Genomic DNA, 905775 nt, shown 5'->3' with positions numbered 1-905775 from the left:
CCTCGCTCCAGCCGGAGCGCGCCATGGCCGCCGCGCTGGCCCGCGCCGGACGCAGGCCGGGGGCGTGGGGGAGGCCGCCCATGGAGGGACTGCCCGAGCTGCGCGAATGGTTCGCGCGTGCCGTCGGCGGACCCGTGACGGCGGCCGGGGTGCTGGTCACCGCGGGCGGACAGTCCGCCCTCACCACCGCCCTGCGCGCCCTCGCCCCGCCCGGCGCGCCCGTCCTCGTCGAGTCGCCCACCTACCCCGGCATGCTCGCCATCGCCCGCGCCGCCGGACTCCGCCCGGTGCCCGTCCCGGTCGACGCCGACGGCGTACGCCCGTCCCTGCTCGCCGACGCCTTCCGTGCGACCGGCGCCCGCGTCTTCGTCTGCCAGCCCCTCTTCCAGAACCCGACCGGCGCCGTCCTCGCCCCCGAGCGCCGCGCCGAGGTGCTGCGCATCGCCCGGCAGGCCGGCGCGTTCGTCGTCGAGGACGACTTCGTACGGCGGCTCGTGCACGAGGACGCGGGCCCGCTGCCCCGCCCGCTCGCCGCCGACGACCCCGACGGCGTGGTGGTGCACGTCAGCTCGCTGACCAAGGCCACCTCGCCCAGCTTCCGGGTGAGCGCCCTCGCCGCGCACGGCCCGGTGCTGGAGCGGCTGCGGGCCATCCAGATCGTCGACACCTTCTTCGTGCCGCGCCCGCTCCAGGAGGCCACCCTGGAACTCGTCGGCTCGTCCGCCTGGCCCCGCCACCTGCGCTCCATCGCCGCCGCCCTGCGCACCCGCCGCGACGCCATGACCGCCGCGCTCCGCCTCCAGCTGCCCGCCCTCGCCCTGCCGCACGTCCCCTCCGGCGGGTACCACCTGTGGCTGCGCCTCCCCGACGGCGTGTCCGAGTCCGCCCTGACCGCCGCCGCCCTGCGCGCGGGAGTCGCCGTCACCCCAGGACGCCCCTACTTCAGCGCCGAACCGCCCGCAGGACACCTGCGTCTGAGCTTCGCCGCCGTGGCCGGCACGGGCGAGATCACGGAGGGCGTGCACCGGCTGCGGACGGCCTGGTCCCAGGTGGTGGGATAAGGGGTCGACGCCCGCCGCGACCTGCTGCCAGCATCGGCGCATGACTGCCGACCCGCGCCTGCCCGAGGGCTACGAGATCTCCACCGACCCCGCCCGGACCGACGCCGCCACGGTGCACCGGTGGCTGTCCACCGACGCGTACTGGGCCCTCGGCCGCGCCCGCGAGACACAGGACAAGGCGATCGCCGGCTCGCTCAACTTCGGCGTGTACGACACGGTCACCGGCGCGCAGGTGGCGTACGCCCGTGTCGTCACCGACCGGGCCACCTTCGCCTGGCTGTGTGACGTGTACGTGGACCCCGCCGTCCGCGGCAAGGGACTCGGCACCGCGCTCGTCACCGCGGTACGGGACGAGGTGCGCGAGTACGGCGTACGGCGGGTGCTGCTCGCCACGCACGACGCGCACGAGGTGTACGCGCCCATCGGGTTCCGGCCACTGGAGCGGCCGGACCAGTGGATGGCGCTCATCTTCGAACAGGCCTGACGCCGGCTCCGGTGGCCGCGTAGGACCGGGTTGCGCCGTATGCCCTCGGCGGAGGGTGAGGGTAGCACCACCGAGCGTCACGACCGGCCGGCACCTCTTGACCCGCCGACCCTTGCGGCTGACCATCGCCGCATGGCACTTCGGGTCACGTTCGTCGCCGCAGCGGGGAGCTCCACGGTGCTGTCCGAGCGCTTCGAGGACTCCCGGCCTCTGGACCAGGCCGGATGGAGCGAGGTGCAACGCGTCGCGCACGAACTGCTTCCCCTGGCCGCGGCCGACCTGCGTTACTGCTCCCCGGCCCCGCGCAGCCGCGCGACCGGGGAAGGGCTCGGCTACGCGCCGCTCGTCCAGCTCGCCCTGCGCGACTGCGACATGGGGCGCTGGCGCGGACTGACCCTCGGCGAGGCGATGGCCCGTGAGCCGGAGGCGGTGGACGCCTGGCTGGCCGACCCGCGGTCCGCGAGCCACGGCGGGGAGTCCCTGCTGGACTTCATCGGACGCGTCGGCAACTGGCTCGACACCCGGCCCGCCGAGGACGGCTGCCGGGTGGTCGCGGTGGCCGAGCCGTCGGTGATCCGCGCGGCGCTCGTCTACGCGCTGAAGGCGCCGCCCGCCACCTACTGGAACATCGACGTCCGCTCCCTGTCGACGATCGGCGTCGCCGGACGGCCGGGCCGCTGGAGCCTGCGGCTGGAGAGCGTCTCGGCCCAGCCCCTGCGCGCCTAGTGACCTGAGTCAGAGACTCGCCGGCAGTAGGCGGCGAGTCTCTGACTCAGGTCACTAGGGCATGCTCACCCGCATGTGGTCCGTGACGAGTTCCAGGTCCTTCGCCGGGCCCCGCACTCGCCAGACCGTGCGCCAGTGGTCTGCGTCCCGGACGGTGAACTCGCCCCGGTAGAGGTCGGCCGAGCAGGGGTGGTCGGCGATGTGCCGGCCGGAGCCGAGGTCCAGGCCGTGGAAGAAGCGGCCGTCCGCGAACCGCACGTCCGCCGTGCCGTCCGGGCCGCGCAGCAAGCGGAGCGTGCGCTCGGCGGGCCGGGTGACGCCCCGCCAGGTGAAGTCGCCGGACTCCCGCTGGAGCAGGCCGTCGCCGTCCCCGAGCGGCTCGAACACCACGGTTCCGGTGAACCACCCCTCGTCCCCGCTCGCGAGGTCCCGCACGACCCGCTCGGCCCGCCAGGCGCCGCCCAGATACGCCAGTACGTCGGGTACCGGCCAGAACTCGCCCATGGCGTCCCGCTCTCCCGTGCTCTCTCGTACTCCGCCGTGCCGCACGCCCCATTGACGTGCTCCTGCCCCCTCCCTATCTTGCCGTTCGAAGTGCTGCACAGCGTCCGACATTGCGAACAGCCGCCCATCTCCCCCCAGAGCCGCGGAGTACTCATGTCACGCACCGCCCGGCACCGCACCCGCCGCAGAGCCGTCCTCACCGGCACCGCACTGCTGACGGCCGCCCTGCTGTTACCGGTCCCCGCCCACGCGGAGGCCGTCACCGACTACACGATCACCGTCGACGCCGGCGCCCACGGCCCGGCGATCGACGACACGATGTACGGCGTCTTCTTCGAGGACATCAACCGGGCCGCCGACGGCGGTCTGTACGCCGAACTCGTCCAGAACCGCTCCTTCGAGTACTCCACCGCCGACCACGCCTCCTACACGCCCCTGACCGCCTGGTCCGTGTCCGGCACGGCGGAGGCGGTGGACGACTCCGGGCGGCTCGACGAGCGCAACCGCACCTACCTGTCCCTCGGCGCCGGCTCCTCCGTCACGAACGCCGGCTACAACACCGGCATCCGGGTCGAGCAGGGCAAGCGGTACGACTTCTCGGTGTGGGCCCGCGCCGGGGCCGGCGCCACCCTCACCGTCACGCTCAAGGACGCGGCGGGCACCCTCGCCGAGAGCCGCGAGGTGGCCGTGCGCGGCGGCTGGACCCGGTACAAGGCCACGTTCACCGCGTCCCGCACCAGCAACCGCGGCCGGCTCACCGTCGCGACCTCCGCCGACACGGCCCTCGACATGGTGTCGCTGTTCCCGCGCGAGACGTACAAGAACCAGCCCAACGGGCTGCGCAAGGACCTCGCCGAGAAGATCGCCGCGCTGAAGCCCGGCTTCCTCCGTTTCCCCGGTGGCTGCCTCGTCAACACCGGCTCCATGGAGGACTACAGCGAGACCTCCGGCTGGCAGCGCCGGCGCGCCTACCAGTGGAAGGACACCGTCGGCCCGGTCGAGAAACGCGCCACCAACGCCAACTTCTGGGGGTACAACCAGAGTTACGGACTCGGGTACTACGAGTACTTCCGCTTCGCCGACGACATCGGCGCGATGCCGCTCCCGGTCGTCCCCGCGCTCGTCACCGGCTGCGGCCAGAACCGGGCCACCGACGACGAGGCGCTGCTGAAGCGGCACATCCAGGACACCCTGGACCTCATCGAGTTCGCCAACGGCCCGAGGACGTCGACGTGGGGCGGCCTGCGCGCCGAGATGGGGCCACCCCGAGCCCTTCGGTCTCACCCACATCGCCGTCGGCAACGAGGAGAACCTGCCCCACGAGTTCTTCGCCCGCTTCCAGCGCTTCCGCGCCGCCGTCGAAGCCGAGCACCCGGAGATCACGCTGATCTCCAACTCCGGCCCCGACGACGCGGGCACGGTCTTCGACACCGCCTGGCGGCTCAACCGCGAGGGCGGCGTCGACATGGTCGACGAGCACTACTACAACAGCCCGCAGTGGTTCCTCCGGAACAACGACCGCTACGACTCCTACGACCGGCAGGGCCCGAAGGTCTTCCTCGGCGAGTACGCCTCCCAGGGCAACGCCTGGAAGAACGCCCTGGCCGAGGCGGCGTACATGACCGGCCTCGAGCGCAACGCCGACGTCGTGAAACTCGCCTCGTACGCGCCGCTGCTGGCGAACGAGGACTACGTCCAGTGGCGGCCGGACATGATCTGGTTCAACAACCGCGCCTCGTGGGGGTCGGCGAACTACGAGGTCCAGAAGCTGTTCATGAACAACGTCGGCGACCGCGTCGTCCCCTCGCGGGCGAGCGGCACCCCCGACGTCAGCGGCCCCATCGCCGGAGCGGTCGGCCTCTCCACGTGGGCGACGAGCGCCGCGTACGACGACGTGGAGGTGACGGCGGCCGACGGCACCACGCTGCTCAGCGACGACTTCTCGGCCGGCGCCGGCCGCTGGCGTCACGTCGGCGGCGGCAGCTGGACCGTCCAGGACGGCGCCTACGTCCAGACCGACGAGGCCGCCGAGAACACCCTGGTCACCGCGGGCGACCCCGAGTGGCGTGACTACGACCTGCGGGTCGAGGCGGTGAAGCGGTCCGGCAAGGAGGGCTTCCTGATCGCCTTCGGCGTCAAGGACACCGGCACCTACTACTGGTGGAACCTGGGCGGCTGGGACAACACCCGGTCCGCGGTCGAGCAGGCCGTCGACGGCGGCAAGTCCACGCTGATCTCCAAGCCCGGCTCGATCGAGACGGGCCGCGCCTACGACATCCGGGTCGAGGTGCGCGGCCGCCAGGTCACCCTGTACCTCGACGGCGAGGAGTGGGGCAGCTTCACCGACGACAAGCCGGCCGAGCCGTTCCGCCAGGTCGTCACGGAGGACGCCCGCACCGGCGACCTGCTCCTCAAGGTCGTCAACGCCCAGCCGTCCGAGGCCCGCACTTCCGTCGACCTCGGCTCCGCCCGCGTCTCCTCCCGCGCCCAGGTCACCACCCTGGCCGCAGACCCGGACGAGGTGAACACCGAGACGGACGCCCCGGTCACCCCGGTGACCTCGACGTTCCGGGGCGTGGCGCCCACGTTCGCGTACACCTTCCCGCCGAACTCGGTGACGTTCATGAGGATCGACCGGAGGTGACCAAGCGGAACGCGTGACCCTCGGGGCCGGCCAGGACCGGTCCCGGGGGTCCGCCCCGCCCCGCGCCGACGGGGGTGGCGCCCAGGGCACGAAGGCGGGCGACCTCGGCGGCGGGATCGTCAGCCGGAAGGCAGAGGCAGAGGCAGAGGCAGAGGCAGAGGCGGTCCGGCTCCGTGTCGCTGTCCGGGGTGCGGAGGAACTCCGGGCAGGGGCCCGAGGCCGTGGAGGGGCGGAGTGGGGCGTACGCGTCGCTGACCTCGTGCACCGTCCGGTCGAGCTCCTCGCCCAGGCCGCCGCCATCGCGCGCGGGTCCGCGCAGTCGATCACCACGGCGGCCGGCGGGCCCGTGTCGCGGTGGATGCCGCGGGGTTCGAGCACGCGGATCGCGTAGCCCTCCGGGTCGGCGAGGACCGTCTGTGGAACGCCGTCCTGCCCCACGTCCAGGGGCAGCGCCGAAGCCCCTGACGCGTCGACCAGACCCGCCTGGTGGGCGACCACGAGGTGCAGTCGGTTTTTCGCCCGGGTCGGGAGCGAGGATGCGGGTACGCCTGAGAGGGCCACGGAGGCGGAGGCCGGAGGGGCCGGGGCGATGCGCCACGCCCCGCCGGTGCCGCGGGCGGACGCTCCGAGGCTCTGCGCCCATGCGGGCGAGCGCCCGCATGTCCCGCGCCTCGATGCCCACTCCGGCCGGCCGCGGTGCCATTGTGACCGAGACTTTTAGTTGGCACATCTCGGCCTGAGTCGTGCAGGTCAGGCTCGCTCGGAGAATTCTTGTTAGCACATCCCGAGCGCGATAGTTGGCACTCAAGGGTGCCGATGATCACTGTGCGTGATTGCTGACGGTGCTGATGAAGAGGATCTGTGAAATCGGTTCTGTCCGCACTTTCGTGAACGATTTCTCAGCACCCTCTCTGCTGGCCGGTCGGTACGATCGACGGGTGATGGACGAACCTGTGATGGAGCTGTCAGACGCTGAGGACCGCCGCGTCTGGGACCGCTTCTACGAGAAGTTCAGCTTCCAGCCGAGCACGAGTCCGTCCAAATGGCCAGCCATCAAAGAGCCCGGTGCGTCAGTTACATGGAGTCTGGCGACGCTTCCCGACGAACCTGACTACGAGCGTCCGGACCGCCTGGTCGCCATCGTCGAGCAGGGACTGTCCTCCTGCGTGGGCCCGTCAGGCAATCTGTTCGCCCTCGACTGGCAGCACCCGTCGTACCGCTTCGCACCGCAAGAGGTGGGCGGTCCTGGTCAACCGGCCTGGCCGTTGAGCCCGTATCCCGACGGTGACTACTACCTCTTCCTTACAGAGGACTTCCGCATAGGCAGCTTCGGACACCCTTGGGAAGAGTCTCTTTGCCTGTTCGGTGAGGCACTTCTCGACGTCGCGGCCACGGAGCTCGACAAGGTTCTTGGCTTGCCGATCCGCAGGTCAGGCAAGGCTGTAGGCCCGGCCTGAGACTGGACCGGGCTCAGTTGATGCCGATCTGCCCAGTTCCCGAGTCGATGTCCCGGGCAAGTCGCCGCGCGTAGGTGGCGAGGACTCGGCGGAGGTCCGCGTATTGGCAGTGGGTCGGGGCGGGAGAACTGGAACCATGTGGTGTTCCGCCGCGCGGCACTGTTGCTGGATCTCGGTGGGTTGTGCGGCTTCGAGTGGGCGGGGAGCGAAGAGGTCCTCGCCTCGCGTCACCAGCGTCCAGACGAATACCGAGGCGTTCTGGCGCTTGCGGTCATAAGTCCGGGTGCGGAACTGGACGAGCGTGGGCGGAAGTTCGCTGACCAGCGCATTCCATGCGTCGATGCCGAGTATCCACTCCTGGAGCGCTTCGCGCCCGCGCCGGTGGGAAACGAGTGTTGACGTGCTGATTGCAGTTCGGAGGCAAGAGCGCGGAGAGCCCTGTCGAATTCAAGAGGGTTGCAGCCTGTTCGCCCTGAGCGCCGGGTCTCGCGTGCCGAGAGTAGGTGAGTCTGGACGGGGGTGATCCCGAGGAGTCGCGCGGCCTTGTCATAGGTTCCGCCCATGGTCGCTGAACCCGTGACTCGGACCTGGTGATCGCCCTCTCGGACCGTGGGACCATCCCGGACGGGACCAAGGAGGAGTAGTGCAGCTGCGGAACGTCTCACTGGACGACGTCGATGCCTATATTCGGATGCGGTGCGACCCCGTGATGATGGCTGACCTGGGCGGGCCCCTTCCGCGTGAGGGGATGGCGGACAAGGTCCGCCGGGATGCCCGGCAGGCAGCAGACGACCTCGCATGGTTCAAGATGATCATTCCCGACGGGGCCACCCCAGAAGTCGTGGCCGGGACAGTGACTATCTGGTCCCACGACACCAGCGACGGACCGATGTCCGAGATCGGTTGGATGGTTTTGCCCGAATTTCAAGGACAGGGCTTCGGTAAACGCGCCGTCCGCGCCCTTCTGGAACAGGCCAGGGACCAGAACCGCTGGGGCCTGGTGCATGCCTTTCCGGCAACAGACAACGCGGCGTCGAACGGCATTTGCCGTTCCGTCGGGTTCCGCTTCCTCTCACAAGCCGAGGTGACCTTCGCAGGGCGAGTCCTCAAGACCAACCACTGGGCCGTAGACCCAGGGAAGGACTTGCGCTGAAGCCAGCACTCACCAGGTCTGTTCGATGCTCGGCCGAAGTTCAGCCCACTGGGCTTTGCTCGGCCAGGGCTTTGGTGTGAGCGAGGCGGTAGGACTCGGTGCCGGTCTGGATGATCGCGCCGTTGAAGGTGAGGCGATCGACGATGGCAGCGCAGCATGACGACAAGGCCCGATCTTCGGAACTGACCACAACTGTGACGTAGTGCTGCGATTTGGCCCCTGTGGTAACCCGAACGCTCAGCGGCGGGATCGAGGGCTCGGCCTCCGGGAGTCAGGTGCCGGCCAGGCCCCATGCATCGAGCCCGCCGTAGATATGGGCCCTCAGGCAGTGGGGGGCGCTGAATCCTGAGGCTTCGCCGCGGTAGATGGCGATGAGCGAGTCCTTGCCCCGCCACCAGGTGTCAGCGAGTCCCTGGACTTCGGGTACCGGCTCGAATCCGTCGAGGTTCAGGTCCTCGACGGCGCTGCCTTTGATCTTCGTGATGCTCTTGGCCCAGTAGCCCGCGTGGCTGGCAAGTGCCAGGGCTTCCACCCATCCCTCTGTGCTGGCGTGCAGTGGCGTCCAGTGGTCAGCGTCGATCCCGAACTCACCTCCTGGCCCGATCATGAACCCGTGGGCCATGGAGACGCGACAGCCACCGGCCGGGAACCGCCATCCGTTCGCGGCCGAGCCCTCCGGGGCATCGGCTTCCAGAACGCGCGGGCCGCCTTCGTATTCAGGGGCCGGGGGCAGGGCGAGACCGCCCCAGCGCTCCTGGAAGGCGATAGCCCGGTCGATCTCGGCATCCGGAATCCCTTGCCTGAGCCATGCCTCCCGGAAAAGCTTGAGGTCGCGGCTTGGAACACGCAGCCCGTGAACCTCGACGAAGTAACGAGCTCGCCGGCTCAAGCCTTCAGGCGCCTGAGGATTCAGCGGCACTCGGGGGTCTGTCGTCACAGTTGTTGCCTCTCGTACGGAGAGGTTGGTGCGGCCGGATGCGGCGGTGCCGACGGCTGCGGAGAGCTGGACCAACGGACGGGGTCGCCGCCGGGGCCGCCGGTGAGCCAGGAACCGTCGCCCAGGGGCACCAGCTCGTACGGGTTGCTCGCCTCAACGGTGAACTCGCCGCTAAGGGTGCCCGTGCGTACGTCGACCAGGTGGTGACGGAACCACTCCACCTCGTCCTCATTCTCACCGCCCACGGTGACGATGGCCGTGTGCTCGGTCAGGTAGCCGCCGCTCCATTCCACGAAGGACTCCTCCGGGTCGTACCCAAAGGCTTCGACGGGGAGGATGAAGAGCACGTCCCCGTTGGGGTGGCGGTGGAAGGCGACGTCCGCCTGCCCGTGGTCCACAGTCATGAACTGGTGCCCGGACGGAGCCAGGTCGATCAGGCAGCGGTCCTGCCACGGGTACGTCACGAACTCCGGCTCGCCGTCCGCCCCGACCGTGCCCAGGAGAATGACGGATCCGTCCTGGCCCTCACCGATGTCGAGGTAGATGCTGCCGTCCACGGGATGCACGTGGTGGAAGGCGCCGTGCCCGACCGTCTCCAACTCCCGGCGGGCCACAACCACCCCACTGTCGGCGTCGTGTACGACCCACTGGTCCCCGTCTCCGCGGCCCGCCATCGCGTCCGGCCGGTAGACCCACACCGTCCGGCCGTCCAGAGACAGCGCACAGCCAGGCCGGTGGCCATGGCGTACGTCAGAGCGCGGTTCGAAGTCCGAGGCCCACACGAGGTTGCCGGCGCGCGTAAGGCAGACGACTCCGTTCAGCGTCGTATACACGACCCGCTCCAAATCCTGCCGGACCACCGACGCTACGACCTCTTCGCCATCCCGGGGCTGGAAAACCGCTGCGGGCTCCAGCCTCCCGTAGGCACCGGCGCCCACGACGTAGGCGTGGATCCGACCATCGCGGAGACGAGTGATGACCTTCGGTGGCGGCTCAGGAATCATCCGCTGAGGCTAACGCCCAGCAGGAACCTCATTCGCCGGGGCGGTGGGCGCCCGAGTCGGGTAGTCGGGCCGAGCACGGTAGTTGACCCACTGGACAATTCCAATGCACGACCACAGACCGGTTGCTCAGAACAAGGAGTCCCAGAGGACCTCTTCCGGGTCAGGTTCTTCTGGGTGGAGCATGCAGCGTCTGCAGCGCAGGAGTCCTGGTTCGTTAGTGCCTGAGGCGGCGCTCATCCACGGCAGGGCCTCCATGGCGTGTGCGCGCTCGTCGTCGGCGAGGGTGTCGACGGTCCGGCGGAGCTCCTCTGGGGCGGATTGGTCGGTGAGGCAGAGCCAGCCGACCGCCGCCGACAGACGGGCTTCGGGGGCCTCTGCTCGGTCATGCCAACGTTCGCGCAGCCACCTCACAGTCGGCGGGTGCGGGTGGGCCCGGGTGATCTCGGCGGCGGCCAGGAGCAGGGCGGCGCGGACCATGGCGTCGCCTTCGGTGGCGAATCCGTTGGCCAAGGCAGTCCGGATGGTGTGGGCGGGGTCGGCGGCGGTCGCCAGGACGTAGGCGGCGTCGACGCGGATGGTGGGGTCGGAGTCTCCAAGAAGGGGCAGGATCGCGGTGGTGGCGGTGGTGATCGCGGCTCGGGCGGCGGCCACCGACCAGCCGGCCGGGTAGCCGGTCACCTCGTAGCCGTAGTCGTCGTGGGTATCGGGGGCGTGGCGCTGGGGATCGTTGCGGTGGAGGAGGAATTCCTCGCGAGAGGCGACGCCGTGGTGCCTGGCACGGGCGGGGCCGGAGAGGACTGCGAGGGCGGCGGTGCGGTGTGGGTGGTGGGCGTTGACGGCGAGGGGAATGAGGTACGGCACGGCAAGGGCAGCGGCGGCCCAGCTGTCGTCGGCGCACAGGCCCCACAGCACACCCGTCGCGTCCACGACCGGTTCGCTGCCAGCGCGCAGGAGGGAAACCGCCTCCCGGACGTCGTACCCATGGGGGAAGTTGCCCCACGGGACGGCATCCAAGTCCAAGGCCTGTCGAGGCTCGGGCAGGATGCTGGCCACCGCCGCCCGCACGTCGAACGGACCCCCCGAGAACGAGGCCAGGTCCGACCCGTCCGTCACTTTCCGACACATCTCGAACGTCGGATCGGTCCGCCAGTCCACGTCACACCCCAACCGTCGAATCCCCGGAACTGGATCGTGGCTGGCCCGGCGGTCCACCGGAAGCCTCTGGGCGGTGATCCAGCGGCTCGTACGGGGCCACCCATCATGCACAGGGGCCAACCGGAATGCTCAAGGGCCACCTACTGAGCTCAGTCGCAGGTAGGCACAGGCTGGCGGCAACGCTCAAGGGCCAACGAGAGCGCCAGGTCTCAACAACGCAGCGTTACCGAAGCAAGATCCGCCAACTACTGTGCTCGTCCGCCAAGTAAATATCTCGGCGCAGTCATGAGAAGGTGCACGGATGCATGGCGTTGCATAAACGTGCAGAGAAACGTATAGTCATGCCATCCAGGAGGAGGGTTTTCCATGGCGGTACGTGCGGCGGTGGCCGGAGCGAGCGGGTATGCGGGCGGTGAGCTGCTGCGGCTGCTCCTGACGCACCCCGGGGTCGAGATCGGCGCCCTGACCGGCAACACCAACGCCGGACAGCGCCTGGGCGCGCTCCAGCCGCACCTGCTGCCGCTGGCCGACCGGGTGCTCGAGCCGACCACCCCCGAAGCGCTCGCCGGGCACGACGTCGTCTTCCTCGCGCTGCCGCACAGCCAGTCCGCCGCAGTCGCCGAGCAGCTCGGCGACGAGGTGCTCGTGATCGACATGGGCGCCGACTTCCGCCTGAGGGACGCCGGCGACTGGGAGGCCTTCTACGGCTCCCCGCACGCCGGCACCTGGCCCTACGGCCTGCCCGAACTGCCGGGTGGCCGCGCCGCGCTGGAGGGGTCCAAGCGTGTCGCGGTGCCCGGTTGCTACCCCACCGCCGTCTCCCTCGCCCTGTTCCCGGCCTACGCCGCAGGACTCGCCGAGGCCGAGGCCGTGGTCGTCGCCGCGTCCGGCACCTCCGGCGCGGGCAAGTCGCCCAAGCCGCACCTGCTGGGCAGCGAGGTCATGGGCTCCATGTCGCCGTACGGCGTGGGCGGCGGGCACCGGCACACCCCCGAGATGATCCAGAACCTCAGCGCGGCGGCCGGCGAGCGCGTCACCGTCTCCTTCACGCCCACCCTGGCGCCGATGCCCCGCGGCATCCTCGCCACCTGCTCCGCGAAGGCGAAGCCCGGCGTCACCGCCGAGTCCGTGCGCGCCGCCTACGAGAAGGCGTACGCCGACGAACCGTTCGTGCGCCTCCTCCCCGAGGGGCAGTGGCCCGCCACCGCCTCCGTGTACGGCTCCAACGCGGTCCAGGTGCAGGTCGCCCACGACACGGCCGCCGGCCGGATCGTCGTGATCAGCGCCATCGACAACCTCACCAAGGGCACCGCGGGCGGTGCCGTCCAGAGCATGAACATCGCCCTGGGTCTCGACGAGACCACCGGGCTGACGACGATCGGAGTTGCGCCGTGAGTGTGACGGCAGCCAAGGGATTCACGGCGGCGGGCATCGCCGCGGGGATCAAGGAGAACGGCAACCCCGACCTGGCCCTCGTGGTCAACAACGGCCCCCGGCGCGCAGCCGCCGGCGTCTTCACCGCCAACCGTGTGAAGGCCGCCCCCGTGCTCTGGTCCGAGCAGGTCCTCAAGAGCGGGCAGCTCGCCGCCGTCGTCCTCAACTCCGGCGGCGCCAACGCCTGCACCGGCCCCAAGGGCTTCCAGGACACCCACGCCACCGCGGAGAAGGCCGCCGAGGTGCTGGGCGTCGGCGCCGGCGAGGTCGCCGTCTGCTCGACGGGTCTCATCGGCGTCCTGCTCCCCATGGACAAGCTGCTCCCCGGCGTCGGGACCGCAGCCGCCCAGCTCTCCGAGCACGGCGGCGAGAAGGCCGCCCTCGCCATCAAGACCACGGACACCGTCCACAAGACGTCTGTGGCGGGCAAGGACGGCTGGACCGTCGGCGGCATGGCCAAGGGCGCGGGCATGCTCGCCCCCGGCCTCGCCACCATGCTCGTCGTCCTCACCACCGACGCCGACCTCGACACCGAGACCCTGGACAAGGCGCTCCGCGCCGCCACCAAGGTCACCTTCGACCGCGTCGACTCCGACGGCTGCATGTCCACCAACGACACGGTGCTGCTGCTCGCCTCCGGCGCCTCCGGCGTCACCCCAACCTACGACGACTTCGCCGAGGCCGTACGGCAGGTGTGCGACGACCTCGGCCAGCAGCTCATCCGCGACGCCGAGGGCGCCAGCAAGGACATCAAGGTCGAGGTCGTGAACGCGGCCACCGAGGACGACGCCGTCGAGGTGGGCCGCTCCATCGCCCGGAACAACCTCCTCAAGTGCGCCATCCACGGCGAGGACCCCAACTGGGGCCGCGTCCTCTCCGCCATCGGCACCACCAAGGCCGCCTTCGAGCCCGACCGGCTCAACGTCGCCATCAACGGCGTCTGGGTGTGCAAGAACGGCGGCGTCGGTGAGGACCGCGACAAGGTCGACATGCGCTACCGCGAGGTGCACATCGTCGCCGACCTGTCCGCCGGCGACGCCACCGCCACCATCTGGACCAACGACCTCACCGCCGACTACGTCCACGAGAACAGCGCCTACTCCTCATGACCGTCACCCGTAAGCACACCGCGCTGCCCAAGGCGCAGATCCTCATCGAGGCGCTGCCCTGGCTGACCCGGCACCACGGCAAGACCGTCGTCATCAAGTTCGGCGGCAACGCCATGGTCGACGAGGACCTGAAGGCCGCCTTCGCCCAGGACGTCGTCTTCCTGCGGCACGCCGGACTGAAGCCCGTCGTCGTGCACGGCGGCGGCCCGCAGATCAGCCGCGCGTTGAAGACCCACGGCATCGTCAGCGAGTTCAAGGCCGGTCTGCGCGTCACCACCGAGGACGCCATGGACGTCGTCCGCATGGTGCTCGCCGGACAGGTCCAGCGCGAGCTGGTCGGCCTGCTCAACCGGCACGGACCGCTCGCCGTCGGCCTCACCGGCGAGGACGCGCACACCCTCACCGCCGTCAAGCACCAGCCCGAGATCGACGGAGAGCTCGTCGACATCGGGCGGGTCGGCGAGATCACCGAGATCGACACGGGCGCCATCGAGGCCCTGCTCGCCGACGGCCGTATCCCGGTCGTCTCGTCGATCGCCCGCTCCCAGGACGACCATCATGTCTACAACGTCAATGCTGATACGGCGGCTGCGGCACTCGCTGCTGCTCTGGGCGCCGAAACCCTCATGGTCCTCACGGACGTCGAGGGCCTCTACGAGGACTGGCCGAACAGCGACGAGGTGATCAGCCGTCTCACCGCGTCCGAGCTCGAGAAGCTGCTGCCGGAGCTGTCCTCCGGCATGGTGCCGAAGATGGAGGGCTGCCTGCACGCCGTGCGGGGCGGCGTGAACACCGCCCGCGTCATCGACGGCCGGGTCCAGCACTCGATCCTGCTGGAGATCTTCACGGACGAGGGCATCGGCACCATGGTCGTGCCCGACGAACAGGGGGAGTCATGAGCAACGCGGAACTGACCGCCCGGTGGCAGGGCGCGCTGATGAACAACTACGGCACGCCCCGCATCCCCCTCGCGCGCGGCGAGGGACAGCGGCTCTGGGACGCCGACGGCAAGGAGTACCTCGACTTCGTCGGCGGCATCGCCACCAACGCCCTCGGCCACGGCCACCCGGCGATCGTCGAGGCCGTCACCCGGCAGATCTCCTCCCTCGGCCACATCTCCAACCTCTTCCTCGCCGAGCCGACCGTCGCCCTCGCCGAGCGGCTGCTCCAGCTCTTCGGCCGGGACGGCAGGGTCTTCTTCTGCAACTCCGGCGCCGAGGCCAACGAGGCCGCCTTCAAGATCGGCCGGCTCACCGGACGCACCCACGTCGTCGCCACCGAGGGCGCCTTCCACGGGCGCACCATGGGGGCCCTCGCCCTCACCGGGCAGTCCGGCAAGCGGGAACCGTTCCTGCCGCTGCCCGGGGACGTCACCCACGTGCCGTTCGGCGATCCGCAGGCGCTGGACGCGGCCGTCACCGAGGACACGGCCCTCGTCGTCCTCGAACCCATCCAGGGCGAACTCGGCGTCGTCGTCCCGCCCACCGGCTACCTCAAGGCCGCCCGTGCCATCACGGCCGCCAAGGGAGCGCTGCTCGTGCTGGACGAGGTGCAGACCGGCGTCGGCCGGACCGGCGACTGGTTCGCCTACCAGGCACACGAGGGCGTCCTGCCGGACGTCGTCACCCTCGCCAAGCAGCTCGGCGGCGGACTGCCGCTCGGCGCCACCGTCGCCTTCGGCCGCGCGGCCCAGCTGCTCCAGCCCGGCCACCACGGCACGACCTTCGGCGGCAACCCGGTCGCCTGCGCCGCCGGACTCGCGGTGCTCGACACCATCGCCGGCGAGGGACTGCTGGAGAACGCCAAGCGGCAGGGCGAGAAGCTGCGCGAGGGGATCGAGGGCCTCGGGCACGCCTTGATCGACCACGTCCGGGGAGCGGGCCTGCTCCTGGGTATCGTGCTCACCGAGCCGCTCGCGCCCCAGGCGCAACAGACGGCTCAGGACGCCGGGTTCCTCGTGAACGCCGCCGCCCCCGACGTCGTACGGCTCATGCCGCCGCTGAACCTCGGGGACGACGCGGTGGCCGCGCTCCTCGGGGCGCTGCCCGGCATCCTGGACGCCGCCGGACGCGCGGGTGGGGAAGGACGATCCGGAGAATGAGACGACGATGAACCAGGAGCAGGACCAGGGGCGTACGGCGGATCTGGCCGGCCAGGGCGGGCAGGCCGGTCCCGCCGTGCCGCAGACCCGTACCGCGCGGCACCGCCGGATCGTGGACATCCTCAACCGGCAGCCGGTGCGGTCGCAGAGCCAGCTCGCGAAGCTGCTCGCCGACGACGGGCTGAGCGTCACCCAGGCGACGCTCTCCCGCGACCTCGACGAGCTGAACGCGGTGAAGATCCGCAACAACGACGGGGATCTGATCTACGCGGTGCCGAGCGAGGGCGGGTTCCGTACGCCGCGGGCGCCGCTGGGGGAGTCGGCGAAGGAGGAGCGGATGCGGCGGCTGTCGGCGGAGCTGTTGATCTCCGCGGAGGCCTCCGCGAATCTCGTTGTGCTCCGGACGCCTCCGGGGGCGGCGCAGTTCCTGGCGTCCGCCATTGATCAGGCCGAGTTGCACGACATTCTCGGCACCATCGCCGGGGATGACACGTTGTTGCTGATCAGCCGGGAGCCCACGGGCGGGCAGGCGCTGGCTGATCACCTGCTGCGGCTGGCTCAGAACGGGCATTGAGGGGGCTCGTTCGGTTCGTCGCCGGGGGCCCCGCCGTGGGGGCTGGTCGCGTGGTTTCCCGCGCCCCTGAGGGGGTGTTCCTCGGCCGAGCTGATCCGCGAGGTCCGCCGTTGGCCGGCATCGCGGGTGCGGGGCCGCGGGGGCTGGGCGCGCAGTTCCCCGCGCCCCTGCGGGCGTCGCGGTGGCCGTGTCTCCGGAGCGGCCGCGCCCCTGACGGTGTTGCCCTCAACCCAGCCACGTGGCGAGGTTCGCCGTGCAGCGGACCTCGTCTCCTGCTGTGATCAGGAGGGCCTCCGTGTCGGGAAGGGCCTCCAGCCAGCTCAGGCCCTCCCGGGAGCCCATCGCGAAGGCTGCCGTGGCCCAGCAGTCCGCCCAGGTCAGGCGAGGGGCGACCACCGTCACCGCGACCAGGTCGGTCACCGCCGAGCGGCCCGTGCGCGGGTCGACGATGTGGTCGCCGCGCTCCGCAGTGCCGGACGTGGCCACCGCCAGCTCTCCCGCCCCGGCGGCGGAGACCACCGCGGCGAGACCGCCGGGGCGCAGTGGGTCCGACACGCCGACCCGCCAGGGGCGCCCCGTGCCCGGTGAGCCGAGCAGTTGGACGTCGCCGCCCCCGTTGACGCTCACACCGGACGCCCCGGCCGCGAGAAGCCGGCGGGCCGCGCGCTCGGTGGCCCAGCCCTTGACGATGCCGGTCGGGTCGAGCCGGCCCCGGTAGCGCGTGCTGAACCAGCCGTCGCTGACCCGCTCGGCCTCCGCGGCCAGCTCCAGCACCTCGGCGACCTCGGGGTCGCACTGCCCGACGTCCAGCTCGCCGCGCGCGAGACGGGAGATCTGGGTGTCCTCGCGGTAGGTGCTGAACACCTCGTCGACCCGGCACAGTCCGACGGCGGCCTCCTCCAGCGCCGCGCGCACCGCGCCGGAGTTTCCGCCGCGGACGTCGAGGGAGAAGACGGTCCCCATCGTCTCCACCACACGACGCTCCGCGGCGGGCGCCTCAACGGGTTCCGCCACCGTGTCAGCCACCGGCCTTGTCCAACGCCGACTGGAGGGACTCCTTGTAGCCCGCGCTGGTGTAGGTGGCGCCCGAGACGGCGTCGATGTCCGCCGTGCCGGCCTGCACGGCCGCCTGGTTGAGTTTCGGTACGGCGTTGGAGGTGATCTGGTCGCTCTGGCCGCCCTTGGGCGCCTGGACGGCCTCGGCCTTGGTGATCTTGCCGTCGCTGACGGTGATCCGTACCTGGACCGGACCGTACTGGGTCTGCGCGGCCTCACCGGTGACCGTCTGCGCCTGGGCCGCGTCGCCGCCGCCCGTGTCGGCGGGTGCGGAGGCGCGCGCCTTGTCCAGGGCCGACTGGAGGGACTCCTTGTAGCCCGCGCTGGTGTAGGTGGCGCCGGACACCGCGTCGACGTCCGCGCTCTGCGCCTGCACGGCCGCCTGGTTGAGTCGCGGTACGGCGTTGGAGGTGATCTGGTCGCTCTGGCCGCCCTTGGGCGCCTGGACGGCCTCGGCCTTGGTGATCTTGCCGCCGCTGACGGTCAGCCGTACCTGCACCGCCCCGTACTGGGTCTGCGTCGCGTCCCCGGTGACCGTGCCGTCCCCGATGGGGCGGGCGCCGCCCTGCACGGACTCCGCCGCGGGCGGGGCGCCGCCCGCGGCCTCGGCCGACCCCGGGTCGGACCCGGGTTTCAGCGACAGCAGCAGCACGATCCCGGAGACGGTGGCGGCGGTCGCCAGAACGGCGCGCCGGACGGGGTGACTCTTCCTCATCGCTTCTCAAGCTCCTGATGGGTAACGGGCGACCGGGGCCGACGGCCCGCCGCTCACATCTCGAACGACTCGTGGTGGATACGGCGCGCGGGCACCCCGGCGTCCCGCAGGGCCGCGTACACCTGCTGGGCGAAGCCGGGCGGACCGCACATGAAGACGTCGTGGCGGTCGACGTCGGGGATCTTGCGGCGCAGGCTCTCCGCCGAGATGTCCGGGCGTTCTCCGTCGGGGCTGTTCACCGCGTACATCAGCCGGGCGCCGCGCTCGTCGGCGATCTTCGCCAGCTCGCCCCACAGCGCCAGGTCCTGCGTGCTGTTGGCCCGGTACAGCAGGGTGATGTCGCCGGAGGCGCCGGGCAGCGTCTCGAACAGGGCGCGCATCGGGGTGATACCGACGCCGCCAGCGACCAGCAGCACCTTGCCGCGGCTGCGGCGCTGGGCGGTGAGCGCCCCGTAGGGGCCCTCCGCCCACACCCGGGTGCCGGGCTCCATCTCGCGCAGCCGGGAGCTGTGGTCGCCGATCGCCTTGACGGTGATCCGCAGCATGTCCGGGCGGGGCGCCGCGGACAGCGAGTACGGGTGGGAGCTGAACCGCATCCCGGGCGCCAGGAAGCGCCAGCGGAAGAACTGCCCGGCCTCGGCGCCCATCCGGTGCAGCCGGTGCCCGCTGATCAGCACCGACACGACGCCGGGCGTCTCCTCGATGACGGCCTGGACTCGCATCCGGTGCCGCAGGTTGAGCCGGATCGGGGTGAGGATCCGGTACCACAGGACCAGCGCGGTCACGGCCCCGTAGAGGCCGTACCAGAAGGTCTTCGCGGACGGGGTGACGGCGAACTCGTTGCCGGTGGTGATCTGGTGCCAGAACGTCAGGAACACCGCCGCGTACGTCAGCAGGTGCACGTGGTACCAGCCGTCGTACGGCAGCCGGCGCCGGACCGGGCCGACCGACAGGAGCGCGATCACGAAGAGCAGACCGGTGCCGACGGCGGCCTTGCCCATGTCGGGCAGCGTGTTGATGGAGGTGATCGTCTGCGACACGATGTCGGCGAGGGTCCTGCCGGCCTGCCGGGCGTAGCCCCACATGATCAGGAAGACGTGGGCGATCACGAGGCTGACGGTGTAGCGGCCGCTCATCGCGTGCCAGCGGGCGACCCGGTCCGAGCCCACCCGCCGCTCCAGCGCGGGCACCCGTGCCATCTGCAGCACGACCAGGGCCATCAGGTATCCGGCGAGCAGACCGGTGATCCGGCCCGCGGCGATGATCTTCCCGGTGGTGTCCGCGATGGACGGCGTGCTCGTCCACCAGAGCCACAGCACGGCCGCCGCGCCGGCGCCCACGGCGAGCAGCAGCGGGACGGCGGGGGAGCGGCGCGGACGGATGCGGCGCATCGTCTGGCGGCGGGCGGCACGGCCGCCGGCGAGCGTGGTGGTCACGGTTCCTCCGTGGGACTCGGCCCTTGGCCCACACATACGTGCCGCCACGCCGGAGTGTTCAGCGGAAACCGTGGATTCGCCGCCCGCTTCAGTAGCGGGTGATCGCGGTGCGCCCGCCCGTGGTGCCGATCGCGAGGTGCGGGGCCCGGGCGGGGCTCGCCCAGCGCAGGATCTCGCGCATCGCGCTCTTCGGCACGGACACGCAACCCGCCGTCGCACCGCGGCCGTTGACGTGCAGGAAGATGCCGGCGCCCCGTCCGCGCACCGGACGGCGGTAGTTGAAGTCCACGACCAGGGCGTGCGCGTACTGCGTGCGGTAGGTGATCAGGTGCTCGGCCTGGCTCGCGCGGCAGTCGGCCGCGCGGGGTTCGGTCCAGCGGTTGTAGACGCGGGAGCCGTTGTCCTGGCACCACCAGGAGTTCTGCCGCACGCGGCGGTAGGGGGAGCGGGTGCCGGAGGGGGCCGCCTCGATGCCGAAGGCGTAGGGAAGGCCGTACAGTCCGGTGGGGGTGGTGTTCGTGCCCTGCTTGCGGGTCGTTCCCTCGGTGAGTCCGTTCGCGCCGAAACGGGCCTTGGCGGACCCGGCCGCCACCCAGCGTCCGCCCTTGCGGTCCCACCAGGTGACCGTGCCGGTGGTCGATCCGGTCCGCGCCGCCACCGCCGTGATGAGCTGCGTGCCGCCCCCGGTGTCCGCCATCCGCTCCGGCAGCGGCGACGCGGGGCGCTGCGCGGTGCCGAGCGAGAGCAGGGACAGGGACACGAGGACGGCGACGGAGACACGGCGTGGGCGCATGGCTCACATGCTGGACGGGGGCAGCGGCAACGGCAGCCCGGGAAGTCCGTCCAGGCTCGTCGCGACGTGCTCCTTCTTGGTGAAGTACGCGTCCAGGGAGGCGTCGTCCTCCCTGGCGAACCGCCTCTCGTGCAGGTCACGCTCACCCTCGTACGCCATGTAGGGCACGGCGTAGCCGCAGGTGTCCCGGATCAGCTCGGCACGGACGACCACGACCGCGCGCAGTCCGTGGTTCCACGGGTCGATGCCGGGGAAGTGGGCGAGCAGTTCCGTGAACCGCGGATCGTCGCGGAACACGGGCTCCCCCCGCCCGTGCACGCGCACGATGTTCGGCGGGCCCTGGAAGGCGCACCACATCAAGGTGATGCGGCCGTTCTCGCGGAGATGGGCGACGGTCTCGGCGTTGGAGCCCGCGAAGTCCAGGTAGGCGACGGTGAGGTCGTCCAGGACCGCGAAGGAACCCTTGAGCCCTTTGGGGGAGAGGTTGACCGTGCCGTCGGCGGACAGGGGAGCGGTGGCGGTGAAGAAGACCGGCTGCTCCTCGATGAAGGTGCGGAGCCGCCCGTCGATGCGCTCATGCGTTTTTCCCATGTCCACCGATTATTCGGGCGGATCATTCGCCTGTCTAAGCATTTGACGGCCCCGCCTCCGGGGGAGATGACCGTGGCCGCCCCGGCCGGCGCTTGAACGGGGCGGCCACAGCGCCTGTCACGTCACTTGGTGAGCGTGCAGGCGGCGAGGGAGTCCAGGCCGGCGGGGCGGTCGGCGGTGCGGCCGATGGCGGTGGCGATGCGGTTGACGGTGGCGACCCGCTTGTCCTCGAGGGGGCCGAGGATGGCGTTCTGGACGAAGTTGGGTCCGCCCTGGCCGACGGTGTCGACCAGGCGCTTGTTCGCCTCGGTGATCTGCTGGTCCAGCAGGGCCAGGTTGCGGTCGACCTCGGCCTGGGCGGAGGCGGGGATCGCGGGGAGCTGCGGGGCGACGTCCGGGCAGGAGACCGTGCCGGGCCCGGCCAGGGTCCTGGCGTCCGCGCCGCCGCCCTCGGACGACTCGCCCGCGAGCGCGGTGCCCGCGATCACGGCGCCGGTCAGCGCCACCGCGGCGGCGCCGCCGGCCAGGCCGACTCGGCGCTTGTTGTACTTCGGAAGAGCCCTGGACATGCGAATGCCTCACTCGGGGTCGGGGGTGTCTCGGGTGGAGCGACGCGGCGCCTGCGTCCGGCCAGTCATACGCGCAAGCGGTTTCCCGCGTTCAACTCCCGTGCCGCATCGTTCCGGTGCGGTCCCGGCAGGCATCCCCCGACCAGGGGAATTGACGAATCATGCGGACTCCTGCATACTCATGCATGTCAGCGAATGCACTGTGAGGAGAATCCCGTGACCGAGCGCGTCGTACTCGCCTACTCAGGCGGTCTGGACACCTCCGTCGCCATCGGCTGGATCGCCGAGGAGACGGGCGCCGAGGTCATCGCCGTTGCGGTCGACGTCGGCCAGGGCGGCGAGGACCTGGACGTCATCCGCAAGCGCGCGCTCGCCTGCGGTGCCGTCGAGGCCGAGGTCGCGGACGCCAAGGACGAGTTCGCCGAGGAGTACTGCCTCCCGGCGATCAAGGCCAACGCCCTCTACATGGACCGCTACCCGCTGGTCTCCGCGCTGTCCCGGCCGACGATCGTCAAGCACCTCGTCGCCGCCGCGCAGAAGCACGGCGCCACCACCGTCGCCCACGGCTGCACCGGCAAGGGCAACGACCAGGTCCGCTTCGAGGCCGGCATCGTCGCCCTCGCCCCCGACCTGAAGTGCATCGCCCCGGTCCGCGACTACGCGATGACCCGGGACAAGGCCATCGCCTTCTGCGAGGCCAAGGGCCTGCCGATCGCCACCACCAAGAAGTCCCCGTACTCCATCGACCAGAACGTCTTCGGGCGCGCCGTCGAGACCGGCTTCCTCGAGGACATCTGGAACGCGCCCATCGAGGACGTCTACGAGTACACCCAGAACCCGGCCGTGGCCCGGGAGCCCGACGAGGTCGTCATCACCTTCAAGGAGGGCGTCCCGGTCGCCATCGACGGCAAGCCCGTCACCGTCCTCCAGGCGATCCAGCAGCTCAACGAGCGCGCCGGCGCCCAGGGCATCGGCCGGATCGACATGGTCGAGGACCGTCTCGTCGGCATCAAGTCCCGCGAGGTCTACGAGGCCCCCGGCGCGATCGCCCTGATCACCGCCCACCAGGAGCTGGAGAACGTCACGGTCGAGCGCGAGCTGGCCCGCTACAAGCGGCAGGTCGAGCAGCGCTGGGGCGAGCTGGTCTACGACGGCCAGTGGTTCTCCCCGCTGAAGCGCGCCCTGGACGGCTTCATCGCCGAGGCCAACCAGCACGTCAACGGCGACATCCGGATGACCCTGCACGGCGGCCGCGCCGTCGTCACCGGCCGGCGCTCGGAGTCGTCCCTGTACGACTTCAACCTGGCCACCTACGACACGGGCGACACCTTCGACCAGGCCGCGGCCAAGGGCTTCATCGACATCTACAGCCTGTCGTCGAAGATCGCGGCCAAGCGCGACCTCGCCTGAGCCGAAACACCTGACGACCCCTCACACGCACTAGCCTGACAGCCGCCTCCTCACACGTCCGTGGGGAGGCGGCGGCACATCCGGAACCCTCGAGGAGCACGCAGTGAGCAGCAACAGCGGTGACGTCCGGCTCTGGGGCGGCCGTTTCGCCGACGGTCCCGCCGAGGCCCTGGAGAAGCTGTCCGCGTCCGTCCACTTCGACTGGCGGCTCGCCCCCTACGACATCGCCGGCTCCCGCGCCCACGCGCGCGTGCTCCACCAGGCGGGCCTGCTCACCGAGGACGAGCTGAGCCGCATGCTCGAAGGACTCGACCAGCTCGAGGCCGACGTCGCCTCCGGCGCCTTCACCGGCACCATCGCCGACGAGGACGTCCACACCGCCCTGGAGCGCGGGCTGCTGGAGCGGCTCGGCCCGGACCTCGGCGGCAAGCTCCGCGCCGGACGGTCCCGGAACGACCAGGTCGCGACCCTCTTCCGGATGTACCTGCGCGACCACGCCCGCGTCATCGGCGGTCTGATCGCCGACCTCCAGGACGCGCTGATCGGGCTCGCCGAGGCCCACCCGGACGTCGCGATGCCCGGCCGCACCCACCTCCAGCACGCCCAGCCGGTGCTCTTCGCCCACCACGTCCTCGCCCACGTGCAGGCCCTCTCCCGGGACGCCGAGCGGCTGCGCCAGTGGGACGAGCGGACCGCCGTCTCCCCGTACGGCTCCGGCGCACTCGCGGGCTCCTCCCTCGGCCTGGACCCGGAGGCGGTCGCCAAGGACCTCGGCTTCGAGCACGGCAGCGCCGGCAACTCCATCGACGGCACGGCCTCCCGTGACTTCGTCGCCGAGTTCGCCTTCATCACCGCGATGATCGGCGTGAACGTCTCCCGGATCGCCGAGGAGATCATCATCTGGAACACGAAGGAGTTCTCCTTCGTGACCCTGCACGACGCGTTCTCCACCGGGTCGTCGATCATGCCGCAGAAGAAGAACCCGGACATCGCCGAGCTGGCGCGCGGCAAGTCCGGCCGCCTCATCGGCAACCTCACCGGTCTGATGGCCACCCTCAAGGCCCTCCCGCTCGCGTACAACCGCGACCTCCAGGAGGACAAGGAGCCGGTCTTCGACTCCATCGACCAGCTGGAGATCCTGCTGCCGGCCTTCACCGGGATGACGGCCACGCTCACCGTGCACCGCGAGCGCATGGAGGAACTGGCCCCCGCCGGTTTCTCCCTCGCCACGGACATCGCCGAGTGGCTGGTCCGCCAGGGCGTGCCCTTCCGCGTGGCCCACGAGGTGGCCGGCGAGTGCGTGAAGGTCGCGGAGTCGGAGAGCAAGGAACTGGACGACCTCACGGACGAGCAGTTCGCGAAGATCTCCGCCCACCTCACTCCGGAGGTCCGCACGGTCCTCAACGTCCCCGGAGCCCTGGCCTCCCGCAACGGCAGGGGCGGCACGGCCCCGAGCGCGGTGGCGGTCCAGCTGGCGGAACTGAAGGAGAACGTGTCGCTCCAGCACGGGTGGTCGACTGCCAAGAAGCAGTAACGGAAACGCCCCCGAAGGGGCGCGGGGAACTGCGCGCTCAGCCCCGACGGCGCCGCACGGCACCGCGCCCCGGAGCGACCCACGCTCAGGGGCGCGGGGAACTGCGCGAACAGCCCCCACGAACCCGCACGGCACCGCGCCCCGGAGGACCCACCCACCCTCAGGGGCGCGGGGAACTGCGCGGACAACCCCCACGAACCCGCACGGCACCGAGCCCCGGAGGAACCACCCACCCTCAGGGGCGCGGGGAACTGCGCGAACAACCCCACGCCGCCGCACCCGCCCCCGCCTCGGCACGTCCCGAGCTCATAGTCGAGGCCGCAGCCACAACGCGGGTTACGTTGGCACAGCCGTACCGGAGCCAACCGACGGAGCCGACATGCCCTTCTCCCGCCTGGCCACCGCCACCACCCCCACCGCCCACCTGGGCCTGGGCCTCGCCGCGGTGGGCCGCCCCGGCTACATCACCCTCGACCGAGCCGCCGACCTCGGAGAAGGCGACGACCGCACGGTCGAGAACCTCCGCACCCGCACCCACGAGATCCTCGACGCCGCCTACGCCCAGGGCGTCCGTTACCTCGACGCGGCCCGCTCCTACGGCCGCAGCGAGGAGTTCCTCGCGGACTGGCTGAAGAGCCGCCCCGACGTCACCGACGTGGTCGTCGGCAGCAAGTGGGGCTACACCTACACCGCCGGCTGGACCACCGACGCGGAGCGTCACGAGGTCAAGGACCACTCCCTCGCCGCGTACGAACGCCAGCGCGCCGAGACGGAGGCGATCCTCGGCGACCGCCTGGACCTCTACCAGATCCACTCGGTCACCCCGGACAGCCCGGCCCTGACCGACAAGGACCTGCACGCCCGCCTCGCCGAAGCGGCGGCGCAGGGCGTGACCGTCGGTTTCTCCACCAGCGGCCCCCGCCAGGCGGACGCGATCCGAGCGGCCCTCGCGGTCACCGTCGACGGAGAACCCCTGTTCCGCACCGTGCAGTCCACCTACAACATCCTGGAGACGTCCGCCGGCCCCGCGCTGGCCGAGGCGCACGACGCCGGACTCACGGTGATCGTGAAGGAGGGCATGGCCAACGGCCGCCTGGCCGCACCGCACGCCCCCGAGCCGCTGCGCGCGGTCGCCGAGGAAACGGGCCTGGGCTGCGACGCGGTCGCCCTCGCCGTCATCCTGCGTGAGCCGTGGGCGGGCGTCGTCCTGTCGGGCGCGGCGACGGTCGTCCAGCTGACCTCGAACCTGCACGCGGCGGCCGTCGACCTCACCGACGACCAGCTCGCCCGCCTGGCCCCGCTGACGGAGACACCTGAGGCTTACTGGCAGCACCGAGGCGCGCTGCCCTGGCACTAGCACGCCGACCCGCGCACCCACCCATGAGACGTATACGTCATCAGTGAGACAAGTGTGTCTCATATGCGGTACCGTCGTCTCATGGCTGTCGACCGAGACCACGTGCTGCGCAGCGCCGCGGCTCTGCTGACCCGCAAATCCACCGCGACCATGGACGAGGTCGCCAAGGCCGCCGGGATCAGCCGCGCCACCCTGCACCGGCAGTTCGCCGGCCGGGACGCGCTGGTCCGCGCCCTCGAGGCGCTGGGCATCGCCGAGTGCGAGGCAGCCCTCGCCGCCGCCCGCACCGACGAGGGCCCCGCCACCGACGCCGTACGGCGCCTGGTCGCCGAGATCGAGCCGCACGCGGGCCTGCTCGCCTTCCTCTACTCCGAGAACCAGCTCTTCGAAGGCGAGGAGCAGAACGAGGGCTGGGCGAGGATCGACGAGAGCGTCGCCGCGCTGTTCCGGCGCGGCCAGTCGAGCGGCGAGTTCCGTATCGACCTCACCCCGGCCTGGCTCACCGAGGCCCTTTACGGCCTGCTCGCCTCCGCCGCCTGGGCGGTCGCCGAAGGCAGGGTCGCCCCCAAGGACTTCACCCACATGATCGTCGAGCTGCTGCTCGGCGGCGTACGACGCCCGGAAGAACCGGCGGCAAGGAAGGAATCATGACCAGCGCCATACGGACGGCAGGCCCGACCGAGGAGACGGCGCCCCGCCCCGGCCGCTGGCTCGCCCTGTCGGTCCTCGTGCTCGCCGTCCTGCTGGTGGCCGTCGACGCGACCGTCCTCGGCCTCGCCACCCCGTACATCAGCGAGGACCTCGCGCCCACCGGCTCCCAGCTGCTGTGGATCGGCGACGTGTACTCCTTCGTGCTCGCCGGACTGCTGGTGTCGATGGGCAGCCTCGGCGACCGCATCGGCCGCAAGCGGATCCTGCTGTACGGCGCCGCCGCGTTCGGCCTGATCTCCGTGCTGAACGCCTACGCGCACACGCCCGAAGTGATGATCGCGGCGCGCGCCCTGCTCGGCGTCGCCGGGGCCACGCTGATGCCGGCCACCCTCGCACTGATCCGCAACCTCTTCCACGACCCGCGCGAGCGGAGCCTCGCCATCGGCATCTGGGGCGCGACCGCCTCCGCGGGCACGGCGGTCGGACCGATCCTCGGCGGACTGCTCCTCGAACACTTCTGGTGGGGCTCGGTCTTCCTGATCAACCTGCCGGTCATGGCGGTCCTGGTGGTCGTCGGCATCAAGCTGCTTCCGGAGTCGCGCACCCCGGAGCCGGGCCCGTGGGACCTGCCCAGCGTGGCCCTGTCCCTCGCCGGCATGATCGGCGTGGTCTACGCGGTGAAGGAGACCGCGAGCCACGGTGCCGGCGCGCCCGCCCTCGCGGCGGGTCTGCTGGGCGCGACGGCCCTGTACCTGTTCGTCCGCCGTCAGCTGGCGCTCCCGAAGCCGCTGCTGGACATGCGGCTGTTCCGCAGCCGGGGCTTCAGCGGAGCGGTGCTCGCCGACCTCCTGACCGTGCTCGGCCTGTCGGGCCTGGTCTTCTTCCTCTCGCAGTACCTGCAACTGGTCCAGGGACGGCGTCCGTTCGAGGCGGGCCTCGCGGAACTTCCCGCCGCGATCGGCGCGGTGGTGGCCGGTCTGATCGCGGGCCGGACCGCCCGCCGCTTCTCGGTGCGCTCGGTCGTCGCCGGAGGCCTGGCCGCGATCGGCCTGGCCCTGGCCGCCCTCACCGTCATCGGCCAGTCCACCGGCTATCCCTTGCTGGGCACGGCCCTCCTGATGGTCGGTGCGGGCGCGGGCTTCTCGTTCACGGTGACGGCGGACGTGATCCTCTCGAGCGTCCCGAAGGAACAGGCGGGCGCGGCCTCAGCCGTCTCCGAAACGGCCTACGAACTGGGCGCGGCCCTGGGCATCGCGATCCTGGGCTCGATCGTCACGGGCGTCTACCGCGGCTTCCCCGCCCCGGAGGGCACGCCACCGTCCGCCCGCGAGTCCCTGGGCAGCGCGGTGGAAGCGGCAACGCACATGCCCACCGCCACCGCGGCCTCCATGCTCGACGCGGCCCGAGAGTCCTTCGTCAACGGCCTCACCCTGGCAGCGGGAACAGGAGCAGCGGTCCTCCTCGCGGCCTCGGCGGCAGCATGGTTCATGCTGAAGGACCAACGACTCGACAACGCCTGAAGGGCCGCAGGGAACGGCGCGCTCAGCCCCCACCCACCCGCAGGGAACGCACCACGGTGACGGGAGCGCGCCCAAGGGGGCGCGGGGAACTGCGCGAGAACCCCCACCCACCCGCAGGGAACGCACATCGGTGACGCGAGCGCACCGATGGGGGCGCGGGGAACTGCGCGACAAGCCCCCACTCACCCGCAGGTGTCCCACAACGCCGGCGGGCGCCGGCGGCGCAAGCTCCGCCGGCGCCCGCCAAGAAGATGGCGTCGGCCTGACTAGGCCGCCTCCTTCGCCTTGCTGGCATACATGTCCACGTACTCCTGCCCCGACAACCGCATGACCTCAGTCATCACCGAGTCGGTGACCGCCCGCAGCACGTACCGGTCGCGGTCCATCCCCTCGTAGCGGGAGAACTCCATCGCCTCACCGAACCGGACGGTGACCCGCCCGGGGCGGGGCAGCCCCGCCCCGCCCGGCTGGAGCTTGTCCGTGCCGATCATCGCGAACGGCACCACCGGCGCGCCGGTCATCAGCGTCAGCCGGGCGATGCCGGTGCGGCCGCGGTAGAGGCGGCCGTCGGGGGAGCGGGTGCCCTCCGGGTAGATCCCGAAGACGTTGCCCTCCTCCAGCACCCGTCGCCCGGTCATCAGCGCGGCCACACCGCCCCGCCCGCCGTCGCGGTCGACGGGGATCATGCCGACGCCGGTGAAGAACCACGCCATCAGCCGCCCCTTGAGGCCCTTGCCGGTGACGTACTCGTCCTTGCCGATGAAGAACACCTGCCGGTCGCAGACCAGCGGAAGGATCATCGAGTCGATGAACGTCAGATGGTTGCCGGCCAGGATCACCGGACCGTCGCCCGGGATGTGCTCCGCACCCTCCACCCGTGGGCGGAACATCAGGCGCATGATCGGACCGAGCACTGCCTTGATGAGCGCGAAGCGGGACAACGGGCCCTCCGGTGGGAAGCGGACGTCGACGAATGCCGTACGAGTCTGTGCAGGTGAGGACATTACTCGCGGTCCGGGGAGTCGCGCACATCGGGCTCGGGGCAGTTAACCGAGGTCTTACGGACTCTTGACCCGGGTTCACCTGCGCGGCCGCGCCCGCGGGCGGCGCGCAACACGGCCGTCACGCTGTGACGCAGCTCGCCCGGACCCGTGCCCCGCACGGGTACCCGCACCCGTCGGCACGAACCGGACGTGCCGTCACATCCACACCGGATACGACAGATGTACGTCATCCGTAGGAGCGGCGTACGTCATGCGACACCACCCGAGTGTTCGGCGCGCGGTCTCCCGTACGTCAACCGGGCGCACCTACGATCGGCCCGCACCGCACCAGCCGACACAGGAGGCGTTCATGGCGACACGGGAGTCGAACGAACAGGCGAGCGGGACCGGCCGACGGGCCCTGCTGGGCGCGGCGGTCCTCGGCGCGGGCGGCACCGTCCTCGGGCTCGCCGGCACGGCCCACGCGGCCCGGAACCCCGGACCGGGGCACGGACGCGGCCGGGGCCTGGACAGCCTGCCCGTGCCGACGATCATCGGTCACCGCGGCGCCAGCGGGTACCGGCCCGAGCACACCTTCGGCTCGTACCAGCTCGCCCTCGACATGGGCGCCGACATCGTGGAGGCCGGCGACCTCGTCCCCACCAAGGACGGCCACCTCGTCTGCCGCCACGAACCGGAGATCGGCGGCACCACCGACGTCGCCAGGCACCCCGAGTTCGCCGGCCGCCGCACCACCAAGACGCTGGACGGCACCGAGGTCACCGGCTGGTTCACCGAGGACTTCACGCTCGCCGAGCTCAAGCGGCTGCGCGCCGTGGAGCGCATCCCCGCCAACCGCCCGCACAACACCCTCTACAACGGCCGCTGGGAGATCCCCACCTTCGAGGAGGTGCTGCGCTGGCAGGACGAGCAGACCCGCAGGCGCGGCAAGCAGGTGTGGATCTACCCCGAGCTCAAGCACCCCACCTACTTCCGCAAGCTGGGCCTCGGCCTGGAGGAGCGGGTGGCGAAGATCCTGCGCCGCCACGGCAAGGACCGCAGGAACTCGCCGGTCATCCTCCAGTCGTTCGAGCCGACGGCCGTCCAGCGGATCGGCAAGCTGGTCGGCAACCCGCTCGTCGTCCTGCTCGACGCGGCGGGCACCCGCCCCTGGGACTTCACCGAGGCGGGCGACCCGCGCACCGTCGACGACCTGATCACGCCGAAGGGCCTGAAGGAGATCGCCTCCTACGCGCAGGGCATCGGCCCCACCCTGAACCTGATCATCCCGCGTGACTCCGCGGGCCGGCTCACCGAGCCCACCACCCTGGTCCGGGACGCCCACCGCGCGGGCCTGATCCTGCACCCCTACACGCTGCGCAACGAGAACCCGTTCCTGCCCGCGGAGTTCCGCAAGGGCTCCGACCCCGACGCCTACGGCGACGTCTTCGGCGCCTACCGCGCCTACTTCGCCACCGGCATCGACGGCGTCTTCACCGACCACCCGGACACCGGGCTGCTGGCCCGCGAGGAGTTCGTCAACCGCTGACCCGCCGCGCCCCCAAGGGGTGAGGTACGCGCGCCCCGGGCAACCCCGCCCGGGGCGCGCGGGTCGTTGCGCACGTGAGAACCCACGCGCTTCCCGCCGACGACCTGATCGCCCTGCTCGGTCCCCTCCTCGCCGCGGAGGCCGTCGCCGAGACCTCAGGCAGCGGCGCCGAACCGGGCGACCTGGAACAGGCGGTCTGGCTGCGCCTCCTCGAGCGGCTCCGCCGTGCCGGACCGCCCGCCGACCCGCCGCTCTGGCTGCGCCGCGCGATCCGCGCGGAGGCCCGTCGCATCCGCCGCACGGCCCGCCGCGAGATGGCGCTGACCTGCGAACCCGCCGACGCCGGCCGGCACGACCCGGAGCGGCTCGCGCTCGTCACCGCCCACCGCCGCGCCCTGCGTGACGCGGTGCGCCGGCTCCCCGGCCGCTGCCCCGGTCTGCTCGCCGCGCTGCTGTCCCCGCACGATCCGACATACCGGGAAATCGCAAGGGAGTTGGGTATCTCACAGGGCAGTCTCGGTCCGGAACGCTCCAGATGCCTGGGATGTCTGCGTCGTTTACTCGCGGCGGAGGTTGCGGCGGGCTGAGGACGGGGATAGGAGTGGGGGACAACAGGTGATCAGGTGAGCGGGAGGCGTGCGCACATGGGCATGAGCGTGACCATCTCTGCGGCGGCCGAGCAGGACGCGGAGCAGATCTTCAGGTTGCAGTACCTGTGCTTCCAGAGCGAAGCGGCCCTCTACGGCAACTACCGCATCGATCCCCTGATCCAGACCCTCGACTCGGTCCGCGAGGAGGTCGTCCGGGACTGCGTGTTCGTCGCGCGCCTCGGTGACGAGATCGTTGGCTCGGTGCACGGCAGGATCACCGAGGACGGCGCCGCCGCGATCGGCAAGCTCTGCGTCCACCCCCGCCTCCAGGGCCACGGCATCGGCGCCCGGCTCCTCAAGGCCGCCGAGGCCGCCCTCGCCGGCGAGCGCGGCGCCCGCACGTTCCGGCTGCACGCCGGTCACCGCAGCGAGAGCAACCTCAGCCTCTACAGCAAGGTCGGCTACCAGCGCGTGGGCACGTCCCGCGGCGCCGACGGCGTACCGATGATCGTGCTGGAGAAGAAGGCGGAGACGTACGCGACGACCGCCTGATCGTGACGGCGTGACAAGGAGCGGCCGCCCGGGCGGGCGGCCGGCCCGTCAGGTGGCCGGCTCCTGGGCGCGTGAACGGCGCAGCCAGTACACGGCGGTCAGCGGCAGCAGCACGGGGATGAAGAGGTAGCCCATCCCGTAGTCGGACCACACGGTGGCGTCGGGGAAGGCGGAGGGCTCCACCAGCGTCCAGGTGCCGACGGTCAGCACGCCCACCAGCTCGGCGGCGCAGCACACCAGCGCCGCCCTGCGGGCCTTCTCCCCGCCGCGCACCAGCGTGTACGTGATGAAGCCGTAGACCAGGCCGGCCAGCGCGGACAGCGTGTAGGCGAGCGGCGCCCGGTCGAACTCGGTGGCGATCTGGTAGGCCGAGCGCGACACGGCGCCCACCACCATCACCCCGTACAGCCAGACCAGCAGCAGTCCGGGGCCGCTCGCCAGCCGCGTCCGGTTCGGCCTCTCCTGCGTCGCGGTCACCTCAGCCTCCCCAGATGTCGAACAGCCGCACCTCGAGCACGGCCAGCACCACGCCGCTCGCGGCGACGGTCACCGAACCCCAGCGGGTGCGCTCGCCCAGCGACAGGAAGCCCGCCGCCGGGACGCAGGCGGCCGAGCCCAGCAGATACGCCACGAAGATCGTCGTGCCCTGCCCCGGCTTCTCGCCCCGGGCCAGCTGCACGATCCCGACCACCAGCTGCACCAGCGCCAGCAGTGTGACCACCGCCATGCCGATGAAATGCCAGTCCTTCGTCGGCTGGTCACGGTAGGCGGCCCAGCCGCACCAGGCGGCGAGCAGCAGCGCGGCGACAGCGGTCACCACGGTCAGGACATCCAGCATGGCAGGGAGCCTATTACGCCGGAAAAGCCGCGCTCACCCCGGCCCCGAGGCCGCCGTTCCCGGTCCGGGCCGACGGCCCCGTAGGGTCGATGGCATGACCATTCATGCGCGTGCCCTGCTGTTCGACAACGACGGGACCCTCGTGTCCTCACTGGACTCCGTCAACCGCTGCTGGACCCGGTGGGCGGTGGAGTACGGGCTGACGGCCGAGGACTTCGCGCGGATCGGGCTGCACGGCCGGCCGGCCGCCGAGATAGCCGCCGACCTGCTGCCCGCCCACGTCGTGCCGCAGGCCGTCGCGCGCATCGAGGACCTGGAGGTGGAGGACGTCGCCGACGGCGGGGTCGGCCTGCTGCCCGGGACCAAGGAGTTCCTCGCCGGGCTGCCCGCCGAGCGCTGGGCCGTGGTCACCTCCGCCACCCGGCGGCTCGCCGAGGCCCGGCTGGGCGCCGTCGGCATCCTGCCCAAGACGCTGGTCGCCGCCGACGACATCACCCGCGGCAAGCCCGACCCCGAGCCCTACCTGCTCGCCGCGCGCACGCTCGGCGTCGACCCCGCCGACTGCGTCGTCTTCGAGGACGCCCCCGCCGGACTCCAGGCCGGCCGCGCCGCCGGCATGACGACCGTGGCCTTGGCCACAACCCACCGCGCCGAGGAGCTGACCGCCGACCTGGTCGTGAAGGACCTGTCGGCCCTGTCCGCACTGGTCACGGAAGCCGGGATCGAGATCGCCGCGCGCCCCTGACGTGCGCGCACGGGTGTCCACGGCTGTCCACCATACGGACGGCCGGGTCGGTTCAGAAGTGGACGTCTGCTTTACTGACCGCATGACCACGACGAGCGACCGCACCCCTGCGACCGAGGCGACGATGACGCCCGGTGCTCGTTGTATGTGTCTCCTCCGAATGCGCGCCTTCTAGAGGGCCCCCGCACCGCCTGAGCCTCGCGCCCCGAAGCGAGAGCCGGCTCACGTCCGCTTCCGTGCCCCGCACGCGCGGCCGAGCCACGCCCCGCGCACGTCTCCCGGACCTGCTCATGTCCGGGAGATCCGTGCCGCCCTGCCGCCATTCCCTGCATGCCACGTGCCCGGCGCCCACGACGTGCCGCGCACTCGACAGTGACGGAAACCACGTGATCACCACCTCGGGCCTCACGAAGGTCTATCGGACTCACCGCTCCCGCGGCCGCGAGGTCACCGCCCTGGACGGCGTCGACCTGCACGTCCGCGAAGGCGAGGTCTACGGCGTCATCGGCCAGTCCGGCGCCGGCAAGTCCTCCCTCATCCGCTGCGTCAACCTGCTGGAGCGTCCCACCTCGGGCACCGTGACCGTGGCCGGTCAGGACCTCACCGCGCTCGCCGGCCGCGGCCCTCGCGCCGGCCGGGAACTCCGCCAGGCGCGCAGCCGCATCGGCATGGTCTTCCAGCACTTCAACCTGCTGTCCTCGCGCACCGTGCAGGACAACGTCGAACTTCCGCTGGAGATCCTCGGCACGTCAGGGAAGGAACGTTCCCGCAAGGCGCTGGAACTGCTCGACCTGGTCGGCCTCGCCGACAAGGCCAAGTCCTACCCGGCCCAGCTCTCCGGCGGCCAGAAGCAGCGCGTCGGCATCGCCCGCGCCCTCGCCGGCGACCCCAAGGTGCTGCTCTCCGACGAGGCCACCAGCGCCCTGGACCCGGAGACCACCCGCTCGATCCTCCAGCTGCTGCGGGACCTCAACCGCCAGCTCGGCCTCACCGTCCTGCTCATCACGCACGAGATGGACGTCGTGAAGTCGATCTGCGACTCGGCCGCCCTCATGGAGAAGGGCCGCATCGTCGAGTCCGGCACGGTCACCGACCTGCTGGCCACCCCCGGCTCGGAACTCGCCGCCGCGCTGTTCCCCGTCGGCGGCGAGGCGAGCGGCGACGACCGCACCGTCGTCGACGTGACCTTCCACGGCGAGAGCGCGACCCAGCCGGTCATCTCCCAGCTCTCGCGCACCTACAACATCGACATATCGATCCTCGGCGCCGCCATCGACACCGTCGGCGGGCTCCAGGTGGGCCGCATGCGCATCGAACTGCCCGGCCGCTACGAGGACAACGTCGTGCCCATCGGCTTCCTGCGCGAGCAGGGCCTGCAGATCGACGTCGTCGACCACGACGAGCCCACGCTGGTGAAGGAGGGCGCCAAGTGACCTGGTCCGAGATGCAGCCGCTGCTGGAACAGGCCTGTACCGAGACGCTGGTCATGGTCGGCTGGTCCACCCTGATCGCCGTCGTCGGCGGCCTCCCGCTCGGCATCCTGCTCGTCCTCACCGACAAGGGCGGACTGCTGCAGAACACCGTGGTGAACAAGGTCATCGGGCAGATCGTGAACGTCGGCCGCTCGCTGCCGTTCATCATCCTCATGGTCGCCCTGATGAACTTCACCCGCTGGGTCACCGGCACCACCATCGGCAGCGAGGCCGCGATCGTGCCGCTCGCCATCGGCGGCATCCCCTTCTTCGCGCGGCTCGTCGAGACCGCCGTGCGCGAGGTGGACCACGGGCTGGTGGAGGCCGTGCAGGCGATGGGCGGCAACACCTGGACCATCGTCCGCAAGGTCCTCGTCCCCGAGGCGCTGCCCTCGCTGATCGCCTCCACCACCACCACGGTCATCGCGCTCATCGGCTACTCCGCCATGGCCGGCACCGTCGGCGGCGGCGGGCTCGGCGACCTCGCCGTCCGCTACGGCTACCAGCGCTTCGAGACCGGCCTGATGTGGATCACCGTGGCGATCCTCGCCGTGGTCATCTCGCTGATCCAGTTCGCCGGCGACTTCGCCGCCCGCGCCCTGCACCGCCGCGGCGCCCGCTCCGGCCCCGGGCCCAGGCTGCGGCTTCTGAAGGGCGAGGAGCCCGCCACCGCCGAGGTCGGCAAGGTGGCCTGACCCGGCCGCACCCCCCCGACTCCCCGTGCACCAAGACGGGGTCGCACCACCCTAGGAAAGGCACTTTTCGTGCGTAACACCGCCAAGATCACCACCGCTGTCCTCGCCGCCGGAGCCCTCACCCTCGGGCTCTCCGCCTGCGGCTCGGACCAGGACGCCGCCTCCGACACCTCCGGCCCGCTGGTCGTCGCCGCGAGCCCCGTGCCGCACGCCGAGATCCTGAACTTCGTGAAGGACAACCTCGCGGAAGAGGCCGGGCTCGACCTCGAGGTCAAGGAGTTCACCGACTACGTCACCCCGAACACCGCGACGGAGGACGGCTCGGTCGGCGCCAACTACTTCCAGACCCAGCCGTACCTCGACGACTTCAACAAGAAGAACGGCACTCACATCGTGTCGGTCGTCGACGTGCACCTGGAGCCGCTCGGCCTCTACTCGCACAAGGTGAAGAAGGCCGACGAGCTGAAGAGCGGCGCGACGATCGCGATCCCCAACGACACCGTCAACGAGGGCCGGGCCCTGCAGCTGCTGGCCGCGGGCGGACTGCTCACCCTCAAGGACGGCGTCGGCACCTCGGCGACCCCCGCGGACATCACCGAGAACCCCAAGAAGCTCACCTTCAAGGAACTCGAGGCCGCCCAGACCCCGCGCTCCCTGGACGACGTCGACGCCGCCGTGGTCAACGGCAACTACGCCATCGAGGCCGACCTGAAGCCCGCCAAGGACGCCCTGGTCCTGGAAGAGGCGAAGGACAACCCGAACAGCAACCTCCTCGCCGTCAAGGAGGGCCAGGAGAACGACCCGCGCGTCAAGAAGCTCGCGAAGCTCCTCACCTCGCCCGAGGTGAAGAAGTTCATCGAGGACAAGTACGCCGGCTCGGTGCTCGCCTCCTTCTGATCCGGCCTCGCGCCGGCCACGGGGTCCACTCCGCCGCAAGGGGTGGACCCCGTGGTGCGTTCCGGTGCTTTCATGCTGCATGCTGGGCAGTTCAGCAGCACCCGACGGTCTCTCAGGTTACGGAGCGGCGCATGACGAGCACCTTCCCCGACATCTCCCTCAGCACGGAGCGGTTGGTGCTGCGTCCCCTCGACGCGGACGACGTCCCCGCCCTCGCCGCGATGATGAGCGACGAGCAGGTGGGCGCCTGGACCGGCGTCCCGCAGCCGTTCACCGAGGACACCGCCCGCACCTGGATCACCGAGTACGCCCCCGCCGAACGCGCCGCGGGACACGGCCTGGACCTTGCCGTCGCCGAGTTCCTCACCCAGCGCCTGGTCGGCCTCATCCGGCTCACCCGCACCAACTGGCACGTGCGGTCCACCGAGCTGTCGTACATCGTCGCGCCCTGGGCGCGCGGCGAGGGTTACGCCTCCGAGGCCGCCCTCGCCACCGCCAAGTGGCTGTTCCGCGACCAGAAGCTCCAGCGCGTGGAACTGCGCACCGCCGCCGACAACACCGCCGCCCAGCAGGTCGCCCAGAAGATCGGCTGCATCAGCGAGGGCGTGCTGCGCAACGCCTGCATAGCCAGGGTCCGCGGCGAGGACGGAGGCTGGAGCGAGGTCCGCACCGACTACATCGTGTGGAGCCTGCTGCCGGAGGACATCGAGGGCGCGGACGGACAACTGGCCGACAGCGGCGGCTTCCCCGGCTACACCGACTGGAACTGACGTCCGAGGGGTGTACGGCGGCCCGCACCGGCGCGGCGGCCCATGACCTCACCAGGTAATCTCAGCAGACCGCCTCCGGGCGGCACAGCCGACGACGACCTGCGCACACCTCAGGAGACTGACGACGATGGCCGACCGGGTCACGGTGATCGGCTGGGACGGCTCGCCGCTGACCGACGCGGCACGCGCCGCGCTCGGCGCCGCCACGCTGGTCGCCGGCGCAGCACACCACCTGGTGCTTCCCGAGGTGCCCGCCGCGGCCGAGCGGATCCGCCTCGGCTCCGTCTCCCTCGCCGCCCGCCGCATCGCCGCCCACCGCGGCACCGCGGTCGTGCTCGCCGACGGCGACCCCGGCTTCTTCGGCGTCGTACGCATCCTGCGCGCACCGGAGTTCGGCCTGGAGGTCGAGGTCGTGCCCGCGGTCTCCTCGGTCGCCGCCGCCTTCGCCCGGGCCGGGATGCCCTGGGACGACGCGGAAGTGGTCGTCGCCCACCCGCGCACCCTGCGTCGCGCGGTGAACGTGTGCCGGGCCCACACCAAAGTGGCGGTTCTCACCTCGCCCGGTGCCGGACCCGCCGAACTCGGCCTGCTGATGGAAGGCGTCCACCGCTCCTTCGTCATCTGCGAGGAACTCGGCACCGAGCACGAACAGGTCACCGTCGTCACCTCCGACAAGGCCGCCGACCACACCTGGCGCGACCCCAACGTGGTCATCGTCATCGGCGGCCCGGTGGCCTCCGGCGACTCCGCCGGCTGGATCGCCGGACGTAACCCCTCCGCGGGACCGCGCGGCTGGACCCTGCCCGCCGGGGAGTACGGCGGAGACCTCGGCGAGGGCGAGCGGGAACCCGTGCGAACCGGCCAACTCGCCCGTCTGGGGCCGGGCCTGGGCGACCTGGTCTGGGACATCGGCTGCGGCTCCGGCGCGTTCGCCACCGACGCGGCGCGGGCGGGGGCCGCCGTCATCGCCGTCGACCACGACCGCCACGCGTGCGCCCGCACCGACGCCGCGGCGCGCCGCCACGGCGTCCAGATGCAGATCGTCCACGGTGCCGCGCCGCAGATCCTGGAGAACCTCCCCGAGCCGGACGTGGTCAGGGTCGGAGGCGGGGGAGCGGCCGTGGTCTCCGCCGTGGCCGACCGCCGTCCGCAGCGCATCGTCACGCACGCCGCGACCCGCGACGCCGCCGAACTGGTCGGCCGGAACCTGACGGAGCACGGCTACCGCGTCGAGTGCGCCCTCCTCCAGTCCGTCGAACTCGACACCAGGGCCTGGACGGAGAAGGAACGGAGCGTCGCGTTCCTGCTCAGCGGGGTACTGCCCGCCCGCGGCCGTTGAGCCCCGTAGCCGTCCCCGTGATCGGTTTGTCGTACCGCGCGCGGTAGGCTGGCCGATCGTTGTACCGCACTGGTCACCCGACGCTTCGTCGGCCAATGTCCAAAAAGCGCGCCCGTTTTGGGGTGGGTCGTGGTACGGCAGAACCGGAGGACGCGCAACGTGGCGCAGTCCACAGCGGAACCGTCGCCGATCAAGCTGACGCGACGGCGGTGCGCCCGCGACAATGCCAGTGAATGGCTTTGTCGCCTTTTCGGGCGGGCCGTTCGTGCCGCTGGGGACGCACGCTCGTTCTTCAGTGGGGGGTGGTCGGCGCGCCGTTCCGGGTGAGCTGGTCGTAGGAGCACTAACCGATGGGCGAGGGGTACGCATGACCGACACCGGCCAGGTCCCGGGCGAGGGACTGCCGGAGAACGCAGGCAGGGTGGAGCAGCCGGGCGTCGCCACGCCGGACGCGTACGCCTACCTCTCCGACGGTCCCGCCGAGGACGAAGACCTGCTGCTGCCGGGCGCCCAGGGCGCCTGGGGCAACGAGATCGCGCCGCCCGCGCCCGCGCCGGTCGTCGAAACGGTCCACCAGCCGGGCCCGCACGAGACGGACGGCCGCGACAGCGGCTCCGTCGACCTCGGCGGCGTCCGTCCGCCCGAGCCGGAGCAGCCGGCGCCCGCGCCTTCACCGGCCCCCGCCGCGCCGCGCCGTCCGCTGCACCTCGGCCCGCCGCTGCCCGACCTGTCCGCGAGCCCGGTCCGCTCCCTCGCCGACCGCGGCCCCGCCGACCTGCCGGCCCGCCAGCCGGGCCCGCCGACCCTCGGCCCCGAGTACCTCGACGTCCCGCACGCGCGGGAGGCCGCGGCACCGCAGGCCGCGCCCTGGGTCGCCCAGGGCGCGGCGGCTCCGGCAGCCCAGGCCGTGGACGCGGCCCAGGCGGCCGTCGCCCGGGTCGCCACGCAGGCGGTCGGTACGCCGGCCGCCGCCGAGGGCGAGCAGACGCCTGCGGCGGCGTACGGCGAGCAGGGCACGCCGGTCGTGCCGGGACCGGGTGCGCCCGGTGACGCGACGGCCGGTGGCGACGCGGGTGCGCCGACGCCGACGGACGTGGCTCCCGGTGAGGCGACCGGGACCGCTCAGCAGGCCGGTGTCCCCGTGGCACCGGAAGCCGTCGCGGACGGAACCATGACGCCGGAGGCCGGCCAGACGCCGGGCGCTGCCGCGACCGGCCCGGGGGAGTCGCAGGACGCGTCTGCCGTGGAGACGGCGGACGCCGGCGCACCCGTGCCGTCGCTGGAGGATGCGGAGGCGGCCCAGGATCCGCAGGCCCCGCAGGCCGAGGCGTCGGTCGCCCCGGAGGCCGCGCAGGACACCGGCGGCACGGTGGTCGTGCCCGAGCAGGCCCAGGCCCCGGAGTCCGTCGTGGCGGACGGTCAGGACGACGCGGCCCAGGCCGCTGCCGCCGAGACGGCCGCGCCGCGGACGACGGAACCGCAGGCGCCCGACGCGCAGGTGGCCGACGCGCAGGTGGCCGCCGCGCAGGTGGCCGCCGACGAGACCGCCGGTGCGCCGGACGCCGGGGCGCAGGAAGCCCCCGCCGTCGCGGCGGGGACCACCGTGCCCGAGGCCGTCCCGGTCCCTGAGGCGCCCGAAGTGGCCCCGGTGCCGGACGCCGCCGCGGCGCAGGACGCGCGGACGCCCGGGGCCCCGGCGACGGAAGCCCCCGACCCCGCCGAACCGGCCACGGAGCCTCCGGTCACCCCCGCGTCCCCGGAGCCCGCGCCGGAGGCCGAGGCCGTGGTGGCGGAGCACGCCGCCGAGGCGGCCCCCGCCCCCGAAGCGCCGGTGACCTCCGAGCCCGCACCGGCCGCTGCGGGAACCGAGGCTGCGCCCGAGCCCCAGGCCGTGGCCGTTGCCGAGCCCCAGGCCGCTCCCGAGCCCCAGGCCGCCGGAGAGCCCGTGCCCGCCTCCGGCCCCGTGCAGGGCCCTCAGCAGACGCCCGCCCACGCGACCCCGCTCCCCGGCACCCTGCCGCTCGAGCCCGAGGCGGACCAGCCGCTGGGCCAGTTCGTCCCCGTGGACGGCACCGTGCCCTCCGCGCCGCATCTCGCCCCGACCCCGCCGCAGGGCGTGACGGTCCCCGAGGAAACAGCCCCCGAGGGCGCGCCCGCCGAGGTCCCCGCCGCCACGGCAGCCGCCGCGCCCGAGGCGGCCCCCGCCCCCGCCGGCGACCAGGTGCCCGCCGCCGTCGTGCCGCCGGCCCCCGCCGCCCCCGCCGAGGCCGAGGTCGCGCAGAACGCCGACGACCTGGACACCCAGGGCGCCGGTGTGGAGCCCGAGCCGGCGCCGCGGGCGGAGCCGGCCGGCCCCGCCGCCCCCGGGTACGCGGACGCCGAGCGCGAGGCCGTCCTCAAGGTGATGCGCGAGCGCCGGGACATCCGCAACGGCTTCCGCAGCGACCCCATCCCGCACGAGGTGCTGCTGCGCGTCCTGGAGGCCGCCCACACCGCGCCCTCCGTCGGTCACTCGCAGCCCTGGGACTTCGTCGTCATCCGCTCCGAGGAGACCCGCCGCCGGATGCACGAACTGGCGACGCGCCAGCGCGAGGCCTACGCCAAGACGCTGCCCAAGGGCCGGGCCAAGCAGTTCAAGGAACTCAAGATCGAGGCCATCCTCGACACCCCGGTGAACATCGTGGTCACCGCCGACCCCACGCGCGGCGGACGCCACACCCTCGGCCGGCACACCCAGCCGCAGATGGCGCCGTACTCCTCCGCGCTCGCCGTGGAGAACCTCTGGCTCGCCGCCCGAGCCGAGGGCCTCGGCGTCGGCTGGGTCAGCTTCTTCGACGAGCGCGAGATGGTCCGCGCCCTGGACCTGCCCGATCATCTGGAGGTCGTCGCCTACCTGTGCGTCGGCTACGTCGACGAGTTCCCGGACGAGCCCGAGCTGATGCAGGCCGGCTGGTCCAAGCGCCGCCCCCTTTCCTGGGTGGTGCACGAGGAGACGTACGGCCGCCGCGCCCTGCCCGGAGAGGACCCCCACGACCTGCTTGCCGAGACCGTCGCGCAGATCCGCCCGCTGGACGCCAAGGCGCTCGGCGAGGCGTGGGAGCGCCAGAAGCGCATGACCAAGCCGGCCGGAGCGCTCGGCATGCTGGAGATCATCTCCGCCCAGCTGTCGGGACTGTCCCGGCAGTGCCCGCCGCCGATCCCGGAGCCCGCGGCCGTCGCGATCTTCGCCGGCGACCACGGGGTGCACGCCCAGGGCGTCACGCCCTGGCCGCAGGAGGTCACCGCCCAGATGGTGGCCAACTTCCTCGGCGGGGGAGCGGTCTGCAACGCCTTCGCCGCCCAGGTCGGAGCCGAGGTCTGCGTGGTGGACGTGGGCGTCTCCTCCGACCTGCCGGCCACGCCCGGGCTGCTGCCGCGCAAGATCCGCGCCGGTACGTCCGACATGACCGCCGGACCCGCGATGACCCGCGAGGAGGCCAAGCAGGCCGTCGAGGTGGGCATCGAGACGGCCCGCGACCTGGTCGCGGCCGGCAACAAGGCGCTGCTCACGGGCGAGATGGGCATCGCCAACACCACGGCGTCCGCCGCCCTCATCTCCGTCTACACCGGCGCCGACCCGGCCGAGGTCACCGGCCGCGGCACCGGCATCAACGACGAGACGCTCGCCCGCAAGACCGACGTCGTGCGCCGCGCCCTGGAGCTGCACCAGCCGGACCCGTCCGACCCGCTCGGCGTGCTGGCCGCGGTCGGCGGTTTTGAACACGCCGCGATGGTCGGTCTGCTGCTCGGCGGCGCGTCCCTGCGGACGCCGGTCATCCTTGACGGCGTCAGCGCCGGCGCTGCCGCGCTGGTCGCCCGCGCCATCGCGCCGGAGGTCCTCGCGGCCTGCATCGCCGGCCACCGCAGCGCGGAGCCCGGCCACGTGGCAGCGCTCAACAAGCTGGGGCTGCGCCCGCTGGTCGACCTCGACCTGCGGCTCGGCGAGGGCACGGGCGCGCTGCTCGCACTCCCGCTGGTCCAGAGCACGGCCCGCGCCATGCACGAGGTCGCCACGTTCGACTCGGCGGGCGTGACGGAGAAGTAGGCGACGGACGTCCCCGCCCGCCCCTGTCGACACGGGGTGGGCGGGGACGCCGTGCGTGACGGCCCGCGAGCCCGCGCAGTGAGGGCGGGTGAGACCCGTCCCACTCCCCGGACCCTCCCCACCCCTGCCGCCCACGGGCATAAAATGCCACGTCAGGCCCGCTCCGACGCCGCAGCGTGCCCGCTGACCCATCGCTCGTCCGAGGAGCCCCAGCTGATGGCCGAACACCCGCCCTACCCCGTAGGCCTCCGCCTCACCGGACGCCGGGTCGTCGTCCTCGGCGGCGGCCAGGTCGCCCAGCGGCGTCTTCCCGCCCTGATCAAGGCGGGCGCCGACGTCCACCTCGTGTCACCGGAGGCCACCCCCTCCGTGGAGGCGATGGCGGACGCCGGTGAGATCACCTGGCACCGCCGCCCCTACGCCGAGGGCGACCTCGCCGACGCCTGGTACGCGCTGATCGCCACCAGCGACCCCGACGCCAACACCGCCGCCTCCGCCGAGGCGGAGGCGCACCGCGTCTGGTGCGTCCGCTCCGACGACGCCGACCGGGCCACCGCCTGGACACCGGCGACCGGCCACAGCGAGGGCGTCACCGTGGCCGTGCTCACCACCGACGCCCGCGGACGCGACCCCCGGCACACCGCGGCCGTCCGTGACGCCGTGGTCGAGGGCCTGCGCGACGGCACTCTCGTCGCCCCGCACTTCCGCACCCGCACCGCGGGCGTCGCCCTCGTCGGCGGCGGCCCCGGCGACCCGGACCTCATCACCGTGCGCGGGCGCCGTCTGCTCGCCGAGGCCGACGTCGTCATCGCCGACCGCCTCGGACCGCGCGACCTCCTCGCCGAACTCCCGCCGCACGTCGAGGTGATCGACGCGGCGAAGATCCCGTACGGCCGGTACATGGCCCAGGAGGCCATCAACAACGCGCTGATCGAGCACGCCAAGCAGGGCAGGTCCGTGGTCCGCCTCAAGGGCGGCGACCCGTACGTCTTCGGACGCGGCATGGAGGAACTGCACGCCCTCACCGAGGCCGGCATCCCCTGCACCGTCGTCCCCGGCATCTCCAGCTCCATCTCTGTGCCGGGTGCGGCGGGCATCCCCGTCACCCACCGCGGCGTGGCGCACGAGTTCACCGTGGTCAGCGGGCATGTCGCCCCCGACGACGAGCGGTCCCTGGTCGACTGGCCGTCGCTGGCGAAGCTGACCGGCACGCTGGTGATCCTCATGGGCGTCGACAAGATCGGCCGGATCGCCGAGACCCTCGTGGCGCACGGCAAGTCCCCGGACACCCCGGTCGCGCTGGTCCAGGAGGGCACGACCTCCTCCCAGCGGCGCGTGGACGCCACCCTCGCCACGGTCGCGGAGACGGTCGTCGCCGAGGACGTGAAGCCTCCGGCGGTCATCGTCGTCGGCGACGTGGTGGCCGTCGGCCCGGACGGGACGGCCGCCTGACATGGGCGAGATCATCACCGTCGACGACCCGGCCGACCCGCGCCTGCACGACTACACCGACCTCACGGACGTCGAGCTGCGCCGCCGCCGCGAACCGGCCGAGGGCCTGTTCATCGCCGAGGGCGAGAAGGTCATCCGGCGCGCCGGGGACGCGGGTTACGGCATGCGGTCCATGCTGCTCTCCCAGAAGTGGGTCGACGTCATGCGGGACGTCATCGACCGCTCCGACTCCCCGGTGTACGTCATCGAGCCCGCGCTCGCCGAACAGGTCACCGGCTACCACGTGCACCGCGGCGCGCTCGCCTCCATGGGGCGCCGGCCGCTGCCCGACCCCGCCGGCGTGCTCCGCACGGCCCGCCGTGTCGTCGTCCTGGAGTCGGTCAACGACCACACCAACATCGGCGCGATCTTCCGCTCGGCCGCCGCCCTCGGCATGGACGCGGTCCTGCTCTCCCCGGACTGCGCCGACCCGCTGTACCGCCGCAGCGTCAAGGTCTCCATGGGCGCCGTCTTCTCCGTCCCGTACGCCCGCCTGGAGATTTGGCCCAAGGACCTGACGACGGTCCAGGACCTGGGCTTCACCGTCCTCGCCCTCACCCCGGACGAACGCGCCCACACCCTCGACGAGACGGCCCCGCACCGCATGGACCGGGTGGCCCTGATGCTGGGCGCGGAAGGCACGGGCCTCTCGCCCCGCGCCCTGTCGGCCGCGGACACCTGGGTCCGCATCCCGATGTCCCACGGAGTCGACTCCCTCAACGTGGGCGCGGCGGCGGCGGTCGCCTTCTACGCGGTGACGGCGGGACGCCCGCAGGAGTAGGGCCGCCGCCCCAGGAAGGGCGGGGTGCTCCAGGCCTGCGGGACAGGCCGGCGGCTCCACCTCGCCGGGCGTGGACGGCCCGAACCTGCCGGGCGGCCCAGCGCTCGTGTCCCTCGGACGGACAGTGACACCTCCCGCTGCCGGGACGACGGTGTCGGCAGCGCGCGTGAAGGGCTCGGCCCGAGGCCGGAGCCACGGGCGCCGTACGACTGAGACTCCATGTCCCTCGGGCGGGCGAACCCGGGCTCAGTGACCGCCCCGCCGACCCGGTCGGCATCCCGCCCCGAGGGTGCCCCCTCAGGACGGCCCCTGGCACCCCTGGACCAGTGCGATCCCGAACGCCACCACCAGCGTCACCACCACGAACACGAACAGCCGCTGCCTCAGCAGCCGTGGGTTCGCCGGGCGCAGGCCCGAGCCCGTGCGGGAGGCCGGGCGGCGGGCGCCCGTGCCCGGGCGGGTGCCGCCTCGGGACGGGGTGCCGGTGCGCGGCCGGGGGCGGGCCGGTGTGCTCTGGCGGGGCGCCCCGTCGCGGCCGGAGCCGCCGCCCCGGGACGGGGGTACGCTGCGGCCGCCCCGCGAGGACGAGGGGCCGCCGGTCCGGGAGGCGGGGCCGCCGCGCGAGGGAGTGGCCCGGCCGCCCTGGCGGCGCGCGTCCCGGTCGGGGTAGGTGTCGGCGAGCCGGCCGCTCGCCCGCTCGGACTCGGGACTGCGCGGTGCCGGCGGACGCACGTCGGCGAGCCCTTGCGCCTCCCGCGCGGCGATCTCCTTGAGCCGCAGCGACAGTTGCAGCGTGCTCGGCCGCTCCTCGGGGTCCTTCGCCAGACAGGCCCGCACCAGCGGGGCCAGCGCGTCGGGGACCCCCTGCAGCTGGGCCTCCTCGTGCACCACGCGGTACAGCATCACCTCGGAACTGCCGTGCCCGAAGGGCGAGTCGCCCATCGACGCGTACGCGAGCGTGGCGCCCAGGGAGAACACGTCCGTCGCGGGCGTGACGGCCGCACCGCGCACCTGCTCGGGCGCGAGGAAGCCGGGCGAGCCGACGGCCGTGCCCACCTGCGTGAGCGTCGAGGCGCCGGTGGCCCAGGCGATGCCGAAGTCGATGATCCGCGGGCCCTTCGGGGACAGCAGAATGTTGGACGGCTTGAGGTCCCGGTGCACCACCCCCGCCTCGTGCACCGCGACCAGACCCTCGGAGAGTGCCGCGCCCACGGCGGCCACCTCGGCGGCGCCGAGCGGACCCTCGTCGGCGACCTTGTCGTGCAGCGACGGGCCGGGCACGTACTGGGTGGCGAACCAGGGGCGGTCCGCCTCCAGGTCGGCGGCGACCAGCCGGGCCGTGCAGCCGCCGCGGATGCGCCGGGCCGCCGAGACCTCGCGGGCGAACCGTGAGCGGAACTCCTGGTCCTCCGCCAGATCGGGGCGGATGACCTTCAGCGCGACCCGCTGCCCCTTCTTGTCGGAGCCCAGATAGACCACGCCCATCCCGCCCGCGCCGAGCCGTCGGTGAAGCCTGAAAGAGCCGACGACGCGCGGGTCCTCGCGCCTCAGGCGCATCATCGCCATGTTCATCCCCGCTGCCCGGTCCTGTGACGTGCCACAGCTTACGTTTCCACAGCCGTCCGCGCGCAGAGGCCGCGCCCTCTCCCTTCGACGGATTGTCAGTGGCCGGTGGGAGACTTGAAGAGTGGTCAGGGAGGGCGTGAGCGTGCCGGGTTCGCCCGGGTGCGGACCTGTCCGACCCCAACCACTCGACGCCGAAGGGGGATTGATCGCGTGAAGGGTGACAGGGTCGAGATCGTCGTGGACGCGGGGGACACGACGCGTACGTACGAGGTGGTGGCCTCGCGGGCGGGCCGCAGGGTCGAGACGGCGGTCCGACGAGGGGTGGTCGAAGTGAGCGAAGTCACCCGAACCGGGGCTGTGGTGCGGACCGCGCGTTTCATGGCGAACCGGGTGCTCGCCCTGGTGGAGCAGCCCGTCCCGCGCCAGGACACCTCGGAGGGAGCGGGCCGCGGCGTCCGTCCCCTCGGGGATGTCCCCGAGTCGTAGGACGCCGTCTCCACCCAGGGGAGTACGGCGCGGCGCCCCGCTCATCCTCGGGGAGGCCCACGGATCGGTACGAGGGCATGACGTGCCGTGAGCGGGAAACCCCTAGATTCGATGTCGAGCGGCGGGTGCAGCACTCGTCCCCCGAGGTCGGACGCCCGCCGCTGTCAAGGACAACAGAAACGGTCAGGAGAAGGGGCCATGGCGTACACGGCACCGCGGACACTGCTCCGCACGCGGGATCGCGGCGAGGGCCGCCGGCACCCGCTGGTGGCGACGCTCATGGCCCTGCCCCTGGCGGTCCTGCTCCTCCTCGTCTTCGACGGGTGGGAACTGGTGACCACACAGGCGTCGTCCGTGGGCGAGATGCTGGGGCGCTGATCTCAGCGACCTCCAGGCCCGGAAGAGCGGTCCGGGCGGGGACATCCACCCATGAAACCCCGTGGGGACGGGGGTGCGGCGGACGGCAAGATGCCGGCGCAGCTGGGGAGCTGCGCCGGCATTGCTTTTCCCGGTACTTCCCCACGGCCCCCGCCACGAGCCCAGCGGCCCCGCGTAGCCTCACCCCGTGACCGAGGACCTCCTCCCAGCCCTGACCGTCCGCGCCGCGGAGGCGGCCCACACCCGCGACCCCGCCTGCCCCTGCACCACGGCCACCCTCGCTGTCCGAGGGGACACCACCGTCGTCCGGCACGCCGTTGCCGTGGCCAAGGCGCACGCCCCGGACACGGACGTCGCCGCGCTGGCCGTGCGGACCGCCGTCGCCGCCCGCCTCCCCGGCATCCTGCTGCCCCCGCTCGCCGCGACCCCGGCCGAGCTGCACGGCCGCCCGGTCACGTACTGGCCGTACGGCACGCCCGTGGATCCGGACGACCCGGACGCCGCCCCCTGGGAGGAGGCCGGTGGCCTCCTCGCCCGCCTGCACCGGACGCCGCTCCCCGAGTCCGTCCCTCCCACGCGCGGGCCGGAGAAGGCCGCCCGAGCCGTGGCGCTCCTCAGGGATCTCACCCCGCGCCACCCGGCAGCCGCCCTCGTGCTGGACGCCTGGGCGGACCTCCCGCCGTGGGCCCGCGACGAGGCGCCCGCGCCGGGACCCGTACGCCTCTGCCACGGCGACTTCCACCTCGGCCAGCTGATACGCGACCCGGCGCCCGGCAGCCCGTGGCTGCTGATCGACGTGGACGACCTCGGCGCGGGCCCGCCGGTCTGGGACCTGGCCCGCCCCGCCGCCTGGTACGCCGTGGGGATGCTCGACCCCGACGCCTGGCATCGCTTCCTGACCGCCTACCGTGCCGCCGGCGGCCCCGCGGTTCCGCCCGACGGCGATCCCTGGCCCGCGCTGGACGCCCCCGCCCGCGCCCTCACCGCGCAGACCGCCGCCCGCGCCGTCACCAAGGCGGCCGCGGCGGGCCGGCCGCTGGACGAGGTGGAGGAGTGGCTGGTCGACGCCTGCGCCCGTATGCGGTACGTACCGGCCGCCGCCCCGGCGGACTGAGACGAATTTTCCCGACGTAGGGTGCAACCGGCCCGCGGCCGGACAGAGTCTGTCCAGCTGATACGCGAAGCAGGTACGACCGGCGAGGAGTTGACCAGAAGATGCAGTGTCCGAAGTGCCGTGCCCCCATGCACACGTACAACCGCAACGGTGTCCAGATCGAGCAGTGTAGCGGGTGCCGGGGGATCTTCCTCGACTACGGAGAGCTGGAGGCGCTGACCCGGCTCGAGTCCCAGTGGTCGCAGCCCGCCCCGCCCCCGCCGGCCGCGCCCCAGGCGTACCCGGCCGCGGCGCCGCAGGCCCCGGCGTGGGGAGCCCCGCACGGCGGCCACTACGGCGGTCACCGACGTCACAAGAGCTTCGGCCACATGCTCTTCTCCAGCTGACGGGCACACGAGGAAGCCCCCGGTCGCAGGACCGGGGGCTTCGAGCCGTGTGGACGATACTGGGATTGAACCAGTGACCTCTTCCGTGTCAGGGAAGCGCTCTCCCGCTGAGCTAATCGTCCTCGGGACCATGACCACTCCGCGAAGCGGATCATGGGCACTGCGTGCGCGATACTGGGATTGAACCAGTGACCTCTTCCGTGTCAGGGAAGCGCTCTCCCGCTGAGCTAATCGCGCGGGGTTCGGATCTTCGCAGATCCAGGATCCGGAGATCCAGTGGACGATACTGGGATTGAACCAGTGACCTCTTCCGTGTCAGGGAAGCGCTCTCCCGCTGAGCTAATCGTCCTTGGAGGTGGAGACGGGATTTGAACCCGTGTAGACGGCTTTGCAGGCCGTTGCCTCGCCTCTCGGCCACTCCACCAGGAGTGTAGGGGACCGGGAAGCCCCCTCTTCCTTCGAGCGGACGACGAGGCTCGAACTCGCGACCTCAACCTTGGCAAGGTTGCGCTCTACCAACTGAGCTACGTCCGCCTGTCGTTTCGGTCCGCTTCCGCGTCCCGGCGACGAAGTGAACTCTAGCGGATTCCGGGGCCAGCACAAAAACCCGTTTACGCAGCGTGCTGCGCTGCGCCTGCTCAGGGGCGTGGTCACGTCACCCGTGCGCCCCCGCCATAGACTCGAGGCGTGCTCGACCTGCCACCTCTCGCGCGCTTCGGTGACCGCGTCGCCACCGGCCTCGCCGACGTCACCGACGACCCGTCCGCCCTGGACTCCACGGGCTTCTGGGCCGTCGCCGCCGACTTCGAGGGGCGCCTGACCTGCGCCCGCTTCCGGGACGTACGCGCCGAGCCCGTCCCGCCCCCCGCCCCGGGCGCCTGGCGCGGACCGGCGGCCGACGACTGGACGTCCTCCCTCGACCGCGCCGCGTACACGGCCGGTGTCAGCCGCATCCGCGAGCACATAGCGGCAGGCGAGGTCTACCAGGCGAACCTCTGCCGCGTCCTGTCCGCGCCGGTGGCCCCGGACGCCGACGTGGACGCCCTCACCGCCCTGCTGGCCCGCGGCAACCCGGCACCCTACGCAGGAACGATTCGGCTGCCGCGGCACGGCGTGGAGATCGCCACCGCCTCGCCCGAGCTGTTCCTCCGCCGGGACGGCCGGGTCGTCGAGTCGGGCCCGATCAAGGGCACCGGCCGCACCGAGGCGGACCTGCTGGAGAAGGACTACGCCGAGAACGTCATGATCGTCGACCTGGTCCGCAACGACATCGGACAGGTCTGCGCCACCGGCACCGTCACCGTCCCCGACCTCTGCGCCGTCGAGAAGCACCCGGGCCTGGTCCACCTCGTCTCCACCGTCCGCGGCGAGCTGCGCGACGGCGAGGGATGGCCCGGGCTGCTGCGCGCCGCCTTCCCGCCCGGCTCCGTCACCGGGGCGCCCAAGTCCAGCGCGCTGCGGATCATCGACGCCCTGGAGACCGCTCCGCGCGGCCCCTACTGCGGCGGGATCGGCTGGGTCGACGCCGACCGCGGCACGGGCGTCCTCGCCGTCGGCATCCGGACCTTCTGGATCGACCGGGACGCGGGCGGTGCGGCCGTGCTGCGGTTCGGCACCGGCGCCGGCATCACCTGGGGTTCCGACCCCGAGGGGGAGTGGCGGGAGACCGAACTGAAGGCTTCCCGGCTGCTCGCGGTAGCGTCGGGGACGTACCAGGTGAGCGAAAGGATCCGGACGTGAAGATCTGGCTCGACGGCGCGCTGCGGGACTCCGAGTCCGCCCGCGTCTCCGTCTTCGACCACGGACTGACCGTGGGCGACGGCATCTTCGAGACCGTGAAGGCCGTGGCCGGCCGGCCGTTCGCCCTCACCCGGCATCTCGACCGGCTGACCCGCTCGGCCCGGGGCCTCGGCCTGCCCGACCCCGACCTCGACGAGGTCCGCCGCGCCTGTGCCGCCGTCCTCGAGGCCAACCCCGTGCCGCTCGGCCGGCTGCGCCTCACCTACACCGGCGGACACGGCCCGCTCGGCTCCGACCGGGGCGACAAGGGCCCGACCCTCGTCGTCGCCCTCGGCGAGACCGCCCGCCGCCCGGACACCACGGCCGTCGTCACCGTGCCCTGGACCCGCAACGAGCGCGGCGCGCTCACCGGCCTGAAGACCACCTCGTACGCCGAGAACGTCGTCGCCCTCGCCCGCGCGCACGAACACGGCGCCACCGAGGCGCTGTTCGGCAACACCGTAGGAGCGCTCTGCGAGGGCACCGGGTCGAACGTCTTCGTCGTCCTCGACGGTGAGATCCACACCCCGCCGCTCCACTCCGGCTGCCTCGCGGGCATCACCCGCCGGCTGGTCGCCGAGTGGGCCGGGGCCAAGGAGACCGACCTGCCGCTCGACGTCCTGCGCGAGGCCGACGAGATCTTCCTCACCTCCACCCTGCGTGACGTGCAGGCCGTGCACCGCGTCGACGACCGTGAACTGTCCGCCGCGCCCGGCCCGGTGACGGCCAAGGCCATGCGGATCTTCGACGAGCGGTCCGCGGCGGACATCGACCCGTGAGGGGCCGGAAAACCGGCTGAGGCCGGGGGCGCCGCGGGGTAGAACACCGGTGATGACCACCACCCTGCGGCCGACCGAGCCGCTCCAGCGGAACCCCGACGGGACGCGTTCGCGTCACTTCCACGTCTGCGTGAACAGCCGTCCCGTGGGGGAGGTGCGCCTCGGCACGGACCCGGTCTTCGGTGACGCCGTGGCCCGGATCGTCAGCCTGCGCATCGACGAACCCGACCGCCGGCGCGGCCGGGGCACGGTGGCCGCCCTCGCGGCGGAGGAGGTGGCCCGCGGCTGGGGCTGCCGCCGCATCGAGGTCACGGTCCCCGCCGAACCGGGCACCCCCCTCGCCCTCGCCACGGCGCTCGGCTACGTCGTGCGCAACCGGAACATGGAGAAGGCCCTCGGCGAGACCCCGCCCGCCCCGCGGGACGGCACCCGCGCACGGCCCATGACCGAGGACGAGTATGTCACCTGGCAGGCCGAGAGCTCCGCGGACTACGCGCGGGAGTGGGCGCGGCGCGGCGTGCCCGAGGCGGAGGCGCTGGCCAAGGCGGCAGCGGACCAGGCGGCGCTGCTGCCCGACGGCCTCGCCACGGAGGACATGGTCCTCAGCGTCCTCGAACACGAGGGCGCCGTCGTCGGCACCCTGTGGCTCGCCGTGCGGGGGGAGCGCGCGTACGTCTTCGACGTGGAGACCGTGCCCGCCCACCGGGGCCGGGGCCACGGGCGCAGCCTCATGCTGCTCGCCGAGGCCCAGGCCGCCGCCGCGGGCAACCGGACCATCGGCCTCAACGTGTTCGCGGGCAACACCCCGGCCGAGCGGCTCTACGACTCGCTCGGCTACACCACCACCCGGTACTCGCTGTACAAGCCGCTGGTGTAGCCGCCGGGGCGAAGGGGCGGGGTCAGGCGTCCTGCCCGGCCAGCAGCCGGTCCGTGATCTCCTCGATCCGCTCGCGCAGTCCCTCCTGGCTCTTGCCGCCGTCGAGCCGCTCCCCGCCGATGACGTACGTCGGCGTCCCGGTCACCCCGATCGCCTTGCCCTCGGCCTGGTCGGCGTCGACCACCAGGATGTGCCGTCCGTCGATCAGGGCGGTGTCGACCTCGTCGGCGTCGAGACCCAGCTCGCGGGCGACATCGACCAGGACCGCCTCGCCCCGGCGCTCCAGGTCCTCTACCCGGCCGAGCACGGCCTCCGCGTAGTCCCAGCCCCGGCCCTGCTCCCATGCCTCCTCGGCGGCCTGGGCCGCGGCGAAGGCGTGCTTGTGCTTCTCCAGCGGGAAGTGCCGCAGCCGGATCTCCAGCCGGTCGCCGTACCGGGCCCGCAGGGCGCGGAGGTCGTCCAGGGCGGTCCGGCAGTCGGAACACTGCAGCTCGCACCACACGTCGAGGACGGGGGCGGCGGGGCGGGCGGGGGAGGAGTCACTCATGGCCGACAGTCTTCCAGCCACGCCCCGGCGCCACCCAATCCGGCCCCTGATCGGCGCCCTCGGATCCTTCAGGTCTGCACCCACCGGCACCTGCGGAGGAGTCCGGACCCGGAGATGTCCCTGATGTCCGCCCCGGGCATGGCCGCTCGGGGTGCGGCGGGTGCAGGATGGAAGGGACGGAGTCGCACGCCGTCGTGACCGCACGCACGCTGCCCTGGAGGACCGGATGATTGCCGAGACCGTCTGCTCCGCCGTCGCCGCGGCAGGCCTGGGCATCGCGGTGGTCACGGCCTACCGCAAGCGCTACCTGACGGCGACCCGCATCGCCGCGTACGCGCTGGTGCCGCTCGGTCTGGTCATGACCGGCGTCGTCGAGTGGCTCGCGGACACCGCTTTCAGCCCGGTCGCCTGGGCGGGCTTCGGCGTGCTGGGCCTGTCCTGGCTGATGTTCGCCACGACCCGCACGGTGGAGCGCCGGCGCGGCGGCACCCGCAAGGAACGCAAGGCGGCAGCACGGGAGGCGTCCGCCCCCGCCGCCACGGCGCCCGGCGCCTCCGCGCCCGCCCTGGGACAGTCGTCCACCGGCGGGCAGAGCCCCGCGCCCCGGCAGAAGCCGGCCGCACAGGGGGACGACGACTTCAGCGACATCGAGGCCATCCTCAAGAAGCACGGCATCTGACCATCAGGGACCACATGCGTCACAGGGGGTCCCGGACCGCGCGGAAGTGATCACGCTCTGACCGGTAGACCGCGCTTTCCGCGTGCGCGGATGCTTTCCACGAGTGTTGATCGCGTCCGGCCCGTCCGATGCGTCATCATCGCGGCGAGATGCTGGACACGACACAGAGCGATGCCGCGCCGCAGCAGGACGAGCCGCGCGGATGCCTCTTCGCCCTATCCCAGCCACCGCTGATGATCTTCCTTGCGGTGATCGGGTGTCTGCTGCTCACGGCCGCCTTGCACGACCTGCTGTGGCTGTGATCCGTACCCGCGGTTCCCGGCGTCACCCGTCGGGACCGCGTCGGCGGCACCTCCCGTCACTCCCCGTGGCGGACGGGCGGATCAGCCCGCCGCCTCCTTGCGGCGCGCCCGGTAGGCGGCGACGTGCAGCCGGTTGCCGCAGGTGCGGCTGTCGCAGTAGCGGCGCGAGCGGTTGCGGGACAGGTCCACGAAGGCGTGCCGGCAGTCCGGGGCTTCGCAGCGGCGCAGACGCTCCTGCTCGCCGGCGACCACGAAGAAGGCCAGCGCCATCCCGCAGTCGGCGGCCAGGTGGTCGGCCACGGAGGCGCCGGGGGCGAAGTAGTGCACGTGCCAGTCGTAGCCGTCGTGGTCGGTGAGCCGGGGCGTGGTGCCGGCGGCCGCGATCAGCTCGTTGATCATCGTGGCGGCGCTGCGGGCGTCGGGAGCGGCGAACACCGCGGCGAACCGGGCGCGGATCTTGCGCACCGCGGCCAGGTCGAACTCGGTGAGCACCCCGACCTCGCTGACCTCGTGGTCGCGTACGAACGCCTCAAGGGCGGCGACGTCCGCCAGTCCGTCCGGAGTCGTGTCGTCCTCCGGTGCGGTGTTCACCAGATCCACCACGGTGTCCAGCGCGCACCGGGTGTCATGGGTGATCAGCACGATTCGCTCCCTGGCCTGGGGGTCGGGCGGGCGCCCGCCGATGCTGGCCGATGGTAGTGGCTCCACCCCACCCCGCACCTCCCCGCTCCGCACACGGCTTCGATTCCGACGCGGAAGGTACGACGCCCCGGAGGGGCGCGGGGAGCGGCGCGACCGGCCCCTGACGGCCCGCAGCCGCCGCCGAAGCCCGGCTTCCGGCCCACTGGGCGCCCAGGTGCGCATGCACACCCGAAGGGGCGCGGGGAGCGGCGCGACCGGCCCCTGACGGCCCGCGGCCGCCGCCGAAGCCCGGCTTCCGGCCCACTGGGCGCCCGGGTGGGCACGCACACCCGAAGGGGCGCGGGGAGCGGCGCGACCGGCCCCTGACGGCCCGCGGCCGCCGCCGAAGCCCGGCTTCCGGCCCACTGGGCGCCCAGGTGCGCATGCACACCCCAAGGGGCGCGCCGAACACCGGCCCACCCGCCCCCCAGGCGCGTCTGCCCACCCCCCACGCACACCGGCGCCGACCCACGGCAGAGAACCCGCGGCGTCGACGCCGATGCATCCAACTGATCCAGGCCCGCGCCGTCACCCCGAGTCGACGGCGCCGGGCGGCTTCGAGGCGGCGCGCTAGCTTTCCGCCAGGATGTGCGAGAGCTCCTGATCGAGATCGAAGTGCCGGTGCTCCGTGCCGGGCGGCACGGCGGCGTCTGTGCGCTTCAGGAAGGACTCCAGAGCCCGCGCCGGGGCCTCGAGCAGGGCCTCCCCCTCCGGAGAGCTCAGGGCGATGCACACGACGCCCTGACCATGACTGCGCGACGGCCAGACGCGGACGTCGCCGGTGCCCGTGGGGCGGTGAAGTCCCTCGGCGAGGAGGTCGCGGGCGAACACCCACTCGACGGTTTCCTCGGCTCCGGTGTGGAAGGTGGCGTGCACGGCGTAGGGGTCGGCCGTGTCGTACCGCAGGCCTGCGGGGACAGGCAGGGAGGACTCGCTCGACACAACGAGGCGCAGGTGCAGCTCGCAGCTGACCGTGGTGTTCATAAGCGCCAGGGCCTTTCGCTCAGTGTGCGCTCGGGGATTCGCACGTCGGCGAAATCGACATGCCACCTACGGTGCCGTTGTAAACCCCTCTGAGTGTTTTGCGTGGGATTACGTAACTCTTCCGGCCGAGAGATCGTTCACGCGCTGCGTCCATTCCGGTGATGTGTTTCGCTCCGGTAGTGTTGGGCCGCATGAACACGGGGAGTAACGAGGCCGGCGAGGTCGTGACCGCGGCCCACGGGGTGACGGTGGACGAGAGCGAGCGTCGGGACGAGCGGGGGCTCGGGTCGAGGGCGCCCGAGTTCGTGAAGGCACGGCGTGCGCTGCATCTGAGTTGGCAGGTGGGGGTCTTCGTCGTCGGTCTGGCCGTGGTGGTGGCCGGCGTGCTGATGCTGGTGCTGCCCGGCCCGGGATGGGTCGTGATCTTCGGCGGTATGGCGATCTGGGCGACCGAGTTCGTCTGGGCCCAGCTCGTGCTGCGCTGGACCAAGCGCAAGGTCACCGAGGCGGCCCAGCGGGCGCTCGACCCGCGGGTGCGCCGTCGCAACATCATCCTGACGTCGGTCGGCCTGGTGATCGTGGCCGCGCTGGCCGGCTTCTACCTGTGGAAGTTCGGTCTGCAGATGCCCTGGAAGATCAAGGACCAGTGACCCGGGCCGGGGGACGGGCGGCCTCCCGTCCCCCGTGGTCACCGTGGTCACGGGCACCCACTGACATGGGGTAATGTTCTTCCTGCGCCCGGGCGATTAGCTCAGTGGGAGAGCGCTTCGTTCACACCGAAGAGGTCACTGGTTCGAACCCAGTATCGCCCACCGGGATCAAGCGGCCCGGCTCACCAAGAGTGAGCCGGGCCGCTTCGTCGTTCCCGGGGCGGCCCGCCGGCGCCGCCCCCGCCCCGTTCCGCTTCGTCCGCGCGTCACCCAACCGTGACCTGCCGCGCGCCTCGCGGTTGCCGTCGCCGTTCCGTTCGGCCGGGTCGGCCGCGAGGCCAGGGACCTGCCGCTTTCCCTCCCGCCTCCGGTGAATGCCGGACGACTGCGCCGCCCGGCGCCGGCGAGGCCTCGCCGTCAATTCCTGTCCGAATCATTGACGCGCCCGTGGGCCCTCCGTACCTTGTGCCAGCAAGCGCTTACTTGAAACGATTCATGAGGCGGCCGGGTCCGTCGCGGGGAGGCTGGTATGCAGCAGGGCAAGGGTGTGGAGAGGCGGGCGGTCCTCAAAGCGGCGGGGGCCTCGCTCGCCGTCACGGGGCTCGGCGCGACGGCGACCGCGTGCGGCGGCGGAAGCGGTTCCGGGGACGGAACCGTGACGATCCGTTATGCGTGGTGGGGGGCCGAGGACCGGGCGCAGCGCATCAACAAGACCATCGATCTCTTCGAGAAGAAGTACCCGAAGATCAAGGTCAAGACCGACTTCCAGCCGTACACGGATTTCTGGAAGAAGTTCAACACGCAGGCCTCCGGCGGGAATCCTCCGGACGTCTTCCAGAATGCTGTCGGATTCCTCCGCAAATACGATGCGAAGAATGTGCTCCTGGACCTCCACGAGCAGGTGAAGGCCGGGCACCTCCGCATGGAGGGATTCCGGGCGGGCCTGGAGAAGTTCGGCGAGATCGACGGCAAACTCCTCGGCGTGCCCGTGGGGTCCAACTCGATGGCCCTCGTCATCGACAAGCCCGTCTACGCACGCGCCGGGATCAACCCCGAAATGGGCTGGACCTGGGACGACTTCGACGAGGCGATGGCCCGGGTGCGTGACCGCACGGGCCGCGCCGGCGACAGCGGCATGTACGGCGTCATGTACCTCTACGACCTGTACCTGCGTCAGAACGGCAAGGCGTTCTTCACCGAGGACGGTCTCGGTTTCACCGAGGGGGATCTGACCCGGTGGTGGACGAAGGCGGAGAAGGGCGTGAGGTCCGGCCTCTTCGCCGACCCCAAGAAGGTCGCCCAGATCAAGCCCAAGTCGGCGCTCTCCGCCGAACTCGCGGGCTCCGAGTTCACCTGGGACAACTTCACCGTCCGGTACACCTCCGAGGGCAGGAGCGAGTACGGTCTCGCGCCCATCCCCACCACGGACGGCAAGCGGACGGGACAGTACCTCGGCTCGCTGATGCTGAGCGCCTCCAAGCGCACCCAGCACCCCGTGGAGGTCGCGAAGTTCATCGACTTCATGGTGCACGACCCCGAGGTCGCGACGATCATGGGCTACGACCGGGGTGTCCCCGCCACTACGGCGCAGTACGAGGCGTACCGGCCCACCGACCCGGTGAACAAGGCGATCGCCGCCTACGAGGAGTCCCTCGTGAAGGCGGGCGTGCTGGAGCCCATCACCCCGCACCCGAACGGCGCCGACATCTGCGAGGCCGCGTTCCTGCGCATCGGCGAGGAGTTGGGGCTGGGCAAGCGGTCGGTGGGCGAGGCCGTCGAGCAGTTCTTCAACGAGTCGAAGACCGCCCTCAGCAGCTGATGGGAACCGCCGTGACACACGCCCCCGCGACGGAGGCCCGGGCGAAGGACCCCGAGCCGCGGCACGGTCCGGGCACACCCCCGCGCCCCGCCGACCTGAAGCGGCGGGGCCGCCGGGAGAACCTGGCCGGCTATCTCTTCATGTCCCCGTGGATCGCCGGGTTCCTGCTGCTGGCGGCGGGCCCGATGGCCGCCTCGCTCTACTTCGCGTTCACCGACTACAACCTGTTCGACGCCCCGCGCTGGATCGGACTGGACAACTTCTCCGAGATGCTCGGCGACCCGCGCTGGCGCCACTCGGTGCGGGTCACCCTCTGGTACGTCGCCGTCGGCACACCGGTCAAGCTGCTCGTGGCGCTCGGCGTGGCCCTGCTGCTCGCGCAGAAGCGGCGCGGGCAGGCCTTCTACCGGGCCGCCTTCTACGCGCCGTCGCTGATCGGGGCGAGCGTCTCCGTCGCCATCGTCTGGAAGGCCATCTTCTCGGACGACGCGATCGTCGACCGGACGCAGAAGGTCTTCGGCATCGACGCCGGCGGCTGGACCGGCGACCCGGACCTCATCATCTACAGCCTGGTCGCCCTGACCGTCTGGCAGTTCGGCGCGCCCATGGTCATCTTCCTGGCCGGGCTGAAGCAGGTGCCGCGGGAGCTGTACGAGGCGGCCGACGTCGACGGGGCCGGCAAGCTGCGGCAGTTCTGGAAGATCACCCTGCCGATGATCTCGCCGGTGCTGTTCTTCAACGTCCTGCTGGAGACGATCCACTCGTTCCAGATCTTCAGCTCCGCCTACATCGTCGGCGGCGGCGCGGGCGGCAACGCCTGCGGTCCGGCGGACGGCTCCATGGTCTACACCTGCTACCTGTACGTCCAGGGCTTCGAGAACAGCCGGATGGGCCTGGCCTCCGCCATGGCGTGGATGCTGCTGGTCGCGGTCGCCCTGGTCACGGCGGTGCTGTTCTGGTCCCAGAAGCGCTGGGTGCACTACGAGGAGGGCGGCCGATGACCGCACAGGCCGGCGACATCACCCGCACCCCGTCGGCGAAGGGCGCCCTGCGACGCCGGCTGCCCGGCTCGCTCGCCTGGCACATCGGGGCGCTGGCGCTCCTCGCGGTGATCCTCTACCCGGTGGTGTGGGTCGTCGGCGGGTCGTTCAAGGCGAGTGAGGACATCGTCGGCAGCCTGGACCTCTTCCCGGCCGACCCGATCGTGTCCAACTACACCGGCCTCGCCGACGGCATCGCCGACATCTCCGTCTCCACCTTCTTCTTCAACTCGCTGTTCCTCGCGGTGGGTTCGGTGATCGGCATCCTGATCTCCTGCTCGCTCACCGCGTACGCCTTCGCCAAGATCCGGTTCGCGGGCCGCAATCTGCTCTTCACGCTGATGATCGGCACACTGCTGCTGCCGTACCACGTGCTGCTGATCCCGCAGTACGTGCTGTTCCGCAACCTGGACATGATCAACACGTACACCCCGCTGCTCCTGGGGAAGTACCTGGCCACGGAGGCGTTCTTCGTCTTCCTGATGGTGCAGTTCATGCGGAATCTTCCCCGGGAGCTGGACGAGGCGGCCCGGCTCGACGGCTGCGGGCATCTACGCATCTACTGGTCGATCGTGCTGCCGCTGTGCCGGCCCGCGCTGATCACCAGCGCCATCTTCACCTTCATCAACTCCTGGAACGACTTCATGGGCCCGCTGATCTACCTCAACGAGCCGGGCAAGTACACGGTCTCCCTCGGGCTGAAGATGTTCGTCGACCAGGAGGGACTCGCCAACTACGGCGGCATGATCGCCATGTCGCTGGTCGCGCTGCTGCCCGTGCTGGCCTTCTTCCTCGCCTTCCAGCGCTATCTCATCGACGGCATGGCGACCTCCGGGCTGAAGGGCTGAGTGAGCTGACGATGTCCCTGGCACGCACCGATTCGAGGGCCTGGGGAAGGTTCGCGCTCTTCGCCGAGTGCCTGCTGACCGGCGTGTGGATCGCGCTGGCCGCGCTCCCGCTGGTCACCTACCCCGCCGCGCTGGCGGCGGGGACCCGGCACCTGCGCCGCCATCTGGTCCACGAGCCAGGGGGATGGAGGGAGTTCACGGCCGACTTCAAGGCCGCGGTGCGCGGCGGCTGGCTCGTCGGGCTCGCCGGATGGGCGGCCGTGGCTGTGGTGTGGACCGACCTGCGCGCCGTACGGGCCGGACTGCCGGGCGGTCCGCTGGTCGGGGCCGTCGGGGTGCTGGCTCTCGTCGGAGCCGCGGCCGCGCTGCTGCGGGCGGCGGCACTGTGGCGGCCCGGCGTGTCCTGGCGGCCGCTGATGGCGCGGGCCGGGCGGCACACCGTGCGCGACCCCGCCGGGTCCTTCCTGCTCGTCGGCGGACTGGCCGTCACGGTCTGCTCCGCCTGGTTCAGCACGCCCCTCGCGGTCCCCGTGCTGGGGACCGTCGCGGCGGCCGCCGTCGCCGTGGAGGAGCGTCACCGGCACCGCTGACGGGCGGTGCCCCGACGGGGTGGGCGCTCAGGCGCCGCACCTCCGCCTGTCATGTCCCTGACATAGAACGTGCACCTCGCAGCCACGGAAAGGACGGGCCATGTCCCCCATCCCGCGCAGAACCCTCATCAAGGCGGCCGCCGTCGCCGGAGCCGCCACCCAGGCCGGCCGGCCCCTCGGCGAGAGGGAAGCCGCCGCGCCGGCCGGCGCCGACCCGGTGACCCTGGACTGGCTGGAGGAGGGCGGCCTGGGCGCCGCCCCCGGCTCCACCGTCGGCGTCCCCTGGCCTCGCGGCGCCCACCCGCAGGACCGGACCTTCGCGGTGACCGACGCCGACGGCGACGACGTCCCCGTGCAGACCTGGCCGCTCGCCTACTGGCCCGACGGCTCGCTCAAGTGGACCGCGCACGCCGTCAGTTCCGGCACCGGCCGGCTCACCCTGAAGACAGGCACGCCCGCGGCGCCCGGCAAGAAGGTCACCGTCACCCGGCGCGGCGCCACCGTCACCGTGTCCACCGGCGTCATCACCGCCCGGATCGCCACCACCGGCGACACCCTCGTCCGCTCGGTCACCCGCGGCTCCACCGAGATCGCCCGCGACGGACGCCTCGTCGTGCTGCGCCAGCCCGAGATCGAGGACGGCGACCGCGCCACCGTCCGCACCGAGCGGTTCGACGGCACCGTCTCCGGCGTCACCGTCGAGCAGGACGGCCCCGTCCGCGCGGTCGTCCGCGTCGACGGCACCCACCGCAAGGGCCGCGACACCCTGCTGCCCTTCTCCGTGCGCCTCTACTTCTACGCGGGCGCCGAGTCCTTCCGCATGGTGCACACCATCACCTACGACGGCAAACAGGAACCCGGCCGCGACAGGGGCGACTTCCTGCGCGGCATCGGCGTCCGCTTCTCCGTCCCGCTGCGCGACGCGACGTACGACCGGCACATCCGGCTCGGCGGCGAGGGCGACGGGATGCTCCGGGAGGCCGTCAAGGGCATCACCGGGCTGCGCCGCGACCCCGGCATCGCCGTGCAGCAGGCCCAGTTCGAGGGCCGCAAGCTGCCCGACCCGACCACCTGGGACCAGCGCGTCACCAGCCGTCTGCAGTACATCCCCGAATGGGGCGACCACACGCTCTCCCAGCTCTCCGCCGACGGCTTCACCGTCCGCAAGCGCACCAAGAGGGGCCACGGCTGGATCGGCGCCGGCGGCGGACGACGCGCCTCCGGCTTCGGCTACGTCGGCGGCGTCAGCGGCGGCCTCTCCTTCGGGCTGCGCGACTTCTGGGAGAAGCACCCCGCCCAGCTCGACGTCCGCGACGCCCACACCGACACCGCCGAGGTCACCCTGTGGCTCTGGTCGCCCGAGGCCCAGCCCATGGACCTGCGCTTCTACCACGACGGCATGGGCCAGGACACCTTCCCCGAACAGCTCGAGGGCCTCGACATCACCTACGAGGACCACGAGCCGGGCTTCGGCACCCCCTACGGCATCGCCCGCACCTCCGAGCTGCTGTTCTGGGCCGAGGCCGCCACCCCTGACGCCGACCGGCTCGCCGCCCGCGCCCGCGCCGTACGCGTGCTGCCGCAGCTCGCCGCGCCGCCTTCGCAGCTGATCACCGCCGGCGTCTTCGGCAAGGGCCTGTTCGCCGAGCCCGACCGCTCCACCCCCGCCAAGGCGAAGATCGAGGACCACCTCGACTTCCTCTTCACCTACTACAAGGACCAGGTGGAGCAGCGCCGCTGGTACGGCTTCTGGGACTACGGCGACATCATGCACACCTACGACACCGTCCGGCACCAGTGGCGCTACGACGTCGGCGGCTACGCCTGGGACAACAGCGAACTCTCGCCCGACCTGTGGCTCTGGTACGCCTACCTGCGCTCCGGGCGCGCCGACATCTTCCGCTTCGCCGAGGCCATGACCCGCCACACCGGTGAGGTCGACGTCTACCACCTCGGCGCATGGGCCGGACTCGGCACCCGCCACGGTGTGCAGCACTACGCCGACAGCGCCAAGCAGCAGCGCATCGCCAACACCACCTACCGGCGTTTCCACTACTTCCTCACCGCCGACGAACGCACCGGCGACCTCATGCACGCCAACGTCGACTCCGACGAGACCTTCCTCGCCCTCGACCCGCTGCGCAAGATCCGCACCGAGCCGTACACCCCCGACCCGGGCGCCCTGTCCATCGGCTTCGGCACCGACTGGAGCGGTCTGGTCTCCGCCTGGCTCACCGAGTGGGAACGCAAGGGCCCCAAGTGGCAGAAGGCCCGGGCGCGCGTGCTCTCCACCATGGAGACCATCGCCGCCCAGCCCAACGGCTTCGTCCAGGGCAGCGGCCTGTACGACCTCGCCACCGGCCGGTTCGCCGTCGCCGGCACACCGAAGGTGGAGGTCTCCCACCTGTCCGCCGTCTTCGGCCTGAACGAACTGTGCGCCGAACTCGTCGACCTCGTCGACATGCCCGAGTTCGAGGAGGCGTACCTCGACTACTGCCGCTACTTCAACGCCACCAAGGCCGAGCAGACCGCCCGCTACGGCACCCACTTCGGCAGCCTGATCCTCTTCCAGGGCCACTCCCGCCTCGACGCCTACGCCGCCGTACGCACCGGCGACGAGGAGCTGGCGAAGCGGGCGTGGGCCAAGTTCTACGACTCCGACGGCTACAAGGAGTCCGCGCCCTGGGAGACCGAGAAGGTGAGCGGCCCCACCGCCCTGGTCGCCGGCAGCGAAGCCCCCTGGATCTCGACCAACGACACCGCCCTCTACGGACTCGCCGCCATCGAGAACCTCGCTCTCCTGGGGGACCGCATGCCGTGACGCACGAGGAGGGCGCGGGCGGGCACACTCCGTACATGGACCGGAACCATTACCGCTTCCGCACCGTGTGGACGCTGTCCGCGCCCGCCGCCACCGTGTACGGCGTGCTGGAGCGGATCGAGGAGTACCCCCGGTGGTGGCCGCAGGTGCGCGAGGTCGCCCGTCTCGACGACGCCACCGGCATCGTCACGATCCGCTCCGTCCTCCCGTACGACCTGACCTTCACCCTGCGGGAGGGGCGGCGGGACCGGGAGGACGGCGTGCTGGAGGCCGGGCTGTCCGGGGACATCGACGGCTGGGCGCGCTGGACCCTCACCGACCTGGGCGCCCACGGCTGCCTCGCCCACTACGAGCAGGAGGTCGACGTGCGGGCACGGCTGCTGCGGCTGCTCGCCGTACCCGGCAGGCCCCTCTTCCGCGCCAACCACGCGCTGATGCTGCGGGCCGGGCGGCGCGGACTGGCGGCGCACCTGCAAGCAGTTTGAACGAAGCGTCCCGACCCCTGTATTGTTCGGTGCGTTCCCGGGCGATTAGCTCAGTGGGAGAGCGCTTCGTTCACACCGAAGAGGTCACTGGTTCGAACCCAGTATCGCCCACGCTCGCGAGAGCGACGTGTGTCCGCCGGAAAGGCGGACCACGTCGCTCTCTTTGTGTGCTGCGCGGCTTCGCCGCGCGTGGTGGGGGCTCCGCCACCCACACCCCCGGTTCACGACGTCCTCGTGGGCCGGCGAGGTGAGGTCACGCCGCCGCCGGCAGGTCCGGGCGCAGCGGCCAGGCCGGGTCGACGATCTCCTCGGTGCCCGTGCGCGCGAACCACGCCTGCAGGCCCCGCGCCTGCGCCGCGTGCCACACCGCCTGCAACGTGTGCAGCTCGCCGGGGGACAGCCGCTCCAGCCGGGCCGCGAACCGGCGGCCCACCGCCCGCGTGACCTCAAGCGCGGCCACCGCGTCCGCCGCCGCGTCGTGCGCCTCCTCCAGCTCCACCTCGTACTGCGCGCACAGGTCGGCCAGCGTCCGGCGGCCCTTGCGGTAGCGGTCCAGATGCTTGTCCAGCACCCGCGGGTCCAGCACCAGCAGCGGCGACCGCTCGAACCAGCGGCTCAGCGAGGACGCCCGATGCCGGCGCAACTCGCGGTCCAGCAAGGTCAGATCGAACGGCGCGTTCATCACCACCACCGGCCGGCCCACCGCCGCCTGCTCCGCCAGCGCCTGCGCCACCTCGTACATCACCGGCGCCGGCCAGCGGCCGTTGCGCTGCAGATGCTCCTGCGTCAGCCCGTGCACCTCGGTCGCCGCGGCCGGCACCGGCACGCCCGGATTCACCAGCCAGCGGGTCACCCGCGGCCGGCTACCCGGCGCGTCCTGGACGACGAGCGCGGCCGACACGATCCGGTCGGTCTCGACGTCCACACCCGTGGTCTCCGTGTCGAAGGCGGCCAGCGGCCCCTCGTACCAGCACGTCATACCCACCAACCCTTCGCTCACCGCCAGCAGTTGACGTTCCGTCCACTGCTCGCAGCGGTGATACCCGCCCTGTTTGCGCACTACGCGGGGAGGAGACAACAGGAGTACGGGTCTTTGCAGTTCAGCGACCCGCGCATGGGATTCGACTGTTCTGGAAGGCTGTTGGTCATGGCCATCGCGCAGCCCGAACGGGGCGGGCTGCTGCCGGAGCGCACACCGGCCGCTCGCGGCACCCTCGCCACCACCGCCTGCATGGAGACCCTGCAGGTCGGCTACCTCCACGCCGTCGCCGCGGCGGCGGGCTGCTCGCTGTCCCAGCCCTTCCCGGACAACGGCATCGACTGGCACGTCAGCCACAGCTCGCCCGGACACCTCGTCGACGACGAGGTCACCGTCAAGGTGCAGCTCAAGGCCACGTCACAGATCGCCCCGCACCCCCGGGGACGCTCCTTCTCCTTCACCCTGGACAACGCCCACCTGGAGAAGCTCGCCCACACCCCGGTCTCCGTGCACAAGATCCTGGTCGTGATGATCCTGCCCCGCTCCCAGGACGACTGGCTGCGCGCCGGACACGACCGGCTCGACCTGCGCCACTGCTGCTACTGGGTCAACCTCGCCGGACACCCCGTCACCGGCCGCCGCCGCACCACCGTACGGATCCCCACCTCACGCATCTTCGACGACCGGGCGCTGTGCGAGATCATGACGCGGGTCGGCAGGGGAGGCAGACCGTGACCCACCGCCCCACCGGGGAGCCCGCCCGGCCCGTACGCCCGCACCCCGCCGACCCCTTCACCGACATGCGGCAGCCCGAGGTGCCCGGCGCCGACCCCGCCGTGCTCACCGCCCTGCTGCGCCGGCACGGCTGGCAGCGGCGCGGCGGCGCCCCCGGACGCTTCGGCCGCTGGGCCCCGCCCGGCCCGGGCACCGGCACCAGCCTGCTCGTCCCGGTCGGCCGGACCTTCCCGGACAGCGAGGACCTGCTCGCCGAGGCCCTGGACGCGCTGTCCCGCAGCGGCACGCCCTCCGCCCGCGAGATCCTGCTCGCCCTCGCCGTGCCCAGCGACGAGATCCGCTGGACCCGCGACCTGCCCGCCGGGCCCGGCGGCGCCGTCCCCTGGACCGCGGAGGAACAGCTGAGAACCGCCGCCCGCCGCACCCTCCTCGCCGCCGCGCTCGCCACCCGCGCCCGCGCCGGCTACCACGGCGCCCGCCACCGCCGTCCGGCCGCCGCCGCGCTGGACGGCGTGCTGGTGGGGCCCGCGCCGGACGGCCGGGGCCTCACCGCCTTCGTGCCCGCCGCCACCGGCCGCCCGCTCGCCGTGTGCCTGTTCCACGCCCTGCACGCCGCCCGCGAGGCCGTCGACCACAGTCGGGCCACCGGCTCCATGGACGCCTTCGCCACCGCCGTCGGCGCGGGCGTCAGCCACGAGCTCACCGAGGCTCTCGTCGCCCTGGTGCGGGGGGCCGAGGGCGCCCGCGTCGGCGTGGACTGGGCGCCGGCGGCCGGGGTGCCCGACGGGTGCGCGGCCACGGGGCCCCTGGAGTTCTCGCCCGGCGACCTGCCGGTGCTCCTCGAGGCCGGACGCCTCTACCGGCGCGCGGAGCCCTCCGTCACCGTCACGGTCACCGGGGCGGTCGTGCGGATGTACCGGGCACAGGCCGGGGGCGACGGCCTGGTGCGGCTGCGCGTGCTCGCGGGCGCCGACGCAGGGCACCTCCGGGTCACGCTCGGCGAGGAGGACTACCGGATCGCCGGTCACGCCCACCTCATGGGACTGCCGGTGCGGATGCGCGGGCGGCTGGCCGGACGCAGCGGGTTCCGTCGTCTCACCGAGGTCCGCGAGGTCGCGCCGGTCCAGGTCGACGAGGCCGAACGCGACCGGCTGCTCAAGGTGCTCCAGGAGAGCGCGGACGACTTCGGCGAGGCCTTCGGCCCGGCCCGCGACGGCTGATTTCGCCTGCACCGGTCCCGGGTCGGTACGATCGCACCCATGCGTGCGCTCCGGTATGGCGCCGCGACCACAGCCTTCAGTCAGGAGAGACCGGTGTCAGACGTCCGTGTGATCATCCAACGCGATTCCGAGCGGGAAGAACGCGTGGTGACGACGGGCACTACGGCCGCCGAGCTCTTCGCCGGCGAGCGCTCGGTCATCGCCGCGCGCGTGGCCGGCGAGCTCAAGGACCTCTCGTACCAGGTCCAGGACGGCGAGACCGTCGAGGGCGTCGAGATCTCCTCCGAGGACGGCCTGAACATCCTGCGCCACTCCACCGCGCACGTGATGGCCCAGGCCGTGCAGGAACTGTTTCCCGAGGCCAAGCTGGGCATCGGTCCCCCGGTCAGGGACGGCTTCTACTACGACTTCGACGTGGAGAAGCCCTTCACGCCCGAGGATCTCAAGGCCATCGAGAAGAAGATGCAGGAGATCCAGAAGCGTGGCCAGCGCTTCTCCCGCCGCGTGGTGACCGACGAGGCCGCCCGCGAGGAGCTCGCCGACGAGCCGTACAAGCTGGAGCTGATCGGCCTCAAGGGCTCCGCCTCGCACGACGACGGCGCGGACGTCGAGGTCGGCGCCGGTGAGCTGACGATCTACGACAACATCGACGCCAAGACCGGCGAGCTGTGCTGGAAGGACCTCTGCCGCGGTCCCCACCTGCCCACCACCCGGAACATCCCGGCGTTCAAGCTGATGCGCAACGCGGCCGCCTACTGGCGCGGCAGCGAGAAGAACCCGATGCTCCAGCGCATCTACGGCACCGCCTGGCCCTCCAAGGAGGAGCTGAAGGCGCACCTGGAGTTCCTCGCCGAGGCCGAGAAGCGCGATCACCGCAAGCTCGGCAGCGAGCTCGACCTCTTCTCCATCCCGGAGCAGATCGGCTCCGGCCTCGCCGTCTTCCACCCCAAGGGCGGCGTCATCCGCCGGGTCATGGAGGACTACTCGCGCCGCCGGCACGAGGAGGAGGGCTACGAGTTCGTCTACACCCCGCACGCCACCAAGGGGAAGCTCTTCGAGACCTCGGGCCACCTGGACTGGTACGCAGACGGCATGTACCCGCCCATGCAGCTCGACGAGGGCGTGGACTACTACCTCAAGCCCATGAACTGCCCGATGCACAACCTGATCTTCGACGCGCGCGGCCGCTCCTACCGCGAACTGCCGCTGCGCCTCTTCGAGTTCGGGACGGTGTACCGGTACGAGAAGTCGGGCGTCGTGCACGGCCTGACCCGCGCGCGCGGCTTCACCCAGGACGACGCGCACATCTACTGCACCCGCGAGCAGATGTCCGAGGAGCTCGACAAGACCCTCACCTTCGTCCTGAACCTGCTCCGCGACTACGGCCTCACGGACTTCTACCTGGAGCTCTCCACCAAGGACCCGGAGAAGTTCGTCGGCTCGGACGAGGCGTGGGAGGAGGCGACCGAGACGCTGCGCCAGGTCGCCGAGAAGCAGGGACTGCCGCTGGTCCCGGACCCGGGCGGCGCCGCCTTCTACGGGCCGAAGATCTCCGTGCAGACGAAGGACGCCATCGGCCGCACCTGGCAGATGTCGACCATCCAGCTCGACTTCAACCTGCCCGAGCGCTTCGACCTGGAGTACACGGCCGCGGACGGCACCAAGACCCGCCCGGTCATGATCCACCGCGCGCTGTTCGGCTCCATCGAGCGGTTCTTCGCGGTGCTCCTGGAGCACTACGCGGGCGCGTTCCCGGCGTGGCTCGCCCCGGTCCAGGCGATCGGCATCCCGATCGGCGACGCCCACGTCGACCACCTGGAGAAGTTCGCGGACGCGGCCCGCAAGCAGGGTCTGCGCGTCGAGGTGGACTCCTCCACCGACCGGATGCAGAAGAAGATCCGCAACGCCCAGAAGCAGAAGGTGCCCTTCATGGTCATCGCGGGCGACGAGGACATGGCGAACGGCGCGGTGTCCTTCCGCTACCGCGACGGCTCGCAGGAGAACGGCATCCCCGTCGACGAGGCCATCGGCAAGATCGCGAAGGTCGTCGAGGAGCGGGCGCAGGTCTGACCCGTGCACGCGAAAGCCCCCGGGAGCGGTCCCGGGGGCTTTCGCCGCGGTCCCGCGGTCACGCCATATGCTGCACGCATGACGAGTGAGCCGGAGCAGCAGTTGGGAGTGGGGACGCAGGACGCGTTCCAGCGTCTGTGGACGCCCCACCGGATGGCCTACATCCAGGGCGAGAACAAGCCGAGCGGCCCCGGCGCCGGTGACGGCTGCCCCTTCTGTTCCCTCCCGGACCGGTCCGACGAGGACGGGCTGATCCTGCGCCGCGGCCAACTGGTGTACGCGGTGCTCAACCTGTACCCGTACACCGGCGGCCATCTGATGACCGTGCCGTACCGGCACGTGGCCGACTACACCGAGCTCACGGCCGAGGAGACGGCGGAGCTCGCCGCGCTCACCCAGCAGGCGATGGCGGCGCTGCGTACGGCGTCGGGCGCGCACGGCTTCAACATCGGCATGAACCAGGGCACGGTCGCGGGCGCGGGCATCGCCGCCCACCTGCACCAGCACGTCGTCCCGCGCTGGGGCGGCGACACCAACTTCATGCCGGTCATCGGCCACACCAAGGTGCTGCCTCAGCTGCTGGCCGACACCCGCAAGATGCTCGCGGAGGCCTGGCCCGCGGCCTGAGCCTCACCGGGGGAGGCGGGGTCCGCGGTCGCGCACCCCGCCCGCCGTCTACGCGTCGTACAGGTCGGCCTTGCTCGGCGTCGCCTCCTGCACCGCCGTGGACAGGGACGACGAGCGGGAACCGAACTTCGTGGTGTCCACGCCGTTCTCCTCCAGCACCTTGATCGCCGCCGAGTGGACGACGCGCAGCACCGGTGTCGCCGCCCGCAGCGCGTCGTCGGCCATGAAGCGGTGGCGCCACGGCTTGTCCGCCCAGGCGTGCCGCAGCCCGAACGGCTCGGGCAGGGTCAGCTTGCCCCCGAGCCAGTACAGCAGCGGCGGGTACGTGGTCAGCGGTGCGCGGGCGGCCAGCCGTACCACCTCGTCCGAGTCGACCAGCGGGAGCTTGACCTTCCGGGTCTCCCAGAACTTGACCGACTTCTGGACCTCCTTCTCCTTCGCCGCCGGCTTGGTGGTGAAGAGGGAGTGCACCGGACCCAGGGCGTGCCCGGTGACCTCGATGCGCAGTGTCTCGTGCAGCACGGTCACGGTGATCAGCATCGTGATCACCAGCTGGCCGTCCCACAGGGTCCACTGCACGCCCAGGTAGTGCCGGTCGCCCGCGCCGAACTGCTGCTTGTTGCAGATCTCCTGCACGGCGTGCTGCTTCACCTGGTACGCCTCGACGTCGGTGCCCTCGGGCCGGGTGACTGCCGTGGCGTTCTCCCCGATGGGGGTGACGATCCAGTGGCGTATCGACGGCTTGGGGAAGCCGCCCGTGTTCAGCGGGCCGCGCTCCAGCATGCGCAGCCGGTCGTGGATGGCCTTGATGACGTCCCAGCTGCGGAACGGGTGGATCTCGCGGTCGGGGTCGGCCGGCGCCAGGTCCTCGGCGAGCTGCCAGCTGCCCCAGCGGGTTCCCATCCCGAGTATGCCCTTGGGACCGGCGTAGAAGACGGAGTTGGACTGCTGCTCGGCGCTCAGCCGGGCGAGCGACTGGCGCAGCTGCTCGGCCGCCGTCTCGCCGGGGCTGCTCGGCACCGCCTCGGGCACCTTGGCGCCGATGCTGCTGCCCGACAGCAGGCTGTCCCAGCGTCCCCGCAGGTCACGGGCGGTGCGCTCGCAGATCTGCTTGGCCCAGAACCAGCCCAGCACCGGGGCCACGACCGACGCGCGCGCGTACCAGGCCCAGAACCCGGTGAACGGCATGCGCAGCAGGAACAGCACGGCCAGGGCGCCGACGCCGACCAGCAGGGCGGTGGCGAGCGCGCCGGCCCGCTTGTCGTCGCGCTTCGCCATCGTCGTGCGGATCTGGAACACCAGCAGCCACACGAGCAGGCCGGGCAGGAACAGCAGCCCGCACAGCACCATCACCGCGGTCAGCCAGTTGTCGCGCTCGCGGCGGATGCGGTGGGCCGCCAGCGCGTGCTCCACCACGACCTGGGGCTGGGTGCCGAAGGACTGGATGAGCGGGGCGCGGCCGGAGCCCAGCATCCGGTCGATGACGGCCCGGGAGAACGCCTCGCCCAGATTGGGCCGGAACAGCTTGATCCGCGGCTTGCCGACCTCCGACTTGTGCCACTCGCTGTTGGCCTTGAGTATCTCGTCGGCCTCGTTGTCCCGGTAGGCCGCCGAGGCCAGCGCGAACGTGGGTGTCTGGCCCTCGTCGCCCGTGCGCGGCACCTGCGGACCGAAAAAATCCGCGTAACCGCTCTCAACGGTCATTCCCGCCCCCGATCGCCGCGACTGTCGTCTTGCGGCCTTCCCGACTTCCGTGCTGCGCACACCTGTTGATCAGGTGTTCAGCGTATAGGCAGCCACCGCCGTCCGCCGGGGGTCGTTCCAAGCCGTTCTCAGGTACGGGGAAGGTGTCGCGGAGTGAAGCGGAAGCGCGACCGCGCACACGGGCGCCCGCCGGAGCGACCGGCGGGCGCCCGGCGCGTCAGGAGGCCGCGTGCGCCTCCCCCTTGACCCGTTCCGCGACCTGCGGCGGCATCGGTTCGTGGCGGACGTAGCGGCGGCTGAAGCGTGCGGTGCCGTGCGACAGCGACCGCAGGTCGACGGCGTACCGGCCGATCTCGATCTCCGGCACCTCCGCCCGGATCAGCGTGCGCCCGCCGGGCGACTGCTCGGTGCCCAGGACCCGGCCGCGGCGTCCGGACAGATCGCTCATCACGGCGCCCACGTAGTCGTCGCCGACCAGCACGGACACCTCGGCCACCGGCTCCAGCAGATGGATCTTCGCCTCCGCGGCGGCCTCCCGCAGCGCCAGCGCGCCCGCCGTCTGGAACGCCGCGTCGGAGGAGTCCACCGAGTGGGCCTTGCCGTCCAGCAGCGTCACCCGCACGTCGACGAGCGGATGCCCCGCCGCAACTCCCTTCCGCGCCTGCGCCCTTACGCCCTTCTCCACCGACGGGACGAACTGCCGCGGCACGGCGCCGCCGACGACCTTGTCCACGAACTCGACGCCCGAGCCGTTCGGCAGCGGCTCCACCTCGATCTCGCAGATGGCGAACTGCCCGTGTCCGCCCGACTGCTTGACGTGCCGGCCGCGTCCCGACGCCCTGCCGCCGAACGTCTCCCGCAGCGACACCCGGTGCGGCACCACGTCGACCTGTACGCCGTAGCGGCTGCGCAGCCGCTCCAGCGCCACGTCCGCGTGCGCCTCGCCGAGACACCACAGCACCACCTGGTGGGTGTCCTGGTTCTGCTCGAGCCGCATCGTCGGGTCCTCGGCCACCAGTCGCGAGAGCCCCTGGGACAGCTTGTCCTCGTCGGCCTTGCTGTGCGCCTCGATGGCCAGCGGCAGCAGCGGGTCGGGCATCTCCCACGGTTCCATGACGAGCGGGTCGTCCTTCGCGGACAGGGTGTCCCCGGTCTCCGCGCGGGACAGCTTCGCCACGCACGCCAGGTCGCCCGCGATGACGTGCGACACGGGCCGCTGCACCTTGCCGAACGGCGTGGACAGCGCGCCGACCCGCTCGTCCACGTCGTGGTCCTCGTGGCCCCGGTCGGTCAGGCCGTGCCCGGAGACGTGCACGGTCTGGTCGGCGCGCAGCGTCCCGGAGAAGACCCTGACCAGCGACAGCCGGCCCACGTAGGGGTCGGACGACGTCTTCACGACCTCCGCGACCAGCGGGGCGTCCGGGTCGCACGGCTTCAGCTCGCGCGGCCTGCCGTCCAGCGTGGTCACCTGCGGGGTGCCGTGCTCCAGCGGGGTGGGGAAGCCGTTCGTGATCAGGTCGAGCAGTTCCACCGTGCCGAGTCCCTGGCGGGCTCCGGGGGCGGCGGGCGCGGCGGCCAGGACGGGGAAGAAGACGCCCCGCGCCACCGCGCGTTCCGCGTCGTCGATCAGCGTCTTGACGTCGACGTCCTCACCGCCGAGGTAGCGGTCCATGAGGGTCTCGTCCTCGCTCTCGGAGATGATCCCCTCGATCAGCCGGCCGCGCGCCTCCTCGATCAGCGGCACCTGGTCCCCGACCGGCTCGTGCGCCACGCGCTCGCCGCCGGCGTAGTCGAACAGCTTGCGCGTCAGCAGCCCGATCAGCCCGGTCACCGGCGCGTGCCCGTCAGGACCCTCGGGGCCGCGCAACGGCAGATACAGCGGCAGGACCGCGTCCGGGTCGTCCCCGCCGAAGGTCTCCGCGCAGATCCGGTTCATCTCCTCGAAGTCGGCGCGGGCCGCCTCCAGGTGCGTGACGACGATCGCGCGCGGCATGCCGACCGCCGCGCACTCGTCCCACACCATCCGGGTCGAGCCGTCCACGCCGTCCGCGGCCGAGACGACGAAAAGGGCCGCGTCCGCCGCTCGCAGACCGGCCCTGAGCTCCCCGACGAAGTCGGTGTAGCCGGGGGTGTCCAGAAGGTTGACCTTGATGCCGTTCCACTCCACCGGCACCAGGGAGAGCTGCACCGAACGCTGTTGCCGGTGCTCGATCTCGTCGTGGTCGGAGACGGTGCCGCCGTCCTCCACGCGGCCCGCCCGGTTCACCGCCCCCGCGGTCAGCGCGAGGGCCTCCACCAGCGTCGTCTTGCCCGATCCGGAGTGGCCGACCAGCACCACGTTCCGTACGGACGTGGGACGGTCGGCCGCCTGTGCCCTGCCGGCGGCTCCGGGGTGTGTGTGCGCCTTGTCGCCCATGATCCTGCCTCCCGTGCACGGTGAGGTCACTGTGGGCGCGGACCCGTGGAAGCCTTCCCCGGACCCCGTCCGGGGGCATCGCCTGCGGTGCGGCTCCGGCGGCGCCCGCGGTCCTTCGAGCTTTCCACTCCCGTCACGGCGCGTCCATACGAGGGACGTGATCCCCGCCGCGGCCCCGGGCCCCGGCGACGCTCCGCGCGCCCCGTGCGCGGCGGTGCGGGTGCCCCGCAGCCACGCCCGCGCGCGGTGACTACGATGGGCCCGCCGGTGGCCAGCAGGGGCCACACGGCCACACCGACCGTCGGGAAGGCCATGCTGAACAAGTACGCGCGTGCATTTTTCACGCGTGTCCTCACACCGTTCGCCGCGTTTCTCATCCGGCGGGGGGTCAGCCCCGACACGGTCACGCTCATCGGCACCGCGGGCGTGGTGGCCGGCGCGCTGGTGTTCTATCCGCGCGGCGAGTTCTTCTGGGGCACGGTCGTCATCACGCTGTTCGTGTTCTCCGACCTGGTCGACGGCAACATGGCCCGCCAGCTGGGCCGTTCCAGCCGCTGGGGCGCCTTCCTCGACTCCACCCTGGACCGGGTCGCCGACGGCGCGGTCTTCGGCGGTTTCGCCCTCTGGTACGCGGGCTCCGGCGACGACAACGTGCTGTGCGCGGTGTCGATCTTCTGCCTCGCCAGCGGCCAGGTGGTGTCGTACACCAAGGCGCGCGGCGAGTCGATCGGGCTGCCGGTCGCCGTCAACGGGCTGGTGGAGCGGGCCGAGCGGCTGGTGATCTCCCTTGTGGCCGCCGGACTCGCGGGCCTGCACGCGTTCGGGGTGCCCGGCATCCAGTACCTCCTGCCGATCGCCCTGTGGGCGGTCGCCGTCGGCAGCCTCGTCACGCTGATCCAGCGCGTGGTCACCGTGCGCCGCGAATCCGCCGAGGCGGAGGCCGCCGAGCAGCATGCGCAGGGGAGCGAGGCCGCCCAGTGAGCGCCCAGGAGCGGCTCACCGACGCCCTGTACGGCGCGGGCTGGGGCACCGTGAAGAAGCTGCCCGAGCCGGTCGCCGTGCGCCTCGGGAGGACCATCGCCGACGTGGCCTGGAAGCAGCGCGGCAAGGGCGTGCTGCGGCTGGAGAGCAACTACGCGCGCGTGGTGCCCGACGCGGGCCCCGAGCGGCTCGCCGAGCTGTCCCGCGCGGGGATGCGGTCCTACCTGCGGTACTGGATGGAGTCCTTCCGGCTGCCCGCCTGGAGCCCGGAGCGCATCGCCGACTCCTTCACCCCGAAGGACCTGCACCATCTCACCGAGGGCATGGCGGCCGGCAAGGGCGTGATCCTCGCGCTGCCGCACCTCGCCAACTGGGACCTCGCCGGCGCCTGGGTCACCACCCAGCTCGGCATGCCGTTCACCACTGTCGCCGAGCGCCTGAAGCCGGAGACGCTGTACGACCGGTTCGTCGCCTACCGCGAGGGCCTCGGCATGGAGGTCCTCCCGCACAGCGGCGGCTCCGCCTTCGGCACGCTCGCCCGGCGCCTGCGCGACGGCGGCCTGGTCTGCCTGGTCGCCGACCGTGACCTGTCCGCGTCCGGCCTCGAGGTGAGTTTCTTCGGCCACGCCGCCCGCATGCCCGCCGGGCCCGCCCTGCTGGCCCAGCACACCGGCGCGCGGCTGCTGCCCGTGACCCTCTGGTACGACAGGCCGCCCGTGATGCAGGGCCGGGTCCACCCCCCGGTGGAGGTTCCCGCGTCAGGTACGCGCGCCGAGAAGACGTCTGTGATGACACAGGCGCTGGCCGACGCCTTCGCCACGGGAATCGCCGAACATCCGGAGGACTGGCACATGCTGCAGCGCTTGTGGACCGAGGACCTCGACCCCGCGCACGCCCCCGGGCGCGACCGGGAGGGCACGGCGTGAGGATCGGCATCGTCTGCCCGTACTCCTGGGACGTCCCGGGCGGCGTCCAGTTCCACATCCGCGACCTGGCCGAGTACTTCATCCGCCAGGGGCACGAGGTGTCCGTCCTCGCCCCGGCCGACGACGACACCCCGCTGCCCCCGTACGTCGTCTCCGCGGGCCGCGCGGTGCCCGTGCCGTACAACGGCTCGGTGGCCCGGCTGAACTTCGGATTCCTGTCCGCCGCGCGGGTACGGCGCTGGCTGCACGACGGCTCCTTCGACGTGGTGCACATCCACGAGCCGTCCTCGCCCTCCCTGGGGCTGCTGACCTGCTGGGCGGCGCAGGGCCCGCTGGTGGCGACCTTCCACACCTCCAACCCGCGCTCCAAGGCGATGATCGCCGCGTACGCCATCCTCCAGGCCGCCCTGGAGAAGATCAGCGCGCGGATCGCCGTGAGCGAGTACGCCCGCCGCACCCTCGTCGAGCACCTCGGCGGCGACGCGGTGGTCATCCCCAACGGTGTCGACGTCGACTTCTTCGCCAAGGCCGAGCCCAGGCCCGAGTGGCAGGGCGACACCATCGGCTTCATCGGCCGCATCGACGAGCCCCGCAAGGGCCTGCCGGTGCTGATGCGGGCCCTGCCGAAGATCCTCGCCGCCCGCCCGCGGACCCGGCTGCTGGTGGCCGGGCGCGGCGACGAGGAGGAGGCGGTCGAGTCGCTGCCGGAGGAGCTGCGGTCCCGCGTGGAGTTCCTCGGCATGGTCAGCGACGAGGACAAGGCGCGGCTGCTGCGCAGCGTGGACCTGTACGTGGCGCCCAACACGGGCGGCGAGAGCTTCGGCATCATCCTGGTCGAGGCGATGTCGGCGGGGGCGCCGGTGCTGGCGTCCGACCTGGACGCCTTCGCCCAGGTTCTCGACCAGGGCGCGGCCGGCGAGCTGTTCGCCAACGAGGACGCGGACGCGCTCGCCGAGGCGGCGGTGCGGCTCCTGGGGGACCCCGGGCGCCGCGAGGAGCTCCGCGCGCGGGGCAGTGCGCACGTGCGCCGCTTCGACTGGTCCACGGTCGGCGCGGACATCCTCTCCGTCTACGAAACGGTCACCGCGGGCGCGGCGGCGGTCGCCACGGACGACAGGGCGACGGGCCTGAGGGCCCGGCTGGGCCTGGCGCGGGACTGAACGCCCTGAAGGGGCGCGGGGAACTGCGCGACCGGCCCCCGACGGGCTGCACCCGGCGTACGAGGATGCGAGGCACTCTCTAGGCCGCGGGTACGGCGCGGAACGCGAGGCCCGCTGGAGGGGTGCCGCCTGCGCCCGCCCGTGCCGCCCCGAGCGGCACGGCTGCCCGCAGGCGGCGGCGTCCCAAGGGGCGCGGGGAACTGCGCGCTCAGCCCCCGACGGGCTGCACCCGGCGTACGAGGATGCGTGGCACCCCGTTAGCCGCAGGTACAGCGCTGGACGCGAGGCCCGCTGGAGGGGTGCCGTCTGCGCCCACCCGTGCCGCCCCGAGCGGCACGGCTGCCCGCAGGCGGCGGCGTCCCAAGGGGCGCGGGGAACTGCGCGCTCAGCCCCCGACGGGCTGCACCCGGCGTACGAGGATGCGTGGCACCCCGTTAGCCGCAGGTACAGCGCTGGACGCGAGGCCCGCACGCGGCGGGGGTGCAGCCCCAGGGACAGCACCCGGCCGTGCCGGTACTAGCCTTGCCGCCCGTGACCCCAACCCTCATCTGGATCCTCGTCGTCCTCGTCGCCGTCGGGCTGTATCTGAGCTGGACGGCCGGGCGGCTGGACCGGCTGCACGCCCGGATCGACGCCGCCCGTGCCGCGCTCGACGCGCAACTGCTGCGCCGCGCCTCCGTGGCGCAGGAACTGGCCACCTCCGGAGTGCTCGACCCCGCCGCCTCGATCGTGCTGTACGAGGCCGCGCACGCGGCCCGGCAGGCCGTGGAGGAGCAGCGGGAGGTCGCCGAGAGCGAGCTGAGCCAGGCGCTGCGGGCGGTGTTCGCCGACGCCCAGCAGGTGGACGCGGTCCGGGAGGCGCCCGGGGGAGAGGAGGCCGCCCTCGAGCTCGCCGAGGCCGTCCGCAGGGTGCCGATGGCCCGCCGCTTCCACAACGACGCCGTGCGGGCCGCCCGCGCGCTTCGGCTGCACCGCAAGGTGCGCTGGTTCCGGCTGGCCGGACACGCCGCGTTCCCGATGGCGTTCGAGATGGACGACGAGCCGCCGGCGGCGCTGATCGAGCGGGCCGCCTGACAGCGGTTTCCGGCCACCCGGCACGCGGCCCCCGACCGAAAACGAGCCACCGGCTCGTCATTGGCCCTTGCTGTGGCCTGCTCCGGTCACGTTTCCTCAGTGCTGCAGAATCCCCCTCACCTCAGCGAGGTCATTCGTGTCCAGCACGCTCTCCGAAAACCAGGGTCCCGAGACCGGCACCGCGCGCGTGAAGCGCGGCATGGCCGAGCAGCTCAAGGGCGGCGTGATCATGGACGTCGTCACGCCGGAGCAGGCGAAGATCGCCGAGGACGCGGGCGCCGTCGCCGTCATGGCCCTGGAGCGCGTCCCGGCCGACATCCGCAAGGACGGCGGTGTGGCCCGTATGTCCGACCCGGACATGATCGAGGGCATCATCGACGCCGTGTCCATCCCGGTGATGGCGAAGTCCCGCATCGGCCACTTCGTCGAGGCCCAGGTTCTCCAGTCGCTCGGCGTCGACTACATCGACGAGTCCGAGGTCCTCACCCCGGCCGACGAGGTCAACCACTCCGACAAGTGGGCGTTCACCACCCCCTTCGTCTGCGGCGCCACCAACCTGGGCGAGGCCCTGCGCCGCATCGCCGAGGGCGCCGCGATGATCCGCTCCAAGGGTGAGGCCGGTACCGGCAACGTCGTCGAGGCCGTCCGCCACCTGCGCCAGATCAAGAACGAGATCGCCCGCCTGCGCGGCTACGACAACCACGAGCTGTACGCCGCCGCCAAGGAGCTGCGCGCCCCGTACGAGCTGGTCAAGGAGGTCGCCGAGCTGGGCAAGCTGCCCGTCGTGCTGTTCTCCGCCGGCGGTGTGGCCACCCCGGCCGACGCCGCGCTGATGCGCCAGCTGGGCGCCGAGGGCGTCTTCGTCGGCTCCGGCATCTTCAAGTCCGGCGACCCCGCCAAGCGCGCCGCGGCCATCGTGAAGGCGACCACCTTCTACGACGACCCGAAGATCATCGCGGACGCGTCCCGCAACCTCGGCGAGGCGATGGTCGGCATCAACTGCGACACCCTGCCCGAGACCGAGCGCTACGCCAACCGGGGCTGGTGATGACCGCTCCCGTGATCGGGGTGCTCGCACTCCAGGGCGACGTACGGGAGCATCTGACGGCCCTGGCCGCGGCGGACGCCGTGGCCAGGCCCGTCCGCCGCCCCGAGGAGCTCGCCGAGGTCGACGGCCTGGTGATCCCGGGCGGGGAGTCCACCACGATCTCCAAACTGGCCGTGCTCTTCGGCCTGATGGAGCTCCTGCGCGCCCGCGTGCGCGCCGGCATGCCCGTCTACGGCACCTGTGCCGGCATGATCATGCTCGCCGACAAGATCCTCGACCCGCGCTCCGGGCAGGAGACCGTCGGCGGCATCGACATGATCGTGCGCCGCAACGCCTTCGGACGGCAGAACGAGTCCTTCGAGGCCGCCGTCGAGGTCAAGGGAGTCTCCGGGGAACCCGTCGAAGGGGTCTTCATCCGCGCCCCGTGGGTGGAGTCCGTCGGCGCGTCCGCCGAGGTGCTCGCCGAGCACGGCGGACACATCGTCGCGGTCCGCCAGGGCAACGCGCTGGCCACCTCGTTCCACCCGGAACTGACCGGGGACCACCGGGTGCACCGGCTGTTCACCGACATGGTGCGGGCGTACCGGCGGGGCGAGTCCTTGTAGGATTCCTGCGTTCGTTGCAGAGATGGGTTACGCGAAGGAGACAGGCAGATGTCCGGCCACTCTAAATGGGCCACGACGAAGCACAAGAAGGCCGTGATCGACGCCAAGCGCGGCAAGCTCTTCGCGAAGCTCATCAAGAACATCGAGGTCGCGGCCCGGATGGGCGGAGCCGACCCCGAAGGCAACCCGACGCTGTACGACGCCATCCAGAAGGCGAAGAAGCAGTCGGTGCCCAACAAGAACATCGACTCCGCGGTCAAGCGCGGTGCGGGCCTCGAGGCCGGCGGCGCCGACTACGAGACGATCATGTACGAGGGCTACGGCCCCAACGGCGTCGCGGTGCTCATCGAGTGCCTCACCGACAACCGCAACCGCGCCGCCTCGGACGTGCGCGTCGCGATGACCCGCAACGGCGGCTCCATGGCCGACCCGGGTTCGGTGTCGTACCTGTTCAACCGCAAGGGTGTGGTGATCGTCCCCAAGGGCGAGCTGTCCGAGGACGACGTCCTCGCCGCCGTGCTCGACGCGGGTGCCGAGGAGGTCAACGACCTCGGTGAGTCCTTCGAGGTGCTCAGCGAGGCCACCGACCTGGTCGCCGTGCGCACCGCGCTGCAGGACGCCGGCATCGACTACGAGTCCGCCGACGCCAACTTCGTCCCGACCATGCAGGTCGAGCTGGACGAGGAGGGCGCCAAGAAGATCTTCAAGCTCATCGACGCGCTGGAGGACAGCGACGACGTGCAGAACGTCTTCGCCAACTTCGACGTCAGCGACGAGATCATGGAGAAGGTCGACGCCTGACGCGTCTCGGGGCGGCGGGCCGACGGGACACACCCCGTCGGCCCGCCGCTTTGTCGGCGGCACCCGATAGCCTGCACAAACAGGTGATCGAGCAAGGGGGCGACGCGTGCGCGTGCTGGGGGTGGACCCGGGGCTGACCCGGTGCGGTGTCGGCGTCGTCGAAGGGGTCGCGGGACGCCCCCTGACCATGCTCGGCGTGGGAGTCGTCCGCACGCCCGCCGACGCCGACCTCGGGCACCGTCTGGTCGCCGTCGAGCAGGGCCTGGAGCAGTGGCTCGACGAGCACCGTCCGGAGTTCGTCGCCGTGGAGCGCGTCTTCAGCCAGCACAACGTGCGCACGGTGATGGGCACCGCCCAGGCCAGCGCCGTCGCCATCCTCTGCGCCTCCCGCCGCGGCATCCCCGTCGCCCTGCACACGCCCAGCGAGGTCAAGGCCGCCGTCACCGGCTCGGGCCGCGCCGACAAGGCCCAGGTCGGGGCCATGGTGACCCGCCTGCTGCGGCTCGACGCGCCGCCCAAGCCGGCCGACGCCGCCGACGCCCTCGCGCTCGCCATCTGCCACATCTGGCGCGCCCCCGCCCAGAACCGCCTCCAGCAGGCCGTCGCCGCCCACGCGGCGCGGACCCCGCCGACCACCTCCCGGGCCCCCGCGGCCCGCCACGCATCGAAAGGCCGTACGGCATGATCGCCTTCGTCAGCGGCACGGTCGCCGCCCTCACCCCCGACACCGCGGTGGTCGAGGTCGGCGGCGTCGGCATGGCCGTCCGGTGCACGCCGGACACGCTGTCCACCCTCCGCGTCGGCCGGCCCGCGAAGCTCGCCACCTCCCTCGTCGTCCGCGAGGACTCCCTCACGCTGTACGGCTTCGCCGACGAGGACGGCCGCCAGGTCTTCGAGCTGCTCCAGACCGCCAGCGGCGTCGGCCCCCGGCTCGCCCAGGCCATGCTCGCCGTGCACAGCCCCGACGCCCTGCGCCGCGCGGTGGCCACCGGCGACGAGAAGGCAATGACCGCCGTCCCCGGCATCGGAAAGAAGGGCGCCCAGAAGCTCCTCCTCGAACTGAAGGACCGGCTCGGCGAGCCCACCGGCGCCCCCGCCGTCGGCGCGCCCGTCACCTCCGGGTGGCGCGACCAGCTGCACGCCGCCCTCATCGGACTGGGGTACGCGACCCGTGAGGCCGACGAGGCCGTGGCCGCGGTGACCCCGCAGGCGGAGGCCGCCGAGGGCGCCGTACCGGTGGGGCAGCTGCTCAAGGCGGCCCTCCAGACGCTGAACCGCGCCCGATAGACCGCAGACCGCGACCGCCGCCCGCCGGCCCGCGACCGCGCCCGAGTCCGTACGGAGAGCTGAGGCACACGCACATGAACTGGGACGACACGAACGACACCGCCGCCTCCGAGCGGCTGGTGGAATCGGTCGCCGACCGCGAGGACCAGGCCGTGGAGGCCGCGCTGCGCCCCAAGGACCTGGGCGAGTTCATCGGCCAGGAGAAGGTCCGCGAGCAGCTCGACCTGGTGCTGCGCGCCGCCCGCGCCCGCGGCGCCACCGCCGACCACGTGCTGCTCTCCGGTGCCCCCGGCCTCGGCAAGACCACCCTCTCCATGATCATCGCGGCCGAGATGGAAGCCCCCATCCGCATCACCTCGGGCCCCGCCATCCAGCACGCCGGCGATCTCGCGGCCATCCTCTCCTCCCTCCAGGAGGGCGAGGTCCTCTTCCTCGACGAGATCCACCGGATGTCGCGGCCCGCCGAGGAGATGCTGTACATGGCGATGGAGGACTTCCGCGTCGACGTGATCGTCGGCAAGGGCCCCGGCGCCACCGCCATCCCCCTGGAGCTGCCGCCCTTCACCCTGGTCGGCGCCACCACCCGGGCCGGCCTGCTGCCGCCCCCGCTGCGCGACCGCTTCGGCTTCACCGCGCACATGGAGTTCTACGAGCCGGGCGAGCTGGAGCGCGTCGTCCACCGCTCGGCGGCCCTGCTCGACGTGGAGATCGACGCCGAGGGCGCCGCCGAGATCGCCGGACGCTCCCGCGGCACGCCCCGCATCGCCAACCGCCTGCTGCGCCGGGTCCGGGACTACGCACAGGTCAAGGCGGACGGCCGGATCACCCAGGACGTCGCCGCCGCGGCCCTCGCGGTGTACGAGGTGGACGCCCGGGGCCTGGACCGGCTGGACCGGGCGGTGCTGGAGGCGCTGCTGAAGCTGTTCGGCGGCGGTCCGGTCGGCCTGTCCACGCTCGCCGTCGCGGTGGGGGAGGAGCGTGAGACCGTGGAGGAGGTGGCCGAGCCCTTCCTGGTGCGGGAGGGGCTGCTCGCCCGTACCCCGCGGGGACGGGTGGCGACGCCCGCGGCATGGTCGCACCTCGGCCTCACGCCGCCGCGCTCGCAGGCCGCCGGAAGCGGACAAGGGGACCTGTTCGGGGCGTGACGGCGAGCACGCTGGCCCGGGCAGGAACCCCGGTGCCATGCTGAGCGTTGTTCCCTTGGTGCGGACTCGCTTAGACTCCGCCGATGCCGCCCTTGTCGGCGGCAGCACATACCCCCAACCATCAGGCCGTTCACCATCGCGGTCGTGTGAAGGAAGTTCCGACCCGTGAGTCTCCTGACCCTCCTCCCGTTCATTGTGCTCATCGGGGCCATGTTCCTGATGACCCGGTCGGCCAAGAAGAAGCAGCAGCAGGCCATCGAGATGCGGAACCAGATGCAGCCCGGTTCCGGCGTCCGCACGATCGGGGGCATGTACGCCACGGTCAAGGAGGTCAGCGAGGACACCGTCCTCCTCGACGCCGGGCCGGGCGTGGAGCTGCTGTTCGCCAAGAACTCGATCGGTGCCGTCCTGACCGACGAGGAGTACAACCGGATCGTGCACGGCATCGAGCACGACCTGCAGTCCGACGCCGACGTCGTCCCCGACGACGCCTCCTCCCTCACCGAGGCCGACGACGTTTCCGACGCTGCCGCCGACTCCGACGACGCGCCTGTCGACCTCGGCAAGAAGGACGCGGACGACGAGCCCGCCGACGCCACGGCGGACACGCGCGCGAAGAAGTCCGACGGCGACTCCGACGCGAAGTAGCCGCGTTCCTGGGCGCGCGGGTGAGGCCCGCGCGCCCAGGATCATGCCCGGCTCGCACGGGATCATCCCGACACCATGTCATGGCCGCCGGCCTCCCGACCGGGGACGAGGCGGCCCGAGAGGGAGTTCGAGAAGGTGGCAGCACTCAAAAAGGGACGGAACGCGAGCGCCACAAGCAAGCCGTGGCGCTCGCTGGCTCTGATCCTGATCGCCATCGTGGCGCTCACCGGGGGGATGTTCGCCTCCGGTCACACCACTCCGCGTCTCGGTATCGACCTGGCCGGCGGAACGAGCATCACGCTGGCAGCGGTCCCCGAGGCGGGCCAGGAGTCCGCGATCAACAAGACCAACATGGACACCGCGGTCTCCATCATGGAGCGGCGTGTCAACGGTCTGGGCGTCTCCGAGGCCGAGGTCCAGACGCAGGGCGACCGCAACATCATCGTCAACATTCCCAAGGGCACGAATTCCAAGCAGGCCCGGGAACAGGTCGGCACCACCGCCAAGCTCTACTTCCGTCCCGTGATCGCCACCGAGCTGGCCGGGGGCGGCGCCGCCCCGCAGCCCAGCGGGACCGGCGAGCCCTCCGCCGATCCCTCCGGCGACAAGGCCGGCGACAAGGCGACGGACGGCGCGAGCCAGGAGGCCACCGACGGCTCCTCGGCGTCCGCCGACCCCTCGGCGAGCGCCACCACCCAGGGCCGCGCGGTCACGGACGCCCTGAAGGCCGACGAGAGCCCGGCCGCCACGGACGAGGCCGGCCCCTCCCCGTCCGCCACGGGCGGCGCCGCCGACCCCGACGCCAAGCTCCAGGAGGCGTACGCCAAGCTCGACTGCACCAAGGAGAGCGTCCGCGCCACGGCCGGTGACGGCGCCAAGGCCACCGACCCCACCGTCGCCTGCGGCCAGAACTCCCAGGGCCAGTGGCAGAAGTACATCCTCGGCCCGGCCGCCGTCGACGGCACCGACGTCGACGAGGCCGACGCCGTCCTGAACACCACCTCCGGCGCCGGCTGGACCGTGACCATGAAGTTCACGGGCGAGGGCTCCAAGAAGTTCGCCGACATCACCGGCCAGCTCGCGCAGAAGCAGTCCCCGCAGAACCAGTTCGCGATCGTTTTGGACGGCGAGGTCGTCTCCGACCCGTACGTCCGGCAGGCCCTGACCGGCGGCAACGCCGAGATCTCCGGCAACTTCACGCAGCAGTCGGCGCAGGACCTGGCCAACATGCTGTCCTACGGCGCCCTTCCGCTGACCTTCCGTGAGGACAGCGTCACCACCGTCACCGCCGCCCTCGGCGGCGAGCAGCTCCAGGCCGGTCTGATCGCCGGCGCCATCGGCCTCGCGCTGGTGATCCTGTACCTGCTCTTCTACTACCGCGGTCTGTCGTTCATCGCCATCGCGTCGCTGCTGGTCTCCGCGGCCCTCACCTACGTGATCATGTCGCTGCTCGGCCCGACCATCGGCTTCGCGCTGAACCTGCCGGCCGTCTGCGGCGCCATCGTCGCCATCGGCATCACGGCGGACTCGTTCATCGTCTACTTCGAACGGGTCCGGGACGAGATCCGTGAGGGCCGTTCCCTGCGCCCCTCCGTGGAGCGGGCCTGGCCGCGCGCCCGGCGCACCATCCTGGTCTCCGACTTCGTGTCCTTCCTCGCCGCCGCGGTGCTCTTCGTGGTCACCGTCGGCAAGGTGCAGGGCTTCGCGTTCACCCTGGGTCTGACCACTGTCCTCGACGTCGTGGTGGTGTTCCTCTTCACCAAGCCGCTGCTGACGCTGATGGCCCGCCGCAAGTTCTTCGCGAGCGGCCACAAGTGGTCCGGTCTCGACCCGAAGGCGCTGGGCGCGAAACCGCCGCTGCGCCGCACCCGTCGTCCCTCCGCCCCTGCCCAGACGAAGGAGGCGTGAGAGATGTCGAAGCTCGGCACCCTCGGCGCCCGACTCCACCACGGCGAGATCGGCTACGACTTCGTCAAGAACCGCAAGATCTGGTACGGCATCTCGATCCTCATCACCATCACGGCCATCGTCGGCCTGGCGGTGCGCGGCCTGCACATGGGCATCGAGTTCCAGGGCGGCGCGGTCTTCACCACCCCGAAGAACACGAGCGTCTCGGTGTCCACCGCCGAGGGCTACGCGGAGGACGCCTCCGGCCACGACGCCATCGTCCAGAAGCTCGGCGACGGCAGCATGCGCATCCAGGTCGCGGGCATCGACACCAAGACCTCGGACACCATCAAGGAGCGGCTCGCCGACGACCTCAAGGTCGACGCCGAGAAGATCAACGCCGAACTGGTCGGTCCCAGCTGGGGCGAGCAGATCGCCAACAAGGCCTGGCAGGGCCTGGGGATCTTCCTGATCCTGGTGGTGATCTATCTGGCGATCGCCTTCGAATGGCGGATGGCCCTCGCCGCGTTCGTCGCGCTGATCCACGACATCACCATCACGGTCGGGATCTACGCCCTCGTCGGCTTCGAGGTCACCCCCGGCACGGTGATCGGTCTGCTCACCATCCTCGGCTACTCGCTGTACGACACGGTGGTCGTCTTCGACAGCCTCAAGGAACAGACCAAGGACATCACCAAGCAGACCCGCTGGACGTACAGCGAGATCGCCAACCGGTCGATCAACAGCACCCTGGTGCGGTCGGTCAACACCACGGTGGTCGCGCTGCTTCCGGTGGCGGGCCTGCTGTTCATCGGCGGCGGCGTCCTCGGCGCCGGCATGCTGAACGACATCTCCCTGTCGCTGTTCGTCGGCCTCGCCGCCGGTGCGTACTCCTCGATCTTCATCGCCACCCCGCTCGTCGCCGATCTCAAGGAGCTCGAGCCGGCCATGAAGAGCCTGAAGAAGCGCGTACTGGCCAAGCGCGCCCACGGCGGCGACCCGGACGAGGGCCGGGACGCCCCGGGGAGCGACGACGAGTACGACGAGCCCGCCGGCGTCGCGGCGGCGGTCGTCGGGCCTCGTAACCAGCCCGCGTCCCGTACCCGTGGCCGCGGCCGACCCTCGGGGAAGCGCCGATGAGCGACCACGCCGACCTGTCCGGCCTGCTGCTGAGCCGCATCCGGGACGTGGCGGACTACCCGGAGCCGGGCGTGATGTTCAAGGACATCACCCCGCTCCTGGCCGACCCCAAGGCCTTCGACGCGCTCACCGGCGCCCTCGTGGACGTCGCCCACCGGGCGGGCGCCACCAAGGTCGTCGGCCTGGAGGCCCGCGGGTTCATCCTCGGCGCCCCGGTCGCGGTCCGCGCCGGCCTGGGCTTCATCCCCGTCCGCAAGGCGGGCAAGCTCCCCGGCGCCACCCTCAGCCAGTCGTACGACCTGGAGTACGGGTCGGCCGAGATCGAGGTCCACGCGGAGGACCTCGGCGCCGAGGACCGCGTCCTGGTCGTCGACGACGTCCTGGCCACCGGCGGCACCGCCGAGGCGTCCCTCCAGCTCATCCGCAGGGCGGGCGCCGAGGTCGCGGGCCTCGCCGTGCTGATGGAGCTCGGCTTCCTCGGCGGCCGTGCCCGGCTGGAGCCCGCCCTCGCCGGCGCCCCGCTGGAGGCGCTGCTCAGGGTCTGAGGACCCCGGGGCGCCCGAGACGGCCCCTGGAAACACCACGCAGGCGGACCCGGAGGAATCCGGCGTCCGCCTCGTGCGTTTCTCCTGTTGACCGTCCTCACACCGCTCCGGAGACGATCGGCGGGCCCGGGCTCGCTACCATGGGGTCTCCGGAGCCTGACCGGGGACCCGGATCGCGCACGAGGAGCCCTCTTGCCAGACGAGGCCCAGCACCTGACCGCCGCCAAGCCCGAGCCCGCCTCGGCCCCGGCGGCCAAGCCCGCGCCGGACACGCCCCAGGCGAAGAACGACACCCGCGGGCCGGTCCAGCGTGCCCAGGCGGCTCCCGTGGACAAGCCCGAGCAGCCGGGCCCCAAGCCGTCCCCTCCCGAGCGCTCCGCCGCGTCCCTGGCCCGTCCCAACACCGGCCAGCCCCGCTCCGGCTCCTCCAACCGCGTCCGTGCCCGCCTGGCCCGGCTCGGCGTCCAGCGGGCCAACCCGTACAACCCGGTGCTGGAACCGCTGCTGCGGATCGTGCGCGGCAACGACCCCAAGATCGAGAACGCCACGCTCCGTCAGATCGAGAAGGCGTACCAGGTCGCCGAGCGCTGGCACCGGGGCCAGAAGCGCAAGAGCGGCGACCCGTACATCACGCACCCGCTCGCGGTGACCACCATCCTCGCCGAGCTCGGCATGGACCCGGCCACGCTGATGGCCGGACTGCTGCACGACACGGTCGAGGACACCGAGTACGGCCTGGAGGACCTGCGCCGCGACTTCGGTGACGTGGTCGCGCTGCTCGTCGACGGCGTCACCAAGCTGGACAAGGTCAAGTTCGGCGAGGCCGCCCAGGCCGAGACCGTGCGCAAGATGGTCGTCGCCATGGCCAAGGACCCCCGCGTCCTGGTCATCAAGCTCGCCGACCGCCTGCACAACATGCGCACCATGCGCTACCTCAAGCGCGAGAAACAGGAGAAGAAGGCGCGCGAGACTCTCGAGATCTACGCGCCGCTCGCCCACCGCCTGGGCATGAACACCATCAAGTGGGAGCTGGAGGACCTCGCCTTCGCGATCCTCTACCCCAAGATGTACGACGAGATCGTCCGCCTGGTCGCCGAGCGCGCCCCCAAGCGCGACGAGTACCTCGCCATCGTCACCGACGAGGTGCAGCAGGACCTCAGGTCCGCCCGCATCAAGGCGACCGTCACCGGCCGCCCCAAGCACTACTACAGCGTCTACCAGAAGATGATCGTCCGCGGCCGTGACTTCGCGGAGATCTACGACCTGGTGGGCATCCGCGTCCTCGTGGACACCGTCCGCGACTGCTACGCGGCCCTCGGCACGGTGCACGCGCGATGGAACCCGGTCCCCGGCCGGTTCAAGGACTACATCGCGATGCCCAAGTTCAACATGTACCAGTCGCTGCACACGACGGTCATCGGGCCCGGCGGCAAGCCCGTCGAGCTGCAGATCCGCACGTTCGACATGCACCGCCGCGCCGAGTACGGCATCGCCGCGCACTGGAAGTACAAGCAGGAGGCCGTCGCCGGCGCCTCCAAGATCCGCACCGACGCGCCCAAGTCGTCCGGCAAGAGCAAGGACGACCATCTCAACGACATGGCGTGGCTGCGTCAGCTCCTCGACTGGCAGAAGGAGACCGAGGACCCGGGCGAGTTCCTGGAGTCGCTGCGCTTCGACCTGTCCCGCAACGAGGTCTTCGTCTTCACGCCCAAGGGTGACGTCATAGCGCTGCCCGCCGGCGCCACCCCCGTGGACTTCGCGTACGCGGTGCACACCGAGGTCGGCCACCGCACCATAGGCGCCCGGGTCAACGGCCGTCTGGTGCCGCTGGAGTCGACCCTCGACAACGGCGACCTGGTGGAGGTGTTCACCTCCAAGGCGGCCGGCGCGGGCCCCTCCCGCGACTGGCTCGGCTTCGTGAAGTCGCCCCGCGCCCGCAACAAGATCCGCGCCTGGTTCTCAAAGGAACGCCGCGACGAGGCCATCGAGCAGGGCAAGGACTCCATCGTCCGCGCCATGCGCAAGCAGAACCTGCCGATCCAGCGCATCCTCACCGGCGACTCCCTCGTCACGCTGGCGCACGAGATGCGCTACTCGGACATCTCCGCGCTGTACGCGGCGATCGGCGAGGGGCATGTCTCCGCGCAGAACATCGTGCAGAAGCTGGTGCAGGCCCTCGGCGGCGAGGAGGCGGCCACCGAGGAGATCGACGAGTCCGTCCCGCCGACCCGCAGCCGCCGCAAGCGCCGCTCGAGCGCCGATCCGGGCGTCGTCGTCAAGGGCGTCGAGGACGTGTGGGTCAAGCTGGCCCGCTGCTGCACGCCGGTGCCCGGCGACCCGATCATCGGCTTCGTCACCCGCGGCAGCGGCGTCTCGGTCCACCGCAGCGACTGTGTGAACGTCGACTCGCTGTCCCGTGAGCCGGAGCGGATCCTCGAGGTCGAGTGGGCGCCCACCCAGTCCTCGGTGTTCCTCGTCGCCATACAGGTCGAGGCGCTCGACCGCTCCCGGCTGCTGTCGGACGTCACGCGCGTGCTGTCCGACCAGCACGTCAACATCCTGTCCGCGGCCGTGCAGACGTCCCGCGACCGGGTCGCCACCTCCCGTTTCACCTTCGAGATGGGCGACCCCAAGCACCTGGGTCACGTCCTGAAGGCCGTACGCGGCGTGGAGGGCGTCTACGACGTCTACCGCGTCACCTCGGCCCGCAACCGCGGCTAGGCAGCGCGCGGAGCGCACGGAAGGGGCCGTCGTACCCGAGGTACGGCGGCCCCTCCGTCGTGTCCGTCGGCCGGCCTCAGCCGCCGAACTCCTGGAGACCCTTCAGGGCCTGGTCCAGCAGGGCCTGGCGGCCCTCCAGCTCGCGCTCCAGCTTCTCCGCCCTCGCGGAGTTGCCCTGCGCGCGGGCCTGCTCGATCTGGCCCTTCAGCTTGTCCACGGCGGCCTGCAGCTGACCGGTCAGACCCTCGGCCCGGGCACGGGCTTCCGGGTTGGTCCGGCGCCACTCGGCCTCCTCGGCCTCCTGGATCGCGCGCTCCACGGCGTGCATCCGGCCCTCGACCTTCGGGCGGGCGTCCCTCGGCACATGGCCGATGGCCTCCCAGCGCTCGTTGATCTGACGGAACGCGGCCCTGGCGGCCTTGAGATCCGCGATCGGCAGCAGCTTCTCCGCCTCGCCGGCCAGCTCCTCCTTGAGCTTCAGGTTCTCCGCCTGCTCGGCGTCACGCTCCGCGAACACCGAGGAACGGGCCGCGAAGAAGACGTCCTGGGCGCCGCGGAAGCGGTTCCACAGCTCTTCCTCGTGCTCGCGCTGGGCCCGTCCCGCGGCCTTCCACTGCGCCATCAGGTCGCGGTACCGGGCCGCGGTCGGGCCCCAGTCCGTCGACCCCGACAGCGCCTCGGCCTCGGCGACCAGCTGCTCCTTGATCCGGCGGGCCTCCTCGCGCTGCGCGTCCAGCTGCGCGAAGTGCTGCTTGCGCCGCTTGGAGAACGCCGACCGCGCGTGCGAGAACCGGTGCCACAGCTCGTCGTCGGACTTGCGGTCCAGCCGCGGCAGACCCTTCCAGGTGTCCACCAGGGCCCGCAGCCGCTCACCGGCCGCCCGCCACTGGTCGGACTGCGCCAGCTCCTCGGCCTCGGTGACCAGCGCCTCCTTGGCCTGCCGCGCCTCCTCGGACTGCCGGGCCCGCTGTGCCTTGCGCTCCTCGCGACGCTTGTCGACCAGCTCCACGAGCTTGTCCAGCCGGACCCTGAGGGCGTCCAGGTCGCCGACCGCGTGATGGGCGTCCACCTGCTCGCGCAGGTGGTCGATCGCGGCCATGGCGTCCTTGGACGACAGGTCGGTGGTCCTCACCCGCTTCTCGAGGAGGCCGATCTCGACAACCAGGCCCTCGTACTTGCGCTCGAAGTAGGCCAGCGCCTCGTCAGGGGAGCCGGCCTGCCAGGAACCGACGACCTTCTCGCCGTCGGCCGTACGCACGTACACGGTCCCCGTCTCGTCGACGCGGCCCCACGGGTCGCTGCTCACAGCGCCTCCTCCACATGATGCCGTCGAGGGGCCTGTGCGCTCCCCCGGGCATCGTCCACAGTTTCGTCACGGCCAACATAGGCGACCGACGGGACGCCTGTCCGCATCCCGCGCGACCGAAATTACGCAGTTGGGGCTCAGGATGCGGTGACGGTCGCCTTGTCGATCACGACCGTCGCGTTGGGCGCCCCGTCGCCCGCCCCGGTGCTCTCCCCGGCGTCGGCGATCTTCTTCAGGACCTTCAGGCCCGCGTCCGAGACGGTACCGAACGGTGTGTAGCTGGGCGGAAGCTGACTGTCCTCGTAGACCAGGAAGAACTGGCTGCCGCCACTGTCCTTCTGCCCGGTGTTGGCCATCGCCACCGTGCCCGCCGGGTAGGTGTTGTTCTTGAGGCTCGCGTCCTTCAGGTTCTCGTCCGGGATCGTGTAGCCGGGACCGCCGGTGCCCGTGCCCGTGGGGTCGCCGCACTGCAGGACGTAGATGCCGTTGGTGGTGAGCCGGTGGCACTTGGTGTGGTCGAAGTAGCCCTTGTTCGCGAGGAAGTTGAACGAGTTGACCGTGTGCGGGGCCGCCGACGCGTTCAGCGCCACGTCGATCGTCCCGCAGGTGGTCTCGAGCGTCATCGTGTACTTCGCCGACTCGTCGATCGACAGCGCCGGCTCCTTCTTCCACGTCTGCTTCTCGACCTCGCCCGCGGCCGGCTTCTCGCACGGGTCCGGGGCCTTGCCCGTCTCCTCGGCCTCCGGCGTGACCTCCGCGGCCGCGTTGGTCTTGTCGTCGTCCTGCTTGAGCACCCCCGTCGTGTACAGCGCGAGGCTGCCGATCAGGGTCACACCGAGCACCGACGCGATGACCGCGTTGCGGACCCGCGACTTGCGCCGCGCCTCGGTACGCCGCTGCTGCTGCCGCAAGAACTTCTCCCGGGCGAGCTGACGCCGCCGCTGCTCCTGGCTGACCACCGGGTTCTCTCCTCATGCGTCTCGTGTGCCGGCCGGTACGCGTGCGTGCGTGCGGTGAGCCGACCGCCTGCGTGTGCCCCGTACCGTATATGGGTTCGCTGAGGAATCGGCAGCGCCGGTAGGCTCTGACCACGGGCGCAGCCCGTCGCAAGCCTCCCGTACCGACACAAACGAAGGACGATCGTGCTCATTGCCGGGTTCCCCGCCGGAGCATGGGGGACGAACTGTTATCTCGTCGCCCCCGCCGCCGGTGAGGAGTGCGTGATCATCGACCCGGGCCACCAGGCCGCCGACGGTGTGGCGGAGGCGGTCCGCAAGCACCGGCTCAAGCCCGTCGCCGTCGTCCTCACCCACGGCCACATCGACCATGTCGCCTCGGTGGTCCCGGTCTGCGGCGCGCACGACGTGCCCGCCTGGATCCACCCCGACGACCGGTACATGATGAGCGACCCGGAGAAGGGCATAGGCCGGGCCATCGGCATGCCGCTCATGGGGGAGCTGACGGTGGGGGAGCCGGACGACGTCAAGGAGCTCACCGACGGCGCCGCGCTGAAGCTGGCGGGTCTGGAGTTCTCCGTCGCGCACGCCCCGGGCCATACCAAGGGGTCGGTGACCTTCAACCTCCCCGAGTCGGCCGACATCCCGCCGGTCATGTTCTCGGGCGACCTGTTGTTCGCCGGCTCCGTCGGACGCACCGACCTGCCCGGCGGTGACATGGCCGAGATGCTCGACTCGCTGGCCCGCGTGTGCCTGCCGCTCGACGACTCGACCGTGGTGCTGTCCGGACACGGCCCCCAGACCACCATCGGCCAGGAGCGCGCCACCAACCCGTATCTGCGGCAGGTGGCCGCCGGCCCGGGAGCCCCGACCGAGGCTCCCCGACGAGGAATGTGACGAGTACTTCCGTGAGCACCTTCAAGGCACCCAAGGGCACTTACGACCTGCTGCCGCCCGATTCCGCCAAGTACCTCGCCGTGCGCGAGGCGATCGCCGCCCCCTTGCGCGGCTCCGGCTACGGCTACATCGAGACGCCCGGCTTCGAGAGCGTCGAGCTGTTCGCGCGGGGCGTCGGCGAGTCCACCGACATCGTCACCAAGGAGATGTACGCCTTCGAGACCAAGGGCGGCGACCGGCTCGCCCTGCGCCCCGAGGGCACCGCCTCCGTGCTGCGCGCCGCCCTGGAGGCCAACCTGCACAAGGCGGGCAACCTCCCCGTCAAGCTCTGGTACTCCGGCTCGTACTACCGCTACGAGCGCCCCCAGAAGGGCCGCTACCGGCACTTCTCGCAGGTGGGCGCCGAGGCGATCGGCGCGGAGGACCCGGCGCTCGACGCCGAACTGATCATCCTGGCGGACCAGGCGTACCGCTCCCTGGGCCTGCAGAACTTCCGCATCCTGCTGAACAGCCTGGGCGACAAGGAGTGCCGTCCCGTCTACCGGGAGGCGCTGCAGACCTTCCTGCGCGGCCTGGACCTGGACGAGGACACCCTGCGCCGCGCGGAGATCAACCCCCTGCGCGTCCTGGACGACAAGCGGGAGTCGGTGCAGAAGCAGCTCACCGGCGCGCCCCTGCTGCGTGACTACCTCTGCGACGCCTGCAAGGCGTACCACGAGGAGGTGCGTGAGCTGGTCACGGCGGCGGGCGTGGTCTTCGAGGACGACCCCAAGCTCGTGCGCGGCCTGGACTACTACACCCGCACGACCTTCGAGTTCGTGCACGACGGCCTCGGCTCCCAGTCCGCGGTGGGCGGCGGCGGCCGCTACGACGGCCTGTCCGAGATGATCGGCGGCCCCGCGCTGCCGTCCGTCGGCTGGGCGCTCGGCGTCGACCGCACGGTGCTGGCCCTGGAGGCGGAGGGCGTCGAGCTCGAACTGCCCGCCACCACCAGCGTGTTCGCCGTGCCGCTCGGCGACGAGGCCCGCCGGGTGCTGTTCGCGAAGGTCACCGAGCTGCGCAAGAACGGCGTGGCCGCGGACTTCGCCTACGGGGGCAAGGGCCTCAAGGCCGCGATGAAGGCTGCCAACCGCTCGGGCGCGCGGTACGCGTTGATCCTCGGCGAGCGCGACATCGAGCAGGGCGTGGTCCAGCTCAAGGACCTGGAGTCCGGTGAGCAGAGCGCGGTCGGCATGAACGAGATCGTGGCGGAGCTCGAGTCAGGCCTCGGCTGAGACGTCCCGTCCCGGGCGCCGTGTCCCCTTCCGAGGGGGCCCGGCGCCCGCGTCGTCAACGGCACGGATCCTGGTCCCACCCCGGCGGGGGACCCCAGGTCGGACGCGTGTGCGGGACCCTGGGTGGACCGGCCGAAACCCTTACCCTGGGTCGAACACCCGTACGTCCTTATGCGGGTCCAACGGCGCGTTCACGGGGCCGTACGGCACAATGACCCTGCCCGAAGCAGGTCCAGACTCACCAGTGACGGAATCGGCGTATGAGCAGGACGACAGTCAGGGACGTCGACATGGAGCCAGAACCCTCCGCCTCGCAGCAGCGAGCCGCGGCCGCACCGCGCACCGAGGGCGCGAGCCGTGCCCTCGCGCTGCTCCTGGTGATCACCGGCGCGGCCGGCGTGCTGGCCGCCTGGGTGATCACGCTCGACAAGTTCAAACTGCTCGAGGCCAAGGTCGCGGGCGAGACGTTCGTCCCCGGCTGCAGCCTCAACCCCGTCGTCTCCTGCGGCAGCGTCATGGAGAGCGACCAGGCCTCCGTGTTCGGCTTCCCGAACCCGATGCTCGGCCTGGTGACCTACGGCATCGTGGTCTGCGTCGGCATGAGCCTGCTCGCCCGGGCCCGTTTCCCCCGCTGGTACTGGCTCACCTTCAACGCGGGCACCCTCTTCGGCGTCGGCTTCTGCGCCTGGCTGATGTTCCAGTCCCTGTACCGGATCAACGCCCTGTGCCTGTGGTGCTGCCTCGCCTGGGTCGCCACGATCGTCATGTTCTGGTACGTGACGTCCTTCAACATCCGTAAGGGCTTCCTGCCCGCGCCCTCCTGGCTCAAGAGCTTCTTCGGCGAGTTCACCTGGGTCCTGCCGGTGCTGCACATCGGGATCATCGGCATGCTGATCCTGACCCGCTGGTGGGACTTCTGGACCAGCTGACCGCCCGCGCCGGGCTGTCGGCGCGGTGCTTTAGGGTTTCAGCGTGGAGCCCGACCTGTTCACCGCAGCAGCAGAAGAACGCCAGGAGAAGGACCCGACCGGCAGCCCTCTGGCGGTCCGGATGCGCCCGCGCACCCTCGACGAGGTGGTGGGCCAGCAGCACCTGCTGAAGCCGGGCTCCCCCCTGCGCAGACTGGTCGGCGAAGGCTCGTCGGGCCCCGCGGGACCCTCCTCCGTGATCCTCTGGGGCCCGCCCGGCACGGGCAAGACCACCCTCGCCTACGTGGTCTCCAAGGCCACCAACAAGCGCTTCGTGGAGCTGTCAGCGATCACCGCGGGCGTCAAGGAGGTCCGCGCGGTCATCGACGGCGCGCGCCGTGCCTCCGGCGGGTACGGCCAGGAGACGGTCCTCTTCCTCGACGAGATCCACCGCTTCAGCAAGGCCCAGCAGGACTCCCTGCTCCCCGCCGTGGAGAACCGCTGGGTCACGCTCATCGCCGCGACCACCGAGAACCCCTACTTCTCGGTCATCTCCCCGCTGCTCTCCCGCTCCCTGCTGCTCACCCTCGAGCCGCTCACCGACGACGACGTCCGCTCCCTGCTGCGGCGCGCCCTCACCGAGGAGCGCGGCCTGGGAGGCGCCGTCACCCTCCCCGACGACACCGCGGAGCACCTGCTGCGCATCGCCGGCGGGGACGCCCGACGCGCGCTCACCGCCCTCGAGGCCGCGGCGGGCGCCGCGCTGGACAAGGGCGAGGCCGAGGTGAGCCTGGCGACCCTGGAGGAGACGGTCGACCGGGCCGCCGTGAAGTACGACCGCGACGGCGACCAGCACTACGACGTCGCCAGCGCCCTGATCAAGTCGATCCGCGGCTCGGACGTGGACGCGGCCCTGCACTACCTGGCCCGCATGATCGAGGCAGGGGAGGACCCCCGCTTCATCGCCCGCCGGCTGATGATCTCCGCCAGCGAGGACATCGGCCTCGCCGACCCGAACGCCCTGCAGATCGCGGTCGCCGCCGCCCAGGCCGTCGCCATGATCGGCTTCCCCGAGGCCGCGCTCACCCTCAGCCACGCCACCATCGCCCTCGCGCTCGCCCCCAAGTCCAACGCGGCCACCACCGCGATCGGCGCCGCCCTGGAGGACGTCCGCAAGGGACTGGCCGGCCCGGTCCCCTCCCATCTCCGCGACAGCCACTACAAGGGCGCCGGCAAGCTCGGCCACGGCAAGGGCTACACCTACCCGCACGACCTGCCCGAGGGCATCGCCGCCCAGCAGTACGCCCCGGACGCCCTGAAGGACCGCGAGTACTACGAGCCCACCCGGCACGGCGCCGAGGCGCGGTACGCGGACGCGGTGGAGTGGACAAGGAAGCACCTCGGTCGCAAGCGGTCCTGAGCGCCCTGTAGACTCACGCGAAGTGCTGTGTCCCGTGTCCGGCTCCGGTCGGCGCCTCAGGCGGGACGACCAGCCGGATCTTTCGATCCAGGAGCGTCGCGCACCGTCGTAGGTGTCGCGGGCAGCCCACCACCACCCGTAAGTCCCGGGAGGGGTCGGTGGGCCGTTCGTGTGCTGCACGTATGTGCCCAGACCAGGGGAGCGGCTGCCCGGCACGTCCCGTGCGGACCTGCTGGGATTCCCCGGCTGCGGATGCGACCTCCCGTAACCCTGAGGCAGCCGAAAAGGAAAAGGAAAAGAAGTGGCGAACCAGTCCCGCCCCAAGGTCAAGAAGTCGCGTGCCCTCGGTATCGCGCTGACCCCGAAGGCCGTCAAGTACTTCGAGGCCCGCCCCTACCCGCCGGGTGAGCACGGCCGTGGCCGCAAGCAGAACTCGGACTACAAGGTCCGTCTGCTGGAGAAGCAGCGTCTGCGCGCGCAGTACGACCTCTCCGAGCGGCAGCTCGTCCGTGCCTACGAGCGTGCCTCCAAGACCTCGATGAAGACCGGCGAGGCCCTGGTCATCGAGCTCGAGCGCCGTCTCGACGCGCTGGTCCTGCGTTCGGGCATCGCCCGCACGATCTACCAGGCCCGCCAGATGGTCACCCACGGCCACATCCAGGTGAACGGCAAGAAGGTCGACAAGCCCTCCTTCCGTGTCCGCCCGGACGACGTCGTGGAGGTCCGCGAGCGCAGCAAGGAGAAGACCCTCTTCACGATCGCTCGTGAGGGTGGCTTCGCCCCCGACGGTGAGATCCCGCGCTACCTCCAGGTGAACCTCAAGGCCCTGGCGTTCCGCCTGGACCGTGAGCCGAACCGCAAGGAGATCCCGGTGATCTGCGACGAGCAGCTCGTCGTCGAGTACTACGCCCGCTGAGCCGGCAGGCACGCGGTATCCCGAGCCCGTCGTCCCCCCGCCCTCCGGGGCGGGGAGGCGGCGGGCTCGTCCTCGCCCAGGCTGCTTTCGCCGCCTTCCGCCGGGACCGGCGCCGTGGCCGACGGTAATCCGGTACGGAGACCCGTCACCGGCGCGATAGGCTCGGTGACACGACTTTCTCGATGTTCAGGCGCGTTTCAAGGGAGCGGGTGCACACAGTGTCCGGTGGCGAGGTGGCCGGAATCCTGGTGGCCGTCTTCTGGGCGATCCTGGTCTCCTTCCTCGCCGTGGCACTGGCGAGGCTGGCCCAGACGCTCCGGGCGACCACCAAGCTGGTGGCGGACGTGACCGACCAGGCCGTCCCGCTGCTGGCGGACGCCTCCACGGCGGTCCGGTCCGCGCAGACCCAGATCGAACGGGTCGACGCGATCGCCTCCGACGTCCAGGAGGTCACCTCCAACGCCTCCGCGCTGTCCACCACCGTGGCGTCCACCTTCGGCGGCCCCCTGGTCAAGGTCGCCGCCTTCGGCTACGGCGTGCGCCGGGCCCTCGGCGGCCGCAAGGAGGACGCGCCGGAGCGGGCGCGGAGCAACGTGATCGTGGGCCGCACCGTCCCGGGAGCGCGGCGCGGCAAGCGGACCCGGGGAAAGAAGGACTGACCGGACGATGTTCCGCCGAACGTTTTGGTTCACCACCGGCGTCGCCGCCGGCGTGTGGGCCACCACCAAGGTCAACCGCAAGATCAAGCAGCTCACCCCCGAGCACCTCGCCGTCGCCGCGGCCAACAAGGCGATCGAGGCCGGCGGCCGGCTCAAGGACCGCGCGGTGGACTTCGCCCTCGAGGTCCGCGACAACATGGCGCAGCGCGAGGCCGAACTCGGCGACGCGCTCGGGCTGAACGCCCCCGTCGACCGTGAACTGCCCGCACCCCGCGGCTACGCCGTGATCGAGAACCGCAACAGCCCCCCGTACGTCGAGGGCCCGAAGAAGTCGACGTACCCGACGTACCCGTACAACCGGAATGAGGACCACTGATGGAGTCGGCCGAGATCCGCCGCCGCTGGCTGAGCTTCTTCGAGGAGCGCGGGCACACCGTCGTCCCGTCGGCGTCGCTCATCGCGGACGACCCGACTCTGCTCCTCGTCCCGGCCGGCATGGTGCCCTTCAAGCCCTACTTCCTCGGCGAGGTCAAGCCGCCCTTCGACCGCGCCACCAGCGTGCAGAAGTGCGTGCGCACCCCCGACATCGAAGAGGTCGGCAAGACCACCCGCCACGGCACGTTCTTCCAGATGTGCGGCAACTTCTCCTTCGGTGACTACTTCAAGGAGGGCGCCATCAAGCTCGCCTGGGAGCTGCTCACCAGCCCCCAGGACAAGGGCGGTTACGGGCTGGAGCCCGAGAAGCTCTGGATCACCGTCTACCAGGACGACGACGAGGCCGAGCAGATCTGGCACGAGGTCGTGGGCGTGCCCAAGGAGCGCATCCAGCGGCTGGGCAAGAAGGACAACTTCTGGTCCATGGGCGTCCCCGGCCCCTGCGGCCCCTGCTCCGAGATCAACTACGACCGCGGCCCCGAGTTCGGCGTCGAGGGCGGCCCCGCCGTCAACGACGAGCGGTACGTGGAGATCTGGAACCTCGTCTTCATGCAGTACGAGCGGGGCGAGGGCACCGGCAAGGACGACTTCGAGATCCTCGGCGAGCTGCCCAGCAAGAACATCGACACCGGCCTCGGCCTCGAGCGGCTCGCCATGATTCTGCAGGGCGTGCAGAACATGTACGAGATCGACACCTCCATGGCCGTCATCGAGAAGGCCACCGAGCTGACCGGCGTCCGCTACGGCGACGCCCAGAGCTCCGACGTCTCCCTGCGCGTGGTCACCGACCACATGCGCACCGCCACCATGCTCATCGGCGACGGCGTCACCCCCGGCAACGAGGGCCGCGGCTACGTGCTGCGCCGCATCATGCGCCGCGCCATCCGCAACATGCGCCTGCTCGGCGCCACCGGCCCGGTCGTCAAGGACCTCATCGACGTCGTCGTCGGCATGATGGGGCAGCAGTACCCGGAGCTGATCACCGACCGAGTGCGCATCGAGAAGGTCGCCCTCGCCGAGGAGAACGCCTTCCTCAAGACGCTGAAGGCCGGCACCAACATCCTCGACACCGCGGTGTCCGAGACCAAGGCCGCCGGCTCCGCCGTCCTGCCCGGCGACAAGGCCTTCCTGCTCCACGACACCTGGGGCTTCCCCATCGACCTCACCCTGGAGATGGCCGCCGAGCAGGGCCTCTCCGTGGACGAGGACGGCTTCCGCCGTCTGATGAAGGAGCAGCGGGAGCGCGCCAAGGCCGACGCCCAGTCCAAGAAGACCGGCCACGCCGACCTCGGCGCCTACCGCGAGATCGCCGACCGGGCCGGCGCCACCGACTTCATCGGCTACACGGACACCGAGGGCGAGTCCGCCGTCGTCGGCATCCTCGTCGACGGCGTCTCCTCGCCCGCCGCCACCGAGGGCGACGAGGTCGAGATCGTCCTGGACCGCACCCCCTTCTACGCCGAGGGCGGCGGCCAGATCGGCGACACCGGCCGGATCCGCACCGACTCCGGTGCCGTCATCGAGGTCCGCGACTGCCAGAAGCCGGTCCCCGGCGTCTACGTCCACAAGGGCGTCGTCCAGGTCGGCGAAGTGACCGTCGGCGCCCGCGCCCACGCCGCCATCGACGACCGCCGGCGCAAGGCCATCGCCCGCGCCCACTCGGCCACCCACCTCACCCACCAGGCCCTGCGCGACGCCCTCGGCCCGACGGCCGCCCAGGCCGGTTCGGAGAACCAGCCCGGCCGGTTCCGCTTCGACTTCGGCTCCCCGGCCGCCGTCCCGCAGACGGTCATGCTGGACGTCGAGCAGAAGATCAACGAGGTGCTCGCCCGCGACCTCGACGTGCGAGCCGACGTCATGGGCATCGACGAGGCCAAGAAGCAGGGCGCCATCGCCGAGTTCGGTGAGAAGTACGGCGACCGCGTGCGCGTGGTCACCATCGGCGACTTCTCCAAGGAGCTGTGCGGCGGCACCCACGTGCACAACACCGCCCAGCTGGGTCTGGTGAAGCTGCTCGGCGAGTCCTCCATCGGCTCCGGCGTGCGCCGCATCGAGGCCCTGGTCGGCGTGGACGCCTACAACTTCCTCGCCCGCGAGCACACGGTCGTCAACCAGCTCACCGAACTGCTCAAGGGCCGTTCCGAGGAACTGCCCGAGAAGGTCTCCGCCATGCTCGGCCGGCTGAAGGACGCCGAGAAGGAGATCGAGAAGTTCCGCGCCGAGAAGGTGCTCCAGGCCGCCGCCGGCCTCGCCGAGTCCGCCAAGGACATCAAGGGCGTCGCCGTCGTCACCGGTCAGGTCCCGGACGGCACCACCGCCGACGACCTGCGCAAGCTGGTGCTCGACGTGCGCGGCCGGATCCAGGGCGGCCGGGCGGCCGTCGTGGCCCTGTTCAGCACGGTGGGCGGCAAGCCGCTCACCGTCATCGCCACCAACGAGGCTGCCCGCGAGCGCGGACTCAAGGCCGGTGACCTGGTGCGCGCCGCCGCCAAGACCCTCGGCGGCGGCGGTGGCGGCAAGCCGGACGTCGCCCAGGGCGGCGGCCAGAACCCGGCCGCCGTCGGCGAGGCCGTGGACGCCGTGGAGCGTCTCGTGGCGGACACCGCCAAGTGAACGACGGTCCCACGCACCAGCAGGCGGACGGCCCGGCCATGCGCCGCGGCCGCCGGCTCGCGGTCGACGTCGGGGACGCCCGGATCGGGGTCGCCTCCTGCGACCCCGACGGAATCCTCGCCACCCCGGTCGAGACCGTCCCCGGCCGGGACGTCCCGGCCGCGCACCGCAGACTGAGGCAGCTCGTCGAGGAGTACGAGCCGATCGAGGTCGTCGTCGGTCTCCCTCGCTCCCTCAAGGGGGGCGAGGGCCCCGCCGCCGCCAAGGTCCGCGGGTTCGCCCAGGAGATGGCACGGGTGATCGCGCCGGTCCCGGTGAGGCTCGTGGACGAGCGCATGACCACGGTGACGGCCAGTCAGGGACTGCGAGCCTCGGGCGTGAAGTCCAAGAAGGGACGCTCCGTCATCGACCAGGCCGCCGCTGTGATCATCCTCCAGCAGGCACTGGAATCCGAACGGGTGTCAGGCAGACCACCCGGCGAGGGCGTCGAAGTGGTCATCTGATCGCGATACGGTAACGTTCCGCGCGATGCGGGCGGTGTTCGAACAGCCCCCGCACAGAGAGAGGCGGAACGGAAGCCGAGGTCTTCAGGTGGCCGGGCTGCCGCCGCCTCGCGGCTCTAGGGGATCGATGACTGAGTATGGCCGGGGCCAAGGCCCCGAACCGTGGCATCCGGACGACCCGCTGTACGGGGACGGCGGATGGGGAGGACAGCAGGCCGCCCAGCAGGCCCAGCAGTCCTACGGCGGCCAGCAGCAGCACTACCCGCAGCAGCCGCAGCAGCAGTACGGCGACTGGGACACGGGTGAGCAGCACGGGTACGGCGATCAGCCGTACCCGCAGTACGACCAGTACGGTCAGCAGTACGCGCCCCAGCAGCACCAGCAGCCGCAGCACCCTCAGCACCAGCAGCCGCAGCACCCTCAGCATCAGGCGCCGCAGCAGCACCAGCAGCAGTACGACCAGAACGGCTGGCCCACCGGCTCCTACCCCCAGGACCCGTACGCCGGCGGCCCTCAGGATCCGTACGCGCAGCAGCCCGCGTCCTACGGTGGCGAGCAGTCCGACCACTACAGCACCGCCGAGGCCTACCCGCCGCCCGAGCCCCCCGGTCGCCGGCGGCCCGAGCCTGAGCGGGAGCCCGAGCCGCAGACCGACTGGGATCCCGGACCCGACCAGGGCGAACACGCCTTCTTCGCGGGCGGCGACGACGAGGACGGCCGCGACGGCGAGCCGGACGACCGGCGCGGACGCGGCGAGCGCCGGGGCGGCGGGGACCGCAGGGGCGGCGGCAGGGAGAAGAAGCGGCGCAGCGGACTGGCCTGTCTCGTGGTCGTCGCCGTCCTCGGCGGAGGACTGGCCGGGGTGAGCTACTTCGGCTACCAGTTCTACCAGGATCGTTTCGGCAGCGCCCCGGACTTCGCGGGTTCCGGCAACGGCGAGCAGGTCACCGTCACCATCCCCAAGGGCTCCGGCGGTTACGCCATCGGCCAGGTGCTCAAGAAGATGGGCGTGGTCAAGAGCGTCGACGCGTTCGTCGCGGCCCAGGCGGCCAACCCGGACGGCAAGAACATCCAGGACGGCGTCTACACGCTCCAGAAGGAGATGTCGGCCGCGAGCGCGGTCGAACTGATGCTCAGCCCGGAGAGCCGTGACAACCTGATCATCGCCGAGGGCAAGCGCAACGCCGCCGTCTACGAGCTGATCGACGCGCGCCTCGAGGTCAAGAAGGGCACCACGGCCAAGGTCGCCGAGACCAAGTGGAAGACCCTCGGACTGCCCGACTGGGCCGTGAACCACCCTGACGTGAAGGACCCGCTCGAAGGGTTCCTCTTCCCCTCCAGCTACGCCGTCGCCAAGGGGCAGAAGCCGGAGGACGTGCTCAAGCAGATGGTGGCTCGTGCCACCGAGAAGTACGAGTCCCTGGACTTCGAGACCAAGGCGAAGAGCCTCGGCCTCGAGGGACCGTGGGAACTGGTGACGGTCGCCAGCCTGGTACAGGCGGAGGGCAAGACCCACGACGACTTCCGCAAGATGTCGGAGGTCATCTACAACCGGCTGAAGCCGACGAACACGGAGACGAACCAGAAGCTCCAGTTCGACTCGTCCTTCAACTACCTCAAGGGTCAGAGCGAGATCGACATCTCCGAGTCGGAGATCAACAGCAACACCGACCCCTACAACACGTACACCAACAAGGGACTGCCGCCCGGTCCGATCGGCAACCCTGGTGACGACGCCGTCAAGGCGGCGCTCGACCCCACCTCGGACGGCTGGATCTACTTCGTGGCCACGGACGGCATGGACAAGACCGAGTTCGCGAGGAACATCGAGGAGCACCAGAAGCTCGTCGACAAGTTCAACGCGTCGAGGAAGAACTGATGCCGGGGCCCCGCCGTGCCGCCGTGCTCGGCTCCCCGATCGCCCACTCCCTCTCGCCCGTGCTGCACCGCGCCGCCTACGCCGAGCTGGGCCTGGAGGGCTGGACCTACGACCGGTTCGAGGTCGACGAGGCGGCGCTCCCCGGCTTCTTCGAGACGCTCGGCCCCCAGTGGGCGGGGCTGTCGCTGACCATGCCGCTGAAACGGGCCGTGATCCCGCTGCTCGACGGGATCAGCGAGACGGCTGCGTCCGTCGACGCGGTCAACACGGTCGTCCTCACCGAGGACGGCCGCCGCACCGGCGACAACACCGACGTCCCCGGCATGGTCGCCGCCCTGCACGAGCACGGCATCGACAAGGTGGACACCGCCGCGATCCTCGGCGCCGGCGCCACCGCCTCCTCCGCGCTCGCCGCGCTGTCCCGCGTCTGCACCGGGGAGATCGTCGTCCACGTGCGCAGCGAGGCCCGCGCCGACGAGATGCGCCAGTGGGCGGAACGCCTGGGCGTCACCGTGCGGATCGCCGCCTGGGACGACGCCGAGGAGGCCCTGCACGCCCCGCTGGTCGTCAGCACCACCCCGGCCGGCGTCACCGACGCCCTCGCCCACGCCGTGCCCGAGCGCCCGGCGGCCCTGTTCGACGTGCTGTACGACCCGTGGCCGACGGTCCTCGCCGCCCGCTGGTCCGCGTACGGCGGGGACGTGGTCGGCGGCCTCGACCTGCTGGTGCACCAGGCGGTGCTCCAGGTGGAACAGATGACGGGCCGCTCCCCGGCCCCGCTGGAGGCCATGCGCCGTGCGGGCGAGGAGGCCCTCGCCGCCCGGTAGGATCCCTCCTCGTTCCGCAGGGGGCGGAACCTCGGGGGAGGGGACCTTTCTCATGTCCGCAGGCGTGCCGCTGGCGTCCTGGAAGACGCAGATGTTCGAGTCGCTGCTGGGCTTTCTGCCCGACTGGGTGCAGATCACCGTCCTGGCGCTGGTGGTGCTCGCCTTCCTGGCGGCCTGGGCGCTGAAGCTCAAGCGACGGATCGCCGCCCGCCGCGCCCCGCGCACGGGCGCGCCCGTCCCCGTACAGGCGAGCGGCGCCGACTTTCTCGGCCCGTACGCGCCGCGGAACCAGGGCGGCACAGCTGCCCGTTCGGGCGCCCGCGAGCCCAGTGGCGCCGACTTTCTCGGCCCGTATGCACCGCGGAGCCAGGGCGGCACAGCTGCCCGTTCGGGCGCCCGCGAGCCCAGTGGCGCCGACTTTCTCGGCGCCTACGCCCCGCGCCGTGAGGACGGCGGGCAGGGCTGAGCCTCATGGCCGGCTGGTGATCCGGGCCGTCCGTCAGGTGGACCGGCGGCCGGATGCCGCGCCCGACGTGGGAGGATCGAAGGACGGCGGACCGGGACCCGCGCACCCCGCCCCGCCGCGCGCGTACGCGAGCAGGAGCGTGCGCTGGGCAGTACCGGGGCGCGAACACGGAGGAGCACCGTTGAGCAGGTTGCGCTGGCTGACCGCGGGGGAGTCCCACGGTCCCGCACTCGTCGCGACGCTGGAGGGCCTTCCCGCCGGCGTGCCGATCACCACGGACATGGTGGCGGACCACCTGGCGAGGCGGCGGCTCGGCTACGGTCGCGGTGCCCGGATGAAGTTCGAGCGGGACGAGGTCACGTTCCTGGGCGGCGTCCGGCACGGACTGACGCTGGGGTCCCCGGTCGCGATCATGGTGGGCAACACCGAGTGGCCCAAGTGGGAGCAGGTCATGGCGGCCGACCCGGTCGACCCGGAGGTGCTGGCCGGCCTCGCGCGCAACGCGCCGCTGACCCGCCCGCGCCCCGGCCACGCCGACCTCGCCGGCATGCAGAAGTACGGCTTCGACGAGGCCCGCCCGATCCTGGAGCGCGCCTCCGCCCGTGAGACCGCCGCCCGCGTGGCGCTGGGCGCGGTGGCCCGGTCGTACCTCAAGGAGACGGCCGGCATCGAGATCGTCTCCCACGTCGTCGAGCTGTGCTCGGTGAAGGCGCCGCAGGGCGTCCTCCCCACGCCGGCCGACGTGGAGAAGCTGGACGCCGACCCGCTGCGCTGCCTCGACGCGGACACGTCGAAGGCGATGGTCGCCGAGGTCGACCAGGCGCACAAGGACGGCGACACCCTCGGCGGCGTCGTCGAGGTGCTGGCCTACGGCGTCCCCGTGGGCCTCGGCTCGCACGTGCACTGGGACCGCAAGCTGGACGCCCGGCTGGCCGGGGCTCTCATGGGCATCCAGGCCATCAAGGGCGTCGAGATCGGCGACGGCTTCGAGCTGGCCCGCGTGCCCGGCTCCAAGGCCCACGACGAGATCGTCAGCACGCCCGAGGGCATCAGGCGGGTCTCCGGCCGGGCCGGCGGCACCGAGGGCGGCCTGTCCACCGGCGAGCTGCTGCGCGTCCGCGCGGCGATGAAGCCGATCGCCACCGTGCCCCGGGCCCTGAAGACCGTGGACGTCACCACCGGTGAGGCCACGCAGGCCCACCACCAGCGCTCCGACGTCTCCGCCGTCCCGGCGGCCGGCATCGTCGCCGAGGCCATGGTCGCCCTGGTGCTGGCGGACGCGGTGGCGGAGAAGTTCGGCGGCGACAGCGTCACCGAGACCCGCCGCAACGTCACCTCGTACCTCGACAACCTGGCGATCCGGTGAGCCCGCGGCTCGTCCTGACCGGCCCGATGGGCGTCGGCAAGTCCACCGTCGGGCAGCTCCTCGCCGAGCGTCTCGGCGTCGGCTACCGGGACACCGACGACGACATCGTCGCCGCAGAGGGCCGCTCGATCTCCGACATCTTCGTCGAGGACGGCGAGCCCGCCTTCCGCGCCCTGGAGAAGGAGGCCGTGCGGCAGGCGCTCGCCTCGCACCACGGCGTCCTCGCCTTGGGCGGGGGCGCGATCCTCGACCCGGACACCCGCGCGCTGCTCTCCGGGGAGCGGGTCGTCCACCTGTCGATGGGCGTCGAGGAGGCGGTCCGCCGCACCGGCCTCGGCGCCGCCCGCCCGCTCCTCGCGGTCAACCCGCGCAAGCAGTGGCGCGAGCTGATGGAGGCCCGCCGCCACCTGTACGAGGAGACCGCGACGGCCGTCGTGCCGACCGACGGCCGCACGCCCGAAGAGGTCGCCGACGCGGTCCTGGACGCACTGGAGCTGAAGGAAGCATGAGCAACGAGGCAGTGACCCGCATCCACGTCGCGGGCACGGCGGGCACCGAGCCCTACGACGTCCTGGTGGGCCGGCAGCTGCTCGGCGAACTCCCGGGGCTGATCGGCGACAAGGCGCAGCGGGTCGCGGTCATCCACCCCGAGGCCCTCGCGGAGACCGGGGACGCGCTCCGCGCGGACCTCGCCGGGCAGGGCTACGAGGCCGTCGCCATCCAGGTGCCGAACGCCGAGGAGGCCAAGACCGCCGAGGTCGCCGCCTACTGCTGGAAGGCGCTCGGCCAGTCGAACTTCACCCGCACCGACGTCGTCGTGGGCGTCGGCGGCGGAGCCACCACGGACCTCGCCGGATTCGTCGCCGCGACCTGGCTGCGGGGCGTGCGCTGGATCGCCGTCCCCACCACCGTGCTGGCCATGGTCGACGCGGCCGTGGGCGGCAAGACGGGCATCAACACCGCCGAGGGCAAGAACCTCGTCGGCGCCTTCCACCCGCCGGCCGGCGTCCTCTGCGACCTCGCCGCCCTCGACTCCCTCCCGGTGCACGACTACGTCTCCGGGCTCGCCGAGGTCATCAAGGCCGGCTTCATCGCCGACCCGGTCATCCTCGACCTGATCGAGTCCGACCCCGAGGCCGCCCGCACCCCGGCCGGACCGCACACCGCCGAGCTGATCGAACGCTCGATCAAGGTGAAGGCCGACGTGGTCTCCAGCGACCTCAAGGAGTCCGGCCTCCGCGAGATCCTCAACTACGGCCACACCCTCGGCCACGCCATCGAGAAGAACGAGCGGTACAAGTGGCGCCACGGCGCCGCCGTCGCCGTCGGCATGCACTTCGCCGCCGAACTGGGCCGCCTCGCCGGCCGCCTGGACGACGCCACCGCCGACCGCCACCGTACGGTCCTCCAGGCCGTCGGGCTGCCGCTGCACTACCGCTACGACCAGTGGCCCAAGCTGGTGGAGAACATGAAGGTCGACAAGAAGTCCCGCGGCAACCTGCTGCGCTTCGTCGTCCTCGACGGGCTCGCCAAGCCCACCGTGCTGGAAGGCCCCGACCCGGCCGTCCTGCTCGCCGCCTACGGCGAGGTGGGGCAGTAGCCGCCTGACGGGCACTCATCACCGCCCCCGGCCGTTTCACACAACGACGGCAGGGGGCGGTACCGTTCGGTAACGCGGGGACGGCCCCCGCTGTCAGTGACCCATTGCCTGTACGAGACGGAGTGGCACCGGATGCAGCACGCAGTGGGTTCACCGCTGCCGCCGCCCCATCAGCCGGGGCACGGACCGGCCGCCGGCTGGTCACCGGCCGCGCACCATCCAGGTCAGCATCAGCAGCAGGGCCCCTCGGCCCCGCCGCACGCCCAGCCCCCCGGCTACCCGGCGCCCCCGCCCCCGGCGGGCCCCCAGCACGCCTCCATGCCCCCGCCGCCGGACACCACCGGCCATGTCACGCTGCCCCCCGGCGGCCCGGTCGGCATACCGAGCGCGCCGCAAGCCCCGGCGACCCCCGACCCGACCGTGACGACCCTCGCCGTTCTGCTCATCGGTCCCGCGGGCGCCGGCAAGACGAGCGTCGCCAAGTACTGGGCGGATCACCGCCGCGTGCCCACGGCGCACATCAGCCTGGACGACGTCCGCGAATGGGTGCGCTCCGGCTTCGCCGACCCGCAGACCGGCTGGAACGACAACTCCGAGGCGCAGTACCGGCTGGCCCGCCGCACCTGCGGCTTCGCCGCCCGTAACTTCCTGGCCAACGGCATCTCCTGCATCCTCGACGACGCGGTCTTCCCCGACCGCCCGGTCGTCGGCCTCGGCGGCTGGAAGCGGCACGTCGGTCCCGGCCTGCTGCCCGTCGTCCTCCTGCCCGGCCTGGACGTGGTCCTTGAGCGCAACGCGGAGCGCAGCGGCAACCGCCGCCTCAGCGACGAGGAGGTGGCCCGCATCCACGGCCGCATGGCCGGCTGGTACGGCTCGGGGCTGCCGATCGTCGACAACTCCCAGCTGGACGTACCGGAGACGGCCCGCATCCTCGACGACGTCCTCACCCGGGCGATCGCCAGCCCCCCTAAGTGGTGAGCCGCGACCTCCGGAGCCCCGGGCCCTCCGGCGCGCAGCGGCCGCGCTGCCCCCGGTCGGCCCCGCTCGACCGGCGACATCCCGCCGCCGCTCCTACGCTCGAACCATGTCTGAGGTCTACGCGGTCCGCCGGACGCGCCTCCGGGAACGCTGCAACGCGAGCGGCAGCACCGCCGCGCTGGTGTCCCGGCCCGCCAACGTCCGCTACCTGTCCGGCGCCGCCCCCGAGAACGCCGTGCTGCTGCTCGGCAGGACCGAGGACGTACTCGTGTGCGCGCAGCCGCCGGACGACCGCGTCCCGCACAACCGCCCCGACGAGGCGCTGCGCCTGCACGTCATGACCGGCATCGGCGGCGACCCGGCCGTGGAGGCCGCCGCCCTCGCGGTCGCCCAGGGCGTCGACGCCCTGGCCGTGGAGGAGCACCACCTCACCGTCACCCGGCACCGGGCGATCCGCGAGGCCGCCCCGCCCCTGCGCCTCACCGGCGTCGCCGGCGCGGTCGAACAGCTGCGCGTGGTCAAGGACGAGGAGGAGATCTCCTGTCTCCGCATCGGCGCGGAGATCGCCGACCAGGCCCTGGGCGAACTCCTGGAGTCCATCCTGGTCGGCCGCACCGAACGCCATCTCGCCCTGGAGCTGGAGCGCCGCCTGGTCGACCACGGCGCCGACGGCCCGGCCTTCCCCACCTCCGTCGCCACCGGACCCAACGCGGGACGCCCCGGTCACCGGCCCACCGACCGCCGGGTGGAGGAGGGCGACTTCCTCTCCGTCTGCCTCGGCGCCACCTACCGCGGCTACCGCTGCGAGATCGGCCGCACCTTCGTCATCGGCACGGCCCCGGCCGACTGGCAGATCGAGCTGTACGACCTGGTGTTCTCCGCGCAGCGCGCGGGACGCGAGTCCCTGGCGCCCGGCGCCGCATGCCGTGACGTGGACCGTGCGGCGCGCCAGGTGCTCGACTCGGCCGGGTACGCGGAGGCACTGCCGGTCCTCACTGGTCACGGCGTCGGACTGGAAATCGACGAGGACCCTCATTTGACCCCGGCGGCCATGGGTAAACTGGACGCTTGCGTGCCGGTCACCGTCGAGCCGGGGGTCCACCTCCCCGGCCGGGGCGGCGTCCGGATCGATGACACGCTCGTCGTGCGCCCCGAGGCGGACGGCGGACCCGAGCTACTCACCATCACGACCAAGGAGCTGCTCGCGCTCTAGCCTCGCGCAGTGCGCCTGCCCCCGCCCCGGCCGTCGTCCACGTCAGTCCAGTCCAGGAGATTCCGCAACCGTGGCTTCCACGAACGACCTCAAGAACGGCATGGTGCTCAAGCTCGAAGGCGGCCAGCTCTGGTCCGTCGTCGAGTTCCAGCACGTCAAGCCCGGCAAGGGCCCGGCCTTCGTGCGCACCAAGCTCAAGAACGTGCTCTCCGGCAAGGTCGTCGACAAGACCTTCAACGCCGGCGTCAAGGTCGAAACGGCCACCGTAGACAAGCGCGACATGCAGTTCTCCTACATGGACGGCGACTACTTCGTCTTCATGGACATGGAGACCTACGACCAGCTCATGGTCGACCGCAAGGCCGTCGGCGACGCCGCCAACTTCCTCGTCGAGGGCTTCACCGCCACCGTCGCCCAGCACGAGGGCGAGGTGCTCTTCGTGGAGCTGCCGGCCGCCGTCGAGCTGACCATCCAGGAGACCGAGCCCGGCGTCCAGGGCGACCGCTCCACCGGCGGCACCAAGCCCGCCACGCTGGAGACCGGCCACCAGATCCAGGTCCCGCTCTTCATCACCACCGGTGAGAAGATCAAGGTCGACACCCGCACGAGCGACTACCTCGGCCGGGTGAACAGCTAACCGTGGCTGCCCGCAACACGGCCCGCAAGCGCGCCTTCCAGATCATCTTCGAGGGCGACCAGCGCGGCACCGAGGTCCTCACGGTCCTCGCCGACTGGATCCGGCACTCCCGGTCCGACACCCGGCAGCCGCCGGTGAGCGAGTACACGATGCAGCTTGTCGAGGGCTACGCGGAGCACGCGAAGCGGATCGACGAGCTGATCGGCCAGTACTCGGTCGGCTGGACGCTCGACCGGATGCCCGTCGTGGACCGCAGCATCCTGCGGCTCGGCGCGTACGAGCTGATCTGGGTCGACGAGACCCCGGACGCGGTCGTGCTGGACGAGATGGTGCAGCTGGCGAAGGAGTTCTCCACGGACGAGTCCCCCTCGTTCGTCAACGGCCTTCTCGGACGCCTGAAGGAACTCAAGCCTTCCCTGCGCCGCGACCAGTAGGAACGCCCCGCCAGGGAGCGCCCCTCAGGGGCGTGGGGAACCGCGCGCTCAGCCCCACCCGGCCCGCGGCCGACACCGAACCGCAGCCGGCAGACGAAAAAACCGCCGGGGTGGCCGGACCTTCCAGGTCCGGCCACCCCGGCGGCACGTTTCTGCGCCCCCTCGGAGCGCCTACGCGTCCTCGTGGGACGCCACAGCACGGCGTGCGTCCGCGTCCAGCACGCCCCAGCTGATCAGCTGCTCGGTGAGGACCGAGGGGGACTGGTCGTAGATCACGGCGAGCGTGCGCAGGTCGTCCTGGCGGATCGACAGCACCTTGCCGTTGTAGTCACCGCGCTGCGACTGGATCGTCGCCGCGTAACGCTGGAGCGGGCCCGCCTTCTCGGCCGGCACCGTGGCCAGCCGCTCCAGGTCCAGGACCAGCTTCGGCGGCGGCTCGGCGGCGCCGCCCGGGGTCGTGCCCGGCAGCAGCTCCTGCACCGGCACGCCGTAGAAGTCCGCCAGCTCCGCAAGGCGCTGTACGGTCACGGCGCGGTCGCCGCGCTCGTACGAACCGACCACGACCGCCTTCCAGCGGCCCTGGGACTTCTCCTCGACACCGTGGAGGGAAAGGCCCTGCTGGGTGCGGATCGCCCGGAGCTTGGCCCCGAGCTGTTTGGCGTATTCGCTGGACATATAGCTCCCCGGCACTGTGTCGACGCGGATGGCTGGATTCCATGCCGCGCGGCTGGTAACTCACTGTGAGGTTACGCAGCGTTACTCTCGTGCGTCAAGCCGAATGGTCCACACCGACTCTTCCGTGGTAGCGAAGATCGGTTGCTCCATCCGGGTGAAAGGGGGTGTCGCTGCGGGCGCGCGGCCACCTGCTAGCCTGAGGGACGCAATCCGACGTCCTTTAAGGTCCGTCCCGTGAGGCGGAGAAGGAGGTCCGTTTCGTATGGACACGCACGACCCGCAATCGCCGGCCGCATCCCAGGCGGACGCACGGCCCGTTCTCGAGGCCCCCGACATCGCCCGGGTCATGACCCGCATCGCCCACGAGATCGTCGAACGCGCCAAGGGCGCCGACGACGTGGTGCTCCTCGGCATCCCGACCCGGGGCGTCTTCCTCGCCCGGCGGCTCGCCGACAAGCTCGAGCAGATCACCGAGCGCAAGGTCCCGGTCGGCTCGCTCGACATCACCATGTACCGCGACGACCTGCGCCTGCAGCCGCCGCGTGCGCTGGCCCGCACCGAGATCCCCGGTGACGGCATCGACGGCAAGCTGGTCGTCCTCGTCGACGACGTGCTCTTCTCCGGCCGCACCATCCGCGCCGCCCTCGACGCGCTGAACGACATCGGCCGCCCCCGCGCGGTGCAGCTGGCCGTGCTCGTCGACCGCGGCCACCGCGAACTGCCCATCCGCGCCGACTACGTCGGCAAGAACCTCCCCACGTCGCTGCGGGAGACGGTCAAGGTCCTGCTCGCCGAGGAGGACGGCCGCGACACCGTGCTGCTCGGCGCCAAGCAGGCCCCCCAGTAGCACCGCGAAGCGCACACCGGACAGGAGTGCGTCGGCGCGGCACGCCCACGCGCGTACCCGTCTGCCCCATTTCGCCTCATTGAACTGCCTTTACGGAGCCTGACAGATGCAGCGTCATCTCATCTCGGCCGCCGACCTCACCCGCGACGACGCCGTCCTCATCCTCGACACCGCCGAGGAGATGGCCCGGGTGGCCGACCGGCCGATCAAGAAACTCCCCACCCTGCGCGGCCGTACCGTCGTCAACCTCTTCTTCGAGGACTCCACCCGCACCCGGATCTCCTTCGAGGCCGCCGAGAAGCGGCTGTCCGCGGACGTCATCAACTTCTCCGCCAAGGGCTCCAGCGTCTCCAAGGGCGAGTCCCTCAAGGACACCGCCCAGACCCTGGAGGCCATGGGCGTCGACGCGGTCGTCATCCGGCACGGCGCCTCCGGCGCCCCCTACCGGCTCGCCACCTCCGGCTGGATCGACGCGCACGTCATCAACGCCGGCGACGGCACCCACCAGCACCCCACCCAGGCGCTGCTCGACGCGTTCACCATGCGCCGCCGCCTCGTCGGCCGGGACGCGGGGCTCGGCCAGGACCTGAACGGCCGCCGCATCACCCTCGTCGGCGACGTCCTGCACAGCCGGGTCGCCCGCTCCAACGTCGACCTGCTGCACACCCTCGGCGCCGAGGTCACGCTGGTCGCTCCGCCCACCCTGCTCCCGGTCGGCGTCGGGACCTGGCCCTGCGAGGTCTCCTACGACCTGGACTCCACGCTCCCCAAGTCCGACGCGGTGATGATGCTGCGCGTCCAGCGTGAGCGGATGAACGCCGCGTTCTTCCCCACCGAGCGTGAGTACTCCCGCCGCTACGGCCTCGACGGCGACCGCATGGCGCGGATGCCGGAGCACGCCATCGTCATGCACCCCGGCCCGATGGTCCGCGGCATGGAGATCACCGCCGAGGTCGCCGACTCCGACCGCTGCACCGTCGTCGAGCAGGTCGCCAACGGCGTCTCCATCCGCATGGCCGTGCTGTACCTGCTGCTCGGCGGAGCCGAGTTCCAGACCCCGAGCACGTCCGCCGCCCCCGCCCGTACCGCCGAGGAGAACTGACAACGATGAGCAAGACCCTGATCCGTGGTGCGAAGGTGCTCGGCGGCGAGCCCCAGGACGTCCTGATCGACGGCGAAACGATCACTCAGGTCGGCGCCGGCCTGTCCGCCGAGGGCGCGGAGGTCGTCGAGGCCGGCGGCAAGGTGCTGCTGCCGGGCCTGGTCGACCTGCACACCCACCTGCGCGAGCCCGGCCGCGAGGACTCCGAGACCGTCCTGACCGGCACCCGCGCGGCGGCGAGCGGCGGTTACACCAACGTCTTCGCCATGGCCAACACCTTCCCGGTCGCCGACACCGCCGGCGTCGTCGAGCAGGTCTGGCGGCTCGGCCAGGAATCCGGCTACTGCGACGTGCAGCCGATCGGCGCCGTCACCGTCGGCCTGGAGGGGCAGAAGCTCGCCGAGCTGGGCGCCATGCACGAGTCCGCGGCCGGTGTCACCGTCTTCTCCGACGACGGCAAGTGCGTCCACGACGCCGTGATCATGCGCCGGGCCCTGGAGTACGTGAAGGCCTTCGACGGCGTCGTCGCCCAGCACGCCCAGGAGCCCCGCCTGACCGAGGGCGCGCAGATGAACGAGGGCGTCGTCTCCGCCGAGCTGGGCCTCGGCGGCTGGCCGGCCGTCGCGGAGGAGTCGGTCATCGCCCGCGACGTGCTGCTCGCCGACCACGTCGGCTCCCGCGTCCACATCTGCCACCTGTCGACGGCCGGCTCCGTGGAGATCGTCCGCTGGGCCAAGTCCCGCGGCATCCGCGTCACCGCCGAGGTCACCCCGCACCACCTGCTCCTCACGGACGAGCTGGTGCGCTCCTACAACCCGGTCTACAAGGTCAACCCGCCGCTGCGCACCGAGCGTGATGTGCTGGCCCTGCGGGAGGCGCTCGCCGACGGCACCATCGACATCGTCGCCACCGACCACGCCCCGCACCCGCACGAGGACAAGGACTGCGAGTGGGCCGCCGCCGCCATGGGCATGGTCGGCCTGGAGACCGCGCTGTCGGTGGTCCAGGAGACGATGGTCGACACCGGTCTGCTGGACTGGGCCGGCGTCGCCGACCGCATGTCCTTCACCCCGGCGCGCATCGGCCGCGCCGAGGGCCACGGCCGCCCCGTCTCGGCAGGTGAGCCCGCCAACCTCACCCTCGTCGACACGGCATACCGTGGACCGGTGGACCCCGCGGGCTTCGCCTCGCGCAGCCGCAACACGCCCTACGAGGGCCGCGAGCTGCCGGGCCGTGTCACCCACACCTGGCTCCGGGGCAAGGCCACGCTCGTCGACGGGAAGCTCACGTGACATCTCTCATCCTGCTGGCCGCCGAGAGGGAATCGGCGGAAGTGACCGACTGGGCCGCCCGGATCGGCTGGGTCGTCGGCCTCGCCCTCTTCGTCGCGCTCGTCTACTGGCTGATGCGCGAGGGCTGGAAGTGGCGCGGCACGCTCCAGAGCGACCTGCCCGCGCTGCACAGCGCGCCGGACGACCCCGGCCCGGCGACACTGACCATGAGCGGCCGCTACCACGGCTCCACCACCGCGGGTCAGTGGCTGGACCGCATCGTGGCGCACGGCCTGGGCACCCGCAGCCGTGCCGAGCTGACGCTCGGCGACGCCGGTCTGGACGTCGCGCGCCCCGGGGCGGAGGACTTCTTCATCCCCGCGGACGCACTGCGCGAGGCCCGGCTCGACAAGGGCATCGCCGGCAAGGTCCTCACCGAGGGCGGCCTGCTGGTGATCACCTGGCAGCACGGCGACCGGCTCATCGACTCCGGTTTCCGCTCCGACCACGCGGCGGAGCACACCGAGTGGGTCGACGCCCTCACGAACATGATCAACAAGACGGAAGGCGCACGATGACAACCTCCACCAGGGGAGCCGACAAGGTTCCCGCCGTACTCGTCCTGGAGGACGGCCGGATCTTCCGCGGCCGGGCCTACGGGGCGGTGGGGGAGACCTTCGGCGAAGCGGTGTTCTCCACCGGCATGACCGGGTACCAGGAGACCCTCACCGACCCGTCGTACCACCGCCAGGTCGTGGTGATGACCGCCCCGCACGTCGGCAACACCGGCGTCAACGACGAGGACGCCGAGTCCAAGCGGATCTGGGTCTCCGGCTACGTCGTGCGCGACCCCGCGCGCGTGCCGTCCAACTGGCGCTCCCGCCGCACCCTCGACGAGGAGCTGGCCGCCCAGGGCGTCGTCGGCATCAGCGGCGTCGACACCCGCGCCCTCACCCGCCACCTGCGCGAACGCGGCGCCATGCGCGTCGGCATCTTCTCCGGCAACGCCCTGCCCGACGAGGGCACCATGCTCGCCGAGGTCCGCCAGGCCCCCGAGATGCAGGGCGCCGACCTCTCCGCCGAGGTGGCCACCAAGGAGGCGTACGTCGTCCCCGCGCAGGGCGAGAGGAAGTTCACCGTCGCCGCCGTCGACCTCGGCATCAAGGGCATGACCCCCTACCGGATGGCCGAGCGCGGCATCGAGGTGCACGTGCTGCCCGCCACCGCGACCGTCGACGACGTGTACGCCGTGAACCCGGACGGCGTGTTCTTCTCGAACGGCCCCGGCGACCCCGCCACCGCCGACCACGCCGTCTCCGTGATGCGGGGCGTTCTGGAGCGCGGCACACCGCTGTTCGGCATCTGCTTCGGCAACCAGATCCTCGGCCGCGCCCTCGGCTTCGGCACCTACAAGCTGAAGTACGGCCACCGCGGCATCAACCAGCCGGTGCAGGACCGTACGACCGGCAAGGTCGAGGTCACCGCGCACAACCACGGCTTCGCCGTGGACGCCCCGCTCGACAAGGTCTCCGACACCCCGTTCGGCCGTGCCGAGGTGTCCCACGTCTGCCTGAACGACAACGTGGTGGAGGGCCTCCAGCTGCTCGACAAGCCGGCCTTCAGCGTCCAGTACCACCCCGAAGCGGCCGCGGGCCCGCACGACGCCGCCTACCTGTTCGACCGCTTCGTCTCCCTGATGGAGGGCCAGCGTGCCTAAGCGCACCGATATCCAGTCCGTCCTGGTCATCGGCTCCGGTCCGATCGTCATCGGCCAGGCCGCGGAGTTCGACTACTCCGGCACCCAGGCCTGCCGCGTGCTCAAGGCCGAGGGCCTGCGCGTCATCCTGGTCAACTCCAACCCGGCGACGATCATGACCGACCCGGAGATCGCCGACGCCACCTACGTCGAGCCGATCACGCCCGAGTTCGTCGAGAAGATCATCGCCAAGGAGCAGCCGGACGCCCTGCTGCCCACCCTGGGCGGCCAGACGGCCCTCAACACGGCGATCTCCCTCCACGAGAACGGCGTCCTCGACAAGTACGGCGTCGAGCTGATCGGCGCCAACGTCGAGGCGATCCACAAGGGCGAGGACCGCGACCTGTTCAAGGAGGTCGTGGAGGAGGTCCGCAAGAAGATCGGACACGGTGAGTCCGCCCGGTCCTACATCTGCCACTCCATGGACGACGTCCTCAAGGGTGTCGAGGAGCTCGGCGGATACCCCGTCGTCGTCCGCCCGTCCTTCACCATGGGCGGCGCCGGCTCCGGCTTCGCGCACGACGAGGAGGAACTGCGCCGCATCGCCGGCCAGGGCCTCACCCTCTCGCCGACCACCGAGGTGCTCCTCGAGGAGTCCATCCTCGGCTGGAAGGAGTACGAGCTGGAGCTGATGCGCGACAAGAACGACAACGTCGTGGTCGTCTGCTCCATCGAGAACTTCGACCCCATGGGCGTGCACACCGGTGACTCCATCACCGTCGCCCCGGCGATGACGCTGACCGACCGCGAGTACCAGGTGCTGCGCGACGTCGGCATCGCGATCATCCGCGAGGTCGGCGTCGACACCGGCGGCTGCAACATCCAGTTCGCGGTCAACCCCGAGGACGGCCGGGTCATCGTCATCGAGATGAACCCGCGCGTCTCCCGGTCCTCCGCGCTCGCCTCCAAGGCGACCGGCTTCCCCATCGCCAAGATTGCGGCCAAGCTCGCCGTCGGCTACACCCTCGACGAGATCCCGAACGACATCACACGCGAGACGCCGGCCTCCTTCGAGCCGACCCTCGACTACGTGGTCGTGAAGGCCCCGCGGTTCGCCTTCGAGAAGTTCCCGAGCGCCGACTCCACCCTCACCACCACCATGAAGTCGGTCGGCGAGGCCATGGCCATCGGCCGCAACTTCACCGAGGCGTTCCAGAAGGCGCTGCGCTCGCTGGAGAAGAAGGGCAGCCAGTTCACCTTCGTGGGCGAGCCCGGCGACAAGGCCGAGCTGCTGCGCGAGGCGGTCCGCCCCACCGACGGCCGGATCAACGCCGTCATGCAGGCCGTCCGCGCGGGCGCCACGCCCGAGGAGGTCTTCGAGGCCACGAAGATCGACCCGTGGTTCGTCGACCAGCTCTTCCTCATCAAGGAGACCGCCGACGAGCTGGCCGCCGCCCCCGAGCTGACCCCCGGCCTGCTCGCCGAGGCCAAGCGGCACGGCTTCTCCGACCAGCAGATCGGCGAGATCCGCGGTCTGCGCGAGGACGTCGTCCGCGAGGTCCGGCACGCGCTCGGCATCCGCCCGGTCTACAAGACGGTCGACACCTGCGCCGCCGAGTTCGCAGCGAAGACCCCGTACTTCTACTCCTCCTACGACGAGGAGACCGAGGTCGCCCCCCGCGAGAAGCCCGCAGTGATCATCCTGGGCTCCGGCCCGAACCGCATCGGCCAGGGCATCGAGTTCGACTACTCCTGCGTCCACGCCTCCTTCGCCCTGAGCGACGCCGGGTACGAGACCGTGATGGTCAACTGCAACCCGGAGACCGTCTCCACCGACTACGACACCTCCGACCGGCTCTACTTCGAGCCGCTCACCCTGGAGGACGTCCTGGAGATCGTCCACGCCGAGCAGCAGGCGGGTCCGGTCGCGGGCGTCGTGGTCCAGCTCGGCGGCCAGACCCCGCTCGGGCTCTCCCAGGCGCTGAAGGACAACGGCGTGCCGATCGTCGGCACCTCCCCGGAGGCCATCCACGCCGCCGAGGACCGCGGCGCCTTCGGACAGGTCCTCAAGGAGGCCGGCCTGCCCGCCCCCAAGCACGGCACCGCCACCACCTTCGCCGAGGCCAAGGCCATCGCCGACGAGATCGGCTACCCGGTCCTCGTCCGCCCCTCCTACGTGCTCGGCGGACGCGGCATGGAGATCGTGTACGACGACAACCGGCTGGAGGCGTACATCGCCGAGTCGACGGAGATCAGCCCCTCCCGGCCGGTCCTGGTCGACCGCTTCCTCGACGACGCCATCGAGATCGACGTCGACGCCCTCTACGACGGCGAGGAGCTCTACCTCGGCGGCGTGATGGAGCACATCGAGGAGGCCGGCATCCACTCCGGCGACTCGGCGTGCGCCCTGCCCCCGATCACCCTCGGCGGCTTCGACATCAAGCGGCTGCGCGCCTCCACCGAGGCCATCGCGCGTGGCGTGGGCGTACGCGGCCTGATCAACATCCAGTTCGCCCTCGCCGGGGACATCCTCTACGTCCTGGAGGCCAACCCGCGCGCCTCCCGCACGGTGCCCTTCACCTCCAAGGCGACCGCGGTGCCGCTCGCCAAGGCCGCCGCGCGCATCTCGCTCGGCGCCACCGTCGCCGAACTGCGCACCGAGGGCCTGCTCCCGGCCACCGGAGACGGCGGCGAGCTTCCGCTGGACGCGCCGATCTCCGTCAAGGAGGCCGTGATGCCGTGGTCCCGCTTCCGGGACATCCACGGCCGCGGCGTCGACACGGTCCTCGGCCCGGAGATGCGCTCCACCGGCGAGGTCATGGGCATCGACAGCGTCTTCGGCACCGCCTACGCCAAGTCGCAGGCCGGCGCCTACGGCCCGCTGCCCACCAAGGGCCGCGCCTTCATCTCGGTCGCCAACCGGGACAAGCGCTCGATGATCTTCCCGGCGCGCGAGCTGGTGGCGCACGGCTTCGAGCTGCTCGCCACCTCCGGCACCGCCGAGGTCCTCAAGCGCAACGGCATCAAGGCCACCGTCGTGCGCAAGCAGTTCGAGGGCACCGGCCCCAACGGCGAGAAGACCATCGTCCAGCTCATCCATGACGGCGAGGTCGACCTCATCGTCAACACCCCGTACGGCACGGGCGGCCGGCTCGACGGCTACGAGATCCGCACCGCGGCCGTGGCCCGCTCGGTGCCCTGCCTCACCACGGTCCAGGCGCTCGCCGCCGCGGTCCAGGGCATCGACGCGCTCAACCGGGGCGACGTAGGAGTCCGCTCGCTCCAGGAACACGCGGAACATCTGACCGCGGCCCGCGAGGACCAGTAGCCCGAAGGGGGACACCGGAAACGGTGTCCCCCTCTCCATGAGGACACCATGTACAGGATTCTCTTCACCCTGCTCTTCTCACGGATGGACCCTGAGGAGGCCCACCACCTGGCCTTCCGCTGGATCCGCCGCGTCGCCCGCGTCCCGGTGCTGCGCACGTTCGTCGCCGCGGTGCTCGCCCCGCGCTACGAGGAACTGCGCACCGAGACCCTCGGCCGGCGCCTGCACAGCCCCTTCGGACTGGCCGCCGGCTTCGACAAGAACGCCGTCGGCATCGACGGCCTGGCGATGCTCGGCTTCGACCACGTCGAGATCGGCACCGTGACCGGCGAGCCGCAGCCCGGCAACCCCAAGAAGCGGCTGTTCCGCCTGGTCACCGACCGCGCGCTGATCAACCGCATGGGCTTCAACAACGACGGCTCGCTCGCCGTCGCCGCCCGCCTTGCCTCCCGCAGGCCGGTGTTCCGCACGGTCGTGGGCGTCAACATCGGCAAGACCAAGACCGTCCCGGAGTCCGAGGCCGCCGCCGACTACGTGAAGTCCGCCGAGCGGCTCGCGCCCCACGCCGACTACCTGGTCGTCAACGTCTCCAGCCCGAACACCCCGGGCCTGCGAAGCCTCCAGGCCGTGGACCAGCTCCGTCCGCTGCTCACCGCCGTACGCGAGGCCGCCGACCGCGCGGTCCCGGCCCGCCGGGTGCCGCTGCTGGTGAAGATCGCCCCCGACCTGGCTGACGAGGACATCGACGCCGTCGCCGACCTCGCCGTGGAGCTCGGCCTCGACGGCATCATCGCCACCAACACCACCGTCGCCCGCGAGGGCCTCGGCCTGACCTCCGGTCCGGACCTGGTCCAGGAGACCGGCGGACTGTCCGGCGCGCCCCTCAAGGCCCGCTCGCTGGAGGTGCTGCGCCGCCTCCACGCGCGCGTCGGCGACCGCATCACCCTGGTCGGCGTCGGCGGCATCGAGAACGCCGAGGACGCCTGGCAGCGCATCCTGGCGGGCGCCACGCTGGTCCAGGGGTACAGCGCGTTCATCTACCAGGGCCCCTTCTGGGCCCGTTCCATCCACAAGGGGCTCGCCGCGCGGCTGCGCACCAGCCCCTACGCCACGCTCGCCGACGCGGTGGGCGCCGACGTGAGGACCTCCGCATGACCGGACTCGAACCCTTCGGCGCGCGGCTGCGCCGCGTCATGGACGAGCGGGGCCCCCTGTGCGTGGGCATCGACCCGCACGCGTCCCTGCTGGCCGAGTGGGGCCTGGGCGACACCGTCGACGGCCTGGAGCGCTTCAGCCGCACCGTCGTCGAGGCGGTCGCCGACCGGGTCGCCGTGCTCAAGCCGCAGAGCGCCTTCTTCGAGCGGTTCGGCTCGCGCGGCGTCGCCGTGCTCGAGACCACCGTGCGGGAGGCCCGGGAGGCCGGGGCGCTGGTCGTCATGGACGCCAAGCGCGGCGACATCGGCTCGACGATGGCCGCCTACGCGGAGGCCTTCCTGCACAAGGACGCGCCGCTCTTCTCCGACGCGCTCACAGTCTCCCCGTACCTCGGCTACGGCTCGCTGAGCCCCGCCGTCGCGCTGGCACGGGAGTCCGGCGCCGGGCTGTTCGTGCTGGCGCTGACCTCCAACCCGGAGGGCGGCGAGGTGCAGCACGCGGTGCGCGCCGACGGGCGCACGGTCGGGGCGACGGTCCTCGGCCACCTCGCGCTGGAGAACGCGGGGGAGGAGCCGCTCGGCTCCTTCGGCGCGGTCGTCGGCGCCACCCTCGGCGACCTGTCCTCCTACGACCTCGACATGGGCGGGCCGATCCTGGCGCCCGGCATCGGGGCGCAGGGGGCGACGCCGGCGGACCTGCCTGCGGTGTTCGGGCGCGCCGTGCGCAACGTCGTGCCGAACGTCAGCCGTGGGGTGTTGCGCCACGGTCCCGACGCGGTCGCTCTGCGTGACGCCTCGGAGCGGTTCGCGGACGAGATCCGCGCCGCGCTGACGTCCGCCTGAGAGGGCTCACGAGGGATTCCGAGGTCGTCGCACTCTGGATACACCCTCAAATCCGATGAATTATGTCCCAAATGTCCGGCCTGACGGAGGCTGACCAGGACTTTTCCGCTGTTCTCGCTGACTCAGGGCCCGAGGGCCGCTAGTCTCCGACGGGTGGGGGTACCTCCCACGCCTTCAAGGCAGTGGGGGAGAACGGGCGGCACGTGTTGTCCGTGACTCCCCAGGTGTGGGGCGACTAGGTTCCTCACCGGTCCGTATCCGACAGTTCGACATCCGAGGTGACGTAGGCGTGGCTCTTCCGCCCCTTACCCCTGAACAGCGCGCAGCCGCGCTCGAAAAGGCCGCCGCGGCTCGCCGGGAGCGGGCCGAGGTCAAGAATCGACTCAAGCACTCCGGCGCCTCCCTGCACGAGGTCATCAAGCAGGGCCAGGAGAACGACGTCATCGGCAAGATGAAGGTCTCCGCCCTGCTCGAGTCCCTGCCGGGCGTGGGCAAGGTCCGCGCCAAGCAGATCATGGAGCGTCTGGGGATCTCCGAGAGCCGCCGCGTGCGGGGTCTCGGTTCGAACCAGATCGCCTCCCTGGAGCGCGAGTTCGGCAGCACCGGCTCCTGAGTCACGGGCGGTCCGGGACCGGCGTCCCGGACACCCCGCGATTGCTGGAATAATCGCCGCATGGCTGCAACACCCCGGGGGGCGACCCCCGTACCCCCGGACGAACGTCCGCGACTGACCGTGCTCTCCGGCCCTTCCGGGGTCGGCAAGAGCACGGTCGTCGCGCATATGCGCAAGGAACACCCTGCGGTCTGGCTCTCGGTGTCGGCGACGACCCGCCAGCCGCGCCCCGGTGAGCAGCACGGCGTCCACTACTTCTTCGTCACCGACGAGGAGATGGACAAGCTGATCGCCAACGGCGAGCTGCTGGAGTGGGCCGAGTTCGCGGGGAACCGCTACGGCACGCCCCGCGCGGCGGTGCTGGAGCACCTGGAGGCCGGGGTGCCCGTGCTCCTGGAGATCGACCTCCAGGGCGCGCGGCAGGTCCGCGAGTCCATGGCCGAGGCCCAGCTGGTGTTCCTGGCCCCGCCCTCCTGGGAGGAGCTCGTGCGCAGGCTCACCGGCCGGGGCACCGAGTCGCCCGAGGTCATCGAGCGCCGGCTGGAGGCCGCGCGGACCGAGCTCGCTGCCGAACCGGAGTTCGACACGACCCTGGTCAACACCTCCGTCGAGGAGGTAGCTCGCGAGCTGCTAGCCTTGATGAACGTCGTGTGACCGTGGACGACCGTCCGCAGGTCGGAACGACTGAATCTTTCCCATCCATCGGAAGGTAGAGCGTGTCCTCTTCCATCTCCGCGCCCGAGGGCATCATCAACCCGCCGATCGACGAGCTCCTCGAGGCCACGGACTCGAAGTACAGCCTCGTGATCTACGCGGCCAAGCGGGCCCGCCAGATCAACGCGTACTACTCGCAGCTCGGCGAAGGCCTGCTCGAGTACGTCGGTCCTCTCGTCGACACGCACGTCCACGAGAAGCCGCTGTCGATCGCGCTGCGCGAGATCAACGCGGGACTGCTGACCTCCGAGGCCGTCGACGGCCCCAACCAGTGATCGGTCAGTACGTCGTACCATCAGCTCGCAGCTGACTTTTCCACAGGCCCGGCAGACGTCTGCCGGGCCTGTGGTGTTCTCATGGGTGATGGCAGCAGGATTCCGAGGTGCGGGGAGAGACGGTGGACAAGCCGAAGGTCGTTCTGGGGGTCAGCGGCGGCATCGCCGCCTACAAGGCCTGTGAGCTGCTGAGGCGGCTCACCGAGTCGGGACACGACGTACGCGTCGTCCCCACCGCCTCCGCGCTGCACTTCGTCGGCGCCGCCACCTGGTCCGCCCTGTCCGGCAACCCGGTCTCCACCGAGGTCTGGGACCACGTCCACGAGGTGCCGCACGTCCGCATCGGACAGCACGCCGACCTGGTCGTCGTCGCGCCCGCCACGGCCGACATGCTCGCCAAGGCCGCCCACGGCCTCGCCGACGACCTCCTCACCAACACCCTGCTCACCGCGCGCTGCCCGGTGGTCTTCGCCCCCGCCATGCACACGGAGATGTGGGAGCACCCGGCCACCCAGGAGAACGTGGCCACGCTGCGCGCCCGCGGCGCCGTCGTCGTCGAGCCGGCCGTCGGCCGCCTCACCGGCGTCGACACCGGCAAGGGCCGGCTCCCCGACCCCGCCGAGATCTTCGAGGTCTGCCGCCGCGTCCTGGCCCGCGGCACCGCCGCTCCCGACCTCGCCGGACGGCACGTCGTCGTCAGCGCCGGAGGCACCCGCGAGCCCCTCGACCCGGTCCGCTTCCTCGGCAACCGCTCCTCCGGCAAGCAGGGCTACGCCCTCGCCCGCACCGCCGCCGCCCGCGGCGCCCGCGTCACCCTGGTCGCCGCCAACACCGCGCTGCCCGACCCGGCCGGCGTCGACATCGTCCGCGTCGGCACGGCCGTGGAGCTGCGCGAGGCCGTCCTCGCCGCCGCCCGCGACGCCGACGCGGTCGTCATGGCCGCCGCCGTCGCCGACTTCCGCCCCGCCGTCTACGCGGCCGGGAAGATCAAGAAGAAGGACGGCAAGGAGCCGGAGCCCATCACCCTGGTACGGAATCCGGACATTCTCGCGGAGGTCTCCGGCGACCGGGTGAGGTCCGGACAGGTGATCGTCGGCTTCGCCGCGGAGACCGACGACGTCCTCGCCAACGGCCGCGCCAAGCTGAAGCGCAAGGGGTGCGACCTCCTCGTGGTGAACGAGGTGGGCGAGGCCAAGACCTTCGGGTCCGAGACCAACGAGGCCGTCGTGCTGGGCGCCGACGGCAGCGAGACGCCCGTGCCCCACGGGCCGAAGGAGGCCCTCGCCGACACCGTCTGGGACCTCGTCGCCGAGCGCCTCGCATGAATGGCTCATCCGTTCCCCGGTCACCCGGAACGCCTCCGTCCGGGGTGTGGCGCCTCTGGCGAACCGCGCCCCGCCCGGAGAGAATGCCCGTGCCGCAGGTCACAGCGCTCTCGCGAGGCGAGACGGGGGGACCCGTGGCGACGCACGACCGATAAACTGTTCCACGGACGGCGTCGGGTGCAGCCCCCGCCGTTCGCCCATGATCAGCCAGCAGCCGCTGCAACCCCAGGGAGCATTGTGTCCCGTCGTCTGTTCACCTCGGAGTCCGTGACCGAGGGTCACCCCGACAAGATCGCTGACCAGATCAGCGACACCATTCTCGACGCGCTGCTCCGCGAGGACCCGACCTCCCGGGTCGCCGTCGAGACCCTGATCACCACCGGCCTCGTGCACGTGGCCGGCGAGGTCACCACCAAGACGTACGCGGACATCGCGACGCTGGTGCGCAGCAAGATCCTGGAGATCGGTTACGACTCCTCGAAGAAGGGCTTCGACGGCGCCTCCTGCGGCGTCTCCGTGTCGATCGGCGCGCAGTCCCCGGACATCGCCCAGGGCGTCGACACGGCCTACGAGACCCGGGTCGAGGGCGACGACGACGAGCTGGACCGGCAGGGCGCGGGCGACCAGGGCCTGATGTTCGGCTACGCGACGGACGAGACGCCGACGCTGATGCCGCTCCCGGTCTTCCTGGCGCACCGCCTGTCCAAGCGCCTGTCCGACGTCCGCAAGAACGGGACCATCCCCTACCTGCGCCCCGACGGCAAGACCCAGGTCACCATCGAGTACGACGGCGACAAGGCGGTCCGCCTGGACACCGTCGTCGTCTCCTCGCAGCACGCCTCCGACATCGACCTGGAGTCGCTGCTCGCCCCCGACATCCGCGAGTTCGTCGTGGAGCCGGAGCTCAAGGCGCTGCTCGAGGACGGCATCAAGCTGGACACCGAGAACTACCGCCTGCTGGTGAACCCGACCGGGCGCTTCGAGATCGGCGGCCCGATGGGCGACGCCGGTCTCACCGGCCGGAAGATCATCATCGACACCTACGGCGGCATGGCCCGCCACGGCGGCGGCGCGTTCTCCGGCAAGGACCCGTCCAAGGTGGACCGCTCCGCCGCGTACGCGATGCGCTGGGTCGCCAAGAACGTGGTCGCGGCCGGCCTGGCCGCCCGCTGCGAGGTGCAGGTCGCGTACGCGATCGGCAAGGCGGAGCCGGTGGGTCTGTTCGTGGAGACCTTCGGCACCGCCAAGGTCGACGTCGAGAAGATCGAGCGGGCGATCGACGAGGTCTTCGACCTCCGTCCCGCCGCGATCATCCGCGACCTGGACCTGCTGCGCCCGATCTACGCCCAGACGGCGGCGTACGGCCACTTCGGCCGTGAGCTGCCGGACTTCACGTGGGAGCGGACGGACCGCGTGGAGGAACTGCAGAAGGCCGCGGGACTGTAGCCTCGCGGGCTGTCTCGTCGCCCGGGCCCGGTGCGGCTCCCTACGGGGAGGGCACCGGGCCCAGGTGTGTCTACGCGGTTGCAGGCAGTCGTGCCGCAGGGCGACGAGGGGAGGGTGGGCGCGACGGCACCGCCGGCGGGGGGCCGTGTTGTCAGTCGCGTTTGCCAGAATGCAGGGGTGAGCAGCGAGGACGGACAGACCGCCGGGGACGCGCAAGGCGCGCCCCCGGAGCAGCTCGCCCTCATCCGGGAGACCGTCCGTCGGGCGAAAGCGCCCCGCGCGAAACCCCGCACCTGGCGCGGCGCCGCCCTCGCCAAGGAGCTGCCCGTCGCCCGCGTCCTCGTCGACAAGGGCGTCCTCCACCTCGACCGCTACTTCGACTACGCCGTCCCCGAGGAGCTGGACGCCGACGCCCAGCCGGGAGTGCGGGTGCGGGTGCGCTTCGGCGCCGGCCGGCACCGCGTGCGGGACGGACGGCGCGAGGGCGGCGGCCTGATCGACGGGTTCCTGATCGAGCGCCGCGCCGAGTCCGACTACTCCGGACCGCTGGCGGCACTGGCCCAGGTCGTCTCGCCCGAGCGGGTCCTGGACGAGGAGCTGCTCGGCCTCGCCCGCGCGGTCGCCGACCGGTACGCGGGCAGCCTCGCCGACGTCCTCCAGCTCGCGGTGCCGCCGCGCAACGCCCGCGCCGAGCAGCGACACTCACCCGGCCCGCCGCCCCCGCCTCCGGCTCCGGCGGCCGGGTCCTGGGAGCGGTACGAGCAGGGACCGGCCTTCCTCGAGTCCCTGGCCTCAGGCGGCAGCCCGCGCGCGGTGTGGAACGCTTTGCCCGGTCCGCTGTGGTGCGAGGAGATCGCCCGCGCGGTCGCGGCGACCCTGTCCTCGGGGCGCGGCGCGCTGGTCGTGCTGCCGGACGGGCGGGCCGTGGCCCGGCTCGACACCGCGCTCACCGAGCTGCTGGGGGAGGGGCGGCACGCGGTGCTCACCGCCGACGCCGGACCGGAGAAGCGGTACGCCCAGTGGCTCGCCGTGCGGCGCGGGTCGGTGCGGGCGGTGATCGGGACGCGGGCGGCGATGTTCGCCCCGGTGCGCGACCTCGGTCTGGTCGCGGTGTGGGACGACGGCGACGACAACCACAGCGAGCAGCACGCGCCGCAGCCGCATGCCCGTGAGGTGCTGCTGCTCCGGGCCGCGCAGGACCGGTGCGGCTTCCTGCTGGGCGGCTGGAGCTGCACGGTGGAGGCGGCGCAGCTCGTGGACACCGGCTGGGCGCGGCCGTTGCAGGCGGCTCGGGAGCGGGTGCGGGCGGCCGCACCGCTGGTGCGGACGGTCGGGGATCAGGATCTGGCGCGGGACGAGGCCGCCCGCGCCGCACGGCTGCCCACGCTCGCCTGGCAGGCCGTCAGGGAGGGACTGCGGCACGGGCCGGTGCTGGTCCAGGTGCCCCGGCGCGGTTACGTCCCGCGCATGGCGTGCGCGACCTGCCGGGCGCCGGCGCGGTGCCGCCACTGCTCGGGCCCGCTGGAGGCGCACGGCTCGGACGATCTGCGCTGCGGGTGGTGCGGGCGCACGGAGAGCGGCTGGCACTGTCCCGAGTGCGGTGGGTTCCGGCTGCGGGCGCAGGTGGTGGGGGCGCGGCGGACCGCCGAGGAACTGGGGCGGGCGTTCCCGGCGGTGCCGGTGCGTACCTCGGGGCGGGAGCATGTGCTGGACACGGTGCCGGGCGCGCCCGCCGTGGTCGTGAGCACACCGGGTGCGGAACCGGTCGCCGAGGGCGGGTACGCGGCGGCGCTGCTGCTGGACGGCTGGGCCATGCTGAGCCGCCCCGACCTGCGGGCCGGGGAGGATGCGCTGCGGCGCTGGATGGGCGCGGCGGCGCTGGTGCGCCCGCAGACGGCGGGCGGGACGGTGGTCGTGGTCGCCGAGCCGACGCTGCGGCCGGTGCAGGCGCTGGTGCGGTGGGACCCCGCGGGATTCGCGGTACGGGAACTGGCGGAGCGGGGTGAGCTGGGTTTCCCGCCGGTGTCACGGATGGCGGCGGTGGCCGGGCCCGGGGAGGCCGTGGCCGCATTCCTCGGGGCCGTGGAGCTGCCGCCCAGCGCGGAGGTGCTGGGGCCTGTGCCGATGCCGGTCACTCCGGCGGGGCGTCCCCGTCGGCCCGGGGCGCCTCCGCCGGGGGAGCAGTGGGATCGGGCGTTGATCCGCGTTCCCCCGGGTCACGGGGCTGCGCTGGCGAGCGCGCTGAAGGCTGCGCAGGCGGCGCGGATGGCGCGGGGCGGGAGCACACCCGTGTGGGTGCGAATCGATCCGCCGGACATCGGGTGACGCGTGTGCGGTCGGCCGGGGTGCTGTCTGCCCCCCCCGCTGCGGGGTGCCGTTGCGCCCACCCTCCCCCACTCTCGGCTTCGCTCGAGCGGGAGGCACCCCCATCGCCCCAGCGGCACGACTGCCCGCAACGGCGGGGAGCTTCAAGCAGCCCCCGCAGCGACGCCCTCAGGGGCGCGGGGAACTGCGCGACCAGCCACGGATGACCCGCACCCGCGGGCGCTACGAGGGCCCAATTGACGGGGGCGCGCCCCCAGAAAGAGGTGCGCGCCCTCCCGGGACGGCGGCGGGAGGGCGGGCGGGGGTCAGCCGTTGCGGGGGGTCGGGAAGACCGTGGGGCGGGGGTCCTCGCGGAGGGACGGGCTGCCCGCGGTGGGCTGCGTCGGCATCGCACGGGCCGCCGGCACGGTCGGCACCGTGGTCACGCCGGACCCGACGTTGACCGTCCGGGTGCCCGACGACTCCGGGGCCCGCTCGGTCTCGGCGGAGGCCGCCGCCTGGGCGGCGGCGCGCCGCGCACCGTACCGGCGGTGCACGGCCTGCTTGGTGACCCCGAGCGCGGAGCCCACCGCGTCCCACGAGAAGCCCAGGGAGCGGTCGAAGTCCACGGCGGCCGTGACCAGGGTCTCGACGCTGTCCCGCAGCTCCTGGGCGAGACGGACGGTCGGGGCGGGGGCTCGTCCGTAGACGACGAAGCCCGTGGAGGGACCGGAGCGGCGGGGGCGGTAGACGTTGCCGAGCTGGGCGGTGAGCGTGCGCAGTGCGTCCACCTGCCGGCGGACCCGCTCGATGTCCCGCACCAGCAAGTGCAGGCTGGCCCGAGCCTGGGCGTCGTGGGTTGCGTGGTCGGCCATGAACAAGCCTCTCGAACCGGCGTTGAAAGGAACGGACCCCGTCGGGGCCCTTGGTCAACTCTTCCTTGACCAACGCCGTTCCGGTCCCCGGGTCACGGGCTGGGGCGCGGCGGCATATGCGTACGCCCCTGACGGAACCGGCGCGCACGGGACCGTCCCCAGCTCGGAACGTTCCTGCACCGTGAGCCCCGCGGCCCGGACGCGGACCCGTCCCTGCGTCCCAGGGTGAATACCGCCCCATAGACTGGTGCGTCGCCCGAACCGTTCCCGCCCGAGAGGCCCTGCGCACCCCATGAAGCTCGTCTTCGCCGGTACCCCCGAGGTCGCCGTTCCCGCTCTGGACGCTCTTCTCGCCTCCGGGCGGCACGAGGTCGCCGCCGTGGTCACGCGGCCCGACGCGCCCGCCGGTCGCGGCCGCCGGCTGGTCGCCTCGCCGGTCGCCGAGCGGGCGGAGGAGGCCGGCATCGAGGTGCTCAAGCCGGTCAGGCCGAAGGACCCCGACTTCCTGGAGCGTCTGCGGGAGATCGCCCCCGACTGCTGCCCCGTCGTCGCCTACGGCGCCCTGCTGCCGCGCGTCGCCCTCGACATCCCCGCCCACGGCTGGGTCAACCTGCACTTCTCGCTGCTGCCCGCCTGGCGCGGCGCCGCACCCGTGCAGCACGCGATCATGGCCGGCGACGAGATCACCGGCGCCAGCACCTTCCTCATCGAGGAGGGGCTGGACTCCGGGCCCGTCTACGGCACCGTCACCGAGGAGATCCGCCCCACCGACACCAGCGGCGACCTGCTCACCCGGCTCGCCTTCGCCGGCGCGGGACTGCTCGCCGCGACGATGGACGGCATCGAGGACGGGACGCTGAAGGCCGTACCGCAGCCCGCGGAGGGCGTCAGCCTGGCGCCCAAGGTCAACGTCGAGGACGCCCGCGTCGACTGGGGCACCCCGGCGCTGCGCGTGGACCGGGTGGTGCGCGGCTGCACGCCCGCGCCCGGCGCCTGGACCACCTTCCGCGGCGAGCGGCTGAAGATCGTCCAGGCCAGGCCCGTACCGGAGCGGACGGACCTGACGCCCGGGCAGCTGTCCGCCGGGAAGAACAACGTGTACGCCGGGACCGGTTCGTACGCCGTGGAGCTGCTGTGGGTGCAGCCGCAGGGCAAGAAGCCGATGAGCGGCGCGGACTGGGCGCGCGGGGTGCGGATCGCGGCCGGGGAGACCCTCGGCGACTGACGGCCCCCGGCTCCTCCCGGCGTACGCCGTAGGCTGGAGCGCGCACGTCCACCCACATCCGGAGCACCTTTTTCGTGAGCGACCAGCCCCGTCGGCCCCGCAGGCCCGCCAAGCCCTACCGCCGGCCCAAGAAGGACCCCGTCCGCATCCTCGCCTTCGAGGCGCTGAGGGCCGTGGACGAGCGTGACGCGTACGCCAACCTCGTCCTGCCCCCGCTGCTGCGCAAGGCGCGGGAGAGCGAGGGACCCGAGAAGTTCGACGCGCGGGACGCGGCGCTGGCCACGGAGCTGGTGTACGGCACCCTGCGCCGCCAGGGCGCGTACGACGCCGTCATCGCGGCCTGCGTCGACCGGCCGCTGCGCGAGGTCGACCCGCCGGTGCTGGACGTGCTGAGCCTCGGCGCGCACCAGCTCCTCGGCACGCGGATCCCGACGCACGCCGCCGTGTCCGCCACCGTCGAGCTGGCCCGGGTGGTGCTCGGCGACGGGCGCGCCAAGTTCGTGAACGCCGTGCTGCGCAAGATCGCCCAGGACGACCTGGACGGCTGGCTGGAGCGGGTCGCGCCACCGTACGACGAGGACCCCGAGGATCATCTCGCCGTCGTGCACTCCCACCCGCGCTGGGTGGTCTCCGCGCTGTGGGACTCCCTCGGCGGCGGACGCGCCGGTGTGGAGGAACTGCTGCGCGCCGACAACGAGCGGCCCGAGGTGACGCTGGTCGCCCGTCCCGGGCGGGCCGTCCCCGACGAACTGCTCGCCGAGGAGGCCGCCGTCCCCGGCCGCTGGTCCCCGTACGCGGTGCGGCTCACCGAGGGCGGGGAGCCCGGTGCGGTCCCGGCGGTCGCCGAGGGGCGGGCCGGGGTCCAGGACGAGGGCAGCCAGCTGGTGGCGCTCGCGCTCGCCGCGGCCCCCGTGGAAGGGCCGGACCGGCGATGGCTGGACGCGTGCGCGGGTCCCGGCGGCAAGGCCGCGCTGCTCGGCGCGCTCGCGGCCGAACGCGGGGCCGTGCTGCTCGCCTCCGAGAAGCAGCCGCACCGGGCCGGGCTGGTCGCCAAGGCGCTGGCCGGGAACCCCGGCCCGTACCAGGTGGTCGCGGCCGACGGGACGCGTCCGCCGTGGCGGCCCGGCAGCTTCGACCGTGTCCTGGTCGACGTACCGTGCACCGGTCTGGGCGCCCTGCGCCGCCGGCCCGAGGCACGGTGGCGGCGTCGCCCGGAGGACCTGGACGGCTTCGCGCCGCTCCAGCGCGGGCTGCTGCGCGCCGCCCTGGAGTCCGTAAGGGTCGGCGGAGTCGTCGGCTACGCGACCTGCTCGCCGCACCTGGCGGAGACCCGGGCGGTGGTGGCGGACCTGCTCAAGCAGTTCCCGGACACCGAACTCGTCGACGCCCGCCCGCTCCTCCCGGACGTCCCGGACCTCGGCGAGGGCCCCGACATCCAGCTCTGGCCCCATCTCCACGGCACGGACGCGATGTATCTGGCGCTGTTGCGCCGTACCGCCTGACGCGGAGGGCGCGGGCCCTCCGCCTCCGCCCTCGACGGACGCACCGGTGCCGTCGGGGCACGCCTGAGCGGCGGCTCGACGGCACCACCCCGTGAGCGGCGGTCGGCCCGCGCGCCGGCGTCCGCCCTGTCGGCCTCCCGGCGGCCGACAGGCCACAGACCCCGTGCGCGCCCGGGCCGTCGCCGACTGGCTCGGGCGCCCAAGCCCGGGCTCACGAACCCGTCTGCCGCCCGCCGGGCGCGCCACCGCCCCGGACCCGGACCGGGCGGACTGGTCGACGGCGGGTGCCGGCACGGAAGATCCGTGCCGGCACCCGCCGTTGACCAGTCCCCGGACCGTTCCCACCGCCGCGCGGCACAGCGCATACGCTTGGGGCATGGCCCCGCAGATCAGTCCCAGCATCCTGTCCGCCGACTTCGCCCGGCTCGCCGAGGAGGCGAAGGCCGTCGAGGGAGCCGACTGGCTCCACGTCGACGTGATGGACAACCACTTCGTGCCGAACCTGACGCTCGGCGTGCCGGTCGTGGAGTCGCTCGCCAGGGCCACGGACACGCCGCTGGACTGCCATCTGATGATCGAGGCGCCCGACCGCTGGGCGCCGCAGTACGTGGAGGCGGGGGCCGGCTCGGTCACCTTCCACGTCGAGGCGGCCACCGCGCCCGTCCGGCTCGCCCGGGAGATCCGCGCCAAGGGCGCCCGAGCCTCCATGGCGCTGCGGCCCGCGACGCCGATCGAGCCGTACGAGGACCTGCTGCCCGAGCTGGACATGCTGCTGATCATGACGGTTGAACCCGGCTTCGGCGGGCAGGCGTTCCTCGACATCATGCTGCCGAAGATCCGCCGCACCCGTGAGCTGATCAGCAGGCACGGGCTGGAGCTGTGGCTCCAGGTCGACGGCGGCGTGTCGGCCTCGACCATCGAGCGATGCGCCGAGGCGGGCGCGGACGTCTTCGTCGCGGGATCCGCCGTGTACGGGGCGTCGGACCCGGCCGAGGCGGTCCGTGCCCTGCGCAAGCAGGCGGAGGCGTCGATGGCCAAGGCGTCGTGGTTGCACGACCACTGAGCGTCATATACGTGAACGGCGGTCAGCAGGGCTGATCGACAGCGCCGGATCTGCAAGGATGAACGGCGAGTCCAGAGTGTGAACAGCAGTGAGGAGATCGCCGTGTCGGGTATGTCGGCGGGCCGGTCAGCCATGCGGATGGGACCCGCTGAGCTGGTGCAGGCGGCGGCCATGGCCCGCCGCTTCTACCTCGAGGGCAAGTCCAAGATCCAGATCGCCGAGGAGTTCGGCGTCAGCCGCTTCAAGGTGGCCCGGGTCCTGGAGACCGCCCTCGAGCGGGATCTGGTACGCATCGAGATCCGCGTGCCCGCCGAGCTGGACGCCGAGCGCTCGGACGCGCTCCGCGCCCGCTACGGCCTGCGGCACGCCGTCGTGGTCGAGTCCCCGGCCGAGGCCGAGGAGACGCCCGACCCGGAGAACCTGGGAGAGGTGGCCGCCGACCTGCTCGGCGAGCTGGTCAACGAGGGGGACGTGCTGGGCCTCGCCTGGGGGCGTTCCACCATCCACATGGCGGCGGCCCTGGACCGGCTCCCGCCCTGCACGGTCGTCCAGCTGACCGGTGTGTACGACGCGGGCACGGCGGAGCGCGGCTCGGTCGAGGCCGTACGCCGCGCCGCACAGGTGTCGGGCGGCGACGCCCACCCCATCTACGCGCCGATGCTGCTGCCGGACGCCGCCACCGCGGAGGCGCTGCGCCACCAGACGGGCATCGCGCGGGCCTTCGAGTACTTCGACAAGGTCACCGTCGCCTGTGTGTCCATCGGCTCCTGGGAGCCGGGCATCTCCACGGTGCACGACATGCTCAGCGACGAGGAGCGCGCCCACTACGCCTCCCTCGGCGTCGCCGCGGAGATGTCCGCCCACCTCTTCGACGCCGAAGGGCGCCGGGTCGGCCGCGACCTGGGGGAGCGGTGCATCACGGTCAAGACCGACCAGTTGCGCAAGGTGCCCGAGGTGGTCGCCATCGCGGGCGGACAGCGCAAGGGACCGGCCATCGACGCGGTGCTGCGCTCCGGCCTCGTCACCAGCCTGGTGACCGACACCTCGGCCGCCGACTACCTGATGACCGCCGGACCCGCCCCGCGCTCCGCCCTGAACCGCGCGGACCCGGACGGCCCCTGACGGCGGGTGGGGCCGGGAGGGGGCCGGCAGCATCGGCCGCATGATGCCGCTACGGGCCCTCCTCCCGCGTCTCGCGGCCTGCCCGCTCCTCGCCGCCGGTCGGCTGCCCGTCCGGCGGCGACGACGGAGGCGGCCGCACCGGAATCCCGGCCTGGGCCGAGGGGATGCCCGTCACCGAGGTGTCCGAGCTGCCCGCCGAGGCCCGCCGCACCCTGCGACTCATCGACGAGGGCGGCCCGTTCCCCCATGAGCGGGACGGCTCCGTGTTCGGCGCCTTCGAAGGGCTGCTGCCCCGGCACGAAAACGGCTACTGCCGCGAGTGCACGGTGCCCACGCCCGGACCCGACGACCGGGGCGCCCGGCGCGTCGTCACCGGCCGGAACGGCGAGACGCACCGCACCGACGCCCCCTACGCATCGTTCACGGCGGTACCGAGATGACTTACGACCTCACCAACCGGCGCGTCGTCCCCCTCGACCTGGACGGGGTGACCGACAAGGCGGGCCTGATGGACCGCTGCGCCCGCGCGCTCGCCCTGCCCGACTGGTTCGGCCGCAACTGGGACGCCCTGGCCGACTCCCTCTCCGACCGCACCGTCTGGCCCGAGGGCGCGGACGGACGCGGCCTGCTGCTCGTCGTCCGCGGCTGGCGGGCCTACGCCGACGCCCGCCCCCAGGAGTGGGCGACCGCCCAGGAGGTGTTCGCCGAGGCCGCCGAACGCGACCCCGCGCTCACCGTGGCGCTCGCCGTTGGAGGATCCGCCGAGCACCTGACCGACCAGGCTGGACGATCCGACCGGGACTGACGTTCCTGTCGCCGTGGGAGAATGAAGTACGTGCTCTTCCCCCTGGCTGACCTGTCCGGGGGCCACCTCTGATCGACTGGGATGTGCAGCACGTGCGTTTCCTCAACGACATCCAGCCCCCGTACGACCTGACGTACGACGACGTCTTCATGGTGCCGAGCCGCTCCGCGGTCGGCTCGCGGCAGGGTGTGGACCTCAGCTCGCCCGACGGTACGGGCACCACGATCCCGCTCGTCGTCGCCAACATGACCGCGATCGCCGGCCGTCGCATGGCCGAGACGGTCGCCCGGCGCGGCGGACTGGTGGTCATACCGCAGGACATCCCGATCGAGGTCGTCGCCGAGGTCGTCTCCTGGGTGAAGTCCCGCCACCTGGTGCTGGACACCCCGATCGTGCTGGCCCCGCACCAGACCGTCGCCGACGCCCTGTCCCTGCTGCCCAAGCGGGCGCACAACGCGGGCGTGGTCGTCGACGAGGAGCGCCGTCCGGTCGGTGTGGTCACCGACGCCGACCTGACCGGCGTGGACCGCTTCACCCAGCTCGACGAGGTCATGTCCAAGGACCTGCTCCTCCTGGACGCCGGCATGGACCCGCGCGAGGCCTTCAACACCCTCGACGGCGCCAACCGCCGCTACGCGCCCGCCGTGGACGCCGAGGGCCGCCTGGCCGGCATCCTGACCCGCAAGGGCGCCCTGCGCGCCACCCTCTACACGCCCGCCACCGACGCGCAGGGACGGCTGCGCGTCGCCGCCGCCGTCGGGATCAACGGCGACGTGGCCGGCAAGGCCAAGCAGCTCCTCGAGGCGGGCGTCGACACCCTCGTCATCGACACCGCGCACGGCCACCAGGAGTCGATGATCAACGCCGTCCGGCTGGTGCGCGGGCTCGACCCGCAGGTGCCGGTGGTGGCCGGCAACATCGTCTCCGCCGAAGGCGTCCGCGACCTGATCGAGGCCGGCGCGGACATCGTCAAGGTCGGCGTCGGCCCCGGCGCCATGTGCACCACCCGCATGATGACCGGCGTCGGCCGGCCGCAGTTCTCCGCGGTGCTGGAGTGCGCCGCCGAGGCGAAGAAGTACGGCAAGCACGTGTGGGCCGACGGCGGTGTCCGACACCCCCGCGATGTGGCCATGGCCCTCGCGGCAGGCGCGTCCAACGTGATGATCGGCTCCTGGTTCGCCGGCACCTACGAGTCCCCGGGCGACCTCCAGCACGACGCGAACGGCCGCCCCTACAAGGAGTCCTTCGGCATGGCCTCCGCCCGCGCCGTGCGCAACCGCACCTCCGAGGAGTCCGCCTACGACCGCGCCCGCAAGGCGCTGTTCGAGGAGGGCATCTCCACCTCCCGCATGTTCCTCGACCCGGAGCGCCCGGGCGTCGAGGACCTGATCGACTCGGTTGTCGCGGGCGTCCGCTCCTCCTGCACCTACGCCGGCGCCGCCTCGCTGGAGGAGTTCGCCGAGAAGGCCGTCGTCGGCGTGCAGAGCGCGGCCGGCTACGCCGAGGGCAAGCCGCTGCACGCCAGCTGGAGCTGACCCCGTCCGGTGGGGCGGGTGTGGAACGGCGCACATGGCCGGCGCAACGAACACCTGCCCCACCCCGGGGAACGCAACGATCTTGCGGTGGTGCGCAAGGTTGCTGCATTTCAGCAGCAACGAAGAACCTCGTAGGGTTACGCGCTGTACGTGTGTGGCGGGGACCCCGCTCGACGGGTCCCGGCTGTCGCGGGGTGCCGTCCGGTCCCGGCCGCGGAAGCCCGGCAGCGATCAAGGAGTCAGCGCGTGCTCGACCATGGCGCACCCCCGCACAACGGCGGTCCCGCCGCCCCGCACTCCCCAGGCGTGGGTATGCGTCTGATGCGGCGCAAGCCCGTGGAGCGCCTGGTCGCCGAGGGTGGCCACGGTGAGGGCGGCACCCTGCGCCGCTCCCTCGGACTGTGGCAGCTGACCATGATCAGCATCGGTGCCACGCTCGGCACCGGCATCTTCGTCGTCCTCGGTGAGGCCGTCCCCAAGGCCGGTCCCGCCGTCACGCTGTCCTTCGTCATCGCCGGCCTGACGGCCCTCTTCTCCGCCCTCTCCTATGCCGAGCTGGCCGGCACGATCCCCGTTTCCGGCTCCTCCTACTCGTATGCGTACGCAACGATGGGCGAACTCATCGCCTGGGTCTGCGGCTGGTGTCTGATGCTGGAGTACGGCGTCTCGGTCGCCGCCGTCGCCGTCGGCTGGGGCGAGTACCTCAACGAACTCCTCGACGGCACCATCGGCGTCACCCTGCCCGCCGCGCTGTCCGCCCCGCCCGGCGACGGTGGCGTCTTCAACGCGCCGGCGCTGATCGTCGTCATGCTGGCCATGGCGTTCCTGCTCGGCGGCGCCCGCGAGTCCGCCCGGGCCAACACCGTCATGGTCCTCGTCAAGATCGGCGCGCTGGTGCTGTTCTGCGCCATCGGCGTCCAGGGCTTCCGGTCCGGCAACTACGAGAACTTCATGCCGCTCGGCATGGCCGGCGTCAGCGCCGCGGGAGCCACCCTGTTCTTCTCGTACATCGGCTTCGACGCCGCCTCCACCGCCGGTGAGGAGGCCAAGAACGCCCAGCGTGACCTGCCCCGCGCGATCCTGCTGTCCCTCGCGATCATCACCGCGCTGTACGTCCTGGTCGCCGCCGTCGCCGTGGGCGCCAAGCCGTGGCGGCAGTTCACCGACTCCGAGGCCACCCTCGCCCAGATCATGCGCGAGGTCACCGGCCAGAGCTTCTGGGGCACCCTGCTGGCGTTCTGCGCCGTCATCGCCATCGCGAGCGTCGTCCTCACCGTGCTCTACGGCCAGACCCGCATCCTGTTCGCCATGTCCCGCGACGGCCTGGTGCCCAAGGTGTTCGCCCGGGTCAGCCCGCGCACCGGCACACCCCGCGCCAACACCCTGATCGTCTCCCTGTTCTGCGGAGTCCTCGCCGCCGCCGTCCCGCTCGGCCAGCTCGCCGACGCCACCAGCATCGGCACCCTCTTCGCCTTCGCCCTGGTCAACGTCGCCGTCGTGGTGCTGCGCCGCAGCCGGCCCGACATGCCGCGCTCCTTCAGGGTCCCGCTGTCCCCGCTGCTGCCCGCCCTCGGCTTCGGCTTCTGCCTGTGGATGATGGGCAGCCTGTCGACCGTCACCTGGGTCGTCTTCGGGGTCTGGATGGCCGTCGGGCTCGTGTTCTACTTCCTCTACGGCTACCGCCGCTCCCGGCTCGCCGCCCCCGCCCCGTCAGAAGCGAAGTGAAACACCCGCAGTGCTGAACGATCTCGACGAACGCATCGTGCACGCCCTCGCCGAGGACGCCCGCCGTTCCTACGCGGACATCGGCCAGCTCGTCGGCCTCTCCGCGCCCGCCGTCAAACGGCGTGTGGACCGGCTGCGCGCCACCGGGGCCATCACCGGCTTCACCGTGCGGGTGGACCCCGCCGCCCTCGGCTGGGAGACGGAGGGGTTCGTCGAGATCTACTGCCGCAGCAACACCTCCCCGGAGACCATCCAGCGGGGGCTGGAGCGCTACCAGGAGGTCGTCGCCGCGTCCACCGTCACCGGGGACGCGGACGCGGTCGCCCAGGTCTTCGCCTCCGACATGCGGCACTTCGAACGGGTGCTGGAGCGGATCGCCGGCGAGCCGTTCGTCGAGCGGACCAAGTCCGTGCTGGTGCTGTCGCCGCTGCTGCGGCGGTTCTCGTCCGGCTCACCGACCTAGGCCGTCAGACCAGGGCTCCACGGGTACGACCCGCCCTTCCCGGCAGGCCACCCCCGCGTGAGGGTCACTGAATCGGCGTAATCTAGGGCATATGCGGCAGCCCTCCGATTCCGGTGCGGTGACCGGTGAGCCCGAAGGGCCGGATCCGGTTTTCGTCGACGCCTCCGGCCGGCGGGCCCGGCTGCTGCGGCGGGCCGGATACGGAGCCGCGGGACTGGCCGCCGGCTATCTGAGCGTGCTCGCGCTGAGCCTGATGGGGGCGACCCCGTTCGCCCCTGAGGCCCTGCTGCCGCCACTGCCCGGCGAGTCCGCACCGACCGCCCCGCTGCGCCAGGACGCCGAGGGGGACGCCCGGCCGCCCGAGGAGGCCGGGGCCGGGGTGGGGCCGGGCACGCCGCTCATCCCGCTCATCGCCGGGGAGGAACCGGCAGGCTCCCTGCTGCTGCCGCCGGGCGCCGATCCCGGAAGCGTCGCCGGGGTGCCGGTGCAGCCGCCGGACGCGGGCGGGGTCGAGGTCACGGACGGGCCGACGCCCCCCGAGGAGCCCGGCGAAGACGCCGAGGAGCCGGGTGCGCCCGAGGTGCCGCAGGAGCCGGGTGCCGGTGAGCCGTCCGCGCCCGGCGACGGCGGTGACTCCGAGGCGCCGCCGCCCGGCACCGACGAGCCGTCCGGACCCGGCACCGACGACCCGCCCGAGCCGCCCGGGACGCCGCAGCCCACGCCCGAGGCGCCGTCCGAGAACCCCGGCTCCCCGCCCGACGACCCGCCGGGTGCCGGGACTCCCTGATGCGGGGACGACCGCACCCCCCTGCCGGTCCACCGCCCGCGGCGCCGAGGTCACGGCGGCGCTGGTTCCGCATCGTGGTCCCGCTGGTCCTGCTGGCCTTCGTCGTCTCCGTCCTCGCCGTCGAGGGATACACCTCCCGCGGCTTCGCCGGGGACCATGAGGGCCGCGGGGAGCGGGCCGGACGGAGCGGGGCGGGCGTGCCCCAGGAGATCACGGAGGGAGGACCGGTCGTCGACGCGGGCCACGATCCGCCGCGCACCTACCGGGCCCCGGCCAGGACGGTCGTCCTGACCTTCGACGACGGCCCCGACCCCGCGTGGACGCCCCGGATCCGCGCGGTCCTCGACCGCCACGACGTGCCCGGCACCTTCTTCGTCACCGGACGGCAGACCGCCCGCCACCCCGACCTCGTACGGGATCTGATCCGCTCGGGACACGAGATCGGGGTGCACACCTTCTCCCACCCCGACCTGGCCACGCAGTCCGAGGACGCGGTCGACCGGGAGCTGGCGTTCACCCAGCTCGCCCTCGCCGGGGCCGCCGGCGTCCACAGCTCGCTCGTGCGGATGCCGTACTCCTCGACCACCGGCGCGCTGGACGGCCCCTCCTGGACCGTCGCCCGGCACCTCGGCGAGAAGGGGTACGTGCTGGCCTTCGTCGACCAGGACACCCGCGACTGGAGCCGCCCCGGAGCCCGGGCCATCGCCGACGCCGCCGTTCCGAAGGCGCCCGGCCGGGGGACGATCGTCCTGCTCCACGACTCCGGAGGCGACCGCTCGCAGACCGTGCGGGCGCTTCGGACGCTGGTGCCGCGGCTCAAGGCCGACGGCTACCGCTTCTCCACGGTCGCCGAGCTGGTGGGCGCCGAACGCCTCACGGGCGGCGCCGGCACGGCGGAGCGGTGGCAGGGGTGGGTGTTCGTGACCGCCGTGACCGTGTCGGGGACGACGGTGTCCGTGCTGGGCGCGCTGCTGCTGGTCGTCGGAGGGCTGGTGCTGGCGCGGTGCGTGCTGATGCTCGGGCTGGCCCACCGCCACGCGCGGCTCGCACGCCGGCGTCCGCGCGCCGGGCCGGGGCCGCCCGTCACCGGGCCGGTCAGCGTGGTCGTGCCCGCGTACAACGAGGTCGTGTGCATCGGCAAGACGCTGCGGTCGCTGGCCGCGAGCGACCACCCCGTGGAGATCGTCGTCGTGGACGACGGCTCCGACGACGGAACCGCCGACGCCGCCGAGGCGCTGGGGCTGCCCGGCGTGACCGTGGTGCGCACGCCCAACCGGGGCAAGGCCGCCGCGCTGAACACCGGAGTGCTGCGTGCCTCGCACGACATCGTCGTGATGCTCGACGCCGACACCGTCTTCGAGCCCTCGACCGTCCGCCGTCTCGTCGAGCCGTTCGCCGACCCGTCCGTCGGCGCCACCGCCGGCAACGCCAAGGTCGGCAACCGGCACGGCATGCTCGGCCGCTGGCAGCACATCGAGTACGTCATGGGCTTCAACCTCGACCGGCGCATGTACGACCTGTTGCGCTGCATGCCGACCGTGCCCGGCGCCGTCGGGGCCTTCCGCGTCACCGCCCTGCGCCGGGCCGGGATGCTCAGCGGGGACACGCTCGCCGAGGACACCGACCTCACCATGGCCCTGCACCGGGCAGGGTGGGAGGTGCGCTACGCCGAGCACGCCGTCGCCTGGACCGAGGCGCCGGGGTCGCTGCGGCAGCTGTGGCGCCAGCGGTACCGGTGGAGCTACGGCACGATGCAGGCCGCGTGGAAGCACCGGCACGCCCTTGTCGAGCGGGGGCACGCCGGGCGGTTCGGGCGGGTCGGGCTGCCGTTGCTCGCGGTGTTCCAGATCCTCACGCCGCTGCTCGCCCCGCTGATCGACCTGCTGACCCTGTACGGGCTGGTGTTCGGGAACGCGGCGCTCACGCTGCTGGCGTGGTGCGGGGTGCTGGCCGTGCAGGGGGTGTGCGCCGCGTACGCCTTCCGTCTCGACGGAGAGCCGCTGCGGCCGCTGTGGGCGCTGCCGCTGCAGCAGGTCGTGTACCGGCAGGTGATGTACCTGGTGCTGGTGCAGGCCTGCCTGACCGCGCTCAGCGGGTACCGGCTGCCCTGGCAGCGGCTCAAGCGGAAGGGGAACGTGGTGGTGCCGCCGAGGGGCGGAGGACTACCCTACGGAGTATGACCTGGCGACATTGATCCAGCCGTAGTGCCTCCCGAGGGCCGCCCCGGGCGCCGTTCGACCTCAGCGTCCGGTGTCCGAACCGCCCTTACGGGAAGGCCTCATGACTCTCACGCCCACGCGTGCCGTCGACGTGCGCGTGCGTCGGCTGACGACCACGCTGTACGGCTACTCGTTCCTCGAAGAATTCGTCCTGCTGTACCCGGTGTACGCGCTGCTGTTCAGCGACACCGGGCTGTCCGTGTGGCAGATCACGTCCCTGTTCGCCCTCTGGTCCGTCACCGCCGTGGTGCTGGAGGTCCCGTCCGGGGCGTGGGCCGACGCGGTGTCACGGCGGCTGTTGCTGGTCGTCGGCCCGCTGCTGACGGGCGCCGGGTTCGCGCTGTGGATCCTCCTGCCGTCGTACGCCGCCTTCGCCGTGGGGTTCGTGCTGTGGGGGACCGGAGGGGCGCTGTGCTCCGGTGCGCTGGAGGCCCTCGTCTACGACGAGCTGGAGCGGGACGGGGCCTCCGGCCGGTACGCGCGTGTGCTGGGGCGGGCACGCGCGGCCGGACTGGTCGCCGTGATGGCGGCGATGGGGCTGGCCGGACCCGTGCTGGCGTGGGGCGGCCACGCGGCCGTGGGGACGGCGAGCGTGCTGGTGTGCCTGCTGACCTCGGTGACCGCGCTGAGGTTTCCCGAGCACCGGGTGGCGCGGGCCGAGGAGCGTCAGGGCTGGGGCGTCGCTCTGCGGGCCGGTCTGGGTGAGGCCCGACGGGACCGGTCCGTGCGGGGCGCGTTGCTGCTGGTGCCGGCGGTGGCGGCGGTGTGGGGGGCGCTGGACGAGTACACGCCGTTGCTGGTGCGCGAGGCTGGGGTCGCCGATGTGGCCGTGCCGTGGGTGCTGCTGGTGATCTGGGGCGGGGCCACGGCCGGAAGCCTGCTGGCGGGGGAGGGGGAGCGGTTCGGCTCGGGCGGGCTCGCTCTCCTGCTGGGCGGGGGCGGCCTCGCCCTGGCGGTGGGCGCTGTCGCCGGCACGGTGACGGGACTGCTGCTGGTCGCGGTGGCGTTCGGCGCGTTCCAGGCGGCGACCGTGCTGGCGGAGGCACGCCTCCAGCACCGGATCGAGTCGACGGGGCGGGCGACGCTGACGTCGGTGGCGGGGCTGGGCACGGAGGTCGTGACGCTGACGGTGTTCGCGGGGTACGCGGTGATCGCGTCGGACCACGGGCACGGTGCGGCGTTCGCGGTGTCGGCGGTGCCGTACGTGGTGCTGGCCGTGGGCCTGGGCGCGGTCCGGTGGGGGCGGGCGGCGTAGCGCCGCCCGGTGCTCACCCGTGCGAGATCTCGGGCATGTCGACCGTGGTGAAGCCCTCGCGTCGCATCCGCTCGGCTCCCCAGGCGCCGAGCGGACCGAGCGCCTGGTTCAGGGCGCGTCCGGACTCGGTCAGGGAGTACTCCACCCGCGGCGGCACCTCGGCGTACACCTCCCGGTGCACCAGACCGTCCTCCTCCATCTCCCGCAGGTGCTGCGTCAGCATCTTCTCGCTCACCCCCGGCAGACCCCGGCGGAGCTCGGCGAAGCGGCGTACCCGGTGGGCGTCGAGCTCCCAGAGGATCAGGCCCTTCCATTTGCCGCTCACCACGTCGAGCGCGGCGTCGATGCCGCAGATGTACGGCCCCTTCCTCGGCGCCTTCGCCATCACCGATCCCCCTTACGAAAAGGTGAGTACCGCAGAAAAAAGTCGGTACTTCCGAGGGTAGCGACGCTGTCGAACCATGGAGGTGTGAACGAACGAGACAACAGCATCCGCAAGGACGACCGCTCCGTCACCGTGATCGGGCTCGGCCCGATGGGGCAGGCCATGACCCGTACGCTCCTCGCCGCCGGCCACCTGGTCACCGTCTGGAACCGCACCGCCGCCCGGGCCGACGGCGTCGTCGCCGACGGAGCGACTCCCGCGGCGACACCGAAGGAGGCGGCCGAGGCGAGTGACCTCGTGATCCTCAGCCTCACCGACTACCGTGCGATGTACGACATCCTCGGCGGAGCCACCTCCTCGCTCGCCGGCCGGACCCTGGTCAATCTGAGCTCCGACACTCCCGACCGCTCGCGGGAGGCGGCCGCCTGGGCGGAGGGTCACGGCGCCGCCTTCCTGACCGGAGGCGTCATGGTCCCCGCGCCGATGGTCGGCACGGAGGCGGCCTTCGTCTACTACAGCGGCCGGGAACGCGTGCTGGAGAGCCACCGGGCCGCGCTGGCGCCGCTGGGGACGCCGAAGTATCTGGGCGGGGACCCGGGTCTCGCCCAGATGATGTACCAGGCCCAGCTCGCGGTGTTCCTCACCACCCTGTCCGGGCTGATGCAGGCCACCGCGATGCTGGGCTCCGCGGGGATGACGGCCGGGGAAGCGCTGCCGGAGCTGCTCTCCTCCGCCGACTCCGTCGGCGACATCCTGCGGGCCGGTGAGGAGAACCCCGGCACCGCGCTCGACGACGGCGAGCATCCCGGCGATCTCAGCACGGTCACCATGATGGGCGCCACGTCCGACCACATCGTCGAGACCAGCAGGTCGCTCGGTCTCGACCTCGCGCTCCCCCTGGCCGTGCAGGGGCACTACCGGCGCGCGATCGAGAACGGGCACGGCGGTGACAACTGGACCCGCATCATCGACAGCATCCGGGGTCCGCGCTGATCCCGTGCAACGAATCGCCGCGACCGGCCCTCGACGCGCAACGATCGGCGCGCCGGTGCGCAACGGCTTCTTCTTGTCCGGCGCGGGCGGGCGACCGTACCTTCATGAGTGACCCCTGAACCCCCGCCTGTCCGGTGAGGATCACGCATGCGCACCGCCCTCTTCCAGAGCTCCGGCCACCCCGGCCACGTCGTCGAGAACCTCAAGGTCCTCGACGCCGCGGCCGCCCGCGCGGCCGCGGCGGGCGCGGACCTGCTGGTGACATCCGAGCTCTTCCTCACCGGCTACGCCATCGGCGACGACCTCGGCCGCCTCGCCGAGCCCGCCGACGGCGACGCGGCGGACGCGGTCGCGGAGACCGCCGCCCGGCACGGTCTCGCCGTCGCCTACGGCTACCCCGAGCGGGCCGGCGGCACGGTGTACAACTCCGTCCAGCTCGTCGCCCCCGACGGCGCCCGTCTCGCGAACTACCGCAAGACCCACCTCTACGGCTGCTTCGAGCACGACCACTTCACCCCGGCCGGGCACACCGTCGTGCAGGCCGAGCTGAACGGCCTCACCGTCGGCCTGATGATCTGCTACGACGTGGAGTTCCCGGAGAACGTCCGCGCCCACGCCCTCGCCGGCACCGACCTGCTGCTGGTGCCCACGGCCCAACTGCACCCGTACCAGTTCGTCGCCGAGTCCGTCGTTCCGGTGCGCGCCTTCGAGAGCCAGATGTACATCGCGTACGTCAACCGGGTCGGTCCGGAGGGCGAGTTCGAGTTCGTGGGGCTGTCCACGCTGGCCGGGCCCGACGGGGTCGCCCGCGCCCGCGCCGGCCGGGCCGAGGAACTGCTCCTCGCCGACGTCGACCCGGTGCTTCTCGCCGCGTCCCGCGAGGCCAACCCGTATCTGCGGGACCGCCGGCCGCCCCTCTACGGGTCCCTCGTCTGATCCTCCCCGGTTCCACCACTGCAAGGAGTCCCCACCCCATGACGTCCACGGTGCCCAACGCCGTCGAGCACGCCGACGAGCAGCAGCCGCCGATCACCATGTTCGGCCCTGACTTCCCGTACGCGTACGACGACTTCCTGGCCCACCCCGCCGGGATCGGGCAGGTGCCGGCCACCGAGCACGGCACCGAGGTCGCCGTCATCGGCGGTGGGCTGTCCGGGATCGTCGCCGCCTACGAGCTGATGAAGATGGGGCTCAAGCCGGTCGTGTACGAGGCCGACCGGATCGGCGGGCGGCTGCGGACCGTAGGGTTCGACGGGTGCGACCCGTCGCTGACGGCGGAGATGGGCGCCATGCGGTTCCCGCCGTCCTCCACGGCGCTCCAGCACTACATCGACCTGGTGGGACTGGAGACCCGGCCCTTCCCGAACCCGCTGGCCGAGACGACCCCTTCGACCGTCGTCGATCTGAAGGGCGAGTCGCACTACGCGGAGACGATGGCCGATCTGCCGCAGGTCTACCGCGACGTGGCCGACGCCTGGGCGCGGTGCCTGGAGGAGGGAGCCGATTTCTCCGACATGAACCGGGCCCTGCGCGAGCGGGACGTGCCGCGGATCCGCGAGATCTGGTCGCGGCTGGTGGAGAAGCTCGACAACCAGACCTTCTACGGGTTCCTGTGCGACTCGGAGGCCTTCAGGTCCTTCCGGCACCGGGAGATCTTCGGGCAGGTCGGGTTCGGGACCGGGGGATGGGACACCGACTTCCCGAACTCCATCCTGGAGATCCTGCGGGTCGTCTACACCGAGGCCGACGACCACCACCGCGGGATCGTCGGCGGGTCGCAGCAGCTCCCGCTCCGGCTGTGGGAGCGGGAGCCCGGGAAGATCGTCCACTGGCCGTACGGAACCTCGCTGAAGTCGCTGCACGTGAACGGGGAACCGCGGCCCGCCGTGACGCGGCTCGGCCGGACCGCCGGCAACGGGATCACCGTCACGGACGCGCGCGGTGACATCCGTACGTACCGGGCGGCCGTCTTCACCGCGCAGTCCTGGATGCTGCTGTCGAAGATCGACTGCGACGACTCGCTCTTCCCCATCGACCACTGGACCGCCATCGAGCGCACCCACTACATGGAGAGCTCCAAGCTCTTCGTGCCCGTGGACCGGCCGTTCTGGCTGGACAAGGCCGTCGACGACAGGGGGAATCCGACCGGGCGGGACGTCATGTCGATGACGCTCACCGACCGCATGACCCGCGGCACCTACCTGCTGGACAACGGCCCGGACAAGCCGGCGGTCATCTGCCTGTCCTACACCTGGTGCGACGACAGCCTGAAGTGGCTGCCGCTGTCCGCCAACGAGCGGATGGAGGTCATGCTGAAGTCGCTCGGCGAGATCTATCCGAAGGTCGACATCCGGAAGCACATCATCGGCAACCCGGTGACCGTCTCCTGGGAGAACGAGCCCTACTTCATGGGCGCGTTCAAGGCCAACCTGCCGGGCCACTACCGCTACCAGCGGCGGCTGTTCACCCACTTCATGCAGGACCGGCTGCCGGAGGACAAGCGTGGCATCTTCCTCGCCGGCGACGACATCTCGTGGACGGCGGGCTGGGCCGAGGGCGCCGTGCAGACCGCGCTCAACGCGGTGTGGGGCGTGATGCACCAGCTCGGAGGCGCCACCGACCCGACCAACCCGGGACCGGGCGACCTGTACGACGAGATCGCGCCCGTCGAACTCCCGGAGGACTGAGGTCAGTCGGGCAGCGGGGTGAGCAGCATGCGGCCCGCGAACCCCACCGCGGTGTCCAGCCGTTCGGTGAACTCCGCCGCCACGTCGGGCAGCCGGCGCAGCGCCCACAGGGCGCGCGCCGCCGTCCAGGCCGCGTCGCGGGCGCGGTCCAGGCTCCACGCGCCGAGCAGATGGGTCAGCGGGTCGGCGATCCTCAGGAACTCGGGGCCGGGCACCAGCTCGTCGCGGATGCGCTCCTCCAGCGACAGGAGGAGTTCACCCACGGCTTCGAACTCGTCCTCCAGGTCGGCGGGTTCGCAGCCGAGCGTACGGCAGGTGTCCACCACGGCCAGCGCGAGGTCGTGCCCGATGTGCGCGTTGATGCCCGCCAGCGCGAACTGCACCGGACGTACGCCGGGATGGCGGCGGAACTGGAACAGCGGACGCCAGCAGGCGGGGGGACGACGGCCGTCCGCCGCCGCGTCGACGGCCGCGAGGTAGTACTCCGCGAAGCGGACGTCCAGGGTGATCACCGCCCGGGTGTCGGGGAACAGACCGGTGTCGATGCGGCGGTCCACGGCCCGGGTCACGGCCAGGTAGACACGGTTGAAGACCGCGACCCCGTCCCGCGCCGGCAGGGCCGCGTCGAGGGCGCTCAGACGGGCGACGACCCCGTCGACCGGGGTGAGGACTTGTTCGCATTGCGCCATGAGCGCAGGGTGACACCTCTAGTCTGGCTCCCGTGGCGGCGGGCCCGGCGCTTCCCCGGAACGGGGGAACGCGCCCGCCGTGGGGGAGGGGGAAGCACAAGGTGGCAGGCTCGCGTGCCCGCAGACTCTCGGCGCGCCGTGCGGACCGCCGGCGCGCCGCACGGAGGGCCACGATGGTCGCGGCGGCCTCGATCGTGGTCGCGGCGGGCACCGTGTCCGGGGTGATCTCCGCGACGGGGGAGGGGCCGGACGCACCGGAGGCCAGGCCCGTGCCGTCCGCGTCGCCCCGTCCAGTTCCGCTGCCCGCTGTGCCCTCGGCCTCCCCTTCGGCCACTTCGGCCACCGTGTCCGCGTCGCCGTCCGTCAGGCCGAGGCGGTCGAGTGCGTCGGCTTCCGAGTCGCCGCAGGCGAAGAAGACCACGGTTTCCGCGCGGCTCTACCGTCACCCCGCCTCCCGCGTCATCGACTGGGTGCGGGCGCATCCCGGCGACCCGCGCCGCCCGGTCATCGAGTCACGCATCGCCGACCAGCCGGCGGCCGTGTGGTTCGCGGACTGGTCGCCGGACACCGTCACCGCGCGGGTGAGGGCGGTGACGTCCGGCGGGGCCGCCGAGGGGCGGGTGCCCGTCGTCGTGCCGTACGCGATCCCCGGGCGGGACTGCGGGGGTCACTCCGAGGGCGGCGCGCCGGACCTCGAGGCCTACGACGACTGGATCGACCGGTTCGCCGCCGGGCTGGGCAGCGGGGAGGTCGTGGTGATCCTGGAGCCCGACTCGGTCGCGCAGGCCGACTGCCTGTCCGCCGGGGAGCGGGCCGCGCGGTTCGCCTCGCTGGCCCGCGCCGGGCGGGTGTTCAAGGAGGCCGGCCCCCGCGCCCGCGTCTACTACGACGCCGGACACTCCGGCTGGCACTCGCCCGCCAAGCAGGCGGACCTGCTGCGCCGGGCGGGGGCCGCCTCGTCCGCGTCGTCGGACGGCGTCTTCAGCAACGTGTCCAACTTCCACGGCACGGCCGACGAGATCGCCTACGACCGTGCCGTGCTCGACGCCCTCGGCGGGACGCACCTCGGCGCGGTCATCGACACGAGCCGCAACGGCAACGGCGCCCCGGCCGACGGCGAATGGTGCGACCCCGCCGGCCGCACCCTGGGCCGGGCCCCGACGCTCAGCACCGGCGAGCCCCGGATCGACGCCTACCTCTGGGTGAAGCTGCCCGGCGAGTCCGACGGCTGCAAGGGCGCACCGGGGACGTTCAGCCCGTCGTACGCCTACGACTTGGCGCGCTGACCCTCCTCGGAGCCGCCCGGGTCGTAGGAGGACGTGCCCTCGTCGAGCAGCGGCTCCTGCGTCTTCAGATGGGCGGGCGCGAAGGCGCGCAGCGCGTGGTAGCCGGTGATGACGACGACCGTGCCGAGGGCGATGCCGCTGAGCGAGAAGGTGTCGGTGAACTCCATGGAGACGTTGCCGACGCCGATGATGATGCCCGCCGCGGCCGGCACCAGGTTCAGCGGATTGCGCAGGTCCACCTTGGCGTTGAGCCAGATCTGCGCGCCCAGCAGGCCGATCATGCCGTAGAGGATGACGGTGATGCCGCCCAGCACACCGCCGGGGACGGCGGCCACGACCGCGCCGAACTTGGGGCACAGGCCGAACAGCAGGGCGAAGCCGGCGGCGGCCCAGTAGGCGGCGGTGGAGTAGACGCGGGTCGCGGCCATCACGCCGATGTTCTCGGAGTAGGTGGTGTTGGGCGGGCCGCCGACCGCGGTGGACAGCATGGAGCCGACGCCGTCGGCGGAGATGGCCGTGCCGAGCTTGTCGTCCAGGTTGTCGCCGGTCATCTCGCCGACCGCCTTCACATGGCCCGCGTTCTCGGCGATCAGGGCGATGACCACCGGCAGGGCGACCAGGATCGCCGACCACTCGAAGGACGGCCCGTGGAAGTCGGGCAGGCCGATCCAGTCCGCCCGGCCCACGCCGGACAGGTCAAGACGCCAGTGGTCGGTCACCTTGCCGCTCGCGTCGGCCGAGTGGATCTGGCCGAAGATCCGGTCCTGCGCCCAGGACAGCACATAGCCGAAGATCAGGCCCAGGAAGATCGCGATGCGGGACCAGAAGCCCCGCAGACAGACCACGGACAGTCCGGTGAACAGCATCACGAACAGCGCGGTCCACTGGTCCTGCGGCCAGTACGTCGAGGCGGTCACCGGCGCCAGGTTGAAGCCGATCAGCATGACCACCGCGCCGGTCACCACGGGCGGCATCGCCGCGTGGATGATCCGCGCGCCGAACTTCCGCACCGCGAGGCCCACGAGGAACAGCGCGCCGCCCACCACGAACACCGCGCCCGTCACCGTGGCGCTGGAACCGCCGTCCGCCCGGATCACCGCGGCGACGCCGACGAAGGAGAGCGAGCAGCCCAGGTAGCTCGGCACCCGGCCGCGGGTGGCCAGCAGGAAGACCATGGTGGCGACGCCCGACATCATGATCGCTAGGTTGGGGTCGAGACCCATGAGCACGGGCGCCACGAAGGACGCGCCGAACATGGCGACCACGTGCTGGGCACCCAGGCCCGCCGTGCGCGGCCAGGAGAGGCGCTCGTCGGGACGGACCACCGCCCCGGGTGCCGGAGTGCGTCCGTCTCCGTGCAGTTTCCAGCGGACGCCGAGATCCATGGGTTGTCGCTTTCGTCGTGCGGCCAGCGTGTCCGCACCATTGTGCGGCCCGGAGAGGAGTGGTTCGCACAGGTGGGCGGGCACCCCGGCTCCTCTGAGCGTCCGCTTAGGATGAGGTCACGCCGTCGATCGATGCACACGGCACCGATCCCGTACGTCCCAGGAGCACCACCCGTGACCGCCGAAGCCCCGCCCGCGCCCGCCCTCTCCTACGGCCGGCTGATCCCCGTGACCGTCCACTTCGACGACCTCGACGCACTGGGGCTGCTGCACAACGCCCGCTACCCCCTGCTCGTCGAGCGCGCCTGGGCCGAGCTGTGGCAGGCCAACGGCATCACCTTCGACGGCGACTGGGCGGCCGCGGGCGACGCCTGCAACGCGGTCAAGGAGCTGCGCCTCACCTACGAGGCCCCGGTGACCCGGCCCGGCCCCTACGCCGTCCACCTGTGGCTGGACCGGCTCGGCACCACCGGGCTCACCTACGGCTTCCGGTTCTGCTCGGCGGACGGCGCGGTGACCTACGCCCGGGGCAGCCGGGTGCTGGTGCGGCTGGACGCCACGACCCTGCGCCCGGCGCCGTGGAGCGAGGGGTTCAGGGGCGCCGCTCGGGAACTGCTGCGTCCGGACGCGTGACCTTCACCCGGTCGCCCGCGCGCAGCACCCCGGCGAAGCCCGCGATACCGCACGTCAGCAGCGTCACCAGCATGAACGACACCACCAGGCTGGTCGCCTGGGCCAGCATGCCGATCGCGCTCGGGGCGATCAGCCCCGAGGTGTAGGTGATGGTCGCCACGCCCGCGATGGCCAGGCTCGGGTTGGAGCCGCTGCGGCCGGCGGCGGCGAAGCAGAGCGGGACGACCACCGCGATGCCCAGCCCCATCAGCGCGAACCCGGCCATCGCGACGGCCGGGTGGCCGGCGAACACGATGAGCAGGCCGCCGAGCAGGGCGACCACGCCGCTCGCGCGGACCGTGCGCACCGCGCCGTAGCGGTCCACCACCCGGTCGCCCGCGATGCGGGCGACCGCCATGGTGAGCGTGAAGCCGGTGGTGCAGGCGGCCGCGAGACCGGCGGAGGTCTCCAGCTGGTCGCGCAGATAGACCGCCGACCAGTCCAGGCTCGCCCCCTCGGCGAACACCGCGCAGAAGCCGATCGCGCCGATCAGCAGCGCCGAGCGGGGCGGCAGGGCGAACCGGGGCGGCGGTTCCTCGTCCTCGGTCGGCTGCAGGTCGAGCACCCACGCGCAGGCCACGAAGCCCACGGCCGTCAGCACGGCGGCGGCCAGAGCGTGGTGCAGCCGGGCGTCCGAGCCGAGGTGCGCGGCGAGTGTGCCGGCCGCCGAGCCGACGACCGCGCCGACGCTCCACATGCCGTGCAGGCCCGACATGATCGACCGGTCGAGCCGGTTCTCCACCTCGACGCCCAGGGCGTTCATCGCCACGTCCGACATGCCCGCCGTGGCGCCGTAGACGAACAGGGCCAGACAGAGGGTCAGCAGGTTCGGGGCGAGGGACGGCAGGATCAGCGCGAGCGTCCACAGGGCGAGCAGGCCGCGCAGCGCGTTGCGGGCGCCGAAGCGGTGCGAGATGCCGCCCGCGAGCGGCATCGCGAGGGACGCGCCCAGCGCGGGGAAGGCGAGCGCCAGGCCCAGCTGGCCCGCGCTGACCCCCGCGTGGTCCTGGATCCAGGGGACCCGGGTCGCGAACGAACCGGTGACCGCGCCGTGCACGGCGAACACCGCGGCCACGGCGTACCGTGCCCGCCTCACCTCGCGTGGTGTGTGAACCACTGCGCTCATCGACCCGCCCCTCCCTGATCCACCGCTGTCGTGTGCGCGTTACCCCTGTCGTGCGCGCCGCCGTAAACTATCAGGAACCCTGCCTGAAAGAAACGGGGCATCCCGGGACACGGCACCCGCCGGCCGGGCCCGCCGATCTGGGAGGATCCCGGCATGGCCGCATCCCCGAGCACCGCCCGAGCCATCAACGACCGGCTCGCCCTGCGTCTGCTCCAGCAGGAGGGCCCGCTGACCGCGGGGCAGCTGAAAGAGCTCACCGGGCTGTCCCGGCCCACGGTCGCCGACCTGGTCGAACGCCTCACCGCCGCCGGCCTGATCGAGGTCGCCGGCGAGGCCCGCGCCCAGCGGAGGGGCCCCAACGCCAAGCTCTACGGCATCGTCGCCGGCCGCGCGCACCTCGCCGCCCTGGACGTGCGTACCGAGGGCGTCGCCCTGGTCGTGTCCGACCTCGTCGGCGGGGTGCTGGCCGAGGCGTCCCTGCCCATCGCCGACGACACCGGCACCGGACCCGCGGTCGAGCAGGCCGTGTCCCTGGTCGAGCGGACGGCCAAGGAGGCGGGTGCCCACCGGCTGCACACGGTGGGCATCGGCGCGCCCGGCCTCATCGACCCCGCGACCGGTGAACTCCGCGACTCCACGAGCCTGCCCGAGTGGCACCGGCGCCTGGTCGCCGCCCTCCAGGAACGGCTGCCCGGGGCCCGGGTCAGCGTGGAGAACGAGACCAACCTCGCCGCGCTCGCCGAGCAGCGCGACGGGTCCGCCCGTGACCGGGACACCTTCGTGCTGCTGTGGCTGGGCCACGGCACGGGCGCCGCCGTGATCCTCGACGGCGCGTTGCGCCGGGGCGCCTCCGGCGGCACCGGCGAGATCGGCTTCCTCCCCGTCCCGGGCACCCGGGGCCTGCCCTCCGCGACCGACTGCGCGGGCGGCTTCCACTCCCTGGCCGGCGCGGCGGCGGTCGCGACGCTCGCGAGGGAGTACGGGGTCGTGCCGGCGTCCGGGTCCGACCCGGAGGCGGCGGGCGCGGTACGGGCGGCCGTCTCCGGGCCGGAGAGCGCGGCACACACGCGCTTCCTCGACACCCTGGCCGACCGGGTCGCGGTGGGCGTGGCCTCCGTGGTCGCGCTGCTGGACCCCGGGTGCGTGGTCCTGGGCGGCGAGATCGGCCAGGCGGGCGGCGAGGCACTGGCGTCCCGCGTCCACGACCGCCTGACCGCGATGTCCCCGCTCCCCGTCGAGGTCCGCCCCGGCGCCCTGGGCGGAGGGGCGGTCCTGCGCGGGGCGCTGCTGACGGCCCGCGACCACGCGCAGGACGAACTGTTCGGGGCGCCGGGGCACTGACGGGGCTCCAGGAGGGCGGTACCGCCTCGCCCGGCGTCTCCGGGTGTACGCCTAGCGTCGAGCCTCCCGCACCGCCGCGAACCGTTCCGCGAGGTGGTCCTCGAAAGTGCGGGTGCCCACCGCCCGGTCAGGGGCGAGATGGCCCCCCGCGCGGAACGCCTCGTACGCCGATCCGCGGAGCGGGACCTTCACCAGTGCGCGGCGGCGGCCCGCCGCGTCCAGGTACGAGCGAGCCAGGGAGTGCATCGTGCGGACCTCGGGGCCGCCCATGTCGTCCGTGCGGCCGGCGGGCGCGCCCTGCGCCAGCTCGGCCAGCCGGTGCGCGACCTCCCTGACCTCCACCGGCTGGTCCTTCACCCGGGCGGGCAGCGGCATCACCGGCGACTTCGACAGGCCCTGGAACAGCCGGAACAGCAGGTCGTGGAACTGGGTGGCGCGCAGCACCGTCCAGCCGGTCCCGCAGTCCTCGAACTGCCGCTCCACCGCCAGCTTGGTGCGGTAGTAGGGGAACGGCACCCGGTCCACGCCGACGATCGAGACGTAGACCAGATGCGCCACCCCGGCCCGCCGTGCCGCCGTGATCAGGTTCCGCGCCGCCCGCTCGTCACCGCCACGCGCCGAGGTGGCGCAGTGCACCACGGTGTCCGTGCCGTCCAGGGCGCTGTCCAGCCCGTTGTCGCCCTCGCGCAGGTCGACGGCGTAGGGCGCGGCGTGGCGGCTGAGCACCCGCACCTCGTGGCCGTCCGCCCGCAGCCGCGTGACGACATGCCGGCCGAGGGTTCCGGTACCGCCGGTCACCAGGATCGTGGTCATGCTGCTCAAGTCCCTCCGGACACGGGCGCCCTGGGATGTCGTGCGCGTGGCGCCGTACGGCATCCAGCTTCGCCGGGCCGGACGCCGGGCGCATCCGCGCGGGTGGTGAGGCCCGGCGGCGGGCAAGGGCCGTCGTCACCGCCGCCGGGCCGGCCGGGGAGGGGAGCGCGGCGGACCCCTGGTCCGGCCGGCGCTCCGAGGAGGTGGCTCGGACCCTAAGAGGACTAGACCACTTGGGTCAATAGGTCTGGACCATCCGTCGGAGGCGGAGGGGGCGCCAAGGGGGCGCACACCCGCGGCAGTTGTGCATCACGCGACCCTCGGTTGCCCTGACGTAGCTTGCTGTGAGCCACTCCACACACCTCGCCTGCGTGGCCGAGTCACGGCCGTGGCAGACTGGTGCTGTACCAGTAGCAGCGCACTCCGGGGTCGGTGAAAGTCCGAACCGGCGGTTACAGTCCGCGACCCGGTCGCCTCCAGCGGTCGGTTGACCAGGTGAAATTCCTGGACCGACGGTTAAAGTCCGGATGGGAGGCAGTGCGCGGCGGGCGGGCATCCATGCGCGCCGCCGTACCGGTTCGCCCTTCGGGTGATCCCTGTCCGGCGTCGCCCCCGGTGTCCTCACCCGTGATTCTGTCGTCATCGACAGCCCCGGAGTCCGTGCCCGAAGAGGCAGGAGGACCCGGGAAGTGTTCACCGGAATCGTCGAAGAGCTGGGCGAGGTCACCGCCGTCGAAACCCTCGACGACGCCTGTCGCTTCCGCCTGCGCGGCCCCGTGGTCACCCAGGGCGCGAAACACGGCGACTCCATCGCCGTCAACGGCGTGTGCCTCACCGTCGTCGACCACGAGGGCGACGAGTTCACCGCCGACGTCATGGCGGAGACACTGAACCGCTCCAGCCTCGGCGCCCTCGCCGTCGGCTCCCGCGTCAACCTCGAGCGGCCCACCGCCGTCGGCGACCGCCTCGGCGGCCACATCGTGCAGGGCCACGTCGACGGCACCGGCGAGATCCTCGGCCGTACCCCGTCGGAGCACTGGGAGATCGTCAAGATCTCCCTCCCCGCGGAGCTCAGCCGCTACGTCGTGGAGAAGGGCTCCATCACCATCGACGGCATCAGCCTCACCGTCGTCGACGCCGGGCGCGACCACTTCACCGTCAGTCTCATTCCCACCACCCTCGCCCTGACCACCCTCGGCATCAAGAAGCCCGGGGACCCGGTCAACCTCGAGGTGGACGTCATCGCCAAGTACGTCGAGCGCATGCTCGGCGACCGCGTCGCCGGCGAGGGGGTCACCCGGTGAACTGGCTCAACTCCGAGGCCTTCACCCTCTTCGGCCAGCACATCAAGTGGGCCGACATGATCGGCAACGTGATCGGGCTGATCGGCCTCGCCCTCGGCTGGCGCCGCTCCCTGTGGACCTGGCCCGCCCAGTTCGTCTCCGGGCTCATCCTCTTCACGGCCTTCGCCACCGCCCACCTCTCCGGCAGTGCGGGCAAGCAGGTCGTCGTGATGCTCGTCGCCGTCTGGGGCTTCCGGCAGTGGAACCGCGGCCGGCAGCAGGCCCAGGACGGCTCCGTCGCCGTACGGTTCGCCACCTGGCGCGAGCGGGGCGTGCTGCTCGCCGGGGCCGCCCTCGGCACCCTCGCCGTCGGGGGCCTCTTCACCGCCTATCCGTCCCTGTCCTGGGACCCCTGGCCGGACGCCTACATCTTCGTCGGCACGATCGTCGCGATGTACGCCCAGGCCCGCGGCATGGTCGAGTTCTGGTTCGCCTGGCTGCTCGTCGACCTCGTCGGCGTCCCGCTGAACTTCGCCAACGGCTTCGCCTTCTCCGGCTTCGTCTACGTCATCTACGGCGCACTCGTCCTGTGGGGCATGCGCGACTGGTGGCTGCGCTCCCGCGACGCGCGGCCCGCACTGGAAGGAGCGCCGGCATGACTGCGGCCCCCGTTCTGTACGACACCGAGGACCTCGACCTCCGGCTCGACCCCGTCGAGCAGGCGATCGCCGACATCGCCGCCGGCCGCCCCGTGGTGGTCGTCGACGACGAGAACCGGGAGAACGAGGGCGACCTGATCGTCGCCGCCGAGAAGGTGACCGAGGAGATCGTCGCCTTCATGATGACCGAGTGCCGCGGCATGATCTGCGCGCCCATGACGGGGGAGGAGCTCGACCGGCTCCGGATCCCGCAGATGGTCGAGCAGAACACCGAGTCCATGCGGACCGCGTTCACCGTCACCGTCGACGCCTCAGCCGCGCACGGCGTCACCACCGGCATCTCCGCCTCCGACCGGGCCACCACCCTTCAACTGCTGGCCTCCGGCACGTCCGGGCCGGACGACTTCGTCCGCCCCGGCCACATCTTCCCGCTGCGCGCCCGCCCCGGCGGCGTGCTCGAGCGCGACGGCCACACCGAGGCCGCCGTCGACCTGGCCCGCCTCGCCGGACTGCGCCCGGCGGGCGCCATCGTGGAGATCGCAGGCGAGGACGGCCGCATGCTGCGCCTGCCCGAGCTGGTCCCCTTCGCCCGCAAGCACGGCCTGTCGATCATCTCCATCGAGGACCTGATCGCCTACCGGCGCGGCAGCGAGCCCACCGTCCGCCGCGAGGCCGAGGTCCGGCTGCCCACCGCCCACGGCACCTTCACCGCGCACGGCTTCCGCTCCACCGTCGACGGCGTCGAGCACGTCGCCCTGGTGCACGGCGACCTCGGCGACGGCACGGACGTCCTCGTCCGCATGCATTCCGAATGCCTCACCGGCGACGTCTTCGGCTCCCAGCGCTGCGACTGCGGCCCCCAGCTCGACGCCTCCCTGGACCGCATCCAGGAGGAGGGCCGGGGCGTCGTCGTCTACCTGCGCGGCCACGAGGGACGCGGCATCGGCCTGATGTCCAAGCTCCGCGCCTACGAACTCCAGGAGCGCGGCCGCGACACCCTCGACGCCAACCTGGAACTCGGCCTGCCCGCCGACGCCCGGGACTACGCGGCCGGCGCGCAGATCCTCGCCGACCTCGGCGTCCGCAGCGTCCGCCTGATGACCAACAACCCTGACAAGTCCGACGCGCTCGCCCGCCACGGCATCGACGTCGTCCGGCGCGAGCCGATGCCCGTCACCGCGAGCGAGCACAACCTCCGTTACCTGCGCACCAAGCGGGACCGGATGGGCCACGACCTGCCCTGGCTGGACACGCCGACCGTGCCCGCCTGCGGCAACCAGTAACAAGAACCACGAGGAGAGACGTGAGCGGCAAGGGTGCACCGGAGCTGACGGTACGCAACGTGGGTGACCTGCGGGTCGCCGTCGTCGCGGCACAGTGGCACGAGAAGGTGATGGACGGACTGGTGGACGGCGCCCTGCGCGCCCTGCACGACCTGGGCATCGACGAGCCGACCCTGCTGAGGGTCCCCGGCAGCTGGGAACTGCCCGTCGTCGCCAAGGTCCTGGCCGGCCGGGGCTACGACGCCATCGTCGCCCTCGGCGTCGTCATCCGAGGCGGGACGCCCCACTTCGAGTACGTGTGCCAGGGCGTCACCCAGGGGCTCACCCAGGTGTCCGTCGACACCGGCGTCCCCGTCGGTTTCGGCCTCCTCACGTGCGACGACGAACAGCAGGCCCTCGACCGCGCCGGACTGCCCGGCTCCCGCGAGGACAAGGGGCACGAGGCGGTCACCGCGGCCGTCGCCACCGCCGCCTGCCTGCGCTCGGTGTCCGAACCCTGGCGGTGAGCAGTCCCCGTCACCGCGTAGGGTAAGGACCACCATGTCCAAGAAGACGTTCGAGGAGCTCTTCACCGAGCTCCAGCACAAGGCAGCCCACGGGGACCCCGCCACCTCCCGCACCGCCGAGCTGGTGGACAAGGGCGTCCATGCCATCGGCAAGAAGGTCGTCGAGGAGGCCGCCGAGGTCTGGATGGCCGCCGAGTACGAGGGCAAGGAGGCGGCCGCCGAGGAGATCTCGCAGCTGCTGTACCACGTCCAGGTGATGATGGTCGCCCGCGGCATCTCCCTCGACGACGTCTACGCCCACCTGTAAGCATCACCGCTCCACCCCACCCCTCCACGCAAAGGAAGCCGACCTCATGCTGCGCATCGCCGTCCCCAACAAGGGTTCCCTGTCAGGACCTGCGGCGGAGATGCTGCATGAGGCCGGCTACCAGCAGCGCAGGGAGTCCAAGGAGCTGCGGATCGTCGACCCGGTCAACGAGGTCGAGTTCTTCTACCTCCGCCCCCGCGACATCGCGATCTACGTCGCCTCCGGGCAGCTGGACATCGGGATCACCGGCCGTGACCTGCTGATCGACTCCGGCGCCGACGCCGAGGAGATCCTGCCCCTCGGCTTCGCCCGCTCCACCTTCCGGTACGCCGCCAAGCCCGGCACGATCACCGGTCCCGCCGACCTCACCGGCATGACCGTCGCCACCTCCTACGAGGGCATCGTCGCCGCGCACCTCGCGGAGCACGGCATCGACGCCTCCGTCGTCCACCTCGACGGGGCGGTCGAGACCGCCATCCAGCTCGGCGTCGCCCAGGTCATCGCGGACGTCGTCGAGACCGGCACCTCTCTGCGCAACGCCGGCCTGGAGGTCGTCGGCGAGCCGATCATGCAGTCCGAGGCCGTCGTCATCCGGCGTACCGGCACGGACGGCGAGGACCCCAAGGTGCAGCAGTTCCTGCGCCGCCTCCAGGGCGTCCTGGTCGCCCGCACGTACGTGATGATGGACTACGACTGCCGGGTCGAGCAGCTGGAGAAGGCCGTCGCGCTCACCCCCGGCCTGGAGTCCCCGACCGTGTCGCCCCTGCACAACGAAGGCTGGGTCGCCGTCCGGGCGATGGTCCCCTCCAAGGAGGCGCAGCGGATCATGGACGACCTGTACGACATCGGGGCCCGCGCCATCCTCACCACGGCCATCCACGCCTGCCGCCTCTGACCGGGCCGGGGAGGACCGCCATGTCCGACACACGGTTGCCCGAACTGCCCGTCACCTTCCGGCCGGGCGTCACCCGCGCGGTGCTGCTCACCGCGGGCGTCGCGCTGTTCGTCGTCGTCAGCGTGATCGGGCTGCTGCTGCCCGGGCTCGGCCCGGGGGAGCGGATCAGCTTCGTGTTCACCGCCGCCCTGCTGGCCGGTGCGCTGTTCCTGCTGGCCCGGCCGAAGGTCGTCGCCGACGAGACGGGCGTCACGGTCGTCAACATCGTGAACCGGCGCCGCCTGGCGTGGCCGGAGATCCTTCAGGTGAACCTCCGCTCGGGTGATCCCTGGGTCTTCCTCGACCTCAGCGACGGCACCAGCCTGCCCGTGCTCGGCATCCAGCCCGGCATGGCCCGGCAGCGGGCCATCGCCGACGCACGGGCCCTGCGGGCCCTCGCCGAGGCGCACTCCGCGCCCGAGGCAGAGGCGCCCCGCGACTGACCCGGACATGTCCGGCGCCGTCCCGCGGGGAGAAACGGACCTGCCGCAGTCCCCCCTGTCTTGATTAATCTGTTGGGCGGAGGCGCGCCGACAGCGCCTCCGCCCCTGTCGCCCCGCCCGGTGCGCCGAGGGGCCCCAGCTATCCGAGGAGTGACCCTCTCCGGCGATGGACGGATCGTCCTGCAGTACCTGCGCCGCCCCCTGCCGACATAGCGCCCACCGCCCGGTGGGCGCGCATGCGGAGGCGGCGGCATCATGAGCACCCCTGCGCTGCTTCTCGCAGCCGCCTTCCTGCTGATCCTCGCCAACGGCTTCTTCGTGGCCGCCGAGTTCGGCCTGGTCACCGTGGAGCGGGCCGACGCCGAGGAGGCCGCCGCGGCCGGCGACCGGCGCGCCGGCCGGGTCGTCGCGTCCCTGCGCGAACTGTCCTTCCAGCTCTCCGGCACCCAGCTCGGCATCACCCTCACCTCCCTGGTGGTGGGCATGCTCGCCCAACCGGCGCTCGCCCAGCTGCTGGACGGCCCGCTCACCGGCGCCGGCATACCCGAGGGCGCGGTCTCCGGCGTGTCCGTGGTGATCGGCATGCTGCTCGCGTCCGCCGTGCAGATGGTGATCGGCGAACTCGTGCCGAAGAACTGGGCGGTGTCCCGGCCGATGCAGGTCGCGCGCTTCGTCGCCGGCCCGCAGCACGCCTTCGCCCGCATGTTCCGCCCGGTCATCGCCGGACTGAACGCCGTGGCCAACCGGCTGGTGCGGGCCATGGGCATCGAGCCCGCAGCAGAACTGGCCTCCGCCCGCACCCCCGGCGAACTGGTCTCCCTGGCCCGGCACTCGGCCCGGGCGGGCGCCCTGGAGCAGGACACGGCGGATCTCTTCGTCCGCACCCTGTCCCTGGGCGAGCTGACCGCCCAGCACGTCATGACCCCGCGCGTGCGGGTCAGTGCCCTCCAGGCGTCCGCGACCGCGGAGGACGTGGTCAACCTGACCCGCGCCACCGGCCTGTCCCGCTTCCCCGTGTACCGGGAGCGGATCGACGAGATCGCCGGCATGGTCCATCTCAAGGACGCCCTGGCGGTCCCCGCGCACGAACGGCTGCGCACCCCGGTCGCCCGCATCGCCCGCCCGGCGCTGCTGGTCCCCGAGACCCTGCCGGTGCGCCCGCTGCTCACCAGGCTGCGCAGCGAGCAGCCCATCGCGGTCGTCGTCGACGAGTACGGCGGCACCGCCGGTGTCGTCACCCTCGAGGACATCGTCGAGGAGATCGTCGGCGAGGTGCGCGACGAGCACGACGGGCATGACGTGCCCGAACTAGCCCCCGCCCCGCCGGAGGACGGCAACCCGGCCTGGGACGTCGACGGCGGCGCCCGGGTCGACATCCTGCGCCGCATAGGACTGGAGGTCCCCGAAGGCCCCTACGAGACGGTGGCCGGCCTGGTCGCCGATCTCCTCGGCCGCATCCCGGCCGTGGGGGACCGCACGGAACTCCCGGGCTGGCGGCTGTCGGTGCGCCGCGTCGGCCACTACCGCGCGGAACGCGTCCGCCTGGTCCGCACGGCCCGGATCCCTCTCGCGGAGGCCGCCGGATGAGCGTCCTGCAACTGCTGTTCGCCGCACTGCTCGTGCTCGCCAACGGCTTCTTCGTCGGCGCCGAGTTCGCCCTGGTGTCGGTCCGCCGCAGCCAGATCGAACCGCTCGGCACCGCCCGCGCCCGCCAGGTGCTGTACGGCCTGGAGCATCTGCCGCAGATGATGGCGGCCGCCCAGTTCGGCATCACCGTCTGCTCGCTCACCCTCGGCGCGGTCGCGGAACCGACCGTCGCCCGGCTCCTGGAGCCGGTGTTCGCGTGGATGCACCTGCCGCACGGGGTGATCCACCCGCTCGGCTACGTCATCGCGCTCGCCGCCGTGGTCTTCTTCCACCTCGTCGTCGGCGAGATGGTCCCGAAGAACCTGGCGATGGCCGCGCCCGAGAGGGCGGCCCTGTGGCTCAGCCCCGGCCTGGTGTGGTTCGCCCGCCTGTGCAAGCCGGTCACCGTCGCCCTCGGCGCCTGCGCCCAGGGCGTCCTGCGGCTCTTCCGCGTGGAGCCCAAGGACGAGGTGGAGGCCGTCTTCACCAGCGAGCAGCTGAACCGGCTGGTGGAGGACGCCGGCCAGGCCGGGCTGCTCGACCCTGAGGAGGCGGAGCGGCTGGAGGACGCCCTGGGACTGGGCTCGCGCCCGGTGACGGACGTCCTGCTGCCCCGCGAGTCCCTGGTGACGGTCACCCCGGCGGTCACCCCGGGGCAGATCGTGGAGCTGACCGCCCGCACCGGCTACTCCCGCTTCCCGGTGGCGGCCGAGGGCGGCGCCTTCATGGGCTACCTGCACGTCAAGGACGTCCTGGACCTGGAGGACGCCGACCGGGCCGTCCCGCAGCACCTGTGGCGCCCGATGACCACGCTGAGGCCCGAACTCCCGCTGGACGACGCCCTCACGGTCATGCGCCGGGCGGCCACCCATCTGGCGCAGGTGGCGGACGCGTCCGGCAAGGTACTGGGCCTGGTCGCTCTGGAGGACGTGCTCGAGATGCTGGTCGGCGAGGTGCGGGACCCCGCCCACCGGGAGGTCACGCTCACCCCGCAGCGGGCGAGCGGGGCGCCGGAGGAGGCGATGGCCACCTGACCCCGGGTGGCCGTACGGCCACCCGCCCGTCGGGGTCCTAGGGCCCCGACGGGTCCGACGGACCCCGCCCCGACAGCACCTCCCCGTACGCCTGCATCAGGTCCGGCAGGCGCAGGGTCGCCAGGTCCTCCCGGGACAGCGGCCCCGGGTACACCGACAGCCGCAGGTCGCGGTAGGCGCAGCTCTTCTCGTACAGGGTGCGCAGGAACCGGCCGTTGCCCAGCTCGTCGATCCACCCCTGGTCCACCACGTGCCCGGCGATGGAGCGCAGCTCGTCCAGGGCCTCCTCGTCCCACACGTCGCCGTTCTCCGCCGCCAGCACCTCGCCGATCCTCGTCAGCTCCAGCGGCCGGTACGACGGGAAGTCCACGCGGGTGGTGAAACGGGACGACAGCCCGGGGTTCGCCGCCAGCAGCCGGTCCATGCCCTCCGGGTAGCCGGCCAGGATCACCACCAGGTGGTCGCGGTTGTCCTCCGCCCGCTTCAGCAGCACCTGCAGCGCCTCGTCGCCGTACGCGTCGCCCTTGCCGTACCCCGAGTTCGACAGGGAGTACGCCTCGTCGACGAAGAGCACCCCGCCGAGCGCGGAGTCGATCAGCTCGTTGGCCTTCACCGCGGTCTGCCCCAGGTACTCGCCCACGAGGTCCGCCCGCTGCGCCTCCACCAGGTGGTCGCCGCCGAGGAGCCCGAGGGCGTAGAAGACCCGGCCCAGGATTCGCGCGACCGTGGTCTTGCCCGTACCGGAAGGGCCGGAGAAGACGAAGTGCCGCTTCGGCGGCTGCACCGGAAGCCCCTGCCCGGCTCGCAGCCGCGCCATGTTCAACTGCGCGGACAGCGCCTTGACCTGGCGTTTCACCGGCTCAAGACCGACCATGCGCTCCAGCTCCGCGAGCGCCTCCTCCAAGAGTGCCGGATCGGTGGGCCCCGGGGGCAGGACCGGGCCGGAGCCGCCGGAGCGCTCGCGCACGCCGGGCCCGCCGAACGAGGGCATCGGAGGAGGGGTGGGGTCGGGGTCGGTCAGCCGCAGGTCGCGCCCCTCCGCGCCGAAGAGCGGGTCCAGGGTGTCGGGGCCGTCGACGCTGTCCTGCCCGGCGCCGGTCAGGGTGATCGCGGCGAGGTCCGCGGTGTCGTCGTAGCCGTCGCCCTCGGCGATCGCCGCGAGCCGGGCGGAGGTGTCCATGAAGGCCGGGTCGACCCGGTGCACGGCCCGGTACAGAGGGAGCGCGGCGGCGCTGCGGCCCGTGCCCTCGCGGGCGCGCGCCAGCCAGTAGCGCAGCTCCTTGCGCTGCGGCTGTTCGCTGCGGCACCGCATCAGCGCCGCCGCCAGCAGGGGCTCCGCCTGCCCGTACATCTCGAGGCGGACCCGGGCCATGCCGCCGAACAGGCCCGCCTCGATGCCCAGCAGCGGGTCGTCGATCAGCTGGTCGGTGTGCCGGACCAGCTGCTCCCAGTCCTTGACGAGATAGGCGCGGCAGGCATGCAGGAAGCGCACCTGCGGGTCGGTGTCCACCGGGGGGAGTCCGGCGAGCGCGCGGTCCAGCTCGGGGACGTGCCGGCCGTCCAGCCAGTGCGAGGCGTGGGCGAGCAGCAGGTCGCGCGGGGTCTCCAGTACGGGTTGCACCCACCAGCCCAGCCAATACCAGGAGTTGAGGGTGCGGTGGTGCCGGGTGCGCTGTTCGCCGAAGCGGTCGCGGTGGCGGAACATCCGCAGCAGCGCGGTCGTCGTGTCGATGCGCAGCGCGTGCAGTCCGAGCCAGCCGTCCGCCATTCCCGGGTCGATCCGTACGGCGGTCCGGAACTCCTCCTCCGCCTGCGGATAGGCGCCCATCGTGTAGGCGTCCACGCCTCGCAGCCAGGCGAGGTCGGCCGGGGCCTGCGGGCCCTGCGTGCCGAAGTCCATCACGTCCCCCACAAACCGTGCCCCCGTCGGTGTGCCGGCCGGCCCCTCGGCCGCCGGCGCCCTGTGGCCGAACCGCTGTGCCGCGGACCGGAGTTGCAAGGTGCGCGAAGCTTCGTCGTCGGTCGCACCGAGGGCATCGTACCTGCGGGGGCGCGGTGTCCGCAGGGTGCGGAGGAGGTGAAACGGAGAGGGGAAGGGGGCGCGTGGGAGGGGCGCGGAAGGTGATCCTCACCGAGGGTGATCGTCATATGCCGCTGTGCGCCCGGAAAGCGTGGAAAGGGCAGAACGAAGCCCCCGATCACGGGGGAACAACCGGGGGCTTCGCGTCTGCCGGCGGCTCCCGAAGGGCCGCACATTGAGAACGTAAGACCTGTACGGGCCCTCGGTCAAGCCGAGTTGGGCGTCTGCGGCAACTTGTCCGGACCGCTCTTCACAGGACCACCACATTGCCTACGACCCGTCACCGTCCGTGATCGAAAGCGGTGTTTCACCGGTCCCGTCAGGCCCGGGGACCACCTCGTACCCCTGCTGTCGCTGCCGTACCAGCAGGTGCGCGAAGGGGCGCGAGGGGTCGGCGGCGAAGTGCGCGCGCTCCGCCCGCTCCCAGCCGTCCCAGAACTCCCGTTGATCCTCGCCGTCCCGTGCCCGCCCCCGCGCCCAGGACTCCTCACACGGCACGTCCATCCAGAGCAGCAGCGCCAGGTGCGGCCGCAGCGCGGCGCGTCCGGCGCCGACGCCCTCGACCAGCACCACCGGCGCGGCGGGCAGCGGACGTGCCGGGCCGGGGCGGCGGGCACGCCAGTCGTAGGGGCGGTAGTGCGCGGTCGCGCCGCGGGAGAGCGGGAGGATCACCTCGTCGTGCAGCCGTGCCGTCCAGTCGAACAGCTCGTCGTGACGGGCGATGTCGTCGAGGTGCAGCACCGGGGCGCCGCCGAGCCGGTCGGCCAGCAGCCCGGCGAACGTCGACTTCCCGGACCCGGCGTGCCCGTCGACGGCGACGAGCCGCACCGGGCCGCACGAGGGAGGGAGCCGGCGGATGCGGGAGGCGAGCGGGTGAATGGCTGGTTCCCGGGGCGATGGGGGAAGTCGGACGGGAGCACTCTAGGCCCCGTCGCCCACCTGCGGTGCCACCGCCATTGGTCCACTCCCATGTTGGTCGACACCGCACGGCCCGGATGCTGGCAGGACCCGCCCGGCTGCGTTCATAGTGGGGCGCACACCCGCTCCATCCGGCGGACGCACACCGTCCGGCGGCCGTGCACCGGTCCCGTCCCGACTCCGAACCCCTGGGGGTCCCCCACCCATGAGCAGAGCCGAACTGCCGTCCCGCAGAACCCTTCTGGCCGCGGCGGTCGTCGCCGCCGTCGCCGGAAGCGCGGCGACGGCGTCCGCCGCCGTCCCGACCGCCGGCGCCACCCGGCCCGCGGCGCCCGGGCGGGCCGCCGCCCGCACCGTCGACAACCGCGCCTGGACCACGTACCCCGACTGGCGTTCCGGCACCGCCGCCGGCACCCGAGCCGTCGCCGGTCTCCGCCCCGGCCTGGTGATCGCCGAGGCGGCCGGCACCACGGACTACACCGACCCGCACACCGGCCGCACGGCCGCCTGGGAGTACGCGACCTGGACCTCTCCCGTCCACCGGCTCGCGGTCCCCTCCACCGAGGCGATCGCCTCCTGGAACGCGCACACCCCCGAGGGCACCTGGATCCAGGTCGAACTGAAGGGCACGTACTCCGACGGCACGGACACCCCCTGGTACGTGATGGGCCGCTGGGCGGCCGGCGACGCCGACATCCGGCGCACCTCCGTGGACGACCAGGAGGACGGGAAGAGCAGCGTGTGGACGGACACGCTCGCCGTCGACGACGCGGCCTCGGGGCTGCGCATCGCCTCCGTCCGGCTGCGCCTCACCCTGTACCGCCGCCCCGGCACCCGCCTCACCCCGACCGTGTGGCGCCTCGGCGTGATGGGCTCCGACGTCCCCGACCGGTTCACCGTTCCCGCGTCGACGCCCGGGCTCGCCAAGGAACTCCTCGTCCCGCGCTACTCGCAGGAGATCCACAAGGGCCAGTACCCGGAGTACGACAACGGCGGCGAGGCCTGGTGCAGCCCTACCTCCTCGCAGATGATCATCGAGTACTGGGGCGGCCGGCTCACCCAGGAGCAGCTCTCCTGGGTCGACCCGGCGTACGCCGACCCGCAGGTCTGCCACGCGGCCCGTCACACCTACGACCACCAGTACGCCGGGTGCGGCAACTGGCCGTTCAACGCGGCCTACGCGGCCACCTTCCCCGGCCTCCAGGGCGTGGTCACCCGGCTGCGGTCGCTGACCGACCTGGAGACGCTGATCGCGGCGGGCATCCCGGCCATCACCTCGCAGTCGTTCCTGAAGGAGGAGCTGACGGGGGCGGGCTACGGCACCTCCGGGCATCTGATGACGGTGATCGGCTTCACCGCCGACGGCGACGTGATCGCCAACGACCCCGCCTCGGACGACAACGAGGCCGTGCGCCGGATCTACAAGCGGCGTGAGTGGGAGAACATCTGGCTGCGGACCAAGCGGTACAACGCCTCCGGGAAGGTCGTCTCCGGCACCGGCGGCGTCTGCTACCTGTACTTCCCGGCCCGCCCGACCTCCCGCCAGCGCAAGGCGCTCGCGGCGGTGGGCGTGCGCTGAGCCGGCCTGCGCGGCGGGCCCCGGCCGCCACCGGGGCCCGCCGCGTGTGAGCAACCTCTCGGCGGCGCCCGCCGTTTCCGGTGGCAAGGTGGACGGCATCGCTTGGGGGGATCCACGCACCACCGGAGACCAGGTAGAAGTCATGAGCGCCAACGCAGCCACCGTCACCCGTGCCCGTACCGGCGGACCCCGTGAGGACGGTCCGAAGATCGTCGAGCACGTCCTGGGCTGGACCCTCGTCGTGGTGCTCGCGATGCTGGTGACGCAGCTGGGACTGCTGTAGCCCCGGGGGACGAGCGGCCCTGCCGCGGCGCGGGCCGACCTGCCATACTCCTGCGGGACCGCCCCGCCCCCCGCAGGAGACCTGGGCCGACATTGAACATCAGCCAGCAGTCCGCCGTGCCCTCCCCGACCCGCGGCACCCGGCGGGCGTCGGCCCGTCGCGCCGAACTGATCGCCATCGGACGCCGCCTGTTCGCCGACCGGTCCTACGACGCGCTGTCGATGGACGACATCGCACGCCAGGCGCGGGTCGCCAAGGGACTGATCTACTACTACTTCCACTCCAAGCGCGGCTACTACCTGGCCATCATCGAGGACTCGGTGACCGGTCTGGTCACGATGGCGGCGAGCGGCGACGAACTGCCGCCCGTGGAGCGGGTGCAGCGCACCATCGACAGCTATCTGCGGTACGCGGAGCACAACCAGGCCGCCTACCGCGCGATCGTGAGCGGCGGCGTCGGCTTCGACGCCGAGGTGCACGCCATCCGCGACGGGGTGCGCGAGGCGATCGTCGCCACCATCGCCGAGGGCGCCTACGGCCGCTCCGACATCGCCCCCGTGGCCCGGATGGCGTTGCTGGCCTGGGTGTGCAGCGTGGAGGGCGCGGTGCTGGCCTGGATCGACCGCCCCGACCTGTCCCGCGAGACCATGTGCGAGCTGCTGGTGAAGACGCTCGGCGGGGCGATGCGCGCCATCGAGGAACTGGACCCCAGCCACCCGGCCCCGGAGCCCGCGCGCCGCGACGGCTGACGCGGGGGCGGTCCGCCGGGGGGGACACGCGCGGGGCGGGAGTCCCCCCGTGGAACCCCCGCCCCGCGCGCGTCCGGCGTTCGCCGGCTACCGGATGGCCTTGATCAGCTCACCGTTCGCGGTGTCGCCGCTGAGCTCCCAGAAGAACGTGCCGCCCAGGCCCTCCTGGTTCTTCCACTCCGTCTTGGAGGCGACGGTCTGCGGGGTGTCGTAGCTCCACCACTGGTCGCCGCACTTGGCGTAGGCGGTGCCGCCGACCGTGCCGGTCGCGGGACACTTGTCCTTCAGGACCTTGTAGTCGTCGATGCCCGCCTCGTACGTGCCCGGCGCGGGACCGGTCGCGGTGCCGCCCGGCTCCGCCTGGGTGACGCCGGTCCAGCCGCGGCCGTAGAAGCCGATGCCGAGCAGCAGCTTGTCCGCGGGGATGCCCAGACCGGTCAGCCCGGCGATGGTGGCGGCGCTGTTGTACTCCGCCTTCGGGATGCCGTCGTACGAGGTCAGCGGCGAGTGCGGGGCGGTCGGCCCGGCGGTGTCCCAGGCGCCGAAGAAGTCGTACGTCATCGGGTTGTACCAGTCGACGTACTGGGCGGCGCCCGCGTAGTCGGCCGCGTCGATCTTGCCGCCGTCGGTGGCGTCCGCCGGGATCGCGGCGGTGACGAGACGGTCGGGGCCGAACGTGGAGCGCAACGCCGCCATCAGTTCGCGGTAGGCGTCACGGCCGCTGGTGTCACAGGTGGCGCCGCAGGCGTTCGGGTACTCCCAGTCGATGTCGATGCCGTCGAAGACGCCGGCCCAGCGCGGGTCCTCCACCAGGTCCAGGCAGGACTGCGCGAAGGCGGCCGGGTTCTTCGCGGCCTCGCCGAAGCCGCCGGACCAGGTCCAGCCGCCGAAGGACCAGATCACCTTGAGTCCGGGGTGCTTCTCCTTCAGCTTGCGCAACTGGTTGAAGGTGCCGCGCAGCGGCTGGTCCCAGGTGTCGGCGACCCCGTCGACGGACTCCTCGGCGGTGTAGGCGCGGTCGGTGGCCGCGTACGCGTCGCCGATGGCGCACTTGCCGCCGGTGACGTTGCCGAAGGCGTAGTTGATGTGGGTGAGCCGGTCCGCGGAGCCGGACGTCTCGATGTTCTTGACGTAGTACTTCCGGTCGTAGGTGCCCCATTCGGTGAAGTAGCCGACGACCTTCGATCCGGCGGCGGCCTCCTGAGCCGAGGTCGCCGCGGTGGCGGTCGAGGCGCCCGTGCCGGCGAGCAGCCCGGCGCCGAGCACGGCGGTACAGGCGGCGGACACGAGCGCCCGCAGGGTGCGGGGGCGGTGGGGGGATGGCATCCGGTGTCTCCTCGTGGGGGAGGGGAGAGCCGCGTTGTTCGGCATGAACGCGGTGACTTGGAGGTTGGAGCGAAACCCTAGGAGGACTAGACCAGTTGGTCAATGGTGCGGACCAATGTGATCGCGGGGAGGACGCCGTAAGGTGTCGCGAAGTAAGCGGTCGTTAACTGGTGACGGGATGCCGCCGATCGGGCATACTCACAGCGCACAGCCGCTGGTCAGCAGCTTCCGAGACCCGGGAGTGCGAGCATCGGCCCGGCACCGGAACGACCCCGGCGGAGCCGCCTCCACCCAAGGCGCACGCCGTGTGCCCCAACAGGGAGGAGAGCGACGCCATGCCCGACCGCGCCCCGCAGCCGGTGGACCGGCTACTGCCCACGGACGAGGCCCGGGACCTGCTCACGCTCGTCCGCGACATCGCGCAGCGCGAGGTCGCCCCCAGGGCCGCCGAGGAGGAGGAAGCCGGCCGCTTCCCGCGCGAGCTGTTCACCCTGTTGTCCGAGTCCGGCCTGCTCGGCCTGCCCTACGACTCCGAGTACGGCGGCGGCGACCAGCCCTACGAGGTCTACCTCCAGGTCCTGGAGGAGCTCGCCCGCGCCCGCCTCACCGTCGCCCTCGGCGTCAGCGTGCACACCCTCGCCACCTACCCGCTCGCCGCCTACGGCACCAAGGAGCAGCACGCGGAGCACCTGCCCGCCATGCTCGGCGGCGGACTGCTCGGCGGCTACTGCCTCTCCGAGCCCTCCTCCGGCTCCGACGCCGCTTCCTTGCGCACCCGCGCGGTCCGCGACGGCGACGACTGGGTCCTCGACGGCACCAAGGCGTGGATCACCCACGGCGGCGTCGCCGACTTCTACACGGTCATGGCGCGCACCGGCGGCGAGGGGGCGCGCGGCATCAGCGCGTTCCTGGTGCCCTCGGGCGCCGAGGGGCTCGGCGCCGCCGCACCGGAGAAGAAGATGGGCATGAAGGGCTCGCCCACCGCCCAGGTCCACTTCGACGGCGTCCGGGTGCCGGACGCGCGCCGCATCGGCGAGGAGGGGCAGGGGTTCGCCATCGCCCTGTCCGCGCTCGACGGCGGCCGGCTCGGCATCGCCGCGTGTGCCATCGGTGTGGCCCAGGCGGCGCTCGACGAGGCCGTCGGCTACGCCACCGAGCGGCGCCAGTTCGGCAGGCCGATCGCCGACTTCCAGGGGCTGCGCTTCATGCTCGCCGACATGGCCACCCAGATCGAGGCGGGACGCGCTCTCTACCTGACGGCGGCCCGGCTGCGCGACGCGGGCCGGCCGTTCGGACGGCAGGCCGCCATGGCGAAGCTGCACTGCACCGACACCGCGATGCGGGTCACCACCGACGCCGTGCAGATCCTCGGCGGCTACGGCTACACCGCCGACTTCCCCGCCGAGCGCTACATGCGCGAGGCGAAGGTGCTGCAGATCGTCGAGGGCACCAACCAGATCCAGCGCATGGTCATCGCCCGCCACCTCGCGGGGCCGGAGACACGCTGAACCGGCCGAAACCCCGCCAGGGCTCGGCCAGCCGCGCCCACTCCGGGTCGTGCCGCCCCGGCACGGTGCGGCCCCGGTCCGTCCACGTCCGCATCATCTCGCGGTAGATCGGCGGGTCCGGGAGCTGCGGCGGCGGGACGGTCACGGCCGCCTCGACGGGCGGCGGCACGAACACGTGGCGCTGACGCCCGGTCGTCGAGTACGTGGGGGTCGTCATGCCCGGCCAACGCGCGAACGGGCGGCCGGGTCACCGCCGTGCCGAATAGAGCGTGCGTTCAGCGGTGCCCCGTGCGGCGGACACCGGCGGGCGGGTGCCGAAGGGACGGGGCGGTGGACGGCGAGGGTGGCGGCGCTCCGCCACCCTCGGGCCGGCCCGCTCTCAGGCGGCGTCGCGCCGCATCACCGGGAACCGGATCGGACGCGAACCCGGTCCGCCGACGTGCGAGAAGGGCTGGGTCCGCCAGTCGAGCCCCTGGGGGAGCGTCAGCAGCAGCGCCGTGTCCTGCTCCTGGGGCGTGACGGTCTCGTCCGCGGGCCGGGCCTCGGACGCCCGGCGGCCCGTGCCGGGGCAGACCGTGAGCCCGAACGGGTTCCACGGCGAGGCGCACAGGGCGTGCTCCGGCAGGACCTCCTCGTCCGCCAGGAGGGCGATGGGCTGCGAGCAGTCCGGGCACACGACCCGGAACATCTCGAAGGTGTCGTACGCGTCGACGTCGTCGTCCGGGGTTCCGGGTTCGACGTACTCCGGCTCGGGCGCGACGACGGGCTGCTGCCGCTTGGACGTGGTACGACCAGGGCGCTTAAGACTCTGCATTGGGTTCTCCCCCTCGGGCTGGGCCGTTCAGGCACTGCGGCCTCGACCACAGCAAGCACTTCCCGCCACCCCAGGGGGGTAATCACGAGAACATCACGGAGACGGCGCAAGAGGTGTGGTCTTCGTCACATGTCGCTCGCGGGTGCCGTCCGTGGCCGTCGCGCACGGTCGTTCCGGTATCCGAGGCGATCAAGCGCCCTGTAGGTTCAGCGCCATGGAGGAGCTGGACCGACAGATCGTGCAGCTGCTCGTCAAGGACGGGCGGATGAGCTACACGGACCTGGGCAAGGCCACGGGCCTGTCCACGTCGGCCGTGCACCAGCGGGTGCGACGGCTGGAGCAGCGCGGCGTCATCCGCGGCTACGCGGCGGTGGTCGACCCGGAGGCGGTCGGCCTGCCCATGACCGCGTTCATCTCGGTCAAACCGTTCGACCCCAGCGCCCCCGACGACATCGCGGACCGCCTGGCGGGCGTCCCCGAGATCGAGGCGTGCCACAGCGTCGCGGGCGACGAGAACTACATCCTCAAGGTCCGCGTGGCGACCCCGCACGAACTGGAGGAACTCCTCGCGAGAGTGCGCTCCTTGGCGGGGGTCTCCACCCGCACGACGGTGGTCCTGTCGACACCGTACGAGGCGCGGCCTCCGCGCGTCTGAGGGGCGCGCGGTCGCGTGCCGCGCGTCCGGGACACCCCCGACGGGACCTGCGTGCCGGATCGTGTGCGCGGCGCGCGAGACTAAGGGCATGAGTGAACGTACCGCCCCGCCGCCCACCGTCCTGCTCCGCCGTGGAGAGGTGCACAGCCCCGCCGACCCCTTCGCCACCGCGATGGTCGTCGAGCGCGGCCAGGTCGCCTGGGTGGGTTCCGAGGGCGCGGCCGACGCCTTCGCGGACGGTGCCGACGAGGTGGTCGACCTCGACGGGGCGCTGGTCACCCCGGCGTTCACCGACGCGCACGTCCACACCACCGCCACCGGCCTCGCCCTCACCGGCCTGGACCTGTCCGCCGCCGCCTCCCTGGAGGACGCCCTCGCCCGGGTACGGGAGTTCGCCGCCGCCCGCCCCGACGACCGGGTGCTCCTCGGGCACGGCTGGGACGCCGCCCGCTGGCCCGGCGGCCGGCCCCCGACGCGCGCGGAGCTCGACGAGGCCACGTCAGGGCGCCCGCTCTACCTCAGCCGCATCGACGTGCACTCCGCCGTCGTCTCCACCGCGCTGCTCGACCTCGTCGCGGGCGGCGTGACCCGCGAGGACCGCCCCCTCACCGGCGACGGCCACCACGCGGTGCGCGCCGCCGCCCTGGGCGCCGTCACCCTCGCCCAGCGCACCGCCGCCCAGCGCGCCGCACTCGCCCACGCGGCGTCCCTCGGCATCGGCACCGTGCACGAGTGCGGCGGCCCCGAGATCTCCTCCGAGGACGACTTCACCGGCCTGCTGCGCCTCGCCCGCGAGGAGCCCGGCCCCCGCGTCGTCGGCTACTGGGCCGAGCAGGACGTCGCCAAGGCCCGCGAGCTGGGCGCGCTCGGCGCGGCGGGCGACCTCTTCGCCGACGGCGCCCTCGGCTCGCACACCGCCTGCCTGCACGATCCGTACGCCGACGCCGCCCACACCGGTACCGCGCACCTCGACGCGGACGCGGTCGCCGCCCATGTCGTCGCCTGCACCGAGGCGGGCCTCCAGGCGGGCTTCCACGCCATCGGCGACGCCGCCGTGAGCACCGTGGTCGACGGCGTCCGCGCCGCGGCGGACAAGCTCGGTCCCGCCCGCGTGCGCGCCGCCCGGCACCGCGTCGAGCACGCCGAGATGGTCACCCCGGAGACGATCGCCGCGTTCGCCGAGCTCGGCCTCACGGCCTCCGTCCAGCCCGCCTTCGACGCGCTGTGGGGCGGCGAGGACGGCATGTACGCCCAGCGCCTCGGCGTGGAGCGCGCCCGCACGCTCAACCCGTTCGCCGCGCTGCTGCGGGCCGGTGTGCCGCTCGCCTTCGGCTCCGACAGCCCGGTCACCCCGCTCGACCCCTGGGGCACCGTCCGGGCGGCGGCCTTCCACCGCACCCCCGAGCACCGCGTCTCCGTCCGCGCCGCCTTCACCGCCCACACCCGCGGCGGCTGGCGGGCGACCGGACGGGACGACGCGGGCGTCCTGGTGCCCGGCGCCCCCGCCGACTACGCCGTCTGGCGCACCGGCGAACTCGTCGTCCAGGCGCCCGACGACCGGGTGGCCCGCTGGTCCACCGACCCGAGGTCCGGAACCCCCGGCCTGCCCGACCTCACCCCCGGCCGTGACCTGCCCGTCTGCCTCCGCACGGTGGTCGGCGGCCGGACGGTCTTCGTACGGCCGGGCGAGTGATCTGCGCGGGCGGCGCGGTGGTCGATCATGCACCGTGCCCCCGTCGCGCGACCTGCGCATCCTCGCCTCTGACCAGGCATTTGAACCACACTGCGCAGGTCGGACGACTGTTGACAGGCGGCCGCAGAGGGCCGGTAGGTTCGGCCGGGTCCACCACCGGACGCCCGACCGGAGACCGTCCGGCCACTCGGGCCGGCGCCGCTGGGTCAGGGACGGTGTGCCGCACCGGGGCACCGTCGCTGGGAGCCAGGCTCAGCGCGGCGCGGGGCCGAGGGACGTGTCCGCCGGCCGGGGAGGTGCGACCCCGGGTGGGGCCCGGGCGCTCAGTAGACAACGGCTCCAGGTGATCCGCAGCCGGCGGGTCCCGGGCCGGCCCGAAGGGCGCCGGGCCCCCACCCGCCGTCCGCGCGCACCCGGTGGAAGAAGACGCGCCTACCCGATGATCGGGAAACGACACCACCATATGTACGTCCTGTCACGTCACGGCAGGCCGTGCACACTAAGGTGGGATCCTGCGCACAGGACATGAAGGGGCAGCAGTGAACGACGGCGGCGGGACCCTCGCGGCAGGATCCCAGGGGCGGAAATTCGGCCCGCTCGGTACGGCTTTGGTGATCATCCCCACGTACAACGAGGCGGAGAACATCAAGGCGATCGTCGGACGCGTGCGCAAGGCCGTTCCCGAGGCGCACGTCCTCGTGGCCGACGACAACAGCCCCGACGGCACCGGCAAGCTCGCCGACGAACTGGCCGCCGAGGACGACCACGTCCAGGTGCTGCACCGCAAGGGCAAGGAGGGCCTCGGCGCCGCCTACCTGGCGGGCTTCCGCTGGGGCATGGAGCACGGCTACGGCGTGCTGATCGAGATGGACGCCGACGGCTCCCACCAGCCCGAGGAGCTGCCCCGGCTGCTCACCGCCCTCAAGGGCGCCGACCTGGTGCTCGGCTCGCGCTGGGTGCCCGGCGGCCGGGTGGTCAACTGGCCCAAGTCCCGCGAGTTCATCTCCCGCGGCGGCAGCCTCTACTCGCGCATGGCGCTCGACCTGCCGCTGCGTGACATCACCGGCGGCTTCCGCGCGTTCCGCCGCGAGACGCTGGAGGGCCTCGGGCTCGACGAGGTCGCCTCCCAGGGCTACTGCTTCCAGGTCGACCTCGCCCGCCGCGCGGTGAAGGCCGGCTACCACGTCGTCGAGGTGCCCATCACCTTCGTGGAGCGCGAGCTCGGCGACTCCAAGATGAGCAAGGACATCCTCGTCGAGGCGCTGTGGAGGGTCACCGCCTGGGGCGTGGGGGAGAGGGTCGGCAAGGTCGTCGGCCGCGCCGACGACAACAAGCCCGGCCGGCCCCGCGCCGGGAAGGGCGTCCCGGTCAAGGAGACGACGGCGGACGCCGGGCGCTCCGAGCCGTAGACCCGGGCCCCGCGGGGACCCGGGCCCGCTTATCCCGTGCTGAGCCGGACCCAGGCACACTGGAAGTATGACGACTGGTGCTCAGAGCCCGTATCCCGCCCGGCCCCGGCGCTCCCGGCTGCGCACGCTGCTGCCGCTCGGCGTCGCAGCATGGCTCGTACTGGAGATCTGGCTGCTGACCGTCGTCGCCGGCGCGTCCAGCGGCCTGGTGGTCTTCCTGATCCTGCTGGCCGGCATCGTCCTCGGCTCGTACGTGATCAAGCGGGCGGGCCGCCGCGCCTTCAGGAACCTCACCGAGACCGTGCAACAGCAGCAGGGCGGCGGACCGGTGACCCCGGGCGCCCGGACCGACGGCGAGGGCAACGGGCTGACGATGCTGGGCGGTCTGCTGATCGTCCTGCCCGGTCTGATCTCGGACGCGCTGGGGCTGCTCCTGCTGGTGCCGCCGGTCCAGAAGGCCGTCAGCCGCTACGCGGAGCGCACCTTCGAGCGCAAGCTCCGCGAGGCCGCCGCGCAGAGCCCGCTGGGGGACGCCTTCGCCCAGGCCCGTATGCGCCACCCGGACGGCAAGGTGGTCCAGGGCGAGGTCATCAGGGACGAGCCCGGAAGTGGCGGCCCGGAGGGGCCGCGGCCCCCGTTGACCAAGTAGGGCGGGCCCCGGACGCGTCCGGGCACGCGGACAGGACCGAGGGCGCCGTACACGTACGGCGCCCTCGGTCCTGTCGCTGTCCGTCCGGGCGGGCTCCCGCGGGGATCAGGCCGACTTGCGGCTGTCCCGCGGATGCACCGCGATGTTCATCGCGCCGGAACGCAGAACGGCGAGACGCTCCTCGAGGACCTCTTCGAGCTCCTCACGGGTGCGCCGCTCCATCAGCATGTCCCAGTGCGTACGCGCAGGCTTGGCCTTCTTCTCCTCCGGACCGTCTCCGTCCACCAGGAGTGCCTGGGCACCGCAGACCTTGCACTCCCACTCCGGCGGGATCTCCGCCTCGACCGAGAAGGGCATCTCGAAGCGGTGCCCCTTCTCGCATGCGTACTCCACGGCCTGGCGCGGAGCCAGGTCGATGCCGCGGTCCGTCTCGTAGCTGGTCACCACGAGGCGCGTGCCGCGAAGAGCTCGCTCACTCATGAATCGTGCCTCCCGGGCTTGTCGCCCACAGGACAGGTGTCGCTGTCGTCGTCATCCGGTCAACGTCCGGTCGGCGGTAAAGATTCCCGATCGGAGATCCGTTCCGGGTCATGTGTCACCGTCGTGGCCGCAGCCTTTGTCAACCAGTGCAGTACCCACCGACGCCCGGTTTGTCACATCCGGTCACAAATGTCACACAGCGATTCGGCATCTTTGACGCGCAGTAACGGTACGCCTGGCAGGCCAAACGCGTACACTACCGCCCTTTCGCGTCGAACGCTAAATCCGCTGGGGCACCGGGTTGCCCGCGTCGGCGATGGCCCTGCGTACGGGTACCCGCGCGAGCAGGACGAATCCCAGGACGAAGAAGCCCACCAGGGAGAGGATCGCGTCCCGGTAGCTGCCGGTCAGCTGGTACGTCAGACCGAACAGCAGCGGCCCGAGCCAGCTCAGCCCCCGGTCGCTGATCTCGTAGGCCGAGAAGTACTCGGCCTCCTTGCCGGGCGGGACCAGATGGGAGAAGAGGGAGCGTGACAGCGCCTGGCTGCCGCCGAGGACCAGGCCGATCCCGGCGGCCAGCACGAAGAACCACACCGGCGCGCCGGCCGGCAGGAAGTACCCGGCGGCCAGCGTCAGCGTCCAGGCGACCAGCGAGCCGAGGATCGTGCGCTTGGCGCCGTACCGCCGGGCGAGCCGGCCCAGCAGCAGCGCGCCCGCCACCGCCAGCACCTGGACCAGCAGCACGGCCACGATCAGCGTCGACTGTCCGAGCCCCAGCTCCTTCGAGCCGTACACGGAGGCCTGGGAGATCACCGTCTGGATGCCGTCGTTGTAGACCAGGTAGGCCAGCAGGAAGGCGAGCGTCAGCGGGTGCCGGCGCATGTCGCGGACCGTCGCCGCCAGCTGCCGGAACCCCGGCAGGGCCGCCTCGCGCGCGGGCGTACGGCGGTCCCGCAGCCGGCGCAGGGGTATCAGGGCGAACGCGCCCCACCACAGCCCGGCCGACGCCAGGCAGATGCGCACCGCCATGCCCTCGGACACGCCGAAGCTGTCGTGCCCCGTGTAGAGGACGAGGTTGGCCACCAGCACCAGCGCGCCCGCCGCGTAGCCGAAGGCCCAGCCGCGCGAGGAGACGGCGTCGCGCTCCTCCGGCGGCGCGATCTGCGGCAGGTAGGAGTTGTAGAGCATCATCGCGACCGACTGCGCGGCGTTCGCCACCACCAGCAGCAGACCGCCCAGCAGATAGCGGTCGCCGTCGAGGAAGAACATCCCCGCGGTGGCGGCGGCACCGGTGTACGCGGCCGCCGCGAGCAGCGGCTTCTTGCGCCCGGTGCGGTCGGCGGCGGCCCCCACCAGCGGCATCACCAGCACTGCCACGACCACCGACAGGGACACGGCGTACGCGAAGAAGGAGCCCGCGCGCACCGGTACGCCCAGCGGGTGCACGAACCCGTCCGCGTCCGCCGCGGCCTCGGCGACCGTGGTCAGGTAGGGGCCGAGGAACACGGTGACGACGGTCGTGGAGTAGACCGAGCAGGCCCAGTCGTAGAAGTACCAGCCGCGCTGTTCGCGCCGCCGTCCGGCACTGTCGTCCGCCGCCGGTGACCGCACGGTGTCGGTGTCCACCCGTGCCCTCGCTTCCCCGTGAGCGCGCCGAGGCGACCGGGGCTGCGGGGGTCTCAGACCCAGGTGCCGCGGTCCTCCATGACCTTGCGCAGTGTGTCGATGTGATCGGTCATGATGCCATCCACTCCCAGGTCGAGGAGCCGGTGCATGCGTTGCGGTTCGTTCACGGTCCACACGTGGACCTGGAGCCCGCGCGCGTGGGCCGTCCGCACGAACCGCTCGTCGACCACGCGGACGCCCGACTGCTCCTCGGGCACCTGGGCGGCGACGGCCGACCGGCGCAGCGGGGCCGGCAGCCCCCAGGACCGCAGCCGCAGACCGAGCACGCCCCGGGTGCCGAACGACGTGGCGAGCCGGGGTCCGGCCAGCCGCTGGGCGCGCTCCACGCGCGCCTCCGAGAACGACCCGACGCAGATCCGGTCCCAGGCGCCGGTGCGCTCGGCCAGGTCCAGCAGGGGGAGCAGCGCCGGTTCGGCCTTCACGTCCACGTTCCAGCGGACCTCGGGGAAGGCTTCCAGCAGCTCCTCGAACAGCGGGACCGGCTCCTGCCCGGCCACCCGCGCCCGCGCCACCTCCGCCCACGGCAGGTCGGCGATCCGGCCCGCTCCGTCCGTCACCCGGTCCAGGGTGGAGTCGTGGAAGGCGACGAGCCGGCCGTCGCGCGTGGCGTGGACGTCGGTCTCGATGTAGCGGTAGCCCGCCTCGACGGCGCTCCGGAACTGCCGGACCGTGTTCTCGAGACCGTCCGCGGCCCCGCCCCGGTGGGCGAAGGCGAGCGGTCCGGGATGGTCGAGGTAGGGGTGGCGTATCCGAGGGGTCACGACCGCAGTATCGCCCTCCGGGGTGTCCGCCCCGCAACGACGGTGCTGCCCTCGCCCGGTGCGGGGACGGCGAAGACGCGCAGGAACAGCTGGGCGAGCGGTCCGATGGCCACCGCGTACAGCACGGTGCCGACGCCGACCGTGCCGCCCAGCACGAAGCCGGTGACCACCACGGTGATCTCGATGGCCGTGCGGACCAGGCGCACCGACACGCCTGTGCGCATGTGCAGGCCCGTCATCAGGCCGTCGCGCGGGCCCGGACCGAACCGGGCCGCGATGTAGAGCCCGGTCGCCGCGCCGTTCAGCGCGATCCCCGACGCCATCAGCGCCACGCGCACGGCCATGCCGTGCGCGTCCGGCACCACGGCCAGCGTGGCGTCCATCGCCACGCCGATCACCAGCACGTTGGAGACCGTGCCGAGCCCCGGCCGCTGCCGCAGCGGTATCCACAGCAGCAGGACCAGCGCGCCCACCGCGGTCAGCACCACGCCCATGGACAGGCCGGTGCGCTCGGACAGGCCCTGGTGCAGGACGTTCCACGGCTCGAGCCCGAGCCCGGACCGGACCAGCAGCGCCGAACTCGCCCCGTACAGGGCCAGGCCCGCGTAGAGCTGGAACAGCCGCCGCGCGACATGGCGCTCGCCGTGCGCGTTTCTGGCCAAGAGGTGCCCCCTGTGGTGGAAGTGGACCGGTGCGTGCCACCCTGGAGCCTGAATGGTCATGGCATCCATGGCCAATCCGGGGAAGGTGGACTGAATCATATGGCGCAGTGGACTTCCGCAGTGGGTGCCGCCCAGCTGGCCCGGCTGCTCGGCTCTCAGCAGGACCGCCCGGCGGGGCCCGGCACCCGGCGCCCGCCCGCCTACCGCGCCCTCGCCGACGGCATCCGGCTGCTGGTGCTCGAGGGGCGCGTGCCGGTCGCCGCGCGGCTGCCCGCCGAGCGGGAACTCGCCCTCGCCCTGTCCGTGAGCCGCACCACCGTCGCCGCCGCCTACGAGGCGCTGCGCGGCGAAGGCTTCCTCGAGTCACGGCGCGGCGCCGGCAGCTGGACCGCCGTCCCGGCCGGGAACCCCGTCCCGGCGCGGGGCCTGGAGCCGCTGCCGCCCGAGGCGCTGGGCTCCATGATCGACCTGGGCTGCGCCGCCCTGCCCGCCCCGGAGCCGTGGCTCACCCGCGCCGTCCAGGGCGCGCTGGAGGAACTGCCGCCGTACGCGCACACCCACGGCGACTACCCGGCGGGGCTGCCCGCGCTGCGCGCGATGATCGCCGACCGCTACACCCGGCGGGGCATCGCCACCATGCCCGAGCAGATCATGGTCACCACCGGTGCGATGGGCGCCATCGACGCGATCTGCCATCTCTTCGGCGGACGCGGCGAGCGCATCGCCGTCGAGTCGCCCTCGTACGCCAACATCCTCCAGCTGATGCGGGAAGCCGGCGCGCGGCTGGTCCCCGTCGCCATGGCGGAGGGCCTGACGGGATGGGACCTCGACCGCTGGCGTCAGGTGCTGCGCGAGGCCGCGCCGAGGATCGCCTACGTCGTCGCCGACTTCCACAACCCCACGGGGGCGCTCGCCGACGACGACCAGCGGCGCCGCCTCGTCGACGCGGCCCGCTCGGCGGGGACGGTGCTCGTCGCCGACGAGACGATGAGTGAGCTGTGGCTCGACGAGGACGTGGAGATGCCGCGTCCGGTATGCGCGTTCGACCCTGCCGGGTCGACGGTGATCACGGTCGGTTCGGCGAGCAAGGCGTTCTGGGCGGGGATGCGGATCGGGTGGGTGCGGGCCGCACCGGACGTGATCCGCAGCCTGGTCGCCGCGCGGGCGTACGCCGACCTGGGGACGCCGGTGCTGGAGCAGTTGGCCGTGAACTGGCTGTTCGGCACGGGCGGCTGGGAGGAGGCGGTCGAACTGCGCCGCGTACTGGCCCGGCAGAACCGGGACGAGCTGGTGAGCGCGGTACGGCGGGAACTGCCCGGCTGGGAGTTCGAGGTGCCCCGCGGGGGCCTCACCCTCTGGGTCCGCACGGGCGGCCTGTCCGGGTCCCGGCTCGCGGAGGCGGGGGAGCGGGTGGGGGTACGCGTCCCCTCCGGACCCCGCTTCGGGGTGGACGGCGCCTTCGAGGGCTACGTCCGGCTGCCGTTCACGGTGGGAGGCGCGGTCGCTGAGGAGGCGGCGGTGCGGCTGGCGGCGGCGGCGCGGATCGTGGAAACGGGCGGGACGACAGGCGGGGAGGCCCCGCGCACCTTCGTCGCGTAAGCGCGACCCCCCAGGGGGCGCGGGGAACTGCGCGCTCAGCCCTCGACGGGCGGCACCCGGCGTGCGGTGATGCGTGGCACTCCGTGAGCCGCAGGCGGGGTGCGGATGGCGGGCAGCTTGGGCTGTCGGCGGCGGGTGAACGCCCTGAAGGGGCGTGGGGAACTGCGCGCTCAGCCCTCGACGGGCCGCACCCGGCGTGCGGTGATGCGCGGCACCTCGTGAGCCGCAGGCGGGGTGCGGATGGTGGGAAGCTTGGGCAGTCGGCGGCGGGTGAACGCCCTGAAGGGGCGTGGGGAACTGCGCGCTCAGCCCTCGACGGGCCGCACCCGGCGTGCGGTGATGCGTGGCACTCCGTGAGCCGCAGGCGGGGCGCGGATGGCGGGAAGCTTGGGCAGTCGGCGGCGGGTGAACGCCCTGAAGGGGCGCGGGGAACGGCGCGCTCAGCCACGTGCGGGCCCGCACCGGGCGCCAACCCGCAGTGGGCGGCGGGTCAACGCCCACAGGGGCGCGGGGAACTGCGCGACCAGCCCGCCCCCCCCGCCTCAGGACGACGACTCCGCCACCGCCGCCCCCTCCGGAGCCGCCGGCTCCGTCACCTCCGCCTCCGTCGCCAGCGCAGCGGCCGCAGCCACCTTCTCCGTCGCCGCCTTGTCCAACCGCACAGCCTCCGGCACCGGCCCCGGCTCCTCGTCCGCCGGCGTCGTGCGGGGCGGGAGAAGGTCGAGGACCGCCTGGCGGTGCGCCTCGCTGGTCGCGTCGTCGTACGGGTCCGGCGTCGCCGGCACCTGGAGCCGGTGCACAGGCCCGGTGCCCAGCCGCGCGTACCCACGCCCGGGCGGCATCTGATCCACCGGCGTGGTGTGCGGCGGCGCGCCGAGCACAGCCTCCAGCTGCTCCGCCGTGGCGGGGCCGAGAACGACACGCGCGCGCGTGTGCTGCCGCACCGGCGCACCGAGCGCGTCGAGCCCGTCGAACTGCTCCGCGACCACCACGGTCACGTTCGCCGCACGTCCGTGCCGCAAGGGGGCCGTCAGCAGTGCCTGCGGATCCGTGCCGGCGTCGTCCGCCACCGCCAGGTGGGTGAAGACGCTCGGCCGGTCGAGCAGCAGCCACAGGGGCCGCCTGGTGTCCTCGGGCGGCGGGTCACCCGCCTGGTGCGCCTTGCTCGCCGCGGCCAGCCGCCGCTCCGTCTCGGCGGCCGCCCACTCCAGACTGGTCACCGCCCCCGACAGCGCGCACTCGACGGCGAGCACACCGTCCCGGCCGGTGAGGCAGGCGTACTCGCCGGTGCCGCCGCCGTCGACGATCACCACGTCGCCGTGGTGCAGCGCCTGCAGGGCGATCGACCTCAGCAGCGTCGAGGTGCCGCTTCCCGGCTGGCCGACGGCGAGCAGATGCGGCTCGGTGGAGCGCACGCCGGTGCGCCAGACGACCGGCGGGACATCGGTCCGCTCCTCGTCGTGCGCGCCGTGGGTGAGCGGCAGCGTCCGCTGCACGCGCGTGGGGTCGGTGAAGCCGAGCACCGTCTCGCCGGGGGCCGTGACGAACGGCTGGGCGGCGACGTCGGTGGGCAGCGGGGCGAGGACGCGGACGGCGAGCTGGTTGGCCTCCTCGTCCCACGAGAAGTGGTACTCCCGGCCGCGTCCGCACTTGGCGCCGAGCAGATGCTCGATCCGCGCACGGGACGCGGGCTCGGCGTCGGTGAAGTAGGCCGGGTAGGAGATCACCAGGTGCGCGAGACGGCCGTCGCCGTCGAACTCGTACTCGGAGAAGACCTTCCCCCAGTCGCCGCCGCGGGCGTACAGCGGCTCGGGGTCGTCGCTCGCCGAGAAGTACGGCACCAGGGCCTCGTACAGCGACTTCAGGCGCTGCAGCTGGCCGGGGGCGGGTCCGGCGGGGGCCGCGGGCGTGCGGTCCCGGCCGTGCCAGGCCGCCGCCGCCATCAGGGCGACGACGGCGAGCAACGGACCGTACGGCGCGAGCGCCACGGCCAGCAGCACCGACGCCACACCGAAGAGCAGCGCGCCGCGCCGGTCCTTGGGTGTGTCGACCCACCTGCGCCGTCCGGCCGAGGCCAGCCGGCGCAGCCCGCGCGTGATGGTGATCAGCGGGTGGAGGACGTCCGTGGCGCTGTCGGCCGCCGTCCTGGCCAGCTCCCGGCTCCGGGCGAGCTGGGCGCTGCCGTTGCTGAGGATGCGGGGGAGGGGACGCCGGGCCACTACTGTCTCCAGAGGGTGCGTACGGGCGGGCGGGGCGTGGTCGGCCGGGTCAGAACTTGAACCCGCCCAGGAGGCCGGCGAGGCTCTCGCCGCCCGCCTTGATGCTCGGCGCGATGGCCGTGCTGGCCAGATAGAAGCCGAACAGCATCGCCACCAGCGCGTGCGACAGCTTCAGTCCGTCCTTGCGGAAGAAGATGAAGACGACGACGCCGAGCAGCACCACGCATGAGATCGAGATGATCATGTGAGTTCTCCTGGTTCACGGGGACGGACACCATGAGTACTTCCCTGATCACAGAATGTATCTATACGATAAAAGGTGCAACTGGGTGGATATCCTCCCTGAACGCCGCGCGGTGTCCGCGGTGATCATTACCTCGGCCGTGTCGGCTCATGTGCCGCCCGAGCCAGTACCCTGGCGATTCACCCGTACGGCTGCCCCACGTGCAGACGTACGCCCTGTTCCCGATGCGTTACCCGTGCAGTGAGAGGCGGTCCGGCGATGAGTGAAGCCCCCGACCCCGAGGTCGTGGAGCTCGCGACCAAGATCTTCGACCTGGCCCGGCGCGGCCGCACCGAGGAACTCGTGGCCTACGTCGACGCGGGCGTCCCCGCCGACCTCACCAACGACCGCGGCGACTCCCTCGTGATGCTCGCCGCCTACCACGGCCACGCCGAGGCGGTGCGCGCCCTGCTCGCCCGCGGCGCCGAGGCCGACCGCGTCAACGACCGCGGTCAGACGCCACTCGCGGGAGCGGTCTTCAAGGGCGGGACCGACGTCGTCAAGGCCCTCCTCGAGGGCGGCGCCGACCCCTCCGCGGGCACCCCGTCGGCCGTCGACACGGCCAGGATGTTCGCCCGCACGGAGCTGCTCGAACTGTTCTTCAAGAGCTGAGCGGACTCCGCTCCGACCAGCGACGACACGGAAAACGGGGGAGGCGGTACAAGGCCGCCGAAATACGGTCGCGGTAGATGTGACCGCCGGGTCATCATGACGACGTGATTCACGGACGCGATGGCTGGGCAGGTGTTGCCGCACCGCGCGGGCCGTGACGCGGTCCGCATGGGCCACCGACGAGAGGCAGAGAGAGATGGTCTACAACAAGCAGGAAACGGCGGGCGCCCCGACGTGTTGTCACGCGGCCAGGTAATCCACACTCCCGGTTGCGTCGACGCTTGATGTGAGGCTGTTTCCCATGTTCGATCCGGTCATAGCGCCCAGCGGTACGCTGCTCGGCCTGCTCCAGCGGGGCCGCGGCGACGGCACACTGCACGCGCTCACCGCACCGCGCTCCGAGGCGCTCGCGGCGCTGAACCACTGCGTGCTGCGCGACCCGCGCCACGACTGGCAGGTGGAGAACCGCTCCCTGTACTACGCCCGCCTCCACCTCGACCTGCACGGCGGACTCGAGGCGATCGAGGCGCACCTCTTCGACCCCGAGGACGTCCTCGACACCGACGAGTCACGCACCGGGCTCGCCCTCGCCGTCCTGGGCCACCTCGCCTCCTACGGCAGGCAGGACGCCCTGCACCTGTTGCGCAGGTACGCCGCCCAGGGCAGCAACTGGGCCTGGGCCCTCGACGAACTCGCCCTGCGCGACGACGACGCCGGCCTGCGCTCCCTCGCCGCCCCGGTGCTCGCGCGCTTCTCCACCGACGCCGAGGGCGAGGCCGAACTGGCCGCCACCGTGCGGGACGCCTTCGAGCCCCGTCCCTGGCGGCTGTGGGCCGACGATCCGCGGCCCGCCGTCGCCACGCGCGTACGTGCCGCCCAGGAGGCCAGCTCCTTCGACCGCTGGCAGCGGCAGATGCGGCCCGCGGGGCCACGCCCCGGCTGGAGCGTCCAGGCCGTGTTCGACTGGGCCCAGCAGGGCATGGACCGCGGCGCCGCCCTTCATGTGCCGGCCGCCCGCTGCCTCTCCGCCGTGGCGGGGCCCGAGGACCGCCCGGAGATCGTCCGGGCCGCCCGGGACGGCTCCGACGGAGCCCGCTGTACGGCTCTGCGCCATCTCGCCGACACCGTCGATCCCGACGCCCTCGACCTGATCGAGGCCGCCGCGACCGACGGCTCGACGGCCGTCGTGGACGCCGCCGTCGACGCCTTCGAGCGCATGCGCAGTGTGGCTGCCGTGGACCGGGCGCGGCGCTGGGCCCGGCGGCCCGACGCGCTCGGCGAGGCCGCCGCCCGTGTCCTCGCCTGCCGGGGCGGCACACGCGACCGCGACCTGGTCCTCGGGGCCCTCCGTGAGGCCGTACGGGGTGAAGGCCCCGACGCGACGACCCTGTGGACCCTCGTCGACGGCGCCGGACGCCTCGGCATCGTCTGTGCCGCACCCGTCCTGCGGCACATCTACCGCGAGACCGCCTCCTCCCACCTCCGCGGCCGCGCCGCCCGCGCCCTCGCCGCCACCGACCCGTCCTTCCCCACGGGCTTCGCCGTCGAATGTCTCTGGGACTGTGAGGAGACCACCCGCGAGATCGCGGCCCGCCACGCCGAGACGGGCGACACGCGCGTGGTGGACCGCCTCCGCCGCCTGGCCGCCGATCCGGCGGAGGAGGCGGAGGTCCAGACAGCGGTCCGCAGCAGGATCGGCCCCGAAGGCACGGCCGTATGACCCGGGGCTCCGCCCCGGACCCCGCTCCTCAAGCGCCGGAAGGGCTGAATCGGCGCCTGGGAGGGCTGCGAGCAGCCCGTCCGGCGTCCGAGGACGAGGCCCGCCAGGGCCGACAGGGGGTCCGGGGCGCAGCCCCGGGAACGGGACGGGAAGGGACGGCGGGGGCGAGGAAACCTCAGAAACCCCCACGCCCCCGCGCCGCGACGAACCGCACGGCCGTGCCCGGCCGAGCCTGCGCCGCCGCAGGCAGATCATCCGCGTGCACCACGCCGATCACCGGATAGCCCCCGGTCGTCGGATGATCGGCAAGAAAGATCACCGGCGTCCCCGCCGGCGGCACCTGTACCGCCCCCAGCACCATCCCCTCACTCGGCAGCTCCTCCCCCCGCGCCCGCTCCAGCTCCGGCCCCGTCGTCCGCAACCCGATCCGATTGCTCGCCGGCGAGACACGGAACACCCCGGACAGGAACCGCCGCACCGCCCCGGCCGTGAACCAGTCGACCCGAGGACCGAGGAAGACCCGCAGCACCAGCTCGGACGGCGGCCCCGCCTGCGGAGCCACGTCCACGCGCGCCTGCACCCCCGCCGGCGCCCCGAGCGGCAGCACCGCCCCGTCCGTCAGCGGCGCCGGCCCCAGCCCGGACAACAGGTCCGTGGACCGGCTCCCGAGCACCGGTTCGACGGCCACCCCGCCGGACACGGCCACGTAGGCCCGTACCCCGAGCTCCGCGGGCCCGACGTCCAGCACGGCCCCCGCCCGCACCCGCACCGGCCCGCCCCACGCCGCAGGCCGGCCGTCCACCCTCACCCGGCACGGCGCCCCGGTCACCGCCACCGTCACGGCCGACCGCGGCCGCAGGGAACAGCCGTCGAGGGTGGTCTCCAGAACGGCCGCGTCCGGGCCGTTGCCCACCAGGCGGTTGGCGAGCGCGGCGGCGGGACCGTCCAGCGCGCCGGAGCGGGGGACGCCCAAGTGGGCGTGACCCGGCCGGCCACGGTCCTGCACGGTCGTCAGGGCGCCCGCCCGGACGACGGAGAGCGCGCGGTCCGTCATGTCGCCGGTCCCGTCGAGGCCACCGGGACGAACCGCACGCGCGTGCCGGGCGACAGCAGCGCCGCGGGCTCCCGGGTGTGGTCCCACAGCACGACGTCCGTGGTGCCGATGAGCTGCCACCCGCCGGGGGAGGAGCGCGGGTAGACGCCCGTGTACGGCCCGGCGAGGGCCACCGAGCCCGCCGGGACGGACGTACGCGGGGTGGAGCGCCGGGGGACCTCGCGGCCGGCGGGGAGGCCCGTGAGGTAGCCGAAGCCGGGAGCGAAGCCGCAGAAGGCCACGCGGAACTCGGCGTCCGCGTGGATCCGCGCCACCTCGGCCGCGCCGACACCCCAGTGCGCCGCCACGTCGGCCAGGTCCGGACCGTCGTACCGCACCGGGATCTCGACCGTCTCGGCCGCGCGGGGCGGCACGTGCGGCACCGGACGTGAAGCCAGTTCGGCGGCCAGGCGGGCGGGGTCGGGCAGGCCGTCGAGCAGCACCGTGCGCGCGGCCGGGACGATCTCACGGGCCGTCAGGGATCCTTCCGCGCGGCGGCGCAGCAGGGCCGCGTGGAGCGCCTGCGCCTCCTCGCCCGAGGCGACCTCGACGAGCAGCGCGTCCGCGCCGACGGGCAGCGTCCTCATACGAACGCCTCCACGCGGACCCCGGACGCCTCCAGCGCGTCCCGCACCTGCCGCGCCAGGTCCACCGCGCCCGGCGTGTCGCCGTGCAGGCACAGGGAGCGGGCCCTCATCTCGATGCGCCGCCCCGAGAGCGCCACGACCTCGCCGTTGCGGGCCAGGTCCACCGAACGCTCCAGGACCGCCCCCGGGTCGGTGACCAGGGCGCCCTCCTGACCGCGCGCCACCAGCGTGCCCTCATCGGTGTACGCGCGGTCCGCGAACGCCTCCTCGACCGCCGGGAGCCCCGCCTTCGCCGCGAGCTCCAGCAGCCGGGAGCCGGGCAGTCCGAGCACGGGCAGCGCGGGGCCGGCGAGAACCACCCCGTCGACCACCGCGCGCGCCTGCTCCTCGTCGCGCACCACCCGGTTGTAGAGCGCGCCGTGCGGCTTGACGTACGCGACGCGGGTCCCCGCCGCGCGGGCGAACACCTCGAGGGCGCCGATCTGGTACGCCACCTCGGCCGTCAGCTCGGCGGGCGGCACGTCCATCGCCCGCCGGCCGAACCCGGCCAGGTCCCGGTAGGAGACCTGGGCGCCGATCCGCACCCCGCGCGCGGCGGCGAGTTCGCACACCCGGCGCATGGTGGGGGCGTCCCCCGCGTGGAAGCCGCAGGCGACGTTGGCGCTGGTCACCACCGACAGCAGCCGCTCGTCATCGGTGAGCGTCCAGTGGCCGAAGCCCTCGCCGAGGTCGGCGTTCAGATCGATCGAGGTCATGGATCCTTCGTTTCTGTGCTGGTGAGGGCACCGGTCAGAGCACGCGGAACTGCTCGTCCCGGGCGTCGCCGACGAACATCCGGCCCGGTGCGTGGGTGAGGGCGAACGGCGGCCGGGACGCCATGACCGCGGCCTGCGGGGTCACCCCGCAGGCCCAGAACACCGGGATGTCGTCCGGTTCCGGCTCCACGCGGTCGCCGAAGTCGGGGCGGTCCAGGTCGTCGACGCCGAGCGCGGACGGGTCGCCGCAGTGCACCGGGGCGCCGTGCACGGCGGGCATCAGCCCGCTCTCCCGGATGGCGGCGTCGAGGTGCTCCGGCGGCACCGGGCGCATCGACACCACCATCGGGCCGCTCAGCCGCCCCGCCGGACGGCACTGCCACGTCGTCCGGTACATCGGGACGTTCCGGCCCTGCTCGACGTGGCGCAGCGGCACCCCGGCCGCCGCGAGCGCCCATTCGAAGGTGAAGCTGCAACCGATGAGGAACGACACCAGGTCGTCCCGCCAGTACGCCCGTACGTCCGTCGGCTCGTCCACCAGCTCGCCGTCCTCCCACACCCGGTAGCGCGGCAGATCGGTGCGCAGGTCGGCGTCGGAGGCGAGCACGGTGGACGTCGAACCGGCGTCGGTGACGTCGAGGAGGGGGCACGCGCGCGGATTGCGCTGGCAGAACAGCAGCATGTCGTACGCCCAGTCGGCGGGCACGGAGACCAGGTTGGCCTGGGCGTACCCGGCGGCCACGCCTGCCGTGGGGATCGCGAGGCCCTCCCGGAATCGGGCGCGGGCCGTCCGCGGGCTCCACGCGCGCGTGGTGTCGTCGGCGAGAACCACGGGGCGGTCGTCCACGGCGGTGCGGGCGCCGTCGTCGGAGGGGGTGGTCACTCCAGCTCCTTCCCGCGCGTCTCCGGCAGTCCGAGCAGCGCCAGCGCGGCCAGGCCGTAGCCGATCGCGCCGAAGACCAGGGCACCGCCGACGCCCCAGCTGTCGGCGAGGAAGCCGACGGTGGTGGGGAAGACGGCGCCGACGGCGCGGCCGGTGTTGTAGGTGAAGCCCTGCCCGGTGCCGCGCACGGCCGTCGGGTAGAGCTCGCTCAGGTAGGAGCCGAAGCCGCTGAAGATGGCCGACATGCAGAACCCGAGCGGGAAGCCGAGCACCAGGACCAGGGTGTTCGCGCCGCTGGGGATGTTCGTGTACGCGACGATGCACACCGCCGACAGCAGGGCGAACAGCCAGATGTTGCGCCGGCGGCCCAGCAGGTCGGTGAGATAACCGCCCGTCAGATAGCCGAGGAACGCGCCCGAGATGAGAAAGGTCAGATAGCCGCCGGTGCCCACGACCGACAGGTCGCGCTCGGACTTGAGGTACGTCGGCACCCAGGTGGCGAGGGTGTAGTAACCGCCCTGGACGCCGGTGGAGAGCAGCACCGCGAACAGGGTGGTGCGCAGCAGCCCGGGGGAGCCCGCACGGGACGGCCGGAAGATCGCCGCGAACGACCCCTTGCTCGCGCTCTCCTCGCGCGCGGCGGCCGCCTCCGGCGCGTCCTGCACACTGCGCCGCACCCACACGACGAGCAGCGCGGGCAGCGCGCCGGTCCAGAACATCACACGCCAGGCCAGGTCGCCGTCGACCAGTGAGAAGACCGCCGTGTAGACGATCACGGCCAGCCCCCAGCCGACGGCCCAGGCGCTCTGCACCGCGCCGAGGGTGCGGCCCCGGTGCTTGGCGCCGGCGTACTCGGCGACCAGGATCGCGCCGACCGCCCACTCGCCGCCGAAACCGAGGCCCTGGAGGGCGCGGAAAACGAGCAGCGTCTCGTAGTTGGGGGCGAAGCCGCAGGCCACGGTGAACACCCCGTAGGTGATCACGGTCAGGAGCAGCGCCTTGACCCGGCCGACGCGGTCCGCGAGGACGCCCGCGAGGGCGCCGCCGACCGCCGAGACGATCAGGGTCACGGTGGTCAGCAGCCCGGTCTGTCCACTGTTCAGGCCGAAGTAGGCGGACAGCGCCACCATCGTCAGCGGCAGCGTGAAGTAGTCGTACGAGTCCAGGCCATAGCCGCCGAAAGCGCCGCCGAAGGCGCGCTGGCCGCGCGGGCCGAGTGCGCGCAGCCAGCCGAACGCCCCGTCCTCGGAGGGGAGTTCGGGCTTGACGGGGCGTGGGGTTCCGGTCAGCGCGCTCGACGGTGGAGGGGTCGTGCTCATGGGCACCTCGCAGAAGGGGACGGCGGTGCAAGGAAGGAGTGAGCCGTGCCAGTGCCTCAGCAAGGTAGAGGATCGTTGAACGATCCTTCAATACCCATGTTGTCTCATCCTTCCGTGTGCGCTTGAATTCCGGCATGGCAGAGCGGATGAGCGGACTGGCCGACGACCGTGCCCTGTTGGGCAGGACCAGCACCGCCGAGCGTGTCGCGGACATCCTCAGGAGCCGCATCGCCGAGGGCTTCTTCCCACCCGGCACCCGGCTCTCGGAGGACAGCATCGGCGGCGCCCTCGGGGTCTCCCGCAACACGCTGCGCGAGGCGTTCCGGCTGCTCACGCACGAACGGCTGCTCGTCCACGAGCTCAACCGGGGCGTGTTCGTGCGGGTGCTGACCGTCGAGGACGTCGAGGACATCTACCGCACCCGCAGGCTCGTCGAGTGCGCCGTCGTGCGGGGGCTCGGTGAGCCGCCCTACGCCCTGGACGGGCTCGCCGGGGCGGTCGCGGAGGGGCGGCGGGCGGCCCGCGAAGGTGACTGGAAAGCGGTGGGCACGGCCAACATCCACTTCCACCAGGAACTGGTCGCCCTCGCCTCCGGCGAGCGCACCGCCGAGCTCATGCGCAGAGTCTTCGCCGAACTCCGGCTCGCCTTCCACGCGGTGGACGAGCCGCAGCGGCTGCACGAACCGTACATCGCGCGAAATGTCGAGATCCTCCAGGCTCTTGAGGCGGGTGACCGGGACACGGCCGAACGCCTGCTCGCCGCCTACCTCGACGTGTCGCTGGAACGGGTGGGGGAGGTCTACCGGCGCCGGGTCGGCGACGGGGACTAGGCCGTACGGAGACCGGTCCTCGACAGGGGTCCGCAGGTCACGGCGCCGGGGCGCAACTGCCTCGTTTGGGCCGTTGTCGGACCGAGGACCTAGTCTGTGCACCGTGACTTCGCCTGCATCGACGGACAGCGTTCCGCCCCAGCTCAGCGCGGGGCCGCGCCCCGCGCCGGGCCCGGCCGCCGACGAAGGGCTGGCGCGGCGGCTGCGCGCGCTCGCGTGCACCGCGCCGCTGCACGACCTGGACACCCGCAAGGCCAATCTCGCGGGCGAGTACTCGGTGTACGGCATGGCGGAGATCGCGCTCGCCGCCATCGACCTGGTCACGCTCAACATGGACTTCGACACCGGCGCCGACCACGAACAGATCGTCGCCCGGCTCCTCCCGCGCGTCGCGGCCCAGGCCCCCGGGCGTCCCGCCGCCGAGCACGAGCGGGTGGCCCGCTGGGTCCTGGAGAACCTGATCAACGTCGGCAGCGTCGACCGCGGCTTCCGCGCGGTGTACGGCGTCTTCGGCCCGGACGGCACCTACGTCCGCCGCGACTACGACTTCAAGCTGATCGAGGAGGTCCCGGGCCCCGGCGGCACGGTGTACCTGCGCACCACCGACGAAGCGGTCAACGTCCTGGTCGGCGCCCTCGACACCGACGTCACCAGCGCCCAGATCGCCGCCGAGGTCAAGCTCGAGGTGCTGATCAGCCGGGGCAGGCTCGCCGACGCCCAGATCGCCGCCGAGCAGGCCCGCTACCGCACGGTGCAGTACTCCGAGACCCTGCGCCGCGCCCTGGAGGCCACCCGGCGCAACGTCCGCGCGGTGGACTGGCTCGGCGCCGTACCCGACATGATCGCCGAGGCCCTCGACCACGTGGCCGACCGCTACCGCCACGAGAACGCCATCCTCACCAACATCCGCAAGGCCCGTGACGAGTCCGAGGACCCCGAGCACAAGCGCCGCGCCGCCGAGCTGGTGGACATCGTCAAGGACTGCATCCGGCGCCACACCCAGCTCCAGTCCCGGCTCCTGGAGGCAGGCCCGCTGTTCCGCGCCGAGCAGGACCGGCAGGCCTTCGCCACGCCCGCCGCGGCCGCCGGCACCGACCTCTACGGCCAGCTCCTCGCCCCGCTGCTGCCGCTCCCCGTGGAGCGGGCGTCCCGGGTCACCGACGCGTTCTTCGCCCACGGCACCGGGCTGCGCACGCCCGTCTCCGTCCGGGTCGCCGACCTCGTCGACATCCTGCTGACGCCGCCCGTGGAGCGCGAACACCTCGGCGCCGAGATGCCCGAGCCGGACCTCATCGCCACGCCCGACGACAGCCGCTTCAGCGAGGAGCAGCTCGCGGCCGCCACCGAACTGCTCGACCTACCGGCCGACGCGCCCCGCCGGCTGTCCGGGCTGCTCGCCGAGGCCCGCCGCAAGGACCCCGAGCTGCCCTACCTGGTGGCCCTGCTGGCCGTCCACGCCGCCAGCCCGCCCGTCGGCACGGCCTACCGCCAGGGCGAGCGGAAGCTGCTGTTCGCCGTGGACGACGGCGCCGAGCTCGACGACCCGGAGTTCGGCGGCGCCGACCTCATCGTGGGCACGGCCCTGCTGGACGCGGCGGGCATGGCGGCGGACCGCACGGAGGCGGCATGACCGCGACACCGGCACCTCGCGCCCGCGCCTCCCGCCTCCGCAGCCCCCACGGCCGCACCCCACGCACCGACCACGCCCGCACCGAGGAGCCCCGACCGTGACCGAGCACGCCGACTGGAGCGAGCCGGAGCCCGCGGCGACGCCGGCCAGCACCGCCGTCACGCCCGCCGACGCCGCCGACGCGGCCCGGCTCGTCGCCTTCGGCCTCCAGCCCAAGCTCCAGCCCGCCCGTGACCAGGAGTACGCCGACCTGCTGCGCCGCTACCGCGAGGACCCGCCGTTCGCGCGGCTCGCCGACGCCGTCGCCACCGGTCTCGGGCTGATCGTGCTTGAGGTCTCCCCGCGCGCAGGCATGGCCGTCACCGCCGCCGAGGACTCCGTGTTCGCCGTCCGCATGGGCGACTACGCCCGCCGCGCCTCCGCCGACGGCGGCGACCGCTTCCTGCACGGCCTCGCCCACCTCGCCGTCGCCGCCATGGCCTTCCCCCGTCCCGAGGACCTCGCCGACGACGGCTACATCGGACGCGTCACGGTCAACGGCGTCGACGCCTTCGTCCGCCAGGCCTGCCACCGCCTGGAGGCGCGGGCCGCCGAACAGGGCGAGAACACCGATCCGGCCACCGACGCCCCCGGACTCGAGGCCGCGTGGCGGATCTGGTCCCGGCGCAGCGCCACCGGCGCCACCAAGGACGCCCGCCGCCTGGCCGGATCCACCACCGGCATCGTCGCCAAGGCCGTCTCCTTCCTCACCGACTCCGGCTTCCTCCAGCGCACCGGCGACGACAACGGCGGCACCTACCGCACCACCGCCCGCTACCAGCTCCAGGTCCGCGACATGGCCGGCAGCGCCGCCATGGCCGAACTGCTCGAACTCGGCGTCGTCCCCGTCACCGACGGCACCCCCACCCTGCTGCCTCCCGAGGACGGCGACGACCTCGACCTGGTGGCCGACGCCGGCCTGCCCTTCCACTCCGCCTGACCCCCACCCCACGAAGCCTCACGAGAGTCCGCCATGTACGAGCTGTCCCGGGTCCGCCTCTACTCCATCGGACCGGCCGGCGCACGCTACGCCGACACCGTGCTCGACCTGCGCGGCGTCGGCGCCACCGTGCCCGACCCGGCGCCGACGCAGGCGGAGTTCTTCGCGGACGAGCCCGTCGGCCCGCCCCGCCGCCCCGCGCCCGCCGGCGTGCTCTTCCTGGAGAACGGCGGCGGCAAGTCCGTCCTGCTGAAGCTGATCTTCTCCGTGATGCTCCCGGGCCACCGGAACACCCTCGGCGGCGCCAGCTCCGGCGTGCTGCGCAAGTTCCTCCTCGCCGACGACTGCGGCCATGTGGCACTCGAATGGCAGCATGTGCAGACCGGCGAGTGCGTCGTCGTCGGCAAGGTCAGCGAGTGGCGCGGGCGCCAGGTCTCAGGCGACCCGCGGAAGTTCGCCGAGGCCTGGTACTCCTTCCGCCCGGGGCCGGGGCTCAGCCTGGACAATCTCCCCGTCGCCGAGGCCACCACCGTGCGCCCGCCGGTCGAGGGCCAGTCCGGCGCGCGCGGCCGGCGCCGCACCATGAAGGGCTTCCGTGACGCCCTCACCGAGGCGGGCAAGACCTACCCGCACCTGGAGGTGCACTGGGAGGAGATCCACGAGCGCTGGACCGAGCACCTCGGCGACCTCGGGCTCGACCCCGAACTCTTCCGCTACCAGCGGGAGATGAACGCCGACGAGGGTGAGGCGGCCGGTCTCTTCGCGGTGAAGAAGGACTCCGACTTCACCGACCTGCTGCTGCGCGCCGTCACCGACACCCGCGACACCGACGGCCTCGCCGACCTGGTCAGCGGCTTCGGCAACAAGCTCGGCCGGCGCGCCGAACTCATCGCCGAACGCGACTTCACCGCCGGGTCGGTGGACCTGCTCGGCCGGATCGTCGAGGCCACCGACACCCGCACTCGCGCCCGGGAGATCCACGCCTCCGCCGAACGCCGCACCCGTACCCTCGCCCGCCGGCTCTCCGCGCGCGGCGCCCAGGAGCGCGAGCGCGCGGTCGACCTCGCCCACCGCGTCACCGCCGCCGCCCACGCCGTCACCCGGGCCGAGTCCGCCCGCGCGCACAGTGCGTCCGTCTCTGCCGAACTCGCCTACCGGCACGCCTCGCTGGCGCTCGCCGCCGCCGAGAAGTCGGCCGCCGCCCAGAAGCGCGAACTGGCCGACGCGCGCACCCTGCACTCCGCCTGGCAGGCCGCCGAGTCCGTGCTGCGGCACCGCGCCGCCGCCGACCGGGTGGCCAGGGTGTCCGCCGCGATCCAGGAGGCCGAGCGGGACGCCGCCCCGGCCCTCGCCGCCCGCGCCAAGGCCGCCGTCGACCTGGTCCGCGCCCTGCACGCCGCCGCGCGGAACGCCGAGAACCTCGCCAACGAGGAGGAGGAGCGGTCCGCCGCCCTCCAGGAGGCCGGCGACGGCGCCTACCGCGACTCCACCGCCGCCGCCACCGAGGCACAGCGCGCCCGCAGCGAGATCGGCCACCTGCGCCAGCGGCTCGCCGAGGTCGAGCAGGAGACCGCCGAGGCCGTCCGCGCCGGCTGGCTCGACGACAGCGCCCCCGACGCCGACCCGGCCCGCGCCGCCCTCGCGGCCAGCGACGCCGAGAAGACCACCGTCGCCGCCTGGGATACCGCCCGCGAGACCGCCCGACGGGCCACCGAACACGCCCGCGAGGCGGCCGCCGCCGAGAGCCGCGCCGAGCTCACCGCCGCCCGCGCCGCCGACGCGGCCACCGCCGCCGAGCGCGCCCACGAGGGCGAGCGCCGCACCGCCGAGGGCCTCGCCGCCGAGCAGCGGTTCGCTGAGCTGCTCAGCCTGCCCGGCGTCTCCGGCAAGCGCCGGACCGCCGTACCCGGCCAGCGCACGGACTCCGACGGCGGGGCCGACGGCCCGCGCGAGGGCGGGCTGACCGCGGACGAACTCGACCGGTTCGCCGACGAGTTGCGCGAGCTGCTCGACGACGCCGTGTCCTCCGCCGAGCGCCAGCTGTTCGAGCTGCGCACCGCCGCCGCGGACGACGCCCGCATCCTCGGCGCCCTCGGCGACGGCGGACTGCTGCCGCCGGGCCCGGACGTGCTGGCCACCGTCGAGTTCCTCGGCGAGCACGGCATCCCCGCCCTCCCCGGGTGGCGCTACCTCGCCCAGGCCGTCGACCCCGCCGACCACGCGCGCGTGCTGGCCGCCCGCCCCGAGCTGGTCGACGGTGTCGTCATCACCGACCCCGACTCCCACGTCCGCGCCCGTGAGGCGCTGAGCGACGCCGCCCTGCTGCCCCGGTCCGCAGTCGCCGTCGGCACGGCCGCCGCGCTGCTCGCGCCCACGCCCGCGTCCGGCTCCGGCGACGTCTTCCTCGTACCGCCGAACCCGGCCATGCACGACGAGCACGCCGCCGACGAGGAGCGGCAGGCGCTGCGCGCCCGCGCCGCCGAGCGGGACGAGGAGATCCGCGCCCTCGCCGCCCGGCTCGGCAAGGACCGCGAACTCGCCGCTCGGCTCGCCTCCTGGCGCACCGGCTGCCCCGCCGGACGCCTCGCCGAACTGGCCGTGGCGGCCGAGCAGGCACGGGCGTTCGCCGAGGAGGCCGAGGCCGAGCTGGCCGAGGCGCGCAGCCTGCGGGCGGAGGCCGAGGAAGCGGCCGCCGAGGCGGTCCGGGTCCGGGACGAACGGCAGGAGGCCGCCCAGAGAGCCCGGCGCGCAGCCGACGCCCTCGCCGGACTCGCCTTCCGGCTGCGGGAACGCGCCGGCTGGCAGGCCAAGCTGCGCGAACTGGCCGACGACGCGGCCGAGGCGGAGGCCCGCGCCCAGTCCTGCCTGGAACGCGCCCGCGCCGCCGACGAGGACCGGCGCGCCGCCCAGCGCGCCGCCGACGACGCCCGGCGCACCGCCCGCACCCTGCGCGCCGAGCGCTCCGAGATCGCCGGCGCCCCCGACGACGTGCCCGAGGACGGCGACGGCGCCCCGCAGGCGTCCCTGCCCGCCCTGCGGGAGGCCTACCGCGCCGCGTCCCAGGTGTACGAGAAGGTCGGCGTCGGCGCCGACCTGCGTGCCGAGCAGGCCCGCGCGGAGAGCGACGAGAGCGCCGCCCGCGCCGAGCTGGACCGGCTCAGCAACAAGGTCCGCACCCGCGCCGAGCAGCTGCTCCAGTCGCCCGACGGCTCCGACGGACCCAGCCGGCAGGCGGCCGCCGCCCGCGCCGAGGAGCTGGTGCAGCTCCTGGAGACGCGTATGTCCGGCGCGAGCGAGCGGCTCGGCCGCCTCCGCGGCGAGGCCGAGCGCCTCGCCCCCGCCGACGGCGGGGCGCACACGGAGCTTCCCGAGGAGCTGGTCCCGCGCGACGCCGAGCACGCCCAGGCTCTCCTGCGCACGGCCACCGGCGAACTCGCCACCCGCGAGGAGGAGTTGAGTCAGGCCCGGGAGGCGCACGCCGAGCTGCTCGCCGCCCACCGGGCCGCCGAGGACGCGGCCGGAGGCTTCGACGAGATCGCCGCGATGCTCCGCGACCTGCTGCGCGAGCACGCCGCCGAGGAGGAGCAGGAGCGGCCCGGGGCGTACCCCGGCGACCTGGACGACGCACGGCGGTCCGCCGCCGAGGCGCGCCGCTCGCTGCGCGGCTGCGCCGCCGACCTGTCCGCCGCCGAGGCCGCCGTGCGCGAGGCGAGCGACGTGCTGGTGCGGCACGCCAACTCCACCCGCTACGAGCAGGTTCGCACGCCCGCCCGCCAGCAGATCCGCGAACTGCCCGCCTCCGCGCTGCCGGAGCACGCCAAGAAGTGGGCCGACGCCTTCGCCCCCCGGCTGCGGGTGCTCACCGACGAGCTGGAGCAGCTGGAGCGCAACCGCGACTCGATCGTGGACCGGCTGCGCGGTCTGGTCGAGTCCGCCCTCGCCACCCTGCGCTCCGCCCAGCGGCTGTCCCGGCTCCCCGAAGGGCTGGGGGAGTGGTCGGGACAGGAGTTCCTGCGCATCCGCTTCGAGGAGCCCGACCAGGCCACGCTTACCGAGCGCCTCGGCGAGGTCGTCGACGAGGCCACCCGCGCGGCCGTCAAGAAGAACTCCGACCTGCGGCGCGACGGCATGTCCCTGCTGCTGCGCGGCGTCGCCGCCGCACTGCGGCCCAAGGGCGTGGCGGTCGAGATCCTCAAGCCCGACGCGGTACTGCGCGCCGAGCGGGTGCCGGTCGGGCAGATGGGCGACGTGTTCTCCGGCGGCCAGCTGCTCACCGCGGCCATCGCCCTGTACTGCACGATGGCGGCGCTGCGCTCCAACGACCGGGGGCGCGACAAGCAACGGCACGCCGGCACGCTGTTCCTCGACAACCCCATCGGACGGGCGAACGCGACCTATCTGCTGGAGCTCCAGCGGGCGGTCGCCGACGCGCTCGGCGTCCAGCTGCTGTACACCACGGGACTGTTCGACACCACGGCTCTGGCGGAATTCCCGCTGGTCATCCGGCTCCGTAACGACGCCGACCTGCGGGCCGGCCTGAAGTACATCAGCGTGGAGGAGCACCTCCGCCCGGGCCTGCCCCAGCCGGATCCGGGCCAGGAAACGCACAGCGAGATCACGGCGACACGGATGTTCAAGCGACCTGCGGCGACGGCCTGAGGATGGCGTGGAACGCCCGGCGGCGCCTTGCCCGCCGGGCGTCCCGGCCACGGGGACGGACGCGCCACGCCCGCCCCGCGAAGGGAGCCGCGCCTCGAAGTCGAGGGCAGGCGCCGGAACCTGTGATCGTCCCGCGCGCGGTCGCGCGGGCGGCGCTGTGCGTGAGGCGGGCCCTGGCCCGCTGAGGCGTACCCGGCCCCGCCGGTTGCCGACCGGCCGTCGGCCTCGACGTCACGGCCCGGGACTCCGTCCCGACGCCCGTCGTTCGGCTCGCGGACTCCCCGCCCACGCCGGCGGGACTCGGTCCCGACGCCCCGTCGTCCGGCTCGGGGACGCCGTCACCCAGGCCGGTTCGCCCGGTCTGCCCTCCACGGGTGCCGGCCGCACGGGCTGCCCTCGTCGCCCGCGCCGCAGGCCCCCGCCTAGGACCCGTACCCCATCCTCCGCGACAGCTCGTCCGCCGCTGCGGCAGTCCTGGCCCCCAGCACGGGGACCTGGTCCGGGGTCATCCGGAACACCGGGCCCGAGACGCTGATCGCGGCGATCACCGCGCCGTCGTGCGCGCGGACCGGGGCCGCGACGGCGACAAGGCCCAGTTCCAGCTCCTCGCGCGTCGCCGCGTACCCCTGCTCGGGCACCCGCGCCAGCTCGGAACGCAGCATGGACGCGTCCGTGACGGTGTGTTCGGTGAACCGGCGCAGCGGGCGGGCCAGTTGCTCCTCGCGGCGCCCGGGCGTCATATGGGCGAGAAACACCTTGCCGCTGGAAGTCGCGTGCAGCGCCGTGCGCCGGCCCAGCCAGTCCTGTGCCGTCACCGCGGCCGTGCCGCGCGCCTGCATGATGTTGACGGCCGCGTCCTCGTCCAGTACCGCGGCGTTGACCGTCTCGCCCAGCCCGTCGGCGAGGTCCCGGCAGACGGGGACGGCCTCCTGCGAGACGTCCAGCCGCACGGCCGCCGCGCCCGCGAGGCGCAGCACACCGGCGCCGAGGTGGTACTTGCCGCGATCGCCGGCCTGCCCGACCAGGCCGCGGTTCTCCAGGACGCCCAGCAGCCGGAACGCGGTGGAGCGGTGCACGCCCATCTCGTCGGCGATCTCCGTGACGCCCGCCTCGCCGCGCCGGGCGAGGATCTCCAGCACCGTCACCGCCCGGTCCACGGACTGCACGGCGCCGCTCGCGCTCTTCCCCTGCTCCTCGCGGCGTCCCGCACGGGTCATGGCCGGCCCTCATTCATCCGTACACCCGGTGCACCGCGCCCGCCGGGCCGTGCGTCGTACGGGACGCCACCCTACCGACGGCGGGTGTTACGGGTGCGACAGCTGTCCGGCGCCGCCCCGCCGGCGTATGCGGGCCCGCTCGCGTCCGGCGGCGCGCTGCGCCCGGCGAGCCTGGCGCCGCTCCCGGCGCAGTGCCCGGGCCGTGCTGCTGGGCGTGGACACCACGCCGTGCCGCTGGTTCCACACCTGGCGGGTCACCCATACGTCGAGCACCGCCCAGGTGGCCGCGATCGTGCTGACGACGCTGCTGATGACCATCGGGAAGGCGAGCCAGGACCCGGCCAGCGTGCACAGCAGGGCCACCATGGCCTGGATCAGCGTCACCGCGATGATCAGCACCGCCCGCACCGCGGCCGTCCGTACCGGGTCGGGCAGCCTGCGCCGCCTGGCCGGCTCCTCCACCCACAGCGGCCGGTACGCCGCCCGGACCTCGGCCACCTCCAGGGCGGGTCCGCCGTCCGCCCGCCGCCCGGCCGCGTCCGACGTGCGCGTGGCCGGCGCGGCCTGCTGCCGCGTCGCCTCCCGCGCCGCCGTGCCGTCGCCGGCCGTCTCACGCCGTTCCGCCGTGCCCATCACCCGTGTCACTCCCCACCGCCGCCAGCCCGCTGCTGCTGTCCGAAGACCCGGCTCCCCATTGGCTGCCCGGGTTGCGCTGTTTTACGCCGCCCAGGTGCGGGACACGGCTCCTGTGGCCGATTCCGCCCCCATGTCCCGCAGGTAAGGACGCCTGGGGACTCGTGAAGATTCCCGGTCGGGAAAGATTCAGGCCAACCACCCTGTGAAACCCGGGAGAAAGGGCCGGGGAACCCGTCCCGGATTCGGGGAGGCAATCTCCCGCAATGGCCGGACAACTCCGCCTGAACCGACCGTGTGCCGGAATCGAACCCTCCGGCCGGGTCTTCGAGTTGCCCCCGGGGCGGTAGTAGGCTCGCGCCGTTTGTTGACGCACATGTGCCCCCGGTCGCCCGGGGGCCGAGCTGGGGGAGGCCATGCGCTTTCGCGGGAAGTCCATCCGCCGGAAGATCGTGGCGCTGCTCCTCGTGCCGCTGGTGTCCCTGACCACGCTCTGGGCCTTCACCACCGTGATCACGAGCCGTGAGGCAAGCCACCTGTTCGACGTGTCGTCGGTGATGGAGGAGGTCGGCTACCCCGTCGAGGACACCGTCCGCGTGCTCCAGCAGGAGCGGCGCCAGACCCTCGTCCATCTCGCCGACCCCCGCGCCTCCGACGGCCTCACGGCCCTCAAGGCGAGCCGTTCCGCCACGGACAGGGCCGTGGCCGCCGTCCGCAGGAGCGCGTCCGGCAGCGGCGTGCGCGAGGCCATGCACGGCAGTTCCGACAAACTCGACGCCGCCCTCGACTCGTTCGAGGGCATCGAGTCCCTCCGCCGCAGCGTCGACGACGGCACCGTCGACCGCCGCCAGGCGCTCGACCTCTACAACCGCCTCGTCGACCCCTGCTACGTGCTGCTGTCCGACCTGCACGTGGTCGAGGACGTCGGCCTCGACAAGCAGTACCGCGCCCTGGTGAACCTCTCCCGCGCCCGCGAACTGCTCTCCCGCGAGGACGCCCTGCTCGGCTCCGCCCTGATCGTCGGCAAGCTGGCCCCCACCGAGGTGCGGGACGTCTCCGACCTGATGGCCCAGCGCACCCTGCTGTACGGGACCGCCCTGCCGCAGCTCCCCGCGGACGAGCGCGACCGCTACGAGACCTTCTGGGGCAACGCCACGACCGCGCCTCTGCGGGTCGGCGAGCAGGCCGCCGTCTTCGCCGAGGACGGCGAGCCCCGCGGCGTCACCGCCAAGAGCTGGGACACCGCCGCCGGCAAGGTGCTCGACGAACTCGGCGCCCTCAACGACCAGGCGACCGACCGCTACCAGGAGCGCGTCCGGCCCGTCGCCATGGGCGTCATCACCAAGGCCGTCGCCGCCGGTGTGCTGGGGCTCGCCGCCCTGCTGTTCTCCCTGTACCTCTCCGTGCGCGTCGGCCGGAAACTCATCCGCGACCTCAGGCAGCTGCGCCTGGAGGCCCATGAGGCCTCCGGTGTGCGGCTGCCCAGCGTGATGCGCCGCCTCTCGGCCGGCGAACAGGTCGACGTCGAGACCGAGGTCCCGCGCCTCGAGTACGACAAGAACGAGATCGGCGAGGTCGGCCAGGCCCTCAACACCCTGCAGCGCGCCGCCGTCGAGGCCGCCGTCAAGCAGGCCGAACTGCGCTCGGGCGTCTCCGAGGTGTTCGTCAACCTCGCCCGCCGCAGCCAGGTGCTGCTGCACAAGCAGCTCACCCTGCTCGACGCGATGGAGCGCCGTACCGACGACACCGAGGAACTCGCGGACCTGTTCCGGCTGGACCACCTGACCACCCGTATGCGCCGGCACGCCGAGGGTCTGGTCATCCTCTCCGGCGCCGCCCCCTCCCGGCAGTGGCGCAAGCCCGTCCAGCTCATGGACGTCGTACGGGCCGCCGTCGCCGAGGTCGAGGACTACGAGCGCATCGAGGTCCGCCGGCTCCCCAGGGTCGCCGTCACCGGTCCCGCGGTCGCCGACCTCACCCACCTGGTGGCCGAACTGCTGGAGAACGCCACGGTGTTCTCCCCGCCGCACACCGCCGTCCAGGTCGTCGGCGAGCGCGTCGGCAACGGCTTCACCCTGGAGATCCACGACCGGGGCCTCGGCATGGCCGCCGACGCGCTGCTCGACGCCAACCTGCGGCTCGCGGAGACACCGGAGTTCGAGCTGTCCGACACCGACCGGCTCGGCCTGTTCGTCGTCAGCCGGCTCGCCCAGCGGCAGAACGTCCGCGTCTCCCTCCAGCCCTCCCCGTACGGCGGCACCACGGCCGTCGTCTTCATCCCGGACGCACTGCTCACCGACGACGTGCCCGACACCAACGGCGTCGGATTCCGCCTCGACCGCCCGCACCGTACGGAGAAGGAGCCGGCGGACGGCCGCCGCGCCGCGCTCTCCCAGATGCCCGTCGCCCTGCCGGGACTGCCCGCCTCCGTGCTGGACGGGCCGGTCGAACTCGAGGCGCCCGTCGACCTGGACGCCCTCGACGGCTTCCCCACCCTGGACGACGAGGACGGCGGCCTGTTCCGGCCCCGCCGCTCCCACCAGGACGACGAGCGGCCCGGCCGCGACACCGCACGGCACGAGACCGCCGGCGACGACCGGGACAAGGCCGGCGAGCGGGGAAGCGGACCTGTGCCGCTCACCCGCCGGTCGACCCCCAAGCTGGTCAGCTCCCACGGCCGCCCGGTCCGCGACCAGCGGGTCCGCGGCGGACGGACCGACGACGACACCGCCGCCCCGCACACCCGCCCCGGCTCGGACGAGCCCCCTCCGCTGCCGTCCCGGCGCCGCGGCGACACCGGCCGCCGGGCCATCGGCCGCGTCGGCGCCGAACCCGTGTCGGAGCTCCCCGCGCGCGACAAGGAGCAGCCGGCCGCGGAGACACCGCCGCCCCTGCCCAGCCGTCGCCGCACCACCGGACCCGCCCGCACCGCCGACGGCCCCGAGGAACCGAACACCGCCCCGGCGCCCGGCCCTCCGCCCGCGGGCCCGGCGTCCGGCTCCCCCGGCCGCCGCCCCGCTACCACGCCCGGCGGCCCCGACGACTCCTCTCCGGTCACCGACGACACGGACACCGGCACACCGCAGCCCGACGGCGCGGCACTGCCCCGGCGCGTGCGGCAGGCCAGCCTGGCCCCGCAGCTCAAGCGCGAGGCCGCGACCCGGAAGACCGACCGGGCCCGGCCCGCCGAACGGGACGCGGACGAAGTACGCAGCCGCATGGCCTCGCTCCAGCGCGGCTGGCAGCGCGGCCGGGAGGAGAACGCCGCGGGCGACGATGCCGGCAGCGGCACAGCACCACGACGAAGGACTAAGGGGGACGGTCGATGACCGAACCGAGCGCCACCGGCCACACGAACGACAAGGGGGAGCTGAACTGGCTCCTCGACGACCTGGTGGACCGCGTCGCCAGCATCCGCAAGGCGATCGTGCTCTCCGGCGACGGCCTGCCCACAGGGGCGTCCAAGGACCTCACCCGGGAGGACAGCGAGCACCTGGCCGCCGTCGCCTCCGGCTTCCACAGCCTCGCCAAGGGCGTGGGGCGCCACTTCGAGGCCGGTGAGGTCCGCCAGACCGTCGTCGAGCTCGACGAGGCGTTCCTGTTCGTCACCGCCGCCGGGGACGGCAGCTGCCTCGCGGTCCTCGCGGACGCCGACTCCGACGTCGGCCAGGTGGCCTACGAGATGACCCTCCTGGTGAAGCGGGTCGGCGTGCACCTGGGCGCCGCGCCACGCACCGATCTGCCCTCGGGTGGGTAGTGGACCGGCATGAGCGATCACGGTCAGGGTAGTAGCCGCTGGTTCGACGACGAGGCCGGACCGGTCGTCCGTCCGTACGCCATGACGCGGGGCCGCACCACCAGTGCGGCCCAGCACCGCCTCGACCTGATCGCCGTGGTCGTCGCGGAGCCGCACGCGGACGACGCCGAGGACGACCCCTCCCTCTCCCCGGAGCACGTCGACATCGTCGGGCTGTGCCGGGACACGCCCCAGTCGGTCGCCGAACTCGCCGCCGGCCTCGACCTGCCGGTGGGCGTGGTCCGTGTCCTCGTGGGTGATCTCGTGGACGCGGAATTCGTCCATGTGAACCGTCCGGTACCCCCGGCGGAGCTGCCGGACGAGAGTATTCTGCGCGACGTGATCAACGGCCTCCGGGCGCTGTGACCGGCGCGGAAGCGGGGTAGTGACGTGACAGGCTGGCAGTTCTGGGTCGACCGAGGCGGCACCTTCACCGACATCGTCGCGCGCCGCCCCGACGGCCGGCTGCTCACCCGTAAGGTCCTCTCCGACAACCCCGACCCGGACCGCTCCGGCCCGCCCGGCGCCGACGCGGCCGTGATCGGCGTCCGCGCGCTGCTGGACGGCTCCGGCGACCCCGTCGACGTCGTCCGCATGGGCACCACCGTCGCCACCAACGCCCTCCTCGAACGCAAGGGCGAGCGCACCCTGCTGGTCGTCACCCGGGGCTTCCGCGACGCCCTGCGGATCGCCTACCAGAACCGCCCCCACATCTTCGCGCGCCGCATCGACCTGCCCTTACCGCTCCACGAGCGGGTGGCCGAGGTGGACGAACGCGTCGCCGCCGACGGCACCGTGCTGCGCGCACCCGACCTCGACGCCCTCGAAGGCCCGCTCAGGCAGGCGTACGACGACGGGATCCGGGCCGTCGCCGTGGTCTGCCTGCACGGCGACCGCCACCCCGCCCACGAGCGGGCCGTCGGGGAACTCGCCGCCCGTATCGGCTTCCCGCAGATCTCCCTCTCCAGCGAGACCAGCCCGCTGATGAAGCTGGTGCCGCGCGGGGACACCGCCGTCGTCGACGCCTACCTCTCACCCGTGCTGCGCCGCTACGTGCGCCAGGTCGCCGGCGCGCTCGAAGGCGTACGGCTGATGTTCATGCAGTCCAACGGCGGGCTCACCGAGGCCCGGCAGTTCCGCGGCAAGGACGCCGTCCTGTCCGGACCGGCCGGCGGGATCGTCGGCATGGCCCGCATGTCGCGGCTCGCCGGCTTCGACCGGGTCATCGGCTTCGACATGGGTGGCACCTCCACCGACGTGTCCCACTTCGCCGGCGAGTACGAACGCGTCTTCACCACGCGGATCTCCGGGGTGCGGCTGCGCGCCCCGATGCTCGACATCCACACCGTCGCCGCCGGCGGGGGCTCCGTCCTGCACTTCGACGGCTCCCGCTACCGCGTCGGACCCGACTCGGCGGGCGCCGACCCCGGCCCCGCCTGTTACCGGCGCGGCGGCCCGCTCACCGTCACCGACGCCAACGTCATGCTGGGGCGCATCCAACCAGCCCACTTCCCGGCCGTGTTCGGCCCCGGCGGCGACCAGCCGCTCGACGCGGACGTGGTCCGCGGGCGCTTCACCGCACTCGCCCGCGAGATCCACGAGAGCACCGGCGACGACCGCAGCCCCGAACAGGTCGCCGAGGGCTATCTCCAGATCGCCGTCGCGAACATCGCGGCCGCGGTCAAGCGGATCTCCGTGCAGAAGGGTCACGACATCACCCGGTACGCCCTCACCACCTTCGGCGGGGCGGGCGGACAGCACGCCTGCATGGTCGCCGACTCCCTCGGCATCCGCACCGTCCTCGTACCGCCCATGGCGGGCGTGCTGTCCGCCCTCGGCATCGGCCTCGCCGACACCACCGCCATGCGCGAACGCTCCGTCGAGGCCCCGCTGGAACCCGCCGCCATGCCCCGCGTCCACGCGGTCGCCGACGAGCTGGAGGAGGCCGCCCGCGCCGAACTCCTCGCCGAGGACGTCCCCGAGGAGCGCGTCGAGGTCACCCGCCGCGCCCAGCTGCGCTACGACGGCACCGACACCACCCTCACCGTCGGGCTCACCGACCCGGACACCATGCGGCGCGCCTTCGAGGACCGGCACCGCGCCACCTACTCCTTCACCCTCGACCGCCCGGTCGTCGTCGAGGCCCTCTCCGTCGAGGCCACCGGCACCACCGAACCCCCCGATCTCTCCGCCCTCGCCACCTGGTCGGGACGGCCCGCCGCACCCGTCACCGTCCGCCTCCACACCGGCGGCGCCTGGCGCGACGTGCCCCTCCGCCGCCGCGAGGACCTCCCTCCCGGCGAGACCGTCACCGGCCCCGCGATCATCGCCGAGGACGGCTCCACGACCGTCGTCGACGACGGCTGGCGGGCCGCGACCACCCGCGACGGACACCTGGTCATGGAACGCGTCGCGGTCACGCGGGCCTCCGGCGTCGACACGGACGTCGACCCGGTCCTGCTGGAGATCTTCAACAACCTCTTCATGTCCATCGCGGAACAGATGGGCGCCCGCCTGGAGTCCACCGCCCAGTCCGTCAACATCAAGGAACGCCTGGACTTCTCCTGCGCCCTCTTCGACCCCGAGGGGAACCTGGTGGCCAACGCGCCCCACATCCCCGTCCACCTGGGCTCGATGGGCACCAGCGTCAAGGAGGTCATCCGGCGGCGCGGCACCTCCATGCGCCCCGGCGACACCTACGCCGTCAACGACCCGTACCACGGCGGCACCCACCTGCCCGACGTCACCGTCATCACCCCCGTCTTCGGCACCGCCGAGGACGGCACGGAACCCGAGGTCCTCTTCCACGTGGCCTCCCGCGGACACCACGCCGAGATCGGCGGCATCGCACCCGGCTCCATGCCCGCGAACAGCCGCACCATCGACGAGGAGGGCGTCCTCCTCGACAACTGGCTGCTCACCGAGAACGGCCGGTTCCGCGAGGAGGAGACCCTCCGCCTGCTCACCGAGGCGCCCCACCCCTCCCGCAACCCGTCGACCAACCTCGCCGACCTGCGCGCCCAGATCGCCGCCAACCACAAGGGCGTCGAAGAGGTCGGCCGCGTGATCGACACCTACGGCCTCGACGTCGTCCAGGCCTACATGCGGCACGTCCAGGACAACGCGGAGGAGGCGGTGCGCCGCGTCGTCGACGCCCTCGACGACGGCGCGTACGCCTACGAGACCGACTCCGGCGCGGTCATCCGCGTCAAGGTGGGCGTGGACCGCGCCGCACGCTCGGCGACCATCGACTTCACCGGCACCTCGCCGCAGCTCGCCACCAACTTCAACGCGCCCTTCTCCGTCGTCAACGCGGCCGTCCTGTACGTCTTCCGCACCCTGGTCGACGACGACATCCCGCTCAACGACGGCTGTCTGCGCCCGCTGCACATCGTCGTCCCGCCCGGCTCCCTGCTGGCGCCCGAACCCCCGGCCGCCGTCGTCGCGGGCAACGTGGAGACCTCACAGGCCGTCACCGGCGCCCTCTACGCGGCGCTCGGCGTCCAGGCCGAGGGGTCCGGCACCATGAACAACGTGACCTTCGGCAACGCCCGCCACCAGTACTACGAGACCGTGGCGTCCGGCTCCGGCGCCGGCGACGGTCACCCCGGCGCGTCCGTCGTCCAGACCCACATGACCAACTCCCGGCTCACCGACCCGGAGATCCTGGAGTGGCGGCTGCCGGTCCGGCTCGACGAGTTCGCCGTGCGCCGGGGCAGCGGCGGCGCCGGACGGTGGCGCGGCGGCGACGGAGCCGTGCGCCGCATCCGCTTCCTGGAGCCCATGACCGTCTCCACGCTGTCCCAGCACCGCAGGGTGCCGCCCTACGGCATGGCGGGCGGGCTCCCCGGAGCGACGGGCGCCAATCGGATCGAGCGGGCCGACGGCACCGTCACCCGGCTCGCCGGCAGCGACTCGGCGGACGTCGGCCCCGGCGACGTCCTCGTCATCGAAACCCCCGGCGGCGGGGGATACGGCCCGCCGCCCGACCACCATCGAGCAGGAGAAGAGACCGATGATCTTCGGGCGTTCTGAGCGCGGCAAGCCCCCGGTCGAGCCCGTCACGCTCAAGATCCTGGTGGCCGGCGGCTTCGGCGTGGGCAAGACCACGCTCGTCGGCGCGGTCAGCGAGATCAGGCCGCTGCGCACCGAGGAACTCCTCACGGAGGCCGGACGGCCCGTCGACGACACCAGCGGCGTCGAGGCGAAGAGCACCACCACCGTCGCCATGGACTTCGGGCGCATCACCCTGCGCGAGGACCTGGTGCTGTACCTGTTCGGCACGCCCGGCCAGGAGCGGTTCTGGTTCATGTGGGACGAGCTGTCCGAAGGCGCGCTCGGCGCGGTGGTCCTCGCCGACACCCGGCGCCTGGAGGACTGCTTCGCCGCCGTCGACTACTTCGAGCGGCGCGCCATACCGTTCGTGGTCGGCGTCAACTGCTTCGAGGGCTCGGCCCGTTACCCGGAGGACGCGGTACGCGGCGCCCTCGACCTCGACGACGACGTCCCGCTCGTGCTGTGCGACGCGCGTGACCGCGAGTCGGTCAAGGAGGTCCTGGTCGGCGTCGTCCAGCACGCCATGACGCAGGCGGCGCGGCGGCGCAGCGCGGTCACCACCTGACCGGGCCGGGAAGGCGCGGCCCGTGCTCCCGCCGACAGGAGCACGAGCCGCCGCACGACGGACGGGTCACCCCGCGCGCGTGGTTCAGTCCTCGCCCTCCTCGGCCCAGCCGAGGCTCTTCTCCACCGCCTTGCGCCAGTTGCGGTACTCACGGTCCCGCACGGACGAGGACATGGCGGGCGTCCACTCGGCGTCCTTCCGCCAGTGCGACTTCAGCTCGTCCAGGCCGTTCCACACGCCCGTGGCCAGTCCGGCCGCGTAGGCGGCGCCCAGGCAGGTCGTCTCCGACACCCGGGGCCTGATCACCGGCACGTCGAGCACGTCCGCCTGGTGCTGCATCAGCAGGCCGTTCTTCGTCATGCCGCCGTCCACCTTCAGGGTGGTGATGCGTACCCCCGAGTCCTGGTACATGGCGTCGACGACCTCGCGCGTCTGCCAGCTCGTCGCCTCCAGCACCGCCCGCGCCAGATGCCCCTTGGTGACGTAACGGGTCAGGCCCGTGACCACACCGCGGGCGTCGGAGCGCCAGTACGGGGCGAAGAGGCCGGAGAACGCGGGCACGATGTAGGCGCCGCCGTTGTCCCCCACGCTCGCGGCGAGCGGCTCGATCTCGTCCGCGGTGCGGATGATGCCGAGCTGGTCGCGGAACCACTGCACCAGCGCGCCCGTGATGGCGATCGACCCCTCCAGGCAGTAGACGGGCGCCTCGTCGCCGATCTTGTAGCCCATGGTGGTGAGCAGCCCGTGCTTCGACGGAACCGGCCGGTCACCGGTGTTGAGCAGCAGGAAACTCCCGGTGCCGTAAGTGTTCTTGGCGCTGCCGACGTCGTAGCAGGCCTGTCCGAAGACCGCGGCCTGCTGGTCGCCCAGCGCGGAGGCGACGGGCACCCCGGAGAGCTGGCCGACGGCGGTGCCGTAGACCTCGGCGGAGGACCTGATCTCCGGGAGTACCGCCTCCGGGACGTTCATCGCGGCGAGGACGGTCGGGTCCCACTGGAGGGTCTCCAGGTTCATCAGCATGGTCCGCCCGGCGTTGGTCACGTCGGTGACGTGCCGTCCCCCGTCGGCGCCGCCCGTGAGGTTCCAGATCAGCCAGGAGTCGATGGTGCCGAAGGCGATCTCGCCGTTCTCCGCGCGGGCCCGCAGCCCGGGCACGTTGTCGAGCAGCCAGGCCGCCTTCGGGCCGGAGAAATAGCTGGCCAGCGGGAGACCCGTACGGTCGCGGAACCGGTCCTGCCCGTCGGAGCCGCCGAGCTGCGCGCACAGCCCGGCGGTCCTGGTGTCCTGCCACACGATGGCGTTGTGCACGGGCTTGCCCGTGGACCGGTCCCACAGGACCGTCGTCTCACGCTGGTTGGTGATGCCCAGCGCACTGAGCTGGTCGGCGCGCAGGCCCGCCCTGGCGAGCGCGCCGGCCACCACCGCCTGCACCTTGGACCAGATCTCGGTGGCGTCGTGCTCCACCCAGCCCGGCTTCGGGAAGATCTGGCGGTGCTCGCGCCGGTCGACGGCGACGATGGCGCCGTTCTGGTCGAAGACGATGCAACGGCTGGAGGTGGTGCCCTGGTCGATCGCGGCGACGAACTTGTCCGTCATGACGTCCCCTTCGTCGGTGCTGCGGAGTCAGAACGCTGCGTTGAACACGAGCCCGGACAGCGCCCCGCCGATGAGCGGCCCCACGACGGGGACCCAGGCGTACCCCCAGTCCGAGGTGCCCTTGCGGGGGATCGGCAGCAGCGCGTGCACGATGCGCGGGCCGAGGTCACGGGCCGGGTTGATGGCGTATCCGGTGGGGCCGCCCAGCGACAGGCCGATGCCGACGACCAGGAACGACACGATGAGGATCGCGGTGCCCGACTCGCCGAGCCCTTCGGTGAGCCCGAACGCCAGGATCGGCAGGACCAGGCCCATGGTCGCGATGATCTCGGTGACGAAGTTGGCGACCGGGCGGCGGATCGCCGGGGTGGTGGAGAAGATGCCGAGCGTCGGCTGGGAGATGTCCTCCTCGGCGTTGGCCTCGAACTGCGCGTAGTACACCAGCCAGCACAGCAGGGCGCCCAGCACCGCGCCGACCATCTGACCGGCCACATAGATGTGGACGGTGTCCCACTCGCCGGTGTCGACGGCGATCCCGAGGGTGACCGCCGGGTTGAGGTGGCCTCCGGACAGCGGGGCCGCGGTGTACGCCCCGGCCATCACGCCGAAGCCCCAGCCGAACGCGATGACCACCCAGCCGGCGTCCTTCGCCTTCGAGTAGTTGAGGACGACGGCGGCGACCACGCCGGCGCCGAAGAGGATGAGGATGGCGGTGCCGATGACCTCGCCGACGAATATGTCTCCGTTGCTCATGGCGGCTCCTGGGCCGGGGCCCAGGACGGTCGGCCCCGGACCTCACGTGCAGGGTGCGTTTCCCGTGGCGACTTCAGCCGAAGGCAGGGAGGATCCGCGCCCCGCCCGGCGTCCGTGACGAGCGTGCCGTCGCAGCCGCATCGCCCGTGGGGAGTCCTGGCGTCGGTGGGACGCCTGCCGCGGCGCGCCGAAATGCGCCGAGTTGTACGGCGATGTCGACTGACACCGGAAGTGTTCACCGGCGGTCAGGAAGCGTCAAGGTCGGCGACAGAACGGGTCGGGGCGCCTGCTTCCGCGCGGCGGTCCCCGTCTGATAGATGCAGGGGGCATGACACGTTCTCCCCGCGCGGTACGCGCCCTGGTCACCACTCTCGCCGCCCTGCTCACCGCCACCGCGGCGGCCGCGCCCGCCCGGGCGACCCCTGAACCCAAGGCGCCCCGCGACTTCGTGGCCCTTCACAGCGTCGACCCGACGATCCTTCACGAGATCCGCTACGTCACCCCGCACAACTTCGTCGGCGAGCGCATCGACGGCTACCGGCAGCCGCTGTGCATCCTCACCCGCCCCGCCGCCGAGGCCCTCCGCACCGCCCAGCGCCGGCTGCTGCCGCAGGGCTACTCCCTCAAGGTGTACGACTGCTACCGCCCGCAGCGCGCCGTGGACCACTTCGTGCGCTGGGCCGAGGACCTCGACGACCAGACCATGAAGGCCGAGTTCTACCCGAACGTCGACAAGACCCGCCTGTTCGCCGACGGATACATCGCGGAGAAGTCCGGCCACAGCCGCGGCTCCACGGTCGACCTCACCCTCGTGAAGCTGCCCGCCCAGCCCACACGCCCCTACCACCCGGGCGAACCCCTCACCCCCTGTTTCGCGCCCCGGGACGAGCGGTTCCCCGACAACTCCCTGGACATGGGCACCGGTTACGACTGCTTCGACACCCTCAGCCACACCCTCGACCCGCGCATCACGGGCGAGCAGCGCGCCAACCGGACGCTGCTCAAGAACACCCTGGAGGACCTCGGCTTCGTGAACCTCGCCGAGGAGTGGTGGCACTACACCTTCAAGCCCGAGGCGTACCCGGACACCTACTTCGACTTCCCCGTGTCCCAAAGGTCCGTCGCCGGCCACCGCTAGACAGCCCTGCCGACTCACGCCCCTTCCGCCATCGGATACAGTCCCGCGCGTGTCCGATACTCACGTTCCCAACTCCGCGGCGGGCAGCCACTGTTCGTCCTGCGGCGCGCCCTACGGAGAGGGCGTCTCCGGCTGGCCGCGCACCTGCCCCGCCTGCGGCGCCGTCGCCTACCGCAACCCGCTCCCCGTCGCCGTGGCCCTCCAGCCCGTGTACGACACCCACGGCACCGCCCTGGTCGTCGTCACCCGGGCGATCCCGCCCGCCAAGGGCGGCACCGCCCTGCCCGGCGGCTACATCGACCACGGCGAGGACTGGCGCCAGGCCGTCGTCCGCGAACTCAAGGAGGAGACAGGCTTCGACGCGGAGAGCCGCGACGTCCGGCTCGTCGACGCCATGAGCGCCCCTGATGGCCACCTGCTGCTCTTCGGTCTGCTCCCCGAACGCCCGGCGGCCGACCTGCCCGCCTCCGCGCCCACCGACGAGACCGAGGGAACGCACCTGCTGCGCCGTCCCGAGGAACTCGCCTTCCCCCTGCACACCGTGGCGGTACGCGCCTTCTTCGAGGGCCGCTACATCTGAGCGCCCGTCCCGTCGAGCCCGCGGACGCGTACCGGCCGGGACGGCTCCTGAGCACCGTCCTCCGTCTCCCGCCGTACGACGACTCGCGGGCCCGAGCGGGTCACCGAGTACCGCTCGGCCTCCGGCCCGTCCCCGTCGTCGCCGCTCTCCGGCACCACCAGCCCGCCCCCGCTGCGGCCCGGGGCGGGCGCCCACACCTCCAGCTCGGTCCCGCCGTCCTCCGCGCGCACCGGCAGCACCGCACCCGCCCGCGCGAACACGGGTATCCGCTCCAGCGGGGCATCGACCAGCACCTTCGCCGGCCCCTCGTACGCCCGCCCCGTCACCGTGTCGTACCACCGCCCGCGCGGCAGCCGCACCTCCCGCCGGACCGCGCCCGGCTCCAGCACCGGCGCCACCAGCAGCGCGTCACCCAGCAGGAAGGCGTCCTCGCAGTCCCGCAACTCCCGTTCCTCCGGCGCCGGCCACCACACCGGCCGCACCATCGGCGCCCCGGTCCGCCGCGCGAGGTGCGCCAGCGTCACGAAGTACGGCAGCAGCCGCCGCCGCTCGCCCAGCGCCACGCGCGCATGCCCCAGCACCGCCGCGCCGTGCTCCCACGGCCCGCCGTCGGCCGGACCCACGGCGCCCGTGCGCAGCAACGGCAGATACGCGGCCAACTGAAGTCTGCGAACGTACAGTTCACAGCCGCCGTCCCGGCCGCCGCCCACGACGTCCGGCCCCGAGAACGGCACACCGCACAACCCGAGCCCCACCACCCGCGCGAGGGACGCCCGCAGCCCGGGCCAGCTCACGGCACCCTCGCCCGACCACACCCCGCCGTACCGCTGCGACCCCGGCCACCCGGACGGTGACAGCACCAACGGCCGCTCGTCGGCGGGCCCCTCGTCCCGCAGACCCTCGTGCGCAGCCCGGCCCAGGCACAAAGCGTCCACGCGCCCGAACGGGACGGAGCCGTCGACCGTGTGCCACACCCCCGCGAAGCCCCGCGCCGCCTGCCCCGCGTACCGCACGCGCGCGTCGGGGAGATCCGGGAACACCCCCTCGCCACGCCGGTCCTCCGCACGCACCGCCGCGGGCACCACCGACACCAGCCGTACCCCCTCCCGCCGCAGCTCGTCCGCCAGCACCGGCAGCTTCGGGAAGCGGTCCTGGTCGACCGTGAACGCCCGGCCGCCGTCCAGGTGACCGTCCCCCAGATGCACCGCGTCCAGCGGCAGCCCCCGCTCGAGGTGACCGGCGACCACCCGCCGCACCTCGTCCTCCCCGCCGGCGCCCTCCCGCACATGGTGATGGCCGAAGGCCCACGCGGGCGGCAGCGCCGGCGCCCCGGCCAGCGACGCCCACGTCAGAAGCACCCGCGCCGGCGTGCCCGCCATCACCCAGCCGCGCACCGGACCGCCCTCCATGCGCAGCTCGCTCGTGCCCACCCGGTCGTGCCCGGAACCGGCGCCCTCCGCGCCCTCCCGCAGCGTCAGCGTGCCGTCCCACGGGTTGTCGACGAACAGCAGATGCGTGCCTGCGTCGGCGACCACCAACTGCACGGGCATCGTCACCGGCGCCGCGCTCCCCGTCCCCGTGACGCCGTTCCGCAGCCGGTGGGCGCCGTCCCGCGGCCGCGGCCACTCCACCGGGCCGCCCGGGCCGAAGAAACGGGCGTCCGCCGGCACCTCCGACCGCTGCATCCACCGCGCCGGGCCGCCGTCCTCCGCCTCCCACCACCGTGGCGGCAGGTCCCGCCGCAACGTCACACCCCCGGGCGTGAGCACCTCCAGCGCACCGTGCCGCGACACCGCGACCGTCACCCGCTCGGCCACCACACGCCAGCCGCCGTCCGTGTCCGGCTCCAGCTCCGCCCGCGGATCCGGCTCGGGACACGCGCCGGCCAACGCGTACGACGGCTCCGGACCGGCTCCGTCCCACCCCCAGAACACGGCGCCGTTCACCGCGACGAGCACGCGCAGCTCCGAGCGGGCGAACCGGATCACACCCCCACCGGGACCGGGCTCCACCTTCCGCACCGCGCCCGGCACCCGCGCCCGCACCCGCGGCCCCGGCCCGGTGGCGTCCGCACCCCGCCTGCGCCACGCTGCTCGTACGGTACGGGGCCCCCGTGCCGCTCCCGCCACACCGACCGACCACCACGAACGCACCAGGTCACGACCGTTCATGTTGCTCACCCTGCCATCGACCGCGCCCCGCAAGTGTGGCGTTCAGCTTCCGTTAACCCGTGATCGGACCACATCTTCACGACAGGGACTATGTGGGGGGCACCCTGGTGCAGAAGTCGATCACGTGGCATCGTCCCTGTCAGCCGCGTCACGCGCACACCCCAGCCCGTGCGCGGAGGACGCACACGACGCGCACAGTCCGGGAGCCGCCCCATGTCGACCGTGAACCCTCAGCCGCTCTGGCAGCCGACAGCGGAACGTATCGCCGAGGCCCGCATCACCCGGTTCCAGGCCTGGGCCGCCGAACACCACGGCGCCCCCGCGGACGGCGGTTACGCGGCACTCCACCGGTGGTCCGTCGAGGAGCTGGAGACCTTCTGGAAAGCGGTCACCGAGTGGTTCGACGTCCGCTTCACCACGCCGTACGAGCGCGTCCTCGGCGATCCCTCCATGCCCGGCGCCCAGTGGTTCCCCGGAGCGACCCTCAACTACGCCGAGCACGCCCTGCGCGCCGCCGGCTCCCGCGCGGACCAGCCGGCCCTGCTCCACGTGGACGAGACCCACGACCCCCGGCCCGTCACCTGGGCCGACCTGCGCCGCCAGGTCGGCTCCCTCGCCGCCGAACTGCGCGCCCTCGGCGTACGCCCCGGCGACCGCGTCAGCGGCTACCTGCCCAACATCCCCGAGGCCGTCGTCGCCCTCCTCGCCACCGCGGCCGTCGGCGGCGTGTGGACCTCCTGCGCCCCCGATTTCGGCGCCCGCAGCGTCCTCGACCGCTTCCAGCAGGTCGAACCGGTCGTCCTGTTCACCGTCGACGGCTACCGCTACGGCGGCAAGGAACACGACCGCCGCGGGATCGTCGCCGAACTCCGACGCGAACTGCCCACCCTGCGCGCCGTCGTGCACATCCCGCTGCTCGGCACCGAAGCCCCCGACGGCGCTCTGGAGTGGTCCGCCCTCACCGCCGCGGACACCGCACCGGTCTTCGAGCAGGTGCCCTTCGACCACCCCCTGTGGGTGCTCTACTCCTCCGGCACCACCGGACTGCCCAAGGCCATCGTCCAGTCCCAGGGCGGCATCCTCGTCGAGCACCTCAAGCAGCTCGGCCTGCACTGCGACCTCGGCCCCGAGGACCGCTTCTTCTGGTACACCTCCACCGGCTGGATGATGTGGAACTTCCTCGTCTCCGGCCTCCTCACCGGCACCACCGTCGTCCTCTACGACGGCAGCCCCGGACACCCCGACACCGGCGCCCAGTGGCGCATCGCCGAACGCACCGGAGCCACCCTCTACGGCACCTCCGCCGCGTACGTCATGGCCTGCCGCAAGGCCGGCGTCCACCCCTCGCGCGACCACGACCTGTCCGCCGTGAAGTGCGTGGCCACCACCGGCTCCCCGCTGCCGCCCGACGGCTTCCGCTGGCTGCACGACGAGGTCCGCCACGACCTGTGGATCGCCTCCGTCAGCGGCGGCACCGACGTCTGTTCCTGCTTCGCCGGAGCCGTCCCCACCCTCCCCGTCCACGTCGGTGAGCTCCAGGCCCCCTGCCTCGGCACCGACCTGCAGTCCTGGGACCCCAGCGGCAAGCCCCTCACCGACGAGGTCGGCGAACTCGTGGTCACCAACCCCATGCCGTCCATGCCGATCCACTTCTGGAACGACCCCGACGGCAGCCGCTACCACGACAGCTACTTCGACACCTACCCCGGCGTCTGGCGCCACGGCGACTGGATCACCCTCACCTCGCGCGGCTCCGTCGTCATCCACGGCCGCTCCGACTCCACCCTCAACCGCCAGGGCGTCCGCATGGGCTCCGCCGACATCTACGAGGCCGTCGAACGACTCCCCGAGATCAAGGAGTCCCTGGTCGTCGGCATCGAACAGCCCGACGGCGGCTACTGGATGCCGCTCTTCGTCCACCTGGCGCCCGGCGCCACCCTCGACGACGACCTGACCGACCGCATCAGGAAGACCATCCGTACCCAGCTCTCACCCCGGCACGTCCCTGACGAGATCATCGAGGTGCCCGGCATCCCGCACACCCTCACCGGCAAGCGCATCGAGGTCCCGGTCAAGCGACTCCTCCAGGGCACCCCCCTCGAGAAGGCAGTCAACCCCGGTTCCATCGACAACCTCGACCTCCTCGCCCACTACCAGGAGCTGGCCCGCACCCGCCCCTGACCGGTCACCCCGTCTCCTCCTCCGCACCCGTTGTCAGTGCCGCCGATTACGGTGAGTGAGCATTGATCGACCGTGCAGAGGGGGAGACATGGCGTACACCGACCACCGCACCCTGCGACGCGTCCTGCGCCGCGAGATCGTGGGCACCATCGGAGTGCTCACCGACGAACACGACTTCCGCGCCATGCGGCGCTACGACAGCTTCGTCTTCGACGACCATCCCACCTACCTGAAACACGTCGAAGCCGTGCTGCGCACCCGCGCCCTCGAGGGCAGTCACACCACGGTGGCCCTCTTCGACCCCGAGGAGTACGCCGACTGGTGCACCCAGCACGGCCACGACCCCGACAGCCACCTCAGCCGCACCCGCTTCACCGCCGAGCGCGCCGTCACCGGACCCGCCGTCCCCTACGACGGCCGGCCCCTGTCCGACCTCATGACCACCCTCGTCGACGAGGCCGTGCGCCGCGCCACCTGGGAGTACGCCACGATGCTCCTCGCCCGGCTCGGCCCTTGCGCCTCCTGCGGCGAGGACCTCGGACACGCGGCCTTCACCCGCGCCTCCCGCCTCGTCTCCCGCATCCTCGACAGCGCGCCACCGGGCGACCGCCATCTCGTCTGCAGCGTCTCCGGGCCACCCGAATCCCTGGTCGCCGTGCTGCACGCCGACGACACCGACGACGGCGTCCGCATCGACGACACCGAAGCCCTGGAGTTCACCACCGTCCTGGCCGTCGGCCTCGCCACCGCCGGCCCCGGCGGCCTCGTGATGCGCACCAGCACCCCGGGCGCCCCCGACCGCATCCACGGCTGGCGCATCCGGGGCCACGGACTCGTCCCCCTCACCGCCGGAGAGGTCTTCGACGCCTACTGCACCGACACCGAGACCGGCGAGATCATCCCACCCGAGTCCGACGTCGACTACTGCGCGTCACCCGACCTCACGGACGCCGACCCCGGCCCCGACCACCGCCACTGACCCCGGACGGCGAGGGCGGACAGCACGAGGGGCGCCCCACCGAAGTGGAGCGCCCCTCGGCACACGGCCTCGCGGGGCCCGGCGAGGACTACTCGCCCGACAGCACCGCCTGCGCCGCGCTCCGCGCCTCGTCCGCGCTGTCCGCGGCCCGGGCGGCGGCGGCCGCCCGCTCGCACTGCGCCAGCGTGAACTTCGCCAGCTGCGCCCGCACATAAGGAATGGACGCCGCACCCATCGAGAGAGAGGTGACACCCAGTCCCGTCAGTACACACGCCAGCAGCGGGTCCGACGCGGCCTCACCGCACACACCGCAGCTCTTGCCCTCGGCCCGCGCCGCCTCGGCGGACAGCGCCACCAGGTCGAGCAGCGCCGGCTGCCACGGATCCTGCAGCCGGGACACCGCACCCACCTGACGGTCCGCGGCGAACGTGTACTGCGCGAGGTCGTTCGTGCCCAGCGACAGGAACTCCACCTCCCGCAGCACCGAGCGCGCCCGCAGCGCCGCCGACGGAATCTCCACCATCGCGCCGTACTTCGCCTGCAGCCCCGCCTCGCGGCACGCGTCCGCGAACGCCTTCGCGTCGGCCCGGTCCGCCACCATCGGGGCCATCACCTCGAGGTGGACCGGCAGCCCCTCCGCGGCCTTGGCCAGCGCTGTCAGCTGGGTGCGCAGCACCTCCGGGTGGTCGAGCAGGGTCCGCAGACCCCGCACGCCCAGCGCCGGGTTCGGCTCGTCGCCCGGGGTGAGGAACTCCAGCGGCTTGTCCGCACCCGCGTCCAGCACCCGCACCACGACACGCCCCTCGGGGAACGCCTCCAGCACCTGCCGGTACGCCTCGACCTGCTTCTCCTCGGACGGAGCGTTCTTGCTGTCGTCCAGGAACAGGAACTCGGTACGGAACAGACCGACGCCTTCGGCGCCCGCCTCGACCGCCGCCGGGACATCGGCGGGTCCGCCGACGTTCGCCAGCAGCGGCACCTTGTGCCCGTCGGCCGTCGCACCCGGACCGGTCGCCGCCGCCAAAGCGGCCTTCCGCTCGGCCGCCGCGGCCTCGAGAGCGGCCCGGCGCTCCTCGGTCGGGTTCACGAAGATCTCGCCCGAGCTGCCGTCGACCGCTATCAGCGTGCCCTCGGCGATCTCACCGGCTCCCGGCAGGGCCACGACCGCCGGCACGCCCAGGGCACGCGCAAGGATCGCGCTGTGACTGGTCGGCCCGCCTTCCTCGGTCACGAAACCGAGCACCAGGGTCGGGTCCAGCAGCGCGGTGTCCGCCGGCGCGAGGTCCCGCGCCACCAGCACGTACGGCTCGTCACTGTCCGGCACACCCGGCATCGGCACGCCGAGAAGCCGCGCCACGATGCGGTTGCGCACGTCGTCCAGGTCGGCCACCCGGCCCGCCAGGTACTCGCCGGCGTTCGCCAGCAGCTCGCGGTACGCGGCGAACGCGTCGTAGACCGCGCGCTCGGCGGAGCTGCCCACGGCGACGCGCCGGTCCACGTCGGCCATCAGCTCCGGGTCCTGCGCCATCAGGGCCTGCGCCTCGAGCACCGCCTGGGCCTCGCCGCCGGCGAGATTCCCGCGCGCGGTCAGATCGGCCGCGACCGCGTCCACGGCCTGACGGGCGCGCTGCTGCTCGCGCTCCGCCTCCTCCGCCGGGATCTGCTTGGCCGGCGGCTCCAGCACCGCCGTGCCCATGTGCCGTACCTCGCCGATGGCCACCCCGTGGCTCACGCCGACGCCTCGCAGCGTTGTCTCCATCTCACCCGTCTCCGGTAAAGCGGCGGGTCGCGCCGCAGCGTCCGATGTTCTGTGCCGTCGCCCGATGCCGTCGCGGCCTTCGCGGGGACGGCGTCACGTCACTTCCAGAGGAAGAGCGCGTCGCCTGCCTTCACGTCGCCCTCTTCACGGAGCTCGGAGAGGGCGTCCGCCGTGGCCTCCAGCGCCACGACCGGGCACACGGGGGACTTGCCGGCGGCCTCGACGGCGGCCGGGTTCCAGCGCACGATGCTCTGCCCCCGCGTGACGGTGTCCCCCTTGTTGACGAGCACCTCGAAGCCCTCGCCGTTGAGCTGGACGGTGTCGATGCCGAGGTGGGTGAGCACGCCGTGCCCGCTCTCGTCCACGACGACGAACGCGTGCGGGTGCAGAGAGACGATCACGCCGTCGACGGGGGAGACGGCCTCGGAAGGCTCCCGCACGGGGTCGATCGCGGTGCCCGGGCCGACCATGGCTCCGGAGAAGACCGGATCGGGCACGGACGCCAGTCCGATGGCGCGTCCTGCGAGCGGGGACGTCACGGTGGTCATGGGAGTCCTCCCAAGAGATGGAGATCTGTACGAGCGCCGTCACTGGCTGTCTCCGGCGTGCTGTTCAGCAGGGTATGTCATGAGACATACCGAATCCGGGGGACAAGTCCAGGTCCGTGGTCCAGACAAGAGGTCTAGACCACCCACTCTAATCGATTTGCACGCGGTCTGCGACCCCGTGTACAGTCTTAGACCTGCCTGGGGCTGAGGGATGCAGCCACGCATCCAGGACCCGGCAGCAATCCAACTCGTCAGATCCTAACTTCGGATCACTTTCCGCATGCCTGCGGGACGGTGGTCAGAAGGCCGGAAAATCCCTGATAGAGTCGGAAACATCGAAGGGAAGCGCCCGGAGGAAAGCCCGAGAGGGTGAGTACAAAGGAAGCGTCCGTTCCTTGAGAACTCAACAGCGTGCCAAAAGTCAACGCCAGATATGTTGATACCCCGTCCATCCAGTTTTCGGATGGTCGAGGTTCCTTTGAAAAAACACAGCGAGGACGCTGTGAACGTCGGGACTATTCCTCCCGATGTTCCGCTCTCGTGATGTGTGCACCCGCGCTTTTAATTAAGCACTGTCGGGTAAACATTCACGGAGAGTTTGATCCTGGCTCAGGACGAACGCTGGCGGCGTGCTTAACACATGCAAGTCGAACGATGAACCTCCTTCGGGAGGGGATTAGTGGCGAACGGGTGAGTAACACGTGGGCAATCTGCCCTGCACTCTGGGACAAGCCCTGGAAACGGGGTCTAATACCGGATACTGACCCGCTTGGGCATCCAAGCGGTTCGAAAGCTCCGGCGGTGCAGGATGAGCCCGCGGCCTATCAGCTTGTTGGTGAGGTAATGGCTCACCAAGGCGACGACGGGTAGCCGGCCTGAGAGGGCGACCGGCCACACTGGGACTGAGACACGGCCCAGACTCCTACGGGAGGCAGCAGTGGGGAATATTGCACAATGGGCGAAAGCCTGATGCAGCGACGCCGCGTGAGGGATGACGGCCTTCGGGTTGTAAACCTCTTTCAGCAGGGAAGAAGCGAAAGTGACGGTACCTGCAGAAGAAGCGCCGGCTAACTACGTGCCAGCAGCCGCGGTAATACGTAGGGCGCGAGCGTTGTCCGGAATTATTGGGCGTAAAGAGCTCGTAGGCGGCTTGTCACGTCGGTTGTGAAAGCCCGGGGCTTAACCCCGGGTCTGCAGTCGATACGGGCAGGCTAGAGTTCGGTAGGGGAGATCGGAATTCCTGGTGTAGCGGTGAAATGCGCAGATATCAGGAGGAACACCGGTGGCGAAGGCGGATCTCTGGGCCGATACTGACGCTGAGGAGCGAAAGCGTGGGGAGCGAACAGGATTAGATACCCTGGTAGTCCACGCCGTAAACGGTGGGCACTAGGTGTGGGCGACATTCCACGTCGTCCGTGCCGCAGCTAACGCATTAAGTGCCCCGCCTGGGGAGTACGGCCGCAAGGCTAAAACTCAAAGGAATTGACGGGGGCCCGCACAAGCGGCGGAGCATGTGGCTTAATTCGACGCAACGCGAAGAACCTTACCAAGGCTTGACATACACCGGAAAGCATCAGAGATGGTGCCCCCCTTGTGGTCGGTGTACAGGTGGTGCATGGCTGTCGTCAGCTCGTGTCGTGAGATGTTGGGTTAAGTCCCGCAACGAGCGCAACCCTTGTCCCGTGTTGCCAGCAGGCCCTTGTGGTGCTGGGGACTCACGGGAGACCGCCGGGGTCAACTCGGAGGAAGGTGGGGACGACGTCAAGTCATCATGCCCCTTATGTCTTGGGCTGCACACGTGCTACAATGGCCGGTACAATGAGCTGCGATACCGCGAGGTGGAGCGAATCTCAAAAAGCCGGTCTCAGTTCGGATTGGGGTCTGCAACTCGACCCCATGAAGTCGGAGTCGCTAGTAATCGCAGATCAGCATTGCTGCGGTGAATACGTTCCCGGGCCTTGTACACACCGCCCGTCACGTCACGAAAGTCGGTAACACCCGAAGCCGGTGGCCCAACCCCTTGTGGGAGGGAGCTGTCGAAGGTGGGACTGGCGATTGGGACGAAGTCGTAACAAGGTAGCCGTACCGGAAGGTGCGGCTGGATCACCTCCTTTCTAAGGAGCACTTCTCACCAACTCCGGTTGGTCAGAGGCCAGTTCATCAGCGAACGTCTGATGCTGGTTGCTCATGGGTGGAACGTTGACTACTCGGCGCACTTGATCGTCTTCTCCTTCCAGTACTGCTCTTCGGAGCGTGGAACGTTGAGGGAAGCGGGGAGTGTGTCGGGCACGCTGTTGGGTGTCTGAGGGTACGGCCGTGTGGTCGCCTTCAGTGCCGGCCCCAGTGCACTCCGGGTTTGTTCCGGGGGTGATGGGTGGTTGGTCGTTGTTTGAGAACTGCACAGTGGACGCGAGCATCTGTGGCCAAGTTTTTAAGGGCGCACGGTGGATGCCTTGGCACCAGGAACCGATGAAGGACGTGGGAGGCCGCGATAGGCCCCGGGGAGTCGTCAACCAGGCTTTGATCCGGGGGTGTCCGAATGGGGAAACCCGGCAGTCGTCATGGGCTGTCACCCTTGCCTGAACACATAGGGCAAGTGGAGGGAACGCGGGGAAGTGAAACATCTCAGTACCCGCAGGAAGAGAAAACAACCGTGATTCCGGGAGTAGTGGCGAGCGAAACCGGATGAGGCCAAACCGTATGCGTGTGAGACCCGGCAGGGGTTGCGCATTCGGGGTTGTGGGATCTCTCTTTCATGGTCTGCCGGCCATGAGGCGAGTCAGAAACCGTTGATGTAGGCGAAGGACATGCGAAAGGTCCGGCGTAGAGGGTAAGACCCCCGTAGTCGAAACGTCAGCGGCTCGTTTGAGAGACACCCAAGTAGCACGGGGCCCGAGAAATCCCGTGTGAATCTGGCGGGACCACCCGCTAAGCCTAAATATTCCCTGGTGACCGATAGCGGATAGTACCGTGAGGGAATGGTGAAAAGTACCGCGGGAGCGGAGTGAAATAGTACCTGAAACCGTGTGCCTACAAGCCGTGGGAGCGTCGCGTTGAGTGCTTGCACTCAACGTCGTGACTGCGTGCCTTTTGAAGAATGAGCCTGCGAGTTTGCGGTGTGTTGCGAGGTTAACCCGGGTGGGGAAGCCGTAGCGAAAGCGAGTCCGAACAGGGCGCTGTAGTAGCACGCTCAAGACCCGAAGCGGAGTGATCTAGCCATGGGCAGGTTGAAGCGGAGGTAAGACTTCGTGGAGGACCGAACCCACCAGGGTTGAAAACCTGGGGGATGACCTGTGGTTAGGGGTGAAAGGCCAATCAAACTCCGTGATAGCTGGTTCTCCCCGAAATGCATTTAGGTGCAGCGTCGTGTGTTTCTTGCCGGAGGTAGAGCACTGGATAGGCGATGGGCCCTACCGGGTTACTGACCTTAGCCAAACTCCGAATGCCGGTAAGTGAGAGCGCGGCAGTGAGACTGTGGGGGATAAGCTCCATGGTCGAGAGGGAAACAGCCCAGAGCATCGACTAAGGCCCCTAAGCGTACGCTAAGTGGGAAAGGATGTGGAGTCGCACAGACAACCAGGAGGTTGGCTTAGAAGCAGCCACCCTTGAAAGAGTGCGTAATAGCTCACTGGTCTAGTGATTCCGCGCCGACAATGTAGCGGGGCTCAAGCGTACCGCCGAAGTCGTGTCATTGCGATATGTACCCCCAACGGGGATCGTGATGGGTAGGGGAGCGTCGTCTGCCGGGTGAAGCAGCCGCGTAAGCGAGTTGTGGACGGTTGACGAGTGAGAATGCAGGCATGAGTAGCGATTCACACGTGAGAAACGTGTGCGCCGATTGACTAAGGGTTCCTGGGTCAAGCTGATCTGCCCAGGGTAAGTCGGGACCTAAGGCGAGGCCGACAGGCGTAGTCGATGGATAACCGGTTGATATTCCGGTACCCGCTGTGAAGCGTCAAACATCGAATCCAGTGATGCTAAGCCCGTGAAGCCGCCGGCTGAGTCTTCGGACGAGGTCGGAGTGGTGGAGCCGGTGACCCGAGCTGGTAGTAGGTGAGTGATGGGGTGACGCAGGAAGGTAGTCCATCCCGGGCGGTGGTTGTCCCGGGGTAAGGGTGTAGGACGTCAGGTAGGTAAATCCGCCTGGCATGTGTCTGAGACCTGATGCCGAGCCGATTGTGGTGAAGTGGATGATCCTATGCTGTCGAGAAAAGCCTCTAGCGAGTTTCATGGCGGCCCGTACCCTAAACCGACTCAGGTGGTCAGGTAGAGAATACCGAGGCGTTCGGGTGAACTATGGTTAAGGAACTCGGCAAAATGCCCCCGTAACTTCGGGAGAAGGGGGGCCACATCCGGTGATGAGCTTCGCGCTCTGAGCTGGGGGTGGCCGCAGAGACCAGCGAGAAGCGACTGTTTACTAAAAACACAGGTCCGTGCGAAGCCGTAAGGCGATGTATACGGACTGACGCCTGCCCGGTGCTGGAACGTTAAGGGGACCGGTTAGCTTGGATTCGTCCAGGCGAAGCTGAGAACTTAAGCGCCAGTAAACGGCGGTGGTAACTATAACCATCCTAAGGTAGCGAAATTCCTTGTCGGGTAAGTTCCGACCTGCACGAATGGCGTAACGACTTCTCGACTGTCTCAACCATAGGCCCGGTGAAATTGCACTACGAGTAAAGATGCTCGTTTCGCGCAGCAGGACGGAAAGACCCCGGGACCTTTACTACAGTTTGATATTGGTGTTCGGTTCGGCTTGTGTAGGATAGCTGGGAGACTTTGAGCATCGGACGCCAGTTCGGTGGGAGTCGTCGTTGAAATACCAGTCTGGTCGTGCTGGATGTCTAACCTGGGTCCGTGATCCGGATCAGGGACAGTGTCTGATGGGTAGTTTAACTGGGGCGGTTGCCTCCTAAAGGGTAACGGAGGCGCCCAAAGGTTCCCTCAGCCTGGTTGGTAATCAGGTGTTGAGTGTAAGTGCACAAGGGAGCTTGACTGTGAGACCGACGGGTCGAGCAGGGACGAAAGTCGGGACTAGTGATCCGGCGGTGGCTTGTGGAAGCGCCGTCGCTCAACGGATAAAAGGTACCCCGGGGATAACAGGCTGATCTTCCCCAAGAGTCCATATCGACGGGATGGTTTGGCACCTCGATGTCGGCTCGTCGCATCCTGGGGCTGGAGTCGGTCCCAAGGGTTGGGCTGTTCGCCCATTAAAGCGGTACGCGAGCTGGGTTTAGAACGTCGTGAGACAGTTCGGTCCCTATCCGCTGTGCGCGTAGGAGTCTTGAGAAGGGCTGTCCCTAGTACGAGAGGACCGGGACGGACGAACCTCTGGTGTGCCAGTTGTTCTGCCAAGGGCATGGCTGGTTGGCTACGTTCGGGAGGGATAACCGCTGAAAGCATCTAAGCGGGAAGCCTGCTTCGAGATGAGGACTCCCACCTCCTAGAGAGGGTAAGGCTCCCAGTAGACGACTGGGTTGATAGGCCGGATATGGAAGCACGGTAACGTGTGGAGTTGACCGGTACTAATAGGCCGAGGGCTTGTCCTCAGTTGCTCGCGTCCACTGTGTTGGTTCTGAAACCACGAACAACCCCATGCCATGGTCACGGCATGCCGGTGGTTGTCAGTTTCATAGTGTTTCGGTGGTCATAGCGTAGGGGAAACGCCCGGTTACATTCCGAACCCGGAAGCTAAGCCTTACAGCGCCGATGGTACTGCAGGGGGGACCCTGTGGGAGAGTAGGACGCCGCCGAACTCCTTTTACAGCTCCGGCTCTTGGGCTCCCCGCCCGAGAGCCGGAGCTTTTTCGCGTTGCGGTAGGGTCAGGGAGCATCGTAGAAACGCTTCCCACAGGAGGATCCCGGGTGGAGGTCCAGGAGACACGGGTCCAGACAGACCGTGTCCTCACCATCCCGAACGTGCTCAGCATGGCGCGGCTCGTCGGCGTACCCCTGTTTCTCTGGCTGATCCTGAGGCCGGAGTTCGGCGGGCCGAAGAGTGACGGCTGGGCGCTCCTGGTGCTGGCCTTCAGCGGCGTCAGCGACTACCTGGACGGAAAGCTCGCCCGTCGGTGGAACCAGATCAGCAGCCTCGGCCGGCTGCTCGATCCTGCGGCCGACCGGCTGTACATCCTCTCGACCCTGGTCGGACTCACCTGGCGCGAGATCCTGCCGCTCTGGCTGACCGCCGTCCTGCTGGCCCGGGAACTGGTCCTCCTGGTCATGGTGGGCATCCTGCGGCGCCACGGCTATCCGCCGCCGCAGGTGAACTTCCTGGGGAAGGCTGCGACCTTCAACTTGATGTACGCCTTCCCGTTGCTCCTGCTCAGTGACGGTAGTGGTTGGATCTCGTCACTCGCTGCAATTTTCGGCTGGGCGTTCGCAGGATGGGGTACAACCCTCTATTGGTGGGCAGGAGTGCTCTATGTGGTCCAAGTCCGCCGCCTGATCCGTGCGGACGCCATGGCCGATTGACTCGCTTCCTCACGCGCAACGTGGCGCGCGATGTCCACGCTGAATATGTGTGCGGCAATCCTGGCGGGTGAAGTCGGCCAGACCGTCGTCTCTTCGAGGAGGACGCTTCCGACATGAAGGCCGTCGTGATGGCCGGGGGCGAAGGCACCCGTCTTCGCCCCATGACCTCAAGCATGCCCAAGCCGCTCCTGCCGGTGGCCAACCGGCCGATCATGGAGCACGTTCTGCGGCTGCTCAAAAGGCACGGGCTCAACGAGACCGTGGTGACCGTCCAGTTCCTTGCCTCGCTGGTCAAGAACTACTTCGGTGACGGCGAGGAGCTCGGAATGGAGCTCACGTATGCGAATGAGGAGAAGCCACTCGGTACCGCCGGGAGCGTGAAGAACGCCGAGGAGGCATTGAAGGACGATGCCTTTCTCGTCATCTCCGGCGATGCCCTCACGGACTTCGACCTCACCGAGCTGATCAATTTCCACAAGGAAAAGGGCGCACTGGTCACGGTCTGCCTGACCCGTGTGCCCAACCCGCTGGAATTCGGCATCACCATCGTCGACGACGAGGGCAAGGTCGAACGCTTCCTGGAGAAGCCGACGTGGGGCCAGGTCTTCTCCGACACGGTGAACACCGGCATCTACGTGATGGAGCCCGAGGTGTTCGACTACGTCGAGCCCGACGTGCCCGTCGACTGGTCCGGCGATGTCTTCCCGCAGCTGATGAAGGAAGGCAAGCCGATCTACGGCTATGTCGCCGAGGGCTACTGGGAGGACGTCGGCACCCACGAGAGCTACGTCAAGGCGCAGGCCGACGTCCTCGAGGGCAAGGTCGACGTCGACATCGACGGGTTCGAGATGGCACCCGGTGTATGGGTCGCCGAGGGCGCCGAGGTGCACCCCGACGCGGTGCTCCGCGGCCCGCTGTACGTGGGCGACTACGCGAAGGTCGAGGCCGGCGCGGAGCTCCGCGAGCACACGGTCGTCGGCTCCAACGTCGTCGTCAAGAGCGGAGCCTTCCTGCACAAGGCCGTCGTGCACGACAACGTGTACGTCGGCCCGCACAGCAACCTGCGCGGCTGCGTCGTCGGCAAGAACACCGACATCATGCGCGCCGCGCGGATCGAGGACGGCGCCGTCATCGGCGACGAGTGCCTGGTCGGTGAAGAATCGATCGTCCAGGGCAATGTGCGGGTCTACCCGTTCAAGACCATCGAGGCCGGCGCCTTCGTCAACACCTCGGTCATCTGGGAGTCCCGCGGGCAGGCGCACCTCTTCGGCGCGCGCGGTGTCTCCGGCATCCTGAACGTCGAGATCACGCCCGAGCTCGCCGTCCGCCTCGCCGGCGCCTACGCGACGACCCTGAAGAAGGGCTCGACCGTCACCACGGCCCGCGACCACTCCCGAGGCGCCCGAGCCCTCAAGCGGGCGGTCATCTCCGCTCTCCAGGCCAGCGCCATCGACGTACGCGATCTGGAGAACGTGCCGCTGCCCGTGGCACGGCAGCAGACCGCGCGGGGCAGCGCCGGCGGCATCATGATCCGCACGACGCCGGGCGTGCCCGACTCCGTCGACATCATGTTCTTCGACGGGCAGGGCGCCGACCTGTCGCAGGGCAGCCAGCGCAAGCTGGACCGTGTGTTCGCGCGGCAGGAGTACCGGCGTGCCTTCCCCGGCGAGATCGGTGACCTGCGCTTCCCGGCGAGCGTCTTCGACTCCTACACCGGGTCGCTGCTGCGGAACGTCGACATCACCGGCATCGCCGAGGCCGGTCTGAAGGTCGTCGTCGACGCCTCCAACGGCAGCGCCGGACTGGTGCTGCCCAGCCTGCTCGGCAAGCTGGGCGTCGACTCCCTGACCATCAACCCCGGTCTGGACGAGTCCCGGCCCACCGAGACGGCCGACATGCGCCGCGCCGGCCTGGTGCGGCTCGGGGAGATCGTGGCGTCCTCCGGTGCCGCCTTCGGTGTCCGCTTCGACCCCGTCGGCGAGCGGCTGTCGCTGGTCGACGAGAAGGGGCGGATCGTCGAGGACGACCGGGCGCTGCTCGTCATGCTCGACCTGGTCGCCTCCGAGCGGCGCAGTGGCCGCGTCGCCCTGCCGGTGACCACCACCCGCATCGCCGAGCAGGTGGCGGCGTACCACGGCACGCAGGTCGAGTGGACGACCACCTCGCCCGACGACCTCACCCGCGTCGGCGGTGAGGAAGGGACGATCTTCGGCGGCGACGGCAAGGGCGGCTTCATCGTCCCCGAGTTCAGCAGCGTCTACGACGGCACCGCAGCGTTCGTCCGGCTCATCGGGCTGGTCGCGCGCACCCAGCTGACGCTGAGCCAGATCGACGCCCGTATCCCGCGGGCGCATGTCCTGAAGCGGGACCTGGCGACGCCGTGGGCCGTCAAGGGCCTGGTCATGCGGCGCGTCGTCGAGGCGGCCGGGGACCGCTCCGTGGACACCACCGACGGCGTGCGCGTGGTGGAGGCCGACGGGCGCTGGGTGATGGTGCTGCCCGACCCGGCCGAGGCCGTCACCCACCTGTGGGCCGAGGGCCCCGACGACGCCTCCGCGCAGGCGCTGCTCGACGAGTGGTCGGCGGTCGTGGACAGCGCCGGCAGGTGACCCTGCCGCAGTAGACACGACGACCGGCGGCGTGCCGGACGCGAGCCCCGGAAGGGGCCCGTCCGGCACGCCGCCGGGGTCGTTCGGAGGTCGGGGGCGCGGCGTGCGACGATGTGCGGCATGCCGCAGCAACCCCCCGTTCGGAGCACACCCGCGCGGCCCGCGCGCCCGGACGCGTCCATGTCGTTGATCACCAACGTGATGGACCACAGTCTCGACGACGGCTACGCGGAGGCCGCCGCCCGGAAGCGGAGCGAGGGGACCGCCGGCCTGCCGAGGACCCTGCGGGCGAAGCTCGGTCTGGCGGCGGGGCTCGTCCTCGCCGCGTGCGTGGTGACCGTCGGCGCGGCCCAGGCCCGGGTCGCCGCTCCGGTCGTCGCGAAGGAGCGCGAGGAGCTCATCGACCGTATCGACGAGGAGACCGCGGCCGCCGACCGGCTCGAGGAGAGCGTCGACGAACTGCGCGAGGAAGTCGGCGCGCGGCAGCGTGAGGCGCTGCGGGACAGCGGCGGCGACCGGTCGACGCTCCTTGGCATCCTCTCGGGTGCCACGCCCGTCCACGGACCGGGCGTACGGCTCGTGGTGAACGACGCCGAGGACAGCGCCGCCGGCGGCGACGGCGACGCGCGCTCCTCGTCCGGTTTCGCCGACACCGGCCGGGTCCGCGACCGTGATCTCCAGCGGGTGGTCAACGGGTTGTGGGAGTCCGGAGCGGAGGCCGTCTCGATCAACGGGCGGCGGTTGACCGCCCTGTCGGCGATCAGGGCCGCGGGAGACGCGATACTGGTCGACAACAAGCCGCTGGTGCCGCCGTACACGGTGCTGGCGGTGGGGGACGGAGAAGAGCTGGGGGACCGGTTCCAGGACAGCGCCGACGGGGTGTATCTGCACGTCCTGCAGGAGAACTACGGCATCCGGACGGCCCTGTCCGTGGAGGACGACGTCCGGCTGCCCGCCGCACCGAGCGTGACCGTACGAACCGCACAGCCGATAACCGAGAAGGGCACATCGTGATCGCCGTACTGGGCCTCATTGTGGGAGTGGTGGCCGGCCTGTTGGTCCGGCCCGAGGTGCCGGCGGTCGTCGAGCCCTACTTGCCGATCGCCGTCGTCGCCGCGCTGGACGCCGTGTTCGGCGGTCTGCGGGCCATGCTCGACGGGATCTTCGACGACAAGGTCTTCGTGGTGTCGTTCCTGTCGAACGTCGTCGTGGCCGCGCTGATCGTGTTCCTCGGCGACAAGCTCGGTGTCGGGGCGCAGCTGTCCACAGGTGTGGTGGTCGTCCTCGGCATCCGCATCTTCTCCAACGCCGCGGCGATCCGCCGCCATGTGTTCCGGGCGTGAGGCCGATGAACGAGCGCGAACAGCCCGAGACGACGCGCCCGGCGGTCACCCCGCCGCGGTCCGCCCCCGACACGCCCGCGTCCGCGCCTGACACGCCCGCGTCCCCGCCCGAGGCGGCGCCGCCGGCCGGGCTGCGCCGGGAGCTTCCCGCGGAGGTGCCTCCGGCCGTCCCCCAGGCCGGGTCCGGGAAGACCGGCGGGAGCGAGGCACACCGCCGTACGCCCCCGCCCCCCGTGTCTCGGCGACCCCAGGTGCCGCAGACGCCACAGGCCTCCGCTACGCCCGCCGCCGACGAACAGGGCGAGCCCGAGCTGACCGGACGGCGGCGGCTCGTCAACGGGCTGTGGCCGCCCCGCGTGACCCGCGCGCAACTCATCGTCGCCCTGCTGCTGTCCGGCCTCGGATTCGGCCTCGCCGTCCAGGTCGCCTCCACCAGCGACACCGACAGCGCGCTGCGCGGCGCGCGCCAGGAAGATCTTGTGCGCATCCTCGATGAACTCGACGACCGAACCGAGCGTCTTGAAGACGAGAAGCAGGGCCTCGAGAAGCAGCGGGAGGAGCTGGAGAACAGCTCCGACCAGGCCGAGGAGGCGCGCAGGCAGACGATCGAGAAGGAACGGCAACTCGGCGTCCTCGCGGGCACGGTGGCCGCGCAGGGGCCCGGCATCGAGATGACCGTCGAGGACGCGAAGGGGACGGTCGAGTCGGACATGCTGCTCGACGCCGTCCAGGAGCTGCGCGCCGCGGGCGCGGAGGCGATCCAGGTGAACGGGGTGCGGGTGGTGGCCGGCACGTATCTGTCGGACGCGGACGGCGGAGTCTCCGTGGACGGGAACAAGATCAAGTCCCCGTATCGTTTCAAGGTCATCGGCAAGCCGCAGGACCTGGAACCGGCGCTCAACATCCCCGGAGGCGTGGTGCAGACGCTCGAGAAGGAACAGGCCACCGTTACCGTGGAACGGTCGGACAAGATCGTTGTGGACGCCTTGCGAGCGCCGAAGCGGCCTGACTACGCTCGGTCGTCCTCCCAGTGAACCGGCGGTGCATGGGGGTTGTCCGGCCAGGGCATGAGGTTGCGGGGGGTCGGCGCACCGAATGGGTGGTGCGTGGTGGAAACTGTCTGGCGGAGGCGGACGTTGTGAAGATGTCCGGGTCGGCCAATGTGTTCAGTCAGGGTTCGTCCTGCCCCACGGGCGGGTCTGTTTCGGTCAAGGGGAATCGCCCGTGAAGTTGTTTGGGAAGTTGTTCGGCAAGAGCGCGCGGCGAGAGGACGGCGACAGCGCGACCGCTCGTCACCGCGCACAGCCCGGTGCGGAAGGCCAGCGTCCGCTGTTCCGGGACGAGACGGGCGGGGCCTCCGTTGACCCTGCGCAGTCGAGCGGCATAGGTTTTGGACAGCCGTCGAGCCCAGGTGCGGGCGGAGGTCACTCCGGTCCGTACGCGTCCCACGCCCCCGGCGGGCAGCCGCGGCAGGAGGATCCGTCCATGTCGGCCCTGGTGTGTTCGAGGTGCGGCAACCGCAACGCGGAGAACAGCCGCTTCTGTTCCCACTGCGGTGCGCCGCTGAAGCCGGGCGTCACCCCGGAGCGCCCCTCCGAGACGACGTCCACGATCTCCATCTCCGGCCTCGAGGCCTACGACTCCGAGGCCACCGGCCAGCATCAGGCGCCGGCGCTCTCCCCGGAGGCGCAGGCCGCCGTCGACGCGCTGCCGGTGGGCTCCGCCCTGCTGGTCGTGCGCCGCGGGCCGAACTCGGGCAGCCGCTTCCTGCTGGACGGCGACCTGACCACGGCCGGGCGTCACCCGCAGAGCGACATCTTCCTCGACGACGTGACGGTCTCCCGGCGCCATGTGGAGTTCCGCCGCAGCCCGGACGGCTCGTTCACGGTCGCCGACGTCGGCAGCCTCAACGGCACCTACGTCAACCGCGAGCGGATCGACCAGGTCGCCCTGTCCAACGGCGACGAGGTGCAGATCGGCAAGTACCGGCTGGTCTTCTACGCGAGCCAGCAGAACTACTGACGGCCCCCGGCCGCGGTCCGGGGGACTCCAGGAAGGGTCGATGGTGCAGACACCGAGCGGCGGCGCCGGCAACGGCGCCGCCGCCACGGACACCGGACTGCTGAGCATCGGTGCGGTGCTGAACGTGCTGCGCGCGGAGTTCCCCGAGGTCACCATCTCCAAGATCCGCTTCCTGGAGTCGGAAGGGCTCGTCGAGCCGCGCCGTACCCCGTCGGGGTACCGGAAGTTCAGCGCCGAGGACGTCGACCGCCTCGGCCATGTGCTGCGCATGCAGCGCGACCACTACCTGCCGCTCAAGGTGATCCGGGAGCACCTGGAGGCCATGGAGCGCGGCGAGGCCCTGCCCTTGCCGGCGCTGAGCCGTCCGGGTGACGGCGAGGACCCCGCCGACTGCGCCCCTGAGACACCCGCCGCCGCCCGCATCGGGCGCTGCCAGCTGCTCGCCGCCGCCGGCGTGGACGAGCAGCGGCTCGCCGAGTGGGAGTCCTACGGACTGCTCGCCCCGGTCGGGGACGGGGTGTACGACGCGGATGCGGTCACCGTCGCCGGGCTCCTCACGGAACTGGGGCGGTACGGGATCGAGCCCCGGCATCTGCGCGCCATGAAGGCGGCCGCCGAGCGCGAGGCCGGACTGGTGGAGCAGGTCGTCGCGCCGCTGCGCCGCCACCGCAATCCGCAGACCAGGGCGCACGCCGAGGACCGCACCAGGGAACTGGCCGGCCTCACCATGAAGCTGCACGCGGCGCTGGTGCGGTCGGCGCTCGGGGTGCGGCTGCCCTGAGGGCCACCGGACCTTCAGGGGAACAGCACGGGGCGGCAGGATCGGCCACCCGATCCCGGCCCGACTACCCAAACGTCCCGGGCACCGCCTAGGGTTGCTGTGTGAACGAGCTCGATGTCGTAGGTGTCCGGGTCGAAATGCCCTCCAACCAACCGATCGTGCTGTTGCGTGAAGTGGGCGGCGACCGCTACCTCCCCATCTGGATCGGCCCCGGGGAGGCGACGGCCATCGCCTTCGCCCAGCAGGGCATGGCGCCCGCACGGCCGCTGACCCACGACCTGTTCAAGGACGTGCTGGAGGCCGTGGGACAGGAGCTCACGGAAGTGCGCATCACCGACCTGCGGGAAGGCGTGTTCTACGCGGAGCTGGTCTTCGCCAGCGGTGTCGAGGTGAGCGCCCGTCCTTCCGACGCCATAGCACTCGCCCTGCGCACGGGAACGCCGATCTACGGAAGCGACACGGTGCTGGACGACGCCGGCATCGCGATTCCGGACGAGCAGGAGGACGAGGTGGAGAAGTTCCGCGAGTTCCTCGACCAGATCTCGCCCGAGGACTTCGGGACCAGCAACCAGTGAGCCGTTTCCCGGAGCCCCGGCGTCGGTCGCGGCCCGCGCCGAGGACATTCGGCTAGCCTTTCCCCGCGACCGGGCACGGGAAACCACTCTTAGGGTGATTATCACTCGGCGTGCCGAGTGTGGCGATCGTTGACGCACCCTTGGTGACTGCCTACCGTCGTGGAGGCAGGTCAAGGACGGAGGTCGGCGTGAGAAGCAGCGGCGACGGTACGGCTGGGGGTGCCCCCGGACGCGTTTTCGGGGCGGGCGGGCCGTATCCTCCCCAGAGCTCTCCGCTCCGCTCGGGCGGGGGCCATCCCGCGCGTGGCGGTGCGATCGATCCCGCTCCGCAGCGACCGACGGCAGTGCCGAGCGGCGGAGGGGCGGTGGCCATGGCGTCCGAGGAGGTCGGCTATCGAGGGCCCACGGCCTGCGCCGCGGCCGGCATCACCTACCGCCAGCTCGACTACTGGGCGCGTACGGGGCTGGTCGAGCCGAGCGTGCGCCCCGCCCACGGGTCCGGCACGCAGCGGCTGTACAGCTTCCGCGACGTCGTCGTGCTGAAGATCGTGAAGCGGTTCCTGGACACGGGCGTGTCCCTGCAGAACATCCGCACCGCCGTCCAGCACCTGCGCGAGCGGGGCTTCGACGACCTGGAGCGCATGACGCTGATGAGCGACGGCGCCACGGTCTACGAGTGCACGTCGCCCGACGAGGTCCACGCCCTGCTCCAGGGCGGCCAGGGCGTCTTCGGCATCGCCGTGGGCGTGGTGTGGCGGGACGTCGAGAGCGCCCTGTCGCAGCTGCACGGCGAGCGGGTCGACACGGGGGAGACCCTCATCGGCCACAACCCGATGGACGAGCTGGCCCGGCGCAGGAACCGCGCGGTCTGAGCCCCCGCACCGTGCGGGGCCCGGCCCGACGAGGACGATGTCAGTGGCGTAGGGCAGCATCGGAGAAGTGAGATCCGCTCCCACGATCCTCCATCTCGACATGGATGCCTTCTACGCCTCGGTGGAGCAGGCGTCCAAGCCGAGTCTGCGCGGCAAGGCCGTGATCGTGGGCGGACTCGGACCCCGCGGTGTGGTCGCCACCGCCTCCTACGAGGCGCGCGTCCATGGCGTCCACTCCGCGATGCCCATGTCGCAGGCCCGGCGGCTCGCGCCGAACGCCGCGTATCTGGTGCCCCGGTTCACCCTGTACCGCTCGATCAGCGACCAGGTGATGGCCCTGCTGCGCGCCCTGTCGCCCTTGGTGGAGCCGCTCAGCCTCGACGAAGCGTTCGTCGACCTTGAGGCCGGGGGCACGGCGTGGGACGAGCGGTCGGCGCGGCTGGTCGGCGCGAAGCTGCGCGCGGATATCCGCGCGGTCACCGGACTGACCGGCTCCGTGGGGCTCGCCGCCTCCAAGATGCTGGCGAAGATCGCGTCGGAGCAGGCGAAGCCGGACGGGCTGGTCGTCATCGAGCCCGGCACCGAGCGGGCGATGCTCGAACCGATGCCGGTGCGGACCCTCCCGGGCGTCGGACCCGCCACCGGCGACCATCTGCGGCGGGCCGGCATCCACACGGTCGGCGAGATCGCCGAGGCGGGCGAGGACGAGCTGGTGCGGCTGCTGGGCAAGGCCCACGGGCACGCGCTGTACGCGATGGCGCTGGCCCGCGACGACCGGCCCGTCGTCGCCGAGCGCGAGACCAAGTCGGTGTCCGTCGAGGACACGTACGACGTGGACATCCACGACCGGGTGCGGGTGGGCCTGGAGGTGCAGCGGCTCGCCGACCGCTGCGTGCGCCGACTGCGGGGCGCGGGACTGTCCGGCCGCACGATCGTGCTGAAGGTACGGCGGTACGACTTCTCCACGCTGACCCGGTCCGAGACGCTGCGCGGCCCCACCGACGACCCGGCCGTCGTCCGGGAGGCGGCGGCGCGGCTGCTGGACTCGGTGGACACCACGGGCGGCGTACGGCTGCTCGGCGTCGGCGTGAGCGGGCTGGCCGACTACACGCAGGAGGATCTGTTCGCCCAGGCGGCGGGCGGTGCGGGGGAGGAGGTAGCCGAGGCCGAGGAGTCGGAGTCCGCATCCGAGCCGCGCCCGGAGGTCCCGGTGGAGCGGCGCTGGTCCGCGGGCCACGACGTCCGGCACACCGAGTACGGGCACGGGTGGGTGCAGGGCAGCGGCCTCGGCCGGGTGACGGTCCGCTTCGAGACGCCCGGTTCGTCACCGGGCCGCGTGAAGACGTTCCGCGTCGACGATCCGGCGTTGGAGGCAGCGGATCCGCTGCCGCTCGTGGAGGCCCCACCGGACCTCCCCGAGCCGATGCGACCACCGGAGGAGCCTCCGCCTCGCCCCCTGGAGGGGTGACGGCGCGGGCGAGGGCCCGCGCCGTCGAACGCGTTGACGCCGAGCGGCGCCGGCGGGTGCGTCATCGAGTGGGACGGCAAGCCCGTGCAGATCAACAAGCGGCACGACGCCCAGAGCCTGGGCATCGCGACGGTGTTCCAGGACCTCGCGCTCTGCGGACGACATCGACGTCGTGCCCCGGCTCGCCGCGCGCGAGACGGATCACCGCGGGCTGGGCCCTGGCGGTCCACCGTGAGACACGGCCGCCTGACGGAGCCGCGCTTCTCCCGGCGATGCGCTGCGGGCCGGTCCTGGGCTTCCGCGTGACCGACGTGCCCCGGCGCGGGCGGTGGAGCCGAGGCTGCGGGCCGGACGCCGTCACCCGGACCGGGGCGCGGCCGGGGCGGGACGGTGGGGCGGAAGGTCGTGACGTACCACCGCCCTTGGCCGTGTCGGTTACTCCTGGCCCGCCAGCTTGCCGAAGTCGTGGTCCGGGAGCGGGGGAGGGGGGCCTACGTCCAGGCCGTAGTGGTGGTACAGCTGGAGCTCCTGCTCCGGGGACAGATGGCGGCCGACGCCGAAGTCCGGCGCGTCCTTGATGAGGGACCGTTCGAACGGCACGTGCAGGGCTCCGTCGATCAGCTCGCTGGGTTCCAGGGGCACGAAGGCGTCCCGGCTGAACAGGCCGGTGCGTATCGCCGCCCACTCCGGCACGCCGGTGGCGTCGTCGAGGTAGACCTCGTCGATCGTGCCGATGCGGGTGCCGTTGCGGTCGTACGCCTTGCGGCCGATGAGGTGACGCGGGTCGATGTCCGTCTGCACGGGCCCTCCACTCGTAGCAAACTCATCCGATGGCACTACAGAAAGGCACAATCGGCGGAACGGCCACTCGAAGGCCGGGGTCCGGACCTCGCTGGTACGCTGGCAACGGCCGCTGACCCCGTGCGGGAGAGTCCTCCAGGCACCACCGGAGGCGCCGAAGGAGCAAATCCTCCCCGGAATCTCTCAGGCACACGTACCGCACGGACGAGGTCACTCTGGAAAGCAGGGCGGGTGTCGACGGCTTCCGCTCTCACCGACGGTGAAAACCGGAGCGCCAGCGGCGTCCCGGTGAAACTCTCAGGTTGAGATGACAGAGGGGGAGGCCGTCCGGGCACCTGCGCCGTGGTGCCCCTCGAAGGTCGTCGGACCAGGAGGCCTCCTCAATGACTGCCCCCCGTACCCCGCTCTCCGAGCTCGAACAGGGAATCCCCTTCGAGCAGCGCCACATCGGCCCCGACCACGAGGCCCGGGCGAAGATGCTGGCCCAGGTGGGCTACGGCTCGCTCGACGAGCTGACCGCCGCCGCCGTGCCCGACGTCATCAAGAACGCCGACGCGCTGGACCTGCCCGGCGCCCGCAGCGAGGCCGAGGTCCTCACCGAGCTGCGCGGCCTCGCCGGCCGCAACCAGGTGCTCGGCTCCATGATCGGCCTGGGCTACTACGGCACCTTCACCCCGCCGGTCGTCCTGCGCAACGTCATGGAGAACCCCGCCTGGTACACGGCCTACACGCCGTACCAGCCGGAGATCTCGCAGGGCCGGCTCGAGGCGCTGCTGAACTTCCAGACGATGGTCGCCGACCTCACCGGCCTGCCGACCTCCGGCGCCTCCCTGCTCGACGAGGGCACCGCCGCGGCCGAGGCGATGGCGTTGTCCCGGCGCATGGGCAAGAACAAGAAGGGCCTCTTCCTGGTCGACGCGGACGCCCTGCCGCAGACCGTCGCCGTCATCCGGACCCGCGCCGAGCCGACCGGCGTGGAGATCGTCGTCGCCGACCTGAGCGACGGCATCCCGGCCGACCTCGACGGCCGTGAGATCAACGGCGTCCTGATCCAGTACCCGGGCGCGTCCGGCGCCGTCCGCGACATCAAGCCCGTCATCGACCAGGCGCACGAGCGCGGCGCGCTCGTCACCGTCGCCGCCGACCTGCTCGCCCTCACCCTGCTGAAGTCCCCCGGCGAGCTGGGCGCGGACATCGCGGTGGGCACCACGCAGCGCTTCGGCGTCCCCATGGGCTTCGGCGGACCGCACGCCGGCTACATGGCCGTCCAGGACAAGATGGCCCGGAGCCTGCCCGGCCGCCTCGTCGGCGTCTCCGTCGACGCCGACGGCCACAAGGCGTACCGCCTGGCGCTGCAGACCCGTGAGCAGCACATCCGCCGTGAGAAGGCCACCAGCAACATCTGCACCGCGCAGGTGCTGCTCGCCGTCATGGCCGGAATGTACGCCGTCTACCACGGCCCCGAGGGCCTGCGGACCATTGCCCGCCGCACCCACCGCTACGCCGCGATCCTCGCCGAGGGGCTGCGCTCCGGCGGAGCCGAGGTCGTCCACGGCTCCTACTTCGACACCCTCACCGTGCGGGCCGCCGGCCGGGCCGCCGAGATCGTCGCCGCGGCCCGCGACAACGGTGTGAACCTGCGCCTCGTCGACGCCGACACCGTCTCCGTCGCCTGCGACGAGACCACCACCCGCGACCAGCTCGCCGCCGTGTGGCGCGCCTTCGGCGTCGAGGCCGACGTCGAGTCCCTGGACGCGGCCGCGCGGGACGCCCTGCCGGACCCGCTGCTGCGCACCGACGACTACCTCACCCACCCGGTCTTCCACCAGCACCGCTCCGAGACGGCCATGCTGCGCTACCTGCGCCGCCTCGCCGACCGCGACTACGCGCTGGACCGCGGCATGATCCCGCTGGGCTCCTGCACCATGAAGCTCAACGCGACCACCGAGATGGAGCCGGTCACCTGGCCCGAGTTCGGCCAGCTGCACCCGTTCGTCCCGGCCGAGCAGGCCGAGGGCTACCTCACGCTCATCCGCGAGCTGGAGGAACGTCTCGCCGAGGTCACCGGCTACGACAAGGTGTCCCTCCAGCCCAACGCCGGTTCCCAGGGCGAGCTGGCCGGTCTGCTCGCCGTCCGCGGCTACCACCGCGCCAACGGCGACGAGCAGCGCACCGTCTGCCTCATCCCGTCCTCCGCGCACGGCACCAACGCCGCGTCCGCCGTGATGGCCGGCATGAAGGTCGTCGTCGTCAAGACCGCCGAGAACGGCGAGGTCGACGTGGAGGACCTGCGCGCCAAGATCGAGCAGCACCGCGACGAGCTGGCCGTGCTGATGATCACCTACCCGTCGACGCACGGCGTCTTCGAGGAGCACGTCGCCGACATCTGCGCGCAGGTGCACGAGGCGGGCGGTCAGGTGTACGTCGACGGCGCCAACCTCAACGCCCTGGTCGGCCTGGCCAAGCCCGGCCACTTCGGCGGCGACGTCTCGCACCTGAACCTGCACAAGACGTTCTGCATCCCGCACGGCGGCGGTGGCCCCGGCGTCGGCCCGGTCGGCGTCCGCGCCCACCTCGCCCCGTACCTGCCGAACCACCCGCTGCAGCCGGAGGCCGGACCGGAGACGGGCGTCGGACCCATCTCGGCCGCCCCGTGGGGCTCCGCGGGCATCCTGCCCATCTCCTGGGCGTACGTCCGCCTCATGGGCGGCGAGGGCCTGAAGCGGGCCACGCAGGTGGCCGTGCTCAGCGCCAACTACATCGCCAAGCGCCTCGAACCGCACTACCCGGTGCTCTACGCCGGCCCCGGCGGGCTGGTCGCGCACGAGTGCATCATCGACCTGCGCCCGCTCACCAAGGCGACCGGCGTGACCGTCGACGACGTGGCCAAGCGCCTCATCGACTACGGCTTCCACGCGCCGACGATGTCCTTCCCGGTGGCCGGCACGCTGATGATCGAGCCCACCGAGTCCGAGGACCTCCTCGAGCTCGACCGGTTCTGCGAGGCGATGATCGCCATCCGCGCCGAGATCGAGAAGGTCGGCTCCGGCGCGTGGCCCGCCGACGACAACCCGCTGCGCAACGCCCCGCACACGGCGTCCGTGCTCGGCGGGGAATGGGAGCACGCCTACACCCGGGAGGAGGCCGTGTTCCCCGGCGAGGTGAACGCCGCCGACAAGTACTGGCCGCCGGTGCGCCGCATCGACCAGGCCTACGGCGACCGCAACCTGGTCTGCTCCTGCCCGCCGCTGGACGCGTACGAGGACTGACCCACGCGGAAGTGAAGGGGCCCCGCCCGGGCGATCCGGGCGGGGCCCTCCACGTCACCAAGGGGGTGCGTCAGGCGGGGTAGGCGTGCGTCTGCGTGGCCTTCACCGCCGCCCAGACGGGTGCGCCCGTGTGCAGGCCCAGTTCGGCCACGGCGACGGCGGTGAGGTCGGCGGCGAGGGGCAGTTCACCGGTCAGCTCCACGCGGATCTGGTCGCCGTGGCTCTCCAGTCCCGCCACCTCGCAGCGCCACAGATTGCGCGCGCTGGAGCCGGTCGGCCGGTCCCGGTACAGGGTGACCGCGCCGGGCGGGAACGCGACGAACGCGGGCCCCGACAGGTTCTCCGTGGTGCTCACCTCCGGTCCCGCGTCGAGCCGTACGGTGTGTCCGTCCGCCCGGCCGCGGTACAGGTTCAGGCCGACGAGCTGGGCGATGTACTCGGTGCGCGGGTGGCGGGCGATGTCGGCGGGGGCGCCCTCCTGCACCACGCGGCCGTGCTCCACGACGACCAGCCGGTCGGCCAGCACCATCGCGTCCAGCGGGTCGTGCGTCACCAGGACCGCGACGGCCTCGAAGTCGGCGAGGTGGCGGCGCAGTTGTGCCCGGACCTCGAGGCGGGTGCGGGCGTCGAGGGCGGCGAGGGGCTCGTCCAGGAGCAGCAGGCGCGGGTCGGTGGCCAGGGCGCGGGCGAGCGCGACACGCTGGGCCTGGCCGCCGGAGAGCCGCTTGGGCTTGGCGCCCATGTGCGCGGCCAGCCCCATCCGCTCCAGCCACGCGGCGGCCCGTGTACGGGCCTCGCTCCTGTCGGCGCCGCGGCAGCGTGGGCCGAACGCCACGTTGTCGAGGGCGGTGAGGTGCGGGAAGAGCAGGTAGTCCTGGAAGACGACGCCCACCGGACGGGACTCGGGCGGGGTGCGGGCGAGATCCCTGCCGTCCAGGCGCAGACGGCCGTCGGTGAGGGGCGCGAGCCCTGCCAGGGCGCGCAGGGCCGTGGTCTTGCCCGCCCCGTTCGGGCCGAGCAGGGCGACCACGTCACCGGGGGCGGCCGTGAGCGTGATGTCGAGGCGGAAGGAGCCGCGTTCGACGACGAGGTGGGCGTCCAGGCCCTGGGGTGCCGGGTGTGTCGTCATGGGTCAGACGGCCCTCGTCCAGCGGTCGCGCAGCCCCGCCAGCACGGCCACGGACACCGCGAGCAGCACGAGGCTGAGGGCGATCGCGGCGGCCGGATCGTTCTGCAGGGCCAGGTAGACCGCGAGCGGCATCGTCTGGGTGCGGCCCGGGAAGTTCCCGGCGAAGGTGATCGTCGCGCCGAACTCGCCGAGCGCCCGGGCCCAGGCCAGCACGGCGCCCGCCGCGACGCCCGGAGCGATCAGCGGCAGGGTGACCCGGCGGAACGCGGTGAAGCGGGACGCGCCCAGGGTGGCCGCGGCCTCCTCGAACCGCGGGTCGGCGGCCCGCAGCGTGCCCTCGACGCTGATCACCAGGAACGGCAGCGCGACGAAGGTCTCCGCGAGGACGACACCGGCGGTGGTGAACGGCAGGGTGACGCCGAACCACTCGTCGAGCCAGCGGCCCACGACGCCGTTGCGGCCCAGCGCCAGCAGCAGGGCGACACCGCCGACCACCGGCGGCAGCACCAGCGGCAGGGTCACCAGGGCGCGCACCAGGCTCCGCCCGGGGAAGTCGGTGCGGGCCAGCAGCCAGGCCAGCGGCACCCCGACGACCAGGCTCAGCGCGGTCGCAGTGGTCGCGCAGACCAGCGACAGGCGCAGCGCGTCCCACACGGCGGGGCTGGTCAGCTGCTCGGGCAGGTCGCGCCAGGGCGCCCGTACGACGAGGGCGAGCAGCGGCACCAGGAGGAACGCCAGGCCGATCAGGGCGGGCGCGAGGAGGGCGAGCGGGACACCGCGGCCGGGGGCGCGGGAGCGGCGGGCCTTGCGGGGGGTGTCCTGGGCGGTGCTGGTCACGGCGCGAGGAAACCGGCCTTCCCGAGCACCTTCCGCCCCTCCGGTGACATCACGAACGCGATGAAGGCGTCCGCGGCCGGGGCGTTGGGAGCCTTTTCGAGCCGGGCGATCGGATAGTCGTTGACGGCCTGCGCGGCCTCCGGGAAGTCCACGCCGTCCACTGTGTCACCGGCCGCCCTCACATCCGTGCGGTACACGACGGCGGCGTCCGCCTCGTCGAGCCGCACCTTGGTCAGGGCGCTCTTCACGTCCTGCTCGTAGGAGGCGGGCGTGACGTCGGCCCCGGCCGCCGCGAGGGCCTTGCGGGCGGCGGCGCCGCAGGGCACGGTCTCGTCGCAGAGCACGACCTTCAGGCCGGGGGCGGCCAGGTCCTTCAGGGAGCCGATGCCGTGCGGGTTGCCGGGGGCGGTGGCGATGGCCAGGCGGTTGCGCGCGAAGGTGACCGGGGCGTCCGCCGTGAGCCTCTCGTCCGTCACGCGGGCCATCGTGGAGGGGCTGGCGGCGGCGAAGACGTCGGCGGGGGCGCCGCCCACGATGCCGGCGGCCAGGGAGTCGCTGCCGTTGAAGTTGAAGGTCACCCCGGTGCCCGGGTGTTCCTCCTCGAAGCGGTCGCCCAGCTCCGTGAAGCTCTCCTTCAGCGAGGCGGCGGCGAAGACGGTCACGGTGCCGCCGGGGCTGCCGTCGCCGCCGCCCGACGAGGAACAGGCGCCGAGTCCGAGGGAGACGAGGAGCACGAGGGCGGCCAGGCGGGCGGAACGGATCATCCGGTGCACTCCCTCGCGTCGGCGGGCGTCCGCGGGAGGCTCACCCCGCGGGTTGCTCCATCATGACGCATCTGCGAGGTGAAGAGCACCTGTCCCTTCGTATGAGCGAGGCAGTGGCAGGCCACAGGCTCGCATGTGCGACTCGACGAAGACCGTGCTCAGGTGCGGTCGATATGCACGTTTGTCGACTTCACCCGGGCCGTGGCCTCCATTCCGACCTCCAGGCCCAGTTCCTCGACCGCCTCCCGCGTGAGCAGCGAGACCAGCCGGTGGGCGCCTGCCTGGATCTCCACCTGGGCGGCGACGTCGCCGAGCTTGATCGCCGTGACGATGCCGGGGAACGCGTTCCGGGCCGAGGTGTACGGGGTGTCCTCATCGTCCGTGGCCGACTTGGCCAGCTCGACGGAGAACGCCGCCAGGTCGCGGCCGTCCACCACCCGGCGTCCGGCGTCGTCGCGGCGGGTGGTGAGGCGTCCCGCGTCCGCCCAGCGGCGCGCGGTGTCCGGGCTGACGCCGAGCAGCCGCGCTGCCTGGCCGATCGTGTAGGACTGCATGCCGGTCACGATAAGGCGCGGCTCCCGCCGTGGACGTGGCGGATACGACGCGGGCGGCGCGGTGCTCGCCCGCACGACCAGGCGGGTGCCGAGTTCCACGCGGGGCGGGTCCGGCTGTTCGCCGCGGGCGAGGCGGAGCACTGTGCGAGCGGCGCTGCGGCCGTCACCGTGCCCGTTCGCCGGGCCACGGTGGGTGAGGAGCCGTGCAGAGGCTTCGGGGCCGGGTCGCGGACGCGTCGCCTCGCGGTCCGGCCCCTGTGGTTCCCCGGGCGGCCCCGTCCCGCCCGGTCGTGCTCAGGCGGACGTCAGCGTGACGTCCAGGGACCGCTGCGGGGCGATGACGCTGCCGTCGGGCAGGAGTTCACCGGTGTCCTCGAAGAGCACGACACCGTTGCACAGCAGGCTCCAGCCCTGCTCCGGGTGGTGCGCCACGAGACGGGCGGATTCCCGGTCGGCGGAGTCGGCTGACGGGCACGGTGACTGGTGCTGGCACATGGGTGGGTTCTTTCGCTCTGTGATGGCCTGTGTGTGGGCTGTCGTGTCAGTTGCGCGGCGTGAATCGTCGTTCATGGCCGCCCCCCGTGGTGATGAAGTCGGTCGGGATCCAGTGTTGCCCCGCGGACGAGGATCCGCAGGCATTTCGCGGCACCGCTCCTCACAGGTTCATGACGCGTCACCCACGCGGACGGTTCACCCCAACTGCACTGTCCTTTCGGGTGGTTCGCAGTGGCCGGACGGGACTAGTCCGCACATGCGTACGCCCTGTCACCCGACATGCACGCACCCCGCCACCCGGGTGGGGCGACGGGGTGCGGAAGCGGGCGGGTCAGGCGGGTGAGCCGAGCAGCCGGGTGGGCGTCACGCGGTGGGTGAGCACCGGGAGCAGTTCGGTGACCCGGTGCGGCCGGTGGGCGGCGATGCCGGGCGGGGCGGGTGCGAGCGGCACCAGCAGGTCGGCGGCGGCCGGGCCGCCGGCGGCGCCGTCCGCCTCGGTGTCGCCGTGCAGCCAGAGCGCCAGCATGTAGAGGCCGGGCACCGACAGCAGACGGGGCTGGTACGGCTGCGTCATCGTCTCCGCCTGGCGCAGGGCCAGCTCGGTGGACGCGATGTACGGACCCTCGAAGAAGCGGGAGAAGGTCCAGCCGTCGGCGGTGAGCACGGTGTCGGCCGCGGCGACGGCGCGGTCGCCGGTGCGGATCAGGAAGCGCCATCCGGCGAGCGTCGTCGAGGTTTCGCCGTCGGCGGTGACCCGGTCGAGGACGTGCACGGGCAGCGGGAGTTCGGCCGAGGCGGGCCCTTGTGCGCGGAGCAGGGAGGGAGTTCGGGCGTCCCGCACGGCGGTCGGAGACGAGAGCGCGGTCAGGACGGAACGCAGTGCGGGCGCGGGAGCCGGAGGTACGTGCAGCGGCATGGTGGGTCGCCTCTCATTCGAAGGCACAGTGGCGCGAGGGCGGGGCGTGGCGGTGCGGACGGCGCTGTCAGCTCGCGAAGGTCAGAGAGGCGGGGGCCCGGAGGGTCTGAGCGGGAGACGGGGGTGAGGAGAGCCGCACGTCGTCTCACGGCTGGATCACTCGACCGTGGGCGCCAACCTGGTTCTGCCTTGTGAAGGGAGTTTATACGACACGGGTTGAGACTATGTTTCGTCTAGCTTCCCCCGGCGGTCCCGGCAAGGGTATTTCAGGTCGGCGATATGCGAAAAAGATGACGATTTCCCAAAGGGTTCACCGCACTGACCTCGGGCAAGGACCGCCGAGCGGTCGGCCCATTCCGGTCGGCGCTTTTCACGAGTTCGCAACCGTGCCGTGATACGCGTTCCCGCGTATTGCCTCGTGAATGTGCCACTGGACACCTCGACAAGAGTAGCGGGCGCCACACGGATCCGGGGCGTTATCGATCGCATCCGCGGGGCATCCTTGCTTGTGGACCGGGACCCCGGCGGCCGATCTTCGGTACGCCATCCGAGGAGGGACGCTTCGATGGGGGAAAAGGTCGTGGCGGGTCAGTTCGACCTGTCCGATCGCCAGCGCTACCGCGAGAAGCTCCGCAGGTGCCTGACAGGCCTGGAGCGACTCCTGACGGAGAAGCGGTTCGACCGCCCCAGGAACCTGATGGGGCTGGAGATCGAACTCAATCTCGCGGGCGCCGACGGCATGCCGAAAATGTTGAATGCGCAAGTCCTCGAACGCATCGCGAGCCGGGACTTCCAAACGGAACTCGCGATGTTCAACCTGGAAGTGAACATCGCACCCCACCGGCTGGGCGGGAGGGTTTTCGACCAGCTCGACGAGGAACTGCGCACCTCGCTCTCCTACGCCGACCGCAAGGCCCGGGAGGTGGACGCGGGCATCGTGATGATCGGCATCCTGCCGACCCTGGACCGCGACGACCTCGTCTCCTCCAACCTCTCCGCAGTCGACCGCTACGCGCTGCTCAACGATCAGATCGTGGCCGCGCGCGGCGAGGACTTCACCCTCGACATCGACGGCGTGGAGCACCTCAGGTGCACCTCGAAGTCGATCGCCCCGGAGGCCGCCTGCACCTCGGTGCAGCTGCACCTCCAGGTCACGCCGGAACGCTTCCCGGACGTGTGGAACGCCGCGCAGGCGGTCGCCGCCGCGCAGATCGCGGTCGGCGCCAACTCGCCGTTCCTGTTCGGCCGCGAGCTGTGGCGCGAATCGCGGCCGCCGCTGTTCCAGCAGTCCACCGACACCCGCCCGCCCGAGCTGCAGGCACAGGGCGTGCGGCCGCGCACCTGGTTCGGCGAGCGCTGGGTGACCTCGGCGTTCGACCTCTTCGAGGAGAACCTGCGCTACTTCCCGGCCCTCCTGCCCATCTGCGACGACGAGGACCCGCTGGAGGTGCTGGACGCCGGCGGCGTTCCCTCGCTCGCGGAACTCGTCCTGCACAACGGCACCGTCTACCGCTGGAACCGCCCCGTCTACGACGTCGCCGACGGCGTGCCCCACCTGCGGGTGGAGAACCGTGTGCTGCCCGCCGGGCCCACGGTGACCGACGTGCTCGCGAACGCGGCCTTCTACTACGGACTCGTCCGCGCCCTCGCCGAGGACAGCCGCCCGGTGTGGAGCCGGCTGCCGTTCGAGGCCGCCGCCGCCAACTTCGACGCCGCCTGCAAGGACGGCATCGACGCCCGCTTCACCTGGCCCCGGCGCGGACGCCTCGGCGGCCTGGGCGAGGTGGACGCGGTCACCCTCGTACGGGAGGAGCTGCTGCCGCTCGCCGAGGCCGGGCTGGACGCCTGGGGGATCGAGCCGGCCGACCGGGACCGGTACCTCGGGGTGATCGAGGAGCGCTGCCGGCGCCGGGTGAACGGCGCGTCCTGGCAGGCCGCGACCTTCCACCGGGCGCTGGACGCGGGACTCGGCCGGGAGGAGGCGCTGGCCGCCACCACCCGTCGCTACCGCGAGCTGACCAAGCGGGGCGAGCCCGTGCACACCTGGCCGGTCGGGCTGCCGGAACCGGTGCCGACGACGGCCTGACCGGAGCGCGAGAGGACTGATCGGCGCCCCGGACCCCCGGGCCCGCCCCACAGGTACTGCCTTCATACTGATCGGACCGATCGGTGATGTGGAGGCAGGTGTGCAGGCGGAGGCGGCGGGCCCGGGGGCCGATGCGTGTCCGGAGCGGACCCTTTCGCGGAGGACGCTGCGGGACGAGACACTGCTCGTCCTCGCGCTGTCGCTCGGCGCGAGCGGAGTGTCGGCGCTGATCAGCTTCATCGGCTCGGTCACGAGGCCGGGCGGACTGAAGGACCAGGCGGCCACCCTCAACGCCTCGGCCGCGCCGGGCCGCCCCTGGCTGGACCTGGCCTGGCAGCTGTTCGGTGTCACCACCGCCCTGGTGCCGGTGGCCCTGGTCGCGCACCTGCTGCTGCGCGAGGGCGCCGGACTGCGCACCCTCGGCTTCGACCGCACCCGCCCCTGGTCCGACCTCGGCCGCGGCGCCGCGGTCGCGGCGGTCATCGGCAGCAGCGGCATCGCCTTCTACCTCGCCGTGCGCGCGCTCGGCTTCAACCTCACCGTGGTGCCGGAGGCACTGCCCGAGGTGTGGTGGAAGTACCCCGTGCTGATCCTGTCGGCCGCGCAGAACTCGATCCTCGAAGAGGTCGTCGTCGTCGGCTACCTGCTGCGCAGGCTCGACCAGCTCGGCTGGTCGCCCACCGCCTCGATGGCGGGCAGCGCGGTGCTGCGCGGGTCGTACCACCTGTACCAGGGCATCGGCGGCTTCATCGGCAACATGGTCATGGGCGTGGTCTTCGTGTACCTGTACCGCCGCTGGGGACGCGTCGGGCCGCTGGTGGCCGCGCACACGCTGCTCGACATCGGCGCGTTCGTCGGCTACGCGCTGCTGGCGGGGAAGGTCGGCTGGCTGCCGACGGCATGAGACGGAAGAGGGGTGTCCGGTGATCCGCACGCCCCCCTTCGGTATGGCGGGGTTCACACCAGCAGCTCGCCCTCGACGACCGTCACCGCGCGCCCGCCCAGCAGGGTGCGGTCGCCGCGCACCTCGGTACGGACGAGCCCGGAGCGGGGCGAGGCCTGGAGGCCGGTGAGGACCACGCGGCCGAGGCGCTGCGACCAGTGCGGGGCCAGCGCGGTGTGCGCGCTGCCGGTGACCGCGTCCTCGTCGATGCCGACGTTCGGGAAGAAGCACCGCGAGACGAAGTCGTACCCGGCCGCGGGGTCCTCGGCACGGGCGGTGGCGATGACACCGCGCTCCGAGTGCGTCGTCAGGGCCTTGTGGTCGGGGCGCAGGGCGCGCACGGTCCGTTCGTCGGCCAGCTCGACCAACAGATCGCCGACGTAGGGGCCGGTGTCGAACGCCGCCAGGACCGGTGCGCCGAGTGCCTCCGCGACGCCCTCGGGCACGTCGACGGCGGTGAGCGGGGCCGTGGGGAAGTCCAGGGTGACGCTGCCGTCCTCCGCGCTCTCCGCGACCAGCACGCCGCTGCGGGTGGCGAACCGCACCGGGCCCTGGTGGGCGCCGGTGGTGTGCAGGACGTGCGCGGTGGCGAGTGTGGCGTGGCCGCACATGGCGACCTCGGTGACCGGCGTGAACCAGCGCAGCGCCCAGTCGGCCTCGCCGCCCTCGGGCAGCGGGTGGGCGAAGGCCGTCTCGGCGTGGTTGACCTCCAGGGCGACGTTCTGCAGCCAGGAGTCCTCCGGGAAGGCATCGAGCAGCATCACGCCGGCCGGGTTGCCGGCGAAGGGACGGTCGGTGAAGGCGTCGACGATTCGGATCCGCATGCCCCGACCGTAGAGGGCGGGCGGCCGCGAGGGCTCGGGCCACTTCGCAGCAGGCGGCCTTGTTCCGGGGGCGGGCGGGCCGCCGGGGAGGTGGTGCTCGGCCGGAGGGTCTTGTCGCGCGACCGGTTCCGATATATCGTTGAAGCATCGCAATAGATCAACGAGGGAATGGAGTGGTTGCGATGCGTGGCTACGGTCATGAGCACGGGCAGGGTCATGGGCACGGTGGTCCGCGAGGCGGCGGACGGGGCGACTTCGAGCGCCTGCGTGCCGCCTTCGGCCCCTTCGGCCCCGGTGGTCCGGGAGGACCCGGCGGTCCCTGGGGTCCCGGCTTCGGTCACGGCGGCCCCTGGGGCGGCCGAGGACGCGGCGGGCCCAGGGGGAGGGCGCGGCGCGGTGACGTCCGCGCGTCGATCCTGGCGCTGCTGAAGGACCGCCCGATGCACGGCTACGAGATGATCCAGGAGATCGCCGAACGCAGCGGCGGGGCGTGGAAGCCCAGCCCCGGCTCGGTCTACCCCACCCTCCAGCTGCTGGAGGACGAGGGCCTGATCGTCAGCGAGTCCGAGGGCGGCAAGAAGCTGTTCTCCCTCACCGAGGCCGGCCGCACGGCCGCCGAGGACGGACCCGAGGCCCCCTGGGAGGAGGCCTCGCGCGGGGTCGACTGGGAGGCGCTGACCGAGATCCGGCAGGCCGGGTTCGGCCTGATGGAGGCCTTCGGGCAGGTCTGGAAGACGGGAAGCAAGGAGCAGCGGGAGAAGGCCCTCGCGGTCATCAACGAAGCCCGTAAGAAGCTCTATCTGATTCTCGCGGACGAGCACTGAGCCGGCCGTCGGCAGTCGGTGGGGGCTGAGGGGCGTGCGCCTTGTGGCGTGCGCCCCTTGGGCGTGTGCGCCCTGATCTCGTTCCCAAGGAGGAGATTTCGCCACGCGATGTCCACTTCCGGCGGGACGCCAGGATGCGTCCCGACGCCGATGTGCCGGGCCGCCGGGACTGATGGGGTGGGAGACGTGCGATCCCGAATCCCCCGGCAGCAGGCGCAGTGGCCCCAGGCCCAGGCCGCCCGTGGCGCGGACGACGACGCCGGACTGGGCGCGGAACTCGCGGAGGTCGTGGCCTGCGCCCGGCGCAGGGTGGTCCGGGGCGGCGACCGGCACATCGACACCGCCCATCTGCTGCATTCCCTGCTGGAGTGCGACCCCGAAGTCCGGGCCGCGTTCGGTGAGGGGGCCACGGTGGCGCGGCTGCTCGGGTATCTGGTGCAGCGGAGCATCGGGTACGGGCTGAGGTGGCAGGGGCGTGTCGAGGACTCGGGCGGGCTGCCGGTCGTGGAGGGGGTGACCGGATTCTCGCCGCTGGCGGCGGTGTGCGTGGAGCGGGCTCGGGAGCGGGCCGTCCGTCGGGGGGACGGGGCGGTGCGGGGGACGGATCTGCTGGCGGCGCTTGTTGCGGAGCCGCAGGCTCGGGCTGTTGAGGTGGTGCGGCGGGCCGGGGTGGAGCCGCGGGAGGTCGTGCGGGGGGTGGATGCCGGAGCTGCGGGGTGAGCGGGGTGCGGCGGCAGGGTTTTCTTCGCCCCCTCCGCCCCTTCCCTTCCCGTCCCTCGGGGGCTTCGCCCCCAAGCCCCCTCTGTGCAGTTCCCCGCGCCCCTTAGGGGGTTTCCGTCAGGTGTCTTGAGGGGTGACGGTGCTGTCGGGGGGTGACATCATGTGGCGGTGTTCAAGACTCACCCCAAGGGCATCGGGCTCACCCTCGCGCTGGTGTCCGCCCTGGCCTTCGGCGGCTCCGGTGTGGCGGCCAAGCCGTTGATCGAGGCCGGGCTGGACCCGCTGCACGTCGTGTGGCTACGGGTGGCGGGCGCCGCGCTCGTCATGCTGCCGCTCGCCGTACGCCACCGCGCGCTGCTCGGACGACGGCCCGCGCTGCTCGCCGGGTTCGGACTCTTCGCCGTGGCCGGCGTGCAGGCCTGCTACTTCGCAGCCATCTCCCGCATCCCCGTCGGAGTCGCCCTGCTCGTCGAGTACCTGGCGCCCGCGCTCGTCCTCGGCTGGGTGCGGTTCGTGCAGCGGCGGCCTGTGACGCGTGCCGCCGCCGTCGGCGTGGTGCTCGCCGTGGGCGGCCTCGCCTGCGTCGTCGAGGTGTGGGCGGGGCTCGGCTTCGACGCCCTCGGACTCGCCCTCGCGCTCGGCGCCGCATGCTGCCAGGTCGGCTACTTCGTCCTGTCCGACCAGGGCAGCGACAGCGAGGAGTCCCCCGACCCGCTCGGCGTCATCGCGTACGGGCTGCTGATCGGCGCCGCCGTGCTCACCGTGGTCGCGCGGCCCTGGTCCATGGACTGGTCCGTGCTCACCGGCACCGCCACGATGGACGGCACGCCCGTCGCAGCCTTCCTGCTCCTGGGGTGGATCGTCCTCGTCGCCACGGTCGCCGCGTACGGCACCGGCGTGCTGTCGGTGCGCCGGCTCTCACCGCAGGTGGCGGGTGTCGTCGCCTGTCTGGAGGCGGTCATCGCCACCGTCCTCGCCTGGGTGCTGCTCGGCGAGCACCTGTCGGCGCCGCAGATCGTCGGCGGCGTGGTGGTCCTCGCCGGCGCCCTCATCGCCCAGTCCTCCGCCCCGGCGAAGACCCCCGAGGACCCCGTCGCGAGCGGCCGTCCCGAACGGGAGTTGTCCACCCCCGGAACCACCGCATAAGGTACCGATCATGTATACGCACGCACGTGTTCTTCCGCCGCCGGCCGCCTGAGGCGGGCCCTCCGGCGCATGCGCCCGGCAGCGTGCCGGGCGTCGCGGTGCTGCCCGCAGACGAAGTCCGCGAGCCCCGGTCCCTCGGCCCCGTCGAGGCCTGAGCCGGGCTCACTTCCGAACTTCCGCGCCCACGCCGACGCGTGGTGCGCGCCTCTGCGGAGAGAGAACACGTGTCGAACAATGTCTCCGGCCTGCCCGTCGGGCGTGGCCTGATCTACCTCGTCGTCGCCGGTGCCGCCTGGGGCACCGCGGGCGCCGCGGCCTCGCTGGTGTACCGCACCAGTGACATGGGCCCGGTCGCCCTGTCCTTCTGGCGGTGCGCCGCCGGACTGGCCGTGCTGTACGCGGCGCGCCTGCTGTTCGGGCGCTCCCGCGCCTTGGCCGCACCGGCACCGCTGCGCCGCCGGGTCGCGCGGGCGACGGCCACCGGCGTCGGACTCGCGGTGTTCCAGACGGCCTACTTCGCCGCCGTGTCGGCGACCGGGCTGGCCGTGGCCACCGTCGTCACCCTGGGCGCCGGTCCCGTGCTGATCGCAGTCGGGGCCCGGCTCACCATGGGCGAGCGACTGGGACGCGGCGGTCTCGCGTCCGTCGTGGGAGCGCTCACCGGACTCGTGGTGCTCGTCCTCGGCGGCGGGAACGCGACCGTGGACCCGGTGGGCGTCCTGCTCGCCCTGGTGTCCGCCGCCGGCTACTCGGCGATGACCCTGCTCACCCGGTGGTGGGGGCGCGACGGCGGCACCGACTCCTCCGGCGCGACCGTCGGGGCGTTCGCCGTCACCAGCCTGGTGCTCCTGCCGTTCGCCGCGGCGGAGGGGCTGACGCCGCACACCGACGCACCTGGCGCTCTGCTGCTCCTGCTCGCCTACGTCGCCACCGTGCCGACCGCGCTGGCCTACGGCCTCTACTTCGCGGGCGCCGCGGTCGTACGGTCGGCGACCGTGTCCGTGATCATGCTGCTCGAACCGGTCAGCGCGGCGGTGCTGGCCGTCGCCCTGCTCGGCGAACGCCTCACGGCGGCCACGCTGGTCGGCACCCTGCTGATGCTGGGCTCGGTGGCGGGCCTGGCGGCGGGAGAGGCCCGGGACGCGCGGGCCGCCCGCAGGGCGCGGGGGGAGGCCGTTCCGGCGTGAGGTGAGGGAGCTCCCCGCCGGTCGGCGGCGGAACCCCGGGGCACCGGTCGGCCGGTGAGGCAGGCGCGCCCGCGCCGACGGGTGCCGGGTCGCCGGGTGGGCCCGGGGCGGGCCCACGCACGGCCTTCCTGGTCCGGGCCGGGGCGGCCGTTCGTGAGGAAGGTCCGCTCTCACGGGGTCGTCGGCCCCACCCTCAGGACGTGCCCCCGGGCGGCCGCGTCCCGGGCTCGACCCCGGTCCTCCAGACCGGCCGCGATGCGGTCGCGGACCGCCTGGGATCGTTTGCCCGCGTACTTGAACTTCGCCCGGACCTCGGTCACTTCCAGGCGCAGGCCGCGGATGCCTGACAGCAGCCTGCCGTACGGGGCCTCGCCGGCCGCGGCACGTGCGGAGCCGCCCTCCGGCTGGAAGTGGCCGACCTGGCGGTTCAGCAGGACCGCCTTCTCCGTCGGGTCGTCCACGACGTGGGCGCGGCAGCGGAGCTGGACCGCTGCGTACAGGCTCGTGGGGACGCCGTGTCCGGGTGGGGTGCCCGGTTCCGCCTGCCAGGGGCCGGGGACGAACGCATAGTCGTCGACCACGCTCAGCAGGACGTCCGGGGCGGACTGGATCGCGGGCCAGAGCGGGTTGGGGCGGGCCAGGTGGGTGACCGCCTCGCATCGTTCGGCGTCGTAGGCGAAGTGCAGGGGCTGGACGAACGGCGGTTCGCCGGGCGGGCCGTTGACCGCGAGCTGTCCGAAGTCGTGGGTGGCGAGCCACTGTCGCCACGTGTCGTCGCGGGGCGTGTCCCAGGGGTGGATCAGCATCAGAGCGCTGTCAGGTAGCCGGGGACCTCCGTGCCGGGGGCCAGGTCCCGGGAGGGCTCGGGGGCCCCGTAGGCGGTCCGGACCGGGAGGACGCCCGCCCAGTGGGGCAGGGACAGGTCCTCGGGCTCGTCGTTGACGCCGCCCGTGCGCGCCTTGGCGGAGACCTCGTCCAGGCGGATGCGGAGTACGGCCGTGGCGGCCAGTTCCTTCTTGTCGGCCGGGCGGGAGTCGGCGGAGCGGCCCGGTACGACGTGGTCCACGAGCGCGTCGAGCGCCTGCCGCTTCTCCTCCGGGTCGGTCACGTCGTACGCCGTGCCGTGCACCACCACGGAGCGGTAGTTGACCGAGTGGTGGAAGGCGGAGCGGGCCAGCACCAGGCCGTCGACATGGGTGACCGTGAGGCACACCGGGAGCCCCTGGTCGGACCGTCCGGCCGTGCGCAGCGCACGGAACCGGTGGAACCGTGGACGTAGAGGACCTCGCCGACGCGGCCGTAGAGGGTGGGCAGGACGACCGGGGCGCCGTCCCGGACGAAGCCGAGGTGGCACACGTAGCCCTCGTCGAGTATCGCGTGCACCAGGTCCTTGTCGTACGACGCGCGCTGGGGGGCGCGGGTGGGGACGGTGCGCTCGGTGGGCGTGTAGGCGGTGTCGGGTCGCTGCTGCGGTCGCTGGGGCCCCTGCATGGCCAACTCCATTGTACTAGTGCATAATGTGGTTTGTGATAGGAGAGTATCGGATCAGTGGGCGGCGCGCAGCGGAGATTTCCGCGAGCATCGAGCGGGCGGTGGGGGAAGGCGCCCTGGAGCCGGGTGAACTCCTGCCGCCCATGCGGGAGTTGGCCGAGCGGCTCGGGGTGAATCCGAACACCGTGGCCGCCGCGTACCGGACCCTGCGCGAGCGCGGGGTCATCGAGACCGCGGGCCGGCGAGGCAGCCGGGTGCGGTCCAAGCCGGCCACCACCGCGCGCGAGATGATCCGCGTGGAGGTTCCGCCGGGCGTACGCGACCTGTCCGACGGCAACCCGGACCCCGCGCTGCTGCCCCCGCTGGCCGGGGCGTTCGCGGCGGCCGCGGCCCAGGGCGACAAGGAGCCCGTGCTGTACGGGCACGCGCCGGTGGACCCCGGGCTGGAGCGGCTCGCACGGGCCGGACTGGTCGCCGACGGGGTGCCCGACGGGCCGGTCGCCGTCACCTCGGGTGCCCTGGACGCGGTGGAGCGGGTGCTCGCCGCCCATCTGCGGCCGGGGGACGCGGTGGTGGTCGAGGATCCGGGATGGGGAAGCCTGCTGGACCTGGTGCCGGCGCTCGGTCTGCGGACCGTGCCGGTGGCCCTCGACGACGAAGGGCCCCTCCCCGACGACGTGCGCAGGGCGCTGCAGGGCGGGGCGCGGGCGCTGATCGTCACCGACCGCGCCCAGAACCCGACCGGCGCCGCGCTGACCGCCGCGCGGGCGGAGGCGCTGCGGGCGGTGCTCGCCGACCACCCCGAGACGCTCGTGATCGAGGACGACCACGGTCACCACATCGTCGACCTGCCGCTGCACCCCCTCGCGGGCGTCACCCACCGCTGGGCCTTCTCCCGCTCGGCCGCCAAGGCGTACGGGCCCGACCTGCGCCTCGCGGTCCTCACCGGCGACCCGCTCACCCTCGACCGGGTACGCGGCCGGCAGCGGCTCGGTCCCGGCTGGGTCAGCCTGACCCTCCAGCGCGCGGTGGCACGGCTGTGGGCCGACGGCGCGGTGGACCCGACGGGCGTGGCGACGCGGTACGGGGAGCGCCGGGACGCGCTGGCCGCGGCGCTGCGCCGGCGCGGGGTCGCGGCGCGGGGGCGCAGCGGCATGAACCTCTGGGTGCCGGTCCCCGACGAGACCGGGGCGGTCGCCCGGCTGCTGCACGCCGGCTGGGCGGTGGCTCCCGGAGCACGCTTCCGGCTGAACACGCCTCCGAGCATCCGTGTCACCGTCTCCACCCTCACGGACGCGGAGATCGACCCCCTGGCCGAGGCGATCGCGGCGGCCGTACGACCGGGGGAGGGGGACCGGCGGACGTACGCGTGAGGGGCGCTGCGCCGCGCGAGTCGGCGAGGGCGCTCGGCTGGCGATGCCTTGCCCTTGCGCCAAAGGTGCGGGGGCGCGCCTGTGCCTTGTCGGGAGGCGGCCGGGCCTGGAGGAGAGGCGGGCGTCCCTCGCGCCTGGTGACGGGCCGGCACCGGTTTGCCGGGCGGGCTGCGGCACCGGGTGGCGAAGGTCATGTGCCGTTGAGTGGCGGTCATGTGCGCCACGGACGGCGCGGGGGACGGGGCCGCGACCTCGGCTCCGTCCGGTGACGGCGTGCTGGACGCATCCCCGTCCCGGCCGCCCGGGCCGACGGACGTGGAGGGAGGCCGCTCGCCTCGCCGGACGCCTGGGTCCTGAGGCGCCGACAGGGCGCCCGAGGGGAGGGACCACGGGCCGGGCGCGCCCCGTGGTCGTCGGCGGAGTCCGGGACGGCCCGCCCCGGTCACCCCGTCCGCTTCGGCTTCACCTGTGTCAGTGCCGCCCCCGCCAGCACCACCGCCGCCCCGACCGGTGTCGACCACGTCAGTGTCTCGCCCAGCAGCAGGATGCCCGCCGCCGCGGCGATCACCGGGACGAAGTAGGTGACCATCTGGCCCGTCGTCGGGCCGACCTCGGCGACGATGCCGTACTGGACGAGGACCGCCAGGCCCGTGCCCAGCGTGCCCAGCGCGGCGATCGCGAGCAGCGGGCCGACCGCCAGGCTCGACGGCGCCGAGGTGAACAGCGGGGTCACCACAGCCAGTTGCACCGTCGCCAGCAGCAACTGCCCGCCCGTCAGCGACAGGTGCGACGCGCTGCTGCCGGCGAGGGTGCGGCGGACGTAGATCCAGCCGACGGGGTAGCTCAGCGAGGCGAGCAGGGCCAGTGCCGTACCGCGCGCGTCCAGGCCGTGGAAGCCCTGCCACGCCCCCAGCACGGTCAGCACCCCGAGGAAGCCGAGGCCCAGGCCCGCCACCCGCACCCGGGTCGGCCGGTCCTCGCGCAGTGCCACCAGGGACAGCGCCATGCCCCAAAGCGGGGAGGTGGCGTTGCAGATGCCGGCCAGGGTGGACGGGATGGTCAGCTCCGCGAAGGCGAACAGCGAGAACGGCAGCGCGTTGAGCAGGAAACCGGCGACCGCCAGGTGCATCCAGGTGCGGGCGCCGCGCGGCAGCCCCTCCCGCCGTACCGCCATGGCCACCGCCAGCACGGCCGTGCCGAACGCCAGGCGGCCCAGGGTGACCTGGAAGGGGGCGTAGCCCTGGGTGCCGACCTTGATGAGGAGGAAGCTGAAGCCCCAGATCAGCGACAGGGCGGCGAAGCGCAGCCGCCAGTCGAGGCGCGGTCGGGCGGGTACGGGCGTGGGCGCGGAGCCTTCGGGGCCGGGTGCGGTGACGGGGGCGGTGGACGCGGTGACGCTGCTCATGCCGGTAACGATGGAGCAGACCCACCTCGTAGCACAATCGAGAAATTGCACGTGGTATCTCGTAGCATCACTTACATGTTGAATCTGGAGCGCCTGCGCACCCTCGACGCCCTCGCCCGGCACGGCTCGGTCAGCGGTGCGGCGGAAGGGCTGCACATCACCACCTCGGCCGTCTCGCAGCAGATAGCCAAGCTGGAGCGCGAGGTGGGTCAGCGGCTCCTCGCCAAGCACGGGCGCGGGGTGCGGCTCACGGACGCGGGCCGGCTGCTCGCCGAGCACGCCGCGCGCATCCTGTCCCAGGTGGAGCTGGCCCAGGCCGACCTGGAGGCGCAGCGCGGGCAGGTCGCGGGCGAGCTGCGGATCTCCGCGTTCCCGACCGCCGCGCGCGGGCTGTTCCCCGCCGCGCTCGCCGACCTGAGGGAACGCCACCCGGCACTGCGGGTGCGGTCGCGGGAGATGGAGCCCGAGAACGGCATCCGGGGTGTGGTCCGCGGCGACCTCGACCTCGCGGTGGTGCTCGACTGGTACAACAAGCCGATGCCGCTGCCCGACGGGCTGGTCAAGGCGCTGCTGCTGGACGACCCGGCCGACGTCGCGCTCCCGGCCTTCCACCCGCTCGCCGGACGGGACGAGATCGACCTCGCCGAGCTGGCCGAGGACGAGTGGATCACCTGGGGCGAGGGCGAGTTCTGCCACGAGTGGCTGATGTTCACCCTGCGGTCCAAGGGCGTCGAGCCGATCGTGGCGCACCGCGCGGCCGAGAGTCACACCCAGCTCAATCTGGTGGCCGCGGGGCTCGGGGTGTGCGTCGCGCCGCTGCTGGGACGCGACCCGCTGCCCGGCGGGGTGGTGACCGTGCCGCTGCGTCAGCGCGTCCGGCGGCACGTGTTCGTCGTCTGGCGCGCCGACGCGGACCGCCGCCCGTCGATCCGGGCGGCGGTGCGGGCGCTGCGGGCGGCGGGGGAGCGGGTCGGGGGCGCACCGACGGGGGACGCCCCCGAGTCCGGGCCCGGGATTCCCCGGGAGGGCGTCAGGACAGCTGCGCCAGCTTCCTGAAGTCCCAGGACACGATCTTCTCCGGGGTCAGCCGCAGCCACGCGTGCCGTCCGTCGTGCGGCATCTCGTCAAGGCCGAAGTTCTTCCGGGCGAACAGCGTCTCCGGCACGTCCAGTTCCGCCCGGAGCTCACCGGTGCGCGGGATCTCGCCCACGAACTCCACCCGTCCGGACAGCTCCGCGCCGCGCAGCTCGTCGTACTCCTCGCCCGTGTCGACCACGACCGCCACCCGGGGATCGCGCCGCAGGTCCGCGAAGCGCCTGCTGCGCACCACCGAGTACAGCCACATCGAGACGCCGTCCCACACGAACCACAGGGTGCTCACGTGCGGCATGCCGTCGGCGGACACCGTGGCGACCCGGCAGGTGCGCTGTTCGGTGAGGAAGCCGTCCAGCTCCCCGGGCGTCATCATGATCTTGCGACCCCGGCGCTGCGTGGCGGTCATACGGCCCCTTCTGCTGTCGTACTGTGCGTGTGCGGTGCACGGACCAGCTCATCGTGCACGGGTTCGGCCGTTCAGGCGAGGGTGATGGAGTCACCGTCGACGGTGATCCGCACCTCCGGCAGCGGCTCGGTCGCCGGGCCGCTGCTCACACTGCCGTCGGTGACGGAGAAGTTGCTGTTGTGGCAGGGGCAGTTGATGAGCCCGTCGGAGACGCTCTTCACCGCGCAGCCCTGGTGGGTGCAGGTCGCGGAGTACGCCTTGAACTCGCCCGCCGACGGCTGCACGACCACCACCCTTTGGTCGGCGAACACCTTGCCGCCGCCCTCGGGGATGTCGGCGGTCGAGGCGAGCGGCGTGCCGCCGGCACTCCCGCCCGAGCCGCCGCCGTTCGCGGCGTCGTCCGCCGCGCCGCCGGACTCGGCGGGAGCGGCTGTCGCGCCGTCGTCGGAACCTCCGCACGCGGTCAGCGCCACGGCGAGGCCGGCCGCCCCCGCGGCCGCCACCACCGTGCGGCGGGCGGGTCCCGATGCGGGCTGGAACGATACGGTCATGCCGGTGTGTCCCTTCGGGGGATGAAGCGTGATCTGGAAACAGGTACGGTCGGCGGGCCCACGCCGTTCAGGCGGTGCGGAGAGCTTCGCCTGCGTGCGGTCGGAGGGGCGTAAGCCACAGCTGTCGGTTGCCTGTCGCTCACCGGCGGCGCACCACCGGGCCGCCTCCGACGTGCGGCGACACGCCAGTAGCCTGGGGCGATGCTCAAGGAAGTCATCGCGACCCGATTCATCGCGCCGCTGCGCGAGGGCGGCTCGCTCCCCGGACTGATCGAGGCGGACGACCTCGGCACCTACGCGCTGAAGTTCACCGGCGCCGGACAGGGCCGCAAGACGCTCGTCGCCGAGGTCGTCTGCGGGGAACTGGCCCGCCGGCTGGGACTGCGGGTGCCGCGCCTGGTCACCGTCGAGCTCGACCCGGTGCTCGGGCTCGGCGAACCCGACCCGGAGGTGCAGCAGTTGCTGAAGTCCAGCGGCGGCACCAACCTCGGGACGGACTTCCTCTCCGGCGCGCTCGGCTTCGACCCGCTCGCCTTCCAGGTGAGCCCCGAGGAGGCGGGCCGGATCGTGTGGTTCGACGCCCTGGTCAACAACGTCGACCGGTCCTGGCGCAACCCCAACATGCTGCTCCGGCGCGGGGAACTGTGGCTCATCGACCACGGCGCGACCATGATCTGGCACCACAACTGGCCCGGCGCCGAGGCTTCCGCCGCCCGCCCCTACGACGCCTCCGACCACGCCCTGCGGGGCGCAGCGCCGGACATCGCCACGGCGGCGGCGGACCTGGCCCCGCGCATCACCGAGGACCTGCTGGCCGAGGTCACCGCCCAGGTCCCCGACGTGTGGCTGGCCGGCGAGCCGGGCTTCGACAGCCCCGACGACCTCCGGCGCGCCTACGCCCGCCCGCTGCTCGCCCGCGCCGCGGGGATCCACGACCGCATCGAGGGCCTCGAGGGGGACCGGTGAGCGACCTGCACGTCTACGAGTACGCGCTGCTGCACGTCGTGCCACGCATCGAACGCGGCGAACGCATCAACGCGGGGGTGCTGGTGTACTGCCGGCCCCTCTCCTACGTCGGCGCCCGCACCCACCTCGACGAGGCCCGGCTGCTCGCCCTCGACCCCGCCGCCGACGTCCCCGGCGTACGGGCCGCGCTGCGCGCGGTCGAAGGCGTCTGCGCGGGCGGCGACGCGGCGGGCCAGGCGGCCCACGACGACCCCGGCCGCCGCTTCCGCTGGCTGATCGCCCCCCGCTCGACGATCGTCCAGCCGGGTCCGGTCCACACGGGCCTGACGGCGGACCCGGGGGCGGAAACGGAACGCTTGCTGGACCTGCTGGTCCGGTAGGCCGGGGGTCCGCCGACGCGGGGCGTGAGCGGGGCTGCCGTGTACCCGAAGGTGCCCGGGGCCGTGCTGCCCGGGCCGTGCTGCCCACCGGGCCCGGATGCATGCAGCTGCCCGTGGGCGGATGAGCCGGACGCCACGCGTCGGATCGCGGGTGCGGCGCGGAACCGTCCGCCGTCGCACCCGCGGCCGGGGACCGCGCGTTCGCGCCCTGCTCGGGCAGCCGGTGACTTCGTCGGCGGGCGAATCCGGCGGGGAGGCGCCACGGGCCGTTGTCCCGGCGGCCGGAGTTCGCGGGATCCCGGCGGCCTGGGGCGCAGTGGTCGCCGCGGCGGTACGGGTTGCCGCGGCGGTACGGGTTGCCGCGTCCCGCGCTGCCCGACGCCGTGCGTGTCAGGTGCGGCGGCGGATGACGTAGCCCGTGGCCAGGAGTGCGCCGCTGACGAATGTGGCGCCGATGCCGAGGTCCCAGGCCGTCGGGCCGTCGGCCGAGGTGCCGCCCAGGCCGCCCTGGACGCCGCGGGTCGGGGCGGGGGCCGCGGAGGTGCGCGTCGGGGACGCCGTCGCGGTGGGCGTGGGCGTGGGCGTGGGCGTCGGTGTCGCGGTCCGGGTCGGGGCGGCCGTGCGCGTCGGCGTGGGCGTGGGCCGGGTGGGAGAGGCCGTCGGCGTGCGGCTCGGGGTCGGCGTCGGCGGGCGGGAGGCCGGGGCCGGACGGAACGTGGAGGAGGTCAGGCCCCGGCGGGGGAGCGCCTCGCAGGCGATGCCGTCGTCCGGGCCGGGGTCCTCGTCCAGCCGGTGCGGGTCACTGCGGTCCATCTCGAAGAAGGTCTGCGCGTCCTCCTGGTAGGTGAAGTCGCTGCAGTCCAGGTCCTGGGCGTGGGCGATGTCGGCCATCGGCACGATCGCGGCGAGCGCGATCAGCGTGCCTATGGCACCGGTGCGACGGCGCATCGGGCGCCTCCTTTCCGGCCGCGGAAGCTCGCGCTTCGACGCTAGGTTCCGCCCGCCCCGACGGCGCGCAACGCTGGGCCGATCGGGTGCCGCGGGGGTGAACGGGACGCCGGAGGGGCCCGCCCGGCCGCGGGGAATGGATCACACACGCGCGGTGCGCCGTTGACACCGGGTGCCAGGGCTTCTAGCGTCACGTCTGCTGAAGGTACTAAGCGGTCGCTCACCGATTCGAGCCGGCCGCAGGAGCCGCATCCCAAGGGCGAGGAGAAGCAGCAATGTCCACCACTGAGCAGCGGGTCGCGGTCGTCACCGGCGCCGCACGCGGCATCGGCGCCGCCACCGCCGTACGACTGGCCGCCGAGGGTCGCGCGGTCGCCGTGCTGGACCTCGACGAGGCCGCCTGCAAGGACACCGTCGAGAAGATCACCGCCGCCGGTGGCAAGGCGATCGCGGTCGGCTGCGACGTCTCCGACGAGGCGCAGGTCGAGGCGGCCGTCGCCCGCGTCGCCGAGGAGCTCGGCGCGCCGACGATCCTGGTCAACAACGCGGGCGTCCTGCGCGACAACCTGCTGTTCAAGATGAGCGTCTCCGACTGGGACACCGTCATGAACGTGCACCTGCGCGGCGCCTTCCTGATGTCGAAGGCCTGCCAGAAGCACATGGTGGACGCCGGCTTCGGCCGCATCGTCAACCTGTCGTCCTCCTCCGCGCTCGGCAACCGCGGCCAGGTCAACTACTCGGCCGCCAAGGCCGGTCTGCAGGGCTTCACCAAGACCCTGGCCAAGGAGCTCGGCAAGTTCGGCGTCACCGCCAACGCCGTCGCCCCCGGCTTCATCGCCACCGAGATGACGAAGGCCACCGCCGACCGCGTCGGCATGGGCTTCGAGGACTTCAAGGCCGCCGCCGCCACCCAGATCCCCGTCGCCCGCGTCGGCGAGCCCGAGGACATCGCCAACGCCATCGCCTTCTTCACCGCGGACGCGGCAGGCTTCGTCTCCGGCCAGGTGCTGTACGTGGCCGGCGGACCGCTCGACTAAAGGACCCGGACATGACGACAGTGGAACCCACCGGCAAGGTCGCCCTGATCACGGGCGCCAGCCGCGGCATCGGCTACGGCGTCGCCGAGGCGCTGGTCGCGCGCGGCGACCGGGTCTGCATCACCGGACGCAACGAGGACGCCCTCAAGGAGGCCGTCGAGAAGCTCGGCGCCGACCGGGCCGTCCACGTGGCCGGCAAGGCGCACGACGAGGCGCACCAGGCACTCGCCGTCGAGCGCGTGATGGAGGCCTTCGGCCGGGTCGACTACCTGGTCAACAACGCGGGCACCAACCCCGTGTTCGGGCCGATCGCCGACCTCGACCTGAACGTGGCGCGCAAGGTCTTCGAGACCAACGTGATCTCGGCGCTGGGCTTCGCGCAGAAGACCTGGCACGCCTGGCAGAAGGACAACGGCGGCGCGATCGTGAACATCGCCTCCGTCGCGGGCATCGCCCCCTCGCCCTTCATCGCCGCGTACGGCGTCAGCAAGGCCGCGCTGATCAACCTCACCCAGCAGCTGGCACACGAGTTCGCGCCCAAGGTGCGGGTCAACGCCATCGCCCCGGCGGTGGTGAAGACCAAGTTCGCGCAGGCGCTGTACGAGGGCCGGGAGGAGGAGGCCGCCGCGTCCTACCCGCTGGGCCGGCTCGGCGTGCCGTCCGACATCGGCGGCGCGACCGCGTTCCTCACCTCGGACCAGTCCGACTGGGTCACCGGCCAGACCCTGGTCGTCGACGGCGGCATCTTCCTCAACGCCGGCGTCGGCTGATCCGTACCACGGCCGTACCACCGGTTCCGTGAGCCGGTTCCGTGAGCCGGTTCCGTGAGCCGGATCCGTGAGCCGGATCCGTGAGCCGGAACCCCGGGTCCGGATCCGCGTGCCGGCACCGCGCACCACGCGTGCGCACCGGTCACCACCGCCCCGTCCGACACGGACGCCGTTGACGAAAACGGCGTCCGTGTCGGCGTTCTGGACACGGAACGCACGTGACAACGTAGTCATCCGCCAGTTGATCTCAAGGGTCCTTCCGAGGAGGGTCAGCCGGTGTGTCACTGCGGTATCGTTCGCCGACCCTTGGTATGGCAGATCGAGGAGCGTGCGCGTGTTCAACCGGAATCGATGCCTGCGGCGGGTGGCGGCCATCGCGTCCATATCGTCCCTGGTGACCGGATGTGGCGTCCTGGCGTCCGACAGCCCGGAGGACGAGGGCCCCATCGTCGTGGGAACCACCAGCTCGCCGAGCACGCTGGATCCTGCCGCGTCCTGGGACAGCTCCTGGGAGCTGTTCCGCAACATCTACCAGACGCTGCTGAGTTACCCGATCGGTGCGACGACCCCCCAGCCGGACGCGGCGGAGAAGTGCGAGTTCTCCGACACCTCCAACCAGGTGTTCCGCTGCGAGCTGCGCGAGGGACTCACCTTCTCCGACGGCGGCAGACTGGACGCGAAGGCGGTCAAGCACTCGATCGACCGCATCCGCCAGATCAACGTCAACGGCGGCCCGGCCGGTCTGCTGGGCAGCCTCGAGCGGGTCCAGGCGCCGAACGAGCGCGAAGTGGTCTTCTACCTCAACAAGCCCGACACCACCTTCCCGTTCGTGCTCGCCACCCCCGCGATGTCGATCGTCGACCCCGACTCCTACCCCGCGGGGTCGCTCCGCGAGGAGAAGAGCGTCGTCGGATCGGGCCCGTACACCCTCCAGTCGTACGAGGAGGGCGAGGAGGCCCGGCTGGTCCGCAACGACAACTACAAGGGCTACGCCGACCGGAAGAACAACGCGGTCACCATCCGCTACTACCAGGACTCCGGCGAGATGGTCGGGGCGCTGCGCGACAAGCGCATCGACCTCACCTACCGAGGTCTGGCCGCGGGCGACATCGTCGAGCTTCAGGGCAGGACCTCCAAGGAGGAGGAGATCCAGCTCATCGAGGGCTCCGGCACCGACATCAACTACCTGGTGTTCAACCCGAAGGACCCGTGGGCCGGCAAGAAGGCCGTGCGCCAGGCCATCGCACAGCTCGTCGACCGCGCCGCGATCGCCCACAAGGTCTACAAGGACACCGTCGACCCGTTGTACTCGATGGTCCCCAAGGGCCTGACCGGACACACCACCGGCTTCTTCGACGACTTCGGCGAGCCCGACGCCGACAAGGCCCGCGAGATCCTCCGCGACGCCGGCATCACCGAGCGGGTGCCGCTCACCCTCTGGTACACCTCGGACCGCTACGGTTCCGAGACCGCCCTGGAGTTCAAGGAGCTGGAGCGGCAGCTGGAGGCGTCCGAGCTGTTCGACGTCACGCTGAAGAGCCGCCCCTGGAAGACCTACGTCGAGGGCTACCAGAAGGGCGAGTACCCGGTCTTCGGCCGTGGCTGGTTCCCGGACTTCCCGGACGCGGACAACTTCATCGCCCCGTTCGTCGGCGAACAGAACGCGCTCGGCACGCCGTACGAGGCCAAGAAGATCGTCAACGATCTGCTGCCCAGCTCCCGCCGCGAGAGCGACCGGGGCAACGTGGTGAAGCAGTTCGAGGAGGCCCAGCAGATCCTCGTGAACGACGCGCGGCTGCTCCCGCTGTGGCAGGGCCGGCAGTACGTGGCGGCGAGCCGGGAGATCTCCGGCGCCGAGCGCGCCCTGGACCCCTCCACGATCATGATGTTGTGGCAGCTCTCCCGGAAGACCAGCTGGTAGAACGCCCCGGCAGCCGGCCGCGAGGCCGGCTGTCAGTGGTCGCCGGTAGGTTCGGAGAATCGGAAACGACCACGTGAGCAAGGGAATCGACGTGACCGACATCGCCATGCTGCCCGAGTCCTGGCGCGGGGTTCTGGGCGACGAGCTGCAGCAGCCCTACTTCAAGGAGCTGACCGAGTTCGTCGAGGAGGAGCGGGCGCGCGGTCCCGTCTACCCGCCCCGCGAGGAGGTCTTCGCTGCGCTGGAGGCCACGCCGTACGACGAGGTGAAGGTCCTGGTGCTCGGCCAGGACCCGTACCACGGGGAGGGCCAGGGGCACGGGCTGTGCTTCTCGGTCCGGCCCGGGGTGAAGACCCCGCCGTCCCTGCGGAACATCTACAAGGAACTGCACGCCGACCTGGGCACGCCCGTCCCGGACAACGGCTATCTGATGCCGTGGGCCCGGCAGGGCGTGCTGCTGCTCAACGCGGTGCTCACCGTCCGCGCGGGCGAGGCCAACTCGCACAAGGGGCGCGGCTGGGAGCTGTTCACCGACGCGGTGATCCGCGCGGTGGCCGACCGGCCCGACCCGGTGGTCTTCGTGCTGTGGGGCAACTACGCGCAGAAGAAGCTGCCGCTGATCGACGAGAGCCGGCACGTGGTGGTGAAGGGGGCGCACCCCTCGCCGCTGTCCGCGAAGAAGTTCTTCGGCTCCCGGCCGTTCTCGCAGATCGACGAGGCGGTGGCGGCGCAGGGGCACCAGCCGATCGACTGGACCATCCCCGACCTGGGCTGATCCGCCCGCGTCTCCGCCAGGCCAGGTGCCGGACCGGTGCCGGGCCGTCCCGGCACCGGCACGTCGCGGGGCGGCATGTCCGGAATCGTCCCTGTCTGCGGCTAGCGTCGGGGCGACAACGGGCGACGGTGCGGAGGACGCGGTGACGGAGCGACAAGAGCAGGCGGCGCCGGACGCCCTGCTCACCCGGATCGGCCAGGTCGTGATGCTGCACCACGCGGGGGACCGGGAGGAGGCCCGGCACCGACTCCTCGGCCTGTGGGCGGAGATCGGCGAGGACGGCGACCCGCTGCACCGCTGTACCCTCGCCCACTACCTCGCCGACACCCAGGACGATCCCGGGGACGAGCTGGCCTGGGACCTGCGGGCGCTGACGGCTGCCGAGGAGGCCGGCGGTACCCCGGCGTACGACGGGGCCCCGGCGGTGCGCGGCCTGTACCCGTCGCTGCAGCTGAATCTGGCCGCCGACTACCTCCGCCTCGGCCGCCCCGACGCGGCCCGCGCCCACCTGGACCGGGCCCGGGGCGCCGCCCGTACCCTCGCCGACGACCGCTACGGCGAGGGTGTGCGGGCCGCCATCCGCCGGCTGGAGGCGCAGCTGGGGGAGGGCGGGACGCCGCCCGGGGGGCCGGGGCCGCCCCGGCAGAGGTGAGAGCGGGGCTCGCTCAACGGCCGTAGGTGTCCCGGCAGATGCGCGCCTGCGGGCTGTCCGCCGGCCAGCCGCCGTACTCCCGGCCCAGTGCGCAGATGTCCGAGCCGCCGGAGGTGCCCCCGGTCAGGGACCCGCCGCCGCCCGGGAGCTGGGCCGGCGGGCGTGGGGCGGGGGTGCGCCGGGTGGGCTGCGGCCGCTCGGGGTCGCGGGGCCGCTGAGTGCGCGGCGCCTGCCCGTTGCGCGCGTCGGAGGACGCGTCCCGCTCCGAGGACTCGGTCTTCGGGGTGGCCCGGTCCGACGGGGACGCCTCGGGGGAGTCGGCCGGGACCCGCCGCAGGGCCTCGCGCGCGGGCGCCTGCACGACCGGCGACGCGTCGCGCCCCGCCGCGTCGTGCCCGGCCCCCGGCGGCGGCGCGGTCGCCGGGCCCGGTGCGAGGGGACGCTGGACCGTCACACAGCCCGAGAGGGCGGCGACCGCCAGGGTCACCAGAAGCGTTGCTGTGGTCGTCGTTCGCTGCACCCCCGCCACTTTGCTGGCTCCGCCCGCCGGGTGGCGGGGGGACAGGCGCGGCGGTCCCCCGCACGGGTGATGTCCGCCCACCTTCGAGGGCCCCGTCGGCGTGGCGGGTGACGTCACTCGCCGGTGGCGCCGTCGATCGCCTCCCGGATCAGGTCCGCGTGGCCGTTGTGCCGGGCGTACTCCTCGATCATGTGCGTGTAGATCCAGCGCAGGGAGCACGGCTCGGGGTGCGAGTGGTGACGGCCCTGGGAGCGCTCGTCGAGGGAATGGCCTGCCGCGTTGCGCCGGGCGGCCTCGATCTCCGCCTGCCAGGTCTCGTACGCGTCCTTCCAGGTGTCCGCCTCGCCGGGGTGGAACTCCCCGTCCGGGTCGGCCTCCCCGAAGTAGATCGGCCCGGCGTCCTCACCGGCGAACACCCGCCGGAACCACGACCGCTCCACCTCCGCCATGTGCCGCACCAGCCCCATCAGCGACAACTCCGACGGCGCCACGGAAGCGGTCCGCAACTGCTCGTCGGTCAGCCCTTCGCACTTCCACGCGAGCGTCGCCCGGTGATAGTCGAGCCACCCTTCGAGCATGGTCCGTTCATCGGCGTTCTGGCCGGGTTCACTGCGCTGGGTCGTCATCCCGGCATCCTTTCCCGCTGACGGCGGGTCACGCCAGGCGTTTCCGTGTCACCGTCGTGCGGGGCGCCGAAACGCGCGTGCGCGAGCCGGTTCGCCCCGAGGACACTGCGCGCATGAGCCGTGTCATCCTCCGGGAATCACAGGAACGGGCCCTCGCGCATGTGGCCCGGCTGGCGTCCGGCGCGCCCATGGATCCGGACCTGCGGGTGACCCTCAACTTCCATCCCGATCGCATCTCCCGGGGCAGGCCGATCCTCCGCTCCCTCGCCGACAGCGGTGTGTACGTCTCGCAGTTCGTCACCGGGACCAGCAACGGCGGCCTGACCGCGTGCCCCGGCGGCGACCGGTGGCGGTGGGAGAGCCGGCTCTTCGGCGGTGCCTACGACCAGGCGCCCGCGGCCGAGCGGCCCGTCTACGGCGCACTCGACCACCGACACCGTCCGGTCGGCGCGGCCCCGCGGTTCGGCTCCTCCTACTTCCGGCTCACGGCGACGACCCTGGAGCGGACCACGTTCTGCTACCCGGACAGCTGCCTGGACCCCTCGGACTTCGGCACCGCCGGGCACATGGCGCTCGTCGAACTGGCGCTCGCCGACCGGCTGGACGCTCTCGACGACTGCGTCGAGGCGCATGTGCACGGCCCGGTCCGCCTTGACCGGGACGTCGAGGCCCTGGTCCTCGACCCCTGTTACCGGGGCACGGCCGTCGAGGAAGCCGCCCGTCGGCTGCCCTGCCCCGTGGAATGGCACCCCGGTTTCGAGCTGACTGTCGAGGAGTTGCGCAGGCGCCCCGGCTACCGTGGCCCGGAGATCGTCGAGCTGGGCACGGAGATCGCCGTCGCCGGCGTGCTCGACCCACGCCTGGTCGGAGAGGCGGCTGCGACGGGACGGCACGACCCCCAGGCGATCAAGAAGGTGTGGCACTGCCTGGCGCGTTTCGGGGCGCCGACCGCGTCCCCAGCATCCCCTCGATGATCTCCCCCAGGTCCGCCCGGATGTCCGGGATCGTCGGGGGCTCGGCGTGGTACGAGCCCGCCACGCAGGAGAGGAGGAGGCCGTCGGCCCAGGCGATCAGGGTGAGGGCGTGGCGGTCGGGGGAGGGGGAGCCGAGGGCTGTGACCAGGGCCGTGAGATGGGTGCGGAAGCGGGCGCCGGCCGTGTCGAAGTGGGCGCGGAGTTCCGGGCGGCGGGTGGCCTCCAGGGCGAGTTCGTAGCGGGCCAGGGTGAGGTCGCGGTTCTGGGTCAGCGCGCGGTGGACCGTCAGGGCCAGCGCGTCCAGGAGGGCGTCGGTGCCCTCGCGCGGGGCGGGGAGGTCCTGGAGGGCCAGGACCCGCTCCTCCCGGTCGGCGAGGCGGCGTACCGCCAGTTCCAGCAGTGCCTGCCTCGTGCGCGCCACGTTGGACGTGGAGCCCTGGGGGAGGCCGGCCGCGTCGTCCACCGCCCGGTGTGTCAGACCCCGCATGCCCCGCTCGGCGAGCAGGGCGAGTGCGGTGTCCGCGACGAGGCCGGCGCGGGCGGCGGGGGTGGTGGGGCGTTCGGACATGCGGCCAACCTACTCGGTCCACTACGGCTGTAGTACGGTGGAGGGGAGCTTCACTACAGATGTAGTCGATCAGCTTTCGGGAGGAAGCCATGGCAGCGGCCGAGCGGGTCATCGTGATCGGCGGGGGCATCGGCGGGCTGGCGGCGGCGGCCGCCCTGCGCATGCGCGGGGCGCGGGTCACCGTGCTGGAGCGCGCCCCCTCCCTGGAGCCGGTGGGTGCGGCGATCTCGCTGTCTCCCAACGCGCTCCGCGCCCTGGACGTCATCGGTCTCGGCGACGACATCCGCGCCCTGTCCGCCTGGCAGGGCGACGGCGGGCTGCGGGCGCCGAGCGGCCGGTGGCTGGCCCGTACCGAGGCGGCCGCCGCGGCCGAACGCTTCGGCGGCCCGCTCGTCCTCCTGCACCGCGCCACCCTCGTCGACCACCTGGCGGGGCGGCTCCCGTCCGACGCCGTCCGCACCGGCACCCCCGCCCGCCTGACCGACCCCGGCGTCCCGGGCGACCCCCGCAGGCCGGCCCGCGTGGAGACGCCCGACGGGGAACTGGAGTCCGACCTGGTGGTGGCCGCCGACGGCCTCCGTTCCGCCGTACGCGGCACCCTCTTCCCCGGCCATCCCGGCACCGTTCACAGCGGCTTCACCACCTGGCGCGTGGTCGTCCCGCTGCCCGGCGTCGCGTTCCCCTCGCACGAGACCTGGGGCCGGGGCGCCATCTGGGGCACCCATCCACTCAGGGACGGCCGGGTGTACGCCTACGCCGCCGCCGTCGCACCCGCGGGGGAGAAGGCCCCCGACGATGAACGGGCCGAACTGCTGCGCCGCTACGGCGACTGGCACAGCCCGATCCCCGAGGTGCTGGCCGCCGTCCGCACCGAGGACGTCCTGCGGCACGACGTCCACCACATCGCCGAGCCGCTGCCCGCCTTCCACCGGGGCCGCGTGGCCCTCGTCGGCGACGCCGCGCACGCCATGCCGCCGACCCTCGGCCAGGGCGGCAACCAGGCCGTCGAGGACGCGATCACCCTCGCCTTCCCCCGCCCGGGCATGCCCTCCTCCGCCGACGAGCCCGTCGCCGACACCCTCCCCGGCTACACCGCCGTGCGCCTCCCGCGGACCACGGCCGTCACGCGCCGCGCGGTGCGGGCGGCCCGCCTCAACGTGCTGACGACCGGCCGCGCCGGCACCGCCGTACGCAACTCCGCGCTGGCCGCGCTGTCCAAGGCGGCGCCGTCGCTCCTCCTGCGCGGGTTCGACGGGGTGGCGGACTGGCGGCCGCCGGGAGGGCCGTCCGGTGCGGACGGGGACGGCTCCGGGGCACCCCGTATGCTCGCAGCGGACCACGGCAGGCGAGGACCAGAGGAGAACACACCGTGAAGGTCGGCTGCATCGGGCTCGGCGACATCGCGCAGAAGGCCTATCTTCCGGTGCTCGCCGTCCAGCCCGGCGTGGAGCTCCATCTGCAGACCCGCACCCCCGCCACCCTGGAGCGCGTCGGCGACTCCCTCCACCTGCCGGCCGCGCAGCGGCACGCCGGCCTCGACGCGCTGATCGTCGCCGGCCTCGACGCGGCCTTCGTGCACGCCCCGACCGACGTCCACCCGCAGATCGTGACCCGGCTCCTCGAGGCGGGCGTGCCGACCTACGTCGACAAGCCGCTCGCGTACGAACTCGCCGACTCCGAGCGGCTGGTGGCGCTCGCCGAGGAGCGCGGCGTCAGCCTCGCCGTCGGCTTCAACCGGCGCCACGCCCCCGGCTACGCGCAGTGCGCCGACCACCCGCGCGAGCTGATCCTCATGCAGAAGAACCGGGTCGGGCTGCCCGAGGAGCCGCGCCGGATGATCCTCGACGACTTCATCCACGTCGTGGACACCCTGCGCTTCCTGGTGCCCGGCCAGGTGGACGACGTGACCGTCCGCGCCCGCGCCGAGGACGGGCTGCTGCACCACGTGGTGCTCCAGCTCGCAGGCGACGGCTTCACCGCCCTCGGCGTGATGAACCGGCTCAGCGGTTCGACGGAGGAGATCCTCGAGGTGTCGGGCCAGGACAGCAAGCGCCAGGTGCTCAACCTCGCCGAGGTGATCGACCACAAGGGCCAGCCGACCGTGCGGCGCCGCGGCGACTGGGTGCCGGTGTCCCGGCAGCGCGGCATCGAGCAGGCGGCGCTCGCCTTCCTGGACGCGGTGCGCGCCGGGAAGACGCTCAGCGCCCGTGACGCACTGGCGAGCCATGAGCTGTGCGAACGGGTGGTCCGAGCGGTCGACGAGCGCCTCGCCTAGACCGCACGAGACCCACCGCGCCGTACACCGCGAGCACGACGAGCGCCGCCTGCGGGGGCCAGTCGCCGAAGCGGACGTACAGCGTGGTGCCCCGGGTCAGCGGCACCTCGTAGACGTGCGCGGCTGAGGCGTCCGTGCCGAGCCACGGGCCGATCCGCGCGCCGTCCGCGCCGTACACGGCGGACACCCCGGTCAGCGTCGCGTGCACCATCGGGCGGCCGGTCTCGGCGGCGCGCAGCGCGGCGAGCGAGGCGTGCTGCTCGGGCGCCCAGCTCCGCTGGAAGGTCGACGTCGACGACTGCGCGAGCAGCACACCCGCGCCGTCCTGCACGAGATGGCGGCTCATGTCGGGGAACGCCGTCTCGAAGCACACCATCGGGCCGATCCGCAGACCGTCGCCCACGGCCATGACGACCTGCTCGGAGCCGCGCCTGCGGTCCTCCCCGGCCGCCTTCCCGACGGACGTCGCCCAGCCCAGCAGCGAGCGGGCCGGGACGTACTCCCCGAACGGCACCAGCCGCATCTTGTCGTACCGGTCGCCGGTGGGGCCGTCCGGGCCGATCAGCACCGAGCTCTTGTAGATGCCGGGCTTGTCCGAGCGCCGCGCGTCCACGTTGACCAGGATCTCCGCGTCCGTCTCGCGGGACAGTGCGGTCAGGCGCCGGGCCAGGTCGGGGCGGTCGCCGAGGTCGAAGCCGACGCTGCTCTCGCCCCAGACGACCAGATCGACGTCCTTCCCGGCCAGCTCACGGGTCAGCCGTTCCTCGCGGTCGAAGCGGCGGTCGGCGCTGTCCGGGCCGGCTACGACCCCCGGCTGGACGAGCGCGATCCGCGTCCGCTCCCCGGTCTGCTCGGGACGCGGCGCCCCCGCCCAGGCGGCCGACCCCGCGGCGGCCACGGCGACCAGCCCCGCCACGGCCGGCATTCGCGCCCGGCGCACCGCGACCAGCACGGCCACCGCGACGTTCAGTGCCACCACCAGGAAACTCGGCAGCCACACCCCGCCCACCGACGCCAGCCGCAGCGCCGCCTCCACCTGCCACTGGCTCGCGCCCAGCACGCCCCACGGCCCGCCGAGCCCCTGCCAGGAGCGGATCAGCTCGATCGTCAGCCACCCCGACGGCACCACCAGCAGCGCGGCCGCCACCCGGCGTCCGGACGGTGAGCCGCCCAGCGTCCGGCGCACCAGCCAGCCCCACGGCGCCCACAGCGCGCCCAGCAGCGCGGCGAGGACGAACGTGAACACGTGCAGGCTGGGCAGCAGCCAGTGGTGCATGACCAGCATGAACCCGAACCCGCCCCACCAGCCGTCGAACGCGGCCCGGCGCCCGGTCGGCGCGGTGCGGACCAGCAGCAGCCAGGGGACGAGGGCGACGTAGGCGATCCACCACAGGTTCGGGGCGGGGAAGGCCAGGACGGGCAGCGCGCCCGCGACCGCGGCGGCGGCCGAGCGGCGCCACGGGGAGGCGAGGTGGTGGCCGAGATTCCTCATGGGCGCCTCCCTACCCCGTGATGCCTCCAGTGTGCGTCCTCGACCCGGCCGGACGCGGGTTCAGTCGATCACACCGTCCGGCCGTCCGCCGGTCGGGCGCCGCCACGTCTCCCGCACGACGACCCGGCTCAGCCGCCAGCCGTCGGGGGTGCGCACCGCCGTGAACGCGCACCGTCCGCCGCTCAGCAGGTCGAGCACGGCGGCCCCGTCCCCGCCGCCCCGGCAGACGGGGCTGACGTAGTCGGTCCGCACCTCGGCCGTGTCCCCGGTGTCCCCCTCCCACGTGCGGAGCCGTACCCGGCGGTTGACGAACAGATGCTGCCGCACGGGGAACCCGGAGAACCGCTCCGCCAGCCAGGCGGCCACCGTCCCGGAGTCCCCCTCGATACCGCCCGCGCCGCGGTGGTCCGCCCGCCCGTCCGGGGTGAACAGCCGCCGGTACGCCGCCCAGTCGCCGTCGTCGAGGGCCACCGCGTAGTCGGTGACGAGTCCGTCCAGATCAAGCCGGTCCCGTACGGTCGCGAGCTCCACACGCTGCGTCATCGGCTCAGTGTTGACCATGTGGAGGGCGCAGCCAAGGGGCGTGCGCGGACATTCCCCCGGCCCGCGGGGCCGGGCGCGACGCGGGCGGGGGCGTCTGCGAGTCTGGGGATCTTCGTTCCGCGTTCTGCGCCTGGAGGTACTCATGAAGCGTCTGGTCACGGTGGTCACCGGGGGGAGCCGCGGCATCGGCGCCGCGACCTGCCGTCGGCTGGCGGCGGAGGGGCACGACGTGGCGGTGAACTACGTGCGGGACGCCGACGCCGCCGAGAAGGTGGCCGAGGATGTGCGGGCCGCGGGGGCGCGGGCGGTGACCGTGCGGGCGGACACGTCCGTCGAGGCCGACGTGGAGCGGCTGTTCGAGGTGGCGGAGCGCGAACTCGGTCCGCTGACGGGGCTGGTGAACAACGCGGCGGTGACCGGGCCGCTCGGGCCGTTCACCGAGGTGGGTACGGACACCCTGCGGCGGGTCGTCGACGTCAACGTCGTCGGCACGCTGCTGTGCTCGCGCCGGGCCGCCCAGTTGATGACGCCGCGCGGCGAGGGCGTGATCGTGAACATCTCGTCGGGCGCCGCGACCCTGGGCAGCCCCGGAGAGTACGTGCACTACGCGGCGACCAAGGCGGCCGTGGACGCGCTGACTCTGGGACTGTCCAAGGAACTCGGTCCGGCCGGGGTGCGCGTCAACGCGGTCGCCCCGGGTCTGATCGACACGGAGATGCACGCCGCGATGGGGGCGCCGGACCGGGTCCGGGAGATGGCCGGGACCATTCCGCTCCGGCGGGCGGGACAGGCGGAGGAGATCGCGGCGGCGGTCGCCTGGCTGATGTCGCCGGACGCCTCGTACACCACGGGTACGGTGCTGAGGGTCGCGGGCGGACGCTGAGAGCGGGGGCGCGGCGCGGGCGGGCGTCAGGCCGCCTCGACGACCCGTCCGCGGATCGCCGCCGCCCACTCGACGACCAGCATCTCGTACTCCTCACGCTCCTGGGCGGACAGGGAGCCGCCCGCCCGCAGCCACAGGGCGCGGATCTGCTCGTTCACCTCGGCGGCGGACCGCACGGAACCAGGGGGCGTTAAATCGGGGGACATGCGGACAAGCCTAGGGCCATGGACTGACAGTGCGCTACCGGACGGCTACGGGACCCGTATGGGTTCGGTCACGTGCCGCGGACACGGGCCGGGTGTACGTTCCACGGCAGAACCGTTTCCGCACCGCCCGGCGCGCGTCGCGCTGTCCGTATCGCGCCATACGGCCGGGCCGTGCGTCCCCACGCGTCACTACGTGGTGCCGGCCCGGGAGCGGCTGCCCAGGGCCCGTGGGCACATCGAGCAGGGCCAGTACTTCGTGTGCACGCGCCACGGCAGACCGGGAAGACGACGGTGCCGGCGGCGACGGCCCGGGAACCGACGGCCTCGGGCCGCGAGTCAGCTCCGCTGGAAGAACTCCACCTCTGCCAGGGCCAGATGACGGCCCGGGGCGAGTCCCACGGCGGAACGCAGCACCAGCCGTACCTTCTGCACGTCGCTGTACCCGGTGGCGATCGTCTGGTCGCCCGGCTTGTCGCTGAGGGTGAGTTCCTTCTTGTGCGTGGTGCCGTCCTGCGCCGTCACCTCCAGCTCCATCTGGAGCGCGCGCGCCTGGAGGGCGTACTTCTGCGGCTCCTTGGAAGCGCCGTTGGTGATGATCACGTCGACCAGCCGGAACGGCTTGCGGAAGGTGTACGTCACCGAGGCACCCGTCGCGGGCGCGCCCCAATAGCGGTTGCTCAGCCCGTCCGTGGTGTTCTTCGCCGGGTGCCCCGGCACCGATGCGCTCGCCTCGGTGCTCATCGGCGTCACGGACGTGGCCTCGCCCAGCTTGTCCCGGGTGTCCTCGATCAGGGCGCGTCCGGCCGGCATCAGCAGGAAGCCGCCCGCGCACAGCGCCAGCACCACGAGCAGGATCACCAGGAACCGCGTCACCCCACCCGAACTCGCCCGCACCCGGCGCCGGAACGGCCACACGGTCCGCCACCACGGCAGCGGCGCGGCCTTCGCCATGGGCTTCAACTCGGCCGCACAGCGCCGGCAGAACCGGCGCTCCGGCCGATTCGGCGTCCCGCACGCCGGACAGGGCACTCCCACCCCTTCGTCCGGCACCGCCACCGGCCGTACGACGGGCCGTGCCGCCACCGGCTTCGCGGGGCGGACGGGCACGATGGCGTCCGGGTCCGATGACTCGGAGGCGGTGGCGGTGCGCGGGCGGGGGATGTTCGGGGCGGGTGGAGCGGGTCGAGCGGGTGGGGCTGGAGGAACGGGTGGGGTTGTGGGGGTTGAGGGTGCGGCGGGTGTGGCCGGCGTGGTGGGGGGAGCGTCGCCGGTACGGCGGGGCTCATCGACGTCGGTCGTTTCGCCGGGGGAGCCGCCCGTCGGCTCGGCGCTGGAGTCAGCGGCCGTCCCGCTCGTGGCCGAGCCCTGTGCCGGGGCGGCGGACCCGGTGCGGGCGTCGGTCGGTCCGGACTGGGGTGGGGAGATCGTGGGCTCGTCCGGGCCAGGGCCGGCAGCGGGGGCCGTGTCGGCGCCGGAGCCGGTGTCCGCGGGCTCCGTCGTGCTCGGCCGCCTCGGCTCGCCGCGGCCGGTCAGCCGGGCGCGGAACGACGAGGGTCGGGGCGGTGCGGCGGACTCGGGCTCGTCCGCCGGGGGTGATGCGGGCGCGGGCGCCGGAGGCTCCGGGGGTTCGGCCGGCCCCGGGGGTGCGGTTGGCTCCGGTGGCGTCGGTGCGGGTGTGTTCGGGGTCGGAGCAGCCGGTTCCGACCAGCCCAGGTACGCGCCGCAGTTGCCGCAGAAGTCGTCCGCGGAGCCGTTGGACGCCCCGCACGCGGGACATGCGCGCATGGCGTCACCTCCCTTCGTCGCCGGGCGGGCCGGGGAGGACCTCCACCCGGAATGCCGCGTGCACCGGGCACATGGCCCGGACGATCTCGCGGACCCTGGCCGGGTCCACCCGCGTCTCGCGGCCCGGCCAGACCCGGACCAGGATCTCGGCGGCGGGCTGGGGTGGCAGTTCGGTGCCGGCGGTGTTCGACCACCACGAGCCGCCGTCGCCGGTCACATCGCAGTGCACGCCGAGCGCGAGGCGCAGGGCCTCGGCAAGGCCGCGTCTGGTGCCGCGCCACCGGTGCAGCTCCACCGCGCGGACGACCGCCTCGCGGCGCAGCTCCACGGGGCACTGGGGGTCGTCGGCGGCGCCCACCCACGACGCCAGCCAGGCCAGGAAGTCGACGGGGGTGACCCGGGGGTCGAGGTAGGCGGTCAGGTTGTCGAGGGTCGCGAACACCGGGGCGAGGACGGTGTCGAGGCCGGCGGTGAAGCGCTGCGCGAAGTCGTCGTCGGCGTACAGCGCGGGCAGTTGCTCACCGATGGGGAAGCGGCTCGGCAGGCCGGGTACGGCGGCGCGGCTCATCCCCGCCCCTCCCCATCCATCGCCGTCACGACCACCTGGTGCTGGTAGGAGAAGACGAGCGCGCCCGCGGCCACGTCGATGCGGTCTTCCGGGGCGCCGCGGCGGCCGGTGACGGGGTCGGCGGGAAACAGGCGGATCTCTTCGACGAGGGCGTTGCCGGTGGCGCGTTGGAGGATGCCGAAGATCTCGCCGTACTGGACGGGCCGGCCGAAGGGCCAGCCGGTGCCGTCCGGGCCGCCGCTGAGCGGGTTGAGGTGACGGAACAGGGCGTCGAGGGCGGCGTCGCGGACGCGGTCGGTGTCGGCGGCTGCCGTCGCGAGCCGGGCGACCACGGTGACGCCCTGGTAGACCGGCGGCTCGACGACCAGGCGGGTGCCGATGAGGCGTCGTTCGTCGAGGCTCGCGGTGATGGCCTCCAGTACCTGGTCGGAGGGGATCAGCTGCTCGAAACGGAGGCGGTCGTCGCCCTCGTCGGCCACGGCGTCCGGGACGACGAGGACCCGTACCGCGCCCGGTTCCTCCGCCGCGGGCAGACAGCGGACCCGGCGTACCGAGGGCGCGGCCTGGCGGCTGATGATCTCGTAGTCCTCGGCGGTCACCGCGCGCTCCTGCATACGCAGCACTTCCGGCGCCCGCAGCTTGGCGTTCTCCACCGTCTCGCCCGCGACGCCGCCGCGTGCCGCCTCCCGGTTGGTGACCTGGGCGATGTACGGAACGGAGCTGAGCAGCACGGAGATCGCGCCGCGGGCGACGTTGCCCGCGGGGCCGCCGCCGGTGCGGTACCGGGCCACGCGTATGTGGGCGCCCTTGGGCGGTACGGCGCCGCACTGCCGCAGCGTGCCGTCCGGTTCGCGCAGCACCGGCGGGAAGGCGAACTCACCGTTGGTGGCATCCACGCGGACGTGCCGGTCGGCGGGGTCGGAGCGGCCGAAGTGGTCGACCACGGCCCAGCGTTGCCAGCCCTCGGCCGAGGACACCTCCACCACCGGGGGCTCGCCGTCGAGGAGGACCGGCGGGCGGCCGAGCCGGAACGTCTGTCCCGCGACGCCCTCCGAGGTGCCGAGCGGAACGTCGGTCACGGTCTCGGCGTGCTCGACGGACATGGTGCCGCCGACGGTGAACACCTCCGCCTCGCGCACCGTCGGGGACTCCGAGTAGAACGGCTGGCCCGGCTCCGCCTCGGTGACCCGGCAGCGCAGCCAGCCGGCCCTGGTTCCGCCGATCACCGACGCGGTGTGCCTGGCCGGTACGTGCACGATGACCTCGCCGGGCCGGTTCAGACCGCCGGTGGTGTCCGTACCGGTCTCGCAGAGCTGCCAGCCACCGCCGTCCCACGCCTCCCACACCAGCGGGGGCTGGCGCGGGTCCACACCGACGCCCTCCACGCGGCTGTCCAGGCGCACCGCGACGATGCAGCGCGGCACCGCCGTCGGCAGGCCGAACAGCAGTGCGTCGCCCGGCTCCGGTGCCGCCTGGAAGCAGGGGATGTCGTGGCCGTCGGCGAGCGTACCGGTCATGTCGGTCTGCTCACCGGTCCGGGGCGCGGTCACCAGACGGGTCAACTCGCTGGGCACGATGCGTAGTTCGTCCGTGGTCGCGAACACCACGGGCTCGTCGCTCTCGCCGCCCGCGGTGGTCACCTCGGTGCCCGCGGACAGCGCGACGGTGTCGGGCTGCGGCGCCGACAGCCAGAAGTCGACGTCGGCGGAGGCCGCGGCGGGCGGGAACAGGCCGATGCTCAACAGGTCGAGGAAAGCTGTGTAGTTCTTGTCCGGGACCCGGTTCAGCCGGTACAGCAGCTGGTCCACCATGTAGGCGAACGTCTCGATCAAGGTGACGCCCGGGTCGGAGACGTTGTGGTCGGTCCACTCCGGCGTGCGCTGCTGCACATACCGCTTTGCCTCGTCGACGAGTTGCTGGAACCGTCGGTCGTCCAGGTTGGGGGAGGGCAGGGCCATCAGTCCGCGACCAATTCCTCGGCCCCCTCCTCGGAGGGGATCGTGTAGAAGGGGAAGACCAGGTTGCGCCGGTCGTTGGTGGAACGCAGGGTGTAGTGCACGTCGATGTAGAGGGTGCCGTCCTCGACGGCGTCGAAGGCGACGATCACGTCCTCCACCGCGACGCGCGGCTCCCACCGCTCCAGGGCCTCGCGCACCTGCTGGGCGATACGTCCGGCGGTGGCGCCGTCGCCGGGGGCGAAGACGTAGTCGTGGATGCCGCAGCCGAACTCGGGGCGCATGGGGCGCTCGCCCGGCGCGGTGCCGAGGATCAGGCGGATCGCCTCCTCGATCTCCCGCTCCCGCTCGACCATGGCGATCCCGCCGGTCGGCCCGACCCGCAGCGGAAACCCCCAGCCGCGTCCGACGAACCGCTCGCTCATCACACACCTCCGGCCGGGAAGCCGGGGGCACCGGGCACCATCACAGCGCCACACGCGGGATGCCCGCCCCGCAGCCGGAGCAGAGAGACGCGCCGAATGAACCGCGCGCTCACCACACGCCCCCGATCACGACGTCCAAGCTGCCAGGCACGGTCGGTGCGCCGCGCATCACACGCCTCCGATCAGGACGTTCGGGGCGCCCATCATGATCATCGCGCCGCACGTGGTCCGGTCCCGCATCCGGGCGGCCGGCAACCCGCCGATGAGGACGTGGCCCTTGGCGAGCGCGCTCGTGTCGGGCTTGATCACATTGGCCGGTCCCAGAGCGGCGTGCGGCGGTATCGGGCAGGTGATCACGCTGCCCACGCCGCCGACGGGGCTGGTGGCGACGGCGGCGGGTTTGCCGCCGATCAGCACGCGCATCACCGCCTGAGCGGCGGGGCCGGCCGGCAGGGCGATCGCCCCGCCGTGGTTGGTGGGGTCACCGGTACGGGCTGCGGGTGGCATGCGGTCCTCCTTGGGAAGGTGAGGTCGGGGGTCAGTTGATCCGGATGAGCTTGGCCTTGAGGACGCCGAGCAGACCGCCGTCGACGGTGACGCCCGTGCGGCCCTTGATGTTCACGTTCTGGCTGCTGTCGATGTCCACCGTGCGGCCGCCGATCTTCACCCCGACCCTGCCCTGGATCTCCACGTTCCGGCCGGACACGCTCACGTTGCCCCGCCGCGCGTCCAGGGTGATGCCCTTCTTGTCGAGCAGGACGGAGGTGAGGGGGCGGACGCCGCCTCTGCCGGCGTACACCGTCAGCTCGATCGTGCCCTTCCGTTGGTCGACCTTTATTTCGAGGCGCTCGTCGGCGGATGCGAGCCTGAGCCCGGACTGGCCCGGCGCCCTCGCGTCCAGCAGCTCCATCCGGTGCCCGGAACGCGACACGATGGAGCGGCGGTTGACCTTGCCGGTGGTCTCGTCGATCAGCTTGACCTTGTGGGGCGAGGGCTTGTCGACGCCGTTGTAGAGCCCGCCGATGACGTACGGGCTGTCCAGCAGGCCCTGTTCGAAGCCGACCAGGACTTCGTCGTTGACCTCGGGGCTGACGACGCCTCCGCCGCCCTTGCCGCCCCACTGCACGGTGCGCACCCAGTCGGTGGTGTAGGTGTCGTCCAGCCAGGGGAACTTCAGCTTCACGCCGCCGTTCTGAGCGAGGCCCGGCTCCCGTACGTCCGTCACCACGCCGATCGCCAGGCCCGGTATGCGCGGGCCACGGGCCGGTGCGTTGGCGCCGGTCACCAGGCCGGTCAGGGAGCGGTCGGGGCTGGCGCTGACCCAGACCGTCGTCCGGTAGCCGCCGTCCGGTTCGAGGATGTGCTGCACCGCGGTCGCCGTGTACTTGCCGGAGAACGCCTGCCCCACGTTGCCGAGCGTCACGGGCTTGCCGGCCCTCAGCAGGGGGTTGCCCTCGGCCACCACCTCCAGCTCCGCGAAGCCCGCGCTGACGTGAGCGGCCGTAGCCTCCGCGACCGCCTTCACTTCGGCCTGGGTCCGGTACGGCGTGTCGGTGACGGTCAGCTTCGACGACTTGCCGAACCGGGCGGCGAGCGCCGGGCTCAGGCCCGGCACCACCGTGTCACTGTCCACCGACGGCACAGGGGCGGACACCAGCGGCTTCTTCGTGGTGACGTTCCAGCCGCGCACCTCCACCTGCTGCGCGCCGTCGGCGGCCGACAGGGAGGCCCGTAGCGCCAGCAGATTGCGGCCGTACTCCAGCACCATCGGGTTCTTGGCCGCCGAGGTCGACGGCGCGGGCGCGCCGGACGCCTTCCTCGGCGTGGTGAACTGCAGCAGCCCCTTGTCGTCGACGCGCACCTGCGCGCCGCTCTCGGCGGCCAGGAACTGCAGGAAGTCCCAGTCGGACACGTTCGCCTGGGAGAGCTGCTTGTAGGTGACCGGCGCGGCCTGCACGGTGCCGCAGGTCAGCCCCGCCCCGGCGGCCACCTTGCGGACGATCGCCGACGCGGTCATGTTCCGGTACGCCACGACCTTCCGGCCCCGCTGCAGGCGGTGCGCCCTGGAATAGGCGCGCACCACCGTGAACGAGCCCGTGCGGTCCCGGTCCACCTCCAGAGCGGTCACCTCGCCGTTGAACAGCCGCTCACGGGCCTGCCCGGTCACGGTCATCACCGAGACCTTGAGCGGGGTGCCGATGGTGATGCCGGTCTTCTTCAGGAACTCGTGGTCGGGGTCGCGGAAGGTGAGCACCGCCGCGTCCGGCAGGCCCACGTTCTCGTCGACCACGCAGCTCACCAGCTGGGCGGCCCAGACCGGCGGAAGTTCACTCGGCGCCTCCACGACGGGGTCCGCCGCGAAGGACCGGCCGTCCCGTGCCCCGGTTGTCATCGTTCCTCCTCAGCGCCCGCGTCGCTCAGTGCCGGCACCACCAGTTCGGTGCCGGGTACGAGCGTCATCGGGTCGTCGATGTCGTTCGCCTCCGCGATGGCCCGCCAGGCCGTCGCGTCGCCGTATTCCTGCCAGGCCAGCAGCGCCAGGCTGTCGCCCGCCACGACGGTGTGCGTGCTGCGGGCGGTGCGCGCGCCGGACGTGGGGTTCTGGCCCGCCGGGCCGACGCTCGCCTCCTCGATCGACAGCCGGCAGGTGGCCCGTAGCGGCTTGCCGTCCACGTCGAACAACGTGTACGTCACGGACAGGCTGGAGAGCACTCCGTCGAACGAGGTCGTCCGCGCGGTGCCCCACTCGAACCGCACCCACGGGCTGGCCGGCTTCTTGCGGCCCAGGCTGGCCTTGGTCGGCACACAGGCCTTCATCAGCTTCTCCACCGCCTGCTCCACGGAGTTGTCGTGCTTGGCTGTGGCGTCCAGGAAGACCTCGAGGCTCAGCGTGCGCGGGCCGCTGCCGACGAACTCCGGCAGCGCCGACTCCGCCGCCATACGGGACGGGGTGCGCCGCCACTCGGTGGTCTTGCTCAGCTCCAGGGTGGAGGGGTTGAACTGGAGGTTGATCCGCGCGAGCGTCCCGCCGGGCTTCGCACCGACCGAGGCAGGGGGTTCCTTCAGGGTCAGCTGAGCCCTGGCCCGACTGGTGCGGGATGCTTCGGACACGCCGGGACTTCCTTTCCGGGACGATCACACGGGCGGCGGGCGGTTCATGAGGGCGGGTCAGGATGGGCTCAGCCCCTCGTGGGCGATCTCCAGCGTCTCCACCGCCGCCTCCGAGCTGCTGGGGTCGAAGGACGGGCCCTGCCAGCGCACCGGCACGATCCCGAACACCTGCCAGCTGATGATCCGGGTCAGGTCCGGTTTCAGCGCCACGATCTCGCCGTCCTTGGGCTCCACCCGCTTGAGCGTCTCGTCGAGCCAGCGGGCGATCTTCGCCGTGTCCTTGGTGACCGGCCGGGTGAGGGTGATGTTCGACCAGGTCACCCGCCCGGGCAGGTTGTGGGTGAAGCCGTTGTTGCCGCCCTCGGCATAGGTCTCGATCTCGATCTCGGCGCCCATGCCGGAGCAGGTGTGGAAGGCGCCCAGGTCGTTGCCGCCGATCACGAGCTTGAAGAACACGCTCGTCGCGAAGATGTTGTCCGTCATTCGTCCGTCATCCGTTCCGTGCCGGGCCCTCAGCGGCGTCCGTCGTAGGGGCGGCCTGTACGTTCCCGCCCACGCCGCAGCTCGGTACGCAGCAGCCGGGCCACCGGGTCGATCAGGCGGCGCGCCAGCTCGTCCAGGTCCATGCCGGGGTCCTGCGGTGTCTCGGCACGGTGTGCTGTGCGCTTGGCGGAGGCGGTCCCGCCGGCGGCGGAACCCGTGGAAACCGTTCCCGAACGGCCGCTCCTCTGCTGGGACTTGACTGTCTCGGCGAGGTCACCGGCCGCGGAGACCGGTTGCCGGCGGGGCGTCGGGAGCGCCTTGTCCATACCCCCCGGGAGTGCGGAGTCGTCCGCGCTGTGGGGCGCGCGCTGGACGGGGGTCGCCGCGCCGCGGGTCCCGCCGCCCGGGGCAGCGGCCCGGGGGCGGACCACGGGGACCGGCCCCGCCGATGCCGGGGCCGATCCCTGGGTGGGCGACGGACGGTCCGTGAGCGGCGGCGTCTGCGGGGCGGTCACCGGCAGGGACCGCCCGGGGGCGTGCGCGGCAGAGCTGGGCGCGCCGTGCGCCTCGCGGTGGGGCGGAGCAAGCTGTACGACGGGGACGCGCTGGACTGCGGCGGAGGAACTGGGCGTTGGCACAACGGAGTTCCGCGCTCCGGGGCCTGGGGCCGCGGACCGCTGCACGTGAGGCGTCGCCTGGGTCGCCACGGACGGGCCCGGCGACGGATGCGCGGGGGTCCCGGTGTCGCCCTGGCCGTGGGGGGCAGCCGGGTCGCCCGGCCAGTGCATCGGCACCACGGGACGGTTGCCGGAGCGGGCGGCGGTGGGCTGTGCGGCGCCTTCCGGGGCCCGGGTGCTCAGGGTGAGCGGGCGCGCGGGCAGCAGCTGGAGGGTGAGGGGAACCGCCGGGGCGGACGATGCCGCGGTGCCGGTGAGGGGGCGCGGGTCGGCTGCGCCAGAGGTCCGAGCGGTGCCTGTGGTGCCTTGAGTGCGGGGTGCCGCCTGGACGGAGGGCGCTGCGGAACCGGTCACCGGGAGAGGACCCGGGTCGGCTGCGCCGGAGGTCCGAGCGGCGCGGGGGGCCGCCGGGGCGGTGGGCTCATCGGTGGCCGGGGTCCGAGCGTCCGGAGTGCCTTCGGCCAGGGCGCGGGCCACCACGACCGGGTCCGGGGCGCCGGGAATCGAGGGCGTCTGCGCGCCGGGGCGTGGGGCGTTCCCGGCCGGGGCTGTCGCGCTCACGGGGCCTTCCGACGCGGTGGCCGCGGACAGGGCCACCAGGGGTGTGGCGGGTCCGCCTGCGCGGTCCGTCGGGTGGCCGGGTGACGTGGGGCCCCCAGGGGTGGAGGGGTTCGTGACGCGGCGCTGGACGTCGTCCGGCCCCAGCAGCGGCGCGTCCGCTCCGCCCTCTCCGCGCGCGGGCGGTGCGGTCTCGGTGGGCGTACGGTCGCGGTCCGGCGCGGTTGCGGAGCTGCGGTCGTCCTGGCGGGCCGGAGCGCGCTGGATGTCTGGGCCGGACGCGGGCGCCGGGCGAGAAGCGCGGGCACCGGACGAGGCGGAACCGGGCACATCGGCGCTCGGCGGCAGCGCGGGCAGCGGCGCGCCCAGACCGCCACGCGCACGCGCCCCGGACCGCCCCGCGTCGGACGCCCGGCGCGGCGCGGGGCCCTCCTGAGCCGTGCCCTGCACACCGCCCTCCGACGCGCCGCCGCCTTCTGTCTGTCGCTGAACGACGGGAAGCGCCGGACCGGGCGCGGGACGGGAGGTGGGGGTGCCTTCCGCCAACGGTGTCGCCGTGGACGGCAGTTCACTCAGCGGGGCACCGAGAGGGGCACGGCTGCCCGTGCGCGCGGCGGCACGCTGTACGGGCGCCGTCGTCCCGGCCGCCGATGCCGAGGAAGCGCCTGACGCGCCAGAGGCCGGGCGGTTGCCGGGCGCCGGAGGGGCGGCCGGCCGCAGCGCGCGAACGCGGCGCACGGGTCCGGCCTGGCGCCGGGCGACGGTCAGGCGAGGCCCCGCCGGGCGGAGCTGGACGGCCACTTGGGGCGCGACGGCACCGGAGGCAGGGGATACCTCCGACCGTGCCCCCGTCGCCGCGCGCCGGACGGCCGGCCCGGAAGGCGTACGACCCCACGAACCTCCCGGCGACCGGGATGCACTCCCGGAGTCCGAACCGGACACGCCGGTACGGCCCACCGCCGCGTCGGCGGTCGCACCCGGGACCACCGTGACCCGTCGTATCAACGGAATCTCGCGAGCGACAGCCGAACGGCCGGTGTCGGTGGGCGTCACGACCGGGGCCGTGACCGGCTCCACAGCCCGTTGAACAGCGGGAGCCGACGAGGACAGTACGGCGGGAGAATCCGCGGACGTGATGCCGCGGCTGCGCGGAGCACCTGCCGAGCGGGACGTCGCACCGGACGAACCCGGATCCGAGCCCGACGAACCGGATGCCGCAGAACCAGCCGCCGTCGACGGCCCCGCCCCCGGCCGCACCCGACGCGCGACCGGAGTCGCGCCGGCGCCCGAGGTGCCGGCGTTCCCGGCGTCCGACGCACCCCCCGACACCCCGTCCGCCCCCTCCGGCCGCACCGCCCGAAGCAGCAGCGGCCCCCCACCGGTCCGGGTCGGCCGTGGAGCGGCCGGGCGGGTGACCCCGCGGACCAGGCCGGTCGGAGCCGTCGGCAGCAAGGCGTGGCCGAGGCCGTTGTCGAAGGACGGGTTCTGCCAGGAGGCGAGGCCCGCGCGGAAGGTGAGGCCGTCGCTCACGCCGAGCGGGGCACGGGCCACGGTGAGGGGCGGCGGCGCGGTACGGCGCCAGCCGCCGTCCCAGTCGCCGGGCATGGAGGAGCCGGAGGCACCGGACGTGCCCCCGCCGTCACCCGCCGGACTCGGTGCAGACCCGGACGAACCGCCGGAACCGGACCGGCCGCCACCCCCGGCGCCGGAGCCCTCCGTACGCCGCGCGCGACCCGCGGCGTCCGCTCCGGCGGCCCGGCGGCGCAGCCTGTCCCGCCATGCCATGTGCTCAACCGCCTTCGTTCATGCGGGCGTTGATACGGGCGATCTCGGCCACCCACTGCTGGCGTTCACCGTGGGTCAGATCGAGGATCTCCTCGCGCTGCCAGTGGAAGTGATAGGCGATGTACGCGATCTCCTCCCGGAGCCGGGGAAGGGCGTACGTCACGATTCCCCCAGGCGCCCACCCGAGAGGTCGACCTCGAAGCCGCCCTCGCAGTGCGGACAGGTGACCGCGGCGCGGGTGTGGCCCTCGCTGTTGACGCGGCGGTAGAAGTCCTGGAGGAACGCCACGTCGGTGGCGTACATCCGCTCCACGATCCCGGCGTGCACATCGGTGATGTTGCCGAGCCGGGTGATCACCTGGCTCAGCAGCACCACGCTCAGGTACGCCGGGTTCTCCTTGACCCGCAGGTCGATCTGGGGCCGCAGTTCATCGCGGGCGGTGGCCAGACGCATCGAGCCGTGCCGGTGCACCGTGCCCTCGTCGTCGACGTACCCGCGCGGCAGTTCGAACTCGAACTCGGTGCGCAGCCCGTGGTCCTCCACGCGCGGCGGGGCGGCGGCCGGGGTGGCCGACGCCTGCTCCGACACCTGGGCGGGCGCCGTCACCTGGAGGATCTCGTCCAGGTTGCCCGCCGTGACCGTACGGCGCCTCATTCGACGACGATCTCCTCGAACACGATCGTGACGGACTCGGTGGCCGGGGAGGACTCGCCCGCCTTCAGGGACGGGCCCTCCCACTTGGAGGCCCAGCCCTGCATCAGCTGGATACGGCGGACCGTGTTGCCCTCGGTGTCCTTGATCTCGATGGTGAGGTTCTGCCGCGCCGAGTTCACCGCGCCGTTGTTCAGTGTCTCCTTGATCCACTTGGTGAACTCGCTGCTCTGGTCGAGTCCCCGGGTGATCGTGATCTCACCGGCCTGCCGGGCGCCGGGCTGCTTGCGGATGATCTGCTTGCCCTCGGCGCTGACCTGCTTGACCTCGACGACCTCCTCCTCGACGGTCAGCCCGCTGATCTCCTGGATCGACTCGACCAGGTAGCCACCGAGTTGCACGCCGAAGACGTGGGTGGAAAGAGCATCGCCCGTTGCCATGACTGTCTGTCACCTTTCCTTGAGGACCCGTCGGGTCACTCGTCGATGAGGCTGGTGGTGTCGGAGAACTGGGCCAGCCGGAACACCACGAACTCGGCGGGCCTGACCGGCGAGACTCCGATCTCGCAGACGACCCGGCCCTGGTCGATGGACTCCTGCGGGTTGTTGTCGCGGTCGCACTTGACGTAGAACGCCTCTTCGGCGGTGCGGCCGAAGAGCGCGCCCCGGCGCCATTCCTCCTGGAGGAACGCCGTGACGTTGCGGCGGATGCTCGCCCACAGCCGGTCGTCGTTCGGTTCGAAGACCACCCACTGGGTGCCCAGGAGGATGGACTCCTCCAGGTAGTTGAACAGGCGGCGCACGTTGAGGTAGCGCCAGGCCGGGTCGGAGGAGAGGGTGCGGGCACCCCAGATCCGGATACCGCGGCCGGGGAAGGCCCGTACGCAGTTCACGCCGATCGGGTTCAGCAGGTCCTGCTCGCCCTTGCTGAGCCGGATCTCCAGGTCGACCGCACCGCGGATGACCTCGTTGGCAGGCGCCTTGTGCACCCCGCGCTCGCCGTCGCTGCGCGCCCACACACCGGCGATGTGACCACTCGGCGGGACGGTGGTGTTGCGTCCGGCGGCCGGGTCGAAGACCCGCACCCACGGGTAGTAGAGGGTGGCGTAACGGGAGTCGTAGCCCGCCTCGTCGTTGCGCCAGGTGCGCACCTGCTGGGCGGAGAGCCCGGGCGGGCTGTCCAGGACGGCCACCCGGTCGCCCATCTGCTCGCAGTGCGAGATCACGGCGAGCTGCACGGTGCGGACGCCCTCGGCGTCGATGTCGCCGCGCTGATAGGCGCTCATCAGGTCCGGCACCGCGACCATGGTGATCTCGTCGATGGTCTCCAGGCCGCCGAACCCGGTGCGGGCCGCGGAGTCGCCGACGTACTCGGCGGGGTCGAGGCGGGCCACCTCGCCGGCGCCGTTCGTGGCGGGGGCGCCCGGGGCATCGGGGATCGCCAGGGTCTGCGTTGCGGGCTTGGTCTGGGCGGCGCCGCGCTGCTCGGTGACCTCGATCAGCTTGGAGGCGCGGGCTTGGTTGACCAGATAGCCCTTGACGTTCTTGCGGGTGGACGTCTCGTACGTCTCCACCACCTCGTCGCCCTTGCGGACCAGCAGCATGAAGCGGTCCTCCGGCGGGTTCTCACCGCCTGCGTCGGCGACCTCCACCGACACCCCGGTCACGCCCGGCTTGGCCGTGACCAGGAAGCCGCCCAGCTCCACGGCCTTGGCCTCCCGCTTCCCCCGGGCGCCGGTCACCGACGGGGCGGAGGTGTCCTCGGCGGAGCCGCCGATGCGCACCACGTACGCGGCGCCGCCGCCGTTGGAGAAGTACCCGTAGACCGAGTGGGCCAGGTAGGTGCCCTCGGTGAAGCCACCGAACTCCTGGGTGTACTGGTCCCAGCTGGTGACCAGCGTCGGCGTGTGGAAGGGTCCGCGCTCGGCGAACCCGACGAACGCGGCGACGGCGGTGCCGACCCCTTCGATCGGTCGGGCACCGGACTGCACCTCCTCCACGTACACGCCCGGGGTGAGGTACGTCGGCATGTTCGCTCCTTAGCGTCCTTGCTTGTCACCTGTGTCCAGGCCGAGTCTGCGGGGGCGGACGGGGCAGGTGACAGGGACCTGGGGACCTGGTCGGGGGCAGGCCCGCTGCCTTTCCGTACCTCCCGCACGGACCGTCCGGACATCACCCGCCGTTGCCCTCACGCTGCCCGTACGGACATGGACGCCCGCTCGGCGCGTGCTGTCCACTGGGTGCGCAGCAGGAGTGCGCCGACGAGGAGGCAGTAGATGCAGAGGGCCGGACGGCGCGTCGAGGGGACCGAAGCCGAGCAGCCGGTGCCCGGCACAGCCGCTGCCCGACGGGAGACGTCCTCGGCCGGCGCCGCCGTCCCGCCCCCGCTCACCGCCGACGTGCTGCGGGCGGCGCAGGGCAGCGCGGGCAACGCCGCGGTCACCGGCATGATCGCCCGCCGCGCCCGTCCCGCGCCCATGGCGGAGGCACGGATGGCCGAGGAACCGTGGCACGGCACCGGCCCGGACGAGCAGCCGGTGAAGCAGCCGGCGGTGCACGGCGTGCTGCGCTCGACCGGTCGGCCGCTGGACGGGCCGCTGCGCGCCGAGATGGAGGCTCGGCTCGGCACGGACTTCTCCGATGTCCGCGTGCACACGGACACCGAAGCACGGCGCTCGGCAGCGGAGGTCGGGGCACGGGCGTACACCTCCGGCAGCCATGTGGTCATCGGCGCGGGCGGCGGGGACAAGCACACGCTGGCGCATGAGTTGACGCATGTGATCCAGCAGCGCCAGGGCGCGGTGGCGGGAACCGACAACGGATCGGGCCTGAAGATCTCCGACCCGTCCGACCGCTTCGAGCGGGCGGCCGAGGCGAACGCCAAACAGGTGATGTCGGGCCCCGCCCCCGTTCAGCGGGAAGCCGAGCCTCCGCACCCGGCGCGCTCCGGCCACGTGGCCGCCGTCCAGCGCATGGAGACGGGCACCCCCGGTGGAGAGTCGCCCGGGGCGCAGCAGGAGTCCGCTGTCCCGGCGAGCGGCCGGCAGCAGTCCCAGGAAATCCCGGATGCCAAACGGGTGGGGCTCGAGATCGAGATCACCGTCGACATCCAGGAGATCTCCCAGGGCAGCAAGGGCAGCAGCTCCAAAGGCAAGGGCTCCTCCACACTCAAGAACGGCGACCTGCTGGCCGAATCCGAAGACAAAGAGCTAGGTATGCCCGTGATCAAGCTGGAGGTCGAAGGGGTGGACCGTGCGGCCGCGGATCCGAGCATCGAGGTGATCTACGGGCCGCTGCCGCGCGACGAGTACATGAAGGAATCCCATCAGACCGCCAGGCAGAAGCTCTTGGGCGCGTTCAGGAACGTGGCAGGGAAATCAGTCCCGCTCGTGGAAGTCATCACCGCGTACAACAGATCCCTCAAGGGAGAGGACGAGGGGCGATACACGCTAAATATGGCGGGAAAGGGCAGGCAGGTGAAAACGCTGCAGACGAAAGGTGTCAACCAGAACATGCAGACCAACATCTCCCTTCCCTACGCCAAGGTGGGCGCCGCCCCGCCACCGGCCGAGGAGCCGACGAATCGTGGCCGGGGTCGTGGCGTCGGGCGGGGCGGTGCCGGACGAGGTGCCGGACGGGGTGTCGGCCCGGCCGGGCGGGGCCGGGGCGGCCCTACTGGTCCCGCTTCCGCTTCGGCAAGCCGCGTCCGGGGAGACTTCGCCGGACTGTTCCATGAAAATGACCGTCAGAAAAGTATGTTCGAGGCCGCCCGCGCGGCGGCCAACACCATCGTCAGGGGCATCGACGACACCAGGGTGAATGGTCACCCCAATGTCGTCTCGTTGCTCACGCAGGTCCTTTTCCTGGAAGCGATGTATGTCCTGCACCGCATCACGAGAGGCGAGGAAAAGCCCAAGGACAAGCACCATTTCTATGTGATGTTGAAAGTGAGCCCTCAGGACGCCGTGATGACCATCCTCGACGAGGAGGAAGCGACGGGCCTGCGCGACTGGTTGGGCGGGGCCGCCGCGCAGCAGGAGTTGACCCGTGGGGCCTCCCAGGCCTTCGAGAAGGGCGGGTCAATGCCCAAGACCGTCAGGGTCGACGTCGCCGACCTGAGGACGGCCCTGGACACCCGGCTGAGGACGGACAGGCAGCAGCTGAGCAAGAAGGTCACGGAGAACAATTCCTCCCCGGTGTTCGACCAGCAGGACGCACCCGCCGGTGAGCTCCGGCACTTCCATCCGCGTCCCAGCAACCGCGAACCGGTCACCGTCCAGAACGGCGTCCACCACGTGGTGGTGGAGGAACGCTCCGCGAGCCACCCGCTCAACAACCCCGAGGGCCGCCCCGCCGACAAGATCAGGTTCATCAGGGATCTCCAGGAAGAGTGACACCCCATCGCCCATGGGACTCGAAGCGGACGAACAGTCAGCGGACGGGCTGCGCCTGCGGCAATGGTCCTGACCGGCGGAAGTTCGTGAAGGGGGCGGGCCATCGCCGGATGGCCGTTGTCACGCGGCCCTGCCTGTCGATGAGCGGGCGCAGGGCTGCGGTGGCCGATCGGTCCCGGCCCGGAAGGGCGGGCTCCAGTGGCCCGGGGCGGCCTGTGGATGCCCGCAGGTGCCCCGGCGCGGCCCCTGCGGCTCTTGAGCCGCAGCCGGGCAAGTTGAAGCCTGGCGCGCAGAGCGCACGGATAGGCGATAGCGGCACACGGGTCCGGGGCCGGGCGGTGTGACGAGTCGGAAGGAAACACGGATGTACGAACAGCGGCACGCCGACACCGAGCGGAGACGGCCGAGGACACCGGCGCGGGCCGTGCCCGCCCCGCGGGTCGCAGCGCCACCCGTCCGGGCGGACGGCCCGGGCCGGGTGAGCCCCGCCGAGGTGGCGGCGCTCCAGAGCGCGGCCGGCAACCAGGCGGCGACGGCGATCGTCCAGCGGACCCGGGACAGCGAGAGGGAAGCGGACGCCTCCGCGAGGGAGAGCGCGCTGCCGGCCGACGAGGCTGCCCTGCAGACCTCCCAGGACCCCGATGCGGTGATGGTCCGGCTCAGCGCGTCGATCGAGGCTCACACGCTCCAGAAGACACGGAAGTTCAACTTCTGGGAGCCGCACAAGAAGTGGCCGGAGGACTGGCTGCTGGAGGATACCCGGATGCGGTGGGTCCTGGAACGGCGGCTTGTCCTCGGGTTGGCCTTCCAGCAGGACGAACTCAGGGACATCGAGATCCTTTCGGCGAAGAGGCCGGGCTGGCTGAACACCGTGGGCATCGGCACCCTGGCAGAGGGCAGGCGGATCGCCGAGGGCAAGGACGCGAGCGGCAAGGACGAGGACAAGAGCGGCACGGGCAAGGGCAAGGCAGCGGAGCGGAAGCGCGCCGACTACTCGACCTGGCTGAAGCTCAGCCCGGGACGGCGTATCCTCGCCGCGACCCTCGCCTTCCAGACACAGGGGCCGGTCCCGGGAGCCTCCACGCCGACCAATCCGGCCTACACCCTGGGCCGGTTCATGCGGACCAACGGGCTGGCGCCCGACGATCCGGAACGGGTGAGGCTGGAGAACGAACGGAACGAGCAGATCCGGGAAACGGCCGTCGACACCCTGGTCCCGGACAGCCTGCGCGAGGAGCAGATGCACGAGTCCGCCGGCGAACACGCGACGGAGGAGATGAAAGGGCGGGACGACTTCGCCCGGAACATCCTCACCAACGTCCTGCTCATCCTGCGGCACGGTCTCCAGGTCGCGGGGAAGGACGGCAACTATGTCGACTACAGGGAGGGCGACGTCATCCGGGCGCTCGCCCACGGCGGACGCGTCAACATCCGCATCCCCGCCCTTCGCAAGGGGGAGAGCCCCCATCAGCTGCTCGATTTTCTCGGCGTCACCAAGGGAGGCACCCCGCACCAGCACACGATCAAGCGCGACTACGCCACGCACCGCTCATCCATCGGCAAGAACAAGGACGATGAGCCCGGCAGCTTCAAGGAGAAGGGCGGCGTCGGGGCGGCGCTGAAGAACAAGGTCTCGGAGTACACCCCCGGCATGACTGCCCCGGAGCTGCTGGGGGTCAACTTCTCGGGTGGCGGCTTCGGAACCAAGGACTGGAACGGCGACGTCGTCCTGCCGAACGGCTCCTACGGCCACATGCTCCTGGTGTTCACCGCGCCGACCGGTGACAAGGACGGCGCGCTGCTGGTCGGCATCGAGACGGTGGCGCCCGGCGCCCGCAGCCCGGTCGGCTATCACCACGGCATCAGGTCCACGGAGGCGACCGCCAACCCCGAGTCCGTGCTGCACGGCCACAAGCCGGACAAGATCGGTAACACGAGGGCGGAACTGGGGAAGATGGGTGGGCAGGACTGGCACGGCTTCCTCCAGACGATCAAGCGGGACTGGGCGGACAAGCTGGAGGCAGCCAAGGACGCCGCCCAGAAGCGGAAGCTGTACGAGGAACTGGTCGGCCCGCGGCCGTAGGAGTCCGCCTCTCAGGCGCCGACGGCGTCCGCCGTGTACGGCCCGAACTCGCTCTCCAGGACCAGTCGTCCGAGCTTGCGGTACTCCTGCGCGACCGCCGTCACCACCTGCCGCATGGTGAGCGGCCCGCCGGACTCCGCGGCGAGGTAGGCCGCGGTGACCGCGCAGGCCCTGATGGAGCCGCCGGCGAGTTCGAAGCGGTCCGCGCAGAAGGCGAGGTCCAGGTCGTCGGCGCGGGGCATCAGGTCGCCCAGGCAGCGGTCCCACAGGGCGAGGCGGTGGCCCGCGTCGGGCACGGGAAAGTCGGCCACGACGTCCAGGCGGCGGGTGAACGCCTCGTCCAGGTTGGCCCGCAGGTTGGTGGTGAGCACCGCGATGCCGTCGAACGACTCCATGCGCTGGAGCAGATACGCCGACTCGATGTTGGCGTGCCGGTCGTGGGCGTCCTTCACCTCCGACCGCTTGCCGAAGATCGCGTCGGCCTCGTCGAAGAGCAGCACCGCGTTGACCGCGGACGCCTCGGTGAAGATCCGCTCCAGGTTCTTCTCGGTCTCGCCGATGTACTTGTCCACGACTGTGGACAAGTCCACCACATACAGATCCATGCCCAGGTCCGCGGCGACGACCTCCGCGGACATGGTCTTGCCGGTGCCCGACTCGCCCGCGAACAGCGCGATCACACCGCGTCCCCGGCCTCCGCCGGGCCGCATCCCCCACTGCCCGAGCACCTGCTCGCGATGGCGGGCACGCAGCGCCAGCTCCCGCAGCCGCCGGTGGGTGGTGGGCGGCAGCACCAGGTCGTCCCACCCGACGCCCGGTTCCACCCGCCGGGCCAGCCGGTCCAGCCCCGCACCGTTCTGAGCGCGTACGGCGGCCCGCACATCGTCAGGACGAACCGGCCGTCCCGCGAGGACAGCCGTACGCACCGCCACGTCAGCAGCCCGACGCAACTGCCCCGCGTCCAGCCGATGCGCGGCAACAGCCAACGCCAACTCCTCGACGTCACCGGTCGCGACGCCGTCCCCGACGGCACGGGCAACCGCACCGGCCCCGCCGACCGTGACACCATTCCCACCGACTCCGCCAAGCACGTTGACATCGCTTGCCGCGGCATCTTCGCCACCTCCGGCAAGCGCGCCGGCATCGCCGACCGCGACACCCTCCCCGACGGCTCGAGCGAACGCGCCGGCGTCGCCCGTCACGGAACCGATACCGGCGGCCCGGGCCAGGCGGCCGGTCGTGGGACTGTCACCGTCGGTCCGCGGCAGGCGGCCGTCCGTGGAACCGTCACCGGCGGTGCGCGCGAGGTGGCCCGGCGTGGAATCGTCACCGGCGGTGCGAGTGGACCCAGCGACGCCGCCGGTTGCCGAGCCGTCACCCGCCGCCCGTTCAAGGGCGTGACGCCAGCGTGCGGCCTGGCGTTCGGGGGAGGGGGCCGGGACGGTGAGGGCGACGGGGGTATCGGCCGCCCACTCCGGGGCCCAGCCGCCGGTGCCGTGGGTGAAGAGGGGGATCCCGCGCAGCGCCGCGCACAGCGCCCAGAGCGTACGGGCCCGTTCGGCGGGTTCCGCGGGCAGTGCCTCCAGAGGGCCGAGGAGGACCCCGGCGCCGGTCAGCCGGGCTTCGCGGGCGACCACCCGGGCCAGCTCCGGCACCTCGGCCGGGCGCCGGGCGAGCGCCACGGCGTCCAGGGCGAGCGGGCGCAGCCCGGCCGTGTGCAGGGCGGCGGCGGCGAGTCCCTCGGCGTCACCGCCGCGGCTGCGCAGATGGACCAGACCGACGCCGGTCATGGCCGCGGCAGCCGCGAGGTGGACGTCCGCCTCCTGTGCCGTCGGGTCCTCTCGTGCCTCGCCGAGCACCCCGGCGAGCCGGTCGTCTGGCTGCGCGCTGCCCAGCAGGTGCCCGGTGACCCGGTCAGGGACCACCAGAACCCGGGACAGCGGCGGCCGTTCCGGCTCGGTGACCTGCACCAGTCCGCCCTCGATCAGTGGCGCTCCGGGGGCGAGCCGGAACCGGGCGGGTGCCGTGCCGGAGAGCCCGCACAGCTCCAGGGCGAGCCCGACCGTGGGCCGGCGGCGTGTCAGGTCGTCGTTGAGATAGCCGTAGAGCCGCTCGAACCGCGCGTCCAGATCCGGCGCCATCGCGACCAGGAGCAGGTCCAGATCCAGCTCGGACAGTCCGAACCGCCGTGCCAGTCCGTCGAGTACGGAACCGGCCGGCGGCTGCCAGGGCTCCTCCCCGGGTACGTCGAGACCGCCCTGCTCGTCCAGGATTCGCGCCGCCGCCTCGGGCGTGAGGTACTGCCCCCGGTACGGGTCCTCAGGATCCGGATCCTTGGCCTGCCGCGCCCCCACGGCCTGCCGCACCCGCTCCTCGACCGCCCGAAGTCGCGTCCACAGGGGGGCGATGGCGGCAGGGAGGGGGTCGTCGACGGCGAGGTGGGCCACGCCGTCCGGTTCTGCTGTGTACGTCACGGCCGGCGGTCCCCCCGGCGGCGTCGGGCCGGGGCCTCGCCCCGTTCGCGTGGGCCGGCGAAGCCGTCGTGGCCCGGGTCGCTGACCTCCTTGTAGCGCAGCCGGCGGCCCGGTGTCGCTTCCGCGCCCTCGCGTGCGGCGGCGGAGCGGACGACGAGGCCCTCGGTGACCATCGGAGCGGTGACCCTGCTGATCCCGGCGAGCGGTGCGCGCACGCGCAGGCCGAGCGAGGCCTTCAGTTCGCCGCCGAGCGCCGACCACACATCGGACGCGGCCGGTGCGTCGAGCGCGGCCCCGCCGGCGTCCAGCCCGACAGTGAGGCCGAGTTCGGCGAGCGTGCCGGTGAGCAGCCGCGCGGGCACCGTGTCCGTGGCCACCAGCGTGCCGAGCACCTGCGAGAGCAGCCGGTGCTCGTCCTGCGGTCGGCTCGTCCACGCCGTGACCATGTACGACAGCCAGAACCAGCGCGGCGGGGAGCGCCGCGCCACCAGGAACCCGTCCTCGTCGTACACCTCCCCGGCGCCGGTGCCGCGCCGGGCGGCGTCCTCACGGATGTCGTACAGGAAGACGCAGACCGTCGGGGCGCTGCGGCGCGCCGCCCAGTCCCGGGTGGGGGCGTCGAAGACCACCTCGACGCCCGATGCCTCCAGACCGGACTCGCCGAGCAGTCGCCGCAGCCCCTCGTCGACCTCGTGGATCACCGGCGGGTCACCTCGCCGGGCGGCTGCACGTTGCCGGCGACCACCAGGAAGTCGGTCTTCACCGGCGAGAACCCGGGACCGCCGGCGGTGATGGTGCGCGGTCCGGTCTGGTCCTTGGCGAGGATGAGCAGCTGGCCGATGAACGTGCCGTCCCGTTTCGGAATGGTCGGCGCCGCCGCCGCGGTGATCCCCGGGTTCCACTTGAACCGCACCGGCACGCCCGGCGGGAAGTCCTTGCCGCGCACCGAGGTGACGAAGCCGGGCTTGCCGATCTCCGGCACCGCGATGATGCGCGGCTGCAGGATCCGCAGCCGTTCCCGGGCGGTGTTGTCGTTCCTGTCGGCGTCCGTCCCGGTGGTGGTGAGGATGCCGACCGCCTGGCCCGTCGTCGCCTTCTTGGGGCTGAGGACCACCCGTACGACCGTGCTCGCGCCCGGCCTCAGGTCCGGCAGCGCACACACCCAGGAGGCGTCGCAGCCCGCCTGCGGCCCGCTGTTCGGTATGCCCCTGGGCAGGACGATCTGCAGCCGCAGCCCGGTCGCCAGCGCGTTGCGGCCGTTGCGCACGGTGTACGTCACCACGACGCGCCCGCCCACATGGCCGGGGTTCGGCTGGGCGTTGACACGCACGCCGGGTCCGGCCTTCGGCTCCTCCGGCTCCGGGGGCACGGTGGGCGGCGTGGTCGTGGGCGGCGCGCTGGTGGGCGGCGCCGGCGTCGGTGTCGGAGTGGGGCTCGGGCTCGGCGGGGGCGGCGTGTCCTCCTCGACCACCGGCACGACGGTCCGGCCCGTGTTGTCGGTGGGCTCCGGGTCCAGGACCGTACCGGTGACCGACCAGTCGATCGGCGCGTCGCCGGGCGTGACTCCGGTGAGAGTGACCTCCATGGGCTCGGTCGTGCCGGGCTCCACCACGCCGATGTCGCACTGGAGGGAGGCGGCGTCGCAGGTGCCCCCGGGATAGGTGATCCCGGTGATCTGCACGCCGGGCGGCGGGGCGATGGTCAGCGTCGTGCCGGGAGAGGCAGCGGGACCGTTGTTGACCACGTCGACGGTGACCGTGCCGGAGTCGCCGACGGCGACCTCCGGCGTGGTACCGGGCGCCTCGAGGGCGAGGTCCACGGACCGCTGGACGGCGGGTTCCTTCTGCCGGCCCGGGAAATCGGTGGTGAGCGGGGTGATCTCGCCCGACTCGACGTTCAGGACGCTCAGCTTCTCGGGGCTGTTGACCGCGCCCTCGGCGCGGGAGCTGAACACCAGGCTCTTGCCATCGGCCGTCCACGCGGCGTCGCGAGGCTGGAAGGGGCCGGTGGCCGAGGTGTCCGGCAGCTCCCGGCCGCAGGCGCCGGGGAGGTCGATGAGGGAGGCGGGCAGCAGCACCTGGCAGTTGTCGCCCGACAGGGACGACAGGAGCAGGCCGTTTCGTTCGCCGACCGCGCCGCCGCCGTTCTTGCGGTTGTAGGCGATGCTGAGTCCGTCCGGGGAGAATGCCGGGCTGTCGTCGATGACTTCGCAGTCGCCCGGACAGTTGGTGGCGCTCAGGTCGGTCTGCCGGCCCAGGTTGTTCACCGGCACGGTCCAGACGTGCTTGTTGCCGCCGCCCCCGTTGATCTCCATGTTGCGGGTGAAGGCCAGGGTGGTGCCGTCGGAGGACCAGGTGGGCTGGGCGTCCTGGCCCTGGAGCTGCCCGGCCGGCGGGGTGATCTCTCCGGTGATCGCACCGGTGGCGGCGTCGGCGAGGAGGATGCGGCTGGGTCCCGCGCCCTCACCGACGCCGCCCGGCGAAGTCCGGGTGAAGGCAAGGAACTTGCCGTCCGGGGAGTACGTCGGGTCGGTGTCCCAGTCCGTCGCGCCGCGTCCCGCGAGCGGCATGGGCGCCGCGTTGGCGCCGTCGGCGTCCACCATCCAGATCCGCTCGACGCGTTGGCCGTCGACGGTCTCGAAGCGGGTGACGACGATCCGGCGGCCGTCAGGCGTGTAGTTCTGCCGCTCGGTCCACGGGTCGAACCCGTCCCGGGGCTGGAACAGCGGGTCCTTGGCGGGATCGGTGTTGGTGTCGGCCTCCGGGTCCTCGTTGAGGATCGTGAGCCCGAGGTCACGGGGGTCGGACCCGTCCGCCCGGGCGTCCTGCAGCGTCACCACGTGCGCGCCGGAGAGCGCATCGGTACGGGTTCCGGGGTCTTGCGCGGTGGTGCGCTCCACCACCACGCCGCCTCCGTCGTTCGGGCCGAGCCAGGTGGGCGAGAGGACCTCCCGGTCCTCGTTGAGCACCAGCACCGGTTCCTGGTCGCTGTGTGCGGTCGAACTGAACACGTGGTCGTAGGTGCCCTCACAGGTGCAGGTGACCTCGGGGCTCAGGAACACCACCCCGTCCCCGTCGGGCTTCCACGCTGCCCCGTGGGCACGCCAGTCTGCGTACGTGGGCCCGAACAGCGGCTCGTCGGCCGTCCCGTTCGCTATCCGCAGCCGGGGCTGCGACTGCCCGTCGACGGTGGTGGTGGCGGTGTACGCGATCCAGTCCCGGTTGACGTCGTCGTTCACCGGGTTCCACGCCGGCTCGGTGGCGGCGCCGTTCGCGGGATCGGTGATCCGGGTTTCGGTGCCGCCCGCCAGGGGCCGTACGTAGATCTGCGCTCCGGCCGACGCGTCGCTGTCACTGGAGTACGCGATCCGCTGCCCGTCCGGGGAGACCGTCGGGTCCTCCTCGTTCGCGGGGGTGTCGGTGAGCTGCGTCAGGCCGGTGCCGTCGGTGCGTACCTGCCACAGGTCGCGCTGCGTCCCGCCGCCGACGCCGCTCGCCTCGGCGGAGTCGAACAGCACGGACCGGCCGTCCGGGGCCAGTTGGGGGTGCGCCGCGTCCATGCCGCTGGTGAGCTTGCGTACCGAACCGTCGGCTGCCCGCAGATAGATCTGCGGTTTCCTCTCGTCACGGCGGCTCGCGAAGACCATCCGGTCGCCGACGGCGGACGGCTGGGTGTCGTAGTGGGCCGGGCCCGCCCCGAACAGCGGTGCGCTGACGTTCTCCTTGGGGTCGGAGGTGGGGGAGGTGACCCTGCCGAGACTGCGGTGCCGGGTACCGGCGTACGCGACCCGGGCGTCCGCGGCGGCGGCCACCGCCTTCGCCTGCGGCTCGGCGCTGCCCGGTCCTGCGGCCGCCGTCACGCCGAGCAGCGGGACCAGCAGCAGCAGCGACACCCCGAGTCTCCCCAGGCGGTACCGCCCGCCGGGGCCAGCGGTTTCCATCACGGTCCCCTTCGCAGTCTGGTGCGGCATCTGGATGTGCCCCCGCCACTGTGCGCCGCCCCGGTGCGGGGCGGCAGGGCGGTGGGGACGTACCCGGGGGAAACGTGGGGTGCGCTTTCGGGCAGCGCCGGGTTCCCGGAGGTCGCCGGACAGAGTTCGCACGAACCCGTGTCAGCCGGTACGTCGGGTCCATTGGCCGTACCAACCAGTCGACCGCCCCGTCAGATCAGCCCGTTGCGCAGGGCGTAGCCCACCGCGTGGGCCCGGTTGCGCAGTTGCAGTCGCGTGATGATCTCATGCAGGACGTTCTTGACGGTCCGTTCCGAGTACGCGGTCTTGCGCGCGATCTCCGCCGTGTCCAGGCCCTCCGACACCAGGCGCAGCATGTCCGCCTCGCGGGTGGTCAGCGTGGACAGGGACAGGCCCCCGGGGTCGAGTACCGAGCGCTGGAGGTTGCCCACGTGGGAGAGCAGCTTGCCGAGCAGGTCGCCGGGCAGTACTCCCTCTCCGTTGGCTATCGCCAGTACCAGGCTCAGGAGCCGGTCCTGTTCGGCCTCGGCGCGCCGCAGCACCGCCGCCACTCCGCACTCGATGACGCGTTGCAGCGCGCCGGCTCCGAGCGTGCCTATCACCAGGCCGGTTCGGGTGGCGTTGTTGTGCCGCAGCCGGTGCAGCAGGGCGACCACGTCGTCGCCGACGTTGTCGACGACCACCAGCGACACCTCGGCCCGTTCCGCGTCGGCGTCGTCGACCAGGTCGACCTCGGGGCGCTGGCGTAACTGGTGGACGATGCCCACGCGCAGCACCGGATCGGCGGCGTAGACGGCGACGGTCACCCGGTCCGGACGGCCGGCTCGGGACGTCCGATGGGCGGCTTTCGCCTGGGCGGGCTCATGTGACGTGGTGTCGGACATGGCAGGGCTGGTCTCCTCTGCACCTGACATCGGTGGCTACCTGTTCCAGAGTTCGTGGGGGCAAGGGCGGTTCCAGGACGAGGCGACCACCGGTGGGCGGCGCGCGGGATCCGGCGCGCCGCATCAACGAGCCACCGGTACGAAGTGGTTGGCATCAGGATGCCGGGCAACGTCACTGCCCGGCTGTTGCCCTCGCGTTCCTCGTGGGACTCCGGGGCACACTTCTACCGTGGTGGCGTGACGCCTTCTGCAGCCTCTTCCGGTCCGGGTGCGCCCGGCCTCGACATTCCGGCCGTGACGGTGACGCCGGGCGAGATCGCCACGACCATTCTGACCGTCCGCAACGACAGTGACATCGTCGAGGCGTACAACCTGGAGGTCGTCGGGGACTGCGCCCCCTGGACCACCGTGGAACCGGCCCGGGTCTCGCTCTATCCCGGCACCTCCGAAACGGTGACGCTCCGTCTGGCACCGCCACGCTCCCCGGAGATCCGGGCCGGCGAAAGGCCCCTCGGCGTGCGGGTTCTGCCGACCGAGCACCCCGAGTCGGTACGCGTCCTCGAAACCACCGTGCACATCGAGGCGTTCCACGAACTGCAGACCGAGCTGGCCCCGCGCCGACGCCGCGGCTGGCTGCGCGGCCGCTACAAGCTGGTGGTGCGCAACCAGGGCAACACTCCGGTGCAGGTGGGCTTCACGCCCGGTCAGGCGGGCGAGGAACTCGGGTTCGCCTTCACCCCGGCGCAGCCGAAGCTGGAGCCCGGTGAGTCGACCGAGGTCGGGCTGCGGGTCCGTACGGCCAAGCCGGTGTGGTTCGGCGCCCCGGTGGTGTGGCCGTTCACGGTGGACACCGCCGAGACCGGTGACGAGGAGCAGTCCCGGTGGGACGAGCCCGCCGCCCGGCCGCCGCTGGAAGCGGAGTTCGTCCAGATCCCGATCTTCCCGCGATGGCTGCTGATTCTGCTGGCGGCGCTGCTCGCGCTGCTGCTCGCCTGGTTCGCACTGGTGCGTCCCGTGGTGAAGAGCGCCGCCAAGGAAGCCGCCGAGGAAGCGGTCCAGCAGGGTCCCACGCCCGCCGGGGCACAGCGTCCGGGCGCCGAGACCGGCGGCGGTTCGGACTCCGAGCCGGGCGGCAGGGAGTCGGGCGCACCGGCCGGATCGGGCGGTGGGCTCGATGGCGCCTCGGGCGAGGAGGGCGTCACGGGCACCAGCGGCCAGCACTCGGAGACCATCGACGTGCAGTTGGCCGCCGGGGAGACCAAGTCCCGTAGCTACAAGGTGCCGAAGGACAGTGTCTTCGGGGTCACGGACGCCGTCGTCGCCAACTTCCAGGGTGACGAAGGGGTGTTGACCTTCAGCTTCGGCGACCGCAAGATCACCACCATCGCGCTGGAGACCTTCCGTAACCAGGACTACCACTGGGTGACCCCCATCAAGATCGCCGAAAACGACACCGTGACGATCAGCGTGACCTGCGCCAAGCCTGGTACGCCCGCGACCGGTCGTCAGGCTCAGGGGTGCCACGAGGTCCTGAACGTGAGCGGAATTCTCAGCAGCACCAAGGAATGAACCGGACCCCCGATTCACTGACATTGTCGATCGCCCCTGGCGTTCCCTGTAAAGAGTTGGATCTCCCTCCGTCCGGAAATGACCAACCCGGGTCCGAAACTGGACCCGGGTTAATCCGTTCGGTCAGGTCACCCCGCGCTGGCGCCCGTTCTCGGCCCGTCCCGCTCCCAGGCGGGCCTCCTCTGCACGGAAGGGCCCGCACGGCAAGCCGTGCGGGCCCTTCCGTGTCATCCCTTGGTGGGAGATGATCACGGCGTGATGCTGCAATCAGGCGCTGGGAAATGCTGGACGGCGCTACATCTGTGGCCCGGGTTCAGCCGCCGGATTCGCCCGCGTGCGGGCTCAGGACACCCGTCGCCACCAGGGCGACGATGACAATGCCGAGCGCGATCCGGTACCAGACGAACGGCATGAAGCTTTTGGTCGAGATGAACTTCATGAACCACGCGATCACCGCGTACCCGGTGATGAACGCGATCACCGTGGCGAAGAGCGTCGGCCCCCAGGAGACGTGCCCGCCGTCCGCCGCGTCCTTCAGCTCGAACAGGCCGGAGGCGAGCACGGCGGGGATGGCGAGCAGGAACGAGTAACGGGCGGCGGCCTCGCGCCGGTAGCCCATGAACAGGCCGCCGCTGATGGTGGCCCCGGAGCGGGAGACGCCCGGGATCAGGGCCAGCGCCTGGCACACGCCGTAGATGAGGCCGTCACGGAACGTCAGGTCGGCCAGCTCCTTGCGGGGCGCCGCCACCCGGTGCCGGCCGCCGCTCTCGGCGCGCGCCGCGAGCCGGTCGGCGACGCCCAGGACGATGCCCATGCCGATCAGCATCGCCGCCGTCAGCCGCAGATCGCGGAACGGGCCCTCGATCTGGTCCTTGAGCGTCACCCCGAGCGCGCCGATCGGGATCGAGCCGACGACGACCAGCCAGCCCATGCGCGCGTCCTGGTCCCGGCGCATCTCCTTGTCGGTGAGCGAACGGGTCCACGCGGACAGGATGCGCCCGATGTCCTTGCGGAAGTAGATCAGCACAGCGGTCTCCGTGCCGATCTGTGTGATCGCGGTGAAGGCGGCGCCGGGGTCCTCCCAGCCGGAGAAGGCCGCGGTCAGCCGCAGATGCGCGCTGGAGGAGACGGGCAGGAACTCGGTCAGACCCTGGACGAGGCCGAGGATCAGGGATTCGAACCAAGACATGGGGCAGTGGGATCCAAGTGCCGATCGCGGAAAGGTCGAAGGGCACACCCCCACCGCCGGCTGCGGTGCTGTCGATCATCGGGCGCGCCGATGGCGAACTGTAGCGTCCGGAGATGAAGCCTCGGCGAAGGTCCGGTGGCCCGCCGCGTCCGTACGGGTGACGCTCAGGCGGCGGCGGGGCCGCGCACCGTCCAGCCGGGGGCCTGGGGGTGCGCGGTGAGGTCCTGGTGACGTGCCTCCTCGCCGCAGGCCCGGCAGGTGACGACCGGCACGAACTCGTCGCCGCAGTGGTGCTCGAGCTTCATCGGCGTGCCGCTGTCGGCCCGGAGATGCCGGTCGCCCCACTCCTTCAGCGTCCACAGCACGGGCTCCAGTTCGAGACCGGCCCGGGTGGGCCGGTACTCGAAGCGCTGCGGGCGCTCGCTGTACGGGCGCTTGGTGAGGATCCCGGCGTCGACCAGGCGCCGCAGCCGGGTGGCCAGGATGTCGCGCGGCGCGCCGATGTTGCGCACGAGCTGGTCGAAGCGGCCGTTGCCGAGGCACACCTCGCGCAGCACGAGCAGGGAGTACTTCTCGCCCACGAGTGCGAGCGCGTCGGCGACGGAGCAGGGGCGCGGGTCTTTGGAGGCGGCCATGGGGTCAGTTTACGGGCACCACCGATAAAGGTTTGATTTTCCAACCTGCCGCGTTATGGTGAGTTCGGATTTCCTACTCACCGGTAGCAGCGCCCCGGTGGCATCCCGTCCTGACCCGGTCCGGCCAAGGAGGCCCGCACCATGCGTGACGCAGTCATCGTGGAAGCCGTACGCACCCCCGTCGGGAAGGGCAAGCCCAACGGCGCCCTCGCCCACGTCCACCCCGTCGAACTGCTCGCCCACATCCTGCGCACCCTCGTCGCACGCTCCGGCGTGGACCCCGAGCTCATCGACGACGTCATCGGCGGCACCGTCGACCAGGTCGGCGAGCAGGCCATGAACACCACCCGCTACGCCGCCCTCTCCGCCGGACTGCCCGAGTCCGTGCCCGCCACCACCGTCGACCGCCAGTGCGGCTCCTCCCAGCAGGCCGTGCACTTCGCCGCCCAGGGCGTCATCTCCGGCGCGTACGACATCGCCGTCGCCTGCGGTGTGGAGTCGATGAGCCGGGTGCCGATGTGGTCCAACGTTCCCGAGGGCAAGGACCCGTTCGGCCCCGGGATCGCCGCGCGCCACCCGGAAGGGCTCGTCCCGCAGGGCATCAGCGCCGAACTCATCGCCGCCAAGTGGTCGATCACCCGCGAGCAGATGGACGCCTTCGCCGTGACCTCGCACCGCCGGGCCGCCACGGCCTGGGACGCCGGGCTGTTCGACGCCGAGGTGGCGCCCCTGGAGGGCGTCACCCGCGACGAGTGCGTACGGCCGGACACCAGCACCGAGGTCCTCGCCGGGCTCCGGCCCGCCTATCACGACCCGCATTTCGCCGAGCGCTTCCCGCAGATCGAGTGGAACGTCACCGCCGGCAACGCAAGCCCCGTCAACGACGGCGCGTCCGCCGTCCTCGTCATGGCGGGGGAGACGGCCGCCAGGCTCGGCCTGCGTCCTCTCGCCCGGCTGCACAGCTTCGCCGTCACCGGCTCCGACCCGCTGCTGATGCTCACCGGCGTCGTCCCGGCCACCGAGAAGGTGCTGCGCCGGGCCGGGCTCTCCCTCGACGACATCGACCTGTTCGAGGTCAACGAGGCGTTCTCCAGCGTGGTCCTCGCCTGGCAGCAGGAGACCGGCGCCGACCTCGGCAAGGTCAACGTGCACGGCGGTGCCATCGCCCTCGGCCATCCGCTCGGCGCGAGCGGTACCCGGCTGACGACCACCCTGGTCCACGCCATGCAGGAGCGCGGCGCGCGCTACGCCCTGCAGACCATGTGCGAGGCCGGCGGGCTCGCCAACGCGATGATCCTGGAGCGGACCTGACGGACCGCCCCCGCCGCTACCCGGCGCGCAGCCGGTGCCGCTTGCGCCACGCCACGACCGCGCCGGCGAGACCCGGCACGGCGATGCAGGCCAGCGCGATCAGGAAGGCCGGGGACGTCGGGGTGGAGGCACGGGCGCCCGCCACCACGTAGGCGGCGGTGTTCGGGATCGAGCCGAGCGCCGTCGCCAGCAGGAACGGCAGCAGGCCCATCCGGGAGACCGAGGCGCAGTAGTTGGCGGCGGCGAACGGGATGCCGGGGAACAGCCGCGCCGCCAGCATCGACCGGAAACCGTGCCGGCTCAGCTGGTGGTCCGCGGCCTTCAGCCAGCGCCCACGCAGCAGCGGACGCAGCGCCTCCTGGCCGAGCACCCGGCCCAGGCAGAACGCGAGACCCGCGCCCAGCACCGTCCCGCCCAGCGCCGCCACCAGCCCGAACTGGGAGCCGAACAACGCCCCCGCGGCCAGGTTCAGCAGCGGGCGCGGCACGAACGCCACCGTGCACGCCCCGTACGCCACCGCGTAGGCGACGACGCCCACGGCACCGCCGAGCTGGGCCGGCAGGCCCTCGGTCAGCAGCTGCTGCGGCTCCAGCACCACCATGACCACCGCCGCCGAGGCGAGCAGCACGACCAGCAGGGACAGCCGGGACCACGGTGACAGCAGGACTCTCGCGCACCGCCCGGCGAAACCGGGAGCGGGCGCGAGAACGGGAGCGGCCGTGGGGACGGCGACCGCGAGGTCGGACGAGCCGGCCCGGGGACGGGCCGTGGCGGTGCCCCCAGAGCGGTTGGTGGCATCGAGCATCCGGTGACACTAACCGACATGTGTGCGAGATCGCCGTAGTGTGCGTCTCATGCGCGTCACAGAAGACGGTCCGCCGCCGCCGCGGGTGCCGGACAGCACGCTGGCCGACACGGTGGTGGAGCGGCTCGTCGCAGCGTACGCGGCCGCCGCCGATCCCGTCGCGGCCGACGCCATGCGGGCCTACATGAAGGACGTCGCACCCTTCCTGGGACTGAAGACCCCGGTGCGCCGCGCCCTGTCCCGCACCGTCGAGGCCGGACTGCCCCGCCCGTCCGAGGCCGACTGCACCGCGGTCGCGCTGCGCTGCTGGAAGCTGCCCGCGCGGGAGTACCACTACTTCGCCGTCGACTACCTGCGCCGGCACGTGCGGCGGTGCTCCTCCGGCTTCCTGCCCGTGACCCGGCACCTCGTCACCGCCGTGCCCTGGTGGGACACCGTCGACCTGCTCGCCGCGCACGTCGTCGGGACGCTCGTCGCCGCCGACCCCGCGCTCACCGCCGAGATGGACCGGTGGAGCGCCGACGACGACAAGTGGCTCGTACGCACCGCGCTGCTGCACCAGCTCCGCTTCAAGGAACGCACCGACGCCGAGCGTCTCTTCGGCTACTGCCTGCGCCAGTCCGGCCACCCCGACTTCTTCGTCCGCAAGGCCATCGGCTGGGCCCTGCGCGAGTACGCCAAGACCGACCCGGACGCGGTACGCGACTTCGTCGCCCGCGAGGGCGGCCGGTTCGCGCCGCTGTCCGTGCGGGAGGCGCTGAGGAACATCGGGGCGTGAGCGGTGCGCGCCGCTGAAGTGCAGGGCGTACTTCCGCTTCGCGGAAAATGAGTCGACGCGCCACGCGGCGTCGGCGAGGATCGACGTCATGTTCCGGTACGCCTTCCTCCTCGCAGCATCCGCCGTCGCGGATGCCCCGAAGGCTGCCGTCACCGTTCTCCTCGCCGCAGTCGACGGCGCCCGAAGCTGACCCTCCCCGGATTGCCCGGCGGACCCCGCAGGGGGAGGGTCGGCCGGATTCCCGGGGTCCCCGTCCCGGCCGCGCGCCCTCCGCCGCGCCCGGGGCCTGACGCGTCATCACCTGAGAGGCTTCCAGGTACCGCCATGTCCAAGACGGCGTACATCCGCACCAAACCGCACCTCAACATCGGCACGATGGGCCACGTCGACCACGGCAAGACCACCCTGACCGCCGCCATCACCAAGGTCCTCGCCGAGCGGGGCGCCGGCACCTTCGTGCCGTTCGACCGCATCGACCGGGCCCCGGAGGAGGCCGCCCGCGGCATCACCATCAACATCGCGCACGTCGAGTACGAGACCGGCACCCGGCACTACGCGCACGTCGACATGCCCGGCCACGCCGACTACGTGAAGAACATGGTCACCGGCGCCGCCCAGCTCGACGGGGCGATCCTCGTCGTCTCCGCGCTGGACGGGATCATGCCGCAGACCGCCGAGCACGTGCTGCTCGCCCGCCAGGTCGGCGTCGACCACATCGTCGTCGCGCTCAACAAGGCCGACGCGGGCGACGAGGAGCTGACCGACCTGGTCGAACTGGAGGTACGCGAGCTGCTCACCGCGCACGGCTACGGCGGTGACGCGGCGCCCGTCGTCCGGGTGTCCGGGCTCAAGGCGCTGGAGGGCGACCCGCGGTGGACCGCGTCGATCGAGGCGCTGCTCGACGCGGTCGACACCTATGTGCCCGTGCCGGAGAGGTATCTGGACGCGCCGTTCCTGCTGCCGGTGGAGAACGTGCTCACCATCACCGGGCGCGGCACCGTCGTCACCGGCGCGGTGGAGCGCGGCACGGTCCGGGTCGGCGACAAGGTGCAGGTCCTCGGCGCGGACACCGAGACCGTCGTGACCGGTCTGGAGACCTTCGGCAAGCCCATGGAGGAGGCGCAGGCCGGGGACAACGTGGCGCTGCTGCTGCGCGGGGTGCCGCGCGACGCGGTGCGGCGCGGACACGTGGTGGCCGCGCCGGGCAGTGTGACGCCCAGCCGGCGGTTCACGGCGCGGCTGTACGTGCTGTCCTCCTGTGAGGGCGGCCGGACGACACCGCTGTCGACCGGGTACCGGCCGCAGTTCTACATCCGCACGGCGGACGTCGTCGGGATCGTCGACCTCGGCGAGGCGGCGATGGCGCGGCCCGGGGACACGGTGACCGTCACCGTGGAGCTCGGGCGCGACGTACCCCTCGAGCCGGGGCTCGGCTTCGCCGTCCGCGAGGGCGGGCGCACGGTCGGGGCCGGGACGGTGACGGAGGTCGTGTGAGCCCCTGACACGGTCCGGCGGTGGCGCGGCGGCGCGGCGGCACAATGGGACGGTGAACGAGCCCCTCCCCGTGTCCCGCGCCGTCGGCCACGGCACCGCCAAGCTGATGCCCGACGTCGACCGGGAACGGGCCTGGCTGCTGACGGTCGACGGCGCCCCGCAGTCCTACGTCGACCTGGACGAGCCGACGCACCTGGAGTTCGAGTACGCGCGGCGGCTGGGACACGTGCTCGACGTGGCCGGCGAGCCCGGGGCTCCGCTGGACGCGGTGCATCTCGGGGGCGGGGCGATGACGTTGCCCCGGTACCTGGCCGCCACCCGGCCGGGGTCACGTCAGGACGTGGTCGAGGCCGATGCGGGGCTGGCCGCGCTGGTCGCCGAGCATCTGCCGTTGCCGGCGGGGGTCGGTGTCGTCGTGCACACGGTCGACGCGCGTGCGTGGCTGGAGGCCGCCCCCGACGACAGCGCGGATGTCGTGGTCGCGGACGTCTTCGGGGGGTCGCAGGTGCCGGCGCACCTGACCACCGTCGGGTACGTCGACGAGGTCGCGCGGGTGTTGCGGGGCGGCGGGGTGTACCTCGCCAATCTGGCGGACGCGGCGCCGTTCGCGTTTCTGCGGTCGCAGGTGGCGACGGTCGCTGTGCGGTTCGCGGAGGTGGTGCTGGTCGCCGAGCCGGCGGTGCTGCGGGGGCGGCGGTTCGGGAACGTGGTCCTGGCGGCCTCCGACCGCGCGTTGGACGTGGAGGCGTTGACCCGGGCGGTCGCGGGGGACCCGTTTCCGGCGCGGGTGCGGCAGGGGGAGGCCTTGCGGCGTCTGATGGGGGACGCGGTGCCGGTGCAGGAGGCGACGGCGGTGCCGTCACCGCTGCCGCCCTCGGGGGCGTTCGCGATCGGTTAGGGATCGGCTGCGGCGCCGTGGTGGGCGTTCGCGCAGTTCCCCGCGCCCCTTGGGGGAGTGACGGTCGCTGGTCGGGTGCGGCGCCGTAGCGGGCGTTCGCGCAGTTCCCCGCGCCCCTTTCAGGGTGACGGAGGGGCCGCATCCTCAGGGGTGCGGGGAACTGTGCGCTCAGCCTCGGCCGGGCGGCAGTGACGTGGACTGCGGGTCCGTCGTGCTTGCTCGCGCAGTTCCCCGCGCCCCCTTTCGGGGCGACGGAGGGGCCGCATCCTCAGGGGTGCGGGGAACTGTGCGGTCCGCCCCCACCGGGCCGCGGCTACCCGACGGCCGTCCCGTCCCCGACCTGCTCCTGGGCGCCCTGCACGGCGCCCGCGACCTGCTTCGTGCGGCGGCGCAGATTGCGGACGTCCGGGACCGTCAGAACCGCTGCCGTCACGACGACGACCAGCGCCGCGCACCCCCACAACGCCTCCGGGCGGCCGAACGCCGTCTCCGCCGGCCCCGCTAGGGCCATCGCCGCCGGGACGAGCGCGACCGACCCGAACCAGTCGTACGCGGACACCCGGGACAGCTTCTCCTCCGGTATCTCCTGGTGCAGCGCCGTCATCCAGGAGACGCCGAAGACCTCCACCGACAGCCCCGTCAGGAACATCACCGCGCACAGCACCACCACCGGCACGGGCACCGCGAGCGCCGCGGACGGCAGGGCCAGCGGGAACACGCACAGGGTGCCCACCAGCAGCAGACGGCGCGGCTGCCAGCGCGTCATCAGCAGCGCGCCCGCCACCGTGCCACCGCCGAAGAACGCCAGCGCGACGCCCCAGGGGGCCGGCCCGCCCAGGTGGTCGCGGGCGACCAGCGGACCGTAGACCGCGTCCGCCGCGCCGACGACCGCGTTGGCTATGGAGAACTGCACGACGATGCCCCACAGCCACGGCCGGCCGGTGAACTCCCGCCAGCCGTCCCGCAGATCGGCGAGCATGCCGCCGCCCGGCTCGCGCGGCGGGATGTGCTTCACGTCGAGGAACGCCCGCAGCACCGCCGCGACCGCGAAGGCCGCCGCGTCCACCGCCAGCACCCAGCCGGGCCCGATCGCGGCGACCATCGCCCCGCCGAGCGCGGCGCCGCCCAGGGTCGCCCCGTGCATCGCCATACGGAACACGGCGAACGCGCGGCCGGCCTGTTCGCCGTCGACGGAGGACAGCAGCATGCCCTCGGCGGCGGGGTTGAAGAACGCCTGCCCGGCGCCGCCCAGTCCGCTGAGCAGCATCATCTGCCACAGCTGCGGCTCACCCACGAGGACCAGCGCGGCGAACGCGGCCTGCGAGGCGCAGTTCAGGACGTTGGCCGCGACCATCACCCGGTGCCGCGGCAGCCGGTCCGCGACGGCGCCGCCGACCAGCAGGAACAGCACGAGCGGCAGGGTGCGGGCGGCGGCCACCAGACCCACGTCCCCGCCGTCGCCGCCCGCGCCCAGCACGGCGAACGCGGCGGCGATCAGCGCGCCGTGGCTGCCCAGGTTGGTCACCACGGCGGAGGCGGTCAGCAGCGTGTAGTTGCGGCCGGCCCAGGCGGGGCGGCGGCGGACGGCGGAGGTCGGCACCCGGTGACTATCGCCGGGAGGGGGCCGACTTGCCAAATGGGTTCCGGGCCCGCACACGCGCGGGCCCGGCCCGTCACGACTCCGTCGGCGGTTCCTCGGTCAGCCGGACCGTGCTGAGGATCTTCTGCACGGTCGCCTCGGGGATCTCCTCCTTCACACCCGCCGCGCCGTACAGGTTCCAGGTGACGAAGTCGCCCGCGCCGTTCTTGAACCCGAACGTGATCGCCTTGCCCTCGCTGTCGCACTTGCCCTTCTGCGGCGTGCCCTCCGAGTGCGCCGTGGCCACGTGCCCGGTGATCCCGGACTTCGTGGTGTACGGCTTCGGGGCGTCGAACTTCACGCTCTTCTTGTCGGGCTGCGTGTAACCGCCGAAGATCCACCACGGCACGCGGGTCTCGGCGGCCTGCTTGGTGTCCTTCGCGCCGTTCTCACCACGGGTGCCGGCGGTGGCGAGCGCGGTGTCCTCGGTGCGGCCGTCCTTGTTCTCGTCCTCGGTGCACCACTTGGACTTCAGGTAGGCGGGGGCGGTGACGGTGGTGCGGCCCATCTCACCGTCCTTCTCCTCCCATTCGAAGCCCACGGAGGTGCCCGGCGACTCGATCTCCCAGTCGCCCGGGACGTCGAACTTGGTGCCGAAGCGGGTGTTCACGACGACCTGCCAGCCCGGGATCGTCGCCTTCTCGCCCTCGCCGCCGCGCGGGTTGCCCCCCGAGGCCGAGGGGGCCGGGTCGGCGGAGGCGTCCTCGGACGCGGTCGCGCTCGGCTTGGTGGGCTTCTTGCCGTCCGCCTCGTCGTCCTTGTCGCCGCCGAGCACCAGGAAACCGGTCACGCCGGCCGCCACGACCACCGCCGTCGCCGCGATGATCGCCACCAGCTTCGTGCGGTTCCCGCCACCGCCGCCGTCACCCGGCTGCGGCATGCCCACGGTGGACGGCTCGCCCCACTGCGGCTGCTGCTGGTACGGGTTCGGCTGCTGGTAGCCGGGTTGCTGGTACGGATTCGGCTGCTGGTACCCCGGCTGCTGGTACGGGTTGTTCGACTGCGGGTTCTGCTCGCCCCCGGGCGGCTGCTGTCCTGGCCACATGGGCAGCCACCCTAGCCGCGCCCTGACACGATTCGGTCACTGCCCTTTGACGGGGACGTAGCAAGCGCGGGGCCCACGGGTCGCGGGCCCGGACAGGAGGAAGGGGCTCACCGGTCCCACGGGCGACCGGTGAGCCCCCGACGGCATGGGCGGCCTCCCTCACCCGGCCACGCCGGCGCCGTACGGACCGAACAGGTCGAGCAGCCGGATCCGGGCCGAATGCAGCCGGTGGGCCACCACCTCGCCCACCCAGCGGGTCACCTCACGGCCCAGTTCCGCGTCCTCGTCGCACAGGGCGAGGACGGAAGCGGCGTCGAACTCGTACGCCCGCACCGGGGTGGCCGCCTCGGCGCCCAGGTGCCAGACGTGCGGACGGAACAGCCACGACCAGCCGACCAGCTCGTTGTGCCCGAGCCGCTCGATGGTGACGGGCCGGCGGCCCGGCACCCGCATGTCCAGCTCCACGGTGCCGGTCCGGATCACCCAGAACCGGTCCGCCCGGCCGCCCTCCTCGAACAGCCGGGTCCCTTGCGGGAAGGACACCTCGCGCGCGGCGGCCATGAGCCGCTCCCGGTGCTCTGCGGGCAGGGCACGCGGCAGGCTGGGGGACGGGGGAGCGAACATGGCGGGCCTCCCGGATGCGAGCTGTGGGCGTCGCCGGGGTCTCCACCGGCTGCTTCCAGAGTCCGCCCGTCCGCCGCCCGCGCGCATGGGCCGACCGGCCCGGGTGGCGCGGCATACGGCCCTTACCGGACGGCTCACCCCGACCCGGTAGGCTTCCCGACCGTGCCCCCGACGGGGCGGCACCCACGCGCACGGAACACGGCATCGGCGGACCGGAGGAAGAGGCGTTGCACGTCCAGGAATGGCTCGGGACCGTACCCGCGGTCGCCGTGTACGCGCTGGTGGGGACCGTCATCGGGCTGGAGAGCCTGGGCATCCCGCTGCCCGGCGAGATCATCCTGGTCTCCTCGGCGCTGCTGGCCTCCCAGCACGGCGACATCGACCCGGTGGTCCTCGGCGCGTGCGCCACCGCCGGCGCGATCATCGGCGACTCGATCGGCTACGCGATCGGCCGTAAGGGCGGGCGGCCGCTGCTGGGCTGGCTGGGCGGGAAGTTCCCCCGCCACTTCAGCGAGGCGCACATCGCGACCGCCGAGCGGTCCTTCCAGAAGTGGGGCATGTGGGCGGTCTTCTTCGGCCGCTTCGTCGCCCTGCTGCGGATCTTCGCGGGCCCGCTCGCGGGTGTGCTGCGCATGCCCTACTGGAAGTTCCTGACCGCCAACGTCCTCGGCGGCATCCTGTGGGCGGGCGGCACGACGGCGGTCATCTACTACGTGGGGATCGTCGCGGAGTCCTGGCTGAAGCGGTTCTCCTGGCTGGGGCTGGTGGCGGCCGTCCTGATCGGCGTGACGTCGATGCTGGTGCTGAGGCGCAAGGCGAACAACACGGCGTCCGCCGCGGAACCGACGCCCACTCCGGCGCCGGTGGGCGACTGACGTACGCCGTTGCGGTCGACCGCCGGGTGCGGGACCGTGTTTCAGCCCCCGTGCTGATCCCGGTGCGCCGTCGCAAGCTCCGCGTACATCGTGCCGTTGAGGGTCAGCCCCTCCCGTTCCTCCCGCGTCAGCTCCCGCCGCACCTTCGCCGGGACACCCGCGACCAGGGAGCCCGGCGGCACCCGCATCCCCTGCGGCACCAGCGCCTGCGCGGCGACCAACGAGCCCGCGCCGATCACCGCGCCGTTCAGCACCGTCGCGCCCATGCCGATCAGGCAGTCGTCCTCCACGGTCGCCCCGTGCACCACCGCGTTGTGGCCGACGGACACCCGCTCGCCCACGCTCACCGGGAACCCCGGGTCGGCGTGCAGCGTGCAGTTGTCCTGCACGTTGCTGCTCGCGCCCACGGTGATCGACTCCACGTCGCCGCGCAGCACCGCGCCGTACCAGACGCTCGCCCCGGCGTGCAGCGTCACGTCACCGATCACGCTCGCCGTGGGCGCCACGAACGCCCCCTCGTCGATCCGCGGCTCCCTGCCGCCGATGCCGGTGATCAGAGCCTGGTGCGTCATCGTCGCCTCCTAGTCGAACGTCGGGGGAACGGTACGCCACCCGGTGGGGTGAAGATCACAGGGGCGTCGGCCCGTACCCGTCGCGCCCGCGGACTACGGTGAGCGGGTGCCGAAGCGCAAGAACACGTTCTCGTCCTGGCCGCGCCGCCTCGCCCAGCGCGCGGTCCACGCGGGCTGGGCCTGGGCGCAGCGCACGGGCTCGGTGACCGCCGAGCACCCCGGCCGCTTCCGCTTCGGCGCGATGGGAACAGGTACCAGACTGGCCTTCCCGCTCGGCACCGTCTTCGGCGAACCCTGGATCCGCATCGGCTCCCACTGCATCGTCGGCGAGCAGGTCACCCTCACCGCGGGACTGATGCCCGGTCTCGACCTCGGCGCCGAGCCGATCCTGCGCATCGGCGACGGCGTCGTCCTCGGCCGCGGCAGCCACGTCATCGCCGACACCACCGTGACCATCGGCAGCGACTGCTATTTCGGGCCGTACGTCTACGTCACCTCCACCAACCACTCCTACGACGACCCGCACGAGCCCATCGGCAAGCAGTGGCCGCGGATGGAGCCGGTGGAGATCGGCCCCGGCTGCTGGATCGGCACCGGCGCGGTGATCCTGCCGGGCGCCCGCGTCGGGCGGAACGTGGTGGTGGCCGCGGGCGCGGTCGTCCGGGGCGAGGTGCCGGACCACTCCGTCGTCGCCGGCGCGCCCGCCCGGGTCGTACGCCGCTGGACGCCCGACGAGGGCTGGCAGCCGCCGCTGCGCACCCCGCCGCCCGTGCCGCTTCCCGACGACGTCACGCCCGACCAGCTGCGGGCGCTGTCGCGGCTCGACGAGGAGAGCGTGGCCCGCCTCGCGGAGCTGGACGAGGCCGAGCTGGACGCGCACGGCGCCGCGCGGCTGGCCGAGATGGAGCCCGGCGCCTGACGGCCGCGCCGTACCCGCACCGGCCTCGCAGTACAGTGCGGTGAACCACCGGGTGCATCATCCGGACAGTCGAAACGGACGGAACGTGGCGGACCTCGACCTGCTGACCCGGTCCCTGGCGCGCAACGTCAAGCGCTGGCGCACCGAGCGCGGCTTCACCCTGGACATGCTCGCGGCTCGTGCGGGCGTCAGCCGCGGCATGCTCATCCAGATCGAGCAGGCCCGCACCAACCCGAGCATCGGCACGATCGTCAAGATCGGCGACGCGCTCGGCGTCAGCGTGCCCACGCTGCTCGACTACGAGCGGGGCCCGAACGTCCGTATCGTCCCCGCCGACCGCACGGTCCGCCTGTGGCAGACCGAACGCGGCAGCTACAGCCGGCTGCTGACCGGCACCGAGGCGCTCGGCCCGCTGGAGATGTGGGAGTGGCGGCTGATGCCGGGGGAGAGCAGCGACTCCGACCCGCACCCCGAGGGCACGGTCGAACTCGTCCATGTCACGGCCGGGGAGCTGACCCTCACGGTCGACGGGGAGGAGCACCGGGTGCCGGCCGGCGCCAGCGCCTCCTTCGAGGCCAACGCGCCCCACGTGTACGGCAACGCGGGCGACGGGCCGGTCGAGATGATCATGACGGTGTCGGTGCCGCCCGCGCAGTGAGACGCGCTCCGGGCACCGACCCGCCCGCTGTTACCGTGCCGCCATGCGCGCACCCATCGGAGACTTCGACCAGGCCGTCCCCGCCCCCGACTGCCTCGACGAGCTGACCGCCCCCGTCGCGGAAGCGGTCCGCGGCTGGAGCGGCAGCGTCCCCGCCGGCCAGATCCTCTACGTCGAGACGGACCCGCGGTGGGCCGACACCGCCGTCTTCGTCGAGCACTACGGCAGCGACCTGCTGGAGCGGTCGGCGAACTGCGTGGTGGTGGCGGGCAAGCGCGGCGGCGGGTCCACGCTCGCGGCGTGCGTCGTGCTGTCCACCACGCGGGCCGACGTGAACGGGGTGGTGCGCCGCCACCTCGGCGTCCGCAAGGCGTCGTTCGCGCCGATGGACACGGCGACGGGGGAGACCGGCATGGAGTACGGCGGCATCACCCCCGTCGGGCTGCCCGAGTCCTGGCCCGTGCTGGTGGACGCGGCCGTCGTGGACCTGCCGTACGTGCTGGTCGGCAGCGGGCGGCGGCGCGGGAAGCTGCTGGTGCCGGGCAAGGCGTTCGCGGAACTGCCGGGCGCGGTCGTCCTGGAGGGGCTGGGCAGGCCCGCCGCCTGAACGGCCGGTGCGGGCCGCGCGGGTGTCAGTACCGCGCGGCCGTGCCCAGGTATCGCTCCGCGAAGGCCGCCGCCGTGGCGGGCGAGCTGAACAGACGGCGCAGCCGGGCGAGCGCGGTGCCCGCGCGGAAGGGGTCGCCCGTCGCACCGCCGTGGTACAGCTCGGACAGCCACTGGGAGAACTCCTGGTAGTCCCACACCTGCCGCAGTCGCGACTCCGAGTAGCCGGCCAGCCCGGCCTCGTCGCCCCTCAGCAGCCGTTCGACGAACGCGTCGCCCAGCGCGAACGCGTCGTGCAGCGCCAGGTTGAGACCCTTGGCGGCGATCGGCGCGACCAGGTGCGCCGCGTCCCCCGCCAAGTAGAGGCGCCCGAAGGCCATCGGCTCGGTGACGTAGTCGTGCATGTCCAGCACACGCTTCTCGATCAGTGCCCCCTCGGTCAGCGGCTCCGCGCCGGCCGCGGCCAGCCGGCGGTGCAGCTCCGCCCACACCCGTTCGTGCGGCCAGCTCTCCGGGTCGTCGCCGGGCGGGCACTGGAGGTAGTAGCGGGTCACCTCGGGACTGCGGGGCATCTGCCCGGCGAACCCGTCCGGATGGCACCCGAACAGCACGCGGTCGGCGGACGGCGGAGCCTGGGCGAGCAGGGCCAGCCAGCCGATGCCGTAGTCGTGCCGCGCCACCCGGGCCCGCCCGGCGACGGCCACCCGGGTCACCCCGCGCGCGCCGTCGCACCCCGCGACGAAGTCACACCCGACGACTTTCCGGTGGCCGCTCTCCGGGCAGAGGTACGACACCGACGGCCGGTCCCCGTCCAGGTCGTGCACCCGCACGTCCCGCACCCCGAACCGCACGGCCCCGCCGCGCACGTCCGCGTACTCCCGCACCAGGTCCGTGACCAGGAACTGCTGCGGATACACCCAGTGGTGGCCGCCCGTCAGCTCGTGGTACCCGAACGGGTGGCGCTCGCCGTCGAAGCGGAACTCGCAGGCGGTGTCCCGCCGGGCCCGCTCCAGCAGGTTCCCGGCGAGACCCCGCCGCTCCAGGCCGCGCACCACCGGTTCCTCGATCACCCCGGCCCGCGGCCGCTGCTCGACGGACTCCCGGGTCCCGGTCTCCAGCACCAGGCAGTCCACCCCGGCCGCCCGCAGCACGCACCCCACGGTGAGCCCGGCGGGTCCCGCGCCCACCACGACGACCGGAAACCGTTGCGGGGGACGGGAGTTGGAGGAGGCGGGCGTCTCGGTCATCGCGCCATTATGGCGTCACCCCGCCGTCCGGGACCGACGGGCGCGCCTCTCAGGCGAGCCGCGGGATCTCGATCGCGGGGCAGCGGTCCATCACCATGTCCACACCCGCCGCACGCGTACGCGCGTACGCCTCCTCGTCGACCACTCCGAGCTGGAACCACACGGCCTTGGCGCCCTTGGCCACGGCCTCGTCCGCGACCGCGCCGGCCAGGTCGCTGTTGACGAACACGTCCACCACGTCCACGTCGAAGGGGATGTCGGCGAGCGAGGCGTACCCCTGCTCCCCGTGCACCGTCTCCGCCTTGGGGTGCACCGGCACCACGCGCTTGCCGAACCGCTGGAGCACCTGCGCGACCCCGTACGCGGCGCGCTGCCGGTTCGAGGACAGGCCGACCACGGCCCAGGTGTCACCGGACTCGGTGAGGATCTTGCGGACCGTTGCGTCGTCGCCGTACACCGTCGGCCTCCCTGGATCTGAAGCGAGATTGAGCTGGCGTCCCCGTCAACCAGGCGCACGGCGCGGTGATTCCCGGCGCCGCGCGTCCGCCACGAGGAGTGTGGCGCCACAAAGCACGCCGTGCGTTCGCCACGAAGGGCGGCGTGCGTCCGTCACGAAGTCCGTCACGAAGGGCGCCGCGCGTCCGCCACGAGGAGTGTGGCGCGTCCGTCACAAAGGGCGCCGTGCGTTCGCCACGAAAGACGTGGCGCATCCGCCACGAAGGACGGCGTGCGCCTGCCCCGACGGGCGGCGCCGCGCAAGCGACAGCGCGAAAAGCGTGCGAGATACCTGCGTGCGCCCGCTCGCGCGCCTACGCTCGCCTCGTGCTGCGCATCACCGACGCCCGAACCGGCGAGCTCGTGGACGCCGCCCCCGCCCGCCGGGGCCTGACCCGGGTCGAGGCCCACCCACAGGGGCTCGACCCCACCGGCCTGCGCGTGCTGCTGGCCGCCGACCTGCTCCTGCGCGCCCTGGAACTCGGCGGCACCCCGGTGTGGGCGCTGCTCGTCGCCGAAGGTCGGCACGCGGAGCTGCGCGCGGCGGCCGACGCACTCGGGATCCGGCCTTTCGAGGACGGCGACGGCGCCGCCGGTCTGGGCGAGGCCCAGGTGCTGCACGTCGTCGACGAGGGCCGCACCGAACCCGACGGCGTCCGGGTCGCCGTCGCGCCCGTGACCTGGTCGGCCCCCGGCGCCCCCGAGGAGGCCGACCAGGCCGCCCTGCGTCTCGCGCTGCTCACCCACCCGAGGAACGCGCCCGCGGTGATCGACGCGGACGCGCTGGACCGGGCCGCCGACACCCTCCGCCGCTGGCGCGGCGCGGTCGCCGACTGGGCGCGGCGGCCCTCACGCCCCGTGCCCGACGAGGTGCGCGCCGAGCTGCGCGCCGCGTGGGAGGACGACCTGGACACCGCCGCCGTGCTCGGCGCGCTCCGCGCGGTGGAGGCCGACCCGGGCCTTCCGGACGGCGCCCGCTTCGAGACGTACGCCTACGCCGACCGGCTGCTCGGCCTCGACCTCGCCCGCGACCTCGGACACCCCGCATGATCGAGCGCGCGGCGGCCGGCCCCCTGCGCCGGCTGGTGGTGCTGCGGCACGCCAAGTCCGCCCGCCCCGAGGGCGTCGCCGACCACGAGCGTCCCCTCGCCGCGCGCGGCCGCCGGGACGCGCCCGCCGCCGGACGGGCCCTCGCCGACATGGACTGCCTGCCCGGACTCGCCCTGTGCTCCACCGCCGTCCGCGCCCGCAGCACCTGGGAGCTGGCCGCCTCGCAGTGGGGCACGCCCCCGCCGGTCCGGCTCGACCCGCGTCTCTACCACGCGGACGTCCCCGGCCTGCTGGACGTGATCCGTGAGACGCCCGCCGAGGTCGAGACGCTGCTGCTCGTCGGCCACAACCCGGGTCTCGAGGAGCTGGTGCTGACCCTCGCCGACGACGGCCTCGACGACCTCCTGAACCGGGTGCGCGCCAAGTTCCCGACCTCCGCGATCGCCGTGCTCGACTGGCGCGGCCCCGGCTGGCGCGGCCTGGTCCCCGGCGGCGCCCTGCTCACGTCGGTCGCCGTCCCGCGCGGCAAGCGCTGACGCCCGCCGCATAGGCTGGCCGGATGCAGGACGAGTACCGCACCGTGGCCCGCGCGGGTGTGCACGAGACCGAGATCAACCGCTCCCGCTTCCTGTGCGCCCTCGCCCCGGCGGCCACCGAGCAGGAGGCCCAGGATTTCATCGCCGCCGTCCGCAAGGAGCACGCCGACGCCACCCACAACTGCTGGGCGTACGTCATCGGCGCGGACGCCTCCGTCCAGAAGGCCGGCGACGACGGGGAGCCCGGCGGTACCGCGGGCGTCCCCATGCTGCAGATGCTGCTGCGCCGCGACATGCGCTACGTCGTCGCCGTCGTCACCCGCTACTTCGGTGGTGTGAAGCTCGGCGCGGGCGGCCTCATCCGCGCCTACGGCGGCGCGGTCGGCGAGGCCCTGGACACGCTCGGCACCCTCACCCGGCGCCGCTTCCGGCTGGCCACCGTGACCATCGACCACCAACGGGCCGGGAAGGTGCAGAACGACCTGCGCTCCACCGGCCGCGAGGTGCGCGACGTGCGCTACGGCGAGGAGGTCACCATCGAGATCGGCCTCCCCGACGCCGACGTGGACGCCTTCCGCGCCTGGCTCGCCGACGCCACCTCCGGCACCGCCCGCCTCGAACTGGGCGGGGAGGCCTACGGGGACGCCTGACACCCCACCCGTTTCACCCTCCCGGGGTGATAACGGGCGATATGGACCCGGGACGTGACGGGTGATACGGGAGCAACCGCCCGCGCTGTCGGAGGCGCCCGATACGCTGCCGGGACCATGAGATTCCTTCACACGTCCGACTGGCACCTCGGCCGGTCCTTCCACCGGGCCGGCATGCTCGGCGCCCAGGCCGAGTTCATCGGCCACCTCGTCTCCACCGTGCGCGAGCGCGAGGTGGACGCGGTGGTGGTGTCGGGGGACGTGTACGACCGGGCGGTGCCGCCGCTCTCCGCGGTCGAGCTGTTCGACGACGCGCTGCACCGGCTCGCCGGCCTCGGCGTGCCCACGGTGATGATCTCCGGGAACCACGACTCGGCCCGCCGCCTCGGCGTCGGCGCGGGACTCATGGGCCGCGCCGGCATCCACCTGCGCACCGAACCCTCCGCGTGCGGCACTCCCGTCCTGCTGCCCGACGCGCACGGCGACGTCGCCTTCTACGGCCTGCCCTACCTGGAGCCCGCCCTCGTACGGGACGAGTTCGGTGTGGAGCGGGCCGGGCACGAGACGGTGCTCGCAGCCGCCATGGAGCGGGTGCGCGCCGACCTCGCCGCCCGCCCGGCCGGCACCCGCTCCGTCGTCCTCGCCCATGCCTTCGTCACCGGCGGAGAACCGAGCGACAGCGAACGGGACATCGCGGTCGGCGGTGTCGCGTCCGTGCCCGCCGCCGTGTTCGAAGGCGTCGACTACGTGGCGCTCGGCCATCTGCACGGCTGCCAGACCCTCACCGACCGCGTCCGCTACTCCGGTTCCCCGCTGCCGTACTCCTTCTCCGAGGCCGGGCACCGCAAGTCCATGTGGCTGGTGGACCTGGCAGCCGACGGGAGCATCACCGCCGAGCGCGTCGACTGCCCCGTGCCGCGCCCCCTCGCCCGCATCCGCGGCACCCTCGAGGACCTGCTCGCCGATCCCGCGCTCGTACCGCACGAGGAGGCGTGGGTCGAGGCGACCCTCACCGATCCGGTCCGCCCCGCCGACCCCATGGCCCGGCTCGCCGAGCGCTTCCCGCACACCCTCGCCCTCGTCTTCGACCCGGACCGGCCGCCGGACGACCCCGACGTGTCCTACGCCCGCCGCCTCGCCGGCCGCGACGACCAGCAGATCGCCGAGGACTTCGTCGCCCATGTGCGCGGCGCCGGACCCGACGCGCACGAGCGCACCGTGCTGCGGGACGCCTTCGACGCCGTCCGCGCCGACGAGGCCGCACGGGAGGTGGCCCGATGAGGCTGCACCGCCTGGACATCACCGCCTTCGGGCCGTTCGGCACCACCCAGAGCGTCGACTTCGACGCCCTGTCCGCCGCCGGTCTCTTCCTGCTGCACGGCCCCACCGGCGCCGGCAAGACCTCCGTCCTGGACGCCGTCTGCTACGCCCTCTACGGCTCCGTCCCCGGCGCCCGCCAGGGCGGCCAGGGCACCACCCTGCGCAGCGACCACGCCGCGCCCGCCACCCGCACGTCCGTCACGCTCGAACTCACCGTCGCCGGACGCCGTCTGGAGGTCACCCGGCAGCCCCCGTGGGAGCGCCCCAAGAAGCGAGGCGCCGGCACCACCGTCGACAAGGCGCAGACCTGGCTGCGGGAGCGCGACGCCGCCACCGGCGCCTGGAAGGACCTCAGCCGCTCCCACCAGGAGATCGGCGAGGAGGTCACCCAGCTGCTCGGCATGAGCCGCGAGCAGTTCTGCCAGGTGGTGCTGCTGCCGCAGGGCGACTTCGCGCGTTTCCTGCGCGCCGACGCCGAGGCCCGCGGCAAGCTGCTGGGCCGCCTCTTCGACACCCACCGCTTCGCCGAGGTGGAGAAGCGCCTCGCCGACCGCCGCCGCGCCGCCGAGGCCCGCGTGCGCGAGGGCGACGACGAGCTGCTCGCCGACGCGCACCGCATGCAGCAGGCCGCAGGCGGCGCCATGGAGCTGCCCGAGCTGTCGCCGGGGGAGCCCGGACTCGCCGACGCCGTCCTCACCGCGGCGGCCGTCGCCCGCAGCACCGCCCGTGAACAGCTCACCGCCGCCCACTGCCGCCTCACCACCGCCGAGTCCGTCCGCGCCGGGGCGGGCCGCGCCCTGGACGAGGCGCGTGAGCGGCACCGGCTGCAACGGCGGTTCGCCGAGGCGCGGGAGCGGGCGGAGCGGCTGCGGGAGCGGTCCGGCGCCCACGAGGAGGACCAGGCCCGCATGCACCGGGCCCGCAAGGCCGAGACGGTCGCCCCCGCCCTGGGGCTGCGGGACTCCGCCGACGCCGAGCACCGCAGCGCGGCCGCCGCCGAGGAGCGCGCCCGCGCCCTCCTCCCCGCGTCCCTCGCGGACGCCGGACCGGACGGCCTGGCCGCGGCGGCCCGCCGCGCCGCCGAGGAACTGGGCGGCCTCGAGTCGGCCCGCCGCGCGGAGCGCCGCCTCGCCGAACTCCTCGACGAGCGGGCCGGACTGGACCGCCAGGAACGTGCCGACGAGGAGGTCCGGGAGGACGCCGAGGCATGGCTTGCCGACTGGGAGACCACCCGCACCGCCCTCCAGGACCGCATCGCGACCGCCCAGCAGGCCGCGACCCGCGCCGGGGAGCTCGCGGCGCGGCGCGACACCGCCCGCCACCGGCTGGAGGCCGCCCGCGCCCGCGACCGGCTCACCCGGGACGCCGAGGCCGCCGCCGAGCAGGCCGGCGCCGCCCGCGAACAGGCCCTCGCCGCCCGGCAGCACTGGCTGGACCTCAAGGAACAGCGGCTGAGCGGCATCGCCGCCGAACTCGCCGCCGGCCTCGCAGACGGCGCCCCTTGCGCGGTCTGCGGCGCCACCGAACACCCGGCCCCGGCCCGCAGGGTCGCCGGACACGTCGACCGCGAGACCGAGGAGCGCGCCCTCGCCGACCACCAGCACGCCGAGGACCGGCGCGCCGAGGCGGACCGCCGGCTCGCCGCCGTAAGGGAGGAGCTGGCCGCCGCCGGCGCGGGCGCCGGGGACGCCCCGGCCGAGCAGCTCGCCCGTGAACTCGACGAGGCCGAGCGGGAGTACGCCCGCGCACGCGAGGCGGCCTCCGCGCTGCACGCCGCCCAGGAGCAACTGCGCGCCGCCGAACGCGAACACGAGCTGCGCACCGCCGCCCAGCGCGACGCGGCCGTCCGCGCCGCCGCCCGCGTCGGCCACCGTGAACGCCTGGACCTCGAACGGGCATCGCTGGAGCAGGAGTTGGCGCAGGCGCGGGGAGACGCCCCCAGTGTCGCCGCGCGCGCCCGGCAGCTCGAACGCGAGGCGGCGCAGCTCACCGACGCCGCCGACGCCGCCCGCACCGCCGAGGAGGGCGCCCGGAGACTCAAGGACGCCGACGCACGCCTCGCCGACGCCGCTTTCCGCGCCGGCTTCGACACCCCGAGGGCCGCCGCCGAGGCCCTCCTCGACGACGACGCCCACCGGCAGTTGCAGCGCCGGCTGGACGCCTGGCACGACGAGGAGGCCGCCGTACGCGCCGTCCTCGCCGAACCCGGGACCGCGGCCGCCGCACAGCAGCCCGCCGCCGACCTCCCCGCCGCCCAGCAGGCCGCCGAGGCCGCCGACCGCGCCGTCCGCGAGGCGGCCTCCGCGCGTGACGCGGCCGCCCGCCGCTGCGCCGAGCTCGACCGGCTCTCCGCGCGGGCCGCCGCCTCCGTGCGCCGGCTCGGACCGCTGCGCGAGGAGTACGACCGGGTGGCCCGCATGGCCGCCCTCACCGCCGGCACCTCGGCGGAGAACGAACGCCGGATGCGCCTGGAGTCGTACGTGCTCGCCGCGCGACTGGAGCAGGTCGCCGCCGCCGCGACCGTCCGGCTGCGCCGCATGTCGTCCGGCCGCTACACCCTCGTCCACTCCGACGACCGCGCAGGCCGCGGCCGCAGCGGCCTCGGGCTGCACGTCGTGGACGCCTGGACCGGCCGGGAGCGCGACACCGCCACCCTCTCCGGCGGCGAGACCTTCTTCGCCTCCCTGGCCCTCGCGCTCGGCCTCGCCGACGTGGTGACCGACGAGGCGGGCGGCGTGCGGCTGGACACGCTCTTCATCGACGAGGGCTTCGGCAGCCTCGACGACCAGACCCTCGACGAGGTGCTCGACGTCCTCGACTCGCTGCGCGAACGCGACCGCAGCGTCGGCATCGTCAGCCACGTCCCCGACCTGCGCCGCCGCATACACGCCCAGCTGGAGGTCGAGAAGGACCGCTCCGGCTCCCGGCTACGGCAGCGCGGGACCTGACGGGGCCGTCCGGTCACCGCCCCACGGGACGGCGCGGCAGCGGCGAGGAGTACACCACGCTGGTGGTCACCGAACCGAGCGCGCCGATCCGCCCCGACACCTCCTCCAGGTGCCGCATCGACCGCGCGGCCACCTTCAGGACGAAGCAGTCGTCGCCCGTCACGTGGTGCGCCTCCAGGATCTCCGGCGTGGCCGCGACGAGATCGTGGAACGGCTTGTAGTTGCCGGTCGGGTAGCGCAGCCGGACGAACGCCAGCACCGGCAGCCCGATCCGCTCCGGGTCCACCACCGCCGCGTAGCCCTGGATGATCCCGGCCTCCTCCAGCCGGCGCACCCGCTCGGTGACCGCGCTCGCGGACATCGACACGGCGCGGGCGAGCTCGGCGTAACCGGCGCGTCCGTCCCGCTGGAGGAGGTCGAGGATGCGCCAGTCGGTGGCGTCCGGGGAATACTCGGTCATCGCCGAGAAATAGCAGGGGAATCCCCGGCGGAGCAAGACCCTCACCGGGATTCGTCCCTTCAGGCCCGGCGTCCGCGCCCGTAGTTTTCCTGCCATGACGACGACCACCGTGAACCCCGTCCTGCGGGTCGCCCCCGCCTCCCCTGCCGTGGCCGCCGCGCACTTCCGCGCGAGCCTCGCCCTGTACACCGACGTCTCCGACGTGGCCGCCGCGCTCGCGTCCGGCGACGGCCCCGGCTTCGTCCTGGCGGACTCCCGGTCGGCCGAGGCCTGGGACCAGGGCCATGTGCCCGGCGCCCTGCATCTGCCCACCGCGCGGATCACCGAGCGTGCCGCGGACCTCCTCGACCCGGCCGTCCCGGTCGTGACGTACTGCTGGGGACCCGGCTGCGACGGGGCCGCCCGCGCCGCGCTCGCCCTCGCCGAACTGGGGTACCGCGTCAAGGAGATGCTCGGCGGCTTCGAGTACTGGGTCCGCGAGGGCTTCGCGTACGGGACACCGCGGGGCGGTGAGCGCCGGGCCGCCGACCCGCTGACCGCCGTCCTGGACTCCGACGCGTGCGGATGCTGAACCCGGCGCTCCGGTAAGGGAGTCGAGCCGGTAGGTTTCTCCGCCATGGAGCGATACGCGGAGCCGGGCACGGTCGAGTGGGTGGAGTCGGGCGGCGGGCCGCTCGTCGCGGTGCCGGAGACGGTGCTGCCGTTCTGGACGGGAGCCGACGGCGAGGAGTTCGCCTCGGACTACGACCGGGCGTGCGAGGTCGACGGGCTCGTCGGGCTCCTCCCGGTCGGTGACGCCGCCGCCCTCGTCCTGGGCGACGAACCGGCCGCGACCGCCTTCCTCCCCGAGCACTCCCTGCTCGTCCGCTGGGTCGCCGGAGACGCCGAGGACGACCTGCTGGCGAGCGTCCCGGCCGCGCTCGCGACCGCGCAGTGGCAGCGGGAGACGCAGTGGAAGGTGCCCGGCCCGGTCGTCCTGTTCGACGCGGCCTGGCCCGGCACGCACGCCGCCGGTACCGACCACGCCCGCCTCGGCCTCGGCCCCGGCCGCTACGCCGTGCGCGCCGCGCGGGTCAGCCCCGGCCCGGAGACCTGGCTGGTCCTGGTGCAGCTCCGGCCGCTGCCCTGAGTCGTCCGACGCGCCCCGGCCCGCGCCGCCGTTGATCGCGTGCCCGGGCGGGGCCCGCGGGCCCATCATGGGGATCATGCCGAAGTTTCCCCCGCCCTCGCCCGTGGAACTCCGCCGTGATCCCCTGCCCCTGCGGGGCCGCACCGCCCTGGTCACCGGGGCCAGCAGGCGCGGCGGCATCGGCCACGCCGTGGCCCGCCGTCTCGCCGCGTACGGCGCGAGCGTCTACCTGCACCACCATGTGCCGCACGACGCCGCCATGCCCTGGGGCGCCGACCGGACCGAGGACGTCACCGCCTCCGTACGCGAGGCGCTCGGCGACCCGGACGCACGCGTGCTCGCCGGACCCGGCGACCTGAGCGACCCGGCGGAACCGGCGGCCCTGCACGCCCGCGCCGTCGAGGCGCTCGGCGGACGCCTCGACGTCCTCGTCGCCAACCACGCCCTCAGCGGCTCCGACGGCGACCTCGACACCGTCGACGCCGCCATGCTCGACGCGCACTGGGCCGTCGACGCCCGCTCCGTGCTGCTGCTCGTCCAGGCCCACGCCCGGCACCGCGCCGCCCTTCCGCCGGACACCCCGGGCGGACGCGTGCTGATGATGACCTCCGGGCAGGACATCGCCGGCGGCATGCCCGGCGAGATCGCCTACGCCCTCCAGAAGGGTGCGTTGGCCTCGGTCACCCGCTCCCTGGCGACCGCGCTGGCCGAGCACGGGGTCACCGTGAACACCGTCAACCCCGGCCCCGTCGACACCGACTACCTGACCGGCGAGGTCTACGACGCGATCGCCGCGCGCTTCCCCGCCGGGCGCTGGGGCATGCCCGACGACCCGGCCCGCCTCCTCGCGTGGCTGGCCACCGACGAGGCGGGCTGGATCACCGGTCAGGTCATCGACTCCGAGGGCGGCTTCCGGCGCTGAACCGGTCCTAGAGCGCGGCCAGTTCGTCCACCAGGTCGTCCAGGCCCAGCGAGCCCTGCGACAGTGCGGCCATGTGCCAGGCCTTGAGGTCGAAGGCGTCGCCGTGCCGCTCGCGGGCCTTCTCCCGGCCCAGCAGCCAGGCCCGCTCGCCCAGCTTGTAGCCGATGGCCTGGCCCGGGATCGTCAGGTACCGGGTCAGTTCGCTCTCCACGAAGTCCGCCGGGCGGCTGCTGTGCGCGCCGAAGAACTCCTGCGCCAGCTCCGGCGTCCACCGCTCGCCCGGGTGGAACGGCGAGTCGGCGGGGATCTCCAGCTCCAGGTGCATGCCGATGTCGACGATCACCCGGGTCGCGCGCATCATCTGCGCGTCCAGGTAGCCGAGCCGCTGCTCCGCGTCCGTGAGGAAGCCCAGTTCGTCCATCAGCCGCTCCGCGTACAGCGCCCAGCCTTCGCAGTTGGCGCTGACCATGCCGACGGTGGCCTGGTAGCGGGAGAGGTTCTCCGCCACGTGCACCCACTGCGCCAGCTGGAGGTGGTGGCCGGGGACGCCCTCGTGGTACCAGGTGGACACCAGGTCGTACACCGGGAAGCGGGTCAGACCCATCGTGGGCAGCCAGGTGCAGCCAGGCCGGGAGAAGTCCTCCGACGGCGGTGTGTAGTACGGCGCCGCCGCGCTGCCCGCCGGGGCGATCCGCGACTCCACCTTCCGCACCCGCTCGGCCAGGTCGAAGTGGGTGCCGTCCAGGGCGTCGATCGCCTGGTCCATCAGCTCCTGCAGCCAGTCGCGGACCTCGTCCACGCCCTCGATGTGACGGCCGTGCTCGTCGAGGTGGGCCAGCGCCACCCACGGGGTCTCGGCGCCCGGCAGGATCTTCTCGGCCTCCTTCCTCATCTCGCCCAGCAGCCTGAAGTATTCGGACCAGCCGTACGCGTACGCCTCGTCCAGGTCCAGGTCGGTGCCGTTGTAGTAGCGGGACCAGCGGGCGTAGCGCTCCCGGCCCACCGTGTTAGGCGCGCCCTCGACCGCCGGGGCGTACACGTCCCGCACCCAGTCCCGCAGCTCCGTCACGGCCACGGTCGCCGCGCGGGCGGCCTCGTCCAGCTCGGTCCGCAGCGCGTCCGGACCCGGGGCGGCGAAGTCCTCGAACCAGCCGCGGCCCTCACCGGTGTCCGCCCACTCGCCGAGCTGCCCGACGAACGTCTCCGTGGGGCGCGGCGCCGCGTACAGCTTGCGCTCCAGACCCAGCGCCAGCGACTCCCGGTACCCGGTCAGCGCGGCCGGCACCGCGCGCAGCCGCTCCGCGATCGCCCGCCAGTCCTCCTCGGTCTCCGCCGGGGTCACCGTGAACACCTCGCGCACCGCGTGCGCGACCGTGCCCAGGTTGCCGACCGCGCGCAGGTGCTCGTCGGCCTCGTGCACGGCCAGTTCGGCGGTCAGCCGCTCCCGCAGCAGCCGGGCGCAGCGCCGCTCCGCGTCGCTGTCCGCGCCGGGCAGCCGTTCGGCCTCGTCGAGCCGCGCGAGGGTCGCCCGGAGCAGGCCGGCGACCGCCTCCTGACCGGCGGGCGAGAGATCGGGCAGCCGGGAGGAACTCTCCTTGACGCCGAGATACGTCCCGGTGATCGGATCGAGGGCGATGAGCTCGTCGACGTAGGCGTCGGCGACCTGACGGGGAAGCGCGCTGTTGGTTGGTGACATGCGGACCATCCTGGTACGACGTCCGCCGCACGTCACCCGGATTGAGCCGAGGGCGAAGGCGGCAGTACCGGACCGCAGTCCCACCGCTGGAAGATCAGCCGGGTCTCCACCCGCGCCACCTCCCGCTGCGAGGTGAACTCGTCGAGCACCAGCCGCTGCAGATCGGTCATGTCGGCGACCGCGACATGTACCAGGTAGTCGTCGGGGCCGGTCAGATGGAACACGGTCAGCGACTCGGGCAGCGCCCGGATCCGCTCCACGAACGGCCCCACCAGCTCCCGCCGGTGCGGCCGCACCTGGACCGACAGCAGCGCCTGGAGACCCCGGCCGAGCTTCGCCGGGTCCAGCTCCAGCCGGTGCCCGAGGATCACGCCGGAGCGGCGCAGCCTGGCCACCCGGTCCAGGCAGGTCGACGGCGCGACCCCGACCTGCGCGGCGAGGTCCCGGTACGTCGTCCGGGCGTCGTTCTGCAGCAGCCGCAGCAGATGGAGGTCCACCGGATCCAGTACGACAGATTCGGCCACGGGCCGAACGTAGCACGGGATCCCGCCGCACAGAACCGTTCGGTGTTCACCCTGAGCGCCATGGACAACGGCATGGACACGCGACGCACCACCAGAGCACTCGCCACCGAGGCCGTGCACGCCGGCCGGGACGACCTCGCCGGACTCGGACTGCACGCCCCGCCGATCGACCTGTCCACCACCTACCCCTCCTACGACAGCCGGGCCGAGGCCGCCCGAATCGACGCCTTCGCCACCACCGGCGCCGAGCCCGAAGGACCGCCGGTCTACGGACGCCTCGGCAACCCCACCGTCGCCCGTTTCGAGACCGCCCTCGCCCGCCTGGAGGGCACCGAGGCGGCCGTCGCGTTCGCCAGCGGCATGGCCGCGCTCAGCGCCGTCCTGCTGGTGCGCGCCTCCATGGGCCTCCGGCACGTCGTCGCCGTACGCCCGCTGTACGGGTGCAGCGACCATCTGCTGACCGCCGGGCTGCTCGGCTCCGAGGTCACCTGGACCGACCCGGCCGGCGTCGCCGACGCGCTGCGCCCGGACACGGGCCTGGTGCTGGTGGAGTCGCCCGCCAATCCGACGCTCGCCGAGATCGACCTGCGGGCCGTCGCCCACGCCTGCGGCTCCGTGCCGCTGCTCGTCGACAACACCTTCGCCACACCGGTGCTCCAGCGTCCCGTCGAGCAGGGGGCGCGGCTGGTGCTGCACAGCGCCACCAAGTACCTCGGCGGGCACGGCGACGTGCTGGCCGGCGTGGTCGCCTGCGACGAGGAGTTCGCCGGGCGGCTGCGGCAGGTGCGGTTCGCCACCGGGGGCGTGCTGCACCCGCTGGCCGGGTATCTGCTGCTGCGCGGTCTGTCGACGCTGCCGGTCCGGGTACGGGCGGCCTCCGCGAACGCCGCCGAACTCGCGGCCCGGCTCGCCGCGGACCCGCGTGTGGCCCGGGTGCACTACCCGAGCATCGGCGGCGCGATGGTCGCCTTCGAGGTCCACGGCGATCCGCACGAGGTGATCGCGGGCGTCCGGCTGATCACCCCGGCGGTGAGCCTCGGCAGCGTGGACTCCCTCATCCAGCACCCGGCGTCCATCAGCCACCGCATCGTCGACGCCGGCGACCGCAGGGACGCGGGCGTCTCCGACCGCCTGCTCCGCCTCTCGGTCGGCCTGGAGGACGTCGAGGACCTGTGGTCCGACCTCGACGGGGCCCTGGGCACGCCGTCCACGCGCCCGGCCCGGTCGGAGGCCATGGCCCAGGGCTGAACGTTGCTGCCGCGAGGCTGTCGGGCAGGGTCCGGATGCCCGGTCGGCGGGCCGTCGCGCAGCGGCCCCAGGCGGGTCGGACCGCGACGCGCCGGTGCCGACGCCGGGTATGTGGGAAGGGCCGGGGGTTGATGGTGTGCGAAGGGGTAGCGGGCCCGCCCGGGGTTCGGCGCGGAGGTGCGCCGGCAGCCGGTACGAACGGGCGCGCTGCCCGAGCTCGCCCCGGCAGTGCGGGGGCACGGCCCGGGCGCGGCGGGCACAGTGCTCGGCGCGCCCGCGGGACACGAGGCCGGGCCCGACGGCCCAGGGACGGGGGGCGGCCCGGCACACCTCGGTGTGCCGGGCCGTTTCCCGTCGGCGGGTCAGTGGCGGGCGGCCCTCTCGCCTGCCTCCGGGGTGCGGGCCGACGGGGCGGGGGCCAGACGGGCGGTGATGACGAGCGTGCCCTCCTCGACCTGGTAGTCGAGGGGGAGGCCCAGACCGCGCATCGCGGCGACCATGGCCGTGTTGGACGCCTGCGTCACGGCGTACACATGGGCGCAGCCCGCCTCGACCGCCATGCCCACCAGCCGGGACAGCAGCTCCGCGCCGATGCCCCGCCGCTGCCACGCGTCCTCGACGATCAGCGCCACCTCGGTCTCGTCGCCGTCCCACAGCAGGTGGCCGAGGGCGACGATGTCGCCGGAGTCGGTCTGCGCGGCGAGCGTGCGGCCGAAGCGCGGGCTGAGCAGGTGGTTCAGGTAGCGGCTCGCGTCACCGACCGGCCCGTGGTACCGGCGGCGCAGCGTCTCGGCGGAGCACCGCTCGTGCATCGCCCGCGCGGCCTCCAGGTCGGCGGTGTCCGCGCGGCGCACGGAGACATGACCGCCCTCGGGCAGCGCCAGCACGTCGCGGCCGCCCGGCATCCGCGGACCGAGCCGGGCGTCCAGCTCCACCAGTGCCCGGGCACGGGCGAACTCCGTGGGGGTGAACGGCAGGTACGGCCGCTCGACCGTGAGGACACCGCCCTCCGGGTCGCGCAGCCGGATCACGGTGTCCTCCAGGACGCCCTCCGGAGGCACGGCCGCCGGCCCGGCGCCGAACGCCGTGGCGGGCTGGGAGCGGATCGTGCAGCGGCCGAGCAGCTGGCGCAGCACCAGCGGCAGTTCGGCCGCGTCGGTCGCGGTACGGGCGGCCAGCCCCAGCATCCGGGTCGGGCCGTCCACCAGGTCGTGCGCGTCGGCCCGCTCGGCCCAGGTGTCCGTGCCGCCGCCTGCCGCGACCGCCGCGGTGAGGTCCGTGCCGGCCGGGACGCGCAGCAGGAACTCGTCGACGGTGTGCGCGCCCAGCGGGTGCGTCTGCAGGCTCAGGATGTCGACCCGTCGCTCGGCCAGCGCGGTGCACAGGGCGGCCAGCGCGCCCGGCTCGTCCCGCACCGTGGTCCGCATCCGCCACAGCACGCTCTCGACCGCCGCCGGTTCGGGCGACGGCGGAGCGCCGCCGGTATCGTGCGCCGGCGGCGCGTGGCCGTGGCGGCGTGTCCGCCATGCGTGCAGCGCCTCGCCGCAGCGGGCGGCACGGGCGAGCGGGTTCCAGCGGCGGGGCGTGCGCCCTCCGTCACGGTCGTTCGTCACTTCAGACATGTCTCGACTCATACAGCCACTGTGAAGGAATCGTGTTGCGCGATCACGAACGTACTGTGACTGACGAGTAAAGCCCTCTTCTGTCCGAAATGCTGTGTTACTGACCGACGAGGCCCGGCTGCAGCGTCTTCCTGAACAGCACCGTGCCGTCCATCTCCCGCAGCCGCACGGTGAGTTCGCCGCTGCCACCGTCGATGTCCACCTCGCCGAAGAACTGGTACCCGCCGGCGGGGGAGACGTTCGCGGTGGCGGGCGCCTTCACGAACACCCGCTCAGGACCGAACGTCCCGTCCAGCTCCGAGGCCGGGAACGCGCCCGCGTTGAGCGGCCCGGAGACGAACTCCCAGAACGGCTCGAAATCGCCGAACGCGGCCCGCTCGGGCCGGTAGTGCTGCGCGGAGGTGTGGTGCACGTCGGCCGTCAGCCACACCGTCCCCGTGATCCTCCGGTGCTTGACGAACCGCAGCAGCTCCGCGATCTGCAGCTCCCGCCCCAGCGGCGCCCCCGGGTCGCCCTGTGCCACCGCCTCGACGTGCGGGCGCCCTTCGGTGGTGTCGGGCACGACCAGCCCGACCGGCATGTCGGCCGCGATCACCTTCCACACCGCCCGCGACCGCGCCAGCTCCCGCTTCAGCCACTCCAGTTGCTCCCGGCCGAGGATGCCCTGCGGGTCGACGGTCTGGTCGCCGGGCGAGTTGGCGTTCCGGTACGTCCGCATGTCCAGCACGAACACGTCGAGCAGCGGGCCCTGCCGCACAACCCGGTGAACACGCCCCTCCCGGGTTCCGGGCCTGGGCGTCGGCACGGGGAAGTACTCGCCGAACGCCCGCCGGGCGCGGGCCGCCAGCACGTCGACGCTCTTCTCGGTGTACCGGGTGTCGGTGTCGGCGATCCGCTGTCCCGGGTACCAGTTGTTGCGCACCTCGTGGTCGTCCCACTGGACGATCGACGGCACCCGGGCGTTGAACCGGCGCAGATGCTCGTCCAGCAGGTTGTAACGGAAGGCGCCGCGGAACTCCGCGAGGGTCTCCGCGACCTTGGACTTCTCCTCGGTGGTGATGTTCCGCCAGAGGCTGCCGTCCGGCAGTTCGGCGGTCGCGGCGATCGGGCCGTCGGCGTACACGGTGTCCCCGCTGAACAGGAAGAAGTCCGGGTCGAGCCGCGCCATCGCGTCGAAGATGCGGTAGCCGCCGAATGCCGGGTTGATGCCCCAGCCCTGCCCGGCCAGGTCGCCCGACCACACGAACCGCACCCCGTCCCGCCGCCGGTCCGCCACCGTACGGAAGGTTCCGGCGACGGGCGCGCTCGTACGGCGCGGATCGTCGGGGTCGGTGAGCAGCACCCGGTAGTGGATCTGCTCGCCCGGCGGCAGCCCGCGCAGCCGGGTGGTGCCGGTGAAGTCGCCACCGGGACCGGTCAACGGCCCCCGCACCCGGCGGACGTTGCGGAACGACTCCGTCGCCGAGGTCTCGACGATCATCCGCGCCGGCCGGTCCGAGCGCACCCACACCAGCGCGGAGTCACGGGTGACGTCGCCGGCCTGGACGCCCCACTCGGCGGAGGGCCGCCCCGACCGGGTGAACGCCGGCAGGGCCAGCCCCGCCGAGACGGCAAGGGACCCCTTCAGCAGCGAGCGACGGCCGGGCAGCGGACGGATTGCCATGAGTACGCCTCCGTGGGTGCGGCAGGTGTGCACACCCACACCTACGCCCGCTCGACGAACTCCGGATGAACAACACACCTCCAGGGGCGCGGGGAACTGCGCGAGAAGCCCCACCGGCCCGAAGCGGACGTACGACCTAGCGACTGCCGTCCAACAGAACCCGCGCCACCAACGCCGGATCGTCGTTCATCGGCACATGCCCGCACCCCGGCAACCGCACCAACCGCGCCCGCGGGATGATCTGCTTCGCCCGCACCCCCTGCCGGGGAACGAGCAACCGGTCCCGCGCACCCCACGCGACCGTCACCGGAACACCCCGCACGTCCTCCGTGAACTGCACGGATCCGCCCGCCCGCAACGTCCGCGCGAACCCGGTCGCCTCGGCCAGCGCCCGTGTCTCGGCGACCACCGCCTCCGGCGACCGCCGCCCGGGCCGGGCGTAGATCGTGCTGGTCAGCACGGTCCGTCCGACCGCCGACCGGGCCAGCCCCTCGACCACCCGCACGGGCATCCGCCCCGCGATCCCCCGCATCGCGGAGAGCACGGTGAACGCGTACCGCCGCTCGGCCTGCGTCCAGAACCCGGCGGGGGACAGCGCCGTCACCGACCGCACCAGCCGCGCCCTCCCCATCTCCAGGGCGAGCAGCCCGCCCAGGGAGTTGCCGGCGACGTGCGGCCGGTCCAGCTCCAGCGCCTCGCACAGGCCGCCCAGCGCGGCGGTCATGGCGGGCAGGTCGTGGTCGAGGCCGTCGGGCAGGGCGGGCGAGGCGCCGAAGCCGGGCAGATCCACGGCGATCACCTCGCGCTCGGTGGCCAGGATGTCCACCACCGGGTCCCAGGCCTGCCGGTGGTGCCCGATGCCGTGCAGCAGAAGCAGCGGTTCACCGCGCCCCACGCGCGCGTAGGACAGGGTCACGGACTGCGGGCCCCGCGGAGAGGGGACCTGGTAGGTGACGGTCGCGGACATGAGGTGCTCCTCGTTCGGACTCGCGGATGGGGGCCTCGCCCCAACGTCATGGACAGCTTGTCAGCGATTGCTACCGACGGGTAGCCCGTCACGCCTGGACACATCGAGACAAGTCCGCTGGGATGACCGGGTGACCGCCGACACCGCGACCGTCCTCTTCGAGGAAAACCGCCCCGTCCTCATGGGCATCGCCTACCGGATGCTGGGCCGCGCGGCCGACGCCGAGGACGTCGTCCAGGACGCCTGGATCCGCTGGTCGGCCGGCGACCGGACCGACGTCCGCGAACCACGCGGGTTCCTCGTGCGGATCACCACCCGCCTCGCCGTCGACCGGCTCCGGCAGATCAAGGCGCGCGGCGAGACCTACGTCGGCCCCTGGCTCCCGGAGCCCTACGTCACCGACTTCGGCGACACCGTGACGGACACCGCGGAGCGCGCCGTGCTCGCCGACTCCGTGTCCCTCGCGGTGCTCGTCGTCATGGAGACGCTCTCCCCGCTGGAGCGCGCGGTGTTCGTGCTGAGGGAGGCGTTCGGCTACCCGTACGCCGACATCGCGGCCATGCTCGACCGCGGCGAGGCGGCCGTACGCCAGCTCGGCGCCCGCGCCCGCCGCCATGTCGACGAGCGGCGCCCCCGCTACGACGTCGACCCCGCCCGCCGCCGCGACCTCACCGAACGCTTCCTGGACGCGGCCGCCGGAGGAGACCTGGCGGGCCTGATGGAGCTGCTCGCCCCGGACGTCCGGCTCGTCGGCGACAGCGGCGGCAAGGCACGCGCCCCGCTGCGGGTCCTGGACGGCGCCGACCATGTGGGCCGCTTCTTCGTCGGGGTGGCCGGCAAGGGGCTGCCGGATGTGTCCGTGCGCATGATCGAGCTCAACGGCGGTCCCGCCGTGCTCGTGCTGTCCGGCGGGAAGCCCGACACGGTCGTGCAGATCGACGCCGACGGCGACCGCATCCGCACGGTCTACGTGATCCGCAACCCCGACAAGCTGGCCCCCCTCACCGCGCTCCCGTAGGCCCCCTGAGCCCTCCCGGAGGAGCCCCCGGCGCACCGCGCGCCGGGGGCGATCCGGCGCGCCGCTGATTGGTATTGACCAAGTCCTGCGGCCGCCCTATGGTCGCAGAGAAGTGAAACAACCTTTAATAAACAAGGGCGCTAAAACGCCGCCGGACACGGCGATCGTGGAGGACAGGGTGGGGACCACGCAGCTGGAATCGGTGCCGGAACCGAAGTACTGGCATCTGAAGACCGTGCTCACCGAGGCGCTGGACTCGGAGTTCTCCGTGGGCGAGATCCTGCCCAACGAGCGCGACCTCGCCGCCCGCTTCGGCGTCGCGCGCGCCACGCTCCGGCAGGCCCTGGAACAGCTCGAGCTGGAAGGCCGGCTCCAGCGCCGCCGCGGCGTGGGCACCACCGTCGCCCCGCCGCGCATGGGCGTCTCCGTCGGCAGCGAGCAGCACGCCTGGCCCGGCGGCCCGGACGACGCGTGGCACGCCGTGGACTGCCGGCTCGAGGTGCCGCCCGCCGCGCTCGCCGAGCCCCTGGTGACCGGCAGCGAGGAGGCCGTGCACGTCGTGCGCCGCTCCCGCGTCTCGCGCGGCCAGCCCGTCGCGTCCGAGCTGCTGTACGTCCCGGCCGCCTCGGTGCCCGACCTCTCCGGCATCGACGCCCCGTCCGGTGCGGCGCGCGCCCGCGCGGTGCTGCGCGAACTGCAGCGCCTGGAGCTGGAGCGCCAGGAGAACGCGGTGGAGCTCGGCTCGGCCGGCGCGGCCGAGGCGAGGGAACTGGACCGCCTGCCCGGCGCCCCCGTCCTCGTCGTCACCACCCGCTACATCGCCCGCGGCCGTGCCGCCGCCCTCTCGGTGGCCACCTACCGCGCGGACACCTGCCGCCTGACCTTCGGCGACTCGGGCGGTGTCGAGATACACCACGGCCCCGAGCGCCAGGCGTCCTGAGTCATGGTGTCCTGACGGACCGTCGGCGCGCCGTGGGGTTCCGCCCCACGGCGCGCCCGCAGGTCAGCGCCGGGCCGTCACCGTGCCCTCCACGGCGAACAGCTGCTCCTCGACATGGTCGAGCGCCAGCCGCACCGCGCCCGTCGCCACCGCCGCCTCGCCCAGCAGGGACAGGGTGACCTCCGGCGGGCGCAGGCAGTAGCGGGCCAGTTCACGGCGCAGCGGCTCCAGCACCCCGTCAAGACCGGCCGCCCAGCCTCCGATCACGACCAGTTCCGGGTCGAGCGCCAGCACCAGCGCCGCCACGTCGTGCACCAGCCGCTGGATGAACCGGTCCATCGCCGCCAGCGCCCGCTGGTCACCCTGACGCGCCTGCGCGAACACCTGGGCCACGGCCTGCTCGTCCAGCGGGTGCAGCGGCTCGTCCGTGGTCGACAACAACGTCTCCGGTGTCGCCTCACGCCCCAGCAGATGCAGCGCCCCGATCTCGCCGGCCGCGCCGCCGTACCCCCGGTGCAGCCGCCCGCCGATCAGCGAACCGGCCCCCGGGCTCAGCCCCGCCAGCACGAACACCACGTCGTCGCGGCCCTTCGCCGAGCCCTTCCAGTGCTCCGCGACCACCGCCGCGTTGGCGTCGTTCTCCACCAGCACCGGGCACTCGAAGAACCGGCTCAGCCGCTCACCGAGGCCCAGCCCCGTCCAGCCGGGCAGCGCCGTGCCCAGCCGTACCGTGCCGTCCGCGCCGACGATCCCGGGGGTGCCCACGCCGACCGCCCGCAGCGAGCCGCGCGGTACGCCGGCCCGCCGCAGCAGCTCCGTGACGGCTGTACGCAGCCGGTCCAGACGCTCGTCGGCGTCGACCGTCTCGTCCACGTCCCGCACCTGCGCGCCGATCACCCGGCCGTCCAGGTCGGCCAGCAGCGCGGCCACCCGGTGCACGCCGATCTCCAGGCCCAGCAGATGCCCCGCCTCCGCGCGGAAGCGGAACCGCCGCGCCGGGCGGCCCTGACGGCGTGCGGCGCCCTCGTCGGCCGCCGCCTCCACGACCAGACCCGCCTCGATCAGACCTTCCACGACGCCCTCGACGGTCGGCCGGGACAGCCCCGTCACCCGGGTCACCTCGGTCAGCGTCGCGCAGTCCGTGGCCCGCAACGCGTGCAGGACCACCGCGGAGTTGATCCTCCGCAGCAGCGAGGGATCCCCGCCGGTCAGCCGACCCACCGTCCGTCCTCCCAGCTCGTGCGCGTGTTGGGCGGATCGTACTCGGCGCCGCGCACACCGGCGACCACCGGGCGGGCACCCCGGCACCCCGCCTTTCACACGGCCCGCTCAGCCCGGTGCCACGTACCCCGACTCGTACGCCGTGATCACCGCCTGCGTCCGGTCCCGCGCGCCCAGCTTCGCCAGCACGGCGCTCACATGCGACTTCACCGTCTCCGTGCCGACCACGAGACGCGCGGCGATCTCCGCGTTCGACAGCCCACGCGCCATCAGCCGGAGCACCTCGCCCTCCCGTCCGGTGAGCCGGGCCCGCTCCAGCGCGGCGCGGGCCGCACGGTTCCCGCCGCCCTCGCCGTACTCGGCCGCCAGCTGCCGTACCGAGGCGGGGAACAGCAGTGACTCGCCCTCGGCGATCAGCCGTACCGCGTGCACGATCTCCGCCGGCCGGGCCCGCTTCAGCAGGAACCCGTCCGCCCCGGCACGCAGCGCCTCGTACACGTACTCGTCGTTCTCGAACGTCGTCACCACGAGGATCTTCGGTGGCTCTGCCACCGTCCGCAGCAGCGCGCGCGTGGCCTCGATGCCGTCCAGCAACGGCATCCGTACGTCCATGGCGACCACGTCCGGCCGCAGCCGCCGCACCAGCGGGATCACCGCAGCACCGTCGGCCGCCTCCCCGGCGACCTCGATGTCCGGCTGTGCCTCCAGCACCGCCCGGAGCCCCGCGCGCACCAGGGGTTCGTCGTCGACGAGGAGCACTGTGACCGGCATCCGGCCAGCGTAGATCAGCCCAGGGGCAGTTCGACCCGCACCTGCCAGCAGCCGTCGCCGTCCGGGCCGGTGTGCGCCCTCCCGCCGAGCAGCGCCGTCCGCTCGCGTATCCCGCGCAGACCGCTGCCGCGGCCCGGGGCGGACCGGCCGTCCGGCAGCGGATTGCGCACCTCCAGCGTCAGCAGGCCGTCCCCGGTGGCCACCCGCACCCGGGCGGGCACCGCGCCCGCGTGCCGCAGCACGTTGGTCAGCGCCTCCTGCAGGATGCGGTAACCCTCGCGGGAGACGGGTCCCGGCAGGGTCTCCAGCGGCCCGGTGACCTCGGCGTCGACCGTCGCGCCCGACGCGCGCGCGGACTCCAGCAGCCGGTCGGCGTCGGTGAGCGTCGGCCGGGCACTCGCCGGCCGCTCCGACTCGCGGAGCACGCCGAGCACCCGCTCCAGGTCCTCCAGGGCGGCCCGGCCCGTCTCCTCGATGGCCGCGAGGGCGCGTTCGGTGAACTCCGGGCTGTTCGCCGCGCGGGCGGCCCCCGCCTGCACGACCGCCACGGTCAGCGCGTGCCCGATGGAGTCGTGCAGCTCGCGCGCGATCCGGGTGCGCTCGAGCAGCTGCTCGGTGCGCTCCTCGACGGCCGCGAGACGCTCGGCGACCGACGGGCCCAGCAGCCGTCGCGCCACGGCGGTGAGGACCGCGCCGCCACCGGCCACGAGCGCGTACAGCACGACGAGCGGCAGCGGGACGAGCAGGCCGAACCGCCAGTCCGGCGGGCCCGACACCTTCGGCAGGTCCTCGGTCTCGTGCCCCACCGTCCGCGCGGCCAGCGCGTACGCGATGACCGGCAGCCAGAGCGTGGCATAGGCGACGACCCCGCCGAGCAGCGTGCGGAACTCCAGCCACAGCACGGTCCGCCAGCGGTCCCGCCAGGCCGTGGCCGGACGCGTGGCGAAGTCCGGGTCCGCCTCGTCCGGGGTGAGCAGCAGCCTCGCCTGCATCACCTCGGCCTCGCGCACCCGCGGCAGCAGCCCCAGCGGCACCAGCACGAGCAGCGGCACCCACGGCAGCGCCGGCTGGATCCACAGCCACACGCTGACCCCGGCCATCGGCACCCACATGTGCAACAGCCGGGTGTACGTCCTCCCGCGGACCAGCGGGCGCAGCAGCCGAACCATTCCGTCATCCTGACACCCGGTGCCGACAGCGGGCTCCCCCGCACGGGGGAGACGATCTCCCTGTACGGGGGAGGCCCCGCATGGGGCCGGTCCACCACGCTGATGCCATGACCAGCATCGACGTCCGCCATCTCACCAAGGAGTACGGCGCCCGACGAGCCGTCGACGACCTCACCTTCACCGTGCCGCCCGGCCGCGTCACCGGCTTCCTCGGCCCCAACGGCGCCGGCAAGTCCACCACCATGCGCCTCGTGCTCGGCCTGGACCACCCCACCTCCGGCGCGGCCGCCCTCGGCGGCCGGCCGTACGCGTCCCTGCGCGAACCCCTGCGCACGGTCGGCGCGTTGCTGGACCCCGGCGCCGCGCTCGGCTCCCGCACCGGCCGCGACCATCTGCGCATCCTGGCGGCCACGCACCGCATCCCGGACCGCCGGGTGGCCGAGGTGCTGGAGGAGACCGGGCTGGCCCCGGCCGCCCGACGCCGGGTGCGGACGTATTCGCTCGGCATGCGGCAGCGGCTCGGCATCGCCGCCGCGCTGCTCGGCGACCCGGAGGTGGTGATGCTCGACGAGCCGTCCAACGGCCTCGACCCCGAGGGCATCGTGTGGATCCGCGGACTGCTGCGGCGGCTCGCGGACGAGGGGCGGACCGTGCTGGTGTCCAGTCATCTGATGAACGAGACCGCCTCGTTCGCCGACCATCTGGTCGTCCTCGGCCGGGGCCGGCTGCTGGCCGACACCTCCCTGCGGGAGTTCATCGACGCGCGCGTACGGCCCGCCGTCCGGGTCCGCACCTCCGACCCGGACGCGCTGGAGAACGTCCTGGCCCGGCACGGTCACCAGGCGGTGCGCCACCCCGACGGCCACTGGACCGTGCCCGACGCGCGCTTGGACGACATCGGGCGCCTCGCCTCGGCCGAAGGGGTTCCGCTCCTCGAACTCGCCGCCGCCGAGGGCACCCTGGAGCAGGCCTACCTGGACCTGACCGCCGCCGAGACCGAGTTCGTCACCCAGTCCCAGGAGGCCTGACCGTGCCGTTCGCCCCCCTGTTCCGCTCCGAGTGGCTGAAGATCCGCACCGTACGCTCGCTGCTCGCCACCCTGCTCGTGCTGTTCGCGGTGACCACCGCGTTCTCCGCGCTCGCCACCCTGGACCCCGAGGACCAGGGCGCCGACCCGCTGTTCGCGGCCCTGTCCGGCACCGCGCTCGGCCAGATCGCCGCCATCACCTTCGGTTCCCTGGCTGTGTCCGCCGAGTACCGCGAGGGCGCCGCCGTGCGGCTGTCGCTGACGGCGGTCCCGCGTCGCGGGCTGTGGTTCGCCGCCAAGGCGGCCGCGATCGCCGCCGTCGTGCTGGTGGTGGCCCTGGTGACGTCCCTTACTGCGCTCCTGGCGGGCCTGGCCGGACTCGGCGACGCGGCCGACGGCCTGACCACCGCCGACCAGGTGCGCGGTGTGGTCGGCGGAGCCCTCTACCTCACGCTCATGGCGCTGTTCGCGGCCGGACTCGCCACCCTGCTGCGCAGCGGGGTGGCCACCCTGTCGGTGCTGATCCCGTTCGTCCTCATCGTGTCGTTCGTGATCGGTGACGCGCTCGGGGCGGTCGCCGACTTCATGCCGGACCGCGCGGGGCAGACGGTGCTGCGCAGCGTGCCCGAGGGAACGCTGGGCCCGTGGACGGGACTTGGCGTCACCGCGTGCTGGACGGCCGCGGCCCTGCTGGCCGGTGCGTGGCGGCTGCGCCGTCAGGACGCCTGAAGGGTGGCCGGTTGACCCGCCGCCAACTGTCAGTGGCTGCGGGTTTACTGGAGCCATGAACCTCGCCCGGCACATCGCCCTCATCGACGAGCTGTGCTTCCGGCCCTTCCCGGCGGAGCACGGCCCGTCGGACGTCGGCTTCTCGGGACCGGGCCACCATGTCGCCGTGCTGGAGACCGGTGACCGCCCGGATCTCGACCCGGCGGGCCGGGCGGTGACGGTGGACCAGTTCGAGAAGGACCGCGACGCGGTGTACGAACTGCTCGCCTCCCGCTGGGGCGACACCGACCCGTACAACCTGCGGACGGTGCAGCTGCGCACGGAGCGGGAGGACATACCCGAGCCGTGGGGGTGGCTGAGTCACCACGCGGGCGTGGCCTGGCTGTGGGAGGTGCGGGGGACCGGCCGCTGGGTCGCGGTCGCGCTCGCCGACCAGGACCCGAGCGGCTCCGTGGAGCTTCTGGCCGTGGTCACGGAGACGGCGCCGCCCTAGGAGGCGCGGATCCTCAGGGACCCGTCACTCCCGCTCCGCCGCCTCCCGCAGCCGCGCGAACTCCTCGGCGAGCGTCGCCGGCGTCCAGTGCGCGTTCAGTCCGCTGGGATTGGGCAGCACCCACACCCGGGACTCGCCGATCGTCCGCACCTGCGGCCCGACCTTGGCGGTGCGGTCGTCGAACGCCGTGCGGTACGCGGTCACCCCGAGCACGGCCAGCCAGCGGGGGCGCAGCCGGCCCACCTTCACGGCGAGCTCCCGCCCGCCCTCCCGGTACTCCCCGGCGCTCAGCTCGTCGGCCCGCGCGGTCGCCCGCGCCACCACGTTCGTGATGCCCAGCCCGTACGACAGCAGCTCGTGCTGCTCCTCCGGCGGCAGCCGGCGCGGGGTGAAGCCGGAGCGGTGCAGGGCGGGCCAGAAGCGGTTGCCGGGGCGCGCGAAGTGGTGGCCGGTGGCGGCCGTCATCAGGCCCGGGTTGATGCCGCAGAACAGCACCCGCAGACCGTCCGCGACCACGTCAGGCACGAGGCGGTCGCGGGCGGCCTCCAGTTCCTCCTGGGTGAAGCGCCTCAGAGGATCGCCCCGGGGGTGTAGCCGGCGGCCTCCGGGTGCTGCTTCACGATCGCGTCGATCCGGGCGACCACGGTGGCGACCTGGTCGCTCGCGGCGCCGGTGAAGGACAGCTTGTCCGCCATCAGCGCCTCCAGCTCGGCGCGGTCCAGCGGCAGCCGCTCGTCGGTGGCGAGCTTGTCGAGCAGGTCGTTGCGCTCGGCGCCCTGCTCCCGCATGGCGAGCGCGGTGGCGACGGCGTTCTCCTTGATCGCCTCGTGGGCGACCTCACGGCCGACACCCGCGCGGACCGCGCCCATCAGCACCTTGGTCGTGGCGAGGAACGGCAGGTAGCGGTCCAGCTCCCGGGCCACGACGGCCGGGAAGGCGCCGAACTCGTCGAGCACGGTCAGGAACGTCTCCAGCAGCCCGTCGAGCGCGAAGAACGCGTCCGGAAGCGCGACCCGGCGCACCACGGAGCAGGACACGTCGCCCTCGTTCCACTGGTCGCCGGCCAGCTCGCCCGTCATCGAGGCGTAGCCGCGCAGGATGACCATCAGGCCGTTGACCCGCTCGCAGGAGCGCGTGTTCATCTTGTGCGGCATCGCGGACGAGCCGACCTGACCGGGCTTGAATCCCTCGGTGACCAGCTCGTGCCCGGCCATCAACCGGATCGTCTTCGCCAGCGAGGACGGCGCGGCGGCCAGCTGCACCAGCGCGGTGACGACCTCGTAGTCCAGGGAGCGCGGGTAGACCTGGCCGACGGACGTGAACGCCTGGGAGAAGCCGAGGTGGCCGGCGATCCGGTTCTCCAGCTCGGCCAGCTTGGCGGCATCCCCGCCGAGCAGGTCCAGCATGTCCTGCGCGGTGCCGACCGGGCCCTTGATGCCGCGCAGCGGGTAGCGGCCCAGCAGCTCCTCCAGCCGCCCGTAGGCCACCAGCAGTTCGTCGGCGGCGGTCGCGAAGCGCTTGCCGAGGGTGGTGGCCTGCGCGGCCACGTTGTGCGAGCGGCCGGCCATGACCAGCTCGCCGTACTCCCCGGCCAGCTTGCCGAGACGGGCCAGCACGGCCACGGAGCGGTCGCGCATCAGCTCCAGCGAGAGCCGGATCTGGAGCTGCTCGACATTCTCGGTGAGATCGCGGGAGGTCATGCCCTTGTGGACGTGCTCGTGCCCGGCGAGGTCGTTGAACTCCTCGATCCGCGCCTTCACGTCGTGGCGGGTGACCTTCTCGCGCTCGGCGATCGAGGCCAGGTCGACGGTGTCGAGGACCCGCTCGTAGTCGGCGATCGCCGTGTCGGGCACCTCGATCCCGAGGTCCTTCTGGGCCTTCAGCACGGCGAGCCAGAGCTGCCGCTCGAGCCTCACCTTCTGCTCGGGCGACCAGAGCGTGGCGAGCTCGGCGGAGGCGTAGCGTCCGGCGAGGACGTTCGGGATACGGGGCTTGGCGGGCGCAGCAGTCACGTACAGGGAGTCTACTGGCGATTCGTGCAGGCCCGCGCCACGGGGTGACCTGGAGGAACGTACGAAAGGACCGCTACGCCGTCTCGTAGGGCAGCAGCTCGGGGCGCTTGGGCGGCAGGCCGTCCCCGGAGGAGCGCCCGGTGAGCCGGCGGCCGATCCACGGCAGCAGGTGCCGGCGCGCGAACCGCGCGTCCTCGACCCGGCGCGCCACCCAGTGCGGCGGCAGCGTCGCGTCCGGGGGCAGGTGCCACTCCGGGTCCTCCGCCGGGTAACCGAGCGTCTGCCACACCGCCTCCGCGACCCTGCGGTGCCCCTCGCCGGTGAGGTGCAGCCGGTCCACGTCCCACAGCCGGGGGTCGCCGAGCGCCGGCGCACCGTACAGGTCGACCACCACCGCGTCGTGCCGGGCGGCGAGCTCGTCGACGACCGCGAACAGCGCCTCCATGCGGGGGCGGAAGCGCTCCAGCACCGGTCCCTGACGGCCCGGGCTGCGCATCAGCACGAGTTGCTCGCAGTGCGGGGCCAGCCGCTCCACGGCCTCGGTGAGCAGGTCCCGCACCTGGACCATGTCGCACTTGGGGCGCAGCGTGTCGTTGAGACCACCGACCAGGGTGATCACGTCGGCGCCCATGGCCGCCGCGCGGTCGACCTGCTCGTCGACGATCTGCTGGATCAGCTTGCCGCGCACCGCGAGGTTGGCGTACCGGAAGCCGGGCGTGACCGCGGCCATCCGGGCCGCGAGCAGGTCGGCCCAGCCGCGGTAGGTGCCGTCGGGCAGCAGGTCCGACATGCCCTCGGTGAAGGAGTCGCCCAGGGCCACGAGGCTGGCGTGGGCGGGGGAGCTGGGAGTGGGGTTCGTCTGCATGGCGACAGAAATGGTAGCCCCTGGCACATACCCGCCGGTCGGTCACCTTCCCTCCGGACGGCTGGAGCCGGTCAGGCGCGCTGCCCGAACAGCTCCCGCAGCACGTCCTCCATCGTCACCAGCCCCGCCATCCGCCCGTCCGCGCCGAGCACGGCCGCCAGATGCGTACGGCTGCGCCGCATCGCGGTGAGCACGTCGTCCAGCGGCGTGCTCTCCCGGACCCGCGCGATCGACCGCATGTCCCGCAGCCGGAACGGCATGTCCCGCGGCGAGGCGTCCAAAGCGTCCTTGACGTGCAGATAGCCGACGATCCGCCGCTGCTCGTCCACCACCGGGAACCGCGAGAAGCCGGACTCCGCCGACAGCCTCTCCAGCTCCTCCGGCGTGACGCCCACGCGCGCGTAGAGCACCCGCTCCAACGGCAGCACCACGTCCCGCACCGGACGCCGGCCCAGCTCCAGCGCGTCGTTCAGCCGCTCGCGGGCCCGGTCGTCGATCAGGCCCGCCTCACCGGAGTCCTTCACGATCTGCGCCAGTTCGGCGTCGGAGAAGGACGCGACCACCTCGTCCCGTGTCTCCACCCGCAACAGCTTCAGCAGCGTGTTCGCGAACGCGTTGACGGTGAAGATCACCGGGCGCAGCGCGCGGGACAGCGCCACCAGCGGCGGACCCAGCAGCAGCGCGCTGCGCACCGGCTCGGCGAGCGCGATGTTCTTCGGCACCATCTCGCCCAGCAGCATGTGCAGATACGTGGCCAGGCTCAGTGCGATCACGAACGACACCGCGTGGCCGGCGCCCTCCGGGACGCCCACCGCGTGGAACACCGGTTCCAGCAGATGCGCGATGGCCGGCTCGGCGACGATGCCGAGGACCAGGGTGCACAGCGTGATCCCCAGCTGCGCCGCCGCCAGCAGCGCGGACACGTGCTCGAGCCCCCACAGCACCCGCTTGGCGCGCCGGTCGCCCTCGTCGGCGTACGGCTCGATCTGGCTGCGGCGCACCGAGATCAGGGCGAACTCCGCGCCGACGAAGAAGGCGTTGGCGACCAGGGTGGCCAGGCCGATCAGCAGTTGCACGGCGGTCATCGGCGGGCCCCCGGGTCGTCATGGGTGTCGGCCGACGCGGTCGCGTGGCCGTCCGGCTTCTCGTCGTCGAGGGGCGCCCGCAGCAGCACGCGCGCCGCGCGGCGGCCCGAGGCGTCCGCGACCTCCAGACGCCAGCCGGCCACCTCGACGGCGTCCCCGGTCTCCGGTATCCGGCCCAGCTCTGCGGCCACCAGCCCGGCCAGCGTCTCGTACGGCCCCTCCGGGGCGCGCAGCCCCACCCGGGCCAGCTGGTCCAGGCGTGCGGAGCCGTCGGCGGAGAACAGCTCGCGGCCCGCCTCGTCGGTGCCGGCCCGCGCCAGGTCGGGCGTCTCGTGCGGGTCGTGCTCGTCGCGGACCTCGCCGACGACCTCCTCCACGATGTCCTCCAGGGTGGCCACGCCCGCCGTGCCGCCGTACTCGTCGATGACCACGGCCATGGTGCGGCGGCCGGACAGCCGGTCGAGCAGCCGGTCGACGGTGAGCGAGCCCGGCACCAGGAGCGGTTCGCGCATCAGCTCCGACACGGGCACCTCGGTACGGCGCTCGGCGGGCAGCGCGAGCACGTCCTTCACATGCGCCGTGCCGACGACCCGGTCCAGCGTCCCGCGGTACACGGGGAACCGGGACAGCCCGGTCGCGCGGGTCACGTTGGCCACGTCCTCGCAGGTCGCGCTCTCCTCCAGGGCGATGACCTGGACGCGGGGCGTCATCACGTTCTCCGCCGTGAGGTCGGCGAGGTTCAGCGTGCGGACGAACAGCTCGGCGGTGTCCGCCTCCAGGGCGCCTTCCTTGGCGGAGTGCCGGGCCAGCGCGGCCAGCTCCTGGGGGCTGCGCGCGGACTCCAGCTCCTCGGCCGGCTCCAGCCCGATCCGGCGCACCGTCCGGTTGGCCGAGTTGTTCAGATGGGTGATGAACGGGCGGAACGCGGCGCTGAACCAGCGCTGGGCGTTGCCCACCCGTTTCGCGACCGCGAGCGGCGAGGAGATCGCCCAGTTCTTCGGCACCAGCTCGCCGACCACCATCAGGAACACCGTCGACAGGCCGGTGCCGATCACCAGCGCCAGCGACCGGGCCACCGACTCCGAGGCGCCGAGGTCCCGCAGAGGGCCTCTGATCAGCGCGGCGATCGACGGCTCGGACAACATGCCGACCACCAGATTGGTGACGGTGATGCCGAGCTGGGCCCCGGAGAGCTGGAAGGTCAGGCTGCGGACGGCCTTGAGCGCGCCGGCGGCGCCTCGCTCGCCGCGCTCCACCGCCCGCTCCAGCTCGGCCCGCTCGACCGTGGTGAGGGAGAACTCGGCCGCCACGAACGCCCCGCACAGGAGCGACAGTCCAATCGCCGCCAGCAGGAGGAGCACTTCGGTCATCGGGTCACCTCCGTCCCATCGTCGGACAGGACGGGGTCGGACGCGCGGTGTCGGCGGCAACCGGTTGCGGGCCCACGGGCGGTGACACGACCTTTCACGGAGGGCCGGACGGCCCTCACCGGGGGAGGAGGGGCAGGGCGGCCGGCGGGCAGTGGATCACCCGGTGAGGGGCTTCACCCAGCGCCGCCAGCGTTCCTCCGGCGCATACCCCGCCGCGCCCCACGCATGATGGGCGGTCTCGTTGCGCTGCAGCACCATCGCGTCCGCGCGGCGCCCGCCGAGCGCCCTGAACCGCTCCTCCGCGGCGGCCAGCAGCGCCGTCGCGACGCCCTGGCGGCGGTGGTCCGGGTGCACCGCCAGCCGGTACAGATGGCACCGCCAGCCGTCGAAGCCCGAGATCACCGTGCCGACCAGCTCCCCCTCCCGTTCGGCGAGGATCAGCGCCTCGGGGTCGCGGGCGACCAGCCGCTCCACGCCGCTGCGGTCGTCGCTGATGCTGGTGCCCTCGGCGGCCGTCTTCCAGAAGGCCAGCACGGCGTCGAGGTCGTCGGGGCCGGCGGCCCGGATCCGCGGTGCGCTCGTGAGTTCACTCATGCGGCCGATCCCAGCACGGCCGCGGCGGAGTGATCACGGAATTCCATCATGCGGACCGGTGGTGGGGAGGCCGGCTCACTCGTGGGCGATGGCCTCCAGCACGTTCATCCTCGACGCCCGCAGAGCCGGCAGCAGCGCCGCCGCCACACCCACCACAGCCGATCCGACGACCACCGCCACGACCGTGCCCCAGGGCACCGCGAACGCGGTCATGCCCTCCAGCGCCAGCACCTGCTGGACGCACACGCCCCACACCAGCCCCAGCGCCAGGCCCAGCACCGCGCCGAACACCGCGATCACCACGGACTCCAGCCGGATCATGCGCCGCAGCTGCCGCCGGCCAAGACCGATCGCCCGCAGCAGCCCGATCTCCCGGGTGCGCTCCACCACCGACAGCGCGAGCGTGTTGACCACGCCCAGCACCGCGATCACGATCGCCAGCCCCAGCAGGGCGTACACCAGGTACAGCAGCACGGCGATCTGCTCGTGCACCAGCTCCTTGTAGTCGGCCTGGTCGCGCGCCCGCACCTGCGGATACGGGTCGAGCGTCGCCTCCAGCCGGTCACGCAGCTCGTCCGGGGAGCTGCCGGCCGCGGCGTTGACGTACAGCGCGGAGTCCTGGCCGCCCGGCACGTACTCCTCCACGGCCGCCATGCCGAAGAACAGCCCGCCGCGCATCCCGAAGCCCTCGCCGCCCTCCATGTCGGTCAGGGCGGCCACCGTGAACGCGGCGGTGCGGCCGCCGGGGAACTCCACCGGCACCCGGTCGCCCCGGCGCACCCCGTGCTCGGCCGCGAACCCCGCGTCCATGGCGATCCCGCCGTCGGCCAGCGCGGCCTGAGTGCCGCCCTCCGCGTACGTCACCCGGGCGACGTCGTCGACGCCGTCGTCGTACCCGGCGGCGGTGGTCTCGATCCGCTCGCCGTCCGGCAGCCGCACCGCCACCGGCGCGAACCGCTGCCGCACGACCAGGCCGACGCCCTCGGTGTCCCGCACCCGGTCGGTGACCTCCGGCGGGAAGGGCATGAAGTTGGCGTTCTGGATCACGAAGTCCGCGCCCAGTGTCTTGTCGATCTGCTCGTCGAAGGACCGGGACATCGACGCGCCGGCCACCGACAGACCTCCCACCAGGGCCAGCCCCACCATCAGCGCGGCGGCCGTGGCCCCGGTGCGGCGCGGGTTGCGCAGGGCGTTGCGCCGGCTCATCCGGCCGACCGCGCCGAACAGCGCGGGGAACGCCGCGCCCAGCACCCGGATCACAGGGCGCACCAGCAGCGGGCCCGCGACGACGGTGGCGACCAGGGTGAGCACGACTCCGAGCCCCAGCAGGGACGCCGCCGTCGCCGTGTCGGCCGACAGCACACAGCCCAGCAGCGCCGCCGCGCCGAGCGCGCCGACGACGCCTCCGGCCACCGCGCGGGCCCGCAGCGGCCGGCCCACCCCGGCGACCTCCGCGTCGGCCAGCGCGGCCATCGGGGAGACGGCCGCCGCGCGACGGGCCGGCAGGTACGCGGCGACGAAGGTGACGCCCACGCCCACCACGTACGCGGAGACGGGCGTGGCCCAGCCGACCACCATCTCCGTGGTCCTGAGGTTCATCCCGAAGGCGCTCATCAGCCGGATCAGCCCGAAGGCCAGCCCCACCCCGGCCGCCAGGCCGGCCGTCGAGCCGGCCAGTCCCAGCAGCACCGCCTCCGTCAGCACCGATCGCCGCACCTGCCGCCGGTCCGCGCCGAGCGCCCGCAGCAGGCCCAGCTCACGGGTGCGCTGGGCGATGAGCATGGAGAAGGTGTTGACGATCAGGAACACGCCCACGAGCACGGCGATCCCGGCGAAGCCGAGCATCGCGTACTTGATGACGTCGAGGAACGCGCCCAGTTCCTCGGAGGCCGTCTCGGCCAGTTCGTCCGCCGTCCTGATCTCGTAGGCGCCGGCGCCGAGTTCGGCGGTGATCCGCCGCTTCAGCTCCGCGTCCGGCACGCCCGGCACCGCCTCCACGGAGACGCTGGTGGCCCGGTCCGCGGCGCCCAGCAGACGGGTGGCCGCCACGTCCGGGTCCAGGAACACCAGGGCCGCGCCCGGGTTGGTGGTGGTGAAGGTGGCGATCCCGACCACCTCGACACGGAACGAACCCGGCTGCGCCTGCACGGTCAGCGCGTCGCCGATCTCCACGCCCTTGGCGTCCGCGGTGTCCGCGTCCAGCACGGCCTCGCCGTCCCCGCGCGGGGTGCGGCCGGAGGTCAGCTCCACCACGCTGCGCTCGGTGACGTGCCAGTCCACGGCGAGGGTCGGCGCGCCGGTGGTCGGGCCGACGGACTCGTTGCGGTCGTCGACGACGGTGACGTTCTCCACCTCGACGTCCGGGTGGGCCGACGCCACACCCTGGACGCCGCCCAGTTGCCGGGCCAGCCCGGCGGGCACCGTCGCCACGGCCCCGGTCGGCACCGCGGCCTCCAGGTACTCCCGCGGCTGCACCGTCACGTCGGCGGAACTGGAGGCGAACAGGCGGTCGAAGGTGCGGTTGACGGTGTCGGAGAAGATGAGACTGCCCGCGACGAACGCGACGGACAGCACGACGGCGAGGGCGGACAGCAGAAGCCGCCCCTTGTGCGCGAGGAAACTCCGCAGGGTCGCTTTCAGCACGCCGTCAGCCCTCCCCGGAGCCCTGCTCGCCGGGAGCGCTCTCGTCAGCCGGACCTCCGGCGGCGGACGAGGCGGGGCGCGTCCGCCCGACGCCCGCAGTACCGCCGCCAGGGGGCGTGGCCCCCGTCGTTCCGTCGCCCCGCGGCGGAACGCTCGGCTTCCCGCCGGCCGCGGGCGGAGTGCCCCGCCGGCTGCCGTCCGACGGTGAAGCGCCGGGAGCGGCGCCGGGCTCCGTCCCCTTCGGGGGCGTGGCGGTCGGCCTCGGGCCGTCCGGCTCTGTGCGGTGTGACGTCCCGCCGTCCGGCGGCGAGCCGTCGGGCCGCACGGCGTCCGCCTGCGTGGCGTCCGCCTGCGTGGCGTCCGCCTGTCCGGCGACCGAGGGCACGGCATCCGGCCGCCCCCTCCCGCCCGGCGGCACCGCGTCGCCGGGCGATACCGCACCGTCCGGGACCGTGGCGCCCCGCACGACGTCGAACCGCTTCATCCTCTCCAGGACCGACTCCGCCGTAGGGCGGTGCATCTCGTCCACGATGCGCCCGTCCGCCAGGAACAGGACCAGGTCCGCGTGGGCGGCGGCGCCGGGGTCGTGGGTGACCATGACCACCGTCTGGCCCAGCCGGTCCACCGCCTCCCGCAGGAAGCCGAGCACTTCGAGGCCGGCCCGGGAGTCGAGGTTGCCGGTCGGTTCGTCGGCGAAGATCAGCTCGGGCCGGGAGACCAGCGCCCGCGCGCAGGCGACCCGCTGCTGCTGGCCGCCCGACAGCTGTGCGGGCCGGTGTTTCAGGCGGTCCCGCAGGCCCAGCGTGTCGATGACCTGGTCCAGCCACGCCTCGTCGGGCTTCCGCCCGGCGATGTCCATGGGCAGGGTGACGTTCTCGCGTGCGTTCAGCGTGGGGATCAGGTTGAACGACTGGAACATGAACCCGACGCGGTCCCGCCGCAGCCGGGTCAGCTCGGTGTCCTTCAGCCCGGTGATCTCCGTGTCACCGAGCCACACCTGACCGGTCGAGACGGTGTCGAGCCCGGCCAGGCAGTGCATCAGCGTGGACTTCCCCGAGCCTGACGGCCCCATCACCGCGGTGAAGCGGCCCCGCGCGATGTCCACGTCCACCGAGTCCAGGGCGATCACCGCCGTCTCGCCCGAGCCGTACGCCTTGGTCAGTCCGCGGGCGCGGGCCGCGGTGCCGTCGGGCGACGCGAGGCCGGGGGCGTGCTCCTCAGCGGGTGTGGACAAGGCCGCCTCCTCCGGTGAACAGCCGGGCCGAGCATGTCGCGCCGAGGGTAAGGCGGCCTTGTCCGCGCGGAACATCCCCCGGGAGTGCCGGATCCGGACACCGATGTAAGGGGCACATAAGCTCGCGGCCCCGGTTCCTTGCCGTTGCTAGCTACCTGGCGCTAGCTTCGAGGTATGGCGAAGACTCAGCTGAACGTGCGCGTGGACGAGGGCACCGCCCGCGCGGCCAGGGAGCGTGCCCTGGCGCGGGGCATCAGCGTCAACCGCTACATCGAGGAACTCGTCCGCCAGGACACCGGCGAGGCCGGACGCGCCTTCGTCGAGGCCGCCGCCGACTTCATGAAGCAGTACGAGAGCGTCTTCGCCGAGGAGTTCGGCCGGGACCGCGAGGGCACGCGAGAAGGCCGCCGCTGACCCTTGGACCACGTACGCATCGACCTCGCCTGGCTGCTCATGCTCGCGGAGCAGCAGACCCCCGGAGACCCCCAGGTCACCGACTGGGGCGCCCTGATCGCCGCCGTCGCCCGGCACGACGCCGAGATATTCGACGTCCCCGTCTACGACACCCCGCACAGCCGCGCCGCGGCGCTGCTCCAGCTGCTGATCCACGTCCCCGCGCTGGAGCGCTCCAACGCGCTGTTCGCCTCCGCCGTCGCGTACGCCTATCTGGTCGCGAGCGGCCTGAAGGTCGTCACCTCGCCCGAGCAGGTGCGCGACCTGGCCCGCCTGGTCAAGACGGGCGACGCGGACATCGACGCCATCGCGGCCGAACTGCGCCGCTGGTGCGCCTGATCACCCGCCGCCGGCCCCCGTGTCCGAGAGCGGCCGCCACGCGGTGCCGATGACGCAGAACGACTGCGGCAGCGCGGGCCCGTTCTCGGGGATCGTCATGCGCCGGTAGGGGCCCAGCTCGAAGCCCGCCTCCCGCAGCGACGCGACCGTGTCCCGGGACAGATGACAGCCGCCCGCGAGCGGCGGCCACAGCGTCCGGTCCAGCGCCCGCTGGGTGGCGCGCATGACGCGCCCGCCGCCCGCGCCGTGCTCGAAGAACCGCACCTCGCCACCGGGCCGCAGCACCCGCCGCACCTCCGCCAGCGCCCGCCGCACGTCCCGCACGCTGCACAGCACCAGCGACAGGACCGCCGCGTCGAACGCCTCGCTCTTCACGGGCAGCGCCTCCGCCACCCCGGGCGCCACGTCCACCGGCATCTCCGCCCGCAGCGCCGCCTCCACGGCCAGCGCGCGCAGCGCACGCTCCGGCTCCATGGCGACGACCTCCGAGACCGTGCCCGGGTAGTGGGCGAAGTTCAGGCCGTTGCCCGCGCCCACCTCGATCACCCGCCCGGACAGACCGCCGAGCAGCCTGCGCCGTACGTCCGCCATCCCGCGGCTCTCGGCGGCGGCACTGCAACGGGCGTACCAGCGGGCGAAGACCGGGTGGTGCACGGGATCCCGCACCGTCCGGGCGGAGCGGGGCGACCGCACCTGCATGGGACCTCCCCGGGTCGGGCCTACGGCGATTCTCCCCGTCGGCCCGCCCGGCGAATCACCGTGCGCGGATACGCGCCTCGCGCATGTGGAACGCCTCCGCGTCCCAGGTGCCGTCGATCCGGGGCGCCAGCCAGTGCGGGGCGGCGGCGCGGAAGGCGGCCGGGGCCAGGCGTCCCGCGCCCTCGGGGACGGCGCCCAGCAGGGGGACGCCGGTGACGTCGGGCAGGTCCAGCAGGTTGCAGCGCTCCGCGAGCCCGGGGTCGGCGGGCCAGCTGCCGATCACCACCCCCACCGGGTCGAGGCCGCGCCCGCGCAGCTCCCGCACGGTCAGCTCCGTGGAGTTGAGGGTGCCGAGGCCCGCGGACGTCACCACCAGGACCGGCGCGCGCAGCAGGCCCGCCGCGTCCGCCAGCGTCCCGCCGGCCGCGTCGAACCGGACGAGCAGCCCGCCCGCGCCCTCCACCAGCACCAGGTCGTGCTCCGTGGCCAGCTTGGCGGCCCGTTCGGCGATCTCGTGCGGATGCACGGGCGTCCGCCCCGCCCTGCGGGCCGCGGTGGCCGGGGCCAGCGGCTCCGGGTAGCGGGCCAGTTCGGCCGCCGTGACCGCCCCGGCGAGCCGCGCGACCTCCGCCGCGTCTCCCGGCTCGTCCGGGCCGACCCCCGTCTGCGCGGCCTTCAGCACCGCCACCGAACGGCCGCCCGCCAGCGCGGCCGCGGCGACCGCGGCCGTCACCACCGTCTTGCCGACCTCGGTGTTCGTGCCCGTCACCACCAGCACCGGCATGTCATCCCTCCTTCGCCGCCGCGCACACAGCGCGGGTGATCCGCGCGACGTCCGCGTCGCCCGTGACGTACGGCGGCATCGTGTACACCAGGTCGCGGAAGGGACGCAGCCAGACCCCTTCCCGCGCCGCCGCCCGGGTGGCCGCGGCCATGTCCACGTCGTGGTCCAGCTGGACGACCCCGATCGCGCCCAGCACGCGCACGTCCCGCACCCCGGGCAGCGCGGCCGCCTCGGCCAGCCCCTCGCGCAGCCCCGACTCGATGCGCTTGACCTCCGCGCGCCAGTCCTGGCCGAGCAGCAGCTCCAGGGAGGCGCACGCCACGGCCGCCGCCAGGGGGTTGCCCATGAACGTCGGACCGTGCGCCAGCACCGGCACCTCGCCGCGCGAGATGCCCTCGGCCACCCGCGAGGAGCACAGCGTCGCCGCCATCGTGAGGTAACCGCCGGTCAGCGCCTTGCCGACGCACATCACGTCCGGTGACACCGCCGCGTGCTCCGCCGCGAACAGGGCACCCGTGCGCCCGAACCCGGTCGCGATCTCGTCGAAGACCAGCAGTACGTCGTGCGCGTCGCACGCCTCCCGCAGCACTCGCAGATACGCGGGGGAGTGGAACCGCATCCCGCCCGCGCCCTGCACCACCGGCTCCACGATCACGGCGGCCAGCTCGTGCGCGTGCCGCCCGATCAGCTCCCGCAGACGGTCGGCGTACTCCTCCTCGTACGGGCCGGGCGGGGCGTCGGCGAACACCTGGCGCGGCAGCACCCCGGACCACAGGTCGTGCATCCCGCCCTCGGGGTCGCACACCGACATCGGGTGCCAGGTGTCACCGTGGTAGCCGCCCCGCCAGGTCAGCAGCCGCCGCTTCTCCGGCCGGCCCAGCGAACGCCAGTACTGCAGGCACATCTTGACCGCGACCTCGACCGACACCGACCCCGAGTCGGCCAGGAACACATGCTCCAGACCGTCCGGCGACATGTCGACAAGGAGCTTCGCCAGGCGTACGGCGGGCTCGTGCGTGAGCCCGCCGAACATCACGTGACTCATCCGGCCCAGCTGGTCGCGCGCGGCCTCGTTGAGCACCGGGTGGTTGTAGCCGTGGATCGCCGACCACCAGGAGGACATGCCGTCGACCAGCTCGCCCGACCCGTCGGCGAGCGTCAGCCGGACCCCGCTCGCCGAGGCGACGACGAGCGGTTCCTGACGCCCCGGCATGGGCCCGTACGGATGCCATACGTGCCGCCGGTCGAGCTCCAGCAGGGCGGCGACGGACGCGTCGGGCTCAGGCATTGGGCGCGAGGTCCGTTCCGGCGCCCCGGCGGCGCACGGCCACCAGGCCGGGACGCGGCTCGTCGGCGGAGGCGGCGGGCGCGGGCGCGGAGGCGGGCGCCGTCCCGCAGACACCGCCGCCCTCGTGCGAACCGCAGCCGCCGCCTTCGTGTGACCCGCAGCCGGCCTCGGCGCCGTCGTGGGACCCGCACGCCCCGCCGCCCGCGTGACAGCTGCGGCCGCCACCCGCCCGGTGCTCGGGCAGCGTGACCTCCCCGGCGCCCTCCACCTCGAAGCCGGCGTCCGCGATCATCTCCAGGTCCGCCTTGCCCGCCTGTCCCTCGCTGGTGAGGTAGTCGCCCAGGAAGATGGAGTTGGCCAGGTGCAGCGCGAGCGGCTGCATGGTGCGCAGGTGCACCTCACGGCCGCCGGCGATCCGCACCTCGACGTCCGGGCAGACGAACCGTGCCATCGCCAGGATGCGCAGGCAGCGCTGCGGCGTCAGGTTCCACTCCTTGGCGAGCGGGGTGCCCTCGAACGGGATCAGGAAGTTGACCGGCACGGAGTCCGGATCCAGCTCACGCAGCGAGAACACCACGTCGACCAGATCCTCGTCGGTCTCGCCCATGCCCGCGATCAGCCCCGAACAGGCGGAAAGACCGGCCGCGTGCGCCTTGCGCACCGTGTCGACCCGGTCGGCGTAGGTGTGCGTGGTCGTGATCTCGCCGTACGTCGACTCGGACGTGTTGAGGTTGTGGTTGTAGGCGTCCGCGCCGGCCTCGCGCAGCCGCTCCGCCTGGCCGTCGGAGAGCAGGCCCAGACAGGCGCACACCTCGACGTCCTCGTTCTGCTCCTTGATGGCCTTGATGGTGTCCGACACCCGGTCCACGTCCCGGTCCGTGGGGCCGCGGCCGCTCGCCACCAGGCACACCCGCTTCGCGCCCCCGGCGAGCCCCGCGGCGGCGGCCCGGGACGCCTCGTCCGGCTTCAGCCAGGTGTACTTGAGGATGTCGGCCTTCGAGCCGAGCCGCTGGGAGCAGTAGGAGCAGTCCTCCGGGCACAGGCCGGACTTGAGGTTCACCAGATAGTTGAGTTTCACCCGGCGGCCGAACCAGTGCCTGCGCACCTTCCCGGCCGCCGCCACCACGTCGAGCAGCTCGTCGTCGGTCGTCGCGAGGACGGCCAGTGCCTCGGCCCGTGTCGGCGTCTCGCGCCGAAGCCCCTTGTCCACCAGCGTGTTCAGCAGGTCCATGGAAGCCGATCCTGTCCTACGGGACCCGTCCGGGCCAAGGAGACTTCGGACAACAGAGCCGTCCGGCGGTGTGGGTATCACCACACCGTGTGCCGGGCGGCCTGCCGCTAATGTCTGTGCACTGCCTACAAATTCCGCGGAGGACCGATGGCGTTCGGCTGGATCGACGAGCAGGCGGAGCTGCGCCGCAGGGCCGGGCTCGTCCGCACCCTGCGCCCCCGGCCCGCCGACACGCCGCTCCTCGACCTGGCGAGCAACGACTACCTGGGCCTCGCCCGCCACCCCGAGGTCGTCGAGGGGGCCGCTCGGGCGGCCCGCGCGTGGGGCGGCGGCGCGACCGGCTCCCGGCTGGTCACCGGCACCACCGAGCTGCACACCGCACTCGAACGGGAGCTGGCCGACTTCTGCGGCTTCGAGGCCGCCCTGGTCTTCTCCTCCGGCTACGCGGCCAACCTCGCCGCCGTCACCGCCCTCGCGCCGCACGGCTCGCTGCTCGTCTCCGACGCGGGCAACCACGCCTCGCTGATCGACGGCTGCCGGCTGGCCCGGGGCACGACCCAGGTGGTGGCGCACCGCGACCCGGACGCCGTGCGCAAGGCGCTGGACGGCCACGAGGGCCCCGCGGTGGCGGTGTCGGACACGGTGTTCTCGGTGGACGGCGACGCGGCCCCGCTGGCCGCGCTGGCCGAGGCGTGCCGGGAGCACGGCGCGGGTCTCGTGCTCGACGACGCGCACGGGCTCGGCGTGCTGGGCGACGGCGGCCGGGGCGCCCCGCACGCGGCGGGCATCGCGGGCGACGAGGACGTCGTGGTGACGGTGACGCTGTCCAAGTCGCTCGGCAGCCAGGGCGGTGCGGTGCTGGGCCCGGCGCGAGTGATCGGCCATCTGGTCAACACGGCGCGGACGTTCATCTTCGACACCGGTCTGGCCCCCGCGGCGGCGGGCGCGGCCCTGGCGGCGCTGCGGCTGCTGGAGCGCGAACCCGGGCGTGCGGCGCGCGCGGCCGAGGTCGCACGTGACCTGCACGCCCGGCTGACGGCCGCGGGTCTGGAAGCGGTGCGTCCGGACGCCGCGGTCGTCTCCGTGCGCGCTCCTTCCCCGGAGCAGGCCGTGCGCTGGGCGGCCGACTGCCGGACGGCCGGTCTGTCCGTGGGCTGCTTCCGTCCTCCTTCCGTGCCCGACGGCATCTCACGGCTCAGACTGACCGCCCGGGCGGACCTGTCCGGGGCGGAGATCGAACGCGCTGTACGGGTGATCGGCGAAACGCGGCCATGAGTCGGCGGGGCACGGCCGTGCGTCGCGCGAGGAACGGAGGGTCGGTGGGACGACGGGACTCGTCCCGTTCAGGGACCGTGACGCCGGATCAGTGGACCGCCGTCACGAAGCGGGCCCAGGCGTCGGGCGAGAAGAGCAGCGCGGGCCCGTCCGGGGCCTTGCTGTCGCGCACGGCGAGCAGTCCGGCCGCCGGCCGGGCCGCCTCCACGCAGTTGTTCGCCCCTGTGCTGTAGCTGCTGCGCAGCCACCGCACATCGCGCAGGGCGAGGCTGGACGGGATGGTCCGAGGCGGTGCAGGCATCGTGCCTCCTTACGCGCCGGCCGCTGCGCCGGCGATGAATTCCGACGATTCCTCGGGAGAGAGGGCGTGGCTCGCCAGGGCCTCGAAGGCCTCCGAGTACGCCCGGAGGTCTTCTTTCCGTTCCAGGTAGTGACTAGTCGTCAAGTGGTCGTGCACCACCACATCCAGGTCAGATGTGCGCGGAAATGAAAAGATGACGAAGGGACCCGTCACGCCGATGTGCGCGCCCGCGCTGAACGGCAGGACCTGCAACCGCACCTGTGGCAACCGGGACGCCTCGACCAGCCGGTCCAGCTGACGCTCCATCACCTCGGGACCGCCCACCTCCCGGCGCAGCACGGCCTCGTCCAGCACCGCCCACAGCTCCAGCGGGGGCTCGGCGCGCAGCACGTCCTGCCGGGCCAGCCGCACCTCCACGAGGGCGTCGAGCCGCTCCTCCGAGGCGCCTTCCAGGGCCGCCGCCGTCACCGCCCGCGCGTACTCGGGCGTCTGCAGCAGCCCCGGGACCACGGTGGTCTCCAAGGTGCGCATCGCGCTCGCCTGCGACTCCAGACTGATGAAATCCCGGTACGTCGGCGGCAGCACACCCCGGTACGCGTGCCACCAGTGGTGCCGCCCGTCGCCGTCGCCGGTGCCCGACAGCACCAGCAGCAACTCCCGCAACTGCGGGTCGTCCACGCCGTAGACGTCGAGGAGTAACCGTACGTCGTCCGGTTTCGTCCCGCTCGTGCCCGTCTCGATCCGGCTCACCTTCGACTGGTGCCAGCCCGCCAGCCGGGCCGCGTCGCCGCTCGTGAGCCCGGCCGCCGTGCGCAGCGCGCGCAGTTCGGCGCCCAGTTTCCTGCGGCGTACCGCGGGACCGTGCTGCATGGGCTTCTCCTTACTCCTTCCGGGCCGCCCGGATACGGTCTCCCGTCGCAGAGTTCACCGCTTTGAGCGACAGATATATGCATATCTTGGTGGATCGCCACGCGGCGCCCTGCGGTGATGGCACTCTGGCGACGAAGCACCAGTGCGGGACCGTACTCGAACCAACCGCTCCGTGTCGGACTGCGGTCCCGTGGGAAAGGGACGACGTCGCCATGGCAGACCATCTGGAAGCATCCGTCACTCTGCCGAGCGATCCCGCCTCGGTCTCCGCCGCGCGGGCCCATGTGGCCGGTGCGCTGGCGGAATGGGGGCTGCCACCGGACGCCGAACTCTGCGACACCGTCCGGTTGATCGTCTCCGAGCTGGCGACCAACGCGGTGCAGCACACCTTCGGGCAGTCGCCCACGTTCACGGTGGACGTCGTCCTGGTCCGCGACGAGCGGGTGCACATCGGGGTGACGGACAGCCACCCCCGGTTCCCCAAGCGGCTTCCCGCGGCGGTCCAGCAGGACAACGGGCGCGGCCTGGTCATCATCCGCTGGCTCACCGCGGAGTGCGGCGGCCGGCTGAGGATCCGGCCCACCCGCGACGGCGGCAAGACGGTCGCCGTCGAACTTCCATGGCCCGGCGCCGCCACCGTCCAGCCCACGGAGACGGTCATCGCGGTCGCGCAGCCGGAGCCGTGATGTCGCGTCACGATCCGTGCGGGCAGGTGGGGCCGACGGCCGCCGCCCGCGGCGCGGTGCCCCCCGGCGGCGTCGTCCGCCTCGTGCGTGGACCGTGACGGGCGGCATGCGGGGCCCGGGGCGGTCGTCGTCCTGAGGGCGACCCCGCCGGGCCCTGCGGGACGCCACGCGGGCGAGGGGCCCGCGTGGCCGGTCGCGGCCCGGCGACGGCGCTCCCGCGGGCGCCGCCGCCTCCGCCCGTCACTTCACGCGGCCGTACCAGACGCTGTTGGTCCAGATCTTCTGCAGCCGCACCACGTCCCCGGTCTTCGGGGCGTGCCAGATCTTGTTCTTACCGGCGTAGATACCGACGTGGTACACGTAGCTGCCCGAGTGGAAGAACACCAGGTCCCCGACCTTACGGCTGCTCTTGGAGATGTGGCGCGTCTTGTTGTACTGCTGGGCGGCCGTGCGGGGGAGCTTCTTCCCCGCCTTCTTGAACGAGTACAGCGTCAGGCCCGAGCAGTCGAACCGGCTCGGTCCGGTCGCCCCCCACTGGTACGGCGCCCCCTTCTTGGACGCCGCGACCTTCAGGGCCTTGCTGCCCACGGTCGCCGCGGCGGCCTCGCCGGCCGCTCCCGGTACCACGATCGATCCGCCGACGGCGGCGAGGGTGAGGGCCGAGGCCGTGCCGGCCCGGGCCATGAGAGACGGGACACGATTGAGCGCACTCATGCGCAACCCTTCGTCAGCCGCCTGTGAAGGATGACCTGTCGGATTCGGGCTGGCGAAGTAGCCCGGCCGCTGACGCGGCTTCACCCCAAGGGCTGCTCGGCACACGCACCGCGCGTATGCCGGCGACCCGTCGTGCTTGGGTCCTCCACTCCTGCCGATCCACTCCTGTCGACCGGTCATCCGGGCGGCGGCAGGACTCGGCGTCCGCCCGGATCGCCCCGCCGCGGTGGCGGGGTCTTGTCGTCAGTCAGGGATCTTGACCCATGGCGCGAGCGATTTCCCAACGGAACGGGGGGTTTGTGTTGTTACTCACCACTCACCCGTTCGGGTGGACAGCTGTCCGTTCGAGTCGCCGTCAAGAGGGCGTGTGAGGCCAGGACCAGGGGTGGAATGGTCGATTCCGTCCCTCGGCGGGGGCAGGTGCGCAAGTTCGACGGCCAGAAAAAAGGAGGTTCGTCTACGCCGGACGGGGGTACGCCGTTCGGTCCGTTTCAACTCGTCGCGCGGTGTGCCGTCGAGCAGGGCCCGTCGCTCCGGGCCCGCTCCCGTCAACGCCCCGTCCGCGGCGGCAGCGTGACCCTCGCCGTGCGCCGCTCGCCGTCCAGCACCCGCAGGGCGCGCGCCAGGGTCTCGGCGTGCAGCTCGGTCTCGCCCCGCCGGTGCATCACGGTCAGCGCGTCGCGCAGCGCGACCGCCTTGCCGACCAGCGCCTGGGCGGCGCGCAGGCTTCGGTAGGTGTCGCCGGGCCGAGCCGGGTTGACCCGGCCCAGCAGGTCGACGACCTCCAGGTATCGGTCGATCAGCTCGGCCTCCGCCCGGGTCAGCGCGGGCAGCGGCGGCAGTTCGGGCAGCATCCTCGGCTCACCTCGCGCCGGTCGCGGTACGGGCGCTGCGGTGGTGCGGCACGATCCGGTCGGCGAGGCCGTAGTCCACGGCGGCCTGCGCGTCCAGGACGAGGTCCCGCTCCAGGTCGGCCCGCACCCGGTCCGCGGGCCGGCCGGTGTGCCGGGCCAGCAACTGCTCCGTGCGGGCCCTGATCCGGGCCAGCTCGCCGGCCCGGATCGCCAGGTCGCTCGCGCTGCCCTCCACGGGCTCGGGGAGGGCGGGCTGACGGAGCACCAGCCGGGAGCCGGGCAGGACGTACCGCTTCCCCGGTGTGCCGGCGGCCAGCAGCAGCGCTGCCGTGCCCTCCGCCCGGCCCAGGCAGACCGTCTCGACGTCGCAGGTGACGTACGTCAGGGCGTCGTGCAGGGCGGACATGGCGTGGAAGGGGCCGCCGGGGGAGTTCACGTACACCGAGATGTCGCGGTCCGGGGCGCGGTGCTCGAGGTACATGAGCTGGGCCGTCACGTCGTTCACCGCGGTCTCGTCGATCCGCGTGCCCAGGACGACGATCCGCTCCTCCAGCAGCTGCGCGTACGGGTCGGAGGTCCGGTGCCCCGAGGGGGGGACGGGCGGTCGCGTCATGGTGCCCTCCTGTCTCGTTGTCTGTAAAAAATGTACAGGACGTACGTGACGTTATGATGGCCGTATGGCTTACGAGATTCCGGTGACCCAGGCCAGGGCCGAGCTCGCCGACCTGATCAACCGCGTGGTGTACGGCGGTGAGCGAGTCGTCGTGACCCGTCACGGGAAGCCGCTCGTCGCCCTCGTCTCCGCGGACGACCTGCGACGCCTGGAGGAAGCCGAGGGCGCGGCGGAGGAGCCGGTGATCAGCACGGTGGCGGGCCTGCACGAGGTCCCGTCCGCCCCACGCGAACACGGCCGCTTCGGCATCGCGGCGGAGCACCGGGGGTCGGCGGGCTCTTGACGCGGGCGGGGGCGCGTCCCGCGTCTGCGGCTAGAGCGATCCCGGGTCGCCGTTGGCGGCGAACTGTGTCAGGGATCGTTCCAACAGGCCGAGAAGCTCCCGCAGGTCATCAGCTACTCGGTCGAGCTCGGGTTCGTCCAGCGACGCCGTTCGCGTCCGGTAGATCACCCCGCTGGGGCCGACGGCATAGGACAGGCCGCCACCGTTCGAGCCGATGACCAGGCCCCTGTGCTTCTGGTCCGCGCCGAGATCGACAGTGCCGTACTGCTGGAACCCCAGGAGGACATCGGCTGCCGAGGCGACGAAGTAGCCATTGCCGACGTCTGCCCAGGTGACCTCGCCGATGCTCTCGTAGAAGGTGACCAGGTCGCCAGGGACCAGGCTGACCTGGGCGAGCGTCCGAGCCGCGGACAGGTCGGCGTGGTCGGCCGGCCGGACCTCGTTGACTCCCGGGGGAAAGCCGTGCCGACGCTCGAACTCGCGTGTCATTGCCAGCAGGGTCTCCGAGACCCTGCTGCTCCACGAGGCCAGCCAGGCGGGAGATAGCGAACGATCACTCATAAGGCGACACTTCCTCGCACTCGCCGGTATCGCCGCCACACTCATCCGCTGTCGGCGTCTGGCTGCACAGCCAGTTCATAGGAGTCCTAGGAACCCCGGGTCGGCGCCGTCGAACTGCAGGCACGAGTCGCGGCTCAGCCCCAGCAGTTGCGCCATGGGCACCGCACGGCGACTGGTCGCCGGCAGGTCCTGGCGAGCCTCGGCCGACCACAACGGCGGGAAGAACGCCAAGCCCTGCCGACCGGTCAGCGCGGACACCTCGCTGCGCCAGCCGTCCCACCGCAGGCTCCCGTAGAACTCCCGCAGCCCTCCGAAGAGCATCGAGGACAGCCAAGCGGAGTGCCCGGCGCCCAACCCCTCCCAGTCAAGGGAGTCGGGGGCGAAGTAGATGATCTCGCCCGGATCGCCGGGCCGGCCAGCCGCGCTCGGGTCGCCCCCGTTGAGCGCGAACACCCCGCCGAGCACATCGTGCGCAACGATGAGTCCCGCCCCTGGCCGCCAGGCCGGATCGAACGTCGAGGGCATCTTGTTGATCTCCCCCAGGCCCGGCAGCCTTTCGATGCCGGCGCTGCCCGGGCTTCCGAAGATCCGCAACCAGCCACTGTCCACCAGCAGACCGCCACTGTTCAGGACGATTGCTCCCAGGTGCGACCGGGCCGAGACCTGGAGCTGCAGCAGAGAAGTACGGCCTGTCCCGGCATCGCCGGGCAGCACCTCAACTGGTACGTCACTGCCGGACAACTCCTGGAGAAGGAGCGGCCAGGCTGGATCATCGACGTTCATCAACTCATCGACCTCGCGCATCTCGGCATCGTCGCACCAGTGCTGAAGGCGTCGTGTGTCGGGGCTTCTGCACTTCGATCCAGGGGCATTCCGCGATCCGGGCCGCGCCATGACTGCGGATGGGCGGCGGCGGTCATCGGGAGTCTGCGCAGTCGCACCGGCCCGGCGTCGTCCAGAGGGGCGTCAGCGAGCCAGTGCCGGTTCGCGTTCCGTCGCGTCGGCGGCGGGTGCCGTACGGCCGCGCACGGCGTGGCCCACCAGCACCGCGCCCAGTCCCAGCACCGCCCACCACGTCAGCGTGAGTGCGGGCCCCACCGCCGACGCCCCGTCGAAGAAGGCGACCGATCGCAGGAGCGACACCCCGGCCCCCGGCGGCAGCCACTGGCCGATCACGCCGGCCGGCTCGGGCAGCATCTCCGGGGCGGACGCCGCACCCGAGAAGGGGTTGCCGATCAGCATCATCAACAGCGCGCCCAGCCCGAGGCCGGGTCGTCCCAGCAGGGCCGCGAGACCCGCGACCGCGCCGCTCACCGCCAGCGTGGCCAGCGCGAACGTCCCCGCCACGGCCCACCAGTTGCCCGGCAGGGCGTCCAGCCAGCTGTGCGACAGAGTGGCGGCGACCGCGCCGACCAGTGCCGCCGACCCGGCCAGCGCGCCCACCGCGACAAGCCCCCGCAGCCCGAGCAGTGTCACCGCCACCCCCGCACCGATCCCGGCCAGCGCCAGCGGCAGCACGCTCGTGTTCAGCACCGCCCCACGAGGGTCGCTCGCCGCGGCCGGCACCACGTCCTCCGTGGGGACGGCCTGACCCGGGGCGCCCGCCTGATGCGCGACCGCCTGCTGGAGCAGCTGCGCCACCGCCGGGCTCGCCGCGGACGCGGTCAGCAGCTTCGGGCCCTGCGGGGTGACCACGACCGCCCCGTACACCTCCCGGTCCTCGATCGCGTCCCGCGCCTCGGCCTCGTCGGCGTACCGATGGAGGTCGAACGCGCCCTCGCGCTGCTCCAGCTGATGCGCGACCGGCGCCGTGGCGGCGGGCGGGCCGGCCACGCCGAGCGGCACGTCGCGCGGCGCCGTGCGCGCCGCGGGCCAGGCGAAGGCCCACAGGGCCAGCGCCACCAGGGTCGGGATCAGCACCAGGACGGCCGCGATCCGCCGGTGCGTCGGCAAGGACGTGGGAGACATGAGGAGCTCCTCTAAAAAGAAGGATCGTTCGTTTTGGCCTCGCCCACACCGTCCCGCCATCTCGTTCCCTTGTCAAGAAGGAATGTTCGTTTTAGGTTGGCGGCATGGCTCGCGTATCTCAGGAACACCTCGACGCCCGCCGCCGGCAGATCCTCGACGGCGCCGCGGTCTGCTTCGCCCGCAACGGCTTCCATGCCACGTCGATGCAGGACGTGCTGAAGGAGGTGGATCTCTCCGCCGGCGCCGTCTACCGGTACTTCAGCGGCAAGGAGGAGCTGATCGCGGCCATCGCCTCCGAGGTGCTCGAGACGGTGCGCGGCACCCTGGAGCAGGCGGCCCGGGAGAGCCCGCCGCCCACCCCCGACGTGCTGGTGCCGCGCGCCCTGGCGACGATGCGTGAGCTGCGGCCGACGACCCTGGACACGGGGGAGTGGCTGTTCCCGCGGCTGATGATCCAGGTGTGGACCGAGTCCACCCGCAATCCCGGACTGACGGCCGTGCTGGCCGACGGCTATGCCGAGATCCGCTCGGCGTGGGGCGGCATGGCGCAGAGCTACAAGGACGCCGGACTCCTGCCCGAGGACGCCGACGTGGACGCGATGGCCCGCGCGATGATCGCGCTCGTGCAGGGATTCGCCGCCCAGATGGCCCTGTTCGGCGACATCCCGCCGCAGGCGCTCGCCGACGGCACACGCGCCCTGATGGTCATCGGCCGCGCCACGTGAGGCGCCTGGGCCGGGCCGGCCGCGGCCGACACGGACGGCCGAGCCGGGCGCCGCGCGGTTAACGTCCTCGAAACGCCGCCCGGCTAGCCTCCGGGTCCACGCCACCGGGGATCCTTCCCGTGGCCGCGGCCACCGGGCCCCGCACGGCCCGGAGCGAGGACGGTGAGGTGGATGCCGTGCAACTGACCCCGCACGAGCAGGAGAGGCTGCTCATCCATGTGGCGGCCGACGTGGCGGCGAAGCGCCGCGACCGCGGTCTCAAGCTCAACCACCCGGAGGCGGTCGCCCTCATCACCTCGCACCTCCTCGAGGGCGCCCGCGACGGCCGGACCGTCGCCGAGCTGATGGCGTCCGGGCGGAAGGTGCTCACCAGGGACGACGTCATGGACGGCGTCCCCGAGATGATCCCCGACGTGCAGGTGGAGGCCACTTTCCCGGACGGCACCAAGCTCGTCACCGTCCACGACCCCATCGTCTGACGGGAGGAGCGCCGTGACACCCGGAGAGATCCTGTTCGCCGAGGGCCCGATCGTCTACAACGAGGGCCGCGGGACCACCCGCCTGACCGTCCTCAACGCGGCCGACCGGCCCGTGCAGGTCGGCTCGCACTACCACTTCGCCGAGGCCAACCCGGGCCTGGAGTTCGACCGTGCCGCGGCCCGCGGCAAGCGGCTCGACGTCCCCGCCGGCACCGCCGTACGGTTCGAGCCCGGCATCCCCGTCGAGGTCGATCTGGTGCCGCTGGCCGGGGCGCGGACCGTGCCCGGGCTGCGCGGCGAGACGGGGGGCGCGCTCGATGCCTGAGATCTCCCGCGAGGCGTACGCCGACCTGTTCGGGCCGACCACCGGCGACCGGATCCGGCTCGCCGACACCGATCTGCTGATCGAGATCGAGGAGGACCGCTCGGGCGGCCCCGGACGCGCCGGCGACGAGGCGGTGTTCGGCGGCGGCAAGGTCATCCGCGAGTCGATGGGCCAGGCCACCGTCACCCGCGCCGACGGTGCCCCCGACACGGTGATCACCGGCGCGGTCGTCGTCGACCACTGGGGTGTCGTCAAGGCCGACGTCGGCATCCGCGACGGCCGGATCACCGGCATCGGCAAGGCCGGCAACCCCGACACCATGGACGGGGTCCATCCCGACCTGGTGATCGGCCCCGAGACCGAGATCGTCGCCGGCAACGGGCGCATCCTGACCGCCGGGGCGATCGACGCGCACGTCCACTTCATCTGCCCGCAGATCGCCGACGAGGCGCTGGCCTCCGGCATCACCACGCTGGTCGGCGGCGGGACCGGACCCGCCGAGGGCTCCAAGGCGACCACCGTCACGCCCGGCCCCTGGCACCTGGCGCGGATGCTGGAGGCGATGGAGGCGTACCCGCTGAACATCGGGCTGCTAGGCAAGGGCAACACCGTGTCGCAGGAAGCCCTGCTGTCGCAGATCCGGGGCGGCGCCGTCGGACTGAAGCTGCACGAGGACTGGGGGTCCACCCCGGCCGTGATCGACGCCGCGCTCACCGCGGCCGACCGGACCGGCGTGCAGGTCGCCATCCACACCGACACCCTCAACGAGGCCGGTTTCGTGGGTGACACGCTCGCCGCGATCGCCGGGCGCGGCATCCACGCGTACCACACGGAGGGTGCGGGCGGCGGGCACGCGCCGGACATCATGACCGTCGTCTCCGAGCCGCACGTCCTGCCCAGCTCCACGAACCCGACGCGGCCGTTCACCGTCAACACCGTCGAGGAGCACCTCGACATGCTGATGGTGTGCCACCACCTCAACCCCGCCGTGCCGGAGGACCTCGCCTTCGCCGAGTCGCGGATCCGGCCGTCCACCATCGGCGCGGAGGACGTGCTGCACGACCTCGGCGCCATCTCCGTCATCTCCTCCGACTCCCAGGCGATGGGACGCGTCGGCGAGGTGGTCATGCGGACCTGGCAGACGGCCCACGTGATGAAGCGGAGGCGCGGCGCGCTGCCCGGCGACGGGCGCGCCGACAACCACCGGGTCCGTCGCTATGTCGCCAAATACACCATCAACCCGGCGGTGGCGCAGGGCATGGCCGGCGAGATCGGCTCCGTGGAGAGCGGCAAGCTGGCCGATCTCGTGCTGTGGGAACCGAAGTTCTTCGGGGTCAAGCCCCACCTCGTCCTCAAGGGCGGGCAGATCGCCTACGCGCAGATGGGGGACGCCAACGCGTCCATCCCGACGCCGCAGCCGGTGCTGCCCCGGCCCATGTTCGGCGCGACCGGACGTGCGCCCGCGGCCAACTCGGTCAACTTCGTCGCCCGGACCGCCCTCGACGCGGGGCTGCCGGACCGGCTCGGGCTGGGCAAACGGTGGGCGGTCATCGACTCCACGCGCGCGGTGACCAAGGCGGACATGCGGGAGAACGACGCCCTCCCGGACGTGCGGATCGACCCCGACAGCTTCGCCGTGCGCATCGACGGAGAACTGGTCGAGGCGACACCGGCCGAGGAACTTCCGCTCGCCCAGCGCTACTTCCTCTTCTGATGTCCAGGGCAGCGCTGCTCGTCCTGGCCGACGGACGGTTCCCCGCGGGCGGGCACGCCCACTCCGGCGGGGCGGAGGCCGCGGTTCGCGCCGGGCGGATCACCGGCGCGAAGAGCCTGGAGGACTTCTGCCGGGGACGGCTGCACACCACGGGTCTGGTGTCGGCCGCGGTCGCCGCGTCCGCCGCGCTGGGCGTGGACCCGGGGGAGTTGGACGCGGCCGCCGACGCCCGCACGCCCTCGCCCGCACTGCGCGCGGCGGCACGCAAGCTGGGCCGCCAGTTGCTGCGCGCCGCCCGTGCCACCTGGGCGAGTCCCGAACTGGACGTCCTGGCGCGGCGGTTCGCGAGGGGCGCGCACCAGCCGGTGGTGCTGGGGGTGGCCGCGCGGGCTGCCGGACTCGGCCCTCAGGACGCGGCACACTGCGCCCTGTACGAAAGCGTGGGCGGACCCGCGACCGCGACGGTACGGCTGCTCAGCCTCGACCCGTTCGACGCGACGGCGGTCCTCGCCCGCCTGGCGCCGGAGGCGGACCGCGTGGCGGAGACGGCGGTACGGGCGGCCCACCGGGTCGCCGAGGAAGGCGCCGACGCCCTCCCCGCGGCGTCGGCGCCCCTGCTGGAACTCTTCGCCGAAGCGCACGCGGCCCGCGCGGGACGCCTGTTCGCGTCATGACCGCCACCTGGGCCTCGGCCCGACTTCCACTCGGAGCGGCCGCGCCGGCGCCGGAAGCGCGCCGGCGGGGACGCCCGCCCGCCGCACGGACACCCCTCGGCCCGCCGGGCCTGCGCGTGCGGTTCCTCGCCGGATGGGGTCCGCTGGGGCTGCTCGCGCAGTTCCCCGCGCCCCTGAGGGGTCGGTGGGGGTGCGGCTCCGGAGGTGTCGCCGCCCCCGTGGACCCTCGGCCCAGCCGGCCCGCGAGGTTGGCTGTGCGGAGGCTCGCGGGCTCCCGCTCGCGGCGCCCGACCCCGGCACCGGCAGGCTGTCGGCGGGGAGGCCCGTTCCGCCCACCGGGGTCCGCCCCGGCGCCCGTTCCGCCCACCGGGGCCTGTCTCGGCTCCCGTCCGCCCACCGGGGCCTGTCTCGGTTCCCGTCCGCCCACCGGGGCCCGTCCCGGTCCCGTCCGCCACCGGCCCCGACCTCGCCCCGACCCGACAACCCCCGACGGTCCGTCCCCGTATCGCCCCGGACGTGCCGCGACTCCCGGAGGTGCCCCGCATGCATCGTGATCACATCGACCCCCACCCCGGGCCCGCCGTCATGGGCGCCGACGCCCGGCGGCCCGACGGAACGCGCCGTGCGCTGCGGATAGGGCTCGGCGGGCCCGTCGGATCAGGGAAGACCGCGACCGTCGCCGCGCTCTGCCGGGCGCTGCGGGACGAGGTGTCCCTGGCCGTCGTGACCAACGACATCTACACCCGCGAGGACGCCGAGTACCTGCGCAGGGAGGCCGTCCTGCCCCCCGAGCGGATCACCGCCGTGGAGACCGGCGCCTGCCCGCACACCGCGATCCGTGACGACATCTCCGCCAACCTCGAGGCGGTGGAGGACCTGGAGGACTCCGTCGGGCCACTGGACCTCGTCCTCGTCGAGTCCGGCGGGGACAACCTCACCGCGACCTTCTCCAAGGGGCTCGTCGACGCGCAGATCTTCGTGATCGACGTGGCCGGCGGGGACGACATCCCGCGTAAGGGCGGCCCCGGCGTGACCACCGCCGACCTGCTGGTCGTGAACAAGACCGACCTCGCCCCGTACGTCGGCTCGGACCTCGGCCGGATGGCGGTCGACGCCAAGGCGCAACGCGCCGACCTGCCCGTGGTGTTCCAGTCACTGCGCGAGGACGAGGGGGTCGCCGCGGTGGCGTCCTGGGTGCGGCAGCGGCTCGCCGCGTGGGCGGCGTGAACACTGCGGGCGTCCGGGCGGAGGCGGAGATCCGCGCCCGCGCGGACGGCCGGGGCGGTACCGCCCTGCCCGTGCTGGAGAGCCGGGGCCCGCTCGCCCTGCGGCGCACGCGGGGGAGCGGCGCCACCGCGCACGTCTCGGTCGTCGGAGCGATGAGCGGCCCGCACGGCGGGGATCACTTCACCGTCCGCGCCGACGTCGGCACGGGTGCCCGGCTGCGGGTCGGCTCGGCCGCCGCCACGCTCGCCCTGCCGGGCCAGCACGGGGGACGGGCGCGCCAGGACGTGCGGATCACCGTCGCCGCCGGGGGAGAACTGCACTGGCTGCCCGAGCCGTTGATCTCCGTCAGGGGCAGCGAGCTGGCCGTCCACACCCACGTCGACCTGGAGTCAGGTGCCCGGCTGGTTCTCCGCGAGGAGCTGGCGCTGGGGCGGACCGGGGAGGCTCCCGGACGGCTCACCTCCCGGCTGACCGTGCGCGTCGACGGGCGCCCCGTCCTCGACCAGGAACTCGACTGCGGCCCCGGCGCCCCGGGCGGCTGGGACGGCCCCGCCGTGCTGGGCGGCCACCGTGCCGCCGGTCAACTCGTCGTGGTCGATGCGGAGTTCACGGAGAAGCCGATCGCGCCCGGCGTGCCCGCCGACGGCCTCGCCGTCCTCCCGCTGTCCGGGCCCGCCGTCCTGGTCAGCGCCGTGGCGCCGGACGCCCTGAGGCTGCGCCGGCTGCTGGACCGGGCGCCCGCCTCCTTCACTCCCGCGTCCCCGGCGTCCGCATGACACCACCGTCATATCCGCTTTTCGGATTGGCAAGGAAGGCGTATCCCCTCTGTCGCCCGTGACCCCCGGGAGACGAGGACCAACCCCGTAGGCGTCGAAACCATGTACGGGGAGGCCCTCTTGAGGGACAGCAGAGCGAGAGGCGGGTGGTGGCGGTCGGTTCGGCCGGCGTGCTCGTCACCACCGCACTCATGGCCGGCGCCGTCGCGGCGCCCGGCGCGAGCGCGACGGCGGACACCTGTCGGCCGACACCTACCTGCTCACCGGGAAGCTCGACCGCTCCGACGTGACCTGCGTCCGGCACGCCACGCCGAAGCCGTACCGCACGGCAGTGAGGGGCGGCCGGAACACTCCGGCCGCCCCTCACCCGTGTCCGCGTGCTCACCGCAGCGGCATGCGTGGCGCCCGCCGCTTCTCCTCCGCCTTGCGCTTCTCCTCCGCGGCCTTCACGTCGGCCGCGTACCGGTCGACGTACTCCTGCTCGGAGAGGGAGAGGATGGCGTACATGATCTCGTCGGTGACGGCCCGCAGGACCGCCTTCTCCTTCTCCATGCCCTGGTAGCGAGAGAAGTCCAGGGGCTCGCCGAAGCGGATCACCACCGGGTGGATGCGGGGGATCTTCCGGCCGGGCGGCTGCGCCTCGAACGTCCCGATCATCGCGCAGGGCACCACCGGGACGCCCGCCTTGAGGGCCATCACCGCCACGCCGACCTTGCCCTTGTAGAGGCGGCCGTCGTGCGACCGGGTGCCCTCCGGGTAGATGCCGAGCAGTTCCCCCTTGCTCAGCACCCCGAGCCCCTCGCGGATCGCCGCCTGCCCGGCCTCCTTGCCGGAACGGTCGACGGGGATCTGGCCGGCGCTGTGGAAGAAGAACGCCGTCAGCCGCCCCTTGAGGCCCGGGCCGGTGAAGTACTCGGCCTTGGCGAGGAAGGTGATGCGGCGCTTCAGCACGGCCGGCATCAGGAAGTGGTCCGAGAACGACAGATGGTTCCCCGCCACGATCGCGGCGCCGGAGGACGGGACATGTGCCAGGCCCTCGATCCGGGGCCGGAAGACCAGTCTGAGCAGCGGGCCCAACAGCACGTATTTGAGCAGGTAGTAGAACAAATGCACGCTCCTCGACTCTGGGAAACGACGGGATCGCCGCGTTCCAGCAGGTCATCCGGCACGTCGTGAACGGCCAGTCTAGGACCGGGTGACGGGCCCGGGCACCAGGTTCGACGGGAACCGGAACCCGTCGCCCCGGACAGCCGCCCGCACACCGGGCGGCCGCCGCCCGCGCACCGGCCGGTACGCTCGACAGTATGCGGTTCTCCGTCTCCTCCGACATGGACGAACCGGTCGCCCGCGCCCTGGTCGACGCCCTGCGCGAGCGCGGCCACGAGGTGCGCGTCCACGGCGCCCTGAGCCCCGGCGACGACCCGCGGTGGGCCGTCTGCTCGGAGGCCGCCGCCCGCGACGTCGCCGACGGGAGGGCCGACCAGGCGGTGGTGTGCTGCTGGACCGGGACCGGTGCCTCGATCGCCGCGAACAAGGTGCCCGGCGTCCGGGCCGCCCTGTGCACCGACGCGTACACCGCAGACGGCGCCCGCCGCTGGAACGACGCCAACGTGCTGGCGATCGGCCTGCGGCTCACCTCGGTCCCGCTGCTCCAGGAGATCCTCGACGCCTGGTTCGCCGGGCGGCCCAGCGACGACCCCGAGGACCGGGCCAACGTGGAGCGCACCACCCGCCTCGACGGCGAGCGCACCGGCGCCTGACGGCGGGTGCCCGCCACCCGTCTCGGCGGTGTCCACACCGCGCCTGACGGCGGGTGCCCAGCACCCGTCTCGGCGGCGAGCACACCGGCGCCTGACGGCGGGTTCCGTCACAGCCGTACGACGACCAGCGCCGTGTCGTCCGTGGCGCCGCCCGGCGGCAGCAGTTCACGCAGCACCGTGTCCGCCAGCGGCTCCGGGTCCAGTGCCCGGTGGTGGCGCAGGGACTCCGCCAGCCGCCGCAGCCCGACGTCGATGTCCTCCCGCCGCCGCTCGATCAGCCCGTCGGTGTAGAGCACGAGGGTCGCCCCCGGCTCGAAGGCCGTGGACGCCTGCGGCCGCGGCTGCGGATCCGGACGGGCGTCCAGTGGCGGGTCCGTCGCCCGGTCGAGGAACTCCACCCGCCCGTCGTCGTGCAGCAGCACCGGAGGCGGATGGCCCGCGCTGCTGTAGGTCAGGACGTGCCGGTCGAAGTCGATGAACGTGGTCACGGCCGTCGCCGACTCGGCGCCGTCCACCACGTTCGCGTACCGGCCGAGCACGTTCAGCGCCTGGGCCGGCCCGTCCGCCACCCGGGACGCGGCGCTCAGCGCACTGCGCAGCTGGCCCATGACCCCGGCCGCCTCCAGGCCGTGCCCCACGACGTCGCCCACCGACACGCCGATGCGGTGGCCGCCCACCAGGTCGACCAGGTCGTACCAGTCCCCGCACACGTTGAGCGCGCCCACCGCAGGCCGGTAGCGCACCGCGGCCCTGCGATGGCCGACCTGCCGGTGCGCCGGCAGCATCGCCTTCTGCAGCACCAGGGCCACCTCACGCTCCCGGGCGTGCGCCTCGTGCAGCCGGTTGTTGAGCTCCTGAAGCTCCCGGGCGCGGGTGTACAGCTCGGCCTCCAGCACCCGTCCCGCCGTGTCGCCGTCGAGCCCCCGGGCCCGCACGAACTCGGTGACCTCCTCGACCCGGTGCACGATCAGCCGGACCCGGCCGTCCGGTCCGAGCACCGGGCTGTTCACCGGCGACCAGTAGTGCTCGTGCCAGTTCCCCGAGTGCTCGGGGGACTCGACGTCGTAGCGCTGCAAGGCCATCGCGTCCCGTTCGCCGGTGGCAAGTACCCGCAGCAGCGAGGCCCGCAGATGGTGCGAGTGGCTCGCGGCGGGGGAGTTCAGCGACTCCGGGAACACGTCGAACACGTGGCGGCCCAGCAGGGACGCGCGCGGACGTCCCGTGCCGCGCACGTACGCGTCGTTGACGTCGGCGAACACCAGGTCCGGGGTCAGCAGCGCCACCATGCCCGGGAGTGCCCGGTACACCGCCTCGAAGTCGATCGTCGTGTCCGCCATGGCCCCGCCTCACTCCGGGGACGTGGTCAGCGGCTGCTCCGCCCAGATGATCTTCCCGTCGGGCACGAACCGCGTACCCCACCGCTCCGCGAGCTGCGACACCAGCAGCAGCCCCCGGCCGCCCTCGTCCATCGCGCGCGGATGCCGCAGATGCGGGGCGCTCGCTCCGCCGTCGAGCACCTCGCACACCAGCGTCCGCTCCCGGATCAGCCGCAGCCGCACCCGTCCGGAGGCGTGCCGGATCGCGTTCGTCACCAGCTCGCTGACCAGCAGCTCCGTGGTGAACTTCAGCTCCGCGTCGAGACCCCAGCGGGAGAGCTGGTCCTGGGCGGTCCTGCGGGCGTCCGCCACCACCGCCGGGTCCGACGGCAGGTCCCACGCCGCGACCTGCTCCGGCGCGAGCCGCCTGGTCCGCGCCATCAACAGCGCCACGTCGTCCTCCGGACGGGCCGGGACAAGGGCGTCGACCACCGCCTGGCAGCGGGGCCGAAGCTCGCGTTCCGTGCCCTCCAGGGCCCGCCGCAGCCGCTCCCGTCCCGCCTCCTCCGCGCCGCCGTCGCCGTGCGCCAGCAGCCCGTCCGTGTGCAGCACCAGCGTGCTGCCCTCGTCCAGCGACAGCTCCACCGCCTCGAACGGCGGACCGCCCACCCCGAGGGCGGGCCCCTGCGGCAGATCCACGAAGCCGACCGTGCCGTCCGGCGCGACCACCGCCGGCGCCGGATGCCCAGCGGCGGCCATCGTGCACCGCCCGTCCGCCGGGTCGTACACCACGTACACGCACACGGAGCCGACCGAGCTGCCGTGCCCGACCGCGCCCTCCCCGTCGTCGTCCCCCTCCCCGTCCCCGTCGTCCCGGGCGGAGCGGAGAGCCAGGTCGTCCAGGTGCGCCAGCACCTCCTCGGGCGGCAGGTCGATCGCGGCGAGCGTGCGGACCGCCGTGCGCAGCCGTCCCATGGCCGCGGCGGCGTCGATGCCGTGCCCCGGCACCTCGCCGACCACCAGCGCGACCCGGGCGCCCGACAACGGGATCAGGTCGTACCAGTCGCCGCCCAGCCCGGTCAGCTCGTCGGCGGGCCGGTAGCAGGCGGCCACCTCGACGGCGTCCTGGTCGGGCAGCCGGCGCGGCAGCAGACTGCGCTGGAGCACCAGCGCGGCGTCCCGCTCGCGGGTGTAGCGGCGGGCGTTGTCCACGCAGACGGCGGCGCGCGAGACCAGGTCCTCGGCCAGGTGCAGGTCGTCCGCGTCGAAGGGGCTCTGACGGCGGCGGAAGAACGTGGTGAGGCCCAGGGTGACGCCGCGCGCCCGGATCGGGACGATCATCACGCTCTGCAGGCCCAGCTCCAGGAAGGTGGACTCCCGGCCGTCCGGCGCGCCCGCGGCCCATTCCACCGCCAGCGGGTCGAGCTGTTCCTGCCGCCAGGACCGCCCCGTGGCCAGGCACCGTACGGGCGGGGAGCCCGCCAGGTAGGAGACGACCGCGCCGCTGTCCACGGTCGTCCGCGGCAGATCCTCGTACAGGGACCGGTGGCCGGCGCGGCGCAGCGGCATCCGCTCGGACCCGGCGAGCGGCTCCGGGACCGGCTCGGCGCCCCGCAGCACCGTCTCCAGCAGGTCCACGGTGACGAAGTCGGCGAGGCCGGGCACGGCGACGTCCGCCAGCTCCTGCGCGGTGGTCATCACGTCGAGGGTGCGGCCGATGTACCGGCCGGCCCGGTCGAGCAGGGCGAGGCGCTCCCGGGCACGGTGCCGGTCGGTGACGTCCACGACGGTGTAGTACACACCCATCGGGTCGCCCCGGTCGTCCTCGAGGCGGGTGAACGACAGCATCTGCGCGGTCTCCCGCAGCGGCGCCGAGCGCACCCGGCCGACGTACTCGTAGTCGATCACCTGCTCGCCGGTCTCCAGCACGTGCCGCATCCGCTCCTCGACGGCCTCGCTGTCCATGCCCGGCTGGACGTCGGCGACCCGCAGCCCCACCCGGCTCCGGCCCGGACCGCCGCCCCACCGCTCCAGGGCCGCGTTGGACCACACGAAGCGCAGCTCGGTGTCCACGATGGCGATGCCGATGGGGTTGCCGGCGACGATCTGTTCCAGCACTCCGCGGCTCATGTCCCAGCCCCGCGCGCCGCCGCCCAGCTCCGACAGCAGCACCAGCACCGCCGGGCGGCCCTGCGGCGCCGTCGTCGGGGCGACCCGCACCGACACCGGCACCGGCTGCCCGTCCCGGTGGAGGGCCGTCATCAGCCCCGTCCAGTCGGCGCCGGTGCGGCACCGGGCGAGCAGGTCCTCCATCCGCTCGGCGTCCTCGGCCTCCAGCAGATCGGCGAACTTCCGGCCCACCGCCTCCGCCGCGCCGTGTCCCAGCAGCCGCTCCGCGTGCACCGTCCAGCCCGCCACCAGACCGTGCGGGTCCAGCAGCAGCGGCGCGGCGTCGGCCACGTCGAACCCCTGCCGGGCTCCTCCCTGCTCCTTCTGTCCGCCCACGGACGGCCTCTCTGTCGCTGAGAGTTTTATGTCGTCTTTGTCCCCGCTAGACCCCATCTTCACCCCGATGACCGGCCCAGGGCTTCCCAGAGGTGGGCCACTGGTGCACCGCACCCGTCGTCCGCCACGCCCCCGGACACGCCGACGCCCCCGCCGGAGACGGCCGGGGGCGTCGGGCAGAGGGTCAGACCTGGCGGCTGAGCACCTTCTCCAGCGTGCGCAGCGCCTCCCGCAGCTCGTCCGCGGTGACGGTCAGCGGCGGGGCCAGCCGGACGGTCGAGCCGTGCGTGTCCTTCACGAGAATCCCCTCGCGCATCAGACGCTCGCTGACCTCCCGGCCGGTGCCGAGAGCCGGGTCGACGTCCACGCCCGCCCACAGGCCCCGGCTGCGGAAGCCGGTGACGCCCTTGCCGACCAGCGCCTCAAGGCCCTCCCGCAGCACCACGCCCAGGTCGGCCGCGCGCCGCTGGAACTCGCCGGTCTCCAGCAGCTCCACCACGGCCGTGCCCACGGCGGCCGCCAGCGGGTTCCCGCCGAACGTCGACCCGTGTTCGCCCGGGTGGAGTACCTGGAGCACCTCACGCCGGGCCGCCACCGCCGACACCGGGACGATGCCGCCACCCAGCGCCTTGCCCAGCAGCACCACGTCCGGCACGACCGACTCGTGCTCCACGGCCAGCGTGCGCCCGGTGCGGCCGAGCCCCGACTGGATCTCGTCCGCGACGAACAGGCACCCGGCGCGCCGGGTGAGCTCCCGCACCCCGGAGAGATAGCCGTCGTCCGGGACGACCACGCCCGCCTCGCCCTGGACCGGCTCGATCAGCACCGCCGCCGTCGTCTCGTCGACCGCCTCCTCCAGAGCCCCGAGGTCGTTGTACGGCACTACCCGGAACCCCGGGGTGAAGGGGCCGAACCCGGAGCGGGCGGTCTCGTCCGTGGAGAAGCTGACGATGGTCGTCGTCCGACCGTGGAAGTTGTCCGCCGCCACCACGATCGTCGCCCGGTCGGCGGGGACGCCCTTCACGTCGTAGGCCCACTTGCGGGCCACCTTGATGCCGCTCTCCACCGCCTCCGCGCCGGTGTTCATGGGCAGCACCATGTCCAGGCCGGTCAGCGCGGCCAGCCGCTCCGCGAACTCCGCCAGCCGGTCGTTGTGGAAGGCGCGCGAGGTCAGCGTGAGCCGGTCCAGCTGGCGGTGTGCCGCCTCGATCAGCGCCGGATGCCGGTGGCCGAAGTTCAGCGCCGAGTAGCCGGCCAGCATGTCCAGGTACTTCCGGCCCTCCACGTCCTCCACCCAGGCGCCCTCCGCGCGGGCGACGACCACGGGCAGCGGATGGTAGTTGTGCGCGAGGACCGGCTCCTCCGCCGCGATCAGCTCGGCGGACGAACGCGTACGGGGGGCAGAGGTCATGAGCGGATCTCCTGAGTGCAGCACTTGATGCCCCCGCCCGCCTTGTGGAACTCGGACAGGCCGACGGGGACGGGGACGTAACCGCGGTCGGCGAGCCGGTCGGCGAGGGCCGTCGCCTCCGGCGAGATGAACACATGACGGCCGTCCGAGACGGAGTTCAGGCCGAACGCCATGGCGTCCTCCCGGGTGGCGAGGACCGCGTCCGGGTACAGCCGCTCCAGCACCTCACGGCTGCCCGGCGAGAACGCCTCCGGGCAGTACGCGACGTTCTCCTCGTCCAGCACGAACAGCGCCGTGTCCAGGTGATAGAAGTACGGGTCCACCAGTGTCAGGCCGATCACCGGCACGCCGAAGAACTCCTGGGCCTCACGGTGCGCCTCGGGCGCGGTGCGGAAGCCGGTCCCGGCGAGGATCCAGCGCCCGGCGGGCACCAGGTCGCCCTCGCCCTCGCACACGGACTCCGGATGCTGGACGTCGAACCCGTGCGCCTTGAACCAGGCCGCGTACGGCACCGACTCCGGGCGCCGCTCCGGCGCGTGGAACCGCGAGCCGAACACCCGCCCGTCCACGACGACCGCCGCGTTCGCGGCGAACACCATGTCGGGCAGACCGGGCAGCGGTTCCACGGTCTCCACGGTATGGCCGTGGCGGCGGTAGGCGTCGACCAGCGACAGCCACTGCCGCCGGGCGAGTGAGACGTCGACGGGTCGGTCCGGACGCATCCAGGGATTGATCGCGTACCGCACGGCGAAGAACCTGGGTTCGCAGACGAGATAGCGCCGTGGGCGCGCCACACGTGATTCGGGCACGAAGGGGTTCCTCCGCTTCACACGGTGTCGACTAGGGGTGACTCCACGGTAGGAACGCGGCCCAGCGGCCGACAAGCGACGGATCCTGCGTCTTCACGCAGGATCGCTGCGTCCTTCACGGCCTCGGCGCACGTCTGGTGCGCCGTCCGGGGCGGGCTGAGTCACTCCCGCCTCAGGACTGTCGGGCAGCAGGTGCGACAGCACCATCACGCTGATCGTCTTCCGGATGAACGGCTCCTGGCGGATCCGCTCCAGCACCTCCTCGAAGTGCTCCACGTCCCGCGCCCGCACGTGCAGCAGCGCGTCCGCGCCCCCGGTCACCGTCATCGCCGCGGCGATCTCCGGATGGTTGCGCACCACCTCCGCCAGCCGGCGCGGCGGCGCCGCCCCCTCGCAGTACACCTCCACGTAGGCCTCGGTGCGCCAGCCCAGCGCGGACGGCCGCACGGTCGCGGTGAACCCGGTGATCACCCCGGTCTCCCGCAGCCGGTCCACCCGGCGCTTGACGGCCGTCGCCGACAGCCCGACGGAGGCGCCGATCTCCGCGAAGGACGTCCTGGCGTTCGCCATCAGAGCGGTGACGATCTTCCGGTCGAGTTCGTCGAACGGCGTGGGCCTGCTGTTCATGCGGGCACTGTATCCACGGCGGCCCCGCGGTCACCCCGGGCGCGTCCCCCGGAGGAGGACCGGCGCCGAACCGGGTGAAACGCCCTTGTCCGGCACGTAGTCCGGACCCGGAGATCCCGCCTACACTCCACGTTCATGCTGCGCGCCCTCGCCGTCGACGACGAACGCCCCTCGCTGGAGGAGCTGCTGTACCTGCTGAACGCCGACCCGCGCATCGGGAGCGCGGAAGGCGCCGGCGACGCCACCGAGGCCCTGCGCCGCATCAACCGCGCCCTGGAGTCGGGACCCGACGGGCCCGACGCCATCGACGTCGTCTTCCTCGACATCCAGATGCCCGGCCTCGACGGACTCGACCTCGCCCGGCTGCTCACCGGCTTCGCCCGGCCGCCGCTCGTCGTGTTCGTCACCGCCCACGAGGACTTCGCCGTCCAGGCCTTCGACCTCAAGGCCGTCGACTACGTGCTCAAACCCGTCCGCAAGGAACGCCTCGCCGAGGCCGTGCGGCGGGCCGCCGCCCAGCGCGGCACCACCCCGCGCGAGGCAGCCCCGCGCATCCCCGTGCACGAACCCGACCCCGACCAGATAGCCGTCGAACTGGGCGGCGTCACCCGGTTCGTCGCCGTCGACGACATCACCCACGTCGAGGCCCAGGGCGACTACGCCCGCCTGCACACCGACCGCGGCAGCCACCTGGTGCGCATACCGCTGGTCACCCTGGAGGAGCGCTGGCGCTCCCGCGGCTTCGTCCGCATCCACCGCCGCCATCTGGTCGCCCTGCGCCACATCGGCGAACTGCGGCTCGACGCGGGCACGGTGAGCGTCCTGATCGGGTCCGAGGAACTCCAGGTCAGCAGGCGCCACGCCCGCGAGCTGCGCGATCTGCTGATGCGCCGGACCACGGGCTGACGGGGGAGAGGTCCGCATGCCGCAGGAACCCGCCGAGCGCAGGGTGGTCGTCACCGGCCCGCCCCGCCGCGCCCGCCGTACGTCCGGCTACTACCGCCCGCGCACCGAGATCGACGAGCAGACCACCCTGGGTCACACCTACGTCCGCTCCCTCATGCGCATCCAGCTGCGCACCGGACTCACCGTGTTCGCCGTCCTCGCCCTGCTCATCGGCCCGCTGCCGCTGGTCTTCGCCGCCGCCCCGGACGCCCGCCGGCTGGAATGGGCGGTCCTCGGCTTCGGGCTCTACCCCCCGCTGGTCCTGCTCGCCCGCTGGTACGTCCGCCGCGCCGAACGCAACGAACGCGACTTCGTCCGGCTCGTCGAGGACCGCTGAGACCCCGGGAACCGCACCACCGTGAACACCGCCTACGCCGTCACCGCCGTCGCGCTCGTCGCCGTCGCGACCGTCCTCGTCGGCGCCTTCGGCCTGCGCATATCCCGCACCACCTCCGACTTCTACGTCGCCTCCCGCACCGTCGGCCCCCGCCTCAACGCGGCCGCCATCAGCGGCGAGTACCTCTCCGCCGCCTCCTTCCTCGGCATCGCCGGACTCGTCCTGGTCCAGGGCCCCGACATGCTCTGGTACCCGGTCGGCTACACCGCCGGCTACCTGGTGCTGCTGCTCTTCGTCGCCGCGCCCCTGCGCCGCTCCGGCGCCTACACGCTGCCCGACTTCGCCGAGGCCCGGCTCTCCTCGCACGTGGTACGGCGGCTCGCCGGCACCCTCGTCGTCGGCGTCGGCTGGCTCTACCTGCTGCCCCAGCTCCAAGGCGCCGGACTCACCCTCACCGTGCTCACCGGCGCGCCCGACTGGCTCGGCGCGGTGATCGTCGCCGCCGTCGTCACGGTGATAGTGGCCGCCGGCGGCATGCGCAGCATCACCTTCGTCCAGGCGTTCCAGTACTGGCTCAAGCTCACCGCCCTGCTGGTGCCCGCCCTCTTCCTGGTGATCGCCTGGCAGAGCGACGGCGCGCCCAGCCACGCCTTCGACGAGCCCGCCGAATTCCGCGAACAGCGCGTGGTGCGCGTCGACGACACCGTCGACCTGCGCCTGACCGCACCGCTCACCGTCACCGTGGACGGCGCAGTCGACGGCCGGGAACACGAGGACGCGGAGGTCAGCCTCCCCGCCGGCACGCACCGCATCGACGGCGGCACCCGCCTCACCTTCGCCGAGGGCGCCGAGGTGCCCGCCACCGGCAACGGCGCCGACGACGCCCTGTCGCCCTCCCGCGCCGAGAGCCGCGCGGAACGCCCGCTGTACGCCACGTACGGGCTGATCCTCGCCACCTTCTTCGGCACCATGGGCCTGCCGCACGTGGTGGTGCGCTTCTACACCAGTCCGCACGGCGTGGCCGCCCGCCGCACCACCGTCGCCGTCCTCGGCCTGATCGGCGCCTTCTACCTGCTGCCGCCCGTCTACGGAGCCCTCGGCCGCCTCTACGCACCCGACCTCACCCTCACCGGGGACGCGGACGCCGCCGTGCTGCTGCTGCCCGGACGGATGATCGGAGGCACCGGCGGCGACCTGCTGGGGGCGCTGGTCGCCGGGGGAGCCTTCGCCGCGTTCCTGTCCACCGCCTCCGGACTCACCATGGCCGTGGCCGGGGTGCTCACCCAGGACGTGCTGCCCTCCCGCGGCGTGCGCCACTTCCGCCTCGGCACCGTGCTCGCCATGGCCGTCCCGCTGGCGGCGAGCATCCTGGTCGGCGGGCTGCCCGTGGCCGACGCCGTGGGCCTCGCCTTCGCCGTGTCCGCGTCCTCGTTCTGCCCGCTGCTGGTCCTCGGGATCTGGTGGCGGCGGCTCACCCCGCCGGGCGCGGCCGCCGGGATGCTCGTCGGCGGCGGCTCCGCGTTCCTCGCCGTGGCCGCCACCATGGCCGGTTACCCGGGCGCCGGACCGTGGCACGCGCTGCTCGCCTGGCCCGCCCTCTGGTCGGTGCCGCTCGGCTTCCTCACCATGGTGCTGGTCTCTCTCGCCACGCCCGGCCGGGTGCCGCCCGGCACGGCCGCGGTACTGGCCCGCTTCCACCTGCCGGAAGAGCTGCGTACGGAGGTGCCCGCATGAGCGGTTTCCTCGCCGGTCTGCTCGTCGCCGTGCTGCCCTTGCTGGCCGCCGGCTTCTGGCTGGGCCGGCGCACGGCACGGCCCGCGAGCCTCGCCGGGCTCGGCACCCCCGTCGAGCACGCCACCTTCGAGACCCTGCACACCGCCTCGCTGGCCACGCCCCCGCTGCGCGCCGGGCTCACCGAGGAGACCGCCCGCAAGGCGGCCCGCAAGCTGCGCTCGCTGCTCGGCACGGACGCCCTGTGCCTCTCCGACCGGGAGCAGGTCCTCGTCTGGGACGGCGTCGGCGCCCACCACCGCACCGAGATCATGGAGCGCCTCACCGGCCCCCTGGACACCGGCCGCGGCGAGGCCTTCCCGTTGACCTGCGACACCCCCGACTGCACCGTCCGCTGGGCGGTGGTCGCCCCGCTCACCGTCGACGACCGGGTGCACGGCGCGCTCGTCGCCTGCGCGCCCCGCGAGTCCGCGGTGCTGGTCAGGGCCGCGGGCGAGGTGGCCCGCTGGGTCTCCGTCCAGCTGGAGCTGGCCGACCTGGACCAGTCCCGCACCCGGCTGATCGAGGCGGAGATCCGCGCCCTGCGCGCGCAGATCTCCCCCCACTTCATCTTCAACTCGCTCGCCGTGATCGCGTCCTTCGTGCGCACCGACCCCGAGCGCGCCCGTGAGCTGCTGCTGGAGTTCGCCGACTTCACCCGCTACTCGTTCCGCCGGCACGGCGACTTCACCACCCTCGCCGACGAGCTGCACGCCATCGACCACTACCTGGCGCTGGTGCGGGCGCGCTTCGGCGACCGGCTCTCCGTCACCCTCCAGATCGCCCCAGAGGTGCTGCCGGTCGCGCTGCCCTTCCTGTGCCTCCAGCCGCTGGTGGAGAACGCCGTGAAGCACGGTCTGGAGGGCAAGGCCGACAAGTGCCACATCCAGATCACCGCGCAGGACGCGGGCGCCGAGGCGCTCGTGGTCATCGAGGACGACGGCGCCGGCATGGACCCCGCGCTGCTGCGCCGCATCCTCGCCCGCGAGGTCAGCCCCACCGGCGGCATCGGCCTGTCCAACGTCGACGACCGCCTCCGCCAGGTCTACGGCGACGACCACGGGCTGGTCATCGAGACGGCCGCGGGCGCGGGCATGAAGATCACCGTCCGGCTGCCGAAGTACCAGCCGGGCGTCCACCTGGCGCGGCGGCTCGCCCCGCGGTGAGCCGCGTGCGCGCGTGCCGGTCAGCCGTTGCTGGTCGCGACCATCCCCAGGGTGAGCAGGCCCAGGACGACCCAGATGAACCACAGCCAGCCGTTGCTGCCGAGCGCCACCGTGTACGCCGTCACGGCGACCAGGCCGCCGACGGTGAGCACGCCCATGGTCTTCGTCGAGGTGGAACCGTTCGTGGTACCGGGCATCGCGACACCTTCCTCAGGTCCGTTCCCTCCATGGTGCCCCGGTTTCCAGAAAGGAGGCGGGTTCGGGACGGGTCCTAGCTGCCGCGTGCGTTCAGGGAGGCCAGGTAGGCGTTGTACGCCTCCAGCTCCTTGTCGCCGTCCCGGTCGGCGGCGCGGTCCTGGCGGCGGGCCTGCCGCTGGTCCGAGGCGTACCACTGGAACAGCAGCGCGATCAGCACCAGCACCGACGGGACCTCGCTGAACGCCCAGGCGATGCCGCCGGCCGCGTTCTGGTCGGACAGGGCGTCGATGCCCAGCGACGCGGGCGGGTCCTGGAAGGTCGTGACCATGGGGGTGGAGGCCATCATCAGCGCGATGCCGAAGAACGCGTGGAACGGCATGCCCGCGAACAGCTCCAGCATCCGCATCAGGTGACCCGGCCGGTGCGGACCCGGGTCGACGCCCATGATCGGCCAGAAGAAGACCAGGCCCACGGCGAGGAAGTGCACCATCATCGCCGCGTGCCCGACCGCCGACCCCATCAGGAAGTCGAACAGCGGGGTGAAGTACAGGGCGTACAGGCTCGCGATGAACATCGGGATGGTGAACAGCGGGTGCGTCACGACCCGCATGTAGCGGCTGTGCAGCAGCATCAGCAGCAGCTCGCGCGGCCCCTTGGTGCCGCGCACGGACGCCGGGGGCAGCGCCCGCAGCGCCAGGGTGATCGGGGCGCCGAGCAGGATCAGGATCGGCGACACCATGCTGATGACCATGTGCTGCACCATGTGCACGCTGAACATCACCATGCCGTAGTCGTTCAGCGCGGTGCACATCACCAGCCCGATGCTCAGCACACCGGTGACGAACGCGACCGTCCGCCCCACCGGCCACTTGTCACCGCGCCGGAGCAGCCGGGCCACGCCCCAGCCGTACAGCGCGAGCGCCAGCAGGCAGGCGACGAGGAAGAACGGGTCCGCCGACCAGGCGAGCCCTCGGCCCAGCGTGAACGGCGGCAGATCCATGGTCATGCCGTGCCCGCTGTGATCCATCCGCCGGCTCCATTTTCGTCCAGGTTGTACGCAATCGGTCCGCACCAGACTAGAACCGCCCCCGGCGACGTCCGTCACCGGGGGCGGTCTGTGCGGCCGGTCCATGAGGACGGGCGGCGGCGGAGAGGTCAGAGCACGCACTCCGCCTCGGCGTACCGGTCCTCGGGCACCGTCTTCAGCGTCTCGACGGCCTCTGCCAGCGACACCGTCACGATGTCGGTGCCGCGCAGCGCCGTCATCCGCCCGAAGTCGCCGCGGTGCACGGCCTCCACCGCGTGCCAGCCGAACCGGGTGGCCAGCACCCGGTCGTACGCGGTGGGCGTGCCGCCGCGCTGCACGTGGCCGAGGATCACCGGGCGGGCCTCCTTGCCGAGCCGCTCCTCCAGCTCCAGGGAGAGCTGCCGGGCGATGCCCGCGAACCGCTCGTGCCCGTAGACGTCCTTGCCGCCCTCGTCGAAGTCCATGGTCCCGGCCTTCGGCTTGGCGCCCTCCGCCGCGACGACGATGGCGAACCGCTTCCCGGCCGAGAACCGCTCGCCGACCTTCGCGGTCAGCTCGTCGATGTCGAAGGGCCGCTCGGGCACCACGATGGCGTGTGCGCCGGCCGCCATGCCGGAATGCAGTGCGATCCATCCGGTGTGGCGGCCCATGACCTCCACGATCAGCACGCGCTGGTGCGACTCGGCGGTGGTCTTCAGCCGGTCCAGCGCCTCGGTGGCCACGCCGACGGCCGTGTCGAACCCGAAGGTGACGTCCGTGACGGCGATGTCGTTGTCGATGGTCTTCGGCACGCCGACTATCGGCAGACCGTTGTCGGACAGCAGCCGGGCCGCCTTGAGGGTGCCCTCACCGCCGATGGGGATGATCGCGTCGAGACCGAGCTCCTCGACATGGCCCCGGGCCCGCTCCACACCGTCCCGCAGATGCCCGGGACGCACCCGGGAGGAACCGAGGATGGTGCCGCCGCGGGCGAGGATGCCGCTCACCGCGTCGAGGTCGAGCTTGAGGTAGTCGCACTCCAGGAGGCCCTTCCACCCGTCGCGGAAGCCGATGACCTCGTCGCCGTGGTCGACGACGGCGCGGTGCACGACGGACCGGATGACGGCGTTCAGGCCGGGGCAGTCGCCGCCGGACGTGAGGACACCAATGCGCATAGCCCGAAACAACCTTCTCGAAGTGGGCCGGGACCGGACCGCGCTGTCCGGCTCGATCCCCGCCACCCTAGCCGTTTCGGGGGGAGATGCCGCATCCCGCGTCCGCCTGCTGGACGACGCCGCTCACCTGTGCGGAGGAGGCGTCAGACGGGCCGTGCCAGGCCCCTCCGACGCCTCCTCGGCGGTGTCGTCCCGGCGCTTACGCGGGCTGCTGGGCGGCGGCGATGCGCTCGTCGCGCAGGGCCTCGTACCAGCGGTCGTCGGTCGGCGGCAGTGCGTTGACGTCCAGCGCCAGCTTCAGCAGAAGGTCCGCGATCTGCGGGTTGCGCGCCAGCACCGGACCGTGCATGTACGTGCCGAACACGGTGTCGTTGTACGCGCCCTCGGTGCCGTCCCCGGTGCCGTTGCCGTTGCCGAAACGCACCTGTGCGAACGGGCGTGCCGTGGGGCCCAGGTGGGTGATGCCCTGGTGGTTCTCGAACCCGGTGAGCGGGGGCAGGCCCAGCTGCGGGTTGATGTCCGCGAGGACGTCGCCCACGCAGCGCGCGCCCTCGCCGCGCACCGACACCACGTCGAGCAGGCCGAGGCCGGGCTCGCGCTGGCCGAGGTCGTTGATGAACTCGTGGCCGAGGATCTGGTAGCCGGCGCAGACCGAGAAGACGATCGCGCCGTTCCCCACGGCCCGGTGCAGCCCGCCGTCGCGGCGCAGCCGCTCGGCGGCCAGCCGCTGCGGGCGGTCCTCGCCGCCGCCGATCAGGTAGATGTCGCCGGAGGTCGGGATCGGCTGGTCGCTGCGCACGTCGAGCCGCGCCACGTCCAGGCCGCGCTGCCGCGCCCGGCGCTCGACGACGAGGACGTTGCCCTGGTCGCCGTAGGTGCTGAGCAGGTCCGGGTAGATCCAGACGACCCGCAGCTGGTTGTCGCTCACTTCAAGTCCCCTGAGGTGTCGTGGTCAGTTGCCGACGCGGCGGCGCAGGTCCTGGAACGCGGTGTAGTTGGCGATGACCTCGATCCGGCCCGGCGGCGACATCTGGACCGCCTGGTCGAGGTTCTCGCACACCTGGAACTGCTGGTTGGCGACCTCGAGGCGTACCGCCAGGTCCAGCTTCCGGTCGCCGATGACGCAGATCGGGTGGCCGGTGAGCCGGGTGTAGTCGACGTCCCACAGCCAGGACGTGTCGGTCCCGTCGGCGGAGCGGGCGTTCACCGACAGGATCACCGGGGTCGGCGGCGGGTCGATCAGCGAGAACGTCTCCAGCCAGCCCGCGGGGTTCTTCGCGAGCAGCAGCCGCAGGTCACGGCCCTGGAACTGGACGACGTCGTAGCGGCCGGCCACGGCCTGCACCTGGTACATGCGCTCGAGGGCCACCTGGGGCGGCACCCCGAAGACGGCGGCGACGGCCGCGGAGGACGCGGCGTTGGCCTTGTTGGCGCGGCCCGGCAGCTGGAGGTGGATCGGCCAGGCGGAGCCGTGCGGGTCGAGCACGTGGTCGCCGGAGAGCGCCCAGCTCGGGGTGGGGCGGCGGAAGCCGCACTCGCCGCAGAACCAGTCGTCGCCGGGGCGCTGCATCACGCCGCCGCACGACGGACAGGACCAGGCGTCGTCCTTCCACATCTGGCCGGCGGCCACCCAGATCACGTTGGGGGAGGACGACGCGGCCCACACCACCAGCGGGTCGTCGGCGTTGGCCACGATCACGGCCTTGGAGCCGGCCAGGCCCTCGCGCCAGGCCTCCGCGAGCATGCGGGTCTCCGCGGCGCGGTCGAGCTGGTCGCGGGAGAGGTTGAGCAGGGCGATGCACTTGGGCTCGGTGGCCTGCGCGACGCCCACCAGGTACTTCTCGTCGACCTCGATGACGCCGTAGCGGGCGTCCTCGCCGGCCGCGAGGGCCGAGGTGATGCCGGCCGGCATGTTGGCGCCCAGCGCGTTGGAGACGACCGGGCCGGCCGCCTTGAGCGCCTCGGCGATGAGCCGGGTGGTGGTGGTCTTGCCGTTGGTCGCCGAGACGAGGGTCACGTCCAGGTGCGCGGCGAGCCGGTGGAGAAGCTCGGGGTCGAGTTTCAGGGCCACCCGGCCGCCGATCACCGAACCGCTGCCGCGCCCTGCGGCGCGGGATGCCGCTGCGACCGCCTTGCCCGCGGTCACGGCCAGCTTGGCCCGCGGCGTGAGCGGGTCCGAGTTGCCTGCCATCAGTTCTCGATCCTCCTTGCGTACGCGCCGCGTCTGTGCCTGACGGCCACGTGGTGTGGACTCAGCCTATCGAGATCCATTCGCCCTCCAGTACCGCGGCTCCGTCGTGAGACAGGGCGGGGATACAAGGACCGTACCCTTGCGGCCATGCGACACGGCTCTCTGCCCGGCGTCCACGGACGCGTACGGCCCCTCACCCTGCTCGGAGACCCCGTCCTGCACACGCCGTGCGGGGAGGTCGCCGACTTCGGTCCGGAACTGGCGGATCTGGTGGAGGACTTGTTCGCGACCATGTACGCGGCCGAGGGAGTGGGGCTGGCCGCGAACCAGATCGGCGTGCCGCTGCGGGTGTTCGTCTTCGACTGCCCCGACGACGAGGACGTACGGCACCTCGGGCACGTGGTGAACCCGCGGCCGGTGGTCACGGACGGGGTGGTGGTGCGCGGACCCGAGGGCTGTCTGTCGCTGCCCGGCCTGGAGGCGGGGACGGAGCGGTACGACCACGCGGTGGTCGAGGGCTTCACGGTGACCGGGGAGCCGGTCACCGTGCACGGCACCGGTTTCTTCGCCCGCTGCCTCCAGCACGAGAGCGACCACCTGGACGGCACGGTCTACGCCGACCGCCTCGACGGCCGCCGGCACCGCAAGCTGATGCGCCGGGTCGCGCGCGCCTCCTGGCGCCGCCCCGCCTGAGCCCGGCGCAGGTCCGGGGTCAGAAGCCCGGGCCGCCCACCTTGTCGCCGGCCGCGGCCAGCCGGCCCCACAGCAGGTCGGCCAGGCTGCGCACCAACTCGGCGCGGCCGCAGGGGCGTTCGCCGAGCCACCAGTCACCGGCGGCGTGCATCATGCCGACGATGCCGTGGCCCCACACCCGGGCCAGCTGGTGGCTGCCGGGGCCGAGGTCGAGGCGGTCCTCGATCACCTGGGCCAGCTCCTCGCCCATCCGGCGCAGCAGCGGCGCCGAGTGCTTGCCCACGTCGAAGCCCTGCTCGCTCGGCGAGCCCTCCGCCGGGTGCATCAGGAAGCGGTAGACCTGGGGTCGCGCCTCGATCGCCGCCAGGTAGGTGTCCAGCGTGGCCTCGACCCGCTCCCGCCGCTCCGCGGGAGCGTCCAGCGCGGCCCGCAGGGAGTCCAGCAGGGCGTCGGTGTGGCGCTGGGCGAGGGCGGCGTAGAGTCCTCCCTTGTCGCCGAAGTGCCGGTAGAGGATGGGTTTGGTGATGCCGGCCTCCGCGGCGATGGCGTTCATCGAGGCCCCGGGGCCGTCACGCAGCACCACTCGGTCGGCGGCCTCCAGCAGCTCGCGCCGGCGTCGGTCGGCGGACCGCTGCTGCTCGGTCCGCTGTGTGGTGTCCATGAGCTCTCCCCACCCGTGCTGAATCGGTGACGCCTGCGCAAACTAACACTGATCACGGCCCCGACATCGAACGGGATGCCGACCTGCCTGGGGAGTTGACTTTTCCTACTTGCCGGTAACAGACTGGGGTTACCGCAAGTAACACGCACGTGCGCCGCCGCTGGAGGGGTCATGGCCGAGTTCACCATGGAGCTCAACGACGAGCAGAAGGAGGTGCGGGACTGGCTGCACGGCTTCGCCGCCGACGTCATCCGCCCCGCCGCCGCCGAATGGGACGAGCGTGAGGAGACCCCCTGGCCGGTGATCCAGGAGGCGGCCAAGGTCGGCATCTACTCCCTGGACTTCTACGCCCAGCAGTACTTCGACGCAACCGGTCTCGGCATCCCCATGGCGATGGAGGAGCTGTTCTGGGGCGACGCGGGCATCGCGCTGTCGATCGTCGGCACCGGCCTCGCCGCCGTCGGCGTCCTCGCCAACGGCACCGAGGAGCAGATCGGCACCTGGATCCCCCAGATGTACGGCGACGTGAACGACGTGAAGGTCGCGGCCTTCTGCTCCTCCGAGCCCGACGCCGGCTCCGACGTGGCGTCGATGCGCACCCGCGCGGTGTACGACGAGGCCAAGGACGAGTGGGTCATCAACGGCACCAAGACCTGGGCGACCAACGGCGGCATCGCCAACGTCCACGTGGTGGTCGCGGTCGTCGACCCCGAGCTCGGCTCCAAGGGCCACGCGTCCTTCATCATCCCGCCGGACACCCCGGGCCTGTCCCAGGGCCAGAAGTTCCAGAAGCACGGCATCCGCGCCTCGCACACCGCCGAGGTCGTCCTCGACGACGTGCGCGTCCCCGGCTCCTGTCTGCTCGGCGGCAAGGAGAAGCTCGACGAGCGTCTCGCCCGCGCCCGTGAGAAGGCCAGGAAGGGCGGCGAGCGCGTGAAGAACGCCGCCATGGCCACCTTCGAGGCCTCCCGCCCGGCCGTCGGCGCCATGGCCGTGGGTACCGCCCGCGCCGCGTACGAGGTCGCCCTCGACTACGCCATGACGCGTGAGCAGTTCGGCCGTCCGATCATCGACAACCAGGGCGTCGCCTTCCAGCTCGCCGACATGCGCACCCAGATCGACGCCGCCCGCCTGCTGGTGTGGCGCGCCTCCTGGATGGGGGTCAACGGCAAGCCGTTCACGGCGGCCGAGGGCTCGATGTCGAAGCTGTTCGCCAGCGAGACCGCCAAGAAGGTCACCGCCCAGGCCATCCAGATCCTCGGCGGCAACGGCTACACCCGCGAGTACCCGGTCGAGCGGATGCACCGCGACGCCGCGATCTACACCATCTTCGAGGGCACCAGCGAGATCCAGCGCCTGGTGATCGCCCGCACCCTCTCGGGCATGCCCATCCGCTGACCCACCCGTGCGGGGGCGGTCCGGTGCGCCGGGTTGCCCCCGCACGGCGTCCGGGCCAACCTCGGGGTGACCGACGCCTCGGAGGACGCGATGACACGCACGGCCCGGGACCTGCTGCGGACGATCACCGCGGAGCTCGCCCCCGACCCGCGCTCCAACCCCCTGGTGCCGCTGATCGCCGCCGGCGAGGCGGACCGGGAGATCCTGGCCGTCCTGGCCCTGGAACAGCTGCGGGTCATCCCCGCGGACCGCCGCGCCTTCCTCCAGCTGGCCGTGCGGTCCTCGGCCGAACCGGAGGCCGACGCCTTCTTCACCGCCCTGGCCGAGGGCGAGGCGATCGCCCAGCAGCGGCTGCCGGCCTTCGCCGCGGCCTGCGGCGTCGAGGAGGCCCGCGCCGCCGCCTACACCCCGATGCCGGGCTGCCAGGCCTACCCGGCCTACGTCGCCTGGCTGGCCCTCAACGCCGCCCCGGCCGACGCCGTGCTCGCCGTCACCGCCAACTTCTCCGCCTGGGGCGGCTACTGCGCCACCATCGCCGCCGCGTTGCGCACCCACTACGGCTTCGACGACGAGGCCTGCGCCTTCTTCGACCTCTTCGCCGGACCGGCCGAGCACCTGGACCGCACCGCCGAGCGCGCCGTCCAGGCGGCCCTGGACGCCGGCCGCCTGGACGAGAGCCGCGCCCGCGCCTACGGACACCTGCTGCAGAGCTACGAAGCGCTGTTCTGGCGGACCCTCGAGCGGCCGGCCTGACGCCTCACGGCGTGGTGCCGCTGCTGTGCGCGATGCACGCCACGTCGATGCGGTCGGCGAGTTTCGCGAGTTCGATCGTCAGCGCGGCGACCGTGTCCTCGTCCAGCCCGCCCTCGCCGGACTCGACGAGCCGGACCCACCGGCCGCCGACCGTGCGCAGCAGCTTGCTGACGTCGGCGGCCGCCACCTGAAGGGTGCCGCGGTCGTCGACGATCAGAGGCAGTGTCACTTCGCGGTTCACAGTCGGGATCGTAGTCGTGCGGGCGTCACGCGCCGTGCCAAACCGTGGTGATGTTGCAGAACTCGCGGATTCCGTGCCCGGACAGCTCACGCCCGTAACCCGACCGCTTGACCCCGCCGAAGGGCAGCGCGGGATGGGACGCCGTCATGCCGTTGACGTACACGCCGCCCGCCTCGAGATCCCGGACGAACCGGTCGATCTCCGCCTCGTCACGCGTCCACACGTTCGAACTCAGTCCGAACAGGGTGTCGTTGGCGATGAGCACCGCCTCGTCCAGATCGTCCGCCCGGTACAGCGTGGCGACCGGGCCGAACGCCTCCTCCCGGTGGATGCGCATCTCCCGGTCGATCCCGGCCAGCACGGTCGGCGGGTAGAACCAGCCCGGCCCGTCGGGGCGTTCGCCACCGCACAGCACCGTGGCGCCGGCCCGTACGGCGTCGTCGACCAGCTCCTCCAGGTCCTGGCGGCCCTGTTCGCTGGAGAGCGGGCCGACGTCGGTGTCCTCGTCCATCGGATCGCCGACCTTCAGGGCCTTCATGCCGGCGACGAACCGCTCGGCGAAGGCGTCGTAGACGTCCGTGTGCACGATGAACCGCTTGGCGGCGATGCAGGACTGGCCCGCGTTCTGCACCCGGGCCGTCACCGCGACCTCGGCGGCCCGGTCCAGGTCGGCCGAAGGCATCACCACGAACGGGTCGCTGCCGCCCAGCTCCAGCACCGTCTTCTTGATCATCTCGCCGCACGTCGAGGCCACCGCCCGGCCGGCCGGCTCGCTGCCGGTGAGGGTGGCCGCCTTGATCCGCTCGTCCCGCAGCAGGTCGTCGACGGCGGCGGAGCCGATCAGCAGGGTCTGGAAGCAGCCCTCGGTGAAGCCCGCCCGGTGGAACAGGTCCTCCAGGTACAGGGCGGTCTGCGGCACGTTCGACGCGTGCTTGAGCAGCCCGACGTTGCCCGCCATCAGGGCGGGGGCGGCGAACCGCACCACCTGCCACAGCGGGAAGTTCCACGGCATCACCGCGAGCACCGGTCCCAGCGGCCGGTACCGCACCAGGGCCCGGGAGGCGCCGGAGTCCTTCACGTCGGACGCGGCGGGCTCCTCGTCGGCGAGCAGCTCGGCCGCGTGGTCGGCGTACCAGTGCATCGCCTTGGCGCACTTCGCGGCCTCCGCGCGGGCCTGCGTGACCGGCTTGCCCATCTCCGTGGTGATCACCTTGCCGATGGCGTCCCGGTCCTCGTCGAGGATCTCGGCGGCGTGGTGCAGCAGACGGGACCGCTCCTCGAAGGTCGTCGTCCGGTACGTGCGGAAGGTGGCCTCCGCGAGCTGGAGCCGGCGTTCCAGTTCGTCCTCGTCCATGGGGTGGTACGTCTTGACGGTCTCGCCGTTCGCCGGGTTCACCGTGGCGATGTGCATCACTGGCCTCCATGGGACGCGCTGTGCTCCGACGACCTTCCCGCGCTCCGACGGGCGCCGCAACGCGGGAGGGTCTCTCAGAGCGAGTGCTCCGTCAGGCGGTCCAGAAACGCGGCCTGCGCCGACACGATCAGCTCGCGGGCCCGCTCCAGCGGGAACCAGGCGACCCGGTCCAGCTCCGGGAACTCCCGCGTCCGCCCCGACCGGGGCGGCCACTCCATGGTGAACGTGCCGGGCACGACGGACGACGGGTCCAGGTCGCCCTCCACCGCCCACGCCGTGACCACCTTGCCGCCCGACTGGCGGACCTCCCCGAGCGGCACCGCCTCACCCTCCGGAGGAGGCAGCCCCAGCTCCTCCTCGAACTCGCGGCGCGCGGCGGCCCAGGCGGGCTCGTCGGGGTCGTACTCGCCCTTCGGCACGGTCCACGCCCCGGCGTCCCGGCGCGCGAAGAACGGGCCGCCCATGTGGCCCAGCAGCACCTCGACGCCCTCCCCGGTGCGCCGGAACAGCAGCAGGCCAGCGCTCCGGGCCGTCGTCACTGCCGTACCTCCGGGTGGGCGGCGAGCACGGTCTCGACCGTGTCCGCCTCCTCCGGCCGCTTGTCCTCGCGGTAGCGGACGACCCGGGCGAAGCGCAGGGTGACGCCCGCCGGGTAACGGCTGGAGCGCTGCAGGCCGTCGTAGGCGATCTCCACGACGAGTTCGGGGCGCACGGTCACCGTGTAGCCGCTCTCATCGAGGGCGATCTCCCGCAGCCGTCCGGTCTGCCATTCCAGCATCGCGTCGGTCATGCCCTTGAAGGTCTTGCCGAGCATCGCGAACCCGCCGTCGGCGGTGCGGGCGCCCAGGTGCAGGTTGGACAGCTTGCCGGTGCGCCGGCCGTGGCCCCACTCGGCGGCCAGCACCACCAGGTCCAGCGTGTGCACCGGCTTGACCTTCAGCCAGGACGCGCCGCGCCGCCCCGCGCTGTACGGGGCCTGAAGGCCCTTCACCACGACGCCCTCGTGGCCGCGCTCCAGCGTCTCGGCGAGGAACCGTTCCGCCGCCTCCAGGTCGTCGGGGCCTTTCACCAGCGCGCGCCGCACCCGCATCGGCTCCGGCACCAGCCGGGCCAGCTCGGCGTGCCGCTCGGCGAACGGCAGGTCCAGCAGGTCCCGGCCGTCCACCGACAGCGCGTCGAAGAACACGGGGGAGACCGGCGTCTCCCGGGCGGCCGTCGCCACGTCCACCCGTGACCCGACGCGCCCGGCCGTCTCCTGGAAGGACCGCGGGCGCCCCGTGCCGTCGAAGGAGATCACCTCGCCGTCGAGGATGAACCGCCGCACGTCCAGCCCCCGCGCCGCCTCGGTCACCTCGGGCAGCCGGTCCGTGATGTCGTCCAGGGTGCGGGTGTGGACCCGCACGGTGTCGCCGTCGCGGTGCACCTGGACGCGAATGCCGTCGAGCTTCTCCTCGACCGCGCAGACGCCCAGCTTCCCGACCGCCTCCGCCACCGAGGAGGCGCTGTGCGCGAGCATCGGCTGCACCGGACGCCCGACGGTCAGCCGGAACCGCTCCAGCGCCTGAGGCCCGTCCGCCAGCAGCGCCCCGGCGACCGGCTGGAGCGACCCGGCGAGCATCACCGCCCGCCGTACGTCCGCCGAGGCGGCGCCGGTCGCCTGGGCCAGTCCCTCCACCGCCACCGCGTCCAGGGCGCCCTGGCGCACCTCGCCGGTCAGCAGCCCCCGCAGGAAACGCTGCTCCGCCTCGGTGGACGCGCCGAGCAGCTCGCCGACCAGACGTGCCCGCTCGGCCTGCGAGCCCGGCCCGGACACCTTCGCGAGCCGGGTGAGCAGCGCGTCCACCTCGCGCACGGTGAGGGACGGCTCGGCGGCGGGCGTCACCGGATCGCCCAGCACCTTCCAGCCGACCCCGATCCGCCCCTGCGGCAGCCGGCCCGCCAGGTACGGGATGACGACCGGGACGTCGTCCGGCTCGGCCTCCCGGAACAGCTCGGCGAGCAGGGCGGTCTTCCGCGACCGCGCCGAGGTGGCGGCCACCTCCTGGGACACCTGGGCCAGCCGGGACAGCAACATGCAGTCATCGTGCTACGAAGGGGTGCCTTCTACACCTCCGGATGCGTTCCGGGCCGGTCCGGCCCGCCTTCTGGACCGGTCCGGCCCGCCTTCCGGGCCGGGTGGTCCCGCGCCGGGCCGGGTGATCAGGCGCCGAGCGCCGCGTCCAGGTCCGCCATCCGCAGGTCACCGACGATCGCCGTCGCCGCGCGGTAGCCGCCGCTCGCCGCGTGCACCACCTGCTCGGTGAACCCGATCGCGTTGCCCGCCGCCCACACGCCCGGCACGCTGGTCAGCCCGTTCGGGTCGACCACCGGGTACGTCCCGAACGGCGTCTCGTCCATCTCCGCGCCCAGCCGCTCCAGAAGTCCCGTCTGCGGCACCGGGCGCGGCGCGACGAACACCACCGACCGGGAGTGCACGGCCCCGTCGGCCATCCGTACGCCGGTCAGCCGGTCGTCCTCGACCACCAGACCGGCGACCTCGCCCGGCACCACGTCCACGCCCGCCGCGGCCAGCCGGCGCAGGTCCAGGTCGGACAGCTCCTCCTCGGCGACCCGGTGCAGGAAGAACGTGACGTCCTTCGACCACCGGGACACCATCAGCGCCTGGTGGACGCCCGCCGGGCTCGACGCCAGCACCCCGAAGGGTTCGTCGCGCACCTCCCAGCCGTGGCAGAACGGGCAGTGCAGCACGTCCCGCCCGAACCGCTCGGCGACCCCGGGGACGTCGGGCATCTCGTCCTTGAGCCCTGTCGCGACGACGATCCGCCGGGCGCGCACACCGCCGCCCCGCTCCAGCGCCACCGTGAAGTCCTCGCCCCTGGCCACGTCCGTCACCCGGTCCCGGACCAGCTCCACGCCGTAGCGCGCGATCTCCTCCCGGCCGAGCGCCAGGAACTCCGCCGGCGGCATCCCGTCCCGGCTCAGATAGCCCTGCATGTGCGCCGACGGCGCGTTGCGCGGCTCGCCCGCGTCGACCACCAGCGTGCGGTGCCGGGCCCGCCCCAGCACCAGCGCGGCGGACAGCCCCGCCGCTCCGCCGCCCACCACGACCACGTCGTAACGGCTGTCGGTCAGGTTCTGCTCGGTCATCGTGACCACCTCCACCGCCGACGGTCGCTCCGGCACCCGCACATTGACAAACAAGTTTGCCGAACCTGCAATTGTCCGCATGGTGACGGACGACGTTCTCGCGGAAGTGGGCCCCCGGCTGCGCCGGATCCGGAAGGACCGGGAGGTGACGCTCGCGGCGCTGGCGGAGGCGACCGGCATCTCGGTGAGCACCCTGTCCCGGCTGGAGTCCGGGCAGCGCAAACCCGGCCTGGACCTGCTGCTGCCCATCGCGCAGGCCCATCAGGTGTCGCTGGACGAGCTGGTCGGCGCGCCCCCGGTGGGTGACCCTCGGGTGCGCTCCCGGCCGATCGTGCACGGCGGGCGCACCCACTGGCCGCTCACCCGGCAGCCCGGCGGCCTCCAGGCGTACAAGGTGCTCGAACCGCAGCGGAGGCTGGAGCCGGAACCGCGCACGCACGAGGGTTACGAGTGGCTGTACATCCTCTCCGGGAAGCTGCGGCTGGTGCTGGGCGACCACGACGTGGTGCTGACGGCCGGCGAGGCGGCCGAGTTCGACACGCGCGTGCCCCACTGGTTCGGGTCGACGGGGGAGGGGCCGGTGGAGTTCCTCAGCCTCTTCGGGCCGCAAGGGGAGCGGATGCATGTGCGGGCGCGGCCGAAGAGCAAGGAGTGAGACGTTCCCCGCGTTTCACGGTGGAGGGCGCGGGACGGTTCCCTTGAGGCAAGCGACCGCTTAGTATGCGGAGACCCGGTCAGCGAAGACGACGTTCACCGTCCCGTGGAGGCCCCGCATGCAGGCATGGCAAGTGCACGAACTCGGCGAGCCGGGCGAGGTGATGCGTCTCGCGGACGTCGAGCGGCCGACCCCCGGCGAGGGGCAGGTGCTGCTCCGGGTGCGCGCCGCCGACATCAACTTCCCGGACGCCCTGATGTGCCGGGGCCAGTACCAGGTGCGGCCGCCGCTGCCGTTCACGCCGGGCGTGGAGATCTGCGGCGAGACCGAGGACGGCCGCCGCGTGATCGCCAACCCGGCCCTGCCGCACGGCGGTTTCGCCGAGTACGCCCTCGCGGACGCCGCGGCTCTGCTCCCCGCGCCGGACACGCTGGACGACGCCGAGGCCGCCGCCCTGCACATCGGCTACCAGACGGCCTGGTTCGCCCTGCACCGGCGGGCCCGACTGGAGGCGGGCGAGACCCTGCTCGTGCACGCCGCCGCGGGCGGGGTGGGCAGCGCCGCCGTGCAGCTCGGCAAGGCGGCCGGCGCCACCGTCATCGGCGTGGCGGGCGGCGCCGACAAGGCCGCCGTGGCCCGCGACCTGGGCTGTGACGTGGTGATCGACCGCCGCGAACAGGACGTCGTCGCCGCGGTCAAGGAGGCCACCGGCGGACGCGGCGCCGACGTGATCTTCGACCCGGTCGGCGGAGACGCGTACACCCAGTCCGCCAGGACCGTCGCCTTCGAGGGCCGCATCGTGATCGTGGGCTTCGCGAGCGGGACCATCCCGAGCCCGGGCCTCAACCACGCCCTGATCAAGAACTACGCGATCCTCGGCCTGCACTGGGGCCTCTACAACACCAGGAACCCCGAGCTGGTCAGGCACTGCCACGAACAGCTCACCGGCCTCGCCGCCAAGGGCGCGATCAAGCCACTGGTGAGCGAGCGCGTGCCGCTCGCAGGGGCCGCCGACGCCGTGCAGCGGGTCGCCGACGGCGTCACCACGGGCCGCGTCACCGTGCTGCCGTCCCTGGAGAACGGAGCCGCCGCATGACCGACGCCGACGAACTGCGCCGCCGCACCCGGGAGTTGCTGGCCGCGCACCCGCCCGCCGACACCGAGCGCCTCGACTTCCTGCGCGCCCGCTTCGACGCCGGACTCGCCTGGGTGCACTTCCCCGAAGGACTCGGCGGGCTCGGCCTGCCGCGCTCCCTCCAGGTCGTCGTCGACGCCGAACTGACGGTCGCGGGTGCCCCCGACAACGACCCGCGCCGCATCGGCATCGGCCTGGGCATGGCCGCCCCGACGATCCTCCAGTACGGCACCGAGGAGCAGAAGGCGCGCTTCCTGCGGCCGCTGTGGACCGGGGAGGAGGTCTGGTGCCAGCTCTTCAGCGAGCCCGGCGCCGGCTCCGACCTGGCGGCGCTCGGCACGCGCGCCGTCCGTGAGGGCGACGACTGGGTGGTCAACGGGCAGAAGGTGTGGACGTCCAGCGCCCACGTCGCCCGCTGGGCCATCCTCATCGCCCGCACCGACCCGGACGTGCCCAAGCACCGAGGCATCACCTACTTCGTGTGCGACATGACCGACCCCGGCGTCGAGGTGCGGCCGCTGCGTCAGATCACCGGCGAGGCCGAGTTCAACGAGGTGTTCCTCACGGACGTCCGCATCCCCGACAGCCGCCGCCTCGGCGAGGTCGGCGACGGCTGGCGGGTCGCCCAGACCACCCTGAACAACGAGCGCGTCGCCATCGGCGGCAGGCGGCTGCCCCGCGAGGGCGGCATGATCGGCCCGGTCGCCGGAACCTGGCGCGAACGCCCCGACCTGCGCACGCACGACCTGCACCAGCGGCTGATGAAGCTGTGGGTCGAGGCGGAGGTCGCCCGGCTCACCGGCGAACGCCTGAGCCAGCAGCTCGTCGCCGGACAGCCCGGACCCGAGGGCGCCGGCATGAAGCTCGCCTTCGCCCGCCTCAACCAGGAGATCAGCGGCCTGGAGGTGGAACTGCGCGGCGAGGAAGGGCTGTTGTACGACGACTGGACCATGCGCCGCCCGGAGCTGGTCGACTTCACCGGCCGTGACGCCGGCTACCGCTATCTGCGCTCCAAGGGCAACAGCATCGAGGGCGGGACCAGCGAGGTCCTGCTGAACATCGTCGCCGAGCGGGTCCTGGGCCTGCCCGCCGAGCCGCGCACCGACAAGGACGTCGCCTGGAAGGACCTCGCCCGATGAGCGATCTTCTGTACTCGGAGGAGGAAGAGGCGCTCCGCGCCGCCGTCCGGGACCTGCTCACCGACCACTGCGACACGACGTCCGTGCTCGCCCGCGCCGAGTCGGACGCCCCGCACGACCTGGCCGCCTGGAAGGCACTCGCCGACGGCATGGGCCTCGCCGGGCTGCTGGTCCCCGAGGCCCGGGGCGGACAGGGCGCGACGCACCGCGAGGCGGCCGTCGTCCTGGAGGAACTGGGGCGTGCGGTCGCCCCCGTGCCGTATCTGACCAGCGCCGTCGTCGCCACGGAGGCGCTGCTGAACTGCGCGGACGGCGAAGGCCCGCTCGCGGACCTGGCGTCCGGACGCGTGATCGGCGCGCTCGCCGTCGGCCTGCACACCGCCCCCGGCGCCGCGTACGCCACCGTCCGCGCGGACGGTGGCGCACTGCACGGCGAGCTGACCGGCATCGCGGACGCCGCCGTCGCCGACGTCCTGCTCGTGCCGGCGGACGACGGCGGGCTGTACGCGGTGACGCCCGACGAGGTCACCGTCACCCCGCAGACGTCCCTCGACCTCACCCGGCCCCTCGCCCGCGTCACCCTCGACGCCGCTCCGGGCCGCCGCGTCGGCGACGCGGAGCCCGCCGTACGCCGCGCCCTGCAGGCCGGGGCCGGGCTGCTCGCCTCGGAGCAACTCGGCGTCGCCGAGTGGGCGTTGACCGAAACCGTGCGGTATCTGAAGGACCGCAAGCAGTTCAACCGCCCCGTAGGCGGGTTCCAGGCGATCAAGCACCGGCTCGCGCAACTGTGGCTGGAGGTCGTCAACCTCCGCGCCGCCGCACGGGCCGCCGCCGACGCGCTCGCGACCGGCGAGGACACGGACGTGTCGGTCACCGTCGCCCAGGCCTACGCGGCCCCCGTCGCCGTCCGCGCCGCCGAGGAGGCCCTGCAACTGCACGCGGGCATCGGCATGACGTGGGAACACCCGGTACACCTGCGCCTCAAGCGAGCCAAGGCCGACTCGATCGCCTACGGCACGGCGGGCGCCCACCGGGAGGCGCTGGCGGAGCTGGTGGATCTGCGGGCGCCCTGACAGGTGTTCAGCAGGCGGCCCGTCCTCCCCCTCCCGGGGTGGACGGGCCGCAGTTCGTGGATGAACGGCCGACGGCGAACCGGCCAACTCCTCGCACGTCCCTGCTCTCCGCGTGCCACGGGACCCCATACTCGCGGGGACCCCGTACGGCACTTCAGGGAGGCAGAGCATGGCCCTCACCACCCGTCGCGGAGCCCTCACCGCCCTCGGCGTCGCCCTCGCGAGCCCTCTCGCCCTTCCCGCAGGGCAGGCCCTCGCCGGCCACCACCCGCACCGCCCCCGCCCGTTGTGGCGCGCACACGCCCACAACGACTACGAGCACCCCCGCCCGCTGTTCGACGCCCTCGACCACCGCTTCGGCAGCGTCGAGGCGGACATCTACCTCGTCGGCGGACAGCTCCTCGTCGCCCACGACCCCGAGGACCTCGACCCCGCCCGCACCCTGGAGTCGCTGTACCTGGACCCGCTCGCCGCCCGCGTCCGCGCCCACCGCGGCACGGTGTACCGCGGCGACCGCGGCTCGTTCCAGCTGCTGATCGACCTCAAGACCGAGGGCACGTCCACCTACGCGGAACTCGACCGCCGACTGCGCCGCTACAAGGGCCTGTTCACGACGTACTCCCACGGCAGGGTGTTCCCCGGACCGGTCACCGCCGTCGTCTCCGGCGACCGCGCCGCCCGCGCGCCCATGGAGGCCCAGCGCGTCCGTCACGCCTTCTACGACGGCCGCCTCACCGACCTCGGCGGCCCGGCGCCGGCCTCCTTCGCGCCGCTCATCAGCGACAACTGGACGCTCCACTTCACCTGGCGGGGCGTCGGCGCGTTCCCCGGGGCGGAACGCCAGAAACTGCGCACGCTGGTGGACGCCGCCCACGCCCGAGGACAGCGGGTACGGTTCTGGGCCACCCCGGACGTGCCCGGTCCCGCGCGGGACGCGCTGTGGGGCGAACTGGTCGCGGCGGACGTCGACCACGTCAACACCGACGACCTCGCGGGCCTGGAAGCGTTCCTCGACGCCCACCGGACTGTGTGACACCACACGTTCGGCGGACAGGTCAGCCGCCCGGACGAACCCTCCGCTACGCCACACTTGCGGCCGAACGCCGCGAAACAGGTGCGGCGGAGGAGGTTGACGATGGCCATTTCCATCTCTGTGGTGCTGCTGCTCTCGGTCCTGGCGGTGATCTTCCTGCGCAACGGCGGGCTGAAGATCTCCCACGCCCTGGTCTGCCTGCTGCTGGGCTTCTACCTGGCCAGTACGAGCATCGCCCCCACGATCCACAGCGGTCTGACGGCCACGGCGGACATCGTCAGCAGCCTGCGGCCGTGAGAGCGGGCACCCTCACGGCCGGGGTGGAGGTGGGCGGACGCGGTGCTTCCACCGACTCCGGTGTTGATGTGCGTCTGGCCCTCTGGCAGGGTGACGCTGCGAACCGGCCAGGGAGTTCGACCCCGAGCAGGGCCGACGACGCGGTGCCGGTCACGACGCGGCCGCAGGCTTCGAACGGAGTCGCTCATGCTGAAGCAGGTCGCCGAGGGCGTACTGATCCACCGGAGTGAGCTGCTCGAGAACAACACCGTCGTCGTGCACGGCAGGGACGGCGTGCTCCTCGTGGACGCCGGGATCACCGGTGCCGAGATGACCTGCCTGGCCGCCGACCTCCGTGAGCTGGGCCGGCCCGTGGTGGCGGGCTTCTCGACGCACCCCGACTGGGATCATGTGCTCTGGCATGCCGGACTCGGCGAAGCGCCCCGTTACGGCACGGCCCGCTGCGCGGCCTTCCTGCGGGACGTGTTGTCGGAACGGGACTGGAAGGCCCGCGTCGCCGAGGGGCTGCCGCCGGAGATCGCCGAGGACACACCCCTGGCCCTGTACGGCCTCGTCACCGGTCTGCCCGCCGGCACCACGCGGCTTCCCTGGGACGGCCCCGGGGTGCGGATCATCGAGCACACGGCGCATGCCCCGGGCCACGCGGCGCTGTTGATCGAGGAACGCCGAGTTCTCGTCGCCGGGGACATGCTCTCCGACGTGTTCGTCCCCATGCTCGACGACACCGGCGACCCGATCGAGGACTACCTCGCCGGGCTGGGAGCGCTCGAGGGCGTGGCGGACGACGTCGACGTACTCGTCCCCGGACACGGATCCGTCGCCCGGGGCGAGGAGGTACGCGCGAGGATCGGACTGGATCGCGCGTACGTGGAGGACCTACGGGACGGCCGGGAGTGCGGCGACCCCCGGGTCGTGTCGCCCAAGCCCGGCTGGGAGTGGGCGAGCGGCATTCACGAAGGGCAGGTGCGAAGCCTCGCCCGCGGGGACGCCTGACCGGCGATCCGCCTGACGAGGTCGCCCAGAGGCGACTCCGTCGGCCTCAGCCGCGTTCCGCCACCGCCGCCGGGTCGTCCAGGACGCCCCGGACCACCCAGTGGGCCGCGCCCAGGAGCGGTCCCTCAGGGCCCAGGGCGGAGACGGAGACCGGGCAGGACGGGCCCGCCGTGCGGCGGGCCAGTTCCGAGCGGAGCGACGGAAGCAGCCAGGGCGACAGTCCCGACAGCGCGCCGCCCAGCACCACGTTCTCGGGGTCCAGGAGGTTGACCGCCCCCGTCAGGGCGATGCCCAGCGCCGTGCCCGCGTCGTGCAGGGCGCGTCGCACCGCGGCGTCACCCTGTTCGGCGCGGCCCGCGAGCAGGCCGACCCGGTCCTCGCCGGGTTCGAGGCCGGCCGCGCGCAGCACCGCCTCCTCGCCCGCGTACTGCTCCAGGCAGCCCCAGCCGCCGCAGGCGCAGGACGGGCCGTCGGGCCACACCGGGACGTGGCCCAGTTCGCCCGCGAACCCACGGTTGCCGTGCAGCACCCGCCCGTCCACGACGACCGCCGCACCGATGCCGATCTCGGCCGAGACGTGCAGGAAGTCGCGTGGGGTGTCCTCGCCGAGCCACAGTTCGGCGAGCGCGCCGAAGTTGGCCTCGTTGGCCACCGTCAGCGGCAGCTTCCCGGGGAGCAGCGAGCCGAGGTCCGTGTCGAGCCAGCCCAGGTTCGGGGCGCGGACGACGGTGCGGGCGTCGCGGGCCACCAGACCGGGCACGGCGACCGCGAGCCCGGCCGGCCACAGCCCTTCGTCCTCGGCCTCGGCCACGACCCGGTGGATCAGTCCGGTGAGTTCCCCGAGCACGGGCTCGGGCGAGCGGTCCCGGTTCGCCACATGCCGTACCGCCCGCGCCCGTACCTCCCCGCGCAGGTCGACCGCGCACACCGCGAGGTGGTCGACGCCCACCTCCGCGCCGATCCCGGCCGGGCCCCGCCCGCTGACCGCGAGGGCGGAACCGGGCCGGCCGACCCGCCCGGGCCGCTCCGGGCCGAGCTCCTCCAGCAGTCCCGCGCGGATGAGTTCGTCGACCAGCGTGGACACCGCCGCGCGGGTCAGCCCGATGCGGGAGGCGACGGCGGCCCGGGACAGCGGCCCCTCGTCCCGGACGGTGTGCATCACCCGTGACAGGTTGCGGCGGCGCATGCCCTGCTGGGTGTCGGGCAGGACGCGGCCCTGACCTGCCGGGCGGGCCTTGTGCAGCGGTGCGCTCATTCCTCCGTCAATCCTCGGTCGGGGGCCGTCCGCGCCCGGCGGACGTCCACGGCGGCCTTCGCGGGGCCGCCGTGGGGCGACGCCCGCCGGGGCGTCGTCAGCCGTTGCCCGGGGCGCGCTCCAGCAGCGGGGCCGCGTCGGAGAGTACCCCGGCCAGCCGGGACAGGGTCTCCTCGTCCCGCTCGACCGCGTCCAGCACCGGCCCCTCCGCCGTGCCCCAGCGACGGGCCACCGCGGCCGGGTCCTCCCCGGTGAGCAGCCCGGCCGCCTGGGCCGCCGCGCCGAGCGCGACCAGCTCCTTCGCCTCGGGCACCTGCACCGGGCGCCCGGACAGCCGCCGTACGGTCTGCTGCCAGGCGCTGCCGCGCGCGCCGCCGCCGATCAGCAGCAGCGGCGTCGACGGGTCGGCGTCCTCGTCGAGGACCAGGTCGAGCGCGGCCAGCAGGGAGTAGACGGCGCCGTCGTAGGCGGCCTGGAGCAGCTGGCCGCCGGTGGTGTCGTGCCGCAGTCCGTGCAACAGCCCGGAGGAGTGGGGGAGGTTGGGGGTGCGCTCACCGTCCAGGAACGGCAGCAGTGTGACGCCCCGGCCCGGCTCGACGGCCTCGCGGTCCAGGCCCAGCAGGGTGGCGACCCGGTCCACGGCGAGCGTGCAGTTGAGGGTGCAGGCCAGCGGCAGCCAGTCCCCGCGCGCGTCGGCGAAGCCGGCCACGGTACCGGTCGGGTCGGCGGGCCGGTGCTCCGACACCGCGTACACGGTGCCCGAGGTGCCGAGGCTCATCACCGGCGTGCCGGGACGCACGCCGAGACCCAGCGCGGCGGCGGCGTTGTCACCCGTGCCGCACGCCACCAGCGTCCCCTTGGAGAACGGCAGGTCGTGTCCGTCGCGCACGGTGCCCGCCACCTCGCCCGAGCGCACCACGCGCGGCAGCAGCGCCGGGTCGAGCCCCACGTGCGCGAGGATCTCCTCGTCGTACGCCTCCGTCGCGGACGCCCACCAGCCGGTGCCCGAGGCGTCGCCGCGGTCGGTGGTGCCCTGGCCGGTGAGCCGCTCGGTCAGGTAGTCGTGGGGGAGCCGCACCGCCTTCGTGGCGCGCACCGCGTCCGGCTCGTGCTCCGCCAGCCAGGCCCACTTGGTGACCGTGAAGGACGCGGTGGGCAGGCTGCCGGTCCGGTCGGCCCACGCCTTCGCGCCGCCCAGCTCCTCCACCAGCCGGCTCGCCTGCGGGGCGGACCGCACGTCGTTCCACAGCAGCGCCGGGCGGACCGGCTCGCCGTGCTCGTCCAGCGTGACCAGACCGTGCTGCTGTCCGCCGATCGACACGGCCGCGGCCTCGTGCGCCGCCTCGCCGCACTGCCGCAGCGCCTCGGTCAGGGCGTCCCACCACTGACGCGGATCGCTCTCCCGTCCCGCGCCCGAGGTCACCGTGTGCGGCGCCTGGCCGCTCGCGACGACCCTGCCGGTCGCCACGTCGACGACCAGGGCCTTGGTGGACTGGGTGGATGTGTCCACGCCGACGACGAGCGGACCCTCGGCTGCTGACATCGGTCTCTCCCTCTTCCGCGCCCCGGCGGGGTGTGTCTCTTCCCAGAAATGTTCCTGCATACTAATTTGTAAACCGCCATGACGAAATAGTCTCAGCGAGCAAGGAGCCGCGGCATGAGCTACCAGCCCACCCCCGAGGACAAGTTCACGTTCGGCCTGTGGACCGTCGGCTGGCAGGGACGGGACCCCTTCGGCGACGCCACCCGCGGCGCCCTCGACCCGGCCGAGTCCGTCCGCCGCCTCGCCGAGCTCGGCGCCCACGGTGTGACGTTCCACGACGACGACCTCATCCCGTTCGGCGCGAGCGACAGCGAGCGCGCCGAGCACATCAAGCGGTTCCGCCAGGCGCTGGACGAGACCGGTATGAAGGTCCCGATGGCGACGACCAACCTGTTCACCCACCCGGTGTTCAAGGACGGCGGCTTCACCGCGAACGACCGTGACGTGCGCCGTTACGCGCTGCGCAAGACCATCCGCAACATCGACCTCGCGGTCGAGCTCGGCGCCCAGACCTATGTCGCCTGGGGCGGCCGCGAGGGTGCCGAGTCCGGCGCCGCCAAGGACGTCCGGGTCGCCCTCGACCGCATGAAGGAGGCCTTCGACCTCCTCGGCGAGTACGTCACCTCCCAGGGCTACGACATCCGCTTCGCCATCGAGCCGAAGCCGAACGAGCCCCGCGGCGACATCCTCCTCCCGACCATCGGCCACGCCCTCGCCTTCATCGAGCGCCTCGAGCGCCCGGAGCTGTACGGCGTCAACCCGGAGGTCGGCCACGAGCAGATGGCCGGGCTCAACTTCCCGCACGGCATCGCCCAGGCGCTGTGGGCGGGCAAGCTGTTCCACATCGACCTCAACGGCCAGTCCGGCATCAAGTACGACCAGGACCTCCGCTTCGGCGCGGGCGACCTGCGTGCCGCGTTCTGGCTGGTGGACCTGCTGGAGTCGGCCGGGTACGAGGGCCCGCGCCACTTCGACTTCAAGCCGCCGCGGACCGAGGACTTCGACGGCGTGTGGGCCTCGGCGGCCGGCTGCATGCGCAACTACCTGATCCTCAAGGAGCGCGCGGCCGCCTTCCGCGCGGACCCGGAGGTGCAGGAGGCGCTGCGCGCGGCCCGGCTGGACGAGCTCGCCCAGCCGACGGCGGGCGACGGCCTCCAGGCACTGCTCGCCGACCGCTCGGCCTTCGAGGACTTCGACCCCGACGCGGCGGCGGCCCGTGGCATGGCCTTCGAGCGGCTCGACCAGCTGGCGATGGACCACCTGCTGGGCGCGCGGGGCTGAGCCCCTTGGACGGGGCCCGCTTGCGCGAGGGCGGGCCCCGGCGATCACCCGGCGGGGCGTTCGCGTCGGGTGAACGTACCGTCCGCGGCGCGGTGAGGGCTGGGCGCGCAGCTCCCCGGGCCCCTTCGGGGCGCGTTCACCGAAGCGCCCTCAGGGGTGCGGGGATCTGCGCGAGCAACCCATGACACCCCCGCACCCGGCCTGGGGAGATCTGGGGCGCGGGGTGCCATGCGCGCCCGCGCGCCGGGTGTGCGCGGCGCGTGCTCTCCGCGCGGGGAGCACGGCGTTCCGGGGGAGGGTGCCACGACTGGCGGGCGGTTTCGCCGCCGTCTTCTCGCGCGGGCGCGGACCCGCGGCGACGATGTGTTCATGGCCACGCCACCCGTACCGCCCCAGCAGCCGCCCGGTCCGCGGGACGACGCGCCCCCGCCGCAGGGCGGAGGCTTCGGCCCGCCCTCCTCCGGCGACGACTCCTCCTCCGGCCCGCCCGACGACGGCGGAGGCGGGCAGGGAGGCGGCCCCGGACGGCGCCGCCGCGTGATCCTGCTGCTCGCCGTGATCGTCGCGGCCCTGGTCGTCACCATCGCCGTACTCGTCACGTCGGACGAGGACGGTCCGGACACCGAGCCCACGGAGACCGCCACCGGCGGCCCGTCACTGGATCTTCCGTCGGAGTTCCCGACCGGGCTGCTGCCCTCGGACTTCCCCACGGAACTTCCCTCCGGCTTCCCGACCGATCTGCCCTCCGGCTTCCCCACCGCGCTGCCCAGCGACTTCCCGACCGCGCTGCCCAGCGACTTCCCGAGCGGTCTGCCCACCGCGCTGCCCAGCGGACTGGAATCGCTGCTGCCAGGGCTGGAGGGCGTGGACGCTCCCTGACGTCCGACGCGTCCCGCGGGTACCCCTGCGCTGTGAGGTGCGTCACCATAGTGGGGAAGGAGACCGTCGGTCGCCGCGAGACCTTAGGGGGCGCATCTCAGGGACGTCTCAGGGTGGCGGCCAGGAACCGCCGCCGACGCGGGCCCGTTTTCATGTCAGAGAGCGGCAGTGGCCGCGAAGGAGGCGACGCACATGTCGAAGAACGCGAAGATCGCCGCGGGGGGTGTGGCGGCCGGACTCATCCTGCTCATCTGGCTGCCCTGGTGGGCCGCGCTCCTGATCATCCTGGGAGTCCCGGCAGCGGCCTACCTCGCCCTGGACCCGTCCCAGAAGCAGCGCCTGCGGCGGGCCACCCGCAAGGAGCTGGGCCGCTGAGGCGGTGGACGCACCGACCCGTCGGCGAAGGGCGCGCGCCCGGGACGCGGGACGCCAGTGGCGCGGGCGGGGGTGCGCGTCCCGCCGCGCGCCGTTGACACGGCCGTAGGGGGCGCTCGTCCCTGCCCCGCTGCCGCGCGCATCACGCCCGGGCGGTCGTACAGCCCCGACCGACCCGGGCCGCACAGGACCGCGTCCCGTACCCCGCCCCGCCGCGGGCGTCCTCGCCCCGCCCCCGGGTCACAACGGCCGTACGGCCATCTCGTCCAATGCCTTCAGCAGCCCCGGCAGTTCCGGCCCCCGTCCCACCGGAAGCACCTCGCCGGGTTCGTCGTCGAGCAGCACGAAGGCGATGTCGTCCGTCCGCGCGACCAGCGACCACCCGGGCCCGTCCGCGCGCAGCGTCCGCGCACCACCCGGTGCGAAGGACGACCGCACCCGCCCCAGCGGCGGCGGCGAGTCGACGTAGGCGCGGGCCTCGGCCAGCACCCGGCGGATCCCGCCGTGCCCGCCCGTCGCCGTCCCTTCGGTCTCGCCGGACTCACCGGCGTCCGACGCCGCCGAGTCCGGCGTCGGGAACGCCGAGTCGTCCACCTGCTCCCGCCACGTCGCCCACTGCGACGCGATCTCGTCGGCCCCCAGACGCCGCTGGGCCGGCCCCCACACCTCCGCGTCCGGCGGCGTCAGCGGCGGCATCTCCGCCACGTCGGGGGAGGGGTCGTGCGGCGCGGGCACGTTCGGAGCCGCCACTGCCACCGCGAGGGGCCAGCCGGGCAGGGCGGCGACAACCGTGCGCTCGTCCGGCGACAGGTCGTGCTCCATGCCGCAGTCCCAGGACGCGATCGCGACCGCGACCAGCGAGACGTCGTCGACGACCACGGTCCACCGGGCGCCTTCCCCGTCCTGGCCGAGCACCAGCCCGTAGCCGTCGGCCACGGGCGGGAGGCCGAGCGCCGCACACGCCTCGGGGTAGTCGTCGCCCAGCACGCTGGGGAACTTCGCGGGCGTCAGCAGCGCCGCCGTCAGCACATAGAGCGCGTCGTCGTCGGCGGCGACGGCTTCCTGGTCCGTCCCGGCCATCCCAGCCTCCCCATCGGTTCGTCCGTCGGCGCGCACCATATGCCCACCCCGCGCCCGTTGTCACGACCCCGCACCCACGCCCGGAGCTGCAGGTTTCCGGCCGGACGGGGCGAATCGACCCTGCGCGCGGGCTTGTTCGCGGACCTGCACGAAAGCCCCGCGGACGCGAAACTCGCCTCAGGCCTCCCGCACCGCCAGCACCAGGAACCGCGTGTCCTCGTCGGCGTACGACGTCATGCGCCAGCCCGCGCCGGTGAGCAGCGCCCGCAGGTTCGGTTCGGCGCGCAGGTCGTCCGGGGTGAGTGCGCGCCCCTGGCGAGCGGCGAGGGCGGCCCGTCCGATCGGGTGGAACAGGGCGAGCACCCCGCCGGGCCGCACCACGCGGCGGATCTCGCGCAGGTTCTCGGCAGGCCGCGGCAGATGCGCGATCAGCCCGGCCGCGAACACGGCGTCGAGGGAGGACGAGCGCAACGGCAGCGCCGCCACGTCCGTCAGCAGCAGCGCCCCCTCCCGGTCGCGGCCGGCCCGCGCGGCCTCCCGCAGCATCTCCGGCGTCAGATCCGCGCCCAGCACCACCCCGGACGGTCCCACCGCGGCGCGCAGCGCGGGCAGCGCCCGCCCGGTGCCGCAGCCCGCGTCCAGCACCCGGCCGCCCTCGCGCAGTCCGATCTCGGCGACCGCGGCGGCGTAGGCGGGGCCGTCGTCGGGGAACCGGAGGTCCCAGTCGGCGGCGCGGACGCCGAAGAACTCCTGCACGTGTGTGTGGTCGTCGCTCATGCACCGCATGATCTCTCACCGGAACCGGCGACATCGTGTGCGCACGTTCGAGCGTGATGCGGTCGCACCACGCCACCGGTGCGTCAACTTTGCGCCGCTTTCGAAACGCGCCCCCTCCATGCGCCTGCGCCCCCTAGCGTCCCCGGGTCATGGGACATCTGGACCACGCCGCCCTCGGGTGGCTCACCCCCGTGCTGTCGTACGTGATGGCCTGCACCGGCGCCGCCCTCGGGCTGCGCTGCACCGTCCGCGCGCTCGCCGCCGCCGGCCGCGTGCGGCGCAACTGGCTGCTCACCGCGGCCTCGGCGATCGCCACCGGCATCTGGACCATGCACTTCACGGCCATGCTGGGCTTCGGCGTGAGCGGCACCGACATCCGCTACGACGTGCCGCTCACGCTGCTGAGCCTGGTGGTCGCCATGCTGTTCGTCTGCGCGGGGGTGTTCGCCGTCGGCCGTCACCCCGGCCGACTCCAGGCCCTGCTGCTCGGCGGGCTCACCACCGGGTTCGGCGTCGCCGGCATGCACTACCTGGGCATGGCGGCGGTCCGGCTGCACGGCGAGGTGAGCTACGACCCGGTGCGGGTCGCGCTGTCCGTCCTCGTCGCCGTCGTCGCCGCCACGGCCGCGCTGTGGGCGGCCCTCGCCATCCGCTCCCCGGCCGCCGTCGCCGTCGCCTCCCTGATCATGGGCGCGGCCGTCAGCACCATGCACTACACGGGCATGTACGCGGTCAGCGTGCGGGTCGCACCGTCCGGTGACCCGCTGCCCGGGGCGAGCGCGATGTCGTTCGTCTTCCCGCTCGCCGTCGGCCTCGGCGCCTACCTCTTCATCACGTCCGCCTTCGTTGCGCTGTCCCCCGCGGCCGGGGAGCGCCCCGCGTCCGCCGCCGCCCGGCGGCCGGCCGGGCACCCCGCCCACTGACAGCCGCCGCCCGTCCGCACGCCGCCCCTACGAGCGAGGAGCCCATGCGCACACCCCGGAGGACGCCGAGCGCCCGCGCCCAGGCGCCGTCCCCGCCTCCCGTCCGCGGCCGGCGCGCCCACGCGGGAGCGCCTGCCGACGAGGGACCGATGCCCCCGGCGGGCCCGGCCCGGACGGGCGCACCGCGGCTGCGCGGCCCGTCAGGTCCCCGGACCGTCCGCGCCAAGATCATCTGCCTGCTGATGGTGCCGGTCGTCTCCCTGCTCGCCCTGTGGGGGTACGCCACCGTCACCACCGCCCAGGACGTCTCCCGGCTGCGTCAGGTGCAGCGGGCCGACGCCGCCGTCCGCACCCCGGTCGCCGAGGCCGTCACCGCTCTTCAGGCCGAGCGGGCGGCCGCCGTGCGCGGCGCGTCCGACACGGCGGCCGTCGGGGACGCGGAGTTCACCCGTCTCGCGCGGCGCACCGACACGGCCGTCGCCCGCCTGCGGCTAGGCGACGACCGCACCGTCGCCGACGGGCAGGCGCTGCCCCGCGCGGCGGCCGAGCGGCTCGACGCCTTCGTCACCGCCGCCGAACGGCTGCGTCCGCTGCGCACCGAGGTCCGCGAAGGCCGCGCGGGCTGGGCCCGGACGTACGAGCGGTACACCGCCGCCATCGACGGGGCCTTCCGCGTGGGCGGTGCCCTGACCGGCGTCCAGGACGCGGAACTCGGCGCCGACGCGCGCGTACTGCTCGAGTTCTCCCGCGCGGCTGAGGCCCTCGCCAGAGAGGACGCTATCCTCGCCGCGGCCAGGCTGCACGGCAGCCTCGGCGGGGAACGCCTGCGCCTGTTCACCGGGGCGGTCGAACTGCGCCGCGCCCTCACCGCCTCCGCCGCGCCCGACCTGACCGGAGCGGCCCGCACCGCCTGGGCCACACTCGCCGACAGCCGCACCTACGCCGTTCTCTACACGGCGGAGGACAAGATCCTCGCCGCCGATCCCGGGACACGGGCCGCCGAAGCCGTCCCCCGCGCCACCTGGGACGCCGCGCACACGCGCGTGAGGGACGAGTTGCGGACCGTCGAGCGGCACGCGGCGGCGTCGGTCGCCGGACGCGCCGACCCCGTGGAGCGGGGACTGTTCGGACCGGCCGGGGCCGCCGTGCTGTTCGGCTTCCTCGCCGCCGCGGCCTCACTCGTCATCTCGGTCCGCATCGGACGCGGCCTGGTGATCGAACTGGTCGCCCTGCGCGACGACGCCCTCGACATCGCCCACCGCAAACTCCCCGAGGCCATGCGGAAACTTCGCGGAGGCGGAGAGATCGACATCCGGGCGGAGGCCCCGCACGGACCGCCCGCCCAGGACGAGACCGGCCAGGTCGCCCAGGCCCTCGGCACCGTCCACCGGGCCGCCCTGCGCGCCGCCGTGGAACGCGCCGAACTGGCCGGCGGGATCAGCGGTGTCTTCGTCAACCTCGCCCGCCGCAGCCAGGTCCTGGTGCACCGCCAGCTCAGCCTGCTCGACAGCATGGAACGCCGCTCCGACGACCCGGACGAGCTGAGCGACCTCTTCCGCCTCGACCACCTCACCACCCGCATGCGCCGCCACGCCGAGAGCCTCATCATCCTGTCCGGCGCAGCCCCCGGCCGCGCCTGGCGCAAGCCCGTGCCGCTGACCGACGTGGTGCGGGCGGCCGTGTCCGAGGTGGAGGACTACGCGCGCGTGGAGGTGCGGCAGCTCGCCGAGACGTCCGTCGCGGGCGCGGCCGTCGCCGACCTCACCCACCTCCTCGCCGAGATCATCGAGAACGCGGCGCAGTTCTCCCCGCCCCACACCCGGGTGCGCGTCACCGGTGAACCCGTCGGCAACGGCTACGCCGTCGAGGTCGAGGACCGCGGCCTCGGCATGGGCAAGGAAGCCCTCGCCGAGGCGAACCGCCGCATCACCGAGTCCGAGGCGCTCGACCTGTTCGACAGCGACCGGCTGGGCCTCATCGTCGTCAGCCGGCTCGCCGCCCGGCACGCCGTCAAGGTGCACCTCAAGACCTCGCCCTACGGCGGCACCACCGCGGTCGTCCTCCTCCCCACCGCGCTGCTCGACGACCGCGCCGAGCAGGAACGTCCCGGCACACCGGCCGAAGCCCTCGCCGAGGAACACCCGGAACCGCGCGAACCCGCCCGCGCCCCGCACCCCGGGACCGCCCACGTCCCGCGGCCCAGGGCGGTCGCCGCCCCCGACACCCGGCGCGCCCTGGTGGCCCCCGTGGCCGACCCGCCGCCGGAACCCCGCTCCGTGGCGCCTCCCGCGCCGCGCGCCGACGGGGGCGCGCCGCCGCAACCCCGCGCGATGCCGCGCGCCGACGCGGGCGCCGAGCCCGGGAGACCCCAGGGAGCCGCCACCTTGCGCCTGCACCGCACGGAGGAGCCGGCCGGCTCCGACGGCCTGCCCCGCCGGGTACGCCAGGCGAGCCTGGCGCCCCAGCTCCGCGACGGCCGGCCGGGCCCGCCCGGGCCCACCCCGGGCAACGGCCGGGACGACGACCGCACCCCAGAACTCGTACGGGACCGCATGGCTGCCTACCGCGAAGGCTGGACACGCGGCGGCGGCCGGCCGCCCGGCGCCGCCCGCGGCACGGCGAGGCCCAGCACCGAAGGAGACCCCGCATGATCCAGGAACCTCGTACCGGCGCAGGCCGGCGCTCCGGCGAACTCGACTGGCTGCTCGACGACCTGGTGCTCCGCGTCACCGACGTACGGCACGCCGTGGTGCTGTCCGGCGACGGACTCGCCATGGGTGCCTCCGGAGGCCTCGGCCGCGAGGACGCCGAGCACCTCGCCGCCGTCGCCTCCGGGTTCCACAGCCTCGCCAAGGGCGCCGGACGGCACTTCGGAGCAGGCGGCGTACGCCAGACCATGGTCGAGATGGACGAGGGCTTCCTGTTCGTGGCCGCCGCCGGGGAGGGCTCCTGCCTCGCGGTGCTCACCTCCGTCACCGCCGACATCGGCCTCGTGGCCTACGAGATGGCACGGCTCGTCCGGCGCGTGGGCGAGCACCTGGTCACCGCGCCGCGCGTCGCCGCACGGCCGCCGGCCGGATGAGACGAGGAAGCGGTCCGAGCAGATGACCGACGACACGACCGGCGCCCCGCGCGAACCGGGCAGCCAGTGGTACGACCACGAGGCCGGCCCGCTGGTGCGGCCCTACGCCGTGACCGGCGGACGCACCGCACCCGGCCCCTCCGGCGTGCGCTTCGACCTGATCGCCCTGGTCACCCTGGACCCCGCCGCGCCCGCCGGCGACGACCCCGCGCTCGGCCCCGAGCACCGCGCGCTGGTCGACCTGTGCCGGCCCGAGACCCAGTCCGTCGCCGAACTCGCGGCAGGCTCCGACCTGCCCGTCGGCGTCGTCCGGGTCCTCCTCGGCGACCTGCTGGAACGGGGCCGGGTCACCGTCAGCAGGCCCGTACCGCCCGCCCAGCTGCCCGACGAGCGGGTGCTCCGCGAGGTCATCGCGGGGCTGCGGGCGCTGTAGCGGGTGCCCGTGCCGGCCGAGCAGCGCGTCGCCCCACCCTCACGAAAGAGCGTCTGGAACACCCTCACGAAAAGAGCGAACGATGGTCCCCGAACACCCCGACGCCCCCGCCGGCGAGACGACGGCTCTGGCGCTGAAGATCCTGGTCGCCGGCGGATTCGGCGTGGGGAAGACCACGCTGGTGGGCGCGGTCAGCGAGATCCGGCCCCTGCGTACCGAGGAGATGCTCAGCGAGGCCGGGCGGACGGTGGACGACACCGACGGCGTCGACCACAAGGTCACCACGACCGTCGCCATGGACTTCGGCCGCATCACCATCCGCTCCGGACTCTCCCTGTACCTGTTCGGCACCCCGGGACAGGACCGGTTCTGGTTCCTGTGGGACGAACTGGCTCAGGGCGCGCTCGGCGCCGTCGTGCTGGCGGACACCCGGCGGCTGGAGGACTGCTTCCCGGCGGTCGACTACTTCGAGCACCGGAAGATCCCCTTCGTCGTCGCCGTCAACTGCTTCTCCGGCGCCCGGCGGCACGACGCGCGCGACGTGTGCCGCGCGCTCGACCTCGACCCGGGGACGCCCGTGGTGCTGTGCGACGCCCGCGAGCGTGCCTCGGGCAAGGAGGTGCTCATCCAGCTCGTCGAGTACGCCGGGCGCATGCACACCGCCCGGCTGCTCGACTCGGTGGGATGACCGCGGCGGCATCCGCCGGTCCGGCGGGCGCCCCCCACGCCCCTGCCCGGTGTCAGTCCGCCACGCCCTTTTCGGCCAGCACCTTGTCGATCCGCACCCGGACCAGCAGCTCGCCCGGCACGCCGTTGCGGGCGCCGAACTCCTCCGCGCGGTCCTCGCCCATGTACCGCGCGCCGATCCGGGCCGCCCAGTGCCGCAGCTCCTCGAGGCCCTCCGAGAGACGCGCCCGGCCCTCCAGGATCACGTATGCGAAGGGCGGCCGGTCGTCGTCCACGCAGAGGGCGATCCGCCCGTCACGGGCCAGGTTGCGCCCCTTCACGGTCGCCGCGCCGGTGTTGAACACCACGTCGTCACCGTCGAGCACGAACCAGATCGGCGCGAGATGCGGACGCCCGTCGGCCCGGACGGTGGCCAGTTTCCCGGTGCGGGTGCCGTCCGAGACGAACGCCCGCCACTCTTCCTCGGTCATCTTCTGTCCCATGGCTCTCATCTTCCTTGCCCGCCGCCCGGTCGTGGGGAAGGCTGGCGCAGGGACCCTCCCGACCGGAGGGACGACACACGGGGCACACGGGGACAACAGGGGGGAACACACGACATGGGGCAGAACCAGGGACTCGACTGGCTGCTGGACGACCTGACCCAGCGCGTCGAACACGTACGGCACGCGCTGATCCTCTCGAACGACGGCCTGGTGACGGGGGCGAGCACCGGCCTGCGCCGCGAGGACGCCGAGCATCTGGCCGCCGTCTCGTCCGGGCTGCACAGCCTCGCCAAGGGCTCGGGGCGGCACTTCGGCGCGGGCGGGGTGCGGCAGACGATGGTGGAATTCGACGAGGCGGTGCTCTTCGTGACCGCCGCCGGCTCCGGGAGCTGTCTGTGCGTGCTCAGCGGCGCCGAGGCCGACATCGGGCACATCGCCTACGAGATGACGCTGCTCGTCAACCGGGTCGGCGAGCATCTGGACGTCGACACCCGACGCCCACCGGAGCCGGGCGCGGGCGTCTGACCTGCGAATTCGCCGTCCTAGTGGTGAGGGTGGCGGAGGTTTTCCACAGGGTGGACACGGAGTGTGACGGAACGGCTACCGTCTTTCCCGGAGCGGGCGCAACCGGCGCCGGCCCTCCATACGCACGGGGGAGACGAGCATGTCCGGACAGCGGACGACCACCACGCAGCGCACGGTCACGGCTTTCGACACGGGTGCCGGCCCGGTCGCGGCGGCCAAGGACGACTCCTGGGTCACGACCGGCCGCGCCGCCCGGGAGCTGGGCCTGCGACGCACCGAGTTCGACCTGGCCGTGCGACTCGGCCGCGTCCGCACGGACCCCGGGAGGGTGCCGGGGGAGCGGCGGGTCGCGCGGGCGGAGATCGAACGGCTGAGGGCCGGCCCTGACTTCCCCGAGGCGCTGCGCCGCAGCGTGCACGCCGTGGGGACCGCGGAAGGCGCCGAACTGCTGGGAGTGGCGAAGAGCCGCTTCACCCGGCTGGCGAGGCTCGGCCTGCTGGTCCCGGTGGCGTTCCACCTGAACCGCTACCGCGCCGTGGTCTGGCTCTATCTCGCGGACGAGCTACGGCTGTTCGGCGACGACGGGAAGCACGCGGCGCTGCTGACCGGGCGTACGCCCGAGGGGCTGCGCGGCCTGCTGGACTCCGGGATCGACCTGCGGCCCCGCAACTGGCGCGGCAGGCACCTCGGTTTCCTGCTCCGGGAGGCCGAGGACCCCTGGGCCCGTGCGGGTGCGGTCGCGTCCTTCCTCGACCCGCTGCACGTGGCGCGGGTGGTACGGGACCCCTACGACCGGTCTCATCTCAACACGTTCCGTCGCCGTCCGCCCGGTGGCGCGAACCCCGACTCGCCGGGGGCGCGGATCGCGGCGGACCTCACGACGGCCCGGGGACGACGACGAGATCGCCTGGCTGCGGGCCGACCTGGCCCGCCTGGTGGACGAGGCCCGGGCCCACCGTCCGGCGCCCCGGCCGTCCGCGTCGTGCCGCGCGACATCCGCGTCCGAGCCGCTCGCGTCCCGCCGACCGGTGCTCGCGCCCCCGCCGGCCCGGCCCGCCGCTTCGGCCCGCCCGGACACCCCGGCCGCCGCCGACAGCGCAAGACGCCGAGGCCTGCTCGCCCGCTGGCGTCACCGGACCGCCCGGACGGCGACGCGTCCGTGACGCCGGTCGGCCGGCGGCTCGGGGCGCCCGTGAACGGACGCGCCGGCGGCTCGCGATGCCGGACACAGCGGCGGCCGGAGCCGTCCGGCGCCCGTGCGGGACACCGGTGCCGCGGGTGCCCGAAAACCACCCCGAGCGTCCCCCGCCCCGCGCGCCGTCAGCGGACCTACAGCGCCCGGAAGAGCCCCTCCTGCACGACCGAGACCAGCATGCGGCCCTCCCGGTCGTAGATCCGGCCGCGGGCCAGTCCCCGGCCGCCCGTGGCGATGGGGGACTCCTGGTCGTACAGGAACCACTCGTCCGCGCGGAACGGCCGGTGGAACCACATCGCGTGGTCCAGCGACGCCATGTCGAACCCGCGCGGACCCCACAGCGGCTCCACCGGGATACGCACCGCGTCCAGCAGCGTCATGTCGCTGGCGTAGGTCAGAGCGCAGGTGTGCACCAGCGGGTCGTCGCCGAGCGGCCCGACCGCGCGCATCCACACCGCGCTGCGCGGCTCCGCGCCCTCGACCTCGTCCGGCTTCCAGCGCAGCCGGTCGACGTAGCGGATGTCGAAGGGCTGGCGGCGCGCCATCCGCTCCAACTGCTCCGGCAATGCGCCCAGATGCTCCCGGATCTCGTCCGCGACCGTCGGCAGCGACTCGGGGTCCGGCACCTCGCGGGCCGGCGGCAACTGGTGCTCGAAGCTCCCCTGTTCAGGCTTGTGGAAGGAGGCGGTGAGATTGAAGATCGTGCGGCCCTGCTGCACGGCGGTGACCCGGCGGGTCGTGAACGACCTGCCGTCCCGCACACGTTCCACCTGGTACACGATCGGCACCCCGGGCCGGCCCGGGCGCAGGAAGTACGCGTGCAGCGAGTGCACCGGGCGGTCACCCTCCGTGGTGCGGCCCGCGGCGACCAGCGCCTGGCCGGCGACCTGCCCGCCGAAGACCCGCTGCAGGGACTCCTGCGGGCTGCGGCCGCGGAAGATGTCGACCTCGATCTGCTCCAGGTCGAGCAGGTCGACGAGGCTCTCGGCCGGGTTCGTCATGGGTGCGTCTCTCCCGTGTTCACAGCTGGCCGACGTCGGTGACCCGCACGACGGCACGGCCCTCCGCGTCGGAGGCGGTCAGATCGACCTCGGCGCTGATGCCCCAGTCGTGGTCGTCGTTCGGGTCGTCGAAGATCTGGCGGACCCGCCACAGGCCGTTCTCCGGCTGCTCGTCGATGATGAGCAGCTTGGGGCCGCGGGCGTCGGGACCGGTGCCGAGTTCCTCGTACTCGTCCCAGTACCTGTCCATCGCCTCGCCCCACGCGTCGGCGTCCCAGCCGGACTCGCCGTCCAGCTCGCCCAGCGCGTCCACCTGGTCGAGGGCGGCGAGTTCCACGCGGCGGAACATGGCGTTGCGGACGAGCACGCGGAAGGCGCGGGCGTTGGCGGTGACCGGCTTGACCTGGTCGGCCTTCTCCTGAGCCTCCTCGGCGGTCATCTCCTCGGGGTTCGCCAGCTGCTCCCACTCGTCCAGCAGGCTGGAGTCGACCTGGCGCACCGTCTCGCCCAGCCAGGCGATCAGGTCCTCCAGGTCCTCCGACTTCAGGTCGTCGGGGATGGTGTGCTCCAGCGCCTTGTAGGCGCTCGCGAGATAGCGCAGCACGATGCCCTCGGTGCGGGCCAGCTCGTAGTGGGACACGAGCTCCGTGAAGGACAGCGCCCGCTCGTACATGTCCCGGACCACGGATTTCGGCGACAGCGGATGGTCGCCGACCCACGGGTGGGACTTGCGGTACGTGTTGTACGCGTGGAAGAGCAGCTCCTCCAGCGGCTTCGGGTAGGTGATGTCCTGGAGGCGCTCCATGCGCTCCTCGTACTCCACCCCGTCGGCCTTCATCGCGGCGACCGCCTCACCGCGCGCCTTGTTCTGCTGTGCGGCGAGGATCTGCCGCGGGTCGTCCAGCGTGGACTCCACCACGGACACCATGTCCAGCGCGTAGGAAGGCGATTCGGGGTCCAGCAGCTCGAACGCGGCCAGCGCGAACGTGGACAGCGGCTGGTTGAGCGCGAAGTCGTGCTGGAGGTCCACGGTGAGCCGCACGATGCGCCCTTCCGCGTCCGGCTCGTCGAGCTTCTCGACGATGCCGCCGTCCAGCAGCGACCGGTAGATGGCGATCGCCCGCCGGATGTGGCGGAGCTGCTGCTTGCGCGGCTCGTGGTTGTCCTCCAGCAGGCGGCGCATCGCCTCGAAGGCGTTGCCGGGCCGGGCGATGACCGACAGCAGCATGGTGTGGGTGACGCGGAAGCGGGAGGTCAGCGGCTCCGGCTCGGACCCGATGAGCTTCTCGAAGGTCTGCTCGCTCCACGCGACGAAGCCCTCGGGGGCCTTCTTGCGCACCACCTTGCGACGCTTCTTCGGGTCGTCGCCCGCCTTCGCCAGGGCCTTCTCGTTCTCGACGACGTGCTCCGGCGCCTGGGCCACCACGAAGCCCTCGGTGTCGAAGCCGGCCCGCCCGGCGCGCCCCGCGATCTGGTGGAACTCACGCGCCCGCAGCGTGCGCACCCGGCTGCCGTCGTACTTGGTGAGCGCGGTGAACAGCACCGTGCGAATGGGCACGTTGACGCCCACGCCGAGAGTGTCGGTGCCGCAGATGACCTTCAGCAGACCTGCCTGCGCCAGCTTCTCCACCAGACGCCGGTACTTGGGCAGCATGCCGGCGTGGTGCACGCCGATGCCGTGCCGCACGTAACGGGAGAGGTTGCGGCCGAACTTGGTGGTGAAGCGGAAGTTGCCGATCAGGTCGGCGATCTTGTCCTTCTCCTCGCGCGTGCACATGTTGATGCTCATCAGCGCCTGCGCCCGCTCCACGGCCTGCGCCTGCGTGAAGTGCACGATGTAGACCGGCGCCTGCCGGGCTTCGAGGAGATCGGTCAGGGTCTCGGTGAGCGGCGTGTACCGGTACTCGTACGACAGCGGCACCGGCCGCGTCGCCGAGCGGACCACTGCGGTGGGCCGGTCGGTGCGCCGGGTGAGGTCCTTCTCGAAGAAGGAGACGTCGCCGAGCGTCGCCGACATCAGCACGAACTGCGCCTGCGGCAGCTCGAGCAGCGGAATCTGCCAGGCCCAGCCGCGGTCCGGCTCAGCGTAGAAGTGGAACTCGTCCATCACGACCTGGCCGACGTCGGCGTCCTTGCCGTCGCGCAGCGCGATCGAGGCGAGCACCTCGGCGGTGCAGCAGATCACCGGGGCGTCGGCGTTCACGGAGGCGTCGCCGGTGAGCATGCCGACGTTCTCGGTGCCGAAGATCTTGCACAGTTCGAAGAACTTCTCCGAGACGAGCGCCTTGATGGGGGCCGTGTAGAAGGTGACCTCGTCCCGGGCCAGCGCCGCGAAGTGGGCACCCGCGGCGATCATGCTCTTGCCGGAGCCGGTGGGCGTCGAGACGATCACGTTCGCCCCCGACACCACCTCGATCAGCGCCTCCTCCTGGTGCGGATAGAGAGTGAGCCCGCGCTCCAGCGCCCACGCCTCGAAGGCTTCGTACAGGGCGTCGGGGTCGGCGGTCGGCGGCAGCTGATCGATGAGGGTCACCACCCCATCTTGCCTGCCCGGACACCCGATGCGGGAATCGGCTGTCGGCTCGAAGATCACTACCGCTACGCTGTGTCGCCGGCGCAGCGTCAGCGCCCCCGGTCAACCCGGCGGCGGCGAAAGAGGAATGGGGCGGGCACAGGCCATGATGGGACCAGCACACTCACTGTCGGGCGCCGCGGCCTGGCTCGGGGTCGGGGCGGCGACGGCCGCGGCCGGACGCCCGATGCCCTGGCCCGTGCTGCTGGCCGGTGCGCTGATCTGTGCCGGCGCCGCGCTCGCCCCGGACCTGGACCACAAGGCGGCCACCATCTCGAGGTCCTTCGGCCCGGTCTCCCGCTGGCTCTGCGAGATCGTCGACAAGCTGTCCTACGCGGTCTACAAAGCGACGAAGAAACCGGCCGACCCCCGTCGCTCGGGCGGTCACCGCACTCTCACCCACACCTGGCTGTGGGCGGTCCTCATCGGTGGCGGCACCTCGGTACTGGCGATCACAGGCGGCCGCTGGGCGGTCCTGTTCATCCTCTTCGTGCACATGGTGCTGGCCATCGAGGGCCTGCTGTGGCGGGCGACCCGCGGCTCCAGCAGCGAGGTGCTGGTGTGGCTGCTGGCGGCGACCAGCGCGTGGATCATCGCGGGCATCCTCGACGAGCCCGGCAACGGCGCCGGCTGGCTGTTCACCGAACCCGGTCAGGAGTACCTGTGGCTCGGCCTGCCCATCGTGCTCGGCGCGATCGTGCACGACATCGGGGACGCGCTGACCGTCTCCGGCTGCCCGATCCTGTGGCCCATACCCGTGGGGCGCAAGCGCTGGTACCCGATCGGGCCGCCGAAGGCCCTGCGGTTCCGCGCCGGCAGCTGGGTGGAGCTGAAGGTGCTGATGCCGGCGTTCATGCTGCTGGGCGGCGTGGGCTGCGCGGCGGCGCTCAACGTCATATAGCGCGCGACGTCACATGGCGCGCGACGTCATATGGCGCGCGACGTCGGACGGCGGGGTCAGCTGCCGCTCCCGCCGCCCTCACCACCTTCGCCGCCGTATCGGCGCTGGAAGCGGGCGACGCGGCCCTCGGTGTCCACGGTCCTGGCCTTGCCCGTGTAGAACGGGTGGCTCTCCGAGGAGATCTCCACGTCCACCACCGGGTAGGTCTCGCCGTCGTCCCACTCGATGGTCTGCGCGCTGGACGCGGTGGACCGGGTGAGGAAGGCGTAACCGGCGGCCCGGTCACGGAAGACGACCGGGTGGTAGTCGGGGTGCTTGTCCTTCTGCATGGATGCTCCTCGGGCGGCTGGGTTCCGCGAGCGCGGCCGGAAACGGCGGGGTCAGCCCGGCAGGCTGTCCTCGTCGACGATGTGCACGGCGGCCTCCTCGGCTGAGGCGGCGGCGCCGTCGATGCCCACGTCGTAGGCGACCAGCGCCTCCTCGTCGTCCTCGTGCGCCCCTTCGTCGGGGGCGACGAGGCGGCCGGAGCGTGCCGCACCGACCTCGTTGTCCAGGAGTTCCCCGTCGGTGCCGGTGGAATCACCGACGCCGTCGCCGTCCGGTACGGGCAGGTCGGGCAGCTCCTCGGCCAGCCGCTGCTCCAGGGTCTCGCCCTCGTGCTGCTCGGCGGCGGTCACACCGTAGTGCTCCACGGCCCAGGGCCGCTCGGGAGGGGACCAGCCCCGGTCGAGGGGGTCGGCGACACCGTCGGTCTCCAGCGTGTCCTCGGCGTCCAGCAGTCCGGCGTCGTCCTGGATCTCGGACGCGTCGGGCTGGTAGACGTCGTCTCCCCAACCGTCACCGCTGTTCACGGACACCTCCAGGGGGTGGGGCGGGCCGCGTCGCCCGCCGTGGCCCGCACCGGGCCGTCTCCACGGGCACCGGACCCGCCAGGACCCGATCACCGGGCCCGGACGCTCCCGTAGCCGATGCCTGCTTCCAGCCTTCCACCGGATCTCCCGTCCCCGCAACGCCACACGCGGTGACCGGCGCAGGCCGACCCGCTGTCCTCAGCGTCGGCGCCTCCGACGAGGGCACCACCCTGCGAGGCACACGGCGCCCGCGGGGCAGGGCTCGGGTGGCCCGTTCGCGAGCCATGCGCGGGTGTGGGCTCACCTGCCGACGGTGAGGCGCCGCACCGTCGGGCGACGGTGCGACGGGTCCGTCGGCTCAGGAAGGCGGAAGACACCTGTCGCCGGCCACCCGCCCCGAAGCGGCGGGCTGCGGGACACCCTCCCGCCCCCGGGGCACGCTCCCGCCCCCGGGACACCCTCCCGCTCCGAGGACACCGAGCCCTGGGGCTGCCACGCCCGCGGGGTCGCCCGCCCTGGGCCGCCCCGCCCCGAGGACCCGCCGACCTGTGACACCCCGCGAACCAACAGCCTCCGGAATCCGACAGCCTCCGGGATCCGACAGCCTCCGGGATCCGACAGCCTCCGGGATCCGACAGCCTCCGGGATCCAACAGCCTCCGGGATCCGACAGCCTCCGGGATCCGACAGCCTCCGGGATCCAACAGCCCCCGCGACCCAGGACAGCCCCGGGGCGCGAGCCCCGGTCACCCGTGCCAGCTGCGCCACAGTGCCGCGTACGCCCCGTCCGCCGCGACCAGTTCCTCGTGGCTGCCCAGTTCGCTGATGCGGCCGTTCTCGACGACGGCGATGACGTCCGCGTCATGGGCCGTGTGCAGGCGGTGGGCGATGGCGACGACGGTGCGGCCGTCGAGGACGCGGGCCAAGGACCGCTCCAGGTGACGTGCCGCGCGCGGGTCGAGCAGCGAGGTCGCCTCGTCGAGGACCAGCGTGTGCGGGTCAGCCAGCACCAGCCGGGCCAGCGCGATCTGCTGCGCCTGCGCCGGGGTGAGCGCGAACCCGCCCGAGCCGACCTCCGTGTCCAGCCCGTCCTCCAGCGCCCTCGCCCATCCGTCCGCGTCGACCGCGCCGAGCGCCGCCCACAGCTCGGCGTCCTGCGCGTCGGTGCGGGCGAGCCGCAGGTTGTCGCGGAGGGAGCCGACGAAGACGTGGTGCTCCTGGTTGACGAGGGCGACGTGGGAGCGGACCCGTTCCGCGGTCATGCGGGACAGTTCCGCGTCGCCGAGGGTGACGCGTCCCTCCCGCGGCGCGTAGATCCCCGCGAGCAGCCGGCCCAGCGTGGACTTGCCCGCGCCCGAGGGACCCACCAGGGCCATCCGGGTCCCCGGCGGCACCTCGAGGGACACCTTGCGCAGGACGTCCACGCCCTCCAGATAGCCGAAGTGCACGGTGTCCGCCCGCATCCGCCGCCCCTCGGGCGTCATGTCAGGGTCCCCGGCGTCGGGCTCGATGTCCCGCACGCCGACCAGCCGGGCCAGCGACACCTGCGCGACCTGCAGCTCGTCGTACCAGCGCAGGATCAGCCCGACCGGGTCGACCATCATCTGCGCGATCAGCGCGGCCGTCGTCAGCTGACCGACGCCGATCCAGCCCTGGAGCACGAACACCCCGCCGATCATCAGGACCGACCCGAGAACCGTGACATGGGTGATGTTGACGACGGGGAACAGCACCGAGCGCAGCCACAGCGTGTAGCGCTCCCAGGCCGTCCACTCCCGCACCCGCTGGTCCGTCAGCGCCACCCGGCGCGGGCCGAGGCGGTGCGCCTCCACCGTCCGCCCGGCGTCCACGGTCTCGGCGAGCGCGGCGGCCACCGCCGCGTACCCGGCCGCCTCCGAGCGGTACGCTCCCGGCGCCCGGCGGAAGTACCAGCGGCAGCCGGCCACCAGCAGCGGCACCGCGACCAGCACCGCGGGCGCCAGTTCCGGCGCGGTGACGACCAGGCCGCCGAGCAGCAGGGCCGCCCACACCACACCGATCGCCAGCTGGGGCACGGCCTCGCGCATGGCGTTGCCGAGCCGGTCGATGTCGGTGGTGATGCGCGACAGCAGATCGCCGGTGCCGGCGCGCTCCAGCACGCCCGGCGGCAGTCCGACCGACCGCACCAGGAAGTCCTCGCGCAGGTCGGCCAGCATCCGCTCGCCGAGCATCGCCCCGCGCAGCCGCACCTGCCGTACGAATCCCGCGTGCACCACGAGGGCGGTCACGAACACCGTTGCGGTGAGCCCCAGGTGCAGCTCCCGCGCGCCGGACGAGACCCGTTCCACGAGCCCGCCCAGCAGGTAGGGGCCGACCATCGAGGCGATCACCGCGACCGTGTTGACGGCGACCAGCAGCAGGAAGGCCCGCCGGTGCCGGCGCAGCAGCTCGGCCACGTACGCGCGTACGGTCGCGGGCGCGCCCACCGGCAGCGTGCTGGCCGTGGTCGGGGCCGCCGGGTCGTACGCCGGTGGCGCGACGCCGATCATGCCGTCTCCTCGATCTCTTCGAGCGTTTCCAGTTCCCGGAGGCCGTCCGGGACCTCGTCCGGGCGCCGCCCGCCGGCGTCGGCGCGGAGCGCGGCGGACGACGCCGTCTCCTCCTCCGTCTCGCGGGTCACCACGGCCCGGTAGCGGGGCTCGGTGCGTACCAGCTCCCGGTGGCCGCCCACCGCGACGACCGTGCCCTCGTGCAGGAACACCACCCGGTCGGCGCGGTCCAGCAGCAGCGGGGACGAGGTGAACACCACCGTGGTGCGCCCGGACCGCAGGCAGCGCACGCCTTGGGCGATGCGCGCCTCGGTGTGCGAGTCGACGGCCGAGGTCGGCTCGTCCAGCACCAGCACCTCCGGGTCGGTGACCAGCGACCGGGCGAGCGCGAGCCGCTGGCGCTGCCCGCCGGACAGCGACCGCCCGCGTTCGGTGATGCGGGCGTCCATCGGGTCCTCGGCGCCCAGCGAGCCCTGGACCAGCGCGGCCAGCACGTCCTGGCACTGCGCGGCGTCCAGCGCCGCCCCCGGGTCCACCGAGCCGGACGCCGGCACGTCGAGCAGCTCCCGCAGCGTGCCGGAGAGCAGTACCGGGTCCTTGTCCTGCACCAGCACGGCCGTACGAGCGCTGTCCAGCGGCAGTTCGTCGAGGGGCACCCCGCCGAGCAGCACCGAGGTGCCTTCCTGCGCGGCGTGCCCGCCGAGCCGTTCGGCCAGCCGTCCCGCAGCGTCCGGGTCCCCGCACACCACGGCGGTGAGCGACCCGGACGGGGCGCACAGCCCCGTCCGCGGGTCGTACAGGTCGCCCGCCGGGATCTCGGCGGCACGCGTGCCGGCGGTGTCCATGGCCCGCTCCAGCGACAGCACGCGCGCGGCCCGCCGGGCCGAGGGACGCGAGAAGGAGTACGCCATCGCGATCTCCTCGAAATGCCGCAGGGGATAGGTCAGGAGCATCACCGAGCTGTAGACGGTGACCAGTTCACCGACGTCGATCCGGCCGTCACGGGCCAGACGGACGCCGTACCAGACCACCGTGATCAGCAGCAGGCCCGGCAGCAGCACCTGGACGGCCGCGATCAGCGACCACATCCGCGCGCTGCGCACGGCGGCGTGGCGGACCTCCTGCGAGGCGCGCCGGTAGCGGTCCAGGAAGAGGTCCTCGCCGCCGATGCCGCGCAGCACCCGCAGTCCGGCGACGGTGTCCGATGCGAGCTCCGTGGCCCGTCCGGCCTTCTCGCGCTGGACGTCCGCGCGCCGGGTGGCCCGGGGCAGCAGCGGCAGCACCGCGAGCGCCAGCACGGGCAGTCCCACGGCGACGACGACACCCAGGGCGGGCTGGTAGACGAGGAGGCCGACGGTGACGACGACGATGGTGACGGCGGCGGCGGTGAACCGCGACAGGGCCTCCACGAACCAGCCGATCTTCTCCACGTCACCCGTGGAGACCGCGACGACCTCACCCGCGGCCACCCGCCGGGTCAGCACCGAGCCCAGCACGGCGGCCTTGCGGCCGAGGAGCTGCTGGACCCGGGCGGCGGCGGTGATCCAGTTGGTGACGGCGGAGCGGTGCAGGAAGGTGTCGCCGACGGCGTTGCCCACGCAGGCCAGCGCCATCAGCCCGCCCGCCAGCGCGAGCCGCCCGCCGGAGCGGTCGACCGCGGCCTGAACGGCGACGCCGACGCAGAACGGCAGCGAGGCCACGGACGCGAAGTGCAGCAGGCCCCAGGCCAGCGACTTCAGCTGTCCGTCCAACTGGTTGCGGAAGAGCCACCACAGGAATCGAGGGCCCGAGCGGGCGTCGGGCACGCCCGGATCGAGGTACGGAAGGTCATGAATCTGCATGGTGTCCCAGTGGCTCGGAGCAGGACCGCGGACGTCCTTGGGCGGCGGCAGCAAACCGTGACAGGTTGACTCCGCCACGCACACCTGGGCAACTGGTTTTTCCCGGCCACGGCCCGCGTGCGGGGCGCGTGGCGTCCGGGGCGGGCGTCAGCTGTCGCGGCCGCCCGGCCGCTGAGTGGTCCCCTCCTCACATGGCGGCCCCGGCGGACCGTCGACCAGGGTGTTCAACAGCTCCCCGAGCTGCTCCCGTTCCCGTTCGCCCAGGGGGGCGAGAATCTCCGAGGCCGCCGCCCGCCGCGCCGCGCGCAGTTCGCGGAGCGTCTCGCGGCCCTCGTCGGTCAGCTCGATGCGGATCACCCGCCGGTTGGCCGGATCCGGGACTCTGCGCACCTTGCCGTGCGCCTCGAGCCCGTCGACCAGCGTGGTCACCGCGCGGGGCACCACCTCCAGCCGCTCCGCGAGGTCGGCCATGCGGGGCGGCGAGCCGTAGTGCGCGAGGGTGCGCAGCAGGCGGGACTGGGCAGGAGTGATGCCGAGCTCGCGCCGCTCCAGATGGCGTTTCTGGATGCGATGCACCCGGCGGGTGAGCCGGAGCAGCTGCTCGGCCAGCAGGCCGTCGGGGTCGGGGGCGGTCATGCGGGAACATTATCAGGATGCCGTTCATTGTGAGTACAGGTAACAATGAATACCGTTCACCGAGAGCCCTGTCCCGAAGGAGACCATGCACCCCGATCACGCACCCGCATGGACGCCGCCCGCCGGAGCCGAGCAGGAGCCCCGGCAGGTGCGGCGCATCCTGCGCCTCTTCCGTCCCTACCGGGGCCACCTCGCGATCGTCGGACTGCTCGTCGGGGCGTCGTCGCTCGTGTCGGTCGCCTCGCCGTTCCTGCTGAAGGCGATCCTCGACGTCGCGCTCCCCGAGGGCCGCACAGGCCTGCTCAGCCTGCTGGCGCTCGGCATGATCCTCAGCGCCGTGCTCACCAGCGTCTTCGGCGTGCTGCAGACCCTGATCTCCACGACCGTGGGCCAGCGCGTCATGCACGATCTGCGCACCGCCGTCTACGGGCGTCTGCAGCGCATGTCGCTCGCCTTCTTCACCCGCACCCGCACCGGCGAGGTGCAGTCCCGCATCGCCAACGACATCGGCGGCATGCAGGCCACCGTCACCTCGACGGCGACCTCGCTGGTCTCCAACCTCACCAGCGTGGTCGCGACGATCGTGGCGATGCTCGCGCTCGACTGGCGCCTGACGATGGTGTCGCTGGCACTGCTGCCGGTCTTCGTCTGGATCAGCCGCCGCGTCGGCGACGAGCGCAAGAAGATCACCACCCGGCGCCAGAAGCAGATGGCCGCGATGGCGGCCACGGTCACCGAGTCGCTGTCGGTCAGCGGCATCCTGCTCGGCCGCACGATGGGCCGCTCCGACTCCCTGAGCGCGGCCTTCGCCGACGAGTCCGAGCGGCTGGTCGACCTGGAGGTGCGGTCGAACATGGCGGGCCGCTGGCGCATGGCGGTCATCACCGTCGTCATGGCCGCCATGCCCGCGGTCATCTACTGGACGGCCGGCCTCGCCATGCACTCGGGCGGCCCGGGGGTGTCGATCGGCACCATCGTCGCGTTCGTCTCCCTCCAGCAAGGCCTCTTCCGCCCGGCGGTCAGCCTGCTGTCCACCGGCGTGCAGATCCAGACCTCGCTCGCCCTCTTCCAGCGCATCTTCGAGTACCTCGATCTGCCGATCGACATCACCGAGCGCGAGGAACCGGTGCGCCTGGAGCGGGTGAAGGGCGAGGTCCGCTTCGAGGAGGTCTCGTTCGGCTACGACGGCAAGGGCGGCCCGGTCCTCGACGGCATCGACATCACGGTCCCGCCGGGCGGCAGCCTCGCCGTCGTCGGCCCGACCGGCGCCGGCAAGTCCACGCTCGGCCACCTGGTGCCGAGGCTCTACGACGTCACCGGCGGACGGGTCACCCTCGACGGGGTGGACGTGCGCGACCTCGACTTCGACACTCTGGCCCGCGCGGTCGGCGTCGTCTCCCAGGAGACGTACCTCTTCCACGCGTCGGTCGCCGACAACCTGCGCTTCGCCAAGCCCGACGCCACCGACGAGGAGCTGCACGCGGCGGCGAAGGCCGCCCAGATCCACGACCACATCGCGGCCCTGCCGGACGGCTACGACACCGTCGTCGGCGAACGCGGCCACCGCTTCTCCGGCGGCGAGAAACAGCGCCTGGCGATCGCCCGGACCATCCTGCGCGACCCTCCGGTGCTCGTCCTCGACGAGGCGACCAGTGCGCTGGACACCCGTACCGAGGCGGCGGTGCAGGCCGCGATCGAGGCCCTGTCGGCCGACCGGACCACCATCACCATCGCCCACCGGCTGTCCACCGTCCGCGGCGCCGACCAGATCGTCGTCCTGGATTCCGGCCGCGTGGTCGAGCGTGGGACCCACGAGGAGCTGCTGGAGCGCGAAGGGCGGTATGCGGCCCTCGTGCGACGGGACGCCCGACTGGAACCGACAAGCTGAAAATATGCCGGGTTTGTGACGATATGCGGGTTACCGTGCCCGCATGCAGACGAACACTCCGTCACGGAACTCGATCCGACTGACGCGCCGCGGCCGTTTCGCCCTGGCGACGCTCGGGGCCGTCGTGGCCGGCACCGCCGTGGCGGTGCCGCTGCTGATCATGGCCGACGAGGAGGAGCCCCGTCCCGAGGTCCTCGTCGTCCCCGCGGGATGGCGGGCCGGCCAGGTCTACGCCGCCATCGACAAGACCCTCGACCTGCCAGCGGGCACCACCAGGAAGTCCCTCGCCAAGGCCGACCTCGAGCTGCCGAACGAGGCCGAGGGCAACCCCGAGGGCTACCTCTTCCCGGACACGTATCCGCTCCCGGACAACGCCACCCCGCAGAAGCTGCTGGCCCGCATGGTCGACACGGCCAACAAGAAGTTCAACGGCGCCCCCGTCGCCGCCGGCGCGCAGCGCAACGCGATGAACGTCTACCAGGCGGTCACCGTCGCCAGCATCGTCCAGGCCGAGGCGCCCTCCAAGGCCGACATGGGCAAGGTGGCCCGCGTGATCTTCAACCGGCTGGAGCGCGGCATGCCGCTGCAGATGGACTCCACCGTGGACTACGCCCTCAACCGCGGCAAGGCGCGCGCCACCCCCGCCGACACCGAGGTCGACAGCCCGTACAACTCCTACCGGCGCATGGGACTGCCGCCGACCCCCATCGACAACCCCGGCGAGGACGCCGTGCGTGCCGCGATCAACCCCACCCCGGGCGACTGGCTGTACTTCGTCACAGTCCGGCAGGGGGAAACGCGCTTCACCGCGGACCTCGCGGAGCACCAGCGCAACCTGGCGGAGGCGGAGGCCGAACGGAAGAGGGCGGCGGAGAAGTCCGCGCAGCCGTCCTCCACGTGACCGCCGGTCAGGCCGCGGCGGGCTCCTCGGCCAGCAGCCGCCTGATGTCCCGCACGGCGGCCCGTCCGGCCCGGTTGGCGCCGATCGTGCTCGCCGAGGGACCGTAGCCGACCAGGTGGATCCGCGGGTCGGCGACCGCCCGGGTGCCCTCCACGCGGATCCCGCCGCCCGGCTCCCGCAGCCGCAGCGGCGCGAGATGGTCGATCACGGGCCGGAAGCCGGTGGCCCACAGGATGACGTCCGCGGCGACCCGGCGCCCGTCGTCCCACACCACCCCCTCGGGCCCGATCCGGTCGAACATCGGCAGGCGGTCGAGCACACCGTCCTCCAGCCCCCGCCGGATCGCGTCGTTGAGCGGCAGCCCCGTCACGGAGACCACGCTGCGCGGAGGGAGCCCCTGCCGCACCCGCTCCTCGACGAGGGCGACGGCCTCACGGCCCGCGTTCTCGTCGAAAGGCTCCTCCCGCCAGACGGGCGGCCGGCGGGTCACCCAGGTGGTGGCCGCCGCGTACGGCGCGATCTCCAGCAGATGCTGCGTGCCGGACGCCCCACCGCCCACCACGACCACCCGCAGCCCGGCGAACGCCTCGGGGCCCGGGTACTGGGCGGTGTGCAACTGCCGTCCGCGGAACGTCTCCTGGCCGGGGTAGCGGGGCCAGAACGGCCGGTCCCAGGTGCCGGTCGCGTTGATCAGCGCGCGCGTCGCCCAGGTGCCGTGCGAGGTCTCCACCAGCAGCCGTCCGCCGGGCCCCTCCCGCACCGCGTGCACGTCCACCGGACGGCGCACCCGCAGGTCGAACGTCCGCTCGTAGCGGTCGAAGTACGCGCCGATCACCTCGGAGGAGGGCGCCAGCGGATCGGCGTCCGTCAGCTCCATCCCGGGCAGCGCGTGCATCCCGTGCACCTTGCCGTATGTCAGCGAGGGCCAGCGGAACTGCCAGGCGCCGCCGGGGGCGGGGGAGTGGTCCAGCACCACGAAGTCGCGGTCCGGCTCGAAACCGGTCCGCCGCAGGTGATAGGCGCTCGACAGCCCGGCCTGCCCGGCGCCGACGACGACCACCTCGACCTCGCGCACATCGTTCACGCTTCCACCAACACCCCGGGTGCGGTGGATCTTCCCGGACGCGCAGGGCCGTGAGGCACGGGAAGCGCGCCTCGTGCGTCAGGATGGGCGTATGTCCGACGCCTTCACCACCCGAGTCCTGACCCTCACCACCGGCTCCACCGAGCGGGTCGTCGACATCACCGGCGACTGCGAAGCCTTCCTGCGGGAGGCGGCGGCCGGCCGGGACGGCCTGCTCAACGTCTTCGTGCCGCACGCCACCGCCGGCATCGCCGTCATCGAGACCGGCGCCGGCAGCGACGACGACCTGCTGTCCGCACTGCACACCCTGCTCCCCGCCGACGACCGCTGGCAGCACCGCCACGGCAGCCCCGGCCACGGCCGCGACCACGTCCTCCCCGCCTTCGTCCCGCCCCACGCGACGCTCCCCGTGATCAACGGCCGCCTGGAACTGGGCACCTGGCAGTCGGTCTGCCTGGTCGACACGAACGTGGACAACCACAGCCGTCAGGTGCGGTTGAGTTTCCTGGGCTGACCTGGGGCGGAATGCGATGCCGCTACGCTGACGCCACTTGCACACGTGACCGAAGGACGCACATGGCTCGCCCCTACGCCCGCGGACCGAAGCAGTTCGTCTTCACCGTCGGTGACGGCAACGACCAGCAGGTCTCCGTGGGCGATCCTCAGGAGGCCTACGTGGCGTTCTCCGCGTTCTTCCACGGCCGAGAGGCCGACACGTACACCATCACCGACGAACGGGCCGGGCAGAGTCTGGTCCTCATGCCCCGGCGAGGTCTGATCGCGCGGATCGAGGACACGGACCGGCCCCGGCCCGAGTACCTTCAGGTCGAGCGGGCCAACCGCCATCTCCCGGGCGCGATGCTGTTCTTCGAGAACGGATGCGCCGGCCTCGACCACTTCGGACAGTGGTTCTCCGACCTCGCCGACCTGGACCAGCCGCCGGAGACGCGCGGTGCCGCGCGCGCCGCCGCGATCACCACGCGTGCGGCGGCGCTGGACGAGGTCGCGCGGATCTGGGCGGACTCGGGCTACGTGGACCCGAGTGACCAGTACTACGTCTTCTTCGACTCGCAGGGTGTCGACGACGATCGAGCCGAACGAGCCGTGCTGCTCGAGCTGATCGAGTTCCTCGGCCTCGCACGGGCCGACGCCCCCTCCGAGGCGGCCGAAGGCGAGGTCTGGGTGCGCACCGACCCCCGCCTCGCCGACGCATGCGCACGGTGGTCGTGAGTCTCTGAGGGGAGGCCGCGCCGGAACGGTGTCCTCAGCTCAGCGCCCGCACCACCGTCACCGGACACTCCGCGTGGAGCAGCAGCGCCTGGCTGACCGAGCCGAGCAGCATCCCGGCGACCCCGCCGTGGCCGCGTGTGCCGGCCACCACCAGCTGCGCCTCGCGCGTCGCCTCGAGGAGCGTCTGGCGGACGCGGCCCCGTTCGAGGCGCGGCTGGACGGTGACGTCCGGGTGCGCGGCCATCCAGGGCCTCATCGCCTCCTCCAGCAGCCGCCGGTGCCGCTGTTCGAGCTGGTCGAGGTCCACCACCACGCTCAGCGGGTCGCCCGGGTCCTCGTACGGCGTGGGCTCGCTCCAGGTGTTCCACACGTGCATGGCCATCAGCGGCGCCCCGCGCAGGGCCGCCTCCGTGAACGCGAAGGACGCGGCGGCGTTCCCGGCGGGGGAGCCGTCCGCGGCCAGCAGGACGGGGCCCTGCGGGTCGGGCCGCCCGCGCAGGACCATCAGAGGGCCGTGCCCGTGCGCCGCAAGCTGCATGCTCGTGGAGCCCAGCAGCAGATCACCGAAGCGGCTCCGGCCCCGCCGCCCCAGCACGGTCAGCACCGCGTGCCGCGACTCGGTCCGCAGCACCGTCAGGGCGTCGCCGGACACCACGGTGCGCATGATCTCCAGTCCGGGGACGCGCTCGTGGAGCCGCTGCTCCGTCTCGGCCAGCACCCCGTGGATCATCGGATCCAGATCGGAGGCCCGGGCGAACGCGTGCACGATGCGCAGCCGCGCCCCGCGCAGCCTCGCCTCCTCGGCCGCCCTGTCGGCGGCGTCGAGGCTGGAGGAGGAGCCGTCCACTCCGACGATCACCGTGTCGTCCACCACACACTCCCGTCCCCGGAAGGTGCCACCGAGTACCCACACGGGCGGTCCGCTAAGCGCCCGATTCCCATGCTTTGTCCGGTGCGCCCCGCTGACCTGGGAGGACACGACTCCTCAAAGATCCTTGCGGCAGGCCCCGATGCTGTCCATCCGTGGCAGCACCCATGTTCCGGCCGAATGGCGGGATGGCACCATTACGCCAGTGGGGGCTGTCACCCGGTGCCGAGCGCCGGTCCGTTCAGCCCCGCACGCCGGACGACATGAGAAGAAGACGGGAAGGGGACGGGCTGTGCCTGCTCCACGGATGAGCGCGACACCGTTGCCGGGCATCGGTGTGAAATACGACCTCACCACGCGTGAGCACGAGCACCTCTCCGTCATCGCCCACCGCGACGGCGCCCGGACGGTGAACGTCTACCGCGCCGACGACCCGGACGCCTGCGCCCGCTCCCTGCGGCTCAGCGTCGCCGAGTCGGCCGCGCTCATCGACGCGCTGATGCCGGCTCACCACAGCCCCAGCCTGCTGCACACCACCGACCTGGGTCTGGTCGCCGAGCGCATCGAACTGTCCTCGGTCTCCTACTGGAACGGACGGCTGCTGGGCGAGACCCGCATGCGCACCGACACGGGAGCGTCGATCGTGGCCGTGCTGCGCCGGGCAGAGGCGATCCCGTCACCCGCCCCGGACTTCCGGCTCGCGGGCGGGGACACGCTGATCATGATCGGCACCCGCGAGGGCATCGACGCCGCCGCCGAGATCCTCGGGCGGGAGTGAGCGCGTGCACTCTTCCGCGGTCTTCCTCATCGAGTTCGGCGCGATCATCCTCGGCCTCGGGCTGCTCGGCCGCCTCGCCGGACGCCTCCAGTTCTCCCCCATCCCCCTCTACCTGCTGGCCGGCCTCGCGTTCGGCGAGGGCGGCCTGCTGCCGCTCGGCGCCAGTGAGGAGTTCGTCGCGATCGGCGCCGAGATCGGCGTCATCCTGCTGCTCCTCATGCTCGGCCTCGAGTACACGGCCAGCGACCTCGTCTCCAACCTCAAGACGCAGTACCCGGCCGGTCTCGTCGACATGACGCTCAACGCCCTGCCCGGCGCCGCCCTCGCCCTGCTCATGGGCTGGGGCCCGGTCGCCGCCGTGGTGCTCGCGGGCGTCACCTGGATCTCCTCCTCCGGCGTCATCGCCAAGGTCCTCGGCGATCTCGGCCGGCTCGGCAACAGAGAGACCCCGGTCATCCTCAGCATCCTCGTGCTCGAGGACCTGGCGATGGCCGTCTACCTGCCGATCATCACCGCCCTGCTGGCCGGCGTCAGCCTCGCCACGGGCAGCGTCACCCTCGCCATCGCCCTCGGCGCCGCCGGTCTCGTGCTCTTCCTCGCCGTCCGCTACGGCCGCGTGATCTCCCGCTTCGTCTCCAGCGACGACCCGGAGAAGCTGCTGCTCGTCGTGCTCGGTCTGACCCTGCTGGTGGCCGGCATCGCCCAGCAGCTCCAGGTCTCGGCGGCCGTCGGCGCGTTCCTCGTCGGCATCGCCCTGTCCGGCGAGGTCGCGGAGGGCGCGCACAACCTGCTCGCCCCGCTGCGCGACCTGTTCGCCGCGGTGTTCTTCGTCTTCTTCGGCCTGCACACCGACCCGCAGTCCATCCCGCCGGTCATCCTTCCGGCGCTGGGCCTGGCGATCGTCACCGCCCTGACGAAGATCGCCACCGGCTACTGGGCGGCCCGCCGGGCCGGCATCTCCGCCAAGGGCCGCTGGCGCGCGGGCGGCACCCTGGTGGCGCGCGGCGAGTTCTCCATCGTCATCGCCGGACTCGCCGTCACCGCCGGCATCGAACCCCAGCTCGGCCCGCTGGCCACCGCGTACGTCCTGGTCCTGGTGATCCTCGGTCCGCTCACCGCCCGCTACACCGAGCCGATCGCGATGCGGCTGGCCGGACGTCGCACGCCCCCGCCGGACACCGTGCTGGCCCAGCGCGGCACGCCCGCCGCGGAGATGCTGGAGCCGATGGAGGACAGCGGCCGCGACCGCTGACCCCCGCCGATCGTATGTACGGCCCGGACGGCCCCGCGAGGGAGTCGCCCGGGCCGTCGAGCGTCAAGGGACCTGGACCCCGCCTCAGTCGGACAGCCGCACCGGCATCAGCAGGGAGAACGTGTGCTCGTCGCCGGGCCTGCGGATCGCGAGCGGGGTCGTCGGGGCCCCGAACTCCAGGACGAGCCGGTCGTCGGCCGCCGCGGCCAGCGCGTCCAGCAGGAACGCCCGGTTCACCGCTACGAGGTCCGGGCCGTCGGCGCCTTCCGGCACCGGCGCGACCCGGCCGTCCTCCGACACCTCGAGCACCGTCAGCTCGGACTTCGTGCCGCCGTCCTCGTGCCGTCGCACCGGACCCGTGCGCACCGCCTCCGTGAACGCGGGCACGTCCACCTCGGCACGGCGTCCGGCGGGCAGCCGTACCAGGCGCCGGTAGTCCGGGAAGTCCTGCTCCATGCACCGGCCGCCCGTCTGCCGGTCACCGGCCTCCAGGGTCACGCGCCCGTCGTCCACGGCGAGGCTCACCTCGTCCTCGCCGTCCAGCAGCGCCCGCATCGCGTCGACGAGCGGCAGCGGCACGGTCGCCCGCACCCGGCCGCCTCCGTGCCCGCCGACCGCGGTGCGCGCCACCGCCATCCGGTAGCGGTCGGTAGCCACGGCGTGCAGCGCGTCGCCCTCGGCGTCGAGATGGACGCCGGCCAGCACCGGCAGATCCGGGTCGGTCCCGGCGGCGAAGCGGACCGCGTCCAGCGCGGCGGCCAGACCGGGACCGGACACGGACAGCCGGGCGGCGGAACGGGGTGAGGTCATGAGGGGGTTCTCCCTGTCGTCGAGAAGATCACGAAGCGCGGAGAACTCGACGCGCGCGGCCGACAGCCCCTCCTGAAGCCGGCGCAGATGCGCCTCCAGAAGCCGGCGTACGAGGTCGGTGTCGGCGGCCGTCCAGCCCGCCAGCACCAGCCGGACGTCCGCCAGCGGCATACCCGCACGGCGCAGCCGGGCCAGCACCCGGGCCTCACCGAGCTGCTCCGGCGCGTACCAGCGGTAGCCCGTGACCGGGTCGACCCGGTCGGGGACCAGAATCCCGGCACGGTCGTAGAACCGCAGGGCGCTGACGCCCAGCCCGCTCTCACGGGCCATCTCACCAATGCTGCGCATCTCGCTCTCCACACCTCGGACCCTGCCGCCTCGACCAGGTCGAGGGTCAAACCCCGCCTCCCCGACGCGTACGGCCGACCGGGTGACGATGTCACCCCAGCGGGCGGAGAAGGAGCCCACGGCGTACCACCGGCGCACGGAGGCGCGTTGCTCCGGCATGGACAGCACTGAGACGGCGCGGCGCCTTCTCGGGCACGGCGCCGCGAGCCGGCCGTACGCGCAACTGACCGGCGGCCATGTGGCGAACACGCCGATCTACGCGGAACTCGTCGCGGAGTGGCGGGCGAAGGGGCACGCCGTGCCGGGGCACCGGGAGGGGGTGTGGGCGTCCTTCGCGGTGATGACCGCGGGCGACCGCGGCCCGGCACCTGCCGTACCGTTCCGCGTCCCTGTCCCCTTGCTGGCGGCGGGGGCGTCGGACGGGGCGCCCGACGGGGCGGCGGAGGAGGTGTCCGAGCAGGCGCCTTCCCAGAAGCCGGCGGAGGAGACGTCCTCCGAGGTGACCAGTGAGGAGACGCCGGTGGCCGACGGGGCGTCCTCCCGCCGGACGCCCGGGGCGGCGGCGCCCCGGACGCCCGTACCGGAACAGGCGCAGGAGCCCGACAACGTCAGCAGTCAGGACTCGGCTCCGCGCTGACCGGTGCCAGCACCGCCAGCGTGCCCGTCGCCCGCCGCAGCGCCCGTTCCAGCGGCTCCGCCGCGTGCAGCGTGCCGGTGCCGTCCGGTGGGACCAGCCACTCCAGCCGACCGGAGGGCCGGTAGGGCGGCGGCACCGCGATCCACGCCCCGCGTCCCACATGTCGCACCCCGCAGCCCACCCACTCGCTGTCCGGGTCGGGCGGCAGGAAGAACCCCACCCGGCGTGCCGTGACGTCCACCAGCGTCGGCCCGGGCAGCTCCAGCGGATCGCTCCACAGCAGGTCCAGGGCCAGCAGCCCGAGGCGGTCGGGCACGCTCAGCACGTCCCAGTACCGCCCCGCCGCGAGCAGGGCCGTCCCCTGGCCGCGGTCCCACTGGCGTTTGCACTCCTGCGGGTCCGTGGCCGCCGCGGCCAGCCATTCGACGGCCTGCTTCCATCTGGTGTCGTGCATGTCCCACCCCGGGCGCGGTCGGCCGCGCCGCCACGGGCGCGTGCGATAGCGCCACATGGTGGTGCATATATCTGTTCTCCGGAAGGGGTGGACGGCGCCCGATTTCCCGGCATGCGGGGACACCGGAAGCGGATCACCCCCGGACCGGGAACCCGGCCGGGGGTGTCTGGGCGGTCGAAGGGGGGCCTCAGCCGCCGTTCTCGGCGGTCTCCGCGCTCTCGCGTTCACGCTGCTTCAGCCGGGCCGCCTCCTTGCGGACCTCGGCCTGGGTGGCGCGCTCCCGCTCCAGCCACTCGGGGCGCTCCTGCTTCAGCGCCTCGATCTGCTCGGTGGTGAGCGGCTCGGTCACGCCGGCACGGGCCAGACCGGAGATCGAGACGCCCAGCTTGGCCGCGACCACCGGGCGGGGGTGCGGGCCGTCGCGCCGCAGGTCCCGCAGCCACTGCGGGGGGTCGGCCTGGAGCGCGTTCAGTTCCGCGCGCGAGACCACGCCCTCCCGGAACTCGGCGGGGGTGGCCTCGAGGTACACACCCAGCTTCTTCGCCGCGGTCGCGGCCTTCATCGTCTGGGTGCTCTGGTGCTGCGTCATGGCGTCCAGGGTATCGAGCGTGTGCACGGCCGCCGACCACGGCCGGTAACCTGGCCAGGTGACCGGCCCGGAAGTGTCCCCCTCGTTCCGCCTCGTGTACGTCCCCGGTGTGATGCCCGACAAGTGGGTGCGCGTCTGGAACGAGCGGCAGCCCGACGTCCCGCTGACCCTCACCCAGGCGCCCGCGCAGCCGGCGCACGGGATGCTGCTGGACGGCGAGGCCGACGCGGGTCTCGTCCGGCTCCCCGTCGACCGGACGGTGCTGAGCGCCATCCCTCTCTACACCGAGCAGACCGTCGTCGTGATCCCCAAGGACCACCTGGTCACCGCCGCCGACTCGGTCACCGTCGAGGACCTCGCGGACGACATCGTGCTGCACCCCCTCGACGACGTGCTGGGCTGGGAGACCCTGCCCGGCCGGCCCGCGCTGGAACGCCCGGCCACCACCGCCGACGCGATCGAGCTGGTCGCCGCGGGCATCGGCGTGCTCGTGGTGCCCCTGTCGCTGGCCCGGCTGCACCACCGCAAGGACCTCACCCACCGCCCGCTGGAGGACGCGCCCGCCTCGAGCGTGGGACTGGCCTGGCCCGAGGCGGCGACCACGGACCTGGTCGAGGACTTCATCGGCATCGTGCGCGGCCGCACCGTCAACAGCACGCGCGGCCGCCGCCCGCAGCCCGCGCAGGAGAAGCAGGCGAAGCAGAAGAAGGACCGGTCGGCCCAGGGAGACGGCGGACGCCGCCGGCAGCCGTCCGCCGGGGCCGCGGGCCGTGCCAGGCGGGGAACCGGCGGAGGCGGCGGAACGGCGAAGAACCTGCGACGGGGCAAGCCCCGCCGCAGGTCCTGAACCGCGGGCCGGCGGACCCGTCAGCGCACCGTGCCGGACGGCGACGGCGCCGGTGAGACCGTGTTGAGGTCCTCCAGCTCCTTCGGGATCGGCAGGGCGATCACCGGCGCACCCGCCTGCGGCGCCGGCGGCGTCACCTGCTCCCGGGGCATCTTCGGCGGGCTGGTCTGCTGGAAGTTGACCTGCTCGTGATTGACCAGACCCGTCTTCTCCAGCACCGTGATGTGGTCGAGCACGGTGTCGTTGGCCTGGTCCGCGAGCTGCCGGATCAGCGTGTTGCGGGTGTTCGCCCGGATGTTGGCGATGGCCGGGAAGATCTGCCCGTGGGTCACCCGCATGATGTTCACCGCCGTGGAGTCGAACTCCTTGCCGCTCGTGGCCTTGACGGTCTCCACGAAGCCCTGCTGCTGCGGTGACGCCTGGTTCGGCAGCGTGATGCCGAGCTCCAGGGAGATTCTGCGGCAGCTGGCGTCCAGCCGGCCGTGGCCGACGACCAGATGCTCGCCCGCCTCCTTCATCTCGGGCGTCGTACCCCGCTCCATCGCCAGCAGCCCCAGGGGGTGCTCCCACAGCCCGGCCGCACGCACCTTCACCACGAAGTCGCGGTCCGCCTCGGTGAGCGGGCCGTAGTTGGTGTTGGCGACCACCCGGTCCGCCTTGGTGGAAGTGGTCTGTACGCCCAGCATGGTGGGATAGGCCAGCGCGGTGAGGGTGAGGATCATGGCCCCGCCCACGAACGCGGTTCCTGCCGTGCTGCGCGAGATGCGCATCGTGCCTCCTGGGTTAAGAACGGCCCAACACCAGGAAGTACGGACGCGGAGCGCGTAACAATCACCGTTGGGGAAAAAATTTTCGGCCGCTTCGGGAAGCGGGCCCGTGCACGCCGTCGGACGGCTCCCGAGCCGGTGCGGTCAGCTCCGGCGGGCCGTGCCGGCCTCGGTCCCGGTCAGCCACTCCCAGGCCGCCCGCGCCGTGAACTCCGACTGGCCGCCGCGCAGCAGCAGGCCCGCCGTGGCGAACTCCGGCGCGCCGGCCTGCGCGGCGACGTAGGGGACGGCGATGCAGCGCATCCCGGCCGCGTGCGCGGCGGCCGCGCCCGGCGCCGCGTCCTCGACCACCACACAGTCCGCCGGGTCCGAGCCCAGCCGCCGCGCCGCCTCCAGGAACACGTCCGGGGCCGGCTTGCCGTGGGCCACCTCGTCGGCCGACACGACGGTGCGCAGATGCGCGTCCAGGCCGGTGCCGGCCAGGATCACCGCGATCGCCTCGGCCGAGGATCCCGACGCCACGGCCATCGGGACGCCCTCGTCCGCCAGCCGCTCCACGAAGGCGCGCATCTCGGGGAACACCGTCGTCCTCGTCCGGGCCAGCTCCAGGTAGTGGCCGTTCTTCACCGCGACCAGTTCGTCCACCGACGCGGACAGGCCGTAACGGCGGCGCCAGTCGGCGATCGTCTCCCGGGTGCTGATCCCGACGTACCGCTCGTGCTCCGCCCAGGAGAAGTCCGGGACGCCGTACTCGACGAGTGTGCGGCGCCCCGCCTCGTAGTAGTTCGGCTCGCTGTCCACGAGTGTTCCGTCGAGATCGAAGACGACCGAGAGGGTGCCGAGTGCGCTCATGCGTCCAGGATGGCAGGGGCTAGGAGGCGCGCGCCGACCGGCCGATCGACTCCACCAGCGGCAGCAGCCGGTGCGGCACCCGCTCCCGCAGCGCCACCTCGGTACGGGTGCGGACCACGCCCGGCATCCCGATCAGCTTCTGGATCACGTCCTCCAGGTGGGCGTTGTCCCGGGCCACCACACGGGTCAGCAGGTCGCCGCCGCCCGTGATGGAGAACGCCTCCACGATCTCCGGCACCGCCGCCAGCGCGTCCCCCACCTCGTCGAGATGCCCCTGGGTGACCTCGACGTGCACGAAGGCCAGCACCGGGTGGCCCAGCGCGGCGGGGGAGAGGGCGGGGCCGATGCCGGTGATCACGCCCTCGCGCTCCATGCGGTCGAGGCGCGCCTGAAGCGTGCCGCGTGCCACGCCGAGGATCCGCGCGTACTCACGCACGGAGGTGCGCGGCTGTTCCAGCAGCAGCCGCAGGATGCGGGTGTCGAGTTCGTCCACCGCCACGAGGTCGTCGCTCCGGAATCGGCCATTGGCACGGCGATGGCCCGAGGGATGCCGATATGACTGTACCAATGGACCACTCTGGCGAGGCTCGGTTGAGCCACTGGTGGCAGAGATGCTGATATGGGTGCGTCGATGGCGCTGCGGGACCCGCGGCGCCTTTCTCATGCCACGACACATGTCGTACGAGATGCCAGGGGGCGGTAGGTGCTGAAGAAGGTGTTCATGGCTCCGGATCCAGGACGGATCCGGCTGCGGTTCGCGACGCGGGCCGTGCTCGGCATCGGGCTGGCCGTCGTCGCCTGCGGGCTCGCCGGGCACTCCCTCACCGGCGCGATCACCGGCGGACTCGCCGCGCTCCTCGCCCTGTTCACCGTCACCGACGCCACCGTCCGAGGGCAGGCCGTCACCACGGCCCTGCTGCCCGCCGCCGGCCTGCCCGTCCTGGCCGCCGCCGCGGCGCTCCAGGACCATGCCGTGGCCCGCGACGCCGCCTTCCTCGCCGTCGTCGGGCTCGGCGTGTACGCCAGACGCTGGGGGCCGCGCGGACACGCCCTCGGCATCTTCGCCTTCATGCTCTTCTTCGCGGCGCAGTTCCTGCACGCCCGCACCGGCCAGCTCGCCGAGCTGTCCGCCTCCGTGCTGCTGTCCGTCGCGACCGCGGGCGCGGTGCGCTTCGGCCTGTGGTGCTACGAGCGGCGGCTGCCCCCGGCGGCCGTGCCCGCACCGCCCGGCGGCACCGGGCTCGCCCGCATCACGACCCGCCAGGCAGTCCAGGCGACGGCCGGCGCGGGGTTCGCGCTGCTCGTGGGGCAGCTGATGTCCGGGGAACGCTGGTACTGGGCCGTCGGCGCGACGTGGTGGGCGTTCGTCAACACCACCTCGCGCGGCGAGACCCTGGTGCGCGGCTTCCGCCGCGTGCTGGGCACGGTCATCGGCGCCGGTCTCGCCCTGCTCGTCGCCGTCCCCGCGCACGGTGACGCGGTGCTCACCGTGCTGGTCGTCGCGGTCTCCGTCTTCGGCATCTTCTACACGGCGGCCCTCTCCTACACCTGGATGATGCTCTGGGTGACGGTGCTCGCCGCCATGCTGTACGGCCTGCTGGGCGTGCTCACCCCGTCCCTGCTGGCCCTGCGGATGGCGGAGACCGGCGTCGGCGCGCTCGGCGCGGCGCTGGCCGTGGTCTTCGTACTGCCCGTGTCCACGCACAGTGTCACGGACGCCTGGATCCAGCGGGCGCTGCGCTGTGTGCACGCCTGCACGGCGCAGACGGCGGCACGGCTGGCCGGCGATCCGGACGCGGACCCGGCGCCCACGGTCGGGGAACTGGAGCAGCTCCTCGCGCGGGTACGCCTCTCCGTGGCGCCCCTCGTCCATCCGCTGAACCCGATGCTCGGCCGCAAGCGGCGGGCCCGCCAGGTGCTCGCCCTGCTCGACGACTGCGCCCGGGAGATCCGCGGCCTGGTCGCCGTCGCCGCCGACCCGGAAGCCTCCCACGATGCCCGCCTGGCCGCGGCCTGCTGGCGCGTCGAGGCGGCGGTCGAGGCCCTCACGACGGGCCGCGACATCGAACCGCGTACGGCCCCCTCCACCACGGAACCGGCCCTGGCCCACCTCCACACCCTGGAACGCACCCTCGCGGAACTGTCGACCCCCCTGCGGACACCGTCAGGCTCGCCTTTGGTGGGCGCGTGAGGGGCGGGCTGCCGCCCGCCTGCTGAGCTTCCGGCCCCGTCCGTCCGCGGCCGGACGTCCGCCCCCCGCCACCGGCCCGGTGACCCTGCTCGGGCGGCTGTACCCCCCGCCACCGGTCGCTGGGATCGCGGCCGGGACGGCCGCATGAAGGGTGGGAACCGGTCGGCCGGGCGGTGGTGCGCCCGGCGTGGGCGTGTCGGGTGCGCCGCCCGCACCCACCGTCCGTGCCTCTCGGCCGGGTCCGGTACGCCATGCCGGGGCGCACGGTCGCCACTGGTCCGGCGGTGCCGCGAGCCAGGCCCCACGCGCCGGTGTCCACCGTGGTGCCCGCCGTTACGCCCGCAGGCGGCTCGCGCCCAGGACGGTGAGCCCGGCCGGAACGGCGTAGCCCCCATCAAGCCCGGCCGAATGGGCCCACCCACGCCAAAGGGCCCGCTCCGATGATCGGAGCGGGCCCTTCAGGCGTCCTGCGAGATAGCCGCCCGCGTCAGCGGGCCGGGGTGCTCTGGGGCTGCTGGGGAGCGATCCCCAGGGCCGTCGTGTACTTGGCCAGGGCCAGCTTGCCGATCGCCGGGTAGGGACCGAGCGGCTCGGACGCCGGGCAGTCCGCCTCCTTCGCCGCCTCCTCGACGAGCGAGGCGTCGATCTCCGGGCCGATCAGGTACGGCGCCAGCGCCAGCTGCTGCGAACCGGCGTTGCGCAGCTGCTCGGCCACCGACGAGATGGAGCCCTCCTGGTCGAGGGCCGCGGCCATCACCGGCACGGCGAGACGCGCGGCGAGCAGCATGCCGGTGATACCGGCCGCCTGCACCGCCTCGTCGCCGCCCACGGAGGCCAGGATGATGCCGTCCGCGGCGGTCGCCACGGTGAACAGACGGGCGCGGTCGGCGCGGGCCAGGCCGGCCTCGGAGAGCCGCACGTGCAGCGCCTCGGCCAGCAGCGGGTGCGGGCCGAGGACGTCGGTCAGCTCGGCGGCGACGCGGCTGTCCATGACGGCCTGGCGGACCTGGCGCAGCAGCGCGCTGTCCGGGCCGGCGAGCAGCGGCACGACGACGGCGACGGGGCCGTCGGGCTCCCTGACGTCGGAACCGGCGGCACGCGCCTGCTCGTAGCGGGCGGTGCGCTCCTCGGCCGCGTGCGCGAGGACGGAGGTCAGCGAGGGGAACTCCTCGTCGCCCCCGTCGAGGTGGCCGATCCGGGCGTCGAGACCGGGCAGCTCGGACCGTGCGATGCTCACGACCTCGTCGGCGAGCGAGCGGGTGGCACTACTGGGCGTACCCGGCACGGCGAGGACGAGCGCGGGCGCGTCCTCGGGAGCCACCAGGGGTTCGGGACGGCGGTGCCGTCCGGGCTGGCGGGGGCGCGGCATTCGTACGGGCAGGCCGGACGCGGGCCCAGTGGGGGTGCTCATGTTGCGGCATGTTAGTGGCTTCCGGAGGCCTCCTGTTCGGGGAGGGTGCAGGTGAGCGGTATCCGTCCGGTTTTGTCGGATGAGTTACGTACGGGTGTCGGCCGTGAGGGTGACGTCCGTTCCCCCCGCGCTCGTCACGCACAGCATCCTCTCGTCACTCGGAAGAGCGAGCGGACCAGCGGAAAGGTCTTCCGCGAGCCGCACCGCCCCGTCGAGCGGACCACCCTCGGCGGCCACCCGCCGCACGTCCGGCAGCAGCTCCGCCAGCCGCTCGTCCAGCGGCGCCAGCAGCACCTCGCCGAGCCCGAGAAGTCCGCCGGTGCAGCCGACCGCCGGCGCGCCCTCCGCCGGGCACACGGCGGCCGCCGAGTCGGCCATGTGCCGCGCCGCCTCCCGCACGATGTCCACGGCCACGGGGTCCCCGTCCTCCGCGCACGCGCCCACGCGCGGAGCGAACGAGGCGAGCACCGCCGCCCGGTCGGCACGCGGGTACACCTGCCCCGGCAGCCCGGTCACCGGACCGAACATCTCCTCCGCGTCCGCCAGCAGCCGCACGGAACCGCCGGCCCGCCCGTCGTGCGCGCGGAACGCGGCCTCCAGACCGGCCCGCCCGATCCACGCGCCGCCGCCGCAGTCGCCGAGCAGATACCCCCAGCCGTCCGCCCGCCGCCAGCCGGCCAGATCCGTGCCGATCGCGATGAGGCCCGTGCCCGCCGCGATCACCGCGCCGGGGCGCGGCCCGAGCGCGCCCACGTACGCCGTGACCGCGTCGGCCGCCAACACCGCACGTGTGACGCCCAGTTCCCGTGCGAGCCCGTCCGGCAGCTCCGCGCGCAGGGCGTCGCCCAGGCTGGCCATCCCCGCCGCGCCGATCGCGGCCGTCTCCAGCCGCTCCAGCCCCGCCTCGGCGCACATCGCCCGCGCCATGGGCACCAGTTGCTCCAGGAAGTGCCCCGGGTCGATCCCCCGCCCGCCCGTGCGCACCGGCACGTCCGAGGCGGCCCGGGCCAGCGGACCGAGCCCGGGCGACCCGACGACCGCCCGCAGCCCGGAGCCCCCGGAGTCCACGGCGAGGTAGCCGGCCCCGGTCACGGCAGGCGCCAGTCCACCGGCTGACCGCCCTGCCGGATCAACAGGTCGTTGGCCCGGCTGAACGGCCGCGAGCCGAAGAACCCGCGGTCCGCGGACATCGGCGACGGGTGCGCCGACTCCACGGCGGGCAGATCCCCCAGCATCGGGCGGCAGTTGCGGGCGTCCCGCCCCCACAGGACGGACACCAGCGGCTTCCCGCGGGCGGCCAGCGCGCGTATCGCCTGCTCGGTGACCTCCTCCCAGCCCTTGCCGCGGTGGGCGCCCGGCTTGCGCGGGGCGGTGGTCAGCGCCCTGTTGAGCAGCAGCACGCCCTGCTCGGTCCACGGGGTCAGGTCGCCGTTCGACGGCTGGGGCAGACCCAGGTCGCTGTTCAGCTCGCGGAAGATGTTGATCAGGCTGCCGGGCAGGGGGCGCACGTCGGGGGCGACGGAGAAGCTCAGGCCCACCGCGTGCCCCGGCGTGGGGTACGGGTCCTGCCCGACGATCAGGACGCGTACCTCGTCGAAGGGCTGCTGGAAGGCCCGCAGGACGTTCGCCCCCGCCGGGAGGTACGTGCGTCCCGCGGCGATCTCCGCGCGGAGGAAGTCCCCCATCGCGGCGATCCGCCCCGCCACCGGTTCGAGGGCCTGCGCCCAGCCCGCTTCGACGATTTCGTTCAAGGGTCGTGGTGCCACGGGCGTCACCCTACTGCCGCGCCGGCAGCGGCTATCAACCCGTGGCCCGAACCCGGCGGGATCCGCGCGGACCTCATCCGACGACCGCCGCCCGCACACACAGCACGTCCGGCAGGTGGGTGGCCAACTGCTCCCAGCTGTCCCCGTCGTTCGCGGACGCGTACACCTCGCCGTTGCGGTTGCCGAAGTAGACGCCCGCGGGGTCGGCGTCGTCGCTGCACATCGCGTCGCGCAGCACCGTGCCGTAGTGGTCCTCCTGCGGCAGCCCCGCCGACAAGGGCTCCCAACTGCGTCCCGCGTCCCCGGTCCGGTACACGCGGCAGCGCCGGTCCGCCGGGACCCGGTCGGAGTCGGCGTTGATCGGGAACACGTACGCCGTGTCTCCGCGGCGGGGGTGCGTCACCATCGCGAACCCGAAGGTCGAGGGCAGCCCCTCGCCGATGTCCGTCCAATGCGCGCCCGCGTCGTCGCTGCGGAAGACCCCCCAGTGGTTCTGCAGATACAGCCGGTCCGGGTCCGCCGCGTCCCGGGCGACCTTGTGCACGCACTGACCGAACTCCGGGTTCGGGTCCGGCAGGAACACCGCCGACACCCCCGAATTGGAGGGGGTCCAGCTCGCGCCGCCGTCCAGGGTGCGGAACACGCCTGCGGTGGAGACGGCCACCGTGACCGCCCGCGGGTCACGCGCGTCGGTCAGCACGGTGTGCAGGCCCTCACCGCCGCCGCCCGGCACCCACTTGGAGCGCGTGGGATGCTCCCACAGCGGCCTGACCAGCTCGAAGGACTCCCCCCGGTCCTCCGAGCGGTACAGCGCGGCCGGCTCCGTGCCGGCGTACACCACGTCCGGCTCGGCCGCGGCCGGGTGCAGCTGCCAGACCCGCTCCAGCGAGGCTCCGGTGTCGGGCGGGAACTTGACGGCAGGGCGGGCCGGTTCGGCCCAGGTGCGGCCCAGGTCGTCGGAGTGGAACACCGACGGCCCCCAGTGCGCGCTGTCCCCGCCGGCCAGCAGGCGAGGGCTCTGCCCCCGGGTGTCGATCGCGACCGAGTACACGGCCTGCGCGTTGAAGTAGGGAGACTCGTCGAACTCCCAGGAGCCGCCTCGCCGGCGTCCGATGAACAGACCCTTGCGGGTGCCCACGGCGAGCAGTACCTCGGTCATGCCGATCACCTCCGTGACGTCGCCTTCGACGTCCTCGATCAGGACACCGGTCAGTGTGCACCCCACCACTGACAGTCACGGTCGGGCGCGGCATGACCGCAGGTCACAGCGGTGCGGCGGGTCCGTGGCGGACGATCCGACACACGTCTGACGACCGTCCGCCCACTCGGCGGGAGCTCTCGTACTCAGTGGAAGCCACCCTCGCCCTCCGGTGGAAGCCCTCGCACTCAGTGGAAGCCCCGCCCCGCCTCACTCCCGCCCAGGCAGAGCCCGCTCCAGGATCGCGTCCAGCCCCGCCCCCGCCGGCAGCGTGCCGAACGCGTGTCCCCAGTCGCCGCCGAGCCGCGTCGTGCAGAACGCGTCGGCGACCGCGCCCGGCGCGTGTCGCACCAGCAGGGATGCCTGCAGCGTCAGCGCCATCCGCTCCACCAGCCGGCGGGCCGTCACCTGTGACCCCTCGGCCAGCTGGTCCTTGAGTCCGGCCACGGCGGCGTCCAGCCGGGCGTCAGCGCCGCGCGTCAGCGACAGTTCGTCGAACAGCGCCTGCCCGGTCGCCGGGTCGCGGCCGAGCGCCCGCAGCACGTCGAGGGCGTTGACGTTGCCCGAGCCCTCCCAGATGGAGAGCAGCGGGGCCTCCCGGTAGTGGCGGGGCATCCCCGAGTCCTCGACGTACCCGTTGCCGCCCAGGCACTCCAGCGCCTCGGCGGTGAAGGCCGGGCCCCGCTTGGTGACCCAGTACTTGCCGACGGCCGTCGCGATCCGCCGGAACGCGGCCTCCCCTGCGTCCCCGCGCACCGCGCGGTCCGCCGCACCCGCCAGCCGCAGCGTGAGCGTCGTGGCGGCCTCGGACTCCAGCGCGAGGTCGGCCAGCACGTTGCGCATCAGCGGCTGGTCCACCAGCCGCGCCCCGAAGGCGCTGCGGTGCCGCGCGTGGTGGCCCGCCTCGACGAGCGTCTTGCGCATCAGGGCCGCCGACATCATCACGCAGTCGAGGCGCGTGCAGTTGACCATCTCGATGATGGTCTTCACGCCCTGTCCCTCGGGCCCGACCAGCCAGGCCACGGTCCCGTCGAACTCCGGCTCGGAGGAGGCGTTGGAGCGGTTGCCCAGCTTCTCCTTGAGGCGCTGGATGCGGAAGGTGTTGCGGGTGCCGTCGGGCAGCACCCGCGGCACGAGGAAGCAGGACAGCCCGCCCGGCGTCTGCGCCAGCACCAGGAACACGTCACACATCGGCGCCGAGGTGAACCACTTGTGGCCGCGCAGGGTGTACACGCCGGGCTCGGCGGTCGGCGTCGCGGCGGTGGTGTTGGTGCGGACGTCGGAGCCGCCCTGCTTCTCGGTCATCCCCATGCCGGCCAGCAGCCCGCGCTTCTCCGTCGGCACGCGCAGCCCGGGGTCGTACTCACGGCTGGTCAGCAACGGCTCGTAGACCTTCGCCAGTTCGGGCTGCCTGCGGAGGGCGGGGATGGCCGCGTACGTCATGGATGTGGGGCAGCCGTGTCCGGCGTCGGTGTGGCCCCAGACGAGTCCGCCGGCGGTGCGGGCGACGTGCGCGCCCGGGCGGTCGTCCGCCCAGGGCGCGCCGGCCAGTCCCTCCGCGACGGCGGTGCGCATCAGGTGGTGCCAGCTCGGGTGGAAGCCGACCTCGTCGACGCGGTGTCCGTACCGGTCGTGGGTGCGCAGCTCGGGCTCGTGGCGGTTGGCCTGGTCGGCCCACTCCTGCGCCTCTTCACCGCCCGCCAGCCGTCCCAGCCGCCGCAGGTCCTCCTCCGCCCAGCCTGCGCCCTCCCGCCGCACCCCTTCGAGCAGTGCGACGTCGTCCGAGGCGTCGTAGGGGGCCGGGTGAGGGGGCTGGTTGGTGACGTCGTGGGTGGCGCCGCCGAGGGCGCCGAGTCCGAAGGAGGTCTGCTGCGGCTCGTCGGCGCGCGTGATGGTCATGGCAGAGTGTTGCACTGTCGCTGCGAGTGCAGCAATAGTGCAACACATTGATGTGCGTCCCCTCGGCCGTGCCGGTCGATCGGCCCCTTGGAGGTGCCGAAGGCGGGCTCGCGTGTGTGGTCGTCCGTGGTGAGCCCGAAGCGGTGGAACAGCCCCGGCCGCGAGCTGTCGGCGTCCCGCAGCGCGAAGTGCGTGCAACCGCTCAGCCGCGGCTCGTCCGCCAGTTCGGCGACGACCCCGACCACCGTGTCGCCCACCTCGGCCTGCCGTTGGGGACGTTCCTCGCCGGTGGGTCAGCCGTGCTCGGTGACGCGCGGCGGCAGATGCGCCGGCCCCGCGGGCGTCAGCTCGGCGTCACCGTGGTGACGCAGTGGCCCTTCGACAGCGGACGCGAGGTCGGCCGGGGCGGCATCACCTGGAAGGGGCCGGGCCGGGTCAAGGCCTAAAGTAACCGTTCATGCGGAGCAACGACCCGGCGGAGCCGGCGCCGGACGGGCCGCGGCTGCGTCCGCTGTCCGCGCGGTCGGTCGTCCTGAGTCTGCTGCTGGGCACGCATCCGCCGGAGCTGCCGGCGCGGGAGCTCGTACGGCTGGTGGAGAGCTTCGACCTCGGCGGGTCGACGCTGCGGGCCGCGCTGAGCCGGATGGTCGCCGCCGAGGACCTGCGCCGCACGGACACCGGCTACCGCCTCAGCGACCGGCTGCTGGAACGCCAGCGCCGCCAGGACGAGTCCGTGCGGCCGCGCACCCGCCCCTGGGGCGGTGATTGGGAGCTGGTCGTCGTCACCGCGACCGGGCGCGGCCCCGCCGAACGGGCGGAGCTGCGCACCCGGCTGGCCGGACTGCGCCTCGCCGAGCTGCGCGAGGGGGTGTGGCTGCGCCCCGCCAACCTTGACCGCCCGCTGCCCGCCGCTCTCGACGAGGTGGCCGAACGCGGCACGACCCGCCCCGCGCGGCCCGCAGCCGAACTGGCCGCGCGTCTCTGGCCGTTGGACGTCTGGGCGGACGAGGCCCGCGAGCTGCTCGGGCACGTGGGACGCACCGGGCGTCCGGCCGAGCGGCTCACCCTCTTCGCGGCCGTGGTGCGTCACCTGCTCGCGGACCCCGTGCTGCCGCCCTCCCTGCTCCCCGCCGGCTGGCCGGGCGACGGACTGCGGGCCGCGTACGCGGACTACCGGCGGGAGTTGGAAGGCCAGGTCCGCTCGCTGGTGGGCGGGAGCTGACCGTACGCGGGCGGACGCGAAGAAGGCCGGCGGCCGTGGGGGACGCAACTCGGGACGCCCCCCACGGCCGCTGCCCGTGGGGGGCTACCGGTAGGTGACGTCGGACGAGCTGTACTTGCAGTACGTGCCGTCGGGGCCGGAGCCGTTGCTGCTCGGCTCCTTGCCGGTGTTGTTGCCGATGTACTTCTGGCACGGCACGATCTTCCTGCTGCCGTCGCCGACGACCGTGATGTTCCGCAGGGTCGCGCTGTCGCCGTAGTTGGTGTTGATGCCGGCGATGCGGCCGCCCTTCCAGGTCACCTCGATGGAGTTGAGGTTGATCGTCCGTTTGTACTGGGTGGAGCAGTTGCCGCAGGAGCGGACGAACGTGCCGAAGTTCTGCACGGCGAAGTTCGACACGTTCAGCGTGCCCGCGCCGTTGAACTGGAAGACCTTGTCGCTCGCCTCCTTCGCGCCGCCGCCGCTCACGGTGTAGACCGCCCCGGACGACTTGCCCTTGAAGGTGGCCGCGTCCTCGCCGACGTCCTCCCACCAGACGTTCTGCAACGTGCAGGAGCCTTCGCAGTGGATGCCGTCGGCGGCCGGGGCGCCGAGGATCACGTTCTTGAGGACCGCGCCGTCGGCCAGCTTCAGGATCGGGCCCTGGTCCTCGTCCTGGCCGCCCGAGCCCAGATCGCCGGTGCCGTAGAGGCGCTTCATCCCGTAGTCCTTGGTGCCGGACACGGAGATGGTGGAGGAGACGCCCTGGCTGCCGTTGGGGGTCGGCCAGGTGGCGGCCTGCGCGGACGGAGCCGCGGTGGTCAGGACCATGCCAACCGAGAGGCCGAGGGTGGCGAGCGTGCCCGTCAGCGCGCGCCGTGGGGTGCGCGGTCGTGTCGCGGATGTCATGTCGTTCCTTCTGTGGTGATGTGGGGGTGTCGAGCATGTGGATGAACGACGTACATGTGTCTGTACGACGCGCGGGCCGAACGCGTTCAACGGTCACGGCCCGGTCACGTCGATGAACGGAACGTAGAGGGAAAGCGCTTTCTGGTCAACGTTTCGCGTGGTCCGGATCCGGCCAGGAAGCCCGGGAACGACAGACGCCGGCGGCCCGGAACCCTTCGTAGGGTTCCGGGCCGCCGGCGCGACAGGGGGAGCGGTGAGCAGGTCAGACGGAGCGGTGGTACTGGTCCGGCACGCTCACTTCCGCGTCCAGCTCGCGGGCGGCCTGGCGGGCCCAGGAGGGGTTGCGCAGCAGTTCACGGCCCAGCAGCACGGCGTCCGCCTCGCCGTTGGCGAGAATCTTCTCCGCCTGCCCGGCGTCCGTGATCAGACCTACGGCAGCGACCGGCATCGGCGTCTCCCGGCGCACCCGCGCGGCGAACGGCACCTGGTAACCGGGGCCGGTCGGGATGCGGACGCCCGGGGCGTTGCCGCCGGTGGAGACGTCGAGCAGGTCCACGCTCCGGGCGTGCAGGTCGGCGGCGAGGCGGACGGTGTCGTCCGGGGTCCAGCCGTCCGCGTCCAGCCAGTCCGTGGCGGAGACGCGGAAGAACAGCGGCTTGTCGTCCGGCCATTCCTCGCGCACGGCGTCCACCACCTCGAACGCGAACCGCGTGCGGTTGTCGTACGAACCGCCGTAGGCGTCGGTGCGGTGGTTGGAGTGCGGGGAGAGGAACTCGTTGATCAGGTAGCCGTGGGCGCCGTGGATCTCGGCGATCTCGAAACCGGCGGCGAGGGCGCGGCGGGCGGCGGCGCGGAACTGGCCGACGATCTCCCGGATCTCCTCCGTGCTCAGCTCGTCCGGCACCTGGTGATCCTCGGCGAACGGGACCGCGCTGGGTGCGACCGGCTGCCAGGCGCGCTCATCGGGGCCGAGCGGCGCCCCGCCCTTCCAAGGCTGGTCGGTCGCCGCCTTGCGTCCGGCGTGCGCGAGCTGGACGGCCGGCACGGTGCCCTGTGCGGCGAGGAAGCGGGTGATCCGGCGGAACGCCTCGACCTGGGTGTCGTTCCAGATGCCGAGGTCGTACGGCGAGATGCGGCCCGCCGGCGACACCGCCGTGGCCTCGACGACGATCAGTCCCGTGCCGCCGGTGGCGCGGGCGGCGTAGTGCGCGAAGTGCCAGTCGTTCGGCGCACCCGCCTCCGGGCCGTCCGGCGCGGCCGAGTACTGGCACATCGGCGCCATCCACACGCGGTTGGGGATCGTCAGGGCGCGCAGGGTGTACGGCTCGAAGAGCGTGCTCACGGTGGGCTCCGTTCGGAGGGGGCGGCGAGTGCGGGACTCGTACGATAGCCGTCGTAGTACGGGAGATGTCAAACTACGAAGGTTCTCGTACTATGGTGCTTCCCGGAGCACCATGGAGCCGCCGTGACGACCGCCCCGCCCAGCCCTCGCGTCCTCCCGCACCCCACGCGCGACGAGATCCGGCTGGACTCAGTGCTGCACGCGCTGTCCGACCCCGTCCGCCTACGCATCGTCAGCGAACTGGCGGGCGCCGAGGCCGCGTTGTCCTGCTCCCGCTTCGACCTCCCGGTCACCAAGTCCACCACCACGCACCACTTCCGCGTGCTGCGCGAGAGCGGCGTGATCCAGCAGGTCTACGAGGGCACCGCCAAGATGAACGGCCTGCGCCGTGAGGATCTGGACGCCCTGTTCCCGGGCCTCCTCGACGCCCTGCTCGTCGCGGCACGCCGCCAGGCGGCACGGGACGCGCATGCCTGACGGCTCGGTCCGCGCGGTCAGCCCTCCGCATCGGGGCCGGTGACACCGAGACGGGCCCAGAGTCCGGCCAGATGTGCGTGCAGCACGCCCTCGGCCTCCCTCGCGGTCACGTGGCCGATCAGGACATGGCCGGTCAGGCCGTCCGTCAGCGCGAGCAGCGTGCGCGCCTCGCACACGGCGTCGGGCCCGTCGGCCGCGCCGCTCGCGGCCGCCTCCGTGATCAGACGGACGAACAGCTCCTGCAGGGCCGCGTAACTGTTCCTCAACGGCTCGGCGAGTGACGCGCTGACGGCGGCCTGGGCGACGAATGCCAGCCAGATGCGTGCCTCGGCGCGGTGTTCCTCCCTCAGCAGCGCGACCTCGTCGGTCGCGTGGCCGAGCGCGGTGGCGGCCGACTGTGCCGGACCCGCGGCGATGCGCGCCCTGACCCGTGCCGTCACGCGCTCGCCGACGTGATCGACGGCGAACAGGAGCATCTCCTCCTTGGTGCGGAAGCACCGTTGCACGGCACCCAGCGAGACCTGCGCCCGAGTCGCCACGTCCCGCATGCTCACCCCCTCCGGCCCCTGCTCGTCGGCCAGGAGGCAGACGGCCTCGGCGATCCGGCGGCGTCTGCTCTCGTAGTCCACCTGCTTGGGCATGGTCGGTCGGCCTCCTTATTCCGATACGACTGTATCGCTTCCGTAGTACGGTCGGGAACGAGCACCGCACGACAGGGGAGCAGGAGCGCGATGGGCGGGCAGGACACGATGTGGGCCATGACGGCGGCCGACCAGGCGGCGGCGGTCCGCAGCGGCAGGATCTCGGCGGCCGATCTGGTCGACAGCCATCTGGAACGCATCGCCGAGGTCAACCCGCGGGTCAACGCGGTGACCCAGCTGATGGCCGGCCGGGCCCGCGAGGACGCGGCGCGCATGGACCGACGGCGGGCCGCGGGTGAGGAGCTGGGGCCGCTGGCGGGCGTGCCGTTCACGGTGAAGGAGACCACCCCGGTCGAGGGCGTGCCGACCACCTTCGGGCTGCCGCGCTTCCACGACCTCGTGGCGGCGGCCGACGCGCCCCCGGTGGCACGGCTGCGCGCGGCGGGCGCCGTGCCGATCGGTCACAGCAACATGCCCACGCTGGTCCTCGCCGGGATGCACACCCGCAGCGAGCTGTTCGGCCACACCGTCAACCCGTGGGACCCGAGCCGGACCCCGGGCGGCTCCAGCGGCGGCGACGGGGCGGCCGTCGCCACCGGCATGGCGGCCCTCGGTCTCGGCAACGACTCCGGCGGGTCGGTGCGGATCCCGGCCTCCTTCTGCGGTGTCGCGGGGCTGAAGCCGACCCCCGGGCGGTTCCCCGCCGACCACCGCGTGCTCGGCCCGGACGACCCCGGGCCGGCCGCGCAGATGCTGGTCACCGACGGACCCCTGGCCCGCACGGTCGCCGACCTGCGGCTGGCGTACGAGGCGCTGGCCGGGACCGATCCGCGGGATCCCCGGGCGGTGCCGGTGCCGCTCGACGGCCCACCGCTGCCGGGGCCGGTCAGGGTCGCGCTCGTCGCCGACCCCGGTGGCCGCGGCGTGCACCCTGCCGTCCGAGAGGCGCTCACCGCGGCGGCGGACGCGCTGAGCGACGCGGGCTACGACGTGACGGAGGTGGCCGACGTCCCCCGGCTCGACGAGGCGCTCGAGGCGTACGGCAGGATCACCCTGACCGAGTTCGCGCCGACCTGGCCGGCCGTGCGGCAGCTGCTCGGTGACGGCGGGGACCGCTACATCCAGCTGGCCCTGGAGAAGACGCCGCCCGCCGACGCCGCGGAACTCGTGCGGCTGATGGGTGCCTGGCTCGGCATCCGCCGCTCGTGGGCGGAGTTCCTCGACCGATTTCCGCTGTTGCTCGGGCCGGTGTTCACCGAGCCGCCCGTCGAGCCGGGACTGGAGTCGCGGGACGCGGCGGGGCGCGAGCGGGTCGCCGACGGGATGCGGCTGTGCACGGTGACCAGCTTCGTGGGCGTGCCCGCGGTGGCCGTGCCGGCCGGGATCCGCGACGGACTGCCGTGCGGGGTGCAGGTGGTGGGCCGTGCGTTCCGGGAGGACCTGTGTCTGGCGGCCGCCCAGGCGATCGAGGACCGCCTCGGGGTGCTGGCGCCGGTCGATCCCCGGCAGGCGGCAGCGGCGGAGACGCGGTAGCCGGGGTTACGGACGCGGCAGGGGGTGCGCTGTTGGACGGCCGGCAGCGCACCCCCTGCGGGCGTCTCCGTGCCGGAGCGACTGCGCCGACGCGCGTCCTTCGGGCGGTCGGCGCCGTCACGGCCGGGGATCGACGCCGTCCCCTCCCCGCGCCGCCGTCAGCAGTGACTCCCAGTCCGGAAGCTTCACGAGGCCCCGGCCGAGGGAGGCGCCCCAGCGGGACTCCGCGCGTTCGATGGACTCCCAGCCCTGCCAGGGAACGGGGTCCACGCCCTCGGCGCGGAGCGCCGGCAGGGGGTCGTCGGGGAGGGCGCGGGCGGTGAGGGACGGAGCGTCCTGGAGCAGGGACGTCACCGTCTCCTTCGCGCACGAGCGGTTGGTGCCGATGACGCCGGTCGGGCCCCGCTTGATCCAGCCCGCGACGTACTCGCCCGGGGCGACGGCGCCCCCGCGCAGCACCCGTCCTGCGAGGTGCGGCACCGTGCCCGTCGCCGCGTCGAACGGCAGCCCCTCCAGAGGCACCCCCCGGTACCCGACCGAGCGGAGCACCAGCTGCCCCTCGACGTCCTCGAAGCGGCCCGTCCCGGTGACCCCGCCCTCCCCGTCGGGCGCCGTCCGTTCGAAGCGCACGGCGCCCACCCGGCCGTCGACGGCGAGCAGTTCGACCGGGCGGAGAAAGAACCGCAGACGGATCAGGCGCCGGGCCTCCGGTCGCGGCGGCTCCGTCCAGCCGCGCAGCACCTCGACGTTGCGGCGCAGGGGCGGGGGCAGGCCGGACGGGTCGGTGAACGCCGGGTCGAGCGCCGCCTCGGCCGCGTCGACGTGGACGGCGGTGTCCGGCAGGGTGCCCAGTTCGCGCAGCTCCTTGGTGGTGAAGCGGGCCTGCGAGGGGCCGCGCCGGCCGACCATGTGGATCTCCGTGACCTCGCTCGCCTCGAGTGCGGTCAGCGCCGTGTGCGGCATGTCGGTCGGGCGCAGTTCCCCCGACCCGCGCGCCAGCATGCGCGTGACGTCCACGGCGACGTTCCCCACCCCGACCACGACCGCCGACCGCACCTCGCGCAGGAACCCGGTGTCGGCGGCGTCCGGGTGCGCGCTGTACCAGGACACGAACGCGGTCGCCGACCAGCTGCCCGGGAGGTCCTCGCCCGGGACATCCAGATGCCGGTCCGTGGCGGCGCCCACGCAGTACACCACCGCGTGGTACAGCTCCCGCAGCCGGGCCGCCGGCACCCCGCCCGGCCCGACAGGCACCGCGCCGAGGAACCGCACCCGCTCGTGCTCCAGCACCGTGCGCAGGCTGCCCTGCAGGGACTTGATCTTCTCGTGGTCCGGGGCCACGCCGTAGCGGACCAGGCCGTAGGGGCAGGGCAGGCGGTCGAGGACGTCGACCCGCGCCCCGGGATCGAGCTGGACGAGATGCTGGGCGGTGTAACACCCGCTGGGTCCGCTTCCGACGACGGCGACACGCAGCACGGGGAACTCCTCACCCCGAGGGGGGCACCGGCGGGGACCACCGGCGCCTCCCAGCATGACACCGCCCGCACTCCGCTGACAGGGTGCCGTCCGCCGTCCGGGGTGCGTGTTCTACGGAGGGAAACTGATCACGCCGTTACGTTGCCTGTGTGCTCGAGGCATCTTTTCTTCAACTTTCCGATCGCTCTCCGGCGGAGGGTGCGGTGGCCGTGTGGCCCGCGTGGGAGGTGCGGGAGGGCGAGCGCACCACCCGGTGGCTCCATGTGCGGCTGGCCTTCCGCGACGGGGCCACGATCGAGGCGCTGGCGTCCGTGGGCGAGGGCTGGGTCTGTGTGGAGGACGTCCAGGCCCGCCCCGCGCTCGCGCTGGAGGACCTGGCCGTGTTCGCGGACTGGATCGAGGGTCCGCTGGCGCGGGCCTGCGGCGCCGAGCCCGAGCCGGGGGAGGAGGAGACCGGCGGCACGCACCACCGGGAGGAGCCTCGAAGAGGGCGGACCCAGTGGCCGGTCGTGGCCCGGGCGTACCGGGCCGCTCAGGAGCGGGGCGCAGACCCGGTGCTCGCCGTGATGGACCAGACCGGCTACAGCCGGCGCGGGGCGCTCCGCCTCATCGGGCGGACGCGCGACGCGGGGCTGCTCTCCCCGCGCCACGCCCGCCGCTGACCGTCCCGCCCCTGACCGGACCGCCGCCCTGGCGGAACGTCACAGCAGGTCGCGCATCCGGTTGATCTCGCTGGTCTGCTGCGCGACGACGTCGTCCGCCATCTCCTCGATCCGGATGTTGTTCCCCTGGCCCTTCACGTCCGTGGCCATGGTGATCGCACCCTGGTGGTGCGTGATCATCAGCGTGAGGAACAACTGGTCGAACGCCTTGCCCTCGGCCGCCCGCAACTGCCTCAGCTGTGCCTCGGTCGCCATGCCGGGCATCGTCGCGTGGTCGTGCCCCCGGCCCGCGTCCGCCTCCGTCCTGCCGTGCGTGCGCAGCCACCCCTTCATCGCGCCGATCTCGGGCTTCTGCGAGGCGGCGATGCGCTCGGCCAGCTTGACCACCTTCGGTGACTCCGCACGCCCCGGCACCAGTTCGGTCATCTCCAGCGCCTGCGTGTGGTGCTGGATCATCATCTGCGCGTACGACACGTCCGCGGCGTTGGGGGAGTCGTCCTCCTTGCGCTCCTGCTCCGCCTCCTGGGCCGACAGGGTGCGGTTCTCCTCCCCGGGCGCGCCGGGCGCGATCACCGAAGGGCCGCTCGCGGGGGGCGACTTGGCGTCGTCGTCGCCGGAGTCGCAGCCCACGAGCCCGAGTACGGCCAGCGCGGTCAGCCCGGCGGCGACGGCGGACAGGCGTGGCACGCGGCGGTGGTGCACATGGACCTCCTGTGACTGGCGGTATTCCCGCTCGGCAGCGGTGCGGAACACCTCGTGAGTGTCGATGACCGTCCTAGCACGCTTCCGCGCAACTTCGATCAAAAAACTTTGTTGCGATGCTGTGGAGCCCCTGTTGGTATGTGCATGCCGAAGACGATACTGCCGGTGCCACACCGTTCCGACGTGAACGGAACCAGGGAGGAAAACAGTGATCCTGTTGAACGTTTCCCGAACCCGGCGCAGACGGCTGGGAGTTGCCGCGGCAGCGGGCGGCCTGCTGGCCGCGCTGCTCACGGCCGGGCCCGCCGCCGCGATCCCGGACCCGGGGGACTCGCCCGCCGCCCCGAAGGACGTGTCCCGCAGCGACCAGGCCGAGGCCCGCGCCGCCGTCAAGAGCGGTGACATACCCGGCCAGGACGAGATCGTCCACTCCGCCAACATCGAGCACGTGGCCAACATCCCCAAGGACGTGCTGTCCGGCACCAACTCGGACCTCGCCTTCCAGGGGAGGTACGCCTTCGCCGGCAACTACGACGGCTTCCGCATCTTCGACATCAGCAACCCGAAGAAGCCCAAGACGGTGGCTCAGGTGCTGTGTCCCGGATCGCAGAACGACATCTCCGTCTCCGGCAACCTGCTCTTCCTGTCCACGGACTCCTCGCGCAGCGACAGCAGCTGCAACAGCACCACGCAGCCGGCCACCGAGAAATCCTCCTGGGAGGGCATGAAGGTCTTCGACATCAGCGACAAGCGCAACCCGCGCTACGTCGCCGCCGTCGAGACCGCCTGCGGCTCGCACACCCACACGCTGGTGCCGGACCGCAAGAACGTCTACGTCTACGTCTCCTCGTACTCGCCGAACGCGGCCTACCCGGACTGCCGGCCGCCGCACGACGGCATCTCCGTGATCAAGGTGCCGCGCAAGGCCCCGCACAAGGCCGCCGTGGTCGGGTTCCCCGTGCTGTTCCCGGGTGAGGGCCCGGACGGCGGCGGCAACCCGGGCGCGCCCACCAACCCGGGCGTCTCCAAGACCACCGGCTGCCACGACATCACCGTGCTGCCCTCGAAGGACCTGGCCGCCGGCGCCTGCATGGGCGACGGCATCCTGTTCTCCATCAGGAACCCCGAGCGTCCGCGGGTGATCGACCGCGTCCAGGACAATGTGAACTTCGCGTTCTGGCACTCGGCGACGTTCAACCAGAGGGCCGACAAGGTCGTCTTCACCGACGAGCTGGGCGGCGGCGGCGCGGCCACCTGCAACGCGGAGATCGGTCCGAACCGCGGCGCGGACGGCATCTACGACATCGTCGGCAAGGGCGACCGCAGCAAGCTGGTGTTCCGCAGCTACTACAAGATCCCCCGCCACCAGGCGGACACCGAGAACTGCGTGGCCCACAACGGCTCGCTGATCCCGGTCCGCGGCCGTGACCTGATGGTCCAGGCCTGGTACCAGGGCGGCATCTCGGTGTGGGACTTCACCAACTCGGCCAAGCCGAAGGAGATCGCCTACTTCGAGCGCGGTCCGCTCTCCACGGACCAGCTGGTCACCGGCGGTTCGTGGTCGGCGTACTACTACAACGGCTACATCTACTCCAACGACATGGCCAAGGGCTTCGACGTCCTGAAGATCGACGACAAGCGCACGGACGCGGCCCGCTGGGTCCGTATGCAGGAGCTCAACGTGCAGACGCAGCCGGACTACTTCGACTGAGTCTCCGGCTCCGTCGCGAAGAACCGGGCCATGTCCGTCCGGTCCTTCTCCTTCGTCCCGCCGGTCCCCTCGGGGTCCGGCGGGACACCCATCTCCCAGTCCAGCCGGTAGCGCTTGAACAGCTCGGCGCGCAGCACCGGCACGGACATGGGCGCCCCCGGCATCACCGCCGCGTACACGGCGCCCATCAGCAGCGCCCGCAGCATCGGGTAGTCGGACTCGACGTCCCGCGAGCCGTGCCGGGCGACGGTGTCGCTCAGCAGCTCGGCCAGCCGCCGCTGCTCGGGACACGGCAGGAACCCCTCCGCCTGCAGCAGTCCCGCCATGTGCTGGCGCATCAGCACCGGCCGGTCCCGCGCCAGGCCGAGGATCGCGTCGATGGCCCGCGCCATCCGCTCCCTGCCGTCGTCCGTGCGCGGCTCCCGCTCCAGCGCCTCCTCCAGGGTGCGGTGCATCAGCCGGTGCACGGCGGACTGCACGAGCTGGCGCTTTCCCGGGAAGTAGTACGACACCAGACCCCGCGCCGAGCCCGCCCGGTCGGCTATGTCACCCAGCGTGGTCGCCTCGTACCCGCGCTCGTCGACCAGCTCGACGGCCGCGTGCAGCAGCCGCTCCTTGGAACGCCGACGCAACTCTTCATTGACCAGGGCGCTGCGCGGGGACATGCTGGACTCCTGCGTTGACTGGCTGCCAGCCAACTATACTCAGCGCACCTGGAAGGGCCCCGGCGGGCCCTCTTCGGGCTGCCGTTCACCTCGGGCGACGCGGGGGATCGTCCGAGGTGGACGGTTCGGGCGAGGGCGAGGGCGTACGCGTACCGCCGGACCGGCCGCGCGCCGTGCCTCGGGGCGTGGGACGCAGCCGCCGGTGCGCCGCGACCGCCGCGACCACCGTCAGCGCGCCGAACAGCCAGCCGCCCAGCACGTCCGTCGGCCAGTGCACGCCGAGCCAGATCCGGGTGAGGCCGACGCCGGCCACCGAGACCACCGCCACCGCCAGCGCCGTACGCCACACCACGAGGCCCACGCCGTGGCGGTGCAGCAGCCACAGCAGCAGCCCCAGCACGACCGTCGCGGTCATGGCGTGCCCCGAGGGGAAGGCGGCGTAGTGGGCGCTGTCCACCGGGTCGGACCACACCGGGCGCTCCCGCCCCAGCGCCGCCTTCAGCCCCTGCTGCGCGGCCGTGGCCAGCGCCACCACCACGACCAGCCACCCCGCGGTCCACCGGGCGGCCGGACGCCGGAGCAGCAGGATCACTGCCACCGCGCACAGCAGACGCATCGTCCAGGGGTCCCACACCCAGTCGGTCAGCACGCGGGCCGCCTGCGTCAGCCCGTCCTCCGCCACCGCCCAGCGGTGCGTGGTGCGGGAGATGCCGCCGTCCAGGTCCAGCAGGGGCCGCCACTCGAGGGCGACCAGCGTCAGCAGCAGCACGGAGGCCGCGCCGAGCAGGACCGCGGGCGTCAGAGCCGACCGGGCCGGCGTACGGGGGCCGGGGGGCGCGGGCGGTGCGGGGGCGTGGGGGGTGCGCATGGGGTGATCCTCGCCGACCGGGCGTGCCGGGGCCAGGACCCGGCACGCCCGGCCCTGCCTCGTCGGGGCCGTCGCTACCCCAGTGCCCGCGATCGGGGCAGAAACGCCACGGGGTTGGCGCGAGCGCCAAGACCAGTGACGCGGGGGCGGTCGGCCGTGACCGGCGGACCGGGGGCGGCCGGTCGCCGGGCGGCTGTGCCGGGAGGTGCGCCCGTCTCGGCGCGCCGGGCGGCGCGCCTGGGCGGGGACGGGGTTTACCCCAGTGCCCGCAAGCCCGGTAGGAACGCCACGAGGACGGGAAGCGCCGGTACCAGGGACGCGACGGCGGTCAGGCGTAGGCGGCGGCTCGGGGGGAGGCGGTCGCCCGGGGTGAGCAAGCGGTGCACCCGGGCCGGGACGTGCGCCTGGGCGGTGGGGCAGGGGCCGAAGACCCCGCGGTCCTCGTTCAGTTCGACCAGGGCCAGGGCCGTGGTGAGCCGGCCGAACCGGCGCGACGCCGTGTCGTCCGCGGCGAGTTCCACCAGCCGGTGCATCTCGTCCCGGAACGCGGAGAACACCGGCACCTGCGGGAAGCCGTCCGCCAGCGCGGACGAGCAGTGCAGCAGCCAGTCGTGCCGGGCGCGCGCGTGGCCGCGCTCGTGCGCCAGTACCGCGTCCAGCTGCCGTCCCTTCAGACGCTGCAACGCGGCTGTCGTCACCACCAGTTGGGGCGGGGAGCCGGGCAGGCACCAGGCGTCCGGACGGTCGCCCTCCAGCACCACGAGCCGGTCGGAGCCCGGCTCCTCACCCGGCAGCAGCGGGGCACGGCGCCGCAGTTCCGCCCGGCGCGCCCGGCGCCGGGCACGGGCCCGCGCGATCTCCCGGACCAGCATCGCCCCGCTCCACAGCCCGCCGCACGCCAGCACCACGGCGGTGACATGCGCCCACGCGCCCGCCGTGCCGAGGGTGTACGCCTCGACGACCGCGATCGGCGCGCCGGTGAACACATGCCCGCCGACCACCCGCCAGGCCGCTGCCGCGCTGAACGTCATCGACAGGGCGCAGCACAGCAGCACCGCCGCGATCACGCACTGCCAGGCCCACAGGGCCACCACCGGCTCACGGTCCGGCCAGTCCGCCCGGGCGAGCAGCCGGGGACCCACGACGGCGGTCAGCACACCGAGCAGCAGCAGGACCGTGGGGAGGATCATGGCAGCAGCCTAGAAGCGCCGACGCCCCTTGAACACGGGCCCGCGATCCGAAGTGACGCAGACAACGGTCCCGCGCCGCCGGCCGAACGGCCCCTGGCGCGCTTCCACATCGTCTCCTCGCGCGCCTCACATCATCAGCAGCATCGCCACCATCGCGATCCCCATCGACAGGCGGCAGGCTCGCGCCAGTTCCGGCCGGTCGCCCCACCTGGTGCCGGAACCTGCGCCCGGTCCCGTTCCCGGCCCGCCCGCCACGGCGGCCACCGGCACCAGCCGCGCGCCCGTCACCAGCACGTACGCCGTGAAGTAGAGCAGCAGGGCGGCGGTCAGCGCGGGTGTGCCCGCAGCGCCGTGATGCGCCCCCCGCGGGGCGGCCGCCATGACCACCGCCATGTAGACCATCGCGCCCGCGCCCACCACATGGTGCAGATGGCGCGCGGAGGCGCGGGCCGCCCACAGCGCGTGCAGCCCCGCCGCACCGAACACCACCGCCCACAGCGGCCACGCCCACGCCGGCGGCGTGAAGACCGCCGCAGGCACCGCCATGGCCGCCATCCCGAACCCCATCAGCGCCTCGCCGCCCGCCGCCCGGCGCTGCTCCTCCACGCCGCTGCGCATCCGCAGCAGGCAATAGGCGCCGGTCGCCGAGCAGAGCGCCACCAGCAGCCAGCCGGACGATCCCGGTCCGTGCACGCGAACCCCCCTCGAACCGCTCCACCGGACGGTCAGGGGATGCCCGTGCCCGACGGCGTGTACGCGAGCGCGAGGGGGTACGCGGGGGGCTCCCGGGGGCGCGAGCGGATCCCCGGTTAATTTTTTACGAGTAAAACACCTGTTAACCTTTCTCTTCATGAGCAGTGCCACCCCCACCTCCGCGCGCGTCCGGCGCCTCCCCGTCGTCGGCGCGCTGCGCCTCGGACGGCCCTCCGACGTCTGGTTCAAGCCCGCCCTCAGCGTGGTCGCCGCCGTCGCCCCGCCCAGCCTGCTCCTGATGACGCTCGGCCGGCTCGACCTCGCCCCGTACACGATGGCGGGATCGCTGTGCGCCCTGTACGCGCACAACCGCCCGTACGCCGCCCGCGCCAAGGTGCTCGCCTGGGTGATCCTCGGCATGCTCGGCGGGCTCGCCGTGGCCCTGGTCTCCGCGTCCCTGACCCGGAACGCCGTCGTCCTGGTCACCGTCGGCGCCCTGCTGGCCGCTGTGCAGAAGGCGGTGTGCGACGCCACCCGGGTCGGTCCGCCCGCGCACGTGATCCTCACCTTCGTCAGCTCCGCCGTGCTGTTCGTCCCGCAGACCCTCGGCCAGGCCCCCGGCCACCTCGCACTCGCCGCGGCGGCCGGGGTGTGGGCCTGGCTCGTGGGCATGGCCCCCGCCCCGCTCCGTCCGCACGGCCCCGAGCGGCGGGCCACCGCCCAGGCGCTGAACGCGGCCGCCGCCTACGCCGAGACCGCGCGCGGCGGCGAGGAGGGCGGCGCGGGTGCCCGGTCCGCCGCGTACGCCGCCGTGCACGCGGCCTGGCAGACCCTCCTCGCGGTCCGGAACCGCCCCTCCACGACCCGCCGTGCCCTCGAACGTCTCGTCATCCGTGCCGAGGTCGCCCTCGCGGCCCCGGCCGACGCCGACCCCGCCCGGCTGCGCTCCTGGGCCCGCGCGGTGCGGGGCACGGGCCGGATTCCCCGCACGGGGGATCCACGCCGGGAGGAGGACGGCCTGCGCCGGGAGGAGGACGGCCTGCGCCCGGACGGCGTCGGCTCGCGCCCGGACGGCGCCGGCCAGTGCCGGACGGAAGGCGGTGCGCGCCTCGACGACGACAGCCTGCGCCGGGACGGGGATCTGCTACGCGAGCGGGACGAGCTCGTCGGGGTGGCCGCCGAGCGGGCCGTCGCGCCGCGTCCGCTGCGGAGCCGGCTCGGGCCGCTCGCCCCCGTCGCCGTCCGCAGCGCCCTCGGCTGCGCCCTCGCCGGCTACGTCTCCCTCGCCCTCGGTGCCGAACGTCCCTACTGGGCGCTCGTCACCGCCGCCTCCCTCTACCAGGCCAACATCACCCTCACCTGGAGCAGGGCCGTGCAGCGCGTCGTCGGCAACCTCGTCGGCGTGCTGCTCTTCGCGGCCGTCGCCCCGGTCGCCCAGCTCGGCCCGCTCGCCCTCGTGCTGTGCATCCTCGCCTGCAACTTCGGCGCCGAGGCGCTCATCGGCCGCAACTACTGGCTCGGCAGCGTCTGCGTGACCCCGCTGGCGCTGCTCGTCACCGAGCTGCCCGGCTACCAGCCCACCGGCGAGCTGGTCACCGGCCGGGTCGTGGACACGCTGGTCGGCGCCCTGGTCGGCTTCGTCGCCGCCGTCGCCGTCACCAACCGGCGGGCCGGCCGGCGCGTCGAGCGGGCACTCACCACCGTCGACCGCGCCCGTGAGCACGCCGCCCGCGTGGCGGCCGACCCCTCGTCCTCGCCCGCCGCCCTGGTGGCAGCCCGCCGCGGACTCGCCGCCGCCGTGGTCGACCTGCGCGCGACCGCCGACGCCGCGGCCGGAGAATGGTGGCAGCGCGCACTGCCCCTGGAACGGGTGGTGCTCGCCGAGCAGGCGGCACACCGTACGCTCGCGGCGACGGTACGACGCCGGGGACTCCTCCCGGACCCCGGCACCACCAGCACGTATACGTACACGGAGGGCGCATCGCCATGACGGCGACCCAAGGGCCATCGGCCGGCGACGGCCTCAGCGGCACGCCGGACACCTCGAGCACCGCGGACACGCCCGTCTCCGGGCGCGACACCGTCGCCGAGGTCGTCCGGCAGTGGCGGGCGGTCCATCCCGACCTCGACACCGGGCCCATGGAGATCATCGGCCGCATCAACCGCTGCGCGGCCCTCTTCCAGCAGGCCGAGGACGCCCCGCTGCGGCGGGCAGGGCTCACCCGCCCCGAGTTCGACCTGCTCGGCGCGCTGCGCCGCACGGGGCACGAGCTGACACCCAGCGAGCTGGCCCGCGAGACGTTCTCCTCCGGCGCCGCCGTCACCAAGCGGTTGAAGACGCTCACGGAGCGGGAGCTGGTGGAGCGCCGTGGAGACACCCGGGACCGGCGGGTGGCCCATGTGCGGCTGACCGACGCGGGGCGTGAACTGGTCGACGGGATTCTGCCGTCGCAGTTGTCCTACGAGAACGCGGTGCTGTCCGGGCTCGGCTCCGGCGAACTCGGTGACCTGGCCGGTCTGCTCGGGGGGTTGCTGGCGCAGTTGGAGGGGCGCCTCGGTGTGTTGCGGGCGTAGGGGTGACCGTCCCGGAGGCTGCGCCCCCGGACCCCCTCGGCCCTGGCGGGCCTCGTCCTCGAACGCCGTACGGCTGAGGGTGGCTCCGGTGGGCAAGTCCCAGCAGGGGGGAATCTAGATCCCCGGCCGGTACCGCAGCGGGTGCTCCTCCGGGACCTGGACCAGGACGATCGGTGTTCCGTCCGGATCCTCGATCCACATCTCGATCAGGCCCCACGGCTCCCTCACCGGCGGGCGGACGATCTCCACGCCCCGGGCGTCGAGTTCCTCCCGCGCCGCCTCCGCGTCCGCCACCTGGAGCCACAGCCGCACGTCGGGCGAGCCCGCAGGGGAGACCTCCGCGCGACCCGAGAGTTCCAGGAAGCCGCCGCCGAGGAAGTAGACCGTGCCGCGCTCCGGGCCGGTGCCGAACTCGCGGTGGACGGCGAGGCCGAGGCGGCGCCCGTAGAAGTCGCGGGAGCGCTCGGGGTCGGAGGGGCGGAGCAGGACACGGCTGCTGAGTACATGCACCATGCGGCCGAGCGTAGAGGGACGGAGCAGGCACCGCCGTCCGGAGAGTGGACCGGCCCTCCGGGGGCCGGGAACCGCGCGTTAACCTCGGCCCGTCCCGGCCACGTCGAGAGAGCCGCACGAATCGAGGAACCGCGCCATGCGAACCGCCGCCGACACCGCACTGACCTTCCGTGATGCCACCGACGCCGACGTGGACGCCCTCGTCGAGCTGATCGAGTCGGCCTACCGGGGGGAGTCCAGCCGCACGGGGTGGACCACCGAGGCGGACATCCTGCACGGGCAGCGGACCGACCGCGAGGCTGTGCTGGAGGTCGTCGAGGCGCCGGACAGCCGGCTGCTCACGGTGGAGCGCGAGGGCCGGATCGTGGCCTGCTGTCAGCTCGAACACCGCGGTGAGCACGCCTACTTCGGCATGTTCGCGGTCAGCCCCGCGCTCCAGGGTGCCGGGCTCGGCCGGACCGTCATCGCGGAGGCGGAGCGGCAGGCCCGCGAGGGCTGGGACGTGACCGAGATGCACATGACGGTGATCACCGTGCGCGAGGACCTGATCGCCTGGTACGAGCGGCGCGGCTACCGCCGTACGGGGAAGACGGCGCCGTTCCCGTACGGCGACGAACGCTTCGGCGTCCCGCAGCGCGACGACCTGGAGTTCGAGCTGCTGGTCAAGGAGCTGGTCCGACCGTCGTACACCGTCCGGCCGCTCACGCAGTGAAGCGGCCGGTGCGCTTGATCTCCGGGTAGTCGGTGGTCGCCCCGTCCAGCTCGAGCGCCCGCACCAGCCGCAGATGGTCCTGGGTGTTGACCACCCAGCCGAACACCGACAGGTCCGCCTTGCGGGCGTGCTCCACGACCTCCAGGGTGATCCGGCGGATGTTGAGGCACAGCCGCGAGGCGCCGGCGGCCACCGCCCGGTCCACCACGTCCGTTCCGTAACGTCCCGCGACGAGAGCGGTGCGCACGCCGGGCACCAGGCGCCGGATCTCGGCGATCGCCTCGTCGTGGAAGGACGCGACCTCCACGCGGTCGGCCAGCCCCCGGTCGTTCATCACCTCGGCCAGCGCACGGGCGGCCCGGACGTCCTTGATCTCCGCCTGCAGCGGCGTCCGGACCGCGTCCAGCACCTCCGTGAACAGGGGAATGCGCTCGCCGCGCCCGGCGTCCAGGGCGCGCAGCTCGTCGAAGGTCTTCTCGGCGATGGCGCCCGTGCCGTCCGTGGTGCGGTCCACGCGCGCGTCGTGCATCACCACGAGCGCGCCGTCCTTGCTCAGATGCAGATCGAGTTCGATGACGTCGAGCCCGGCCTCCTGGGCGGCGACGAAGGACCGAAGGGTGTTCTCGGGCTCGACGCCCATGACTCCGCGGTGACCGATGGTGAGGAAGTTCAAGATCCGACCTGCTTCCGTCGACGGCGGCGGGGGGCCGCGTCCCTACGGCCCTCTGGGACCGTATCGCCTTTGCCCGCCGCGTCCAGAGGCTGAACTCGGAACGCATGGAGCGCCGCCGTTCGGGGTAGCGGACAGGAAAATATGCGGTTGCTCCCCAGGTAAGGCAGGATATTTTCCTGAGGTACCCCTTGCTGGGAGAAACGGCCTGTGTATACGGTCGGGTGTACGCAAGGTTCTCCTGTGAAGGATGGGACATGACGGAAATTCTTGTGCAGCAGGCTGCGGGGGAGCGGAATCCTTCGACGACCAGGGTGGTTGAGCACCCGGCATGGCCCGTGCTCAAGGATGCCGTGGAGCGGATCCGGCCCTGGCAGTCCAAGGACGGCTCCCTCGACCTCGGGGCCGAGGGCGCTCCGTCCCGGGCCGACGCGGAGCACGCCGTGCGCACGGTGATCGGCGCGGTCGACGAACTGTCCCCGCTGCTCCCGCACGACCGCGCGTACCACGAGGCGTTGATCAAGGACCTGGCCCGCTGGGCCGAGGGCGGCTTCGAGGTCCCCGACTTCCTCGACTCGCTGCTGGCCTTCCAGCCCGCCGCGCACCGCGAGGACGGCCTCCAGCATCTGGTCGTCTTCCCGATGTACACGCAGAACGGCAACCCGGACCGCAACCTCGAGGCGGTCGTGTTCCGCATGGTCTGGCCCGACTGGCTGGCCGAGCTGGAGCGCACCCGCTACGACAACCCGCTGTTCTGCGGCATCACTTTCGAGGACTTCACCGCGGGCTACGACACCAACTCCGCGGTCCTCTTCCCCGAGACCATCGCCGTGCGCGAGGCCCCCGAGCGCTTCACCTGGGGCGCCATCTTCTGCGACCGCGAGGCCGCCCGCTTCCGCCGGGTCACCGACGCCGCCGTCGACATCCTGGGCCTCGAGCTGCCCGAGGACGTCGCCGCCATGGTCCATGACCAGAAGCGCTGCGAAGAGGCCTTCGTGCTCTGGGACATGATCCACGACCGCACGCACAGCCACGGCGACCTGCCGTTCGACCCCTTCATGATCAAGCAGCGCCAGCCGTTCTGGATGTACGGCCTCGAGGAGCTGCGCTGCGACCTCACCGCCTTCAAGGAGGCCGTGAAGCTCGCAGGCGAGGGCGTGCCGCAGGCCCGCGACGTCCAGATCGCGGTCATCTTCGACCGCATGTTCCGCTTCCCGGTGACGGGCGAGCGCGTGCGCAACTACGACGGCCTCGGCGGCCAGCTGCTCTTCGCCTACCTGCACAAGCACGACGTCGTCCGCTGGACCGACAACAAGCTCTCCATCGACTGGGAGCGCGCCCCGCAGGTCACCAACGAGCTGTGCGCGGAGATCGAGAAGCTCTACCGCGACGGCATCGACCGCCCCAAACTCGTCCACTGGTTCGCCGGGTACGAGCTGGTCTCCCAGTACCTCTCCCCGCACCCCGGTTCCAAGTGGGCCAAGGGTCCCGAGGCCCTCGACCTCTCGCTGCCGCCGCGCAAGCTCGTCGATGACGTGCTTCCGGACGAGTTTCCGCTGAGCATGTTCTATGAGGCACTGTCCAAGAAGCTGAAGAAGGTGATCGCCTCCACCCGGGGCATCACGGCGGACGGTTCCGAGCGGGTCGCCGCGTGAGCGATCTCGTCCACAACACTGCTCAGGAGGCGAGAACCATGGGGAACGGGGCGCTCGAAGGCGCGGTGATCGCGGTGGCCGGCGCGGGCGGGCCCGCGGGACGCGCGGCGCTGCTCAGGCTCGCCGAGGCGGGAGCGGTCGTCGTCGGCTCGGACAACGATCCGGAGCGGCTGGCGACGGCCGTGGACGCGGCGCGCTACGCGCACGGCGGCGCCACCGTCACCGGGGAGTCCGTCGACCTGCTCGACCTGGAGTCCACCCGCGAATGGGCGGCCCGCACCGAGAAGGAGTTCGGCCGGGTCGACGGCCTGGTCCACCTCGTCGGCGGCTGGCGCGGCAGTGAGACGTTCACCAAGACCAGCCTGGACGACTGGGACTTCCTGGAGCTGCTGCTGGTGCGCACCGTGCAGCACACCACGCTCGCCTTCCACGAGGCGCTCCAGCGCAGCGACCGCGGCCGCTACGTCCTGATCAGCGCGGCCGGCGCGACGAAACCGACCGCCGGCAACGCCGCTTACGCGGCAGGCAAGGCAGCCGCCGAGGCGTGGACGCTGGCCATGGCCGACTACTTCCGCAAGGCCGGGGGTGAGCAGGGGCCGACCTCGGCTGCTGCCATCCTGGTGGTGAAGGCGTTGGTGCACGACGCGATGCGCGCGGACCGCCCCAACGCGAAGTTCGCGGGTTTCACGGACGTCAAGGACCTGGCCGAGGCCATCGTCGACGTCTGGGACGAGCCCGCCGCGGAAGTGAACGGAAAACGTCTGTGGCTGACCGAGAAGCCGTGAACCCGCCGCGGACCGACGCGCGTCGTCATCACGACCCGGAGGTCCGCGGTTTCGCCAGCGACAACTACGCGGGCGCCCACCCGGAGGTGCTCGCCGCCCTGGCCCTGGCCAACGGCGGGCACCAGGTCGCCTACGGCGAGGACGCGTACACCGAGAACCTCCAGCAGGTGATCCGCAGCCACTTCGGGCCCACCGCCGAGGCCTTCCCGGTCTTCAACGGCACCGGCGCCAACGTGGTGGCGCTCCAGGCGGTCACCGACCGCTGGGGCGCGGTGATCTGCGCGGAGAGCGCCCACATCAACGTGGACGAGGGCGGCGCCCCGGAGCGGGTCGGCGGCATCAAGCTGCTCACCGTGCCCACCCCGGACGGCAAGCTCACCCCGGAGCTCATCGACCGCGAGGCGTACGGCTGGGACGACGAGCACCGGGCCATGCCCCAGGTCGTCTCCATAGCCCAGGCGACCGAGCTGGGCACGGTGTACACCCCGGACGAGATCCGCGCGATCTGCGAGCACGCCCACGCGCACGGCATGAAGGTGCACGTCGACGGCTCCCGGCTGGCCAACGCGGCCGCCACGCTGGACGTACCGCTGCGCACCTTCACCAACGCGGTGGGCGTCGACCTGCTCTCGCTGGGCGGCACCAAGAACGGCGCGCTGTTCGGCGAGGCGGTCGTGGTGCTGGACCCGGACGGGATCAAGCACATGAAGCACCTGCGCAAGCTGTCCATGCAGCTCGCCTCCAAGATGCGCTTCGTGTCCGTGCAGTTGGAGGCCCTGCTCGCCCGCGACCTGTGGCTGCGCAACGCACGGCACGCCAACGAGATGGCCCAGCGCCTCGCCGAGGGCGTGCGCGCGGTGCACGGCGTGGAGATCCTCTACCCGGTCCAGGCCAACGCCGTGTTCGCGCGGCTCCCGCACGACGTGAGCGAGCGGCTGCAGAAGCGGTTCCGCTTCTACTTCTGGGACGAGGCCGCGGGCGACGTCCGCTGGATGTGCGCCTTCGACACCACCGAGGACGACGTGGACCGCTTCGTGGCCGCCCTCAAGGAGGAGACGGCCCGCTGACCCGCCGACCCCGACGTCATGCATAGGTATGCGACTGACCGAAAAGTAATTGACTCTCGGCCGGTCGCATACCTATGCTCCGGCGCCATGCAGCTGATCCAGGAAAACCCGGACCTCTCCGCCTACTTGGCCGCCGACGAGGCGATCGACCACCACCATCCGGTCGTCCGGGAGGTGTCCGCACGCCTGGCCGCCGACGTGCAGGACTCGTATGAGTATGCGTGGGCGGCCTTCGAGTACGTCCGCGACCGGATCACGCACTCCCAGGACGCCGACGACCCCCGCGTGACCTGGCGCGCCTCCGACGTGCTGGAGCAGGGCACCGGCATCTGCTACGCCAAGGCCCACGCCCTGGCCGCGCTGCTGCGCGCCGAGGACATCCCGACCGCGCTCTGCTATCAGTACCTCGGCGTGGTGCACGGACTGGTCGCCGTGCGCTTCCAGGGTTCATGGCACCGCCAGGACCCGCGCGGCAACAAGCCCGGTGTGGACGCGAGGTTCTCCCTCGCCGGCGAGCGCCTGGCCTTCACCCCCGACCCCTCGTCCAACGAGATGGACCATCCGGTCCTGTATGCTGCACCGCACCCGACGGTCCTGCGCGCCCTCCGGGACGCCCCCGACCGGTCGCACCTGTGGCGGACGCTCCCCGCCGTCCTTCCCTGAACACGAGGAACATAGGCGCTCATGACCTTCGCACCGACCGTGTCCGACGAAGTACGGGCCCTCGTGCCCGGCTTCACCCATGTCGCCGTCGAGGCGCACGACCTGGTCAACGGGCCCAGCAGCGAGGAGAGTTCCGCCCTGCTCGACGAGGCCGCACGCCGGCTCGCCGCCCGCCTCGACGGACGCGCCCCGCACGAGGACCCGCACATGACGGCCTGGCGCGCGGCCTACACCGCCTTCGGCTCCAAGCCCTCCCGCACCCGCAACTCCGCGGAGGCGCTGGCGAAGCGGGCCCTGTCGGACGCCGCTCTGCCCCGGATCAACCTCCTGGTAGACGTCTACAACGCCGTCAGCGTCGCCCGGCTGATCCCGGTGGGCGGCGAGGACGCCGACCGCATCCAGGGCACGATGCGCCTGGTGCGGGCCACCGGCGACGAGGACTTCGTGACCGTGGCCGGGGGCGAGGAGACCGTCGAGCACCCCGACCCCGGCGAGGTGGTGTGGCGTGACGACCTCGGCGTCACCTGCCGCCGCTGGAACTGGCGCCAGGGACCGCGCACCCGGCTCACCGAGGACACCACCTCGGGCTTCTTCCTGCTCGAGAGCCTCGAGCCGATGGCCGTGGCCGAGGTCGAGGAGGCCGCCGCCGAACTCGCCGCGCTGCTGGAGAGGTTCAGCCCCGGAGCGAAAGTCACCGTCCACCCGGCCGCATGAGGGCGAGGTCCTCGCCCCACGCGTGGAGGACCGCGCCGAAAAGCAGCAGGTCCCGGATCCGTGGCGCACACGGATCCGGGACCTGGAGCGGGACGTCAGCGGGCCTCCGCCTCGCGGACCTGCTCCGGGGTGGGGGCCGTGCCGCCGAGGTGGGCCGGCATCCACCAGGTGTCCTCCGGGTTCTTCGGCCGCACCGGGTACGCCCGCTGCGCCGCCTCCAGCAGCTCCTGCACCCGCTCGCGCAGCTGACGGGTGATCGCGCCCGCGTACTTGTCCTTGGACGCCTCGATGGCCTCACCCACGCGGATGGTGATCGGGGTGTGGCTGCGCTTGAAGTTGCGCGGGTGGCCCTTGGTCCACAGCCGCTGCGTGCCCCACACGGCCATCGGGATCAGCGGGACCCCCGCCTCCTGGGCCATGCGCGCGGCACCGGACTTGAAGCTCTTCAGGGTGAACGACTGGGAGATCGTCGCCTCGGGGAAGACGCCCACGATCTCACCGGACCGCAGCGAACGCAGCGCGTGCTCGTACGCGGCCTCGCCCTGCGCGCGGTCGACCGGGATGTGCTTCATGCCGCGCATCAGCGGGCCGGAGACGCGGTGCCGGAACACCGACTCCTTGGCCATGAAGCGGACGAGCCGCTTCTGCGGAAGCGCCGCCAGTCCGTTGAACACGAAGTCGAGATAGCTGATGTGGTTGCTCACCAGCACGGCGCCGCCCGAGCGCGGGATGTTCTCCGAACCCTGGCAATCGATCTTGAGGTCCCACGCCTTGAACAGGGTGCGGGCGAAGCCGATCACGGGTCGGTAGACAAGTTCTGCCATGGGCGGGTCGGAACCCTTCCTTCTCTGCCTGGGCAGGGACTCTCCCAGTCGAGGTTACGCAGCCGTAGGTTTACGGCCTGTCGCTGATGCTGCCCCAAGAACGGCCGGTGAACCAGCCCCGGTGCCGGTCCGTGGCGGAGATTCTCGTCACGTTCCCCCGGTCGACCTCGGGTTTCGTCGTGCGGACGGGAATGTTCGCGGCGCCCGGGACGCTGGAGACGGTCGGACGTGACATCCAGGGCGGGAGCGGCGAGTGCGAGGCAGTGACGACACCGGACGGTCCGACGGCGACGGCGGAGCGCGGTCCGGTCTCGCGGCCGAACTCGGCGCGGAGTTGGGCGAACGCGCCACGCTGGTGCAGTTCTCCAGCGCCTTCTGCGCGCCCTGCCGGGCCACCCGCCGGGTGCTGGACGAGGTCGCGGCCATGGTCCCGGGCGTGACCCACGTCGAGATCGACGCGGAGGCCCGCCTGGACCTCGTGCGGCGGCTGGGCGTCGAGCGCACCCCGACCGTGCTGGTGCTCGACGCGGACGGCCGGGTCGTGCGGCGCGCGGCCGGACAGCCGCGCAAGGCCGACGTGATCGCCGCCCTCGGCGCCGCGGTGTGACGGCCGTTGCGATCATGGTGAGACATCTCCCATCCGCGGGGGCCCGCTTGACGCTGCCTGCTCGTTGTCGTCAGCCTGACACCAAGTCGGCGGGATCGTCGGGACTCCTCGCCGCCGTCGGGTACCCGGCCCCCTCCCGGCCGACGCCCGCCTGCCGAGCGGGCCGCGGCCGGGCCGGTGAGCAGCCGCGCACCCGCTCGTGACCCCTCCCAGAAGGACTTCTTCATGACGGCAACGTCCGACCTCGGCGCCGCCCGGCCCGCCTCGCCCGACCTGCTGCGCTCCGTCTTCCGCCGGCACCCGGCGGGGGTCGCGGTGGTCACGGCGCGCGGCCGTTCCGGCCCGGTCGGCTTCACCGCCACCTCCCTCGCCTCCGTGTCCGCGGAGCCGCCGATGCTGTCGTTCGGCGTGTCCACGGGCGGTTCCAGCTGGCCCGCGATAGCGGAGACCGGCCATGTCGGCGTGCATCTGCTGGGCGAGCACCAGCAGGACCTCGCGGCCACCTTCGCGCGCCGGGGCGCCGACCGCTTCGGTCCGGGTACGGCATGGCGGGAGGGACCGGAGGGCGTGCCGGTGCTCGACGACGTGCCCGCGTGGATGGTGTGCCGGGTGGCGGCCCGGGTGCCCGCGGGGGAGCACCGGATCGTGGTGGCCGAGGTGCTGCTCGGGGACCCCACGGGGCGCGGCCGTCCCCTCGTCTACCACCAGGGACGCTTCGGCGGGCTGCCCGACTGAGACGCGTGAGACGCGGGGGACGCCGGTCGCGGGCCGGAGGAGTTCCGGTTACGCTGCGTTGCGAAGGTCACAGTTCAAAGCGCTTGCTTAGCGGGCAGGAACTGAGTGTACTGACGAGTAATATTTCGGTCGGAGCGTGGGTCGCCCCGACCGGGACCGCCCGCTTGAGGCGCCTATGCTGCCTGCAGGCAGGCAGCCAGAAATGACGATGCAGTAGGAGAGCCGGCGTGAGCTTGAGGATCGTTGTCACTGTGAAGTACGTGCCCGACGCCACTGGCGACCGGCACTTCGCCGATGACCTGACCGTCGACCGTGACGACGTGGACGGTCTGCTCTCCGAGCTGGACGAGTACGCGGTCGAGCAGGCGCTGCAGATCGCGGAGAACTCGGACGACGACGTGGAGGTCACCGTTCTGACCGTGGGTCCCGAGGACGCCAAGGACGCGCTGCGCAAGGCGCTGTCCATGGGCGCCGACAAGGCCATCCACGTCGAGGACGACGACCTGCACGGCACGGACGCCATCGGCACCTCCCTGGTGCTGGCCAAGGCCGTCGAGAAGGCGGGTTACGACCTGGTCGTCTCCGGCATGGCCTCCACCGACGGCACCATGGGCGTCGTCCCGGCGCTGCTCGCGGAGCGCCTCGGCGTGCCGCAGGTGACGCTCCTGTCCGAGGTGAACGTCGAGGACGGCAAGGTCACCGGCCGCCGCGACGGCGACGCCGCCTCCGAGCAGCTCGAGGCCTCCCTCCCCGCGGTCGTGTCGGTCACCGACCAGTCGGGCGAGGCCCGCTACCCGTCCTTCAAGGGCATCATGGCGGCCAAGAAGAAGCCGGTGGAGTCCTGGGACCTCTCCGACCTCGACATCGACGAGGACGAGGTCGGCCTGGAGAACGCCTACACCACGGTGGAGTCGGCGTCCGAGCGCCCGGCCCGTACCGCGGGCACGATCGTCAAGGACGAGGGCGAGGGCGGCAAGCAGCTCGCCGAGTTCCTCGCGAGCCAGAAGTTCATCTGAGCCGCAAGGCACGGCTCGCTTCCCGCCCCTCACACTTCGCAAGCAGGAGAGAAGAAGTCCCATGGCTGAAGTTCTCGTCTACGTCGACCACGTGGACGGCGCCGTCCGCAAGCCGACCCTGGAGCTGCTGACCCTCGCCCGCCGCATCGGCGAGCCGGTCGCCGTGGCGCTGGGCAACGGCGCCGGCGACACCGTCGCCACGCTCGCCGAGCACGGCGCGGTCAAGGTCCTCACCCACGAGGCCGCCGAGTACGCCGACTACCTGGTCGTGCCGAAGGTCGACGCCCTCCAGGCCGCCCACGAGGCCGTCTCCCCGGCCGCCGTGCTGGTCTCGTCCTCCGCCGAGGGCAAGGAGATCGCCGCCCGCCTGGCGCTGCGTCTGGGATCGGGCATCATCACCGACGCCGTCGACCTCGAGGCCGGCGACGAGGGCCCGGTGGCCACCCAGTCGGTGTTCGCCGCGAGCTACACCACCAAGTCCCGTGTCTCCAAGGGCACCCCGGTCATCACGGTCAAGCCGAACTCGGCCGCCGTGGAGGCCGCCCCGGCCGCCGGCGCGGTCGAGTCCCTGAGCGTCACGTTCTCCGAGCAGGCGACCGGCACCAAGGTCACCGGCCGTACGCCGCGTGAGTCGACCGGCCGCCCGGAGCTCACCGAGGCCGCGATCGTCGTCTCCGGCGGCCGTGGTGTCAACGGCGCGGAGAACTTCTCGATCATCGAGGCCCTCGCCGACTCGCTCGGCGCGGCCGTCGGCGCCTCGCGTGCCGCCGTCGACGCCGGCTGGTACCCGCACACCAACCAGGTCGGCCAGACCGGCAAGTCGGTCTCGCCGCAGCTGTACATCGCCAACGGCATCTCCGGCGCGATCCAGCACCGCGCGGGCATGCAGACCTCGAAGACCATCGTGGCCGTCAACAAGGACGCCGAGGCCCCGATCTTCGAGCTGGTCGACTTCGGCGTGGTGGGCGACCTGTTCGACGTCGTCCCGCAGCTGACCGAGGAGATCAAGACCCGCAAGGGCTGATCACCTCCGGAACCGTCCGAGGCCCCCGCGACCGCACCGGTCGCGGGGGCCTCGTCGTGCTCCGCCTGGACCGGTGGCGGAGCGGACCGGCCCGTAGGACGGTGTTGACCGGCACGCAGACCGGCGGATACCGTCCTTCAACGAATTGTTGAATTCGTGTCGCGGAAGCGCGGTGCCGGATTCCGGGTCGCGGACGTCTGGGAGGGTGGCATGGGCCAAGGGCAGCAGGAGCGGGTGCCGACGAGTCTCACGGGCGCAGTCGCCGAGGAGATCGGCGCCTGTCTGGCGCCGGTCGACGCCGCACTGGAGCGCCTGTACCCCGGCGACCCCGGCACGCGTCAGCCTGTCCACACCGTGTACGTCCCGGGCGACCGGTTCGCCGCGGACACCGTGCGCGCGTGGGGCGCCCAGGCCCTCGCGGCGCTGGACGAGCACGCCCCCGACGCGGACACGTTCGGCGCCGTCCTCGGGATGGACGGCGCCCTCGCCGAGGACGTGTACGCCCGGGTCCGCGCCAAGCTGGAGCGCGAACCGGTCGAGGACCTGCGCGTCGACTTCGAGGACGGCTACGGCCACCGCCCCGACGCCGAGGAGGACGAGACCGCCGCCCGCGCCGCCCGGCTGGTCACCGAGGCCGCCGCGCACGGCACGCCGGCCACCGCGGCCCCCTGGACCGGTATCCGCATGAAGTGCATGGAGGCGGCCGTCCGTGACCGCGGCATCCGCACCCTCGACATCTTCCTCACCGGCTTGATGCGGGGCGGCGGACTGCCCGACGGCCTCGTCCTCACCCTCCCGAAGGTCACCTACGCCGAGCAGGTCGCCGCCATGGCAAGGCTGCTCGACGCCTTCGAGAAGACCTGGGGGCTCGAACCCGGCCGCATCGGCTTCGAGATCCAGATCGAGACGAGCCAGTCCATCCTGGCCGCCGACGGCACCGCCACCGTCGCCCGCATGATCCAGGCCGCCGACGGCCGCGCCACCGGACTGCACTACGGCACCTTCGACTACAGCGCCTGCCTCGGCGTCTCGGCCGCCTGCCAGTCCTCCGACCACCCCGCCGCCGACCACGCCAAGGCCGTCATGCAGGTCGCCGCCGCCGGCACCGGCGTACGGCTCTCCGACGGCTCCACCAACGTGCTCCCGGTCGGCCCCACGGAGCAGGTCCACGACGCCTGGCGCCTCCACCACGGACTCGTCCGCCGCGCCCTCGCCCGCGCCTACTACCAGGGCTGGGACATGCACCCCGGCCACCTCCCCACCCGCTACGCCGCCGTCTTCGCCTTCTACCGGGAGGGCTTCGCGACGGCCGCCGCCCGTCTCCGGCGGTACGCCGAACGGTCCGGCGGCGACGTGATGGACGAGCCGGCCACGGCCAAGGCTCTGGCGGGGTACCTGCTGCGGGGGCTGGACTGCGGGGCCCTTGACGAGGCGGAGGTGACGGGGGAGAGCGGCCTGGCCCGCGACGGGCTGGAGGCTTTCGCCTCACCCCGGCGAGGAGGCCTGACGGTCTCGGCGCAGTGAAGGTCCGCCCGCCCGGAATTGCGCGGGCTATCGAAAATCGATAGATTCCCATCGTGCTTCGAGTGGAGGAGTGGCGATGGGACAGGTAACCGTGCTCGCGCTGCGCGCGGTGATCGCGGCGCTGCTGGCGGGCACCCTGGCGGTGCAGACGCTGATGGTGCCGCTGCTGGCGAGCGACCTGGACGGGCTGGACGAGCAGTACGCCCATGTGCGGACCCCGCTCCTGGCCGTCGTCGTGCTCATCGTGCTGGCCGCCCAGACCGTGCTGATCTGCGTCTGGCGGCTGGTGACGATGGCACGCCGCGGCACGGTCTTCTCCTATGCCGCCTTCCGCTACGTCCACATCGTGATCGGCGCGTTCGTCGCCGCGGCCCTGCTGGTCTTCACGCTCGGCGCGCTGCTGGCGCCCGGGGAGGCCGTCGCGCCCGGCGTCGTGCTCCTGGTCGGCGGGGTCGGCCTGGCGATCGTGGGCATCGCGCTCGTCGTGCTGGTCCTGCGGATGCTGCTCGCCCAAGCCGTGGCGCGGGAGCTGGAGGCGTCCCGGATGCGGGCCGAACTGGCCGAGGTGATCTGATGCCGATCGCCGTCGACATCGACGTGATGCTCGCCCGGCGCAAGATGTCCGTGGGCGAACTCGCCGAACGCGTCGGCATCACCCCGGCGAACCTGGCCGTCCTGAAGAACGGCCGGGCGAAGGCGGTCCGGTTCACGACGCTCGCCGCGCTGTGCGAGGTACTGGAGTGCCAGCCGGGGGATCTGCTGCGGTACGAACCCGATCACGCGCCCGCGGAACCGGCGACCAACTCGGCGTAGCCGTCCGGCTCCGCCGGTGCGGAAGGGCGGGCGCCGGGGCGGGCCTGCCCTTCCCCGGCCGGGGCCCCGCGCCTCCCTCCGGGGCGGTGGGTGACGCCTCGCCGCCTGTCCCAGGGGGCTTGTCCCTGCGGAGCATGACGCCCTGCCCAGCTGCCTGGGCAGCCGGCTGCGTCCTGTCCTTGACCGTGCGGACCCGCCGCCACGGCGACCGCTTCCCCGGAGTCATCCTCACCCACACCGCTGCCACCCGGGACGGCGTCGACACGCTCCTCACCGCCGCCGCGGCGCTGGCCGATGGACAGGTGACCGCCGCGGCCGATCGGCCCGAGCAGGGTGACTACGCCGGGCACTTCACCGATCCCGACGGCTGTCACTGGACGATCACCATGCGTGCGTGACCGTGATCGGCCCTCGAATATGCAAGGTCCCGAACACCGCACAACTCGGTTCCGAATGCGACCGAGAACAGCGCGCTTTATGCGCGTTAGCGGGGGGTTAAGGAATAGAGAATGCCGCATGTTTTCCGTGAAATAACCTAGGTGAACTCATCAATCACTTCGCCACTTATGCCATTCCCGTTACTCTGACGTAGCCGCCGTCCCGGGGGAGGGGCTTGGCGGCGGTTGTCCTGGGCGGGAGCGGCAGGTGGGAGCGACGGCCGCCGCGCCACGTCCGCTTTCACGAATGGTGGGGAACCAACTATGCGACGCGTGACCACTGTCCTTCTGTCCCTCAGCGCCCTGGCGGCCACCTCGGCGCTGGGCGCGCCCGCCGTGGGGGCCGCCCCGCAGGCCGCCCCGGCCGCGGTGTCGGCCGGCTGGGAGAAGATCGACGGCGCCGCCGAACTGGCGCGGATGACCGAGGAGTCGGGTGACGCGCAGACCGCGCGCGCAGCCGCCGCCCCGGAGCCCACCGCGCTGGCCGTGGAATCGGCCAGGAACAACAAGTTCGTCGCCACCGAGAAGACGTACGCCGCCCCGAACACCGCTGCCCTCCGCGCCCGTTCCGACGTCTACGGCGGCTCCTGGGAGGGTTTCACTTTCGAGTGGATCGGGGAGGAGAGCACCTTCGCCATGAAGTCCCGGGCCAACGGCCTCTACGTGGCTGTCGAGAAGAACTACACCGGCGCCTCGCAGAACCTGCTGCGTGCCCGTTCCACGAGCGCGGCCGGCTGGGAGCGGTTCGTCCTCTATTACAACGAGACACTGGACCGCTTCGCCATCCAGTCCGAGCTGAACGGCCTCTTCGTCGCCATGGAGAACAGCTACACCGGCGCGCTCCAGTACGCCCTGCGCGCCCGCTCGACCGATGTCTCCGGCTCGTGGGAAGAATTCAACCTCTACACGATCTGACTGGCCTGTAGGTCGCGGACGTCCCTGCCCGCCACGGCACCTGTTCCCAGGGCAGGGACGTCGTCATGTGGAAGCCGCTTCGCCGACCGCAACTTCCTCAGCAGCACCAGGTGCAGCTTCTCCCACACACCGGCCTCGTATCATGCGGCCGGACGCCGCCAGCGGGTCATCCCTGAACCGAAGCCCAGCTCCTGCGCAGGTACTCCCACCGGATCCCCGTGTGCAGCACGAACGGCATCCCGTACAACGCCTGCCGGTCCGGCACTCGTGGTCGGCCCGCCGTCAGCTTCGGCCCCGGCCCGGGCAGCAACGGCTGGACCAGCGACCACAGTTCTCCCGACACGATCCCCGGCCGCGACCGACGCTTCCCCACGCCCCGACCCCGCGTCCCGACCAGCGAGCGGACAAGCCGATGGTTACTTGGTCAGCAACTTCTGTCAGGACCTCCAGGTCCGGGGCGGGCCCGACGCGGCACCCTGTCCCTCGCCGCCGGCGCCGGAAGACGTCACGTACTGCTCCAACCCGCCGGTCGTCACCAGTCCCTCCTCGGCGAACAGCCGGGAGCCCTTCTCGCAGAGTTCGCGGTCCGCGCGGGCGCGGGCGGTGAACTCCTCCGGCGTCGTGCCGAACAGGTCCCGCAGGCGGGGGAGAGTCGCCAGGAGGTTGGTCAGCAGCGGGCGCTGGCCGGGGTGGGTCCGCGGGGTGCCGGTGCCGTCGTGGAGGACGCCCCGGCGGTTGACGTAGGCGTACGCGCCCGGGAGCGTGCTGCCGTCGGGGAGTTCGATGCGCACGCCCGGCGCGGGCAGCCACGCGCGGCGGAAGTTGCCGTGGGGCAGCGGAACGCCCTCGCTCGCGTCGATCACCGTGAGCTGCCGGGCGTCCAGCCAGAGCACGAACAGCTCGCTCACCCGGCCAGGCGTCGCCACGGGCGCGTTGGACACGTAGCCCGGGCGGCTCACATGGGCCGAGACGCCGATGCCGACGCCCGTCACCCGCGCCCGCACCATGGGTACGGGGCTGACGATCCCCGACTCGGCCATCTTGTGCCGCAGTTGCCCGGGGCAGGCGTTGGAGCCGATCGAGACCACCGGCGCCCGGTCCGCGAACGACCACCGGTCCAGCGGCAGCAGCCGGTCCCCGTCGAGCAGTCCCGATTCGCGTGGCCAGGCGCCCGGATAGGACAGCGGATTCTCGCGCGGCACCACGTCCAGCCCCAGCGCCCGCAGCGTACGGTCCTCCACCGTCACCGCCCCGCTCAGTCCGCCGGGGGCAGCTCGCCCGAGCCGCGGGTGATCAGGCGGGTCGGCAGTTCGATGCGCTCCGGAGCGATCAGCGTGCCGTCGAGCTGTCGGAACAGCCGCTCGGCGGCGGTCCGGCCGAGGGCGGCGGCGTCCTGCGCGACGACCGTGACCCCGGGCTGCAGCAGATCGGCCAGCTCGATGTCGTCGAAGCCGACGAGGGCGACCGGGCGGGCGTGCTCGGCCAGCACCCGGATCACCGTCACCGTCACCCGGTTGTTGCCGGTGAAGATCGCGGTGACCGGCTCCGGCCCGGAGAGCATCTCCCGCGCCGCCCGGCGCACCCGCCCGGGGTCCGTGACGCCCAGCGACATCCACGCGTCCGCCACCGGTATCCCCGCGTCCTCCATGGCGGTGCGGTAGCCGCGCAGCCGCTCGGCCGCCGTGTGGATGCGGGGCATGTCGCCGATGAAACCGATCCTGCGGTGCCCGTGCGTGATCAGGTGGCGCACGCCGTCGCGCGCGCCGCCGAAGTTGTCCGACACCACCACGTCCGCGTCGATGTGCCCCGCCGGACGGTCCACGAACACCGTGGCGACGCCGGCCTTGATCTCCGGCTCCAGATAGCGGTGGTCGTCGCCGGCCGGGATCACCACCAGGCCGTCCACCCGGCGCGCGCACAGCGCCAGCACCAGCTCCTGCTCGCGGTCGGCGTCCTCCGCGCTCGACCCGTTGATCAGCAGCGCGCCGTGGGCGCGGGCCACCTCCTCCACGGCCCGGCTCAGCGGGCCGTAGAACGGGTCCGCGAGGTCCTCCAGGACCAGGCCGATGCTGGCGGTGCGGCCCTTGCGCAGCACCCGCGCGCTGTCGTTGCGGCGGAAGCCGAGCGCCTCGATCGCCTCCTGCACCCGCCGCTCGGTCTCCGGCGTCACGCCCGGCTCGCCGTTCACCACGCGCGAGACCGTCTTCAGACCGACCCCCGCACGGGCGGCCACGTCCTTCATCGTCGGACGGTTGCCGTATCGGGTCCCTGGGAAGCGGTCGGTGCGGCGGGTCGTCTCCGGCACGATGCGGTGTCCTGTCCTGTCGGCCACGGGGATGCGTGAGTCCATGGGCTTGTATGAGGATGTGGCGTCGAGCATAGAGCCTGGACAACGTTGTCAGCGTCGGGAGACACTGTCCGACGCACACTCCGGCCCGCACCTCACCGCTCGACCGGGCCGTTGGCCGTGCTCCATGTGTTGCCTCCTGGTCGCGCATGGCCGTTTCCAGCGTGTTCTCTGATGGTTTCCGACGGTTGACGGGGAGATCCGACTCTGATGCACACCGACCTCGTGGCTGCGCTCGACATCGGCGGCACCAAGATCGCCGGCGCGCTGGTGGACCGTGAGGGCCGGATCCTGGCCCGCGCCCAGCGGCCGACCCCCGCGCGGGAGGACGGCGACACCGTCATGGCGGCCGTCGGGGCGGTCATCGGCGACCTCGCCGCGTCCCCCCTCTGGGAGCGCGCGGGCGCGGTCGGCATCGGCAGCGCGGGGCCCGTCGACGCCTCCGCCGGCACGGTGAGCCCCGTCAACGTGCCCGGGTGGCGCGACTACCCGCTGGTCGCCCAGGTGCGGGACGCGGCCGGCGGGCTGCCCGTCGCGCTGATCGGCGACGGGGTCGCCATCACGGCCGCCGAACACTGGCAGGGCGCCGCCCGCGGCCACGACAACGCGCTGTGCATGGTCGTCTCCACGGGGGTCGGCGGCGGCCTGGTGCTGGGCGGGCGGCTGCACCCGGGACCCACCGGCAACGCCGGACACATCGGCCACATCAGCGTGGACCTCGACGGCGACCCGTGCCCGTGCGGGGCGCGCGGCTGCGTGGAGCGGATCGCGAGCGGCCCCAACATCGCGCGACGCGCGCTGGAGAACGGCTGGCGCCCCGGCCCGGACGGCGACACCTCCGCCGCCGCGGTCGCCGCCGCCGCCCGCGCCGGCGACCCGGTCGCCGTGGCCTCCTTCGAACGGGCGGCCCGCGCCCTCGCGGCCGGCATCGCGGCGACGGCGACGCTCGTCGAGATCGACATCGCGGTGATCGGCGGAGGCGTGGGCAAGGCGGGCGAGGTGCTGTTCACTCCGCTGCGGAAGGCGCTGACCGAGTTCGCCACGCTGTCCTTCGTCCGGCGCCTCGCGGTGGTCCCGGCCCGGACCGGCACGGACGCGGGTCTGGTGGGGGCGGCAGCGGCGGCGCTCATGGGGCGGACGGACGCGGCGGTGGCGGGGGTCTGAGGGGGCGGCCGGCTTCGACCGTGCCCGGCAGGGGACCGTCCCGGGGGCCGTGTGGGAGGCGGGGCGTGACCGAACGGCCTGTTCCGCAGTTGAGCCGGGCATGAAGAAGCGCAGCATGCTCGCCATCGCCTCCCTCGCCACCGGTTTCGTCGTCGCGGCCGTCACCCCGTCGCACGCGCTCACCGAGACCCCCGCCCTCGGCGCGCTCGACGTCGAGGACACGCTCGGCTCCCTCGACCGCACGGTCGCGGAGAACAACACACTGGAGCTGGACGTCGACCGGGACGGCAACGCCTGACGGGCCCCACGCGGCGTCGACGGCGGCGCCGGCACCCCTCCACGGCGGGGCGCCGGCGCCGCCTTCACGTGTTCTCAACTCGATCTGGTTTCCGTGGCAGGGTGGAACGGGCAAGCCTCAGGGGGCCAACAGAAGAGGGGGAACCGTGATCGTCTGGATCAACGGGGCGTACGGTGCGGGGAAGACCTCCACCGCGCGCGAACTGATCGAGCTGATCCCGAACAGCACGCTCTTCGACCCCGAGGTCATCGGCGGAGCGCTGGACCGGCTGCTCCCGCCCAAGCACCTCGCCGAGGTCGGCGACTTCCAGGACCTCCCGATCTGGCGACGCCTCGTGATCGACACCGCGGCCGCGATGCTCGCCGAGTTCGGCGGGACCCTGGTGGTCCCCATGACCCTGCTGCGCCAGGAGTACCGTGACGAGATCTTCGGCGGCCTCGCCGCCCGGCGCATACCGGTCCGCCATGTCCTGCTCGCCCCGGCCGAAACGATCCTGCGGGAACGGATAGCCGGCCGGGAGGTCCCGGTGGACCTCCCCGACGGGGAGATACGGGTCCGCCAGTGGTCGTACGACCACATCGAACCGTTCAAGGCGGCGCTCGCCGCCTGGCTCACCGCCGACGCCTACCCGATCGACAGCGGCAGCCTGACCCCGCGCGACACCGCCCGCCGCATCGCCGAGGCGGTCGGCAGCGGCGAGGTGCCCGCCTGCGACATCGTGCAGACGCCCGAGCCGACGGCGGAGACCGTCGCCGCGGGGGTGCTGCTCTTCGACGAGCAGGACCGGGTGCTGCTCGTCGACCCGACCTACAAGGCCGGCTGGGAGTTCCCCGGCGGGGTCGTCGAACGCGGCGAGGCTCCCGCCCGGGCGGGCATGCGGGAGGTCGCCGAGGAGACCGGCATACGGCTCGACGACGTGCCGGCCCTCCTCGTCGTCGACTGGGAGCCGCCCGCGCCGCCCGCCTTCGGCGGACTCCGGCTGCTGTTCGACGGCGGCCGCCTCGACTCCGAGACCGCCGGCCACATGCGGCTGCCCGGCCCCGAACTCCGCGCCTGGCGCTTCGCCTCGGAGGCGGAGGCGGCACACCTGCTGCCCCCGGTCCGCTACGAACGCCTACGACGCGCGCTGCGGGCCCGCGAACGCGGCCGGGCGATGTACCTGGAGGGCGGAGTGCCGGTGGGGTGAGGGGAGTCACGGTCCCGGGGACCGCCTTCCCGGCGGAGCGCCCGATGTTCACGTGCTGCGTGTGCGTCGTCGTCGCGGTGGCCGAGCCGCGTTGCGCCTGCATGCGGAGACCCGCGGCCCGCCGACCGTCGCCGCCTACGGTGCGCCTCCGGGCCGCGTGCCCTGTGATCGATGTGGCCGAGCCGTGTCACCACCACGCGCATGCCCGCGCTCGGCGCCCGTAGGCCGGAGCGCCCCGCTCGCCCGAGCGGGACGCTCCGACCTCGACAGAGGGCGGCCGATCAGGCCGCCCCACCCGCGTAGTTCCGCAGGAACAGCGCCTCCGCCACCGACAGCCGCTCCAGCTCGTCCGGCGACACGCTCTCGTTCACCGCGTGGATCTGCGCCTCCGGCTCGCTCAGGCCGATCAGCAGGATCTCCGCCTTCGGGTAGAGGGCGGCGAGCGTGTTGCACAGCGGGATCGAGCCGCCCTGCCCCGCGTACTGCATCTCCTGACCGGGGTACGCGACGGCCATCGCGTCCGCCATGGCCTGGTACGCCGGGCTGGCCGGGTCGGCGCGGAACGCCTGACCCTGGCCGATCTGCTCGGTGGTGACGCGCGCGCCCCACGGCGTGTGCGACTCGATGTGCGCGCGCAGCAGTTCGGTCGCCTGCGCCGCGTCCACGCCCGGCGGCACCCGCAGGCTGACCAGCGCCCGCGCGCTCGCCTGCACGGACGGCGTGGCGCCGACCACCGGGGGGCAGTCGATGCCGAGCACGGTGACGGCGGGACGCGCCCAGATGCGGTCGGCGACCGTGCCGGAGCCGATCAACTCGACGCCGTCCAGCACCTTGGCGTCCTTCCGGAACTGCTCGTCCTCGTACTGGATGCCCTGCCAGGCGCTGTCGCCGTTCAGCCCGTCGACGGTCGTGCTGCCGTCCTCGGCGCGCAGCGAGTCCAGCACCCGCACCAGCGCGGCGAGCGCGTCGGGCGCGGCGCCGCCGAACTGCCCGGAGTGCAGGTTGCCCTCGAGCGTGTCGATGCGCACCCGCACCAGCGTCATGCCGCGCAGGGTGGTGGTGACGGTCGGCAGGCCGGCGCGGAAGTTGCCCGCGTCACCGATGACGACGGTGTCGGCGGTCAGCAGGTCCGGGTGCTCCTCGGCGTACCGTTCCAGGCCGCCGGTGCCCTGTTCCTCCGAGCCCTCCACGATGACCTTCACGTTGACCGGTACGCCGCCGTCGGCCTTGAGGGCGCGCAGCGCGAGCAGGTGCATGATGACCCCGCCCTTGCAGTCGGCGGCGCCTCGCCCGTACCAGCGGCCGTCACGCTCGGTCAGCTCGAACGGCGGTGTGGTCCAGCCCGCCTCGTCCAGCGGCGGCTGCACGTCGTAGTGCGCGTACAGCAGTACGGTCTTCGCGCCCTCGGGGCCGGGCAGGTAGCCGTAGACCGACTGGGTGCCGTCCGGGGTGTCGAGCAGGGCGACGTCCTGGAAGCCCTCGGCGGTGAGCGCGGCGGCGATCCAGCGGGCGGCGCCCTCGCTCTCCTCGCGGGCGAACTGGCCGAAGTCCGCCACCGACTTGAAGGCCACCAGTTCGGTGAGCTCCTCCTTCGCCCTGGGCATCAGTGAGGCGACGGTCACGGCGACCGGATTCGACGACATGGGCACGCTCCTTGTAGGTGCGACGTTGTGCAAGTGCGTACTTCTCGGTACGCGATGATCGTGTGGTGTGCGTGAGTGGCCCATGTAAGGGGCACTCACGTCGCCGATCCTCCCACAGCGGACCGTCACGACCGCCGCCGTAGGATGCGGGGGGACAGCAGCGGCAGGCGGCGTGATCGGAGCAGCGGACCATCGTGAGCAGCGAGAACTCTTCGGCGGACGACGTGCGGCAGGTGTGGGACGTCGTCGTGGTGGGCGCGGGACCCGCGGGGGCGTCTGCGGCGTACGCGGCGGCGGTCGCCGGGCGGCGCGTGCTGCTGCTGGAGAAGGCGGAGCTGCCCCGGTACAAGACCTGCGGCGGCGGCATCATCGGCCCCTCGCGCGACTCCCTGCCGCCCGGCTTCGAGCTGCCGTTCAAGGACCGGGTGCACGCGGTGACGTTCTCCAGCAACGGCCGCTTCGCCCGTACCCGCCGCTCCCGGCAGATGCTCTTCGGGCTCATCAACCGGCCCGAGTTCGACCAGCGACTCGTCGAGCACGCGCAGAAGGCCGGGGCCGAACTGCGCACGGGCGTCGCCGTGCAGCGCGTGGAGCAGCACGGCTCGGCCGTGCCGGACCGGCGCACGGTCGCCGTCGTCCTCCAGGGCGGCGAGACGGTGCTCGCGCGGGCCGTGATCGGCGCCGACGGCAGCGCCGGCCGCATAGGGGCGCACGTCGGGGTGAAGCTGGACCAGGTCGACCTGGGCCTGGAGGCGGAGATCCCGGTGCCGGAGACGGTCGCCGAGGACTGGAAGGGGCGGGTGCTCATCGACTGGGGCCCCATGCCCGGCAGTTACGGCTGGGTGTTCCCCAAGGGCGACACCCTCACCGTGGGCGTCATCTCGCGGCGCGGCGAAGGTGCCGCCACCAAGCGCTACTTGGAGGACTTCATCGCCCGCCTCGGCCTCGCGGGCTTCGAACCGTCCATTTCCTCAGGGCATCTGACCCGCTGCCGGGCCGACGACTCGCCGCTGTCCCGCGGCCGGGTGCTGGTCTGCGGCGACGCGGCCGGGCTGCTGGAGCCGTGGACCCGCGAGGGCATCTCCTTCGCCCTGCGCTCCGGCCGGCTGGCGGGGGAGTGGGCGGTGCGCATCGCCGAGGCGCACGACGCCGTGGACGCCCGCCGTCAGGCCCTCAACTACGCGTTCGCCGTGAAGGCGGGGCTGGGCGTCGAGATGAGCGTCGGCAAGCGGATGCTGGCGGCGTTCGAACAGCGCCCGGGCGTCTTCCACGCGGTGCTGACCGGCTTCCGCCCGGCGTGGAAGGCTTTCAAGGACATCACGCAGGGCTCGACGACGCTCGGCGAGCTGGTCCGCACCCATCCCATGGCCCACCGCGCCCTGATGGCACTGGACCGGCGTCCCGCGAGCGGCGGCGGGGAGGCCGGCGCCGGGCAGTGACCGGGGTCAGTCCCGCACGGTGATCCGGAAGACCGGGTGGTCGGGGGCCGCCGCCAGGATCTCCTCGTCGGAGGACTTGGCGGTGACCCCCTTGAAGTACTGGTTGACCTCCCAGCCCCACTTCTCCAGGTAGGTGCGCAGCAGCGGCAGCTTCTCGTCGTCGGGGATCTCCACGGCCGTGAAGGTGCGCACCTTGCGGCCGACGCGCAGCTCACCGCCGCCGGCGGCCCGCATGTTGCGCACCCACTGCGAATGCCCGCGCGCCGAGATCAGGTACTGCTGCCCCTCGAAGGTGTGCGGATTGACCGGGAGGCGCTGCATCTGCCCGCTCTTGCGGCCGCGGACGGACAGCTCTGCGCTGCCGGCCAGGCTGATGCCGTGCCGGGCGAGCCAGCCGACGACCCGGTTGAAGCGGGCGGCGACGGGGCCGGCGGTGAGGTAGTACGGCGTGGACGACGACATCAGGGCCTCCGGGAAGGAGTTGAGGGGGGGGGAGCGCCGCTCTGTCTTGTGAGCACTGCTCTCGCTTCGACTTCAGTGTGCCCGCTCGGGCGTGACAAAGCAAGAGCGGTGCTCTCGTTTGTGTGCGCCGCTCTGTTCTCGTGGAACACTGACGCCATGACGAGCACACCGCACGGCGCCCGCGCACGGGCGAGGATCGAGATCACCGCGGCCATCAAGGAGGAGGCGCGTCGGCGACTCGCCGAGCAGGGCGCCGCCGAGCTGTCCCTGCGGGCCGTGGCCAGAACGCTCGGCATGGCCTCCTCCGCGATCTACCGCTACTTCCCCAGCCGTGACGACCTGCTGACCGCTCTCATCATCGACGCCTACGACTCCCTCGGCGAGACGGCGGAAGCGGCCCTGAAGGCGTCCGTCGGCGCGCTCGCGGGGGAGCGGTGGACCGCCGTCTGCGAGGCCATCCGCGGCTGGGCGCTGGCGCACCCGCATGAGTACGCGCTGATCTACGGCTCCCCGGTGCCCGGGTACGCCGCGCCCGCGACCACCGTTCCGGCCGCCGCGCGCGTCGGCTTCGCCCTCATCGACGTCGTCCGCGACGCCCACCGGGCCGGGGAGCTGGACGTCGCGCCCGTTCCGGCGGACCTGGAGGCTGAGGCCGCGCGCATGGCGGCGGACTTCGTCCCCGACCTGCCGCCCGCGGTGGCACCGGCCTGCGTGGCCGTCTGGGCGCAGCTGCTCGGCCTGATCGGCTTCGAGGTGTTCGGCCAGTTCACCCGCATCGTCGAGGAGCGGGACGCGTTCTTCCGCCATGCGGTCGACGGTCTCGCCCGCACGGTGGGTCTCCGGCCCGCCGACGCCTCCTAGGCTCCCCGCCTCGGGGTCGGCCTGCGGCCCGGCACCTCCCGCGGCACCTCGCGGCCGGCCTGCGGCCCGGAGCCTCCGGGCTCCGCGCCTCGCGGTCGGCCTGCGGCCCGGGGCCCTCAGGCTTCGGCCCTCGACATCCGCCCGCCGGTCGAATGCCGCCCCGCGGCGCTCCCTGGGCTCCGCACCCCTCCCGGCCGTACTTCCCCGGGAGTACGTGTGATCACGCCGCCCGGCCGACGCCGTCGGGTGGGCGTGGCGTCTAGCGTGGCGGACATGGACGAACAGCGGGGGCCCGGCGCCGGCCCGCCGGAGCGGTGGCGCACCGGCGGGCCGCCCCGGTGGTGGCGGCAGGGTCCGCCCGGCTGGAGCCGCCGCGCCGACGGGCGGGAGGACGGCCTGGAGTCGGCCGGCCGTGTCCGGTGGCCATGGCCCTCCACGGTGCTGTTCACCGCCTTCGTACTGATCGGCTCCGGTTTCGCCGACCATGCCCAGGCGGGCGAACGGGTCGCCCTCGACCCGCTGGGCCGGGTGCTGCTGCTCCTGTCGGGCGCGGTGCTGCTGTGGCGGTGGCGGCATCCCGTCGCCGTGCTGTGGGGCACGGTCGCCGCGGTCCTGCTGTACCTCGGCGCCGGATATCCGTACGGACCGGTCCTCCTGACCGTGGTGGTGGCCTGTTTCGCCGCCGTCGCCTCGGGGCGGCGGTACGCAGCCTGGGCGGCGACGGGGACGCTGTGGGCCGGGCATCTGCTGACCGTCCACGTCCTGTACCGGTGGCTGCCGCCGTCGGGCGACGACGCGGCCCCGTGGACCGAGGAGATCGTCGTCGCCACCTGGGTCGTCGCGCTCCTCTCCGTGTCCGAACTGGCCCGCGTCCGCCGTGAGCAATGGGCGCGCGAGCGGGCCGAGCGGGCCCGCGCGGAGCGGCGGCGCGCCGACGAGGAGCGGCTGCGCATCGCCCGCGAGCTGCACGACGTGCTCGCGCACAGCATCTCCGTCATCAATGTCCAGGCGGGCGTCGGACTCGCCCTGCTGGACAGCGACCCCGAGCAGGCCCGCACCGCGCTCACCACCATCAAGGCGAAGAGCAAGGAGGCGCTGGGAGAGGTGCGTCAGGTCCTCGACACCCTGCGCGCCCCCGGAGCCGCCCCGCGCACCCCGGCACCCGGCCTGGACCGGCTGCCCGAGCTGGCGGAACAGGCCGCGAGCGCGGGTCTGGCCGTCACCGTCGAGGGCGAGCCGCCCCGGCTGCCGCCCGGCGCCGACCTGGCCGCCTTCCGCATCGTCCAGGAGGCCCTCACCAACGTCGTACGGCACTCCGGGTCCCGGGAGGCGCGCGTGCGCGTCGAACGGCGCGACGGGCGGCTGCGGCTGCTGGTCGACGACGACGGGCCCGCCACCGGCGCCGACGCGGGCGGCACCGGCAACGGGCTCGCCGGGATGCGGGAGAGGGCCGCCGCGCTCGGTGGCACCATCGAGGCGGGCACCCGCCCGGACGGAGGGTTCCGCCTGCTCGCCGTCCTGCCGATCGAGACCGAGGAGGACCGGTGATCCGTGTGCTGCTCGCCGACGACCAGTCACTGGTCAGGGCGGGGTTCCGGGCGCTGCTCGACGCGCAGCCGGACATCGGGGTGGCGGGGGAGGCGGCCGACGGGGAGGAGGCGCTGCGCCTGATCAGCGAGGTGCGGCCCGACGTCGTGCTGATGGACATCCGCATGCCCGGACTCGACGGCCTCGCCGCGACCCGCCGCGTCACCGGTGACCCGGACCTGGCCGACGTGAAGGTGGTCATGCTCACCACCTTCGAGCTGGACGAGTACGTCTTCGAGGCGATCCGCTCGGGCGCCTCCGGCTTCCTGGTGAAGGACACCGAGCCGGACGAACTGTTGCGCGCGGTAAGGGCCGTGGTCGACGGCGACGCCCTGCTCTCACCGGGTGTGACGCGCCGGCTGATCGCCGAGTTCGCCGCCCGCTCCAAGGAACCGGCCGCCGCCGGAGCCCTGTCGGAGCTGACCGAGCGGGAGCGGGAGGTGATGGCGCTGGTCGGACTGGGCCTGACGAACGAGGAGATCGCCCGCCGCCTGGTGGTGAGCCCGCTCACCGCCAAGACCCACGTCAGCCGGACCATGGTGAAGCTGGGCGCCCGCGACCGCGCCCAACTGGTCGTCCTCGCCTACGAGTCCGGGCTCGTGCGGCCGGGCTGGCTGGGCTGAGCCGCCCGCCGGAACCGCACCAGCACGGACACGGTACGGGCGGCGAACAACACCCCCGCGAGCACACCGCCCCCGCGCACCAGCACCGTCTCCACCGCCCCCGGCAGCGCGAACAGCAGCGCCGGACCCGCCACCGCGCCGAACACCACGGCCGCCGCGAAGGCGGCGCTGCACAGCGCGTACCCGATCTCCACGGTGATGGCGTCCCGCTCGGCCTGACCGCGCCGGCCGCCCGATCCCGTTCCTCCGTGTTCACGCATGCCGGGAGTGAAACAGGCGGGCGGCCGGCGGGCAAGCACCCCCGTCTCAGACGACCGCGGACGTCTTCCGCCACAGCTCCGCGAGCGCCTGGTCGCCCGTCACCTCGGGCACGGGGAGCCGGTTCCACAGCGACAAGTACAGCTCGGCGGCCGGACCGGACACCTCGCACTCCGCGTCCCCGGCGGCGTCCCGTGCGGTCACCGGCGGCTCCTGCGACAGCCGTACCGTCCACACCGCGTCCGCGTCCGTCGCGCGTATCCGGAGCACGCGCGGTTCGGGGGTGCGGACCCGGCTCCTGCGGCGGGCGTGGAAGCCGCGCAGCAGTTCGTCCACACCGTCCACCGCGAAGTCCGTGGCGACGGGTGTCGGGTCGCCGCCGCGCGCGGCCTGCGCGTCCCAGCGGTGCACGGCCGTCTCGTGGGCCTGGCGGCGGGCCCAGAAGCCGAGTCCCGACTCGGCGCCGGGCAGGAAGGTCCAGCACGCCACGTCCGGCTTCGCCTCGCGAAGCGTGTCGAGCAGCGCGCGGTGGCCGGCCCGGTACCAGGCGAGCAGCTCCGTACCGTCCAGGTCCGGGTGCTCCTCCATCGGGCGGGGCGTCGGACACGCGTCGGCGACGAAGCCCGCCGCCCACCGGTGCACCACGCCGGTGTGCCGCAGCAGGTCCCTCACCCGCCAGTCCGGGCAGGCGGGCACGGGGGCTCCGGGCCCCGCCTGCTCCGCCGCGTCGGCCAGCGACCGGCCCTCGTGCTCAAGGATCTCCAAGTACCAGGCAGTCTCCATGGCCGGGAGTCTGCCCCACGTAGGGCCCGTGCGGTCAGTGCTTTTCCCGGCGCCCTACGGCAGCGGCGTCCCGCCCGTCGCGTTGACGATCTCGGCGGTGATGTACGACGCCTCCTGCGAGGCGAGGAACACGTAGGCCGGGGCCATCTCGGCGGGCTGGGCCGGACGCCCGATCGGGGCCTGCTTGCCGAACTCCGCGGTGTCCGGCAACGTCGCCGGGATCAGCGGCGTCCACACCGGGCCCGGCGCCACGGCGTTGACCCGGATGCCCCGCTCGATCAGCATCTGCGCCAGCCCCTGCGTGAACGTGACGATGCCGCCCTTGGTGGTCGCGTAGTCCAGCAGATGCGGACTCGGCTTGTACGCCTGCACGGACGCCGAGTTGATGATGCTGCCGCCCTCCCGCATGTGCGGCACGGCCATCTTGCACAGCCAGAACATGCCGTAGAGGTTGGTCCGCAGCACCCGGTCGAACTGCTCGGTGGTGATCGCCTCGATGCCGTCCGGCTGCGACATCTGGTACGCGGCGTTGTTCACCAGGATGTCGATGCCGCCGAACTCGGAGACCGCCCGGTCGATCAGCGCACGGCAGTTCTCCTCCTCCCGGATGTCGCACGACACGGCCACGGCGCGCCGGCCGGCCTCCTCGACCCAGCGCGCGGTCTCGTCCGCCTCGTCCTTCTCGCTGTCCAGGTACGTGAAGAGCACGTCGGCGCCCTCGCGGGCGAACGCGAGGGCGACCGCGCGGCCGATGCCGGAGTCCCCGCCCGTGATCACTGCCTTGCGGCCGGTCAGGCGGCCGCTGCCCCGGTAGGAGCCCTCACCGTGGTCCGGCGGCGGGTCCATGGGGCCGGTCCAGCCCGGATGAGGCTGGTCCTGGGAGGGGAAGTCGGGGGTGGGCTGCTGGTCGACGGGGTTCTGCTGATCGCTCACGTTCTCTCCCGGATCCGCGGTGGTCGCTTGCGGAGTCCGCCGTGCGGAGGACCGGCGGACTCCGACGACCGGGTACCCCGGGACCGCCCGGCGATCCCCGCCGGGCACTCAGTCCGTCCGCACGTGCCGGGTGGTGAACCCGATGGCGGTGGCCACCGCCGCCAGCACCGCCACGCTGGTGAGAGCGGCCGGGAGGCTGTACCAGTCGGCCATGAAACCGATCGCGGGCGGGCCGAGCAGCATCCCGCCGTAACCCAGCGTGGAGGCGGTCGCCACCCCGCTCGGGCCCGCCAGCGCGCCCGCCCGCTCCACGGCGACCGGGAAGAGGTTGGCGAGCCCCAGCCCGGTGACGGCGTACCCCAGCAGCGCCGCCCACAGGTGAGGGGCCAGCGCGCCGAGCAGCATGCCGGCCGCGGCCGTGGAGCCGCCCACCAGGATCGTGCGGGTGCGGCCGAGCCGTTCCAGCAGCGTGGTGCCGCTCAGTCGGCCGATCGTCATGGCGAGCGCGAAGCACAGGTAGCCGACGGCCGCGGCCCCCGGCGAGGCGTCCAGGTCCTGCTCGAGATGGAGCGCCCCCCAGTCGGCCAGCGCGCCCTCGCCGTAGGCGGTGCACAGCGCGATCAGCCCGAAGACGATCACCAGGGCGCGGGTGCGCCGGTCGCGCCGGGGTGCGGAGCCCTCGGCGGGCCGTCCGCCGTCCGCCGGGGTCAGCGGCTCGCACCGCATCAGCGCCCGCCCCGCGACCGCCGTCACCAGGAGTGCGATCACGGCGAGCCCTGTGAGATGCCGGAGCGGCGACAGGGATCCCGCGACCAGGGCGCCCAGCCCCGCGCCGATCATGCCGCCCAGGCTGAACGCCGCGTGGAAGCTGGGCATGATGGGCCGTCGCAGCGCCGCCACCAGGTCGACGGCCGCGCTGTTGAAGGCGACGTTGATCCCGCCGTAGGCCGCGCCGAAGACCAGCAGCACGGCGCCCAGCGCGAGCGCGGAGTGGGTCAGCGGCGGCAGGGCCACGCTGACGCCGAGCAGGACCGCGCAGACCACGGTGACCAGGTGGCTGCCGTACCGGCGGCACAGCCGGCCGGTCAGCGTCATGGTGATCACGGCGCCCGCGGAGACGCCGAGCAGCGCGAGTCCCAGGGCGCTCGCGGACGACCCGGTCTGTTCCTTGATGGCGGGGATGCGTACGACCCAGCCGGCGAAGACGAAGCCGTCCAGGGCGAAGAAGGCGGTCAGGGCGAGTCGGAGCCGGACGAGGTCGGTACCCGGCACGGCACTGTGCGAACGGGTTTTGTTTATTAGCGGCACAAAGGCAGGCTAGGTGGCGTTCCGATGTCGCGGCAAGAGGCCACGGGGTGCGACGGAAGTGAGCCGGCGCACGGCCGGAGGGGTGGGGAGTTAACCCGTGTGATCGTCCCGGATGGTCAGGTCGCGCGAGATGGCTGAGCGTGGATCAGGCCGGAGCCCGGGAGAGTTGTGCTGACGCGGAGTCAGCTGCCCGGCCTCCAGCGGAAGGACTCTCAGATGCGCTCTGCCCGCATGATGCTCGCCGCCGCGACGGCCACGGCGGCCGTCGCCATCGCCGCCCCCGCGGCCTACGCCGACCACGACGGCGACAGCGGTCACGACAAGTCTTCCTACAGCAAGGAGTACGACAAGGAGAGCAAGCACGACAAGGAAGGCAAGCACGACAAGCCGCACGGCGGGGTCCACGCGGGCGGCGGCGCCCTGTCCGCGGTGACCGGCGACGACGACTGGGGCACCGCCAAGGACCCGAAGTACGACCCCGAGACCTACAAGGAGAAGGGCGACTCGGAGAGCGAGGAGTCCTGGAGCGGCAAGCAGGACAAGGAGTGGAAGCACGACAAGCCGCACGGCGGCGTGCACACCGGCGGCGGCGGTCTCGCCTCGCAGCCCGGTGTCACGGCGGGCGGCCTCGCCGCGCTCGCGGTCCTCGGTACCGGCGCCTACGCACTGCGCCGTAAGAAGGTCTCCGGGAACATGGCCTGAGCCGTGCCCGGGGTCATAGCGGCCGGGGCCGTCCCCGGCGCCCCGCGCGTCACGACGGCCCCGCTCGCCCCCTCTCGAGTCCTCCCTCCCTGACCTGCCCTCCGCCGTGCCCGAACGAGGTGGTTCCCCCGATGCCGGCCAGTGCCCCCACTCCCGTCGAACCCGACCAGGCGTCCCCGACGAGGCGCAGAGTGCGCTCCGTCATGACCGCGGTCTTCTGGGGCGGGGCCGGTCTGCTGCTGGCCACCACGCTGATGGGCGGCGGGGAGGACCCGCCCGACGACGCCCACGGGCCGCACGCCTCCCGCACGGTCTCCGCGGCGCCCTCGGCCGACGCGTCCACCGGGCCGGCCGAGGGCGGGTCCGCCGCATCGGCGTCCCCCGCCGAAGGGTCCCCCGGCAAGCACCTGCCGCGCTCCGCGCCGACGCGGCTGGTCATCCCCTCCATCGGCGTGAACGCCCCCTTCACGGCACTCGACGTCGACAGCAAGGGCCAGCTCGAAGCGCCCCCGCCGAACGACACCAACCTCGTCGGCTGGTACGCCAAGGGCGTCTCCCCGGGCGAGCTGGGCACGGCCATCATCGCCGGACACGTGGACACCAAGACCTCCGCGGCCGTCTTCGCGCGCCTCAGCGAACTGGAGAAGGGTGACCGCTTCCAGGTGCGGCGCGCCGACGGCACCCGTGCCACGTTCGTCGTTGACGAGGCGGAGTCCTTCGACAAGGACGCCTTCCCGAACGAGCGCGTGTACGCCGACACCCCCGACGCGCAGGTCCGGCTCATCACCTGCGCCGGCGCCTACGACCGCGCCGCCAAGGACTACACCGAGAATCTGGTGGTCTTCGCCCACCTGGTCTGAACCGAGGCCCACGACGAACGGCTGCCCGGAGGGGGGAGAGACCCTGCGGGCAGCCGCCTCCGTCAGGCCGCGGAGCACTCCGCGCCGTTCAGCAGGAACACCGCCGGGCTGCTGTTGGTCCCCGGCCGCGTCCCCGTGAAGCCCAGCGCCACCGAACCGGACGGCGGGATCGTCGCCGTGTACGGGACCGCCGCGACGCTCACCTCCGCACCGCTCTGCGTCACCGTCCCGCCCCACAGGCTGGTGATCCGCTGACTCGCCGGGAAGGTCCAGCGCAGCGTCCACCCGTCGACCGCCGTGCTCCCGGTGTTACGGACGACGACCTCGCCCTGGAAGCCGCCGGGCCACTCACCCGTCACCCGGTAGGCGACCGCGCACGACCCGGCCGCCGCACCCGACGCCGTGGTGACGGTCACCGTCGCGGAGCGCGCCGAACGGTTCCCGGCCGCGTCCCGCGCGTACAGGGCGAAGGTGTACGACGTGTCCGCCGCGAGACCGGACACCGTGGCCGTGGTGCCGGAGGCCGAGGCGACGACGGTCTCCTGACCGCCGGCGACCCGCACGACGTCGTAGCCGGTCACGCCGACCGCGTCGCCGGCCGCACCCCAGGTCAGGGTCACGGAGGAGGACGTCACCGCGGAGGCCGCGGGAGCACCCGGAACGGTCGGCGCCGTGGTGTCCTCGCCCGGGCCGCTCCGGTAGACCGCGGCCTCCTCGGACGTGGCGGCGATCCCGTCCGGACCGTCGAAGAGGCGCTTGCCCCAGCTGGTCGTCCGCTCGGGGTCGAAGTTCTCGACCATGTCCAGGTACTCGACCCCGCCGCCGTTGCCGCTCCACGACCAGCCCAGGTATCCGATGCCGAGCTGCCGGGTGACCGACAGGACGGCGTCCTCGTCCGGGTTGCCGTCGGAGTGGTCGTGCCCGAACTCGCCCACCACGACAGGCAGTTTCGCGGTGACGAACCGGTTCAGGTAGTCGCTCACCTCGGCGGCGGTGTCGAAGACGCCGTACATGTGGATGGAGAACACCGTGTTGGCGTCCGGGTCGGCCGCGAACACGGAGGCCGCGTTGTCGCGCATGGTGAACGCCCAGTCCTGGCCCCAGTTGGGGGCGTCGACCATCAGCGTGTGGTCGAACCCGGCGGCCCGCAGCTTCTGGATCGCCGCCTTGGTGTCGTCGGTCCAGCGCGAGTAGCCGGTGTTGCCGTGCGGCTCGTTGCCGATGTTGACGACGACGTGGTCCTCCTGGCCGACCAGCGCGTCGCGCACCTCGATCCAGTAGTCGGCGGCGCGGGACAGCGTCACCGCTCCGCTCTGCTCGCCGTAACCCGTGGTGTCGTGCACCTCCAGGACGCAGATCAGCCGGTTCCGCTTGCACTGCGTGACGACGTTCGCCACGTCCGCGGTGTCGTTGCGGGTCCACCGGTCGCCGCTGGACAGCACCACCCGGACGGTGTTGGCGCCCTTGGCCTTGATGTGGTCCAGCGAGTCGAGCCGGTCGGCGTACCAGGTGTGCGCGTGGTTGACGCCACGCATCACGAAGTCGTTCCCGGACGCCTCGAGGAGCCGTCCGTCCTGCACCCGGAACCCGGTGGGCGCCGCGTGGGCCGGGGTGCCCGGGACGGACGGCGTCAGGAGCAGGCCCGCGAGCGCCGCGAGGAGGGCGGCGGCCCAGGGGACGGTGCGACGGGTGGGTCTCATGGCGGCTCCAGGGGAGGGGTGGGTGAGGGGGTTCGCGTCTCGGTGGGTGCGGGGTGCGGGGTGCGGGGTGCCGGGTCAGGAGGCCGGTGTGGCCGCGCAGCCGGCGAAGGCGGCGGGGGCGGCCGCCCCCGTGGTGGTGGCGACGATCCCGAACGCCGTGCTCGCGCCGGGGGCGAGGGAGCTGTTCCAGCCCGCGTCGGAGACGGTGGCCGTGCCGTCGGCGGCGGTCGTCAGGGCGCCCTTCCACGCCTGGGGTCGCGGCCGGGGCGAGCAGGCCGAGCAGGAGAAGCGGAGCGGCGGCCGGCAGGCCGAACAACGAGCGGATCCGTGAGCCCGGTAAGCGCAGCGCGCGGGGGTCGCGCATGGTGTCCCCTTCCAGCAGGTGGGAGCGCTCCCATGCGGGACATGCAGCCACCGGTGTCGGTACGCGTCAAGGGGTGAGGCGTGGATCCGCGGGGTGACCAGCAGGGGTGGGAAGCGTCGGGCCGGGACACCGTGGGGCGTCCCGGCCCGACGCCGGGGAGTTCGACCGCCGTTCGACGGCTCGGGCGCCTCAGACGCCCCGGTCGGACGGCGTACGGGACTCGGACTCCCCGGCTGTCTCCGGCGTCCCGGCCGGCGTGGCGGTGCGGTGCGGCAGCGCCCTGCGGAGCAGCGGCCAGGCGAGCAGCAGCACCACCACCGCGTACACGGTCACCGAGAACGGAGTGTTCACCAGGCCGGTGACGCTGCCGTCGCTGATCTGGAGCGCGCGGCGCAGTTGCTGCTCGGCGGCCGGGCCGAGGATGACACCGATGACGGCGGGCAGCACAGGCAGTCCGTAACGCCGCATGCCGAACCCGATCAGGCCGATGACCAGCAGCAGCACCAGGTCGATCACCTCGCCGCCGACCGCGTACGCGCCCACCGCCGCGAAGAACATGATCCCGGCGTACAGATACGGCCGCGGGACGCGCAGCAGCTTCGCCCACAGGGGTGCGAGCGGCAGGTTCAGAGCGAGCAGCAGCACCATGCCGACGAACAGCGAGGCGATCAGGCCCCACACCAGGTCGGGCTCACGCTCGAACAGCAACGGGCCCGGCTGGATGCCGTACTGCTGGAAAGCGGCCAGCATCACCGCCGCGACCGCCGTGGTCGGCAGGCCCAGCGTCAGCATCGACACCAGCGTGCCCGCCGCCGAGGCGGACGCCGCCGACTCGGGGCCCGCCACACCCTCGATGGCGCCCTTGCCCCACTCGTCCTTGTGCTTCGACAGCCGCTTCTCCGTCACGTACGACAGGAACGTCGGTATCTCCGCGCCGCCCGCCGGGATCGCGCCGAACGGGAAGCCGATGAGCGGGCCGCGCGCCCAGGACTTCCAGGTGCGCCGCAGATCGGCGCGGCCCAGCCACGGCCGGCCCACCGGGATCGGCTCCGGCGGCCGGCGCCGCAGATGGGCGGCCACCCACAGCGCCTCGCCGATCGCGAACAGACCCACCGCGACGATGACGACGTCCACCCCGTCGGCGAGATGCAGCGAACCGAAGGTCAGCCGCTGCTGCCCGGTCATCTGGTCCAGGCCGATCAGACCGATGGTCAGGCCGATCAGCAGCGAGGCCAGGCCCCGGATCCGCGACGAGCCGAGGACGGACGTCACGGCGATGAACGCCAGCACCATGATGGCGAAGTAGTCCGGCGCGCCGATGTCCACCGCCAGGTCGGCGACCGTGGGCGCGAGCGCCACCAGCAGCAGGGTGCCCACCATGCCGCCCGCGAAGTGGCCGACGGCGGCGGCCGCGAGGGCCTGCGCGCCGCGCCCCGACTTCGCCATCGGGTTGCCCTCCATCGCGGCGACCACGGCGGCACTCTCACCGGGCGTGTTCAGCAGGATCGACGTCGTCGAACCGCCGAACATCGCGCCGTAGTAGATGCCGGCGAACATGATGAACGCGCCGGTCGGGTCGAGCCCGTACGTCACCGGCAGCAGCAGGGCCACCGCCATAGCCGGGCCGATGCCCGGCAGGACGCCGATCGCCGTGCCGAGCAGCACACCCACCGCGGCCCACAGGAGGTTGAGCGGGGTGAGGGCCGTACCGAAGCCGTCCAGCAGGGAGTTGAGGGCGTTCATGTCACAGCACTCCCATCAGCGGACCGCCGGGCAGCGGCACTCCGAGCAGCTTGTCGAACAGGGCGTAGGCGGCCAGCGAGAGCACCGCGGCGATCAGCGGGTCACGGTCCACCCGGCGGCTGCCGAGCGTGTACGCGGCACCCCAGAACAGCAGGGCGCCCGCGGCGGGAAAGCCGAGCGGCTCGATGAGGACGGCGGAGCCGAGGAACACGCCGGACAACAGCAGGACCGTGCGCCAGTCGGCCGGTTCGCCGAGGTCGACGTCCTCCCCGGCCTCCGCCTGGCCCCGGCCGCCGCGGAGCACGTCGACGGCGAGGAGGGTGGCGACGAGCAGCAGACCGATGCCGACCACGACGGGCACGGTCTTCGGCCCGACCGGGCCGCGCTGGGTGATGTCGACGTCCATCGTGAGGGCGTCCGTGAGGACGAGCACGCCGAGGGCGAGGAGGAGGGCGCCGACGCCCAGTTCGGAGTGGTCGCGGAGCCAGGAGCGGGCGGTGCGGGGGGTGGCCGGCGGCACCGGACCGGTCTGCTCGGGCGCCGGGGTGGAGGGAGTGGTCACAGGCCGAGCTCCTTCAGTACCGACACCACGCGCTCGTCCTCGGCGGCCAGGAACGCGCCGAACTCGTCGCCGGTCAGGAACGCGTCGTCCCAGCCGTTGCGTTTCATGGACTCCCGCCACTCCTTCGAGTCGTGCAGCGCCTCCACCAGCCGGACGAGCTTGCCGCGTTCGGCGTCGGTGATGCCGGGCGGGGCGACGACACCCCGCCAGTTCGTGAACTCCACGTCGTAGCCGGACTCCTTGAGCGTGGGCGCGTCGAGGCCCGGCACGCGCTCGGGGCCGGTCACCGCCAGCAGTCGCAGTTCGCCCGCCTCGATCTGGTCGCGGTACTCGCCGACCCCGGAGACGCCGAAGGCGACCTTGCTGCCGAGGATCGAGGCGAGCAGTTCGCCGCCGCCGTCGAACGGGATGTAGTTGACGTCCTTCGGGGCGATCCCGGCGGCCTGCGCCATCAGCATCGGCGCGAGGTGGTCGGGGCCGCCGGGGGAGGAGCCGCCGCCGACGGGGAGCCGGCCGGGGGCTGCCTTCCACGCGTCGATCAGCTCGCCGATCGTCCGGTACGGGGAGTCCTTGGCGACCACCACCACGTCCTGCTCCTCGGTGAGCCGGGCGATGGGCGTGGTGTCGGCGAGGGTGCGCGGCGCGTGGTTGGAGCGGACGGCGCCGACGACGCCGAGCCCCATCGACATCGCCAGTTTGCCGTTGCCGCGCTCGTTCACCAGGCGGGTGAGGCCGACCGTGCCGCCGGCGCCGGGCAGGTTGAACACCTCGACGGAGCGGGTGAGTCCGGCGTCCTCGGCGTTCTTCGCGGCCGTGCGGGCGGTGATGTCGTAGCCGCCGCCCGGCGTGTTGGGGACCATGAGGCGCAGGCCCGGGATGTGGGTGCCGGTCTCGGCGCCGCTGCCGGTCGTGAGCAGCGGGGGGCCCACGAGGACGAGCAGAGCGGCGCCGAGCAGGGCGAGGGGTGTGCGCAGGCGCACGGGTGCCACCACCTGTCGGTCGGGTTGTGCGGGGGTGCGGGATGTGTGGTTCCGGTGAGTTGTTCCGAGGCGCGTCACCCGTGGGGAGGACGGGTGACGCGGGCCACATGGTGCCGGGGCGGGGGCGGGCTGTCGCGGTTACGGAAGCAATGGAGGTTGTGGTCGTTGTGTCAGCGGGGCGGTTGCTCCCGGTGCAGGTCCGGCGCAGGGCGCTGTGCGGGGACGGGGGACGGGGTGATGATGGGGCGCATGTGGGGCGAGGAGGATGTGAGCGGGGTCGGCGGCACGGGCGAGGCCGGAGGGGTCGGCGGGACCATCGGGGTGCTGGTGGTGGACGACGACTTCCGGGTGGCGCGGGTGCACCGGGCGTACGTCGAACGCGTCGACCCCTTCCGGGTGGTCGGGGTCGCGGGCAGCGGTGAGCAGGCTTTGAGCGCCGTCGACGCGCTCCGTCCCGATCTCGTGCTGCTCGACCTGTATCTGCCCGACGTGTTCGGCCTCGATGTCATCCCCCGGCTGCGCACCGCGGGGCACGACTGCGACGTCATGGTCGTCAGCGCCGCGCGCGAGGCGGACGCGGTGCGCGGCGCCGTGCGGCACGGTGTCGTCGACTATCTGCTCAAGCCCTTCGACTTCGAGGACCTGCGGGGGAGGCTGGAGCGGTACGCGGCGCAGCGCGGGATGCTGCGGGACACCGTGGTGCGCGGGCAGGCGGACGTCGACCGGGTGCTGGCGGGGGCGGCGATGTCCGTGCTGACCGTGCCGTCCGGGCTGCGCCGGCTGCCCAAGGGCATGAGTGCGGAGACCGCCGGGCTGGTGGAGCGGACGCTGCGCGAGGCGGAGGGCAGCCTGTCGGCGAGCGAGTGCGCGCGGCTGACCGGTGTCTCGCGGGTCAGTGCGCGGCGGTATCTGGAGTACTTCCACGCCGTGGGGGCGGCCGAGGTGTCGCTGCGGTACGGGGCGACCGGGCGGCCCGAGCGGCGGTACCGGTCCGTGGGGGCGGGACGAGGGGTTGTCTCCGGGGGAGGGCGGGCCTAGGGTCGGGAGCGCGTGGGGAAAGCGCTTACTGCTCCAATGCGTCTGCGTCTTGCTCTCTGCGGTTGCCCCCGCTGACCGAATGGCCTGTTGCTCTCCGAGGAGCGCCGCATGACCTCGTCCTCCGGCCGCCGTCGTGCGGCTGTCGTCGGCACCGGCGCCATCGTCGGCGGCGGGCATCTGCCCGCGCTGCGGGCGCACGCCGACCGTGTCGAACTCGTCGCCGCGGTCGACGTGGACCCCGGCCGGCTGGACGCCTTCCGCGCGGAGGCCGGGGAGGGAGTGGCGGGTTTCTCCTCGACGGAGGCGATGCTCGACGCCGCGCGGCCCGACCTGGTGCTCATCGGCACGCCGCCGTCGCTGCACCGCGAGCAGACCGTCGCCGCGCTGAAGGCGGGGGCCTGGGTGCTGTGCGAGAAGCCGCTGTGTCTGTCGCTCGCCGAGTACGACGAAATCGCGGCGGCGGAGGCCGCGTCCGGGGCCTGTGCCACGGTGGTCTTCCAGCACCGGTACGGCAGTGGCGCCGTGCGCGCCCGGAAGTTGATCCGGGGCGGGGAGCTGGGCGCGCCGCTGGTCGCCCACTGCCAGACCACCTGGCACCGGGACGCCGGGTACTACTCCGTGCCCTGGCGCGGACGGTGGGCCACCGAAGGCGGCGGGCCGACGATGGGGCACGGGATCCACCAGTACGACCTGCTGCTGCACCTGCTCGGGGAGTGGGAGGATGTGCAGGCGATGGCGGCGCGGCTGGTGCACGACACGGAGAGCGAGGACGTGTCGACGGCGTTGGTGCGGTTCGGGAACGGCGCGTTGGCGACTGTCGTCAACAGTGTGCTGTCGCCCCACGAGGTGAGCCGGGTGCGGGTGGACTGCGCGGACGCGACCGTCGAAGTGACGCATCTGTACGGGCACGTGAACGACGACTGGGTGTACACGCCCGCGCCTCATGTGGCGGAGGAGCGGGTGGCCGCGTGGCGTGAGGCGGGGGAGGACGTGCCCAGTTCGCACACCGCGCAGTTGGGGTTCGTGCTGGACGCGTGGGACGCCGGGGTGCGGCCGCCGGGGAGCGGGCGGGAGGCGCGGAACACGCTGGAGTTCGCTGCCGCGTTGTACAAGGCGGCGTTCACGGGGCGGGCGGTCCGGGCCGGGGAGATCGGTCCGGGCGATTCGTTCTACGCGGCCATGCACGGGGGGTCCGGGACGACGTGGACCGGGAAGGGGCGGGCATGACGCTCCGGGTGGTGCACGCGCACGGGGACGCCGTGGGCGTGAGCGTGGGGGACGTCGAGATTCTGCGGTACGTGTACCGGCCCGACCCTGTGGAGTTCGAGTCGCGCAAACCGTACGCGCACCCGGTGCGGACACTCGGCGGGAGGGTGGTGACCGGGTACCGGCCGAACGACCACCGGTGGCACAAAGGGCTGCAGATGACGGCCAGCCATGTGTCCGGGCAGAACTTCTGGGGCGGCAACTCGTATGTGCACGGGCGGGGTTACCTGCCGTTGCCGGAGCGGATCGGACGAATGCGGCACGACGGGTTCTCGTCGTTCGAGGTGGACGAGGAGCGGTTCGCGTGCGTGGAGGAGCTCACCTGGGTGGAGAACGGGGGCGACGCATGGGCGCGCGAGGAACGGGGGTTGAGCGTTCACTCCGTGGACGTGGTGCGGGGCGCCTGGGTGCTGGACTGGTCGATACGGCTGACCAACGTGCGGGGCGAGGAGTTGAGGTTCGGGTCGCCGACCACGGCCGGGCGGGAGATGGCCGGGTACACGGGGCTGCAGTGGCGGGGGCCGCGGGACTTCACCGGAGGGACGGTGTTCGCGCCGGGGAGGGAGGAGGGTGGTCCCGGGGAGCGGTTCATGGGGACGCGGGGCCCGTGGCTGGGGTTCACGGCCGAGCGGGACGGCGTCGACGGGGCGTCGACGGTGGTGTTCGCGCATGCGCCGGAGAATCTGGATCCGGGGCGGGCCGTGCATCCGTCGCACTGGTTCGTGCGGTCGGAGCCGATTCCGTCGGTGGCGTTCTCGTGGGCGTTCTTCGAGGAGTTCGGGCTGCCGGCGGGGGAGTCGTTCGGGTACCGGTACCGGGTGGTGGTCGCGGACGGCGCGTGGGGGAGTGAGCGGGTGGACGAGTTCTTGGCGGGGGTGGAGTGGTGATGCCGTTGCCGGGGGCGGTGGGGCTTTCGCATCTGCGGGCGTACGAGTGGGAGGCCGCGGACGGGGTGTGCGGGGGGAGTCCGCATGTGCATCTGGCGTGTACGGAGGCGTACGTCGTCACCGCGGGGTCGGGGGCCGTGCAGACGTTGAGTGTGGAGGGTGGGTATCGGGAGGTCCCGTTGCGGAAGGGGGTCGTTACGTGGTTCGCGCCGGGGACCGTGCATCGGATGGTGCGGGGGGAGGGTGGTGACGGTGGTGCGTTGCGGGTGACGGTCCTGATGGAGAACAGCGGGTTGCCGGAGGCGGGGGACGCGGTGTTCACGTTCCCGGCGGAGGTGCTGGGGGACGTGGCGCGGTACGCGGAGGCGGCGGACGTGGGGGACGAGACTGCTGCGCGGGGGCGGAGGGATCTCGCGGTGGAGGGGTATCTCGGGCTGAGGGAGGCGTTGAGGGCGGGAGACGTGGAGCCCTACCGGGAGTTCCTGCGGGCGGCGGCGGGGTTGGTACGGGACCGGGTGCCGAAGTGGCGGGAGTTGTGGGAGGCGGGAGCGGTGGCTGCGGTGCGGCGCACGGGGGAGCGGCTGGAGGCGTTGGGGGTGGGGGACGTCAGGTATCTCGAGGGGGCGGGGGTGTGGGACGTCGAGCCGAGCCGGCGGGGCGGGCTGGGCATGTGCGGGTGGCGCGACGAGTACGGGCTGCCGGTGTGACGCCTGCGGCGCAGGATTGCGGTGGGGTGGGGGCGGGCGTAGCGCCCCCGGTGGGGTGGTGGTGCGGGGCCGCGGTGGGGGCGGTCGTCCTCGGTCCGGCGCGAGAGTGCGTCTCGAGAGGTCCAGGGCGCGGACGTGCCGGCCGCTGCGGGCGCCCACCCCCTCCCCGCCGCGGGCGGCCACGCCGACACCGGCGGTGGGCACCGGCCCCGCCACGTGCGTGCGCGCGGAGCTCGGCGGCCGCCGGTCCCGGGACGCCTCGGTGAGGGAAGGCGCTACTCCAGCCACATTCCGTCACGCATGATGACTCTGCCGCGCAGTTCCGGCTCGCCGCGCCAAGCGCGGACAGTCCTCGGGGTTACGCGTATGTACAGAAAGGCATCCGCTTCTTCGCGGGGGTCCCACCCGAACTTGTCGGCGAAGGCGTCCGCCGCGTCTCCGGTCACCTCCTGGTCCGGGAAACAGTCCGCCTCCCCCTGGAGGAGCACCACGTCGAAGGTGTCCGGCAGCGCCAGGCGCACGCGCGGCTCCTTGCCGACGTTCCGCGCAGTCACGGAAGAGGCGCTGGTGCACACCCACACTGCTCGTCCATCCCACAAGAACCAGAGTGGGACCTGGTGCGGCCCGTGATCAGGATGAGCCGTCGACACCCATACATCCCGCTCGGTGACGAGCCGCCCCAGAGCGTCGCGCACACGCTCCGCCGTGCGGCGGCGAACGATTCCCGTGGTCTCCATGCGGACCGACCCTAGCCAGCAGGCGCGAAGCGCGCCTGAGGCGCGGGACCTACTCCCAGCGACCGATGAGGCCGGCTGAAGTGCTCGGTCACGCTGCTCCGGCAGCGGCCGGCTTGTGATCGCGCCTGGTGGCGGCGTCGCCATGCGGACCAGCTGAGCCAGTGGTCCGGGCCGCCCGGCCCCCGCGTCGACGGCCGCGCGGTCGGCGCTCGGAAGGTCGTCGATGCAGGCCTTGGCAGGTCTCGGCGCCGTTCCTTCCGGCTACGAGGACGACCGTGCCCGCACGCGATCTGGCGCCGGGAGTGGAGCCGGTTCCGTCCCCGGCGTCCGTACTGCCTACTTCGGGCGCGGCCCTCGCGAGTACGACGCCGGGAGGCGCGCCGAGGTGACCGCCAGGGCCGTCGCCGCCGACGCCACCCCCAGCACCGCTCCCGCCGCCACGTCCCCCGGGTAGTGCACCCCCGTATGGATGCGGGAGTAGCCCACCGCCCCCGCCAACGCCCCCAGCGGCACCGACGCCGCGGGCAGCACCGTGCCCACCGCCGTGGCGAAGGCGACCGCCGACGCCGTGTGGCCGGACGGGAAGGACGCCGACATCGGCATCGGCACGTGCCGGTCCACCGTCACCCGTGCCGCCTCCCGGTCGGGACGGTCCCGGCGGACCAGCCGCTTGCCGAGCAGGTTGGCCGAGGCGGACGCCACCGCTATGGCGCCGACCCCGGCGAGCGCCGCCCTGCGCGGGCGGGAGCCGGCCAGGGCCAGCGCGCCGGCGATGGCGAACGAGATCTTGGAGTGGTCGGCCGCGTGGGAGAGTCTGCGCAGCGCCCGGTCGAGCGTCGGCGTGGGGGTCGCGGCGACCGCCGCGTACAACGCGCCGTCCACCGCTCTGAGGTCGCTCAGCACCTCGGAGGCGATCCTCCGCAGTCCGTCGGCGGGGGGTACGGGTCTGGTTCGCTCGCTCATCTGTCTCTCCCGCGGTGACATCGTCCAGGTGCCCACGGTACGCATGATCCACGCGGCGGGCCCGCCCGCCCCGTCGGTACCCCGTTCAGGCCGCCCGGAACGTCCGCAGCCGCAGGGAGTTGCCCACCACGAAGACCGAGGAGAACGCCAAGGCCGCCCCGCGATCACGGGGTTCGGCAGACCGGAAGCCGCGAGGGGCAGCGCGGCGACGTTGTAGGCGAACGCCCAGAACAGGTTGGACCTGATCGTGATCGTGCCCAGGGTGCGGCGGGCGGGCCGGACGGCGTCCGTCGCGGCCCTCAGGTCGCCGCGGATCAGCGTGAAGCCGCCCGCCTCGATCGCCGCGTCCGTGCCGGTGCCCATCCCCGGTCTCCTCGCCGCCGTCCGGGAGGAGGACCGTGACGTCCTTCGCGCCCAGCGCCAGCAGCGCGCGCAGGACGGCGCCGGCCCTGCGCTTGGCGCGGACCTCGAAGTAACGGCCGGCCAGGATGAACGTCTGACGCCCGCCGCCTCCAGGCAGAGGTTCCCGGCGCCGTCCGAGCGGGCCACCGTGAACTCGACGCTGACTCCTCTCGCATACGGGACGGGGGTATCGCCCCATGGCTCGGGTGTACCCCGGTGGGGTATACGCCGTAAACCGCTCGGTGGCTTGACTTAGTACCCCCTAGGGGTATCGTGAGCTGTATCGATCGGCTCGTGACAGGTTGCGGGCCGCTGTTTCCAGGGGAGAGACGGCCATGAAGACCGGACTGAGGATCACCGCGTTCGCCGCCGCGCTGGCCGGTGCTTTCGGCACCGCCTACGGCGTCGGTCAGGCCTTCGACCCGGTCGTCGCGGAACGTCCCCGGACGCACGAGGACCGGCATCCGTCAGGAGCGGCGGAGAGCGAACGCGGCGGGAGCGCCGCGCACGCGCCCGGCGGGCTGCAGATCTCCGAGGGCGGCTACACCCTCGACCTGGACACCCCGACGGTCACCGCCGGCGAGTCCGCCGAGCTGCGGTTCACCGTGCGGGACGCGGACGGACGGGCCGTCGGCGAGTACCGGCGGGAGCACGACAAGGAGCTGCACCTCATCGTGGCCTCCCGCGACCTGGTGACCTACCGCCACCTCCACCCCGAGCGCACCCCCGACGGCACCTGGAGCACGCCCGTCGACCTGCCCCGCGCCGGCGGCTACCGGGTGTTCGCCGACTTCACCCCGGACCGGCCGGGCGCGGAGAACCTCACCCTCGGCGCCGACCTGGCCGCATCCGGCCCCTACAGCCCCCGCGAGCTGCCGCGGTCCTCCGCCACGGCCCGCGTCGACGGCTACGACGTGAAGCTGACCGGGACGCTGACGCCCGGCCGGGCGAGCGAGCTGCGCCTGACCGTCTCCCGCGACGGCGAGCCCGTCACGGACCTCCAGCCCTACCTGGGCGCCTACGGCCACCTGGTCGCCCTGCGCGCCGGAGACCTCGCCTACCTGCACGTCCACCCCGAGGGCGAACCGGGCGATGGCACCACCCGGCCCGGCCCGCACGTCTCCTTCACCGCCACGGCCCCCAGCAGCGGCAGTTACCGTCTCTTCCTGGACTTCAAGCACGACGGCGTCGTCCGCACGGCCGCCTTCACCGTGGAGACCGGACAGGCCGTCGCGGAGGAGGCCGGCCCCACGTCACCGGAACCCGCCGAGTCGCCCGGCCACTCCGACGACGGCCACGGCCACTGACGGTCAGCCCAGCGCCCGGTCCAGGTTGTACGCCGCGCTGATCAGCGCGAGGTGGGTGAAGGCCTGCGGGAAGTTGCCCTGCTGGTGTCCGGTGTGGCCGATCTCCTCGGCGTAGAGGCCGAGATGGTTGCCGTACGTGAGCATCTTCTCGAAGGCCAGACGGGCCTCGTCCAGGCGGCCGGCGCGGGTGAGGGCCTCGACGTACCAGAACGAGCAGATGGAGAACGTGCCCTCCTCGCCGTGCAGGCCGTCGGGGCTCACGTGCGGGTCGTAGCGGTAGACCAGCGAGTCGGAGACCAGCTCACGGGTCAGACAGTCCAGCGTGGACAGCCACCGGGGGTCCTTCGGCGCGATGAACTTCGACATCGGCATCATCAGCAGCGCCGCGTCCAGCACCTCGCCGCCCTCGTGCTGGACGAACGCCCGCAGCTCGTCCGACCAGCAGTCGGTCATGATCCGCCGGTAGATCGTGTCCCGGCAGCTCATCCAGTGCGGCAGGTCCGCGGGCAGGCCGCGGCGGCGGGCCATGCGGACGCCGCGCTCGACCGCCACCCAGCACATCAGCCGCGAGTACAGGAAGTTCTTCCGCCCGCCCCGCGTCTCCCAGATGCCCTCGTCGGGCTGGTCCCAGTTCGCGCACACCCACTCGACCAGCGCCGTCACATGCTCCCACTGCTCACTGGAGATCGGCTCGGCCCACTTGTCGTACAGGTAGATCGAGTCGATCAGCGCGCCGTACACGTCCAGTTGAAGCTGGTCGGCCGCCGCGTTGCCGACCCGGACGGGATACGAGCCGTGGTGGCCCTCCAGGTGATCAAGCGTCCGCTCGGGCAGGTCGGTGCGGCCGTCGATGCCGTACATGATCTGAAGCGGACCGGACGGTTTGCCGTCGCCGGGGCTGATGTGCCGGGAGACGAACGCCATGAACGCCTCCGCCTCCTCGGTGAAGCCCAGCCGCAGCATGGCGTACACGCAGAACGCCGCGTCGCGCACCCACATGTACCGGTAGTCCCAGTTGCGTTCGCCGCCGAACTCCTCCGGCAGGCTCGTCGTGGGCGCGGCGACGATCGCCCCCGTGGGCGCGTACGTGAGCAGCTTCAGCGTGAGCGCCGAGCGGTGCACCATCTCCCGCCAGCGGCCCCGGTAATGCGACGCGGAGAGCCAGTCCCGCCAGTAGCGCACCGTCGCGGCGAACTCCCGCTCCGCCTCCTCGTGGGCGCAGTCGCGCGGCGCCAGCTCACCGCCGACCTGGTCCAGCGCGAACACCGCCGTCTCACCCTCGGCCAGCTTGAACTCGGACCGCACGTCGACCCCGTCGTGCTCCAGCGGGACCGTGGCGGTCAGGGCGAGGTCCAGCGCGTCCGACTCGAAGACGGCGACGTCCCCGGTGACGCGCAGCGTGTGCGGCAGCGCCGCGTAGCCGAAGCGCGGCGCCACCAGCGCGCGGAACGGCAGCGACCCGCGCACGCACAGGACCCGCCGGATCAGCCGGTGCCGGCCCTCCTCCGCCGACTCGCCGGACACCGGCATGAAGTCCTGGACCTCGCCGACGCCGTCCTCGGTGAAGTACCGGGTGATCAGCACGTTCGTGTCGGGGAAGTAGAACTGCTTGGTGCGCGCCGGCACGGCCGCCCCCAGCTCGAAACAGCCGCCCCGGTCGGCGTCCAGCAGCGCGGCGAACACGCTCGGAGCGTCGAAGCACGGCGCGCAGTACCAGTCGATGGTGCCGTCCGTCGCCACCAGCGCCACGCTGCGCAGGTCGCCGATCAGCCCGTGGTCGGCGATGGGCATGTACCGCCGGGAGCCGGATCCGTCGCCCGGCCGGTTCGTCGTCCCGTCCATCGCAGCCTCCTCGGCCGGCGCGTGTCCTCCTGCCAGCTTAGGCAGGAGGAGCGGGACCGGCCTTCCGGCGGACGGCGGACGTGCCGGGACCTACCGGCGTACGGCCCTGAGGACCACGAACTTCGGGTCCGACGCCACCACCTCGCTGTTGCCGAACAGACGGCGCAGCTTCACGTGGTGACCGAGGTGCCGGTTGCCGACCACCCACAGCTCGCCGCCCGGGCGCAGGGTGCGGCGGGCGCCGGTGAACATGCGCCAGGCCGTGGCGTCCGTGGTCGCCTGGTGGGAGTGGAAGGGCGGGTTGTTGAGGACCAGGTCGACGCTGCCGGACGGGACGCCCGTCAGACCGTCACCGACCCGGAACTCCGCGTGGCCGCTCACGTCGTTCGCCCGGTAGGTGTCCTGCGCCGACGCCACAGCCTGGAAGGACTCGTCGACGAACAGCACCTCGGCCTTCGGGTCGGCCAGCGCCATCGCCATCCCCACGACGCCGTTGCCGCAGCCCAGGTCCACCACCCGGCCGCCGCCTCCGGCCGGCAGATGGCGCAGGAAGAAGCGGGTGCCGATGTCGAGCCGGTCCGCGCAGAACACCCCGGCGTGGTTGACGACCGTACGGCCCGACACCGGACCGACGTCCCCGGGGAGCGTGTAGCGGTACGGCCACGGGTTCGGCGGACGGACCAGGGACGGGTCCGGTGTGCAGAGGATCAGCCGGGCCTTCTTCTCCGCCAGGGAGGTGCGCGTCGGACCGAGGATCCGCTCGAACAGCTTCAGCGTCGAGGTGTGGATCTCCTTCACCATGCCCGTGCCGACCACGACCGTGTCCGCGTGCACCGACGGCGCCAGCCGCAGCAGCTGGTCCTCCAGCAGCGCCAGGCTCTTCGGCACCCGCACCAGCAGCACGTCGGTCCGCTCCGGCGGGGCGTCCCGCGTGGTCAGCAGCCGGACCGTGCCCGGCTCGACGCCGTTGCGGGCGAGGTTGGCCCGGGTGGCCTCCTGGCCGAGCCAGGAGTCGGTGATCTGCGTCGGCCGGTGCGCGGCGAGCGCCGTGACCAGCGCCCCCCACCGGTCGCCGACCACCACGACCGCCCCGGACAACGGCGGCTGCCGCTCGGCGAGATGCCTGAGGAGATACTCGTCGGAGGCGTCCCAGGCGCGCAGCCTGTCCCGCGGGTCCTCGGGGAAGCGGGACAGCACCGGCTCGCCCCAGGGGGTCGTCATACGGTCGTTCATCGTGCAGCCAGGCTAGCCGAGCCGCGGACCGGCCCGGCGCGGCGCACGGGTGCGGACGTCCGGGGCACACACCCCGCACGCACCGCCGGAGCTTGGACGTGGGCGGCCTGTCGTCCGCGAGCATTGCGGATCATGGGAGACTCGCCCCCATGAGCGGGAACGCGGACCCCCGGCCGGCGGGGGAAGGGACCACCTCGAGGACGCGGCTCGACCGGGGGCGCGGGGCGCTCGGACCCGCGCTGGAGCTGGTGCACACCGGACGCGCCCCGACCCGCGCCGTGCTCACCGCGGAGCTCGGCGTCACCCGCGCCACGGCCGGCGCGGTGGCCGCCGAACTGGAGGCGCTCGGACTGATCCGCGTGGACGCCCGGCCCGGCGCGGCCGCCGGCTCCCAGGGACGTCCCTCGCACCGGCTGTCCGTCGCCGAGGACGGCCCCGTGGCGCTCGCCGCCCAGATCCACGCCGACGGCTTCCGCGCCGCCCTGGTGGGGCTCGGCGGCCGGATCGTCGCCACCGCGCCCGGCTGCGAGGTCGTCGACCCCGACCCGGCGAAGGTGCTCGGCTCCGTCGTGGCGGCCGGCGCGGAACTGCTGCGGGAGACCGGACGGCGCTGTGTCGGCGCCGGGCTCGCCGTGCCGTCGGCGGTCGCCGAACCGGAAGGGCTGGCGCTCAACCCGCTGCACCTGGCCTGGCCCGCCGGCGCCCCGGTGCGGGAGATCTTCGCCGAGCAGGTGCGCGCCGCCGGCCTCGACGGGCCCGCGTTCGCAGCCAACGACGTCAACCTCGCCGCGCTCGCCGAACACCGGCACGGCGCCGGGCGGGGCTCCCGCGACCTGCTGTGCGTGGCCACGGGTCACCGTGGCGTCGGCGGTGCGCTGGTCCTCGACGGCCGCCTGCACACAGGCAGTTCGGGTCTCGCCCTGGAGGTCGGGCACCTCGCGGTCAACCCCGACGGGCGGCCCTGCCACTGCGGCAGCCGGGGCTGTCTCGACGTCGAGGCGGACCCGCTGGCCCTGCTCACCGCGGCCGGCCGCGACCCGGGCCCCGAGATGTCCCTGCTGAGGCAGGCCGACGACCTGATCCGCGGCCAGTACGGCGACCCGCGGGTCCGCACCGCCACCGAACAGCTCATCGACCGGCTCGGCCTCGGACTGGCCGGGCTGGTCAACATCCTCAACCCCGACCGGATCATCCTCGGCGGCCTGCACCGCACCCTCCTGGAGGCCGACCCCGACCGGCTGCGGGCCGTCGTCGCCGACCGCAGCCTGTGGGGCCGCAGCGGCGGGGTGCCGATCCTCGCCTGCACGCTGGACCACAACAGTCTGGTCGGCGCGGCGGAGCTGGCCTGGCAGCCGGTGCTGGACGATCCTCTGGGGGCACTGGCGTAAGGACGACGACCCATCGACAGAAGGCCGACCGTATGACCGACACGCTCACCGTCAGCGTCCTGGGCACCGGCATCATGGGTGCCGCGATGGCCCGCAACCTCCTGAGGGCGGGACACACCGTCCGCGCGTGGAACCGCACCCGCGCCAAGGCCGACCCGCTCGCGGCCGACGGCGCCCACGTCGCCGGAACCCCCGCCGAGGCGGTCGAGTCCGCCGACGTCGTCCTCACCATGCTGTACGACGGCCCCGTCGCCCTGGAGACGATGCGCGCCGCCGCCCCGGCACTGCCGCGCGGAGCCGTCTGGGCGCAGTGCACCACCAGCGGCATCGAGGACGTCGCCGGGATGGCCGCCTTCGCCCGCGACCACGGCCTGCGCTTCTACGACTCGCCCGTGCTCGGCACCCGCAAGCCCGCCGAGGACGGGCAGCTCACGGTGCTCGCCGCCGGCCCCGCCGAGGGCCGGGACGCGGTGACCCCGGTGTTCGACGCGGTGGGCGCCCGCACCGTGTGGACCGGCGAGGACGGCGCGGAGGCGTCCGCCACCCGGCTGAAACTCGTCGCCAACAGCTGGGTCCTCGCGGCCACCGCCGCCGCGGGCGAGACGCTGGCCCTGGCCCGCGTCCTGGACGTCCGGCCGGACGACTTCTTCGCCCTCATCGCCGGCGGACCGCTCGACATGGGCTATCTGCACGCCAAGGCGCGGCTGATCCTCGACGGGCGGCTGTCCCCGGCCCAGTTCGCGGTGAGGACCGCCGCCAAGGACGCCGGGCTCATCGTGCGGGCCGGTGAGCGCCACGGCGCCCGCCTCGACGTGGCCGCCGCCGGCGCCCGCCGACTGGAGCGGGCCGCGGCCCAGGGGCACGGCGACGAGGACATGGCCGCCGCCTACCACGCGAGCTTCGACGACGACGGCCCCGCGTCCGCGACCTGACCACCGTCACCAACTCCCTCAACCCCCTACAGCGAGGAGTGCACGTGTCCAAGCCCCCACTGCCGCCGGAGGCCCAGGCGCTGCTGCGCAAGCCCAACCCCTGCGTGATGGCCACCCTCCGCTCCGACGGCTCGCCCGTCTCCACCCCCACCTGGTACCTGTGGGAGGACGACGGCCGTGTCCTGATCAACCTGGACGAGGGCCGGGTCCGCCTGCGCCATCTGCGCGACGACCCGCGCGTCACCCTCACCGTCCTCGACGCCGACAACTGGTACACCCACGTCACCCTGATCGGCCGCGTCGCCGAGATGCGCGACGACGAAGGTCTCGCCGACATCGACCGGCTCTCGCGCCACTACGGCGGCGACGCGTACCCCGACCGTGAGCGCCGCCGGGTCAGCGCCTGGGTCGAGGTCGACCGGTGGCACGGCTGGGGCGCGCTGAAGGACAGCGACCAGAGCGGCTGAGCGGGAGCCGTCGAAGCACACGCGTACCGCCCGCGTACTCCCCGGGCGGTACGCGAGGTGCCGCCGGCCGCACGACGACCGGACCCCCCTCCCGGAGCGAGTCTCGAAGTGTCGCCGCGGGGCGACGAGACACCGCACCCGAGGAGTTGAACGATCATGCAGACCCTGGCGCACTTCGGTGACGGCGGGCCCGGCCCGTGGATCCTGCTCTTCCCCCTGTTCTGGGCCCTGGTCGTGGGGCTCGGCATCACCCTGCTGCGCCGCACGGGGTGGCGCGGCCGCCGCGGCCCGCACGGACCCGCCGCCCGTGACGACTCGCCGCTCGCCGTCCTGGGCCGCCGCTTCGCCTCCGGCGACATCGACGAGGAGGAGTACTGGCGCCGGCTGTCCGTCCTGGAGGAGCAGTTCGGGCGCCGCGGCTGAGGGCCCTCCCCGAGGCGGCCCGCCCGCCAGGTGATCCACATCACCACCCCGCCGTGTGACGTACGGAGCGCGGTCGGCGCTGGAGAGGTGAGGCGTCGCACGAGGCGGACGAGTCCCGTGCGCCGGCCGTTGCTTCCGTCGGCCCGTCCGGGCCGCTTCTCAGGGTGGGGATCCTTTTGAGCCGTCACAGCCGGCGTCGTGCCGTGTCGCACGCGTACAGACCGTTGAGCATGAGACGCCGGGCGTGGCTGACGCTCGGCGCCGTGCTCATCGGGGGAGGGGGCGTCGTCACGTACGCCACGGCCAGCCCGTCGGATCCCGGTGCTCCCGGGCAGGAACGGCGGCCGGTCGAGGTCTACGGTCTGGCCCTGAAGGGCACCGCGGCCGGCGAGCGCAAGCTGCCCCGCACGGAGACCGAGCAGTTCTCGCTGGTCGGCGTCTCCTGGACCGGGGCGCTGAAGCCGCTGGAGGGCACCGCGCAGGTGCGCACCCGCGGCCTGGAGTCCGGCGAGTGGGGCGCCTGGCGGTCGCTGGAGCTGAACGCGGCCCCTCCGGAAGAGGTCGAGGCCGGCATGCGCGGCGCGTCCCAGCCGCTGTGGGTCGGGCCCTCCGACGGTGTCGAGGCCCGCGTCGTCCACGAGGACGGCACCACCGCCGCACTGCCCAAGGGCCTGGAGGTGAACCTCGTCGACCCGGGCGTGGTGACCGAGGCCGAGACGCGCGTCGACGCGCCCGAGCCGGCCGCGTTCGCCATGGACGAGTCGCCGTCGCCCTCCCCGTCGCCGGAGCCCACGGCGCCGCCGTCCACGGTGCCGCAGCCGCCCGTCACCTCGCGTGCCGACTGGGGCGCGGACGAGTCGAAGAGCCCCGATCCCTCGGAGTACAACGCCGAGGTGAAGGCGGTGTTCGTGCACCACACCGACGGCGCCAACGACTACGACTGCGCGGAGTCGCCGGCGATCGTACGGGGCATCTACGCGTACCACACCGAGGTCAACGGGTGGAACGACGTCGGCTACAACTTCCTCGTCGACAAGTGCGGCGCGGTCTTCGAGGGCCGCAAGGGCGGCATCGACCGGCCCGTGCTCGGCGCCCACACCTACGGCTTCAACCGTGAGTCGGCCGGTGTCGCCGTCCTGGGCGCGCACGGCACCGGCGCCGCCTCCTCCGCCGCCCTGGCGTCCGTGGCGCGGGTGACGGCCTGGAAACTCGGCCAGTACGGCGCGGACCCTGCCGGCACAGTGAAGCTCACCGCAGGCGCGACCCAGACCAACTACTTCGGGACCGCGTTCACCGCGGGCGAGGAGTACACCTTCAAGCGGGTGTCCGGGCACCGCGACGGCTTCAACACCGAGTGCCCGGGCAACGCCCTGTACGCCCAGCTGCCGACCGTCCGCACCTGGGCGGCGGGCCCCGTCGACGGGCTGCGGATCGTGTCCCTCACGGACGCGACCGCCAAGGGCTCGACGTACTACACCAAGGGCACGCCCGTGGTGCGCTGGTCGGCCACCACACCGGCCGCGCTGATCAAGAGGTACGACGTGCTCGTGGACGGCCGATCCGTCGCCGGGACCTCGGGCGCGGGCTACGCCAAGCGGATCACCCTCACCCCCGGCAGCCACACCGTGAGCGTGCGCGCCACGCACCAGTCCGGCGCCGTCTCGACCACGGACGCGCTGACCGTCGTGGCGGAGACGACCGCGCCGGTGTTCACCGCCGCGCCGACGCTCGGCCTGCGCGCCGGCACCGTCAACACCGGGTCCGCCCCGGTCACCCTTCGCTGGAAGGCGACCGACGACCAGGCCCTGCGCCAGGTGCGGCTGCTGACGCCGTCGACCGCCACGTTCAGCGCGGCCGCCTACCTCTCCAACCGCACTGCGAAGCCGGGCATCGCGTCCACCTGGTCGATGCGGGCGTACGACTACGCCGGCAACCACCGCGACACGGCGGCCACCTACACCCCGGTGATCCTCCGGGAGAGCGCGGCGGTCCGGACGGGCACCTGGAGCACGCGCAGCTCCACCAGCTACCTGGGCGGCAAGTCGTACTCCAGCGCCTCCAAGGGCGCGAGCCTGAGCTGGACGTTCACCGGCCGCTCGGCGGCCTGGGTGGTCAGCCGGGCGTCGAGTTCGGGACAGGCGTACGTGTACGTCGACGGGGTCAAGGCCGCCACGGTGGACCTGAGGTCGGCGGCCACGAGCTACCGGCAGGCGATCTGGACGAAGACCTGGACGGCCAACGCCAGGCACACCGTGAAGATCGTGGTCGTCGGCACCAGCGGCCGGCCCACCGTCACCACGGACGGCCTCGTCTACATCAGGTAGCCGACACCTCGGCTGTCACCCCGGCCGGCCGGGGTGAGCGCGGTGTCCCGCGGACACGAGGTCCGCGGGACACCGTGGCCGTCGGCGGCGCCCCGTTGTGTCACCGCCCGGTCAGCCCGGAACGGCGGACCGGGCGGGAGCGGGTTCGGGCCGGTGGACCTCGGCCACGTGGTCGACGAGCGCGACCTCCGTGAACCGTGGCCGGTCCGGTCCGGCGGCCGTGAGGTGCGGGCGCCGGTCCCAGGCCGCCGGTTCGGCGGCCGCGGACGTCGGCAGTGTGAACCACACGACCTTGCCCGCGTCGTCCGGCAGGACGCCCCAGCTCTCGCTCATGGCGGCCACCATCGCCAGTCCGCGGCCACAGGTGGCGAGCGGTCCGGCGTCCGCGACGACCGGCAGCCGCGGATCGTGGTCGTGCACCGACACCTTCAGCCGGTCGAGGAGCAGTTCGATCTCCACGGTGCACGTCTTGTCGGGACGGGCATGCCGGTGGACGTTGGACAACAGCTCCGTCACACCGAGCGAGGCCCGGTCTATCAGGGGATCCATGTGCCAGTAGCGCAACTGCGCAGATACGATTCTGCGGACCTGGCCGATCCGCGACGGCAGGGCTTGGAGCTCCACCGTGCAGTGCCTGCTTGGGTGACTGATCACGGCTGCGACTCCCCGACGTGAGGTCCGGAAGAACACGGAGTACGGATCCAGCAGGGCGCCTGCGTGACGCTGCCGCCTGCTGTCGTGGCCGGCGGGCTGGTTCGCAGCGTTATCGCCGGTAAACCCAGAGTGACGTGAGAACAGCGTGACCCAGCGGCGGATACGGCGCAACTCGCGGACATCTCAGGCGCCGCGCCCCGCCGCCCGGCGGACGGCCTCGATGAAACGGCGGGCCGCGGGCGGGCCGGGCTCCCCGGGCGCGGGGTCGTGGTCCCCGAGGGTCAGCAGGTACCGGTGCCCGTTGAGGTCGGCCAGCGCCCGGCCGTCGGGCGCGAACCAGGGCCGTGTTGCCCGCACGGCCTGCACCGGCGCGCTGTCGATCTCGGTGCCGTAGCTGGTGAGCAACTCCAGCCGCCCGTCGCTGATCCGGACCTGTCCGGCCCGGGTGAGCGACCGCAGCCGCCGGCCGATCCGCACGCCCGTGGCCTTGAACTCCGGCTCCGCCATTGCCGTCCGCCCCCTCTGTGCGCGTCGGTGGTGCCGGACCGCGCTGCGCGGGCCGGCCGCCGTCCGGAGCCAGGTGTGCCCCTGCTCCCGCCGGTGCAGTCTGCCCGCACGCGCCGCCGAGCACCAGGGCCCGCGCTCCCGGCGGCCGGAGCGCGGGGGGCACTCGCGCCCATGCGCCCCCGTCCGCGCGCCCCCACCGCCCCAGCACTGCCTTTCAGGCCACCAAAGATGTGTTTATGCAGGTGAGAGGTGGTGTGAATGGTGCTTATGATCGGTGTGTCGGCCGCGCTGGACGCCGTCGGCGCTCAGTGTAAGGAGCCCAGTCGTGAGCACTCCCCAACAGACCCCGACCGGCGCCACTCTCGACGTCGACCGCAGCGATCCCGCCTACCGCGCCTGGCTGAAAGAGGCCGTGCGCCGGGTGCAGGCCGACGCCAACCGCTCGGCCGACACCCATCTGCTGCTCTTCCCGCTGCCCGAACGGTGGGGCATCGACCTCTACCTGAAGGACGAGTCGACCCACCCCACCGGCAGCCTCAAGCACCGGCTGGCCCGCTCGCTGTTCCTGTACGGCCTGTGCAACGGCTGGATCCGACCGGGCCGCCCGGTGATCGAGGCGTCCAGCGGCTCCACCGCCGTGTCCGAGGCGTACTTCGCGAAGCTGATCGGCGTGCCCTTCATCGCCGTCATGCCGCGTACGACGAGCGCCGAGAAGTGCCGCCTGATCGAGTTCCACGGCGGACGGTGCCACTTCGTGGACGACCCCCGCACCATGTACGAGGCGTCAGCCGCCCTGGCGGCGGAGACCGGCGGCCACTACATGGACCAGTTCACCTACGCGGAGCGGGCCACGGACTGGCGCGGCAACAACAACATCGCCGAGTCGATCTTCCGCCAGCTGCGGATGGAGCGGTTCCCGCAGCCGGAGTGGATCGTCGCCACCGCCGGCACCGGCGGCACCTCGGCGACCCTTGCCCGCTATGTGCACTACATGCAGTACGACACCCGCATCTGCGTCGCCGACCCGGAGAACTCCTGCTTCTTCCAGGGCTGGACGACCGGCGACCCGGACGTCTCCTGCGACAGCGCCTCCCGCATCGAGGGCATCGGCCGCCCCCGGATGGAGCCGAGTTTCGTGCCCGGCGCCGTCGACCGGATGATGAAGGTGCCCGACGCGGCCGCCGTCGCCGCCGTGCGGGCGCTGGAGCGGGTCATCGGCCGCAAGGCGGGCGGCTCCACCGGCACCGGGCTGTGGAGCGCGCTGAAGATCGTGGCGGAGATGGCCGCGGAGGGCAGGCGGGGCAGCGTGGTCACGCTGCTGTGCGACCCGGGCGACCGCTATCTGGACAAGTACTACTCGGACTCCTGGCTGGCCGGACAGGGCCTGGACGTGACGCCGTACGCGGAGGCCATCGACTCCCTGCTGAGCACGGGCGTGTGGCCCGAGGCGTCACCCCGCGAGCCGGCGGTCCAGTGAGGTCATGGCGTCGCGAAAGCCCGCCGCCAAAGCGGGGCGGGCGGCCCTCATCGCCAGGCGGAACGGCGTGACGCCGTCCACCGCCATCGTCCAGCGCACCCGCGTGCCCGTCCCGGCCGGCCTCAGCCGCCACTCCTCGGCCATCGCCCGGGCGCCCGGCACATTGGTGACGTCGACGCGATAGGCGTACACGTCGGGCTCCTCGGCCACGAGGATCGTCTCCCGGAACCGGGCCGCGCCCACGAGCCGGATCTCCCGGCCGGCGCCGCCGTCCAGCGGACGGGCCAGGGTGACCGCACGGAACCACGCCGTCCAGCCGGTGACGTCCCGCGCCAGCCCGTCGAACACCGCCGGGGGAGGGGCCGAGACCTCCCGCTCGAAGACCAGGCGCACGGGGGCGACCGAGGCGAACTCCCGCCCTACGGGCCGCAGACGGTGGGCCATGGACTCAACTCCCTGGGAGGTCGCGCTGCTTGCGGTTCACGGACGGCACGGGGAGCCGGCGCCGCCCCGGTCAGGCCTCGGCGGCCTGAGCCGGCTCGTCCCCGGAGTGCTCGGACTCGCCGGCGACCACCAGCCGCCGCAGATGCTCGGACACCTCCGCGCGGGCCTCGGCGGACAGCCCGGAGTCCGTCACCAGCGTGTCCACCTGCTCCAGCGAGGCGAACGAACTCAGGCCCACGGTGCCCCACTTGGTGTGGTCGGCGACCACGATCACCCGCCGGGCCGACTGCACCAGCCGCCGGTTGGTCTCCGCCTCCGCCAGGTTCGGCGTCGACAGTCCCGCCTCCGCCGATATCCCGTGCACCCCGAGGAACAGCAGGTCGAAGTGGAGCGCCGCGATCGCCTGGTCGGCCACCGGCCCCACCAGTGAGTCGGACGGGGTACGCACCCCGCCCGTCAGGACGACCGTGGCCGCCCCCTGCCGGCTGCCCGAGGAGCGCTGCGCCGCGTGGAAGACGTCCGCCACCCGCACCGAGTTGGTGACCACCGTGAGGTCGGGAACGTCGGTCAGCCGGTGCGCCAGCGCGAACGTCGTCGTGCCGCCGGACAGCGCGATCGCAGCGCCCGGCGGGACCAGCTCGGCCGCCGTACGCGCGATGTCCTCCTTGGCGGTCAGCTCCAGACCCGACTTGGCCTCGAACCCCGGCTCGTGCGTGCTTGCCTCGACCACCGGGACGGCGCCGCCGTGCACCTTCTCCAGAACACCCTGCCGGGCCAGCGCGTCGAGGTCGCGGCGGACCGTCATGTCCGACACGCCGAGCCTGCGGGTCAGCTCGTTGACCCGGACCCCGCCCCGTCGCCGGACCTCGTCGAGGATCAGGGTGCGCCGCTGCTCGGCGAGCAGATTCTGATTCTCGCTCACGTACGCTCCGGTCCTTTCGCCGCACGGCCGTCCGACACACTCCCGCGCGTCCACGGCCCCGGGCGGCATGTCCCGGGCACCGGTGCGCGGACGTCCCATCCTCCCATGCCGGACCCCGGGCGGCGCCACCGGTCGTTCGTCGCGTACATGACGGTTCCTGGCGTCCGCGTGGTGCGTGCGCGTCACACGGATCGGGGAGATTGAGTGACGAGGGACGCACACGGTCCAGGGGCGCGGGATGCTGTCCCGCACGGACGGATCCGACGGCGCGTCAGGGGGAGACCGAACGGTGGAGAACACGCAGCGGCACAGACCGGCCGAGGACGGCGGAGCACCGTCGGGCGAGGAGTCCGCCGGGTCACGGGCCGCATTGGAACTCCTGGTCCACGGGGTGGGCGGCACCACCCCGGAGCAGATGCTCGACGACCCGCGCACGGTCCGGGTCACCGGCGACGACATCGCCGCCGTCTTCCGCCGCGCCGACGACGCCGACGCCGAGCGGGGCCCCGGCGCCCGCCGCGACGGGCCCGTCCCCGAGGCGTACGTCTGGTGCAACCTCACCTCCGGCAACGGCACCCGCGCCCTGTGGCTGCTGCTCCTGCCGTTCATGGTGGTCAACCTCGCCCACTGGATGCGCCCCACCGCCCACGGCCGCCGCCGCACCGTCCGGCTGTACGGGCTGCTGGTGCGGCTGACCGGCCTCAGCCTCACGGTGCTGCTCGTGGCCGCCGCCTGCGAGGTCGCCCTCGACCTGACCGCCTGGCAGTGCGCGGGCACCCCCGCCTGCGCCGGCCGGCACTCCTGGCTCGGCTTCCTGTCACCCGGCGAGGGCTGGTGGGGCGCGCCCGGCCGCCGGCTCGCCCTGGCGGCCCTGGTGCCCGCCGCCCTCACCGGACTGCTGTGGTTCCTGTCCCTGCGCACCTGGAGCGCCTACGAGTCGCAGCAGCCGCTCGGCGGCCCCGGGGCCCAGGAGGACACCGGCCCGACCGCCCTGAACCGCCCCGGCTTCTGGTACGGCCGCCGCCTGGGCGCCCGGCTGCGCGCCGCCCACACCGCCGCCGCGCTGCTGACGGTCGCCGCGGCCGTGGGCTCCGCCGCCGCGCGGTACGACCGTGAGCCGGGCGGCCCCGCCGTCCTCGCCGTCCTGGGCGCGCTGCTGGAAGCCTCCCTGGCCGCCGGGGCGGGCGCGGTGGTGTGGGTGGTCTGCCGCCGCGGCCGCAGCGAACGCCGCCTCGACGGCGACGCCGACCGCCGCCTGGTGCGCGGGCTGCCCTCCGCCGCCCTCGCCCTGCTCGCCCTCAGCGCCCTCTACGCCGGCTGGGAGCGGCCCGCCTGGGAGTCGGCGGACCGGCTGCCCGGCAACCTCACCTTCGGCGCCCTCACCTTCGCGCAGGGCCTGCTGGTGATCGTCCTCGCCTGTGTCGCCCACGTCCTGCACCGCACCGACCCCGACCGGCGCGCCGCGCTGCGCGGGCTGGCCGGACCCGCGGTCGCCATGCTCGCCTGCGCGCTCGGCGGCGTGATGTCCGGCGGGGTCTCGCAGCGGATGTCCGACTGGCTGGACGGCACCCGCGCCTCCATCCCGGGGCCGCCGGTACTGCTCACCTGGCAGGCCTCCGTCATCCCCCCGCTCCTCCTGCTGCTCCTCGTCATGTGCTGCTGGCTCGCCCGCCGCGCCTGGCACCTCGCACAGGCCGAACGAGCCGCCGTCGAGGAGGAGTACGCCGGAGAGGCGGGCGACCCCGGCCGCACCCGGCGGATCGCCTCCGTACGTGCCATGGCCGCCCTCACCGACCGGGGGCCGCGCATCCTCGCCGTCACCTCCGCCGCCACCCTGCTCCTCGGCGCCGGAGCCCTGGCCGGCGCGACGGCCACCGGGGAGACACCGGGCGCGGCGGCGCGCGGCGCCCACCCCGTACTGCACGGCGCCGCGCAGACCGCGCAGGCCCTCGGCTCCTGGCTGATCGGCCTCGGCTTCGTCCTCCTCGTCACCTGGGGCCGCCGCGCCTACAAGGACGCCTCCGCCCGCCGCACCATAGGAATCCTGTGGGACGTCGGCACCTTCTGGCCGCGCGCCGCGCACCCCTTCGCGCCGCCCTGCTACGCCGAGCGCGCAGTGCCCGACCTGACCTGGCGCATCGCCACCTGGACCGGCGCCACCGGAGGGCGGCTGGTGTTGTCCGGGCACTCCCAGGGCAGCGTGCTCGCCGCCGCCGCGGCCTGGCAGCTCCCGCCGTCCGCCCGCAGACGCGTCGCCCTGCTCACCTACGGCTCCCCGCTGGAGCGGCTGTACGGCCGCTGGTTCCCCGCCCACTTCGGCCCGGACGCGCTGGACGCACTGCACCGGGACGTCGTCTGCTGGAGCAACCTGTACCGGCGCACCGACCCGATCGGCGGCCCCGTGCGGCTGCCCGGCGACGGCGGCCCCGAGGTGGACCGCCCGCCGCTCAAGGACCCCCTCGCCTACGGCCGCACCGCGGAACACCCGCTGCCCGCGCCGATCCTCGGCCACTCCGACTACCAGGCCGACCCGGCGTTCGCGGAGGAACGCCGGCGCCTGCTCGCCCGGCTGCGGCCCGAGGTGCCCGCTCCCCGCAGCACCGGGAGGCCCGGCCCGGCGGCCTGACGGCCCGCGCTCAGGGGAGCGCGGGCAGGTCCTCCGCGTACAGCAGCGTCAGGTCGTCGGTGGTGGGCTCGTCGAGCTGGGCGACCCGGCTCGCGTGCCGCTCCACCATCGCCTCGAACGTCTGCCGCGCCGTGCGCCCGTTGCCGAACGCGGGTCCCTTGGGGATGCCGGTGAAGTACTTCAGCAGCGCCTCCGCGGCGCCCGGGGCCAGCCGGTACTCGTGCTCCTCGGCCTGCTGCTCCACGATGCGCAGCAGCTCCTCCGGGCCGTAGTCGCCGAACGTGATGGTGCGCGAGAAGCGGGACGCCACACCGGGGTTGACCGACAGGAAACGCTCCATCTCGGCCGTGTAGCCGGCCACGATGACCACCACCGCGTCCCGCTGGTCCTCCATCAGCTTGACCAGCGTGTCGATGGCCTCCTTGCCGAAGTCCCGGCCCGCGTCCTCCGGCGACAGCGCGTACGCCTCGTCGATGAACAGCACCCCGCCGCGCGCCTTCTCGAACGCCTCCTGCGTGCGGATCGCCGTCGAGCCGATGTGCTCGCCGACCAGGTCCACGCGGGACACCTCGACCAGGTGGCCCTGCTCCAGCACGCCGAGCGAGGCGAGGATCTCGCCGTACAGGCGCGCCACGGTGGTCTTGCCGGTGCCGGGGGAGCCGGTGAACACCAGATGCCGCTTGACGGACGCGGCTTTCAGCCCGGCCTGCTGCCTGCGCCGGCCCACCTCGATCATGTCGGTGAGTGCCCGCACCTCGCGCTTGACGCTCTCCAGGCCGACCAGGGCGTCGAGTTCGCCGAGGACGTCCTTGGAGGTGCGCGTCTCCCGCCGCGGTTCCGGCACGGCGGCGGGAGCGGGCGCCGCAGGGGCGCCGGCGGGGGAGGGGACCGTGCCCAGCAGGCCCGTGGTGTGGCCGGTGGTCTGCACGGCCGGTTCGGGCGCGGGCGGTTCGGCGCGCAGGCTGCCGGACTCGTCGCTCGTGCAGTCCTCGACGACCGGGCCGCCCGAGCCGGACGCGCCGTCGGCGCCCTCGGCGAACTCGTAACCCCCGCGCGCGCAGCGCTCGGTGCGGCACTTGCGCAGCGTCGTGCGGCTGCCGTCGATGACGTGGAAGCCGTAGCCGCCGCTGCCCGTGACCCGGCAGTGCTCGAAGGTGCCGCGGCCGCCCGCGGACACGTACACGCCCGCCTCGGCGGGGGAGTCGACCGTGCAGCGCTCGACGGTCGGGTCGGCGCCCTTGGTGACGATGACGCCGGTCTGGGTGCCGTCCAGCGAGCAGTTGCTGAGGGTGCCGCCGCTGCCGTGGTCGCGGAACCAGGCACCCGTGGCCGCCTCCCGGATGCGGCAGTCGTCGAGTTGGGCGGTCGCGCCGTCGCTCACCGACACCGCCGTGTTCCGCACCTGGGAGAGGTCGCTGTCGACGACGTCCGCGCGCGAGCCGCGGTCCAGCACGAACAACGCGTCCGGCACGTCGTGCACCCGGCAGGAGTCCAGGACGGCCGTCGCCCCGTCGCTCACCCACACCGCCGGGTAGTCGCCGGTGCTGTCGAAGATCTCGCACTGGTTGGCGTCCACCCGCGTCCCCGGGTCCCACACCGACAGGCCGTTGCGGCCGAACTGACGCACCGTGGTGCGGGTCAGGGTGAGCACCGAGCGGGAGCGCAGGTCGACCGCGTTCTCCGGGATGTCGTGGATGCGGCAGTCGGCCAGCGTCAGCACGGCGTCCGTGTCGAGCGTGATCCCGTCCCCGGTGGTGCGGTGCACGTCGCAGTCGGTGAGGTGGGCGGTGGCGCGGCCCGTCACCTGCACCCCGCTGCCGCGCACCTCGTACACCTCGCAGCCGACGGCCTCCAGCGCCGAGTTCTCCCCGGTCGCGGTCAGGCCGGAACCGGAGGCGTGGTGCACCTTGCAGCGCTCCAGCCGGGGGTGGCCCCCGCCGCGCACGGCGACGCCCGCCTGTCCGGCGGCGACCACCTCGCACTCCTCGAACACCCCGCCCCCGCCGTCGACGACGGCGATGCCGGCGCCCGCCGGGTTGTCGACCGTGCAGCGGCGCACCGTGGGCCGGGCGGCGCCGCGTACCTCGATGCCCGCCGCGGACCGGCTGACCACGCGGATGTCCCGCAGCTCGGGGGTGCCCTCCTCCACCAGTACGGCAGGGGCGGTCGCGTCCTGTCCCTCCACGTGCAGGTCCTGCACCACCGCGGAGGCGCGCACGGTGAGCGGCACCCCGTCCGGCGGCGCGATGCGCACCGAGCCGGGCGACCCCTCGGGCCCGCGCAGGGTCACCGCCCGCCGCACGACGAGGTTCTCCCGGTAGGTGCCGGGAGCGACGGTGAGCACGTCGCCCTCGCCCGCGGCCTCCAGGGCGGCGGCGAGCGATGGGTACTCACCCGTGCGGCGGCGCCACCTCGATGTGCCGGTGTGCGTCACCTGGACCGTGCCCTGTGCCATGGTGTTGCCGTGCCCCCACCTCGTCGTACCTGTGGACCGTTCCCGCCCGAGTCGCTGCCGATCGGTTCGGCCGGACCACCGTAGCGTGCGCGGGGGCGGCGAGTTGACCAGAGGCGGAACGCCGTCAGCTGTCGGCGCCCGCCCTGCCCCAGTCCGGGCCCACGCGGCCCCACTCGCGGTCCCAGCGGGCGTACCGGCCGCGGAACATCCGCCGCAGCAGCAGGCGCCGGCCGGCCTCGAACAGTCCGGCGGCCAGCAGCGCGGCCCCCGCGCCCGCGAGCACCGCGTGCGCCGTCGCGGCGCCCGGTTCCAGCGGGCGGGCGACCCGGTCCCCGCGCCCGTCGGTCCATATGCGGAACGTGTCGCCCGGCCGGGGTTCCGGCAGGCGCGCCTGCACGGCCTCCCGCCGCCCGGATCCGTCCGGGGCGGTCCAGCGGGCCAGGACGCGGGAACTCGGGTCCCCGCCCAGCAGTTCCGGGTCCGTGGTCGCCGGGGCCGGGTCCAGCTCGCGCACCACCGTGGCCGTGACCAGGTGGCGGGACTGCTGCTGGGCGCGGACCGACCGCTGCAGCGACGCGTGCGCGGCGCTTCCGGTCAGGGCGCCGATCAGCGGCGCGGCGAGCGTGACCAGCAGGAGCGCGGTGAGCGCCAGCCACGCCTCCGCGAGGTCGGTGGGGCGGCGCAGCGGGTTGCGCCGCCAGCGCCAGAGTCCGCTGACCGCCCGCACGGCACGCACCCCCTCCCGGTCCCACACCGATCCCTCACGGCGTTCAACGCGCCGGAGGGGGGCCCGGGTTCCCGCGTCGTGCGGCCGTGCGTCCGAGCGCGCGTCAGGCCACGACCTCCAGCGGATCGCCGACGCGGAGGGTGCCGGGGCAGAGGGGCACCAGGTTCACGCCGAAGAGGAGCCGGCCGCCGACGGACCGGTGGCGGCCCAGGGTGTGCAGCGGTTCGCGTCCGCGCCGGGAGGTGTCCTGGTCGGTGGTGGTGACCACACACCGTCCGCTCGGCTTGGGGACCCGGAACGTCATCTCGCCGATGGTGACGCGGGTCCAGCCGTCCTCCGCCCACGCCTCCGTCCCCCCGATCACCACGTTGGGCCGGAAGCGGCTCATCGGCAGCGGGCCCTCGTGCGCGTGCGCGCCCTGCGCGACCAGGGAGTTGAGCCGGTCCAGGGAGGCGGTCGTGGTGAGCAGCAGCGGGTATCCGTCGGCGAACGTGACCGTCTCGCCGGGCAGCGCGTACGCGGGGTCGACCGGCCGCCGTACGGCCGGGTCGTCGAGGTGCACGAGCCGCACCGGTGTGTCCAGGAAGTCGCTGCACCACTCGTGCACGGCCGGGTCCTCGGCGGGGACGACCTCCACCTTGTCGCCGAAGACGTCCGCCGGGACGGTCGCGCCCGGCGCCGGCACGGGCACGGTGACCGGATCGCGGCCGGGCGCGGACAGCATGACGCCGCCGCCGGGCAGTGGCTCGGCGGCGGCGAGGGCCAGGCGCGGGTGGCGGCGCTGCGTGACGACCTTTCCCCCGTCGTCGATCAGCGTCCAGCGCCGGTCACCGGCCGGACCCCAGCGCTCCACGACGACCTCCCGGAGCGGCAGGCTCCGGAAGGCCTTGACCGGATGAACGTGGATCGAGCGCACACGAGCGTTCCCCATGGGCCCATCGTGCCATCACCGGACGACGGCACCGGGCCCTCCCGGCACGGCTCGGCCCGCTCAGTACCCCCGGTACTGCTGGTTGTTGTAGGGGTCGTGGTACGGCGCGGGCGCCGGCCGCGGGGCGGCCGCGGGGCGCATCGCCTCGTACCCGGCGGGCTGCGGCTGGCGCGGCGGCTGCGGCTGGGGGCCGGGGTAGCCGCGCGGCGCGGTGGCCTGCTGCGGGATGTACGCCGTGTGCGCCTGCTGGAGCGGGGCGGGCTGCGGCGTGGCGGGCTGGGGATAGCCGTAGGACGGCTGGGACGGTGCCGCCGGAAGGGCCGGCAACGCCGAGGGAAGCGCGGGCAGGTGACTGGCCGGCGCCTCGTACGCGGCGGGGACCCGGATCGGGGCGATCTGCGGGGTGCCCCGCTCGGCCACGAGCGAGTCGTAGATCGGGGTGTCCGGGAAGGCAGCGGAGGAGTAGCCGCCGCCATACATGGAGCGGGGGGAGGTCATGGCACATAAGTTAAGCCCACGATGTGCTGGTTGGGGAGACCGATAAGAGGGTTGTTTTCCGCGCCCTGGGTGACTGGCGATCCCTAATACGAGCGAACTTATGGAAATCGGGCGTACTGTCGCGCGGATTTCGTGTAAAGGCCGAGTTCCGAGGGTGTTACCGGCGGTCGCGGGGGTGGCCGGCGGGTGGTTCGCGCCCGCGGGCGTGGGCGTCCCGCGTGCGGGGGATTAGGTTGGGCGGACGCACACCGACGGATGCCGGGGCTCGCCCGGCGCGGCGACCTGTGATGGGGGCGGGACATGTCCATGCCGAAGGGATCGAACACACCGGTGCCGGCCACGGCACTGCGGGTCGACGTGGGCTGGCGCTCCGGCCCGGGCGTGCCCGACGCGGACGCCTCGGCGCTCCTGTTGGCCGGCGGCAAGGTCCGCTCCGACGCCGACTTCGTCTTCTACAACCAGCCCGCCCACGAGTCCGGCGCCGTACGCCACGAGGGCAAGCGGCAGGACGGGGGCCGGGTCACCGACACCCTGCTCGTCGACCTCACGCGCGTCGAGCCCGGCATCGAGACCGTCATCCTGGCCGCCTCCAGCGACGGCGGCACCTTCGGCCAGGTCCCGGACCTCTCCATCGAGGTGAAGGACGCCGCGAACGGCGCCGTGGCCGCACGCTTCGACAGCACCGGCGCCACCACCGAGACCGCCTTCGTGCTCGGCGAGTTCTACCGCCGCCAGGGCGCCTGGAAGTTCCGCGCCGTCGGACAGGGCTACAGCAGCGGGCTCGAGGGCCTCGCCACCGACTACGGCATCACCGTGGACGAACCGCAGCACGCCGCGCCGCCCACCGCACCCGTCGCGCCCCCGGCCGCCCCGCCCGTCGCCCCTGCGGCAACCGTCCCGCAGCCGCCGCTCCCGCCCGCCGCACCCCCGGCGCCCGTCCAGCTCACGAAGGTGACGCTCACCAAGGCGGCGCCCTCCGTGTCCCTCACCAAGCAGGGCGGCACCTCGGGCTCCCTGCACGTCAACCTCAACTGGGAGATCCGCAAGCAGTTCTCCGGCTGGGCCGCCAAGCTGGGCCGCCCGGTCGCCATGCACGCCGACCTCGACCTCGACCTGTGCGCCCTGTGGGAGCTCACGGACGGCAGGAAGGGCGTCGTCCAGGCCCTGGGCAACGCCTTCGGCTCGCTGCACCAGCCGCCGTTCATCCACCTCGACGGCGACGACCGCACCGGCGCCTCGGCGAGCGGCGAGAACCTCACCGTCAACCTCGACCACAAGCACCAGTTCCGGCGCATCCTCGTCTTCGTCACCGTCTACGAGGGCGCCCGCTCCTTCGCCGATCTGCACGCCACGGTCACCCTCCGCCCGCAGCACGGCGCGCCCATCGACTTCTCCCTCGACGAGTGCACCGTCCCCTCCACGGTGTGCGCGCTCGCGCTCATCACCAACAACGGCGGCGACCTGGTCGTCCAGCGCGAGGCCCGCTACCTGGTCCCGGAGCGCGGCGTCAGCCCGCAGCGCACCGTCGACCACGCCTACGGCTGGGGCATGAACTGGACGCCCGGCCGCAAGTGACGGCCGGTCAGGCCTCTTCGGCGACGGTCTCCGGACGGGCGTAGGTGCGGCCCTTCCAGGCGGCGCCACGCCCGCGACGGTGCTGCACCGCCGAGTCCACCGTCATCAGCAGATAGAGGAACGCGGTCACCGGCAGCAGCGGCGCGAGCCACAGCGGCTGCCGGCAGTACCGCAGCATCGGGACGTACGTCCCCGTCATCACCAGCCACGCCGCCGCACCCAGCAGCGCGCACGGCACGCTCCCCGCCGCCGCGCCCACGGCCACCGCGGCCGGCGGCACCAGATACACCAGCACCAGCCCGGCGACCGTCCCCACCAGCAGCAGCGGGCTGTGCCGCAACTGCGCGTACGCGCTCCGCGACACCATGCGCCACAGATCACGCAGCCGCGGATAGGGGCGCACGCTGTCCACGCCGTCCGCGAGCCCCAGCCACACGCGCCCGCCGCTCCGCTTCACCGCGCGGGCCACGGCCACGTCGTCGATCACGGCGTGCCGCACGGCGTCCGGGATCCGCGCCCGCGCGGCGGCGTCGGCGCGCAGCAGCACACACCCGCCGGCCGCGGCGGCCGTCCGCGAACCCGGCCGGGTGATCCTGCGGAACGGGTAGAGCTGCGCGAAGAAGTACACGAACGCCGGCACGACCAGCCGCTCCCACAGGCTCTCCACCCGCAGCCGCGCCATCTGCGACACAAGGGCGAAGCCGCCGGTCCGGGCCGCCGCCACCAGCCGCCGCAGACTGTCCGGGGCGTGCGCGATGTCGGCGTCCGTCAGCAGCAGGTACTCGGGGTCCCGGGCGCGGGCCAGCTCCACGCCGTGCCGCACCGCCCACAGCTTGCCCGTCCACCCGGACGGCGGTTCGCCGGGCGTCACCACGGTGAGCGCGAGCCCGTCCTGCCGCCGCGCCAGCTCCCGGGCGAGGTCCCCGGTGCCGTCCGTGCTGCCGTCGTCGACGAGGAAGATCTCCGCCCGGCCCGGATAGTCCTGGGCGAGCAGCGACGGCAGGCTCGCGGGCAGCACGGACGCCTCGTCGCGCGCCGGGACCACCACGCACACGTCCGGCCACACGTCCGGATCGCGCGACACCGGAAGCCGTACGTCCGTGCGCCAGAACCACCCCTGGAACAGCAGCAGCCACAGCCAGGCGGCGAGGGACACGGCGGCACTCCACACGACGGCGCTCACGTGCGCAGTCTGCCCCACGGCACGGCCCCGCGGCGGCTCATCGTCTATCGTGGCCGGGTGAAGATCGCGCTCATGGACTCCGGAATCGGACTGCTGGCGGCCACCGCCGCGGTACGGCGACTGCGCCCCGACGCCGATCTGGTGCTCTCCCTCGACCCCGACGGCATGCCCTGGGGGCCGAGGACGCCCGCCGACCTCACCCGGCGTGCCCTGGCCGTCGCCGAGGCGGCCGCGGTGCACCGGCCCGACGCCCTGATCGTCGGCTGCAACACCGCCACCGTGCACGCCCTCACCGCCCTGCGCGCCCGCCACGAGCCCGACCTGCCGGTCGTCGGCACCGTCCCCGCCATCAAGCCGGCCGCGGCCGGCGGCGGCCCGCTCGCCATCTGGGCCACCCCCGCCACCACGGGCAGCCCTTACCAGCGCGACCTGATCAAGCGGTTCGCCGCGGGCGTCACCGTCACCGAGGTGCCCTGCCCGGGACTGGCCGAGGCCGTGGAGCGCGCGGACGGCACGGCGATCGACGAGGCCGTCGCCGCGGCAGCCGCGCTCACCCCGGACGACGTGACCACCGTCGTCCTCGGCTGCACCCACTACGAGCTGGTCGCCGACCGCATCCGGGCCGCCGTGCCGAGCCCCGGACCGCAGCCGCTCGCCCTGCACGGCTCCGCCGGTGCGGTGGCCGCCCAGGCCCTGCGGCGGCTCGGCGAGCAGCCCGCCCCCGACGCCCCCGCCACCGGCACACTGACCGTGCTGCTCAGCGGGCGCCCCGGCGGGTTGCCCGATGCCGCCCTCACCTACCCGGAGGGCGGGCTGCTCCAGGCGGCCGTCCCCGCCCGGACGGCTCAGTAACGCCCCGCGAGGCCGTACCCACGGAGCGAATCCTGAGTAACCTCGAGGCATGAGGGACCACCGCTCCGGTGAGCACGGCCCGTACTCCGAGGTCTGGACCGGTCGCGCCACCGCCCGCTTCCAGTGGCTGCTGGCGCTCGTCGGCGCCGCCTGCATGGCACTCGGCATCGCCCTGGCCGTCGACTCCACGTGGACGTCCGGGGTCGCGCCGCTCGCCATGGCCGTCGTCGGCTGCATCGCGGCCGGACTCCTGGTGCTGTTCGGCACCCTCGCCTTCGTGCACGTCGCGCTGCGGGTCGACGAGGACCACCTCGAGGTGCGCTGCGGCCACATCGGCGTGCCCCGCCGCCGTATCCCGCTCTCCCACGTCGCCGGCGCCGACTTCGCCCCGCACGTCACCCCCCGTCACTGGGGCGGCTGGGGCTACCGCTGGCGCCCCGAGAAGGGCACGGCGGTCGTCGTCCGCCGAGGTGAGGGTGTGGTCCTCCGTCTCGCCGACGGCCACACCTTCACCGTGACGGTGGACGACGCGGAGGCGGCGGTCCGGGTCATCCGCGGCCGGCTGCGGCTGAGGAGGCCGGACAAGGTCTGAGCGGCCGTGCTTCCGGGCGCGGCGTTCCGTCACCGGGCGGGGCGGAAGTCGCCCCTCGGGCCGAGACGCGGCACTGAATCGTCCCACGCGCGTCCCGGGCAGCTCGCGGCATGCTGCCCTTGAGCGGCTCGCACGCGGAACCGTCGCCCCCGCCGCTCGTGAGGAAGTCACGAGAGGCCCTTCACCGAACGGCTCCTCCCCGTACCTCGCCCGCACGGCGGGCCGTGTCCAGGGCGAAGGGGCGGGAAGTCGCGAGGCCGGCGAGGTAGCCCGTGCCGACCGCCACCGCCGTGAAGCTGAGCGCGTTGCCCACCGTGGCGACGGCCGCCAGCGCGGTCAGGGCGGCGGCCACGGTCAGTACCACCGGAGTCGGGCGCCGACTGCGCCACAGGGCGTACAGCAGCCAGCCGAACGCCGCCGTCAGCAGCAGCACCCCGACCACGCCCTGCTCCGCCGCGAGCTGGAGCGGAGCGGAGTGCGGCTTGCCGTCGGACAGCGGCGACCCGAGGGACGCAGCGCTCAGCTCGCCGAAGCGTCCCGGTCCGACGCCCAGACCCGCGTGCGTACGGGCCAGGTCGAGGGCGTCGTGCCACAACGCCACCCGGTGCGGGGTGAGCCGCCCCTCCAGCGACGCGGCGAAACCGTCCGGCACCGCGCTCCCGGCGACGGCCCAGGTCAGCCCGGCCGCCCCGGCGGTGATCACGCCCAGCCCGGCGAGGGCGGCGCCACGGCGCCGTACCCGGCCGGCGGCCAGCGAGACCGCCAGCACCACCACCGCGGCCACACACCCCGTGACCGAACCCAGCATCGCCGCCGTCACCGCGATGCCCGCCGCGAGCAGCCGCATCGCCGAACGGACGGCGGACCCGGACGCCGCCCAGGCCGCGCAGGAGGCGGCCCCCGCCGACAGGATCACCATGGCGGTCGTCGCCCCGGCGTGTCCGAGCGGCGCGGTGATCTGCGGGCCCGGCGCCAGATGGGGGACCCACACCGTGAGCCCGATCCCGGCCAGCGCGCCCGCGCAGGGCGCGGCCACCGGCAGCAGCGCCCCGCCGATCCGGCCCGCCGCGTACCCCGCGGCCACGGCCAGCACCGCGAGCAGCATCCCCTCCGGACGGCCGTCACGGGCCGCCGCCGTGATCAGGGGCCAGGCCGCGCACGCGCCCAGCACCACCACACCCGCCGCGTCGGGCCCCGTCCGTCTCTCGCCGTCCGCGTCCGCGCCCGCGGACGCCCTGTCCGTCGTTCCTGAACCCACCCCGCACCCCGCCCACGTCGTGCCCCCGTCCCCTGAGACGGTCCCCGCCCGCGGACCCCCCGTCGGGCCGCGCGGACAAGGCACCGGCACACGGTAACGGCTGGTGGCCCGTTTGGGGACGGCTGGTGACGACTCGCGGGGAAACGGTGACGGGCGGCGGGACCGCGTACCGTCCCGCTTCCCCGTCGCCCCGCGACCGTGCTGTCCGGCCCCAGGTCATGCGCCGTAGACTCCCCGGGTGACCGTCACCGCAACATCCGTCGGCGCGTCGGACCCCATGCCGCCGCAGACCACGCCCTCGGCCTGGCGGAAGTGGCGCGCGCGCCTCTTCCCGGCCGGCGCCGCCGCGCTCGCGGGCCTCCTCCTCTACGTCAGCTTCCCGCCGCGCACCCTGTGGTGGCTGGCCCTGCCCGCCTTCGCCGTTCTCGGATGGTTGCTGCGCGGCCGGAGCTGGAAGGCGGGTCTGGGCCTCGGCTACCTCTTCGGCCTCGGCTTCCTGCTGCCGCTGCTGGTGTGGACCGGCGTGGAGGTCGGCCCCGGCCCGTGGCTCGCGCTGGTGGTGATCGAGGCCGTGTACGTCGCGCTGGTCGGCGCGGGGATCACCGTGGTGTCGCGGCTGCCCGGATGGCCGGTGTGGGCGGCGGCGCTGTGGATCGCCGGAGAGGCGGCACGCGCGCGCGTGCCGTTCAGCGGCTTCCCCTGGGGGAAGGTCGCCTTCGGTCAGGCGGACGGCGTGTTCCTGCCGCTCGCCGCGCTCGGCGGCACCCCGGTGCTCGGGTTCGCCGTGGTGCTGTGCGGCTTCGGTCTGTACGAGGTGGTACGGCTCGCCGTGAAGGCGCGGCGCACCGGGAGCCTGCACAAAGCCGCCGCGGTCGTCGGCGTGCTGAGCGTCGCCGTGCCGTTGGCCGGAGCGTTCGCGGCGCGCGCCCTGGTCACGGACAAGGCCGAGGACGGCACGGTCACCGTCGCGGTGATCCAGGGCAACGTGCCCCGTCTCGGCCTGGACTTCAACTCCCAGCGCCGTGCCGTCCTCGACTACCACGCGCGTGAGACGGAGCGGCTGGCGGCCGAGGTCGCCGCGGGCCGTGCCGAGCGGCCGGACATCGTGCTGTGGCCGGAGAACTCCTCCGACATCGACCCCTTCGCCAACGACGACGCGCGCGAGGTCGTCGACCGCGCCGCGAAGGCCGTCGGCGCGCCGATCTCGGTCGGCGCGGTGGTCTCCCGCGACGGGAAGCTGCTCAACGAGCAGATCCTCTGGGACCCGGTGAAGGGTCCCGTCGACACCTACGACAAGCGGCAGATCCAGCCGTTCGGCGAGTACCTCCCGCTGCGCTCCCTGGTCGGCGCGATCAACGAGGAGTGGACCTCGATGGTGCGCCAGGACTTCAGCCGCGGCTCCGAGCCGGGCGTGTTCGACCGGGACGGCGCCGCCGTCGGCCTGGTCACCTGCTACGAGGCCGCCTTCGACTGGGCCGTGCGCGACACCGTCACCGACGGCGCGAAGATGATCTCCGTGCCCAGCAACAACGCGACCTTCGGCCGCAGCGAGATGACCTACCAGCAGCTCGCCATGTCCCGGGTCCGCGCCGTCGAGCACAGCCGCGCGGTCACCGTGCCGGTCACCAGCGGCGTCAGCGCCGTCATCATGCCGGACGGGACGATCACGCAGAGGACCGGCATGTTCGTCGCCGACCACCTGGTGCAGGAGGTGCCGCTGCGCACCTCGCAGACCCCCGCCACCCGCCTCGGCACCCTCCCGGAGAGCCTCCTCGTCCTCCTCGCCGCAGGAGGACTCGGCTGGGGCGTGGCCGCCGCGGCACGCGCCCGGCGGACCGGCGAGCAGCGGGGGACGACCCTCCGACGTGCCCGGATGCGCCCTCGGGCGGCGGTTAGGGTCGGGGCATGGCGACTCCTGACTTCATCCACACCCTGCGCGCCTCGGCCGGTCATCAACTGCTGTGGCTGCCCGGCGTCACGGCCCTCGTCTTCGACGACGACGGCCGCGTGCTGCTCAACCGCCGCGCGGACACCCGCAAGTGGTCGGTGATCGGCGGCATCCCCGACCCGGGGGAGCAGCCGGCGGCCTGCGCCGTGCGGGAGGTCGAGGAGGAGACCGCCGTACGCTGTGCGGTGGAGCGGGTGGTGCTGGTCCAGGCCTTGGAGCCGGTGACGTACGGCAACGGCGACATCTGCCAGTACATGGACATCACCTTCCGCTGCCGTGCCGTCGGCGGCGAGGCCCGGGTGAACGACGACGAGTCGCTGGACGTCGCCTGGTTCGCGGTGGACGCGCTGCCCGAGCTGAACGACTTCGCGAGCTTCCGCATCAAGCAGGCGCTCGCCGACGCACCCACCTGGTTCGAGCCCGCACCCACATGGCTCGACCCCACTGGAAACAGCTGAACTGTGGGGCGCGACCACATGGGTCGTCCGGGGCGTGCTGCCTAGGGTCAACCCCATGACCGCGCCCAGTGCCCTCCCGGCTCCCCACGACACCCCCCTCGACCTCGGCGGCCGTACCGCGCTCGTCACCGGCGCCGCCGGCGGCATCGGCCGCGCCTGCGCGTTGCGCCTCGCGGCCGCGGGCGCCAAGGTCAGAGCCGTCGACCGGGACGCCGGAGGGCTGGAGGCGCTCGCCGCGGCGGCCGCGGACCTCGGCGGCGCCGTCGAGCCGCACGTCCTGGACCTCACCGACCTGGACGCCGCCGAGGCCGCCGCCGCGGGGACGGACGTTCTGGTCAACAACGCGGGACTCCAGCTGGTGCGGCCCATCGAGGAGTTCCCGCCGGACGTCTTCCACACGGTCCTCACCGTGATGCTGGAGGCTCCCTTCCGCCTCATCCGGGGCGCCCTGCCGCACATGTACGGGCAGGGCTGGGGCAGAGTCGTCAACATCTCCTCCGTGCACGGGCTGCGCGCCTCCGCCTACAAGTCCGCGTACGTGGCCGCCAAGCACGGCCTGGAGGGGCTGTCCAAGACCACCGCCCTGGAGGGCGCGTCCCACGGCGTCACCTCCAACTGCGTGAACCCCGGCTATGTGCGCACCGCACTGGTCGAGAAGCAGATCGCCGACCAGGCCCGCGCCCACGGCATCCCGGAGGAACGTGTCGTGACCGAGGTGCTGCTCCAGGACAGCGCGCTCAAGCGTCTGATCGAACCGGAGGAGGTCGCCCAGGCCGTCGCCTACCTGTGCGGCCCGCAGGCGTCCTTCGTCACCGGCACCTCCCTCGTCCTGGACGGCGGCTGGACCGCGCACTAGACCTGACACCGACCGCGGCCGGCCGTCGGCCGGCGGAGTTTTCCACAGGGCTGACGGGGCGGCCGCCGGATGAGGAATCCTGAGACCCATGCCCCGCGATCACCTGCAGTCCGCCGACCGGCCCGCCTCCGCCGCTGCGGCGGACCGGTCCCGCCCCGACGCCGGCCGGCCCGCCGCCGACGGCGCGGAGGCGCCGTTCCTGCAGCTGCTCGCCCGCGGCGCCGCCGCCGAGGCCTACGAGCAGCCCGTGCTGCTCGCCCGCGCCGAGGGCCGCCCCGCCGAGCGGGTCGCGGCCCTGGAGCGGGCCAAGCTGCTCGCCCTGCGCGTGCGCTCCGAGATCGAGGGGCGCCGCCGCAGGGAGGCCGAGCTGTCCGCCCTGTTCGAGACCGCCCACGACCTCGCCGGGCTGCGCGACCTGGACGCCGTGCTGCGCGCGATCGTGCAGCGCGCCCGCTCCCTGCTCGGCACCGACGTCGCCTACCTCAGCCTCAACGACCCGGAGCGGGGCGACACCTACATGCGGGTCACCGAGGGCTCGGTGGCGGCCCGCTTCCAGCAGCTGCGCCTCGGCATGGGCGAGGGACTCGGCGGCCTCGTCGCCCAGACCGCCCGGCCGTACGTCACGGACGACTACTTCCGCGACGACCGCTTCCAGCACACCCACTCCATCGACAGCGGGGTGCGCGACGAAGGGCTCGTCGCGATCCTCGGGGTGCCCCTGACGCTCGGGGACCATGTCATCGGGGTGCTGTTCGCCGCCGACCGCCGCTCCCGCGTGTTCGAGCGGGAGCAGATCGCCCTGCTCGGCTCCTTCGCGGCGCTCGCCGCGGCCGCGATCGACACGGCCAACCTGCTCGCCGAGACCCGCGAGGCCCTCAGCGGCCTGGAGCGGGCCAACGAGATCATCCAGGACCGCAGCGCCGTCATCGAGCGCGCCTCCGACGTCCACGACCGGCTGGCCGAGCTGGTCCTGCGCGGCGGCGGGGTGCACGACGTGGCCGCCGCCGTCTCCGAGGTGCTGGACGGCACCGTCGAGTTCACCGAGGCACCGGCGGCACCCGCCCGCGCCCTGGATTGCTCCCGGGCCGAGGGCCACGCCGTGCGGCACGGGGACGACTGGATCGCCGCCGTCGCCGCCGGGGACGAACTGCTCGGCGCGCTCGTGCTGCGCGGCCATCCGGGCCTCGACCCCGTCGACCAGCGCACCCTGGAGCGCGCCGCCATGGTCACCTCGCTGCTGCTGCTGGCCCGACGCTCCGCCGCCGAGGCGGAGCAGCGCGTCCGCGGCGAGCTGCTCGACGACCTGCTCGACGCCCGCGACCGCGACCCTCGTCTGCTGCGGGACCGGGCCACCAGGCTGCGCGCGGACCTCGACGCCACGCACGCGGTGCTCGCCGCCCGGCTGGAAGGCGGCGCCGCCGACGCCGACCAGGAGGCCGACGCCCGCAGACGCCTGTGGGCGGCCGCCTCCCACCTCGCCGCGACGCGGCACGGCCTCGCCGCCGCCCGCGACGGGGGCACGGTCCTGCTGCTGCCGCTCACCCCCGGCGACACCGCCACGGGCCTGGCCCGCCGCACCGCCCGCGAGCTGGGCACCGCCGTGCACGAACCGGTCACGGTCGGTGCGTCGGCCCCGGTCGGCCGGCTCCTCGCCCGCCCGGACACGGTGGCCTCGGCGTACGCGGAGGCCCGGCGCTGTCTCGACACCCTGCGGCTGCTCGGCCGCGCGGGCGACGGGTCCGCCGCCGAGGACTTCGGGTTCCTCGGTCTGCTGCTCGCGGGGGAGCGGGACATCGCCGGCTTCGTGGACCGCACCATCGGCGGAGTCGTGGCCTACGACGAGCGGCGCGGCACGGAGCTGCTGCGCACGCTGGACGCCTACTTCGCGTGCGGGATGAGTCCGGCCCGCACCAAGGACGAACTGCACGTCCACGTCAACACCGTGGCGCAGCGCCTGGACCGGGTCGGCCGGCTCCTCGGCGACGACTGGCAGAGCCCGGAGCGCGCCCTGGAGATACAGCTGGCCCTGCGCCTGCACCGCCTGTCCGGCGTCACGCAGCCGCCGCCCGGACAGCACTGACCCCCGCGCCGCCGAAAGCGGACGCGAGGGCCGGGGGCGTACGGGCGGGGATCAGAGGGCGCGCGCGTCCTCCGTCCTCCCGGTCGTGACCGGGGCGCTCGACCCGTCCTCCGTCTCGGGGGACACGTCGGTGAGATCCCGGTGCCGGGTCTCCTTGGCCGCCAGGATCGCGACGACCGTGAGCAGGCTCGCGGCGATGACGTAGAGGGCGATCGGGGTGGAGGTGCCGTAGTCCGACAGCAGCGCGGTGGCGATCAGCGGGGCGGGGGCGCCGGCGGCGACCGAGGCGAACTGCGCGCCGATGGAGGCGCCGGAGTAGCGCATCCGGGTCGCGAACATCTCGGAGAAGAAGGCCGCCTGCGGCGCGTACATCGCGCCGTGCATGACGAGACCCACGGTCACCGCGAGCAGCAGGGCGCCGAAGCCGCCGGTGTCGATGAGCGCGAAGAACGGGAACATCCACAGACCCACGCCGACCGCACCGATGAGATACACGGGGCGGCGGCCCCAGCGGTCGGACAGCGCGCCCCACGCGGGAATCACGGCGAAATGCACCGCGGAGGCGATGAGCACGGCGTTGAGCGCGGTCTGCTTGGACACCCCGGCCGAGGTGGTGGCGTACACCAGGATGAACGCGGTGATCACGTAGTAGCTGATGTTCTCCGCCATCCGCGCGCCCATCGCCACCAGGACGTCACGCCAGTGGTGCTTGAGCACGGCGACGAGCGGCATGCGCTCGGCGGGGGCGTTCTCCGTCTTGCGCGCCTCGGCACGCTTCAGCGCCTCCTTGAACACCGGTGACTCGTCGACGGAGAGCCGGATCCAGAGACCGACGATCACCAGGACACCGGACAGCAGGAACGGGATCCGCCAGCCCCAGGCGCCGAACGCCGACTCCGACAGCACGGCGGTCAGCAGCGCCAGCACACCGGTCGCCAGCAACTGCCCGGCCGGCGCGCCGGTCTGCGGCCACGACGCCCAGAACCCGCGCCGGCGCGCGTCACCGTGCTCGGACACCAGCAGCACGGCGCCGCCCCACTCACCGCCGAGCGCGAAACCCTGCACCAGCCGCAGCACGGTCAGCAGGATCGGCGCCATGCTGCCGATGGTGGCGTGCGTGGGCATCAGACCGATGGCGAAGGTCGCCCCGCCCATCATCAGCAGGCTCAGCACCAGCAGCTTCTTGCGCCCGAGCCGGTCGCCGTAGTGCCCGAACACCAGCGCGCCGATCGGCCGCGCGGCGAACCCGACGGCGTACGTCAGGAACGACAGCAGCGTGCCGACCAGTGGATCGGAGTCCGGGAAGAACAGCTCGTTGAAGACGAGCGCGGCGGCCGACCCGTAGAGGAAGAAGTCGTACCACTCGATGGTGGTGCCGATGAGGGACGCGGCGACGATGCGCTTGAGGTTGTTCGGGGCTGGTGGAGCGGCTGCGGGCGACGACATCGGCACCACTTCCTGGCGTTGCGGGGACGTTTGCGTGTCGCCACACCGTAGGAATCCGCAGGTCAGGCGCACATGTGGCGGGGCACCATAGTTCGGGGGTCGGCTATGCGTGCGGCCACCATGCCGGTCGTGGAAAGGTCGCTGGCTTCGCACCGCCGTGCGGTCAGTCGTCGAACACCCTTAGTGCGGCCGTGCACTCGTTCGCGGTGCTCCCCTCCTCGTTCACGCCGCGTTCAGTATGCGCTTCGAGACTGCCGACCAGGCATGCTCACGATCGTTGAACGAGAGGTTTCTCCGGTGAAGGACCACAACGTCGAGAATGGCGCGGCTGCGGAAGTCTCCCGGCGCCAGCTGGTCAAGTACGCGGGAGTGGGGGCGACGTTCGTCGCCGCGAGCCCGCTCGCCGCGGCAGCCCCCGCGGTAGCGGACGCTGGTGACAACCGCAGACACGGCGGCGGCTCTCGCGGCAGAGTGTGGCGTGCGGGAGACCACCACGTGCACTCGGAGTACAGCGGCTCCTACGACACGTCGACCAATCCGCCCACGTTCCGCAAGGGCGCCGACGCGGTCTATCCGATCGTCACCAACGCGATCATGGCGAAGCACTTCGGGCTCACCTGGGCCATGTGCACCGACCACGGCGGCCCGACGCACTCGAAGGTGAACCTGGAGCAGGCGTACCCGGACCTCCTGCTCTCCCGCCAACTCGTACCCGACGTGCTGCAGTTCTGGGGGATGGAGTTCGACGCTCCGGCCCTGGACCACCACACGCTGATGATCCCTCACCACAAGGACGAGGCGCAGCAGCTGTACGAGCTGGAGAGCCGTTTCGCCAAGCGTGACGCCTTTCCCGCCGATCCGGGCCGTGACACCGAGGCCAAGATGATCGAGTTCCTGAAGGCCGCGAAGGACATGCGGAACAAGCCGCTGGTGATCGCCCACCACGCCTCCCGCTCCGCCACCGGCCTCGGCGTCTACGGACAGGACACCCCTCGCGAGTTCCGCAACGGCAACAACGTCGCGCCGGACATCTATGTCGGCTTCGAGGGAGCCCCCGGCCACCAGGCAGGCCCGCTCAACGGCGGGGCGCGCGGCGGCTACGGCAACTACCCGACCCACGGCGGCTTCGACCAGATGACGGCCCGGGTAGGCGGGCTGTGGGACGCGCTGCTCGGGGAGGGCCGGCGCTGGTGGATCACCGCGACGTCGGACTCGCACGTGCACTGGACGCGCGGCGGTTCCGACTTCTGGCCCGGCGAGTACAGCAAGACCTACGTGCTGGCCCGCCAGGACTACGCCGACATCATGGACGGTCTGCGCAGCGGCCGGATCTGGGTCGGCACGGGCGACCTGATCACCAGCCTCGACCTCACCGCGAGCAGCCGGCACCGCAGCGCGGCCATGGGGGAGACCCTCACCGTGAGCCGCCGCAACCGCACCGATGTCGACATCGAGATCAGATTCCGGCCGCTGGCGGGCAGGAACGCCAACGGTGACCATCCGGAGGTCCGGCGCGTCGACCTCATCGTCGGACAGGTCACGGGTCCGAGCGCCGACCTCGACTCCGACACCAACCCCACCACCGAGGTCGTGGCACGGTTCGGTCCCCGCGACTGGCACAAGCAGGGGCACGAGCACGTCATCAGGCACACCCTGCGCAACGTCGAGACCGACCTCTACGCGCGCGTGCGCGGCACGAGCACCGACGAGGCCGAACCGCTCGCCGACGGGCTGGAGAGCCCCTGGGACGATCTGTGGTTCTACTCGAATCCGGTGTTCGTCCAGGTTCGCTAGTGCCTCTCCGGTGACGTCCCGGCGTCACGGCCGGCCAGCTCGCGCATGGCGCATCTCGTCACGCCGCGGTGCGATACCCATGGGTCCTGCGGAGACGGTGGTCGAGTTCGTGGGCTATGGCATTCAGGTCCGGGGGCCCCACCGACGTCCGGCGACGGCGAACACGCCGGCCAGGGCTTGAAGGGCAGCTTCACCGTCGGCTGACCCATCACCCCTCACCGCGCCGATGGCGGAGCCTGTGGCCCTGTCCGGACGGGGCTGGACTTGGGACTCGTTGCCGCTTGCCTGCCCGGCGTCCTGGGGGAGCCCAGAAGGGGGTCCTCCCAGGACCTGGGTGGGTCAGCGGTGTTCCTTCCCGGTGCCGTCCGCATGGACGTTCTCCGCCGACGGGTGCCGTTCCTCCTTCCGCCCGGGCCGGGTGCGCAGCAGGGAGGCGAGGGCCGCGACGGTGGACAGCCCGAGCAGCAGGGTGCGGTCGGGGACCGCGCCCGCCCACCGGGAGAGGCGTTCCTCCCAGGTGAACTCCGCGTTCACTCCCGTCAACGACGGCAGCGCCGAGGTGCCGCCGTCCGGCGAAGGAGCCGGCCACGCCCAGTGGCACCAGGGCGAGGCAGAGTCCGGCGTAGAAAAGTGCCGTACGGCCCAGGAGCCGGGTGCGGCTGGTGGAGGAGTAGGCGAAGAAGGACGGCAGCAGCGCCGAGCAGGGGCTGAGGAGGGCCAGCAGGCCGCCGAGGAAGGCGACCAGCACGCCCGGGTCACTCATCGCCGTCTTCCTGCTGCCGGGCCTGTTCGGCCGCCTCGTCGATGACGTCGGTGAAGACGTCCGTGGGCTGCGCGCCGAGCACGGGCCGGCCGTTGATCAGGAAGGCGGGGGTGCTGGTGACGCCGATGCCGTAGCCCTCGTCGCTCTCGCGGGTGACCGCCTGGTGGGCGGCGTCGGAGGCCATGTCCTTCTCGAACCGTGCGAGGCCCTCGACGCCGGCCTGGCGGGCCGTGGCGAGGTGATCGTCCTCGCCGAAGTCGCCCGCGTTGCGGCGGCGCGGTTCGGCGTAGGCCTCGTCGTGGAACTGCCAGAAGCGGTTCTGCCGTCCGGCCGCCCAGCCGGCTCGTGCGGCCTGGTCGGACTCGGCGCCGAAGGCGGGGAAGTCGCGCCACTCGATGCGCAGGATGCCCTTGTCGACGTAGTCGCGGACCAGGGCCGGCTTGGTCTCGCGGGCGAAGCGGCCGCAGAAGGTGCACTGGAAGTCGGAGTGCTCGATCAGCACGACGGGTGCGTCCGGACTGCCGAGGACGAGCGGATCGGCGGTGTCCCGGCGGGCCAGGGCGAGCAGTTCCGGGTTGGCCGGCTCCTGTGCCTCAGGGGTCATCGGCTTCGCGGACATCGACGCCGCCCTGCTCCCCAGCGGTCTCGCTGCCGCCCTGCTCCCCAGCGGTCTCGCTGCCGCCCTGCTCCCCAGCGGTCTCGCCGACGAGAGGGCCCACTGCGGGCCGTATGTCGACTGCGGCGGAAGCCGGTTGGGCGTGGACGGATTCCGTCGCGGACTGCCCCGTCCCGCACAGGGACGACAGCAGCACGGCGGCCGGAACCAGAAGGCAGCACAGCACGGAATCCGTGCACGCGTCCCTCGCCTCGCACTCAGGCCCTCACGGGCGTGCTCCCGGCTTGCTTGCGGAGCGGCGCAGCACCCCGTCCGTCGCCTCCTCCGTTCCATGGCGGGCGCGGAGCCCCGGCCGAGTGAGGCACATCGCTTCCGAATACCCCCCGGGGCATAAACCGGATCCTGCTACGGTTGAGCTCATGCATACCCCCCCGGGTATCACTGAAGGTAAGCGAGCAGGAGTTCCCCGCATGGTTCCCGAGATCGACCAGCAGAGGTTTGCCGAGGCGCACGCGACGGGCGTCCTCGTCATCGACGTCCGCAACCGCGGCGAGTACCGCGCCGGCCACGTCCCCGGCGCCCGGTCGGCACCGCTGCCCGACCTCCCGCCGGCCCTCGCCGAACTGCCCAAGGACCGGCCGGTCCACGTCATCTGTCAGGGCGGCGGCCGCAGCGCACAGGCGACCTCCCTGCTCCGCGACCTGGGCTACGACGCCCACAGCGTCAGCGGCGGCACCGCCGCCTGGATCGCCGCCGGCCGCCCCGCGGTCACCGGCGACGAGCCTGGCACCCCCACCGCCTCCACCGCCCCAGCCACCACCGAGGAGACGCGATGATCACCGTTCTGCCCGTCGAGACCCCCGGTCTGGGGGACCGCACCTACCTCGCCCACGACGGCTCTGTGGCCCTGGTGGTCGACCCTCAGCGCGACTACGACCGCGTCACCGCGCTGGCCGACGCCGCCGGAGTACGGATCACCCACGTGTTCGAGACGCACATCCACAACGACTACGTCACCGGCGGCCTGGCCCTGGCCCGCGAGGTGGGCGCCCAGTACCTGGTGAACGCCGACGACGAGGTCTCCTACGAGCGGACCCCCGTCCGCGACGGCCAGGTCATCGAGGTCGGCGACACCATGCGGGTGCGGGTGATCCACACCCCGGGCCACACCCACACCCACCTCTCCTACGCCCTCGAGGCCGACGGGGAGCAGGTCGCGGTGTTCACCGGCGGTTCCCTGCTGTACGGCACCACCGGACGCCCCGATCTGCTCGGCCCGGACCACACCGACACCCTGGTGCGCGCCCAGTGGCGCTCGGCGCGCCGGCTGGCCGAGGAACTGCCGGACGAGACGGCCGTCTACCCCACCCACGGGTTCGGCTCGTTCTGCTCCGCCACCCAGGCCACCGGCCTGGCCAGCACCATCGGCGAGGAGAAGCGCACCAACACCGCGCTGACCGCCGACGAGGAGGCCTACGTCGCCCAGCTCCTGGCGGGCCTGGACGCCTACCCGGCCTACTACGCCCACATGGGCGCGGCCAACTCCGGTGGGCCCGGCAAGCCGGACCTGTCCGCGCCGTCCGTCGCCGACCCGGCCGAGCTGCGGCGCCGGATCGACGCCGGGGAATGGGTGGTGGACCTGCGCGACCGCACGGCTTTCGCCGCCGGGCACGTGGCCGGCAGCCTCAACTTCGGCCTGGACGGCCAGTTCGTCACCTACCTGGGGTGGCTGATCCCGTGGGGTACCCCCCTCACCCTGCTGGGCGAGACCGCCGAGGACGTGGCCGAGGCTCAGCGCGAGCTCGTCCGCATCGGCATCGACCGCCCGGCCGCCATGGCCACCGGCGGACCCGAGGACTGGGCAGGCGGCGCGACCCTGGCCGCCTACGAGCGCGCCACCTTCGGCGACCTCAAGAGCGCCCTGACCGGCGGTGACGAGTTCGTCGTCCTGGACGTGCGCCGCGACCAGGAGCGCACCGAGGCGCACATCCCGGGCTCGGTGCACATCCCCATCCACGAGGTGCCGGGCCGCCTCGAGGAGATCCCCGCGGGCCGCGTCTGGGTGCACTGCGCCGGCGGCTACCGCGCCGGGGTCGTCGCCGCGCTGCTCCACGCCCGCGGCCGTGACGTCGTCGCCGTCGACGACAGCTTCGACCACGCCCTCGACCTCGGGCTGTGCCCCCTCGCCTCCGACACTCCCGAGCCTCACGACAACCGACAGGAGATCACCGCGTGACCACCCCGACCACCCCTCGCGGCCTGACCATCGACGAACTGCGCACCCGGCTCGACTCGGCCAACCCTCCCCGGCTGCTCGACGTCCGCACCCCCGCCGAGTACGAGGGAGCGCACATTCCCGGCTCCTACAACGTCCCGCTCGACACCCTGCGCGAACACCGCGAGGAGCTGACGAAGCACCTGGACACCGACGTGGTGCTGGTGTGCCGCTCCGGCCGGCGTGCCGGCCAGGCCGAACGGGCCCTCGCCGAGGCCGGGCTTCCCGGCCTCGCGGTCCTGTCGGGCGGCATGACGGCCTGGGAGAAGTCCGGCGCCCCGACCAACTACGGCCAGGAGCGCTGGGACATGGAGCGCCAGGTCCGCCTGGTCGCCGGCTCCCTGGTGCTGGTCGGCGCCCTCGGCAGCTTCGTCGTTCCCGGCCTGCAGGCACTGTCCGCGTTCGTCGGCGGCGGGCTCGCCTTCGCCGCGATCAGCAACACCTGCGCCATGGGCGTGATGCTGTCGAAGATGCCGTGGAACCGCACCCCGTCCTTCGACCCGCGCAAGGCCGTCGCCCAGCTCGCCGACGGCAGGTGACCGTCATGACGCTGACGCTCGTCCTCGTTCTCGCGCTGCTGGTCGGCGTCTCCCTCGGACTGCTCGGGGGAGGCGGGTCGATCCTGACCGTGCCGCTGCTGGTCTACGTCGCGGGCATGGACGCCAAGGAGGCCATCGCCACCTCACTGTTCGTCGTCGGCGTCACCTCCGCCGTGGGCATGGTCAGCCATGCCCGCGGCGGACGGGTCCGCTGGCGCACGGGCGTCCTGTTCGGAGCGGCCGGCATGGCCGGCGCCTACACCGGCGGGCTCGTCGGCGGCCGCATCCCCGACGTCGTGCTGCTGATCGCCTTCGCGGTCATGATGATCGTCACCGCCGCCGCCATGCTCCGGGGCCGCAGGAACGTCGACCCCGACCGGGCCCCCGAGCGGCTCCCGGTGGGGCGGGTCCTGCTGGACGGCGCGGCCGTCGGCCTGGCCACCGGTCTGGTGGGCGCGGGCGGCGGCTTCCTCGTCGTCCCCGCCCTGGCCCTGCTGGGCGGCCTGCCGATGCCGGTGGCCGTCGGCACCTCACTGCTGGTCATCGCCATGAAGTCCGCCGCGGGCTTCGCCGGCTACCTGTCGAGCGTCCAGATCGACTGGACCCTGACCCTGGCCGTCACCGGGTTCGCCGTCGTCGGCAGCTTTGTCGGAGCGCGGCTGGCCGGCCGCGTCCCCGCCCACGTCCTCTCCCGTCTCTTCGCCTGGTTCGTGCTGGCCATGGGCACCTTCGTCCTGCTCCAGCAGGCGCCCGCCCACATCGCGGTCCCGATCCTCGCCGCCCTCGCCGCGCTGGGCGCCGGAGCGGGCGTCTGCTACGGCTTCGTCGCCCGCTGCCCGCTGCGACGCGCCGTCCGCGGGACCTAGCGGACACCGAACCCCTGCTGCCCCGGCGCACCCCCTTCGGCGCGCCGGGGCAGCGGCATGTCGTGCCGTCCGGGGAATGCCCCCGTCCCGTTCCGGTGTTCCTTACCCCAGGGGGTATGAAAGCCGCTCCTTCGGCGAAACGGAAGGAATCTCCCCATGAGCACCGTCGCACTCACCGCCGCCGACTTCGAGAACACCGTCACCGGCAACGACATCGTCCTCGTCGACTTCTGGGCCGCCTGGTGCGGACCGTGCCGGATGTTCGCCCCCGTCTACGAGAAGGCCTCCGAGGCCCACTCCGACATCGTCTTCGGCAAGGTCGACACCGAGACCGAGCAGGCCCTCGCCAGCGCCGCGGACATCACCTCGATCCCCACTCTGATGGCCTTCCGCGAAGGCGTCCTGGTCTTCTCCCAGCCCGGCGCCCTGCCGCCCCAAGCCCTGGACCGGCTGATCGCCTCCGTCCGCGAGCTCGACATGGAGGAGGTCCGAGCCTCCCTCGCCACCCAGCGCTCGAGCCAGTGACCACCGCCGGCCCCCGGCCGGCCCTTCGAGAGGACACCCCATGGTCCAGCTCCCCGCCGACCAGGTACGGTCGGCCGCCAACCGCCTCAAGCGCGCCCAGGGCCAGCTCGCCGGCGTCGTACGCATGCTGGAAGAAGGACGCGACTGCGAGGACGTCGTCACCCAGCTCGCCGCGGTCAACCGCGCGCTGGACCGCGCCGGCTTCGCCATCGTCGCCAGCGGCCTCAAGGAGTGCCTGACCCAGGAGGGCGGCGCCGACAGCCTCGACACCCAGAAGATGGAGAAGCTCTTCCTCTCCCTTTCCTGAAACACTCGGCTCCGGCCAGATGAGGACACCCGTGGCGGAGCACCTCCCCGTGGCCCTGCCGTCCTCCCCGGTTCCGTGGCCGGCGGACTGCCGCTGCACAGCGGTCCTGGCGCACGTGGCCACCGGCCGGCCCTGCCGCACGTGCCCCCTGGTCTGGGTGGGTCAGGCGGCGGACAGGGAACTCAAGGCCGCGTCCAGGCGGGCGGTGGCCTCGTCGGCGACGGGCGCGAGGGCGTCGAGTCCGGTGAGGGTGACCATGGTGCCCGGGTCGAGAGCCTGGACGAGCGCATGGTCGCCGTCGCGACGGACGACGACGTTGCAGGGCAGAAGCAGTCCGATGGAACGGTCGGCCTCCAGCGCCCGGTGGGCCAGGGGCGGGTTGCAGGCGCCCAGGATCAAGTAGTCCTCCATGTCATGGTCGAGCTTGGCCTTCAGGGTGGCCCGCACGTCGATCTCGGTGAGGACGCCGAACCCCTGGTCGGCCAGGGCTCGGCGGACAGCGGCGACGGCAGTGCCGAAGTCCGTGTCGGTCAGGCGGACGGTGCGGTCGTAAGCCACGGTGCGCTGATCCCTTCGATGCTGAATGCCTGGTTGCCTTGATACCCCGGCGGGTACCCGCCGCGGTGAACGCAATACCGGACGAGCCATCCGGACGGAGACCGGAAAAGCCCCCTGTATCTCTGTCAGGGTGAGTGAACCGGATACCCCCCGAGGTATACAGTCCTTCTGGAGGAGCCGCAGCCGTGTTCTTCGTCGACACCCTGGAAATCGAGGGCCTGGGCAACCGCAGCTACCTGGCCGGCGGCGCCCGCGGCGCGGTGGTCGTCGATCCGCCGCGCGACATCGACCAGGTGATCGCCGCAGCGGCGAAGCGCGGGGTGCGCATCGCCTATGTGGCAGAGACCCATGTGCACAACGACTACGTCACCGGCGGCCTGGAGCTGGCCCGGGTGACCGGCGCCTCCTACCTGGTGCCGGCCGGTGCGCGGGTGTCCTTCGCCCGTACCCCGGTGGCCGACGGCGACACCGTGACGGTGGACGAGCGCCTGGTGCTGCGCGCGCTCGCCACCCCCGGGCACACCCCGCACCACACCTCCTACGTCATGGAGGAGGACGGGCGCGGTGCGGCGGCGTTCACCGGCGGGTCGTTGCTGATCGGTGCCGTGGGCCGGCCGGACCTGGTCGAGCCGCGGCTGACCGAGGAGCTGGCGCGTGCCCAGCACGCCTCCGCCCACCGGCTGGCCGACGAACTGGACGACGAGGTCCCGGTGCTGCCCACCCACGGCTTCGGCAGTTTCTGCTCCTCCTCGCAGGCCGAGGGGGACTCGACCACGATCGGCGGGGAGCGCAAGGCCAACGATGCGCTGACCCTGGATGTGGACACCTTCGTGGAGCGGGTGCTGGCCGGACTCGACGACGTGCCCGCGTACTACGCGCACATGGGCCCGGCCAACACCGCCGGGCCCGCGCCCGTCGACCTCACCCCGCCGGAGCGGGCCGACGCCGGGCAGATCGCGCGGCGGCTGGCGGCGGGCGAGTGGGTGGTGGACCTGCGCAGCCGCACGGCCTTCGCCGAGGGGCACGTGGCCGGGTCGTTCAACTTCGAGAGGGACGGCAAGCTCGCCACCTACCTGGCCTGGCTGATCCCGTGGGGCAAGCCCGTCACCCTGCTCGCCGACACTCCCGAACATGTCGCCGACGCTCAGCGGGAACTCGCACGGGTGGGCATCGACCGCCCGGCCGCCGCCGCCACCGGTGAACCGGTCGGCTGGGTACGCGCCGGCGAGGAGCTCGCCTCCTTCCCGCGCGCCCGCTTCGCCGACCTGGCCGGCGTGCGCGAGCGCGGCGAGGACGTGGTGGTGCTGGACGTGCGCCGCGACTCCGAACGGGCCGCGGGCCACGTCGAGGGAGCGGTGCACATCCCGATCCACGAGTTGCACGGCCGCCTCGACGAGGTGCCGTCCGGGACCGTGTGGGTGCACTGCGCCGGCGGGATGCGCGCGGCGATCGCCGCCTCCCTGCTGGACGCCGCCGGCCGCGACGTGGTCGCCGTCGACGACGGCTTCGACGCCGCCGGCGAGGCGGGCCTGACCGTGACCCGCCACTGATCACCCCATCCGCTCACGCAAGGCAACGGCACCACCATGTTCCTCTTCCGCCGTGGCACCGGCCGCCTCACCCCCGAGCATGCCCGCACCGGCGACGGCACCGCCGTACTGCTCGACGTGCGCGAGGCACAGGAGTGGAGGGCCGGGCACGCGCCCGGCGCCGTCCACCTGTCCCTGTCCCGGCCGGCGGCCGGCGGTCGGCGCCGCCCTGCCGCCGGGCCTTCGAGATGCGGGCCGCCGTCGGCACCAGCCTGCTGGTCATCACGGCCTACTCCCTGGCCTCGCTCGCCACCCGCTCGGGCGCCGCCGTCTCCCTCGACCGGGCGGTGATCGGCCCCCTTCGTCGCCACCGCCGTCCTGGGCGCCTGGGACGGCAAACGCCTCGCCGTGAAGGTCCCCGGACCCCGCCTGCAACGCGTCTTCGCCGTCGTCCTGCTGGCCGTGGCCGCCTTCATGCTCGCCGACGGGGTGACGTGAGACGCCGCCCGGGCGGGGCCGCGCTCAGGCCAGCGAGAGGAACAGCTTCTCCAGCCGGGCACGCATCCGGTCCCGGTCGCCGTCCACCTGGCCCTCCTCGGCCATGCAGTGCTGCAACCCCGTCGCGATGATCGCGAAGCCGGCCCGGTCCAGGGCCCGGGAGACCGCCGCGAGCTGCGTGATCACGTCCTCGCAGTCCCGCCCCTCCTCGATCATCTTGATGATCCCCGCGATCTGGCCCTGCGCCCGCCGCAGCCGGTTGAGCACGCTCTTCAGCTCCTCGGCCGCCATGTCCAGTTCCACACATCCTCCTTCATTCATACCCCTTGGGGTATGTTAGCCCGTTCGGTGCTTCTCCCGGACGAAAAGACGTAGAGCAACCTCACGCACATGAGCGCCCCTCGTCGCCATCGGTCCCGCCCGGACCGCCGAGCGCTCGAAAACCTACGCCGCGAGCACGCCGTGGCCGTCGCCGGTCTCAGGAAACGGACGGACGGCATCCATGCCGCCGTCCTCGGCGGCGGGCGGTCACGTGAGCACCCGCGGACAGCGGCCCACCCGAGGCACGGAGGAGATCCGCCCGTGAACGCCACGCCCACCACGGCCGGGCGGCCCGTCCGGCTGGGTCTGCGGGAGAACTCGCTGCAGTTCACCCTGCTGGTCATCGTCAACGTCTGCGTCGGTGGCCTGGCCGGTCTGGAGCGCACCACCGTCCCGCTCATCGGCTCGAGACGTTCGGCCTGACCAGTGAGCCGGCCCCGGCGCCCTCGTCGCCGACGCCCTCGGCCTGAACGCCACCGTCATCGCCGCCGCCGTCCTCACCGCCGCCTCGGGCTCCTCGCCGCCCGATGGATCACCGAGCACCGGCCCGGCGCCCGCCGAAGAACCATCCTGCCCCGACAGCGGCGGGGTCCCGCAGCGCCCATCGCAGGCGTGCCGAGCCCCGAGTCCGGCGCGTCCTCGTCGCCCGGACGTCCGGGCAGGGCCTCGGGCGTCACCCCTTCCACCGCGACGAAGCGGTAGGCCGTGCGTCCGGTGCCTGTCCGGGTCCGCCGGTCGGTCCAGGTCCGGCGGGTCCGGGCCGGGTGCCCGGGAGGACGCCTCGCCCGGCCGGACCGCCCCTCGGGGTGGACAGAAATGCACGGCTTCGTTCCGGAGTCAGCAACGGGCCGAGGAGCGGATCGGTCACCCAGCCGAGGGGGGCCAGGTGATCCGGGCCCAAGGGCTGCCACAGGGGCAGGGCGTCGATCAGGGCACGCCATGCCTGGTCGGTGTCGCCCCGGCGGGCCAGTTCGCGTGCCCGGTCGACCGCCGCGCCGAAGGGACCGGGGGCCGTGTACCGGTACGTGCCGGCGCGTACCTGGTCCAGCATCGCCCTGGCGCGGGACATCAAGGCTTCGTCGGCACCCCGCAGGTGGTTCGTCAGGACGGCGTCGTCGTGGGAACGGGCGGCGTGCTCGGCGACGAGGGGCGGCAGGAGCTCGGAGGCGTACCTCGGGTCGGTCACCAGGCCCGGGAAGTACACCATGTACGTGAGGCCGAGCAGGCGGCGGATCTGGTCGCCCAGGCCGGCGGCCCGCGGTCTGCCGTACCCCTTGGCCTCGTCCAGCGTCTTCAGGGCCCTTTCCCAGTCACCGTGCAGCGCGTCCCGGCGGGCATCCTCCACCCGGGCGTCCAGCTCTCGCGTGGTGGCGTTGACGAACTCCGGCCCTCCGCCCGCGCGGTGGGAGCGGAGGCTGTGGAACTCGCGGAACATCGCCTCCATGAACGCCCGGAAGTCCGGATACCGCTCCGGTGCGTCCGCGCGCCAACTCGCCCACGTGTACACGGCCCATTCGCCGTCGTCGTCCACGTCCTCCGGATCCAGCAGGACGTACGTCGCGTCGGACTCCACGTCGAGCTGGAGGCCGCGCCGCCAGACACCCGCCTCCCGCCGTTCCTCCGGTTCGGCGTCCTCCTCCAGGTACTCCTCGAACAGGTCCGCCAGTCCCGACGCGTTGTCGTGCCAGCGAGCGTCCGCCGTTCCCGCCAGCAGCCACACGAAGCCGCCCGCGTGCCGCCAGCCGTCGGTGACCTGGAGGAAGGAGCGGTACGACGGCGGCATGCGCCGGCCCAGACGCTTCTCCATCGCCGCGATCCGCTCCTCGGACGCGGGCGGGAAGCCCAGCCACCGCGAGCGCCGCGCGGCCTCGTCGTCCGCGTCCCGCACCTCGTCGTCCGGCAGGGCGTCCGCCCACTCGCCGCTCCAGCGCGGCAGGAAGGTCCGCCAGTCGACGTCCGCGTTCCCCGGGACCGTGTTCTCCGTCAGCATGCGCCGATGCTGTCACCCGCCACTGACACCCCCTACGACACCGACTGGCGCAGGCGCCATCGGCACCCGTGTACGCCACTGACGACCCGACAGGCATAGAGCTCTCCCCGCGGGGCAACCGGAAGCCTGGCGCCCGACCGGGCGCCCTGCACGAGGGGAGACGGAGCGATCATGATCATGCCGGCGGAGAAGGAGCTTCGGGCGGTGCTGGCGCGGTTCGCGCAGGCGCGGATCGAGCACGACGTGCTGCCCACCGGCCGCACCAGCCGTGCGCTCGAGGACGCCACCTACACGCTGTGCGTGATCACCGGCTCCCGTACCGTCGAGCAGGCCCTGCGCGCCGCCGACGCCCTGCTCGACCAGTACACGGCCGGCCGTGCCGGTCTCCGCCGGGAGGACGAGACGCTCGCCGCATGAGCAGCCGTCGGCGCGGGCGGCACGAGCAACTCTCAGTGCAGCAGCGGTAGTTCGTGCAGGTTGGTCTTCGCCGGTTCCAACATCTCGTTCCCCTCGCCCGACAGCACCGAGCGCGTGGCGAACAGCGAGAAGCTTTCACCCCGTCGCAGGTGAGACGCGGCGGCAGGGACAGTTCCTGACTCGCCGTGCGGGCGTCGACCACGGCCGGACCGTCGTGGACGAACGCCTCCCGCAGCGCGTCGTCGAGCTCACCCGCCCGGCCGGCCCGCACGCCGACGATGCCGGCGGCGCGGGCGACGGCCGCGGAGTCGAGGTCGTCCAGGTCGGTGCCGTAGTTCAGGATGCCGCCCGCCTTCATCTCCAGCTCGACGAACGACAGTGTGCCGTTGTCGAGGACGACGACCTTCACCGGCGGTCGTCCCGAAGATGGGAGGCGGGATGGCCCGGCGAGGTGAGGACACGGGTCCGTGAGGGCGCGGTTGTCGGCGGCCGAGGCGTGTGAAAGGCACTTCGCCGCCGGACGTCCAGCATCACCCATCCGGGGGAGCTTCGCAGCTCGGGAAGGGGGGAAGGGCGGGACGCGCCGCGCGGGCCCCAGTGTGCGACCGTGGAGGTGACGGCCTCCCGCCCGCACCGGAGTTGACCATGACCACAGCGCGTGACCTGGCCCTCGTGGCCGCCGACCCGCGGGACAGGACCATAGTGGAGCAGGGCGACCTGTCGCTCGCCCTCGCGGGGGCGGAGCTGATCGACCTCCTCGACGCCGAGGCCCTCGCCCTCGACGGCACGCTCCTGGTCCCCGCAGGGCCCGCGCCGGCCGGCGACCGCCTGCTGTCCGAGGCAGCGCAGTGGCTGGCGGACGGCGGACCGGGCGAGACCGTCGACGACTGGCTCTGGCGCCGGGGCCGCGACCTCGCCGGGCGTTACCGGACCGTCCTGGAGGAGGAAGGACTCGTCGAGCCCGAGCGGCGGAGCCGCAACCCGCTGCGGCGGGAGCACACCGCACCGGCCGACCCGTCGGCGGCCCGGGCGGCGGGGGAGCGCCGCTCGTCGGGCGAGCCCGTGCTCGGCGCCCTCGCGGCCGCCGCCGGACTCACCGAGCAGGGCGACGAGGCGTTCGACGGGCTCGACGACGAGCGGACGACGGTGCTGGCGGCGGTGCTCCAGGCGGTCACGGAGCTTGCCGGTGAGCGGCAGCGCCGTACCATCGAGGCCGCTGCCTTCGACAACATCTGGCGCGGCGACTGACCGTCCGGCGCGGCGACCGACCGTCGCCCGCCCGCAGGGGTGCGGCCGTCCCGTGTTGCCGCCCCCGTGCACCGGTGGTGGGATGGACACTCTCGCGTGCGACGCGGGAGGAGGTGACACCGGACGACATCCCGCCCCGGACGAACGTCCCGCCCCTCACCCGATCTCCGTCCGTCCCGACCCCGTTCGGCGCGCGGACCACACTTCTCACGGTCGCCGCCGGCCCCGGAGTGACACCATGAACACGTACCGAGTCGCCCAAGTGCCCGCTCCCAACGGGTCGTTCGAGATCGTGGAACGCGAGGTGCCCCGGCCGGGCCCGCGTCACGTGCGTATCGCCGTCGAGGCCTGCGGGGTCTGCCGCAGCGACGCCATGTTCGTCTCCGCCGGGATGCCCGGCGTGCCCTTCCCCTTGGTGCCGGGGCACGAGGCGGCCGGCCGTGTCGAGGAACTCGGTGACGGCGCCGACGAGATGGGCTGGCAGGTGGGGGACCGGGTCACCGTCGGCTGGTTCGGCGGCAGCTGCCTGCACTGTGTTCCCTGCCGCCGGGGCGACTTCATCGTCTGCGACAACCTCAAGATCCCCGGCTACGCCTACGACGGCGGTTTCGCCGAGGCGATCGTCGCGCCCGTCGACGCCCTGGCCCGCATCCCCGACGCGCTCGCCGCCACCGACGCGGGGCCCATGGCCTGCGCGGGCGTCACGGTGTACAACGGGCTGCGGCGCAGCAGCGCCCGGCCGGACGACCTGGTGGCGATCCAGGGCATCGGCGGCCTCGGGCACCTGGCCGTGCGGTTCGCGGCGGCCATGGGGTACGAGACGGTCGCGATCGCGCGCGGTGCGGACAAGGCCGACTTCGCCAAGGAGCTGGGCGCCCACCACTACGTCGACAGCACGGCGGGCCCCGTCGCCGAGGCCCTCCAGGCGCTCGGCGGCGCGAAGGTGGTGCTGGCCACCGCCGGCAACTCCGAAGCCATGGCCGCCACGGTGGACGGACTCGCACCGCGCGGTGAACTCGTCGTCGTCGGCGCGACCCCCGACCCGATGCCGGTCAGCCCACTCCAGCTGATCCTCAAGGGACGGCTGGTGCGCGGCCACCCCTCCGGGACCGCCCAGGACGTGCGGGACACCATGACCTTCGCCGCCCGGCACGGCATCCGCCCCATGACGGAGGTCCTGCCGCTCGACGAGGCGAACACCGCCTACCGGAAGATGATGGACGGCAGCGCCCGCTTCCGCATGGTGCTCACCCCGAGCTGACCCCCGCGGCCCGTCAGGCCGCCGAGCCGTCGCTGTCCCGGTACGTCTCCAGGATCCGCAGCCACACCTCGCTGATCGTGGGGAACGCCGGGACGGCGTGCCACAGCCGGTCCACCGGCACCTCGCTGGTGACGGCGACGGTCGCCGAGTACAGCAGCTCCTGGACGCCCGGGCCCACGAAGGTCGCCCCCACGACGTTCCGCCGCTCGCTGTCGACGATCACCCGCGCCCGGCCCCGGTACCCCTCCGCGTACTGCACCGCACCGGCGATCTTCCCGATGTCGTAGTCCACGACGTCGACCTTCAGGCCCGCACGCTCGGCCTCCCGCGCGGTCGGGCCCACCGTCGCCACCTCCGGCTCGGTGAAGACGACCTGCGGCACGGCGGCGCTGTCGGCGGTCGGGGCGTGCCGTCCCCACCTGCCGTCGTCGAGCGGCTCGCCCTTGGCGCGCGCCCCGATCACGGCGCCCGCGATCCGCGCCTGGTACTTGCCCTGATGGGTCATCAAGGCGCGGTGGTTGACGTCCCCGACCGCGTACAGCCAGCCCTCGGTGATCTCGGGCACGCGGTAGGAGTCGTCCACCGGCAGCCAGTCGCCCGGGGTGAGACCGACGGTCTCCAGACCGATGTCGCCGGTGTGCGGAGCGCGGCCGGTGGCGAACAGGATCTCGTCCGCGACCACCGTGTCGCCGTCGTCCGTCGTGACCCGCACAGGCCCCTCCCCGCCGTCCTCGCGCTCCACCCCCGCCACCGACCTGCCGAACCGCACGTCCACCCCGGCCTCGCGCAGCGCGTCCGTCACCATCTCCCCGGCGAACGGCTCCATCCGGCCCAGCAGCCCGCCGCGCACCAGCATCGTCACGCGGGAGCCGAGCGCCCGGAACGCCGTGGCCATCTCCACGGCCACCACCCCGCCCCCGACCACCACGAGCCGGTCCGGCACGTGCCGCGCCGCCGTCGCCTGCCGGTTGGTCCACGGGCGTGTCGCCGCGAGTTCCGGCAGGTCCGGGAACGCGGTGACCGTGCCCGTGCACACCCCGACCGCGTGCCGCGCGGTCAGCTCCACCCGCTCCCCGTCCGGCGTGTCCACGACGACCTGGCGGGGGCCGTTCAGCCGGCCGTGCCCGCGCACCAGGTCCACGGAGACCGAGTCCAGCCACTCCTCCTGGTCCGCGTCCTGCCAGTGCGCGGCCATCGCGTCACGGTGCTCGAAGACGGCGGGCACGTCGAGGGGGCCCTCGACCGCCCGGCGCAGACCCGGGACGCGCCGCGCGTCGGCGCGCGCCAGCACGGGGCGCAGCAGTGCCTTGCTCGGTTCGCACGCCCAGAACGAGCATTCGCCGCCGAGCAGCTCGTTCTCCACGATCACCGTGGTGAGTCCGGCGGCGCGGGTGCGGTCGGCGAGGTTCTCCCCCGTCGGTCCCGCTCCGAGAACCACCACGTCGTAGGCCGGGGAAGTGCCGTTCATGCCCGCCTCCGTGCACTCGGATGGTCGACTGGGCGCGTCCTTCCAGTGTCCACCTCCGGGCACGACATCGCCCGGCGTGCGGGTCATGCCCCGCGCCGGTCACGCCGTCTGCGCCGTGTGATCACGGCGGCACCAGCTGCTGGCCGCCGTCCACGTCGTAGGTCGCGCCCGTCACGGCCTCGTTGACCATGAGATGCAGGATCACCGCGGCCACGTCGTCCGGGCCGACGACCCGCCGTATCGGGAGGGTCGCGCGCAGTCGCTCGCGGCGCTCCTCGAGCCTGTCGCCGAGGAGGGACGCCGACAGGGGCGTGTCGACGAAGCCGGGCGCGACGAGGTTGACCCGGACCGGCGCCAGTTCGACCGCCAGACTCGACGTGAGCGCGGGCAGGGCCGCCGTCAGCGCCGCGGTCACGGACGTCCCGATCCCGGGACGGCGGCCGCCGGTCCCGCCGACGAACACCAGCGTCCCGGCGTCCCGCACCACCGCGCCGCCGTACTTGGCGACCCCGAGGGTGAGGGCCAGCCGCTCCCCGACGTGGGCGCGCGCCTCGTCGACGTCGAGGTCGTCCAGCGTCGCGTAGAAGGGGGACCCGGCGGTCGACACGACGTGGTCGACGGGGACGGGCAGGGCGCCGAAGAACTCCCGGAGCCGGCCCGTGTCGGCGGCGTCGAGAGGCACGGAACGCTCCGCCCCGACCTCCTCCGCCGCGCGCTCCAGCCGCCGCGGGTCGCGTCCCGCCATGACGACCCGGCCGCCGTGCCGGCGTACCTGACGTGCCGTCGCGAGTCCGATGCCGGAGCTCGCGCCGATGACCACCACGGTCCGGTCCGCGAGGTCCTGGGGGTGAGGGGTGCCGGTCGCCATGGGCGCCTCCCGACGTGGGTGCGCGGAGGATGGGCGGCCGGGCGGTACGACACCGGGGCCGCGTTCCCGACGCTACTGCGGGCGACACCGGGCCACCAGTCGAACGGGTGATCGGCCAGGAGGTGGCTGCGCGGGGGGCGGGAAACGCGGGGCCCCGACCCCGCGCCCGGCTGGGCGATCACCGGTGGCGGGCCACCAGGGCCGCTCATAGCTTCGGCGATATGAACAAACGTCACATCGCGTATCTCGCCTGCGCCACCGCCGTCGTGGCGGCCGGGGTCGGTGCCGCGCCCTCGGCCTCGACCCACCAGTCGGCCGTGCACCGCGTACAGCCCGGGCAGTCCATCCAGAAGGCCGTCGACGCCGCCAAGTCCGGGGACACGGTCATGGTCGCCGCCGGCACCTACAAGCAGAGCGTCGACATCACCCGCTCGGACATCACCCTGCGCGGCGACGTCGCCGGCCGCACCGTCCTGGAACCCCCCGCGAGCGCCGGGAAGTCCGCCTGCGCCAAGGCGGGCAACGGCGTCTGCGTCACCGGCACCGACAAGAAGCCGGTGAAGAACGTCTCCGTACGGTCCCTGACGGTGCGCGGATTCGCGAAGAACGGTGTGTGGGCGACCGGCACCGAGAACCTCAAGGTGCGCTACGTGACCTCAGAGAAGAACGGCCAGTGGGGCATCGCCACCGAGCGTTCCGCGCGCAGCGTGATCAGCCACAACGTCACCCGCAAGAACGGCGACGCCGGGCTGTTCGTCGCCAACACCGTCGACACCGAGGAAGGCGCGCGGGACGCGAAGAAGACGGTCGTCCGCCACAACGAGACGGCGGAGAACCGGGTCGGCGTCACCGTCCGGCGGCTGCGGAACCTCAGCGTCGACCACAACGAGGCCACCGGCAACTGCGCCGCCGTGTTCGTCGTCGGCGACGAGTCCACACCCCGCGCCGGACACCTGAGCATCACCTGGAACCACGTCCACGCCAACAACAAGCACTGCGCCGCGACGCCCCGCCTGCCCTTCCTCCAGGGCTCCGGCATCGTCCTCACCGGCGTGGAGGAGACCCGGGTGGCGTTCAACCGGGTCGAGAACAACAAGGGCACCTCCCCGCTGTCCGGCGGCATCGTCCTGTTCAAGAGCCTCGTCGGCACGCCCAGCGAGCGCAACGACATCCGCGACAACCTGGTGACCGGCAACAGCCCCGCCGACCTCGCCAACCGCGACACCGCCGCCACCAACACCTTCAGCCGCAACACCTGCACGCTCTCCGAACCCACCGGAATGTGCTGACCCACGTGACCACCGTCCCCCCCCACCCGCGGCACAACAGCAGAAGCGAGGCAACGGATGACCACCGTTGATCCGGCTCCCCCGCCGCCCATGCGGCTGAGGGAGCTCGTATTCGGAGCGGCCTGCGCGGCCGCCGTACGCGCCGCCGTCCGTCTGGGCGTGCCCGACGCGCTGGACGACAGCCCCATGACCGTCGACGACCTGGCGACGGCGGTGAAGACCCAGCCGCACACCCTGCGGCGGCTGCTGCGCGCGCTGTCGTGCCAGGGCGTCTTCGCCGAGAACCCCGACGGCACCTTCGAGCACACCGACATGTCCCGGCTGCTGCGCGAGGACGACCCGCACAGCCTGCGTTACATCGCCCTGTGGTGCACCGAGCCCTGGACCTGGAGCGTCTGGCCGCGGCTGGACGAGGCGGTGCGCACCGGCGGCAACGTCTTCGAGGCGGTGTACGACGAGGAGTTCTTCACCTACCTCAACGAGTCGGCGCCCGAGTCCGCCCATGTCTTCAACCGGGCCATGACCACCTCCAGCGAGCAGTCCGCGCGGGACGTGGCCAAGCTGCTCGACCTGGACGACGCTTCCGCCGTGGTGGACATCGGCGGCGGCCAGGGGCACGTCCTGGCCAGCCTCCTCGAGAAGCACCCCCACCTCCGCGGCACGCTGCTCGACCTGCCGGGGGTCGTGGAGAACGCCGACCCCCGACTCCGCGACGGCGGCGCGCTCGCGGACCGCGCCCGCATCGTGGCCGGCGACTGCCGCCAGGACGTGCCCGTCGAGGCGGACGTCTACATCATCAAGAACGTGCTGGAGTGGGACGACGACAGCACCCGCCGGGTGCTCGCCGCCGTCCGCCGCTCGGCGCGCCCCGACGCCCGGGTCGTGGTGATCGAGAACCTCGTCGACGACACCCCGTCCATGCGCTTCACCACCGCCATGGACCTGCTGCTGCTCCTGAACGTCGGGGGCGCCAAGCACACCCGGCAGAGCATGGTGGACCGCCTCACCGACGCGGGCCTGGTCATCGGCGAGATCCGCCCGGTCAACGCGTATCTGCACGCCTTCGAGTGCACCGTCCCCGCCACTTAGGCACGAAACCCCGAGGCCGCCGGCTCCGCGACTGACGCGGAACCGGCGGCCTCGGGGTTGTGGCGTGTGCGGCGGCTCAGGAGCCGGCGCCGCGCTCCCAGCGGTAGAAGCACTGCGCCATGGCGTCCTTCGGGCCGCGCCAGGTGGCCGGGTCGTACGGGCTGACGTACGCCTCCAGCTCCTGGCTGATGCGGCGGAACTCGGGGTGCGAGGCCACCTTCGCGATGGCGGGCGCCGGGTCCTGCTCCGACTCGACGAGGTGCAGGTACACGTCGTCCCCGAACTGGAAGAGACTGCGCCGGCTGACGCCGACCAGGTGGGGGAGTTCACCCCGGTCCGACGCGGCGAACACGTCGGCGATGTCCGGCGCCGAGCCGGGCTTCATCCGGGCGACGATCAGGGCGTGGTGCATGGGATTCCTTCCGGGTCCCCGGCGGGACCGGTGCTCAGCGCGAGGACGCGACGGACGCCGTCTCGTTCTCGCGGGCGGCCTGCTCGATCTTGTCCCGGATGAGCGCCATCTGGGTGCGGGAGTTGCGGTTGATGTTGTCCGTCATCCAGTCGTCGTCGACCGGAGCGTCGGGCTTCATCGCGAAGTCCTGCGTCCAGCGCATCTCGATCCCGCCCCGCACCTCCTCGTACTCCCACAGGATGTCCATGTGGGCGAACGGGCCGGTCTCCACGCGGCGGGCGCGCACGATCCGCTTCGCGCGGTCGGGGGTGCGCTCCGACACCCAGCTCCACACCTTGCCGTTCTCGTCCGGGTGCATGGTCAGCCGGAACGTCGTCGTGGCGCCCTCACGGGAGAGGATGTCCACCGACGCGTACTCGCTGAACAGCCGCGGCCAGTTCTCGAGGTCGTTCGTCATCTCCCAGACGAGGTCGAAGGGAGCGTCGACGGTGATGCTGTTCTCGGTGTGTCCGGCCACTTCAGGCTCCAGCCGTGAGGGTGCTGTTGACGAGGTTCAGGAACTCCCGGGGCGTCTTGCAGCGCTCCGAATCGGGCGGCAGCGACACGCCGTACCGGTTCTCCAGCTCGCCGACGATGCCGAGCAGGCCGAGCGAGTCGAGACCGAAGGAGTCGAAGGGGGACTCCGCGGCGTCCTTGAGTTCCTCGGGGTCGACGGTGATGCCGGCCGCCTGCTTCATCAGGGCGGCCAGTTCGTCGAAGGTCACTTCGGTGGTGATCATGGGTGACTGCTCCTTCCCCGCCCGGATCACCGGGCGGAATCGTCACCGCGGCGCACGACCAGCGCCGCGTTCGAGCCCATCAGTCCCCGGCTGAGGACGAGGGCGGTGCGCAGCTCGGCGGGGCGAGCGTGCGAGGTCACCAGATCGAGGTCGTGGCAGACGTCGAACACGTTGGGCGTGGGCGGCACCAGGCCGTGCTCCATGGCCAGCAGCGCCGCCACCGTGTCCAGCACGGGCGCACCGCAGTACGCCCGGCCGAAGCCGGTCTTGGGCGCCGTCACCGGCACCCGCGTGCCGTGCGCGCCGAGGGCGTCGGCGATCGCCAGCGCCTCCGCGCGGTCCGCCTCAGGCACGCCCAGGGCGTCGGCGAACACGACGTCGATCTCCTCCGGTGCGACGCCCGCCTCGTCGAGGGCGCCGGTGATCGCGTGCGCGAGGCCCTCACGGGACTCCGCCCAGCGGGACGTCCCGGTGAACGTGGCCGCGTGACCGGCCACCACACCCCGTACGGGCACCCCGCGCTCACGGGCCCGGTCCTCGTCCTCGACGACGAGCAGGGCGCCGCCCTCGGCCGGCACGAACCCGCACGCCTTCTCGGTGAAGGGACGGTAGGCGCGGTCGGGGTCGTCGAGGGTGCTGAGCTCGGGGTAGCCGAGCTGGCACACCATCGAGTACGGGGCCAGCGGCGCCTCCGCCGCCCCCACGACCATGACGTCGGTGCCGCGTCGCACCGCGCGTGCCGCGTGCGCGAGGGAGTCCAGACCGCCCGCCTCGTCGCTCGCCACCACCCCGCACGGCCCCTTGAGGCCGCCGCGGATGGAGATCTGGCCGGTGCTCGCCGCGTAGAACCAGGCGATCGACTGGTACGGGCCGACGAACTTCGAGCCCTGGCCCCAGAGCTTCTGCAGCTCCCGCTGGCCGAACTCGCCGCCGCCGGAGCCGGCCGCGGTGACCACGCCGACCGAGTAGGGGTCGGCGGGCTCACCGCCCAGGCCGGCGTCGTCGAGGGCGAGCGCCGCCGCGGCCATCGCGAAATGGCTGAACCGGTCGGTCTGCACCAGGAAGCGGTCCTCGACGAGGGCCGCCGGGTCGAACGACCGCACCTCGCCCGCCACCCGCAGCGGCAGGTGCTCGCAGCCCTCGCGGGTGATCAGGTCCAGCACGCCGAGACCCTCGCTCACCGACTTCCAGTAGGCGTCGGTGCTCAGTCCGTTGGGCGCGACCACACCGATGCCGGTGACGGCCGCTCGCCCGGAACGACGCTTGCTCATCGTGTCCTCCCGCCCGTACCGGACAGCAGCACCGCGGACTGGAAGCCGCCGAACCCGCTGCCGACGGAGAGCACGTGCTCCAGCTTCCGGGGGCGGGCGGTGCGCGGCACGTAGTCCAGGTCGCACTCCGGGTCGGGGGTCTCGTAGTTCGCCGTGGGCGGCACGACCTGGTGGTGCAACGCGAGCACACAGGCGGCCACCTCGATCGCGCCGATGGCGCCGAGCGAGTGCCCCACCATCGACTTGATGGAGCTCATGGGCGTCTCGTACGCGTGCGCGCCCAGCGACCGCTTCACCGCGGCCGTCTCGTGCCGGTCGTTCTGCCGGGTGCCGGAACCGTGCGCGTTGACGTAGTCGATCCGGGTGGGATCGAGCCGGGCCTGGTCGAGGGTGCTGTCGATGGCGCGGGCCATCTCCAGGCCCTCACTGGTCAGGCCCGTCATGTGGTAGGCGTTGCCGTAGGTGGCGTAGCCGCTGATCTCGCAGAGGATGTCCGCGCCACGCGCCCTCGCGTGTTCGTAGTCCTCCAGCACCAGCACGGCCGCGCCCTCGCCCATCACGAACCCGTCGCGGCGGGCGTCGAACGGCCGCGACGCGTGCTCGGGGTCGTCGTTGTTGGGCGACGTCGCCTTGATGGCGTCGAAGCAGGCCATCGTGATCGGGGAGATCGGCGAGTCCGAAGCCCCCGCGATGCAGACGTCGGCCCGGCCCTCGCTGATGGTGTGGAACGCATAGCCGACGGCGTCGAGTCCGGAGGTGCAGCCGGTGGACACCGTCTGCACCGGACCCCGGGCGCCGAACTGCTCGGCCACCGTGGAGGCGAGGGTGCTCGGCGCGAACGCCAGGTGCAGCTTCGGGTCCGCCTTGGTGTGGTCCACGTCCCAGCGCCGGCCGCTCTCGCTGACCAGCACGTAGTCGTGTTCCAGCCGGGTGGTGCCGCCGACCGCGCTGCCCAGGGACACCGCGGTGCGCCACGGGTCCAGGGACCCGGTGTCGAGCCCGGACTGCCGGACCGCTTCCCGGGCCGCGACCACGGCGAACTGGATGTAGCGGTCGGCGTGCTGGCACAGGTTTGCGTCCAGGCCGTGCTCGAACGGGTCGAAGTCGCACTCGGCGGCGATGCGCGAGCGCAGGCCCGCCGGGTCGAACAAGGTGATGCCGCGGGTCGCGGTGCGGCCTTCGGCCAGCAGGTCCCAGAACGCTGTCGCCCCGATGCCGCCGGGAGCGACCACACCTATACCGGTGACGGCCACCCGCCGGGTCATTTTATGACCTCGCTCGGCTCGGCCGGGCGGCCCGCCTCCGGCCCGCCCACCGTCAACTGCGGCCCCGGAGCGTCGCTTTCGGTCTCCTCCGTGTCGACGTGCCCCAGGCTCGGGTGGGGGGCCAGGGGACCCAGGTGGAACACCATGCGGGCCTCCTCGTCGCCGACGTTGCGGAAGCGGTGCCGCATGTCGATCGGGATCATCAGCCCCTGCTCGGCGCGGAGCGCGAACGGCTCACCGTCCAGGTCCACCTCGAGCGAGCCGTTGACGACGTACACGAACTCCTCGGAGTACGGGTGGTAGTGCTCGGCGATCCGCTCGCCGGGCTTGATGACGGCCAGCCCCATGAAGCCGCTCGTGGAGCCCACGGTGGCCGGGGTGAGCAAGGTCCTGAGGTCACCTCCGCGCCGGCGGTTGGGCTCCGTCTCGCTCAGATCCACGATGCGTGGGTGCTGCTTGGACATGGTTGATACCTCCGGGTGGGAGCGGCGACGTCCGGACGGACACGGCCGCGGACGTCGCCACGGTCGGCGTCAGGAGTCCGCCGAGACGCGGTCGGTGACGGGCATCATGTCGGCGTGCGCCAGAAGCCGGTGCAGGGTGCGCTCCGAGTCCAGGGACCCCTCGACGCCGATCGCGGCGCCGTCCAGGAGACGCTCCAGTTCGGCGGCCTTGCCCTGGCCCTTGATGCCGAGGGCGGAGAGCGGGTCGAGGTCGAGTTCGCCCGTGACGTCGATCATCCGGGTCACGACGTCGTCACGCTGGAAGACGGTGCTCGCGTACACCAGGCCGTCCGGGTCGTTCGCCGCGGCCTCGTCCTGCCGGGCGAGGAACCGGGCCAGTTCCAGCCCGTGGCCCGCCACGGCCGGGTAGTACAGCATGTGCCGCCGGAGACCGGCGGGTTCCGGGCGGCCGGCCTCCACGTGCTGCATCGCCGGGAGCGCAGCCCGGGTGAAGAACACCCGGGCGGAGTCGGGGTCGGACAGGTCCCGGTCCGCCTCGAGATGGGGGTTGATGGCCTCTTCCACGGCCTGGACCTCGGGCTGTGCGGCCACGTGGCACAGGGTGGCCAGCAGATCGCCCTCCACCTCCACGGCCCGTACCACGCGGTTGCCGTGCATGAAGAGCGAGGTGCGGTGCAGCCGCGTGATGCCGTTGATCCGCGCCTCGGGCGCGTCGTAGTTGGCCAGGATGTCCACGACCTTGGACTCGGACCCCGGCTTGACGGTGAAGGTGAGCGCGTGACGGGTCCGGCCGGCGCCCACGCGGGCCGCCGGCTGCAGGTTCGCCCGCGCCGCCTCGGGAGTGAGTGGCTGCTCCGGGTGGGTCTCACGCAGGACGCTGTAGCGCATCGACCGGGTGTCCCGGACGCAGCTGTGCATCGGCCGGACGATCTTGATGTGCTCCTCGCTGTTCACCCAGGCGAGGAACGGCAGGGCGCTCTCCCATTCGCTGGTGATGAGCCACTGCGAGGGGTTCTCGATCGACTGGCACAGCTGGTCACTGATGTGACCGGGAACGGACGCGACCGTGTTGCGCATGTGCTCGTACGCGTCGAGGAACTGCTGCTGGGCGCCCTCGTACAGGTCGAGCAGCAGGATCACCCGCAGCCTCGAGCCGTCGAACGCCGACTGCGAAATGCGTGCCGACTTGGTCATCCGGCGCACCTCTCCTCTTGGTCGGAAGGTCAGGAACGACCGCCGTGTCCGGAGGGCCGGGGTCGCCATGTGTCGATCGTTGACGCGACCTTCCGGTGCGCGCGAGCGACACGGGGCAGGTGGGTGAACCGCGTGTCATACGGGTGCCGCCGGGACGCGAACTCCCCGGTACCGGGGATGAAATGGGGCGTCCCTTTCCACAGCCCGTCGAGGGCGACGCTGGAGGCGTTTCCATGCACAGATCGGATACGGCCGGCCGGGCGGATCACCGCACGCCGGTCCTCATCGTCGGCGGCTCCCTGGTGGGCCTGTCCATGTCCCTGTTCCTGGGACGCCTCGGCGTGCCGCACACGCTCGTCGAACGCCACGCGGGCACGTCGCACCACCCCCGCGGACGGGGGAACAACGTGCGCACCATGGAGCTGTTCCGGACGGCCGGTCTTGAGCAGCGCATCGGCCGGGCGGCGGCGACCCTGGCGGACAACCACGGCATCCTGCAGACCCCGAGCCTGGTGGGCGACGAGGGGGAGTGGCTGCTCCAGGAGATCGACCCGGGCGGCGGCATCGCCCGCTTCAGCCCAGCCGGGTGGTGCCTGTGCAGCCAGAACGACCTGGAGCCGGTGATTCTCGAGGGAGCCCGGGAGCTCGGCGCGGATCTGCGCTTCGGGACGGAGATGCTGTCCTTCGAGCAGGACGCGGAGGGCGTGACGGCGCTGGTCAAGAGCCGGGAGACCGGCGAGCACACCAGGATCCGGGCGGACTACCTCGTCGCCGCCGACGGCCCGCGCAGCCCGGTGCGTGAGGCGCTGGGCATCGGGCAGAACGGTCCGGGCGACCTGTTCCACAACGTGAGCCTCACGTTCTCCTCGCGTGACCTCGCCGGTTACGTCGGGGACCGGCGGTTCATCATCTGCTACCTCACCAACCCGGAGGCGGACGGCGCCCTGCTGCCGGTCGACAACCGGGAGAACTGGGTGTTCCACGCCCCCTGGCACCCCGAACACGGCGAGACCCCCGAGTCGTTCACCGACGAGCGATGCGTCGCCCACATCCGCAAGGCCGTCGGGGTGCCGGACCTCGACGTGAAGATCACCGGCCGGGCCGCCTGGCACGCCGCCGAGCGGGTCGCCGAACGATACGGACAGGGCCGGGTGTTCCTGGCCGGAGACTCGGCCCACGAGATGTCGCCCACCGGGGCGTTCGGCTCCAACACCGGCATCCAGGACGCCCACAACCTCGCCTGGAAGCTGGCCGCCGTGCTCGGCGACTGGGCCGGGCCCGGCCTGCTGGAGTCCTACGACGCCGAACGGCGCCCTGTGGCGGAGGCGACCGGCGCCCGTGCCTCCTCCCGCTCGAGCGAGCACAGCCACCCCGGGTACACGCCCGAGGGTGGGCCCGGAGGACCTGGTGGACCCGGTGGCCCCGGCCTCGGCGCTCCGGGTGGACCCGGTGGACCCGGTGGCGCCGCCTCCGGCGGTCCCGGCGGTCCCGGCGGTCCCGGCGGTCCCGGTGGCCCCGGCGGCCCCGGTGGGCGGAAGGGCGGCATCCTCAACGTGGCGCTCGCCTACCGTTATCCGCGCGGCGCGGTCCTCGGCACCGACCCCGCGACCCCGGTCGTCCCCGACGGCGTCGTGCTGAACGGCGAGCCCGGCAGCCGTGCCCCGCACCTCTGGCTGGACCGCGCCGGCACCCGCGTCTCCACCCTCGACCTGTACGAGAGGTCGCTGGTCCTGCTCAGCGCGGAGAACGGCCCCTGGCAGGCAGCGGCCTCCGAGGTGGCGGCGCAGATGTCCGTACCGCTCGACGCGTACCGGATCGGTGACGGACCCCACGCCGACCTGACCCCCGAGGCGGACACGGACTGGGCCGGCGCCCACGGCATCACCGAGGACGGCGCGGTCCTGATCCGTCCCGACGGCTTCGTCGCCTGGCGCCACGCGGCGCGCCCGGCCGACCCGGCGAAGGCCCTGCGCGAGGCGGTCGGAACGATCCTGAGCCGTCCCTGACGGGTCCGGCGAGGGCGCCGGACCTGTGGCTCACGAACCGCCGATGCCGCCCTGGCGGCCCCGTTCCGACTTGGCCAGGTGCTGCTCGAAGCGCTGGAGGGCGGGGCCGTCGACATCCCAGGGCCAGGGCGTGACCATGCCCTGGAGCGCCTGGAACACCGGGTGGGCGTCCGCCGCGCGGCCGGCCGCGCACAGCGCGTACGCCAGGACGTTGAGGTCGGCCGGCGCCGCCGCGTGCTGGAAGAACCCCGGCTTCGGCCACAACGCGGCGGCCTGGTGCAGCGCCGCCGCCAGATGTCCGCCCTCGAAGAGCTGGCCCGCGGTCATCGCCCGCATCCCGCCCTGTGCGAGCAGCCCCTGGTACTGCCGTACGGCCGCGGTGAGTTCGACGGCGGCGCACGGGGCGTTGGCCGGGATGCGGGTGCGCACCGCGTCGACGAAGTCCAGCACCGAGGCGCTGGAGCCGCCCTCCTCGGGCGACAGCAGGGCGAGCATCTGCGTGAACGCCTCGCGGTTCCAGGGGTCGCGGGTGGTGGCCTGCCGCCACAGGGCGTCGACGTCCTTGTGGCCGAAGCGGACGACGCGCGCGGTGCCGAGCAGGACCACCCACGGCAGGGGGTCCGCCGGCGAGAGTTCGGCTGCCCGGTGGCACCGGGTGATCAGCGTGTCGGTGTCGTCGAGGCTCCGTTCCTCCAGGGCGCGCACCAGGGTGGTCCAGGAGTGGAACACCAGCGCGTCCACGTCGTCCGGGTCGCGCTCCAGCCAGGTCTCGGCGATGCCGGTGCCGGATGCGGCCCCGGCCAGCACGGACACCCGGTGCCCGCGGAGGTCCCAGTCGTCCCCGGTCTCCGTCAGCAGCTCGGCGATCAGTTCCGCGTCCGCGGCCTTCCCGCTGCCCCGCTTGCTCAACTTGCCCAGGACCTTGTCCAGCTGGGTGTCCCCCAGGGAGCGGGAGAGACGGGGGCGTCGGCTGGGGCGCGTGCTGAAGAGGGGCATGTGCGAAGACTAGGAAGCGGATCGGCCCGTTCAACCGGTACGGGGTGATCGTTATCGATCTGGCCCTTACCGCCGGTCGTCCGGGCAGACCGGGGCGGGGCCGGACAACTCGTCGGCCCCGCCCCGCCCGTCGTGGTGCGCGCCTCAGACCGCGGGGGCCGGGTACGTCGGGTACTCCACGCCGGATACGTACTGGACGACGCGGACGACCTGGCACGAGTAGCCGAACTCGTTGTCGTACCAGAGGTAGAGGATCGCGTTGTCGCCGTCGACCTTCAGGGCGCCGGCGTCGACGATCGACGCGTGCCGCGAGCCGACGAAGTCGCTGGAGACCGCGTCGGGCGCGCTGATGAAGTCGATCTGGCGCTTCAGCGGGGAGGTCAGCGACACGTTGCGCAGGTGGTCGAGGACCTCCTCGCGGTCGGTGGCGCGGCCCAGCTGGAGGTTGAGGATGGCGATCGACACGTTCGGCACCGGCACGCGGATGGAGCTGCCGGTGATGGGGGCCTTGAGGTCGGGCAGCGCCTTGGCGACGGCCGACGCGGCGCCGGTCTCGGTGATCACCATGTTGAGCGGCGCGGACCGGCCGCGGCGCTCGGACTTGTGGTAGTTGTCCAGCAGGTTCTGGTCGTTGGTGAACGAGTGGACGGTCTCCACGTGGCCGCGCAGCACGCCGTACTCGTCCGCCATCGCCTTCAGCGGCGGCACGATCGCGTTGGTGGTGCAGGACGCGCAGGACATGACGCGCTCGTCCGGCTTGAGGGTGTCGTGGTTGACGCCGTGCACGATGTTCGGCACGTCGCCCTTGCCGGGGGCGGTGAGCACCACCTTGTCGACGCCGGGCCGCAGGTGCTGCGACAGGCCCTCCCGGTCGCGCCACTTGCCGGTGTTGTCGATGAGGATGGCGTTGTCGATGCCGTACGCGGTGTAGTCGATCTCGGTCGGGTCGTCGGCGTAGATGACCTGGATGACGTTGCCGTTGGCGACGATGGTGCTGTTCGCCTCGTCGACCGTGATCGTGCCCTGGAACTGGCCGTGCACGGAGTCGCGGCGCAGCAGCGAGGCGCGCTTGACGATGTCCTGCTCGCCGCCCCGGCGCACGACGATCGCGCGCAGCCGCAGGCCGTTGCCGGAGCCGGACTTCTCGATCAGCAGACGGGCGAGGAGGCGGCCGATGCGGCCGAAGCCGTAGAGGACGACGTCGCGCGGCTCGCGGCGCTCGATCTTGTTCGCGCCGGTGGCTCCGGCGACGGCCTCGGCGGTGAACTCGGCGACGGACTTGCCCTGGTCGTCCGCGCGGTAGGCCTCCGCGAGCAGGCCGATGTCGATCTGTGAGGGGCCGAGGTCCAGCGCGGTGAGCGCCTGGAGGAACGGCAGGGTCTCGGTGACGGAGAGTTCCTCGCCGGCGATCTGCCGGGCGAAGCGGTGCGTCTTGAGGATGCTGACCACCGACTTGTTCACCAGGGAGCGGCTGTGCAGCAGGACGGTGACGTCCCGCTCCCGGTGCAGCTTCCCGATGATCGGGATCATCGACTCCGCGATCTCCTCGCGGTGCTTCCAGTTGGTGAACGAGTCTTCGTTGACAGTCACAGCATCATCTTTCGAGCTAGAGGGTGCTCATATGATAGTCATGCCGCTCGGAGGGGTCGGACGGGGGCCGCCGCTGACGTGCGAAGGGGCCCGGCGGGCCGCGCGGGAGGGCGCGTGGATCGCAGGGTTGCGCGACATGCGAACGGGTACGCGTGTCCTACTGTGCCCGGGCCCGAGCGGGCTCCGGGCGGGCCGACAACCGCCGCTACCAGGGAATTCGTCATGGAAACACCCGCGCACGAGAACAACGCCCCCACGCCCGCGCAGCGGGCCCTGGACGCACTGTCGGAGAACACCGAGGACACGGCCGCGCTGGACGCCTTGGCCGGCAGCGACGTCCTGATCCCGGTCCCCGACGACGCGGGCGACGAGGAGGCCGCCGACCCCGGCGCCGTCGCGCTGCCCGTGCTGGAGCAGCCGGGAGGCACCCAGGTGGTGCCCGTCTTCACCTCCGAACTGGAGATGGCCGGGCTGCTCCCGTTCGTTTCCCGCTACCGCCTGGTCCCGCTCGGCGCCCTCGCCGCGCAGTGGCCGGCCGACGACCTGTCCCTCACCATCGACGGCAGCTCCGAGCACCGCCTGACCCTGACCTCGGAGGGGGTCCGCACCCTGCTGGCCCGCCCCTGAGCGCCCGGCGCCCGGGCCCCGGCCCGTCCCGCTCGCACCGAGCCGGACGAACCGGGGCCTTCGTCGTCCCGGGACTCTCGTCCGACCGTCCTGGCGTCCCACGCCACCCGCAGGGCCGTCGCGGAGATCCGCCGGCCCTCGGCCGTCCTGACCGGTTCGGTACCGGTGTGCCCGGTGGGGACGAAGGCGCCCCCGTGCGTCCGCGAGCACGGAGGTGCTCAGCTGGGCGCCCCCGCACGGTGGCCCGGTCGTCGTCGATCTCCACACCGTCGTTGGTGTCCAGCCGCGCGGTCAGGTCGGACAGCGCCGTGCCGCGCGGGGTCCGGTGCGGCACGGCGTCGCGCCCGTGGACGGCCCCGACGGGCATTTCCGCGACGACGTCCTGGGTGGGGACGGCCCGCGCCACTCCTCGCTTCGAGGGCCCCTCGTCCAGGGAGCGCAGGCAGTGGCTGATCAGGTCGGTCATGGTCGCGCGGTCGGTCGGTGCCCGCACCTGCCGTCGCATCTCGGCGGTGTCCATGACCGCGGGCCGGCGTCCTCGAGCGCGCTTGAGGACGAGCGGTCGTGCCGGGCTGAGGGCCCGGCTCAGTCCCCGAGCGCCCGGGCCAGGGCGGCGCGCTGGACCGGGAGGGTCTCGGCGTGCAGTTCGCGGCCCCGCGCGGTGAGCTGCACGTATACGCCGCGCCGGTCCGTCGGGCAGGCGCTTCGCTCGACCAGGCCGTTCTTCTCCAGACGGGCGATCAGCCGGGACAGCGCGCTCTGGCTCAGATGCAGCCGGCCGACCAGGTTCTGCACCCGGCACTGCTCGCCGCTCGGGGGAGTGGCGGTCGCGAGCAGGTCGAGCACCTCGAAGTCGGAGGCGCCCAGGCCGTAGGGGTGCAGGGCGCGGTCGATCTCGCCCTGGGTGCGGGCGTGTACGGCGAGGATGTCACGCCACCGTTCCTCGAGCCGCGCCTCGTCGGTCGTCCCTGCCATACGGGAACCGTAACATTTGTTCGAAATTCAATGAACTCCTGGCGGTGTCAGGCCGACGCCCGTTTCGCCCCGGGCGGGCCGACCCGCCCTCCGGCGACGGCTGGAAGGACCGGGCGCTGTTCGGCCGCGACGACCGCGCACTGCTCGCCATGGGGTGGTTCCGTCACCGCTTTCCCGTTCAACCTCCTTGCTTTGCAAGGGCGTTGACTCCGGACAAGCTGCCCGCGGTGCGGGACACGGGCACCCCGGGCGCGGCACAGTGGGAGGGCGCCGGAGACGAGGAAGCCCGGCGCGGAGGTAGGTGGACGACATGCTGAGGAATCCCGCCGACGGGACACGACTGCGCATCCTCGCCTGGCTGGCCGAACCGGACCCCGCCGGACGCGGCCTGACCGCGGACGACATCGCCGCCCGCCTCGGCGTGCCCCATCCCGTGGCCCTCACGCACCTCCGGCTGCTCACCGCCCTCGGCCTGCTCCACCCCACCGGCCAGGACGACGGTCTTCACTACCGCCGCGACGAGATGCGCCTCGCCGAGGTGACCCAGCTGTTCGAGAAGGGCTGGTGACCGCCCCGCCGGGTACGGAGGAAGCCCTGCCGCTACGCTGACCACCCGAGCGAGTGGGAGACGTACGACGGTGACAGGCCCGGAACCCGGTGAGGCACGGCCCCGCTCCGCGTTCCGCGCCCAGGCGCCCGTCGTCGCGGCGGTCGCGGCGGGCGGGGGAGCGGGAGCGACGGCCCGGTACGCGGCCACCCTGGTGTGGCCCACCCCGGCGGGCGGCTTCCCCTGGACGATTCTGTGGGTGAACGTCGTCGGCTGCGCCCTGATGGGCGTCCTCATCGTGGCCGTCACCGAGTGGCGTACCACCCACCCTCTGCTCCGCCCGTTCCTCGGCACCGGCGCCCTCGGCGGCTTCACCACCTTCTCCACCTACGCGGTCGACGTGCACGGCCTGTTCGAGGACGACCGTCCGGCACCGGCCCTGCTGTATCTCGCCCTCACCCCGGTGACGGCCCTCGCCGCCGTGTGGGCGGCCACCGCGGCCGCCCGCCGGGCCCTCCTGGAGCGGCCGGCGGGCGGAGGCGCCCGATGAACTGGCTGTACGTGCTGCTCGGAGCGATGGTGGGGGCGCCTCTGCGTCATCTGACCGACCGGGCTGTGCAGGCCCGGTTCGGAACGGCGTTCCCCTGGGGGACGTTCACCGTCAACGTCGCCGGCAGCCTGGTCCTCGGCCTGCTCGCCGGCGCGGCGGCCGCGGGCGTCGCGGGATCCGAGCTGCAACTGCTGCTCGGCACCGGCCTGTGCGGCGCGCTCACCACCTATTCGACCTTCTCCAGCGAGACCCTCCGCCTGGCGGAGAGCGGCACCTTCGGGTACGCGGCGGCCAATGTCCTGGCGAGCACGGCGGTCGGCCTGGGCGCCGCCTTCGCGGGGGCCGCCCTGGCCGGGGCGGTGTGGCCGTAGGGTCACTGCCCGGCCTCGCGCAGGGGCGCGCCCACCTCCCGCAGATGACGCAGCGCCGTGCGGTGCGAGGCGACGAGACCCGACCGGCAGTACGGGATGCCCAGCTCGGCGCAGTACCGCTCGGTGATCACCTGGGCCTCCGCCAGGGCCGGCGTCGGCATGCTCGGGAAGAGATGGTGCTCGATCTGGTAGTTGAGGCCGCCCATGAACACGTCGGTCAGCGCACCGCCGTCCACGTTGCGGGAGGTCAGCACCTGTCGGCGCAGGAAGTCCAGCTCCGTCCCCTCCTCGACCATCGGCATGCCCTTGTGGTTCGGGGCGAACACGGAACCGAGGTACAGGCCGAAAAGCCCCTGATGGACGGCGACGAAGGCGAGCGCCTTGCCGGGGGAGAGGAGGGTGAAAATGCCGCCGAAATAGACGGCGAAATGCGCGACGAGGAGAGTGCCCTCCAGTACGGGCCGTTTCATCGACGGGCTCCGCAGCGCCCGGAAGCTGCTGAAACTCAGATTCAGGCCCTCAAGGGTCAGCAGCGGGAAGAAGAGCGCCGCCTGGTGTTTCCCGATGAATCGGGCAGGACCCTTGGCCTGTCGTGCCTGACGGCGTGACCAGACGATGATGTCGGGCGCGACGTCCGGGTCCTTGTTCTCGTGATTCGGGTTCGCGTGATGGCGGGTGTGCTTGTTCATCCACCAGCCGTAGCTCATGCCGAGGAGCACGTTCGCCACCACGAGACCACCCGTCTCGCTGGGGCGCCGGCGGGAGAACACCTGGCGGTGCGCCAGATCGTGCGCGGCCAGCCCGAGCTGCCCGGACACGACGGCCAGCGCGGCCGCGACGAAGAGCTGCGACCAGGCGTCACCGATGACCAGGAACGCCGCGACGCCACCGGCGAGGGCGAGGCCGACGGCCGTGAAACGCACCGTGTAATACAGCGGACGGCGACGCAGCAGACCCGCCTCCGATATGCGTCGGGAAAGTTCGGAGAAGTCGCTCCCCTTTCCGCTGCTTCTGTTTTCCTTGCCCGCGGAACGGGTGTCGGTCAGTACCGTCGAATTGGCCATGCGATGCAGTATGCGGTCGCTTTCCCACCCGAAGAAGGGCGGTGGCACCCGCATGTGGGAGGACGGTCACCCCCGGTGCGGAGGGGGTGGTGGCCCCAGGCCGGGGGTGCGGCCGGCACCACCCCGGACCCGCCCCGGCTTGACAGCCCCCGCGGGTGGCCCGCACGATCGGCCCGTGAACCTGTCAGACAGCCAGACAGGTGGTGCGGAACCGCGGCGCGTCAGCGCGACGGAGGCGGTGCTCGCCCACCTCCGCGACGCCATCGAGCGCGGTCACTACGCGATCGGCGACAAGCTGCCCTCCGAGGCGGAGCTGTGCCGTGAACTCGCGGTGTCCCGCCCGGTGCTGCGCGAGGCGCTGCGGGCACTGCAGACGATGGGTCTGACCGTGTCCCGCACCGGCAAGGGCACCTTCGTGGTCGCCGACGCCGTGCAGGATCCCACCTTCGGCGACTACACGGCGGGACACCTCATGGAGGTGCGCCGCCACGTCGAGATCCCGGTCGCCGGATATGCCGCCCGCCGCCGCACCCCGGAGGACCTGGACCGGCTGCGGGGCCTGCTGGCGCGGATGGAACGGGAGACCGACACCACCGCCTGGGCGGCCATGGACACCCTGTTCCACCTCGCCGTGGCCGAGGCCGCCCAGAATCCCGTCTTCCGTCGGGTGATCGAGGAGATCCGGGACGCGCTGGCCCGCCAGTCCGCCTTCCTCAACGAGCTCGGCGGCCGCCGCGCCCACTCCGACCGTGAGCACCGGGCCATCGTCGAGGCCCTGGCCGCCGGCTCCGAACAGGGCGCCGTGCGGGCCATGACCCACCACCTGGACCGTGTCGAGACCACCCTCACCGACATCGTGCGCTCCGCGCGCACACCGGGCCCGCGCACCACCCCCGCGCCGGCCCGCCACGACAACCCGCAGGCAGTGTGATGCACAGCAGTCCTCCCGCGGCCGCGCCCCCGGTCCGCGCACCCCGCCACGCCCCCGTCGCCCACCTCGTACGCGGCGGGGTCGTCGAAGGCGTCCACTACGGCTCCGTCGTCGTCCTCGACGCCGACGGCACGGCCGGCTTCCGCCTCGGCGACCCCGAGGCGGCGTTCTACCCGCGCTCCGCGCTCAAGCCCGTCCAGGCGGTGGCCATGGTCCGCGCCGGCCTCCCGCTCGACGGCGACCTGCTGTCCCTCGCGGCGGCCAGCCACTCCGGCGAGGAACGCCACCTCGACGGCGCGCGCCGGATCCTCGAACGGGCGGCCCTGACCGAGGACGACCTGCGCAACGTCCCCGACCTGCCCTTCGGCCCCGCCGTGCGGGACACCTGGGTGCGCGCGGGCCGTGGCCCCTCCCGGCTCGCCCAGAACTGCTCCGGCAAGCACGCGGCCATGCTGTACACGGCGAAGCTGAACGGCTGGTCGCTGGACGACTACCTCGACCCGGGCCACCCCCTTCAGCAGACGGTCGCCGAGACCGTCGAGGACCTCACCGGGCAACGCGTCGCCACGGTCACCGTCGACGGCTGCGGCGCCCCGCTGTTCGCGGTGTCGCTGGAGGGCCTGGCCCGGGCCGCCTCCCGGATCGTCGGCGGCGCGCCCGGCACCCCCGAGCGCCGGGTCGCCGACGCGATGCGCACCCACGCCGAGATGGCGTCCGGGGAGGGCCGCGACGTGGCCGCGCTGATGCGCGCGGTGCCGGGGCTGCTCGCCAAGGACGGCTTCGAGGGCGTCCAGGTCGCGGCACTGCCCGACGGCCGCGCGGTCGCGGTGAAGATCGCCGACGGCGCCGGCCGCGCCCGCGTCCCGGTCACCGCGGCGGCCCTCACCCGCGCGGGCGTCGACCCGTCCCTGCTCACCGCCTTCGCGGGCGAGACGGTCCTGGGCGGCGGCCGCCCGGTGGGCGGGGTGCGCCCGGTGGCGGGACTGGGGGCGGCTGCGGAGGCGGTGTGCGTCTGAGAGCGGGGTGACCTGGCCGGTGCGGCCTCCGGCAGTGGGCCGAGGGGAAGCCCGGACGTCCTCAGTCCTGCGGCACCGGCCCCCATCTGAGCCGCAGGTACACCGCCACCCCCGCCCCGCCCAGCAGGCCCGCACCGGTGATCGTCCACCACACCGGACGGTCGTGGGGGTCGTCCTCGCGGGGCGCCGGCACCGCCACCGCGTCCGCCTCCGGGCCGCCCGGCGGGGCGCTGCGCAGGGCGTCCAGGGAGCCGACCGGGTCGACGCGGTCGGCCGCCTCGAAGCCCCAGTCGAGAAGGGCGCGCGCCTCCTCGTAGACCGCGTGTCCGTCGTCCGAGCGGGGATTCATGACCGTCGCCACCAGGGTCCGGCCGTCGCGGCGGGCGGCCGCGACCAGAGTGTTGCCCGCGTGGCTGGTGTAGCCGTTCTTCACGCCGATCAGCCCCCGGTACGGGGCCACCCCGTCCGCCCCGGTGAGCAGCCGGTTGGTGTTGACGATCGGGTAGGTGCCGCCGTCACGGGCCGGGAAGATCGCCTCCGCCCGCGCGCAGTACTCCGCGAACTCGGGGCTGCGCAGCCCCGCCCGGCCGAACACGGTCAGGTCGAACGCCGACGACACCTGACCGGGCGCGTCGTAGCCGTCCGGCGACTTCACCCGGGTGTCGCGGGCGCCCAGGGCCCGCGCCTTCTCCTCCATCCGCTCGGCCGTGACCCGCCAGCCGCCGTTGAGGGCCGCCAGGACGTGCACGGCGTCGTTGCCGGAGTTGAGGAAGACCCCGTTCCAGAGGTCCGAGACGCGGTACGTCCGGTTCTCGGCGACCCCGACGAGACTGCTCCCGGGCCCGATGCCCTCCAACTCCTCCGGGGCGACGCGGTGCCGGATGCCGGACGGCAGGGCCGGCATCACGGTCAGCGCGAACAGCGTCTTGAGGGTGCTGGCGGGCGGCAGTTTGCGGTGCGCGTCGTGCGCCGCGAGCACCGTGCCGGTGTCGGCGTCGGCGATCAGCCAGGAGCGGGCGGACAGGTCCGGGACCTCGGGCGCCCCCGCGCGCGGACGGACGTGCGTGCCGGGCCGGTACAGCAGGGACGCGGGTGCGTCCGTCGTCCGCGGTCCGGGATCGACGCCGGGTCCGGTGGTCGCCGCGGCGGGCGCGAGCGCCAGCAGGCCCGCCGCGCAGAGTACGCACCCCGACACGGCAGCCCGCGAAGCAAATCCGATAGTCATATCGCAAACGTAGGAAGGGGTGTCCCGATCGCCGCGCTGCCCCGGCCGGGAGCCGCGCGCGAGCACTCGGATGCTCTTCCCGGCTTGCGGCGGCCCGGCGGGCACGTTCGACCCCGGCGTGCGCAAGTCCCGAGGCGGCCCGGGACCCCGCGCTCTAGGCTGGGCGGATGTTCAGCCCCGAAGGCCCCCGACTGAGCGAACTGGCCGTCCAGGCGCTGTCGTCCGTCGAGCGCGGCTACGACCTCCTCGCCCCGAAGTTCGACCACACCCCCTTCCGCACCCCCGATTCCGTGCTGGACGCCACCGTCGCCGCACTGCTGGAGTCCGGCCCCTACGGCACCGGGCTCGACCTGTGCTGCGGCACCGGCGCGGGCGTGGACGTGCTGCGTCAGGTGTGCCGGGACGCCGTCACCGGCGTGGACTTCAGCACCGGGATGCTGGAGGTCGCCCGCTCGCGCAGGCGGCCCGAGGGACCCGACGTGTCCTGGGTGCGGGCGGACGCGCGGGCGCTGCCGTTCGGCCCGGAGTTCGACCTCGTGGTCAGCTTCGGGGCGCTCGGGCACTTCCTGCCGTCCGAACTGCCGGGGCTGTTCGCGCAGGTGCACAAGGTGGTGCGGCCCGGTGGCCGCTTCGTCCTCCCGGTCGTCGCGCCGCCCCGGCCCGGCTCCCCGGTCCACGCGATGCTGCTCGGCTTCGACACCGTCATGCGGGTGCGCAACGCCGTATGGCGCCCGCCGTTCGTCATGTACTACCGCGCCGTGCGCTTCGGCGATCTGTGGCACGGACTGGAGCGCGCGGGGTTCCGCGTGAGTTTCTGCGCCCTCCCCGAGTTCGGCCGCCGCCGGGACGGCAGCCCGCGGGTGCGGCTGCTCGTGGCGGAGAAGGGGGAGGGGCGGTCGCCGGGCACGCACTGAGTCTGTGTTCCGAACTCACCCGCGGGAATCCGTTGGATTTTCCAACTCACAAGCCTAGAGTGGCTCGCGTGACGACGACTGCCTATGACGCGACGCAGATCGATCCCCGCTGGTGGTCCTGGGAGGGCATGCACGGCGGCTGGGTCGCCGGTGCGGCGCTGACCGCCGTACGCGACTCGTACACCGGCGGGGACCGGCCGGTGCGCTCGCTGACCACGCACTATCTGGCCCCGGTCGGGACCGGCCCGCTGCGCTTCTCCGGAACCGCGCCCGCGGCCGGCCGGCGCACCGCCACCTGCCTCTTCACCGGGCACCAGGACGGCGAGCCGGTCGTCCTCGGCTCCGCGCTGTTCGGACACGGCCGCGGCGGCCCCGCGCACGCCGGCCTCACCGCGCCCGAGGTGCCGGAGCCGGACGACTGCCTCCCCGTCGAACTCCCCGCCGATCTCGCGCTCTTCGCCCGCCAGCTGGAGATACGCCCCGCCACCGCCGACCTCCCGCTGGCCGGCGGACCCCGGGCCGTGCTCGTCGCCTGGGTGCGCTTCCGGGACGACCGGCCGGTGGACGCGGCAGGTGTCGCCACACTCGCGGACGTCCTGCCGCCCGCCCTCTATGCCCGCTGGCACACACCGCGCCCGGTCCCGACCGCCGAGATGACCGTGCACTTCACCGACGCCCTCGACGACGGCCCCGCGCACGGCTGGAGCCTGGTCCGCATCCGCACCGACCACGCGGGCGGCGGCTGGGCCGTCGACGACAGCGCCGTGTGGTCGGCGGACCGACGGCTGCTCGCCGCCGCACGGCAGGCCCGCGTGGTGCGCGAGCCGCTGACCCCTCAGACCGCGGCCGGCACCATGAACTCGTAGACCAACGCGTCCTGCTGGGCGTCGATCACCAGGTCCGTCAGCTCCAGCGGCCGGGCGTGCTGGTCGTGCACCTGCCGGGTGACCCGCACCGACGGCGTGCCCTCGATGCGGGTGATCGTGTCGCGGTGGTGCAGCGACAGGCCCGCCCGGCGCATCCAGTCGTAGCACCGGAGCAGTTCGGCGGCGCCGGTGCCGTCGGCCCGGTCGCGGTAGCGGGCCAGCTCCTCCACCTCCGCGAGCGCCACCGCGGAAAACGATGTCACCGCCGTACGCTGCTCCCGCCCGCCGGGTGACGCGGACCAGTACCGGTGCACGAGCGTGGGCCGGCCGGGCGCCAGTCCCAGGTGCTCGGCGTGGCCGGGCGGCGGGACCTCCCAGGCGACGGTGGCCCTGGCCACCGTGTCCCGCCCCGCCTGCCGCGCGCCGAGCGGGAAACCGGCGGCGGTCGGGGCCCCCGCCGGCACGCCCGGCAGCGCGGCATGGCTGCCCCGCCGGTCGGTGGCGACCAGCCCTTCCCGCCGCAGCAGCTGGAGCGCCTGCCGCACGGTCTCCCGGCTGACCCCGAAGTGCTCGGCCAGCCGGCGCTCGCCCGGCAGCCGTTCGCCGGGCGGGACGGTGCCGGTGCGCAGTTCGCCGAGCAGTTCGGCGGCGACCCTCCGGTACAGCGGCTCCCCGCCGGTGAGGGTCCGGCGGATATGGACATGCTGGTGCGGGGTGGTGCGGGCCATGCCGCGCCCTCCTGTTGGTGACGTTCCGTGGCCGTGCGGGCTCGTTGAGCCACCACATCTAGCATTGGTCTACACCAACAGGGAAGCCCGGTCCGGCAGTTCGGCCGGAACCGTGCGGTCCGTCAGACGCGGTCCCGCATCCAGCGCAGCTGCGCCGCCTCCTGGTAGGGGCCGCCGCCCTCGTGGTCGTTGAAGTCGTACACCTCGATCGTCTTGTCCTCGTGCGCCCAGGCGTTGAAGGCGGCGAACACCGTGGAGGGCGGGCACGTCTGGTCCTCCAGCGCCGCCGAGAACAGCGCGGGCGCGGTGCCGCGGGCGGCGAAGTGCACGCCGTCGAAGTACGACAGGGTGCGCCGCACGTCCGCCGCACGGCCGCGGTGCGTCTTGAGGAAACTGCCGATCTCCCGGTACGGGTTGCGGTCGGTGAGCGTCGTCGCGCGCGGGAAGTCGCAGAGGAACGGCACGTCCGGCGCGACGCCCGCCAGATCCGGCACCAGGCCGCCCACCGCGATCGTGATGCCGCCGCCCTGGCTCCCGCCCGTGGCCACGGTCCGGCTCGCGTCGGTCGACGGGTGCGAGCGCGCCGCCTCCACCGCCCGCACCGCGTCCGTGAACACCCGGCGGTAGTAGTAGGTCTCCGGTGCGTCGATGCCGCGCGTCATGTAGCCGGGGAACGCAGGACCGGACCCCACCGGATCCTCGGTGCCACCGCCCCCGCCCCACGCGCTGCCCTGCCCGCGGGTGTCCATCACGAAGTGCGCCCGGCCGGTGGACGCCCACAGCAGGTGCTCGTGCGGCAGCCCGCGGCCGCCGCCGTACCCGACGAACTCCACCACCAGCGGCAGCGGTTCGGCGGCGCCGGCGGGCAGGGTCAGCCAGCCCTTGACGGGATGGCCGCCGAACCCGGCGAACGTCACGTCGAAGACCTCCACGGTCGTCAGCCCCGTGTCGACCGGCTCGAACCGCGCGTCCAGGTCGAACCGGCGCGCCTCCTCGAGCGTGCCGGACCAGAACGCGTCGAAGTCCTCGGGCTCCGTGGACGCGCTGCGGTACGCGCGCAGCTTGTCGAGGGAAAGGTCGAACAGGGCCATCTGGGACCGCCTTCGTGAAGGGACCGTGCGAAGCGAGGACACGCTACGTGGATCATGCGGCGGCCCGCCAGGGTGCGGGGGAGAAGACGCTGGTGAGTGGTGGGGAAAGCGGTTGCTCCGCGTGGGGCTCCACGGTGGCTCAGACGCCGCGGTGCGTCCACAGCGGACCGGTACGGGCCCAGTCCCGCTCCCACTCCTCCAGCCGGCGCCGCAACGCCACCCGCCGCACCGCGCGGTGCGCGAGCAGCAGCACGGCCGCCGTGCTGCCGGCCGCCAGGGTGCCCATGCCGATCCCGTACTGCCACACCGACGCGTCGTCGACCGGCGGCAGCACCTCGCGGCCCCGGGAGTCCAGCCAGACGTGGACCGGTTCGCCGGGGCGGACATGCGCCGGGACCCGTGCCGTGGCCGTCCGGGTGCCCTCCTCCGGGTCCGTCCAGCGGACGGTCGCCCGGGTGGCGTGCCGCCGCTCGGACCCGGACGAGGCGTGGGCCTTCGAGGGACGCTCCAGGACCTCCGCGCGCACCCGGTGGCGGTCGGCGCGCTGCTCGTCGGCGGCCGCCCGCGCGTCCGCGTACGTCCACCGGGTGGTGAGCACGCCCGCGAGCGGCACCGTCAGGCACAACAGCACGGCCACGGCCACCGCCGTCCACGCCTCGACGACGTCCGACCGGCGGCACAGCGGTCCGCGCCGCCGCCGGGACAGCACCCGCGTTCGCATCCTTCGCCTCCCCTCGCCGTCCACCGCAGCCGTGGGGGTGACGGGCCGAACGCGGCGGCGGACCCAGCGGCTCCGGGACGCGTCTCACGTCACGCGCGGAACTGGTCCGGGCCGGGTGCCCCGGCGGCGGGCGCGCGAAACGACGCAGGCCGCGCGTCGCCCGTACGGCGGGTGAGGCCGGGTCAGCCGAAGCGCTCGATGCGGATGCGTTCCACCGGCTGCCCCGCGGCCACCAGCAGCCGGGAGGCGTGCTCGGCGAAGGAGTTGGAACCGCACACATAGGCCTCCCACCCACCGGGAGGCTGCTCGGCCAGGAGCGGCGCCACATGTGCGGCGGCCATACGTCCGACCGCCGTGCCCTCCGGGGCGGTCCGCGTGAACACCGGTGTGGTCTCCGGCCCGTACTCGTCCGCGTAGATCAGGTCCTCCGGGCCGCGCGCCGACACCAGCAGGCGCAGGGGGAAGGTCAGACCGCGGGCGCGGTGGTGCCGCACCATCGACATCAGCGGGACCACGCCCGAGCCGGCGCCCAGCAGCAGCGCGGGCCGGTCGCCCGGCCAGGCGAAGAAGCCGCTGAGCGGGCCGCGCATCTCGATCCGGTCGCCGGGGCGGGCCACCGTGTGGAACCAGCCGGAGACCTCGCCGTCCCGCACCCGGTCGAGGGTCAGCTCGATGTGCCCGGAGTCGTCCGGCGCCGAGGCGATCGAGTAGTGGCGCTGGGCCGTGTACCCGTCCTCCGCGACCAGCCGCACCATCAGGTGCTGGCCGGGCAGATGCCCCGGCCAGCCCGGCACCGCGAACCGGAAGGTCGACACGCGGGGCGTCTCCCGGCGGATCTCCGTCAGCGTGGCCGTCCGCCACACCGACGCGGTCTGCTCGCTCACGCCGATGCGCCCGGGCACGGCGAACCGTGTGGCCGGCGCCGCCGGCCGTGTCATCTGCTCAGTCACCGGAGTACCGCTGCTCCTCCCACGGGTTGCCCCGCGCGTGATAGCCGTTGGTCTCCCAGAAGCCCGGCTCGTCGTGGTCCAGCAGCCGCAGTCCGGCGATCCACTTGGCGCTCTTCCAGAAGTACAGGTGCGGCACGATCAGCCGCGCCGGGCCGCCGTGCTCGGCGGGCAGCGGTTCGCCGCCGTACTCCCAGACGATCCAGGCGCGACCGCCGGTCACGTCGGCGAGGGGGAGGTTCGTGGTGTACCCGGTGTGCGCGTACGCCACCACGTGCGTGGCCGACGGAAGGGGCCGGACCTGGTCCAGGAAGGCGTCCAGCGAAACGCCCCCGAAGCGCACGCCGAACTTCGACCAGCCCGTCACACAGTGGATGTCCCCCTCGTACGCGTCGGCGGGCAGCGCGTGGGCCTCCTCCCAGTCCCAGGTGCGGGGCTCGGCCACCAGGCCGTCGATCCGGAAGGTCCAGTCCTCGGGCGCCAGGTCGGGAGTGACCTCGGCGGACAGGACGGGCCATTCGTCCCGCGCGTCGTACTGGCCGGGCGGCAGCCCGGGGTTGTGCACGCGAGGGCGGCCGGTGAAGCCTCGGGTGATGTTCACGTGATCGGCGATTCCGTTGCGGGTGGTGCTGGTGCGTTTCCTCGCCCCACGGTACGGGGTGTGCGCGGTCGCGCGCGGTACGGGGCGGTGTGGCGCTGTGCACGGACTCCGGCGCCCTCTGCACGTGCTGTGCACGGACTCGGGCGCCCCCTGCACGTGCTGGGGGCGCGTCCCTGCCGTTTCGTTGGCGTCGAGGGGCGGCTGCGGGCCGTCGGTGGCTTGTCGCGGCAGTTCCCCGCGCCCCTGAGGGGGCGCTGCTGGAGGCGCCCCTCCGGGCCGGCACTTTCGCCACGGCGCTCAGCCCAGCCGCCCGCGGCGACACATCCCGCGCCCCTGGAGGCGCCGTATCCCCGTGATGATCGTCGGGTAGGGTGGCCGTCCGGCCGCGGACCGACCCGGCCGTCCACCGAGGAGGTGAGACCCATTACCGCTTGTCAGGTCGGGTGCTCTCACCTCGGAGCGACACGGTCCACCCGGAGCGGGTGACCCCGAGAGCGCCCTTCGGACCCCGAAAGGCCAGGCTCTTGCCCCACCGTTCCGACCCTTCCCCTCCTTCTCCCGCCCTCCCGTCCCGTGACGCGGTCGCGGCCACGCTGCGCGCGGCGGGCTGCGTCTTCGCCGAGGACGAGGCCGACATGATCCTCGCCGCGGCGGACGGCGACCCCGGCACCGTCGATGGCATGGTCGCCCGCCGCGCCGCCGGACTGCCCCTCGAACTCGTCGTCGGCTGGGCCGAGTTCGGCGGCCGGCGGATCCTCGTCGAACCGGGCGTGTTCGTACCCCGCCGGCGCACCGAATTCCTCGTCGAGCAGGCGCTCGCCCTCGCGCCGGACGCCTCCGTCGTGGTGGACCTGTGCTGCGGCTCGGGCGCGGTCGGCGCGGCGCTGACGGCCGCACTGGGTGCGGCGTCCCTGCACGCCGCGGACATCGACCCGGCCGCGGTGAGCTGCGCCCGCCGCAACGTCGCGTCCCTCGGCGGCCACGTCCACCAGGGCGACCTGTTCGACGCGCTGCCCGCACGGCTGCGGGGCCGGGTGGACATCCTCGCCGCCAACGTCCCGTACGTGCCCAGCGACGAGATCGCGCTCCTCCCGGCGGAGGCCCGCGACCACGAGCCCCGCGTCGCCCTCGACGGCGGCGCGGACGGCCTCGACATCCTCCGCCGCGTCGCCGCGGAGGCCCCGGCGTGGCTGGCCCCGGGCGGCCACCTCCTGATCGAGACAAGCCCGCACCAGGCCCCGGAGGCGCTGTCCGCCTTCACCGAGCCGGGCCTCGAAGCCCGCCTGGCGGTCTGCGAGGAGCGCCCGGCGCGGGTGGTGATCGGCAGAATGCCGTGAGGACGGGTACGCGCTGACACGCCCGGACCTGGACCTCGGAACCGTCTTCCGCTGAGCCGCCCGGCGCCTCGCGCCACGGGCCTGGGGGAGGCGCGGGTGCTGCCCGGCCGTACGGGGAGGGGTTCGGCGTGTGCGCCGCACGGGGCTGGGCCACCGATCCGCCTGACGGCCGGTCCCCGTCGTGGCTGTCTCGCCTCGCACGGCGGGTCGGTTCCGAGGGGCGGACCGCCCGGCTCGTTGTGCGCGCTGCGGCTCCGGTGGTGGGGTGGGTTGTTCGGTAGGCGGTTGTGTGGTCGGGCAGTCTGACGGCCGGTTCCCGTCGTGGCTGTCTCGCCTCGCACGGCGGGTCGGTTCCGAGGGGCGGACCCCCCGGCTCGTTGTGCGCGCTGCGGCTCCGGTGGTGGGGTGGGTTGTTCGGCAGGCGGTCGTGTGGTCGGGCCGCCCGACGGCCGGTCCTCGGCGTGGCTGTTCCGCCGGCGCGGCGGGGTCTACCGCGGGGGAGGGACCGCCCGGCTCCTGCGTGCTCCACGTCCGGTGAGTCGCCCGCCCTCGGGCGGGGAGGGGGCGGTGCTCGCGCGGCACGCGGCTGTGGCGGCCCAGGCTGCCCGTAGGCCAGGGCTCCGCGGCCCGGCTCGGGGCTCCGGGCCGGAGGGGTCCTGCGGCGTCCTGGCAGGGCGCCGCGCCCCAGGGATCCGTCGTGGGTGACCTTCGCGGGGCGCGTCCCCGTGGCGCCCCGCCTGCTCAGTCCCCGGACGTCGTCACCCGGGCGATCAGCAACGCCACGTCGTCGAAGTTGTCCGGCTCGTGCAGCGTGCGGAGGAGGAGTTCGCAGACGTCGTCCAGGGAGCGGGACGGGGTGTCGAGGAGGGTGAGGAGACGGTCCAGGCGGGCGTCCAGGGGGTCCCGGCGGGTCTCCACCAGGCCGTCGGTGTAGAAGACCAGGCGGTCGCCCGGCTCCAGGTCGACCTCGGTCGTGGCGAAGGCGACCCCGCCCACGCCCAGCGGCACGCCCGTGGGCAGGTCCAGCAGCTCGGGCGTCCCGCCGGCGCGGATGCGGACCGGGGGAAGATGACCGGCGTTGGAGATGACGCAGCGCCGCCCGCGGGGGTCGTGGACGGCGTAGACGCAGGTGGCGATGGCCTCGTCGAGTTCGACGGTGATGCGGTTCAGGTGTTCCAGCAGCACCGCCGGGTCGAGTCCCAGAGACGCCAGCGTGTGGGTGGCGGTCCGTAGCCGGCCCATCGTGGCGGCGGCCGGGATGCCGCTGCCCATCACGTCGCCGACCACGAGCGCCGTACGGTCGTCGTCCAGCGGGATCACGTCGAACCAGTCGCCGCCGACCTCGCTGGTGGCGCCCGCCGGCTGGTAGCGGGAGGCGACCTCGAGCCCGCCCGTCACGGACGGATGACTGGGCAGCAGGCTGCGCTGGAGCGTGAGCGCGGTGTCGCGGGCGTTCTGGTACCAGCGCGCGTTGTCGATCTGTACGGCCGCCCGCGAGGCCAGCTCCCGGGCGAGCAGCAGGTCGTCCTCGTCGAACGGCCGGGGGTTGCGCGTCCGGATCAGGTCGATCGCGCCCAGCACCTCCCCGCGCGCGATCAGCGGCACGGCCAGGTACGAGTGGACGCCGGCCCGGGCGAGTATCTCGGCGGCCTCGGGGGAGCGGGCGATCCGCAGCAGGTCCTCGTCCTTGGCCTGCGGCACCATCACCGGCAGCCCCGTACGCACGCACTCGGTGATCAGCCGGTCCGGCGCGTACCGGATCACCTCGCCCGGCGGGTCCGCGGCCGGCACCGCGTCGGACGCGTCGACCCAGCGCACCGCCAGCGCCCGCATCAGCGCCGGCTCGGCCGGGCCGAGGACGGTGCGCCGGCCCCGTACGACCGCGTCGAGCAGGTCCACCGCGGCGGCGTCGGCCAGTTCGGGGACGGCCACGTCGGCCAGCTCGCCGGACGTGCGGTCCAGATCCAGCGTGGTGCCGATCCGCGCGGAGGCGTCGGCGATCAGCGCGATCCGGCGGCGAGCCGTCTCCGCCTCGGCGTTCGCCCGGTACTGGTCGGTGACGTCCACGACCGACACGGCCACGCCCAGCACCGTGCCGAGGGTGTTCTCCAGCCGGTACAGGGACACCGTCCAGGCGTGGTCGGTGTCCGGGTCGGCCGGGGTGCGGCCGGTCATCGACCGGTCCACCACCGGACGCCCGGTCCGCAGCACCTCCCGGGCCGCCTCCTCGATGTCCGCCGCGTCCACCAGCGGCAGCACCTCCCGCATCGTGCGGCCCAGGTGCTCGTCGGCCGTCAGGCCGTTCATCTGCTCCAGCGCCGGGTTCACCGACACGTACCGCAGATCCGCGTCGAGGACGGCGAGACCGATGGGGGACTGGGCGACGATCCGGGTGGACAGCGCGACGTCCTGCTCCAGCCGCCGCACCGTCGACTGGTCGACCGCGAGACCGAGGGCGTACACCTGCCCCTGGTCGTCCAGCAGCCGCATGTTGCGGAACTCCACCAGCCGGGTCCCGCCGTCCCTGCGCCGGACCGGGAAGGCCCCCGCCCAGCTCCGCCCGGTGCGCATGACCTCGGTGAACAGCTTCTTCACCAGATCGAGGTGCTCCTCGTGCACCATGATCCGGGCGGCGTACCGGCCCAGCGCCTCCTGGGCGGTGTAGCCGAACAGCTCCTCCGCCTGGGGACTCCACAGCACGATCCGTCCCTCGGCGTCCAGGACGATCGAAGCCACGCGCAGGACGTCGAGCAGCCCGCTGGGACGCGCCGGACCGTCCCCGCCGGCCGGGAGTGACCACGCTGCGCTCATCCCACGCCCCGCCTTCGCCGAGTCCGCGGCACGCCGTCGCCGCGCCGCCGTCCCTTTGTTCTACCGCGCGCGAGGGCGATTTTCCGCCGCTCCTGTCGTCCCGTTCCTGCTCTCCCCCCATCCTGGCCGGTGACCGCGCCCGCGTCACCGTGGGAGGAGCGCGCGGGGGGTGCGCGGGTAGTGCGTTCCGGCGTGCGGTGCTTTGCTGAGGTAGGGCGGGGGACGGCGGGGCGACCCCGAGAGGAGCGATCACGATGGTCAGCGAGCCCACGCACCCGGAATCCGTGTCGGTCGAGATCAGCGGATGCAGCAAGGACGACGCCAGGATCGTCTTCGACACCCTGTGCGCCTGCTTCTCGTCGGACCGGTGCGCCGACGACGTGCCCGAGGAACTGCACGAGACCCGGCCCACGGTCTGGCTCGGCACGTTCGACGTGGCCGACGCGCACGAAGGGGAGGCGCGCCCCGCGCGGCTGTCCTCCTCGGTCGACGCCGACGCGCACGGCGGCTACTGGGCGATCGACCGGTTCCGCACCGCGCTGGACGACCTGTTCCGGGTGAGCGACCTGAGCAAGGTCTCCGGCGACCAGGAGCGCGAACTGCACGTCCGTCTCGAGAGCAGGTGAGTGCCGGCGGATGAGCCGGGCCGGAACGCTGTGCCCTCCGTCACCTCCATTATGCAACTAGTTGCATAAGCCGGTGCGCGTGCCCTACAACTACAGGCACCACACCGCGCACGGAGGGCCAGATGAGCCGTTACCCCCACCTGCTGACCCCCTTGGACCTGGGCTTCACCACGCTGCCCAACCGGGTCCTCATGGGTTCCATGCACATCGGTCTCGAGGAGGCCGAGGGCGGCTTCTCCCGCATGGCCGAGTTCTACGCCGCGCGCGCCCGCGGCGGCGTCGGCCTCATCGTCACCGGCGGCATCGCCCCCAACGACGAGGGGCGCCCCTACGAGGGCGGCGCCAAGCTCACCTCCGGGAAGGAGGCCGAGCAGCACCGGGTCGTCACCGCGGCCGTCCACCGCGAGGGCGGCCGCATCGCCCTGCAGATCCTGCACTTCGGCCGCTACGCCTACCACCGGGACCTGGTCGCCCCCAGCCCCCTCCAGGCGCCCATCAGCCCCTTCGCGCCGCGCGAGCTCACCGACGCCGACGTCGAGCGGACCATCGACGACTACGTCCGCGCCGCCCGCCTCGCCCGGCAGGCCGGCTACGACGGCGTCGAGATCATGGGCTCCGAGGGCTACCTCATCAACGAGTTCATCGCCCGCCGGACCAACCACCGCACCGACCGCTGGGGCGGCTCGTACGAGAACCGGATGCGCTTCCCGGTCGAGATCGTCCGCCGTGTCCGCGAGGCGGTCGGCGACGACTTCATCCTGATCTACCGGCTCTCCATGCTCGACCTGGTGCCCGACGGCTCCACCCTCGACGAGGTCGTCACCCTCGCCAAGGCGGTCGAGGCGGCCGGCGCCACGATCATCAACACCGGCATCGGCTGGCACGAGGCCCGCATCCCCACCATCGCCACCTCCGTCCCGCGCGGCGCCTACACCTGGGTCACCAAGCGGCTCATGGGCGAGGTGTCCGTCCCGCTGGTCACCACCAACCGCATCAACACCCCCGAGCTGGCCGAGCAGCTGCTCGCCGACGGCACCGCCGACATGGTGTCCATGGCCCGCCCGATGCTCGCCGACCCCGACTTCGTCGCCAAGGCCGCCGACGGCCGCCCCGAGGCGATCAACACCTGCATCGGCTGCAACCAGGCCTGCCTCGACCACACCTTCAGCGGCCAGATCACCTCCTGCCTGGTCAACCCGCGTGCCTGCCACGAGACCGAGCTGGTGCTCTCCCCGACCCGCCGCCGCAAGCGCGTCGCCGTCGTCGGCGCCGGACCGGCCGGGCTCGCCTGCGCGGTCTCCGCCGCCGAACGCGGCCACGACGTCACCCTCTTCGACGCCGCCAGCGAGATAGGCGGGCAGCTCAACGTCGCCCGCAAGGTCCCCGGCAAGCAGGAGTTCGACGAGACCCTCCGCTACTTCCGCACCCGCCTCGCCGACCTCGCCGTCGACGTCCGCCTCGACACGCGCGTCACCGCCGGCGACGTCACCGGCTACGACGAGGTCGTCGTCGCCACCGGCGTCACCCCCCGCGTCCCCGACATCCCCGGCGTCGACCACCCGAGCGTCGTCGGCTACCTCGACGTCCTGCGGGACGGCGCGCCCGTCGGCGACCGCGTCGCCATCCTCGGCGCCGGCGGCATCGGCTTCGACGTCGCCGAGTTCCTCACCGACGGCGGCGACAAGGCGCACGAGAACCCCGAGACGTACTTCCGCCAGTGGGGCGTCGACCTCGACTACCGCGCGCCCGGCGGTCTCGCCGCACCCGAGCGGCCCGCCGCGCCGCGCACCGTCCACCTGCTCCAGCGCAAGACCTCCAAGGTCGGCGCGGGGCTCGGCAAGACGACCGGCTGGATCCACCGCACCGAGCTCCGGCACCGCGGCGTCACCATGGTTCCCGGCGTGCGCTACGACCGGATCGACGACGCCGGACTGCACGTCACCGTCGGCGAGGAGAGCACCGTCCTCGAGGTCGACACCGTCGTGCTGTGCACCGGCCAGGAACCGCGCCGGGACCTCTACGAGGAGCTGGTCGCGGCGGGCAGCCCCGTCCACCTCATCGGCGGCGCCGACGTGGCCGCCGAACTGGACGCCAAGCGCGCCATCAAGCAGGGCACCGAGCTCGCGGCGGCCCTCTAGGGCGGGTCCGGGCCGTCCCTAGGATGAGCGCATGTCACTCCCGCACGCGATCCTCACCGCCCTGCTCGAGAAGCCGTCGTCGGGGCTGGAGCTGACCCGCCGCTTCGACCGGTCGATCGGCTACTTCTGGTCCGCGACGCATCAGCAGATCTACCGGGAGCTGGGGAAGCTGGAGGGGGAGGGCCTGATCCGGGCCCTCCCCTCGGAACAGCCCGCGCGCGGGCAGAAGAAGGCGTACGAGGTGCTGCCCGCGGGGCGGGAGGAGCTGGCCCGGTGGACGGCCGCGTCCCAGGACCCGAAGCCGCACCGGGACGCACTGCTGCTGCGGCTGCGGGCCGCCGCCGTGGTGGGGACGGAAGGGCTGGAGGACGATCTCCGGCGTCATCGGGAGCTGCATGAGCGGCAGTTGGAGACGTATCGGGAGATCGAGCGGAGGGATTTCCCTCCGGGGAGGGGTGGGGCGGAGGATCGGCTGCGGCATCTTGTGCTGCGGGCCGGTATTGATCTGGAGACGTTCTGGACGCAGTGGCTCGATCACGCGTTGGCGGAGTTCGCGGAGCTGGATGTGCGGGGGCGGGAGGGGTAGTCGCCTGCGTGCGGGTGCGTGCGGGTGCGTGGGGGTTGGTCGCTCAGTTCCCCGCGCCCCTTCGGGGGTGGTGCCGTTGTCGCACACGTGCGGGCCGGTGAAGGCTGGGCGCTCAGTTCCCCGCGCCCCTGAGGGGCGCGGGGGCGACGCCGGTCGCCCTACCGGAGCGCTTCGGACGTGGGCGGCCGGCGCCGGGTCTAGAGGTGGGTCGGGCGGGCCGTGTTGCGGCGGCGCAGGTACAGCACGGTGCCGAGCACGCCGGCGCCGACCAGCGCGCCGCCCGCCACCGCCGTGACCGTGCCGTAGTCCTTCGAACCGCCGCCGACGCCGCCCATCACACCGCGGGACGGCGACGCCGTGGGGGAGGCCGAGGGGCTGGGCGCCGGGGACACGACCACGGACTGGGTGCCCGCGGTGTTGCCGTTGGAGCACACCACGATCACCGTGTACGTGCCCGCGCTGACGTTGGACCAGGCCGCGGACTGGCCGGAGGACGTCCCGGACAGCGCCACCTGGCGGCCCTGCGAGAAGTTCGCCTGACCGCCGCTGAGCAGCGAGGCGGTGCCCCAGTGGCCGTTGATCTGGGTGCACGCGGTGGTGCTCACCGAGACCGTGTTCCCGGTGGTGCTGACGGAGATTCCGTCCGCGGCCGCCGGTCCGGCCGGCATCAGGGCGAGCGCGGCGGCGGCTGCCACGGTCGGTCCGAGGCGGAGCAGAGGCTTCGAGATGCTCATGTGGACTGCCTTCCGGCGGCACGGCCGGCGGTACATCCCTTGCGCCGCCGAGGTCGGGGAGCGCCCGTGCCGCCACCACGTCAGCCAACGGGCAGCCCGCCCGCCGCGCACTCCGGCCGCATCCGTGCAGGTGACGGGGTCCTCCAGGCGGCTCAGTGAGGATGTGCCGGCGTCAGCCGGCGGCGCCCGTCGTCACCGTCCGCTCGGCCGAGAAGGCGCCCCACGTGCCGTCCGGCAGCAGCGCCCTGATCCGCACCCGGTGCGTGACCCCTGCCTCCTCGCCCGCGTAGAAGCGGTACGTGGCCCGCCCGCGGGGTGGCTCGCCGCCGTACACCAGCGAGGTGACGGGGCGTCCGTCCAGCCGGACCTCGTACTCGGCGACCGTCCCGTCGACGCGCGGCGGTGTCCAGGAGAGCACGATGTCGTAGGCGCCGCCCGTCCTCCGGACCGACGCGCGGAAGTCGGTGGGCGCGGTGGCCGTGGCGCCGCCGTCCGCGCCCTCGGCGGTGGTGAGGCGGACGGCGGGGGCGGGCGGCGAGAGATTGTCCGCCGCGTCCCGGGCGCGGACGGTGAAGACGTACCGGGTGCCGGGGCGCAGCCCCGTGACCACGGCAGCCGTCTGGTTGCCGCCCACACTGTGGATCTTCGACGTGCCCTGGTAGATGTCGTACGACACCACACCTCGGTCGTCCTGTGCCGCGGTCCAGGAGAGCTGGGCCGCCCTGCTGCCGGCCGCGCGTCCCTCCAGGTCCCCGGGAGCGGTGGGCGGAGCGGTGTCCGCCCGGGCCGCCGCGGGGGTCGTGGCCCGCACCTCACGGCTGGGCGGACCGAGCCGGCCGTCCGCGTCACGGGCGCGCACAGTGAAGACGTAGGCGGTGGCGGGGCGGAGCCCGGTGACGTCCACCATGTGCGTGGAGGCGGGCACCTGCTCGACCCTGGTGCGGTCCCGGTACACCGCGTAGCCGGTCACCTCGGATCCCGCAGGGGCGGCGCGGTTCCACATGACGTGGACGCTGGTGGCGCTGCCCGCCTGTGCGGTGACGCCCGTCGGCGCCCCGGGCGGCCGTTCGCCGCCCGTGTCGTCCTGGCCGCCCCAGCGGCAGGAGACGGTCAGCAGCGCGACCGCGCAGAGCGCGAGCAGGCGGCGCGATGACGCGGTTGGGGTAACGCCACGCACGACTTCGCCTCCTGGGGGTCCACGGAGGACCGGTCCGTTCAAAGGTCCGTACCAATATGGGCCCGCTGACGCGCCCGCATCAAGAGGGTGGTGCGGGTCGAACGCGGCGGCGGGTTACGTATCCTGGACCCGGAACGGTCCGAACCGCCCTTGCAGGACGGGGTGTTCGGGCTCGAGGCGCGGACCGCTGTCGTCGCTGATCCCGCGCCGCCACGGGTGGCTGGACGGCCCGGGTCGACGCGCGCCCGGGTCTCCGGCACCCTTCGCCCCCATCGGCCCGCGGGTGCCCCGTCCGGCCCCTTTCGGGGCGGTCACCCCCTTCGCGTCGGGATGAAATGGGGCAAAGTGCCCTGGGTGTGCGTCCCTGTTCCCGACGAGAGGCTCATCTGACCGTGTCCCGTGTCCAGACGCTCACCGTCGCCGTGGCCGGCGTGGCACTGCTGGCCCCCTCGGCGTCCTCCGCCGCGGAGTCGATCCACCTCCGTCCGTCCAGGACCGAGGCCCGGCGCGTCACCGCCGGCCCCGCGGCCGGCTCCGGTCTCCCCACCGCCCTGGCACACGTCGCCGTACCGCACCGGGGCCGCGTCGAGCCGGTCGCCCGGGACGGCGCGCGGGAGGTGCTGACGCGGGGCGCGGACCCCGGCGGTTCCGTGACTCCGGGACCGGCGACACCCGGGCCGGACGGCTCCGGTTCCGCGATCCCGGACACCGCGACCCCGGACGCCGACGCATCCGACGCGACGACGACCACGGGCTCCGCCACCCCCGCCCCCACGGAATCCGGCCCCTCCCCGTCGGGCTCCGGGCCCTCGGCCCCCGCGACACCGGCCCCCGTCACCGCGGCCGACCTGCTGGCCAGGGTGAGCGGCTGTACCCCCGTCTCCAAGGGCCGCTACCGCAAGGACCGCGGCCGCGCGGCCACCGTCCCGGTGTGCGGCACGCGCGAGGCCGTGTACTGGAAGGCGGACATGGACATCGACTGCGACGGCCGCCCGGGCCGGCACTGCAACGCCGCCACCGACCCGCACTTCTCCTCCTCCACCGCGTTCGCGCAGTCCGACGGCCGCGCGCTCAGCTCCGAGAAGCTGCCCTACGTCGTGGTCCCCGCGCCCAGTTCCCTCTGGGACTACCGCGAGCACGGCGTGCGCGGCGGATCGGTCGCGGCCGTCGTCTACCGCGACCGGGTCAGCTACGCGGTCGTCGGCGACACCGGCCCGGCCGACATCATCGGCGAGGCGTCCCACGCGGCGGCCAAGTCCCTGGGCATCGACCCGGACCCGCGCTCCGGCGGCACCCCCTCGGGAGTGACGTACATCGTGTTCAAGGACAGCCGGGTCACCCCGCTGGAGGACCGGGAGGCCGCGGAGACCCAAGGGGAGCGGCTGGCCCGGGAGTTCGTCGACTCCTCGGACTGACCCGCCGTACGGGACACTCCGGGCCCCCTCACACCTTCCGGTAGCCGTACGCCTCCGAGGCCGCCGCCGCCACCGCGGCGAGGTCCGCGCCCGTGGAGGCGGTGACCACCGCGGCCACCGCGCCCTCCAGGAACGGCGCGTCCACCAGCCGCGTGTTCTCCGGGAGTTCGTCGCCCTCGGCCAGCAGCGCCTTCACGGTGAGCACCGCGCTGCCCAGGTCGGTGAGGACCGCGACGCCCGCGCCCCGGTCCACGGTCGCCGCCGCCGCGGCGATCAGTTCCGCGCTGGTGCCGAACTCGCCGCTCTCGGTGCCGCCCGCTGGGGCGACCGGCACCGACGCGCCCGCGCCGGAGAGCCCTTGCGCCAGCTCCGCCACGGAGGCCGCGACCGCCGCGCTGTGCGACACCAGGACGATCCCGACCAGTTTCTCGTCGCTCACCTCACTCACCGCCGTCCGCGTCGCCGGGCCCGGCCTCCAGCAGGGCGGCGACCAGCAGCGCCGACGAGGTGGCGCCCGGGTCCTGGTGCCCGATGCTGCGGTCCCCGAGATAGCTCGCCCTGCCCTTGCGGGCCAGCATCGGCGTCGTCGCGACCGCGCCCTCCCGCGCCGCGTCACGCGCCGCCGCGAACGACTCGCCGAGCGCGTCCACCGCGGGGAGCAGCGCGTCGATCATCGTCTTGTCGCCCGGCACCGCCCCGCCCAGCTTCATCACGGCGTCCACTCCGGCCCGCAGCGCCTCGGCCAGCTGCTGCCGGTCCACCTCGGTGGCCTCGCCCAGCGTCTTCCCTGCGCGGCGCAGCAGCGTCCCGTACAGCGGACCGGACGCGCCGCCCACCGTGGACACCAGCAGGCGTCCGGCCTGCGTGAGCACCGCGCCGGGCGTGGCGGGCGGCTCCTTGTCCAGCGCGTCCTTCACCGCCCGGAACCCGCGCTGCAGATTGCTGCCGTGATCGGCGTCGCCGATCTCCGAGTCGAGGGCGGTGAGCCGTTCCGCCTCGCTGTCCACGGACGCGGCGGTGACCGTCATCCAACGGCGGAAGAAGTCGGCGTCCAGCACGGGAACTCCTCGCGTGGTAGGTGACCGGGGCGCCAGGCCCCGGTGTTGATCTGTCCCGGAGTGGATCACATACCCCAGCGCAGCCCCGGCGTACTCACCGGCGCGTCGTACAGGCGCAGCAGCTCCTCGTCGACCTGGCAGAGGGTGACGGAGGCGCCCGCCATGTCCAGGGACGTGACGTAGTTGCCGACGAGGACCCGGGCGACCGGGACACCGCGCTCGGCGAGGACGCGCTGCACCTCGGCGTTGAAGCCGTACAGCTCCAGCAGCGGGGTGGCGCCCATGCCGTTGACCAGCACCAGGACCGGGTTGCGCGGGGTGAGGTCGTCGAGGATCGCGCCGACGGCGAAGTCGGCGATCTCGCCGGACGTCATCATCGGGCGCCGCTCGCGGCCCGGCTCGCCGTGGATGCCGATGCCCAGCTCCAGCTCGCCGGCCGGCAGGTCGAACGTCGGCGAGCCCTTGGCGGGCGTGGTGACCGCGCTGAGTGCCACGCCGAAGCTGCGGGAGTTCTCGTTCACCTGCTTCGCGAGCGCCGCCACCCGTTCCAGCGGCTGTCCCTCGTCGGCCGCCGCACCCGCGATCTTCTCCACGTACAGCGTCGCCCCGGTGCCCCGGCGCCCCGCCGTGTACAGGCTGTCGGTGACCGCCACGTCATCGTTGACCAGCACCTTCGCCACCTGGATGCCCTCGTCCTCGGCGAGTTCGGCCGCCATGTCGAAGTTGAGCACGTCGCCGGTGTAGTTCTTCACGATGAACAGCACCCCGGCGCCGCTGTCCACGGCCGCCGCGGCCCGCACCATCTGGTCGGGCACCGGGGAGGTGAAGACCTCGCCGGGACAGGCCGCCGACAGCATGCCGGGGCCCACGAACCCGCCGTGCAGCGGCTCGTGCCCCGACCCGCCGCCGGACACCAGGCCCACCTTGCCCGCCACCGGGGCGTCCTTGCGGACCACCACCCGGTTCTCCACGTCCACCGTCAGCTCGGGATGGGCCGCCGCCATACCGCGCAGCGCGTCCGCCACCACGGTCTCCGGAACGTTTATCAGCATCTTCATGGGTACCTCCTGGGGGCTGAGCAGGTGGGTCGTCGAACCTGTGGTGCCGGTCGGGCGGTGGCCCGGCTGTCGAAGCGGTCCGTGCTGTCGGTGCTGCTGAGCTGTCGAGGGGCGGCCGTGTACCGGTAGGAGCCCCACAGGGGCAGTATCGGCCTTGCGCCCGGAGAGGGCACGTGAGACGGCGTCCGGCGAGCCGGACGATCTCGGCCGCCTTCACGGCCACAGCTCAGGATCGGCCCTGCGCCGGTGCGTTCCAAGGGGGCGTCGCCGCCTTTCGTCCGCCGGCCACCGGCACCTGTGTACGCCACCCGGCGGGTGCGGTCGTCGCGGTGATCGCCGTCCTGCGCCTGCCGTCCCTGTTCGGCCTTCTCTGCGGGGGCCTCCGACGCCGGATCGCCGGCGCGACCCCGACGGCCGCACCGGGAAAAGCTCACCGAGACGTCGGACGCGAGCCCGGACACGGTGGGCAGCGTGGGCGCGTGGCCGGCACGGGTGCTGGCCGTGGGGGACGCGGCAGGCACCCTGACGGGAGCGGCGGACGTCGTTCGTCCTGACGCCGGGGGACCCCAGTTCCGTCACGTACGCGTCCTCGGTGTCCTCCACCTCCGCGAGCGGTGCCAGGGGCCTTCACCGATCCCGGAGAGCGGGCGCGCGGGGGAGGGGAACGTGGTGCTGCGGACTGCTCCCGGTTCCCGCCTACAGGGACCAGCCCAGGGCCGGGCCGGTCTCCGTGCCGGTCCGCGCGCCCACGCCCTCGACGTCGCGTTCCGCGATGTCGAGGAGCTGCTGGCCCAGGTCGCGCAGGGCGCGGCCCGCGGCCAGCTCGTCGCCGATCTCCGGGACGTCCGGGTCCGCCGGGTTCCGGTGGGCGACGCCGTGACCGGTGAGGCTCGTCGTCCCGGTGTCGAGGGTGGCGCGCGCCTTCGTCGTTCCGTCCTCCTCGAAGAGGTGGAGACGGTCTTCCATTCCAGTGTGTGCGACATGACTGCCTCCTCGACCGGGGTGGCCCGGACGTGCCGGTCGCCTCATCTCCACCGTCCGGCTCCGGCGGACGCGAGGCACGGGGCCGAAGGTCCCGGGGAACGTGCCGTGGGACCCGGGTACCCACCGGAACCCCGGCGCCGGTCACGTCCCGGCGACCGTCTCCTCGGCCTCGACGGCCGACCGGGCCGGAATCGTGTCGTCGACCCGGATCGACGGTGTGGTCGACGACCGCGACCACACCGTCGATCCGGCTCGCCGCCCGCACCGCCGCGTCGGCCTCGCTGCGCCGTTCCAGCCTGCCGGTGAGGGTCACCACGCCGTCCTCGACGGCCACGGCGAGCGCCCGCGGCGTGAGCCAGAGCGTCGTCCCGAGGACGTCTCCCTGCGCACCGCGCGCTCGATGTCGCCGTCGGTGCGCAGCACGGCCCGCAGCAGGTCGCCGCCCGTGACGATGCCGACCCGCACGGGCCGGACCGGACCGACCGGATACCCCGTGGGGTACTCTACGTCCGCCTCCGCCGTTACGTCGGCCGGCCTCCACCCCTCCACCGATGGCCGACAGAGAAGGATCACACACCCGCCATGACCGCCCCCGTCACCCCGAACACGCTCACTGCCGCCCAGGCCGCCGACCGCCTGGACGGCTTCACCGTCATCGACGTGCGCACCCCCGCCGAGTACGCCACCGGGCACCTGCCCGGCGCGGTGAACGTCCCGCTGGACCAGATCGAGCGCGCCCTGCCCGAGATCCGGCAGGCCGCCGAGCGCGGCGGCCTCCTCGTCGTGTGCGCCTCCGGGGCGCGCTCGGAAAAGGCGTCCGGGATCATCGCCGCCGACGGCGTGCCCGCCGCCACCCTCGCCGGTGGCACCACCGCCTGGGCGTCCGAGGGCCGGGACCTGGAGCGCCCCGCGGCCTGCGACACCCGCGCGGTGTGGGGCATGGAGCGGCAGGTGCGCTTCACCGCCGGCACCCTGGTGCTGCTCGGTCTGGTGCTCGGCCTGCTGGTGCACCCGGCGTTCCAGCTCCTGTCGGCGGCCATCGCGGGCGGGCTGGTCTTCTCCGCCCTCACCGACACCTGCGGCATGGCCGTCGTCCTCGGCAAGCTGCCCCACAACCGCCCGCGCGGGACGGACCTCGAAGGCGCCCTCGCCGCACTGCGGGGCCACTGACGCTCCCGTTCCTCCCGCTCCCCGGCGGCGCCCGCGCCGCCGCCCGGGACGAGGACGTTGCGGTCGCCCCCGCGACGGGCGCGTCCGCGCTCGCCGGGCTGCGGCTGCTGACCGGCTTCGGTGGACGCGGCGGCCCTCCTCGCCCTGGCGGCGACGGGTGCGGGCGCGGTGTGGGGCCTGGGCCGCATCCGGGCCCGCGCCCCGTCGTCGCCCGCCACCGCTGGCTCCGCCGACGCCGGCACGGCAGGCCCGGTGCGCCGATGAGGCGCCCCGGGCCTCTCGCGTCACGTCACGGAAGGCGGGGCGGTCAGCCGCCCCGTACCACCGCCACCGGCGACGGCGCGTGATGCAGCAGCGCCTGGCTGACGGACCCCAGCAGCAGACCCGTGAAGCCCCCGCGCCCCCGCGCGCCGACCACCGTCAGCTGGGCGCCCCGGCCGGCCTCGATGAGGGCCTCGCGGGTGGAGCCGTGGACCACCCTCGGCTCCACCACCACCCCCGGACGGAGCTCGCGATGGCCCGCCAGCGCCTCCGCCAGCAGTCGTTCCTCCGCCTCCGCGAGGGCGCCCGGCGGGCTCGCGTACGGCTCCGCGGGGTCCTGCGGCTCGGGCACGGGTGCGTTCCACGCGGTCCAGGCGTGCACGGCCACCAGCGTCGTCCCGCGCGACTCCGCCTCCTGGAAGGCGAAGTCCACCGCCCGCTCACCGGAGGCGGAGCCGTCGACGCCCACCACCACGGGACCCTCCGTGCGCACGTCGCCGCGTACCACCAGCACCGGACACCGCCCGTGCGCCGCAAGATGCACCCCCGTCGAGCCGACCATCAGGCCGACGAAACCGCCCATGCCGCGCGACCCGACCACCACCAGTTCGGCGGCCCGGGACTGTGCCTCCAGGACGGTGAGCGCCTCGCCCGTCACCACCGAGCTGGTCACCTCCACCCCGGGCGCGGCGGCCTCGGCGCGCTCCACGGCCTCCGCCAGCAGCCGCTCCACCATGGTCCGCAGCCCGCCCTCGGGAGGGCCGAGCGGCGAGGGACCCGGCGGGACGTGCATCGCGGGCCACAGAAACGCGTGCACCACCTTCAACGACGCGCCCCGCCGCCGCGCCTGCTGTGCCGCCGCCTCCACCGCGGCCAGGGCCGACGCCGACCCGTCCACTCCGACGACCACCACTCCGGCCACCGTGCCTCCACGCGTTCCCGTACCGCCTCCGCCCCTGCTCCTCCAGCCACCTTCCCCCGGCCCGGCGCCTCCCGCATGGGCTCTCCGCCGTACGGCCGAGAGGGCCGAAGGTCCCCGTGACCGCACGGCCGGACGTCCCGGTGCAGGCGTTCCCCTGGTTGGAGTGGCCTGACCTGAGTAGATTTGGCGCCGAAGTCATGTTTTGCCCGCCGGACCGAGGGTGTGCCGCGCATCGCGGGACTTCCGGGCGAGGACCACATGTTCCAGCTGAGCGCGCCGATCGTCGTCACGTTCGTCCTGTACGTGCTCGCCCTGATCGGCACGGGGATCCGGGCCTACACGCGCACGCACACCTTCCAGGACTTCGCCCTCGGCGGCCGCCGCTTCGGCCCCTGGGTCGCCGCGCTGTCCGCGGGCGCCAGCGACATGTCCGGCTGGCTGTTCCTGGCGCTCCCCGGCGCCGTCTACGCGGCCGGGATCGGCTCCGTTTGGCTCGCCGTCGGTCTGGCCGTCGGCACGTACCTGAACTGGCTGTTCGTCGCGCCACGCCTCCGCACCTACACCGAGCGCGCCGGCAACGCGGTGACCCTGTCCGGCTATCTGGAGGAGCGCTTCGAGGACCGCACCCGCATGCTGCGGCTGATCTCCGCCGCCGTCACCCTCGTCTTCTTCACCGTGTACGTCGCCGGCGGCCTGGTGGCGGGCGGGCTGCTGTTCGAGACCGTCTTCGACCTGCGCTTCACCGTCGGCGTCACCCTCACCGGGCTGCTGATCGTCATCTACTCGTGCCTGGGCGGCTTCCTCGCGGTGAGCCTCACGCACGTGCTGCAGGCCTCGTTGATGCTGCTCGGCCTGGTCGTGCTGCCCGCCGTCGCGATCGCCCGCCTCGGCGGCTTCGGCGCCCTCGGGGACGCCCTCGACGGCAGACAGCCCGCACTGCGCGAGTTCAGTTCCCGCGTCGTGTACTCGGGGGAGTCCTGGGCGGCCGAGGGACCGCTCGGGATGGTGGCGATCATCTCGCTGCTCGCCTGGGGGCTCGGCTACTTCGGCCAGCCGCACATCCTGGCCCGCTTCATGAGCATCCGCAGCACCCGGGACGTCCCCGCCGCCCGCCGCATCGGCACCGGCTGGGTGGTGCTCGTCCTCACCGGCGCCACCCTCGTGGGCCTCGCCGGCATCGGCGAGCTGACCCCGGCGCTGTCCTCCCCGGACACCGTCTACATCGCGCTCAGCCGCCTGCTGCTCGACCCGTGGATCGCCGGGATCATGCTGATCGCGGTGCTGGCCGCCATCGTGTCCACCGCGGACAGCCAGCTGCTGGTGTCCTCCGTGGCCCTCACCGAGGACTTCTTCCGGGCGTTCCTCCACCGGAGCGCCCCCGACCGGGTGCTGGTCTGGGTGGGGCGCGCCACCGTCGTCCTGGTCATCGTGGTGGCGTACGTGATCGCCCTCAGAGGGGGCGGGCTGCTGAACATCGTCGCCGCTGCGTGGGCCGGGTTCGGCGCCGCGTTCGGCCCGGTCGTGCTGCTCTCGCTGTACTGGCCCCGCATGACCTCGGCCGGCGCCATGGCCGGCATCGTCGCCGGCGCGGGCACGGTCCTGGCGTGGGACTGGGTCAACCCGCTGCTCGGCCCGCTGCGGACCAGCGTCTACGAGATGGTCCCGGGCGTCGTCGCCGCCACGGTCGCCGCGCTCGTCTTCGGGCGGTACGTCGGCCGGCCGCCGAAGCGCGCCTTCTGGCGGATGCCCGGCGGCGGCACCAGCTCCGTGGTGCTCACCCCCTTCCTCACCCGCGCGCCCGTCGGCCTGGCCATGCTCGACACGGACCTGCGGTACGTGTGGGTGAACGAACCGCTCGCGCGGCTGATCCCCCTGGAGCGGCGCATCGGACGGCGCCTCACCGAACTGAGGCCGACCCCCCGGTACCGGCGCTTCGAGGATCAGATGCGGCGCGTGCTGGAGACCGGCGAGCCCGTCATGGACTGGGAGTTCCGCAGCGAGGAGGAGGAACCCGGGGACGCCCGCGCGGTCTCCGTGTCGTTCTTCGGCGTGACCGACCGGCACGACACCACCGTCGGCGTCCTGTACATGGTCGTCGACGTCACCGAACGGTGGCGGGCGCAGAGCAGACTCGCCCTGCTGAACGACGTCGGCGCCCGCATCGGCAGCACCCTCGACGTCCGTCGCACCGCGCAGGAACTCGCCGACGAGGCCGTGCCCACCGTGGCCGACTTCGTCGCCGTGGACCTGCTGGACACCGTGATGCGCGGCGAGGAACCCGCGCCCGGACCCGTCGGCCTGTCCCCGGTCATCCGCCGCGCCGGGCAGACGTCCGCGCGGGAGGGCGGCTGCGGCGGCAGCCTCGCCCTCGGCGAGGCCGTCCGGCGCGCCCCTTCCTCGCCCGTGACCCGCTGCCTCCTGGAGAGCCGCACCCTCGTCGAACGCACCCTCGACCGCGAGGCCAGCCCCTGGGTCACCGAGGACCCCTCGATCGGCGCGTCCATCCTCAGGTACGGCTACGCCTCCCTGATGGTCGTGCCCGTCCGGGCCCGGGGCGTCACCCTCGGCGTGGCGACCTTCGCCCGCACCGAGCGGTCCGGCCCCTTCGGCGACGACGACGTGCGGCTCGCTGAGGAGATCGTCTCCCGCGCCGCGGTGGCCGTCGACAACGCCCGCCGCTACACGCGCGAGCGGACCGCCGCCCGCGCCATGCAGCAGGCGCTGCTGCCGCAGGCGCTCACCGGCGGCTCCGCGGTGGACGTGGCGTCCTGGTACCAGCCGGCCGACGCCCCGAACGGCGTCGGCGGCGACTGGTTCGACGTCATCCCGCTGTCCGGCGCCCGCGTCGCCCTCGTCGTCGGCGACGTCGTCGGACACGGCATGGACGCCGCCGCGACCATGGGACGCCTGCGCACCGCCGTGCGGACCCTCGCCAACCTCGACATGCCGCCCGACGAACTCCTCGCCCACCTCGACGACCTGGTCATCGGGCTGATGGGCGCCCACGACGACCACGAGCCCGCCGCCGCGGGCGCCGCCTTCCTCGGCGCGACCTGCCTGTACGCCGTGTACGACCCGGTCAGCGGACGGTGCTCGATGGCCCGCGCCGGCCATCTCCCGCCCGTCCTCGTCAGCCCGGACGGCACGGTCGAGGTCATGGACCTGCCGGCCGGGCCGCCGCTGGGGCTCGGCTACCTGACCTTCGAGTCGTGCGAGCGGGAACTCACCGAGGGCAGCCTGCTGGCCTTCTACACCGACGGACTCGTCGAGACCCCGGACCGGGACATCGACGAGGGGATCGACCGGCTGGGCGCCGCCCTCGCCGTGCCCCGCCCCACCCTGCGGGAGATCGGGCGGGGCGTGGTCGACACCCTGCTCACCGGGCCGCCGCCGGACGACGCGGCGCTGCTGCTCGCCCGCACCCGCTCGCTGCCGGCGGACCGGGTCGCGTCCTGGGACCTGCCCAGCGACCCCGCGGCCGTCGGCACCGCCCGCACGGCCGCCGTACGGCAGCTGACGGAGTGGGGCCTGGACGACCTGGCGTTCACCACGGAACTCATCGTCAGCGAACTCGTCACCAACGCGATCCGGCACGCCTCCGGGCCGGTCTCCCTGCGCCTGATCCGCGACCGCGCCCTGATCTGCGAGGTCGCCGACGGCACCGGCACCTCACCTCGACCACGCCACGCCCGCACCACGGACGAGGGCGGCCGCGGCCTGATGATCGTGGCCCAGCTGGCCCACAGGTGGGGGACCCGCCACACGGCGACCGGCAAGATCATCTGGACGGAACAGCCGTTCGTGGCGGAGCCGTGAGGGCGGGCTGCCGCCCGTGCTTCGAGGGGGGCCTCCCCGCAGGAAGGGGCCGTCCCGCGTAGAGCACGGGGCGTCCTGCGTAGGGCACGGGCCGTCCCGCGTAGGCACGGGGCGTCCTGCGTAGGGCACGGGGCGTCCAGCGTAGGCACGGGGCGTCCCGCGTGGAGGGGAGCAGCGAAAGAACCGGCGGTCCGCGCGCACCCACCGGGCCTCTGAGGCGGCCCCGCCGCGCACCTTTCCGTCGCGGCGGCGCCCGGTCCGGTCGGGCCCCTGGGCGGAGGGCCCAACGGCCCGCGAGCGCGGGACCCGCGGCCTCTGCCGCAGGGGGCAGACGTGACGGGATCGTGGGCTGTGGAGGGGCCCGACGTGGAGGGCCCCCGAACGAGAGGTGCATTCCATGCTCCGCACCGTCACCGTGGGCTACGACGGCTCGTCCGAGAGCCGTGCCGCCGCGGAGTGGGCCGCCCGAGAGGCGCTGCTGCGCGGGCTGCCGCTGCGGCTGGTCAACGTCCGGGAGCCGATCCCCGGGCACATCGCCGAGTCCGACCTCATGGCCGACGGCACCTTCCGGGAGCGCGCCGAGCGCCTCCCGCGCGAGGCCGGCGCGACGCTGCGGGCGCGCCACCCGGAACTGGAGGTCGTCGCCGAACAGATCCCCGGCGGACCCATGGACGTGCTCCCCGAGGTGGCGAAGGACGCCGACCTGCTCGTCCTCGGCTCCCGCGGGCTCAGCGGCATCGGCGGCTTCCTCGTCGGCTCCGTCGGCATGGTGGTGATCGCGCACACCACCACCCCGGTCGTCCTCGTCCGGGCCGCCACCTCCGCGAAGGCCGCCGGGCCCGTGGTGGTGGGCGTCGACACGGAGAAGCCGAACGGCACGGTCCTCGCCTTCGCCTTCGAGGAGGCCGCCCGCCGCGGCGCCGTGCTGAAGGCCGTGCACGGCTGGACCGTCCCTCCGTACTACGCCTACGTCCTGCCCGCCTACCCGGCACTCGCCGCCGAACTGGGCGAGGAGCAGTCCGAGGCGCTGACCGAGGTGCTGCGGCCATGGCGGGAGAAGTTCCCCGACGTCGAGGTCGCAGAGGAGTCCCGTGCCGGCAGCGCGGCCGTCCGGATCGTCGACGCCGCCCGCGACGCCTCGCTGGTCGTCGTCGGCCGCCGGATCCGCCGCGGCCCGATCGGCGCGCACATCGGGCCCGTCACCCACGCGGTGCTGCACCACGCCACCGCCCCCGTCGCCGTCGTCGCGCACGACTGACCGCCGAGCGGAAAGGGCCGCTGACCACGGAGCCGGCAGCCGTCACCGCGCAGGCTGCCGGGACCCTGTGCCCGGCCCCAGCGGGCACCTTGCCCAGCCGGCACCCGAGGACGCCCCCGCGCCCGTGCCTCGCCCGAACCTCCGCCCGTCGCACCGCGCCCCCTCAATGGCCTACGTGGCCCTGTCGGGACCCCGCTCTCCCGGGGAAGGTGAGGAGGGTACGCACCTCCACGCACCGCGCCCGCACCCACCCCGACCCTCGACGTGGAAGGACACCACGATGTCCGTCGACAGGCACCAGGCCTCCGACCCTCCCCCAGCCTCCGGACGGGGGAACCCCCATCTCGCTGCGCTCGGTGACGACGAGCTGAGGACGCTGGACGCGCACTGGCGCGCCGCGAACTACCTGGCCGTCGGCCAGATCTACCTCATGGCGAACCCCCTGCTCACCGAGGAGCTGCGCCCGGACCACGTGAAGCCGCGCCTGCTCGGCCACTGGGGAACCTCGCCCGGTCTGAACCTCGTCTACACCCACCTCAACCGGGTGATCCGGGCCCGTGACCTGGACGCCCTGTGCGTGTGGGGTCCGGGACACGGCGGGCCGGCCGTGGTCGCCGGGTCCTGGCTGGAGGGGTCGTACACCGAGACCTATCCCGACATCACGCGCGACGCGGCGGGGATGGGGCGGCTGTTCAAGCAGTTCTCGTTCCCCGGTGGCGTCCCCAGCCACGTCGCCCCCGAGACGCCCGGCTCCATCCACGAGGGCGGCGAACTCGGCTACTCCCTGTCGCACGCGTACGGCGCCGCCCTGGACCACCCGGACCTGGTGGTGGCCTGCGTCGTCGGCGACGGCGAGGCGGAGACCGGGCCGCTCGCGACCTCCTGGCACTCCAACAAGTTCCTCGACCCCGTCCACGACGGCGCCGTCCTGCCGATCCTCCACCTCAACGGCTACAAGATCGCCAACCCCGCCGTGCTGGCCCGCATCCCCGACGACGAGCTGGACGCGCTGCTCAGGGGCTACGGTCACGACCCCCTGCACGTGATCGGCGACGACCCGGCCGCGGTGCACCAGTCGATGGCGCGCGCCATGGACGCCGCCCTCGACCGCATCGCCGCCATCCAGCGCGCCGCCCGCGAGGACGGCGCGACCGAACGCCCCCGCTGGCCGATGATCGTGCTGCGCACCCCGAAGGGCTGGACGGGGCCCGCCGAGGTCGACGGGCTGCCCGTGGAGAACACCTGGCGCTCGCACCAGGTGCCGCTGCCCGGCGTCCGCGACAACCCCGACCATCTGCGGCAGCTGGAGGCGTGGCTGCGGTCGTACCGGCCCCAGGAGCTGTTCGACGAGGACGGCCGCCCCCACGCCGACGTCCTGGCCTGCGTCCCCGCCGGCGCCCGCCGCCTCGGCTCCAGCCCGTACGCCAACGGCGGGCTGATGCTGCGCGAGCTGCCGATGCCGCCGCTGGAACGGCACGCCGTCCCCGTCGACAAGCCGGGCGCGACGATGCACGAGCCGACCCGCGTCCTCGGCGACCTCCTCCGGGACGTCATGCGGGACACCGCGGACCGCCGTGACTTCCGGCTGGTCGGTCCGGACGAGACCGCCTCCAACCGCCTCCAGGCCGTGTACGAGGCGAGCGGCAAGGCGTGGCAGGCCGGCACGTACGAGGTGGACGAGGACCTCGACCGGCACGGCCGGGTGATGGAGATCCTCTCCGAACACACCTGTCAGGGCTGGCTGGAGGGCTACCTCCTCACCGGCCGGCACGGCCTGTTCTCCTGCTACGAGGCGTTCGTGCACATCGTCGACTCGATGGTCAACCAGCACATCAAGTGGCTGCGCGTCACCCGCCGCCTGCCCTGGCGCGCCCCCATCGCCTCCCTGAACTACCTGCTGACCTCGCACGTCTGGCGCCAGGACCACAACGGCTTCTCCCACCAGGACCCCGGCTTCGTCGACCACATCCTCAACAAGAGCCAGGAGGCCGTACGGGTCTACCTGCCGCCGGACGCCAACACCCTGCTGTCGGTGGCCGACCACTGCCTGCGCAGCCGCGACTACGTCAACGTGATCGTGGCCGGCAAGCAGCCCTGCTTCGACTGGCTGTCCATGGAGGACGCGCGGGCGCACTGCGCGCGCGGCGCCGGCATCTGGGACTGGGCGGGCACCGAGACCGGCGACCGCGAACCCGACGTGGTGCTGGCCTGCGCGGGTGACGTCCCCACCCAGGAGGTCATGGCGGCCGCGCAGCTGTTGCGCCGACACCTGCCCGAGCTGGCCGTGCGGGTCGTCAACGTCGTCGACATCGCCCGTCTGCTGCCCCGTGCGGAGCACCCGCACGGCATGTCCGACTTCGAGTACGACGGCCTGTTCACCGCGGACAAGCCGGTGATCTTCGCCTACCACGGCTACCCGTGGCTGATCCACCGGCTCGCCTACCGCCGCACCGGGCACCCTCACCTGCACGTGCGCGGCTACAAGGAGATCGGCACCACGACCACGCCGTTCGACATGGTGGTCCGCAACGACCTGGACCGCTACCGGCTGGTGATGGACGTCATCGACCGCGTCCCGGGGCTCGCGGTACGAGCCGCCGCGGTACGGCAGCGGATGGAGGACGTCCGCCTGCGCCACCACGACTGGATCCGCGAACACGGCACCGACCTGCCCGAGGTCGCCGACTGGACCTGGGACGGCTGACCCGGCCGCACCCCGCGTCGAAAGGCACACGCGAGCGGGATGTTTTGCGGGTCCTTTACAGTTGGCGTGGAAGCAGTCCATTCTGCTTCCACACAACTTCGTACTGTTCGAAAAGGAGCGACGGTCCCCCGATGGGTGATCCTCCCAGTAGTAGCCGTGCCACCACCCGCAGTCCGCGTCATGCGGCCGGTCAGGGAGCGGGGGTGGCACGGTGACCGAGATCCTGCTGCTCCTGCTCGCCCTGCTGCTGACGCTGGCCTGCGGGGTTTTCGTCGCGGCCGAGTTCTCCCTCACCACCGTCGAGCGCGCCGAACTCGAGCGCGCCGCCGGCGCGGGTGAGCGCGGCGCGGCCGGTGCGCTGGCCGCCGTACGCCGCCTGACGGTCCAGCTGTCAGGCGCCCAGCTCGGCATCACCGTCACCTCCCTGGTGATCGGCATGCTCGCCGAGCCGTCCCTCGCCGCGTTGCTGCGCGGCCCGCTGCGGGCGGCCGGCCTCGGCTCCGCCGCCCCGACCGTGGCGACCCTGCTCGGCGTGGCTCTGTCCACGGTGGTGCTGATGGTCGTCGGCGAGCTGGTCCCGAAGAACTGGGCCATCTCGCGTCCCGTCGCGGTCGCCAAGGTCGTCGCCGGGCCGCAGCGCGCCTTCACGGCCGCGTTCGGCCCGTTCATCAACCACCTCAACGGCACCGCCAACCGCTTCGTGCGCCGCATCGGCCTGGAGCCGGCGGAGGAACTGGCGTCCGCCCGCACCGCCGAGGAGCTGAGCGCCCTCGCCCGGCACTCCGCCGCCGAGGGCGCGCTGGAGGCGGACTCGGCGGAGCTGTTCGTGCGCACGCTGCACCTGAGCGAGCTGACCGCCGAGAACGTGATGACACCGCGCGTCGACGTCCGCGCCCTGGAGGTGCACGCCACCGCCGCCGACGCCGCGACGCTCAGCCACGCCACCGGCCTGTCCCGTTTCCCGGTGTACCGCGACAGCCTCGACGAGGTCGTCGGCACCGTCCACATCCGGGACGTGCTCGCCCTGGAGCCGGAGCGGCGCGCCGCCACGCCCGTCACCGAGCTGACCACGCCGCCGTTGCTGGTCCCCGACAGCCTCCCCGCCGACCGGCTGCTGGAGCGCATGCGCGCCCACCGCGCCATGGCCGTCGTCATCGACGAGTACGGCGGCACGGCGGGCGTCGCCACCGTGGAGGACATCGTCGAGGAGGTCGTCGGCGAGGTCCGTGACGAGCACGACCCGGTCGAGGTGCCCGAACTGGCGCCCGCACCCCCCGCCGACGACGGCCGCGAGGTGTGGGAGGCCGACGGCGGCCTCCGGCTCGACCGGCTCACCGCCCTGGGCCTCACCGCCCCGGACGGCCCGTACGAGACGGTCGCCGGACTGATCGCCACCCGCCTGGCCCGGATCCCCGTGGCGGGCGACTCGGTGGACGTGGACGGCTGGCGGCTCGACGTGCTCGCGGTCGAGCACCACCGCGCCGACCGCATACGCGTCACCGCCCCGGCCCCCGTACGGGCCGAGGTCCTGGAGGAAGCCCGATGACCGTCCTGCAGCTCGCCATCGGCGTCCTCACCCTGCTCACCAACGCGTTCTTCGTGGGCGCCGAGTTCGCCCTGATCTCGGTGCGCCGCAGCCAGATCGAGCCGCGCGCCCTCGCGGGCGAGAAGCGCGCCAGGATGACGCTGTGGGCGCTGGAGCACCTGTCCGCGATGATGGCCACCGCCCAGCTCGGCATCACGGTGTCGTCGCTGGTGCTCGGCGCGGTCGCCGAACCGGCCATCGCGCATCTGCTGGAGCCGCCGTTCGAGGCGGTCAACGTCCCGGACGCGCTGGTCCACCCGATCGCGTTCGTGATCGCCCTGACCCTCGCCACATATCTGCACATGCTGATCGGCGAGATGGTGCCGAAGAACATCGCCCTCGCCGCGCCCGTGCCCAGCGCGCTGCTGCTGGGCCCGCCGCTGGTGTGGCTGACCCGGGCGCTGCGGCCCTTCGTGTTCGGCATCAACGCCTTCGCCAACGTCCTGCTGCGGCTGCTGCGGGTCGAGCCGAAGGACGAGGTGGAGTCGGTGTTCACCGACGACCAGCTCGCCCGGATGGTCGTCGACTCCAGCGAGGCCGGACTGCTCACCCCGGCGGACGGGGAGCGGCTGCGGGACGCGCTGGAGCTGGGCACCCGCCCGGTCGGCGAGATCCTCGTCCCGGCCGGGAAGATGCACGCCGTCGACCACACGGTCACCCCGGCGCGGCTGGAGCGCGTGGCCGCCGGGGCGGGCCTGTCCCGCTTCCCGGTCACCGGCCCCGACGGCGCGCTCCTGGGCTACCTGCACATCAAGGACACCCTCGGCGTGACCGAACGGGACCGCCCGTTCCCGCGCACCGCGCTGCACAAGGTCACCCGGGTCCGCATCGACACCCCGCTCGACGACACGCTCACCGCGCTCCGCGCGGAGGGCAGCCACCTCGCCGCGGCCGTCGGCGAGAACGGCAAGGTCATCGGCTTCGTGACGATGGAGGACGTCCTGACGGAACTGGTCGGCCCGGCGGCTCCCGCCCCGGCCTGACCCCTGGTCCCGACGACACCCCGCGGCCCCGGCCGGACACCTGTCCGGCCGGGGCCGCGGTCATGTGTCGCGGGCCGTCACCCGTCCAGGCGCCGCCGCCGCTCGTTGTGCCAGGCGATCGCGCGGCGGATGTCGGGCTCGTCCAGGCCCGTACGGCAGGCCAGCTCCGTCATCGTGAGGACCGGGCGGCCGGACGTCAGGACGCGGCCGATCTTGCCCGCCCAGAGCTCCTCCTGGACGAAGGGCCGCTGCCGGTAGGCGGCGCGGACCATCTCCAGGTGGGTCTCGCAGCACGCGGTGACGCGGCGCAGCCCGTCGTGCAGCGGGTCGTCGGGGAGCACGGCCGAGGAGTCGGCCACATGACCGCACACCGCCTCCTCGGGAGGGAACGTCCTCCCGCACAGATCGCACAACTCCTGTACGGAGGCGACAGATCGGCGTGCGTGCTTCCTGCGTCCCCACATGGAAAGCTCCCGGTGGCCGGCTGTGCCCAGCGTACTGCGCGGGGCCGCCGCCCACCCGGCGGTCCTGGGATCCGCCCCGCCCCGGTCTACGGCACGCCCAGCTCGAACAGCACGTACCCCGCGTACGACCCCGACGCCACCGCCGCCGTGCCCAGCACGGCGGCCAGCACGGGCCCGCTCAGCCGCCGCATGGCCAGGGCGAGCGGCACGAACAGCGGGAACAGCGGCAGCAGATAGCGCGAGACGTTGCCGAAGTACTGCTGCGTGCCCATCACCGTCAGGTACGACAGCACCGTGTACACGACCAGCACGGACGGCGGCCTCAGCCGTATCAGCAGCACGGTCAGCACCGGCACCGTCAGCACCACCCCGACGCCGATCGTGTCCTCCATCGGCATGGCGAAGAGGTAGTCGAAGTGGCCCACCGGCACGGAGGTCAGCACGTCGAGGCTGTGCCGGCCCCAGTCGAACGTGTGGCCCCAGGCGCCCTCCTGGAGCTTGGTGTAGCCGCCCCAGTCGCCCATCCGGTACCCCACCCAGGCCAGGTAGCCGGCCACGCCGAGCGGGGCGATCATCACGGCGGCCAGCGGCTGCCGCCAGTCCTCCCGCCGCTGGACCACCGCGGCCACTCCCGCGACGGCCAGTGCCGCGACCAGGGCGACCGCTGTCGGCCGGGTCAGCCCCGCGGCGAAGACCAGCACCCCGGCGGCCGCCCAGCGGCGGGTCGCCACGGCCCAGCACGCCCAGGCGGCCAGCGCCGTGTACAGCGACTCGGAGTACACCGCCCACTCCGTGCCCGACCCCGGCCACACCGCCCACAGGCCGACGGCGACCAGCCCGGCCCTGCGCCCGCCCAGCCGCGAGGTCACGGCGTGGATGCCGAGAGCGGCGACGAACGAGCACACCACGGACACGGCCATCCCGGCGCCGTACGGGCCGAGTCCGGTGACCTCCGTGACCAGCCGCATCAGCGCCGGGTACAGCGGGAAGAACGCCGCCGAGTTGCCCTCCAGCGTGATCATCCCGGTCGCGCCGGGGACCGGCTCCAGGGCGGGGTCGTAGCCGTGCAGGGCGATCTGCTGGTACCACCAGCCGTCCCAGCTTCCCAGCACGTCCCACGGGTGTGCGCCGCCGCCGAACCGTGGGTGCTTCTCCCGGAAGTCGCCGGCCGAGTCCAGCAACAGCATGAAGACGGTGAAGCCCGCCAGCTTGAGTACGCCGTACACGGCGAGGACGGGCCCGACGCGGGCCGCGAGACGGCGCAGCAGCTCGCGCGGGCGGCCGGGCGCGGGTTCGGACGGCGCGGGGGAGGGGGTCGCCGCCGGTCCGGGACGGCGGGTCGTCGTGGTGCCGGTCATGAGGCGGAGGTCCCTGTCGTACGGCGGGAGCGGCGGCCGGGGAGGACCCAGGCGCGCAGCAGGTGGAAGCGGAGCAGGGCGGCGGCGAGGTTCGCCGCGACCAGCACCGGCAGCTCCGCCCCGGGGCCGGCTCCGGGGACGGCGTGGTGGAGGACGGCCAGCGCGGCGCCGGTGACGGCGAGGCCGGCCAGCAGGGCCACCAGCCCGCCGAGGTGGTGCGCGGGCAGCCCCGCGCGTCCGCGCACGCCGAAGGTGAAGCGCCGGTTGGCCGCGGTGTTGAGGACGGTGCACAGGAGCAGGGCGAGCGCGTTGCCCGCCTGGGCCCCGGCGGCCGGCCGCAGCAGGACGTACAGCGTGAGGTGCAGCAGTGTGCTGACGGCGCCCACGGCGGCGAAGCGGAGCATCTGGGCGAACCGGCCGGGCGGAGGGGCCGCGGCGGATCCGGCCGTCGTCCCGGCGCTGCCCAGCGCGGCCAGCGGCAGCCGTCCGCCCGCCAGCGCCCGCCCCAGCCGGGCCATGCCGCGCAGATCGGCGAGCGCCGTGGAGAGCAGGTCCACCCTGCTGTCGGGGTCGTCCACCCAGTCCACCGGCACCTCGTGGATGCGCAGCCCGGCCCGCTCGGCGAGCACCAGCAGCTCCGTGTCGAAGAACCACTCGCGGTCCTCCACCAGCGGCAGCAGCCGCTCGGCCACCTCCCGCCGGACCGCCTTGAACCCGCACTGCGCGTCGGTGAACCCGACGGAGAGCGTGCCGCGCAGCAGCCCGTTGTAGCAGCGGGAGATGATCTCCCGCTTCGGCCCGCGCACCACCCGGGAGCCCCGGGCGAGACGCGTGCCGATCGCGAGGTCCGAGTGGCCTGAGATCAGCGGGGCGACCAGCGGCAGCAGAGCCGCGAGGTCGGTGGACAGATCCACGTCGAGATAGGCCAGCACGGGGGCGGGGGAGCGGGACCAGGCGGTTTGCAGGGCGCGTCCGCGTCCCTTCTCCTCCAGCCGCACCCACTGGGTTCCGGGAAGCTCACCGGCCAGACGGGCGGCGATCCACGGGGTCCGGTCGGTGCTGGCGTTGTCGGCGACCGTGATCCGGAACGGGTACGGGAAGGTCTCCGCGAGGTGCGCGTGGAGCCGCCGGACGCAGGGTTCGAGATCGTGCTCCTCGTTGTGCACGGGCACGACCACCTCCAGGACGGGCTCGGGGTGGGGGAGCCCGGGATCGAGGGGCGGTGCGGGCCGCCGGGCGGTTCTCATGACGGGTCCTTTTCCGGCGTACGCCTGGGGTCGAGGGGTGGAAGCGGGGTCGGCCGACACTTTGGTATGGGCATGCCAAGTGCACCCGTAGGGTGGTCCGGGGTGCGGGAGGCAGAGGGACGCGGAGGCGGGTCCACGGCCGCCTCCGGGGAGTCACCCGCTCGGCGGCGGGTAGGTCGGGGTGCCGTTCACGTCGGGTGTGGAGGTTCCGGCCTCCGTCGTCCCCGGGGACACGGATCCGGAGGTCGTCGAGCCGGGGTCCGTCATGGGTGGTCCGGTCGTCGTGGAGCCGCCCGGCGTGCCGGACTCCGTGCTGTCGGGCGGCGGCAGCGAGGTGCTCGGATCCGCCGTGGCGGACGCCGTCCCGGTGGGGCCGCCGGAGCGCGGGGGAGCGGTCGACCCGGTCGCGGGCAGCGGCAGGTCGGCCGGCGCGGGCCCGGACCCGAGGTGCGGCAGGAACGCCAGGCCGACGCTCAGCCCGGCCACGGCGAGGGCGGAACCGCCCGCCCGCACCAGCACCCGCGTCCGGCGCCGGGCACGGATGCCGTCGTACAGGCGCGCGCGGCGGCCCGGGTCGAAGGGGGTGTGCGCCCGGCCCTCGCGCATCATCCGTGTCAGCTCACGCTCGAAGTCGTCCATCGCTGCTCCCCTCACTTCACGGGCCGGGCGGAGTCGGACAGGATCTCCCGCAGCCGCGCCACACCGCGGGACGCGTGGGAGCGGGCCGTGCCCACGGGACAGCCGAGGGCCTGCGCCACCTGGCCCTCGGGCAGGTCCTCGTAGTACCGCAGCACCACGGCCGCCCGCTGGCGGGGCGTCAGCAGGGCCAGCGCCGCCTCGAGGCGCGAGCGCTCGGCGACGGCCGCGGACACGTCGCCCGGTCCTGGCCGGTCGGGAAGTTCACCCACCGGGCGCTCACCCCACCAGCGCCGGCGGGCCGAGCGGGCGGCCAGCCGCACCAGCACCTGACGGACGTACGCCTCCGGCGCCTGCTCGGCGACCTTCGGCCAGGCGAACCACAGCTTCACCAGGGACTCCTGCACCAGGTCCTCGGCCCGCTGGCGGTCGCCGCCGGTGAGCAGACGCGCGACATGCAGCAGCGCCGACCAGCGGGCGGCCACGAACTCGTCGAAGCCGTCGGCCCGAAACCGCTGCATCCCTTACCGCCCCGTGTCCGTACAAGCCCTTGCACCTGGAAGAAGGCACTGGGAAGGGGGAAACGATGCAGCAAAGTGCTGTGACCCGCCTCACGTCCGGAAACGCGCCTGACGGTGCCCGGAGGCACTGTCAGGCCGATCCGATGCGCACACCCGGAAGAGCAGCACGCGTCGCGGTACTGGACCCCGCGGGAGCCGTCTTCCTGTTCCGCTACGACAACCCCGAGGTCGGCGTGCACCGGGCGATGCCCGGCGGCGGCATGGAGCCGGGCGAGTCACCGCTGGAGGCCGCCGGGCGGGAGGTGCGGGAGGAGACCGGGTGGAGCGACCTCGTGATCGAGGACGGCGTGCTGTGTCTGTGGGAGCACGACTTCACCCGGGTCGGCGTGCCCGTCCGTCAGCATGAGCACATCTACCTCGCGTACGCCCCACACCGGGAGCCGGCCGGGGACCTCACGGCCGCGCATGCGGAGGACAAGATCGAGCGGTGGCGGTGGCGGTGGCGGTGGCGGTGGTGGTCGCCGGCCGACCTGGCGGCCGGGCACGAGCCGTTGTGGCCGCCGCAGCTGCCGGAACTGCTGGCCGAGGTGCGGAGGTCGGGGGCTCCGGCGACTCCGGTCGACCTCGGCTTCGTCCCGAACCGACCGGTCGTCCGGGGCTGAGCCGTACGATGCTGGTCGTCCGGGGCTGAGCCGTACGGTGCTGGTCGTCCGGGCCGAACCGTCCGGCATGACACGACGACCGCCCCGGGACAGGACGGCCTTCTGTGACACGGCGGCCTCATGCGGCACGGCGGGCCCCGTGACACGAGAACGGCCCCGGCGGACGCCGGGGCCGTTCGAGGGTCAGTGGGCGCCGGGCCCGCCGCTGCCGAAGCCGCCGCTGCCGCCCTCGTCCCAGCGGGGGCGGCCCTCGGCGGCGCCGGTGCGGGTGCCGGCGTTGCCGGTGCCCTTCAGCTCGTGCGGGGTCAGCCGCTCGTCGGTCCGGGGCATCGCCTCCGGCTCCCGGTGCTCCTGCACCTCGCGGACCGGGCCGCCCTCGGGCATCCGGGGCTGCTCGTCGGGCCGGGGCCGCCGGGAGTCGTTGTCGCGTACCTTGCGGCTGCCGAGCAGGAACATGCCGATCAGCAGGGCCAGGACCACGATCCCCGCCACCACCAGTCCGACGCCGAGGGCACCGCGTCCCGCCGCCAGGTCGGCTGTCTCCATAGCGTTCATCATGTCCTCCCGGGTACCCCGGGACCTCGCCCCGAACCAGCCCGCCCCCGACGGACCCGCCCGCTGGACGCCGCGGAACCCTTGCGGCGACGGTGCGGACCGGGTTTGACGCACCGTACGGCGGCAACCCGCGCGGTGTGACGACGACATCGCAGGAGGAGCTGTTCCGGTTCCTGGAGGACCGGTTCGCCTGCGCCCAGGCCTGCACCGAGTGTGCCCGGGCCTGCGCGACCCGGGCCGGCCTCGTGGACCCCGACGGCGCCGAGAACCAGGAACTCGTACGACGCAAGGGCATCATGTGCGCGGAGGTCTGCGACGCGACCTGCCGGGTGCTGTCCGAGCAGAACCAGGCCGACGAGGCCACCATCCGGATGCAGGTCGAGTGGTGCCGCCAGGTGTGCCTGGAGAGCGCCCAGGTCTTCGACGGACACCCCGGCGCCGAACGCACGGCGGAGGCCTGCCGCGCCTGCGCCCGGGCCTGCACCGCATTCCTCGACACCCTCAACTGACCCACCGCTCCGCCCCGTCCCCGCCGCCCCCGGCCCCGTACAAACTCGGGCGAGTTGTCGCCATACTGGACGGGACCGGGGGAGGTCGGACGGACTACGACGGGGGCGGCGTAGGACATGGGGGACGACACACGGCTGATCGGCGGCCGGTACCGGCTGCTGGACCGCGTCGGACGCGGCGGCATGGGGGAGGTCTGGCGGGCGCGGGACGAGTCGCTCGGCCGGCAGGTCGCGGTGAAGTGCCTCGACCCGCTCGGCCCGCAGCGCGACCCGTCGTTCGGGCGGGTGCTGCGCGAGCGGTTCCGCCGCGAGGCGCGGGTGGCGGCCTCGCTCCAGCACCGCGGGATCACCGTGGTGCACGACTTCGGCGAGTCGGACGGCGTGCTCTACCTGGTGATGGAGCTGCTCCAGGGCCGTGACCTCAGCCGGCTCCTCGAGGACAACAAGCACCATCCGCTGCCCGTCGACGAGGTGGTGGAGGTGGCGGCGCAGGTCGCCGCAGCCCTCGCCTACACCCACGACCAGGGCGTCGTGCACCGCGACCTGAAACCCGCCAACATCGTGCGGCTCGACGACGGCACGGTGAAGATCTGCGACTTCGGCATCGCCCGCCTCGGGCACGACATCGGCTTCACCTCCCGGCTCACCGGCACCGGCGTTGCCATGGGCACCCCGCACTACATGTCGCCGGAGCAGATCGCCGGGGAGGAGGTCGACCGGCGCAGCGACCTGTACTCCTTCGGATGCGTGCTCTACGAGATCGCCACCGGGGCGCCGCCGTTCGACCTGGACGACGCCTGGGCGGTCCTCGTCGGCCACCGCGACACCCCGCCCCGGCCGCCGCGCCGCCACCGCGCGGAGCTGCCCGAGCGGCTGGACCGCGTCATCCTCGACCTGCTGGCCAAGGACCCGGACGACCGGCCGGACAGCGCGCTCGAACTCGGCGCACGCATCAAGGAGTTGCGCTCCGCGCCCGGCACGGCCGGACGTCCGGCGCTCCCCGGTCCCGCGGGCGGCCCTTCCACCGGACGCACCGCCGGCGCGGCGGGACGCCCCGAGCGGCTGCCGTCCTGGACGCGCGGAGGGAACGCCGTCCGCACCGCCGGAGCCGCGCCGCCCGCCTCCACCGGCGACCCCCGGCCCACCCCCTCGGCGACCGCGCTCACCGCCCTCGCCGAGCGCCACCACGCCGCCCTCCGCCTCGGCCGCCTCGGCCGCTGGGAGGAGGCCGGTGAACTGCACGGGGAGGTCGCCGCCGAACGTGAACGCCTCCTCGGTCCGGACCACCCGGACACCCTCGCAGGCCGCTACGAGGTGGCGTTCACCCTCAGCCGCACCGGCCGGCCCGCCGACGCCCTGCGCGCCTACAAGAACGTCGCCGAGGCCCGGATCCGCGTCCTCGGACCCGACCACCCCGACACCCTCGCCGCGCGCCAGGAGATGGGGTACGTCCTCGCCCAGCTGGGCCGCCCGGCCGATGCCCACCGCGTGTACCTGTCGGTGCTGGAGGCCCGCGAGCGGACCATGGGCCCCGACCACCCCGACGCCCTGCGCTGCCGCCACAACCTCGCCTTCAACCTCAGCAGACTCGGCCGCCTGGACGACGCCCACACCATGGCGTGCGAGGTGGCCGAGGCACGCGCCCGGGTGCTCGGCCCCGACCACCCCGACACCCTCGTCACCCGCTGCGAGGTCGCCTACGTCCTCGGCCGCCTGGGCCGTTGGAAGGAGGCCCTGGAGACCTACCGCGACGTGGCCGTGGTCCGCACCCGCGTCCTCGGCCCGGACCACGCCGACACCCTCGCCGCCCGGCACGAGGTGGGCGTCGGCCTCGGCCGCCTCGGCCGCGTCGGGCAGGCCTTGGACGTGTACCGCCGCCTGGTCGTCGACCGCACCCGGGTGAACGGCCCCCACCACCCCGGGACGCTGCGCGCCCGGCACGGCGTCGGCGTCGCCCTCGGCCGGCTGGGCCGGTGGACGGACGCCCTCGCCGAGTCCCGCGAGGTGGCCGCCCTGCGCGAACGGGTGCTCGGCGCCGAGCACCCCGACACCCTGGTCAGCCGCAGGGAGGTCGCCGTCGCGCTGGGCTGGCTGGGCGACTGGGCGCACGCGCTCACCGAGTACCGGAGGGTGGCCGACGCCCGGGAGCGGATCCTCGGCGCGGACCACCCCGACACGCTCGCCGCCCGCGAGGACGAGGCGCACTGCCTGGAGCGTGTCGGCCATCTCAAGGAAGCGGCGGACCTGTACGGGCGGCTGGCGTCGCCGCGGGGGCACGGCCTGGCCGGAGGCGCGTAGTCCGGTTCGCCGCGGTCCAGCCCTCTCACCCGCGGTCACCTCTGGCCGCGGACGATCATCACGTGTTACGAAGAGGCATGACCGCAGCTCAGGAGTCCCGGACGTACGACGTCGTCATCGTCGGGGGAGGCCACAACGGCCTCACCGCCGCCGCCTATCTCGCCCGTGCCGGGCGCTCCGTACTGGTGCTGGAGCGGCTGGACCACACCGGCGGCGCCGCGATCTCCACGCGCCCCTTCGCCGGCGTCGACGCACGCCTGTCCCGGTACTCGTACCTGGTCAGCCTGCTGCCCCGGAAGATCCTCACCGACCTGGGGCTCGACGTCCGGCTCGGCGCCCGCACCATCTCCTCGTACACACCCACCGAGCGCGACGGCCGGCCCACCGGCCTCCTCGTCGGCGGCGGCGAGGAACGCACCCGCGAGGCCTTCGTCCGTCTCACCGGCTCCGACCGCGAGTACCGGGCCTGGCAGAGCTTCTACGAGCTGACCGGCCGGGTCGCCCGCCGGGTGTTCCCGACGCTCACCGAGCCGCTTCCCACCCGCGGGGAGCTGCGCCGCACGGTGGAGGACGAGGAGGCCTGGCGGATCTTCTTCGAGGAGCCGCTGGGCGTCGCCGTCGAGGACCGCTTCTCCGACGACCTGGTGCGCGGCGTCGTCCTCACCGACGCGCTCATCGGCACCTTCGCCGACGCCCACGACCCGTCCCTGAAGCAGAACCGCTGCTTCCTCTACCACGTCATCGGCGGCGGCACCGGCGCCTGGGACGTCCCGGTCGGCGGCATGGGCGCGGTCACCGACGCGCTCGCCGACGCCGCCCGCAAGGCCGGCGCCGTCATCGCCACCGGCCACGAGGCCGTACGCATCGAGACCGACGGCCGCACCGCCGAGGTCACCCACCGCACGGCCGACGGCGAGGGGGTCGTCACCGCGGGCCACGTCCTCGTCAACGCCTCCCCGGAGGAGCTGGCACGGCTCACCGGCGACACGCCCCCGCCGCACGCCGAGGGCGCCCAGCTCAAGGTGAACATGCTGCTCACGAGGCTGCCGCGGCTGCGCGACAGCTCCGTCGACCCGCGTGAGGCGTTCGCCGGCACCTTCCACATCGCCGAGGGCTACCAGCAGCTGGCCACCGCGCACGCCCAGGCCGACGCGGGCCGGCTGCCCGACGCACCGCCGTCGGAGATCTACTGCCACTCGCTCACCGACCCGTCGATCCTCGGGCCCGAGCTCGCGGCACAGGGCTACCAGACCCTCACCCTGTTCGGACTGCACACGCCCGCGCGGCTGTTCGAGCGGGACAACGACGCGGTGCGCGAGGAGCTGCTGAAGGCGACGATCGCCCAGCTGGACGCCCATCTGGCCGAGCCGATCGCCGACTGCCTCGCCACGGACGCCGACGGCCGCCCCTGCATCGAGGCCAAGTCGCCCCTCGACCTGGAACGCGATCTGGGGCTGCCCGGCGGCAACATCTTCCACCGCGACCTGTCCTGGCCCCACGCCCAGGACGGCACCGGCCGCTGGGGCGTGGAGACGCCCCACGTCAACGTGCTGCTCTGCGGCGCCGGAGCGGTGCGCGGCGGCGGGGTCAGCGGGGTGCCGGGCCACAACGCGGCGATGGCCGTCCTGGAGTCCGGCCAGGCCTGACGCCCCGGCGGGCCTCAGCCGTTCTCCCGTGAGCCGGTGGCGTCGGAGGGGGTGCCGTGCCCGCCACGTGGGCGGTGCGTCCGTGCAGTACCGCCAGGGGACGATCAGGGTGTCGCGGCGGACGGGCCGGACCGCCGGATCGACCGCCGTCCCGGCTCCGGGCCGGGTGGTGCCGGAGGGGCGCGGTCGCCGTGCCGGTGGTCCGCCGAGCATGTCAGGCAGGGGTGCGGGACGGTTTCGCGGGTGATGCCCCTGCCGGCCGGGGGCCCGTCCAGGCGTCCTTCCCGGATCCGGTTCTCCGTTCCGGGCCGGGTGGTGTCCGCCGAGGGATGGTCGGACCCGGGCGTCCCGGGCGTCCCGGGCGTCCGGGGCGTTCGGGGCGGACCCGTGGGTCACGCCCCGGCCGGTCGGGCGGCGAGCTCAGTCGGTTTCCCGGCTCCAGCCCTCCGCGCGGAGCCGCGCCGCGTCGGCGGGGCGGGACTCGTCGAAGAGACGGCGGCGGTCCCGCTCGACGCGCAGCCCGTCGACGTAGGCGCCGCGCCCCACGTACAGCCGGTCCGTGGTGTACCGCCAGCGCACGACCACGGCGGGAGCGACCGGCAGGTCCGCGCTCAGGTCGTGCCAGACGCGGCCCGACCAGCCGGTGACCGTGCCCGTCGGGTGCCGCTCGGCGGAGCCGCCGCGCCGCCGCGTGGTGAACGGCACGGGCTTCCAGGTCGTCCCGCCGTCCGCGGAGGACTCGAGTACCAGGACGTCGGCCTCCGGCTCGGTGTCCCACCACAGCGCGCAGCTCAGCCGGGCCGCTCCGGACGAGGTGTCCAGCGCCGGCAGGGCGAGGGTCGCCGTGGCCGCGCCCGCCATCCCCGAGAACCACGCCGTGCGCCCCCGGGCCGGGCGGACCGGCACCGCGCGGGCCAGCTGGTTGGCGGCGGCCACCCGGGGCGCCGAACCGGACCGCCAACTGCGCACCGGGTGGACCGAGTTGCCGAGGACGACGAGGAACGAGTCGGTGCTCGGGTCGAGCACCAGCGCGGTGCCGGTGAAACCGGTGTGCCCGGCCGTGCGCGGGGTGGCCATCGCGCCCATGTACCAGTGCTGGTAGAGCTCGAAGCCCAGTCCGTGCTCGTCGCCCGGGAACGCGGTGTTGAAGTCGGTGAACATCAGCTCCACCGACTCCGGCCGCAGGATCCGCTTCCTCCCGCACACACCGCCGTCGAGCAGCGTCCGCGCGAGGATCGCCAGGTCCCACGCGTCGGAGAACACGCCCGCGTGGCCCGCGACCCCGCCGAGGCTGTACGCGTTCTCGTCGTGCACCTCTCCCCACACCAGCCCCCGGTCCAGCCCGGACCACGGCCGGCGGGCGTCCTCGGTGGCCGCGATCCTCGGCTTCCAGGACGCCGGAGGGTTGTAGCGGGTCCGGCGCATGCCGAGCGGCTCGGTGATCTCCTCGCGGAGCAGCACGTCCAGCCGCCGCCCGGTGACATGCTCCAGCACCAGCTGGAGCGAGATCAGGTTCAGGTCGGAGTACAGGTACGCGGTCCCCGGCGGGCTCGCGAGCGCCTCGTCGTAGACACGCTGCACCTTCTCCTCGTACGTCGCCGCCTCGTACAGCGGGATCCAGGCCCGGAAGCCGGACGTGTGCGTCAGCAGCTGGCGTATCGTCACGTCCTGCTTCCCGGCCCGGCCGAAGTCCGGCAGGTACGAGGCGACCGGCGCCTCCAGCTCGATGCGGCCCCGCTCGATCTGCTGCACGGCGAGGACCGAGGTGAACAGCTTCGACACCGACGCCAGGTCGAAGACGGTGTCCTCGGCCATCGGGATCCGCTGGTCCGGCGGGAACTCGACGCCGGTGTCCGTCTCCTCGTCGTAGGCCTGGTAGCGCACAGCCATGCCGATGGGCTTGTGCAGCGCCACCGTGCCTCCGCGGCCGGCGAGCAGAACGGCCCCCGAGTACCAGGGGTGTTGCGGTGACGGCTGGAGGAACGCCTCGGCGTCGGTGACGAGTTGCTTCAGCGGCCCGGGCAGCAGCCCGGCCTCCCGCGCCGACCCGTGCCGCAGCGCGGGGCGGCCGTCCCCGCCGGACGAGGCGGCCGCGGCGGCCGGATCCGCGGGCAGCGACGCGAACGCCAGCCCGCCCCCCAGCGCCAGCGCCCCCAACCCGACTTGACGCCTGCTCATCCCTCTCGCGTCCGTCATCCGTCCACCCTCCCGAGTCCGGTCCCCGAGCTCTTTGAAAGTAACTTCCGGGGATCACCGCGCCGGATGAAACTTTCCTGTCAGGGGTGCCGGATGTCAATGGCTGTGGACAGAGGCGCACGAGGCCCCGCCCGAGCATGCGCTCCGATCGCAGTGCTCTGGCCACAGCGGTCCGTCGGTGCAGGGGAGGGGTCGCGATGGTGCGGCGCACCGAGATGCGGCGGGGTGAAGAACAGCTCACCCGGCCGGACGTGTTCACGCCCGAGGAACGGGACCGGCTGGTGACGGCCGCGGTCGAGCGGATCGTGACCGACGGGCGGTGACCCCGCCTCCAGGTGAGGACTCGGCGGGTGCGGGCTCAGCCCCGCCGCTCCCGCAGATCCACGATGCGCCTGATCTTGCCCACCGACCGCTCCAGCGACTCGGGGTCGACGATCTCCGCCTCGACCGAGACGCCGATGCCGTCCTTCACCGCCTGCACGATCGACCGGGCCGCCGCCTCGCGGGTCGCCGCGTCCGCGTCCGGACGGGCCTCCGCACGCACGGTCAGCGCGTCCATACGGCCGCTCGTCGTCAGCCGCAGCTGGAAGTGCGGCGCCACGCCCGGGGTGCGCAGCACGATCTCCTCGATCTGCGTGGGGAAGAGGTTCACCCCCCGAAGGATCACCATGTCGTCGCTGCGCCCGGTCACCTTCTCCATGCGCCGGAACACCCGTGCCGTGCCCGGCAGCAACCGGGTCAGGTCCCGCGTCCGGTAGCGGACGATCGGCATGGCCTCCTTGGTGAGCGAGGTGAACACCAGCTCGCCCTGCTCGCCCTCGGGCAGCACCTCGCCGGTGATCGGGTCGACGACCTCCGGGAAGAAGTGGTCCTCCCAGATGTGCAGCCCGTCCTTGGTCTCCACGCACTCCTGGGCGACGCCCGGGCCTATCACCTCGGACAGCCCGTAGATGTCCACCGCGTCGATCGCGAACCGCTCCTCGATCTCCCGCCGCATGTCCTGGGTCCACGGCTCGGCGCCGAAGACGCCCACCCGCAGCGACGTGGAGCGCGGGTCGACGCCTTGCCGCTCGAACTCGTCGAGCAGGGTGAGCATGTAGGACGGGGTCACCAGGATGATCGACGGATTGAGGTCCTGGATCAGCGTGACCTGGCGTGACGTCATCCCGCCGGACGCCGGGATCACCGTGCAGCCGAGCCGCTCGGCGCCGTAGTGCGCGCCCAGCCCGCCCGTGAACAGGCCATACCCGTAGGCGATGTGCGCGATGTCGCCGGGCCTGCCGCCCGCCGCGCGCAGCGATCGCGCGACCATGTCGGCCCACATGGACAGGTCGTTCTCCGTGTAGCCCACGACCGTGGGGCGCCCGGTGGTGCCGCTGGAGGCGTGCAGCCGGCGGATCCGCTCCTGAGGGACGGCGAACATCCCGTACGGGTAGTTCGCCCGCAGGTCCGCCTTGGTGGTGAAGGGGAAGCGGGACAGGTCGGACAGCGAACGGCAGTCGTCCGGGTGGACGCCCGCCTTGTCGAAGGACTCCCGGTAGAACGGCACGTTCTCGTACGCGTGCCGCAAGGAGTGCCGCAGCCGCTCCAGCTGGAGGGCCCGCAGCCCGTCGAGGTCGAGCCGCTCCGCCGGGTCCAGCAGGTCCGCCGCCTGAGTCATCAGGACCTTCCCTTCACTATCCCATTCCGGACGACCGATCATTCGGTCGTTTGCATCGGGCCCCAGTAACGCAGCCGACCACCCTCCGGTGCAAGAGCCGGGCCTGCACTTTTCCCGACGGGTTGGTGTCAGGGACGAGGCGACCGCAAGACCCTCAGGGCGCGGGGAACCGCGCGACCGGCCCCCACCGCCCCGCGCGCGTCGTCCGCACCCCCTCCCGCGGCCTGTCCGCAGGACAAACCCCTCGCTAGGCTGGCCGCCGACGGCAACAGGGAGGAGCACGGACGTGGCCGAGAGCACCACCCAGCGGCGCCCGCTCACGGGATGGGACAAGCCCGAGCTGGACCTCAGCAACGCACAGTGGCAGTCCGGCAGCAAGGGTCTGGGCGATGTCCAGATCGCCTTCGTGGAGGGCTTCATCGCCATGCGCAACAGCGGCCGGCCGGAGAGCCCCTCCCTGATCTTCACCCCCGCGGAGTGGGGCGCCTTCGTGTCGGGCGCGCGGGAGGGCGACTTCGACCTGACCTGACCCGCCCGGCGACGTGTGCCGCGCGCATTTCCGGACACGTGACCAGCAGAGAGCCGCGCCGGACCGCGAGGGACGGCGTGGACCCGATGCCGTAATCCGGAGGCGAGGCACATGGACGACCAGCCGGTGGTCGCCGCGGTGGACGGATCAACGGACGGACTGCGTGCCCTGGAGTGGGCCCTGGACGCCGCCCGGCGGCACAGGGCCACCCTGCGCGTCCTGCACGTCCGCGCGGATCCGCTCCGTACCCGGCAGGAATCACAGGACACCGGGCCTCCCGGCGCGGACGAGGACCCGGTGCTCGCGCAGGCCCGCGCCCGGGTGGACGAACTGGGCGGCACCCCGTCCGTCGAGTACGTCGTCACCGAGGGCGTGCCGAGCGCGCTGCTGCCCGAGGCCGGCACCGAGGCGCGGCTGGTGGTACTGGGCTCGCGGGGCCGCGGAGGCTTCACCAGCCTGCTGCTCGGCTCGAACTCCCTGGCCGCCGCCAGGGACGCCGGATGCCCGGTGGTCGTGGTGCCCCGGCCGGGGCGCGGCGGCGAGGAGCCGGAGGAGGCGCCGGTGCACCGGGACGGCCCCGTGGTCGTCGGGACGAGCGCCGACGGCCCCGACACGGCGACGCTGGACTTCGCCTTCACGGAGGCCGCCCTGCGCCGCACCGGCCTGCGGGTCGTCACCGCCTACCCGTGGCCGCTGCAGACGATGCTGCTGCCCGGCGAGGTGGTGCCCGCGCAGGTCGACCAGGAGGCCGTGGAGCACGAGACGCGTGTCCTCGCGGAGGGCCTGCTCGCCCCCTGCCGGGAGCGGCACCCGGAGGTCGCCGTCGAGGCCGTCGTGGTCCCCGGGGACGCGGCCGGTCACCTGGTCGGCGAGTCCCGGGACGCCTCACTGGTCGTGGTGGGCCGCCACCGCCGCAGGCTGTTCGCTCCGGCCCGGATGATGGGCTCGGTCACCCAGGCGGTCCTGCTGCACGCGCACAGTCCGGTCGCGGTCGTCCCGCCCGCACCCGCCGAGGAGTGAGAGGAAAGCCGTCGGACCGGGCGGGCGGAGGAGGTCACTCGGCTCCCGTCCGACCGTCCGGAGCACGCTTCGGCCACGTACCATGGCGGCATGTCGTTCCTCCGCCGCCGAAGCGCCACACCCGCCGGGCCCGAATTCGACGTACTGGCCATGGACCCGGGCGACTGGCCCGGCAACCTGGGCGCGGGTCTGCTGCCCGCCCCCGACGGAACCTGCCAGGGCGTCTTCCTGCGCTACGACCTGTTCGGCGGCCGCGGTCCCGCGATGATCATCGGCAACCTCCCCGAGGGCTCGCCGGCGCGTGACGTCCCCGAGGGCGAGGTGCCCTTCGAGGTCGGTCAGCTGCTGCTGGCGCTGGAGAACGACGAGGAGGTCACCGTCGTCTCCACGGAGGACGTGCCCGTGATGCAGGGCGACAACCTGCTGATCGTGCGCCGCGTCAAGCTCTCCGAGAGCCGTATCTCCTGCGTGCAGTTCGACCGCAGCGACAACGTGCTGGTGACCATCGCCGCCTGGGACCGCCCGATCACCGACGACCTGTACGCCCTTCTCAAGCCGCTGCCGGCGGAGCTGTTCCAGCAGGGCTGATCCCGCTCCCGGACGACGACGGGCGCCCCCGGACCGCAGAGGTCCGGGGGCGCCCGTCGTGTGGTGCGCGCTCCCGCGTTACGACGACACCACCGTCACGTCCGCAGCCCGCACGAAGCCGACGCGGTGGCCGAACTGGATCTCGTAGTACTGGTCCTTGCCGCGCACCACCTGGTGCGAGGCCGGGTCGAAGGTCACCGCGTAGTAGTACTCGCTCGGCACCTTGCCGCCGGTCACGTACTTCTGTCCGGCGAGCACCTCGTACGGCAGCGGCGACACCGTCTGCGCCGGCACCCCCTCCGGGTACGCCGCCGCCTCCGGGTACGCGCGTCCGTACACCGGGACGGAGTCCAGGCCCTTGCGCGGGGTGATCATCTTCGTCTTGGCGGGCACGGCGGTGGGCGTCTTCGCCGGGTTCCGGAACCAGGCCTTCTGGCCGAGGTACCAGATCGCCGTCCAGTCGCCCCAGCGGTCCGCCACCGCGTACTGCTGGCCCGTGGACACCCGCGAGGACAGGTCGTTCACGCCGGTGGTGGGCGTGGAGCCGAGACCGATGTCCTTGATGAGGGGGGAGTTCTCGTCGTGGTCCGAGTACAGCCGCACCGCGCTCGACCCGTGCGGGGCGCAGGGCTCCCCGGCGGTCTCGCAGCCGGTGAACACCGGCCGGTGGGTGTCGTAGTCCGGCCGGATCGTGACGGCGCCGGCGTTCTTCGTGCCCGTGGCCTCGAGCGGGGCGCCGAGCAGCTCGAAGTAGTGCCGCCAGTCCCAGTACGGGCCGGGGTCGGTGTGCATGCCCGGGATGGTGGCCGCGGTGGTGCCCGGCACCGTGTCGTGCCCGAGGATGTGCTGCCGGTCCAGCGGGATGCCGTGCTTGTCGGACAGGTACGTCACCAGCCGCGCCGAGGAGCGGTACATGGCCTCCGTGTACCAGGCGTCCGGGTCGGTGAGGAAACCTTCGTGCTCCAGGCCGATCGACGCCGCGTTGACGTACCAGTTGCCCGCGTGCCAGGCCACGTCCTTCGCCTTCACGTGCTGCGCGATGTGCCCGTCGGTGGAGCGCAGACTGTACTGCCAGGACACGTACGTCGGGTCCTGGACCATGTCGAGGACGCCCTCCCAGGCGCCCTCCGTGTCGTGCACGACGATGTACCGGATCCGCTGCGAGGCGGGCCGGTTCCCCAGGTCGTGGTTGCCGTAGTCACCGTCGCCGAACTCCTCGTACGGCGCCGGGATCCACTCGCAGGACACCGTCCGCGGGCACTCCGTGCCGGCCGCGGACCCCTTGCGCAGCCCGGCGCGCCCCAGCGCCGACGGGTCGGGCGCCAGATCCGGGCTCGCCTCCAGGGCGACCCGCTGCCCGGCGTCCGTGACCCGCTCCTCTCCGTCCCGGATCACCGCGAACACCTCGTTCGCGTACGCGGTCGCCGAGGCACGGTCGTCGGCGCCGGAGAACAGCGCCACCGCCCCGTACCAGTCGGCCGGGTCGTCGCCGGCCGGCGCGCCCAGCCGGCGCTGCGCCTCGGCCAGCAGGGCGGCGCCGCCCGCCACGTTCGCCGCCGGGTCCTCGCGCAGCGTCTCGGCGTCCAGCCCGGTCAGCCGGGCCGCCCTCGGCAGGGTGGTCAGCCGGTCCGGCAGCTTCGCGGTGTCCGGACCGAGCTCCGAGGGGCGCAGCGCGGGACGGGCGTCGTCGCCGCGCGGGTCCTCGGCGCCGGTGGAGTGATGCCCGGCGGAGGCGAGCGCGGTCCGGGCGTCTGTCAGGTGCATCGGCCCGTAGCCACCGGTGACGCTCGGGGCACCGCCGTGCGCGTCCCAGCGGGACTGCAGATAGGAGACGCCCAGCAGCACGCTCTGCGGGACGTCGTACGCGGCCGCCGCGGAGGCGAACGCCTGTTGCAGCCGGGCGGTGGCCGGCGGGGCCGGGTCGGGCGCCGCGCCCAGCAGGGGCAGCGTCAACGCGGCTGCGGCCAGGGCGCCGAGGGCCCCCCGGACGGCGCGTCGGGACGGCCCGGCCGCACGGCCGGGTTCGGTGGCGAGATCTCGCAATGCAGCCTCCTGGGGACGGTCGTGCGACCCGTCAGTGGTACCGGCAGGCCGATGATCCGTCAATCATGCCCAGGAGGGGGCGAATTCCCTTGTCAATCGGGGTGTGGCGAGATTTCGTGGCGGGCCCCGGCGGACCTGCGGCGCGTCAGCGGTCTACACCGGTGGCGCTTCCGCCGGGCGCTTCCGGGATGGCCGTATACCGTCCCTGCCCGCGGACGGCAGGACTGCTCCAAGACGCCCGACTGCCCACGGCGGTCGTCGCCTGCGGGCAGTCGTACGGGGCGTCTGCGGGGTGGTCGCGCCGCTCAGCGGGTGCCGACCGCGGCGCGCACGGCCTTCCGGGCCATCTGGCAGTCGTCGTGCAATCGGCGCAGCAGCAGCCGCTGCTCCTCACCGGACGGCATGCCACCCGGCTGGCCTCCCGCGGGCGCCGGCGCCGACTCATGCATCGAACGCTGCACGGCCGTCTCGTAGGTGCGGATCTCCCGGGTCAGCACCAGCATCAGGTTCACCAGGAACGCGTCGCGCGAGGCGGGTCCCGCCGACTGGGCGATCTGGCTGATCTGACGCCGGGCCGCCGGGGCGTCCCCGAGCACCGACCACAGCGTCGCCAGGTCGTAACCCGGCAGGTACCAGCCCGCGTGCTCCCAGTCCACCAGCACCGGACCGGCCGGTGAGATCAGGATGTTCGAGAGCAGCGCGTCGCCGTGGCAGAACTGGCCCATGCCCTGCCGCCCCGTCGCCACGGCGATGCCGTGCAGCAGCTTCTGCAGGTCCCCGAGGTCCCGGTCGGTGAGCAGACCCAGTTCGTGGTACCGGTTGATCCGGGCCGCGTAGTCCAGTGGCGCGTCGAACGTCCCGGCGGGCGGCCGCCAGGAGTTGAGCCGGCAGATCGCGCCGAGTGCCGCCCTGATGTCCGCCCGGGGCGGCGCCTCCACCGGGTGCCGCTGGAGCGCCGCCACCCGTCCGGGCAGGCGCTCGATGACCAGCGTGCAGTTGTCCGGGTCCGCTGCGATCAGCCGGGGCGCCCGCACGGGCGGACGCTGCCGGACGAACGAGCGGTATGCCGCTATTTCGTGCCGGATGCGCTCGCTCCACGCGGGGGAGTGGTCCAGTAAGCACTTGGCGACCGCAGTGCTGCGGCCCGTCGTCCCGACCAGGAGGACGGACCTGCCGGTGCGGCGCAGCACCTGGACCGGCGCGAACTCCGGACAGATACGGTGCACCGAGGCGAGCGCCGTGCGCAGTTGCGCGCCCTGCGCGCCGGACAGGTCGAGCCTCCCGCTGAGCGGCTGGGTGCCCGGTCCCGCGAGGCGCCGTGCGTTGCCCGCGCCGAGCGCGGGGGCCGCCGGGCGCGTGGGGGCGAGGTAGGGGCCGCTGTCCGACGGACGCGGACGCAGCGGCCGGGGCGGGGCGGACACGGAGGACGATGCTGCGTACATGGGTGATACGGATCCCTTCGTGTGCCTGCGACGTCAGCGCACCACCCAACCCGGCCGCCCGGCCGCACCCTGGGGGAATGCCCCTGCGGCGACGGGGTCGTGGTGGCGCGTTCCTACTCGACACCCGAGGGCCCCTGGCACACCATCTGGCGGACCCTGGCGAACCCTGGCGAATAGTCGCCCGGCACTGCCCACCGGGCTACTGTCAACTCAGCCGAGAACCTGGGGGCTTGACGTGAGCGGACAACCCAACACCCGGCTCGCGGACCTGTTCGGCCTGGCCGGCTGGTCCAAGGGCGAACTCGCGAGGCTGGTGAACCGGCAGGCGGCGGCCATGGGCCATCCGCAGCTGGCGACCGACACCTCCCGGGTGCGGCGGTGGATCGACATGGGAGAGATCCCGCGCGATCCGGTGCCGCGGGTGCTGGCGGCTCTGTTCACCGAGCGTCTCGGCCGTGTCGTGACCATCGAGGATCTCGGTCTGGTCCGGCACGGGCGTACGGGGAAACGGCCACGCGCCGGGAGTGCGGAACATCCCGACGGAATGCCGTGGGCGCCCGAGCGGACGGCCGAGGTCCTCACCGAATTCACGGGAATGGACCTCATGCTCAACCGACGCGGCCTGGTGGGTGCGGGCGCCGCCCTCACCGCGGGCTCCGCACTCAGCAGCGCCATGCACGACTGGCTGCACACCGATCCGGCCCTGACAGCAGACGCCCCCCGCCTGCACGATCCCCTGCACGCCGAGCCCGCCGGGTTCGACCGCTACGAGGCCGCCCCCATCGGGTCGCAGGAGATCGAGGAACTGGAGCGCTCCGTGGAGGTGTTCCGTGCCTGGGACGCCGCCCGCGGCGGCGGGCTCCAGCGCAAGGCGGTCGTGGGGCAGCTCAACGAGGTGGGCGGCATGCTCGCCTACCACCACCCGCCCCATCTCCAGCGGCGCCTGTGGGGCGTCGCCGCCAACCTCGCCGTCCTCGCCGGCTGGATGTCGCACGACGTCGGCATGGAACCGACGGCGCAGAAGTACTTCGTCATCGCCGCCCACGCGGCACGGGAGGGCGGCGACCGCCCGCGCGCCGGCGAGGCGCTGTCCCGCGCGGCCCGCCAGATGGTGCACCTGGGCCGTCCCGACGAGGCGCTGGACCTGATGAAGCTCGCCCAGTCCGGCTCGGGCGAGCAGGTGCTGCCGCGTACCCGCGCCATGTTCCACACCATCGAGGCGTGGGCGCAGGCGTCCATGGGCAAGGGCCAGGCGATGCGCCGCACCCTGGGGCAGGCGGAGGACCTGTTCGTCTCCGACAAGGGGGACGTGCCGCCGCCGAACTGGATGCAGTTGTTCAACGAGGCGGACCTGTACGGCATGCAGGCCCTCGCCTACCGCACGCTCGCGGAGTTCGAGCCGGGCGCGGCCGTCCACGCCCAGCACTACGCGGACAAGGCGCTGGCGCTGCGGGTGGACGCCCAGCAGCGGTCGAAGATCTTCGACTTTTTGTCGATGGCCTCCGCGTGCTTCATCGCCGACGACCCCGAGCAGGCCGACCGGTTCGCCCGGCTCGCGCTGGTGTCGATGGGCCAGAACTCCTCACGCCGCACCTGGGACCGGCTGCGCCAGATGTACCGGCTGACCGCCGAGTACTCCTCGTACCCGAGGATCCAGGAGCTGCGGGAGGAGATCGAGCTGGTGCTGCCCAAGCCGCGGGGCAAGGGCGGGACCGCGAAGGCCTGAGGGTCACGCGGCCCGTGTCACGGGCCACTTGTCACGGGTGCGCCCCCGTCAGGAGGCGACGCGCGCCACCAGTACACAGGCGTGCTCCGCACGCTCCCCTTCACCGAACTCCCCCACGACCTCCCGGACGCAGTCCCGGGCGGAACGGCCCCCGGCGAACCGGGGCGCCAGGGCGAGGAGCCGGTGGACGGCGGCCGTCCCGGTGTGCCCGGGCACCAGGCCGTCGGTGTGCAGCAGAAGCAGGTCGCCGACCTCGAGGGTCTCCTCGGCCTGCTCGTGCGCGGAGCCGGGGGCGGCGCCCAGCAGCGCTCCCCGCGGCGCGTCGAGCGCCCGTCCCGCCCGGCCGCGGTAGAGCAGCGGGGCGGGGTGGCCGGCCCGCGCCCACACCGCGGTGCGGGTGTCGTGCCGGTAGCGCAGACAGACGGCGCCGGCCAGGACCGGCTGGGCGGTGGTGTCGAGCAGCCGGTCGAGGCAGTCCAGCAGAGGGCCGGGCGCGGTGCCGGCCAGCGCCATGCCCCGGACGGCGCCGAGCAGCATGGCCACACCGGACGCGGCGCCCACGCCCTGTCCGGTGAGCTCGCCGACGCCCAGCAGGGTGGCGTCGTCATACAGTTCGAGGGCGTCGTACCAGTCGCCGCCGATCGACGCGTGCGCGGAGGGCGGCAGATGGGCGGCGGCCACGTCCAGGGCGCGCGGGCCGCGCCGCGGGAACCGCAGGGATCCGTGCCACGCCGGAAGCACGGCCTCCTGCAGTTCGACCGCGAGCCGGTGCTCGCTCCGCGCGGCGGCGTGCCGGTGCCGGTGCAGCGAGTCACGGGTCTCGCTCACCGCCCTTCGGCAGCGGCGCAGTTCGCTGACGTCGCGCAGGACCGCCCACATGGAGACGGTGCTGCCGTCGGCGCCGAGCACCGGTTCGCCCATCATGTGCACGGTCCGTATGTCGTCGGCCGCGTGCAGCACGCGGAACTCCCCGTCGATGGGGCGGCCGTCGATCAGGCAGCCGGTGACCATCCCGGTCAGCCGGGGCCGGTCCTCGTCGCAGACGAGGGAGGGCAGTTCGTCGAGGGTGAGCGGGGGAGCGGCCGGGTCGCGGCCGAGGATCCGGTACAGCTCGCCGGACCAGCTCACCTCGTCCGTCAGGAGGTCCCACTCGGCGCTGCCGACCCGGCTGAGCAGGGCGGCGCGGGGTGGCGCCGGCGGCGCGGGCAACTCCTCGGCGGGCGCGGACGGCGGGTCGTCCCGCAGCTGCGCCAGATGCTCGTCCAGATCGTCGAGTTGGTGCATCGCCAGGTCGTACAGCGCGCGACGCCAGCGCTCCCGGGGGTCCCCCGCGTCGGCCGGGGTGTCGCGGCGGACGGCGTCCACCTCGCCCTTGAGCCGCCGGGTCTGCGAGATGAGCGCGTCGACCGGGCCGCCTCCCGGCGGCCGGGCGGCGGGGCGGTCCGCGGAGAGAGGGGACGGCATGACGCACTCCGATGCGGGACGGTACGGCCTTCGGACGGGCGGAGGGACCGTTACGACTGTTGCACAGCCCGCCACGGCCTGTAAGGGATTCGGCAACACACGATAAGGTGGTGCCGCTGGCATATGCCACCGTCTTCACGGAGTTACCGCGAGGTAGTCACATGGTGCCCGCCGGACGCCCCAACTTCCATGGTACGCAAGTGAACTGACGAGGTGTCAGACGCTCCCGCGCGACTCACTCAAGCGTTCGAGGACCGGGTATCAGTTCGATGTTCGATGGGGGCCGCGGTGACCTCTCCGTCCCGCCACCGCCCGTCAGTAGCGCAGCACCGCCGCCATGCCCTGGGCGTCCCCCAGCGCGCCGTCCGGCACGAACCGCACGTCGGCGCCGGTCTCCAGGCACTGCTCGACGATCTCGTCCACGATGTCCTCGCGGGCGTCGAGGTCGTCGTCCTCGGCGACGACCAGATGCTCGCCGTCGTCGCGGACCGTGATCCGGTAGTTCTCCTCGACGGCCAGTAGCCGGATCCGCCCCTCGCGGGCGCTCTGCCACAGCTCGTCGACACCGGCCGCGAACTCCTTGCGGCTGCGCGCGGACTCCAGCTCCCGCGCCACCTCCTCGGCCCGCTTGCGGTCCTGCTCCTCGAGCACCGGTTGCACCGCCTGCCACACCATCTCCGGCGTCCCGTGCGCCAGTCCGCCGCGCGGCACCTGCACGGCGTCCTTGCAGGCGCCGCCGAACTCGCACAGCAGGGACAGCGCCGCCGGTTCGCCGGTGACGTACAGCGGCCTCGGGTGGGCCCGCACCAGGGAGGTCAGCGCCGTCGCCGCCTCCTTCAGGAAGCGGCGGGTGTCCTCGTCCCGGTAGTTGCTGGGCTGGTCGCCGGCCCGCATCTGCCGCTCGGGGTCGAAGTTGGGCTCCTCACGGATCAGCGGGAAGCCGCCCGCACGCTCCTCGACGACCCGGTCCGGGCCGCCGCTCCACAGCGAGGCCCGGTCGGCGGCGACGGACAGCACCCAGAACGGGCGCTCCGCCGTCTGCGCGGAGACCAGGTTGCGGGTCAGGAAGGTGTCCGAGAGCACCACGCGCTCCGGGACGCTGCGCGCCAGCGACCACACCTGGTGCTCGCCCGGAGCGGCGAAGATGGCCAGGCCGTCCTCGGCGTGCGCCAGATCGACCTCGGCCAGGGCCCGGTCCAGCTGGGCGGCCACGTCGGCGCGCCGGTCCCGCGGGACCGCGGGATCGGACTCAAGCCTCTTCTTCGCCTCGGCCACCATGGTGCGCAGCCGCACCGCGTCCTCGGTGCTCAGCGGGTCCCGGCGGTGGGTCGGGGTCAGCACCGACACCGCCGGGTAGGGGCGCGGCCGACGGAGTTCGGCGAGGGCGGAGGGACTCAGATCGTGCTCCATGACAGCACCATAGGGCGGAATCCGCGGTAGGGCATTCGGGGCAAAGCGCCCGCCGGGCGCGCGGCGGTCCGGCGGGCCGCGGGTGCACGCTGGTGGGGGAGGTGACCGCCGATGGCGCGCTTGGTCGTGGAGCGGGACGCGGACGGGTGGACCGTCGTCGTCCGGCTGGCGTGGTGGGAGGCGCTGCTCGCACGCCGCCGCGCGGTACGGGTGCCGCGGGCGTGGGTGGCGGCGGCCGGGGTGGAGCCCGACTGGTGGCGCGCGATGCGCGGCACGCCGGTGGTCGGGCGCTGCCGGCCGGGGCGGTTCTGCGTGGGGGAGCGGGAGCACGTGCTGGGCCGCGACTTCGTCGCCGTACGGGCGGGCGTCCCGGCGGTGGTCCTGGACCTGAGGCCCCCGGCGCCGTTCGTACGGCTCGCGGTGTCCGTGCCGGACGCGGGGGAGGCCGCCCGGACGCTGCGGCCCGGCGGGGACGCGGACGAGGAGGACGGCGCCGAGGAGGCCTCCGGCTGAGCACGGCTTTCGAGGAGGTCTCCGGCTCACGGGAAGGGCCCGCGTCAGATACGGTCCTCGTCCTCCGTGCCGCAGGAGCTGCCGCTCGGCGGGAGGGAGCCGTAGAGCAGGAAGTCGTCGACCTTGCGATGGACGCACTCGGACGAACCATAACCCGTGTGGCCCTCGTTGCGGTTGTCCAGCACCACGGCCGACGGGCCCAGCCGCCTTGCCGTCTGCTCCGTCCAGTAGTACGGGGTGGCGGGGTCGCCTCGGGTGCCGACCAGCAGCATCTTCGGGGTGTCCAGGTCCTTGACCTTCTCCCGGATGTAGTCGGTTCCCTTGGGACGGCCGTGGCACAGCACCACCTGCGCCAGCCGGTACGGCCCGAACACCGGCGAGGCCTCCTCGTACGCGGCGCGCAAGCGGGCCAGTTCGCCGGTGAGTTGCTCCTCGTCCGGACGGTCCGGGTCGTCGGCGCAGTTCACCGCCATCAGCGCCGCGGGGAGGTTGTCCAGCGGGACGTCCTCCTCGTCGGCGAGGGGCTCGTCGTCGCGCGCCGGGGCGGAGGCCGGGGACGGCGCCGGCGGCGGGGCGGGGGCCATCCCGCCGGACGCGAGGGCCTCCACGCCGCTGGTGTCGCCGTCCTCCATCAGCTGGGCGAGCACCCGCTGGAGCACCGGCCACATCTCCTTGGTGTAGAGGCCCTGCGCGATGGCGCCGGCCAGGTCCTGACCGGTGAACTCGTAGCCGAAGTCGGTCGGAACCGGGGTGTCGTCGAGGGAGCGCACCAGGTCCACGACGGCCTCCCGGGCGGCCCGCGCGTCCTGCCCGAACGGGCAGGCGAGCTCCTCGGTGCACCAGGTGAGGAAGTTCTCCAGCGCCGTCTGCTGCCCGCGCGCGCTGGCGAGGCCCTGCTCGGCCAGCGGCTCGGTCAGCGTGTCCACGCCGTCCAAGGCCATCCGGCCCACCTCGTCGGGGAACCGGGCCGCGTACACCGCGCCGAGCCGGGTCCCGTAGGAGAAGCCGAGGTAGTTGAGCTTCCTGTCGCCCAGCGCCTGACGCATCACGTCCAGGTCGCGCGCCACGTCGACGGTGCCCATGTGGGCGAGGACCGGGCCGGAGTGCTTCTCGCACTCGGCCGCCACCTCGCGCAACTGCCGCAGCGCGTCGCGCGGATCGCCCGTCTCCTCGCCGTCGGTCGCCTCCAGCGCACGGCTCGTCGCGTCCGCCCCGCAGCTCACGGGGGAGGAACGGCCCACGCCCCGCGGGTCGAACGACACCACGTCGTAGTCGTCGGTCAGTCCGAGGAAGTCCTTGCGGCCGTACGCCAGGCCCTGCACCCCGGAGCCGCCTGGACCTCCGAAGTTCAGCACGACCGAGCCGCGAGGGTCGTCGGAGGACGCGCGGTAACGGGCGAGCGCCAGCTCCAGGGTGCCCTTGCCGGGGTCGGCGTAGTCGAGCGGCACGGTGAGCGTCCCGCACTGGAGGTCCTTCGGCAGCTCCGTGCCCTCGCAGGCCGCCCACTCGATCTTCTGGTCGTAGAACCGGCCCAGATCGGGTTCGTCGCGCGCCGTGGCCGTCAGGCCCGTCGCCAGCAGGACCAGCCCGACCGCTCCGGCCGCCGCGCCGCGCCGGAAGGAGGGCGGCAGCGCGTTCGCGTGGTGACCGCCCCGGAGTCGCTCGGACAGCTCGCCCAGCATCGCATCCTCCCAAGGTGCCCGACCGGCGCCCTCGCCCACCATAAGCGCGCCCCGCCGCGCCCGCCCGTCGGCCGTGCGGCGCCGCCGACGGGTCGCGTCCGCGCGTTCGGGCACCGCGAGTTCGACGGACTTTGCCGGAGGTTCGAACCCCGGGACCCCCTAGAGGGTGAACCGGCTGCGGCATACGGAGGAGCCATAACCCGGATGCCACGCCCGCGTTCTATCCGGTGGCGGGCGAACGCTCGCGACCAAGTCTGGAAGGGCAGGGAACCTATGCGAAGGGTGACCCGAAACGGTGTGATCGCCGTCGCCGCCGCGTCCGGCGCGATGGCCGTGGCGATGCCGGCGTACGCCGATTCCGGGGCGGAGGGCGTCGCGGCCGGGTCGCCCGGAGTGGCGTCCGGGAACAGCGTTCAGCTCCCGGTGCACGTCCCGGTGAACGTGTGCGGGAACACGGTGAACGTGGTGGGCCTCCTCAACCCCGCGGCGGGCAACACCTGTGTCAACGAGGACGTACGGCACGAGGCGGCGTCCGGCTCCTCGAAGGGGGCGCCCGGCGCGTCCGGCGCCTCCGCCGAGGGCGACGCGCACGGCTCGCCGGGACTGCTGTCCGGCAACGGCGTGCAGCTCCCGGTGCACGTGCCGGTCAACGTGACGGGGAACAGCGTGAACGTGGTCGGCATCGGCAACCCGTCGACGGACAACAGCTCCGTCAACGATTCCGGCGAGCGCCCGGAGCCCGCGCCCGAGCGGACCGTGCCGGCCCGTACCCTGCCCGCCCCGGTGGAGCAGGAGGCGGCTCCCGCCGAGCAGGTCGCGCTCGCCGAGACCGGCGCCGACCACACGGTCCCGGTGCTCGCCACCGGCGCCGCGATGTTCCTGGGCGGAGTCGCCCTGTACCGCCGCGCCCGGCTCCGCACGGGCGTCTGACAGCCCCGCGGAAACGCTCCGCCGCCCCCGGGCCACCGGGCCCGCCGCGCGCCGGCCGGACCCGGTGGCGGGCCGCGTCAGTCACTCCGTCGATGGAAGCGCCGGTGCAAGGCGGCGATGTCGTCGGTCAGTTCCGGCACGGGGCCGTCCACGGTCACGTCCGGGGCGATCGCGGAGACCGGCAGTGGCCGCACGGGCGGCTCGGGCACGCCCAGTTCCGCCAGCCACGACGTCAGCTGCTCGGACGAGGCCACGTACACGATGCGTCCCAGGCCCACCCAGGCGTGGGCGGCGGCGCACATCGGACAGTGCTCGCCCGAGGTGTAGACGGTGGCGGCGGCCCGCTCCCCGGGCGTCATGTGCGCGGCCGCCCAGCGCGCCAGCTCGAACTCGGGGTGCCGGGTGCGGTCGCCGGAGGCCACCCGGTTGTGGTCCTCGGCGAGCGCGGCGCCGTCCCCGGACACCAGCACGGATCCGAACGGCTCGTCGCCCGCCTCCAGCGCCTCCGCGGCGAGCTCCACGCAGCGGCGTAGGTAGGGCAGTTCGTCGTCCCGTACGGCCATGGTCCCGTCCTTCCTGGGCGGCTTGATCGTCGGCAACGATAATCCCGTTGCCCGGCCGGGAACCGGATGATGCACTCCCGGCATGCCTGCCACCACCGCACCGGCCGCCCTGCTCGCCCTCCACGACCGTGAGACACGCCTGGGCGCCCGCCCGGACGGACCCGGTGTCGTCGTCGAACACGTCGGCCGGGTGGTCCGCCGCACCGGCCCCGCGCACAACTGGAACGGTGTCCTCTGGTCGGGCTTCACCTCGGCCACCGAGGCGGACGACGCGATCGCCGCACAGATCGCGCAGTACACCGCCCGGGGCCTCTCCTTCGAGTGGAAGCTGTACGCCCACGACGAACCGGCGGACCTGGGCGAGCGCCTCGCGGCGGCCGGCTTCACCGCCGAGCCGGACGAGACGCTGATGGCGGCGGAGGTCGACGCGCTCGCCCTGACCGACACCGTCCCCGACGGCATACGCGTCGTCCCGGTCACGGACGCGGCCGGCGTCGACCAGGTCGCCGAGGTGCACGAACGCGCCTTCGGCGACGACGCGTCCCGCCTCCGACGCCAGCTCCTCGACGCCCTGGCCACCACCCCGGACACGGTCGTCGCCGTCCTCGCCCTCGCCGGTGACGTCCCGGTCGGCGCGGCCCGTATGGAACTGACCCCCGGCGCGAGCTTCGCGGGGCTGTGGGGCGGCGGCACGGTGCCGGAGTGGCGGGGCCGAGGCGTCTACCGTGCCCTGATCGCCCACCGAGCCCGCATCGCGGCGGCCCGCGGCTACCGCATCCTGCACGTGGACGCGTCCCCGCGGAGCCGCCCCATCCTGCGACGCCTGGGCTTCACCCCGCTGACGGTGACGACCCCGTACGTGTACGGGCCGTCCCTGTAGGCGGGAGCGGGGTCGGCCAGGACGCACGGGAGCGGTGGCCGTCCCACCAGGTGTGGCCCACCACCCCTGGGACCGCCACCGCTCCCGCGGAAGGCCCCCGCGTCTCAGCGGTTCAGTTTGGCCCGGTCCAAGGCAGCCACGCCCACCGCCGCGAGGGCGATCTGGATCAGCCACTCCACCCAGTCCACGCCCTTGGTGTCCGCCACGCCGAGGGCCGCCGCGAGGGCCGAGCCGATCAGGGCGGCGGCGATGCCGACGAGGATCGTCCACAGGATGCCGATGCGCTGACGGCCCGGGACGACCAGGCGGCCCAGGACGCCGATCACGATGCCGATGACCAGGGCGCTGATGATGCCGTCGATCTCCATGTCTCCCCTTTCCCTGTCCTCCGCCCAGAAGCGTCTTCCCGCCGGCCGCGGCGGCAGTCGCAGAAAAAGGGCCGGTCCGCGAGAGCACGCGGACCGGCCGGGGAGGGGGAGCCGTCGTGGGCCCCTACGACGACCTGGATGCCGCCCTGGCCGCCGTGGCGGCGCAGGCGGTGCCCAGGATCACGGTGAGGGCGCCGATGACGACGTTGTTCCAGATCACCCCGGCGTCGGGGTTGGTGCCCACGACCCATGGAGAGATGATCATCCAGATACCGAGCGCGCACATGGCTCCACTGAGGCCGTACATGCGCGAGGGGGCCGCCGTGAACCCGAGGGCCAGCAGACCGATCGCGATGCCGACGATCAGGTTGTGCGTCACGAGCGCCGGCTGACTCGTCGTGTAGTGGAGGATCCACGGTGACACGGCGCAGTAGAGGCCGAGCAGGAACACCGGGCCGTCCACGAAAGCGACGTCACGGCTGCCGAGGACGCGTTCGTAGCGTGCCCGCATCTCCGGTGCGTCCGGATGGCTGGAGAGATCTCCACGTTGGTGTGAGACGTTGGCCATGGTCGTCTCCTTTGACTAGCAGGCCTGACCGCGTCTGGGTGCGGTGTGCGGTAACCGCCGCGTATGTCCCATTGTGCTCTTATTTCTCCTTTATGTGTAGTCGTGAGCGGGTCTCGAAGCCCCTTCGCCGGAAGGAGCCCTCCGCTCGACGGCATGTCTGCGCCACTGTGACTGGTCCAGACCCTTGACTGGTACAGACCAAAGCGCTTGAGTGTGCTCCACACCCCCCACCACGGCCGCCCCCACGCCGTGACCGGTTCCGCCGGCGCGTGCGGGCGAGGTCTCGCCCCGGCATGTCCTCGTCGCGGGAGCGGCCGTGTTCCGCGAAGGAGTTGATCCCTTGTCGAGACGCCGTATCGCCGCCGTCACCGCCGCCCTCGTGCTCGCCGGAAGCGCGCCGATGCTGCTCCCCGCGGCGGCCACCACCGCCTCGGCCGCCACGGCGGCCGCGTGTTCCAGCTACCCCGCCTGGGTTGCCGGACAGTGGTACGAGGCCGGCGCGATCGTCCGCTACACCGACGGCAGGGCGTACATCGCCGAGCACGCCAACCCGGGCTACGACCCGACCATCAGCACCTGGTACTGGGAGCCCTACGCCTGTGACAACGGGCCCGGGACGCCCGTCGGGAACTTCGTCGTGACCGAGGCGCAGTTCAACCAGATGTTCCCGAACCGGAACCCCTTCTACACGTACAGCGGCCTCACCGCCGCGCTCAGTGCCTACCCCGGTTTCGCCAAGACCGGCAGCGACACGGTGAAGAAGCAGGAGGCCGCCGCCTTCCTCGCCAACGTCAGCCACGAGACCGGCGGTCTGGTGCACGTGGTGGAGCAGAACCAGGCCAATTACCCGCACTACTGCGACTGGAATCAGCCGTACGGCTGCCCGGCCGGCCAGGCCGCCTACTACGGGCGCGGCCCGATCCAGCTGAGCTGGAACTTCAACTACAAGGCCGCGGGCGACGCGTTGGGCATCGACCTGCTGAACAACCCCTGGCTGGTGCAGAACGACGCGGCCGTCGCCTGGAAGACCGCCCTCTGGTACTGGAACACCCAGTCCGGCCCGGGCAGCATGACCGGTCACGCCGCCATGGTGAACGGGGCCGGCTTCGGCCAGACGATCCGCAGCATCAACGGCTCCCTGGAGTGCGACGGAAGGAACCCGGCGCAGGTCCAGAGCCGGGTGACGAAGTACCAGCAGTTCACCCAGATCCTCGGGACGACCCCCGGCGGCAACCTGTACTGCTGACGCGAACGGCGCGGCATGGTGTCATGCACCTGACCGTGACTCCGGGCTGCCCCGGAGTCACGGCCAGCCCCTCCGGACGAAGGGAACCGCATGCGCACCCCCCACGCCCTGCTCGCCACCGCCGTCACGACCGCCGCGCTCGCCGCGGCGGCCGTGACACCCGCGCCCGCCGCGGCCGCCGGCGCCGCGCCGCAGCCCGGCACCTACTACGTCCAGAGCGCCGTCACCGGCCTCAACGCCGCCGACGCCTCCGGGACGGTCGAACAGCACCGCCCACGCGGCGACGAGGACCGCCAGCAGTGGACCCTGCGCCTTGACGGCGGCGTCCATCTGCTGGAGAACACCGACAGTCCCGGCGCCTGCCTCGGACGCGCCGGCGACCAGGCCCGCACCGTCTCCTGCGCGGCCGCCGAGGCGCGCTGGCAGATCACCCCGCTCGGCTCCGACCGTTACGCGCTCGCCGCCCCCGGCGCCGACCGGCGCCTCACCGTCGCGCCCAAGCCCGCCGGCGCCACCCACCCCGCCCCGCTGTCCGTCGGCAGCGGTGCCGGTGACCTCGCCGCCTGGTACCTCACCCCCGCCGACGCGCCCGGCGGCCCCATGCCGCCCAGGGAGCGACGCACCCTGGACCAGGTCACGTTCCTCACCGCCCACAACGCCTACGCGAACGGCGTCGACGGCGGTTTCGCCCCGCCCTTCGTCGACCTCTTCCCCAACCAGAGCCGGGGCATCGAACAGCAACTCCGCGACGGCGTACGCGGGTTCATGCTGGACGTCCACCAGACGCCGGACGGCGCCATCCTCTGCCACAACAGCTGCACGCTGGTGCGCAGACCTGTCGCGCTGTGGGTCGACCTTCAGCGGATCACCGACTTCCTGCGCGTCCACCCGGACGAGTTCGTCACCGTCTTCCTGGAGGACTACGTCGACCCGGGCGTCCTGCGCGCCGAACTGGACCGCGTGCAGGGGCTGTCGGACGTGCTCTACCGCCCCGACCGCACAGGGGTGCGGGAGAACGGCTGGCCCACGATGGGTGAACTGGCCGCCGAAGGACACCGGTTGCTGATCTTCACCGACCACAGCAAGGACGCCGACCGCTCGGCCGGGCTGACCCGTGACACCTTCGGCGTGATGTACCAGCGCGACTGGACCGTCGAGAACCACTGGTCCATGGGCCCGGGCATCGGCTCCTCCGACTGGTCCTGCTACAGCCGCTGGTACGACGCGAACACCACGATCCCGCTCACCCGCACCGAGCCCGGCTTCCGGCCCCTCTTCGTCATGAACCACTTCCGGGACGCCGCCGTCGCCTCCACCGCCTCCACCGACAACGCCAAGCTCGCCGACCGCGCCCGCCGCTTCTGCCAGCCTGCCGCCCGCAAGAAGCCCACCTACCTCGCCGTCGACCGCTACGACCTGGGGAATCCCACGGCCGCCGTCGACGCGCTGAACACCTACACCTACCCGTAGAGGACCACGCGGTCCCGCCCCGGGACGGCCGCCGGGGCGGGACTGGCATGGCCCGCGGTTTTACGTATAACCTCTCCCGTCAACCCCTTCGAGAGGTGACGATGAGACGCATTGCCCTGGTCACCCTCGTCGTCCACGACTACGACGAGGCGATCCGCTTCTACACCGAGGCCCTCGGCTTCCGGCTCGCCGAGGACGCGCCCCGGCCTGACGGCGGCCGCTGGGTCGTCGTCGAGCCCGGCGCCGGGCACACCGGCGCCGCCCTGCTGCTGGCCCGCGCCGCGGGGGAGGAGCAGCGGGCCCGGGCGGGTGATCAGACCGGGGGACGCGTGGCCTTCTTCCTGCACACCGACGACTTCGCCCGCGACCACGCCCGCATGACCGCCGCCGGGGTGACCTTCCTCGAGGAGCCGCGTCACGAGCCGTACGGCTCGGTCGCCGTCTTCCAGGACCTCTACGGCAACCGCTGGGACCTGCTCCAGCCCGCCGGCTGATCCACCACCGACCCACCACGCCGAACCACACGCCGAGGAACCGCACGCCATGCCATCTACGCGCATAGACACCGACACGATCCGCCGCCTCCCCAAGGCGGTCCTGCACGACCACCTCGACGGCGGCCTGCGCCCCGCCACGGTCGTGGAGCTGGCCGAGGCCGTCGGCCACACCCTGCCCACCACCGACCCTGACGAGCTCGCCGCCTGGTACGTGGAGGCCGCCAACTCCGGCGACCTGGTGCGCTACATCGCCACCTTCGAGCACACCCTGGCCGTGATGCAGACCCGCGAGGGCCTGCTGCGCACCGCCGAGGAGTACGTCCTCGACCTCGCCGCCGACGGTGTCGTCTACGGCGAGGTCCGCTACGCCCCCGAGCTGAACACCCGCGGCGGGCTCACCATGGCCGAGGTCGTGGAGACCGTCCAGGAGGGGCTGGCCGCCGGCATGGCCAAGGCGGCCGCCGCCGGGACGCCCGTCCGGGTCGGCACACTGCTGTGCGGCATGCGGATGTTCGACCGGGTCCGCGAGGCCGCCGACCTGGCCGTCGCCTTCCGTGACGCCGGCGTCGTCGGCTTCGACATCGCCGGCGCCGAGGACGGCTTCCCGGCCGCCGACCACCTCGCCGCCTTCGAGCACCTGCGCCGCGAGAACGTGCCGTTCACCATCCACGCGGGCGAGGCCCACGGGCTGCCCAGCATCCACCAGGCCGTCCAGGTGTGCGGCGCCCAGCGCATCGGCCACGGCGTGCGCCTCACCGAGGACATCCCGGACCTCGCGGACGGCAAGCTCGGCCGGCTCGCCTCCTGGGTCCGCGACCGTCGCGTCGCCCTGGAGATGTGCCCCACGTCCAACCTCCAGACCGGCGCCGCGACCTCGATCGCCGAGCACCCGATCACCCCGCTGAAGGACCTCGGCTTCCGCGTCACCGTCAACACCGACAACCGCCTGGTCTCCGGCACCACCATGACCCGCGAGATGTCCCTGCTGGTGGAGCAGGCCGGCTGGTCCGCCGAGGACCTGCGCACGGTGACCCTGAACGCGGTGAAGAGCGCGTTCCTGCCGTACGACGAGCGTGTGGCGCTGATCCGGGACGTCGTCCTGCCGGGTTACGACGCGGCGCTCCGCAGCAGCCCCCGGGCGTAAGCGGCCTGTCCGACGTGCTGGAGGTCGTCGGACAGGACGCTGACCAGCCGCACGCCCAGGGTGACCGGCGGGTCCCAGTTCTCGTCGACGACCCGTTCCAGGTCCTTCGCGGTGAGTGTCCGCAGCGCGCCGAGGGTCTGCGCGTGGACGGCGTCGTGGTAGCCGGTCAGCAGGTCGGGGGAGTCGACGCGCACCTTGCCGACCTGCGCCGGGGTGTGCCCGAACCCGGTGGCGCCGCGCGGCAGGCCGAGCCCGAAGCGCTTCTCCCAGCCGTCGGCGAGCCACACCTGGTCCAGGCCGAAGGCGTCCGCGACGTGGTCGTCCTGGGTCCGGGTGAGGTGCCACACCAGCCACGCGATGCTGTTGGCCTCCGGCGTGGGCCGGGCGGCGAGCTCGTCGGGTCCGAGGCCTCCGACGGCGGCGTGGACCTCTTCCCGGATGCGTCCGTAGCCTTCGATGAGGATGTCCTTGGCATGCATGCCCCCAGACTCGCTCAGCTTCCGGCGTCACGCGCCCCGGTGTCCAGCAGGTCCATCAGCGCCCGCGCCGCCGGGCTGGTGGCGCGCGGCGACGGCACCAGCGCCACCGTCTCGTACGCCGCCTCGCCGGTGTCCTTCAGCGGCAGCGCGGTGAGCGAGGGGCGCTTGTGGCGGAAATGGCGCGGCACCACCGTCACGCCGAGGTTCTCGTCGACCAGGTCGAGCAGGCTGTGCACGTCGTTCACCTCCAGTGCCACCGTGCGCCGTACGCCCGCGACCGCGAACGCCGCGTCCGTGGCGCGGCGCGGACCCCAGTCGGGGTGGAAGTCGACGAACACCTCGTCGGCCAGGTCCTGGGGGGTGACCGGCGCCCCGGCTTGGGCCAGCCGGTGGTCGGGGTGGCACAGCACCGTCATCGGCTCGCCGGTCAGCGGCACGACGCGCAGCTGGTCGGGGTCGGCGTCGACGCGGTAGGCGAAGGCGAGGTCCAGCCGCCCGGCCGCGACCTCCTCGGCGAGCGCGGCCGAGCCCCACTGGCGCAGCCGTATCTCCACGTCCGGGTGGCGTCGGCGGAACGCGGCGAGCAGCTCCGCCACGTGCACCCCGGCGATGCACTGCTCCGTACCCACCGCGAGGGTGCCGCGCAGCACTCCCTGCACCGCGGCCACCGCCTCGTGCGCGGCCCGCACCTGTGCCAGGATGCGTTCGGCCTCCGTGAGCAGCGCCCGCCCCGCCTCGGTGAGCGTCACCCTGCGGGTGGTCCGCACGAACAGCGGCGTCTGCAGCTCGCGCTCCAGCGCCCGGACGGACGCCGACAGGCCCGACTGGGAGACCATCAGCCGTTCCGCCGCACGGGTGAAGTGCTGGTCCTCGGCGACGGCCACGAAGTGCTGGAGATGGCGCAGTTCCATGATTGAGAAGCGTAGCCGCTGAATCGCATCGGATTCTTCTGTTGGACCACTCCCCGCAGGTCACGACAGAGTGGACGGGCGGTCCGACGAACCGCCACGACGAACGTCAAGACGTGTGCCAACCCCTCTGGAGTCGCGTTGTACACCGCACACCCCGACCGTTACGCGGACATGCCCTACCGGCGCACCGGACGCAGCGGCCTGAAGCTCCCCGCGCTCTCGCTCGGCCTGTGGCACAACTTCGGTCCCGACCGCCCGGCCGAGACCCAGCGGGCCATCCTGCGCCGCGCCTTCGACCTGGGCGTCACCCACTTCGACCTCGCCAACAACTACGGCCCGCCGCCCGGCGCCGCCGAGTCCGTCCTCGGCGAGGCCCTGAAGGCCGACTTCGCGCGGTACCGGGACGAGCTGGTGATCTCCACCAAGGCCGGCTACCTGATGTGGCCGGGCCCGTACGGCGAATGGGGTTCCCGCAAGTCCCTGCTGTCCTCGCTGGACCAGAGCCTCAGCCGCATGGGCCTCGACCACGTCGACATCTTCTACTCGCACCGCTTCGACCCGGACACCCCGCTCGAGGAGACGATGGGCGCCCTGCACACGGCGGTGCAGCAGGGCAAGGCGCTCTACGTCGGCGTCTCCAACTACAGCGCCGAGCAGACCCGCGAGGCCGCCCGCATCCTCGGCGAGCTGGGCACCCCCCTGCTGATCAACCAGCCGCGCTACTCGATGCTCGACCGCCGCCCGGAGGACGAGGGCCTGATGGACGCCCTCGACGAGCTCCAGGTCGGCTCCATCGCGTACTCCCCGCTGGAGCAGGGCCTGCTGACCTCCCGCTACCTGGACGGCATCCCCGAGGACTCCCGAGCCGCGAGCGACAGCCCCTTCCTCGACACGGACGCCCTCACCGAAGAGCTGGTCGGGCGGCTGCGCGCGCTCGCCGACATCGCCTCCGCCCGCGGCCAGAGCCTGGCGCAGATGGCCCTGTCCTGGGTGCTGCGCGGCGGCCGCCTCACCTCCGCCCTGGTCGGCGCGAGCAGTCCGCGCCAGCTGGAGGACAGCGTCGCCGCCACCCGCAACCTCGACTTCTCCGACGAGGAGCTGGCGAGGATCGACGCCATCGTCAAGCAGTAAGCGGCTCCCGTCACCGGCCGTCACCCCCGTGCACGGGGGCGGCGGCCGGTGCGTCCGTCTCCGTGCAGGCCGGTCACCTCGGCCGATGCGCCCACCCGTGCCGTTTCGGCCAGGACAGGGCCTGCATATGCCAGGAGACTGGCCGGAAACACATGGTGACAGTGTTTCAGCGGTGAACATACTCGACAACGAGAGCGCTTCACACCGAGCGACTGCGCCCTCACGCACAGCACGCGAGCCACGGAACGGGCAGCCGGCCCGGAACCGGCGGGCGAGCACGCAGCGGGGGAGGGAACGTGCACGACGAATTCCTGTGCCACGTCACGGCGTACGGGGTCTGCGACGGCCGGCGCATCGGGGTGCCGCTGGGCACCTACCGGGCCCCGACCCTCGCGCTCGCCCTGTGGTGGCTGCGCGACCGCGCCCTGTGGATCGCAGAGCGCCTCGACCCGCAGCCGGACGCCGAGCACTTACCTCCGGGTGCGCTCGTCCCCGTCGCCGACGACGTGACCGACGTTCCCACCGTGCTCCGCACCTGGTGCGGTGACGTCGGCCGGCAGGAGGAAGTGGCCGAGGCGCTCGCCGCCGGGCGGATGGTGCGGGTCGCCACCGGCGACGACACAACGGAGTACGAACTCCTCGCCGAGTCCGTCGACGCCCTGCGGATGCAGCGGGCCGCCCGGGTCCTCGGCGTCCCGGTCGCCTGAGCCGGACCGCCCTTCAGCGCCGCCACCGCCGCAGCCCCCGTACGGCCCACGCGCCGGCGAACCCCGCCACCAGGCCCCACAGCAGGGCAAGGCCCAGCGCGCCCCACAGTCGCGGCTCCAGCAGCACCTGCCCGGTCAGCCCTTCGCCCAGGTCGCCGATGCCGAGCACCGACAGGCCGATCCGCGCGGAGACCCGGGCCGTCGGTCCGACCGTCAGCACCGCCAGCGCCAGTGCCGCCGCCAGCCGCAGCGCGTGCTGCCAGGGCGGCACCCGCGCGGGAGAGGTGGCCGCCATGGCGCAGGCCGCCCCCGCCACCAGCACCGCCGCACCCACCAGCAGCCACCACCAGCGGCCGCCGTCGTGGTCGACGAGCGAACCCAGGTTCAGCTCCGACACGTCCCGGGTGCGCAGCACCTCGTCCAGCACCTGCGGCATGGGCAGCCCGAACGGCCCCGCCACCCTGCCCTCCCAGGTCGCCCCCATCCCCACGGTCAGCCCCAGCCAGGCCACGTTGGGCAGCCCCAGCAGGATCACGGCGAACGTCTCGGCCGCGTGCCCCTTCGTGGCGGCCACCACCAGCGCGACGATCAGCGCCACGGCCACGGCGGCGAGCAGCAGCCCCAGCGTCGCGCGCGCCGCGGGCCGTGCCCCCGCCTGGAACCGCATCAGCTCGGGAGGCAGCGGCGCGCCCCGCGACACCAGGATCGCCACCACCAGCACGCCCGCCAGCCACACCAGGCCGATCAGCACGGTCGGCAGCACGTCCGCCGCGAAGCCGACCGTCGGCCTCACCCCGAACAGCTCGCCCAGATCGCCGAGCAGGTCGTCCCCCAGGGACACCTCGAACGTGCGCCGTGCGGCCAGGGCCAGACCGAGGACGGCGAGCAGCCACAGCACGGCGATCCGCGCCGCCCACCCCGCCAGCCCGGGCGCGCCCACCACCGTCCGGCGGTGCAGCGGCCGCAGGAAGCACCAGCCGAGCAGCAGCGCCCCGGTGAGGGTGACGGTCAGCGGGATCACGGTCAGGCCGCCCTCGGTACCGGCCAGAGCGTCGGCGTCCCCGGAGAGCCTCACCGTGCCGCCGACGGCGAGCACCAGGACGGCGGCGAGCACCGGACCGAAGGCGCCCTCCGGAAGATCTGCGGCCCCGGCCGCCCAGATCCCCAGCGCCGCCACCACGGCCATCGCGGCCAGCGAGCCGACCACCGCGACCAGCGCGGGAACCCAGCCGTGGAGGGGGGATCGCGGAGGAGAAGGGGAGTGTGCGCTCACGTGAGCACGCTAAGCAGGGTTCTGTTCGGCCCGCCCGCCGACGGGGTCCGTCCGGCGGCACCGGCGCGTGGCCGTGCGGCGGCCGCAGCCACCGCCCACCGCGGGCACGCCGCGAGGCGGCCGCGCGCCTCGCCGACTGCGGGCAGTCGTGCGGCTGCGGCGGTGGGGGTGTCTCCCGCTCCTGGGGTCCCTCCGCTCGAACGGAGCCGAGAGTGGGGGAGGGCGGGCGCGGCGGCATTCTGGGAGCGCCGAGTTGCGCAGCCGCGGGCCCGCATCCACCCGCCGAAGCCCTCTTTCGCCTGGTCAGGCATACCGATACCCCCCACGGGGAAGCCGATTCCCGATCAGTGGGACTGCCCCGCCCGACTCGGGGTACCAGGACCGGTGCGGATCGTCCGGCCGACCCGGCGTCGCAGAGGGAAATGCATGACCTATCACTTGGACGGGGTAGTGATACCGACTGGTTTCGATGTGCCCGTGGAACCGCTGCGGCGGGCGGCACACTTCACCGGCGAGCCGGGCTGCATCGCCGAGTCGCGGCATGTCGCTGCGCAGTTCCTCGATCAGCTGAGGACCGAGTGCCGCGCCACGATCGACGCCAAGGCGGAGGGAGCCGTGCTGTTGGTGGTGAGCGAGCTGGTCACCAACGCCGACCGGCACAGCGACGGTCCGTACATCCTGGAGCTGGAGGGTACGGACACCACCCTCACGGTGGCCGTCTACGACAGCAACGGCGCCCTGCCCCGCGTGTTCCCACGCGACCCGCAGCGGATCGGACGCCACGGCCTGGAGATCGTGCGGGCGCTGGCGCGGGAGGTCGGCGTGGAGCGCGTACCGGTCGGCAAACGCGTCCGCGCCGTGATCGACCTCACCGGCGGCTGAACGACAGACACCCCCTCCTCACAGCAGCGCCCCTGAAAGGCCGGGGGCGCCTTCGGTGTGCCGTGGGGACGGTGTGCCCCGCCGTCAGGCGCAGCCCAGCTCGCCGAGCATGCCCGCCCGCAGCCGGGTGATGATCCGCTTGATCAGCCGGGACACATGCATCTGCGAGCAGCCCAGCCGCTCGCCGATCTCCGCCTGCGTGGCCTCCTCGACGAACCGCAGGTGCAGGATCTCGCGGTCCCGGTCGCTCAGCTCCGCCATCAGCGGGGCCAGCGCGTGGAAGTCCTCCACCAGGGCCAGCCGCTCCTCCTCGACGCCGATGAAGTCGGCGAGGACGGCCTCGCCGTGCTCCGGGCCGTCGCCGGTGAGCGCCGCGTCCAGGGAGGAGGAGTTGTAGCCGTTCGCGGCGATCTGTCCCTCGACGACCTGCTGCTCGCTGATGTTCATCAGGGTCGCCAGCTCGGCGACGGTGGGCTCGCGGTCCAGCCGGCTCGACAGCTCCTCGCGCGCCTTGGCCAGCTCCACACGCAGCTCCTGGAGTCGCCGCGGCACGTGCACGGCCCAGGTGGTGTCACGGAAGAAGCGCTTGATCTCGCCGACGATGTACGGCAGCGCGAAGGAGGTGAACTCGACCTCGCGGGACAGCTCGAACCGGTCGATGGCCTTGATCAGGCCGATCATGCCGGTCTGCACGACGTCGTCCATGTCGTCGCCCCGGCCGCGGAACCGCCCGGCCGCGAAGCGCACGAGGGACATGTTCATCTCGATGAGCGTGTTCCGCGCGTACTGGTACTCGCGGGTGCCCTCCTCCAGCTCCGTGAGACGGCGGAAGAACTGGCGGGAGAGCTCACGGGCGTCGCGGGGCGCGACGGCGCGCGGGTCGGCGGGATCGCGAAGGTCCTCGCTCCCGGCGGCGGCCCCGGTGTGCCCGTCGACGGTCCGCTCCTGCGACCGGATCACGGCGGTCCTCATTGCCCTCTCCCACGAACGTCATGGCTGCCACGAGACTGAAGCACCCGGATACCCCGGCTCCGCGGACCTATGCCTGTCGGTCTTCTCCGTGACGGAGAGCACCGGACCGCTCGGGGCGACGCGGTCCGCACGGCCGTCACGCCTGTCGTCCGATGGTACGGCCGACGGTGCGGCGGGGCACCATCAGGGCGGAGGAAAGTCGTCCGCTTTTTCGGCTTCACTCAGGGCGGAATCCCGCTCCCTTGCCCGCGGGAGCGGGATTCCTAGGCTGAGGACGTGACCGATCACGCGCCGAACGAAGCCCGCGTCATTCCCCTGCGACCCGGCCCGGCCGCCTCGGGCCCGCCGGCCCCGCCCGCCGCCGCGCCCAGAGAGCCGCTGTGGCGGCACCTCGTCGGCGACGTGCTGCGCAAGGAGCGGCAGGCCCAGGAGCGGACCCTCAAGGACGTCGCCGACGTGGCGCGGATCTCCATGCCTTATCTGTCGGAGGTGGAGCGCGGCCGCAAGGAGGCCTCCTCGGAGGTCCTCGCGGCCGCCGCCGGGGCGCTCGGTCTGGGCCTCGGCGACCTGCTCGCCCGTACGCACGCGGAGCTGGTCCGGGTCACGTCGCACCGTTCCGCCGTCCCCGCCCGCTCCGTGCGGAACGGCTCCATGCGCCACGGCTCCGTGCGGAACGGCTCCGCGCACGGCGGGCTCTGCCTGGCCGCCTGAGCGGGACGCACCCGCACCGCACGGCCCGGCGGCCGCTCACACCGGAGCGGGCCGCCGGGTCAGCACCTCGTCGGCCAGGCCGTACGCCACGGCCTCCTGCGCGGTGAACACCTTGTCGCGGTCCATGTCCGCCCGCAGGGTCGCCGCATCGTGGTGCGTGTGGCGGGCCAGCACCTCCTCGACCTGCGCCCGGATCCGGGTCATCTCCTTCGCGCGCAGCGCCAGGTCGGACGCCGTGCCCTGCATCCCGCCGGAGGCCGGCTGGCCGAGCAGCACCCGTGCGTGCTCCAGCACGAACCGGCGTCCCGGGTCCCCGCCGGCCAGCAGCACGGCCGCCGTGGACGCCGCCTGCCCCACGCAGAACGTGGAGATCGGGGCCCGCACGAACGTCATGGTGTCGTAGATCGCCATGAGCGAGGTGTACGAGCCGCCGGGGGAGTTGAGGTACACCGCGATCTCGCTCTCCGGTGCCTCCGACTCCAGGTGCAGCAGCTGCGCGACGACCACGTTGGCCACGCCGTCGTCGATCTCCGTGCCCAGGAAGACGATCCGCTCGGCGAGCAGCCGGCTGAACACGTCGTAGGACCGCTCGCCGCGCGCGGTGCGCTCGACGACGTTCGGAATCGTGTACGTCCCCATCAGCGCAGCCCCATCCTCGGTCGGGTGGCCGCCGGACGGACGTCGTCCAGCGAGTCCAGCACCCGGTCGACCATCCCGTACGCACGGGCCTGCTCGGCCGTGAACCAGCGGTCCCGGTCGCCGTCACGCGAGATGGTCTCCGGGGACTGGCCGGTGTGCTCGGCGGTGATCCGCTCGATGGTCCGCTTGGTGAACTCCAGGTTCTCCGCCTGGATCTCGATGTCGGCGGCGGTCCCTCCGATGCCGCCCGACGGCTGGTGCATCATGATCCGCGCGTTGGGCAGGGCGTAACGCTTGCCGGGCGTGCCGACGCAGAGCAGGAACTGCCCCATGCTGGCCGCGAAGCCCATGGCCAGGGTGGCGACGTCGTTGGGGATCAGCCGCATCGTGTCGTAGATGGCGAGCCCGGCGTGCACCGAGCCGCCGGGGCTGTTGACGTACAGGCTGATGTCGGTGCGCGGGTCCTCGGCGGACAGGAGCAGCAGCTGCGCGCACACCCGGTTCGCGGACACCTCGTCGACCTGGGTGCCGAGCACCACGATCCGCTGCGCGAGCAGCTGGGCGGCGAGGTGGTCGTCGAAGCGGGTGGGCGGGGTGTCGCCGTCCTCCGCCCGCGGCTGGGCCGGCCCGGGGCCGGCGATGAGTGGTGACATGGACGCTCCCGTGGGTCACTGGTCGGAGCACGGCCGGGCGGCCGTGTGCGTCCACTGTCGGCGCGCGGGACCCGCCGCCGGGGGAATCTCTGCCCGCGGCAGATTCGCCCAGGGCGGAGCGGCCCCGGACGGGCCGTGCAGGTGGATCTCGGTCCCACCGATGAGTTCCGTCGCCGCGGCCGGTCTGCACCGGTGACCGCGTTCCCTCGAGGGGCGCCCCACACGGGAGGTACTCATGGACACCGACGGATTCACCACCTGCCTCTGGTTCGACGGCCAGGCGGAGGAGGCGGCGCAGTTCTACGTCTCCGTCTTCGACGACTCCAAGCTCGGCGACGTGGTCCGCAACACCGGGGCCACCCCCGGTGAGGAGGGCTCCGTGCTCACCGTGGAGTTCACGGCCAACGGCCAGAAGTTCGTCGCCCTGAACGGCGGACCGGAGTTCACGTTCAACGAGGCGATCTCCTTCCAGCTCGACTGCGACGACCAGGCGGAGATCGACCACTACTGGGAGAAGCTGGTCGAGGGCGGTGGCGAGCACGGCCCGTGCGGCTGGCTCAAGGACCGCTACGGCGTCTCCTGGCAGGTCAACGCCAAGCGGCTCACGCAGATGATCGGCGACCCGGACCGCGAGAAGGCCGACCGTGCGCTGAAGGCCATGATGACGATGGGCAAGCTGGACATCGCGGAGCTGGAGAGGGCGTACGAGGGCGGGGCGTGACACCCCAGCCCGCGGGGCCTTTCGGGGTTCGGGGGCTCCGCCCCGGGCCCCCGTTCGCGCAGTTCCCCGTGCCCCTGAGGGCTCTCCTCCGGCGCGCGTGCCCGCCCGGGCGTGGCTGGCGTGAGTGAGGAGACCACAGAGCACGCGTGACGCGGAGGGCCGCAGCCATGGCCGTAGCACCCGAAGGAACCCCCTGCTGGGCCGACGCCGTGTTCGACGACCTCGACGCGGCCAAGGACTTCTACGGCCACGTCCCCGGTTGGACCTTCGGCGAGACGTCGGCCGATGAGGGCGGCTACACCCGGGCGTACGCCGGCGGCAAGGCGGTGGCCGCCGTCGTCCCGCCCATGCCGGGCCAGGAGGGCACCTCCCAGTGGTGCCTCTGCCTCGCCGCTCAGGACGCCTCCGCCACCGCCGCCCGCATCCGCGAGCAGGGCGGCGAACTGCTGATGGAGCCCGTGCGGGTCGCCGACCACGGCACGATGTGTCTCGCCCGTGACCCCGGAGGGGTCGTCTTCGGGGTGTGGCAGGCCGGCACCCACGAGGGTTTCCGGACGACGGAGACACCGGGCGCGTACTGCTGGGCGGAGGTCTGCACCCGCGAGCCGGAGAAGTCCGACGCGTTCCTCCCAGCCGTCTTCGGCTATCGGTCCAAGCAGCTCAGGGTGAGATGGACTTCCGCCTCTTCGACCTGGGGGAGCGCAGCGTCCTCGGCCGGATGCGGATGACCGACGACTTCCCGCCCGAGGCGCCCCCGTACAGCAACGTGTACTTCACCGTCGACGACTGCGACGCCGCCGTGGCCCGGGCGACCGAACGCGGCGGGGTGCTGCGGTCCGGGCCGACGGACTCGCCGTTCGGCCGGTTCGCGGTGGTCGGCGACCCGCAGGGCGCCGCCTTCTCGGTCATCGACCTCACCACCACCAAGGGCGAGATGCCGGGCACCGAACCCGTCGGCTGAGCGGAACCGGGACACCCGCCCGGCCATGGCATGATCGGTGGCATGCGTGAACGTGTGGTGGCCGCCTGCGACGGGGCCTCGAAGGGAAACCCCGGACCCGCCGGCTGGGCCTGGGTGATCGCGGACGGCTCCGGGACCCCGGACCGCTGGGAGGCCGGCGCTCTCGGCACCGCCACCAACAACGTCGCCGAACTCACCGCCCTGGAGCGGCTCCTCGCGGCCACCGACCCCGGCGTGCCGCTCGAGGTACGGATGGACTCGCAGTACGCCATGAAGGCCGTCACCACCTGGCTGCCCGGCTGGAAGCGCAACGGCTGGCGCACCGCCGCAGGGAAGCCCGTCGCCAACCAGGAACTCGTCGTCCGCATCGACGGCCTGCTCCAGGACCGGTCCGTCGAGTTCCGCCACGTGCTCGCCCACCAGGTCGACGGCGACCGGCTCAACGACTTCGCCGACCGCGCCGCCAGCCAGGCGGCCTCCGCGCAGCAGGACGCGGGCAGCGCGCAGGGCTCGCCCGAGCCGCCGCCGTCCGTACCGCGCCCGTCCTCCGGCGGTTCCTCCCGCCGCGCCTCGGGCGGCGCCAGGCCCGCCCGCAAGTCCGGGGGTTCCTCCCGCACCATCAAGGCGAAGTTCCCCGGCCGCTGCCCGTGCGGACGGTCGTACGCGGCCGGCGAGCCCATCGCCAAGAACGACAAGGGCTGGGGCCACCCCGAGTGCCGGACGGCCGTGGGCGCCTGAGCCGCCGCCCCGGCGGGGGGAGCCGCCGGTCGCCGGGCCGGGACGGATGACAGACTGACCGGCATGGAAGAGCGCACTTTCGACAGGTCAGGTCAGCACGCCTCCGTGATCGGCCTCGGCACATGGCAGCTCGGCGCCGACTGGGGCGACGTCGACGACAAGGACGCCCTCGCGGTGCTGGAGGCCGCCGCCGAGTCGGGCGTCACCTTCTTCGACACCGCCGACGTCTACGGTGACGGACGCAGCGAGCAGACCATCGCGTCGTTCCTCTCCGGACGGCCCGACCTGCACGTGCTGGTCGCCACCAAGATGGGCCGCCGTGTCGACCAGATCCCCGAGAACTACGTCCTGGACAACTTCCGTGCCTGGAACGACCGCTCCCGGCGCAATCTGGGCGTCGACCGCGTCGACCTGGTGCAGCTGCACTGCCCGCCCACCCCCGTCTACTCCACCGACGAGGTCTTCGACGCCCTCGACACCCTCGTCGAGGAGGAGCGCGTCGCCGCCTATGGCGTGAGCGTGGAAACCTGCGCCGAGGCGCTGACCGCCATCGCCCGCCCGAACGTGGCCAGCGTGCAGATCATCCTCAACCCGTTCCGCATGAAGCCGCTGCTTAAGGTGCTCCCGGCCGCCCGCGAGGCCGGCGTCGGCATCATCGCCCGCGTGCCGCTCGCCTCGGGTCTGCTGTCCGGGAAGTACACCAAGGACACCGTTTTCGCGGAGAACGACCACCGCACCTTCAACCGGCACGGTGAGGCCTTCGACCAGGGCGAGACCTTCTCCGGCGTGGACTACGCGACCGGTGTCGAGGCCGCCGCCGAGTTCGCCGCCCTGGCCCCCGAGGGCTGCACGCCGGCCCAGCTCGCGCTGCGCTGGATCGTCCAGCAGCCCGGCGTGACCAGCGTCATCCCCGGCGCCCGCTCGCCCGAGCAGGCCCGTGCCAACGCGGCCGCCGCCCGGCTGCCGGAGCTGTCCGACGCCACCCTCTCCGCGATCGCAGACCTGTACGACCGGCGGATCCGCGAGCAGGTGGAGGGCCGCTGGTAGCGGAGGCGCGTCAGGACTCCAGCACGAGCTGACGCTCCTGCTCCTGGTCGCCGGCGGCGGCGCCCTCGTCGCGGGCCGTGAAGGCCCGCGACAGCGCGTCGCTCGCCCGGCGTACCGCCTCCGGGGTGCCCTGCACGGTGACGGTCACCGGCTCCGACAAGGGCCGCACGTCCGCCTGCCCGTCGCCCGTCCCCTCACCCTCGCCGCCGAACGTCGCCATCCGGACGGTCGCGTCCGTGTCCGAGGGCCGCTCCTGCGGCGGTCCGAACGTGCCCTCCAGCGCCCCGACGACCGCCCGGGCGTCGTCGACGTCCCCGCCGCTGAGTGTCACGGTGAGCTGGGTGTCCGACATGTCTCCCACTTTCGTCCGGCCTGGTCGTGTCGCCGACCGTGTAACCGTGCCCCGCGCGGCCAAACCGGCGGTGGGAGGAGGCCCCCTTTCGGGGAAACCGGAGGGGGAGACCCGATCGAAGGAGGCACCGTGCCGGACGCGGAGCAGGGCGGGAGCATGCGCCGGGGGCGCAACGAGAGCGAGGAGGAGAGAGCGGACCGGATGTGGACCGAGCTCATCCAAGAGGTCCGTGTGGCCCAGATGGGCGTGCAGATCCTGTTCGGTTTCCTGCTGACGGTCGTGTTCACCCCGACCTACGAGGGCCTGTCCGGCACCGACAAGAACATCTACATCGTCACGGTGGTGCTGGGCGCCTGCGCGACCGGGGCGCTGATCGGCCCGGTGACGCTGCACCGGCTCGTCAGCGGGCGGCGCATCAAACCGCAGGCGGTCCAGTGGGCCTCACAGCTCACCCTGCTGGGGCTGGCGCTGCTGCTGGTCACCACCAGCTCCTCGCTGCTGCTCATCCTGCGTGTGGCCACCCAGGACGACTACGTGCCGTACCTGGTGGCCGGGGTGGTGTTCTGGTACCTGCTGTGCTGGTTCGGGCTGCCCGTGTGGGCGCGCCACCGCCACACCACGCGCCGCTGACCCCGCGCGGGCTCACGGGGCTTCAGCTGTTGGCCAGGACGTCCGCGAGGAAGTCGTCGACCCGGACCTCCTCGCACCCCGGCGGCACCATCCGGTGGGTCTCGGTCAGGAACTCCCCGACGGCCTCCGCCCAGGCGAAGACCACCGCGTGGTGCCGGCCACCGTCGGGGCGCGCCTCGCCCAGGAACTCCATCCGCAGCTCCCGCCCCACCCCGCGGGCCTGCGGGCGCAGCCGTACGTCGCCGATGCCGACCGAGCGGCTCAGCCCGTCGGTGACCATCTCCCGGTCCAGCTGCCAGCGCGCCAGCACCCGGCCGTCGAGGGTGAAGACGACCGTGACGGCGAACGGGTCGGACGGGTCGTAGCTCAGGTGGGCGAGCACGGGAAAGCGCTCCGTGTCGCCCGCCTGGAGCTCCACCACCAGGGTCTTGTGCACGAACGAGTTCACGAGGTGCCTCCGGGACGTACCGACGTAGAGCCCTCTAGTACCCCGGATCCCGGCAAGATGCTCAGCTCTCCGGGTGAATCCGTCACACCTCACGCACGGACCGCCTGTCAGCCGAAGGCCTTCCGCAGCGCCGGCAGCAGCGTCCGCTCCGCCCAGTCCAGGTACGCCGGCTGCGACTCCCCGCCGATCTGCACCAGGGCGATCTCCGTGAAACCGGCCTCGGCGTACGGGCGGACCGCCTCGACGAAGTCGTCCGGGTCGCTGCCGCAGGGGATCGAGGAGGCGACGTCCTCGGTCCGTACGAACTGGGTCGCCGACGCGAAGGAGTCCGGGTGCGGCAGCTCGGAGTTCACCTTCCAGCCGTTGCCGAACCAGCGGAACTGGGCGTGTGCCCGCTCCACGGCGGTGTCCCGGTCCGGGTCGTAGCTCACCGGCAGCTGGCCCACGCGCGGCTTTCCCTCGCCGCCGTGCTCGTCGAACATCTCCAGCAGCTCCGGCTTCGGCTCGGTGGCGATCATCAGGTCGGCGTGGTGACCCGCGAGGGCGCACGACCGCTTCCCCGAGACCGCGATCCCGATCGGCGGCGGCTGGTCCGGCAGGTCCCACAGCTTGGCCGACTCCACGTCGAAGTGCTCGCCCCGGTAGTTCACATGACCGCCCTCGAACAGCGCGCGGATGATCTCCACCGCCTCCTCGAACATCTCGTGGCGTACGTCCACCGGCGGCCAGCCGCCGCCCACCACGTGCTCGTTGAGGTTCTCGCCGGACCCCAGCCCCAGCCGGAACCGGCCGCCCGACAGCAGCTGCATCGTCGCCGCCTTCTGCGCCACCACCGCCGGGTGGTACCGCTTCGTCGGACACGTCACGTACGTCATCAGCGGGATCCGTGAGGTGGCCTGCGCGGCCGCGCCCAGCACGCTCCACGCGTACGGCGAGTGACCCTGCTCGGCCAGCCACGGGAAGTAGTGGTCCGAGGTCACCGAGAAGTCGAAGCCAGCCGTCTCGGCGCGCACCACGTGCTCCACCAGCTCACGCGGGCCGGCCTGCTCGGTCATCATCGTGTACCCGATTTGCACCATGGAGTCCGGGTCCCCCGAGTCGCCCGGCGAAAACGGTGGATCACCCGCCGGTGCCCCGGGCAGGATGCCCCCATGACCCAGCGAGCCCTTCCGACCGCAGCCCCCGCGACCCAGGGCGTCGACGCGTCCGGCGTCCACGCCTTCCTCGACGCGCTCGAGGCCGACCCGGACATCGAACCGCACGGCGTGACGATCGTGCGCCACGGCAAGGTCGTGGCCGCCGGCTCGTGGGCGCCCTGGACCGCCGAACGCCCCCATCTGCTGTACTCGCTCAGCAAGAGCTTCGCCTCCACCGCCGCCGGGCTCGCCGAGGCGGAGGGGCTGATCGACTTCGACGCCCCCGTGCTGTCGTACTTCCCGGAGATCGACGCCGACATCACCGACCCGCGCAGCCGGGCGATGCTGGTGCGCCACGTGGCGTCCATGGCCAGCGGACACGACCACGAGACCGTCGACGAGGCGTTCGGCGCCGACCCGGCCGAACCGGTGCGCGGCTTCCTGCTCCAGCCGCCGGAGCGTGACCCGGGCACACTGTTCACCTACAACCAGCCCTGCACGTACACCCTCGCCGCGATCGTGCAGCGGGTCACCGGGCAGACCCTCGTGGAGTATCTGCGGCCGCGGCTGTTCGAGCCGCTGGGCATCGACGAGGCGCTGTGGTCCCGTGACCGCGCCGGACGCGAGATCGGCTTCGCCGGCCTGCACACCACCACCGACGCGATAGCGAAGTTCGGCCTGCTGTATCTGAACGACGGCGTCTGGCAGGGCGAGCGGCTGCTGCCCGAGGGATGGGCCGAGCGCGCCACCCGCGTCCACATCGGCACCACCGGGGCCATGGGCGGCGACGACCGCCCCGACTGGGACCAGGGCTACGGCTACCAGTTCTGGCGGGGCCGGCACGGCTTCCGCGGCGACGGCGCCTACGGCCAGTTCTGCCTGGTGCTGCCCGAGCACGACGTGGTGATCGCCGCGACGTCCGCCACCGCGGAGATGCAGCGCTACCTCGAACTGGTGTGGCGGCATCTGCTGCCCGCCTTCTGTGACGCCCCGCTGACCGGGCGGGACGCGGAGGACGCGGGCCTGCGCGAGCGCCTGGAGCGCCTGGCCCTGCCGGCGACGGACGGCGCCCCCGCACCGGAGACCGGCGACTGGGCCGGGGCCGCCTTCACCCCGGAGGGCGGGCTCGTCGCCGAGCAGCCGAAGCTGGCCGCCGCCGAGCTCACGGCGGACGACGACGGCGGCTGGACGCTGACCCTCGACGAGGACGGCCACCGGCTGGCGGCCCGCTGGACCGGCACGGATTGGACCGTCACCGAGGGCGCGGTGCCGGTCGCGGTCACCGGCGGGTGGCACGGCCCCGACACGCTCACCGTCGACATCGCCTTCCTGGAGACCCCGCACCGGCTGCGCGTCACCTGCGCCCTCACCGACCGCGTCTTCCGCGCGCACTGGCTCACCACACCGCTGGTCCCCTGGCCACTGCGCGCGCTGCGGGCCCCGCGGAGCTAGCTAGGGTCTTTCGTTCGGATCAGGCCGGATCAGGGAGCGGGGTCTGGCGCCGTGCATCGCAAGGCGCCAGGAGGGAGTCGACGCGGAGCGTCGGTGAGTGGCGACAACGCCGCCGGGGGCGCGCCCACGCCCGTCGAGCGCAGTGGGGGAGGGCGCATGGGCCCCGCGACGCCGGGAGGGTCCGGACGAAACACCCTAGGCGGCCGTCCCGGGCCGGAAGGTCCGCAGGACCGTGCGCAACGTCTCCTGGTTGTCGGCGTTCGTCCACTCGGCGGCCGGGGTGCTCCAGCGCAGGGAGAAGCCCCGGCCGTCGCCCAGCAGGAAGCCGCGGCCGAAGGTGCGTACCCGGGCGCCGTCGTCCGTGGTGATCCACTGCATGTCGGCGGCCTCACGGCCCTGGTACGTCGTGGCCTCGATGGCGCCGATCCGCTGGTAGGCGTCGGCGCGCGCGAGGCCCGGCTCCACGGTGTCCCGCCACACGGCGACCGGGTCCGGCCCCACGCGCTCGCTGTAGGTGACGGCGAGGGTGCGCGGGTCGTCGTCGGCGCCGAACGTGACGCGGTAGGACTGCTGTGCGGCGCGGGAGGCCCGCTGCCGCTCCCAGCCCGCGGGCAGCGCCACGGAGAACCCCTCCGGGGCCCGGTGGACGCGGAAGCCCGCGGGAAGGGCGCCGGGATCCGACGGGGACGGCGAGGCGGACCCGGACGGGGAGGGCGACGGGGGAGACGAGGGAGCCGTGGACGACGGAGGGGCGGCGCCGGCCGAGGGCGGGACCCGCGGGGCGGTGTCCGGCCCCCCGGCCCCTCCGGCGGGCGAGGACGCCGATGCGGCGGGGCCGCCGGCCCGGTCGTCGCCTCCGTCGGGCAGGCCCGTCGCCGCCGCGACCACGGCCGCCGTCACCGTGAGCACCGCGAGGGGCGTCCCGACGAGCACGCCCTTCCGCTTCCGCCCCCGCCCGGCCGGCGCGTACGCCTCTCCCGGCTCGGCATCGCCGCCGGAGGCCTCCCGCAGCACCCGGGTCAGCACGTCCCGCACCACCGGGCGGCCCGGGCGCTCCCGGGGCTCCTTGCGCAGCAGGCCCGTGACGACTCCGGTGAGCGGCCCGCAGCGTACCGGCGGGCGCAGCGGCAGCCGGTCGACCCCGCGCAGCGTGGCCGCGACCCTGCCCCGGTCCCGGAACGGCGGGCGCCCCTCCAGCATCGTGTAGAGGATCGCCCCCAGCGCCCACAGGTCGGCGGCAGGGCCGACCTGCTCGTTCCGCGCCTGTTCCGGCGCCGCGTACGACGGGGCGGTGAGCCGGGGCGCCGACGTCGTGCCGGCCACCCCGTAGCCGGTGACGATCACCGGGCCGGTCTCGCGCAGATAGAGCTGGCCCGGGCTCAGCTCGCCGTGGGTGACGGCCTCCGGGTGTGCCGCGTCCAGGACGTCGAGCAGGTCCAGGGCGACGCGCGCCGCCCGGGCGGGTGCGAACGTGCCGTGCTGGAGCAGGACTTCGTCCAGCGGGGTGCCGTCGATCCACGCCGTGACCGTCCACAGGCAGCCGCCCTCGCCGACCGCGTCGACGACGTCCGCGATCCGGTCCGGGCAGAGCCGGGCGACGTTCTCGGTCGCCCGCAGGATCCGGGAGGGCGCGCGGCGGACGCCTTCCACGGCGTCCGCCGGCAGCTCGACGCGGGTGGCCAGACAGGGCCGGCCCGTCCGCAGGTCGTCGGCGTACCAGCTGACCCGGTTGGTCTCGCGGTGCGTGATCTCGACCAGCCGGTAGCGGCCGGCGACCGGCCGGTCGGTGGAGGCGTGCGCCCAGCCCATTGGTGATCCCTCGTCCGGTGATCCCTCGTCGAACCGCTGACTTCCGTCCCCCCTGATACGGAGGAGAGGGGCCGGAGCGTTCAACGGCCGGGCGCGCGCCCTGCGGACCGCCGGGTTCAGCGCAGGGAGAAGTGGTCCGTCCACGCCATCATGTCGGTGGTGGTGGCGTTCCCGCCGCACACCACGAGACCCAGGCGGGCGTCCTCGCCGACCCGCTCCAGCACCCGGCGGGCGGCCGGGAGCAGACAGCCCGCGGCCGGCTCCGCCCACACCTTGGCGTGGTCCGCCAGGTCCAGCGAGCCCTGCACCGCCTCCCGGTCCGGCACCACCAGCACCTCCGTGACCAGCTCCGCGACATGGTCGTACGTCAGCTGCGACACGGCGGGCGCGCTGAGCGTCGAGACGATCGAGGACAGCGCGACCGGCACCGGGCCGCCCGCCGCCAGCGCCTCGGACATCGCCTGCGCCCCCTCGGTCTCCACGCCCCACACGCGCACCCCGGGCCGCCGGGCGCGCAGCGCCGCCGCGATCCCGGCGATCAGACCCCCGCCGCCGATGCTCACCAGCACGTCGGTCAGTTCACCGGCGTCCTCGGCGAACTCCAGCCCCACGGTGCCCTGACCGGCGATCACCACCGGGTCGTCGAAGGGGTGCACCAGGGTCAGACCCTCCTGCCGCAGCTCCGCGGTGAGGGCGAACGCCCCGGCCATGTCGTCCGTGACCCGCACCGTGGCGCCCGACGCCCGCGCGATCTCCACGGCCCGCACGGGCGCCGAACGCGGCATCACCACGGTCGCCTTCACATCGAGCGCGGCGGCCGTCACCGCCAGTGCGATGCCGTGGTTGCCGCCGCTCACCGCGACCACCCCGGCGGCCCGCTCCGCCTCGCTCAGCGCCAGCAGCTTCGCCGCCGCACCGCGCACCTTGAACGATCCCGTGTGCTGGAGCAGCTCCAGCTTGGCCGTCACCGGCACCCCGAGCAGTGCCGAAAGGCCGGGGCTCGGCACGGTCGGGGTGCGCACCACGTGTCCGGCGATCCGCTCGGCGGCGGTCTCGATGTCGGCGATCTCGATCACGACTGTCACCTTCCCGGCGCGGGGCGTGATCCGCGCCGTGCCCCAGCCTCACCCGGCGTGCGGCCGGAGGTCAACGACGTTCAGCGCTGCTGCGCCTTGTGCGGCGGCGCCTCGCTCGGCCGCACCACGACGTGTCCCTGCCCCTGGAGCACCAGCTGCACCGCCTCGCCCGAGCCGCCGCGCAGCATCGAGCCCAGCGACTGGGAGCGGTGCAGCGAGGTGGAAAGGCCCGCCGTCCAGCCGACGATCGCGTCGGTGTCCACGTACACCGGGCTCTGCGGCGTCACCGGGATCACCAGCGGGCTGCCCTCGCAGACCAGGCCCAGCTTGCCCTGCCCGGTGAAGACGCTGTTGAACAGGCCGCCGCCGGTGATGCCGGCGCCCTTCACGGTGGAGATGCGGTAGGACAGCGTGGCGTCGAAGCACAGCACGTTGCGGCCGTTGACGGTGAACTCGTCGCCAGGGCCGATCTCGACGACGAAGCAGTTCTGCGCCTCCTGCGCGAACCAGGCCTCGCCCTGCCCGCGTACGGTCATCAGCGGCAGTCCCTCACCGGTCACCGCGCGCTTGAGCATGCCGCCCACGCCCTGGCCCTTGCGCTCGAACTGGAGGTCGCCGCGGTAGGCGACCATCGCGCCCTGGCGGGCGAGCATCTCGCCGTCGACGGTGTAGCGCAGGCATTTGGCGTTCTCCACCGTCATGCCCGGGGTCGTGGCCGGCCGCACCATGTGCTCACTGGAAAACAGGTCACCCTTCATGGGGCCATCCTCGCCCGGCCCCGGCTCCCCGGCCAGAACCGGGCGCGTACGACGCGGCACGGATCCGGCCGCGCGCTCACCCGCCGAACACCTGCGTCCAGTACGTGCCCGCCCGACCGCCGCCCGCGAAGCCGACGCCGATGTGCGTGAACTCCGGCTTGAGGATGTTCGCCCGGTGCCCCGGGCTGTTCATCCAGCCGCGCACCACCTCGGCGGCGGACCGCTGCCCGCACGCGATGTTCTCGCCGACCGTGCGGCACCGGGAACCCGCGGCGGCGGCCCGGTCCCAGGGCTTGCTCCCGTCCGGGGCAGTGTGCGCGTAGAAGTCCCGCGCCACCATGTCGGCGCTGTGCGCCTGCGCGGCCGTGGTCAGCAGCGGGTCGCCGGACAGCGGCGGAAGCCCGGCCCGCGCGCGCTCCCGGTTGGTCAGCCCGACGACCTCCGCCGCCGTGCGGTCCAGGCCCTCCGCGGTGAGCGGACGCGCCCACAGCGCCGTCCAGTACGTGTCCCCGGCGCCCTCGCAGGAGGCGACGGCGGCGTGCGTGAACGCCGGGTCGCACACCGTGCGGCGGGCCGCCTCGTGCCGCAGGCAGTGGCCCACGAACCGGTCCACGGACAACGGCCCGGACACCAGGTGCTCGCCGACGGTGAGGTAGGGGTAGCCGGTGGCCACCACGCGCCGGTACACCGGAACCCCGTCCGGGCCCTCCACACCGAGACGCCCGCCGCGCGCCATCGCCCGCGCGTGCTGCCGGGCCGCCTCGGCCAGCCGCCCGTCGTGCGACACCGGCGGCGAACCCGCGGTGCCGCGCGCGGAGTTGACCAGGGCCAGGAAGTCGTCCCCGGCGGACGGCGGGGCCGCGGGACGGGGCGGAGCGGCCGGGTGGGTCCGCGGGGCGGCCTGGGCCACCGTGGCAGGGCTCACCGGCGCCCTGCCGGTGACGACCGGGGCGGTACGGGTGGACACCGCTCCCTCGTCGTCCTCGACGTCGACGCCGAAGTCCCGGGCGAGACCGGCCAGTCCGTCCGCGTACCCCTGACCGAGCGCGCGCAGCTTCCAGCCGTCGCCGCGCCGGTAGACCTCCGCGAGCAGCAGAACCGTCTCCCTGTCCGGGCGTGGCGGCCGGAAGCGGGCCAGGGCACGCCCTCCGGGCCCGGTGACCTCCAGGACGGGGGCGGGCAGCGCGCTGAGCGTGGTGCCGGGCTCCTCGGGGCTGACGGCGACCGTGACCCGGGTGGCGCCCGCGCGCAGCGCCGCCGGGTCGACGACGAGGGTGTCGCCGGCGAGCCGCGCGCCCGGCGCGGAGGGCTGGTTGTAGAAGACGAAGTCGGCGTCCCCGGACACCTTCCGGCCGTCGTCCGTGATCAGCGCGGACACGTCGAACGGTCCCGCCACCCGGACCGTCACCGCGCCGCCCGGGAGCGGGATGTTGCCTCCGGGGACCAACTCGCTCATGGCACCGCCCTGTTCGCCGTCGTCCGACATGTGTGGGGGTGTCCGGACAACGACGGGCGGGGCCCGCGGGTTCCCGGGCCGGCGGGGCGCGGCGGCTCAGCGGTGCAGGGCCCGCGTCCAGTCGGCGGGCACCCGGTCCGCGGGTCCGGGGGCGGGCTGCCCGGCCGGGTGGCTCACCGGCGGCGCCAGCGACGGCCCCGACTCGTACAGCTCGTTGGTGGCGTAGTTCCAGAACCAGTCCTCGCCCGGTTCGTAACTGCTCACCACCGGGTGCCCGGTGGCCCGGAAGTGGGCGGTGGCGTGCTGTCCCGGTGAGCTGTCGCAGCAGCCGACGTGGCCGCACTGCGCGCACCGCCGGAGATGGAACCACCAGCCGCCCGAGGCGTCGCAGTCGGCGCAGCCCGCGCCCGAGGGCGGCACGCTGGGGTCGATGGCGTGTTCGGTGGTCATACGGACTCCTTCTGTGGGGCGTCGTCGGAGGCGGGGGCGGTGAGCGGCAGGAGCACCTGGAAGCGGGTGTCGCCCGGCTCGGACTCGAACCGGAGACTGCCGTGGTGCTTGTTGACCACGATCCGCCAGGAGATGTCCAGGCCCAGCCCGGTGCCCTCGCCCACGGGCTTGGTGGTGAAGAACGGGTCGAACACCCGGTCGCGGATCTCGGCCGGGATGCCGGGTCCGGTGTCGCCGAACTCGACCAGCAGCCGGTCGTCCTCCCGCGCCGTGCGCACGGTCAGCGTGCCCTCCCCGTCCGTCTCGCGCATCGCCGCGACCGCGTTGTCCACGAGGTTGGTCCATACCTGGTTCAGCTCCGCCGGGTACGCCGGGACGCGGGGCAGGGTGCGGTCGTACTCCTTGACCACCCGGATGCCCTTGCCCAGCTTCCCGGACAGCATCAGCAGGGTGCTGTCCAGGAGTTCGTGCACGTCGGCGACCTGGAAGGGCGCGCGGTCGAGCTGTGAGTACTGCTTGGCGGCGTCGACCAGGTGGGAGATGCGGGCCGCGCTGTCCTGGATCTCGTCCATGAGCAGCTCGGTCTCCACTGTGTAGTTGAGCCAGCCGACCGCGCTCGCCAGCGTCTCCTCGTCCACGGCCGCGGCCACCTGCTCCAGCCAGTCCTCGTCCAGTCCCGCCTGCACGAACGTGGGGGCGATCCGCCATCCCTCGGTCACGCCGTGGTCGTCCAGCCAGTCGGAGAGGAGGTCCTCCCGGTCGGACGCCTCCAGCGGGCTGAGCACCGGCGCCTTGGCGACCCGTTCGGCCGTGCGCTCCTGGATCTCGATCAGCCCCGCCAGTGTCTCCCGGTCGTAGGCGCCCTCGGAGATCACGCGGAGCTTGCGGCGCATCTTCCCCACCCGCTCGCGCAGCGAGGCCGTCGCCCGCACGGCCGCCGCGGCCGGGTTGTTGAGTTCGTGGGTGAGCCCCGCGGACAGCGACCCGAGGGCCAGCAGCCGCTCCCGCTGGCCGACCGCCCGCTGGGTGCTCTTCACCCCGAAGAACAGCCCCTCCAGCAGATGCACCGCCATCGGGAACCAGTCCTGCATGATGTCCGCGAACGTGTCCGCGGGCAGCACGAAGAACCGCGTCGGCTCCGTCACCCGCAGCGAGTTGTTGTACACCTGCGGCACCCGGTCGCCGAGGTAGGCCTGCATCGCCCCCGCGTACACCCCGCGCTGCGAGGTGCGGGTGACCTCCACGTCGTCCCCGCCGACCCGCCGGGACAGCACGACCGTGCCCTCCACCATCACGTAGAAGCAGGTGGCCGGGTCGCCCTCGGCGTAGACGGTGCCGGGCGCGTACCGCTCCACCCGGCCTGCCTCGCACAGCCGTCCGAGCTGCCCGGGCGTGAGCTTCTCGAACAGGAACAGGGAGCCGATCTCCTCCGGCAGGCACTCCATCGGCTGCGCGCTCACGACTGCTCCAGGTAACGGTGGACGAGCATCACGGCCATGGCTCCCTCTCCGACGGCGGAGGCGACCCGCTTGGCCGACTCCGCGCGCGCGTCGCCCGCGACGAACACGCCGGGCACGTTGGTCTCCAGGTGGTACGGCGGCCGGTCCAGCTCCCAGCCGGCCGGCGGGCGCCCGTCGGCGGTCAGGTCGGGCCCGGCCAGGATGAAGCCGCGCCCGTCGCGCAGCACGGTGCCGTCCAGCCAGTCGGTGAGCGGGGCGGCCCCGATGAACACGAACAGCCACTGCGCGTCCACCACGTCGGTCCGCCCGCTGTCCGTCCCGCGCAGCGTCAGCCGCTCCAGATGGCCGTCGCCGTGCGCCTCCTCGACGACCGTGCCGCACCGCACCGCGATGTTCGGCACCCGGCCGATCTGCTCGATCAGGTAGTACGACATCGACGCGGACAGGTCCGGGCCGCGCACCAGCAGCGTCACCTGCTTGGCGAACCGGGACAGGTACATCGCCGCCTGCCCGGCCGAGTTGGCGCCGCCCACGATGTACACGTCCTGGCCCTGGCAGGCGGGCGCCTCCGTCAGCGAGGAGCCGTAGTAGACGCCGCAGCCGCCCAGTTCGTCGCAGCCCGGCGCCGCGAGCCGCCGGTAGGACACCCCGGTCGCCAGGATCACGCTGTGCGCGGCGACCTGGGAACCGTCGGAGAACCGCACCACCCGGGCCGCGCCGCCCACGTCCAGGCCGGTCACCTCCCGGGCGGTGAGGATCTCCGCGCCGAACCGGGTGGCCTGCCGCCGCGCCCGCTCGGTGAGCTGTGCCCCCGACACCCCGTCGGGGAAGCCCAGGTAGTTCTCGATCCGCGAGCTCTGCCCCGCCTGCCCGCCGGTCGCCGACCGCTCCACCAGCACCGTGCGCAGGCCCTCCGACGCCCCGTACACGGCCGCGCCGAGCCCCGCCGGGCCGCCGCCGATCACCACCAGGTCGTAGAAGTCGGCCGCCGGTGTGGTGGCGAGACCCACGTGTGCTGCGAGGTCGGCGGGGTCCGGGTCCACCAGCGGCGTCCCGTCCGGGGTGACCACCAGTGGCAGCCGCATCCCGTCCTCGTCCGCCGCCGCCAGCAGCCGCCGCCCCTCGGGCTCGTCGCACGAGTACCAGCGGTAGGGCACCTGGTTGCGGGCGAGGAACTCCCGCACGTCGGAGGAGCGCGCCGACCAGCGGTGCCCGACCACCTTGGTGCTGGGCACCGGCCGGTGGTCGCTGTGCCCCCACGCCTCCAGCAGGTCGTCCACCACCGGGTACAGCTTCTCCTCCGGCGGGTCCCACGGCTTGAGGAGGTAGTGGTCGAGGTCGACGACGTTGATCGCGTCGATGGCGGCGCCGGTGTCCGCGTACGCGGTGAGCAGCACCCGGCGGGCCCACGGATGCACGTCCATGGCGCGCTCCAGGAACTCGATGCCGTTCATCCGAGGCATCCGGTAGTCGGCGAGGATCACCGCCACCAGGTCGCCGCGCAGCTTCAGTTCGCGCAACGCCTCCAGGGCGGACTCGCCGGACTCGGCGCGCACGATCCGGTACGAGGCCCCGTAGCGACGCCTGAGGTCCCGGGCCACGGCGCGGGAGACACCCGGGTCGTCGTCCACGGTCATGATGACGGTCCGGGCGGCGTCGGCGGGCTGTGCCATGCGTCCCCCACAGCGTGGTTCGATCCCCGGCGCGGCGGGCCGAGATCCCGTCGCGGCCTCCGCACCGGCCCGAGCCCATCGTATGTGCGGTCGCCGCCGGGCGCGCGGGCGTGCGCGGGGCCGGCGCGGGAAGGCGGGGGCGGCGGGGCGTCGTACGAGGTGACCGCGGTGCGGGGCGGCGCCGCGGTAGGGAAGACTGTCCGCGCAGGAATCACGAATCCGGGAGGAACCGCATGACGCGCCCGATCACGGCAGGGATCGACGGCACCGAGGAGAGCCTCGCGGCGCTGGCCTGGGCGGCCAGGGAGGCGGTCCGCCGGGACCTTCCGCTCAGGGTGGTGCACGCCTGGCGGTTCGAGGCGCACGACGCGCTGGAGACCGGGGACAGGGCGGCCCAGGAACAGTGGGTGCGGGACGCCGCCGAGGAGGCGGTGCGCGCCGTCCGTGAACACCACGGCGGCCTGGACGTCACCACGGACGTACTGGAGGGCGACGCCGTGGAGACACTGACGGCCGCTGCGGCGGACGCCGGGATGCTGGTGCTGGGCTCGCGCGGGCACGGGCGGCTCGTGGGCTTCCTGGTGGGCTCCGTCGGCCAGCAGGTGATCGTGGACGCCGCGTGCCCGGTGGTGTTCGTCCGGGCCGGCGACAAGGCCTCGGGCGAGGTGGCCGGGCACGAGATCGTGGTCGGCCAGGAGGGCGACCCGGAGGACAGCGCCGCCGCGCTCGGCTTCGCCTTCGAGACCGCCGCCCGCCGCGGCGCGACCGTGCGGGCCGTGCGCGCCTGGACGCTGCCGCCGGTGTTCGCCTACAGTCCCGCCTCCCTCCAGCTCCTCGACGACGCCGGCGGCCTCGAGCCGTTCGAGCGGAAGAACCTGGCGGCCGCGCTCGCGCCGTGGCGGGAGCGCTACCCGGACGTGCACGTCGTGGAGCACGTGGAGATGGGCAGCGCCGGGCAGGTGCTGCTGTCGGTGTCGGGCACGGCCCAGCTGATGGTCGTCGGCCGCCGCGCCCGCCGCTCCGCCGTGGGCGCCCGCATCGGCTCCGTCGCGGGCGGCGTGCTGCACCACGCGGACTGCCCGGTGGCCGTCGTGCCGCCCGCCTGACCCGGGGCGGGCCCGGCTACTCCTCCGCGGGCCGCAGCGGCTCCCGCCGCTTCGGCAGCACCCGCTGGATGTAGTCCACGACGGCGGTCTCCAGACCGATGTCGTGCTGGGCCCGCTCGGACAGGTACCAGCGGTGCTCCAGCAACTCGTGGTAGATCTGCGCGGGGTCCATCTGCCCGCGCAGCTCGGGCGGCACGGACCGCACGGTGGGCCGGAACACCTCGCGGACCCAGCGGTGCGCGAGCACCTCGGGACGGGCGCCATGGGGGTCCCCCGTGCTCGAGCGAAGCCGAGAGCTTGGGGAAGGGTCGTCCGGGGCGTAGTCGTCCTGGGTGGCCATCCAGCTCTCCAGGTCGTTCAGCAGCCGCCTGGCCTGGTTCTCCTCGGTGTCCAGACCGGTGAGCCGCAGCAGCTGACGCTGGTGGTGCCCGGCGTCCACGACTTTCGGCACGAAGGTCACCGAGTCGCCGTTGGAGGCGTGCTCGATCTGCATCTCGGCCACGTCGAAGCCGAGTTCGTTCAGGCGGCGGATGCGGCGCTCGATGTAGTGGTGCTTGCCGGCCGGGTACACCGAGGTGCGGGTCAGCTCCTTCCACAGCTCCTGGTAGCGGGCGCAGATCTCGGTGCCGAAGTCGATCGGGTCGACGGAGGGGTGCAGCGCGCCGGACGCCTCCAGGTCGAGCAGCTCGCCGCTGATATTGACCCGCGCCAGGTCCAGGTCGTACTCCCGCTGGCCGCGCGTCAGTTCGGGGTGCAGGTCGCCGGTCTCGGCGTCCACCAGATAGGCGGCGAAGGCGCCCGCGTCGCGCCGGAACAGCGTGTTGGACAGCGAGCAGTCGCCCCAGGCGAAACCGGCCAGGTGCAGCCGCACCAGCAGCACGGCGAGCGCGTCCATCAGCCGGTGCATGGTGGCCGGCCGCATCGTCGTCTCGAACATCGACCGGTACGGCATGGAACCGCCGAGGTGCCGGGTGATCAGCACGCACTCCAGCGGCTCCCCGTCCGGGTCGGTGCGGCCGGTGACCACGGCGAGCGGGTCCACCGCGGGGATGCCGATCCGGTCCAGGTCGCGCAGCAGTTCGTACTCGCGCAGCGCGGGACGCCGGGCGAGCTCCTTCACCGCGACCACCTCGTCGCCGGCGCGGGCGTAGCGCACGACGTGCCGGGAGATCCCGCGGGGCAGCGGCACCAGGTACTTGTCGGGCCACTCCTCCAGCGGCAGGTGCCACGGCAGTTCCAACAGGAGCGCGGGGTGCTCCGGGTTGGTGGCGTTGATCTGCAGTGCCATGGCGGCGGTGTCCTCGTCTCGAAGGTGATCGTCTTCCCGGTGATCGTCACCTCAGCCTATTGCGCGCGCTCCCGGGCGAGCAGGGCGGCGTCCCGCACGGGACCCCGGTGCAGCGGGCCGTGCCCGGGCAGCAGCAGGTCTCCGTCCAGCTCCGCCAGCACGTCCAGCGACCGCACGGCGCGGGCGCGCTCACGGTGGAACATGTCGGTCAGCATCTGCGGACCCTGGACGCGGGAGACGGGGTGCCCGCTGACCAGGGCGTCGCCGGACACCACCGCCCCGACGTGCGGCAGGTGGAAGGCACTGTGCCCCGCGGTGTGGCCGGGCGTGTGCACGGGCACGGGCCGGCCCGGCAGGTCGAGCGGCTCACCGTCGCCGGACACCGGGAACGGCTGGGGCGCGGTGACCGCCACGTTCGCCGTGCCGCCGGCGCGCAGGGCGTGCGCGGCCCACGGCAGCACGCCGGGACGCCAGCCGTTGCGCAGCACCCGCGCCGCGGTCACCTGGTGCAGGAAGTCGCGCCGGGCGTGCGGCACTTCCTCCTTGTGCGTGTACACGGGGATGCCGTGTGTCGCGCTCAGGAACTCGGCCGAGCCCAGGTGGTCGTTGTGCGCGTGTGTGACCAGCACGGCCGCCACCGCCTCCGGCGCGGCACCCACCTCCGCGAGTGAGCCGAGCAGCCCCGCGCGGTCGCCGGGATAGCCGGTGTCGATCAGGGTGACGGCGTCCCCCTCGGTGAGGATCACCCAGTTCGTGCTCGTGCCGTGCACCAGGAAGGTGCCGTCCGCCACCTGCCGCACCGTTGCCTTCATGGCCGCCTCGCCTGTCGTTCCTCGTGCCGGTCGAACAAGCACAGGAAAGCAGATCAGGGGGTGGGCGGGGGAGGCCGTCCGCCCCTCGGGCGTGCGGCCGGGCGCATCCCGGGCAGCCACCGCGTCGCCGCCCACCGCGGCGCCCCGAGTTCGTACGGCAGCACAACGGCGGGGCAGCCACGGCCGGGTACGCCAGGAACGGCGACGTCCGCCCCCGGCGGCCGGGGCGCGGGGCTCGGGCGGGACGGTCCAGCAGGCCGGGGACCGCCTGCACCCGGCACCACCCGTCCGCGCCGGACAGCGCGGGGCCGACGCGGTGAACGGGTCGTCGCCCCCTGCTTCCTCCTGGCGGACGACGACCGGGGACGCGGGCCGACGCGGCGCGTCGCTGTGCGGGCGGGCGTGCTCGGCGTGGTGCTGTGCGCCGGGGCCGCGCCCGGCTCCGTCGCGGTTCCGGGCGCGGTCAGTTCACCCCGCGCGGGCGGAACTGGATGCTGATGCGCGGTCCGGCGGCCCTGGTGCTCTTCGGCACGCAGTGCTCCCAGGTGCGCTGGCAGGAGCCGCCCATGACGACCAGGTCGCCGTGGCCCAGCGGGCGGCGCACGGTCTCGCCTCCGCCGACGGGGCGCAGCAGCAGGTCGCGGGGCGCACCCACGGACAGGATGGCGACCATCGTGTCCTCGCGGGCGCCCCGGCCGATCCGGTCACCGTGCCAGGCGACGCTGTCCCGGCCGTCGCGGTAGTAGCAGAGCCCGGCCGTGGCGAAGGGCTCGCCCAGCTCCTCCGCGTAATGGGCGCTGAGCGCGTCACGGGCCTCGGTGAGGACCGGATGGGGGAGGGGGGCGCCGACGCCGTAGTACGCGAGGAGCCGGGGCACGGAGACGACCTGGTCGTACATCTGGCGCCGCTCGGCCCGCCAGGGGGCCTCGGCGGCCAGGTGGTCGAAGAGCGCGTCGGAGCCGTGCAGCCAGCCGGGGAGCAGGTCGATCCAGGCGCCCCGGCCGAGTTCGGTGCGGCGCACCCCGTCGAGCGTGCCGAGCCGCAGCTCGTCGTCCTGGTCGAAGAGCGAGCCCTGGAGCGCCGGGAGGTGGTGCGTGCTCATGGGGACCAGCGTACCCCGAATCGAAAATACGTTCTAGAACGATCTCCGTCCCTGCGACCGTCCTGCTCCGGGGGCTGTCCGATACGCCGGTGTATCGGATACGTTCCCGTATCGGAGGACGGGGGAGGGGGCACAGCATGGCGGACACCAGGACCGGGCGCGTCACCGCGCGCCGGCTGCGCACCCGTGCCCAGCTGCTGGACGCGGCCTTCACGGTCCTCGCGGCCAAGGGCTTCGGGCACGTCTCCATCGAGGAGATCTGCGAGGCCGCCGGCTACACCCGGGGTGCCTTCTACTCCAACTTCGCCGGCCTGGACGAGCTGTTCTTCGCGCTCTACGCCCAGCGCGCCGACCTCATCGCCGAGCAGGTGGCCGGAGCCCTCGCCTCCGACGGACCCGACCTCGACGTGGCCGCCGCGGTCGACCGGGTCTCCGAGGTGCTGCTGCTGGACCGCGACTGGCTGCTGGTGAAGACCGACTTCCTGGTGCACGCCGCCCGCGACCCGCGCGTGGCGCACACGCTCCTCGACCACCGGGCCCGGCTACGGCGGGCCGTCGCCGACCGGCTGGAGCGGGCCCGTGGCCACACTACGCTCCCCGCCGTGCTCGGCGACGCCGAGGGCGCCGCGCACGCCGTGGTCGCCGCCTACGACGGCGTCACCACCCAACTGCTGCTGGACCGGGACGTCGAAGGCGCCCGGGCCTGGCTGAAACACCTGCTCACCGCGCTGCTCACCGGGTGAAGCCCCGGACGGCAGCCTCCGGACGCCAGAAGGAAGGGACGGTCGCCATGGATGCCGACGTCATCGTCGTCGGAGCGGGCCTCGCGGGCCTCGTCGCGGCCCATGAACTGACCAGCAAGGGCCGCAGGGTCGCCCTCGTCGACCAGGAGAACGCCGCCAACCTCGGCGGCCAGGCCTACTGGTCGTTCGGCGGGCTGTTCCTGGTGGGGTCGCCCGAGCAGCGCCGCCTCGGCGTCAAGGACTCCTTCGAGCTGGCCTGGAACGACTGGCAGGGCAGCGCCGCCTTCGACCGGACCGACGACGAGGACTCCTGGGCGCTGCGCTGGGCGCGCGCCTACGTCGAGTGGGCGGCGGGGGAGAAGCGCTCCTGGCTGGACGGCCACGGCATCACCTTCCTGCCCACCGTCGGCTGGGCCGAGCGCGGCGGCCTGCGCGCCGGCGGCCACGGCAACTCCGTGCCCCGCTTCCACATCGCCTGGGGCACCGGCATCGGCGTCGTCGCCCCCTTCGCGCGCTACGCCCGCGAGGCCGCGCGCGACGGACTGCTCACCTTCCACCACCGCCACCGCGTCGACGAGCTGGTCCTGGAGGACGGCGCCGCCCGCGGGGTGCGCGGCACCGTGCTGGCCGAGGACAACTCACCGCGCGGCGTCGCCTCCAGCCGCGAGGTGACCGGCGAGTTCGAGCTGACCGCGCAGGCCGTGATCGTCACCAGCGGCGGCATCGGCGCCGACCACGACATCGTCCGGAAGTACTGGCCCGACCGGCTGGGCACCCCGCCGCGCGAGATGGTCACCGGCGTCCCCGCGTACGTCGACGGGCGGATGCTGGACATCAGCGCCCGCGCGGGCGTCCGGCTGGTCAACCGCGACCGCATGTGGCACTACACCGAGGGCATCCGGAACTGGGACCCGGTCTGGCCGGGCCACGGCATCCGCATCCTCCCCGGCCCGTCCTCCATGTGGTTCGACGCGCTGGGCCGCCGGCTGCCCGAGCCCTGTCTGCCCGGCTACGACACCCTCGGCACCCTCGGGCACCTGCGCACCACTGAGGACATCGCCCCGTACGACCACTCCTGGTTCGTCCTCACCCGGAAGATCGTCGAGAAGGAGTTCGCGCTCTCCGGCTCCGAGCAGAACCCGGACATCACCGCCAAGGACCGGGCCGGATTCCTGCGCGAACGTGTCCTCGGGAAGGGAGCCCCGGGTCCGGTGGACGCCTTCCTGCGCAACGGCGCGGACTTCGTCACCGCCGACACCGTCGAGGAACTCGTCGGGAAGATGAACGCCCTCACCGACGAGCCGCTGCTCGACGCGGCACTCGTCCGGCGCCAGATCGAGGCGCGCGACCTCCAGATGGCCAACAGCTACAGCAAGGACGCCCAGGTGCAGGGCATCCGCAACGCCCGCCGCTACATCGGCGACCGGCTCGGCCGGGTCGCCACCCCGCACCGCATCCTCGACCCGGCGGCGGGCCCGCTGATCGGAGTCAAGCTGCACATCCTCACCCGCAAGACGCTCGGCGGCATCCAGACCGACCTGGACTCCCGCGCGCTGGGCGCCGACGGCAGCCCGGTCGACGGGCTGTACGCGGCCGGCGAGGTCGCGGGCTTCGGCGGCGGAGGCGTCCACGGCTACAACGCGCTCGAGGGCACCTTCCTCGGCGGCTGCCTCTTCTCGGGTCGCGCGGCGGGCCGGGCGGCGGCCGCGCAGACGGCGTAGCGCCGGCCGGAACGTCGCCTCACTCCGAGAGCAGCCGGGCCAGCACCTCCGCGTGACTGCGCTCCGGCTGCCTGGACGCGGTCAGCAGGGTCACCGTGCCCTTCCCGGCCAGCTCCCGCACCCGCTCCAGCGGCTCCGCCGCCTCCGGGTCGGCCAGCTCCGCCTCGTAGCGCTCGCGGAACTCCTCGAAGGTGCCCTCGTCGGCGTGGTACCAGCGGCGCAGTTCCGTGGACGGGGTCAGCCCCTTCGGCCACTCGTCGACATGGGCCGCGTCCTTCGCCAGGCCGCGCGGCCACAGCCGGTCGACGAGGACCCGCACCCCGTCGTCGGGCTCGGGCGGTTCGTAGACGCGCCGCACGCGCACGCTCATGGTGGGTCCCTTCCGCCTGAGTCGCTGCGAGCCTACTGCGACGCCCGGGCCCGGGCACGGCGAGCGGGGCGCCCCGCGTCGTCCCCGGGCGGTGGGTGCCGGCCGGGGACGACGCCGCGCGTGCCCGTCGTCAGCCGGCCGTGATGCGAGCGGTCAGCGGGGCGAGGTCGGCGGGGGTGTCCGGGGGCGGTCACCGGGGCGCCATCCGGGCCGGGTCGTCGTTTCCCGGCCGGCTGCGCGCACGGAAGAGGCCCCCGGGAGAATTCCCGGGGGCCACTCGCGCCGTCACTCCCGCATCGCCCGCCTCGTGCGTCAGGCCCTGCCCGACGAACGGCGGGCCGCGATGCGCCGCTTGAGCGCGCGGCGTTCCGTCTCGCTCGTGCCGCCCCACACACCGATGGACTGCCCCGTCTCCAGGGCCCACTCCAGGCACTGCTCCCGCACGGGGCAGCCGCGGCAGACCGCCTTGGCCTGCTCGGTCTGCAGCAGGGCCGGCCCGGAGGTGCCGATCGGGAAGAACAGCTCGGGATCCTCGGTCCGGCAGGCCGCGCTGTGCCGCCAGTTGTCCATCGAAAGTCACCTGCGTCCGAAGTCGGTGCGCACCCTTTCGGATGCCTTGCTTTCTTTCGGGTGACCTGTCAAGTCGTGGTGAAACAGCGCGATCCGCGTGGAAGCGGTCACTGCTCGCGCAGCCCCCAGGGCGAGCCGTACCCGGTGAGGAGGTCCAGGAACGGTCCGGCCGGGAACGCCTCGGGGCCGAGCACGCCCGCCCCGGACCAGGCGCCGGTCGCCAGCAGCTCCAGCGCGACGACCGGGTTGACGGCCGTCTGCCACACCACCGCCTGGCAGCCGTACTCGCTCATCGACCACTGGTTGTCGACCACGTGGTACAGGTACACCTCGCGCGGCGCCCCGTCCTTGGTGCCACGCACCCAGGTGCCCGCACAGGTCTTGCCGCGCATGCGGTCGCCGAGCGTCGCCGGGTCGGGAAGGCAGGCCGCGACGACGTCCCGGGGGGAGACCTTCACGGGCCCGTCCGGGCCGGGCACGGTGACCGGCTTGGTGCGGTCCAGGCCCAGCAGGTGCAGCGTGCGCAGGGTGTCGGTGAACTCGCGGCCCAGGCCGTACTTGAAGGTGACCCGGCGGGCGTCCACCCAGCGGGGAACCAGCAGCACCTCCTCGTGCTCCACGTTCACGCACTCCACCGGGCCGATGCCCTCGGGGAAGTCGAACACCTCGGGCTCGCTGAAGGGTTCGGTGGTGTACCAGCCGCGGTCCTTCTCGTAGACCACGGGCGGGTTGAGGCACTCCTCGATGGTGGTCCAGATGCTGAACGACGGCGCGAAGTCGTAGCCGTCCACCGTGAGGTTCGCGCCGTCGCGGACGCCGATCTCCTCGATCTCGTCGAAGAGTTCGTCGGCCGCGTACCGGGCGAACACGTCCGACAGGCCCGGCTCCACGCCCATCCCGACCAGCGCCAGCAGTCCGGCCTCCTCCCACTCGGCGGCCTGCGCGAACTGCTCGTCGCCCAACTTCACCCCGCACTCCTCGTGGGGCCGCTCGCCGTGCGGACGGGACAGGGACATCGCCATGTCGAGGTAGGCGGCGCCGCCCGCCCGCGCCGCGCGGAACAGCGGCATCACGAAACGGGGGTCGGTGGCGTTCAGCAGCACGTCGCAGCCGTGCCGCTCCAGCAGCGCCGTCACCTGCGCCTCGTCGCCGGCGTCGACCCGCTCGGCACGGAACCGGTCGCCGTCCGCGCCGAGCGCCGCGACCGCCGTCTCGGCGCGGGCCGGGTCGTAGTCGGCCACCACCATCAGCTCGAAGAACGGCCGCCGGGCCGCGATCCGGGTGACGGCGGTGCCCACACCGCCCGCTCCCACCAGCAGTACGCGCATGACGGAGCACTCCCTTTCGTCCTGTTGGATCCGTATGGATCCGCGAATGTTCTGCGGGGCCCTGACGTGATGAAACGCCGGGGCGGGACGTAAGGTCAATGGCGTTGGCATAAGGGGCTCAGGGGATGGGAGAGGCGGGACATGGCCAAGCGTGTGGTGCCCGAGGAGCGGCGGAGACGCCGCAGGCCGACCAGGAGCGGGGTCGTGCTCTCGGAGCGGCTGATCGTGGAGACCGCGCTGCGGCTGCTCCGGGAACACGGCAGCGCGGGCCTCACCGCCCGCCGCCTGGGACTCGCCCTCGACTGCGACCCGAGTGCGCTCTACCGGTACTTCCGCGGCATGGACGACCTGACCCTCGCCATCGGTGACGCGCTGATCGGCCAGGCGCTGGACGGCTGGCACCGCACCGGGCACTGGCGCCACGACCTGCGCGCCCTCGGCCTGCGCATCCACGCCGCCTACGTCTCCCACCCGCAGGCGGCCGTCCTCACCGCGAGCCGGGTCTCCGGCCGGGCCAACGAACTGGCCGCCGACGAGGCGGTGCTGGACGTGCTGCGCACCGCGGGTTTCCCGCCCGCCGACACCGTCCGCGTCTACCAGGCGTTCATCGACACCACGCTGGCGTTCGCCGCCCTCGACGCCGCCTCCCTCGCGCTGCCCGACGCGGCGCGGCGGGCCGACGAGGACATGTGGCGCTCGACCTACGCCCGGCTGTCCGCCGCCACCCATCCGCGCATCGCCGAGACCGCTCCGCTGCTCGCCGCCCGCATGGTCGAGAGCGCCTGTCCGACGGCGCTGGACATGCTGCTGTCGAGCGCGGAGCGGGAGCTGGCCGACCTCGCGGTCAAGGGCGCAGAGCCCGGGCCGCCGTCTCCATGACCGCGTCGGCGACCGCCGCGAGGGCGGGGGAGTTCAGCTTCCACTGCTGCCAGTACAGGGGCGCGTCGGCTTCCCGGCCCGGCGCGAACACCACGACCCGGCCCGCCCGCAGCAGCGGCACCGCCTGCGCCTCCGGCACCATGCCCCAGCCCAGTCCCGCCGCCACCGCCTCGGCGAACCCTTCCGACGTCGGCACGTAGTGGCGCAGGGTGCTCGCCCCCGTGCGGTCCCCGGTGAGCCGGCGCACGAATTCGTCCTGGAAGTCGTCCCGCCGGTCCAGGACCACCACCGGGGCCGCCGCCACCGACTCCTCCAGCGGCTCCGTCAGCAGCTCCGCGGCGAACGCCGGGCACGCCACCGGCAGGTAGCGCATGGCCCCCAGGCGCCGCACCGAGCAGCCCGGCACCGGGTCGGGGGAGGAGGTCACGGCGGCCATCACCGTGCCTTCGCGGAGCAGCGCCGCCGTGTGCGACTCGTCCTCCCGGCGCAGCTCGAAGCAGAGCCGGGACCGGGCGGGCAGCCGGACCAGGGCGTCCAGGAACCAGATGGCGAGCGAATCCGCGTTGACCGCGATCGACACCCTCGTGGGTTCGCCGGTGCCGCTCAGCCCCAGCTCCGCGTACGCGTCCCGCTCCAGCCGGGACACCTGCCGGGCCAGGCGCACCAGCACCTCGCCGGACTCGGTGGGCCGCACCGGGCGGGTGCGCAGCAGCAGCACCCTCCCGGTCCGCTGCTCCAGCGCCTTGACCCGCTGGCTGATCGCCGAGGGCGTCACGTGCAGCGCGGCGGCCGCCGCGTCGAACGTCCCCTCGTCGACCACCGCGAGCAGTGTCCGTACCTGGTCCAGCGGAAGATCCTTCATCACATCTGCTAAGGGTACGTAAGAATCCTCAGCTGTACTGAACAGGGCTGCCCGGCCTAACGTCGACGCCATGACCAGCGCTTTCGCCCCCGCCTTCGCCGGTTTCGGCACCGGACTGTCCCTCATCGTCGCCATCGGCGCGCAGAACGCCTTCGTGCTGCGCCAGGGGATCCGCAGGGACGCCCTGCTCGCCGTGGTCGGCATCTGCGCCCTGTCCGACGCGGTCCTCATCGCGCTCGGCGTCGGCGGTGTCGGCGCCGTCGTGGTGGCGTGGCCCGCGGCTCTGACGGTGGTGGCCTGGATCGGCGGCGTCTTCCTCCTCTGCTACGGCGCCCTGGCCGCGCGCAGGGCGGTCCGCCCGGCCTCCTCGGGCCTCGAGGCGGAGGGAGGGGCGGCGGCCGGGTCGCGGCGCCGGGCCGTGCTCACCTGTATCGCCCTGACCTGGCTCAACCCGCATGTCTACCTGGACACGGTGTTCCTCGTCGGCTCGGTCGCCGCCCATCACGGGACCGCACGCTGGACGTTCGGCGTCGGGGCCGCGCTGGCCAGCTTCTGCTGGTTCGCCGCACTCGGCTTCGGCGCGCGGCTGCTCGGCCGCTTCCTGGCCCGCCCGGCCGCCTGGCGGGTGCTGGACGCCCTGGTGGCCGCCACCATGATCGTCCTCGGTGTGACGCTCATCGCGGGAGCCTGAGGACGGGCCGCACCGGCGGCCTGCCATAGTGAGTCCCGGCCAAGTGGATGTAAGCACCAACCAGGACGGTCGTGGACACCAGCGAGAGCAGCACCGGACCCCGGACACCGAAGGCGGAACAGGACGACGGCGGACCGCGCGGATGGCGCCGCTTCGCCATGGACACCCGGCCGCTGCGCCGCCCCGCCTACCGCCGCCTGTGGGCCTCCACCGTGGTCACCGCGGTCGGCAGCCAGCTCACCGCCGTCGCGGTGCCCAAGCAGATCTACGACATCACCGGCTCCTCCGCCTGGGTCGGCGCCGCCGGCCTCGCCGGACTGCTGCCGCTGATCGTGTTCGCCCTGTGGGGCGGCGCGATCGCCGACAGCATGGACCGCCGCACACTGCTGCTGCTCACCAACACCGGCATCGCGGTCACCTCGCTGCTGTTCTGGGTCCAGGCCTTCGCCGGCCTGGAGTCCGTCTGGACGCTGATGCTGCTGCTCGCGCTCCAGCAGGCCTTCTGGGGGCTGAACGCGCCCGCCCGCAGTGCCTCCATCGCCCGCCTGGTACCCGCTGACGAACTGCCCGCCGCCAACGCGCTGGGCTCCACCGTGATGCAGACCGGCCAGATCGCCGGGCCGCTCCTCGCGGGCGCCCTCATCCCCGTGATCGGGCTGGCCGAGCTCTATCTGATCGACGCCCTCGCACTGTGCGTCACCGTCTGGGCGGTGTACCGCTTGCCCGCCCTGCCGCCGCTCACCGCCGCCAAGGCCGGGAGCGCCGGACTGCGCGGCGTCCTGGAGGGCTTCCGCTACATCTCGGGGCACGCGGTCCTGCTGCTGTCGTTCCTCGCCGACATCGTCGCCATGGTCCTCGGCATGCCCCGCGCCCTGTTCCCGCAGCTCGCCTCCGAGACCTACGCCCCGTACGGGGAGGGTTTCGCGCTGGGCCTGCTGTTCGCCGCGATCCCGCTCGGCGCGGTGCTGGGCGGGCTGTTCTCCGGCACGTTCTCCCGGGCGCGGCGGCACGGCTGGATGGTGATCGGCTCGGTCGTGGTGTGGGGGCTGGCCGTCGCCGGGTCGGGGCTCAGCGGCAGCCTGTGGCTCGCGGTCGCCTTCCTCGCCCTCGCCGGGGTCGCGGACATGGTGTCCATGGTGTTCCGCGGGGCGATCCTGCTGTCCGCCGCGACCGACGAGATGCGGGGACGCATGCAGGGCGTCTTCACCGTCGTCGTGGCCGGAGGCCCCCGCCTCGCGGACGTGCTGCACGGCACCGCCGGCTCCGCCTTCGGCCCTCGCACGGCCATCGCGGGCGGCGGGGTCCTGGTCGTCGTGGTGATGCTGGCGCTGGCCGCGGCCATACCGGCGCTGCGCCGCTACCGGGTCTGACCGCGTTCCGCAGCCCGAAGCCGCGTCACCCTGCAGCCCGGAGCCGCGTCGTTCTACAGCACGAAGCCGCGCCGCATCGCGTACTGCTCCATCAGCTGGCCGCGGGTCGTCTCCAGCCGGTGCGCGAGCACCTCGGCGACACAGCGGACCAGCGACAACCCGAGGGCGGTGTCCGCCTCGCACACCTTCAGCACGGTCGCCGCGTCGAACTCGTAGGCCCGGACCGGGGTGAACGCCAGCGCCCCGAAATCCCACTCGTACGGGGGGAACAGCCAGGACCAGCCCAGCAGGTCACCCGCGCCGAGCCCGGCGACGGTGACCCGCTGCACCTCGTTCAGCCGCTGGTCCAGGGAGACGGCGCCGGAGCGTATGACCCAGAAGCGGTCGGCGTGCCCTCCGGATTCGAAGATGCGGGTGTCCTCCGGGAAGTACACCTCACGGGCCAGCGTCATCAGGTGCTCGCGCTGGTGGTGGGGGAGGGCGGTCAGGAGTTTGATCGCTTTGGTCATGGGACGGGGCTCCTCGCCGGGATACGGTCCGGGTGCATTCCCTCCCTACTCATTTCAGCCGCTGCCGCCGTTCGGGGCACCTCGGCGGAGGGATCCGGTCCGGAGAGCCGCGGCCGGGCCGTGTCAGGGCGTGAAAAAGCCCTGGCTGGACGGGGGAAGCCAGCCAGGGCCGTAAGCGGTGGTGTCCGGAGGAGTCTGGTCGACCCCGTCACCACGTATGAGTGAACGATAAACCATTGACCAGGGGTTCGCGTAATCGGGGGTCCACGCGCCCCCGTACGGCCGCTACGCGACGACCCGCACCGTCTCCAGGTCCGGGTCCGTCGGGTCCGGGAGGTACATCCCCGCCTCGAGGCCGGTCCGCAGATACCGCAGCACCGGCTCGGTCAGCCGTTCGCCGGGCAGCACCGCGGGGATCCCGGGCGGGTACGGCGTGATCATCTCCGCCGCGATCCGCCCGGCGGCCTTCTCCGCCGGCACGTCCTCGGCCGGACCGAAGAACGCGTCCCGCGGCAGTGCCGCCTGCTCCATCCGCAGCTCGCCCGGCTCCGGCACCGCGACCGGCGGACCGCCGCGCAGCCCGGGCGCCGCCCGCCCCAGTTCACGCAGCGCCGACAGCAGCTCCCCGGTGGTCTCCCGGTCGTCGCCGTGCGTGATCTGCGTGCCGATGCGCCGGTGGTCGACCAGGTGGGCGTCGACCGCCCGGTGCTCGCGCAGCCAGTCCGCCGCCCGGTAGCCCGTGATGCCCAGTTCCTGTATGTCGATCACACACGGCAGAGGGTCGAAGTCGTCCGCGAGACCCGGCCCGCAGTAGTCGTCCCGCCCGTCCACGTGCATCCCGTCGATCTCCTCGATCGCCGCCCGGACCTCGCCGGCCAGCGCCAGCGCCGACCCCATCAGCTCCTCGCCCCGCAGCGCCATCTGCCGCCGCCAGCCGTCCAGACCCGCGAAGATCAGCACCGAGGGACTGGTGGTGCCGAGCAGATCGGCACGCGTGCCCAGGACCGCCGGCGGCACCAGATCCCCCTGGAGGTGGAACACCGAGCCCTGCTCGAGCCCGCTGCCCATCTTGTGGATGCTCGTCACGCAGATGTCCGCGCCCGCGTCCATCGCCCACGACGGCAGCTCAGGGTGGAAGGGCAGATGCGCGCCCCACGCCTCGTCCACGATCAGCGGGCGCCCGCGCCGGTGGCAGACCTCGGCGATCTCCCGCAGCGCCGCCGCCGCGCCGTACGGCGTCGGGCTGGTCACCAGGGCGCCGCGGGCGTCCGGATGCGCCTCGAAGGCCGCCTCGAACTCCGCGGCCGACGGCGGGTGCGCCACATGCCTTCCGGCGTCCCAGCGCGGCTCCACCCACACCGGCTCGACGCCGGACAGGATCAGCCCCGACACCACCGACTTGTGGGCGTCCCTGCCGATCAGCAGCTTCTCGTGCGGCCCCGCCACCGACAGCATCGCCGCCTTCACCGACAGGGAGCTGCCGCACGTGCTGAAGAAGGTGTGTTCGGCGTGCACCGCGTCGGCCATCAGCTCCTGCGCCGACTGGAGCACGCGGCCCCGGGTCAGCCGGTCGTCCAGCCCGCCCGTCGCCAGCACGTCCCCCAGGAAGACGGCGTCCCCCAGCAACTCGCGCACCGCCGGATCCGCTCCGCGCGCCTGCTTGTGACCCGGGGGCGTGAACCCCAGCCGTCCGCTGCGGTGGTACTCCTCCAGCGCTTCCAGAACCGGTGCCCGGTGATGTTCGGCAGTCATGCGTCGCCGGGTTCCCGGCCCCTCCGGCGCCAATCCGCCGCGCCCCTCGCGGCCGTGTCAGCCGGGAGTCCCGTGCTTGCCCGGCGTCAGGATCTCGTCCAGCACCCGCAGCACCACCCCGTAGGCCACCGTACGGACCTCGGCGTCCCGCGCCTCGGCGGCGTCCCCCGGATCCTCCCGGCCCAGCCGCTCGCCCCGGGCCCGCCAGGCCCGCTCCTCCTGGGCCGCACAGGCGCGTGCCCGCTGGATGCGCCGCAGCAGTTCGTCCGAGTCCACCACATCGGTCATGCGGCCCGGGTACCCGCAGTGGGCGTGCGGTCACGGGGCAGGCGGGAAACGCCCCGGGAGGTTTGCCTCAACCGTGACAGGTGAGCCGAAAAGGGAGGTCCGAGGCGAAACCGCCAAGTGCTGACACCGAGACCCAGGGAGTCGCCCCATGAGCGAGGAGCACCTCATCGAACCCGTTGTCCGGCTGCCCGGCGACCGGCCCGCCGGGCAGCCGTGCCCGTCCCGGCCCGCCGAGGTGCGCGAGGCCGTGCTGCGGGCGGTGACCGAACGCTGTCTGGCCACACGGACCCCTTGCGACACCGAGGCGCTGGCCGACGCCCTGCTCGTCGCCTCCGAGCTCACCACCAACGCCATCCTGCACGGCGGGGGAGTCACCGGCTTCGAGGTCGACGTCGACGGCCCCGGCGTCCTGCTGTCCGTCAGCGACCGCAGCGACGCACTCCCCGTCGCCGTGCCGCCCGTCGACGGCGAGGGCCGGCGCCGCCCGGGCGGCCACGGCTGGCCCATCGTGTGCCGCCTGGCCCGCGACGTACAGGTGTCCGACCTGCCCGCCGGCGGCAAGCGGATCACCGCCCTCGTCTCCCTGGTCTGAGCGGCCCCGGGCGGCCCTTCGGGCCCCCGGCGAAGGTCCGCGGCAATTTCCGCGCAGAAGCGGAGTTTGTTCTACCGGGCCGGGGGCAATCGGAGGTTCGTGCTTCGGACCGGAGGCGCGCCGGCGGGAGTGGTACGACCGCACCGGGACCCCTCCGTGCGTCCCGCGACGACCACCCCGCGGTAGATCCCTGAAACCACCGTTCGGGAGCTGAACCGCATGCTCATTGACACGTCCGCACCGCGTCCCGGCTTCTCCGGAACGACCCCCGCCGCCACCCGCCGGCGGCACGACGACGCCCCCGACACCACGACGCTCTTCTCACGGCTGGCGACCCTCGAGGACGGACCCGAGCGGGAAGCCGTCCGGGACGAGCTCGTCACCGCCTGGCTGCCCATGGCCCACCGGATCGCCGGCCGCTTCCGCGACCGCGGCGAGTCCATCGAGGACCTGCGCCAGGTCGCGGCCCTGGGCCTGGTCAAGGCCATCGACCGGTTCGACCCGAGCCGCGGGGCCTTCGAGAGCTACGCCGTCCCCACCATCACCGGTGAGGTCAAGCGCCACTTCCGGGACCGCATGTGGGCGCTGCGCGTGCCCCGCCGGATCCAGGAGCTGCGCAACAAGGTCCGCGTCGCCCGCCGCGAGCTCACCCAGAACCCCGGCAGCCCCGAGCCGTCCGTGGCGGACATCGCCGCGCACACCGGGCTGACCGAGGAGGAGGTGTCCGCCGGCATGGAGGCGCTGGAGAGCTTCAGCACCCTGTCCCTGGACGCCGAACTCTCCACCGACGACGACGGCTACAGCCTCGCCGACACCCTCGGCGCCTCCGACTCCTCCTACGACGTGGTGGTCGACCGGGAGTCGGCCAAGGAGGGGCTGCGGCGCCTGCCTGAGCGGGAGCGCGCCATCCTCTACATGCGCTTCTTCGAGGACATGACCCAGAGCCGGATCGCCGACCGGCTGGGCATCTCCCAGATGCACGTCTCCCGCCTGATCAGCCGCAGCTGCGCCCGCGTGCGCGCCGACGTGCTGGGGCAGCACGCCGCCCGAGGCGGCGGCCGGCCCACCGCCTGACCCTCCACCCCGCACCGTTCGCCGAGAAAGCGAGTCCCATGCTCAAGCCTCACCCCACCGTGCTGCGCCGTCTGGTCGAGGAGTACGAGACCCTGACGGCGGCCCCGGCGACCGCTCCCGAGTCGCGGATCGCCGACGTGGCCTACACCCTGTGCGTATCGACCGGTACCCGGGACGTGGGCATGGCGCTCGCCACGGCCCGTGCCTGGCTGACGCCGGACGGACGTGACACCGCCGCGGCGGCGCCTGCCGCCGTGTGACCCGAGGCAGGAAGGGAACCCGAGGCCCATGAGCGAATCCGAGTTCACCCCGGAGAACCGCCCCGTGGACGTGTACCTCGACCTGCTGCGGGTGCGGATGGACACGGAGGACTACCGGCTTCTGCTCCGACTGGTGGAGCCGGTCCTCGAGGCCATCGACGAGCACCGCCTCTCGGGCCTCGACCTCGCGCTGGACGGCGGGGACGAGGAGCTCCCCCAGGAGGTCCGCGACGAGGCCGCCCTGGTCATCGCCACGGCGGTCACCGGCCGCCTGGACAACGAGGTGGTCGAGCTCGACGTCGACGACGACACCGGGCCGGTACGGGTGGTCACCGACGCGGAGACCGCGGCGGATCCCTCCCGGCTGGGCGAGATCGCCGGGATGATCCGCGACCGCCACCGCCAGAACGAGGAGCTTCGAGGCATCGCCGAGGCCAGCGGCCTCCCCACGGATTTCTGAACCACCTCCCTCCCCCTCACCGCCGGGGCCCCGGATCATCGGATCCGGGGCCCCGGCGCCGTGCGTGCGCGCGGCCGCGTCCGGGGACCGAGTCCGCCTCGGGAGCGTGCCGGTCCGACGCCGTGGGCGTCGGCGCGCGGCCGACAGCGGCGGTCAGTCGCGAGGCGCCGGTCGTGGGACGAGGCGCTCGTCCGCCGCACGGCGCGGGCTCGGATGCCCGGCTGCGCAGGTCGATGCCGCCGGGCGAGGCCACCTGTGCCGTGGGCAGAACAGACTGTCACGGACAGGCGTGGAGGCGCCGCGAGAGCGTGAGGGCTTCGCTGAGGCAGGCCGGCGTGGGCACAGAGCGCCGCGACGGCGAACGGCGGCACCGCGAGCGGGGCCGTGGCAGGCCGTGGGTCCGCTGGGCGTGGGTGCGGGCAGTAGGGGTCGGTGAGGGCTCGCCGCGTAGGGGGCCGTGAGTTCGCCGGGCGTGCCCTGCGGGTTTGGGCAGCAGGGTTTGGGGGCTTGCCGTGCCTGTGGGGCCGCGGGGCCGTGGGTTCGCCGGCGTGGCCTGTGGGTGTGGGTGTGCGCTGGAGGCGCGGGCAGTAGGGGTCGGTGGGGCTGGCCGCGTGCGGTGCCGTGGGTCTGCCGGGCGTGACCTGTGGGTGTGGGTGTGGGTGTGCTGGGGGCGTTTGGGGTGTGGGTGCGGGCAAGTGGGGCTTGGTGGGGGCCGGCCGCGTGTGGGGCGGGGCCGCCGGGGGTGCCCTGCGGGTGTGAGCCTGCCGGGGCCGGAGGCCGTCGGGGTCAGCGCCGCCGCGCGGGGCTCAGTGCTCCGGGGCCTTCACCGGGACGTCCAGCGGGCGCGCCAGGCCCACCACCGCCTCGTCCAGGCGTTCCAGGTGGCGCAGGACCCGGCCGGTGACGCGGCCGTAGCGGGACGCGTCGTCGTCGGCGAGGAGCGATGCGATGCTCGGGCCCGTCTCGATGGGGGCCGTGACCTCGTCGTCGGCCACGCGGGTGGCGATCGTGCGGATGTTGCGGACCGTGCGGCCCGCCGCGCCCCGGAGACGGGGGTCCGCCGCGATGGACGGGTGGGTCGGCAGCAGCTCGGCCGTCGCGGCCAGCGAGCGCGCGTGGTACGCGCAGGTCTCCAGCAGGGCCACCACGTACCGCGCGGTGGTGCGCCGGGCCCGCAGCGGGGTGACCGGATGGGTCAGCGGCTTGGTGGCCGACCGCAGGTCGCCCAGCGCCTGGTCCAGTTCCCGCGCCTTGTCGAGCAAGTCCTCCGCGGGCCCGCCGCTGAGCTGCGTCACGGCGGCCTCGCTGACGTCCGACAGCCGCTCCAGGACCGTGACCAGCAACTCGTTGGTGCGCCGGTCCGTCCGCACCGGCAGCACCAGGGCCGCCGCCACCACCCCGCACACCGCGCCCAGCGCCGTCTCCTCCACCCGCAGCACCAGCACCTCCCAGCTGTAGGTGTGGAGCAGGGTGTACAGCAGCCCCAGCATCGCCGTGACGAAGAACGACATCAGGGTGTACGACAACGGCGCCGTGTAGAACATGGCGAAGATCAGCAGCAGCACCAGCACGAACGCCAGCACGGTGTTCCCGCCGACCAGCCCGGCCAGAAGGATCCCGGCGACCACGCCGAACACCGTGCCGAGGAGCCGCCGGTAGCCCTTGACCAGGATCTCCCCGGTGGACGCGGTGTTGATGAAGACGATCCAGCAGGTCAGCACCGCCCAGTACCAGCGGTCCGTGGACAGCAGCTCCCCGCCGACGATGGCCAGCGTCGAGCCGACGGACACCTGCACGGCCGCCCGCGTGGTGGGCCGCTGCAGCCCCTTCGGCTCCTCGGCCTCCTCCGCCTCCTCGGCGTCGATGGCGGCGTCCTCGGCGTCCAGCTCCTCCCGGGACCTGGCCGTCGCCGGACTGTCGTCCGACTCGTCCTGCGGGCCGTCCAGGGCGATCCGCAACCCCATCACCGCGCGGGCCACCTCGCCGATGCCGCGGAACACGTCCCGCACCGGCGCCGAGGCGGCCGGGAGGTTCTCCTCGTCCCGGTAGCCGAGCAGCCGGTTCCGCATCTGGGCCACGCCCGCCCCCGCCGACCCGGTACGCAGAACCAGCGCGCGCAGCGCCCGCAGGTCACGGCGGAGCAGCGCGGTCACCTCCTCGGGGCCGGGCAGCCGCCCCACCTCCGGCGCGGGGGCTCCCGGCAGATGCAGCGTCAGGGTGTCCGCCCGCTCCGCGCTGCGGGCGGACAGCAGCGACAGTCCCAGCCGCTCGGAGGCGATCTCCGCGTCGGCGACGCGCCGCTGCACCAGCCGCGCGGTCGGCTCGTCGGGGGTGCCCTCCTCCAGCCGGCTCTGGATCATCAGCGCCGTCTCGTGCAGCCGGGCGGTCCGCTCTCGCACCTCCTCCAGCGCCTTGTCGGCCTCGTCGGGCCCCGCGTCCAGCAGCGCGATCTGCGCGGACACCAGCCGCGCCAGCCGTACCCGGAACGCCTGCCGCAGCCGCACCAGCAGCCCGGTCGGCGTCACCGGCACGACGGCGAACCGCACCACGGCGCTGCTCGCGAAGCCGACCGCGATGGCCGCCCAGAACCCCGGAAGCTGTTCGGGCGTCGCGCCCACGAACAGCGACACGAAGTACAGCTGGAAACCGACCAGCCCCAGGGTCGTCCCGCGGTCGCCGAAGCGGCGGCCGTACACCGCGCAGAAGATCAGGGCGACGGAGAAGACGTCGCCCACCACCACCCGCCGGCTCAGCAGCGCGCCCAGCGACAACGACACCAGCGCCACCGGAAGCCCCAGCGCCAGCGTGACCGCCTGCGCCCCGCGCCGCCGCTCCCGGATCGAGAAGGTGGCGGCCATCGACGTCATCGCGCCCGCCACCAGATGGGTGATGTCCGCGCCGGCCGGTGCGAGCACGGCCAGGGTGAGAGCGATCGCCCCCACCGTGCGCAGCCCGGCGGTCAGCCGCAGCAGCCCGGGGTCGGACGCCGCCAGGTGGTCGCGCAGCCGTGTGCCCGACCGGCGCCCTGCCGCCTTCACGCCCGCGCACGCTCCCCCGTCGTCACCACTCCGTCCGCCGCCCCGGCCTCCGTGCGCCGGGTCACCGAGCCGCCCGGCCCGCTTCCTCGACGTGCGCCCGCACCTGCTCCGGTGTCAGGTAGGCGTCCAGGTACTCGAAGTCGCGCAGACTGCCCGGCCGGTGCGCCTGGAAACCGGTGCGCACGAAGTCGTCACCGGCGACCGCGTTCAGCAGCCAGTTGGTCATCACACGGGTCTTGGCCACCCCGGTGCGCAGCGCGGACCAGTGGTAGCCGCGGGCCACCACCTGGGCGGGCAGGCCGTGCAGCTCGTAGCCGAGCGGCTTGGACACCGCGTCGGTGCCGCCGAGGTCCACCACGAGCCCCAGGTCCTGGTGCACGTACGGCCGGGTCGACCGGCCCCGCAGGGTGGCGATGACGTTCTCCGCGACGTGCCGGCCCTGCCGCAGCGCGTGCTGCGCGGTCGGCGGGCACACCGCGTCGTCGCCCTTGGCCAGGTCCGGCACCGCGGCCGAGTCGCCGAGCGCGAACACCCCGTCGTACCCCGGCAGCCGCATGTCCGCGTTCACCGCGAGCCGGCCCCGTACGGTCTCCGCGTCGAGCGTGCCGATCAGCGGGCTGGCCACCACCCCTGCGGTCCAGATCAGCGTGCGCGTGGGCACCACCCGGCCGTCGGTGAAGGTGACCTCCTCGCCGCCCGCCTTGGCGATGGACACGCCCAGCGAGATCTCGATGCCGCGCCGGGTGAGGATCTCATGGGCGCTGCGGCCCAGCTTCTCGCCCAGCTCGGGCATCAGCTTGGGCGCGATGTCGATCAGATGCCACTTGATCAGGCCCGGGTCGAGGCGTGGGTAGCGCTTGACGGCGGCGTGCGTCAGCCGCTGCAGGCAGGCCGCGGTCTCGGTGCCCGCGTAGCCGCCGCCGACCACCACGAACTGCAGCCGCGAGGCGCGCTCCGCCGGGTCGGTGCAGGCGTCCGCCAGGTCCAGCTGGGAGATCACGTGGTCGCGCAGGTAGGCGGCCTCGGCCAGCGACTTCAGCCCGAAGGCGTGGTCGGTGAGACCCGGGATGTCGAAGGTGCGGGTGACGCTGCCGGGCGCCAGCACGATGTAGTCGTACGGCTCGTCGACGGTGTCCCCGGCGATGGTCCGGATGACGCACACCTTGGCCCGCAGATCCACGCCGATCGCGCCGCCCGGGATGATCCGGGTCCGGTACTTCTCGCTGCGCCGCAGGGAGAGCGCGATCGACTGGGGCGTCAGCACCCCGGAGGCCACCTGGGGGAGCAGCGGAAGGTACAGCTGGTAGGACATCGGCGTCACCAGCGTCAGCTCCGCCTCGCCCGGAGTGAGCCTGCGCTCCAGCCGCCGCACGCACTCCACACCGGCGAAACCGGCGCCCACCACGAGGATCCTGGGTCGTGTCACGATGTCCATCCCTTCGTGCGGCTTCAGGCGGTCCGCCTGGAACGTCGATGCCTGACGCGTGCCCCTGTTCAGCTCCACGATGCCCGCACCGGCCCCGGACCGCACCGGGAACCGCCGGGGCGGAGAACCCTGCGCGCCCTCAGCCGCGCAGGTGGCAGAGCAGCAGACACACGTCGTCGTCACGCTCGGAGTCGCTGAGCAGAGGCCGTAGAAGGCGGTCCGCCGCGTCCTCCAGGTCGGTGTCCAGCTCCGCGCGGTCGAACGAGGCGAGGACCGAGCCGAGCCGCTCGATGCCCGGGTCGATGCCGTGGGAGCGCCGCTCCACCAGACCGTCGGTGTAGAGGGCCAGCGTCGAGCCGGGCGCCAGCCGCTCGGTGTGGTCGGGAATGTCCTGGCTCAGCGGGATGCCCAGCATCGCGCCCGGCTTGGCGTCCAGCGTGCGCACCTCACCGTCCGGCAGCCGCAGCACCGGCGGCGGATGGCCGGCCGCGGCCCAGGTCAGCGTCCGGTCCTCCGGGTGGAAGCGGGCGATGACGGCCGTCGCGAACAAGTCCGGCTGGAGATGGCGCAGATAGCCGTGCAGCCGGGTGAGCAGCTGCCCGGGGCTGTCGCCGTCCACCGCGTAGGCGCGCAGCGCGGTGCGCAGCTGGCTCATCATCACCGCCGCGTGCAGCCCGTGCCCGGTCACGTCGCCGATCACGGTGACCAGGCTGCCGTCCCGCTGCCGGAACGCGTCGTACCAGTCACCGCCGATGTTCAGGCCGTGCGTGGCGGGCAGATAGCGCGCGGCCAGCCCCACGCCCGGGGCGGACGGCAGCTCCGTCAGCAGGGCGCGCTGCAGCGTCTCCGCGATGTCCCGGTTGTGTTCGAACCGGCGCGCGTTGTCCAGGGCGATCCCGGCCCGCCGGGCCAGCTCGATCAGCATCACCGCGTCGTCCGGGTCCCACCGCTCGCCCTGCGGCGACAGGATCAGCACGCCCAGCGGCGCCCGGCGCGGCGTCAGCAGCGGCACGCACAGCAGCGGCCGGTGGGGGGCCAGCGCCGACGGCGGCCGGTCCTCCACGCCCGGCAGGTTGCCGGGATGGTCGGCGGCGTACTGCGGACGCCCGGTGCGGGCCGCCTGCACCGCCGCGCCCGGATGGTCGGCGGGCAGCGGCCGGCCGTCCTCCTGGTCGAACAGCCACACGTCGACGCCGTCGGCGTACCGCGGCACCAGCAGCTCCGGCAGCCGGCGCAGGATCTCGTCGTGGTTCAGCGACGCGGTCAGCACCGCGCTGGCGTCCGCGAGGAACGTGAGCCGCCGCCGCGCGTTCTCCGCCTCGGTGCGCGCCCGGCGCTCCGCGGCGAACGCCTCCCGCTGCGCCCTGCCCGCCGCGTCCAGCTCGGCGTGCAGCGCGAGGACGCCCTGGTTGGTCTGGTGCAGCTCCTCCCGGTGGAAGGCGACCAGACCCTCCTGCTCCGTCAGCTCCTCCAGCACCACCGAGGTGTCCTCGTCGGCCCCGAGCAGCCCCTCGGACAGCGCGGCCGCATCCTCCGGCACCGTGCACGGACCGGACAGCCGGCCCGGCTCGGGGCAGGGCACACCCGCCGTCCACGGGGTGCGGTCCCCGGCGGCGCCGTCCGGAGCCGGGACGACCACCACGTGCAGCTCACCGGGACCGCCGTCCGCGCCCCGGGTGCCCTCCAGAGTGAGCAGCCAGGTGCCGCCCTTGGTGAGGCACTGCCGCAGCTGCCCGCTGAGGGACACGGCCAGCCGGGTCCGTTCCACGGTGGGCACCCCGCACGCGGCCGCCAGCCGCGCCACGGCGATCCGGGCGCGGGCCGCGTCGGTGACGGTCGCGATGCGCCAGGCACGCGTCATGAGGAAGCCTCCGGGACGTTGGCGAGCACGGCCACGGTGGTGTCGTCCCGCACCGGACGTGCCGCGCTGCCCGCGTCGCGGACCGCCACGGCCGCCGTCACGGCCGGGTCGGCAGGGGGCACGCCGGTGCCCGCGGGCGGCGTCCAGCGCGACGGCAGCCCGTCCGTGTGCAGGATCAGCAGGCTCCCGGGGGTCCAGTCCGCCTCGTCCTCGCGCACCGTGCGCGGCCGGTGGGCGCCGACGATCCCGGGCCGGGACAGCAGCGTCCGCCAGCGTCCGCCGTCCCGCAGCCGCGCGGTCACGTTGCCGATGCCCGCGAAGCGCAGCCGCCCGGTCCAGGTGTCGAGCTGGGCCGCGGCGACCGCCGCGCCGCGGGTCCCGGACAGCGCGGTGTGCAGCCGCTGGAGCATCTCGGCGGGCGGCAGCCGGGCGCAGTGGCGCAGCTCCTCGACGGCGGCGTCGGAGGCGCGGGCGGCCTCGGCGCCGTGGCCGAGACCGTCCGCCAGCATCAGCGTCACCCGGTCGCCGGACCGCACCCACGACCAGGCGTCGCCGGACTGCTGCGCGCCCGCGAAGGGCACGTTGACGCCGCCGGCGTGCACGCCGAGGGCGTGTGCCGGGTCCTGCTCGGGGACGAGCCCGGCGGTGGCGGGGCCGACCCGGGCCACCGCGACCGTGCCCCGGCCCACCTCGCTGTGCAGCCCGAACGCGTCGGCGATCCGCCGGCAGGTGCCCAGGCCCGCCCCGAGCGAGCCGCCGGTGGTGAAGCCGTCCTCGAACGCGCCGGCCACGTCGGCGATGCCCGGCCCGTGGTCGAGGGCGGTGATCTGCACGGCCCGTCCCGGCCGCCCCTCCGGCAGCACGGCGGGGTCGACGACGTCGACGACCACCTCGCCGGCCTTCGCGTGGTTCACCACGTTGGTCGCCAACTCGGTGGCCACCAGCGCGCACGCCGCGCGGCGCTGCTCGTCCAGCCCGGCGCGGGCCGCGGCATCCTCCGCCGCCACCCTGACGTCGCGCACCCGTGTCGCGTCGTGCACCGGCACGTGCCACACACGCGGCATCACGCACCCCCGCGCGGCCGGACCGGCCGGGACACCCAGGAGGTCACCCGCACCGTGGTGCCCGTCCCCGGTGTGCTGTCCACCTCGAAGTCGTGCACCAGGCGCCGCGACCCGCCCAGCCCCATGCCCAGTCCGTCGCCGGAGGTGTAGCCGTCGCTGAGGGCCCGCTCGAGATCCGGGATCCCCGGGCCCTCGTCGGAGAAGGTCAGCCGCAGCCCGGCCGTGCCGTCGGCGGCGGTGACCCGCGTCGTCTCCAGCACACCGCCCCCGCCGTGCACCAGCGTGTTGCGGGCCAGCTCGCTGGCGGCCGTCACCAGCTTCGTCTGGTCCACCAGACCGAATCCGACCCGGGTGGCGGCCTGCCGCACGTGCTGACGCACCCACGCGAGGTCCATGTCCGACCGGATGGGCAGCCGCGCCTCCACGTCCGCGGCGGTGTCCATCACGGTCTCCCCTCGCCGCCGGGCCTGTTCGCCACGACGGGCTGCGCGAGCATCGCCAGAGCCGCCTCCGTGTTCAGTGCCGTACGCAGCTCCGGGAACGTCAGGCCCAGCTCCACCAGCGTGATGGCCACCGCGGGCCGCATGCCCGCCACCACGGTCCGCGCGGCCAGCAGCTCGGTCTGCGCCGCCGTTTCGGCCAGGACCCGGCCCAGGAAGGAGTCGACGATCTCCACCCCTGAGATGTCGATCACCACCCCGGTGACCCGGCTGGCGACGATCGTCTCGGCCAGGTCCTGCTGGAGCTGGGCCGCCATGCCGTCGTGCAGGTCGCCCTGCAAGGTGACCAGCAGCACGTCACCGAGCCGCAGCACCGGCACATGGCCCGCGACCGGGCGGGCGAAGTGTTCGCTCACCGCCGGACCGCACCCTCGGCCGGAGCGTTCACGATGTTCGCGCCCAGCTCGTTCAGGCAGTATCCGAGCGCGTCGGCGAGGCTGGCGCGGGTCTTGACCGTGCCGAGGTCGAGGCCGAGATGGACGATGGTCTGCGCGATCGCCGGGCGGATGCCGGAGACGACGCACTCGGCACCCATAAGCCGGGCGGCGGCGACCGTCTTCATCAGGTGCTGCGCGACCAGCGAGTCGACCGTCGGCACACCCGTGATGTCGAGGATCGCGAACCGGGCGCGCTGGTCGACGACCGCGTCCAGCAGCGTCTCCATCACCACCTGGCTGCGGGCGCTGTCCAGCGTCCCGATCAGCGGGACCGCCACGATCCCGTCCCAGAGCTTGATCACCGGTGTCGCCACCTCCAGCAGCTGCAGCCGCTGCCGGTCGATCAGGGCCTGGTTCTCGCTGAGCGCGGTCTGCATGGTGACCAGCCGCAGCGTGCCCATCAGCACGCTCAGCGCGATGGCGCACTCCCGCCGCCGCTCGGGGTCCTCCTGCTCCAGATCGGCCACCAGGAGGTTCTCCACCGGCGGCAGCAGCGCGGCCAGCTCGCTGGAGACCTGGGTGGTGGACAGCCCCGCGCGGGAGCGGGCCGCCCCCATCCGGGCGAGCTGCTCGCGGACCCCGGTGAACCCCGCGGCGTCCGGGTCCTCGATCCGCTGCGCGTCGGCCACCTGGGCCAGCGCGTCCACGATCACCCGGCCCGCGTCCACCGCCTCGTCGCGCGAGACGGTGAACACCGTGCGGAACAGGGGCTCGTCGGCCCATCGCTGGGCTATCTGCTCCCGTCGCCGCCGCAGGAAGTCCCCGACCTCCCTGGCGGGCGTCGAGTGGGTCGCGTCCGCTTCGTGCTCCGGCACCTGTCTGCTCTCCTCCTGATCGTCACAAAGCGCCCGGACCCGTGACGGGGCCGGGCAGGCGGGGCGGTCCCGCTCAGACCTCGGGCTCGGCCGGGGCCGCCTGAGGACGGTCGACGCGGTCCAGCGCCTCGTCGAGGCTCTCCGACACGGGCACGGTGATGCTGACGCCCGTCAGATCGAGGATCCGGCGCACCGCGGGGGTGGGCGAGATGATGTGCACGCTCCCCGGCAGCTCCCGCGCCTCCTGGTAGACGCGCAGGATGATGTTCATACCGGAGGAGTCCATGAACGGCACCGCGGACAGGTCCAGCAGGAAGTGCCGGCGCCCGTGGTGCAGCTGGTTCGCCAGATGGTGCTGGAACTCGGTCGCGGTGTCGACGTCCAAGTAGCCCTCGACGGTCACGAGGGCCACGTCCTCACGAGGAAGTGTCACCTCGACGGACAACGGGTCCTGGGCAATGGGCACGAGTACCTCCAACAAGGTGATCAAGCTCTTCGTCGCGCAGCCGCGCGTACCCCCGAATCGCCCCCTCATGCCTGCCCCCGCCCGATCGGCCGTCGGGGTGACCTAACCCACTCTGATCCCCACGATGCAGGTGTCGTCGTCGGTGTCCGACCGGCTGTACGTGAGCAGGCGGTCCAGCCGCTGGTCGAGCGAGCCCGGGACCGTGGCCGCGGTGGTGAGGAGGTGCGTCAGCGACTCCTCCACCGAGCGGTCCCGCCGCTCGATCAGCCCGTCCGTGTACATCAGCAGGTTGTCCTCCGCGGCGAGCTGCACCTCGCCCTCCTCGTAGCGCGCCTCGGGGACGGCGCCCAGCAGCAGACCGCTCACCGCCGGCAGCGGGGCCGCCTCGGATCCGCGCACCAGCACCGGCGGCAGATGACCCGCCCGCGCCCACCGCAGGACGCGGGTGGCCGGGTCGTACAGGCCGCAGACCGCCGTGGCCGTGACCCCGCCGGTCAGATGGTGCGTCACCATGTTCAGCCACGACAGCAGCTGCCCGGGGCCCGCGCCGGTGACGGCCAGCCCGCGCAGCGCGTTGCGCAGCACGACCATGCTCGTCGCCGCCTCGATGCCGTGACCGGCCACGTCGCCCACGCACAGCAGCACCAGACGCGACGGCAGCACCACCGCGTCGTACCAGTCGCCGCCCACCAGCTGCTCCGCCTCTGCGGGCCGGTAGCGCACGGCCACGTCCAGGTCGGGCATCTGCAGCGGCGCCTGCGTCGGCGGCATGATCGCCCGCTGGAGCTGCAGCGCCAGCCGGTCCCGCTCGCTGGCCTGCTGCTCGGTGTGCGCGAGCTGGTCACGGGTCGCCGCCAGCGCCACCTCGGTCCAGTGCTGGGCCGAGATGTCCTGGTAGGCGCCCCGTACGGTGAGCAGCCGCCCGTCGGTGTCCAGCACCGGCTCGGCGACCACCCGGATGTGCCGGGTCACGCCGTCCGGCCGCTGCAGCCGGAACGCGGCCGAGGCCGGGCGCCGGTGGTGCAGCAGCGTGCGCAGGAAACGGCCGATGGCCACCGCGTCGTCCGGGTGCGCGTGCGCCGGAAGGTCCTCCAGCGGCACCGGGGAACTGGTCTCCGGTCGCCCGTACAGGTCGAAGAGCTGGTCGTTCCAGGTGATCTCACCGGTCAGCAGGTTCTCCTCGAACCCGCCGATCCGGCCGAGCCGCTGCGCGTGCTGCAGCAGGCTCGCCAGCCGGGCCGTCTCGTCCTCGATACGCCAGATGAACAGGATTCCCGCGCCGTGCCGGCTGACGCTGATGTCCGCGACCGCCGACAGCGGCACCTGGTCCACCAGCGCGGTCAGATGCATGCGCCGGGCGCGGAACGGCTCACCCGTGGCGTACACGCGCTCGATCCGCGCGAACAGCTCGCTCTCCCCGGCCGCCATCGGGTACGCCTCCAGCAGCAGGGCCCCGCCGACCATGCCGCGCGGCCGGCCCGCCGGGTCCAGGAAACGGCTGTTGACGTGCTGGATGCGGAAGTCGAGCAGGTTCCCCGACTCGTCCAGGTGCGGCACCAGCACCAGGGCCGGGTCGTACAGCCCGTCGGCCAGGTCCATCAGCTCGGCCGTGTCCGGCAGCACCCGCTCCGGACGGGCGGGCCCGTCGGGCACCGCGTACGTCTCCAGCGTGTGCGCGCACAGCTCCGCCAGGGCCTCCACCTGCCGTACGATCTGCGGCCGCTGCGGTGGCAGCGGAACGGGCCAGACGATCTCCAGCACGCCGTACACCCGCCCGCCGGTGCCGGCGGGCACGGCCGCACGGCCGCCGTCCGGGTGGTGGTGCCGGCCCACACTGGGCAGCCCCCGCTCGGCCAGCGACTCGATCCACAGCCCCTCGCGCTCGGCCAGACCGCACCGCGCGACCGTCGCCACGTCCGGCGGCACGTAGTACCAGCGCGCCGCCTCGGCGGGGGAGAAGCCCGCACTGCCGGCCAGGGTCAGCGACCCGTCGGCGCCGGCCGCCCAGATCGCCACGGCCACCGCGCCCAGCGGGCGCAGCGCCTGCTCCAGCAGCGACTCGGCGACCGCCTGGGTGTCGTCGGCGGCGAGCACCCCGCTCTCCGCCGCCCGCAGCCGTACGGCGGCCGGGTCCGCCTCCGCCTCGCCGGCCGCCCGGGTGGCGGCCAGGAAGGCGTGGGTCACCTCGGACATCCGGTCCCGGGCGGCCTGGTTGATCACCTCGACGGCGAACTCCAGCTGGGTCGTCCCCGCCTGCTCCGTCAGCTCGGCGAGCTGCCGGGCCGCCTGCGCCGGACCGCACCCGAGGCGCTCCACGAGGATGCCCTTGGCGAGCTCGATCAGTGCCCGCCCCTCGGCCTCCGCCTGCGCGGCCCGCACCTCGCGGCTCAGCCTGTCCACCGTCGCCGCGAGCCGGCCCACGGGTGAGTCCGTGGCCACGCCTGCCGGACCGGCCGGGGGACGCCGCAGCTCCATCTCGTCGGGCGTCGGCTCGCCCATGTGCCCCTGGTCCTCCGTGACGCTCATGCCGGCAGCCAGCGGTGGACGCAGGCGATCAGCTCACGGCTGTCGACCGGCTTGGTGACGTAGTCGCTGGCGCCCGACGCGAGGCTCTTCTCCCGGTCCCCGGGCATCGCCTTCGCGGTCACCGCGATGATCGGCAGGTCCGCGTACTGCGGCATCGAGCGGATCTCGGCCGTGGCGGCGTACCCGTCCAGCTCGGGCATCATCACGTCCATCAGGACCAGCGCGACGTCCGGGTTGTCCACCAGTCTCTCGATGCCCTTGCGGCCGTCCTCGGCGTGCAGCACCCGGAAACCGTGCAGCTCGAGGATGCCGCTGAGCGCGAAGAGGTTCCGCGCGTCGTCGTCGACGACCAGCACCGTCCGGCCCGCGAACGAGCCGTCGACCACGGTCTCCGGCGCAGTCCGCTGCGCCTCGTCCGGGCGCACCAGCGACAGCACGTCGCCGGGCTCCTCCGCCGACAGGTGCAGCGCGATCCGCTCCCGCAGCTCGTCCAGGCTGGACAGGAACTCCAGCGCCGTGCCCGAGGCGCGGTCCCGCAGGTTCGCCTCCACCCCGGCGTCGGCGCGGTGCCCGCTGTGCACCAGGACGGGCACGCTCGCCAGGGCGGAGTCGCCGCGCAGCGCTTCCAGGAAGCGGGTCACCTCCGCCTCCGCCATGCCCAGCTCCAGCACCACGCAGTGGCAGGGGTCGGCGGCCAGCGCTCCGGCCGCCTCCTGCGCGCCGACGGCGGTGATGATGTCGACCGAAGGGCGGGAGCCGCCGCCCGTGTGGGCGACGTCCTGCACGACGCTCTCCGCGACCAGGGTGAGCAGCCCACGGGGCCGCTCCTCCACCACCAGCAGGCGGCGCGGACGCTGCCCCTGCGAGGCGGGCGCCGCCTCGATCGCGGGCGTCCGCGGGGACGCCGCCTCCGGCAGGTCCTGTCCGGCCGGCTCGCTCTCCACGGCCGGCGCGGGCCGCAGCTGCTGCTCGAAGTCGGGCCGGGCGACCGGCAGGAACAGCGTGAACGTCGAGCCCTGGCCCGCGACGCTGTCCACGGTGACAGCGCCGCCCAGGAGGTGCGCGATCTCCCGGGTGATGGAAAGACCCAGGCCCGTGCCGCCGTACTTGCGGCTGGTGGTGCCGTCGGCCTGCTGGAAGGCGCCGAAGATCGACTCCAGGTGCTGCTCCGGGATGCCCACCCCGGTGTCCCGTACCCGGAAGGCGACCACGGGACCGCCCCGCAGCACCTCCTGGGGCACCTCGTCGTCCGGAGCCGGCTCGATCCGCAGCTCCACCTGGCCGCGCTCGGTGAACTTCACCGCGTTGGACAGCAGGTTGCGCAGCACCTGACGCAGCCGCGAGTCGTCGGTGAGCAGGTCCGCGGGCGCGCCCGGCGCGGTGGTGATCGTGAAGTCCAGGCTCTTCTGCATGGTCATCGGCCGGAAGGTGGCCTCGACGTACTCGACGAGACGGCGCAGCTCCACCCGCTCGGGGCTGACGTCCATCTTGCCCGCCTCGACCTTCGACAGGTCGAGGATGTCGTTGATCAGCTGCAGCAGGTCCGAGCCCGCCGAGTGGATGATCTGCGCGTACTCCACCTGCTTGGGGGAGAGGTTGCGCGAGGGGTTCTGGGCGAGCAGCTGGGCCAGGATCAGCAGGCTGTTGAGCGGGGTGCGCAGCTCATGGCTCATGTTCGCCAGGAACTCCGACTTGTACTTCGAGGCGAGCGACAACTGCTGCGCCCGCGCCTCGAGTTCCTGCCGGGCCTGCTCGATCTGCAGGTTCTTCGCCTCGATGTCCCGGTTCTGCGAGGCCAGCAGCGCAGCCTTGTCCTCCAGTTCGGCGTTGGAGCGCTGCAGTTCCTCCTGCTGGGTCTGCAACTCCGCGGACCGTTCCTGGAGTTCGGCGGTGAGCCGCTGCGACTCCACCAGCAGTTCGTCGGTGCGGGCGTTCGCCACGATGGTGCTGACGTTGACGCCGATGGTCTCCATCAGCTGTTCCAGGAAGTCCTGGTGGATCTGGGTGAACGAGGTCACCGACGCCAGCTCGATCACGCCGAGCACCTGGCCCTCGACCACGATCGGCAGCAGCACCAGGGCCGTCGGCACCACCTGGCCGAGCCCGGAGGAGATGGTCACGTAGTCCGGCGGCAGCTGGTCCACCAGTATGGTGCGCCGGCTGCGCGCCGCCTGTCCGACGAGGGTCTTGCCGAAGGCGATGCGCGTCGGCCGCCCGCTGTCGTCGGGGTAGCCGTAGGAGCCGACGAGACGCAGCTCGGGGCCGCCCTCGCCGTCCTCCGCGAGGTAGAACGCGCCGTACTGCGCGGACACCAGCGGCACCAGCTCGTCCATGATCAGCTCCGCGACCACGGGCAGGTCGCGGTGACCCTGCATCAGCCCGGACACCCGGGCCAGGTTGGTCTTGAGCCAGTCCTGCTCCTGGTTGGCCCGGGTGGTCTCGCGCAGGGACTCCACCATCGCGTTGATGTTGTCCTTGAGCTCGGCGACCTCGCCGGAGGCCTCCACGTTCACCGAGCGGGTCAGGTCGCCCTCGGCGACCGCGCTGGTCACCTCGGCGATCGCGCGGACCTGCCGGGTGAGGTTCCCGGCCAGCTCGTTGACGTTCTCGGTGAGCCGCTTCCAGGTGCCGGAGACGCCCTCGACCTCCGCCTGTCCGCCGAGGCGGCCCTCGGTGCCGACCTCCCGGGCGACGCGGGTGACCTCCTGGGCGAACGCGGAGAGCTGGTCGACCATCGTGTTGATGGTCGTCTTCAGCTCCAGGATCTCGCCGCGCGCGTCCACGTCGATCTTCTTCGACAGGTCGCCCTTCGCCACGGCCGTCGTCACCAGCGCGATGTTGCGCACCTGGCCGGTGAGGTTGTTGGCCATGGAGTTGACGTTGTCGGTGAGGTCCTTCCAGGTGCCCGCGACACCCGGCACGTGCGCCTGTCCGCCGAGGCGTCCTTCGGTGCCGACCTCGCGGGCGACGCGGGTGACCTCGTCGGCGAACGCGGACAGCGTGTCCACCATCGTGTTGATGACGTCCGCGAGCGCCGCGACCTCGCCGGCCGCCTCGACGCGGATCCGCTGCGAAAGGTCGCCCCGGCCCACGGCGGAGGCCACCTGGGCGATGGAGCGCACCTGGCTCGTCAGGTTGGACGCCATCACGTTGACGTTGTCCGTGAGGTCCTTCCAGGTGCCCGACACCCCCCGCACCTGGGCCTGTCCGCCGAGGCGTCCTTCGGTGCCGACCTCGCGGGCGACGCGGGTGACCTCGTCGGCGAAGGCGGAGAGCTGGTCGACCATCGTGTTGATGGTGTTCTTGAGTTCGAGGATCTCGCCGCGGGCGTCGACGGTGATCTTCTGCGAGAGGTCGCCCTGCGCGACCGCCGTCGCGACCAGCGCGATGTTGCGCACCTGACCGGTGAGGTTGCCGGCCATGAAGTTCACCGAGTCGGTCAGGTCACGCCACGTGCCCCTGACCCCCTGCACGTCGGCCTGTCCGCCGAGGCGTCCTTCGGTGCCGACCTCGCGGGCGACGCGGGTGACCTCGTCGGCGAAGGCGGAGAGCTGGTCGACCATCGTGTTGATGGTGTTCTTGAGTTCGAGGATCTCGCCGCGGGCGTCGACGGTGATCTTCTGCGACAGGTCGCCCTTCGCCACGGCCGTCGTCACCTGGGCGACGTTGCGGACCTGCGCCGTGAGGTTGCCCGCCATGGCGTTCACCGAGTCGGTGAGGTCCGCCCAGGTGCCCGACACCCCCGGCACCTGCGCCTGACCGCCGAGCGTCCCCTCCGTGCCCACCTCGCGGGCGACACGGGTGACTTCGGAGGTGAACAGCGACAGCTGGTCCACCATCCCGTTGAAGACCTTGGCGATGTCCCCCATGAGCCCGTCGGCGTCATCGGGCAGCCGGGTCCCGAAGTCCCCGTCCCGTACGGCCGTCAGCCCCGCGAGGAGCTGCCTCAGCTCCTTGTCCCCCGGCACCGTGTCGGTCCCCTCGGTGCTTCCCCTGGTCATGCGCACCCTCGTTCCGGCCCCATTCAGTGCGCATTTCCGCAGATCAGCGGAGTCGCGCGGCGAGAAATACGCCGCAGGTTAACCCACCTCGCGGGCGCGCCACAAAGCGAGTGGCGGGCTTTCCGGACCGGACGAGGAACACGTCCCCCCGCGTGCATGGTCCCGCGAAAGCGGGGTACCTGACCCCATTTTACGTCCGTCCGGCCAGGTTGGCCGCATTCGACGGTCGCCGTTCGAATGTGTGCCCACCGGACGGGTATCTGCTCGGGTGGAGAGTGGAGAGGGGCGGAGTTCCGGCCCCGCTCCTGCGAAAGGGGGAGCAGTTCATGGGGAGCAGTCGTTTCTCGGGGAGGCCGGAAGCAGTGCCCACCGACAGCATCTGGTCGTACGCGCCGGGCCTGGACCACGCCCGCGGGGCGGACCTCACGGGCTACACCGTCGTCGCGAGCGACGGAACCGCCGGCCACGTCGACCGCCAGGCCGGCCATCACGGCATGCCGCACCTCGTCGTGGACACCGGCGTGTGGGTGTTCGGCCGCAGCCTGCTGGTCCCCGTCGGGGTGATCACCTCCGTCGACACCGCCGGGCGGAAATTGACGGTGTCCTGCACCCGGGCCGAGCTGAAGGCCGCGCCGCGCTTCCGCACCGACAGCGAGACCATGGACCACGTCTATCTCACCGCCGTCGGCCACTACTACAGCGAGCTGCCCCGTGAGGAGCGGCCCGCCGGATGAGCGCGGGCCCCGGCATCCGGCCTCCGGGGCGCTCACCACGGCAGGAAGACGTGAATGTCCTTGCCCTGCTCGTGCGTCACGACGCTCACCTGGTCGCAGAGCGTGTGGATCAGATGCCACCCGATGCCGCCCCCGCCGCTGTGCGGATGGAACGGCCGCGGGGCCGGTTCGGTGGTGCTGGTGTCGTGCATCACCACATGCACCCCGTCGAACGTGCGGCGCAGCCGCAGCTCGAACGGTCCGGGGGCGTACTGCACCGCGTTGGCGGCCAGTTCCGTGACCACCAGGAGTATGTCGTCCCAGTGCTCCGGCGCCGAGGGCGCCGACGCACGGGCCAGGTCGAAGAGGAATCCCTCCGCGACCAGGCGTGCGTCCGTCACATCGTGCAGCTCCCCCGGGAAGCTGGCGATGCGGCTCGTGATCTCCTCGCCGGCCAGTGTTCTGTCCCTACGCGACTCGGGTGCCATGTCGCCTTCCAGGCCCCGGTAGCTGCCGGGGCGGTCGTCGCTGCTGTTGCGTTCCCCGATCTGTGGGTTCCCGTGCGGGCGGAGCCTACGCGCCCGCCTGCCCGACGGTGCGGGGTGACAAACCCCGCACCCCGGCGCGGGCGTGATCAGCGGAACACGTTGTCCTCGTCCCACACCGACGCGTCGGCCGGCGCCGGAGGGCGCGCCGGGCGCGTACGGGACTGGTACATCGCGTCGATCTCCAGCGCGTAGCGGCGCACGATGTCGTCCCGGCGCAGCTTCATCGACGGCGTCAGCAGGCCGTTGGACACGTCGAACGGCTCCGGCAGCACACGGAACACCCGGATCGACTCCGAGCGGGACACGCTGCTGTTGGCCGCGGCGACGGCCCGCCCGACCTCCTCCCGCAGCGCGTTCTCCTCCCGCGCCTCGCGCGCCGGGGCGTCGCCCTGCAGCGACAGCGCCGCCCGCCAGTCCGCCAGGAAGTCCGGGTCCAGCGTGATCAGGGCGCCCACGCACGGCCGGTTGTCGCCCACCACCACGGCCTGGTGGACGAGGGGGTGCATCCGCAGCCGCTGCTCCAGGGCGGCCGGGGCGACGCTCTTGCCGCTGCTGGTGATGATGATGTCCTTCTTGCGGCCGGTGATCGTCAGGTAGCCCTCACCGTCCAGCCGGCCCAGGTCGCCGGTGGCCAGCCAGCCGTCCCGCAGGGCGGCCCGGGTGGCGGCCGGGTCGCCGATGTACCCCTGGAACACCGACGGCCCGCGCACCAGGATCTCCCCGTCCTCGGCCACCTTGACCGCGGTGCCCGGCAGCGGCTGCCCGACCGTCCCCGACTTCTCCCGGCCGTACGGCTGCATGGTGACGCCGCCGCTGGTCTCGGTGAGGCCGTAGCCGTCGTGCACGTAGATGCCGATGCCCTCGTAGAAGAGGGACAGGTCCCGGGAGAGGGTCGAGCCGCCCGATGTGGCACGCAGCACGCGGCCGCCGAGGGTCGCCCGCAGCTTGCGGTACACGGTCCGCTCGTACAGGGCGTGCTGCATCCGCAGGTCGAGACCGGGCCCAGGGCCGCGTCCGAGGCGCTGCCGCTCCGTCGCCGCCGCGAAGTCCCGCGCGGTGTCGGCGGCCCGCCCGAACAGCGCCCCGCGCCCCGACAGCTGCGAGGCGCGCAGGAAGTTCTTGTAGATCTTCTCCAGCAGGGACGGCACCGCGTACAGATACGTGGGCCGGAACGAGCGCAGCGACGTGGACAGCGCGTCCGCGCCGAGGTCCGGCTCGTGCCCCATCAGCAGGCCGCCGCGGATGCACAGGCTCTGGATCATCAGCCCGTAGACGTGCGAGAACGGCAGGAACGCCAGCACGGACCCCTGCTCGCCGGGCGGCGCGGCGACATGCCCCCAGCCCGCCAGCAGCGTGTCGCAGATGAACGCGAGGCCGCGGTGGCTGATGGCGCAGCCCATGGCGTGTCCCGCGGTGCCGGAGGTGTACGCCACCACGGCCGTGGCGTCCGGCGGCACGATCCGCCGCAGCGAGTCGACCGTGGCCGCGGGGATGGCCTCGCCGCGCGCCATCAGCTGGTCCAGCGCGCCCGCGTCGAGCTGCCACACGTGCCGCAGCCGGGGCAGCTGGGCGCACACGGAGCCCACGGTCATCACGCTCTGCTCGTCCTCGACCAGCACGGCCACACAGCCGGCGTCGCGCAGGATCCACTCGACCTGCTCCCGCGACGAGGTGGGGTAGATCGGCACGACCTCGGCGCCCACCGTCCACAGGGCGTGGCACAGGACGGTCCACTCGTAACGGGTGCGCGCCATGATCGCGACGCGGGTGCCCGGCGAGACACCGGATGTGATCAGGCCCTTGGCCAGATCGACGACCTCGTCGCGGAACTCGACGGCGCTGACCTCCTCCCAGGCGGCGGAGGCGCCGGTGCGGCGGGCCAGCACCGGCAGGGTCGGGCTCTCGGCCGCCCTCGCGAACAGGCTGTCGGCGAGGCCGCCGGTCAGGGGCGGGGCGGACGGCGGAGCGAGAGCGAGGTCGCGCATGCACTGCTCCTCACGGTGACGGGGGGTGGCGGTGCATGAATGTAGTCCAGCGGGCCGCGCCCTGGGCCGGGATCACGTCAAGTGTGTCCGCACTGATGATCCGGCCGCTTTCTGGGGACCCGGTGTCCATGACCTACGTCAATCCCGATCCCGATCCGGACCGCACCACCGGCCTCGAGGCGGGCGGCGGCGTCCCACCGGGCGAGACGCCGCCCGCGGAGAGCAGCATGCCCGAGGCGGGCCCGTACGAGCTGTCGCACAACCCCGCCAAGGGCTGGGCGAAGGGCCCCCTGACCGCGATCCTCGTCGTGGTGGCCTTCATCGCGGCGTTCTTCCTGGTCTACGCGATCATCCTGCTCGTCTGACGGGCCGCCACCACAGCCGCCCGCACCCCTCGCAGGCGGCCGGGTCCCGCACGGCCCGCGCCTGGCCGCGGTTCCGCGGTAGTGGGCGCCTGACCCCCGCCCTCGGGGGCTCCGCCCCCGAACCCCCCTCCGCGCAGTTCCCCGCGCCCCTGCAGGGGCGCGGGGAACTGGGGAACTGCGCGACCAGCCCGCGCGCACCCGCACGAGCTGTCCGGCTACGCCTGCGTGTGGCGGACGCACTCCGTGACCACGTCCCGGAGGCTTTCCGTGCGTTCCAGAAGGGCGCGCTGGATCATCGCCCCGTTGCCGTCGCGGAGCAGACGCTCGCAGCCCTCGCGGGCGCGGTCCAGGTCGCCGTGGTCGGAGAGGGCGTCCGCGATGTGGTCGAGGAGTGCGCGGACGACCGCCTCGGCGGGCATCCTCCGCATCGTCCGGGGGTGGAGCAGCTCGCCGGTGAGGCCGGAGCGGGCCGCCTGCCAGGCGGACAGCCGCAGCAGGGAGACCCCCGGGTCGACCGGCTCGCGGCCCTCTCGCCACTCCCGCGCCGCCGTCTCCACCAGCCCCCGGGTCAGCGTGGCCACCAGCCCCGCCGTCTCCGCGTGCAGCGCGACGTCCGAAACCCGTATCTCCACCGTCGGGTACCGCTCGGACAGCCGGGCGTCGAAGTAGATCATCCCCTCGTCGAGGATCGTCCCGGTCGCCACCATCTCGGCGACCCGCCGGTGGTACCGCTCCGGCGACTCGAACAGCTCGGTCGGCCCCGCCGACGGCCACCGCTGCCACACCCGGCTGCGATAGCTGGAGTACCCCGAGTCCTTGCCCTGCCAGAACGGCGAGTTCGCGCTCAGCGCGGTCAGCACGGCCAGCCAGGGCCGCAGCCGGTCGAGGACGGCGACGCCCTCCTCGTCGGACTCCACCGACACATGCACGTGACAGCCCAGGACGAGCTGCTCACGGGTGGCGATGCCGTACTGCTGCTCCATCCACCGGTACCGCTCGTTCATGCCGACCGCCGGGCTGACCGGCAGCGGCGACGTGGCCAGCGCGGCGACCGTGCAGCCGATCTCCTCGGCGTGGCCCGCGGCCTCCTTGCGGCAGCGGGCTATCTCCGCGAGCAGGCTCTCCATGGACGACTGCGGATGGGTGGCGAACTCCACCATCTGCTCGTGCAGTTCCTTCTCGAAGACGTCCTGCCCCGCGTCCTCCCGCTCGGCACGGGCGAGCACCGCCGCGGACATCGCCCGCGGTTCACCCGTCTCCGGATCGACCAGGAGGAGCTCCTCCTCCACTCCCACGGTGCGCACCTGATGCCTCGCCCTTCTGCCTGCCACGTCGACGCCGAGCAGCCCTCGGCCGTACGACCCGCATGCCCCGCGCGGGGCGCGGAACACCTGGTGTCGTCGGCCGGGGGCCGCCGGGCGCCGGAGCGCGGCCTCACAGCGGCGTGGGCGCCAGCCAGACCGTCGCGAGCGGGGGAAGGGTGAGCCGGACGTGCCCGTCCTCGGGCTTGACCGGGTCCGGGTTCACCACGTCGCCGCCGCCGTAGCGGGCCGCGTCCGTGTTGAGGATCTCCTCCCAGGCGACCACGTCGTCGCCGACGGCGAACCGGTAGTCGTGCCGGATCACGGGGGAGAAGTTCGACACCGCGAGCAGCGGCCGGCCCTCCGTGTCGTACCGCAGGAACGCGAAGACGTTGTCGTCGGCCGCGTCCACCGCGACCCAGCGGAAGCCGGACGGGTCGGTGTCGCGCTGCCACAGCGACGGAAGCCGCCGGTAGTGCGCGTTGAGATCGCGCACCAGGTCCTGCACGCCGCGGTGGTCGCCCGCCGAGTGGTAGCCCTCGTCCAGCAGCCACCACTCGGGGCCCGCCTTCTCGGACCACTCCGCGCCCTGGGCGAACTCCTGCCCCATGAAGAGGAGTTGCTTGCCGGGGTGGGCCCACATGAAGCCGAGGTAGGCACGGACGTTGGCCCGCCGCTGCCACCAGTCGCCCGGCATCTTCGACACCAGTGCCTGCTTGCCGTGCACCACCTCGTCGTGGGAGATCGGCAGCACGTAGTTCTCGCTGTAGGCGTACACCATCGCGAACGTCATCTCGTGGTGGTGGTACTTGCGGTGCACCGGCTCGTGGGCGACGTACTCCAGCGAGTCGTGCATCCAGCCCATGTTCCACTTCAGCCCGAACCCGAGGCCGCCGGTGTCGGTGGGCCGGGTCACCCCGCCCCACGCCGTGGACTCCTCCGCGATGGTCACCACTCCGGGGCAGCGTCGGTACACGGTGGCGTTCATCTCCTGGAGGAACGCCATCGCGGCCAGGTCCTCACGGCCGCCGTAGGCGTTGGGCTCCCAGCCGCCGTCCTCGCGCGAGTAGTCGAGGTAGAGCATGGAGGCGACCGCGTCGACCCGCAGCCCGTCGATGTGGAACTCCTGGCACCAGTACACGGCGTTCGCGACCAGGAAGTTGCGCACCTCGGTGCGGGCGTAGTCGAAGGTGAAGGTCCCCCAGTCCGGGTGGTCGGCGCGCCGCGAGTCGCCGGGCTCGTACAGCGGCTCCCCGTCGAACCGGGCCAGGGCCCAGTCGTCGCGCGGGAAGTGCGCGGGCACCCAGTCCATGATCACGCCGATCCCGGCCCGGTGCAGGGCGTCCACCAGGTACTTGAAGTCGTCCGGGGTGCCGAGCCGGGCGGTCGGCGCGTAGAAGCCGGTGACCTGGTAGCCCCAGGACGGCCCGTACGGGTGCTCGGCGACCGGCATCAGCTCGACGTGGGTGAACCCCATGTCCTTCACGTACGCGGGCAGCACCTCCGCCAGCTCGCGGTAGGTGAGCCCGGGCCGCCAGGAGGGCAGGTGCACCTCGTACACCGAGAACGGCGCCTCGTGCACGGGCACGTCCCCGCGCCGTGCGAGCCACTCGTCGTCGCCCCACCGGTAGTGCGAGGCGGTGACCACCGACGCGGTGTTGGGCGGAGCCTCCGTACGGCGGGCCATCGGGTCCGCCTTGAGGAACCGGTGGCCGTGACGCGAGTGGATCTCGAACTTGTAGCAGGTGCCCTCGCCGACGTCCGGCAGGAACAGCTCCCACACGCCGGACGATCCCAGCGACCGCATCGGGAACGCCGTCCCGTCCCAGTACGTGAAGTCCGTGGCGAGCCGCACCCCGAGCGCGTTCGGCGCCCACACGGTGAAACGGGTGCCGGTCACGCCCTGGTGGGTCATGGGGTGCGCTCCGAGCGCCGTCCACAGCTCCTCGTGCCGGCCCTCGCGGATCAGGTGCAGGTCGAAGTCGCCGAGCGCGGGCAGGAAGCGGTACGGGTCGTGCGTCTCCACCGGCTCGTCGTCCCCGTACGCCACCGCGAGGGTGTACTCGGGGACCTCGTCCAGCGGCAGCACGGCGGAGAACAGTCCGTCGCCCTCGGACACCAGCGGAGTGCGGACGCCGTCGACGACCACGCTCACCTCGCGGGCGAAGGGGCGCAGCGCCCGGAAGGCGACCCCGCCGGGCACCGGGTGGGCGCCCAGCAGGGCGTGCGGATCGTGGTGGGCGCCCGCCAGCAGACGGCCCCGGTCGTGCGGGTCGAGGGCGGGCGCGGCCGCCCCGTCGGCGGCGGCGGACGGGGCGGGCCCGCCCGGTCCGGGCAGCGGCGTTTCGTGCAGGGCCACGGCTTCAGTCTCCTCTCACGGCGAGGCGCTCGATCGCCGCCATGGGTACGGGCAGCCAGTCGGGTCGGTGCCGGGCCTCGTACAGCACCTCGTACACGGCCCGGTCCGTCTCGTAGGCGCGGAGCAGGCCGTGCTTCTTGCGCGGGTCCCAGCCGGCACGGGCCGCGTAGCCCGCGCAGTAGGCCTCGCGGCAGCGCCGCGCCCACTCCGGGCGCCACGGACGGCGCTGCCGGGCGGCATAGTCGAAGGAGCGCAGCATCCCGGCGATGTCCCGCACGGGGGAGTGGGCGCTGCGCCGTTCGGAGAGCGGCCGGGACGGCTCGCCCTCGAAGTCGATCACGAACCACTCGCGTCCCGCCCGCAGCACCTGGCCGAGGTGCAGGTCGCCGTGGATGCGCTGGGCGGGCGGCCCCGCGTCGCAGGTGGCGAGCGCGGCGAAGGCGCTTCGCAGCCCCGGCACGTAGGGCTGGAGCGCGGGCACGGCGTGCGCGGCCGCGGTCAGCCGCTCGGTCATCGCGGCCGCCGTCCGCCCGTTCTCGCCGGGCGTGCCGACGGGGAACGCGGAGGACAGCGCCAGGTGGACGTCGGCCGTGGCGCGGCCGAGGGCGTGCGCCTGCGCGGTGAAGTCGTCCCCGGCGGCGAGCGCGTCGAGCGCGAGCGTCCAGCCGTCGGCGGCGTTGCGCAGATACGGCTGGAGCACACCGAGCGTCGCCTTGAACGGATGCGTGGTACGCAGCCAGGCCACCGGCGCCGGCACCCGGTGGCAGCCCTGCCGGGCCAGCGCCCCGGGCACCTCCAGGTCGGGGTTGACGCCGGGCTGGATGCGCCGGAAGACCTTCAGGATGTACTCGTCGCCGTACACCAGCGAGGAGTTGGACTGCTCGGCGTTGAGCGTCCGCGGCACCAGACCCGAGGGGACCTCCTGAGCGGGGTCGCCCTCGAAGTGCAGCGGGCCCGCGGTGCCCGGCCGGCGCAGCCGTTCCAGCAGCAGCTGGGCGGCGCGCGGGTCCTGGAGGGCGTCGTAGACCGTCAGCCCGGCCAGCAGACCGTCCCGCACGGTGCCGATGAGCGCCTTGCCCAGGCGGGGCGAGGGCCGCTCGCGCACCCCGAGCAGCAGCTGGTAGCAGTCGCCGGCGGGGGTGGCGCCCCCGGGCGCGGGCACACCACCGTGCCCGGCGTGCACCAGCACGTGCAGACAGCCCGGGAACAGCTCGGTCGTGGACAGCACGCCGAGATCGGTGACGGGACGGTCCTTGCCCGCGAACCAGCGCTGCAACGGCAGCCACTCGCGCAGCAGCCCGGCGAGCGACTCCAGGGACTCGGCGGGCGCGCTCCGCGGGCGCAGGAATGCGGTCTTCGTCATCGTGACGCCTCCTCTCGCCGGCACACGCTCACAGTCGTCGGCCGATGCGGGATGCGACTCGGGTGAGCCGGAACCAGTAGAAGCCGTGGCCCCCGAGGGTCAGCAGGTAGGGCAGTTCGCCGACGGCCGGGAACCGCACCCCGCCGAACAGCTCCACCGGGTGCCGGCCGTTGAACTCGCGCAGGTCGAGCTCGGTGGGCTGCGCGAAGCGGGAGAAGTTGTTGACGCAGAGGACGAGGTCGTCCTCGTACTCGCGGAGGAAGGCGAGGACGGCGGGGTTGGAGGAGGGCAGTTCGGTGTAGGAGCCGAGGCCGAACGCGGGGTTCTGCTTGCGGATCTCGATCATGCGCCGGGTCCAGTGCAGCAGGCTGGAGGGTGAGGCCATGGAGGCTTCGACGCTGGTGACCTGGTAGCCGTAGACCGGGTCCATGATCGTCGGCAGGTAGAGGCGGCCGGGGTCGGAGGAGGAGAAGCCGGCGTTGCGGTCGGGGGTCCACTGCATGGGGGTGCGGACGGCGTCGCGGTCGCCGAGCCAGATGTTGTCGCCCATGCCGATCTCGTCGCCGTAGTAGATGATCGGCGAGCCGGGCAGGGACAGCAGCAGGGCGTTGAAGAGTTCGATCTGGTTGCGGTCGTTGTCGAGGAGGGGGGCGAGGCGGCGGCGGATGCCGATGTTGGCGCGCATGCGGGGGTCTTTGGCGTATTCGGCCCACATGTAGTCGCGTTCCTCGTCGGTGACCATCTCCAGGGTGAGCTCGTCGTGGTTGCGCAGGAAGATGCCCCACTGGCAGCCGGAGGGGATGGCGGGGGTCTTGGCGAGGATTTCGGAGACGGGGTAGCGGGACTCGCGGCGGACGGCCATGAAGATGCGGGGCATGACCGGGAAGTGGAAGGCCATGTGGCATTCGTCGCCGCCGGCGGTGTAGTCGCCGAAGTAGTCGACGACGTCCTCGGGCCACTGGTTGGCCTCGGCGAGGAGGACGGTGTCGGGGTACTGGGTGTCGATCTCCTTGCGGACCCGCTTGAGGAACGCGTGCGTCGCCGGGAGGTTCTCGCAGTTCGTCCCCTCGGCCGCGTACAGATAGGGGACGGCGTCCAGCCGGAACCCGTCGATGCCCAGGTCGAGCCAGAACCGCAGACCCGCCAGCATCTCCTCCTGGACGCGCGGGTTCTCGTAGTTCAGGTCCGGCTGGTGCGAGAAGAAGCGGTGGAAGTAGTACTGCTTCCGCACCGGGTCGTAGGTCCAGTTGGACGCCTCGGTGTCGACGAAGATGATGCGCGCGTCCGGGTAGCCGGTGTCGTCGTCCGCCCAGACGTAGAAGTCGCCGTAGGGGCCCTCCGGGTCCTTGCGGGACTCCTGGAACCACGGGTGCTGGTCGCTGGTGTGGTTCATGACGAAGTCGATGATCACGCGCATGCCGCGTTGATGGGCGGAGTCGACGAACTCCACGAAGTCGGCGAGGTCGCCGAACTCGGGCAGCACGGCGGTGTAGTCGGCGACGTCGTACCCGCCGTCGCGCAGCGGCGACTTGAAGAACGGCGGCAGCCACAGACAGTCCACGCCCAGCCACTGCAGATAGTCCAGCTTGGAGGTCAGGCCCTTGAGGTCGCCGATGCCGTCCCCGTTGCTGTCCTGGAAGGAGCGGACGAGGACCTCGTAGAAGACGGCGCGTTTGAACCAGTCGGGATCCCGGTCCCTGACCGGTGTGTCCTCGAACGTGTCCGGCACTGGCTCGTTCACGGTCATGGCGTTCCTGGCCCTCCGTTTCGCTGTGCGGCGGGCGGTCGCTGGACGTGCAGGACATGTGCTGGAGCCCGCCCCGGCTCCAGCCGCACGTAGTCGGTGCTGCCCCAGTGGTAGGTCTCGCCGGTGAGCTCGTCGCGCACCGGCACCGACTCGTGCCAGTCCAGGCCGAGTTGCGGCATGTCCAGCGAGACCGTCGCCTCCTGGACGTGATGGGGGTCGAGGTTGACGACCACGAGCACGACGTCGGAGCCCTGGCGCTTGCTGTACGCCAGGACGGAGTCGTTGTCGGTGCGGTGGAAGCGGAGATTGCGCAGCCGGTGCAGCGCGGGATGGTCCCGGCGGATGGTGTTGAGGCGGGTGATCAGGGGGGCGATGGTGCGGCCCTCGCGTGCGGCGGCTTCCCAGTCGCGGGGTTTGAGCTGGTACTTCTCGCTGTCGAGGTACTCCTCGCTGCCCTCGCGCAGCGGGGTGTTCTCGCACAGTTCGTAGCCGCTGTAGATGCCCCAGGCGGGGGAGAGGGTGGCGGCGAGGACGGCGCGGACCTCGAAGGCGGGCCGGCCGCCGTGCTGGAGGTAGGCGTGCAGGATGTCGGGGGTGTTGGCGAAGAAGTTGGGCCGCATGTAGGAGGCGGCCTCCCCCGACAGTTCGGTCAGGTACTCCGTCAGTTCCTGCTTGGTGTTCCGCCAGGTGAAGTAGGTGTAGGACTGCTGGAAGCCGATCTGGGCCAGGGTGTGCATCATCGCCGGGCGGGTGAAGGCCTCCGCCAGGAAGATGACGTCGGGGTCGCCGGCGTTGATCTCCCCGATGACGCGTTCCCAGAACACGACGGGCTTGGTGTGCGGGTTGTCCACCCGGAAGATCCGCACCCCGGCGTCCATCCAGTGCCGAAGGATCCGGCAGGTCTCCGCGACCAGGCCGTCCATGTCGGCGTCGAACGCGATCGGGTAGATGTCCTGGTACTTCTTCGGCGGGTTCTCCGCGTAGGCGATGGAGCCGTCGGGGCGGTGGTGGAACCACTCGGGGTGCTTGTGCACCCACGGGTGGTCCGGCGAGCACTGGAGGGCGAAGTCGAGGGCGACCTCCATGCCCAGGTCCCGGGCGCGGTCCACGAACCGGGTGAAGTCCTCCAGCGTGCCCAGGCGCGGATGCACGGCGTCGTGGCCGCCCTCGGGGGAGCCGATCGCCCACGGCACGCCCACGTCGTCCGGGCCGGCGTCCAGGGTGTTGTTGGGGCCCTTGCGGAAGGTGGTGCCGATCGGGTGGATGGGGGGCAGGTAGACGACGTCGAAGCCCATCGCGGCGATCGCCGGGAGCCGGCGCGCGGCCGTGTCGAAGGTGCCGTGCGGCTGCTCGGGCGTGCCCTCGGACCGGGGGAAGAACTCGTACCAGGACCCGAACAGGGCGCGCTCCCGCTCGACGAGCAGGGGCAGCGGCTCACTGCTGGTGACCAGCTCCCGCAACGGGTGCTTCGCCAGCACCGCGTCCACCTCCGGCGTCAACGCCGCCGCCAGCCGGGTGGCACAGGGGAGGGTGTCGTCGCCCAGGATCGCGGCCGCTTCCAGGATCACGTCCTGTCCCGCGTCGCGCGGCACCCCGGCGGCGGCGCGCGCGAAGAGGCCGGCGCCCTCCTCCAGGACCAGCCCGGTGTCGATGCCCGCCGGAACCTTGACGGTGGCGACGTGCCGCCAGGTCGTCACGGGGTCGCCCCAGGCCTCGACGCGGTACGTCCAGTGGCCGGGCGCGTCCGCGACCACCTCCGCGCCCCACCGGTCCGAGCCCGGCGCCAGCTCCCGCATCGGCGTGAACGGACCCGGACGCCCCTCCGGATCCTTCAGCACCACGTTGGCCGCCACCGCGTCGTGCCCCTCCCGGAACACGCTCGCCGTCACCTCGAACGCCTCACCGACGACGGCCTTCGCCGGCCGCCTGCCGCGGTCGACGCACGGCCGGACGTCCCGTACCGGGACACGGCCGATGGTCGGGGTCGTCTTCATGGGCCTGTGCACCTCCGCCGCTCGTGATGCCCGGGCAGGCGCCCGGGCGGGGGACCACATGGAGGCGGGAAGGTCATTGCCTTCCCGCCGGGGAGCGCCGCTCGACGGCGGGCGGGCCGCGCCGGACCGTGGCGGCCGGACGGGGCCGGTCGTTCTGTTCCTGCAGATAGGTGACGAGCGTGGTGCGCAGGTACCGTTCCGCGGCGTCGGCCGCCTCCCGCGCACAGCGCTTCCCCATCAGTACGCAGAGGGTGTAGCCGGAGTCCTCGAAGGTCGCCCGCACCGTGTGGTCGGCGGGGGCGGCCAGCATCACGCGCTCCCAGGCCCGATAGCGACGCAACTGCCGGGCAACTTCGGCTTTTGCGGGTAGCAGCATGCGCCGTTCACCTTTCCGGGGCTCGATGGGTGCGCGTTGTCCCGACGGTCGGGCGGAGCCGTGCGCACCGGTGCACGGACCCGTAACGGCGATCGAGGTCTTCACTCATGGTGCACGGACAGTGACCCAACGTCTTGTTGGAATTTCAACCATCGATCTGTGGTGAGCGTCGCAGGTCAGACGGTTCCGGTGCGCTCAGATGCGGCACCGTCCGTCTCACCCGTGCGCTCGTGTTGCACGAATGGACCAACCCCCTCAGTCTGAAGGTGACTCAGAAGCGACACCCGCTCACGTTCCGTGTTCGGGGGCCCGTCCGCCGGACGGGAGGAGCGCGAGCTTCGCGGTGAGGAGCCAACGACGATGAAGACCGCAGTGCCCTGCTACTACCACCTCGACGTGGAAGTCAGCCCGGAGAGGGTGGGACAGGTCAGCCGGATACTGGCCGCTCACCTCCGGTACTGGGATCTGGACAACCTCATGGAGCCCGTCTGTGGCGGCACCGAGATGCTGCTCCGCGCCATCGACGAGCACGCCACCGACAAGAACACCTCCATCGAGATGTGGTGGAACGGCCAGCACCTCATCACGGCGATCGCGGACAACGACCGCGCGCTGCGCCCCGACCAGGAACTGCGGGGCTGCCTCGAGCACCTGGCCGCCAGCAGCGACGGCTGGGGCTGCTGCGCCACCGAGACCGGCAGCAAGGTCATCTGGTTCTCGCAGCGCGCCCGCGCCGGCGAACGCGTGCCCCTGGTGCCCACCGCGCCCGACCCGCGCGAGAGCGAGGGCCTGGACGTGCCCCGCGAGGTGAACGTCACCACGGTCACCGCCCGGGTCCGAACGCCGGGCGGCCTCCTGGAGGAGGTCCGGTGACCCGGCGGAACAACCGGAAAGGGGCGCCCGCCTGGAGCGGGCGCCCCTACCCGCTGGGCGCCTCCTACGACGGCGAGGGCACCAACTTCGCGCTGTTCAGCGAGGTCGCCGAGCGCGTCGACCTGATCCTCGTGGGCGACGACGGCCGGCACCGTACGGTACGGCTCACCGAGGTCGACGGCTTCGTCTGGCACGGCTACCTGCCCGGCGTCGGCCCCGGCACGCGCTACGGCTACCGCGTCCACGGCCCCTGGGCCCCCGCCGCCGGCCACCGCTGCAACCCGGCGAAACTGCTGCTCGACCCGTACGCCACCGCGGTCGACGGTCAGATCGACAACCACCCCTCGCTGTACGAGCGGAACCCGCACGGGCCGGACCCGGGGGACAGCGCGGGCCACACCATGCTCGGCGTGGTGACCGACCCCGCCTTCGACTGGGGCGAGGACACCCGCCCCTGCCGCCCGTACTCCGACACCGTCATCTACGAGACCCACGTCAAGGGGCTGACCCGCACCCACCCCGACGTCCCGCCCGAACTGCGCGGCACCTACGCCGGACTGGCGCACCCCTCGGTGATCGAGCACCTCACCTCCCTCGGCGTCACCGCCGTGGAGCTGATGCCGGTGCACCAGTTCGTCCAGGACGGCGTGCTCCAGGGCCGCGGCCTCGCCAACTACTGGGGCTACAACACCATCGGCTTCTTCGCCCCGCACAACGCCTACTCCGCCCACGGCACCCGCGGCCAGCAGGTCACGGAGTTCAAGGAGATGGTGAAGGCGCTGCACGCGGCCGGGCTCGAGGTGATCCTCGACGTCGTCTACAACCACACCGCCGAGGGCAACGAGAAAGGCCCCACCCTCTCCTTCCGGGGCATCGACAACTCCTCGTACTACCGCCTGGTGGACGGCGACTGGCGGCACTACTACGACACCACCGGCACCGGCAACAGCCTGCTGATGCGCCATCCCTACGTGCTGCAGCTCATCATGGACTCGCTGCGGTACTGGGTCACCGAGATGCACGTCGACGGCTTCCGCTTCGACCTCGCGGCCACGCTGGCACGGCAGTTCCACGAGGTGGACCGGCTGTCGGCGTTCTTCGACCTGATCCAGCAGGACCCGGTGATCAGCCGCGTCAAGCTCATCGCGGAACCCTGGGACGTCGGCGAAGGCGGCTACCAGGTCGGCAACTTCCCCCCGCTGTGGTCGGAGTGGAACGGCATGTACCGGGACGCCGTACGGGACTTCTGGCGCGGCGAGGACCACACCCTCGGCGAGTTCGCCTCCCGGCTGACCGGCTCCGCCGACCTGTACGCCCACCACCGGCGCCGGCCGCGCGCCAGCGTCAACTTCGTCACCGCGCACGACGGTTTCACCCTGCGCGACCTGGTCTCGTACAACGACAAGCACAACGAGGCCAACGGCGAGGACAACCAGGACGGCGAGAACGACAACCGGTCCTGGAACTGCGGCGCGGAGGGCCCGTCCCGCGACCCGGCCGTGCGGGAACTGCGCGCCCGCCAGCAGCGCAACTTCCTGGCCACGCTGCTGCTGTCACAGGGCATCCCGATGCTCTCCCACGGCGACGAACTGGGCCGCACCCAGCGCGGAAACAACAACGCCTACTGCCAGGACAACGAGATCAGCTGGATCGACTGGCGCCTCGGCGACGACCAGCGTGCCCTGGCGGACTTCACGCGCCGGCTGATCTCCCTGCGCCGGGAGCACCCGGTGCTGCGCCGGCGCCGGTTCTTCCGGGGCGAGACCCCGCGGAACGCGGACCAGCCGCTGCCCGACCTGGTGTGGCTGGCGCCCGACGCGCGGGAGATGACCGACGACGACTGGCAGCGCCCCGACGCGCACTCGGTCGGTGTGTTCCTCAACGGCGACGCCATCGCCGAACCGGACCCGTGCGGCCGGCCCGTCGTCGACGACTCGTTCCTGCTGCTGCTCAACAGCCACTGGGAGCCGGTCGGCTTCCGTCTGCCGGACGCCTCCTACGGCGATCGGTGGACGGCGCTGATCGACACCGCCGACCTGGACGGCACCCCCGACGAGGCGGAACGCAAGGCGGGCACCCGGCTGACCGTCGATGCCCGCAGTCTGGTGCTGCTGTCCCGCCCGTCCCGCGCCCCACGGTGACCGTGCGGCCCCGGGGAGGGATCAGCGCTCGCGGCGCGAGGTGACCGTGAAACGGGCGCCCTCGTTGTCGCTCAGCACCGCCTCCTCGGGGCCCAGCTCGAGCACCGTGCCGCCCCGCTCCTCGGCGACGCGGGCGCAGGCGGCCACGTCCGTCACGGCGAAGTGAACCTGCCAGTGCGGCCGGATCCGCGGATCCGGGGCCGACCCCAGCGCGCCCGACTCGATGCGCGCCACCACGTCGCCCTGGCTGCGCAGCACCACTTCCTCGCCCTCGTAGTGCACCTCGCAGCCGCCCGGCCTGCCGGACGCCCAGTCGAAGACCTCGCCGTAGAAGATCGCCGCGTCGAAGGCGTCCCGGGTGTGCAGCCGGATGAACGCCAGCTGCGCCCGGCGCCAGGTGGGCCAGTCGCTGAACAGCGCGCCCTCCCACACCCCGAACGTCGCCCCGTCCCGGTCGGCGAGCAGCGCGGCACGGCCCGGCGGCAGCGAGATCGGGCCCACCGCCGCGGTCCCGCCGCGCTCCTGCACCCGCGCGGCGGCCTCGTCGGCGCTGCGCACCGCGAAGTACGGCGTCCACGCCACCGCCATCTGCCACATGCCGGCCACGGCGCCGATCCCGGCCACCGGCCGGCCGTTCGCCAGGGCGACGCGGAACCGGTCGCCCAGCCGCATGGGACGCCACTCCCAGCCGAGCACGGCGCTGTAGAACTCCTCGGTGCTCTGCAGGTCGCGGCTGGTCAGACTCACCCAGCAGGGGGCGCCGTAGACGGCGTCCGTCGAGACGACGCCCGTCGCGCCGGCGGGGGAGGTCATGTCGTGGTTCATAGCAGTCGCGTTCCTGATCTCGTCGGCCCGGCAGCCACCCGGATGTCACCAGTGTCCGTGGGGCACCGGCCCGGGCGCCTGCCGAGTACCCCGGCGGCGGCCCCGAAACGGTGACCCGGGCCACCCGTGGTCCACCCCGGTGGCAGAGGGCGGACCGTATGGCGACCATGGAGGGATCGGACACCGGGTGAAGGCACTCAAGCACTTGGCGAAGGCGCCGCGGCAGCGGCACACCGGAACCGGAGGTGACCATGCCCACGGACGGGGGCGCGGACCGGATCCTCCAGCTGGAGGAAGAAGTCCAGCAGCTGAAGGACGCGGTCGTCTCGCACGCGGTGGTGGACCAGGCCATCGGCATGGTCGTCGCACTCGGGCGGGTCTCGCCCGACCAGGGCTGGACGGTGCTGAAAGAGGTGTCCCAGCGGACCAACATCAAACTCCGCAGCATCGCCGACATGATCCTCGTCTGGGGCCGCACGGGCGCCCTGCCCGCCGAGGTCCGCACGGTCCTCGAGGAGACCCTCGACCGGCTCGGCCCCACCCGCCTCCCGGACGTCCCCCCGGAGCCCTGAGCGCTCAGCCGGCGTCGGCCGACGCCAGCTCCTCGCGCACCTGCGCGAAGCAGCTGCTCAGCAGGCGGGAGACATGCATCTGGGAGATGCCCAGCTGGTCGGCGATGCCGCTCTGCGTCATCCCCTTGAAGAAGCGCAGATAGAGGATGAGCCGCTCACGCTCCGGCAGCGCCTCCAGGCACGGCCGCACCGCCACCCGGTCCACGACGGCGTCGTACGCCGGGTCCGGGCCGCCGATCGAGTCGCCGAGGGCGTACCCGTCGGTGCCCGGCATCTCCGCCTCCAGCGAGAGCGCGGAGAAGCACTCCAGGGCCTCCGTCCCGGTACGCACCTCGTCCTCCGTCAGCCGGGCGTGCTCGGCGATCTCGGCGACCGTGGGCGGCCGCCCCGGCGTGGTCTGCGACAGCTCCTTCGCCGCGGTGCGCACCCGGTTGCGCAGGTCCTGCACCCGGCGCGGCACGTGCAGCGTCCACATGTGGTCGCGGAAGTGGCGTTTGATCTCGCCGGTGACGGTCGGCACCGCGTACGCCTCGAAGGCGTTGCCGCGCGCCGGGTCGTAGTGGTCGACGGCCTTCACCAGACCCAGGGCCGCCACCTGGTACAGGTCCTCCAGGGCCTCTCCGCGCCCCCGGAACCTGACGGCGATGCGCTCGGCCATCGGCAGCCACGCCGTGACCAGGTCGTCGCGCAGCCTCCGGCGCTCCGGCCCGTCGGGCAGACCGGCCAGGCGCTCGAATTCACGCGTCGTCTCGGGGGCGTCGTCATGGGAGTGGGGCTTCCTGGGACTGACGGTACGCATCACGCGCGCACCTCCCTGAGCGGGTGCCGGGTGGACAGAACACGGACGTGCCTCCTGTCCGAAGCACTGAGAATTCCATTCCCGGTCCGCCGCAATTTCAAAACGGCTGCGGGAAAACCGCGGAGGATCGCGTTCCGTTGAATTCAAGAAATACGTACGCTGCGGAACCGGGAGAATTCGAGGGGTGAAAAGAGGCAGGCCGGGGCGTGGGTGCGGGGCCCTTCGGGCGGGGGAGCGGGCCGGGCGCCGCCGGTGCGTGGAGTGGTCGCCGCGCCCGACGTGATGTACGGCACGCCTCCGCGGCCCGCCGGTGGTCCGGTCGGGCGATTCCTCCTGCGCAGCGCTTGATCGGCGATCAGATCGGGCGAACTGCCTGACCACGGCGCATTCCGCTCGTTTGACAGTGCGCTGAGCCCACAGATAGGAAGCAGCGGACAGAAGTCGAGAGGTGCACTGTGTACGAGCCGAACGTGGTCGGGGACTGGCAGGAGTACGACGAGCATGCCGGTCTGCGGGTCCGCGTCCACCGTCTGGAAGCGGGCGACCCGCCGCGCGGGCGTGACGACGCCGCCGAAGGGCTGTCGTACTTCCGGGTCCGGGTGACCGTGGAAAACCGGGGTGAGCGCCCTGTGTGCATTCATCTCGAGGACGGTCAGATCGACGTGCGCACCGGCCCCGACGGTGAGAGCGCATTCATCGACTGGCGCAACTCGCAATTCGTCGAGGGATTCGACCTCTATCCGCTGCGCCGCGCCACCGCCGTGCTCTACGCGGCCGCGCCCGAGGCGTCCCTGACGCAGGTCGACGTCCAGGTGCAGCTGCGCGCCGACGAGGAGTGGGCCGGACGGCGGCTGTGGACGGGCGGCGTCGGCGTGCTCGAACCCTCCGCGGGCGCGACCGCCGGGGCGGCCCGGGAGAGCCTCGTCCAGCAGGTGAGCCTGTTCCTCCAGGAGCAGGCGGAGGAGGGCACCGCCTGACCCTTCCGCCGGGGAGGTTCAGTGCGGGATGCCGTCGATGACCTCGCGGGCGCCCTGACGCAGCAGCGCCACGGCGACCGACGTGCCGAGTGTCGCCGGGTCCAGTCGTCCCGCCCACTCGTGGGCGTTCAGCCGGGTCTTGCCGTCCGGCGTGAAGACGCAGGCGCGCAGGGACAGTTCACCGCTGCGGTCCACGCGGGCGAGTCCGGCGATCGGGCTGTTGCAGTGCCCCTGGAGGACGTGCAGCAGCATCCGCTCGGCGGTCGTCTCGCGGTGCGTGTCGGGGTGGTTGAGGGCGGCGGCCGCCTCGATCAGACCCGTGTCGCCCTCCCGGCACTGCAGGGCCAGGACGCCCGCGCCGACCGGCGGCAGCATCACGTCGGGCGGCAGCACCTCGCTGATCACGTCGGCGCGGCCGATCCGTTCCAGACCGGCCGCCGCGAGCAGCAGCGCGTCCACCTCGCCCTCCGCCAGCTTCGCCAGCCGCCGGTTGGCGTTCCCGCGCAGCGGCACGCACCGCAGCTGCGGACGGGTGGCGGCGAGCTGGGCGACCCGGCGCACCGACGACGTGCCGATCCGGGTGCCGGGCGGCAGTTCGTCCAGGGTGAGACCGTCCGGGTGGACCAGCGCGTCGCGGACGTCGTCCCGCTCCAGGAACGCCGCGAACACCGTGCCCGCCGGGAGCGGCCGGTCGGCGGGGACGTCCTTCACACAGTGCACGGCGAGGTCGGCCTCACCGGCCAGCAGCGCGGCGTCCACCTCCTTGGTGAACGCGCCCTTGCCCTCCACCTGCGACAGGTCGCCCAGCCACTTGTCCCCGGTCGTGCGCACCGGGACGACCTCGGTGCGCACTCCGGGGTGGGCCGCGGTCAGTTCGGCGCGGACGCGCTCGACCTGGGCGAGCGCCATGGGCGAGTCGCGGGAGACGATACGGATCAGTTCCGGGACGGCCATGGCGTCACGATAGACCCTCGTCGCTCACCGGCACCGGGGACACGGCGTGGAACCCCCGGGCGTCAACTCGCCCATGTCCCTCATCCGTTCGGGTCGAAGGGGATGCCGGACGGCTTGGCCTTGGCGAGGTGCGAGGCGAAGCTGCCGTCCTTCAGGCCGAAGTGGGCGCTGCCGAAGTCGTGGGCGACGAGCTTCTCGCGCAGCCCCGGCGGATAGCCGTTCCAGCCGACCAGCGGCGGGTACTGCCAGGCGCCCTTGTGGTTCTCCGGGGGTTCGTCGCCCGCGCCGGCCAGGCGGAAGCAGTGGGTGCTGATGCCGTCCTTGTGGTAGACGACCTTCGGATGCGTGCCCTCGAAGCGGACGGACGAGCGGGGGTGGATCGTGAACGAGCCGTGGTTGGAGGTCGCCACGTATCGCACGGTGTCGTTCTGCACCCACACCACGACGTGCTCCCAGTCGTGGCGGTGCCCGCCGAGGCTCACGCCCGGGAGTGCCTGGTCCTTCTCGAAGTACAGCGCGTAGACCACGGCGCACCAGCCGTTGTTGCACTTGGCGCGTGCGTAGCCGTTGGTGTTGTCCAGGTCGGACGCGTCACGGCAGTTGCCGTTGAGGGCGCCGGTCGGCTGCAGTCCGGCGTTGACGGTGCCGTCGGGGCCGATCGCCGCGGAGGAGTAGCAGCCGTCGGTGTCGTAGTCGAAGGCCGGCTGGTAGGTGCTCTCCAGCGCGTCGGCGTCGGCGGGGAGCGCGGGCGGGGGAGCGGCGAAGGCCGTGGCGGGAAAGGCGACGACCATGGCGGCCGCACCGGCCAGGCCGGTCAGCCATCTCCTGGCGTGTGTACGGGACGTGCTCGGTGACACTGCGTCCTCCTCGGGACAGGCGCAGCCCAACGGCTGTGGGGGGCTGAGGAGTTCACAGCATCCCGGTCGGGCGTGCCCATGCCAAGAGGGGGCGGGCGTCGAAGGGGAGGAGCGCACCGGGCGGCACGCGGCCGCCCCCGGGTCACCCCAGGTCGTCGGGGAGGTCGGCCGCCGCGTCCTCGGGCGCGAGGTCCGGCCGGAGCCGCAGCCAGGACGGCTGGCGCAGCATGCCCTCCCGGGTGCGGGTGCTGTAGCGCACCTCGCCGACCAGCCGGGGCACCGCCCAGCGGGCGCCCGGGACGGAGGGCGGCGGGTCGAAGGGGCAGACGTCGGTCGCCGCGGCCTTCAGCAGCGCGGCCAGTTCGGCACGTTCGGTCTCGCTCCAGCCCGTGCCCACGCCGCCCACGTAGCGCAGCCGGCCCCCCGCCCGCTGCCCGACCAGGACGGCGCCCGGCAGTCCGGTCAGCCGACCCTTGCCCGGCAGCCAGCCGCCGACCAGCACGTCCTCGCTGCGCATGTTGCGGATCTTGATCCAGGCGCGGGAGCGGACCCCTGGCTCGTACACCGAGTCCAGCCGCTTGCACACCAGCCCCTCCAGGCCGTGCTCGACGGTGGCCCGCAGCGCCTCCGCGCCGTGGCCCACGATGGCGGCCGGGGTGGACCAGAACGGTCCGTCGAGCCCGAGGCCCAGCAGCTCCTCGCGGCGTCGGACGTACGGCTCGCGGAGCAGCGGGCGGCCGTCCAGGTGCATCACGTCGAACAGGATCAGGTGCACCGGCACCGTCTCCGCCCGTCGGGCCGCGCGGGCGGGGGAGTGGGCCAGGCCCATCCGCGACTGGAGCAGCTGGAAGCTGGCCCGGCCCTCCGCGTCGAGGGCGAGGATCTCCCCGTCCAGCACGGCGGGACGGGACCGGAGCGCGGTCGCCAGCGGGCGCAGTTCGGGATACGCGCCGGTGATCTCCTGACCGGACCGGGCGCGCAGCACGACGGTCCCGTCGCCCGGGAGGTAGACCACCGCCCGCTGGCCGTCCTGCTTGGTCTCGTACGCCCAGCGCGCGTCCGCCGAGGGAGGCGGCAGGCGGCCGGGGGTGGCGAGCATGGGCGGGATCAGCGGGAGGGTCACGGGTGAGGTGTGGACGCCGCCGCCCGGCCCCACGCGTCCGGCCTCGGTGTTTCGCCCGAACGGAGCGCGGCCGGAGGCGCGTGGGGGGTGAGCGGAAGGTTCCGTTTCCCGCCAGTCAATTGATTGAGTTACGCAACGAGATGGTAAAGTGCGCCCATGTCCACGCCCCCGCCCTTCGACGCCTCCGCCTCCCCGGAGGTGGTCGAGATCGAGCGCGCGCTGTACCGCGTCACCTACCTCAGCTCGCGCGCCCGGCAGCACGAACGGCTGATGGCCGCCGCGGGCGTGCCGCTGGACCGCGCGGGGGCGGCGTTGCTGCGGAAGATGGCCGACGAGGAGCCGATGCGGCCGGGGGAGCTGGCGGCGCGGCTCGGGGTGGAGGCCTCGCACGTCACGCGCACCGTGCAGCAGCTGGAGAGGTCCGGTCACGTCGTCCGCGTGCCCGACCCGGACGACCGCCGCGCCCAGCGCATCGAGCTCACCGACGCCGGCCGCGAGGCGATCGCCCGGATCCGCGAGACCGGGGTGCGCGGCATGCAGGCCGCCCTCGCCCACTGGTCCGAGGAGGACCTGCGCCGGCTGGCGACGCTGTTCCACCGCATGGTCGACGACTTCCTCGCCCACGCGGCAGAGGCGGACGCCGAGTCCTGAGCCCCGACCCTCCCGCGCGGCAGGCCCCTTACCGTCCGGTAACGTGCGCGGCAGTCACCGGAGGAGGAACCGTGTCACGGTCCGCACGCTCACCCCTGCTGCTCGCCGGTCTGCTGGCCGCCGCGGGCACCGCGCACTTCGCCGCGCCCCGCCAGTTCGACCACATCGTCCCGCGCTCCCTGCCCGGCTCACCCCGCACCTGGACGTACGCCAGCGGCGCCGCCGAACTGGCGCTGGCCGCGGGGGTGGCCCTGCCCCGTACCCGCAAGACCGCCGCCCTGGCCGCGGCCGCGTTCTTCGTCGGGGTGTTCCCCGCCAACGTGAAGATGGCCGTCGACTGGCGCCATCGCCCCGCCCCGCAGCGCGCCGCCGCCTTCGGCCGGCTGCCGCTCCAGGTGCCGCTCGTCCTGTGGGCGCGCGGCGTCGCCAAGAGCGCGGAGGGGACGGCATGAGCGCGCGCCTCGAGAAGGGCGACACGGTCGAGGACTTCGCCGCGCCCGACGAGACCGGCACCGTCCGCCGGCTGTCCGGGCTGCTCGCCGACGGCCCGGTGGTGCTGTTCTTCTACCCCGCCGCCCTGAGCCCCGGCTGCACCGCGCAGGCCTGCCACTTCCGCGACCTCGCCGCCGAGTTCGCCGAGGTGGGCGCCCGCCCGGTCGGCGTCAGCGCGGACCCGGTGGAGCGCCAGGCCGAGTTCGCCGGACGGCACACCCTCGGCATGCCCCTGCTGTCCGACGCCGACGGCACGATCCGCGAGATGTTCGGCGTGAGGCGGGGCATCTCCGTGGCGCCCACCAAGCGGGCCACCTTCGTCATCGGCCAGGACCGGACCGTGCTGGAGGTCGTCCGCAGCGAGCTGCGTATGAACACCCACGCGGACAAGGCGCTCGCCGCCCTGCGCGCACACCGCGGCTGAGACGGCCGGGCACCGGAAGCACCCGCCGCGGTTGAGAGGTGACGGCCGCGGGTCGATCCTGGACCAATGGACGACGCCTCCGCCGCGCTTGTTGTCGATGCCCGCGGCGTCGTGACGGGCTGGAGCGAGGGAGCCCGGCGGCTGACCGGGCTCTCCGCCGACGAGGCCGTGGGACGTCCCGTGCGGGACCTGCTCGCCGAGGAGCCCGGCAGCGGGGAGACCCGGCCCGGCGGCCCGCCCCTGCCGGCGGGGGTCGTCACGGCGCGTCACCGTGACGGCCACGCGATGACGCTCCGTACAGAGGCGGTCCCCCTCCGCGGGCCCGGGGACGAGACCGCCGGGTTCGTGATCACGGCCGCGCCCGCCGACGCGCGGGAGACGTCGCTGGGCGGCACGGTCTTCGAGCAGTCGTCCCTGCCCGTCTCCGTCTTCGACACCGAGCACCGCTTCGTCCGGCTCAACGCCGCCGCCTGCGAGGCGATGGGCGGCTCCGAGGAGACGCTGCTCGGCCGGACCTTCCTCGACGCCGCGGGCCGGAGCGAGGCCAACCGCGTCATCGACCGGAACATGGGCACGGTCGCCGAGACCGGACGCCCGATGCGCGACGAGACCTACAGCCAGGCCGGCGCCGACCACGGCCGGCGGGCCTGGGACGTGGAGATGTGGCCGCTGCGCGACACCACGGGCCGGGTGACCGGCACCGCGCTGGCCGGCCTGGACAGCACCGAGCAACACGGCGCCCGGCGCCGGCTGGCCCTGATCGACGAGGCCACCACCGCCCTGGGCACCACCCTCGACGCCGTCCGCACCGCCGAGGAGCTCGTGGCGCTGCTGGTGCCGGACTTCGCCGACTTCGCCGCCGTCGACCTGCTCGACTGGGTGCTCGACGCGGAAGCGCCCCCGCCGCGGGACGACCTCGACATCGTGATGCGCCGCGTGGCACACGCCTCCGCGGGCCCGGACGCGCCCGCCAGGGTCGTCCCCCTCGGCCGCACCGACGTCTACCCGCCCTACTCGCCGCCCGCGATGGCGCTGCGCGAGGGCAGAGCCGTGCTCGCGCGGAGGGGCGAGCCGGGCTTCGACCGCTGGATGGCCGAGCGTGAGCCGCAGTCCCTCCGGACCGAGAAGGCGCGGGCCTCACGCATCCACGCGGAGCTCGCCGTGCCGCTGCTCGCCCGCGGCACCACACTCGGCGTCGCGGTCGCCCTGCGCAACCTCCGCCCCGAGGAGTTCGTCGAGGACGACGCCGTCCTGGCCGAGGAGATCGCGGGCAGGGCCGCCGTGTCCGTGGACAACGCCCGCCGCTTCGCCCGGGAACGCGCCACCGCCATGACCCTCCAGAACAGCCTGCTGCCCAAGGTGCGGCCCGGGCAGGCGGCCGTCGAGATCGCCCACCGCTACCTGCCCACCGCGTCCGCCGCGGGCATCGGCGGCGACTGGTTCGACGTCATCCCGCTGTCCGGCACCCGGGTCGCCCTGGTCGTGGGGGACGTCGTCGGACACGGCATCCCCTCGACGGCCACCATGGGCCGGCTCTGCACGGCCGTGCGCACCCTCGCGGACGTCGACCTGCCGCCCGAGGAACTGCTCACCCACCTCGACGACCTGGTCACCCACCTCACCGCCGACGAGCGGGACGACGTCCCGGAGCTCGGCGCCACCTGCCTGTACGCCGTCTACGACCCCGTCTCCCGCCTGCTGACGGTGGCCGCCGCCGGGCACCCCCCGCCCGCCCTGCTGCTGCCCGGCGGCACCTGCCGGCTGGTGCCGCTGAACGCGGGACCGCCGTTGGGCGTCGGCAGCATGCCGTTCGAGGCGACCGAGCTGAAACTGCCGGAGGGCAGCGTCGTCGCCTTCTACACCGACGGGCTCGTCGACGGCCGCGGCCGCGACGTCGACCACGCCACCCAGGAGCTCTGCCGCGCCCTGACGGTGCCGGCGGGATCGCTGGACGCCCAGTGCGACGTCGTGCTGAAGCACGTGCTGCCCGAGGAGCCCGGCGACGACGTCGCCCTGCTGCTCGTCCGCACCCGCGCCCTGGGCGCCGGGCAGGTCGCCGCACGGGACGTGGCGCGGGACCCCGAGGAGGTCGCGGCGGTCCGGAAGTGGGCGCTCGACCTGCTGTCCGCCTGGGACCTGGACGACATCTCCTTCGTCACCGAGCTCGTGGTCAGCGAGCTGATCACCAACGCCATCCGTTACGGGGAGATCCCGATCCGGGTGCGGTTGATCCGTGACCGCACCCTCATCTGCGAGGTGACCGACTCCAGTTCCACCTCGCCCCACCTGCGCCGGGCGCACGCCTTCGACGAGGGCGGCCGGGGGCTGCTGCTGGTCGCCCAGCTCACCCAGCGCTGGGGGAGCCGTCAGGCCGACGGCGGCAAGACCATCTGGGCCGAACAGGCCCTCCCGCGTCGCTGACCCGCCGCCCCCGAGGGGCCAGCCGTCCTCCTCCGCCACCTGCGCGAGCGTGCGGCCCGTCCGGGCGGAAGGCGCCCGCCGGGGACCGGGTGCGCCCCGGCCGCCGGAGCCGCTCTTCGCGGCCCGCACCAGCAGCCACGCCTCCTCCCCGTCGTCCCCGGAAGCGGGTCAGGACGTACGCGCCGCGCGGCTTCGCGCCGTGCGGCCGGGACGTGGCGTGGCCGCGCAGCCGGTCCGCTCCGCACACCGCGCCGCTCCCTCCGCAACGTCCGCCCGCCCGCCTCCCGTACGAGCGGCCCCGCTCACCCGGTCAGAACTCCTCGTGCACCTCCGGGTCCCCGCCGATCCGCCGGTGCGCCCGGTCCGAGACGGTCCGCATCTGCGCCTCGTCCAGCTCGAATCCGAACACGTCGAGGTTGGCGCGCTGCCGCTCGGGGTCGGACGACTTCGGCACCGGCAGCGCGCCGAGCTGGAGGTGCCAGCGCAGCACCGCCTGCGCCGGGGTGACGCCGTGCGCGTCGGCGACGGCCGCCACCGCGAGATCGTCCAGCAGCTGCGAACCGCGGCCCAGCGGGCTCCAGCTCTCGGTGAGCACCCCCTTGTCCGCGTGGTGGGCGCGCAGCTCGTCCTGGGGGAAGAACGGGTGCAGCTCGACCTGGTTGACCGAGGGCAGCACCCCGGTCTCCTTCTCCAGCCGTGCGATGTGGGCGGGCGTGAAGTTGGAGACGCCGATCGAGCGGACCAGACCGTCCTCGCGGAGCTTGATCATGGCCTTCCAGGAGTCGACGTACTTGCCGACGCGGGGGAGCGGCCAGTGGATCAGGTACAGGTCGACGTACTCCAGGCCGAGGCGGGCGCGGGACTCCTCGAAGGAGGCGAGGGTCTCCTCGTAGCCGTGGTGGCGGCCGGGGAGCTTCGTCGTCACGACGATCTCCTCGCGCGGGACGCCCGCGCCGGCCACGGCACGGCCCACGCCGGTCTCGTTGCGGTAGTTGGCGGCGGTGTCGATCAGGCGGTAGCCGGCCTCCAGGGCCGTGGTCACCGCCCGCTCCGCCTCGGCGTCGTCCATCGGCCAGGTGCCCAGGCCCAGGGCGGGGATCGTGGTGCCGTCGTTGAGGGTGTGCTGCGGGATGCTCGTCACGGGAGGGTCCTCCGGTCGCGGTGTCGTCCTCCCAGCGTCGGCCACTGCGGGGGCGGTGATCAACCGGACGGGCCCGGCGCCCTGTCGCCAGGGTCCGCTTCCCCTGCCACGATCTTCCCTGGAGCCGGTCCGTCCGGGGCCGGCGGGGACGAGTGACGGAGTGGGACGCATGACGACGGACAGCCGCGTCGGGACGGACCGGGAGCACACGGGGAGGCCGGAGGTGCGCCCCGCCGCCGGGCACATCGGAGCCGACATCACGGGCGTGGACCTCGCGGGGGACCTCGACGAGGGGACGGTCGGCGCGATCAGGGCGGCGGTGCTGCGCTGGAAGGTGGTCTTCTTCCGGGGCCAGCGCCTGGACCACGCCGCGCACGTGGCGCTGGCCCGCCGGTTCGGCGAACCGGTCGTCCTGCCCCGCCGGGGCTCCGCCTCCCCGGCGGACTTCCCCGAGATCGAGACCACCGCCGACCGCCTGGAACTGGGCGGCCGGTACGGCATGGACCACGACGAGTGGCTGCGGCGGCGCCGCCACACCCTGCTGCGCGGCTGGCACTGCGACCACGGCGCCCGCGTCGACCCGCCCGCCGCGACCATCCTGCGCGCCGAGACCGTTCCGCCCTACGGCGGCGACACCACCTGGGCCAATCTGGCCGCCGCCTACGCCGGGCTGTCCGCCCCGGTGCGGGAGTTCGCCGACCGGCTGCGCGCCGAGCACCGCCTCGGCGTCGGCTACCAGCCCCGGCCCGGCGACGACGCCTACGTACGGCACCTGCTGGACCACCAGAGCGCCAGCGAGCACCCGCTGGTGCGCGTCCACCCCGAGACCGGGGAGCGGATCCTGTTCGTCAACGGCTACTACGTCGAACAGATCACCGGCCTGTCCCGCCCCGAGAGCCGGGCGGTCCTGGACATGCTGCTGGAGCAGGCCACCCGGCCCGAGTACACCGTGCGGCTGCGCTGGCAGCCGGGCACCGTGGCGTTCTGGGACAACCGCGCCACCGTCCATCTCGCGCCCGCGGACACCGCCCACCTCGACCACCCGCGGATCATGCACCGCGTGATGCTCGCCGGGGACGTGCCCGTGGGCGTGGACGGTACGCCCTCCCGGCCCCTCACCGGCACCGAGCCCGGCCGCTGGTGACCGTCCCTACGTGAGCGGGACCGTCACCTCGTCCTCCACGGGCGGGGCGACCTCCTGCGCCCGCTGCCCGGTCGCCGCGAAGCAGCGCAGCCGCAACGCCTCGGGGGTCACGTCGACGCGCAGGAAGGACTTGAAGAACGGCGGGCTGTACGTGGCCGAACCGGGCGAGAACAGCGACTGGTACGCCTTGCGCACCGGCAGCCGGAACCGCTTCCCCCGGTCCGGCCGGCGTCCGGTGCCGAGCAGCCCCGCGACCAGCCGCATCCGGCGGGTCACCCGGGCCGGCGCGCCCGGTGCGCGGGTCGGACCGATGCCCAGGCGCTCGGCGATCACCGCGGCCGCCTCCGCCTCGGTCAGCGAGAAGAACCGGCGCAGCCGCGTCCGCCGCCCGTACAGGGCGCTGTAGAAGGCGAGGGAGTCACCGCGCAGCGGGTAGCAGCGGAAGTCCGCCTCGGTGACCCCGGCGACATCCACCCGGGGGATGGTGTGGGTGGCGTGCGTGAACGCCCCGCCGCCGCCCGCCACCACGTACTGCAGGGTGCGGCCGTCGTCCAGACGCACCGGGTAGCGCTGGTAGTTGTGGATGTCGCCGCCGATCGCCGCCACGTAGCGGTGGGCCGGGTCGCGGACGACGGCGTCGACGGTGCCGCCGCCCTCGATCGGGCACGGGTGGTGCTCGCCGTCCACGTACAGGGGCGAGCCGGTCACCAGGATCTTCGGCCGCGGGTCGCGGGACACCTCGCGCAGCCACGCGCCCTGTTCGGCGTCGATCGTGCCGAGCAGTCCGGTGTCGATGCCGACGATCCGCACAGGACCCGCGTCGATCGCCCAGTACGGGCCCGGCTGCACCGCCTGCTGGGCGGGGGAGGAGCGCAGCTTCCGCGCCTCGTCGAGGTGTTCGCCGTCGCCGGGGCGGGGCCGGTGCCACACCAGGGACCGCAGCCAGGCCCGGGTGAGGGGGCGCGGCTTGGGGCCGGCCGGCAGCGGCCCGGTGTCGTCGCAGAAGACCCGCATGAAGCCGGCCAGGTCCTCGTACCAGTCGTGGTTGCCGGGTATCGCGTAGACCGGCGCCTGGTAGTCCTGGTAGGGGCGGAAGAACTTGGGGCCGTAGTCGCCGGCGGCGCCCACCGGGTAGACGACGTCGCTCGCCAGCACGGCGAAGGCGGTGTCCAGGCCCTCCTTCAACAGGCCGGGCACGACGGCGTACTGGGGCTCGCCGCCCTCGCCGGTGTCCCCGACGACCAGGAACGAGAAGCGGTCCGGGTCGTCGCGCCGGATCACGCGGTCGGCGGGCGCCCCGGCCGCCGCCCGCCGGGCCGCCCAGCGCGCCCTGACCTCCCCGGTGGGGTCGCCGAACCAGGAGGCCAGGACGCCGTTGCGGGCGGCCCACAGATGTCTCGGGTTCAGCCAGGAGATCTTCTCGGCCTGGCGCGGCACCAGCCGCAGGTACTCACCGCGTTCGGAGACGCCCCAGCCGGCGCCCTCGGCGGTGTCGCGTGAGGATTCGGACACGCGTGCACCGTAACAACGGTGTGCCGTACGGACGGCGGGCGGGGCCGCGTCAACCTCGCTGCCCCGTCGTCACGTTGGCGCGCCGGGCCGGAAGGCGCGGTCCAACAGGCCGAGCAGCGCCGCCCAGTGGCGTTCGTCGGCCTTCGCGTCGTACGACGCCGTGTCGGATTGGGTGAAGCCGTGCTCGGCCCCCGGGTACACCTCGCAGCGGTGCCGGACGCCCGCGTCCGTCAGCGCCTTCTCCAGCCGCTCGATCTGCTCCGGCGGCAGCGACGGGTCCTCGTCGGCGTGTCCGAGATACACCTCCGCGGTGATCCGCGGCGCCGCCAGGTGCGGGCTGCGGGGGTCGTCCGTGGCCAGGCGGCCGCCGTGGAACCCGGCCACCGCCGCGACCCGGTCCGGGAAGGCGCCTGCCGTGCGCAGCGCCAGACCCGCGCCCATGCAGTAGCCGGTCAGCGCCGCCGGACCGTCCGCCGCCTCCGGCAGCTCCGCGAGCCACCGCAGATACGCTCCCGCGTCGGCCGTCGCCCGCTCCGGCGTCAGCTCCTGCATGACCGGGCGGAGCCGGCGGAAGATCTCCCCGCGCGCCTCGGCGTCGATGAAGCCGGGCAGCTCGACCACCGGGGCCGGACCACGCCGGTGGAAGAGGTTCGGCACCAGCACGGTGTACCCGGCCCGCGCCACACGGTCGGCGGCCTCCCGCACCGTCGGGCGCACCCCGAAGGCGTCGGTGAAACAGAGCACCGCCGGCCGGGGCGCGCCGTCCGCCGGCCGCGCCAGGTACGCGTCCGCCGTCCCGTCCTCCGTGGGGACACGCACCTCGGTCCCCCGTACGTCCGTCATGTCGCGCCGTCCTCCCGTCACTCGAAGCGCGAGACGTCGCCCGCGCCCGCCCGTACGATCTCCGGCTCGCCGCCGGAGAAGTCGATCACCGTGGTCGGCTCGGTGCCGCAGTCGCCGGAGTCCAGCACCGCGTCCACCTCGTGGTCGAGCCGGTCCTTGATCTCCCAGCCCTGGGTCATCGGCTCGTCCTCGCCGGGCAGCAGCAGCGTGCTGGACAGCAGCGGCTCGCCCAGCTCCGCCAGCAGCGCCTGGGTGACCACATGGTCGGGGATGCGCACGCCGACGGTCTTCTTCCTGGGGTGCTGCAGCATGCGCGGCACCTCCTTCGTCGCGGGCAGGATGAACGTGTAGCGGCCCGGGGTGGACGCCTTCACCGCGCGGAAGACGTCGTTGTCGATCCGCACGAACTGGCCGAGCTGCGCGAAGTCGCGGCACACGAGGGTGAAGTGGTGCCGGTCGTCCAGCTTGCGGATGGTGCGGATCCGGTCGATGCCGGTACGGCTGCCCAGACGGCAGCCGAGCGCGTAGCAGGAATCCGTGGGGTACGCGATCAGCGCGTCGTCGCGGATGGCGGCGGCGACCTGACCGATGGTGCGCGGCTGGGGGTTGTCGGGGTGCACGTCGAAGTACTTGGCCATTCACCGAGCTTATGCCGCCCGCGCCCCACGCCGCGGCGCACCGGTCCCGCGTCACCCGCAGGGGACGGGCGGGGGCCCGTCGCGCCGGGGTGAGCCGCCCCGGACCGTGGGGTAACGTCCCCCGTCCGGGCCACGGGGCGAGAGACGAGGGGAAGGCCGAGGTGACGGGCGGAAAGGACACGGCGCACGGAACGGCGACGGAGACGGCGGGGCGTCCGGGCTGGGCGCGTGAACTGCTGGAGCATCTGCGGCCGGCCGGGCGGGACGTCCGCCGGGTCGTGGACTGGCTGGCCGGCGCGGTGGACGCGGAGGCGGCCCTCCGTGACGGCGCGGGTGACCTGCTCGCCGGGGCGCCGCTGCCGCTGGACGAGGCGCTCGCCGCGGACGTCGCGTCCGGACGGATCGCGTCCGCCGCGTGGGACGGGGACGGACGCCATCTGCGGCTGGTGCGCATCGGGCACCCCACGGGCGCCTGCGTCCTGGCCGTCTCCCGCCGGACGCCCTTCGACCGGCACGCCTCGGACGTCGTCACGCACACCGCACAGGTGATCGAACTGCTGCTCACCGCCCACGAGACGGAGGCGGCCGGCATCCGGCTCCGACGGGCCACCGCGGACCTGCGGCTGGCGATCCTCCAGCTGCTGATGGTCGAGGACACCGTCTCCGCGCGCCGGGTCGCCGCCGGACTCTGGCCGGGGCTGCTCGACGCCGAGACCGCCTGCGTGTACGTCCTGGAGTCCGACCCCTCCGTACGCGACCGGCTGGCCGCCGAGTGCATCGAACGCACCCAGGAGAAGGCGCTGGTGGTGCGCTGCCCGGCCGTCGACGGCCATGTGATCGTCCTCAGCCCGCGCGAGGCCACCGCCGCCGACCTGCGTTCCCTGGTGGGGCGTCACCCCGACACCTTCGTCGGCGGCAGCGTCTGGCAGAGCCTGGCGCGCACCGCCACCGCCTACGGACAGGCCGTCAGCGCGCTGGCCGTGGCCCGGTTCCGGCCGGACAAGACTGCGGTGTACGCCGAGCGCACCCATCCCGAGCGGCTGATGGACCCCGCGGCGCTGCGCACCTGGGCGGCGCGGGTGCTGCGCCCGCTCGACGCGCTGCCTCACCACACCCGCGCCGAGGTGCTCGCCACCACCCGGCTCGGCCTCGAGTTCACCGCCGTCGCCACCGCCAAGATCCTCGGCGTCAGCCGCAACACCGTGCGCGCCCGCATGGACCGCGCGGAGTCCATGCTCGGCGTCGACTTCGACGACGTGACCGTGCGGGCCGTCGTGCACCTGGCGCTGCACACCCAGATCAACCTGCTGGACGGTCAGGGGCCCGCCGACTCCGCCGCGAGCGCGCGGCGCCTCACCGAGCTGCTGTCGGGACCGGCAGTCTCCTCCTGGGCGCGGCAGCTGCTCGGCCGCCTCGACCCCGACCCGCGCAACGTGCGCCGCACCCTGCGCACCTGGATCGCCGAGGGGGCCAACGCCGAGCGGGCGGCGCAGGCCCTCGGCATGCACGCCCAGACCGTGCGCGAACACGTCCGCAGCGCCGAACCGATCCTGGAACGGCAGCTCCTGGCCGCCGGGACCGATCTCTACGAGGTCGCCCTGGCCCATCTGGCGGTCGGCGACCTGGAGCAGCCGCTCTTCGCGGGGGAGTGAACCGGGCGATTCGGACTCATCTGTGCACAGGTGAGTGCCGGGGGCCCGTGCATCGGGCACCGGCGCGGTACACACTCAAGCCTCGCCTTGCATAGTTTCGAGCCACGGCGGGGGCACGACCGGAACGGGGGACCGGTCGCGCCCCCGCCCTTCGGTGTGCCCTCCTCCTGACCGGGTACCCGGCCGCCGCTGTGAGCCCGCCCCTCGGCCCTGCGGTCCGGGGACGGGCGAAGGACGAGCACCATGAGGGGAGACCCGGATGACCGGCGACACGGAGACCGGCGGCGTCACTGGCACGAAGGACAAGGACTACAACCTCGTCTGGTACGTCGAGGCGTGCCTGAGCAACGCCCTGCGCCTGGAGAACTACGTCCAGGACGCCGAGCGGGCCGACGACAGCGAGGTCGCCGAGCTGTTCCGCAAGGCTCAGGCGGACAGCCGCAAGGGCGCCGAACTGGGCAAGAAGCTGCTGGCGGCCCGGCTCAACGGGGGCTGAGCACGGCGCGTCACGAGGCCCGGTCACCGCGCACAGACCAGGTGACCGGGCCTCGCCACGTCCCGCCCGTCCGTCCGTGCGGCATGCGCCGCACCTCGGCGCTCCGTCACGCTCCGCAGCGCTCCGGTCGCCGCACGTCCCGATCAGGGGCAGCATGGGCCTCGTACGCACGCCGCCGACGGGATGCGACCGCGGCCGGGCGCCCGCGCGCCCGGCCTTCGCCGTGAACGGGCCGCGAACGCGTGCATGACGCCGCGGCTCCGGGTACCCGGGCCGCCCGCCAGGAACCGGCCGACGGCCCGGAGCCGCACGCCCCGGCCCGTCACCGGCCAGAAGCAGCAGCGCAAGGAGCCCAGCGAATCATGACGGACACCTCGAGTCAGGGCCCCGCTACCGGCGACGACCGCAAGGTACTCACCAACCGGCAGGGCCACCCGGTCTACGACAACCAGAACCAGCGCACCGTCGGCTCCCGCGGCCCGGCCACGCTGGAGAACTACCAGTTCCTCGAGAAGATCAGCCACTTCGACCGGGAGCGCATCCCCGAGCGCGTCGTGCACGCCCGGGGCGTCACCGCGTACGGCTACTTCGAGGCGTACGGCAAGTGGGGCGACGAGCCGATCTCCCGCTACACCCGCGCCAAGCTGTTCCAGGAGGCCGGCAAGCGCACCGACCTCGCCGTCCGCTTCTCCACCGTCATCGGCGGCCGCGACTCCTCGGAAGCGGCCCGCGACCCGCGCGGCTTCGCCGTGAAGTTCTACACCGAGGACGGCAACTGGGACCTCGTCGGCAACAACCTCGGCGTCTTCTTCATCCGCGACGCCATCAAGTTCCCCGACGTCATCCACGCCCTCAAGCCGGACCCGGTCACCTTCGAGCAGCAGCCGCGCCGCATCTTCGACTTCATGTCGCAGACGCCCGAGTCGATGCACATGCTGGTGAACCTGTTCAGCCCGCGGGGCATCCCGGCTGACTACCGTCACATGCAGGGCTTCGGCGTCAACACCTACAAGTGGGTCGACGCCGAGGGCAACACCAAGCTGGTCAAGTACCACTGGATGCCCAAGCAGGGCGTGCGCTCCATGACCGAGGAGGACGCGGCCAACGTCCAGGCACAGGGCCTCGGCCACGCCACCAAGGACCTCTACGAGGCCGTCGAGCGCGGTGACCACCCCGAGTGGGAGCTGCTCGTCCAGATGATGGACGACCACGAGCACCCGGAGCTGGACTTCGACCCGCTGGACGACACCAAGACCTGGCCCGAGCAGGACTTCCCGCCGAAGCCGGTGGGCAGGATGGTGCTCAACCGGATGCCGGCCAACTTCTTCGCGGAGAACGAGCAGATCTCCTTCGGCACCGGTGTCCTCGTCGACGGCCTGGACTTCTCCGACGACAAGATGCTCGTCGGCCGGACATTCTCCTACAGCGACACCCAGCGTTACCGGGTCGGCCCGAACTACCTCCAACTGCCGGTCAACCAGCCCAAGCACGCGCAGGTGCGCACCAACCAGCGCGACGGCCAGATGGCCTACCACGTGGACGGCGGGGACAACTCCCACGTCAACTACGAGCCCTCCATCACCGGCGGTCTGCGGGAGGCCCACTACCCGACGCACGACGAGCAGGGCCCGGAGATCCGCGGCCGGCTCACCCGCAAGCGGATCGAGCGCACCAACGACTACCTCCAGGCCGGCCAGCGCTACATGCTGCTGGAGGACTGGGAGCGCGACGACCTGGTGAAGAACTTCACCGACCTGCTGTCCCAGTGCGACCGGCCGGTGCAGGAGCGCATGGTGTGGCACTTCCTGCTGGTCGAGACCGACCTCGGCCGCCGCGTCGGCGAGGGCCTCGGCATCATGCCGGAGGACGTCGCCCACCTGGAGCCGCTGGAGGGCCAGACCCTCACCGAGGAGGACCGCAAGCGGCTCGCCAACCTCGGCGACAACCCCCCGCGCGACGTGACGGGTCTGACGATGACCCACTGCGTGCCCGACGAGCGGCACGTGGTGACCCGGTGAGGACCCCGCCGGGGGATCACAGCGACAGGGCGGACCGGGCGGCGCCGAGCGCCTGCCCGGCGTAGCCCCGCCCGAACAGCACGGCGTGCACCAGCAGCGGGAACAGCTGGTGCACGCCGACGCGTTCCCGCCACCCCTCGGCGAGCGGCGCCACCTCCTGGTAGCCCTCCAGCACCGCGTCCAGCAGCGGGCAGCCGAACAGCGCCAGCATCGCCAGGTCCGTCTCCCGGTGCCCGCCGTGCGCGGCCGGGTCGATGAGCCGCACCCTGCCGTCCGCGCCCCACAGCACGTTGCCGCTCCACAGGTCGCCGTGCAGCCGTGCGGGCGGCTCGGCGGGACCCGCCAGCTCCGGCAGCCGCGCGCAGACCCGCTCGACCACCGCCGCCTCGCCGGCGCCCGTGGTGCCCGCGTCGACCGCCCGGCGCAGATACGGCAGCACCCGGTGCTCCGCATACCAGGACGGCCAGTCGTCACCGGTCACGTTGCGCATCGGGGCGAGCCCGATGAACGCCTCCACGGGACCGCCCGGCGGCGGCGCCCCGAACGCGGGCGCGCCCGCCGCGTGCAGCCCGGCCAGCTCACGCCCGAACCGCAGCGCCGCCTCCCGGCCCGGACGCCCCTGTGCCACCCGGTCGAGGACCAGCCACGCCCCCTCCCGGCCGTGCACCCGCGGCACCGGAGGCGCGCCCGCCTCCGCCAGCCAGCGCAGCCCGGCCGCCTCCGCGCGCGCCGCCTCCGCCTCCTCGGCGCGCTTCACGACCACCGTGCGGCCGTCGTCCAGCGCGGCCTCGGCGAGCGCACCGGACAGCGGCCGCACCCCGGTCACCGCCCGCCCGGTCAGCCGCGCCGCCACGGCGCCGGGGCTCTCCTCGCCGGACGCGGGGGACGACTGGGGCATCGGCGGCCTCCTCGGCTTCACGGCGTGCTCAGCTTCTCGCGGTCCGCCCAGCGTACGAGCCCGTCGAGGGCGAGGCGCACGCTCACGCGGGACGGTGAAAAACCCGCTCCGACCGGTGCGGGCGCGCCACGCCGTGGGAGCACTGTGAACATGACCAGTTCATCGTTCCAGCGCACCCTCACCCTGCCCGCCACACTCTGCGAACAGGCCGTCCCGTACCTGGAACAGGCCGCCCGGCGGACGGTCGACGGAGCGGGGGTCCCGCTGAAGGCGTTCCGCGCGGCCGCCGACGGCGACTGCACCCTCCCGGTCTCCGTGGTCGAGCAGGCGGCGGGCTGCCTGCTGGTCCTGGCCACCGAGACCGCGCAGAGCGTACGGCCCTCGGTGCTGCGCGCCACCATCGGTGTCGCCCTGTGCCTGCGCGACGCCGTCGAGGCGGTCCGCCGGCCCGCCCTCACCACCCGCTTCTGGTGACGGCCCCGCCGCCTGCCCCCGCCGCATGCTCCCCGCCGCGCGGGGAACCCGGCGCATCGCACCCTCCACACTCCAGGAGAAGGACATGAGCCTGTTGCGCGTCCTCGGCCGGCCGATGCTGGCGTCGATCTTCATCGCGGGCGGACTGGACACCCTCCGCAACCCCCACCGCGTCGCCGGGCTGGCCGAGCCCGTCGTGCGGCCGGTCACCGGCCGCCTTCGCGCACTGCCCGACCGCACCGAGGACTCCGTGCGGCTGAACGGCGCCGTCCAGGTCGCCGCCGGACTGCTGCTGGCCACCGGACGGATGTCCCGCCCGGCCGCCCTCGCCATCGCCGCCACCCTCGTGCCCACCACACTCGCCGCGCACCGCTTCTGGGAGGAGGAGGACGCCGGCGACAAGTCCCAGCACCGGATCCACTTCCTGAAGAACCTCGGACTGCTCGGCGGACTGCTGATCGCGGCGGACGACACCGGGGCCCGGCCCTCCGTGCTGTGGCGCAGCCGGCACGCCGCGCACGACCTGCGGCGCGAGGCCCACATCGCCCGGCGCGCCTTCAAGGCCGGCGCGGGACCCGCCGCGGCGGCGGGACGCGCCCGCGCCAAGCTGTCCCACTGACGGGGGCGGGGCCTGCCGGGAGGCGCCTCTCTTCCCGCTGTCCCGCCCGGCAAACCCCTCTGTGAGCAACCGCACCCGCACGGCCAAGTGCCGTGCGGGTGCGGGCGTTTGACTCCCGTGTCCGTCCACGGCACGTGTGCGGTGGAAAGGACTCGGGGGTCCCTTCTGCCACGATGGTGCGCGCCCGATCCGGCGACGGGAACCGCCGCGCAGCGCAGCCGGCGACCTCCTTCCCGCGCCCACTCAGCCGAGCCCCCAGGGGCTCCTCCCCGAGTAGCGCACCGTGTCTTCCACACCCTCCCCCGCCCCGGCCGGGTCCCGTTCGCCCTGGCGTTCCCTCCGGCACCGCAGCATGCGCTGGTGGTCCGTCGCGAACTTCGTGTCCAACGCCGGTACGTGGATGCAGCTGACCGTGCAGAACCTGCTGGTCCTCCAGATCACCGGGTCCGCCGCGGCCACCGGCCTGTCCATGTCCGTCCAGGCGGCCCCGGCCCTGCTGATGAGCGTCCTCGGCGGCGCGGCCGTCGACCGCTGGCCGCGCAAGCTGACCGCCGCGGTCAGCCAGGCCGCGCTCGCCGTCATCGCCTTCACCACGGCCACCCTGGTGGCGCTGGACCGGCTCGACATGACCACCCTGATGGTGCTGGCCGCCGTCACCGGCACGGTCGCCACCGTCGACAACCCCGCCTGCGCCCTGCTCGGCAACGACCTCGTCCCCGCCGAGGACGTGCCCTCCGCCATCGGCGTGGGCGCGCTCGTCTTCAACGCAGGACGGCTCGCGGGCGCGGCCCTGGCCGGCGTGACCGTCGGCTTCCTCGGCACGGCGGCGGCCTACTTCGCCAACGGTTTCTCCTTCCTCTTCGTGACGGCGGTCGTCCCGTTCCTGCGCCCGGCGGCGGGCGCGGTACGGCAGGTCACCGGGCGGGCCGCCCGGCGGCCGGCGTCCGACATGAGCGTGCGGGAGGGCCTCGCCTTCTTCGCCCGCAGGCCTCGGCTGCTGGCGCTCGCGGGGGTGACCGGCATCAGCGCGGTCTTCGGCCGCAACTACGGCCTCACCCTCGCCGTCCTCGTCACCGGCCCCCTCGCCGGCGGCGCGGGCGCCTTCGGCACGGTGTCGACCGTCCTCGCGGCCGGCGGGATCGTCGGCGCGGTGCTCGGCGCGCGTCTGCGCCGCCCGTCCGTGCGGCTGGTCGGCGCGCTGGCCGCCACTGGGGCGCTGCTGCAGATCGTGGCCGGTCTGTCGCCCTCGCTGGCGGTGCTGCTGGTGCTGGTCCTGCCCATGGCCGTGGTCGAGTCCGTCTCCGACACGGCGGGCACGGCGGTCCTCCAGACCGATCCGCCTGCCCATCTGCGGGGGCGTGTGCTGGGGGTGTGGGGTTCGGTCGGCACGCTGTGGAGCCTGGGCGGGCCTCCGGCCCTCGGGCTCCTCATGGAACTGGCGGGGCCGCGAGGTGCACTGATCACGGGTGGCGTCGTCATCGCCGCGTCCATCGCGTCGGGCCACCTCCTGCACCGCCGCGCCACGCTCGCGACCTCGGTCACCCTGCGCTCGAAGGACACGATCCCCCAGCCGACCCTGCAGACGGCGGCGTGACCCGCCCCCTCTCCAGCACGCGGCGCTGAAACTGGCCTGAAGGGGCGCGGGGAACCGCGCGAACAGAGGTTCGACGGACGGGACCTCCGAAGCACGGGACCGAGGGGCGCGGGGAACCGCGCGAAGGGAAGTCCAACGAACGGAGCCTCCGAAGCGGGCGGCGCTGACCGCACCGTTTCGGGGCCTCCGCCCCCGGACCCCCGTTCGCGCAGTTCCCCGCGCCCCTATGGGGCGTGTCACCCCTCGTCAGCCTGAAAGGCTGCACGACCCGCCCCGAAGCGCGACAGCCCTACCCCTCCGTCGGCTTCAAAGCCACCGAAACCGCATCCGCAGCCCGCCGCGCGAGCAGCGTCGTCGAGTGGCCGTCCAGGTACGGCAGTACCACCGCCTGCCCACCCCACTCCCGCAGCGCCTCCGCCTCAGGCAGATCCTGGACGGAATAGTCCCCGCCCTTCACCCACACATCCGGCCGGAGACGCTCAAGCACCCTCTCAGGCGTGTCCTCCTCGAACACCACCACCGCGTCCACACTGCCCAGCGCCGCCAGCACCCTCGCGCGGTCCGTGGCCGGGGTGAGGGGGCGTCCTGGGCCCTTGCGGCGGGTGACGGAGGCGTCGGAGTTCAGGCAGACGATCAGGCAGTCGCCGATCCGCCGGGCGCTCTCCAGCAGGCCCACGTGACCGGCGTGCACCAGGTCGAAGCAGCCGCCTGTGGCGACCACGGTGCCGCCCCGCGCCCGTACCTCCCGCGCCAGTTCGAACGCGTCGGAGGCCGGGTCCTGGGCGGGGACCGGGGCGACCGGTGTGTGCCAGAGGTCCGGGTTGCCCGCGCCGCCCGCCGCGACGAACGCGGCGGCCTCGGCGACCGCCCGCTGCAGCGCCTCCTCCGGCAGCAGCCCGTCCGCCAGCCCGGCGACCGTCGTCGCGGCGAAGCAGTCGCCCGCGCCGCAGGTGTCGCCGTCCGCGTGGAACGGCGCCGGGATCAGCATCGGGGTGCCGCCGCCCGGCCGGGTCAGCAGCACGCCCCGCTCGCCGAGCGTCACCGCGACGCCCGCCGCCCGCCAGCGCTCGGCGAGTTCGGTGCCACGCTCGGCGAAGGCGCCGAGCGACGCGCCCGACACGCCGGGCGTGCCCGCGCAGAGCGCGACCGCCTCGCCCCCGTTGGGCGTGACCAGGCGGGCCCCCGGCACCGGCGTCTCGCCGCGGGGGTGCGGGTCCCACACGAGGGGGGTGCGCCGGGCGGCCTCCTCCAGATGCGGGCGGACCGCGCGGGCGGTGTGCCGGCCGTAGTCGGCGACGAGGACGGCGTGCGCGCCGGCCAGCGCCTCGCGCACCGCCTCGTCCGGCTCGCCGGGCGTCCCGCCGCCCCGGTCGATGCGCACCAGCGGCCGCCCTCCGGCGAGGACACGCGTCTTCACCGGCAGCGTGCCGTGCAGCGGCAGCTCCAGCAGCCGTACCCGCCCGGCGAGCTGCTGCCGTACCGCCTCGCTCGCGGGGTCGTCGCCGAGCGCGGTCACCAGGACGACGTCCCGGCCGCCGCGCGCGGCCAGGGCGGCGGCTAGCCCGGCGCCGCCCGGGTGCCTGTGGTCCCCGGTGACGTCGACGACCGGGGCGGGAGCGTCGGGGGCCAGCCGGGTGGACACGCCCTCGATGTCCTCGTCGAGAAGGACGTCGCCCACCACCACCAGCGGTTCGGGACCGGTCATGTCAGCCTCCCGGGAACGGCCGCCACGGTCCGCGCCGGTGGCGCGGCCACGGCGGTGTCGAAGCACTCGCAGAGCAGGTGCACGGCGACCAGATGGACCTCCTGCACGGTCGCCGTCGAGGCCGCCGTCACGCACAGGCTCTCGTCGGCGGCCTCCATCAGCGGGTTGGGGCCGGGGCCGGTCAGCGCCCACACCTCGAGTCCGGCCCGCCGGGCCGCCACCGCGGCGGCGATGAGGTTGGCGCTGCGCCCCGAGGTGGACAGCAGCATCAGCACGTCGCCGGGGCGTCCGTGCGCGGCGACCTGACGGGCGTAGACGTGGTCGAAGCCGTAGTCGTTGCCGATGGCGGTGACGCTGGAGGTCTCCGCGTGCAGGGCGAGCGCCGAGTAGGCGGGCCGCTCGCTGCGGTAGCGGCCGACCAGCTCGGCGGTGAGGTGCTGGGCCTGGGCGGCGCTGCCGCCGTTGCCCGCGGCCAGCAGCCGGCCGCCGCCGGTGAGGACGGAGGCGAGCCGGCCGCCCCAGTCGGCGATCCGGGGCAGACCGTGCCGGCCGAGCCCGTCGAGGGCGTCCTGGAGGGACCGGCAGTGCAGACGGGCGGCGTCGAGCGCGGGGTGTTCGGTCATGGCGTGTCGGGCGCGCCGCCCTCCGGGGACGACGACGGCACCCGCACCTCCTTCCAACGTCGGGCGTCTGCGGCCCGGTCGGGCCTGAGGTTCAGCCGGTCCTGGTCACGTCGGCGGTCCTGCTCACGGCCGGCTCGCTGTCGAGGACCTCGCAGTACGCCGCCTCCGTGGCGGCGGCGATGCGCGGCCACCCGTACCGGGCGAGCACCCGGCGGCGGCCCGCCACCCCGCAGGCGTCGCGGCCGGCCGGGTCGGCGAGCAGGCTCGCGACGGCGGAGGCCAGCGCCTCGGGGTCGCCGGGCGGCACGAGCCGTCCGGTGGCCGGGTCGGCGACCGTGTCGAGCTGGCCGCCGACCGCGCTGGCCACCACGGGACGGCCGCAGGCCATGGCCTCCAGCGGGACGATGCCGAAGGGCTCGTAGTCGGCGGGGCAGAGCACCACGTCGGCGGAGCGCAGCAGCGCCGGAACGCGTTCGGCGTCCACCCCGCCGAGGAACCGCACCCGGTCGGCGACCCCCGCGTCCCGCGCGAGCGCGCGCAGCCGGCGCACCTCCGGGTCGTCGTCGAGCCGCTCCGCCGGGGGCCCGCCGGCCACCAGCAGTTCGGTCCCGGGCAGCAGGGCCAGCGCGGCCACCGACACGGCGGCGCCCTTGCGCGGCACCAGCCGCCCCAGCTGGACCAGCCGGTGACGGTACGGGCCGCGCGCCCAGCGCGGGCCCGTCGGCGTGAAGCGTTCGGTGTCCACGCCGCACGGCACGACGCCGATCCGGTCCGCGGGCACGCCCATCCGGACCAGCTCGGCGACCTCGTCACGGCAGGTGGCGACGACCCGGTCGCAGCCGGTCCCCACCTCGATCTCGCAGCCGATCCGCTCCGGCGGGCTGGTGTCGGCGTCGCCCTGGTGGCGCCGCTTGACCGTGCCCAGCGCGTGGTAGGTGTGCAGCAGCGGCAGCCCCGCTTCCCGGGCGGCGCCGAGCGAGGCCAGCCCGGACATCCAGTAGTGGGAGTGCACCACGTCCGGGGTGCGGGCCCGCCACTCCCGGACGAGCACGCGCGCGAAGGCGTCCATGTACGGCAGCAGCCGGTCCTTGGGCACCGGTTCGGCGGGCCCGGCGGTGACGTGGTGGACCTCCACGCGCTCACCCAGCCGCACCCGGTCCGGCAGGTCGGGCGCGTCGCGGCGGGTGTGCACCGTGACGCGGTGTCCACGGTCGGCGAGCGCCGTGGCCAGGGCGGCGACGTGGACGTTCTGGCCTCCGGCGTCCACCCCGCCGAGCGCGGCGAGGGGACTCGCGTGCTCCGAGACGAGCGCGATCGACAGCACGCCAGGGGGGACAGGGGCGAGGTCCGCGGTCATGGGCTCACCTCCGTGATCGGTCGCGGCCGGGGTGCGGACACCGCCGTCCGCGGATCGGGTTCCGGCCGCGGCTGCGGCCGGGAGCGTGAGCGGGGCGCCCGCCGAGGCCCGTCGAGGGCCGGGGGAGGGCAGGGCCGGCCGGTCATGTCGGCATCCGTTCGCCGGCGGGCGCCGCCGTGGACGGCGACGGGGACACGGCCCGGTGCCGGTGGGCTGGAGTCGTGCGGTGCCGCGCCTGTCCGTACAGCCAGTGCCAGGCCGCGGCCGGCGGGACGAGCGCGCTGGTGAGGACCATGGTGACGATCTCGTCCCGGGTGCGCGGACCGGGGAGGATCCGGGCCAGGGCGAACTCGGCGGTCCCGGCGAGCCACCCGGCGGCGTACGCCGTCGCCGCGCGCGGGCGTCCGGTCAGCGCGGTCACCGCCGCCGCGAGCCCGGCCGAGGTGACCGCCAGGTGCAGCGGGAGACGGCCCCGGGGCGCGCCGGCCCGCCGCCACCAGTCCCGGCCGTGCAGCCGGGTCATCAGCACGTCGTCCGCGTTGCCCGCCTGGAGCCGCACGGAGACCCACCGGTCCGCGGGCCGCACCGGGTGCGTGGTCGTACGGCGTCCCTCCGCCAGCGTCCAGCCGGCGTCGAGCACCCGCAGCGCCAGGTCCGCGTCCTCCCGGAAGGCGCGGCGGAACCGTTCGTCGAAGCCGCCGACGGCCTCCAGCGCCTTGCGCCGGTACGCCATGTCGGCGGTGATCCAGCGCGCCTCGGCCAGCCCCGCGACGTTGCGTTCCCAGTCGGTGGGCGCCCGGTCCACGGGCAGCGGAACCTCGACGCGCGCGGTGATGCCGGCGGTCGCCACGCTCGCCCCGGCGAGGTCGAGCGCGAGGTCGTCGGCCCAGGTGGGGCCCGGCACCACGTCGTCGTCGAGGAACACGATCCACGGAGCGTCCCCGGCGGCCCGCCATCCGGCGTTGCGGGCGGCGGCCGGACCGCGCGCCCCGCCGCGCGCCACGACGGTCCGGGACCGCAGGGCGGGCGGCACGGACGCGGTGAGCGGCACGGCCGGGTCCCGGCGGTCGTCCACCAGCACGACCCGCGCCGGACGCGGCCCCTCCGACTCGGCCAGCGCCCGCAGGCACGCCGCGAGAGACGGGCGGCCCAGGGTCGGCACCACCACCGCGTACTCCCCGGCGGGAGCGGCGGGCCCGGTCATCGCGCCACCTCCTCTCCGCCGTCCCCGGTGCGGAACAGCGCCCCGCGCCGCACGGCGTACGGGCCGACGGCCAGCAGGTCCACCGGGGAGGAGCCGAAGCACTCCAGGGCGTCGCGCGGATCGTCCACCATGGGGCGGCCGGCCGTGTTGAGGCTGGTGTTGACGACGACGGGCAGCCCGGTCAGCCGCTCGAACTCGACGAGCATCCGCGCCAGCAGCGGCTCGCGCGCCGGGTCGACCGTCTGGATGCGGGCGGTGCCGTCGACATGCACCACGGCGGGCACGCGGTCCCGCCAGGCGGGCGCCACGTCGTGCACGAACAACATGTACGGGCTGGGCAGCGGCCCGTCGAAGATCTCCGCCGCCCGCTCGGCCAGCACCATGGGCGCGACCGGACGGAACTGCTCGCGGCCCTTCACGTCGTTGAGCCGCTCCAGGTTCCCCGCGTGCCCGGGGTGGGCGAGCAGCGACCGGTGGCCGAGTGCCCGGGGCCCGTACTCGCTGCGCCCCTGGAACCAGGCCACGATGCCGTTGTCGGCGAGTGCCCTGGCCACGGTGACGGCGATGTCCTCCGGCTTCTCGCAGGGCACGGCGGCCGTCTTCAGCCACGCGCCCAGTTCCGCGTCGGACCAGTCCCGGCCCAGGTCGGCGCCGCTCATCGGCTCGGGCGCGTCCCCGGCCCCGGCGGACAGCAGCAGCGCGCCGCCGAGCGCGGTCCCCGCGTCACCCGCCGCGGGCTGCACCCACACCCGGGAGAACGGACCCTCGCGTGCGATACGGGAGTTGGCCACGCAGTTCAGCGCCACGCCCCCGGCGAGGGTGAGCACCGCGTCATGGGTACGGCCGTGCAGCCAGCGCACCAGGTCGAGCAGCGTCTCCTCCAGCACGGCCTGCGCGCTCGCGGCGACGTCGGCGTGGTCCTGCGTCCACGGCTCGTCCGGGCCGCGCGGCACGCACAGCTCCGCCCAGGGCACCCCGGCCGCGTGGAAACCGCCGTCGCCCGTCGGATACACGTGGCGGCGCAGTTCCGGCAGCATGCGCGGAGTGCCGTGGGAGGCGAGGGCCATCACCTTGAACTCGTCGGAGGAGCGCAGGAAGCCGAGGTGCTCGGTCAGCTCCTCGTAGACCAGGCCCAGCGAGTGCGGGAGGTCCTGGGCACGCAGGGGTTGGAGCCGGCCGCCGACGCGGCGCGCGGCCAGATGGGAGGCGCGTTCGCCGCGGCCGTCCAGCACCAGCACCGAGCAGCTGTCGGCGTCGGGCGCCGCGTACGCGCCGGACGCGGCGTGCGCCATGTGGTGCGGGACGAAGCGCACGGTCTCCGGATCGAGTCCTGGCAGCGCGGTCCGCAGGAAGTTCGGGGCCTCCCGCGCGTAGGTGAGCCGCAGATGGTCCCAGGGGTCGTCAAGGCCCATCGCGTCGGCGGGGCGGGCCAGCGCGGGGTCGAACGAGTAGGCGACCGCGTCGAGGTCCTGGGGGCGCAGCCCGGCCCGCTTCAGGCACCAGGCGGCGGCCTGTTCGGGCAGCTCCCAGGCGGAGAAGGGCAGCGGTCGCTTGCCGTGCTTGCGCCGGGAGAACCGTTCCTCCTCCGCGGCGGCGACGGTACGGCCGTCGATCACCAGGGCGGCCGCGGGGTCGTGGAACAGGGCGTTGATGCCGAGGATGCGCATGGCGGACGGACCTTTCGCGTGGGGGCGGCGGCCGGGGCGGCCGCCTGGTCCTGGAGCCGGCGGGGCGGGCCGTTCAGCCGCGGGCCGATTCGGCGCGGAACCAGTCGATCGTGCGGCGCAGGCCCTCTTCGGCGCCCACCCGCGGTTCCCAGCCGAGCTTGTCGCGGGCCAGCGTGATGTCGGGGCAGCGCACGGCCGGGTCGTCCACCGGGCGCTCGATGTAGCGCACCTCGGAGGAGGAGCCGGCGAGCGCCACCACCAGGCGGGCCAGCGCGAGCATGCTGATCTCGGAGGGGTTGCCGATGTTGACGGGGCCGCGCAGACCGTGGGCGGCCGCCGCGAGGATGCCGGCGACGGTGTCGTCGACGTAGCACAGCGAACGCGTCTGCCGGCCGTCGCCGGTCACGGTGAGCGGCTCACCGGCCAGCGCCTGCCGCACGAAGGTGGGCACCGCCCGCCCGTCGTGGCCGCGCATGCCGGGACCGTACGTGTTGAACAGCCGCACGATGCAGGTGTCCGTGCCGTACGTCTCCGCGTGCGCGGTGGTCAGGGCCTCGCCGAAGCGCTTCGCCTCGTCGTACACGCTGCGCGGGCCGACCGGGTTCACGTTGCCCCAGTACCGCTCGTCCTGCGGGTTCTGCTGCGGGTCGCCGTACACCTCCGACGTCGACGCCAGCACGAACCGCGCCTCGGACTCATGGGCGAGGGTCAGGGCGTTGCCGGTGCCGGCGCTGCCCGTCTCCATGGTGTGCAGCGGCAGCCGCAGATAGTCCGCGGGTGAGGCGGGTGAGGCGAAGTGCAGCACCAGGTCGGGCCGCCGGCGCACCGGCAGCTCCTGCGCCACGTTGGCCTGCACGAGGGTGAACCCCGGCCGGTCGAGCAGCGGGGCGATGTTCTCGGGCCGTCCGGTGCTGAGATCGTCCACACAGGTCACGGCCGCGCCCGCGTCGAGCAGGGCCTTGCACAGATGGGAGCCGACGAACCCGGCGCCGCCGGTCACGACAGCGTGCTCCCACTTCCGGGATATGGGGCTACTCATGCCCACACCCTCACCCGCACGGAGTGCGTCGGCACGGTCGCCTGGTGCAGTCGAGTGAATCACGGACAGTGACGGTCCGGTGTGCCCAGGGTGTCCATGGCTGCCGCGCGGCGGCTCGGGCGGTCATGCCGCCGGCGTGGATCCGTGCCCCAGGCGCGCCAGCAGCGACTGCTCGTGGAGGCGGGCCACCGGGGACACGAGGTCCGGGTGGCGGAGCAAGGCCGCCGCCCTCCTGTCCGTCGGGTCCGGGAAGAGGAGGCGGTGGTACGCGCCGGAACCCGGGGGAAGGGCCGCCACGGCCCGGGCGGCCAGGCCCGCGTCGGACAGCAGGCACGCCGCCCAGCTCGCCACGACCTCGTCGACCCACGAGCGCCACGGCTCCGAGCCGAGACCCTCCGCTCCGGTGACGCCGTCGAGGCGGGTCGCGCCGCCGGGGCCGGCCAGGCCGACCAGTTCCGCGTCGACCGGCGTCGGATGGCGGAGCCGGGCCGCCACCGTCACCGCCTGCCGGGCCTGGATCTCGCACAGGGCGGTGGACAGGGCCCCGCCGGGCGCGGGGAAGGAACGGGTCAGCCACTGCGCGGTGGCCGCGATCACGGGGGAGAGATGGGCTGGCACTGCGGGTCCGTCCGTACCGGGAGGAAAGGGGGGTGAGGATGCCGGCACCGTAGTCCTCGCTCCGCCCTCCCCGACGTGACCCGGGTCTCGACAGGGGAGTGGTCTGCGCCACGCCCGGGCGGGTGTGACGTCCGCGGAGTGTCCTGGGAGGGCCTGCGGGCACCCGCCCGCCATGGACGTACTCAGCCGCCCCCTGATCGACCGCACCCTGCCGCTCCTCGCCGAGGGCTACGCATGGCTCCCCAACCGGATGCGCGACGCGTCCGGTTCCGTGGTCCGCACCCGGATCATGGGCCGCCCCGCACTCGCCCTGCGCGGACCGGAGGCGGTCCGCTTCTTCTACGACGAACGGAACGTGCACCGGCACCGCGCGATCCCCGAGCCGGTCCTCGGCACCCTCTTCGGGCACGAGGCCGTGCACACCCTGGACGGCGCCGCCCATCGCGCCCGCAAGGACCTGTTCCTGCCGCTGCTGGAACCCACCGCCGTGGCGGGACTCGCCGAGCACGTCTCCGACGCCTGGGACGAGGCCGTACCGGAATGGGGCCGCCGCGCGTCGGTCGTGCTGTTCGAGGAGGCGGCCACCGTGCTCACGCGGGGCGTCCACCGCTGGGCGGGCGTGCCGCTGGACGACGCCGAGGCGGGGGCGGCCGCGCGGGACATGACCGCGATGGTGGACGGCTTCGCCACCGCGGGTCCGCGCCATCTGCGGGCCCGCCGCGCGCGCGGCCGCCAGGAGGAGCGGCTGGCCCGCCTGGTCCGCGACGTCCGCACCGGGGCGGTCACCGCGCCCGCCGGCTCGGTGCTGGAGCGGGTGTGCGGGCATCACGACCTGAGCGGCGAGCCGCTGAGCGAGAAGACCGCCGCCGTGGAACTGCTCAACGTGCTGCGCCCCACCACCGCCCTCGCCTGGTTCGTCGCCTTCGCCGCGCACGCCTTGCACCGCTGGCCGGAGAACCGGGCGCCGCTCGCGAAGGGGGACGTGGCGTTCCAGACCGCGTTCGCGCACGAGGTGCGCCGCTTCTACCCGTTCGTGCCCTTCCTCGGCGGCCTCGCGGCCCGCGACCTGTTCTGGCGGGGCGCGTGGGTCCCCGAAGGGGGCCTGGTGGTGCTCGACGTCTACGGCCAGAACCACGACGAGACGCTGTGGGGCGACCCGTACGCCTTCCGGCCGCGCCGCTTCCTCGAGCGGGCCGTCGGGCGCGACGAGCTGATCCCGCAGGGCGGCGGCGACCCGGCGTCGGGTCACCGCTGCCCCGGAGAGGGCCTCACCGTCGGCGTGTTGGAGACTCTCGCCGCGCAACTAGCCCGTATGGAGTACACGGTTCCGGACCAGAATCTGGCCATCCCCCTGCACCGCGTTCCCACCCTCCCGCACAGCGGTGTCGTCCTTGCGGGCGTAGGGCGGGCCGCCGTCTAGCGGTCCCCGCGCCCTGCACCCGTGACCCCGCCGCATGTTGAAGAAGTGACGAAAGTAAGTAAGAGAAAAGTGGCGTGATTTGTCCGATTCGGGTGATTCTGAACGTGGAAGGTACCTCGCTACGCCTCAGGGAGATGGTGTTATGCGTACCGACGAGAAGGTCATCAAGGAAGTCACCGGCATCCAGGCCGCCGACATCGAGGCGGCGCTCGACCCGGTCGAGGCCGACGGCGTCTACCGCGACAGCCGGCAGTGCGCCGCCCTGGCGCTCCTCTCCGGCGCGACCAAGCTGCTGCTGTCGCCCCCGACCCCGCGCCCGAAGAAGGGCTGAACGGATCGACGGGAGTAGTCGAATGGAGCAGTCAGGCACTTCGACCCGCTTGCAGGCCGCGGTGCAGGACCTCGCTTCCGGTGTGGTCTCCGCCCTTCGGGGCGGGGACCACGCTCACGTGGTCCCCGCGGTGGGGACCGACGGGGAAGCGGGGGACCTGGCACTGGCCGCCGTACGCGTCCTGGGAGCGGACGCGCTGCTGCCGGGCCTCCTGTCGCGCACTCCGCCCGACCCGGCGGAGCTGGCCGTCTTCCGCAAGGCGGTCGAGGCGTATCCGCCCCGCGCGGACGCGGCGCCCACCGTGCGCTGGAGCCACTGGGCGATGGCCCGCACCCTGCGGCGCGCCGACCCCTCCTCCGCGGAGCCCCCGGACGAGCCGGACACCGCGTGGCTGGACGACGCGACCTGGCAGTTCGTCACCCATCAGCTCGCCGTCCTGGCGCCCCTCGCGCTGCCCGGGGAGGACTGCGCGGTGAGCCGCCTCGCGGCCGGCCGGCCCGTGGACGTCGCCCGTGGCTTCGTCCGCGCGGTGCGCCGCCGGGACTGGCGGCAGGCCGCAGGCGCGGGGCGCTGGCTGACGCTGCTGCCCGGCGTGCCGGACAGCGTCGGCCTGGAAGCCGGCCTGGACTTCGTGGAACTGATGGGCGGACAGGACCCGCTCGTCGCCCTCCAGGTGCAGGCGGCCCGCCGGATGCGGACCGGAGCACGCGTGTGACCGCGCCCGCCGACGCCCACCGCACCGCCGGAACTCTGCGCACCGCCGCCGGGGACGCCCTCGCCTGGGCGGACTCCCGGCGCGCCGACTTCGCCCTGGGCGAGGACGCGCTGGCCGCCGACGGCGAGGTCGACCGCAGCTGGAAACCCCTCGGCGAGCTCGCCCAGGTCTGCGCCACCGTCACCCGGCTCACCGGGCCCGCCGACCCGCTGCACGCGCGCGCCCGCGGACTGCTCGACTTCGCCTGGCAGGAGACGCGCGAGGGTGAGCTGTTCCTGCGGCTCCAGCGCCTGGAGCCCTTCGCCACCTACCCGTTGGAGGTGTACGCGGCTCTCGCCTCGGCCGGGCTGCGCCACCCCGCCTTCGAGCAGGCGGCAGCCGTCGTGGCCCGCACCCGCGGCTGGCGGCTCACCGAACAGGACCCCACGCGGCGGCTCGGCGTGCTGCGCGCCGAGGAACGCTGCGGCATCCACCGTTTCGGGCAGGCGCCGCCGGAGCTGCCGCAGACCTGGCTCGGCGGACTTCCCGAGCCGTGGACCTTCGGCCGCGACGCCGGATACGCCCTCACGCACGTCGTGTTCCACCTCAGCGACTGGGGCCGCGACGCCTCCGCCCTGCCGCCGGACCTCGTCGCCTACCTGGGCGACTGGCTGCCCCCCTGGCTCGACACCTGCCTGGAGGCCGGGCTGTGGGACCTCGGTGGCGAACTCCTCGCGGTGGCCGCGATCGTGGCCCGCACGACCGGCGAGGACATCCCCGGGAGCGACTGGGGGCGGCTGCTCGAGGCCCGCGGACCGTCCGGCGAAGTCCCCCTGGACGACCGCGACCTGGACGACATCGCCGCCGGGCCCGGCTCGGACGGCGACCGCTACTTCCTGCACCACTATCACTCCACCCTCATGGCCGCCTTCGCGGCGGTGCTGGCCGGAGCCCGCCCGGCCGAGCGGCCGGGGGCGGGGCGACGGCCCGGCGGACAAGGAGCGCCGGCATGACCGACACCCGTCTCGTCCACACCGTCGGCGTCGGCGCCATGGAATGGCTCTGGGCGCACCGTGACGGTTTCCGTCTCGAGACCGACGTGGACCCCGAGGTGGGCTTCCTGGAACGCTTCAAGCCGGTCGGCGAACTCGCCCTGGTCTGCAAGGTGCTGTTCCGCGAGGGCGTCGCCGGTTCCCGGCAGGCCGAGCTGGCCCGCCGGCTGCTCGACCACGTCTGGCGGGAGACCCTGGACGGCGGCACGATGCTGGTCCGCGGCCAGCGCACCGAACCGGCCTCCCCGATCCCCTTCGAGGTGTACCTGCCGTTCCGTGAACTCGGGTACAGCCAGCCGGAGCTCGAGCGCCACGTCGTGCTGAACAACCGGCTCGACAGCTGGTTCGCCTTCGAGACCACCCCCACCCGGCGGCTCGGACTGTCCGCGTTCCAGCGCCGCTTCGGCCTCACCCCCCGCCCGTCGGAGTCCGAGGCCCTGCGCTCCACCTGGCTGGCCCGCACCCCCGAACCGTGGACCGTCGAGGGCCACATCGGCTACGACATCACGCACTGCGTGTTCCATCTGACCGACTGGGGCGAGAACCCCGAAGGACTGCCCCCGGACATCGCCGAGTACCTGGCGACCTGGCTGCCCGCCTGGATCGACGACTGGCTGGACCTGCGCCGCTGGGACCTGCTCGGCGAACTCCTCGTGGTGGACGCCTGCCTGCCCCGCCCCACGCTCGACGAGACGGCCTGGCGGGCCTTCGCCGCCGCCCAGCAGCCCGACGGCGCCATGCCCGCCATCCGCGACATGCCCGAGGGAGACGAGGAGGCCGTCTTCGACGTCGTCTACCACTCCACGCTGGTCGCCGCGTTCGCCTCCGTCCTGGCCACCTCCCGCGCCCTGACCGAGCTGGCCGGCGCCGCCTCATGACGACGGTGCACCGCACCTCCTGGCCGGGCCCGCCGACCGGCCGGGAGGACGAGCCCTCCCCGAACCCTGGTGACGGGGAAGCTGGTCGGCCGGAGCGGCTGGCCGAGGCCGTCGCCGCGGCCGACGCCCCGGACGCCGTCTTCGCGCTCTCCCGCCTCGGCCGCCGCACGATCGTCACCGGCGGGACGGGAGCACCGCTCGGACGCCCCCGCGACCGGCTGCGCTACGAGATCGGCTCGGCCACCAAGGCGTACACCGGACTGCTGCTGGCGCACCTGGTGGACAGCGGCCTGCTCACCGGAGGCGAACCCGCCGCCGCCCTCCTCGGCGCCCACCGCCCGCCCGGCCGCACCCCCGTCACACTCGCCCACCTGGTGACGCACACGGCCGGACTCCCCGCACTGCCCGCCGACTTCTACCCCCGCGCGCTGCCCGCCTGGCGCACCAACCCCTACGGCCGCTACCCCGACGCCCGCGTCGTCGACGCCTTCCTGCGCCACCGCCCTCGCCACCGCCCCGGTACCCGCTGGCGCTACTCCAACTTCGGCGTCGCCGTCCTCGGCCACGCCCTCGGCGCGGCCACCGGCACCGACTGGCAGGACCTGGTGGCCGAGCGCCTGCTCACCCCCCTCGCCCTCCACGACACCGCCCCGCGCCCCGCCGACCGCGACGGGTTCGACGCCGTCGGTCACGGCAAGGACGGCACGGGCACGCTGCCCGCCTTCGACGCGGGCGGATTCCGGGCGGCCGGCGCGGTCCGCGCCACCCCGCACGACCTGCTCACCTTCCTGGAGGCGCACGTCGACCCCGACCGGTGCCCACCGTTGGCGGGCGCCCTCCGCGCCGTCCGCACCCCGGTGCTGCGCCGGGGATTCGGGCACCGGCACGTGCACACGGTCGCCTGGTTCCGGCACCCCACGGACGGCGGCCCGCTGTACTTCCACAGCGGCGCCACCCTCGGCCAGCAGGCGTTCCTCGGATTCCGGCCCGACACGGGCACCGCGCTCGCCGCCGTCTGCACCCGCCGCTTCCGCTCCGGCGACCCGTTCGTGTCCACGGCGTACGCGCTGCTCGCCGAGGGGTGACAGAACCGCCCGACGGCTCCGGCGGCGGGCCGAGGACCGCCGCCGGAGCCGTCGGGCGAGGGGCGCGTCAGACCCGCTGCCAGAGTGCCGGGGTCCCGGCGGGCGCCCACGCGCCCTGCGCCTGATGGGCCTGCAGACACTGGTACGTCACCCCGTCACGGGTGACGGTGGCGCCCGCCTCGTAGACCCGGCCGGCGGTCCACGCCTGCGCCCCGGTCTCCTGCTCCGCGGGCGCGGCCTGCGCGGACGCCGTGACCAGGGTCAGCCCGTACTGGGAGAGGATCGGGTTGACCGGCTGGAAGAACGTCGTACCGCCGCTCGTGCAGTTGCCGGAGCCGCCGGAGGTGACGCCCTGGGCCTGGGCGCCCGCGACGTACGGACCGCCGGAGTCGCCCGGTTCCGCGCACACCGTCGTCCTGGTCAGTCCGTTGACCGTGCCCTCCGGGTAGCGGACGCTCGCGTCGTGCTGCTCGATCACCCCGCAGTGCCAGCCCGTGGTGGAGCCCGAACGGCACACCGACGCCCCCACGAGCGCCTGCGCCGAGCCGCTGACCTGGACCTCCTGGCCGTCCGCCGCCTTCACGTCGGGCGTGGGCGTCCACTGGCTCCGGGTGGCCACCCACGCCATGTCCCGCCCGGGGAACTCGGACGCCTGGAAGGTGCCCTGCGCGGTGCGGTCGTAGCCGGTGGTGGTCGCGCCGGCCCGGCCGCAGTGACCGGCCGTCACGAAGCCGCCCTGACTGCCCTGGGCGACGGAGAAGCCGACGGAGCAGCGGGCCGAGTCGTTGATGTAGTAGGCGTCGCCGCCGGTGATGTCCTGCAGCAGCCGGGGCCGTTCGGGCGCCAGGCGGATGCCGACGTCCTCGCCCGCCACGCCCGCGGCCTCCACGAAGGCGGCCCCCGCGGCCTGGTCGACTGCCTGCACCACGACCTGGTTCTTCACCACGTCGACGTACCAGACGGGCGTGTCGGCGGTGGAGACGCGGCCGGCCGCCGCGTCGAGCTTCTCCTTCGCCGCCCGAAGTGCCGTCAGGGACCGCTCGACCACCTGCGCCGTGGCGCCCTCGGCCTCGATGGCCGCCACGTCCTGGGCGTCGGTCGTGGCGACCGTCAGGTCCTCGGCCGTCGTGCCCCGCAGCCAGGCGCCCGCGTACCGCTCACCCAGGGAGTTGCGCAGCCGGCCGGCGCGGGTGCCCGCCTCGGCCTCGTTGACCAGGCGCTCGGACGCCTGCTCCTCGTTCAGTTTCAGGTCGCGCTGGAGGGCGCTCAGCAGATGCGGGGAGGGCCGGTCGGCGCCGAGGGTCTGGGCCGCCCCGGGCGCGGGCCCCTCGGCGGGGGACGCGTCGGCCGCCGCGGCGTAGGGGAGTCCGGCGAGGACGAGGGCGCCGAGTGCCACGAGCGCCGAGCGGCGCGCGGTCCGGGCGTGTCTGAGGACCATTCGGTACGTCTCCATTCGTTGGGGCGGCGAGCTGTCGCGGAGCCCGTTTCCTTGCCCGACACACCCGATGCGATGTCAGGACACGCCGGAATTCGCACGTTCGATACGGTGACGGGCCCCGTGTGCAGTACGCGGGAGGGATCGGACGGGTGACGTCACACGGGTGTCAGGCCGGGCGCGCCGGCCTCCGTGACGAAGGAGGCCGCGGTGGAGACGGCCGCGCCCGGGTTGGTCACCGCGGACACGGTGCGGAAGTCGGCGCGGGCGTTCTCCCGGTTCAGCTCCACCCGGAGGTAGCCGCGCCGCCCGTCGTAGAAGCGCAGGTGCGGGTTGGCCCTCATGTAGGTGTCCCAGTTGGCCGGGCGCTCCGCCCCGTCGCGGCCGCTGGCGACGGAGGTGCAGGTGAGCTCCGTGCCGACGGTGGCGGAGGCGGGGTCGTCGAAGTCGTCCTTGACGTCGAAGGCGTAGGCCACGTGCACGTCGCCGGTGAGCACCAGCCAGTTGTCGACACCGGCCTGCTTCGCCCCGGCGACGAGTCGGCCGCGGCTCGCGCGGTAGCCGTCCCAGGCGTCCATGGACAGCTTGGCCTCGGCGTTGAGGTCCAGTCGGCGCTGCGAGAAGCACACCTGCTGGGGCATCACGTTCCACAGGGCGGTGGAGGACGCCCACCCGTCGAGCAGCCACTGCTCCTGGGCGTTGCCGGTGAGGGTGCGTGCCGGGTCGTCCGACTCCGGTCCCGGCACGTGCGGGTTGTCGTCGTAGGCCTGGTCGGAGCGGTACTGGCGGGTGTCGAGGACGTCGAACTGGGCGAGGGTGCCCCAGTGCAGCCTGCGGTACAGCCGGGCGTCGGGCCCGTCGGGGAGCTGTCCCGCGCGCAGCGGCTGGTTCTCCCAGTAGGCGCGGTAGGCGGCGGCCCGACGCGCCAGGAACAGTGCCGGGTCGCTTCCGTTCTCGTCGTGCTCCGCCGCGTAGTTGTTCTCCGTCTCGTGGTCGTCCCAGGTGACGACGAACGGGTGCGCGGCGTGCGCGGCCCGCAGGTCCGGGTCGCTCTTGTAGAGCGCGTACCGCATCCGGTAGTCCGCGAGCGTCGTCGTCTCCCTGTTGAGCACGGACGGCAGCACCCGGTCCGTGTAGTTCCGGGCGCCGCCCGTGGAGTTGACGGCGTACTCGTAGAGGTAGTCGCCGAGGTGGAACACGACGTCGACGTCCTCCCGCGCCAGGTGCCGGTGCGCGGTGTAGTAGCCGTCGTGGTACGCCTGGCAGGCGACCGCGGCCAGCCGCAGCCGCGTGACGTCGTGACCGGCGGGGGGCGCGGTGCGGGTACGTCCGGCGGGGCTGATCCAGGCGCCGGTGCGGAAGCGGTAGTGGTAGGTCGTCGCCGGGTCGAGGCCCCGTACGTCGACGCGGACGCTGTGCGCGTACTCGGGGTGGGCGAGGGCGGTGCCGGTGCGCACGACGAGGGCGAAGGACTCGTCGAGCGCGACCTCCCAGGCCACTTCCACCTGCTGCTGACCCAGGCCGCCGTCGGGCGTGAACGGCGTGGGGGCGAGCCGGGTCCAGATCAGCACCGAGTCCGGCAGCGGGTCGCCGGACGCGACGCCGAGCGTGAACGGGTCCTCGGTGATGCGGGCCGCCCGGAGCCGGGGCGCGGCGAACGCGCCGCGCGCGGGGAGGTTGCTCGAGAAGGCGAGGGCGGCGGCCGCGGCGGTGACGGTCAGGAAGCGACGGCGTGACACCTGGCGGGCCACGGTGCCCAGTTCGGCGTCGTGCGCGGTGGGGGCGAGCGCGGAGGCAGGTCGTCGTCCGGTGCGGCCCGGCAGCGCCATGCGGTGTCCTCTCGTACGGGGCGGGGGTGGACGGCAGCCGCGGGAAGGCGGGGCCGCGGACACGATGATCTGCAGCTAAACAGACAAAATGCTCGCCAGACACGCGTCAGGGGCGTGCCGTGCGGGGCGTTCACACCACAGGCGGTACGGGGAAGGGGCGCACATGAAAGCGCCGCCGGAAGGACCGACGGCGCTTCAGGAACCGGGGGGTCAGACGGCGTCCGCGCCCACCCGCTCGCGCAGTGGAAGGTGGTACACGTGGAAGGCCCGTCCGATCACCGGCTGGGCGACGTTGCGCACCTTGACGCCGCCGGTGGTCATGCCGTGCTCGCTGCCGGCGTGCGCGTGCCCGTGCACGGCGAGGTCGGCGCCGGCCGTGTCGATCGCCTCGGCCAGCAGATAGCTCCCCAGGAACGGATAGATCTCCGGCGGCTCCCCCGCCAGCGTCTCCGGTACGGGGGAGTAGTGGGTGAGGGCGATCCGCACGTCGCAGTCCTCCTCCGCCAGCCGCTCCAGCGCGGTCCGCAGGCCGTCGGCGCAGCGGCGGGAGACCCGTACGAACTCCTTCATCACCGGCTCCCCGAACTCCCCGGCGCTCGCCCCGACGAACCCGCCGCCGAAGCCCTTCGTGCCGGCCACCCCGACCCGCGCGTCCCCGACCGTCAGGACCGTCGCCTCGCCCTCCAGGACGTGCGCGCCCGCGTCCCGCAGCAGCTCGGACACCTCGTCCTGGCGGTCGTCGTGGTGGTCGTGGTTGCCCAGCACGGCGACCACCGGCACCCCGAGGCCGCGGATCTCGTCGGCGACCACCCGTGCCTCGTCCGTGGTGCCGTGCCGGGTGAGGTCTCCGGCCAGCAGCAGTACGTCGGCGCAGTCGGGCAAGGTGTCGAAGGCGGGGCGCAGCACGCCCCGGGTGTCGGGCCCCATGTGGATGTCCCCGACGGCGGCGACCCGGATCATGACAGCTCCTCCGCGTGGTCGGGGGACGAGGACTCGCTCACGAAGACGTCGCAGTGCACGTCAAGCCCGCTGAGCTCCTCGCGCACCACCTCCAGCACGTCGTCCCGGCAGCGGGCCGACGGCACGGTCCCGGTGACCAGGACGGCCCCGCCGCGGACCTCGGCGTGCACCCCGAGTTCGCCCAGCTCGCCGGAGGCGAGACGGTCCTGGAAGTGGGCGACGCGGTACTCGGGACCCACGGGCGGGCCGCCGCCCGCCGGACCGGCGTCGTGGGTGTTCATGGGAGTCCCCTTCCACGGGCGGGTCAGATGACGTTCAGGCGTTCCAGCAGGAAGAAGAAAGCGGCGGGCATGGGCGCGTCGCCGCAGTCGCGGCGCACCTGCTCCCAGTCGACCTTCTCGCGCAGGGCACGGGCGATGGGCAGCACGGCGCCGAAGTCGCAGTGGTGCTCCGAGAACGCGGCGATCAGACCGGTGAGCAGGTCGGTCGGCGCGAGGACCGGCATCCGCACCGACTCCACGGGGAGCTCCTCCGCGCGGCGCAGCATCTCCTCCGAGACCGGGCGGTGCGCCAGCTCGAAGATGACGTCGACGTCCTGCCCGAAGCAGGTCGCCTTGATCAGCCAGTTCTCGGGCGGGGTGTAGACGGTCAGCCCGGCGTCCCGCAACGTGGCGGCGACCGGGCCCGCGTCCTCCGGGCGGACGCAGAAGTCCACGTCGTGCTGGAGGTTGCCGCTGCCGCCGTGGGCGTGCACGGCGACGCTGCCCGCCAGCGCGAAGAGATGCCCGCCCCGCTTCAGCACCGCGCCCACCTGCTTGGCCGCCTCCAGGATTGCCTGGTTGCGGTCGCGCGGCAGGTCCGCCTCGTCGGCGGGCACGTGCGGCGGCACCTCCCCGGGCCCCTCGGAGGCCAGACGGAGTTCAGGCGCCGCCCGGACGGCGTCCTCCCGGTTCTCCGCCATGACCATTCCTCCCACTCCGCCGACTACGCCTGTTCCTGGTACCCGATGCCCCCACTTCGACACGACCCGCAAGGAGGACGCGCCCCAAAGGGGAGCGGGGAACCGCGCGCCCAGCCCTCACGGCCCGACACCAGCCCCGACAGGGGCGCGGGGAACTGCGCGCCGAGCCCCCACGGACCGGCAGCCGCCGACGAGACCGACCCGGCACCCACGCCCGCAGGGGCGCGGGGAACTGCGCGCCCACCCCCCGGCTCCCGCCGACGAAACGGGACCCGGCACCCACCCCCACGCGCCCCCGAGAAAGCCGCGGGCACCCCGCGACCACCCGCTTTCGGCGGTACCCAAGCGGCGCCCACCCCCACCCCGCCCGACGATGAACCCAAAGGTTCACAAAGGACACGGACACGCGTGTCCGGTGCTGGAGGTCGACATGGAGCAGGAAACGCCGCGCGCGCCGGAACTTCCGCACCCCCTGCGGGCCGTCGCCTCGCACCTGAGCCGGCTGCCGGGCGCCGGTCACGTCGGCCGGGTGGCCGGCACCGCCCTCGACACCCTCGGCGCCGTGTCCCCTCGCGGCCGCCGCATCGCCGTCTACACCGGCGCGGGAGTCCTCGGCGTCGCCGGCCTGGTGGAGTGGCCCGTCGCCCTCACCGGCGCGGCGGTCGCCTGGCTGACCAGGCCGCGGGACGACAAGGAGACCGCCGACGGCACGCGGCACACCCCCGCCGAGGACGAGGCGTGGGCCGCCGCGACCCGCGAGGGTGTGGTCCCGCCGGCCGGCGGCGCCACGGGCCACGGAGACACGCACCAGGACCGCGACACCGGCCCCGGCGACCGCCTCACCCCCACCCGCCACCACCCCGCCCCGCGCGTCCAGCCCGCCAAGGTAGGAGACGAAGGCACCGCGTCCGCCCTCAAGAAGGTGGCCGCGGCGACCGGCCACGACGACGACGCCGGCCGACCGGGCCCCACCCGGCCCGCCGCCCGGCGCAACGACTGAGCCGGGCAGGGATCACGCATGCTCGCACTGCTCGACGTCGCCCCCCTCGCCGGCGCTCTGGCGGGCGCGGCCGCCGGGGCGGCCCGCGGCACCGTCCACGGCGTGACGTCCGTCCACGACACCACCCGCCGGCTGACGCACGTCGCCCGCAACGCCCTCGGCACCGACCGCCACTGGCGGGCCGGCCACCGCGTCCACCTCGCGTTGCGCCACCCCGACGCGACCGTCGGTCCCCTCGCCCGCAAGGTCGCCGCCGAGCTGCGGGAACACCCTGACGTGGTGGCCGCGTACTGGGACGAGGGACTGGCCCGGCTCGTGGTGACGGCCGTCACCGACACGGCCGGCGACCGCGTCGCCGAGCGGGCCGTCGCCGCCGCCGGGCGTCTCGGTCTCACCGAGGACGCCGGCCCCGAGCCGGAGGACGACACCACGCACCCGGGCGACCCGCGTGAGGTGCGGGTCGCCGCCGCCGCGCTGCTGCTGGACGCCGCCGGTGTCGCCGGCGCCCTCGCGGGCCGGTCGCTGCGGCTGCCGCGCAGTCCCAAGGCGATCACCGCCCTGGTCACCCTGCTCCGCGAGAACCCACGCTTCCGCGCCCGGCTGCGCGAGCGGTTCGGCGGCAGCGGCATGGAACTGCTGCTCGCCACCGCCAACGCCGCCGCGCACGGCGCCGCCCAGTCCCCGGTGTCGTTGCTGCTCGACGCCTTGCTGCGCACCGGTCAGCTCACCGAGGCGACCGCCCGCGCCGTCGCCTTCGAGACGCTCCACGACGACGTGTGCCGTGAGCGACGCACCAGCGTCCCGCCCGCGCCGGGTGTCCGCCCGCCCCTGCGCGTGACCCCGGCGCAGGCGTACGCGGCGAACGCCGGCACCGGCAGCGTGGCCGGGGCAGCCGCCACCCTCCTCGTCACCCGCGACGCCGGCGAGGCCGCCGAGGCCGTACTCGCGGGCTCCCCGAAGGCCGCGCGCTACGGTCCCGCCGCCTTCAACTCCGTACTGGGCGCCGAACTCGCCCGCACCGGCGTGCTGGTGCGCGGCGGCGACCGGCTGCGCCAGCTGGAGATCGCCGACTCGCTCGTCCTCCACGCCGACGCGCTCCGCAGCCTCCCGGCCACCGAGGACGAGGAGCCCGCGCCCTACCACGACCCCGTGCACCCGTGGGCGGAGGCGGTGCTCGACGCGGCCCGCCGGGCCGGGCTGCACGTCGTCGTCACCGGCGGCTCCGAGCTGAAGGACATCACCCGCCTCGCCGACGAGGTGGCCCCGGCCGACCTGCCGTTCGGCGACGCCGTCCGCGCCCTCCAGCAGGACGGGCACATCGTCGTCGGCGTGGCCCGGGTCCCCGCCGGCGGCGACCGGGACGTCGCGGACGGACTGCCCGCGGGAGACGTGGCGATCGCCCTCACCGACGGCCGCTCGGCGGTCCCGTGGGGCGCCGACGCCCTCGCCCCCGGCGGACTCGCGGACGTCTGGCGCCTGCTCACCGCGGTCCCGGCGGCCCGCCGCGTCGGGCGCCGCTCGCAGACCCTGGCCCGCGCGGGCGCCGCGCTCTCCGGCCTGATGGTGGCCCGCGGCGGCACGCCCGGCGGCCGCGTGTGGCAGCAGCTCACCCGGCACGCCCCGGTGAACGTCGCCGCGGCCGGGGCCCTCCTCACCGGCTGGACCGAGGCCGTCCGCGTGGCTCGCGCCGCCCCGCCCGAACCCCGGCTGCACGTGCCCTGGCACGCCCTCGAACCGCACGAGGCGCACACCCTCCTGCGGCACGCCCGCACCGAGGCCGAACCGGTCGGTCTCACCCTGCTCGGCGCCCGTGTGCGGCAGCGGGCCGCGCGCCTGGCCGGGACCGGAGCCGCCGCGCCCGCCCGCTGGACCTGGGAGGCGGCCGGCGCCGTCCGCCGCGAACTGGACGACCCGCTCACCCCGGTCCTCGCCACCGGAGCGGTCGCCTCGGCGCTGCTCGGCTCGCTGGTGGACGCGCTGCTCGTGGTCGGCGCGATGGACCTCAACGCGGTCGCGGGCGGCCTTCAGCGGCTGCGCGCCGAACGGGCCCTCGCCCGGCTCGCCGCCCGCCAGCAGCCCCGCGCGCGCCGCCACCTCACCGACCACCGGACGGTCACCGTCGACGCCGCCCGCCTGCGGCCGGGAGACCACATCGACCTCGCCGCCGGCGACGTCGTACCGGCGGACGCGCGGCTGCTGAGCGCCGACGGGCTGGAGGTCGACGAATCGTCGCTCACCGGCGAGTCGCTGCCCGTGGCCAAGGGAGTCGACGCGACGCCGGGCGCGCCGGTGGCCCGGCGTACCTGCATGGTCTTCGAGGGCACCACCGTGGTGGCGGGACGGGCCGAGGCGCTGGTGGTGGACACCGGCGACCACACCGAGGCGGGCCGCGCCGTCGCCCTCGCCTCACGCACCCCGCCGCCCGCCGGTGTGCAGGCCCGGCTGCAGGAGCTGACCCGCAAGGCGCTGCCCGTCACCCTCACCGGCGGAGCGCTGGTGACCGGCCTGTCCCTGCTGCGCGGCAGCCCGCTGCGGCGCGCCGTCAGCGGCGGGGTCGCCGTGGCCGTGGCCGCCGTACCGGAAGGACTGCCGCTGGTCGCGACCGTCGCGCAGATGGCCGCCGCCCGCCGCCTGTCCCGCCGGGGCGTACTGGTTCGCACGCCGCGCACCCTGGAGGCGCTCGGCCGGGTCGACACCATGTGTTTCGACAAGACCGGCACCCTCACCGAGAACCGCCTCCGCCTGGTCCGGGTCGCCGCCGCCGACGGCGCGGTCCTGGCCCCGGACGACGAACGCGCCGTACCGGTCGTACGGATGGCCGCGCGCGCCTGCCCCCAGGAGGAGACCACCGAGGGGCGCAAGGTCGCGCACGCCACCGACGAGGCCGTGCTGGACGCCGCGCCGCCCGACGAGGACTGGACCCCGGACGGGGAACTGGCCTTCGAGGCCAGCCGCGGTTACGCGGCGGCCGTCGGCCGGGACGGCGAGGACGGCGCGTACCTCGTCGTCAAGGGCGCCCCCGAGACGGTGCTGCCCGCCTGCGCGAACCTGCCCGAGGAGGCGGCCGGCGCCGCCCACACCCTCGCCGGGCAGGGACTGCGCGTCCTCGCCGTCGCCCGGCGCCGGTACGAGGGTTCCGACCCGGAGGCGGAGGTGCAGGCCGGCCTCTCCGGGCTGGAGCTCGTCGGATTCGTCGCCCTCGCCGACGTGCCCCGCGACACCTCGCGGGAACTCCTCGTCGCCCTGCGGAAGTCCGGCATCCTGCCCGTCATGCTCACCGGCGACCACCCGGAGACCGCCCGCGCCATCGCCCTGCAACTGGGCTGGCCCGACGAGACCCAGGTGGTCACCGGGGACGACCTGGTCGCCATGGGCCGCGCCGAACGCGTCCGCGCCCTGCACGGCGCCGGGGTCGTCGCCCGTGTCGCGCCCGAGCAGAAGCTGCACGTCGTCGAGGCCCTCCAGCAGGCCGGGCGGGTGGTCGCGATGGCCGGCGACGGCGCCAACGACGCCGCCGCCATCCGCGCCGCCGACGTGGGCGTCGGCATCGAGGCCCGCGGCTCCGCCGCCGCCCGCAACGCCGCCGACATCGTCCTCACCGGCGGCGACCTGTCCGTCCTCGTCGACGCCTTCGCCGAGGGCCGGGCGCTGTGGCGCAGCGTCGCCGACGCCGTGAGCATCCTCATCGGCGGCAACGCCGGCGAGGTCGGTTTCAGCGTGCTCGGCACCCTGCTCGCCGGCTCCTCGCCGCTGTCCACCCGCCAGCTGCTGCTGGTCAACCTGCTCACCGACATGTTCCCGGCCATGGCCGTGGCGGTGACCCCGAGCAACGACCCGTCCACGGCGGCGCACGCCGAGACCGGCCCGATGGGCCTCGACGTGCTCGGCACGCCGCTGCTGCGCTCCATCCGGCGCCGCGGCGTCACCACCTGCCTGGGCGCGGTCGCGGCCTACCTGATCGGCCGCTTCACCCCGGGCACCGAGCGCCGCTCCACCACCATGGCGCTGTGCGGGGTGGTCGGCGCGCAACTGGTGCAGACCCTCTCCGGACGCCGCCACAGCACCCTGGTGTGGGTGACCGCGCTGGGCTCCGCGGCGGTCCTCGCGGCGCTGGTGCAGACGCCCGGCGTCAGCCACTTCTTCGGCTGTGTCCCCCTGGGCCCGGCCGCCTGGACGGGCGTCGCCCTCGCCATCACCCTCTCCGCCCTGGCCCCCCATCTGGAACGCCTGACCGCGGTCCGCCACCTCTACGCCCTCGCCACCCGCCTCACCCAACGCCTGGCGGACTCCGCCCGCCACACACGCCACACCCTCCACACCGGCATCGCCCGCCCGGTCGCCTGAACCGGGGCGCACCCGGGGCGCCTGCCCTTGCCCCTGTCGGCAGAACGGGCGAACCGTGCACACACTGGAAGTGCAGGGCGGTTCCGGACATCCCGGCTCCGCCGACGCAGGCGGGTGCGTGCGCCCGGCGCCGAGGCCCGCCGCTCAGCGAGAAGGGTGAGGATCGGCATGAAGGGTTACGTCTTCCACGGCCCAGGGCAGTCCGCCTGGGAGGAGGTTCCCGATCCGGAGATCCGGGAGCCCGGCGACGTCATCGTCCGCGTCGACGCCGTCACCATCTGCGGGACGGACCTGCACATCCTCAAGGGCGACGTGCCCGAGGTGCGCCCGGGGACCGTCCTCGGACACGAAGCGGTCGGCGAGGTGGTCGAGGCCGGCGCGGACGTCCGTACCGTACGGCCCGGTGACCGGGTGCTGGTCTCCTGCATCACCGCGTGCGGACGCTGCCGTTTCTGCCGCGAGGGCATGTACGGACAGTGCCAGGGCGGCGGGGGCTGGATCCTCGGGCACCTCGTCGACGGCACGCAGGCCGAGTACGTGAGGGTGCCGTTCGCCGACCTGTCGGTGTACCCGCTGCGCGGCGCCGTCGCCGACGAGGACGCCGTGCTGCTGGCGGACATCTTCCCCACCGCCTACGAGGTGGGCGTGCTCAACGGGCGGGTGCGGCCCGGGGACACCGTCGTCGTGGTCGGGGCCGGGCCGGTCGGGCTGGCCGCGATCGCCACGGCCCGGCTGTTCGGCCCCGAGCGGGTGGTCGCGGTGGACCTGGCGGCGTCCCGGCTCCAGGCGGCGAAGGAGTTCGGCGCCGACGCGGTGGCCGACGCGGGCGAGGGCCCCGAGCAACTGGTCGAGGACCTCACCGGGGAGCTCGGCGCGGACGTGGTGATCGAGGCGGTCGGCGTCCCCGAGACCTTCGAACTGTGCACCCGGGTGGTGCGCCCCGGCGGGCACGTCGCCAACGTCGGCGTGCACGGGGCGCCCTCCACGCTGCACCTCGAGGACCTCTGGATCAAGAACGTCACCATCACCACCGGCCTCGTCGACACGCACTCCACGCCCACCCTGCTGCGGATGGCCGCGGCCGGCCGGCTGCCCACCCGCCGCATGGTTTCCCACACCTTCCCCCTGGACCAGATGCAGGAGGCGTACGACGTGTTCGCCAACGCCGCCGAGACGGGCGCGCTCAAGGTCGTCCTCGGCGTCCCGCAGCACGAGGTCGTCCCGGTGCACCCGACGGTCTGACCGGGGGGCAGGGCGGCTGGACCCGGCCGTCCCGCCGTCCTGGCCCGCCGGTCCGGGGAGGCCCGGGAGGATCCGCCGGACCGCGTCCGTGGAAAGGGCCCGTTCCGCCCGTGCGGGCCGGGCGGGAACGGGCCACCCTGGAGGGGTGGCGCGGTCGGCACCCGCGCGAGGAGGTGACCTCCGATGGCGACGACGCATGGCGCGAGGCCCAAGGTGCCCTGGTGGCGATGGCGGAAGAACCCGCTGTGCCGCCGCAGCGACGTCGCCGAGGCCTGGCTGCTGATCGCCACGGCCGTCCTCGCCCTCGTCCTCTCGGGGTTCGCCGGGATCGCGGCGGCCGGAGCGGTCGGCACGTCCCTCGACGACCGCCGCGAACGCACCCGCCCGGTCCCGGCCGTACTGGTCGAGAACGCGCGCGACGCCGCGCCCGCGCCCGTGTCCGAGAGCGGCGACGGCGGCGTCTGGGCCGAGATCCGCTGGACCGCCCCCGACGGCAGCCGTCACACCGGACGGGCCGAGGTCCCCGCGGACGGCAAGAAGGGCGACGAGGTCACCGTCCACAACGACGGGGACGGCCGCCTCGTGTCCGCGCCCCCCGAGGGCGCCGAGGCGCACTTCCAGATCGCCATGGGCGGCCTCACCGTGGCCTTCGTCACCGGAGGCATGGTGCTGCTGGCCGGATGGATCGTCCGCGCCCGGCTGCGGCTGCGCCGCCTGGACCTCTGGGAGGCCGAGTGGCGCCAGGTCGAGCCGGCGTGGCGCAAGCGCATGACCGGCTGACCCTCCCCGCGCACCGCACGGGAACCTGGTGAGACCTCGCGGACCTCCGGGCGCGCCAGGGGAGACCCGGTCCGTGCCGTGGCGGCGCGGGCGTCCGGTGTCAGGCCCCGCCGTTCCGGCAGTGCAGGAACAGATGCGGCTCCGGGCGTGCCTCCGGATGGCTCGGGGTGAACATCGTGCTCTCCTCCCACTCCACCGTCAGACCCGCCTCCCGCACCATGCCGATGACGTCCTGCGCGGCGAAGCTGGTGACCCGCACCGGCTGGCCCATGAACACCCCGTCGAACTCCTCCACGTCCAGCGGCACCGTGGCCAGCACCAGCAGACCGCCCGGCCGGAGCGCGGCCGTCAGCCGGCGCACCAGCCCCTCCTGCTCCGCCCGGGTCATCTGCAGCAGCGAGAAGTACACGCAGACCGCGTCGTACGCGCCCTCCGGGAGCGGCGACCGCAGGATGTCGTCGCAGCGGAACTCGGCCCCGGGCACCTGACGGGAGGCGATCTCCACCATCACCGGCGACACGTCGACGCCCAGCACCTTGTGTCCCGCACCGGCCAGCGTGGCGGCCGTGGGCCGTCCGGTGCCGCTGCCGACGTCCAGCACGGTGCTGCCGGGGGAGAGCCGTTCGAGCAGCCAGGTGAGCGACGCCCGGTGGGCCGCGGAGGACGCGAACGCCTTCTCGTAGTCGCCGCCCAGCGCGTCGAACACCGCCGCCGCCGGGGATCCGTGCGTCTCGTCGCCCACGACCCACCTCGCTTCCCTCGCCGATGCCGGGCATCGTGCCACTCCCGTGCCCCCGTCACAACGGCACCTCACCGGGCCCCGGCTTGCGGACGCGGCGCCCGGCACGGCAGGGTCGGGGACGTGCCGACCCTGCTGATCGTCCACCACACGCCCTCGCCGAACTGCCAGGCGATGTTCGAAGCCGTCGTCTCCGGCGCCACCGCCCCGGAGATCGAAGGGGTCCGGGTGGTGCGCCGCGCCGCGCTGTCCGCGACCGCCGGCGACGTCCTCGACGCCGACGGCTACCTGCTCGGCACCCCCGCCAACCTCGGCTACATGTCGGGCGCCCTCAAGCACTTCTTCGACCAGGTCTACTACCCCTGCCTGGACAGCACGAAGGGCCGCCCCTTCGGGTACTACGTGCACGGCGGCAACGACGTCACCGGCGCCGTGCGCGGCATCGAGACGGTCACCACCGGCCTCGGCTGGCGCCGCGCCGCGGAGACGGTGACCGTCACCGGCGAACCCGACAAGGCGGCCCTGGAGCGCTGCTGGGAACTGGGCGCCACGATCGCGGCGGGGCTGGCGGACTGACGTCCGACGGGCCCCGCCGCCCGCCCGGACGTCCCGAGGTCAGGCGCCGTCCATCTTCTCCCGGTCCTGCTCGTCCCAGGCGCGGGTGTCGCGCGGCTGCGTGTACGGCTCCTCCTCCGGCGGGTGACCGCCGGCGATGGCCCGCTGCCGGGCGATCTCCGCGTCGAACTCCAGGCCCAGCAGGATCGCGAGATTGGTGATCCACAACCAGATCAGGAAGATGATGACACCGGCCATCGTGCCGTACGTCTTGTTGTACGAGCCGAAGTTGGCGACGTAGAGCGCGAACCCGGCGGAGGCGGCCAGCCAGATCAGCAGCGCCAGGAAACTGCCCGGCGTGATCCAGCGGAACCCCTTCACCTTGGCGTTCGGGGCGGCCCAGTACAGCAGCGCGATCATGACGGTCACCAGCAGGACCAGCACCGGCCACTTGGCGATCGACCACGCCGTGAGGGCCGTGTCGCCCAGCCCCAGTAGATCCCCCGCCTGCCGGGCCAGCCCGCCGGTGAAGACCACGATCAGCGCGCTGATGGCGGCCATCACCAGCAGCGCGACCGTCACGCCCACCCGGACCGGCAGCACCTTCCACACCGGGCGGCCCTCGGGCATGTCGTACACCGCGTTCGACGAGCGCATGAACGCCGCCACGTAGCCCGACGCCGACCAGATCGCCAGCAGGAGGCTGATGGCCGCCACCAGCGACCCGACGCCCGCGTTGCCCTGCAACTGTTCGATGGCCTGCGTGATGATGTCCCGTGCGGCGCCGGGGGCGGTGAGCTCCTGGACGTTCTCCAGCACCTTGTCCGTCGTGGATCTGCCGGTGAGGCCGAGGATCGACACCAGGGCCAGCAGCGCCGGGAACAGCGCCAGCACGCCGTAGTACGTCAGGGCGGCGGCGCGGTCGGTGAGTTCGTCGTCCTTGAACTCGCGCACGCTGCCCTTGAGCGCGTCTTTCCAGGCGCCCTTGGGCAGTTTCGTCGGGGTGTCCGGCGCCGCCCGTTCCACCGCGTCGCTCGGGCCCGGCTCCTCAGCCGGCTGCCCGGCCTTCCGCGTGGACGCGGACTCGTCCGGCGCGTTCTGGTGTGCCGGCCGGTCGCCCCGGCCCGGGATATGCAGCTTCATGGCCACCGGGTGCCCCAGGTCCGCCGTGTCACGCCCGGACGGACGGGTGACGCGGCCGGGTGCGAAGCCGCACGTAAAGGCTTGTGGGAGCGCTCCCATAGGGGCAGGATGCCTGCCATGACCGAGTCTCCCGCCGTCCGTCCGTACCGCCCCGGGGATCACGAGGCCCTCGACGACATCTGCGTCCGTACCGCGCACAACGGCCAGGACAGCCGCCCCCATTACGACGACCCCTCCGTCTTCACCGCCGCCTTCGCCGCCCCGTACGCCCATCTGGAGCCGGAGCTGGCCTTCGTGCTGGACGACGGGCGGGGGAACGCCGTCGGTTACGTCGTCGGCGCCGCCGACACCGCCCGGTTCGCCGAGCGGTTCCGCGCCGAGTGGCTCCCGCTGGTCGCCGAGCGGCATCCCGCCCCGGCCGGCCCGCCGGCCACCCCGGACGAGACGATCGCCTGGCTGCTGCACCACCCCGAGCGGATGGCCGTGCCGGAGCTGGCCGCCTGGCCCGCCCATCTGCACATCGACCTGCTGCCCGAGTGGCAGGGCCGAGGATACGGGCGCCGGCTGATGCGCACCCTCCTCGCGGCCCTGGCGGAACGCGGGGTCCCGGCCGTGCATCTGGTGATGACGGTCGCCAACGAGCCCGCCCGCGCCTTCTACGACCGGATGGGCTTCGAGGAGATCGAGGGCGTGCCGATGGACGACTCGGTCGTCTGCCTCGGCCGCACCACGGCGGATCTCGAGCGGCTCTGACGACGCCCTCCGCGTGTGTCACCGTCGAAAGTGTCGAACGCGCCACCGGGTGACGGAAGTGGCGAGAACGGAGGGTTGCCCGTTCCGTCGCCGGGGCGCAGATTGAGCCTGGGAGCGCTCCCATGCATGGGGTGCGCGGCGGGTTGCGCGCGCCCCCACCCCACGACCCCCACGGCGCAGGAGGAACCATGAGTTGGCATGCGCATGATTTGTCACCGCGTGATCTGTCGCGAGGCCGGTCCTGGCTCGCGCTCGTCCTGAGCACCGTCGTCGCCGCGCTGCTCTGTCTGGTCCCCTGGAGCGGAACGGCCCACGCCCACGGCTCGGTGGTGGACCCCGCGTCCCGCAACTACGGCTGCTGGCTGCGGTGGGGGAGCGACTTCCAGAACCCGGCGATGGCCCAGCAGGACCCGATGTGCTGGCAGGCCTGGCAGGACAACACCAACGCCATGTGGAACTGGAACGGCCTTTACCGTGACGGCTCGCGCGGCAACTTCCGCGCGGTCGTCCCCGACGGCACGCTCTGCAGCGGCGGCAACACCGAGAACGGCCGCTACCGCTCCATGGACACGCCCGGCGCCTGGAGGACCACGAACGTCGGCAGCGGTTTCACCGTCAACCTGTACGACCAGGCGAGGCACGGCACGGACTACTTCCTGGTCTACGTCACCAAGCAGGGCTTCGACCCCAGGACCCAGCGGCTGCGCTGGGACGACCTCCAGTTGCTGACCCGTACCGGCTCCTACGCCCCGGCCGACAACTACGCGATCCCGGTGCGCACGTCCGGCCTGAGCGGCCACCACGTCGTCTACACGATCTGGCAGGCCTCGCACTCGGACCAGACGTACTTCCTGTGCAGCGACGTGAACTTCACCTGACCAGGCGGGACATGACGGCCTGAGCCTCGTGGCCCCCGCCGGGCGCACCCCGTCCGGTGGGGGCCGTGTGTCTCAAGTGGCCTGCCGTCGCTGAGATTTCCCGAAGAAATCGTGAGCCGGTTGAACACGATGCGGTCCGCCTGCGTATGGGGCGTGGGAATCGAATGCCCGCCCCCCGCGACAGAAGCGTAGGAGTACTGCCTTGGCACGCAACACACGCAGACGCCCCAAACAGCGCGCGACGCTCGCCGCTTTCGCCTTGATCCTGGGCGGCGGCGGCATGATGGCGGCCAACGTCTACGCTTCCGCGACGGACGGCGGGACGTCGGACGCGCAGGTGCTGTCGGGCGCAGCCACCATCGACTGCCCCGACGTGGCCACCCAGCTGACCGAGGTGCCCGACCAGGCCCGGGCCGAGGTGGACAAGGAGCTCGCCAACCTGGACGCCCAGATCGCCGAGGCCTACAAGCGGCTCGGCGAGTCGGGCGACGCGATCCGCCAGGACCCCGGTTTCGCCGAGAACGCCATCGCCGGACCGCTGAAGGACAAGCGCGCCGCCGTGCTGGCCCGTATCGGGGCCGCCGTCGAGAAGGCCGGCGCCGAACGGCCGCAGGGACTCGACGACCTCGCCTCCTGCGCGGTGCGCGACTCGGGCAACGCCCCCGCCCCCGAGGAGGGCGGCGGCGAGCAGGCCGGCGACGGCCAGGGCCAGGACCAGCAGAACGGCGACGGCCAGCAGGGCGGCGAGGGCCAGCAGGACGGTGGCGACCAGCAGGGCGACCAGGACCAGGGCGGCCAGGACGGCGGCCAGGACCAGGGCGGCGGCAACGGCGGCCAGGCCGGCAACGGCCCTGTGCCCGGCGACTACGTCTCCATCGAGAGCGTCCAGCCCAACGTCGACACCCCGGAGCCGTCGGGCGACGCCTCCACCGGCACCTTCGCCAGCGAGTGCGGCGTCAACGAGAACGGGCTGTTCAACTCGGACAACGTCATCGCCGCGCCCGGCGTGAGCAACGGCGCCCACCACTTCCACGACTACATCGGCAACCAGGCCACCAACGCCTTCGTCAGCGACGAGGAGCTGACCCGGGCGCAGACCAGCTGCGAGGACCAGCGTGACAGGTCCTCCTACTACTGGCCGGTGCTGCGCCTGCAGAACGGCACCGAGGAGCGCGACGCCCAGTCCCCGGGCGGCGGCATCGAGGGCAACGCCGGTGAGATCGTCACCCCGAAGGACGTCACGCTGACCTTCGTCGGCAACCCGAAGGCCAAGGTCACGGCCATGCCCCGGCTGCTGCGCATCATCACCGGCGACGCCAAGTCCTTCGTCAACGGCCCGGCCAACGCCAACGCCTCCTGGAGCTGCACCGGGTTCGAGGACCGGCAGCTGAAGGACAAGTACCCGCTGTGCCCCGAGGGCAGCGACGTGGTCCGCTCGTTCGCCTTCCAGAGCTGCTGGGACGGCCGCAACATCGACAGCGCCAACCACCGTACGCACATGGCGTTCACGGACGCCGAGGGCAACTGCCCGTCCGGCTTCCAGCCGATCCCGCAGCTCGTCCAGCGCATCGTGTACGACGTCGACGCGCCGAGCCTGGAGGACGGCGGCAAGACGGTCCCGCTGTTCGCGGTGGACTCCTTCCCCGAGCAGCTGCACAAGCCGATCACCGACCACGGCGACTTCATCAACGTCTTCGAGGAAGACCTGATGAACGAGATGGTCGCGTGCATCAACGAGGGCCGCACCTGCGGCGCAGGCGCCGGCGGCGGTGACGACGGCAACGGCGGCGGTGACGACGGCAACGGCGGTGGCGACGACGGCAACGGCGGTGGCGACGACGGCAACGGCGGTGGCGACGACGGCAACGGCGGCGGTGACGACGGCAACGCCGGTGGCGACAACGGCGGTGACGACGGCAACGGCGGAGGTGACAACGGCGCCGAGCAGCCCACCGCCACGCCCGACGACCCGGGCCAGGGCAACGACGGCAACCAGGACGACGGCAACCAGGACGGCGGCCAGAACGACGGCGACCAAGGCGGCGGCCAGGAACCGCCCGTGGCGACCGAGGAACCCGCGGACGACAAGGGCGCGGCCCAGCCCGACGTGAAGATCTCCGACCCGGCCGACGCCGGCGGCGAGGACGACGCCCAGGGCGGCGCGGACAAGGGCGAGGGCGGCGACGACGACGGCGGCCAGGCGGCCCAGGCCGCCCAGGTGCCCGGCAGTCTCCCCGAGCTCGAGGACAACACCCAGGCCCAGGGCGCCGGCGGCAGCCTCGCCGAGACCGGCGCACAGATGTGGCCGGCCGCGATCGGCGGAGTACTGGTGATCTTCGGCTTCTTCGTGCTGCGGAGCGTGCGGCGCAACGCCTGACGGTCACCCCCACGCACAGCGGGCGGCAGGACCCTCCGGGGCCCTGCCGCCCTCGTGCGTGCCCGGGCGGTGATCTCCAGGGCGTGCGCCACCGAGGCGCGCGCGTCCCGAGTGCGCCGCCACGCCTCGTGGACGCGGGACAGCAGGAAGATCTCCCACCTGCTCGGTAGGTCAGGACGTCCGCCCGCCGGATCGCGGACCGTGCACAGTCCCGTCCGTCACGCCGTCCGTGTGTGACACTTGACCGCACGAGGCCGCGGCGCTGTCCGAGGGGGGAGTGCCGGCCGCCGGAGAGGGGAAGCGCCGTGAGCCGGGAGAGCGTACGCGCACACGAGGACGAGGACGTGGCCGCCCAGGCCCGCCACGCCCGTTTCGGGAGCCTGCCGGAGCCCGTCCGGGTGGAGGATCTGGTCGAGGAGAAGCCGGCGGTCACCCCTGACCCGGCCCGCTTCGCCTACAACCCCGACGAATGGCTCGTCCGGTACTGCGCCTGACCGCGTCCGCCCGCCGCGCGGGCGTCAGCTCGCGTCGGCCGGGTCGTACGCCGTGAGCAGCAGCGCCACGTCGTCCGGCCGGTCCTCCGCGCGGCGGGCCGCGCCGAGCATCCGGTCGGCCAGCTCCTCCATGGAGTCGGTCCGGGAGACGGCCAGGCACGTGCGGACCGTCTCGATGCCGGTCGCGATGTCGCTGCCGGGCACCTCGACCAGCCCGTCCGTGTAGAGCGCCAGGACGCTGCCGGGTTCCAGGGTGAGTTCGGTGACCGGGTAGTCGGCGTCCGGCTGCACGCCCAACAGCACGCCACCCGGCAGCTCCAGGGACTCCGCGCTCCCGTCGGGGTGCCGCAGCAGCGGCGGAGGGTGGCCCGCCCGCACGGCGAGGGCGTGCCCGGTCGCCGGGTCCAGCTCGATGTAGCAGCAGGTGGCGAAGACGTCCGTCTCCAGCTCGGCGAGCAGCTGGTTGGTGTGGGTGACGACCTCGTGCGGCGGCCGCCCGCTCGCGGCGAAGGAGTGCACCGCGCTGCGCAGCTGCCCCATGACGGCCGCGGCGCCCACGCTGTGCCCCTCCACGTCCCCGATGACCAGCGCCACCCCGCGCCCCGTCCGGATGACGTCGTACCAGTCGCCGCCGATGTCCATGCCCTTCGTGCCGGGCAGATAGCGGGCGGTGATGCGCAGCCGGTCGATGGCGGGCAGCCGGTGCGGCAGCAGCCCTTCCTGGAGCCCGCGCGCCACGGCGGATTCGGCGTCGTAGAGCCGCGCCCGCTCCATCGCCTGCGCCGTCAGCCCGGCCAGCGCGGTCAGCGCGCTGCGCTCCTCCGCGGTGAAGCGGTGCGGGGTGCTCCAGCCGAGGATGCAGGAGCCGACCGGGTGTCCGGAGGCGATCAGCGGCAGGAACGCCCAGGACATCATGGGGTCCAGCGCCAGTCTCGGGTACGCGCCGACCAGTTCCTCCGGCGACTTGAAGAACAGCGGCAGGCGCGTGGTCAGCGCGTGCACCCCGGGCAGGTCCGCCTCCAGGGACACCCCCTCGAACGGGTCGAGGAAGTGCTGCGGATAGCCGTCCTCCCACAGCAGGTACATCCGCCCGTCGCGCACGGTGTACAGGGCGACCTCCTGCGCCCCGAACGCCGGCAACAGCTGCTCGGACACGGCCCGGCACACGTCCCGCACGGTGACGGACTCGGTGAGCACGCTGGCCATCTGCACCACGTGGTACAGCGCCCCCGCGCGGGCGGTGGTGACCAGCCCGGTCGGCCCTGCCGCCGGCTCCGAGGACGGCGGCAGGGCCCGCCCCGGCTCCGCCCCCGCGGGGGCGGCGGTGGGGAAGACCCGGCCGGTCAGCCCGTGCACACCCGGGTAGAGCACGAACCCCAGCCACACGCCGTCCGGGTCGCGCACCAGGTACGACACCGGTTGCTGCGTCAGCATCGCCGCCCGGTAGCGGTCCTCGTACGCCGGGTCGTGCAGCCACGGCAGCACCCGCCAGGGATAGTGGCCGAGCAGCCGCTCCAGGTCGCAGCCGAGCAGGTCCTGGCAGCGGCGGTTGGCGTAGATGACCCTGCCGTCCTGGTCGAGGGAGAACAGCCCGTCGGGCAGCCGCTCGGCCGCCTCCGCCGCGGTGACGCCGCCCGCCACGTCGACCAGGGCGCCCACCAGCAGCCGGTCGGAGGTCCCCGTCCGGACCACGTGCCCCCACAGCTCCACCGGCCGGTAGCGGACCGCCTCGCTGTCGTCCTGCGACGCGTCCAGCACCCGGAAGTGGCGGCCCCGGACCTGCCCGGTCTCCTCCGCGTCCCGGCGGGCCGCCCGCAGCTCGTACAGGTCGTCCGGCGACACCCGTTCCTCGACCGCGGCCAGGGTGCCGCCGAACTCGCCCCGGGACACGCCCAGCAGCTCCAGCGCGTCGTCGTCCCCCGTCCAGCGACCGCCGGCCAGGTCCCACTCGACCATCCCGACCGCGACCGCCTCGGCGCGCGGTGCCGGCAGCCGCACGCTGACCGGCTGGTCGTCGTACTCGATGCCGTACGCCACCGCGTCCGCGTCCGTGCGGCCCGGAAGGCCGTGCGCGTACGCGGCGAGGCGCTCCTCCATCTCCTGCACGGCCCGGCGCAGCCCCTCCCGGACCTCCGCCTCACCGGCCGGTTCCCTGAACGAGGAGTGCAGCACCGCGAGCACACCCACCGTCTCGCCGCCGACCCGCACCGGCTGGTAGGCGTGCGCGAACGAGTACGGCAGGGCGGCCGTGAACTGCGGGAAGCGCAGCATCGTCGCCCGGTCGTCGGGCAGGTACTGCGTCTCGCCGCTGCGGAACGCCTCGCACATCGGCAGCGCGCCGCTCACCGGGATCCGCCACCACGGCTTCAGCAGCGAGCGGGGCACGCCGGACATCACGCACAGCACCAGCGACCGGCGGTCCCGCGACCGCAGGTACACCGCCCCGCCGTACCCCCCGGTGTCCCGTACGGCCGCCACCACGGGGTCCGCGAGCGCGTCCTCGATACGGGCCTCGCCGCGCGGGGACCGGCTCTCATCCGCGTCGGGTACGGGCGGGCCCGCCGGCCGCTGCCCGCGCGGTGCGGCGGCTGCACCACCCATGTGACGCCCTCCCGGTGCGCACGGAACGGGACGTTCGTCCGCTTCCCACCAGCATGTGCCATGCGCGCCGGTACGGCGACCGGCCGAACGGACCGCAACCATCAGGTCATCCCGCTCGTCTCACCCCATAACAGAACGTTGTCGTCCCAGGGGGCCGAAAATGCTTCAACCAAGAACAATCTGCGCGACGGTGGTGCTCCTCGGCGCCTCGCTGGTGACGGCGGCCGTTCCGGCCGTGGCCGCCCCCGAGGCGGCGCCCGCCGCGGCCACGGCCTGCCCCACCGGCTGGGGCTCCACCGACAAGGCGGCCGCCGCCGCCACGTCCGAGTCCGTGCGGAACGTCCGCACCGGCCGGCACGACTGCTACGACCGTATGGTCGTCGACGTGCCCGGAGCCGCGCGCGGTGACCTCGGTTACTCCGTCCGCTACGTCGACCGGCTCCTCCAGGACGGCTCGGGACGGCACATCCCCGTCTCCGGCGGCGCGATCCTCGAGGTCCGCGTCACCGCCCCCGCTTACGACCCGGAGACGGGCGCGGCCACCTATCCCGCGCGCGCCGGGGGCGTCCTGCCGGGCGTCGACCTCACCGGGTACCGCACGTTCCGCGACGCGCGGTTCGCCGGCAGCTTCGAGGGCGACACCCAGCTCGGTCTCGGGGTGCGCGGACGGCTGCCGTTCCGCGTGCAGCAGCTCGACGGGCGTCTCGTGATCGACGTGGCCCACACCTGGACCGGCACCGCCGCCCGCTGAGCGCGCGCCGTACGACGAGCCGGGCGGTCAGCGCTCCGCGCCGCCCGGCTCGCAGATCTCCCGCGCCACGTCCCGCAGCTTGGTGTTGGTGCGCTGCGACCGGGTGCGCAGCAGCTCGAACGCCTGGTCCTCCGTGACGTCGTGCCGGCCCATCAGGATGCCCATCGCCTCGCCGATCAGATGGCGCGTGGTGATCGCCTCCTGCATCTGCTCGTCGGTGCGGGCGGTGGCGAACGCGACCGCCGCGTGCGACGCCAGCAGCCAGCCCGCCGTCTCGCTGTCCTCGGTGAAGATCCCCGGCTTGCGCGAGTACATGTTGAGGGCGCCCAGTTCCTCCTCCCGCGTGTAGAGGAGGAAGCCCATCATGCTGCCCACCCCGAGGTCCCGGGCCCGGGGCACGAAGCGCGGCCAGCGCTCCGGGGGCGCCGTGAGGTCGGGGATGCGGAACAGCCGCTCCGGGCGGTCGGGCCGTGCCGCGTCGAAGCAGGGCCCCTCGCGCAGCTCGCCCTGCAGCATGTCGCTCTTGGTGACGAACGGGTCGGTCGGCGCCAGCGACCGTACGCGTCCCTGGCTCAGGACGAGGATTCCCGCGGCGTCGCAGCCGTCCACGAGCTCCACCGCCGAGCGCGAGATCTGCTCCAGCGTAGCGTCGAGCGTGTGCTCCGCGAGCAGGTCCCGGGCCATCGACGCCATGCGCTGGGCGAAAAGCCGCCAGTCCATGTCCGTCTCCCTGTCCGTCCGGCCGTGCTCCTGACCATCGTGGCATCTCCTCACGGTCGCCTCTTTCCCGCCGGACACCGAAACAGGCCGCCCGACCCGGATCTGGTGAGCGCGCGGATCGGGGGCACACGGCGTTCGTGATCTTCGGCGTGCCCGGTGTGCGGGGCGCCGGTGCCCGGCCGTCCAGAGAGAGGAGTCACCACGGTGACCATGCCCGAGCGTCGTACCCGTGCGCTGCGCCCAGGCCGGCGCTTCGACCTGCGCTCCACCGCCATGTTCTTCGGTCTGCTCGCGGCGGCACTGGTGATCGGGGGCCTGGCGGTACGCGCGCTGGCCGGGGTGGTGCAGCGGCGCCCGGTGTGGGCCGTCGTGCTGCTCTGCCTGGTCCTCGCCGTCGCCGTGGCCCGCGGCCGCCGCAGGAGGCGGCTGTCGGCGGCGGGGATGGCCCGGCAGGCCGGTCGCGCGTTCGCCCGGGGGACCTCCACGGCGCTCGACGCGCTGGACGCGCCGGCGCCGGCCCCGCTCGTCATCCCCGCCCAGGCGGGGCCGGTGGACGAGGTCACCTCGCCGCTGCCCGTGGCGCAGGGCATCGACCACGACGCCCTGACACCGGACGAGTTCGAGGCGGCCACGGCCGAGCTGTGCGCGCGGGACGGCTGTACGGAGGTCCAGGTGGTGGGCGGTGCGGGCGATCTCGGCGCCGACGTGACGGCCCTGATGCCGGACGGACGCCGGCTCGTCGTCCAGTGCAAGCGGTACGGGGAGGACAACAAGGTCGGCTCGCAGGATCTTCAGCGGTTCGGGGGCACGTGCTTCACGGTGCACGAGGCCGATGTCGCCGTCGTCGTCACGACGGGTGAGTTCACCGTGCCGGCGCTGGAATACGCGGAGCAGTGCGGGATCGTCTGCGTCGACGGGGACGGGCTGCTGGCGTGGAGCCAGGGGAGGGCGCTGGCGCCGTGGGCGGGTGTGCGGGAGGAGACGGCTTAGGGGGCGTTCCCGACGGTTCGTGTCCGCGGGTTCCGTCGTGGTCGCCCGGGCGGTTTCCCCCGCTCCTTCGGGCGCGCACCGGGCCGTTGTCAGTGGCGGATGCCACCCTGCCGTCATGGACGAGACGGAGTTCATGCGCGGCCGGGTGTACGGCGCGGACCACGACGACCCGGGGCCGCGTGAGGGACGGACGTACGCGGAGCTGTCCGGCGGCCCGCTGGACGGCCTGCTGCTGGACGTCACCGACCACGGCCCGGCGGAGCGGCGGCACGGCGTGGGCCTGCCCACCGAGATAGGCCGCTACGGCCCCGGCGGCCGCGCGGTCTACGCGCCCCGCGCGGCCGGCGCCCGGGTGTACGAGTGGCGGGGCGACGTCCCGTGACCGAGCCCCGTGCGCGGGTAGGGACGCGGCGACCGGGGCAGACGTAGCCGTAGAACGTCAACGCCGAGGGAGGTGCGGCGCACCATGAAACGGATCGCCGAACCCGCCTCGGCACTGCGCGGCCGCATCGGCCACGCCATCTTCTCGCGGGTGGCCGGACCCGAAGGTCCGGACAACCGCGCCCGCATCCACGGCACCCCGGGCCCCCGCTGGTTCGCCCCCGAGAGCCCGGTCCGCCGGGTGCACGGCGACGCGTCGATGTTCATCGGCGGTCTGTCCGCCCTGCTGCTCCAGTCGCTCCACCCGCTCGCCATGGCCGCCGTCGCCGCCCACTCCGGCTTCCGCGGCGACCCCTGGGGCCGGCTCCAGCGGACCAGCACCTTCCTCGCCGTCACCACGTACGGCACCGCCGACAGCGCCCAGCGGGCCGTCGACCGGGTGCGCGCCGTCCACGACACGGTCCGCGGCACCGCGCCCGACGGCCGGGAGTACCGCGCCTCCGACCCGCACCTGCTGTGCTGGGTGCACGTCGCCGAGGTCGACATGTTCCTGCGCGCCCACCAGCGCTACGGCGCCCGCCCGCTGGACGACGCCGGCTGCGACGGGTACGTCGCCGGCATGGCGCGCATCGCCACCGCCCTCGGCGTTCCCGACCCGCCCGTGAACCGGGCGCAGCTCGCCGAGCGGCTGGCCGCCTACCGCGACGAGCTGCACGCCACCCCGGACGCCCTGGCCACCGCGCGGTTCCTGCTGCTCGACCCGCCCGTCCCGCTGCTCGCCCGCCTGCCGTACGGCGTCCTCGCCGCGAACGCCGTGTCCCTGCTGCCGCCGTGGGCGTCCCGCGAGCTGCGGGTGCCCCGCATGCCCGCCGAAGCCCTGTGCGTCCGCCCGCTCGGCACCGCCGTCACCGCGGGCATCCGCTGGGCGCTGGCCCCCACCCGCCCAGCCGCCTGACCCGTCCGGCCGCGCCTCCTCGGTTGACGGCGGTCAGACGGGGCACTCAGAGCTGACCGGTGGCGCCCAGGGACACAGGAGGCAACAGTGGCGGTTCGTCATCGCTTGATCCGCACCGACCCGCGGACCGTGTGGTCCGTGCTGGAGGACGGCACCCGCTACGCGGACTGGGTGGTGGGCACGTCCGAGTCGAAGCCGGCGCACGGCCACTGGCCGCAGCTCGGCTCCGCCATCCGCTACGAGGTGCCCGTCGGCCCGCTGAAGCTGCACAACGAGACGGTCGTCCGGCGCTGCGTCCCCGGCGAGGTGCTGGAACTGGAGGCCAAGGCCGGCCCGCTCGGCACCGCCCGCATCGCCATCGAGGTGCAGCCCTGGGGCGACTGGTGCCTCGTCAAGGTGGACGAACACCCCCTGCGCGGGGCGGGCGGCTTCCTGCACAACGTGGGAGTCGAGGCGCTCATCCAGATCCGCCACCGCGCCATGCTCGCCCGGCTCGCGCACCTCGTCGAGACCGAGGCCGCCGAGACGGAGGAGCGCCGGCCGCTCGGCCAGATCGTGCCGCCGGAGCCCGACGCGGGAGGCGCCCGTGGCTGACGCCGTCGTCATCGGCGCGGGGCCCAACGGCCTGGTCGCGGCGAACCTGCTCGCCGACGCCGGCTGGAGCGTCACGGTCCTGGAGGAACAGCCCGAACCCGGCGGCGCCGTGCGTCACGACCACGGCGTCCACCCCGACTTCGCCAACGACCTGTTCAGCTCCTTCTATCCGCTCGCCGCCGCATCCCCGGTCGTCTCCGGGCTCGGCCTGGAGGAGCACGGACTGCGCTGGAGCCACGCCCCGCACGTCGTCGCCCACCCCCTGAGCGACGGCCGCTGCGCGATCCTGGACCGCGACGTCGACGTCACCGCGGACTCCCTCGACACCTTCGCGCCCGGGGACGGCGACGCCTGGCGCCGGCTGCACTCCATGTGGGACACCCTGCGTCCCGACCTGCTGGACGCCCTGTTCACGCCGTTCCCGCCGGTCCGCTCCGGGCTGCGGCTCGCCGTACGGCTGCGCGGCACCGGCGGGCTGCGCATGGCGCGCACCCTCGTGCTGCCCGTGCGGCGCATGGCGGAGGAGGAGTTCCGCGGCGAGGGCGGCGGGCTGCTGCTCGCGGGCAACGCCCTGCACGCCGACCTCGCACCCGAGGCCGCCGGCAGCGGCGGCTTCGGCTGGCTGATGTCCATGCTCGGACAGACCTACGGCTTCCCCGTACCGGTCGGCGGCGCGGGCGCCCTCACCGACGCCCTCGTGCGGCGCCTGGAGTCACGCGGGGGAGCGCTGCGGTGCGGGCGGCACGTGGAACGCGTCGTCGTCCGCGACGGGCGCGCGCTCGCCGTACGCCTCGCCGACGGGGAGACCGTCCCCGCCCGGCGTGCCGTCCTCGCCGACGTGTCCGTCCCCGCCCTCTACGGCGAACTCGTCGCCCCCGAGGACCTGCCCCGGCAGCTGCTGTCCGACCTGGAACGCTTCCAGTGGGACTTCGCCACCTTCAAGGTCGACTGGGCGCTGGACGGGCCGGTGCCGTGGCAGTGCGAGCAGGCCGCAGGAGCCGGGACCGTGCACCTCGCCGACGGGCTCGACGAACTCACCCGCTTCGCCGCCCAGCTCGCCATGGGCCGGGTGCCCGACCGCCCGTTCTCCCTGTTCGGGCAGATGACCACCTCCGACCCGACCCGCTCCCCGGCAGGCACCGAGTCCGCCTGGGCCTACACCCACGTCCCGCACCGGGTCGTCGGGGACGCGGGCGACGACGGGATCACCGGCTCCTGGGACAAGGACGAGCAGGAACGCATGGCCGACCGCGTCGAGGCCCATGTGGAGCGCTTCGCGCCCGGCTTCCGCGACCGCGTCCGGGCCCGGCGGATCCTCGCCCCGCCCACGCTCCAGAACCTCGACCGCAACCTGCACGGCGGCGCCATCAACGGCGGCACCGCCGCCATGCACCAGCAGCTCTTCTTCCGGCCGGCCCCCGGCACCGGGCGTCCCGAGACCCCCGTCAAGGGCCTGTACCTGGCCTCCGCCGGCGCCCACCCGGGCGGCGGTGTGCACGGCGCGCCCGGCGCCAACGCCGCCCGGGCCGCGCTGCGCCCGTCCTTCGCGCCCGGTCTGGCCGCCGCCCAGCGGCTGCTGGCCCACCGCGACCGCACCGGACACCGGCAGCCCGACCGGGGCGGGCGCCCGGCGTGAACCCCGTCCGGCCGACCCCCGGCCCGACGGACGACCGACCTCAGAAGGAGGCGAGACGATGAGCGGACGGAACGGACGGCCCGACGACGGCCCCGACCGTCGGCACCAGCGCCCCGAGGGCCTGAGCGACGAGACGGTCGAGGCGCTGGGATCGCTGTCGAAGGCACTGGAGACCACCGAACGGGCCCGCGGCCACCTCTACAGCTTCCACCAGCTCACCGGTACCGCCGACCTGGAGCTCGACCGGGCCGTGGAACTGCTGCACAAGGCCGGGCACCCGGACTGGGCGGAGGCCGTCCGCACCCAGGTGCTGGGCCGCAACGTCATCCCCGGCCACTGGACGTTCCAGATCGTCGAGGCGTACGACCACACGTACTACCGGCCGTTCCGGGAGCTGGAGCAGGCCGCGGTGGAGGAGCTGGCCGACGGCCGCGACCACCTCTTCGAGGCGGAGATGAAGGAGGCCCGCAGGACCGCGGGTCACCCGCACCACACCGCCCGCCCGGACGTCGACCCGCAGATCACCGGCGGGGACGGGGGATGAGCGACGGCCCGCTGGGCGGACGCACCGCCGTGGTCACGGGGGCCGCACGCGGCATCGGTGCCGGCCTCGCCCGCGAACTCGCCGCACGCGGCATGCGGGTGGCGCTGCTCGGCCACGAGGGCGACCGGCTGCGGCAGCTCGCCGACGACCTGCCCGCCCCCGCCCTCGCGTACGAGGTCGACGTCACGGACGACGCGGCGCTGGAGCAGGCGGCGGACGCGGTACGGACCGGGCTCGGCACACCGTCCGTCGTCGTCGCCAACGCGGCCGTGGCGGACGCCGGGCCGTTCGCCGACTCCGACCCGGCGCGGTGGGGGCGGATCGTCGACGTCAACCTCACCGGCAGCGCGAACACCGCCCGCACCTTCCTGCCCGACCTCACGGCGGCCAAGGGCCATTACCTCCAGGTCGCCTCTCTCGCGGCCATCGGCGCCGCCCCGATGATGAGCGCGTACTGTGCCTCCAAGGCGGGTGCGGAGGCCTTCGCCCACTCCCTGCGCGCGGAGGTCGCCCACCTCGGCGTGACGGTCGGTCTCGGCTACCTCACCTGGATCCGCACCGACCTGATCGAGGACGCCGACCGCCACGGCGTGATGCAGGAACTGCGGGGGCACATGCCGTGGCCGGTGCGGGACGTGTACCCGCCGGACCGTGCGGCGGCCCGCCTCGCCCAGGCGGTGGAACGCCGCAGCACGGCGGTCTACTACCCGCGCTGGCTCCGCCTCGCCCAGCCGGTACGGGCCGCCATGCCGGCCGTGGTCACCAGGGCGACCCGCCACTACCTCCCCCGCATCGAGGCGCGTTCCTCCCTGACCCACACGGACCTCCTGGGCGGAGGCGGCAGGGCGGACTCGGAGGCGGCGAGGCCGAGCTGAGACGCGGTCTCGGCGCGCCGCCCGGGCCGGTACGGCTCTGACGTGCGCGGCGCGGGCGGCCCCGTGGACAGGGTCCGCACCGCGCCGTGGGCGCCCCGGGTGCGGGGCGAGGCGCCGGCGCGCCGCTCGCCGGGGTCGCGCGGGACACCGTGGCGCCTGCCCGACCGAGCGGAGGCGCACGGTCCGCGGCCCACCCGCGCGACCCGTCCCCTCCGCCGGCGAGTGCCGAGTGGGCTCCGGGCTGAACGACCGGAGCAGGAGGGACTGGGCCCCGCCGTCGGGCGGATGCACAGCAGGGTGCCGGCGCGGGCCGAAGGGCGGACATCCCCCGGTCGGCGTGGCGCTTCGTTCGGCGTGGCTCCCTCGCCCGTCGACCCTGTGCACCGGAATCCTCGGGGCCCCGGCCCGGCGCCGTCAGCCGGACCAGGCCGCCGCTCGCTCGCGCGGCGAAGCTGCCGTCGTCCGGCCCGGACGGTGTCCTCACCGGGCGGGCCGGACGGTCACGCCCCCGGGAACCGTCCCGTCGAGCGGAGCGCCCAGCGGCGTTCCGCGTAGGCCAGGTCGTCACGCCAGAGGCGGCCGGAGGCGGCGCGGACCAGGGGGCGCAGGACGGGCGCCGCGGCTCGGGCCAGGGCGAAGCCGCGGCGGTCCGAGGCCGCGACCACCGCCTCGACCACCGCCGTGCGCGGCCGGCCGGAGGCGTCCGGGCCCAGGGGAGTGGCGTGCGTCTCGACCACGGAGCCGACCCCCTCGCCCTCCGTGATGTGCATGACGACCGTGCGCGGCTCCGGAGCCGTGAAGACCGCCCGGACCGGTACCACCAGGCGGCCCGCCACCTTGAACGACACGTCCACGGCGAACGCGTCCTCGCCCGCGCTCTCCGGCGTGTCCGCCACCGTGAGGTCGACGAACGAGTACGGGTGGAACCAGGCCCCGTGCCAGGGGTCGAGCCGGTTCGCCACGACGTCCTCCGGCTCGCAGACGCCCACGCCCGCGTACACCGCCGTCAGGGCGCGCGCCGGCACCGGGCGGCTCGGCACCACCGGCGCGTCGAGCGGCTCCTCGCCGCCCACCGCGTCCAGCCGTACCCACACCAGCACCCCGTCGTCGTACGCGGGGAACGGCTCCCAGCCGGCGAACGGCCCGCCGTCCAGGGACAGTCCGTGCCAGTGGCAGACGAGCGTGCCGCAGCGCACCGGGCTGTCCCGCAGCGGCGCGCCCAGATGCGGGCACACACCCGGCCCGGCGACGACGCGGCCGCCCGTGTCGCGCCAGACCACCACTTCCTGTCCCGCGACCGTCCGGCCCAGCGGACGGTCGCCGCCGACGTCGCGGGAGGACCCCACGACGTACCAGTTGCCCGACGGGCGGGCCTGCGCCCGCTTCAACGCGCCGGCGATCAGGGCGGGCTTGGCGTCCCGCCAGGTGGGGCGCTGCCGTTCCCACGCCACCGCGTTGCGGCGCAGGGAGAGCGGCAGCCGCCGCCGTCGTCCGTCACCCGCCATCACGCGACCTCCTCGACCATCCGCGGCTCCACCGGCTCCGGCGCCGTCAGCGGAGCCCGTTCGGTTCCACGGGCGGCGGCCGACCGGGCCCGCAGCCGCGCCGCGGCCACCCGGGCCAGCCCGTCCGCGGCCACCACGGCGCGCCGCCTGCGCGGCACCACCGACCGCCGGTGCAGCACCGCGTACCCGTCCTCGGCGACCGCGTCCAGGATTCCGCCGTACAGCACGAAAGCGGTGCGGATGCAGGGGCGGGACACCGGTTCGAGCATCGCGAGGCCCGGGGCCGCCTGCCGGTACACGCCCCGCGTCAGCCGCTCGAACGCGCGCAGCGCCGAGGTGATGCGCGGGTCACGGCGGCCCGTGTCCCGGCTCCACCGCAGCCGCTCCCGGTCGACACCGTGCGCGGCGAGCAGATCGGCCGGCAGGTACACCCGCCCCCGGTCCAGGTCCTCTCCCACGTCCCGCAGGAAGTTGGTCAGCTGGAAGGCGACGCCGAGGGCCGCCGCGTGCGGGGCGGCCGTACCGCGGTCGGTGACCGTGCCGAGGACGGGCAGCATCTGCAGCCCGATCACCGCCGCCGACCCGTGCATGTACCGCCGCAGGGCCGCGTAGTCGGCGTAGTCGGTGACCACCAGGTCGGACCGCATGGCGGTCATGAAGTCGGCGAAGTGGGCGTGGTCGATGCCGTACCGCCGGGCCGTGTCGGCGAGCGCCCGCACCACCGGCTCGGCGCTCTCCCCGTCCCGCAGCCCCTTGGCCAGCTCCCGTTCCAGCGCCGCCAGTTCGGCGTCCCGGCGGGCGGTGTCCGCGCCGGTGCCGAGCGCGTCGACGATGTCGTCCGCCCAGCGGGCGAAGCCGTACAGCGCGTGCACGGCGGGCCGCCGCTCCACGGGCAGCAGCCGGGTGGCGAGGAAGTACGTCCGGCCGTGCCGGGCGTTGAGCCGCCGGCAGTGGTCGTACGCCTCGCGGAGCACCGGATCGGTGATCCCCGCCGCGTCCAGTTCACGCTCGGTCATGCAGGGCCTCCTGGGCGGAAGACGAGGTGGACGCGCGTCCGACGGGGCCGCCGGCGCCGGTGATGCGCGCCGCTGCCAGCTTCCCGGACAGCAGCACGGTCGGCACGCCGACGCCGGGGGTGGTGCCGCAGCCGGCCAGCACCGCGTTCCCGGCGGAGCGCACCAGGTTGCGGGGCCGGAACGGGCCCGTCTGGGCGAAGGTGTGGGCGGTGGCGAACGGCGTACCGGCCGCGTGCCCCTGCGCGGTCCAGTCGGCGGGCGTGACCACGCATTCCGTCTCGATCGCGGAGGCCAGCCCGGTCAGACCGCGCCCCTCCAGCGTCCGCAGCACAGTGTCCCGGTAGCGCGGCGCCAGGTCCGTCCACTCGGCGGCGCCCGGCCCGATGTCGGTGTTCGGGCAGGGCGCGAGGACGTAATGCAGATGGCGGCCCGGCGGCGCGAGCGACGGGTCGGTGGCGGTGGGCCGGGTGATCAGCAGCGACGGGTCGCTCATCAGCCGCCCGGCCCGGGTCAGCTCGTCGAACGTCCCGCGCCACGCCTCACCGAAGGAGATCGTGTGGTGCGCCAGTTCGGGCCAGGTCCGGTCGGTGCCCAGATGCAGCACCACCGCCGACGGCGAGTGCCTCAGCCGCACCGGACGGCGGGGCGCCCCGCCCAGCAGACGGTACGTGACGGGGAGGTCGGGCGTGAGGACGACCGCGTCGCAAGGGGTCCGCTCCTCGCCCGCGACCACCGCCGTCACCCGGCCGCCGGAACGCTCCAGCCGGGTCACCTCCCGCCCGAAGCGCAGGTCCGCGCCCGCGTCGGCGGCGGCGTCCGCCATCGCCTGCGGCAACGCGTGCATCCCGCCGCGCGGGAAGTACACCCCGGCGACGGTGTCCATGTAGGCGATCACCGCGTACGCGGCCAGCGCCCGCGCCGGCGGCACGCCCGCGTACAGCGCCTGGAAGGAGAAGACCCGGCGCAGCCGCTCGTCCTTCAGGAAGCTCCCGATGCGGGCGTCCAACCGCCCGAAGCCGCCCAGCGCCGCCAGCCGCGCCAGGTCGGGATGGAGCAGGCCGAGGGGCGAGTCGAAGTTCGCGTCGATGAACCGGCGCATCTGTGCCCGGTACAGCCGTTCCAGCCACTCCCGCATCCGCAGGTAGCCCGCCGCCTCCCTTGCCCCGGCGAACCGCTCCACCTCGGCGGCCATCGGCTCCGCCCGGGTGTGCACGTCGAGGCTGCTGCCGTCGGCGAACCGCGCCCGGTAGGCGGGGTGCAGCGGTACCAGCTCGACCCGCTTGCGCAGACTGTCGCCGACCGCGGCGAACGGCTCGTCCGCCAGGTCGGGCATGGTCAGCACGGTGGGCCCGGTGTCGATCCGGTACCCGTCCAGCTCCAGCCGCCCGGCGCGCCCGCCCGGCAGCCCGTCCCGCTCGACGACGGTGACGCGCCGGCCCGCGCCCAGCAGGTGCAGCGCCGCCGACAGACCGGCGAGGCCGGCTCCCACGACGACGACATGGTCCGTGCGCCCCGGAACGGTACGGGTCACCGCCCGGCCCCCGCTCCTGCCGCGCACCCGCACACGGTGTCCGCCGTCACGCTCACGGACGGCACCCGGACGGACCGCACCCGGACGGTGGGTCCGGGCGGACGGGCCGGGCGCGGCGCGCGCGACGGCATCGTCGCGCGGTGTCTCTTGGCCCCAGTCGGGAGCATCCGGTGTCTTCCTCTCGTCGGCACGCGCATCGTTCCGGTACGCCGGACGACCGGCGCATGCCTTCCCGGTCGCGCCCGTCGTCTCACGTCCGAGTGACCCGGATCCGCGCGGGCACACGGACGAAGACAACCGGCCGTGCGGATCCGCACGGACTCGTACCGAGGAGGGTGGTGCCGGCGTGCTGGAGGCGGACGTCGCGATCGTCGGGGCGGGGGCGGCCGGGCTGTCCCTCGCCCACCGGCTGGCCGGTCCCGGCAGCGGGCGCCGGGCGCCGTCCGTGGTCCTGCTGGACGCGCCGCCCGGACCGCTGCGACCGCCGCGACGCACCTGGTGCTTCTGGGAGGCGGGCCCCGGCCGCTTCGACGCCGCCGTCACCGCGTCCTGGCGGAGCCTGCGCGTCCGCGACCGGGGAGGCCGCCCCATCGACGGGGACATCGCGCCGCTGCGCTACAAGATGATCCGCTCCGACGACTTCGAGCACCTCGTCGCCCGCGACCTGGCCGGCCGCGACGGGGTACGGCGTGTCGAGGGCACCGTCGACACCGTGGAGGACGTGCCCGGGGGAGCGCTGGTGCGGCTGCGCGACCGCGACGGCGACCCCCGTGTCGTGGGCGCCCGCTGGGTGTTCGACTCACGCCCGCCCGGCAGCCTGCCCGCCGCCCGCACCACGTTGCTCCAGCACTTCCACGGCTGGTTCGTGCGCACCGCCCGGCCCGCCTTCGCCCCCGGCACCGCCGAACTCATGGACTTCCGCACCCCGCAGCCCGCCGACGGCCTGTCCTTCGGCTACGTGCTGCCCCTCGGCCGGCACGACGCCCTGGTGGAGTACACCGAGTTCTCCCCCCGCCCCCTCACCCCCGACGCCTACGAGGCCGCCGTACGCCACTACACCGACGACGTGCTCCGGCTGGGCGAGCTCGAGGTGCTGTCCACCGAGACGGGCGTCATCCCGATGACCGACGCGGTGATGCCCCGCCGGACCGGCCAGTCCGTGTTCCGCATCGGCGCGGCAGGCGGCGCCACCCGCCCCTCCACCGGCTACACCTTCGCCGGCCTCCAGCGCCAGACCCGCGCCGTCGCAGCCGCGATCCGCGAGGGCCGCCGTCCGGTGCCGCCGCCCGCCCACTCGGCCCGCTCCCGGGCCATGGACGCCGTGCTGCTGCGCGCCCTGGCCGGCGGGCGCGCCGACGGACCCGCCCTGTTCTGCCGCCTGTTCGACCGCGTCCCCATGCGGCGGCTGCTGCGGTTCCTCGACGGCGACACCCGCCTCCACGAGGACCTCGCCGTCGGCCTGCACGCCCCGGTCGGCCCGATGCTCCGCTCCGCGCTGGAACTGCCCGGCCTGCCCCGCCGCCCCTACGAACGGCCCCTGAACCCCCCGACGTGCCCCGCCCCTGCCACCCCGGAGACCCCATGACCCTCCTGCGCGACGAGCACCTCGCCGCCGCCTTCGACCACGCCGCCCGCAGCTACGACACCCTCGTCGCCGCCAACCCCGGCTACCACGCCCATCTGCGCCGCTCGGCACGCCGCCTGGGCCTGCCCCGCGGCGGCGAGGGGCTGCGCGTGCTCGACCTCGGCTGTGGCACCGGCGCCTCCACCGGAGCGCTCGCCGAGGTGCTGCCGAGCGCCGACATCACCGCCGTGGACGCCTCCGCCGGCATGCTGGAGCGGGCCGCCGCCAAGACCTGGCCGCCGAACGTCACGTTCACCCACGCGCCCGCCGAGCGGCTCGCCGAGGCCGGGGTCACCGGGCCCTTCGACGCGGTCTTCGCCGCCTACCTGTTCCGCAACGTCACCGACCCCGACGCCGTGCTGCGCACCGTGCACGGCCTGCTCGCGCCCGGCGGACGTCTCGCCGTGCACGAATACACCCTCGGTGGCCGCCGCACCGACCGAGCCGTGTGGACGCTGGTCTGCCGGGGCGTCGTCCAGCCGGTCGCGACCCTGCTCGGGGACGGCGACCTCTACCGCCATCTGTGGCGCAGCGTCGTCGGGTTCGACACCGCCGACCGGTTCGCCGACCGCCTGCGGGCGAACGGCTTCACCAGTGTGCGCCGCCTGCCGCTGCCCGGCTGGCAGACCGGCATCACCCACACCTTCACCGGGCGCCGCCCCACCAGGACGGAGACCGCGCGATGACCCGGCCGCCCCGCCCGGCCGCCGCCCGCCGCGGCCGTGACCGCCGCGCCCGCGTGATCATGCCCGCGCCGGGCGCGCCGCGCGCCGACGGCGACCGCAGGCCCAGCACCGCCGTCGTCGGCGGCGGCATCGGCGGACTGGCCGCCGCCACCGCCCTCGCCGAACGCGGCGTCGACGTCACCCTCTACGAGGCCCGCCCCTACCTCGGCGGCCGCGTCGGCGGCTGGCCGGTCGACCTCAGCGACGGCACGCCCGCGACCATGAGCCGCGGCTTCCACGCCTTCTTCCGGCAGTACTACAACCTGCGCGGCCTGCTCCGCCGTACCGACCCCGCCCTGGAGCGCCTCACCCCGCTGCCCGACTACCCGCTGCGGCACAGCGACGGCATGCACGACAGCTTCCGGCACGTGCCCCGCACCCCGCCGTGGAGCGCGATCGGCTTCGCCGCGCTCAGCCCGTCCTTCCCGCTGCGCGACCTGCCCCGGATGAACGCGGCGGCCGCGCTGCCCCTGCTCGACGTCCGCGTGCCCGACATCTACGCACGCCTCGACGCGGTCAGCGCGCACGACTTCCTCGACGCGGTCCGCTTCCCGGAGAGCGCCCGGCACCTGGCCTTCGAGGTGTTCTCCCGCAGCTTCTTCGCCGACCCCCGCCTGCTGTCGGCGGCCGAGATGGCGCTGATGTTCCACATCTACTTCCTCGGCTCCTCCGAGGGCCTGCTGTTCGACGTGCCCACCGCGCCCTTCCCCACGGCCCTGTGGGAACCGCTCGCCGCCCTGCTCGAGCGGCACGGCGCGGACCTGCGCACCTCCACCCCCGTCGAGCACGTCGAACCCCTGGACGACGGCGGGTACGAGGTCGCCACCGACCGGGAGGCGCGGCGCCACGACACCGTGGTACTCGCCCTGGACGCCGTCGGACTCCGCGCCCTCGTCGACCGCTCCCCCCTGCTCGGCGACACCCCCTGGCGGGAGCGGACCGCCCGGCTGCGCAACGCCCCGCCGTTCCTGGTCTCCCGCCTCTGGCTGGACCGCCCGGTCGCCCCCGACCGGCCCGGCTTCCTCGGCACCGGCGGCTACGGCGCCCTCGACAACGTGAGCGTCCTCGAACGGTACGAGGACGAGGCCGCCCGCTGGGCCGCGCGCACCGGCGGCTCCGTCGTCGAGCTGCACGCCTACGCCCTGCCCCCGGAGGCGGCACCGGAGGTCGAACAGAAGCGGCTGCTCGACCAGTTGCACCGCATCTACCCGGAGACCCGCGGGGCCGGGATCGTCGACGCCCGCCACGAGTGGGGCACCGACTGCCCGCTCTTCCCCGTGGGCGGATACGAGGACCGCCCCACGGTCCGCACGCCCGACCCGGGCCTGATGGTGGCGGGCGACCTGGTCCGCACCTCCCTGCCGGTCGCCCTGATGGAACGCGCGGCGACCACCGGCTTTCTCGCCGCCAACGCCCTGCTGGAACGCTGGGGCGTCCGCGGCCAGCCCCTCTGGACGGTCCCGGACCGCGGACGCAGCGCGGTGCTGCGCGGGCTGGCGGGAGCGCTGGGGCGCCGCGGGTGACGTGAAGCGGGGGGAGCAGGAGGGCGCTCCCCGCTTCAGACCACCGTGTCCGTGACCGCCGGGTCGGTCCTGTCCGTGAGACGGGCGGCGCCCGCGCGGATGACGGCCAGGGCTCGCGGGAAGTCGTGCAGACGGTCGGTGAGGATGTCCAGGCCGGTCACCAGGGAGTGCGGGGGGACGTTCCGCGCGGACAGCACGTCCGCCGTCCAGCCCAGGAACTCGGTGAACACCTCGACGGCGTCGACGTAGAGGGCGGTCGCGAGGAAGTCGACGACGTGCGCCAGATCCTCGGCCGTGCGCTCCCGCTGCGCGTCGCTGTACTCCCGCATCGGCGGGAAGCGCCGCTCCATCTCGGCCAGCGTCTCCTTGACCAGCCGGCCGCGCGACTGGACGACCATGCTGTACTCCTGGTCGGCCAGGTGCGGCAGGTCGTCGACAGCCTGCCGGACGTTCGTCGGTCGCGCGAGCCCGGCCTCCAGCACGGCCGCGGCGCCCCGGGCGTCCGGGGCCCATGCGTCGGCGCCCAGGGCCCGCGCGTACCGCCCGTCCACGCCGAACGCCCGGCCGCCCGCCACCACCGGCACGCCCACGGACCGGCAGGCGTTGATCGCGGTGTGCGCCCGCGGCAGGTGCGTGGGGATCGAACCGGAGAGCAGCACGGCGTCGGAGTTGGTGTGGTGCTGGTGCGCGACCAGATGCGGGGTCGGCGTCTGGGCGCCGAGGTAGTCGACCTGCCAGCCGCGCAGCCGCAGCGTCTCGGCGACGAGGCGCGCGGGGAACGCGTGCCATTCGCCGTCGACGCAGCTCACCGTGACCCGGCCCCGGACGGCCTCGGGACGCCTGCCGGAGTCGTTGTGCACCAGGGCGGTGATCACCCGCTCGTTGATCGCCGTCGCCGCGTGCTCCTGGGCGACGGTGATGCGGTCGGCGGCCCACTCCAGGCCGATCCGAGCCTGTACCGCCGCGACCACGTCCAGCAGCAGGTCCTCCTCCTGCCAGCCCCCGGCCAGGGCGCCGCGGACGACGTCGACGGCGTCGTACTCGTCGCCGTCGATCACCGCCTTCCACAACGCCTCGCCGAGTTCGCCGGCCGAGGCCCGGGGGCCGCCGCTCATGCCTGCCTCCGTGCTCGTCATCCGTCGGCACCGGCCGGCGCGCGGTCGCCCGCCGGGCCGCCGTTCCGCGGGGCGGTGATGGCCACGACGGCCATGTCGTCGTGGCGGCTGCCCGGCTCCAGCCACTGCGCGGCCAGCATCTGTACGTGTTCCGCCATCGCCTCGCCCGGCATGCCGCCGCATCCCTCCAGGGCCTGCCGCAGCCGCTCCTCGCCGAACAGTTCGTCGCCCAGCGGGCCACCGCGGGCCTCGGTGATGCCGTCCGTGTAGAGCAGGCAGGTGTCGCCCGGGCCGAGGACCGTCTCCACGGTGCGCGCCGTCACCTCGGGCAGCGCGCCCACGAGGGTGCCCTGCGTGGGCATCTCCTCGACCCGGCCGTCCGCGCGCACCACCAGCGGCGGCAGATGCCCGGCGCCGGTGAGCCGCAGCCGCACCGGGCCGTCGTCCTGCCGCTTCACGGACGCCAGCACCAGGGTGGCGAACCGGGCGTGGTGCGAGGTGAGCAGGGCGCCGTTCAGCATGCGCAACACCCGGAGATGATCGGAGGCCAGCGGCAGCAGCGCGTGCAGCGTGTTGCGGATCTTCCCGGTGAGGACCGCCGCGTCCAGCCCTTTGCCGGCCACGTCGCCCAGCGCCACGAACGTCTCGGCGGACCCGTCGGGGCCGGGGTGGACGTCGTAGAAGTCGCCTCCGACCCGCTCGTGGTCCATGGCGGTGCGGTAGCGGCCCGCGTAGTCGACGCCGTGCACACGGCTCAGCGGCGGCGGCAGCAACTCCCGCATCAGGGTGCCGGTGATGGCCGTCTGCTCGCCGTAGAGGCGCGCCGCCGAGAGGGCGGTGCCCGCGCGGGAGGCGAACAGCCGGGCGAACTCCTCCTCCTCGGGCGAGAACCCCTTCTCGGTGTCCGAGCGCAGCAGGATCAGCGCGCCCGCGGGCACCCCGTGCCCGGGCAGCGGCGTCACCAGCACGGAACCGACCGGACCGGAGAAGCCGTCGGGGATCGCCCAGGCCGGGATGGCGTCCGGGTTGATCCAGCGGGCCGGCACGGGCGGGAAGCCGCGCAGGGCCTCGTCGAGCCCGGGGACGGTGAGCGGGTCGATCTGCCGGGTCTCCTGCACCACCCGCCGCCCGCGCAGGGCGTGGGTGACGGCGTACCGGTGCCCGGCGGGCGGGGTGATCAGCACGGCGGCCTCGGCGAGGTGGTCGGCGGCCATCAGTGCGGCCACCTCCGCGCAGCGCGGCACGTTCAGGGAGGACAGCAGGGTGCTGAAGAGGCCGGAGGTGACATCGGCCCGCTCGCGGGTCTCCCGCACGGTCTCCTGGGCCCGCACGAGGTCCGTGCGGTCGAACAGCCACCAGGCCACATGGCCGTCCCCGGTGGGGGAGGGCCGGGCCTCGAAGGAGCGGTCGCCGAGGAGCCCGGCCGGCGTGGCCGCCGTCGGGTCGAGGGCGCCGGCGACATGACTCCGGTGCGCCTCGCCCAGCCACGACGGCGGGACGTCGGAGTCACGGGAGGACGCGGTGAGGCGGCGGGCGGCACGGTTGCGGCCGGCGATCCGGCCGCGGGAGTCCAGTACCAGAACAGGGCATGGCGCGTCGTCCCACGTGGGGACGGACTGGTCGCGCGCATGGCACGGATCGGCGCTGGAACCGGGGGAAGAGATCACGAACGAGGTGCGCGCCGCGCACCCACCCCCTTTCTCGTCGGCGTCAGCAGGTACGGCGGCCACGGTCCCCCATCCGTGCCTGCGAAGCAACCTGCCTGCTCGGCGAGGCGGGCCATGAGGCGCTCAGTACCCCGGAACTGGTGTTCCATGCGTCACACCGGACGTGCCGGGACCGCCGGGCACGCCCTCCGCGACGGCGTCCCGCACGGCCCGGTGCACGGCACGCGCCAGCCGCGCGCCCCACAGCGACCGGGGCCCGGCGAACGCGTACGCCTCCCGGTCCGGGGCCGGGGCGTCGGCGACCACGCACACCGCGTCGGTCGGGGTGCCGGAGCAGTCGTGGCCGCTCTCCACCAGAGCCTGCACCTTCGCCTCCGTCGCGGTGGCCACCGCGTTCACCAGGGCCGCGTCGGTCAACGCGGCCGGCACGGCCACCACGACGTTGATCGTGCCCGGCTCCGGGGCCCCCTCTGCGCCCTCACCGGGCCGCGCCGCCCAGTCGCGCACGTCCACGCCCGCTGTGACGAACGCCTCCACGCCCCCATCGCGCGCGTGCGCGTACGCCGACACGTCGGCCGCCGTCATCAGACCCACCCCCGGCCCGCTCAGGCCCGCGTCGGCGGCGAGGGAGGCGAGGTGCCGTTCGGGGTCGGTGCGCCGGTAGCCGTGCGACACCTGCGCGTTGAGGATCCACGCCCGCCGGCCGATGCCTCCGCCCAGGACCGCACTGCTGATCGCGCGGCGCCCGGGACCCGCCGTCCACAGCAGCGCGTGCAGCCGTGCACCGTCCTCGGTGCGGGTCAGCCGGTGCGGGGCCGGCAGGGCGGGCGTGACGGGGTGCGGGGGCAGGGCGGCGGTCACCGTGCGGGGCTCCTTGCGGCGGGCGGCCTTCGCGGGCGGCCTTGCGGGGGTCGGCCCGACCGATCGTAGGCCGGGCCGGGTCCGCGTCCCGCGCCGGGGTGATCACACCGCGGCGGCGGCCTCCGGAGCGCGGAAGCAGGCGGTGACCGTCTTGCCGTGCGGGCAGGGCCGCGCCTCCCAGGTATCGGCCAGGACGTCGACCAGCAGCATGCCGCGCCCGCCGACCCGCTCCTCGCTCGGCTCGCGCGGCGTGGGCAGGGAGGCGGACCCGTCGTGCACGGAGATGTGCAGGCAGCGGGTGTCCCACGCCATCACCAGCTGCGCGTCGGTTCCGGCGTGCACATGCGCGTTGGTGACCAGCTCCGACACCGTGAGCAGCACGGAGTGGACGGTATCGGGCGCGGTCTCGTCCCACCCCAGGGAGGCGAGGTGCTCCTGCGCCCAGTCACGGGCCGCCTTCACCCCCTGCCCCATCGGCAGGGAGCGTGCCCAGCCCACGGTGCGGACCGACGATTCGTTCATGGAGTCCTTTCCGGTCGTCGGCCTGCGGTCCGCGCGGACGCGCGAGGAACCGTCAGGCCCGGGGTCGGCTCAGCGCCGTCCGCCGCGCAGCCGTCCCAGCAGCCGCTGGGCCTGCGCCCGCTTCCGAGGGTCGGCCGCGGCCCGTCGGACCTGCTCGGCCGCGCGGCGCCCCTGCGGGCTCCGGGCGAACTGCTTGATGCGCTCCACCATGCCGGGCATGGCGACTCCTCTCGGTAGGCGTCGGCGTGTGCGTGCCGTCCTTCTTCTACCCCCGGAACCCCGGCACAGCCCGCTCCCGGCCGGGAATCTCAAGCCCGCGCCGTGCCCGCCCTGTTGGCAGTGCGCGACCGTGAGCAGCGCCTCGTCACCGATGTGTTTGCCGACCGGCCTTGCGGCAAACCGGTGTCCATGACCGAACAGAACAAGAACGCGAACCGGAAGACCTCGACCGCCGGGTCCACGGCGTCCAAGGCCGCCTCGACCGCCGACAAGGCCACCGACAAGGCGACCGCGTCGGCGAAGAGCGCCGCCGACGGCGCGGCGGCCAAGGCGTCTGACGCCGCGTCGGCCGCCGCGTCCGGCACCGAGCGCGCCGCCCGCGCGGCGAACGGCGCCGCCCAGTCCGCGGTGAAGGGCGTGGAGGCGGGCCGCCGCGCCGTCGTCACCGCATCCGGGCAGGTCGCCTCGGGCGCCAAGACCGCCTGGACGGTCATCGCCAACCGCAGGCTGGTCGCCGCGGGCGCGGCCGCCGGACTGACCGCGCTGACCGCCGCCTCCTACGCGGTGGGCCGCCGCGCCGAACGGCACACCCACGGCCCTCTGACCCGGATGACCGGCGGACGTATCTGACGTCCGCCGGGGGCCGGAGCGGACCGAGCCCACTCGCGCGGCGACGCCCCGGCGGGGAAAGATGGCTCCGCAAGCGTGACAACCGACCTTTTGCGGAGGAGTGGGCACATGCAGCACGAGCGAGCGGGCGGTCCGGCCGGTCCCGAGGATCTCGTCGACGTCGCTCGGCTGGTCACGGCGTACTACGCGCTCCACCCCGACCTGGACGACCCGGGGCAGCGCGTCGCGTTCGGCACCTCGGGGCACCGCGGCTCGTCACTGGCGGCCGCGTTCAACGAGGACCACATCGCCGCGACCAGCCAGGCCATCTGCGAGTACCGCGCCGCGCAGGGCACCGACGGACCGCTCTTCCTCGGCGCGGACACCCACGCCCTCTCCGAGCCGGCGCGGGTCACCGCCCTGGAGGTGTTCGCCGCCAACGGCGTGACGGTGCTCATCGACAGCGCCGACGGGTACACGCCCACCCCGGCCGTCTCGCACGCCGTGCTCACCCACAACCGGGGCCGCGGCACGGGACTCGCCGACGGCGTCGTCGTCACCCCGTCCCACAACCCGCCCGCCGACGGCGGGTTCAAGTACAACCCGCCCAGCGGCGGCCCCGCAGGATCGGACGCCACCGGCTGGATCCAGGAGCGCGCCAACGAGATCATCCGCGGCGGCCTCAAGGACGTCCGCCGCATCCCTTACACGCGCGCCCTCGCCGCGCCGGACACCGGCCGCTACGACTTCCTCGGCACGTACGTCGCGGACCTGCCGAGCGTGCTGGACCTGGACGCGGTCCGCGCGGCCGGCGTCCGCATCGGCGCCGACCCGCTGGGCGGGGCGTCGGTCGCCTACTGGGGCCGCATCGCCGAGGAGCACCGCCTGGACCTCACGGTGGTCAACCCGCTCACCGACCCCACCTGGCGGTTCATGACGCTCGACTGGGACGGCAAGATCCGCATGGACTGCTCGTCGCCGCACGCCATGGCGTCCCTCATCGGGCAGCGCGACCGCTTCGACATCGCGACCGGCAACGACGCCGACGCCGACCGGCACGGCATCGTCACCCCCGACGCGGGCCTGATGAACCCCAACCACTACCTCGCCGTCGCGATCGGCTACCTGTACGCGCACCGCGCGCAGTGGCCGTCGGCGGCGGGCGTCGGCAAGACCCTCGTCTCCTCGGCCATGATCGACCGGGTCGCGGCCGACCTGAAGCGTGACCTGGTCGAAGTACCGGTCGGTTTCAAGTGGTTCGTGGACGGACTGGTCGACGGCAGCCTCGGCTTCGGCGGAGAGGAGTCGGCCGGGGCCTCCTTCCTGCGCCGCGACGGCTCGGTGTGGACCACCGACAAGGACGGCATCATCCTGGCGCTGCTCGCCTCCGAGATCACCGCGGTCACCGGGAAGACGCCGTCGCAGCACTACGCCGGACTGACCGCCCGCTTCGGCGAACCCGCCTACGAGCGCATCGACGCCCCCGCGACCCGCGAGGAGAAGGCGCGCCTGGCGAAGCTCTCCCCGGCCCAGGTCACCGCGGACACCCTGGCGGGGGAGCCGGTCACCGCCGTGCTCACCGAGGCGCCCGGCAACGGCGCGTCCGTCGGCGGCATCAAGGTGACCACGGAGAGCGCCTGGTTCGCGGCCCGCCCCTCGGGCACGGAGGACGTGTACAAGATCTACGCCGAGTCGTTCCAGGGCCCGGAGCACCTGCGCCGGGTGCAGGAGGAGGCGAAGGGGGTCGTGCTGGCGGCGCTGGGCGGCTGACCGGGCGCCTCCGCCCGGGCCGTTGAACGCCTTGTCAGCCGGCCTGGATCTCCGTGGCGGACGGCGTGGTGAGCCCGGCCGGCACGGAGGTCCCCGGGGGCAGCGTCACCGGGGCCTCCTCGGACTGCCGGAGCACGGTGTCGCCGGGCCCCTCGGCCGGGGTGCCGGCGCCCGTGGACAGCTGGGACCACGCGCCCAGGGCCAGGGCGATCGCGGCGGCAGTCCCCACGACACGCCCGACCCGGCGCAGCCGCGCCCGCCCGTCGAGGTCCCGCCAGGCAGGCCCCTCCCACGGGTCGTCCGGCTGCCACAGGTCGCCGACGGCCTCCGGGGTGTCGCGGCGGGGCGGCTTCGTCGGTGCGGGCGGCGGGAGCTGGGGGGACCGCCCGGCGGCCCGCTGCACCGCCGAGGGCTCCCTGGGGGCGGACGTACGGATGGCCTGCTCGCTGTCCATGAGGAACCGCTGCCAGACGTCGTCGGGCACGGACGGCACGTCGTCCTCCCGATCCTGCGGCGTTCCGCCGTCGTCCGGTCCCTGCGTGGTCACGTCCGTCCATTCCTCTCGCGTCCCGGAGCCCGCCGGCGACACCTCGGCGCACGTGCGCCCCCGGGCCCGCCAGGATCATCGCACAGCGCCGGAACGCCGAAACGGGGGACCGGCAACGCGGTACGGAGGCCCGGCACCGGGGGTGCCGTCCGCGTACCGTGTGCTTTCGCTTCCGACTGCCGGCCGCACGACGAGGGCGTCCGTGGACGTCATCACGGCAGGCGTTTGCGGAACCGGCAACATCGCTCGCCCTCCGTTGCGCGACGGCGCATGCTCGGCCTACGACCAGGGCCTTCCGGAGCCGCACCGGCGTCCGCGGGCCCCCGAGCGACTCTGGAGCAGCCGTGCCGGTACCGACATCACCGCTCGTCCACCGTCTCGTCCCCGCCCCCGCGGGCCGCGTGCACCTGGTGGAGCAGGGCAGCGGCCCGCTGGTGCTGCTCGTGCACGGCTTCCCCGAGGGCTGGTACTCCTGGCGGCACCAGCTGCCGGCCCTCGCGGCGGCCGGCTACCGGGCGGTTGCCGTCGACGTGCGCGGTTACGGCCGCTCCTCCCGGCCCGCCGCCCCCGACGCGTACCGCGTACGGGAACTCGTGGACGACGCCGTCGCGGTGGTCGAGGCGCTGGGGGAGCGGACCGCCGTCGTCGTCGGCCACGACTGGGGGTCGTCCGTCGCCTCGAACGCAGCCCTGCTCCGGCCGGACGTCTTCCGCGCGGTCGCGATGCTCAGTGTTCCCTACGCCCCGCGCGGCGGGCCTCGTCCCAGCACGGTCTTCGCGTCGATGGGAGGCGACGAGGAGTTCTACGTGTCGTACTTCCAGGAGCCGGGCCGCGCCGAGGCCGAGATCGAGCCGGACGTACGCGGCTGGCTCGCCGGGTTCTACGCGGCCCTGTCCGCCGACACCATGCCCGGCCCCGGAGCGCCCTCGCCGTACTTCACCGGACCGGGCGGGACCCTGCGCGAACGGTTTCCGGCGGACCGGCGCCCCGCATGGCTCACGGACACCGAACTCGACGCGTTCGCCGGCGAGTTCGAGCGCACCGGGATGAGCGGGGCGCTGGCCCGCTACCGCGCCATGGACCGGGACTGGGAGGACCTCGCCCCGTACGACGGGGCACCGGTCGCGCAGCCGTCCCTGTTCATCGGCGGGGAACTCGACGCGTCCACGACCTGGATGGCCGACGCGATCGACGCCTTCCCGGTCACCCTGCCCGGCCTGGTGTCGTCGCACATCCTCAAGGGCTGCGGCCACTGGGTGCAGCAGGAGCGGCCCGAGGACACCAACCGCCTGCTCACGGACTGGCTGGCCGTCCTGCCCCCGGCCGCGTGTTAGGTTCCCGCACGACAGCGAGCGCGTGACACCCGGCGCGGCCGGGCTCTCGGGGACGGACGGCGGCGACCATGACGTCGGAGCACACCGGAAGACCGGACGGCGAGGCAGCGCCCCTGCCCCGCGTCCTCTGCGACACGGCCGCCCTGGCCGCCGCCGCGGGCGACGGGCCCGCCGGCGCGCTGTGGCGGCTCGCGGAGTCCGGCCGCCAGCTCGACGCCAACGTCGTCCGTCTCCCGCCCGGCCACCGCGTGGACACTCACCGCGAGCCCGACCTCGACGTCCTCCTGCTGGTCCTCGCCGGCGACGGCACCCTCACCGCCCCGGACGGCGACCACCCCCTGCCCACCGGCGCCCTGACCTGGCTCCCCCACGGCTCCACCCGTTCCCTGGCGGCCGGCCCCGACGGCCTGACCTACCTCACGGTCCACCGCCGCCGCCCGGGCATGACGATCCGTCCCCGCCCCTCCTGACCCTGCCGTACGAGCCGGACGCTCCCGCGGGCGCCCGGCGGAGCGATCGTTATGATGCCCGCATCGTTCAAACGAACATTCCGCCGCGGGGAGGGGCCTCATGCGCGAGCCGGTCGAGGTCAGGAGGCAGCGGATCCTCGCTGCCGTGGAGTCCCGGGGGTCGGCGCGGGTGAGTGATCTCGCCGCCGAGCTCGAGGTGTCCGTGGTGACCGTGCGGAGGGACGTGGAGGAGCTGGCCCGGGAGGGGAGACTCCGCCGCGGGCACGGCGTCGTGCGCTCCACCCTCGCCGCCCGCGACATCCCCGCGCCGCGCCCGCCGGACGGCGACACCGTGGCCGTCGTCGTACCCGAGCGCCACCACTACCTGTACGAGTCCCTGCACGGCGCCCGCTCGGTGCTGGAAGCGTCCGGCAAGCGCATCGCGCTGCACATCGCACCCCAGGTCGCGGGCGCCGAACGCCCCCTGATCGAGCGCGCGTTGGAGGACGGCGCCGCCGGTCTGCTGCTCGCCCCCCGCTGGCGCACGCCGGCCGACGAGGAGGCCGACCACCTCTGGCTCGCCGCGTTGGAGGTGCCCGCCGTGCTGATGGAGCGGCGCCCCGGGGCGGGCACCGCGCTGCACGCCATGGACTCCGTCTGCTCCGACCACGTCCACGGCGCCCACCTGGCCGTGGAGCACCTGGTGGGTCTCGGCCACCGGCGGATCGTGTTCGCCACCCGCGACGACAGTCCCACCGCGCGCACCCTGCGGTCGGCGTGCGCGCGCATCGCCGGGGCGCACCCGCTCGTCGAGGCGTGGGCGTGGACGCTGAGCGCGCCCGAGGCCGGCCAGGAGGGCCCGTACGCCCCGGAGGAGACCGCCGAACTGCACGAGGTGCTGAGAAGGACGGGGGCCACCGCGGCGGTGCTGCACGGCGACGTCGACGCGCTGATGCTGGTGCAGCGGCTCGCGGACCACGGGGTGCGGGTCCCGGAGGACTGCTCCGTCGTCGCCTACGACGACGTGGTGGCCGGCCTGGGGACGACGCCGCTGACCGCCGTCGCCCCGCCGAAGGCGGACGTCGGAAGGGCGGCCGCCGAACTCCTGCTGGAGCGGCTGGACTCCGAGGCGGCCGGGCGCACACCCGTGCGCCGGGTGGAGCTGCTGCCCTCCCTGTCCGTACGCGGCTCCACACGAGCCCTCTGACCGTCCCTCCGCCTTCCGGCGGGGCATGCGAGGCCTCGCCCTCGGCGTCGGCCGCCGGCCTCGGCGGACAGGGCAGCCCCAGCCCGCAGGGCGGCCCGCAGGGTCCCGGCCTCAGGGGTCAGGCGGCCCCGGCGGAACCAGCGCCACGCACGGCCACGGCCCGTCGCCGGCCGACCGAGGGCGGACCAGCCGAGCGGACCGGCAGTCGCGGACCGGTCGGGCGCGGACCGGTCGGGCGCGGACCCGACAGGCCGCGGACCAAGAGCTCGCGGACACCCGCAGCGAAACGAAGGGAGACCGGGCGCACGCCAAGTGAGCGTTTGAACGTTTCATTTTCTTCTGATCGATCTATTGACCGTTTGCCGGTCGAGCCCCGACGATTCCCGTGTCCCGAACAGCCGTGTCCCCGACACGCCAGGAGCCGCGGGAGGCGCCATGCCCGGTCGACACCGCCGTCGATCCGTGCTCGCCGCGATGGCCGCCGCGCCGCTTGCAGGAGCCCTCGGCGCCTGCAGCCAAGGCGCGGACGACGCCCCATCAGGCAGCAGCAGAACCGGTGCGAAGAAGCCCGTACGCGTCACCTTCTGGTCCGCCCTGCGTGGCAGCCAGGAAGTGGTCGACGCCTTCAACCGCACCCACGACCGCATCCAGGTCGACTTCCAGCAGATCCCCTCAGGAGGCCAGGGCGGTTACGCGAAACTCAGCAGCGCCGCCCGCGCGGGCAACGCCCCCGACGTCGCCACGATCGAGTACCCGCAGGTGCCGGGGTTCGCGATCGACGGCGTCGCCCGCGACATCACCGGGCTGGTCGACGACCGGCTGCGGGCGGCACTGCTGCCGCAGGCGTTCGGCCTCACCACCTTCCAGGGGCGCGTGTTCAGCGTCCCCCTGGACGTCGAGCCGATGGTGATGCACTACCGCGCCGATCTGTTCGACCGGTACGGCCTCCAAGTGCCCCGCACCTGGGACGAGTTCGCCGATCTCGCCCGCGTCGTACGGCGTGCGGCGCCCGACCGGCGGCTCGTGCTGTTCCCCACCGACGGCGCCACCCAGTTCGCCGCCTACTCCTGGCAGGCGGGCGCCCAGTGGTTCGACACCCGCGACGGCGCCTGGAACGTGTCCCTCGCCGACGCCCCCACCCGCCGTGTCGCCGCGTACTGGCAGGACCTGATCGACCGCGACGACATCTTCATGAACGCCGTCGAGAGCCGGCAGTCCGACGCCCAGATCGGCAACGGGCTCGTCCTCACCCGGCTCAGCGGCGCCTGGGACGCCGGCGCGCAGATGAACGCCCGCCCCGGCCAGAAGGGCCGGTGGCGCATCGCCCCGCTGCCCCAGTGGGACACCGCCCGCCCGGCCGTCGGCACCCACGGCGGCTCGACCTTCGCCGTCACCAAGGACAGCAGGAACCCCGAGGCCGCGATGGAGTTCATCGCCTGGCAGGTCTCCCACCCCGACGCGCTGCGCGCCCGCCTGTCCAGCGGCACCAGCAGCCAGTACCCGGCGGCCTCCGCCCTGGTCGCCGTCGGCCGGGACGCCTTCGACCGCTCCTACTACGGCGGCCAGGACATCTACACGCTCTTCGAGCAGGAGGCGGAGAAGATCCGCGACGGCTGGGTCTGGGGCCCGCGGATGACCGCCACCGGCCGGGTCATGCAGGACTCCTTCGCCCGCGTGCCGGCGGGCCGCGGCACGATCGTCGGCTCGGTGCGCGCCGCCCAGGACGGCACCATGCCCGACCTCGAGGCCCTCGGCCTGTCGACCACCCAGCACAGCACCTGAGCCGCCCGAAAGGCAGGTGACACCCCTCATGACCGCGACGACCGAGCACACCGTGCGGGTCCCCGCCCCGCGCACCGCCGCCCCCTCCGCCCGCACCCGCCGCACCGCCCGGCGCCGCAGGCTGGGCGCCGCCGGCGTGCTGATGGCCCCCTTCTTCCTGCTGCTGACCACCGTCTTCCTGATCCCCGTCGGCACCGCCGCCTACCTCAGCTTCTACAGCGACGACCAGCCAGGACTCGGTTTCGGACCCGAACGCACCGTCTTCGTCGGCCTGCGCAGCTACGCCGCCGTCCTCACCGACCCGACCTTCCTCGGCGGCCTCGGGACCGTCGCCCTGTACTGCCTGATCTACATCCCGCTCATGGTGGCCGGCGCGCTCCTGCTGGCGCTGCTGCTCGACTCCGGCGTCGTACGGCTGCGCGCCTTCGCCCAGCTCGGGCTCTTCCTGCCGCACGCCGTGCCCGGCATCATCGCCGCGCTGATCTGGCTGTACCTCTACACGCCCGGCATCAGCCCGGTCGTCGACCTGTTCGCCCGCGCCGACATCACCATCGACTTCCTCGGCGTGCACACCGTCCTGCCGTCCATCGTCAACATCGCCCTGTGGAGCAACCTCGGCTACAACACGGTGGTCTTCTACGCCGCCCTCCAGGCCGTGCCCCGCGAGGTGATCGAGGCCGCCGTCGTCGACGGCGCGGGCCCGGTGCGCACGGCACTCCAGGTGAAGACCCCGCTGGTGCGGGCCTCGATCGTGATGGTCGCCATGTTCACCCTCATCTGGTCGCTGCAGCTGTTCACCGAACCGATGCTGCTCAGCCAGTCCTCCCCGATGATCAACTCCCGCTTCTCGCCGAGCATGTACATCTACGACGCGGCCTTCACCCGCAACAACTACGGCCTCGCCGCGGCCGCCTCCGTCGTCCTGCTGCTGTGCACGATCGCCCTGTCGTACGGCGTCACCCGCTTCACCAGCCGCAACTCCACCGCCGAGGAGGCCCGATGAGCGCCACCGGCTCCCCCCTGCTGCGCCCCCGCCTGCTGGGCCGGGCCACTGTCAACGCCGTCGTCGCGATCTCCGTGCTCTACACCCTGCTGCCCGTGCTGTGGCTGGTGCTCGCCGCCGCCAAGAGCCGTGACGCCCTGTTCGGCAGCGACCTGCTCTCCCTGAGCGACTTCTCCTTCGCGCGGAACCTCACCGACCTGTTCGCGATGGACGGCGGCCTGTACGGACGCTGGTACGTCAACAGCCTGCTGTACGCGGTGCTCGGCGCCGCCGTCGGCGCGCTGGTGAGCGTCGCCTGCGGCTACGCCTTCGACAAGTACCGTTTCCGGCACAAGGAGAAGCTGTTCGGCCTGGTCCTCGCCGCCGTCATGGTGCCGCAGACCGTCCTCGCCCTGCCGCTGTACCTGATGGCCTCCGAGGCCGGACTGGTCAACACCTTCTGGGCGGTGTTCATCCCCGTCCTCTTCAACCCGTTCGGCGTCTACCTCGGCCGCATCTTCAGCCAGGGCTACGTCCCCGACGAGGTGCTGGAGGCCGCCCGCATCGACGGCGCCGGCGAACTCACCATGTACGCGCGGGTCGCGCTGCGGATGCTGGGGCCCGGTCTGGTGACCGTGTTCCTGTTCCAGCTCACGGCCGTCTGGAACAACTTCTTCCTGCCCATGGTGATGCTCTCCGACCAGGACCTGTACCCGGTCAGCCTCGGCCTGTACGCGTGGAACAGCTCCGCGTCCGTGTCGCCCGAGTACTACCCCGTGGTCATCATGGGATCGCTGCTCGCCGTGGTGCCCCTCATCCTCGCCTTCGTCCTGCTCCAGCGCTTCTGGCGCAGCGGTCTGACCGCCGGCGCCGTGAAGTGAACGCCCACGCAAGGAGTCACCGCACCACATGACCGAGCCCACGCCCGGCCGCCGTCCCCGCGCCGCCCTCGCCATGTCCCCGGACGTCGCCTCCGCCGTCCTCGACCCCGAGTCGCGCGCCGCCCTCGACGCCCTGTGCGACCTCGCCCCGGCGGTGCTGGAGGACTTCACCACCCCCGCCGCCCGCGCCGTGCTCGCCGACACCGAACTGCTCGTCACCGGCTGGGGCTGCCCGCCCCTGGACGGCGACCTGCTGCGCGCCGCGCCCCGGCTGCGGGCCGTCGTGCACACCGCCGGCAGCGTCCGCGGCCATGTCACCGACGCCTGCTGGGACCGCGGCGTCGAGGTGTCCTCCGCCGCCGCGGCCAACGCCGTTCCCGTCGCCGAGTACACCCTCGCGATGATCCTCCTCACCGGCAAACGGGTCCTGGAGAGCGCCCGCGAGTACCGGGCCACCCGCACCCGCGCCGACTGGCTGCACACCCCCCGCACGGTCGGCAACCACCGCCGCACCGTCGGCGTCCTCTCCGCGTCCCTCATCGGCCGCCGTGTGATCGACCTGCTCCGCCCGCACGACGTCGACGTGCTGCTCCACGACCCGTACGTGGACGAGGCCGAGGCCGCCCGGCTCGGCGTGCGGGGCGTCGGGCTCGAGGAGCTGTTCCGGCTCGGCGACACCGTCAGCGTCCACACCCCCCTGCTGCCCGAGACCCGCGGACTGGTCTCCCGGGACCTCATCGGTTCGATGAAGCCCGGCGCCGTGCTCATCAACACCGCACGCGGCGCGGTCCTCGACCAGGACGCGCTCACCGACGCCGCCCTCGCCGGCCGCATCCGCGCCGTGCTCGACGTGACGGACCCCGAAGTCCTGCCGCACGACCACCCGTTGTGGGACTGCGAGCACGTCCTCATCACCCCGCACCTCGCCGGCTCGCAGGGCAACGAGTGGCGCCGGCTCGCCGACACGGCCGTCTCCGAGGTCGCCCGCTGGGCCTCCGGAGAGGGCTTCCTGCACCCCGTCCGACGCGAAAGGCTGGCCTTCCTCGCATGAGCATCCCCTTCGACCTGCCCGCCGACGACCACGACATCAGTCCCCGCACGGGATACACCCGCGCCCACTGGGAGGCGGTGGCGGACGGGCTGCTCGCGGCCGCCTGGCGCCGGGCCACCCCGGGCAGCGCCCTGCTGCACCTGCCCGGCCGCCCCTCCCGGTCGGGGGTGCGCTCCGACGGCCTGGAGGGCTACGCCCGGACGTTCCTCGCCGCCGCCTTCCGCGTCGCCGGCGCCGACGGCGACGACCCCCACCACTGGCTGGAGCGGTACGCCGACGGACTCGCCGCCGGCACCCGCACCCCCGGCCGCGACGACACCGAGTCCTGGCCGCTCATCCTCGACTTCGACGTCCAGGGCCAGCCCATGGTCGAGTCCGCGTCCGTCGCGCTCGGCCTGCGGCTCACCGCGCCCTGGCTGTGGGACAAACTCGGCACCGAGGTGCAGGACCGCGCGGAGGAGTGGCTGCGCGGCGCCCTGCGGCACACCCCCGCGCCCAACAACTGGTACCTCTTCCCGTACACCGTCGCCGGGTTCCTGGAGTCCGTCGGCCGGGGCGACTCCGAGACGGCCGCCGCGCGGGAGCGGGCACTGGACCTGCTCGCGAGCTGGTACCGGGGCGACGGCTGGTACGCCGACGGCGACGGACGCGCCTTCGACCACTACAACGGCTGGGCCCTGCATCTCTACCCGGTCCTCGACGCGCACCTCTCCGGCGACGCCGACGCCCTCGCCCGTCACGGCGGACGCCTCCGCGCCCACCTCGACGGCTTCTCCCTGATGTTCGGCGCGGACGGCGCTCCGCTGCACTACGGCCGCTCCCTGACGTACCGCTTCGCCGCCTCCGCGGCCGTGTCACTGGGCGCGGTCACCGGCCACACCCCGCTCACCCCGGGCGCCTCGCGCCGCATCGCGAGCGGCAGCCTGCGCCACTTCCTCGACCGGGGCGCGCTCACCCCCGACGGACTGCTGTCCCTCGGCTGGCACGGCCCGCACGAGGCGAGCCTTCAGGAGTACTCCGGTCCCGCGTCGCCGTACTGGGCGTCGAAGGCGTTCGTCGCGCTGCTCGCCCCCGCCGGTCACGCGCTGTGGACCGACACCGAGGAGCCCGCCCCGGTCGAGGAGGCCGACCGGGTGCTGTCCCTGTCGGGGCCCGGCCTGCTCCTCCAGGCCACCCGCGCCGACGGCACCGTACGGCTGCACAACCACGGCAGCGACCATGTGCGGCCGCACGAGGGCGAGTCGGCGGCCGACGACGACCCGCACTACGGCCGGCTGGCGTACTCCACCCGCACCGGACCCACCGCCCCGGCGAACGTCGCCGACAACCACCTGTCGGTGGAGGTGGCCGGGCGGCCCAGCGTGCGCCGCCGCGTCCACCCCCTGGGCGCGGGGCACGGCGACGGCTGGGGCTGGGCCGCCTCCTGGCACCGGCCCGTGTTCGTCGCGGGCCCGCCGATGGTGCCGGGCCTGACGGTCGAGAGCGTCACCGTCGCGCACGGCGGCCTGGAACTGCGGGCACACCGCGTGGTGGGGGCGCCGCCCGGAGCGCGGGTCACCCTCACCGGCTGGGCCACGGGCCCTGAGGAGCCGACGGTGTCCGCCCTGCACGGCCTGTGCGGCTGGGACGACCCGGCACCTGAGACGCTCCCCGCGCCGCAGGGCACCGCCTGGACCCCGTGGGCCCGCGTGCCCCGCCTCACCGGCGGCTGCGGGGGCACCACCGTGCACCTGGCACTGGCGTCCCTCACCGCCGGTCCTGACGCCCCGTCGCTGGAGCGGGCGGTGACCGACGTACGCGTCCACGGCGGGACCGTGGAGGTGACATGGGCGGACGACGGCTCCCGCACCTGCGTCTCGTTCGGGCCGGCGGAGGTGCGCCACACGCGCCCGTGAACGCGGCGGGCCGGCCTCAGGACCGTGCGTCCGCCGCACGCTCCGGGGCCGGTGTGGCGCCGTCGGGCGCGGTGTAGAACACCGAGGTGCCCTGCTTGCTGCGCTGGGCCTGGCTGCGCGCGACCAGACCCTCCAGGGTGGAGCGGACCACCGTCACCTTGATGGTGCGTCCGGGGTGCGCCTGGCCCAGCGCCGTTGCGACCTCCGCCGCCGAGCGGGGCTCCTTCTGCTCGTCCAGATGCCGGCGGACCAGGTCGACCAGCTTCGGCGCGTCACCCCGGGCGGACTCGGCGGCCTTCGCCGTGGCCTTGCGCGGCGCCTTCACCGCGGACGCCTTACCGGCCGGCTTGGGGGCGGCCGGCTTGAGGGCGGCGGGCTTGCGTGAGGCCCTGGCGCCGGTGGACTTCGCCGGTCCGGCGGGTTTCGACGCGCCCGTGGCCTTCGCCGCGTCCCCGGACTTGGCGGCACCCGCGGTTTTGGCAGCACCCGCGGCCTTCGCCGAGCCGCCCGTCTTCGCCGAGCCGCCCGTCTTCGTGGAGGCGGCGGCTGCCTTGCCCGCACCGCCCGCCGTCACCTTCTTCCGCTCCCGCTTCGGCTTCTCCGCCCCGGACCCGACGCCGTCGCGGCTGCGCGGCGCGGGCACGGCCGCGCCCGCGGACACGGCGGCCTCCTCCGCCGGCGTGGCGGACGCGTCCTTCGACGGCTCGGCGGGCGTGGCGGGTTCGGCGACCGCGGTGTCCCCGGGCCCCTCCGCCGCCAGATCCAGCGCCCGCCGCATCTTCACCAGCAACGCGTGGTCCCGCTGAAGCGCGGCCAACTGCTGCTGCAGCTCGGCGATCTCGGCGCCGACCCGCTCCTGCTCCTTGGCGTTGCGCTCGAGGTCGCTCGCCACCTGGGCGACGTACTGCGACGTGAGATCGGTGGCGACGGTCGAGTGGTCGGACATGAGGGTGTCCTTTCGTCGTGTGGTCTGCCGGTGGCCAGTCATGGTACGGCCGGGCGGGGTTGACCGTTTCTCCTCCGCGGACTCCGGGAGAGGTGCGCGGTTGACGCCCGTGTGGGGTGAGGTGCACCGGTTCGCTGCCGGACGCTGTGTCCACGCCATTGACAAGTGATGCGCGAGCCGGAAACTTCAAAGCGAGAGCCGCAAGAAGTGAACGACGTCCCGCAAATATCGCATCGGGCGTCGGCAATCCTCGGCAGGGGCATTGGGCTGCCCGGGGGGCCGCGCGCCCTCAGCACCCGCCGTGGAACGAGGACTTCATGAGACGCACGCGTTTCGGCCTGCGTACGATCACCGGCCTGCTCCTGGCCGGTCTGGTCGCCGCCGGTCTCTCACCCGGTACGGCCGGCGCCGCCGCGCAGGCGGTCCGCGGACCCGACCTGGCGCTCGGCAGAGGCGTCACGGCCACCGGGTCCCATCCCGAACACCCCGCGACCAACCTGACCGACGGCAGTCAACTCACGTACTGGGAAGGCCCTTTGGGGTCCTTCCCGCAATCCGTGCGCATCGACCTGGGCGGCACGGTCCGCGTCGACGAGGTCGTGCTGAAACTGCCGGCCGCCTGGGAGGCGCGCTCCCAGACCCTCGCCGTGGAGGGCAGCACCGACGGCTCGTCCTTCACCGCGCTGTCCGCCTCGGCCCCCCACCGCTTCGACCCCGACCGGGCCAACACCGTCACCCTCACCTTCCCGGCCCGCGACGTACGCCATGTCAGGGTCCGCGTCACCGCCAACACCGGCTGGAACGCCGCCCAGCTGTCCGCGCTCGAGGTGTACGGCGAGGACGGGGGAGGGGGACCGGGCGGGCCACCGGCCGACGGGACCGATCTGGCGCGTGGCAAACCGGTCGAGGCGTCCTCCACGATTCACTCCTTCGTGGCAGCCAACGCCAACGACGGGCGCATCGACACCTACTGGGAGTCGGCAGGTCACCCCGCCACGCTCACCGTCCGCCTCGGCGCCGAGGCCGACGTCACCGCCGTCGTCGTCAGGCTGAACCCGGACGCGGCATGGGAACGGCGCACCCAGAGCATCGAGGTCCTCGGACGCGACCGCTCGTCGAGCGCCTACACCACGCTGACCGCCCGCGCCGACCACACCTTCGACCCGGCCGGCAACGGCAACGGCGTCACCATCCCCGTCACCGGACGCGTCGCCGACGTACAGCTGAAGTTCGGCCACAACTCGGCGGGTTACGGCGCCCAGGTCGCCGAGCTGGAGGTCCGGGGCACGGCCGCGCCCAATCCCGACCTGACCGTCACCACCCTCGACTGGAACCCCGCCGCCCCGACCGAGACGGACCCCGTCACCGTCCGCGCGACCGTGCGCAACGCCGGCACCGCGCAGTCCGCCGCCGCGACGCTGAACGTCAGCCTGGAGGGCGCCGTCGCGGGCAGCGCCCCCGTCCCCCCGCTCGCCCCGGGCGGTTCCGCCACCGTGTCCGTGGACGCGGGCACCCGTCCCACGGGCAGTTACACCGTGTCCGCCGTGGCCGACCCCACGGACACCGTCGCCGAACTGGACGAGACGAACAACAGCCGCACCGCGACGGACCGGCTGACCGTCGCCCAGAGCCCCGGCCCCGACCTGGAGGTCACCGGCATCCGCACCAGCCCGGCCACGCCCGCCGTCGGCGCGCCGGTGTCCTTCACCGTCTCCGTGCACAACCGGGGCACCTCACCCGCCCCCGCCGGCTCGGTCACCCGTCTCGGCGTGGCCGGACGCACCCTCGACGGGACCACCGGGCCGATCGCCGCCGGCGCCACCGCCGAGGTCACGGTCGACGGCACCTGGACCGCCACTCCGGGCCCCGCCGTCCTCACCGCCACCGCGGACGCCACCGGCACGGTCACCGAGACCGACGAGAACAACAACGTCCTCAGCCGCCCGATCGTCGTCGGCCGCGGCGCCGCCGTCCCGTACACCGAGTACGAGGCGGAGGACGGCGCCTACCGGGGCACGCTGCTCACCGCAGACCCGAAACGCACCTTCGGCCACACGAACTTCGCCACCGAGTCGTCCGGCCGTGCGTCCGTCCGGCTCGACTCCACCGGCCAGTACGTCGAGTTCACCTCCACCGACGCCACCAACTCGATCGTCGTGCGCAACTCCATCCCCGACGCCCCGGGCGGCGGCGGGACCGAGGCCACGCTCAGCCTCTACGCGGACGGCGCGTTCGTGCAGAAGCTCGGCCTCAGCTCCAAGCACAGCTGGCTCTACGGCACCACCGACCAGCCCGAAGGACTCACCAACACCCCCCAGGCCGACGCGCGCCGCCTCTTCGACGAGTCCCACGCGCTGCTCTTTGACACCTACCCGGCGGGCACCGTGTTCCGGCTCCAGCGCGACGCCGACGACAGCGCCGCCTTCTACGTCGTCGACCTGATCGACCTGGAGCAGGTGGCCCCGCCCGCCCAGAAGCCCGCCGGGTGCGTCTCGATCACCGAGTACGGCGCCGTCCCCGACGACGGCATCGACGACACCACGGCGATCCAGCGTGCCGTCACCGCCGACCAGCGGGGCGAGATCGACTGCGTGTGGATCCCGGCCGGGCAGTGGCGGCAGGAGCAGAAGATCCTCACCGACGACCCGCTGGACCGCGGACAGTTCAACCAGGTCGGCATCCGCGACGTCACCGTCCGTGGCGCCGGCATGTGGCACTCCCAGCTGTACACGCTCACACCCCCGCACCAGGCGGGCGGCATCAACCACCCGCACGAGGGCAACTTCGGCTTCGACATCGACGACAACACGAGGATCTCCGACCTCGCCATCTTCGGCTCCGGCACCATCAGGGGCGGCGACGGCGGTGCCGAGGGAGGCGTCGGCCTCAACGGGCGCTTCGGCAAGAACACCCGCGTCAGCAACGTGTGGATCGAACACGCCAACGTCGGCGTCTGGGCCGGCCGTGACCACTCCGACATTCCCGACCTGTGGAACCCGGCCGACGGACTGGAGTTCACCGGCATGCGCATCCGCAACACCTACGCGGACGGCATCAACCTCACCAACGGCAGTCACGACTCCACCGTGACGAACTCGTCGTTCCGCAACACCGGCGACGACGCGCTCGCCGTGTGGTCCAGCAAGCACGTCAGGAACCCGGCCACCGACATCGGCCACGACAACCACTTCCGCAACAACACCGTCCAACTGCCCTGGCGCGCCAACGGCATCGCGATCTACGGCGGCCACGGCAACACGGTGGAGAACAACCTCGTGTACGACACCATGAACTATCCCGGCATCATGCTGGCGACCGACCACGACCCCACGCCGTTCTCCGGGCAGACCCTGATCGCCGGCAACGGGCTGTACCGCACCGGCGGCGCCTTCTGGAACGAGGACCAGGAGTTCGGCGCCATCACCCTGTTCGCCCAGGGACTCGACATCCCCGGCGTGGTCATCCGCGACACCGACATCCACGACTCGACGTACGACGGCATCCAGTTCAAATCCGGCGGCGGCGCCATGCCTGACGTGCGGATCTCCGACGTCACCATCAGCGAGTCGAAGAACGGCTCCGGCATCCTCGCCATGGGCGGGGCCCGGGGCAGCGCCACCCTGACGAACGTCACCATCACCGGATCGGCGGAGGGCGACGTGCTGATCGAACCCGGCTCCTCCTTCGTGATCAACCGATAGGCGTTCACACGCCGATTGCTCCGTCCGGCGGGCCCGCACCCCACGCGAGGGTGCGGGCCGGTCACCCGTACGGCCCCTTGCCGAAGGGCGCCCCGCTGCGGGCCACACCCCTCACGGGCGGCGCAGACGGGGGACTTCGCGCGGACGCGCGGGGGGAGCCGAGGCGATCGCGGGCGGACGAAGTCAGGCTGAGTCCATGGCTTCATCGACCGACTGCCCGGACCGTGCGCCCCGCGCCGTGTCCGGCGCCGCCCGGCGGCCGTCCGCCGGGCCCGTCCGCCTCCGTACCGGGGTACGGCTGTGGGCCCTCGTCCTCGTCGTCCTCGCCGCCCTCACCGGGTGCGGGGCGGGCAGCGGCACCGGCGCCCGGGACGACCCCGCCGCCGGCACCGCGCGCGAGCACCCGTCCGCCAATCCCCCCGCGGGGGGAGCGCCCGGCACCGCGCAGGGCCGCCCGGCCACCGAGGCGCCCGCGGTGATCCCCGGCCTCGGCCCCCGCACCCGGGCGTGGATCCCGGGCGACGCCCGTCAGGTGGTCGTGGTCACCGGACGCGACCGGAACGCCAACCACTCCCAGGCCGTGCTGTACCGGCACACCGGCACCGGCTGGGAAGCGGGCCCGGTGTGGCCCGCCCGCAACGCGCTCCGCGGCTGGACCGACGAACACTGGGCCGGCGACCTGCGGTCGCCCATCGGCGTCTACAGCCTCTCCGACGCCGGCGGACTGCTCCCCGACCCCGGCGCCCGGCTGCCCTACGACCGCTCGGACGGCTTCGCCGTCAGCGGCACCGGCTTCGAAGGGGAGCCGCTGGAAGGGTCCTTCGACTACGTCGTCGCCATCGACTACAACCGCACCCCCGGCACGTCCCCGCTGGACCTGACCCGGCCGCTGGGCGCCGACCGCGGTGGCGGCATCTGGCTGCACGTCGACCACGACGGCCCCACCCAGGGCTGCGTGAGTCTGCAGCAGCAGCACATGCGGGACCTGCTCCTCGCCCTCGACCCCGCGCTGCGCCCGGTGGTCGTCATGGGCGACGCCGCGTCCCTGCGCGAGTGACCGCCGCCCCCGAGGGGTCAGGGCGCGATGCCGACCCCGGGGACGCGGCTCCACGCCTTCTCCTGCGCGGCCGTCATCGCCGGCCAGGACGTGCCGCCCGGCCGCGGACGCACCCGCGAGGCGTACGACGCCGGCCGGTACCCGGGGTCGTGGAAGCAGCCGGTGGCGTACACACGGTCGAACGCCTGGCAGGCTGCGGCGACCGACCGCGGCGTCGGCCGCCGCCCGGTGCGCGCCCAGCGGTCCAGCGCCGCCAGGGACACGGCGTACTCGGCGTCGCTCAGCGCGGAGTGCTCGTGCTCTCCGGTGAACGTCTGTACCAGCCACCGGTCGCGGTGGGCGCCCCGCAGCGTGTCCCGGTAGGCCGCCTCGTGCTCCACGAACGCGGTCGGGTCGTCCTTGGCGTGCAGCGTCAGCACGGGGATCGCCACCCGTCCGGTGAGGTCGCTGTCGTACGACAGGTCGCGCACGGCCGCCGGGTCGGCGGCGAACCGCTCCACGCCCGCGTTCAGCGCCTTGTCGTCGTGCGAACCGGTGTACCGCACCCCGCGGTTGGAGAACGGGTTCCGGCCGCCCAGCCGCTCGTGCACGATGTCCCGGAAGGTGAACACCGAGAAGCGCAGATGTGACTCCAGGGTCCGCTCCGGGATTTTGGTGACGTTCAGGATGTCGTCCAGGTTCCGCTGCTGGAGGCCGGTGCGCTCCCCGGGCGGCGACGCGTACCCGGTGCACTCCTGGAGCCGGGCACGCAGGCCGGCCGTGGTCAGCGTGGACCCGCGGCGCAGCCCCTGCCACAGCGGGTACTGCTTCTCCTCGGGCCGGGACAGGTTGGCGCAGTAGTACTGGTAGACCACGCGCAGGTCGACGCGGTGGTCGTAGCCGCGGGAGGCCCCGCCCAGCACCCCGTTGGTGAGCAGCGCCCCGTCGTACGGGCCGCCCTCGGGGGCGTAGGTCTCGACGACCTTGGCGGCCACGTTCCCGCCCCACGACTGGCCGTGCACGTACGTCCGGCGCGGCTCGCCGAACTCCTCGACGAAGAGCCGCCGTACGTTCTCCGTGTCGGCGGCGGCCATCCGGGTGCCGTAGCCGCCCCTGCGGTACGACGACCCGGCCCAGGCGTATCCCTGGTCCACCATCACCCGCCAGCGCCCGAGGTCCTCGACGCTGCGCCGCGGGTCCGACGCGTCACCCAGATCGGGGCCGCCGTGGGCGTGCACGACGAGCCCGCCGTTCCACCGCGCGGGTACCGCGATCGCGTAGTGGGCGCCGTTCGCGTCCGTGCCGGTCCAGCAGGCGGCGCCGTCGGGCAGCCCTTCGGGACAGGCGGCCGGCCGGGGCGACGTGTCCCGGGCCTGCGCGGCCGGCGCCGGGGCGAGGACGCCGGCCAGCGTCCCGGCGATCAGCAGACCCGCCATGCGCCGGCGGGAGCGCGGGGAGCGGGGGAGACGGAGGGCATGTCGGTATCTGTTCACGGTGCGGCTCCTGGTTCGGCGGCGCGTTGCTGCGCACGGGCGGCGATGCTAGGAACGCCGGCCGACTCGGGCCATGGGCGGAGCGGTTGCGTTCATACTGTTCTGCCGCGACGGGCCCGTGCGCGGACGGTTCACCCCCGGCGGTCAGCGCGCGCCGGGGCCTTCCTCACGCTGCGGCCGGCCGTGCGGGGCGGGCTCGCCCGCCGTCAGATGCTCCAGCACCTCGACGAGTTCCTGGCACGCGAGCTCCACCGAGCGGCGGGTGTTGTGCTGCTCGGTGATCACCGCCGACAGCAGAAGGGCCGTCAGGGCCGCCGCCGCGTTGAAGGCATGCAGATTGATCATGATCTGGGTGTCCGACACGTACGCGAACGGTCCCTCCCGTCCCGTCGCCGCGGCCGTCGCCAGGACGGAGGCGAACAGGGCGCACAGGATGCTGCCGGGGAGCTCGAACCGCAGAGCCGCCCAGATCAGCAGCGGGTAGACGCTGAACAGCAGACTGCCCGTGCTCTGCGTGGCGAACGGCACCACGACACCCGCGACGACCGCCAGGCCCACCGCCTCCTTCCAGCGCGACCAGTGCGCGGGCGAACGCACCCGGGGCAGGACCAGCAGCGCCGGGGTGATCAGCAGCACCCCCATCGCGTCGCCCACCCACCAGGGCAGCCACACCGACCGGAAGGACCCGGCCGGCAGGTCGCCGGAGACGACGAGCATCCCGGCCGCGATCGTGGAGCTGACCAGCATCGCGGCGAAGCCGCCGAGGAACACCAGCATGAGGCAGTCGCGTAATCGGCCGAGGTCGGTGCGGAACCCTGCCCTGCGCAGCAGCCAGTAGGCGCACAGCGGCGCGGCGGTGTGGGCGAACAGCAGGCCGAGCGAGGTCGGCCCCAGGGAGGTGAGGTGGGCGATCACCAGCAGCGCGCCGAGGGTGATGCCCGGCCAGACGTGCGGTCCGAGGAGCAGCAGGGACGCGACGGCGATCCCGGTCGGCGGCCAGACGGGGGACACGACCGAACCGTCGACCCGCAGCTCGTACAGCAGTCCGAGCCGGCCCCCGGCGTAGTAGCAGGCGGCGACGGCCAGCGTCTGCAGCACGTAGACGGCCGGAGTACGGAGATCCTGGCGAGCCACCACACACGTCATCAGACACCGAGGCGGCCGTCATGGCGAGGTGAGGGGCACGGCGCTGTCGGCCCTATGGCTGACCGGAGGGCTCATGCCCGATCACGAGGACCGCGGCGTCGTCGTCGTGCCCCACCTCGGCCGCCCCCTTGATCACGGCCGCGGCGAGCGCGTCCGCGTCCATACGAGCGACCGCCGCGATGCCCGCGAGCCGCGACACCTGCTCCAGCCCTTCGTCCAGACGCATCGACGGGCCCTCCACGACGCCGTCGGTGACCATCACGAACACCCCGCCGGAGTCCAGCCGGTACCGCGTCACCGGGTACACCGACCCGGACTGCACGCCCAGCGGCGGACCGCCCTCGTCCTCCGTCACACCGGACCGCCCGTCCGCCGTGGCCCACACACACGGCAGATGACCGGCGCGGGCGCTCTCCAGCACCCGGGTCTCCGGGTCGAGCCGCATGAAGGTGCAGGTCGCGAACAGATCCGCGCCCAGCGTCAGCAGCAGCTCGTTCGTCCGCGCCAGCAGCTCGCCCGGGTCGCTGTCCACGGAGGCGAGCGCCCGCAGCCCGACCCGGACCTGCCCCATGAAGGCGGCGGCCTCGATGTTGTGCCCCTGCACGTCGCCGATCGACAGGCCGATGCGGCCGTCGGGCATGCTGAACGCGTCGTACCAGTCGCCGCCCACGTTGAGGCCCTGGTTGGCGGGCACGTACCGCACCGCGAGCCGTACGCCGTCACCGGCCGGCAGTCCCCTCGGCAGCATCCCGCGCTGCAGCGCGACGGCCAGCTCCACCCGCGAGCGCTGCACCTCGGCCGCCGCACGCGCCTGGGCCGTCAGCGTCCCGAGCCTGATCAGCAGCTCGTCGCCGTGGTCCTTGGAGCCGGTGCGGGACATGGATCACTCACTCGGGCCGGGACACTCCGGGTCCGCCCCCGGCAGGGACAAACCATATGAAAGCCGCATTCACCAGGATGATAGGCAGAACGCGTTTGGCCGGGCCAGTCGGTGTGAAAGCTGGCCGCATGGAGCAGCGCGAGATCATGCAGCGGAGCGTCGGCATCCTCACGGAGGCCCTGGAGATGCGGCGCCGGCTGCGCGCCGACCCGGACGCCGATGTGACCGCCGACAGCGCGGTCGCCGGGTTGCTGGAGGAGATGCTGCCGCGTATCCAGCTCCCCGCCGACGCCGGCGCGCGCGAGGTGGCGGAGATCGTCACCGGGAAGCTCGGGCCGGCCATCGTGCAGATCACCTCCGCGCTCACCTTCGCCTTCGTCCAGCTCGCCGAGATCCACGACGAGGGCCGCACCGACGTCTCGTCGGCCGACGTCCTGCGCTCCATCGCACTCCACTACCAGCGGGACGACTCCTGAACTGATCCCAACCCCCGTGTGAAGGGCGGTGGTTGAGGAACGGGTGAGCGGGAAGGGTTGTCCCGAACCAAGACAGACAACGATGTCACCTCTTGGACGGAGGCCCCCGTGCCCAGATCGTCGCGCATGTCGCCAGGCGGCCCGCGCCGGACGCTCCTCCCCGCCCTGCTCACCCTGCTGCTCTCCGCCGCGCTCGCCCTCACCACGCTCGGCGCCCCCGCCCGGGCGGCGGGGCCCGGCGGCACCTGGACCGTGCATCAGCCCGGCGCGCCACGGGACGGCGTCACGGCCGTCGTCCGCCTCGACCCCGCGGACGGCACCCTCACCCTCACCGCCCGCAAGGGCGCCACGACGGTGCTGGAACCGGCGCCGCTCGGCATCGTCACCTCCGCCGCCGACCTCACCTCGGAGCTGCGCGCGGACTCCCGGCACACCCGGCAGGTGACCGAGCGGTACTCCATGACCACCGGCAAGCAGCTCCGCCGCACCGCGCGGATGACCGAGACCCGCTTCACCTTCACCGGCCGGGACGGCGCCCGCCTCGGCCTCGTGGTCCGCGTCGCCGACGACGGCGTCGCCTACCGCTACGTCCTTTCCGGGCCCGGCACGGTCACCGTCGAGCGGGAGGCGTCCGCGTTCCGGCCGCCCGCCGCCGCGCGGGCCTGGCTCACGCCGTACTCGGTCAACTACGAGCGCCTGTACGCCCCCGCCACCGCGGCGGGCGCGGCGCCCGGCGCCTACGCCTATCCGGCGCTGTTCCAGGTCGGGAGCACCTACGCCCTGCTCACCGAGTCGGACGTCGACGGGCGCTACGACGCGAGCCGGCTGGTCCACGAGGGCGACGGACGCTACACGGTGCGTCTGGCCGACCCCGAGGTGACCTCCGAGGGGCCGCTGGCCACGCCGTGGCGCACGGCCGTCGTCGGGGACCTCGCAACCGTCACCGAGTCCACCCTCGTCGACGACCTCGCCCCGCCGTCGCGGCTCGCCGACACCTCGTGGATCCGCCCCGGAAAGGTCGCCTGGTCCTGGCTGGACGGTTTCGGCGCCGCCCAGCGTGATCTCGTCGCCCAGCAGCGCTTCGTGGACCTCGCCGCTGCCCACGGCTGGCCGTACGCCCTGGTCGACGACGGCTGGAAGACCACCGACTGGATGCCCGAGCTGATCGCGTACGCCCGGCAGCGGGGCGTCGACGTCCTCCTGTGGGTGCACTGGACCGATCTGGACACGGCGGCCGAGCGCGCCGAGTTCCTGCCCCGGGTGAAGCGGTGGGGCGCGGCCGGACTGAAGATCGACTTCATGGACTCCGACTCCCAGGAGCGCTTCCGCTGGTACGACGACATCCTCCGGGACACCGCCCGGCACCGGCTGCTCGTCAACTTCCACGGCGCGACCCTCCCCAAGGGCGTCCAGCGGACCTGGCCGCACGTGATGACCCTGGAGGCGGTGTACGGCGCCGAGCAGGGCACCGTGCCCGCGGCGGGGCTGACGGCCCTGCCGTACACGCGCAACGCGGTCGGCTCGATGGACTACACGCCGATGGGCTTCCAGTTCGGCACCCGCACCGTCTCCGACGCGGCGGAACTGGCGCTGTCGGTGGTGTTCGAGTCCGGCTTGCAGAATTTCGCCGGGTCGGTCGCCGCCTACCGTGAGCGGCCGGAGCTGGCCCGCTTCCTGGAGCAGGTGCCGACGGTGTGGGACGAGACGCGGCTGCTGTCGGGACTCCCCGGCGAGAGCGCGACGTTCGCCCGCCGCCACGGCGACCGCTGGTTCCTGGGCGGGGTCCACGCCGGTGAGGCGGGCACGGAGCGCGTGCAGCTGGACTTCCTGGGCGGCGGACGCTGGCTGGCGGAGGTCGTGCGGGACGGCGAGGACGGCGGGCTGCTGCGTGAACGGCACGTCGTCACGCGCCGGGACGTCCTGGACGTGCCGACGGCCGAGCACGGCGGGTTCGCCGGGCAGATCTGCCGGCTCACGCCCGGACGCGACACCTGCGACCGGCCGGTGACCCGGCTGCCGCTCACCGCGCTCACCGCCGATCCGGCGCGCGCCGAGGCGGACCCGGGCGGCTCCGTCGCCGTCACCGGCCGGTTCGCGGTCGAGGAGTCGGGACCGGCGACGGACGTCCGGCTGACGCTCGACGTCCCCGACGGCTGGACCGCCGACGGTGACGGCACCACGGCGGCCGAACTGCCCGCGGGGGAGGCGCTGTCGGGCGACTGGACGGTGCGGGTGCCGTCCGGCGTCCGCCCCGGCGGTTACGACCTGACCGTGCGCGCGGAGTACCGCGCACCGGACCGGCCGGGCTCCGGGGTGCTGCGCGTCGAGCGCCCGGTGCGGGTGTTCGTGCCGGAACCGGGCGTCACCTACGTGAGCGATCTGCCGTTCACAATCGAGCGCAACGGGTGGGGGCCGGTCGAGCGGGACATGTCCAACGGCGAGCGCGACCCCGCCGACGGAGGCCCGCTCACTCTGGCGGGCACGGTGTACGACAAGGGCCTCGGGACGCACGCGGCGGGCGAGATCGTCGTCGAACTCGGCCGGGAGTACCGGAGGTTCACGGCCGAGGTCGGAGTCGACGACGAGGTCGGCGCCAAGGGCACCGTGGCCTTCGAGGTGCTCGGCGACGGCAGGACGCTGCTGACCACCGGGGTGCTCGACGGCGCCGACCCGGCGTTCCCCGTCGACATGGACGTCACCGGCGTACGGCAGTTGACGCTGCGCGTGCTGGACGGCGGGGACGGGGTGGACTCCGACCACGCCGACTGGGCGGACGCGCGGCTGGCGCCGTAGCGGCGGGCGGGACGGTCCGCGGGTGTCCGTGGGCCGTCCCGCCGCGGACGCGGGTGTGCGCGCACCCTTGACGGCGTACGCGCGGGTAGGGATGCTCCCCGAGCAGGTTTGCAGAGGTCATGACAAGCGTTGTGGCCGCTCCGTCGACGGAGGGACCCGCCGGTGACCACTGTTCGCTCCGGACGCCACGCCGGGATCGTCACGCTGCTCCTGCTCGTCCTGGCCGCCGCGCTCACACCCACGTCCAGCTCGGCCGCCGACGGCGCCTGGTGGGACCCGGTCGCCCGGCCCGCGCCGGACTCGGAGATCGGGGTCACCGGGGAACCGTTCAAGGGAACCGACTCGGCCGGGCGGGTGCGCGGATTCGTCGACGCGCACAACCACATCATGTCCAACGAGGCCTTCGGCGGCCGGCTCATCTGCGGCAAGGCGTTCTCCGACAAGGGCATCGCCGACGCGCTCAAGGACTGCCCCGAGCACTACCCCGACGGCTCCCTCGCCGTTTTCGACTTCATCACAGGCGGCGGCGACGGCCGTCACGACCCGGACGGCTGGCCCACCTTCGCCGACTGGCCCGCGCACGACTCGCTGACCCACCAGCAGAACTACTACGCCTGGATCGAGCGCGCCTGGCGCGGCGGGCAGCGGGTGCTGGTCAACGACCTGGTCACCAACGGCGTGATCTGCTCGGTGTACTTCTTCAAGGACCGCGGCTGCGACGAGATGACCTCCATCCGCCTCCAGGCCGGACTGACCTACCGGATGCAGGACCACGTCGACGCCATGTACGGCGGGCCGGGCAGGGGATGGTTCCGCATCGTCACCGACAGCGCGCAGGCGCGTGAGGTGATCGAGCAGGGCAAACTGGCCGTCGTGCTGGGCGTGGAGACGTCGGAGCCGTTCGGCTGCAAGATGATCCTGGACATCGCCCAGTGCGACCGGGAGGACATCGACGCGGGGCTCGACGAGCTGTACGACCTGGGCGTGCGCAGCATGTTCCTGTGCCACAAGTTCGACAACGCGCTGTGCGGCGTGCGCTTCGACTCCGGGGCGCTCGGCACCGCCGTCAACGTCGGGCAGTTCCTGTCCACCGGCACCTTCTGGCGGACCGAGCCCTGCACCGGCCCGCAGCACGACAACCCCATCGGCCTCGCCGCCGCCCCCGCCGCCGAGAAGCACCTCCCGGCAGGCGTGGAGGTCCCGTCGTACGACGCGGACGCCCGGTGCAACGTGCGCGGGCTGACCGGGCTGGGCGAGTACGCGGTGCGCGGCATGATGAAGCGCGGAATGATGCTCGAGATCGACCACATGAGCGTCAAGGCCGCCGGCCGGGTCCTCGACCTCTTCGAGTCCGCGGCCTACCCGGGTGTCCTGTCCTCGCACAGCTGGACGGACCTGAACTGGACCGAACGCGTCTACCGGCTCGGCGGGTTCACCGCCCAGTACATGAACGGCTCCGAGCAGTTCGTGGCCGAGGCCGGCCGCACCGAACAGCTGCGGGACACCTACGGCGTCGGCTACGGCTTCGGCACCGACATGAACGGCGTCGGCGGCTGGCCCGCCCCGCGCGGGGCGGACGCGCCCGATCCGGTCACCTACCCCTACCGCAGCGTCGACGGCGGCTCCGTCCTCGACCGGCAGACCACCGGTCAGCGCACCTGGGACCTGAACACCGACGGCGCCGCGCACTACGGGCTGGTGCCCGACTGGATCGAGGACATCCGGCGCGTCGGCGGACAGCACGTCGTGGACGACCTCTTCCGCGGCGCCGAGTCCTACCTCACCACCTGGGGCGCGACCGAACGCCACCGCCCGGCGGCCGACCTCGCCCGCGACGCGCGGGCGACGGCCTCCTCCGCCGAGTGGAGCCCGTTCACCAGCTACGCCCCCGCCCGCGCCGTCGACGGCGACCGGGGCACCCGCTGGGCCAGCGACCGGACCGACGACCAGTGGCTGAGCCTCGACCTCGGCGCCACCCACCGGATCGGCCGGGTCACCCTCGACTGGGAACGCGCGTACGCCGGCTCGTACCGCGTCGACGTGTCGACCGACGGCACGAACTGGCGCACGGTGTGGTCCACGACAGCGGGCGACGGCGGGCTGGACACGGCGGTGTTCACGCCGGCCGAGGCACGGCAGGTGCGCGTCGTCGGCCTGAAACGCGGGACCAGGTACGGCTACTCGCTGCACGAGGTCGGCGTTCACGCACGCTGACCGCGTCAGCCCCTCGCCGCCGCGTCGGCCAGCAGAGCCCGCACCGCCTCCAGCGCCGCCGCCCGGTCGGACGGGACCAGGCCGATGCGGGTGCGGCGGTCCAGGACGTCCTCCTCGTCCAGCGCGCCCTCGTGACGCACCGCCCACAGCGCCTCGGCGGCCGTGACCGGATGGCCGGGGAGGACCGGCTCGGCGAGACGGGGGTCGCGCTCGGCGAGCGCCAGGACCGCCGGGGCCTCGGTGCCGTGGCGGCGGACCAGGCGGCGGGGTGCGGGCAGGCCGGCGAGGACGTGCGGTGCCGCCGCGCCCACCAGAGGGAGGGACGCGGTGCGGGACGGGCCGGCCGCCAGCCCTCGCAGCCGTACCGCCGCGTCCACCGCGTCCTCGGCCATCCGCCGGTACGTGGTCAGCTTGCCGCCGACCACCGTGACCACGCCCTCCGACGAGGTCAGCACGGCATGCCGGCGGGAGATGTCGGCGGTCCTCGGCGGGGCGTCCGCGTCCTCCGGCGTGCTGTCCAGCAGGGGCCGCAGCCCGGCGAACGCTCCCACCACGTCGTCCCGGTGCACCGGCACGTGCAGGACCGAGCAGAGGACGTCCAGCAGGAAGCCGATGTCCGTCTCCGGGGGCTCCGTGACGTCGGGGATGTCGCCGTCCACGGGCTCGTCGGTGAGGCCGACGTAGACCCGGCCGTCGTCCTGGGGGAGGACCAGGACGAAGCGGTTGGTCTCGCCGGGCACCGGGATGTGCAGTCCGGCGGTGAGCGGGCCGAGGCTCTCCGGGCGCAACACCAGATGTGTGCCGCGGGAGGGGCGGATCCGGACGCCGTCGACGAGGCCGCCCGCCCACACGCCGGCGGCGTTGATCACCGCGCGGGCGCGGATCTCGCCCTCCTCGCCGGTGAGTTCGTCGCGGACGCGGGCGCCCGTCGCGGTCAGCTCCAGCGCCCGGACGCGGGTGAGGACCCGCGCGCCGCGCGCGGCCGCCGTACGGGCCAGGGCGGTCACCAGGCGTGCGTCGTCGGTGAGCCGGCCGTCCCAGGACAGCAGGCCGCCGCGCAGGCCGTCGAGGCGCAGCGCCGGCGCGAGATGGCGGGTCTCCACCACGGAGAGGCGGCGGGGCGCCGGAAGCGTGGCGCGGGCGGTGCGCGCCGCCAGCCGCAGCGTGTCCCCGGCGTGGAACCCGGCCCGCGCCAGCGCGGCCTGACCACGCGACACCAGCGGGGTGAGCGGCAGCACGAACGGCTGCGCGTGCACCAGGTGGGGCGCCGTGCGCTCCATCAGGATGCCGCGCTCCACCGCGCTCTCGTGGGCGACGCCGAGCCGGCCGGAGGCCAGGTAGCGCAGCCCGCCGTGGACCAGCTTGCTGCTGAAGCGGGAGGTGCCGAACGCCAGGTCGTGGGCGTCGACCGCCACCACCCGCAGGCCGCGCGCGGCGGCGTCCAGGGCGGCGCCCGCGCCGGTCACGCCGAGGCCGACGACCAGCACGTCCGCGGTGTCGCCGTGCACCGAGTCGGTCAGGTCGCGGGCGCGCCGGGTGGCGGACAGGGACGAGCCGCTGAGGGGGGTCATGGCGTGAGGGTCCTCTCCAGGATGCCGCGCAGCTCGCCGAGGAACGCCTCGGCGGACAGCTCGGGGTCGTCCTCGTCGGTCATGGTCCGCAGGGACAGGGTGAAGGACTGCACGATCAACAGCACCGAACGCGCCTGCCGTTCGACGGGCGCGCGGCGCACCGAGCCGTCGGCGTGCCCCTCGCGCAGCACGCCGGCCAGCAGTTCGAGCAGGGCTTCCTGGCTCGCGCCGCGACGGTCCAGCACGTAGGGGAGGAGCAGTTCGGGGTCGACGTCGAGGATCTTGCGGAAGAGCGGGTGGGTGACGAAGTCCCGCACCGCGTCCACGAGTCCCTTCGTGAGCAGTTCCCGCGCGGTCATGTCCGGTCCGCGCTCGGGCATGGCCCCGGTGGCCACCGCGATCCACTCCCGCGTCATCAGGTCGCCGACCAGCGACCGCACGTCCGGCCAGCGCCGGTACAGCGTCATACGGGAGACACCGGCGCGGCGGGCCACGTCGGTGAGCGTGGTGCGGCGGACCCCGACGGCGAGCACGCAGTCGCGCACCGCGTCGAGCACCGCGTCGTTGTCCGAACCTGCCGGGGCGTTGTGACGAATAGGCGTCATGTGTCACAGTGTAACGCCACGTGAGGCCGTCGGGCGACGGCATCGCTTCCCGACCCGTCAGGACGGACCCGTGAGGACGACAGACATGGACATGCTCTGGAGCGGCTGGGGCGACCCCGAGCGGGCGGCCCCGCTGCCCGGCTCGGTGACCGGGCTGCTGCGCGACCTGCTCGGCGTCAAGCCGCGCGAGACGGCGACCGTCGCCCTCGAGGACCTGGACGTCCCCGCGAGCCCGCTCGTCCCCGACGCGCACCGCGCCCTGACCGCCGCGCTGGGCGACGAGGCCCTCGTCCGCACCGACGCCGAGACCCGCGTTCGGCACACCCGCGGCAAGTCCACCCCGGACCTGTTGCGCATGCGCGGCGGCGACCTCGCGGCCGCGCTCCCCGCGGCCGTGCTGCTGCCCGCCACGCACGACGAGGTGCGGGACGTGCTCCGCCTGTGCGCCGAACACGGCCTGGCGGCCGTCGCGTTCGGCGGCGGCACCTCCGTCGTCGGCGGTCTCGCCCCCGAGGCGCGCGGCCCGTTCGTCGCCCTCGACCTGCGGCGCATGAACCGCCTGCTCGACCTCGACCCGGTCTCCCGCACCGCCACCCTGCAGCCAGGTCTGCGGGCCCCGCAGGCCGAGGCGCTGCTCGCCGAACACGGCTTCACGCTCGGGCACTTCCCGCAGTCCTACGAATGGGCCACCATCGGCGGCTTCGCCGCCACCCGCTCCAGCGGCCAGGCCTCCGCCGGGTACGGGCGCTTCGACGAGATGGTCCTCTCCCTCACCCTCGCCACCCCCGAGGGCACCCTCGACACCGGCCGCGCCCCCCGCTCCGCCGCCGGCCCCGACCTGCGCCAGCTCCTCCTCGGCTCGGAGGGCGCCTTCGGCGTGATCACCTCGGTGACCGTGCGGGTCCGGCCCGTGCCGCAGACCCGCGTCCACGAGGGCTGGAGCTTCCCCACCTTCGACGCGGGCGCCGCCGCCCTGCGCCGGCTCGCCCAGGACGGGCCCCGTCCCACCGTGCTGCGCCTGTCCGACGAGACCGAGACCCTGGTAGGCCTCGCCAACCCCGAGGCGATCGGCTCCGGCGAGCTCAAGGCGAGCGGCTGCACCGCCGTCGCCGGGTACGAGGGCACGGAGGAGGACACGGCGTACCGGCGCGAGCGGGCCGCCGCCGTCCTGCGGGAGTGCGGCGGCACACCCCTCGGCGAGGAGCCCGGCCGCCGCTGGGCCCACGGCCGGTACTCGGCGCCCTACCTGCGGGACGCCCTCCTCGACGCGGGCGCCTTCGCGGAGACGCTGGAGACGGCGGCCTTCTGGTCCCGCCTCCCCCGCCTGTACGCCGCCGTCCGCGACGCGCTCACCACCACCCTCACCGAGGCCGGCACCCCGCCGCTGGTGATGTGCCACATCTCCCACGTCTACGAGAACGGCGCCTCGCTGTACTTCACGGTCGTCTCCGCGCAGGGCGAGGACCCCGTGGCCCACTGGACGCGCGCGAAGCACGCCGCGAACGAGGCGATCCTCGCCGCGGGCGGCACCATCAGCCATCACCACGGCGTGGGCACGGACCACCGCGACTGGTACGTCCGCGAGATCGGCCCCCTCGGCGCCGAGGCGCTCCGCGCGGTGAAGCGGCGGCTGGACCCGGAAGGCGTGCTGAGCCCGGGTGTGCTGCTGCCCTCCCGCTGACGGACCGGGCCCCTTCTCACTGCCCCCGCCCAGGCGCCCCGCACATCCACCCCACCCCCTCGGCCCGTCCCCGGAGGCATCCCATGCGACAGTTCACCGCCGTCGTCAACCCCACCGCGGGCGCGGCCGGTTCCGCCGCCGCGTTGCTCGCCGTCGCCCGGCATCTGCGTGAGGCGGGCGCGGAGCTGGTGACCGAGTACAGCCGGAGCCTCGCGCACGCCAGGGAACTCGCCGTCACGGCCGGAGCGGCGGGCCGCACCGTGCTGGCCGTCGGCGGGGACGGCATGACCGGCTGCGTCGGCGGCGCCCTCAGCGGCACCGGCGCCACGCTCGGCCTGGTCCCGGCCGGCCGGGGCAACGACTTCGCCCGGGCGCTCGGCCTGCCCCGGGACCCGGAAGCCCTGGCCGGCATCCTGCTGCACGGCCGGCCCCGCCCCGTGGACACCGTCGAGGTCGTCTCGGCCACCCACGACCGCGTGGTGGTGCTCGGCAGCGTCTACGCCGGGGTGGACGCCCTCGCCAACCGGTACGCCAACCGCTCCCGCCTGCTGCGGGGTTCGGCGTCCTACTACGCGGGCGGCCTGCGGGCCGTGACCACGTGGCGCCCGGCGCGCTACACGGTCACCGTCGACGGAGAGGAACACACCCACACGGGTTACACCGTGGTCGCCGCCAACTCGGGCACGTACGGATCCGGCCGTCTCATCGCCCCCGACGCCCGACCGGACGACGGCCTCCTCGACGTCGTCATGATCCGCCACGCGCCCCACCTGCTGTTCTTCGCCCTGATGAACGAACTGCGCACCGGCGCCCACGTGCGCCGCCCCCAGGTACGCGTCCTGCGCGGCCGGGAGATACGCATCGAGGCCGACCGGGCGATCCCCTACGGCACGGACGGCGAGGTCGACGCGACGCTGCCCGTCACGGCGAGAATCCTTCCGGGGGCGCTCGACGTCCTGCACTGACCCCCTGGTCACAGGCCCACGGAGGGCGGGGGCCGGCGGTCCGCGCCCCGGTGCCGTGCGCAACACGGGAGCCACCCGCCGTTACCGGACACGCCCCAGGAATGGATCCGTTCGTTCTCTGGAATTGTTCGCGTCTTCGGCGGTAGGTTCGGCTCCATGACCGCATCCCGGCCGTCGACCAGCGCCGAGGAGTTGCGCGGTGCGGGGCTCCGCGTGACCGCCGCCCGTGTCGCGCTCCTCGACACCGTCCGCCAGGGCGGCCATCTCGGCGTCGAGACCGTCGCCGCCGAGGTGCGCCGGCGCATAGGGCATGTGTCCCTTCAGGCGGTGTACGAGGGACTGAGCGCACTGAGCGCCGCGGGCCTGGTGCGGCGCATTGAACCGGCGGGGAGCGCCGCCCTCTACGAGGGGCGCGTCGGGGACAACCACCACCATCTGGTGTGCCGTTCCTGCGGTGCGGTGGCCGACGTCGACTGCGCGGTCGGCGAGGCGCCCTGCCTGACCGCCTCCGACGGCCAGGGCTTCGAGGTCGACGAGGCCGAAGTCGTCTACTGGGGCCTGTGCCCCGGATGTTCCCCCTCCCGCAGTGCCTGAACTGCGCGAACCTCTTTCGCCCGGAAGGACTTCCATGACCGAGAACCATGACGCGATCGTCACCGAACCCAAGGCGGAGGGGGCAGGCGGCTGCCCGGTGGCGCACGATCGCGCGCCGCACCCCACCCAGGGCGGCGGCAACCGTCAGTGGTGGCCCGACCGTCTGAACCTCAAGATCCTCGCGAAGAACCCGCCGGCGGCGAACCCGCTCGGTGAGGACTTCGACTACGCGGCGGCCTTCACGTCGCTCGACCTCGCCGCGGTGAAGCGGGACATCGCCGAGGTCCTCACCACCTCGCAGGACTGGTGGCCGGCCGACTTCGGCCACTACGGCCCGCTGATCGTCCGTATGGCCTGGCACAGCGCCGGCACCTACCGCATCAGCGACGGCCGCGGCGGCGCCGGCGCCGGCCAGCAGCGGTTCGCCCCGCTCAACAGCTGGCCGGACAACGCCAACCTCGACAAGGCCCGCCGCCTGCTGTGGCCGGTGAAGAAGAAGTACGGCCAGAGCCTGTCCTGGGCCGACCTGCTGATCCTCTCGGGCAACGTCGCGCTGGAGTCGATGGGCTTCGAGCCGTTCGGCTTCGGCGGCGGCCGCGAGGACGTGTGGGAGCCGGAGGAGGACGTCTACTGGGGTCCCGAGACCACCTGGCTGGACGACAGGCGCTACTCGGGTGACCGCGAGCTGGAGAACCCGCTCGGCGCCGTCCAGATGGGCCTCATCTACGTCAACCCCGAGGGCCCGAACGGCAACCCGGACCCGATCGCCGCGGCCCGCGACATCCGTGAGACGTTCCGCCGGATGGCGATGAACGACGAGGAGACCGTCGCGCTGATCGCCGGCGGCCACACCTTCGGCAAGACCCACGGCGCGGGCCCCGCCGACCACGTCGGCGACGACCCCGAGGCCGCCTCGCTGGAGGAGCAGGGCCTGGGCTGGCGCAACACCTACCGCACCGGCAAGGGCGGCGACGCCATCACCTCCGGCCTGGAGGTCACCTGGACCGCCACGCCGACGCGGTGGAGCAACGGGTTCTTCAAGAACCTCTTCGAGTACGAGTACGAACTGACCGAGTCGCCGGCCGGCGCCAAGCAGTGGGTCGCCAAGAACGCCGAGGCGATCATCCCCGACGCGCACGACCCGTCGAAGACGCATCTGCCGACGATGCTCACCACTGACCTGGCGCTGCGCTTCGACCCGATCTACGAGCCGATCTCCCGCCGGTTCTACGAGAACCCGCAGGAGTTCGCCGACGCCTTCGCCCGCGCCTGGTACAAGCTCACCCACCGCGACATGGGCCCGAAGTCCCTCTACCTCGGCCCCGAGGTCCCCGAGGAGACGCTGCTGTGGCAGGACCCGCTGCCGGAGCGCGCCTACGAGCTGATCGACACCGCGGACATCGCCTCCCTCAAGGAGCGCGTCCTCGCCACCGGCGTGTCCGTGTCCGACCTGGTGTCGACGGCGTGGGCGGCGGCCTCCTCCTTCCGCGGCAGCGACAAGCGCGGCGGCGCCAACGGCGGCCGCATCCGCCTGGAGCCGCAGCGCGGCTGGGAGGCCAACGACCCCGACCGCCTCGCGGGCGTCGTCCGCGCCCTGGAGGGTGTCCAGGAGGCGTTCAACGCCCAGCAGACCGGGGGCAAGCGGGTCTCCTTCGCCGACCTGGTGGTGCTCGGCGGTGTCGCCGCCGTGGAGAAGGCCGCCAAGGACGCCGGTTTCGACGTCGAGGTCCCCTTCACCCCGGGCCGCGTCGACGCCACGCAGGAGCAGACGGACGTCGAGTCGTTCGCCGCGCTCGAGCCGACCGCCGACGGCTTCCGCAACTACCTGGGCAAGGGCAACCGGCTCCGGGCGGAGTACCTGCTGGTCGACAAGGCCAACCTGCTCACCCTGAGCGCCCCCGAGATGACGGTGCTCGTCGGCGGCCTGCGGGCCCTCGGCGCCACCCACCAGCAGTCCTCCCAGGGCGTGCTCACCGGGACGCCGGGCGTCCTCACCAACGACTTCTTCGTCAACCTGCTCGACCTGGGCATCACGTGGAAGTCGACCTCCGAGGACCAGACCGCGTTCGAGGGCCGCGACGCCGCGACCGGCGAGGTCAGGTGGACCGGCTCCCGCGCCGACCTGGTGTTCGGTTCGAACTCCGAGCTGCGCGCCCTCGCCGAGGTCTACGCGAGCGACGACGCCAAGGAGAGGTTCGTCCGGGACTTCGTCAAGGCGTGGGACAAGGTCATGAACCTCGACCGGTTCGACCTCGTCTGATCCACACCGCCCGCCCGGTCCCTCCGGCGCGCTGATCCATCTGTCCGGGCCGGTCCCCTCCACGGGGCCGGCCCGGACGGCTGTCCGCCCGAGATGCGCGCGGCCGCCGCTGCCACCAGGGTGGAGAGCGGCCCCACGGTCGACACGAAGGAGGCGCCGGACATGGCGAAGGACAAGAAGTCCGGGAAGGACCTGCACGAGGGCGACCACGTCGCCTGGAGCAGCCACGGCAGCGAGACCACGGGCGAGGTCGAGCAGAAGATCACCGAGCGGACCGAGGCGGCCGGACGCACCGTCGCGGCCTCCGAGGAGGAGCCGCAGTACGAGGTGCGCAGCGACAAGTCCGGGAAGACGGCGGTGCACAAGCCGTCCGCGCTCAAGAAGAAGAAGTGAGCGCCGTGGCCGCGGACGACGAGGAGACCTGGAACGAGTTCCGGAAGCTGGTCAACATGAAGGCCGGCGATCTGGAGAAGTGGCTCGAAACGGACGAGTCGCGGAGCGCGGGCCAGCACAAGGACGGCGGCGAGTCGACCGGGCACGCCTCGGGACGGCGCATCGTCGAGCTGCTGCGGACCAAGCGCGCGGACCTCACCGAGGACGATCACGCCCACATGCGCAAGGTCGTCGGTTACATCAACCGCCACCTGGCGCAGCGCCCGTCCGGCGACGTCACCGACACGCGCTGGCGGCACTCGCTGATGAACTGGGGCCACGACCCGCTTGCCGACGCTGACGGCTGACGGCCTGTCACGGTCGTCATGTCGACACGTCGACCGGGAACGTCCGAAAACCGTCGCACGTTGTCGGTGTGAGGTTGCACAATGATCGGAAAAGGAGATCAACTCCGGCGCGGTGCTGGGTAGACGGTCTCGTGTCCGGCTCCGGAAAGGTCCTTCAGATGCTTGCCACCGTCGACCGCTCGACCACCCTCGTCGACCTGCCGACCGTCCGCCGAAGGCGGGCCCGGGCGGCCGCCGCCCCGTCCCCGGCCGCCGCGCCCGCGTCGCCCGGGACCACGGCCGACGTGCTGCGCATCATCGCGGACCCCCGCACCCCGACGTACGTGACGGTGTTCGCCAATGGCCGCCGTCGGTACAGCTACTGGCGTCCGATCGACCCGGCGACCGGTACCGGCGGCTGCTACGCCGCGCTGCCCACCGCCGAGTGCGACGAGCTTCAGGCGAGCGGCCGGATCACCCTCGGCGAGCCGGTCGTCGACCCCAACCGCACCACGTACCGCGTCCGTACGGCCGCCCGCGTCCCCCAGGCGCCAGCCCGCCCGGCGGTCGCCCCGGAGCGACGCCGGGTGGCCTGACGGCCCGCCTTGGCCCGGGCCGGTTCGTCCGGACGTGCCGTTTCGACGTCCGGACGCGCGTCGGCGCAGGCGAGCGGCGGTTGGTACTTCCCGGTAACACACCGAAAGAGACAACTTCACGGCCGCCCCGCTCCCCGGCAGCGGCGGCTGAACCCGCGTACGCGCGCCGCCCGGCCGCCGCGCGTACGGTACGCGGCGCCCGGGCGGTGACGCGCGGACGGAAGGGGAGGGCCGGTTCAGGCTATGGACGCCGAGATGACGGCGGACACGGCGATGTTGCAGGACGCGGTCACCCACACCGCCGGGTGGGGCTCCACCTCCACCAGTGTGGCGCCGAGCCGCCCGGGGGTGATCAGGTCGATCACCAAGAACGCCACGGCCATCATCACCAGCCCCAGTACGCCGAACACCGCCGTGGAGACCAGGCCCTTGCCGAAGTCGTCGTAGGTCGTCCAGATGGAGGTGAACACGATCCCGCCGATGCCGAGCAGCGAGGAGCTGAGCACCACGGCCGCGTTGCGGTTTCGCTCCTGCCAGATCTGGCGTCCGAGTCTGCCGGGCAGCAGCAGGTCGACCAGGAAGATGCCGAGGACGAGAAGGACCAGGCCGAGTGCGCCGTAGGCGCCGGCCCGGCCGAGTCCGTTGACGATGTCGTTCATGAGGTGCGCCGGCTCCGTAGCGTGAGGGATCGTGAATGATCGCGGTCAAGGGCGAGCAAAATCTAGCGCACGCCCCGGGCCCGGCGGCCGGGCCTCCCGTCAACCTTCACCTCCGATGTCCTCGGCGCGTGCCACGAGGCGCGGCACGCCGCCCGTCACCCGCTGAAGAATCCCTCCGCCGTCCCGCGTCCGATCGAGGAACGGTCCCGTCAGGAACGGTCCGGAGGCGACGTGTGCGACGGTCGCCCGCGCCCCGCGACGGCCCGTGCGGCGCCGAGCGCGGGCGAAGGACGCGGCACGCACGGGCCCCGGTCCGGCGAAGAGCACGGCCCTGACTTGCTGTGAATCCCAACGCGTTGTCATGGAGCGGCTGTTCCGGGGCATCAGATGTCCGTCGGACCGGCGGACCGAAGGGGAGACGAGCATGAGCAGGGGCAGCCGGGTTCTCACCGTCATGTACATCGCCGTCGCCCTCTGGCTCGCCTACTGCACCGTGCGCACCTGGGGCACGGTGCCCGCCTGGACCACCCTCGCCATGGCCGCCGCCTCCCTCGCGCCCGTCCTGGGTGTCGTCCGCGAGACCGTCATCGCCGACGAACGCCGGGCCGTCGCCGTGCTGCGCGAGCGTGAGGGGCGCCGGGCGGCCTGGCGGGACGCGGCGGCCGCGGCCGTGGCACGGGCCGAGGTGCAGGAGGCGTGCTGCGAGCGCTGGTGGACGTCGTGCGCGACCGAGCACGACCCGAAATGCGCCCGCCGCACCTCCTGGGGCACCACGGCCTGATCCTCTCCCTCCCTGGGGCGGGGCCGACCTGATGTGAATTCCTGGTCTGTACCAGGGGGTTGACGTCTTCTTATCTCACATCTTGAATCAAGTGGTTGAACCTTCACCCCCCACCACGGTCGGCGCACCCGTCCCCACGGGGCGCCGTACGGAAGGGAGAGCCATGTCCTCTCCGCGCACGCGCCGCGGATGGCTGGTCGCCGCCCTGTCCGCCGCGCTCCTCGCCTCCGGCGTGGCCGGCACGACCGCCCAGGCGGAACCCGCCCGCTCCACCGCACCCGCCTCCGACGTCTCCGCGGCGGCCGTCGTCTTCTCGGACACCTTCGACGGGCCCGCAGGCGCGGCCGTCGACGGGTCGAAGTGGCACATCGAGACCGGCGACAACGTCAACAACCACGAACGGCAGTACTACACCGCCGGGAACAACAACGCGGCGCTCGACGGCCAGGGCCACCTGGTCATCACCGCCCGCAAGGAGAACCCGGCCAACTACCAGTGCTGGTACGGCACCTGCCAGTACACCTCGGCCCGGCTCAACACCTCCGGCAAGTTCACCGCGCAGTACGGGCACGTCGAGGCGCGCATGAAGATACCGCGCGGACAGGGCATGTGGCCCGCCTTCTGGATGCTCGGCACCCCGGTGAACTGGCCGGACTCGGGCGAGATCGACATCATGGAGAACGTCGGCTTCGAGCCGTCCACCGTGCACGGCACGATCCACGGCCCCGGCTACTCCGGCTCCGGCGGCATCGGCGCCGGCTACACACTGCCCGGCGGACAGGCCTTCGCGGACGCCTTCCACACCTTCGCCGTCGACTGGGCGCCCGACCGCATCACCTGGTCCGTGGACGGCAACGTCTACCAGACCCGCACGCCCGCCGACCTGGGCGGCCGGCAGTGGGTGTTCAACAAGCCGTTCTTCCTCATCCTCAACCTGGCGGTCGGCGGCTACTGGCCCGGCGACCCGGACGGCTCCACCGTCTTCCCGCAGCAACTCGTCGTCGACCACGTCACGGTGACGACCGGCGACACCTCGATCGGCGGCGCGATCCGCGGTCTCGCCGGCAAGTGCGTGGACGTCGCGGGGGCCAACACGGCCAACGGCACCCCTGTCCAGCTCTACGACTGCAACGGCACCGCCGCGCAGCGCTGGACGGTCGGTTCCGACGGTACGATCCGGGCGCTGGGCAAGTGCCTGGACGTGGCCTCGGGCGGCACGGCCGACGGCACGCCCGTGCAACTGTGGGACTGCAACGGCACGGCCGCCCAGCGCTGGGTGGTCACGGCCGCCCGTGACATCGTCAACCCACAGGCCGACAAGTGCCTGGACGTGACCGGCAACAACTCCGCCAACGGAACCCGGCTGCAGATCTGGACCTGCTCGGGCACCGCGAACCAGAAATGGACGGTGGGCTGACCCCGTGACCCTGCCCCGCTCGCCCTCGGGCTGGACCATGGCCGTGTTCGGCGCGCTCGCCGCCGCACTCGGCGCCGTGGGACTGGTCTCGCCGGACGCTCAGCTGTCGCTGCTGGGACTGACGGCGCCGGGTGAGCGGGGGAGCGGTGACCACACGTCCGCGTTCGTGACGGCGTCGTCGATGGCGGCGCTCAACATGGGCGTGTACTACGTCCTGGCCGCGCTCGCCGACTGGCGGGCGTTCTTCCGATGGACGGTGCCGTTCCGGCTGCTGACCTGCACGGTGTTCACGCTGGCCGTGACCACCGGCAGGGCGCCGGAGGCGTTCCTCGGCATCGCGGCCTGGGAGGGGCTGGGCGCCCTCGCCACGGGCACGGCCCTGTGGGGGGAACGGCGGGCCACGCCCGGACGCGGGACAGTGCGCACGTGAAGGTGAGGGGGTCCCGCGCGGGACCCCCTCACCGTCTTCCGGGCGTGCGGGCGGACGTCAGATGCCGCAGGTCGAGGCCGACCAGAAGCGGCTGCCGCGGTGGTCGACGTGCGTGTGGTCGTTGTGGCCCGGGTAGCCGGGGCCGAGGATCCCGTTGAAGCCGTGGTTACGGGCCTGCTTGGCCAGCGTGCACAGCGAGTGTGATCCCGCGCCGAGGTCGGCGGCGTCGCCGTACAGGTGGCGGCTGTTGCTCGCGCCGCCCACCGCGCTGTTGCAGGACTGGGAGCGGAAGCCGCTGGTGACCCGGATCGGCTGGTCGCCGAGCGCGTGTCGCAGCGCCTCCAGCTTCCACATGGTGCGCAGGGCGTTGGCCTTCGCCGTCGCGGCGCTCACCGCACCGCCCGACCAGGTCGAGTTGCAGCGGTTCAGCTCGGAGTAGTCGAAGTGGACCGGCGTGCAGTCGTCGTCCTGGAGGGCGTACAGCTTGCTGAAGGTGTTGGGGCCGGCCACGCCGTCAGCGGCGAGGCCGTAGGCGGACTGGAAGCGCTTGAGGGCGGCGGTGGTGGCCGGGCCGAACTGGCCGTCGACGGCCAGCACGGCGCCGTAGCCGGGGTAGCCGCTCAGCCGGATCTGGAGCTGGGTGACGTCGGCGCCGGACGCGCCCTGGGACAGGGTGCGGTTCCAGGTGTAGCAGCCGTCGGCGTGCGCGGTCCCGGCGGTCGCCAGGGAACCCGCCGCCAGACCAGCCATGAGCATGACAATGGACAGCGCGAGTCTCAGTGCGCGCTTCAACATGCGGCCTCCGCTTCCGGTACGAGAGATCGGGGTGAGCAACGAGCCGTGTGACGCGCGTCAACCATGGGGCAAACACACGGCCGAGCGCAAGGTGTCCCCGGATCGGAGCATGCCCGACGGGCGTGAGCCCTGTACGCGCCCCCGGCTCGCCGCGGAGAATGCGGTGCCGGTCTCCTCGTTGGCCCGTCACGTTCCGTACATCCCGCTCCTGTTGAGCCCTCCGCCGAGGAAAGCAGGTCGATCGCCGTGTTGCTGCGTCTTCCCACCTCCCTGTCCGAAGCGCGGCGGTGTCTGGCCGACGGGGCGGTGCCCGTCGGCGGGGCCACGCTCGTGTGGGCCCAGTGGCAGCGCGACGGATTCCCGGAGCAGGCGATGTCCCTGCGCCGGCTGCCCCGGGCCACCGTGGTGGACGCGGAGACCCTGGGCGCGGCCGTGTTGCTGCACCAGGTCGACGACCGGGTGCCGGAGGTGCTGCGCCGCGCCGCCGCCTCGGTCGGCACCGGAGCCGTGCGCCGGACGGCCACCGTCGGCGGCAACATCGTCGGCAGCGCGCTGCGCTGCCTGCTGCCCCCGGCGCTGGTCCTGGACGCCCGGGCGACCGTCATGGACGGCGACGGCACGTACGAGGCCGAGCTGGCGGAGGTGGTGGCCAAGCGCCCCCTGATGCTGGACATCCGCTGGCGCCGCCCCCTCGTCAGCGGCTACCACAAGGCGCCCGGTGAGGCGGGCGGACCGCCGCCGCTGGTGGTCGCCACCGCCGTGCACGCCGAGGAGGACGGCGGGCGGCGGCTGTTCACCGCCGTGCGGGACGGCGACGAGGCCGTCAGCGGCAGCGTCCCCGCGACGGCGGACGCGGGCCGGGTGCTCGACGCCCTGGAGGGCACGGCCCTGGGTGGCCTGCCCGGGCCGGCATGGGACGTGGTCCGGCGGGAGGTGACGGACGTCCTCGGGCGCGCCGACGCCTGATCCCGGGCTGCCCCCGCGCCTCACTCCACGGGCCAGGTGTGCACGGGCGCGTTCAGATGCATGTAGTCGATGTACTGCTGCGTCATGCGGCGCAGCGCCTCGTGCCGCCCGCACTGCGCTGTGGCGTCGATGTGGTGGAACATCTCCTTCTGCCACACCGCGCCGTTGCGGCCCGTCACACAGCGCTGCTCGATGATGCCGAGCAGCGGCTCCCGCCACGCGTCGTCCATGCCCGAGAGCTCCAGACCCCGGTGCGCCAGGGGCAGCAGCCGCCGCAGCACCAGCTCCGCCGCCGGCACCTCGCCCATGCCCGGCCAGTACAGCCGTGCGTCGATACCGAACCGGGCCGCCGTGCGCAGGTTGTCCTCGGCCGCGGAGAAGGACATCCGCGACCACACCGGCCGCTCCTCCTCCACCAGTCCGCGGGTCAGTCCGTAGTAGAAGGCGCCGTTGGCGAGGGTGTCGGCGACGGTCGGGCCGGCGGGCAGCACCCGGTTCTCCACGCGCACGTGCGGCTTGTCGCGGGAGACGGCGTACACCGGGCGGTTCCAGCGGTAGATGGTGCCGTTGTGCAGCGTCAGCTCGCCGAGGTCCGGGATGTCGCCGCGCAGCAGCGTCTCCGCCGGGTCCTCGTCGTCGCACAGCGGGAGCAGGGCGGGGAAGTAGCGCAGGTTCTCCTCGAACAGGTCGAACACGCTGGTGATCCAGCGCTCGCCGAACCACACCCGGGGCCGCACCCCCTGGACCTTGATCTCCTCGGGGCGGGTGTCGGTGGCCTGCTCGAACAGCGGGATGCGCGTCTCGTGCCAGAGTTCCTTGCCGAACAGGAAGGGCGAGTTGGCCGCGAGGGCGACCTGCACCCCGGCGATCGCCTGCGCCGCGTTCCAGTACGCCGCGAAATCCTCCGGGTTGACCTGGAGGTGGAACTGCGTGCTGGTGCAGGCGGCCTCCGGGGTGATGGTGTCCGCGTAGGTGCGCAGCCGGTCGACGCCGGTCACCTCGATGTGCAGGTCCTCGCCGCGCGCCGCGAAGATCTGGTCGTTGAGCAGCCGGTAGCGCGGGTTCTCCGACAGGGCGCCCTCCCCGACGTCCTCGTGGCGCAGGGTGGGGAGGATGCCCGTCATGATGAGGTGCGTGCCGATGGAACGGGCGCGCTGCTCCGCGTGGTTCAGGGCGGAGCGGATCTCGGACTCCCAGGCGTCGGGACCGCCCTCGGTGAGCCGCCGGGGCGCGATGTTGATCTCGAGGTTGAAGCGGCCCAGCTCGGTGTCCCAGGCCGGGTCCGCGATCGCCTCCAGCGCGTCGGTGTTGCGCATCGCGGGCTCGGCCCGGTCGTCGACCAGGTTCAGCTCGATCTCCAGACCGACCTGCGGCCGCTCGCCCTCGAAACGGGACTCGCGCAGCATCTGTGCGAGCGCGTCGAGGCACTGCTGCATCTTGAACCGGTACTGCCGGCGGTCCTCGCGGGTGAAGGTGAGCGCCGGGACGTCCCGTCCCATCGGTCTCCCTCCAGGCTGTCGGTCCGGAACCTGACCACCCCAGCGTCGCACCGGTGGGCGTCCGCGACCACGCGAGTCACTCAGCCCGTGGGACCCTCCGCGAGGAAGCGGGTCAGGCTGTCCAGCAGCATGGTGCTGCCCTGCTCGGCCATGTCCCGCTCCTCCGCCGTGTCGCAGGCCTGCCGCAGCTCGATCCGGGTCGCCGGCCCGTCCTCGTCCAGCTCGACCGCCATCACGGAGGGCTCGGCGCGCCCGGGCACGTCCATGGCGACGACCAGCAGCCGGTTCTCGTGGACGTCCAGGTAGGACCCGGTGAGGGGCACCTCGGTGCCGTCGGGCGTGACCATGGTGGCCTTCCAGGCACCTCCCGGCCGTACGTCCATCTCGACCGAGTCGGGAGCGGCGTACGCCCAGCGGGCGTACGCGTCGGGCGTGGTCCAGGCCCGGTAGACCGTGGCGGCGGGGGCGTCCAGGGTGCGGGTCAGGGTGTAGGAGTAGCCGTCGCTCATGGCGCGATCCTCGTCTTCCGTGTCGGGCCCGGTGCGGGCGTGTGTGAGGTGGACGGAAGCACACGGGAAAAGTCATCGGTGCGCCCGCACCGAGGGTTCGCGCGCGGAGCTGAATCGGTTCGCCGGGAGCCGGGTACCCGGCCGGTCCCCGCGCGGATCCGCCGCGCCTTACGCATCACGGGAGGCCCGCCATGGCCGACCTCAGCCCCATCGACCTGCAGAAGGCACTCAAGGGCGCCGACTACCCCGCGGCCAAGGACGACCTCGTCTCGGTGGCGAGGAGCAACGGCGCCGACGACGGCCTCGTGAAGAAGCTGTCGGAGACCGGGACCAAGCGGTTCGACGGTCCCAACGAGGTGCAGAAGGCCGTCTTCGGCAACGAATGACCCGCGCGCCGGGGCCGCCCCCGTCGGCGGCCCCGGCGTCCGTCACCGACCGAGGACGGTGCACCGATGACCGAGTACGAGCGCTCCCACACCATGCCGGCCCCGCCCGAGCGGGTCTTCGACCGGGCGGCCGACGTCGGCCGGATGGGTGACTGGCTCCCCGCGGAGCTGCATGTGCGCGCCGAGGAGCTGCCCGCCGTCACCGTGCACGAGGACCGCACCGACGAGGACACCTCCGCCCTGTTGCGGGCCCGGCGGGACCAGATGCGCATCGAATGGGGCACACGGGAGCAGGGCGGCTACGCCGGATGGCTCCAGGTCGCCGGCATCGACAGCGGGGCGAGCGAGGTGACCGTGCACCTCTCCTTCTTCGACGCAGGCCACGACCCCGGCGAGGAGCAGGTCACCGGCGCCCTCGACGACAGCCTGCGGCGGCTGGAGCGGCAGGTCCGGCTACGCGCCGACGACGCCGCCGGCTGAACCCTCACGCGCCCAGTGGGCGGGGCGTTCCAGCGACGGCGGCAGCGTCGTCGCGGTGTCGCCGCGTGCCGCGTTCAGCTGCGCCTGGGTGAGGAACAGGGCGCCGGTGAGGTCGGCGCCCGACAGGTCCGCGTCGCGCAGATCGGCGCCGATCAGGTCCGCGTCGCGCAGGTCCGCCCCCCTCAGGTCGGCGCCGACCAGCAGCGCGCCGCGCAGACTCGCCCCGCGCAGATTCGTCCCGGACAGCCGCGCGCCCATCAGGTCGGCGCCGCGGTGATCCTTCCTGCGGCCCGGCACCCGGGCCCGCGTCAGCTCACTGGCCCGCAGCAGCAGCGGGTTGACCTCCCCGCGCAGCGCGTTCACGTCGAGCCTGACGACCGAATCGGCGTCGCCCCGGGTCAGCTCCTCGATCCGCGCCAGCGCCCTGCACAGCTCGCGGTGCAGGGGACGGGCCGCCGGGAGCTCCAGCGCCTCGGCGGCGTACGCGAGCAGTTCGTGCAGCTGCCGCATGACAGGGAACACCGCGAACATCGCCGACGCCGATTCCGGGGAGCGCCGCCAGTCGGTGCCGCCGAAGGTGACCTGCGAGACCTTCTGCCCGGCGCCGAAGCAGTCGAAGACGGTGCAGCCGCGGTAGCCCTCGTCGCGCAGCCGGGCGTGGATGCCGCAGCCGAAGTCGTCCCGCAGATGGCCGCAGGCCCGCCCGGCGGGCTTGTCCCGGGCGAAGTCGGCGGAGCGGGCGAACGGCAGCGCGACGCAGCACAGGCCGAAGCAGGCCGAGCAGTCGGCGCGCAGATACTCACGACGCACGACGGCGGGCTCGCGGGCCGTCACGGCAGGGGGCTCGTGGTCCGGGCGGGGTTTCGTCCGCCCCCGCCGCAGAGGCCGTCCGCCGCCGTGCGCGGACGAGCGGCTTCCGTGCTGTGGCGACACCGTGAACGCTCCTGGGCCGGCGACGGGCACCCCGGTGCCCTGTGAACGCCGCTCATTCTGGCAGACCGGGTGACCGTCCCCGCCCGGTCACTCCCCGGCCGGCGCCTCGGCCGCACGCTGCTTCCGCCGGGCCCGGGACGCACGCAGGTTCGCGGCGTTCCCGCACCGGCGGACGTCGTGCCAGACGCCGCTGTTGTTGCGCGAGCGGTCGTAGAACGCGGACCGGCAGGCCGGCTCCCGGCACAGCTTGAGCCGCTGCCAGGTGCCGTCCGCCTGCGCGAGCAGCACCTGCGCCCACACGGCGCCCTCGAGCCACTCGCCGGGGCTTCCGGCCGGCACCAGGGCCACCCGCCCCTCCTCGTCCAGGCCCGGCCGCAGGGAGACGTCGGTGGGCGCCCGGACGGGCTCCGCCTCCCCGGTCACCAGGGCGGCGAGCCGCTCCCGTAGCGCCCTCACCCGCTCCAGGTCCCCGGCCCGCGGCTCCCCGGAGGGGCCCGGCCAGCCCTGCTCCTCGGCCCACGCGTGGGTCACGTCTCGCAGCCACCGGACGCCGGTCCCGCCGCCGGCGAGCACGTCCTCGCCGTACGGCGGGATGGCGCGGGTGTTGAGGATCTCCTGCACCAGAGCGAGGCCGCCAGGGGCGGGGCGGATGCGGTAGCGCTCGGTCGAGGTCCAAGACATAGGTCAATCGTACTTGACTCTGTCGCGAGCCCGACGCACTCTGGTGACATAAGCAAAAAGCTTTTACTTGCGTCGCCGCGTTCCGGCGCACACAGACGAGGAGCAGGGAACATGACCGAGATCAAGGGAACCCGGGTGCTGGTGACCGGCGGGCAGCGTGGGCTGGGCAAGGCCTTCGCCGCCGCGCTGCTGGAGGCCGGCGCCGAGACGGTGTACGTCACCGCCCGCCGCCCCGAGCCGGCAACGGACCCCCGTCTGGTGCCGCTGGCCCTGGAGGTGAGCGACGACGCGTCCGTGGCCCGGCTGGCGGAGCAGGTGCCGGACGTGGACATCGTGGTCAACAACGCGGGCGCGACCATCCCCAACGGCCTGCTGGGCAACGACGTCGCCGAGGTCGCGCACCTCTTCGACGTCAACGTTCTCGGCGCGCTGCGCGTCACGCAGGCCTTCGCCCCGGTGCTGGCCCGCAGGGGCGGGGGAGCGGTGGTGAACGTGCACTCGGTGCTGTCGTGGGCCTCCGGCACGGGTGCGTACGGCGTGAGCAAGGCCGCCCTGTGGTCGCTCACCAACTCGCTGCGCCACGAACTCGCGAGCCAGGGCACCCAGGTCGTCGGCGTCCACCTCGGCTACACCGACACCGACATGGTGCGCGCCCTGGACGTGCCGAAGAACGATCCGCGTGACGTCGCCGCCCAGGTGGTGGAGGCGCTCCTCAAGGGCGGGAGCGAGGTGCTCGCCGACGAGGTGACCCGGTACTTCAAGGCCGCGCTGTCCGGCCCCGTGGAGGGACTCGCGGTGGCCTGACCGTTCTCACCGGCCGGCGGTCACCGCACCACCGTCTCCCAGGTGTCCACCGCGTAGTGGAGGGTGAGTCCGTGCCGCTCGTAGAGGCGGGGCGCACCGGTGGCGTTGCTCGTGTCGACGCCGAGCCCCACCGTGTCCCGGCCGCGGGCGGCGAAGACGCCGAACGCGTGCCTCAGCAGGAAACCGGCGAGGCCCCGGCCGCGGGCCGCGGGCAGGACGCCGACGCTGCGGATCCACCCCATCGCCTCGCGGTCGTCGCGCGCGATCAGGAAACCGCAGTCGCCCAGGCCTGCGGCGCTGACGATCCACACCAGGTTCCAGTCGAGCTGCCGGGCGCCGAGATCGTGCAGCCACGTCTCGTAGGGGCGCGGCTGGAAGTCGAAGTGCCCGGCGAAGGACTCCTGGTACAGCGCGTGCACCCGCACCCGGTCCTCCTCGTCGGCACAGCCGCGCACGCGGACGCCGGCGGGAGGCTCCGGCAGCGGGTCCTGCGCGGGACCGAGGGGGCGGTGCAGCACATGGTAGCGGCGGACCACCCGCCAGCCCCGTTCCTTCAGCAGCCCGGTGTCGAGCGTGGGCGTCGCGTTGAGGTGCAGATGCACCACCGCCCGCGCGGCTCCGTTCGCACGGGCCTTCTCCAGCGCCCTGGTCTCCATGGCCGTCAGGATCCGGTCGGTCTCCGCCCGGTGGGAGGGCAGCACGTAGAGGTCCACGTCGATGCGCTCACCGCCCGACGGGTCCCACAACAGGCCGAAGGCCCGAAGCCGTTCGCCGTCCGGCACCAGCCAGGAGTCCCGCTCCAGGTCGGTGTCGGGGTGTTCCAGGTCGGCCAGCACGGTGTGCAGATCGGACTCGGGCCGGCCGATCTCCAGCTCGTCGACCCGGTTCATCAGGGCGGTGACGGCGACGGCGTCGGCCGGGGTCGCCGGCCGTATCGAGGTGGGCATGGGCACCAAGCGTCGGGCGGCGGCCCGCCCGGCGCAACGGCTTTTCCGCAGCCGGGTACGACTACGGCGGCACCCTCCGGAGCGGTGCCGCCGTCCGTGCGTCACCGGGTCAGCGGGCCGTGTCCGCCGCGCGCTGTCCGGTGAGGACCGCCGTCAGCAGTTCCGGGTCGAACTGCGAGACGTCGGCGAGCCGGGTCGGGGCGGCGAGGGCGTTGAGCATCGCCTTCGTGACCCGCACCGCCGACGCCGGACGCCGCAGCACGGGCTTCGCCCACGCCATGACCGCGTCGTCGAGCCCGTCCGCCGGCACCACCTTGTGCAGCACCGACAGGCCCAGGGCCTCCTGGGCGTCGAAGACCCGCGCGGTGAGGATCAGCTCCCGCACCCTCGCCACCCCGACCTCGCTGATCAGCCGGGGGAGCAGCCCGCCCCACGCGGGCGGCACCCCCAGGGCCAGCTCGGGCAGCCGGAACGTGGCCGTGTCCACACCCACCCTGAGGTCACAGGCGAGCAGCAGACCCACGCCCGCGCCGACCGCCCTGCCCTGGACCCGGGCGACGGTGACGGCGGGGTTGGCGGTGAGGGCCTCGCACACCCGCAGCGCCTTCTTCCCGGAGACACGGATGCCGTCACCGGTGGGATCGGCGTCCAGGTGCCGCGGGAACTCGCGCCGGTCGCCGCCCAGGCAGAAGGCGTCCCCCGCCGCCGACAGCACCAGGACCCGCACACCGGGGTCCTGGTGGTCCAGGACGGTGAGGAGGTCGTCCAGCATGGCGTCGCCGACCGCGTTCCCCTCCTCGGGAAGGTGCAGCTCGACCGTGAGCAGGGGCCCCTGCCGGTAGGTGCGGACGGTCTTGAGGACCTGTTCGGCGGGGAGTTCGGCGAGGGGCGATGCGGTCATACGGTCACCTTCAGGGACGTGATGCGGCGGAAGACGAGACGGGAGTTGTCGTAGGAGGGCGGGCCGGCCGGGCGGAGCGTGGGGAAGCGTTCCAGGATGCGTGCGATCGCCTCCCGCGCCTCGAACCGGGCGAGGGGGGCGCCGAGGCAGTAGTGCGGGCCGCTGCCGAACGTGATGTGGCCGCCGTCGCGCAGGATGTCGAAGACATGCGGGTCCGGGTTGCGCCGCGGGTCGTGGGCCGCCGCCCCGTACAGGATGTGCACGGTGGTGTCCTTGGCGAGCGGCGTGCCGGCCAGGACCGTGTCGTCGGCCGCCACATGGGAGTTGAGCCACACCGGGGGGTCGTAGCGCAGCGTCTCCTCGATCAGGTCGTCGATGTGCTCGGGGTGCTCCCGCAGCCACTCCGCGCGGGCGGGCTCCTCCGTCGCGTGGCGCACCGCGTTGGTCAGCAGCACCGCGCTGGTCTCCAGCGAGGCGATGGTGATGAACATGGTCAGGTGGTAGATCACCCGCGCGGCGGCCTCCGGGTCGTCCGCGTACCGGGCGTCCCAGTGGTGGATCCAGCCCGTGAGGACATCGTTGCCAGGGCGCGCCCGCCGCTCCCGGATCAGCTCGCCGAAGAAGGCCCGCATCTCCAGCGTGGCCTGCCCCGCCTGCGCCAACTGCTCCTTGCTGGGGAAGAGTTCCTGCGCGTACGCCTGCCGGTGGGCGAAGTCCAGGACGTGCGCGTGATGCTCCTCGGGGATGCCCAGCCACTCGCCGACCGTGCGGACGGGGAGCAGTTCGGCGACCGTCCGAACGAAGTCCGCCTCGCCGTCCGCACGCAGACGGTCCTCCAGGTCGTCCAGCAGTCCGGTGACGATCCGCGCGATCGCCGGACGCAGGCCCTCCAGGGTGGATCGGTCGAAGGGGTTGCCGAGCGCGCGGCGCTGGCAGGTGTGCGACGGCGCGTTGATACGGGACAGGGTGCCGGTGAGCTCCTGGGTGGCGAGCTCCTGCCAGCGCCGCGGGTCGGGCTGCCGCTCCTGCCAGGCGAAGTCCGGCACCAGCCAGTTCCTGGACCGCAGGACCTGGCTGCACGCCTCGAACGAGGTGACGAAGTAGGCGCCCCAGGGGGCGCGCACCACGTCCCCCATGGAGCGCAGCCCTTCCCAGACGGGCAGGGGGTCGGCCTGCCCCTCCGGCGAACGAAGGTGACGGAGAAGGGAAACGACGGCTCGGCGGTCACTGACGGTGGGGCCGCTTATGTCGCCAACGGCGGTCACGTGGTGCTCCTTCGGCTGGACGCTACCGTTACCGCCGGAACCTACCCTTCCGACCATGGATGTCATGTGTCGTTGAGTGTTGCACCTGTCACATGCCGTGCCCTTGCCAACTGCCGTTCCTTCCCCCGTGGTTGTGTCAGACACGGAAGACGTCCAGGAAGCTGCTCCAGAACCCCTTCCTGCGGGTCGGGGTCTGACGGGCCGGCTGGGACGACGGGACGGACACCGGCCGCTCCGCCTCGGGCATCGCGGCGACCCGCTCGCGCATGGCGGTGGCCGTGCGGGTGGCCGGCGTGGGGCTGAACGTCACGGGCAGGGACACCAGCGCGCGGTGGAAGGGACCGGGCCGCCACTCCAGTTCCTTCTCCGGCACGGCGAGCTTCAGATCGGGCAGCGCGTTGAGCAGCCGCTCGATCGCGGTGGTCGCGATGACCTGCGCCGGGTCCTTCGCCGGGCAGGCGTGCGGGCCCGCGCCCCAGGCCAGATGGGCGCCCTTGCTGTGAGCGCGACGGGCCTCCGCCAGCGCCGGGTCGGCGTTGGCGCCCGCGAAGGAGATGACCACCGGGGTGTTCGCCTCGGCCACATGGCCGCCCAGGTCCACGTCCCGCACCGGGTAGTGCGTGGCGTAGTTGGCGATCGGCGTCTGGTTCCACAGCACGTGGTCCATCGCCTCCTCGATGAGCATGCCGCTCTCCCGGACACCCGCCCCGGACAGCAGCAGCATCAGCGAACTGCCAATGAGGTTGCGCTCCGGCTCGATGCCGGCGCCCATCAACAGCACCAGCTGGTCCTTGAGTTCCTCGTCGGTCAGTCCGGCGGGGTGCTGGATCAGCCACGAGGTGACGTCGTCGTCGGGCCTGCGGCGCTTGAGGGCGATCAACTCCATGAGGGACGCGGTCAGTTCCTCGTTGGCGCGCACCGCGTCCTTGCCGTCGAAGATCGCCGACAGGGCCGCGGTGACGGTGTCGCCGATCTCCGCCGGGCAGCCGAACAGCTTGTTGAACAGCAGCAGCGGCAGCAGCTTGGCGTAGTCGCCCAGCAGGTCGGCCCGGCCCAGTTCGCTGAACCGGTCGATCAGGTAGTCGGCGATCGGCTCCACGTCACGCCGGATCCGCGTGGTGTTGAGCCGCGCCAGACTGTCCACCACGGCCTTGCGCAGCCGCAGGTGCACCGCGCCGTCGGTGAACAGACAGCTCGGCCGGTACGCCATCATCGGCAGCACCGGGCTGTCCAGGGCGACACGGCCCTCGTTGAGGTCCTTCCAGCGGCGGGCGTCACGGGCGAACAGCTCCGTGTTCTGCAGCACCCGCAGCGCCATCTCGTGCCCGACGACGAGGGTGGCGTCCACACCGGGGGCGAGCTCCACCGGACCGGCCGGGGCGTGCTCCCTCAGCCGGTCGTAGATCTGGTGCGGGTCGGTGGCGAAACCGGCGTCGTGCATGGGGCATCTGCCCGCACCCGACGCGGACGGGGAATGAGCTTCCATGAAGTCTTCCTTAGTGAAACAACCGTGGACCGGGGACCGTGCATGGATGACCGGGGTCCGGTGACCGGGAGCCGGGGGCGGGAGGGCCGAGGCCCTCCCGCCCCCGGACCGGGCGGACCCGAGGGGGTCAGGAGGTGCGGTCGAGCAGGTGCCGCACCAGCGCGATCAGCGCCTTCGCGGACGACTGCTGGTCCCGGGCGTCGCAGTGGACGACCGGGGTGTCCGGCAGCAGGTCGAGCGCCTCACGCACCTCCGCCTCCTCGTACACGGGGGCGGAGTCGAAGCAGTTGACGGCGATGGCGTACTCCAGGCCGTAGCCCTCGATGAGGTCGATGACCGGGAAGGTCTCCTCCAGCCGCGCCGGGTCGACCAGCAGCAGCGCCCCCAGCGCCCCGCGCGCCATGTCCTCCCACAGCTGCATGAACCGCTGCTGTCCCGGCGTGCCGAACAGGTACAGCACCAGGTCGTCGCTGAGGGTGAGACGGCCGAAGTCCAGGGCGACCGTGGTGGTGGTCTTGCCGGTGACGCCCCTGAGGTCGTCGACGTGCGCCGACGCCTGGGTCATCTTCTCCTCGGTGCGCAGCGGCGTGATCTCCGAGAGCGAGCCGATGAAGGTCGTCTTGCCCACGGCGAAGTGCCCGACGACGAGGATCTTTGCGGCGTTGGTCACCGCGCTGGAGACGTAGATGGACTTCTGGGCCGTCTCAGCCGATGAGGGATTGGAGTCCATTCAGAACCTTCTCGAGGGTCGCTCTGTCAACGTTCTGGGCCCGGGGCGGCTCGGCCCGGCGGAGCAGATGCCCCTGTTCCGATAAATCGGTGAGCAGCAGCCGGGCCACCCCGACCGGAAGGCCGAGGTGGCCGGCCACCTCGGCGACCGACAGGTAGCCACCCGAGCACAGCTCCCAGATCGCCCTCACCTCGGGGCCGGCCCCGAGCGGCAGCGTCCGGTCGGGGGCCAGCGTGACGAGGGTGTGCAGCGCCAGTTCGTCCGAGGACGGCAGGCTCCGGCCGCCGGTGATGACGTAGGAGCGGACGAAGTCACTGGTGACGGGTGATTCCTCGGCGGGACCCGTCATCAGCCGACACCGTTGTCGGAGCGGGGAGCCACGCTCATGGCCTTGTTCAGCGCGGTCACCGTCTTCTGCATGCGGAACGACATGGCCTCCATGTCGACGTCCACCGCCGCCGAGACCGCGAGGTAGGAGCCCTGCCCGGCCGCGATCAGGAAGATCCAGCCGCCGTCGTACTCCAGCAGCGTCTGCTTCCAGATGCCGTGCCCGGCGCCGACGAAACCGGCGACCGCCCGGCTCAGCGACTGCATGGAGCTCATCGCGGCCGCGTTGGTCTCCGCGTCGTCACGCGAGATGTCGTCCGAACGCTGGAGCAGCAGGCCGTCGCCCGAGACGAGGATGGCGTGGCGGGCGCCGCGTACCTCGAGCACGTCGTTCAGCACCCACGACAGGTCGGTCTTCACTGGTGGTCAGGTCCTTCCGTGGTGTTCGTGGTCCGTCCGAGCTGGGTGCCGCGTGCGAACGCCCCCAGGCGCGACGCGGTGACCTCGCCGGACGACTCGGAGGTCTCCTCTTCGAGGGCGGCCGTGTCCGGCGGGGACGGCACCACCGCGATGGGGCCCTGACGGCGCCGCCGCTTGGGCAGCCCGCCGGACGTCGTGCCCACCACGCGCGACGGGCCCACGGGCACCGGCGCCAGACGCTGCGGAGCGTCCTCCCGGCCCTCCTCGGCGGGCTCCTGCTCCGGCTCGGCGGGCGCGATCACGTCGGCCGACAGGAGGCTCTCCGGCACCCGGATCACCGCGCGCACACCGCCGTACGGGGAGACCGAGCCGACGGAGACGTGGAAGCCGTAGCGGTTCGCGAGCATGCCGCACACCGCGAAGCCGAACCGGGGAGGGTCTCCGAGGCCGGTGATGTCGACCGGGCCGTCCGCGGACAGCAGGGCCGCCGCACGGTCCTTGGTCTCCTGGTCCATGCCGAGGCCGGCGTCGTCCACGATGAAGACCACACCCGTGGGCACCGCCTGGATGTTGACCTCCACCGGGGTACCCGGCGCACTGTAGGTCGTGGCGTTGTCCAGCAGCTCCGCCAGCACCACGGCCACCGGCTCGACCGCCTTGCCGGCCACGGCCACGCTGGCCTGGGCATGGATGGCGACCCGGTTGAAGTCCTTGATGCGGCCCTGGGCGCTACGGGCGACGTCGTAGACGGTCGCCGCCCCGTCGCGGCGGCCCAGCCAGCCGCCGCACAGCACCGAGATGCCCTTGGCCCGCCGGCCGAACTGGCTGCCGGTGTGGTCGACCGACATCAGGTCGGCCAGCACCTCGCTGTCGTTGCCGTACTTCTTCAGCAGTTGGTCCAGGAGCAGCTGCTGCTCCTCGGCGAGCGACTGGAGCGTGCCCATGGCCGACTTGAGCACGGCCTTGGTCGCCGACTCGGCGTCCGCCCGCACGTCGGCCAGCTCACCCCGGTGCCGGGTGCCCAGCGTGTCGATGTGGGCTTCCAGTTGCCCGATCCGTCCCTGGGCCTGGCCCAGGCCCGCCTCCAAATCCTTCCTCGTTCTTCGGAGCGCCAGATTGGTTCTCCGGGCCCGCAGCACTGCGAGGACCGCAGCGGCGAGCACCACCAGCAGGATCCACAACAGCGGATCCTTGATCAATGACGTCATGAGACTCTCTTCAAGTCGCATCGCGTCGGGAGCACGAGAATGCCGGCGCACACGGACATCCGGTCCGGGCCGTCGAGCAGCGCGGACCCACGGCGGGACAAAACCTCAACTCCTCAGCGACGGGGCCTTAGAGACTGTCCCCCGTACGCGTTCATGACGCGTCGCCAGCCTGCTGAAAGTTCGTTGATCGTATCAGTCCCCCGGTGGCAACACACCGGATGCCGGTGGCACTTGACATCCCTTACGAGACGTTCACACGGGCGCTGACGGGTGCCCCGCCCGCGAACCTCACGTCACCGCACCCGCGTCGCCCCGCAGGTGAGGCTTCTGATGTCGCCGTTGCGACATGTCCCACCTGTGCCACGGCGAAACGGTGACACGGCCCGCGCCGGCGACCGAACCTGTGCAGCACCGACGGCACCGCGGGCCGCGTGAACAACAGGACGACGCGACGTGTGCACGACGCGTCCGACGAAGGGCACTGGAGTGAGACGACGCATACGTGTCGCGGCCGCCGTCGCGGCAGGGCTGACCCTGTCCGCGGGCGCCGTGACACCGGTCACGGCAGGACCGGGCGGGCCCACCGCCCCGGCACGGGCGGCCGCACCGGCGGCCGAAGGCGGCGCCACCGTGCGCCTGGTCACCGGTGACCGGGTCACCGTCCGCACGGACGTGAACGGCCGCCGCACCGCCTCGGTGACACCGGGGGAGGGCCGGCGCCACCTCCTCTTCCGCACCGTCGAGGAGGACGGCCACCTCACCGTCCTGCCGTCAGACGCGGCCGGACTCGTCACCGCGGGACGCCTGGACCGGGGCCTGTTCGACGTGACCGCGCTCATCGCCCAGGGCTACCACGAGGCGCACACCGACGCCCTGCCGCTGATCGTCGCCGACGGCGCGGGCGTGCCGGACACCTCGCTGCGCCGCCTCACCGCCCTGGCCGAAGAGGGTTCGCGGGTCCGCCGCCTGGAGACCATCGACGCCGACGCCGTCCGCGTCCCCGCCGACGACCTCGGCACGTTCTGGAAGCGCCTCGCACCCGCCGCCGACGGCGCCGCCCGCGCCGCCGCCGTGCCCCGGGTCTGGCTGGACGGCCGGGTGCGGGCGGCGCTGGACCGCAGCACCGCGCAGATCGGCGCCCCGGAGGTCTGGAAGAACGGCCACCGGGGCGAGGACGTCAAGGTCGCCGTGCTGGACACCGGCGTCGACGCCTCCCACCCCGACCTGGCCGGGCGCATCAGCGAGGCCGAGGACTTCTCCGGCAGCTCCGGCACCGGCGACGCCTTCGGGCACGGTACCCACGTCGCCTCGATCGTCGGCGGTTCCGGCGCGGCCTCCGGCGGCGCCCGCAAAGGCGTGGCGCCCGGCGCGGACCTGTTGATCGGCAAGGTCCTCGGCGACGACGGCTTCGGCACCGCGTCACAGGTCATCGACGGCATGGAGTGGGCCGTCGCGCGCGGCGCCGACGTGGTCAACATGTCGCTGGGCTCCGACACCCCGAGCGACGGCACCGACCCGATGAGCCGCGCCCTCGACGCACTCTCCACGTCCTCCGGCGCGCTGTTCGTCGTCGCCGCGGGCAACGCCGGCCCGGGCCAGGGGACGATCGGTTCCCCCGCCGCGGCGGACGCGGCCCTCACGGTCGGCGCGGTGGACCGAGGCGACTCCCTCGCGGACTTCTCCAGCCGCGGCCCCCGGGCCGGCGACGACGCCGTCAAGCCCGACGTGACCGCCCCCGGCGTCGGCATCGTCGCCGCGCGAGCCGCCGGTACGACGATGGGTCAGGTCGTCGACGCCTCGCACGTGGCCGCCTCCGGCACGTCCATGGCCGCCCCGCACGTGGCGGGCGCCGCCGCTCTGCTCGCGCAGCAGCACCCCGACTGGACGGCGAGCCGCCTCAAGGACGCCCTGACCAGCACCGCCCGCCCGATCGAGGGGCAGCGCGTCACCGAACAGGGCGGGGGACGCATCGACGTAGCCGCGGCGAGCCGCACCCCGGTCCTCGCCACCGCCGGCCTCTCCCTCGGCCGGTACACCGCCGACGACACCGGCACCCGCACGCGCATCGTCCGCTACACCAACGTCTCCGGCCGGGACGTCACCCTCGACGTGCGGACCGCGCTGGCCACCAGCGGCGGCCGGGAGGTCGCCGACGGGGTGCTGACCCCCGCCGCGCGGACCGTCACCGTCCCCGCCGGCGGCACCGCCGACCTGCCGCTCACCGTCGACCCGGCCCGCGCGGAACGGGGCGCCTACTACGGCCATGTGACGGCCACGGCCGCCGACGGCTCGGTCACCGTGCACACCACGGTCAGCCTGGTCGTGCGCGGCCCCGTGCACCGGCTCAAGGTCGTCTCCTACGACAACGACGGCAACCGCGTCGACAGCCTGCCCATGATCTGGGGCGCCGAGGGCTTCGTCGGCTACACCGACCGGGACAACGCCGTCGCCGAGGTCGAGGAGGGCACCTACCAGCTCACCTCCGGCGGCATCGAGCGGACGGACCGCGGCGAGGTGCTCCGTCAGGTCGTCCTGCCCGAGATCAAGGTCACCAAGGACACCACCGTCGTGGTCGACCCGCGCAGGACGGTGAAGGTCGAGATCCGCACACCCGAACCCGCCGAGCAGAGCGGCGTCCTCAGCTACCAGACGTACCGGAAGATCGACGGACACGCCTGGATCGACGGCACGATGTACTTCGACAGCGCCGTCGCGCTCTACGTCAGCCCCACGCCCGAAGTCACCGACGGCACCTTCGAGTTCGCGTCCCGCTGGCAGCTGGCCGCCCCGCTGCTGGACGCCGGCGTGGTCGGTGGCGCGGACCTCGACGCCTTCTACATGCCCGAGTCCCCCCTGTTCGACCAGCGGGGCGAACGGCTCCGGGCGGTGGACGCGGGTGACGCGGACGCACCCGACTTCCGCGGCGCGCGCGGCCGGCTCGCCGTCGTCACCGACGAACAGGGCATCGCGGGGCCGCAGCTCGCCGAACGCGCCGCCCAGGCCGGCGTCCGCGCCGTGCTGGTCGTCCACTTCGACACCAACGGCTGGACCCGCTGGACGCCTCACGGCGACCGCTGGAAGGTGCCCGTCGTGCGCGTCGGCTCCGACGAGGGCGCCGACCTGCTGAAGCGCGTCGCACGGCGCACCACCACGGTCGCGTTCGGCGGCACCGCCCGCAGCCCCTACCTGTACGACGTGATGCAGATCAGCGAGGGACGCATCCCCGACCGCGTGGTGCACACGGTGTCGGAGCGCAACAGCGCCGTCGTGCGGTCCGAGTACGCGGACAACGGCGGTGTGGAGTGGGCCGCCGAGCAGCGGTTCGCCCGGCGCCCGTACCAGGAGTTCACCTGGCTCCAGTACACCCGCCACGTGCCCACCGCGTTCACCCGCACCGAGTACGTCACCTCCGGCACGACCGAGTGGGAGCACATCGTGCACCACCGGACGGTCGGTGACGTCGACTCGCCGCTGAGCACCGGGCTCCGGGACACGCCCCGCACCTACCGCGCCGGCGAGCAGATCCGCGAGCGGTGGCAGGGCGCCGTGGTCCGGCCCGGCATCCCGCTCGAGGGCGTGCCCGCCGGCGTCCGCGAGGGCAACGTGCTGCGACTGCGGATCCCCGAGTTCACCGACTCGGCACCCGGCCACTGGTCCCGTCTCACCCCTGGCGGCGACTCGGGCATCGGCGTACGGGCGCCGGGGCCGGAGACGGCCGCGGCGCAGCTGTACCGCGACGGCCGGAAGGTGGCCGACCTCGCCGACGCCTGGCGTGACGTCGAGGTGCCCGGCGGCGACGCCGAGTACCGGCTGCGCCTGCGCACCACCCGCGACTCCGCGGAGTGGGCGTACGCCACGAAGACCGACACGACCTGGACGTTCCCGTCCGGCACGGTCACCGGCGAGGCACGGCTGCCGCTGCTCCAGGTCGACCCCGAGGTGCCGGCCGACCTGCGCAACACCGTCGGCCCCGGCCGCACCCACACCCTCCGGCTGACGGTCCGCCACCAGGGCGGGCTCGCCGCGCCGCGCGGGGTGCGCACCACGGTCGAGGTCTCCTACGACGACGGCCGGCACTTCGTCGAGGCGCCGGTGCGCGCAGGGAAGGGCAACACCTTCACGGCCACCGTCACCCGGCCGGCCGGCGTCCGCGGTGACGCCCAGGTCACCCTGCGCGTCACCGCGCGTGACGCGTCCGGCGCCTCGGTCCGGCAGACCGTGACCCGGGCCTACGGGCACCGCGGCTGAGCAGGGCGGCGGGAGAGCGGGGTACGGCCGCCCGCTCTCCCGCCGCTTGTTGTACGGTATTCAACCGTTCAGGCGTTTGCATATCGATGTGCGGGGGAGGGCGCCGTGACGCTGGAGGCCGCCGGGGTCACCGGTACCGAGGAGACCGTCTACCGCCTGCTGGTGACGATGGGCCGGGCCACCGCCCGCGAGGTCGCCGACCGGGCCGGTCTGGAGCCCGAGCACACCCGGCACGTGCTGGACGCGCTGGCCGCGAAGAACCTGGTCAGCCAGAGCGACGGACTGCCCCGCGAGTACCGCCCCACCCCGCCCGACGTGGCCCTGCTGCCCCGCCTCAAGCGCCGCGCCGACGCGCTCGACCTGGCCCGCGCCGAGGCCACCGCGCTGCTGGAGTCCTACCGCGAGACCCTGCGCCGCCAGGACCTCGGCCAGCTCATCGAGGTCATCACCGGCGCGGAGGCGCTGCGCCAGCACCTGCGCCAGATCCAGGACGGCGCCCGGGACGAGATGCTGTGGTTCTGCAAGGCGCAGTACGTGGCCATGCCGTCCGGCAGCAACCGCGCCGAGTTCGACGCGCTGGCCCGGGGCGTGCGCTACCGGGTGCTGTACGAGAAGGCGTTCTTCGACGACGAGGGAGCCGTCGATAACGTTGTCCAGGGCGTGAAGGCGGGCGAGATGGCCCGCGCCGTGCCGCATCTCCCGCTGCGCCTCGCGGTCGCGGACCGTGCCATCGCGATCTGCCCGCTGGTACCGGGCGGCCCCGACGGCAGCCCCGAGGAACCCACCTCCGCGCTGGTCCGCGACAGCAACCTGCTGGCCGCGCTGGTCGCGCTCTTCGAGCGGTACTGGGAGGACGCGGTTCCCCTCGACGCCGACGACACGGGCGCCGTCGCCGGCACGGACGCGGCCGGGCCCCCCGACCCGCTCGGCGTCACCGACCGCCGCCTCCTCGCCCTGCTGGTCGCCGGCGTCGCGGACAAGGCGGTGGCCACCCAGATGGGCCTCAGCCGCCGTACGGTCCAACGGCGCATCCAGCGCCTGATGGAACTGGCGGACGCGACGACCCGCATGCAACTCGCCTGGCAGGCGGCGCGGAGGGGGTGGTTGTGAGGGGGCGCCACCCCGCCGGGGAGTGGGTGTGCTCTGCGTCGGGGAGGGGCCGCGTGCCCGTCCTGGCGCCGGGGGCGCAGGCGCACGCCGGAGCGGCCGGGTGATCAGGGCCGAACGGCCCTGGCCGCCCGGCACCGGACGCGTGAGGATCCTGGGGGAACACCTCCGCGCACAGCAAGGAGCATGGCGATGGCGGACGTCGAGCAGCCCGGCCCCGACGAGGGGCCGATCCGGGTCTTCCTCCTGGACGATCATGAGGTGGTCCGGCGCGGGGTGCACGATCTGCTGGACGACGAGCCGGACATCACGGTGGTCGGTGAGGCCGCCACCGTCGAGCAGGCCCTGGTGCGCGTCCCCGCCCTGCGCCCGCGCGTCGCGGTCCTCGACGTCCGGCTGCCCGACGGTGACGGCGTGACCGTGTGCCGTGAACTGCGCTCCCGGATGCCGGACCTCGCGTGCCTGATGCTCACCTCGTTCGACGACGAGGAGGCCCTGCTGGACTCGATCATGGCGGGCGCGTCCGGCTACGTCCTCAAGCAGATCCGAGGCTCGGACCTCGTGGAGGCCGTCCGCACGGTAGCGCGCGGCCAGTCGCTGCTCGACCCGAGCGCCACCACCAAGCTGATGGAGCGCCTGCGCGGCGGCCCGCAGAAGAAGCCGGAGGAGCGGGACGTGCTGCCCGGCCTCACCGAGCGGGAGCGGGAGATCCTCGAGCTGATCGGCGAGGGCCTCACCAACCGCCAGATCGGCCGGCGGCTCTACCTCGCCGAGAAGACGGTGAAGAACCACATCTCCCGCCTGCTCGCCAAGCTCGGCGTGGAGCGCCGGATCCAGGCCGCCGTGATGGCCACCGAGGCCCGGGACCGCCTGCGGCACGACGGCAACGGTCACTGACGTCCGCGGGTCCCGGCCGGACGGCGCCCGGCCGGGACCCACGGCGAGGTCCCGGCGATCAGTCGCGGGCGACCTGCGGCGCGATGTCCTCCGTGAACCGCTCCGCCGGGGCGGCGGCGCGCCGCACCGCGGCAGCCGGGTCGGTGCCGCAGAAGGACGCGTCCAGCGTGGCGCCGAGCGTGGTGTTCACCGTGCCGTTGTTGGAGGTGTTCGCCAGCGACGCCATGCTGCGCCGGCCGTCGCTCGTGGTGAAGGCGTACGTGTAGTAGCCCTGCACGGTGCCGGTGTGCCCGTACACCGTGGTGCCGCAGGACAGCGTCCGCCCGCGCAGCCCCAGCCCGTACGACTGCTTGCCGTCGGCGGTGACCGGGACCATGGTGGTCATCTCCCGCAGCTGCTCCTCGGGCAGCAGCTTCCCCGACAGCAGTGCGGAGAAGAACCGGTTGAGATCCCTGGCGTTCGAGATGACCGCGCCCGCGGACTGCGCCCAGGAGACGGTCTGCTCGGTGGAGTCCACCAGCGGCAGTGTGGTGTCGTCCTGGCGGAGGTAACCGCGCGCGTACGTGCCCGAGATGGTCGTCCGCGGGTGGACGTACGAGGTGTTCCTCAGCCGCAGGGGCGTGAGGATGCGCCGCTGGTAGTGCGTGGCGACCGGTGTGCCCGTCACGTGCTCGATGATCGCGCCCAGGGCGACGAAGTTGGTGTTGGAGTAGCTGTAAGCGGCGCCCGGCGTGTTGTTCAGCGGCTTCGCCGTCGACAGGTCGATCAGCTCCTGGTAGCTGAAGACCTTGTTCCGCACCGCCTCGAAGCCGGGGACGGTGTTGTAGAACATGTCGTTGGTGTAGTCGTACAACCCGCTCCGGTGGCTGAGCAGATGACGGACCGTGATGCGCTCGTCGGGCAGCGGCCGGGGCAGGTAGCGGTTGGCCGGCGCGTCGAGGTCGATCTTGCCCTCGGCGGCGAGTTGCAGCAGCACCACCGTGGTGAACGTCTTGCTGACGCTCCCCACGCGGAACCGCCGCCCGGTGTCCATCGGCGTATGGGCGGCGGTGTCGGCCTCACCGGTGGCGACGTGGTAGCTCCGCGGCCCCTCGTCGATCCGGGTCAGCGCGCCGGGCGCACCCTGGGACAGCGCCGTCCGGTGCACCGCGGCCACGGCGGCGACGTCGGGCGCCGGCAGCGAGGGCGTGGTGGTGTCGGCGAGGGCGGGGGACGCCGCCAGCGTGACGACCAGGGTGGAACCGACGAGCGCGAGGCTCACGTCTTTGATCCGCATCCGCTTCTTTCCTGAGCGTGAGGGGAAGGGACAGGCGCCTGCGGCCGGTCACCTCCTCAACTCCCTTTTCCTGCTGGGTAGTTGACGAAGTTCCATAAGGCCGGGGCGGCAACGTCTGCATCGTAGTGCAGCGGCACCCCGCCACCTCGTCCTTCAACGCGGTGTGGCGGAAACGGCGTTGTCCGTCACCCGGCCGGTCGGACCGGGTAGTGACGGGCCTCCGCAGCCCCGCGCGGCGCCGCCTGCGGCCACACGCGGTCCAGCACCGACGCCGACGGACCGAACAGCTCGGACGGCACCGCGTCCCGGGCGAACCACTCCCAGCGCACGATCTTGTCCGGTTCCGTCACCTCGGGCGTGCCCTCCGCGCCCTCGGCGACCGCGGCGGCCGTCACCCGGGTCAGTCCGCGCAGACCGTCCACCACGACCGCCAGCACCCGCACGGCCGTGGCCGGCACCACCAGCCCGGTCTCCTCCGCCAGTTCCCGCGCCGCCGCCGTCTCGAAGTCCTCGCCCGGGTCCACCTTGCCGCCCGGCAGCTCCCAGCGGCCGTCGTGACCGAGTCCGAGCAGGACGCGGCCGTCGGCGTCGAGGACGGCGACACCGACCCCCGTCAGGCTGTGCGGCGTGGGGCGGGCGCGCTCGGGGCGCTCTGCGGCGAGGTGTCCGGTGCTGTTCACCGGTCCCTTCTACACGGTCAGGGGTCCGCCCCGGTAGGAGGTGACGCACGTCACCGGCTCCGGGCTCGGGCAGGTCGGTGGCGCGGCGGTGACCTGGGTGGAAGGGGATGTTCCGCAGGGGCGTCCGCGAGGGGTGCCCCGCCGCCGCGAAGTCGTGATCGGACCTTTGCACGCCGACCCTTGACGCACGCCGTGGCTGAAAATATCTTTCAGGCTCAAGTGATCGGCCGAAAGTAAATTTCGACACCGGGAGAGTGACGTCCGTGCCCGCCGCAGACGCCGTGGAGAGCGGCCGGTTGCGTGAGCAGCTGGCCACCATGACCACGGAGGCGTACCGCCCGGAGCTGGCGGACATCGACCGCCAGCCCACCCTCGACATCGCCCGCTTCATGAACGCGGAGGACGCCACCGTCACCACGGCCGTCGCCGCCCGGCTGCCGGAGATCGCCGCCGCGATCGACGGCGTCACCGCGCGGATGGCCCGCGGCGGCCGGCTGGTCTACGCCGGCGCCGGCACGGCCGGCCGGCTCGGCGTCCTCGACGCCTCCGAGTGTCCGCCCACCTTCAACACCGACCCCGCACAGGTCGTCGGCCTCGTCGCGGGCGGCCCCACGGCCGTCGTCAGCGCCGTGGAGGGCGCCGAGGACCGCGAGGACGCCGCCCGCGCCGACCTGGACGCCCTGGCCCTCACCGCGGACGACGTGGTCGTCGGCATCTCCGCCTCGGGCCGCACCCCGTACGCCGTCGCGGCCGTACGGCACGCCCGCGCCCTCGGCGCCCTCACGGTAGGGCTGTCCTGCAACGAGGGCAGCGCGCTGGCCGCGGCCGCCGACCACGGCATCGAGGTGGTGGTCGGCCCCGAGATCCTGACGGGCTCCACCCGGCTGAAGGCGGGCACGGCGCAGAAGCTCGTGCTGAACATGATCTCGACGATCACCATGATCAAGCTGGGCAAGACCTACGGGAACCTGATGGTCGACGTGCGGGCCTCCAACGAGAAGCTCAGGGCGCGCGCCCACCGGATCGTCTCCCTCGCCACCGGCGCGCGCGACGAGTCCGTCGAGACCGCCCTCGCCGACAACGACGGCGAGGTCAAGAACTCCATCCTCACCCTCCTGGCGTCCGTGGACGCCCCCACCGCAGCCCGCCTGCTGCAGGACGCCCACGGGCACCTGCGCAAGGCACTCGAAGCCGCAGCCGCCTGACCCGGCCTGCCCCACCTCACAGCAAGGCATGACCGCACCATGAGCGAAGAGAACAAGCATCGCGCCACTGCTGCCGCCATCCTCCCCCTGGTCGGAGGCGCGGCGAACGTGACGTCGGTGGCCCACTGCATGACCCGGCTCCGGCTGGGCCTGCGCGACCGGTCCCTCGTCCAGGAGGAGGCACTCAAGGCACTGCCCGCGGTCATGGGCGTCGTCGAGGACGACACCTACCAGATCGTGCTGGGCCCGGGCACCGTGAACCGGGTGACCCCCGAGTTCGAGGCCCTGGTCGAGGAGGGGCGGGCCGACGCCCGGGAGGAGCCCGCCGCCCCCGCGGGCGGGTCCGACCCCGTGACCGCCGAGGAGCTGGCGGCGCAGGGCGCGGCGCTCCGCGCGGAGCGGAAGGCGAGGAACGCCACCCCGTTCAAGCTGTTCCTGCGGCGCATCGCGAACATCTTCGTGCCGCTCATCCCCGCGCTCATCGGCTGCGGCATCATCGCCGGCCTCAACGGCCTGCTCGTCAACCTGGGCTGGCTGCCCGGCGTCACCCCCGCGCTGGCCGCCATCGCCTCCGGCTTCATGGCGCTGATCGCCGTCTTCGTCGGCTACAACACGGCCAAGGAGTTCGGCGGCACCCCGATCCTCGGCGGCGCCGTCGCGTCGATCATCGTGTACGCCAAGGTGGCCGACGTCGAGGCGTTCGGCCAGCACCTCTCGCCCGGCCAGGGCGGCGTGCTCGGCGCGCTCGCCGCGGCCTGCCTCGGCGTGTACGTCGAGAAGCGGTGCAGGCGCTGGGTCCCGGAGTCCGTCGACGTGCTGGTCACGCCCACCGTCACCGTGCTGGTCTCCGGCCTCGCGACCCTGTTCGGGCTGATGTTCCTCGCCGGTGAGGTGTCGACCTGGATCGGCGACGCCGCCGACTGGCTGCTCGCCCACGGCGGCGCCGGCGCCGGCTTCCTCCTCGGCGGCCTGTTCCTCCCGCTGGTCATGCTGGGCCTGCACCAGGCGCTCATCCCCATCCACACCACGCTGATCGAGGGCTCCGGCTTCACCGTCCTGCTGCCGATCCTCGCCATGGCGGGCGCGGGCCAGGTCGGCGCGGCCCTCGCGATCTACCTCCGCCTGCCCCGCAACACCTCGATCCGCACGACGATCAAGTCCGCGCTGTGGCCGGGCTTCCTGGGGGTCGGCGAGCCGCTGATCTACGGCGTCTCCCTGCCCCTGGGCCGCCCCTTCGTCACCGCCTGCGCGGGCGGCGCCTTCGGCGGCGCGTTCGTCGGCCTGTTCAACCAGCTCGGCACGGACGTCGGCTCCATGGCGATCGGCCCCTCCGGCTGGGCGCTGTTCCCCCTCCTCGACGGCAACCACGGCCTCGCCCGGACGATCGCCGTCTACGCGGCCGGCCTGCTCGTCGGCTATGTGGCGGGCTTCGTGGCGACGTACTGGTTCGGCTTCACGAGGACGATGCTCGAGGAGCTGAACGCGGCCCCCGACGAGCCGGCGCCGGCGGCTCCCGCCCCGGTCGCGGCGGAGGAGCGCGTCGCGGAGAAGGTCTGACCTTCCGGCCGGGAGACCGGCCGCACGGACGGCGCCGGGCCGGCCCCTCCACGGGGGCCGGCCCGGCGCCGTCTCCCACGGGCGTGGGCCGCTCACCGTCCGGCGAGGAAGGTCTCGGACTCGACCCGGGTGAGCTTCTCGGGGTTGCGGACGTAGTAGAGCCGCGTGACCCGGCCGTCCTCCACCCGCGCGGCCAGCACGCCGTCGATCCCGCCGTCGAGGCGCAGGACGAGCGCGGGGTTGCCGTTGACCGTGGTGGCCTCGCCGGTGAGGGTGCCGCCCGCCTTGCCGAGGCTGCCGGCCATGTAGCGGAGCACCCTGTCCGCGCCGACGACCGGCCGCAGAGCCGCCAGCCTGAGACCGCCGCCGTCGCTGACGAAGACGACGTCGGGGGCCAGCACGTCGAGCAGCCCCCGCAGGTCGCCGGTCTCCAGCGCGGAGCGGAACGAGTCCAGGGCCGCCCTGGTCTCCTCCGCGGACACCGGCGTGCGGGGGCGGCGGGCGTCGACGTGCCTCCGCGCCCGGTAGGCCGTCTGGCGTGCCGCGGCGGGCGTCTTGCCGAGGGCGGCGGCGATCATGTCGTAGTCGAAGTCGAAGACCTCGTGCAGGACGAAGACGGCGCGCTCCGTCGGTGAGAGGGTCTCCAGCACGAACAGGAGCGCCAGGGACAGGCTTTCGGCGAGTTCGGCGTCCTCGGCCACGTCCGGCGTGGTGAGCAGGGGTTCGGGCAGCCAGGGGCCCACGTAGGTCTCCTTGCGGCGCTTCAGTGTGCGGAGCCGGTTGAGCGCCTGACGGGTGGTGATCCGCACCAGGTAGGCACGCCGGTCCCGGACCTGTGCCAGGTCGACGTCCGTCCACCGCAGCCAGGTCTCCTGGAGGACGTCCTCGGCGTCCGCGGCGGAGCCGAGCATCTCGTAGGCGACGGTGAACAGCAGGTTCCGGTGGCTGAGGAAGGCCTCGGTCGCGGGGTCGGGGGTGTGGTCGTTCATGTCGGGTGTGCCGCTTTCTCGTGTTCGGCCCGTGACGGAGGCCGTGATGGTCAGGCCGGGACGTTCCGGCGGGGGCCGGAGCCGTCCTCCCGGACCGCCCGGGAACCGGCCTTGCGCGCCCCGGCCACCAGCTGACGGAGGGTGGACCGGCAGGCGATCTCCTTGACGCCGGCGGCCGGCCGGCCACTGAGGTGGAGCGCGTTCACCCGGTCGTCCGGGTACGAGAACTGGGTGACGCCCTCCTCCCGGCCGAGGCTCAGACACTGCCCGGCGAACAGCAGCCGGACGGGTGCCGGGGACTTCCCCGCGATCCGGCGCAGGATGGTGTCGGCGGCTCCCGTGCCCAGCTGCACGGCCGCCTGGCAGCTCATCCGGAACGGCCGGCCCGTGATCACACCGGCGTCCCCCGCGGCGACGATGCGGTCGTCGTCCACGCTGGTCAGCGTCGGGTCCGTGACCAGCCGCCCGTGGGCGTCCGTGCTCAGCCCGCTGCGCGCGGCCAGGTCCGGCACACGGAGCCCCGCGGTCCAGACGGTCACCGCGCCGGTGACGTCGCGGCCGTCGGCGAGCCGTACGGCGTCGCGGGTCACCTCCGTCACCCGCGTCCCGGCGCCTTCGAGGACCCTCACGCCCAGCGCGGCGAGCCGGCGGGCGACCGGACGGCGGCCCCGGGCGTGCAGGGAGGGGCCGAGCACCCCGCCGCAGACCAGGGTGACGTGGCGCCCCGCCCCCGCCAGCTCGGCTGCCGTCTCCACACCGGTCAGGCCCGCCCCCACCACGGTCACCGGGGCTGTCGCGGGCGTCTCGGCCAGCGTCGACCGCAGCCGCCGCGCGCCGTCGAGGTCCGCCACCGTGTGCGCGAACTCCGCGGCCCCGGGCACACCGGGGGCGGAGGCGCCGCTGCCCACCGCGTAGACCAGATGGTCGTAGACGAGGGTGCCGCCGCCGGCCAGGGACACCCGGCGCTCGGCATGCGCGATCAGGGTGGCGGTGTCGACCACCAGACGGACGTTCCTGCCCAGCACCTCCCCGAAGGCCTCCACCGCGTCGTCGGACCCGGTCACCAGCTGGTGCAGGCGGATGCGCTCGACGAAGTCGGGCCGTGGGTTGACCAGCGTCACCGACACGCCCGCCCGGCGCGCCAGCCGGTTGGCGGCCTTGACGCCGCCGTAGCCGCCGCCCAGGACGACGACCTCGATGTTCTCGCTGTTCCTGCTCATGATGTCTCCACTCGTGGAACCGGACTGCGGCATGGAGACACCGGCGGGAGGCCCGGCGTAACACCCGTGGCCGGTGAGGTGGGGGCGGATGCCGTCACGGGCGCCGGCCGGCGTTCCAGGAGCGGAGTTTGTCGGGGTTGACGACGACCCACACCCCTACGGCCTCGGTGCCGGAGGCGTCCAGGCTCAGGACGGCGACCACCCGCCTGCCGTGGCGGACCACGAGTCCCGTGCGCCCGTTGACGGAGTGGGCGGCGAGGGTGGTGTGCGGGCCGCGGTCGAGCAGGCGCAGGAGACCGCGGGCGACCCGGTCACGCCCGTGTACGGGTGCGACAAGCGTCCGGATCTTCCCGCCGCCGTCGAAGAAGGCGGCTGCGTCGGGCGCCAGCAGGGGGAGGAGCAGGTCCACGTCGGCCGCCACGAGGGCACGGCGGACGGCGTGCACCACGGCGTCGTGCTGCCGGAGTGTCGTGGGATTCGCGGCTGCGTGCTGCCGGACGGTCGTGGGTTGTGCGTCGCGGGGCCGGACGACGATGACATCCGGGACAGTGGGGCGGGCGGCACCGGCAGATCCCTCCGGGGGCGGCAGCACGCGCCGGGCCCGGCAGATCCGGCCGAGGCCGGCGGCCAGCCAGGTCAGCGGTACGCGGATGCGCTCCCGCTCGCGGTCGGACAGCGCGTACCACCGCCGGTAGCACTCGTCGACGGCGCTCTCGGCGTCGTCGGCGCTGCCGAGCATGCGGTGGGCGAGGGCGACCAGGTGCCGCCGCTCGTCGAGCAGGTCCGCGAGCGGGGAGCCGTCGTCGACGCGGTTCACATGCGAGAGACCGGACAGCCGGGCCGTCTGTGACACGGAGTCCCTTTCGCCCTATATGTCACACATGGGTCCGCCGCGTGGTCATCGATGCGAAAGGCGACGACGTTCCGCCGGCCCGGCGGCACCGCCTTCCGACGAAAGGACCGGCCATGTTCCACCGTTCCCGCTCTCCCGAACCCACCGTGGTTCTCGTCCACGGTGCCTTCGCCGACTCGACCAGTTGGAACGACGTGGCGCGCGAACTGCGGCGCGAGGGCCACCCCGTGGTGGCCGCCGCGAACCCGCTGCGCGGACTGAGCGGCGACGCCGCGTACGTCCGTGAAGTCCTCGCCGGCGTCGAGGGGCCGGTCGTCCTGGTCGGCCACTCCTACGGCGGATCCGTCATCACCGCCGCGGCGGTGGGCGCGGACAACGTGCGGGCGCTGGTGTACGTCGCCGCGTTCATCCCCGACAAGGGCGAGAGCGCGCTGGACCTGGCGGCGCGCTTCCCGGGCAGCAGCCTCGGCGAGGCACTGCGGCCGACGCCGGTGACGCTGCCGGACGGTTCGCCGGGCATGGAGTTCACCATCGACCAGGCGAAGTTCCCGCACCAGTTCGCGGCGGACGTGCCGGAGGGGGTGGCCCAGCTGATGGCGGTCACCCAGCGTCCGGTGACCGGAGCGGCCCTGGAGGAGCCGGCGCCCGAGCCGGGCTGGCGGACGCTGCCGGCCTGGGCCGTGGTCGCCACGGAGGACCTCAACATCCCCGCGGCAGCGCAGAGTCACATGGCGAAGCGCGCCGGTGCGGAGGTGACGGAGCTGGAGGCGTCACACGCGGCGAGCGTCTCGCATCCGCAGGAGGTCGCGCGGGTGGTGAGGGCGGCGGCTTCGTCGGTGAAGCGGTAAGGGGGCACGTCACGTGCGGTGCCGCCGACCCGCCCCGGGCCGGCGGCACCGCACGTCTTACGGATTGGGTCTCGTGCCGGACAAGTTCGCCGAGTCGAAAGATTTCGATGCGGCAAAGCCGCCGCAACCGAAATTACCGGGACGAATTGACGGACCAACGGATCTCGGCCGCACCCTCAACTTACTGTGTGAGCAGGCATGATGTGGGCGCTCAGTATGCGGGCCGTGCGTGTCGGCCGTGTTAACCGGCCGGTCGCGGCCGAACGTCTCCCCGAAACCGTTTCGTTCGCTCCACGAAACCTGCACGCCCACCTTCTACCTTTGGGAGCGCTCCCATCACGTTTCACCCACAGGATTGGAGTCATCCCCCCATGCACAACTCACGTTTATCCGCCGGTACTTCCCGGCCGGCCGGGCGCCGTCTCTTCCAGGCGTTCCTGATGCTGTTCGCCGTGGTGGCCGGCGCGCTGACGTTCTCGGGCACGGCCCAGGCGCACGGTTCCGTCGTCGGCCCCGCCTCCCGCGCGTACCACTGCTGGGAGGAGTGGGGCAGCGACCACATGAACCCCGCCATGGCGCAGGAGGACCCCATGTGCTGGCAGGCCTACCAGGCCAACCCCAACACCATGTGGAACTGGATGAGCATGCTCCAGGACGGTCTCGGCGGCCAGTTCGAGGCGCGCATCCCGAACGGCAAGCTCTGCAGCAACAACCACTCGAACTTCGAGAGCCTGAACAACCCGGGTCCGTGGAAGACGACGCCCGTCGACGACAACTTCACGGTCCACCTGTACGACCAGGCGTCGCACGGCGCGGACTACTTCAAGGTCTACGTGAGCAAGCAGGGCTTCGACCCGAAGACCGAGGCCCTCGGCTGGGACGACCTGGACTTCATCACCCAGACCGGCCGCTTCGCCCCGGCGAACGACATCACGTTCCCGGTGCGGACCTCCGGCTACTCCGGGCACCACATCGTCTTCACCATCTGGCAGGCCTCGCACCTCGACCAGGCCTACCTGATGTGCAGCGACGTGGACTTCGGCTGAGCCACCCAGCACGGCACAGCACAGCGCACTGAACCGCACGGCGCGGCCCGGACGGGTGGTCCCTCACCCGTCCGGGCCGTCGCCCTGTGCGACCGACGTCAGCGGTGCCGCATCCACACGTTCGGCTCCCGGTACACGCCCTCGTCCGACTCCCGGTCGATGCGCAGCAGGCTGAGGCCCGTGGCCCCCGCCCGCAGGCGAGGGCCACACATCCCGGCACGTGTCACTGCTGCTGCGCCGCAAGCCAGTCTTCGTAGCGCGTCGTCGACAGTTCCGCGTCCGGACCCGGGAGGAGGGTGGACTCGTCCACCGGGGCGCCCGAGTAGCCCGCCTCGGGGTCCGTCACGATCTCCCGTGGGTCGCCCGCGGCGGACAGCGCCGTGCGGAGGGGCTCGGCCAGGAAGAGGGCCTCGGGACCACCGACCTCGACCATGCCGTCGAGAGGCTGGGCGACCGCCGCGCGGCACACCGCCGCCGCCACGTCGTCCGAGGCCATCGGCTGGAACTTCGCCGGGGGCACCCGCACCGTGCCGTCGACCGTCGACAGATCCGCCAGTCCCTTCATGAACTCGAAGAACTGCGTGGCGTGCACGATGGAGTACGGCAGGCCGGAGTCCCTGATCAGGTCCTCCTGCACCTGCTTGGCGCGGAAGTAGCCGCTCTCCTGGAGCCGGTCCGTCCCGACCACGGACAGGGCGACATGGTGGGCCACACCGGCGTCCGACTCCGCCTTGAGGAGGTTGGTGGTCGACGTGCGGAAGAACTCCATGACGGCGTCGTCCGCGAACGACGGCGAGTTCGACACGTCGACGACGACCGACGCGCCGTCCAGGACCTCGGCCAGGCCCTCACCGGTCAGGGTGTTGACGCCGGTGTCGGGCGCGGCCGGCACCGCCTCGTGGCCCTCGGCTTGGAGCCGGCCGACGACCTTCGAGCCGATGAGCCCGGTGCCGCCGATCACTACGACCTTCATGACTGATTCCTTTCACAGGGTTGATGGACGGGGGAGCGGCATGCGCCTGCGCGCTCACTCCTGCAACTTGCCGTCCGTCGGCACCTCCTCCATCAAGGAGGCGATCTCCTCGGGAACGGGCGGGATGCTCTCCCGGGTGATGCCGGTCGCCGGCGACCACACGAGGTTGACCCGCAGTTCTTCCTTCATGTCCGGGTAGTCGCTGCGGTTGTGACAGCCCCGCGTCTCCCGCCGCTCCAGCGCCGCCTCGAGCGTGGCCCGCGCGGCCAGCACCGCCGCCTTGAGGTCGAAGGCGTGCGCGAGGTCCTGGAAGCCGGCGATGTCCGGGTGGACGCCGACGCCCTCCATCCGCTTCTCGATCGCGGCGAGTTCGGCCAGCCCGGTGCGCAGCCCCTCCTCGTCGCGGACGACACCCGCGTGTTCCGTCATCGTGTCGCGGACGGCGCGCTGCAGGGCGCGGACGTTCTCCGGGCCGTCCGCCGCGAGCAGCCCGTCCACTTCCGCCCGCGCCTCGGCGACCGCCGAGGCCGAACGGGGCTGGGCGGCCAGCGACTCGGAGTACGCGGCGGCCGCCCGGCCGGTGATACGGCCGTACACCAGCAGCTCGATCAGGCTGTTGCCGCCGAGCCGGTTGGCGCCGTGCAGACCGCTGGACGCCTCACCGATCGCGTACAGGCCGCGCACGTCGGTGCTGTGGTCCTCCGGGCGCACCCATACCCCGCCCATCGAGTAGTGCGCCGTGGGCGCCACCTCGATCGGGTCCCGGGTGATGTCCAGCATCTGCAGGTCCAGCAGCGTCTGGTACACCCGGGGGAGCCGGCTCATGACGGTCTGCCGGGGCAGGTGGGAGACGTCCAGCCACACCCCGCCCTTCTCCGTGCCGCGGCCCTCCTTGATCTCCGTGTAGGAGGCCAGGGCGACCCGGTCCCGGGTGGACAGTTCCATGCGCTCGGGGTCGTAGCGGCTCATGTACCGCTCGCCGAGCGCGTTGCGCAGGATGCCGCCCTCGCCGCGCGCGGCCTCGCTGACGAGGGTGCCGGCCGCGTTCTCCGGCTCGATGATCCCGGACGGGTGGAACTGCACCAGCTCCGGGTCGCGCAGCCGCGCCCCCGCCTCCACGGCGAGCCGGAAGGAGTCCCCGGTGTTCTCGTCCCGCCGTGACGACGTGCGCCGCCAGATCCGCGTGTGCCCGCCCGCCGCGAGGATCACCGCGTCGGCGTGCACCCGGTAGCGCGTGCCGTCCTTCAGATCGAAGCCGTACGCCCCGAACACCGCGCCCTCGTGGGTGAGGATCCGCGTGATGTACACGCCCTCCAGCACCGGTATCCGCAGCTGTTCCGCGCGCCGGACGAGGGTGCGCTGGATCTCCAGGCCCGTGTAGTCGCCGGCGAAGGCGGTGCGGCGGAACTTGTGCGCGCCGAAGAAGCGCTGCGAGATACGGCCGTCCTGCTCCCGCGCGAAGGCCATGCCGTAGCGCTCCAGGTCGTCGATGCCCCGGGCGGCGCCCCGGGTGACGATCTCGGTGGTGCGGGGGTCGCCCAGCAGGTAGCTCTCCTTGAGCGTGTCCGCCGCGTGCTGCTGCCAGCTGTCCTCGGGGTCCATCGTGGCCAGGGCCGCATTGATGCCGCCCGCGGCGAGCGAGGTGTGCGCGTCGTCCTTGGGGCGCTTGCCGACCGCGAGGACGTCGACACCGGCCTCGGCCAGTTCGACGGACGCCCGCAGGCCGGCCCCGCCGGTGCCGATGACCAGCACCGTGGTGGAAAGGCGTTGTTCGGTGGCAGCCACGATTGCTCCGATCGTCGAGGTGACTCACCGACTACGACCGGACGGCCGCACGCCTTGTGACACCTCGACGCCGCGCGGGTACCTCCCAGCATGCGCCCCGCACGCGGGGCGGGCGACCGGGCGCGGAAGCCGACGCACCCGTCGTCGGCGACCGGACGACGGGTACGACGGGGGATCCGGTCCCGCACTCACTCCGGCAGCGGGGCGGGTGCGGCGATCCGCCGCACCGTGGTCACCACCGTCGGCACGGTCGTCACCGTCACGTCCTCCGTGATCAGCCGCTGCACCGGACAGCGCCCGGCGACCTTCAGCAGCCGCTCCACCTGGGTCGGGTCGAGCTCGCCGGTCAGCCGGACGTGCTTGACGATCTGCCCGCGCGGCCCGAACCGCGCGTCGACGACGACATGGCCGAGCGACCAGCCCTGGCGTGCCGCGTACGCGCGGACCGCCATCGACGTGCACGAGGCGAGCGCCGCCAGCAGCAGCTCTCCGGGGGTGGGTCCGGTGTCCGCGCCGAGCGGTTCGGGTTCGTCCGCGGTCAGCTGATGCGGCCCGACCGTGACGGTACGGGCCAGGCGCCCGCCCTCACGGACGGACACGGTGCGTCCGGTCATGATGCTGCCTCTCGGTGGGTCCTGCGGGTCACCCACCAGACCGCGACGATCACGCGGTTGTGACACACGGCTGCGGGACCGGGCCGTCAGGCGCTCAGCGACGTCACGTACGGCGACAGCTTCTCCGGGTTCATCACCCACATGATGCGGTGGATGCCGTCCTCGGACGCGTCGACCGAAAGCAGCGCCACCGGGTCCCCGCCGGCAGTGACGAGGACGGCGGGGCTGCCGTTCGCCTCCACCCACCGGGTCCCGGCCGGCGGCCAGAAGCGCGGCGCGAACGCGGCCAGGTACTTCGAGACGCGCAGGCGCCCGACCACCGGGATGCGCGAGGCGCCGCGGATCCCGCCGCCGTCGGCGTAACTGACCACGTCGGCGGCCAGCACCTTCTCCAGCACCCGCATGTCGCCGGTCTGCGCCGCCGCGAGGAACACCTCCAGCAGCCGCCGGTGGTCGGCCGGACTGACCGGCTCCTTGCGCTCGGCCGACAGATGCTTGCGGGCGCGGCTCACCAGCTGCCGGGTGTTCGGCTCACTCGTCTCGAGGATCTCCGCGACCTGCTTGTACGGGTAGTCGAACGCCTCCCTCAGCACGTACGCGGCCCGCTCCACCGGGTTCAGCTTCTCCAGCAGGAGCAGCACCGCCATCTCCAGCGCCTCGGCGCGCTCCGCGCCCAACTGGGGGTCGTGCCGGGTGTCGACCGGCTCGGGCAGCCACGGTCCGACGTACGACTCGCGCCGCACGCGCGCGGACTGCGCCACGTTGATGGCGAGGCGCGCGGTGATCGTGGTGAGGAAGGCGGCCGGTTCCTTGACGCCGGAGCGGTCGGTGTTCTGCCACCGCACCCAGGTCTCCTGCAGGACGTCCTCCGCCTCCGCGGCACTGCCGAGCACCCGGTACGCGATCCCGAACAGCTGCGGACGGGCCGCCAGGAAATCGTCCGTCGCCCGGTCCAGGGATTCGGATGCGTCCCGAGCGTCCATGGTCGCCCCTTCCGGCTCCGCGCTCACCATGCTACAAGCCGCCTCCCTCACGCGCGTCCGGGAGCCGAACGGGCCCGCGGCCCTGTACGTGCACGGTACAACGAGGCCGTCCGGCTCCCCTGGTCAGCCCTCCTGTCCGTACCGGGCACGGGCCCGGGCGACCGTTTCCGGGGGCACCGCGCCCGTCCGGGCCAGCTGGTCCAGGGCCGCCACCGCGATCGACGCCGGGTCGACGCCGAAGTGGCGCCGGACCGCCTCGCGGGTGTCGCTCAGGCCGAAACCGTCCGTGCCGAGGGACGCGTAGTCCTGCTCGACCCACTGGCCGATCTGGTCCGGGACCTGCCGCATCCAGTCGCTGACGGCCAGCACGGGACCCGGAGCCCCGGCGAGCGCCCGCGTCACGTACGGGACGCGCTCCTCGCCGCGCAGCCGCGCCTCGTCGGCCCGCAGCGCGTCACGCCGCAGCTCCGTCCAGGAGGTCACCGACCACACATCGGCCCGCACACCGCACTCGGCGGCCAGCAACTCCTGTGCCTCCAGCGCCCAGTGGACCGCCGTCCCGGACGACAGCAGCTGGACCCGGGGGCCGGCGTCCGGTGACGGCGCCGCCCGGAACCGGTAGATGCCCCGCAGGATGCCCTCCTCCACCGAGGGCCCGGGCGGCATGGGCGGCTGCCGCTTCGGCTCGTTGTACACGGTCAGGTAGTAGAAGACGTCCTCGGGCCGCTCGCCGTACATGCGCCGCATCCCCTCCCGGACGATCACCGCGATCTCATGGGCGAACGCCGGGTCGTAGGAGATCGCCGCGGGGTTGGTGGACGCCAGCAGATGCGAGTGCCCGTCGGCGTGCTGGAGGCCCTCGCCCGTCATCGTGGTGCGCCCGGCCGTCGCCCCGACGACGAACCCGCGCCCCAACTGGTCGGCCAGCGCCCAGAACTGGTCGCCGGTGCGCTGGAAGCCGAACATCGCGTAGAAGACGTACACCGGGATCATCGGCTCGCCGTGCGTGGCGTACGAGGTGGCGGCGGCCGTGAACTCGGCCACCGAGCCCGCCTCGGTGATGCCCTCGTCGATGAGCTGCCCGTCAGCGGCCTCCCGGTAGCTCAGCAACTGGCCTGCGTCCACCGGCTCGTAGGTCTGTCCCCCGGGGGCGTAGATGCCGGCCGTCGGGAACAGGGACTCCATGCCGAAGGTGCGGGCCTCGTCCGGGACGATCGGCACCCAGCGGCGCCCCGTCGCCTTGTCGCGCATCAGGTCCTTGACCAGCCGGACCAGCGCCGTGGTGGTCGCCACCTCCTGCGTGCCGGACCCCTTGTGCAGCGCCGCGAAGGCGGCGCGCGGCGGCTGCGGCAGCGGGCCCGCCACGACCCGCCGCTCCGGCACCGGGCCGCCCAGCGCCGAGCGCCGCTCCCGCAGGTACCGCACCTCGGGCGCGTCCTCACCGGGGTGCCAGAAGGGCACCTCGTCCCCGTCCAGGGCGCTGTCGGGGATCGGCAGCTCCAGCCGGTCGCGCAGGTCGCGGAACTGCTGCCGGCTCAGCTTCTTCATCTGGTGGTTGGCGTTGCGCGAGGCGAACTCCGGGCCCAGCGTGTGGCCCTTGACCGTCTGCACCAGGACGACGGTGGGCGCGCCCCGGTGCTCGACCGCGCTGCGGTAGGCGGCGTACACCTTGAGCGGCTCGTGTCCGCCGCGCGAGGCGCCGAACAGTCCGGTCAGGGCCGCGTCGTCGAGCCCGGCGGCCACTCCGGAGAGGGTGTCGCCGGTGAAGAAGTGCTCCCGGACGTAGGCCGCGTCGCGTGCCGCGTACGTCTGGAGCTGCGCGTCCGGCACCTCACCGAGCCGGCGCACCAGGGAGCCGTCGGCGTCCTGCCGGAACAGGGCGTCCCACGCCTCGCCCCACAGCGACTTGACGACGTTCCAGCCCGCCCCGCGGAACCGCGACTCCAGCTCCCGCACGATCTGCGCGTCGGGCCGCACGGGACCGTCCAGCTTCTGCAGATTGCAGTTGACGACGAAGGTGAGGTTGTCCAGGCCCTCACGGGCCGCGAGCGCCAGCGCCGCCGTCGACTCGGGCTCGTCCATCTCACCGTCGCCGAGGAAGGCCCACACCCGGGAGCCGGACGTGTCCTTGATGCCCCGCGCGTGCAGATAGCGGTTGAACCGCGCCTGGTGGATCGCGGCGAGCGGCCCGAGCCCCATGGACACGGTCGGGAACTCCCACAGCCAGGGCAGCCGCCGCGGATGCGGGTACGAGGGCAGCCCGTGACCGCCCGCCTCCCGCCGGAAGTTCGTCAGGTGCTGCTCGTCGAGCCGCCCTTCGAGGAAGGCGCGCGCGTAGATGCCCGGTGTGGCGTGTCCCTGTACGAACAGCTGGTCGCCGGAGCCGTCGCCGTCCTTGCCGCGGAAGAAGTGGTTGAACCCGGTCTCGTAGAGCCAGGCGGCGGAGGCGTACGTGGAGAGATGGCCGCCCAGTCCGAGACGGGCGCCGCGGCTCACCATCGCCGCCGCGTTCCACCGGTTCCACGCGGTGACACGGGACTCCAGGGCCAGGTCGCCGGGAAAGTCCGGCTGCGCCCACGCCGGCACGGTGTTGACGGGGTCGGTGGTGAGCAGCCCGGGCACCGCGAGACCTGACCGGGCGGCGTGCTCGTGCACGCGGCGCAGCAGGTACACGGCCCGGTCCGGGCCGGCGTTCCGCACGACGGCGTCGAGGGACGCCCGCCACTCCGCGGTCTCCTCGGCGTCACGGTCGGGCAGCTGGTCGAGCTCGCTCACCGCGGCGGGCTCCGGGAGCCGGGACGGGTCACTCATGGCGCTTTCCTTCGGTCACACAGGGGAGGGCGCGGGGGACACGCCCGGGCGGCCGCCCGCCCCGTCGCCGGGGCGTCCGGCCGCTCACCCCGTACGACCGGGCCGGACGCGGCCCTGTGACAGGCCGGGGAGTGACGCTCGTTACATCCCCGGCCGCCGAAGGCGTGGGCTGTCACGGATCGGAGGGCTGTCCGGTCGGTGGGAGGAACGCGACCGCGTCGACCGAGTGACAGGAGAGGACGAACGATGAGTGGCTCGGGTCCGCACGACCTCCCCCGGCCCGTGACAGCACCGCCGGGGACCGCCCCGCGGTGGTGTCGCCCCGCCCGCCTCACGGGGGCCGTACGGTGAGCACCGTCGCGTTCGTCAACGTCGCCCTGCGCGGCCACATCAACCCGACGCTGCCCGTCGTCGCCGAGCTGGTGCGCCGCGGCCACACCGTCACCTACCACACGACCGCCGCGTTCGAGCCGGACGTGGCCGCCGCCGGCGCCACCGTGTTCCGGTACCCCGGGGACGGCCCGCCCCTCGCCGGTCCGCCGACGCCCGTCACCCTGCTGGAACAGCTCGCCCGCACCGCCCTGGAGACGCTGCCGTCCGTGCTGTCCGACCTGCGGCTCGCACGGCCCGACGTGGTCGTGCACGGCGCCGCGTGCCCCTGGGGGCCGGTCACCGCGGCCGAACTCGGTGTGCCCGCCGTGTCGTTGTTCACCACCATGGCGTTCGGGCGCCGGGTGCCCAGCCCCGCCCGCGCCTCCCGGACCCTGCTGGCCGAGGCGCTCACGCGTCCCCGCAGCCTCCTCGGCTACGTCCGCGCGCGCCTGCTGCTCGCCCGCCGGTACCGCACCCGGGGGCTGCCCCTCGTCGACCTGGTGAACACGCGTCAGCCGCTCAACCTGGTCTTCACCTCCCGCGCCTTCCAGCCCGAGGCCGGCACCTTCGACCGCGCGTACCGGTTCGTCGGCCCCAGCGTCGGCGCCCGGCCGGGAGACCCGTCGTTCCCGTTCGACACCCTTCGGCCGCCCGTGCTGTACGTCTCCCTGGGCACGGTGTTCGACGCCGGACCGTCGGTGCTGCGCGCCTTCGCCACCGCCCTGGCACCGCTCGGCGGCACCGTCGTCGTCGCCACCGGAGGAACCGATCCCGCCGCGCTCGGCGCGCTCCCGCACGACGTGGTCGCCCGCCGGTTCGTCCCGCAGCCCGAACTGCTGGAACGCGCCGCCCTGTTCGTGACGCACGGGGGCATGAACAGCGTCAACGAGGCGCTGTACGCGGGCGTGCCCGTCCTGGTCGTACCGCAGGGCGCCGACCAGCCCCAGGTGGCGCGCAGGGTCACGGAACTCGGCGCCGGGCTGACCGTCCGCCCCGAGGACGCCACCGAGGCCGTCGTGCACACCTTGGCCCGCCGCCTGCTCACCGAGCCACGCTTCCGCGAGGCGGCCACGGCCCTGCGCGCCGAACAGCGTCGGCCGGGCGGACACCTCCGCGCCGCCGACGAGATCGAAGGCCTCCTGCGCCGCACCGGACCCCACGAGAAGCGGGAGGACTGACCCGTGCCGTCCGTCGTCGTCGCCCTCGTGCTGCTCGCCGGGCTGTCCGAGGCCGCCGGGCGCATCCTGCCCCTGGTCGCCCGCCGCCCCCGGGTGTCGCCGCCCGTCGTGGCCGGGCTGCTGCTCACCGGCACCGCCGTCGAGAGCGCCGTCATCGCCCTGTGGCCGCTGACCGCGTTCACCCTCGCGGAGCTGCTGCCGTACGCCACCGCCTCCGGGGCCGCGCCCGGATGGACCGCAGGACAGGTCGCCCCGATGCTGCTCGGCGCCGTCATCGCGTTCCCGCTGCTCGGCCCCGCCCTTCACCTGATGCTGCTGACCGGGGTCGGCGCCGGACTGGCCGGTCCCGTCGCCGCCGCGAGCGGCGTGGGCGGCTGGTCCGCCGCGGCCTGCGTGGCCGCCGCCGGGGTCGGGCTCGCCGCCGCCGTCGAGGCCGTACGACGCCTCGTCGGCCGGATCGGCACCACCGGGACACGGAGGCGGACGGCATGACCTGGTTCCCGCTCGTCGCCCTCGTCCTGGGCCCCGTCCTCCTCGTCGAGGCGCTGCTCGCCCGCTACGAGGTGATGCTCTACACCGCCGGCTGGCGCACCCCCGCGGCCGACCTCCCGCCCGGCGTGCCCTACGCCCGCGGAGCCGGTCCCGACCGACCGCCTGCCGCGTACCTCGTCTACCTCGACGGCATAGGCAAGCGGCGCTTCACCGACACCCGCGACGGCGGACAGCTCGTCAAGGCGCTCATCGCCGCCGCGCCCGACCTGCGGGTGCTGGGGCAGGTGCAGCCGTACTCGCCGCTGGCCGCGCCGCTCGCCGACCGGCCGGTGTGGGTGCGGATCCGCCGGCACGCCGGACTGCTGCTGTTCCTGCACAACGTCATGCAGATCTTCGTCGCCGCCGACCGCCGCTACCGACCCCTCTACAACCGCGCCGTCGGCGCCCAGATCGCCGGCCAGCTGCGACGCGCCGGGTACCGCCCGGACAGCGGCATCCCCGTCGTGCTGCTCAGCTACAGCGGCGGCGCGCAGGTCGCCACCGGCGCGGTCCCCGAACTTCACGCCCGGCTCGGCGCGCCGCTGCTGCTGATCACGCTCGGCGGCTTCCACAACGGCGCCAACGACCTCACCCACGCCCTGCACCTGCACCAGCTCACCAGCGCCCACGACCGTATCGAACGGGTCGGCACCTGGCTCTTCCCGCAACGGTGGCGGCTGCTGAGCGGCAGCGGCTGGAACCGGGCCCGGCGCGCCGGGAAGGTCACCGTGCACCGCATGGACCCCGCCACCCACCTGGGCCGCCGCAGCTACATCAGCCCGCACTCCCACCGGCCCGACGGCCGCAGCCACCTGGAGCACACCACCGACACCGTGCTCGCGCTCGTCCGCACGGTCACCGCGACCGACGCGCCGCCCTGAGCCGAGGTGGCCGACGGGAGGCCGGCGGGAAAAGGAACGGCCAAGGCACTCGGCCGCCGCCCCCGCCTGTGTTTCCATGCGGTGTCGGCGCACCGACGGTGCGTCAACACCACACCCGCAGACAGGAGAAGGCATGCCGCAAGGACCCGGACGTCCCACCCGCACCGCCCGAGTCGCCGCCGTTCTCCTCGCCGCCCTCCTGTCGCTCACCGCGCCCCCGGCCACGGCGGCCGAGGACGCCACCCCGTCCGGCTCCGGCGCCGCCCCCGCCGTGCCGCTCCGCGTGGCGACGTACAACATCCACGCGGGAGCGGGGGAGGACCAGGTCTTCGACCTCGACCGCACCGCCGCCGCCCTGCGTGACCTGCGCGCCGACGTCATCGGGCTGCAGGAGGTCGACGTCCACTGGGGCGAGCGCAGCGACTTCACCGACGAGGCCCGCGCGCTCGCCGAGAAGCTCCGCATGCGGGTGTTCTTCGCGCCGATCTACGACCTCGACCCGGCCGCCGAGGGCGGCGAGCGCCGGCAGTACGGCGTGGCCGTGCTCAGCCGCCACCCCGTGCTGCACGCCGAGAACCACGAGATCACCCGTCTGTCCACCCAGACCCCGGACCCGGTGCCGGCCCCGGCGCCCGGCTTCGCCGAAATCGTGATCAGCGTGAAGGGCGTCCGTACGCACGTCTACTCCACGCACCTGGACTACCGCGCCGACCCGTCGATCCGCGCCGCCCAGGTCGACGACATGCTCGGCATCCTCGCGGACGGCCGGGGACCGGACGTCCTGGTCGGCGACTTCAACGCCGAGCCGTCCGCACCCGAGTTGGCGCCCCTGTGGCACACCCTGCGCGACGCCGCACCGGACGCCGGCCTCACCTATCCGGCGATCGCACCGCAGAAACGCATCGACCTGATCACCGTGTCGGACGGGATCACCGTGACCGGCGCCCGTACGCACGCCACCGACGCGTCGGACCACCGGCCGGTCGTCGCCGACCTGCGGCTGCCCCGCGAGGACCGCTGAACCGGCGTCCTCACCCCGGCGGGGCTCCCGCGGCGCCGCCCTGGAGACGTTCCAGGTCCGACGGACGGACCTGGATCGCCACCACCGCGACCAGGGCGGCGAGCCCGGCGAAAACGGCCGCCGTGATGAACGCGGCCGACACCCCGGAGGTGAGGACCTCGGCTCCCCACACCCCCGGCAGTTCGCCCGTGCGCCGGAACTCCAGCCGTTCGGCGGGGGACGCCTGTTCCAGGAAGCGCGGGACCTGTTTCTCCGCCTCGTTCCTGCTCGCCGTGCCGTACATGGTCACCAGGATCGACAACCCCAGCGAGCCGCCCACCTGCTGCGTGGCGTTGAGCAGACCCGATGCGGCACCGGTCTCCTGCACGGGTACGTCGGACAGCGCCATGAGGGTCAGCGACACGAACTCCATGCCCATGCCGAAGCTGAACACCAGCATCGGACCGAGCACGCTGCCCGCGTAGGTGGAGTGCACATCGGTCAGCGTCAGCCATGCCAGACCCGCCGCGGCGAAGAGACCGCCCGCCACCATGAAGGGTTTCGGCCCGTACACCGGCAGGAACCTGGAGGCCAGTCCGGCGCCGACCGCGATGACCGCGCTCACCGGCAGGAAGGCGAGGCCCGCCTGGAGGGGGCTGAACCCCAGCACGTTCTGCACGAACAGGGTCAGGAAGAAGAACATGCCGAACAGGGCCGCGGCCAGGAACAGCATGATCCCGTACGTGCCCGCTCTGTTGCGGTCCGCGAACATGTGCAGCGGTGTGATCGGCTGCGGCGACCGCCGCTCCAGCAGGACGAACATCACCAGCACGACCACCGCCGCCGCGAACGACGCCAGCGTCAGCGGATCCCGCCAGCCGTCCTGCGCGGCCCGGATGAAGCCGTACACCAGCAGCACCATGCCGGCCGTGGAGGTCAGCGCGCCGGTCACGTCGAAGCGGCCCGGATGACGCTCGGACTCCTTGATGTAGCGCGGTGTGGCGAGGGCGATGAGCAGGCCGATGGGCACGTTGACGAACAGCACCCACCGCCAGTTCAGCCACTCCACGAGGATGCCGCCGGCCAGCAGCCCGATCGCGCCGCCACCCGCCGACACCGCCGCGAACACCCCGAACGCGCGGTTGCGTTCCGGCCCTTCGCGGAAGGTCGTACTGATCAGCGCCAGCGACGTCGGGGAGGCGATCGCGCCGCCCACGCCCTGCAGCGCACGCGCCGCCAGCAGCTGACCCGCGTTCTGCGCGAGCCCGCCGAGCAGGGACGCCAGCACGAACAGCAGCACACCGAAGATGAACACCCTGCGCCTGCCGAGGATGTCACCGGCCCGGCCGCCCAGCAGCAACAGGCCGCCGAACGTGAGGGTGTAGGCGTTGACCACCCAGGACAGACTGGCGGTCGAGAAGTCGAGGGAGCGCTGGATGTGCGGCAGCGCGATGTTCACGATGGTGATGTCCAGCACCACCATCAGCTGGCACGAGGCGATGACGAACAGGGCCATCGCGTTGCCGCCGCCGCGGCCGCCCCGTGCCGCCTCCTGCGCGGAGGCCGGTCGCGGACTGCTGGTCATGTCGGGTCGCCCTTCCGGGAGTCCACCGTTCGACCGTACGCGCGCCCCTGACCGTCCACCACTCGAGTGACGACGGCCCCCGAAGGTAGCGCCTGCACCACCTGAAGCCGGTCACTGGCTGCATGGGCGGCGGCCCGCCGCCGCCCTAGCGTCGGAACGTCCCGAGGAACCGCACCGGAAGGCCCCCGACCATGTCCCTGATACCGGACGGCATCGCCGTCGCCCTCGAGCGCGTCCGCAGGACGTACGGCGGCGACCAGCCCGTCGTGGCGCTCGACGACGTGAGCGCCGTGTTCCCGCGCGGGACGGCGACCGCCGTGATGGGGCCCTCCGGATCCGGGAAGAGCACCCTGCTGCAGTGCGCGGCCGGACTCGACCGGCCGGACTCCGGGCGGGTGCGGATCGGCGCCACCGACCTGTCGTCCCTGTCCGAGAAGAAGCTCACCGAACTGCGGCGCGGCCGCGTCGGCTTCGTCTTCCAGGCGTTCAACCTGGTCGGCGCGCTGAACGTGGAGCAGAACATCCTGCTGCCGTCCCGGCTCGCGGGCCTGCGCTCCGACCCCGCCTGGGTCGACGAGATCGTCCGGCGCGTCGGTCTCGGCGACCGGCTGCGGCACCGGCCCGCCCAGCTCTCCGGCGGCCAGCAGCAGCGCGTCGCGATCGCCCGCGCGCTGGTCACCCGACCCGAGGTGATCTTCTGCGACGAACCCACCGGCGCCCTCGACACCCGCTCCGCGGCGGCCGTCCTGGACCTGCTCCGGTCGGCCGTCGACGCGTACGGGCAGACCGTCGTCATGGTCACCCACGACCCGGTGGCCGCGTCCTGCGCCGACCGCGTCCTGATCCTCGCCGACGGCCGGATCGTCCGCGACATGGAACGCTCCGGCGCCGAGCGGATCGCCGAACAGCTCGCCCTGCCGGGTCACCGCCGGCCCGTCGCCACCCGGGAGGGCTGACGCGTGCTCCGGCTGGCAGCGCAGACGCTGCGCCACCGCACGGGCGGCTTCCTCGCCACGTTCGTCGCACTCGCCGCGGGCGTCGCCGTCCTCATGACCTGCGCCCTCCTCGTCGAGTCCGGTTGGCGGCACCAGGGCGACCCGCACCGCTACGGCGCGGCCGTCGCCGTGGTCGCCGACCGCGACCTCACCGTCGACGGGCCGACGGTGCTGGGCGAGACCGAGCACACCACCGTCCTCCTGCCCGAGCGGGGCAGCGTCCCCGGGAAGGTGGCCGGTGACCTGGCCGACGTGCCCGGCGTCGACAGCGCCGTGGGGGACCGGCGGCTCGTCGTCACCACGACGGCGGCCCCCGGGCTGCCCACGACGGGCCACGGCTGGTCGAGCACCGCCCTCGCCCCGTACCGGCTGGTGTCCGGACGGCCGCCGCGCTCCGACGGGGAGATCGCCGTCGACGCCCGCCTCGCCGGGCCCACGCGCCTCGGACCCGGCGCCACCACCGAGGTGGTGACCGGAGGGGTGAGCCGTACGTACGAGGTGAGCGGCGTGGTCGGCACGGACGGCACGGCGAGCGGGCGGGCGGCGCTGTTCTTCACCGACGCGCACGCCGCCGCCCTCGACCCGCACCCCGGCCGCTACGACGCCGTCGGCGTGCTCAACGCGCCGGACGCCGACCGGGACGCCGTCCTCGCCGAGGTACGCCGGATCGCGGACGCCGCCGGCGCCACCGCCTACACGGGCCACGACCGCGGGATCGCCGCCGAACCCGAGAGCGCCGCCGCCCGCTCCCTCGCTCTCGGCGCCGGGGCAGCCTTCGCCGGGTACGCGGCGGCCATCGTCGGCTTCGTCGTCGCCGGCACCGTCGGGCTGTCCGTACGGCACCGGCGCCGCGACCTCGCCCTGCTGCGGGCCGTCGCCGCCACCCCCGGCCAGGTGCGGTCGATGCTCCTCGCCGAGGTCGGGCTGCTCGGCCTGCTCGCCGGCGCCGTGGGCGTCCCCGCCGGGCTGCTCGCCACCCGCCAGGTCCGCGACGCGCTCGTCTCACGCGGTTTCCTCCCCGACGACTTCACCGTCCGGGGCGGCGTCCTGTCCGCCGCGGCCGTCGTCGTGACCGTCGCCGTCGTCGCCCTTTTCTCCGCCTGGATCGCCGCGCTGCGGGTCACCCGCATCCGCCCCACCGAGGCGCTCGGTGAGGCGGCCGTGGAACCCGCCACCGGCGGCAGGGCGCGCCTGGTCTGCGGACTGGCCTGCGTGGCCGGAGCGTTCTCCCTGACCGTGCTCACCGGCGCCACCGACGGGCAGACCGCGCTGGGCGCCGCCATGGGGATGCTCTACCTGTTCGTCCTGGGCGTCGCCCTGCTCGCGCCCTGGATCAACCAGGGCGCGGCCCGGCTGCTCGGGCCCGTGCTGCGCACCGTCTGGGGCGACAGCGGCTACCTCGCCGCCGCCAACCTGCGCGCCAACGCCCGCGGGGCGGTCGCCGTGCTCACCGCGCTCGTCCTGTCCGTGGGGCTCGGCGGCACGGTGTGGTTCCTCCAGGACAACTTGGAGCGGCAGACGGTGGCGCAGAGCCGCGAGGGCGTCCTCGCCCAGTACGCGCTGACCTCCGGCGCCGGACTGCCCGACTCCGCCGCGGCCGAGGCGCGCCGCGTCCCCGGGGTGGCCGCCGCGACCGGCGTGCGCCGCACCTCCGTCGTCGTGCCCGACCGGCTCGAACCGCAGACCGTCCCCGCGCAGGGCATCGACCCCCTGGGCGCGGACCGCACCCTGGACCTGCGGGTCCGCTCCGGAAGCCTCGACGCCCTCCGCGAGGGCACCGTCGCCGTCTCCACGGCCCGCGCGGACGCCGCCGGCTGGCGGCTGGGGGACAAGGCCCGACTGTGGCTCGGCGACGGCACACCCGTCACCCTGCGTGTCGTCGCCCTGTACGAGCGCGGCTGGGGCTTCGGCGACGTCACCCTGCACCGGCGCACCCTCGACGGCCACACCGTCACCGGCCTCGACGACCGGGTGCTCATCCGGACCACCCCGGACTCCGGTGCGGAGGGCGCCCTGGCCGAGCTGGCCCGCCGCTACCCGGGCGGCCAGGTGACGGACACCGCCCGCCTGACGGGCGAACTCGCCGAGGACGTGGCGGTGAGCGGCTGGCTCAACAAGATGCTCGTCACCGTCCTGGTCGGCTACGCGGTCCTGGCCGCCGCCAACACCCTCGTCATGGCCGCACTGGCCCGCACCCGGGAACTGTCCCTGCTTCGCCTGGTCGGCGTCACCCGGGGCCAGGCCAAGCGGATGGTCCACGCCGAACAGGCGGGCCTGCTGGGCGTGGCCCTCCTGATCGGGGCGGCGATCGCGGCGGTCACCCTCACGACGATCGTCCGAGCGGTGACAGGCGCGACCGTGCCCCACGTCCCGGCTACGGGCTGGACAGCCCTCCTGGGCGGAACGACGGCACTGGCCCTGCTGGCCACGGTGGTCCCGGTGACCCACATCCTGCGCACGGCACCGGTCGAGGGGATGGGTGTGCGGGAGTGAGGAGAGCCGGGGGCGATGGAGGGGCTGGGGGTCCCGGCGCGTGCGTCGGCCCTGGCGCGCCTGGCGGCTGTGGCGCGCGGACAGGTTCCGGGGCGCCTGCCGGTTGCGGCGTCCCGGGCGGTTCCGGCGTGCTCGCTGCTTCTGAATCGGCCGCCCGTACCCGCGCGCCCGCGGGCGGCCCGCCATCGGGTCCCGGCGCGTGCGTCGGCCCTGGCGCGCCTGGCGGCTGTGGCGCGCGGACAGGTTCCGGGGCGCCTGCCGGTTCCGGCGTCCCGGGCGGTTCCGGCGTGCTCGCTGCTTCTGAATCGGCCGTCCGCACCCGCGCGCCCGCGGGCGGCCCGCCGTCGGGTCCCGGCGCGTGCGTCGGCCCTGGCGGGCCGCCCGGATCCGGCTCGCCCGGCGGCTCTGGCGCGCCGGCCGCTTCTTCCGCGTCCACCGGCTCCGATGCGCCGGCTGATTCCGGCGCGCCGGACGGTTCTCGTGTGCGGACTGGTCGCGGCACGCTGGTCGGTCCTGGCGCGAGCCTCGGCCCGGGCAGGCCTGGCGGGCCTGCCCGGGCCCGCACGCCCGCCGGCGTGGGTACGCGCACCCCCGCCCGCTCCCGCGCCCGCACCCGGGCCGTCGTCCCCGCCCCCGCACTCCCGTACAGCGGACGGCCGAGCAGGCTGACCGCCCCGCGTTCTATCCTCCGGGACTGGGAGGTGCGGATGGTGGTGAGCCAGGACCGGCCGGCGGGCATGCGGCCGGGGCGGCGTCAAGGCCTGGCCGTTCGTGCCCGGACCGCGTTGGACGCGTTGGAGCATCTGATCGGAGGACTGGGCACCGCCCTGCTCGCCCTGCTCGCCACGCTGTGGCTGGCCCTCACCGCGGCGGCCTGCCTCCTCGGCGTGGGCTTCGTGCTGTTGCCGTCCGCCCTGCACGCGGTGCGCGCGGTCGCCGACCGGGAGCGCGGCAGGCTCTCCCGCTGGGGTCCGGAGATCGTCGGCCCGGCGCCGCCGCCGGACGGGCTGCGGGCGATGCTCGGCGACCGCGCGGTCCGCCACGAGGTCCGCTGGATGGTCACGCACGCGCTGCTGGGCCTGTTCCTCGGGCTGGTCGGGGCGACGCTGCCGCTTAGCGCCGCCCACGACGTCACCTTTCCGCTGTACTGGAGCGCCCTGCCGGAGAGCGGGGCCACTTCCTCCGTAGGCTGGTGGACCGTACACGACTGGCCCGGGGCCATGGCGGTCAGCGGCATCGGCGTGGCTCTCGTCGGCGTCATCGTGCTGTGCGCGCCCGCCCTCGCCCGGCTCCAGGCCTGGCCCGGACGCCGTCTGCTCAGCCCCGACCCCGGCACCGACCTCGTCCTGCGGGTCGCCGAGCTGACCGCCACCCGCGCCGCCGCCCTGGACGCCCACGTCACCGAACTCCGCCGCGTGGAGCGGGCGTTGCACGACGGCACGCAGAACCGCATCGTCGCCGTCACCGTTCTGCTCGGCGCCGCCCGGCGCGCCCTCGCCCGCGACCCGGAGGAGGCCGCGGCCGTCCTGGACCGCGCCCAGGACGCCGCCGAGCAGGCGCTCACCGAACTGCGGGCGGTCGTCCGCAGCATCCTCCCGCCGGTCCTCGCCGACCGCAGCCTGCCCGACGCCCTCACCGCGCTCGCGGCCGGCTGCCCGGTGCCGTGCCGCGTCGACGCCGACATGCCCGCGCGATGCCCGGCGGCGGTCGAGGCGACGGCGTACTTCGCGGTCGCGGAGGCGCTCACCAACATCGCCCGGCACAGCGGCGCAAGCGAGGCGCGGGTCGCCGTCCGCGTGGCCGGGGGACTGCTGCACGTGGAGGTCCGCGACGACGGCCACGGCGGCGCCGACGAGCACGGCGGCACCGGCCTCACCGGCATCCGACGCCGCGTCGAGGCCCACGACGGAACACTGGAGCTGGCCAGCCCTCCCGGCGGCCCCACCACCCTGAAGGTGACCCTGCCATGCGGATCGTGATCGCCGAGGACGACGCCCTGCTGCGCGAAGGGCTGGCGCTGCTGCTGCGCGCCGAGTCCCTGGACGTGGTGGCGACGGCGGAGGACGCCGCCGCGTTCCTCGATGCCGTCGACGCGGAACGTCCGGACGTCGCCATCGTCGACGTACGGATGCCGCCCACGCACACCGACGAGGGCATCACCGCCGCCGTGGAGGCGCGGCGGCGCCTGCCCGGCCTCGCGGTGCTCGTACTGTCCGCGTACGTCGAGCAGGCCTTCGCCACCGACCTGCTGGCGCAGGGCAGTGCCCGGCTCGGCTATCTGCTGAAGGAGCGGGTGGGGCGGGTCGAGGAGTTCCTGGAGGCGCTGCACCGGGTGGCGGACGGCGGCACCGCCATCGACCCGGAGGTCGTCGCCCAGTTGCTCACCCGCAGCAGGCCGGACAACCGCCTGGAGCGGCTGAGCCCCCGCGAGCGGGACGTGCTCGCGCTGATGGCGGAGGGCCTGGGCAACGCGGCCATCGCGGAACGCCTCGTCGTCAGCGACGGCGCCGTGCACAAGCACATCCGCAACATCTTCGCCAAGCTCGACCTGCCCCCCACGGACCGCACGGACCGCCGAGTGGCAGCAGTCCTCCACTTCCTCGAGGACGCCCGCCGCCAGACCCCTTAGGGGCGCGGGGAACCACCCGACCGTCGGCGGGCAGCCGGCACCTGCGAGCAGGCGTCACGGCCGATCCCCTCAGGGGCGCGGGGAACTGCGCGACCGTCGGCGGGGCGCCGGCACTTGTGAGGAGGCGTCACGGGCAACGCCCTCAGGGGCGCGGGGAACTGCGCAACCCCCGGCGGGGCGCCGGCACCTGCGAGCAGACGTCACGGCCGACCCCCTCAGGGGCGCGGGGAACTGCGCGACCGTCGGCGGGGCGCCGGCACTTGTGAGGAGGCGTCACGGCCGATCCCCTCAGGGGCGCGGGGAACTGCGCGACCAGCCACACACGACCCCCCACCCGCCCGACGGACCGTCACCCCGCCCCCAGCGACCGCTCACGAACCCGCCGAAGATGCCCCGCAAAAACATCCCGCGCCTCAGGCGTAAGCGTCCGCAACGCCACAAGAGCGGTGACGGCGACGTCACACAACTCCGCGCTCACGTCGTCCCACGTATGCGTCACCCCCTTCCGCGGATTCTGCCCCGTCGCCCCCACCACCGCCTGGGCGACCTCGCCCACCTCCTCCGACAGCTTCAGAATCCGCAGCAGAACCTCGTCCGGCCCGTCGACGACCCGGTTCGCGTCCAACCACCCGTACAGCTCCTCGACGGACCCCCAGAGGTCCACATCCTCGTGCTCGCTCATGAGCGAGGAGCCTCGCACAGCCCACTGACACCCCCCGCGCCACCCGACCCCCTGTCACTTGCCCCCTCGCTACCGGATCTATTCGCAGGGCGCCGGGCTTCAGCCTGGTGGTGAAGCGAATCTGCGGTTTGCTCTGGCCTCAGCTGTGGGCGCGGATCTGCACTGTTCACCTCGGTCCGGGTCGGAGCGGCCGGTTCTGCTGTTCGATGTAGTGGCTCACGCTGCTGAGTGGTGCGCCGCCGACGGACCCGGCGAAGTACGAGCCGGACCACAGGCGTTGTGCCCGCCAGTAGTGGCGGACGAGGTCGGGGAACTCCTGGCGCAGCCGCCGGGAAGAGACGCCCTTGAGGCTGTTGACCAGCTTGGACACGGCGACCTTTGGCGGGAAGTTCACGAGCAGGTGGACGTGGTTGTTCCCGCCGTTGAACTCGACCAGCTCGGCCTCGAAGTCCTCGCACACGGCCCGCATGATCTCCTCGCACCGCGTCAGGTGTCGGTCGGCGAAGACCTTGTGCCGGTACTTCGTCACGAAAACCAAGTGGACGTGCATGCGGAAGACACAGTGACGACCAGTACGAATGTTCTCATCGATACCCATAAACCAACTGTGTACCGTGATCCGTGTGCAGCTCAGGTACTCGTTCCGGGTGTACCCGAGCGCCGGTCAGCGCACGGCGCTGGCGAGGGCGTTCGGGTGCGCGCGGGTGGTCTACAACGACGCGCTGCGCGCTCGGGAGACCGCCCGCAGCGAGGGGCTGCCGTTCCCGAAGACCGGCGATCTGTCCAAGACGCTGATCACCGAGGCCAAGCAGACGCCCGAGCGGGCGTGGCTCGGCGAGGTGTCGGCGGTCGTGCTCCAGCAGTCCCTCAGAGACCTGGACACCGCGTACCGGAACTTCTTCGACGGCCTGAAGGGCAAGCGCCCGCGTATGGGCGCGCCCCGGTACAAATTCCGCAAGGACACCCGGCGGGCCGTCCGGTTCACGGCGAACGCCCGCTGGTCGATCACGGCCGGCGGGAAGCTGCGCCTGCCGAAGATCGGCGACCTGAAGGTGACGTGGTCCCGTCCCCTGCCCTCGACGCCGTCCACGGTGACGGTCGTTAAGGACAGCGCGGGCCGGTACTTCGCGAGCTTCGTCGTGGAGACCGGCCCGGAGGAGATCCTGCCGCAGACCACTCCCGGGGTGGGCATCGACCTCGGCCTCGGGCACTTCGCCGTCCTCTCCGACGGCACGAAGATCGACAGCCCGCGCTTCCTGCGCCGGGCCGAGAAGCGCCTGAAGAAGGCACAGCGCGCCCTCTTGCGCAAGGAGAAGGGCAGCAAGAACCGGGACAAGGCCAGGATCCGTGTCGCACGGGCACACGCCCGTGTCGCGGACGCCCGCCGCGAGTTCCATCACCAGCTCTCCACGATGCTGATCCGCGAGAGCCAAGCGGTCGCCGTGGAGGACCTGGCGGTGAAGGGACTCGCCCGCACGCGCCTGGCCAAGTCCGTCCACGACGCCGGATGGTCGGCGTTCGTGAGCATGCTGGAGTACAAGGCCGCCCGGTACGGGCGCGCATTCCACCGGATCGGCCGCTTCGAGCCCACCAGTCAGGTGTGCTCGCAGTGCGGCGTCAAGGACGGTCCCAAGCCGCTGAACGTCCGCGTGTGGACGTGTCAGGCGTGCGGGGCGGTCCTTGACCGGGACATCAACGCGGCGGTCAACGTCGCCAAGGCCGCCGGACTGGCGGTATCAGCCTGTGGAGCGCAGGTAAGACCGGGACTCCTCCCGGCACCGCGCAGCGAAGCAGGAACCCACCCGACACCGCAGCCTTCAACGGCGCGGTAGGCGGGAATCGCCGTCCTTCAGGGCGGCGAGGATGTCAATCGAACAGCGTCCCCTGCTGCCCCTCCCGAGCCTTCCGCAGCCGCCGGCTCCGCGCCCCCACCGCCATCGCCGTGACCGCCGCCGTCACCCCGAGCGCCGCCGGGACCATCCACCCCCGGTCGACGGTATGGCCGAGCAGATGGTCGAGGGAGAGCCGTCCGGGCCCCGAGACGGCCAGCCCCGCCGCCGTCAGCCCCAGCGACGCCGCGTACTCGAGGCCGCCCTCCTGGTTGAAGAAGCCGTTGGGCGCGTGCACCGCCGACGCGCCCGCCATCGCCCCGGCGGCGGCCGCACCCGCGGCCGGTGTGGCGAGGCCCAGCGCCAGCAGCAGCCCGCCGCCGGTCTCCGCGACACCGGCCGCCGTGGCGCTGACCTTGCCGGGCGCGTACCCGATGGAGTCCATGAACTGGCCGGTGCCCTCGATGCCGCCACCGCCGAACCAGCCGAACAGCTTCTGGGCGCCGTGCGCCGCGAGCACCCCGCCGGTTCCCAGCCGGAGCAGCAGCAGTCCCAGGTCACGCCGGTCGTAGCAGGTCACGTCGTCTCCCCGTGAACGGTGGTCTGGCCCGACCACCGTCGCACCGCCACCGCGGGCCCGGCCCGTCGCCGACGCCGAACGGGTGACGCGGGTGGCGGGGCCCCGCACCGGTACGACCCTGTCAGGCATGACCATTCAGATCACCCGCCTGAGCGACCCGGCCGTCCGTGCCTTCGTCACGGCCGTCAACAACCACGACCGGGAGGGCTTCATGGCCTTGCTGGCGCCCGGCGCCACCATGGCGGACGACGGCACGGAACGGGACCTCGCCGACTGGACCGACCGGGAGATCTTCTCCTCCCGCGGGCACATGGAGGTCGAGAACGAGTCCGACGGCGGCCGCCGCCTCATCGCCCGCTACAGCAACGACACCTACGGCGAGATGCGCACCACCTGGTCGTTCACCGTCGACGACGACGGCCGCATCTCCCGCTTCGAGACCGGCCAGGCCTAACGGCCCGCCGGCCGCGCCTCACCGGCGCCCCGCCCATGCCTCACCGCCGGGCCGGGTCCGCGTCGTACGCCCGCCGTGCCCCCTCGACCCGGCCCAGGTCGGCCGCACCCCACTCCGTCAGGCGCGCGAAGAGCGGGGCCAGGCTGAGGCCCAGCTCGCTGATCTCGAGGAGGTCGTCGACACGACGCTCGGCATCCTGGGCGAGCCGACCGAGGACGAACTCCGCACCGGTCTCGGCGTCGAGGACGTCCTCGGCCGTCCGCCGCGCGCCTTCGCCGACTGGGCCCGGCGGCACGCCGGCCTGTTCCGCCGACCGAACGTCCAGGACCGACCGACCGTTCCGTTACCCACGGGTATGAAACGCCCCTCCCGTGAGGATCGGGTGACGGGATGGTCACGAATCTCGCCCACGCGCTGGTTGGCGCGTTCAAGTACCCCGCTCAGCTCGGGTTTCGCGGATCGGTTGGCTCGGACTTGGGCGGACGTTGTGGAGATCGGCCGCGCCACGGCGTCCACCGCTCCCGGACGCCATTGATCTGAACGCGACACATGGTCAGTCTTCTCGTCAGCCTCCGCGTCTCGTCACGCCGGAGGTCAACCCCCCACACCACCCTGACGAGGAGACCCCTCTTCATGACGCAACGGATGCGTACCGTCGCACTGAAAGTCACCGCCGCCGCCTGCGCGGTGACCGCCGCGAGCACGGCAGCCCTGCTCGGGGCTTCGTCCGCCCAGGCCCAGCCCGCCGAGGGCACGGTCCACGGCCTCGGCGCCGCCGGCGCCGTCAAGGGCAGCTACATCGTCCTCCTCGACGAGGAGACGACGTCCGCCGACAAGAAGGAACTCGCCCAGGAGTACGGCGGCAAGCTCAGCCGGTCGTACGGCGCGGCCCTGGAGGGCTTCTCCGCCGACGGTCTCAGCGCGACCGAGGCGAAGCGCCTCGCGGCCGACCCGGCCGTCGGCGCCGTCGTCGCCAACCGCACCTACCGCACCACCGCGACCCAGGACGACCCGCCCTCCTGGGGCCTGGACCGCATCGACCAGCAGGACACCGCGGGCGACAGCAAGTACACCTACCCCGACCAGGCGGGCGAGGGCGTCACCGCGTACGTCATCGACACCGGCGTGCGGATCACGCACGAGGACTTCGAGGGCCGCGCCAGCCACGGCTTCGACGCCGTCGACAACGACGACAGCGCCGACGACGGCAACGGCCACGGCACGCACGTCGCCGCCACCATCGCGGGCGCCGACCACGGCGTGGCCAAGAAGGCCAAGGTGGTCGCCGTGAGAGTCCTCGACGACAACGGCTCCGGCACGACCGAGCAGGTCGTCGCCGGCATCGACTGGGTCACCGAGAACCACCAGGGTCCGTCCGTCGCCAACATGAGCCTCGGCGGCGCCGCCGACCCGGCGCTCGACGCGGCCGTGCGGAAGGCCATAGCCTCCGGCGTCACCTTCGCGGTCGCCGCCGGCAACGAGTCCGCCGACGCCGGCCAGGGCTCTCCCGCCCGGGTGCCGGAGGCGCTCACCGTCGCCTCCAGCACCGAGGACGACGCCCAGTCGGACTTCTCCAACTTCGGCGAGTCCGTCGACCTGTACGCGCCCGGCTCCGACATCACCTCGGCCTGGAACGACAGCGACACCGGCACCAAGACGATCTCCGGCACCTCGATGGCCTCCCCGCACGTGGCCGGCGCCGCCGCCGTCCACCTCGCCGGCCACCCCGACGCCGACCCGGCCGCCGTCGCCGCCGCGCTGACCGACGGGGCCACCGCCGACGCGATCGGCAACCCGAGCACCGGCACGCCGAACAAGCTGCTCAAGGTCACCGAGTAGCAGGCGGCACGGACACGCGCGCCCGCCGGGCGCCGGGGCCACAGGGGAAACGATTTCTCTGTGGCCCCCGTACGTCCCGGTATGACGGCCCATGTCCCCGGCGCGCCGGAGCGAGTGGCCCGGCTCACATGGCGTACCGCCTCCGCCGCGGACACGATGGTGATCGTCACCGGCAGGCTGAAGGGATCGACCATGTTCCGCAAGGTGCTCGTCGCCAACCGCGGCGAGATCGCGATCCGGGCGTTCCGCGCGGGCTACGAACTCGGTGCGCGCACCGTTGCCGTCTTCCCGTACGAGGACCGCAACTCGCTGCACCGTCTGAAGGCCGACGAGGCCTACGAGATCGGCGAACCGGGGCACCCGGTCCGGGCCTATCTGTCCGTCGAGGAGATCGTGCGCGCGGCGCGCCGGGCGGGCGCCGACGCCGTCTACCCGGGTTACGGATTCCTGTCGGAGAACCCCGAGCTGGCCAAGGCCTGCGCGGACGCAGGCATCACCTTCGTCGGGCCGGACGCCCGCATCCTGGAGCTGACCGGGAACAAGGCGCGCGCCGTGGCCGCCGCCCGGGAGGCGGGTGTGCCCGTCCTCGGCTCCTCCGCGCCCTCCACCGACGTCGACGAACTCGTGCGCGCCGCCGACGCGATCGGTTTCCCCGTGTTCGTGAAAGCGGTCGCCGGGGGCGGCGGACGCGGCATGCGCCGGGTGGAGGACCCCGCCCAGCTGCGGGAGGCCGTCGAGGCCGCGTCCCGGGAGGCCGCGTCCGCGTTCGGCGACCCCACGGTGTTCCTGGAGAAAGCCGTCGTCGAGCCCCGTCACATCGAGGTGCAGATCCTCGCCGACGGGCAGGGCAACGTGATCCACCTCTTCGAGCGGGACTGCTCCGTGCAGCGCCGGCACCAGAAGGTGATCGAGCTCGCCCCCGCGCCCAACCTCGACCCCGGGCTGCGCGACCGGATCTGCGCCGACGCCGTGAAGTTCGCCCGGCACATCGGCTACCGCAACGCCGGCACCGTGGAGTTCCTCCTCGACCGCGACGGCCGCCACGTCTTCATCGAGATGAACCCGCGCATCCAGGTCGAGCACACGGTCACCGAGGAGGTCACCGACGTCGACCTGGTGCAGGCGCAGCTGCGCATCGCCGGCGGCGAGTCGCTCGCCGACCTCGGACTGTCGCAGGAGTCGGTCACGCTGCGGGGCGCCGCTCTGCAGTGCCGCATCACCACCGAGGACCCGGCCAACGGCTTCCGCCCGGACACCGGCCGGATCAGCGCGTACCGCTCGCCCGGCGGCTCCGGCATCCGCCTCGACGGCGGAACCACCCACGCGGGCACGGAGATCAGCGCCCACTTCGACTCCATGCTGGTCAAACTGACCTGCCGGGGCCGTGACTTCGCCGCCGCCGTGGGCCGCGCCCGGCGCGCGGTCGCCGAGTTCCGCATCCGCGGCGTCGCCACCAACATCCCGTTCCTCCAGGCGGTGCTGGACGACCCCGACTTCCAGGCGGGGCGGGTCACCACCTCGTTCATCGAGCAGCGCCCGCAGCTGCTCACCGCGCGCCACTCCGCCGACCGCGGCACCAAGCTGCTCACCTATCTCGCCGACGTCACGGTGAACAAGCCGCACGGCGAGCGGCCGGAGCTGATCGACCCGCTGACCAAGCTGCCCGGGACGCCCGCGGGGGAGCCGCCGGCCGGCTCCCGGCAGCGCCTCGCCGAGCTGGGCCCCGAGGGCTTCGCCCGCTGGCTGCGCGAGTCGCCGGCCATCGGCGTCACCGACACCACCTTCCGCGACGCCCACCAGTCGCTGCTCGCCACCCGGGTCCGCACCAAGGACCTGCTCGCCGTCGCCCCGGTGGTCGCGCACACCCTGCCCGGGCTGCTGTCGCTGGAGTGCTGGGGCGGCGCCACCTACGACGTAGCCCTGCGCTTCCTCGCCGAGGACCCTTGGGAGCGGCTCGCCGCCCTGCGCGAGGCCGTGCCGAACATCTGCCTCCAGATGCTGCTGCGCGGCCGCAACACCGTCGGCTACACGCCGTACCCGACGGAGGTGACCGACGCCTTCGTGCAGGAGGCCGCCGCCACCGGCGTCGACGTCTTCCGTATCTTCGACGCGCTCAACGACGTCTCCCAGATGCGGCCCGCCGTCGACGCCGTCCGCGCGACCGGCACGTCAGTGGCGGAGGTCGCCCTCTGCTACACGGCCGACCTGTCCGACCCGTCGGAGCGGCTCTACACGCTGGACTACTACCTGCGGCTCGCCGAGCAGATCGTCGAGGCGGGCGCGCACGTCCTGGCCGTGAAGGACATGGCGGGCCTGCTGCGGGCGCCCGCGGCGGCGACTCTGGTGTCGGCGCTGCGCCGCGAGTTCGACCTGCCGGTGCACCTGCACACCCACGACACCGCGGGCGGTCAGCTCGCCACCTACCTCGCCGCGATCCAGGCGGGCGCGGACGCGGTGGACGGCGCGGTGGCCTCCATGGCCGGCACCACCTCGCAGCCCTCGCTGTCGGCGCTGGTCGCCGCCACCGACCACTCCGAGCGGCCCACCGGCCTTGACCTCCAGGCGGTCGGCGACCTGGAGCCGTACTGGGAGAGCGTCCGCAAGGTCTATGCGCCGTTCGAGGCGGGTCTGGCCTCCCCGACCGGGCGCGTCTACCACCACGAGATCCCCGGCGGCCAGCTCTCCAACCTGCGCACGCAGGCGATCGCGCTGGGTCTCGGCGACCGCTTCGAGGACATCGAGGCGATGTACGCGGCCGCCGACCGGATGCTGGGCCGGCTGGTGAAGGTCACCCCGTCGTCCAAGGTGGTCGGCGACCTCGCCCTGCACCTGGTGGGCGCGGGCGTGGACCCGCGTGAGTTCGAGGAGGACCCGGACCGCTTCGACATCCCCGACTCGGTCGTCGGCTTCCTGCGCGGCGAGCTGGGCACCCCGCCCGGCGGCTGGCCGGAGCCCTTCCGCACGAAGGCGCTGCGCGGGCGCGGCGAGCCCAAGCCGGCGCCGGAGCTGTCGGCCGAGGACCGCGAGGGCCTGGCCAAGGACCGGCGCCCGACCCTCAACCGGCTGCTGTTCCCCGCGCCGACCCGCGAGTTCGAGACGCACCGCCAGTCGTTCGGCGACACCAGCGTCCTGGACAGCAAGGACTTCTTCTACGGGCTGCGCCCGGGCAAGGAGTACGGCGTCGACCTCGACCCCGGCGTGCGGCTGCTGATCGAGCTGCAGGCGATCGGTGACGCGGACGAGCGCGGCATGCGCACGGTCATGGCCACACTGAACGGCCAGCTGCGGCCGATCCAGGTGCGCGACCGCGCCGCGGCCTCCGACGTGCCGGTCACCGAGAAGGCCGACCGCGCCGACCCGGGCCATGTGGCGGCGCCCTTCGCGGGCGTGGTGACCCTCGCGGTCGCCGAGGGCGACCAGGTGGAGGCCGGCGCCACGGTGGCCACCATCGAGGCGATGAAGATGGAGGCGGCCATCACGGCCCCGAAGTCCGGGACGGTGTCCCGGCTCGCGATCAACCGCATCCAGCAGGTGGAGGGCGGCGACCTCCTGGTCGAACTCGCCTGACCGACGCCTGATCAGCGCCCGAGCAACGGGCGGGCCATGCCCATGGCATATGCCCGCGCAACGGGGTCGCCGTCCAGCGTGACGGCGACCCCGCACGAACATCCGACGGCCTTCGAACAAGCCTGCGCGGGTGAGCTGTGGGACCGTAGATTGAGCGGCGACAACAGCTCTCGGAACACCACGGACGGCACTCATGACCGACCCTGCGACGGCACCCGGATCAGCGCAGCAGAAGATCGACACCTCGGTGCCGCACTCGGCCCGCATCTGGAACTACTGGCTGGGAGGGAAGGACAACTACCCTGTCGACGAGGAGGCCGGCGACGCCTACACCGCCGTCTTCCCCGGCATCGTCACCATCGCCCGCAGCAGCCGTGCCTTCCTGCGCCGCAACATCAGCTACCTGGCCGGTGAGCAGGGCATACGCCAGTTCCTCGACATCGGCACCGGTCTGCCGACCGCCGACAACACCCATCAGGTCGCCCAGCGGATCGCCCCGGAGTCCCGGATCGTCTACGTCGACAACGACCCGATGGTCCTCGCCCACGCCCGCGCGCTGCTCTACTCCACGCCCGAGGGCGCCACGGCGTACGTCGACGCGAACGTCCTGGAGCCCGAGCGCATCCTGAAGGCCGCGGGCGACACCCTGGACTTCTCGCGTCCCACCGCGCTGATCCTCAGCAACATCCTCGGCCACATCGCCGACTACGACAAGGCGCGCTCGGTCGTCGACCGGCTGATGGCGGCCCTGCCGTCAGGCAGCTTCCTGTCGATCAACGACGGCTCGCGCGGCATCGACCCGGTCTTCGAGCGTGCGCAGGACGGATACAACTCCAGCGGCGCCGTGCCGTACAACCTGCGGACGGTGGAGGAGATCACCTCCTTCTTCGACGGGCTGGAACTGGTCGAGCCGGGCGTCGTGTCCGTGCAGCAGTGGCGTCCGGACGAGGACGCGCCCGAGCCGCAGGTCATCGCCGAGCACGGCGGCCTGGCACGCAAGCCCTGACCTCACGCGCCGAGGCGGGTCCCCGTAACTCCCGGGACCCGCCTTTTCGTTGTCCGTGCGACGAACTTTGAACTCGTCGAGTACAAAGTATGGACGAGTTGAGCGGAAGTCTCCTAGCGTGTCGGCGCAACCGTTGGCGTACTCGCGAAAACGCGTCATCCGCACCGGAGTTGTCCGGCCCTCCGGTCGACCCAGCAGGAGGCAGAAGCATGGACGCACGGCTGTACCGGCATGTCCGAAGATCACTCACCGGCCTGCTCGTCGGCGCCTTCCTGGCGGGCGGCGTATGGGGGTCGCCCCTGGCCTCGGCCCGGCCGGGCGCCGCCGCGCGGGCCGACGTGCCGCCCCAGGAACCGGGCGTCACGCTCCGCGTGTTCGACGTGCAGGTCCCGCTCGAGAAGATCTGCACCCTCAAGCCCGGCCAGACCCCCAACGTCGACCGGCTGGCCCCGGTCGTCGACTTCCGGTCGACCGACGACTTCGGCGGGTTCGCTGACAACTTCGTCAGCCAGGTCACCGGGAACGTCCACGTGCCGGCCGCCGGTGCGTACACCTTTCGGCTGACCAGCGACGACGGCTCACGGCTGCTGATCGACGACCAGGTGGTGATCGACCACGACGGGCTGCACGGCGCCGAGCCCAAGGACGGCACCGTCGAACTCGCCGAGGGCATGCACGCGTTGCGCATCGACCACTTCGAGCGCGGCGGCGGCCAGCAGATCACCCTGGCCTGGCGGCCGCCGGGCGCCGACGCCTTCACGACCGTGCCGAACGAGGCGCTGACCACCGACGCCGGTGTGGTCCGGGTGACCGCGCCGGGCCGCAAGGAGTGCGAGGGCATCACCGACTCGCCCGGCGACGGCCTGCCGCTGAACGCCGTACGTCCCGACCACACACTCACCGACCTGCGCCCCGAGGGCTTCGAACCGCAGGTCACGGGCATGGACTGGCTGCCCGACGGCCGGCTGCTGGTGAGCACCTGGGGCGGCACCGACAACACGGCCGGTGAGATCTACGCCCTCGACCACGCCACCGGCTCCACCGGGCCCGGCAAGGTGACGGCCACGAAGATCGCCGGCGGGCTGAAGGAGCCGATGGGTCTCAAGGTCGTTGACGGCGCCGTCTACGTCTCGCAGAAGCACGAGCTGACCGAGCTGCGCGACAGCGACGGCGACGGCTCCCTCGACCGGTCCCGGACCGTCGCCACCTGGCCGTACGGCGGCAACTTCCACGAGTTCGCCTTCGGACTCCTCTACGACAAGGGCCACTTCTACCTGAACCTGTCCGTCGCCATCGACTACGGCGGCGCCACCACCGACCCGCAGCCCGCCCCCGGCCGGGGCGTCACCGTCAAGGTGAACAAGAAGACGGGGAAGGTCAGTTACCTGGCCGGAGGGCTGCGCACGCCCAACGGCATCGGCTGGGGGCCCGGGGGCGGCATGTTCGTCACCGACAACCAGGGCGGCTGGCTGCCCGCGTCCAAGCTGGTCCAGATCGAGCAGGGCCGCTTCTTCAACCACTACACCAACCCCGCCGGCCCCTTCGACGAGCAGCCGGTGACCCGGCCGGTGCTGTGGCTGCCGCAGAACGAGATCGCCAACTCGCCCAGCACCCCCCTGTACTTGACCAAGGGACGCTTCAAGGGACAGATGCTGTTCGGCGACGTCACCTACGGCGGGCTCCAGCGCGCCTACCTGGAGAAGGTCAAGGGCCAGTACCAGGGCGCGGTGTTCCGCTTCACCCAGGGACTCGAAGCGGGCGTGAACCGCATCAGCATGGGCCCCGACGGCGCGATCTACGTGGGAGGTCTGGGCGCCGACGGCAACTGGGGCCAGGAGGGCAAGCTCAGGTTCGGCCTGCAGAAGCTGACGCCCAACGGCGGCAACACCTTCGACATCCAGGCCATGCGGGCACGCAGGGGCGGCTTCGAGCTGGAGTACACCCAGCCCCTGTCGCCGGAGACCGCCGAGGACCTGGTGAGCCACTACCGGGCCGAGCAGTGGCGCTACACCCCGACCCGCGACTACGGCGGCCCCAAGATCGCCGAGGAGACCCTGGAGGTGACCTCCGCGAAGCTGTCCGCCGACCGCAGGAAGGTCACCCTGGCGATCGACGGCCTCAAGCCCGGCCGCGTGGTGCATCTGCGTTCCCCGCGCCCCTTCAGCTCCGCGTCCGGCGAGACCCTGTGGAGCACCGAGGCCTGGTACACCCTCAACGCCCTCCCCGGCGCCGAGCCCGCACCCGGCCCGGTCTACGAGGCGGAGGAGGCCACCCTCACGGGGGCGGCCGGCATCAACACCGACCACCGCGGCTACTCCGGCAGCGGATTCGTCGACCGGTACGGCACCCAGGGAGCCGCCACCACCTTCGACGTCACGGTGGACCGCGCCGGCTCCTACGACGTGGGCCTGCGCTACTCCAACGGCCCGAACCCCTTCCAGGGCACCAAGTCCGTCTCCCTGTACGTCAACGGACGCAAGATCAAGCAGACCGAGCTGCGCAGCACCGGCGACTGGGACACCTGGTCCACGCAGCGGGAGACGGTACGGCTGCGCGCCGGGCACAACACCGTCGCCTACCGGGTCGACGAGGGCGACACCGGGCACGTCAACCTGGACCTCGTCACCGTCGACCGGCACGGAGCCCCGGTCACCCTGTTCGACGGCCGCAACCTCGACCGCTGGCAGCACACCGACGGACGCCCTGTGGAGTGGCCGCTCGACGGCGGGGCGGCGGAGGTCTGCTGCGGTGACATCCGCACCAAGGACAGCTACGACGACTTCCGGCTGCACGTCGAGTACCGGCTGCCGAACCTGCCCCCGGACGTCACCGGCCAGGACCGCGCCAACAGCGGCGTCTACCTCCAGGACCGCTACGAGGTGCAGATCCTGGACTCCTACGGCGACACCACCCTCGCCACCGACGAGGCGGGCGCGATCTACCAGAAGAAGGCACCCGACGTGAACGCCGCCCGGCCGCCGGAGACCTGGCAGTCGTACGACATCGTCTTCCGCGCCGCGCGCTACGACGCCGAGGGCAACAAGACGTCCGACGCGCGGATCACGGTGGTGTGGAACGGCAGGAAGGTCCACGACGACGTGGCCGTGGACGGACCCACGGGCGGCGGCGCGCCCGAGGGCCCGGCTGCCGCGGCCGTCCGTCTCCAGGATCACGGCAACGCGGTGCGCTATCGCAACATCCGCATCGAGCCGCTGAGTTGACGCCGCCCGGATGAGGAGCACGGGTGTGGCCGGGGGCACGGGAACCCGGCCACACCACGGGGCGGTGTCCTATTGGGGACGGCTCCTGAGGGCAGCGCTCGTGTCCTGCGCGTTCACGGCCTGGTCAAGGTGGGTCACGACCGTGACCCGGCCGCCGTCGCCGGGATCGGGGTCGGGCATGACCTCTTCAGGGTCGACGAGGTAGACCTCGTGGCCGTCGAGCGTCAGCCGGCGTACAACCTCCAGGAGCACGCGTCGCGCGACGTCGTCCATCGAGTGCACCCGTGTGAGGTCCAGGGCCACCCTGACCTCCAGGTGGGCGGCGCCCACCACCTCCCGAACGACCTTCTCCGCTCCGGCGAATCCCAGTCCACCCTGCAGCTGAAGGACCCGCAGGGCGCTGGGTCCGCTGCCGACGACGTGATGGGTGCGCAGGGCCGCGCGGGCGGCGGCGGGCACCTCCATCACATGCAGACCCATGTCCGAGGAGAAGCGTTCGAAGAGGGACACCCCGCGAACGCTGTTCCCGTGGCTGTCCAGTCGTGGTGAGAACGTGGCGATGCCGATCTGTCCGGGAAGTGCGCCGATAAGGCCTCCGGCCACCCCGCTCTTGGCCGGGATGCCGACCTGGGTCGCCCAGTCACCTGCCGCGTCGTACATTCCACAGCTGAACATGACGCTCAGTACCTGACGTACCACTGGCTCCGGCACCACCCGCTCGCCCGAGAGCGGATTCACCCCGCGGTTCGCCAAGGTCGCGGCCATGACGGCCAGATCGCGCGCAGTGACGAGCAGGGAGCACTGGCGGATGTAGCCGTCGACAACGGCCTGCACATCGCCGGTCAGGACGCCGTGACTGCCGAGCATGTGAGCGATGGCGAGGTTGCGGTGCGCGTGCTCCATCTCCGAGGCATGTACCGACTCGTCCATCTTCAGCCGGCGCCCCGCGAAGGCCGAGAGGCCGTCGGTGATCCGTTCGACGCGCTGAGTCGGCTGGAGGCCCTCCGGGCCGGCCAGCGAGTGAGTGGTGATCGCGCCCGCGTTGATCATGGGGTTGAGAGGGCGCCCGGTGCCGCTTTCAAGGGAGATCTCATTGAACGCCTCCCCGGACGGCTCGACTCCGACTTTCGCAAGCACCTGGTCGAATCCCCGGTCCGACAGGGCGAGCGCATACACGAACGGTTTGGAGATCGACTGGATCGTGAACGCGGTGTCGATGTCACCGGCGCCGTAGACCTCACCGTCCACCATGGCGAAGGCGGCCCCGAGTCGCTCGGGGTCCGCTGTCGCCAGCTCAGGGATGTAACCGGCAGTCTCGCCGGTCGTATCCGCGGCCACCTCCCCCAGTGCCTCGGCCAGGTAGTCGGGAATCATGGATCTCATGCGTCCTCCTTCGTCGGTCGGTCGATCGCTTCATTGGAGATGCGATTCACTCCGCGCGGGAAGCGACATGCCGATGTCCTGCCGCAGGAAGACGAGGGGGAGCGAATCCACGCAGTACGCCCGGTGACGGCGGCTGTCGGCATGAGAGGAGAGCGCTCGGACGCGGTGGATCAAGTCCTCGCCGTGGGTGAGCGGTTCGGTACCGAGGCCGGCTTGGCGATCGATGCGGTGGGGTCGGCAGGGGCCGACCTGGTCGACGTCGATGCCGGTATGTCCTTCTCAGTCACTGACCTTGCTTCGGGACTGGTACAGCAGGTCCTGGTACTCGGGGTGCCGGTCGATCCAGCCCGCGAAGAAGGGGCAGGTGGCGAGCACCCGCAGTCGCGCGGCGCGTGCCTCGTCCAGGGCGGTGCGGGCCAGCGCGGACCCGATGCCCCGGCCCTCGTACTGCGGCTCGACCTCGGTGTGCACGAACGCGATGAGTTCCGTCGTACGGATGTACTGCGCGATGCCCGCGGGCTCGGACTCCCCGTCGACGCGGGCCTCGTAGCGCTTCGCCTCGGGGACGTCGCTGACCTCGACTGTCATGTGCCCTCCATGTAGGCCTGCTGTCACTCGGCTCGACGGCTTTCCGTGGGCCGGATCTCACCTTAACCGTGTCCGGTTGATGCATCAACTTTTGCGACGCCGCCCCATCCACCCCTGGGAGGCGAGGCCCTTCGATGAGCGAGTCGAGGGCTCCTCGCCTTCCACTCCGAGCCCGGTGGGCAGTCTGAAGGCATGCGGGTGGGCTCGCCGAACGAGTGCTCCTCGTTGGGGTCACCGCGCTCACCTGACCAGGCATCACGGCCTCCCTCTGCTGTCGCTCTGCGGCCGGTCGATCCAGAGGCGGTGTGGGGGAGGGGTGCGGTGAGCGATAATCCTCGATCACTGGTGTACAGCGATGGCGATCTTGCCGCGAGGGCGGCTGCGACCCTCGCCGATGGGGCCGCAGACCTCGTTACGCTCGTTCCATGAACGTATCGCCGCGCTGGCTGACCCAGGAGCAGCAGGCGGCCTGGGACGGTTTCATCCGGATGCAGGAGAAGCTCATCGGGCGTCTTGCCCGTAAGGTCCAGGCCGACTCCCGTATGTCCGCCGCCGATTACATCGTGCTGGCCAAGCTCACCGAGGCCGGCGGTCGGATGCGTTTCATGGACCTGACCAAGCTGGTCGAGTGGGAGAAAAGCCGCATGTCCCACCAGGTCGGACGGATGACGAAGCGCGGGCTGGTGACCAAGGAGGAGTGCCCCGACGACGGGCGCGGAGCCTTCGTCGTCGCCACCCCGGCCGGCCACCGGGCGATCGAAGACGCCGCGCCCCTGCACGTCGAGCACGTCCGCCGATTGTTCATCGATGCCCTGTCGAAGGACGACCTTGCCGTCATGGCCAGGATCTCGGCCCGTGTTCTCGAGCACCTCGAGAAGCAGCCCGACTGACCGGTCCGGGGCGGCGGGTTGGCTTGCATGACGTCGCAGTCGTACGGAACCGCCCCCTTTCCGTTTCCTCGTCGACACCCTGATCGCCGGCCTCTAGGCCGACCTGGTCAATCCTGCAAGGGAGCCCAATAGGCCGTGGGGCGTCCAGTGCGGTCGATTTACGGTGGTTGCATGTCCTCTTCGATGCGAGTAGTGGAACTTGTCCGTTTCGGTGATCCGGAGGTCGCGTTCGCGGCGCGGGAGCTGCCGCGACCTGCTCCGGGACCGGGTCAGGTGCTGGTGCGGGTGATGGCCACGTCCGTGAACCCCCTCGACCTGCAGACCCGGCGCGGCGACTACCGCGACCAGGTCGCGTTGCCCGCGGTGATCGGCAACGACGTGTCCGGCGTGGTGGTCGAGACCGGCCCCGGGGCGGACGACTTCCAGCCGGGTGACGAGGTCTGGTACCTGGCACCGATGTTCGCCGGGCAGGGCACCTATGCCGAGTTCCACGTGGTCGACCAGGCGCTGGTCGCCCGCAAGCCCGCCGGCCTGTCGCACGTCGAGGCCGCCGGACTCGTACTCGTCGGCATGACGGTGTGGGAAGCGCTGGTCGAACGTGCCGGGGTGCGGCCCGGGGAGCGGGTCCTGGTGCACGGCGGAGCGGGCGGGGTCGGCTCGGTCGCCGTCCAGATCGCCAGTGCGCTCGAAGCCGAGGTGATCACCACCGCGCGGACCAGGGATCACGAGTTCGTCACCGAACTCGGGGCGGACACCGCGATCGACTTCTCGGCGGGTGACTACGTGCCGCAGATCCGCGCGCTGGGCGGGGCGCACGTCGTCCTGGACACCGTGGGCCGGGACACCCTCAGTCGCAGCCCGGAGGTCCTCGCCGACCGAGGCCGCGTCGTGTCCATCGTGGACACCCCCGAACCCCAGAACCTGCTCGCCGCATGGGGCGTCAACGCGACCTACCATTTCGTCTTCGTCAGTCCCGGCCGGGCGAAGCTCGAAGCCCTCGGCCGACTCGTCGACCAGGGGCGGCTCCGACCGGTGATCGGTGCCGTGCTGCCGCTGGCCGACGTGACGAAGGCACACGTGCTGCTGGAAGGCGGCTCCATCGGCGAGGGCCGCAGCCGCCCGCGCGGCAAGATCGCCATCGCCGTGCACCCCCTGGACCAGTCGACGCACGGGACGGAGTCCTCGGGTGGCAAGGAATAGCGGTTCCCTGCGGGCGTCGTCTCGCACCCGCGTGACGATGCCCGCCGCGTCCGCCCTGCCCGGCTGCACACTCAGGCCGGAACCGTGTGCGGCGCGTACGTTCGCCCTGCGGGACCGCATCAGGATCCCCGCGGGGCGAACCTTCGTGGAACTGCTCCCGGACGAGTGCCCGCATCAGGTCGCTGCGGGAAGACGTAGGGCCCCGTACGAGACGCTTCGCCGTCCGGGACGCCCGGACGGCGAAGCCGAAGGGCGCGCCGGGCGGCCCGGTGGCACGCTGGGACCGAACGGAGTCTCCGAAAGGACCTCGCGGTGATCACCACTGATTTCGTCCACGGCTCGCCCTGCATGCTCGACGTCGGTGTCCCCGACGTCCCGGCCGCCGCGTCCTTCTACGGCGCGGTCCTCGGCTGGGACTACGAGCCGATGGGCGAGGAGGTCGAGGGCGGCATGTTCCGCAAGGACGGCAAGATGGTCGCCGGCCTCGGCAAGCTCACCGAGCAGGGCGCCCGGCCGGCCTGGATGATCTACTACACGGTCGCCGACGCGGACGCCGCCACCCGGGCAGTCGAGGCGGGCGGCGGCACCGTCCGCGTGGCGCCGATGGACATCGAGCAGTGGGGCAGGATGGCCCAGTACAGCGACCCGCTGGGTGGCCAGTTCGCCGTGTGGCAGCCGGGCGAGAGCAAGGGCGTCGACCTGGTCGACGCGCCCGGCTCGCTGTGCTGGACCGAGCTGTACACCAGCGACGTGGCCGGGGCACGGCGGTTCTACGGTGACGTCTTCGGCTGGCAGTTCAGCGACATGCCGATGCCGGGCGAGGAGGGCACGTACACGCTGATCACCCCGGCCGGCCAGCCCGAGGAGCGCATGCACGGCGGAATGATGGAGGTCGGCGAGGACGCCCTGTCCCTGGCCGGCGGGCGCCCCTACTGGCACCCGGTCTTCGCGGTCCCCGACTGCGACGCGGCCGTCGCCCAGGTGAACGAGAACGGCGGCACGGTGCAAATGGGCCCCGTGGACGCCGAGGGTGTCGGCCGGATGGCCCTGTGCCTGGACCCGTTCAAGGCCGACTTCGTGCTGCTCACCCCGGCGGAGGGCTGACGGGGCGGGCGGCTTCGGCGGTGGCCGGGCGCCGGGCGTCCACCTCGATCTCGATCCTCATCCGGGGATCGGCGAGACCGCAGACCATCATCGTCGCGGCCGGCCGCACCTCCCCGAAACACCGGCGCAGCACGGGCCAGCAGGGCTCGAAGTCCG

834 protein-coding genes, 7 tRNA genes, 3 rRNA genes, 16 pseudogenes and 3 riboswitches (2 of these 863 only partly in view) are annotated in these 905775 nt (G+C 73.1%); of the genes and pseudogenes, 474 read left to right on the top strand and 386 right to left on the bottom strand.

Annotated features, from left to right (window positions below; genetic code table 11):
• From MTR79_RS22870 to MTR79_RS22860, 3 genes are all read left to right on the top strand, one after another.
• A protein-coding gene (locus tag MTR79_RS22870; RefSeq protein WP_086702079.1) for a PLP-dependent aminotransferase family protein crosses the window boundary here: on the top strand, positions 1–1061 show its 3' portion. It extends 376 nt beyond the left edge of the window; 1061 of the gene's 1437 nt are visible here — the last part of the coding sequence; its start codon lies off the left edge, out of view; it ends in the stop codon at positions 1059–1061.
• A 40-nt stretch (positions 1062–1101) separates the two neighbouring features.
• A complete protein-coding gene (locus MTR79_RS22865) occupies positions 1102–1545 on the top strand; it encodes a GNAT family N-acetyltransferase (protein ID WP_086702080.1) in 444 nt (147 codons plus the stop codon).
• A 132-nt stretch (positions 1546–1677) separates the two neighbouring features.
• Positions 1678–2271 carry a histidine phosphatase family protein gene (locus MTR79_RS22860; protein WP_048459984.1) on the top strand — a complete coding sequence of 198 codons (594 nt, stop codon included), beginning with the start codon at positions 1678–1680 and terminating at the stop codon, positions 2269–2271.
• Between the two features lie 54 nt (positions 2272–2325).
• On the opposite strand, the gene MTR79_RS22855 is transcribed toward MTR79_RS22860, so the two are convergent.
• On the bottom strand, positions 2326–2775 hold the full coding sequence (locus MTR79_RS22855; RefSeq protein ID WP_244791884.1) for a DUF6314 family protein: 450 nt from the start codon (positions 2773–2775) through the stop codon (positions 2326–2328).
• Between the two features lie 153 nt (positions 2776–2928).
• Between MTR79_RS22855 and MTR79_RS22850 the strand changes: the two are divergent.
• Positions 2929–5419: pseudogene (locus MTR79_RS22850) on the top strand (alpha-L-arabinofuranosidase C-terminal domain-containing protein).
• Here the strand turns inward: MTR79_RS22850 and MTR79_RS22845 are convergent.
• Positions 5397–6062 carry a VOC family protein gene (locus tag MTR79_RS22845; RefSeq protein WP_348538760.1) on the bottom strand — a complete coding sequence of 222 codons (666 nt, stop codon included), beginning with the start codon at positions 6060–6062 and terminating at the stop codon, positions 5397–5399. The pseudogene MTR79_RS22850 and the gene MTR79_RS22845 sit on opposite strands and share 23 nt — an antisense overlap.
• Positions 6063–6261: 199 nt before the next feature.
• Between MTR79_RS22845 and MTR79_RS22840 the strand changes: the two genes are divergently transcribed.
• Together MTR79_RS22840 and MTR79_RS22835 are read left to right on the top strand one after the other, a co-directional pair.
• A complete protein-coding gene (locus tag MTR79_RS22840) occupies positions 6262–6876 on the top strand; it encodes a DUF2716 domain-containing protein (protein ID WP_244793279.1) in 615 nt (204 codons plus the stop codon).
• 643 nt (positions 6877–7519) lie between these two features.
• On the top strand, positions 7520–8029 hold the full coding sequence (locus MTR79_RS22835) for a GNAT family N-acetyltransferase (protein WP_244791883.1): 510 nt from the start codon (positions 7520–7522) through the stop codon (positions 8027–8029).
• Positions 8030–8069: 40 nt separating this feature from the next.
• Here MTR79_RS22835 and MTR79_RS22830 read toward each other — a convergent pair.
• The 4 genes and pseudogenes from MTR79_RS22830 to MTR79_RS22815 form a co-directional block, all read right to left on the bottom strand.
• A pseudogene (locus tag MTR79_RS22830) lies at positions 8070–8183 on the bottom strand (AAA family ATPase); the annotation flags it as partial.
• Between the two features lie 117 nt (positions 8184–8300).
• Complete coding sequence (locus tag MTR79_RS22825; RefSeq protein ID WP_244791882.1) at positions 8301–8948, bottom strand: hypothetical protein; 648 nt, start codon at positions 8946–8948, stop codon at positions 8301–8303.
• A gap of 14 nt (positions 8949–8962) precedes the next feature.
• The gene (locus tag MTR79_RS22820; protein ID WP_244791881.1) at positions 8963–9970 is read right to left on the bottom strand and encodes a hypothetical protein; all 1008 of its coding nucleotides are present in this window, start codon (positions 9968–9970) and stop codon (positions 8963–8965) included.
• A 126-nt stretch (positions 9971–10096) separates the two neighbouring features.
• Positions 10097–11125 (bottom strand): hypothetical protein, encoded by a 1029-nt coding sequence (locus tag MTR79_RS22815; RefSeq protein WP_189366457.1) that lies wholly within the window; start codon positions 11123–11125, stop codon positions 10097–10099.
• Positions 11126–11491: 366 nt separating this feature from the next.
• Here MTR79_RS22815 and argC point away from each other — a divergent pair, with 366 nt between their 5' ends.
• Genes argC through MTR79_RS22790 form a run of 5 tightly spaced genes read left to right on the top strand, consistent with a single transcriptional unit; the run spans position 11492 to position 16343 of the window.
• On the top strand, positions 11492–12520 hold the full coding sequence (gene argC / locus MTR79_RS22810) for an N-acetyl-gamma-glutamyl-phosphate reductase (RefSeq protein WP_189366456.1): 1029 nt from the start codon (positions 11492–11494) through the stop codon (positions 12518–12520).
• Positions 12517–13668 carry a bifunctional glutamate N-acetyltransferase/amino-acid acetyltransferase ArgJ gene (argJ, locus tag MTR79_RS22805; protein WP_244791880.1) on the top strand — a complete coding sequence of 384 codons (1152 nt, stop codon included), beginning with the start codon at positions 12517–12519 and terminating at the stop codon, positions 13666–13668. The genes argC and argJ overlap by 4 nt, the downstream gene beginning before the upstream one ends.
• Positions 13665–14567 carry an acetylglutamate kinase gene (gene argB / locus MTR79_RS22800; protein ID WP_086702104.1) on the top strand — a complete coding sequence of 301 codons (903 nt, stop codon included), beginning with the start codon at positions 13665–13667 and terminating at the stop codon, positions 14565–14567. Before argJ ends, argB begins: the two co-directional genes overlap by 4 nt.
• Positions 14564–15769 (top strand): acetylornithine transaminase, encoded by a 1206-nt coding sequence (locus tag MTR79_RS22795; protein ID WP_086702105.1) that lies wholly within the window; start codon positions 14564–14566, stop codon positions 15767–15769. Before argB ends, MTR79_RS22795 begins: the two co-directional genes overlap by 4 nt.
• Before the next feature lie 7 nt (positions 15770–15776).
• Positions 15777–16343 carry an arginine repressor gene (locus MTR79_RS22790; RefSeq protein ID WP_048459976.1) on the top strand — a complete coding sequence of 189 codons (567 nt, stop codon included), beginning with the start codon at positions 15777–15779 and terminating at the stop codon, positions 16341–16343.
• A 225-nt stretch (positions 16344–16568) separates the two neighbouring features.
• Here MTR79_RS22790 and MTR79_RS22785 read toward each other — a convergent pair whose 3' ends face one another.
• The 6 genes from MTR79_RS22785 to MTR79_RS22760 form a co-directional block, all read right to left on the bottom strand.
• Entirely contained in the window at positions 16569–17306 is a 738-nt protein-coding gene (locus MTR79_RS22785) for an FAD:protein FMN transferase (RefSeq protein ID WP_244793277.1), read from the bottom strand.
• Between the two features lie 55 nt (positions 17307–17361).
• Positions 17362–18114, bottom strand: coding sequence for an FMN-binding protein (locus tag MTR79_RS22780; protein ID WP_244791879.1), 753 nt, complete (start codon positions 18112–18114; stop codon positions 17362–17364).
• 53 nt (positions 18115–18167) lie between these two features.
• The gene (locus tag MTR79_RS22775; RefSeq protein WP_244791878.1) at positions 18168–19550 is read right to left on the bottom strand and encodes a ferredoxin reductase family protein; all 1383 of its coding nucleotides are present in this window, start codon (positions 19548–19550) and stop codon (positions 18168–18170) included.
• Positions 19551–19638: 88 nt separating this feature from the next.
• Positions 19639–20343 (bottom strand): L,D-transpeptidase family protein, encoded by a 705-nt coding sequence (locus MTR79_RS22770; RefSeq protein WP_048459973.1) that lies wholly within the window; start codon positions 20341–20343, stop codon positions 19639–19641.
• Positions 20344–20346: 3 nt separating this feature from the next.
• A complete protein-coding gene (locus MTR79_RS22765) occupies positions 20347–20934 on the bottom strand; it encodes a pyridoxamine 5'-phosphate oxidase family protein (protein WP_244791877.1) in 588 nt (195 codons plus the stop codon).
• A 122-nt stretch (positions 20935–21056) separates the two neighbouring features.
• The gene (locus MTR79_RS22760) at positions 21057–21503 is read right to left on the bottom strand and encodes a hypothetical protein (protein WP_109288641.1); all 447 of its coding nucleotides are present in this window, start codon (positions 21501–21503) and stop codon (positions 21057–21059) included.
• A 216-nt stretch (positions 21504–21719) separates the two neighbouring features.
• On the opposite strand from MTR79_RS22760, the gene MTR79_RS22755 reads away from it, so the two are divergent.
• The 5 genes from MTR79_RS22755 to MTR79_RS22735 all read left to right on the top strand — a co-directional run bounded on the left by MTR79_RS22755 (position 21720) and on the right by MTR79_RS22735 (position 27975).
• A complete protein-coding gene (locus MTR79_RS22755) occupies positions 21720–22913 on the top strand; it encodes an argininosuccinate synthase (protein WP_181383152.1) in 1194 nt (397 codons plus the stop codon).
• A 103-nt stretch (positions 22914–23016) separates the two neighbouring features.
• Positions 23017–24447, top strand: coding sequence for an argininosuccinate lyase (gene argH / locus MTR79_RS22750; RefSeq protein WP_244791876.1), 1431 nt, complete (start codon positions 23017–23019; stop codon positions 24445–24447).
• Between the two features lie 379 nt (positions 24448–24826).
• Positions 24827–25804: an aldo/keto reductase gene (locus MTR79_RS22745; RefSeq protein WP_216718107.1), complete on the top strand. Its 978-nt coding sequence runs from the start codon at positions 24827–24829 to the stop codon at positions 25802–25804.
• Between the two features lie 81 nt (positions 25805–25885).
• Entirely contained in the window at positions 25886–26455 is a 570-nt protein-coding gene (locus MTR79_RS22740) for a TetR/AcrR family transcriptional regulator (RefSeq protein ID WP_231628130.1), read from the top strand.
• A complete protein-coding gene (locus MTR79_RS22735; protein ID WP_086704107.1) occupies positions 26452–27975 on the top strand; it encodes an MFS transporter in 1524 nt (507 codons plus the stop codon). The genes MTR79_RS22740 and MTR79_RS22735 overlap by 4 nt, the downstream gene beginning before the upstream one ends.
• Before the next feature lie 266 nt (positions 27976–28241).
• On the opposite strand, the gene MTR79_RS22730 is transcribed toward MTR79_RS22735, so the two are convergent.
• Positions 28242–28916: a lysophospholipid acyltransferase family protein gene (locus MTR79_RS22730; RefSeq protein ID WP_048458238.1), complete on the bottom strand. Its 675-nt coding sequence runs from the start codon at positions 28914–28916 to the stop codon at positions 28242–28244.
• 412 nt (positions 28917–29328) lie between these two features.
• Here MTR79_RS22730 and MTR79_RS22725 point away from each other — a divergent pair, with 412 nt between their 5' ends.
• From MTR79_RS22725 to MTR79_RS22715, 3 genes are all read left to right on the top strand, one after another.
• Positions 29329–30507, top strand: a complete 1179-nt coding sequence (locus MTR79_RS22725) for a glycerophosphodiester phosphodiesterase (RefSeq protein ID WP_244791875.1) — start codon at positions 29329–29331, stop codon at positions 30505–30507.
• A gap of 74 nt (positions 30508–30581) precedes the next feature.
• Positions 30582–31094, top strand: coding sequence for a sigma-70 family RNA polymerase sigma factor (locus MTR79_RS22720; RefSeq protein WP_244791874.1), 513 nt, complete (start codon positions 30582–30584; stop codon positions 31092–31094).
• Positions 31095–31151: 57 nt separating this feature from the next.
• Entirely contained in the window at positions 31152–31649 is a 498-nt protein-coding gene (locus MTR79_RS22715) for a GNAT family N-acetyltransferase (RefSeq protein WP_086704112.1), read from the top strand.
• A gap of 48 nt (positions 31650–31697) precedes the next feature.
• Here MTR79_RS22715 and MTR79_RS22710 read toward each other — a convergent pair whose 3' ends face one another.
• Both MTR79_RS22710 and MTR79_RS22705 read right to left on the bottom strand, forming a co-directional pair.
• On the bottom strand, positions 31698–32126 hold the full coding sequence (locus MTR79_RS22710) for a hypothetical protein (RefSeq protein ID WP_048458234.1): 429 nt from the start codon (positions 32124–32126) through the stop codon (positions 31698–31700).
• A 1-nt stretch (position 32127) separates the two neighbouring features.
• A complete protein-coding gene (locus MTR79_RS22705) occupies positions 32128–32487 on the bottom strand; it encodes a hypothetical protein (RefSeq protein WP_048458233.1) in 360 nt (119 codons plus the stop codon).
• A gap of 94 nt (positions 32488–32581) precedes the next feature.
• On the opposite strand from MTR79_RS22705, the gene MTR79_RS22700 reads away from it, so the two are divergent.
• The 9 genes from MTR79_RS22700 to MTR79_RS22660 all read left to right on the top strand — a co-directional run bounded on the left by MTR79_RS22700 (position 32582) and on the right by MTR79_RS22660 (position 44761).
• Positions 32582–33232 (top strand): HAD family hydrolase, encoded by a 651-nt coding sequence (locus tag MTR79_RS22700; RefSeq protein ID WP_189365475.1) that lies wholly within the window; start codon positions 32582–32584, stop codon positions 33230–33232.
• Positions 33233–33618: 386 nt separating this feature from the next.
• The gene (locus MTR79_RS22695) at positions 33619–34665 is read left to right on the top strand and encodes an ATP-binding cassette domain-containing protein (protein WP_241563527.1); all 1047 of its coding nucleotides are present in this window, start codon (positions 33619–33621) and stop codon (positions 34663–34665) included.
• Positions 34662–35399, top strand: a complete 738-nt coding sequence (locus MTR79_RS22690; RefSeq protein WP_163036593.1) for a methionine ABC transporter permease — start codon at positions 34662–34664, stop codon at positions 35397–35399. Before MTR79_RS22695 ends, MTR79_RS22690 begins: the two co-directional genes overlap by 4 nt.
• Before the next feature lie 69 nt (positions 35400–35468).
• Positions 35469–36296, top strand: a complete 828-nt coding sequence (locus tag MTR79_RS22685) for a MetQ/NlpA family ABC transporter substrate-binding protein (RefSeq protein WP_086704117.1) — start codon at positions 35469–35471, stop codon at positions 36294–36296.
• A gap of 131 nt (positions 36297–36427) precedes the next feature.
• Entirely contained in the window at positions 36428–37066 is a 639-nt protein-coding gene (locus MTR79_RS22680; RefSeq protein ID WP_048458228.1) for a GNAT family N-acetyltransferase, read from the top strand.
• A gap of 127 nt (positions 37067–37193) precedes the next feature.
• Entirely contained in the window at positions 37194–38405 is a 1212-nt protein-coding gene (gene cbiE, locus MTR79_RS22675) for a precorrin-6y C5,15-methyltransferase (decarboxylating) subunit CbiE (RefSeq protein ID WP_244791873.1), read from the top strand.
• Between the two features lie 367 nt (positions 38406–38772).
• Positions 38773–42489 (top strand): nicotinate-nucleotide--dimethylbenzimidazole phosphoribosyltransferase, encoded by a 3717-nt coding sequence (gene cobT / locus MTR79_RS22670; protein WP_244791872.1) that lies wholly within the window; start codon positions 38773–38775, stop codon positions 42487–42489.
• A gap of 216 nt (positions 42490–42705) precedes the next feature.
• The gene (cobA, locus tag MTR79_RS22665; RefSeq protein ID WP_189365473.1) at positions 42706–43941 is read left to right on the top strand and encodes a uroporphyrinogen-III C-methyltransferase; all 1236 of its coding nucleotides are present in this window, start codon (positions 42706–42708) and stop codon (positions 43939–43941) included.
• 1 nt (position 43942) lies between these two features.
• Positions 43943–44761, top strand: coding sequence for an RNA methyltransferase (locus MTR79_RS22660; protein ID WP_244791871.1), 819 nt, complete (start codon positions 43943–43945; stop codon positions 44759–44761).
• A 297-nt stretch (positions 44762–45058) separates the two neighbouring features.
• Here MTR79_RS22660 and MTR79_RS22655 read toward each other — a convergent pair whose 3' ends face one another.
• A complete protein-coding gene (locus MTR79_RS22655) occupies positions 45059–46333 on the bottom strand; it encodes a serine/threonine-protein kinase (RefSeq protein ID WP_244791870.1) in 1275 nt (424 codons plus the stop codon).
• Between the two features lie 204 nt (positions 46334–46537).
• Here MTR79_RS22655 and MTR79_RS22650 point away from each other — a divergent pair, with 204 nt between their 5' ends.
• The 4 genes from MTR79_RS22650 (at position 46538) to MTR79_RS22635 (ending at position 48691) form a co-directional block, all read left to right on the top strand.
• The gene (locus MTR79_RS22650; RefSeq protein WP_086704480.1) at positions 46538–46813 is read left to right on the top strand and encodes a hypothetical protein; all 276 of its coding nucleotides are present in this window, start codon (positions 46538–46540) and stop codon (positions 46811–46813) included.
• Between the two features lie 198 nt (positions 46814–47011).
• On the top strand, positions 47012–47191 hold the full coding sequence (locus tag MTR79_RS22645) for a hypothetical protein (protein WP_019527115.1): 180 nt from the start codon (positions 47012–47014) through the stop codon (positions 47189–47191).
• A 187-nt stretch (positions 47192–47378) separates the two neighbouring features.
• The gene (locus MTR79_RS22640; RefSeq protein WP_244791869.1) at positions 47379–48305 is read left to right on the top strand and encodes an aminoglycoside phosphotransferase family protein; all 927 of its coding nucleotides are present in this window, start codon (positions 47379–47381) and stop codon (positions 48303–48305) included.
• Between the two features lie 101 nt (positions 48306–48406).
• Entirely contained in the window at positions 48407–48691 is a 285-nt protein-coding gene (locus MTR79_RS22635; protein ID WP_078492763.1) for a zf-TFIIB domain-containing protein, read from the top strand.
• Between the two features lie 50 nt (positions 48692–48741).
• Here the strand turns inward: MTR79_RS22635 and MTR79_RS22630 are convergent.
• The 5 genes from MTR79_RS22630 to MTR79_RS22610 form a co-directional block, all read right to left on the bottom strand.
• Positions 48742–48813: transfer RNA gene (locus MTR79_RS22630), tRNA-Val, on the bottom strand.
• A gap of 43 nt (positions 48814–48856) precedes the next feature.
• Positions 48857–48928, bottom strand: a tRNA-Val gene (locus MTR79_RS22625).
• A gap of 40 nt (positions 48929–48968) precedes the next feature.
• Positions 48969–49040, bottom strand: a tRNA-Val gene (locus MTR79_RS22620).
• A 1-nt stretch (position 49041) separates the two neighbouring features.
• Positions 49042–49115, bottom strand: a tRNA-Cys gene (locus MTR79_RS22615).
• A gap of 37 nt (positions 49116–49152) precedes the next feature.
• A tRNA-Gly gene (locus MTR79_RS22610) sits at positions 49153–49225 on the bottom strand.
• Positions 49226–49378: 153 nt separating this feature from the next.
• Here MTR79_RS22610 and MTR79_RS22605 point away from each other — a divergent pair.
• From MTR79_RS22605 to MTR79_RS22595, 3 genes are read left to right on the top strand one after another with little or no spacing between them, the layout of a single operon-like run.
• Positions 49379–50431 (top strand): chorismate-binding protein, encoded by a 1053-nt coding sequence (locus MTR79_RS22605; RefSeq protein ID WP_086704477.1) that lies wholly within the window; start codon positions 49379–49381, stop codon positions 50429–50431.
• Positions 50428–51249, top strand: a complete 822-nt coding sequence (locus MTR79_RS22600; RefSeq protein ID WP_244791868.1) for an aminodeoxychorismate lyase — start codon at positions 50428–50430, stop codon at positions 51247–51249. Before MTR79_RS22605 ends, MTR79_RS22600 begins: the two co-directional genes overlap by 4 nt.
• A 52-nt stretch (positions 51250–51301) precedes the next feature.
• Positions 51302–52126, top strand: coding sequence for a GNAT family N-acetyltransferase (locus MTR79_RS22595; RefSeq protein ID WP_244791867.1), 825 nt, complete (start codon positions 51302–51304; stop codon positions 52124–52126).
• A gap of 22 nt (positions 52127–52148) precedes the next feature.
• On the opposite strand, the gene MTR79_RS22590 is transcribed toward MTR79_RS22595, so the two are convergent.
• Entirely contained in the window at positions 52149–52673 is a 525-nt protein-coding gene (locus MTR79_RS22590; protein ID WP_244791866.1) for a DsbA family protein, read from the bottom strand.
• Between the two features lie 226 nt (positions 52674–52899).
• Here MTR79_RS22590 and MTR79_RS22585 point away from each other — a divergent pair, with 226 nt between their 5' ends.
• Together MTR79_RS22585 and MTR79_RS22580 are read left to right on the top strand one after the other, a co-directional pair.
• Positions 52900–53352 carry a hypothetical protein gene (locus MTR79_RS22585; RefSeq protein ID WP_086704764.1) on the top strand — a complete coding sequence of 151 codons (453 nt, stop codon included), beginning with the start codon at positions 52900–52902 and terminating at the stop codon, positions 53350–53352.
• Positions 53353–53501: 149 nt separating this feature from the next.
• Complete coding sequence (locus MTR79_RS22580) at positions 53502–53654, top strand: hypothetical protein (RefSeq protein ID WP_019523797.1); 153 nt, start codon at positions 53502–53504, stop codon at positions 53652–53654.
• A gap of 81 nt (positions 53655–53735) precedes the next feature.
• Here the strand turns inward: MTR79_RS22580 and MTR79_RS22575 are convergent, their stop codons facing one another.
• Together MTR79_RS22575 and MTR79_RS22570 are read right to left on the bottom strand one after the other, a co-directional pair.
• Positions 53736–54296, bottom strand: coding sequence for a CGNR zinc finger domain-containing protein (locus MTR79_RS22575; protein WP_048458214.1), 561 nt, complete (start codon positions 54294–54296; stop codon positions 53736–53738).
• Between the two features lie 609 nt (positions 54297–54905).
• A complete protein-coding gene (locus MTR79_RS22570; RefSeq protein ID WP_004002642.1) occupies positions 54906–55319 on the bottom strand; it encodes an SsgA family sporulation/cell division regulator in 414 nt (137 codons plus the stop codon).
• A gap of 191 nt (positions 55320–55510) precedes the next feature.
• On the opposite strand from MTR79_RS22570, the gene MTR79_RS22565 reads away from it, so the two are divergent.
• The 9 genes from MTR79_RS22565 to MTR79_RS22525 all read left to right on the top strand — a co-directional run bounded on the left by MTR79_RS22565 (position 55511) and on the right by MTR79_RS22525 (position 63683).
• On the top strand, positions 55511–55969 hold the full coding sequence (locus MTR79_RS22565) for a TIGR02611 family protein (protein WP_086698814.1): 459 nt from the start codon (positions 55511–55513) through the stop codon (positions 55967–55969).
• 90 nt (positions 55970–56059) lie between these two features.
• Positions 56060–56131, top strand: a tRNA-Val gene (locus MTR79_RS22560).
• A 367-nt stretch (positions 56132–56498) separates the two neighbouring features.
• Positions 56499–57788, top strand: a complete 1290-nt coding sequence (locus MTR79_RS22555; protein WP_086698816.1) for an extracellular solute-binding protein — start codon at positions 56499–56501, stop codon at positions 57786–57788.
• Positions 57788–58789 carry a sugar ABC transporter permease gene (locus MTR79_RS22550; RefSeq protein WP_244791865.1) on the top strand — a complete coding sequence of 334 codons (1002 nt, stop codon included), beginning with the start codon at positions 57788–57790 and terminating at the stop codon, positions 58787–58789. Before MTR79_RS22555 ends, MTR79_RS22550 begins: the two co-directional genes overlap by 1 nt.
• The gene (locus tag MTR79_RS22545; protein WP_156698609.1) at positions 58786–59676 is read left to right on the top strand and encodes a carbohydrate ABC transporter permease; all 891 of its coding nucleotides are present in this window, start codon (positions 58786–58788) and stop codon (positions 59674–59676) included. The genes MTR79_RS22550 and MTR79_RS22545 overlap by 4 nt, the downstream gene beginning before the upstream one ends.
• Before the next feature lie 11 nt (positions 59677–59687).
• Complete coding sequence (locus MTR79_RS22540; RefSeq protein ID WP_244791864.1) at positions 59688–60266, top strand: hypothetical protein; 579 nt, start codon at positions 59688–59690, stop codon at positions 60264–60266.
• A 100-nt stretch (positions 60267–60366) separates the two neighbouring features.
• Positions 60367–63087: a Tat pathway signal sequence domain protein gene (locus tag MTR79_RS22535; RefSeq protein ID WP_244791863.1), complete on the top strand. Its 2721-nt coding sequence runs from the start codon at positions 60367–60369 to the stop codon at positions 63085–63087.
• Between the two features lie 35 nt (positions 63088–63122).
• On the top strand, positions 63123–63572 hold the full coding sequence (locus tag MTR79_RS22530) for an SRPBCC family protein (protein WP_189365462.1): 450 nt from the start codon (positions 63123–63125) through the stop codon (positions 63570–63572).
• Between the two features lie 39 nt (positions 63573–63611).
• A tRNA-Val gene (locus MTR79_RS22525) sits at positions 63612–63683 on the top strand.
• A gap of 142 nt (positions 63684–63825) precedes the next feature.
• Here MTR79_RS22525 and MTR79_RS22520 read toward each other — a convergent pair.
• Positions 63826–64551: a 3'-5' exonuclease gene (locus tag MTR79_RS22520; protein ID WP_244793275.1), complete on the bottom strand. Its 726-nt coding sequence runs from the start codon at positions 64549–64551 to the stop codon at positions 63826–63828.
• A gap of 168 nt (positions 64552–64719) precedes the next feature.
• Here MTR79_RS22520 and MTR79_RS22515 point away from each other — a divergent pair, with 168 nt between their 5' ends.
• From MTR79_RS22515 to MTR79_RS22500, 4 genes are all read left to right on the top strand, one after another.
• A complete protein-coding gene (locus MTR79_RS22515; protein ID WP_244791862.1) occupies positions 64720–65286 on the top strand; it encodes a DUF4365 domain-containing protein in 567 nt (188 codons plus the stop codon).
• Positions 65283–66506 carry a hypothetical protein gene (locus MTR79_RS22510; RefSeq protein WP_086698823.1) on the top strand — a complete coding sequence of 408 codons (1224 nt, stop codon included), beginning with the start codon at positions 65283–65285 and terminating at the stop codon, positions 66504–66506. The genes MTR79_RS22515 and MTR79_RS22510 overlap by 4 nt, the downstream gene beginning before the upstream one ends.
• A 93-nt stretch (positions 66507–66599) precedes the next feature.
• On the top strand, positions 66600–68576 hold the full coding sequence (gene thrS, locus MTR79_RS22505) for a threonine--tRNA ligase (protein ID WP_244791861.1): 1977 nt from the start codon (positions 66600–66602) through the stop codon (positions 68574–68576).
• Between the two features lie 78 nt (positions 68577–68654).
• The gene (locus MTR79_RS22500) at positions 68655–69203 is read left to right on the top strand and encodes an HIT domain-containing protein (protein WP_086698826.1); all 549 of its coding nucleotides are present in this window, start codon (positions 68655–68657) and stop codon (positions 69201–69203) included.
• Positions 69204–69251: 48 nt separating this feature from the next.
• Here MTR79_RS22500 and MTR79_RS22495 read toward each other — a convergent pair whose 3' ends face one another.
• Together MTR79_RS22495 and MTR79_RS22490 are read right to left on the bottom strand one after the other, a co-directional pair.
• Positions 69252–70907 (bottom strand): hypothetical protein, encoded by a 1656-nt coding sequence (locus tag MTR79_RS22495; protein WP_244791860.1) that lies wholly within the window; start codon positions 70905–70907, stop codon positions 69252–69254.
• A gap of 217 nt (positions 70908–71124) precedes the next feature.
• Positions 71125–73323: an elongation factor G-like protein EF-G2 gene (locus tag MTR79_RS22490; RefSeq protein ID WP_244791859.1), complete on the bottom strand. Its 2199-nt coding sequence runs from the start codon at positions 73321–73323 to the stop codon at positions 71125–71127.
• Positions 73324–73578: 255 nt separating this feature from the next.
• Between MTR79_RS22490 and pgsA the strand changes: the two genes are divergently transcribed.
• The 15 genes from pgsA (at position 73579) to relA (ending at position 89291) form a co-directional block, all read left to right on the top strand.
• Positions 73579–74304: a phosphatidylinositol phosphate synthase gene (gene pgsA, locus MTR79_RS22485; RefSeq protein ID WP_086698831.1), complete on the top strand. Its 726-nt coding sequence runs from the start codon at positions 73579–73581 to the stop codon at positions 74302–74304.
• Positions 74301–75230: a phosphatidylinositol mannoside acyltransferase gene (locus MTR79_RS22480; protein ID WP_086698832.1), complete on the top strand. Its 930-nt coding sequence runs from the start codon at positions 74301–74303 to the stop codon at positions 75228–75230. The genes pgsA and MTR79_RS22480 overlap by 4 nt, the downstream gene beginning before the upstream one ends.
• Entirely contained in the window at positions 75227–76390 is a 1164-nt protein-coding gene (locus MTR79_RS22475; protein ID WP_086698834.1) for a glycosyltransferase family 4 protein, read from the top strand. Before MTR79_RS22480 ends, MTR79_RS22475 begins: the two co-directional genes overlap by 4 nt.
• 531 nt (positions 76391–76921) lie before the next feature.
• Complete coding sequence (locus MTR79_RS22470) at positions 76922–77464, top strand: membrane protein (RefSeq protein ID WP_048458197.1); 543 nt, start codon at positions 76922–76924, stop codon at positions 77462–77464.
• Between the two features lie 136 nt (positions 77465–77600).
• The gene (pdxS, locus tag MTR79_RS22465; protein ID WP_048458196.1) at positions 77601–78512 is read left to right on the top strand and encodes a pyridoxal 5'-phosphate synthase lyase subunit PdxS; all 912 of its coding nucleotides are present in this window, start codon (positions 77601–77603) and stop codon (positions 78510–78512) included.
• Positions 78512–79117 carry a pyridoxal 5'-phosphate synthase glutaminase subunit PdxT gene (gene pdxT / locus MTR79_RS22460; protein WP_048458195.1) on the top strand — a complete coding sequence of 202 codons (606 nt, stop codon included), beginning with the start codon at positions 78512–78514 and terminating at the stop codon, positions 79115–79117. The genes pdxS and pdxT overlap by 1 nt, the downstream gene beginning before the upstream one ends.
• A gap of 48 nt (positions 79118–79165) precedes the next feature.
• Positions 79166–79918, top strand: coding sequence for a YebC/PmpR family DNA-binding transcriptional regulator (locus tag MTR79_RS22455; protein WP_033275074.1), 753 nt, complete (start codon positions 79166–79168; stop codon positions 79916–79918).
• Positions 79919–80024: 106 nt separating this feature from the next.
• Positions 80025–80603 (top strand): crossover junction endodeoxyribonuclease RuvC, encoded by a 579-nt coding sequence (gene ruvC, locus MTR79_RS22450; RefSeq protein ID WP_244791858.1) that lies wholly within the window; start codon positions 80025–80027, stop codon positions 80601–80603.
• Positions 80600–81205 carry a Holliday junction branch migration protein RuvA gene (ruvA, locus tag MTR79_RS22445; RefSeq protein WP_086698838.1) on the top strand — a complete coding sequence of 202 codons (606 nt, stop codon included), beginning with the start codon at positions 80600–80602 and terminating at the stop codon, positions 81203–81205. Before ruvC ends, ruvA begins: the two co-directional genes overlap by 4 nt.
• A 74-nt stretch (positions 81206–81279) precedes the next feature.
• A complete protein-coding gene (gene ruvB / locus MTR79_RS22440) occupies positions 81280–82350 on the top strand; it encodes a Holliday junction branch migration DNA helicase RuvB (RefSeq protein WP_048458192.1) in 1071 nt (356 codons plus the stop codon).
• A gap of 165 nt (positions 82351–82515) precedes the next feature.
• Entirely contained in the window at positions 82516–82998 is a 483-nt protein-coding gene (gene yajC, locus MTR79_RS22435; RefSeq protein ID WP_086698840.1) for a preprotein translocase subunit YajC, read from the top strand.
• A gap of 135 nt (positions 82999–83133) precedes the next feature.
• Positions 83134–84906, top strand: a complete 1773-nt coding sequence (gene secD, locus MTR79_RS22430; protein ID WP_086698841.1) for a protein translocase subunit SecD — start codon at positions 83134–83136, stop codon at positions 84904–84906.
• Positions 84907–84909: 3 nt separating this feature from the next.
• Positions 84910–86025 (top strand): protein translocase subunit SecF, encoded by a 1116-nt coding sequence (secF, locus tag MTR79_RS22425; RefSeq protein ID WP_086698843.1) that lies wholly within the window; start codon positions 84910–84912, stop codon positions 86023–86025.
• A complete protein-coding gene (locus MTR79_RS22420; RefSeq protein ID WP_086698845.1) occupies positions 86022–86570 on the top strand; it encodes an adenine phosphoribosyltransferase in 549 nt (182 codons plus the stop codon). Before secF ends, MTR79_RS22420 begins: the two co-directional genes overlap by 4 nt.
• A gap of 192 nt (positions 86571–86762) precedes the next feature.
• Entirely contained in the window at positions 86763–89291 is a 2529-nt protein-coding gene (gene relA / locus MTR79_RS22415; protein WP_048458187.1) for a GTP pyrophosphokinase, read from the top strand.
• Positions 89292–89367: 76 nt separating this feature from the next.
• On the opposite strand, the gene MTR79_RS22410 is transcribed toward relA, so the two are convergent.
• Both MTR79_RS22410 and MTR79_RS22405 read right to left on the bottom strand, forming a co-directional pair.
• On the bottom strand, positions 89368–90597 hold the full coding sequence (locus MTR79_RS22410; protein WP_086698847.1) for a DUF349 domain-containing protein: 1230 nt from the start codon (positions 90595–90597) through the stop codon (positions 89368–89370).
• Between the two features lie 137 nt (positions 90598–90734).
• Positions 90735–91556 (bottom strand): peptidylprolyl isomerase, encoded by an 822-nt coding sequence (locus tag MTR79_RS22405; RefSeq protein WP_086698849.1) that lies wholly within the window; start codon positions 91554–91556, stop codon positions 90735–90737.
• Positions 91557–91739: 183 nt separating this feature from the next.
• On the opposite strand from MTR79_RS22405, the gene MTR79_RS22400 reads away from it, so the two are divergent.
• The 19 genes from MTR79_RS22400 to nusB all read left to right on the top strand — a co-directional run bounded on the left by MTR79_RS22400 (position 91740) and on the right by nusB (position 110578).
• Positions 91740–92450, top strand: a complete 711-nt coding sequence (locus tag MTR79_RS22400) for an MBL fold metallo-hydrolase (RefSeq protein WP_086698850.1) — start codon at positions 91740–91742, stop codon at positions 92448–92450.
• Between the two features lie 11 nt (positions 92451–92461).
• Complete coding sequence (hisS, locus tag MTR79_RS22395; RefSeq protein WP_048458183.1) at positions 92462–93724, top strand: histidine--tRNA ligase; 1263 nt, start codon at positions 92462–92464, stop codon at positions 93722–93724.
• A gap of 260 nt (positions 93725–93984) precedes the next feature.
• Complete coding sequence (locus MTR79_RS22390) at positions 93985–94653, top strand: vitamin K epoxide reductase family protein (protein ID WP_048458182.1); 669 nt, start codon at positions 93985–93987, stop codon at positions 94651–94653.
• A gap of 43 nt (positions 94654–94696) precedes the next feature.
• Positions 94697–96052, top strand: coding sequence for a replication-associated recombination protein A (locus MTR79_RS22385; RefSeq protein ID WP_048458181.1), 1356 nt, complete (start codon positions 94697–94699; stop codon positions 96050–96052).
• A 301-nt stretch (positions 96053–96353) separates the two neighbouring features.
• Positions 96354–96968, top strand: coding sequence for a 30S ribosomal protein S4 (rpsD, locus tag MTR79_RS22380; protein ID WP_019523761.1), 615 nt, complete (start codon positions 96354–96356; stop codon positions 96966–96968).
• Positions 96969–97177: 209 nt separating this feature from the next.
• The gene (locus MTR79_RS22375) at positions 97178–97627 is read left to right on the top strand and encodes a DUF948 domain-containing protein (protein WP_086698853.1); all 450 of its coding nucleotides are present in this window, start codon (positions 97178–97180) and stop codon (positions 97625–97627) included.
• A gap of 7 nt (positions 97628–97634) precedes the next feature.
• Positions 97635–98003: a hypothetical protein gene (locus tag MTR79_RS22370; RefSeq protein WP_006136175.1), complete on the top strand. Its 369-nt coding sequence runs from the start codon at positions 97635–97637 to the stop codon at positions 98001–98003.
• A complete protein-coding gene (alaS, locus tag MTR79_RS22365) occupies positions 98003–100675 on the top strand; it encodes an alanine--tRNA ligase (RefSeq protein ID WP_086698855.1) in 2673 nt (890 codons plus the stop codon). Before MTR79_RS22370 ends, alaS begins: the two co-directional genes overlap by 1 nt.
• Before the next feature lie 38 nt (positions 100676–100713).
• Positions 100714–101178 carry a Holliday junction resolvase RuvX gene (gene ruvX / locus MTR79_RS22360; protein WP_026243667.1) on the top strand — a complete coding sequence of 155 codons (465 nt, stop codon included), beginning with the start codon at positions 100714–100716 and terminating at the stop codon, positions 101176–101178.
• 127 nt (positions 101179–101305) lie between these two features.
• Complete coding sequence (gene mltG, locus MTR79_RS22355) at positions 101306–103057, top strand: endolytic transglycosylase MltG (RefSeq protein WP_244791857.1); 1752 nt, start codon at positions 101306–101308, stop codon at positions 103055–103057.
• Positions 103057–103884 carry a shikimate dehydrogenase gene (locus MTR79_RS22350; protein ID WP_086698856.1) on the top strand — a complete coding sequence of 276 codons (828 nt, stop codon included), beginning with the start codon at positions 103057–103059 and terminating at the stop codon, positions 103882–103884. The genes mltG (MTR79_RS22355) and MTR79_RS22350 overlap by 1 nt, the downstream gene beginning before the upstream one ends.
• 52 nt (positions 103885–103936) lie before the next feature.
• Positions 103937–104350 (top strand): hypothetical protein, encoded by a 414-nt coding sequence (locus tag MTR79_RS22345; protein ID WP_244791856.1) that lies wholly within the window; start codon positions 103937–103939, stop codon positions 104348–104350.
• A 181-nt stretch (positions 104351–104531) separates the two neighbouring features.
• Entirely contained in the window at positions 104532–105716 is a 1185-nt protein-coding gene (aroC, locus tag MTR79_RS22340) for a chorismate synthase (RefSeq protein ID WP_086698859.1), read from the top strand.
• A complete protein-coding gene (locus MTR79_RS22335) occupies positions 105713–106225 on the top strand; it encodes a shikimate kinase (protein WP_244791855.1) in 513 nt (170 codons plus the stop codon). Before aroC ends, MTR79_RS22335 begins: the two co-directional genes overlap by 4 nt.
• The gene (gene aroB / locus MTR79_RS22330) at positions 106222–107316 is read left to right on the top strand and encodes a 3-dehydroquinate synthase (RefSeq protein WP_244791854.1); all 1095 of its coding nucleotides are present in this window, start codon (positions 106222–106224) and stop codon (positions 107314–107316) included. Before MTR79_RS22335 ends, aroB begins: the two co-directional genes overlap by 4 nt.
• 132 nt (positions 107317–107448) lie before the next feature.
• Positions 107449–108294 carry a Pro-rich N-terminal domain-containing protein gene (locus MTR79_RS22325; RefSeq protein ID WP_189365455.1) on the top strand — a complete coding sequence of 282 codons (846 nt, stop codon included), beginning with the start codon at positions 107449–107451 and terminating at the stop codon, positions 108292–108294.
• 106 nt (positions 108295–108400) lie between these two features.
• Positions 108401–109507, top strand: a complete 1107-nt coding sequence (locus MTR79_RS22320; protein WP_086702815.1) for an aminopeptidase P family protein — start codon at positions 108401–108403, stop codon at positions 109505–109507.
• A gap of 70 nt (positions 109508–109577) precedes the next feature.
• Positions 109578–110144 (top strand): elongation factor P, encoded by a 567-nt coding sequence (efp, locus tag MTR79_RS22315; RefSeq protein ID WP_006131211.1) that lies wholly within the window; start codon positions 109578–109580, stop codon positions 110142–110144.
• 2 nt (positions 110145–110146) lie between these two features.
• The gene (nusB, locus tag MTR79_RS22310) at positions 110147–110578 is read left to right on the top strand and encodes a transcription antitermination factor NusB (protein ID WP_033275099.1); all 432 of its coding nucleotides are present in this window, start codon (positions 110147–110149) and stop codon (positions 110576–110578) included.
• Positions 110579–110749: 171 nt separating this feature from the next.
• Here the strand turns inward: nusB and bldD are convergent, their stop codons facing one another.
• Complete coding sequence (gene bldD, locus MTR79_RS22305; RefSeq protein ID WP_006131213.1) at positions 110750–111253, bottom strand: transcriptional regulator BldD; 504 nt, start codon at positions 111251–111253, stop codon at positions 110750–110752.
• Between the two features lie 262 nt (positions 111254–111515).
• Between bldD and pyrR the strand changes: the two genes are divergently transcribed.
• The 14 genes from pyrR to MTR79_RS22235 all read left to right on the top strand — a co-directional run bounded on the left by pyrR (position 111516) and on the right by MTR79_RS22235 (position 128192).
• The gene (gene pyrR, locus MTR79_RS22300) at positions 111516–112100 is read left to right on the top strand and encodes a bifunctional pyr operon transcriptional regulator/uracil phosphoribosyltransferase PyrR (RefSeq protein WP_189365453.1); all 585 of its coding nucleotides are present in this window, start codon (positions 111516–111518) and stop codon (positions 112098–112100) included.
• 106 nt (positions 112101–112206) lie between these two features.
• A complete protein-coding gene (locus MTR79_RS22295; RefSeq protein ID WP_122214929.1) occupies positions 112207–113202 on the top strand; it encodes an aspartate carbamoyltransferase catalytic subunit in 996 nt (331 codons plus the stop codon).
• 5 nt (positions 113203–113207) lie between these two features.
• On the top strand, positions 113208–114494 hold the full coding sequence (locus MTR79_RS22290; RefSeq protein WP_033275102.1) for a dihydroorotase: 1287 nt from the start codon (positions 113208–113210) through the stop codon (positions 114492–114494).
• On the top strand, positions 114491–115051 hold the full coding sequence (locus tag MTR79_RS22285) for a hypothetical protein (RefSeq protein ID WP_048458166.1): 561 nt from the start codon (positions 114491–114493) through the stop codon (positions 115049–115051). Before MTR79_RS22290 ends, MTR79_RS22285 begins: the two co-directional genes overlap by 4 nt.
• Positions 115048–116190 carry a glutamine-hydrolyzing carbamoyl-phosphate synthase small subunit gene (gene carA / locus MTR79_RS22280; protein WP_189365452.1) on the top strand — a complete coding sequence of 381 codons (1143 nt, stop codon included), beginning with the start codon at positions 115048–115050 and terminating at the stop codon, positions 116188–116190. Before MTR79_RS22285 ends, carA begins: the two co-directional genes overlap by 4 nt.
• A complete protein-coding gene (gene carB, locus MTR79_RS22275) occupies positions 116183–119497 on the top strand; it encodes a carbamoyl-phosphate synthase large subunit (protein ID WP_189365451.1) in 3315 nt (1104 codons plus the stop codon). The genes carA and carB overlap by 8 nt, the downstream gene beginning before the upstream one ends.
• A gap of 48 nt (positions 119498–119545) precedes the next feature.
• A complete protein-coding gene (locus MTR79_RS22270; RefSeq protein ID WP_189365450.1) occupies positions 119546–120652 on the top strand; it encodes a quinone-dependent dihydroorotate dehydrogenase in 1107 nt (368 codons plus the stop codon).
• Positions 120649–121494 carry an orotidine-5'-phosphate decarboxylase gene (pyrF, locus tag MTR79_RS22265; RefSeq protein WP_086702808.1) on the top strand — a complete coding sequence of 282 codons (846 nt, stop codon included), beginning with the start codon at positions 120649–120651 and terminating at the stop codon, positions 121492–121494. The genes MTR79_RS22270 and pyrF overlap by 4 nt, the downstream gene beginning before the upstream one ends.
• A gap of 289 nt (positions 121495–121783) precedes the next feature.
• Positions 121784–122107, top strand: coding sequence for an integration host factor (locus MTR79_RS22260; protein WP_003977346.1), 324 nt, complete (start codon positions 121784–121786; stop codon positions 122105–122107).
• A gap of 60 nt (positions 122108–122167) precedes the next feature.
• A complete protein-coding gene (gmk, locus tag MTR79_RS22255) occupies positions 122168–122761 on the top strand; it encodes a guanylate kinase (RefSeq protein WP_086702806.1) in 594 nt (197 codons plus the stop codon).
• Positions 122762–122823: 62 nt separating this feature from the next.
• A complete protein-coding gene (gene rpoZ / locus MTR79_RS22250; RefSeq protein WP_006131222.1) occupies positions 122824–123096 on the top strand; it encodes a DNA-directed RNA polymerase subunit omega in 273 nt (90 codons plus the stop codon).
• Between the two features lie 122 nt (positions 123097–123218).
• Entirely contained in the window at positions 123219–124421 is a 1203-nt protein-coding gene (gene coaBC, locus MTR79_RS22245; protein WP_086702805.1) for a bifunctional phosphopantothenoylcysteine decarboxylase/phosphopantothenate--cysteine ligase CoaBC, read from the top strand.
• Between the two features lie 237 nt (positions 124422–124658).
• Entirely contained in the window at positions 124659–125867 is a 1209-nt protein-coding gene (metK, locus tag MTR79_RS22240) for a methionine adenosyltransferase (RefSeq protein ID WP_048458159.1), read from the top strand.
• Positions 125868–126044: 177 nt separating this feature from the next.
• Positions 126045–128192, top strand: coding sequence for a primosomal protein N' (locus MTR79_RS22235; RefSeq protein ID WP_244791853.1), 2148 nt, complete (start codon positions 126045–126047; stop codon positions 128190–128192).
• Positions 128193–128497: 305 nt separating this feature from the next.
• Here the strand turns inward: MTR79_RS22235 and MTR79_RS22230 are convergent, their stop codons facing one another.
• Complete coding sequence (locus tag MTR79_RS22230; RefSeq protein WP_189365449.1) at positions 128498–129046, bottom strand: hypothetical protein; 549 nt, start codon at positions 129044–129046, stop codon at positions 128498–128500.
• 292 nt (positions 129047–129338) lie between these two features.
• Here MTR79_RS22230 and fmt point away from each other — a divergent pair, with 292 nt between their 5' ends.
• The 12 genes and pseudogenes from fmt to MTR79_RS22170 all read left to right on the top strand — a co-directional run bounded on the left by fmt (position 129339) and on the right by MTR79_RS22170 (position 142747).
• Positions 129339–130271, top strand: coding sequence for a methionyl-tRNA formyltransferase (gene fmt / locus MTR79_RS22225; protein ID WP_086704762.1), 933 nt, complete (start codon positions 129339–129341; stop codon positions 130269–130271).
• 74 nt (positions 130272–130345) lie between these two features.
• On the top strand, positions 130346–131773 hold the full coding sequence (locus MTR79_RS22220) for a transcription antitermination factor NusB (RefSeq protein ID WP_244791852.1): 1428 nt from the start codon (positions 130346–130348) through the stop codon (positions 131771–131773).
• A gap of 376 nt (positions 131774–132149) precedes the next feature.
• Entirely contained in the window at positions 132150–132836 is a 687-nt protein-coding gene (gene rpe / locus MTR79_RS22215; protein ID WP_244791851.1) for a ribulose-phosphate 3-epimerase, read from the top strand.
• Between the two features lie 78 nt (positions 132837–132914).
• Positions 132915–133958: a sugar-binding domain-containing protein gene (locus tag MTR79_RS22210; RefSeq protein WP_031022355.1), complete on the top strand. Its 1044-nt coding sequence runs from the start codon at positions 132915–132917 to the stop codon at positions 133956–133958.
• 146 nt (positions 133959–134104) lie between these two features.
• Positions 134105–134398 (top strand): annotated as a pseudogene (locus MTR79_RS22205) (ribonuclease domain-containing protein); the annotation flags it as partial.
• A complete protein-coding gene (locus tag MTR79_RS22200) occupies positions 134395–134763 on the top strand; it encodes a barstar family protein (RefSeq protein WP_244791850.1) in 369 nt (122 codons plus the stop codon). The pseudogene MTR79_RS22205 and the gene MTR79_RS22200, both read left to right, overlap by 4 nt.
• Positions 134764–134855: 92 nt before the next feature.
• A complete protein-coding gene (locus tag MTR79_RS22195) occupies positions 134856–136298 on the top strand; it encodes a GuaB1 family IMP dehydrogenase-related protein (RefSeq protein ID WP_189365480.1) in 1443 nt (480 codons plus the stop codon).
• Between the two features lie 246 nt (positions 136299–136544).
• Positions 136545–138023: an amino acid permease gene (locus tag MTR79_RS22190; protein WP_244791849.1), complete on the top strand. Its 1479-nt coding sequence runs from the start codon at positions 136545–136547 to the stop codon at positions 138021–138023.
• A 10-nt stretch (positions 138024–138033) separates the two neighbouring features.
• Complete coding sequence (locus tag MTR79_RS22185) at positions 138034–138486, top strand: Lrp/AsnC family transcriptional regulator (protein WP_033275118.1); 453 nt, start codon at positions 138034–138036, stop codon at positions 138484–138486.
• 91 nt (positions 138487–138577) lie between these two features.
• A complete protein-coding gene (locus MTR79_RS22180) occupies positions 138578–139273 on the top strand; it encodes a hypothetical protein (RefSeq protein WP_189365445.1) in 696 nt (231 codons plus the stop codon).
• Positions 139274–139347: 74 nt separating this feature from the next.
• Positions 139348–141453 (top strand): bifunctional polysaccharide deacetylase/glycosyltransferase family 2 protein, encoded by a 2106-nt coding sequence (locus MTR79_RS22175; protein ID WP_189365444.1) that lies wholly within the window; start codon positions 139348–139350, stop codon positions 141451–141453.
• Positions 141454–141553: 100 nt separating this feature from the next.
• Positions 141554–142747, top strand: a complete 1194-nt coding sequence (locus tag MTR79_RS22170) for an MFS transporter (RefSeq protein ID WP_189365443.1) — start codon at positions 141554–141556, stop codon at positions 142745–142747.
• A gap of 13 nt (positions 142748–142760) precedes the next feature.
• On the opposite strand, the gene MTR79_RS22165 is transcribed toward MTR79_RS22170, so the two are convergent.
• Positions 142761–143132 (bottom strand): helix-turn-helix domain-containing protein, encoded by a 372-nt coding sequence (locus MTR79_RS22165; protein ID WP_244791848.1) that lies wholly within the window; start codon positions 143130–143132, stop codon positions 142761–142763.
• A gap of 84 nt (positions 143133–143216) precedes the next feature.
• Between MTR79_RS22165 and MTR79_RS22160 the strand changes: the two genes are divergently transcribed.
• The 3 genes from MTR79_RS22160 to MTR79_RS22150 all read left to right on the top strand — a co-directional run bounded on the left by MTR79_RS22160 (position 143217) and on the right by MTR79_RS22150 (position 146812).
• Entirely contained in the window at positions 143217–144125 is a 909-nt protein-coding gene (locus MTR79_RS22160) for an NAD(P)-binding domain-containing protein (protein WP_280518346.1), read from the top strand.
• Positions 144126–144272: 147 nt separating this feature from the next.
• A complete protein-coding gene (locus MTR79_RS22155) occupies positions 144273–145061 on the top strand; it encodes a carbon-nitrogen hydrolase family protein (RefSeq protein WP_086704932.1) in 789 nt (262 codons plus the stop codon).
• Between the two features lie 38 nt (positions 145062–145099).
• The gene (locus MTR79_RS22150; protein ID WP_244791847.1) at positions 145100–146812 is read left to right on the top strand and encodes an NAD(P)/FAD-dependent oxidoreductase; all 1713 of its coding nucleotides are present in this window, start codon (positions 145100–145102) and stop codon (positions 146810–146812) included.
• Between the two features lie 2 nt (positions 146813–146814).
• Here MTR79_RS22150 and MTR79_RS22145 read toward each other — a convergent pair whose 3' ends face one another.
• Positions 146815–147501, bottom strand: a complete 687-nt coding sequence (locus MTR79_RS22145) for a DUF5995 family protein (RefSeq protein WP_189365441.1) — start codon at positions 147499–147501, stop codon at positions 146815–146817.
• Between the two features lie 173 nt (positions 147502–147674).
• Here MTR79_RS22145 and MTR79_RS22140 point away from each other — a divergent pair, with 173 nt between their 5' ends.
• Positions 147675–148787 carry a glycoside hydrolase family 6 protein gene (locus tag MTR79_RS22140; protein ID WP_086704930.1) on the top strand — a complete coding sequence of 371 codons (1113 nt, stop codon included), beginning with the start codon at positions 147675–147677 and terminating at the stop codon, positions 148785–148787.
• Here the strand turns inward: MTR79_RS22140 and MTR79_RS22135 are convergent.
• Complete coding sequence (locus tag MTR79_RS22135; protein ID WP_244791846.1) at positions 148769–150172, bottom strand: solute carrier family 23 protein; 1404 nt, start codon at positions 150170–150172, stop codon at positions 148769–148771. The genes MTR79_RS22140 and MTR79_RS22135 overlap by 19 nt on opposite strands.
• 174 nt (positions 150173–150346) lie before the next feature.
• Between MTR79_RS22135 and MTR79_RS22130 the strand changes: the two genes are divergently transcribed.
• The gene (locus MTR79_RS22130) at positions 150347–150805 is read left to right on the top strand and encodes an acyl-CoA thioesterase (RefSeq protein WP_244791845.1); all 459 of its coding nucleotides are present in this window, start codon (positions 150347–150349) and stop codon (positions 150803–150805) included.
• Here MTR79_RS22130 and MTR79_RS22125 read toward each other — a convergent pair.
• Complete coding sequence (locus tag MTR79_RS22125) at positions 150765–151970, bottom strand: MFS transporter (protein ID WP_189365437.1); 1206 nt, start codon at positions 151968–151970, stop codon at positions 150765–150767. The genes MTR79_RS22130 and MTR79_RS22125 overlap by 41 nt on opposite strands.
• Positions 151971–152123: 153 nt before the next feature.
• Between MTR79_RS22125 and MTR79_RS22120 the strand changes: the two genes are divergently transcribed.
• Entirely contained in the window at positions 152124–153311 is a 1188-nt protein-coding gene (locus tag MTR79_RS22120) for an ROK family transcriptional regulator (RefSeq protein WP_244791844.1), read from the top strand.
• Positions 153312–153362: 51 nt separating this feature from the next.
• Here MTR79_RS22120 and MTR79_RS22115 read toward each other — a convergent pair whose 3' ends face one another.
• Complete coding sequence (locus MTR79_RS22115; protein ID WP_244791843.1) at positions 153363–154124, bottom strand: NAD(P)H-binding protein; 762 nt, start codon at positions 154122–154124, stop codon at positions 153363–153365.
• A gap of 414 nt (positions 154125–154538) precedes the next feature.
• Positions 154539–154669: riboswitch (FMN riboswitch) on the top strand.
• A 144-nt stretch (positions 154670–154813) separates the two neighbouring features.
• Between MTR79_RS22115 and MTR79_RS22110 the strand changes: the two genes are divergently transcribed.
• The 9 genes from MTR79_RS22110 (at position 154814) to MTR79_RS22070 (ending at position 162199) form a co-directional block, all read left to right on the top strand.
• A complete protein-coding gene (locus tag MTR79_RS22110) occupies positions 154814–155428 on the top strand; it encodes a riboflavin synthase (RefSeq protein ID WP_244791842.1) in 615 nt (204 codons plus the stop codon).
• Positions 155425–156066, top strand: a complete 642-nt coding sequence (locus MTR79_RS22105; protein ID WP_175448563.1) for a nicotinamide mononucleotide transporter family protein — start codon at positions 155425–155427, stop codon at positions 156064–156066. The genes MTR79_RS22110 and MTR79_RS22105 overlap by 4 nt, the downstream gene beginning before the upstream one ends.
• Complete coding sequence (locus MTR79_RS22100; protein ID WP_086703436.1) at positions 156063–157349, top strand: bifunctional 3,4-dihydroxy-2-butanone-4-phosphate synthase/GTP cyclohydrolase II; 1287 nt, start codon at positions 156063–156065, stop codon at positions 157347–157349. The genes MTR79_RS22105 and MTR79_RS22100 overlap by 4 nt, the downstream gene beginning before the upstream one ends.
• Before the next feature lie 20 nt (positions 157350–157369).
• Entirely contained in the window at positions 157370–157855 is a 486-nt protein-coding gene (gene ribH, locus MTR79_RS22095) for a 6,7-dimethyl-8-ribityllumazine synthase (protein ID WP_033275135.1), read from the top strand.
• Between the two features lie 34 nt (positions 157856–157889).
• A complete protein-coding gene (locus MTR79_RS22090) occupies positions 157890–158162 on the top strand; it encodes a phosphoribosyl-ATP diphosphatase (RefSeq protein ID WP_004990764.1) in 273 nt (90 codons plus the stop codon).
• A gap of 46 nt (positions 158163–158208) precedes the next feature.
• Complete coding sequence (gene hisG, locus MTR79_RS22085) at positions 158209–159057, top strand: ATP phosphoribosyltransferase (protein WP_086703434.1); 849 nt, start codon at positions 158209–158211, stop codon at positions 159055–159057.
• A 20-nt stretch (positions 159058–159077) separates the two neighbouring features.
• Positions 159078–159539: a PH domain-containing protein gene (locus MTR79_RS22080; protein ID WP_048458131.1), complete on the top strand. Its 462-nt coding sequence runs from the start codon at positions 159078–159080 to the stop codon at positions 159537–159539.
• A 255-nt stretch (positions 159540–159794) separates the two neighbouring features.
• A complete protein-coding gene (locus MTR79_RS22075) occupies positions 159795–161126 on the top strand; it encodes a hemolysin family protein (protein ID WP_189365435.1) in 1332 nt (443 codons plus the stop codon).
• Positions 161123–162199 (top strand): hemolysin family protein, encoded by a 1077-nt coding sequence (locus MTR79_RS22070; RefSeq protein WP_086703431.1) that lies wholly within the window; start codon positions 161123–161125, stop codon positions 162197–162199. Before MTR79_RS22075 ends, MTR79_RS22070 begins: the two co-directional genes overlap by 4 nt.
• A gap of 37 nt (positions 162200–162236) precedes the next feature.
• Here the strand turns inward: MTR79_RS22070 and MTR79_RS22065 are convergent, their stop codons facing one another.
• Both MTR79_RS22065 and MTR79_RS22060 read right to left on the bottom strand, forming a co-directional pair.
• The gene (locus MTR79_RS22065) at positions 162237–164099 is read right to left on the bottom strand and encodes an AAA family ATPase (RefSeq protein WP_086703429.1); all 1863 of its coding nucleotides are present in this window, start codon (positions 164097–164099) and stop codon (positions 162237–162239) included.
• A gap of 450 nt (positions 164100–164549) precedes the next feature.
• A complete protein-coding gene (locus MTR79_RS22060) occupies positions 164550–165107 on the bottom strand; it encodes a hypothetical protein (protein WP_244791841.1) in 558 nt (185 codons plus the stop codon).
• Between the two features lie 295 nt (positions 165108–165402).
• Between MTR79_RS22060 and MTR79_RS22055 the strand changes: the two genes are divergently transcribed.
• From MTR79_RS22055 to MTR79_RS22045, 3 genes are all read left to right on the top strand, one after another.
• Positions 165403–166776, top strand: a complete 1374-nt coding sequence (locus MTR79_RS22055; protein WP_244791840.1) for a peptidase C39 family protein — start codon at positions 165403–165405, stop codon at positions 166774–166776.
• 142 nt (positions 166777–166918) lie between these two features.
• Positions 166919–167059: an SCO1431 family membrane protein gene (locus MTR79_RS22050; RefSeq protein WP_107080921.1), complete on the top strand. Its 141-nt coding sequence runs from the start codon at positions 166919–166921 to the stop codon at positions 167057–167059.
• Positions 167060–167151: 92 nt separating this feature from the next.
• A complete protein-coding gene (locus tag MTR79_RS22045) occupies positions 167152–167808 on the top strand; it encodes a TetR/AcrR family transcriptional regulator (protein ID WP_086703424.1) in 657 nt (218 codons plus the stop codon).
• A gap of 87 nt (positions 167809–167895) precedes the next feature.
• Here MTR79_RS22045 and MTR79_RS22040 read toward each other — a convergent pair whose 3' ends face one another.
• A complete protein-coding gene (locus tag MTR79_RS22040) occupies positions 167896–169134 on the bottom strand; it encodes a glycoside hydrolase family 18 protein (protein WP_086703423.1) in 1239 nt (412 codons plus the stop codon).
• A 335-nt stretch (positions 169135–169469) separates the two neighbouring features.
• Here MTR79_RS22040 and MTR79_RS22035 point away from each other — a divergent pair, with 335 nt between their 5' ends.
• The gene (locus tag MTR79_RS22035) at positions 169470–170642 is read left to right on the top strand and encodes an acyl-CoA dehydrogenase family protein (protein ID WP_244791839.1); all 1173 of its coding nucleotides are present in this window, start codon (positions 169470–169472) and stop codon (positions 170640–170642) included.
• Here the strand turns inward: MTR79_RS22035 and MTR79_RS22030 are convergent.
• Together MTR79_RS22030 and MTR79_RS22025 are read right to left on the bottom strand one after the other, a co-directional pair.
• On the bottom strand, positions 170605–170859 hold the full coding sequence (locus MTR79_RS22030) for a hypothetical protein (RefSeq protein ID WP_048458122.1): 255 nt from the start codon (positions 170857–170859) through the stop codon (positions 170605–170607). The two genes, MTR79_RS22035 and MTR79_RS22030, sit on opposite strands and share 38 nt — an antisense overlap.
• A 162-nt stretch (positions 170860–171021) precedes the next feature.
• The gene (locus tag MTR79_RS22025) at positions 171022–171456 is read right to left on the bottom strand and encodes a hypothetical protein (protein ID WP_086703420.1); all 435 of its coding nucleotides are present in this window, start codon (positions 171454–171456) and stop codon (positions 171022–171024) included.
• A 214-nt stretch (positions 171457–171670) separates the two neighbouring features.
• On the opposite strand from MTR79_RS22025, the gene MTR79_RS22020 reads away from it, so the two are divergent.
• The 4 genes from MTR79_RS22020 (at position 171671) to fxsA (ending at position 175862) form a co-directional block, all read left to right on the top strand.
• The gene (locus MTR79_RS22020; RefSeq protein ID WP_086703418.1) at positions 171671–172111 is read left to right on the top strand and encodes an Lrp/AsnC family transcriptional regulator; all 441 of its coding nucleotides are present in this window, start codon (positions 171671–171673) and stop codon (positions 172109–172111) included.
• An 88-nt stretch (positions 172112–172199) separates the two neighbouring features.
• Positions 172200–173804 (top strand): amidohydrolase, encoded by a 1605-nt coding sequence (locus tag MTR79_RS22015; RefSeq protein WP_244791838.1) that lies wholly within the window; start codon positions 172200–172202, stop codon positions 173802–173804.
• Between the two features lie 539 nt (positions 173805–174343).
• Positions 174344–175213, top strand: coding sequence for a polyprenol monophosphomannose synthase (locus tag MTR79_RS22010; RefSeq protein WP_086703415.1), 870 nt, complete (start codon positions 174344–174346; stop codon positions 175211–175213).
• Positions 175214–175280: 67 nt separating this feature from the next.
• Positions 175281–175862 carry an FxsA family membrane protein gene (fxsA, locus tag MTR79_RS22005; protein WP_086703414.1) on the top strand — a complete coding sequence of 194 codons (582 nt, stop codon included), beginning with the start codon at positions 175281–175283 and terminating at the stop codon, positions 175860–175862.
• Positions 175863–175967: 105 nt separating this feature from the next.
• Here the strand turns inward: fxsA and MTR79_RS22000 are convergent, their stop codons facing one another.
• The 4 genes from MTR79_RS22000 to MTR79_RS21985 form a co-directional block, all read right to left on the bottom strand.
• Positions 175968–176342 carry an RNA polymerase-binding protein RbpA gene (locus tag MTR79_RS22000; RefSeq protein WP_003977404.1) on the bottom strand — a complete coding sequence of 125 codons (375 nt, stop codon included), beginning with the start codon at positions 176340–176342 and terminating at the stop codon, positions 175968–175970.
• A 279-nt stretch (positions 176343–176621) separates the two neighbouring features.
• Positions 176622–177968 carry an MFS transporter gene (locus tag MTR79_RS21995; protein WP_102638503.1) on the bottom strand — a complete coding sequence of 449 codons (1347 nt, stop codon included), beginning with the start codon at positions 177966–177968 and terminating at the stop codon, positions 176622–176624.
• A gap of 53 nt (positions 177969–178021) precedes the next feature.
• Positions 178022–178789, bottom strand: a complete 768-nt coding sequence (locus MTR79_RS21990; RefSeq protein ID WP_199206946.1) for a glycerophosphodiester phosphodiesterase — start codon at positions 178787–178789, stop codon at positions 178022–178024.
• The gene (locus MTR79_RS21985; protein ID WP_244791837.1) at positions 178786–179451 is read right to left on the bottom strand and encodes a hypothetical protein; all 666 of its coding nucleotides are present in this window, start codon (positions 179449–179451) and stop codon (positions 178786–178788) included. Before MTR79_RS21985 ends, MTR79_RS21990 begins: the two co-directional genes overlap by 4 nt.
• 99 nt (positions 179452–179550) lie before the next feature.
• Here MTR79_RS21985 and MTR79_RS21980 point away from each other — a divergent pair, with 99 nt between their 5' ends.
• The gene (locus MTR79_RS21980) at positions 179551–181050 is read left to right on the top strand and encodes a PLP-dependent aminotransferase family protein (RefSeq protein WP_244791836.1); all 1500 of its coding nucleotides are present in this window, start codon (positions 179551–179553) and stop codon (positions 181048–181050) included.
• Positions 181051–181592: 542 nt separating this feature from the next.
• On the opposite strand, the gene MTR79_RS21975 is transcribed toward MTR79_RS21980, so the two are convergent.
• Together MTR79_RS21975 and MTR79_RS21970 are read right to left on the bottom strand one after the other, a co-directional pair.
• Positions 181593–183269 carry a type IV secretory system conjugative DNA transfer family protein gene (locus MTR79_RS21975; RefSeq protein ID WP_244791835.1) on the bottom strand — a complete coding sequence of 559 codons (1677 nt, stop codon included), beginning with the start codon at positions 183267–183269 and terminating at the stop codon, positions 181593–181595.
• A gap of 49 nt (positions 183270–183318) precedes the next feature.
• On the bottom strand, positions 183319–183513 hold the full coding sequence (locus tag MTR79_RS21970) for a hypothetical protein (RefSeq protein ID WP_019526465.1): 195 nt from the start codon (positions 183511–183513) through the stop codon (positions 183319–183321).
• A gap of 258 nt (positions 183514–183771) precedes the next feature.
• Here MTR79_RS21970 and MTR79_RS21965 point away from each other — a divergent pair, with 258 nt between their 5' ends.
• Positions 183772–184164: an ankyrin repeat domain-containing protein gene (locus MTR79_RS21965; RefSeq protein WP_048458111.1), complete on the top strand. Its 393-nt coding sequence runs from the start codon at positions 183772–183774 to the stop codon at positions 184162–184164.
• Between the two features lie 301 nt (positions 184165–184465).
• A complete protein-coding gene (locus MTR79_RS21960) occupies positions 184466–185884 on the top strand; it encodes a HEAT repeat domain-containing protein (RefSeq protein ID WP_244791834.1) in 1419 nt (472 codons plus the stop codon).
• A gap of 175 nt (positions 185885–186059) precedes the next feature.
• Here MTR79_RS21960 and MTR79_RS21955 read toward each other — a convergent pair whose 3' ends face one another.
• From MTR79_RS21955 to MTR79_RS21935, 5 genes are read right to left on the bottom strand one after another with little or no spacing between them, the layout of a single operon-like run.
• Positions 186060–186938 (bottom strand): biotin-dependent carboxyltransferase family protein, encoded by an 879-nt coding sequence (locus MTR79_RS21955; protein ID WP_244791833.1) that lies wholly within the window; start codon positions 186936–186938, stop codon positions 186060–186062.
• A complete protein-coding gene (locus MTR79_RS21950) occupies positions 186935–187564 on the bottom strand; it encodes an allophanate hydrolase subunit 1 (RefSeq protein ID WP_189365428.1) in 630 nt (209 codons plus the stop codon). The genes MTR79_RS21955 and MTR79_RS21950 overlap by 4 nt, the downstream gene beginning before the upstream one ends.
• Complete coding sequence (locus tag MTR79_RS21945; protein WP_189365427.1) at positions 187561–188319, bottom strand: 5-oxoprolinase subunit PxpA; 759 nt, start codon at positions 188317–188319, stop codon at positions 187561–187563. Before MTR79_RS21945 ends, MTR79_RS21950 begins: the two co-directional genes overlap by 4 nt.
• A gap of 34 nt (positions 188320–188353) precedes the next feature.
• The gene (locus MTR79_RS21940; RefSeq protein ID WP_181383148.1) at positions 188354–189202 is read right to left on the bottom strand and encodes a putative hydro-lyase; all 849 of its coding nucleotides are present in this window, start codon (positions 189200–189202) and stop codon (positions 188354–188356) included.
• Complete coding sequence (locus tag MTR79_RS21935; protein ID WP_244791832.1) at positions 189199–190521, bottom strand: MFS transporter; 1323 nt, start codon at positions 190519–190521, stop codon at positions 189199–189201. The genes MTR79_RS21940 and MTR79_RS21935 overlap by 4 nt, the downstream gene beginning before the upstream one ends.
• A 134-nt stretch (positions 190522–190655) precedes the next feature.
• On the opposite strand from MTR79_RS21935, the gene MTR79_RS21930 reads away from it, so the two are divergent.
• The 4 genes from MTR79_RS21930 to MTR79_RS21915 all read left to right on the top strand — a co-directional run bounded on the left by MTR79_RS21930 (position 190656) and on the right by MTR79_RS21915 (position 198619).
• The gene (locus MTR79_RS21930) at positions 190656–191351 is read left to right on the top strand and encodes a GntR family transcriptional regulator (RefSeq protein WP_114873233.1); all 696 of its coding nucleotides are present in this window, start codon (positions 190656–190658) and stop codon (positions 191349–191351) included.
• 103 nt (positions 191352–191454) lie between these two features.
• The gene (locus MTR79_RS21925) at positions 191455–192981 is read left to right on the top strand and encodes a hypothetical protein (RefSeq protein ID WP_189365425.1); all 1527 of its coding nucleotides are present in this window, start codon (positions 191455–191457) and stop codon (positions 192979–192981) included.
• A gap of 97 nt (positions 192982–193078) precedes the next feature.
• Positions 193079–193960 (top strand): hypothetical protein, encoded by an 882-nt coding sequence (locus MTR79_RS21920; protein WP_244791831.1) that lies wholly within the window; start codon positions 193079–193081, stop codon positions 193958–193960.
• 33 nt (positions 193961–193993) lie between these two features.
• Complete coding sequence (locus MTR79_RS21915) at positions 193994–198619, top strand: hypothetical protein (protein ID WP_244791830.1); 4626 nt, start codon at positions 193994–193996, stop codon at positions 198617–198619.
• A gap of 422 nt (positions 198620–199041) precedes the next feature.
• On the opposite strand, the gene MTR79_RS21910 is transcribed toward MTR79_RS21915, so the two are convergent.
• Together MTR79_RS21910 and MTR79_RS21905 are read right to left on the bottom strand one after the other, a co-directional pair.
• Complete coding sequence (locus MTR79_RS21910; RefSeq protein WP_244791829.1) at positions 199042–199836, bottom strand: IclR family transcriptional regulator; 795 nt, start codon at positions 199834–199836, stop codon at positions 199042–199044.
• A gap of 87 nt (positions 199837–199923) precedes the next feature.
• A complete protein-coding gene (locus tag MTR79_RS21905; RefSeq protein ID WP_244791828.1) occupies positions 199924–200469 on the bottom strand; it encodes a hypothetical protein in 546 nt (181 codons plus the stop codon).
• Positions 200470–200885: 416 nt separating this feature from the next.
• On the opposite strand from MTR79_RS21905, the gene MTR79_RS21900 reads away from it, so the two are divergent.
• The 5 genes from MTR79_RS21900 to MTR79_RS21880 are packed head-to-tail and all read left to right on the top strand — an operon-like array spanning position 200886 to position 208886.
• Positions 200886–203798: a nitrate- and nitrite sensing domain-containing protein gene (locus tag MTR79_RS21900; protein ID WP_244791827.1), complete on the top strand. Its 2913-nt coding sequence runs from the start codon at positions 200886–200888 to the stop codon at positions 203796–203798.
• The gene (locus MTR79_RS21895) at positions 203795–204226 is read left to right on the top strand and encodes a roadblock/LC7 domain-containing protein (protein ID WP_006136686.1); all 432 of its coding nucleotides are present in this window, start codon (positions 203795–203797) and stop codon (positions 204224–204226) included. The genes MTR79_RS21900 and MTR79_RS21895 overlap by 4 nt, the downstream gene beginning before the upstream one ends.
• Before the next feature lie 9 nt (positions 204227–204235).
• A complete protein-coding gene (locus MTR79_RS21890) occupies positions 204236–204631 on the top strand; it encodes a DUF742 domain-containing protein (protein WP_048458099.1) in 396 nt (131 codons plus the stop codon).
• Between the two features lie 24 nt (positions 204632–204655).
• Positions 204656–208300 (top strand): hydantoinase B/oxoprolinase family protein, encoded by a 3645-nt coding sequence (locus tag MTR79_RS21885; protein ID WP_244791826.1) that lies wholly within the window; start codon positions 204656–204658, stop codon positions 208298–208300.
• Positions 208281–208886: an ATP/GTP-binding protein gene (locus MTR79_RS21880; RefSeq protein WP_048458097.1), complete on the top strand. Its 606-nt coding sequence runs from the start codon at positions 208281–208283 to the stop codon at positions 208884–208886. Before MTR79_RS21885 ends, MTR79_RS21880 begins: the two co-directional genes overlap by 20 nt.
• An 84-nt stretch (positions 208887–208970) precedes the next feature.
• Here MTR79_RS21880 and glpK read toward each other — a convergent pair whose 3' ends face one another.
• Positions 208971–210482 (bottom strand): glycerol kinase GlpK, encoded by a 1512-nt coding sequence (glpK, locus tag MTR79_RS21875; RefSeq protein WP_244791825.1) that lies wholly within the window; start codon positions 210480–210482, stop codon positions 208971–208973.
• Between the two features lie 27 nt (positions 210483–210509).
• Positions 210510–211235 (bottom strand): MIP/aquaporin family protein, encoded by a 726-nt coding sequence (locus MTR79_RS21870; RefSeq protein ID WP_244791824.1) that lies wholly within the window; start codon positions 211233–211235, stop codon positions 210510–210512.
• Positions 211236–211563: 328 nt separating this feature from the next.
• Here MTR79_RS21870 and MTR79_RS21865 point away from each other — a divergent pair, with 328 nt between their 5' ends.
• Together MTR79_RS21865 and MTR79_RS21860 are read left to right on the top strand one after the other, a co-directional pair.
• Positions 211564–212373, top strand: a complete 810-nt coding sequence (locus MTR79_RS21865) for a M15 family metallopeptidase (protein ID WP_189365417.1) — start codon at positions 211564–211566, stop codon at positions 212371–212373.
• 49 nt (positions 212374–212422) lie between these two features.
• A complete protein-coding gene (locus tag MTR79_RS21860; RefSeq protein ID WP_189365416.1) occupies positions 212423–212953 on the top strand; it encodes an NUDIX domain-containing protein in 531 nt (176 codons plus the stop codon).
• Here the strand turns inward: MTR79_RS21860 and MTR79_RS21855 are convergent.
• Positions 212944–215124 (bottom strand): glycoside hydrolase family 31 protein, encoded by a 2181-nt coding sequence (locus MTR79_RS21855; RefSeq protein ID WP_244791823.1) that lies wholly within the window; start codon positions 215122–215124, stop codon positions 212944–212946. The two genes, MTR79_RS21860 and MTR79_RS21855, sit on opposite strands and share 10 nt — an antisense overlap.
• A 213-nt stretch (positions 215125–215337) precedes the next feature.
• Between MTR79_RS21855 and MTR79_RS21850 the strand changes: the two genes are divergently transcribed.
• Positions 215338–217305 carry an acetoacetate--CoA ligase gene (locus tag MTR79_RS21850; RefSeq protein WP_244791822.1) on the top strand — a complete coding sequence of 656 codons (1968 nt, stop codon included), beginning with the start codon at positions 215338–215340 and terminating at the stop codon, positions 217303–217305.
• 88 nt (positions 217306–217393) lie between these two features.
• On the top strand, positions 217394–218284 hold the full coding sequence (locus tag MTR79_RS21845; RefSeq protein ID WP_244791821.1) for a hypothetical protein: 891 nt from the start codon (positions 217394–217396) through the stop codon (positions 218282–218284).
• 88 nt (positions 218285–218372) lie between these two features.
• Here the strand turns inward: MTR79_RS21845 and ptsP are convergent, their stop codons facing one another.
• The gene (ptsP, locus tag MTR79_RS21840) at positions 218373–220043 is read right to left on the bottom strand and encodes a phosphoenolpyruvate--protein phosphotransferase (RefSeq protein WP_048458090.1); all 1671 of its coding nucleotides are present in this window, start codon (positions 220041–220043) and stop codon (positions 218373–218375) included.
• 98 nt (positions 220044–220141) lie between these two features.
• Positions 220142–220591, bottom strand: coding sequence for a PTS glucose transporter subunit IIA (locus MTR79_RS21835; protein WP_086702250.1), 450 nt, complete (start codon positions 220589–220591; stop codon positions 220142–220144).
• Between the two features lie 586 nt (positions 220592–221177).
• On the opposite strand from MTR79_RS21835, the gene MTR79_RS21830 reads away from it, so the two are divergent.
• The 14 genes and pseudogenes from MTR79_RS21830 to MTR79_RS21765 all read left to right on the top strand — a co-directional run.
• Positions 221178–222705, top strand: a 16S ribosomal RNA gene (locus tag MTR79_RS21830).
• Between the two features lie 307 nt (positions 222706–223012).
• Positions 223013–226137: ribosomal RNA gene (locus MTR79_RS21825) — 23S ribosomal RNA — on the top strand.
• Positions 226138–226227: 90 nt separating this feature from the next.
• Positions 226228–226344: ribosomal RNA gene (gene rrf / locus MTR79_RS21820) — 5S ribosomal RNA — on the top strand.
• The 16S, 23S and 5S rRNA genes sit together here, the layout of an rRNA operon.
• Positions 226345–226453: 109 nt before the next feature.
• Positions 226454–227062, top strand: coding sequence for a CDP-alcohol phosphatidyltransferase family protein (locus MTR79_RS21815; RefSeq protein ID WP_086704233.1), 609 nt, complete (start codon positions 226454–226456; stop codon positions 227060–227062).
• A 113-nt stretch (positions 227063–227175) separates the two neighbouring features.
• On the top strand, positions 227176–229671 hold the full coding sequence (locus MTR79_RS21810) for a mannose-1-phosphate guanyltransferase (RefSeq protein ID WP_086704234.1): 2496 nt from the start codon (positions 227176–227178) through the stop codon (positions 229669–229671).
• A gap of 111 nt (positions 229672–229782) precedes the next feature.
• Positions 229783–230685 (top strand): DUF881 domain-containing protein, encoded by a 903-nt coding sequence (locus MTR79_RS21805; protein WP_086704236.1) that lies wholly within the window; start codon positions 229783–229785, stop codon positions 230683–230685.
• Positions 230682–231014: a small basic family protein gene (locus tag MTR79_RS21800; protein WP_006134295.1), complete on the top strand. Its 333-nt coding sequence runs from the start codon at positions 230682–230684 to the stop codon at positions 231012–231014. The genes MTR79_RS21805 and MTR79_RS21800 overlap by 4 nt, the downstream gene beginning before the upstream one ends.
• A gap of 5 nt (positions 231015–231019) precedes the next feature.
• Positions 231020–232048 carry a DUF881 domain-containing protein gene (locus MTR79_RS21795; protein ID WP_244791820.1) on the top strand — a complete coding sequence of 343 codons (1029 nt, stop codon included), beginning with the start codon at positions 231020–231022 and terminating at the stop codon, positions 232046–232048.
• 61 nt (positions 232049–232109) lie between these two features.
• A complete protein-coding gene (locus tag MTR79_RS21790) occupies positions 232110–233036 on the top strand; it encodes an FHA domain-containing protein (RefSeq protein WP_078895241.1) in 927 nt (308 codons plus the stop codon).
• 40 nt (positions 233037–233076) lie between these two features.
• The gene (locus MTR79_RS21785; protein ID WP_244791819.1) at positions 233077–233817 is read left to right on the top strand and encodes a MerR family transcriptional regulator; all 741 of its coding nucleotides are present in this window, start codon (positions 233077–233079) and stop codon (positions 233815–233817) included.
• 101 nt (positions 233818–233918) lie between these two features.
• Complete coding sequence (locus MTR79_RS21780; RefSeq protein ID WP_004934251.1) at positions 233919–234392, top strand: bifunctional nuclease family protein; 474 nt, start codon at positions 233919–233921, stop codon at positions 234390–234392.
• Positions 234393–234580: 188 nt separating this feature from the next.
• Positions 234581–235264 (top strand): MerR family transcriptional regulator, encoded by a 684-nt coding sequence (locus tag MTR79_RS21775; RefSeq protein WP_078895242.1) that lies wholly within the window; start codon positions 234581–234583, stop codon positions 235262–235264.
• A gap of 67 nt (positions 235265–235331) precedes the next feature.
• Complete coding sequence (locus tag MTR79_RS21770) at positions 235332–236732, top strand: DNA polymerase IV (RefSeq protein WP_244791818.1); 1401 nt, start codon at positions 235332–235334, stop codon at positions 236730–236732.
• A gap of 60 nt (positions 236733–236792) precedes the next feature.
• Positions 236793–236888, top strand: a pseudogene (locus tag MTR79_RS21765) (sugar ABC transporter ATP-binding protein); the annotation flags it as partial.
• A gap of 279 nt (positions 236889–237167) precedes the next feature.
• On the opposite strand, the gene MTR79_RS21760 reads toward MTR79_RS21765, so the two are convergent.
• Complete coding sequence (locus MTR79_RS21760) at positions 237168–237533, bottom strand: PRC-barrel domain-containing protein (RefSeq protein ID WP_048459388.1); 366 nt, start codon at positions 237531–237533, stop codon at positions 237168–237170.
• A gap of 113 nt (positions 237534–237646) precedes the next feature.
• Positions 237647–237742: riboswitch (glycine riboswitch) on the top strand.
• 174 nt (positions 237743–237916) lie between these two features.
• On the opposite strand from MTR79_RS21760, the gene gcvP reads away from it, so the two are divergent.
• The gene (gcvP, locus tag MTR79_RS21755) at positions 237917–240802 is read left to right on the top strand and encodes an aminomethyl-transferring glycine dehydrogenase (RefSeq protein ID WP_086701724.1); all 2886 of its coding nucleotides are present in this window, start codon (positions 237917–237919) and stop codon (positions 240800–240802) included.
• Between the two features lie 70 nt (positions 240803–240872).
• On the opposite strand, the gene MTR79_RS21750 is transcribed toward gcvP, so the two are convergent.
• The 6 genes from MTR79_RS21750 to MTR79_RS21725 form a co-directional block, all read right to left on the bottom strand.
• Positions 240873–241931, bottom strand: coding sequence for an ABC transporter ATP-binding protein (locus MTR79_RS21750; protein ID WP_189364132.1), 1059 nt, complete (start codon positions 241929–241931; stop codon positions 240873–240875).
• A 3-nt stretch (positions 241932–241934) separates the two neighbouring features.
• Positions 241935–242768, bottom strand: coding sequence for a molybdate ABC transporter permease subunit (gene modB / locus MTR79_RS21745; protein WP_086701727.1), 834 nt, complete (start codon positions 242766–242768; stop codon positions 241935–241937).
• Positions 242765–243532, bottom strand: coding sequence for a molybdate ABC transporter substrate-binding protein (gene modA / locus MTR79_RS21740; protein WP_086701729.1), 768 nt, complete (start codon positions 243530–243532; stop codon positions 242765–242767). Before modA ends, modB begins: the two co-directional genes overlap by 4 nt.
• Positions 243533–243690: 158 nt before the next feature.
• Positions 243691–244086, bottom strand: a complete 396-nt coding sequence (locus MTR79_RS21735) for a helix-turn-helix transcriptional regulator (RefSeq protein ID WP_086701737.1) — start codon at positions 244084–244086, stop codon at positions 243691–243693.
• A gap of 294 nt (positions 244087–244380) precedes the next feature.
• Positions 244381–244581 (bottom strand): DUF5999 family protein, encoded by a 201-nt coding sequence (locus tag MTR79_RS21730; protein ID WP_086701730.1) that lies wholly within the window; start codon positions 244579–244581, stop codon positions 244381–244383.
• A gap of 331 nt (positions 244582–244912) precedes the next feature.
• Positions 244913–245497, bottom strand: a complete 585-nt coding sequence (locus MTR79_RS21725) for a hypothetical protein (protein WP_086701732.1) — start codon at positions 245495–245497, stop codon at positions 244913–244915.
• 565 nt (positions 245498–246062) lie between these two features.
• On the opposite strand from MTR79_RS21725, the gene MTR79_RS21720 reads away from it, so the two are divergent.
• Both MTR79_RS21720 and MTR79_RS21715 read left to right on the top strand, forming a co-directional pair.
• The gene (locus MTR79_RS21720) at positions 246063–247583 is read left to right on the top strand and encodes a glutamate-cysteine ligase family protein (protein ID WP_189364131.1); all 1521 of its coding nucleotides are present in this window, start codon (positions 246063–246065) and stop codon (positions 247581–247583) included.
• Positions 247584–247683: 100 nt separating this feature from the next.
• Positions 247684–248487 carry a type II CAAX endopeptidase family protein gene (locus MTR79_RS21715; protein ID WP_086701734.1) on the top strand — a complete coding sequence of 268 codons (804 nt, stop codon included), beginning with the start codon at positions 247684–247686 and terminating at the stop codon, positions 248485–248487.
• 53 nt (positions 248488–248540) lie between these two features.
• Here MTR79_RS21715 and MTR79_RS21710 read toward each other — a convergent pair whose 3' ends face one another.
• Positions 248541–249350, bottom strand: coding sequence for a PhzF family phenazine biosynthesis protein (locus MTR79_RS21710; protein WP_244791816.1), 810 nt, complete (start codon positions 249348–249350; stop codon positions 248541–248543).
• 182 nt (positions 249351–249532) lie between these two features.
• On the opposite strand from MTR79_RS21710, the gene MTR79_RS21705 reads away from it, so the two are divergent.
• From MTR79_RS21705 to MTR79_RS21690, 4 genes are all read left to right on the top strand, one after another.
• On the top strand, positions 249533–250174 hold the full coding sequence (locus MTR79_RS21705) for a PadR family transcriptional regulator (protein WP_244791815.1): 642 nt from the start codon (positions 249533–249535) through the stop codon (positions 250172–250174).
• 186 nt (positions 250175–250360) lie between these two features.
• Entirely contained in the window at positions 250361–250894 is a 534-nt protein-coding gene (locus tag MTR79_RS21700) for a Clp protease N-terminal domain-containing protein (RefSeq protein ID WP_244791814.1), read from the top strand.
• Between the two features lie 162 nt (positions 250895–251056).
• Positions 251057–252040 (top strand): EamA family transporter, encoded by a 984-nt coding sequence (locus MTR79_RS21695; protein ID WP_086705385.1) that lies wholly within the window; start codon positions 251057–251059, stop codon positions 252038–252040.
• A gap of 224 nt (positions 252041–252264) precedes the next feature.
• A complete protein-coding gene (locus tag MTR79_RS21690) occupies positions 252265–253227 on the top strand; it encodes an EamA family transporter (RefSeq protein ID WP_189364128.1) in 963 nt (320 codons plus the stop codon).
• 170 nt (positions 253228–253397) lie between these two features.
• On the opposite strand, the gene MTR79_RS21685 is transcribed toward MTR79_RS21690, so the two are convergent.
• Complete coding sequence (locus MTR79_RS21685; RefSeq protein ID WP_244791813.1) at positions 253398–254033, bottom strand: FMN-binding negative transcriptional regulator; 636 nt, start codon at positions 254031–254033, stop codon at positions 253398–253400.
• Positions 254033–254718 (bottom strand): annotated as a pseudogene (locus tag MTR79_RS21680) (pyridoxamine 5'-phosphate oxidase family protein). Before MTR79_RS21680 ends, MTR79_RS21685 begins: the two are co-directional and overlap by 1 nt.
• 35 nt (positions 254719–254753) lie before the next feature.
• On the opposite strand from MTR79_RS21680, the gene MTR79_RS21675 reads away from it, so the two are divergent.
• Positions 254754–256091 carry an aminotransferase class I/II-fold pyridoxal phosphate-dependent enzyme gene (locus tag MTR79_RS21675; RefSeq protein WP_244791812.1) on the top strand — a complete coding sequence of 446 codons (1338 nt, stop codon included), beginning with the start codon at positions 254754–254756 and terminating at the stop codon, positions 256089–256091.
• 442 nt (positions 256092–256533) lie between these two features.
• Here the strand turns inward: MTR79_RS21675 and MTR79_RS21670 are convergent, their stop codons facing one another.
• Positions 256534–257496, bottom strand: a complete 963-nt coding sequence (locus tag MTR79_RS21670; protein WP_244791811.1) for a DMT family transporter — start codon at positions 257494–257496, stop codon at positions 256534–256536.
• A 75-nt stretch (positions 257497–257571) separates the two neighbouring features.
• Here MTR79_RS21670 and MTR79_RS21665 point away from each other — a divergent pair, with 75 nt between their 5' ends.
• Positions 257572–258552: a LysR family transcriptional regulator gene (locus MTR79_RS21665; protein WP_244791810.1), complete on the top strand. Its 981-nt coding sequence runs from the start codon at positions 257572–257574 to the stop codon at positions 258550–258552.
• Here the strand turns inward: MTR79_RS21665 and MTR79_RS21660 are convergent.
• A complete protein-coding gene (locus MTR79_RS21660) occupies positions 258527–258997 on the bottom strand; it encodes a pyridoxamine 5'-phosphate oxidase family protein (protein WP_086703819.1) in 471 nt (156 codons plus the stop codon). The genes MTR79_RS21665 and MTR79_RS21660 overlap by 26 nt on opposite strands.
• Before the next feature lie 71 nt (positions 258998–259068).
• Positions 259069–259548, bottom strand: a complete 480-nt coding sequence (locus MTR79_RS21655) for a Rieske (2Fe-2S) protein (protein ID WP_086703818.1) — start codon at positions 259546–259548, stop codon at positions 259069–259071.
• A gap of 201 nt (positions 259549–259749) precedes the next feature.
• Between MTR79_RS21655 and MTR79_RS21650 the strand changes: the two genes are divergently transcribed.
• Both MTR79_RS21650 and MTR79_RS21645 read left to right on the top strand, forming a co-directional pair.
• Positions 259750–260514 (top strand): HipA family kinase, encoded by a 765-nt coding sequence (locus MTR79_RS21650; RefSeq protein ID WP_086703817.1) that lies wholly within the window; start codon positions 259750–259752, stop codon positions 260512–260514.
• Positions 260511–260894, top strand: coding sequence for a DUF3037 domain-containing protein (locus MTR79_RS21645; RefSeq protein ID WP_086703815.1), 384 nt, complete (start codon positions 260511–260513; stop codon positions 260892–260894). The genes MTR79_RS21650 and MTR79_RS21645 overlap by 4 nt, the downstream gene beginning before the upstream one ends.
• A gap of 390 nt (positions 260895–261284) precedes the next feature.
• On the opposite strand, the gene MTR79_RS21640 is transcribed toward MTR79_RS21645, so the two are convergent.
• A complete protein-coding gene (locus MTR79_RS21640; RefSeq protein WP_189364123.1) occupies positions 261285–261842 on the bottom strand; it encodes an excalibur calcium-binding domain-containing protein in 558 nt (185 codons plus the stop codon).
• A gap of 275 nt (positions 261843–262117) precedes the next feature.
• Between MTR79_RS21640 and fabG the strand changes: the two genes are divergently transcribed.
• From fabG to MTR79_RS21615, 5 genes are all read left to right on the top strand, one after another.
• Positions 262118–262879: a 3-oxoacyl-ACP reductase FabG gene (gene fabG, locus MTR79_RS21635; RefSeq protein WP_037638458.1), complete on the top strand. Its 762-nt coding sequence runs from the start codon at positions 262118–262120 to the stop codon at positions 262877–262879.
• Positions 262880–262890: 11 nt separating this feature from the next.
• Complete coding sequence (locus MTR79_RS21630) at positions 262891–263649, top strand: SDR family oxidoreductase (RefSeq protein ID WP_086705374.1); 759 nt, start codon at positions 262891–262893, stop codon at positions 263647–263649.
• Positions 263650–263983: 334 nt separating this feature from the next.
• Positions 263984–265570, top strand: a complete 1587-nt coding sequence (locus MTR79_RS21625; RefSeq protein WP_244791809.1) for an ABC transporter substrate-binding protein — start codon at positions 263984–263986, stop codon at positions 265568–265570.
• Positions 265571–265661: 91 nt separating this feature from the next.
• Complete coding sequence (gene ung, locus MTR79_RS21620) at positions 265662–266345, top strand: uracil-DNA glycosylase (protein WP_244793271.1); 684 nt, start codon at positions 265662–265664, stop codon at positions 266343–266345.
• A 142-nt stretch (positions 266346–266487) separates the two neighbouring features.
• A complete protein-coding gene (locus MTR79_RS21615; protein ID WP_189364120.1) occupies positions 266488–266997 on the top strand; it encodes a tetratricopeptide repeat protein in 510 nt (169 codons plus the stop codon).
• A gap of 13 nt (positions 266998–267010) precedes the next feature.
• Here the strand turns inward: MTR79_RS21615 and MTR79_RS21610 are convergent, their stop codons facing one another.
• Together MTR79_RS21610 and MTR79_RS21605 are read right to left on the bottom strand one after the other, a co-directional pair.
• Positions 267011–267484, bottom strand: a complete 474-nt coding sequence (locus MTR79_RS21610; protein WP_189364149.1) for a hypothetical protein — start codon at positions 267482–267484, stop codon at positions 267011–267013.
• 146 nt (positions 267485–267630) lie between these two features.
• Entirely contained in the window at positions 267631–268143 is a 513-nt protein-coding gene (locus tag MTR79_RS21605; RefSeq protein ID WP_189364119.1) for a DinB family protein, read from the bottom strand.
• A 113-nt stretch (positions 268144–268256) separates the two neighbouring features.
• Between MTR79_RS21605 and MTR79_RS21600 the strand changes: the two genes are divergently transcribed.
• Positions 268257–269117 (top strand): DUF3626 domain-containing protein, encoded by an 861-nt coding sequence (locus MTR79_RS21600; protein WP_244791808.1) that lies wholly within the window; start codon positions 268257–268259, stop codon positions 269115–269117.
• Here MTR79_RS21600 and MTR79_RS21595 read toward each other — a convergent pair.
• A complete protein-coding gene (locus MTR79_RS21595) occupies positions 269050–269685 on the bottom strand; it encodes a TetR/AcrR family transcriptional regulator (RefSeq protein WP_244791807.1) in 636 nt (211 codons plus the stop codon). The two genes, MTR79_RS21600 and MTR79_RS21595, sit on opposite strands and share 68 nt — an antisense overlap.
• An 89-nt stretch (positions 269686–269774) precedes the next feature.
• Here MTR79_RS21595 and MTR79_RS21590 point away from each other — a divergent pair, with 89 nt between their 5' ends.
• Both MTR79_RS21590 and MTR79_RS21585 read left to right on the top strand, forming a co-directional pair.
• On the top strand, positions 269775–271058 hold the full coding sequence (locus MTR79_RS21590) for an FAD-dependent monooxygenase (protein ID WP_244791806.1): 1284 nt from the start codon (positions 269775–269777) through the stop codon (positions 271056–271058).
• Positions 271055–271960, top strand: coding sequence for a Gfo/Idh/MocA family oxidoreductase (locus MTR79_RS21585; RefSeq protein ID WP_244791805.1), 906 nt, complete (start codon positions 271055–271057; stop codon positions 271958–271960). The genes MTR79_RS21590 and MTR79_RS21585 overlap by 4 nt, the downstream gene beginning before the upstream one ends.
• Here the strand turns inward: MTR79_RS21585 and lnt (MTR79_RS21580) are convergent.
• Positions 271884–273452, bottom strand: coding sequence for an apolipoprotein N-acyltransferase (gene lnt / locus MTR79_RS21580; RefSeq protein WP_244791804.1), 1569 nt, complete (start codon positions 273450–273452; stop codon positions 271884–271886). The two genes, MTR79_RS21585 and lnt (MTR79_RS21580), sit on opposite strands and share 77 nt — an antisense overlap.
• 60 nt (positions 273453–273512) lie before the next feature.
• Complete coding sequence (locus tag MTR79_RS21575; RefSeq protein ID WP_048459476.1) at positions 273513–273995, bottom strand: nuclear transport factor 2 family protein; 483 nt, start codon at positions 273993–273995, stop codon at positions 273513–273515.
• Positions 273996–274137: 142 nt separating this feature from the next.
• Between MTR79_RS21575 and MTR79_RS21570 the strand changes: the two genes are divergently transcribed.
• Complete coding sequence (locus tag MTR79_RS21570; protein WP_086705468.1) at positions 274138–274878, top strand: SDR family oxidoreductase; 741 nt, start codon at positions 274138–274140, stop codon at positions 274876–274878.
• 26 nt (positions 274879–274904) lie between these two features.
• Here the strand turns inward: MTR79_RS21570 and MTR79_RS21565 are convergent, their stop codons facing one another.
• From MTR79_RS21565 to MTR79_RS21505, 13 genes are all read right to left on the bottom strand, one after another.
• Positions 274905–275084 (bottom strand): hypothetical protein, encoded by a 180-nt coding sequence (locus tag MTR79_RS21565; RefSeq protein ID WP_063823437.1) that lies wholly within the window; start codon positions 275082–275084, stop codon positions 274905–274907.
• A gap of 336 nt (positions 275085–275420) precedes the next feature.
• Positions 275421–276035, bottom strand: a complete 615-nt coding sequence (locus MTR79_RS21560; RefSeq protein ID WP_244791803.1) for a zinc ribbon domain-containing protein — start codon at positions 276033–276035, stop codon at positions 275421–275423.
• A gap of 838 nt (positions 276036–276873) precedes the next feature.
• Positions 276874–277437 carry a phage tail protein gene (locus tag MTR79_RS21555; protein WP_244791802.1) on the bottom strand — a complete coding sequence of 188 codons (564 nt, stop codon included), beginning with the start codon at positions 277435–277437 and terminating at the stop codon, positions 276874–276876.
• Positions 277434–279395 carry a putative baseplate assembly protein gene (locus tag MTR79_RS21550; RefSeq protein WP_244791801.1) on the bottom strand — a complete coding sequence of 654 codons (1962 nt, stop codon included), beginning with the start codon at positions 279393–279395 and terminating at the stop codon, positions 277434–277436. The genes MTR79_RS21555 and MTR79_RS21550 overlap by 4 nt, the downstream gene beginning before the upstream one ends.
• Entirely contained in the window at positions 279395–279817 is a 423-nt protein-coding gene (locus MTR79_RS21545) for a GPW/gp25 family protein (protein WP_086700133.1), read from the bottom strand. The genes MTR79_RS21550 and MTR79_RS21545 overlap by 1 nt, the downstream gene beginning before the upstream one ends.
• Before the next feature lie 168 nt (positions 279818–279985).
• On the bottom strand, positions 279986–280324 hold the full coding sequence (locus MTR79_RS21540; protein ID WP_244791800.1) for a PAAR domain-containing protein: 339 nt from the start codon (positions 280322–280324) through the stop codon (positions 279986–279988).
• Positions 280325–280355: 31 nt separating this feature from the next.
• Positions 280356–282209, bottom strand: a complete 1854-nt coding sequence (locus tag MTR79_RS21535; protein ID WP_244791799.1) for a VgrG-related protein — start codon at positions 282207–282209, stop codon at positions 280356–280358.
• On the bottom strand, positions 282206–282928 hold the full coding sequence (locus tag MTR79_RS21530) for a LysM peptidoglycan-binding domain-containing protein (RefSeq protein ID WP_086700129.1): 723 nt from the start codon (positions 282926–282928) through the stop codon (positions 282206–282208). The genes MTR79_RS21535 and MTR79_RS21530 overlap by 4 nt, the downstream gene beginning before the upstream one ends.
• A 57-nt stretch (positions 282929–282985) precedes the next feature.
• Entirely contained in the window at positions 282986–283411 is a 426-nt protein-coding gene (locus MTR79_RS21525; protein ID WP_086700127.1) for a phage tail protein, read from the bottom strand.
• 3024 nt (positions 283412–286435) lie between these two features.
• Positions 286436–286594 carry a DUF6760 family protein gene (locus MTR79_RS21520; protein WP_189364113.1) on the bottom strand — a complete coding sequence of 53 codons (159 nt, stop codon included), beginning with the start codon at positions 286592–286594 and terminating at the stop codon, positions 286436–286438.
• A complete protein-coding gene (locus MTR79_RS21515) occupies positions 286591–287085 on the bottom strand; it encodes a zinc-ribbon domain-containing protein (RefSeq protein ID WP_086701620.1) in 495 nt (164 codons plus the stop codon). Before MTR79_RS21515 ends, MTR79_RS21520 begins: the two co-directional genes overlap by 4 nt.
• The gene (locus MTR79_RS21510; protein ID WP_048459432.1) at positions 287082–287522 is read right to left on the bottom strand and encodes a phage tail protein; all 441 of its coding nucleotides are present in this window, start codon (positions 287520–287522) and stop codon (positions 287082–287084) included. The genes MTR79_RS21515 and MTR79_RS21510 overlap by 4 nt, the downstream gene beginning before the upstream one ends.
• Before the next feature lie 35 nt (positions 287523–287557).
• Positions 287558–289111, bottom strand: a complete 1554-nt coding sequence (locus tag MTR79_RS21505; RefSeq protein WP_189364112.1) for a phage tail sheath family protein — start codon at positions 289109–289111, stop codon at positions 287558–287560.
• Positions 289112–289357: 246 nt separating this feature from the next.
• Here MTR79_RS21505 and MTR79_RS21500 point away from each other — a divergent pair, with 246 nt between their 5' ends.
• A complete protein-coding gene (locus tag MTR79_RS21500; RefSeq protein WP_244791798.1) occupies positions 289358–291475 on the top strand; it encodes a DUF4157 domain-containing protein in 2118 nt (705 codons plus the stop codon).
• A 364-nt stretch (positions 291476–291839) separates the two neighbouring features.
• The gene (locus MTR79_RS21495) at positions 291840–293558 is read left to right on the top strand and encodes a PE-PGRS family protein (RefSeq protein WP_244791797.1); all 1719 of its coding nucleotides are present in this window, start codon (positions 291840–291842) and stop codon (positions 293556–293558) included.
• An 11-nt stretch (positions 293559–293569) separates the two neighbouring features.
• Here the strand turns inward: MTR79_RS21495 and MTR79_RS21490 are convergent, their stop codons facing one another.
• From MTR79_RS21490 to MTR79_RS21475, 4 genes are all read right to left on the bottom strand, one after another.
• Positions 293570–296032, bottom strand: coding sequence for an ATP-binding protein (locus tag MTR79_RS21490; RefSeq protein WP_244791796.1), 2463 nt, complete (start codon positions 296030–296032; stop codon positions 293570–293572).
• Positions 296029–296733 (bottom strand): DUF4255 domain-containing protein, encoded by a 705-nt coding sequence (locus MTR79_RS21485; RefSeq protein WP_086701623.1) that lies wholly within the window; start codon positions 296731–296733, stop codon positions 296029–296031. Before MTR79_RS21485 ends, MTR79_RS21490 begins: the two co-directional genes overlap by 4 nt.
• A complete protein-coding gene (locus MTR79_RS21480) occupies positions 296730–299972 on the bottom strand; it encodes a hypothetical protein (RefSeq protein ID WP_244791795.1) in 3243 nt (1080 codons plus the stop codon). Before MTR79_RS21480 ends, MTR79_RS21485 begins: the two co-directional genes overlap by 4 nt.
• Positions 299973–300193: 221 nt before the next feature.
• Positions 300194–300886 (bottom strand): LuxR C-terminal-related transcriptional regulator, encoded by a 693-nt coding sequence (locus MTR79_RS21475; RefSeq protein ID WP_244791794.1) that lies wholly within the window; start codon positions 300884–300886, stop codon positions 300194–300196.
• A gap of 285 nt (positions 300887–301171) precedes the next feature.
• Here MTR79_RS21475 and MTR79_RS21470 point away from each other — a divergent pair, with 285 nt between their 5' ends.
• Positions 301172–302455: a hydrolytic protein gene (locus tag MTR79_RS21470; RefSeq protein ID WP_189364146.1), complete on the top strand. Its 1284-nt coding sequence runs from the start codon at positions 301172–301174 to the stop codon at positions 302453–302455.
• A 313-nt stretch (positions 302456–302768) separates the two neighbouring features.
• On the opposite strand, the gene MTR79_RS21465 is transcribed toward MTR79_RS21470, so the two are convergent.
• Both MTR79_RS21465 and MTR79_RS21460 read right to left on the bottom strand, forming a co-directional pair.
• Positions 302769–303644 (bottom strand): undecaprenyl-diphosphate phosphatase, encoded by an 876-nt coding sequence (locus tag MTR79_RS21465; protein WP_244791793.1) that lies wholly within the window; start codon positions 303642–303644, stop codon positions 302769–302771.
• Between the two features lie 164 nt (positions 303645–303808).
• Positions 303809–304279 (bottom strand): helix-turn-helix domain-containing protein, encoded by a 471-nt coding sequence (locus tag MTR79_RS21460; RefSeq protein WP_086701627.1) that lies wholly within the window; start codon positions 304277–304279, stop codon positions 303809–303811.
• Positions 304280–304420: 141 nt separating this feature from the next.
• On the opposite strand from MTR79_RS21460, the gene MTR79_RS21455 reads away from it, so the two are divergent.
• Positions 304421–305590 (top strand): thiolase family protein, encoded by a 1170-nt coding sequence (locus MTR79_RS21455; protein WP_244791792.1) that lies wholly within the window; start codon positions 304421–304423, stop codon positions 305588–305590.
• Positions 305591–305606: 16 nt separating this feature from the next.
• Here MTR79_RS21455 and MTR79_RS21450 read toward each other — a convergent pair whose 3' ends face one another.
• Positions 305607–306395: a TVP38/TMEM64 family protein gene (locus MTR79_RS21450; protein ID WP_086701630.1), complete on the bottom strand. Its 789-nt coding sequence runs from the start codon at positions 306393–306395 to the stop codon at positions 305607–305609.
• Between the two features lie 49 nt (positions 306396–306444).
• Between MTR79_RS21450 and MTR79_RS21445 the strand changes: the two genes are divergently transcribed.
• From MTR79_RS21445 to MTR79_RS21435, 3 genes are all read left to right on the top strand, one after another.
• The gene (locus MTR79_RS21445) at positions 306445–307173 is read left to right on the top strand and encodes a DNA alkylation repair protein (protein WP_086701632.1); all 729 of its coding nucleotides are present in this window, start codon (positions 306445–306447) and stop codon (positions 307171–307173) included.
• 324 nt (positions 307174–307497) lie between these two features.
• Positions 307498–308667: an elongation factor Tu gene (gene tuf, locus MTR79_RS21440; protein WP_244791791.1), complete on the top strand. Its 1170-nt coding sequence runs from the start codon at positions 307498–307500 to the stop codon at positions 308665–308667.
• A 52-nt stretch (positions 308668–308719) separates the two neighbouring features.
• The gene (locus tag MTR79_RS21435; protein WP_244791790.1) at positions 308720–309565 is read left to right on the top strand and encodes a fused MFS/spermidine synthase; all 846 of its coding nucleotides are present in this window, start codon (positions 308720–308722) and stop codon (positions 309563–309565) included.
• A gap of 313 nt (positions 309566–309878) precedes the next feature.
• Here MTR79_RS21435 and MTR79_RS21430 read toward each other — a convergent pair whose 3' ends face one another.
• The 3 genes from MTR79_RS21430 to MTR79_RS21420 form a co-directional block, all read right to left on the bottom strand.
• Positions 309879–311165, bottom strand: coding sequence for an MFS transporter (locus MTR79_RS21430; RefSeq protein WP_086701636.1), 1287 nt, complete (start codon positions 311163–311165; stop codon positions 309879–309881).
• A gap of 73 nt (positions 311166–311238) precedes the next feature.
• The gene (locus MTR79_RS21425) at positions 311239–312249 is read right to left on the bottom strand and encodes a hypothetical protein (RefSeq protein ID WP_086701637.1); all 1011 of its coding nucleotides are present in this window, start codon (positions 312247–312249) and stop codon (positions 311239–311241) included.
• Positions 312250–312408: 159 nt separating this feature from the next.
• Positions 312409–312873 carry a cyclic nucleotide-binding domain-containing protein gene (locus MTR79_RS21420; RefSeq protein WP_244791789.1) on the bottom strand — a complete coding sequence of 155 codons (465 nt, stop codon included), beginning with the start codon at positions 312871–312873 and terminating at the stop codon, positions 312409–312411.
• A gap of 227 nt (positions 312874–313100) precedes the next feature.
• Between MTR79_RS21420 and MTR79_RS21415 the strand changes: the two genes are divergently transcribed.
• Positions 313101–313748, top strand: a complete 648-nt coding sequence (locus MTR79_RS21415) for a DedA family protein (RefSeq protein WP_189364108.1) — start codon at positions 313101–313103, stop codon at positions 313746–313748.
• Positions 313749–313789: 41 nt separating this feature from the next.
• Here MTR79_RS21415 and MTR79_RS21410 read toward each other — a convergent pair whose 3' ends face one another.
• The gene (locus MTR79_RS21410; protein ID WP_086701642.1) at positions 313790–314320 is read right to left on the bottom strand and encodes a gamma carbonic anhydrase family protein; all 531 of its coding nucleotides are present in this window, start codon (positions 314318–314320) and stop codon (positions 313790–313792) included.
• A gap of 106 nt (positions 314321–314426) precedes the next feature.
• On the opposite strand from MTR79_RS21410, the gene MTR79_RS21405 reads away from it, so the two are divergent.
• The 3 genes from MTR79_RS21405 to MTR79_RS21395 all read left to right on the top strand — a co-directional run bounded on the left by MTR79_RS21405 (position 314427) and on the right by MTR79_RS21395 (position 316504).
• Entirely contained in the window at positions 314427–315239 is an 813-nt protein-coding gene (locus MTR79_RS21405; protein ID WP_189364107.1) for an acyltransferase, read from the top strand.
• A gap of 85 nt (positions 315240–315324) precedes the next feature.
• Complete coding sequence (locus tag MTR79_RS21400; RefSeq protein ID WP_244791788.1) at positions 315325–315897, top strand: XRE family transcriptional regulator; 573 nt, start codon at positions 315325–315327, stop codon at positions 315895–315897.
• Between the two features lie 43 nt (positions 315898–315940).
• Positions 315941–316504, top strand: a complete 564-nt coding sequence (locus tag MTR79_RS21395; protein ID WP_086701646.1) for a YbaK/EbsC family protein — start codon at positions 315941–315943, stop codon at positions 316502–316504.
• A 25-nt stretch (positions 316505–316529) separates the two neighbouring features.
• Here the strand turns inward: MTR79_RS21395 and MTR79_RS21390 are convergent, their stop codons facing one another.
• Together MTR79_RS21390 and MTR79_RS21385 are read right to left on the bottom strand one after the other, a co-directional pair.
• Positions 316530–317750: a 4-hydroxybenzoate 3-monooxygenase gene (locus MTR79_RS21390; RefSeq protein ID WP_086701648.1), complete on the bottom strand. Its 1221-nt coding sequence runs from the start codon at positions 317748–317750 to the stop codon at positions 316530–316532.
• 49 nt (positions 317751–317799) lie between these two features.
• Positions 317800–318207 carry a CoA-binding protein gene (locus MTR79_RS21385; RefSeq protein WP_086701649.1) on the bottom strand — a complete coding sequence of 136 codons (408 nt, stop codon included), beginning with the start codon at positions 318205–318207 and terminating at the stop codon, positions 317800–317802.
• Between the two features lie 365 nt (positions 318208–318572).
• Between MTR79_RS21385 and MTR79_RS21380 the strand changes: the two genes are divergently transcribed.
• From MTR79_RS21380 to MTR79_RS21360, 5 genes are all read left to right on the top strand, one after another.
• Positions 318573–319295, top strand: coding sequence for a hypothetical protein (locus MTR79_RS21380; protein ID WP_189364104.1), 723 nt, complete (start codon positions 318573–318575; stop codon positions 319293–319295).
• Positions 319292–319831: a histidine phosphatase family protein gene (locus MTR79_RS21375; protein WP_189364103.1), complete on the top strand. Its 540-nt coding sequence runs from the start codon at positions 319292–319294 to the stop codon at positions 319829–319831. The genes MTR79_RS21380 and MTR79_RS21375 overlap by 4 nt, the downstream gene beginning before the upstream one ends.
• A gap of 23 nt (positions 319832–319854) precedes the next feature.
• Complete coding sequence (locus MTR79_RS21370; RefSeq protein ID WP_244791787.1) at positions 319855–320481, top strand: YigZ family protein; 627 nt, start codon at positions 319855–319857, stop codon at positions 320479–320481.
• 117 nt (positions 320482–320598) lie between these two features.
• The gene (locus MTR79_RS21365) at positions 320599–321762 is read left to right on the top strand and encodes an exonuclease SbcCD subunit D (protein ID WP_086701652.1); all 1164 of its coding nucleotides are present in this window, start codon (positions 320599–320601) and stop codon (positions 321760–321762) included.
• A complete protein-coding gene (locus tag MTR79_RS21360) occupies positions 321759–324749 on the top strand; it encodes an SMC family ATPase (RefSeq protein WP_244791786.1) in 2991 nt (996 codons plus the stop codon). Before MTR79_RS21365 ends, MTR79_RS21360 begins: the two co-directional genes overlap by 4 nt.
• A gap of 13 nt (positions 324750–324762) precedes the next feature.
• Here the strand turns inward: MTR79_RS21360 and MTR79_RS21355 are convergent, their stop codons facing one another.
• Positions 324763–325209 (bottom strand): Lrp/AsnC family transcriptional regulator, encoded by a 447-nt coding sequence (locus MTR79_RS21355; protein WP_048459458.1) that lies wholly within the window; start codon positions 325207–325209, stop codon positions 324763–324765.
• Between the two features lie 94 nt (positions 325210–325303).
• Between MTR79_RS21355 and MTR79_RS21350 the strand changes: the two genes are divergently transcribed.
• From MTR79_RS21350 to MTR79_RS21340, 3 genes are all read left to right on the top strand, one after another.
• Positions 325304–325780, top strand: coding sequence for a rhodanese-like domain-containing protein (locus MTR79_RS21350; protein WP_086701655.1), 477 nt, complete (start codon positions 325304–325306; stop codon positions 325778–325780).
• 45 nt (positions 325781–325825) lie between these two features.
• Complete coding sequence (locus MTR79_RS21345; RefSeq protein WP_086701656.1) at positions 325826–326338, top strand: immunity 21 family protein; 513 nt, start codon at positions 325826–325828, stop codon at positions 326336–326338.
• A gap of 76 nt (positions 326339–326414) precedes the next feature.
• Positions 326415–327260, top strand: a complete 846-nt coding sequence (locus MTR79_RS21340) for an SDR family oxidoreductase (RefSeq protein ID WP_086701666.1) — start codon at positions 326415–326417, stop codon at positions 327258–327260.
• 7 nt (positions 327261–327267) lie between these two features.
• Here MTR79_RS21340 and MTR79_RS21335 read toward each other — a convergent pair whose 3' ends face one another.
• Both MTR79_RS21335 and MTR79_RS21330 read right to left on the bottom strand, forming a co-directional pair.
• Complete coding sequence (locus MTR79_RS21335; protein WP_189364100.1) at positions 327268–328956, bottom strand: DUF885 domain-containing protein; 1689 nt, start codon at positions 328954–328956, stop codon at positions 327268–327270.
• 32 nt (positions 328957–328988) lie between these two features.
• The gene (locus MTR79_RS21330; protein ID WP_244791785.1) at positions 328989–329480 is read right to left on the bottom strand and encodes an Lrp/AsnC family transcriptional regulator; all 492 of its coding nucleotides are present in this window, start codon (positions 329478–329480) and stop codon (positions 328989–328991) included.
• A gap of 60 nt (positions 329481–329540) precedes the next feature.
• Here MTR79_RS21330 and MTR79_RS21325 point away from each other — a divergent pair, with 60 nt between their 5' ends.
• Positions 329541–330728 carry a PLP-dependent transferase gene (locus MTR79_RS21325; RefSeq protein WP_086705326.1) on the top strand — a complete coding sequence of 396 codons (1188 nt, stop codon included), beginning with the start codon at positions 329541–329543 and terminating at the stop codon, positions 330726–330728.
• Between the two features lie 362 nt (positions 330729–331090).
• On the opposite strand, the gene MTR79_RS21320 is transcribed toward MTR79_RS21325, so the two are convergent.
• The 3 genes from MTR79_RS21320 to MTR79_RS21310 form a co-directional block, all read right to left on the bottom strand.
• Entirely contained in the window at positions 331091–332350 is a 1260-nt protein-coding gene (locus MTR79_RS21320) for a GNAT family N-acetyltransferase (protein WP_189364098.1), read from the bottom strand.
• 97 nt (positions 332351–332447) lie between these two features.
• On the bottom strand, positions 332448–334013 hold the full coding sequence (locus MTR79_RS21315) for an alkaline phosphatase D family protein (protein WP_244791784.1): 1566 nt from the start codon (positions 334011–334013) through the stop codon (positions 332448–332450).
• Between the two features lie 136 nt (positions 334014–334149).
• A complete protein-coding gene (locus MTR79_RS21310; protein ID WP_086701255.1) occupies positions 334150–334980 on the bottom strand; it encodes an alpha/beta fold hydrolase in 831 nt (276 codons plus the stop codon).
• Between the two features lie 130 nt (positions 334981–335110).
• Between MTR79_RS21310 and MTR79_RS21305 the strand changes: the two genes are divergently transcribed.
• Both MTR79_RS21305 and MTR79_RS21300 read left to right on the top strand, forming a co-directional pair.
• Positions 335111–335998: an RNA polymerase sigma-70 factor gene (locus MTR79_RS21305; RefSeq protein WP_086701256.1), complete on the top strand. Its 888-nt coding sequence runs from the start codon at positions 335111–335113 to the stop codon at positions 335996–335998.
• A gap of 178 nt (positions 335999–336176) precedes the next feature.
• A complete protein-coding gene (locus MTR79_RS21300) occupies positions 336177–336938 on the top strand; it encodes a GntR family transcriptional regulator (RefSeq protein WP_086701258.1) in 762 nt (253 codons plus the stop codon).
• Positions 336939–337001: 63 nt separating this feature from the next.
• Here MTR79_RS21300 and MTR79_RS21295 read toward each other — a convergent pair whose 3' ends face one another.
• The 3 genes from MTR79_RS21295 to MTR79_RS21285 all read right to left on the bottom strand — a co-directional run bounded on the left by MTR79_RS21295 (position 337002) and on the right by MTR79_RS21285 (position 340099).
• Complete coding sequence (locus MTR79_RS21295) at positions 337002–338159, bottom strand: ROK family transcriptional regulator (RefSeq protein WP_086701259.1); 1158 nt, start codon at positions 338157–338159, stop codon at positions 337002–337004.
• A gap of 108 nt (positions 338160–338267) precedes the next feature.
• Positions 338268–338930, bottom strand: coding sequence for a response regulator transcription factor (locus MTR79_RS21290; protein ID WP_086701261.1), 663 nt, complete (start codon positions 338928–338930; stop codon positions 338268–338270).
• Positions 338931–338944: 14 nt separating this feature from the next.
• The gene (locus MTR79_RS21285) at positions 338945–340099 is read right to left on the bottom strand and encodes a histidine kinase (protein ID WP_244791783.1); all 1155 of its coding nucleotides are present in this window, start codon (positions 340097–340099) and stop codon (positions 338945–338947) included.
• A 107-nt stretch (positions 340100–340206) separates the two neighbouring features.
• On the opposite strand from MTR79_RS21285, the gene MTR79_RS21280 reads away from it, so the two are divergent.
• The 3 genes from MTR79_RS21280 to MTR79_RS21270 are packed head-to-tail and all read left to right on the top strand — an operon-like array spanning position 340207 to position 342348.
• Positions 340207–341127: an ATP-binding cassette domain-containing protein gene (locus tag MTR79_RS21280; protein WP_244791782.1), complete on the top strand. Its 921-nt coding sequence runs from the start codon at positions 340207–340209 to the stop codon at positions 341125–341127.
• A 2-nt stretch (positions 341128–341129) separates the two neighbouring features.
• Positions 341130–341855 (top strand): ABC transporter permease, encoded by a 726-nt coding sequence (locus MTR79_RS21275; protein WP_244791781.1) that lies wholly within the window; start codon positions 341130–341132, stop codon positions 341853–341855.
• A gap of 55 nt (positions 341856–341910) precedes the next feature.
• Positions 341911–342348, top strand: a complete 438-nt coding sequence (locus MTR79_RS21270; protein WP_086701267.1) for a hypothetical protein — start codon at positions 341911–341913, stop codon at positions 342346–342348.
• Positions 342349–342372: 24 nt separating this feature from the next.
• On the opposite strand, the gene mug is transcribed toward MTR79_RS21270, so the two are convergent.
• The 8 genes and pseudogenes from mug to MTR79_RS21230 all read right to left on the bottom strand — a co-directional run.
• Positions 342373–342873 (bottom strand): G/U mismatch-specific DNA glycosylase, encoded by a 501-nt coding sequence (gene mug / locus MTR79_RS21265; protein ID WP_086701268.1) that lies wholly within the window; start codon positions 342871–342873, stop codon positions 342373–342375.
• Between the two features lie 44 nt (positions 342874–342917).
• The gene (gene purB, locus MTR79_RS21260; RefSeq protein ID WP_086701269.1) at positions 342918–344360 is read right to left on the bottom strand and encodes an adenylosuccinate lyase; all 1443 of its coding nucleotides are present in this window, start codon (positions 344358–344360) and stop codon (positions 342918–342920) included.
• Positions 344361–344433: 73 nt separating this feature from the next.
• Positions 344434–345225, bottom strand: coding sequence for an SGNH/GDSL hydrolase family protein (locus tag MTR79_RS21255; RefSeq protein ID WP_086701271.1), 792 nt, complete (start codon positions 345223–345225; stop codon positions 344434–344436).
• A gap of 71 nt (positions 345226–345296) precedes the next feature.
• Positions 345297–346310: a hemolysin family protein gene (locus MTR79_RS21250; RefSeq protein WP_086701272.1), complete on the bottom strand. Its 1014-nt coding sequence runs from the start codon at positions 346308–346310 to the stop codon at positions 345297–345299.
• Positions 346307–347680 (bottom strand): hemolysin family protein, encoded by a 1374-nt coding sequence (locus MTR79_RS21245; protein ID WP_086701273.1) that lies wholly within the window; start codon positions 347678–347680, stop codon positions 346307–346309. Before MTR79_RS21245 ends, MTR79_RS21250 begins: the two co-directional genes overlap by 4 nt.
• A gap of 156 nt (positions 347681–347836) precedes the next feature.
• Entirely contained in the window at positions 347837–348274 is a 438-nt protein-coding gene (locus MTR79_RS21240) for a GNAT family N-acetyltransferase (RefSeq protein ID WP_086701275.1), read from the bottom strand.
• A 75-nt stretch (positions 348275–348349) separates the two neighbouring features.
• Complete coding sequence (locus MTR79_RS21235; RefSeq protein WP_244791780.1) at positions 348350–350917, bottom strand: ABC transporter permease; 2568 nt, start codon at positions 350915–350917, stop codon at positions 348350–348352.
• 460 nt (positions 350918–351377) lie between these two features.
• A pseudogene (locus tag MTR79_RS21230) lies at positions 351378–352151 on the bottom strand (ABC transporter ATP-binding protein); the annotation flags it as partial.
• A 174-nt stretch (positions 352152–352325) separates the two neighbouring features.
• On the opposite strand from MTR79_RS21230, the gene MTR79_RS21225 reads away from it, so the two are divergent.
• Both MTR79_RS21225 and MTR79_RS21220 read left to right on the top strand, forming a co-directional pair.
• The gene (locus tag MTR79_RS21225; protein ID WP_019524761.1) at positions 352326–352565 is read left to right on the top strand and encodes a hypothetical protein; all 240 of its coding nucleotides are present in this window, start codon (positions 352326–352328) and stop codon (positions 352563–352565) included.
• Positions 352566–352568: 3 nt separating this feature from the next.
• A complete protein-coding gene (locus tag MTR79_RS21220; protein WP_048456327.1) occupies positions 352569–352943 on the top strand; it encodes a hypothetical protein in 375 nt (124 codons plus the stop codon).
• Here the strand turns inward: MTR79_RS21220 and MTR79_RS21215 are convergent, their stop codons facing one another.
• From MTR79_RS21215 to bioB, 4 genes are read right to left on the bottom strand one after another with little or no spacing between them, the layout of a single operon-like run.
• Complete coding sequence (locus MTR79_RS21215) at positions 352944–353642, bottom strand: class I SAM-dependent methyltransferase (protein ID WP_189364088.1); 699 nt, start codon at positions 353640–353642, stop codon at positions 352944–352946.
• A 55-nt stretch (positions 353643–353697) separates the two neighbouring features.
• Positions 353698–354426 (bottom strand): dethiobiotin synthase, encoded by a 729-nt coding sequence (bioD, locus tag MTR79_RS21210; protein WP_189364087.1) that lies wholly within the window; start codon positions 354424–354426, stop codon positions 353698–353700.
• Position 354427: 1 nt separating this feature from the next.
• Positions 354428–355714, bottom strand: coding sequence for an adenosylmethionine--8-amino-7-oxononanoate transaminase (locus tag MTR79_RS21205; protein WP_244791779.1), 1287 nt, complete (start codon positions 355712–355714; stop codon positions 354428–354430).
• Complete coding sequence (gene bioB / locus MTR79_RS21200) at positions 355707–356945, bottom strand: biotin synthase BioB (RefSeq protein WP_244791778.1); 1239 nt, start codon at positions 356943–356945, stop codon at positions 355707–355709. The genes MTR79_RS21205 and bioB overlap by 8 nt, the downstream gene beginning before the upstream one ends.
• A 147-nt stretch (positions 356946–357092) precedes the next feature.
• On the opposite strand from bioB, the gene MTR79_RS21195 reads away from it, so the two are divergent.
• Positions 357093–358220 (top strand): 8-amino-7-oxononanoate synthase, encoded by a 1128-nt coding sequence (locus tag MTR79_RS21195; RefSeq protein WP_189364084.1) that lies wholly within the window; start codon positions 357093–357095, stop codon positions 358218–358220.
• A gap of 88 nt (positions 358221–358308) precedes the next feature.
• Here the strand turns inward: MTR79_RS21195 and MTR79_RS21190 are convergent, their stop codons facing one another.
• Both MTR79_RS21190 and MTR79_RS21185 read right to left on the bottom strand, forming a co-directional pair.
• On the bottom strand, positions 358309–358521 hold the full coding sequence (locus MTR79_RS21190) for a DUF397 domain-containing protein (RefSeq protein WP_102639731.1): 213 nt from the start codon (positions 358519–358521) through the stop codon (positions 358309–358311).
• Positions 358522–358530: 9 nt separating this feature from the next.
• The gene (locus MTR79_RS21185; RefSeq protein WP_189364083.1) at positions 358531–359391 is read right to left on the bottom strand and encodes a helix-turn-helix transcriptional regulator; all 861 of its coding nucleotides are present in this window, start codon (positions 359389–359391) and stop codon (positions 358531–358533) included.
• 212 nt (positions 359392–359603) lie between these two features.
• Here MTR79_RS21185 and MTR79_RS21180 point away from each other — a divergent pair, with 212 nt between their 5' ends.
• A complete protein-coding gene (locus MTR79_RS21180) occupies positions 359604–360077 on the top strand; it encodes an ATP-binding protein (protein ID WP_189364082.1) in 474 nt (157 codons plus the stop codon).
• Between the two features lie 240 nt (positions 360078–360317).
• Here MTR79_RS21180 and MTR79_RS21175 read toward each other — a convergent pair whose 3' ends face one another.
• The 3 genes from MTR79_RS21175 to MTR79_RS21165 all read right to left on the bottom strand — a co-directional run bounded on the left by MTR79_RS21175 (position 360318) and on the right by MTR79_RS21165 (position 362258).
• On the bottom strand, positions 360318–360791 hold the full coding sequence (locus MTR79_RS21175) for a C40 family peptidase (RefSeq protein WP_048456336.1): 474 nt from the start codon (positions 360789–360791) through the stop codon (positions 360318–360320).
• 3 nt (positions 360792–360794) lie between these two features.
• Positions 360795–361004: riboswitch (cyclic di-AMP (ydaO/yuaA leader) on the bottom strand.
• 335 nt (positions 361005–361339) lie between these two features.
• Positions 361340–361645: a hypothetical protein gene (locus MTR79_RS21170; RefSeq protein WP_189364081.1), complete on the bottom strand. Its 306-nt coding sequence runs from the start codon at positions 361643–361645 to the stop codon at positions 361340–361342.
• Between the two features lie 7 nt (positions 361646–361652).
• Positions 361653–362258 carry an ATP-dependent Clp protease proteolytic subunit gene (locus MTR79_RS21165; RefSeq protein WP_244791777.1) on the bottom strand — a complete coding sequence of 202 codons (606 nt, stop codon included), beginning with the start codon at positions 362256–362258 and terminating at the stop codon, positions 361653–361655.
• 64 nt (positions 362259–362322) lie between these two features.
• Here MTR79_RS21165 and MTR79_RS21160 point away from each other — a divergent pair, with 64 nt between their 5' ends.
• Positions 362323–362601: a type II toxin-antitoxin system Phd/YefM family antitoxin gene (locus tag MTR79_RS21160; RefSeq protein ID WP_102639726.1), complete on the top strand. Its 279-nt coding sequence runs from the start codon at positions 362323–362325 to the stop codon at positions 362599–362601.
• Positions 362602–362631: 30 nt separating this feature from the next.
• Here the strand turns inward: MTR79_RS21160 and MTR79_RS21155 are convergent, their stop codons facing one another.
• From MTR79_RS21155 to MTR79_RS21145, 3 genes are all read right to left on the bottom strand, one after another.
• Positions 362632–363090, bottom strand: a complete 459-nt coding sequence (locus tag MTR79_RS21155; protein WP_244791775.1) for an SMI1/KNR4 family protein — start codon at positions 363088–363090, stop codon at positions 362632–362634.
• Between the two features lie 147 nt (positions 363091–363237).
• Positions 363238–363966, bottom strand: a complete 729-nt coding sequence (locus tag MTR79_RS21150) for a DUF2625 family protein (RefSeq protein WP_244791773.1) — start codon at positions 363964–363966, stop codon at positions 363238–363240.
• A 162-nt stretch (positions 363967–364128) separates the two neighbouring features.
• Entirely contained in the window at positions 364129–365130 is a 1002-nt protein-coding gene (locus MTR79_RS21145; RefSeq protein WP_244791771.1) for an ABC transporter permease, read from the bottom strand.
• A 104-nt stretch (positions 365131–365234) separates the two neighbouring features.
• Between MTR79_RS21145 and MTR79_RS21140 the strand changes: the two genes are divergently transcribed.
• The 7 genes from MTR79_RS21140 (at position 365235) to MTR79_RS21110 (ending at position 371050) form a co-directional block, all read left to right on the top strand.
• On the top strand, positions 365235–365855 hold the full coding sequence (locus MTR79_RS21140) for a TetR/AcrR family transcriptional regulator (RefSeq protein ID WP_086704551.1): 621 nt from the start codon (positions 365235–365237) through the stop codon (positions 365853–365855).
• 176 nt (positions 365856–366031) lie between these two features.
• Positions 366032–366334, top strand: a complete 303-nt coding sequence (locus MTR79_RS21135; RefSeq protein WP_189364145.1) for an urease subunit gamma — start codon at positions 366032–366034, stop codon at positions 366332–366334.
• A 13-nt stretch (positions 366335–366347) separates the two neighbouring features.
• Positions 366348–366659 carry an urease subunit beta gene (locus tag MTR79_RS21130; RefSeq protein ID WP_086704553.1) on the top strand — a complete coding sequence of 104 codons (312 nt, stop codon included), beginning with the start codon at positions 366348–366350 and terminating at the stop codon, positions 366657–366659.
• Positions 366652–368373 carry an urease subunit alpha gene (locus MTR79_RS21125; RefSeq protein WP_086704554.1) on the top strand — a complete coding sequence of 574 codons (1722 nt, stop codon included), beginning with the start codon at positions 366652–366654 and terminating at the stop codon, positions 368371–368373. Before MTR79_RS21130 ends, MTR79_RS21125 begins: the two co-directional genes overlap by 8 nt.
• Positions 368373–369047: an urease accessory UreF family protein gene (locus MTR79_RS21120; RefSeq protein WP_189364076.1), complete on the top strand. Its 675-nt coding sequence runs from the start codon at positions 368373–368375 to the stop codon at positions 369045–369047. Before MTR79_RS21125 ends, MTR79_RS21120 begins: the two co-directional genes overlap by 1 nt.
• A gap of 543 nt (positions 369048–369590) precedes the next feature.
• The gene (gene ureG, locus MTR79_RS21115) at positions 369591–370274 is read left to right on the top strand and encodes an urease accessory protein UreG (protein WP_086704557.1); all 684 of its coding nucleotides are present in this window, start codon (positions 369591–369593) and stop codon (positions 370272–370274) included.
• Entirely contained in the window at positions 370262–371050 is a 789-nt protein-coding gene (locus tag MTR79_RS21110) for an urease accessory protein UreD (RefSeq protein ID WP_189364075.1), read from the top strand. The genes ureG and MTR79_RS21110 overlap by 13 nt, the downstream gene beginning before the upstream one ends.
• A 381-nt stretch (positions 371051–371431) precedes the next feature.
• Here the strand turns inward: MTR79_RS21110 and MTR79_RS21105 are convergent, their stop codons facing one another.
• A complete protein-coding gene (locus MTR79_RS21105; RefSeq protein WP_102642125.1) occupies positions 371432–372157 on the bottom strand; it encodes a lysophospholipid acyltransferase family protein in 726 nt (241 codons plus the stop codon).
• A gap of 197 nt (positions 372158–372354) precedes the next feature.
• Here MTR79_RS21105 and MTR79_RS21100 point away from each other — a divergent pair, with 197 nt between their 5' ends.
• Positions 372355–372810, top strand: coding sequence for an RpiB/LacA/LacB family sugar-phosphate isomerase (locus MTR79_RS21100; RefSeq protein ID WP_244791770.1), 456 nt, complete (start codon positions 372355–372357; stop codon positions 372808–372810).
• Positions 372811–372917: 107 nt separating this feature from the next.
• On the opposite strand, the gene MTR79_RS21095 is transcribed toward MTR79_RS21100, so the two are convergent.
• The 5 genes from MTR79_RS21095 to MTR79_RS21075 form a co-directional block, all read right to left on the bottom strand.
• Positions 372918–374147: a SpoIIE family protein phosphatase gene (locus MTR79_RS21095; RefSeq protein ID WP_244791768.1), complete on the bottom strand. Its 1230-nt coding sequence runs from the start codon at positions 374145–374147 to the stop codon at positions 372918–372920.
• A 9-nt stretch (positions 374148–374156) separates the two neighbouring features.
• Positions 374157–376631 carry a SpoIIE family protein phosphatase gene (locus tag MTR79_RS21090; RefSeq protein WP_244791766.1) on the bottom strand — a complete coding sequence of 825 codons (2475 nt, stop codon included), beginning with the start codon at positions 376629–376631 and terminating at the stop codon, positions 374157–374159.
• 184 nt (positions 376632–376815) lie between these two features.
• A complete protein-coding gene (rocD, locus tag MTR79_RS21085) occupies positions 376816–378042 on the bottom strand; it encodes an ornithine--oxo-acid transaminase (protein WP_086700803.1) in 1227 nt (408 codons plus the stop codon).
• Positions 378039–378851, bottom strand: coding sequence for a dimethylargininase (gene ddaH / locus MTR79_RS21080; RefSeq protein ID WP_189364071.1), 813 nt, complete (start codon positions 378849–378851; stop codon positions 378039–378041). The genes rocD and ddaH overlap by 4 nt, the downstream gene beginning before the upstream one ends.
• Positions 378852–378944: 93 nt before the next feature.
• Complete coding sequence (locus tag MTR79_RS21075; RefSeq protein ID WP_086700806.1) at positions 378945–379478, bottom strand: Lrp/AsnC family transcriptional regulator; 534 nt, start codon at positions 379476–379478, stop codon at positions 378945–378947.
• A 135-nt stretch (positions 379479–379613) separates the two neighbouring features.
• Between MTR79_RS21075 and MTR79_RS21070 the strand changes: the two genes are divergently transcribed.
• The 4 genes from MTR79_RS21070 to MTR79_RS21055 are packed head-to-tail and all read left to right on the top strand — an operon-like array spanning position 379614 to position 383696.
• Positions 379614–380384: a LytTR family DNA-binding domain-containing protein gene (locus MTR79_RS21070; protein ID WP_086700807.1), complete on the top strand. Its 771-nt coding sequence runs from the start codon at positions 379614–379616 to the stop codon at positions 380382–380384.
• 16 nt (positions 380385–380400) lie between these two features.
• Positions 380401–380760 carry a hypothetical protein gene (locus MTR79_RS21065; RefSeq protein ID WP_033277188.1) on the top strand — a complete coding sequence of 120 codons (360 nt, stop codon included), beginning with the start codon at positions 380401–380403 and terminating at the stop codon, positions 380758–380760.
• Positions 380761–380781: 21 nt separating this feature from the next.
• Positions 380782–382494, top strand: coding sequence for a cation acetate symporter (locus MTR79_RS21060; protein ID WP_086700809.1), 1713 nt, complete (start codon positions 380782–380784; stop codon positions 382492–382494).
• Entirely contained in the window at positions 382491–383696 is a 1206-nt protein-coding gene (locus MTR79_RS21055; protein WP_086700811.1) for a histidine kinase, read from the top strand. The genes MTR79_RS21060 and MTR79_RS21055 overlap by 4 nt, the downstream gene beginning before the upstream one ends.
• A gap of 20 nt (positions 383697–383716) precedes the next feature.
• Here MTR79_RS21055 and MTR79_RS21050 read toward each other — a convergent pair whose 3' ends face one another.
• The 5 genes from MTR79_RS21050 to MTR79_RS21030 all read right to left on the bottom strand — a co-directional run bounded on the left by MTR79_RS21050 (position 383717) and on the right by MTR79_RS21030 (position 388266).
• Positions 383717–383893: a hypothetical protein gene (locus tag MTR79_RS21050; RefSeq protein ID WP_026243795.1), complete on the bottom strand. Its 177-nt coding sequence runs from the start codon at positions 383891–383893 to the stop codon at positions 383717–383719.
• Positions 383894–383967: 74 nt separating this feature from the next.
• Positions 383968–384921, bottom strand: coding sequence for a cytochrome c oxidase assembly protein (locus tag MTR79_RS21045; protein WP_086700812.1), 954 nt, complete (start codon positions 384919–384921; stop codon positions 383968–383970).
• 128 nt (positions 384922–385049) lie between these two features.
• Positions 385050–386075 carry a 6-phosphofructokinase gene (locus MTR79_RS21040; protein ID WP_189364069.1) on the bottom strand — a complete coding sequence of 342 codons (1026 nt, stop codon included), beginning with the start codon at positions 386073–386075 and terminating at the stop codon, positions 385050–385052.
• Between the two features lie 199 nt (positions 386076–386274).
• Positions 386275–387003 (bottom strand): glutamine amidotransferase, encoded by a 729-nt coding sequence (locus MTR79_RS21035; protein ID WP_048456358.1) that lies wholly within the window; start codon positions 387001–387003, stop codon positions 386275–386277.
• 24 nt (positions 387004–387027) lie between these two features.
• Positions 387028–388266, bottom strand: coding sequence for a MurT ligase domain-containing protein (locus MTR79_RS21030; RefSeq protein ID WP_019524724.1), 1239 nt, complete (start codon positions 388264–388266; stop codon positions 387028–387030).
• A gap of 147 nt (positions 388267–388413) precedes the next feature.
• Here MTR79_RS21030 and def point away from each other — a divergent pair, with 147 nt between their 5' ends.
• A complete protein-coding gene (gene def, locus MTR79_RS21025; RefSeq protein WP_189364068.1) occupies positions 388414–388959 on the top strand; it encodes a peptide deformylase in 546 nt (181 codons plus the stop codon).
• A gap of 19 nt (positions 388960–388978) precedes the next feature.
• Here the strand turns inward: def and MTR79_RS21020 are convergent, their stop codons facing one another.
• Positions 388979–389620: a TetR family transcriptional regulator gene (locus MTR79_RS21020; protein ID WP_048456360.1), complete on the bottom strand. Its 642-nt coding sequence runs from the start codon at positions 389618–389620 to the stop codon at positions 388979–388981.
• Positions 389621–389791: 171 nt separating this feature from the next.
• Between MTR79_RS21020 and MTR79_RS21015 the strand changes: the two genes are divergently transcribed.
• Together MTR79_RS21015 and MTR79_RS21010 are read left to right on the top strand one after the other, a co-directional pair.
• Positions 389792–391018, top strand: coding sequence for an acyl-CoA dehydrogenase family protein (locus tag MTR79_RS21015; RefSeq protein WP_086700817.1), 1227 nt, complete (start codon positions 389792–389794; stop codon positions 391016–391018).
• A gap of 90 nt (positions 391019–391108) precedes the next feature.
• Positions 391109–391771 (top strand): transcriptional regulator, encoded by a 663-nt coding sequence (locus MTR79_RS21010; protein WP_189364067.1) that lies wholly within the window; start codon positions 391109–391111, stop codon positions 391769–391771.
• Between the two features lie 4 nt (positions 391772–391775).
• Here MTR79_RS21010 and MTR79_RS21005 read toward each other — a convergent pair whose 3' ends face one another.
• The 5 genes from MTR79_RS21005 to MTR79_RS20985 form a co-directional block, all read right to left on the bottom strand.
• Complete coding sequence (locus tag MTR79_RS21005) at positions 391776–392012, bottom strand: DUF6213 family protein (RefSeq protein WP_026243794.1); 237 nt, start codon at positions 392010–392012, stop codon at positions 391776–391778.
• 25 nt (positions 392013–392037) lie between these two features.
• Positions 392038–393423 (bottom strand): NADP-dependent succinic semialdehyde dehydrogenase, encoded by a 1386-nt coding sequence (locus MTR79_RS21000; RefSeq protein WP_122212848.1) that lies wholly within the window; start codon positions 393421–393423, stop codon positions 392038–392040.
• Positions 393424–393500: 77 nt separating this feature from the next.
• Complete coding sequence (locus MTR79_RS20995) at positions 393501–393965, bottom strand: NUDIX domain-containing protein (protein WP_086700820.1); 465 nt, start codon at positions 393963–393965, stop codon at positions 393501–393503.
• Positions 393962–395500 (bottom strand): ATP-dependent DNA ligase, encoded by a 1539-nt coding sequence (locus MTR79_RS20990; protein WP_189364066.1) that lies wholly within the window; start codon positions 395498–395500, stop codon positions 393962–393964. The genes MTR79_RS20995 and MTR79_RS20990 overlap by 4 nt, the downstream gene beginning before the upstream one ends.
• A 125-nt stretch (positions 395501–395625) precedes the next feature.
• Positions 395626–396573 carry an NAD(P)/FAD-dependent oxidoreductase gene (locus MTR79_RS20985; protein WP_244791763.1) on the bottom strand — a complete coding sequence of 316 codons (948 nt, stop codon included), beginning with the start codon at positions 396571–396573 and terminating at the stop codon, positions 395626–395628.
• 79 nt (positions 396574–396652) lie between these two features.
• Between MTR79_RS20985 and MTR79_RS20980 the strand changes: the two genes are divergently transcribed.
• The 7 genes from MTR79_RS20980 (at position 396653) to MTR79_RS20950 (ending at position 402898) form a co-directional block, all read left to right on the top strand.
• Entirely contained in the window at positions 396653–397228 is a 576-nt protein-coding gene (locus MTR79_RS20980) for an XRE family transcriptional regulator (protein WP_086700824.1), read from the top strand.
• 118 nt (positions 397229–397346) lie between these two features.
• Entirely contained in the window at positions 397347–398324 is a 978-nt protein-coding gene (locus tag MTR79_RS20975) for an NADPH:quinone oxidoreductase family protein (RefSeq protein ID WP_189364065.1), read from the top strand.
• Positions 398321–399502, top strand: a complete 1182-nt coding sequence (locus tag MTR79_RS20970; RefSeq protein WP_244791761.1) for an acyl-CoA dehydrogenase family protein — start codon at positions 398321–398323, stop codon at positions 399500–399502. Before MTR79_RS20975 ends, MTR79_RS20970 begins: the two co-directional genes overlap by 4 nt.
• Positions 399499–400575, top strand: a complete 1077-nt coding sequence (locus tag MTR79_RS20965) for an acyl-CoA dehydrogenase family protein (protein ID WP_244791760.1) — start codon at positions 399499–399501, stop codon at positions 400573–400575. The genes MTR79_RS20970 and MTR79_RS20965 overlap by 4 nt, the downstream gene beginning before the upstream one ends.
• 169 nt (positions 400576–400744) lie before the next feature.
• Positions 400745–401608: a phosphatidylinositol-specific phospholipase C/glycerophosphodiester phosphodiesterase family protein gene (locus MTR79_RS20960; protein ID WP_244791758.1), complete on the top strand. Its 864-nt coding sequence runs from the start codon at positions 400745–400747 to the stop codon at positions 401606–401608.
• Positions 401609–401710: 102 nt separating this feature from the next.
• The gene (locus MTR79_RS20955) at positions 401711–401905 is read left to right on the top strand and encodes a hypothetical protein (protein WP_006135180.1); all 195 of its coding nucleotides are present in this window, start codon (positions 401711–401713) and stop codon (positions 401903–401905) included.
• Positions 401906–402091: 186 nt separating this feature from the next.
• Complete coding sequence (locus MTR79_RS20950; protein WP_244791756.1) at positions 402092–402898, top strand: MBL fold metallo-hydrolase; 807 nt, start codon at positions 402092–402094, stop codon at positions 402896–402898.
• A gap of 46 nt (positions 402899–402944) precedes the next feature.
• Here MTR79_RS20950 and MTR79_RS20945 read toward each other — a convergent pair whose 3' ends face one another.
• Both MTR79_RS20945 and xylB read right to left on the bottom strand, forming a co-directional pair.
• On the bottom strand, positions 402945–404153 hold the full coding sequence (locus MTR79_RS20945) for an ROK family transcriptional regulator (RefSeq protein WP_244791754.1): 1209 nt from the start codon (positions 404151–404153) through the stop codon (positions 402945–402947).
• Between the two features lie 97 nt (positions 404154–404250).
• Positions 404251–405696: a xylulokinase gene (gene xylB, locus MTR79_RS20940; protein ID WP_086704822.1), complete on the bottom strand. Its 1446-nt coding sequence runs from the start codon at positions 405694–405696 to the stop codon at positions 404251–404253.
• A gap of 114 nt (positions 405697–405810) precedes the next feature.
• Between xylB and xylA the strand changes: the two genes are divergently transcribed.
• The 3 genes from xylA (at position 405811) to MTR79_RS20925 (ending at position 408231) form a co-directional block, all read left to right on the top strand.
• On the top strand, positions 405811–406977 hold the full coding sequence (xylA, locus tag MTR79_RS20935; protein WP_048456374.1) for a xylose isomerase: 1167 nt from the start codon (positions 405811–405813) through the stop codon (positions 406975–406977).
• Between the two features lie 369 nt (positions 406978–407346).
• Complete coding sequence (locus MTR79_RS20930; RefSeq protein WP_244791752.1) at positions 407347–407856, top strand: hypothetical protein; 510 nt, start codon at positions 407347–407349, stop codon at positions 407854–407856.
• 192 nt (positions 407857–408048) lie between these two features.
• Positions 408049–408231: a hypothetical protein gene (locus MTR79_RS20925; protein ID WP_048456375.1), complete on the top strand. Its 183-nt coding sequence runs from the start codon at positions 408049–408051 to the stop codon at positions 408229–408231.
• A 240-nt stretch (positions 408232–408471) separates the two neighbouring features.
• Here MTR79_RS20925 and MTR79_RS20920 read toward each other — a convergent pair whose 3' ends face one another.
• Together MTR79_RS20920 and MTR79_RS20915 are read right to left on the bottom strand one after the other, a co-directional pair.
• Positions 408472–409311, bottom strand: a complete 840-nt coding sequence (locus MTR79_RS20920; RefSeq protein WP_244791749.1) for a hypothetical protein — start codon at positions 409309–409311, stop codon at positions 408472–408474.
• A 177-nt stretch (positions 409312–409488) separates the two neighbouring features.
• On the bottom strand, positions 409489–410088 hold the full coding sequence (locus MTR79_RS20915; RefSeq protein ID WP_244791747.1) for a class I SAM-dependent methyltransferase: 600 nt from the start codon (positions 410086–410088) through the stop codon (positions 409489–409491).
• A gap of 149 nt (positions 410089–410237) precedes the next feature.
• Between MTR79_RS20915 and MTR79_RS20910 the strand changes: the two genes are divergently transcribed.
• The 5 genes from MTR79_RS20910 to MTR79_RS20890 all read left to right on the top strand — a co-directional run bounded on the left by MTR79_RS20910 (position 410238) and on the right by MTR79_RS20890 (position 415214).
• Positions 410238–411011, top strand: a complete 774-nt coding sequence (locus MTR79_RS20910) for an MHYT domain-containing protein (RefSeq protein ID WP_189364059.1) — start codon at positions 410238–410240, stop codon at positions 411009–411011.
• Between the two features lie 44 nt (positions 411012–411055).
• Positions 411056–413662, top strand: a complete 2607-nt coding sequence (locus tag MTR79_RS20905; RefSeq protein ID WP_244791745.1) for a nitrate- and nitrite sensing domain-containing protein — start codon at positions 411056–411058, stop codon at positions 413660–413662.
• A complete protein-coding gene (locus MTR79_RS20900) occupies positions 413659–414093 on the top strand; it encodes a roadblock/LC7 domain-containing protein (protein WP_086704264.1) in 435 nt (144 codons plus the stop codon). Before MTR79_RS20905 ends, MTR79_RS20900 begins: the two co-directional genes overlap by 4 nt.
• A gap of 22 nt (positions 414094–414115) precedes the next feature.
• Positions 414116–414526 carry a DUF742 domain-containing protein gene (locus MTR79_RS20895; protein WP_086704266.1) on the top strand — a complete coding sequence of 137 codons (411 nt, stop codon included), beginning with the start codon at positions 414116–414118 and terminating at the stop codon, positions 414524–414526.
• A gap of 82 nt (positions 414527–414608) precedes the next feature.
• Positions 414609–415214, top strand: coding sequence for an ATP/GTP-binding protein (locus MTR79_RS20890; RefSeq protein ID WP_086704268.1), 606 nt, complete (start codon positions 414609–414611; stop codon positions 415212–415214).
• Between the two features lie 52 nt (positions 415215–415266).
• Here the strand turns inward: MTR79_RS20890 and MTR79_RS20885 are convergent, their stop codons facing one another.
• Complete coding sequence (locus MTR79_RS20885) at positions 415267–415695, bottom strand: PPOX class F420-dependent oxidoreductase (RefSeq protein ID WP_048456383.1); 429 nt, start codon at positions 415693–415695, stop codon at positions 415267–415269.
• A 114-nt stretch (positions 415696–415809) separates the two neighbouring features.
• Between MTR79_RS20885 and MTR79_RS20880 the strand changes: the two genes are divergently transcribed.
• Both MTR79_RS20880 and MTR79_RS20875 read left to right on the top strand, forming a co-directional pair.
• Positions 415810–416220: a roadblock/LC7 domain-containing protein gene (locus MTR79_RS20880; RefSeq protein ID WP_048456384.1), complete on the top strand. Its 411-nt coding sequence runs from the start codon at positions 415810–415812 to the stop codon at positions 416218–416220.
• Between the two features lie 139 nt (positions 416221–416359).
• Positions 416360–417383: pseudogene (locus MTR79_RS20875) on the top strand (DUF6397 family protein).
• Between the two features lie 166 nt (positions 417384–417549).
• On the opposite strand, the gene MTR79_RS20865 reads toward MTR79_RS20875, so the two are convergent.
• On the bottom strand, positions 417550–418416 hold the full coding sequence (locus MTR79_RS20865) for an acyl-CoA thioesterase II (protein WP_102636937.1): 867 nt from the start codon (positions 418414–418416) through the stop codon (positions 417550–417552).
• A 19-nt stretch (positions 418417–418435) separates the two neighbouring features.
• Positions 418436–420949 (bottom strand): DEAD/DEAH box helicase, encoded by a 2514-nt coding sequence (locus MTR79_RS20860; protein ID WP_244791743.1) that lies wholly within the window; start codon positions 420947–420949, stop codon positions 418436–418438.
• 145 nt (positions 420950–421094) lie between these two features.
• Between MTR79_RS20860 and MTR79_RS20855 the strand changes: the two genes are divergently transcribed.
• A complete protein-coding gene (locus tag MTR79_RS20855; RefSeq protein WP_048456387.1) occupies positions 421095–421889 on the top strand; it encodes a metal-dependent hydrolase in 795 nt (264 codons plus the stop codon).
• A 56-nt stretch (positions 421890–421945) separates the two neighbouring features.
• Here MTR79_RS20855 and MTR79_RS20850 read toward each other — a convergent pair whose 3' ends face one another.
• From MTR79_RS20850 to MTR79_RS20830, 5 genes are all read right to left on the bottom strand, one after another.
• Positions 421946–422218, bottom strand: a complete 273-nt coding sequence (locus tag MTR79_RS20850) for a type B 50S ribosomal protein L31 (protein ID WP_086705080.1) — start codon at positions 422216–422218, stop codon at positions 421946–421948.
• A 51-nt stretch (positions 422219–422269) separates the two neighbouring features.
• Positions 422270–422740: a DUF5709 domain-containing protein gene (locus tag MTR79_RS20845; protein WP_086705082.1), complete on the bottom strand. Its 471-nt coding sequence runs from the start codon at positions 422738–422740 to the stop codon at positions 422270–422272.
• A gap of 745 nt (positions 422741–423485) precedes the next feature.
• On the bottom strand, positions 423486–425267 hold the full coding sequence (locus MTR79_RS20840; RefSeq protein WP_244791741.1) for an ABC transporter ATP-binding protein: 1782 nt from the start codon (positions 425265–425267) through the stop codon (positions 423486–423488).
• Positions 425264–427108, bottom strand: coding sequence for an ABC transporter ATP-binding protein (locus MTR79_RS20835; RefSeq protein ID WP_244791739.1), 1845 nt, complete (start codon positions 427106–427108; stop codon positions 425264–425266). The genes MTR79_RS20840 and MTR79_RS20835 overlap by 4 nt, the downstream gene beginning before the upstream one ends.
• A 147-nt stretch (positions 427109–427255) precedes the next feature.
• Positions 427256–427744 carry a MarR family transcriptional regulator gene (locus MTR79_RS20830; RefSeq protein WP_086700637.1) on the bottom strand — a complete coding sequence of 163 codons (489 nt, stop codon included), beginning with the start codon at positions 427742–427744 and terminating at the stop codon, positions 427256–427258.
• Positions 427745–427829: 85 nt separating this feature from the next.
• Between MTR79_RS20830 and MTR79_RS20825 the strand changes: the two genes are divergently transcribed.
• Positions 427830–429632: an ABC transporter ATP-binding protein gene (locus MTR79_RS20825; protein WP_244791737.1), complete on the top strand. Its 1803-nt coding sequence runs from the start codon at positions 427830–427832 to the stop codon at positions 429630–429632.
• A gap of 43 nt (positions 429633–429675) precedes the next feature.
• A complete protein-coding gene (gene mltG, locus MTR79_RS20820) occupies positions 429676–430533 on the top strand; it encodes an endolytic transglycosylase MltG (RefSeq protein WP_244791735.1) in 858 nt (285 codons plus the stop codon).
• 7 nt (positions 430534–430540) lie between these two features.
• Here mltG (MTR79_RS20820) and MTR79_RS20815 read toward each other — a convergent pair whose 3' ends face one another.
• Positions 430541–431617 carry an NAD(P)-binding domain-containing protein gene (locus tag MTR79_RS20815; protein ID WP_189364050.1) on the bottom strand — a complete coding sequence of 359 codons (1077 nt, stop codon included), beginning with the start codon at positions 431615–431617 and terminating at the stop codon, positions 430541–430543.
• 91 nt (positions 431618–431708) lie between these two features.
• On the opposite strand from MTR79_RS20815, the gene MTR79_RS20810 reads away from it, so the two are divergent.
• Together MTR79_RS20810 and MTR79_RS20805 are read left to right on the top strand one after the other, a co-directional pair.
• Complete coding sequence (locus tag MTR79_RS20810) at positions 431709–432131, top strand: secondary thiamine-phosphate synthase enzyme YjbQ (RefSeq protein ID WP_048456396.1); 423 nt, start codon at positions 431709–431711, stop codon at positions 432129–432131.
• 62 nt (positions 432132–432193) lie between these two features.
• Positions 432194–432847, top strand: a complete 654-nt coding sequence (locus tag MTR79_RS20805; protein ID WP_244791733.1) for a DUF6357 family protein — start codon at positions 432194–432196, stop codon at positions 432845–432847.
• 34 nt (positions 432848–432881) lie between these two features.
• On the opposite strand, the gene MTR79_RS20800 is transcribed toward MTR79_RS20805, so the two are convergent.
• Complete coding sequence (locus tag MTR79_RS20800; RefSeq protein WP_244791731.1) at positions 432882–433718, bottom strand: universal stress protein; 837 nt, start codon at positions 433716–433718, stop codon at positions 432882–432884.
• A 304-nt stretch (positions 433719–434022) separates the two neighbouring features.
• Here MTR79_RS20800 and MTR79_RS20795 point away from each other — a divergent pair, with 304 nt between their 5' ends.
• Both MTR79_RS20795 and MTR79_RS20790 read left to right on the top strand, forming a co-directional pair.
• A complete protein-coding gene (locus tag MTR79_RS20795) occupies positions 434023–434493 on the top strand; it encodes a cation:proton antiporter regulatory subunit (RefSeq protein ID WP_189364047.1) in 471 nt (156 codons plus the stop codon).
• 4 nt (positions 434494–434497) lie between these two features.
• A complete protein-coding gene (locus MTR79_RS20790; protein WP_086700628.1) occupies positions 434498–435745 on the top strand; it encodes a cation:proton antiporter in 1248 nt (415 codons plus the stop codon).
• Positions 435746–435829: 84 nt separating this feature from the next.
• Here MTR79_RS20790 and MTR79_RS20785 read toward each other — a convergent pair whose 3' ends face one another.
• Positions 435830–436903, bottom strand: a complete 1074-nt coding sequence (locus tag MTR79_RS20785) for a MerR family transcriptional regulator (protein ID WP_244791729.1) — start codon at positions 436901–436903, stop codon at positions 435830–435832.
• Positions 436904–437060: 157 nt separating this feature from the next.
• Between MTR79_RS20785 and MTR79_RS20780 the strand changes: the two genes are divergently transcribed.
• Positions 437061–437540 carry a hypothetical protein gene (locus MTR79_RS20780; protein ID WP_244791727.1) on the top strand — a complete coding sequence of 160 codons (480 nt, stop codon included), beginning with the start codon at positions 437061–437063 and terminating at the stop codon, positions 437538–437540.
• Here the strand turns inward: MTR79_RS20780 and MTR79_RS20775 are convergent.
• Positions 437512–437994, bottom strand: coding sequence for a hypothetical protein (locus MTR79_RS20775; RefSeq protein WP_048456401.1), 483 nt, complete (start codon positions 437992–437994; stop codon positions 437512–437514). The two genes, MTR79_RS20780 and MTR79_RS20775, sit on opposite strands and share 29 nt — an antisense overlap.
• Positions 437995–438181: 187 nt before the next feature.
• Positions 438182–438583 (bottom strand): DUF5997 family protein, encoded by a 402-nt coding sequence (locus MTR79_RS20770; protein ID WP_244791725.1) that lies wholly within the window; start codon positions 438581–438583, stop codon positions 438182–438184.
• 58 nt (positions 438584–438641) lie between these two features.
• Between MTR79_RS20770 and MTR79_RS20765 the strand changes: the two genes are divergently transcribed.
• Positions 438642–439430 carry a LysR family transcriptional regulator substrate-binding protein gene (locus MTR79_RS20765; protein ID WP_244791723.1) on the top strand — a complete coding sequence of 263 codons (789 nt, stop codon included), beginning with the start codon at positions 438642–438644 and terminating at the stop codon, positions 439428–439430.
• A gap of 20 nt (positions 439431–439450) precedes the next feature.
• Here the strand turns inward: MTR79_RS20765 and MTR79_RS20760 are convergent, their stop codons facing one another.
• The 3 genes from MTR79_RS20760 to MTR79_RS20750 form a co-directional block, all read right to left on the bottom strand.
• Complete coding sequence (locus tag MTR79_RS20760; RefSeq protein ID WP_086703381.1) at positions 439451–440200, bottom strand: DUF4142 domain-containing protein; 750 nt, start codon at positions 440198–440200, stop codon at positions 439451–439453.
• Between the two features lie 141 nt (positions 440201–440341).
• Positions 440342–441049, bottom strand: a complete 708-nt coding sequence (locus tag MTR79_RS20755; protein ID WP_244791721.1) for an HAD family phosphatase — start codon at positions 441047–441049, stop codon at positions 440342–440344.
• A 19-nt stretch (positions 441050–441068) separates the two neighbouring features.
• On the bottom strand, positions 441069–441548 hold the full coding sequence (locus tag MTR79_RS20750) for an Lrp/AsnC family transcriptional regulator (RefSeq protein WP_048456406.1): 480 nt from the start codon (positions 441546–441548) through the stop codon (positions 441069–441071).
• A gap of 204 nt (positions 441549–441752) precedes the next feature.
• Here MTR79_RS20750 and MTR79_RS20745 point away from each other — a divergent pair, with 204 nt between their 5' ends.
• Positions 441753–443240 carry an FUSC family protein gene (locus MTR79_RS20745; RefSeq protein ID WP_189364044.1) on the top strand — a complete coding sequence of 496 codons (1488 nt, stop codon included), beginning with the start codon at positions 441753–441755 and terminating at the stop codon, positions 443238–443240.
• 487 nt (positions 443241–443727) lie between these two features.
• On the opposite strand, the gene MTR79_RS20740 is transcribed toward MTR79_RS20745, so the two are convergent.
• The 5 genes from MTR79_RS20740 to MTR79_RS20720 all read right to left on the bottom strand — a co-directional run bounded on the left by MTR79_RS20740 (position 443728) and on the right by MTR79_RS20720 (position 449514).
• The gene (locus tag MTR79_RS20740; protein ID WP_086703385.1) at positions 443728–444651 is read right to left on the bottom strand and encodes a hypothetical protein; all 924 of its coding nucleotides are present in this window, start codon (positions 444649–444651) and stop codon (positions 443728–443730) included.
• A gap of 84 nt (positions 444652–444735) precedes the next feature.
• Complete coding sequence (locus tag MTR79_RS20735; protein WP_244791719.1) at positions 444736–445743, bottom strand: BadF/BadG/BcrA/BcrD ATPase family protein; 1008 nt, start codon at positions 445741–445743, stop codon at positions 444736–444738.
• The gene (locus MTR79_RS20730; protein WP_048456410.1) at positions 445740–446417 is read right to left on the bottom strand and encodes a uracil-DNA glycosylase; all 678 of its coding nucleotides are present in this window, start codon (positions 446415–446417) and stop codon (positions 445740–445742) included. The genes MTR79_RS20735 and MTR79_RS20730 overlap by 4 nt, the downstream gene beginning before the upstream one ends.
• A gap of 73 nt (positions 446418–446490) precedes the next feature.
• Complete coding sequence (locus MTR79_RS20725) at positions 446491–447576, bottom strand: exo-alpha-sialidase (protein ID WP_244793267.1); 1086 nt, start codon at positions 447574–447576, stop codon at positions 446491–446493.
• A gap of 249 nt (positions 447577–447825) precedes the next feature.
• Positions 447826–449514 (bottom strand): acyl-CoA dehydrogenase family protein, encoded by a 1689-nt coding sequence (locus MTR79_RS20720; protein WP_244791717.1) that lies wholly within the window; start codon positions 449512–449514, stop codon positions 447826–447828.
• Between the two features lie 188 nt (positions 449515–449702).
• On the opposite strand from MTR79_RS20720, the gene MTR79_RS20715 reads away from it, so the two are divergent.
• Both MTR79_RS20715 and MTR79_RS20710 read left to right on the top strand, forming a co-directional pair.
• Positions 449703–449960 carry a hypothetical protein gene (locus MTR79_RS20715; RefSeq protein ID WP_244791715.1) on the top strand — a complete coding sequence of 86 codons (258 nt, stop codon included), beginning with the start codon at positions 449703–449705 and terminating at the stop codon, positions 449958–449960.
• An 11-nt stretch (positions 449961–449971) separates the two neighbouring features.
• The gene (locus MTR79_RS20710; protein WP_244791713.1) at positions 449972–450736 is read left to right on the top strand and encodes a PaaX family transcriptional regulator C-terminal domain-containing protein; all 765 of its coding nucleotides are present in this window, start codon (positions 449972–449974) and stop codon (positions 450734–450736) included.
• Positions 450737–450820: 84 nt separating this feature from the next.
• Here the strand turns inward: MTR79_RS20710 and MTR79_RS20705 are convergent, their stop codons facing one another.
• Positions 450821–451624 (bottom strand): pectate lyase, encoded by an 804-nt coding sequence (locus MTR79_RS20705; RefSeq protein WP_244791712.1) that lies wholly within the window; start codon positions 451622–451624, stop codon positions 450821–450823.
• 262 nt (positions 451625–451886) lie between these two features.
• A complete protein-coding gene (locus MTR79_RS20700; protein WP_244791710.1) occupies positions 451887–452966 on the bottom strand; it encodes an NADH:flavin oxidoreductase/NADH oxidase in 1080 nt (359 codons plus the stop codon).
• 123 nt (positions 452967–453089) lie between these two features.
• Here MTR79_RS20700 and MTR79_RS20695 point away from each other — a divergent pair, with 123 nt between their 5' ends.
• On the top strand, positions 453090–453443 hold the full coding sequence (locus tag MTR79_RS20695; RefSeq protein WP_244791708.1) for a helix-turn-helix transcriptional regulator: 354 nt from the start codon (positions 453090–453092) through the stop codon (positions 453441–453443).
• 17 nt (positions 453444–453460) lie between these two features.
• Here the strand turns inward: MTR79_RS20695 and MTR79_RS20690 are convergent, their stop codons facing one another.
• Entirely contained in the window at positions 453461–454084 is a 624-nt protein-coding gene (locus tag MTR79_RS20690) for a TetR family transcriptional regulator C-terminal domain-containing protein (protein ID WP_244791706.1), read from the bottom strand.
• 90 nt (positions 454085–454174) lie between these two features.
• On the opposite strand from MTR79_RS20690, the gene MTR79_RS20685 reads away from it, so the two are divergent.
• Complete coding sequence (locus MTR79_RS20685; RefSeq protein WP_244791704.1) at positions 454175–455617, top strand: amidase; 1443 nt, start codon at positions 454175–454177, stop codon at positions 455615–455617.
• A 117-nt stretch (positions 455618–455734) separates the two neighbouring features.
• Here the strand turns inward: MTR79_RS20685 and MTR79_RS20680 are convergent, their stop codons facing one another.
• Entirely contained in the window at positions 455735–457093 is a 1359-nt protein-coding gene (locus tag MTR79_RS20680) for an FAD-dependent oxidoreductase (RefSeq protein ID WP_086700422.1), read from the bottom strand.
• Between the two features lie 203 nt (positions 457094–457296).
• Here MTR79_RS20680 and MTR79_RS20675 point away from each other — a divergent pair, with 203 nt between their 5' ends.
• Positions 457297–457755 carry a DUF6214 family protein gene (locus tag MTR79_RS20675; RefSeq protein WP_086700421.1) on the top strand — a complete coding sequence of 153 codons (459 nt, stop codon included), beginning with the start codon at positions 457297–457299 and terminating at the stop codon, positions 457753–457755.
• Positions 457756–457794: 39 nt separating this feature from the next.
• Here MTR79_RS20675 and MTR79_RS20670 read toward each other — a convergent pair whose 3' ends face one another.
• Positions 457795–458457, bottom strand: a complete 663-nt coding sequence (locus MTR79_RS20670; protein WP_086700419.1) for a DUF305 domain-containing protein — start codon at positions 458455–458457, stop codon at positions 457795–457797.
• A 208-nt stretch (positions 458458–458665) separates the two neighbouring features.
• Between MTR79_RS20670 and MTR79_RS20665 the strand changes: the two genes are divergently transcribed.
• Positions 458666–460168 (top strand): hypothetical protein, encoded by a 1503-nt coding sequence (locus MTR79_RS20665; protein ID WP_086700418.1) that lies wholly within the window; start codon positions 458666–458668, stop codon positions 460166–460168.
• Here the strand turns inward: MTR79_RS20665 and MTR79_RS20660 are convergent.
• The 4 genes from MTR79_RS20660 to MTR79_RS20645 all read right to left on the bottom strand — a co-directional run bounded on the left by MTR79_RS20660 (position 460156) and on the right by MTR79_RS20645 (position 463584).
• Entirely contained in the window at positions 460156–460833 is a 678-nt protein-coding gene (locus MTR79_RS20660; protein ID WP_048456421.1) for a TetR/AcrR family transcriptional regulator, read from the bottom strand. The two genes, MTR79_RS20665 and MTR79_RS20660, sit on opposite strands and share 13 nt — an antisense overlap.
• A gap of 85 nt (positions 460834–460918) precedes the next feature.
• Positions 460919–461701 carry a phosphatase PAP2 family protein gene (locus MTR79_RS20655; RefSeq protein ID WP_244791702.1) on the bottom strand — a complete coding sequence of 261 codons (783 nt, stop codon included), beginning with the start codon at positions 461699–461701 and terminating at the stop codon, positions 460919–460921.
• Positions 461702–461955: 254 nt separating this feature from the next.
• On the bottom strand, positions 461956–462891 hold the full coding sequence (locus MTR79_RS20650; protein WP_244791700.1) for a M56 family metallopeptidase: 936 nt from the start codon (positions 462889–462891) through the stop codon (positions 461956–461958).
• Between the two features lie 126 nt (positions 462892–463017).
• Positions 463018–463584: a DUF5134 domain-containing protein gene (locus MTR79_RS20645; RefSeq protein ID WP_244791698.1), complete on the bottom strand. Its 567-nt coding sequence runs from the start codon at positions 463582–463584 to the stop codon at positions 463018–463020.
• 157 nt (positions 463585–463741) lie between these two features.
• On the opposite strand from MTR79_RS20645, the gene MTR79_RS20640 reads away from it, so the two are divergent.
• Both MTR79_RS20640 and MTR79_RS20635 read left to right on the top strand, forming a co-directional pair.
• Positions 463742–465574 (top strand): FUSC family protein, encoded by a 1833-nt coding sequence (locus MTR79_RS20640; RefSeq protein ID WP_244791696.1) that lies wholly within the window; start codon positions 463742–463744, stop codon positions 465572–465574.
• Positions 465571–466158, top strand: coding sequence for a MarR family transcriptional regulator (locus tag MTR79_RS20635; protein WP_244791694.1), 588 nt, complete (start codon positions 465571–465573; stop codon positions 466156–466158). The genes MTR79_RS20640 and MTR79_RS20635 overlap by 4 nt, the downstream gene beginning before the upstream one ends.
• Before the next feature lie 114 nt (positions 466159–466272).
• Here the strand turns inward: MTR79_RS20635 and MTR79_RS20630 are convergent, their stop codons facing one another.
• Positions 466273–466671 (bottom strand): VOC family protein, encoded by a 399-nt coding sequence (locus MTR79_RS20630; RefSeq protein WP_086701860.1) that lies wholly within the window; start codon positions 466669–466671, stop codon positions 466273–466275.
• 136 nt (positions 466672–466807) lie between these two features.
• Between MTR79_RS20630 and MTR79_RS20625 the strand changes: the two genes are divergently transcribed.
• Complete coding sequence (locus tag MTR79_RS20625) at positions 466808–467383, top strand: GNAT family N-acetyltransferase (protein WP_086701859.1); 576 nt, start codon at positions 466808–466810, stop codon at positions 467381–467383.
• Here MTR79_RS20625 and MTR79_RS20620 read toward each other — a convergent pair.
• The gene (locus MTR79_RS20620; RefSeq protein WP_086701857.1) at positions 467373–468056 is read right to left on the bottom strand and encodes a glycerophosphodiester phosphodiesterase family protein; all 684 of its coding nucleotides are present in this window, start codon (positions 468054–468056) and stop codon (positions 467373–467375) included. The two genes, MTR79_RS20625 and MTR79_RS20620, sit on opposite strands and share 11 nt — an antisense overlap.
• 254 nt (positions 468057–468310) lie before the next feature.
• On the opposite strand from MTR79_RS20620, the gene MTR79_RS20615 reads away from it, so the two are divergent.
• From MTR79_RS20615 to MTR79_RS20595, 5 genes are all read left to right on the top strand, one after another.
• Positions 468311–469708, top strand: coding sequence for a DUF6421 family protein (locus MTR79_RS20615; protein WP_244791692.1), 1398 nt, complete (start codon positions 468311–468313; stop codon positions 469706–469708).
• 38 nt (positions 469709–469746) lie between these two features.
• Positions 469747–470493, top strand: coding sequence for an SDR family NAD(P)-dependent oxidoreductase (locus MTR79_RS20610; RefSeq protein WP_244791690.1), 747 nt, complete (start codon positions 469747–469749; stop codon positions 470491–470493).
• The gene (locus MTR79_RS20605; RefSeq protein WP_102636976.1) at positions 470490–471560 is read left to right on the top strand and encodes a low specificity L-threonine aldolase; all 1071 of its coding nucleotides are present in this window, start codon (positions 470490–470492) and stop codon (positions 471558–471560) included. Before MTR79_RS20610 ends, MTR79_RS20605 begins: the two co-directional genes overlap by 4 nt.
• Positions 471561–471647: 87 nt before the next feature.
• A complete protein-coding gene (locus MTR79_RS20600; protein ID WP_244791688.1) occupies positions 471648–472223 on the top strand; it encodes a transglutaminase domain-containing protein in 576 nt (191 codons plus the stop codon).
• A 21-nt stretch (positions 472224–472244) separates the two neighbouring features.
• The gene (locus tag MTR79_RS20595) at positions 472245–472937 is read left to right on the top strand and encodes a phenylalanine--tRNA ligase beta subunit-related protein (protein WP_086701850.1); all 693 of its coding nucleotides are present in this window, start codon (positions 472245–472247) and stop codon (positions 472935–472937) included.
• Positions 472938–473032: 95 nt separating this feature from the next.
• Here the strand turns inward: MTR79_RS20595 and MTR79_RS20590 are convergent, their stop codons facing one another.
• Positions 473033–473761 (bottom strand): lysophospholipid acyltransferase family protein, encoded by a 729-nt coding sequence (locus MTR79_RS20590; protein WP_048456434.1) that lies wholly within the window; start codon positions 473759–473761, stop codon positions 473033–473035.
• 253 nt (positions 473762–474014) lie between these two features.
• Between MTR79_RS20590 and MTR79_RS20585 the strand changes: the two genes are divergently transcribed.
• The 9 genes from MTR79_RS20585 (at position 474015) to MTR79_RS20545 (ending at position 480832) form a co-directional block, all read left to right on the top strand.
• Positions 474015–474368 carry a thioredoxin family protein gene (locus MTR79_RS20585; protein ID WP_189364026.1) on the top strand — a complete coding sequence of 118 codons (354 nt, stop codon included), beginning with the start codon at positions 474015–474017 and terminating at the stop codon, positions 474366–474368.
• Positions 474369–474593: 225 nt separating this feature from the next.
• The gene (locus MTR79_RS20580) at positions 474594–475103 is read left to right on the top strand and encodes a flavin reductase family protein (protein ID WP_048456435.1); all 510 of its coding nucleotides are present in this window, start codon (positions 474594–474596) and stop codon (positions 475101–475103) included.
• 227 nt (positions 475104–475330) lie between these two features.
• Positions 475331–476119, top strand: coding sequence for an electron transfer flavoprotein subunit beta/FixA family protein (locus MTR79_RS20575; RefSeq protein WP_033277892.1), 789 nt, complete (start codon positions 475331–475333; stop codon positions 476117–476119).
• 61 nt (positions 476120–476180) lie between these two features.
• Positions 476181–477143 (top strand): electron transfer flavoprotein subunit alpha/FixB family protein, encoded by a 963-nt coding sequence (locus MTR79_RS20570; RefSeq protein ID WP_086701847.1) that lies wholly within the window; start codon positions 476181–476183, stop codon positions 477141–477143.
• Between the two features lie 210 nt (positions 477144–477353).
• Positions 477354–478667, top strand: coding sequence for an aldolase/citrate lyase family protein (locus tag MTR79_RS20565; protein WP_244791686.1), 1314 nt, complete (start codon positions 477354–477356; stop codon positions 478665–478667).
• A gap of 76 nt (positions 478668–478743) precedes the next feature.
• Positions 478744–479241, top strand: coding sequence for a DUF2975 domain-containing protein (locus MTR79_RS20560; RefSeq protein WP_086701844.1), 498 nt, complete (start codon positions 478744–478746; stop codon positions 479239–479241).
• The gene (locus MTR79_RS20555) at positions 479241–479480 is read left to right on the top strand and encodes a helix-turn-helix transcriptional regulator (protein WP_048456440.1); all 240 of its coding nucleotides are present in this window, start codon (positions 479241–479243) and stop codon (positions 479478–479480) included. Before MTR79_RS20560 ends, MTR79_RS20555 begins: the two co-directional genes overlap by 1 nt.
• Before the next feature lie 179 nt (positions 479481–479659).
• Positions 479660–479878: a hypothetical protein gene (locus MTR79_RS20550; RefSeq protein WP_244791684.1), complete on the top strand. Its 219-nt coding sequence runs from the start codon at positions 479660–479662 to the stop codon at positions 479876–479878.
• A 303-nt stretch (positions 479879–480181) separates the two neighbouring features.
• A complete protein-coding gene (locus MTR79_RS20545) occupies positions 480182–480832 on the top strand; it encodes a hypothetical protein (protein WP_244791682.1) in 651 nt (216 codons plus the stop codon).
• Between the two features lie 143 nt (positions 480833–480975).
• Here the strand turns inward: MTR79_RS20545 and MTR79_RS20540 are convergent.
• The 3 genes and pseudogenes from MTR79_RS20540 to MTR79_RS20530 all read right to left on the bottom strand — a co-directional run.
• A pseudogene (locus tag MTR79_RS20540) lies at positions 480976–481178 on the bottom strand (transposase); the annotation flags it as partial.
• 91 nt (positions 481179–481269) lie between these two features.
• Positions 481270–482073, bottom strand: a complete 804-nt coding sequence (locus tag MTR79_RS20535; protein WP_244793265.1) for a hypothetical protein — start codon at positions 482071–482073, stop codon at positions 481270–481272.
• 14 nt (positions 482074–482087) lie between these two features.
• Entirely contained in the window at positions 482088–483182 is a 1095-nt protein-coding gene (locus tag MTR79_RS20530) for a LacI family DNA-binding transcriptional regulator (RefSeq protein WP_244791680.1), read from the bottom strand.
• Between the two features lie 207 nt (positions 483183–483389).
• Between MTR79_RS20530 and MTR79_RS20525 the strand changes: the two genes are divergently transcribed.
• The 3 genes from MTR79_RS20525 to MTR79_RS20515 all read left to right on the top strand — a co-directional run bounded on the left by MTR79_RS20525 (position 483390) and on the right by MTR79_RS20515 (position 485827).
• Positions 483390–484343 (top strand): ROK family protein, encoded by a 954-nt coding sequence (locus MTR79_RS20525; RefSeq protein ID WP_189364022.1) that lies wholly within the window; start codon positions 483390–483392, stop codon positions 484341–484343.
• A gap of 100 nt (positions 484344–484443) precedes the next feature.
• Complete coding sequence (locus tag MTR79_RS20520; protein ID WP_048456444.1) at positions 484444–484641, top strand: hypothetical protein; 198 nt, start codon at positions 484444–484446, stop codon at positions 484639–484641.
• Positions 484642–484786: 145 nt separating this feature from the next.
• On the top strand, positions 484787–485827 hold the full coding sequence (locus tag MTR79_RS20515; protein ID WP_086698583.1) for an NUDIX hydrolase: 1041 nt from the start codon (positions 484787–484789) through the stop codon (positions 485825–485827).
• A 281-nt stretch (positions 485828–486108) separates the two neighbouring features.
• Here MTR79_RS20515 and MTR79_RS20510 read toward each other — a convergent pair whose 3' ends face one another.
• Positions 486109–487470 (bottom strand): dipeptidase, encoded by a 1362-nt coding sequence (locus tag MTR79_RS20510; RefSeq protein ID WP_086698581.1) that lies wholly within the window; start codon positions 487468–487470, stop codon positions 486109–486111.
• A 194-nt stretch (positions 487471–487664) separates the two neighbouring features.
• Between MTR79_RS20510 and MTR79_RS20505 the strand changes: the two genes are divergently transcribed.
• Positions 487665–488909 carry a geranylgeranyl reductase family protein gene (locus MTR79_RS20505; RefSeq protein ID WP_189364021.1) on the top strand — a complete coding sequence of 415 codons (1245 nt, stop codon included), beginning with the start codon at positions 487665–487667 and terminating at the stop codon, positions 488907–488909.
• 6 nt (positions 488910–488915) lie between these two features.
• Here MTR79_RS20505 and MTR79_RS20500 read toward each other — a convergent pair whose 3' ends face one another.
• On the bottom strand, positions 488916–489371 hold the full coding sequence (locus MTR79_RS20500; protein ID WP_086698578.1) for a nitroreductase family deazaflavin-dependent oxidoreductase: 456 nt from the start codon (positions 489369–489371) through the stop codon (positions 488916–488918).
• A 156-nt stretch (positions 489372–489527) separates the two neighbouring features.
• Here MTR79_RS20500 and MTR79_RS20495 point away from each other — a divergent pair, with 156 nt between their 5' ends.
• The 3 genes from MTR79_RS20495 (at position 489528) to MTR79_RS20485 (ending at position 492442) form a co-directional block, all read left to right on the top strand.
• Positions 489528–490232 carry a TetR/AcrR family transcriptional regulator gene (locus MTR79_RS20495; protein ID WP_189364020.1) on the top strand — a complete coding sequence of 235 codons (705 nt, stop codon included), beginning with the start codon at positions 489528–489530 and terminating at the stop codon, positions 490230–490232.
• A gap of 273 nt (positions 490233–490505) precedes the next feature.
• Positions 490506–491780 (top strand): sensor histidine kinase, encoded by a 1275-nt coding sequence (locus MTR79_RS20490; RefSeq protein WP_189364019.1) that lies wholly within the window; start codon positions 490506–490508, stop codon positions 491778–491780.
• Positions 491777–492442, top strand: coding sequence for a response regulator transcription factor (locus tag MTR79_RS20485; RefSeq protein WP_086698573.1), 666 nt, complete (start codon positions 491777–491779; stop codon positions 492440–492442). The genes MTR79_RS20490 and MTR79_RS20485 overlap by 4 nt, the downstream gene beginning before the upstream one ends.
• Here MTR79_RS20485 and MTR79_RS20480 read toward each other — a convergent pair.
• The 4 genes from MTR79_RS20480 to MTR79_RS20465 form a co-directional block, all read right to left on the bottom strand.
• The gene (locus MTR79_RS20480; protein WP_086698572.1) at positions 492403–492702 is read right to left on the bottom strand and encodes a DUF6332 family protein; all 300 of its coding nucleotides are present in this window, start codon (positions 492700–492702) and stop codon (positions 492403–492405) included. The genes MTR79_RS20485 and MTR79_RS20480 overlap by 40 nt on opposite strands.
• 46 nt (positions 492703–492748) lie before the next feature.
• Complete coding sequence (locus MTR79_RS20475) at positions 492749–493483, bottom strand: maleylpyruvate isomerase family mycothiol-dependent enzyme (RefSeq protein WP_189364018.1); 735 nt, start codon at positions 493481–493483, stop codon at positions 492749–492751.
• Positions 493484–493537: 54 nt separating this feature from the next.
• Entirely contained in the window at positions 493538–494416 is an 879-nt protein-coding gene (locus tag MTR79_RS20470) for an SDR family oxidoreductase (RefSeq protein WP_189364017.1), read from the bottom strand.
• Between the two features lie 108 nt (positions 494417–494524).
• A complete protein-coding gene (locus tag MTR79_RS20465; protein WP_189364016.1) occupies positions 494525–495688 on the bottom strand; it encodes an MFS transporter in 1164 nt (387 codons plus the stop codon).
• A gap of 252 nt (positions 495689–495940) precedes the next feature.
• On the opposite strand from MTR79_RS20465, the gene MTR79_RS20460 reads away from it, so the two are divergent.
• Both MTR79_RS20460 and MTR79_RS20455 read left to right on the top strand, forming a co-directional pair.
• On the top strand, positions 495941–496426 hold the full coding sequence (locus MTR79_RS20460; protein ID WP_244791678.1) for a hypothetical protein: 486 nt from the start codon (positions 495941–495943) through the stop codon (positions 496424–496426).
• A 203-nt stretch (positions 496427–496629) separates the two neighbouring features.
• Positions 496630–497286, top strand: coding sequence for a class F sortase (locus MTR79_RS20455; RefSeq protein WP_048456645.1), 657 nt, complete (start codon positions 496630–496632; stop codon positions 497284–497286).
• 62 nt (positions 497287–497348) lie between these two features.
• On the opposite strand, the gene MTR79_RS20450 is transcribed toward MTR79_RS20455, so the two are convergent.
• The 5 genes from MTR79_RS20450 to MTR79_RS20430 form a co-directional block, all read right to left on the bottom strand.
• Positions 497349–498986 carry a cellulase family glycosylhydrolase gene (locus MTR79_RS20450; RefSeq protein ID WP_189364015.1) on the bottom strand — a complete coding sequence of 546 codons (1638 nt, stop codon included), beginning with the start codon at positions 498984–498986 and terminating at the stop codon, positions 497349–497351.
• A gap of 75 nt (positions 498987–499061) precedes the next feature.
• Positions 499062–499220, bottom strand: a complete 159-nt coding sequence (locus MTR79_RS20445) for a cellulose binding domain-containing protein (RefSeq protein WP_279953475.1) — start codon at positions 499218–499220, stop codon at positions 499062–499064.
• A gap of 319 nt (positions 499221–499539) precedes the next feature.
• Positions 499540–501093, bottom strand: a complete 1554-nt coding sequence (locus MTR79_RS20440) for a tripartite tricarboxylate transporter permease (RefSeq protein ID WP_189364014.1) — start codon at positions 501091–501093, stop codon at positions 499540–499542.
• 1 nt (position 501094) lies between these two features.
• Positions 501095–501613 (bottom strand): tripartite tricarboxylate transporter TctB family protein, encoded by a 519-nt coding sequence (locus tag MTR79_RS20435; protein WP_048456646.1) that lies wholly within the window; start codon positions 501611–501613, stop codon positions 501095–501097.
• Between the two features lie 38 nt (positions 501614–501651).
• Positions 501652–502635, bottom strand: coding sequence for a tripartite tricarboxylate transporter substrate binding protein (locus MTR79_RS20430; RefSeq protein ID WP_199215650.1), 984 nt, complete (start codon positions 502633–502635; stop codon positions 501652–501654).
• A gap of 249 nt (positions 502636–502884) precedes the next feature.
• On the opposite strand from MTR79_RS20430, the gene MTR79_RS20425 reads away from it, so the two are divergent.
• From MTR79_RS20425 to MTR79_RS20410, 4 genes are all read left to right on the top strand, one after another.
• Positions 502885–503673 carry a response regulator gene (locus MTR79_RS20425; RefSeq protein ID WP_244791676.1) on the top strand — a complete coding sequence of 263 codons (789 nt, stop codon included), beginning with the start codon at positions 502885–502887 and terminating at the stop codon, positions 503671–503673.
• Positions 503674–503781: 108 nt separating this feature from the next.
• Positions 503782–504900, top strand: a complete 1119-nt coding sequence (locus MTR79_RS20420) for a Gfo/Idh/MocA family oxidoreductase (RefSeq protein WP_244791674.1) — start codon at positions 503782–503784, stop codon at positions 504898–504900.
• Complete coding sequence (locus tag MTR79_RS20415; protein ID WP_244791672.1) at positions 504897–505826, top strand: PmoA family protein; 930 nt, start codon at positions 504897–504899, stop codon at positions 505824–505826. Before MTR79_RS20420 ends, MTR79_RS20415 begins: the two co-directional genes overlap by 4 nt.
• Positions 505826–506533 (top strand): cupin, encoded by a 708-nt coding sequence (locus tag MTR79_RS20410; RefSeq protein ID WP_244791670.1) that lies wholly within the window; start codon positions 505826–505828, stop codon positions 506531–506533. Before MTR79_RS20415 ends, MTR79_RS20410 begins: the two co-directional genes overlap by 1 nt.
• A 275-nt stretch (positions 506534–506808) precedes the next feature.
• On the opposite strand, the gene MTR79_RS20405 is transcribed toward MTR79_RS20410, so the two are convergent.
• From MTR79_RS20405 to MTR79_RS20395, 3 genes and pseudogenes are all read right to left on the bottom strand, one after another.
• Positions 506809–507270 carry a pyridoxamine 5'-phosphate oxidase family protein gene (locus tag MTR79_RS20405; RefSeq protein WP_189364009.1) on the bottom strand — a complete coding sequence of 154 codons (462 nt, stop codon included), beginning with the start codon at positions 507268–507270 and terminating at the stop codon, positions 506809–506811.
• A 336-nt stretch (positions 507271–507606) separates the two neighbouring features.
• Positions 507607–508233: a phosphatase PAP2 family protein gene (locus MTR79_RS20400; RefSeq protein WP_244791668.1), complete on the bottom strand. Its 627-nt coding sequence runs from the start codon at positions 508231–508233 to the stop codon at positions 507607–507609.
• A gap of 85 nt (positions 508234–508318) precedes the next feature.
• Positions 508319–508596 (bottom strand): annotated as a pseudogene (locus MTR79_RS20395) (heavy metal translocating P-type ATPase); the annotation flags it as partial.
• A 374-nt stretch (positions 508597–508970) separates the two neighbouring features.
• On the opposite strand from MTR79_RS20395, the gene MTR79_RS20390 reads away from it, so the two are divergent.
• On the top strand, positions 508971–509942 hold the full coding sequence (locus MTR79_RS20390) for a DUF748 domain-containing protein (RefSeq protein ID WP_244791666.1): 972 nt from the start codon (positions 508971–508973) through the stop codon (positions 509940–509942).
• Positions 509943–509945: 3 nt separating this feature from the next.
• Here the strand turns inward: MTR79_RS20390 and MTR79_RS20385 are convergent, their stop codons facing one another.
• Entirely contained in the window at positions 509946–511784 is a 1839-nt protein-coding gene (locus tag MTR79_RS20385; protein ID WP_086699479.1) for a glycoside hydrolase family 15 protein, read from the bottom strand.
• Between the two features lie 90 nt (positions 511785–511874).
• Positions 511875–513005, bottom strand: coding sequence for a methyltransferase (locus MTR79_RS20380; protein WP_244791664.1), 1131 nt, complete (start codon positions 513003–513005; stop codon positions 511875–511877).
• A gap of 161 nt (positions 513006–513166) precedes the next feature.
• Here MTR79_RS20380 and MTR79_RS20375 point away from each other — a divergent pair, with 161 nt between their 5' ends.
• From MTR79_RS20375 to MTR79_RS20355, 5 genes are all read left to right on the top strand, one after another.
• Complete coding sequence (locus MTR79_RS20375) at positions 513167–514405, top strand: ROK family protein (RefSeq protein ID WP_086699483.1); 1239 nt, start codon at positions 513167–513169, stop codon at positions 514403–514405.
• Between the two features lie 32 nt (positions 514406–514437).
• Positions 514438–515337 (top strand): NAD(P)-dependent oxidoreductase, encoded by a 900-nt coding sequence (locus tag MTR79_RS20370; RefSeq protein WP_244791662.1) that lies wholly within the window; start codon positions 514438–514440, stop codon positions 515335–515337.
• A gap of 44 nt (positions 515338–515381) precedes the next feature.
• Positions 515382–515804, top strand: a complete 423-nt coding sequence (locus MTR79_RS20365; RefSeq protein WP_189364005.1) for a PPOX class F420-dependent oxidoreductase — start codon at positions 515382–515384, stop codon at positions 515802–515804.
• 156 nt (positions 515805–515960) lie between these two features.
• A complete protein-coding gene (locus tag MTR79_RS20360; protein ID WP_086699487.1) occupies positions 515961–516227 on the top strand; it encodes an SHOCT domain-containing protein in 267 nt (88 codons plus the stop codon).
• 230 nt (positions 516228–516457) lie between these two features.
• A complete protein-coding gene (locus MTR79_RS20355) occupies positions 516458–518551 on the top strand; it encodes a peptidoglycan recognition protein (RefSeq protein ID WP_244791660.1) in 2094 nt (697 codons plus the stop codon).
• A 111-nt stretch (positions 518552–518662) separates the two neighbouring features.
• Here the strand turns inward: MTR79_RS20355 and MTR79_RS20350 are convergent, their stop codons facing one another.
• The gene (locus tag MTR79_RS20350) at positions 518663–519205 is read right to left on the bottom strand and encodes an ATP-binding protein (protein ID WP_244791658.1); all 543 of its coding nucleotides are present in this window, start codon (positions 519203–519205) and stop codon (positions 518663–518665) included.
• A gap of 183 nt (positions 519206–519388) precedes the next feature.
• The gene (locus tag MTR79_RS20345; protein ID WP_006136459.1) at positions 519389–519712 is read right to left on the bottom strand and encodes a hypothetical protein; all 324 of its coding nucleotides are present in this window, start codon (positions 519710–519712) and stop codon (positions 519389–519391) included.
• Between the two features lie 325 nt (positions 519713–520037).
• Between MTR79_RS20345 and MTR79_RS20340 the strand changes: the two genes are divergently transcribed.
• On the top strand, positions 520038–521189 hold the full coding sequence (locus MTR79_RS20340) for a PLP-dependent cysteine synthase family protein (RefSeq protein ID WP_128125544.1): 1152 nt from the start codon (positions 520038–520040) through the stop codon (positions 521187–521189).
• Here MTR79_RS20340 and MTR79_RS20335 read toward each other — a convergent pair.
• Together MTR79_RS20335 and MTR79_RS20330 are read right to left on the bottom strand one after the other, a co-directional pair.
• Entirely contained in the window at positions 521163–521633 is a 471-nt protein-coding gene (locus MTR79_RS20335; protein WP_244791656.1) for an SRPBCC family protein, read from the bottom strand. The genes MTR79_RS20340 and MTR79_RS20335 overlap by 27 nt on opposite strands.
• 70 nt (positions 521634–521703) lie before the next feature.
• Positions 521704–522555, bottom strand: coding sequence for a DeoR/GlpR family DNA-binding transcription regulator (locus MTR79_RS20330; protein WP_048456470.1), 852 nt, complete (start codon positions 522553–522555; stop codon positions 521704–521706).
• A 415-nt stretch (positions 522556–522970) separates the two neighbouring features.
• On the opposite strand from MTR79_RS20330, the gene MTR79_RS20325 reads away from it, so the two are divergent.
• Positions 522971–525181: a hypothetical protein gene (locus MTR79_RS20325; RefSeq protein ID WP_244793263.1), complete on the top strand. Its 2211-nt coding sequence runs from the start codon at positions 522971–522973 to the stop codon at positions 525179–525181.
• A 10-nt stretch (positions 525182–525191) separates the two neighbouring features.
• On the opposite strand, the gene MTR79_RS20320 is transcribed toward MTR79_RS20325, so the two are convergent.
• The 4 genes from MTR79_RS20320 to MTR79_RS20305 form a co-directional block, all read right to left on the bottom strand.
• Positions 525192–527636 (bottom strand): right-handed parallel beta-helix repeat-containing protein, encoded by a 2445-nt coding sequence (locus MTR79_RS20320; protein ID WP_086705351.1) that lies wholly within the window; start codon positions 527634–527636, stop codon positions 525192–525194.
• Positions 527637–527760: 124 nt separating this feature from the next.
• Entirely contained in the window at positions 527761–528372 is a 612-nt protein-coding gene (locus MTR79_RS20315) for a hypothetical protein (RefSeq protein WP_244793261.1), read from the bottom strand.
• A 94-nt stretch (positions 528373–528466) separates the two neighbouring features.
• A complete protein-coding gene (locus MTR79_RS20310; protein WP_244791653.1) occupies positions 528467–529294 on the bottom strand; it encodes an MOSC N-terminal beta barrel domain-containing protein in 828 nt (275 codons plus the stop codon).
• A gap of 60 nt (positions 529295–529354) precedes the next feature.
• Positions 529355–529792: a DUF6643 family protein gene (locus tag MTR79_RS20305; RefSeq protein WP_048456475.1), complete on the bottom strand. Its 438-nt coding sequence runs from the start codon at positions 529790–529792 to the stop codon at positions 529355–529357.
• A 306-nt stretch (positions 529793–530098) separates the two neighbouring features.
• Between MTR79_RS20305 and MTR79_RS20300 the strand changes: the two genes are divergently transcribed.
• Positions 530099–531367: a TerD family protein gene (locus MTR79_RS20300; protein WP_244791651.1), complete on the top strand. Its 1269-nt coding sequence runs from the start codon at positions 530099–530101 to the stop codon at positions 531365–531367.
• A gap of 7 nt (positions 531368–531374) precedes the next feature.
• Here MTR79_RS20300 and MTR79_RS20295 read toward each other — a convergent pair whose 3' ends face one another.
• Entirely contained in the window at positions 531375–532568 is a 1194-nt protein-coding gene (locus MTR79_RS20295; RefSeq protein ID WP_086705121.1) for a glycosyltransferase, read from the bottom strand.
• Positions 532569–532607: 39 nt separating this feature from the next.
• Here MTR79_RS20295 and MTR79_RS20290 point away from each other — a divergent pair, with 39 nt between their 5' ends.
• Both MTR79_RS20290 and MTR79_RS20285 read left to right on the top strand, forming a co-directional pair.
• The gene (locus MTR79_RS20290) at positions 532608–533402 is read left to right on the top strand and encodes an aspartate/glutamate racemase family protein (RefSeq protein ID WP_189363997.1); all 795 of its coding nucleotides are present in this window, start codon (positions 532608–532610) and stop codon (positions 533400–533402) included.
• A gap of 49 nt (positions 533403–533451) precedes the next feature.
• A complete protein-coding gene (locus MTR79_RS20285; protein WP_244791649.1) occupies positions 533452–533994 on the top strand; it encodes a hypothetical protein in 543 nt (180 codons plus the stop codon).
• Between the two features lie 181 nt (positions 533995–534175).
• Here MTR79_RS20285 and MTR79_RS20280 read toward each other — a convergent pair whose 3' ends face one another.
• On the bottom strand, positions 534176–535171 hold the full coding sequence (locus MTR79_RS20280; RefSeq protein WP_086705118.1) for an O-antigen ligase family protein: 996 nt from the start codon (positions 535169–535171) through the stop codon (positions 534176–534178).
• A gap of 319 nt (positions 535172–535490) precedes the next feature.
• Between MTR79_RS20280 and lnt (MTR79_RS20275) the strand changes: the two genes are divergently transcribed.
• The 4 genes from lnt (MTR79_RS20275) to MTR79_RS20260 all read left to right on the top strand — a co-directional run bounded on the left by lnt (MTR79_RS20275) (position 535491) and on the right by MTR79_RS20260 (position 540594).
• A complete protein-coding gene (gene lnt, locus MTR79_RS20275; protein WP_244791647.1) occupies positions 535491–537302 on the top strand; it encodes an apolipoprotein N-acyltransferase in 1812 nt (603 codons plus the stop codon).
• Complete coding sequence (locus MTR79_RS20270) at positions 537185–537658, top strand: NUDIX domain-containing protein (protein WP_244793259.1); 474 nt, start codon at positions 537185–537187, stop codon at positions 537656–537658. Before lnt (MTR79_RS20275) ends, MTR79_RS20270 begins: the two co-directional genes overlap by 118 nt.
• Before the next feature lie 55 nt (positions 537659–537713).
• Positions 537714–538514, top strand: coding sequence for a 3-hydroxybutyrate dehydrogenase (locus MTR79_RS20265; RefSeq protein WP_102637072.1), 801 nt, complete (start codon positions 537714–537716; stop codon positions 538512–538514).
• Between the two features lie 88 nt (positions 538515–538602).
• On the top strand, positions 538603–540594 hold the full coding sequence (locus tag MTR79_RS20260) for a GAF domain-containing protein (protein WP_244791645.1): 1992 nt from the start codon (positions 538603–538605) through the stop codon (positions 540592–540594).
• Between the two features lie 51 nt (positions 540595–540645).
• Here MTR79_RS20260 and MTR79_RS20255 read toward each other — a convergent pair whose 3' ends face one another.
• A complete protein-coding gene (locus MTR79_RS20255; protein ID WP_086700507.1) occupies positions 540646–542040 on the bottom strand; it encodes an MFS transporter in 1395 nt (464 codons plus the stop codon).
• Between the two features lie 495 nt (positions 542041–542535).
• Between MTR79_RS20255 and MTR79_RS20250 the strand changes: the two genes are divergently transcribed.
• Positions 542536–543834 (top strand): phosphoesterase, encoded by a 1299-nt coding sequence (locus MTR79_RS20250; RefSeq protein ID WP_244791643.1) that lies wholly within the window; start codon positions 542536–542538, stop codon positions 543832–543834.
• Positions 543835–544173: 339 nt separating this feature from the next.
• Here the strand turns inward: MTR79_RS20250 and MTR79_RS20245 are convergent, their stop codons facing one another.
• From MTR79_RS20245 to MTR79_RS20235, 3 genes and pseudogenes are all read right to left on the bottom strand, one after another.
• On the bottom strand, positions 544174–544377 hold the full coding sequence (locus MTR79_RS20245) for a hypothetical protein (protein ID WP_244793384.1): 204 nt from the start codon (positions 544375–544377) through the stop codon (positions 544174–544176).
• A gap of 22 nt (positions 544378–544399) precedes the next feature.
• Positions 544400–544597 (bottom strand): annotated as a pseudogene (locus MTR79_RS20240) (cytochrome c biogenesis protein CcdA); the annotation flags it as partial.
• The gene (locus MTR79_RS20235) at positions 544590–545216 is read right to left on the bottom strand and encodes a DsbA family protein (protein ID WP_279953420.1); all 627 of its coding nucleotides are present in this window, start codon (positions 545214–545216) and stop codon (positions 544590–544592) included. The pseudogene MTR79_RS20240 and the gene MTR79_RS20235, both read right to left, overlap by 8 nt.
• A 467-nt stretch (positions 545217–545683) precedes the next feature.
• Between MTR79_RS20235 and MTR79_RS20230 the strand changes: the two genes are divergently transcribed.
• The 6 genes from MTR79_RS20230 to MTR79_RS20205 all read left to right on the top strand — a co-directional run bounded on the left by MTR79_RS20230 (position 545684) and on the right by MTR79_RS20205 (position 549725).
• Complete coding sequence (locus MTR79_RS20230; protein WP_086700513.1) at positions 545684–546049, top strand: rhodanese-like domain-containing protein; 366 nt, start codon at positions 545684–545686, stop codon at positions 546047–546049.
• Positions 546046–547449 carry an MBL fold metallo-hydrolase gene (locus tag MTR79_RS20225; protein WP_244791641.1) on the top strand — a complete coding sequence of 468 codons (1404 nt, stop codon included), beginning with the start codon at positions 546046–546048 and terminating at the stop codon, positions 547447–547449. The genes MTR79_RS20230 and MTR79_RS20225 overlap by 4 nt, the downstream gene beginning before the upstream one ends.
• On the top strand, positions 547446–548027 hold the full coding sequence (locus tag MTR79_RS20220; protein ID WP_086700516.1) for a rhodanese-like domain-containing protein: 582 nt from the start codon (positions 547446–547448) through the stop codon (positions 548025–548027). The genes MTR79_RS20225 and MTR79_RS20220 overlap by 4 nt, the downstream gene beginning before the upstream one ends.
• A gap of 5 nt (positions 548028–548032) precedes the next feature.
• Positions 548033–548893, top strand: a complete 861-nt coding sequence (locus tag MTR79_RS20215; protein WP_244791640.1) for a sulfite exporter TauE/SafE family protein — start codon at positions 548033–548035, stop codon at positions 548891–548893.
• Positions 548894–549049: 156 nt separating this feature from the next.
• The gene (trxA, locus tag MTR79_RS20210) at positions 549050–549418 is read left to right on the top strand and encodes a thioredoxin (RefSeq protein ID WP_244791638.1); all 369 of its coding nucleotides are present in this window, start codon (positions 549050–549052) and stop codon (positions 549416–549418) included.
• A gap of 40 nt (positions 549419–549458) precedes the next feature.
• Complete coding sequence (locus MTR79_RS20205; protein ID WP_048456494.1) at positions 549459–549725, top strand: metal-sensitive transcriptional regulator; 267 nt, start codon at positions 549459–549461, stop codon at positions 549723–549725.
• A gap of 162 nt (positions 549726–549887) precedes the next feature.
• Here the strand turns inward: MTR79_RS20205 and MTR79_RS20200 are convergent, their stop codons facing one another.
• Positions 549888–550283, bottom strand: a complete 396-nt coding sequence (locus MTR79_RS20200; RefSeq protein ID WP_189363988.1) for a DUF302 domain-containing protein — start codon at positions 550281–550283, stop codon at positions 549888–549890.
• Between the two features lie 185 nt (positions 550284–550468).
• On the opposite strand from MTR79_RS20200, the gene MTR79_RS20195 reads away from it, so the two are divergent.
• The 3 genes and pseudogenes from MTR79_RS20195 to MTR79_RS20185 form a co-directional block, all read left to right on the top strand.
• Positions 550469–551833 carry an MBL fold metallo-hydrolase gene (locus tag MTR79_RS20195; RefSeq protein ID WP_244791635.1) on the top strand — a complete coding sequence of 455 codons (1365 nt, stop codon included), beginning with the start codon at positions 550469–550471 and terminating at the stop codon, positions 551831–551833.
• 36 nt (positions 551834–551869) lie between these two features.
• A pseudogene (locus tag MTR79_RS20190) lies at positions 551870–552028 on the top strand (rhodanese-like domain-containing protein); the annotation flags it as partial.
• A 23-nt stretch (positions 552029–552051) separates the two neighbouring features.
• A pseudogene (locus MTR79_RS20185) lies at positions 552052–552310 on the top strand (TSUP family transporter); the annotation flags it as partial.
• A gap of 24 nt (positions 552311–552334) precedes the next feature.
• Here the strand turns inward: MTR79_RS20185 and MTR79_RS20180 are convergent.
• Positions 552335–552613: a metal-sensitive transcriptional regulator gene (locus MTR79_RS20180; RefSeq protein WP_048456497.1), complete on the bottom strand. Its 279-nt coding sequence runs from the start codon at positions 552611–552613 to the stop codon at positions 552335–552337.
• 279 nt (positions 552614–552892) lie between these two features.
• On the opposite strand from MTR79_RS20180, the gene MTR79_RS20175 reads away from it, so the two are divergent.
• A complete protein-coding gene (locus MTR79_RS20175; RefSeq protein ID WP_220450265.1) occupies positions 552893–553054 on the top strand; it encodes a hypothetical protein in 162 nt (53 codons plus the stop codon).
• A gap of 250 nt (positions 553055–553304) precedes the next feature.
• Here the strand turns inward: MTR79_RS20175 and MTR79_RS20170 are convergent, their stop codons facing one another.
• Positions 553305–554621, bottom strand: a complete 1317-nt coding sequence (locus tag MTR79_RS20170; RefSeq protein WP_244791633.1) for an SMI1/KNR4 family protein — start codon at positions 554619–554621, stop codon at positions 553305–553307.
• A 171-nt stretch (positions 554622–554792) separates the two neighbouring features.
• Between MTR79_RS20170 and MTR79_RS20165 the strand changes: the two genes are divergently transcribed.
• Complete coding sequence (locus MTR79_RS20165) at positions 554793–555038, top strand: DUF5133 domain-containing protein (protein WP_048456498.1); 246 nt, start codon at positions 554793–554795, stop codon at positions 555036–555038.
• On the opposite strand, the gene MTR79_RS20160 is transcribed toward MTR79_RS20165, so the two are convergent.
• The gene (locus tag MTR79_RS20160) at positions 554926–555396 is read right to left on the bottom strand and encodes a thiamine pyrophosphate-dependent enzyme (RefSeq protein WP_244793254.1); all 471 of its coding nucleotides are present in this window, start codon (positions 555394–555396) and stop codon (positions 554926–554928) included. The two genes, MTR79_RS20165 and MTR79_RS20160, sit on opposite strands and share 113 nt — an antisense overlap.
• A 287-nt stretch (positions 555397–555683) precedes the next feature.
• Between MTR79_RS20160 and MTR79_RS20155 the strand changes: the two genes are divergently transcribed.
• Together MTR79_RS20155 and MTR79_RS20150 are read left to right on the top strand one after the other, a co-directional pair.
• A complete protein-coding gene (locus tag MTR79_RS20155; RefSeq protein WP_086700527.1) occupies positions 555684–556286 on the top strand; it encodes a GPP34 family phosphoprotein in 603 nt (200 codons plus the stop codon).
• 238 nt (positions 556287–556524) lie between these two features.
• Positions 556525–557547: an alcohol dehydrogenase gene (locus MTR79_RS20150; RefSeq protein WP_048456501.1), complete on the top strand. Its 1023-nt coding sequence runs from the start codon at positions 556525–556527 to the stop codon at positions 557545–557547.
• 13 nt (positions 557548–557560) lie between these two features.
• Here the strand turns inward: MTR79_RS20150 and MTR79_RS20145 are convergent, their stop codons facing one another.
• A complete protein-coding gene (locus MTR79_RS20145) occupies positions 557561–559015 on the bottom strand; it encodes an NAD(P)/FAD-dependent oxidoreductase (RefSeq protein ID WP_189363985.1) in 1455 nt (484 codons plus the stop codon).
• Positions 559016–559136: 121 nt separating this feature from the next.
• On the bottom strand, positions 559137–559883 hold the full coding sequence (locus MTR79_RS20140; RefSeq protein WP_244791631.1) for an SDR family oxidoreductase: 747 nt from the start codon (positions 559881–559883) through the stop codon (positions 559137–559139).
• A 221-nt stretch (positions 559884–560104) separates the two neighbouring features.
• Between MTR79_RS20140 and MTR79_RS20135 the strand changes: the two genes are divergently transcribed.
• Entirely contained in the window at positions 560105–561172 is a 1068-nt protein-coding gene (locus tag MTR79_RS20135) for a right-handed parallel beta-helix repeat-containing protein (RefSeq protein WP_189363983.1), read from the top strand.
• 57 nt (positions 561173–561229) lie between these two features.
• Positions 561230–562261 carry a methyltransferase gene (locus tag MTR79_RS20130; protein ID WP_086705187.1) on the top strand — a complete coding sequence of 344 codons (1032 nt, stop codon included), beginning with the start codon at positions 561230–561232 and terminating at the stop codon, positions 562259–562261.
• A gap of 76 nt (positions 562262–562337) precedes the next feature.
• Here MTR79_RS20130 and MTR79_RS20125 read toward each other — a convergent pair whose 3' ends face one another.
• The 7 genes from MTR79_RS20125 to MTR79_RS20095 form a co-directional block, all read right to left on the bottom strand.
• Positions 562338–562673 (bottom strand): TcmI family type II polyketide cyclase, encoded by a 336-nt coding sequence (locus MTR79_RS20125; protein WP_086705188.1) that lies wholly within the window; start codon positions 562671–562673, stop codon positions 562338–562340.
• Between the two features lie 34 nt (positions 562674–562707).
• Complete coding sequence (locus MTR79_RS20120) at positions 562708–563190, bottom strand: SRPBCC family protein (RefSeq protein WP_048456507.1); 483 nt, start codon at positions 563188–563190, stop codon at positions 562708–562710.
• Position 563191: 1 nt separating this feature from the next.
• Positions 563192–563452 (bottom strand): acyl carrier protein, encoded by a 261-nt coding sequence (locus MTR79_RS20115; RefSeq protein WP_048456508.1) that lies wholly within the window; start codon positions 563450–563452, stop codon positions 563192–563194.
• A gap of 26 nt (positions 563453–563478) precedes the next feature.
• Positions 563479–564723 carry a ketosynthase chain-length factor gene (locus MTR79_RS20110; RefSeq protein WP_086705190.1) on the bottom strand — a complete coding sequence of 415 codons (1245 nt, stop codon included), beginning with the start codon at positions 564721–564723 and terminating at the stop codon, positions 563479–563481.
• Entirely contained in the window at positions 564720–565988 is a 1269-nt protein-coding gene (locus tag MTR79_RS20105; RefSeq protein WP_189363981.1) for a beta-ketoacyl-[acyl-carrier-protein] synthase family protein, read from the bottom strand. The genes MTR79_RS20110 and MTR79_RS20105 overlap by 4 nt, the downstream gene beginning before the upstream one ends.
• Positions 565985–566452, bottom strand: coding sequence for a cupin domain-containing protein (locus tag MTR79_RS20100; protein ID WP_175446884.1), 468 nt, complete (start codon positions 566450–566452; stop codon positions 565985–565987). Before MTR79_RS20100 ends, MTR79_RS20105 begins: the two co-directional genes overlap by 4 nt.
• A gap of 69 nt (positions 566453–566521) precedes the next feature.
• Positions 566522–567646 carry a SchA/CurD-like domain-containing protein gene (locus MTR79_RS20095; RefSeq protein ID WP_244791629.1) on the bottom strand — a complete coding sequence of 375 codons (1125 nt, stop codon included), beginning with the start codon at positions 567644–567646 and terminating at the stop codon, positions 566522–566524.
• Positions 567647–567879: 233 nt separating this feature from the next.
• On the opposite strand from MTR79_RS20095, the gene MTR79_RS20090 reads away from it, so the two are divergent.
• Complete coding sequence (locus tag MTR79_RS20090; RefSeq protein WP_244791627.1) at positions 567880–569652, top strand: FAD-dependent monooxygenase; 1773 nt, start codon at positions 567880–567882, stop codon at positions 569650–569652.
• Between the two features lie 30 nt (positions 569653–569682).
• On the opposite strand, the gene MTR79_RS20085 is transcribed toward MTR79_RS20090, so the two are convergent.
• Together MTR79_RS20085 and MTR79_RS20080 are read right to left on the bottom strand one after the other, a co-directional pair.
• Positions 569683–570648 (bottom strand): hypothetical protein, encoded by a 966-nt coding sequence (locus MTR79_RS20085; RefSeq protein WP_244791625.1) that lies wholly within the window; start codon positions 570646–570648, stop codon positions 569683–569685.
• A gap of 144 nt (positions 570649–570792) precedes the next feature.
• Positions 570793–572238, bottom strand: a complete 1446-nt coding sequence (locus MTR79_RS20080) for a glyceraldehyde-3-phosphate dehydrogenase (protein WP_086705196.1) — start codon at positions 572236–572238, stop codon at positions 570793–570795.
• 222 nt (positions 572239–572460) lie between these two features.
• Between MTR79_RS20080 and MTR79_RS20075 the strand changes: the two genes are divergently transcribed.
• Positions 572461–572865: an SseB family protein gene (locus tag MTR79_RS20075; RefSeq protein ID WP_048456516.1), complete on the top strand. Its 405-nt coding sequence runs from the start codon at positions 572461–572463 to the stop codon at positions 572863–572865.
• A gap of 585 nt (positions 572866–573450) precedes the next feature.
• Here the strand turns inward: MTR79_RS20075 and MTR79_RS20070 are convergent.
• Positions 573451–573840, bottom strand: a complete 390-nt coding sequence (locus MTR79_RS20070) for a MarR family transcriptional regulator (protein WP_048456517.1) — start codon at positions 573838–573840, stop codon at positions 573451–573453.
• 301 nt (positions 573841–574141) lie between these two features.
• Between MTR79_RS20070 and MTR79_RS20065 the strand changes: the two genes are divergently transcribed.
• The 3 genes from MTR79_RS20065 (at position 574142) to crcB (ending at position 575308) form a co-directional block, all read left to right on the top strand.
• On the top strand, positions 574142–574408 hold the full coding sequence (locus MTR79_RS20065) for a helix-turn-helix domain-containing protein (RefSeq protein ID WP_048456518.1): 267 nt from the start codon (positions 574142–574144) through the stop codon (positions 574406–574408).
• Positions 574409–574478: 70 nt separating this feature from the next.
• Entirely contained in the window at positions 574479–574937 is a 459-nt protein-coding gene (locus MTR79_RS20060; RefSeq protein ID WP_244791623.1) for a CrcB family protein, read from the top strand.
• The gene (crcB, locus tag MTR79_RS20055) at positions 574934–575308 is read left to right on the top strand and encodes a fluoride efflux transporter CrcB (protein WP_244791621.1); all 375 of its coding nucleotides are present in this window, start codon (positions 574934–574936) and stop codon (positions 575306–575308) included. The genes MTR79_RS20060 and crcB overlap by 4 nt, the downstream gene beginning before the upstream one ends.
• A 2-nt stretch (positions 575309–575310) precedes the next feature.
• On the opposite strand, the gene MTR79_RS20050 is transcribed toward crcB, so the two are convergent.
• Entirely contained in the window at positions 575311–576372 is a 1062-nt protein-coding gene (locus MTR79_RS20050; protein ID WP_244791619.1) for an acyl-CoA desaturase, read from the bottom strand.
• A 175-nt stretch (positions 576373–576547) separates the two neighbouring features.
• Here MTR79_RS20050 and MTR79_RS20045 point away from each other — a divergent pair, with 175 nt between their 5' ends.
• Together MTR79_RS20045 and MTR79_RS20040 are read left to right on the top strand one after the other, a co-directional pair.
• On the top strand, positions 576548–577303 hold the full coding sequence (locus MTR79_RS20045) for a FadR/GntR family transcriptional regulator (protein WP_244791617.1): 756 nt from the start codon (positions 576548–576550) through the stop codon (positions 577301–577303).
• Positions 577303–578319, top strand: coding sequence for an asparaginase (locus tag MTR79_RS20040; protein WP_244791615.1), 1017 nt, complete (start codon positions 577303–577305; stop codon positions 578317–578319). The genes MTR79_RS20045 and MTR79_RS20040 overlap by 1 nt, the downstream gene beginning before the upstream one ends.
• A gap of 61 nt (positions 578320–578380) precedes the next feature.
• Here the strand turns inward: MTR79_RS20040 and MTR79_RS20035 are convergent, their stop codons facing one another.
• Positions 578381–579544 (bottom strand): serine hydrolase, encoded by a 1164-nt coding sequence (locus tag MTR79_RS20035; RefSeq protein ID WP_244791614.1) that lies wholly within the window; start codon positions 579542–579544, stop codon positions 578381–578383.
• Positions 579545–579711: 167 nt separating this feature from the next.
• Between MTR79_RS20035 and MTR79_RS20030 the strand changes: the two genes are divergently transcribed.
• Both MTR79_RS20030 and MTR79_RS20025 read left to right on the top strand, forming a co-directional pair.
• A complete protein-coding gene (locus MTR79_RS20030) occupies positions 579712–580458 on the top strand; it encodes a class I SAM-dependent methyltransferase (RefSeq protein WP_086701890.1) in 747 nt (248 codons plus the stop codon).
• 68 nt (positions 580459–580526) lie between these two features.
• Positions 580527–581324: a thioesterase family protein gene (locus tag MTR79_RS20025; RefSeq protein WP_244791612.1), complete on the top strand. Its 798-nt coding sequence runs from the start codon at positions 580527–580529 to the stop codon at positions 581322–581324.
• On the opposite strand, the gene MTR79_RS20020 is transcribed toward MTR79_RS20025, so the two are convergent.
• The 5 genes from MTR79_RS20020 to MTR79_RS20000 form a co-directional block, all read right to left on the bottom strand.
• Positions 581294–582052: a GntR family transcriptional regulator gene (locus tag MTR79_RS20020; RefSeq protein ID WP_086701888.1), complete on the bottom strand. Its 759-nt coding sequence runs from the start codon at positions 582050–582052 to the stop codon at positions 581294–581296. The two genes, MTR79_RS20025 and MTR79_RS20020, sit on opposite strands and share 31 nt — an antisense overlap.
• Positions 582053–582174: 122 nt before the next feature.
• Complete coding sequence (locus MTR79_RS20015; protein ID WP_244791610.1) at positions 582175–583143, bottom strand: acetylxylan esterase; 969 nt, start codon at positions 583141–583143, stop codon at positions 582175–582177.
• 139 nt (positions 583144–583282) lie between these two features.
• A complete protein-coding gene (locus MTR79_RS20010; RefSeq protein ID WP_086701885.1) occupies positions 583283–583864 on the bottom strand; it encodes a hypothetical protein in 582 nt (193 codons plus the stop codon).
• A 182-nt stretch (positions 583865–584046) separates the two neighbouring features.
• The gene (locus MTR79_RS20005; RefSeq protein ID WP_086701884.1) at positions 584047–584802 is read right to left on the bottom strand and encodes a ferredoxin reductase; all 756 of its coding nucleotides are present in this window, start codon (positions 584800–584802) and stop codon (positions 584047–584049) included.
• 4 nt (positions 584803–584806) lie between these two features.
• The gene (locus MTR79_RS20000; protein WP_244791608.1) at positions 584807–585412 is read right to left on the bottom strand and encodes a sulfite oxidase-like oxidoreductase; all 606 of its coding nucleotides are present in this window, start codon (positions 585410–585412) and stop codon (positions 584807–584809) included.
• 524 nt (positions 585413–585936) lie between these two features.
• Between MTR79_RS20000 and MTR79_RS19995 the strand changes: the two genes are divergently transcribed.
• Positions 585937–586749, top strand: a complete 813-nt coding sequence (locus MTR79_RS19995) for a putative protein N(5)-glutamine methyltransferase (protein ID WP_244791606.1) — start codon at positions 585937–585939, stop codon at positions 586747–586749.
• A gap of 741 nt (positions 586750–587490) precedes the next feature.
• Here MTR79_RS19995 and MTR79_RS19990 read toward each other — a convergent pair.
• Complete coding sequence (locus MTR79_RS19990; protein ID WP_086701879.1) at positions 587491–589560, bottom strand: SpoIIE family protein phosphatase; 2070 nt, start codon at positions 589558–589560, stop codon at positions 587491–587493.
• Positions 589561–589814: 254 nt separating this feature from the next.
• Between MTR79_RS19990 and MTR79_RS19985 the strand changes: the two genes are divergently transcribed.
• The 3 genes from MTR79_RS19985 (at position 589815) to MTR79_RS19975 (ending at position 592910) form a co-directional block, all read left to right on the top strand.
• Positions 589815–590186, top strand: coding sequence for a hypothetical protein (locus MTR79_RS19985; protein WP_086701878.1), 372 nt, complete (start codon positions 589815–589817; stop codon positions 590184–590186).
• Positions 590187–590308: 122 nt separating this feature from the next.
• On the top strand, positions 590309–592324 hold the full coding sequence (locus MTR79_RS19980; protein WP_244791604.1) for an NADPH-dependent 2,4-dienoyl-CoA reductase: 2016 nt from the start codon (positions 590309–590311) through the stop codon (positions 592322–592324).
• A 31-nt stretch (positions 592325–592355) separates the two neighbouring features.
• The gene (locus tag MTR79_RS19975) at positions 592356–592910 is read left to right on the top strand and encodes a PadR family transcriptional regulator (protein ID WP_048456533.1); all 555 of its coding nucleotides are present in this window, start codon (positions 592356–592358) and stop codon (positions 592908–592910) included.
• A 197-nt stretch (positions 592911–593107) separates the two neighbouring features.
• Here MTR79_RS19975 and MTR79_RS19970 read toward each other — a convergent pair whose 3' ends face one another.
• Positions 593108–593644: a hypothetical protein gene (locus MTR79_RS19970; protein WP_244791602.1), complete on the bottom strand. Its 537-nt coding sequence runs from the start codon at positions 593642–593644 to the stop codon at positions 593108–593110.
• A gap of 172 nt (positions 593645–593816) precedes the next feature.
• Positions 593817–594821: a fibronectin type III domain-containing protein gene (locus MTR79_RS19965; protein WP_244791600.1), complete on the bottom strand. Its 1005-nt coding sequence runs from the start codon at positions 594819–594821 to the stop codon at positions 593817–593819.
• A gap of 392 nt (positions 594822–595213) precedes the next feature.
• Here MTR79_RS19965 and MTR79_RS19960 point away from each other — a divergent pair, with 392 nt between their 5' ends.
• Positions 595214–596236: a glycoside hydrolase family 75 protein gene (locus MTR79_RS19960; protein ID WP_244791598.1), complete on the top strand. Its 1023-nt coding sequence runs from the start codon at positions 595214–595216 to the stop codon at positions 596234–596236.
• A 28-nt stretch (positions 596237–596264) separates the two neighbouring features.
• Here the strand turns inward: MTR79_RS19960 and MTR79_RS19955 are convergent, their stop codons facing one another.
• The 5 genes and pseudogenes from MTR79_RS19955 to MTR79_RS19930 all read right to left on the bottom strand — a co-directional run bounded on the left by MTR79_RS19955 (position 596265) and on the right by MTR79_RS19930 (position 599801).
• The gene (locus MTR79_RS19955) at positions 596265–596675 is read right to left on the bottom strand and encodes a PTS fructose transporter subunit IIA (RefSeq protein WP_102637098.1); all 411 of its coding nucleotides are present in this window, start codon (positions 596673–596675) and stop codon (positions 596265–596267) included.
• Position 596676: 1 nt separating this feature from the next.
• Positions 596677–597294, bottom strand: a complete 618-nt coding sequence (gene dhaL / locus MTR79_RS19950) for a dihydroxyacetone kinase subunit DhaL (protein ID WP_244791596.1) — start codon at positions 597292–597294, stop codon at positions 596677–596679.
• A 65-nt stretch (positions 597295–597359) separates the two neighbouring features.
• Positions 597360–598352 carry a dihydroxyacetone kinase subunit DhaK gene (gene dhaK, locus MTR79_RS19945; protein WP_033277060.1) on the bottom strand — a complete coding sequence of 331 codons (993 nt, stop codon included), beginning with the start codon at positions 598350–598352 and terminating at the stop codon, positions 597360–597362.
• Between the two features lie 696 nt (positions 598353–599048).
• Positions 599049–599335: pseudogene (locus tag MTR79_RS19940) on the bottom strand (DUF1876 domain-containing protein).
• A gap of 310 nt (positions 599336–599645) precedes the next feature.
• Entirely contained in the window at positions 599646–599801 is a 156-nt protein-coding gene (locus MTR79_RS19930; protein WP_244791594.1) for a hypothetical protein, read from the bottom strand.
• A gap of 117 nt (positions 599802–599918) precedes the next feature.
• Between MTR79_RS19930 and MTR79_RS19925 the strand changes: the two genes are divergently transcribed.
• Positions 599919–600506: a rhodanese-like domain-containing protein gene (locus tag MTR79_RS19925; protein WP_189363963.1), complete on the top strand. Its 588-nt coding sequence runs from the start codon at positions 599919–599921 to the stop codon at positions 600504–600506.
• A 307-nt stretch (positions 600507–600813) separates the two neighbouring features.
• Here the strand turns inward: MTR79_RS19925 and MTR79_RS19920 are convergent, their stop codons facing one another.
• The gene (locus MTR79_RS19920; protein WP_086704194.1) at positions 600814–601689 is read right to left on the bottom strand and encodes a universal stress protein; all 876 of its coding nucleotides are present in this window, start codon (positions 601687–601689) and stop codon (positions 600814–600816) included.
• A 258-nt stretch (positions 601690–601947) separates the two neighbouring features.
• Between MTR79_RS19920 and putP the strand changes: the two genes are divergently transcribed.
• The 5 genes from putP (at position 601948) to MTR79_RS19895 (ending at position 612035) form a co-directional block, all read left to right on the top strand.
• Positions 601948–605505 (top strand): sodium/proline symporter PutP, encoded by a 3558-nt coding sequence (gene putP / locus MTR79_RS19915; protein WP_244791592.1) that lies wholly within the window; start codon positions 601948–601950, stop codon positions 605503–605505.
• A gap of 397 nt (positions 605506–605902) precedes the next feature.
• Positions 605903–606763: a universal stress protein gene (locus MTR79_RS19910; RefSeq protein ID WP_086704195.1), complete on the top strand. Its 861-nt coding sequence runs from the start codon at positions 605903–605905 to the stop codon at positions 606761–606763.
• A gap of 280 nt (positions 606764–607043) precedes the next feature.
• Positions 607044–609467, top strand: a complete 2424-nt coding sequence (locus tag MTR79_RS19905; protein WP_244791590.1) for a phosphoketolase family protein — start codon at positions 607044–607046, stop codon at positions 609465–609467.
• A gap of 211 nt (positions 609468–609678) precedes the next feature.
• A complete protein-coding gene (locus MTR79_RS19900; RefSeq protein ID WP_048456544.1) occupies positions 609679–611013 on the top strand; it encodes a hemolysin family protein in 1335 nt (444 codons plus the stop codon).
• A complete protein-coding gene (locus MTR79_RS19895; protein ID WP_086704199.1) occupies positions 611010–612035 on the top strand; it encodes a hemolysin family protein in 1026 nt (341 codons plus the stop codon). Before MTR79_RS19900 ends, MTR79_RS19895 begins: the two co-directional genes overlap by 4 nt.
• A 77-nt stretch (positions 612036–612112) precedes the next feature.
• Here MTR79_RS19895 and MTR79_RS19890 read toward each other — a convergent pair whose 3' ends face one another.
• The 5 genes from MTR79_RS19890 to MTR79_RS19870 form a co-directional block, all read right to left on the bottom strand.
• Positions 612113–612406, bottom strand: coding sequence for a hypothetical protein (locus MTR79_RS19890; RefSeq protein WP_307815292.1), 294 nt, complete (start codon positions 612404–612406; stop codon positions 612113–612115).
• 179 nt (positions 612407–612585) lie between these two features.
• Positions 612586–613857, bottom strand: coding sequence for a glycosyltransferase family 39 protein (locus tag MTR79_RS19885; protein WP_244791588.1), 1272 nt, complete (start codon positions 613855–613857; stop codon positions 612586–612588).
• The gene (locus MTR79_RS19880) at positions 613854–615104 is read right to left on the bottom strand and encodes a glycosyltransferase (protein ID WP_244791586.1); all 1251 of its coding nucleotides are present in this window, start codon (positions 615102–615104) and stop codon (positions 613854–613856) included. Before MTR79_RS19880 ends, MTR79_RS19885 begins: the two co-directional genes overlap by 4 nt.
• Before the next feature lie 153 nt (positions 615105–615257).
• A complete protein-coding gene (locus MTR79_RS19875) occupies positions 615258–615743 on the bottom strand; it encodes a cellulase (RefSeq protein WP_244791584.1) in 486 nt (161 codons plus the stop codon).
• 11 nt (positions 615744–615754) lie between these two features.
• Complete coding sequence (locus MTR79_RS19870; protein WP_048456550.1) at positions 615755–616261, bottom strand: SigE family RNA polymerase sigma factor; 507 nt, start codon at positions 616259–616261, stop codon at positions 615755–615757.
• Positions 616262–616404: 143 nt separating this feature from the next.
• Between MTR79_RS19870 and MTR79_RS19865 the strand changes: the two genes are divergently transcribed.
• Positions 616405–616923 (top strand): NUDIX domain-containing protein, encoded by a 519-nt coding sequence (locus MTR79_RS19865; protein ID WP_244791582.1) that lies wholly within the window; start codon positions 616405–616407, stop codon positions 616921–616923.
• Positions 616924–617106: 183 nt separating this feature from the next.
• Here MTR79_RS19865 and MTR79_RS19860 read toward each other — a convergent pair whose 3' ends face one another.
• Entirely contained in the window at positions 617107–617469 is a 363-nt protein-coding gene (locus MTR79_RS19860; RefSeq protein WP_233229376.1) for a DUF6479 family protein, read from the bottom strand.
• 146 nt (positions 617470–617615) lie between these two features.
• On the opposite strand from MTR79_RS19860, the gene MTR79_RS19855 reads away from it, so the two are divergent.
• The 3 genes from MTR79_RS19855 to MTR79_RS19845 all read left to right on the top strand — a co-directional run bounded on the left by MTR79_RS19855 (position 617616) and on the right by MTR79_RS19845 (position 621931).
• On the top strand, positions 617616–617987 hold the full coding sequence (locus MTR79_RS19855) for a ferredoxin (RefSeq protein WP_086705487.1): 372 nt from the start codon (positions 617616–617618) through the stop codon (positions 617985–617987).
• A 117-nt stretch (positions 617988–618104) separates the two neighbouring features.
• Entirely contained in the window at positions 618105–620285 is a 2181-nt protein-coding gene (locus tag MTR79_RS19850) for a serine/threonine-protein kinase (protein ID WP_244791580.1), read from the top strand.
• Positions 620286–620326: 41 nt separating this feature from the next.
• Positions 620327–621931 carry an NAD(P)/FAD-dependent oxidoreductase gene (locus tag MTR79_RS19845; RefSeq protein WP_280518393.1) on the top strand — a complete coding sequence of 535 codons (1605 nt, stop codon included), beginning with the start codon at positions 620327–620329 and terminating at the stop codon, positions 621929–621931.
• A gap of 420 nt (positions 621932–622351) precedes the next feature.
• On the opposite strand, the gene MTR79_RS19840 is transcribed toward MTR79_RS19845, so the two are convergent.
• Positions 622352–624127 carry a serine hydrolase domain-containing protein gene (locus MTR79_RS19840; RefSeq protein ID WP_244791576.1) on the bottom strand — a complete coding sequence of 592 codons (1776 nt, stop codon included), beginning with the start codon at positions 624125–624127 and terminating at the stop codon, positions 622352–622354.
• 230 nt (positions 624128–624357) lie between these two features.
• Here MTR79_RS19840 and MTR79_RS19835 point away from each other — a divergent pair.
• Positions 624358–624450: pseudogene (locus tag MTR79_RS19835) on the top strand (TetR/AcrR family transcriptional regulator); the annotation flags it as partial.
• A gap of 35 nt (positions 624451–624485) precedes the next feature.
• Here the strand turns inward: MTR79_RS19835 and paaK are convergent.
• Complete coding sequence (gene paaK / locus MTR79_RS19830) at positions 624486–625787, bottom strand: phenylacetate--CoA ligase PaaK (RefSeq protein ID WP_244791574.1); 1302 nt, start codon at positions 625785–625787, stop codon at positions 624486–624488.
• Positions 625788–626073: 286 nt separating this feature from the next.
• On the opposite strand from paaK, the gene MTR79_RS19825 reads away from it, so the two are divergent.
• From MTR79_RS19825 to MTR79_RS19815, 3 genes are all read left to right on the top strand, one after another.
• The gene (locus MTR79_RS19825) at positions 626074–626316 is read left to right on the top strand and encodes a DUF397 domain-containing protein (RefSeq protein ID WP_048456556.1); all 243 of its coding nucleotides are present in this window, start codon (positions 626074–626076) and stop codon (positions 626314–626316) included.
• Positions 626317–626427: 111 nt separating this feature from the next.
• Positions 626428–627336, top strand: coding sequence for a universal stress protein (locus MTR79_RS19820; protein WP_086700319.1), 909 nt, complete (start codon positions 626428–626430; stop codon positions 627334–627336).
• Positions 627337–627426: 90 nt separating this feature from the next.
• On the top strand, positions 627427–627924 hold the full coding sequence (locus MTR79_RS19815; RefSeq protein ID WP_086700321.1) for a hypothetical protein: 498 nt from the start codon (positions 627427–627429) through the stop codon (positions 627922–627924).
• A gap of 78 nt (positions 627925–628002) precedes the next feature.
• Here the strand turns inward: MTR79_RS19815 and MTR79_RS19810 are convergent, their stop codons facing one another.
• Both MTR79_RS19810 and MTR79_RS19805 read right to left on the bottom strand, forming a co-directional pair.
• Positions 628003–629967, bottom strand: a complete 1965-nt coding sequence (locus tag MTR79_RS19810) for an N-acetylmuramoyl-L-alanine amidase (RefSeq protein WP_189363950.1) — start codon at positions 629965–629967, stop codon at positions 628003–628005.
• Between the two features lie 305 nt (positions 629968–630272).
• On the bottom strand, positions 630273–631409 hold the full coding sequence (locus tag MTR79_RS19805; protein ID WP_086700322.1) for an aminoglycoside phosphotransferase family protein: 1137 nt from the start codon (positions 631407–631409) through the stop codon (positions 630273–630275).
• Between the two features lie 235 nt (positions 631410–631644).
• Between MTR79_RS19805 and MTR79_RS19800 the strand changes: the two genes are divergently transcribed.
• Entirely contained in the window at positions 631645–633135 is a 1491-nt protein-coding gene (locus tag MTR79_RS19800) for a hypothetical protein (RefSeq protein ID WP_086700324.1), read from the top strand.
• A gap of 48 nt (positions 633136–633183) precedes the next feature.
• Here the strand turns inward: MTR79_RS19800 and MTR79_RS19795 are convergent, their stop codons facing one another.
• A complete protein-coding gene (locus tag MTR79_RS19795) occupies positions 633184–634599 on the bottom strand; it encodes a PP2C family protein-serine/threonine phosphatase (protein WP_244791572.1) in 1416 nt (471 codons plus the stop codon).
• A 315-nt stretch (positions 634600–634914) separates the two neighbouring features.
• On the bottom strand, positions 634915–636009 hold the full coding sequence (locus tag MTR79_RS19790) for a chemotaxis protein (protein WP_086700327.1): 1095 nt from the start codon (positions 636007–636009) through the stop codon (positions 634915–634917).
• 111 nt (positions 636010–636120) lie between these two features.
• On the opposite strand from MTR79_RS19790, the gene MTR79_RS19785 reads away from it, so the two are divergent.
• Positions 636121–636522, top strand: a complete 402-nt coding sequence (locus MTR79_RS19785) for a hypothetical protein (protein WP_086700328.1) — start codon at positions 636121–636123, stop codon at positions 636520–636522.
• Between the two features lie 44 nt (positions 636523–636566).
• Here MTR79_RS19785 and MTR79_RS19780 read toward each other — a convergent pair whose 3' ends face one another.
• Positions 636567–638204 (bottom strand): alpha/beta hydrolase, encoded by a 1638-nt coding sequence (locus MTR79_RS19780; RefSeq protein ID WP_244791571.1) that lies wholly within the window; start codon positions 638202–638204, stop codon positions 636567–636569.
• A gap of 273 nt (positions 638205–638477) precedes the next feature.
• Between MTR79_RS19780 and MTR79_RS19775 the strand changes: the two genes are divergently transcribed.
• On the top strand, positions 638478–639134 hold the full coding sequence (locus MTR79_RS19775; protein WP_244791569.1) for a chaplin: 657 nt from the start codon (positions 638478–638480) through the stop codon (positions 639132–639134).
• A 77-nt stretch (positions 639135–639211) separates the two neighbouring features.
• On the opposite strand, the gene MTR79_RS19770 is transcribed toward MTR79_RS19775, so the two are convergent.
• Positions 639212–639697, bottom strand: coding sequence for a nucleoside deaminase (locus MTR79_RS19770; protein ID WP_086704452.1), 486 nt, complete (start codon positions 639695–639697; stop codon positions 639212–639214).
• An 82-nt stretch (positions 639698–639779) separates the two neighbouring features.
• Here MTR79_RS19770 and MTR79_RS19765 point away from each other — a divergent pair, with 82 nt between their 5' ends.
• Positions 639780–640577, top strand: a complete 798-nt coding sequence (locus tag MTR79_RS19765; protein ID WP_244791567.1) for a GNAT family N-acetyltransferase — start codon at positions 639780–639782, stop codon at positions 640575–640577.
• A 104-nt stretch (positions 640578–640681) separates the two neighbouring features.
• Here the strand turns inward: MTR79_RS19765 and MTR79_RS19760 are convergent, their stop codons facing one another.
• Both MTR79_RS19760 and MTR79_RS19755 read right to left on the bottom strand, forming a co-directional pair.
• Positions 640682–640945, bottom strand: coding sequence for a GlsB/YeaQ/YmgE family stress response membrane protein (locus tag MTR79_RS19760; protein ID WP_086704455.1), 264 nt, complete (start codon positions 640943–640945; stop codon positions 640682–640684).
• 124 nt (positions 640946–641069) lie between these two features.
• Positions 641070–641513: an SPW repeat protein gene (locus MTR79_RS19755; protein ID WP_086704456.1), complete on the bottom strand. Its 444-nt coding sequence runs from the start codon at positions 641511–641513 to the stop codon at positions 641070–641072.
• A gap of 340 nt (positions 641514–641853) precedes the next feature.
• On the opposite strand from MTR79_RS19755, the gene MTR79_RS19750 reads away from it, so the two are divergent.
• The 4 genes from MTR79_RS19750 to MTR79_RS19735 all read left to right on the top strand — a co-directional run bounded on the left by MTR79_RS19750 (position 641854) and on the right by MTR79_RS19735 (position 645870).
• Positions 641854–642759 (top strand): glycoside hydrolase family 19 protein, encoded by a 906-nt coding sequence (locus tag MTR79_RS19750; RefSeq protein WP_189363945.1) that lies wholly within the window; start codon positions 641854–641856, stop codon positions 642757–642759.
• 90 nt (positions 642760–642849) lie between these two features.
• The gene (locus tag MTR79_RS19745) at positions 642850–644229 is read left to right on the top strand and encodes a PI-PLC domain-containing protein (protein WP_244791565.1); all 1380 of its coding nucleotides are present in this window, start codon (positions 642850–642852) and stop codon (positions 644227–644229) included.
• A 101-nt stretch (positions 644230–644330) separates the two neighbouring features.
• Positions 644331–644723 (top strand): VOC family protein, encoded by a 393-nt coding sequence (locus tag MTR79_RS19740; protein WP_086704461.1) that lies wholly within the window; start codon positions 644331–644333, stop codon positions 644721–644723.
• A 49-nt stretch (positions 644724–644772) separates the two neighbouring features.
• Positions 644773–645870, top strand: a complete 1098-nt coding sequence (locus MTR79_RS19735) for an adenosine deaminase (RefSeq protein ID WP_086704463.1) — start codon at positions 644773–644775, stop codon at positions 645868–645870.
• Here MTR79_RS19735 and MTR79_RS19730 read toward each other — a convergent pair.
• Together MTR79_RS19730 and MTR79_RS19725 are read right to left on the bottom strand one after the other, a co-directional pair.
• Positions 645834–646349 carry a DinB family protein gene (locus tag MTR79_RS19730; RefSeq protein ID WP_244791563.1) on the bottom strand — a complete coding sequence of 172 codons (516 nt, stop codon included), beginning with the start codon at positions 646347–646349 and terminating at the stop codon, positions 645834–645836. The genes MTR79_RS19735 and MTR79_RS19730 overlap by 37 nt on opposite strands.
• 14 nt (positions 646350–646363) lie before the next feature.
• Entirely contained in the window at positions 646364–647260 is an 897-nt protein-coding gene (locus tag MTR79_RS19725) for a LysR substrate-binding domain-containing protein (RefSeq protein ID WP_086704466.1), read from the bottom strand.
• A 138-nt stretch (positions 647261–647398) separates the two neighbouring features.
• On the opposite strand from MTR79_RS19725, the gene mgrA reads away from it, so the two are divergent.
• Positions 647399–648391 carry an L-glyceraldehyde 3-phosphate reductase gene (gene mgrA, locus MTR79_RS19720; protein WP_199208184.1) on the top strand — a complete coding sequence of 331 codons (993 nt, stop codon included), beginning with the start codon at positions 647399–647401 and terminating at the stop codon, positions 648389–648391.
• Positions 648392–648687: 296 nt separating this feature from the next.
• Positions 648688–649098 (top strand): hypothetical protein, encoded by a 411-nt coding sequence (locus MTR79_RS19715; RefSeq protein WP_122213032.1) that lies wholly within the window; start codon positions 648688–648690, stop codon positions 649096–649098.
• Positions 649099–649111: 13 nt separating this feature from the next.
• On the opposite strand, the gene MTR79_RS19710 is transcribed toward MTR79_RS19715, so the two are convergent.
• On the bottom strand, positions 649112–650371 hold the full coding sequence (locus tag MTR79_RS19710; RefSeq protein WP_244791561.1) for a streptophobe family protein: 1260 nt from the start codon (positions 650369–650371) through the stop codon (positions 649112–649114).
• Positions 650372–650797: 426 nt separating this feature from the next.
• Here MTR79_RS19710 and MTR79_RS19705 point away from each other — a divergent pair, with 426 nt between their 5' ends.
• The gene (locus MTR79_RS19705; protein ID WP_244791559.1) at positions 650798–651253 is read left to right on the top strand and encodes an ATP-binding protein; all 456 of its coding nucleotides are present in this window, start codon (positions 650798–650800) and stop codon (positions 651251–651253) included.
• Positions 651254–651337: 84 nt separating this feature from the next.
• On the opposite strand, the gene MTR79_RS19700 is transcribed toward MTR79_RS19705, so the two are convergent.
• A complete protein-coding gene (locus tag MTR79_RS19700) occupies positions 651338–652225 on the bottom strand; it encodes a SigB/SigF/SigG family RNA polymerase sigma factor (protein ID WP_244791557.1) in 888 nt (295 codons plus the stop codon).
• Positions 652226–652501: 276 nt separating this feature from the next.
• Here MTR79_RS19700 and MTR79_RS19695 point away from each other — a divergent pair, with 276 nt between their 5' ends.
• Positions 652502–652936, top strand: a complete 435-nt coding sequence (locus tag MTR79_RS19695) for a helix-turn-helix transcriptional regulator (protein WP_280518343.1) — start codon at positions 652502–652504, stop codon at positions 652934–652936.
• Positions 652937–652972: 36 nt separating this feature from the next.
• Here MTR79_RS19695 and MTR79_RS19690 read toward each other — a convergent pair whose 3' ends face one another.
• Positions 652973–653575 carry an ATP-dependent Clp protease proteolytic subunit gene (locus tag MTR79_RS19690; RefSeq protein ID WP_086700185.1) on the bottom strand — a complete coding sequence of 201 codons (603 nt, stop codon included), beginning with the start codon at positions 653573–653575 and terminating at the stop codon, positions 652973–652975.
• A complete protein-coding gene (locus MTR79_RS19685) occupies positions 653575–654228 on the bottom strand; it encodes an ATP-dependent Clp protease proteolytic subunit (protein ID WP_086700186.1) in 654 nt (217 codons plus the stop codon). The genes MTR79_RS19690 and MTR79_RS19685 overlap by 1 nt, the downstream gene beginning before the upstream one ends.
• Positions 654229–654463: 235 nt before the next feature.
• Between MTR79_RS19685 and MTR79_RS19680 the strand changes: the two genes are divergently transcribed.
• From MTR79_RS19680 to MTR79_RS19665, 4 genes and pseudogenes are all read left to right on the top strand, one after another.
• Positions 654464–654949 (top strand): VOC family protein, encoded by a 486-nt coding sequence (locus tag MTR79_RS19680; RefSeq protein ID WP_086700188.1) that lies wholly within the window; start codon positions 654464–654466, stop codon positions 654947–654949.
• Positions 654950–655116: 167 nt separating this feature from the next.
• Positions 655117–655910: pseudogene (locus tag MTR79_RS19675) on the top strand (VOC family protein).
• Between the two features lie 30 nt (positions 655911–655940).
• Entirely contained in the window at positions 655941–656648 is a 708-nt protein-coding gene (locus tag MTR79_RS19670; protein ID WP_086700189.1) for a ribonuclease H, read from the top strand.
• A gap of 63 nt (positions 656649–656711) precedes the next feature.
• A complete protein-coding gene (locus MTR79_RS19665; RefSeq protein WP_189363941.1) occupies positions 656712–657695 on the top strand; it encodes an aldo/keto reductase in 984 nt (327 codons plus the stop codon).
• Between the two features lie 10 nt (positions 657696–657705).
• On the opposite strand, the gene MTR79_RS19660 is transcribed toward MTR79_RS19665, so the two are convergent.
• On the bottom strand, positions 657706–658047 hold the full coding sequence (locus MTR79_RS19660; RefSeq protein WP_086700192.1) for a hypothetical protein: 342 nt from the start codon (positions 658045–658047) through the stop codon (positions 657706–657708).
• Positions 658048–658176: 129 nt separating this feature from the next.
• Between MTR79_RS19660 and MTR79_RS19655 the strand changes: the two genes are divergently transcribed.
• Entirely contained in the window at positions 658177–658677 is a 501-nt protein-coding gene (locus MTR79_RS19655) for a DUF6328 family protein (RefSeq protein WP_086700194.1), read from the top strand.
• Between the two features lie 22 nt (positions 658678–658699).
• On the opposite strand, the gene MTR79_RS19650 is transcribed toward MTR79_RS19655, so the two are convergent.
• Together MTR79_RS19650 and MTR79_RS19645 are read right to left on the bottom strand one after the other, a co-directional pair.
• Complete coding sequence (locus MTR79_RS19650) at positions 658700–659125, bottom strand: SsgA family sporulation/cell division regulator (RefSeq protein ID WP_086700195.1); 426 nt, start codon at positions 659123–659125, stop codon at positions 658700–658702.
• 107 nt (positions 659126–659232) lie between these two features.
• On the bottom strand, positions 659233–660204 hold the full coding sequence (locus tag MTR79_RS19645; protein ID WP_086700197.1) for an LLM class F420-dependent oxidoreductase: 972 nt from the start codon (positions 660202–660204) through the stop codon (positions 659233–659235).
• 72 nt (positions 660205–660276) lie between these two features.
• On the opposite strand from MTR79_RS19645, the gene MTR79_RS19640 reads away from it, so the two are divergent.
• Positions 660277–661713 carry a serine hydrolase domain-containing protein gene (locus MTR79_RS19640; RefSeq protein ID WP_244791555.1) on the top strand — a complete coding sequence of 479 codons (1437 nt, stop codon included), beginning with the start codon at positions 660277–660279 and terminating at the stop codon, positions 661711–661713.
• 195 nt (positions 661714–661908) lie between these two features.
• Here the strand turns inward: MTR79_RS19640 and MTR79_RS19635 are convergent, their stop codons facing one another.
• The 7 genes from MTR79_RS19635 to MTR79_RS19605 all read right to left on the bottom strand — a co-directional run bounded on the left by MTR79_RS19635 (position 661909) and on the right by MTR79_RS19605 (position 670395).
• On the bottom strand, positions 661909–663522 hold the full coding sequence (locus MTR79_RS19635) for a serine/threonine protein kinase (RefSeq protein WP_244791553.1): 1614 nt from the start codon (positions 663520–663522) through the stop codon (positions 661909–661911).
• A gap of 116 nt (positions 663523–663638) precedes the next feature.
• Entirely contained in the window at positions 663639–664598 is a 960-nt protein-coding gene (locus MTR79_RS19630) for a threonine/serine dehydratase (RefSeq protein ID WP_244791551.1), read from the bottom strand.
• 80 nt (positions 664599–664678) lie between these two features.
• Positions 664679–665356: an AIM24 family protein gene (locus tag MTR79_RS19625; protein ID WP_244791549.1), complete on the bottom strand. Its 678-nt coding sequence runs from the start codon at positions 665354–665356 to the stop codon at positions 664679–664681.
• Positions 665357–665432: 76 nt separating this feature from the next.
• A complete protein-coding gene (locus MTR79_RS19620; protein WP_244791547.1) occupies positions 665433–666812 on the bottom strand; it encodes a CAP domain-containing protein in 1380 nt (459 codons plus the stop codon).
• 96 nt (positions 666813–666908) lie between these two features.
• Complete coding sequence (locus tag MTR79_RS19615; RefSeq protein WP_033276422.1) at positions 666909–667262, bottom strand: UBP-type zinc finger domain-containing protein; 354 nt, start codon at positions 667260–667262, stop codon at positions 666909–666911.
• Positions 667259–668722 carry an ATP-binding protein gene (locus tag MTR79_RS19610; protein ID WP_086700601.1) on the bottom strand — a complete coding sequence of 488 codons (1464 nt, stop codon included), beginning with the start codon at positions 668720–668722 and terminating at the stop codon, positions 667259–667261. The genes MTR79_RS19615 and MTR79_RS19610 overlap by 4 nt, the downstream gene beginning before the upstream one ends.
• Positions 668719–670395: an FAD-dependent oxidoreductase gene (locus tag MTR79_RS19605; protein WP_244791545.1), complete on the bottom strand. Its 1677-nt coding sequence runs from the start codon at positions 670393–670395 to the stop codon at positions 668719–668721. The genes MTR79_RS19610 and MTR79_RS19605 overlap by 4 nt, the downstream gene beginning before the upstream one ends.
• A 233-nt stretch (positions 670396–670628) precedes the next feature.
• Here MTR79_RS19605 and MTR79_RS19600 point away from each other — a divergent pair, with 233 nt between their 5' ends.
• The gene (locus tag MTR79_RS19600) at positions 670629–671501 is read left to right on the top strand and encodes a universal stress protein (protein WP_102638234.1); all 873 of its coding nucleotides are present in this window, start codon (positions 670629–670631) and stop codon (positions 671499–671501) included.
• A gap of 16 nt (positions 671502–671517) precedes the next feature.
• On the opposite strand, the gene MTR79_RS19595 is transcribed toward MTR79_RS19600, so the two are convergent.
• From MTR79_RS19595 to MTR79_RS19585, 3 genes are all read right to left on the bottom strand, one after another.
• Positions 671518–672789, bottom strand: coding sequence for a DUF4032 domain-containing protein (locus MTR79_RS19595; protein WP_086700606.1), 1272 nt, complete (start codon positions 672787–672789; stop codon positions 671518–671520).
• A gap of 56 nt (positions 672790–672845) precedes the next feature.
• Positions 672846–673601, bottom strand: coding sequence for an MBL fold metallo-hydrolase (locus MTR79_RS19590; protein ID WP_244791542.1), 756 nt, complete (start codon positions 673599–673601; stop codon positions 672846–672848).
• A 463-nt stretch (positions 673602–674064) separates the two neighbouring features.
• Positions 674065–674703, bottom strand: coding sequence for an alpha-ketoglutarate-dependent dioxygenase AlkB (locus tag MTR79_RS19585; RefSeq protein WP_086700609.1), 639 nt, complete (start codon positions 674701–674703; stop codon positions 674065–674067).
• 137 nt (positions 674704–674840) lie between these two features.
• Between MTR79_RS19585 and MTR79_RS19580 the strand changes: the two genes are divergently transcribed.
• Together MTR79_RS19580 and MTR79_RS19575 are read left to right on the top strand one after the other, a co-directional pair.
• Positions 674841–675446 (top strand): TetR/AcrR family transcriptional regulator, encoded by a 606-nt coding sequence (locus tag MTR79_RS19580; protein WP_048456604.1) that lies wholly within the window; start codon positions 674841–674843, stop codon positions 675444–675446.
• 47 nt (positions 675447–675493) lie between these two features.
• A complete protein-coding gene (locus MTR79_RS19575) occupies positions 675494–677167 on the top strand; it encodes an FAD-binding dehydrogenase (protein ID WP_244791540.1) in 1674 nt (557 codons plus the stop codon).
• A gap of 19 nt (positions 677168–677186) precedes the next feature.
• Here MTR79_RS19575 and MTR79_RS19570 read toward each other — a convergent pair whose 3' ends face one another.
• From MTR79_RS19570 to MTR79_RS19560, 3 genes are all read right to left on the bottom strand, one after another.
• Entirely contained in the window at positions 677187–677537 is a 351-nt protein-coding gene (locus tag MTR79_RS19570) for a DUF488 family protein (RefSeq protein WP_156702813.1), read from the bottom strand.
• Between the two features lie 312 nt (positions 677538–677849).
• A complete protein-coding gene (locus tag MTR79_RS19565; RefSeq protein WP_048456607.1) occupies positions 677850–678107 on the bottom strand; it encodes a WhiB family transcriptional regulator in 258 nt (85 codons plus the stop codon).
• Between the two features lie 107 nt (positions 678108–678214).
• Positions 678215–679435, bottom strand: coding sequence for a saccharopine dehydrogenase C-terminal domain-containing protein (locus MTR79_RS19560; RefSeq protein WP_244791538.1), 1221 nt, complete (start codon positions 679433–679435; stop codon positions 678215–678217).
• Positions 679436–679576: 141 nt separating this feature from the next.
• Here MTR79_RS19560 and MTR79_RS19555 point away from each other — a divergent pair, with 141 nt between their 5' ends.
• Complete coding sequence (locus MTR79_RS19555; RefSeq protein WP_048456609.1) at positions 679577–680314, top strand: TetR/AcrR family transcriptional regulator; 738 nt, start codon at positions 679577–679579, stop codon at positions 680312–680314.
• Here the strand turns inward: MTR79_RS19555 and MTR79_RS19550 are convergent.
• The gene (locus MTR79_RS19550) at positions 680280–681176 is read right to left on the bottom strand and encodes a LysR family transcriptional regulator ArgP (protein ID WP_244791536.1); all 897 of its coding nucleotides are present in this window, start codon (positions 681174–681176) and stop codon (positions 680280–680282) included. The genes MTR79_RS19555 and MTR79_RS19550 overlap by 35 nt on opposite strands.
• A 70-nt stretch (positions 681177–681246) precedes the next feature.
• Here MTR79_RS19550 and MTR79_RS19545 point away from each other — a divergent pair, with 70 nt between their 5' ends.
• Together MTR79_RS19545 and MTR79_RS19540 are read left to right on the top strand one after the other, a co-directional pair.
• Complete coding sequence (locus MTR79_RS19545; protein ID WP_244791534.1) at positions 681247–681867, top strand: LysE/ArgO family amino acid transporter; 621 nt, start codon at positions 681247–681249, stop codon at positions 681865–681867.
• Positions 681868–681938: 71 nt separating this feature from the next.
• Positions 681939–683237, top strand: a complete 1299-nt coding sequence (locus tag MTR79_RS19540; protein ID WP_244791532.1) for an MFS transporter — start codon at positions 681939–681941, stop codon at positions 683235–683237.
• A 53-nt stretch (positions 683238–683290) separates the two neighbouring features.
• Here MTR79_RS19540 and MTR79_RS19535 read toward each other — a convergent pair whose 3' ends face one another.
• The 3 genes from MTR79_RS19535 to MTR79_RS19525 form a co-directional block, all read right to left on the bottom strand.
• Positions 683291–683746 carry a cyclic nucleotide-binding domain-containing protein gene (locus MTR79_RS19535; RefSeq protein ID WP_086700621.1) on the bottom strand — a complete coding sequence of 152 codons (456 nt, stop codon included), beginning with the start codon at positions 683744–683746 and terminating at the stop codon, positions 683291–683293.
• 285 nt (positions 683747–684031) lie between these two features.
• A complete protein-coding gene (locus MTR79_RS19530) occupies positions 684032–685498 on the bottom strand; it encodes an aminotransferase class I/II-fold pyridoxal phosphate-dependent enzyme (protein ID WP_189363932.1) in 1467 nt (488 codons plus the stop codon).
• 57 nt (positions 685499–685555) lie between these two features.
• Entirely contained in the window at positions 685556–685786 is a 231-nt protein-coding gene (locus tag MTR79_RS19525; protein WP_048456615.1) for a hypothetical protein, read from the bottom strand.
• A 148-nt stretch (positions 685787–685934) separates the two neighbouring features.
• Between MTR79_RS19525 and MTR79_RS19520 the strand changes: the two genes are divergently transcribed.
• The 4 genes from MTR79_RS19520 to MTR79_RS19505 all read left to right on the top strand — a co-directional run bounded on the left by MTR79_RS19520 (position 685935) and on the right by MTR79_RS19505 (position 688172).
• On the top strand, positions 685935–686378 hold the full coding sequence (locus MTR79_RS19520) for an ATP-binding protein (protein WP_086700624.1): 444 nt from the start codon (positions 685935–685937) through the stop codon (positions 686376–686378).
• Positions 686379–686597: 219 nt separating this feature from the next.
• Positions 686598–687452, top strand: a complete 855-nt coding sequence (locus MTR79_RS19515; RefSeq protein WP_086700625.1) for a SigB/SigF/SigG family RNA polymerase sigma factor — start codon at positions 686598–686600, stop codon at positions 687450–687452.
• 38 nt (positions 687453–687490) lie between these two features.
• On the top strand, positions 687491–687712 hold the full coding sequence (locus MTR79_RS19510; protein ID WP_048456618.1) for a DUF5133 domain-containing protein: 222 nt from the start codon (positions 687491–687493) through the stop codon (positions 687710–687712).
• A 28-nt stretch (positions 687713–687740) separates the two neighbouring features.
• Complete coding sequence (locus MTR79_RS19505) at positions 687741–688172, top strand: hypothetical protein (protein WP_048456619.1); 432 nt, start codon at positions 687741–687743, stop codon at positions 688170–688172.
• Between the two features lie 806 nt (positions 688173–688978).
• On the opposite strand, the gene MTR79_RS19500 is transcribed toward MTR79_RS19505, so the two are convergent.
• The 10 genes from MTR79_RS19500 to MTR79_RS19455 all read right to left on the bottom strand — a co-directional run bounded on the left by MTR79_RS19500 (position 688979) and on the right by MTR79_RS19455 (position 704306).
• Positions 688979–691210: an FUSC family protein gene (locus tag MTR79_RS19500; protein WP_244791530.1), complete on the bottom strand. Its 2232-nt coding sequence runs from the start codon at positions 691208–691210 to the stop codon at positions 688979–688981.
• 61 nt (positions 691211–691271) lie between these two features.
• Positions 691272–692645 (bottom strand): NAD(P)/FAD-dependent oxidoreductase, encoded by a 1374-nt coding sequence (locus tag MTR79_RS19495; RefSeq protein ID WP_048456621.1) that lies wholly within the window; start codon positions 692643–692645, stop codon positions 691272–691274.
• A 130-nt stretch (positions 692646–692775) separates the two neighbouring features.
• Positions 692776–694497, bottom strand: coding sequence for a SpoIIE family protein phosphatase (locus MTR79_RS19490; RefSeq protein ID WP_244791529.1), 1722 nt, complete (start codon positions 694495–694497; stop codon positions 692776–692778).
• On the bottom strand, positions 694494–695561 hold the full coding sequence (locus MTR79_RS19485) for a SpoIIE family protein phosphatase (protein ID WP_086699493.1): 1068 nt from the start codon (positions 695559–695561) through the stop codon (positions 694494–694496). The genes MTR79_RS19490 and MTR79_RS19485 overlap by 4 nt, the downstream gene beginning before the upstream one ends.
• Entirely contained in the window at positions 695561–696004 is a 444-nt protein-coding gene (locus MTR79_RS19480) for an anti-sigma regulatory factor (protein WP_086699494.1), read from the bottom strand. Before MTR79_RS19480 ends, MTR79_RS19485 begins: the two co-directional genes overlap by 1 nt.
• The gene (locus tag MTR79_RS19475; RefSeq protein ID WP_048456625.1) at positions 696004–696417 is read right to left on the bottom strand and encodes an STAS domain-containing protein; all 414 of its coding nucleotides are present in this window, start codon (positions 696415–696417) and stop codon (positions 696004–696006) included. Before MTR79_RS19475 ends, MTR79_RS19480 begins: the two co-directional genes overlap by 1 nt.
• The gene (locus MTR79_RS19470) at positions 696414–697313 is read right to left on the bottom strand and encodes an STAS domain-containing protein (RefSeq protein ID WP_048456626.1); all 900 of its coding nucleotides are present in this window, start codon (positions 697311–697313) and stop codon (positions 696414–696416) included. Before MTR79_RS19470 ends, MTR79_RS19475 begins: the two co-directional genes overlap by 4 nt.
• Before the next feature lie 73 nt (positions 697314–697386).
• Positions 697387–697779 carry an STAS domain-containing protein gene (locus MTR79_RS19465; protein WP_086699504.1) on the bottom strand — a complete coding sequence of 131 codons (393 nt, stop codon included), beginning with the start codon at positions 697777–697779 and terminating at the stop codon, positions 697387–697389.
• Positions 697780–697881: 102 nt separating this feature from the next.
• The gene (locus tag MTR79_RS19460) at positions 697882–700254 is read right to left on the bottom strand and encodes a SpoIIE family protein phosphatase (RefSeq protein WP_086699505.1); all 2373 of its coding nucleotides are present in this window, start codon (positions 700252–700254) and stop codon (positions 697882–697884) included.
• Between the two features lie 47 nt (positions 700255–700301).
• Positions 700302–704306 carry a HAMP domain-containing protein gene (locus MTR79_RS19455; protein ID WP_086699496.1) on the bottom strand — a complete coding sequence of 1335 codons (4005 nt, stop codon included), beginning with the start codon at positions 704304–704306 and terminating at the stop codon, positions 700302–700304.
• Positions 704307–704668: 362 nt separating this feature from the next.
• Here MTR79_RS19455 and MTR79_RS19450 point away from each other — a divergent pair, with 362 nt between their 5' ends.
• Complete coding sequence (locus MTR79_RS19450) at positions 704669–705040, top strand: hypothetical protein (RefSeq protein WP_086699497.1); 372 nt, start codon at positions 704669–704671, stop codon at positions 705038–705040.
• Positions 705041–705072: 32 nt separating this feature from the next.
• Here MTR79_RS19450 and MTR79_RS19445 read toward each other — a convergent pair whose 3' ends face one another.
• Together MTR79_RS19445 and MTR79_RS19440 are read right to left on the bottom strand one after the other, a co-directional pair.
• A complete protein-coding gene (locus MTR79_RS19445) occupies positions 705073–705507 on the bottom strand; it encodes an ATP-binding protein (RefSeq protein WP_086699499.1) in 435 nt (144 codons plus the stop codon).
• A gap of 146 nt (positions 705508–705653) precedes the next feature.
• Positions 705654–707552: an AMP-dependent synthetase/ligase gene (locus tag MTR79_RS19440; RefSeq protein ID WP_244791527.1), complete on the bottom strand. Its 1899-nt coding sequence runs from the start codon at positions 707550–707552 to the stop codon at positions 705654–705656.
• 128 nt (positions 707553–707680) lie between these two features.
• On the opposite strand from MTR79_RS19440, the gene MTR79_RS19435 reads away from it, so the two are divergent.
• Positions 707681–707917 (top strand): DUF6480 family protein, encoded by a 237-nt coding sequence (locus MTR79_RS19435; RefSeq protein ID WP_048460875.1) that lies wholly within the window; start codon positions 707681–707683, stop codon positions 707915–707917.
• Between the two features lie 215 nt (positions 707918–708132).
• Here MTR79_RS19435 and MTR79_RS19430 read toward each other — a convergent pair whose 3' ends face one another.
• The 6 genes from MTR79_RS19430 to MTR79_RS19405 form a co-directional block, all read right to left on the bottom strand.
• Positions 708133–709221, bottom strand: coding sequence for a glutamate--cysteine ligase (locus MTR79_RS19430; RefSeq protein WP_048460874.1), 1089 nt, complete (start codon positions 709219–709221; stop codon positions 708133–708135).
• Between the two features lie 130 nt (positions 709222–709351).
• Positions 709352–711577, bottom strand: a complete 2226-nt coding sequence (glgB, locus tag MTR79_RS19425; RefSeq protein WP_244791525.1) for a 1,4-alpha-glucan branching enzyme — start codon at positions 711575–711577, stop codon at positions 709352–709354.
• 4 nt (positions 711578–711581) lie between these two features.
• On the bottom strand, positions 711582–712940 hold the full coding sequence (locus MTR79_RS19420) for a maltokinase (RefSeq protein ID WP_244791523.1): 1359 nt from the start codon (positions 712938–712940) through the stop codon (positions 711582–711584).
• A 28-nt stretch (positions 712941–712968) separates the two neighbouring features.
• Positions 712969–714687: a maltose alpha-D-glucosyltransferase gene (gene treS / locus MTR79_RS19415; protein WP_244791521.1), complete on the bottom strand. Its 1719-nt coding sequence runs from the start codon at positions 714685–714687 to the stop codon at positions 712969–712971.
• Positions 714684–716681, bottom strand: a complete 1998-nt coding sequence (locus MTR79_RS19410) for an alpha-1,4-glucan--maltose-1-phosphate maltosyltransferase (protein WP_244791520.1) — start codon at positions 716679–716681, stop codon at positions 714684–714686. Before MTR79_RS19410 ends, treS begins: the two co-directional genes overlap by 4 nt.
• A gap of 73 nt (positions 716682–716754) precedes the next feature.
• Positions 716755–717057: a DUF5133 domain-containing protein gene (locus tag MTR79_RS19405; RefSeq protein WP_033277739.1), complete on the bottom strand. Its 303-nt coding sequence runs from the start codon at positions 717055–717057 to the stop codon at positions 716755–716757.
• 360 nt (positions 717058–717417) lie between these two features.
• Here MTR79_RS19405 and MTR79_RS19400 point away from each other — a divergent pair, with 360 nt between their 5' ends.
• Both MTR79_RS19400 and glgX read left to right on the top strand, forming a co-directional pair.
• On the top strand, positions 717418–717930 hold the full coding sequence (locus MTR79_RS19400; RefSeq protein WP_033277740.1) for a hypothetical protein: 513 nt from the start codon (positions 717418–717420) through the stop codon (positions 717928–717930).
• Positions 717927–720071, top strand: a complete 2145-nt coding sequence (glgX, locus tag MTR79_RS19395) for a glycogen debranching protein GlgX (protein WP_244791518.1) — start codon at positions 717927–717929, stop codon at positions 720069–720071. Before MTR79_RS19400 ends, glgX begins: the two co-directional genes overlap by 4 nt.
• A 21-nt stretch (positions 720072–720092) precedes the next feature.
• Here glgX and MTR79_RS19390 read toward each other — a convergent pair whose 3' ends face one another.
• Positions 720093–720896, bottom strand: coding sequence for a VOC family protein (locus MTR79_RS19390; protein WP_048458254.1), 804 nt, complete (start codon positions 720894–720896; stop codon positions 720093–720095).
• Between the two features lie 245 nt (positions 720897–721141).
• On the opposite strand from MTR79_RS19390, the gene MTR79_RS19385 reads away from it, so the two are divergent.
• The gene (locus MTR79_RS19385) at positions 721142–721468 is read left to right on the top strand and encodes an ANTAR domain-containing protein (protein ID WP_048458255.1); all 327 of its coding nucleotides are present in this window, start codon (positions 721142–721144) and stop codon (positions 721466–721468) included.
• A gap of 4 nt (positions 721469–721472) precedes the next feature.
• Here the strand turns inward: MTR79_RS19385 and MTR79_RS19380 are convergent, their stop codons facing one another.
• Positions 721473–722267, bottom strand: a complete 795-nt coding sequence (locus MTR79_RS19380) for an RNA polymerase sigma factor SigF (RefSeq protein WP_048458256.1) — start codon at positions 722265–722267, stop codon at positions 721473–721475.
• A gap of 455 nt (positions 722268–722722) precedes the next feature.
• Between MTR79_RS19380 and MTR79_RS19375 the strand changes: the two genes are divergently transcribed.
• Positions 722723–723244 carry a hypothetical protein gene (locus MTR79_RS19375; protein WP_189365818.1) on the top strand — a complete coding sequence of 174 codons (522 nt, stop codon included), beginning with the start codon at positions 722723–722725 and terminating at the stop codon, positions 723242–723244.
• 18 nt (positions 723245–723262) lie between these two features.
• Here the strand turns inward: MTR79_RS19375 and hemC are convergent, their stop codons facing one another.
• The 3 genes from hemC to MTR79_RS19360 all read right to left on the bottom strand — a co-directional run bounded on the left by hemC (position 723263) and on the right by MTR79_RS19360 (position 726178).
• Entirely contained in the window at positions 723263–724198 is a 936-nt protein-coding gene (hemC, locus tag MTR79_RS19370; protein WP_244791516.1) for a hydroxymethylbilane synthase, read from the bottom strand.
• A gap of 80 nt (positions 724199–724278) precedes the next feature.
• The gene (locus MTR79_RS19365; protein WP_189365816.1) at positions 724279–725055 is read right to left on the bottom strand and encodes an NPP1 family protein; all 777 of its coding nucleotides are present in this window, start codon (positions 725053–725055) and stop codon (positions 724279–724281) included.
• Positions 725056–725197: 142 nt separating this feature from the next.
• Positions 725198–726178 carry an ATP-dependent DNA ligase gene (locus MTR79_RS19360; protein ID WP_244791514.1) on the bottom strand — a complete coding sequence of 327 codons (981 nt, stop codon included), beginning with the start codon at positions 726176–726178 and terminating at the stop codon, positions 725198–725200.
• 156 nt (positions 726179–726334) lie between these two features.
• On the opposite strand from MTR79_RS19360, the gene MTR79_RS19355 reads away from it, so the two are divergent.
• From MTR79_RS19355 to MTR79_RS19340, 4 genes are all read left to right on the top strand, one after another.
• Complete coding sequence (locus MTR79_RS19355; protein WP_086704772.1) at positions 726335–726829, top strand: MarR family transcriptional regulator; 495 nt, start codon at positions 726335–726337, stop codon at positions 726827–726829.
• Positions 726830–726900: 71 nt separating this feature from the next.
• The gene (locus tag MTR79_RS19350; protein WP_086704771.1) at positions 726901–727281 is read left to right on the top strand and encodes a hypothetical protein; all 381 of its coding nucleotides are present in this window, start codon (positions 726901–726903) and stop codon (positions 727279–727281) included.
• Complete coding sequence (locus MTR79_RS19345) at positions 727278–727745, top strand: peroxiredoxin (RefSeq protein ID WP_086704770.1); 468 nt, start codon at positions 727278–727280, stop codon at positions 727743–727745. Before MTR79_RS19350 ends, MTR79_RS19345 begins: the two co-directional genes overlap by 4 nt.
• Before the next feature lie 66 nt (positions 727746–727811).
• Positions 727812–730166, top strand: a complete 2355-nt coding sequence (locus MTR79_RS19340) for a SpoIIE family protein phosphatase (RefSeq protein ID WP_244791512.1) — start codon at positions 727812–727814, stop codon at positions 730164–730166.
• Positions 730167–730187: 21 nt separating this feature from the next.
• Here the strand turns inward: MTR79_RS19340 and MTR79_RS19335 are convergent.
• A pseudogene (locus tag MTR79_RS19335) lies at positions 730188–730404 on the bottom strand (3'-phosphoesterase); the annotation flags it as partial.
• A 72-nt stretch (positions 730405–730476) separates the two neighbouring features.
• Positions 730477–731307, bottom strand: coding sequence for an aldo/keto reductase (locus MTR79_RS19330; RefSeq protein ID WP_114872869.1), 831 nt, complete (start codon positions 731305–731307; stop codon positions 730477–730479).
• Positions 731308–731476: 169 nt separating this feature from the next.
• On the opposite strand from MTR79_RS19330, the gene MTR79_RS19325 reads away from it, so the two are divergent.
• Positions 731477–732451, top strand: coding sequence for a TauD/TfdA family dioxygenase (locus MTR79_RS19325; protein ID WP_244791510.1), 975 nt, complete (start codon positions 731477–731479; stop codon positions 732449–732451).
• Positions 732452–732457: 6 nt separating this feature from the next.
• Here the strand turns inward: MTR79_RS19325 and MTR79_RS19320 are convergent, their stop codons facing one another.
• The 3 genes from MTR79_RS19320 to MTR79_RS19310 all read right to left on the bottom strand — a co-directional run bounded on the left by MTR79_RS19320 (position 732458) and on the right by MTR79_RS19310 (position 735444).
• A complete protein-coding gene (locus tag MTR79_RS19320; RefSeq protein WP_244791508.1) occupies positions 732458–733963 on the bottom strand; it encodes a metallophosphoesterase in 1506 nt (501 codons plus the stop codon).
• A gap of 69 nt (positions 733964–734032) precedes the next feature.
• Complete coding sequence (locus tag MTR79_RS19315) at positions 734033–734806, bottom strand: dienelactone hydrolase family protein (protein WP_244791506.1); 774 nt, start codon at positions 734804–734806, stop codon at positions 734033–734035.
• 17 nt (positions 734807–734823) lie between these two features.
• Complete coding sequence (locus tag MTR79_RS19310) at positions 734824–735444, bottom strand: L-threonylcarbamoyladenylate synthase (RefSeq protein ID WP_189365810.1); 621 nt, start codon at positions 735442–735444, stop codon at positions 734824–734826.
• Between the two features lie 161 nt (positions 735445–735605).
• On the opposite strand from MTR79_RS19310, the gene MTR79_RS19305 reads away from it, so the two are divergent.
• From MTR79_RS19305 to MTR79_RS19295, 3 genes are all read left to right on the top strand, one after another.
• Entirely contained in the window at positions 735606–737096 is a 1491-nt protein-coding gene (locus MTR79_RS19305) for a helix-turn-helix domain-containing protein (RefSeq protein WP_244791504.1), read from the top strand.
• A 259-nt stretch (positions 737097–737355) separates the two neighbouring features.
• Positions 737356–737592 carry a hypothetical protein gene (locus MTR79_RS19300; protein ID WP_048458270.1) on the top strand — a complete coding sequence of 79 codons (237 nt, stop codon included), beginning with the start codon at positions 737356–737358 and terminating at the stop codon, positions 737590–737592.
• 362 nt (positions 737593–737954) lie between these two features.
• Positions 737955–739610 (top strand): catalase, encoded by a 1656-nt coding sequence (locus MTR79_RS19295; protein ID WP_086705209.1) that lies wholly within the window; start codon positions 737955–737957, stop codon positions 739608–739610.
• Between the two features lie 16 nt (positions 739611–739626).
• Here MTR79_RS19295 and MTR79_RS19290 read toward each other — a convergent pair whose 3' ends face one another.
• Positions 739627–740508, bottom strand: a complete 882-nt coding sequence (locus MTR79_RS19290; RefSeq protein ID WP_244791502.1) for a fructosamine kinase family protein — start codon at positions 740506–740508, stop codon at positions 739627–739629.
• 150 nt (positions 740509–740658) lie between these two features.
• Here MTR79_RS19290 and MTR79_RS19285 point away from each other — a divergent pair, with 150 nt between their 5' ends.
• From MTR79_RS19285 to MTR79_RS19275, 3 genes are all read left to right on the top strand, one after another.
• Complete coding sequence (locus MTR79_RS19285) at positions 740659–740982, top strand: hypothetical protein (RefSeq protein WP_019525588.1); 324 nt, start codon at positions 740659–740661, stop codon at positions 740980–740982.
• 85 nt (positions 740983–741067) lie between these two features.
• Entirely contained in the window at positions 741068–741601 is a 534-nt protein-coding gene (locus MTR79_RS19280) for a DoxX family protein (protein ID WP_048458274.1), read from the top strand.
• 283 nt (positions 741602–741884) lie between these two features.
• Positions 741885–743195, top strand: coding sequence for an MFS transporter (locus tag MTR79_RS19275; RefSeq protein WP_280518342.1), 1311 nt, complete (start codon positions 741885–741887; stop codon positions 743193–743195).
• Between the two features lie 289 nt (positions 743196–743484).
• Here the strand turns inward: MTR79_RS19275 and rfaE2 are convergent, their stop codons facing one another.
• From rfaE2 to MTR79_RS19240, 7 genes are all read right to left on the bottom strand, one after another.
• Positions 743485–744900, bottom strand: coding sequence for a D-glycero-beta-D-manno-heptose 1-phosphate adenylyltransferase (rfaE2, locus tag MTR79_RS19270; RefSeq protein WP_114872864.1), 1416 nt, complete (start codon positions 744898–744900; stop codon positions 743485–743487).
• On the bottom strand, positions 744897–745523 hold the full coding sequence (locus tag MTR79_RS19265; RefSeq protein WP_189365806.1) for an SIS domain-containing protein: 627 nt from the start codon (positions 745521–745523) through the stop codon (positions 744897–744899). The genes rfaE2 and MTR79_RS19265 overlap by 4 nt, the downstream gene beginning before the upstream one ends.
• A gap of 91 nt (positions 745524–745614) precedes the next feature.
• Entirely contained in the window at positions 745615–746880 is a 1266-nt protein-coding gene (locus tag MTR79_RS19260; RefSeq protein ID WP_086705093.1) for a glycosyltransferase, read from the bottom strand.
• 142 nt (positions 746881–747022) lie between these two features.
• Positions 747023–748084, bottom strand: a complete 1062-nt coding sequence (locus tag MTR79_RS19255) for a glycosyltransferase (RefSeq protein WP_189365805.1) — start codon at positions 748082–748084, stop codon at positions 747023–747025.
• Positions 748081–749751 carry a carbamoyltransferase C-terminal domain-containing protein gene (locus tag MTR79_RS19250; protein WP_086705091.1) on the bottom strand — a complete coding sequence of 557 codons (1671 nt, stop codon included), beginning with the start codon at positions 749749–749751 and terminating at the stop codon, positions 748081–748083. Before MTR79_RS19250 ends, MTR79_RS19255 begins: the two co-directional genes overlap by 4 nt.
• 73 nt (positions 749752–749824) lie before the next feature.
• The gene (locus tag MTR79_RS19245; RefSeq protein ID WP_086705090.1) at positions 749825–750790 is read right to left on the bottom strand and encodes an NAD-dependent epimerase/dehydratase family protein; all 966 of its coding nucleotides are present in this window, start codon (positions 750788–750790) and stop codon (positions 749825–749827) included.
• A 123-nt stretch (positions 750791–750913) separates the two neighbouring features.
• Entirely contained in the window at positions 750914–751408 is a 495-nt protein-coding gene (locus MTR79_RS19240) for a hypothetical protein (protein ID WP_086705089.1), read from the bottom strand.
• Between the two features lie 172 nt (positions 751409–751580).
• Here MTR79_RS19240 and MTR79_RS19235 point away from each other — a divergent pair, with 172 nt between their 5' ends.
• The 6 genes from MTR79_RS19235 to MTR79_RS19210 all read left to right on the top strand — a co-directional run bounded on the left by MTR79_RS19235 (position 751581) and on the right by MTR79_RS19210 (position 756868).
• Positions 751581–752828 carry a cytochrome P450 gene (locus MTR79_RS19235; protein WP_189365803.1) on the top strand — a complete coding sequence of 416 codons (1248 nt, stop codon included), beginning with the start codon at positions 751581–751583 and terminating at the stop codon, positions 752826–752828.
• 142 nt (positions 752829–752970) lie between these two features.
• Complete coding sequence (locus MTR79_RS19230) at positions 752971–753159, top strand: hypothetical protein (RefSeq protein WP_048458282.1); 189 nt, start codon at positions 752971–752973, stop codon at positions 753157–753159.
• Between the two features lie 22 nt (positions 753160–753181).
• Positions 753182–753874 carry a hypothetical protein gene (locus MTR79_RS19225; protein WP_244791498.1) on the top strand — a complete coding sequence of 231 codons (693 nt, stop codon included), beginning with the start codon at positions 753182–753184 and terminating at the stop codon, positions 753872–753874.
• The gene (locus MTR79_RS19220) at positions 753871–754866 is read left to right on the top strand and encodes a hypothetical protein (RefSeq protein ID WP_189365802.1); all 996 of its coding nucleotides are present in this window, start codon (positions 753871–753873) and stop codon (positions 754864–754866) included. The genes MTR79_RS19225 and MTR79_RS19220 overlap by 4 nt, the downstream gene beginning before the upstream one ends.
• The gene (locus MTR79_RS19215) at positions 754863–755783 is read left to right on the top strand and encodes a hypothetical protein (protein WP_086705085.1); all 921 of its coding nucleotides are present in this window, start codon (positions 754863–754865) and stop codon (positions 755781–755783) included. The genes MTR79_RS19220 and MTR79_RS19215 overlap by 4 nt, the downstream gene beginning before the upstream one ends.
• Positions 755780–756868 (top strand): serine hydrolase domain-containing protein, encoded by a 1089-nt coding sequence (locus MTR79_RS19210; protein WP_244791496.1) that lies wholly within the window; start codon positions 755780–755782, stop codon positions 756866–756868. Before MTR79_RS19215 ends, MTR79_RS19210 begins: the two co-directional genes overlap by 4 nt.
• 67 nt (positions 756869–756935) lie before the next feature.
• Here the strand turns inward: MTR79_RS19210 and MTR79_RS19205 are convergent, their stop codons facing one another.
• The 5 genes from MTR79_RS19205 to MTR79_RS19185 form a co-directional block, all read right to left on the bottom strand.
• Entirely contained in the window at positions 756936–758306 is a 1371-nt protein-coding gene (locus tag MTR79_RS19205) for a trypsin-like serine protease (RefSeq protein WP_189365800.1), read from the bottom strand.
• A gap of 155 nt (positions 758307–758461) precedes the next feature.
• Positions 758462–760132 (bottom strand): alkaline phosphatase D family protein, encoded by a 1671-nt coding sequence (locus tag MTR79_RS19200; protein WP_244791494.1) that lies wholly within the window; start codon positions 760130–760132, stop codon positions 758462–758464.
• 210 nt (positions 760133–760342) lie between these two features.
• Positions 760343–761092: a metallophosphoesterase gene (locus tag MTR79_RS19195; protein ID WP_189365798.1), complete on the bottom strand. Its 750-nt coding sequence runs from the start codon at positions 761090–761092 to the stop codon at positions 760343–760345.
• Complete coding sequence (locus MTR79_RS19190) at positions 761089–761373, bottom strand: BON domain-containing protein (protein ID WP_244791492.1); 285 nt, start codon at positions 761371–761373, stop codon at positions 761089–761091. Before MTR79_RS19190 ends, MTR79_RS19195 begins: the two co-directional genes overlap by 4 nt.
• A gap of 23 nt (positions 761374–761396) precedes the next feature.
• Positions 761397–762053, bottom strand: coding sequence for a nucleotidyltransferase family protein (locus MTR79_RS19185; protein WP_244791491.1), 657 nt, complete (start codon positions 762051–762053; stop codon positions 761397–761399).
• A gap of 430 nt (positions 762054–762483) precedes the next feature.
• Between MTR79_RS19185 and MTR79_RS19180 the strand changes: the two genes are divergently transcribed.
• The 4 genes from MTR79_RS19180 (at position 762484) to MTR79_RS19165 (ending at position 769419) form a co-directional block, all read left to right on the top strand.
• Positions 762484–763053, top strand: coding sequence for a hypothetical protein (locus MTR79_RS19180; protein WP_244791489.1), 570 nt, complete (start codon positions 762484–762486; stop codon positions 763051–763053).
• 18 nt (positions 763054–763071) lie between these two features.
• Complete coding sequence (locus MTR79_RS19175; protein ID WP_189365796.1) at positions 763072–767397, top strand: cation-translocating P-type ATPase; 4326 nt, start codon at positions 763072–763074, stop codon at positions 767395–767397.
• A gap of 168 nt (positions 767398–767565) precedes the next feature.
• Positions 767566–768639, top strand: coding sequence for a zinc-dependent alcohol dehydrogenase family protein (locus MTR79_RS19170; RefSeq protein WP_048458290.1), 1074 nt, complete (start codon positions 767566–767568; stop codon positions 768637–768639).
• A gap of 183 nt (positions 768640–768822) precedes the next feature.
• Positions 768823–769419: a hypothetical protein gene (locus MTR79_RS19165; protein ID WP_244791487.1), complete on the top strand. Its 597-nt coding sequence runs from the start codon at positions 768823–768825 to the stop codon at positions 769417–769419.
• Positions 769420–769519: 100 nt separating this feature from the next.
• On the opposite strand, the gene MTR79_RS19160 is transcribed toward MTR79_RS19165, so the two are convergent.
• Positions 769520–770161, bottom strand: coding sequence for a class I SAM-dependent methyltransferase (locus tag MTR79_RS19160; RefSeq protein WP_189365794.1), 642 nt, complete (start codon positions 770159–770161; stop codon positions 769520–769522).
• 120 nt (positions 770162–770281) lie between these two features.
• Here MTR79_RS19160 and MTR79_RS19155 point away from each other — a divergent pair, with 120 nt between their 5' ends.
• The gene (locus MTR79_RS19155) at positions 770282–770734 is read left to right on the top strand and encodes a flavodoxin family protein (RefSeq protein ID WP_244791485.1); all 453 of its coding nucleotides are present in this window, start codon (positions 770282–770284) and stop codon (positions 770732–770734) included.
• A 39-nt stretch (positions 770735–770773) separates the two neighbouring features.
• On the opposite strand, the gene MTR79_RS19150 is transcribed toward MTR79_RS19155, so the two are convergent.
• Entirely contained in the window at positions 770774–771856 is a 1083-nt protein-coding gene (locus MTR79_RS19150; RefSeq protein ID WP_189365792.1) for a YihY/virulence factor BrkB family protein, read from the bottom strand.
• Between the two features lie 117 nt (positions 771857–771973).
• Here MTR79_RS19150 and MTR79_RS19145 point away from each other — a divergent pair, with 117 nt between their 5' ends.
• From MTR79_RS19145 to MTR79_RS19130, 4 genes are all read left to right on the top strand, one after another.
• Positions 771974–772609 (top strand): GNAT family N-acetyltransferase, encoded by a 636-nt coding sequence (locus tag MTR79_RS19145; RefSeq protein WP_244791483.1) that lies wholly within the window; start codon positions 771974–771976, stop codon positions 772607–772609.
• Positions 772610–772797: 188 nt separating this feature from the next.
• Positions 772798–773487: a lytic polysaccharide monooxygenase gene (locus MTR79_RS19140; RefSeq protein WP_244791481.1), complete on the top strand. Its 690-nt coding sequence runs from the start codon at positions 772798–772800 to the stop codon at positions 773485–773487.
• A gap of 283 nt (positions 773488–773770) precedes the next feature.
• Positions 773771–775864, top strand: coding sequence for a DUF1996 domain-containing protein (locus tag MTR79_RS19135; RefSeq protein WP_244793250.1), 2094 nt, complete (start codon positions 773771–773773; stop codon positions 775862–775864).
• Positions 775865–776169: 305 nt separating this feature from the next.
• Positions 776170–776358 (top strand): hypothetical protein, encoded by a 189-nt coding sequence (locus MTR79_RS19130; protein WP_189365789.1) that lies wholly within the window; start codon positions 776170–776172, stop codon positions 776356–776358.
• Positions 776359–776382: 24 nt separating this feature from the next.
• Here the strand turns inward: MTR79_RS19130 and MTR79_RS19125 are convergent, their stop codons facing one another.
• Positions 776383–778959, bottom strand: a complete 2577-nt coding sequence (locus MTR79_RS19125; RefSeq protein WP_244791479.1) for a SpoIIE family protein phosphatase — start codon at positions 778957–778959, stop codon at positions 776383–776385.
• A 160-nt stretch (positions 778960–779119) separates the two neighbouring features.
• Between MTR79_RS19125 and MTR79_RS19120 the strand changes: the two genes are divergently transcribed.
• Entirely contained in the window at positions 779120–779710 is a 591-nt protein-coding gene (locus MTR79_RS19120) for a hypothetical protein (RefSeq protein ID WP_244791477.1), read from the top strand.
• 27 nt (positions 779711–779737) lie between these two features.
• On the opposite strand, the gene MTR79_RS19115 is transcribed toward MTR79_RS19120, so the two are convergent.
• A complete protein-coding gene (locus MTR79_RS19115; RefSeq protein ID WP_189365786.1) occupies positions 779738–780430 on the bottom strand; it encodes a GAF and ANTAR domain-containing protein in 693 nt (230 codons plus the stop codon).
• 204 nt (positions 780431–780634) lie between these two features.
• Between MTR79_RS19115 and MTR79_RS19110 the strand changes: the two genes are divergently transcribed.
• The 7 genes from MTR79_RS19110 (at position 780635) to MTR79_RS19080 (ending at position 786405) form a co-directional block, all read left to right on the top strand.
• Positions 780635–781420 carry a restriction endonuclease gene (locus MTR79_RS19110; RefSeq protein ID WP_244791475.1) on the top strand — a complete coding sequence of 262 codons (786 nt, stop codon included), beginning with the start codon at positions 780635–780637 and terminating at the stop codon, positions 781418–781420.
• Between the two features lie 115 nt (positions 781421–781535).
• A complete protein-coding gene (locus MTR79_RS19105) occupies positions 781536–781802 on the top strand; it encodes a hypothetical protein (protein WP_048458301.1) in 267 nt (88 codons plus the stop codon).
• Between the two features lie 84 nt (positions 781803–781886).
• Positions 781887–782756, top strand: a complete 870-nt coding sequence (locus tag MTR79_RS19100; protein WP_189365785.1) for an oxygenase MpaB family protein — start codon at positions 781887–781889, stop codon at positions 782754–782756.
• An 87-nt stretch (positions 782757–782843) separates the two neighbouring features.
• The gene (locus tag MTR79_RS19095) at positions 782844–783350 is read left to right on the top strand and encodes an SRPBCC family protein (RefSeq protein ID WP_244791473.1); all 507 of its coding nucleotides are present in this window, start codon (positions 782844–782846) and stop codon (positions 783348–783350) included.
• Positions 783343–784986: an NAD(P)/FAD-dependent oxidoreductase gene (locus tag MTR79_RS19090; protein ID WP_244791471.1), complete on the top strand. Its 1644-nt coding sequence runs from the start codon at positions 783343–783345 to the stop codon at positions 784984–784986. Before MTR79_RS19095 ends, MTR79_RS19090 begins: the two co-directional genes overlap by 8 nt.
• Before the next feature lie 58 nt (positions 784987–785044).
• Positions 785045–785530, top strand: a complete 486-nt coding sequence (locus MTR79_RS19085) for a hypothetical protein (protein WP_048458305.1) — start codon at positions 785045–785047, stop codon at positions 785528–785530.
• A complete protein-coding gene (locus MTR79_RS19080) occupies positions 785527–786405 on the top strand; it encodes an SDR family oxidoreductase (protein WP_244791469.1) in 879 nt (292 codons plus the stop codon). The genes MTR79_RS19085 and MTR79_RS19080 overlap by 4 nt, the downstream gene beginning before the upstream one ends.
• Before the next feature lie 500 nt (positions 786406–786905).
• Here the strand turns inward: MTR79_RS19080 and MTR79_RS19075 are convergent, their stop codons facing one another.
• Genes MTR79_RS19075 through MTR79_RS19065 form a run of 3 tightly spaced genes read right to left on the bottom strand, consistent with a single transcriptional unit; the run spans position 786906 to position 790457 of the window.
• Entirely contained in the window at positions 786906–787910 is a 1005-nt protein-coding gene (locus MTR79_RS19075; RefSeq protein ID WP_048458307.1) for a DUF5914 domain-containing protein, read from the bottom strand.
• Entirely contained in the window at positions 787910–788926 is a 1017-nt protein-coding gene (locus MTR79_RS19070; protein WP_189365780.1) for a phytoene/squalene synthase family protein, read from the bottom strand. The genes MTR79_RS19075 and MTR79_RS19070 overlap by 1 nt, the downstream gene beginning before the upstream one ends.
• Positions 788913–790457 carry a phytoene desaturase gene (locus MTR79_RS19065; RefSeq protein WP_244791467.1) on the bottom strand — a complete coding sequence of 515 codons (1545 nt, stop codon included), beginning with the start codon at positions 790455–790457 and terminating at the stop codon, positions 788913–788915. Before MTR79_RS19065 ends, MTR79_RS19070 begins: the two co-directional genes overlap by 14 nt.
• A gap of 346 nt (positions 790458–790803) precedes the next feature.
• On the opposite strand from MTR79_RS19065, the gene MTR79_RS19060 reads away from it, so the two are divergent.
• From MTR79_RS19060 to MTR79_RS19050, 3 genes are read left to right on the top strand one after another with little or no spacing between them, the layout of a single operon-like run.
• A complete protein-coding gene (locus MTR79_RS19060) occupies positions 790804–792042 on the top strand; it encodes a lycopene cyclase family protein (protein ID WP_244791465.1) in 1239 nt (412 codons plus the stop codon).
• On the top strand, positions 792039–792767 hold the full coding sequence (locus MTR79_RS19055) for a methyltransferase domain-containing protein (RefSeq protein WP_189365777.1): 729 nt from the start codon (positions 792039–792041) through the stop codon (positions 792765–792767). The genes MTR79_RS19060 and MTR79_RS19055 overlap by 4 nt, the downstream gene beginning before the upstream one ends.
• Entirely contained in the window at positions 792764–794329 is a 1566-nt protein-coding gene (locus tag MTR79_RS19050; RefSeq protein ID WP_280518341.1) for an NAD(P)/FAD-dependent oxidoreductase, read from the top strand. The genes MTR79_RS19055 and MTR79_RS19050 overlap by 4 nt, the downstream gene beginning before the upstream one ends.
• A gap of 35 nt (positions 794330–794364) precedes the next feature.
• Here MTR79_RS19050 and MTR79_RS19045 read toward each other — a convergent pair whose 3' ends face one another.
• From MTR79_RS19045 to MTR79_RS19025, 5 genes are all read right to left on the bottom strand, one after another.
• Complete coding sequence (locus MTR79_RS19045) at positions 794365–795444, bottom strand: cobalamin-dependent protein (RefSeq protein ID WP_244791463.1); 1080 nt, start codon at positions 795442–795444, stop codon at positions 794365–794367.
• Between the two features lie 17 nt (positions 795445–795461).
• Positions 795462–797111 (bottom strand): GAF domain-containing SpoIIE family protein phosphatase, encoded by a 1650-nt coding sequence (locus MTR79_RS19040; RefSeq protein ID WP_244791461.1) that lies wholly within the window; start codon positions 797109–797111, stop codon positions 795462–795464.
• Positions 797112–797234: 123 nt separating this feature from the next.
• Positions 797235–797972 (bottom strand): adenosylcobinamide amidohydrolase, encoded by a 738-nt coding sequence (locus MTR79_RS19035; RefSeq protein WP_244791459.1) that lies wholly within the window; start codon positions 797970–797972, stop codon positions 797235–797237.
• A gap of 102 nt (positions 797973–798074) precedes the next feature.
• Positions 798075–798494, bottom strand: a complete 420-nt coding sequence (locus MTR79_RS19030; protein WP_048458314.1) for an ATP-binding protein — start codon at positions 798492–798494, stop codon at positions 798075–798077.
• Positions 798495–798563: 69 nt separating this feature from the next.
• On the bottom strand, positions 798564–798713 hold the full coding sequence (locus tag MTR79_RS19025) for a hypothetical protein (protein WP_122213162.1): 150 nt from the start codon (positions 798711–798713) through the stop codon (positions 798564–798566).
• A 189-nt stretch (positions 798714–798902) separates the two neighbouring features.
• Between MTR79_RS19025 and MTR79_RS19020 the strand changes: the two genes are divergently transcribed.
• The gene (locus MTR79_RS19020) at positions 798903–799343 is read left to right on the top strand and encodes a hypothetical protein (protein ID WP_244791457.1); all 441 of its coding nucleotides are present in this window, start codon (positions 798903–798905) and stop codon (positions 799341–799343) included.
• 108 nt (positions 799344–799451) lie between these two features.
• Positions 799452–801092, top strand: a complete 1641-nt coding sequence (gene pgm / locus MTR79_RS19015; RefSeq protein ID WP_189365771.1) for a phosphoglucomutase (alpha-D-glucose-1,6-bisphosphate-dependent) — start codon at positions 799452–799454, stop codon at positions 801090–801092.
• A gap of 34 nt (positions 801093–801126) precedes the next feature.
• Here the strand turns inward: pgm and MTR79_RS19010 are convergent, their stop codons facing one another.
• Positions 801127–801639, bottom strand: coding sequence for a hypothetical protein (locus MTR79_RS19010; protein ID WP_244791456.1), 513 nt, complete (start codon positions 801637–801639; stop codon positions 801127–801129).
• A 344-nt stretch (positions 801640–801983) separates the two neighbouring features.
• Between MTR79_RS19010 and MTR79_RS19005 the strand changes: the two genes are divergently transcribed.
• The 8 genes from MTR79_RS19005 to MTR79_RS18970 all read left to right on the top strand — a co-directional run bounded on the left by MTR79_RS19005 (position 801984) and on the right by MTR79_RS18970 (position 811220).
• Positions 801984–802973 (top strand): alpha/beta hydrolase, encoded by a 990-nt coding sequence (locus tag MTR79_RS19005; protein WP_244791454.1) that lies wholly within the window; start codon positions 801984–801986, stop codon positions 802971–802973.
• A gap of 68 nt (positions 802974–803041) precedes the next feature.
• Entirely contained in the window at positions 803042–803443 is a 402-nt protein-coding gene (locus MTR79_RS19000) for a hypothetical protein (RefSeq protein WP_189365768.1), read from the top strand.
• A 100-nt stretch (positions 803444–803543) separates the two neighbouring features.
• The gene (locus MTR79_RS18995; protein WP_189365767.1) at positions 803544–804629 is read left to right on the top strand and encodes a substrate-binding domain-containing protein; all 1086 of its coding nucleotides are present in this window, start codon (positions 803544–803546) and stop codon (positions 804627–804629) included.
• Between the two features lie 435 nt (positions 804630–805064).
• Positions 805065–806411 (top strand): extracellular solute-binding protein, encoded by a 1347-nt coding sequence (locus MTR79_RS18990; RefSeq protein WP_244791452.1) that lies wholly within the window; start codon positions 805065–805067, stop codon positions 806409–806411.
• A gap of 28 nt (positions 806412–806439) precedes the next feature.
• On the top strand, positions 806440–807414 hold the full coding sequence (locus tag MTR79_RS18985) for a sugar ABC transporter permease (RefSeq protein ID WP_189365765.1): 975 nt from the start codon (positions 806440–806442) through the stop codon (positions 807412–807414).
• Complete coding sequence (locus MTR79_RS18980; protein ID WP_244791450.1) at positions 807411–808274, top strand: carbohydrate ABC transporter permease; 864 nt, start codon at positions 807411–807413, stop codon at positions 808272–808274. The genes MTR79_RS18985 and MTR79_RS18980 overlap by 4 nt, the downstream gene beginning before the upstream one ends.
• Before the next feature lie 28 nt (positions 808275–808302).
• On the top strand, positions 808303–809325 hold the full coding sequence (locus tag MTR79_RS18975; protein WP_244791449.1) for a hydroxyacid dehydrogenase: 1023 nt from the start codon (positions 808303–808305) through the stop codon (positions 809323–809325).
• Positions 809322–811220, top strand: coding sequence for a DUF2264 domain-containing protein (locus MTR79_RS18970; protein ID WP_244791447.1), 1899 nt, complete (start codon positions 809322–809324; stop codon positions 811218–811220). The genes MTR79_RS18975 and MTR79_RS18970 overlap by 4 nt, the downstream gene beginning before the upstream one ends.
• Before the next feature lie 16 nt (positions 811221–811236).
• Here MTR79_RS18970 and MTR79_RS18965 read toward each other — a convergent pair whose 3' ends face one another.
• On the bottom strand, positions 811237–812166 hold the full coding sequence (locus MTR79_RS18965; protein WP_244791445.1) for a hypothetical protein: 930 nt from the start codon (positions 812164–812166) through the stop codon (positions 811237–811239).
• A gap of 317 nt (positions 812167–812483) precedes the next feature.
• Here MTR79_RS18965 and MTR79_RS18960 point away from each other — a divergent pair, with 317 nt between their 5' ends.
• Together MTR79_RS18960 and MTR79_RS18955 are read left to right on the top strand one after the other, a co-directional pair.
• Positions 812484–815867: a CARDB domain-containing protein gene (locus MTR79_RS18960; RefSeq protein WP_244791443.1), complete on the top strand. Its 3384-nt coding sequence runs from the start codon at positions 812484–812486 to the stop codon at positions 815865–815867.
• 196 nt (positions 815868–816063) lie between these two features.
• A complete protein-coding gene (locus MTR79_RS18955; protein WP_244791441.1) occupies positions 816064–816924 on the top strand; it encodes a hypothetical protein in 861 nt (286 codons plus the stop codon).
• A gap of 17 nt (positions 816925–816941) precedes the next feature.
• Here the strand turns inward: MTR79_RS18955 and MTR79_RS18950 are convergent, their stop codons facing one another.
• From MTR79_RS18950 to MTR79_RS18940, 3 genes are all read right to left on the bottom strand, one after another.
• Positions 816942–818339 carry a hypothetical protein gene (locus MTR79_RS18950; RefSeq protein ID WP_244793246.1) on the bottom strand — a complete coding sequence of 466 codons (1398 nt, stop codon included), beginning with the start codon at positions 818337–818339 and terminating at the stop codon, positions 816942–816944.
• 201 nt (positions 818340–818540) lie between these two features.
• Entirely contained in the window at positions 818541–819533 is a 993-nt protein-coding gene (locus MTR79_RS18945) for an MASE1 domain-containing protein (protein WP_244791439.1), read from the bottom strand.
• Positions 819534–819594: 61 nt separating this feature from the next.
• On the bottom strand, positions 819595–820422 hold the full coding sequence (locus tag MTR79_RS18940) for a PP2C family protein-serine/threonine phosphatase (RefSeq protein ID WP_189365759.1): 828 nt from the start codon (positions 820420–820422) through the stop codon (positions 819595–819597).
• A gap of 128 nt (positions 820423–820550) precedes the next feature.
• Between MTR79_RS18940 and MTR79_RS18935 the strand changes: the two genes are divergently transcribed.
• From MTR79_RS18935 to MTR79_RS18925, 3 genes are all read left to right on the top strand, one after another.
• Positions 820551–820898, top strand: coding sequence for a hypothetical protein (locus MTR79_RS18935; protein WP_102637748.1), 348 nt, complete (start codon positions 820551–820553; stop codon positions 820896–820898).
• 126 nt (positions 820899–821024) lie between these two features.
• Positions 821025–823691, top strand: a complete 2667-nt coding sequence (locus tag MTR79_RS18930) for a glycoside hydrolase family 97 catalytic domain-containing protein (RefSeq protein WP_244793244.1) — start codon at positions 821025–821027, stop codon at positions 823689–823691.
• 162 nt (positions 823692–823853) lie between these two features.
• Positions 823854–825905, top strand: a complete 2052-nt coding sequence (locus MTR79_RS18925; RefSeq protein WP_244791436.1) for a discoidin domain-containing protein — start codon at positions 823854–823856, stop codon at positions 825903–825905.
• A gap of 5 nt (positions 825906–825910) precedes the next feature.
• Here the strand turns inward: MTR79_RS18925 and MTR79_RS18920 are convergent, their stop codons facing one another.
• Both MTR79_RS18920 and MTR79_RS18915 read right to left on the bottom strand, forming a co-directional pair.
• Positions 825911–827476 carry a glycerol-3-phosphate dehydrogenase/oxidase gene (locus MTR79_RS18920; protein WP_244791434.1) on the bottom strand — a complete coding sequence of 522 codons (1566 nt, stop codon included), beginning with the start codon at positions 827474–827476 and terminating at the stop codon, positions 825911–825913.
• Complete coding sequence (locus MTR79_RS18915; protein WP_244791433.1) at positions 827473–828081, bottom strand: TetR/AcrR family transcriptional regulator; 609 nt, start codon at positions 828079–828081, stop codon at positions 827473–827475. The genes MTR79_RS18920 and MTR79_RS18915 overlap by 4 nt, the downstream gene beginning before the upstream one ends.
• A gap of 85 nt (positions 828082–828166) precedes the next feature.
• Between MTR79_RS18915 and MTR79_RS18910 the strand changes: the two genes are divergently transcribed.
• The 7 genes from MTR79_RS18910 to MTR79_RS18880 all read left to right on the top strand — a co-directional run bounded on the left by MTR79_RS18910 (position 828167) and on the right by MTR79_RS18880 (position 834896).
• Positions 828167–829762: an FAD-binding oxidoreductase gene (locus MTR79_RS18910; RefSeq protein ID WP_244791431.1), complete on the top strand. Its 1596-nt coding sequence runs from the start codon at positions 828167–828169 to the stop codon at positions 829760–829762.
• An 83-nt stretch (positions 829763–829845) separates the two neighbouring features.
• Complete coding sequence (locus tag MTR79_RS18905; protein ID WP_244791428.1) at positions 829846–830727, top strand: YegS/Rv2252/BmrU family lipid kinase; 882 nt, start codon at positions 829846–829848, stop codon at positions 830725–830727.
• A gap of 156 nt (positions 830728–830883) precedes the next feature.
• Complete coding sequence (locus tag MTR79_RS18900) at positions 830884–831321, top strand: Fur family transcriptional regulator (RefSeq protein WP_048458337.1); 438 nt, start codon at positions 830884–830886, stop codon at positions 831319–831321.
• Positions 831322–831355: 34 nt separating this feature from the next.
• On the top strand, positions 831356–833581 hold the full coding sequence (katG, locus tag MTR79_RS18895; RefSeq protein WP_189365754.1) for a catalase/peroxidase HPI: 2226 nt from the start codon (positions 831356–831358) through the stop codon (positions 833579–833581).
• A gap of 162 nt (positions 833582–833743) precedes the next feature.
• Entirely contained in the window at positions 833744–833974 is a 231-nt protein-coding gene (locus MTR79_RS18890; RefSeq protein WP_048458393.1) for a DUF2945 domain-containing protein, read from the top strand.
• Positions 833971–834321 carry a DUF3140 domain-containing protein gene (locus MTR79_RS18885; RefSeq protein WP_189365753.1) on the top strand — a complete coding sequence of 117 codons (351 nt, stop codon included), beginning with the start codon at positions 833971–833973 and terminating at the stop codon, positions 834319–834321. Before MTR79_RS18890 ends, MTR79_RS18885 begins: the two co-directional genes overlap by 4 nt.
• Positions 834322–834479: 158 nt before the next feature.
• A complete protein-coding gene (locus MTR79_RS18880) occupies positions 834480–834896 on the top strand; it encodes a hypothetical protein (RefSeq protein ID WP_189365752.1) in 417 nt (138 codons plus the stop codon).
• Positions 834897–835132: 236 nt separating this feature from the next.
• On the opposite strand, the gene MTR79_RS18875 is transcribed toward MTR79_RS18880, so the two are convergent.
• Positions 835133–835555, bottom strand: a complete 423-nt coding sequence (locus MTR79_RS18875; protein ID WP_048458339.1) for a DUF350 domain-containing protein — start codon at positions 835553–835555, stop codon at positions 835133–835135.
• Positions 835556–835979: 424 nt separating this feature from the next.
• On the opposite strand from MTR79_RS18875, the gene MTR79_RS18870 reads away from it, so the two are divergent.
• The 3 genes from MTR79_RS18870 (at position 835980) to MTR79_RS18860 (ending at position 838183) form a co-directional block, all read left to right on the top strand.
• Entirely contained in the window at positions 835980–836336 is a 357-nt protein-coding gene (locus MTR79_RS18870) for a hypothetical protein (protein ID WP_189365751.1), read from the top strand.
• 163 nt (positions 836337–836499) lie between these two features.
• Positions 836500–837753, top strand: coding sequence for a glycoside hydrolase family 16 protein (locus MTR79_RS18865; protein ID WP_189365750.1), 1254 nt, complete (start codon positions 836500–836502; stop codon positions 837751–837753).
• Positions 837754–837757: 4 nt separating this feature from the next.
• On the top strand, positions 837758–838183 hold the full coding sequence (locus MTR79_RS18860; RefSeq protein ID WP_244791426.1) for a hypothetical protein: 426 nt from the start codon (positions 837758–837760) through the stop codon (positions 838181–838183).
• A gap of 57 nt (positions 838184–838240) precedes the next feature.
• Here MTR79_RS18860 and MTR79_RS18855 read toward each other — a convergent pair whose 3' ends face one another.
• Entirely contained in the window at positions 838241–838978 is a 738-nt protein-coding gene (locus MTR79_RS18855; protein ID WP_244791424.1) for a D-Ala-D-Ala carboxypeptidase family metallohydrolase, read from the bottom strand.
• A gap of 246 nt (positions 838979–839224) precedes the next feature.
• On the opposite strand from MTR79_RS18855, the gene MTR79_RS18850 reads away from it, so the two are divergent.
• Positions 839225–839944, top strand: coding sequence for an FAD binding domain-containing protein (locus MTR79_RS18850; protein ID WP_244791422.1), 720 nt, complete (start codon positions 839225–839227; stop codon positions 839942–839944).
• A gap of 20 nt (positions 839945–839964) precedes the next feature.
• On the opposite strand, the gene MTR79_RS18845 is transcribed toward MTR79_RS18850, so the two are convergent.
• Together MTR79_RS18845 and MTR79_RS18840 are read right to left on the bottom strand one after the other, a co-directional pair.
• Positions 839965–841443: a glutamate-cysteine ligase family protein gene (locus MTR79_RS18845; protein WP_189365748.1), complete on the bottom strand. Its 1479-nt coding sequence runs from the start codon at positions 841441–841443 to the stop codon at positions 839965–839967.
• Positions 841444–841523: 80 nt separating this feature from the next.
• A complete protein-coding gene (locus MTR79_RS18840; RefSeq protein WP_244791421.1) occupies positions 841524–841952 on the bottom strand; it encodes an SRPBCC domain-containing protein in 429 nt (142 codons plus the stop codon).
• 191 nt (positions 841953–842143) lie between these two features.
• Here MTR79_RS18840 and MTR79_RS18835 point away from each other — a divergent pair, with 191 nt between their 5' ends.
• Both MTR79_RS18835 and MTR79_RS18830 read left to right on the top strand, forming a co-directional pair.
• Positions 842144–842338, top strand: a complete 195-nt coding sequence (locus MTR79_RS18835; RefSeq protein WP_019525682.1) for a DUF2795 domain-containing protein — start codon at positions 842144–842146, stop codon at positions 842336–842338.
• A gap of 66 nt (positions 842339–842404) precedes the next feature.
• The gene (locus tag MTR79_RS18830) at positions 842405–842818 is read left to right on the top strand and encodes an SRPBCC family protein (RefSeq protein ID WP_189365746.1); all 414 of its coding nucleotides are present in this window, start codon (positions 842405–842407) and stop codon (positions 842816–842818) included.
• On the opposite strand, the gene MTR79_RS18825 is transcribed toward MTR79_RS18830, so the two are convergent.
• Positions 842792–843652 carry a pentapeptide repeat-containing protein gene (locus MTR79_RS18825; RefSeq protein WP_244791419.1) on the bottom strand — a complete coding sequence of 287 codons (861 nt, stop codon included), beginning with the start codon at positions 843650–843652 and terminating at the stop codon, positions 842792–842794. The genes MTR79_RS18830 and MTR79_RS18825 overlap by 27 nt on opposite strands.
• A 186-nt stretch (positions 843653–843838) precedes the next feature.
• Positions 843839–844432 (bottom strand): CGNR zinc finger domain-containing protein, encoded by a 594-nt coding sequence (locus tag MTR79_RS18820; protein ID WP_244791417.1) that lies wholly within the window; start codon positions 844430–844432, stop codon positions 843839–843841.
• A gap of 111 nt (positions 844433–844543) precedes the next feature.
• On the opposite strand from MTR79_RS18820, the gene MTR79_RS18815 reads away from it, so the two are divergent.
• Complete coding sequence (locus MTR79_RS18815) at positions 844544–845236, top strand: SDR family oxidoreductase (RefSeq protein ID WP_244791415.1); 693 nt, start codon at positions 844544–844546, stop codon at positions 845234–845236.
• Between the two features lie 20 nt (positions 845237–845256).
• Here the strand turns inward: MTR79_RS18815 and MTR79_RS18810 are convergent, their stop codons facing one another.
• From MTR79_RS18810 to MTR79_RS18775, 8 genes are all read right to left on the bottom strand, one after another.
• Complete coding sequence (locus MTR79_RS18810; protein WP_244791412.1) at positions 845257–846183, bottom strand: GNAT family N-acetyltransferase; 927 nt, start codon at positions 846181–846183, stop codon at positions 845257–845259.
• 109 nt (positions 846184–846292) lie between these two features.
• Positions 846293–847084 carry an enoyl-CoA hydratase/isomerase family protein gene (locus tag MTR79_RS18805; RefSeq protein WP_048458350.1) on the bottom strand — a complete coding sequence of 264 codons (792 nt, stop codon included), beginning with the start codon at positions 847082–847084 and terminating at the stop codon, positions 846293–846295.
• A complete protein-coding gene (locus MTR79_RS18800) occupies positions 847081–848349 on the bottom strand; it encodes a cytochrome P450 (protein ID WP_189365740.1) in 1269 nt (422 codons plus the stop codon). Before MTR79_RS18800 ends, MTR79_RS18805 begins: the two co-directional genes overlap by 4 nt.
• A gap of 136 nt (positions 848350–848485) precedes the next feature.
• Complete coding sequence (locus tag MTR79_RS18795; RefSeq protein WP_225252770.1) at positions 848486–849835, bottom strand: cytochrome P450; 1350 nt, start codon at positions 849833–849835, stop codon at positions 848486–848488.
• Positions 849836–849962: 127 nt separating this feature from the next.
• Positions 849963–850565, bottom strand: a complete 603-nt coding sequence (locus MTR79_RS18790) for an ATP/GTP-binding protein (protein ID WP_033274477.1) — start codon at positions 850563–850565, stop codon at positions 849963–849965.
• Entirely contained in the window at positions 850540–850914 is a 375-nt protein-coding gene (locus MTR79_RS18785; RefSeq protein WP_048458354.1) for a DUF742 domain-containing protein, read from the bottom strand. The genes MTR79_RS18790 and MTR79_RS18785 overlap by 26 nt, the downstream gene beginning before the upstream one ends.
• On the bottom strand, positions 850914–851312 hold the full coding sequence (locus tag MTR79_RS18780) for a roadblock/LC7 domain-containing protein (RefSeq protein WP_019525692.1): 399 nt from the start codon (positions 851310–851312) through the stop codon (positions 850914–850916). Before MTR79_RS18780 ends, MTR79_RS18785 begins: the two co-directional genes overlap by 1 nt.
• On the bottom strand, positions 851309–852520 hold the full coding sequence (locus MTR79_RS18775; protein ID WP_175446198.1) for an ATP-binding protein: 1212 nt from the start codon (positions 852518–852520) through the stop codon (positions 851309–851311). Before MTR79_RS18775 ends, MTR79_RS18780 begins: the two co-directional genes overlap by 4 nt.
• Before the next feature lie 486 nt (positions 852521–853006).
• Between MTR79_RS18775 and MTR79_RS18770 the strand changes: the two genes are divergently transcribed.
• From MTR79_RS18770 to MTR79_RS18760, 3 genes are all read left to right on the top strand, one after another.
• Positions 853007–856768, top strand: a complete 3762-nt coding sequence (locus MTR79_RS18770) for a S8 family serine peptidase (RefSeq protein WP_244791410.1) — start codon at positions 853007–853009, stop codon at positions 856766–856768.
• A 105-nt stretch (positions 856769–856873) separates the two neighbouring features.
• Entirely contained in the window at positions 856874–857878 is a 1005-nt protein-coding gene (locus tag MTR79_RS18765) for a helix-turn-helix domain-containing protein (RefSeq protein ID WP_189365739.1), read from the top strand.
• Between the two features lie 189 nt (positions 857879–858067).
• The gene (locus tag MTR79_RS18760; RefSeq protein WP_048458356.1) at positions 858068–858772 is read left to right on the top strand and encodes a response regulator transcription factor; all 705 of its coding nucleotides are present in this window, start codon (positions 858068–858070) and stop codon (positions 858770–858772) included.
• A gap of 58 nt (positions 858773–858830) precedes the next feature.
• Here the strand turns inward: MTR79_RS18760 and MTR79_RS18755 are convergent, their stop codons facing one another.
• Both MTR79_RS18755 and MTR79_RS18750 read right to left on the bottom strand, forming a co-directional pair.
• Positions 858831–860048, bottom strand: coding sequence for a serine hydrolase domain-containing protein (locus MTR79_RS18755; RefSeq protein WP_189365738.1), 1218 nt, complete (start codon positions 860046–860048; stop codon positions 858831–858833).
• 185 nt (positions 860049–860233) lie between these two features.
• Positions 860234–860728: an NUDIX domain-containing protein gene (locus MTR79_RS18750; RefSeq protein WP_122213199.1), complete on the bottom strand. Its 495-nt coding sequence runs from the start codon at positions 860726–860728 to the stop codon at positions 860234–860236.
• 254 nt (positions 860729–860982) lie between these two features.
• Between MTR79_RS18750 and murQ the strand changes: the two genes are divergently transcribed.
• Together murQ and MTR79_RS18740 are read left to right on the top strand one after the other, a co-directional pair.
• Positions 860983–861933, top strand: a complete 951-nt coding sequence (murQ, locus tag MTR79_RS18745) for an N-acetylmuramic acid 6-phosphate etherase (protein WP_280518340.1) — start codon at positions 860983–860985, stop codon at positions 861931–861933.
• A 39-nt stretch (positions 861934–861972) separates the two neighbouring features.
• Positions 861973–863490, top strand: a complete 1518-nt coding sequence (locus tag MTR79_RS18740) for a PTS transporter subunit EIIC (protein WP_244791408.1) — start codon at positions 861973–861975, stop codon at positions 863488–863490.
• Positions 863491–863582: 92 nt separating this feature from the next.
• On the opposite strand, the gene MTR79_RS18735 is transcribed toward MTR79_RS18740, so the two are convergent.
• The 3 genes from MTR79_RS18735 to MTR79_RS18725 form a co-directional block, all read right to left on the bottom strand.
• The gene (locus tag MTR79_RS18735; RefSeq protein ID WP_048458360.1) at positions 863583–864479 is read right to left on the bottom strand and encodes an RNA polymerase sigma-70 factor; all 897 of its coding nucleotides are present in this window, start codon (positions 864477–864479) and stop codon (positions 863583–863585) included.
• Positions 864480–864529: 50 nt separating this feature from the next.
• On the bottom strand, positions 864530–865699 hold the full coding sequence (locus tag MTR79_RS18730) for an FAD-dependent oxidoreductase (RefSeq protein ID WP_244791406.1): 1170 nt from the start codon (positions 865697–865699) through the stop codon (positions 864530–864532).
• Positions 865700–865793: 94 nt separating this feature from the next.
• Entirely contained in the window at positions 865794–866552 is a 759-nt protein-coding gene (locus MTR79_RS18725) for an RNA polymerase subunit sigma (protein WP_244791404.1), read from the bottom strand.
• A gap of 113 nt (positions 866553–866665) precedes the next feature.
• Here MTR79_RS18725 and MTR79_RS18720 point away from each other — a divergent pair, with 113 nt between their 5' ends.
• On the top strand, positions 866666–867400 hold the full coding sequence (locus tag MTR79_RS18720) for an alpha/beta hydrolase (RefSeq protein ID WP_244791402.1): 735 nt from the start codon (positions 866666–866668) through the stop codon (positions 867398–867400).
• A gap of 440 nt (positions 867401–867840) precedes the next feature.
• Positions 867841–868446 carry a lytic polysaccharide monooxygenase gene (locus tag MTR79_RS18715; RefSeq protein ID WP_189365822.1) on the top strand — a complete coding sequence of 202 codons (606 nt, stop codon included), beginning with the start codon at positions 867841–867843 and terminating at the stop codon, positions 868444–868446.
• Between the two features lie 223 nt (positions 868447–868669).
• Here MTR79_RS18715 and MTR79_RS18710 read toward each other — a convergent pair whose 3' ends face one another.
• From MTR79_RS18710 to aceE, 5 genes are all read right to left on the bottom strand, one after another.
• Positions 868670–869419, bottom strand: a complete 750-nt coding sequence (locus MTR79_RS18710; RefSeq protein ID WP_244791400.1) for an SDR family oxidoreductase — start codon at positions 869417–869419, stop codon at positions 868670–868672.
• 54 nt (positions 869420–869473) lie between these two features.
• Positions 869474–871204 carry an FAD-dependent oxidoreductase gene (locus MTR79_RS18705; protein WP_244791397.1) on the bottom strand — a complete coding sequence of 577 codons (1731 nt, stop codon included), beginning with the start codon at positions 871202–871204 and terminating at the stop codon, positions 869474–869476.
• A 188-nt stretch (positions 871205–871392) separates the two neighbouring features.
• On the bottom strand, positions 871393–871818 hold the full coding sequence (locus tag MTR79_RS18700) for an OsmC family protein (RefSeq protein ID WP_244791395.1): 426 nt from the start codon (positions 871816–871818) through the stop codon (positions 871393–871395).
• An 86-nt stretch (positions 871819–871904) separates the two neighbouring features.
• The gene (locus MTR79_RS18695) at positions 871905–872801 is read right to left on the bottom strand and encodes an RNA polymerase sigma-70 factor (RefSeq protein ID WP_244791393.1); all 897 of its coding nucleotides are present in this window, start codon (positions 872799–872801) and stop codon (positions 871905–871907) included.
• 123 nt (positions 872802–872924) lie between these two features.
• Positions 872925–875612, bottom strand: a complete 2688-nt coding sequence (gene aceE / locus MTR79_RS18690; RefSeq protein WP_244791390.1) for a pyruvate dehydrogenase (acetyl-transferring), homodimeric type — start codon at positions 875610–875612, stop codon at positions 872925–872927.
• Between the two features lie 347 nt (positions 875613–875959).
• Here aceE and MTR79_RS18685 point away from each other — a divergent pair, with 347 nt between their 5' ends.
• The 4 genes from MTR79_RS18685 (at position 875960) to MTR79_RS18670 (ending at position 879595) form a co-directional block, all read left to right on the top strand.
• A complete protein-coding gene (locus MTR79_RS18685) occupies positions 875960–877162 on the top strand; it encodes a macrolide family glycosyltransferase (protein WP_244791388.1) in 1203 nt (400 codons plus the stop codon).
• Positions 877163–877165: 3 nt separating this feature from the next.
• Positions 877166–877654 carry a hypothetical protein gene (locus MTR79_RS18680; RefSeq protein WP_189365728.1) on the top strand — a complete coding sequence of 163 codons (489 nt, stop codon included), beginning with the start codon at positions 877166–877168 and terminating at the stop codon, positions 877652–877654.
• Positions 877651–878574: a hypothetical protein gene (locus MTR79_RS18675; RefSeq protein ID WP_244791387.1), complete on the top strand. Its 924-nt coding sequence runs from the start codon at positions 877651–877653 to the stop codon at positions 878572–878574. The genes MTR79_RS18680 and MTR79_RS18675 overlap by 4 nt, the downstream gene beginning before the upstream one ends.
• A gap of 133 nt (positions 878575–878707) precedes the next feature.
• Complete coding sequence (locus MTR79_RS18670; RefSeq protein ID WP_244791385.1) at positions 878708–879595, top strand: endonuclease/exonuclease/phosphatase family protein; 888 nt, start codon at positions 878708–878710, stop codon at positions 879593–879595.
• Between the two features lie 10 nt (positions 879596–879605).
• Here the strand turns inward: MTR79_RS18670 and MTR79_RS18665 are convergent, their stop codons facing one another.
• A complete protein-coding gene (locus MTR79_RS18665; protein WP_189365726.1) occupies positions 879606–881159 on the bottom strand; it encodes an MFS transporter in 1554 nt (517 codons plus the stop codon).
• A gap of 191 nt (positions 881160–881350) precedes the next feature.
• Between MTR79_RS18665 and MTR79_RS18660 the strand changes: the two genes are divergently transcribed.
• From MTR79_RS18660 to MTR79_RS18645, 4 genes are all read left to right on the top strand, one after another.
• Complete coding sequence (locus MTR79_RS18660; RefSeq protein WP_244791383.1) at positions 881351–882115, top strand: ABC transporter ATP-binding protein; 765 nt, start codon at positions 881351–881353, stop codon at positions 882113–882115.
• 3 nt (positions 882116–882118) lie between these two features.
• The gene (locus MTR79_RS18655) at positions 882119–884647 is read left to right on the top strand and encodes an ABC transporter permease (protein WP_244791381.1); all 2529 of its coding nucleotides are present in this window, start codon (positions 882119–882121) and stop codon (positions 884645–884647) included.
• 707 nt (positions 884648–885354) lie between these two features.
• On the top strand, positions 885355–886626 hold the full coding sequence (locus MTR79_RS18650) for a sensor histidine kinase (protein ID WP_244791379.1): 1272 nt from the start codon (positions 885355–885357) through the stop codon (positions 886624–886626).
• Entirely contained in the window at positions 886614–887276 is a 663-nt protein-coding gene (locus MTR79_RS18645; protein WP_244791377.1) for a response regulator transcription factor, read from the top strand. Before MTR79_RS18650 ends, MTR79_RS18645 begins: the two co-directional genes overlap by 13 nt.
• Before the next feature lie 349 nt (positions 887277–887625).
• Here the strand turns inward: MTR79_RS18645 and MTR79_RS18640 are convergent, their stop codons facing one another.
• Positions 887626–887958, bottom strand: a complete 333-nt coding sequence (locus tag MTR79_RS18640; RefSeq protein ID WP_189365722.1) for a MazG-like family protein — start codon at positions 887956–887958, stop codon at positions 887626–887628.
• Between the two features lie 166 nt (positions 887959–888124).
• The gene (gene tnpA / locus MTR79_RS18635) at positions 888125–888556 is read right to left on the bottom strand and encodes an IS200/IS605 family transposase (protein ID WP_244790889.1); all 432 of its coding nucleotides are present in this window, start codon (positions 888554–888556) and stop codon (positions 888125–888127) included.
• Positions 888557–888581: 25 nt separating this feature from the next.
• Here tnpA and MTR79_RS18630 point away from each other — a divergent pair, with 25 nt between their 5' ends.
• Complete coding sequence (locus MTR79_RS18630; RefSeq protein ID WP_244790887.1) at positions 888582–889790, top strand: transposase; 1209 nt, start codon at positions 888582–888584, stop codon at positions 889788–889790.
• A gap of 34 nt (positions 889791–889824) precedes the next feature.
• Here the strand turns inward: MTR79_RS18630 and MTR79_RS18625 are convergent, their stop codons facing one another.
• Positions 889825–890367 carry a DoxX family membrane protein gene (locus tag MTR79_RS18625; RefSeq protein ID WP_121720942.1) on the bottom strand — a complete coding sequence of 181 codons (543 nt, stop codon included), beginning with the start codon at positions 890365–890367 and terminating at the stop codon, positions 889825–889827.
• Positions 890368–890494: 127 nt separating this feature from the next.
• Between MTR79_RS18625 and MTR79_RS18620 the strand changes: the two genes are divergently transcribed.
• Positions 890495–890821 (top strand): hypothetical protein, encoded by a 327-nt coding sequence (locus tag MTR79_RS18620; protein ID WP_048458376.1) that lies wholly within the window; start codon positions 890495–890497, stop codon positions 890819–890821.
• A 40-nt stretch (positions 890822–890861) separates the two neighbouring features.
• On the opposite strand, the gene MTR79_RS18615 is transcribed toward MTR79_RS18620, so the two are convergent.
• Positions 890862–891116 (bottom strand): hypothetical protein, encoded by a 255-nt coding sequence (locus tag MTR79_RS18615; RefSeq protein WP_244793382.1) that lies wholly within the window; start codon positions 891114–891116, stop codon positions 890862–890864.
• Between the two features lie 338 nt (positions 891117–891454).
• Between MTR79_RS18615 and MTR79_RS18610 the strand changes: the two genes are divergently transcribed.
• The 4 genes from MTR79_RS18610 to MTR79_RS18595 all read left to right on the top strand — a co-directional run bounded on the left by MTR79_RS18610 (position 891455) and on the right by MTR79_RS18595 (position 900454).
• On the top strand, positions 891455–892660 hold the full coding sequence (locus MTR79_RS18610; RefSeq protein WP_244791375.1) for a S8 family peptidase: 1206 nt from the start codon (positions 891455–891457) through the stop codon (positions 892658–892660).
• A 192-nt stretch (positions 892661–892852) separates the two neighbouring features.
• Entirely contained in the window at positions 892853–896227 is a 3375-nt protein-coding gene (locus tag MTR79_RS18605) for a pyruvate carboxylase (protein ID WP_189364873.1), read from the top strand.
• Between the two features lie 193 nt (positions 896228–896420).
• On the top strand, positions 896421–897233 hold the full coding sequence (locus MTR79_RS18600; protein ID WP_189364615.1) for an SAM-dependent methyltransferase: 813 nt from the start codon (positions 896421–896423) through the stop codon (positions 897231–897233).
• A 209-nt stretch (positions 897234–897442) separates the two neighbouring features.
• Entirely contained in the window at positions 897443–900454 is a 3012-nt protein-coding gene (locus tag MTR79_RS18595) for a family 16 glycoside hydrolase (RefSeq protein ID WP_244791373.1), read from the top strand.
• 69 nt (positions 900455–900523) lie between these two features.
• Here MTR79_RS18595 and MTR79_RS18590 read toward each other — a convergent pair whose 3' ends face one another.
• Both MTR79_RS18590 and MTR79_RS18585 read right to left on the bottom strand, forming a co-directional pair.
• The gene (locus tag MTR79_RS18590; RefSeq protein WP_244791371.1) at positions 900524–901837 is read right to left on the bottom strand and encodes a glutaminase; all 1314 of its coding nucleotides are present in this window, start codon (positions 901835–901837) and stop codon (positions 900524–900526) included.
• Positions 901838–902116: 279 nt separating this feature from the next.
• Positions 902117–902425 carry a GNAT family N-acetyltransferase gene (locus MTR79_RS18585; protein ID WP_189364621.1) on the bottom strand — a complete coding sequence of 103 codons (309 nt, stop codon included), beginning with the start codon at positions 902423–902425 and terminating at the stop codon, positions 902117–902119.
• Positions 902426–902850: 425 nt separating this feature from the next.
• On the opposite strand from MTR79_RS18585, the gene MTR79_RS18580 reads away from it, so the two are divergent.
• The 3 genes from MTR79_RS18580 (at position 902851) to MTR79_RS18570 (ending at position 905619) form a co-directional block, all read left to right on the top strand.
• Positions 902851–903315: a MarR family winged helix-turn-helix transcriptional regulator gene (locus tag MTR79_RS18580; RefSeq protein ID WP_189364622.1), complete on the top strand. Its 465-nt coding sequence runs from the start codon at positions 902851–902853 to the stop codon at positions 903313–903315.
• Positions 903316–903498: 183 nt separating this feature from the next.
• A complete protein-coding gene (locus MTR79_RS18575) occupies positions 903499–904515 on the top strand; it encodes a zinc-binding dehydrogenase (protein ID WP_244793238.1) in 1017 nt (338 codons plus the stop codon).
• Positions 904516–904827: 312 nt separating this feature from the next.
• A complete protein-coding gene (locus MTR79_RS18570) occupies positions 904828–905619 on the top strand; it encodes a VOC family protein (protein ID WP_189364626.1) in 792 nt (263 codons plus the stop codon).
• Here the strand turns inward: MTR79_RS18570 and MTR79_RS18565 are convergent.
• On the bottom strand, positions 905600–905775 hold the 3' portion of the coding sequence (locus MTR79_RS18565; protein WP_048458797.1) for a RidA family protein. 268 nt of this gene lie beyond the right edge of the window; the window shows 176 of its 444 coding nt (coding positions 269–444); its start codon lies off the right edge, out of view — the gene reads right to left on this strand; its stop codon occupies positions 905600–905602. The genes MTR79_RS18570 and MTR79_RS18565 overlap by 20 nt on opposite strands.

The sequence above is a fragment of the Streptomyces sp. BJ20 genome (assembly GCF_022869105.1).
GTDB classification, from domain to species: domain Bacteria; phylum Actinomycetota; class Actinomycetes; order Streptomycetales; family Streptomycetaceae; genus Streptomyces; species Streptomyces griseoincarnatus.
This window is presented reverse-complemented; position numbering and strand designations above follow the sequence as displayed.

What these genes read in the sequence shown, in the direction of transcription:
- MTR79_RS22865 (WP_086702080.1), top strand. Translation starts at nt 1,102, where the DNA reads ATGACTGCCGACCCGCGCCTGCCCGAGGGCTACGAGATCTCCACCGAC.
- MTR79_RS22860 (WP_048459984.1), top strand. Translation starts at nt 1,678, where the DNA reads ATGGCACTTCGGGTCACGTTCGTCGCCGCAGCGGGGAGCTCCACGGTG.
- MTR79_RS22855 (WP_244791884.1), bottom strand. Translation starts at nt 2,775, where the DNA reads ATGGGCGAGTTCTGGCCGGTACCCGACGTACTGGCGTATCTGGGCGGC.
- MTR79_RS22845 (WP_348538760.1), bottom strand. Translation starts at nt 6,062, where the DNA reads ATGGGCGCAGAGCCTCGGAGCGTCCGCCCGCGGCACCGGCGGGGCGTG.
- MTR79_RS22820 (WP_244791881.1), bottom strand. Translation starts at nt 9,970, where the DNA reads ATGATTCCTGAGCCGCCACCGAAGGTCATCACTCGTCTCCGCGATGGT.
- argC (WP_189366456.1), top strand. Translation starts at nt 11,492, where the DNA reads ATGGCGGTACGTGCGGCGGTGGCCGGAGCGAGCGGGTATGCGGGCGGT.
- argB (WP_086702104.1), top strand. Translation starts at nt 13,665, where the DNA reads ATGACCGTCACCCGTAAGCACACCGCGCTGCCCAAGGCGCAGATCCTC.
- MTR79_RS22795 (WP_086702105.1), top strand. Translation starts at nt 14,564, where the DNA reads ATGAGCAACGCGGAACTGACCGCCCGGTGGCAGGGCGCGCTGATGAAC.
- MTR79_RS22790 (WP_048459976.1), top strand. Translation starts at nt 15,777, where the DNA reads ATGAACCAGGAGCAGGACCAGGGGCGTACGGCGGATCTGGCCGGCCAG.
- MTR79_RS22785 (WP_244793277.1), bottom strand. Translation starts at nt 17,306, where the DNA reads ATGGGGACCGTCTTCTCCCTCGACGTCCGCGGCGGAAACTCCGGCGCG.
- MTR79_RS22780 (WP_244791879.1), bottom strand. Translation starts at nt 18,114, where the DNA reads ATGAGGAAGAGTCACCCCGTCCGGCGCGCCGTTCTGGCGACCGCCGCC.
- MTR79_RS22770 (WP_048459973.1), bottom strand. Translation starts at nt 20,343, where the DNA reads ATGCGCCCACGCCGTGTCTCCGTCGCCGTCCTCGTGTCCCTGTCCCTG.
- MTR79_RS22765 (WP_244791877.1), bottom strand. Translation starts at nt 20,934, where the DNA reads ATGGGAAAAACGCATGAGCGCATCGACGGGCGGCTCCGCACCTTCATC.
- MTR79_RS22760 (WP_109288641.1), bottom strand. Translation starts at nt 21,503, where the DNA reads ATGTCCAGGGCTCTTCCGAAGTACAACAAGCGCCGAGTCGGCCTGGCC.
- MTR79_RS22745 (WP_216718107.1), top strand. Translation starts at nt 24,827, where the DNA reads ATGCCCTTCTCCCGCCTGGCCACCGCCACCACCCCCACCGCCCACCTG.
- MTR79_RS22740 (WP_231628130.1), top strand. Translation starts at nt 25,886, where the DNA reads ATGGCTGTCGACCGAGACCACGTGCTGCGCAGCGCCGCGGCTCTGCTG.
- MTR79_RS22735 (WP_086704107.1), top strand. Translation starts at nt 26,452, where the DNA reads ATGACCAGCGCCATACGGACGGCAGGCCCGACCGAGGAGACGGCGCCC.
- MTR79_RS22725 (WP_244791875.1), top strand. Translation starts at nt 29,329, where the DNA reads ATGGCGACACGGGAGTCGAACGAACAGGCGAGCGGGACCGGCCGACGG.
- MTR79_RS22715 (WP_086704112.1), top strand. Translation starts at nt 31,152, where the DNA reads ATGGGCATGAGCGTGACCATCTCTGCGGCGGCCGAGCAGGACGCGGAG.
- MTR79_RS22705 (WP_048458233.1), bottom strand. Translation starts at nt 32,487, where the DNA reads ATGCTGGATGTCCTGACCGTGGTGACCGCTGTCGCCGCGCTGCTGCTC.
- MTR79_RS22700 (WP_189365475.1), top strand. Translation starts at nt 32,582, where the DNA reads ATGACCATTCATGCGCGTGCCCTGCTGTTCGACAACGACGGGACCCTC.
- MTR79_RS22680 (WP_048458228.1), top strand. Translation starts at nt 36,428, where the DNA reads ATGACGAGCACCTTCCCCGACATCTCCCTCAGCACGGAGCGGTTGGTG.
- cbiE (WP_244791873.1), top strand. Translation starts at nt 37,194, where the DNA reads ATGGCCGACCGGGTCACGGTGATCGGCTGGGACGGCTCGCCGCTGACC.
- cobT (WP_244791872.1), top strand. Translation starts at nt 38,773, where the DNA reads ATGACCGACACCGGCCAGGTCCCGGGCGAGGGACTGCCGGAGAACGCA.
- cobA (WP_189365473.1), top strand. Translation starts at nt 42,706, where the DNA reads ATGGCCGAACACCCGCCCTACCCCGTAGGCCTCCGCCTCACCGGACGC.
- MTR79_RS22660 (WP_244791871.1), top strand. Translation starts at nt 43,943, where the DNA reads ATGGGCGAGATCATCACCGTCGACGACCCGGCCGACCCGCGCCTGCAC.
- MTR79_RS22655 (WP_244791870.1), bottom strand. Translation starts at nt 46,333, where the DNA reads ATGAACATGGCGATGATGCGCCTGAGGCGCGAGGACCCGCGCGTCGTC.
- MTR79_RS22645 (WP_019527115.1), top strand. Translation starts at nt 47,012, where the DNA reads ATGGCGTACACGGCACCGCGGACACTGCTCCGCACGCGGGATCGCGGC.
- MTR79_RS22635 (WP_078492763.1), top strand. Translation starts at nt 48,407, where the DNA reads ATGCAGTGTCCGAAGTGCCGTGCCCCCATGCACACGTACAACCGCAAC.
- MTR79_RS22595 (WP_244791867.1), top strand. Translation starts at nt 51,302, where the DNA reads ATGACCACCACCCTGCGGCCGACCGAGCCGCTCCAGCGGAACCCCGAC.
- MTR79_RS22590 (WP_244791866.1), bottom strand. Translation starts at nt 52,673, where the DNA reads ATGAGTGACTCCTCCCCCGCCCGCCCCGCCGCCCCCGTCCTCGACGTG.
- MTR79_RS22585 (WP_086704764.1), top strand. Translation starts at nt 52,900, where the DNA reads ATGATTGCCGAGACCGTCTGCTCCGCCGTCGCCGCGGCAGGCCTGGGC.
- MTR79_RS22580 (WP_019523797.1), top strand. Translation starts at nt 53,502, where the DNA reads ATGCTGGACACGACACAGAGCGATGCCGCGCCGCAGCAGGACGAGCCG.
- MTR79_RS22570 (WP_004002642.1), bottom strand. Translation starts at nt 55,319, where the DNA reads ATGAACACCACGGTCAGCTGCGAGCTGCACCTGCGCCTCGTTGTGTCG.
- MTR79_RS22565 (WP_086698814.1), top strand. Translation starts at nt 55,511, where the DNA reads ATGAACACGGGGAGTAACGAGGCCGGCGAGGTCGTGACCGCGGCCCAC.
- MTR79_RS22555 (WP_086698816.1), top strand. Translation starts at nt 56,499, where the DNA reads ATGCAGCAGGGCAAGGGTGTGGAGAGGCGGGCGGTCCTCAAAGCGGCG.
- MTR79_RS22550 (WP_244791865.1), top strand. Translation starts at nt 57,788, where the DNA reads ATGGGAACCGCCGTGACACACGCCCCCGCGACGGAGGCCCGGGCGAAG.
- MTR79_RS22545 (WP_156698609.1), top strand. Translation starts at nt 58,786, where the DNA reads ATGACCGCACAGGCCGGCGACATCACCCGCACCCCGTCGGCGAAGGGC.
- MTR79_RS22540 (WP_244791864.1), top strand. Translation starts at nt 59,688, where the DNA reads ATGTCCCTGGCACGCACCGATTCGAGGGCCTGGGGAAGGTTCGCGCTC.
- MTR79_RS22535 (WP_244791863.1), top strand. Translation starts at nt 60,367, where the DNA reads ATGTCCCCCATCCCGCGCAGAACCCTCATCAAGGCGGCCGCCGTCGCC.
- MTR79_RS22530 (WP_189365462.1), top strand. Translation starts at nt 63,123, where the DNA reads ATGGACCGGAACCATTACCGCTTCCGCACCGTGTGGACGCTGTCCGCG.
- MTR79_RS22520 (WP_244793275.1), bottom strand. Translation starts at nt 64,551, where the DNA reads ATGACGTGCTGGTACGAGGGGCCGCTGGCCGCCTTCGACACGGAGACC.
- MTR79_RS22515 (WP_244791862.1), top strand. Translation starts at nt 64,720, where the DNA reads ATGGCCATCGCGCAGCCCGAACGGGGCGGGCTGCTGCCGGAGCGCACA.
- MTR79_RS22500 (WP_086698826.1), top strand. Translation starts at nt 68,655, where the DNA reads ATGACGAGTGAGCCGGAGCAGCAGTTGGGAGTGGGGACGCAGGACGCG.
- MTR79_RS22495 (WP_244791860.1), bottom strand. Translation starts at nt 70,907, where the DNA reads ATGACCGTTGAGAGCGGTTACGCGGATTTTTTCGGTCCGCAGGTGCCG.
- MTR79_RS22490 (WP_244791859.1), bottom strand. Translation starts at nt 73,323, where the DNA reads ATGGGCGACAAGGCGCACACACACCCCGGAGCCGCCGGCAGGGCACAG.
- pgsA (WP_086698831.1), top strand. Translation starts at nt 73,579, where the DNA reads ATGGGCCCGCCGGTGGCCAGCAGGGGCCACACGGCCACACCGACCGTC.
- pdxT (WP_048458195.1), top strand. Translation starts at nt 78,512, where the DNA reads ATGACCGCTCCCGTGATCGGGGTGCTCGCACTCCAGGGCGACGTACGG.
- MTR79_RS22455 (WP_033275074.1), top strand. Translation starts at nt 79,166, where the DNA reads ATGTCCGGCCACTCTAAATGGGCCACGACGAAGCACAAGAAGGCCGTG.
- ruvA (WP_086698838.1), top strand. Translation starts at nt 80,600, where the DNA reads ATGATCGCCTTCGTCAGCGGCACGGTCGCCGCCCTCACCCCCGACACC.
- ruvB (WP_048458192.1), top strand. Translation starts at nt 81,280, where the DNA reads ATGAACTGGGACGACACGAACGACACCGCCGCCTCCGAGCGGCTGGTG.
- secF (WP_086698843.1), top strand. Translation starts at nt 84,910, where the DNA reads ATGTCGAAGCTCGGCACCCTCGGCGCCCGACTCCACCACGGCGAGATC.
- MTR79_RS22420 (WP_086698845.1), top strand. Translation starts at nt 86,022, where the DNA reads ATGAGCGACCACGCCGACCTGTCCGGCCTGCTGCTGAGCCGCATCCGG.
- MTR79_RS22390 (WP_048458182.1), top strand. Translation starts at nt 93,985, where the DNA reads ATGAGCAGGACGACAGTCAGGGACGTCGACATGGAGCCAGAACCCTCC.
- MTR79_RS22370 (WP_006136175.1), top strand. Translation starts at nt 97,635, where the DNA reads ATGTTCCGCCGAACGTTTTGGTTCACCACCGGCGTCGCCGCCGGCGTG.
- alaS (WP_086698855.1), top strand. Translation starts at nt 98,003, where the DNA reads ATGGAGTCGGCCGAGATCCGCCGCCGCTGGCTGAGCTTCTTCGAGGAG.
- ruvX (WP_026243667.1), top strand. Translation starts at nt 100,714, where the DNA reads ATGCGCCGCGGCCGCCGGCTCGCGGTCGACGTCGGGGACGCCCGGATC.
- mltG (WP_244791857.1), top strand. Translation starts at nt 101,306, where the DNA reads ATGACTGAGTATGGCCGGGGCCAAGGCCCCGAACCGTGGCATCCGGAC.
- MTR79_RS22350 (WP_086698856.1), top strand. Translation starts at nt 103,057, where the DNA reads ATGCCGGGGCCCCGCCGTGCCGCCGTGCTCGGCTCCCCGATCGCCCAC.
- MTR79_RS22345 (WP_244791856.1), top strand. Translation starts at nt 103,937, where the DNA reads ATGTCCGCAGGCGTGCCGCTGGCGTCCTGGAAGACGCAGATGTTCGAG.
- aroB (WP_244791854.1), top strand. Translation starts at nt 106,222, where the DNA reads ATGAGCAACGAGGCAGTGACCCGCATCCACGTCGCGGGCACGGCGGGC.
- MTR79_RS22325 (WP_189365455.1), top strand. Translation starts at nt 107,449, where the DNA reads ATGCAGCACGCAGTGGGTTCACCGCTGCCGCCGCCCCATCAGCCGGGG.
- MTR79_RS22320 (WP_086702815.1), top strand. Translation starts at nt 108,401, where the DNA reads ATGTCTGAGGTCTACGCGGTCCGCCGGACGCGCCTCCGGGAACGCTGC.
- bldD (WP_006131213.1), bottom strand. Translation starts at nt 111,253, where the DNA reads ATGTCCAGCGAATACGCCAAACAGCTCGGGGCCAAGCTCCGGGCGATC.
- pyrR (WP_189365453.1), top strand. Translation starts at nt 111,516, where the DNA reads ATGGACACGCACGACCCGCAATCGCCGGCCGCATCCCAGGCGGACGCA.
- MTR79_RS22295 (WP_122214929.1), top strand. Translation starts at nt 112,207, where the DNA reads ATGCAGCGTCATCTCATCTCGGCCGCCGACCTCACCCGCGACGACGCC.
- MTR79_RS22290 (WP_033275102.1), top strand. Translation starts at nt 113,208, where the DNA reads ATGAGCAAGACCCTGATCCGTGGTGCGAAGGTGCTCGGCGGCGAGCCC.
- carA (WP_189365452.1), top strand. Translation starts at nt 115,048, where the DNA reads ATGACAACCTCCACCAGGGGAGCCGACAAGGTTCCCGCCGTACTCGTC.
- MTR79_RS22270 (WP_189365450.1), top strand. Translation starts at nt 119,546, where the DNA reads ATGTACAGGATTCTCTTCACCCTGCTCTTCTCACGGATGGACCCTGAG.
- pyrF (WP_086702808.1), top strand. Translation starts at nt 120,649, where the DNA reads ATGACCGGACTCGAACCCTTCGGCGCGCGGCTGCGCCGCGTCATGGAC.
- gmk (WP_086702806.1), top strand. Translation starts at nt 122,168, where the DNA reads ATGGCTGCAACACCCCGGGGGGCGACCCCCGTACCCCCGGACGAACGT.
- MTR79_RS22230 (WP_189365449.1), bottom strand. Translation starts at nt 129,046, where the DNA reads ATGGCCGACCACGCAACCCACGACGCCCAGGCTCGGGCCAGCCTGCAC.
- fmt (WP_086704762.1), top strand. Translation starts at nt 129,339, where the DNA reads ATGAAGCTCGTCTTCGCCGGTACCCCCGAGGTCGCCGTTCCCGCTCTG.
- rpe (WP_244791851.1), top strand. Translation starts at nt 132,150, where the DNA reads ATGGCCCCGCAGATCAGTCCCAGCATCCTGTCCGCCGACTTCGCCCGG.
- MTR79_RS22200 (WP_244791850.1), top strand. Translation starts at nt 134,395, where the DNA reads ATGACTTACGACCTCACCAACCGGCGCGTCGTCCCCCTCGACCTGGAC.
- MTR79_RS22180 (WP_189365445.1), top strand. Translation starts at nt 138,578, where the DNA reads ATGCGGCAGCCCTCCGATTCCGGTGCGGTGACCGGTGAGCCCGAAGGG.
- MTR79_RS22170 (WP_189365443.1), top strand. Translation starts at nt 141,554, where the DNA reads ATGACTCTCACGCCCACGCGTGCCGTCGACGTGCGCGTGCGTCGGCTG.
- MTR79_RS22165 (WP_244791848.1), bottom strand. Translation starts at nt 143,132, where the DNA reads ATGGCGAAGGCGCCGAGGAAGGGGCCGTACATCTGCGGCATCGACGCC.
- MTR79_RS22155 (WP_086704932.1), top strand. Translation starts at nt 144,273, where the DNA reads ATGCGCACCGCCCTCTTCCAGAGCTCCGGCCACCCCGGCCACGTCGTC.
- MTR79_RS22150 (WP_244791847.1), top strand. Translation starts at nt 145,100, where the DNA reads ATGACGTCCACGGTGCCCAACGCCGTCGAGCACGCCGACGAGCAGCAG.
- MTR79_RS22145 (WP_189365441.1), bottom strand. Translation starts at nt 147,501, where the DNA reads ATGGCGCAATGCGAACAAGTCCTCACCCCGGTCGACGGGGTCGTCGCC.
- MTR79_RS22140 (WP_086704930.1), top strand. Translation starts at nt 147,675, where the DNA reads ATGGTCGCGGCGGCCTCGATCGTGGTCGCGGCGGGCACCGTGTCCGGG.
- MTR79_RS22135 (WP_244791846.1), bottom strand. Translation starts at nt 150,172, where the DNA reads ATGGATCTCGGCGTCCGCTGGAAACTGCACGGAGACGGACGCACTCCG.
- MTR79_RS22125 (WP_189365437.1), bottom strand. Translation starts at nt 151,970, where the DNA reads ATGAGCGCAGTGGTTCACACACCACGCGAGGTGAGGCGGGCACGGTAC.
- MTR79_RS22120 (WP_244791844.1), top strand. Translation starts at nt 152,124, where the DNA reads ATGGCCGCATCCCCGAGCACCGCCCGAGCCATCAACGACCGGCTCGCC.
- MTR79_RS22115 (WP_244791843.1), bottom strand. Translation starts at nt 154,124, where the DNA reads ATGACCACGATCCTGGTGACCGGCGGTACCGGAACCCTCGGCCGGCAT.
- MTR79_RS22100 (WP_086703436.1), top strand. Translation starts at nt 156,063, where the DNA reads ATGACTGCGGCCCCCGTTCTGTACGACACCGAGGACCTCGACCTCCGG.
- MTR79_RS22090 (WP_004990764.1), top strand. Translation starts at nt 157,890, where the DNA reads ATGTCCAAGAAGACGTTCGAGGAGCTCTTCACCGAGCTCCAGCACAAG.
- hisG (WP_086703434.1), top strand. Translation starts at nt 158,209, where the DNA reads ATGCTGCGCATCGCCGTCCCCAACAAGGGTTCCCTGTCAGGACCTGCG.
- MTR79_RS22080 (WP_048458131.1), top strand. Translation starts at nt 159,078, where the DNA reads ATGTCCGACACACGGTTGCCCGAACTGCCCGTCACCTTCCGGCCGGGC.
- MTR79_RS22075 (WP_189365435.1), top strand. Translation starts at nt 159,795, where the DNA reads ATGAGCACCCCTGCGCTGCTTCTCGCAGCCGCCTTCCTGCTGATCCTC.
- MTR79_RS22070 (WP_086703431.1), top strand. Translation starts at nt 161,123, where the DNA reads ATGAGCGTCCTGCAACTGCTGTTCGCCGCACTGCTCGTGCTCGCCAAC.
- MTR79_RS22065 (WP_086703429.1), bottom strand. Translation starts at nt 164,099, where the DNA reads ATGGACTTCGGCACGCAGGGCCCGCAGGCCCCGGCCGACCTCGCCTGG.
- MTR79_RS22055 (WP_244791840.1), top strand. Translation starts at nt 165,403, where the DNA reads ATGAGCAGAGCCGAACTGCCGTCCCGCAGAACCCTTCTGGCCGCGGCG.
- MTR79_RS22050 (WP_107080921.1), top strand. Translation starts at nt 166,919, where the DNA reads ATGAGCGCCAACGCAGCCACCGTCACCCGTGCCCGTACCGGCGGACCC.
- MTR79_RS22040 (WP_086703423.1), bottom strand. Translation starts at nt 169,134, where the DNA reads ATGCCATCCCCCCACCGCCCCCGCACCCTGCGGGCGCTCGTGTCCGCC.
- MTR79_RS22035 (WP_244791839.1), top strand. Translation starts at nt 169,470, where the DNA reads ATGCCCGACCGCGCCCCGCAGCCGGTGGACCGGCTACTGCCCACGGAC.
- MTR79_RS22030 (WP_048458122.1), bottom strand. Translation starts at nt 170,859, where the DNA reads ATGACGACCCCCACGTACTCGACGACCGGGCGTCAGCGCCACGTGTTC.
- MTR79_RS22025 (WP_086703420.1), bottom strand. Translation starts at nt 171,456, where the DNA reads ATGCAGAGTCTTAAGCGCCCTGGTCGTACCACGTCCAAGCGGCAGCAG.
- MTR79_RS22020 (WP_086703418.1), top strand. Translation starts at nt 171,671, where the DNA reads ATGGAGGAGCTGGACCGACAGATCGTGCAGCTGCTCGTCAAGGACGGG.
- MTR79_RS22015 (WP_244791838.1), top strand. Translation starts at nt 172,200, where the DNA reads ATGAGTGAACGTACCGCCCCGCCGCCCACCGTCCTGCTCCGCCGTGGA.
- fxsA (WP_086703414.1), top strand. Translation starts at nt 175,281, where the DNA reads ATGACGACTGGTGCTCAGAGCCCGTATCCCGCCCGGCCCCGGCGCTCC.
- MTR79_RS22000 (WP_003977404.1), bottom strand. Translation starts at nt 176,342, where the DNA reads ATGAGTGAGCGAGCTCTTCGCGGCACGCGCCTCGTGGTGACCAGCTAC.
- MTR79_RS21980 (WP_244791836.1), top strand. Translation starts at nt 179,551, where the DNA reads ATGGCGCAGTGGACTTCCGCAGTGGGTGCCGCCCAGCTGGCCCGGCTG.
- MTR79_RS21970 (WP_019526465.1), bottom strand. Translation starts at nt 183,513, where the DNA reads ATGATCATCTCGATCTCATGCGTGGTGCTGCTCGGCGTCGTCGTCTTC.
- MTR79_RS21965 (WP_048458111.1), top strand. Translation starts at nt 183,772, where the DNA reads ATGAGTGAAGCCCCCGACCCCGAGGTCGTGGAGCTCGCGACCAAGATC.
- MTR79_RS21960 (WP_244791834.1), top strand. Translation starts at nt 184,466, where the DNA reads ATGTTCGATCCGGTCATAGCGCCCAGCGGTACGCTGCTCGGCCTGCTC.
- MTR79_RS21955 (WP_244791833.1), bottom strand. Translation starts at nt 186,938, where the DNA reads ATGACGGACCGCGCGCTCTCCGTCGTCCGGGCGGGCGCCCTGACGACC.
- MTR79_RS21950 (WP_189365428.1), bottom strand. Translation starts at nt 187,564, where the DNA reads ATGAGGACGCTGCCCGTCGGCGCGGACGCGCTGCTCGTCGAGGTCGCC.
- MTR79_RS21945 (WP_189365427.1), bottom strand. Translation starts at nt 188,319, where the DNA reads ATGACCTCGATCGATCTGAACGCCGACCTCGGCGAGGGCTTCGGCCAC.
- MTR79_RS21935 (WP_244791832.1), bottom strand. Translation starts at nt 190,521, where the DNA reads ATGAGCACGACCCCTCCACCGTCGAGCGCGCTGACCGGAACCCCACGC.
- MTR79_RS21930 (WP_114873233.1), top strand. Translation starts at nt 190,656, where the DNA reads ATGGCAGAGCGGATGAGCGGACTGGCCGACGACCGTGCCCTGTTGGGC.
- MTR79_RS21915 (WP_244791830.1), top strand. Translation starts at nt 193,994, where the DNA reads ATGTACGAGCTGTCCCGGGTCCGCCTCTACTCCATCGGACCGGCCGGC.
- MTR79_RS21910 (WP_244791829.1), bottom strand. Translation starts at nt 199,836, where the DNA reads ATGACCCGTGCGGGACGCCGCGAGGAGCAGGGGAAGAGCGCGAGCGGC.
- MTR79_RS21905 (WP_244791828.1), bottom strand. Translation starts at nt 200,469, where the DNA reads ATGGGCACGGCGGAACGGCGTGAGACGGCCGGCGACGGCACGGCGGCG.
- MTR79_RS21900 (WP_244791827.1), top strand. Translation starts at nt 200,886, where the DNA reads ATGCGCTTTCGCGGGAAGTCCATCCGCCGGAAGATCGTGGCGCTGCTC.
- MTR79_RS21895 (WP_006136686.1), top strand. Translation starts at nt 203,795, where the DNA reads ATGACCGAACCGAGCGCCACCGGCCACACGAACGACAAGGGGGAGCTG.
- MTR79_RS21890 (WP_048458099.1), top strand. Translation starts at nt 204,236, where the DNA reads ATGAGCGATCACGGTCAGGGTAGTAGCCGCTGGTTCGACGACGAGGCC.
- MTR79_RS21880 (WP_048458097.1), top strand. Translation starts at nt 208,281, where the DNA reads ATGATCTTCGGGCGTTCTGAGCGCGGCAAGCCCCCGGTCGAGCCCGTC.
- glpK (WP_244791825.1), bottom strand. Translation starts at nt 210,482, where the DNA reads ATGACGGACAAGTTCGTCGCCGCGATCGACCAGGGCACCACCTCCAGC.
- MTR79_RS21870 (WP_244791824.1), bottom strand. Translation starts at nt 211,235, where the DNA reads ATGAGCAACGGAGACATATTCGTCGGCGAGGTCATCGGCACCGCCATC.
- MTR79_RS21865 (WP_189365417.1), top strand. Translation starts at nt 211,564, where the DNA reads ATGACACGTTCTCCCCGCGCGGTACGCGCCCTGGTCACCACTCTCGCC.
- MTR79_RS21855 (WP_244791823.1), bottom strand. Translation starts at nt 215,124, where the DNA reads ATGAACGGTCGTGACCTGGTGCGTTCGTGGTGGTCGGTCGGTGTGGCG.
- MTR79_RS21850 (WP_244791822.1), top strand. Translation starts at nt 215,338, where the DNA reads ATGTCGACCGTGAACCCTCAGCCGCTCTGGCAGCCGACAGCGGAACGT.
- MTR79_RS21845 (WP_244791821.1), top strand. Translation starts at nt 217,394, where the DNA reads ATGGCGTACACCGACCACCGCACCCTGCGACGCGTCCTGCGCCGCGAG.
- ptsP (WP_048458090.1), bottom strand. Translation starts at nt 220,043, where the DNA reads ATGGAGACAACGCTGCGAGGCGTCGGCGTGAGCCACGGGGTGGCCATC.
- MTR79_RS21835 (WP_086702250.1), bottom strand. Translation starts at nt 220,591, where the DNA reads ATGACCACCGTGACGTCCCCGCTCGCAGGACGCGCCATCGGACTGGCG.
- MTR79_RS21810 (WP_086704234.1), top strand. Translation starts at nt 227,176, where the DNA reads ATGAAGGCCGTCGTGATGGCCGGGGGCGAAGGCACCCGTCTTCGCCCC.
- MTR79_RS21805 (WP_086704236.1), top strand. Translation starts at nt 229,783, where the DNA reads ATGTGCGGCATGCCGCAGCAACCCCCCGTTCGGAGCACACCCGCGCGG.
- MTR79_RS21795 (WP_244791820.1), top strand. Translation starts at nt 231,020, where the DNA reads ATGAACGAGCGCGAACAGCCCGAGACGACGCGCCCGGCGGTCACCCCG.
- MTR79_RS21790 (WP_078895241.1), top strand. Translation starts at nt 232,110, where the DNA reads ATGGGTGGTGCGTGGTGGAAACTGTCTGGCGGAGGCGGACGTTGTGAA.
- MTR79_RS21785 (WP_244791819.1), top strand. Translation starts at nt 233,077, where the DNA reads ATGGTGCAGACACCGAGCGGCGGCGCCGGCAACGGCGCCGCCGCCACG.
- gcvP (WP_086701724.1), top strand. Translation starts at nt 237,917, where the DNA reads ATGACTGCCCCCCGTACCCCGCTCTCCGAGCTCGAACAGGGAATCCCC.
- MTR79_RS21750 (WP_189364132.1), bottom strand. Translation starts at nt 241,931, where the DNA reads ATGACGACACACCCGGCACCCCAGGGCCTGGACGCCCACCTCGTCGTC.
- modA (WP_086701729.1), bottom strand. Translation starts at nt 243,532, where the DNA reads ATGATCCGTTCCGCCCGCCTGGCCGCCCTCGTGCTCCTCGTCTCCCTC.
- MTR79_RS21735 (WP_086701737.1), bottom strand. Translation starts at nt 244,086, where the DNA reads ATGCAGTCCTACACGATCGGCCAGGCAGCGCGGCTGCTCGGCGTCAGC.
- MTR79_RS21730 (WP_086701730.1), bottom strand. Translation starts at nt 244,581, where the DNA reads ATGTGCCAGCACCAGTCACCGTGCCCGTCAGCCGACTCCGCCGACCGG.
- MTR79_RS21725 (WP_086701732.1), bottom strand. Translation starts at nt 245,497, where the DNA reads ATGCCGCTGCACGTACCTCCGGCTCCCGCGCCCGCACTGCGTTCCGTC.
- MTR79_RS21720 (WP_189364131.1), top strand. Translation starts at nt 246,063, where the DNA reads ATGGGGGAAAAGGTCGTGGCGGGTCAGTTCGACCTGTCCGATCGCCAG.
- MTR79_RS21710 (WP_244791816.1), bottom strand. Translation starts at nt 249,350, where the DNA reads ATGCGGATCCGAATCGTCGACGCCTTCACCGACCGTCCCTTCGCCGGC.
- MTR79_RS21705 (WP_244791815.1), top strand. Translation starts at nt 249,533, where the DNA reads ATGCGTGGCTACGGTCATGAGCACGGGCAGGGTCATGGGCACGGTGGT.
- MTR79_RS21685 (WP_244791813.1), bottom strand. Translation starts at nt 254,033, where the DNA reads ATGCTGATCCACCCCTGGGACACGCCCCGCGACGACACGTGGCGACAG.
- MTR79_RS21670 (WP_244791811.1), bottom strand. Translation starts at nt 257,496, where the DNA reads ATGAGCAGCGTCACCGCGTCCACCGCCCCCGTCACCGCACCCGGCCCC.
- MTR79_RS21665 (WP_244791810.1), top strand. Translation starts at nt 257,572, where the DNA reads ATGTTGAATCTGGAGCGCCTGCGCACCCTCGACGCCCTCGCCCGGCAC.
- MTR79_RS21660 (WP_086703819.1), bottom strand. Translation starts at nt 258,997, where the DNA reads ATGACCGCCACGCAGCGCCGGGGTCGCAAGATCATGATGACGCCCGGG.
- MTR79_RS21655 (WP_086703818.1), bottom strand. Translation starts at nt 259,548, where the DNA reads ATGACCGTATCGTTCCAGCCCGCATCGGGACCCGCCCGCCGCACGGTG.
- MTR79_RS21650 (WP_086703817.1), top strand. Translation starts at nt 259,750, where the DNA reads ATGCTCAAGGAAGTCATCGCGACCCGATTCATCGCGCCGCTGCGCGAG.
- MTR79_RS21640 (WP_189364123.1), bottom strand. Translation starts at nt 261,842, where the DNA reads ATGCGCCGTCGCACCGGTGCCATAGGCACGCTGATCGCGCTCGCCGCG.
- fabG (WP_037638458.1), top strand. Translation starts at nt 262,118, where the DNA reads ATGTCCACCACTGAGCAGCGGGTCGCGGTCGTCACCGGCGCCGCACGC.
- MTR79_RS21630 (WP_086705374.1), top strand. Translation starts at nt 262,891, where the DNA reads ATGACGACAGTGGAACCCACCGGCAAGGTCGCCCTGATCACGGGCGCC.
- MTR79_RS21605 (WP_189364119.1), bottom strand. Translation starts at nt 268,143, where the DNA reads ATGACGACCCAGCGCAGTGAACCCGGCCAGAACGCCGATGAACGGACC.
- MTR79_RS21600 (WP_244791808.1), top strand. Translation starts at nt 268,257, where the DNA reads ATGAGCCGTGTCATCCTCCGGGAATCACAGGAACGGGCCCTCGCGCAT.
- MTR79_RS21595 (WP_244791807.1), bottom strand. Translation starts at nt 269,685, where the DNA reads ATGTCCGAACGCCCCACCACCCCCGCCGCCCGCGCCGGCCTCGTCGCG.
- MTR79_RS21590 (WP_244791806.1), top strand. Translation starts at nt 269,775, where the DNA reads ATGGCAGCGGCCGAGCGGGTCATCGTGATCGGCGGGGGCATCGGCGGG.
- lnt (WP_244791804.1), bottom strand. Translation starts at nt 273,452, where the DNA reads ATGAGGAATCTCGGCCACCACCTCGCCTCCCCGTGGCGCCGCTCGGCC.
- MTR79_RS21575 (WP_048459476.1), bottom strand. Translation starts at nt 273,995, where the DNA reads ATGACGCAGCGTGTGGAGCTCGCGACCGTACGGGACCGGCTTGATCTG.
- MTR79_RS21570 (WP_086705468.1), top strand. Translation starts at nt 274,138, where the DNA reads ATGAAGCGTCTGGTCACGGTGGTCACCGGGGGGAGCCGCGGCATCGGC.
- MTR79_RS21565 (WP_063823437.1), bottom strand. Translation starts at nt 275,084, where the DNA reads ATGTCCCCCGATTTAACGCCCCCTGGTTCCGTGCGGTCCGCCGCCGAG.
- MTR79_RS21560 (WP_244791803.1), bottom strand. Translation starts at nt 276,035, where the DNA reads ATGGCGAAGGCCGCGCCGCTGCCGTGGTGGCGGACCGTGTGGCCGTTC.
- MTR79_RS21555 (WP_244791802.1), bottom strand. Translation starts at nt 277,437, where the DNA reads ATGAGCCGCGCCGCCGTACCCGGCCTGCCGAGCCGCTTCCCCATCGGT.
- MTR79_RS21550 (WP_244791801.1), bottom strand. Translation starts at nt 279,395, where the DNA reads ATGGCCCTGCCCTCCCCCAACCTGGACGACCGACGGTTCCAGCAACTC.
- MTR79_RS21545 (WP_086700133.1), bottom strand. Translation starts at nt 279,817, where the DNA reads ATGAGCGAGCGGTTCGTCGGACGCGGCTGGGGGTTTCCGCTGCGGGTC.
- MTR79_RS21540 (WP_244791800.1), bottom strand. Translation starts at nt 280,324, where the DNA reads ATGCCACCCGCAGCCCGTACCGGTGACCCCACCAACCACGGCGGGGCG.
- MTR79_RS21535 (WP_244791799.1), bottom strand. Translation starts at nt 282,209, where the DNA reads ATGACAACCGGGGCACGGGACGGCCGGTCCTTCGCGGCGGACCCCGTC.
- MTR79_RS21525 (WP_086700127.1), bottom strand. Translation starts at nt 283,411, where the DNA reads ATGACGGACAACATCTTCGCGACGAGCGTGTTCTTCAAGCTCGTGATC.
- MTR79_RS21515 (WP_086701620.1), bottom strand. Translation starts at nt 287,085, where the DNA reads ATGAGGCGCCGTACGGTCACGGCGGGCAACCTGGACGAGATCCTCCAG.
- MTR79_RS21510 (WP_048459432.1), bottom strand. Translation starts at nt 287,522, where the DNA reads ATGGCAACGGGCGATGCTCTTTCCACCCACGTCTTCGGCGTGCAACTC.
- MTR79_RS21505 (WP_189364112.1), bottom strand. Translation starts at nt 289,111, where the DNA reads ATGCCGACGTACCTCACCCCGGGCGTGTACGTGGAGGAGGTGCAGTCC.
- MTR79_RS21500 (WP_244791798.1), top strand. Translation starts at nt 289,358, where the DNA reads ATGCAGAGGGCCGGACGGCGCGTCGAGGGGACCGAAGCCGAGCAGCCG.
- MTR79_RS21495 (WP_244791797.1), top strand. Translation starts at nt 291,840, where the DNA reads ATGTACGAACAGCGGCACGCCGACACCGAGCGGAGACGGCCGAGGACA.
- MTR79_RS21480 (WP_244791795.1), bottom strand. Translation starts at nt 299,972, where the DNA reads ATGGAAACCGCTGGCCCCGGCGGGCGGTACCGCCTGGGGAGACTCGGG.
- MTR79_RS21475 (WP_244791794.1), bottom strand. Translation starts at nt 300,886, where the DNA reads ATGTCCGACACCACGTCACATGAGCCCGCCCAGGCGAAAGCCGCCCAT.
- MTR79_RS21465 (WP_244791793.1), bottom strand. Translation starts at nt 303,644, where the DNA reads ATGTCTTGGTTCGAATCCCTGATCCTCGGCCTCGTCCAGGGTCTGACC.
- MTR79_RS21460 (WP_086701627.1), bottom strand. Translation starts at nt 304,279, where the DNA reads ATGGCCGCCTCCAAAGACCCGCGCCCCTGCTCCGTCGCCGACGCGCTC.
- MTR79_RS21455 (WP_244791792.1), top strand. Translation starts at nt 304,421, where the DNA reads ATGCGTGACGCAGTCATCGTGGAAGCCGTACGCACCCCCGTCGGGAAG.
- MTR79_RS21450 (WP_086701630.1), bottom strand. Translation starts at nt 306,395, where the DNA reads ATGCTCGATGCCACCAACCGCTCTGGGGGCACCGCCACGGCCCGTCCC.
- MTR79_RS21445 (WP_086701632.1), top strand. Translation starts at nt 306,445, where the DNA reads ATGCGCGTCACAGAAGACGGTCCGCCGCCGCCGCGGGTGCCGGACAGC.
- tuf (WP_244791791.1), top strand. Translation starts at nt 307,498, where the DNA reads ATGTCCAAGACGGCGTACATCCGCACCAAACCGCACCTCAACATCGGC.
- MTR79_RS21425 (WP_086701637.1), bottom strand. Translation starts at nt 312,249, where the DNA reads ATGTGGCCAGGACAGCAGCCGCCCGGGGGCGAGCAGAACCCGCAGTCG.
- MTR79_RS21420 (WP_244791789.1), bottom strand. Translation starts at nt 312,873, where the DNA reads ATGTTCGCTCCCCCGTCCCCCAGCCTGCCGCGTGCCCTGCCCGCAGAG.
- MTR79_RS21410 (WP_086701642.1), bottom strand. Translation starts at nt 314,320, where the DNA reads ATGACGCACCAGGCTCTGATCACCGGCATCGGCGGCAGGGAGCCGCGG.
- MTR79_RS21395 (WP_086701646.1), top strand. Translation starts at nt 315,941, where the DNA reads ATGCGCGCACCCATCGGAGACTTCGACCAGGCCGTCCCCGCCCCCGAC.
- MTR79_RS21390 (WP_086701648.1), bottom strand. Translation starts at nt 317,750, where the DNA reads ATGACCGAGACGCCCGCCTCCTCCAACTCCCGTCCCCCGCAACGGTTT.
- MTR79_RS21375 (WP_189364103.1), top strand. Translation starts at nt 319,292, where the DNA reads ATGATCGAGCGCGCGGCGGCCGGCCCCCTGCGCCGGCTGGTGGTGCTG.
- MTR79_RS21370 (WP_244791787.1), top strand. Translation starts at nt 319,855, where the DNA reads ATGCAGGACGAGTACCGCACCGTGGCCCGCGCGGGTGTGCACGAGACC.
- MTR79_RS21365 (WP_086701652.1), top strand. Translation starts at nt 320,599, where the DNA reads ATGAGATTCCTTCACACGTCCGACTGGCACCTCGGCCGGTCCTTCCAC.
- MTR79_RS21360 (WP_244791786.1), top strand. Translation starts at nt 321,759, where the DNA reads ATGAGGCTGCACCGCCTGGACATCACCGCCTTCGGGCCGTTCGGCACC.
- MTR79_RS21355 (WP_048459458.1), bottom strand. Translation starts at nt 325,209, where the DNA reads ATGACCGAGTATTCCCCGGACGCCACCGACTGGCGCATCCTCGACCTC.
- MTR79_RS21350 (WP_086701655.1), top strand. Translation starts at nt 325,304, where the DNA reads ATGACGACGACCACCGTGAACCCCGTCCTGCGGGTCGCCCCCGCCTCC.
- MTR79_RS21345 (WP_086701656.1), top strand. Translation starts at nt 325,826, where the DNA reads ATGGAGCGATACGCGGAGCCGGGCACGGTCGAGTGGGTGGAGTCGGGC.
- MTR79_RS21340 (WP_086701666.1), top strand. Translation starts at nt 326,415, where the DNA reads ATGCCGAAGTTTCCCCCGCCCTCGCCCGTGGAACTCCGCCGTGATCCC.
- MTR79_RS21335 (WP_189364100.1), bottom strand. Translation starts at nt 328,956, where the DNA reads ATGTCACCAACCAACAGCGCGCTTCCCCGTCAGGTCGCCGACGCCTAC.
- MTR79_RS21325 (WP_086705326.1), top strand. Translation starts at nt 329,541, where the DNA reads ATGGACAACGGCATGGACACGCGACGCACCACCAGAGCACTCGCCACC.
- MTR79_RS21320 (WP_189364098.1), bottom strand. Translation starts at nt 332,350, where the DNA reads ATGTCTGAAGTGACGAACGACCGTGACGGAGGGCGCACGCCCCGCCGC.
- MTR79_RS21315 (WP_244791784.1), bottom strand. Translation starts at nt 334,013, where the DNA reads ATGGCAATCCGTCCGCTGCCCGGCCGTCGCTCGCTGCTGAAGGGGTCC.
- MTR79_RS21310 (WP_086701255.1), bottom strand. Translation starts at nt 334,980, where the DNA reads ATGTCCGCGACCGTCACCTACCAGGTCCCCTCTCCGCGGGGCCCGCAG.
- MTR79_RS21290 (WP_086701261.1), bottom strand. Translation starts at nt 338,930, where the DNA reads ATGCCGGTCACAGTGCTCCTCGTCGACGACGAACCCCTGGTGCGCGCG.
- MTR79_RS21285 (WP_244791783.1), bottom strand. Translation starts at nt 340,099, where the DNA reads ATGGTTCGGCTGCTGCGCCCGCTGGTCCGCGGGAGGACGTACACCCGG.
- MTR79_RS21280 (WP_244791782.1), top strand. Translation starts at nt 340,207, where the DNA reads ATGACCAGCATCGACGTCCGCCATCTCACCAAGGAGTACGGCGCCCGA.
- MTR79_RS21270 (WP_086701267.1), top strand. Translation starts at nt 341,911, where the DNA reads ATGAACCTCGCCCGGCACATCGCCCTCATCGACGAGCTGTGCTTCCGG.
- MTR79_RS21255 (WP_086701271.1), bottom strand. Translation starts at nt 345,225, where the DNA reads ATGCAGACGAACCCCACTCCCAGCTCCCCCGCCCACGCCAGCCTCGTG.
- MTR79_RS21250 (WP_086701272.1), bottom strand. Translation starts at nt 346,310, where the DNA reads ATGACCGCCGTGCAACTGCTGATCGGCCTGGCCACCCTGGTCGCCAAC.
- MTR79_RS21245 (WP_086701273.1), bottom strand. Translation starts at nt 347,680, where the DNA reads ATGACCGAAGTGCTCCTCCTGCTGGCGGCGATTGGACTGTCGCTCCTG.
- MTR79_RS21240 (WP_086701275.1), bottom strand. Translation starts at nt 348,274, where the DNA reads ATGAGTGAACTCACGAGCGCACCGCGGATCCGGGCCGCCGGCCCCGAC.
- MTR79_RS21225 (WP_019524761.1), top strand. Translation starts at nt 352,326, where the DNA reads ATGGCGAAGACTCAGCTGAACGTGCGCGTGGACGAGGGCACCGCCCGC.
- MTR79_RS21215 (WP_189364088.1), bottom strand. Translation starts at nt 353,642, where the DNA reads ATGCAGGTGCGGTCGCCCCGCTCCGCCCGGACGGTGCGGGATCCCGTG.
- bioD (WP_189364087.1), bottom strand. Translation starts at nt 354,426, where the DNA reads ATGCCGGTGCTGGTGGTGACGGGCACGAACACCGAGGTCGGCAAGACG.
- MTR79_RS21205 (WP_244791779.1), bottom strand. Translation starts at nt 355,714, where the DNA reads ATGCCTGAGCCCGACGCGTCCGTCGCCGCCCTGCTGGAGCTCGACCGG.
- bioB (WP_244791778.1), bottom strand. Translation starts at nt 356,945, where the DNA reads ATGGACCTGCTGAACACGCTGGTGGACAAGGGGCTTCGGCGCGAGACG.
- MTR79_RS21195 (WP_189364084.1), top strand. Translation starts at nt 357,093, where the DNA reads ATGGCGTTCGGCTGGATCGACGAGCAGGCGGAGCTGCGCCGCAGGGCC.
- MTR79_RS21190 (WP_102639731.1), bottom strand. Translation starts at nt 358,521, where the DNA reads ATGCCTGCACCGCCTCGGACCATCCCGTCCAGCCTCGCCCTGCGCGAT.
- MTR79_RS21185 (WP_189364083.1), bottom strand. Translation starts at nt 359,391, where the DNA reads ATGCAGCACGGTCCCGCGGTACGCCGCAGGAAACTGGGCGCCGAACTG.
- MTR79_RS21180 (WP_189364082.1), top strand. Translation starts at nt 359,604, where the DNA reads ATGGCAGACCATCTGGAAGCATCCGTCACTCTGCCGAGCGATCCCGCC.
- MTR79_RS21175 (WP_048456336.1), bottom strand. Translation starts at nt 360,791, where the DNA reads ATGAGTGCGCTCAATCGTGTCCCGTCTCTCATGGCCCGGGCCGGCACG.
- MTR79_RS21170 (WP_189364081.1), bottom strand. Translation starts at nt 361,645, where the DNA reads ATGCTGCCCGAACTGCCGCCGCTGCCCGCGCTGACCCGGGCGGAGGCC.
- MTR79_RS21165 (WP_244791777.1), bottom strand. Translation starts at nt 362,258, where the DNA reads ATGACGCGACCGCCCGTCCCCCCCTCGGGGCACCGGACCTCCGACCCG.
- MTR79_RS21160 (WP_102639726.1), top strand. Translation starts at nt 362,323, where the DNA reads ATGGCTTACGAGATTCCGGTGACCCAGGCCAGGGCCGAGCTCGCCGAC.
- MTR79_RS21155 (WP_244791775.1), bottom strand. Translation starts at nt 363,090, where the DNA reads ATGACACGCGAGTTCGAGCGTCGGCACGGCTTTCCCCCGGGAGTCAAC.
- MTR79_RS21150 (WP_244791773.1), bottom strand. Translation starts at nt 363,966, where the DNA reads ATGCGCGAGGTCGATGAGTTGATGAACGTCGATGATCCAGCCTGGCCG.
- MTR79_RS21145 (WP_244791771.1), bottom strand. Translation starts at nt 365,130, where the DNA reads ATGTCTCCCACGTCCTTGCCGACGCACCGGCGGATCGCGGCCGTCCTG.
- MTR79_RS21140 (WP_086704551.1), top strand. Translation starts at nt 365,235, where the DNA reads ATGGCTCGCGTATCTCAGGAACACCTCGACGCCCGCCGCCGGCAGATC.
- MTR79_RS21125 (WP_086704554.1), top strand. Translation starts at nt 366,652, where the DNA reads ATGCCTGAGATCTCCCGCGAGGCGTACGCCGACCTGTTCGGGCCGACC.
- MTR79_RS21120 (WP_189364076.1), top strand. Translation starts at nt 368,373, where the DNA reads ATGTCCAGGGCAGCGCTGCTCGTCCTGGCCGACGGACGGTTCCCCGCG.
- ureG (WP_086704557.1), top strand. Translation starts at nt 369,591, where the DNA reads ATGCATCGTGATCACATCGACCCCCACCCCGGGCCCGCCGTCATGGGC.
- MTR79_RS21100 (WP_244791770.1), top strand. Translation starts at nt 372,355, where the DNA reads ATGCGGTTCTCCGTCTCCTCCGACATGGACGAACCGGTCGCCCGCGCC.
- MTR79_RS21095 (WP_244791768.1), bottom strand. Translation starts at nt 374,147, where the DNA reads ATGGCGGACACGACGATCGACTTCGAGGCGGTGTACCGGGCACTCCCG.
- rocD (WP_086700803.1), bottom strand. Translation starts at nt 378,042, where the DNA reads ATGACCTCTGCCCCCCGTACGCGTTCGTCCGCCGAGCTGATCGCGGCG.
- MTR79_RS21075 (WP_086700806.1), bottom strand. Translation starts at nt 379,478, where the DNA reads ATGAACAGCAGGCCCACGCCGTTCGACGAACTCGACCGGAAGATCGTC.
- MTR79_RS21070 (WP_086700807.1), top strand. Translation starts at nt 379,614, where the DNA reads ATGCTGCGCGCCCTCGCCGTCGACGACGAACGCCCCTCGCTGGAGGAG.
- MTR79_RS21065 (WP_033277188.1), top strand. Translation starts at nt 380,401, where the DNA reads ATGCCGCAGGAACCCGCCGAGCGCAGGGTGGTCGTCACCGGCCCGCCC.
- MTR79_RS21055 (WP_086700811.1), top strand. Translation starts at nt 382,491, where the DNA reads ATGAGCGGTTTCCTCGCCGGTCTGCTCGTCGCCGTGCTGCCCTTGCTG.
- MTR79_RS21050 (WP_026243795.1), bottom strand. Translation starts at nt 383,893, where the DNA reads ATGCCCGGTACCACGAACGGTTCCACCTCGACGAAGACCATGGGCGTG.
- MTR79_RS21045 (WP_086700812.1), bottom strand. Translation starts at nt 384,921, where the DNA reads ATGGATCACAGCGGGCACGGCATGACCATGGATCTGCCGCCGTTCACG.
- MTR79_RS21040 (WP_189364069.1), bottom strand. Translation starts at nt 386,075, where the DNA reads ATGCGCATTGGTGTCCTCACGTCCGGCGGCGACTGCCCCGGCCTGAAC.
- MTR79_RS21030 (WP_019524724.1), bottom strand. Translation starts at nt 388,266, where the DNA reads ATGGCAGGCAACTCGGACCCGCTCACGCCGCGGGCCAAGCTGGCCGTG.
- def (WP_189364068.1), top strand. Translation starts at nt 388,414, where the DNA reads ATGCGACACGGCTCTCTGCCCGGCGTCCACGGACGCGTACGGCCCCTC.
- MTR79_RS21020 (WP_048456360.1), bottom strand. Translation starts at nt 389,620, where the DNA reads ATGGACACCACACAGCGGACCGAGCAGCAGCGGTCCGCCGACCGACGC.
- MTR79_RS21015 (WP_086700817.1), top strand. Translation starts at nt 389,792, where the DNA reads ATGGCCGAGTTCACCATGGAGCTCAACGACGAGCAGAAGGAGGTGCGG.
- MTR79_RS21010 (WP_189364067.1), top strand. Translation starts at nt 391,109, where the DNA reads ATGACACGCACGGCCCGGGACCTGCTGCGGACGATCACCGCGGAGCTC.
- MTR79_RS21000 (WP_122212848.1), bottom strand. Translation starts at nt 393,423, where the DNA reads ATGCACATCGCCACGGTGAACCCGGCGAACGGCGAGACCGTCAAGACG.
- MTR79_RS20990 (WP_189364066.1), bottom strand. Translation starts at nt 395,500, where the DNA reads ATGTTGCTGTCCCGGCTGGCCCAGGTGTCCCAGGAGGTGGCCGCCACC.
- MTR79_RS20985 (WP_244791763.1), bottom strand. Translation starts at nt 396,573, where the DNA reads ATGACCGAGCAGAACCTGACCGACAGCCGTTACGACGTGGTCGTGGTG.
- MTR79_RS20980 (WP_086700824.1), top strand. Translation starts at nt 396,653, where the DNA reads ATGGTGACGGACGACGTTCTCGCGGAAGTGGGCCCCCGGCTGCGCCGG.
- MTR79_RS20975 (WP_189364065.1), top strand. Translation starts at nt 397,347, where the DNA reads ATGCAGGCATGGCAAGTGCACGAACTCGGCGAGCCGGGCGAGGTGATG.
- MTR79_RS20970 (WP_244791761.1), top strand. Translation starts at nt 398,321, where the DNA reads ATGACCGACGCCGACGAACTGCGCCGCCGCACCCGGGAGTTGCTGGCC.
- MTR79_RS20965 (WP_244791760.1), top strand. Translation starts at nt 399,499, where the DNA reads ATGAGCGATCTTCTGTACTCGGAGGAGGAAGAGGCGCTCCGCGCCGCC.
- MTR79_RS20960 (WP_244791758.1), top strand. Translation starts at nt 400,745, where the DNA reads ATGGCCCTCACCACCCGTCGCGGAGCCCTCACCGCCCTCGGCGTCGCC.
- MTR79_RS20955 (WP_006135180.1), top strand. Translation starts at nt 401,711, where the DNA reads ATGGCCATTTCCATCTCTGTGGTGCTGCTGCTCTCGGTCCTGGCGGTG.
- MTR79_RS20950 (WP_244791756.1), top strand. Translation starts at nt 402,092, where the DNA reads ATGCTGAAGCAGGTCGCCGAGGGCGTACTGATCCACCGGAGTGAGCTG.
- MTR79_RS20945 (WP_244791754.1), bottom strand. Translation starts at nt 404,153, where the DNA reads ATGAGCGCACCGCTGCACAAGGCCCGCCCGGCAGGTCAGGGCCGCGTC.
- xylB (WP_086704822.1), bottom strand. Translation starts at nt 405,696, where the DNA reads ATGTCAGCAGCCGAGGGTCCGCTCGTCGTCGGCGTGGACACATCCACC.
- xylA (WP_048456374.1), top strand. Translation starts at nt 405,811, where the DNA reads ATGAGCTACCAGCCCACCCCCGAGGACAAGTTCACGTTCGGCCTGTGG.
- MTR79_RS20930 (WP_244791752.1), top strand. Translation starts at nt 407,347, where the DNA reads ATGGCCACGCCACCCGTACCGCCCCAGCAGCCGCCCGGTCCGCGGGAC.
- MTR79_RS20925 (WP_048456375.1), top strand. Translation starts at nt 408,049, where the DNA reads ATGTCGAAGAACGCGAAGATCGCCGCGGGGGGTGTGGCGGCCGGACTC.
- MTR79_RS20920 (WP_244791749.1), bottom strand. Translation starts at nt 409,311, where the DNA reads ATGGCCGGGACGGACCAGGAAGCCGTCGCCGCCGACGACGACGCGCTC.
- MTR79_RS20915 (WP_244791747.1), bottom strand. Translation starts at nt 410,088, where the DNA reads ATGAGCGACGACCACACACACGTGCAGGAGTTCTTCGGCGTCCGCGCC.
- MTR79_RS20910 (WP_189364059.1), top strand. Translation starts at nt 410,238, where the DNA reads ATGGGACATCTGGACCACGCCGCCCTCGGGTGGCTCACCCCCGTGCTG.
- MTR79_RS20905 (WP_244791745.1), top strand. Translation starts at nt 411,056, where the DNA reads ATGCGCACACCCCGGAGGACGCCGAGCGCCCGCGCCCAGGCGCCGTCC.
- MTR79_RS20900 (WP_086704264.1), top strand. Translation starts at nt 413,659, where the DNA reads ATGATCCAGGAACCTCGTACCGGCGCAGGCCGGCGCTCCGGCGAACTC.
- MTR79_RS20895 (WP_086704266.1), top strand. Translation starts at nt 414,116, where the DNA reads ATGACCGACGACACGACCGGCGCCCCGCGCGAACCGGGCAGCCAGTGG.
- MTR79_RS20890 (WP_086704268.1), top strand. Translation starts at nt 414,609, where the DNA reads ATGGTCCCCGAACACCCCGACGCCCCCGCCGGCGAGACGACGGCTCTG.
- MTR79_RS20885 (WP_048456383.1), bottom strand. Translation starts at nt 415,695, where the DNA reads ATGGGACAGAAGATGACCGAGGAAGAGTGGCGGGCGTTCGTCTCGGAC.
- MTR79_RS20880 (WP_048456384.1), top strand. Translation starts at nt 415,810, where the DNA reads ATGGGGCAGAACCAGGGACTCGACTGGCTGCTGGACGACCTGACCCAG.
- MTR79_RS20865 (WP_102636937.1), bottom strand. Translation starts at nt 418,416, where the DNA reads ATGACGAACCCGGCCGAGAGCCTCGTCGACCTGCTCGACCTGGAGCAG.
- MTR79_RS20855 (WP_048456387.1), top strand. Translation starts at nt 421,095, where the DNA reads ATGATGGGACCAGCACACTCACTGTCGGGCGCCGCGGCCTGGCTCGGG.
- MTR79_RS20850 (WP_086705080.1), bottom strand. Translation starts at nt 422,218, where the DNA reads ATGCAGAAGGACAAGCACCCCGACTACCACCCGGTCGTCTTCCGTGAC.
- MTR79_RS20840 (WP_244791741.1), bottom strand. Translation starts at nt 425,267, where the DNA reads ATGATCGGCGTCGCGCCACCGGCGTACGACCCGGCGGCCCCGACCACG.
- MTR79_RS20835 (WP_244791739.1), bottom strand. Translation starts at nt 427,108, where the DNA reads ATGCAGATTCATGACCTTCCGTACCTCGATCCGGGCGTGCCCGACGCC.
- MTR79_RS20830 (WP_086700637.1), bottom strand. Translation starts at nt 427,744, where the DNA reads ATGACCGCCCCCGACCCCGACGGCCTGCTGGCCGAGCAGCTGCTCCGG.
- MTR79_RS20825 (WP_244791737.1), top strand. Translation starts at nt 427,830, where the DNA reads ATGCACCCCGATCACGCACCCGCATGGACGCCGCCCGCCGGAGCCGAG.
- mltG (WP_244791735.1), top strand. Translation starts at nt 429,676, where the DNA reads ATGCAGACGAACACTCCGTCACGGAACTCGATCCGACTGACGCGCCGC.
- MTR79_RS20810 (WP_048456396.1), top strand. Translation starts at nt 431,709, where the DNA reads ATGTCCGACGCCTTCACCACCCGAGTCCTGACCCTCACCACCGGCTCC.
- MTR79_RS20805 (WP_244791733.1), top strand. Translation starts at nt 432,194, where the DNA reads ATGGCTCGCCCCTACGCCCGCGGACCGAAGCAGTTCGTCTTCACCGTC.
- MTR79_RS20795 (WP_189364047.1), top strand. Translation starts at nt 434,023, where the DNA reads ATGAGCGCGACACCGTTGCCGGGCATCGGTGTGAAATACGACCTCACC.
- MTR79_RS20785 (WP_244791729.1), bottom strand. Translation starts at nt 436,903, where the DNA reads ATGCGCAGCATTGGTGAGATGGCCCGTGAGAGCGGGCTGGGCGTCAGC.
- MTR79_RS20780 (WP_244791727.1), top strand. Translation starts at nt 437,061, where the DNA reads ATGGACAGCACTGAGACGGCGCGGCGCCTTCTCGGGCACGGCGCCGCG.
- MTR79_RS20775 (WP_048456401.1), bottom strand. Translation starts at nt 437,994, where the DNA reads ATGCACGACACCAGATGGAAGCAGGCCGTCGAATGGCTGGCCGCGGCG.
- MTR79_RS20770 (WP_244791725.1), bottom strand. Translation starts at nt 438,583, where the DNA reads ATGACGCAGCACCAGAGCACCCAGACGATGAAGGCCGCGACCGCGGCG.
- MTR79_RS20760 (WP_086703381.1), bottom strand. Translation starts at nt 440,200, where the DNA reads ATGCGCATCTCGCGCAGCACGGCAGGAACCGCGTTCGTGGGCGGGGCC.
- MTR79_RS20755 (WP_244791721.1), bottom strand. Translation starts at nt 441,049, where the DNA reads ATGAGCGCACTCGGCACCCTCTCGGTCGTCTTCGATCTCGACGGAACA.
- MTR79_RS20740 (WP_086703385.1), bottom strand. Translation starts at nt 444,651, where the DNA reads ATGAGCACCCCCACTGGGCCCGCGTCCGGCCTGCCCGTACGAATGCCG.
- MTR79_RS20725 (WP_244793267.1), bottom strand. Translation starts at nt 447,576, where the DNA reads ATGACCGAGGTACTGCTCGCCGTGGGCACCCGCAAGGGTCTGTTCATC.
- MTR79_RS20720 (WP_244791717.1), bottom strand. Translation starts at nt 449,514, where the DNA reads ATGACCATCACGCGCGCCGACGAGCCGCAGCAGACCTCCTTCGGACTC.
- MTR79_RS20710 (WP_244791713.1), top strand. Translation starts at nt 449,972, where the DNA reads ATGCGGAGCAACGACCCGGCGGAGCCGGCGCCGGACGGGCCGCGGCTG.
- MTR79_RS20705 (WP_244791712.1), bottom strand. Translation starts at nt 451,624, where the DNA reads ATGACATCCGCGACACGACCGCGCACCCCACGGCGCGCGCTGACGGGC.
- MTR79_RS20690 (WP_244791706.1), bottom strand. Translation starts at nt 454,084, where the DNA reads ATGCCCAAGCAGGTGGACTACGAGAGCAGACGCCGCCGGATCGCCGAG.
- MTR79_RS20685 (WP_244791704.1), top strand. Translation starts at nt 454,175, where the DNA reads ATGGGCGGGCAGGACACGATGTGGGCCATGACGGCGGCCGACCAGGCG.
- MTR79_RS20660 (WP_048456421.1), bottom strand. Translation starts at nt 460,833, where the DNA reads ATGTCCCCGCGCAGCGCCCTGGTCAATGAAGAGTTGCGTCGGCGTTCC.
- MTR79_RS20655 (WP_244791702.1), bottom strand. Translation starts at nt 461,701, where the DNA reads ATGCGCACCCCCCACGCCCCCGCACCGCCCGCGCCCCCCGGCCCCCGT.
- MTR79_RS20650 (WP_244791700.1), bottom strand. Translation starts at nt 462,891, where the DNA reads ATGATCCTCCCCACGGTCCTGCTGCTGCTCGGTGTGCTGACCGCCGTC.
- MTR79_RS20640 (WP_244791696.1), top strand. Translation starts at nt 463,742, where the DNA reads ATGAGCAGTGCCACCCCCACCTCCGCGCGCGTCCGGCGCCTCCCCGTC.
- MTR79_RS20635 (WP_244791694.1), top strand. Translation starts at nt 465,571, where the DNA reads ATGACGGCGACCCAAGGGCCATCGGCCGGCGACGGCCTCAGCGGCACG.
- MTR79_RS20630 (WP_086701860.1), bottom strand. Translation starts at nt 466,671, where the DNA reads ATGGTGCATGTACTCAGCAGCCGTGTCCTGCTCCGCCCCTCCGACCCC.
- MTR79_RS20625 (WP_086701859.1), top strand. Translation starts at nt 466,808, where the DNA reads ATGCGAACCGCCGCCGACACCGCACTGACCTTCCGTGATGCCACCGAC.
- MTR79_RS20615 (WP_244791692.1), top strand. Translation starts at nt 468,311, where the DNA reads ATGACGGAAATTCTTGTGCAGCAGGCTGCGGGGGAGCGGAATCCTTCG.
- MTR79_RS20610 (WP_244791690.1), top strand. Translation starts at nt 469,747, where the DNA reads ATGGGGAACGGGGCGCTCGAAGGCGCGGTGATCGCGGTGGCCGGCGCG.
- MTR79_RS20600 (WP_244791688.1), top strand. Translation starts at nt 471,648, where the DNA reads ATGCAGCTGATCCAGGAAAACCCGGACCTCTCCGCCTACTTGGCCGCC.
- MTR79_RS20595 (WP_086701850.1), top strand. Translation starts at nt 472,245, where the DNA reads ATGACCTTCGCACCGACCGTGTCCGACGAAGTACGGGCCCTCGTGCCC.
- MTR79_RS20590 (WP_048456434.1), bottom strand. Translation starts at nt 473,761, where the DNA reads ATGGCAGAACTTGTCTACCGACCCGTGATCGGCTTCGCCCGCACCCTG.
- MTR79_RS20580 (WP_048456435.1), top strand. Translation starts at nt 474,594, where the DNA reads ATGACGGCAACGTCCGACCTCGGCGCCGCCCGGCCCGCCTCGCCCGAC.
- MTR79_RS20570 (WP_086701847.1), top strand. Translation starts at nt 476,181, where the DNA reads ATGGCTGAAGTTCTCGTCTACGTCGACCACGTGGACGGCGCCGTCCGC.
- MTR79_RS20565 (WP_244791686.1), top strand. Translation starts at nt 477,354, where the DNA reads ATGGGCCAAGGGCAGCAGGAGCGGGTGCCGACGAGTCTCACGGGCGCA.
- MTR79_RS20560 (WP_086701844.1), top strand. Translation starts at nt 478,744, where the DNA reads ATGGGACAGGTAACCGTGCTCGCGCTGCGCGCGGTGATCGCGGCGCTG.
- MTR79_RS20555 (WP_048456440.1), top strand. Translation starts at nt 479,241, where the DNA reads ATGCCGATCGCCGTCGACATCGACGTGATGCTCGCCCGGCGCAAGATG.
- MTR79_RS20545 (WP_244791682.1), top strand. Translation starts at nt 480,182, where the DNA reads ATGCGACGCGTGACCACTGTCCTTCTGTCCCTCAGCGCCCTGGCGGCC.
- MTR79_RS20530 (WP_244791680.1), bottom strand. Translation starts at nt 483,182, where the DNA reads ATGGACTCACGCATCCCCGTGGCCGACAGGACAGGACACCGCATCGTG.
- MTR79_RS20525 (WP_189364022.1), top strand. Translation starts at nt 483,390, where the DNA reads ATGCACACCGACCTCGTGGCTGCGCTCGACATCGGCGGCACCAAGATC.
- MTR79_RS20520 (WP_048456444.1), top strand. Translation starts at nt 484,444, where the DNA reads ATGAAGAAGCGCAGCATGCTCGCCATCGCCTCCCTCGCCACCGGTTTC.
- MTR79_RS20510 (WP_086698581.1), bottom strand. Translation starts at nt 487,470, where the DNA reads ATGTCGTCGAATCCGGTCGCCGTGACCGTCGCCTCACTGATGCCCAGG.
- MTR79_RS20500 (WP_086698578.1), bottom strand. Translation starts at nt 489,371, where the DNA reads ATGTCGTCGTCCACGCCGTACTACCTCACCGCCGGCCCCGTCGCCGCC.
- MTR79_RS20495 (WP_189364020.1), top strand. Translation starts at nt 489,528, where the DNA reads ATGACGAGCACACCGCACGGCGCCCGCGCACGGGCGAGGATCGAGATC.
- MTR79_RS20490 (WP_189364019.1), top strand. Translation starts at nt 490,506, where the DNA reads ATGGACGAACAGCGGGGGCCCGGCGCCGGCCCGCCGGAGCGGTGGCGC.
- MTR79_RS20480 (WP_086698572.1), bottom strand. Translation starts at nt 492,702, where the DNA reads ATGCGTGAACACGGAGGAACGGGATCGGGCGGCCGGCGCGGTCAGGCC.
- MTR79_RS20475 (WP_189364018.1), bottom strand. Translation starts at nt 493,483, where the DNA reads ATGGAGACTGCCTGGTACTTGGAGATCCTTGAGCACGAGGGCCGGTCG.
- MTR79_RS20460 (WP_244791678.1), top strand. Translation starts at nt 495,941, where the DNA reads ATGCGCTCTGCCCGCATGATGCTCGCCGCCGCGACGGCCACGGCGGCC.
- MTR79_RS20455 (WP_048456645.1), top strand. Translation starts at nt 496,630, where the DNA reads ATGACCGCGGTCTTCTGGGGCGGGGCCGGTCTGCTGCTGGCCACCACG.
- MTR79_RS20450 (WP_189364015.1), bottom strand. Translation starts at nt 498,986, where the DNA reads ATGAGACCCACCCGTCGCACCGTCCCCTGGGCCGCCGCCCTCCTCGCG.
- MTR79_RS20440 (WP_189364014.1), bottom strand. Translation starts at nt 501,093, where the DNA reads ATGAACGCCCTCAACTCCCTGCTGGACGGCTTCGGTACGGCCCTCACC.
- MTR79_RS20425 (WP_244791676.1), top strand. Translation starts at nt 502,885, where the DNA reads ATGTGGGGCGAGGAGGATGTGAGCGGGGTCGGCGGCACGGGCGAGGCC.
- MTR79_RS20420 (WP_244791674.1), top strand. Translation starts at nt 503,782, where the DNA reads ATGACCTCGTCCTCCGGCCGCCGTCGTGCGGCTGTCGTCGGCACCGGC.
- MTR79_RS20415 (WP_244791672.1), top strand. Translation starts at nt 504,897, where the DNA reads ATGACGCTCCGGGTGGTGCACGCGCACGGGGACGCCGTGGGCGTGAGC.
- MTR79_RS20410 (WP_244791670.1), top strand. Translation starts at nt 505,826, where the DNA reads ATGCCGTTGCCGGGGGCGGTGGGGCTTTCGCATCTGCGGGCGTACGAG.
- MTR79_RS20405 (WP_189364009.1), bottom strand. Translation starts at nt 507,270, where the DNA reads ATGGAGACCACGGGAATCGTTCGCCGCCGCACGGCGGAGCGTGTGCGC.
- MTR79_RS20400 (WP_244791668.1), bottom strand. Translation starts at nt 508,233, where the DNA reads ATGAGCGAGCGAACCAGACCCGTACCCCCCGCCGACGGACTGCGGAGG.
- MTR79_RS20390 (WP_244791666.1), top strand. Translation starts at nt 508,971, where the DNA reads ATGAAGACCGGACTGAGGATCACCGCGTTCGCCGCCGCGCTGGCCGGT.
- MTR79_RS20385 (WP_086699479.1), bottom strand. Translation starts at nt 511,784, where the DNA reads ATGGACGGGACGACGAACCGGCCGGGCGACGGATCCGGCTCCCGGCGG.
- MTR79_RS20380 (WP_244791664.1), bottom strand. Translation starts at nt 513,005, where the DNA reads ATGACGACCCCCTGGGGCGAGCCGGTGCTGTCCCGCTTCCCCGAGGAC.
- MTR79_RS20375 (WP_086699483.1), top strand. Translation starts at nt 513,167, where the DNA reads ATGAGCGGGAACGCGGACCCCCGGCCGGCGGGGGAAGGGACCACCTCG.
- MTR79_RS20370 (WP_244791662.1), top strand. Translation starts at nt 514,438, where the DNA reads ATGACCGACACGCTCACCGTCAGCGTCCTGGGCACCGGCATCATGGGT.
- MTR79_RS20360 (WP_086699487.1), top strand. Translation starts at nt 515,961, where the DNA reads ATGCAGACCCTGGCGCACTTCGGTGACGGCGGGCCCGGCCCGTGGATC.
- MTR79_RS20355 (WP_244791660.1), top strand. Translation starts at nt 516,458, where the DNA reads ATGAGACGCCGGGCGTGGCTGACGCTCGGCGCCGTGCTCATCGGGGGA.
- MTR79_RS20345 (WP_006136459.1), bottom strand. Translation starts at nt 519,712, where the DNA reads ATGGCGGAGCCGGAGTTCAAGGCCACGGGCGTGCGGATCGGCCGGCGG.
- MTR79_RS20335 (WP_244791656.1), bottom strand. Translation starts at nt 521,633, where the DNA reads ATGGCCCACCGTCTGCGGCCCGTAGGGCGGGAGTTCGCCTCGGTCGCC.
- MTR79_RS20325 (WP_244793263.1), top strand. Translation starts at nt 522,971, where the DNA reads ATGCTCGACGACCCGCGCACGGTCCGGGTCACCGGCGACGACATCGCC.
- MTR79_RS20320 (WP_086705351.1), bottom strand. Translation starts at nt 527,636, where the DNA reads ATGGCACAGGGCACGGTCCAGGTGACGCACACCGGCACATCGAGGTGG.
- MTR79_RS20310 (WP_244791653.1), bottom strand. Translation starts at nt 529,294, where the DNA reads ATGGGGAACGCTCGTGTGCGCTCGATCCACGTTCATCCGGTCAAGGCC.
- MTR79_RS20305 (WP_048456475.1), bottom strand. Translation starts at nt 529,792, where the DNA reads ATGACCTCCCCCCGCTCCATGTATGGCGGCGGCTACTCCTCCGCTGCC.
- MTR79_RS20300 (WP_244791651.1), top strand. Translation starts at nt 530,099, where the DNA reads ATGCCGAAGGGATCGAACACACCGGTGCCGGCCACGGCACTGCGGGTC.
- MTR79_RS20285 (WP_244791649.1), top strand. Translation starts at nt 533,452, where the DNA reads ATGAGGGACCACCGCTCCGGTGAGCACGGCCCGTACTCCGAGGTCTGG.
- MTR79_RS20265 (WP_102637072.1), top strand. Translation starts at nt 537,714, where the DNA reads ATGACCGCGCCCAGTGCCCTCCCGGCTCCCCACGACACCCCCCTCGAC.
- MTR79_RS20260 (WP_244791645.1), top strand. Translation starts at nt 538,603, where the DNA reads ATGCCCCGCGATCACCTGCAGTCCGCCGACCGGCCCGCCTCCGCCGCT.
- MTR79_RS20255 (WP_086700507.1), bottom strand. Translation starts at nt 542,040, where the DNA reads ATGTCGTCGCCCGCAGCCGCTCCACCAGCCCCGAACAACCTCAAGCGC.
- MTR79_RS20235 (WP_279953420.1), bottom strand. Translation starts at nt 545,216, where the DNA reads ATGTCCGCGAAGCCGATGACCCCTGAGGCACAGGAGCCGGCCAACCCG.
- MTR79_RS20230 (WP_086700513.1), top strand. Translation starts at nt 545,684, where the DNA reads ATGGTTCCCGAGATCGACCAGCAGAGGTTTGCCGAGGCGCACGCGACG.
- MTR79_RS20225 (WP_244791641.1), top strand. Translation starts at nt 546,046, where the DNA reads ATGATCACCGTTCTGCCCGTCGAGACCCCCGGTCTGGGGGACCGCACC.
- MTR79_RS20215 (WP_244791640.1), top strand. Translation starts at nt 548,033, where the DNA reads ATGACGCTGACGCTCGTCCTCGTTCTCGCGCTGCTGGTCGGCGTCTCC.
- trxA (WP_244791638.1), top strand. Translation starts at nt 549,050, where the DNA reads ATGAGCACCGTCGCACTCACCGCCGCCGACTTCGAGAACACCGTCACC.
- MTR79_RS20205 (WP_048456494.1), top strand. Translation starts at nt 549,459, where the DNA reads ATGGTCCAGCTCCCCGCCGACCAGGTACGGTCGGCCGCCAACCGCCTC.
- MTR79_RS20170 (WP_244791633.1), bottom strand. Translation starts at nt 554,621, where the DNA reads ATGCTGACGGAGAACACGGTCCCGGGGAACGCGGACGTCGACTGGCGG.
- MTR79_RS20165 (WP_048456498.1), top strand. Translation starts at nt 554,793, where the DNA reads ATGATCATGCCGGCGGAGAAGGAGCTTCGGGCGGTGCTGGCGCGGTTC.
- MTR79_RS20160 (WP_244793254.1), bottom strand. Translation starts at nt 555,396, where the DNA reads ATGAAGGCGGGCGGCATCCTGAACTACGGCACCGACCTGGACGACCTC.
- MTR79_RS20155 (WP_086700527.1), top strand. Translation starts at nt 555,684, where the DNA reads ATGACCACAGCGCGTGACCTGGCCCTCGTGGCCGCCGACCCGCGGGAC.
- MTR79_RS20150 (WP_048456501.1), top strand. Translation starts at nt 556,525, where the DNA reads ATGAACACGTACCGAGTCGCCCAAGTGCCCGCTCCCAACGGGTCGTTC.
- MTR79_RS20145 (WP_189363985.1), bottom strand. Translation starts at nt 559,015, where the DNA reads ATGAACGGCACTTCCCCGGCCTACGACGTGGTGGTTCTCGGAGCGGGA.
- MTR79_RS20140 (WP_244791631.1), bottom strand. Translation starts at nt 559,883, where the DNA reads ATGGCGACCGGCACCCCTCACCCCCAGGACCTCGCGGACCGGACCGTG.
- MTR79_RS20135 (WP_189363983.1), top strand. Translation starts at nt 560,105, where the DNA reads ATGAACAAACGTCACATCGCGTATCTCGCCTGCGCCACCGCCGTCGTG.
- MTR79_RS20130 (WP_086705187.1), top strand. Translation starts at nt 561,230, where the DNA reads ATGACCACCGTTGATCCGGCTCCCCCGCCGCCCATGCGGCTGAGGGAG.
- MTR79_RS20125 (WP_086705188.1), bottom strand. Translation starts at nt 562,673, where the DNA reads ATGCACCACGCCCTGATCGTCGCCCGGATGAAGCCCGGCTCGGCGCCG.
- MTR79_RS20115 (WP_048456508.1), bottom strand. Translation starts at nt 563,452, where the DNA reads ATGATCACCACCGAAGTGACCTTCGACGAACTGGCCGCCCTGATGAAG.
- MTR79_RS20110 (WP_086705190.1), bottom strand. Translation starts at nt 564,723, where the DNA reads ATGAGCAAGCGTCGTTCCGGGCGAGCGGCCGTCACCGGCATCGGTGTG.
- MTR79_RS20105 (WP_189363981.1), bottom strand. Translation starts at nt 565,988, where the DNA reads ATGACCCGGCGGGTGGCCGTCACCGGTATAGGTGTGGTCGCTCCCGGC.
- MTR79_RS20100 (WP_175446884.1), bottom strand. Translation starts at nt 566,452, where the DNA reads ATGTCCAAGCAGCACCCACGCATCGTGGATCTGAGCGAGACGGAGCCC.
- MTR79_RS20095 (WP_244791629.1), bottom strand. Translation starts at nt 567,646, where the DNA reads ATGACCAAGTCGGCACGCATTTCGCAGTCGGCGTTCGACGGCTCGAGG.
- MTR79_RS20090 (WP_244791627.1), top strand. Translation starts at nt 567,880, where the DNA reads ATGCACAGATCGGATACGGCCGGCCGGGCGGATCACCGCACGCCGGTC.
- MTR79_RS20085 (WP_244791625.1), bottom strand. Translation starts at nt 570,648, where the DNA reads ATGCCCCTCTTCAGCACGCGCCCCAGCCGACGCCCCCGTCTCTCCCGC.
- MTR79_RS20075 (WP_048456516.1), top strand. Translation starts at nt 572,461, where the DNA reads ATGGAAACACCCGCGCACGAGAACAACGCCCCCACGCCCGCGCAGCGG.
- MTR79_RS20070 (WP_048456517.1), bottom strand. Translation starts at nt 573,840, where the DNA reads ATGGCAGGGACGACCGACGAGGCGCGGCTCGAGGAACGGTGGCGTGAC.
- crcB (WP_244791621.1), top strand. Translation starts at nt 574,934, where the DNA reads ATGAACTGGCTGTACGTGCTGCTCGGAGCGATGGTGGGGGCGCCTCTG.
- MTR79_RS20050 (WP_244791619.1), bottom strand. Translation starts at nt 576,372, where the DNA reads ATGGCCAATTCGACGGTACTGACCGACACCCGTTCCGCGGGCAAGGAA.
- MTR79_RS20040 (WP_244791615.1), top strand. Translation starts at nt 577,303, where the DNA reads ATGCACAGCAGTCCTCCCGCGGCCGCGCCCCCGGTCCGCGCACCCCGC.
- MTR79_RS20035 (WP_244791614.1), bottom strand. Translation starts at nt 579,544, where the DNA reads ATGACTATCGGATTTGCTTCGCGGGCTGCCGTGTCGGGGTGCGTACTC.
- MTR79_RS20030 (WP_086701890.1), top strand. Translation starts at nt 579,712, where the DNA reads ATGTTCAGCCCCGAAGGCCCCCGACTGAGCGAACTGGCCGTCCAGGCG.
- MTR79_RS20020 (WP_086701888.1), bottom strand. Translation starts at nt 582,052, where the DNA reads ATGGCCCGCACCACCCCGCACCAGCATGTCCATATCCGCCGGACCCTC.
- MTR79_RS20015 (WP_244791610.1), bottom strand. Translation starts at nt 583,143, where the DNA reads ATGGCCCTGTTCGACCTTTCCCTCGACAAGCTGCGCGCGTACCGCAGC.
- MTR79_RS20010 (WP_086701885.1), bottom strand. Translation starts at nt 583,864, where the DNA reads ATGCGAACGCGGGTGCTGTCCCGGCGGCGGCGCGGACCGCTGTGCCGC.
- MTR79_RS20005 (WP_086701884.1), bottom strand. Translation starts at nt 584,802, where the DNA reads ATGACACGGCCGGCGGCGCCGGCCACACGGTTCGCCGTGCCCGGGCGC.
- MTR79_RS19990 (WP_086701879.1), bottom strand. Translation starts at nt 589,560, where the DNA reads ATGAGCGCAGCGTGGTCACTCCCGGCCGGCGGGGACGGTCCGGCGCGT.
- MTR79_RS19985 (WP_086701878.1), top strand. Translation starts at nt 589,815, where the DNA reads ATGGTCAGCGAGCCCACGCACCCGGAATCCGTGTCGGTCGAGATCAGC.
- MTR79_RS19980 (WP_244791604.1), top strand. Translation starts at nt 590,309, where the DNA reads ATGAGCCGTTACCCCCACCTGCTGACCCCCTTGGACCTGGGCTTCACC.
- MTR79_RS19975 (WP_048456533.1), top strand. Translation starts at nt 592,356, where the DNA reads ATGTCACTCCCGCACGCGATCCTCACCGCCCTGCTCGAGAAGCCGTCG.
- MTR79_RS19970 (WP_244791602.1), bottom strand. Translation starts at nt 593,644, where the DNA reads ATGAGCATCTCGAAGCCTCTGCTCCGCCTCGGACCGACCGTGGCAGCC.
- dhaK (WP_033277060.1), bottom strand. Translation starts at nt 598,352, where the DNA reads ATGAAGATGCTGATAAACGTTCCGGAGACCGTGGTGGCGGACGCGCTG.
- MTR79_RS19925 (WP_189363963.1), top strand. Translation starts at nt 599,919, where the DNA reads ATGACCGCCCCCGTCACCCCGAACACGCTCACTGCCGCCCAGGCCGCC.
- putP (WP_244791592.1), top strand. Translation starts at nt 601,948, where the DNA reads ATGTTCCAGCTGAGCGCGCCGATCGTCGTCACGTTCGTCCTGTACGTG.
- MTR79_RS19910 (WP_086704195.1), top strand. Translation starts at nt 605,903, where the DNA reads ATGCTCCGCACCGTCACCGTGGGCTACGACGGCTCGTCCGAGAGCCGT.
- MTR79_RS19905 (WP_244791590.1), top strand. Translation starts at nt 607,044, where the DNA reads ATGTCCGTCGACAGGCACCAGGCCTCCGACCCTCCCCCAGCCTCCGGA.
- MTR79_RS19895 (WP_086704199.1), top strand. Translation starts at nt 611,010, where the DNA reads ATGACCGTCCTGCAGCTCGCCATCGGCGTCCTCACCCTGCTCACCAAC.
- MTR79_RS19885 (WP_244791588.1), bottom strand. Translation starts at nt 613,857, where the DNA reads ATGACCGGCACCACGACGACCCGCCGTCCCGGACCGGCGGCGACCCCC.
- MTR79_RS19880 (WP_244791586.1), bottom strand. Translation starts at nt 615,104, where the DNA reads ATGAGAACCGCCCGGCGGCCCGCACCGCCCCTCGATCCCGGGCTCCCC.
- MTR79_RS19875 (WP_244791584.1), bottom strand. Translation starts at nt 615,743, where the DNA reads ATGGACGACTTCGAGCGTGAGCTGACACGGATGATGCGCGAGGGCCGG.
- MTR79_RS19870 (WP_048456550.1), bottom strand. Translation starts at nt 616,261, where the DNA reads ATGCAGCGGTTTCGGGCCGACGGCTTCGACGAGTTCGTGGCCGCCCGC.
- MTR79_RS19865 (WP_244791582.1), top strand. Translation starts at nt 616,405, where the DNA reads ATGCGCACACCCGGAAGAGCAGCACGCGTCGCGGTACTGGACCCCGCG.
- MTR79_RS19860 (WP_233229376.1), bottom strand. Translation starts at nt 617,469, where the DNA reads ATGGAGACAGCCGACCTGGCGGCGGGACGCGGTGCCCTCGGCGTCGGA.
- MTR79_RS19850 (WP_244791580.1), top strand. Translation starts at nt 618,105, where the DNA reads ATGGGGGACGACACACGGCTGATCGGCGGCCGGTACCGGCTGCTGGAC.
- MTR79_RS19840 (WP_244791576.1), bottom strand. Translation starts at nt 624,127, where the DNA reads ATGACGGACGCGAGAGGGATGAGCAGGCGTCAAGTCGGGTTGGGGGCG.
- paaK (WP_244791574.1), bottom strand. Translation starts at nt 625,787, where the DNA reads ATGACTCAGGCGGCGGACCTGCTGGACCCGGCGGAGCGGCTCGACCTC.
- MTR79_RS19820 (WP_086700319.1), top strand. Translation starts at nt 626,428, where the DNA reads ATGGACGACCAGCCGGTGGTCGCCGCGGTGGACGGATCAACGGACGGA.
- MTR79_RS19815 (WP_086700321.1), top strand. Translation starts at nt 627,427, where the DNA reads ATGTCGTTCCTCCGCCGCCGAAGCGCCACACCCGCCGGGCCCGAATTC.
- MTR79_RS19805 (WP_086700322.1), bottom strand. Translation starts at nt 631,409, where the DNA reads ATGTACGCAGCATCGTCCTCCGTGTCCGCCCCGCCCCGGCCGCTGCGT.
- MTR79_RS19795 (WP_244791572.1), bottom strand. Translation starts at nt 634,599, where the DNA reads ATGCCGTCCCCTCTCTCCGCGGACCGCCCCGCCGCCCGGCCGCCGGGA.
- MTR79_RS19790 (WP_086700327.1), bottom strand. Translation starts at nt 636,009, where the DNA reads ATGGAGCACGATCTGAGTCCCTCCGCCCTCGCCGAACTCCGTCGGCCG.
- MTR79_RS19785 (WP_086700328.1), top strand. Translation starts at nt 636,121, where the DNA reads ATGGCGCGCTTGGTCGTGGAGCGGGACGCGGACGGGTGGACCGTCGTC.
- MTR79_RS19780 (WP_244791571.1), bottom strand. Translation starts at nt 638,204, where the DNA reads ATGCTGGGCGAGCTGTCCGAGCGACTCCGGGGCGGTCACCACGCGAAC.
- MTR79_RS19775 (WP_244791569.1), top strand. Translation starts at nt 638,478, where the DNA reads ATGCGAAGGGTGACCCGAAACGGTGTGATCGCCGTCGCCGCCGCGTCC.
- MTR79_RS19770 (WP_086704452.1), bottom strand. Translation starts at nt 639,697, where the DNA reads ATGGCCGTACGGGACGACGAACTGCCCTACCTACGCCGCTGCGTGGAG.
- MTR79_RS19765 (WP_244791567.1), top strand. Translation starts at nt 639,780, where the DNA reads ATGCCTGCCACCACCGCACCGGCCGCCCTGCTCGCCCTCCACGACCGT.
- MTR79_RS19760 (WP_086704455.1), bottom strand. Translation starts at nt 640,945, where the DNA reads ATGGAGATCGACGGCATCATCAGCGCCCTGGTCATCGGCATCGTGATC.
- MTR79_RS19755 (WP_086704456.1), bottom strand. Translation starts at nt 641,513, where the DNA reads ATGGCCAACGTCTCACACCAACGTGGAGATCTCTCCAGCCATCCGGAC.
- MTR79_RS19745 (WP_244791565.1), top strand. Translation starts at nt 642,850, where the DNA reads ATGCGCACCCCCCACGCCCTGCTCGCCACCGCCGTCACGACCGCCGCG.
- MTR79_RS19740 (WP_086704461.1), top strand. Translation starts at nt 644,331, where the DNA reads ATGAGACGCATTGCCCTGGTCACCCTCGTCGTCCACGACTACGACGAG.
- MTR79_RS19735 (WP_086704463.1), top strand. Translation starts at nt 644,773, where the DNA reads ATGCCATCTACGCGCATAGACACCGACACGATCCGCCGCCTCCCCAAG.
- MTR79_RS19730 (WP_244791563.1), bottom strand. Translation starts at nt 646,349, where the DNA reads ATGCATGCCAAGGACATCCTCATCGAAGGCTACGGACGCATCCGGGAA.
- MTR79_RS19725 (WP_086704466.1), bottom strand. Translation starts at nt 647,260, where the DNA reads ATGGAACTGCGCCATCTCCAGCACTTCGTGGCCGTCGCCGAGGACCAG.
- MTR79_RS19705 (WP_244791559.1), top strand. Translation starts at nt 650,798, where the DNA reads ATGACCTATCACTTGGACGGGGTAGTGATACCGACTGGTTTCGATGTG.
- MTR79_RS19700 (WP_244791557.1), bottom strand. Translation starts at nt 652,225, where the DNA reads ATGAGGACCGCCGTGATCCGGTCGCAGGAGCGGACCGTCGACGGGCAC.
- MTR79_RS19690 (WP_086700185.1), bottom strand. Translation starts at nt 653,575, where the DNA reads ATGGGGACGTACACGATTCCGAACGTCGTCGAGCGCACCGCGCGCGGC.
- MTR79_RS19685 (WP_086700186.1), bottom strand. Translation starts at nt 654,228, where the DNA reads ATGTCACCACTCATCGCCGGCCCCGGGCCGGCCCAGCCGCGGGCGGAG.
- MTR79_RS19680 (WP_086700188.1), top strand. Translation starts at nt 654,464, where the DNA reads ATGGACACCGACGGATTCACCACCTGCCTCTGGTTCGACGGCCAGGCG.
- MTR79_RS19670 (WP_086700189.1), top strand. Translation starts at nt 655,941, where the DNA reads ATGATCGGTGGCATGCGTGAACGTGTGGTGGCCGCCTGCGACGGGGCC.
- MTR79_RS19665 (WP_189363941.1), top strand. Translation starts at nt 656,712, where the DNA reads ATGGAAGAGCGCACTTTCGACAGGTCAGGTCAGCACGCCTCCGTGATC.
- MTR79_RS19660 (WP_086700192.1), bottom strand. Translation starts at nt 658,047, where the DNA reads ATGTCGGACACCCAGCTCACCGTGACACTCAGCGGCGGGGACGTCGAC.
- MTR79_RS19645 (WP_086700197.1), bottom strand. Translation starts at nt 660,204, where the DNA reads ATGGTGCAAATCGGGTACACGATGATGACCGAGCAGGCCGGCCCGCGT.
- MTR79_RS19640 (WP_244791555.1), top strand. Translation starts at nt 660,277, where the DNA reads ATGACCCAGCGAGCCCTTCCGACCGCAGCCCCCGCGACCCAGGGCGTC.
- MTR79_RS19635 (WP_244791553.1), bottom strand. Translation starts at nt 663,522, where the DNA reads ATGGGCTGGGCGCACGCCTCCACCGACCGGCCGGTCGCCGGCCGCTAC.
- MTR79_RS19625 (WP_244791549.1), bottom strand. Translation starts at nt 665,356, where the DNA reads ATGAAGGGTGACCTGTTTTCCAGTGAGCACATGGTGCGGCCGGCCACG.
- MTR79_RS19620 (WP_244791547.1), bottom strand. Translation starts at nt 666,812, where the DNA reads ATGAGCGAGTTGGTCCCCGGAGGCAACATCCCGCTCCCGGGCGGCGCG.
- MTR79_RS19615 (WP_033276422.1), bottom strand. Translation starts at nt 667,262, where the DNA reads ATGACCACCGAACACGCCATCGACCCCAGCGTGCCGCCCTCGGGCGCG.
- MTR79_RS19605 (WP_244791545.1), bottom strand. Translation starts at nt 670,395, where the DNA reads ATGGCACAGCCCGCCGACGCCGCCCGGACCGTCATCATGACCGTGGAC.
- MTR79_RS19600 (WP_102638234.1), top strand. Translation starts at nt 670,629, where the DNA reads ATGACGCGCCCGATCACGGCAGGGATCGACGGCACCGAGGAGAGCCTC.
- MTR79_RS19595 (WP_086700606.1), bottom strand. Translation starts at nt 672,789, where the DNA reads ATGGCACTGCAGATCAACGCCACCAACCCGGAGCACCCCGCGCTCCTG.
- MTR79_RS19590 (WP_244791542.1), bottom strand. Translation starts at nt 673,601, where the DNA reads ATGAAGGCAACGGTGCGGCAGGTGGCGGACGGCACCTTCCTGGTGCAC.
- MTR79_RS19585 (WP_086700609.1), bottom strand. Translation starts at nt 674,703, where the DNA reads ATGAGCACGCACCACCTCCCGGCGCTCCAGGGCTCGCTCTTCGACCAG.
- MTR79_RS19580 (WP_048456604.1), top strand. Translation starts at nt 674,841, where the DNA reads ATGGCGGACACCAGGACCGGGCGCGTCACCGCGCGCCGGCTGCGCACC.
- MTR79_RS19575 (WP_244791540.1), top strand. Translation starts at nt 675,494, where the DNA reads ATGGATGCCGACGTCATCGTCGTCGGAGCGGGCCTCGCGGGCCTCGTC.
- MTR79_RS19570 (WP_156702813.1), bottom strand. Translation starts at nt 677,537, where the DNA reads ATGAGCGTGCGCGTGCGGCGCGTCTACGAACCGCCCGAGCCCGACGAC.
- MTR79_RS19565 (WP_048456607.1), bottom strand. Translation starts at nt 678,107, where the DNA reads ATGGACAACTGGCGGCACAGCGCGGCCTGCCGGACCGAGGATCCCGAG.
- MTR79_RS19560 (WP_244791538.1), bottom strand. Translation starts at nt 679,435, where the DNA reads ATGCGCGTACTGCTGGTGGGAGCGGGCGGTGTGGGCACCGCCGTCACC.
- MTR79_RS19555 (WP_048456609.1), top strand. Translation starts at nt 679,577, where the DNA reads ATGGCCAAGCGTGTGGTGCCCGAGGAGCGGCGGAGACGCCGCAGGCCG.
- MTR79_RS19550 (WP_244791536.1), bottom strand. Translation starts at nt 681,176, where the DNA reads ATGAAGGATCTTCCGCTGGACCAGGTACGGACACTGCTCGCGGTGGTC.
- MTR79_RS19545 (WP_244791534.1), top strand. Translation starts at nt 681,247, where the DNA reads ATGACCAGCGCTTTCGCCCCCGCCTTCGCCGGTTTCGGCACCGGACTG.
- MTR79_RS19535 (WP_086700621.1), bottom strand. Translation starts at nt 683,746, where the DNA reads ATGACCAAAGCGATCAAACTCCTGACCGCCCTCCCCCACCACCAGCGC.
- MTR79_RS19530 (WP_189363932.1), bottom strand. Translation starts at nt 685,498, where the DNA reads ATGACTGCCGAACATCACCGGGCACCGGTTCTGGAAGCGCTGGAGGAG.
- MTR79_RS19525 (WP_048456615.1), bottom strand. Translation starts at nt 685,786, where the DNA reads ATGACCGATGTGGTGGACTCGGACGAACTGCTGCGGCGCATCCAGCGG.
- MTR79_RS19520 (WP_086700624.1), top strand. Translation starts at nt 685,935, where the DNA reads ATGAGCGAGGAGCACCTCATCGAACCCGTTGTCCGGCTGCCCGGCGAC.
- MTR79_RS19515 (WP_086700625.1), top strand. Translation starts at nt 686,598, where the DNA reads ATGCTCATTGACACGTCCGCACCGCGTCCCGGCTTCTCCGGAACGACC.
- MTR79_RS19510 (WP_048456618.1), top strand. Translation starts at nt 687,491, where the DNA reads ATGCTCAAGCCTCACCCCACCGTGCTGCGCCGTCTGGTCGAGGAGTAC.
- MTR79_RS19505 (WP_048456619.1), top strand. Translation starts at nt 687,741, where the DNA reads ATGAGCGAATCCGAGTTCACCCCGGAGAACCGCCCCGTGGACGTGTAC.
- MTR79_RS19495 (WP_048456621.1), bottom strand. Translation starts at nt 692,645, where the DNA reads ATGGACATCGTGACACGACCCAGGATCCTCGTGGTGGGCGCCGGTTTC.
- MTR79_RS19490 (WP_244791529.1), bottom strand. Translation starts at nt 694,497, where the DNA reads ATGACGCGTGCCTGGCGCATCGCGACCGTCACCGACGCGGCCCGCGCC.
- MTR79_RS19485 (WP_086699493.1), bottom strand. Translation starts at nt 695,561, where the DNA reads ATGCCGCGTGTGTGGCACGTGCCGGTGCACGACGCGACACGGGTGCGC.
- MTR79_RS19480 (WP_086699494.1), bottom strand. Translation starts at nt 696,004, where the DNA reads ATGGACACCGCCGCGGACGTGGAGGCGCGGCTGCCCATCCGGTCGGAC.
- MTR79_RS19460 (WP_086699505.1), bottom strand. Translation starts at nt 700,254, where the DNA reads ATGGAGCTGCGGCGTCCCCCGGCCGGTCCGGCAGGCGTGGCCACGGAC.
- MTR79_RS19455 (WP_086699496.1), bottom strand. Translation starts at nt 704,306, where the DNA reads ATGACCAGGGGAAGCACCGAGGGGACCGACACGGTGCCGGGGGACAAG.
- MTR79_RS19445 (WP_086699499.1), bottom strand. Translation starts at nt 705,507, where the DNA reads ATGGCACCCGAGTCGCGTAGGGACAGAACACTGGCCGGCGAGGAGATC.
- MTR79_RS19440 (WP_244791527.1), bottom strand. Translation starts at nt 707,552, where the DNA reads ATGCGCGACCTCGCTCTCGCTCCGCCGTCCGCCCCGCCCCTGACCGGC.
- MTR79_RS19435 (WP_048460875.1), top strand. Translation starts at nt 707,681, where the DNA reads ATGACCTACGTCAATCCCGATCCCGATCCGGACCGCACCACCGGCCTC.
- MTR79_RS19420 (WP_244791523.1), bottom strand. Translation starts at nt 712,940, where the DNA reads ATGACGAAGACCGCATTCCTGCGCCCGCGGAGCGCGCCCGCCGAGTCC.
- treS (WP_244791521.1), bottom strand. Translation starts at nt 714,687, where the DNA reads ATGACCGTGAACGAGCCAGTGCCGGACACGTTCGAGGACACACCGGTC.
- MTR79_RS19410 (WP_244791520.1), bottom strand. Translation starts at nt 716,681, where the DNA reads ATGAAGACGACCCCGACCATCGGCCGTGTCCCGGTACGGGACGTCCGG.
- MTR79_RS19405 (WP_033277739.1), bottom strand. Translation starts at nt 717,057, where the DNA reads ATGCTGCTACCCGCAAAAGCCGAAGTTGCCCGGCAGTTGCGTCGCTAT.
- MTR79_RS19400 (WP_033277740.1), top strand. Translation starts at nt 717,418, where the DNA reads ATGAAGACCGCAGTGCCCTGCTACTACCACCTCGACGTGGAAGTCAGC.
- MTR79_RS19390 (WP_048458254.1), bottom strand. Translation starts at nt 720,896, where the DNA reads ATGAACCACGACATGACCTCCCCCGCCGGCGCGACGGGCGTCGTCTCG.
- MTR79_RS19380 (WP_048458256.1), bottom strand. Translation starts at nt 722,267, where the DNA reads ATGCGTACCGTCAGTCCCAGGAAGCCCCACTCCCATGACGACGCCCCC.
- hemC (WP_244791516.1), bottom strand. Translation starts at nt 724,198, where the DNA reads ATGGCCGTCCCGGAACTGATCCGTATCGTCTCCCGCGACTCGCCCATG.
- MTR79_RS19355 (WP_086704772.1), top strand. Translation starts at nt 726,335, where the DNA reads ATGTCCACGCCCCCGCCCTTCGACGCCTCCGCCTCCCCGGAGGTGGTC.
- MTR79_RS19345 (WP_086704770.1), top strand. Translation starts at nt 727,278, where the DNA reads ATGAGCGCGCGCCTCGAGAAGGGCGACACGGTCGAGGACTTCGCCGCG.
- MTR79_RS19340 (WP_244791512.1), top strand. Translation starts at nt 727,812, where the DNA reads ATGGACGACGCCTCCGCCGCGCTTGTTGTCGATGCCCGCGGCGTCGTG.
- MTR79_RS19325 (WP_244791510.1), top strand. Translation starts at nt 731,477, where the DNA reads ATGACGACGGACAGCCGCGTCGGGACGGACCGGGAGCACACGGGGAGG.
- MTR79_RS19315 (WP_244791506.1), bottom strand. Translation starts at nt 734,806, where the DNA reads ATGACGGACGTACGGGGGACCGAGGTGCGTGTCCCCACGGAGGACGGG.
- MTR79_RS19310 (WP_189365810.1), bottom strand. Translation starts at nt 735,444, where the DNA reads ATGGCCAAGTACTTCGACGTGCACCCCGACAACCCCCAGCCGCGCACC.
- MTR79_RS19300 (WP_048458270.1), top strand. Translation starts at nt 737,356, where the DNA reads ATGACCGGCGACACGGAGACCGGCGGCGTCACTGGCACGAAGGACAAG.
- MTR79_RS19295 (WP_086705209.1), top strand. Translation starts at nt 737,955, where the DNA reads ATGACGGACACCTCGAGTCAGGGCCCCGCTACCGGCGACGACCGCAAG.
- MTR79_RS19290 (WP_244791502.1), bottom strand. Translation starts at nt 740,508, where the DNA reads ATGCCCCAGTCGTCCCCCGCGTCCGGCGAGGAGAGCCCCGGCGCCGTG.
- MTR79_RS19285 (WP_019525588.1), top strand. Translation starts at nt 740,659, where the DNA reads ATGACCAGTTCATCGTTCCAGCGCACCCTCACCCTGCCCGCCACACTC.
- MTR79_RS19280 (WP_048458274.1), top strand. Translation starts at nt 741,068, where the DNA reads ATGAGCCTGTTGCGCGTCCTCGGCCGGCCGATGCTGGCGTCGATCTTC.
- rfaE2 (WP_114872864.1), bottom strand. Translation starts at nt 744,900, where the DNA reads ATGACCGGTCCCGAACCGCTGGTGGTGGTGGGCGACGTCCTTCTCGAC.
- MTR79_RS19265 (WP_189365806.1), bottom strand. Translation starts at nt 745,523, where the DNA reads ATGACCGAACACCCCGCGCTCGACGCCGCCCGTCTGCACTGCCGGTCC.
- MTR79_RS19260 (WP_086705093.1), bottom strand. Translation starts at nt 746,880, where the DNA reads ATGACCGCGGACCTCGCCCCTGTCCCCCCTGGCGTGCTGTCGATCGCG.
- MTR79_RS19255 (WP_189365805.1), bottom strand. Translation starts at nt 748,084, where the DNA reads ATGACCGGGCCCGCCGCTCCCGCCGGGGAGTACGCGGTGGTGGTGCCG.
- MTR79_RS19250 (WP_086705091.1), bottom strand. Translation starts at nt 749,751, where the DNA reads ATGCGCATCCTCGGCATCAACGCCCTGTTCCACGACCCCGCGGCCGCC.
- MTR79_RS19245 (WP_086705090.1), bottom strand. Translation starts at nt 750,790, where the DNA reads ATGAGTAGCCCCATATCCCGGAAGTGGGAGCACGCTGTCGTGACCGGC.
- MTR79_RS19235 (WP_189365803.1), top strand. Translation starts at nt 751,581, where the DNA reads ATGGACGTACTCAGCCGCCCCCTGATCGACCGCACCCTGCCGCTCCTC.
- MTR79_RS19230 (WP_048458282.1), top strand. Translation starts at nt 752,971, where the DNA reads ATGCGTACCGACGAGAAGGTCATCAAGGAAGTCACCGGCATCCAGGCC.
- MTR79_RS19225 (WP_244791498.1), top strand. Translation starts at nt 753,182, where the DNA reads ATGGAGCAGTCAGGCACTTCGACCCGCTTGCAGGCCGCGGTGCAGGAC.
- MTR79_RS19215 (WP_086705085.1), top strand. Translation starts at nt 754,863, where the DNA reads ATGACCGACACCCGTCTCGTCCACACCGTCGGCGTCGGCGCCATGGAA.
- MTR79_RS19210 (WP_244791496.1), top strand. Translation starts at nt 755,780, where the DNA reads ATGACGACGGTGCACCGCACCTCCTGGCCGGGCCCGCCGACCGGCCGG.
- MTR79_RS19205 (WP_189365800.1), bottom strand. Translation starts at nt 758,306, where the DNA reads ATGGTCCTCAGACACGCCCGGACCGCGCGCCGCTCGGCGCTCGTGGCA.
- MTR79_RS19200 (WP_244791494.1), bottom strand. Translation starts at nt 760,132, where the DNA reads ATGGCGCTGCCGGGCCGCACCGGACGACGACCTGCCTCCGCGCTCGCC.
- MTR79_RS19195 (WP_189365798.1), bottom strand. Translation starts at nt 761,092, where the DNA reads ATGATCCGGGTCGCCGCCGTCGGGGACATCCACATGGGGCCCGACACC.
- MTR79_RS19190 (WP_244791492.1), bottom strand. Translation starts at nt 761,373, where the DNA reads ATGAACACCCACGACGCCGGTCCGGCGGGCGGCGGCCCGCCCGTGGGT.
- MTR79_RS19185 (WP_244791491.1), bottom strand. Translation starts at nt 762,053, where the DNA reads ATGGCGGAGAACCGGGAGGACGCCGTCCGGGCGGCGCCTGAACTCCGT.
- MTR79_RS19180 (WP_244791489.1), top strand. Translation starts at nt 762,484, where the DNA reads ATGGAGCAGGAAACGCCGCGCGCGCCGGAACTTCCGCACCCCCTGCGG.
- MTR79_RS19175 (WP_189365796.1), top strand. Translation starts at nt 763,072, where the DNA reads ATGCTCGCACTGCTCGACGTCGCCCCCCTCGCCGGCGCTCTGGCGGGC.
- MTR79_RS19170 (WP_048458290.1), top strand. Translation starts at nt 767,566, where the DNA reads ATGAAGGGTTACGTCTTCCACGGCCCAGGGCAGTCCGCCTGGGAGGAG.
- MTR79_RS19165 (WP_244791487.1), top strand. Translation starts at nt 768,823, where the DNA reads ATGGCGACGACGCATGGCGCGAGGCCCAAGGTGCCCTGGTGGCGATGG.
- MTR79_RS19150 (WP_189365792.1), bottom strand. Translation starts at nt 771,856, where the DNA reads ATGAAGCTGCATATCCCGGGCCGGGGCGACCGGCCGGCACACCAGAAC.
- MTR79_RS19145 (WP_244791483.1), top strand. Translation starts at nt 771,974, where the DNA reads ATGACCGAGTCTCCCGCCGTCCGTCCGTACCGCCCCGGGGATCACGAG.
- MTR79_RS19140 (WP_244791481.1), top strand. Translation starts at nt 772,798, where the DNA reads ATGAGTTGGCATGCGCATGATTTGTCACCGCGTGATCTGTCGCGAGGC.
- MTR79_RS19135 (WP_244793250.1), top strand. Translation starts at nt 773,771, where the DNA reads ATGGCGGCCAACGTCTACGCTTCCGCGACGGACGGCGGGACGTCGGAC.
- MTR79_RS19125 (WP_244791479.1), bottom strand. Translation starts at nt 778,959, where the DNA reads ATGGGTGGTGCAGCCGCCGCACCGCGCGGGCAGCGGCCGGCGGGCCCG.
- MTR79_RS19120 (WP_244791477.1), top strand. Translation starts at nt 779,120, where the DNA reads ATGCTTCAACCAAGAACAATCTGCGCGACGGTGGTGCTCCTCGGCGCC.
- MTR79_RS19115 (WP_189365786.1), bottom strand. Translation starts at nt 780,430, where the DNA reads ATGGACTGGCGGCTTTTCGCCCAGCGCATGGCGTCGATGGCCCGGGAC.
- MTR79_RS19105 (WP_048458301.1), top strand. Translation starts at nt 781,536, where the DNA reads ATGGACGAGACGGAGTTCATGCGCGGCCGGGTGTACGGCGCGGACCAC.
- MTR79_RS19100 (WP_189365785.1), top strand. Translation starts at nt 781,887, where the DNA reads ATGAAACGGATCGCCGAACCCGCCTCGGCACTGCGCGGCCGCATCGGC.
- MTR79_RS19085 (WP_048458305.1), top strand. Translation starts at nt 785,045, where the DNA reads ATGAGCGGACGGAACGGACGGCCCGACGACGGCCCCGACCGTCGGCAC.
- MTR79_RS19080 (WP_244791469.1), top strand. Translation starts at nt 785,527, where the DNA reads ATGAGCGACGGCCCGCTGGGCGGACGCACCGCCGTGGTCACGGGGGCC.
- MTR79_RS19075 (WP_048458307.1), bottom strand. Translation starts at nt 787,910, where the DNA reads ATGGCGGGTGACGGACGACGGCGGCGGCTGCCGCTCTCCCTGCGCCGC.
- MTR79_RS19070 (WP_189365780.1), bottom strand. Translation starts at nt 788,926, where the DNA reads ATGACCGAGCGTGAACTGGACGCGGCGGGGATCACCGATCCGGTGCTC.
- MTR79_RS19055 (WP_189365777.1), top strand. Translation starts at nt 792,039, where the DNA reads ATGACCCTCCTGCGCGACGAGCACCTCGCCGCCGCCTTCGACCACGCC.
- MTR79_RS19050 (WP_280518341.1), top strand. Translation starts at nt 792,764, where the DNA reads ATGACCCGGCCGCCCCGCCCGGCCGCCGCCCGCCGCGGCCGTGACCGC.
- MTR79_RS19045 (WP_244791463.1), bottom strand. Translation starts at nt 795,444, where the DNA reads ATGAGCGGCGGCCCCCGGGCCTCGGCCGGCGAACTCGGCGAGGCGTTG.
- MTR79_RS19030 (WP_048458314.1), bottom strand. Translation starts at nt 798,494, where the DNA reads ATGAACGAATCGTCGGTCCGCACCGTGGGCTGGGCACGCTCCCTGCCG.
- MTR79_RS19025 (WP_122213162.1), bottom strand. Translation starts at nt 798,713, where the DNA reads ATGCCCGGCATGGTGGAGCGCATCAAGCAGTTCGCCCGGAGCCCGCAG.
- MTR79_RS19020 (WP_244791457.1), top strand. Translation starts at nt 798,903, where the DNA reads ATGACCGAACAGAACAAGAACGCGAACCGGAAGACCTCGACCGCCGGG.
- pgm (WP_189365771.1), top strand. Translation starts at nt 799,452, where the DNA reads ATGCAGCACGAGCGAGCGGGCGGTCCGGCCGGTCCCGAGGATCTCGTC.
- MTR79_RS19000 (WP_189365768.1), top strand. Translation starts at nt 803,042, where the DNA reads ATGACGTCGGAGCACACCGGAAGACCGGACGGCGAGGCAGCGCCCCTG.
- MTR79_RS18995 (WP_189365767.1), top strand. Translation starts at nt 803,544, where the DNA reads ATGCGCGAGCCGGTCGAGGTCAGGAGGCAGCGGATCCTCGCTGCCGTG.
- MTR79_RS18990 (WP_244791452.1), top strand. Translation starts at nt 805,065, where the DNA reads ATGCCCGGTCGACACCGCCGTCGATCCGTGCTCGCCGCGATGGCCGCC.
- MTR79_RS18985 (WP_189365765.1), top strand. Translation starts at nt 806,440, where the DNA reads ATGACCGCGACGACCGAGCACACCGTGCGGGTCCCCGCCCCGCGCACC.
- MTR79_RS18980 (WP_244791450.1), top strand. Translation starts at nt 807,411, where the DNA reads ATGAGCGCCACCGGCTCCCCCCTGCTGCGCCCCCGCCTGCTGGGCCGG.
- MTR79_RS18975 (WP_244791449.1), top strand. Translation starts at nt 808,303, where the DNA reads ATGACCGAGCCCACGCCCGGCCGCCGTCCCCGCGCCGCCCTCGCCATG.
- MTR79_RS18970 (WP_244791447.1), top strand. Translation starts at nt 809,322, where the DNA reads ATGAGCATCCCCTTCGACCTGCCCGCCGACGACCACGACATCAGTCCC.
- MTR79_RS18965 (WP_244791445.1), bottom strand. Translation starts at nt 812,166, where the DNA reads ATGTCCGACCACTCGACCGTCGCCACCGATCTCACGTCGCAGTACGTC.
- MTR79_RS18960 (WP_244791443.1), top strand. Translation starts at nt 812,484, where the DNA reads ATGAGACGCACGCGTTTCGGCCTGCGTACGATCACCGGCCTGCTCCTG.
- MTR79_RS18955 (WP_244791441.1), top strand. Translation starts at nt 816,064, where the DNA reads ATGGCTTCATCGACCGACTGCCCGGACCGTGCGCCCCGCGCCGTGTCC.
- MTR79_RS18950 (WP_244793246.1), bottom strand. Translation starts at nt 818,339, where the DNA reads ATGGCGGGTCTGCTGATCGCCGGGACGCTGGCCGGCGTCCTCGCCCCG.
- MTR79_RS18940 (WP_189365759.1), bottom strand. Translation starts at nt 820,422, where the DNA reads ATGTCCCGCACCGGCTCCAAGGACCACGGCGACGAGCTGCTGATCAGG.
- MTR79_RS18935 (WP_102637748.1), top strand. Translation starts at nt 820,551, where the DNA reads ATGGAGCAGCGCGAGATCATGCAGCGGAGCGTCGGCATCCTCACGGAG.
- MTR79_RS18930 (WP_244793244.1), top strand. Translation starts at nt 821,025, where the DNA reads ATGTCGCCAGGCGGCCCGCGCCGGACGCTCCTCCCCGCCCTGCTCACC.
- MTR79_RS18920 (WP_244791434.1), bottom strand. Translation starts at nt 827,476, where the DNA reads ATGACCCCCCTCAGCGGCTCGTCCCTGTCCGCCACCCGGCGCGCCCGC.
- MTR79_RS18915 (WP_244791433.1), bottom strand. Translation starts at nt 828,081, where the DNA reads ATGACGCCTATTCGTCACAACGCCCCGGCAGGTTCGGACAACGACGCG.
- MTR79_RS18910 (WP_244791431.1), top strand. Translation starts at nt 828,167, where the DNA reads ATGGACATGCTCTGGAGCGGCTGGGGCGACCCCGAGCGGGCGGCCCCG.
- MTR79_RS18905 (WP_244791428.1), top strand. Translation starts at nt 829,846, where the DNA reads ATGCGACAGTTCACCGCCGTCGTCAACCCCACCGCGGGCGCGGCCGGT.
- MTR79_RS18900 (WP_048458337.1), top strand. Translation starts at nt 830,884, where the DNA reads ATGACCGCATCCCGGCCGTCGACCAGCGCCGAGGAGTTGCGCGGTGCG.
- katG (WP_189365754.1), top strand. Translation starts at nt 831,356, where the DNA reads ATGACCGAGAACCATGACGCGATCGTCACCGAACCCAAGGCGGAGGGG.
- MTR79_RS18890 (WP_048458393.1), top strand. Translation starts at nt 833,744, where the DNA reads ATGGCGAAGGACAAGAAGTCCGGGAAGGACCTGCACGAGGGCGACCAC.
- MTR79_RS18880 (WP_189365752.1), top strand. Translation starts at nt 834,480, where the DNA reads ATGCTTGCCACCGTCGACCGCTCGACCACCCTCGTCGACCTGCCGACC.
- MTR79_RS18875 (WP_048458339.1), bottom strand. Translation starts at nt 835,555, where the DNA reads ATGAACGACATCGTCAACGGACTCGGCCGGGCCGGCGCCTACGGCGCA.
- MTR79_RS18870 (WP_189365751.1), top strand. Translation starts at nt 835,980, where the DNA reads ATGAGCAGGGGCAGCCGGGTTCTCACCGTCATGTACATCGCCGTCGCC.
- MTR79_RS18865 (WP_189365750.1), top strand. Translation starts at nt 836,500, where the DNA reads ATGTCCTCTCCGCGCACGCGCCGCGGATGGCTGGTCGCCGCCCTGTCC.
- MTR79_RS18855 (WP_244791424.1), bottom strand. Translation starts at nt 838,978, where the DNA reads ATGTTGAAGCGCGCACTGAGACTCGCGCTGTCCATTGTCATGCTCATG.
- MTR79_RS18845 (WP_189365748.1), bottom strand. Translation starts at nt 841,443, where the DNA reads ATGGGACGGGACGTCCCGGCGCTCACCTTCACCCGCGAGGACCGCCGG.
- MTR79_RS18840 (WP_244791421.1), bottom strand. Translation starts at nt 841,952, where the DNA reads ATGAGCGACGGCTACTCCTACACCCTGACCCGCACCCTGGACGCCCCC.
- MTR79_RS18835 (WP_019525682.1), top strand. Translation starts at nt 842,144, where the DNA reads ATGGCCGACCTCAGCCCCATCGACCTGCAGAAGGCACTCAAGGGCGCC.
- MTR79_RS18830 (WP_189365746.1), top strand. Translation starts at nt 842,405, where the DNA reads ATGACCGAGTACGAGCGCTCCCACACCATGCCGGCCCCGCCCGAGCGG.
- MTR79_RS18820 (WP_244791417.1), bottom strand. Translation starts at nt 844,432, where the DNA reads ATGTCTTGGACCTCGACCGAGCGCTACCGCATCCGCCCCGCCCCTGGC.
- MTR79_RS18815 (WP_244791415.1), top strand. Translation starts at nt 844,544, where the DNA reads ATGACCGAGATCAAGGGAACCCGGGTGCTGGTGACCGGCGGGCAGCGT.
- MTR79_RS18810 (WP_244791412.1), bottom strand. Translation starts at nt 846,183, where the DNA reads ATGCCCACCTCGATACGGCCGGCGACCCCGGCCGACGCCGTCGCCGTC.
- MTR79_RS18805 (WP_048458350.1), bottom strand. Translation starts at nt 847,084, where the DNA reads ATGACCGCATCGCCCCTCGCCGAACTCCCCGCCGAACAGGTCCTCAAG.
- MTR79_RS18795 (WP_225252770.1), bottom strand. Translation starts at nt 849,835, where the DNA reads ATGGAAGCTCATTCCCCGTCCGCGTCGGGTGCGGGCAGATGCCCCATG.
- MTR79_RS18790 (WP_033274477.1), bottom strand. Translation starts at nt 850,565, where the DNA reads ATGGACTCCAATCCCTCATCGGCTGAGACGGCCCAGAAGTCCATCTAC.
- MTR79_RS18785 (WP_048458354.1), bottom strand. Translation starts at nt 850,914, where the DNA reads ATGACGGGTCCCGCCGAGGAATCACCCGTCACCAGTGACTTCGTCCGC.
- MTR79_RS18775 (WP_175446198.1), bottom strand. Translation starts at nt 852,520, where the DNA reads ATGACGTCATTGATCAAGGATCCGCTGTTGTGGATCCTGCTGGTGGTG.
- MTR79_RS18760 (WP_048458356.1), top strand. Translation starts at nt 858,068, where the DNA reads ATGGCGGACGTCGAGCAGCCCGGCCCCGACGAGGGGCCGATCCGGGTC.
- MTR79_RS18755 (WP_189365738.1), bottom strand. Translation starts at nt 860,048, where the DNA reads ATGCGGATCAAAGACGTGAGCCTCGCGCTCGTCGGTTCCACCCTGGTC.
- MTR79_RS18740 (WP_244791408.1), top strand. Translation starts at nt 861,973, where the DNA reads ATGAGCGAAGAGAACAAGCATCGCGCCACTGCTGCCGCCATCCTCCCC.
- MTR79_RS18735 (WP_048458360.1), bottom strand. Translation starts at nt 864,479, where the DNA reads ATGAACGACCACACCCCCGACCCCGCGACCGAGGCCTTCCTCAGCCAC.
- MTR79_RS18730 (WP_244791406.1), bottom strand. Translation starts at nt 865,699, where the DNA reads ATGAGCAGGAACAGCGAGAACATCGAGGTCGTCGTCCTGGGCGGCGGC.
- MTR79_RS18720 (WP_244791402.1), top strand. Translation starts at nt 866,666, where the DNA reads ATGTTCCACCGTTCCCGCTCTCCCGAACCCACCGTGGTTCTCGTCCAC.
- MTR79_RS18715 (WP_189365822.1), top strand. Translation starts at nt 867,841, where the DNA reads ATGCTGTTCGCCGTGGTGGCCGGCGCGCTGACGTTCTCGGGCACGGCC.
- MTR79_RS18710 (WP_244791400.1), bottom strand. Translation starts at nt 869,419, where the DNA reads ATGAAGGTCGTAGTGATCGGCGGCACCGGGCTCATCGGCTCGAAGGTC.
- MTR79_RS18700 (WP_244791395.1), bottom strand. Translation starts at nt 871,818, where the DNA reads ATGACCGGACGCACCGTGTCCGTCCGTGAGGGCGGGCGCCTGGCCCGT.
- MTR79_RS18695 (WP_244791393.1), bottom strand. Translation starts at nt 872,801, where the DNA reads ATGGACGCTCGGGACGCATCCGAATCCCTGGACCGGGCGACGGACGAT.
- aceE (WP_244791390.1), bottom strand. Translation starts at nt 875,612, where the DNA reads ATGAGTGACCCGTCCCGGCTCCCGGAGCCCGCCGCGGTGAGCGAGCTC.
- MTR79_RS18675 (WP_244791387.1), top strand. Translation starts at nt 877,651, where the DNA reads ATGACCTGGTTCCCGCTCGTCGCCCTCGTCCTGGGCCCCGTCCTCCTC.
- MTR79_RS18670 (WP_244791385.1), top strand. Translation starts at nt 878,708, where the DNA reads ATGCCGCAAGGACCCGGACGTCCCACCCGCACCGCCCGAGTCGCCGCC.
- MTR79_RS18665 (WP_189365726.1), bottom strand. Translation starts at nt 881,159, where the DNA reads ATGACCAGCAGTCCGCGACCGGCCTCCGCGCAGGAGGCGGCACGGGGC.
- MTR79_RS18660 (WP_244791383.1), top strand. Translation starts at nt 881,351, where the DNA reads ATGTCCCTGATACCGGACGGCATCGCCGTCGCCCTCGAGCGCGTCCGC.
- MTR79_RS18650 (WP_244791379.1), top strand. Translation starts at nt 885,355, where the DNA reads ATGGTGGTGAGCCAGGACCGGCCGGCGGGCATGCGGCCGGGGCGGCGT.
- MTR79_RS18645 (WP_244791377.1), top strand. Translation starts at nt 886,614, where the DNA reads ATGCGGATCGTGATCGCCGAGGACGACGCCCTGCTGCGCGAAGGGCTG.
- MTR79_RS18640 (WP_189365722.1), bottom strand. Translation starts at nt 887,958, where the DNA reads ATGAGCGAGCACGAGGATGTGGACCTCTGGGGGTCCGTCGAGGAGCTG.
- tnpA (WP_244790889.1), bottom strand. Translation starts at nt 888,556, where the DNA reads ATGGGTATCGATGAGAACATTCGTACTGGTCGTCACTGTGTCTTCCGC.
- MTR79_RS18620 (WP_048458376.1), top strand. Translation starts at nt 890,495, where the DNA reads ATGACCATTCAGATCACCCGCCTGAGCGACCCGGCCGTCCGTGCCTTC.
- MTR79_RS18610 (WP_244791375.1), top strand. Translation starts at nt 891,455, where the DNA reads ATGACGCAACGGATGCGTACCGTCGCACTGAAAGTCACCGCCGCCGCC.
- MTR79_RS18605 (WP_189364873.1), top strand. Translation starts at nt 892,853, where the DNA reads ATGTTCCGCAAGGTGCTCGTCGCCAACCGCGGCGAGATCGCGATCCGG.
- MTR79_RS18600 (WP_189364615.1), top strand. Translation starts at nt 896,421, where the DNA reads ATGACCGACCCTGCGACGGCACCCGGATCAGCGCAGCAGAAGATCGAC.
- MTR79_RS18595 (WP_244791373.1), top strand. Translation starts at nt 897,443, where the DNA reads ATGGACGCACGGCTGTACCGGCATGTCCGAAGATCACTCACCGGCCTG.
- MTR79_RS18590 (WP_244791371.1), bottom strand. Translation starts at nt 901,837, where the DNA reads ATGAGATCCATGATTCCCGACTACCTGGCCGAGGCACTGGGGGAGGTG.
- MTR79_RS18585 (WP_189364621.1), bottom strand. Translation starts at nt 902,425, where the DNA reads ATGACAGTCGAGGTCAGCGACGTCCCCGAGGCGAAGCGCTACGAGGCC.
- MTR79_RS18580 (WP_189364622.1), top strand. Translation starts at nt 902,851, where the DNA reads ATGAACGTATCGCCGCGCTGGCTGACCCAGGAGCAGCAGGCGGCCTGG.
- MTR79_RS18575 (WP_244793238.1), top strand. Translation starts at nt 903,499, where the DNA reads ATGCGAGTAGTGGAACTTGTCCGTTTCGGTGATCCGGAGGTCGCGTTC.